This is a genomic window from Paenibacillus sp. FSL M8-0212 (genome assembly GCF_038004645.1).
Lineage (GTDB): Bacteria > Bacillota > Bacilli > Paenibacillales > Paenibacillaceae > Paenibacillus.
In genome coordinates this window covers 5,074,703-5,997,448 of sequence record NZ_JBBORP010000001.1, presented here as the reverse complement: position 1 = coordinate 5,997,448, position 922,746 = coordinate 5,074,703, and the positions used below count along the sequence as shown (strand labels likewise).

The 922,746-nt window shown below is 44.7% G+C and carries 761 protein-coding genes, 10 pseudogenes, 4 riboswitches and 2 other annotated features (2 of these 777 only partly in view); of the genes and pseudogenes, 317 read left to right on the top strand and 454 right to left on the bottom strand.

The genetic code is table 11. The features are described 5' to 3' along the window. A protein-coding gene (locus tag MKX68_RS26230; RefSeq protein WP_340914670.1) for a LysR family transcriptional regulator crosses the window boundary here: on the top strand, positions 1-207 show its end. It extends 678 nt beyond the left edge of the window; only the last 207 of its 885 coding nucleotides appear in the window; its start codon lies off the left edge, out of view; the stop codon is at positions 205-207. A 111-nt stretch (positions 208-318) separates the two neighbouring features. Further along, positions 319-783 carry an NUDIX domain-containing protein gene (locus tag MKX68_RS26225; RefSeq protein WP_340914669.1) on the top strand — a complete coding sequence of 155 codons (465 nt, stop codon included), beginning with the start codon at positions 319-321 and terminating at the stop codon, positions 781-783. Between the two features lie 162 nt (positions 784-945). Here MKX68_RS26225 and MKX68_RS26220 read toward each other — a convergent pair whose 3' ends face one another. Then, complete coding sequence (locus MKX68_RS26220) at positions 946-1,293, bottom strand: winged helix-turn-helix transcriptional regulator (RefSeq protein WP_340914668.1); 348 nt, start codon at positions 1,291-1,293, stop codon at positions 946-948. Positions 1,294-1,427: 134 nt separating this feature from the next. Between MKX68_RS26220 and MKX68_RS26215 the strand changes: the two genes are divergently transcribed. Together MKX68_RS26215 and MKX68_RS26210 are read left to right on the top strand one after the other, a co-directional pair. Next, entirely contained in the window at positions 1,428-2,342 is a 915-nt protein-coding gene (locus tag MKX68_RS26215; RefSeq protein WP_340914667.1) for a DsbA family oxidoreductase, read from the top strand. Between the two features lie 184 nt (positions 2,343-2,526). Next, complete coding sequence (locus tag MKX68_RS26210) at positions 2,527-3,099, top strand: hypothetical protein (protein ID WP_339783872.1); 573 nt, start codon at positions 2,527-2,529, stop codon at positions 3,097-3,099. A 626-nt stretch (positions 3,100-3,725) separates the two neighbouring features. Here the strand turns inward: MKX68_RS26210 and arfA are convergent. Next, entirely contained in the window at positions 3,726-5,219 is a 1,494-nt protein-coding gene (gene arfA, locus MKX68_RS26205; protein WP_340915513.1) for an arabinosylfuranosidase ArfA, read from the bottom strand. A 225-nt stretch (positions 5,220-5,444) separates the two neighbouring features. On the opposite strand from arfA, the gene MKX68_RS26200 reads away from it, so the two are divergent. From MKX68_RS26200 to MKX68_RS26180, 5 genes are all read left to right on the top strand, one after another. Beyond that, entirely contained in the window at positions 5,445-6,377 is a 933-nt protein-coding gene (locus tag MKX68_RS26200) for an ArsR/SmtB family transcription factor (protein ID WP_339783871.1), read from the top strand. 230 nt (positions 6,378-6,607) lie between these two features. After that, positions 6,608-7,456: a BglG family transcription antiterminator LicT gene (gene licT, locus MKX68_RS26195; protein ID WP_340914666.1), complete on the top strand. Its 849-nt coding sequence runs from the start codon at positions 6,608-6,610 to the stop codon at positions 7,454-7,456. 158 nt (positions 7,457-7,614) lie between these two features. After that, complete coding sequence (locus tag MKX68_RS26190) at positions 7,615-9,552, top strand: beta-glucoside-specific PTS transporter subunit IIABC (protein ID WP_340914665.1); 1,938 nt, start codon at positions 7,615-7,617, stop codon at positions 9,550-9,552. A gap of 42 nt (positions 9,553-9,594) precedes the next feature. After that, the gene (locus MKX68_RS26185) at positions 9,595-11,061 is read left to right on the top strand and encodes a glycoside hydrolase family 1 protein (RefSeq protein WP_340914664.1); all 1,467 of its coding nucleotides are present in this window, start codon (positions 9,595-9,597) and stop codon (positions 11,059-11,061) included. A 225-nt stretch (positions 11,062-11,286) separates the two neighbouring features. Further along, entirely contained in the window at positions 11,287-12,357 is a 1,071-nt protein-coding gene (locus MKX68_RS26180) for a phosphotransferase enzyme family protein (RefSeq protein ID WP_339783868.1), read from the top strand. Positions 12,358-12,454: 97 nt separating this feature from the next. Here MKX68_RS26180 and MKX68_RS26175 read toward each other — a convergent pair whose 3' ends face one another. Next, the gene (locus MKX68_RS26175; protein WP_339783867.1) at positions 12,455-13,306 is read right to left on the bottom strand and encodes an AraC family transcriptional regulator; all 852 of its coding nucleotides are present in this window, start codon (positions 13,304-13,306) and stop codon (positions 12,455-12,457) included. A 176-nt stretch (positions 13,307-13,482) separates the two neighbouring features. Between MKX68_RS26175 and MKX68_RS26170 the strand changes: the two genes are divergently transcribed. Continuing rightward, positions 13,483-14,889: a family 4 glycosyl hydrolase gene (locus MKX68_RS26170; RefSeq protein WP_340914663.1), complete on the top strand. Its 1,407-nt coding sequence runs from the start codon at positions 13,483-13,485 to the stop codon at positions 14,887-14,889. An 81-nt stretch (positions 14,890-14,970) separates the two neighbouring features. On the opposite strand, the gene MKX68_RS26165 is transcribed toward MKX68_RS26170, so the two are convergent. Continuing rightward, positions 14,971-15,858: a LysR family transcriptional regulator gene (locus tag MKX68_RS26165; RefSeq protein ID WP_340914662.1), complete on the bottom strand. Its 888-nt coding sequence runs from the start codon at positions 15,856-15,858 to the stop codon at positions 14,971-14,973. 386 nt (positions 15,859-16,244) lie between these two features. On the opposite strand from MKX68_RS26165, the gene MKX68_RS26160 reads away from it, so the two are divergent. From MKX68_RS26160 to MKX68_RS26150, 3 genes are all read left to right on the top strand, one after another. Further along, a complete protein-coding gene (locus MKX68_RS26160; RefSeq protein WP_339312852.1) occupies positions 16,245-16,991 on the top strand; it encodes an acetoacetate decarboxylase in 747 nt (248 codons plus the stop codon). Positions 16,992-17,005: 14 nt separating this feature from the next. Next, the gene (locus MKX68_RS26155) at positions 17,006-18,040 is read left to right on the top strand and encodes a ketopantoate reductase family protein (RefSeq protein ID WP_133384817.1); all 1,035 of its coding nucleotides are present in this window, start codon (positions 17,006-17,008) and stop codon (positions 18,038-18,040) included. Between the two features lie 192 nt (positions 18,041-18,232). Further along, positions 18,233-18,883, top strand: coding sequence for a hypothetical protein (locus tag MKX68_RS26150; protein ID WP_340914661.1), 651 nt, complete (start codon positions 18,233-18,235; stop codon positions 18,881-18,883). Positions 18,884-18,925: 42 nt separating this feature from the next. Here MKX68_RS26150 and MKX68_RS26145 read toward each other — a convergent pair whose 3' ends face one another. Beyond that, entirely contained in the window at positions 18,926-20,644 is a 1,719-nt protein-coding gene (locus MKX68_RS26145) for an AraC family transcriptional regulator (RefSeq protein ID WP_340914660.1), read from the bottom strand. 174 nt (positions 20,645-20,818) lie between these two features. Next, a complete protein-coding gene (locus tag MKX68_RS26140) occupies positions 20,819-21,769 on the bottom strand; it encodes an ABC transporter substrate-binding protein (protein WP_340914659.1) in 951 nt (316 codons plus the stop codon). A 503-nt stretch (positions 21,770-22,272) separates the two neighbouring features. Here MKX68_RS26140 and codB point away from each other — a divergent pair. After that, entirely contained in the window at positions 22,273-23,550 is a 1,278-nt protein-coding gene (codB, locus tag MKX68_RS26135; protein ID WP_091030329.1) for a cytosine permease, read from the top strand. After that, a complete protein-coding gene (locus MKX68_RS26130; RefSeq protein WP_340914658.1) occupies positions 23,519-24,787 on the top strand; it encodes a cytosine deaminase in 1,269 nt (422 codons plus the stop codon). The genes codB and MKX68_RS26130 overlap by 32 nt, the downstream gene beginning before the upstream one ends. 160 nt (positions 24,788-24,947) lie before the next feature. Here the strand turns inward: MKX68_RS26130 and MKX68_RS26125 are convergent, their stop codons facing one another. Beyond that, on the bottom strand, positions 24,948-26,072 hold the full coding sequence (locus tag MKX68_RS26125; protein ID WP_340914657.1) for a GerAB/ArcD/ProY family transporter: 1,125 nt from the start codon (positions 26,070-26,072) through the stop codon (positions 24,948-24,950). Between the two features lie 320 nt (positions 26,073-26,392). On the opposite strand from MKX68_RS26125, the gene MKX68_RS26120 reads away from it, so the two are divergent. The 3 genes from MKX68_RS26120 to MKX68_RS26110 all read left to right on the top strand — a co-directional run bounded on the left by MKX68_RS26120 (position 26,393) and on the right by MKX68_RS26110 (position 32,231). Then, positions 26,393-30,424, top strand: coding sequence for an S-layer homology domain-containing protein (locus MKX68_RS26120; protein ID WP_340914656.1), 4,032 nt, complete (start codon positions 26,393-26,395; stop codon positions 30,422-30,424). Between the two features lie 228 nt (positions 30,425-30,652). Continuing rightward, positions 30,653-31,615, top strand: coding sequence for a helix-turn-helix transcriptional regulator (locus MKX68_RS26115; RefSeq protein WP_340914655.1), 963 nt, complete (start codon positions 30,653-30,655; stop codon positions 31,613-31,615). Between the two features lie 85 nt (positions 31,616-31,700). Further along, on the top strand, positions 31,701-32,231 hold the full coding sequence (locus tag MKX68_RS26110; RefSeq protein WP_338586758.1) for a VOC family protein: 531 nt from the start codon (positions 31,701-31,703) through the stop codon (positions 32,229-32,231). 50 nt (positions 32,232-32,281) lie between these two features. On the opposite strand, the gene MKX68_RS26105 is transcribed toward MKX68_RS26110, so the two are convergent. Then, positions 32,282-32,632, bottom strand: a complete 351-nt coding sequence (locus MKX68_RS26105) for a winged helix-turn-helix transcriptional regulator (RefSeq protein ID WP_338586759.1) — start codon at positions 32,630-32,632, stop codon at positions 32,282-32,284. 132 nt (positions 32,633-32,764) lie between these two features. Here MKX68_RS26105 and MKX68_RS26100 point away from each other — a divergent pair, with 132 nt between their 5' ends. The 11 genes from MKX68_RS26100 (at position 32,765) to MKX68_RS26050 (ending at position 42,433) form a co-directional block, all read left to right on the top strand. Beyond that, the gene (locus tag MKX68_RS26100) at positions 32,765-33,421 is read left to right on the top strand and encodes an ABC transporter permease (protein ID WP_340914654.1); all 657 of its coding nucleotides are present in this window, start codon (positions 32,765-32,767) and stop codon (positions 33,419-33,421) included. Positions 33,422-33,430: 9 nt separating this feature from the next. Next, the gene (locus MKX68_RS26095) at positions 33,431-34,345 is read left to right on the top strand and encodes a glycine betaine ABC transporter substrate-binding protein (protein WP_340914653.1); all 915 of its coding nucleotides are present in this window, start codon (positions 33,431-33,433) and stop codon (positions 34,343-34,345) included. Next, on the top strand, positions 34,329-35,126 hold the full coding sequence (locus tag MKX68_RS26090) for an ABC transporter ATP-binding protein (RefSeq protein ID WP_340914652.1): 798 nt from the start codon (positions 34,329-34,331) through the stop codon (positions 35,124-35,126). The genes MKX68_RS26095 and MKX68_RS26090 overlap by 17 nt, the downstream gene beginning before the upstream one ends. Further along, on the top strand, positions 35,123-35,749 hold the full coding sequence (locus tag MKX68_RS26085) for an ABC transporter permease (protein WP_338586763.1): 627 nt from the start codon (positions 35,123-35,125) through the stop codon (positions 35,747-35,749). Before MKX68_RS26090 ends, MKX68_RS26085 begins: the two co-directional genes overlap by 4 nt. 6 nt (positions 35,750-35,755) lie before the next feature. Next, a complete protein-coding gene (locus MKX68_RS26080; protein WP_340914651.1) occupies positions 35,756-36,721 on the top strand; it encodes a zinc-binding alcohol dehydrogenase family protein in 966 nt (321 codons plus the stop codon). A gap of 13 nt (positions 36,722-36,734) precedes the next feature. Next, positions 36,735-37,388, top strand: coding sequence for a hypothetical protein (locus tag MKX68_RS26075; protein ID WP_340914650.1), 654 nt, complete (start codon positions 36,735-36,737; stop codon positions 37,386-37,388). 173 nt (positions 37,389-37,561) lie between these two features. Next, entirely contained in the window at positions 37,562-38,302 is a 741-nt protein-coding gene (map, locus tag MKX68_RS26070) for a type I methionyl aminopeptidase (protein ID WP_124114771.1), read from the top strand. 170 nt (positions 38,303-38,472) lie between these two features. After that, positions 38,473-39,711, top strand: coding sequence for a DUF418 domain-containing protein (locus MKX68_RS26065; protein ID WP_340914649.1), 1,239 nt, complete (start codon positions 38,473-38,475; stop codon positions 39,709-39,711). A 483-nt stretch (positions 39,712-40,194) separates the two neighbouring features. Then, on the top strand, positions 40,195-40,566 hold the full coding sequence (locus MKX68_RS26060) for a DUF7674 family protein (RefSeq protein WP_249910645.1): 372 nt from the start codon (positions 40,195-40,197) through the stop codon (positions 40,564-40,566). 620 nt (positions 40,567-41,186) lie between these two features. Beyond that, positions 41,187-41,570, top strand: coding sequence for an ArsR/SmtB family transcription factor (locus MKX68_RS26055; RefSeq protein ID WP_445671092.1), 384 nt, complete (start codon positions 41,187-41,189; stop codon positions 41,568-41,570). Next, entirely contained in the window at positions 41,567-42,433 is an 867-nt protein-coding gene (locus tag MKX68_RS26050) for an aldo/keto reductase (protein WP_340914648.1), read from the top strand. Before MKX68_RS26055 ends, MKX68_RS26050 begins: the two co-directional genes overlap by 4 nt. Here the strand turns inward: MKX68_RS26050 and MKX68_RS26045 are convergent. Beyond that, positions 42,427-43,776 (bottom strand): response regulator transcription factor, encoded by a 1,350-nt coding sequence (locus MKX68_RS26045; protein WP_340914647.1) that lies wholly within the window; start codon positions 43,774-43,776, stop codon positions 42,427-42,429. The genes MKX68_RS26050 and MKX68_RS26045 overlap by 7 nt on opposite strands. Continuing rightward, a complete protein-coding gene (locus MKX68_RS26040) occupies positions 43,776-45,485 on the bottom strand; it encodes a sensor histidine kinase (protein WP_340914646.1) in 1,710 nt (569 codons plus the stop codon). The genes MKX68_RS26045 and MKX68_RS26040 overlap by 1 nt, the downstream gene beginning before the upstream one ends. A 317-nt stretch (positions 45,486-45,802) precedes the next feature. On the opposite strand from MKX68_RS26040, the gene MKX68_RS26035 reads away from it, so the two are divergent. The 5 genes from MKX68_RS26035 to MKX68_RS26015 all read left to right on the top strand — a co-directional run bounded on the left by MKX68_RS26035 (position 45,803) and on the right by MKX68_RS26015 (position 52,311). Then, the gene (locus tag MKX68_RS26035) at positions 45,803-46,687 is read left to right on the top strand and encodes an ABC transporter permease (RefSeq protein ID WP_036616097.1); all 885 of its coding nucleotides are present in this window, start codon (positions 45,803-45,805) and stop codon (positions 46,685-46,687) included. Between the two features lie 18 nt (positions 46,688-46,705). Beyond that, positions 46,706-47,575 carry a carbohydrate ABC transporter permease gene (locus tag MKX68_RS26030; RefSeq protein ID WP_017688372.1) on the top strand — a complete coding sequence of 290 codons (870 nt, stop codon included), beginning with the start codon at positions 46,706-46,708 and terminating at the stop codon, positions 47,573-47,575. 291 nt (positions 47,576-47,866) lie between these two features. Further along, positions 47,867-49,552 carry a hypothetical protein gene (locus MKX68_RS26025; RefSeq protein ID WP_340914645.1) on the top strand — a complete coding sequence of 562 codons (1,686 nt, stop codon included), beginning with the start codon at positions 47,867-47,869 and terminating at the stop codon, positions 49,550-49,552. Positions 49,553-49,623: 71 nt separating this feature from the next. After that, complete coding sequence (locus MKX68_RS26020) at positions 49,624-51,339, top strand: discoidin domain-containing protein (protein ID WP_340914644.1); 1,716 nt, start codon at positions 49,624-49,626, stop codon at positions 51,337-51,339. A gap of 30 nt (positions 51,340-51,369) precedes the next feature. Further along, complete coding sequence (locus MKX68_RS26015; RefSeq protein ID WP_340914643.1) at positions 51,370-52,311, top strand: family 43 glycosylhydrolase; 942 nt, start codon at positions 51,370-51,372, stop codon at positions 52,309-52,311. An 80-nt stretch (positions 52,312-52,391) separates the two neighbouring features. On the opposite strand, the gene MKX68_RS26010 is transcribed toward MKX68_RS26015, so the two are convergent. The 3 genes from MKX68_RS26010 to pdxR all read right to left on the bottom strand — a co-directional run bounded on the left by MKX68_RS26010 (position 52,392) and on the right by pdxR (position 56,635). Further along, complete coding sequence (locus MKX68_RS26010) at positions 52,392-52,919, bottom strand: DinB family protein (RefSeq protein WP_340914642.1); 528 nt, start codon at positions 52,917-52,919, stop codon at positions 52,392-52,394. Between the two features lie 144 nt (positions 52,920-53,063). Beyond that, positions 53,064-55,085 (bottom strand): ATP-dependent DNA helicase, encoded by a 2,022-nt coding sequence (locus MKX68_RS26005; RefSeq protein WP_340914641.1) that lies wholly within the window; start codon positions 55,083-55,085, stop codon positions 53,064-53,066. Between the two features lie 59 nt (positions 55,086-55,144). Continuing rightward, on the bottom strand, positions 55,145-56,635 hold the full coding sequence (gene pdxR, locus MKX68_RS26000) for a MocR-like pyridoxine biosynthesis transcription factor PdxR (RefSeq protein ID WP_340914640.1): 1,491 nt from the start codon (positions 56,633-56,635) through the stop codon (positions 55,145-55,147). A gap of 147 nt (positions 56,636-56,782) precedes the next feature. Here pdxR and pdxS point away from each other — a divergent pair, with 147 nt between their 5' ends. The 7 genes from pdxS to MKX68_RS25965 all read left to right on the top strand — a co-directional run bounded on the left by pdxS (position 56,783) and on the right by MKX68_RS25965 (position 67,361). After that, positions 56,783-57,667, top strand: a complete 885-nt coding sequence (pdxS, locus tag MKX68_RS25995) for a pyridoxal 5'-phosphate synthase lyase subunit PdxS (RefSeq protein WP_200869424.1) — start codon at positions 56,783-56,785, stop codon at positions 57,665-57,667. A gap of 151 nt (positions 57,668-57,818) precedes the next feature. Next, on the top strand, positions 57,819-60,332 hold the full coding sequence (locus MKX68_RS25990) for a GH39 family glycosyl hydrolase (RefSeq protein ID WP_340914639.1): 2,514 nt from the start codon (positions 57,819-57,821) through the stop codon (positions 60,330-60,332). 203 nt (positions 60,333-60,535) lie between these two features. After that, positions 60,536-61,768, top strand: coding sequence for a PTS sugar transporter subunit IIC (locus MKX68_RS25985; protein WP_340914638.1), 1,233 nt, complete (start codon positions 60,536-60,538; stop codon positions 61,766-61,768). 19 nt (positions 61,769-61,787) lie between these two features. Next, positions 61,788-64,061 carry a beta-glucosidase gene (locus MKX68_RS25980; RefSeq protein ID WP_340914637.1) on the top strand — a complete coding sequence of 758 codons (2,274 nt, stop codon included), beginning with the start codon at positions 61,788-61,790 and terminating at the stop codon, positions 64,059-64,061. Positions 64,062-64,290: 229 nt separating this feature from the next. Then, positions 64,291-65,373, top strand: coding sequence for an ABC transporter substrate-binding protein (locus MKX68_RS25975; RefSeq protein ID WP_340914636.1), 1,083 nt, complete (start codon positions 64,291-64,293; stop codon positions 65,371-65,373). A 195-nt stretch (positions 65,374-65,568) separates the two neighbouring features. Beyond that, positions 65,569-66,228: a TetR/AcrR family transcriptional regulator gene (locus tag MKX68_RS25970; protein WP_340914635.1), complete on the top strand. Its 660-nt coding sequence runs from the start codon at positions 65,569-65,571 to the stop codon at positions 66,226-66,228. Then, positions 66,225-67,361, top strand: a complete 1,137-nt coding sequence (locus MKX68_RS25965; RefSeq protein ID WP_340914634.1) for an alpha/beta hydrolase — start codon at positions 66,225-66,227, stop codon at positions 67,359-67,361. The genes MKX68_RS25970 and MKX68_RS25965 overlap by 4 nt, the downstream gene beginning before the upstream one ends. Positions 67,362-67,504: 143 nt before the next feature. On the opposite strand, the gene MKX68_RS25960 is transcribed toward MKX68_RS25965, so the two are convergent. Both MKX68_RS25960 and MKX68_RS25955 read right to left on the bottom strand, forming a co-directional pair. Further along, positions 67,505-67,843: a cupin domain-containing protein gene (locus MKX68_RS25960; RefSeq protein ID WP_340914633.1), complete on the bottom strand. Its 339-nt coding sequence runs from the start codon at positions 67,841-67,843 to the stop codon at positions 67,505-67,507. Positions 67,844-67,922: 79 nt separating this feature from the next. Beyond that, positions 67,923-68,750 carry a helix-turn-helix transcriptional regulator gene (locus tag MKX68_RS25955; protein WP_340914632.1) on the bottom strand — a complete coding sequence of 276 codons (828 nt, stop codon included), beginning with the start codon at positions 68,748-68,750 and terminating at the stop codon, positions 67,923-67,925. A gap of 203 nt (positions 68,751-68,953) precedes the next feature. Between MKX68_RS25955 and MKX68_RS25950 the strand changes: the two genes are divergently transcribed. The 6 genes from MKX68_RS25950 to MKX68_RS25925 all read left to right on the top strand — a co-directional run bounded on the left by MKX68_RS25950 (position 68,954) and on the right by MKX68_RS25925 (position 76,365). After that, positions 68,954-70,423 (top strand): sensor histidine kinase, encoded by a 1,470-nt coding sequence (locus MKX68_RS25950; protein ID WP_091030238.1) that lies wholly within the window; start codon positions 68,954-68,956, stop codon positions 70,421-70,423. A gap of 6 nt (positions 70,424-70,429) precedes the next feature. Beyond that, positions 70,430-71,122, top strand: a complete 693-nt coding sequence (locus MKX68_RS25945) for a response regulator transcription factor (protein ID WP_340914631.1) — start codon at positions 70,430-70,432, stop codon at positions 71,120-71,122. A gap of 119 nt (positions 71,123-71,241) precedes the next feature. Further along, positions 71,242-72,750 carry an S-layer homology domain-containing protein gene (locus tag MKX68_RS25940; RefSeq protein WP_340914630.1) on the top strand — a complete coding sequence of 503 codons (1,509 nt, stop codon included), beginning with the start codon at positions 71,242-71,244 and terminating at the stop codon, positions 72,748-72,750. Positions 72,751-72,760: 10 nt separating this feature from the next. Next, positions 72,761-73,465 (top strand): ankyrin repeat domain-containing protein, encoded by a 705-nt coding sequence (locus MKX68_RS25935; protein WP_340914629.1) that lies wholly within the window; start codon positions 72,761-72,763, stop codon positions 73,463-73,465. A gap of 311 nt (positions 73,466-73,776) precedes the next feature. Further along, entirely contained in the window at positions 73,777-74,490 is a 714-nt protein-coding gene (gene bglS / locus MKX68_RS25930) for a beta-glucanase (RefSeq protein ID WP_338594963.1), read from the top strand. A gap of 228 nt (positions 74,491-74,718) precedes the next feature. After that, positions 74,719-76,365 (top strand): extracellular solute-binding protein, encoded by a 1,647-nt coding sequence (locus MKX68_RS25925; protein WP_445671131.1) that lies wholly within the window; start codon positions 74,719-74,721, stop codon positions 76,363-76,365. A 160-nt stretch (positions 76,366-76,525) separates the two neighbouring features. Here MKX68_RS25925 and MKX68_RS25920 read toward each other — a convergent pair whose 3' ends face one another. Both MKX68_RS25920 and MKX68_RS25915 read right to left on the bottom strand, forming a co-directional pair. Next, the gene (locus MKX68_RS25920; protein ID WP_340914627.1) at positions 76,526-78,166 is read right to left on the bottom strand and encodes a response regulator; all 1,641 of its coding nucleotides are present in this window, start codon (positions 78,164-78,166) and stop codon (positions 76,526-76,528) included. A gap of 11 nt (positions 78,167-78,177) precedes the next feature. Further along, positions 78,178-79,887 carry a sensor histidine kinase gene (locus tag MKX68_RS25915; protein ID WP_289389156.1) on the bottom strand — a complete coding sequence of 570 codons (1,710 nt, stop codon included), beginning with the start codon at positions 79,885-79,887 and terminating at the stop codon, positions 78,178-78,180. Between the two features lie 146 nt (positions 79,888-80,033). Here MKX68_RS25915 and MKX68_RS25910 point away from each other — a divergent pair, with 146 nt between their 5' ends. The 9 genes from MKX68_RS25910 (at position 80,034) to MKX68_RS25870 (ending at position 92,018) form a co-directional block, all read left to right on the top strand. Next, positions 80,034-80,984: an ABC transporter permease gene (locus tag MKX68_RS25910; RefSeq protein WP_091018939.1), complete on the top strand. Its 951-nt coding sequence runs from the start codon at positions 80,034-80,036 to the stop codon at positions 80,982-80,984. A gap of 15 nt (positions 80,985-80,999) precedes the next feature. Beyond that, on the top strand, positions 81,000-81,878 hold the full coding sequence (locus MKX68_RS25905; protein ID WP_076210648.1) for a carbohydrate ABC transporter permease: 879 nt from the start codon (positions 81,000-81,002) through the stop codon (positions 81,876-81,878). A gap of 42 nt (positions 81,879-81,920) precedes the next feature. After that, positions 81,921-86,378: a carbohydrate binding domain-containing protein gene (locus MKX68_RS25900; protein WP_340914626.1), complete on the top strand. Its 4,458-nt coding sequence runs from the start codon at positions 81,921-81,923 to the stop codon at positions 86,376-86,378. A gap of 135 nt (positions 86,379-86,513) precedes the next feature. Beyond that, positions 86,514-86,642, top strand: coding sequence for a DUF6254 family protein (locus MKX68_RS25895; protein ID WP_219845137.1), 129 nt, complete (start codon positions 86,514-86,516; stop codon positions 86,640-86,642). A 363-nt stretch (positions 86,643-87,005) separates the two neighbouring features. Continuing rightward, a complete protein-coding gene (locus tag MKX68_RS25890; protein WP_340914625.1) occupies positions 87,006-88,304 on the top strand; it encodes an NCS2 family permease in 1,299 nt (432 codons plus the stop codon). Between the two features lie 163 nt (positions 88,305-88,467). Continuing rightward, complete coding sequence (locus MKX68_RS25885) at positions 88,468-89,445, top strand: alpha/beta hydrolase (RefSeq protein ID WP_340914624.1); 978 nt, start codon at positions 88,468-88,470, stop codon at positions 89,443-89,445. 142 nt (positions 89,446-89,587) lie between these two features. Next, on the top strand, positions 89,588-90,352 hold the full coding sequence (locus MKX68_RS25880; RefSeq protein WP_445671091.1) for a helix-turn-helix domain-containing protein: 765 nt from the start codon (positions 89,588-89,590) through the stop codon (positions 90,350-90,352). A gap of 12 nt (positions 90,353-90,364) precedes the next feature. Then, positions 90,365-91,009 (top strand): GNAT family N-acetyltransferase, encoded by a 645-nt coding sequence (locus MKX68_RS25875; RefSeq protein ID WP_340914622.1) that lies wholly within the window; start codon positions 90,365-90,367, stop codon positions 91,007-91,009. Beyond that, entirely contained in the window at positions 91,002-92,018 is a 1,017-nt protein-coding gene (locus MKX68_RS25870; protein ID WP_340914621.1) for an alpha/beta hydrolase family protein, read from the top strand. The genes MKX68_RS25875 and MKX68_RS25870 overlap by 8 nt, the downstream gene beginning before the upstream one ends. 118 nt (positions 92,019-92,136) lie before the next feature. Here the strand turns inward: MKX68_RS25870 and MKX68_RS25865 are convergent, their stop codons facing one another. Then, positions 92,137-93,489: an MATE family efflux transporter gene (locus tag MKX68_RS25865; protein ID WP_338586817.1), complete on the bottom strand. Its 1,353-nt coding sequence runs from the start codon at positions 93,487-93,489 to the stop codon at positions 92,137-92,139. 136 nt (positions 93,490-93,625) lie between these two features. Between MKX68_RS25865 and MKX68_RS25860 the strand changes: the two genes are divergently transcribed. Continuing rightward, a complete protein-coding gene (locus tag MKX68_RS25860) occupies positions 93,626-94,306 on the top strand; it encodes a TetR/AcrR family transcriptional regulator C-terminal domain-containing protein (RefSeq protein WP_340914620.1) in 681 nt (226 codons plus the stop codon). Between the two features lie 127 nt (positions 94,307-94,433). On the opposite strand, the gene csaA is transcribed toward MKX68_RS25860, so the two are convergent. Both csaA and MKX68_RS25850 read right to left on the bottom strand, forming a co-directional pair. Beyond that, positions 94,434-94,766 carry a chaperone CsaA gene (gene csaA, locus MKX68_RS25855; RefSeq protein ID WP_340914619.1) on the bottom strand — a complete coding sequence of 111 codons (333 nt, stop codon included), beginning with the start codon at positions 94,764-94,766 and terminating at the stop codon, positions 94,434-94,436. Between the two features lie 22 nt (positions 94,767-94,788). Then, positions 94,789-95,721: a DMT family transporter gene (locus MKX68_RS25850; RefSeq protein ID WP_340914618.1), complete on the bottom strand. Its 933-nt coding sequence runs from the start codon at positions 95,719-95,721 to the stop codon at positions 94,789-94,791. Positions 95,722-95,875: 154 nt separating this feature from the next. Here MKX68_RS25850 and MKX68_RS25845 point away from each other — a divergent pair, with 154 nt between their 5' ends. Next, the gene (locus MKX68_RS25845; RefSeq protein WP_340914617.1) at positions 95,876-96,763 is read left to right on the top strand and encodes an AraC family transcriptional regulator; all 888 of its coding nucleotides are present in this window, start codon (positions 95,876-95,878) and stop codon (positions 96,761-96,763) included. Between the two features lie 3 nt (positions 96,764-96,766). Here the strand turns inward: MKX68_RS25845 and MKX68_RS25840 are convergent, their stop codons facing one another. Further along, positions 96,767-97,657: a LysR family transcriptional regulator gene (locus MKX68_RS25840; RefSeq protein WP_340914616.1), complete on the bottom strand. Its 891-nt coding sequence runs from the start codon at positions 97,655-97,657 to the stop codon at positions 96,767-96,769. A 157-nt stretch (positions 97,658-97,814) separates the two neighbouring features. Between MKX68_RS25840 and MKX68_RS25835 the strand changes: the two genes are divergently transcribed. Continuing rightward, on the top strand, positions 97,815-98,165 hold the full coding sequence (locus MKX68_RS25835) for an SDR family NAD(P)-dependent oxidoreductase (RefSeq protein ID WP_340914615.1): 351 nt from the start codon (positions 97,815-97,817) through the stop codon (positions 98,163-98,165). Then, positions 98,155-99,333 (top strand): MFS transporter, encoded by a 1,179-nt coding sequence (locus tag MKX68_RS25830; protein ID WP_340914614.1) that lies wholly within the window; start codon positions 98,155-98,157, stop codon positions 99,331-99,333. Before MKX68_RS25835 ends, MKX68_RS25830 begins: the two co-directional genes overlap by 11 nt. A 29-nt stretch (positions 99,334-99,362) precedes the next feature. Here MKX68_RS25830 and MKX68_RS25825 read toward each other — a convergent pair whose 3' ends face one another. Beyond that, entirely contained in the window at positions 99,363-99,764 is a 402-nt protein-coding gene (locus MKX68_RS25825) for a VOC family protein (protein ID WP_340914613.1), read from the bottom strand. A gap of 200 nt (positions 99,765-99,964) precedes the next feature. Beyond that, positions 99,965-100,624, bottom strand: coding sequence for a helix-turn-helix transcriptional regulator (locus MKX68_RS25820; RefSeq protein ID WP_340914612.1), 660 nt, complete (start codon positions 100,622-100,624; stop codon positions 99,965-99,967). A 166-nt stretch (positions 100,625-100,790) separates the two neighbouring features. On the opposite strand from MKX68_RS25820, the gene MKX68_RS25815 reads away from it, so the two are divergent. The 7 genes from MKX68_RS25815 to MKX68_RS25790 all read left to right on the top strand — a co-directional run bounded on the left by MKX68_RS25815 (position 100,791) and on the right by MKX68_RS25790 (position 107,389). Beyond that, positions 100,791-102,149, top strand: coding sequence for an MFS transporter (locus tag MKX68_RS25815; protein WP_340914611.1), 1,359 nt, complete (start codon positions 100,791-100,793; stop codon positions 102,147-102,149). Between the two features lie 12 nt (positions 102,150-102,161). After that, positions 102,162-102,509: a winged helix-turn-helix transcriptional regulator gene (locus MKX68_RS28745; protein ID WP_445259829.1), complete on the top strand. Its 348-nt coding sequence runs from the start codon at positions 102,162-102,164 to the stop codon at positions 102,507-102,509. Then, positions 102,499-102,858, top strand: coding sequence for a HesB/IscA family protein (locus MKX68_RS25810; RefSeq protein WP_200868521.1), 360 nt, complete (start codon positions 102,499-102,501; stop codon positions 102,856-102,858). The genes MKX68_RS28745 and MKX68_RS25810 overlap by 11 nt, the downstream gene beginning before the upstream one ends. Before the next feature lie 21 nt (positions 102,859-102,879). Further along, positions 102,880-103,167 (top strand): Fe-S cluster assembly protein HesB, encoded by a 288-nt coding sequence (locus MKX68_RS25805; RefSeq protein ID WP_340914610.1) that lies wholly within the window; start codon positions 102,880-102,882, stop codon positions 103,165-103,167. Positions 103,168-103,362: 195 nt separating this feature from the next. Next, on the top strand, positions 103,363-104,727 hold the full coding sequence (locus MKX68_RS25800; protein WP_340914609.1) for an MFS transporter: 1,365 nt from the start codon (positions 103,363-103,365) through the stop codon (positions 104,725-104,727). A 70-nt stretch (positions 104,728-104,797) separates the two neighbouring features. Continuing rightward, entirely contained in the window at positions 104,798-106,021 is a 1,224-nt protein-coding gene (locus tag MKX68_RS25795; RefSeq protein WP_340914608.1) for a macrolide family glycosyltransferase, read from the top strand. Positions 106,022-106,159: 138 nt separating this feature from the next. Further along, complete coding sequence (locus MKX68_RS25790; RefSeq protein WP_340914607.1) at positions 106,160-107,389, top strand: multidrug effflux MFS transporter; 1,230 nt, start codon at positions 106,160-106,162, stop codon at positions 107,387-107,389. An 89-nt stretch (positions 107,390-107,478) separates the two neighbouring features. On the opposite strand, the gene MKX68_RS25785 is transcribed toward MKX68_RS25790, so the two are convergent. Continuing rightward, the gene (locus MKX68_RS25785; protein WP_340914606.1) at positions 107,479-108,447 is read right to left on the bottom strand and encodes a helix-turn-helix transcriptional regulator; all 969 of its coding nucleotides are present in this window, start codon (positions 108,445-108,447) and stop codon (positions 107,479-107,481) included. A gap of 105 nt (positions 108,448-108,552) precedes the next feature. Between MKX68_RS25785 and MKX68_RS25780 the strand changes: the two genes are divergently transcribed. Then, positions 108,553-109,032, top strand: a complete 480-nt coding sequence (locus MKX68_RS25780) for a GyrI-like domain-containing protein (protein ID WP_340914605.1) — start codon at positions 108,553-108,555, stop codon at positions 109,030-109,032. Positions 109,033-109,129: 97 nt separating this feature from the next. Here MKX68_RS25780 and MKX68_RS25775 read toward each other — a convergent pair whose 3' ends face one another. Genes MKX68_RS25775 through MKX68_RS25765 form a run of 3 tightly spaced genes read right to left on the bottom strand, consistent with a single transcriptional unit; the run spans position 109,130 to position 112,792 of the window. Beyond that, on the bottom strand, positions 109,130-110,251 hold the full coding sequence (locus MKX68_RS25775; protein WP_338586839.1) for a Ger(x)C family spore germination protein: 1,122 nt from the start codon (positions 110,249-110,251) through the stop codon (positions 109,130-109,132). Next, positions 110,248-111,336, bottom strand: coding sequence for a GerAB/ArcD/ProY family transporter (locus MKX68_RS25770; RefSeq protein ID WP_338586840.1), 1,089 nt, complete (start codon positions 111,334-111,336; stop codon positions 110,248-110,250). Before MKX68_RS25770 ends, MKX68_RS25775 begins: the two co-directional genes overlap by 4 nt. Next, the gene (locus tag MKX68_RS25765; RefSeq protein WP_338586841.1) at positions 111,329-112,792 is read right to left on the bottom strand and encodes a spore germination protein; all 1,464 of its coding nucleotides are present in this window, start codon (positions 112,790-112,792) and stop codon (positions 111,329-111,331) included. The genes MKX68_RS25770 and MKX68_RS25765 overlap by 8 nt, the downstream gene beginning before the upstream one ends. Before the next feature lie 234 nt (positions 112,793-113,026). Here MKX68_RS25765 and MKX68_RS25760 point away from each other — a divergent pair, with 234 nt between their 5' ends. From MKX68_RS25760 to MKX68_RS25705, 12 genes are all read left to right on the top strand, one after another. Then, positions 113,027-115,327 (top strand): stalk domain-containing protein, encoded by a 2,301-nt coding sequence (locus MKX68_RS25760; protein ID WP_338586843.1) that lies wholly within the window; start codon positions 113,027-113,029, stop codon positions 115,325-115,327. Between the two features lie 117 nt (positions 115,328-115,444). After that, positions 115,445-117,730: an accessory Sec system translocase SecA2 gene (gene secA2 / locus MKX68_RS25755; protein ID WP_340914603.1), complete on the top strand. Its 2,286-nt coding sequence runs from the start codon at positions 115,445-115,447 to the stop codon at positions 117,728-117,730. Between the two features lie 20 nt (positions 117,731-117,750). Next, a complete protein-coding gene (locus MKX68_RS25750; protein WP_340914602.1) occupies positions 117,751-118,506 on the top strand; it encodes a class I SAM-dependent methyltransferase in 756 nt (251 codons plus the stop codon). 198 nt (positions 118,507-118,704) lie between these two features. Continuing rightward, positions 118,705-119,652 carry an ABC transporter permease gene (locus MKX68_RS25745; protein ID WP_340914601.1) on the top strand — a complete coding sequence of 316 codons (948 nt, stop codon included), beginning with the start codon at positions 118,705-118,707 and terminating at the stop codon, positions 119,650-119,652. Positions 119,653-119,665: 13 nt separating this feature from the next. Further along, positions 119,666-120,535 (top strand): carbohydrate ABC transporter permease, encoded by an 870-nt coding sequence (locus tag MKX68_RS25740; RefSeq protein WP_340914600.1) that lies wholly within the window; start codon positions 119,666-119,668, stop codon positions 120,533-120,535. 65 nt (positions 120,536-120,600) lie between these two features. Continuing rightward, positions 120,601-122,187, top strand: coding sequence for an extracellular solute-binding protein (locus MKX68_RS25735; RefSeq protein WP_340914599.1), 1,587 nt, complete (start codon positions 120,601-120,603; stop codon positions 122,185-122,187). Between the two features lie 93 nt (positions 122,188-122,280). Continuing rightward, positions 122,281-124,020 (top strand): sensor histidine kinase, encoded by a 1,740-nt coding sequence (locus MKX68_RS25730; protein WP_340914598.1) that lies wholly within the window; start codon positions 122,281-122,283, stop codon positions 124,018-124,020. Continuing rightward, a complete protein-coding gene (locus MKX68_RS25725) occupies positions 124,020-125,630 on the top strand; it encodes a response regulator transcription factor (RefSeq protein WP_340914597.1) in 1,611 nt (536 codons plus the stop codon). Before MKX68_RS25730 ends, MKX68_RS25725 begins: the two co-directional genes overlap by 1 nt. Before the next feature lie 96 nt (positions 125,631-125,726). Continuing rightward, positions 125,727-127,958: an FAD-dependent oxidoreductase gene (locus MKX68_RS25720; RefSeq protein WP_340914596.1), complete on the top strand. Its 2,232-nt coding sequence runs from the start codon at positions 125,727-125,729 to the stop codon at positions 127,956-127,958. Positions 127,959-127,975: 17 nt separating this feature from the next. After that, entirely contained in the window at positions 127,976-129,184 is a 1,209-nt protein-coding gene (locus MKX68_RS25715) for a GDSL-type esterase/lipase family protein (RefSeq protein ID WP_340915508.1), read from the top strand. A gap of 309 nt (positions 129,185-129,493) precedes the next feature. Beyond that, complete coding sequence (locus MKX68_RS25710; protein WP_340914595.1) at positions 129,494-134,521, top strand: golvesin C-terminal-like domain-containing protein; 5,028 nt, start codon at positions 129,494-129,496, stop codon at positions 134,519-134,521. Between the two features lie 338 nt (positions 134,522-134,859). Next, positions 134,860-135,750, top strand: coding sequence for a cation diffusion facilitator family transporter (locus tag MKX68_RS25705; protein WP_340914594.1), 891 nt, complete (start codon positions 134,860-134,862; stop codon positions 135,748-135,750). A 123-nt stretch (positions 135,751-135,873) separates the two neighbouring features. Here MKX68_RS25705 and MKX68_RS25700 read toward each other — a convergent pair whose 3' ends face one another. From MKX68_RS25700 to MKX68_RS25675, 6 genes are all read right to left on the bottom strand, one after another. Beyond that, positions 135,874-136,344: a ferritin-like domain-containing protein gene (locus MKX68_RS25700; protein WP_340914593.1), complete on the bottom strand. Its 471-nt coding sequence runs from the start codon at positions 136,342-136,344 to the stop codon at positions 135,874-135,876. A 107-nt stretch (positions 136,345-136,451) separates the two neighbouring features. After that, positions 136,452-136,892 (bottom strand): CBO0543 family protein, encoded by a 441-nt coding sequence (locus MKX68_RS25695; RefSeq protein WP_340914592.1) that lies wholly within the window; start codon positions 136,890-136,892, stop codon positions 136,452-136,454. Positions 136,893-137,273: 381 nt separating this feature from the next. Further along, on the bottom strand, positions 137,274-138,707 hold the full coding sequence (locus MKX68_RS25690; protein ID WP_340914591.1) for an alpha-L-fucosidase: 1,434 nt from the start codon (positions 138,705-138,707) through the stop codon (positions 137,274-137,276). Positions 138,708-138,721: 14 nt separating this feature from the next. Next, positions 138,722-140,746: a beta-galactosidase gene (locus MKX68_RS25685; RefSeq protein WP_340914590.1), complete on the bottom strand. Its 2,025-nt coding sequence runs from the start codon at positions 140,744-140,746 to the stop codon at positions 138,722-138,724. Positions 140,747-140,854: 108 nt separating this feature from the next. Further along, complete coding sequence (locus MKX68_RS25680) at positions 140,855-141,682, bottom strand: AraC family transcriptional regulator (RefSeq protein WP_340914589.1); 828 nt, start codon at positions 141,680-141,682, stop codon at positions 140,855-140,857. 166 nt (positions 141,683-141,848) lie between these two features. Then, positions 141,849-143,207: an alkaline phosphatase gene (locus MKX68_RS25675; protein ID WP_445671090.1), complete on the bottom strand. Its 1,359-nt coding sequence runs from the start codon at positions 143,205-143,207 to the stop codon at positions 141,849-141,851. Between the two features lie 282 nt (positions 143,208-143,489). Between MKX68_RS25675 and MKX68_RS25670 the strand changes: the two genes are divergently transcribed. The 8 genes from MKX68_RS25670 (at position 143,490) to MKX68_RS25635 (ending at position 152,888) form a co-directional block, all read left to right on the top strand. Continuing rightward, positions 143,490-145,304: a family 43 glycosylhydrolase gene (locus MKX68_RS25670; protein ID WP_340914587.1), complete on the top strand. Its 1,815-nt coding sequence runs from the start codon at positions 143,490-143,492 to the stop codon at positions 145,302-145,304. Positions 145,305-145,544: 240 nt separating this feature from the next. Then, a complete protein-coding gene (locus MKX68_RS25665) occupies positions 145,545-145,859 on the top strand; it encodes an ArsR/SmtB family transcription factor (protein WP_036615511.1) in 315 nt (104 codons plus the stop codon). Then, on the top strand, positions 145,856-148,324 hold the full coding sequence (locus MKX68_RS25660; RefSeq protein WP_340914586.1) for an FAD-dependent oxidoreductase: 2,469 nt from the start codon (positions 145,856-145,858) through the stop codon (positions 148,322-148,324). Before MKX68_RS25665 ends, MKX68_RS25660 begins: the two co-directional genes overlap by 4 nt. A gap of 142 nt (positions 148,325-148,466) precedes the next feature. Continuing rightward, positions 148,467-148,793 (top strand): ArsR/SmtB family transcription factor, encoded by a 327-nt coding sequence (locus tag MKX68_RS25655; protein ID WP_091030116.1) that lies wholly within the window; start codon positions 148,467-148,469, stop codon positions 148,791-148,793. A 73-nt stretch (positions 148,794-148,866) separates the two neighbouring features. Continuing rightward, complete coding sequence (locus tag MKX68_RS25650; RefSeq protein WP_340914585.1) at positions 148,867-150,162, top strand: arsenic transporter; 1,296 nt, start codon at positions 148,867-148,869, stop codon at positions 150,160-150,162. 38 nt (positions 150,163-150,200) lie between these two features. Then, positions 150,201-150,620: an arsenate reductase (thioredoxin) gene (arsC, locus tag MKX68_RS25645; RefSeq protein ID WP_340914584.1), complete on the top strand. Its 420-nt coding sequence runs from the start codon at positions 150,201-150,203 to the stop codon at positions 150,618-150,620. 252 nt (positions 150,621-150,872) lie between these two features. Further along, positions 150,873-151,691, top strand: coding sequence for a MerR family transcriptional regulator (locus MKX68_RS25640; protein WP_340914583.1), 819 nt, complete (start codon positions 150,873-150,875; stop codon positions 151,689-151,691). Between the two features lie 24 nt (positions 151,692-151,715). Next, the gene (locus MKX68_RS25635; protein ID WP_340914582.1) at positions 151,716-152,888 is read left to right on the top strand and encodes an MFS transporter; all 1,173 of its coding nucleotides are present in this window, start codon (positions 151,716-151,718) and stop codon (positions 152,886-152,888) included. A 204-nt stretch (positions 152,889-153,092) separates the two neighbouring features. Here MKX68_RS25635 and MKX68_RS25630 read toward each other — a convergent pair whose 3' ends face one another. Next, positions 153,093-153,575 carry a hypothetical protein gene (locus tag MKX68_RS25630; protein ID WP_340914581.1) on the bottom strand — a complete coding sequence of 161 codons (483 nt, stop codon included), beginning with the start codon at positions 153,573-153,575 and terminating at the stop codon, positions 153,093-153,095. A 153-nt stretch (positions 153,576-153,728) separates the two neighbouring features. Here MKX68_RS25630 and MKX68_RS25625 point away from each other — a divergent pair, with 153 nt between their 5' ends. The 5 genes from MKX68_RS25625 (at position 153,729) to MKX68_RS25605 (ending at position 158,726) form a co-directional block, all read left to right on the top strand. Further along, positions 153,729-154,313, top strand: a complete 585-nt coding sequence (locus tag MKX68_RS25625; RefSeq protein ID WP_340914580.1) for a TetR/AcrR family transcriptional regulator — start codon at positions 153,729-153,731, stop codon at positions 154,311-154,313. A 159-nt stretch (positions 154,314-154,472) separates the two neighbouring features. Continuing rightward, positions 154,473-155,342 carry an NAD(P)-dependent oxidoreductase gene (locus MKX68_RS25620; RefSeq protein ID WP_249910573.1) on the top strand — a complete coding sequence of 290 codons (870 nt, stop codon included), beginning with the start codon at positions 154,473-154,475 and terminating at the stop codon, positions 155,340-155,342. Positions 155,343-155,370: 28 nt separating this feature from the next. Next, positions 155,371-156,423: an LLM class flavin-dependent oxidoreductase gene (locus MKX68_RS25615; RefSeq protein ID WP_340914579.1), complete on the top strand. Its 1,053-nt coding sequence runs from the start codon at positions 155,371-155,373 to the stop codon at positions 156,421-156,423. 57 nt (positions 156,424-156,480) lie between these two features. Then, a complete protein-coding gene (locus MKX68_RS25610) occupies positions 156,481-157,434 on the top strand; it encodes an alpha/beta hydrolase (protein WP_340914578.1) in 954 nt (317 codons plus the stop codon). Positions 157,435-157,757: 323 nt separating this feature from the next. Next, on the top strand, positions 157,758-158,726 hold the full coding sequence (locus MKX68_RS25605) for an ROK family protein (RefSeq protein ID WP_340914577.1): 969 nt from the start codon (positions 157,758-157,760) through the stop codon (positions 158,724-158,726). Positions 158,727-158,922: 196 nt separating this feature from the next. Here MKX68_RS25605 and MKX68_RS25600 read toward each other — a convergent pair whose 3' ends face one another. Beyond that, positions 158,923-159,732 (bottom strand): helix-turn-helix transcriptional regulator, encoded by an 810-nt coding sequence (locus tag MKX68_RS25600; RefSeq protein ID WP_340914576.1) that lies wholly within the window; start codon positions 159,730-159,732, stop codon positions 158,923-158,925. Positions 159,733-159,867: 135 nt separating this feature from the next. On the opposite strand from MKX68_RS25600, the gene MKX68_RS25595 reads away from it, so the two are divergent. Continuing rightward, the gene (locus MKX68_RS25595) at positions 159,868-161,289 is read left to right on the top strand and encodes a family 43 glycosylhydrolase (protein ID WP_340914574.1); all 1,422 of its coding nucleotides are present in this window, start codon (positions 159,868-159,870) and stop codon (positions 161,287-161,289) included. A 194-nt stretch (positions 161,290-161,483) separates the two neighbouring features. Here MKX68_RS25595 and MKX68_RS25590 read toward each other — a convergent pair whose 3' ends face one another. Continuing rightward, entirely contained in the window at positions 161,484-162,395 is a 912-nt protein-coding gene (locus MKX68_RS25590) for an AraC family transcriptional regulator (protein WP_340914572.1), read from the bottom strand. A gap of 215 nt (positions 162,396-162,610) precedes the next feature. On the opposite strand from MKX68_RS25590, the gene MKX68_RS25585 reads away from it, so the two are divergent. The 7 genes from MKX68_RS25585 to MKX68_RS25555 all read left to right on the top strand — a co-directional run bounded on the left by MKX68_RS25585 (position 162,611) and on the right by MKX68_RS25555 (position 172,303). Beyond that, positions 162,611-163,486, top strand: coding sequence for a fumarylacetoacetate hydrolase family protein (locus MKX68_RS25585; protein WP_340914571.1), 876 nt, complete (start codon positions 162,611-162,613; stop codon positions 163,484-163,486). 21 nt (positions 163,487-163,507) lie between these two features. Continuing rightward, positions 163,508-164,974: an alpha-ketoglutaric semialdehyde dehydrogenase GucD gene (gucD, locus tag MKX68_RS25580; RefSeq protein ID WP_340914570.1), complete on the top strand. Its 1,467-nt coding sequence runs from the start codon at positions 163,508-163,510 to the stop codon at positions 164,972-164,974. A gap of 16 nt (positions 164,975-164,990) precedes the next feature. Next, positions 164,991-166,967, top strand: a complete 1,977-nt coding sequence (locus tag MKX68_RS25575; RefSeq protein WP_340914567.1) for a YjhG/YagF family D-xylonate dehydratase — start codon at positions 164,991-164,993, stop codon at positions 166,965-166,967. Between the two features lie 62 nt (positions 166,968-167,029). Beyond that, positions 167,030-168,646, top strand: coding sequence for a glycoside hydrolase family 43 protein (locus tag MKX68_RS25570; RefSeq protein ID WP_340914566.1), 1,617 nt, complete (start codon positions 167,030-167,032; stop codon positions 168,644-168,646). A gap of 402 nt (positions 168,647-169,048) precedes the next feature. Beyond that, a complete protein-coding gene (locus MKX68_RS25565; protein WP_340914564.1) occupies positions 169,049-170,272 on the top strand; it encodes a sensor histidine kinase in 1,224 nt (407 codons plus the stop codon). Continuing rightward, positions 170,269-170,916 (top strand): response regulator transcription factor, encoded by a 648-nt coding sequence (locus MKX68_RS25560; RefSeq protein ID WP_340914563.1) that lies wholly within the window; start codon positions 170,269-170,271, stop codon positions 170,914-170,916. The genes MKX68_RS25565 and MKX68_RS25560 overlap by 4 nt, the downstream gene beginning before the upstream one ends. A 115-nt stretch (positions 170,917-171,031) precedes the next feature. Then, the gene (locus MKX68_RS25555) at positions 171,032-172,303 is read left to right on the top strand and encodes an alpha/beta hydrolase (protein ID WP_340914562.1); all 1,272 of its coding nucleotides are present in this window, start codon (positions 171,032-171,034) and stop codon (positions 172,301-172,303) included. Between the two features lie 160 nt (positions 172,304-172,463). On the opposite strand, the gene MKX68_RS25550 is transcribed toward MKX68_RS25555, so the two are convergent. Then, positions 172,464-172,787, bottom strand: coding sequence for a DUF3221 domain-containing protein (locus MKX68_RS25550; protein WP_340914561.1), 324 nt, complete (start codon positions 172,785-172,787; stop codon positions 172,464-172,466). Between the two features lie 207 nt (positions 172,788-172,994). On the opposite strand from MKX68_RS25550, the gene MKX68_RS25545 reads away from it, so the two are divergent. Both MKX68_RS25545 and MKX68_RS25540 read left to right on the top strand, forming a co-directional pair. Continuing rightward, entirely contained in the window at positions 172,995-173,294 is a 300-nt protein-coding gene (locus tag MKX68_RS25545) for an immunity 53 family protein (RefSeq protein ID WP_340914560.1), read from the top strand. 41 nt (positions 173,295-173,335) lie between these two features. Next, the gene (locus MKX68_RS25540; protein WP_340914559.1) at positions 173,336-174,070 is read left to right on the top strand and encodes a hypothetical protein; all 735 of its coding nucleotides are present in this window, start codon (positions 173,336-173,338) and stop codon (positions 174,068-174,070) included. A 112-nt stretch (positions 174,071-174,182) separates the two neighbouring features. On the opposite strand, the gene sdaAA is transcribed toward MKX68_RS25540, so the two are convergent. The 4 genes from sdaAA to MKX68_RS25520 all read right to left on the bottom strand — a co-directional run bounded on the left by sdaAA (position 174,183) and on the right by MKX68_RS25520 (position 178,558). Beyond that, positions 174,183-175,058, bottom strand: a complete 876-nt coding sequence (sdaAA, locus tag MKX68_RS25535; RefSeq protein ID WP_340914558.1) for an L-serine ammonia-lyase, iron-sulfur-dependent, subunit alpha — start codon at positions 175,056-175,058, stop codon at positions 174,183-174,185. A 45-nt stretch (positions 175,059-175,103) separates the two neighbouring features. Further along, positions 175,104-175,772 carry an L-serine ammonia-lyase, iron-sulfur-dependent subunit beta gene (gene sdaAB, locus MKX68_RS25530; RefSeq protein ID WP_340914556.1) on the bottom strand — a complete coding sequence of 223 codons (669 nt, stop codon included), beginning with the start codon at positions 175,770-175,772 and terminating at the stop codon, positions 175,104-175,106. Positions 175,773-175,776: 4 nt separating this feature from the next. Further along, on the bottom strand, positions 175,777-177,219 hold the full coding sequence (locus tag MKX68_RS25525; RefSeq protein ID WP_340914555.1) for a M20 family metallopeptidase: 1,443 nt from the start codon (positions 177,217-177,219) through the stop codon (positions 175,777-175,779). A gap of 94 nt (positions 177,220-177,313) precedes the next feature. Next, a complete protein-coding gene (locus MKX68_RS25520; RefSeq protein WP_340914553.1) occupies positions 177,314-178,558 on the bottom strand; it encodes an MFS transporter in 1,245 nt (414 codons plus the stop codon). 170 nt (positions 178,559-178,728) lie between these two features. On the opposite strand from MKX68_RS25520, the gene MKX68_RS25515 reads away from it, so the two are divergent. Next, positions 178,729-180,774 (top strand): helix-turn-helix domain-containing protein, encoded by a 2,046-nt coding sequence (locus MKX68_RS25515; RefSeq protein WP_340914552.1) that lies wholly within the window; start codon positions 178,729-178,731, stop codon positions 180,772-180,774. A 23-nt stretch (positions 180,775-180,797) separates the two neighbouring features. Here the strand turns inward: MKX68_RS25515 and MKX68_RS25510 are convergent, their stop codons facing one another. Further along, positions 180,798-181,412 (bottom strand): TetR/AcrR family transcriptional regulator, encoded by a 615-nt coding sequence (locus MKX68_RS25510; protein ID WP_338586890.1) that lies wholly within the window; start codon positions 181,410-181,412, stop codon positions 180,798-180,800. Positions 181,413-181,588: 176 nt separating this feature from the next. Here MKX68_RS25510 and MKX68_RS25505 point away from each other — a divergent pair, with 176 nt between their 5' ends. Then, complete coding sequence (locus MKX68_RS25505; RefSeq protein ID WP_340914550.1) at positions 181,589-182,326, top strand: SDR family NAD(P)-dependent oxidoreductase; 738 nt, start codon at positions 181,589-181,591, stop codon at positions 182,324-182,326. A 131-nt stretch (positions 182,327-182,457) separates the two neighbouring features. Here the strand turns inward: MKX68_RS25505 and MKX68_RS25500 are convergent, their stop codons facing one another. Further along, a complete protein-coding gene (locus MKX68_RS25500; RefSeq protein WP_074095228.1) occupies positions 182,458-183,330 on the bottom strand; it encodes a helix-turn-helix transcriptional regulator in 873 nt (290 codons plus the stop codon). Positions 183,331-183,538: 208 nt separating this feature from the next. Here MKX68_RS25500 and MKX68_RS25495 point away from each other — a divergent pair, with 208 nt between their 5' ends. From MKX68_RS25495 to MKX68_RS25460, 8 genes are all read left to right on the top strand, one after another. Continuing rightward, positions 183,539-189,925 (top strand): rhamnogalacturonan lyase family protein, encoded by a 6,387-nt coding sequence (locus tag MKX68_RS25495; RefSeq protein WP_340914549.1) that lies wholly within the window; start codon positions 183,539-183,541, stop codon positions 189,923-189,925. Between the two features lie 283 nt (positions 189,926-190,208). Further along, positions 190,209-191,921, top strand: a complete 1,713-nt coding sequence (locus MKX68_RS25490; RefSeq protein ID WP_340914548.1) for a sensor histidine kinase — start codon at positions 190,209-190,211, stop codon at positions 191,919-191,921. Continuing rightward, positions 191,918-193,324, top strand: coding sequence for a response regulator (locus MKX68_RS25485; RefSeq protein ID WP_340914547.1), 1,407 nt, complete (start codon positions 191,918-191,920; stop codon positions 193,322-193,324). Before MKX68_RS25490 ends, MKX68_RS25485 begins: the two co-directional genes overlap by 4 nt. Before the next feature lie 250 nt (positions 193,325-193,574). Beyond that, the gene (locus MKX68_RS25480) at positions 193,575-195,311 is read left to right on the top strand and encodes a sugar ABC transporter substrate-binding protein (protein WP_340914546.1); all 1,737 of its coding nucleotides are present in this window, start codon (positions 193,575-193,577) and stop codon (positions 195,309-195,311) included. A 61-nt stretch (positions 195,312-195,372) separates the two neighbouring features. Further along, entirely contained in the window at positions 195,373-196,287 is a 915-nt protein-coding gene (locus tag MKX68_RS25475; protein WP_339783701.1) for an ABC transporter permease, read from the top strand. A 13-nt stretch (positions 196,288-196,300) separates the two neighbouring features. Beyond that, positions 196,301-197,194 (top strand): carbohydrate ABC transporter permease, encoded by an 894-nt coding sequence (locus MKX68_RS25470; protein WP_133384921.1) that lies wholly within the window; start codon positions 196,301-196,303, stop codon positions 197,192-197,194. A 21-nt stretch (positions 197,195-197,215) separates the two neighbouring features. Continuing rightward, a complete protein-coding gene (locus MKX68_RS25465; RefSeq protein ID WP_340914544.1) occupies positions 197,216-198,844 on the top strand; it encodes a glycoside hydrolase family 13 protein in 1,629 nt (542 codons plus the stop codon). 59 nt (positions 198,845-198,903) lie between these two features. Then, positions 198,904-200,571, top strand: a complete 1,668-nt coding sequence (locus MKX68_RS25460; protein WP_340914543.1) for a glycoside hydrolase family 13 protein — start codon at positions 198,904-198,906, stop codon at positions 200,569-200,571. A 106-nt stretch (positions 200,572-200,677) separates the two neighbouring features. Here MKX68_RS25460 and MKX68_RS25455 read toward each other — a convergent pair whose 3' ends face one another. From MKX68_RS25455 to MKX68_RS25440, 4 genes are all read right to left on the bottom strand, one after another. Next, positions 200,678-200,959: a GNAT family N-acetyltransferase gene (locus MKX68_RS25455; RefSeq protein ID WP_036615433.1), complete on the bottom strand. Its 282-nt coding sequence runs from the start codon at positions 200,957-200,959 to the stop codon at positions 200,678-200,680. Beyond that, positions 200,952-201,203 carry a (4Fe-4S)-binding protein gene (locus MKX68_RS25450; RefSeq protein WP_340914542.1) on the bottom strand — a complete coding sequence of 84 codons (252 nt, stop codon included), beginning with the start codon at positions 201,201-201,203 and terminating at the stop codon, positions 200,952-200,954. Before MKX68_RS25450 ends, MKX68_RS25455 begins: the two co-directional genes overlap by 8 nt. 175 nt (positions 201,204-201,378) lie before the next feature. Then, entirely contained in the window at positions 201,379-203,109 is a 1,731-nt protein-coding gene (locus tag MKX68_RS25445; RefSeq protein ID WP_340914540.1) for a methyl-accepting chemotaxis protein, read from the bottom strand. A gap of 293 nt (positions 203,110-203,402) precedes the next feature. Further along, positions 203,403-204,242: an alpha/beta fold hydrolase gene (locus MKX68_RS25440; RefSeq protein WP_340914538.1), complete on the bottom strand. Its 840-nt coding sequence runs from the start codon at positions 204,240-204,242 to the stop codon at positions 203,403-203,405. A 154-nt stretch (positions 204,243-204,396) separates the two neighbouring features. Here MKX68_RS25440 and MKX68_RS25435 point away from each other — a divergent pair, with 154 nt between their 5' ends. Further along, positions 204,397-205,257 carry a LysR family transcriptional regulator gene (locus MKX68_RS25435; protein ID WP_340914536.1) on the top strand — a complete coding sequence of 287 codons (861 nt, stop codon included), beginning with the start codon at positions 204,397-204,399 and terminating at the stop codon, positions 205,255-205,257. A 123-nt stretch (positions 205,258-205,380) separates the two neighbouring features. Then, positions 205,381-207,120 (top strand): ABC-F family ATP-binding cassette domain-containing protein, encoded by a 1,740-nt coding sequence (locus tag MKX68_RS25430; RefSeq protein ID WP_340914534.1) that lies wholly within the window; start codon positions 205,381-205,383, stop codon positions 207,118-207,120. A gap of 72 nt (positions 207,121-207,192) precedes the next feature. Here MKX68_RS25430 and MKX68_RS25425 read toward each other — a convergent pair whose 3' ends face one another. After that, the gene (locus MKX68_RS25425) at positions 207,193-207,546 is read right to left on the bottom strand and encodes a collagen-like protein (protein ID WP_340914532.1); all 354 of its coding nucleotides are present in this window, start codon (positions 207,544-207,546) and stop codon (positions 207,193-207,195) included. A gap of 268 nt (positions 207,547-207,814) precedes the next feature. Continuing rightward, positions 207,815-209,416, bottom strand: a complete 1,602-nt coding sequence (locus tag MKX68_RS25420) for a response regulator transcription factor (protein WP_340914530.1) — start codon at positions 209,414-209,416, stop codon at positions 207,815-207,817. Between the two features lie 353 nt (positions 209,417-209,769). On the opposite strand from MKX68_RS25420, the gene MKX68_RS25415 reads away from it, so the two are divergent. From MKX68_RS25415 to MKX68_RS25395, 5 genes are all read left to right on the top strand, one after another. Next, positions 209,770-212,052 (top strand): beta-glucosidase, encoded by a 2,283-nt coding sequence (locus tag MKX68_RS25415; protein ID WP_340914529.1) that lies wholly within the window; start codon positions 209,770-209,772, stop codon positions 212,050-212,052. A 177-nt stretch (positions 212,053-212,229) separates the two neighbouring features. Beyond that, entirely contained in the window at positions 212,230-213,432 is a 1,203-nt protein-coding gene (locus MKX68_RS25410; protein ID WP_340914527.1) for a sensor histidine kinase, read from the top strand. A gap of 21 nt (positions 213,433-213,453) precedes the next feature. Further along, a complete protein-coding gene (locus tag MKX68_RS25405; RefSeq protein ID WP_340914525.1) occupies positions 213,454-214,101 on the top strand; it encodes a response regulator transcription factor in 648 nt (215 codons plus the stop codon). Between the two features lie 190 nt (positions 214,102-214,291). Beyond that, on the top strand, positions 214,292-216,493 hold the full coding sequence (locus MKX68_RS25400; protein WP_340914524.1) for an MMPL family transporter: 2,202 nt from the start codon (positions 214,292-214,294) through the stop codon (positions 216,491-216,493). 52 nt (positions 216,494-216,545) lie between these two features. After that, entirely contained in the window at positions 216,546-217,415 is an 870-nt protein-coding gene (locus MKX68_RS25395; protein WP_340914523.1) for a DegV family protein, read from the top strand. Here the strand turns inward: MKX68_RS25395 and MKX68_RS25390 are convergent. Both MKX68_RS25390 and MKX68_RS25385 read right to left on the bottom strand, forming a co-directional pair. Then, positions 217,405-217,989: a TetR/AcrR family transcriptional regulator gene (locus MKX68_RS25390; protein ID WP_340915506.1), complete on the bottom strand. Its 585-nt coding sequence runs from the start codon at positions 217,987-217,989 to the stop codon at positions 217,405-217,407. The genes MKX68_RS25395 and MKX68_RS25390 overlap by 11 nt on opposite strands. Before the next feature lie 250 nt (positions 217,990-218,239). Next, positions 218,240-219,904, bottom strand: a complete 1,665-nt coding sequence (locus MKX68_RS25385) for a histidine kinase (protein WP_340914521.1) — start codon at positions 219,902-219,904, stop codon at positions 218,240-218,242. A gap of 190 nt (positions 219,905-220,094) precedes the next feature. On the opposite strand from MKX68_RS25385, the gene MKX68_RS25380 reads away from it, so the two are divergent. The 6 genes from MKX68_RS25380 to MKX68_RS25355 all read left to right on the top strand — a co-directional run bounded on the left by MKX68_RS25380 (position 220,095) and on the right by MKX68_RS25355 (position 230,143). Continuing rightward, a complete protein-coding gene (locus MKX68_RS25380) occupies positions 220,095-221,744 on the top strand; it encodes a hypothetical protein (protein ID WP_340914520.1) in 1,650 nt (549 codons plus the stop codon). A gap of 52 nt (positions 221,745-221,796) precedes the next feature. Beyond that, on the top strand, positions 221,797-224,637 hold the full coding sequence (locus MKX68_RS25375) for an alpha-L-rhamnosidase (RefSeq protein WP_340914519.1): 2,841 nt from the start codon (positions 221,797-221,799) through the stop codon (positions 224,635-224,637). A gap of 207 nt (positions 224,638-224,844) precedes the next feature. After that, complete coding sequence (locus MKX68_RS25370; RefSeq protein WP_340914518.1) at positions 224,845-226,074, top strand: cytochrome P450 family protein; 1,230 nt, start codon at positions 224,845-224,847, stop codon at positions 226,072-226,074. Between the two features lie 206 nt (positions 226,075-226,280). Beyond that, positions 226,281-227,294, top strand: a complete 1,014-nt coding sequence (locus MKX68_RS25365; protein ID WP_340914516.1) for an alpha/beta hydrolase — start codon at positions 226,281-226,283, stop codon at positions 227,292-227,294. Positions 227,295-227,672: 378 nt separating this feature from the next. After that, positions 227,673-228,446 (top strand): SDR family NAD(P)-dependent oxidoreductase, encoded by a 774-nt coding sequence (locus MKX68_RS25360; RefSeq protein WP_340915504.1) that lies wholly within the window; start codon positions 227,673-227,675, stop codon positions 228,444-228,446. A 290-nt stretch (positions 228,447-228,736) separates the two neighbouring features. Then, positions 228,737-230,143: an MFS transporter gene (locus tag MKX68_RS25355; RefSeq protein WP_340914514.1), complete on the top strand. Its 1,407-nt coding sequence runs from the start codon at positions 228,737-228,739 to the stop codon at positions 230,141-230,143. Between the two features lie 71 nt (positions 230,144-230,214). On the opposite strand, the gene MKX68_RS25350 is transcribed toward MKX68_RS25355, so the two are convergent. Next, the gene (locus MKX68_RS25350; RefSeq protein WP_340914513.1) at positions 230,215-231,435 is read right to left on the bottom strand and encodes a cytochrome P450; all 1,221 of its coding nucleotides are present in this window, start codon (positions 231,433-231,435) and stop codon (positions 230,215-230,217) included. 404 nt (positions 231,436-231,839) lie between these two features. Here MKX68_RS25350 and MKX68_RS25345 point away from each other — a divergent pair, with 404 nt between their 5' ends. The 12 genes from MKX68_RS25345 to MKX68_RS25290 all read left to right on the top strand — a co-directional run bounded on the left by MKX68_RS25345 (position 231,840) and on the right by MKX68_RS25290 (position 249,271). Then, positions 231,840-233,789 (top strand): beta-glucoside-specific PTS transporter subunit IIABC, encoded by a 1,950-nt coding sequence (locus tag MKX68_RS25345; RefSeq protein WP_340914511.1) that lies wholly within the window; start codon positions 231,840-231,842, stop codon positions 233,787-233,789. Between the two features lie 60 nt (positions 233,790-233,849). Beyond that, on the top strand, positions 233,850-235,292 hold the full coding sequence (locus MKX68_RS25340) for a glycoside hydrolase family 1 protein (RefSeq protein ID WP_340914510.1): 1,443 nt from the start codon (positions 233,850-233,852) through the stop codon (positions 235,290-235,292). Between the two features lie 17 nt (positions 235,293-235,309). Next, on the top strand, positions 235,310-236,161 hold the full coding sequence (locus MKX68_RS25335) for a PRD domain-containing protein (RefSeq protein ID WP_338586931.1): 852 nt from the start codon (positions 235,310-235,312) through the stop codon (positions 236,159-236,161). Positions 236,162-236,458: 297 nt separating this feature from the next. Further along, positions 236,459-239,131, top strand: coding sequence for an endo-1,4-beta-xylanase (locus MKX68_RS25330; RefSeq protein ID WP_340914509.1), 2,673 nt, complete (start codon positions 236,459-236,461; stop codon positions 239,129-239,131). Between the two features lie 206 nt (positions 239,132-239,337). After that, positions 239,338-239,435: riboswitch (TPP riboswitch) on the top strand. 115 nt (positions 239,436-239,550) lie between these two features. Next, the gene (gene tenA / locus MKX68_RS25325; RefSeq protein ID WP_340914507.1) at positions 239,551-240,210 is read left to right on the top strand and encodes a thiaminase II; all 660 of its coding nucleotides are present in this window, start codon (positions 239,551-239,553) and stop codon (positions 240,208-240,210) included. A gap of 124 nt (positions 240,211-240,334) precedes the next feature. Then, positions 240,335-242,020 carry a CotH kinase family protein gene (locus MKX68_RS25320; RefSeq protein ID WP_340914506.1) on the top strand — a complete coding sequence of 562 codons (1,686 nt, stop codon included), beginning with the start codon at positions 240,335-240,337 and terminating at the stop codon, positions 242,018-242,020. 248 nt (positions 242,021-242,268) lie between these two features. Beyond that, positions 242,269-243,363 carry an L-dopachrome tautomerase-related protein gene (locus MKX68_RS25315; RefSeq protein ID WP_340915502.1) on the top strand — a complete coding sequence of 365 codons (1,095 nt, stop codon included), beginning with the start codon at positions 242,269-242,271 and terminating at the stop codon, positions 243,361-243,363. 280 nt (positions 243,364-243,643) lie between these two features. Further along, on the top strand, positions 243,644-243,910 hold the full coding sequence (locus MKX68_RS25310; RefSeq protein ID WP_340914505.1) for a CD3324 family protein: 267 nt from the start codon (positions 243,644-243,646) through the stop codon (positions 243,908-243,910). A 156-nt stretch (positions 243,911-244,066) separates the two neighbouring features. Then, on the top strand, positions 244,067-245,149 hold the full coding sequence (locus MKX68_RS25305; protein ID WP_340914503.1) for a nucleotidyltransferase domain-containing protein: 1,083 nt from the start codon (positions 244,067-244,069) through the stop codon (positions 245,147-245,149). 452 nt (positions 245,150-245,601) lie between these two features. Beyond that, on the top strand, positions 245,602-247,062 hold the full coding sequence (locus MKX68_RS25300; protein ID WP_340914501.1) for a spore germination protein: 1,461 nt from the start codon (positions 245,602-245,604) through the stop codon (positions 247,060-247,062). After that, complete coding sequence (locus tag MKX68_RS25295; protein ID WP_340914500.1) at positions 247,035-248,174, top strand: GerAB/ArcD/ProY family transporter; 1,140 nt, start codon at positions 247,035-247,037, stop codon at positions 248,172-248,174. The genes MKX68_RS25300 and MKX68_RS25295 overlap by 28 nt, the downstream gene beginning before the upstream one ends. Before the next feature lie 2 nt (positions 248,175-248,176). Next, positions 248,177-249,271 carry a Ger(x)C family spore germination protein gene (locus MKX68_RS25290; protein WP_340914499.1) on the top strand — a complete coding sequence of 365 codons (1,095 nt, stop codon included), beginning with the start codon at positions 248,177-248,179 and terminating at the stop codon, positions 249,269-249,271. Between the two features lie 119 nt (positions 249,272-249,390). Here the strand turns inward: MKX68_RS25290 and MKX68_RS25285 are convergent, their stop codons facing one another. Continuing rightward, on the bottom strand, positions 249,391-249,732 hold the full coding sequence (locus MKX68_RS25285; RefSeq protein WP_340914497.1) for a nuclear transport factor 2 family protein: 342 nt from the start codon (positions 249,730-249,732) through the stop codon (positions 249,391-249,393). 28 nt (positions 249,733-249,760) lie between these two features. After that, a complete protein-coding gene (locus MKX68_RS25280; RefSeq protein WP_340914495.1) occupies positions 249,761-250,555 on the bottom strand; it encodes an SDR family oxidoreductase in 795 nt (264 codons plus the stop codon). Positions 250,556-250,732: 177 nt separating this feature from the next. Between MKX68_RS25280 and MKX68_RS25275 the strand changes: the two genes are divergently transcribed. The 5 genes and pseudogenes from MKX68_RS25275 (at position 250,733) to MKX68_RS25255 (ending at position 258,301) form a co-directional block, all read left to right on the top strand. Further along, on the top strand, positions 250,733-251,614 hold the full coding sequence (locus MKX68_RS25275) for a LysR family transcriptional regulator (RefSeq protein WP_340914493.1): 882 nt from the start codon (positions 250,733-250,735) through the stop codon (positions 251,612-251,614). Between the two features lie 133 nt (positions 251,615-251,747). Beyond that, positions 251,748-252,030, top strand: a pseudogene (locus MKX68_RS25270) (flavin reductase family protein); the annotation flags it as partial. 259 nt (positions 252,031-252,289) lie between these two features. After that, the gene (locus tag MKX68_RS25265) at positions 252,290-252,439 is read left to right on the top strand and encodes a hypothetical protein (protein WP_338586948.1); all 150 of its coding nucleotides are present in this window, start codon (positions 252,290-252,292) and stop codon (positions 252,437-252,439) included. A gap of 424 nt (positions 252,440-252,863) precedes the next feature. Then, positions 252,864-254,456, top strand: a complete 1,593-nt coding sequence (locus MKX68_RS25260) for a glycoside hydrolase family 32 protein (RefSeq protein ID WP_340914491.1) — start codon at positions 252,864-252,866, stop codon at positions 254,454-254,456. A 41-nt stretch (positions 254,457-254,497) separates the two neighbouring features. Then, entirely contained in the window at positions 254,498-258,301 is a 3,804-nt protein-coding gene (locus MKX68_RS25255) for a GH32 C-terminal domain-containing protein (RefSeq protein WP_340914489.1), read from the top strand. A gap of 137 nt (positions 258,302-258,438) precedes the next feature. On the opposite strand, the gene MKX68_RS25250 is transcribed toward MKX68_RS25255, so the two are convergent. After that, complete coding sequence (locus MKX68_RS25250) at positions 258,439-260,097, bottom strand: PucR family transcriptional regulator (RefSeq protein WP_340914487.1); 1,659 nt, start codon at positions 260,095-260,097, stop codon at positions 258,439-258,441. Between the two features lie 202 nt (positions 260,098-260,299). On the opposite strand from MKX68_RS25250, the gene MKX68_RS25245 reads away from it, so the two are divergent. The 7 genes from MKX68_RS25245 (at position 260,300) to MKX68_RS25215 (ending at position 268,191) form a co-directional block, all read left to right on the top strand. Next, a complete protein-coding gene (locus MKX68_RS25245; RefSeq protein WP_340914485.1) occupies positions 260,300-261,532 on the top strand; it encodes an amidohydrolase family protein in 1,233 nt (410 codons plus the stop codon). A gap of 50 nt (positions 261,533-261,582) precedes the next feature. Further along, positions 261,583-262,803 (top strand): amidohydrolase family protein, encoded by a 1,221-nt coding sequence (locus MKX68_RS25240; RefSeq protein ID WP_340914483.1) that lies wholly within the window; start codon positions 261,583-261,585, stop codon positions 262,801-262,803. A 332-nt stretch (positions 262,804-263,135) separates the two neighbouring features. Continuing rightward, on the top strand, positions 263,136-264,068 hold the full coding sequence (locus MKX68_RS25235; protein ID WP_036615375.1) for an ABC transporter permease: 933 nt from the start codon (positions 263,136-263,138) through the stop codon (positions 264,066-264,068). 17 nt (positions 264,069-264,085) lie between these two features. After that, the gene (locus MKX68_RS25230; protein ID WP_338586959.1) at positions 264,086-264,967 is read left to right on the top strand and encodes a carbohydrate ABC transporter permease; all 882 of its coding nucleotides are present in this window, start codon (positions 264,086-264,088) and stop codon (positions 264,965-264,967) included. A 191-nt stretch (positions 264,968-265,158) separates the two neighbouring features. Continuing rightward, positions 265,159-266,517 carry an ABC transporter substrate-binding protein gene (locus tag MKX68_RS25225; protein WP_340914480.1) on the top strand — a complete coding sequence of 453 codons (1,359 nt, stop codon included), beginning with the start codon at positions 265,159-265,161 and terminating at the stop codon, positions 266,515-266,517. Between the two features lie 16 nt (positions 266,518-266,533). Further along, positions 266,534-267,496, top strand: a complete 963-nt coding sequence (locus MKX68_RS25220; RefSeq protein ID WP_340914478.1) for an amidohydrolase family protein — start codon at positions 266,534-266,536, stop codon at positions 267,494-267,496. A 419-nt stretch (positions 267,497-267,915) separates the two neighbouring features. Continuing rightward, positions 267,916-268,191: an IclR family transcriptional regulator domain-containing protein gene (locus tag MKX68_RS25215; protein ID WP_340914477.1), complete on the top strand. Its 276-nt coding sequence runs from the start codon at positions 267,916-267,918 to the stop codon at positions 268,189-268,191. 147 nt (positions 268,192-268,338) lie between these two features. On the opposite strand, the gene MKX68_RS25210 is transcribed toward MKX68_RS25215, so the two are convergent. Next, a complete protein-coding gene (locus tag MKX68_RS25210; protein ID WP_338586966.1) occupies positions 268,339-268,719 on the bottom strand; it encodes a hypothetical protein in 381 nt (126 codons plus the stop codon). 367 nt (positions 268,720-269,086) lie between these two features. Here MKX68_RS25210 and MKX68_RS25205 point away from each other — a divergent pair, with 367 nt between their 5' ends. The 6 genes from MKX68_RS25205 (at position 269,087) to MKX68_RS25180 (ending at position 272,418) form a co-directional block, all read left to right on the top strand. Beyond that, the gene (locus MKX68_RS25205) at positions 269,087-269,236 is read left to right on the top strand and encodes a hypothetical protein (protein ID WP_179086457.1); all 150 of its coding nucleotides are present in this window, start codon (positions 269,087-269,089) and stop codon (positions 269,234-269,236) included. A gap of 558 nt (positions 269,237-269,794) precedes the next feature. Beyond that, positions 269,795-269,962, top strand: coding sequence for a hypothetical protein (locus MKX68_RS25200; protein ID WP_155985137.1), 168 nt, complete (start codon positions 269,795-269,797; stop codon positions 269,960-269,962). 36 nt (positions 269,963-269,998) lie between these two features. After that, positions 269,999-270,508 (top strand): DUF3841 domain-containing protein, encoded by a 510-nt coding sequence (locus MKX68_RS25195; RefSeq protein ID WP_340914473.1) that lies wholly within the window; start codon positions 269,999-270,001, stop codon positions 270,506-270,508. A 328-nt stretch (positions 270,509-270,836) separates the two neighbouring features. Next, positions 270,837-271,319, top strand: a complete 483-nt coding sequence (locus tag MKX68_RS25190) for a MarR family transcriptional regulator (RefSeq protein ID WP_017688279.1) — start codon at positions 270,837-270,839, stop codon at positions 271,317-271,319. A gap of 20 nt (positions 271,320-271,339) precedes the next feature. Continuing rightward, a complete protein-coding gene (locus tag MKX68_RS25185) occupies positions 271,340-271,915 on the top strand; it encodes a nitroreductase family protein (protein ID WP_340914472.1) in 576 nt (191 codons plus the stop codon). Positions 271,916-271,932: 17 nt separating this feature from the next. Further along, positions 271,933-272,418 carry a nitroreductase family protein gene (locus MKX68_RS25180; protein WP_340914471.1) on the top strand — a complete coding sequence of 162 codons (486 nt, stop codon included), beginning with the start codon at positions 271,933-271,935 and terminating at the stop codon, positions 272,416-272,418. Positions 272,419-272,448: 30 nt separating this feature from the next. Here the strand turns inward: MKX68_RS25180 and MKX68_RS25175 are convergent, their stop codons facing one another. Then, positions 272,449-273,411, bottom strand: coding sequence for an NAD(P)-dependent oxidoreductase (locus MKX68_RS25175; protein ID WP_340914469.1), 963 nt, complete (start codon positions 273,409-273,411; stop codon positions 272,449-272,451). A gap of 437 nt (positions 273,412-273,848) precedes the next feature. Here MKX68_RS25175 and MKX68_RS25170 point away from each other — a divergent pair, with 437 nt between their 5' ends. From MKX68_RS25170 to MKX68_RS25160, 3 genes are all read left to right on the top strand, one after another. After that, positions 273,849-274,595: an ABC transporter ATP-binding protein gene (locus MKX68_RS25170; protein WP_340914468.1), complete on the top strand. Its 747-nt coding sequence runs from the start codon at positions 273,849-273,851 to the stop codon at positions 274,593-274,595. Next, on the top strand, positions 274,579-276,207 hold the full coding sequence (locus MKX68_RS25165) for a hypothetical protein (RefSeq protein WP_340914467.1): 1,629 nt from the start codon (positions 274,579-274,581) through the stop codon (positions 276,205-276,207). Before MKX68_RS25170 ends, MKX68_RS25165 begins: the two co-directional genes overlap by 17 nt. A 484-nt stretch (positions 276,208-276,691) precedes the next feature. Further along, a complete protein-coding gene (locus MKX68_RS25160) occupies positions 276,692-277,432 on the top strand; it encodes a pentapeptide repeat-containing protein (RefSeq protein ID WP_340914464.1) in 741 nt (246 codons plus the stop codon). Positions 277,433-277,601: 169 nt separating this feature from the next. Here MKX68_RS25160 and MKX68_RS25155 read toward each other — a convergent pair whose 3' ends face one another. From MKX68_RS25155 to MKX68_RS25145, 3 genes are all read right to left on the bottom strand, one after another. Then, complete coding sequence (locus MKX68_RS25155) at positions 277,602-279,158, bottom strand: glycine betaine uptake BCCT transporter (protein WP_340914463.1); 1,557 nt, start codon at positions 279,156-279,158, stop codon at positions 277,602-277,604. Positions 279,159-279,418: 260 nt separating this feature from the next. Continuing rightward, positions 279,419-279,844: a MarR family winged helix-turn-helix transcriptional regulator gene (locus MKX68_RS25150; RefSeq protein WP_036615356.1), complete on the bottom strand. Its 426-nt coding sequence runs from the start codon at positions 279,842-279,844 to the stop codon at positions 279,419-279,421. Positions 279,845-279,976: 132 nt separating this feature from the next. Next, positions 279,977-280,615, bottom strand: a complete 639-nt coding sequence (locus tag MKX68_RS25145; RefSeq protein ID WP_036615355.1) for a nitroreductase family protein — start codon at positions 280,613-280,615, stop codon at positions 279,977-279,979. Between the two features lie 286 nt (positions 280,616-280,901). Here MKX68_RS25145 and MKX68_RS25140 point away from each other — a divergent pair, with 286 nt between their 5' ends. The 3 genes from MKX68_RS25140 (at position 280,902) to MKX68_RS25130 (ending at position 282,915) form a co-directional block, all read left to right on the top strand. Next, the gene (locus MKX68_RS25140) at positions 280,902-281,837 is read left to right on the top strand and encodes an NADP-dependent oxidoreductase (RefSeq protein ID WP_340914462.1); all 936 of its coding nucleotides are present in this window, start codon (positions 280,902-280,904) and stop codon (positions 281,835-281,837) included. A 423-nt stretch (positions 281,838-282,260) separates the two neighbouring features. Continuing rightward, entirely contained in the window at positions 282,261-282,389 is a 129-nt protein-coding gene (locus MKX68_RS25135; RefSeq protein WP_338586980.1) for a hypothetical protein, read from the top strand. Continuing rightward, on the top strand, positions 282,382-282,915 hold the full coding sequence (locus MKX68_RS25130; protein ID WP_101313845.1) for a DUF1572 family protein: 534 nt from the start codon (positions 282,382-282,384) through the stop codon (positions 282,913-282,915). Before MKX68_RS25135 ends, MKX68_RS25130 begins: the two co-directional genes overlap by 8 nt. A 334-nt stretch (positions 282,916-283,249) precedes the next feature. On the opposite strand, the gene MKX68_RS25125 is transcribed toward MKX68_RS25130, so the two are convergent. Further along, positions 283,250-283,507, bottom strand: coding sequence for a GlsB/YeaQ/YmgE family stress response membrane protein (locus MKX68_RS25125; protein ID WP_247897659.1), 258 nt, complete (start codon positions 283,505-283,507; stop codon positions 283,250-283,252). Between the two features lie 157 nt (positions 283,508-283,664). Here MKX68_RS25125 and MKX68_RS25120 point away from each other — a divergent pair, with 157 nt between their 5' ends. From MKX68_RS25120 to MKX68_RS25110, 3 genes are all read left to right on the top strand, one after another. Further along, the gene (locus MKX68_RS25120) at positions 283,665-284,372 is read left to right on the top strand and encodes a response regulator transcription factor (RefSeq protein WP_340914461.1); all 708 of its coding nucleotides are present in this window, start codon (positions 283,665-283,667) and stop codon (positions 284,370-284,372) included. A 71-nt stretch (positions 284,373-284,443) separates the two neighbouring features. After that, positions 284,444-285,796 (top strand): sensor histidine kinase, encoded by a 1,353-nt coding sequence (locus tag MKX68_RS25115; RefSeq protein ID WP_340914460.1) that lies wholly within the window; start codon positions 284,444-284,446, stop codon positions 285,794-285,796. A 128-nt stretch (positions 285,797-285,924) separates the two neighbouring features. After that, positions 285,925-286,626, top strand: coding sequence for a hypothetical protein (locus MKX68_RS25110; RefSeq protein WP_340914459.1), 702 nt, complete (start codon positions 285,925-285,927; stop codon positions 286,624-286,626). A 306-nt stretch (positions 286,627-286,932) separates the two neighbouring features. On the opposite strand, the gene MKX68_RS28740 is transcribed toward MKX68_RS25110, so the two are convergent. After that, positions 286,933-287,247, bottom strand: a complete 315-nt coding sequence (locus MKX68_RS28740; protein WP_445671130.1) for a DUF5808 domain-containing protein — start codon at positions 287,245-287,247, stop codon at positions 286,933-286,935. An 863-nt stretch (positions 287,248-288,110) separates the two neighbouring features. Here MKX68_RS28740 and MKX68_RS25105 point away from each other — a divergent pair. The 23 genes and pseudogenes from MKX68_RS25105 to MKX68_RS24995 all read left to right on the top strand — a co-directional run bounded on the left by MKX68_RS25105 (position 288,111) and on the right by MKX68_RS24995 (position 312,726). Continuing rightward, on the top strand, positions 288,111-289,085 hold the full coding sequence (locus MKX68_RS25105) for a phosphotransferase enzyme family protein (protein WP_340914458.1): 975 nt from the start codon (positions 288,111-288,113) through the stop codon (positions 289,083-289,085). Between the two features lie 555 nt (positions 289,086-289,640). Continuing rightward, positions 289,641-290,204, top strand: coding sequence for a GNAT family N-acetyltransferase (locus MKX68_RS25100; protein WP_340914457.1), 564 nt, complete (start codon positions 289,641-289,643; stop codon positions 290,202-290,204). Between the two features lie 96 nt (positions 290,205-290,300). After that, on the top strand, positions 290,301-290,876 hold the full coding sequence (locus tag MKX68_RS25095) for a TetR/AcrR family transcriptional regulator (RefSeq protein WP_340914456.1): 576 nt from the start codon (positions 290,301-290,303) through the stop codon (positions 290,874-290,876). A 206-nt stretch (positions 290,877-291,082) separates the two neighbouring features. Further along, positions 291,083-292,123 (top strand): NADH:flavin oxidoreductase, encoded by a 1,041-nt coding sequence (locus MKX68_RS25090; protein WP_340914455.1) that lies wholly within the window; start codon positions 291,083-291,085, stop codon positions 292,121-292,123. A 190-nt stretch (positions 292,124-292,313) separates the two neighbouring features. Next, a pseudogene (locus MKX68_RS25085) lies at positions 292,314-292,745 on the top strand (substrate-binding domain-containing protein); the annotation flags it as partial. A 65-nt stretch (positions 292,746-292,810) separates the two neighbouring features. Continuing rightward, on the top strand, positions 292,811-293,527 hold the full coding sequence (locus MKX68_RS25080) for a class I SAM-dependent methyltransferase (protein ID WP_340914454.1): 717 nt from the start codon (positions 292,811-292,813) through the stop codon (positions 293,525-293,527). 264 nt (positions 293,528-293,791) lie between these two features. After that, entirely contained in the window at positions 293,792-295,723 is a 1,932-nt protein-coding gene (locus MKX68_RS25075; RefSeq protein WP_340914453.1) for a fructose-1,6-bisphosphatase, read from the top strand. Positions 295,724-295,914: 191 nt separating this feature from the next. Beyond that, positions 295,915-296,802 carry an RCC1 domain-containing protein gene (locus MKX68_RS25070; RefSeq protein WP_340914452.1) on the top strand — a complete coding sequence of 296 codons (888 nt, stop codon included), beginning with the start codon at positions 295,915-295,917 and terminating at the stop codon, positions 296,800-296,802. 364 nt (positions 296,803-297,166) lie between these two features. Beyond that, a complete protein-coding gene (locus tag MKX68_RS25065) occupies positions 297,167-298,384 on the top strand; it encodes a DNA polymerase IV (protein WP_445669445.1) in 1,218 nt (405 codons plus the stop codon). After that, complete coding sequence (locus tag MKX68_RS25060) at positions 298,381-298,728, top strand: YolD-like family protein (RefSeq protein ID WP_091029881.1); 348 nt, start codon at positions 298,381-298,383, stop codon at positions 298,726-298,728. Before MKX68_RS25065 ends, MKX68_RS25060 begins: the two co-directional genes overlap by 4 nt. A 1-nt stretch (position 298,729) precedes the next feature. Next, on the top strand, positions 298,730-299,098 hold the full coding sequence (locus tag MKX68_RS25055) for a hypothetical protein (protein WP_340914450.1): 369 nt from the start codon (positions 298,730-298,732) through the stop codon (positions 299,096-299,098). 457 nt (positions 299,099-299,555) lie between these two features. After that, entirely contained in the window at positions 299,556-300,470 is a 915-nt protein-coding gene (locus MKX68_RS25050; RefSeq protein WP_340914449.1) for a phosphate/phosphite/phosphonate ABC transporter substrate-binding protein, read from the top strand. A gap of 30 nt (positions 300,471-300,500) precedes the next feature. Next, positions 300,501-301,268 carry a phosphonate ABC transporter ATP-binding protein gene (gene phnC, locus MKX68_RS25045; RefSeq protein ID WP_339783571.1) on the top strand — a complete coding sequence of 256 codons (768 nt, stop codon included), beginning with the start codon at positions 300,501-300,503 and terminating at the stop codon, positions 301,266-301,268. A gap of 1 nt (position 301,269) precedes the next feature. After that, positions 301,270-302,061, top strand: coding sequence for a phosphonate ABC transporter, permease protein PhnE (gene phnE, locus MKX68_RS25040; RefSeq protein ID WP_338587004.1), 792 nt, complete (start codon positions 301,270-301,272; stop codon positions 302,059-302,061). Next, complete coding sequence (phnE, locus tag MKX68_RS25035; RefSeq protein WP_338587005.1) at positions 302,058-302,897, top strand: phosphonate ABC transporter, permease protein PhnE; 840 nt, start codon at positions 302,058-302,060, stop codon at positions 302,895-302,897. The genes phnE (MKX68_RS25040) and phnE (MKX68_RS25035) overlap by 4 nt, the downstream gene beginning before the upstream one ends. 47 nt (positions 302,898-302,944) lie before the next feature. Continuing rightward, on the top strand, positions 302,945-303,949 hold the full coding sequence (locus MKX68_RS25030; RefSeq protein ID WP_340914448.1) for a tyrosine-protein phosphatase: 1,005 nt from the start codon (positions 302,945-302,947) through the stop codon (positions 303,947-303,949). Positions 303,950-304,105: 156 nt separating this feature from the next. Next, entirely contained in the window at positions 304,106-304,759 is a 654-nt protein-coding gene (locus tag MKX68_RS25025) for a GntR family transcriptional regulator (RefSeq protein WP_047844352.1), read from the top strand. Between the two features lie 329 nt (positions 304,760-305,088). Beyond that, complete coding sequence (locus MKX68_RS25020; RefSeq protein WP_338587008.1) at positions 305,089-306,375, top strand: diguanylate cyclase domain-containing protein; 1,287 nt, start codon at positions 305,089-305,091, stop codon at positions 306,373-306,375. A 460-nt stretch (positions 306,376-306,835) separates the two neighbouring features. Next, complete coding sequence (locus MKX68_RS25015) at positions 306,836-308,329, top strand: spore germination protein (protein ID WP_340914447.1); 1,494 nt, start codon at positions 306,836-306,838, stop codon at positions 308,327-308,329. Between the two features lie 3 nt (positions 308,330-308,332). Then, positions 308,333-309,427, top strand: coding sequence for a GerAB/ArcD/ProY family transporter (locus MKX68_RS25010; protein WP_340914446.1), 1,095 nt, complete (start codon positions 308,333-308,335; stop codon positions 309,425-309,427). Next, positions 309,424-310,551 carry a Ger(x)C family spore germination protein gene (locus tag MKX68_RS25005; protein WP_340914445.1) on the top strand — a complete coding sequence of 376 codons (1,128 nt, stop codon included), beginning with the start codon at positions 309,424-309,426 and terminating at the stop codon, positions 310,549-310,551. Before MKX68_RS25010 ends, MKX68_RS25005 begins: the two co-directional genes overlap by 4 nt. Before the next feature lie 262 nt (positions 310,552-310,813). Continuing rightward, a complete protein-coding gene (locus MKX68_RS25000; RefSeq protein ID WP_340914444.1) occupies positions 310,814-311,647 on the top strand; it encodes an SPL family radical SAM protein in 834 nt (277 codons plus the stop codon). A gap of 659 nt (positions 311,648-312,306) precedes the next feature. Continuing rightward, on the top strand, positions 312,307-312,726 hold the full coding sequence (locus tag MKX68_RS24995) for an ester cyclase (RefSeq protein WP_338587014.1): 420 nt from the start codon (positions 312,307-312,309) through the stop codon (positions 312,724-312,726). A gap of 143 nt (positions 312,727-312,869) precedes the next feature. On the opposite strand, the gene MKX68_RS28735 is transcribed toward MKX68_RS24995, so the two are convergent. Continuing rightward, on the bottom strand, positions 312,870-313,169 hold the full coding sequence (locus tag MKX68_RS28735) for a GlsB/YeaQ/YmgE family stress response membrane protein (RefSeq protein ID WP_445671089.1): 300 nt from the start codon (positions 313,167-313,169) through the stop codon (positions 312,870-312,872). Between the two features lie 199 nt (positions 313,170-313,368). Here MKX68_RS28735 and MKX68_RS24985 point away from each other — a divergent pair, with 199 nt between their 5' ends. The 4 genes from MKX68_RS24985 to MKX68_RS24970 all read left to right on the top strand — a co-directional run bounded on the left by MKX68_RS24985 (position 313,369) and on the right by MKX68_RS24970 (position 320,680). Further along, on the top strand, positions 313,369-315,021 hold the full coding sequence (locus tag MKX68_RS24985; RefSeq protein WP_340914442.1) for an extracellular solute-binding protein: 1,653 nt from the start codon (positions 313,369-313,371) through the stop codon (positions 315,019-315,021). A 97-nt stretch (positions 315,022-315,118) separates the two neighbouring features. Then, positions 315,119-316,936, top strand: coding sequence for a sensor histidine kinase (locus MKX68_RS24980; protein ID WP_340914441.1), 1,818 nt, complete (start codon positions 315,119-315,121; stop codon positions 316,934-316,936). 3 nt (positions 316,937-316,939) lie between these two features. Beyond that, entirely contained in the window at positions 316,940-318,478 is a 1,539-nt protein-coding gene (locus MKX68_RS24975; RefSeq protein WP_340914440.1) for a response regulator, read from the top strand. Positions 318,479-318,631: 153 nt separating this feature from the next. Further along, on the top strand, positions 318,632-320,680 hold the full coding sequence (locus tag MKX68_RS24970; protein WP_340914439.1) for a glycoside hydrolase family 16 protein: 2,049 nt from the start codon (positions 318,632-318,634) through the stop codon (positions 320,678-320,680). Between the two features lie 151 nt (positions 320,681-320,831). On the opposite strand, the gene MKX68_RS24965 is transcribed toward MKX68_RS24970, so the two are convergent. Both MKX68_RS24965 and MKX68_RS24960 read right to left on the bottom strand, forming a co-directional pair. Next, positions 320,832-320,963 carry a hypothetical protein gene (locus MKX68_RS24965; protein WP_340914438.1) on the bottom strand — a complete coding sequence of 44 codons (132 nt, stop codon included), beginning with the start codon at positions 320,961-320,963 and terminating at the stop codon, positions 320,832-320,834. Beyond that, positions 320,960-321,133, bottom strand: coding sequence for a hypothetical protein (locus tag MKX68_RS24960; protein WP_340914436.1), 174 nt, complete (start codon positions 321,131-321,133; stop codon positions 320,960-320,962). The genes MKX68_RS24965 and MKX68_RS24960 overlap by 4 nt, the downstream gene beginning before the upstream one ends. Before the next feature lie 176 nt (positions 321,134-321,309). On the opposite strand from MKX68_RS24960, the gene MKX68_RS24955 reads away from it, so the two are divergent. The 3 genes from MKX68_RS24955 (at position 321,310) to MKX68_RS24945 (ending at position 322,364) form a co-directional block, all read left to right on the top strand. Then, positions 321,310-321,486: a hypothetical protein gene (locus MKX68_RS24955; protein WP_340914434.1), complete on the top strand. Its 177-nt coding sequence runs from the start codon at positions 321,310-321,312 to the stop codon at positions 321,484-321,486. Continuing rightward, on the top strand, positions 321,476-321,979 hold the full coding sequence (locus MKX68_RS24950) for a helix-turn-helix transcriptional regulator (RefSeq protein WP_340915500.1): 504 nt from the start codon (positions 321,476-321,478) through the stop codon (positions 321,977-321,979). Before MKX68_RS24955 ends, MKX68_RS24950 begins: the two co-directional genes overlap by 11 nt. Before the next feature lie 184 nt (positions 321,980-322,163). Beyond that, positions 322,164-322,364 (top strand): M20/M25/M40 family metallo-hydrolase, encoded by a 201-nt coding sequence (locus MKX68_RS24945; RefSeq protein WP_340914433.1) that lies wholly within the window; start codon positions 322,164-322,166, stop codon positions 322,362-322,364. Positions 322,365-322,509: 145 nt separating this feature from the next. Here the strand turns inward: MKX68_RS24945 and MKX68_RS24940 are convergent, their stop codons facing one another. After that, positions 322,510-322,722 carry a hypothetical protein gene (locus MKX68_RS24940; RefSeq protein WP_340914432.1) on the bottom strand — a complete coding sequence of 71 codons (213 nt, stop codon included), beginning with the start codon at positions 322,720-322,722 and terminating at the stop codon, positions 322,510-322,512. Positions 322,723-324,036: 1,314 nt separating this feature from the next. On the opposite strand from MKX68_RS24940, the gene MKX68_RS24935 reads away from it, so the two are divergent. The 6 genes and pseudogenes from MKX68_RS24935 to MKX68_RS28730 all read left to right on the top strand — a co-directional run bounded on the left by MKX68_RS24935 (position 324,037) and on the right by MKX68_RS28730 (position 329,825). Next, a complete protein-coding gene (locus MKX68_RS24935) occupies positions 324,037-325,080 on the top strand; it encodes a COG1470 family protein (protein ID WP_340914431.1) in 1,044 nt (347 codons plus the stop codon). Further along, positions 325,046-326,209: a WxL domain-containing protein gene (locus MKX68_RS24930; RefSeq protein WP_340914430.1), complete on the top strand. Its 1,164-nt coding sequence runs from the start codon at positions 325,046-325,048 to the stop codon at positions 326,207-326,209. The genes MKX68_RS24935 and MKX68_RS24930 overlap by 35 nt, the downstream gene beginning before the upstream one ends. A gap of 133 nt (positions 326,210-326,342) precedes the next feature. Beyond that, a pseudogene (locus MKX68_RS24925) lies at positions 326,343-326,483 on the top strand (GNAT family N-acetyltransferase); the annotation flags it as partial. Between the two features lie 349 nt (positions 326,484-326,832). Further along, positions 326,833-328,023, top strand: coding sequence for a glycine C-acetyltransferase (locus MKX68_RS24920; RefSeq protein ID WP_036673649.1), 1,191 nt, complete (start codon positions 326,833-326,835; stop codon positions 328,021-328,023). 37 nt (positions 328,024-328,060) lie between these two features. Next, on the top strand, positions 328,061-329,020 hold the full coding sequence (locus MKX68_RS24915) for an L-threonine 3-dehydrogenase (protein WP_340914429.1): 960 nt from the start codon (positions 328,061-328,063) through the stop codon (positions 329,018-329,020). A gap of 469 nt (positions 329,021-329,489) precedes the next feature. Then, a complete protein-coding gene (locus MKX68_RS28730) occupies positions 329,490-329,825 on the top strand; it encodes a YiiX/YebB-like N1pC/P60 family cysteine hydrolase (RefSeq protein ID WP_445671129.1) in 336 nt (111 codons plus the stop codon). Here the strand turns inward: MKX68_RS28730 and MKX68_RS24910 are convergent. After that, positions 329,789-330,373, bottom strand: a complete 585-nt coding sequence (locus MKX68_RS24910) for a TetR/AcrR family transcriptional regulator (protein WP_338587028.1) — start codon at positions 330,371-330,373, stop codon at positions 329,789-329,791. The genes MKX68_RS28730 and MKX68_RS24910 overlap by 37 nt on opposite strands. A gap of 157 nt (positions 330,374-330,530) precedes the next feature. Here MKX68_RS24910 and MKX68_RS24905 point away from each other — a divergent pair, with 157 nt between their 5' ends. Together MKX68_RS24905 and MKX68_RS24900 are read left to right on the top strand one after the other, a co-directional pair. Continuing rightward, positions 330,531-331,220 (top strand): SDR family NAD(P)-dependent oxidoreductase, encoded by a 690-nt coding sequence (locus MKX68_RS24905; RefSeq protein ID WP_340914427.1) that lies wholly within the window; start codon positions 330,531-330,533, stop codon positions 331,218-331,220. 504 nt (positions 331,221-331,724) lie between these two features. Next, positions 331,725-332,078: a hypothetical protein gene (locus MKX68_RS24900; RefSeq protein ID WP_338587030.1), complete on the top strand. Its 354-nt coding sequence runs from the start codon at positions 331,725-331,727 to the stop codon at positions 332,076-332,078. A 379-nt stretch (positions 332,079-332,457) separates the two neighbouring features. On the opposite strand, the gene MKX68_RS24895 is transcribed toward MKX68_RS24900, so the two are convergent. Further along, positions 332,458-332,616: a hypothetical protein gene (locus MKX68_RS24895; protein ID WP_340914424.1), complete on the bottom strand. Its 159-nt coding sequence runs from the start codon at positions 332,614-332,616 to the stop codon at positions 332,458-332,460. A gap of 9 nt (positions 332,617-332,625) precedes the next feature. Between MKX68_RS24895 and MKX68_RS24890 the strand changes: the two genes are divergently transcribed. From MKX68_RS24890 to MKX68_RS24875, 4 genes and pseudogenes are all read left to right on the top strand, one after another. Continuing rightward, complete coding sequence (locus MKX68_RS24890) at positions 332,626-333,438, top strand: glycoside hydrolase family 43 protein (RefSeq protein ID WP_340914423.1); 813 nt, start codon at positions 332,626-332,628, stop codon at positions 333,436-333,438. A 723-nt stretch (positions 333,439-334,161) separates the two neighbouring features. Then, positions 334,162-334,527, top strand: a pseudogene (locus MKX68_RS24885) (helix-turn-helix transcriptional regulator); the annotation flags it as partial. A gap of 459 nt (positions 334,528-334,986) precedes the next feature. Next, positions 334,987-335,967, top strand: a complete 981-nt coding sequence (locus tag MKX68_RS24880) for a patatin-like phospholipase family protein (RefSeq protein ID WP_340914422.1) — start codon at positions 334,987-334,989, stop codon at positions 335,965-335,967. A 398-nt stretch (positions 335,968-336,365) separates the two neighbouring features. Further along, positions 336,366-336,790, top strand: a pseudogene (locus MKX68_RS24875) (winged helix-turn-helix domain-containing protein); the annotation flags it as partial. 1,079 nt (positions 336,791-337,869) lie between these two features. Here the strand turns inward: MKX68_RS24875 and MKX68_RS24870 are convergent. Beyond that, positions 337,870-338,982, bottom strand: a complete 1,113-nt coding sequence (locus MKX68_RS24870; RefSeq protein ID WP_340914421.1) for a hypothetical protein — start codon at positions 338,980-338,982, stop codon at positions 337,870-337,872. Positions 338,983-340,745: 1,763 nt separating this feature from the next. Between MKX68_RS24870 and MKX68_RS24865 the strand changes: the two genes are divergently transcribed. Together MKX68_RS24865 and MKX68_RS24860 are read left to right on the top strand one after the other, a co-directional pair. Beyond that, positions 340,746-341,012 (top strand): acyl carrier protein, encoded by a 267-nt coding sequence (locus tag MKX68_RS24865; protein WP_340914420.1) that lies wholly within the window; start codon positions 340,746-340,748, stop codon positions 341,010-341,012. A 735-nt stretch (positions 341,013-341,747) separates the two neighbouring features. Next, positions 341,748-342,671, top strand: a complete 924-nt coding sequence (locus MKX68_RS24860; protein ID WP_340914419.1) for a hypothetical protein — start codon at positions 341,748-341,750, stop codon at positions 342,669-342,671. Positions 342,672-344,074: 1,403 nt separating this feature from the next. Here the strand turns inward: MKX68_RS24860 and MKX68_RS28725 are convergent. After that, positions 344,075-344,504: pseudogene (locus MKX68_RS28725) on the bottom strand (IS66 family transposase); the annotation flags it as partial. A 518-nt stretch (positions 344,505-345,022) separates the two neighbouring features. Here MKX68_RS28725 and MKX68_RS24850 point away from each other — a divergent pair. From MKX68_RS24850 to MKX68_RS24815, 8 genes are all read left to right on the top strand, one after another. Then, positions 345,023-346,993 carry an amino acid adenylation domain-containing protein gene (locus tag MKX68_RS24850; RefSeq protein ID WP_340915498.1) on the top strand — a complete coding sequence of 657 codons (1,971 nt, stop codon included), beginning with the start codon at positions 345,023-345,025 and terminating at the stop codon, positions 346,991-346,993. Between the two features lie 320 nt (positions 346,994-347,313). Further along, complete coding sequence (locus tag MKX68_RS24845) at positions 347,314-347,493, top strand: hypothetical protein (protein WP_340914417.1); 180 nt, start codon at positions 347,314-347,316, stop codon at positions 347,491-347,493. Between the two features lie 259 nt (positions 347,494-347,752). Beyond that, positions 347,753-355,405, top strand: a complete 7,653-nt coding sequence (locus MKX68_RS24840) for a MupA/Atu3671 family FMN-dependent luciferase-like monooxygenase (protein ID WP_340914416.1) — start codon at positions 347,753-347,755, stop codon at positions 355,403-355,405. A gap of 44 nt (positions 355,406-355,449) precedes the next feature. After that, positions 355,450-359,415, top strand: coding sequence for an SDR family NAD(P)-dependent oxidoreductase (locus tag MKX68_RS24835; RefSeq protein ID WP_340914415.1), 3,966 nt, complete (start codon positions 355,450-355,452; stop codon positions 359,413-359,415). 2 nt (positions 359,416-359,417) lie between these two features. Next, on the top strand, positions 359,418-363,869 hold the full coding sequence (locus MKX68_RS24830; RefSeq protein WP_340914414.1) for a type I polyketide synthase: 4,452 nt from the start codon (positions 359,418-359,420) through the stop codon (positions 363,867-363,869). Between the two features lie 111 nt (positions 363,870-363,980). Then, positions 363,981-364,103 (top strand): hypothetical protein, encoded by a 123-nt coding sequence (locus MKX68_RS24825; protein WP_340914413.1) that lies wholly within the window; start codon positions 363,981-363,983, stop codon positions 364,101-364,103. A 578-nt stretch (positions 364,104-364,681) separates the two neighbouring features. Beyond that, positions 364,682-366,481, top strand: coding sequence for an ABC transporter ATP-binding protein (locus MKX68_RS24820; RefSeq protein ID WP_340914412.1), 1,800 nt, complete (start codon positions 364,682-364,684; stop codon positions 366,479-366,481). Further along, the gene (locus tag MKX68_RS24815; protein ID WP_340914411.1) at positions 366,468-368,219 is read left to right on the top strand and encodes an ABC transporter ATP-binding protein; all 1,752 of its coding nucleotides are present in this window, start codon (positions 366,468-366,470) and stop codon (positions 368,217-368,219) included. Before MKX68_RS24820 ends, MKX68_RS24815 begins: the two co-directional genes overlap by 14 nt. A 301-nt stretch (positions 368,220-368,520) precedes the next feature. Here MKX68_RS24815 and MKX68_RS24810 read toward each other — a convergent pair. Further along, positions 368,521-368,949 (bottom strand): annotated as a pseudogene (locus MKX68_RS24810) (IS3 family transposase); the annotation flags it as partial. Positions 368,950-369,099: 150 nt separating this feature from the next. Between MKX68_RS24810 and MKX68_RS24805 the strand changes: the two are divergent. From MKX68_RS24805 to ilvD, 4 genes are all read left to right on the top strand, one after another. Next, positions 369,100-370,104, top strand: coding sequence for a hypothetical protein (locus MKX68_RS24805; protein ID WP_340914410.1), 1,005 nt, complete (start codon positions 369,100-369,102; stop codon positions 370,102-370,104). A gap of 434 nt (positions 370,105-370,538) precedes the next feature. Further along, positions 370,539-370,766, top strand: a complete 228-nt coding sequence (locus MKX68_RS24800; protein ID WP_340914409.1) for a hypothetical protein — start codon at positions 370,539-370,541, stop codon at positions 370,764-370,766. A 451-nt stretch (positions 370,767-371,217) separates the two neighbouring features. Further along, entirely contained in the window at positions 371,218-371,883 is a 666-nt protein-coding gene (locus tag MKX68_RS24795; RefSeq protein WP_340914408.1) for a GntR family transcriptional regulator, read from the top strand. A 15-nt stretch (positions 371,884-371,898) separates the two neighbouring features. Then, the gene (ilvD, locus tag MKX68_RS24790) at positions 371,899-373,590 is read left to right on the top strand and encodes a dihydroxy-acid dehydratase (RefSeq protein ID WP_017688240.1); all 1,692 of its coding nucleotides are present in this window, start codon (positions 371,899-371,901) and stop codon (positions 373,588-373,590) included. Between the two features lie 428 nt (positions 373,591-374,018). Here ilvD and MKX68_RS24785 read toward each other — a convergent pair whose 3' ends face one another. The 5 genes from MKX68_RS24785 to MKX68_RS24765 form a co-directional block, all read right to left on the bottom strand. Further along, positions 374,019-374,417: an RDD family protein gene (locus MKX68_RS24785; protein ID WP_340914407.1), complete on the bottom strand. Its 399-nt coding sequence runs from the start codon at positions 374,415-374,417 to the stop codon at positions 374,019-374,021. A gap of 299 nt (positions 374,418-374,716) precedes the next feature. Beyond that, complete coding sequence (locus MKX68_RS24780) at positions 374,717-375,154, bottom strand: hypothetical protein (RefSeq protein WP_340914406.1); 438 nt, start codon at positions 375,152-375,154, stop codon at positions 374,717-374,719. Positions 375,155-375,329: 175 nt separating this feature from the next. Continuing rightward, positions 375,330-376,292: an ABC transporter substrate-binding protein gene (locus MKX68_RS24775; RefSeq protein WP_340914405.1), complete on the bottom strand. Its 963-nt coding sequence runs from the start codon at positions 376,290-376,292 to the stop codon at positions 375,330-375,332. A gap of 82 nt (positions 376,293-376,374) precedes the next feature. Further along, positions 376,375-378,126, bottom strand: coding sequence for an ABC transporter ATP-binding protein (locus MKX68_RS24770; RefSeq protein WP_340914404.1), 1,752 nt, complete (start codon positions 378,124-378,126; stop codon positions 376,375-376,377). Then, positions 378,123-379,922: an ABC transporter ATP-binding protein gene (locus MKX68_RS24765; RefSeq protein WP_340914403.1), complete on the bottom strand. Its 1,800-nt coding sequence runs from the start codon at positions 379,920-379,922 to the stop codon at positions 378,123-378,125. Before MKX68_RS24765 ends, MKX68_RS24770 begins: the two co-directional genes overlap by 4 nt. 432 nt (positions 379,923-380,354) lie before the next feature. Between MKX68_RS24765 and MKX68_RS24760 the strand changes: the two genes are divergently transcribed. Together MKX68_RS24760 and MKX68_RS24755 are read left to right on the top strand one after the other, a co-directional pair. Continuing rightward, a complete protein-coding gene (locus MKX68_RS24760; RefSeq protein ID WP_340914402.1) occupies positions 380,355-380,912 on the top strand; it encodes a helix-turn-helix domain-containing protein in 558 nt (185 codons plus the stop codon). A 54-nt stretch (positions 380,913-380,966) separates the two neighbouring features. After that, a complete protein-coding gene (locus tag MKX68_RS24755; protein ID WP_340914401.1) occupies positions 380,967-381,440 on the top strand; it encodes a YbaK/EbsC family protein in 474 nt (157 codons plus the stop codon). A gap of 170 nt (positions 381,441-381,610) precedes the next feature. On the opposite strand, the gene MKX68_RS24750 is transcribed toward MKX68_RS24755, so the two are convergent. The 8 genes and pseudogenes from MKX68_RS24750 to MKX68_RS24715 form a co-directional block, all read right to left on the bottom strand. Continuing rightward, complete coding sequence (locus MKX68_RS24750; RefSeq protein WP_340914400.1) at positions 381,611-384,118, bottom strand: WG repeat-containing protein; 2,508 nt, start codon at positions 384,116-384,118, stop codon at positions 381,611-381,613. A gap of 284 nt (positions 384,119-384,402) precedes the next feature. Then, positions 384,403-384,660, bottom strand: coding sequence for a hypothetical protein (locus MKX68_RS24745; RefSeq protein WP_340914399.1), 258 nt, complete (start codon positions 384,658-384,660; stop codon positions 384,403-384,405). A gap of 7 nt (positions 384,661-384,667) precedes the next feature. Then, positions 384,668-386,500 carry a hypothetical protein gene (locus MKX68_RS24740; protein ID WP_340914397.1) on the bottom strand — a complete coding sequence of 611 codons (1,833 nt, stop codon included), beginning with the start codon at positions 386,498-386,500 and terminating at the stop codon, positions 384,668-384,670. A 4-nt stretch (positions 386,501-386,504) separates the two neighbouring features. Then, positions 386,505-390,062, bottom strand: coding sequence for a DUF4132 domain-containing protein (locus MKX68_RS24735; protein ID WP_340914396.1), 3,558 nt, complete (start codon positions 390,060-390,062; stop codon positions 386,505-386,507). 19 nt (positions 390,063-390,081) lie between these two features. Beyond that, positions 390,082-391,305 (bottom strand): VWA domain-containing protein, encoded by a 1,224-nt coding sequence (locus tag MKX68_RS24730; RefSeq protein WP_340914395.1) that lies wholly within the window; start codon positions 391,303-391,305, stop codon positions 390,082-390,084. Further along, positions 391,290-393,758, bottom strand: coding sequence for a DUF5682 family protein (locus MKX68_RS24725; protein WP_340914394.1), 2,469 nt, complete (start codon positions 393,756-393,758; stop codon positions 391,290-391,292). The genes MKX68_RS24730 and MKX68_RS24725 overlap by 16 nt, the downstream gene beginning before the upstream one ends. After that, positions 393,746-394,846: an ATP-binding protein gene (locus MKX68_RS24720; RefSeq protein WP_074095349.1), complete on the bottom strand. Its 1,101-nt coding sequence runs from the start codon at positions 394,844-394,846 to the stop codon at positions 393,746-393,748. The genes MKX68_RS24725 and MKX68_RS24720 overlap by 13 nt, the downstream gene beginning before the upstream one ends. 421 nt (positions 394,847-395,267) lie before the next feature. Continuing rightward, a pseudogene (locus tag MKX68_RS24715) lies at positions 395,268-396,245 on the bottom strand (aldo/keto reductase). A gap of 266 nt (positions 396,246-396,511) precedes the next feature. On the opposite strand from MKX68_RS24715, the pseudogene MKX68_RS24710 reads away from it, so the two are divergent. From MKX68_RS24710 to MKX68_RS24695, 4 genes and pseudogenes are all read left to right on the top strand, one after another. Continuing rightward, a pseudogene (locus MKX68_RS24710) lies at positions 396,512-396,736 on the top strand (cytochrome P450); the annotation flags it as partial. A gap of 46 nt (positions 396,737-396,782) precedes the next feature. After that, positions 396,783-397,118, top strand: a complete 336-nt coding sequence (locus MKX68_RS24705) for a ribosomal protein L7/L12 (protein ID WP_340914393.1) — start codon at positions 396,783-396,785, stop codon at positions 397,116-397,118. A gap of 164 nt (positions 397,119-397,282) precedes the next feature. Then, positions 397,283-397,567, top strand: a complete 285-nt coding sequence (locus tag MKX68_RS24700; RefSeq protein WP_445671128.1) for an ArsR/SmtB family transcription factor — start codon at positions 397,283-397,285, stop codon at positions 397,565-397,567. A gap of 225 nt (positions 397,568-397,792) precedes the next feature. Continuing rightward, a complete protein-coding gene (locus MKX68_RS24695; RefSeq protein ID WP_340914391.1) occupies positions 397,793-398,977 on the top strand; it encodes an MFS transporter in 1,185 nt (394 codons plus the stop codon). A 108-nt stretch (positions 398,978-399,085) separates the two neighbouring features. On the opposite strand, the gene MKX68_RS24690 is transcribed toward MKX68_RS24695, so the two are convergent. From MKX68_RS24690 to MKX68_RS24650, 9 genes are all read right to left on the bottom strand, one after another. Then, positions 399,086-399,841 carry an SDR family NAD(P)-dependent oxidoreductase gene (locus MKX68_RS24690; RefSeq protein ID WP_340914390.1) on the bottom strand — a complete coding sequence of 252 codons (756 nt, stop codon included), beginning with the start codon at positions 399,839-399,841 and terminating at the stop codon, positions 399,086-399,088. A gap of 322 nt (positions 399,842-400,163) precedes the next feature. After that, positions 400,164-401,891, bottom strand: coding sequence for a ubiquinone-dependent pyruvate dehydrogenase (poxB, locus tag MKX68_RS24685; RefSeq protein WP_340914389.1), 1,728 nt, complete (start codon positions 401,889-401,891; stop codon positions 400,164-400,166). Between the two features lie 256 nt (positions 401,892-402,147). After that, positions 402,148-402,909, bottom strand: a complete 762-nt coding sequence (locus MKX68_RS24680; RefSeq protein WP_340914388.1) for an SDR family NAD(P)-dependent oxidoreductase — start codon at positions 402,907-402,909, stop codon at positions 402,148-402,150. A gap of 159 nt (positions 402,910-403,068) precedes the next feature. After that, complete coding sequence (locus tag MKX68_RS24675; RefSeq protein ID WP_340914387.1) at positions 403,069-403,374, bottom strand: Dabb family protein; 306 nt, start codon at positions 403,372-403,374, stop codon at positions 403,069-403,071. Positions 403,375-403,523: 149 nt separating this feature from the next. Next, positions 403,524-403,775: a type B 50S ribosomal protein L31 gene (locus MKX68_RS24670; protein ID WP_062834756.1), complete on the bottom strand. Its 252-nt coding sequence runs from the start codon at positions 403,773-403,775 to the stop codon at positions 403,524-403,526. 144 nt (positions 403,776-403,919) lie between these two features. Next, on the bottom strand, positions 403,920-404,186 hold the full coding sequence (locus MKX68_RS24665; RefSeq protein ID WP_026081056.1) for an HPr family phosphocarrier protein: 267 nt from the start codon (positions 404,184-404,186) through the stop codon (positions 403,920-403,922). A 165-nt stretch (positions 404,187-404,351) separates the two neighbouring features. After that, a complete protein-coding gene (locus MKX68_RS24660) occupies positions 404,352-405,419 on the bottom strand; it encodes an NAD(P)-dependent alcohol dehydrogenase (RefSeq protein WP_340914383.1) in 1,068 nt (355 codons plus the stop codon). 114 nt (positions 405,420-405,533) lie between these two features. Beyond that, the gene (locus MKX68_RS24655) at positions 405,534-407,681 is read right to left on the bottom strand and encodes an alpha-glucuronidase family glycosyl hydrolase (RefSeq protein WP_340914382.1); all 2,148 of its coding nucleotides are present in this window, start codon (positions 407,679-407,681) and stop codon (positions 405,534-405,536) included. Beyond that, complete coding sequence (locus MKX68_RS24650; protein ID WP_340914381.1) at positions 407,678-409,867, bottom strand: glycoside hydrolase family 52 protein; 2,190 nt, start codon at positions 409,865-409,867, stop codon at positions 407,678-407,680. The genes MKX68_RS24655 and MKX68_RS24650 overlap by 4 nt, the downstream gene beginning before the upstream one ends. A gap of 365 nt (positions 409,868-410,232) precedes the next feature. On the opposite strand from MKX68_RS24650, the gene MKX68_RS24645 reads away from it, so the two are divergent. Further along, on the top strand, positions 410,233-411,144 hold the full coding sequence (locus tag MKX68_RS24645; protein WP_340914380.1) for an AraC family transcriptional regulator: 912 nt from the start codon (positions 410,233-410,235) through the stop codon (positions 411,142-411,144). Between the two features lie 31 nt (positions 411,145-411,175). Here MKX68_RS24645 and MKX68_RS24640 read toward each other — a convergent pair whose 3' ends face one another. Both MKX68_RS24640 and MKX68_RS24635 read right to left on the bottom strand, forming a co-directional pair. Further along, entirely contained in the window at positions 411,176-412,579 is a 1,404-nt protein-coding gene (locus tag MKX68_RS24640) for an aldehyde dehydrogenase (RefSeq protein WP_340914378.1), read from the bottom strand. A 90-nt stretch (positions 412,580-412,669) separates the two neighbouring features. Continuing rightward, positions 412,670-412,972, bottom strand: coding sequence for an ArsR/SmtB family transcription factor (locus MKX68_RS24635; RefSeq protein ID WP_340914377.1), 303 nt, complete (start codon positions 412,970-412,972; stop codon positions 412,670-412,672). A gap of 271 nt (positions 412,973-413,243) precedes the next feature. Between MKX68_RS24635 and MKX68_RS24630 the strand changes: the two genes are divergently transcribed. From MKX68_RS24630 to MKX68_RS24610, 5 genes are all read left to right on the top strand, one after another. Beyond that, the gene (locus MKX68_RS24630) at positions 413,244-413,921 is read left to right on the top strand and encodes a GntR family transcriptional regulator (protein WP_340915497.1); all 678 of its coding nucleotides are present in this window, start codon (positions 413,244-413,246) and stop codon (positions 413,919-413,921) included. A gap of 40 nt (positions 413,922-413,961) precedes the next feature. Then, positions 413,962-415,029, top strand: a complete 1,068-nt coding sequence (uxuA, locus tag MKX68_RS24625; RefSeq protein ID WP_340914376.1) for a mannonate dehydratase — start codon at positions 413,962-413,964, stop codon at positions 415,027-415,029. Continuing rightward, positions 415,026-415,889 (top strand): SDR family oxidoreductase, encoded by an 864-nt coding sequence (locus MKX68_RS24620; protein WP_340914375.1) that lies wholly within the window; start codon positions 415,026-415,028, stop codon positions 415,887-415,889. The genes uxuA and MKX68_RS24620 overlap by 4 nt, the downstream gene beginning before the upstream one ends. 241 nt (positions 415,890-416,130) lie before the next feature. After that, a complete protein-coding gene (locus MKX68_RS24615; protein WP_076318141.1) occupies positions 416,131-416,856 on the top strand; it encodes a DUF421 domain-containing protein in 726 nt (241 codons plus the stop codon). A 27-nt stretch (positions 416,857-416,883) separates the two neighbouring features. Continuing rightward, a complete protein-coding gene (locus tag MKX68_RS24610) occupies positions 416,884-417,255 on the top strand; it encodes a DUF4363 family protein (protein ID WP_340914373.1) in 372 nt (123 codons plus the stop codon). A 115-nt stretch (positions 417,256-417,370) separates the two neighbouring features. On the opposite strand, the gene MKX68_RS24605 is transcribed toward MKX68_RS24610, so the two are convergent. From MKX68_RS24605 to MKX68_RS24575, 7 genes are all read right to left on the bottom strand, one after another. After that, positions 417,371-418,072, bottom strand: a complete 702-nt coding sequence (locus tag MKX68_RS24605; protein ID WP_340914372.1) for a M50 family metallopeptidase — start codon at positions 418,070-418,072, stop codon at positions 417,371-417,373. Positions 418,073-418,296: 224 nt separating this feature from the next. Further along, a complete protein-coding gene (locus tag MKX68_RS24600) occupies positions 418,297-418,779 on the bottom strand; it encodes a hypothetical protein (protein WP_036673725.1) in 483 nt (160 codons plus the stop codon). Between the two features lie 165 nt (positions 418,780-418,944). Continuing rightward, complete coding sequence (locus tag MKX68_RS24595; protein ID WP_340914371.1) at positions 418,945-420,015, bottom strand: metal ABC transporter substrate-binding protein; 1,071 nt, start codon at positions 420,013-420,015, stop codon at positions 418,945-418,947. Beyond that, complete coding sequence (locus tag MKX68_RS24590; protein WP_340914370.1) at positions 420,002-420,895, bottom strand: metal ABC transporter permease; 894 nt, start codon at positions 420,893-420,895, stop codon at positions 420,002-420,004. Before MKX68_RS24590 ends, MKX68_RS24595 begins: the two co-directional genes overlap by 14 nt. Beyond that, complete coding sequence (locus MKX68_RS24585) at positions 420,841-421,548, bottom strand: metal ABC transporter ATP-binding protein (protein ID WP_340914368.1); 708 nt, start codon at positions 421,546-421,548, stop codon at positions 420,841-420,843. The genes MKX68_RS24590 and MKX68_RS24585 overlap by 55 nt, the downstream gene beginning before the upstream one ends. A gap of 50 nt (positions 421,549-421,598) precedes the next feature. Next, the gene (gene rpmG, locus MKX68_RS24580) at positions 421,599-421,748 is read right to left on the bottom strand and encodes a 50S ribosomal protein L33 (RefSeq protein WP_036613813.1); all 150 of its coding nucleotides are present in this window, start codon (positions 421,746-421,748) and stop codon (positions 421,599-421,601) included. Between the two features lie 70 nt (positions 421,749-421,818). After that, on the bottom strand, positions 421,819-423,018 hold the full coding sequence (locus MKX68_RS24575) for a GTP-binding protein (RefSeq protein WP_340914367.1): 1,200 nt from the start codon (positions 423,016-423,018) through the stop codon (positions 421,819-421,821). 223 nt (positions 423,019-423,241) lie between these two features. On the opposite strand from MKX68_RS24575, the gene MKX68_RS24570 reads away from it, so the two are divergent. Then, the gene (locus MKX68_RS24570; RefSeq protein ID WP_340914366.1) at positions 423,242-424,276 is read left to right on the top strand and encodes a permease; all 1,035 of its coding nucleotides are present in this window, start codon (positions 423,242-423,244) and stop codon (positions 424,274-424,276) included. A 103-nt stretch (positions 424,277-424,379) separates the two neighbouring features. Next, positions 424,380-425,342, top strand: a complete 963-nt coding sequence (locus tag MKX68_RS24565) for a TIGR03943 family putative permease subunit (protein WP_340914365.1) — start codon at positions 424,380-424,382, stop codon at positions 425,340-425,342. Between the two features lie 122 nt (positions 425,343-425,464). Here MKX68_RS24565 and MKX68_RS24560 read toward each other — a convergent pair whose 3' ends face one another. The 6 genes from MKX68_RS24560 to MKX68_RS24535 all read right to left on the bottom strand — a co-directional run bounded on the left by MKX68_RS24560 (position 425,465) and on the right by MKX68_RS24535 (position 432,645). Continuing rightward, entirely contained in the window at positions 425,465-426,766 is a 1,302-nt protein-coding gene (locus MKX68_RS24560; RefSeq protein WP_036613808.1) for a pyrimidine-nucleoside phosphorylase, read from the bottom strand. A gap of 639 nt (positions 426,767-427,405) precedes the next feature. After that, positions 427,406-428,113: a purine-nucleoside phosphorylase gene (gene deoD, locus MKX68_RS24555; RefSeq protein ID WP_340914364.1), complete on the bottom strand. Its 708-nt coding sequence runs from the start codon at positions 428,111-428,113 to the stop codon at positions 427,406-427,408. Positions 428,114-428,212: 99 nt separating this feature from the next. Next, positions 428,213-429,391, bottom strand: coding sequence for a phosphopentomutase (gene deoB / locus MKX68_RS24550; RefSeq protein WP_340914363.1), 1,179 nt, complete (start codon positions 429,389-429,391; stop codon positions 428,213-428,215). A gap of 29 nt (positions 429,392-429,420) precedes the next feature. Next, entirely contained in the window at positions 429,421-430,611 is a 1,191-nt protein-coding gene (locus MKX68_RS24545; RefSeq protein ID WP_315935721.1) for a NupC/NupG family nucleoside CNT transporter, read from the bottom strand. A 230-nt stretch (positions 430,612-430,841) separates the two neighbouring features. After that, positions 430,842-431,492, bottom strand: coding sequence for a deoxyribose-phosphate aldolase (deoC, locus tag MKX68_RS24540; protein WP_340915495.1), 651 nt, complete (start codon positions 431,490-431,492; stop codon positions 430,842-430,844). Between the two features lie 214 nt (positions 431,493-431,706). Beyond that, the gene (locus tag MKX68_RS24535; protein WP_062836066.1) at positions 431,707-432,645 is read right to left on the bottom strand and encodes a sugar-binding transcriptional regulator; all 939 of its coding nucleotides are present in this window, start codon (positions 432,643-432,645) and stop codon (positions 431,707-431,709) included. Positions 432,646-432,880: 235 nt separating this feature from the next. Between MKX68_RS24535 and MKX68_RS24530 the strand changes: the two genes are divergently transcribed. Beyond that, positions 432,881-433,507 (top strand): FMN-dependent NADH-azoreductase, encoded by a 627-nt coding sequence (locus MKX68_RS24530; protein WP_036613802.1) that lies wholly within the window; start codon positions 432,881-432,883, stop codon positions 433,505-433,507. A 162-nt stretch (positions 433,508-433,669) separates the two neighbouring features. On the opposite strand, the gene MKX68_RS24525 is transcribed toward MKX68_RS24530, so the two are convergent. The 13 genes from MKX68_RS24525 to MKX68_RS24465 all read right to left on the bottom strand — a co-directional run bounded on the left by MKX68_RS24525 (position 433,670) and on the right by MKX68_RS24465 (position 449,970). Continuing rightward, positions 433,670-434,020: a hypothetical protein gene (locus MKX68_RS24525; RefSeq protein WP_036613800.1), complete on the bottom strand. Its 351-nt coding sequence runs from the start codon at positions 434,018-434,020 to the stop codon at positions 433,670-433,672. 85 nt (positions 434,021-434,105) lie between these two features. Continuing rightward, positions 434,106-435,293, bottom strand: a complete 1,188-nt coding sequence (locus tag MKX68_RS24520) for an MFS transporter (protein ID WP_340914362.1) — start codon at positions 435,291-435,293, stop codon at positions 434,106-434,108. 82 nt (positions 435,294-435,375) lie between these two features. After that, complete coding sequence (locus MKX68_RS24515; protein WP_340914361.1) at positions 435,376-436,593, bottom strand: Xaa-Pro peptidase family protein; 1,218 nt, start codon at positions 436,591-436,593, stop codon at positions 435,376-435,378. Beyond that, positions 436,586-437,431 (bottom strand): ABC transporter permease, encoded by an 846-nt coding sequence (locus tag MKX68_RS24510; RefSeq protein ID WP_340914360.1) that lies wholly within the window; start codon positions 437,429-437,431, stop codon positions 436,586-436,588. The genes MKX68_RS24515 and MKX68_RS24510 overlap by 8 nt, the downstream gene beginning before the upstream one ends. Next, the gene (locus tag MKX68_RS24505) at positions 437,424-438,341 is read right to left on the bottom strand and encodes an ABC transporter permease (protein WP_340914359.1); all 918 of its coding nucleotides are present in this window, start codon (positions 438,339-438,341) and stop codon (positions 437,424-437,426) included. Before MKX68_RS24505 ends, MKX68_RS24510 begins: the two co-directional genes overlap by 8 nt. After that, positions 438,338-439,468, bottom strand: a complete 1,131-nt coding sequence (locus MKX68_RS24500) for an ABC transporter ATP-binding protein (protein WP_340914358.1) — start codon at positions 439,466-439,468, stop codon at positions 438,338-438,340. The genes MKX68_RS24505 and MKX68_RS24500 overlap by 4 nt, the downstream gene beginning before the upstream one ends. 72 nt (positions 439,469-439,540) lie before the next feature. Further along, positions 439,541-440,677 carry an ABC transporter substrate-binding protein gene (locus tag MKX68_RS24495; RefSeq protein ID WP_340914357.1) on the bottom strand — a complete coding sequence of 379 codons (1,137 nt, stop codon included), beginning with the start codon at positions 440,675-440,677 and terminating at the stop codon, positions 439,541-439,543. 68 nt (positions 440,678-440,745) lie between these two features. Further along, entirely contained in the window at positions 440,746-442,719 is a 1,974-nt protein-coding gene (locus MKX68_RS24490) for a hydantoinase B/oxoprolinase family protein (RefSeq protein WP_340914356.1), read from the bottom strand. Next, the gene (locus tag MKX68_RS24485; RefSeq protein WP_340914355.1) at positions 442,716-444,764 is read right to left on the bottom strand and encodes a hydantoinase/oxoprolinase family protein; all 2,049 of its coding nucleotides are present in this window, start codon (positions 444,762-444,764) and stop codon (positions 442,716-442,718) included. The genes MKX68_RS24490 and MKX68_RS24485 overlap by 4 nt, the downstream gene beginning before the upstream one ends. 41 nt (positions 444,765-444,805) lie before the next feature. After that, a complete protein-coding gene (locus MKX68_RS24480; protein ID WP_340914352.1) occupies positions 444,806-445,513 on the bottom strand; it encodes an FCD domain-containing protein in 708 nt (235 codons plus the stop codon). A gap of 318 nt (positions 445,514-445,831) precedes the next feature. Then, on the bottom strand, positions 445,832-446,494 hold the full coding sequence (locus MKX68_RS24475; RefSeq protein ID WP_340914351.1) for a class II aldolase/adducin family protein: 663 nt from the start codon (positions 446,492-446,494) through the stop codon (positions 445,832-445,834). Positions 446,495-446,564: 70 nt separating this feature from the next. Beyond that, a complete protein-coding gene (locus MKX68_RS24470; RefSeq protein ID WP_340914349.1) occupies positions 446,565-448,055 on the bottom strand; it encodes a rhamnulokinase in 1,491 nt (496 codons plus the stop codon). Between the two features lie 124 nt (positions 448,056-448,179). Next, complete coding sequence (locus MKX68_RS24465; protein WP_340915492.1) at positions 448,180-449,970, bottom strand: L-fucose isomerase; 1,791 nt, start codon at positions 449,968-449,970, stop codon at positions 448,180-448,182. A 409-nt stretch (positions 449,971-450,379) separates the two neighbouring features. Here MKX68_RS24465 and MKX68_RS24460 point away from each other — a divergent pair, with 409 nt between their 5' ends. Then, entirely contained in the window at positions 450,380-451,396 is a 1,017-nt protein-coding gene (locus tag MKX68_RS24460) for a LacI family DNA-binding transcriptional regulator (protein ID WP_340914348.1), read from the top strand. Positions 451,397-451,633: 237 nt separating this feature from the next. Here MKX68_RS24460 and MKX68_RS24455 read toward each other — a convergent pair whose 3' ends face one another. The 3 genes from MKX68_RS24455 to MKX68_RS24445 are packed head-to-tail and all read right to left on the bottom strand — an operon-like array spanning position 451,634 to position 454,321. Then, positions 451,634-452,527, bottom strand: a complete 894-nt coding sequence (locus tag MKX68_RS24455; RefSeq protein WP_074095382.1) for an NAD-dependent epimerase/dehydratase family protein — start codon at positions 452,525-452,527, stop codon at positions 451,634-451,636. A gap of 15 nt (positions 452,528-452,542) precedes the next feature. After that, on the bottom strand, positions 452,543-453,310 hold the full coding sequence (locus tag MKX68_RS24450; protein WP_340914347.1) for an SAM-dependent methyltransferase: 768 nt from the start codon (positions 453,308-453,310) through the stop codon (positions 452,543-452,545). Between the two features lie 30 nt (positions 453,311-453,340). Beyond that, on the bottom strand, positions 453,341-454,321 hold the full coding sequence (locus MKX68_RS24445; protein ID WP_340914345.1) for a Gfo/Idh/MocA family protein: 981 nt from the start codon (positions 454,319-454,321) through the stop codon (positions 453,341-453,343). A 424-nt stretch (positions 454,322-454,745) separates the two neighbouring features. Between MKX68_RS24445 and MKX68_RS24440 the strand changes: the two genes are divergently transcribed. Together MKX68_RS24440 and MKX68_RS24435 are read left to right on the top strand one after the other, a co-directional pair. Continuing rightward, a complete protein-coding gene (locus MKX68_RS24440; protein ID WP_338587112.1) occupies positions 454,746-455,330 on the top strand; it encodes a bifunctional transcriptional activator/DNA repair enzyme AdaA in 585 nt (194 codons plus the stop codon). Next, entirely contained in the window at positions 455,327-456,145 is an 819-nt protein-coding gene (locus MKX68_RS24435) for an SPL family radical SAM protein (RefSeq protein ID WP_340914344.1), read from the top strand. Before MKX68_RS24440 ends, MKX68_RS24435 begins: the two co-directional genes overlap by 4 nt. A gap of 168 nt (positions 456,146-456,313) precedes the next feature. Here the strand turns inward: MKX68_RS24435 and MKX68_RS24430 are convergent, their stop codons facing one another. The 6 genes from MKX68_RS24430 to MKX68_RS24405 form a co-directional block, all read right to left on the bottom strand. After that, positions 456,314-457,420 carry a Gfo/Idh/MocA family protein gene (locus MKX68_RS24430; protein WP_100527455.1) on the bottom strand — a complete coding sequence of 369 codons (1,107 nt, stop codon included), beginning with the start codon at positions 457,418-457,420 and terminating at the stop codon, positions 456,314-456,316. Between the two features lie 96 nt (positions 457,421-457,516). Continuing rightward, complete coding sequence (locus MKX68_RS24425; protein WP_340914343.1) at positions 457,517-458,242, bottom strand: ThuA domain-containing protein; 726 nt, start codon at positions 458,240-458,242, stop codon at positions 457,517-457,519. A 69-nt stretch (positions 458,243-458,311) separates the two neighbouring features. Continuing rightward, positions 458,312-459,484, bottom strand: coding sequence for a Gfo/Idh/MocA family protein (locus MKX68_RS24420; RefSeq protein WP_036613779.1), 1,173 nt, complete (start codon positions 459,482-459,484; stop codon positions 458,312-458,314). Between the two features lie 54 nt (positions 459,485-459,538). Continuing rightward, the gene (locus MKX68_RS24415) at positions 459,539-460,588 is read right to left on the bottom strand and encodes a LacI family DNA-binding transcriptional regulator (protein WP_340914342.1); all 1,050 of its coding nucleotides are present in this window, start codon (positions 460,586-460,588) and stop codon (positions 459,539-459,541) included. 469 nt (positions 460,589-461,057) lie between these two features. Next, positions 461,058-462,140, bottom strand: a complete 1,083-nt coding sequence (gene glpX / locus MKX68_RS24410) for a class II fructose-bisphosphatase (protein ID WP_091029562.1) — start codon at positions 462,138-462,140, stop codon at positions 461,058-461,060. A 690-nt stretch (positions 462,141-462,830) separates the two neighbouring features. Further along, the gene (locus MKX68_RS24405) at positions 462,831-463,349 is read right to left on the bottom strand and encodes a GNAT family N-acetyltransferase (protein ID WP_340914341.1); all 519 of its coding nucleotides are present in this window, start codon (positions 463,347-463,349) and stop codon (positions 462,831-462,833) included. Between the two features lie 123 nt (positions 463,350-463,472). Here MKX68_RS24405 and MKX68_RS24400 point away from each other — a divergent pair, with 123 nt between their 5' ends. Then, entirely contained in the window at positions 463,473-464,117 is a 645-nt protein-coding gene (locus MKX68_RS24400) for a YczE/YyaS/YitT family protein (RefSeq protein ID WP_340914340.1), read from the top strand. 80 nt (positions 464,118-464,197) lie between these two features. On the opposite strand, the gene MKX68_RS24395 is transcribed toward MKX68_RS24400, so the two are convergent. The 19 genes from MKX68_RS24395 to MKX68_RS24305 all read right to left on the bottom strand — a co-directional run bounded on the left by MKX68_RS24395 (position 464,198) and on the right by MKX68_RS24305 (position 491,267). Then, positions 464,198-466,777 (bottom strand): X2-like carbohydrate binding domain-containing protein, encoded by a 2,580-nt coding sequence (locus MKX68_RS24395; RefSeq protein WP_340914339.1) that lies wholly within the window; start codon positions 466,775-466,777, stop codon positions 464,198-464,200. A gap of 365 nt (positions 466,778-467,142) precedes the next feature. Continuing rightward, positions 467,143-467,661 (bottom strand): (2Fe-2S)-binding protein, encoded by a 519-nt coding sequence (locus MKX68_RS24390; protein ID WP_339783372.1) that lies wholly within the window; start codon positions 467,659-467,661, stop codon positions 467,143-467,145. Beyond that, on the bottom strand, positions 467,658-469,985 hold the full coding sequence (pucD, locus tag MKX68_RS24385) for a xanthine dehydrogenase subunit D (RefSeq protein WP_340914338.1): 2,328 nt from the start codon (positions 469,983-469,985) through the stop codon (positions 467,658-467,660). Before pucD ends, MKX68_RS24390 begins: the two co-directional genes overlap by 4 nt. A 33-nt stretch (positions 469,986-470,018) precedes the next feature. Then, positions 470,019-470,933, bottom strand: coding sequence for an FAD binding domain-containing protein (locus tag MKX68_RS24380; RefSeq protein ID WP_340914337.1), 915 nt, complete (start codon positions 470,931-470,933; stop codon positions 470,019-470,021). 287 nt (positions 470,934-471,220) lie between these two features. After that, the gene (locus MKX68_RS24375; protein ID WP_338587128.1) at positions 471,221-471,871 is read right to left on the bottom strand and encodes a nucleotidyltransferase family protein; all 651 of its coding nucleotides are present in this window, start codon (positions 471,869-471,871) and stop codon (positions 471,221-471,223) included. After that, entirely contained in the window at positions 471,837-473,120 is a 1,284-nt protein-coding gene (locus MKX68_RS24370; protein WP_340914336.1) for an XdhC family protein, read from the bottom strand. The genes MKX68_RS24375 and MKX68_RS24370 overlap by 35 nt, the downstream gene beginning before the upstream one ends. 42 nt (positions 473,121-473,162) lie before the next feature. After that, complete coding sequence (locus MKX68_RS24365; protein WP_338587130.1) at positions 473,163-474,485, bottom strand: 5'-deoxyadenosine deaminase; 1,323 nt, start codon at positions 474,483-474,485, stop codon at positions 473,163-473,165. Positions 474,486-474,622: 137 nt separating this feature from the next. After that, complete coding sequence (ggt, locus tag MKX68_RS24360; protein ID WP_340914334.1) at positions 474,623-476,218, bottom strand: gamma-glutamyltransferase; 1,596 nt, start codon at positions 476,216-476,218, stop codon at positions 474,623-474,625. Then, positions 476,212-477,453: a pyridoxal-phosphate-dependent aminotransferase family protein gene (locus MKX68_RS24355; protein WP_340914333.1), complete on the bottom strand. Its 1,242-nt coding sequence runs from the start codon at positions 477,451-477,453 to the stop codon at positions 476,212-476,214. Before MKX68_RS24355 ends, ggt begins: the two co-directional genes overlap by 7 nt. 6 nt (positions 477,454-477,459) lie before the next feature. After that, a complete protein-coding gene (locus MKX68_RS24350; RefSeq protein WP_340914332.1) occupies positions 477,460-478,767 on the bottom strand; it encodes a Zn-dependent hydrolase in 1,308 nt (435 codons plus the stop codon). Next, entirely contained in the window at positions 478,764-480,167 is a 1,404-nt protein-coding gene (gene allB, locus MKX68_RS24345; RefSeq protein ID WP_340914331.1) for an allantoinase AllB, read from the bottom strand. The genes MKX68_RS24350 and allB overlap by 4 nt, the downstream gene beginning before the upstream one ends. A 43-nt stretch (positions 480,168-480,210) precedes the next feature. Next, positions 480,211-480,588, bottom strand: a complete 378-nt coding sequence (uraH, locus tag MKX68_RS24340) for a hydroxyisourate hydrolase (RefSeq protein WP_340914330.1) — start codon at positions 480,586-480,588, stop codon at positions 480,211-480,213. Further along, positions 480,588-482,093: a factor-independent urate hydroxylase gene (gene pucL / locus MKX68_RS24335; protein WP_340914328.1), complete on the bottom strand. Its 1,506-nt coding sequence runs from the start codon at positions 482,091-482,093 to the stop codon at positions 480,588-480,590. The genes uraH and pucL overlap by 1 nt, the downstream gene beginning before the upstream one ends. A 239-nt stretch (positions 482,094-482,332) precedes the next feature. Further along, positions 482,333-483,955 carry a PucR family transcriptional regulator gene (locus MKX68_RS24330; RefSeq protein ID WP_338587141.1) on the bottom strand — a complete coding sequence of 541 codons (1,623 nt, stop codon included), beginning with the start codon at positions 483,953-483,955 and terminating at the stop codon, positions 482,333-482,335. A 426-nt stretch (positions 483,956-484,381) separates the two neighbouring features. Further along, on the bottom strand, positions 484,382-487,126 hold the full coding sequence (locus tag MKX68_RS24325) for a CHASE3 domain-containing protein (RefSeq protein ID WP_340914327.1): 2,745 nt from the start codon (positions 487,124-487,126) through the stop codon (positions 484,382-484,384). Positions 487,127-487,303: 177 nt separating this feature from the next. Beyond that, positions 487,304-488,692, bottom strand: coding sequence for a class II fumarate hydratase (fumC, locus tag MKX68_RS24320; protein WP_074095411.1), 1,389 nt, complete (start codon positions 488,690-488,692; stop codon positions 487,304-487,306). Between the two features lie 132 nt (positions 488,693-488,824). Then, entirely contained in the window at positions 488,825-489,835 is a 1,011-nt protein-coding gene (locus tag MKX68_RS24315; protein ID WP_339783349.1) for an aldose 1-epimerase, read from the bottom strand. A gap of 170 nt (positions 489,836-490,005) precedes the next feature. Beyond that, positions 490,006-490,815, bottom strand: a complete 810-nt coding sequence (locus MKX68_RS24310; protein ID WP_340914326.1) for an MBL fold metallo-hydrolase — start codon at positions 490,813-490,815, stop codon at positions 490,006-490,008. A gap of 179 nt (positions 490,816-490,994) precedes the next feature. Next, positions 490,995-491,267 (bottom strand): hypothetical protein, encoded by a 273-nt coding sequence (locus MKX68_RS24305; RefSeq protein WP_339783347.1) that lies wholly within the window; start codon positions 491,265-491,267, stop codon positions 490,995-490,997. A 244-nt stretch (positions 491,268-491,511) separates the two neighbouring features. Between MKX68_RS24305 and MKX68_RS24300 the strand changes: the two genes are divergently transcribed. The 4 genes from MKX68_RS24300 (at position 491,512) to MKX68_RS24285 (ending at position 495,836) form a co-directional block, all read left to right on the top strand. Beyond that, positions 491,512-492,744, top strand: a complete 1,233-nt coding sequence (locus MKX68_RS24300; protein ID WP_124115192.1) for an aminopeptidase — start codon at positions 491,512-491,514, stop codon at positions 492,742-492,744. Positions 492,745-492,834: 90 nt separating this feature from the next. Beyond that, entirely contained in the window at positions 492,835-494,067 is a 1,233-nt protein-coding gene (locus tag MKX68_RS24295; RefSeq protein WP_340914324.1) for an aminopeptidase, read from the top strand. A gap of 247 nt (positions 494,068-494,314) precedes the next feature. Beyond that, a complete protein-coding gene (locus tag MKX68_RS24290; RefSeq protein WP_338587152.1) occupies positions 494,315-494,905 on the top strand; it encodes an RNA polymerase sigma factor in 591 nt (196 codons plus the stop codon). After that, positions 494,883-495,836 carry a hypothetical protein gene (locus tag MKX68_RS24285; protein WP_340914323.1) on the top strand — a complete coding sequence of 318 codons (954 nt, stop codon included), beginning with the start codon at positions 494,883-494,885 and terminating at the stop codon, positions 495,834-495,836. The genes MKX68_RS24290 and MKX68_RS24285 overlap by 23 nt, the downstream gene beginning before the upstream one ends. A 2-nt stretch (positions 495,837-495,838) precedes the next feature. Here the strand turns inward: MKX68_RS24285 and MKX68_RS24280 are convergent, their stop codons facing one another. Then, on the bottom strand, positions 495,839-496,318 hold the full coding sequence (locus MKX68_RS24280; protein ID WP_340914322.1) for a hypothetical protein: 480 nt from the start codon (positions 496,316-496,318) through the stop codon (positions 495,839-495,841). 265 nt (positions 496,319-496,583) lie between these two features. Here MKX68_RS24280 and MKX68_RS24275 point away from each other — a divergent pair, with 265 nt between their 5' ends. Beyond that, positions 496,584-497,228 (top strand): hypothetical protein, encoded by a 645-nt coding sequence (locus tag MKX68_RS24275; RefSeq protein WP_340914321.1) that lies wholly within the window; start codon positions 496,584-496,586, stop codon positions 497,226-497,228. A gap of 69 nt (positions 497,229-497,297) precedes the next feature. Here MKX68_RS24275 and MKX68_RS24270 read toward each other — a convergent pair whose 3' ends face one another. The 18 genes and pseudogenes from MKX68_RS24270 to MKX68_RS24185 all read right to left on the bottom strand — a co-directional run. After that, positions 497,298-498,614 carry a hemolysin family protein gene (locus tag MKX68_RS24270; RefSeq protein WP_338587159.1) on the bottom strand — a complete coding sequence of 439 codons (1,317 nt, stop codon included), beginning with the start codon at positions 498,612-498,614 and terminating at the stop codon, positions 497,298-497,300. A 376-nt stretch (positions 498,615-498,990) separates the two neighbouring features. Next, a complete protein-coding gene (locus MKX68_RS24265) occupies positions 498,991-500,574 on the bottom strand; it encodes a sigma-70 family RNA polymerase sigma factor (RefSeq protein ID WP_340914319.1) in 1,584 nt (527 codons plus the stop codon). A 226-nt stretch (positions 500,575-500,800) separates the two neighbouring features. Beyond that, positions 500,801-501,316, bottom strand: coding sequence for a spore coat protein GerQ (gene gerQ / locus MKX68_RS24260; protein WP_091029497.1), 516 nt, complete (start codon positions 501,314-501,316; stop codon positions 500,801-500,803). Between the two features lie 18 nt (positions 501,317-501,334). Further along, positions 501,335-501,757, bottom strand: a complete 423-nt coding sequence (locus MKX68_RS24255; RefSeq protein WP_074095421.1) for a cell wall hydrolase — start codon at positions 501,755-501,757, stop codon at positions 501,335-501,337. Between the two features lie 160 nt (positions 501,758-501,917). After that, a complete protein-coding gene (locus tag MKX68_RS24250; protein ID WP_340914318.1) occupies positions 501,918-503,603 on the bottom strand; it encodes a hypothetical protein in 1,686 nt (561 codons plus the stop codon). 204 nt (positions 503,604-503,807) lie between these two features. Further along, entirely contained in the window at positions 503,808-504,557 is a 750-nt protein-coding gene (locus MKX68_RS24245; RefSeq protein WP_076250310.1) for a glucose 1-dehydrogenase, read from the bottom strand. Between the two features lie 146 nt (positions 504,558-504,703). Further along, positions 504,704-505,096: a DUF2500 domain-containing protein gene (locus MKX68_RS24240; protein ID WP_017688132.1), complete on the bottom strand. Its 393-nt coding sequence runs from the start codon at positions 505,094-505,096 to the stop codon at positions 504,704-504,706. Between the two features lie 207 nt (positions 505,097-505,303). Beyond that, the gene (locus MKX68_RS24235; RefSeq protein ID WP_340914317.1) at positions 505,304-505,873 is read right to left on the bottom strand and encodes a hypothetical protein; all 570 of its coding nucleotides are present in this window, start codon (positions 505,871-505,873) and stop codon (positions 505,304-505,306) included. Positions 505,874-506,126: 253 nt separating this feature from the next. Further along, a complete protein-coding gene (locus MKX68_RS24230) occupies positions 506,127-507,122 on the bottom strand; it encodes a collagen-like protein (RefSeq protein WP_340914316.1) in 996 nt (331 codons plus the stop codon). 316 nt (positions 507,123-507,438) lie between these two features. Continuing rightward, on the bottom strand, positions 507,439-508,032 hold the full coding sequence (locus tag MKX68_RS24225) for a C39 family peptidase (protein WP_340914315.1): 594 nt from the start codon (positions 508,030-508,032) through the stop codon (positions 507,439-507,441). A 43-nt stretch (positions 508,033-508,075) separates the two neighbouring features. Further along, on the bottom strand, positions 508,076-508,618 hold the full coding sequence (locus MKX68_RS24220; RefSeq protein ID WP_339783322.1) for a GNAT family N-acetyltransferase: 543 nt from the start codon (positions 508,616-508,618) through the stop codon (positions 508,076-508,078). A 43-nt stretch (positions 508,619-508,661) separates the two neighbouring features. Continuing rightward, positions 508,662-509,156, bottom strand: coding sequence for an AAA family ATPase (locus MKX68_RS24215; protein WP_340914314.1), 495 nt, complete (start codon positions 509,154-509,156; stop codon positions 508,662-508,664). 35 nt (positions 509,157-509,191) lie between these two features. Further along, positions 509,192-509,734, bottom strand: coding sequence for a GNAT family N-acetyltransferase (locus tag MKX68_RS24210; protein ID WP_338587172.1), 543 nt, complete (start codon positions 509,732-509,734; stop codon positions 509,192-509,194). 28 nt (positions 509,735-509,762) lie between these two features. After that, entirely contained in the window at positions 509,763-510,506 is a 744-nt protein-coding gene (locus MKX68_RS24205) for a class I SAM-dependent methyltransferase (RefSeq protein ID WP_340914312.1), read from the bottom strand. Positions 510,507-510,747: 241 nt separating this feature from the next. Next, a complete protein-coding gene (locus MKX68_RS24200; protein WP_340914311.1) occupies positions 510,748-511,173 on the bottom strand; it encodes an NUDIX hydrolase in 426 nt (141 codons plus the stop codon). A 62-nt stretch (positions 511,174-511,235) separates the two neighbouring features. Continuing rightward, complete coding sequence (locus tag MKX68_RS24195) at positions 511,236-511,871, bottom strand: SMI1/KNR4 family protein (RefSeq protein WP_340914310.1); 636 nt, start codon at positions 511,869-511,871, stop codon at positions 511,236-511,238. Positions 511,872-512,077: 206 nt separating this feature from the next. After that, entirely contained in the window at positions 512,078-512,857 is a 780-nt protein-coding gene (locus tag MKX68_RS24190; RefSeq protein WP_340914309.1) for a phosphotransferase family protein, read from the bottom strand. Between the two features lie 300 nt (positions 512,858-513,157). After that, positions 513,158-513,331, bottom strand: a pseudogene (locus MKX68_RS24185) (IS630 family transposase); the annotation flags it as partial. 49 nt (positions 513,332-513,380) lie between these two features. On the opposite strand from MKX68_RS24185, the gene MKX68_RS24180 reads away from it, so the two are divergent. Next, positions 513,381-513,593, top strand: coding sequence for a galactose oxidase (locus MKX68_RS24180; RefSeq protein ID WP_340914308.1), 213 nt, complete (start codon positions 513,381-513,383; stop codon positions 513,591-513,593). Positions 513,594-514,154: 561 nt separating this feature from the next. Here MKX68_RS24180 and MKX68_RS24175 read toward each other — a convergent pair. From MKX68_RS24175 to MKX68_RS24160, 4 genes are all read right to left on the bottom strand, one after another. Further along, positions 514,155-514,568 carry a hypothetical protein gene (locus tag MKX68_RS24175; protein ID WP_127550656.1) on the bottom strand — a complete coding sequence of 138 codons (414 nt, stop codon included), beginning with the start codon at positions 514,566-514,568 and terminating at the stop codon, positions 514,155-514,157. A 166-nt stretch (positions 514,569-514,734) separates the two neighbouring features. Continuing rightward, positions 514,735-515,007: a hypothetical protein gene (locus MKX68_RS24170; RefSeq protein WP_340914307.1), complete on the bottom strand. Its 273-nt coding sequence runs from the start codon at positions 515,005-515,007 to the stop codon at positions 514,735-514,737. A gap of 125 nt (positions 515,008-515,132) precedes the next feature. Next, positions 515,133-515,342, bottom strand: coding sequence for a hypothetical protein (locus MKX68_RS24165; RefSeq protein WP_278294679.1), 210 nt, complete (start codon positions 515,340-515,342; stop codon positions 515,133-515,135). A 146-nt stretch (positions 515,343-515,488) separates the two neighbouring features. Continuing rightward, positions 515,489-516,766: a WD40/YVTN/BNR-like repeat-containing protein gene (locus MKX68_RS24160; RefSeq protein WP_338587176.1), complete on the bottom strand. Its 1,278-nt coding sequence runs from the start codon at positions 516,764-516,766 to the stop codon at positions 515,489-515,491. A gap of 336 nt (positions 516,767-517,102) precedes the next feature. Here MKX68_RS24160 and MKX68_RS24155 point away from each other — a divergent pair, with 336 nt between their 5' ends. After that, the gene (locus MKX68_RS24155; RefSeq protein ID WP_338587177.1) at positions 517,103-518,032 is read left to right on the top strand and encodes an L-lactate dehydrogenase; all 930 of its coding nucleotides are present in this window, start codon (positions 517,103-517,105) and stop codon (positions 518,030-518,032) included. Between the two features lie 185 nt (positions 518,033-518,217). On the opposite strand, the gene MKX68_RS24150 is transcribed toward MKX68_RS24155, so the two are convergent. The 7 genes from MKX68_RS24150 to MKX68_RS24120 form a co-directional block, all read right to left on the bottom strand. Continuing rightward, positions 518,218-519,426: a hypothetical protein gene (locus MKX68_RS24150; protein WP_340914306.1), complete on the bottom strand. Its 1,209-nt coding sequence runs from the start codon at positions 519,424-519,426 to the stop codon at positions 518,218-518,220. 63 nt (positions 519,427-519,489) lie between these two features. Beyond that, the gene (locus tag MKX68_RS24145; protein ID WP_340914305.1) at positions 519,490-521,931 is read right to left on the bottom strand and encodes a hypothetical protein; all 2,442 of its coding nucleotides are present in this window, start codon (positions 521,929-521,931) and stop codon (positions 519,490-519,492) included. A 166-nt stretch (positions 521,932-522,097) separates the two neighbouring features. Beyond that, positions 522,098-523,030, bottom strand: a complete 933-nt coding sequence (locus tag MKX68_RS24140; protein WP_340914304.1) for a tyrosine-type recombinase/integrase — start codon at positions 523,028-523,030, stop codon at positions 522,098-522,100. A gap of 46 nt (positions 523,031-523,076) precedes the next feature. Further along, positions 523,077-524,156 carry a hypothetical protein gene (locus MKX68_RS24135; protein WP_340914303.1) on the bottom strand — a complete coding sequence of 360 codons (1,080 nt, stop codon included), beginning with the start codon at positions 524,154-524,156 and terminating at the stop codon, positions 523,077-523,079. Positions 524,157-524,412: 256 nt separating this feature from the next. Further along, positions 524,413-525,849, bottom strand: coding sequence for an amino acid permease (locus tag MKX68_RS24130; protein ID WP_339783304.1), 1,437 nt, complete (start codon positions 525,847-525,849; stop codon positions 524,413-524,415). A gap of 531 nt (positions 525,850-526,380) precedes the next feature. Then, positions 526,381-527,760 carry an amidohydrolase family protein gene (locus MKX68_RS24125; RefSeq protein ID WP_340914301.1) on the bottom strand — a complete coding sequence of 460 codons (1,380 nt, stop codon included), beginning with the start codon at positions 527,758-527,760 and terminating at the stop codon, positions 526,381-526,383. 111 nt (positions 527,761-527,871) lie between these two features. After that, a complete protein-coding gene (locus MKX68_RS24120; protein ID WP_340914300.1) occupies positions 527,872-528,423 on the bottom strand; it encodes a CGNR zinc finger domain-containing protein in 552 nt (183 codons plus the stop codon). A gap of 143 nt (positions 528,424-528,566) precedes the next feature. Here MKX68_RS24120 and MKX68_RS24115 point away from each other — a divergent pair, with 143 nt between their 5' ends. The 6 genes from MKX68_RS24115 (at position 528,567) to MKX68_RS24090 (ending at position 534,603) form a co-directional block, all read left to right on the top strand. Next, positions 528,567-529,067, top strand: coding sequence for a DinB family protein (locus MKX68_RS24115; RefSeq protein ID WP_340914299.1), 501 nt, complete (start codon positions 528,567-528,569; stop codon positions 529,065-529,067). Between the two features lie 84 nt (positions 529,068-529,151). Next, positions 529,152-529,305: riboswitch (FMN riboswitch) on the top strand. A gap of 144 nt (positions 529,306-529,449) precedes the next feature. After that, positions 529,450-530,430 carry a DMT family transporter gene (locus tag MKX68_RS24110; protein ID WP_047843351.1) on the top strand — a complete coding sequence of 327 codons (981 nt, stop codon included), beginning with the start codon at positions 529,450-529,452 and terminating at the stop codon, positions 530,428-530,430. Between the two features lie 323 nt (positions 530,431-530,753). Further along, positions 530,754-532,250 carry an amidase gene (locus tag MKX68_RS24105; protein ID WP_340915490.1) on the top strand — a complete coding sequence of 499 codons (1,497 nt, stop codon included), beginning with the start codon at positions 530,754-530,756 and terminating at the stop codon, positions 532,248-532,250. Positions 532,251-532,384: 134 nt separating this feature from the next. Further along, positions 532,385-532,993: an urea carboxylase-associated family protein gene (locus tag MKX68_RS24100; protein ID WP_340914297.1), complete on the top strand. Its 609-nt coding sequence runs from the start codon at positions 532,385-532,387 to the stop codon at positions 532,991-532,993. Between the two features lie 139 nt (positions 532,994-533,132). Continuing rightward, positions 533,133-533,759: a LysE family translocator gene (locus MKX68_RS24095; protein WP_340914296.1), complete on the top strand. Its 627-nt coding sequence runs from the start codon at positions 533,133-533,135 to the stop codon at positions 533,757-533,759. 82 nt (positions 533,760-533,841) lie between these two features. Beyond that, positions 533,842-534,603 (top strand): YqcI/YcgG family protein, encoded by a 762-nt coding sequence (locus MKX68_RS24090; protein ID WP_340914295.1) that lies wholly within the window; start codon positions 533,842-533,844, stop codon positions 534,601-534,603. A 56-nt stretch (positions 534,604-534,659) separates the two neighbouring features. Here MKX68_RS24090 and MKX68_RS24085 read toward each other — a convergent pair whose 3' ends face one another. The 5 genes from MKX68_RS24085 to MKX68_RS24065 form a co-directional block, all read right to left on the bottom strand. Beyond that, complete coding sequence (locus MKX68_RS24085; protein WP_340914294.1) at positions 534,660-536,006, bottom strand: amino acid permease; 1,347 nt, start codon at positions 536,004-536,006, stop codon at positions 534,660-534,662. Positions 536,007-536,357: 351 nt separating this feature from the next. Then, positions 536,358-536,489: a hypothetical protein gene (locus tag MKX68_RS24080; RefSeq protein ID WP_340914293.1), complete on the bottom strand. Its 132-nt coding sequence runs from the start codon at positions 536,487-536,489 to the stop codon at positions 536,358-536,360. A gap of 184 nt (positions 536,490-536,673) precedes the next feature. Further along, positions 536,674-537,567 (bottom strand): aldo/keto reductase, encoded by an 894-nt coding sequence (locus MKX68_RS24075; protein WP_340914292.1) that lies wholly within the window; start codon positions 537,565-537,567, stop codon positions 536,674-536,676. A gap of 128 nt (positions 537,568-537,695) precedes the next feature. Then, the gene (locus tag MKX68_RS24070) at positions 537,696-538,469 is read right to left on the bottom strand and encodes an SDR family NAD(P)-dependent oxidoreductase (RefSeq protein ID WP_237174886.1); all 774 of its coding nucleotides are present in this window, start codon (positions 538,467-538,469) and stop codon (positions 537,696-537,698) included. 78 nt (positions 538,470-538,547) lie between these two features. Beyond that, complete coding sequence (locus MKX68_RS24065; protein WP_076250273.1) at positions 538,548-539,036, bottom strand: GNAT family N-acetyltransferase; 489 nt, start codon at positions 539,034-539,036, stop codon at positions 538,548-538,550. Positions 539,037-539,229: 193 nt separating this feature from the next. On the opposite strand from MKX68_RS24065, the gene xerS reads away from it, so the two are divergent. Then, a complete protein-coding gene (gene xerS, locus MKX68_RS24060) occupies positions 539,230-540,321 on the top strand; it encodes a tyrosine recombinase XerS (protein WP_340914291.1) in 1,092 nt (363 codons plus the stop codon). A gap of 247 nt (positions 540,322-540,568) precedes the next feature. Here xerS and mobB read toward each other — a convergent pair whose 3' ends face one another. Together mobB and MKX68_RS24050 are read right to left on the bottom strand one after the other, a co-directional pair. Then, positions 540,569-541,102: a molybdopterin-guanine dinucleotide biosynthesis protein B gene (gene mobB / locus MKX68_RS24055; RefSeq protein WP_340914290.1), complete on the bottom strand. Its 534-nt coding sequence runs from the start codon at positions 541,100-541,102 to the stop codon at positions 540,569-540,571. A gap of 7 nt (positions 541,103-541,109) precedes the next feature. Next, positions 541,110-542,399 (bottom strand): molybdopterin molybdotransferase MoeA, encoded by a 1,290-nt coding sequence (locus tag MKX68_RS24050; protein ID WP_338594984.1) that lies wholly within the window; start codon positions 542,397-542,399, stop codon positions 541,110-541,112. 201 nt (positions 542,400-542,600) lie between these two features. Between MKX68_RS24050 and MKX68_RS24045 the strand changes: the two genes are divergently transcribed. Then, entirely contained in the window at positions 542,601-542,891 is a 291-nt protein-coding gene (locus tag MKX68_RS24045) for an HNH endonuclease (protein ID WP_091029422.1), read from the top strand. A gap of 112 nt (positions 542,892-543,003) precedes the next feature. Here the strand turns inward: MKX68_RS24045 and MKX68_RS24040 are convergent, their stop codons facing one another. The 5 genes from MKX68_RS24040 to lpdD all read right to left on the bottom strand — a co-directional run bounded on the left by MKX68_RS24040 (position 543,004) and on the right by lpdD (position 545,917). Further along, positions 543,004-543,753: a DUF4247 domain-containing protein gene (locus MKX68_RS24040; protein WP_338587201.1), complete on the bottom strand. Its 750-nt coding sequence runs from the start codon at positions 543,751-543,753 to the stop codon at positions 543,004-543,006. A gap of 11 nt (positions 543,754-543,764) precedes the next feature. Then, the gene (locus tag MKX68_RS24035; protein WP_076317633.1) at positions 543,765-544,271 is read right to left on the bottom strand and encodes a DUF4178 domain-containing protein; all 507 of its coding nucleotides are present in this window, start codon (positions 544,269-544,271) and stop codon (positions 543,765-543,767) included. Between the two features lie 23 nt (positions 544,272-544,294). Next, positions 544,295-544,696: a DUF350 domain-containing protein gene (locus MKX68_RS24030; protein ID WP_036613690.1), complete on the bottom strand. Its 402-nt coding sequence runs from the start codon at positions 544,694-544,696 to the stop codon at positions 544,295-544,297. 95 nt (positions 544,697-544,791) lie between these two features. Then, positions 544,792-545,463: a PspA/IM30 family protein gene (locus tag MKX68_RS24025; protein ID WP_074095448.1), complete on the bottom strand. Its 672-nt coding sequence runs from the start codon at positions 545,461-545,463 to the stop codon at positions 544,792-544,794. Between the two features lie 112 nt (positions 545,464-545,575). After that, positions 545,576-545,917 carry a prenylated flavin chaperone LpdD gene (gene lpdD / locus MKX68_RS24020; RefSeq protein ID WP_051447323.1) on the bottom strand — a complete coding sequence of 114 codons (342 nt, stop codon included), beginning with the start codon at positions 545,915-545,917 and terminating at the stop codon, positions 545,576-545,578. Between the two features lie 154 nt (positions 545,918-546,071). Between lpdD and MKX68_RS24015 the strand changes: the two genes are divergently transcribed. Continuing rightward, positions 546,072-546,863, top strand: a complete 792-nt coding sequence (locus tag MKX68_RS24015) for a polysaccharide deacetylase family protein (RefSeq protein ID WP_338587204.1) — start codon at positions 546,072-546,074, stop codon at positions 546,861-546,863. Positions 546,864-546,971: 108 nt separating this feature from the next. Here MKX68_RS24015 and MKX68_RS24010 read toward each other — a convergent pair whose 3' ends face one another. From MKX68_RS24010 to MKX68_RS24000, 3 genes are all read right to left on the bottom strand, one after another. After that, a complete protein-coding gene (locus MKX68_RS24010) occupies positions 546,972-547,646 on the bottom strand; it encodes a 3D domain-containing protein (protein ID WP_338587206.1) in 675 nt (224 codons plus the stop codon). Positions 547,647-547,648: 2 nt separating this feature from the next. Then, positions 547,649-547,845, bottom strand: a riboswitch (cyclic di-AMP (ydaO/yuaA leader). Positions 547,846-548,061: 216 nt separating this feature from the next. Then, positions 548,062-548,784 carry an amino acid ABC transporter ATP-binding protein gene (locus tag MKX68_RS24005; protein WP_017688094.1) on the bottom strand — a complete coding sequence of 241 codons (723 nt, stop codon included), beginning with the start codon at positions 548,782-548,784 and terminating at the stop codon, positions 548,062-548,064. Then, positions 548,771-550,234, bottom strand: coding sequence for an ABC transporter substrate-binding protein/permease (locus tag MKX68_RS24000; protein WP_340914289.1), 1,464 nt, complete (start codon positions 550,232-550,234; stop codon positions 548,771-548,773). Before MKX68_RS24000 ends, MKX68_RS24005 begins: the two co-directional genes overlap by 14 nt. A 184-nt stretch (positions 550,235-550,418) precedes the next feature. Between MKX68_RS24000 and MKX68_RS23995 the strand changes: the two genes are divergently transcribed. Then, the gene (locus MKX68_RS23995; protein WP_340914288.1) at positions 550,419-551,594 is read left to right on the top strand and encodes a M20 family metallopeptidase; all 1,176 of its coding nucleotides are present in this window, start codon (positions 550,419-550,421) and stop codon (positions 551,592-551,594) included. Positions 551,595-552,013: 419 nt separating this feature from the next. After that, positions 552,014-553,780 (top strand): alpha-glycosidase, encoded by a 1,767-nt coding sequence (locus MKX68_RS23990; protein WP_340914287.1) that lies wholly within the window; start codon positions 552,014-552,016, stop codon positions 553,778-553,780. A 139-nt stretch (positions 553,781-553,919) separates the two neighbouring features. Here the strand turns inward: MKX68_RS23990 and glgA are convergent, their stop codons facing one another. Continuing rightward, entirely contained in the window at positions 553,920-555,362 is a 1,443-nt protein-coding gene (glgA, locus tag MKX68_RS23985) for a glycogen synthase GlgA (protein ID WP_340914286.1), read from the bottom strand. After that, the gene (gene glgB / locus MKX68_RS23980; RefSeq protein ID WP_338587213.1) at positions 555,359-557,365 is read right to left on the bottom strand and encodes a 1,4-alpha-glucan branching protein GlgB; all 2,007 of its coding nucleotides are present in this window, start codon (positions 557,363-557,365) and stop codon (positions 555,359-555,361) included. Before glgB ends, glgA begins: the two co-directional genes overlap by 4 nt. 193 nt (positions 557,366-557,558) lie before the next feature. On the opposite strand from glgB, the gene MKX68_RS23975 reads away from it, so the two are divergent. Next, complete coding sequence (locus MKX68_RS23975; RefSeq protein ID WP_338587215.1) at positions 557,559-558,785, top strand: glucose-1-phosphate adenylyltransferase; 1,227 nt, start codon at positions 557,559-557,561, stop codon at positions 558,783-558,785. A 123-nt stretch (positions 558,786-558,908) separates the two neighbouring features. Here MKX68_RS23975 and MKX68_RS23970 read toward each other — a convergent pair whose 3' ends face one another. The 5 genes from MKX68_RS23970 to MKX68_RS23950 form a co-directional block, all read right to left on the bottom strand. After that, positions 558,909-560,408, bottom strand: a complete 1,500-nt coding sequence (locus tag MKX68_RS23970; protein ID WP_340914283.1) for a sensor histidine kinase — start codon at positions 560,406-560,408, stop codon at positions 558,909-558,911. Continuing rightward, positions 560,405-561,103, bottom strand: a complete 699-nt coding sequence (locus MKX68_RS23965; RefSeq protein WP_017688086.1) for a response regulator transcription factor — start codon at positions 561,101-561,103, stop codon at positions 560,405-560,407. The genes MKX68_RS23970 and MKX68_RS23965 overlap by 4 nt, the downstream gene beginning before the upstream one ends. Next, positions 561,096-562,421 carry a hypothetical protein gene (locus MKX68_RS23960; protein WP_124115250.1) on the bottom strand — a complete coding sequence of 442 codons (1,326 nt, stop codon included), beginning with the start codon at positions 562,419-562,421 and terminating at the stop codon, positions 561,096-561,098. Before MKX68_RS23960 ends, MKX68_RS23965 begins: the two co-directional genes overlap by 8 nt. A gap of 16 nt (positions 562,422-562,437) precedes the next feature. Beyond that, positions 562,438-563,163: a phosphonate ABC transporter ATP-binding protein gene (locus MKX68_RS23955; protein ID WP_340914281.1), complete on the bottom strand. Its 726-nt coding sequence runs from the start codon at positions 563,161-563,163 to the stop codon at positions 562,438-562,440. Positions 563,164-563,246: 83 nt separating this feature from the next. After that, positions 563,247-564,437, bottom strand: coding sequence for an MFS transporter (locus MKX68_RS23950; protein ID WP_340914280.1), 1,191 nt, complete (start codon positions 564,435-564,437; stop codon positions 563,247-563,249). A gap of 305 nt (positions 564,438-564,742) precedes the next feature. On the opposite strand from MKX68_RS23950, the gene MKX68_RS23945 reads away from it, so the two are divergent. Further along, positions 564,743-565,663, top strand: a complete 921-nt coding sequence (locus tag MKX68_RS23945) for an ArsR/SmtB family transcription factor (RefSeq protein WP_338587222.1) — start codon at positions 564,743-564,745, stop codon at positions 565,661-565,663. 49 nt (positions 565,664-565,712) lie between these two features. Beyond that, positions 565,713-566,477, top strand: a complete 765-nt coding sequence (locus tag MKX68_RS23940; RefSeq protein ID WP_036613669.1) for an HAD family hydrolase — start codon at positions 565,713-565,715, stop codon at positions 566,475-566,477. 28 nt (positions 566,478-566,505) lie between these two features. On the opposite strand, the gene MKX68_RS23935 is transcribed toward MKX68_RS23940, so the two are convergent. From MKX68_RS23935 to pdhA, 9 genes are all read right to left on the bottom strand, one after another. Then, complete coding sequence (locus MKX68_RS23935) at positions 566,506-568,845, bottom strand: type IA DNA topoisomerase (protein WP_340914279.1); 2,340 nt, start codon at positions 568,843-568,845, stop codon at positions 566,506-566,508. 125 nt (positions 568,846-568,970) lie between these two features. After that, a complete protein-coding gene (gene fur, locus MKX68_RS23930; protein WP_036613667.1) occupies positions 568,971-569,462 on the bottom strand; it encodes a ferric iron uptake transcriptional regulator in 492 nt (163 codons plus the stop codon). 231 nt (positions 569,463-569,693) lie between these two features. Further along, a complete protein-coding gene (locus MKX68_RS23925; protein WP_289389509.1) occupies positions 569,694-571,181 on the bottom strand; it encodes a glutamate synthase subunit beta in 1,488 nt (495 codons plus the stop codon). A 615-nt stretch (positions 571,182-571,796) separates the two neighbouring features. Continuing rightward, on the bottom strand, positions 571,797-572,285 hold the full coding sequence (locus MKX68_RS23920; RefSeq protein ID WP_338587227.1) for a dihydrofolate reductase: 489 nt from the start codon (positions 572,283-572,285) through the stop codon (positions 571,797-571,799). A 50-nt stretch (positions 572,286-572,335) separates the two neighbouring features. After that, a complete protein-coding gene (gene thyA / locus MKX68_RS23915) occupies positions 572,336-573,130 on the bottom strand; it encodes a thymidylate synthase (RefSeq protein WP_036613661.1) in 795 nt (264 codons plus the stop codon). Between the two features lie 485 nt (positions 573,131-573,615). Then, on the bottom strand, positions 573,616-575,031 hold the full coding sequence (gene lpdA / locus MKX68_RS23910) for a dihydrolipoyl dehydrogenase (protein ID WP_036613658.1): 1,416 nt from the start codon (positions 575,029-575,031) through the stop codon (positions 573,616-573,618). Between the two features lie 3 nt (positions 575,032-575,034). Then, the gene (locus MKX68_RS23905; protein WP_340914277.1) at positions 575,035-576,357 is read right to left on the bottom strand and encodes a dihydrolipoamide acetyltransferase family protein; all 1,323 of its coding nucleotides are present in this window, start codon (positions 576,355-576,357) and stop codon (positions 575,035-575,037) included. 176 nt (positions 576,358-576,533) lie between these two features. Next, positions 576,534-577,511, bottom strand: a complete 978-nt coding sequence (locus MKX68_RS23900) for an alpha-ketoacid dehydrogenase subunit beta (RefSeq protein WP_074095465.1) — start codon at positions 577,509-577,511, stop codon at positions 576,534-576,536. A 101-nt stretch (positions 577,512-577,612) separates the two neighbouring features. Next, positions 577,613-578,680 (bottom strand): pyruvate dehydrogenase (acetyl-transferring) E1 component subunit alpha, encoded by a 1,068-nt coding sequence (gene pdhA / locus MKX68_RS23895; RefSeq protein ID WP_017688072.1) that lies wholly within the window; start codon positions 578,678-578,680, stop codon positions 577,613-577,615. Between the two features lie 256 nt (positions 578,681-578,936). Between pdhA and MKX68_RS23890 the strand changes: the two genes are divergently transcribed. Then, positions 578,937-579,671 carry an alpha/beta hydrolase gene (locus MKX68_RS23890; protein WP_091020737.1) on the top strand — a complete coding sequence of 245 codons (735 nt, stop codon included), beginning with the start codon at positions 578,937-578,939 and terminating at the stop codon, positions 579,669-579,671. A 164-nt stretch (positions 579,672-579,835) separates the two neighbouring features. Here MKX68_RS23890 and MKX68_RS23885 read toward each other — a convergent pair whose 3' ends face one another. Both MKX68_RS23885 and MKX68_RS23880 read right to left on the bottom strand, forming a co-directional pair. Beyond that, positions 579,836-580,306, bottom strand: a complete 471-nt coding sequence (locus tag MKX68_RS23885; RefSeq protein WP_340914276.1) for a low molecular weight protein-tyrosine-phosphatase — start codon at positions 580,304-580,306, stop codon at positions 579,836-579,838. A 1-nt stretch (position 580,307) separates the two neighbouring features. After that, positions 580,308-581,009 carry a trimeric intracellular cation channel family protein gene (locus MKX68_RS23880; protein ID WP_074095468.1) on the bottom strand — a complete coding sequence of 234 codons (702 nt, stop codon included), beginning with the start codon at positions 581,007-581,009 and terminating at the stop codon, positions 580,308-580,310. 182 nt (positions 581,010-581,191) lie between these two features. Between MKX68_RS23880 and MKX68_RS23875 the strand changes: the two genes are divergently transcribed. Together MKX68_RS23875 and MKX68_RS23870 are read left to right on the top strand one after the other, a co-directional pair. Further along, entirely contained in the window at positions 581,192-581,833 is a 642-nt protein-coding gene (locus tag MKX68_RS23875) for a thiamine diphosphokinase (RefSeq protein WP_340914275.1), read from the top strand. A gap of 296 nt (positions 581,834-582,129) precedes the next feature. Next, a complete protein-coding gene (locus MKX68_RS23870) occupies positions 582,130-582,630 on the top strand; it encodes a C40 family peptidase (protein ID WP_340914274.1) in 501 nt (166 codons plus the stop codon). Positions 582,631-582,741: 111 nt separating this feature from the next. On the opposite strand, the gene MKX68_RS23865 is transcribed toward MKX68_RS23870, so the two are convergent. The 26 genes from MKX68_RS23865 to metH form a co-directional block, all read right to left on the bottom strand. Continuing rightward, the gene (locus MKX68_RS23865; protein ID WP_339783272.1) at positions 582,742-583,446 is read right to left on the bottom strand and encodes a response regulator transcription factor; all 705 of its coding nucleotides are present in this window, start codon (positions 583,444-583,446) and stop codon (positions 582,742-582,744) included. Positions 583,447-583,565: 119 nt separating this feature from the next. Next, positions 583,566-584,618: a ThiF family adenylyltransferase gene (locus MKX68_RS23860; protein WP_340914273.1), complete on the bottom strand. Its 1,053-nt coding sequence runs from the start codon at positions 584,616-584,618 to the stop codon at positions 583,566-583,568. Next, positions 584,615-585,382, bottom strand: a complete 768-nt coding sequence (locus tag MKX68_RS23855; RefSeq protein ID WP_340915488.1) for a thiazole synthase — start codon at positions 585,380-585,382, stop codon at positions 584,615-584,617. The genes MKX68_RS23860 and MKX68_RS23855 overlap by 4 nt, the downstream gene beginning before the upstream one ends. 2 nt (positions 585,383-585,384) lie before the next feature. After that, on the bottom strand, positions 585,385-585,588 hold the full coding sequence (gene thiS, locus MKX68_RS23850; protein ID WP_339255841.1) for a sulfur carrier protein ThiS: 204 nt from the start codon (positions 585,586-585,588) through the stop codon (positions 585,385-585,387). Beyond that, complete coding sequence (thiO, locus tag MKX68_RS23845) at positions 585,585-586,757, bottom strand: glycine oxidase ThiO (protein WP_340914272.1); 1,173 nt, start codon at positions 586,755-586,757, stop codon at positions 585,585-585,587. Before thiO ends, thiS begins: the two co-directional genes overlap by 4 nt. Before the next feature lie 17 nt (positions 586,758-586,774). Continuing rightward, on the bottom strand, positions 586,775-587,482 hold the full coding sequence (locus tag MKX68_RS23840) for a thiamine phosphate synthase (RefSeq protein ID WP_340914271.1): 708 nt from the start codon (positions 587,480-587,482) through the stop codon (positions 586,775-586,777). Positions 587,483-587,666: 184 nt separating this feature from the next. Then, positions 587,667-587,776: riboswitch (TPP riboswitch) on the bottom strand. Positions 587,777-587,851: 75 nt separating this feature from the next. Then, a complete protein-coding gene (locus MKX68_RS23835) occupies positions 587,852-589,402 on the bottom strand; it encodes an ABC-F family ATP-binding cassette domain-containing protein (RefSeq protein ID WP_133385194.1) in 1,551 nt (516 codons plus the stop codon). Between the two features lie 138 nt (positions 589,403-589,540). Continuing rightward, the gene (locus tag MKX68_RS23830) at positions 589,541-590,524 is read right to left on the bottom strand and encodes a hypothetical protein (protein WP_340914270.1); all 984 of its coding nucleotides are present in this window, start codon (positions 590,522-590,524) and stop codon (positions 589,541-589,543) included. Then, the gene (locus MKX68_RS23825) at positions 590,511-591,062 is read right to left on the bottom strand and encodes a hypothetical protein (protein WP_340914269.1); all 552 of its coding nucleotides are present in this window, start codon (positions 591,060-591,062) and stop codon (positions 590,511-590,513) included. Before MKX68_RS23825 ends, MKX68_RS23830 begins: the two co-directional genes overlap by 14 nt. Continuing rightward, a complete protein-coding gene (locus MKX68_RS23820) occupies positions 591,059-591,457 on the bottom strand; it encodes a hypothetical protein (protein WP_340914268.1) in 399 nt (132 codons plus the stop codon). Before MKX68_RS23820 ends, MKX68_RS23825 begins: the two co-directional genes overlap by 4 nt. Positions 591,458-591,473: 16 nt before the next feature. Next, positions 591,474-591,959, bottom strand: coding sequence for an ABC transporter permease (locus MKX68_RS23815; protein ID WP_340914267.1), 486 nt, complete (start codon positions 591,957-591,959; stop codon positions 591,474-591,476). Positions 591,960-592,021: 62 nt separating this feature from the next. After that, positions 592,022-594,088, bottom strand: coding sequence for a hypothetical protein (locus MKX68_RS23810; RefSeq protein ID WP_340914266.1), 2,067 nt, complete (start codon positions 594,086-594,088; stop codon positions 592,022-592,024). After that, positions 594,078-595,904, bottom strand: a complete 1,827-nt coding sequence (locus MKX68_RS23805) for an ATPase, T2SS/T4P/T4SS family (RefSeq protein ID WP_340914265.1) — start codon at positions 595,902-595,904, stop codon at positions 594,078-594,080. The genes MKX68_RS23810 and MKX68_RS23805 overlap by 11 nt, the downstream gene beginning before the upstream one ends. Before the next feature lie 7 nt (positions 595,905-595,911). Further along, the gene (locus tag MKX68_RS23800; protein WP_340914264.1) at positions 595,912-596,742 is read right to left on the bottom strand and encodes a hypothetical protein; all 831 of its coding nucleotides are present in this window, start codon (positions 596,740-596,742) and stop codon (positions 595,912-595,914) included. Further along, positions 596,739-597,452, bottom strand: a complete 714-nt coding sequence (locus tag MKX68_RS23795) for a hypothetical protein (RefSeq protein WP_340914263.1) — start codon at positions 597,450-597,452, stop codon at positions 596,739-596,741. The genes MKX68_RS23800 and MKX68_RS23795 overlap by 4 nt, the downstream gene beginning before the upstream one ends. Before the next feature lie 77 nt (positions 597,453-597,529). Then, complete coding sequence (locus MKX68_RS23790; RefSeq protein ID WP_340914262.1) at positions 597,530-598,549, bottom strand: SAF domain-containing protein; 1,020 nt, start codon at positions 598,547-598,549, stop codon at positions 597,530-597,532. A gap of 26 nt (positions 598,550-598,575) precedes the next feature. Beyond that, a complete protein-coding gene (locus MKX68_RS23785) occupies positions 598,576-600,054 on the bottom strand; it encodes a serine/threonine protein kinase (protein WP_340914261.1) in 1,479 nt (492 codons plus the stop codon). A gap of 227 nt (positions 600,055-600,281) precedes the next feature. Further along, positions 600,282-601,331 carry an SAM-dependent methyltransferase gene (locus MKX68_RS23780; RefSeq protein WP_340914260.1) on the bottom strand — a complete coding sequence of 350 codons (1,050 nt, stop codon included), beginning with the start codon at positions 601,329-601,331 and terminating at the stop codon, positions 600,282-600,284. Positions 601,332-601,337: 6 nt separating this feature from the next. Next, on the bottom strand, positions 601,338-602,111 hold the full coding sequence (locus MKX68_RS23775) for an ABC transporter ATP-binding protein (RefSeq protein ID WP_338594986.1): 774 nt from the start codon (positions 602,109-602,111) through the stop codon (positions 601,338-601,340). 2 nt (positions 602,112-602,113) lie between these two features. Continuing rightward, positions 602,114-602,431 carry a thioredoxin family protein gene (locus tag MKX68_RS23770; protein WP_062834898.1) on the bottom strand — a complete coding sequence of 106 codons (318 nt, stop codon included), beginning with the start codon at positions 602,429-602,431 and terminating at the stop codon, positions 602,114-602,116. Then, on the bottom strand, positions 602,431-602,769 hold the full coding sequence (locus MKX68_RS23765) for a cyclic-phosphate processing receiver domain-containing protein (protein ID WP_017688046.1): 339 nt from the start codon (positions 602,767-602,769) through the stop codon (positions 602,431-602,433). The genes MKX68_RS23770 and MKX68_RS23765 overlap by 1 nt, the downstream gene beginning before the upstream one ends. Before the next feature lie 19 nt (positions 602,770-602,788). Continuing rightward, entirely contained in the window at positions 602,789-603,637 is an 849-nt protein-coding gene (locus MKX68_RS23760) for a deoxyribonuclease IV (protein WP_339783253.1), read from the bottom strand. Then, entirely contained in the window at positions 603,627-604,448 is an 822-nt protein-coding gene (locus MKX68_RS23755; protein ID WP_338587270.1) for an Fpg/Nei family DNA glycosylase, read from the bottom strand. The genes MKX68_RS23760 and MKX68_RS23755 overlap by 11 nt, the downstream gene beginning before the upstream one ends. Positions 604,449-604,454: 6 nt before the next feature. Beyond that, the gene (locus MKX68_RS23750; RefSeq protein ID WP_340914259.1) at positions 604,455-605,264 is read right to left on the bottom strand and encodes a TIGR01457 family HAD-type hydrolase; all 810 of its coding nucleotides are present in this window, start codon (positions 605,262-605,264) and stop codon (positions 604,455-604,457) included. 355 nt (positions 605,265-605,619) lie between these two features. Then, positions 605,620-606,558 carry a ribonuclease Z gene (rnz, locus tag MKX68_RS23745; RefSeq protein WP_017688042.1) on the bottom strand — a complete coding sequence of 313 codons (939 nt, stop codon included), beginning with the start codon at positions 606,556-606,558 and terminating at the stop codon, positions 605,620-605,622. A 77-nt stretch (positions 606,559-606,635) separates the two neighbouring features. After that, positions 606,636-610,076: a methionine synthase gene (metH, locus tag MKX68_RS23740; RefSeq protein ID WP_340914258.1), complete on the bottom strand. Its 3,441-nt coding sequence runs from the start codon at positions 610,074-610,076 to the stop codon at positions 606,636-606,638. Between the two features lie 179 nt (positions 610,077-610,255). Here metH and MKX68_RS23735 point away from each other — a divergent pair, with 179 nt between their 5' ends. Further along, complete coding sequence (locus MKX68_RS23735; protein ID WP_047843398.1) at positions 610,256-610,801, top strand: cupin domain-containing protein; 546 nt, start codon at positions 610,256-610,258, stop codon at positions 610,799-610,801. 96 nt (positions 610,802-610,897) lie between these two features. Here MKX68_RS23735 and MKX68_RS23730 read toward each other — a convergent pair whose 3' ends face one another. From MKX68_RS23730 to MKX68_RS23695, 8 genes are all read right to left on the bottom strand, one after another. Further along, on the bottom strand, positions 610,898-611,572 hold the full coding sequence (locus tag MKX68_RS23730) for a GntR family transcriptional regulator (RefSeq protein WP_091020712.1): 675 nt from the start codon (positions 611,570-611,572) through the stop codon (positions 610,898-610,900). Positions 611,573-611,674: 102 nt separating this feature from the next. After that, positions 611,675-613,309, bottom strand: coding sequence for an ABC transporter substrate-binding protein (locus MKX68_RS23725; RefSeq protein WP_340914257.1), 1,635 nt, complete (start codon positions 613,307-613,309; stop codon positions 611,675-611,677). A gap of 56 nt (positions 613,310-613,365) precedes the next feature. Beyond that, positions 613,366-614,238 (bottom strand): carbohydrate ABC transporter permease, encoded by an 873-nt coding sequence (locus MKX68_RS23720; RefSeq protein ID WP_036613592.1) that lies wholly within the window; start codon positions 614,236-614,238, stop codon positions 613,366-613,368. 12 nt (positions 614,239-614,250) lie between these two features. Further along, entirely contained in the window at positions 614,251-615,180 is a 930-nt protein-coding gene (locus tag MKX68_RS23715; protein WP_371129062.1) for an ABC transporter permease, read from the bottom strand. Positions 615,181-615,769: 589 nt separating this feature from the next. Then, on the bottom strand, positions 615,770-616,561 hold the full coding sequence (locus MKX68_RS23710) for an HAD family hydrolase (protein ID WP_133385202.1): 792 nt from the start codon (positions 616,559-616,561) through the stop codon (positions 615,770-615,772). A gap of 28 nt (positions 616,562-616,589) precedes the next feature. Beyond that, complete coding sequence (locus tag MKX68_RS23705; protein WP_017688037.1) at positions 616,590-617,099, bottom strand: hypothetical protein; 510 nt, start codon at positions 617,097-617,099, stop codon at positions 616,590-616,592. Between the two features lie 125 nt (positions 617,100-617,224). Further along, positions 617,225-617,434 (bottom strand): DUF896 domain-containing protein, encoded by a 210-nt coding sequence (locus MKX68_RS23700; protein WP_017688036.1) that lies wholly within the window; start codon positions 617,432-617,434, stop codon positions 617,225-617,227. Between the two features lie 95 nt (positions 617,435-617,529). Continuing rightward, positions 617,530-617,907 carry a LysM peptidoglycan-binding domain-containing protein gene (locus MKX68_RS23695; RefSeq protein WP_091020706.1) on the bottom strand — a complete coding sequence of 126 codons (378 nt, stop codon included), beginning with the start codon at positions 617,905-617,907 and terminating at the stop codon, positions 617,530-617,532. A 296-nt stretch (positions 617,908-618,203) separates the two neighbouring features. On the opposite strand from MKX68_RS23695, the gene lexA reads away from it, so the two are divergent. Continuing rightward, on the top strand, positions 618,204-618,830 hold the full coding sequence (gene lexA, locus MKX68_RS23690; protein WP_017688034.1) for a transcriptional repressor LexA: 627 nt from the start codon (positions 618,204-618,206) through the stop codon (positions 618,828-618,830). Positions 618,831-618,935: 105 nt separating this feature from the next. Here the strand turns inward: lexA and MKX68_RS23685 are convergent, their stop codons facing one another. From MKX68_RS23685 to MKX68_RS23590, 20 genes are all read right to left on the bottom strand, one after another. After that, positions 618,936-620,237, bottom strand: a complete 1,302-nt coding sequence (locus MKX68_RS23685) for an aldehyde dehydrogenase (RefSeq protein ID WP_340914256.1) — start codon at positions 620,235-620,237, stop codon at positions 618,936-618,938. Between the two features lie 586 nt (positions 620,238-620,823). Further along, positions 620,824-622,152: a type I glutamate--ammonia ligase gene (gene glnA / locus MKX68_RS23680; protein ID WP_091029299.1), complete on the bottom strand. Its 1,329-nt coding sequence runs from the start codon at positions 622,150-622,152 to the stop codon at positions 620,824-620,826. A 129-nt stretch (positions 622,153-622,281) separates the two neighbouring features. Then, positions 622,282-622,695: a MerR family transcriptional regulator gene (locus MKX68_RS23675; RefSeq protein ID WP_056689944.1), complete on the bottom strand. Its 414-nt coding sequence runs from the start codon at positions 622,693-622,695 to the stop codon at positions 622,282-622,284. 82 nt (positions 622,696-622,777) lie between these two features. Continuing rightward, positions 622,778-624,031, bottom strand: coding sequence for a methionine gamma-lyase family protein (locus tag MKX68_RS23670; protein WP_339309831.1), 1,254 nt, complete (start codon positions 624,029-624,031; stop codon positions 622,778-622,780). Between the two features lie 83 nt (positions 624,032-624,114). Continuing rightward, positions 624,115-625,401 (bottom strand): GTPase HflX, encoded by a 1,287-nt coding sequence (gene hflX / locus MKX68_RS23665; protein WP_076331536.1) that lies wholly within the window; start codon positions 625,399-625,401, stop codon positions 624,115-624,117. Positions 625,402-625,520: 119 nt separating this feature from the next. Next, the gene (locus tag MKX68_RS23660) at positions 625,521-626,492 is read right to left on the bottom strand and encodes an AAA family ATPase (protein ID WP_062834999.1); all 972 of its coding nucleotides are present in this window, start codon (positions 626,490-626,492) and stop codon (positions 625,521-625,523) included. 110 nt (positions 626,493-626,602) lie between these two features. Continuing rightward, positions 626,603-627,166 (bottom strand): DUF402 domain-containing protein, encoded by a 564-nt coding sequence (locus MKX68_RS23655; RefSeq protein WP_091029289.1) that lies wholly within the window; start codon positions 627,164-627,166, stop codon positions 626,603-626,605. 287 nt (positions 627,167-627,453) lie between these two features. Continuing rightward, positions 627,454-630,126 carry a PBP1A family penicillin-binding protein gene (locus MKX68_RS23650; RefSeq protein ID WP_340914255.1) on the bottom strand — a complete coding sequence of 891 codons (2,673 nt, stop codon included), beginning with the start codon at positions 630,124-630,126 and terminating at the stop codon, positions 627,454-627,456. Between the two features lie 170 nt (positions 630,127-630,296). After that, on the bottom strand, positions 630,297-630,539 hold the full coding sequence (gene hfq / locus MKX68_RS23645) for an RNA chaperone Hfq (protein WP_017687918.1): 243 nt from the start codon (positions 630,537-630,539) through the stop codon (positions 630,297-630,299). A gap of 373 nt (positions 630,540-630,912) precedes the next feature. Further along, positions 630,913-631,869, bottom strand: a complete 957-nt coding sequence (miaA, locus tag MKX68_RS23640) for a tRNA (adenosine(37)-N6)-dimethylallyltransferase MiaA (RefSeq protein WP_340914254.1) — start codon at positions 631,867-631,869, stop codon at positions 630,913-630,915. After that, a complete protein-coding gene (locus MKX68_RS23635; protein WP_340914253.1) occupies positions 631,850-632,635 on the bottom strand; it encodes a class I SAM-dependent methyltransferase in 786 nt (261 codons plus the stop codon). The genes miaA and MKX68_RS23635 overlap by 20 nt, the downstream gene beginning before the upstream one ends. A 17-nt stretch (positions 632,636-632,652) precedes the next feature. After that, entirely contained in the window at positions 632,653-634,860 is a 2,208-nt protein-coding gene (gene mutL, locus MKX68_RS23630; protein ID WP_340914252.1) for a DNA mismatch repair endonuclease MutL, read from the bottom strand. A gap of 21 nt (positions 634,861-634,881) precedes the next feature. Further along, a complete protein-coding gene (gene mutS, locus MKX68_RS23625; RefSeq protein WP_340914251.1) occupies positions 634,882-637,683 on the bottom strand; it encodes a DNA mismatch repair protein MutS in 2,802 nt (933 codons plus the stop codon). 202 nt (positions 637,684-637,885) lie between these two features. After that, positions 637,886-639,136, bottom strand: coding sequence for a putative amidoligase domain-containing protein (locus MKX68_RS23620; protein WP_340914249.1), 1,251 nt, complete (start codon positions 639,134-639,136; stop codon positions 637,886-637,888). A 201-nt stretch (positions 639,137-639,337) separates the two neighbouring features. Then, the gene (locus tag MKX68_RS23615) at positions 639,338-639,898 is read right to left on the bottom strand and encodes an outer spore coat protein CotE (RefSeq protein WP_017687912.1); all 561 of its coding nucleotides are present in this window, start codon (positions 639,896-639,898) and stop codon (positions 639,338-639,340) included. 75 nt (positions 639,899-639,973) lie between these two features. Next, positions 639,974-640,951 (bottom strand): aromatic acid exporter family protein, encoded by a 978-nt coding sequence (locus tag MKX68_RS23610; RefSeq protein WP_091029278.1) that lies wholly within the window; start codon positions 640,949-640,951, stop codon positions 639,974-639,976. A gap of 348 nt (positions 640,952-641,299) precedes the next feature. Beyond that, positions 641,300-642,091, bottom strand: a complete 792-nt coding sequence (locus MKX68_RS23605; protein ID WP_347388738.1) for an ABC transporter permease — start codon at positions 642,089-642,091, stop codon at positions 641,300-641,302. Between the two features lie 38 nt (positions 642,092-642,129). Continuing rightward, a complete protein-coding gene (locus MKX68_RS23600) occupies positions 642,130-642,924 on the bottom strand; it encodes an ABC transporter ATP-binding protein (protein WP_076317596.1) in 795 nt (264 codons plus the stop codon). A gap of 28 nt (positions 642,925-642,952) precedes the next feature. Then, positions 642,953-643,957, bottom strand: a complete 1,005-nt coding sequence (locus tag MKX68_RS23595) for an ABC transporter substrate-binding protein (protein WP_340914247.1) — start codon at positions 643,955-643,957, stop codon at positions 642,953-642,955. A 159-nt stretch (positions 643,958-644,116) separates the two neighbouring features. Next, positions 644,117-645,631: a carboxypeptidase M32 gene (locus tag MKX68_RS23590; protein WP_340914246.1), complete on the bottom strand. Its 1,515-nt coding sequence runs from the start codon at positions 645,629-645,631 to the stop codon at positions 644,117-644,119. Positions 645,632-645,980: 349 nt separating this feature from the next. On the opposite strand from MKX68_RS23590, the gene MKX68_RS23585 reads away from it, so the two are divergent. From MKX68_RS23585 to MKX68_RS23570, 4 genes are all read left to right on the top strand, one after another. Next, on the top strand, positions 645,981-646,556 hold the full coding sequence (locus tag MKX68_RS23585) for a beta-class carbonic anhydrase (RefSeq protein WP_062835011.1): 576 nt from the start codon (positions 645,981-645,983) through the stop codon (positions 646,554-646,556). A 174-nt stretch (positions 646,557-646,730) separates the two neighbouring features. Beyond that, the gene (locus MKX68_RS23580) at positions 646,731-647,297 is read left to right on the top strand and encodes a PadR family transcriptional regulator (RefSeq protein WP_036613540.1); all 567 of its coding nucleotides are present in this window, start codon (positions 646,731-646,733) and stop codon (positions 647,295-647,297) included. 98 nt (positions 647,298-647,395) lie between these two features. Then, positions 647,396-647,899, top strand: coding sequence for a hypothetical protein (locus tag MKX68_RS23575; protein ID WP_091029269.1), 504 nt, complete (start codon positions 647,396-647,398; stop codon positions 647,897-647,899). A gap of 5 nt (positions 647,900-647,904) precedes the next feature. Then, positions 647,905-648,183: a YxcD family protein gene (locus MKX68_RS23570; RefSeq protein WP_017687903.1), complete on the top strand. Its 279-nt coding sequence runs from the start codon at positions 647,905-647,907 to the stop codon at positions 648,181-648,183. A gap of 158 nt (positions 648,184-648,341) precedes the next feature. Here MKX68_RS23570 and tyrS read toward each other — a convergent pair whose 3' ends face one another. From tyrS to MKX68_RS23530, 8 genes are all read right to left on the bottom strand, one after another. Further along, entirely contained in the window at positions 648,342-649,604 is a 1,263-nt protein-coding gene (gene tyrS / locus MKX68_RS23565; RefSeq protein WP_091011938.1) for a tyrosine--tRNA ligase, read from the bottom strand. Between the two features lie 116 nt (positions 649,605-649,720). Further along, positions 649,721-649,948 (bottom strand) — a binding site (T-box leader). A gap of 99 nt (positions 649,949-650,047) precedes the next feature. Further along, positions 650,048-650,497, bottom strand: a complete 450-nt coding sequence (locus tag MKX68_RS23560) for a DMP19 family protein (protein WP_340914245.1) — start codon at positions 650,495-650,497, stop codon at positions 650,048-650,050. Between the two features lie 20 nt (positions 650,498-650,517). Further along, positions 650,518-650,961 (bottom strand): Imm63 family immunity protein, encoded by a 444-nt coding sequence (locus tag MKX68_RS23555; RefSeq protein WP_340914243.1) that lies wholly within the window; start codon positions 650,959-650,961, stop codon positions 650,518-650,520. Between the two features lie 91 nt (positions 650,962-651,052). Further along, positions 651,053-652,522 (bottom strand): protein adenylyltransferase SelO, encoded by a 1,470-nt coding sequence (locus tag MKX68_RS23550; protein ID WP_340914242.1) that lies wholly within the window; start codon positions 652,520-652,522, stop codon positions 651,053-651,055. 301 nt (positions 652,523-652,823) lie between these two features. Continuing rightward, complete coding sequence (locus MKX68_RS23545; RefSeq protein WP_340914241.1) at positions 652,824-654,140, bottom strand: nucleobase:cation symporter-2 family protein; 1,317 nt, start codon at positions 654,138-654,140, stop codon at positions 652,824-652,826. A gap of 322 nt (positions 654,141-654,462) precedes the next feature. Further along, on the bottom strand, positions 654,463-655,242 hold the full coding sequence (locus MKX68_RS23540; RefSeq protein ID WP_340914240.1) for an NRDE family protein: 780 nt from the start codon (positions 655,240-655,242) through the stop codon (positions 654,463-654,465). Positions 655,243-655,288: 46 nt separating this feature from the next. Beyond that, entirely contained in the window at positions 655,289-655,588 is a 300-nt protein-coding gene (locus MKX68_RS23535; RefSeq protein ID WP_340914239.1) for a Dabb family protein, read from the bottom strand. A gap of 53 nt (positions 655,589-655,641) precedes the next feature. Continuing rightward, positions 655,642-656,223 (bottom strand): TetR/AcrR family transcriptional regulator, encoded by a 582-nt coding sequence (locus MKX68_RS23530; RefSeq protein ID WP_340914238.1) that lies wholly within the window; start codon positions 656,221-656,223, stop codon positions 655,642-655,644. 223 nt (positions 656,224-656,446) lie between these two features. Between MKX68_RS23530 and MKX68_RS23525 the strand changes: the two genes are divergently transcribed. From MKX68_RS23525 to MKX68_RS23515, 3 genes are all read left to right on the top strand, one after another. After that, positions 656,447-657,562: an NADH:flavin oxidoreductase gene (locus tag MKX68_RS23525; protein ID WP_445671088.1), complete on the top strand. Its 1,116-nt coding sequence runs from the start codon at positions 656,447-656,449 to the stop codon at positions 657,560-657,562. Positions 657,563-657,788: 226 nt separating this feature from the next. After that, complete coding sequence (locus MKX68_RS23520) at positions 657,789-658,640, top strand: AraC family transcriptional regulator (RefSeq protein ID WP_340914236.1); 852 nt, start codon at positions 657,789-657,791, stop codon at positions 658,638-658,640. Beyond that, positions 658,637-659,566 (top strand): DMT family transporter, encoded by a 930-nt coding sequence (locus MKX68_RS23515; protein ID WP_340914235.1) that lies wholly within the window; start codon positions 658,637-658,639, stop codon positions 659,564-659,566. The genes MKX68_RS23520 and MKX68_RS23515 overlap by 4 nt, the downstream gene beginning before the upstream one ends. Positions 659,567-659,636: 70 nt before the next feature. On the opposite strand, the gene MKX68_RS23510 is transcribed toward MKX68_RS23515, so the two are convergent. Beyond that, positions 659,637-660,338 carry a pseudouridine synthase gene (locus MKX68_RS23510; protein WP_340914234.1) on the bottom strand — a complete coding sequence of 234 codons (702 nt, stop codon included), beginning with the start codon at positions 660,336-660,338 and terminating at the stop codon, positions 659,637-659,639. 204 nt (positions 660,339-660,542) lie between these two features. Between MKX68_RS23510 and MKX68_RS23505 the strand changes: the two genes are divergently transcribed. The 5 genes from MKX68_RS23505 to MKX68_RS23485 all read left to right on the top strand — a co-directional run bounded on the left by MKX68_RS23505 (position 660,543) and on the right by MKX68_RS23485 (position 666,189). Next, positions 660,543-661,175, top strand: coding sequence for a DUF1963 domain-containing protein (locus MKX68_RS23505; protein ID WP_340914233.1), 633 nt, complete (start codon positions 660,543-660,545; stop codon positions 661,173-661,175). 342 nt (positions 661,176-661,517) lie between these two features. Then, complete coding sequence (locus MKX68_RS23500) at positions 661,518-662,726, top strand: MFS transporter (protein ID WP_340914232.1); 1,209 nt, start codon at positions 661,518-661,520, stop codon at positions 662,724-662,726. Positions 662,727-662,816: 90 nt separating this feature from the next. Beyond that, the gene (locus MKX68_RS23495; protein WP_310336288.1) at positions 662,817-664,055 is read left to right on the top strand and encodes an aspartate aminotransferase family protein; all 1,239 of its coding nucleotides are present in this window, start codon (positions 662,817-662,819) and stop codon (positions 664,053-664,055) included. Positions 664,056-664,330: 275 nt separating this feature from the next. Next, entirely contained in the window at positions 664,331-665,380 is a 1,050-nt protein-coding gene (locus MKX68_RS23490) for a zinc-dependent alcohol dehydrogenase (protein ID WP_340914230.1), read from the top strand. A 71-nt stretch (positions 665,381-665,451) separates the two neighbouring features. Next, the gene (locus tag MKX68_RS23485) at positions 665,452-666,189 is read left to right on the top strand and encodes an HAD family hydrolase (protein ID WP_340914229.1); all 738 of its coding nucleotides are present in this window, start codon (positions 665,452-665,454) and stop codon (positions 666,187-666,189) included. Between the two features lie 142 nt (positions 666,190-666,331). On the opposite strand, the gene MKX68_RS23480 is transcribed toward MKX68_RS23485, so the two are convergent. The 8 genes from MKX68_RS23480 to MKX68_RS23445 all read right to left on the bottom strand — a co-directional run bounded on the left by MKX68_RS23480 (position 666,332) and on the right by MKX68_RS23445 (position 693,803). Next, positions 666,332-666,514 (bottom strand): YjfB family protein, encoded by a 183-nt coding sequence (locus MKX68_RS23480; protein WP_017687882.1) that lies wholly within the window; start codon positions 666,512-666,514, stop codon positions 666,332-666,334. Between the two features lie 474 nt (positions 666,515-666,988). Further along, entirely contained in the window at positions 666,989-676,810 is a 9,822-nt protein-coding gene (locus MKX68_RS23475; protein ID WP_340914227.1) for an amino acid adenylation domain-containing protein, read from the bottom strand. Positions 676,811-676,845: 35 nt separating this feature from the next. Next, positions 676,846-688,737 carry an amino acid adenylation domain-containing protein gene (locus MKX68_RS23470; RefSeq protein WP_340914226.1) on the bottom strand — a complete coding sequence of 3,964 codons (11,892 nt, stop codon included), beginning with the start codon at positions 688,735-688,737 and terminating at the stop codon, positions 676,846-676,848. Positions 688,738-689,008: 271 nt separating this feature from the next. Next, positions 689,009-690,214, bottom strand: coding sequence for an ACP S-malonyltransferase (fabD, locus tag MKX68_RS23465; RefSeq protein WP_340915484.1), 1,206 nt, complete (start codon positions 690,212-690,214; stop codon positions 689,009-689,011). A 323-nt stretch (positions 690,215-690,537) separates the two neighbouring features. After that, positions 690,538-690,759, bottom strand: a complete 222-nt coding sequence (locus tag MKX68_RS23460) for a hypothetical protein (RefSeq protein ID WP_340914225.1) — start codon at positions 690,757-690,759, stop codon at positions 690,538-690,540. Between the two features lie 17 nt (positions 690,760-690,776). Beyond that, entirely contained in the window at positions 690,777-692,042 is a 1,266-nt protein-coding gene (locus tag MKX68_RS23455; protein WP_340914223.1) for a YncE family protein, read from the bottom strand. A gap of 175 nt (positions 692,043-692,217) precedes the next feature. Continuing rightward, complete coding sequence (locus tag MKX68_RS23450; protein WP_091029203.1) at positions 692,218-693,078, bottom strand: Cof-type HAD-IIB family hydrolase; 861 nt, start codon at positions 693,076-693,078, stop codon at positions 692,218-692,220. A gap of 194 nt (positions 693,079-693,272) precedes the next feature. Then, positions 693,273-693,803 (bottom strand): GNAT family N-acetyltransferase, encoded by a 531-nt coding sequence (locus MKX68_RS23445; RefSeq protein WP_340914222.1) that lies wholly within the window; start codon positions 693,801-693,803, stop codon positions 693,273-693,275. 209 nt (positions 693,804-694,012) lie between these two features. Here MKX68_RS23445 and MKX68_RS23440 point away from each other — a divergent pair, with 209 nt between their 5' ends. Beyond that, positions 694,013-695,170, top strand: coding sequence for a S8 family peptidase (locus tag MKX68_RS23440; RefSeq protein WP_340914221.1), 1,158 nt, complete (start codon positions 694,013-694,015; stop codon positions 695,168-695,170). Between the two features lie 121 nt (positions 695,171-695,291). Here the strand turns inward: MKX68_RS23440 and MKX68_RS23435 are convergent, their stop codons facing one another. The 6 genes from MKX68_RS23435 to MKX68_RS23410 form a co-directional block, all read right to left on the bottom strand. Then, positions 695,292-695,690, bottom strand: a complete 399-nt coding sequence (locus MKX68_RS23435) for a RidA family protein (protein ID WP_047843450.1) — start codon at positions 695,688-695,690, stop codon at positions 695,292-695,294. A 314-nt stretch (positions 695,691-696,004) separates the two neighbouring features. Further along, positions 696,005-697,447 carry a 6-phospho-beta-glucosidase gene (locus MKX68_RS23430; protein WP_338587350.1) on the bottom strand — a complete coding sequence of 481 codons (1,443 nt, stop codon included), beginning with the start codon at positions 697,445-697,447 and terminating at the stop codon, positions 696,005-696,007. 34 nt (positions 697,448-697,481) lie between these two features. Next, on the bottom strand, positions 697,482-699,395 hold the full coding sequence (locus tag MKX68_RS23425) for a beta-glucoside-specific PTS transporter subunit IIABC (protein WP_338587352.1): 1,914 nt from the start codon (positions 699,393-699,395) through the stop codon (positions 697,482-697,484). A 445-nt stretch (positions 699,396-699,840) separates the two neighbouring features. Beyond that, positions 699,841-701,778 (bottom strand): beta-glucoside-specific PTS transporter subunit IIABC, encoded by a 1,938-nt coding sequence (locus MKX68_RS23420; protein ID WP_340914220.1) that lies wholly within the window; start codon positions 701,776-701,778, stop codon positions 699,841-699,843. 167 nt (positions 701,779-701,945) lie between these two features. After that, positions 701,946-702,785, bottom strand: a complete 840-nt coding sequence (gene licT / locus MKX68_RS23415; protein ID WP_091034839.1) for a BglG family transcription antiterminator LicT — start codon at positions 702,783-702,785, stop codon at positions 701,946-701,948. A gap of 231 nt (positions 702,786-703,016) precedes the next feature. Next, on the bottom strand, positions 703,017-703,316 hold the full coding sequence (locus MKX68_RS23410) for a hypothetical protein (protein ID WP_340914219.1): 300 nt from the start codon (positions 703,314-703,316) through the stop codon (positions 703,017-703,019). 1,674 nt (positions 703,317-704,990) lie between these two features. Here MKX68_RS23410 and MKX68_RS23405 point away from each other — a divergent pair. Continuing rightward, the gene (locus tag MKX68_RS23405; protein WP_340914218.1) at positions 704,991-706,052 is read left to right on the top strand and encodes a hypothetical protein; all 1,062 of its coding nucleotides are present in this window, start codon (positions 704,991-704,993) and stop codon (positions 706,050-706,052) included. Positions 706,053-706,349: 297 nt separating this feature from the next. On the opposite strand, the gene MKX68_RS23400 is transcribed toward MKX68_RS23405, so the two are convergent. The 7 genes from MKX68_RS23400 to MKX68_RS23370 all read right to left on the bottom strand — a co-directional run bounded on the left by MKX68_RS23400 (position 706,350) and on the right by MKX68_RS23370 (position 714,654). Beyond that, complete coding sequence (locus MKX68_RS23400; RefSeq protein WP_340914217.1) at positions 706,350-706,937, bottom strand: ABC transporter ATP-binding protein; 588 nt, start codon at positions 706,935-706,937, stop codon at positions 706,350-706,352. Positions 706,938-706,996: 59 nt separating this feature from the next. Next, positions 706,997-707,746 (bottom strand): ABC transporter transmembrane domain-containing protein, encoded by a 750-nt coding sequence (locus tag MKX68_RS23395; RefSeq protein ID WP_340914216.1) that lies wholly within the window; start codon positions 707,744-707,746, stop codon positions 706,997-706,999. A gap of 39 nt (positions 707,747-707,785) precedes the next feature. Further along, a complete protein-coding gene (locus MKX68_RS23390) occupies positions 707,786-708,271 on the bottom strand; it encodes a hypothetical protein (protein WP_340914214.1) in 486 nt (161 codons plus the stop codon). 1,330 nt (positions 708,272-709,601) lie between these two features. Beyond that, a complete protein-coding gene (locus MKX68_RS23385) occupies positions 709,602-710,759 on the bottom strand; it encodes an acyltransferase (protein ID WP_340914213.1) in 1,158 nt (385 codons plus the stop codon). 71 nt (positions 710,760-710,830) lie between these two features. Continuing rightward, the gene (locus tag MKX68_RS23380; RefSeq protein WP_340914212.1) at positions 710,831-711,364 is read right to left on the bottom strand and encodes a GNAT family N-acetyltransferase; all 534 of its coding nucleotides are present in this window, start codon (positions 711,362-711,364) and stop codon (positions 710,831-710,833) included. Then, positions 711,345-711,818 (bottom strand): putative immunity protein, encoded by a 474-nt coding sequence (locus MKX68_RS23375; RefSeq protein ID WP_340914211.1) that lies wholly within the window; start codon positions 711,816-711,818, stop codon positions 711,345-711,347. The genes MKX68_RS23380 and MKX68_RS23375 overlap by 20 nt, the downstream gene beginning before the upstream one ends. Before the next feature lie 115 nt (positions 711,819-711,933). Next, complete coding sequence (locus MKX68_RS23370; RefSeq protein WP_445671127.1) at positions 711,934-714,654, bottom strand: family 78 glycoside hydrolase catalytic domain; 2,721 nt, start codon at positions 714,652-714,654, stop codon at positions 711,934-711,936. Between the two features lie 134 nt (positions 714,655-714,788). Between MKX68_RS23370 and MKX68_RS23365 the strand changes: the two genes are divergently transcribed. Continuing rightward, on the top strand, positions 714,789-715,673 hold the full coding sequence (locus MKX68_RS23365; RefSeq protein ID WP_340914208.1) for an AraC family transcriptional regulator: 885 nt from the start codon (positions 714,789-714,791) through the stop codon (positions 715,671-715,673). 5 nt (positions 715,674-715,678) lie between these two features. On the opposite strand, the gene MKX68_RS23360 is transcribed toward MKX68_RS23365, so the two are convergent. The 4 genes from MKX68_RS23360 to licT (MKX68_RS23345) form a co-directional block, all read right to left on the bottom strand. Continuing rightward, the gene (locus MKX68_RS23360; RefSeq protein ID WP_339783158.1) at positions 715,679-716,245 is read right to left on the bottom strand and encodes a 5' nucleotidase, NT5C type; all 567 of its coding nucleotides are present in this window, start codon (positions 716,243-716,245) and stop codon (positions 715,679-715,681) included. Between the two features lie 168 nt (positions 716,246-716,413). Continuing rightward, a complete protein-coding gene (locus MKX68_RS23355; RefSeq protein ID WP_338587402.1) occupies positions 716,414-717,877 on the bottom strand; it encodes a glycoside hydrolase family 1 protein in 1,464 nt (487 codons plus the stop codon). 49 nt (positions 717,878-717,926) lie between these two features. Beyond that, positions 717,927-719,846: a beta-glucoside-specific PTS transporter subunit IIABC gene (locus tag MKX68_RS23350; RefSeq protein ID WP_339783156.1), complete on the bottom strand. Its 1,920-nt coding sequence runs from the start codon at positions 719,844-719,846 to the stop codon at positions 717,927-717,929. A 131-nt stretch (positions 719,847-719,977) separates the two neighbouring features. After that, a complete protein-coding gene (gene licT, locus MKX68_RS23345) occupies positions 719,978-720,832 on the bottom strand; it encodes a BglG family transcription antiterminator LicT (protein ID WP_036613466.1) in 855 nt (284 codons plus the stop codon). 392 nt (positions 720,833-721,224) lie between these two features. On the opposite strand from licT (MKX68_RS23345), the gene MKX68_RS23340 reads away from it, so the two are divergent. Then, a complete protein-coding gene (locus MKX68_RS23340; RefSeq protein WP_339783155.1) occupies positions 721,225-721,722 on the top strand; it encodes a stalk domain-containing protein in 498 nt (165 codons plus the stop codon). 34 nt (positions 721,723-721,756) lie between these two features. Here MKX68_RS23340 and MKX68_RS23335 read toward each other — a convergent pair whose 3' ends face one another. The 4 genes from MKX68_RS23335 to zwf all read right to left on the bottom strand — a co-directional run bounded on the left by MKX68_RS23335 (position 721,757) and on the right by zwf (position 726,817). Beyond that, positions 721,757-722,860, bottom strand: a complete 1,104-nt coding sequence (locus tag MKX68_RS23335) for a metallophosphoesterase (RefSeq protein WP_340914207.1) — start codon at positions 722,858-722,860, stop codon at positions 721,757-721,759. Positions 722,861-723,104: 244 nt separating this feature from the next. After that, positions 723,105-724,523: an NADP-dependent phosphogluconate dehydrogenase gene (gene gndA / locus MKX68_RS23330; protein ID WP_091029159.1), complete on the bottom strand. Its 1,419-nt coding sequence runs from the start codon at positions 724,521-724,523 to the stop codon at positions 723,105-723,107. Positions 724,524-724,591: 68 nt separating this feature from the next. Then, positions 724,592-725,257, bottom strand: coding sequence for a fructose-6-phosphate aldolase (fsa, locus tag MKX68_RS23325; RefSeq protein WP_062835043.1), 666 nt, complete (start codon positions 725,255-725,257; stop codon positions 724,592-724,594). Between the two features lie 36 nt (positions 725,258-725,293). Further along, positions 725,294-726,817: a glucose-6-phosphate dehydrogenase gene (gene zwf, locus MKX68_RS23320; RefSeq protein ID WP_338587408.1), complete on the bottom strand. Its 1,524-nt coding sequence runs from the start codon at positions 726,815-726,817 to the stop codon at positions 725,294-725,296. 112 nt (positions 726,818-726,929) lie between these two features. On the opposite strand from zwf, the gene MKX68_RS23315 reads away from it, so the two are divergent. Beyond that, positions 726,930-727,814, top strand: a complete 885-nt coding sequence (locus MKX68_RS23315) for a LysR family transcriptional regulator (RefSeq protein ID WP_340914205.1) — start codon at positions 726,930-726,932, stop codon at positions 727,812-727,814. 98 nt (positions 727,815-727,912) lie between these two features. On the opposite strand, the gene MKX68_RS23310 is transcribed toward MKX68_RS23315, so the two are convergent. From MKX68_RS23310 to MKX68_RS23285, 6 genes are all read right to left on the bottom strand, one after another. Beyond that, a complete protein-coding gene (locus MKX68_RS23310; protein ID WP_340914204.1) occupies positions 727,913-729,928 on the bottom strand; it encodes a chemotaxis protein CheA in 2,016 nt (671 codons plus the stop codon). Positions 729,929-729,942: 14 nt separating this feature from the next. Next, entirely contained in the window at positions 729,943-730,368 is a 426-nt protein-coding gene (locus MKX68_RS23305; RefSeq protein ID WP_017687852.1) for a chemotaxis protein CheW, read from the bottom strand. Between the two features lie 24 nt (positions 730,369-730,392). Continuing rightward, positions 730,393-731,982 carry a methyl-accepting chemotaxis protein gene (locus MKX68_RS23300; RefSeq protein ID WP_340914203.1) on the bottom strand — a complete coding sequence of 530 codons (1,590 nt, stop codon included), beginning with the start codon at positions 731,980-731,982 and terminating at the stop codon, positions 730,393-730,395. Positions 731,983-732,530: 548 nt separating this feature from the next. Beyond that, complete coding sequence (locus MKX68_RS23295) at positions 732,531-733,211, bottom strand: hypothetical protein (RefSeq protein WP_338587414.1); 681 nt, start codon at positions 733,209-733,211, stop codon at positions 732,531-732,533. Between the two features lie 176 nt (positions 733,212-733,387). Then, positions 733,388-733,984 carry a cupin domain-containing protein gene (locus MKX68_RS23290; protein ID WP_338587415.1) on the bottom strand — a complete coding sequence of 199 codons (597 nt, stop codon included), beginning with the start codon at positions 733,982-733,984 and terminating at the stop codon, positions 733,388-733,390. Positions 733,985-734,066: 82 nt separating this feature from the next. After that, on the bottom strand, positions 734,067-734,309 hold the full coding sequence (locus MKX68_RS23285; RefSeq protein ID WP_340914202.1) for a hypothetical protein: 243 nt from the start codon (positions 734,307-734,309) through the stop codon (positions 734,067-734,069). Between the two features lie 155 nt (positions 734,310-734,464). Between MKX68_RS23285 and MKX68_RS23280 the strand changes: the two genes are divergently transcribed. Next, a complete protein-coding gene (locus MKX68_RS23280; RefSeq protein WP_340914201.1) occupies positions 734,465-736,009 on the top strand; it encodes a hypothetical protein in 1,545 nt (514 codons plus the stop codon). Between the two features lie 121 nt (positions 736,010-736,130). On the opposite strand, the gene MKX68_RS23275 is transcribed toward MKX68_RS23280, so the two are convergent. Further along, positions 736,131-737,693, bottom strand: coding sequence for an FAD-dependent monooxygenase (locus MKX68_RS23275; protein WP_340914200.1), 1,563 nt, complete (start codon positions 737,691-737,693; stop codon positions 736,131-736,133). Between the two features lie 126 nt (positions 737,694-737,819). On the opposite strand from MKX68_RS23275, the gene MKX68_RS23270 reads away from it, so the two are divergent. Continuing rightward, positions 737,820-738,458 (top strand): TetR/AcrR family transcriptional regulator, encoded by a 639-nt coding sequence (locus tag MKX68_RS23270; protein ID WP_340914199.1) that lies wholly within the window; start codon positions 737,820-737,822, stop codon positions 738,456-738,458. A gap of 183 nt (positions 738,459-738,641) precedes the next feature. Here MKX68_RS23270 and MKX68_RS23265 read toward each other — a convergent pair whose 3' ends face one another. From MKX68_RS23265 to MKX68_RS23255, 3 genes are all read right to left on the bottom strand, one after another. Further along, positions 738,642-739,994, bottom strand: a complete 1,353-nt coding sequence (locus tag MKX68_RS23265) for a glucoamylase family protein (protein ID WP_340914198.1) — start codon at positions 739,992-739,994, stop codon at positions 738,642-738,644. A gap of 283 nt (positions 739,995-740,277) precedes the next feature. Beyond that, positions 740,278-741,345, bottom strand: a complete 1,068-nt coding sequence (locus MKX68_RS23260) for an ankyrin repeat domain-containing protein (RefSeq protein WP_340914197.1) — start codon at positions 741,343-741,345, stop codon at positions 740,278-740,280. Between the two features lie 33 nt (positions 741,346-741,378). Further along, a complete protein-coding gene (locus tag MKX68_RS23255) occupies positions 741,379-742,164 on the bottom strand; it encodes a hypothetical protein (RefSeq protein WP_340914196.1) in 786 nt (261 codons plus the stop codon). A gap of 375 nt (positions 742,165-742,539) precedes the next feature. Here MKX68_RS23255 and MKX68_RS23250 point away from each other — a divergent pair, with 375 nt between their 5' ends. Further along, positions 742,540-743,520 (top strand): serine hydrolase domain-containing protein, encoded by a 981-nt coding sequence (locus tag MKX68_RS23250; RefSeq protein WP_340914195.1) that lies wholly within the window; start codon positions 742,540-742,542, stop codon positions 743,518-743,520. Between the two features lie 84 nt (positions 743,521-743,604). On the opposite strand, the gene MKX68_RS23245 is transcribed toward MKX68_RS23250, so the two are convergent. Next, positions 743,605-744,627, bottom strand: a complete 1,023-nt coding sequence (locus MKX68_RS23245; protein WP_340914194.1) for a serine hydrolase domain-containing protein — start codon at positions 744,625-744,627, stop codon at positions 743,605-743,607. A gap of 143 nt (positions 744,628-744,770) precedes the next feature. Next, positions 744,771-745,364 (bottom strand): TetR/AcrR family transcriptional regulator, encoded by a 594-nt coding sequence (locus MKX68_RS23240; protein WP_340914193.1) that lies wholly within the window; start codon positions 745,362-745,364, stop codon positions 744,771-744,773. 184 nt (positions 745,365-745,548) lie between these two features. On the opposite strand from MKX68_RS23240, the gene MKX68_RS23235 reads away from it, so the two are divergent. Further along, positions 745,549-746,487, top strand: a complete 939-nt coding sequence (locus MKX68_RS23235; protein ID WP_340914192.1) for an alpha/beta fold hydrolase — start codon at positions 745,549-745,551, stop codon at positions 746,485-746,487. 141 nt (positions 746,488-746,628) lie between these two features. Here the strand turns inward: MKX68_RS23235 and MKX68_RS23230 are convergent, their stop codons facing one another. Continuing rightward, positions 746,629-747,357: a DUF1361 domain-containing protein gene (locus MKX68_RS23230; protein WP_340914191.1), complete on the bottom strand. Its 729-nt coding sequence runs from the start codon at positions 747,355-747,357 to the stop codon at positions 746,629-746,631. Positions 747,358-747,386: 29 nt separating this feature from the next. After that, positions 747,387-747,971 (bottom strand): hypothetical protein, encoded by a 585-nt coding sequence (locus tag MKX68_RS23225; protein ID WP_340914190.1) that lies wholly within the window; start codon positions 747,969-747,971, stop codon positions 747,387-747,389. Positions 747,972-748,282: 311 nt separating this feature from the next. On the opposite strand from MKX68_RS23225, the gene MKX68_RS23220 reads away from it, so the two are divergent. Further along, entirely contained in the window at positions 748,283-748,924 is a 642-nt protein-coding gene (locus MKX68_RS23220) for a spore coat protein (protein ID WP_340915482.1), read from the top strand. 240 nt (positions 748,925-749,164) lie between these two features. After that, positions 749,165-750,121 (top strand): hypothetical protein, encoded by a 957-nt coding sequence (locus MKX68_RS23215; protein WP_339783113.1) that lies wholly within the window; start codon positions 749,165-749,167, stop codon positions 750,119-750,121. Positions 750,122-750,221: 100 nt separating this feature from the next. Here the strand turns inward: MKX68_RS23215 and MKX68_RS23210 are convergent, their stop codons facing one another. After that, on the bottom strand, positions 750,222-751,157 hold the full coding sequence (locus MKX68_RS23210; protein WP_340914189.1) for a sigma-70 family RNA polymerase sigma factor: 936 nt from the start codon (positions 751,155-751,157) through the stop codon (positions 750,222-750,224). 32 nt (positions 751,158-751,189) lie between these two features. Then, entirely contained in the window at positions 751,190-751,636 is a 447-nt protein-coding gene (locus tag MKX68_RS23205; RefSeq protein WP_340914188.1) for a carboxymuconolactone decarboxylase family protein, read from the bottom strand. Positions 751,637-752,043: 407 nt separating this feature from the next. On the opposite strand from MKX68_RS23205, the gene MKX68_RS23200 reads away from it, so the two are divergent. Next, positions 752,044-753,090 carry an aromatic ring-hydroxylating dioxygenase subunit alpha gene (locus tag MKX68_RS23200; protein WP_340914187.1) on the top strand — a complete coding sequence of 349 codons (1,047 nt, stop codon included), beginning with the start codon at positions 752,044-752,046 and terminating at the stop codon, positions 753,088-753,090. A 91-nt stretch (positions 753,091-753,181) separates the two neighbouring features. Here the strand turns inward: MKX68_RS23200 and MKX68_RS23195 are convergent, their stop codons facing one another. The 3 genes from MKX68_RS23195 to MKX68_RS23185 form a co-directional block, all read right to left on the bottom strand. Next, a complete protein-coding gene (locus tag MKX68_RS23195) occupies positions 753,182-753,415 on the bottom strand; it encodes a hypothetical protein (RefSeq protein WP_338587447.1) in 234 nt (77 codons plus the stop codon). 25 nt (positions 753,416-753,440) lie between these two features. Beyond that, the gene (locus MKX68_RS23190) at positions 753,441-755,417 is read right to left on the bottom strand and encodes a glycoside hydrolase family 127 protein (protein WP_340914186.1); all 1,977 of its coding nucleotides are present in this window, start codon (positions 755,415-755,417) and stop codon (positions 753,441-753,443) included. Positions 755,418-755,481: 64 nt separating this feature from the next. Then, positions 755,482-756,858 carry an MFS transporter gene (locus tag MKX68_RS23185; RefSeq protein WP_340914185.1) on the bottom strand — a complete coding sequence of 459 codons (1,377 nt, stop codon included), beginning with the start codon at positions 756,856-756,858 and terminating at the stop codon, positions 755,482-755,484. Between the two features lie 269 nt (positions 756,859-757,127). Between MKX68_RS23185 and MKX68_RS23180 the strand changes: the two genes are divergently transcribed. Continuing rightward, complete coding sequence (locus MKX68_RS23180) at positions 757,128-758,081, top strand: AraC family transcriptional regulator (protein WP_340914184.1); 954 nt, start codon at positions 757,128-757,130, stop codon at positions 758,079-758,081. A 120-nt stretch (positions 758,082-758,201) separates the two neighbouring features. Here MKX68_RS23180 and MKX68_RS23175 read toward each other — a convergent pair whose 3' ends face one another. From MKX68_RS23175 to MKX68_RS23165, 3 genes are all read right to left on the bottom strand, one after another. Further along, positions 758,202-760,316 (bottom strand): CBM35 domain-containing protein, encoded by a 2,115-nt coding sequence (locus MKX68_RS23175; protein WP_340914183.1) that lies wholly within the window; start codon positions 760,314-760,316, stop codon positions 758,202-758,204. A 267-nt stretch (positions 760,317-760,583) separates the two neighbouring features. After that, positions 760,584-761,387 carry a cupin domain-containing protein gene (locus MKX68_RS23170; RefSeq protein ID WP_340914182.1) on the bottom strand — a complete coding sequence of 268 codons (804 nt, stop codon included), beginning with the start codon at positions 761,385-761,387 and terminating at the stop codon, positions 760,584-760,586. Between the two features lie 145 nt (positions 761,388-761,532). Further along, positions 761,533-762,600: a leucine-rich repeat domain-containing protein gene (locus tag MKX68_RS23165; protein ID WP_340914181.1), complete on the bottom strand. Its 1,068-nt coding sequence runs from the start codon at positions 762,598-762,600 to the stop codon at positions 761,533-761,535. Positions 762,601-762,694: 94 nt separating this feature from the next. Between MKX68_RS23165 and MKX68_RS23160 the strand changes: the two genes are divergently transcribed. Continuing rightward, complete coding sequence (locus MKX68_RS23160; protein WP_340914180.1) at positions 762,695-763,036, top strand: hypothetical protein; 342 nt, start codon at positions 762,695-762,697, stop codon at positions 763,034-763,036. 102 nt (positions 763,037-763,138) lie between these two features. Here the strand turns inward: MKX68_RS23160 and MKX68_RS23155 are convergent, their stop codons facing one another. Genes MKX68_RS23155 through MKX68_RS23125 form a run of 7 tightly spaced genes read right to left on the bottom strand, consistent with a single transcriptional unit; the run spans position 763,139 to position 768,183 of the window. After that, entirely contained in the window at positions 763,139-763,744 is a 606-nt protein-coding gene (locus MKX68_RS23155; RefSeq protein ID WP_340914179.1) for an SMI1/KNR4 family protein, read from the bottom strand. 20 nt (positions 763,745-763,764) lie between these two features. Beyond that, positions 763,765-764,187, bottom strand: a complete 423-nt coding sequence (locus tag MKX68_RS23150) for a hypothetical protein (RefSeq protein WP_340914178.1) — start codon at positions 764,185-764,187, stop codon at positions 763,765-763,767. 32 nt (positions 764,188-764,219) lie between these two features. Continuing rightward, on the bottom strand, positions 764,220-765,521 hold the full coding sequence (locus MKX68_RS23145) for a hypothetical protein (protein ID WP_340914177.1): 1,302 nt from the start codon (positions 765,519-765,521) through the stop codon (positions 764,220-764,222). 21 nt (positions 765,522-765,542) lie between these two features. Continuing rightward, positions 765,543-766,277, bottom strand: coding sequence for an SMI1/KNR4 family protein (locus MKX68_RS23140; protein ID WP_340914176.1), 735 nt, complete (start codon positions 766,275-766,277; stop codon positions 765,543-765,545). Between the two features lie 44 nt (positions 766,278-766,321). Next, positions 766,322-766,879: a hypothetical protein gene (locus tag MKX68_RS23135; RefSeq protein WP_340914175.1), complete on the bottom strand. Its 558-nt coding sequence runs from the start codon at positions 766,877-766,879 to the stop codon at positions 766,322-766,324. Next, positions 766,879-767,529, bottom strand: a complete 651-nt coding sequence (locus MKX68_RS23130) for a hypothetical protein (protein WP_340914174.1) — start codon at positions 767,527-767,529, stop codon at positions 766,879-766,881. Before MKX68_RS23130 ends, MKX68_RS23135 begins: the two co-directional genes overlap by 1 nt. 45 nt (positions 767,530-767,574) lie before the next feature. Next, positions 767,575-768,183, bottom strand: coding sequence for a hypothetical protein (locus MKX68_RS23125; protein WP_340914173.1), 609 nt, complete (start codon positions 768,181-768,183; stop codon positions 767,575-767,577). A gap of 279 nt (positions 768,184-768,462) precedes the next feature. Here MKX68_RS23125 and MKX68_RS23120 point away from each other — a divergent pair, with 279 nt between their 5' ends. Then, on the top strand, positions 768,463-769,452 hold the full coding sequence (locus MKX68_RS23120) for a multicopper oxidase domain-containing protein (protein WP_340914172.1): 990 nt from the start codon (positions 768,463-768,465) through the stop codon (positions 769,450-769,452). 56 nt (positions 769,453-769,508) lie between these two features. Further along, positions 769,509-770,210: a Crp/Fnr family transcriptional regulator gene (locus MKX68_RS23115; protein WP_340914171.1), complete on the top strand. Its 702-nt coding sequence runs from the start codon at positions 769,509-769,511 to the stop codon at positions 770,208-770,210. A gap of 132 nt (positions 770,211-770,342) precedes the next feature. Here the strand turns inward: MKX68_RS23115 and MKX68_RS23110 are convergent, their stop codons facing one another. Beyond that, on the bottom strand, positions 770,343-771,065 hold the full coding sequence (locus MKX68_RS23110; RefSeq protein ID WP_340914170.1) for a ZIP family metal transporter: 723 nt from the start codon (positions 771,063-771,065) through the stop codon (positions 770,343-770,345). Positions 771,066-771,241: 176 nt separating this feature from the next. Here MKX68_RS23110 and MKX68_RS23105 point away from each other — a divergent pair, with 176 nt between their 5' ends. The 6 genes from MKX68_RS23105 (at position 771,242) to MKX68_RS23080 (ending at position 775,044) form a co-directional block, all read left to right on the top strand. Further along, the gene (locus MKX68_RS23105) at positions 771,242-771,943 is read left to right on the top strand and encodes a Crp/Fnr family transcriptional regulator (RefSeq protein WP_340914169.1); all 702 of its coding nucleotides are present in this window, start codon (positions 771,242-771,244) and stop codon (positions 771,941-771,943) included. Positions 771,944-772,249: 306 nt separating this feature from the next. Next, a complete protein-coding gene (locus MKX68_RS23100; protein ID WP_036613358.1) occupies positions 772,250-772,483 on the top strand; it encodes a DUF2249 domain-containing protein in 234 nt (77 codons plus the stop codon). A gap of 17 nt (positions 772,484-772,500) precedes the next feature. Continuing rightward, positions 772,501-772,875: a hypothetical protein gene (locus tag MKX68_RS23095; protein ID WP_340914168.1), complete on the top strand. Its 375-nt coding sequence runs from the start codon at positions 772,501-772,503 to the stop codon at positions 772,873-772,875. After that, complete coding sequence (locus tag MKX68_RS23090; protein WP_340914167.1) at positions 772,862-773,467, top strand: DUF2249 domain-containing protein; 606 nt, start codon at positions 772,862-772,864, stop codon at positions 773,465-773,467. The genes MKX68_RS23095 and MKX68_RS23090 overlap by 14 nt, the downstream gene beginning before the upstream one ends. 13 nt (positions 773,468-773,480) lie before the next feature. Continuing rightward, positions 773,481-774,713 carry a hypothetical protein gene (locus MKX68_RS23085; RefSeq protein WP_340914166.1) on the top strand — a complete coding sequence of 411 codons (1,233 nt, stop codon included), beginning with the start codon at positions 773,481-773,483 and terminating at the stop codon, positions 774,711-774,713. 31 nt (positions 774,714-774,744) lie between these two features. Beyond that, entirely contained in the window at positions 774,745-775,044 is a 300-nt protein-coding gene (locus MKX68_RS23080; RefSeq protein ID WP_036613395.1) for a metal-sulfur cluster assembly factor, read from the top strand. 265 nt (positions 775,045-775,309) lie between these two features. Here MKX68_RS23080 and MKX68_RS23075 read toward each other — a convergent pair whose 3' ends face one another. From MKX68_RS23075 to MKX68_RS23035, 9 genes are all read right to left on the bottom strand, one after another. After that, positions 775,310-775,651 (bottom strand): cupin domain-containing protein, encoded by a 342-nt coding sequence (locus tag MKX68_RS23075; RefSeq protein ID WP_340914165.1) that lies wholly within the window; start codon positions 775,649-775,651, stop codon positions 775,310-775,312. A 142-nt stretch (positions 775,652-775,793) separates the two neighbouring features. Then, the gene (locus tag MKX68_RS23070; RefSeq protein WP_340914164.1) at positions 775,794-777,752 is read right to left on the bottom strand and encodes an ABC transporter permease; all 1,959 of its coding nucleotides are present in this window, start codon (positions 777,750-777,752) and stop codon (positions 775,794-775,796) included. Further along, entirely contained in the window at positions 777,727-778,497 is a 771-nt protein-coding gene (locus MKX68_RS23065; protein WP_339783071.1) for an ABC transporter ATP-binding protein, read from the bottom strand. Before MKX68_RS23065 ends, MKX68_RS23070 begins: the two co-directional genes overlap by 26 nt. 189 nt (positions 778,498-778,686) lie before the next feature. Then, positions 778,687-779,685, bottom strand: coding sequence for a sensor histidine kinase (locus MKX68_RS23060; protein ID WP_340914163.1), 999 nt, complete (start codon positions 779,683-779,685; stop codon positions 778,687-778,689). Next, complete coding sequence (locus MKX68_RS23055) at positions 779,682-780,395, bottom strand: response regulator transcription factor (protein WP_340914162.1); 714 nt, start codon at positions 780,393-780,395, stop codon at positions 779,682-779,684. The genes MKX68_RS23060 and MKX68_RS23055 overlap by 4 nt, the downstream gene beginning before the upstream one ends. 83 nt (positions 780,396-780,478) lie before the next feature. After that, positions 780,479-781,453, bottom strand: coding sequence for a sugar kinase (locus MKX68_RS23050; protein ID WP_340915480.1), 975 nt, complete (start codon positions 781,451-781,453; stop codon positions 780,479-780,481). Between the two features lie 71 nt (positions 781,454-781,524). Beyond that, the gene (locus MKX68_RS23045; RefSeq protein WP_091029036.1) at positions 781,525-782,568 is read right to left on the bottom strand and encodes an SPFH domain-containing protein; all 1,044 of its coding nucleotides are present in this window, start codon (positions 782,566-782,568) and stop codon (positions 781,525-781,527) included. Between the two features lie 453 nt (positions 782,569-783,021). Next, the gene (locus MKX68_RS23040; protein ID WP_340914161.1) at positions 783,022-787,401 is read right to left on the bottom strand and encodes a glycosyl hydrolase 53 family protein; all 4,380 of its coding nucleotides are present in this window, start codon (positions 787,399-787,401) and stop codon (positions 783,022-783,024) included. Between the two features lie 257 nt (positions 787,402-787,658). Further along, a complete protein-coding gene (locus tag MKX68_RS23035; protein WP_340914160.1) occupies positions 787,659-788,375 on the bottom strand; it encodes a YceI family protein in 717 nt (238 codons plus the stop codon). Positions 788,376-788,567: 192 nt separating this feature from the next. Between MKX68_RS23035 and MKX68_RS23030 the strand changes: the two genes are divergently transcribed. Together MKX68_RS23030 and MKX68_RS23025 are read left to right on the top strand one after the other, a co-directional pair. Beyond that, on the top strand, positions 788,568-789,254 hold the full coding sequence (locus MKX68_RS23030; protein ID WP_036613325.1) for a response regulator transcription factor: 687 nt from the start codon (positions 788,568-788,570) through the stop codon (positions 789,252-789,254). Then, the gene (locus MKX68_RS23025) at positions 789,239-790,705 is read left to right on the top strand and encodes a HAMP domain-containing sensor histidine kinase (RefSeq protein WP_340914159.1); all 1,467 of its coding nucleotides are present in this window, start codon (positions 789,239-789,241) and stop codon (positions 790,703-790,705) included. The genes MKX68_RS23030 and MKX68_RS23025 overlap by 16 nt, the downstream gene beginning before the upstream one ends. 105 nt (positions 790,706-790,810) lie before the next feature. On the opposite strand, the gene MKX68_RS23020 is transcribed toward MKX68_RS23025, so the two are convergent. Then, positions 790,811-791,623 (bottom strand): AAA family ATPase, encoded by an 813-nt coding sequence (locus MKX68_RS23020; RefSeq protein WP_339783061.1) that lies wholly within the window; start codon positions 791,621-791,623, stop codon positions 790,811-790,813. A gap of 525 nt (positions 791,624-792,148) precedes the next feature. Here MKX68_RS23020 and MKX68_RS23015 point away from each other — a divergent pair. Beyond that, complete coding sequence (locus tag MKX68_RS23015) at positions 792,149-792,301, top strand: DUF1540 domain-containing protein (RefSeq protein ID WP_076209985.1); 153 nt, start codon at positions 792,149-792,151, stop codon at positions 792,299-792,301. Between the two features lie 202 nt (positions 792,302-792,503). Next, positions 792,504-793,961 carry a 4-hydroxyphenylacetate 3-hydroxylase family protein gene (locus MKX68_RS23010; protein ID WP_340914158.1) on the top strand — a complete coding sequence of 486 codons (1,458 nt, stop codon included), beginning with the start codon at positions 792,504-792,506 and terminating at the stop codon, positions 793,959-793,961. A 19-nt stretch (positions 793,962-793,980) separates the two neighbouring features. Here the strand turns inward: MKX68_RS23010 and MKX68_RS23005 are convergent, their stop codons facing one another. The 3 genes from MKX68_RS23005 to MKX68_RS22995 are packed head-to-tail and all read right to left on the bottom strand — an operon-like array spanning position 793,981 to position 795,864. After that, complete coding sequence (locus MKX68_RS23005; RefSeq protein WP_340914157.1) at positions 793,981-794,547, bottom strand: nitroreductase family protein; 567 nt, start codon at positions 794,545-794,547, stop codon at positions 793,981-793,983. 52 nt (positions 794,548-794,599) lie between these two features. Continuing rightward, positions 794,600-795,406 carry a hypothetical protein gene (locus MKX68_RS23000; RefSeq protein WP_074095589.1) on the bottom strand — a complete coding sequence of 269 codons (807 nt, stop codon included), beginning with the start codon at positions 795,404-795,406 and terminating at the stop codon, positions 794,600-794,602. Positions 795,407-795,411: 5 nt separating this feature from the next. Next, positions 795,412-795,864: a flavodoxin gene (locus tag MKX68_RS22995; protein ID WP_017687802.1), complete on the bottom strand. Its 453-nt coding sequence runs from the start codon at positions 795,862-795,864 to the stop codon at positions 795,412-795,414. A 293-nt stretch (positions 795,865-796,157) separates the two neighbouring features. Between MKX68_RS22995 and MKX68_RS22990 the strand changes: the two genes are divergently transcribed. The 3 genes from MKX68_RS22990 to MKX68_RS22980 all read left to right on the top strand — a co-directional run bounded on the left by MKX68_RS22990 (position 796,158) and on the right by MKX68_RS22980 (position 798,400). Further along, positions 796,158-797,021, top strand: a complete 864-nt coding sequence (locus tag MKX68_RS22990) for a class I SAM-dependent methyltransferase (RefSeq protein ID WP_340914156.1) — start codon at positions 796,158-796,160, stop codon at positions 797,019-797,021. 2 nt (positions 797,022-797,023) lie between these two features. After that, positions 797,024-797,755 carry an RluA family pseudouridine synthase gene (locus tag MKX68_RS22985; RefSeq protein WP_340914155.1) on the top strand — a complete coding sequence of 244 codons (732 nt, stop codon included), beginning with the start codon at positions 797,024-797,026 and terminating at the stop codon, positions 797,753-797,755. Positions 797,756-798,055: 300 nt separating this feature from the next. Further along, on the top strand, positions 798,056-798,400 hold the full coding sequence (locus MKX68_RS22980; RefSeq protein ID WP_036613313.1) for an MGMT family protein: 345 nt from the start codon (positions 798,056-798,058) through the stop codon (positions 798,398-798,400). A 106-nt stretch (positions 798,401-798,506) separates the two neighbouring features. Here MKX68_RS22980 and MKX68_RS22975 read toward each other — a convergent pair whose 3' ends face one another. From MKX68_RS22975 to leuC, 25 genes are all read right to left on the bottom strand, one after another. Next, a complete protein-coding gene (locus MKX68_RS22975) occupies positions 798,507-800,018 on the bottom strand; it encodes a DHA2 family efflux MFS transporter permease subunit (protein ID WP_340914154.1) in 1,512 nt (503 codons plus the stop codon). Beyond that, on the bottom strand, positions 800,015-800,461 hold the full coding sequence (locus tag MKX68_RS22970; protein ID WP_036613308.1) for a MarR family winged helix-turn-helix transcriptional regulator: 447 nt from the start codon (positions 800,459-800,461) through the stop codon (positions 800,015-800,017). Before MKX68_RS22970 ends, MKX68_RS22975 begins: the two co-directional genes overlap by 4 nt. Before the next feature lie 274 nt (positions 800,462-800,735). Continuing rightward, on the bottom strand, positions 800,736-801,176 hold the full coding sequence (locus tag MKX68_RS22965) for a MarR family winged helix-turn-helix transcriptional regulator (RefSeq protein WP_124116267.1): 441 nt from the start codon (positions 801,174-801,176) through the stop codon (positions 800,736-800,738). 228 nt (positions 801,177-801,404) lie between these two features. Then, complete coding sequence (gene gyrA, locus MKX68_RS22960; RefSeq protein WP_249912271.1) at positions 801,405-803,867, bottom strand: DNA gyrase subunit A; 2,463 nt, start codon at positions 803,865-803,867, stop codon at positions 801,405-801,407. A 12-nt stretch (positions 803,868-803,879) separates the two neighbouring features. Then, positions 803,880-805,859: a DNA topoisomerase IV subunit B gene (gene parE / locus MKX68_RS22955; RefSeq protein WP_339783052.1), complete on the bottom strand. Its 1,980-nt coding sequence runs from the start codon at positions 805,857-805,859 to the stop codon at positions 803,880-803,882. Positions 805,860-805,935: 76 nt separating this feature from the next. Beyond that, positions 805,936-806,925 (bottom strand): ABC transporter permease, encoded by a 990-nt coding sequence (locus MKX68_RS22950; RefSeq protein ID WP_211084733.1) that lies wholly within the window; start codon positions 806,923-806,925, stop codon positions 805,936-805,938. Beyond that, the gene (locus tag MKX68_RS22945; protein WP_340914153.1) at positions 806,918-807,883 is read right to left on the bottom strand and encodes an ABC transporter ATP-binding protein; all 966 of its coding nucleotides are present in this window, start codon (positions 807,881-807,883) and stop codon (positions 806,918-806,920) included. Before MKX68_RS22945 ends, MKX68_RS22950 begins: the two co-directional genes overlap by 8 nt. Continuing rightward, entirely contained in the window at positions 807,884-808,753 is an 870-nt protein-coding gene (locus MKX68_RS22940) for a GDSL-type esterase/lipase family protein (RefSeq protein WP_340914152.1), read from the bottom strand. It abuts the gene before it with no gap. Positions 808,754-809,048: 295 nt separating this feature from the next. After that, the gene (locus MKX68_RS22935) at positions 809,049-809,837 is read right to left on the bottom strand and encodes a CAP domain-containing protein (protein ID WP_340914151.1); all 789 of its coding nucleotides are present in this window, start codon (positions 809,835-809,837) and stop codon (positions 809,049-809,051) included. A gap of 261 nt (positions 809,838-810,098) precedes the next feature. Continuing rightward, positions 810,099-810,557 carry a GNAT family N-acetyltransferase gene (locus MKX68_RS22930; RefSeq protein ID WP_017687788.1) on the bottom strand — a complete coding sequence of 153 codons (459 nt, stop codon included), beginning with the start codon at positions 810,555-810,557 and terminating at the stop codon, positions 810,099-810,101. Continuing rightward, complete coding sequence (purT, locus tag MKX68_RS22925; RefSeq protein ID WP_062835127.1) at positions 810,547-811,734, bottom strand: formate-dependent phosphoribosylglycinamide formyltransferase; 1,188 nt, start codon at positions 811,732-811,734, stop codon at positions 810,547-810,549. The genes MKX68_RS22930 and purT overlap by 11 nt, the downstream gene beginning before the upstream one ends. A 252-nt stretch (positions 811,735-811,986) precedes the next feature. Beyond that, positions 811,987-813,009 carry an NAD(P)/FAD-dependent oxidoreductase gene (locus MKX68_RS22920; protein WP_340914150.1) on the bottom strand — a complete coding sequence of 341 codons (1,023 nt, stop codon included), beginning with the start codon at positions 813,007-813,009 and terminating at the stop codon, positions 811,987-811,989. 62 nt (positions 813,010-813,071) lie between these two features. After that, positions 813,072-814,061 carry an ABC transporter substrate-binding protein gene (locus MKX68_RS22915; RefSeq protein ID WP_338587519.1) on the bottom strand — a complete coding sequence of 330 codons (990 nt, stop codon included), beginning with the start codon at positions 814,059-814,061 and terminating at the stop codon, positions 813,072-813,074. Positions 814,062-814,192: 131 nt separating this feature from the next. Continuing rightward, entirely contained in the window at positions 814,193-815,833 is a 1,641-nt protein-coding gene (locus MKX68_RS22910) for an AraC family transcriptional regulator (RefSeq protein WP_340914149.1), read from the bottom strand. 210 nt (positions 815,834-816,043) lie between these two features. Further along, the gene (locus MKX68_RS22905; RefSeq protein WP_221820399.1) at positions 816,044-817,894 is read right to left on the bottom strand and encodes an ABC transporter ATP-binding protein; all 1,851 of its coding nucleotides are present in this window, start codon (positions 817,892-817,894) and stop codon (positions 816,044-816,046) included. After that, positions 817,891-819,663 (bottom strand): ABC transporter ATP-binding protein, encoded by a 1,773-nt coding sequence (locus tag MKX68_RS22900; protein WP_340914148.1) that lies wholly within the window; start codon positions 819,661-819,663, stop codon positions 817,891-817,893. Before MKX68_RS22900 ends, MKX68_RS22905 begins: the two co-directional genes overlap by 4 nt. A 324-nt stretch (positions 819,664-819,987) precedes the next feature. Next, positions 819,988-823,674: a dynamin family protein gene (locus tag MKX68_RS22895; protein ID WP_340914147.1), complete on the bottom strand. Its 3,687-nt coding sequence runs from the start codon at positions 823,672-823,674 to the stop codon at positions 819,988-819,990. A gap of 313 nt (positions 823,675-823,987) precedes the next feature. Then, the gene (locus tag MKX68_RS22890) at positions 823,988-824,260 is read right to left on the bottom strand and encodes a hypothetical protein (RefSeq protein ID WP_017687779.1); all 273 of its coding nucleotides are present in this window, start codon (positions 824,258-824,260) and stop codon (positions 823,988-823,990) included. A 23-nt stretch (positions 824,261-824,283) separates the two neighbouring features. After that, entirely contained in the window at positions 824,284-824,979 is a 696-nt protein-coding gene (nth, locus tag MKX68_RS22885) for an endonuclease III (RefSeq protein WP_340914146.1), read from the bottom strand. A gap of 163 nt (positions 824,980-825,142) precedes the next feature. After that, a complete protein-coding gene (locus tag MKX68_RS22880; protein WP_340914145.1) occupies positions 825,143-827,881 on the bottom strand; it encodes an S-layer homology domain-containing protein in 2,739 nt (912 codons plus the stop codon). Positions 827,882-827,953: 72 nt separating this feature from the next. Beyond that, positions 827,954-828,631 carry a GerMN domain-containing protein gene (locus tag MKX68_RS22875; RefSeq protein ID WP_339783040.1) on the bottom strand — a complete coding sequence of 226 codons (678 nt, stop codon included), beginning with the start codon at positions 828,629-828,631 and terminating at the stop codon, positions 827,954-827,956. Between the two features lie 35 nt (positions 828,632-828,666). Beyond that, a complete protein-coding gene (locus tag MKX68_RS22870) occupies positions 828,667-830,076 on the bottom strand; it encodes an N-acetylmuramoyl-L-alanine amidase family protein (protein ID WP_340914144.1) in 1,410 nt (469 codons plus the stop codon). A gap of 258 nt (positions 830,077-830,334) precedes the next feature. Further along, positions 830,335-831,741 (bottom strand): N-acetylmuramoyl-L-alanine amidase family protein, encoded by a 1,407-nt coding sequence (locus tag MKX68_RS22865; RefSeq protein WP_340914143.1) that lies wholly within the window; start codon positions 831,739-831,741, stop codon positions 830,335-830,337. Between the two features lie 598 nt (positions 831,742-832,339). Further along, complete coding sequence (gene leuD, locus MKX68_RS22860) at positions 832,340-832,942, bottom strand: 3-isopropylmalate dehydratase small subunit (RefSeq protein ID WP_091028995.1); 603 nt, start codon at positions 832,940-832,942, stop codon at positions 832,340-832,342. A gap of 31 nt (positions 832,943-832,973) precedes the next feature. Next, the gene (gene leuC, locus MKX68_RS22855) at positions 832,974-834,395 is read right to left on the bottom strand and encodes a 3-isopropylmalate dehydratase large subunit (RefSeq protein WP_249912599.1); all 1,422 of its coding nucleotides are present in this window, start codon (positions 834,393-834,395) and stop codon (positions 832,974-832,976) included. Positions 834,396-834,771: 376 nt separating this feature from the next. On the opposite strand from leuC, the gene MKX68_RS22850 reads away from it, so the two are divergent. Further along, complete coding sequence (locus MKX68_RS22850) at positions 834,772-835,692, top strand: LysR family transcriptional regulator (RefSeq protein ID WP_249912260.1); 921 nt, start codon at positions 834,772-834,774, stop codon at positions 835,690-835,692. Between the two features lie 510 nt (positions 835,693-836,202). Here MKX68_RS22850 and MKX68_RS22845 read toward each other — a convergent pair. From MKX68_RS22845 to MKX68_RS22835, 3 genes are all read right to left on the bottom strand, one after another. After that, positions 836,203-837,024, bottom strand: a complete 822-nt coding sequence (locus tag MKX68_RS22845) for a carbon-nitrogen family hydrolase (RefSeq protein ID WP_249912258.1) — start codon at positions 837,022-837,024, stop codon at positions 836,203-836,205. 73 nt (positions 837,025-837,097) lie between these two features. Further along, a complete protein-coding gene (locus tag MKX68_RS22840; RefSeq protein ID WP_340914142.1) occupies positions 837,098-838,720 on the bottom strand; it encodes an AraC family transcriptional regulator in 1,623 nt (540 codons plus the stop codon). Between the two features lie 201 nt (positions 838,721-838,921). After that, positions 838,922-839,938 (bottom strand): ABC transporter substrate-binding protein, encoded by a 1,017-nt coding sequence (locus MKX68_RS22835; protein WP_340914141.1) that lies wholly within the window; start codon positions 839,936-839,938, stop codon positions 838,922-838,924. Between the two features lie 262 nt (positions 839,939-840,200). On the opposite strand from MKX68_RS22835, the gene MKX68_RS22830 reads away from it, so the two are divergent. The 7 genes from MKX68_RS22830 (at position 840,201) to MKX68_RS22800 (ending at position 847,808) form a co-directional block, all read left to right on the top strand. Continuing rightward, the gene (locus MKX68_RS22830; RefSeq protein ID WP_340914140.1) at positions 840,201-841,409 is read left to right on the top strand and encodes a pyridoxal phosphate-dependent aminotransferase; all 1,209 of its coding nucleotides are present in this window, start codon (positions 840,201-840,203) and stop codon (positions 841,407-841,409) included. A 64-nt stretch (positions 841,410-841,473) separates the two neighbouring features. Then, positions 841,474-841,688: a binding site (T-box leader), on the top strand. An 82-nt stretch (positions 841,689-841,770) separates the two neighbouring features. Beyond that, on the top strand, positions 841,771-842,874 hold the full coding sequence (gene proB / locus MKX68_RS22825; RefSeq protein ID WP_340914139.1) for a glutamate 5-kinase: 1,104 nt from the start codon (positions 841,771-841,773) through the stop codon (positions 842,872-842,874). Positions 842,875-843,112: 238 nt separating this feature from the next. Beyond that, positions 843,113-844,360 carry a glutamate-5-semialdehyde dehydrogenase gene (locus tag MKX68_RS22820; RefSeq protein WP_340914138.1) on the top strand — a complete coding sequence of 416 codons (1,248 nt, stop codon included), beginning with the start codon at positions 843,113-843,115 and terminating at the stop codon, positions 844,358-844,360. Positions 844,361-844,396: 36 nt separating this feature from the next. After that, positions 844,397-845,257, top strand: a complete 861-nt coding sequence (gene proC / locus MKX68_RS22815; protein ID WP_036671976.1) for a pyrroline-5-carboxylate reductase — start codon at positions 844,397-844,399, stop codon at positions 845,255-845,257. Further along, on the top strand, positions 845,254-846,477 hold the full coding sequence (locus tag MKX68_RS22810) for a 2,3-diketo-5-methylthiopentyl-1-phosphate enolase (protein ID WP_340914137.1): 1,224 nt from the start codon (positions 845,254-845,256) through the stop codon (positions 846,475-846,477). The genes proC and MKX68_RS22810 overlap by 4 nt, the downstream gene beginning before the upstream one ends. Then, positions 846,474-847,151 carry a 2-hydroxy-3-keto-5-methylthiopentenyl-1-phosphate phosphatase gene (locus MKX68_RS22805; RefSeq protein ID WP_340914136.1) on the top strand — a complete coding sequence of 226 codons (678 nt, stop codon included), beginning with the start codon at positions 846,474-846,476 and terminating at the stop codon, positions 847,149-847,151. The genes MKX68_RS22810 and MKX68_RS22805 overlap by 4 nt, the downstream gene beginning before the upstream one ends. A gap of 3 nt (positions 847,152-847,154) precedes the next feature. After that, entirely contained in the window at positions 847,155-847,808 is a 654-nt protein-coding gene (locus MKX68_RS22800) for a methylthioribulose 1-phosphate dehydratase (protein WP_036607600.1), read from the top strand. 161 nt (positions 847,809-847,969) lie between these two features. On the opposite strand, the gene MKX68_RS22795 is transcribed toward MKX68_RS22800, so the two are convergent. From MKX68_RS22795 to MKX68_RS22675, 25 genes are all read right to left on the bottom strand, one after another. Continuing rightward, positions 847,970-849,271 carry a multi-tm2 domain protein gene (locus tag MKX68_RS22795; RefSeq protein WP_340914135.1) on the bottom strand — a complete coding sequence of 434 codons (1,302 nt, stop codon included), beginning with the start codon at positions 849,269-849,271 and terminating at the stop codon, positions 847,970-847,972. Positions 849,272-849,299: 28 nt separating this feature from the next. After that, a complete protein-coding gene (locus tag MKX68_RS22790) occupies positions 849,300-849,752 on the bottom strand; it encodes a hypothetical protein (protein WP_338587548.1) in 453 nt (150 codons plus the stop codon). Next, positions 849,745-850,245 (bottom strand): RNA polymerase sigma factor, encoded by a 501-nt coding sequence (locus MKX68_RS22785; RefSeq protein ID WP_152416945.1) that lies wholly within the window; start codon positions 850,243-850,245, stop codon positions 849,745-849,747. Before MKX68_RS22785 ends, MKX68_RS22790 begins: the two co-directional genes overlap by 8 nt. 247 nt (positions 850,246-850,492) lie before the next feature. After that, positions 850,493-851,197: a DnaD domain-containing protein gene (locus MKX68_RS22780; protein WP_338587553.1), complete on the bottom strand. Its 705-nt coding sequence runs from the start codon at positions 851,195-851,197 to the stop codon at positions 850,493-850,495. 20 nt (positions 851,198-851,217) lie between these two features. Next, positions 851,218-852,513, bottom strand: coding sequence for an asparagine--tRNA ligase (gene asnS, locus MKX68_RS22775; RefSeq protein ID WP_017687752.1), 1,296 nt, complete (start codon positions 852,511-852,513; stop codon positions 851,218-851,220). Between the two features lie 101 nt (positions 852,514-852,614). Beyond that, entirely contained in the window at positions 852,615-853,820 is a 1,206-nt protein-coding gene (locus tag MKX68_RS22770; protein WP_036671987.1) for an acetate/propionate family kinase, read from the bottom strand. Then, the gene (locus tag MKX68_RS22765; protein WP_062835158.1) at positions 853,817-854,689 is read right to left on the bottom strand and encodes a 3-hydroxyacyl-CoA dehydrogenase family protein; all 873 of its coding nucleotides are present in this window, start codon (positions 854,687-854,689) and stop codon (positions 853,817-853,819) included. The genes MKX68_RS22770 and MKX68_RS22765 overlap by 4 nt, the downstream gene beginning before the upstream one ends. A gap of 133 nt (positions 854,690-854,822) precedes the next feature. Next, positions 854,823-856,325, bottom strand: a complete 1,503-nt coding sequence (locus tag MKX68_RS22760) for an AAA family ATPase (protein ID WP_338587555.1) — start codon at positions 856,323-856,325, stop codon at positions 854,823-854,825. Next, positions 856,318-856,845 (bottom strand): hypothetical protein, encoded by a 528-nt coding sequence (locus MKX68_RS22755; protein WP_339166301.1) that lies wholly within the window; start codon positions 856,843-856,845, stop codon positions 856,318-856,320. The genes MKX68_RS22760 and MKX68_RS22755 overlap by 8 nt, the downstream gene beginning before the upstream one ends. A 300-nt stretch (positions 856,846-857,145) precedes the next feature. Continuing rightward, positions 857,146-857,676 (bottom strand): DUF5590 domain-containing protein, encoded by a 531-nt coding sequence (locus MKX68_RS22750; RefSeq protein ID WP_338587556.1) that lies wholly within the window; start codon positions 857,674-857,676, stop codon positions 857,146-857,148. 39 nt (positions 857,677-857,715) lie between these two features. Beyond that, complete coding sequence (locus tag MKX68_RS22745) at positions 857,716-859,023, bottom strand: amidohydrolase (protein WP_339783008.1); 1,308 nt, start codon at positions 859,021-859,023, stop codon at positions 857,716-857,718. Further along, a complete protein-coding gene (locus MKX68_RS22740) occupies positions 859,010-859,663 on the bottom strand; it encodes a redox-sensing transcriptional repressor Rex (RefSeq protein ID WP_062835163.1) in 654 nt (217 codons plus the stop codon). Before MKX68_RS22740 ends, MKX68_RS22745 begins: the two co-directional genes overlap by 14 nt. A gap of 219 nt (positions 859,664-859,882) precedes the next feature. Next, on the bottom strand, positions 859,883-862,744 hold the full coding sequence (gene dinG / locus MKX68_RS22735) for an ATP-dependent DNA helicase DinG (RefSeq protein ID WP_340914134.1): 2,862 nt from the start codon (positions 862,742-862,744) through the stop codon (positions 859,883-859,885). A 141-nt stretch (positions 862,745-862,885) separates the two neighbouring features. Further along, the gene (locus MKX68_RS22730; RefSeq protein ID WP_313771433.1) at positions 862,886-863,509 is read right to left on the bottom strand and encodes a tetratricopeptide repeat protein; all 624 of its coding nucleotides are present in this window, start codon (positions 863,507-863,509) and stop codon (positions 862,886-862,888) included. A 117-nt stretch (positions 863,510-863,626) separates the two neighbouring features. Beyond that, a complete protein-coding gene (panD, locus tag MKX68_RS22725) occupies positions 863,627-864,010 on the bottom strand; it encodes an aspartate 1-decarboxylase (protein WP_017687742.1) in 384 nt (127 codons plus the stop codon). After that, complete coding sequence (panC, locus tag MKX68_RS22720) at positions 864,003-864,899, bottom strand: pantoate--beta-alanine ligase (protein ID WP_340914133.1); 897 nt, start codon at positions 864,897-864,899, stop codon at positions 864,003-864,005. Before panC ends, panD begins: the two co-directional genes overlap by 8 nt. Beyond that, a complete protein-coding gene (panB, locus tag MKX68_RS22715) occupies positions 864,896-865,774 on the bottom strand; it encodes a 3-methyl-2-oxobutanoate hydroxymethyltransferase (protein WP_036672039.1) in 879 nt (292 codons plus the stop codon). The genes panC and panB overlap by 4 nt, the downstream gene beginning before the upstream one ends. A gap of 344 nt (positions 865,775-866,118) precedes the next feature. Beyond that, positions 866,119-867,096 carry a biotin--[acetyl-CoA-carboxylase] ligase gene (locus MKX68_RS22710; protein WP_338587562.1) on the bottom strand — a complete coding sequence of 326 codons (978 nt, stop codon included), beginning with the start codon at positions 867,094-867,096 and terminating at the stop codon, positions 866,119-866,121. Further along, positions 867,083-868,381, bottom strand: coding sequence for a CCA tRNA nucleotidyltransferase (locus tag MKX68_RS22705; RefSeq protein WP_340914132.1), 1,299 nt, complete (start codon positions 868,379-868,381; stop codon positions 867,083-867,085). Before MKX68_RS22705 ends, MKX68_RS22710 begins: the two co-directional genes overlap by 14 nt. A 63-nt stretch (positions 868,382-868,444) precedes the next feature. Then, entirely contained in the window at positions 868,445-869,605 is a 1,161-nt protein-coding gene (gene bshA, locus MKX68_RS22700) for an N-acetyl-alpha-D-glucosaminyl L-malate synthase BshA (protein WP_340914131.1), read from the bottom strand. A gap of 98 nt (positions 869,606-869,703) precedes the next feature. Then, positions 869,704-870,402, bottom strand: a complete 699-nt coding sequence (bshB1, locus tag MKX68_RS22695) for a bacillithiol biosynthesis deacetylase BshB1 (RefSeq protein ID WP_340914130.1) — start codon at positions 870,400-870,402, stop codon at positions 869,704-869,706. Beyond that, positions 870,399-870,839 (bottom strand): methylglyoxal synthase, encoded by a 441-nt coding sequence (mgsA, locus tag MKX68_RS22690; protein WP_017687735.1) that lies wholly within the window; start codon positions 870,837-870,839, stop codon positions 870,399-870,401. The genes bshB1 and mgsA overlap by 4 nt, the downstream gene beginning before the upstream one ends. Before the next feature lie 11 nt (positions 870,840-870,850). After that, a complete protein-coding gene (dapB, locus tag MKX68_RS22685; RefSeq protein ID WP_017687734.1) occupies positions 870,851-871,654 on the bottom strand; it encodes a 4-hydroxy-tetrahydrodipicolinate reductase in 804 nt (267 codons plus the stop codon). An 80-nt stretch (positions 871,655-871,734) separates the two neighbouring features. Continuing rightward, a complete protein-coding gene (locus tag MKX68_RS22680; protein WP_289389660.1) occupies positions 871,735-872,259 on the bottom strand; it encodes a tetratricopeptide repeat protein in 525 nt (174 codons plus the stop codon). 50 nt (positions 872,260-872,309) lie between these two features. Next, positions 872,310-872,639 carry a nucleotide pyrophosphohydrolase gene (locus MKX68_RS22675; RefSeq protein ID WP_017687732.1) on the bottom strand — a complete coding sequence of 110 codons (330 nt, stop codon included), beginning with the start codon at positions 872,637-872,639 and terminating at the stop codon, positions 872,310-872,312. 172 nt (positions 872,640-872,811) lie between these two features. Here MKX68_RS22675 and MKX68_RS22670 point away from each other — a divergent pair, with 172 nt between their 5' ends. Further along, positions 872,812-873,681 carry a YitT family protein gene (locus tag MKX68_RS22670; RefSeq protein WP_221820340.1) on the top strand — a complete coding sequence of 290 codons (870 nt, stop codon included), beginning with the start codon at positions 872,812-872,814 and terminating at the stop codon, positions 873,679-873,681. Positions 873,682-873,790: 109 nt separating this feature from the next. Here the strand turns inward: MKX68_RS22670 and MKX68_RS22665 are convergent, their stop codons facing one another. From MKX68_RS22665 to mtrB, 33 genes are all read right to left on the bottom strand, one after another. After that, positions 873,791-874,660 (bottom strand): sporulation protein YpjB, encoded by an 870-nt coding sequence (locus MKX68_RS22665; RefSeq protein ID WP_338587573.1) that lies wholly within the window; start codon positions 874,658-874,660, stop codon positions 873,791-873,793. Positions 874,661-874,754: 94 nt separating this feature from the next. Then, entirely contained in the window at positions 874,755-876,500 is a 1,746-nt protein-coding gene (locus MKX68_RS22660) for a cellulase family glycosylhydrolase (RefSeq protein ID WP_340914128.1), read from the bottom strand. A 247-nt stretch (positions 876,501-876,747) separates the two neighbouring features. Next, on the bottom strand, positions 876,748-877,374 hold the full coding sequence (locus tag MKX68_RS22655) for a DUF1405 domain-containing protein (RefSeq protein WP_339790573.1): 627 nt from the start codon (positions 877,372-877,374) through the stop codon (positions 876,748-876,750). A gap of 111 nt (positions 877,375-877,485) precedes the next feature. Further along, positions 877,486-878,370 carry a menaquinol-cytochrome c reductase cytochrome b/c subunit gene (locus MKX68_RS22650; protein WP_091018012.1) on the bottom strand — a complete coding sequence of 295 codons (885 nt, stop codon included), beginning with the start codon at positions 878,368-878,370 and terminating at the stop codon, positions 877,486-877,488. Between the two features lie 21 nt (positions 878,371-878,391). Then, complete coding sequence (gene qcrB / locus MKX68_RS22645) at positions 878,392-879,063, bottom strand: menaquinol-cytochrome c reductase cytochrome b subunit (RefSeq protein ID WP_017687726.1); 672 nt, start codon at positions 879,061-879,063, stop codon at positions 878,392-878,394. 15 nt (positions 879,064-879,078) lie between these two features. Continuing rightward, complete coding sequence (locus MKX68_RS22640; protein ID WP_017687725.1) at positions 879,079-879,621, bottom strand: QcrA and Rieske domain-containing protein; 543 nt, start codon at positions 879,619-879,621, stop codon at positions 879,079-879,081. Positions 879,622-879,813: 192 nt separating this feature from the next. Further along, complete coding sequence (locus MKX68_RS22635) at positions 879,814-880,236, bottom strand: DUF2487 family protein (RefSeq protein WP_339782987.1); 423 nt, start codon at positions 880,234-880,236, stop codon at positions 879,814-879,816. A 153-nt stretch (positions 880,237-880,389) separates the two neighbouring features. Then, positions 880,390-880,569 carry an IDEAL domain-containing protein gene (locus MKX68_RS22630; protein ID WP_017687723.1) on the bottom strand — a complete coding sequence of 60 codons (180 nt, stop codon included), beginning with the start codon at positions 880,567-880,569 and terminating at the stop codon, positions 880,390-880,392. 23 nt (positions 880,570-880,592) lie between these two features. After that, on the bottom strand, positions 880,593-881,099 hold the full coding sequence (locus MKX68_RS22625; RefSeq protein WP_338587578.1) for a gamma carbonic anhydrase family protein: 507 nt from the start codon (positions 881,097-881,099) through the stop codon (positions 880,593-880,595). Positions 881,100-881,143: 44 nt separating this feature from the next. Then, a complete protein-coding gene (locus tag MKX68_RS22620; protein ID WP_340914127.1) occupies positions 881,144-882,262 on the bottom strand; it encodes a hypothetical protein in 1,119 nt (372 codons plus the stop codon). A 233-nt stretch (positions 882,263-882,495) separates the two neighbouring features. Beyond that, positions 882,496-883,095, bottom strand: a complete 600-nt coding sequence (locus MKX68_RS22615; RefSeq protein WP_338587581.1) for a histidine phosphatase family protein — start codon at positions 883,093-883,095, stop codon at positions 882,496-882,498. A 43-nt stretch (positions 883,096-883,138) separates the two neighbouring features. Next, entirely contained in the window at positions 883,139-883,774 is a 636-nt protein-coding gene (locus MKX68_RS22610; RefSeq protein ID WP_338587582.1) for an anti-sigma factor family protein, read from the bottom strand. Further along, positions 883,771-884,364 (bottom strand): RNA polymerase sigma factor, encoded by a 594-nt coding sequence (locus tag MKX68_RS22605; RefSeq protein ID WP_062835180.1) that lies wholly within the window; start codon positions 884,362-884,364, stop codon positions 883,771-883,773. The genes MKX68_RS22610 and MKX68_RS22605 overlap by 4 nt, the downstream gene beginning before the upstream one ends. A 733-nt stretch (positions 884,365-885,097) precedes the next feature. After that, a complete protein-coding gene (locus MKX68_RS22600; protein ID WP_340914126.1) occupies positions 885,098-886,192 on the bottom strand; it encodes a prephenate dehydrogenase in 1,095 nt (364 codons plus the stop codon). A gap of 26 nt (positions 886,193-886,218) precedes the next feature. Next, positions 886,219-887,319 carry a histidinol-phosphate transaminase gene (gene hisC, locus MKX68_RS22595; protein WP_307534835.1) on the bottom strand — a complete coding sequence of 367 codons (1,101 nt, stop codon included), beginning with the start codon at positions 887,317-887,319 and terminating at the stop codon, positions 886,219-886,221. 86 nt (positions 887,320-887,405) lie between these two features. Continuing rightward, complete coding sequence (gene trpA, locus MKX68_RS22590) at positions 887,406-888,212, bottom strand: tryptophan synthase subunit alpha (RefSeq protein ID WP_338587584.1); 807 nt, start codon at positions 888,210-888,212, stop codon at positions 887,406-887,408. Next, positions 888,209-889,408, bottom strand: coding sequence for a tryptophan synthase subunit beta (trpB, locus tag MKX68_RS22585; RefSeq protein WP_340914125.1), 1,200 nt, complete (start codon positions 889,406-889,408; stop codon positions 888,209-888,211). The genes trpA and trpB overlap by 4 nt, the downstream gene beginning before the upstream one ends. After that, positions 889,405-890,106 carry a phosphoribosylanthranilate isomerase gene (locus MKX68_RS22580; protein ID WP_340915478.1) on the bottom strand — a complete coding sequence of 234 codons (702 nt, stop codon included), beginning with the start codon at positions 890,104-890,106 and terminating at the stop codon, positions 889,405-889,407. The genes trpB and MKX68_RS22580 overlap by 4 nt, the downstream gene beginning before the upstream one ends. A gap of 35 nt (positions 890,107-890,141) precedes the next feature. Further along, positions 890,142-890,930: an indole-3-glycerol phosphate synthase TrpC gene (gene trpC / locus MKX68_RS22575; protein ID WP_340914124.1), complete on the bottom strand. Its 789-nt coding sequence runs from the start codon at positions 890,928-890,930 to the stop codon at positions 890,142-890,144. Next, positions 890,920-891,993 (bottom strand): anthranilate phosphoribosyltransferase, encoded by a 1,074-nt coding sequence (gene trpD / locus MKX68_RS22570; protein WP_445671087.1) that lies wholly within the window; start codon positions 891,991-891,993, stop codon positions 890,920-890,922. The genes trpC and trpD overlap by 11 nt, the downstream gene beginning before the upstream one ends. A 35-nt stretch (positions 891,994-892,028) precedes the next feature. Continuing rightward, entirely contained in the window at positions 892,029-893,597 is a 1,569-nt protein-coding gene (trpE, locus tag MKX68_RS22565) for an anthranilate synthase component I (protein WP_036607674.1), read from the bottom strand. A gap of 692 nt (positions 893,598-894,289) precedes the next feature. Continuing rightward, on the bottom strand, positions 894,290-894,667 hold the full coding sequence (gene aroH, locus MKX68_RS22560; protein WP_338587591.1) for a chorismate mutase: 378 nt from the start codon (positions 894,665-894,667) through the stop codon (positions 894,290-894,292). Positions 894,668-894,672: 5 nt separating this feature from the next. Beyond that, positions 894,673-895,767, bottom strand: coding sequence for a 3-dehydroquinate synthase (gene aroB / locus MKX68_RS22555; protein WP_340914123.1), 1,095 nt, complete (start codon positions 895,765-895,767; stop codon positions 894,673-894,675). A gap of 1 nt (position 895,768) precedes the next feature. Next, positions 895,769-896,938, bottom strand: a complete 1,170-nt coding sequence (gene aroC / locus MKX68_RS22550) for a chorismate synthase (RefSeq protein WP_091028940.1) — start codon at positions 896,936-896,938, stop codon at positions 895,769-895,771. Positions 896,939-897,116: 178 nt separating this feature from the next. After that, positions 897,117-897,911 (bottom strand): CheR family methyltransferase, encoded by a 795-nt coding sequence (locus MKX68_RS22545; protein ID WP_074095642.1) that lies wholly within the window; start codon positions 897,909-897,911, stop codon positions 897,117-897,119. 25 nt (positions 897,912-897,936) lie between these two features. Next, on the bottom strand, positions 897,937-898,380 hold the full coding sequence (gene ndk, locus MKX68_RS22540) for a nucleoside-diphosphate kinase (RefSeq protein WP_017687704.1): 444 nt from the start codon (positions 898,378-898,380) through the stop codon (positions 897,937-897,939). A gap of 154 nt (positions 898,381-898,534) precedes the next feature. After that, positions 898,535-899,509, bottom strand: coding sequence for a polyprenyl synthetase family protein (locus MKX68_RS22535; RefSeq protein WP_017687703.1), 975 nt, complete (start codon positions 899,507-899,509; stop codon positions 898,535-898,537). Positions 899,510-899,852: 343 nt separating this feature from the next. After that, positions 899,853-900,473 carry a UbiX family flavin prenyltransferase gene (locus tag MKX68_RS22530; protein WP_017687702.1) on the bottom strand — a complete coding sequence of 207 codons (621 nt, stop codon included), beginning with the start codon at positions 900,471-900,473 and terminating at the stop codon, positions 899,853-899,855. Beyond that, positions 900,474-901,340, bottom strand: coding sequence for a UbiA-like polyprenyltransferase (locus MKX68_RS22525; RefSeq protein ID WP_340914122.1), 867 nt, complete (start codon positions 901,338-901,340; stop codon positions 900,474-900,476). Next, positions 901,333-902,061, bottom strand: coding sequence for a demethylmenaquinone methyltransferase (locus MKX68_RS22520; RefSeq protein ID WP_017687700.1), 729 nt, complete (start codon positions 902,059-902,061; stop codon positions 901,333-901,335). The genes MKX68_RS22525 and MKX68_RS22520 overlap by 8 nt, the downstream gene beginning before the upstream one ends. Before the next feature lie 15 nt (positions 902,062-902,076). Further along, the gene (locus MKX68_RS22515; protein WP_074095644.1) at positions 902,077-902,940 is read right to left on the bottom strand and encodes a heptaprenyl diphosphate synthase component 1; all 864 of its coding nucleotides are present in this window, start codon (positions 902,938-902,940) and stop codon (positions 902,077-902,079) included. A 101-nt stretch (positions 902,941-903,041) separates the two neighbouring features. Next, positions 903,042-903,593 (bottom strand): hypothetical protein, encoded by a 552-nt coding sequence (locus tag MKX68_RS22510; RefSeq protein WP_076209915.1) that lies wholly within the window; start codon positions 903,591-903,593, stop codon positions 903,042-903,044. Between the two features lie 121 nt (positions 903,594-903,714). After that, positions 903,715-903,936, bottom strand: coding sequence for a trp RNA-binding attenuation protein MtrB (mtrB, locus tag MKX68_RS22505; RefSeq protein ID WP_017687697.1), 222 nt, complete (start codon positions 903,934-903,936; stop codon positions 903,715-903,717). 147 nt (positions 903,937-904,083) lie between these two features. Here mtrB and MKX68_RS22500 point away from each other — a divergent pair, with 147 nt between their 5' ends. Further along, the gene (locus tag MKX68_RS22500) at positions 904,084-904,245 is read left to right on the top strand and encodes a hypothetical protein (RefSeq protein ID WP_338587599.1); all 162 of its coding nucleotides are present in this window, start codon (positions 904,084-904,086) and stop codon (positions 904,243-904,245) included. Between the two features lie 66 nt (positions 904,246-904,311). Here the strand turns inward: MKX68_RS22500 and MKX68_RS22495 are convergent, their stop codons facing one another. From MKX68_RS22495 to prsW, 21 genes are all read right to left on the bottom strand, one after another. After that, on the bottom strand, positions 904,312-904,584 hold the full coding sequence (locus tag MKX68_RS22495; protein WP_024630670.1) for an HU family DNA-binding protein: 273 nt from the start codon (positions 904,582-904,584) through the stop codon (positions 904,312-904,314). 217 nt (positions 904,585-904,801) lie between these two features. After that, on the bottom strand, positions 904,802-905,788 hold the full coding sequence (locus MKX68_RS22490) for an ABC transporter permease (RefSeq protein ID WP_017687695.1): 987 nt from the start codon (positions 905,786-905,788) through the stop codon (positions 904,802-904,804). Further along, a complete protein-coding gene (locus tag MKX68_RS22485) occupies positions 905,785-907,302 on the bottom strand; it encodes a sugar ABC transporter ATP-binding protein (protein ID WP_340914121.1) in 1,518 nt (505 codons plus the stop codon). Before MKX68_RS22485 ends, MKX68_RS22490 begins: the two co-directional genes overlap by 4 nt. A gap of 113 nt (positions 907,303-907,415) precedes the next feature. After that, positions 907,416-908,513, bottom strand: a complete 1,098-nt coding sequence (locus tag MKX68_RS22480; RefSeq protein WP_036672016.1) for a sugar ABC transporter substrate-binding protein — start codon at positions 908,511-908,513, stop codon at positions 907,416-907,418. 217 nt (positions 908,514-908,730) lie between these two features. After that, the gene (spoIVA, locus tag MKX68_RS22475; RefSeq protein WP_036607700.1) at positions 908,731-910,209 is read right to left on the bottom strand and encodes a stage IV sporulation protein A; all 1,479 of its coding nucleotides are present in this window, start codon (positions 910,207-910,209) and stop codon (positions 908,731-908,733) included. Between the two features lie 455 nt (positions 910,210-910,664). Then, positions 910,665-911,444 (bottom strand): hypothetical protein, encoded by a 780-nt coding sequence (locus MKX68_RS22470; protein ID WP_340914120.1) that lies wholly within the window; start codon positions 911,442-911,444, stop codon positions 910,665-910,667. A gap of 46 nt (positions 911,445-911,490) precedes the next feature. Then, positions 911,491-911,841 carry a 2Fe-2S iron-sulfur cluster-binding protein gene (locus MKX68_RS22465; protein ID WP_091028919.1) on the bottom strand — a complete coding sequence of 117 codons (351 nt, stop codon included), beginning with the start codon at positions 911,839-911,841 and terminating at the stop codon, positions 911,491-911,493. Between the two features lie 17 nt (positions 911,842-911,858). Continuing rightward, a complete protein-coding gene (locus MKX68_RS22460; protein WP_340914119.1) occupies positions 911,859-912,476 on the bottom strand; it encodes a hypothetical protein in 618 nt (205 codons plus the stop codon). A gap of 83 nt (positions 912,477-912,559) precedes the next feature. Continuing rightward, on the bottom strand, positions 912,560-912,739 hold the full coding sequence (locus MKX68_RS22455) for a DUF2768 family protein (RefSeq protein WP_017687688.1): 180 nt from the start codon (positions 912,737-912,739) through the stop codon (positions 912,560-912,562). Positions 912,740-912,912: 173 nt separating this feature from the next. Then, entirely contained in the window at positions 912,913-913,188 is a 276-nt protein-coding gene (locus tag MKX68_RS22450; protein ID WP_017687687.1) for a stage VI sporulation protein F, read from the bottom strand. A 103-nt stretch (positions 913,189-913,291) separates the two neighbouring features. Beyond that, positions 913,292-914,332, bottom strand: a complete 1,041-nt coding sequence (locus MKX68_RS22445) for an NAD(P)H-dependent glycerol-3-phosphate dehydrogenase (RefSeq protein WP_340914118.1) — start codon at positions 914,330-914,332, stop codon at positions 913,292-913,294. Further along, on the bottom strand, positions 914,325-914,948 hold the full coding sequence (gene plsY, locus MKX68_RS22440) for a glycerol-3-phosphate 1-O-acyltransferase PlsY (protein ID WP_253501402.1): 624 nt from the start codon (positions 914,946-914,948) through the stop codon (positions 914,325-914,327). Before plsY ends, MKX68_RS22445 begins: the two co-directional genes overlap by 8 nt. A gap of 11 nt (positions 914,949-914,959) precedes the next feature. Continuing rightward, the gene (gene der / locus MKX68_RS22435; protein ID WP_076209907.1) at positions 914,960-916,282 is read right to left on the bottom strand and encodes a ribosome biogenesis GTPase Der; all 1,323 of its coding nucleotides are present in this window, start codon (positions 916,280-916,282) and stop codon (positions 914,960-914,962) included. A 185-nt stretch (positions 916,283-916,467) separates the two neighbouring features. Beyond that, positions 916,468-917,682 carry a 30S ribosomal protein S1 gene (gene rpsA / locus MKX68_RS22430; RefSeq protein ID WP_062835205.1) on the bottom strand — a complete coding sequence of 405 codons (1,215 nt, stop codon included), beginning with the start codon at positions 917,680-917,682 and terminating at the stop codon, positions 916,468-916,470. 142 nt (positions 917,683-917,824) lie between these two features. Then, positions 917,825-918,412, bottom strand: a complete 588-nt coding sequence (locus MKX68_RS22425; RefSeq protein WP_091018056.1) for a lysophospholipid acyltransferase family protein — start codon at positions 918,410-918,412, stop codon at positions 917,825-917,827. Next, positions 918,409-919,113: a (d)CMP kinase gene (gene cmk / locus MKX68_RS22420; RefSeq protein WP_315936052.1), complete on the bottom strand. Its 705-nt coding sequence runs from the start codon at positions 919,111-919,113 to the stop codon at positions 918,409-918,411. The genes MKX68_RS22425 and cmk overlap by 4 nt, the downstream gene beginning before the upstream one ends. A 103-nt stretch (positions 919,114-919,216) precedes the next feature. Next, a complete protein-coding gene (locus MKX68_RS22415; RefSeq protein WP_338587609.1) occupies positions 919,217-919,441 on the bottom strand; it encodes a hypothetical protein in 225 nt (74 codons plus the stop codon). Between the two features lie 63 nt (positions 919,442-919,504). Beyond that, complete coding sequence (locus tag MKX68_RS22410) at positions 919,505-920,158, bottom strand: flagellar brake protein (protein WP_340914117.1); 654 nt, start codon at positions 920,156-920,158, stop codon at positions 919,505-919,507. A gap of 148 nt (positions 920,159-920,306) precedes the next feature. Further along, on the bottom strand, positions 920,307-921,653 hold the full coding sequence (gene ypeB, locus MKX68_RS22405; RefSeq protein ID WP_339782974.1) for a germination protein YpeB: 1,347 nt from the start codon (positions 921,651-921,653) through the stop codon (positions 920,307-920,309). A gap of 121 nt (positions 921,654-921,774) precedes the next feature. Next, the gene (locus MKX68_RS22400) at positions 921,775-921,945 is read right to left on the bottom strand and encodes a hypothetical protein (protein WP_167350887.1); all 171 of its coding nucleotides are present in this window, start codon (positions 921,943-921,945) and stop codon (positions 921,775-921,777) included. 114 nt (positions 921,946-922,059) lie between these two features. After that, on the bottom strand, positions 922,060-922,746 hold the 3' portion of the coding sequence (gene prsW, locus MKX68_RS22395) for a glutamic-type intramembrane protease PrsW (RefSeq protein ID WP_062835211.1). 9 nt of this gene lie beyond the right edge of the window; 687 of the gene's 696 nt are visible here — the last part of the coding sequence; its start codon lies beyond the right edge, outside the window; its stop codon occupies positions 922,060-922,062.

Below are 922,746 nucleotides of genomic sequence, written 5' to 3'. Positions count from 1 at the left end.
ATTAAACAATGTGTTGTGGCTGGTCTAGGGATCGCTTTATTACCTGAAATGGCTTTGAAGAAAGAGTTGAGCGAAGGGGAAGTGGTTGCACTGCCGTGGGATTTATCAGATGTATCCTTTTCAGCGCAAATGCTCTGGCATCGGGAAAAATGGATCTCTCCGTCTATGGCTGCTTTCATGGAGGTCGCCAAGAGTGAGTTGATTTGATTGTTCAGAATTTGTTTAGATGTATGTGTTAAAATATTATTCATGGAGATCGTGAGGTTAAATGGAATCAACCTTCAACAACATGATACAGATATATATGGGGGATTAGCAATGGAGAGAAAGATTAGAAATTCTGCAAAAGCATTGATCATTAAAGACGGGAGAATGCTTGCAATGAAGCAGGATGATAATGATGAAGTCATCTACATTCTGCCTGGTGGGAGCCAGAATGCAGGTGAAACCCTGACGGATGCTGTGAAGCGTGAAGTTGCGGAAGAAATCGGAATAGATGTAGAACCATTATCACTGGAATTTGTCATTGAAGGTGTATACGGTGAGGCTCTTCATCGTGTAGATTTTGTTTTTTTATGCGAGTACATAGGTTTGAAGGACCAAGATAGTTCTATTCTGCCAAGTGACGAAAACCAAGTAGAATATGAATGGCTCGAAATTAAAAATATAAACGAACTACCTTTATTTCCTTCAAAATTACGAAAGCAGATCATTAGATTGGTTGAGGGAGAAAAAACGGTTATGTATTTAGGAAATGAGGAAGATGACGACCTGAATAGTTAGATGTGTACACGTCGTAAACAAGCGGCCGTCTTGTATTTATAAAGGAAAGGCTATTTCAAAGGACATGATGATCCAGTGAAATAGCCTTTTTGTCGTTGAACAAAGTGTACAGAGCGATTCAAAAATGAACATCTATGATAAGGGGTTACACTAGGCCAAGAGTTATAGTTCTTGTTGCTTCACGCCTGCTGTCATATTTTTCTGACCCCATATTACCATGGATTCAATTAAAGGAACCAATTCCTTGCCTGATTCTGTGAGTGAATACTCCACTCTCGGTGGCACCTCGTTATATTGCTCCCGATGCACGATGCCGTAATGAATCAAATCCTTCAAACAGTTCGTTAACATCGTTCCGGTAATGCCAGGCAGTCTTCTTTTTAATTCATTGTAACGTATACAGTCATTTTCACTGAGGATTGCCAGGATCGGAAGATTCCACTTGCCTCCAATGACCTGAAATGCATAAGTCGCAGGACATAACTGATCAAAATTAAACTCGTATTTCACTTGATACCCTCCAATAGTATACTTTTTGATACTAAGTCAGAAAAAGAATCGTACTTGTTCAGAAGATTGTAGACATTATAATCAAACTAACACAAGAAAATCAATTCATAAGACAAGATAAAGGCGGGATACACGTGAGTAACGAATCTATGATGTGTGATCTGGAAACAGGAGTATGTGGTGTTAGCGAGGAAGAGGCTATGCAAGAAATCAATCTGAATCACGTTGAGAAAAGGATAACTCTTTATTACGCAACAGATCCGATCTGCTCTCACTGCTGGGCGCTTGAGCCTGTGCTTCATCGGTTTATTGAGGAATACGGTCATTATTTTACGCTGCAAATCAAAATGGGTGGGCTATTGGCTAACTGGAATGGTTTCTCGGATGGCGCTAACGGGATTCAGAAACCTTCGGACGTTGCAGAGCATTGGAAGGAAGTGGGTGAACATTCACGCATGCCCATCAACGGTTCCTTATGGCACGATAATCCAATACTTTCTTCCTATCCGCCATCTCGCGTATTTAAGGTCATTCAGAGTACACATCCTGGGAAAGAGCAGGACTTCTTAAGACGTGCGCGTGAAGCCGTGTTTGTATTTAATCGAAATATTGGAGAAGATGATGTGCTGACGGATATCGTCAATCAACTGGGTTTGAATGGAAAAGAAGTGGTTGAGGCGGCTGCAGAGCAATCTGCACAAGAGTTATTAGAGGAAGACTTTGAGAGTGTCGCTAGTTTGGGAGTTAGAGGTTTCCCATCAATTATCATTGTGAATGAAGAGAACCAGGGTATGAAAATTGTCGGAGCCCGTTCTCTTGAAACATATGTGCAAGCACTTCAGCAGGTGCTCGGTGGTGATCTGAAACCCAAACAGATAACCTCGTTGGAGCAGAAAATCAATGAGGGACACCTTCTTTTTTCTAAAGAAATGGAGGTCTTGTACAATATCGAAAAGACTGATATTGAATCATATGTGAAATCTGAATTGGCAGAGCACACATATCGTATGGGTCATATCTTGAATGAGATGTATATCGAGCATATCTGAGACAGGAAAAACAAGAAATCGAATTAGCACATTTTTACCGAAGGATTATTATCAATATTGATATGAGCCTCGATCCGGTGGGATTTTAAATATTCGCAGGCGACACGGATGTGTTATTCGCACAGGCAAGTCGTCCACCCATTGCGTAGACTGAAGTAGATCAAGTCAAGTGGAGGTGAATTCCATGGCTAAAACCAATGAAATACACGTCCGGGTGAAACGGCTTAAGGATCGCCCAGTCTGCGTGACTCTTCATAATGGCGAGACGTACGTCGGGTACATCTCTGGCGTTAACAGCGAAGGCGTAGTGCTTACCGGGGGCGGAAAGCTTACTCAGGCCGCAATCACAGCACCCTCATCTGAAGGCAGTGCTCGCAAAACCAAACCGAAAGCAGGGGCTACGAGAAAAACAGCATCCGCTCGAAACCGTAAACGGGTGAACAGCACACGTAAGTCGCAAGTACGATCCCGGTCGATGTCTCGCTCAACGTCTAGGCAAGCCCAGGTATCATCTTTCATGCCTATGCTAGGTTCATTGTTAGGTGGCTTTGGCGGTGCAGGCTCGATTGGAGGTATGTTAGGCGGTGGTATGCGTTTGTTTGGCATGATCCAGCGGTTTACACCTGTGGTCAAAATGGGGTATGGCATGATTAAGCAGATTCAGCCATTTATGGGGGCAGTTCAAGGGCTGATGACTCCAGCGAGCCAAGCAGCTCAGGCTGAAACCGAAGGGGAAGAGGAAGCACAACAAGGATAATACTTGAAATGAAAATCGTGAAATAGAACACAACCTTCGTTGCATTTGGGAAGGAAGCATTGCTAGTATGTTGGGTGATTTGATCTTTTTCTGATCTGATCTGTTTTGTTCTGTTCTGTTCCTTATCTTCTCCGCTAGATGCTTCACTGCAAGCTGCTCTCCGTACGCCAAACGGAGGGTGGCTTATTTGCTTGTGCTGTATATGAGGAGCGAACCAGCTCGATTTAGCATGCTTGCTCAGTGCTAACGAACCTCAGAAACCTTATTCGGCTAAATATCAAGACATTAAAATTCTAACGAACATGACAAACCCTATTCGCTGCAAAATGTAAGATATAGTGTGAAAAAGGGGCTGATTCTGCAGTATAACTTCTCCTGTGTTCGTTAGAATTAAAATTCGCCCGAATCGGGTTAAATAAGACTCCCTCTGTTTGTTAAATTCGTTCGTTGCGAGGAATAAAAATGAGGTTTCAAATACGCGTCTAACATCTAACTTTGGAATTGTGTAGTTCGGCGGACTACCCTCATACAGCAAAAAGCACCGCGCGCTGGAAGCTGCACGCGGTGCGAAAAACAATGCTGATGTTGCAGAGTAGGAGAAAATTCTATCCCGCTCTTATTATTTATTATGCCTGTTTGGTTTTGAGGCGAATGACGTTCCACGACGCTTTGTTCAGTACAGCTTGCACTTTACCTTGATCCACGGTTGTGTGCCCGCCGTTGTGCGGAATGACATTGCGTGGGTTTTCTTTCGTATTGGTTGCTTTCAGATCGTTATTCTCTAGTACGATATGTTCCACAAATGTGGTTTCTCCGAAGGAACGCAGGTCTACGTTAAGTTCCAACTGCTCATCCAGATGTCTGTTCACCGCAAAGATTGTGATCGTGCCGTTCTCTTCATCATGCACACTGATCGCTTCGAGATAAGGCACATCTGTAAAGTCTTTGGAATCATATTTAGGTGAAGTTGTGATGGATCGCAACACCGTACCACGACCGAAGTTGGATGCATGCATGAACGGGAAATACGTCGTCTGGAACCAGATCGCTCCGTTATTTTCTGTCATGATTGGTGCAATGGTGTTAATCAACTGAGCAAGACAAGCCATTTTTACACGATCGGCGTGCTTGAGTATGGTAATCAGGTAACAGCCCACGGCTAGTGCATCTTCATGTGTGTATACATCTTCAAATTCAGGAGGAGCAATCTGCCACCGTTCTTCCATACGGCTTGTGCCAATGGATTTCCAGACATTCCATTCATCCAGAGACAGCATCAATTTTTTCTTGCTGCGTTTTTTGGCTTGTACAAAATCACAGATCGAAGCCACACTATCAATAAATTGATCCAGATCCAGCGATGTCGCCAGGAAGTCATACGTGTTGTCTTTGTTATTATTGTAATACTGATGCAGGGACAAGTAGTCCACATTTTCATAGGTGAGATCCAGTACGGTTGCTTCCCAATCTGCAAATGTACTCATGTCACGGCTGGAACTGCCGCAGGCCACAAGCTCGATCTCAGGGTCTACCCATTTCATCGCTTTAGCGGTCTCATTAGCAATACGTCCATACTCATGTGCGGTCATCGCACCAATCTGCCATGGTCCGTCCATTTCGTTACCAAGACACCACGTTTTGAATTTATGCGGGTCCTTGTAACCATGAGAGATACGCAGATCACTCCAGTATGTGCCAGATGGGTGGTTGCAGTATTCGACCAGGTTTCTGGCCGCATCAATGCCCCGAGTACCCAGATTTACAGCCATCATCACTTCGGTTCCAACCAGTTTGGCCCAATCTGCAAATTCATTTGTTCCTACCGCATTCGTTTCAATCGTCCACCATGCCAGTTCAAGTCTGCGTTTACGCTCCGCTACCGGACCAACGCCGTCCTCCCAATTGTAACCGGATACGAAATTACCGCCCGGATAACGAACGATGGGCACGTTCAAAGCCTTGATCGCTTCAATGGCGTCCTGACGGAAACCTTGAGCATCCGCCGTGGGATGACCTGGATCATAAATACCGCCATATACTGCGCGTCCAAGATGTTCTATAAATGAACCATAGACACGTGGATCAACTTCAGCAATCTGAAAATCTTTATCAATAAGCATTTTGGATGTAAGCAATGAGAAAACCTCCATAGAATTAATTTTAGGTGTGTAAGAAAATTTATTTCACGCTGAGTTCGCATAAAAGCAAAATCAACTCATTGATTTGTTATCTAATATGTATCATAATGCTATTATGTTGAGCAAGTTCATTTCGAAGGGTTCGCTAAAAAACGAATCCTAAATCGGTAATATATTGAATTCTATAGAGATAAGGAAGTGAAGGTCATGATGCTTGGCACGGATGCCTCATCCTTGATCATATATGAGGCGCTCGCCAGCGAGGCCCGTTTAAATATCGTTCGTTTATTATTGCAAAACAGGGAGATGCATATTAATGCGCTTGCCAAAGAGCTGTATCTGAGCAAAGCCATCGTTAGTACACATGTGAGCAAATTACAGAAAGCGGGCATCGTAGGCAGCCGTATGAAGCGTGAGAATGGTGGAACATATAAATACTGTTTTATTCTGCAAGAATTTATGACTGTCAATCTTTCTCCTGAACCAGTAGATGCTCCTTACCATGAAGTCTCTATTCCGGTTGGTCAGTATACGGATTACGAAGCTTGGCCCACCTGTGGCATTGCCACAACAACACAAATGATTGGACAATATGACACACCGGCCTGCTTTATGGATCCGGATCGGGTCAATGCAGGTATCCTTTGGATGGCACGAGGTTTTCTTGAATATAAGATTCCCAATTATCTCAATACAGAACAGCATCTCCAGGAAATTGAAATTTCACTCGAACTCAGTTCGGAAGCACCCCAAGTCAATGAAAACTGGCCTTCCGACATTCGCTTTTCACTTAATGGCAACCACTTGGGAACATGGACAAGCCCAGGGGACTTTGGGGATCGGAAAGGCAAGCATACACCGCTATGGTGGAAATTGGACGTCAACCAGTATGGTGTACTGAAGGTGCTGCGCATTAACGGAGAAGGGACGTTTATGGATGGCCAGCGCATCTCGGATGTGTGTATTCATGATCTACAACTGGACTCATCCACCTATTGGACGTTTGGATTGAAGCCGGAAGAGGGAGTAGCTGGCCGAGGGGGGCTTACCCTGTTTGGCAAAGGTTTTGGCAACTATGATCAGGATATCCTGATTCGATACTATTATAATGCTGAGGAAAACAAAACTTCGGATGAATAGGATATGCGATTTCATGTTAGTTTATATAGAGGCAATCTCCATATGAACGAAGTGCATAACAATTCCAGAGTAATGGTATTGACAACGATTACATGGCTGGTATAGAATACAGCTAAATAAGGAGTGTCACTGATTCGATCAGGCACCACCACAATCTGGATTTCACAAGTTTGTTTGACTTGTGTTCTGGATCATGGTGGTGCTTTTTGTATATTGGGGGTGAGAACATCATGAGGTTCAAAAAATCGTTAAACAATAACATCGCCCTGGCGGAAGACACGGAAGGTTGCGAAGTCATTGTCATCGGAACGGGTGTTGGCTTCAAAAAAGTGAAAGGACAGCCGATTGAGCAGAGCCAGATCCAGAAAATGTTCAGAATCGGCTCGAATGACAAATATCAGCGAGTCGAGCAATTTCTCAGCGATATCCCTCTGCAAGTTATCGACATTACGGATCAGATTATTGAAGAAGGCAAGACGTTGATTGGAAAAAAGCTGAATGACTCGATCCTGTTAACACTTGCAGACCATATTCATTTTGCGCTGGATCGTTTCAAAAAAGGTGTGGATGTGCAAAATCCGCTTCACTGGGACATTCGCCATCTATATCCTGCCGAATACCGTGCCGGAGAATGGGCAGTTCAAAAAATCAATGAAGCTTTTCTAGTCTCACTGCCATCTGGTGAATCAAGCTCTATTGCCCTTCATTTCGTGAACTCACAATTCGACTCGGGCAGTATGAACCAAACAATTAAAATTACACAGATGATTAACGACATTATAGGGATCATGACGGAACATTTCGGAATGGTACTGAATCAGGAATCTGCTGATTTTTCCAGGTTCATCACCCATCTGAGATACTTCATTGTTCGTCAGTTGAACCGGGAAGTGCTCTCTTTTAAAGATCAGCAATTTCTATATGATGTATTGTCGGAGCGATATTCTATCAGCTTCCAATGCGCACTCAAAATAAAGGAGGCGATGGAGAGGCAACGCGGATTCGTGATTACTCCCGATGAGATGGTATATCTCATGATACACATCGAGAGGGTGACATCCCGTACCGATATGGATTAATCTCAATACAACCTGTTTGAAGTTATACCATCATCAATATGAATTGAATATGGAGTGTTACTGATTCGATCAGGCACCACCAAATGTTTCCGACTCCGCATCTGCGGCGGGCCGGTATTACATTTGGTTTTTTTTTCGCCAAAAAAGGAGGAAGCATCATGAATCACCGGGAGTTGTCCAAGGAAATTATTCGATTAACGGGCGGACAGGAAAATATTACGCAAGCTTGGCATTGTATCACACGACTTCGCTTCAATGTTCGAGAGCAAAACAAAGTTCAATTGGAACAGATCAAAGCACTCGATGGCGTGCTCGGTGCACAGTTTCAGAACGATCAGTTTCAAGTGGTCATTGGTAACCAGGTTGCAGCCGTATATGAGCAGATCGAGGATCAGATGAAGCATAGTGGCATATCAAAGCCTGAAACAGACGCGCCGCGCTCTAAAGGGATTAATGCTGTTTTGGATACAATCTCCGGCATTTTCACTCCGATTCTGCCTGCCATCGTAGGTACCGGGATGTTAAAGGGGATTCTGGCACTGCTCGTTACACTTGGCGCGATGCAGGAGAAAAGCGGTGAGTATCAAGTTCTGTTTTCCATAGCAAATGCGGCCTTTTATTTCTTACCATTCCTTCTGGCTCTATCATCTGCCCGCAAGTTCAAAGTGAATGAATATATCGCCCTGACGCTTGCAGGTACTTTATTGTACCCAATGATTCTGAATGCGTATCTGGCAAACCAGCTTGAGCCGATTCGTTTTCTCTCCCTGCCCGTGTCGATTGTGAATTATACTCAGTCCGTTATTCCCATTATTCTGGGTGTGTGGCTTCTGAGTTATGTACATCGTTGGGTTGATCGTTTTATTCCCGGTCCTGTCAAAGTCATCTTTACCTCGATGATTGTGCTCGTCATCACGGTGCCGATTCTATTAATTGCGATTGGCCCCTTAGGGACTTACATGGGCATCTATCTGGAAATGGGTACTTCCTGGCTCTTTGCCCATTCGGGTCCGTTAACCGGCATTATTCTCGGCGGCCTCATGCCTCTGATTGTTATGACGGGTATGCATTATGCGTTCTTCCCAGGCACATTGCAGAATCTGAGCAAACTCGGATATGACGTGCTTTTGCTACCGATCAACCTGATAACCAATATGAGTCAGGCTGGTGCAGTCACGGCTGTTTTCCTCAAGACCAAAGATAAAAAAATGAAATCCATTGCTTTATCCAGTGGCATATCCGCCTTGCTTGGTATTACTGAACCCGCACTGTATGGTGTCACCTTGAAGCTGAAAAAACCGTTTTACGCTTCACTCATTGGTGGGGCAGCAGGGGGTGGCTTTATTACCGCAGTGGGTCTGAAATGCTTCGGTTTTGCTGTACCAGGATTGCTTTCACTTCCGTTGTATATTGGCCCGGATGGTGGCATGTCTAATTTCTGGTATGCATTAATCGGAATTGGCATCAGCTTTAGTGTTTCTTTCGTAGTGACTTTGCTGCTCAAGTGGGAAGAGCCAAATACACGCAATTCCGCCATGTCCGACTCAGCACAAACATTAACCGAACAGGAACTGAATACAACTACTACCTTTTCGCAAGAAACGGTGACACCTGTCACAGTACATTCCATCGAGGAAAAGAAGGGGGAGGTGTTCAGCCCGCTCACTGGTGAATTGGTGCCGCTCTCAGAGCTTCCGGATCAAACGTTTGCTGAGGAAATGACCGGGAAAGGTATTGCAATTCGTCCGCAGGATGGACGTGTTACAGCTCCTTTTGACGGAACCGTCACGTTGGTTGCCAAAAGTAAACATGCGATTATGCTGACCTCATCTAGTGGAATTGACATTCTCATTCATGTTGGACTAAACAGTGTATCGCTCAAGGGGAAATTTTTTGACGTGAAGGTTGTTGCCGGACAAGAAGTGAAGAAGGGTGATTTACTTCTGGAATTTGATAGGGATGGCATTCAGGGTGCGGGTATTGACCTTGTGACACCAGTCATCGTAACCAATACGCCGGATTACCTCGATGTAGTACCTGTTCAGGTGAAGGGGGTGATTCCAATGAATGAATTGCTTCTCCTCACCGTTCGTTAACAGCTTCATGAATACCATATACAAAAAAAGGAGAGAAACAACATGACAAAAACAATTAAACACTCATTTCCTAAAGGATTTTTATGGGGCGGAGCTACCGCTGCCAATCAGCTGGAAGGTGCATATGACGCAGACGGCAAAGGACTCTCAACCTCAGACATGGCTCCATTCGTTCCTCATGAGGAGCGCAATGGCAAGGATTTCACCTTCGACGTGGATTCTGTTCAATTAGAAGAATATCTGAGCGGTAACACCAACGTATATTTCCCGAAACGGAACGGCGTGGATTTCTACCACCGCTACAAAGAAGACATTGCCTTGTTTGCGGAGATGGGCTTCAAAGTGTTTCGTCTTTCGATCGCCTGGACACGGATCTTCCCTACAGGAGAAGAAGCCGTTCCCAATGAAGCTGGTCTTGCCTTCTATGATAACGTGCTTGACGAACTCTTGAAATACGGCATTGAGCCGCTCGTAACGATCTCTCACTACGAGATGCCCGTAGAGTTAACCCGCAAGTACAACGGCTGGGAAAGCCGCGAGATGATCGATCTGTATCTGAAATTTGCCAATACGCTGTTTGACCGTTACAAAGACAAAGTGAAATACTGGATTACCTTTAATGAAATGAATATGATGCTGACAAGTCTGTATACTGGCGGCGGCATTCTGGAAGATAAAATTAAGGGCACACCAGAGCAGGTAGCCTATCAGGCAACTCATCATCAATTTGTTGCAAGCTCACTGGCTGTCAAAAGTGGTAAAGAGAAGATGCCCAATGCTCAGATTGGCTGTATGATCTGCCGTCTGGAAACGTATGCTGCTTCTAGTAAACCGGAAGATGTGTTACAGACGATGAAGGAAGATCAGATGAACCTGTTCTACCCAGAGGTACAGGCACGGGGCGAATACCCATCCTATATGCAAAGATATTTTGAGGAAAACGGCATTAAACTGGTTAAAGCTCCTGACGACGATGCCATTATCCGGGATAATACCGTGGACTTTATTGCTTTCAGTTATTACATGACGTATATCGGAAAATATGACCCGAATGACAACAGCAACTCTGGTATGCTGGTAAGTCAGATTAAAAACCCTCATCTGAAAGCTACCGAATGGGGATGGCCTATCGATCCGATTGGTCTTCGCGTCGCGCTGAACCGATTGTATGACCGTTACCGGATGCCGCTCTTCATCGTTGAGAACGGGCTGGGTGCTATCGACACACCGGAAGAGGACGGGGCAGTCCATGACCCTTATCGCATCAATTACTTGCGCAGCCACATTGAACAGATGAAAGAAGCTGTCGCTGACGGCGTTGAATTGATGGGTTTCACTAGCTGGGGACCTATCGATATCATTAGCTGCTCGACTTCTGAAATGGGCAAACGTTATGGTTTCATTTATGTAGATCAAGACAATGCCGGCAATGGTTCGCTTGAAAGAACTCGCAAAGACTCCTTCCACTGGTACAAACAAGTTATTGAATCGAACGGAGAAACACTGTAATTATAAAAAATTTTACATGCCGCCCATATGGGCGGTATTTATTTTGCACTAGTCAAATAAGGGATAATTATGTAAAATTGTTTTATTAAAACAAGAGGAGTGAATTCAATGTCTAACAAGGTGATTGTGCTTTAGGTTCACAAAAGGATATTTGCGTTACAGGGATTCCTTTTGTGGACATTGCAGTGCGGGAAACCGTCCCGACAATGTTTACTGGAGGAGATCATGATTAACTTTAACGAGGCTGTTAACATTAGCAATACACATGTACTGTCGCTGGTATCCGAGCTGTTTCATCTGGAGGGTTACAACATTCAGCTTATTCCGCCTCATGAGGGTGGACGGAATGTCGTTTACACCTGTGAGCAAGAGGGGTGCGAATCTCTAATTCTCCGAGTATCTTTTTTGCCTGACCGAAAGCGGGAAGATTACATTGCCGAACTGGAGTATGTCCGGTATTTATTTGAGAACGGTGCAAGTGTCTCGAATGTAGTTAGCTCGAAAAAGGGCTTTTTGTTAGAAGAGATCACTTATGATGAGCATACATTCTTTGTCTGTATGTTTGTGAAGGCCAAGGGAAAGTTGCTGGTAGAGAACCATTACCAGTATCGTGAAGGGGTCCCACTTACCGAATACTATTATAATAGCGGTAAAGTTCTGGGGAAAATGCATCAGCTATCGAAAGGGTACACTCCCGTCCATCGCCGGCATCATTTGATTGACAATTACAGCGGTGAATATATCGATAACCTGGTACCTGAATCATTCCCTCTGCTTAAGGAGAAGATGGTCGAGCTCCTGAATACCTTACAAGGTTTGGATACAAACCAAGAGACATTTGGCATGATCCATTTTGATTATAACGATGGGAATTACTCGATCGATTTTGATACCGGTCAGATCACCGTGTATGATTTTGATAATTCATGCTTTGGTTGGTATATGTATGATCTGGCCGATCTATGGACACACGGAGTCGGCTGGGTTCAATTTGAGCCGGATGCGGATAAACGCAGACAGTTCATGGATGACTATTTTCAAAATGCCCTCGCTGGATATACTTCCGAGACCAAGATCGAAGATTCGATGTTGGAGAAGCTGCCTTTATTTATTCAAGTTACTCTCTTGGAGAATATTCTAGGTCAATTTGAGGAAATGCAGCGTGCTGGCGAAGAACCGGAAGCTGACGAAGCACTGTTGTATCTCATTAAATGTCTGGAAGAGGATATACCATATAAGGGATTTTTCCATGAGATGTATTCCACTGAAGCTCCTTTTGAGTATGAGGGACGCTGAAGGGACCTGTACGTAAACTAAACCCTGAATAACCAAGATTCATCAAGTAGGGAGGCAGCCGGATCGACCGGTTGCCTCTTTGTTTGTCTGCGGCATGTTATTCAAATTTGGAAGGAGGTACGTTGTAAAATTTTTTGAATGCTTTGGAGAACGTGAAGGGGTCGGGATAACCCAGAAATCCGGCAATTTGCTGGATCGTATATTTTTTCTCGTACAGATAGTCTCTGGCCCGGTTCATTTTGATCTGATTGATATACTGCCCAGGTGTTATACCGAGAATTTTTTTGAACAAAGAAATAAAATATTTCTCAGAGACGCCAGCAATGTCTGCAAGCTCGTTAACTCGGATGGCACGATGCAGATTCGCATCCACGTATGGGAAGACATTTTGCAGAACCTCCAGACTTCCTTCAATTTTCCTCGGTTTTCGGTCTTTCAGAAACTCACCATGATACAGCCCTTGCCCATGTAATTCCAAAATTTTGGCGATGACGAGAAGCAGAGAGGCTTTCAAGTAGAGTGGACTGGCGGAAGTACCGCTACTCTGCTTGAATCTTCGATAGGACGAAGTGAACAGCGTTGATTCCTCTTGAATCAGATTGCCAGGTACGATGCCCGGGAGTTGAAACTCGCTGAGAATCCGCTTCTGCTCAGCGATGCTGAAATCAAAGTGCATGTAAACGAATCGGCAAAACTCTCCGGTCGTGGAAGCCATATAGGGCATATCCGGATAAAAAAACACCACATCACCCGGGTTTGCCATATGCTCGATTCCATTGATGGTAATTTGCACGGAGCCTGCTGTAATGAACCACAGATCATAATCGGAATGAGACTTGCGCTCCGTCCAATTGCTGTCGTGCGTTTGTTCCAAATAAGAGCTCATGCGAAGTGTGATATACTCCGAAAGTTCGTCGATTATACTCATATTTATAGTTCCTGCATGCATCTAACCCAACTCATTCCTCTCTACTTTATGACATCCTCTATTTTTAACTATCATATCAAAGGTTTTACTTCTTGTTAATTATCGTACGATATGACATGTTTTGAAAACTATCACACATTCCGATTCCAGCCCACTCCCCTATAATGAACTTATATCGTTACGAGGAGGGGTTATTGATGAATGCTACAAGTACACAACATCCAAAGGTGGTTGTTATTGGGGCGGGCAGCCTGTTTTTCGGTCGTCAGTCCATCTGGCAGATGGTTCACTCCCCATATTTGAATCAGGGAACGCTGGCCTTGGTGGATACGGACGAGGAACGGCTCTCGAAAATGGTAAAACTAGCGGAAATGGTCGCAAAGGAGAACAATGTATCCCTAAAGATTGAGGGTTCAGTGGACCGAAGACAGGTGCTGCCGGGAGCTGACTTCGTTGTGCTCAGCTTTGCGGAAGAATCGGTGAAATATCGGGGCATCGACTGCCAGGTTTCTCTAAAGTATGGGATTCGCATGTGTTCCGGCGATACGATTGGCCCGGGCGGAATCTTTCGCGCGATGCGGGAACTGCCAGTTATTATGGAATGCGCCACAGACATTGAGGAGTTGTGTCCGGATGCTTGGGTGATCAATTATATTAACCCGTCTACCGTCCATGGCATCGCATTACATCGATATGCTCCGAAGCTTAAATCGTTTGCGCTGTGTGATAGTCATCATATGCCGCATAAAAAAGCCTATTACGCCGTAAGAGCGGGTATCATTGGAGACAATAGCCAGTTCACTGAGGAGATCAACCAGAAATTCGATTTTCGTATCGCGGGTGTCAATCATTTCACTTGGCTGCTCAAAGCCGAGTATGAAGGAAAAAATGTGATGCCCACAATTGCAGAAGCCATGCGCAAGCTGGCAGGTGATGAGAATAACGGTGGTGATCGCGGTGCAAAAGCTCTTTTTAACGATGCAATTACCTATGAACTGTATGATATTTTTGGAATCATTCCCACTTGCACAGCGCATACGAAGGAATACGTTCGGTATTGGCAGGGTCTTGGCAAAACTGCGGACGCCATTCCGCCATTATCGATCTGGGAGACAGAGGACAGATATGAGCGTCATGACGAAATGTGGCGTCAGGTGGATGACTTTCTTGCAGGGAACATCCCGATTGCCGATTATATGAGCACCTTCGGACCAGATCATGCGACTGACATCATCGAAAATATGGTGGGGAATTTGGGCAAAAAATTCTTCATCAATACGCTCAATCAAGGTGCGGTAACCAATATGAATACCGATTCGTTCCTGGAGCTACTGTGCGATGTAAATATGGATGGGGTGAAGCCACTCCATGTAGGCGAGATGCCATGTGGAATTAGAGGTATGCAAGAACTTGTACTGGATACGCATGAGCTCACAGTTGAAGCTGTTCTGGAACAGAGCTACGAGAAGCTGAGAAGGGCGATGCTCACCGACCCGCTCGTGAGTTCCATCAGCGACGCGGACAAGATCATCCATGAATTGTTGGAACTGGAGCGTAAGATGATTCCGGATGTTTGGTATAAGGACAGACTGCAGTATAGCTAAGAATAGAGAACGATAATAGACCACGTCAGCTCCTTCAAAGGGCTAATGTGGTCTTTGCTTTTTACTATTTTCAAAAAAATCCTACTCCACTTTAAACAAGCCAGCATGGTCTTCATAATACGAAGTAATAAAATTACGAAATTCTCTTACAGCAGGAGATAACCATTTTTGTTTGACCCAGGATAGGCTAATGGGATATATAGCTGAATCATCTGCAATTTTTACATAACGTAACCCTAGTTTTCTACATACGGAGATCGGAATTAATGCAACACCCTGATTAAGCCTGATAATTTCAAGCAGGGTATGAGAATCGACCTCAAATGCATGATTGGGGAGGAAGCCTGCTTTTTCACAGAGCATGGTGGTAAATCGGCTGTACTCCTTATTATCGGCAAGGGAAATAAAGGGCTCATTTGCAACAACACTTAATGAAATGCTTGTCTCTCCGCCGTATGCATGATCCGTGGGCACAACAAGAACAATGTCCTCCTCAACAAGCACAACACTCTCAATCTCCTCATCCTGAATCGGATGCCCCGTAATGCCCAGATGCATGTCGCCTTTCTTCAATTCTGTAATAATTTCACTGCGTGTCCCAATACCCTGATGAAGCTTGGTTTCGGGGGTACCGTTGATATAGTCACTAATGAGACCTGTGAGGAATCGGGTATTCGTAATCGAGATCCTGATTGTATTGGAGATCTGATGTTCCTCCGCTTTAATCTCCATCTCTGCATTTTCAATTTCAATAAAAATCCTGTTCACATGCTTCAATAAAATCTCACCTGAGGAATTCAATTGAATGTTTCGTCCTCTTCTGTGGAATAAGGGGGGGCCCAGTTCATCCTCAAGTCTTTTAATCGTCAAGCTTAGGGAAGGTTGAGCGATATTCAATTGTGCAGCTGCCTTGGAGATATGTTCAGTATAGGCAACGGTCTGAAAGTATTTGAGCTGAAGCAATTCCATTTATCTGCACTCCTTATTTATTCTGATAAATATATATAGTGCTTATTATGTATTATATTAAATTTAAATATTGATGTAGAATTTTTTTATGAGATACAGATCAAATTTTTAAAATACCAAAAAATGACTATATAAGTTGAACTACTCATTTACACAATAACGGAGAGGACAGAAAAAACCTGAAAAAGCGAAGCGTTCGCCTAAAAGCTTTCTGAAAGAAAGCTGCATCGGAAGCATAAGCTATCACCGGATTTTCACCTTTAGAAAAGGGAATCGAAAAATCTGGGGATAACAGCGATTGGAAGGTTGTTCTGTCATCGTAGTGTCAGTGTGAATGATCTTGAGTTCAACTTATATAGAAACAAAACATAAGGTAGGTGTCTTTGATGAAAATCGATGTGAATAACATAACTAAAAATCTGAATACACCACTAACGGCACCGGCATACCCGATGCCACCGTACAAATTCGTGAATCGTGAATACTTGAATATTATTTACCGAACCGATGAAAAAGCGTTGCGGGCAGCCGTACCAGAACCACTGGAAATTACGGAACCTTTGGTTAAATTCGAAGTGATGTGGATGCCGGATGTTTCTGGATTGGGTGCCTATACCGAAGCTGGACAAGTTATCCCTGTGCAATTCAATGGGGAGGAAGGCGATTATGTGCATTCGATGTACGTAGACAATTTCCCCGCAATAGCCAGTGGTCGAGAGCTCACCGCCTATCCGAAAAAGCTGGGTGCACCCAAGTTGTATACCGATTCAGATACACTTGTTGGCACACTTGATTATGGAACACTGCGTGTAGCCACGGCTACGATGGGCTATAAACACGTGGAGATGGATAAGGATATCGCCAAACGTGAAATATGCCGACCTAATTTTATGATTAAGATTGCTACGGACTATACCGGGAATTTAAGAATATGTGATCTGATCCGTACTCAAATTACGGACATCGAAGTGAAAGAAGCTTGGACAGGACCTGCCCGGCTTCAATTGTTCGAACATGCATTGGCACCTCTTGCAGATCTGCCTGTGTTGGAAGTTGTGTCCGCTTCTCATATTCTTACCAACTTAACCTTAAACGCTGCACAACCTGTATACAACTACCTGGAAGAGAAATAAGGAGGAAAAATATAATGAGAATTGCAATTGTAGGAGCAGGATCTTTGGGAACCATCGTAGGCGCATACCTTGCGGATGGCGGAATGGACGTTGAGTTAATTGATGCATATCAGGAACATGTAGATGCTTTGAATCAAGCGGGTGCTAAAGTGACGGGTACCACAGAGTTTCAGGCCAAAGTAAAAGCAATTACTCCTGATCAGAAATCAGGACAATATGACCTCGTTTTACTTTTAACCAAACAACTCTACAACGATTCCATTCTTCAGGAATTACTTCCATTCTTGAAAGAAGATAGTATGGTGTGTTCTTTGCAGAACGGGATTCCGGAAGAAAAAGTCGCGTCTATTGTTGGTGAAAAACGCGTCATTGCAGGCTCCGTTGAATTTGGCGCTACGTTTATTAGACCAGGTGTATCAAGTCTTACAATCGAGTACACTCAATTTAAACAGTATGCTTTTCAGATTGGCGAATTAAATGGTGAAATCACCGAACGAATTCAACGCGTGAAATCGGTGTTGGATCTTGTGGGTGGAACACATATTTCCGATAACCTGGTTGGAACCAAATGGTCCAAATTGCTGATCAACAATGCATTCAGTGGTTTGTCTGCTGCATTAAATGGTGAATATGGGGAGATCATCGATCATGAAGCCGGCATTGTAAGTGCAGCTCACATTGCGGACGAGACGATTAAAGTTGCTCGTGCCAATGGAGTCACATTGGTTAAAATGAATGGATTCGACATCAGTTCACTCGAACTGAACAGCGAAGAAGATATCCCTGAACGGGTGAAAACATTACGTTACGGGATGGAGCCCTCCAGATTGCTCAAAGCAAGTATGCTTCAAGATCTGGAGAAGAACCGCAAAACGGAAATTGATTATATTAACGGGGTTGTTTCAAGCAGAGCAGAAGGCACCGGAATTGCGACGCCTTATAATGATTTGGTTGTAAAACTGGTCAAATCTGCTGAAGAAACTCAAACCGTTCCTGATTTTGACACGAATATAAAAGCTTTTGAAGAACTATTACGTGCACAAAAATAAATTCAATTATTTCAACTGAAAGTCGATAATACAGCGGCTTTTTTGTTGTATCAGTAAATCTAGTCAGGCTTGATTTTGCGACAGATAGAATATTCTTCGTGATTTTTGTTTCCTAAGATTATACAAAAAGGGGAAATAAATTTGATATAATATAGACTTGCTGGTTATTTTTCTATTAGAAGGAGATTCATTATGAGGTACTCTTGGTGGGAATTCGGGTTTTATTTGGTTGTATTGATGCTTGTCTTGTTTATGCAAATAAACGAATATCCTCTATTTCTGATTGTGGGGGTTGTAGTCGTTACCATTCTTATCGCATTTATTAAGCATGTTTTTTATCCTTTAGTATTTGATAAGCGTATAGATCGTTTAGAGTCCTTTTTATCCAAGCAGCAAAATACACCTGGGACATATATTATTTATGTCCTTGCGAACAGACTCGATGATGAGGTAGAACTAGTTATGGAGCAAATTATGCAGAAATATAAGCGAAGAACAACACAAGCACAGTTCAAGGCAGCTTACGGGTTATATCGTAAGGATATGTTTGCCATTCGGCAAGCTGTACCTCATATCGGCTTATCGGACTACCGTACATATTACGAAACCATACTACTTTTGGAGGACGGGAAGAGTGATCAGGCGCGGGAAAGACTTCAATCCATTAAAAAACAGTGGATGAGATCAACACTGCTCGCGGGTATTGAACTCAAAGCAGAAAACCGTGATACCGCTATTCAGCACGCGCATGAAGCACTTAACTCTTCCAGAGGTGTTAATCGTTATATTTTATATAAGGAATACGAAAGAGTATTACCAGAGGTTGTTGGACACATATCGTAAGATGGAGAAAATGTTTTGAAAAAATAAACCGTGCTTCACGGTTTATTTTTTTTCATTTACTAGCAGAGGTGTGAGTCCATCCTTAGCAATAATAGAGGGTAGAATCGTCAATAATCTATCACGGGTAAGGGGATCATCGTAGTTCCAGCCAGCTTCTACTATATGTACTTTACTGGGTGCCAACATGCCAACCAAACTTTGTAGCGGAGAAGGTATATTTACATTCATCTCCTCCTGAGGTATCATCACGAAGTTTCGGTCTCCAGCGTATTGTGTGATTTTATTGTAATCAATTTGTATCCAAGGTCTGCCATTAATGATCAGTTGATTTACGGATTCGGTGGGCCGAAAGCCAAGTGATTCATACACGGTAGCGGCAAATCCCGTCTGTCCCATAACATATATGTTCTTACCCAGCACCAGATAGACAGTTGCTCGTTCTCCTGCAATATAATCATCCGCCAATTGTCGCCGTATCCTCCTGACACTTTCCTCATAGCGGTCGATCCACTGTTCAGCCGTTCTGCTTCGACCGAAAAGATCCGCAATATAACGAAGACGCTCAAAAGTGCTGGTTGATTCGCGATAAACGATGGTAGGTGCAATGGCATCCAGTCGGGGTAACTGCTGCTCACTATAGTTGCCTAACAGTATAAGATCAGGCTTCAGTAGGGAGACTTGTTCCGATGCGCCTTGCAGTCCAATATCCGGGATCTGAAGCAGTTTGTTCTGATATATAACTTGTGATTTCATTGTAGTTATACCCGCACCGACTGGACGGATACCTATAGCAAGCAACTCTCCAAGGGTATTGGTACCTGTCGCCACGATTCGTGTAGCCGTATCAGGGAGGGAAATCTGCCTGCCGAGGGAATCGGTGATCGTTCTTTGCCCGGTACGTCTTAGTATATTGGCGTATTCCCGTGGAGGGTGTCCTGTGAGCTGATGAAAGCGCCGACTGAAATAATACTCATCCTTAAAACCGACTTGTCGGTATATTTCACGCAAGGTCTCGGTAGAACTGGATAGTAGCCTTTTAGCATGCTGGACCCTAAGCTCTGTCAGGTAATCTGTCGGCTTCTTGCCAGTCATCACCTTAAACAATTTGCTATATTGCCATCGTACCATGCCGGCCATTTCGGCCAAAAGCTCTACGGTCAGATCTTCGTTGTAGTGCTGCTCCATATAGCTGAGTGTACGCTGTACCGCTTGATCATTTTGCACTGGCGGAGCAGCGCTTTCTAACTGAGCCATCAGGCTAAGTATCAGTTGCAGCCGGGTCTGAGTAACCGCTGATTTTGAATGATGCGTAGGCGTAAATTTCGTCTCCTGCAACCGATTTTGCTTGTTGGTTTGCACAGGCGACGGAGAGATCCAGTCCTCTCCTGCCAACGCCAATTTTATAGTAGAAAGAGATAGCCTGTAAGGAAAGCCCAGAATAAGAGGAGGGCAAGCCGGGAGCAGATTCGACTTATCCACCTGAAAAGCAAGAAAGGTATACCGAGCTACAAGTGCTTGCTCTTTTATCGTTTTGAGAATGTAGGATTGCTGAGTAGGGAGCAGAATACAACTGCCTTGGCTCAGATCTTTCGAAATATTGTTTGTTAACAGCTGAATTCCATGATCCAGAGCAATAAGCAATGTATATTCATTGGCAGCCTTGCTCTTGGTTGATGGATTATGATGATTGGTTTCCTGCAGTGGTGTGAGCTGAAGCAGATCATGCTGCTGCAGTTGGATGTATAGGGAAGCCATTTGCATTCGGGAGCACTCCAATCTAGTGATAACAATTCTCAATTACTAGTTTACCACATTTTACACGTTAGAGAATGTTTCGTTGCAAACCTTATTACACGCAGTACAAATTTACAAAATCAAAAAATCCTCCATAGCCCAAAGGGTTTGGAGGATTTTGACGCCATCATCAATGCGTTATTATTGATTCATCCATTTCGGTAATTCATCAAGCAATTGCTCCAGTGCCAGCAGGTTGTCGGTATTCCATTCGGCTGAAGCTGTATAGACGTGTCCTTGCTGAACGGCAGGCAACGTTTTCCACAAGGTGCTCTGTAACAAGCGTTCAGATTCAGCTCGACTTTCGTCATTATCCAGCGTAAGGACAAAGAGATGATCTCCTGCATAGTCCGGCATTAGTTCTTCCGAAAGTTCGACGAATGTTTGGTCCTTGTCGATAATGTTTTGCTGAATTGCTGGCGGAATTGCAAATCCGTGCTCTTGATACAAGACTACACCCAAGGAACGATTACCCATCACATAGAGCTGTTTACCTAACTGCAAGAAGATGGTTGCTGTCTCGCCCTCAGCCACATTCAGCTTGCCCCACATCGCTTCCGCTTTTGTATCAAATCTGCTGATCCATTGCTCTGCCTCATCCTGTTTGCCAAAAATGTTGCCAAGTTCGCGTACACGTTCCGTAAATGGTAATGCCGAGTTGAACGGAATGGTAGGCGCAATCTTCGAAAAAGCGGTGTTTCGGTCAGCATCTTGGTTATAACCATTCAAAATCAAGTCAGGCTGCAAGGCTGTTATTGCCTCCAAATCACCAGGATTTCCGACATCCTCAATACCTTCTAATCGGTCTACAATATAGCTTTTTGAAGCATGAATCAGATTGGCTCCAACGATGGGGATGTCCATTGCAAGGAGATCTCCAAGTGTTGAACCAAGATAGATAACTCGTTGTGGTTGAGTGGGTATTTCAATCACTTCGTCTGTTTGGGTTGTATAGCTTTTTGTCGTTTGCTCGTTGGTCTTCACAGGTTCTTGTGAAGGAGCGCTTTCCGAACGGCTGCATGCTGCAAGGACGGATAGAAGAAGAAAGCATGCTCCCCATATCAATAGGTGTTTCTTAATTGCACTGTTCATCATTGTTTCCCCCTGAGTTCTCTTTTTCTCATTGATAACCATTATCAATTACATGTAATTATAGGTGCCATTTCCGGTGCTTACAATGAAAAAAACGCAGTGAATTTATTTGTACAAATGTCAATGCGTGCATCTATTTGTTCGTTGCATTATTTTCAATCCGCAGGTGTGCTGTCATCGGAGTATGCGTGATCAAAAACAGCTTGCTGTATAAGGAATTAATAATCGTTGGATAATAATGACATTGACAACTGCAGAGTTTTCCAAAATAATAGTATGTAATTGAATACTGGTACCTTTAATTCAGTCCAGAGAGGCTGGCAAGGGCAGCGGATTTCATAATCACGCGAGAATCAAGGGCTTATTCCGTCATGGGATGCTCTGTGTCTTCGCGCGGGTTATGATGCAAAAAGAGGCTACTTGTCAGTGTATATAACTTGACGAGTAGCCTCTTTTTTCTGCTTTTTTTGGTATCAGATACACTTTATGTTGGGGGTATTCTGATGAGCAAACAAGATCAAGAGTTTTCATGGCAAGCTGTGCCAAAATCGCAAAGAAACCACTTTTGGAAGACATTATCGGTCATGCTCGGGTTCACTTTCTTCTCTGCAAGCATGCTGGCAGGAGGCACATTGGGCGTCAGCTTGACGTTCATGGAGTTTATTGGCATCGTACTTGCAGGCAATCTGGTGCTCGGTATCTACACAGGGGCACTGGCACATATCGCTGCCAAAACGGGGCTGTCCACACATTTGCTCGCTAAATATGCGTTCGGTGCAAAAGGGTCGTATCTACCTTCTTTCCTGCTAGGCTTCACACAGGTCGGATGGTTCGGAGTAGGCGTAGCCATGTTCGCGATTCCGGTCGCCAAAGCCATGGACTGGAACGTGTACCTGTTGATTATCGTGTTCGGACTTGCCATGACAGCATCAGCCATCTTCGGTATGAAGTCACTCGTCATTCTCGGATATATCGCGGTTCCTGCGATTGCCATTCTCGGTGGTTACTCCATGTTCGAAGGTGCGGGTTCGCTGGGTGGTCTGCAAGGGTTGCTTGATTACACGCCGACTCAGTCGCTTACCGCGGCGGCGGCATTGACGATCTGTATTGGATCATTCATAAGCGGCGGAACGCTGACACCCGATTTTGCCCGGTTTTCCCGAACATCGAAACAGGCAGTTACCGCAACAGTGATTGCATTCTTCCTGGGTAACTCACTCATGTTTCTGTTCGGTGCAGTTGGTGCGATGGCCTATAACCTGGCTGATATCTCGGAGGTCATGTTCCTGCAAGGATTGATCATCCCGGCAATCATCGTTCTGGGCTTGAATATCTGGACGACCAACGATAATGCACTGTACGCTTCAGGTCTTGGTTTTGCCAACATCACCAAAATTTCGAAGAAATTTTTCGTCATCGTAAACGGCATTGTGGGTACCGTATTCGCCATGTGGATGTACAACAACTTCGTCAGTTTCCTGAACGTACTGGGCGCGGCGGTACCATCCATCGGGGCTATTATTATCGCAGATTACTTCATTGTAAAACGTAGAAACTATAAGCCATTTGCTGACATGTCATTCAAAAATGTAAACTGGGTAGCGATGGTCGCATGGGCCATCGGCGTGGCATTTGCCCAACTGGCTCCTGGCGTAACACCATTGAACGCACTGCTTGGTACAGCAGTGGCCTATATCGTCTTGATGCTGATTGTTCCAGCCAAAGAATCCAAAGAAATGGGGAAAATAAATGATTATACAGAACGCAAAATTGCGGGGTAAAGAAGGACTATGGAATATTGTTGTGAAAGAAGGGAAGTTTGAGCGAATCACACAATCGCTGGAAGTGACCGACAATGAGGAAGTCCTGGATGTCAACGGATCGCTTGTGCTGCCACCGTTCATTGAGCCGCATATTCATCTCGATACAACGCTCACCGCAGGCGAGCCGGAATGGAACCTAAGCGGAACGCTGTTCGAAGGCATTCAACGCTGGTCAGAGCGTAAGGCTTTCTTGACACATGAAGATGTCAAAACACGCTCCAAAACAGCACTCAAGTGGCAGTTGGCACAAGGTATCCAGCATGTACGGACTCATGTGGACGTTACCGATCCAAGCTTGATCGCCGTTAAAGCGATGCTTGAAGTAAAAGAAGAAATGGCTCCATATATGGACATCCAGCTTGTTGCTTTTCCACAGGAAGGCATTCACTCTTATCCAAACGGGGCAGAATTGCTGGAAGAGTCACTGAAAATGGGCGTTGACGTGGTCGGGGGTATTCCACACTTCGAATTCACACGGGAATATGGCGTTGATTCAATGAAAGTTGCGTTTGATCTGGCCGAAAAATACGATCGTCTCATTGATATCCATTGCGATGAAATTGATGACGAGCAATCCCGTTTCGTAGAAGTTGTTGCCAAGGAAGCTTACGAACGTGGACTGGGTTCACGAACAACGGCAAGCCACACGACAGCAATGGGGTCATACAATGACGCTTATACGTACAAATTGTTCCGTTTGCTGAAGATGGCCGATTTGAACTTTGTCTCCAATCCGCTGGTCAACATTCACCTGCAAGGACGCTTCGATACGTATCCAAAAAGAAGAGGGCTGACGCGTGTCAAAGAGTTGCAGGAAGCAGGTCTGAATGTATGCTTCGGTCATGATGACATCTTCGATCCGTGGTATCCGCTTGGCATAGGCAACATGCTGCAAGTACTGCACATGGGGATTCATGCTTCGCAGTTGCTTGGTTACGACCAGATCGTGAATTCAATTGACCTCATTACGAAAAACAGCGCAAGAACGTTACACATTGAGGATGTATACGGTATTGAAGAAGGTAAACCTGCCAACTTCATCGTACTTGAAGCAGAGAACGAATATGAGGCTGTTCGCAAACAAGCCGGCGTACTTTATTCCTTCAGAGGCGGCCGTAAAATCGCGGAATCAAAGCCGCGAGACACATCCATCATTTTTGAAGGCGGAACAGAAAAAGTTACTTTTAATAAATAATAGATATCGGTCTGTTGCTGTCTGGATGTAAATGATGTAACGTATACTTCCATTGAAAGTCGCTATTGTAGCGGCTTTTTTTGTTTTTTGTACTAATTACGCAATGCATTATGTTACTGGAGCCAGAATAGAAAAGGTGCTCTGAGCACCAATCCAACATTCAATCTGCCTTAAGGGCTCCACTAGTAGCTTGCTTCCCGCCTTTTTTACGAACAAAGCTAAGAATCAGTAGTAGCAGTGGTAACAAACCAAATAAAAAAATGGACATATTGCCGAGAAAATCACCCAAAGCTAACGTTTCCTCCAGGTTTTTAGGCAAGTAAGCAATCAAATATAGCACTGGTAACATCGCAAATTGTATTCCGGTAATTTTTTTGAGACGAAACAAATCTCGAATACCAATGGATGCAAAATAGTGTTTAAAAGCATAGGTTGCAAAGATCTGCATCAGCCAAAACACGATGAACAGTGATTCATAACGTTCAAAAAGAAATCCCTCAATCTCAAAACTTCGAACCATATCGAATGTTGGCCACATCCGCGTCTCAACACCCGACAAAGATAAATTTCCCACAACTGTGACAATCGTGACCATGTATATCATCGTGCAAATAAGTATGCTGAAAATGGCAGTTTTATTACTCGCCTTCACGTCTTTCATGTAAGCTGTGACGATGAGCAAAACTTCATATCCGGAGTAGGAGAGACATGATGGCTTGAGTCCCCTCAATACAGGCATAATCCCCTCACCCAGAATGGGTCTGAGATTAGTGATATCAAACATTTTAGTACTCAAAAGGAAAACAAGCCCGAGCAACACCAGCGTAACGGGCAGAACGATTGAAAAGACACGAATGATGACCTTAAGACCACCTGTTAGCATGTAAATACCAATCCACAAACTGACCATAATGGTAACCCAACTAGGGGTACGCTCAAGAATGTACATACTTGTAATTTCAGCCATGACTCTGACTTCGAATGAACATAGAACAACAAAATATACGATAATTAAAAGTCCAATTAGATAAGAAATCCATTTTCCTGTGATTTCAGGAATAAATTCGAACACCGTTTTACCGGGAAATCTACGACATAAAGTGACAAGAAGCAGGCTGACTATGGTTACGATCAAACCAGCCAGGATGACGGAGATCCATACATCGGGTGTTTCTACCGCCTTGCTAATCGTACGAGGAAGCGTTAGTATTCCTGCACCAAGAATGGAGTTAATAACCACAATAATAACTTCAGAGGTACTGATTGTTGATGCGGATTTCGTCACAGGCTTCACTCCAAACCGGAGAATTTGTTTGTAGTGTTACCCAAGGAAGTTATTTTATGTAATCATTCATTTCGATGAGTTAAGATTATTACTCTTTAAAAACATATTCTAGTTCTGAACGAGTCAATGGAGTATGTCTCTCCAATTGTAACAGCTAGAACTTATATGAATTATATTAGATGTAATTTTTTACATAAGTTTTACATTCAAGTAATGGACCCTTGATCTCCTCTTGTTATGCTAGTTCTGTTTGGAATTACATAAGCCAATCTATCAAACAGACAAGGGAGAGAATTATGATCAGTCACTTCTACAAAAAGATGTTACCTATCCTGTTATCGCTTTCTTTGATATTCGGATGGTTCGCGGGTATTGGGGGAGTCAATTCAGCTCAAGCCGCATCGTTATCTGAGCCTGACATTCTGTTAGAACGCAACGCCAATTGGAGATACTTCGATCAGGGTCAGAATCTGGAATCGCAATGGCGTACTTCATATGATGATTCATCATGGGAAATCGGACCCGCCCCGTTTGGCTACAAGGACAACGGTAACGGTATAAGCACTTCTTATTTCGGGCCTCTCAAAACGGAAGTGAGTTATGGTGACGACAAAAAGTTAAAACACCGGACGACCTATTTAAGAACAAACCTAACCGTTAATAAGGATGAAATTAATGGTTATGGACAAATTCTCGGCACGTTCGGAATTGATGATGGGGCAGTTATCTATGTAAACGGTGTGGAAATACGTCGCTTTGGTATGCCTGAGGGCGAGATTCAGTATTCAACCAAAGCAACTTCAAGTCAAGATTTGCCTGTAATGTATGAGGACATTGATCTGACTGAGCCGTTGAAAACCTATCTGCACGATGGCAACAACGAAATTGCGGTTGAAGTTCATCAACAAAGCGACAGCAGCTCAGATTTGTATTTTGACATGGAGCTTAAAGCATTGGCGGAAGCGCCATCACTGGATATCAGTAAAGTAACCGTTACCTTCTATGGTGATGCTACCACGAGTAAAGGCTTCACTTGGTATACACCTCTTGCATCCACACAAAGCACTGTTCAAGTGTTGCCGAACCAGGGATCCGCTTCTGACTTCAGTCAAGCGCAAAGCTTCAACGGACGCTCATCCGTGGCTTCCAACTCTCCGGGAGAGATGGTGCATAAGGCGGAAGCAACAGATCTTATTCCGGATACCTCCTATTATTTTCGCGTTGGCGACCAAGATCTGGGCATATGGAGTGAGGTTGGCACATTCAAAACAGCTCCCACGAACGGAGCCTTTACGTTTATTGACCTGACGGATACCCAAGCTAAGGAAGAGGATGAGGCTATTCTATCTGGCTCTACACTTTCTAAAGCGTTAACCCAGGTTCCAGATGCTGCGTTTGTTGTTCATAATGGTGATGTTGTAGAAAATGGAACGTCAGAGCAGGAATGGAACTGGTTGCTTGGTCACTCCCAATCCAGTCTGATGAATACGACTATTGCACCATCCGCGGGCAATCATGAGAACAAGAATTATGCGTTCTACGAGCACTTTAACCTGAAGCAGCCAGACAATGCTGCAACAATAACAGGTACTTACTATTCTTATGATTACAGCAAAGCTCATTTTATCGTACTGAACTCCAACGAAAATTCCTCGGAGTACGCCAACTTCTCCAACGAGCAAGTGGCATGGATGAAGCAGGATGTGGAAGAGGCAAAAGCTGCCGGAGCAGAGTGGATCATCGTGAACATCCATAAAGGGCCGTATACGACATCCAACCACGCCACAGAAAGCGACATTATTGGTGCAAACGGTGTACGTAATAAAATTGCTCCGTTGATGAATGAACTGGGTATCGATTTGGTTCTTCAAGGACATGACCATATCTATGCTCGGACAAAGCCAATAAAAAGTGATGGCACAGCTGAAGATGTGTCCAAAATTACGGAGACTCTGAACGGACAGAGTATCGAATACGCAGTAAAACCAGATGGAACAATCTATATGATTCCAGCTACTGCAGGGGCAAAAGTATATTTTAAGAACCAAAAGCCAGAATTAGGTGAAGCGTATTTCAGCTTGTTTGAGCGTGCTGAAGAGAATCATGCAAGGCAGTATGGTGATACTACAAGCGCAGCCAGAGGCCAGGTTCAGAATTTTGTTTCATTCACAATCGATGGTGACAAACTTACTGCTGTAACGTATGAGGTTGACCAACATACCAATAACGGAGAGCCGTTCATTGTAGATCAATTCGGAATTCTCAAAGAAACGAATACGGTTCCTGTTACAGAACAGATCAACAAAATAACGGTTACGTTCCATGGAGATCCGACCAAGAGCAAAGGGTTCACATGGTATACGTCAGATAAACTAGCACAAAGCGACCTTCAAGTCGTGGAGAAAACATCAGCAGAAGCTGACTTCACACAAGCCAAATTATTTGAAGGACGTTCTGTTCAGCCTGCCAATGCTCCAACCGAGCGGATGCACAAAGCAGAAGCGACAGATCTGAAAGCAAATACGACCTATTTCTTCCGTGTAGGCGATGCTACCAAGCAAGTATGGAGTGCAACAGGTACGTTCCGTACAGCACCGGTAAAAGGCAAATTCACTTTCATTGATCTGGCGGATACGCAAGCGAAAGAAGAAGATGAGGCTATTCTGTCTTCCGAGACGTTGGCCAAAGCGCTGACTACAGTACCGGATGCACAGTTCGTTGTGCATAACGGTGATATTGTTGATAAAGGTGTCAAAGAAGAACAATGGAACTGGCTGCTCGGACATTCACAGGAAAGCCTGTTGAATACAACCATTGTCCCATCCTCCGGGAATCATGAGGACGAAAACTATGCTTTTATTGATCATTTTAATGTACAGCCTCCGGTCAATTCGGCAACAGAAACAGGAGCTTATTATTCTTATGACTATAGCAATGCACATTTTGTTGTATTGAATTCCAATGAGGATTCAACGGAGTATGACAATTTTTCGTTAGAGCAAGTCAAGTGGCTGAAGGATGATGTTCAGGCCGCCAAGAAAAAAGGAGCAAAATGGGTCATCGTCAACATTCACAAAGGCCCTTACACAACATCGAACCATGCAACAGACTCTGACATTATGGGAGTGAATGGAGTACGCTCCAAGATTGCTCCGATCATGGCGGAACTTGACATTGATTTTGTTCTTCAGGGGCATGACCATATCTATGCACGCACCAAACCGATTGACCAGAAGGGGAGCGCACGTCAACCAGAAATAATCACGGAAATGCAAAATGGACAGAAGATGGAGTACTCTGTGAATCCCGATGGCACAATCTATCTGATTCCGGCAACAGCAGGTCCAAAAGTATATTACAAAAATCAAAGCACGAGTCTGGGAGAGGCCTACTACAGTCTTTTTGAGCGTGCAGAAGAAAATCATGCGGCACAATATGGCCCGGACCCAAGTGATAACCGCCGTCCCAAGCGTAGTCAGGTCCAAAATTTTGTGGAAATTACGATAGATGGTAGCAAACTGACGGCGATTACGTATGAAATTGATCAGAATGTGAATGGGGCCACTCCGTTCATCATTGATCAGTTTGGTATTGTGAAGAAAACAGAGACTACGATTCCAGATCCGGGTACATCCAATCCGGGACCATCAAATCCCGGCTCAGGTAACGGGTCCAGCAGCGGGAATAACTCCTCAGGAAACGCTGGAGATACAGTAACCGAGAACCGTCCTGACAACAGTACTGGCAACGGAAGCAATCCCGGCAATGAGACAGGGGCAGGATCAAACAACAATAATAATAAAAGTGAAAACACACCACCAATGAAAGATACGGCTGGGCACTGGGCGAAATCTGCCATTGATCGAGCGCTTGCAGCTGGATTCGTGAATGGTTATGGCGATGATACATTCCGTCCGAATCAGAAAGTCACACGTGCCGAATTCATCACAATGCTAGGTCGTGCATTAAATCTGAATAACGTAAGCAACAATGTTCAATATACGGATGAAAACAAAATTCCTGCTTGGTCCAAACCGTACATTGCAGCAGCTGCATCCCTGGGCATTGTCAATGGTTACGCCAATGGTTCTTTCGGGCCAGATAAAACACTAAACCGATCAGAGATGGTCACCATGATCGTACGTGCAGGAGGAATCCCTACTGATTCTAATGCAAAACTAAACTTTAAAGATGCCAAGGATGTTCCGGCATGGGCAGTTTCATATGTAGCTTCTGCTGTAGAGGCCGGACTGGTAGGCGGTGTAGGCGGCAATCGTTTTGCACCGACGCAGACAGCTACTCGGGCGGAGGCGATTACACTTATACTCGGGCTTTTGGATAAGGTAGAATAACTTAGAGGAAATAATACAAAAGAAACCGCAGAGAGAAAGATTTCCTGTGGTTTCTTTTGTATGCAATATAACTTGGTTTTCTCATTGAAACTGTACAATGTAACATCATATTTTCCTTTAATAAATGGTATACTGATCCCATTGTCTTTAGTTATGCTTGCTTGATAATGTATAGTTAATTAATAATAGAGGATTTATTTAATAATATTTTTCAAAGGGATGTAGGTTATGCCAAAGAACGATAATATGTTAGCCATTCTATGGATGCTGAATTCAGGCACCAAAGTAACTGCAAAACAAATGTCCGAAAAGTTAGAAATCAATATAAGAACCGTATATCGATATATTGATGCATTATGTGCCAGTGGAGTACCGATCATTTCCGATACAGGTCACAACGGCGGGTATAGCTTGCTGAATCAGCATATCAAAGCACCTCTGTTATTTGATATTGAAGAAAAAAAGGCACTCCTCCAAGCTGCTGTGTTTGCAAAAGAAGCTGGATACCCTTTGAGTGAGGCATTGGACAATGCAACATCCAAATTGAAAATGTATACAAATCAGGAGCAGGAAAACACACTTCGTCGTCATTTAGCCGGGTTTAACGTTATCAATCGCATGGGAGACCCATCCGTTCAGCCGATTTTGGCGGAATTGGAGCAAGCAGTGGCTAATGATTGCTCTGTTGAAATTGATTATCGCAGAAGCCGTGATGAACAACCAAAAAAAAGAGTAATAGACCCGTATGGAATGGTTTACTGGAATAATAAATGGTATACCATTGCGTTTTGCCACTTGAGAAATGAATTCCGCAGCTTTCGGGCAGATCGTATTCTGCGAATCAAGCCTACTTCGCTTCGCTTTAAGCGTTCTGAATCTTTTTCTGCTCGTGAATTATTTATGCAAAATTTGTTACCTGATGTAGTGGACAAAGAGGGGGTAATTTCCTTGGTTATCAAAGGCCGATCAGAGGCATTGGATGACTTGGGGCTGCATTGGTTTATGGGACATTATCTGAAAGAGCGGACTCCCAATCAAGCCATCTTTTTATTTGATGAAAAATCAATTGATATATACGTCCCTTATTTTCTCCTATCCTACGGAAAATCCATTCAAGTTATCGAACCACAACATGTGAAGGACAGACTGGTTGCTGTGGTATCCGAGTTAATGGAATATTATCAACTTTAATAACTTCACTGACAGTAGATGTCAGTGAAGTTATTTTATAATGATGACAATCTCGGATTACTGAGAAGAAAGGCGGAGTAGACACATGAGCGAACAGACAAAACACAAGGCAGTATCCGGAAAATATACAAAGAAGGGCACACCTAACGGCGTTACATCGATTACTCCATTTATAACAGTGAAGGACCCTTCTAAAGCAATCCATTTCTATAAAGTTGTTTTCAATGCAAGGGTGAAGGATATCACTGAGCATCCGGATGGAAAGGGTAACACAATGATCGTTCATGCCGAATTGGATTTTGGAAATGGGTTTTTACAGCTGGGGGCAGCGAACCCGGCATATCAATTGGCTTTGCCCCCAGATCAAGATCATGCATGTTATTCTTTAGGGATTTATGTCATTAATGTGGATGAAACCATTGCAACCGCTGTATCCAGAGGGGCGAAAGTAAGAGAAGAGATTATTAACTTTGCGTCTGGTGATCGATTCGGAAGTATACTAGACCCTTTTGGCGTACGGTGGTCTATTCTGACTCGGATTGAAGATCTATCGGAAGAAGAAAGTAGTCGAAGGGTTGCGGAGTGGGCCAAAAGCGATTTCTCCATGAACAGCTAATTTAGAGCGCATCCTAAACATGGGTGCGCTCTTTTTCTACTGTCCGTATCCTATTCAGCTGTATGGGTCGTAGTATCTTCATTGAGCTTCTTATAATCCATTCCCCATGTTTCCATCACACTAATGATGGGTCTCAGCGTATTACCTAAATCACTCAAGCTGTATTCGACTCTGGGCGGTACCTCCGCATATACGGTGCGAATGACAATACCGTCTCCTTCCATGGAACGCAAATTTTCGGTTAATACCTTTTGGCTGATCTCCGGAATACTTTTGCGAAGCTCACCGAACCGTTGGGTTCCTTTCAGAAGATCTCTCATGATAAGCAATTTCCACTTGTTACCTATTAAACCAACTGTTGTTGCTACAGGGCATTCGGGCAACTCTTTTTTGGTAAACATTTAAGCTAATCCTCCAATAGTTACTTTTTGGTTCCTATCTAATAAAAAGGTGCCTACTTTCAAAACGATTATAATGCTTATATTATAAAGCTGTCGAGGGAAAAGCAACTTAAATGAAAGGAGGGGACATATTTGCAAGAAAGCTTGTGGATGCAATTGGTAAACTATTTCTCGGATCATGGGCGTGCTTTCTTTGCTCTGGGACGAGAGCATATACAGGTCAGTTTACTGGCATTGCTTTGTTCTGCATGGATCGGAATAATGCTGGGATATCTGACCATCACATACAAACGTTCGGAAAAGTGGATTGTATCGCTCATTCAGATTTTGCGGATTGTACCTAGCCTGGCTGTGTTACTTCTATTAATTCCGTTGATGGGCACTGGCACGAAGCCAGCGTTGATTGCGTTAATCTTATTGGGGGTACCTCCTATACTGATGAATACCATTACGGGGTTGAATCATATTCCTCTATCCGTTCTTGAATCTGCTCAAGGGGCGGGCATGTCAGATCTTCAAATGATGTGGAAGATCAAGTTCCCTCTTGCTGCACCACTCATTGTGACAGGCATCAAAACAGCTGCCATTGAAATTATCGCCAGTGCCACCTTGGCGGCCAAGATTGGAGCTGGGGGATTCGGTGAGATCATTTTTACCGGTCTGGGACTCAATCGAATCGATTTGCTTCTAATTGGCGGGGGAGCTGTGGCGATTTTAGCCATCGTCATCGGAGTCTTGCTTGATATATCCGAACGAATTTTATTTCGATATCAATTTTTGCAAAGGTAGGAAAACGACATGAAAAATAAAAAGAAAAAAATCTATATCATAACTTCACTTATCATCGCATTATCACTCGTATTAAGTGCCTGTGGTGAGCAAAAAAATCAGGATTCGGAAAATAAGGAGACATCGATTCGAATCGGCACCAAAGATTTCACTGAAAATCTGATTGTGGGGGAACTTTACGCTTTGGCGTTGGAGGATGCTGGTTACCAAGTAGAGCGTGTACCTAACATTGCGGGTTCTGTGATCCATTCTTCCATTGTAAATCAAGATATCGATATGTACCCGGAATACACAGGCACCGGTTTGTTAGCCATCCTGAAGCTGGACTTGTTGACAGATCCGGATGAAGTATATGCCACAGTGAAGGAAGAATATAAAAAACAATTTAACTTAACCTGGCTCGACTATTCCAAAGCTAATGATGGAGCAGGGCTCGTCATTCGTGCAGAAGCCTCGGAAAAATTGGGGATCAAGACGATTACTGATTTGCAAAAGCATGCAACCGAGCTTCGATTTGCCTCCCAAGGCGAAGTGGATCAGCGTGCAGATGGTATTCCGGCATTGGAAAAAGTATATGGCAAACTAAACTGGAAGTCCTCCAAAGTGTATGACAATAGTCTGAAATATGAAGTGCTTAAAAATAACGAGGCAGATGTTGCACCTGCATATACGACGGAAGGACAACTCGTAAATAAAGATCAGTACATCCTATTGGAAGATGACAAACAAGTATGGCCCCCTTACAACTTGGCTCCTGTCATCCGTGATGAAGTGCTGTCTGCACATCCAGATATCGCGGAAGTTCTCAACAAGATCAGTTCGGCACTGGACACAGACACGATCACAGCACTTAATGCCAAAGTGGATGTTGATCAAGAAGAATATGAAGACGTTGCAAAAGCCTTTTATGAATCCATCCAATAAACGTAATGGTAATATGGGGCCAGCCATCAAATTTCATCATGTGTGCAAAACCTATTCAAACTCCAATGAATACGCAGTGAATCATGTGAATTTGTCTATTGATGAAGGGGAGTTTATTACGATACTAGGCTCCTCTGGATCTGGAAAAACAACACTTTTGAAAATGGTAAACCGCTTGTATGAACCTTCTCAGGGAAACATTCAGCTGTTTGGAGAAGATATTGCGGCTATAGATCCCGTGATGTTAAGAAGAAAGATTGGTTACGTCATCCAGCAGGTTGGATTGTTCCCGCATATGACTATCGCGAAAAATATCGCTACCGTACCTCGTCTATTGAAATGGGATAAAGAGAAAACTGAGCAGAGGGTCTCCGAACTACTGCATCTGGTGGGACTGGACCCTCGGACGTATGAACATCGCTATCCTTCCCAATTATCTGGAGGACAACAACAGCGAATTGGACTCGCCCGGGCTCTGGCGACCAATCCTGCGATCATGCTTCTGGACGAGCCTTTTGGAGCTTTGGACGCGATTACCCGTCTCCATTTACAGGATGAATTATTGAAAATTCATGGAGGGTCGAATAAAACATTCCTCTTCGTCACACATGACATTAATGAAGCGTTCAAGTTGGGGACCCGGGTCATTATCATGAATCAAGGCAAAGTGTGCCAGTTTGATACGCCAAAAGAAATCGTTAATCATCCTGCCGATGAATTCGTAGCGTCGCTTATTCAATCTTCAAGGGAGCAAGAGCGTTTCTGGGAGGACTTAAAATGATCGACTATGCCATCAAACATCCAGATAAGTGGGGAAAAGCCCTGTTAGAGCATATGGAGATCCTGGTCATTACCATGGTGATCTCCATTATTATTGCCGTGATTCTTACCATCGTAGTACTGACTTCGGACTGGGTGTCACGCGTTTTCATTTATGTTTTTTCCATTCTGTATTCCATCCCCAGCCTGGCTTTATTCACCATTATGATTCCTGTGACGGGGTTGGGTACAACGACGGCAATCATCGTGCTGATTCTATATAATCAATACATTCTTCTGCGCCATTTTATCGCTGGTTTGAATCATGTGGACGAACCTATCATTGAGGCGGCTACCGGGCTGGGCATGAGTCGTTTGCAAATATTGATTCAGATTCGGGCACCCTTGGCAATTCAAACCCTTTTTACAGGACTGCGACTTGCCTCCGTATCTACGATTGGTATGGCGACTATTGCTGCATTTATCAACGCAGGCGGGTTAGGGACGATCTTATATGATGGTTTACGCACCATGAATATCGATAAAATTCTATGGGGAAGCATCCTGTCCGCAGGACTTGCCCTAGCGACAAATACATTATTCATTCAGTTGGAAAAACGAATCTATATCGGAGCGGGGAGATAAATTGTGATGAAGGCAGTTGTACTGGAAGGTGCCTGTGCACCTGAAGAACTAAACGTACAGGAGGTTCCTATTCCCGAAGTTAAACCAGGCTGGGTGTTAATCAAAATCAGAGCATTTGGTATTAACCGCTCAGAAATGTATACAAGGCAGGGGCACTCACCCTCCGTACAATTTCCGCGGATCATTGGTATTGAGTGCGTGGGGGAGATCGAGGACGTATCGGATAGCACATTCCAGAAAGGACAGCATGTTGCTTCTCTGATGGGAGGGTTGGGGCGAGAATTTGATGGAAGCTATGCGGAGTATGCTTTGATTCCTTCAGAGCAGGTGTATCTCATTCCTGAAGGACTGGAGTGGACTACGCTCGCTGCCATTCCGGAAATGTATTACACGGCATACGCATCGTTATTTGAAAGTCTTCAATTAACTACGGGAGAAGTACTTCTCATTCGTGGCGGGACCAGTTCCGTTGGCCTGGCTGCCCTCCAGCTTGCCAAAAGCGTAGGAGCCACGGTCATATCGACCACTCGTGACACCGGAAAGCTGGCGTATCTTCAACAGGCGGGTGCGGACTTCGCAATACTGGATGATGAACATTTTACAAATAAAGTAGTTGAAATTGCTCCAACTGGCGTAGACAAGGTGCTGGAATTGATCGGAACGCTTACCTTGAAGGAGTCTTTGCAATTGGTTTCGGAGCGAGGCATCTTATGCATGTCAGGCATCTTAGGCAATGAATGGACCTTTAATTCGTTTGAACCATTAATTGATATACCGACAGGTGTTCTGTTTACGGCTTTTACAAGTGAAGTTATTAAAGAAACGGTGTTAGTCAATCTGTTTAACCACATTAAGGATCATGCGCTTGTCCCGCCTATTGCTAAAGTATTCAAGCTCGAAGAAATAGCAGCGGCTCATCTGTTCATGGAGAGTAATACAGCCAATGGTAAAATCGTAATCACGAATGAATGAGGAGGAAAAAGTTATGAGCAATCGGATCATCGATTACAATCTTGAGACGATTCCAGAAGGAGCACAACCTCACTCGGTTACTGCCACCCCAGTTCAGATGGGCGGTCGTCATACATTACGAGTTACGTTAACAGATGAGGTATCCCATGGTGTACCCAACGTTGATTTCATCGACATGCCGACATTCTTGAAAATTCCTGTAGAATTTAAAAATGGTACTTTATCGGTGGATATCTTTAGCAAGTTAAGAGATGATGCTCCGGCTTATGCACGCGGATTTGCAGGACTGGCATATCGCATAAGTGACCATACGGATGCCTTTGAAGCCGTTTATATTCGTCCGCTTAATGGCTTAAAGACAAAGCCGGAGGCGCCACGCGACAAACGTGCTCTCCAGTATTTTGCATATCCAGATTGGAAATTCGACCGTCTGAGACAAGAATACCCGGATGGTCGTTTCGAAGCGGGAGCAGACATTGGTCCTGCAGAGTGGGTTAATCTTACATTAGTCATGGATAATTCAAATCTGAAAGCATATATTGGTGGGACCGAGTGTATTTCTATAGATCAGACTAAAGCGACAGTGATCACTGGATATATTGGTCTATTCGTAGATATCGGGACTGAGGCTTTCTTTTCTAATCTTCGCATTACGATCTCCAATTGATCAACGTCATGGTGTGCTACTAAAAACAAAACTGTTTGAACTCATCGGATTTTGATCTGTGAGCTTGATAAAAAAGTTGCGAAGCTTTGCTGCTTTGGATATGATTATCTAATGTTCAATCAAAAAAATACTTATGTAATCAATTAGTGATAAAAGATAGTGAGGTAGAAAAAATGATCGCAAGAACAGAAGAAGATTTTAATGGCTTGAAGGAAATTGGCAAAATTGTGGCTTCAATTAGAGATGAATTGGTTCAAAGAACCATCCCAGGCATAACTACTAAAGAGCTTGATGATTTGGCAGGAGAGCTTTTTGAGAAAGCTGGCGCAGTTTCTGCTCCAAAAAGTGAATATAATTTCCCGGGATTTACTTGTATTAGTGTTAATGAAGAAGTGGCACATGGTATTCCGGGAGATCGGGTTATTCAAGAAGGGGACATCGTCAATATTGATGTGTCTGGCTCCAAGAACAGTTATTTTGCAGATACGGGAATCTCGTTTGTCGTAGGCGAAGGTGCAGAAGTGTTAACGAAAATATGCGACGTTGTTAAACTGGCATTTGAAGCAGGTCTTAAAAAAGCAAAACCTGGCTCCAAAAAAAGTGGAATCGGAAAAGCTGTATTCCAAACTGCCAGACAGCATGAATTAACCGTTATTAAAAACCTTACAGGACATGGTGTTGGACGTGGAATACACGAAGCACCTGACCACATCTATAATTATAATGATCCATCGGATGATGAATTGTTAAAAGAAGGCATGGTTATCGCATTCGAGCCATTTATCTCAACTTCAGAAGAAGAAGTAGAACAAACGGGAGACGGCTGGACCTTTGTTACTAAAAACAGCTATGTAGCTCAAATCGAACATACCATTATTCTTACCAAGAATGGTCCGATTATTGTCACTCTTTAAGGTATTCAAACTGAAAGTCGCTAAATTTAGCGACTTTTTTTGTCTTTGTTTTATTGGTACGTCAAAGTAAATCATAATATAAACGTTTACTTATTAATTTATGTTGAAATTATGGAAGGATTTAACGTATATTTAGATCTGATCTTTATGTTAAAGACAGAGGTGATTGATTGAGCACATCAAAAAAGCGCGTTCAAGTCATTGATGGACTGCGCGGATTCAGTCTGGCCGGCATTGTGCTGGCGAATATGCTGGCTTTTCAATATGGAATGTATGGCCAGAGTAAACCCGAACTGTTCGGGATCGGCGGAGCTGATCAGGCTTTCCTCTCGTTCCTGCTGATCACTGTGGTGGGCAGTTTTATGCCGATTTTTGCATTTATGTTTGGCTTCGGAATGGTCAAGCTCTCGGAAAGCCTAAAATCACGAGATTTACGGCCAAAGTGTCATCTGGCACGCCGTTTTCTACTACTGTTTGGAATCGGATTAGTGCACATCATCTATCTGTGGGAAGGGGATATCCTGGCATTCTATGGCGTACTCGGTTTCTTCCTGCTCATGTTCCTTAATCGGAAGCCCAAAACGCTGCTCATTTGGGCGGTACTGCTACTCATCGGAGCGGGCATACTTGGTCTTCCTGCATCCAATCCGATGAACCCGCTGGCTACGGAGTCCATTCATATGGAGAACTACATCATTCAAAGCCAGGATGTATACGGTAGCGGCACATACGCAGAAATCAGGGATTTTAGCAATAACGGCGATCCATTCGGTGGAGATTTGGAGGTATCATTTGCTCTGTTAATCCTGCTGTTAAGCCCACTCATGACGGTGCCGATGTTCCTGCTCGGTATGCATGCTGCCAGAATGGGGACGTTTAGCGATCCCCAAACGATGCGGACTATGTATCTTCGCCGTGCCTCGTTATTGATTCCAGTTGGTTTGATACTCAAAACATACGGTGTATTGGCGCCACAATTTGGCGCAGAAGGCTGGCCAGGCATCGGTATCGGGACAACACTAGGAGGAGCGCTACTTTCACTCGGATACATATACGCATTTGCACTGTTGTATGCGGGAAACCGCCGTTCCAGCCTGTTGGGTAGGTTCGAGGCGGTTGGCCGTCTCTCGTTGACGAATTACCTGATGCAGAGCTTAATCTGTACAACAATTTTCTATGGATATGGCCTGGGACTGTTTGGAAGTGCTGGCGTGTTCATCGGAGCGATTATTGCGCTTGCTGTGTACGGTATTCAATTGTGGCTCAGTCCGCTATATCTTAAGAAATTTAGCAATGGTCCTGTCGAGTATATCCTACGGATTTGGACTTATCTGTCCTGGAAAGGGCAGCCAAGAAAGAAGAAAAGATCGAATTTAACTTCGAATGAAAACGCGCCTGGTGTCCAGTAAGCATAAAGTGTTATCGTGAAACGCAAAAAGAAGCTCGTTCTACCAAAAGAAAGGGCTTCTTAATGCCGTAACGATCATCTTCCTAATGTTTCCTGTTATAATTAGTAATTATTTATAGATTCAACATATCAACCCTAATACATAAGCTAACTATTATAGTGCGGACAGTGGTAAGGTAATACAAAATGAAAGATCAAGCATATACATCCAACTGTTTCCACTCAAGCTTGAAAGGATCATTATTGTGCTAAAAATAATTAATTTTCTTCTTTTCTTGCTGATCATTTGGGTAGTCATCTTTTATCCTTTTCGTTTAGCTTGGTTTGAAGGTTTGAAACAGATTCCTGCAGATCTTCATGGTGTTTATTTACTTTTCTTGTTCTTTGGGTATCTGATCTGTTCATCTGCTATGGGACTTATGGTTGGCAAGATGTTTTTTAAACCAAAAGAACAGTGATTACGGGTAAGTATGGAGGTTGGAGAATGGACAGTGACAATTTAATCAATCAATTCTTAAAACTTTTTCCTGAATTCCACGATTGTTATATAGAACATTTGGAATTAAATCAAGAGTTTCTAGGACATGTGTTTTTTGGTGATGAAGTGGCTACTTATGTTGATGGATTACTTCGTGAAAATGATGACAAAGAGCAAATTGAGAAGTTTTTCAATTTTTTTGAATGGATGGCAACTCAAACAAGCCTTTATATTGTACAAGTGTTATCTTCTACAATTTTGTATGATTTAGGTGGGCATACAGATATTTTGCAAAAAGCTCAATGTTATATGAAGTTACATACTAGAAGACTTTCTCAAGAAATAGAAGATTTGCACTCAGGGAAATATTTTGCTTAGGATACTCTGCTGGAGATGAGTATTCAAGAGTTTGGATCGTTGGTTTTATAATATCATTCAAAGTCGCTAAAGCAGCGGCTTTTTGTTTTATCCATGTAATTTCCTATCTTAAGGGTTGAGGGGAACGAACTTATTTCAATAAAGATTTATGTAATTAGATTCCTTCGTACTGGGTGAAATTCACAGAGTATTAAAAGACAAATGCCTACTGTTCCAAGAGTTTCATCGAAGGAAATGGAGGAGGAAATCATTAAGGCAGGTTTCTCAATTATTAATACGATCCACTCACCGACGCAAGTTGCTAACCAACCTGTCTATATCATCATTGCACAGAAGAATAAATAAGTTCAATTTATAGAAGCCACTCCATTAGTCTGGGGGGCTTCTTCTTTTGCTAATGTTCAAACAGCATCATAACTAGGAGCACATTTTTTCGGAGAACTGAGAGGCAGCTAAAGCATTACATTGGAACAGTTTCCATCTGGACATATATCGTTTGTCTTAAGTCATGGGAAAAATAGGTTCTTGAATTTCTTTCCCGATGTACAGCCGAATCCGAGATTGTGATAGGCTGTATCTACAAAAGTATTACACGTTCTAAATGGAAGGGGATATTTTACTTGGATCAGGAACTTGCGACCACGATTGCTATCGAATTTAAGAACAATCAGAAGGTGTTGAATGCGATCGGAGACGAGACTCGGCAAGCCATCCTCATAGCCTTGATTCAAGGGCCGCAAAAACCCGGCATGCGCGTAGGAGAGATCAGGATGAAGACTCACCTTTCCCGACCGACCGTATCACATCATCTGAAAATATTGAAAGAATCACAGATAATAAGTGTTCGTAAAGAAGGAACTCTCAACTATTACAGCCTTGACTCCGGTAGCAAGTTGAAATTGTTGAAAAACCTTGTGAACCAAATAGAAAAGTTGCTTGCACAATGCGAAGAACAAGCATCGGAACAACAAATAGGAAACACGGGGAAGGGGAGTTCCGAATGAATCAGACAGTCGTAGCGGCAAACGGAGTGGGCATTCCTCAACTCGGGTTCGGCCTATATAAGATCAAAGACGGGGGGACCTTCGAGAGGACTGTCGAGGAGGCTATTCGAATGGGTTATCGCCATTTCGATACGGCCATAATTTATGGTAATGAAGCGGCGCTAGGTCGGGTCATCCAAAACAGCGGCATTCCCAGGGAGGAGTTCTTCATTACCTCCAAGGTATGGACGACAGACCTGGGGTACCGCGCGACGAAAAAGGCGTTCGAGCAGACTTGCCAGAAGCTGAACGTAACGTATCTCGATATGTATTTGATTCATTTTGCCGGTCCTCAATACGTGAATGCCTGGAAGGCGACGGAAGAATTATACGACTCAGGTAAAATCAAAGTTATAGGTGTAGCCAATTTCGAGATACGGCATCTGGAGCATCTGAAGAAGCATTCCCGGATTTCGCCGATGGTAAATCAGATCGAGACCCATCCGGAATTTCCGCAACACGAATTGCATGATTATATGGTTCGGCATCGGATTCTGCATGAGGCTTGGGGACCGTTGGGGCAGGGAAGCAAAGCGCTGCTGGAGCATCCGGAGCTGGCGGCAATTGCCCTTTGCCATCAGAAGTCGGTTGCGCAAGTCATTTTGCGCTGGCATCTGCAACGTGGAATTATTGTCATCCCCAAATCATCGAATCCTCAAAGGATAAAAGAGAACAATGAAATATTCGACTTTGAGTTGAATGAGAAGGAAATGGAACAAATACGACGATTGGACACGGGTAAGAGATATTCCGTAAGTCCGAATGGCTACATGGTCAACCCGATTTATATCAACTTGATGAAACTATTTATTCGCTCTCATTGATGGATCATATTTCTGCGGTACTGATAGGGCGTAACTCCGTATTCCACTTTGAACAACTGGATAAAATATTGATTTTTTCGGTAACCAACCATCTGCGCTATATCGTGGACACGGAGTTCCGAATCTTGAAGCAGTTGAGAAGCCTTCTCCAACCTTTTCCTGGATATGTAGTTTGACACATTTTCGCCCGTCTCCTGTTTAAACAGTTTGGAAAAGTAGACGGGATGGAGATGTGCAACTTTCCCCAGTTCATCCAGGCTAAGGCCATGTGACAGATGCTCTTCGATATACGTTTGCACTTTGTCAACGATGGTTTGAATGGACATCTGTTTGTTGTTTCTGATCCGACTGACCCGATCCATGAGAGTTGACGATAGTTCATCAGGATGCCGTAACTGGTTGAACATCCAATTCACGGTCTCATAGGTATCGCGATCCTTATCCGTCAGATATACATATCGAATGGTCTCCATCAGAAAGATTACCTTTTGCTTTTGGAGACGGATTTGATTATATTTTTTAATGATATTTCCGGCTGACTCCCAATCACCGCATGATGGAGAATGGTTGAATATGCCTATGAAGTCTTCTGAGTGTACATCCTCATTAAGGAAGAACCAGTAGAACATCTGACGGGTCACGTTTCGATCAGTCAATGAAAAGGGAGGGGACACGACCGAGTGCTCCAGTTTGATGGTCAGTTCCCCAGCAACTTCTTCCGGAACAAGACCTAACAGTCGCGTCCCCGCATTCCAAACGAGACGATCCAATTTGTCTCCGACAGCATGTTTTATAACATCCTCATGTTCCTGTGTAAAACCCTCCAGCTTAAAGCAGCAAAAACGGCGTTTCTCTAAAAATTTGGTATAAGCCTCATATTCCTTACTTAATGTCTCGTTATGACCAAGCAACGATAGCAGAAACGCCAATCCATCAAAGTTCTCCCATGCGATCGATTGAGCGGGACGTGTCTTTGTAATATTGTTGATGGCTTTGGACATGGCTTTCTCCACATCATCTTTGTCGACAGGTTTGAGCAAGTAGTCGAGCGCTCCTAAACGAATTCCTTGTTGCGCATATTCGAACTCGGAGTAGCCCGAAAGGATGATGACTTTGGTTGGCAAGTTATGTTGGTGGATATGTTGAAGCAGATCGATTCCTGAAACCTCGGGCATTCGGATGTCAGTGATCAGAATATCGATATGGTTTTGAGTCAACATGTCCCGGGCTTCAATCGAATTGGTCATCGTCTCGATCTGATCAATGCCAAAGGTGTTCCAATCGAGCAAGTGCTTCATATACTCAACGACATAATGTCCGTCATCCACAATTAATAATCGCATTAGTTATCTCCTTTCACGTCGGGAATGCTGATGAGCAGCAGGACGGACAAGCCGCCCCAATCATTGGTAGCAAAATGTAACCCGCTACGTTCGCCGTACGTATTTTTCAGACGTCGATTTACATTCCAGAGCCCTACGCCTTTAATTCCTTCAGGGGGAGAATCGCTCTCAAGCCGAGCCTCCAGGCTGCGGATATCATCCAGCGAAAGACCTTTTCCGTCATCGGAGACCTTGATCGTTATCACAGCTTCCGTCTGTTTGACATCAATCGTCACCCGATGGGCACCTTGTTGTCCTTCGATTCCATGTTGAATCGCATTTTCAACCACTGGCTGGATGATCAACGGCATGAGGGGAAGGGACGCCAGTTCCGGCGGCAGATCAATGCTGTACTCGATTTTTTTGCTAAGAGCCATAATAATCAGGAAATGTTCCGCAAACTGAAGCTCGCTTTCCAGCGTGACTTCATGCCGGTCCAACTTCGTTAAATAACGATAATATTCAGCTAGATGTTTGCTCATGCGCATGACAGAATCAGGTGAAAACTGAGCCACCGACATGATGAAAAACAAACTGTTGTACAAAAAATGAGGATTGATCTGAGCTTGGAGTTGTTGAAGTTCCGCACTTCGTCTTAGTTCCGTTTCAGTCTTCAAGGATACGAACAGATCCTGGATCTCGGTAACCATATGATTAAAACTTCTGAACAGGCTGTAGAACTCTCTATCCGTATTTTCGGTAATACGGGTGTTGTGATTGCCTTGTTCGACCTGTGAAAACTTCCGTTCCAACAAACGAATATTACGGTAATAGTTCCGGTAAAACGTAAAGATCACAACCAAACCAAGCGTGAAAACGGCTAAAATGCTGGCAAAAAATACTTTGCGGTTACGGTCAATCGGTTGCAGAAAATCATTTGTCTGTGTATATGTAATCAGGTAGGCGTCAATTGATTCAATATATCGGGAAAGAACATAGTAATCGTCCGAATTGGTATGATAATCATATTTCAAAGTGATCTCCGGCTGTGGAGAAATAATTTCAGTAACCGCTTTCAATAGATCGTTGTCGACTTCTTTCTCACTCCATAGCTGATGGGAATTAAACCAAAAAAAAGCGTTTGAGCTGTCGTTGTTCACAGCCTTTTTCAGCAGATTTTTCAAATAATCGGTATTCAGCTTTACACCAACGACGTACTGAGTCGGTTCATTTTGTCCGGATTTTTGGATGTAAGGGTAGAGGGCAAAGTAATACAAGCTATTGCCGACAATTTGCCATCCCCGTTGATGAACATCCTTGAACGGAAGTCTCGCTTCCTGTGTATTGTTCGTGGACAGAAACGTTTCTTCAGACTTCCAGTAAATGCCGATCGATTCAATCGATCGACTGGATAGGAGCGTTTGCCGCAAGCGATCAACGATTTCGTTTTTCTTCATTTGGGAATCGTAATTGCTCAGCTCGTTAACATGCCTCTGGTAAAACCGGACATCACTGTCTGCCGCATACTGAACCCCGTACATGTTAGCTTCGTATATAATCCCGTCAAGAATGCCTTTCACATAATCAAGCTGGTTTTTGGAAGCTCCAATCAGATTTTCTTCAAGTGTCTTGGAGCTCAATCGGTTCATTACGAAAAACAAACTCAACGTCAGCAGCAGAAAAAAAACAAAGAAATAGATGAATCGTTTCATATACATTTTTCTGATCATATGTGTTTCCTTTCATATCGCCAAACGTAGAAGTTCAAACTCCAGATCGGATTAACTTTAATATAAGCCAAACCTTCGAAAAGCGGAAGGGTAGCATTGGTGATAAATGAAAGCGGTTTTAAAATGCTTCAGGGCGGGGTTATGATCTTGAAATTTTGGCATTTTGGAATGAAAGCGCTTTTGTTAAGCTTATCTTCAAGGATCGCTTTCGAAAATCCATCATAGAGGAGGTATGCAACATTAACGAGATTGTGCCCGCCAGATCCGCGAAACAAACAAAAACAAAGCTTTCCCAGCGGACTTCATTCAAAAAGGAAATCAAGAAAAGCTGGCCTTTGTACGTTCTGTGTATTCCCGCATTTGTGTTTGTGTGCATCTTTTCTTATGGCCCGATGGTAGGTTTGCTTATGGCATTTCAGGACTACAAACCATGGTTGGGCATCACAGGTTCCCGGTGGATCGGGTTAGATAATTTCGAACGAATTTTCCAGTACAAAGAAGCCACACAAGCGATCGTTAATACGTTAATTATCGCCGTTTCCAAAATTATCGTTGGTATTATCGTTCCGATTGTCATGGCTATTCTACTGAGCGAGATCCGAAATATGGGCATTAAGAAAAGTGTACAGACACTGGTGTATCTACCGCATTTCTTGTCCTGGGTTACTGTGGCAGGGTTGATGATCGACATTCTGGGATTAGACGGAGGAATCAATCACATCTTAACCCGGATTTTCGGGAACGATCCCATTTACTTCTTGGGTGATCCTGATCTGTTTCGGTTCACGGTTGTGATCAGTGATGTGTGGAAGAGCTTTGGTTTTGGCATGATTGTCTACTTAGCGACCATTGCAGGGATTAATCCATCTTATTACGAAGCGGCCGAGATCGATGGGGCCACACGCCGGCAGCAAATTCGATACGTTACCTTGCCTAGCATGTTGCCCATGATTATCGTCATTTCTACGCTGAGTCTGGGCAATATTCTGGACGCGGGCTTTGATCAAGTCTTCAATCTGTACAATCCGCTTGTCTACAGTACAGGAGATATCATTGACACCTATGTCTACCGTTCATCCTTGTTAAACGGGCAATACGGCTTCGGAACCGCTGTAGGACTGTTCAAATCGGGGATTAGCTTGATCTTGATCGTTGTCTCTTATAGGCTGGCCTATAAGTATGCCAATTACAAAATATTCTAACTAGGAGGGAGAGGGATCATGTACCATAAGACGACAGGTTATAGAGTATTCTCCTATTTTAATTACGCGTTCATGATACTGGCTGGTCTGGCGTGTTTTCTTCCACTGCTTCATCTGTTGGCACAATCGCTCAGCAGCAAAGCGGCTATTAGCGGTAATATGGTTTCATTTTGGCCAGTCGGGTTCAATGTGGACGCCTATGTAAAAACGTTCAACAATTCTAATTTCAACGGTGCCATGCTGACATCCATCACTCGAACCGTACTGGGTACAACCATCAGCATGTTTATCCTTACCTGTGCAGGATATGCCTTGTCCAAGGAATTCCGGGGACGCAACGTGCTCATGTGGTTTTTTATCTTCACCATGCTCTTCTCGGGGGGATTGATACCTTCTTACATATTGATCACAGCCCTTGGATTAAAGGACACCATATGGGCGCTTGTGCTTCCAGGCGCTTTTGGTGCTTATAATTTGATTCTTCTCGTTAATTTTTTCAAAACGATTCCAAAAGCCTTGGAAGAAGCAGCTTTCATTGACGGAGCGTCCTTTTTCGTAATTCTCAGCAAAATATATTTACCATTATCTCTGCCTGGCATCGCAACCGTATCCCTGTTCATTATGGTGGGGCACTGGAACTCCTGGTTTGACGGGATTTTGTACATGTCGGATGCAAGTAAGTATCCGCTGGCTTCGTTCTTACAGACCGTTGTCGTGCAGAGCAATATGCAAAATATGGCGATGAGCCAGTCTGAAGTCGCTGCAATGTCGGAACAAAGTATCAAAGCAGCTCAAATTTTCGTCAGCACACTACCGATCATTTTGGTCTATCCTTTTTTACAACGATATTTCGTGAAGGGAATTGTACTAGGTGCCGTCAAAGAATAGTTAGGATGACGAAAAATTGGATCGCTATATAAATTCAACTAAAATTTACACGATAACGGAGAGGACAGAAAAAGCCTGAAGAAGCGGAGCGTTCGCCTAAAAGCTTTCTGAAAGAAAGCTGCATCGCAAGCATACGCTATTACCAGAATTTCACCTTTGTAAAAGTGAATCAAAAATTCTGGGGATAACAGCGATCAGAAGGTTGTTCTGTCATCGGAGTGTCAGTGTAAATATGAAATTAGTTGAGCTTATATAGAAAACAAATTGAGTGAGTGAAGGGGGCATGTTTCCATGAAGAAAAGAACTGATTTATGGAAAATGGTAAGTATGGTTATGCTGTCGGCTATTCTTATGGCTGGCTGTAGCAAAGGGGAGAGTGCTTCCGAGACCGTACCGGCATCGGTGCTTAAGGACGGAAAATATGATCCACCGTTTACGATCACCATCGCCAAACAACAGGATGAAAATGCTGGAAAGTACATCAACGGTGAGACGTTAAATGACAATGTATTGACCCGCTGGGGCGAACAAAACCTGGGTATCAAAATCCAAACCACCCTGCTGGGAGGTGATGCTTCACAATACAATACCAAGCTGCGGCTGGCGTTGACGGGTTCCGAGAAGCTGCCAGACGTTCTGCCCGTCTATGACACCATGCTGGTCAATGATCTGATTGAGTCGGGGCAAGTCAAGGAGATTACAGAAGACATCTCAACCTACATGCCTGACCGGATAAAAGAAATATACAAACAATACCCCACCACCTTCAATCCAGTGGTTAGGGAGGGCAAGGTCTACGGGATGGCCATTGCGCCGAATTTGACGGAAGGTGAAGTCATGTTGATCCGCCAGGACTGGTTGGACAGTTTAAACTTGAAAGCGCCAACAACGATTGAGGAGTTTGAACAAGTCATCGCGGCGTTCACTAATGAGGACCCCGATGGGAACGGCAAGAAAGACACATACGGCTTTACTTTTTCAGGTAAAGATTCCTACAATACGGGCTGGGTCAGCGATCCGGTCATGATATTCAGCGCATACACGGGCAAACATCTTCCAAGGCAATGGCATAACGACAATGGCAAACTCACGTATGGATCTGTGGCTGCTGGCAACAAAGAGGCACTTGCCAAGTTACGCGATTGGTATGCAAAAGGGTACTTGAACAAAGAATTAGCCACCCAAGGTGCATGGGATGCACTGTCCGATTTTACGGAGGGGAAAGCTGGTATCATCATTGGTCGTCCTTGGCTTTACGACAGTGTGAAGGACGTAGAGAAAAATGTGGAGGGTGCAAAAATCAGTGCTTATCCGACCATTCAAGGTGTGAACGGTGATAAGACCTATCAATCCGCCCAGTTGAACGATGGTGTGTTCATGTTTAACAAGGATTTTCAGAACATGGAAGCCTTCTTCCTGTACTACGATAAAATGTACGACGCGGCGTTCAGTACGGAAGATTTTAAATACGGCTACGCTCAGGGATACGATTACGATATCGTTAACGATGAAGTCACTTTTGATCCAACGAAATTTAATACGCCATTAGAAGCTGTGCAAGGCGTTGGCAAAATGGCATTTACCAAAAATACACCGAGTGTTGATGGCCCCGGTCAATCCTACTACGATCTGGCGAATGGAGTTAAAGCCGACACGGGTGTCCTCATTCAGAGCGCCTCGAAGGATCAAACGACGCAGGACGGATATCGGATTTCTTATGAAAACAGGGATGTTTTACTGCCAAATGAGTTTAACGGTCCACCAACGCCAACGATGCAAAATGTGTGGGAACAGTTGACCACCATGGAACAAGAGACGTTCACCAAAATCATATATGGCAATGAGCCGCTTGAAGCATTTGATACCTTTGTGAAACAGTGGCATGAAAAAGGCGGAGACACCGTGATCGAAGAAGTTAACGAATGGTACAACCAAGCCAGCGAGACGGATGTAATGACACTGATGAATTTGAAATAAAGTCAAGTTTCACCTGGATCAGCCTTCCGGCAACAGGAAGGTTGGTCTTCTAAAAAAGGAGATGATGAGACATGATCAAAGGTAAATCGTGGATGGCTATCGTCATTGCATTGATGTTGTTAACAGTTCATTTAACCTCCTCAGCTCAAACCGTTCACGCTGCTGGTGAAGAGACCCATATTGCTGCAACACTGTTTGTGCTGAAGAATGAATCCGAAGTATCCAATGCCAAAATCCATTGGGCACCTGTCCAGGGAGCGACTGCATACGAGTTATACAGATCCGAGAACGATGAACCCTATCAGTTATTACAGACCTTAACAGGTATAACGACGGATGATTATGACCTCAACATAGGTAACACGTACAAGTATCAAGTGAAGGCATATGGCGGAACTTCCTTGTTAACCTCAGCTGTCTCGCCAGAATATACCCCTTACAGCCTACCAGAGAACCTCACAACTTTTGATAATACAACGCAATCAACGCTTATGCTCCCGAATGAACTTAAAGTTGGAGACACCTACTACAGATTCAATTTCGTGCAAAAGTCATCAGGCGGTTTTGGAGAAATGATTCAACAGACATCAACGGATGACATCACCTACGGTAACGACAAAGTGGTCCTTTCCTACACGGATCATCCCGATCTGGCGAATTCCAAATTTGAGGGGATTAATATCCTCTACCATGCGCCTACGAACAAATTTGTTTTTTGGGGTCACTATGAAAACAGTACAGACTACACACTTGCCAGAGTATCGGTGGCTTCGGCCACTCCTGGAGAAGACTTTACATTTCACAAAAGCTTTCGACCGGAAGGGAACCAATCCCGGGATATCTCCATTTTCAAAGATGATGATGATTCGGCGTATCTGATTTCTACCGCCAATAATAATTCGGACACCATCTTATATAAGTTAACCTCCGATTGGTTGGATGTGGATCATCAAGTTTCTGTTATTTATCAGAATCAACACAGGGAACTGCCCAAGATGATCAAAAAGGATGGCATTTATTATTTGTTCTCTTCCCAAGCGGCAGGTTGGTATCCGAGTATACCCCTATACTCTTCAGCAACAAGCATCGACGGAGATTGGTCTGAATTACGGACGATTGGCAACACGTCAACCTTCTCGGCGCAGTCCGGTTCCGTTATGCGGGTGAAGCCAGATACGGGCAACAACGTAGTTATGGTTGCGTATCGCTGGATGTTCGGCTGGGCAGGTACGCAAAACGGAACAACGGAGGAACGACTTCTTCCTGTGTGGTTCTCCGATGGTTACGCATTTTATGATTATTTTGATCAAGTCCTGTACAACACAAGCGATGATGTCCTAATTCCGGTTCAGAATGGAAAACTGCTGTCTCAGGGTAAACCGGCAACAGCCCAAACGGCTACTGGAACGAATCCCGCAAGTTATGCTAATGATGGTAACTACCAAACCGAATGGGTCGGCACAGGCAGTTCCTGGCCACATTGGTGGAAGGTCGATCTTGGCTCCGTTCAACAATTGAATAATGTGCAAATCTCCTGGTGGATGCAAAAAGGCTCCGAAGGATTTTACAAATACAAAATTGAGACGAGTACGGATAATGTAAACTGGACCGTGGCACTGGATCGAACCAATAATACATCTTACGGTTTCACCTCAGATCATCTATCGAGCACCGTTGCCAGATATGTACGAATAAATATGCAAAATGCGTCACTTCATAACAACCCTAACAACTGGTACACGCCAAGACTTTGGGAAGTGAAGGTATTTGGATCGGACACCAATTAACGTTGTTCTTAAAAGAAGAGAGGTAACCGTGTGAATAATCAATTAACCAATGGTACACTTTGGAAGGATCTTAGCGGTCAGCCGATCCATGCCCATGGTGGACATATGTTATTCCATGACGACTATTATTACTGGTATGGCGAAGATCGGAGAGACGATATATATGTGAGTTGTTACCGTTCCAAAGATCTATTCAACTGGGAGTTTCGAAACCATATCTTGACGACCTCTACGCCAGCTGCACCCATTCGAGTTCGGACAAATCTGGGATTAGTGAACGATAAAGGTGGAAAGGTGAATCTTGAACGGCCTAAAGTACTTTTCAACACGGTGACAAAGAAGTTCGTCCTCTGGGTTCACTATGAGAATGGTAATAATTACAACGATGCCGCATGCGCCATTGCCACATCGGATTCTCCGGATAGCCATTTCGTGTATCATGGCAGCTTTAATCCGTACGGGTATATGTCGCGTGACTGCACGCTCTTTCAGGACGATGACGGGACAGCATATTTTATTTCGGCTGCCAGAGACAATGCGGACCTGCACATCTATCGTCTGCAGAAGGATTATCTTAATGTAGAAAGTCTTGTCGGAAAGCTGTGGCAAGGGGAATATCGGGAGGCGCCAGCTGTCTTCAAACGGAATGGCAAGTATTATATGCTGACCTCATTTTGCACAGGCTGGGACCCCAATCAAGGGAAATACGCGATGGCGGATACGATGGATGGACCATGGGGGATGCTAAGCGATTTTGGCGATGAAACGACGTACCGAACGCAACCAGCATTTGTGCTGAAGCGATCAGAAGAGGAGTATCTATACTTTGCAGATCGCTGGAACGGATCGGATTACTTCCAATCCAGCTATGTGGTCCTGCCCATTGAATTCAATGGAGACATTCCTATTCTGAATCATTATTCCACATTATCTTTGGGAGAGGATACACATCTGATTCATTTTGAACGATAATTTGAACGATAAAACGACTGATGAGAAAAGACTTTGATCCTACTGAGAATGTAGGTTCAAAGTCTCTTTTTGAATGAATTTTATAATTTCAAATCTAACGAATAGCGATCGCGAAGTACTGATAAATGATGGAGCTCATGTCCAGCCATAACAAATGCAATCGATCGAGCTGAAGCAGGATTATCACTGACGATCCCTTTACAGAGCCATGCTTCCGGGGTGAGGCGACGGAGCATAAGAATGGTTGAGCGACGTGTGACAGCATATTCTTCATTCAAATCAGCTACGGTATACGCATTGAAGGGATGGCTCTGCATAAGCACGTCCTGATCGTAGCCGGGATGATTGGCTTGGTCACCTCTGGCGATGCGAAGCAATCGGCTGCTCATAATTCGTTCGTTATCCAAAAGGTGGCCGATGACCTCTTTCACGCTCCATTTGTCTTCGGCGTACCGATAATTTACTTGCTCCTCTGTCAATGAAGAGAGTAAAGTTGGTATGATGTTGGCTTGCAGCTCTAAGCGTTCGATGATGTTCCCTTCAGGAACAAGCTGCATGTACCCTTCATAATAAGCTGCATATTCCTCTTTAGTTGGTCTTTCAACCATGTAAATGCCTCCTTTGGGATTCGTAGATCTGGAATATATTGTAGCATATATCCTACAGCATGAAATGAGCCCCTCCGCTTTATGAGCGAAAGGGCCGTTTCATGTAATTTAGGCAGTTTTTCAAGGTTACGTATTATACCACTTCTAATCCGTACGTCGTATCCCCTTAATTTGTACAAATTTCTCCAAAACCGCAAAATCCTCCGTCACTTTTTTGAACGGCAACGTGTCCAGCACCTGTGCCCGGTAACTCTTTTTAGCCGCTGCGCTGAGACGGGAGTCAAGTATACTGAGTATGCCAAGGTCCGTTTCACTACGGATCAAGCGTCCAGTTCCTTGCCGTAACCGAAGAAGCATGTCCGGTACAAACACCTCCATGAACGGATTCTCTGTTACAGATGCCTTATATTCATAAACAGGGTCCGACGGGACAGGGAAGGGCAGCCGGAAAATAATGACCTGTGACAGGTCAGAACCCTCAATATTCACGCCTTCCCAGAATACACCTGTACCCAAGAGTACACCTTTGCTTTTCCTAAATTCAGCGATAACACTGTCCTGGGAAGATCCTTCTTTTTGAACATGGACTCCCCATGTGTATTCATTAGCCCTTGAGATCAACTTTCTGTAAATGTACTTCATGTCTTCCTTTGCTGAAAAAAGGACGATTGTTCTTCCCTGAGTTAGATTACAGAGTTGGACCATTTCTTTGTAAGCTGCTTCAAGATAGTTTTCGCGCTGATCGTGGTGGTAATAGGGAACTTTGTTCGAAATATACATCATGGTATGGTTGGTGTAATCAAAAGGGGAAGGTTGGCGCTCTAGGAAATCTCCCTTATAACCGAGGGAGTGCGTCATATAAGAATATTGTTCCTCCAGCGTATCCCCGCCTTGGCACAGCGTTGCTGATGTTAGGATTACAGGTATCTTGCCATTAAATAAAGCGTATTTCAGAAATTGGCTTATATCTTTGGGACAGATGCTGATTGTGGTTACTCCCAGGGGACTGCTTGCCCATCTGAGATAGTTGTCCTCTATTTCAGCCAAGACATGGATGAGCGTAATGAGCCCATTTATGGCTTCAAAAGCGTCATCGATCTCCCGCTCGTGGCGTGAGGTCAAAATGGAAAGACGTAGACTGAGATCTTTTAATTCGTTCGAGACCTGGTTCAACGGTATTCCTTTGATCTCTGACACTTTGATTCGGTCGTTATCCTGCTTGGCATGGTCGAGAAGATCCGCGTTTACCTGTTTGAAGATGCGCTCAGCGCAGTTTTTGATGAACTTGGATTGTGAGAAGAGACTTTTATCCCCGGACTGTTTCGTTAGAAGCTGCACCGTGGTATCCAGAATGCGGCAAATTCCTCGATAAGTGAACTCAAGTGTTCTGGCATCCCGAACTTTTGTTTCCAGATTATGCGCTTCATCAATGACGATCAGAGCAGGCTGTTCCGAGATGATGCTTTTGGTTCCTTCTTTTTTCTTCATCAAATCCCGTATGAGCAAGTCCTGGTTCACGATAATAAAATCAATCTCGTGAGCTTTTGCATTTAATTTCGCTCTCATATCGTAAAACAAACATGCAGTTTTATGATGACAACGTTCAAATTTGCAATCATTCACGGAAACGTGGGACCATTCAGCATCACTAATTCCAGCTTTAATATCGGCTCTTTCATCAATTTCATAATCTAATATGCGCTGCGCAAGGGTAGACACGGAGGAGTTAGCATCATCAAGACTGATCAATTCCGCTGCTCTACTTCGGCAGGCATACTGACCCATGCCTTTTCCCACGACGGAGCGAACCGTTGAGAATCCCAACCGACTACCAATGATCCTTAAATCTTTATGTATCTGTTCCGAGAGCTGAATGGAGGAGGTAGCTATAATGACTGGTTTCTGAGACATTTGATTCGTGAGCAGGCTTGGGATCAGATACCCAAAAGACTTGCCGATTCCGACACCAGCTTCAATCATGGCATTATGTCCATGGATATATGCATCGGCGATATCAAGAGACATTTCTGGCTGTCCGATCCGCTCTCTAAGGCCGATACGTGGGAACCGGTCATAAATTCGGAAGATGGCGTTAACCAAAGAACGTTCGATTTCCTTGTCCGGTTCCTGTTTATTCATTTTGTAGAGTTCATTTAACCAATTCATAACGATCGCCCCTCTTCCGAATGATGATCTTCTTGTACTCACTTTGGAGACGATTTACCTCACAATGCAGTTGTAACGGCATTTTTTAATCTGGATACGCCTTCCTGTAATTGTTCATCTGACAAATGTGCAAAAGACAAATAGATACCATACTTCGTACCAACAGACGTTGAACTGCTGACTTCTGAGTATACCACACCTTGTGACCTAGCTGATTCCCGAAAGGCTTCATAAGTGGTCACATTACCTCGCCACCAACCAAACACGTGTAGACCCGCTTCATTCTCCACCCAATCAAACCATGTAGAGAGGTTTTTGTTCAAAAGTTTGAGTAACAGATGGAATTTGCGACTGTATAATCGATTCATTCTGCGCAGATGACGCTCATATTGACCGCTTGTCATGAATGCAGCTAATGCCCGTTGTTCGATCAGGTTGACGGGTCTTGGCTCATATAATGCCTGTGCCTTTCTAAAGGTGTCAGCCAAGGTAGGGGGAAGAACCACATAACCAAGTCGTACTTCTAAAGGCAAGGTTTTGGTAAAGCTGCCCAGGTAGATTACACGTCCAGCTTTATCGAGTGTTTTCAGTGGTTCAACATGCATTCCTCGATATCGGAATTCACTATCATAATCATCCTCAACAATCATGGCATCATTTCGCTGTGCCCAGTCCAGCAAGGTTTGTCTGCGTTCCAGGCTGAGCATTTCACCAGTAGGAAATTGTCGTGACGGCGTGACAAACAACATACGTGCTTCCCAGTCTTGAGGCACAACGCCCTGACCATCGAGATTAGCTTCAATCAACTTTGCACCCGCAGCCAATATGGCTTTAGAAATTCCGACATAACAAGGACTTTCTGTCACCACATAATCCCCAGGGTCTGCAAGTAATTGAGTGAGTAGAGCTATAGCTTGCATGGAGCCTGCAGTTACTGCAATATGATCCGGATCGACTTGAATGCCCCGCATCCTTCGAAGATAGGCAGCAATGGCTTCTCTCAATTTTGGATCCCCGGTTGAACTAACCATGGCAGAGGTTGTTTCCAGGTGATGCTCACGCTGCCTTATCTCTGCATACAATCGATTATTCCATTCATCGTAAGGAAACTTGGAGAAATCAGGTTGATATTTGCTAAAGTCGATCACTTCATCGCTATTCATTCTGAAATCATGTGTATGAGCATTGGCTGGTGCATTTCTTTGAATCGAATGCTGTTCAAACTGCTGAATACGATTTCCCCAGGCGGATAAGTGATGCGTACAAGCTTTTACGGTGGACGCATTATTGTTCAAATCCAACTGATAAGCAACAAAGGTTCCTCTTCCATGCTCTGAATGAATGTAACCTTGAGCAGTCAACGTATCATAGACCTGATTCACAGTTCCTCTGGAAATGTGATACGTCGCTGCTAACTCTCGAGTAGAGGGTAACTTCTCACCATGTATAAGATTACCTTCATGAATTGCATCACGAATGGCATGATATAGAGCTTTCATCTTCGTATATTTTCGGTTCAAATATGAACTGTAAGCTACATGAAATTGCATAGGACCTCCAGAGTTATCATTGAAGTGGTACAATAAAAACCAAAAATATTGGATCTTTTTATATGACCATTCTCATTCTATACTAAATCATAGATTAGAGCGATACCTTTATTGAAAACCACCCAAAAGTTAATTAGGAGGACTACAATCATGCAAACAGGTACAGATCGTGTAAAAAGAGGAATGGCTGAGATGCAAAAAGGTGGCGTCATCATGGACGTTATGAATGCAGAGCAAGCTAAAATTGCTGAGGCGGCAGGGGCAACAGCTGTTATGGCTCTTGAGCGGGTACCATCTGATATTCGTGCAGCAGGCGGTGTAGCTCGCATGGCAGATCCTACCATCGTTGAAGAGGTTATGAAGGTTGTATCTATCCCAGTTATGGCCAAAGCACGTATCGGTCATTACATAGAAGCCAAAGTGCTTGAATCCCTAGGTGTGGACTATCTCGATGAAAGTGAAGTTCTTACTCCTGCAGACGAAGTGTTCCATATCGATAAACATGAGTTTACTGTACCATTTGTATGTGGAGCCAAAGATTTGGGAGAAGCTCTTCGCCGTATTGGTGAGGGTGCATCGATGATTCGTACAAAAGGTGAGCCTGGAACGGGCAACATTGTTGAGGCAGTTCGTCATATGCGTCTAATTAACAGCCAGCTCCGCAAAGTGCAAAACATGTCCAAGGACGAGCTGTACGCTGAAGCGAAAAATCTGGGTGTAGCTTATGAGTTACTGCGTGAAGTTCATGAAAACGGCAAACTTCCTGTCGTTAACTTTGCAGCAGGCGGTGTAGCTACTCCGGCAGACGCAGCATTAATGATGCACCTGGGAGCAGACGGTGTGTTTGTAGGATCAGGTATTTTCAAATCCGATAGCCCTGAGAAATTCGCTCGTGCAATCGTTGAAGCTACAACACATTACACAGATTACAAACTGATTGCCGAAGTATCCAAAAACTTGGGCGCCCCGATGAAAGGGATCGAAATTTCTAAATTGGCTCCAGAAGAGCGCATGTCCAACCGCGGTTGGTAAGATAACAGTGCATCTAGTTGAATAGGTAGTTTGAATATTTATATAGAAGAGCCGATCAATTGAACCTTAATTGATCGGCTTTTTTGTTCTTACTGTTTAGCTTGTTGATATCTTCAAAATGCTGTGGCTATAATAATCGGTATGAAGGAAGGTGCAGACAATTCGCTATCTATATGAGTTTATTCAACATCAGGACGATCTGCCTATGAAACTCTTCGTGAACTCGGTAAAACATATTGATTTCCATTGGCATAAGGAAGTGGAAGTTGTATATGTTCTCCACGGTTCAATCATCATGTATCTGGACCAGCAACAATATACACTGCACGAAGATGATGTGATCGTGGTTAACAGTATGTCCGTCCACAAGATCGAACGAACCAATCAGGACAATGTGTTATTAACATTGCAGTTCGGTCCTGAGTTGATGAACAATAATGCGTTTATCTCCTGTAACTCTGCTATGAACGTGGAACAAAACGCTCCTCACCTGCAAAGTATTAAACAATATCTTGCGCAAATGGTGTGGGAGATCAACAAAAAAACGCCGGGTTATCAAAATTTCACAATGGGCAGATTACAGATGTTATGCGGATGCCTGCAGAGGTATTTTTCCAGTGGAACGAACTCCGCATTGGAAGATGGTAGCAGGGATTATGATTATAAAAGACTGAACAGGGTCCTCACATATATTGATTTACACTACAATGAGAAGATTACACTGCAGGATATGGCGCATTCTGAACATTTAAGTTTGCATTATTTCTCCCACTTCTTCACCGATAAAATCGGGATACCTTTCCAAAAGTACTTGACGCTCATTCGCTTGGAGAAGGCTCAGGCTCAGCTGGCAGCAAACGATAAAAACATTTCGGAGATCGCGCTGGATTGCGGATTTGCCAATGTGAAGCTGTTTAACAAATACTTCAAGGAAAAGTACGGCTGTACGCCAGGTTCCTATCGGGAAGCTTCTCGTACACCGGAACTCCATCAGTTGAATGTGAACCGCAAACCCAAAACGTATGAGGAGTCTTCAAGCGGAGATTATTACGAGATGGAAACGTTGAATGCAATTGGTTCACTGTATCGATATCTGGATGTTAAGGTTGATGCCGGTCAGGACACGCTCTCTGTACCGTCTGCACATCTGTCAGACCAAACTTATATTGAAATTCGTGCGGATCAGACGTCATCTGTCTACGAAAAGCACTGGAATATGACCATGACGGCAGGGAGAGCCATTGAAGGTTTGCGTGAAGATTGGCGGAAGCAGCTCTCCGCGCTGAAAGGCAAAGTACCTTTTCAATATATTCGATTTCACGGCATCTTCAATGACGAGATGATGGTGTACAGCGAGAACGAGCAGGGCACTCCCCTCTATAATTGGTCTTATGTGGACAAGTTGTATGATTTCCTGCTGGATCAGGGCGTTCGGCCATTTGTGGAATTAAGTTTTATGCCGAGCCAGCTGGCGAGATCCAAAGAAACGCTGTTTTGGTGGAGGGGGAATATTAGCCCGCCATCCGACCCTGCCAAGTGGCAGGCGCTTGTTGGTGAATTCGTTCGCCATTGTTTGAATCGTTATGGGGCGGAAGAAGTGAGGCAGTGGTATTTCGAAGTATGGAACGAGCCTGACCTGGCGGGTGTTTGTTGGGCAGGAAGCAAGGAAGAATACTTTACGTTTTACGAATCGACCGTTCATGCCATCAAATCGATTTTGCCGGAACTGAAGGTGGGGGGCCCAGCTATGGGTTACGGATCTCTCTGGAACGATACCTGGGCTGAGGAATTTTTGTCTTATTGCCGCAAGCGGGAAGTGGCTCTCGACTTTTATTCGTTTCACATCTATTCGGAGTATCCAAAGCTAAAAGTTGAAGACGATCGTTTAACGCAAATCATGCCGCCTACTTTTTATAAAGAGAGTATTGCACTTATGCGGCAAAAAATGAATGCGTCATCGTACGGTCATGTTGAACTTCATGTCACCGAGTGGAACTTTTCGCTGTATGACCGTAACTTGCTGCACGATACCATGTTCATGGCTCCGTTTGTCATTTACCACACCATGAACACACTCGGTGACGTGAAAGCGATGGCTTTCTGGTCCTTTACCGATGTATTCGAAGAAAGTATCGTTCCCGCTTCTCCTTTCTACGGAGGTTTTGGCCTGATTAACCGCGATGGGCTGAAGAAACCCAGCTATTATGCATTTGAGCTTATGCAAAAGCTTGGGGATGAGCTGATGGTCAAGGGAGACGGTTATGTCGGAACCCGAAAAAGGGATGGAAGCATGCAATTTTTGTTCTATCACTATGTGCATGTAGACCAGCTGTTTGCAAGTGGGGATTGGTCGGAATTATCCAGCTCAACCCGCTATGACGTATATGAGAAAAAAGGTAGCAAAGCTTATGAACTTACCCTGAGCAATCTCGAGGGACCTTATAAATGCACCAGTTATCAACTGGATCGGGACCATGGATCGGTATTTGATGAGTGGACCCGCATGGGATCGCCCTATTCCTTGACGGAAGAAGAAATCCTCTTTTTAAACGGGAGGAGTGGACCCGTGATGGGGACAGAGATGATTAGAGATGAAAGTTGGCACAGAGAAATTTTGCTTCCACCGCATGGGGTAATGCTGCTCATTTTGGATAGACAATATTAAAAAAAAGTGCTTTTAAGACATCCTTTCAGTAGTGAAGGGATGTTTTTTGTTGTTTATTTCTTGTTCAGGCTGGCAAGCTAGAACTATAGCGATGGATTGGGCAAAAAACGAACCATGATGCGGCAAGTTCCAACAAGAAAGCGTTAACACAAATCGATATACTATGGTTGTGGCAGCTTAGAGGAAGACAGGGGGAGTTTTGGATGAAGCGTTTCATGAAATGGATGACAGATTCGTTTGCGCCAAGATTGGAGGCGTTTACGAATAATATTTGGGTTTCTTCGATTCAAGAAGCCATCATGGTCGCCATTCCGATGATTTTCATCGGTTCGATTATTACATTGATTTCAATTTTGCAGGATTTCATTCCGGGAATGCCGGACCTGACACCTATCACGACATTCAGTTTCGGTTTGCTTGGGTTGTTTATTGCTTTTTTGACGCCTTATGTCGTGATGGAAAAAAGAGAACGACACAAAATCAAGTTGCTTGCGGGAATGACGGGGATATCTCTGTTCGTTATGCTGCTTAACCCGACGGTAAACGAAGACGGTACCATTCAGTTCATCCTTGAACGATTTGGACCCTCGGGGATGATTACAGCACTCTTGGTAGGTGTATTTGTCGCTCTTGTAATGATCATGTGCAACAAATTTTCGTTCTTCAAAAAAGGGTCTTCACTTCCCGAATTCATTATGGACTGGTTCGATTTTCTCGTCCCGATCGCCCTGGTATTAACAACAGGATGGTTGCTTGTATATCAGCTTCATTTTGATATTTTTGGACTGATCGTGAACGTATTTGAGCCGATCAATGCCATTGGACAAAGCTTAACCGGATTTTTATTGTTCAATTTCATTGGCGTTGTACTGTATTCTTTCGGCGTAAGCCCGTGGGTCATGACACCGATCTGGTACGCAATCTGGATACCTGCAATCGAAGAAAATGCAGCTCTTGTGGCAGCGGGACAAGATCCGGTCAATATCAACACATTTGAAACCTTTTTCTCCGGCTGGCTGGGTATTGGCGGTATGGGTGCGACTTTGCCGTTAGTGGTTTGGTTCCTGATGGCACGTTCGAAAAAACTGAAATCTGTCGGCAAGGCGACGATTATCCCGTCCTTGTTCAACATTAATGAACCTGTCGTGTACGGAGCACCGATTGCTTTTAATCCGTTACTCATGGTGCCGATGTGGATTAACTCACTTATCACACCGGTGATTGTGTACTTGGCTCTCGATTGGGGTTGGGTACGGATCCCCAGCCAGATTTTCCAGCTATGGTACACGCCAATCGGCCTGTCCACCTACATTATGTCCGGACTCAATGGGCTTATCTTGCTGGCGGTCGTCCTGGTGATTGTATTTATTGTCTGGTTTCCGTTTTTCAAACTGTATGATGCACAGGAACTGAAGAAAGAACAGGAACAAAATTGATATTAGAAGGGTGAGTACTATGGATAAATCAATCAATGAATTGTTGACGGCATTAACGCTGGCCGAGAAAGCTTCACTCTGCGCAGGATTGAATATGTGGATGACAAAAGGAATCGAGCGGTTAAACATTCCGCCAGTTCATATGTACGATGGGACAAACGGCATCCGTAAAACAAACAGCGATGAAGAAATGGGGATTACATCGGAAAATGTACCCGCAACCTGTTACCCTACGGGTTCAGCCATCGGTTCTTCGTGGAATACGGAATTGTTGTATGAAGTCGGTGTGGCACTGGGAGGTGAATCCAAAACCATGGACGTTGAGCTGCTGCTTGGACCTGGTGTCAATATGAAAAGAACGCCGCTTGGCGGAAGAAACTTCGAATACTACTCGGAAGACCCATACTTGACGGGGGAACTTGGAGCGGCGTTTATAAACGGGATCCAAAGCGAAGGCGTGGGCGCTTCTGTCAAACACTTTGCGGGTAACAACCAGGAGTTCGAGAAGATGGTAACCAGTTCGGAAATCGATGAGCGAACGCTCCGCGAGATTTACCTGAGCGCCTTTGAACGTATTATTAAGAAATCCGATCCTTGGACGGTTATGTGTTCTTATAATTTATTGAATGGAACGTATACAAGTGAGAACGAACATTTGCTGAATGACATTTTGAGAGAAGAGTGGGGTTATGAAGGTGTTGTTCTATCCGACTGGACAGCTGTCAATGATCGCATTCGCGGTCTGAAGGCTGGGCTTGATCTGGAGATGCCGGGTCCTGCCAATTACAATGCCAAAGCGATCATTGAAGCGGTTCAGAACGGAAGCCTTGCCGAAGAACAGTTGGATCGAAGTGTGGGCCGGATTTTGAAACTGGTTGAGCGGGTAACGGGCAAGAAAGACAAGGATTCTTCTCCAGATTCGGACTATCATGCACTCGCACGTAAAGCGGCGGCCGAGAGTATTGTGCTTCTGAAAAATGAGAACGCGATTCTCCCGCTAGGGCAGGAGTCCATTTCGTCGATTGCCGTGATCGGACGGTTTGCCAAAAAACCGAGAATACAGGGAGCGGGCAGTGCAAAAGTAACGCCTACAAAAATCGATATTCCATGGGACGAGATAAAAAATCTGGCTGGTGATGCCATGACCATGACTTTTGCAGAAGGGTACCCGGAGGATGACTCCATCAATGATGAGCTAATCAAGGAAAGCGTATCATTAGCCATGAATTCCGATGTTGCTGTACTGTTTGTTGGCCAACCGGAATATGCGGAATCGGAGATGCATGATTTGCAAGGCATTGATCTTCCCGAGCATCAAGTGAAATTGATTCTCGCGGTAGCCGCGGTTCAACCCAAGTGTATTGTCGTAACGAGCAGCGGTTCCGCACTGGCGATGCGTCCATGGGTACAGCATGTACCTGGTGTGATTCATTCTTGGTTGTCGGGTCAAGGCATGGGTAAAGTGATTGCAGATGTATTATTCGGACAGACAAATCCTTCGGGCAAACTCTCTGAGACATTCCCTGTCAAACTGTCGGACAACCCTTCACACATGCGAATTCGCGGGGAGAACGGCAAGCTGTATTATCGCGAAGGTCTGTTCGTGGGTTATCGATATTATGACCGGAAAGAACTGGCACCACAATTCCCGTTTGGACACGGATTGTCTTACACATCGTTCTCCTATACGGATCTGGAAGTGGCTCAGACCCATAACGGTGTTACTGTGTCCTTCCAATTGAAAAATACCGGAAAGCGCAAGGGAAAAGAAGTTGTTCAATTGTATGTTCACGATGAAGAGTGCACATGGACCCGTCCAGAGAAAGAATTGAAAGCTTTTGCTAAAGTTGAACTGGAGCCGGGTGAAAAACGCAAGATTACTTTTGAACTGGAAGAGAGAGATTTCTCATATTACAACACCAAGTATAACCGTTGGGTGGCTGAGACCGGATTTTTCCAAATTTCACTTGGTAGCTCGTCCAAAGATCTCCGAATTACGGAACGTCTGCATTGTGACTTTGGTAAGGAAGAAATCACGTTCCACAAATTCAGTCTGCTCAGTGAGTGGATGAGTGATCCTGTGGCGAAAAAGGAATTGGAGCATTGCCTGAATGAAATGAACGAGCATGTTACGGACAAGGTATATCTTAACGAGGAGTTTGTGGGATTCTGGGCAGATTTCCCGATGATCAAAGTGTTCCAAATGTTCGGCCAACAATGGATGAATGAGCGTTCACCTGATGAAATTATTAATGAACTTATCGCCAAGGTTAACCAGGCACGTAATGAATAGTTAAGTAAAAGAGGAACCAAGTTCAATCCCGTACAGGGGAGATGAACTTGGTTTTTCTGTGAGCCCAAAATAAGAGGCACCATATGAGGGTCTCTTTTAATTCATCAGACGAATGATATTGATTATTGTTCTCATTTACATGCTTCGACATTTACTGTATACTGACAATAGTTATTTTACATATTGGTCTAAACGACAAGATAGAATTCAAAAGGGAGAGATTATTTACATGTTGGTATCCGTTAAAAAAGGGATGTTTCTTTGTTTAATTACTGCAATGATCCTGGTGCTCGCAGCGTGTTCAAGTAACAATGGTGGCAGCGAAGATGCAAATGGCAACTCACAACAAGCTGCGGAGAGCAGCGCCACGAATGCAGCAACAAATGGGGAACAAACCGACGCAGACGCTTCAGCACCTGCTGAAACAACTTACCCGGTAACCGTTTCAAATTATACAACAGAGAACGGCACGTGGGTGAAGAAGGATCAAACGTTTGACAAGGCACCTGAACGAGTAGTTGCCAATACCCAAGGTGCAGCCGAGCTGATGATTCGCCTTGGTTTGACAGACAAACTTGTAGGTGTGGCTGCGTTGTTTGGTAGTGTACCTGACGATATTGCTGATGAGTTTAAAAAAATTCCTGTGCTTGCTGAAGGCTATGTAGGTAAGGAAGTGACGATAGGCGCTACGCCTGATCTGGTTGTAGGGCGTGGTGGATTGTTTGAGGATGCGGATTGGGGTGTTGGTACAGTAAGCAGCTTGAATGATATGGGGATTAAAACGTATGTACAAAGCACCAGTGTTCCTGATGCATCGTTAGATAGTCTGTATCAGGATATTACTGAATTAGGTGAGATATTCAACGTACAAGCCAATGCAGCGGCATATATTGAGACGCTTAAAGCACGCGAGAATGCCTTGTCCGCCCGAGCTAGCTCTGAAACGATCAATTATGCATCATTTTCGGATAATGGTGATGGAACTATTGGAATCTACAACGGAAATGGTGATACGTTTATTGAAAGTGCAATGTCATTAATCAATATGCATAATATGCTGATTAATGAAACGGGCACACTCAGTCTGGAGAAGTTAATCGAGATTAATCCGGATGCGATGATTATTTCGAGGTATGCAGGTGGCATTGATCCTGAGCAGACGATTGAAAAGCTGCTTGCCAACAAACAGGTACAAAACATTAACGCAGTTAAAAACAAAAAAATCTACATTATTGATTTCAACAACTTCTGGGGTTACGGGGATTCCATCTTCACAGGTGTAGAAGGACTCGCGGATGATCTCGGGTTGTAAATCAGTACCATTAAAAGTCGCTATTTTAGCGGCTTTTTTTTGTTATCAGGAACCCAATTCCTGTCTCAAGCTGATCCCGGTCGGCCCGCCGAATGATAATGAGTTTCTGAACAATCTATCTTAATACGATTTGACTTGTGAATGTATTATCAGTATAGTGTGAATCAGTTCACACTTCAAATTAAGGAGTAATCTATGCCAAAAAATTCTTTCTTTCGTTTAGATGAAACAAGGCGCGAGGAAATATCGAATAGCGCTATGCAGCTTTTTGTTAATAACCTTTACGAGGATATAACTATGAAGATGGTTTTGGATAGTTTGTCCATGCACCCCGGAACATTTTATCGGTATTTTGAAGACAAAGATGACCTTTATTGTCACTTAATACGTAATGTGACCCAGAAAAGAGCTGCATATTTTAATAACAGTAGTGAAGATTCCCTTTACAGCTATTTCCTTACTGGCTTATTTGGTAACGTTAATGGCATGGTGACCGAGCCACTGAATGAGTTGGAAATCAAACTGACTAAAACATTTTCATATATTCCTGAGGACATTTTGCTTAAAGTATATGTGAATGTGTTAAAGGGCGAGTCATTCCCCATGATCAAGGACATTTTACGCCGAATGAGGGTTGATGGATATCTCCGACCGGATGTTGACGACGACCTGATTTCTTTTATGTTTGAGTCAATGCAGCTTAATTTAATCTTGTTTTTTAGAGAATTCGATATTAAGGACTCTACGCTGCAACATAAGATCAGCAAATACTTTGCTGAATTTATGGGCCATGGACTGCTTGAAGATCATAAATATTCTGAAATGGTTAGCGATCTCAAGGGGGAAAGAAAATGAAAACCTATGACGTATTTCCAGAACCAATTGGCGGCTATACTGTCGGTCGAACCCAGATGGATTTTGAGTACACGGCATCAGATTACACCAAAAGAGAACTGACCGCTTTTGTGTATTATCCGTCTGACAGTAGCGAAGGTAAAACTACATCAACGTACATGTTTCCTGAAGTCTACGGGATGTTTAATGAGCAGCCACTTGTCACTGCGTTGAAGGATGTTTTCTCTATAGATATCAAGACCCAGTGTTACGACGACCTTGCTCTCTCCGGGAAGGAAAAGCGCTATCCAGTGTTATTCTATGTTTGCGGTGGAGGCGGTTCTCCAGAATGGGGTACAGTGCTCTGTACAGACTTGGCAAGTATGGGGTATGTTGTGGTAAGCATCGGCCATCAGAATAGCACGATGTATAAACGTAAAGATGGGCGCCTGTTTAATGTATCCAAGGATTTTTCGGATGTCATTACAGCGTTTGGTGAAGATCCGGAGATGCTGGCGTTGGCTGGTAAGATGGAGATGCGTCCTGACGATGAAACTGCCATTGAGATGTGCCGTAACGTGCTTGCACTACCGATACTTTCCAAGATAACAGAGTATAGTGAATCACAGGCAGAAGATGTAAGGTATGTAGCCGATTATCTTTACAAACTGGACTCTGGAGAGCTGAATTCCATCTTTAAGGGCAGATTGCTGCTTGACATCGGCATGGGTATAGTCGGACATTCTTATGGAGGGCCTACGACGGCGATGGTTTGCCGGGATGACGACCGGTTCGCCTGCGGGATTGGCTTGGATAGCGGTGCGTTTGGACTTCTTGACAGCGATCTTAAGAAACCCTTCTTGCTGCTGTTTTGTGAACCTAACTATAATATGAATGCGATTATTGGCGCTAACAATAGCATGGAGACCTATTATTTCTCAGTTGATCGTGTTGCACATTTGGATTACTGTGACATCGTGTTTACCAGTGTTAATGAGGAACTCAGAGGTGAACTGGATGCTATGGAGATGCGAAATATTGTTACAGACTATGCAAAGAACTTTTTTGATCATTACTTACTGCAGAAGGCAGCAAGTGTGGAAAGCCTGGCATACGATGGTGTGGAATTGATCAGGAAGACCAGCAACAAGTGACTAACCGAGAGACTACTGATTAATATATGTAAATTAATGCATGTCCAAGAGCTAGCCGTACAGACGGAGAGCCGATAACCTTATTACGCGGTTATCGGCTCTCTGATATTGCAAATTGACATCCTGGTTCCAATAACTGACGCTTATTTGGCCTTAGTCCCGCCAGTGTTTACTTCGCTTCCAGGCTCCATCAACATGATATGACATTCCTTTTCGGCGGAAGGCTTGATCTCGACTCCTTTAGGGACAATATACATCTCGCCCTTGGAAATCTTCACTTGCCCATCACGAAAATCAATTATCATTTCCCCCTCGAGCACAAAAAATAACTTGTCAGTCTCCTCATGAACATGCCACTCAAAATCTCCAGCAATCTTAACGATCTTAAATTGATAGTCATTCATTTCACCAATGAGTTTGGGATACCAAAGATCGTTTAATTTCGCAAATTCCTCATTCAATTGAATAGCTTGATAGTGCATCGTCATTCCTCCTGTGTATTAATCCTATATGTTCAGTATACTGATCTAAGCTTTTGTATAACATGGATGCCTATTGAAATCAGGATGGATTATTGATGAACTTCAGACGATACTCCGTAGGAGAAATACCACATTGTTTCTTGAACACTCTGCTAAAATAAAAGGGGTCAGTAATGCCAACGCTCTCAGCAATCTGTTGTACAGACGCATCACTTGCCAATAACATTTGCTGTGCCATGTTTATACGATATTTCAAAACATATTCTGCCGGACCCATACCCGCATGTCTTCTAAACACGTAGGAAAGTCGATTTCGATTAACGTTATTTTGTTCTGCAAGCGATGCGACAGTCAAACTTTGATCATAGTATTCTTGGATATAGGTAGAGACCCGTTCGAATAAAACATCTGATTCACAACTATTTTGCCTATGATCAACACATATTAAGGTCTCATTCAGCACATCGCGAAACAGCATCTCGGTTTGAAACCTTGAAATACCTCCATGCTGGTTATACACATACCATAGACGCGTAATTAATTCGATCAGACGTGGGGACTGACCCGTTGATAATTCAAAATGCTGATGGGAAAAGCTTGTATCTTCGAGGTCCGAACTACATATCCGGTATAAAACGAGGATGTATTCCCAGTCCGTTCTATGAAACACGGTTTGATCCAGTTTCATTTTCGCGCCCCCATGTACAACTTTTCCTGGTGAAAAAATATAGGGTGTACCATCAAATTGAAATTGTATTTTTCCTGTAAGAGGAAATACAAATCCAGGAAAAGAATCGGTATAGTCAGCCTGGGGAACCCCTGGATTTCTAGCATATCGATATACGCCTTCTACTTGAAATGGAATGTGTGCAAAATGCCCTGCTAACTGATTAACGTCTACTTTCACATTACGTACCTCATTTCAAAAGTGTTTGCCGGTCATTCTAAGATAAATCGTTGTGCACCTTACTCCAACATTATTGATAACGATTATCACTGTCAACATATATAATGAAAAAGAAAGCTCTTTTTTACATATGGGCAATAGAAACCATCTTGTGTTAACATGTGCACTAACTAATCCAATTGCTTGCTTGAAAAGGGGAAACCATGTCAATTCGAATAAAAATGCTGCTGTCTTTCACGGGCATGCTCGTTATAAGTCTACTGTTCATCCTGCTTACGGCAAGTCTGTATACGATTGCGGCCACAGGGGATCTACAGAGTTTCCGTGATATATACAAGGTACATTATCAGATCAACCCCCTGACTGAACAGGGAGAATCGATCTTTCAAGAGATGAAGTTCCTTGCCAAAAATGACCCGGACGACCTGCAAAACAAGGTTTTGCTGCGTGAATATGATATGAAGCTTCGAGCTGAGAAGTCAGGGCTCTACGTCAGACGGGAGAATAGCCAGATCTTCGAATCGCTGACCTTCAACCAGCCAGAACTGAAGCAAGCACTGCCTGCCTATGATCTTAACAATTACCAGATTCGGAGCACCTTCAATATTGGTGAGCGATTTTACGCGTATGCAAAATTTGATTTTCAGTATTCAGACGGGGAACGAGGGAGTATCTTTGTCATTCGCGAGAGAAGCCCCTTTGCGGAACTTACTCGCAAACTGCTACCTGTGATGTCATTCCTGCTTATTGGCGTCCTCATCATTGCAAATCTACTCTTGTTCCGCTGGATCACACGCAGCTTCATTAAGCCATTGAATCAACTACGAAGTTCAGCCGAACATATTAAAGATGGCAATCTATCCTTTAAGCTTCAGCTAAACTCCAATGACGAGGTTGGTCAACTCAGCGAAGCGTTTGAGAGCATGCGGAATCAATTACAGCTCTCCTATGCATTACGAGAGCAGGACGAAGTGAATCGCAAAGAGCTCATCTCCAACATTTCGCATGATCTCCGTACGCCGATTACCAATATCAAAGGGTATATTGAGGGTATTCGTGACGGAGTGGCTAATACTCCGGAGAAAATGGAGAGTTACGTTAATATCATTCACTCCAAAGCAGTTAGCATGGATAAGCTGGTGGATGAACTGTTTTTGTATTCCAAGCTCGACTTGAACCAAGAACCTTTCCTGTTCAAGACAGTTGATCTCGCTGATTTCCTTGAAGATAGCATCGAAGAGCTGAGATATGATCTGGAGGATAAAGGTGTTGCCCTGGATTGGATTAACCAGGTATCTGGTCCCGCCATGGCTGCTGTGGATCCGGAGAAGTTAAAACGTACCGTTGTTAATGTGGTGGATAATGCACTCAAATACATGGAGAATGAACACAAACGGTTCGAGATTACACTTCAAGCTGATGAGAAATGGATTACAATGGCCTTTAAAGATAATGGCAGGGGAATACCCGAAGAGGCACTGCCTTATATATTTGAACGCTTTTATCGTGCAGAACAATCCCGCAATTCCTCAACGGGCGGAAGTGGACTTGGACTGGCAATAGCCCGCCAAATCATTGATGGACATGGGGGCTTCATCTGGGCAGAAAGCCAGCCCAATGATGGCACGAGCATATATATCAAGCTGAAACGGCTGAATGAAGAGAGGGACTAATGAGTAATGGTAAACATTTTGATCATTGAAGATGAAACAACGATCGCAGAACTGGAACGGGATTATTTTGAGCTCAACGGATTTTCTGTGGATCTCTGCCATACTGGAGATGAAGGCCTGAAACAGGCACTGGAGGGGGACTATAATCTGATCATTGTTGATCTGATGCTTCCGGGACTCGACGGCTTCGAATGTTGCAGGCGCATTCGCGAGGTGAAAGAGGTGCCCATCCTTGTCGTTTCCGCGAAAAAGGAAGAAATCGATAAGATCAGGACATTTAATCTTGGAGTTGATGATTTTATTACAAAACCGTTCAGCCCAAGTGAATTAGTTGCGCGAGCAAAGGCTCATTTAACCCGATACGAGAGACTACTTGGTAAAAACAAACCAGCTGAGCAGGATGAAATCCACATTCGCGGGCTTCACATTGATAAAGGATCACGCCGCGTTTTTGTTAATGGAGAAGAGGTGGCGATTACAACCAAGGAATTCGAGTTACTTGTATTTCTTGCGAGTCATCCCAATCGTGTATTCAGCAAATCTGATCTGTTCGAGCGGATCTGGGGCATGGATTCCACCGGAGACATTGCAACGGTAACCGTCCATATTCGCAAACTGCGTGGGAAGCTGGAGACAGACCCCAAAAATCCAGAGTATATCGAAACCGTCTGGGGCGCGGGCTATCGGTTTACTGCATAAGTTTCGTGAAAATTTAGACCCAGTTTATATTTTGTTAATAACTTTGTCCTTGGGAGTTTCTTTTTGTCCTCTATTCTATAGATACAGGCAACTACAACCTATAGAGGAGGAATTCAACTATGAATTCTACAACCCGCAAAATCGCTACATTTCTAACCATAACTGCATTAGGTACAGCAGTGTTCCCGTTAACTGCGAATCAAGTACATGCAGCTACATACGTTACTAACATTGCGGCAACAACCACACAGCTTACCCAACAACAGATTGAAGCTGCTATCAAGGATCTGAATAGCTTGGGGATCATGAACGGATATGCAGATCAATCTATGGGTGAACATCGAGCAATTACCCGTGCGGAGTTAGCTTCATTGGTTTTCAAAACGTTTAATTTGGAGAGCAAGACGGGAGAAACCGTAGAATTAACGGATGTAAATCCCAATGCATGGTATGCGCCATATGCGTCAAAGCTTGTTGAAGTCGGCATCATGCAAGCTAACGATGGACAATTCAATCCGCAGACTCAAGTGTCGGATGCTGAACTCGAACAAGTCGTATCTAAAGCAATGCAACGTGATGTAAAGTCCGTTCACCATTGGATGAGCGTGTTCTACTCCGAGAACGGTTCAGCAACGCGTGGCGAAACAGCAGTGTTGTTACAAACCGCACACCAAGCTATTCCTTCGGAGCAAGCTCAAATCAAGAGCGTTAGATCACTGAATGCCATTACGTTAATTGTAAGTTTTGACAAACCGCTGACAGCAGCGAATGAAGCTTTTGCCAAGGCACAAACGGACTTTGCGTTTAGTGGCGGGATGACGTTAACCAATATGCCCCGTTTGAAAACAGGGTCAATTGCGACTTACATCGTTCCAACGTCCGTACAAGATGCTGGTGAAGTGTACAACCTGACTTACAAAGGGCAAGACGCTGGGTCCTTTGAAGGTAGTGGCACGAAAATAAACATGACAACGGCTAGTCAAGTAACGAATGATACATTCGAGATTGAAGCACTGCAAGTGAACGGTGTAGTGGATTACGGTTACATCATTTCGGCTTACAGCGGTGGCCGAGGAGCTAATGCATTTGTGCTGAATGATCAAGAGCAAGCAGGAGGCAAAACGTATCAAATCATCTCTTCCATGCAAGCAAGACAAGTTGTAATTACGCCAGAAGGTGGCGAGCCTATCGTTGCCAGATATGTTCCGTTCACACAATCCACAGATGGTAAACAAGAACCGAAGTTCCGTTTGCCTGAGGGTCAAACGCTGAAATCAGGTGTCACATATACGGTTACTTCGGATTGGGCGAACCTAGAAAATGCTTCATTTACAGCGAAATCGTTTGATTCGTTGGTGGTTGCAAGTGCTCAAGCAGTGAGCGAAACCTCCATTGAAGTTACGCTTGACCAGAACCCTGGGGATGAACTGTTCTCTGGTCGAAGTGTAACGTTAACTTCACCTAGCGGGGATGTTCTGACGGCCACTTATAAATATTCAAGTCGAAAAGGTGCGACGGGTGTATTCGACCTAACAAATGATGGGAAGTTAACTCCGGGTACTACGTATACAATAAACCCAGTTGGCGATTGGAGTGTCGCTTCTTCGGTCACCGTGACACTGGAGTAAGGGAGGCAGTATGAGTAAATCGCTGATCATCGTTATCCTGATAAGCAGTATGTTGATCGTTCAAGGCTGCGTGCCTGAAGTGAGAAATGAATCCAATGTGGAGGAAAAGGCCGTGACTTCAGCAGATAAACAGCTGTTCAAGGCAGTAGAGGACAGCGATACTGAACGCATCGAACAAATGATTCAAGCGGGCGCCAATATCAATGCTCAAGATCAGAATGGACGAACCTCTACAATGATTGCAACTTACAATAATGATCTAACATCGGCTAAAGTGTTAATTGAAGCGGGGGCAGATGTGAATATACAGGACGATATGCAAAATACCCCGTTTCTGTATGCTGGAGCTGAAGGATACTTGGATATTTTGAAGCTGACAATTGAGGCGGGAGCGGACCCAGCGATAACGAATCGATATGGAGGGACAGCACTTATTCCAGCTTCGGAGCATGGATATGTGGATGTAGTGCAAGAATTACTGACTCAAACTTCGGTGGATGTGGACCATGTGAATCAATTGGGATGGACAGCACTACTCGAAGCGATCATTCTTAACGATGGCAATGCTCAGCAGCAGGAGACGATACAATTACTCATTGACCACGGAGCAGACGTAAACATATCGGATCGTGATGGGGTGTCACCGCTCAGTCATGCGCAGAATAAAGGCTTCAAGGAAATTGAAGACATTTTGGTACAAGCTGGTGCGAAATAGACCCTTTTAGGGTGAGTAAATTAACAAACATGTTGAGATATATGTAAAAATGGTTTTCATGGAGCGCCTGATTCCTTCTATGCTGAAGGGCAGGCGCTTCATTCAATCAATCTTACGTGTATGAAAGTAGCATAGTTTTTACGTGTCATAATGAGATACGGAAACGAGAATCTTAAAAAATGAATATCTCTGCTTTAAAGTTTGCTATAGTGTACCACTCTGCTTCCAGATAAAATGGAAATACCAACCATGTAAGCGCTATCTATTATTATACTGCTTGTACATGTTGGAATTATTCATGGAGGTGTATGATGAAGAGAAAGTCTTGGTATACGTTGGTGGTGACTGGTGTCGTCTCTTTGTTTTTTTCAGTAAGCGCTTTCGCGGGTTATGTGTTCTGGGAACCTCTAACCTATTTTAACGCAAGTACGTGGCAAAAAGCGGATGGGTATTCCAACGGGAACATGTTTAACTGTACGTGGAGGGCTAACAATGTTAATTTTACAAGTGACGGCAAGCTTAAGCTTGGTTTGACCAGCTCTGCACAGAACAAATTTGATTGCGGAGAGTACCGTTCCACGAATACGTATGGGTACGGCTTGTATGAAGTCAGTATGAAACCTGCCAAGAACACAGGTGTAGTTTCCTCATTTTTCACATACACAGGGCCCGCACATGGCACCCAATGGGATGAGATTGATATCGAATTTTTAGGAAAAGACACAACCAAAGTGCAGTTTAATTATTATACCAATGGGGTTGGTAATCATGAGAAGATTATCAATCTAGGTTTTGATGCATCCCAAGGTTTCCATACGTACGCATTTGACTGGCAGCCGGGACATATCAAGTGGTATGTTGATGGTGTATTGAAACACACGGCAACCAGCAATATTCCTAAAACACCCGGAAAAATTATGATGAACCTGTGGAATGGAACAGGAGTAGATAGCTGGCTCGGTCCTTATAACGGCGCCAATCCGCTCTATGCGGAATATGATTGGGTCAAATATACGAGTAATTAAGCAGACTGAAGCAGCCGTTAGCGGCTGCTTTTTTTCTATATTCAGGCGTTGTATTTATTCAATATATGTATTCAATATCCAATATCCTAAATTAATGCAATAAATGTTGCAATATTAGTATGGGCATAAATATCAAACATTCATTATGATTAACCTGTAAGCAACATTACATAGACTGGGGGAACGAAGTTGGACACAAGTAAAAAGAGACGAGTAGGCAGTTTGGTCATGATCGGTGTATTGGCCCTATCTGCAGCCCTGAGTGGGTGTAGTAACGGGAGCGACAAGAAAACAGAATCGAGTACACCAGCGACAACGTTGGAGCTCAAAAATGGGAAGTATGATCCACCAATATCCATTACGTATTTACGACCATGGGGTCCAGACGTGAAGTTTAAATCAGGCGAGGATCAGGATAACAACGTCCATACAAAATGGGCCAAGGAGAAACTCGGAATTGAGTTGAAAAACCAGTGGATATCTCCTTCTACCAATAATGCATTTGAGACAAAACTGCGTCTATCACTTGCTTCCAATGCGGACATGCCGGACATTATTTCGTATCGCGGCGAATTTAATCTGGTACGTGAATTGATTGAGTCCGGAAAATTTGTCGATGCGGGCGAGTTGTTTGACAAATATGCCAGCGACACATGGAAAGCAGCCGTAAACGAAGATCCTTCCGTATGGTATCCATACATGCAAGATGGCAAAAAGATCGGTATTCCGATTCTGGACTATTCATATAATGGTGATCCTGTCATGTGGATCCGTGAAGACTGGATGAAGAAATTCAATCTGGAAGCACCTAAAACGATAGATGATCTTGAAGTCATTATGGAAACGTTTACGAATCAAGATCCGGATGGTAATGGGAAGCAGGACACTTACGGACTCACCATTGGCTTCAAGAACTGGCTGAACACATGGATGTCTGAAGCTGGGTGGGTATTTGGCGCTTATGGTACAATGCCAAACCAATGGAATCTGACGGCAGACGGAAAACTTGAATACGGTTCCGTTACACCTGGTGCAAAACAAGCTTTGGCCAAATTACAGAGCTGGATGAGCAAAGGATATATCCCGGAAGAAGCCGGCGTGTATGACGAGACAAAAGCAGCTGAAGAATTTACTGCCGGAAAAGCAGGTATTGTGGTTGGTCCTCACTGGATGCCATCCTGGCCGCTGGAGGATGTGAAGAAAAACAATCCTGAGGCTGAATACAAGGCCTATCCGATTCCTTCCGGTCCAAATGGTCAAGCAGGAAGACATGGTACGTCAAACGGAAATGGCGTAGTTCTAATTAACAAAGACATGAAAAATCCGGAAGCCTTTTTCACCTATCAGAACTATCTCTTTGATCACTATGCGAATCCTAAAGAGGGCGATGAGTTTGAGCATGGATTTGCGGAAGGATACGATTGGGTTATGGTAGATGGGAAACCATCAACCGATGCAAGTCTTACGGGGGGGTATGCTCCCGAGAAGTACACCTTAACGTTTGATGGAGCGCGTATTCCCAATCTGAGCATGACAACACTTGCCAAGCTGGCAAGCGGTGAAGAAGCAACTACACCGTTTGAGAAGAAAATCAAATCAGGTGTACCGACACCTATGCTTGATGCAGCTAAGATTGTATTGGATCAAAAGGATATCGTGTTCAATCAAATGTTTACTGGTGCACCTTCAATGACGATGCAGATGAACAATGACATTTTGACCAAGATGGAGAAAGACACCTTCTCTCAAATTGTATATGGCAAAACCTCTGTTGATGCGTTCGACTCATTTGTTGAGAAGTGGAAGTCTTCAGGTGGAGATCAGATTACGAAAGAAGTTAACGAGTGGTATGATTCCGTGAAAAGCGGAAAATAGGACGAGGGCAGAGCCGCGAACATTATTTCGATGCATCGCGGTAACATAAGTTGGCCAAAAGGCATTGCAGGAGATCAGCTCCGGCAATGCCTTTTGGTATGCAATATGAAAAATGGGGAAACCGGAGAGATTACTAGGACGTCAAGTCTAGCCTGAGTTCTTAAACCGGCAGATTTTCCCGATATTCTTGCGGAGTAAGATCATAAAATTTCTTGAAAACTCGAATGAAATATGCGGTATTGTTGTAACCAACAAGTTCTGCAATCTCAAATACTTTAGCGGTTGATGTTCGCAAATGATAGGCTGCTTTCTCCATTCTTAACCGGTACACATAGGCAGTAAGTGCTTCACCGGTCTCCGCCTTGTATACCTTGGACAAGTACACTGGATGCAGATGCACATGGTCAGCGATTGCAGGAAGTGATACATCACCAGCCAGATGAAGGTCGACGAAACTTTTGACGCTGCGTACAATGGTGCTGTGATTGTCTCTGAGCTCTTGTTCGGCATCATCTCTTATGTAATGAAGTGTGCGTATGGACCAGTCCTGTAATTGCTGTGCAGTGGAGTAACTGGGAGCTTGAAAGTAACGATAGGACTCTGCTGGAATCAAAGAAGAGATTTGTTTGCCATTTTTATGAATGATGTACGCAAACGCGCCCGCAATAGCAAAATACACCTCAAAGGTTGACTCCGCAATATCATGATGTTTATTGGAATGCAGCAGTTCCTCAAAAATGTGCTCGATTTTCTGTTCGACATCCTCAAAGCGACCAGCTTCGAGCAGGCTAATCAAGGTTGGTGGCTGATACAGCGACCTGATCGTATGTAGAGGATTGGCATCCGTTTCATCGGAAGCGGTGACAAACAAACCTTGCACCTGACCCATCCGTTTACGCATGGACATAACCGTTCGCTCATAGAGTTCTCCAATTTCGTGGGGGAACTTGCCCCAACTGGAGACGGAAATGGAGATTGCACCTTTTAAGTATAACTGAACATTAGTTTGAATCTGGGCAGCGTACTGCTCGAGCAATGTCTGAGGCGTCTCACTCCGGCTATAACTCATCGTTGTGGAATGTTTCATGCTTACCAGAACAACAATGTAATCATGCACGTCTCGTGTGTGCCAGATATGAAAATGATTATGCATCACTTCACTTATGATATTACATATCGCATATTCCATTAAAGCCAGGTCGCCATGTGCCATATCGGATAGATGTTTCTCCATACGAATAATCAGCATGCCGAGATCTTCTCCTACGGAGTAGGGAAGCTCCAGCAGATCAAGCTTGTCTGCCAGCGTCTTCTGATCATAGACTTTTCCAGTCAGCAACTCATGCAGCATCGTGGATTGAAGCAATGGCAGATGATCCTGAAAGGCGTGTAAGGCTCTTTGATGAGATGCTGCGGTTTCCCACTTTTCTTTAATTCGATGAACAAGACGTTGCACGGATTCGATGAGATCTTCATCACTAACAGGTTTCAGCAAGTAATCAAAGCTTTCCTGTGCAATGGCCTGTTTCGCATATTCAAAGTCGGCATGACCTGATAACAGAATCGTCTGCACATGCGGCCACTTTTCATGAATCGCTGTAATCAGTGCAATGCCTGACATTTCAGGCATACGTATATCCGTAATTACAATGTCAATGTCGTGGTTGTCCATAATTTCCAGCGCAACTGCACCGGATAAGGCTTCATGAACTGTACCGATCCCGCAGCTTTCCCACGGAATGGTCTCTGCCAGCGTTTCCACGACGGAACGTTCATCGTCAACTAGTAATATTTGCAGCATGGGTCGTTCACCTACTTGTCTGTATTGTCGTGCCATGTGATGTTAACTTTAATTCCACCCATTGAAGACTGTTCATAGGATAGTCCAGATCCTTCACCGTACAGAAAAGACAAACGCTGATGGACATTCCATGTACCACATCCCATATTCTCATCCAGCGGTTTAAGAAGATTATCCCTCAGATGATCAAGCTGTTTCTCAGACATACCAAGCCCGCTGTCCTCCACGATAATCGTGTACACATCATCCTCGCAGTCCGCATAGATTTTAATCTCACCATCCACCGATTTGGGCTCCAGACCATGGATAATAGCGTTCTCAATAATAGGCTGAAGGGTTAGTCTGGGAACTGTTTTATCTAAAATATCATGGGGCACGTCGATTGTAAAATGCATTCGTTCCAGACGAAGTGACTGGATTTCCAAATAATTTTTGACCATCGTCAGTTCTTCACGAAGCGTGGCTTGATCCTTTTCGGACCTGGTTATGTATCGGTAATACTCTCCCAGATTCAGTGCCATGGCTACCACGGCCTTTTCATTTTTCATTCGGGCCATGTTCTTGATATAGAACAGACAGTTATATAGAAAATGCGGATTAATCTGCGATTGTAACTGTTTGAGTGTGGCTTCCCGACTTCGTAATTTCTCCTCATATACATTCTCAATTAGTTCTTGAATTCGTTGAGCCATGATGTTGAAACGTGCAAATAACAGGCTGAACTCATTGCGTGCAGAATGATGAAGCCGAACGGAAAAGTCCCCGGTGGACAAGCGATTCGTCCCTTTCACCAACTGTAAGAGTGGAAGCTGCACACTTCGGTAGAGTGTATATAATACAACAACGCTCATCACGATCAGAACGGCAATTGAAGCGTAGAAGAGATTCCGGCTGCTCGTAATCGGTTTCAAAATTTGCTGCATAGGCACATAGTCAACATAATACCAGCCGAGGCTCTTGGATTGAATGTAGGAGACATAATATTCCGTTTTGTTCAACGTTGTACTGAATCCACCGCTGGCCTGCAGTTTTGCTTCTTTCAGGGAAGGCAGGATTGCGTTCAAGGTTTCCTTTCCAGAACTATTGCTGATTAATCCATAATCGGGATGGAACATGAACGGGTCACCTTTATTATTTAATTTGTTTTGATTAAGAAGTGCAGTTAAGTGGTGAACTGGAAAACTGATTTTGGTAATCAATCTGGCTTTGCCAGGTCTCGCCATCGCTGTCGTTGGATCGGTAGTGTACCAGATAAATTGATTGTCGGCATAGGTCCAGGATTGCGAGAGAGGCTCCTTAAACTCATCATCCCTGTACGGAATGTAAGCATAATAATCCGTTGATATCACTTTTTGCATCCTTGGGAAGTATAGTGTGATGGTCGAATGCCATTTGCTTGCTGCGTTGTACAGATTCATCTTTTCCAGAATAGCACTTCCAACTTTCACACGTTCATAGGGAATGTCCTTGTAGTCGGGGCGTTGATACTCCTGAATACTCGAATCTTGCCCAATAGACATCCCATACAACGACAATTGGTAAATGTTGGATTCTACTGAATCAGCAAATGTTGAGAGATGATTCATCGTATTGTTCTGAATCTCGTGTTCGATAACACGCACGCTTTCCCGGTTCGAGTATGTATAGAGAAACAGCACCAGAATAAGCAGCATCACAAACAACAGAGTAATTTTGGTAAAGACATTCAAGCGTGTGAACAAAGTCCAACCTCCTTAATCTTATTAAAATATTGATATCGTTGTTGCAATATTAGGATATAGATCACAAATTTCCATTGCTATAATTTTAATATACAAGTTCACGATGACTTGTAAAATACAAAATTTAGAACATGGGGGATGCAGGAGTGAAGGAACATACGTTAGAAACGCCGCATAAACGGCGCTCCACCAGGGTTAAACAGCGCTGGAATATGCAACGGAACTGGACCTTGCATATGATGCTCGTTCCAGCCGTATTGCTGGCACTGGTGTTTCAGTACATACCGATGGGCGGCATTGTAATTGCTTTTCAGGATTTTAAGCCATACTTGGGATTTTCTGAATCCAAATGGGTTGGTTGGGATAATTTTCGATATTTATTTTTATATCCGGACGTAGGTCAGGTGATCTGGAATACGCTGGTCATTGCATTTTTCAAAATCATCGCAGGTCTGTTCGCTCCATTCCTGTTTGCCATTTTGCTCAATGAAGTGCGCTTGACGGCATTCAAGAGAGTGAGTCAAACGCTTGTGTATTTACCGCATTTCCTATCATGGGTTATTCTCGGGGGGATTCTGCTCGATATCCTGTCTCCTCAGGGCGGCATGGTCAACCAGCTTGTCGTAGCCTTTGGAGGAGAACCGATCTTCTTCCTGGGAGACGGTACATGGTTCCGAATAACGCTGATCCTCAGTGATGTGTGGAAAGAATTTGGTTTTGGTACGATCGTATTTCTGGCTTCTCTCTCAGGAATTAATCCTGCACTCTACGAGGCTGCCGAGGTGGATGGGGCCAACCGGTTTAAACAGACGCTGCACATTACGATTCCGGCATTAATGCCGATTACAATCGTACTGATGACACTCTCTATCGGCAATATCCTGAACGCCGGTTTTGATCAGGTATTCAACTTGTACAATCCGCTTGTGTATGACAAAGGCGACATCATTGACACCTTTGTATATCGACTCGGGATTCTGAACGGGAAGATGAGTTTTGCCACAGCAGTAGGGTTGTTCAAATCTGTGGTTGCTACCATTTTGATTGTTATATCTTACAGAATGGCTTACAAACTAGCTAATTATCGAGTTTTCTAGAGAGGAGAAAAGGGCTTGTATTATAAAACAAAAGGATACCGTATATTCAGCATCGCTAACTATACTTTTCTTGGGATATTATCGATACTCTGCATTTTACCAATTATTCATATATTGGCTGTTTCATTCAGCAGTATGGCGCCAGCATCATCAAACCTGGTTACCTTCTGGCCCATCGGGTTCACAACCGACGCTTATGTAAAAACATTCGGGAATTCAAACTTCATTAACTCCTTGATCGTATCACTTAAACGGACTGTAATTGCAACGATCATTGGTATGGTCATCATGCTCATAACCGCATTTCCGTTATCGAAAGAAGATATCAGTTTTAAAGGTCGTTCGTTGTATACATGGTTCTTTGTTTTCACCATATTGTTCAGTGGCGGTTTGATTCCAAGTTACATTCTGATCCAGAAGCTTGGCTTGATGAATACCATCTGGGCACTTATTCTGCCTGGAGCACTGTCCGTGTGGAACGTTATTCTCATGATGAACTTCTTCCGCGGTCTACCCAAAGAGCTTGAAGAAGCCGCCTATTTGGATGGAGCAGGTCATATCAAAACATTGATCCTGGTTTACGTACCACTATCGCTTCCAGCGATCGCAACCTTGTCCTTATTTACGATGGTGTATCAGTGGAACTCCTGGTTCGACGGCATGATCTATATGTCTGATATTAAAAATTATCCACTTGCTTCTCTGTTACAGACCATTATCGTTCAGCAAGATCTCAGCAAAATCAACGTCGATCCTTCCATGTTGGAGAATATCTCGCAGCGAACCGTACGCGCAGCACAGATCTTTATCGGCGCGCTTCCGATCCTGATGGTATACCCTTTTTTACAACGTTTCTTCGTTAAGGGGATCGTTATTGGAGCAGTCAAGGAATAGGCTATGCAATGCAAGGATAACTGAGCTGAGGGAGGAAGAAGGATGAGAAAAGGACTGGCATGTATGGTGGCATGGAGTTTAATGGCTTCTCTCGTTTATCCAGCAACTGCTGGAGCAGAAAGTGTACAGGGTCAAGCGGAGGTAGGAAATGTGCAGGCGAAAAGCCTGCACTCCTCTGTTCCCTATAATGACCTTACCGGGCATTGGTCACAATCCGCAGTTACACATATGCAGGACTTGAATCTATTGAAAGGTTATACGGACGGCACATTTAAGCCCAATCAGGTCATTAGCCGAGCTGAATTCGTTATTATTCTGGATCGGGCGTTTGGTTTCACCGGTAATACGGAAACGGCTTCTTATGCTGATCTGTCTTCAGACGATTGGTACCAGGATGTGATGGTTCGGGCCCATGGTTCGGGCATTATTGAAGGCACAGACCGTGAACATCTGTCACCGAAACAACCGATTAGCCGGCAAGATGCAGCGGTTATGGTGGATCGAGCTTTTCAACTTTCTACGACTGCGAACGAAGATAGTGAACCATTGAACTTTCAGGATGCTGATGATATTTCCAGTTATTCTAAGAAAGCGCTTACCTATCTAGTGAACGAGAACATCATCAAAGGTTTTCAGGGGAAATTAAATCCCAAAGCCCCGATTACACGAGCGGAGACAGCAGCGTTACTGTCGGCGATGATTGCCGATGTGAAAAACGCTCCTGGTGTATACGAGTCCCGGGTGGATGGCAACTTCATTGTTAACTCGACAGATGTCACGCTGAAAAATACCGTTATCAACGGAAATCTGCTGCTGGCAGAAGGCATTGGCGAGGGGACTGTTGTTCTTCAGGGCGTAACGGTTACAGGAAGTGTCATTATTAAAGGCGGGGGCAGTCATTCCATCGACATTAGCAACTCCAAGCTGAATCGAGTAGTCGTTGACAAACGTGGGGAACCCGTTAGAGTTGCCATCACGGAAGAAAGTACTATTCAGGAGATCGTTGTCATGCAACAATCCATTCTGGATATCTCCTCCAATAGTCTGATTGATACCATGAATATTCTCGCAGGTGCGAACCAGACCCGAGTGGATAGCAAAGGTACGATCCAACAATTAAGTGTTGATGCAAATGATGTTGTTATTAATGGAGAGAAAGCAAAACAAGGTCTGCGTACATCCATGACAGGGGAAGTTCAGCAACCTGCATCGTCACAGCCTGGGGGTTCAACAAGTGCGGCAAACACGCCAACGCAATCTACTCCAGGAGGGCAGACACCATCGAACCCATCGACACCAAGCAATCCTGCGGGTGAAAAACCGGTTCCTGCTACAACGATTCCGCATGATCAATGGGAACTGGTCTGGAATGATGAGTTCAATGGGCCTGCAATTGATGCTTCCAAATGGACCGTGCAGGATACGGGTCTGGTTTATAATAATGAGTTGCAATATTACAGCCCGGACAACACTCGCATTACGAAAGATCAGAATCGAAGTGTACTGCAGATTGAAGCGAAAAAAGGAGAGAAAAACGGTAAAGATTACAGCTCAGGCAAACTGATCTCCATGGGAAAAGGTGACTGGACTTACGGTAAAGTCGTTGTACGTGCGAAGCTTCCTATTGAAAAGGGCATGTGGCCTGCTATCTGGATGATGCCAACCGATGAAGCGCATTATGGAGGATGGCCGGCATCTGGAGAGATCGATATTATGGAGCTCATTGGTGGCAATGAGAGCAATGACAAGGTATATAGCACATTGCATTATGATAGTGTGAAGCCTGATGGTTCCCATGGACATGATCAGGGAAGCCTTACTCTTCCGGAGGGAGAAACGTTTGCTGACGATTATCATGATTTCCAGGTGGAATGGTTGCCGGGTATGATTCGTTTCTATGTAGACGGTAAACTGCATCATGAAGTGACCAACTGGCAAACGAAGGCTGCGGGTCAACCCGAGTATTATACGTTTCCTGCACCATTTGATCGTCCATTCTATCTGATTCTGAATCTGGCAGTTGGCGGAGACTGGCCGGGCTCACCTGAGAGCGATTTCACTTCTGAAAAGATGAATGTTGATTTTGTGCGTGTGTACTCTTATAAAAATCTCAACACATGGCCTGATGTAACAACAAACCCCATCGAGCCCACACAACAGCGTGAACCACAAACCGATGGCAATCAAATCTACAATGATCGTTTTACGGAAGGGTCTGAAGAAAATGGAGTACCTCAGCAGTGGAAATTCATTACAAATGCTGATGGAGCTGGCAGTGTCAAAGTTGTAACGGATGAGCAGAAAGGGAAAGCAGCAGAAGTTACCATTGATGCATCGGGTACTGAAAACTACTCGGTTCAACTGACTCAGATGCCGATGTACATCAAGAAAAACAAAAAGTACAAGATACAATTTGATGCGAAAGCATCTGCTAACCGTACAATCATGTCCAAACTGAACCAATTTGAAAAAAGTTGGACCAATTATTCGGGTGATAACACCTTTGCACTCACGCCAGATTGGCAATCCTATGACTATACCTTCAATATGCGGGATGGATCGGATAACAATGCCAGATTCGAATTTAATCTGGGGCTGGATGATACAACCGTTTGGTTTGCCAATGTCAGGCTGATCGAGGTGGGTGAGGCTGATCCGCTAACGGTTGAACGCAACGCGTTACCTGATGGCAACTTCATTTACAATGGAACGTTTGATCAAGGTAAAGAACGTCTGGGATTCTGGTCAAGCAGCATTCAAGAAGGTGCAAAGGCTCAGATCAGCGTAAACAACTTTTTGAAATTCCCAATTATGGAACGCCAACTCGTTGTTGATGTTACTCAAACGAATGGTGAGCCACAGCAGGTGTCTGTGAACCAGCCGGAGTTGAAGCTGGAAGCGAATACAACGTACGGCTTCTCCTTAGAAGCCAAGGCAGATACTCCGCGAAGTATGGATATTGATCTGGTCAGCAGCAATGGACATTCCGTGCAGATTCATCAGGGGAAAAACCTTTCCTTGGGCCAAGAAATGAAGACATATACTGGAGAGATTGTTATTGGAGATGGGACCTCCATAGCCCAGTCCGAGCTACAACTGTTATTCGGCAGTTCAGAAGGTAAGGTATATGTAGACAATGTTCGACTGACAAAACGCGGAAAACCTCTTTCGGTGAATGGCTACGCACATGTCCCTGCAACCGAAGCCTGGGAGATGCAGGGCTTACAACTGGAGGACTCCGCAGAAGGCGGAAAACATGTCAGTTACATGGATCAGGGAGATCTGCTGCAATATAAAATCGATGTAGCCCAAGAGGGAGAATATGTTCTGTCTGCCCGAATGGCTAGTGGGAAAAGTGATTCTGAGGTACGGTTCAGTATTCAGGATGAACAAGGGACAATCGTTGCTCAATCCGAACTGAGTCTGGGAGACACGGGGGGATGGCAAACATACAAAACCGTGTATTTCCCAGGGGTCAACTTGGCAGCAGGCAAATCCTATTATGTGAATTTTGAAGGAGCAGATTATAATACACGCTGGGTGGATATTTCACGAAACAAAGTTCAGAACAGCCAGCTTGCAACGGATCTGAATCATTGGGAGCTGATTCCTGATCATCTGACAGCTTCACATGACGAGGGCGAAGGATTAACGATCAACTTGCCAGGTACAAGTGAACATTGGTGGGATGCTTTGTTGCAACAAGGTCAGATCAAACTGGATGCAAATAAATCATACCGACTTACCTTCGAGGCATCTGCTTCAAGTCCTAAATCCATGCAAGCGGTTCTTTCTCAGAATGCAGGGGATTTTGTGAAGTATTTTGAAGAAGAAGTGGAATTAACTGCGGATCAAAAGTCGTATACGTATACATTCACCATGGGAGATACTTCGGATTCGGCAGCTATGCTTGCATTTGGATTAGGAGATCCGCTCTCTACAGGTGAACACTCGATTCATATTCATAACGTTCAGTTATATGAAGTTAATCCGAATGCAGATCAAGGAGGGCAGCCAGCTCATGTTAACCTTATTCCCAATGGAGACTTCTCCAAAGGTAAGGAAGGTTGGTTTACCCATGCGGATGGTAATGCAGCGGACCTTGAGATGCAGGTTAACAATCAGCAGCTTCAAGCCAAGATTGGTCATGCAGGACAGCATCCATGGGATCGTCAAGTCATTAATGAAGGATTTGGCATACAGCAAAGTTTTAAATACAAATTGACGTTTAAAGCCAAAGCGGAGAATTCCAGGAAATTGGGTTTGGGGATTGGATGGGTCGACGCAGCTGCCAACTATGAATGGCATGGATTCTTTGGGGCACGAGTTGATTTGACTCCAGAAGAACAGGAGTTTACTTTTACATTTGATGCAACAGAAGCCAGCTATGCGAATACTCGAATCTCATTTGATCTGGGGAACATTGACGGTGTGCAAGATGCTAACACAACGGTCTCATTGTCCGAAGTTAGCTTAATTAATCTGGGGCCTGCCAAATAACTTCTGAATTCTCTATAATTTGTCTTATATGCTTGCCTAATTCTCTTATTACCTATGCATGCAGAATAAAGTTGTCCAGGAATGACATCATAAAGAAGTAGTATACATCTCAGTTTCCAGAGGAGGATATCTTGTATGGCTGACCAGAAGAAACGAAAAGAAGCTGCCTGGAAGTCACGAAAGCAAGAACAGCATCCCCATGGCAAAATCAAATCGCTTAAAGAATTATCCAGCGAATATGAAGAGAAACCTACTACGAATTAAGCAAGAGGCTGTCAGTGAACATTGCTGACAGTCTTTCTTCATATATTGCAGACGTTGAGCAACACGTACATACTCTATCCTAAAAACGAATGAACGTAAGATATAATGTCTATATAGTTCGTAAATAACTGTGAACAAATCGTTAATTCATTGACATTGCATGTAATTTTAATTAGAATACGAAATGGACTTCAGGTTGAAAACAGATATGAGTATCTTTATGTTTAGTTTAGAGCTTAGCTGTTGAATCTTTAAATCCTAACGACGAATATAGGAGCGATAATATTACAATCCTATATGAAGATTAGGATTTTTTGTTTTTAGCTTTGGAGTATAATTTGAAAGTTGGAGGCTGGCTTTACCATGGACAAATGGTTCAAACTTAAAGAACGAGGCACAACCATCCCCACAGAAATTATCGCAGGGGTTACAACATTTTTCACAATGGTATACATAGTTATCGTAAACCCAGGAATACTCAGCAGCACAGGCATGGATTTTAACGGGGTATTCATAGCAACGGTACTGGCTAGTATTGTGGGAACTCTGATTATGGGAATATGGTCCAATTATCCAATCGTCATCGCGCCGGGTATGGGCCTGAATGCATTCTTTGCCTATAGTGTAGTTGCCGGATATGGCGTGTCTTGGCAGGTTGCACTGGGAGCTGTATTTATAGCAGGGATTTTGTTTATTATTTTATCGCTTACTTCATTCCGTTACATGTTGCTTGATGCAATTCCCGCAAGTTTAAAACATGCCATAACCGCAGGGATCGGATTGTTTATTACAACGGTAGGTCTGCAAAATGCCGGCATTATTGCCGATTCAGAATCGAATTTGATTACGATCGGAAACTTGGCTGAGCCAATGGCTTATCTGACCATTATCGGATTGATTATTACCGTTGTGCTGATGGCTTATAATGTGAAAGGTTACCTGTTCATCGGAATGGTGATAACAGCGATACTTGCCTGGATCATGGGACTATTCCAAATGCCGGAATCGATTGTATCCATGCCGCAAGGCCTCGCGTCAACGGCATTGCAACTGGATCTGGCAGGTGTGTTCTCGAATGGTTTGTATACGATCATATTTACGTTCCTGCTGATCACGCTGTTTGATACGACGGGCACGATGCTCGGCGTTGCTGAACAAGCAGGATTGCTTAAGGATGGTAAATTTCCACGCTCGCGTGGCGCATTATTGGCAGATGCCGTAGGAACAACCTCAGGTGCTTTGCTCGGAACAAGCCCAACATCAGCTTATATCGAATCCAGTACAGGGGTAGCCGCCGGAGGAAGAACGGGACTGACAGCTGTAACGGTAAGTGTGCTGCTTGCGCTGACCTTGTTCTTCACACCGATCGTAAGTGTAATATCAAGCATTCCAGCGATTACTTCTCCGGCACTGATTATTGTTGGATACTTTATGATTAACGTTATCAGCAAAATCAAATGGGATGATCTCGAGGAAGCATTTCCTGCCTTCCTGATTATCATCCTTACTCCATTGACGCATAGTATTGCGACAGGCATCGGCGTAGGTTTCATCTTTTATCCGGTACTTAAGCTGCTTCGCGGAAAAGGTAAAGATGTTCATCCAATCTTCTACATTTTCGCGGTATTGTTCTTCATTCAGCTTGTGTTCCTGGACCACTAAAACTGGCCTAATCAAAAAGAGAACTGCTTTAACAAGCAGTTCTTTTTTTTTGTAGTTCATACTCCGTTCATATTCCCGTCACGAAGGGGACATCTTCCATGGTTACACTATACCTATGTCGCAAGAGCGGCTCTACAGATATAAAGGACAGGAGAAGATGGAAATGGCAGAAGCAGTGGATGTAACAACAACGGGGACTAAGGGCCGTAAAAAACGGTACTTATGGTTGAAAATAATAGGTGGTATTGTCGGCGCGCTGGTGCTGTTCATGGGCATCACGTTTGTCGTTCATACGATAAGTAATGGAGCAGAGAAAAAGAAAATTGAATCGTACGGCCAATATGTCAATGTTGATGGGAAAAATATGAATGTATCCATTCAAGGTAGCGGCGAACAAACCATCGTGTTACTTCCCGGACAAGGAACACCGTCACCAGTACTTGATTTCAAATTGTTAATCGATGAATTAACTTCTGATTATAAAGTTGTGGCGATCGAGCCTTTCGGTTATGGATTAAGCGACCAAACCGAGACGGAGAGAACAACGGAGAATATCGTCAGCGAAATTCATGAAGCTGTACAGCAGCTCGGTATAGATCGTTATATTCTGATGGGGCATTCCATCACGGGACTGTACGCGGCGACTTATGTGAACACGTATCCGGATGAAGTCTCTGCTTTTGTCGGGATCGATAGCAGTGTTCCGAATCAACCTGGCATGGATGTTAAATTACCTTTGAACCTAATGAAATTCCTTCAAAAATCAGGCTTAATGAGAGTACTCAATAAAGTAAGTGGTGATTCATATGCATCACTTGCCTATGATGAACATACCAAAGAACAGATGAAGTTGATTTCGAATCAAGTCTCGACAAATCCGACATTAGTAAATGAGCTTAAACATCTGGGTTCCAATTTCAAAAATGGAGAAAAACTCACGTATCCTCGTGATCTGCCGATGCTGCTCTTCGTTCAATCCAATAACGAGCAAAATCCCCAGTGGATTCCATTACATGAGGAGCAAGTGAAACAATCCGCACAGGGAAAAATGATTCCGATGGACGGTTCACATTACCTGCATCATACGAAATACAAAGAAATCGCCGAGGAATTCAAATCTTACATGAAACAAATTCAATAGCATGATTGATTAATAAACTGCGGTACCGAATCTGGTGCCGTGGTTTTTTTGCTATCAGGAGAGGCTAAAATAAAGACTTGACCTTAGGTCAGACCTAAGGTTTATGCTAGTAATATGAAAAACAGCAAAGGTGGTGAATTGGTTGAGTGATGAAATTACGATTAGCGAGCTGGCAAAGCTGATGAAAGTCTCTGTACATCAAATTCGATACTTCGAAGAAAAAGGGGTGTTGAACTCTGCTTATATAGCAGAAAACCAATACAGGATGTATGGGGTAGATGAAATTTACCGTCTATCTCATATACTGTTGCTTCGCAAAATGGGACTGTCTGTTCAAATGATCAAGGAATGTTTGAGTAATCTGACATCAGATCAAATTACAGCATTATTTCGCCAAGCGTTGGCAGACACGGAAGCAGCTATAACTCAGCTTCAGCACACAAAGCACCTTATCAGCAAGTTGTTGCATGAGAAAAAGCATATCCCACTTGAGGATCAAGTGACTTATTATATTGTTACTCGTGAGGAGATTCACTTATCCCTGTGGTTTCATATGGAAGCGCAAGGGTACTTGCAAGCAAGGCAACTGACCCAACATAAAGAAAACATTCCCAATTTATTTGAAGTCGACATCCATTATGCGTACGATGAGACGGACACCGTAGGAATTTATACACAAAAGGAGGGAGCGAACGATTTGGTTTTGCCTAGAGGAAAATACCTTTCTCGTCATGTATATGTACAAATTGAAGCTGAACTCAAAGAACATATCAACGAATTTTATGCTTATGCAGAACACCAGCGCTATCTGTATCACGGTCCACTTATTATGGTAGAGAAATCTTATTTATCTTTATTCACACCAGAAAAGCTTCATTATGAGCTATTGTTACAAATGATCGAGTAGGGGAGGCACACAGTGACAACTTCCATTCAGATAGAACCCGTTTGTCCACAGTTTCATCAAGCTGTTGCTGAACTCATGGCTTATGGTTTTGGACACAAATTTCAAAAGATCACTTCATTGTCCACTTATGATCTGGCTTACGTATTCGAACAGTTGCTCAATCATCCGCCCATGGAACAAAGCACTCTTCGAGTCATAGCTCGTGAAAATGAGGAGATTGTTGGCACCATGTGCTTGAAATGGAAGGAAGCAGATAACAGAGCAGTAATAACAAGCGTTCGTGCCAATTCTCATTGGTGGGGCCAGTGCAATAGGATTGGTAACTGGAATCTGCTTCAGTTAATCACTGGTCTACATCTGCTGAAGCATAATCCTAAATTAGGCGAATGTTATGTGGAAGATCTGGTTGTACATCCACAATACCAAGGCAAGGGAATTGGTACACAGTTACTTCAATGGGCACAGAAATATATGTTGCAATCCAAATCAATGTTATTTCTTAGCTTGCATGTGGCAAGTCAGAATCATCAAGCGATACAGTTATATGAACGCTATCAATTTCGCAAGCAGTATAGTACGAATAGCTTTCTTACCGGCCTGCTCTTAGGCGAAAAGCAATGGCATTACATGATTTACAAAGGAGATACTTATGTTTAAATGGAAAAAACGATACATCTCATTTATTGTGGCAATTTTATTGATGGTTGGTGCAGTACTGTACATAGTCGATCAAAATCATTTTGACATGGTGGAACAATCCATTGAAATTCAATCTCCACAGGGCAAGTTAACAGGTACACTGACTGTACCCAAACACCATTCAGGCAAGCTAGGTTTAGTACTGTTTATTCACGGTGACGGTCCAATAGACTCTACTCATGGTGAGGGATACAAACCGTTGTGGGAGAGACTGGCATCAATCGGGTATGCATCCTTGTCGCTAGATAAACGGGGAATCGGGGGTTCAGAGGGAAACTGGCTAGATCAAAGCATGGATGATCGTGTTGTGGAGGCACAGCAAGCTATTGCATGGGCGAAAGAACAATCCATCATTGATGATTCCAAAATAGGCGTATGGGGTGCCAGCCAAGCAGGCTGGGTCATTCCTAAGCTTGCTGGCAAAGAACAACTTGCCTTCAGTATCTTGGTATCACCCGCGATAAACTGGTTGGAACAGGGAGAATACAACACACGCAGCCAAATGGCGAAAGATGGTCATTCCACCGAGGAGATTCAAAATCAGGTCGATTATGAAAACCAGATTAAAGAGATTTTAAAGAATCAGGGTACTTATGAAGAGTACACCAAGATTGCTCGAGAGGATGATCTGATTTCCAAAGAACGCTGGAACTTCATAAAGAAAAATTTTGCTTCAGATGCCACGGCGGATTTGCATTATTTCAAAACCCCTTTACTACTTCTGCTTGGAGAAGATGATGTGAATGTGGACATTGTTGATACAGAGCAAGCATACCGTAGAGGAATTCAGCCTTCTTCCTTGCTTCATGTGAAAATCTTCTCTAATACAGAACATTCGATGTTACCAACCTCTATTGCAGGCTCGGAATGGAAACAATCACTACGATTTCTGTTTGCTCCGAGAAGTATTACAGTAGATGGGTATATGGATGAAATAGAACATATGTTGACCAAGCTCTCCTTATAACAGTTACAGTTATAGTTTCCTAGTATCGTTAGATAAATAATTGTCATTTGGAAATGAAAGAGCAGGGTCAGGGAGCGCCCTTATCCTGCCTTTTTGCATGTTATATGTTATATGTTGACTACTGTGCCAAATGTTCCAGATCCGGCTGCAATTTGGTCCGCAAAACATATAACATGATGGCCCCAACTAGGAACGCCACGGCATCCGCAATAACGAGCGACCAGATCACTCCATGAAAGCCGTTCATTTGATTAGCAATATACAATACAGGAATTAGTGTAATTCCTTGAATGATGGACATAACAAACGCGGCGGTTCCTTGGGCTGTTGCTTGGAAGATCCCCATAAACAAAGAAGTCATTCCTGTAATGAACAAGGATAAAAAGGTTACATGAAGAATGTAGCTACCCATTTCAATTAATTGCGGGTCAGTCGTAAATAAACCAATCAAGTGGTCGGAAATCAGATAGACGACAACCCCAAACAGGATGGCTAAACCCAAAATAGATTTTATCGTGAATCCAATCGTTTGTTTCATGCGTAATTTGTTCGCTGTGAATGAGAAGGCAATCAACGGCACAACTCCCTCGCACAAACCCATCAGAATAAACTCAGGAAATTGTAATAAACGTGATGAGATTCCATACCCAGCAACGGCCTGATCCCCATATTCGACAAGAAAAAGGTTAAGAATAAGCGACATTGCACCCAAGAAGACACTCATAACAAAGACGGGAACACCGATTTTGAACACATTACTCAGGATGTCCTTCGTCACCTTGAACCATTTCAGGGAGACGGTTAAGAATTGACTCTTATAACTCATATGGAATGCGTAAAATGCACTCGCAACCAAGTTGGAGATGACGGTAGCAGATGCAACGCCAATCACGCCCCAATGGAAGACAAAAATGAATAGTGCATCGAGGATAATATTTATAACAACACTGAGAATCATACCGGTCATAGAAGTCATTGCTGAACCTTCTGAGCGCACGATATTCTCCAGGGTGAAGAATAAGATGACGAAGGGTGAACCCATAAGCATAATCGTGACATACTCTTTCGTAAATCCGAAGGACTCTGGCGTTGCCCCCAGCCCATGAACGATTGGTTCAATCAGCGGGAGCCCAACGGCCATCACGATAATTCCGAGAACTAAACTACTGTAAAAGGCGAATGAAGATACATGCTTCAGATCATCGACTTTTTTCTCTCCCAGCAAACGAGAGATGAATGTACCGCTGCCTATACCAATTAAATTACCAAGGGCCATGATGACCGCGAATAAAGGTAAAGTTAAAGCGAGTGCGGTTAACATTGCCGTATTACCCAGTGTGCCAAGGAAATAGGCATTCAAGATGGAGTAAATAACACTCATTGACGTGCCTAGCATCATCGGGACAGCAAAGTGAGCTACGGCTTTGGCGATTGGTGCTTTTTCAAAGTAATGGAGGTTTTCTGCATCCATGTGGATCACTACTTTCTTCGTTAATATTGATCTAATCTAACACCGTTAGATTGAACCTTACAGTGTTAGATGTTATCATGAACTTATGAACCTGTAAAGCATAAACTTACACTGTTAGATAAAAGGGCGGATACCGATGAAAAAACAACAGCCTCAGATTTCGGAAGATAAGATTTTGGAAACTTCGTGGGAGCTTTTGGCGGAAGAGGGCATCGAGAAATTCAGCATGAGACGATTGGCAGACAAACTGGGGATTCAGGCTCCATCTCTATACTGGTACTTCAAGAGCAAGCAGACACTCTACCAGCGTCTGGCCAACCAGATATCGAAAATTATTCTGGACGAGTTTCACACTGAAGGGGACTGGAAGGAGCAGATGGAGGGGCTTGCGGTGACGGTACGGAGTGTGCTCAGTAGATACCCGTGCTCCACACAGCTCATGATGATGACGTTGCCCCATGAACCGGACATGATCCGCTTCACCAACCGCATGTTGCTCTGCATGGAATCAACACCACTAGAGCAAGAGCAGAAATTACAGGCCGTTCTCACACTTGTGAACTATGTATTCTATTTCGTTCTGGACGATTATCAGCATCAGCGCAATATCTCTGCTGTTCTTAAGGACCAGGAAGCACTTCGGGGTGAAGAGATGATCCACCTTCTGGATTCTATGAGTGAGAAGGAAGCTGGACTTTTCAGCAGGATGTATAAGAATGGTCTGTTTGAGGTGATGGGAACCGACAGAGCTTTCGAGTTTGGCTTGAAGCTTATTTTGCTCGGGATCGAACAAGTGATAAAGGAACATGAGAAGTAGAAAAGTAGAACACCACGATCTGAGTAGATTAAACTCAACCATGTAGGAGAAATATTAGTTCTACATAGAACTAATGTTTTAAAACAAGAAACCCACCGAGTATAAAACTCCAGTGGGTTTCTTCTTATCATCCGATCGAAGTACCATTGGGTAGCTCGAAATCAGGTTTCAACAAAACAACATCTCCCTGTTCGGGCAGCCCGCCAAGCACCAACACTTCTGAATTGAATCCGGCTATACGACGGGGAGGGAAATTAACTACACCTATAATCTGCCTTCCGATAATAAATTCGGATGAATACCTTTTCGTGATTTGTGCACTGGATGTTTTTAATCCAATTTCTGGTCCAAAATCAATTTCAAGTTTGATAGCAGGGATTTTAGCTTTTGCAAAAAAATCAGCTTTGGTGACCGTGCCGACACGCAGATCTAATTTTAAGAAATCATCAAAAGTTGCCATTTTAAATTCACTCCTTTCATTATTATCCTAGTTTCCTGAATCGATTTAAGCGCAGGAACTTGGGCAGTTGGATATCGTGGGATTTCAGCGCAAAGTACATCAGCATGCCTGACAACGTAATTAATCCGCCTATGAATTGAAAAGCAGAGATGGTTTCTCCCAACAATAGATAAGCAAGCATAATGGCCAAAACGGGTTCGCCGATAATACCTACAGAAACTGTTGTTGCACCAATGGATTTGAGCAGCAGATTGAAAATGTACTGACCAAAAATAGTGGGTATGATCGCAAGTAGGAGGAAATACAGCCAATCGGATGATTCGTAATGGGTCAACGAAAAGTTATTCAATAAACTGTAGACCAGCAGGACACTTCCGCCAATAATAAAGACAACAACACTGTATATATTCGCGTCGATTTTCCGACTCACTTTCTGTCCAACCAGCATATATGTCGACACCAGTATGGTTCCTACCAGGGACAGACCATCTCCAATCAGAGCCTCTCTTGATACGCCTATATCACCCCAGGCGATAATCACCGAACCGAACAGGGCGGTAATCAAACATAGAATGGTACGTATACTCGCTCTTTCCTTAAACATAAAGTATGACCCGATCATCACAAACAAAGGTTGCAGCGCCAGAATGACCATGGAACTAGCCACCGAGGTATACACCAGCGATTCCATCCAAAATAAGAAATATAAACCAAGAAGCAGGCCAGCCAGAAAAACTGTGATCCAATCCCTTGAATCCATTTTTAATAAGCGGATCGTTTTCCAGGGGATAAAAGGAAGCATAATAATGGCTGATATATAAAGCCTGTACATACCGGCTATAGCGGTCGGAGTATCCGAAGATTTGATCATGATTGAAGAGACGGATACCGACAAAATGGCGATAAAAAGCAATACATACGGATGAAAAAGCAGCGATGATTTATTTTCTTTCACATATAAGCCTCCAAAGTTCTTATCCGGTCGTCTGTGCACAGGCTATTGTGATAAGTTAAAGGTTTGATATAATAATATCATTATTTTTTCGAATTTCGTGCAGTTAAATCACTATATAATATAGATATATCGTCAAAGAAAGGAACGTCATAGAATGGTGAAGCAACTTTATGAGGATATTTTGTATTCCGATCTTTCGTTTCCCTATATCATGTACACACATACACGTCATACAAGCATCCCCGAAGGCAGAGGGTTCAACGATTTGCATTGGCACGAAGATCTACAGATCACTTTAGTCACAAAAGGCAAACTGGTTATTCAAATTAACGGAATTGATCATACATTGGAAACGGGTCAGGCGATCCTGATCAACAAGAGAATTCTTCATATCACAACAGAGCTGACACATGATGGTGAATATGTTAGTTTCAATTTTCCCGAAAAGCTATTAGCCTTTCATGTAGACAGTGCAATGGAAAAAAATTATGTACTTCCTTATACGAATTCTTCTTTGGTTTCGCTCGTGATTAGAAGAGAGTTGGAGTGGGAAAAGCAGATATTGGATATGCTCTGGGAAATGAGAGAGACGTTTAATACACGGAAAAACTGGGGATGGGAATACGAAATCTCAATTAAAACGGTACAACTATGGTTTGTATTGATATCCAACATTTTGATCCCTTCCGAGGAAACCCCAAGAAGCGAGAAGCGTCAGCAGGAAAGACTTCAGTTAATGCTCAGTTTTATCCATCAAAATTATGCTCATCCGGTTACGCTTCGTGAGATTGCTGATGTCGCGCATTTGAGCATTTCAGAGTGCACCAGATGTTTTAAGAAAACGGCTCATATGACGCCATACGAGTATCTAATCAAATACCGGATTAAGAAGAGTAAAGATCTCTTAGTATCGACGAATGATACAATAACCGAGATCGCTCAGAAAGTGGGCTTTAATCACGTTAATCACTTTATCCAGTCTTTTAAAAAACACGAAGAAAGAACACCAAAAGAGTTTCGGTGCTCTCCATACCCTGTATAAATGCTAAACAAATTTAGCCTGAATTTCTTTTAAAAACAAATCCGCAGCAGTCGAAAAGACCTGATGTTTTTTCCAAACGATATTTAACCCAGATTCAAGTCTTGGCTCTAGCGGTCTAAAACAAAGGTTGCTTTCACTAGACGTATTCACTATTTTATCAAGTATTAATGCATAACCAATGCCTTCTTCAACCATAATGGCAGCATTATATGCAAGATTGTATGTAGTAACGACGTTTAATTTGTCAAAATCTTCACCAAACCAGTCTGCAAACTCATTTTTTGAAAACGTCTGCTTCATTGACTGTCGTGAACAGATCAGTGGAACATGTAATAAGTCTGTAGATCGAATCGTATCTTTGGAGGCGAGTGGACTTTCTTTTCTCATAACCACTCCCCAAACATCTTTGTCGGAGAAATTGATATAGTTATATTTGGAAACATCCGCTGGCTGGATTAGAATACCGAAGTCAAGGAGTCCCTTGTCAAGCCGCTCAGTTACATCATCTTCGTTACCGCTGAATAGGTGATAGCGTATATTGGGATATTTATTCTGCACTTCTTTTGCCACTCTTGCAATCTGTTTCATGGCTTCCGTTTCTCCACCGCCTATATAAATATCTCCACTTATGGTTTCTTCCATGGATTGAAATTCTGCCTCTAATTTATCAACCATACCCACAATTTCTTCAGCCCTATTTCTTAAAAGCATACCTTCATCTGTGAGAATAACACTGTAACTACTGCGAATAAATAATTTCTTTCCCAACTCTTGTTCAAGGTCTTTCAATTGTCTGGACAAAGTGGGCTGCGTAACATGCAAGAAATCAGCAGCACGTGTAATGCTTCCTTCTCTGGCGACCGTAAGAAAATAACGCAATACTCTAATCTCCATCGTAACTCCTCCTTTATCCTTTATATTCTACAATAAACCTTACAGAAATGCCTTTCAAGCATAACTTGTTATAAGATATGAGTATTTGCTATGTGGTGTATAAACGCTAAACTAAAAAGCAAGGCAACTGGAGAAGAAATTGAAAGGAATGAATGATATGGATAAGACAAAAGTATGGTTTATCACTGGCGCTGGTCGAGGTATGGGCACAACTATTGCTAAGGCTGCTTTCAATGCTGGACACAAGGTTGTTGCTAACGACCGGAATCCTGATGCGGTGGTTCGTGCGATAGGTGAGTCCGAGAATGTAATGGTTGTCCCATTAGATGTTTGCGAGCCTGCAGATGCACATTCCGCAGTTAAGGCGGCAATTGACGAGGCCCAACCGCCGCAACGCTTCATTGCAGGAGCCGACGCGATAGACATTGCAGAACAGAAAATTGCCAACCTTCAGACAGAGATCGATGCTTACCGGGATCTCTCTAAATCCATGGCATATGACAACTAAACGAAATCACCTGCTTGTATTCATTCTGACCTTTGGTGTATTCAGTATTTTAAATACGGAGATGGGCGTAATCGGAATCTTACCTTTGATTGCAGAACATTACCAGGTCAGTATCTCAACCGCTGGTTTGATCGTGAGTCTTTTTGCGCTTGCGGTTGCTGTATCTGGTCCGATTTTACCCTTATTATTTTCGGGCATGAACCGGAAGCATGTCATGTTGTTTATACTTGGCATTTTTATTGTGGGCAGCCTGGTTTCCGCTATCACATCAAACTTTACGGTATTGGTCATTGCACGTGTCGTTCCGGCTTTTTTCCATCCGGTCTATTGCTCATTGGCATTTACGGTCGCAGCGGCGTCAGTCCCCAAGGAAGTAGCGCCGAAGGCAGTGGCTAAAGTATTTGTAGGCGTGTCGGCAGGGATGGTACTTGGAGTACCCCTCTCGAGTTTGATTGCCACCAGCACATCGTTGTTCTATGCGATGTTGTTCTTTGCAACCGTAACGATCGTCGCATTTGTAGCAACACTTCTTTTTGTGCCCTCAATGCCAGTTACGAAAAGAATCTCTATGGGTACTCATCTGTATGTATTGAGAAGATCCGTGATGTGGCTATCCATTGCTGGCGTGATTTTCATGAACGGAGCTGTATTTGGGGTCTATAGTTACCTTGCCGAGTTTCTGAAAACCGTGACAAGATATGACTGGAACACCGTCAGTGTGCTGTTATTTCTATATGGCTTGGCCAACATGGTTGGGAACATGATAGCAGGAAAACTGCTCGCTAATTTCCCTTTAAGAACGATCAAGATGTATCCCATTGCATTAATAACGGTATACATCTTGTTGTTCACCTTCGGACAATTCAGTGTGCCAACAGCCTTCCTTATTTTCATTTGGGGGATCATAGGAGGCATAGGGGGCAATATCACTCAATATTGGGTGGTATCGGCAGCACCAGAGGCACCCGAACTGTCGAATGGGATCTTTCTAACTTCTTCCAACCTGGGAACAACACTTGGTGCTAGTGTATGTGGACTAATCGTAACTGGAATAAGTACACAATATATTGTAGTTGGAGGAATCGTGTTCCTTATCTTTAGTATCGTAACGAATTACTTCAGAATCTCCATGACTGGCCGATTGGAGAGTTCCAAAGTTGAAGGATAAGAGGCGGACGTAGTGATAGGCGTTATACATTAGCGTTTCGGCATTTTGCTCTCATCCATATACAACAGATTCCAGCGGTGACCGTCCAGGTCGGCAAATCCCGCGCCGTACATCCAGCCGTCTATTTCACCTGGCTTGCCAAAGATGGTTCCTCCAGCTAACTCGACTTTTTCAATAAAAGCATCAACTTCTTCTCTGCTGTCAGCACCAATGGAAAATATCACTTCTGCGCTATGGGAAGTATCTGCGGTTTTGGCACCTGTAAATTTCTCAAACGTTGCATCCGGGAACAGGAGAATCGTCGTTGAGCCTATGACAAGCTGGGCTCTCTCGTTGCCAACATTCTCCCCATGGAATCCAATCTCATTGAAAAAGGTAGTGGATTTCACAACATCTTTCACCGGCAGGTTCATCCAGATTTTTTGTGACATGGTAGTAGCCTCCTAGAGTATATTTTCGACACTCTTACTATACTCTACCTCAATTCAAAATTACATAATCGGGTACATACGATTATGTAAGAGTTAGAAATAACTAATATAATGAAGGATGATTTAGAGAAATCATAATCGTTCTAATCAGTTCAAAACCCAAACCAAAAGAGCAATCTCCAATGAGGTTGCTCTTTTGGTCATGGCTTATTTTGCCTAACGGTGTATACGCAGTTTCTTCCTCCGGCTAGAATGTATTCTCCCCGTTCAATATGAACATTATCGCCTAGAACCGTTTTGAATAAATGTAACTCATTCTTGCATAACCCGGTACATACCGCGGCCGCTTCACAGATGGGGCAATGCTTCTCAATGAGTAGGAGACTGCCATCATCTTGCTCCTTAACCTCGGCCATATAACCTTCATTCGTACGAATTTCGGCCAATTTCTCCAATCTCTCTCTAACTCCTGATGCATCGCCAAGATGCTGAAGATATTGTTCTTGCATATTTTTATTTCGAACATTCAGCAGCTTGTCCAGCCCTTCAGTACCAAAAGCTTCTTTCATCGAATTGATGAGGCTGACGGATAAATCCGAATATCCACTTGGGAAAAAACGATTAGCCGCGGGAGTTAATATCCATAACTTGGTGGGACGACCCATGGGACGGGCCTCTTCCACAGTGGTAACCAATCCTTCTCCTTTTAGCGCATTCAGATGTTGACGAATAGCCATTCCGGATAACGAAAACTGAGAGGAGAGAGTGACAACATCCATTCCCCCGCGCTCTTTTAACAAATTAATAATTGCTCTCCGGGTACTGGTCGAGACATCCTTTTTAGTTTGATTTCCGCTCATGGTGCACCTCCTTTTGAAGCAACTGAATCTACATGACTAACTACATTTTAAACAAAAATGTTGACAAAGTCAAAGTCGGACTGTAGCTTAGACATTATAAACAAAAATGTTTACTAAGTATCCGGATACGATGTATACATACCAATTTTCTTGGAGGTCACATTTCATGTCGTCTAATCATAAAAGTATTTTCAGCCCGCGTTATTTTGCATTGTCCATAGGAATTATTTTGTCAGTGATGGCCGTTGGATTTGAAGGTTTATCCGTCACCACCATTGCTCCTTCAATTGCTGGAGACTTGAACGGCCTTAGCCTGTTCGGATGGATATTCAGTACGTATCTGCTTGCGCAGATTATCGGGACGCTGGTCGTCGGTCGGATCATTGATAAAAGAGGACCTGCAGCACCGTTCACTTTTGCACTTCTGTTGTTTATCGTAGGGCTGATCGCTGCCGCAACCGCAGGCGATATGTATACCATGATAGGATCACGGGCTCTGCAGGGTTTGGGTGCCGGAGCTATGATGACTTGTGTGTATACGGCTATATCCTTAAGTTACCCGGATGAGTTACGTGCCAAAATTCTTGGAGCCTTTGGTACTGCCTATGTTCTTCCGTCCATGCTTGGTCCATATGTAGCCGGTCTTATCGCAGATCAGTGGTCCTGGCGCTTTGTTTTCTGGGGGATCTTACCCGTGCTGGTGGTTTCAGCGTTGCTCAGTTTACCTGCCTTCAGGAAATTAAAAGTGCAGAAGACGGGAGGGGAGAGCGGATCTTCATCCACTTGGATGGCGTTACTCTTAACGTTAGGTACAGGGATTTTCCTGGTTGGTCTAAGTATGTTACCGAGCATTATGGGATTTGTTTTAGTCGTGATTGGCCTGGTATTGATGTTATTTCCGCTCCGTAAATTGCTTCCGAAGGGAACACTTACGTTGCGAAGAGGTATGCCAGCAATTCTGGCAACACGTGGGTTGTTCTTTGCTGCCTATACCAGCACACAGAATTTCCTGGTATTGGCACTAATCGACGTGAAAGGAATCACACCTTCTCAGGCCGGATTAATTGTCGCGAGTGCTGCATTAAGTTGGTGTATCATTGCGTATCTGCAAGGACGGTGGGATGCGGCAGATCAGGGCCGTGGACGTCATATGAGAATTTTTCTTGGGGTATTGCTGCTTGCGATAGGGATTGCCATCGTATTTTGGGTACCTGTTGTGACCGTTACCATCGCAGTTCTTGGTCAGATCATTGCAGGAGTCGGTATTGGATTGGCACATCCGATTAGCGGTGTTGTTGCATTTTCCCAAACGGGGGAGGAAGGCGTGGGCCAAACCTCAGCAAACCTGCAATTTGCAGATTCTTTTACACCGGGGGTAGTGATCGGCATTGGTGGTTCCATCCTTGTCGTGTGTCAGGCTGGCGGGATGTCACTTCAATCCGGCTTAATTGTAGCCATGGGTTTCCATCTCTTGTTGATCGTCATGAGTATCATTGCCAGCACTCGGATCTCACCACGCGGATGAATAAGAAAGTGGGTGTACAGACCATTGCTCACTGAAGATCCGAATAAACTATTTACGGCTTATCGTATCATCGGAACGAAATGGACGATCCATATTTTATGTGCTCTGTCTCAAGGCCCGAAGAGATTCGGTGAAATATTCGAAAGTATTCCTTCCATTTCCGAAATGATCCTCTCCAGACGTTTAAAGGGTCTTCAACATGATCATTTGGTCAAAAGAACAATACTGACACGCCCTACACAAATTATTTATGAACTTACGCCAAAAGGAGCTGCTCTTGCTGCATTCATACCCTGTCTAATGGACTGGGATACCAAATTTCAAAATGATACCACCGGGAGGAATAAAGATGATCATTGAGGTCAGTGATATAGCATCGGACAAAATCGTTGAGATCTTATCAAGTGCGGATATCCAAAATGCCTTCCTTAGAGTAGGCGTTGATGAAGGGGGATGCAGTGGTTTATCTTATACCCTTATCGTGGATGAACAGCAGGCAGAAGAAGACATTGTGTTAAATAAAAAGCAATTTAAGATATTGGTTCACGCAAACAGTATTCCATATATTGATGGTCTTGAGATTGATTATGAAGAGAGCGGAATGTTAGGCGGATTCACCATGAATAATCCAAATGCCAAAGTTTCGTGTGGATGCGGGGCCAGTTTCAGAATGGCCAATTATCGTGGCGAAGTGAAAAAATGTGATTAATGAAGGAAGGAGTGCAGAGCAATGATCTCATTTGTAATATCTGAACAAGCAATCGATTCATTTAAGAATGAATGGGAATTGGAAGAGTGCCAATATGTAAGGATTTATGCAAAATATGTCGGAGGAGGCTCCGATGCTTTTACAATTGGCATAAATGCGAGTGCTACACCGGTCGATCCCGCATTGATTCAATTCATTGGAGAATTTCATTTCTTTGTTGAAAAAACAGATGCCTGGATCCTGGAGGATGAACTTCTCCAAATTGACTGTAATGAAGATGGCATATTTTCAAGCAAAATCTCCTATTGAACATGAAATCATAATCTAGAGCACGATTCTACTTTTTAAACATTAAACTTTACAAAGTAAAACACATAAGGTATATTCATGGAGTCAAAAGGTTTATTTTACCATAATATCCATCAAATTATGGAGGTGTAGAAGACAAACAACAATCAGATTGGGATTTTTGATGCTCAGTACAGGGCGCCTACAATTGGTATTATGCTGGTTCTGTCAACCGTCGCTTTCGAAGGACTGGCTATCACAACGATTGCCGCGAAAATGGCACAAAGTTTAGAGGGCATTCATTTATACGGTTGGATCTTCAGCGCATTTTTGTTATCTCAGCTTATTGGAACTTTGGTTATGGGTCAGCAGATTGACAAGCGCGGCGTTTTTACATCCATGCTGATATCTTTTAGTGTTTTTGTGTTAGGAACTGTGGTCTCCGCTATCTCTTTCGACATGCACATGCTTATTACAGGAAGAGCCCTTCAAGGTTTTGGAGCGGGGGCCTTGATCACATGCGTTTATACCTGTGTGACGTTACATTATCCAGATACACTTCGTACTCAAATTCTGGCGGCATTCTCCATGGCATTTGTCCTGCCTACCTTAATCGGACCTTATGCAGCAGGCCTTATTGCTTCCTACATCTCGTGGCGATATGTTTTCTGGATCGTTTTACCCTTGATTGGAATAGCGCTCAGTCTCACATTCCGTTCTTTCCGTAACTTGCAGCTTCAGCAAGATCTGACAGGTCCAGCGCGAGCAACCGACTCAAAGATTATGTATGCGATTCTGCTTGCCGTTGGAACGGGGCTATTACTCACAGGACTTGGTATGATAACCGATTGGAAAGGTATATTACTCACTTTGGGTGGGTTAGTCGTCATGATCACACCAATGCGTAAATTGCTGCCTGTGGGCACTTTTTCGATAAAAAAAGGATTGCCTGCTACTTTGGTATCAAGAGGGCTATATGTTGCTTGTTATTTTACAACGGAAAGTTTTGTGATCTTGGCACTAACCGAAGTGAAGGGGTTATCCGCTGATCTTGCTGGCCTCATTGTAGCAGCAGGTTCTCTCAGCTGGTCCGCCGCAGCGTGGTTACAAGCCAAGCTTGATGCACGAGATCAAGGTCGTGCCCGGAAGGGCAGAGTCATGACGGGCATTGGGATTATGATCGCTGGAACTGTACTTGTGATCCTGGCTCTTATTTTGTCGGACGGCGGGATTGTACTCATCCTTCTCTCACAAATGATTACAGGGTTTGGTGTTGGATTGGCCAACCCTACAACGGCAGCCATTGCTTTACAACATGCCTTGCCCAGGAAAGAGGGAGAAATGTCCGCCAATCTGCAATTTGTGGATTCCTTCTATATGGGCGTAAGCATTGGCGTTGGTGGCGCTCTGATTGCCTTGTCCGAAACTTTACAATGGGGCATATCGACAGGTGTTTTGATCGTGTTAACACTGCAATTATTATGGGTCTTGTTAAGTTTCTTGGCATCACTTCGAATTACCAAACTCGTTCATCAAGAACATCATCCAATCAACCAAGTGAAGGATAACATCTCCATGTAACGGATGACGACCGCGTCGTTAAATACATCATGAAGAACGGGGGGACTAATTGCATTGGGAGGTGGGTAAGATGGCACGTGTATTAGTAGTCATTACTCCAGCTGAAGGACATGTGAATCCATCGTTAGGATTAGTTACTCAGTTGACGAACAATGGTGAGGAAGTCATCTATGTGTGCACGGAGGAGTACCGTTCCCGAATTGAACAAACCGGTGCTCAGATCATCACCTATCCATTTCCACAAGATGCTTTCTCTCATGATCCGGTGTTAAAACCACAGGAGTACAAACATTCTTATCAGTTCATTTATATGATGGTAAGCGGTATTATTCGGAGGATCATCCCCAATGTGCTGCAGGTGATCAAGGATCAGAAGTTCGATTATATGATCTTTGATTCCCTAATGGGATGGGGAGGGACTATTCTTGCAGAAAAGCTGGGAATTCCTGCGGTGTGCTCGATTGCGTCCTTTGCTTTTGTGGAGCCTCTGGGGTCTAACTCGGGCCTGAATGAGAGAGAGACAAAGGAGCTTTATGAGGCTACGATGAAAATAACAACGGAGTTAGCTGAAGAGTTTCAAGTGAGAATTCCAGCCATGGAAGAGATTCCGGCACATGCAGGTCAGTTAAAGCTCGTGTACACCAGCCGATATTTTCAGCCTCAGGCAGAAAAGCTGGATGATCGTTTTATTTTCACGGGTCCTTCGATCATAACACGTCAAGATGCTCCGACCTTCTCGTATGAGTTGCTTCGTGAACGGTACCCGCAAACCGTGTACATTGCTATGGGTACGATTTTAAATAAAAACTTGGATTTCTATCAGCTTTGCTTTGAAGCATTAGGGGATCTACCCGTGAATGTAGTTTTATCTTCAGGAAAATACACGGATATGGAGCCATTGGCTGAGCAAATACCTCCTAATTTTATCGTCAAGCCATACATTGCCCAGTTGGACATGCTGCAGCATACCGATGTTTTTATTACACATGCTGGAATGAACAGCACAAGTGAGGCGTTATATTATAATGTTCCGATGGTGATGATTCCATTAACATCGGATCAGCCTCTTGTCGCCAATAGGGTACAGGAGCTCGGCGCGGGTATTACTTTAAATAAACATAACCTCAGTGCAGCTAATTTGAGAGAGGCATTAACAGAAGTACTACACAATTCACTTTATAAACGGCAGGCTTACCTCATTGGTGAATCTTTAAGGCAGGCTGGCGGTTACAAGCGAGCCGCCGAAATGATTATGAGTCATATGGGTTCAGGCCGGGGAAGTTACACCATTTAATGGTTTTCCATTCAAAGTCGCTTAATCAGCGGCTTTATTTGGTTTTAATAGTCTTAAGACTTGACCTACAGTTAACTCTATGTCTTATACTCCGATTAGGCTTGCAAATTATATGAGGAATTGGAGATTTTATTGATCATGGCGAAGAGCACGAATTGGAATGTTTTTGGACTCGCAATACTACTAGGTTTATTTTCTACATTAGGTCCATTTACGATTGATATGTATTTACCGGCATTTCCGGAGATTGCACAAAATATGAATACAACGGCATCACTTGTACAATTTAGCCTTACTGCTTGTTTATTAGGACTCGGTGTAGGACAACTTGTTATGGGTCCTTTGAGTGACGCGTACGGTAGACGTAGACCATTGTTGATCTGTATGGCAGCCTATATTATTTGTTCCTTGGCATGTGCTTTTGCTCCGAATATCGGACTATTGATTTTGTTTCGTTTCACGCAAGGATTTGCGGCATCAGCTGGAATTGTCATTTCCCGTGCGATAGCTAGAGATTTATATAGTGGACATGAACTCACTAAATTTTTCTCTTTGCTGTTGCTTGTAGGGAATTTGGGGCCTTTGGCAGCACCGATCGCGGGAAGTGGAATTCTTTCCTTCACAACATGGGTTGGTGTATTTATCTCTCTTTCATTTCTGGGGATTTTCTTATTAATCATGACAAAGTGGAGCTTAAAAGAAACACACCCCGTCGAAAGACGTATGGTTCCTGACTTCAAACAGCAATTGGGTAATTACAGAATGCTTCTGCGTGACCGCAAGTTTGTTGGTTACATGCTGGCACAGGGAATCATGACGGCAGGGGTCTTTGCTTATGTGGCGGGAACACCATTTATTTACCAAAATATATATGGAGTCACACCCACGGTATTTGCTATATTGTTTGCTTCAAACGGCATCAGCTTGATCATCGGATCTCAAATCGTGGGTCGATTGGCCAAACGTATACCTGAGCAGACACTTCTATTATCGGGACTATGGCTTGCTTTAATAGCAAGTGTTGCTGCCTTGGTGGTGACTCTGGTTCACGGTCCGCTTTTCGCTTTGGTCATTCCGTTGTTCTTCTTTGTTTGCTCGATCGGCATTACGTCTACAGCGGCATTCCCGCTTGCCATGGAGAGTCAAGCTAAGATGGCGGGAAGTGCAGCAGCACTGCTCGGAGTTGTTCCTTTTCTTCTCGGTGCACTGGTTGCTCCTCTGGTCGGGATCGCAGGTGAGGACACTGCCGTCCCGTTAGGACTCACTTTATTAATGACCAGTATTATTGCGATTGTAACTTATTTTTTACTCGTTAAAAAAATCTCGCAGCATACATCTAATCATGCCCAGTCTAATGCTGAATTTTAGTATAGAAGGAACAGCTCGCCAAGCATTAGCGTGAGACATGAATGAATATGATTCCATTACAAGTCGCTGCAATAGCGGCTTTTTTTGGTTTAAGGGCAGAATAAACTTATTCTCTCTTGTACGGCATTCAGGACTTCTTCCGGAATTTCCTTAACCTTGATATCTTCACCTAGAAAAAGCAACCAATTGGTCATTTCGGTTAATTCGTCTGAGTTATGAACATTCACAAATGCCTTTAGGAGGGCTGTCGTTTGGTACGGATTCGTATAGGCAATTGAAAATTTTAAAGGATGGTACTTTTTATATTGAGCAATCGCTTTTGGGCCAAGTTCCAGGACAAGGTTGATGACCTCTTCCTGTGTATTTCGTTTTAGTTTTTCTACAATCTTTTTTGTACTCACTCCTTTTTTCGTCGGGTATGCTTCGACATGGATGAGGTTGTCTACTGATACAATTCGTCTTTTTTCTTTCTCCAAGTCAAAACCTTCAATGATCCAATGGCCTTTTTGATGATGAAGGTGCAAGAGAACGATAGGATAGGACTTTGTTTTCTTCTCTTCTTGGACAGTAACTAACAAATAACGTTCTATAAGAAGAATTTGGATGAGTTTTTCTAAAGTAGGATGAGGCAGGTCTGATAGATCAAGCAGGTCTGGATTATGGGGATTGGTCCCTTCAAAAAGCAATATTTGATTCAAATGCACAAGGTCATCTTGCTGATTTTCTGAGATAAGGCCCAATAATTTTTCAGCCAAAGATTGACGACTCTTCAGATAAGGAAGTTGTTGATTTCTTGTCGCCATAAAGGCAATGAATAACGCTTTGATTTCATTATCGGTGAACCGGACAGTAGGCAGGAGGGAGTTGTTCATGACAAAATAACCCCCGTCGCGCCCAACTTCAGCGACAAGTGGCATTCCCATGGCTTCAATTTCTCTGATATCTCTAATGGCTGTTGAACGAGAAATGTTAAATTCTCGCATAATTTCAGAGATGGTAAAATGTGCACGGTTATTGATATACCGCGTGATGACATTAATACGTTCGACTTTTTTCATTGGGCCCCCTAAACAGTATCATATTCTGACATGATTTAAGGTTATTATAAACCCATCAAGTGAAAACACAAATCAATTGAAAATTTAAAGAGGACGGTGTAAACCATGAGTAATTATCATTTCGAAGAAAAAGAGAGCTTTATCGTGTTAGGTATTGGAACGGATCTTAAGAGCGACTATACAGACTATGTTGGCATCAGCAAGGAGAAGGCGGATTTTTGGTCCGCGGTGAAAGAGGATGGAAGCCTGGACAAACTAAAGTCTCTGGCTACTAATGACTATATTTTTGCTGTTAACGAAGCCGTGAATAACAAAATGATGCATTATGCTGGTGTCATGACAGAAGAGTATCTGCCAGAAGCAACAAGAGTAATCCAATTTCCTAAGGGAGCATACCTGGTTGTGAAGGGCGAAGCAGAGACGGCTGATGCGCTCAGTAATATGCTTACTGGCATTGCCTTTGGTCAAGCCCTCCCCGTAGAAAAGGATTATGCTTATGTTGGCGGTCCGAATACAACGGTTGAAATGGGAGAGAAAAACGGTTTGGTATATGGTGAAATGTGGATTCCTGTTGTTAGGAATTAGTACGAAGGGGAGATCTGAAGACTTTTGAGTTGAATATGAAGGACAAAGCTCTCTTCCAAATGGAAGAGAGCTTTCCCAATTGCACGACAGCACGCTATTAATTTAAAACACCACTACCGATTACTTTTACCTTTATTTCCGGGTGAAAACGAACTTGGGCATACTGTTGATTCCAGTCTAAGCTTTTCCACAAGTCCGGGTGATGGGCGATTAAGTGTCTGCCAATACCGAAGGAATCACACCCGCTCTGCTGAAGTGTCTTGATAATTAGTTCTGCGTCCTGAGTCATGTCATCGGATAACTCGCGGTTCAGACGTTCAATCGTTCCCTTTTCCTGAAGATGATTCATTGCATACTCAACAATCGTTACTGGAAGTTCGATATGGAGATTCACATCAATTTGGCTATCATGTGCAACCTTTACCGCGAGTTTACGTTTGATTTTTTTGGTATTCGCTTCGTAAGTGATATAGTTCCGTGGATTATTGGAAGGACCAGGATGAATCTTTTTGACAAATCGCGCTGTTTTATTCCATTTACCACTCATAATAACGTATAGAGGGGCCTGTTCGATATTAAGACTCCCACTGAACCTTTGCCCGTGAAACAGGGCGATTCCTCGCGCATCAATTTCCTCTCCATTCTTAAATAGATAAGGCAACGTAAAGTCCTGTCCCGGATCCAGCATGGGTGGGAGAAGGGTTTCCAGCGTCATTTCAGGAAAAATGCATAATTCCTCCAAACTCTTAATTTTTTTCGTTATAAACTCACCAATCAATATGCTGCCCACTCTTTTTTGATGTAACAAATCGCCGGCCTCTCCATCCACAATCGCAATTTTTACATGTGAGGTCGGGTAATCAGGTTCCCGATATAAGACATCCAAGTAGGGGTAGATATCATTTTGTGCGAGTTTGTTGCCATATAAGATCATCCCATATTTGAAAAACCGGATATCACCCGTCACTTTAGCGCGAATTCTATCCGTGCTTTGTCGGACGGATCTCCCGGTACCTGAGTGGACTTCATTACCGTTGCTCCCTTGTTGACTCTCAGAATCATCGACAATTTCAAGCGTCTGTTTAATTTCACCCTCTGATGTGATGTCGAACGACGAAGCATTAGCCAGTCTTGCATCTTTTAAACTATCCTGATCCCAGCATCCCGTCATCACCATAAGCAGGATCAGCAGGACAAGGATTTTTCCTCGTTTACTCATATCATCTTCTCTTTTCGTTTCATTATATAAGATAGAACCAACAGTAGCAGAGGCAGGATCATGAGGAAAAAGTAAGCCGATCTGTTGGCTATCGTACTAATCAACTCCAGTTTTTCCCGCTGTTGTGGCAGATAGGCAATTACACAAGAAGCAAGAACGACATAAGGTACAGCTTTTTTATGGTGTTTTTGTTTGAAGAGATAACTTATACCATAAGATGCCGTATAGTAGTAACCGCAGATCGCCCCAAAAATAGAAATTAACCAGATAGGGAGGAACAGGAAATCGGCCCGATCCATTGTCCCGAGTGGGATTGAACGGAGCAAATAAATGACAGGTTCAGGCATTAAGTCAAGTTGCTGCGGACTAAAAGCCGTTGAACAAATAAACACGGTAAATGCATACAACATCACTACTACAGCACTTGCCAGAGCAACAGACTTGAGTTTGCCACCGCTGTTACCTTCAACCATGGGAAAAACAACGAGAAAAAACTCAAATCCGAACATAGCCATTAATGTTTCGGTTGATCCACTAATGATTTTGGGCCATCCTGCTTCGGTTAAAGGCAAAAGATATAACAGATTGATTTCCTTGAGTCCATAACTGATCAATACCATCATGGGCAAGATCAAAAAGGAGATGAGTACAAGGACCCTGGCAATGATCCGTAATTTTTGCCTAACCAAATAGATACTGCTGAACAAAAAGAGGGCTAATATAGCCCACCGCGGCGTATCCTGCAGCATCCAACGGTTGATTACACCATAGGCGTTGACCAACACAGAAGTGCCCATTAATAGGAAATATCCAACGTAGGCAATGATCAGCAACTTTCCCATCCATTTACCCGTAATCAGCGTGACAATGTCATAAATGGACGAGTTCGGGAATCTTCGCATCAAAAGCCAGCACAACAATATGACAAGTTGAATCAGGAAACCTCCAAGGAAAACAGAGATCCACCCACCGCCTTTTGACAAAAGATGTATCCGATAAGGGAGAGACAATATATCTACACCGATTTCAAATTTCATGATGAGCAAGAACAATTGTCCCCGAGTGATCGTTGTTTCCTTATTCACGTTTTTTCCAACTCCTAGAGAACTTCTGCTGATTCAGCCGCTGCGGGCGGGCATCATGAGGACGCCCGCGAAGCGCCCAAATGGGAAATCGAATCCATACATCCTTCATGTCAGCTAAGCGGAAAGGGGCCACTGGAGCAAAATAAGGCGATCCGAAGTTTTCCATCTTACATAGGTGAATGGTTAGAATCACCAGACCAAATGCGATGCCGATATATCCAAAAAGCGCTGCTCCGATCATCATTGGAAAGCGGAGAATACGGACTGCCGAACTCATCTCATGGGAAGGCACCAAAAACGAGGAGATAGCAGTTAGGGATACCACAATAATCATTGTATAGGATACAAGCCCCGCACGAACGATAGCATCTCCGATAACCAAACCGCCAACGATGCCGATGGTCTGGCCCACTCGGCTGGGAAGTCGAACCCCGGCTTCTCTTAATACTTCAAAGATCAGTTCAAGCAACATTGCCTCTACAAGTGCAGGAAAGGGGATGTTCTGCAATGATTTCTTGATTGTGTGTGCCAGCTCGATCGGTAAAATGGCGGAGTGAAAAGAGATGGTTGCAATATAAACAGCAGGTAATGTAAAAGCAATGACAAAACTCATCATGCGAATTAACCTTAAAAAAGAACTGACAATCCAGCGACCATGATAATCATCCGGACTTTGATAAAAAGCAAAAAACGTAACTGGAGCAATAAGAGCTGACGGACTTCCTTCGGCAAGTATGGCGACGCGTCCTTCCATCAAGTTGGCAATAACCCGGTCAGGTCTTTCTGTATTGAGCTGCTGGGGAAACAGTGAGAAGGGGTTATCCTCCACAAACTCTTCAATAAAGCCTGGAGCGAGCACCATATCTGAAGATATGGATGTGATTCGCTCTTCTACTTCGTTCACTAACTCCGGATTGGCCAAGTCCTGAAGATATACAACTGCAATTTTGGTATGTGTCTTCTCGCCGACATTAAAATATCGAACGATTAAAGATGGACTGATAATTTGTCTGCGGATCAGATTCAAATTAACCGAAAGCTGCTCTACGAATCCATTGTGCGGACCTCGAATAACACCTTCGTTTTCCGGTTCGGTTGTGCTACGGACATACATTTTCTCGGTAGAAAGAATGTAAAACTCCGGGTACCCATCAATTATGTAAAGACATTTCCCTTGAATAAGTGAGTCTATTCCACGTTGCAGATCCGTATCTTTTCGACTTTCTAATGTGGTGAACGATGGATAGATTTTCGAATGGGCTTGCTCATTTAGTGCGGTTAAGACATGTGTTTGAATGATCTCTTGATCTACAAGTGAATCGATATAGAGAAGCACACTCTGTACGCCATTGAGTAGAAGCAATTGTTGTTTCAAATCGTCCGTATTATAAAGGGACTGTTCTACGTAAGAAATATTCTTTTTTAATTCAGAGAATGCCTGATTGGTTGGGTTCATTGATCCACCTCTTTATCAAATGCGACATGGATTATATTGTGCAAAATCAAGATGATTATTCAAAAGAGGCTTTTTATTCAAGAACTTATCACCAAACATTGAAAAATAGTTGCACTAAAATCCATAATTTACAATTCAATTAGAAACTTTTTCCTAAATCTAGCGTCTAATACTATGACTTTTAGAGGGGATCTAAATAAATGACTAGAGAGTAGAAGGAGCCAAAGACAACGCATGAATATGAAGAAGAAATTATCCATTTTTACCGCTTTAGCTGTTTTTCAAGCATTTGCAGTTGGTTCTGTGAATGCGCAATCAGCACCACAAGGTGACACCGCGTCAGTAAACACGGCCAATGTAGAATCAGTTGAGGTGTTAAAGCAAGAGCAGCCGATTGCAGAGCGTGAAGTGAAGACGGAGAGCAATAACAAATCTATCACTACTCCGCCCACTGAAGCCAAGGACACTCAAACCTCAACCGGCACTGAGGCAACACCTAAAACAGATAGCGAGAAACCTGCATTGGATGGGGGAGAGACCACTACTAATGAAACGGGTACAAAACCTGTAGTTCAAGAGGGAACCCCTGAGAAGGTTGAAACGCCAGCTACGCCTGCTCAGATAGAGCAACCATCCGTTGATGGGACGTCTCCTGCAGTAGCAGGTGGGAATCTGACGTTGTACATGAATAGCAACAAAATGGAGCAAGATGGAAAAACGTATCTTGCGGGCCAGCCAATGGCTGTAAAAAACGGTGTATCCTATGTTGCAATTCGTGCACTGGTTGACCGTGTAGGATACGGCGTCAAATACGATAACAAAACCAAGGAAACCATCATTATTAGTGGTGACGATGAACTCCGATTCAAGACGAACAGCAAAGACTATACGGTAAATGGAGAGACCAGAACGATGAAAGGCCCTGCGTATCAGCAAAAAAATACGTTCATGGTGCCGTTAACTTCCATTACTCAAGCTCTGAACATCACCTATAAAGTGAATCAGTCGGCTAAAACGGTTGTGTTGAATCTGAATACAAAACCTGTTGCAAGCTTTACCATTTCCCAAAAGGAGATCTTTGTGGGAGATCAAGTGGACTACGTGACTTCTTCCAGTTCACCTAATGGAATGGATATCGTTGACGAACGCTGGACAGGGCGCCAGGATTCATTCGATCAAGCAGGTACATATACGATTTCATATCAAGTACAGGATTCCAATGGTCAATGGAGTGATCCCTATTCAACTACGATTGAAGTTTTAGCTCCTAATCTTCCTCCTGTAGCTATGTTCGCCACGGATAAAGAACAATATAAAATGGGCGAAAAAATAACATACACAGACCAAAGCACAGATGATGAAAATAATATTGTTAAAGCAGTATGGGAGAACAATTCACTTGCGTTCTTTGAACCGGGTCCAAAAACGGTGACACTTACGGTTACTGACAATCACGGCGCTACGAACACGTATTCCAAAGTCATTACCATAACGAATGAGACCTTATATTCATTTACCGACTTCAATTTACTTTTCACGCCGGTAGGACAGAAATTCACCTTTAACGGCGGCGAAGTGACTACGATGGAGAAAGTCCCGTATACGTACATGGATGAGCCAAGTTTGCTGATCCGCAGTAACAGTCCGGAAACTGTGAATACGGAAGGTATTGTATATAAAGAATCATCTTCGGGGCAGACCCGTTTCATGATTCACCACGTGAACAATACAGGCAAAAGAGTAAAAATGTATGTGATTGCAACCAATAACAATCCAAATCCGGCAGTATTTGAACAACAGAATATGGGCTTTGCTGGCCCTACACCGTATGCTACCGTAGCTGGGAAATTGTCTATTGATAAATGGTTCAAGTCGATTCAGACTGGAGCGGATCAAAAGAAAGAGTACCTTCAACCTGGGGAAAGCAAACTGATTTTGACAGAACTTAATAAAACGCCAATGAAAGAAGGACAAGTCATTTCTCTCTATTCGGACGCTTATAGTGATTATTCCCTAGACTATAACGTTATCCTGGTGGAAGAAAATAAAGATCCGTTTGAGGCTCTGCCATTGTTACCTGTGCTTGATCGTGACGGAGTACACAACCGTGGTACGTACCCGAATGCGACTCGCATTATAAAGTACGATGAGCACGTGGGAATCAAACCTGCCCGTCTGCCACTTGGTGACAATTCAAGCGATCCCAATCTGGTAGGAACAGATCCGATGGCTTACACAGACGCATCCAATGCGGGTAATTTCGGCGTATTGTACAAAATCACGCTGACCAATGTTGCACCGCGTACACTTATCTCCTTTAACCCTCGTGGAGGGAAGTACTCCGGAGTAGCTCTGGTGAACAATCAGTTGGTATCAATTGCCGAAGGTAACGTTGCGGTTGCCAATTCAAGTGAACAAAGCGTGCTTTACCGCACCGGTTCAACTGGAGAGAGCGTAACCATTCTATTCTCTGCCGCACCAGGAAGCAACCTGCCGGTGAATCTGCTCTTTACACCACTCCCATCGGAGAAGTAATCTAGTTGTCTCTTATAACGAATAGTTTGAGTGGCGCGTTAATCATCGACAGAAAAGACTCCGTATGGAGTCTTTTCTTTTCACTACTTATTTCTACTAAGGAGGAATCAACTTCCGATGAATGTAGTCGTCAAGTTGATACGTGAATTCAAAGAGCGGGATACCCGGCGTTTGTTGAAAGATTATCGAGACAGAGTGGGGCTTATCAGGAAACGGAATTTGGAAGTTTGGGATGATCAGCACCTGCAAGCGGAATCCCTTCGGCTGCAAGAAGAAGCAAGATCAGGCACGCCTTTGGATGAGCTGCTTGTTGATGCTTATGCTCTAGTCTGCGAGGTTGCGAAGAGAACACTCGGATTACAGCCTTACGATGTGCAAATTATGGCTGCGATTGCTTTGCACGAGAGATTTTTGATCGAGCAGCATACCGGTGAAGGAAAAACACTCTCTGCTGTTATGCCTGTTTATCTCAATGCTTTGACAGGCAAAGGCGTTCATGTGCTTACTTTTAACGACTACTTGGCAAATCGAGATGCAGCGTGGATGGGACCGATCTATCGCTTCCTCGGGTTAACGGTAAGCTCGGTTCAAGCGGGCATGAGCCTGTTCGAGAAACGGGAAGCTTACGCGAAGGACATAACCTATGTTACAGCTAAAGAAGCAGGGTTCGATTATTTGCGCGACACAATAACATTCAATGAAGCTGATACCGTGCATCGTCCTTTCCATTACGTCATCGTCGACGAAGCAGATTCATTGCTTCTTGATGAAGCGCGGGTGCCGCTAGTCATTAGTGGCGATTCGAGTGCTTCCAAGAGTGATGGCAATCTTTTCGCAGAAGTAGCCCGGCAGCTGCAGCCAGGAGAGCATTACGATTTTGACGAGTTCCAGCGGAACGTTTACTTGAATGAAGCGGGTGCTGCAAAAGCGGAGTTGCTGCTGGGATGCGGCAATTTGTACGATAGCCATAACAGTCATTGGTTAACGTCATTGAATTGTGCGCTGCATGTGGAATCGTTATTAAAAAAAGACGTCGATTATATCGTCCGGGACGGTGTAATTGAGCTAATCGAAGAACACACCGGCCGTGTGGCCGAGAACAGATATTTGCCGGACGGCCTGCAAGCTGCGCTGGTGGCAAAAGAAGGGTTGCAGTGGAAGGCCGGTGGTAGAATTCTCGGCACGATCACGATTCAGCACTTTATTAGCCTGTATTCGGGAATTTGCGGAATGACGGCTACGGCGCACGCTTCAGCAATGGAATTTGAGGATATCTATGCGTTACAGGTCGTGCAAATACCGCCAAACCAGCCAAACATACGGATTGACCACAAGCATCGAATTTACACCCATAAAGAAGCCAAATATAAGGCACTTGTACAACAAATCTCTTCCGTCCATAATGAGGGACGCCCCATTCTTATTGGTACCTCAAGCGTTGAGGAGTCTGACATACTGGCGGAGGCGCTGGCGGTTACCGGTGTACCTTGCCAGGTTCTGAATGCAAAAAACGATGCAAAAGAAGCCAAAATCATCGCTAAAGCCGGAGAAATCGGGGCAGTAACGGTATCTACGAATATGGCAGGACGCGGCGTCGATATTCGTCTCGGTGGCGGCAACCCCGCGCAGGCAGAAGTAATTGCCAAGCTTGGCGGATTATACGTAATAGGTACATATGTGAACGAAAGTATGCGGATTGATGACCAGCTGCGCGGACGTTGCGGCCGCCAAGGTGACCCTGGAGCTTCCGTATTTTATATTAGCCTGGAAGACGAGTTGATGCTTCGGTTTGGCATTCATAAACTGTTTCGCGCTCCCAATCAGGACGAGGTTCTTGATGATCCGGCGCTCCACAGCAAAATCGAGCACATTCAGCGCGTTATTATAGGCCAAAACTTCGATATTCAGCGGGAATTGAACTGTTATTCGGATATGGTGGAGGATCAGAGGCGAATTCTATACGAGGAACGGCTCGGAATATTGAAAGGCGAGAGACCGATGAGCCCATCGGAGCAGCGGGTACGGCTTTTTTATATCGACGAGTTCTGGGCTGACCATCTGGCATTCGTTTCTTACATTCGCGAAAGCATTCATCTCGAGAGCATTACCAGTCGCAACCCGATCGACGAGTTTCATAGGCAAATCACCCAAGCATTCGAGCAAATTCCGGCTAAAATAGATCATGAATCGGCGAATATGCTTAGAAAACTCGGAGGTTCGAATGATCCCGAGAAATGGGAACAGTTCGGTCTGAAGAGTCCTATTTCGACTCGGACTTATATGATCAACGATCAATACAGCCAAGATAAGCGCAGCTCATGGACCGGAACGACGGTATTTGCTTTTTGGGGCAGTAAGATTTTGAAGCTGTTACTGAAGCCAGTATATAGGATGTCAAAATAGTAATGGGAGCGTGACAATCGATGAACAATAGAGAACGGTTTTCGAGCCGGGTCGATTCGTATTTGAAATACCGCCCGAGTTATCCAAAAGAGGCTATTGACCATTTGTACGACGTCGTTGGTTTACATGTGAACAGTAATATAGCAGACATCGGTTCAGGTACTGGCATCATCTCAAAACTACTTCTGGAACGCGGAAGTTATGTAGCCGCAGTCGAGCCAAATCAGGCAATGCGGGAGGCCGCCGAGCAAATGTTAGAAAGTAATCCGCAATTCCAGAGTATAGCAGGTTCCGCAGAATCTACTGGATTACCTGATCAGTCGGTTGATTTTATTGTCTGCGCTCAGGCATTTCACTGGTTCGATCGCTCTGCAGCCCAAATCGAGTTTCGCAGAATTCTGCGGCCAGGTGGGAGAGTAATACTCATCTGGAATTCACGTCTTACTAACGGTACTCCATTTCGTGAAGAGTACAATCAACTGCTCCATACATATGGAACCGACTACGAAAAAGTTAATCATAAAAATATTTCTCAGGCGATATTGCTCTCTTTTTTCAAGGAAGGTTCAATGCATGAAATGCGATTCAAAATGAGTCAGGAGTTCGATTTCGAGGGATTGAAGGGCCGGTTGTTATCATCTTCTTACAGCCCTGTACCCGGGCATGCAAATTACGATCCAATGATGACAGAACTACGGAATTTATTTGATAAGAATAATCAAAATGGTCTTGTTGAATTCGATTATGAAACTGAGATTTTTTGGGGAGAAGTATAAATACAGCATTTGAAAGTCGCTATTATAGCGGCTTTTTTTTATTTTAGTAGAACAGTTCTTGTCTCACCTGACGGGATTAGCTGTTGGAACGAGCCAGGCACACTTCCTTAAAATCTTATAAGAAATTCTTGATATTTCAGAAATTTATCCGATAGGCGGGTGCTATTATACAAATACAAACAAAGACGAGGTGATGAAATGCAAGCAAAGTTGGCAGCGGACGCCATTCCCATCTCCAAAAAGCGAAAGACATGGATAAGGACGATCCAAAAGTATAAAGTGATGTATGCTCTCTTATTACCAGCCTTAATTTACTTTGCGGTATTCAAATACATTCCTATGGCGGGAATTATGATTGCTTTTAAAAACTATAACCTGGCTTTGGGGCTATGGGATAGCCCTTGGGTGGGATTCAAAAATTTTACGGATTTTATGAACGGCGTATATTTCTGGGACATCATGAAAAATACGATCATCATATCGCTGTATAAGCTATTGTTTGGTTTCTCCGCGCCCATCGTACTTGCTTTACTCCTCAATGAAGTGTATAGCCAATGGTTTAAGAAAATCGTGCAGACAATCACTTATTTACCTCATTTTCTGTCATGGGTCATTGTTTATGGAATTATGGTCGCATTACTAGCCCCAGGCGATGGTCTCTTTAACATGATTATGAAAGATTTTGGTTTTGAACCCATCTCGTTTCTAACGGAACCTGCCTGGGGCAGATTGCTGATCATCTTATCTGAAGTATGGAAGGATATTGGATGGGGAGCAATATTGTACCTTGCCGCCTTGGCAGGAATCGATCCAAGCTTATATGAAGCGGCTCGAATGGATGGGGCATCCAAATGGAGACAGCTATGGCATATAACGTTACCCGGTATTCGTGGCGTCATTATTCTGATGCTGATTCTTAAATTAAGCCATATCCTGGATGCGGGTTTTGACCAAATATTCATGTTTGCCAACACCTTTAACCAGGAGAAGATCGACATTATCGACACATGGGTATACCGGGAAGGGTTGGAGCGTCTCAAGATTGGCTTGGCTACTGCTGTAGGGTTGTTTAAAGCTGTCATCGGATTTGCTTTAGTGTTGGCAGCGAACAAGCTCGCCAAAAAATTCGATGGGCAAATTTGGTGAGGTGGTCTTTAGAATGATTCATATGACAATCGGGGAAAAAGTCTGGCAAACCGCCGTTTATGTGATGCTTATTTTGTTATCCCTACTATGCGTGCTGCCCTTCCTATATGTGGTTGCTGTCTCCGTAACGCCAGAATCGGAAGTATTAAGAAGAGGGATTGTGATCATACCCGAATCCTTTACCTTTCTGGCCTATAAAGAAGTATTCGTTTCTCACGGGATCTGGCAGGCGTATAAAATTACGTTGTTTCGAACGATTGTAGGCACTGCGTTAAATGTGTTTTTTACAGTAATCGCGGCATATCCGTTATCCAAAAAATATTTGCCCGGAAGAAGTCCGTTTTTACTCTTCATTGTGTTTACCATGATGTTCAGTGGGGGGTTAATTCCGACTTATTTACTAATTCGTTCCTTGGGATTGTTAAACAGTCCGTGGGTATTGATCATTCCAAATCTCATTAGTGCATTTAATCTGGTGATCATCAAAGGTTTTTTTGAGCAATTACCTGGTGAAATCGAGGAATCAGCGAGGGTAGACGGTGCGAGTGAGCTTCAGACGTTATGGCGGATCATTTTACCCTTATCCTTACCCGTACTGTCCACCATTTCTTTATTTTACGCAGTCGGGCATTGGAACAGTTATTTTGATGCCATTGTATATATCAATGATTCCAATTACATGCCACTTCAAGTGATTTTGCGCAACATCCTGCTTAACGTTGCAACTCAAAGCGCTGATTCGCTCGCCAATTCCGGGGCTGTCAGTACGTTCGCTGTGCAGATGGCTACAGTTGTTGTAACTACAGTCCCGATATTAATCGTTTATCCATTTTTGCAAAAGCATTTTACCAAAGGTGTACTCCTGGGATCCGTTAAAGGTTAAAAAGTGTTCCAACCTAACTTATTACGGGGAAACCGTGATAATATACAAGCAAAGGAGAGGTCAATATGCAGCGTAAAAAGATTTCATTTGCTATTCTGTCGGCAATTTTAGGGCTTGGAACGCTATTGTCAGGATGTGGGGGAAATGAAGAAATTACATCGACAACTTCGGGTAATTCGCAAGGCCAGTCTGGCCAGTTTGCAAACAAAATGAAAATCTCAATGTTTAACCAAGGTACTTTTAATGCTGCTGCTCCGGTACCTCCACGTGATGAAGATATTCAACGCCAAATGTTGGAAGAAGAGATGAACATCGACTTGGATATGATGATTCCTCAAGCGGGTCAAGCAACAACCAAACTGAATACACTCATTGCAGGCGGGGATATTCCAGACTTGCTCTTCTTGAAAAGTCGTGCTGATCTCGCGCAATATTACGACCAAGGTGTTCTTGCGGATTTGACACCGTATATGGACCAATTCCCTGAACTACAGAAACGATTTGGCACCGACTCATGGGAGGCAATGTCCTATCAAGGAAAAACCATTGGAGTTCCAGGTTATGATAATGTAAACGGTATCAGTCGAAGCTTCTTCATCCGTAACGATTGGCTGAAAAAGCTAAATATGGAGGTACCAACGACACCTGACGAGTTGTTCGAAGTTATGAAAGCCTTTACAGAGAAAGATCCGGACGGTAATGGCAAAAATGATACGTACGGATTCATTGGCGGTATGAATAAAGAAGGTAATCTGCAAACCTACGGCTTTGATAGCTTGATGTGGATGTTTGGCGTTAATCCTCCTTCGGCCGTTGAGATAAAAGATAATGAACCGGTATTCCTGTTTATCGATCCCAAAATGAAAGAGGCACTTGCTTACATTAATAAAATGATGGCAGCCAAGGTGGTTGACCCAGACTGGGTGACGATGAATTCGCCTGATCTGTTGGACCAAAAGATGTTTAAGGGTAAAGTTGGCTTTATGATCAGAGATGCTCGTAGACTGGAACCGGATTATCAACAGAAAATGAAAGAAATTAGTGGAGAAGTTCCGGAATGGATTGTCATCCCTCCGATGAAAGGTCCTTACGGGGATCAAATTGTAGAGAGAAAATCATTCCAGGGCAATTCATGGGCCATATCCGCAAAAGCGGACGAGGACAAAATCATTCGGATCTTGTCCATGCTAAATTATCTCTTTACGGATGAAGAAGCTTATCCAAACTTTGCATACGGAATTAAAGGCATTCATTGGGATGTCGTAGACGGCAAGATCAAGAATAAAACCTCCGAGTTATCAAAGGAAATGAAAGAGAAGTACCTATGGGTCGATCATTATAGAATGCCACGCCGTGGTGATGATGCGGAGTACTTCAGTTTCCAGAATCCGAAGACGGCGGAAGCTTTCAAGAACAATCAGCAATATGTCGGGCCAACACTGCCCGGAAATTTATTGACCCCTGACCCAAGCGATACCTTGGATGCTGACCGCACACGTTTCATTAATGAAAGCTTGGTTAAATTTATGACGGGCAAAGAGCCTCTTTCCAACTGGGACAATTTCCTCCAGACGCTGGATACCAAGTTTGACATGCAGAAATATAAGGAAACAGCAATCCAGCAATTTAAAGAAGCCGGCCTTATCAAGTAAAAATAAGCGAAGAGAGAGTGGCTATTCGTAGCCCCTCTCTTTATTAGCATATGCTATTCTTAGTTTAAAACGGAACTAAAAGGAAGATGATCAATGCGAAGAAGAATCAGCTTGCCTTTAAAATTATTTTTAATTGTGTTTGCCTTTGTATTAGGCTGCATCATCTTGATAAGCCAATTGTCTTATCGCTATGTGCAAAAGGAAATAAGAACCAATGACATTTTTTACACCAATCAAATATTAGACAAGGTAGACCAGTATTTCACCGTTAATTTTTCCTCCTTCCAGACGATTCTCTTCTCAGTTGAAACATCAGTGAAAGCCAACATTAACAATACCGAAGTGATTAAAAAGCAATTAAGAGAGCTGTATGAACTCAACAGTATTTATGTCAGTAATATTTATTTGATCAAAAACGATTTATCCATTCTGGGTGGAAGTACACCTACTCGAATATTCGATGAACCTTTATCTGAAAGAGCACCTTTATTTGATGCGGCTGACAAGAATAGAAGGACTACCTTTGTTAGTGAACCTTACAAATCGAAGTATTCCGGCTGGACCGTTACGATGGTTCGATATCTGAACGGTGCTCCGTTTCCTATGGCCATTGCGGTTGATTTGGATCTAAATGCCATTGAAGAAACCTTGTTCAAGATTAATAAACAGGAACAAATGAATCTGGCTCTGATCACTGCGTCAGGTAAGATCATTGCCGGATTTTCTGAAAATAAAGGACCTCTGAATATTCAAGATCATTCTTTTTCGATCGGAGAGACGTCAGCGGAAGAAATTCTGGATACAACAGAAACAAACCTTCAACTGTATACCAACGATGGTACTCCGGTCTCCCTTTTGAAAAAACCAACGGAGAAATTCAACTGGACCATCATCTCGATCAACGATGAATCACGCTTGAAAGCAGCATTGTCCAGATTGGAAACCTATTATATCGAGCTTCTCGCTGCAGGTCTTCTCTTAAGTTTGTTCATTTCTTTTTTGGTTGCCAAATATATAAGAAAACCACTCTATACGCTCAAAACAAAAATGAAGCAGGTGGAACAAGGTATCCTCACAACGACAATAACGATTAATCGAAACGATGAGTTTGGTGATCTTTCACGAGCATTCGATCGTATGCTTCAGCAGATTGTTGAACTGATTCGCCGAGCCGAGCTTCATAATGAACTTGAGCGGAAGCTGGAAATCCAGGTGTTACAGTCTCAAATAAACCCACATTTTCTGTATAACACGCTTGGTTCAATCAGCAATGTGATACGTCTCGGGCAAATAGAGAAAGTAGATGTAGTGATCGGGTCACTCATTTCATTATTGGAGTATGGGATAGACGATGCATCTGAGAAGGTTTCCTTACGTCAGGAACTACGCAATGTAGCGGACTATATCGAGATCCAGAACATTCGGTATAACCGAAACTTCAATTTGATTGAAGATATCGAAGCAGGGTTAATGGATTTTCCGGTTTTCCGAATGCTGCTGCAGCCTCTTGTGGAGAATAGTATCTTCCATGGTTACAACGGTGGGGCAATTGAGGGCCCTATTACGATTCATGCCTACAGGGAGGATGGCATCGTCATCATTGAAGTTGTTGACCAAGGTGAGGGAATTCCGGCTGATAAAATAAAGCATATTTTAATCTCAGAACCGAGTGAAGAGGAAGTAAAAAGAAAAAGAATCGGGCTGAATAATATTCATGGGCGAATAAGACTCCACTACGGAGATCAATTCGGGCTGGATATCATTAGCATACCTAAGGAAATAACCCGTATACGTGCTTTATTCCCGGCAGAATTGCCAAAAGGAGATGCATAATGGGGAAAGACTATACCTGCTTCATTGTTGACGATGAAGACCTGATCATTCAACGATTGGAACTGTTTTTTAGTGAGCTCTCCCATAGGGATAAACGATTTGTTCTGGTGGGCAAAGCGAATAATGGGCTGAATGGGATCGAGGAGATCATAAAACTTAAACCGGATATCGTCATATCCGATATCGTAATGCCGCGAATGGATGGCATCTCCATGATTGAGCAGCTCAAGGCGGAGCTTCCCCATACCCAATACATACTTTTGACCGCCTATTCATCCTTCGAATACGCTCAACGAGCGATTCAAGCCAACGTATTGGAGTACATTGTAAAGGTTCCGCTGCGGGAAGCTGATTTGAATCGAGCGTTGGATAAGGCAGCCGGAATTTTAAATGAGTTTGAGAAAAAAGAGGCAGAGTTTCACTCGTTAAACGTATCCGTACTTGAAAATAAATATAGAGTCCGCAAGCAATTTTTTAACGAATTGATCCGAGGTGAAATTCCTTCTCATCGGGCATCGGATTTTGCCAATCGCATGCAGTTTCATTTCTTTCAAGCCAACTATTGCTGCTTCATCGTTGAGATGAATACGTATGAAAGTTTCCGCAACGAATACGCGGCCGCAGATCAAAACATCTTGAAGTATGCGATTACAAATATCATCGAAGAAACGGTGATGAGTGGTGGCAGCGGCGTAGCTGCAGATCTGTCCGATAATTGTTTTATTGGCTTTTTATCCTGGGAAAATAACCGCAGTGATATGGAAACGGAATATGCTTGCCTATCCTTGGGAGGGCAGATCATCTCTCATTTGCATCAATATTTGAATAAAAGGGTATCTGTCGCTTTTGGTGGTCCACACCGAGGCTGGGAATCGATCAAACAGGCGTATACAGAAGCTAAAAATGTGAGTGAGGATTTCTATTATCATACCGAAAAAGTCGTAAAAACACCGATGCATCGGTTCCAGTACCATAATGACAAAAAAGCAGAATTTCAGCAGAAGCTGGCTGATTTTCTTATACGGCTGAAACGAAAGATTTCCAAGGAAGAGCTGGACAATGCACTTGCCGAACTGTCGCAATTTGTTTCGGACCACAAAATCCACAAGTCGATCATGGCGCCAATGATTAGAGACTTGTACAGAGACATTACCGTAAAGTTTAAATCGGGGAATAAAATGGCCACGGAAGTTCCAGACTTCCCTATGGAATTTATGGCTTTTCAGGAGCAGCTCGCCTATATTGGCGACTTCACATTCGAATACGTGCATGCGGGCCAACTGTTACATCGTGCAGAAATTATGAGTGCAATGCATTATATAGAGACAAACTTGAAACAACGTTTAACGTTGGAGGCCATTGCGGAGGAAGTGAATTTAGCGCCATCGTATTTTAGCAGCTTATTCAAAAAAACAATGAACGAAGGCGTAATCAGCTACATCAACCGTAAAAAAATCCATCTCGCTCTCGAGTTGTTAAATGTGAAGGATTATTCTTTATTGGAATTGTGCGAGGAAGTAGGTATCGTCAATGAAGGTTACTTTTGCAAACTTTTTAAAGAATATACGGGGGATACTCCTAAGCAATACCGGATCAAAATGACACGGTAGGAATCCAACTAAGGATGCAAAAAATGTATGATTTTTTCGCGAAATCCTGTAAAAAAAAACGGACCAAAACCATTACCATGATAGGAGTATCTAATCATGGAGGTTATCCAAATGGAACTTATGAAAGCAGATGTAACCGTCATAGGTGGAGGAATTGCCGGGATATGTGCTGCCATTGCTGCCGCACGCCAAGGGCTACAGGTTTCACTTATCAATGATCGGCCGGTTCTGGGTGGAAATGCGAGCAGCGAGGTCAGAGTTCATATCAACGGGTCGGCATATCTCGGAAACAGTCCATCCTATTATGCTCGCGAAGGCGGATTGGTGGAAGAACTCAAGCTGAAGATCTTTCATTATAATCCGTTATACAACAAAAAACTTATGCTTTCACTTTCGGATACGGTCTTGCTTGACATGGTTTATGATGAGCCCAACATTTCTCTCTTTCTGAATACATGTGTGCATGAAACGGGCATGGAGAACGGCAGAATTCAATGGGTGGAGGGCCTTCAATTAGCTTCCGAAAGAAAATTTCGTTTTGAAAGCCCAACCTATATTGATTGCTCCGGCGATGGAATTGTTGGATATCAAGCAGGTGCTCACTTCCGATGGGGAAGAGAAGCGAAGCATGAATACAAGGAGGATCTGGCTCCAGAAGTGGCGGATCATTATACCATGGGTGATACGATTCTGTTCCAAGCCCGTGACGTAAACTATTCCGTTCCTTACAAAAGGCCTGGCTTTGCGTATGATATTACGAAGTTAGACTTTTTTGATAGTATCAGAAAAGGATTAAACCATCGATCTTTTCCAAGGAAAATCAACGGGCTTGGCGGATTGTGGTGGCTGGAATACGGCGGACATATGGATATTATCAAGAATAATGAAGACATCGCATTGGAACTGCGGAAATTGGTGTACGGGATCTGGGATTATATCAAAAATAGCGGTGAGTTTGATGATGTAGACCATCTCATCCTGGATTATGTATGCCCGATCCCGGGAAAGCGAGAGTCGAGACGGTTTATAGGTGAACACATGCTGTCTCAAAACGATCTTACAGCAAAGCCTCATTTCGAAGATGCGGTATCCGTCGGAGGCTGGTATATGGATCTGCATGCGAATAAAGGCATCTACGATGAGGGTCCGGCTACCGCGTGGAATTATGTGCCGGGATTGTATAACATCCCTTTCCGCAGCTTATTTTCACGCAATATTCCTAATCTGATGTTCGCTGGCCGTAATATAAGCGCTACCCATGTGGCTTTTGGGTCCACACGGGTCATGGCAACCTGTGGTTGTATGGGGCAGGCGGTAGGAACGGCTGCTGCGTTATGCGTAAAATATGATACAGACCCTGCGGACATCGTCAGAGCCCATATGGATGAGCTTCAGGCGCAGCTGCTTCGAGACGGGCAAACGATTGTAGGGCTTCAAGAGCCGTTAGATCCTTATTTCGCAGACGGCTTAACGATTCGTGCCTCGTCGCAGCGAAGCTATGAACAACTTCATCCAACCGAAGAGGTGTCCTTAGACAAAGCGTTATGTTTGGTCTTGCCGATCCAGACATCTCTGGTTGAAAGCGTGCAGATCAAAATTAAAAATAGATCCGAGCATTCGGAAACGTTGCAACTGAAGCTGTATGGCGGTGATCGGAAGGAAAACTATATTCCCACCAGCGAGCTGAAGGGCTACAACTTGGTGATTTCAGCGGGTCACGATGACTGGATTACACTGGACCTCAGCTGTAAGAAACCAGAAGACGACAAAATCTACATCGTATTGGAAGGTACGGCGGACCTCACTGTACACAGCAATGAAGAGAAATTGACGGGAGCGGTTAGCTTCCTTTATAGACCGGAAGAGCCAGCCAAGCTGAAGAAACTTAATAAGAGCATTTGCTTCAAAGACCTGATACCATCCCAGGATATGTATAATCCCGCAAATGTCGTCAACGGTTTTTCCAGACCTTATGGTTTGCCGAACAGCTGGATTTCGGAACGTACGGAAGGAAAGGAATGGTTGGAATTTGGTTTTGCAAGCCCCAAAAATCTGGATGAAATCCATCTTGTTTTCAATTCGCAGCTGAATTTGGAGCATTTCGACGATCCAATCGAGTCGTTGATTCAAGATTATGATGTGACCTTAATCTTAGAAGACGGAACCGAAAGCGAAATTAAAGTCCGTGGGAATTATCTTTCGTTGAACAAACATCAGGTGTTTGCAAAAGGTGTAACTCAAATCCGGTTTGATTTCTGTGCAACGTATAGTTCGCCATATTATGAAGTGTTTGCTGTAAAACTTTTTGCTTCTAAAAACGCTAAGTGAGGGCGGGTGAAGTCGTGATGAAGGAATTTTTCCCACGAAGAGGGCTGCCTAATGTCATTCAGAAGTTGGAAAATGGAGAAACCGTGACCATCGTCTATTTTGGCGGCAGTAATACACGTTCGAAAGGATACAGGGTCATGACGGCGGATTGGCTGCGAGGGCAATATCCCCATGCCGATATCCGCGCTGTGAACGCAGGCATTGATGGGACAGGATCGGACCTCGGCTGCGCCCGTTTGGAGACAGATGTGCTTCGTCATCAGCCTGATCTCATATTTGTTGAATTTGTTGGCAACGATGGCGGAGTTCCCGAATCCAAGGCACGGATCGAAGGTATTGTCCGACAGATTCGCAAGCGGAGCCGGTTTACTGATATCCTGTTTGTATATACGGTTAAGGAGCGGGATTTGACCTCATTTCAATCCGGCGAATACCAGAAGGGCGCTCTTATGCAAGAGGAAATCGCCGACTATTACGGCATTCCTTCCATTCATCTGGGCGTAGCGGTCAGTCAATTGGTTTCGGATGGAAAGCTCATTTTCACCTCAAGTGCAGATGTGTCCATTCCCGGTGCCGTTATTTTTACACATGATTCGATCCATCCAACAATTCCCGAAGGACACCAGATTTACACAGACACCATCATTCGGTCGTTTGAGAAAATGAGCAAACTTCGAGATCACGTGGGAAAAGTGGAACATCATTTGCCACAAGACACTTTGGTCCCGTCCAATCCTTGGGAGTATGCAAGCATGCTGCCACTGGATCGTCTTACTCAATTTTCCGCAGGGTGGTCTTACATGACAACTGATGATTTTCCTTTAGTGCGTGAGTATGATTGGTTGTTCCCCGGTCTATGGAGAGCAGTTGATCCCGGAGAGACGATCACAGTGGAGTTTGAGGGAACACACATCGGCTTATTTGATATCGGGGGGCCGGATTCTGGCCGATTGAAGGTGTCGGTGGATGGGGGGGAGTCCTTTCTTATCGATCGTTTCACTCCTTATAACGATCATAATCGAAATCAATATGTTTTCTTGCCAGAGCTACCAAATGGGAAACATACAGTTCGCTTCGAGATCGATCACGAGAAGACTGACAAAGCTGCCGTGTTTAAGGCTAGCGGCAATGAACGAAGTATGGAACATGTTCGGCAGCATCCTGCTTGGTATGATCAAACGGTCATACAGCTTGGAAAGTTGTTATTGGTGCAACCGCCATTATAATTGATTGGTTCACTTGGAACACTTGGAAGACCTATATTCTATTTGGCTGCAACTGAGCAATCAATTAGGGTGTAGGTTTTTTTTACTTTACTTAAAATCGTATAAGAAATTCTTAAAATGAAAGAAATTTCACCGTGACGTAACATGCTAAGATGAAAACGACAGAACGGGATTTAGGCAGAAGGATAAGGTTAAGTGCTTTTTACGATCATTCCAGCAAAAGACAATGCATTTGTGGAAGCGTTATCATTTTAAGGGAAGGCTGTGAATTGTATGGTCAAAAGGAAGCTATTTTTCTTCATCGTTTTCATGTTGACGATCGTAGTCCCTTTCAGCCTGATCGGAATAAGGACCGCTTATGCGGAGACCTTACCTTATCAGACAATTATTATCGATGACGGGAGTATCAAGATCAATGATGATGTGACACCTGATGCAGGTAACGAGAACAATGGATATTCGGCCCCTAATTGGACCACAAGCACAGGGGTGAAAGGGTATGATCTTTCCAGCACCAAATATACAAGTACAGCAGGCAGGACGATAACATGGAATCCACGCTTGGAAGAAGGAACGGCGAAAATATCGTTCTATAAGCTGGACTGGGCAGATAAAGCAGATAGCAATGTGAAAATTGAGATCGTTCATAATGGAACAACGGATGTAGTCTTTATGGATCTAAGACCCTCATCTGGTGCTCCAGCAGGGTGGGTTGATTTGGGAGAGTACTATTTTTCTGGAGTTGGCGAAGAATTTGTTCAATTGACCCGGTCTACCGGCACCACAAACACGATCCTTACGCGCGCGGATGCGGTCAAGTTCGAAGGGAATATAAAGCAGAAAGAGCCACATAAGACAATTATCATTGATGATGGGAGTCTCACAATTGATAATGTCGTCACTGTTGATTCAGGAAACGTCAGTAACGGGTTCTCCGCTCCTTATTGGACGACAAGTGCAGGAGTGAAGGGATACAATAATTCCAGTTCCAAATTTACAGACGCTGTAGGTAGAAGCATCACCTGGAATCCACGCTTGGAAGCAGGGACGGCGAGAATATCGTTCTATAAGCTGGATTGGGCGGATAAAGCAGATAGTAATGTGAAAATTGAGATTGTTCATAACGGGGTTACGGATGTTAAGTTTATGGATCTTAGACCTTCGTCAGGTCCATCGGTTGGATGGGTGGATCTGGGGGAGTATGAGTTTAGTGGTGATGATAGCGAATTTGTCAGGCTGACTCGAACGCAGCCTTCTACGGGTACAATTATTACGCGGGCCGATGCAGTCAAGTTCGAGGGGAATATCCGTCAACAAGCACCACCGCTCCCCCCGCTAAGAAGCCGTACCTTAGCGAATCTCAGTTACACAGAGAAAGGCAGCATTGAAAATGCTAATTACAAGGCAACCTTTTATGAGGCAGCATGGGATGAAGGTAAATCTATCGTTCGTGACATGTTCTACAAAAACACGGAGACAGGGAACTGGGTTCCAATCAATAATGAATCGGAAAGACTTGAGGAACAATGGGTTTTATTGGACGGGAATGCGGGGAGCCGAACCAATTACTATGATACGATGAACAAACGCTGGATTACATTCGACGGGGTCCATTTTCCCGACAGCCAGACCGCGGTATTAACCGACTCTACACATGGCAGTGATTATGATTTTGAAGTGAACTGGTCCATGGCAGGGGATAAACCAGATGTCTCTTTTGCCTTTACGCCTCGCCGCGACGGCAATTATGTGATTGGATATCAGTCCTTCACGACAGAGTCCGCCTCGGGCATCAATGAAGTGTTAAATGGATTCAGGTCACATGCCAAAATGGTAGGTACAGTGGAATCAACAAGCTTAAGAGAGCTGAGCGCTCCGATGAGCCTGGTTGAGAAAAATGATGGTGCGGGAAATCCATTGACGTATGGCATATTTGTACCTCCGACAGAGCTTCCGGTTGAATTTGAACCGACGGGAGGTGTTACGAAACAACGACTTGGCATGAGCCTGGTCAACAACGAAGGCAGCGTGCAGCCAATCTTGTATGCGCCTCAATTAGGGACTTATTCGCAAATGACTGCAGAAAGCACGTATCAATTTCATATGGGGCTTATCGCTCAAAAAAGCAATCTATATGAGTCCTACGTGGATATTCTACGCAATGAATACGATTATTCAGCATACCGGGAAAATGTTTCAAATAAATCGCTTACTGACGCGATGTTTAATATGATCGATTTGCTTAAGATTGAGCCGCAAGGAGATGACTCTGTTAATTATGTCCCATCACCCAGCGGGTGGTGGAGCCGTGCCAAGGGTTTTATTGATATCGAAAACGAGGACAGCGTTCGAACAAGCTCAAATGCAGTTCTTTTGGGGGCTTATTATCTCACTGGAGATGACCAGCTATACGATACGAGAGCACTGCCGTCCGTCCAGTATGGCGTATCGCGTAATGGTATTGGTTGGTCGCCAACGCAGAAGAAAGTATACGGTGTGCCTTCGTTATGGAAAATGGCTACTCTGCCGTTTGATGTTTCAAGTGTCGCCGCTGTTCATCAGATGATGGGCACTTCGGCAGGAATTGGGGCATTAGCACAGGAAGAATACCTCGTGCGTGACCCGGATCAGAAAGACCGGGGTCCTGTCATTCAGCCCCTGATGATGTATCGGATGACGGGAGATGCGCAGTATTTGCAAGCTGCGAAAGATGCAGCCGACAGTTATATCACGCAACATATCGATACGCCTGCATCTGTCGATGTGAGTAAAAATGAGTTCATTTATTATTATAGCAAGCTGTGGATGGAGATCTTGGAGCTATATGAGGAAACGCAGGATCCCAAATACTTGGATGCCGCCTATAAGGAAGCCAAACGGTATGCAACCATGTTTGTTGCTCGCCCGGTTCCTGAAGGTAACGTTACGATTCCTCAGCCGGAGACGTATAATTACGCGGAGTCGTTCCATTGGCCGGAAAGTGGTAAATTTCAATATCCTAGGCTTAAGCTTCCCGAAGATATTGCCGGAGGTGTTCAAGCGGAGCGTTGGCTTGTCTCACCGAGCGGATTAACTTTTGAAGCAGGAAGTACCACTGGTTATTATCGGATGAATGCTCAGGAAGCTCCGTTCATGCTGAGATTGTCGCTTTATACAGGGGATGAACTGCTGCAGGATATTGCTCATAATGCGGTTATTGGACGATATTCCAGTTATCCAGGTTATTATTATAAAGGCTTCGCTGTTAGCCAACTTGAACCGGATTTTCCTCTGGAAGGCCCAAGTGGGGCTACATCTATCTATTATCACCATATTCCAGGGCAACTCGGGCAAACGATGGATTATTTGATCAGCGAACAATCATTGAAATCGAACGGCAGTATTACGTTTCCTTCCGTTTTTGAAACGAATTTTTTATGGTTCAAATATCACCTCTATGGCAATAAACCAGGCCAATTTTATGGTAATTCGGACGTCTGGCTTTGGATGCCCAAGGGGATTATTAAGACCAACCATCCTCAATTAAACTGGATAACGGGTGAGAGCGGGGATAAATTCTACATCGGGTTAAGCAACGCATCTTCAGAAGAAGTTCAGACTCCAATTGAATTAAATGAACATATCATTGGATTCAACCCGGCACAAGATTATACGGTAACGATCATCCGCGACAATGGTACACCAGAGCAAACGGTTATGAGTGGTGGAATCATTCAAGCCACGGTTTCAGGCAAGGGAATCACCGCGATCATTGTAGAGGGACTAGATATTGATGTACCGCTGCATCAGGTCAGAACGGCAGATACCTCGGATGCAAGCTATTTCTTTGATACCCACAGTCCAATTGATGCGGTTAAAGGCATGCTGATCGTTAAGCCCGACGAAACGGTCTATGATGCATACGTGCAAGCCAAGACGACAAAATCAGCAACCATCCATTATTCGTTGGATGGCGGGGCCACGTACACGACCATCCCAGATACAATATACCCGATGGAATGGTCGATACGGGTGAATGATTTATCCCAGCCTTTCACGTATTACGTGGAATCGGAGGGGAAACAGACCCGTAAGCGGACACTTTATCTGCCTGATCAGGTATCGGAAACTCCAGTCCAACCCGAGGGGCAGGATCATTCATCTATCATTGTTGATAATACGGAGGCAGAGACAGAAGGCGTATGGATAAGGGACACGACGGCTAACGACTATTATTATGATAACTATGTGTATGCCAAATCTACGACCGGCACAGCGACAAGCAAAATGAGATGGCGGCCTGAGCTGCCAGAAAGTGTCACTTACAGTGTGTATTATAAGATTCCGCAAATCACTGCTGCGAGTGAAAACTGGGCAACAAATGTCTCATTTACCGTTTATCATAACGGAGGCTCCGAAACGGTTACAGTTGATGAGACAACGGCGAACGGTACTTGGGTGCATCTGGGGGATTATCCTTTTGCTGAAGGCGATAGCGGGTACGTAGAACTAACCAATAAGGCCAACAAGTCCAGAGTCGTTGCCGATGCAATCATGTGGGTGGACCCAAACAGGATACCGCAATTGGAGTCTGCTGTGATCATGTCCGATCGGAACGAGCTGCAGATGACTCAAACCGCACAACTGAGCGTAACCGGTTATTTAGATAACGGTTTGATCGGTGATCTTACACAGGCTGATGTACAGTATTTCGTTGATCGTACGGATCTGGCCGAAGTGAATAGCAGTGGGGTGTTGACCCTTCTTAATCTTGATGGAGACACGGATCACATTGAGGTATGGGCTACTGTTACGATTGACGATGTGACCCTAACCACAGCACCTTTGAATATCACGATCAGGGACCTAACGGTTATCGTCGATAGTACAAATACAACAGGGTTATACACGACAGAAGGGTCTTGGAGCCAAAGCAATTTAGCAGGATACAAAATTGGGGTTAAATCCCGCTATTCAACAGTTCAAGGATCATCAGCAACGTGGAAAGGCGAGTTTCCAGAGGGGAAATATACGGTCTCAATCTATAAACTCGTCCATACGACCGCAAACGATAACAATGTCAAAATAGAAGTGAAACATAAAACGGGTACCGAGGTCACCTATATCGATGCAACGGTCGGCTCATCAGGTTGGGTTAATCTGGGAACGTTCGACTTTACAGGTGACGGCAGCGAGTATGTCCGGTTAACCAGAGTTACGCCTACAACGGTAGACCCACCAACGCTTCCTGCGGATATGATCTATACGAGGGTTGACGCAGTTATGTTCGAACGGCATTCTGATGATTCGGAGCTGCTTGCTAATGAGGAGCCAGTTGAACCGACACTTTCTGAATGAGGGCAGTGAATTATGAATGGAAGTGGAACAACGGTAAGTGATGTTATACAGATTATTGTAAAATAACGCTAAGAGCCGAGTGGATCAAAACGATCCATTCGGCTCTTTTTGTCTAAGTGCAAGAAAGTTTGGTTACAAGGGAAGGCAGTCGGCCAACTTCCTCTTACCACCCATTGATCACTTAAGTTTGCCAAAACCAACTTTTTTGGATGCTCGTAAAAAAATTGCCGCTTTCAGATTATGTTTCGTCACACTCAAAACGTTTCTCTAGACCCACACAAATCTTCAATGGTACTATCATACACGTGCTTGAATTGAAGATTGCAGGAGGATATCATGTGGATCAACTTAAATACGATAATCTAAAGCTGGGAGAGCGCGGAGCTATCATCAGCATTATCGCCTACATATGTTTGACCGTATTAAAACTGATCGTTGGTAATATGGCCGGATCAGAAGCACTCAAGGCGGATGGATTAAACAATGCCACCGATATTGTGGCCTCAATAGCTGTACTGATCGGTTTGAAGCTTGCTCAACGCCCAGCCGACACAGATCATACATATGGTCACTGGAGAGCAGAGACCGTTGCATCGCTTGTTGCTTCTTTCATTATGATGGCAGTAGGTTTACAAGTACTGTTTGAAGCCATTGGTTCTGTGTTTCAGGGTACACATGAATCTCCGGATATCATCGCTGCGTACACAGGCATTTTCTGCGCAGTTATCATGTATCTGGTCTATCGTTATAACAAGAGACTTGCTACACGTATTAAAAGTCAGGCGGTCATGGCGGCGGCTCGTGATAACATTTCCGATGCCTGGGTGAGCACCGGTACGGTCATTGGGATCGTGGGTTCCCAGTTCGGCCTCCCATGGCTGGACCCTGTAACGGCTGTCATCGTAGGTTTCCTCATCTGCAAAACCGCTTGGGACATTTTCAAGGAAGCCACACACCATCTGACGGATGGTTTTGATGTTGAACTGATTCAGGAGTACAAAAAGACGATTGCCGGCATTGACAGCGTAGAGACGGTTAAAGACGTGAGAGCGCGGAACTATGGCAATAACGTTGTAGTAGACGTTGTCATAACAGTCCATGCTGGCCTGGATCTTCAACAAGCACACGATATCTGTACAGACGTGGAGAACGAATTAATGGAGGAGCATGACGTATATACCGTTCACGTTCATGTGGAACCTGATGTGTTGGAAGAGTGCATTGGATAGCAAGCTTATAAAAGTGAGACTCGTCAAAGCAAAAAACCAGTGAGCTTTACTCATTCACTGGTTTTTGTTGATTTCAATTTTCATCTTTAAAAAGAATCCGCGCGTTATTTATTCCATACAAGATTATCTCGGCAAATTGTAGGTAATCAGATTGTTATATTTATCCGCATGTTTCTGTTCGTCCAGGATGATTCCCCACACCGTGTCTTTATATATGCCATAAGGGAGGCCAAACCATATTTTTCTATACTTTTCCACGGCCGCCAATTCACCCTGAAACGCCTTTTGCAATCCGGCAAGATAAGAGGGTACCGTCTCAACTGGCTCACTGCTTACACCCGAAATCTCCTGGCCTGTCAGATCCTTGTACATTTGGTGGAACATTTGATTATGTCCTCGTTCATCATTACGGATGCTCGTGATGATGGCAGCCTGATTGGCATCGGGTGACAACTGAATCAGTGAATCATAGAACAACTCATCGTTTCGTTCTCCCTGCACAGCCGTTTTGATTAATTCAAGTGCTTCGGCTGATGATGTTGCCCATACCGGAGTAAAAGTGTACCTGTAACCATACGGATATGTCACATACATTACGAATCCCTCCAAGACCAATATGAGTTAGGGTATGCACGTATGCCTATCAGCGTTAACCCATATACTCAGTCCCGTCTTATTAATCGAAAGCTTCAGTGGAACTTTTACTTGGTATACCTCAATATTTTACTGTAACCATAAGCAATAACAAATGGCAGGAGGTATGACAGAAAGGTCCAAATAATGTTCCATCCATTAAAATAAATGACATGCCCCATCATTTTGGCAACCCATTCGATTAATGTCAGCGACAAGGATGCAACAAGGATTGCCAACCATGGCTTGGCACCTTTTTCTAAAATCGTATACATCATCAGGCAGCCGGCGATTGGATAGACTCCAAGATCCATTGGAAGAGCAGCAAAGGATTGATTATGAGTATTTGGAAGGATATTCCAGAAGTAATTAAACCCGATATTGTTGATGCATGCTGCTACAGCCACACCAAGTGGATAATATAGAATAAAGATGGTAAAGTTCCGACGCAGAATCCATGCACCCAATATAATGGGAATGACCATACCTAACAAAATGTTTCCTAACATGCAATTTTCCTCCAAAGCTTGTTACTTGTATAGTTCACAATAAGCCGCATCACTCCGTTGTCTTTTCTTCCAGAAGACGATCTACCTTATCTGTAAGTGCATCCAATTTTTTATCATAATGCTTGTACGTATAGAATCCAATGACGGCTTTGATTGCAAAAAAGAGCACCGCAGCAATGACAATGAGAATATAGTTGTGGGCAATCTGCCTTAACCAATCGTTAACTGCATCTATCGGATTTCTCTCCTTTCAATGCAAGTGGTTTGTATAAGTTAACCAACTCCATGGGATATAATGCATATTAGCAAACTCGGAACAGGCATGTGTGTGTCCGAACGTCAAAAAGGCCACTTATCCAACAAGGATAAGCGACCTTTTTATTATTTATTCAAATCTTGAGGACTTAAATAGACTTCAACAGCAGATAATGTCGGACACCATCTGGATTCTTCAATGATCAAGCGGAGCTTCCTTGCTCGAACAGGGAGAAAGCGGCAAATCCGTTTGTATCCAACGATGGTACAGTCGTACAGATCACGCCATATCTCGCCATCCAGATATTCGATGTGAAGTTTCTCAATGCGCTGTCCAGAACGGATATGCTCCTGAAGCAGGATTGTATCAAACGTATGCTCTTCCAATAAATCAACCTCAATGGCGGCGTGTTCAGTTCCTTCGTTGGGGCACCAATACGTCATTTTGTCCCCGTCCAGCACGCGAGTGACATCATGTTCCTCATCAAGCGATTCTGTTGCAGTAGCGTGTCCTCCGAAGGCCAAGTTATGGCGGAACGTAGCGCGAAGCCGATCGCCAAGCTCTTGCATCCGTTTGGCATCATTCTCATGAATTCTGCCGCGTTGGTCCGGAGGCAAATTTAACAGAAACGTAGCATTACCACCAACAGACTTGTAATAAATATCGAGAAGTTTCTCAAGACTTCTGACCTGATCATCCTCAGCAACGTGGTAGAACCAGCCTGGCCGAATCGAAGTATTAACTTCCGCAGGGTACCAGGTAACCGGCTTTCCGGCTACAGCATCACGGCTACCCAAATTTTCGTCGCGAGAGTTAGCAAGCTTGGCAAACTGTCCATCATCCACATGCTGCGAAGCCTCCTGAATCTTCTCGCAATCCCTGAGTTCCTCCGGAACAACACTCCACTCGGAATCCCGTGTATGTCCTGCTTCATTTCCACACCAACGCACATCCGGACCACATACGGATATGACGGCACCTGGCTGCAGTTCGCGAATGACTTCATAGTAGCCATCCCAATCGTATACTTGTTTCAAACCGTTTGGTCCTTCACCGCAGGCACCATCAAACCATACACAGAAGATGTCTCCATAGGAGGTCAACAGTTCACGCAACTGCAGCTTGAAATATTCATTGTATTCGGAGGTTCCGTATCGATGGTCATGACGATCCCACGGGGATAGATATACGCCAAATGCCAGACCACCCAGCCTGCAAGCCTCAGCGACTTCCTTTACCATATCACCATTGCCTTCGCGCCAAGGACTGCTCTTCACGGTATGTTCCGTATATGCGCTTGGCCAGAGACAGAAACCATCGTGATGTTTACAAGTTAGGATGAGACCCTTTATTCCTGCAGATTTGCATACCTCTACCCATTGCATGGCATTAAAGTCGGTAGGGTTGAAGAGGGCAGGTGATTCGTCACCGAATCCCCATTCCTTATCTGTAAATGTATTTATCCCAAAATGAATAAACGAATAAAATTCGAGCTCCTGCCAGGCCAGTTGACGGTCGGACGGGGTGATATTGGCAAGAGTCTGAATAGAGTGGCTCATGAGTAACATCTCCTTTAATATGAAATGAATTGAATGATTTCAGCATCATAAGGCTCAAGCTTCAACTCAGAGGCCATGGTCTGGCCTGACAGGATACCAATTGCCGTTTCCTGAAGGGGCACGGTCTGCAACTTGCCTGTTGTGTTGACATAAAGGGTATTTGCATTGTCCAGATGACGAGCCACGACACCAGATGGTGTGGCGGGACCTTTGGCTATGCCAAGCGTTGGATACAGACGATGCAGAAGCGCACTCAACAACGTTGTATTGGCAGGCAAGGCCACATAGATCGCCTGACCCTGTCCGTATCTATTGCAGGTGACCGCCGGGGAAGACTCACGTGTATTCGAGAAACTGGCGATGATGCTCGCGGTACGCGGCTCAACGATCTCATAATAATCGATATCCGGCTGAATGTTTTCCGAATCCATGACGATGACCGGTTTCTCACGCTCCAGGCCAAGCTCTGTTTTTTCCAAACCTCCGGCATTCTCCCAAGGGGTATGGCTCCGCGTTCGAACAAATGCACCGCAGCGGATGCCAAATACATCACTCAAGCCTCCTGGTAGGGTAGTATCAAACACCCGATTGTTCGCAGTGACTTTGGCAGAATAAGCCGTCATGATAACGGTACCCCCTTGTTCAACAAAAGCCCGTAGTGTTGCAGCCGATTCTTCATCCATGATCGCGTGTCCGGGTACGATAATCAGCTTGTAGTTTTGATGAAGGCTACGCAGATTGACGATGTTGCAATCCAGATTGGATTGTTCCAGAGCGCTGTAGGCTTGCAAAACCTGCCCCGTATAGTCGGTCTTGTAATAGCTTGGGTTGCCCGCCATAACCTTCAGCGTCTCAAAGGAGTACGCAATCGCAATGTCCGGGTTTGTTTTTCTTGGCATATCCAGATCCTGCAGCCGTTTGAATTCCTGTGCAATCCGTGCAAATTCATCATATTTCCAGCCTGGTATACCATCATGATCCACAAGACCAAACACATATTGCTCTTCGCCACCCAGCATTGTGCGCCAGGTCCAGGCACAGACGGCCTGCGCTCTGTGAATCAGAGACAGGTACGCATACATTCGCATCGCTCCCGGTGGAGAAGCGTAGCCGCCAAAGTCCCCAGTCTGGAATTCCAGACACCAGATCGGCCGATCCAACTCACCGATGCGATGGTCCATGAAGAAACACGCAGCAGTTAGCGCTTGTTTATCTTCGGGATTAGTCCCGGGATAGAAGCCAATGCCCGGCAAGTCGATCATTTCCCGGTACTGCTTCAGATAATCGAAACCGTAGCCCGGATTTTCCGACCAGTGGTTCGTTGTTTCTCTGACGTCTGGAGCTAATTCCCGCACGATGTCACTCAATCCTTGCATGTAAGCCAACGTCTCATCGGAGTAAAAACGTGCCATATCCAGAAGGCGTTCTGGCGCACCTTTGACCTGTCCCGAAATCGGGAGGACCACATCACTGAAGCTGTTCAGTTTTCTAGACCATCGCTGTGCACTCCAGGCTTCATTAAGTTGCTCAACCGTTCCATACTTATTGCGAAGCCAAACCTCGAATCGGTCCCGGGCCACATTGGAATAAGACGGAGCACCAGAGCCTAATTCGTTGCATAATCCGAAAGCATAAAGGGCCGGATGATGCCGGTAGCGTATGACGAGTTTTCTGGCGAAATCATAAGCGTTTTCTTGAAAAGTTGGATGACCGATATCCTCCATATATCTTGTTTGCGCTTCCATTCGGATGCCGCTCGGAGCACTCAAAGAAATTTCGGGATACTTTCTGTGCAGCCAAGTCGGAGCCGGACGGGTCGCAATATCCAGAATGACCTGAATACCCGCTTTCTCAAACAAGGTCATGACTTCGTCAAACCATGCAAAGGTGTAGTTTCCTTCGGATGGCTCGAAGCTGTCCCAGCATAAATGGCCGAGCCGAACGATTGTAAACGAAGCTTCACGCATCAAGTCGATATCATGCTGCCAGCGTTCGCGCGGCCAGTCGTGGGGGTGGTAGTTAGCGCCTGCATATAACATCCTGATCACCGCCATATAATAATATTAAATATATCAATTATTTTAATAGCTGATGATCGGATAATATATATAATAAAAAATGAAGTTCATATAATAAAATGAAACTGATTAATGAAGTTCACGAAAACATTGAGGCGTAATATTCTCAAACTTTCGGAAGGTAGAGACAAAATGGCTCACATCCAGAAATCCCACGAGAGAAGCAACGGTTTTGATGGTCATATGTTTGTTGTTCATTAAGTGTTCCTTGGCTTTCTGGATTCGCAGTTGGATCAGATATTGATAAGGGCTCATTCCAGTCGTCATACGAAACAAGTAATTAAGCCGCTGTGAGCTTAAGCCTGCATATTCCGACAGATCAGCCAAGCCGATTGAGGCATCATGAAAATGCTCCTCCATGAATCGAATCAAGGGTGCCAGTCGCGAGGATTGTTGGGAATAAGAGCGTTGGTTGTCCACTTGTCCGTAACGTTTCAGATCCATTAGAAAACGATACACAAACGTGGAACTATCCATTCCGCTGAATTCGGACTGCTGCCTTGCCAAACGGCTGGTAGGGTTATGAATTTTCGATAACCGGGAATCTCCTTCCCAACGAATGACCTTCGATGTGGCCAATCCCAGGGAAGAGATGATCGTTGGGGCTAAATCACCACTAAATGTGATGTACCAAGTAGACCAGGGATGTGACGATGTATAATAACGGTGCGGAACATGAGGTGGCAATAGAATTCCCTGATTAGGCTCAAGTGTCATCGTGTTACCGGCACATTCAAATTGCCCTTCACCGCCTGTCGTTTGCAGCCAGTGATAACAATGATAGCCGTCAGGTCTATCAAATTCTTCTTGCCATTCGTTATAACCGGTTTGTTCCAAATAGATCGGGAGTGTACGGTCCAGATTAGTGACAAGCATCTGCTTCATGTAATGTTTCATGGTTTATCAACCGCTTTCATTTTTATATCTTTTTTTTCTAATTATAACGGATCATGTTGTTTTGTTTCATTTGATGTAGAGTGACAACCTCAGAAATGAAAAAAAACCCTTCTCTAAGAATGAAAGAAGAGAAGGGTTGATCCTAAAATATTGAATTATTGTCGAATTATTGATGCTTGTTGAGAATATCAAATATGATCTTGGCATTATCTGTGTTATCGATCAAACCGGCGAAGCGATGACTTGCCGGGCCGTAGGCATAGACCGGAACATCTTCACCTGTGTGTCCACCTGTTGTCCAGCCCGTATATGAACGGTTATCAATAATTGCTTCAATGGCATTATCAATCTTTGTTACGTCCGCACTTTTGGCTGCTTCTTTCACCGATTGAATCTCTTCCGGCTTCAACTCCAGTTTCAGATAACTTTTCAGTGTTTCTTCAACCGAAGCACCTTTTGCAATTTGTGCTGCCATGAAGTCAGGCGTACGCAGTGCAGCTTTGATCGGGTCTACGAAGAAGTTATACTCTCCGTCTTTTCCGAGCGTAAGTCCGCCCGTGGAGTGGTCGGCAGTAGCTACGACAAGTGTTTCACCGTCTTTTTTGGCAAAATCAATAGCTGCCTGAAATGCTCCTGCGAAATCTTCCATTTCACTCATCGCGCCAACGATATCATTATCATGTCCTGCCCAGTCGATCTGGCTGCCTTCGACCATTAGAAAGAATCCTTTGTCGTTCGAACTGAGACGATCAATTGCTGTATTGGTCATCTCAGCCAATGATGGAGTTGCAGCACTACGATCAATCAACTTGTCCAGACCTCCGTCCGCAAACAGTCCAAGAACTTGTTGATTCTTATCCGCAAGGAGAGAGGAACGATCTGTGACATAGCTGAATCCGGCCTTCTGGAACTCCTTCGTCAGGTCACGACCCTCGCGTACAAAATTGGATTTACCTCCACCAAGAAGTACATCCACCTTATGCTTGCCATTAATCAACTCATCATAATAATCGTCCGCAATTGCATCCATATTTTTACGACTGATATCATGGGCACCAAATGCAGCTGGTGTGGCATGAGTGATCTCCGATGTAGCCACGAGTCCGGTGGACTTGCCGTTTTCTTTGGCCTGCTCAAGTACGGTTTTGACTTCCTTCTGCTCAGGGTCAACCGCAATGGCCGCATTGTAGGTTTTCACACCTGCCGACATGGCTGTTGCTGCCGAAGCGGAATCCGTTACATTTTGTTTATCATCATCTGGATAGGTCATTTGTGCACCAACCAGATAAGGGTCAAAAACGGTTTTGTCCATGCCCTTCGTTGAAGGGTCATCTTTCATATAACGGTAGGCGGAAGTATAAGAGGTCCCCATGCCATCCCCAATGAGGAAGATGATGTTCTTGATTTGTTTTTTCTCCACACTTACAGCTTGAACGGCACTTGCTTGTCCGGCAGACAAGAGAGTAGAAGCCGATACAGCCAGAGTCAGCGCTACCGCTGGTAATACTCTTTTGGATAATTTCAAAATGATTCCTCCTCGTAATATCTCAATAACAAAATGAATGCATGAATCTATATTCATTTGTTCATCATTAAGAAGATTAGCATTTATTTGTAAATGAAAACCAAGAATTTTGTATACCTGAGGTAAAATAAAGGCGATGTGTTAATTCTATGCAACATACGAGATTACAAACATATACTCATTCCGCTGTTTTTGAAGTATGATACAACATAAGTAGAACGCTTTCATTTTTTTATGACGGTTAGAATAAAGTCAATTTCATTTTCAGGAGGCTCTTTACCATTGACCAAAACAACTCCAAATTATGATGGGTATCTCTTTGTACATTTTATTGGCGAACAACCAGACGGAGAGCAGGTTTATTTCTCCTATAGCGAAGATGGTCTTCACTGGAAGGACCTTAATGGCGGCTCACCTGTGCTGTTTTCCGACCTTGGAGAAAAGGGGGTACGGGACCCGTTTCTGGTTCGTTCAGTCAAGGATAATAAATTTTATCTGATTGCTACGGATCTCCGCATCGCAAGCGGCAAAGGATGGACTCATGCCGTTAATGCCGGGAGCCGTGACGTAATTGTATGGGAATCCAGCAATCTCGTGAACTGGTCATCCCCATGGAACGTTACACTAGGTGTTGAAGGCGCTGGATGTGTCTGGGCACCAGAAGCTGTGTATGATGAAATAACGGATGAGTTTCTCGTATTCTGGGCTTCTGCGACGCAGGAACCTCAGGAGCAAGAACGAAAACAAAAAATATACAGCGCTCGTACAAAAGACTTTCGTACGTTCTCGGCATCGGAAAAATACATTGAACGGGATAATCATATTATTGATACAACGATTCTTCCTGCGGATGGATCTTATTATCGATACTCCAAGGATGAAACAACCAAAAACATACGGGTAGAAAAAGGTGACTCTCTGGACAAAGGGGCGTTTGTTACGCTGCAATCCCCAGTACTGGAGGCTGTGGCAGGTGTGGAGGGACCTCAAATCTTTAAATTCAATGACCGGGAGGAATGGTGCCTGATTGTTGATCGATTTGCTGAAGGCAAGGGTTATCTTCCTCTGTTGACTACAGATCTGGGAAGCGGAGAATTCCGAATCGTCCCTGATGGTGATTACGATATGGGAACGACTCAAAAGCGTCATGGAAGTGTCCTGCCAATCACAGCTGAGGAGTGCAGCCGGCTTCTCGCGGCTTTCGGAGATGGTCATCAGGTGCTTCCCGGACAATATGCCGATCCTGATGTCGCACAGTTTGGGGATCGTTACTATATGTATCCGACGACTGATGGTTTCGAGGGGTGGTCGGGGACAAAATTTAAGGTGTTTTCTTCTTCAGACCTGAAGCATTGGAGAGACGAAGGCGTGATCCTTGATCTGGGAACAGAGGATGTTGCCTGGGCAACCGGTAATGCCTGGGCGCCGGCAATTGCCAGCCGAAACGGAAAGTTCTATTTTTATTTCTGTGGCAAAATGCGGAACGGAGAGAGTGCCATTGGCGTTGCTGTAGCAGATACACCGATTGGTCCATTCCTGGCCGAGTCGCAGCCTTTAATCACAATGGAGCAGTTGAAACGTCTGGGCATTACCATGGGACAAGCGATTGATCCCTCTATCTATGTCGAAGATAATGGAAAGTCGTATCTGTTATTTGGCAATGGACATGCTGCCATTGTGGAGCTCGGTGAAGACATGATAAATGTGGTGGAGGACACAATGAGCAATCTGGTGGGCTTGCATGATTTTCGTGAGGCGGTAACTGTGTTAAAGCAGGGGGGACTATACCACTTTACGTGGTCCTGTGATGACACAGGTAGCGAAGACTATCATGTGAATTATGGTACGGCAGAGCAATTATATGGTCCAATTACCTATCGATACCCAATCCTGAGCAAAAATGTGGAGAAGGGCATGCTGGGAACAGGTCATCACTGTATCTTTAATGAAAATGAAACCGGTCAACTACGGATTGCCTATCACCGTTTTGTAACGCCCCTTTCCAGATTTTCATCTGGAAAGGGGTATCACCGCGAAATATGTATGGACCCGATTCTTTTTGGTAAGGACGGACTGATCCAGCCTGTTATACTCTAATATAAGACGTTTAATTAAATCGCTATCTATAAAGGCCTGATACAACATGAATGCCTGTCAAATGTCGCTTTTAGCGGTTTTTGCAGGCATTTTTATCATTTTTATCTTCCACCTGAAACCAGCCAAAATCGTAGGGTTGAGAGGGTATGCGACTTATTGAACGCATTAATTCCAGAATACATTTGACAGGCGAATCAACAAATCGTATTATTACGATATAACGATTTAGGAGGAATACTTTTGAACACTCCCGCTTTTGACAGCAATAACATTAAACAGTTCGATGAACCAGCTAATCTGCTCAAAGCTTTGTCTCACCCCATTCGTTTATGCATTGTTCGGGGACTGATGATGAAAAAAAAATGTAATGTCTCTTATATGCAGGAATGTCTGGATCTTCCCCAATCAACAGTCTCACAACACCTCCAAAAGCTTCGTAGTGCAGGTATTGTTGCTACAGAGCGAAATGGACTTGAAGTGAACTATGTGCTTGCCGATCAACGGGTTGAACAGATTATTAAAACTTTATTTGAAAAGGATGATTGTGAATCATGAGCAAAAAAGTACTTATTGTTGGCGGTGTAGCTGGAGGTGCTTCTGCAGCTGCACGTCTTCGCCGTCTGGATGAACATGCCGAGATTATTATCTTTGAGAAGGGACCCTATATCTCATTTGCCAATTGTGGTTTACCTTATTATATAGGTGGCACAATCGATGATCGAGAGCGTCTGCTGGTGCAGACGCCAAAAGGGATGGCAGATCGCTTTCGTATCGATGTGCGTACAAGAAGTGAGGTCGTAGCTATTGATTCGCAGAAGCGAGTGGTTAAGATACAATCCCAGGAGCGCGGTGCATATGAAGAAAGCTATGACGAGTTGATATTGTCACCAGGTGCAAAACCGATGATTCCCGATCTGCCGGGTAAGGACAATCCACTAATTTATACCGTACGAAGTATTCCAGACATCGATCGGATCAAAGAACAGGTAAGTTCTTCTAACAACAAGTCTTCGATCGTCATAGGCGGTGGATTTATCGGCGTAGAAATGGCTGAGAATCTAAAGGAAGCTGGTCTGGATGTAACGCTTATTGAGGGGAACGCACAAGTACTCACACCATATGATCCCGAGTTAGCAGCCGCATTGGCACAGGAAATGGAGAATCATGGTGTAAACCTGCTGTTTTCCAAGCGTGTTCAGGGATTCCATTCCCTAGAGCAGGGCATAGGAGTTGAACTTGCGGATGGTCATACGCTGACTGCTGACATGGTTATTCTTGCGATAGGCGTAACGCCGGACACCTATTTTTTGAAAGATAGCGGCGTTTCGCTGGGTGCACGTGGACATATTATCGTAAATGAAGCTTTGGAAAGCAGTGTGCCACATATCTATGCTGTTGGGGATGCCATCGAAGTTACGGAAACCATTCATGGTACGAAGGCAACGATTCCACTTGCCGGACCTGCCAACAAACAAGGTCGTATTGTTGCTGACCGTATCGCAGGGCTTCCTTCTACCTATAAAGGAACACAAGGTACGTCCATTATCAAAGTATTTGGAATGACCGCAGCCACAACAGGCAGTAATGAGAAAACACTACAACGTCTCGGAGTGGAATATCAAACCGTTATCGTACACCCTGCTTCTCATGCATCGTATTATCCGGGTTCGAGCGCAATTACGCTTAAACTGCTGTTTACTCCGGAAGGTAAAATTTTAGGCGCACAAGCAGTCGGTTATGATGGAGTGGATAAACGAATTGATGACATTGCTGTAGCCATTCATTTTGGAGGACATGTCCGGGATTTGACAGAACTTGAACTGAGTTACGCGCCACCATTTTCTTCTGCCAAAGATCCCGTAAATATGGCTGGATATGCAGCAGAGAATATGATCACTGGACGTGTTCAGACCTTCACCTATAATCAACTGGCTGATCGTCAGCCGGAGCAGTCGATACTTCTGGATGTTCGCAGTGAAATTGAGCATCAAAATGGTCATATTCCGGGTTCACTCTCTATTCCAGTTGATGAGCTTCGTCAACGGTTAGATGAATTAGACCCATCCAAAGAAATCTGGCTATACTGTCAAGTCGGCTTACGTGGTTACACCGCTTCGCAAATTTTGCGCCAGCATGGTTTTAGCGCGAAAAACTTGAGTGGTGGTTATAAAACATACCGTCAAGCCCAGTTTAAGCCTGCTCCTTTTACTGCTGCAAAACAAGATCATCATGATCCTGCGGTGGACGTTAAGGAAAAAAAGTCTATTCCCACTGACTCAACACAGCCGCAACGTATTGATCATGACTTGAATGTATGCGGATTAAGTTGTCCTGGTCCGCTAATACAAGTGAAGCAGAAAATGGATCAACTCTCGAACGGGGAAACCCTTCGCGTGAAAGCTTCCGATCCAGGCTTCTATGAAGATGTCAAAGCATGGGCCACGATGTCGGGTTCCACAATCTTGCAGTTGGAAAGAATGAAAGGCGGTACCATTGAGTCCGTCATTGTTAAAAATACAACACAACCCGTATCGGATTCCCCCATCAGCGATCCTGCCAGCACGATGGTTGTCTTCAGTGGTGATCTGGATAAAGCGATCGCCTCACTCATTATTGCAAATGGGGCAGCAGCGAGTGGACGGAAAGTAACCCTGTTTTTCACATTTTGGGGATTGAGTATTATTCGTAAGCCGCAACCGCAGAAGTTATCCAAAACCATGATCGGTCGTATGTTTGATAAGATGTTACCTCGCGGTAGCCAGAAGCTTGGCATGTCCAAAATGAATATGCTCGGAGCAGGCCCGAAAATGATCCGTGGTTTGATGAAAAAACATCATGTGCCTTCGTTGGAGGAATTGATTGAGAGCGCTATTGCACAAGGAGTAGAGATTGTTGCCTGCCAAATGTCCATGGATTTAATGGGTATCCAACGTGAAGAATTAATAGACCAAGTCAAAATTGGTGGTGTAGGTTATTATCTTGGACAAGCATCACAAGCAAATCATAATCTGTTTATTTAAAAAATGATCATAAATTCCAAAAAGCGTTGATTCGAATTCGAACCAACGCTTTTTGGGCTTAATCATGAAGTAAACATTGACTTCATTTTTTTGCTATTATAATATAAGCATACACTTATATGTTGTTGAAGGAGGAAGTGCTATGGATTCTATGCAAGAGGTAGCGGATAAGCTTAAATTGCTGGGTGATAAAACACGCCTTACGATCCTTACACTCCTCAAAGAACGTGAATGGTGCGTGTGTGAATTTGTAGAGATTTTAGACATGTCACAACCTGGAATTAGTCAACATTTGCGCAAGCTGAAGGATCAAGGTTTGGTTAAAGAAAATAAACGTGGTCAGTGGGTATACTACTCTTTAAATGTAGAGAATACACCCTATATTACATCTGTCCTGGAATTGATGCCAGATACAGCAACTATTCTTAAATCGTTAAATAAAGAAAACTTTACTTCAGTATGTAATTAATTTTTGATCGATATATAAGCATATCATTATATGCAAATATAAATTAAGTTGAACTGGAAGGAGGTGTATATATTTGTTTTCTACGCTGTTAGCCTGCTTGATCTTTTTGATTACACTTGTACTTGTTATTTGGCAGCCTAAAAACCTGTCGATTGGTTGGTCTGCTTGTGGCGGAGCCATTCTAGCTTTACTTGTGGGTGTGGTCAATTTGGAAGATGTATGGGATGTGACACAGATCGTATGGAACGCCACGCTTGCTTTTGTCGCAATCATTCTGATCTCATTAATTCTGGATCGTATCGGATTTTTCGAGTGGGCTGCCTTACATATGGCCAAAGCCGCTCATGGCAATGGTGTACGGATGTTTGTTTACGTCTCCATCCTGGGAGCGGTGGTTTCTGCCTTCTTTGCCAATGACGGGGGCGCACTGATTCTGACACCGATTGTTCTAGCTATGGTACGTGCACTGAATTTCGATGAGAAAAAAGTATTTCCATTCATTATCGCCAGCGGATTTATTGCGGATACAACTTCCTTACCGCTGGTTGTAAGTAACCTGGTCAACATTGTGTCTGCCGATTTCTTTGGTATTACTTTTATGGAGTACGCGGGAAGGATGTTTGTTCCAAATCTGTTCTCACTGGCGGCGAGTATCGGTGTACTGTATCTCTTTTTTCGCAAGAGTATTCCCAAACGATTTGATGCCAGTGAATTGAAACCTCCGGTAACTGCCATTAAGGATATGAAGATGTTTCGATTGTCGTGGGTGGTGTTAGGGGTTCTACTTATTGGATACTTTACCAGTGAATTTATCGGAATTCCCGTATCTCTTGTTGCAGGTGTTGTCGCGATATTCTTCCTGATCATGGCCTCCCGGAGTTCTGCTGTACCGACTGCATTAGTTGTCAGAGAAGCACCTTGGGCCATCGTATTTTTCTCCATCGGTATGTATGTCGTGATTTATGGTCTACGTAACGTGGGTTTAACGGATCTCCTAGCCGTGGTCATTCAGGCTGTAGCGGATCAAGGATTGTTTGCGGCAACGATTGGTATGGGCTTTATCGCGGCAATTATTTCATCCTTGATGAACAATATGCCTACCGTGCTAATTGATGCGCTTGCCATTGATGCAACAACGGCTACAGGAACGGTTCGGGAGGCGCTCATTTACGCCAATATTATTGGATCAGACTTGGGTCCCAAGATTACCCCGATCGGTTCACTGGCTACGCTGCTCTGGCTTCATGTGCTTAGCACGAAAGGCGTCAAAATCTCATGGGGCACTTACTTCAAGACAGGTATCATTATCACTATTCCAACTCTGCTTATAACACTAGTGGGGCTGTATCTGTGGTTAAGCATTTTATAAAAGCAATCTATAATTCAAACAACGAGGAGACGATGAACATGAGTAAAAAAACACTGTACTTCCTGTGCACAGGCAATTCCTGCCGGAGTCAAATGGCCGAAGGCTGGGCCAAGAAATATCTGAGTGAGGACTGGAATATCTATAGTGCAGGAATTGAGGCCCACGGTCTAAATCCAAAAGCGGTTGCAGCCATGAACGAAGTTGACCTGGATATTTCGACTCAAACCTCGGACATCATTGATTCAGAGTTGTTGAACAATGCTGATTTCGTAGTCACGTTGTGTGGGGATGCCGCAGATAAATGTCCAATGACGCCTCCACATGTGAAGCGGGAACACTGGGGATTTGATGATCCTGCCAAAGCGCAAGGGTCAGATGAAGAGAAATGGGCTGTATTCCAAAGGGTTCGTGACCAGATCGGGGAACGGATTAAAACATTTGCTGAAACTGGAAAATAGTACAAACCTGCCTGAGCAGGATAATTGAATGAGTACCGAGAGAATGCCACAATGAGTGGCATTTTTTTGTTCAAAAAAAATGAACGTTTCATTCAGAAACGGTTTTTTGACTTACCCATAACAGCAACATAGAGTGAAGACAAGGAAGGTATTTGATTTTAGCTATAAAAATGAGAAGCATATATACCCTTGACTTTCCCCTGTACGGGAAACTATATACTCGCATTATGTTAAAAGATTGGAGATGATATGTTGTTCAAAATCAGTGCGTTTTCCAGGCTAAGCAGGGTCTCATTAAAAACACTGCGTTATTATGACCAGATTGGCATACTTAAGCCGAGAAAGGTAGATCAAGATACGGGTTACCGTTACTATTCCGCAGATCAGCTTCTCGAGCTCAACCGAATCTTCATTTATAAAGAATTGGGGTTTACGTTGCCACAAATCACACAGCTGCTACAGGAACATATTACATTGGAGAATATTCAAGGCATGTTTAAGCTAAAAAGAAGCGAAATTCAGCAGATTATTGATACGGAACAAGCCAAACTTCTCCGAATTGAGGAACGTATGCAGCTTATAGTGGAAGAGGGGCACGTCGAAACTGGGCAAGAAATCCGAATCAAAGAGGAAGGTGCTCGGCAGTTTCTTTTTCAGACAGGGTGCGGGAGGGAAGAGGAGATCCCGAGTTTATTTCATCAGTTTGATCAGTCATTAACAAAAGAAATGCGCCAACTAATCCACGGACCACAGGTTGTTTTGTGGAAAGAAATCGCAGGACAAGAGGAAGAGTTCGAGTTCGAAATAGGTTATTTCTTAACCTGTGAGCTGCGATCACCTCCCGACCCATTTCAATTGCGGACTCTTCCTGCTGAACCCATGATGGCCACCATAGCTTATCGTTCCAATGCCACCTTTGCCTGTAAAGCCTGTGTTCATCTAGCCACATGGATTGAGAAGAATAACTATCAGATCAAGGAAAACGAAGCTGGTAGGGAACTTTATTTACCTTTATCCCAAGAAAAAGATGCACAATTTATAGAAATACAAATTCCAATACTAAATAATTAACTGAAAAAGACGGAGTGGAGTAAATTGAAAAATAAATGGATCATCTATGTCCTCGCATTGGCTGTTTTTCTGATTGGAACCATTGAATACATTATTACAGGAGTCATTGAAATGATCGCCGCAGACTTGAGCGTATCTACTTCCGAAGTGGGTTTACTAGTGACTGTGTTTGCTCTCGCAGCGGCCATTATCGCCCCGATTCTCATTGCATTTACAATAAATATAGATCGCAAGAAGTTACTGGTGTCCACCCTCAGTGTGTTTATAGCCAGCAACGGACTTATGCTTGTAAACCTTTCTTACGAAACATTACTATGGGTGCGAATTATTCAAGGGGCGAGCGGAGGAATCGCTACCGTAGTAGCGATGGCCGTATCGACACGACTGGTTGAAAAAGAAAAAAGGGGCAATGCCATCGGCATCATTTTGATGGGGCTAAGCAGTTCGCTAGTGCTCGGTGTCCCATGGGGCACATTTTTTAGTGAAATGTTTGGATGGAGAGTTTTATTTGTAATCATTGGATTGTTAAGTGTTCTTCCATTACTTATTATCTACAAAAAGGTTCCGGCAATCAAAGAGGAAGAAAAGATCACCCTCAGAATGCAGCTCTCCATTTTAAAAAATCCACTCATTCTGACTGCCTTGCTTATTACATTATTGTATATCGGCGGCTATTCGACACTGTTCACGTACATTACGCCTTTCTTACAAGCTACATCTGCTCTTACCATGACCGAGATAAGCGGTGTTCTGTTTCTCGCGGGAATTTGCAGCTTTGTCGGATCAAAAGTGGGCGGACAATTGGCAGATGCAAAGGGATCAAAGTTTACAATTTGTCTAGGCCTTCTGTTACAAGGCATAACTCTTCTTTTGTTTGCTCTAGCTGGAGTTAATCTTATGATGTTAATCTTGGTTTTAATGATTTTTATGTTGGCAACGTGGAGCATATCTCCGGCCCAGCAACTATATCTGGTTACACTGGCACCTCGTAATCCCGACATTGCCCTTAGCGTAAATACGTCGTTTATCCAATTTGGTTTTGCACTGGGATCTGGATTAGGTGGGATTGTGATCAGTCATACATCTGTCCTGTATTTGAATTGGTTGGGTTTTGCCGCTGTAAGCATTGCTTTACTTCTTGCCATCTTACAATTTAAGAAATCGAGACGCAGGACTAGAACGCCAGATCCAGTGTAATATCAGTGATGGAAAATTCCTTGCTTCTCAGTACTTGGCATTTGTGAGTTGTAATTGACCGTTATATGTAAAATAAAAAAAGATCTCTTCAGCATTCACTGCAGAAGAGATCTTTTTGGTGTATAACAAAGTTATAACGAGAATCACATTACATCATCATGATAGATTAGAGCATGAATCCATTAACAAATTACTGTATGGTGTCTAATGCCCACCTGTATTGGAAGCCCAGACAGGATACCAGCCCATGGCCGGATTTTCGTTGTTGTACAGTACCAGATTTCCGTCATTTTGCATGATGAGCACATTACCTCTAAGATTAGCTGGTACATTGTCTGCTCCATACCATGCCTTAGCCCACGCCAAATTATCCGACGTCCAATAAGGTGTGTTTTGCGGATCTGATATTTCCAACTTCCCGCTGAAATATCTAATCTGGAGTTTATGTATTCTCATGTCTTTAGTCTTGGAGTTCCATAGCATTGTACGTGTCTTGACATCCCAGAGCTGCGCATCGCCCCAGTTATCAAATTGAAACGAAAATCTATTATTGTCTGACACTAACCCTCTACCAGCGACATTATACATCGTGTCATAAATCAGGCGATCTCCACTGGCAGAAGTCACAGGAGAAAAAGGAATCAAAAATATGAGCATGGCAAGACAAGATAAAAAGACTTTTTTCATAGAACATCCTCTTTTCCTCAATATGTTTTAAGTTACCTGTCAAATATAGCATATATATTTCTTTAATGGATAAATTTTCAATAAGGATCGACGACCTGCTAAATTCTTTTCTGGACTGATCAGTTCAGATATGTTATATTTCTGAAACGGGAGGTGTTACTTATCGCCAGGACTAAAGAATTTGACAAAAATCAAGCGTTACACGAAGCGATGCTGTTGTTTTGGAAAAAAGGATACGAGGCTGCTAGTATACCGGATTTACTGGAAGTGATGGGCATTAGCCGATCCAGCCTTTATGATACGTTTTCCGACAAGCAAACCTTGTACAGAGATGCCCTGGAGCATTATAAAAAAGGGAGTTCCAATAAGCAGACCATTCTTGAACAAGCATCAAACGTAAGAGATGGAATTCTTCAATTTTTTGAGTATCATATTGCTTCAGCATACGATACCACCCTACCGGGCGGATGTTTTGTAACGAATACAGCTACAACATTGGAATCACCAGATGAACAGATAAATGTCTTGATACAGACTAGTTTTTCGGAGTTGGAACAAGCATTTTGCGAGCTTTTGGAGAAGGGCCAACAATCGGGAGAGATAGATAAAACAACAGATATCAAAACAGTGTCTTATTTATTGCTGAATTTACATCAAAGCATGAATATTATGGCTAAAACAGGTCAAAATCCAGAACGTGCAAAAGAGATGATTAGCTTTGTAATTGCAGGGATATAATTTTTTTTAGCAATATTGGAATGATTGTTCCGTTATTATATTTTTCATATTTTGAAGGTTCCATTTGAAGAGTATCTGTAAGACCATAATTTTTTTGATCATTCCGGAACATTCATTCCGTTATCGAAACAATCCATCAACAATAAGGAGATGCAACCAATGAAGGTATCGTTTATTGGACTTGGAAATATGGGCCTTCCAATGGCACAAAACCTGTTGAAAGCGGGTTATGACGTAGTCATCTTTAATCGGACCCCTGAAAAAGCTGAACCATTAATAAAACAGGGAGCACGGTATGTCCAAACACCACTAGAGGCAGCGAAAGAAAGCAATCTTGTAATTACCATGTTATCTGATGATGCTGCTTTGAGAGAGATTGTTGAGGGACCAACTGGCGTGCTGAACGGATTATCTGAAAACGGAATTCACGTATCTGCCAGTACGATCAGCGTAGATCTGGCTCGGAAATTATCCGCTTTGCATGCGGAGAGACACCAGCACTTTGTGTCTGCCACCGTAATGGGGCGCCCGGATGCCGCTAAAGCAGCTACATTGCGCATTATTTTAGCTGGTCCGGAACATGCAAGACAACGAGTACTTCCCATGTTAACAGCACTAAGTCAAGAGATATTTGAGATTGGGGATCATGGCGAAGAAGGTAACATTGTCAAAATAGGCGTTAACTTTCTAATTGCTTCAATGCTGGAAGCTTTGTCAGAAGCGCAGCTCATGGTTGAAAAGCACGGCATTAAGCCGTCCCGATATATGGATGTTGTGAATGCTCTTTTTCAATCTCCTGTATATCAGAACTATGGCGCGATCATGACCGAACAGCGCTTTGAACCAGCCGGTTTTAAAATGAAGCTCGGGTTAAAGGATGTTGCATTAGCTATCGAGGCAGCCAAGTCAGTTCAAGCTCCACTTCCTTTAGGTCAGCTTATTCATCAACACCTCTCTGAAGGAATTACCCATGGTTATGGTGAGTTGGATTGGACGGCTTTAATCCGTTGTCTTGAGCATTCCTCTTAAGGAAAGAAAATATAAGGAGAGATTAATTATGGAAATAGGTGTTACTTCATTCGTAGAAACAAAGCCTGATACGAAGACCGGAGTTGTGATGAGCCACGCTCAGCGATTGCAAGAAGTTGTGGAAGAAATTGTCCTTGCAGATCAGGTAGGACTTGATGTGTTTGGCATAGGTGAGCATCATCGTGATGATTATGCAGCATCTTCACCAGCAGTGGTGTTGTCCGCTGCGGCGCCCCTCACAAAACGGATTCGTTTAACAAGTGCTGTGACGGTCCTATCTTCAGCTGATCCAGTCCGTGTGTTTCAGGATTTTGCAACGCTTGACGGCCTCTCCAATGGACGTGCCGAGATTATAGCGGGTCGGGGTTCCTTCATTGAATCCTTTCCGCTGTTTGGTTATAACCTGAATGACTACGAGGATTTATTTAATGAAAACATTGAACTGCTTCTTAGATTACGGGAATCCGAGAAAGTCACTTGGAGTGGAGGCCATCGACCAGCGATACATAATCTGGGGGTATACCCGCGTCCTGTTCAGAATTCTATACCTGTATGGATCGGTAGCGGAGGTACTCAGGAGTCTGCCATACGTGCTGGAATCCTAGGTCTGCCACTAGTTCTTGCAATTATCGGTGGTAATCCAACGAAATTCGCGCCACTTGTAGAACTGTATAAAAAGGCGGCAGCTCATGCTGGTCATGATGTATCACAGCTTCGGGTAGGTTCACATTCAATCGGATTTGTTGCAGAAGATACGGAAAAGGCCGCAGAACTCTTTTTCCCGTCCACTCAGTACGGCATGAATAAACTCGGCAAAGAGCGGGGGTGGGCATATTATGATCGTTCCAGCTATGATGCTGCCCGCAGCTCTGATGGTGCGTTGTATGTAGGGGATCCGGAAACAGTTGCTCAAAAAATTATTCATCTGCGCAAGCATGTAGGAATTACACGTTTCATGATGTATGTTCCCTTAAGCACGATGCCACATGAGTTGGTAATGCGGGCTATAGAACTGCTCGGTAAAGAGGTTGCACCGCGAGTACGAGAGGAAATTTCCAAGTGGGAAGCTGAAATGAGATAAGAATTAACTGAAAAAACGTACACGATCGAATTCATTATTATATTTGGAGGAATTATCATGAGTATTGAGACACGTATATTACCAGAATTAAGAGAGGTTTATTCACAATTTCCAGGGTTTGAGTTGGAGAAAAATTTAGAGTGGAGCAGAAACTTAGTATCGGCTGCATCGGTGAAAAATTCAGAGCATGTAAACACAACTCGCCGGAAAATTCCGAGGGATGGAGGTGAGATGCTGGTCAAAATATACGAACCTGCCGATCGAACGAATGATTTACTACCAGCCATGTTATGGATTCACGGAGGCGGGTACGTGTTAGGACATCCCGATATGGACGACAAATTGTGCGAGCGTTTTGTTCAGACAGCAGAATGTATTGTCGTATCAGTCGATTATAGGCTCGCTCCTGAGCATCCATATCCTGCGGGGATTGAAGATTGTTATGCTGGATTGGTATGGATGACGGAGGAAGCAGCAATGCTTGGTATTGATGTGAATCGGGTTGCGATTGCCGGTGCTAGCGGTGGTGGAGGGCTGACAGCAGCACTCGCGCTGATGGCACGTGATAAAGGAGGTCCGTCGATTATCTTCCAAATGCCATTGTACCCGATGTTAGATAATCGTAACATCACCCCATCTAGTCATGAGATTACAGAAGAGGGTTCAGTCTGGAACCGAACGGACAACGTGGCTGCTTGGAATATGTACCTTGGTGAGGAGAACGATGTCAATGGAAGTTCTTCTTATGCAGTACCTTCGAGAGCAGAGAACTTGGCCGGATTGCCGCCAGCCTATACTTGTGTAGGTCAGCTCGATCTATTCCGGGATGAGACGATGGAGTACTTGGCACGACTAGCACAAGCAGGTGTGGATGTAGAATTTCACCTCTATCCAGGTTGTTTCCACCTTTTCGAAATTCTTGCTCCAGAAACAGAAGTGAGTCAGCGCGCTGTTCAGGGTTATATGGATGCAATGGCTCGTGCACTTCATCCAAATAGAACCCTTAAATAAGGATTGATGCATCAGAACCTTTAAACTTAAAGAAAATTATAATAGGAAACTTTATGTCCGAAGAAGTCACTACATTAGTGACTTCTTTTGTTTGGAGATATAAGTATAAATAAATAATTCAAAAAGATCGAAATGGGGTTAAGTTCCAGGCTTCCAACCAGAATAACTCGTTCTTTAGATTTCTTTTTTCAATTTCGAGCTATGCCCCTATACTATAGTGAGTGACTCCGATAGAAAGTAGACACTTTATCTTAATCTGGTAACCAAAAGAAAACCTTGGAACACGTTCCTTGGTATCAAAATAAATGAGAGCGGAGATTATTATGCGAAAATACATAATTGGAATTGATCTGGGTGGAACCAATATTAAGTCCGCCATCTTCAACCTAGAGTTTCAAAAAATTCATGAAAGAAGTGACCCTACGGAGGCGGCAAAAGGGCCGTTCCACGTGTTAAACCGAATGGTAGACATTATTCAAGAAATTCTGACATATGAGGGCATCCAGCCAGCTTCTATTCTGTGCATGGGTATGGGCATTCCTGGATTATTAGATCCGGAACAGGGATTATCCATATTTTCACCTAATTTTCCAGACTGGGAAAACATTCATGTCGTGGATTATATAAAAAATCATTTTGGATTCCCTGTATATATCGACAATGATGTTCGGGTAAATCTGTATGGTGAATGGCTGTTTGGTGCAGGCACTGGATATAAAAACCTGATATTGATTACGTTAGGTACCGGTTTGGGATCTGGTATTGTCAATGACGGAAAAGTTCTCTACGGTACGACATCAAGTGCGGGCGAAATCGGTCATATGAATATGTACCGGGAGGGGCGGCCTTGTCGTTGTGGAAGTTCGGGCTGTCTGGGGAGATACGTGTCTGCGATAGGAATCGTCAAAACCTTTACAGACAAGCTGGAGGAAGGCCGATCAAGTATGATTCTGGAATGGGTGGGAGAGGATTGGACGACAATCACTGCACGTATGATCTCGGAAGCTTACGATCTTGGAGATTTACTTGCTATTGAAGTTATGCATGAGACCGGTAAGATTCTCGGATTTGGTCTTTCCAATGTAATCAATCTGTTCAATCCAGAAGTGATTATTGTTGGTGGAGGAATGTCGGCAGCTGGTGATCGCTTGCTGAATACCGTGCGTGATACTGTTGAGAATCATGCGTTAAGGCTTTCTTCCAGGGCTTGTAAAATAGTGCAAGCAAAATTAGGCGGACAAGCAGGGATGATCGGTGCAGCTGCATATGCGAGGAATAAGATGCCCTTATAAGGTATTACAATATGATAATTGATCAATCATGCTTGAGAATATGTCATTGCATCATACAGTCTAAAACCTTAACTTAAAATGACAGCAGAGAACGCTAAAAACTTCGATGTTGTTTATACCGATTGGATGGCTAAGGTATATGTAAACACCCATTGGACCAGAGTGGGATTTTTCCATTGATCTAAGTACATCCCCTTTAAGCGTGAGATTTATATCCCAACTCTGTTATGTCAGCCGGGATACCTTCACGTCGTTTATGAAACTGCTTAGGCGAGGAACCGGTCACTTGTTTGAACTGCCTGCAAAAATGCTCGACATTTCGGTAACCGCATCGATCGGCAATCTCTGCAACCGTATACAAATGATGTCTGAGATATTCTTTGGCCAAACGTATTCTGCTATGAATAACATCCTCCATACACGAGAGGCCAAATGATTTCTTGTACATCAATTGCAGGTACCCCGGACTGACGTTTATGATCTTCGCCATTTCAGATACTGTCCAAGGATGGCTGGGATGGTTATGAATTGCCGTTCGAAGCTTCAACAGAGGATAGTGCTGAGGACTAATATCCTCTTGGACACAAGACTCAAGCAATTTATTGAACAAGGTTCGCAGCAGGCAATTGATGGATGATTCCCGGTAATCGTTCTGAAAAGAATGCTCTGCAACAAGCAATTGGAACAGCTTATGACAGTATTCCGGATCATCCAGCGGGAAAGGTGTGCCTGACGGAAGGGAGGTATCGGTTACAAACGGTTCATCACTTTCAAAACGAATCCAATCATTTATATAGTGCTCTGAACAAGCCCGATAATATATTTTTTGATGCGGTTTGAAAAGTACGGCACAATGAGCCGGGTAATCCTTAAGTTGTCCATCAACCCAAAACTGGGCAGGGGTCTGTGTAATGACTAATAGCCAGGCATCATGCCCTTCAGGGATATCAAAAACAAAATGGTTCTGATGTACCGCTTCACATTCAACATAAAAAATAGATGTCATGGTTCCTTCCCTTTCTCTTTAAGTTGTAGAAAAGAATAGTCAATACACTACTTAAGATATTTTCTATTATACGAGATTTATCTTCATTTCATAGAACGAATGTACTATTACGATTATATGAGGAGTGTAGCTGGAATGAACAAGCAGGGGTTCAACCCATATCTTCCATCCTGGGAGTACGTACCTGATAGTGAGCCTTATGTATTCAATGAAAGAGTATATGTGTATGGATCACATGACCGTTTTAACGGACATGCCTTCTGTCTAAACGATTATGTATGTTGGTCTGCACCCGTGAATGACCTTGGGAATTGGAGAAATGAAGGGGTGATCTACCGAAAAACAGATGACCCTCTGAATCCGAATGGCCATATGTGCTTGTATGCGCCAGATGTTACGTTGGGTCCCGATGGGCGGTATTATCTGTATTATGTGCTGGATAAGGTACCCGTTGTTTCGGTGGCTGTATGTGATGCACCTGCCGGTGAATATGAATTCTATGGTTATGTACAGTATGACGACGGCACTCGTCTGGGCGAAAGAGAAGGGGACGAGCCCCAGTTCGATCCCGGCTTGATGACTGAAGGACAGCTCACTTATCTGTATACCGGCTTCTGTGCGGCCGGAGACCAATCAAGACATGGCGCGATGTGCACGATGCTAGGTCCGGATATGCTGACGATTGTAGAAGAACCCGTATTCGTAGCACCTAGCGAGCCTTACAGTGAGGGTAGCGGTTATGAGGGACATGAATTTTTTGAGGCGCCTTCCATCCGGAAGAGAGGTGATACCTACTACCTGGTATATTCCTCCATCGTTATGCATGAATTATGTTATGCCACCAGTCAATTTCCAAATAAAGGATTTACATATCAGGGCGTCATCGTAAGCAACTGTGATCTCCATATCGACTCCTACAAACCTGCTGACAAACCCATGTATTATGGAGGCAATAACCATGGCAGCATTGTGGAGATCAACGGAGACTGGTATGTCTTCTATCACCGTCATACCAATGGGGACGCTTTCAACCGACAGGGCTGTATTGAGAAGGTATTTTTTACAGAGGACGGCAGCATTCCTCAGGTGGAAATGACTTCCTCTGGTGCTAGTGGGAGACCGCTTGAAGGAAAAGGCGAATACCCCGCATATCTTGCATGTAATCTTTTGACCAAAGATGATCAGAAGTACACTGGAGGTTTCGGGGCAGGAGCCTGGCTGGACAGCCGCTTTCCGAAGATAACCCAGGATGGTAGAGACGGTGATGAAGAGACTGGTTATATTGCCAATATGGTTGAATCCGCAACTGCAGGATTTAAGTATTTTGATTGCAAAGGAATTCGCGAAGTCTCAATCAAGGTGCGCGGATATTGTAACGGGGTATTCGAGGTCAAAACAGCATGGGACGGCCCAGCACTGGGTACAATCCCGGTGCATTTTACAAATCATTGGAAACCCTATACAGCCGAGATTATTATTCCTGATGGCGTACAGGCGTTGTATTTTACATATCGGGGTTCGGGAAGTGCGAGCCTCGCTGCATTTATTTTAGCGTAAGTATAACAGAGGAACATAGTCCCCCTGAGAAAGATAGAGCAGCTACTGGACATCCAGCAGCTGCTTTTTGTATTGGTTAGCTTCCTGCGGCTCAGAGATTGCTGCATCTCATGGTCGTAACACTCTTACTGCAATGGTCAGATGGCTCTGGGATTACAGAGATTCTCTCAGGAATCTCAAAAAGTTAAGTATAGTCAATCTGAATGTGTGGCTTCTCCGGCCTGCTGAGAATGACTGCGAAATTCACTTGGCGCAATGCCTGTCCACCGCTTGAACTGGCGGCTGAAATGCGCATTAGTCTTATACCCCAGCATCATCGCAATATGGTCTATGTTCAGGTCCGTTTGTTTTAACAAGCGCTGTGCTTCGTTCAGAAGGGTTTCGGATAGAAACTTACGCGGAGCGATGCCGTATACCTGCCGAAATATACGATTAACCTGTGACGGGCTAATGCTCAGCGATTTGGCAATATCCTGAATCCAGGTTCGCTCACTCTCCTGAATTTCCCCGTGAAGATGGATATATCTTACCGAATCCTCAATGTGCTCGGCAATCTGATGGGCAATGGTTTCTTTTCTCGACAATGTAACGGAGGCTTGCTGAGATAACTGGCCGACCAAGGAGCCGAGCAGTTCAAACACAGCGGCATGTACCTTCATTTGTTTGGAGGAAGATAGCGAGCTAGACAAATGCTCTGTGGCCAGATTATACAAGGTAGACAGGGAAGGGGAGAGCCCCAGAGCCAAATTCGAATTTGCCGGATAATAGATGTCTTTGCAACGGTTAAGTTCCCTGCAAAAGGACGTATCGTGTATGCTGAAATGCACCGAGAAATAAGTGAAACCCTCTGGTCCGGCACCCGTGCAAGAATGGGTCATACCAGGCCGGATGAACAGGAGGTCACCCACCGACTGATGATAAGACTGCCCATTAATGACCATGTTCATCTCGCCGTCCATCATCCAGTGCACTTCATACATGGAATGTTCATGGGACGGGTATGTCCAATTGGAATCCACTTTTCTGGCATGCAGCCCCAATAATTGAAAAGACATGCGAACATCGGGCAGACGACCTAAATACACAGCATCCGAAAGCTTGGTCACAGCAAACCAACCCCCTAGTACTATTCTATACCAACATCCTGTCATCGGAGTGTCCTCGTAAATCATCTTTAGTTCAACGGATATAACCTCATCTTAACAGAAAAAAAATGCGTGAAAAGGGTAAATCGTCGGAGTGATTAGAACATCGTCATGAACCATAGCGAATGCTATGGTAGTATTATCAACCCGATGGGGAAAAATGGAGGCAAGCTTGAATGAGAATTATTCGATTTCTGGATGGACAACAGAAGTGGCTGGCAGCCGTTACGGATGATGAACAAGCGTATCGTTTGCCACAAGCAGATTTTATGACTTTGATCGATCAAGCAAGAAAGCAGGGGATTTCTCCAGTCCAACTTGTTGAAAGCGCTTTTAAACCATTGAACAAGTTAACTGACGATTGGACTTCCCTGCATCTAATCACTCCATTGGAAGCTCCAGAAGTATGGGCGGCGGGTGTGACTTATCAGCGCAGCCGGGAAGCGCGAAATTATGAAGCAACGGAAGGCAAGCTGGATGCAAAGACCTTTTACGATAAAGTTTATGATGCCGAAAGGCCGGAGATCTTTTTTAAATCCACAGCAGCCCGCACCGTCGGGCCCAATGAGGCTGTCACACTTCGCAGCGATTCCAATTGGCAGATCCCGGAGCCTGAGCTGGGGTTGGTGCTTGCCGCGGATGGCAGCATTGTGGGATACATCGTTGGCAATGACATGAGCTGCCGCGATATTGAAGGGGAGAACCCTCTGTATCTGCCACAAGCAAAAATGTGGCGCAATTCTTGCTCCATAGGGCCAGCCATTCGTCTAGCGGAAACGGTGCAGAATCCATATGCGTTCAGCATTGTCTGCGAGATATATCGCGAAGGTGAAATAGTTGTCAAAAGCGAGGCAAGCACAAGTGAGTTAAACCGAAAACTCGATGAACTGGTTTCTTTCCTGGCCAGAGATAACGAACTGTTTGACGGTACGGTGTTATTGACAGGCACCAGCATTGTGCCACCTAATGATTTTACACTTGCACCCGGGGACCGCATTGAAATATCCATTAGCGATATCGGGACACTTATTAATCCAGTCATTTCAAACTAATGTATAAGGAGGATAACTGCAATGACCACATTTCAGGTAGAGCAGACATACAGCAATTACATTAACGGAGAATGGGTGAAGGCGATATCCGGTGAGACCGAACCGAGCATCAATCCGGCAAATCGGAAGGAGGTAGTCGGCTACGTATCCACCTCCGGCGTAGAGGATCTGAACCGGGCTGTCGCAGCAGCGAAGGAAGCTGCAAAAGATTGGCGGAGGTTATCGGGTGCGGAACGCGGCAACTATCTATTTCAAGCAGCCAATGTGCTGGAACGCCGGGCCGATGAAGTTGCAGAGGCGATGACCAGAGAAATGGGCAAAACACTCCCAGAAGCCAAAGGAGAGACACTGCGCGGTGTCGCGATCTTAAGATATTACGCTGGAGAAGGCATGCGAAAAACCGGTGATGTCATTCCATCAACGGACAGCGAAGCGCTGATGTTTACGACCCGCGTACCCCTTGGCGTTGTAGGGGTTATTGCTCCTTGGAATTTCCCAGTAGCCATTCCGATTTGGAAAACGGCTCCGGCCTTGATCTACGGCAATACGGTTGTGTTGAAGCCGGCTCAGGAAACTGCGGTCACCGCCGCTAAAGTCATGGAGTGTTTTGAAGAGGCAGGCATCCCGGCAGGTGTTCTTAATCTGGTATGCGGCAGAGGTTCAGTGATCGGATCTGCACTTGCTGAGCATCCGGATGTGGGGGGAATAACGTTCACAGGCTCCAATGAAGTGGGCAAACGGGTCGGCGGCGCAGCACTGGCACGTGGGGCCAAGTATCAACTTGAAATGGGCGGGAAAAACCCGATTATTATCGCGGCTGACGCTGACCTGGATTTGGCTGTGGAAGCCACCATCAGCGGTGGGTTGAAATCGACCGGGCAAAAATGTACGGCCACCAGCAAAGTCATTATTGAACGAAAAGTATACGATGCCTTCAAAGAAAAGCTGCTCTCGCAAATTCAGGAAATCCGGCTGGGTGACGGCATGTCTTCTGGAAGCTGGATGGGTCCATGTGCAAGCGAAGGACAGCTCAATACCGTCCTAAGTTACATTCAAAAAGGCCAAGATGAAGGTGCCGTTCTGCTCGCTGGCGGAAAAAGGGGGGACGGTCCGGGATTGGAAGAGGGATTCTATGTGCAGCCGACCGTATTTGAAGGGGTCGAATCCCATATGTCCATCGCCCGGGAAGAAATCTTTGGCCCGGTTCTGGCCTTGATTGCGGTAGATTCCCTGGAGGAAGCCATCGAAGCGGCTAATGATAGCGATTATGGCTTGAGTGCTTCCATCTATACACAGAACGTCGGAGCCATGTTGTCTTTCATCCGGGACATGGATGCGGGACTGGTCAGAATTAATGCAGAAACGGCCGGCGTAGAGCTGCAGGCTCCGTTCGGCGGAATGAAGATGTCAAGTTCACATTCCAGAGAACAGGGGCAAGCAGCTATCGAGTTTTTCACGGCTATCAAAACGGTCTTCGTGAAGTCATAAACTGTGGGAGGCTATCATGTACGAACAGATTACGTCGATTATGGGAGAGACGGCATCCAACTGCTTTGATATCATATCCCATGCTCCAGGGGCTGCCGGACGTCTGCCTTTAACGGATGATTTGCTGCGGAATGCTCCAAGCGGCGACTTGTTCGGCATGTCCCAGAATGTCGGAATGGGCTGGAAACCCGGGGAATTGAACGGAAAACAATTTCTGATCTTAAGTACACAAGGTGGCATACGCAATGAAGACGGCAGCCCGGCAGCACTCGGTTACCATACGGGCCACTGGGAGGTCGGCCTGCTGATGAAGGCTGCCGCAGAAGAACTGTCAAGTCGGGGAGGAATCCCGTTTGCCGGATATGTCAGCGATCCGTGTGACGGCAGATCACAGGGGACAATCGGCATGTTTGACTCGCTTCCGTACCGGAACGATGCCGCTATGGTATTTCGCAGACTGATTCGCTCGCTGCCAACGCGTAAAGGCGTGCTTGGTGTCGCCACTTGTGACAAAGGTCTTCCAGCGATGATGCTCGCGCTTGCCGGCATGCCGCAATTACCTGGCGTAATCGTTCCCGGTGGCGTCACACTTCCGCCTACCGATGGAGAGGACGCCGGTAAAATTCAGACCATAGGTGCACGGTACGTCAACGGGGAACTTTCTCTGGAAATGGCGTCGGATTTAGGATGCCGGGCTTGTGCTACACCGGGAGGAGGCTGTCAGTTTCTAGGTACCGCGGCTACAGCCCAGGTTGTAGCCGAGGCAATGGGTATGACAGTGCCACATGCCGCGCTTGCACCTTCCGGGCAGCCGATCTGGTTTGAAATGGCGCGCCAATCGTCACGTGCACTCATCCATATGGAGTCTCAGGGGATGAGGATGGCAGACATTGTCACGGATGCATCCATTCGCAATGCGATGACCGTCCATGCCGCGTTTGGCGGATCGACCAATCTGCTTCTTCACATACCGGCAATTGCCCATGCGGCTGGTTTAACCGTGCCTACGGTACAGGACTGGATACAAGTCAACAAGAATGTTCCAAGACTGGTGAGTGCCCTGCCAAACGGACCCATCTTTTATCCGACCATACGTGTCTTTCAGGCTGGTGGTGTACCAGAGGTCATGCTTCACCTCAGACAGCTGGGTCTGTTGGATGAGTCTGTACCAACGGTTACAGGTAATTCACTGGGTCAGGTATTGGACTGGTGGGAATCGTCGGAACGCCGTCATCTCATGCGGAAGCAGTTAAAAGAGAAGGACGGCATTGATCCAGACAGTGTCATCATGAGTGTAGAACACGCTGAGCGGCTTGGAATCTCTTCGACCGTAACATTTCCAACCGGGAATATCGCTCCAGAAGGTTCTGTCATCAAATCCACCTCTATTGATCCTGATGTGCTGGATGAGCATGGCATATACCGTCATCGTGGCAGAGCAAAGGTATTTACCACCGAACGTGGGGCGATCCATGCGATTAAGACCGGAGGTATTCTGGCTGGCGATGTTGTTGTGCTTCTCGGGCGAGGTCCATCGGGAACCGGAATGGAGGAGACGTACCAGCTTACATCTGCGCTTAAACATTTGCCTTTTGGCAAATACGTGTCTCTGATTACGGATGCCCGGTTCTCCGGTGTTTCCACTGGAGCGTGTATTGGTCATGTTGGCCCCGAAGCGCTGGCAGGCGGGCCGATTGGCAAGCTGCGGAACGGAGACCTGATTGACATCGGGGTTGATCGTAACACACTGGAGGGCAGCATTAACTTTGTCGGAGAAGGAGAGATCGAGGTTTCTCCGGAAGAAGGTGCTCTCATCCTGGCACAAAGGTCCTTTCATCCCGATATGCGTCCAGATGAAGCTTTGCCGGATGATACAAAGCTCTGGGCTGCATTGCAATCGGTCAGCGGTGGGACTTGGAGAGGGAATGTATATGATGTAGAGCGGATCATAACCGCTCTGGAAGCCGGCAAAAAAGCGCTGGGCTGGTACTGATATTCACCTTTTGTGTATCTGCTGTTGTACAGATCATTACTTTCATACCGGAGGTTTCTTCCATGAATAAGATCAAGAAAATGATCACCAATCCCATCCTTCCCGGTTTCCATCCCGATCCGTCCATATGCCGAGCAGGGGAGGATTATTATATCGCTACTTCCACCTTTGAATGGTTCCCTGGTGTACGGATTCACCATTCCCGGGATCTGGTTCATTGGCGGCCCATCGCTTCTCCGCTGACTCGTGTAACGCAGTTGAACATGGAGGGCAACATTAATTCCGGAGGCGTATGGGCACCCTGTCTTAGTTACGACAACGGTGTGTTTTACCTGATCTACACCGATGTCAAAAGCCGGGTAGGCGCTTTTAAAGATACCCACAATTACCTAGTAACCGCAACGGATATCGAGGGGCCTTGGTCAGATCCGGTGTATTTGAACAGCAGCGGTTTTGATCCTTCCCTGTTTCATGATGAAGATGGGCGTAAGTGGCTGGTCAATATGATCTGGGATCACCGTAAGGGCAACAACCGGTTTGCAGGCATCGTTCTTCAGGAATATTCCGTTCAGGAACATAAGCTGGTTGGTCCTGCGGTGAACATATTTAAGGGAACCGCATTAGGACTGACCGAAGCACCCCATCTGTACAAACACAAAGACTATTATTATCTGATTACGGCTGAAGGAGGAACCGGTTATGAGCATGCGGTTACAGCAGCACGTTCCCGTACGTTACAAGGCCCTTACGAGGTCGATCCTGCCAATCCGATCCTCACTTCATACGGCAGACCGGATTTAGCTCTGCAAAAGGCAGGCCACGGTAGTCTAATCGAAACGCATACCGGTGAATGGTACCTGGCTCATCTGGTCGGACGACCCGTTCATCACAAATATTGCATTCTTGGACGTGAGACCGCACTTCAGCTCTGTACGTGGAGTGAAGACGGCTGGCTGAGACTTGCGAGCGGTGACCGATATCCGGAGGTTCAGGTGCCTGCACCGATGATCCCGTCCCATCCGTTTGAGCCGATTGCTGAAATGGATCATTTCGATCACTTTGAGCTTCGGCATGATTGGAATACACTTCGCATTCCACCCGATTCGAGTTGGTTCAGCTTAACGGAACGTCCCGGTTACTTGCGCTTGCACGGCATGGAGTCGATGAGTTCAACGCACAGGCAGAGCATGATCGCACGCAGACTTCAGGCCTTGGAGTGTGAAGCCGAGACGTGTCTGGAATTTGCGCCGGACCATCCACAGCAAATGGCAGGATTGATTTTGTACTACGATACCCAGGACTATCTCTATTTACGTGTAACGTATCATGAAGAGAAAGGACTGTGCCTGGGGATTATTCAGTCCAAATACGGGGTATACGACGAACTGTTGGAGGATATTCCACTAGAGTCGGGGAACATTCTCCGTTTAAAGGCTGTGGTGGATCAAGATCGCGCCCGCTTTTACTATGCGTTAAATAGTGATTCATCCTGGAATACAGCAGGCGAGTGGGTTGATATCACACATCTGTCCGATGAATCTCCGGAGTATATCCGGTTTACGGGAACCTATATCGGTCTTTGTGTGCAGGATCTTGGCGGAACCCGAAAACATGCCGATTTTGATTACTTTATTTATAAAGAAACAAAACATACAACTGGTATATTGGAAAACACGTGACGGTCTTTTTGGAAGGAAAAGGGGACACTCCAAAGAGGACCAAATCACATATTTATCCATGTTAAATTAAAAGTTATCGGCGGGTTTTAATTTTGGAAAGGCACATTATTCCATATAATTTAGTTGATATCGTTAAGGGCAATAATGGAAACGAGCATGAAATGAAAATGGGTAGTATAGCAGCAGAATAGAGGAATACACGCTCACAGAAGAAATGGATCATGGGATAGTGCGGGGCGATAAGGCTGCGTGGGATCGTGACGATTCTGCTGGGGCTGGACTTCGAGACACTTCGTACATTAACATAGATGGAGTGAGATAATGATCGGTACAGTAATGTACCGTTTTTTTTGTGTTTAGAGAGATTGTTTTATAAATAGTACCTGATAGAGGTGATCAAGCATGAGTGATTATTCGATAAACAAACCGTATACAAGCTCCCGATCTGATATTCAAAATGTTCTGCGTGATTCTCGTTTGCCTGCTTTGATCTGGGGCATATTGATTTATTTTTCTGCATTGTATTCCCAGCTACCGATGTTGCCCACATGGTTTGAATTTATGATGTTTACAGCTCTCATTCTGGTTCACATTCTGCTGCATTGGTATGCCGGATACGTTGTCGATCGAAGACCCTGGATTTATTTTGTGACGCAAGGATGTATTGTCTGGGGGTGTGCATTATTCATGCCTAATGCTCATTCTCTCATCTTTGTAAGTTTATTGACGGCTTTGGCGGGTCAGAGTATTGGCGTATACGCTCAACGGATGAAGGTGCTCCTAGTATGTACCTTTTATTGCACCTTGTTTTCTGTCTCCCTGGTTTGGCTCGGGACTACCGAGGATTTGCCATCTACAGTACCATCGCTCTTCTTTATCATGTTTTTCGTAATCGGCTATGCCGCTTTGTTCTATAAACAAGTTCGTGCCAAATTGCGAACCCAGTCGTTTTTACGTGAATTGGAACGAGCACACAGGAAAGTGGAGGAGCTAACGATTGCCAATGAACGTCAAAGGATGGCCCGTGATTTACATGATACCTTGGCACAAGGGCTGGCAGGTCTTATCATGCAGCTTGATGCCGTGGATGCGCATTTAGAAAATGATAATAACCATCGTGCCCACGAGATTGTTCAGTTGTCAAAAGCCCAAGCAAAGCGCACGCTTTCAGAAGCGAGAAGCGCAATTGACGACTTGCGTTCATATTCTGCAGAGGTCATAGATATTTCTAAAGCAGTGAAGGAAGAGGCTGAACATTTCTCAGATATAACAGGGATTCGTATTGTCACTCCGTTATCAATGCCCCATCTGGTGGTGCCGAAGTTGATCTTCGAACATAGCTTACATATCATCCGAGAATGCTTGGCCAATACAGCTAAACATGCTAATGCTACGAATGTAGAAGTAATGGTTGCTGCACGGGAAAACGAAATCGAGCTAAGCATAACGGATGATGGAATAGGGTTCGATACCAACCTCATCGAGAAACAATCCGGTAGTTATGGCTTAATTGGCTTATATGAACGAACCCGAATTATGGGCGGGGAGATCGAAATTGAAAGCGGAAAGCAGGGAACCAAAGTTTCTGTTCGCATTCCATTACAACAGGAGGACACCACCGTATGACAATCAAGATTCTTATCGTGGACGACCATTTCGTCGTTCGGGAGGGACTTAAGCTGATCCTGGAAACCAATCAAAGGTACGAGGTAGTTGCAGAAGCATCTAACGGTGTGGAAGCGGTTCGACGGGTGGATACTTACAAGCCGGACATTATTCTATTGGATCTAAACATGCCTGAAATGGGCGGCCTGGATACCATGACAGCGCTCAGAGCTAAAGGAATGGATATACCCATCATTATTTTGACTACATATAACGAGGATGAGATGATGATCCGCGGACTGGCGTTAGGTGCCAAAGGGTATTTGCTGAAGGACACGGGACGAGAAATGATATTTCGTTCAATTGATGCAGCAATGCGAGGGGAAACGTTGCTATTACCGGAGATCAGCGAGAAAGTATTTGCTCACAAGGCATCAGGAAAGGCGAAAGAGTCACCTTCATCGAAAATATCACTTACAAACAAAGAGCTGATCGTACTTCAAGCGATTGCCCGTGGCTCTCGAAGTAAAGAGATCGGCTTTGATATGGGCATATCCGAACGGACTGTAAAGACTCATTTAACGAGTATCTACAATAAATTGGGTGTGGATTCGAGACCGCAGGCCGTCGCCGTCGCGGTGGAGCGTGGAATATTGCATTTATAATCGAACGTTTCATAGATTTGCCCGATCGTACATGTGGGGATTGCCCTTTTGTACGATTTTTTATTTTTTTCCTCCGTTTATGATAGATGCATGAATACAAATTGGAGGAAAAATGATGAAAAAAAGACTGACAACGATTCTGGCAACTGTTCTCTCACTGACCATGCTCTCCGCCTGCAGCAGCACTAATAGCGGGACTTCCACACAGGAGGAAATTCCTAAACCTGAAAATAGTGTTGCTTCTGATCAGAATGAGTTTCCGAAACCAATGGGAAGTTATACGGTCGGACGTACACAGATGGACTTCAAGTACACAGCATCTAACCATTCAGAAAGAGAACTGACGGCATTATTTTTCTATCCGTCCGACAGCAATGAGGGCAAGCCGACGGCAGAGTATGCATTTCCGGAGTTTCATTCACTAAGGGATGAGCTTTTGGTTAGATTAGGAGGAACGGCGGGTGGTGAGCAACTTTTTGATTCCAATTTCAAGACATGGTCTTACGACGATCTGGCCTTGTCTGAAAAGGAAAAACAATATCCGGTTTTATTCTTTGTTCATGGCGCGGGCGCTTACCCACAGCAAGGCACTTTGTTCGCTCAAGACCTGGCAAGCGCTGGCTATATTGTGGTATCCATCGGCCATGCCGAAAGTGGTGTGTACAAACTTAAAGATGGACGAACGGTTGGGTTGTCAGAGAAATTTATGGACGAAGTAACGAAATACGGAATGGAAGCCGCCACCCTAACACCACCTGAAATTGTGACAGAGAAGCTTGAGGAAGAAGAAGCTATTGAGATTGCTCGCAAATTAACTTCGGCGCCTGAAGCAGTCAAGTTTGCAAAATATGCCGTTTTACAGAGCGAGGATATTCGATATGTTGCAGATAACTTGTACAAAATGAATACAGGTGACATGGAATCCATGTTTAAAGGCAGATTGCAGCTTGATCTCGGAATGGGTGTGTTCGGACATTCATTTGGAGGAACGACAGCGGCAATTGTTAGCCGTGACGATGACCGATTTGTCGGCGCTGTAAACCTTGACGGTAATATGTTAGGTGCCTTGGATAGTGATTTTAAGAAACCTTTCATGCAGCTCAGCACTGTGCTTGCCTATAATACGAATGCATTTCTCCTTGAATCCAACAGCAAGGACACCTACTTTGCCATTATTGATAATGTAGTCCATGGTGACTTCTCCGATTCCTTGTTTACAACTACGGATAAAAAATCCAGAGGAACCCGAGACGCGATGGGACAGCGCAACATTATCACTTCTTATACAAAGGCGTTCTTTGATAAATATATGTTGAAAAAGGATACGGACATTGACAGCCTTACCTTTGACGGCGTAGAGATGATTAAGAAACCTGAAAATCCTTAGCATTAACTGAATTAATTTCGGGAAGGTAACGAAAGAAGAGGGCGGACGGAATTAACCGCACGAGATTTAACTCCGAACTCTTGTAACCAAAATGATAAAAAGACCTTATGTTCGTGGAAACGTTAAGGTCTTTTTATCGTTTTGAACAATCGAAGAATTCTTAGCCTATTTTTTCAATACTCACAACCGTTCTTATGGGTGGCGAGGGTTCTAGTTGGTCAAAGCCAGCAGTGATTCTTACTCTTTGCCCTACTTCAAATGTTTCATATGTTTCTCTATCAACCAAATAATACGAAGCTTCCTGGTCTCGTGCTAGTTCTATAAAATCCTCAAGATTTCCATTCTCCAGATCTTCCTTACTTATATTTTGTAGTACAAGAAATTTGTACTTGTCATTTTCATCTGTTTTAAATACTACAGTGCCCTCGAAAACTGGATAATTTTCTTTTTCATCCTTGTTAGAACAGCCCGCAAGTATAATCATACTAATGAAGATAAATAATATTTTTTTTCATAATAACCTCCTTGATTTGAAATAAAGTTTTCCCCTTGCTTTTAAGTATACCCTACATAAAAAAAGCAAATTATTACTAAAAGGTAATTCATACGAAAAAAGCATGAAACATGGCATGAGGATTCCTTTAAATCATAAGTTCATATAGTCGAAAAAAACAAAAAAGAGGTCACGATGATGGATACCCTAAAATGGATTCAAAGCTGGTATTATGAAAACTGTGACGGCGATTGGGAACATTCATACGGTGTGCGAATTGATACGGTGGATAATCCTGGTTGGTCTGTCGAAATCGATTTGACGGATACATATTTAGAAGATGTACCATTTGATTCGATTGAAGAAGAGAGAAATGAAGAAGATTGGTTCTACTGTATCGTGAGAGATCGCGTGTTTCACAGTGCAGGGGGAGCAAAAAATTTAGAAGAGATGCTTCATTGCTTTAAAAATTGGGCTTCAAGTTTGGATAAAAGTTAATAGTGTACTTACCATCGGGAGTAATCTAAGGAGAGAAGCAGATGTATCTAAAAGGATTCAATTTGGATTTACCGTATATTGTAGATGATGAAAATATTGAATCTATAATGAAAAAACAAAAATGTGAGTACAACGAAGCAACAAAATTAGATTATGCGTTGAATTGGAAATGGAAAAGACGCTCTTTTAGTTTGGAAACTCGCTGTATTACAGCGATGTATGAACGTCTGTTGGGGAAATACAAAACGAAAGATTGTTGGAAAGTCCTAATAGAGTGTGTAGAAAACATTACGGATGAACGTATTGTTAACGTTTCTGGTGTGTGTTCGGTACCAATCCAATTTAGTTTGAATGACTTTAGTGGAAAAAATGAGTTGGAGAAAAAAAAGGCTACGCTTCGCCTGCTAATGGAAGGCATAGAGAAACTTGCTCTACGTAATAATTGGGAGGTTGATCCGTTTAAGGAGATAGCTTTGCAAATAGAGGAGTTAGATTATGTAAATGAATGGACTTGGAGAAAAACCGTGAAGAGCCCTAATAAGAAGTACAATGCTAGAGTCATTTGTCATCATAACGTAGAAAGCATGGATATATTCCTATCTATTTTACAACGTGATGATGGTACGCAAGTACATTTAGAGAAGGTCATATCAGAACAACCAGATGAATTTGCCTATGCTGAACATCTAGGTGAACTTACATGGATATCTGATTTTGAAGTTGCTTTAATTAATAAAAATGGCACTGAAAAATTTTCTACAACCCTAGAACATTAAATATTTTGCCGCTAGAAAACATTGTCCAGCTGGTGTTATGGTCTCTTTTATTATTAGGCATGCATTTATCTTGAGGTTTTTATTCCTCTCGTATAAATGACATGCCTGTTCTTTATTTGTGCTGTAAATCCCTTGTGATTTTGCGTCCCGTTGGTGTCTGGGCGAGGCCGCCGCCGGCTGTTTCGCGAAGAGATTCAGGCATGGCTGATCCAACCTCCAGCATGACCTGCACTACCTCATCCGAAGGGATGACGCTGCGTACGCCAGCAAGAGCCATATCGGCGGCTCCCAGAGCAGTAATTGCACCAAAGCCATTGCGCACGATGCATGGTATCTCGACCAATCCGGCTACCGGATCACAGATTAGGCCAAGAGTGTTTTTCAGAGCAAGTCCAACGGCATGAATCGCCTGAGAAGGGGACCCGCCCCGGATATCCACCAACGCCCCAGCTGCCATCCCGATGGCAGAACCCACTTCCGCCTGACAACCTCCTTCCGCACCAGATATGAACGAATTGTTGGCGATGACGTAACCAATGGCTCCAGACGCGAACAGGCCGTAAACCATTTGTTCATCGGACCACCCAAACCGTTCCTGGCTGCTAATAAATACACCGGGAATGATGCCGCAGGAACCCGCCGTCGGTGTAGCAATAATTCGACCCATCGAGGCGTTGACCTCAGAAACTGCAAGGGCGTAACTCATCGACAGACTGGCATGGTTGCCAAGTAAGGATTGTCCATCTGCGCGGTAACCCATCAGTTTGCGGGCATCTCCGCCAGTCAAGCCGCTTTTGGAAGTAGTATCGGTATGCAGACCTTGATGCACCGCACTTTTCATAATTTCATAGTATTCTTGCATTTGGCTGAAGACCGCGTCCTTGTCTTCGCCCGACTCATGACATTGCTCTTCCAGCATGAGCTGGCCGAGGGTGAGATTACGGGTCTCCGCCAGTTCAGCAAGTTGTTTTAACGTTCGAAAATTCATTGGCGAAACTCCTTTTTTTGAGAAAGCTGAAGTCAGATATTTAAGCTAAAGACAGAGTAGAGTGACTTCCTGGACCTCTGGAATGACTTCGATCTGGCGGACCACGGCAGGATCCACCTTGCCATCACATTCTAGTACCATCATAGCTTCACCGCGCCGATTCTTTCGATCCACGGACATGTGTCCAATATTAATGTGATTATCCACGAGCAACCGAGTGACGATGGCAATGACGCCCGGTTCATCGCTGTGACGGATGATGAGTGTAGGATAGAGCGACGTCAATTTCAGGTTATAGCCGTTGATCCGGACGATTTCGATATTTCCTCCGCCGATCGATGTGCCTACCATATTCAATGTACGATTTCCCGCAGCGTTGGTTAATGCAATCTCGGCCGTGTTCGGATGAGGGTACAGCCCCGTCCCCGGACGGATGATGGTTTCCATACCAGCAGTGTCTGCATGGGCAAATGCATCAGGCAGTCCGGGGTCATCCGTGTCCATGTCCAGCAGACCACCCACGATGGCGGTGTCGGTTCCATGTCCTTTGTACGTTGCGGCAAAAGAACCAAACATGAGGATCTCAGCATGTGAGGGACACTCCCCGAACAGATGTCTAGCTGTACGTCCAATCCGTGCTGCTCCAGCGGTATGGGAGCTTGAAGGTCCAACCATGGCTGGACCAATAATAGAAAATACGTCTTTGAACCTCACGGTCTTATTCTCCCCGTTTCGGAGGTTGCACATCTGCCGGAACGAGACAGTCGTAGGATTCCCCACCGAGTCTGTCCAGTAATTCCTGCTGCGCTTCCTTGACGATCTCTGGATGTAAAATGGATTCAATGGCCGTAGCCGCCATCGCTTTAGCTGCGAGCAACATGCCTTTGTGAGCAAAGCTGCTCTTGCCCTGAGCAACGGTTTGCCATGCGTGAAGCGGCGTGCCAAAGGCCATCGTGGTCGTGATACACTGTGCTGTCGGCACATTCCAGCTGACATCTGCTACATCGGTTGAACCACCCATGAACGTTTCCCGCTCATCCGAATACGGAGCAATAAAGTTAGGTAGTGGTCGTTCAGCCAAAAGAGGCGCAAGCTCAGGGCCAACTAACGTACCAGCTTCCTGTTGGTTCTGTAGGGGCAGCGTATCGTAGATCGCTTTGGCATAATTGTATTCATCCTCTTCATACTCAGGTGCACCTAAGGCAACGAGATGCTGATGCATTATTTTCTCAAGCGTACTGTTCGGAATCAGGTTGGCGCAGGCGCCTTCATATTTGAAGTCCATCGTGGTTTCGGTCATCAAGGCAGCCCCTTCGGCCACTTTCACCAGACGTTCAAACAGACTGCGTACCTGTGCGCTCTTGGGAGCTCGAACGAGATAAGTGACCTCGGCTTCCGCTTGCACTACATTGGGAGCCAAGCCGCCTGAGTTCGTGATCGCATAATGAATTCTGGCCTGATCAATCATATGTTCACGCATGTAGTTGGAACCGATATTCATCAACTCAACTGCATCGAGAGCACTACGTCCCAGGTGAGGAGCGGCAGCAGCATGTGCACTAATGCCTTTAAAGGTAAATGTACCGTGAATGACAGCATTGGAGCTTCCATGCATAACGGCATTTAAGGAATGAGGATGCCAGGAGAGAGCAGCATCTACATCTTTAAAATAACCTTCGCGAGCCAGATAAGTTTTACCATATCCACTTTCCTCGGCGGGACATCCGTAAAAGCGCACCGTTCCCGGGGTTTCCGGATGTTCCTGAAGATAGTCTTTGACCGCAACTGCAGCAGCCAATGCACCAATGCCGAGCAGATTATGCCCGCATCCATGACCGTTTCCACGCGGCTGAACAGGTTGATATGTGCTGATTCCGGCTTCCTGGCTGAGATCAGCCAGGGCATCGTATTCGCCCAATAGAGCAATAACGGGCAACCCCGAACCATAGGAAGCGATAAACCCGGTTTCCAATCCTGCCACACCTTTCTCAATCGTGAAGCCTTCGGATTCCAGCATCCCCATAAGCAGCTCTGCTGATTGAAATTCATCGAAACGTGTCTCTGCAAAGCCCCAGACTCGGTCACTGGCATTGGTGAACATATCGCGTTTTCCTTCAATGGCTTCCGAGATAAATTGAGTCAAATCTACAGTTGTAGTCATAATTCATAGCACCTCTTATTCGTTAAAATGGTTGTATTGTCGTATAGAACATGAACTAAATGTCGAAGTAACATGTGGCGGCAAACTCTTGTGTTTATACAGCTTTTGCTTGCATCTCAGTTGTGTTATCCTGATCCGAATTCGAACGACGAGAGAACATCAAGGTAATGGAGCAGATCAGAGCGAAAGCAATCAGCATCATAAAGGCGGTGGCATAAGATCCCCCGGAAGCTTCAACCAGGAATCCGATCAGCATCGGAGTCAGAAAACCTGCAAGCTGAGCTCCTGTGTTAATGAATCCATTGGCTGTTGCGACGACAGATTCGGGCATCGTTTTAAGGGACTTCGAAATGATCAGTGTTGAGATAAATCCGGCCATTGCCGTAACGATTGTCATGTACGTAATGAATGTGGTGATGCTGCCCGCGGAGCCCATCAGATACAGGAACAAGGCCACAAGTACACCAAACACGGAAGCGATAATTCGATCTTTGCCTGCCGGGATACGGTCAAGCACATAGCCGCTGAGAATCATGGTGAAAATGCTGACCAAAGCCGGAATGGCGGCGAGCAGTCCCATTTGAGTCATATCCAGTCCCTGGACATTGACCATGTACGTCGGCATCCAGGATTGAAGTCCCCAGTTCACTGCATAAATGCTGAAGTAGCTGATGAACAAATTCCAGATCATGGGCGTCTTCAGGACGGTTTTCAGTGACGTTTTGGGTTGTTGGCCCGAATGGGAGTTCGCAAGTGCAGGCTTGGCGGGTTCTTTTAATAAAAAGAACATCAAGGCTGTGATGAGGATCCCTACCGCACCAATGATATAGAACAGGTTGCGCCAGCCAATGGTCACAAGGGCATGTCCGGTAAGAATCGGAGTAATTACCCCCATAATGGCTGCGGATGATAGCATAATGGACATGGCTCCACTGCGCTGATTAATGGAAAAGTTCGTGGCAATCGCCTTGGAACCGGAAGGGAAGAAGCTACCTTCTCCAATCCCAAACAGGAAACGAACAAAGATAAGAGAGAACAACGACCAGGCTGAACCAGTCAGAATAGTGAATACAGACCAGGAGAACAAGGAAACGAGAATAACTTTCCGATAACCGAAACGGTCGGCGAGTGCTCCGCCTGGAATTTGCATAATGGCATATCCGAGAAAAAAGCTGCTGAGGATAATTCCTTGTGCGGAAGCACCTAGGCCCAGATCCTGAGTAATGCCTACAATGGCATAGTTGATGACGAAACGATCCAGGTTGCCAAGACACCAGCCAAGAAACAAGAGAGTGAGAACAATGTACTTGAAGTGTTTACTGTGCATGATTTTAGACATCGCGTTACCTTCTTTCTCATCAAATGTTAACTAAATTTCTGTGTTGCTTTAAAGTTACATGATGTAGGGGTTTCAAGACAATGTATATCTCTGTATAATTATCTGAATCATGATGTGAAAACCTACATTGACAGGAGGCGGCTGCATTGAATGGAATCTTACATAAAATCATGCAAGAACGCTTGGGGAACTGCGATTATGAGGTATGGATCAGCGGTAACTGGGCGGATTGGGTACTGATCGAAGCGATAGGCAGAAGAGAAAGTACACCGCCTTGTTTTGCGGAACAGCTTCCACTGCAACATCCCAAAGTAGAACGGGAATCAGAAGAAAATATGTTAGTTTTTCTTCCATACAATAACAATATATGTGTGGCTATCCGGGTATTTAAGAACTGGGAGTTTTCTGCGGAAGATTTAGTTACACTGTCGTCTTTGCTTTACCCATACTATACGGAAGCTGTGGCAAGCAAGAATGAACGAGCCTTGAATGAAATCATGAACAGCATCAGGGATGTGACTCAACTTCTGGATCTGAACGAGTTGCTTGGACGGATTTTGGTAAGTGCGTTATCGGTTATCCCTTATGAGTGCATAGGTGTGTTGTGGAGGTATGACCCTGCGATCGACGCGTTGACGGTCAAGGCAAGAGCAGGGGAGATGGGTGAAGGCATGCTGAGAATGAAACTGAAGCCAGGTGAAGGGATCATCGGGAACACCTTTAAGCGAGGTACACCAAAGCTCTACAACGGTTTATCTACAGTAGAAGACGACTTTGGCAATATGACATCGGAGAACAAATATCATCTGAATTCGGCGTATAATTTTCAAGATATAGGTTCAATTATTTCGGTGCCGATCAAGGTAGAAGGTCAATCGGATTGTGTGTTAATCGTTTATCAAAAAGGAAGGGTCCCGCTATTCACGGAGTCGGATGTGCGACTGCTGCAAAGCTTTGCAGATCAGGTTTCGATTGCGATCACAAATGCCAAACTGTACGAGAATCTGAGCAAACAGAACGAGACACTCATGAAACGGGATGAGATTCACTCCTCGCTTATGCGGCTTTCGCTGCAAAATAAGGGCGTGGTATCTATTGTTAACGAACTGACACGTGTTATTGGCGTACCGATGACCTTTGTGGATTTTATCGACAACGAATGGATTCCGAAACGCAGCAAAATCATGAATGGCTGGAATACAGAAAGTCTTCGCAGCTTATACGAATCCTTGCATCATCCAGATTATCTGACGTGTATCGAGGGAAAAGCCGACCGATCGTATCAATATCTGTATCCAATCGCTTCAGCCAATCAGTGCCTTGGTTATCTCATTATCCAGATGATCACAAAGCTTGAACCATTGCAGTTGATTGCGCTGGAGCAGGGAAGCTCCATTTTGGCCCTGGAATTGATGCGCAAACAGTCCCTGGCCGAATTTTATTTTAAAAAAACACAGCAATTTTTCAACGATTTGAGGCTCAGTCAGGATTCAGAGGATTATTGGCAGAAGTCCGGGGAGATCGGAATCGTTCCTTCAACCTCCATCGTGGTGGGACTGCTGGAGTTTGCGGAGTGGGTCAACCCTTCTACGCTTAGCGCGTTGTCTGTTCAATTGGTAACTTATCTAAGAGACAAAATGCCAGCAGGAGCGCTGCCCATTGCGTTTGGCAATGAAAGACGAATTACAGTACTGCTTATGCTAAACGAGTCGCACAAGCCAGGCAAACTGGAACAACAGTTCAGCGCATTGCTGCCGGAGTGGGAACATCGTAATCATGTGAAATTGTTGGGGGGATTAAGTTCAGTGCGGTCTGGAGTCGATGCCATTAATACGGGATACCAGGAAGCGGACAAGGCGCTTGCATACCAGAAGACAAAAGGAGAACAGGGGACAATCCGATATACGGATATTGGTGTTAACCGGTTGTTTATCCGGCAACCGGCTGAGGATTTAAATGCATTTATGGCAGAGATATTTGAGCCGCTTCGGCCTGCCAAAGGGCAGACCGGCGGACTAGAGGAAACTCTCATGACGTATATGGCGTGCGGAAGTTCTGCGGTCCAAGCTGCGGCAGCACTTCATATTCATATCAATACTTTGTATCAGCGTATTCATAAAATCGAAGAGATTCTGGGCATGTCCCTGAGTAATCAGGAGCATCTGCTCCATCTGCAACTGGCCTGTTATCTAAGGCAGACATATCGTTCATCGTGATGTTCAAATCAACTTACTTGAGATCAAGAATCAAACGTGTTACCGACATAATGAAAAGAGTGAATATGCGTTTTGGTGAGTTCAATCACGTTTTTGATAAATGCCTCGCGTGATTCACGATATCCGCTTAATATCCAATTGTTCAACAGTCCAAAAAAACCGTAGGCGGTATAGTACTTGAAATAGTCCATGTTCACTGGGGAGTTGTTGATCGTCTCAAAGACAAATTGCTCCTGATAGATTTTGAGTATGGTTTGTGGAAAGCCTGTATGTAAACCAGGTAACGTATCATCGTATTGAATCAGTTCGAAGAAGTCACGGTGTTCGTAGATATAATCCACGATTTGAAAAGATTCGGCATCCAGCTTGTTTGTTGAAACCTTTTGACCGTGCCAATAGGGTTTGCCTACTGCGCCCCTCAATCCTTCGAGTGTCATACTCAACAACTCTTCGGCGAGAATATATTTATCCTGGTAGTGTAAATAAAATGTGCTGCGATTATAACCCGCCTGATCAACGATGTCTTTGACAGAAACACCATGGAATCCTTTTTTCTTAATAAGCTGAATCAGAGCGGTTTTTAGGTGCTCCTTGGTTCGATTACGATGTTGAGATGTCACAATAAGTTCATTATTCATTCAAAAAAACTCCTATAAATATAGACATAGTTTTATAAAGTGTCTACGAGGTAGACACTTGGTCACATCTTAATGATTGGATTGTTACAATTTTAAGCATAGAATTAGTTTTGTAAACATCATATAGCACTATTTATATAGGCGCTATTCAAAATATTATACTGGGGGATTTATTCATGGGCAAACTTCAAGATAAAGTTGCAGTCATCACAGGAGGAGCATCCGGGATTGGTGCAGCGACAGCTCGCTTATTCGTTTCCGAAGGAGCTAAAGTGGTATTGGTGGATCTGAATGAAGAAAAAGGCAAGGCGTTTGAGCAGGAACTGAAAGCGCTTAAAGCAGAGGCTCTCTTTATTAAAGCAAACATAACGAGCGAAGAAGAGGTTTCTGAGATTTTCAAACAAACCATAGAAACATTTGGTCAAGTGGATATTGTATTTAACAATGCGGGAATTGGACGTGTTCATCCTACGCATGAGCTTGATTATGCCGAATGGCGCAATACGGTCAATGTTGATCTGGACGGCGTATTCTTGGTTGCGCGTGAATCGATCCGCGAAATGCTGAAAATTGGCGGAGGCACAATCGTCAACACAGCGTCCATGTACGGTTGGGTTGGTTCGCCTGGATCAGCAGCCTACAATGCAGCTAAAGGCGGCGTTGTGAATCTGACTCGTTCCCTCGCGCTGGAGTATGCTGAGCAGAATATTCGGGTGAACTCCCTTTGCCCAGGCTTCATCGATACACCGATTATCCCGGAAGAGAGCAAGCAAGCACTTTCTGCGGCAACACCAATGAAACGTCTGGGTCAAGCAGAAGAAATGGCCAAAGCCGTTCTGTTCCTAGCTAGTGACGATTCTTCATATATGACAGGAAATAGCCTGATCATAGACGGAGGATACACCGCTCAATAAGTGCAGCAGTATCGAAGTCCACAAGAAAGAATATAGTTCCATTAAAAGTCGCTATTCTAGCGGCTTTTTTTGTTTTTATTGGTGCAAGAGCAGTTCCCGAGCCAAGGACAACTAGCAAACAGCGAGTTTAGCTATTCATAATAGATGGCCTCGTAAGGAAACTCTAGCTTATTCATGCGATATTCTTTGGGAGACATGGACATATATTGACGGAAAACTTTGCCGAAATAGCTGGGACTCTCAAAGCCGCATTGTTGACCAATCTGGGAAATCGGAAGTTCCGTTGTACGTAGTAATCGTACTGCAACCTCAATGCGTCTGTCTTTGAGATAGGCTAACGGTGATGTTTTCTCGGATTTCTGAAATAACCTGCACAAGTAGTGTTTATTGATATCACAATGACTGGCCAGCAGATCCAGTGTCAAAGGGGAGGCATAATTCTCTCGAATGAACTTTTTACATTTTTCAATCGTTGTTATGGATAGGGCACCGATATCCTTCTCCGCATCCCGACTCGTCTGTACCAAGATAAGCAACCACCGATAGACTTGCATGGACAAGCGATACTTGTCCGTAACTTTCTCTTGATGAATCAAATGGATAATTTGCCATAACTCTTGAATCAAGGGAGAGTCCGCGTTTCGTCGAATGACATGTCCCTCATTATCATGGATCATATCCCAAATTCGGTTAGCTTCATCCCCGCGAATATTGATCCATATAAATTCCCACGGTTCGTTGTTCTCTTGTTTATAGTAATAGCAATGTTCTCCGGAGATTTTAACAAGTAGGGCATGCCCCTTTGGTAAAGGAATCGTTTGATTTTCAATATCCAGATAACCCTGACCATTAAGTGTGTATTGAAAAACGACGTGCCCCGGGTCCGGTCTATCATCACTTGGACAACGATATTCCTCGCTAGAAACGATCTGCCATCCAATAGAGTCAAGTGTCATGATTGATGTATCGTCATTACGAAAAGCATAAGAAACCGTATGAACCATCGTTTCATCTCCTTCCTAAAAAAGTCAATTATTTTATATAATACGTCACATTTTTTAGATTGTCTGTCTTTTTTTAGACCTGTAAGATAAATGTAAGCGGTAACATAAAGAGGAGGTGGCTGTAAATTGTGTTCATTTGACAACAAACAGGGCAGGATCGAACTGATGATTCTAAAAATGAATTCTTAGATAAGGAGGAGTTAATCGAATGATCCGAAGAACTGTTTCCATCCAGAAATCGATGTTTGTATCTTTTTTAGCACTCCTTATGGTTATTTCACTGGCTGTTCCTCCGGCACCGATGCGTGCAGAGTCATCATCAAACGGCCTGCCGGGTCGCCAAGCAGAATACCTGAACCGGGGGTTGGTTGCGGTTCTTGTAGACAACGGCGTTTTTTTAAGCTGGAGGTATTTAAACAACGACCCAGATGATATCGCTTTCAATATATATAAAAATGGGACCAAAGTGAACGCATCACCCATAAGCGATGTGACGAACTATGTGGACACCACTGGTTTCGACAGCTCGCAATATCAGATCTCCACCGTTATTTCAGGCAAAGAGCAAATGCAACCGGAGGTTGTATCAGTCTGGCATAACGATTATCTGCCTATTCCGCTCGATAAACCGGCTGATGGCCGGACTAAGGATGGTGGAACCTACTCTTATTATGCAGGTGACGCGTCCGTAGCTGACTTGGACGGAGATGGCGAATATGAAATCGTCTTCCTGTGGAGTCCAAGCAATTCCAAGGACAATTCGCAGGCAGGTTATACCGGCAATGTCTATATCGATGCCATCAAACTGGACGGCACAAAGCTGTGGAGGATTGACCTGGGAGTCAATATCCGCGCCGGAGCGCATTATACGCAGTTAATGGTATATGACCTGGATGGCAACGGAAAGGCCGAGGTTGTTGTCAAGACGGCGGACGGCACGAAGGACGGCCAAGGCACGGTCATTGGTGACGGCACGAAAGATTATCGCAACGACGGCGGATACATACTGTCAGGGCCGGAATATCTCACACTGTTTAACGGTGAGACTGGCGCGGCTGTATCTACTGTGAATTATGATCCACCAAGAGGCAACGTCAACGATTGGGGTGACGGCTATGGCAACCGTGTAGACCGGTTCCTTGGCGCCATCGCTTATCTGGACGGTACGAAGCCAAGTGTCGTGATGAGCCGGGGTTATTATACCCGCACAGTGCTTGTTGCTTATGATTATGTTGGCGGGGAACTCGTCAAGCGCTGGACGTTCGACACGAATGAAGCAGGATCACAATATCAATCACAGGGCAACCATAATCTCAGTGTGCTGGATGTCGACAAGGACGGCAAGGACGAAATTATGTTTGGCGCCTTGGCCATTGATGATGATGGCAGCTTGCTGTACAGCACTGGACTCGGCCACGGTGATGCCATGCATGCCGGCCAGCTCGATCCAAATCGAGAGGGGTACCAGGTCGTAAGCGTGCATGAACATTCGGATGCGGCATACGGATTGGAGATGCGCAATGCGGCAACAGGTGAAATCCTCTGGGGTGAGAAAACAGGTTTTGACACCGGTCGCGGGATGTCGGCGGACATTGATCCGAACTATCCAGGTTACGAATCATGGGCAACGACCGTTACCAACGGTCAAAGTGTACCTGTAACCAATACCTATTCAGCAGCCGGAGAGGCTATCTACACTGTGGAAGAAGGGCCCAAAACCGCCAATTTCGCCATCTGGTGGGATGGAGATCTTCAGCGTGAGCTCTTGGACCATGAGTGGGATAATAGCACAGCCAAAGGAATTCCGCTCATCTATAAGTGGGATTACCAAAACAAAAAGCTGAATGAAATCTTCCGGGCAACCGGTACGTTAACGAACAACCATACCAAAGGCAATCCGGCACTCCAGGCGGACATTCTGGGTGACTGGCGTGAGGAGCTTCTGCTGCGGAGCGAAGATAGTTCGGAGTATCGCCTCTACACGACGACCATTCCTTCAGACTATCGCATCCCTACGCTGATGCAGGATCCTGTGTATCGACTTGGTGTAGCCTGGCAAAATGTAGCCTACAACCAGCCGCCTCATACCGGCTTTTATCTTGGAGCGGAAGCTACAGCATTCCCTAAAGCCGACTTGGCGCTGACTCGCGAAGCTGAAATGCTGGATCCGGTCTACCGTTTTAATTTCGGTACAGAGACTGCGTCAGGAAGTACGAACATACAGGATACGCTCTACGCACAAGATCCGGGATACGGCTTCAAGGATACAAGTGGTGTTACGGTAGGGGCAAACCAGGTTTCGGTTGCGACAGGTACGACATTTGCTGTTGACCTGCCCAATGCAAACTATAAGGTGTCGCTGCGATTGGGCAATGATGCAAATGACTCGAACGTTGGAGTCAAATCTGAATTCGTCCAGAAGCTCGCCGTAACCAATGTGACAGCAGGAGCACCACTGGAGTATTCCTATGATATTGCTGTGGTGGATGGACAGCTCGATCTTCTCTTCACGGGTACAGCCATAGACATCCAAGACGTCATCATCGAGAAATATCCAGAGAAAGTAGCCGGTGCGGCAACAACGATCTATATGGCCGGTGATTCAACCATGCAATCTTACAGTGAAGCGCAGGCTCCTCAAGAAGGATGGGGCCAGCAGTTCGGACGGTATTTCTCCAATGGGGCAGTCGTCGTGAACGATGCGATCGGTGGCCGAAGCAGTAAATCCTTTATGGTAGACGGTCGTTTGGATACAATCCTGCAACGAATTAAGCCGGGGGACTTCTTCTTCATTTCCTTTGGTCATAACGACGCGAGTGCAGGGATACCGGACCGGTATGCATCCCCTGAGGATTATAAGATCTACTTAACTCGTTATGTAAACGGTGCCAAACAGCGCGGCGCTACACCTGTATTGCTCACTCCGGTTGGACGCAGAGATTTCAACACGGTGACTCAGGAGTTCAACGTCAGCTTCCCAGCATACGTGCAGGCTGCCAAAGAAGTGGCAGAAGAGCTTGACGTGCCGCTGATTGATCTGAGCAAGTTAAGTATTGCGTACTACGACAAAATTGGTAATACCGCTACGGAAAAAGTATTCCTATACGCTAATCCGGGTGAATATCCGAAATACCCGAATGGAATCAACGATAATACCCATTTCAGCAGCTATGGTGCACAGAAAATTGCCGGACTCGTTGCTGGTGCAGTCAAAGACATGGAGCTGAGTATCTCATCGCTGGTCATTGACCCAGATATTACCGATCCAGAACCAGAGCCAGAAACCCAGCTCTATGAGGAGGATTTTGAAGGCGACGCTGCCAACTACCAGTATGCGATGGTCAATGCTACGGGTATCGCAGGAACCATGGCGGGAACGGTAGTTGAACAGTCCGGAAATAAGGTACTGTCCGTCACAGGGTCCGGATCGGGCAATCGAGCCAAGGTGTTCCGTCTGTTTGATGCAGTAAACGGCGATCAGGTGAATGTGAACTTTGACTGGCAATCCGGTAATGTAAGTGCCTATCCGTCAGAAGGTCATCTCACGGTCCAGGATTCGAACGAAAATGCCCTTTTCACGCTGTTTACCAAAACCGGAAGCACCAAAATTCATTATTATGTCGGTGCATATAATCCGGACTACGGCGCGGGTGATACAGCCATACCTGAAGGGGGAACGGCTACAGATATTTCCAAGAACCAGTGGGTCAATGTGGATGCTACCGTTAATTTTGCCGAGAAAACACTTGATCTGACATTAACGAACCTAGCGAATCCGACACTTACACAAACGATTCAAGATATCCCACTGAGTTCCGCCGCATATGCGGACAACGTCAGATCCATGCGGTTCCTGGGCACGAGAAAAGGTGGTGGAGGCACGTTGAACTGGACTACCCAGATCGACAACGTGCGAATTGAAGGCACTCAGCTCTCTTCAGAGGGTGGCGATCAGACTGCATTGATCGCTCTGTATGATGAGATCAACGCACTAGATCTGTCAGATTATACAGATGCGTCGAAGGCCGTGGTGAACCGTGCTTTGGTAGCTGCGGAAGCCATTTTCAATACGGAAGCTACCCAAGCTCAAGTTGACCATGTATTTAATATGTTAACTGTCGCGAAGGATTCATTAACAAGTGAACCGGGCGAAGGGATAAACGAATACAAATTTGACTTTGGTTCCGGCGGCGCAGCCGACGGATACATCAAAGTAGATGCCAAAAGAGCATACATTGAAGGCAACGGGTACGGCTTTGCTGATACTGCGCTGACCAAAGATGAGAACCGGGAAACCGGAGATTTGCTCAAGGAAGATTTCACACGAGTAAACGGTACCTCTTTCCTCGCGGAAATGGAGCCGGCGAATTACCGGGTAACGATGACCATCGGGGATGCGGAGGAATCAACCAGCGCAAATGTCGTTGTAGAGCAGATGACAAAGCTGCCGCTGACAAGCATTGCCAAGGGCGAATTCAAAGAAATCACGTATGACATTGCCCTGATCGATGGGGTGTTTAACTTCAACTTTACCGGAAATGCACCGAAGATCAATGCGATGAAGCTGGAGCGCCTGCCAGATCACAGTGCAAGCGATAAACCGGTTATTTATCTGGCCAGCGATTCGACTGTGGCCAATTACGCGGAGAACTATCGTCCGCAAGCAGGCTGGGGAGAAACATTGGGTGGATATTTTAATCCCAATGAAGTTAGTATTGATAACCGGGCAGTTGGAGGTTTGAGCAGCAAAACCTTCCTGGTAGGTGGATATCTCAACGATATTTTACTCGACATTCAAGAAGGCGATTATCTGTTCATGCAGTGGTCTCATAATGATTCCACACCTTCACGCCCAGAGCGTTATCTTACACCAGAGCAGTTTAAGGTATATCTAAAAGAATATATTAAAGGTGCTCTTCAGAGAGGGGCAATTCCGGTTCTGGTCACGCCAGTGAATCGTCGTGATTTTACCGGAGAGGTGCTGAACAAAAGCTTCCCGGAATACGTACAGGCGATGAAAGAAACGGCGCAGGAAACGGAAACGCTTATCATCGATCTGAACCAAGCTAGTTGGGAGCATTTCCAGGAGCTTGGCACAGAAGGAACCAAATCTATATTCATGTGGGTAGGCACAACGGAAGACAATACACATTTGCAGATGAATGGCGCAATCAAGGTGTCTGAACTCGTGGCACGACTTGTAAAGGAATTGAATATTCCGCTATCTGATTTTGTTACGTTGGAAGGAGAAACTCCGGAGCAGGAAGCCCCGCATACCAAGGCAACGGTGGAAGGAGAATTGCAGAACGGCTGGTATACTTCTCCGGCACAAGTAACCTTCACAGCAAGCGATGAAGATTCCGAAATCGAAGGGACCTATTATCAAATTAATGGTGGCGAAACGGTGAGTGGCACACAGTTGACCCTGACTGAAGAAGGTACACATACCATTACCTACTGGAGCGTCGATGTTGACGGCAACAAAGAGAGTGAACAGTCATTGTCCATATCGATTGATCTCGTACCTCCAACCATTGAAATTCATGGTCAGACCGAATACACCATTGATCAGCATGTGGAAATTGGCTATACAGCCTCCGATTCGGTATCCGGTGTGGAAGAACCGGAGGGTGTGCTTCTCGACACTCCTGCGTATACACTGGAACCCGGTCTGAACCAGGTTACGGCAACGGTCTCTGATTTGGCTGGCTGGGAACAGACGGTAGAATATCGTTTTGGCGTTATTGCTACATTCGACAGCCTAATTAATCTGACCAACGCCTTTGCTGATGAATCGACCGATCCTAATGCCGGCGCTCTTGCTGATCAGCTTACAAACACGTTAAAGCAGGCCAAACAGGCAGCAAACAATCGTGAAGGAGCAAAAGCGCGTCAATTGCTTGCATCCTACGGTAATGACGTTCAAGCAGCTAGAGGAACCGTATTACCGGATGAGCAAGCAAGTGTGCTGATTAAGTGGGAAGAATGGCTCCATCAGACAACGCCACTTGCAAACGGTGCCCCTGGCACTCCGGTGTTATCTGATAATAACGGTTACGACACTGGGCTCAAAGACGGAGACTATACAATCACGATGAATCTGTGGTGGGGGAATAATGGCAATCAGTTCAAACTGTATGAGAATGGTGAATTGATTAAGGAAATTTCTCTGGTCGATCAATCCCCGTCCGCCCAATCTGTTCAAGTTGATATTACTGGAAAGAAAAATGGCACCTATATCTATACTGGAGAATTGATCAATGCACTGGGTTCAACCATGAGTGTTCCGCTGACAGTCATCGTCACGGATGCTTCCCCCGGGCAAGCTGTTCTGTCGAACGACAACTGGGACGGTGACGGCAACTATAATGTCACCATGAATCTGTGGTGGGGAACAAACGCAACCGAATACGAACTTTACGAAAATGGTGTATTGATTGACACACAATCACTGCAATCTCATTCGCCTGGTGCACAGTCTGCGGTTACCGCAATCTCTGGAAGAGTACCTGGAATCTACGAGTATGAAGCTGTACTTCGTAATTCTTCAGGGAAAACCAGATCACACAAATTAAATGTGACGGTACGAGAGTAGATTGAAATTTTTGAGCATTCCATTAACAAGAAATGATTACAACTGAAGTAAGGTACGCATATAAAAGTGCTATTCCTCATCATTTTGAGGAGTAGCACTTTTTATATGCGCACAGTATGAAAGCGTTTGACTTATTTGAATATCAATCTATAATGATGAAAGGAAATTGGACTTGGACGAGGCCTATGGAGAAAGATAACCGGCATAGCTGTATGTATATTCACAGCAAGCTTCCATACGCAGGAGGCTTGCTGTTTCATTTTCAGAAGGAGAATAGGTCCCCATGACACTCAAAAAAAGAATCTTTTTATTGTTCTTTCTCAGTGCGTTTATCCCCTTTATCAGCATATTTGCGATTTCTTATTATACGATTGACTCCATTTTCGCAAATAAGATCGATGATGGCATTCGCAGCAATTTACAGCAGGTGACATCTTCATTGGAGAATTCCATCACCAATCTGAATCACGTTACTCAGCAATTATCTTACGGTGGTACTGTAGGCAAAAGGTTGGATGAATTTTTGAATCCGTCCTCTGATATCTTCGAATTAATCGAGGCCAGGGACGAATTAAAGAGCGAGTTAAGTGTGGTCACGTTTACCAATCCGAATATCGGATTGACCTTATATTATTTCCAGAAAGAAGGCACTACGCAGTTCGGCAACTTTCCGATTAAGGATCATTTTTCTCCTGAATCTTTGCCAGTGCTCTTCCAAACTTATGGCATTAAGTATTATGGTCCCCATATCAGCATGAACAGGTTTGATGACCAACTCGTTCTGTCTGCCATGCGAAAAGTACAACTGCCCAAAAGGGACGACGTGTACATATACGTAGAATCCGGATTTCGCCTTACACAGGATATCTTGGGTTACAATCAATACAACGGAGCATTATCTCATCTCATTCTGGATGGTACAGGAAACATTGTGTACAGTGAAATACCGGAGGCCATGAAGGTCGGGGAGAATTTCTCCAGCTTAACGGTCGATCCTGCCAAGGACGGAATATCCCGTGGGTATCACTGGTTCAAGGAGGATTCCTCACAGAAATGGAGCGTTGTATCTGTCATTTCGCAGGCTCAATATCAACAGGAGAAAAACCAGTGGTTGCTTCAAATATTGCTGGTCGCTTTATTTTTCCTCGGCTTTACCGTGTTTCTTGCTTGGCTTCTGTGGAAAATGGTCTACAAACCACTCGGTCTGTTCCATTCGGAAATCAACGGGATGTCCAAAAATCCACAAATGACAGGGAGCCGAGCTCGCACTCAAATTCCAGAATTTGATTTTCTGCTCAGTGAATTTTCGAATATGCAGCATCAGATTGGTGACCTCTTCAGGGAAGTGCAGCAGAAAGAGAAGATACGTGCAGACCTGGAAGTGGAAAAGCTGCTCTATCAGATCAACCCACACTTTCTGATGAATACGCTGGATACGGTGCACTGGCTGGCCGTCATGAACGGACAAGGGGAGATCGACAAGCTGGTACAGTCCTTGAACAAGCTGCTCTATTACAATCTGGGCAAATTAGGGCAAGTATCCACCATGGAAGAAGAGATTGATGCGTTAAGACAGTATCTGATTTTGCAGCAAATTCGCTATGACTTTGAATTTGACGTCCGCATTACTGCAGATGAGCAAGTGCTTCAAATTCCTGTGCCCCGCTTTATTCTGCAACCGCTGGTTGAAAATTCGCTATATCATGGATTGAGTGACGAAGGTTTTATTCAGATTGAAGTGACATGCACTGCAACGTTGAACATTATGATTCAAGATAATGGCGCAGGTATGACTGAAGAAACCATTCATAATCTGCTGAACAATCGTGAAGCTGAACAACAAAAAGTTGGGATGGGCATCGGACTCAATTACGTTCACCGCATGTTGAAGGCACAGTACGGGGACCAAGCACAGCTGGTGATCGAGAGTGAATTGGGAACAGGGACAAGCATACTGCTTGTATTGCCTATTAAAGGAGAAGATATCTCGGCATGATTAAGGTATTGATTGTAGATGATGATAAGTTGGTACGCAAAGGCATTAGCTCAGCGATGCCATGGAACGAGTTCAATATGGAGGTTGTAGGAGAGGCCAGCAACGGGGCGAAAGCACTGGATTTCCTGGAAACCCAACCGGTCGATCTCATGCTGACGGATCTTGCAATGCCCGTCATGTCAGGGATTGAACTGATGCGAACTGCGAGGCAGCTCTATCCCGAACTTCATATCGTGGTGTTAACACTGCATCAGGATTTCGATTATATCCAGGAAGCGCTTAGACTCGGAGCCATCGATTATATAGCCAAAGTCCAGCTGGAGAAAGAGCAATTTGAACATGTTCTGCAACGGATACATACCCGAATTAACGGGTTGACAAGCACGATAAGAAAGATGCCTTCGCAGAATGAAGTCAATGTCCATTATCAAAATGTGTATGCCCTTGTGTCACAGGATCGCAAATCAGAGCATCAATGGCCAATGGAGCTAACTGCGCATGAAGATGAGATAAGATGGGAGGTTGAGCGTAATAGCTGCATGTGGGCTGCACCCCCGTCCGAAGAAGATCAACTATTTTATCAATTGAAGGAATCCCTGCATCAAGTTCCCCAGAGTACGTTGTTGGTTTTGTCTGATGTGCAAGACCGAACATGGTCGCAAATCAAAAACTGGATTATAAATTATACAGAGACGTCTTTATTCTATGCCTACAACCCCAATAACCAAGTCATTGCCGTTTCGATGAATGAGGAAGACACATGTTCAAAAGAACCGCAGGATGAGGACCTTGATCGGATTAAGCAAAGTTGGTTCCAGACCCCATGGACCCACCACGACAGTTACTACAATCAACTCATTGATCAGTTTATATCCTTACGATTACATAAAGGTCAGTTGATGGGATTGCTGTACTCGATCGTGATGGAATGGAACCACCTTTTTGCTCAAACTACGCTTGGAAGAATCTCGATGATCCATTCTTTCGAGTCTTGGTACGAGGTTGAAGAATGGATCAAACAGACTGCTGTAAGCATTCGAAAGGCTGATGAACAGACTTCGTATTCACAGGAAATCATCGATGCCGTGAAAAAAGCAGTGATAATCGTGCAGCATGATTTGGAACAGGCCTATACAGCTTCAGGTCTCTCCCAACAACTCAATATCAGCCGAAGTTATTTCAGTCAATGTTTCAAAGATCTGATGGGGAAAACCTTTAATGAGTACTCCCGGTTCATCCGGGTAGAGAAGTCCAAGGAGTATTTGCTCAATACAAACAACACAATTTTCTGGATTGCGGAACGAGTGGGTTATACGGATGAAAAATATTTCAGCCGGATATTCCGCGAACTGACAGGTCTTCTGCCAAGCGAATATCGGCAGCTAGGTAGAGGGAATAAATAGCCGACAGCTTCCTGTTTTGGGAGCTGCCGGCTTTTGTTTTTGATGAAGAGCAGGGGGAGTTAGACAAATGTAGATCAATAGGTAGGGTAAATGCTCACAAGTTAACCATACTTCATCATACAGACTGAAAACTGTACACATTTCTCTATCCAAACGGACGTGTAATCCCTATCTCGATAGGGCTTCACTTCATTTTATAATGAAAGCGCAAACAAATATTGAACATCACAACAAAGGGGAATCGAACTAGATGAGAACAAAATGGTCCATGAAAAGCAACCTGTTAACGAAGCGTCTGGCGGTGCTGTCCATGTCTGCCTTGATGGTTGCAACCCTCGCGGCATGTGGAGACTCTTCCACTCCTCCTACTGCAGAGGAAGCAGGCAAATATGAGGTAACACCGGGAGATCCGTTCAGTGCCTATAAAGACGAAATTACCGTAACGATGGGACGGGTCACCACAGCCAATCCCAAATTGCCGGCTGGTGATACCTATGAGAATAACGCATATACTCGGCTGGTCAAAGACACATTTAACGCTCAGATTACAGATCAATTTGAAGCCAATGGCGAAGATTATAGCCGTCAAGTTTCGCTCGCTATCGCATCCGGGGAATTGCCTGATATGATGCGCGTTGATTCCAAAGATGAACTGAAAGAACTTGTGGATAATGACCTGATTGAGGATCTGACGGCCATTTATGATCAATATGCCACGGATAACATCAAGCAGATGTACGATTCCTATGATGGACGTGCTTTAGAAAATGCAACGATTGATGGACGTTTGATGGGACTTCCGGCGACTTCTCTGGATTCCGCACCAACGATGGTTTGGGTCCGTCAAGATTGGCTGGATCTGCTGGGGATTCAACTTGATGCAGATGGTGACGGCGCCATTTCACTGGATGAAGTGGAGAAGACCACACAGGAATTCCTGAAAAGAGATCCTGGCCAATCCGGGAACCCGGTAGGTATTCCATTTGTGAACACGATGAATACAACAGATTATAATGGCTCTGCTTATACGATGCTGGGTGTGGCCTCAACCGAGGGAGCCTTCCCGCAATATTGGATGAATGGTGAAGACGGCCAAATCGTATACGGTTCCACAACAGAAGAAACGAAGCAGATGCTGGGCATCATGGCCGATTGGTTCAAGAATGGGATCATTGACCCGCAATTTGGAACTCGCACGTTTGACGATATTACCGCACTCTACGCCAATGGCCAAAGCGGCATCGCCTTTGGACCGTGGCATATCCCTGACTGGGGACTGATCAGTGCAAAACAGATGGATAAAAATGCGAAATTCTTGGCTTATACACTGGAGGATGCAAACGGCAAGGTCAACGTAGCGCATGCCAATCCATCCAATCAGTTTATCGTGGTAAGAAAGGGATATGAACACCCTGAACTGGCCGTTAAGATTCTTAACCTGTTCTACGATAAACTGGCCAATGATAAAGATGCCGCAACAACCATGCCGGAAGCTGCCAAATATCAGGAGACCGGGGTAGATGGATCTACGAGACCTTTTAATATCGAAGTTAACTCGGCTACATCGCTGCTGGATGATTACTCTGACGTTGTTCGCGGAATTAAAGGAGAGATCGGCCTCGATGAGGTTCGCACTACCGAATCAAAAAACAACATCGGAAGCATTAAAACCTATTTGAGCGACATGGATACGGATGATGTGACTGCTTGGTCCAAATATCATTCACGGATCAACGGAGTGGGACTGATCGACAAACTGACACAAGAAAACAAATTTGTGTGGATGACACCTGCCTACTCTGGTACTACACCAAGCATGAAACAGACGTGGGCCAATCTGACGAAGTTGGAACAGGAATCGTTTATCAAAATCATAACGGGTTCAGAACCGCTTGATTACTTCGATACATTCGTCAGTAACTGGAAGAAACAAGGCGGTGATCAAGTCATTCAGGAAATTCAAGACGAGATCGCATCGAAACAATAATATCCATGAACAGTAGCAGGGCTGCGATACGCAGCCTTTCTTCAACGAAAGGGGTTCATCCATGAAACAGCGGAATTTAAAAGCGAGAGGGCGGCTCGGCCCAGGTGCCATGTACCATATGATGATGCTGCCGGGCATTTTGTTTTTGCTTGTATTCAGCTATATCCCAATGGTTGGCGTCATCACAGCTTTTCAGGACTATGTACCGGCGAAGGGGATGTTTGGCTCTGAATTTGTAGGACTGAAACATTTCATTTATATGTTCAAGCTGCCGGATATCGCGCAGGTCGTCAGCAATACGCTGGTAATTGCGATTGGCAAGATTTTGCTCGGAACGATGATGGCTATCATTTTTTCCGTTTTATTAAATGAAATTCGTATCAAATACGTTAAAAAGTCCGTGCAGACAATTGTTTATCTGCCGCACTTTCTATCCTGGGTTGTACTCGCATCCGTCGTTGTCAATATGTTCAGTTTGGACGGCATTGTGAACCAAATGTTGGCGTTCTTTGGCCTGGAAAACATTAATTTCCTTGGCAGCAACACCTGGTTCCAGCCACTAATTATTGGAACAGACGTGTGGAAGGAGTTTGGTTACAGTTCCATCGTCTATTTGGCTGCTATTACGTCGATCGATCCCGGTCTATACGAAGCGGCAGGAATGGATGGAGCCAGTTGGTGGAGAAAAGTATGGCATATTACCTTACCAGGTATGCTCCCTATTATTCTGCTCATGGGTGTAATGAGCCTGACCAACATTTTGAGCGCTGGTTTCGATCAAATCTATAACTTGTATAACCCGGTTGTCTATGAGTCGGGCGATATTCTGGATACATACGTCTATCGGATCGGTCTCGTTGGGCGACAGTATAGCTTCGGTACGGCTGTTGGTTTGTTCAAGTCCGTAATCGGCATTGTTTTGCTTATGTCTGCCAACCAGTTGGCCAAAAAATATACGGATCGAAAAATATTCTAAGGAGGCCAAGCCTGTGTCCTATTCTGCAAACTTTAAAGAACGAATTGGCCGGTTTGTCATCTATGCCATCGTCATTTTGCTGGCATTGGTCTGCCTTCTTCCGTTATGGAATATCGTTGCCATATCATTCAGTAGCAGCGAGGCTGTATCCGCAAATGCAGTAGGTCTCGTTCCGGTCAATTTTACAACCGCAGCGTATACCAAAATTATCGATGATGCACAGTTCTGGCGTTCCTTTGGCATCTCCATTTTACGTGTCGCGCTTACCCTTGCGCTTAATATGATTCTGATTATTTTGATGGCTTATCCGTTATCCAAATCAAAGAGGGATTTTAAAGGCAGAAACATTTATATGAATATCATGATTTTTGCCATGTTGTTCAGTGGAGGTATGATTCCGAGTTACCTGCTGATCAAAAACCTGGATATGCTGAATACGATTTGGGCACTGGTTCTGCCAGGCGCTGTCCCGATATTCAGTGTTATCCTCGTGATGAATTTCTTCTCCGCTGTACCTAAAGCGCTTGAAGAAGCAGCATTCATTGATGGAGCGAATCCGCTTCAGGTTTTGTTCAAAGTGTATGTTCCCGTGTCCATTCCTGCGCTGGCGACAGTTGCCTTATTCAGTATCGTGGGTACATGGAATGACTTCTTCAGTGGTTTGATCTATATGACCAAAGTCAGCAATTATCCGCTAATGACCTATATTCAGTCCCTTAACGTGAATATTGCTGACTTGCTTCAAGCCGGCACAAATTCCAGCGAACTCAGCAACTTGACTGAAATTTCGAACAAAAACCTGAATGCAGCCAAAATCGTAGTTGCTGTTATCCCGCTATTGCTGATTTATCCGCTGCTGCAAAAATACTTTGTAACTGGCATTGTTGTAGGATCGGTCAAAGAATAGCATTAGAAAGGTTGAATAAGAATGGAAAATAAAAAATGGTGGAAAGAAACCGTTGTATATCAAATATATCCACGCAGCTTTCAAGATCACAACGGAGATGGCATCGGCGACTTGAAGGGCATTGTGTCCCGATTGGATTATTTACAGGAACTGGGCATTGGCGCGATCTGGTTATCACCTGTCTGCAAGTCTCCTCAGGATGATTACGGATATGATATTTCAGATTATCAGGATATCGATCCGATGTTTGGGTCTTTGGAAGATATGGAAACGTTAATTCTTGAAGCTAAGAAAAGAGACATTCGGATCATCATGGATTTGGTGCTGAACCATACATCGGATGAACACCCCTGGTTTCAAGAAGCCAAAAAAGGGAAAGACAATCCGTTCCATGACTACTACGTCTGGAGAGATGGTGTGGAAGGAACCCCTCCCAACGACTTGGGGTCCACCTTTGGTGGTTCAGCCTGGGAATGGGTGCCTGAGATCGGGCAATATTATTTGCATCTATTTTCCGTAAAACAGCCCGATCTCAACTGGGAAAACCCAAACGTCCGGCAGGAGATATACGACATGATCAATTGGTGGATCGACAAGGGGGTTGGTGGTTTTCGACTTGACGTAATCGACTTAATTGGTAAAGAACCGGATTCGAAGATTACGGGAAACGGGCCTAATCTGCATAAATATATCAGGGAACTGAGCAAGGAGACGTTTCAAAAAGCGGAAGACCTGCTAACGGTTGGAGAAACATGGGGCGCCACTCCGGAAATCGCCAAACTGTACAGCAATCCAGACGGCAGTGAGTTTTCAATGGTCTTCCAATTTGAACACATCAGTTTGGATGAACAAGAAGGCAAAGGAAAGTGGGCTCTTAAACCTTTGGATGTGATGGCATTAAAAAAAGTACTGTCCAAGTGGCAGACGGAGCTCAAAGGAGATGCCTGGAACAGTTTGTTCTGGAACAACCACGATTTACCTCGAATTGTATCCCGTTGGGGAAATGACGGAGAATTCAGAGTTGAATCGGCTAAAATGTTGGCTACCCTTCTTCATGGCATGCAAGGTACGCCTTACATATATCAGGGTGAAGAGCTGGGTATGACAAATGTTCAATATTCGATCGAGGATTATCGGGATATTGAATTGCTCAACTTTTATAAGGAAAGAATGGGGAAGGGTTGTCCTGAACAAAGCGTGATGGAGTCGATCTACGCCAAGGGCCGTGATAACGCACGAACACCTATGCAATGGGATACTTCCGATAACGCAGGTTTTACACAAGGGGAACCTTGGATTAAGGTGAATCCGAATTATAAACATATCCATGCCGAGGAAAGTTTGAATAATCCCGAATCCATATTCCATTATTACCGGAAGTTAATTCAACTTAGAAAAGATCATGAAGTCATTGTATATGGTGATTATGAGCTGATCTTTCCAGAGAACCCAGACGTGTTTGCATATACCCGAACGCTGAATGGTTCTACGATTCTTGTGGTATGCAATTTCCAAGGATATACGACCGAACTCCCGCTTCAGGAGCAATTAACAGGGTCGAACCAGCTATTGATATCCAATTATACAGGTGAACTCTCCGAGAGCAAATTACGTCCATATGAAGCAAGAATGTACCTTATTCATCATTAAAGCATATTACGTAATATGTTATATCATGTTCATTTCTCAAGAAAGAAGGATTATATTCAATGAAAAGAGTATGGTGGAAAGAAGCCGTAGCCTATCAAATCTATCCGAGAAGCTTCATGGATTCCAACGGTGATGGGGTTGGTGACATCAAGGGGATCTTATCCAAACTGGATTATATTCAAGATCTCGGTATTGATCTGATATGGATCTGTCCGATGTATAAGTCACCCAACGATGATAATGGTTATGACATCAGTGATTACTGTTCCATTATGGATGAATTCGGTACGATGGCGGACTTTGATCAATTACTGCAAGAAGTGCATCACCGCGGCATGAAACTTATTATGGACTTGGTGATCAATCATACAAGTGACGAACACCCGTGGTTTATTGAATCCAGAGCTTCGCTGGATAACCCCAAACGGGATTGGTACATCTGGAGAGATGGGAAGAATGGAAACGAACCGAATAACTGGGAGAGCATCTTTGGCGGTTCTGCTTGGGAATATGATGAAGTCTCAGGACAGTACTATCTCCATCTTTTCTCCAAGAAACAACCAGACTTGAATTGGGCAAATAAAGAGGTTCGGAAATCCATATATGAAATGATGAATTGGTGGCTGGATAAAGGGATTGATGGTTTCCGTGTGGATGCAATCAGCCATATTCACAAAGAAGAGGGCCTCTTGGACATGCCAATCCGAGAAGGTGTCAAGTACATCTCCTCTTTTGAAAAGCATATGAATGTCAAGGGAATCCAGAGTTATCTGCAAGAAATGAAAGAGAACACATTATCCAGATATGACGTCGTGACTGTTGGAGAAGCAAATGGAGTTAAGGTAGAGGACCAAGAAGATCTGCTGGATTGGATCTGTGAAGTCAGAGGGAAATTTAATATGGTCTTTCAATTCGAACACCTGGACCTTTGGAAAAACAGTACAGACAGGCAACTCGATGTTCCCAAACTGAAAAACGTCTTGACCAAGTGGCAAAAATCACTGGAAGGCGTCGGTTGGAATGCTTTGTTTATTGAAAATCACGATCAGCCTCGTAAAGTTTCAACTTGGGGAAATGATACAGAGTATTGGTATGAAAGTGCCACAGCACTTGGAGCCATGTACTTTTTCATGCAAGGCACGCCTTTTATATATCAAGGGCAAGAGATAGGCATGACAAACGTAGCTTACCCTTCCATAGAAGATTATAACGACATAGCCGATCGGAATTTATATCAGATCAAACGTGAAGAGGGGATGTCACATAAGGAGATCATGAACATCATCTGGGCTTCAAGTCGTGATAACTCCAGAACGCCGATGCAGTGGTCTTCCGCCAAAGAGGCCGGGTTCAGCACCGGTACGCCATGGTTAAAGGTGAATGACAACTACGTCAAGATTAATGTAGAGAAGCAACTTCAGGAACCACGTTCCATCCTGCAGTTCTACAAACAAATGATTCAGCTGCGAAAAAAACACGATACATTGACTTATGGGATCTATGAGCTTCTTATGCCGGATCATCCGAGTGTGTATGCATATACACGTACACTGGCAGACGAACAGGTGCTGGTAGTCATCAATCTTACTGAACACATGGTGGAGCTTGAGGAAGATGAGCTTGGCCTCAACTTCTCAGAGATCTGGCTTACCAACTATGAAAATGGCATGCTGCCACTGGTGTTGCGACCGTTTGAAACCATTGTTGGATTAAGCGATAAAGTTTGAGTAAGATACGTAAAAAAAGGAAAAAGGCGTCTATATCATTTTCTGAATGATATAGACGCCTTTTATTGTTGTGTAGCCACAAGAAAATTAGCTGCGAATATTCGCTTTATTGATGGAGAACATCCGCGTATTCGGAAATACGCTCGAAACGTCCTTTGGCAAACGGGCATAAAGGTAAAATCTTAATACCGTTTTCCCGCGCGTATTCCACCATAGCTTTGATAAGTTCATCGCCAAGCCCTTGTCCTCGGTATGCATTTTCCACTAAAGTGTGATCAATTATGTATAGCTCTGGACTCGAGATTACATAGGTCATCACCGCAGCAATATCACCGTTATCTTGAATAAGAAATCTCTTATTGGCAGGTTCATGTTCTACGTTATGCATGTTCATCCTCTTTCTTTGTTGAATATTCACCGTCCAGAAGCTTATAGGTCAATGCTCTGCTTGGACATGTGTCAATATGCCGGGCAATGGCCTCCGAAGTGTCACCATCAGGATCAACCCAGGGACGCTTGCTCAAATCAAACACAGCAGGGAGGCCTTTTACGCAAATACCGGAATGAATGCAGACATCCGAATTAAACATGACCTCGATATCTTTACCGTAGTATAACTTTTGTTTACTCATAATTCCTCACATCTTTCACTGTTGAGTTTGTTTACGATCCATATTCAAGGCTTTCATGGCAAGTAGTACCTGGCTCTCAATGTCCCAATAATAAATGAGGAATCGTTAATAAGTCAACGCGCTAATCATATTCAATGTGTGGAATCTGAGACAACATGTTAATGAGATTAAGAACTTATTTAGTGACTTCGATCTGAAATTGATCAGAATATGATTTGAGGTTGCCAGCAAGGCCAGCGAGCTGCCCGGAGATGTTAGACAGTTCACTCGCCGATCGCTGCTGTTCCTCAGCACTGGCCGTGACTTCTTCAGCCATGGCTGAAGTTTCCTCGGTTGCAGAAGCGATATAGCTCAGGTGCTGTTCCACTTCCTGTCGAATGGAGTGCATATCCATCGTCCGGTTTGCCAAACGCTGAGCAAGCTCGTGCACTTCAGTCGATAATTGACTAACCTGTCTGAATGCCTGAAGGCAATCAGCGATCTGTTCTTCCTGTTCCTTGACCGCCACCATGTTCGCTTCAAAATGACTGCCCATCCGGTGGATTTCTTGAACAAATGAACTCAGGATCACATCAATCTCCTGGATCGAATGTTCGGACTGCTGAGCAAGCTGTCCCATTTCACCAGCAACGACAGCAAAACCTTTACCTGCCTCGCCAGCACGGGCTGCCTCAATTGAAGCATTCAGCGATAAAATCTGGGTTTGTTTCAGGATATTGTGGATTTGTCCACTAATAGAGGAAGCGAGTTCCGATTGCGTTGTTAGAGACCTGGAAATTTCCTGCTGATGCTCAACCCGCTTGGCATTCTCCCGGCCTTTTTCAAGCAGAACCTCATGTTCACGTGTAACTTGTACTTGTACGGCAGACAGTTGCTCTGAAGTATGGGTAAACTGTTGCACATAAGAACCGACTTCATCCATAATTTTGCCGAGATTCTCCGAATGCTGGACGGAATGTTCGGTTTCTTCTGCCTGTTTCATGGAGCCTATGGCAATTTCCTCAATAGCTCTGGAAAGTTCTTCGCTCTGACGCTGGTTCGTCTGAGCGGTTTCCGAAATATCTTTTGATGACTGCTGCAATGTATTTGATCCTTGCTGTATTCCCATCAGAATGTTCGTCAATTGGGCAACCATGATGTTAATCAAATCACTGATGTCACCGAGTTGATCATTGGTCATATGTGTGGATACGACTTTAAGATTCCCATCAGCAACCTGCTCGAGGCTTGACTTAATATCGCGAACTTGTCTAAGAATACCTCGTACTACGAATAACATCATGACCAAAGAAAGAATCAGTACAACCACAAAAATCGGAATAATGGTCTGATAAGCATTATTCAAGGATGTCGTGGAGACTTGATTCACTGCTCCAGCAGAAATATCAATGCCCAGATAACCAATAATCGTACCCTGCGAATCCTTGATTGGTGTAAAGGAGGACAGCAGCTGGCCCCAGGTTGGATCGTCTACAATACCTGTTGTGATGACTTCTCCGCGTAATAAGCGTTCCTGAATCTGGGGGTTGAATTCCATGGCAGTCCCGTAAGGGCTATATTCAGTATCGTCCCAATCCGCTCCATCCACAGTGTAGCTCCACCCGTCTGAAGTTTTGTTATACATATAAACATACAAGGCACCCGATTGAAGCCTAACTTTAACGAGTTCGTCTCTAAGACGTTTATATTCGCTGCTCTCCTCCGAAGCAGTAGAGGACAATGTCTTGATTAATTCAGATTCCTGGCCTAGTTGAGAGGCAGTATTCACGGCCAGCTGCTGATTGTTATGCTGCATGGTCATCAGTGACGCATTTTTACTGGAATCACTCGTGGTCCACATGATTAGACCGCCCATGGTCAGTAGTGGAACCAGAATGATCAAATACAGTTTGAACCTTAAATCCATCTTTTTTTTGCGAGTCTGTCTCACGTTCTGTTCCCCCTTGGATGTAATCAAAAAATATGGTTATTTGTATAACCCCATACTATTTATCGTAATATTGAAGGGGGAAATGAAGACTAACACTAAATTTGTATATACATATACGTTGGAGAATGTGATCATTTGTCGTGCCAGTGCACTCAAACCGAATGTAAAAGTTACGTTTTGCATCAAGAAAAAAAAGGCTCCACCAGCTTTATGCCAGTGGAGCACTTAATTTTTCTCTAAGACACATTCTGTTCAATATACATACATACTCACGGATGTTTATTGCAGAAACGGTCGATATAATCTGAACATTGCCCAGGTTCATCTTCCATAACGAAATGACCAGCTTTTGGAATGACATGTAGACAGGCATGAGGGATGTCCTGGACAAGCCTCTTTGCATAAGCGAGGGGCTGCCATTCATCTTCTTCCCCCCATATAATTTGAACGGGGACTTTCAGCTTAGGTAAATCTGTTCCATAGGATTCAGTATATTTTGCATTATAGTGAGCTACCTGATGGGAGAAAAAAGAGGCTTTCCCCAGTGAACCTGCATGGGGTTCCAGATATGCATCCAGTGTATCTCCAGTCATCAGCTCTTTATTATACACTGCCATGGGTAATTGTTTCTTTAGCATGGTATCAAAATCAGCACGGGGCATTTGTTCAACCTGTTCAAGCTGTTCTTCGATAATTTTCTTCCAGGTTGGTGAGGGCCACGAATCATAGCTAGGCATGTTGAGTAACGTAAGCGATTGTATACGCTCAGGTTGTTCCTGAGCCAGTTGGAGGCCAACAACTCCACCCAGATCGTGGGCTGCGACATGTAAACGATCCATTCCAAGTTCTTCTAAAAGCTGACTGAAAATCCTATATTGTGCTGCCACAGAAGTATCTGCTTCGATTGGTCTTTCGGATGCTCCATATCCAAGAAGGTCATGAACGTAGACTTTATACCCTTTTTGAACCAGAGAGGCTATTACTTTTCTCCATTCATAGCTATAAGACGGTGTTCCATGAAGGAGCCATATGGGAGAGCCTTCTCCATATTGCTCATAAGCGATTCGATATCCATTAATCAAGATGGATGACGTTGCTGCCGTTTGCATAGTGATTACTCCCTTCCATAAACGATTGAGATTAAAAATGAAATGGGCTCTTAATGAGCTAGATTGAATATAAACGTTTGCATTATATTAGTAAAATTGATACTTTAGATGAAAATGATCATTTTTAATGATGTTAAAAAGAAGGGAGCCAATGATGGAAATACGTCATTTGGTTACATTTATTACAGTTGTGGAACACGAGGGATTTACCAAAGCTGCTGAGCATCTTGGATACGCGCAATCTACAATTACATTGCATATCAAGGCGTTGGAAGAGGAGATTAACTACCCTTTATTTGATCGAATTGGTAAGCGGGTTATTTTAACGGAGACTGGGAAAAAATTGTTGCCACATGCCCAAAAAATGCTTGATCTGTATCATATGATTAAGGAAGTGACTGCTGCACAAGGTGAATTAACGGGTAATATCGTGATCAGTATTGGGGAAACGTTGTTGATCTATCGTTTTCCACCTATTATTGAAGAGTTCAAAAAATTGCATCCTCATGTCAATATCGAGTGGCACCAATTAGATTCCGTTCATTATAAAGAGAATTTGATGCAAGGTAAAAGTGATATTTCCTTCATGCTGGGGACAGAGGTGCATGATCCCAATCTGTACAGTGAGAAATTGGCTGAGGAGCCCATGATGTTGTTGTACCCCAATTCGTTTGAGTTACAACGGGACATTGGACGAAGCAATTTACTTTTTACCGAAAGAGGTTGTGGGTATCGCACATTGTTTGAACAATGCATTGAGGAGTATCAGATTGGGATTACATCCAATATTGAATTCTGGAGTATTGAAGCTGTGAAACAGTCGATATTGAGCGGGATGGGCATATCCTTGTTACCACGAATTACGGTAGAGAAGGAGCTGAAGGAAGAAAAACTTTCAGGTCAGCAGTACAAACAGAATCTGGCTACGCAGTTGTTATATCCCAAAAACAAGTGGATCTCTCCCCAAGTAGAAGCTTTTATCGAGATCGTTAGAAAGCATGCCTCCCTCTGGTAAGGAAGTGAGGGTAAGGGCTAAAAATCCATTGTACTTGGGGGTAAACAGTGTTACTCTAAAAGTCTGTGTTCGACAATATATTCAATACTAGCCACCAATTTAGTTATAAAGAAAGGTAACACTATGATAAAAGTTGAAAACTTATCCTTCTCATTTCCACAAAAGGAACTATATAAAAACATTTCATTTACGTTTGAAGAGGCACAACATTGTGCTTTTATCGGAACAAGCGGAAGTGGAAAAAGTACATTGATCGATATCCTGATGGATCCGGAACGATATTTGTTCGAGGGCAAGTTAGAGATAGACCCCGATTGCAGAATCGGGTATGTGAGTCAGTTTTTGCAAGTAGACAAAACAAAAGAAATGACCGTTTTTGAATATATCGCAGAAGAATTCATCAAGATACAAGATGAAATTACAGCAATTTATGCGGAGATGGCTACCACATCGGATATGGATTCCCTGATGGGAAAGCTTCAATTGGCTTTGGATGCCTTCGAAGCGATGGATGGGGATAATTTCGAAAAAAACATCAATAAACAGTTAAACCTTGCCAACCTCATGAAGCTCAAAGATCTTAGTATATCCGCCATAAGCGGCGGGGAATTCAAACTTATTCAAGTGATGAAGGAAATGCTGAATCGTCCCGATTTAATGATTATGGACGAACCTGATGTATTTTTAGACTTTGAAAACCTGAACGCGCTTAAAAAATTGATTAATTCCCACAAGGGAATGCTGCTGGTCGTTACGCACAACCGATATCTATTGAACCATTGTTTCAACAAGATCATACACCTAGAAAACACAGAGCTCCAAGAGTTCGACGGTCGCTATATCGATTATAACTTCTCGCTGCTTCAGACGAAGATTGAGCTGCAAGAAATCGCGGTTGCTGAGGCTGAAGAAATTGAGAGATACGATCACATCATCGACAATCTTAGAGAGATCGCCACGTATAATTCGGAAGCCTCCAGAGGCAGAGCGTTAAAAGCCAGAGTCAAGTTTCAAGAGAGATTGGAAGCACGTCGAATAAAAGAGCCATTTGTCGATATCAAACAGCCGAATATCCGTTTTGGGATCGATAAGGAAATGGAAGACAGCGTTGTGGTTAACGTCAATAACTATAACGTTTCCTTTGACGAGTTGCTTTTGGAAAATGTGAACTTTGAGATCAAATCGACAGATAAAGTAGCCCTGATCGGTCCTAACGGTACCGGGAAAACGACTTTACTCCGAGAAATCTTTAAAAACAATCAGGATTCCATTGAAATCAATGCTGATGTTAATGTGGCTTATTTATCTCAGGTTCAAGGCGAAATGCTAACAGATTCGAATACCATACTAAATGAATTCATTGATTCAGGGTTTCAAACGTATGACGAGATTAGAGCGTATCTTCCAAACTATGGCTTTGAAGGAGAAATCCTTGATCAAAAGATTGAATCGTTATCTGGCGGAGAAAAAAACATGCTTCAATTGGCTAAAGTGTCTGCCAGTCAAGCCAACGTATTGCTTCTGGATGAACCGACAAGCCATTTAGACATCTATAGCCAAATCGCATTGGAGAAAGCTATTGAGGACTACAAAGGTGCGATTCTCATGATTTCTCATGATTTCTATTCGGTTGTCAATGGTATGGATTATGTTTTAATTATCGAAGACAAAACGATTAGTAAAATGAGTATAGAAGAATTTAGAGAGATGATTTATACGAGTCATTTTGATGAAAACTATCTAGAAAATGAACAAAAGAAAAAGTCTGTTGAAATGAAAATTGAATTGGCTTTAAAAGATACTAATTTTGAACTTGCAAAAAGTTTGGTTGATGAGCTGGAAAAGCTGATTAAGCTGCTTTAGACAATGTGAATTATTTCAAAAATGTAAATCCCCCTGTATGTGGATTGATATCCACATACAGGGGGATTTCTTCTAGAAACAGCTAAACGAGCTGATTCGCTGCAGATCAATGCCGGTATACAGCCAGAAGAAGCCATTCCAACGGAAGCCAGCCACCGAATTTCTACCTACAAATACCGGGTACATCCAGAAGCCGGGACCACGATCCGGCCAAATATATGTGTAGCGAAACAGACAGCCGGATATGGCTCTTGGATCTACCGCATATAACGAAGCGGGTTGCTGTGGAATGAATGATGGTGGCGGACCGGTAGGTGCTTGCACGCCTTGTGGTCCGCCACCTCCACCGCCGGGTCCTCCTGGTCCTCCGGGACCCCCAGGGCCGCCGAACCCTCCACCAGGTCCAAAAGGAGGTAAAAATGTCATATCACTTCACTCCTGTTCATTAGTCTAATGTATTGTATGTAGGCAATTGAGCAGGGGAATGGGTGAAAGCCTATAAAAGGCCGTTAATTTGGTCATAAGCTTGTCAGGCGGATATTCAAAATAAAGACACGCTCAAGCTGCGACCATTCATTCTCAGGCGTGTGGAGTAGTCAGTTTCTTTCATGTTATAGGAAAATTGGACAAAATCCCGGTGCATTCTCCTTTTAAAATGAGCGATAATCCCAGAATTTTTTTGCCATTCATTTTGTTAACGAGTACGAAACTCCTGTGGTGTGCAACCATGATGCTTTTTAAATATTTTGATAAAATGCGGCGGAGCCAAAAAACCAAGCGCCTTGCTGACATCTGCAATTTTGAGGTCTGAGTTCAGTAACAAGTAAGATGCTCTGTTCATACGTAAGCTGTACAAATAATCGCCAATCGTTTCTCCGGTGACCGTTTTGTACACCTTGGACAGGTAAACGGGGTGCAGGCCGATATAGTCGGCAATGACCTGAAGGGAGATGCCTTCTGCCAAATGCTCCTGAATGTATGTTCTCACTTTAGACGTAATTTGTTCATGCGCATTCATCAACTGATTAGAAGCCTGCTTGCGCCGCTGATTAATCATTTTCTCTGCCCAGCTATATATGCGTTGGCCGGATAACTGGCTTTTTTTCCGAAGCAAAAATTCGAACTCCTCCCCCAGCATTTCCTCAACCGTTGTGTCCTGCGATTTTAGTGAAATCGAGAATGTGGAAGACAGGTAGAGTAGTACTGTAAACAATTGATCGTGGGACAATTCTTTGCCAACTTCGTTTAAGAAAAGAATTCTGGAAATTTTGCTTATGGCCTCATCCCAATTACCTGATTCCAGCAAGTTAGAGAGCAAGGGTGGCTCATACAAATTAATGAGATTTTGCTGTTCATGGGAATCCGCATCCTTTTTGTCCAGCGTAATAAAATAGCTTTTATTGCTACCCACATTCCGATTGATGGCTGACACGGAGGCTAAATACAGATCGGAGAGGTGGTCAGGGAAACATTGCTCTTTACTCAGACAAATGGAAATGGCTCCCTTTAAAAATTTTTGCACATTGTTTTGCAGTCTGACCGCGTGGGAGTCAACTGAATCAAGTGCATGCAGATCACTGTTTTTGATCAGAAATACCAGATATCCCTGCTCTGTAATACAATGCCACAGCTTGAACGGATGCTGAAACACTTCTTCGGCTATATTGGTTACAGCATATTCGAGCAAGGATAATGACCGAAGATCATAACCGGAGAATTCTTCCTCCATCCGAATGACCATCATAATAAAGGGGTCAGAGGACGCAAAGGGAATCTCCAGCATGTTGAGACGCTCGGCCAGAATCTTATGGCTCATGGCTTTGTTCTGAAGAAGTTCCTTAAGAAGTTGATTGCGCAACAAGGGCATATTGGCATGAAGGGCATGCTGAATTTGCCGAAATGAACTGATGCGCTCCCATTCGTGCTCAATATTGGCGATAGCCTTTGTTACAGCTTGGATGAGCTCATCGGTATTAATTGGCTTCAGGAGATAATTAGCAGCCTGATACTGAATTGCTTTTTGGGCATATTCAAACTCATCGTGACCAGACAAAATAATGCATCTAATTTTACTGGAGAATCGTCGAATCTCCAAAATAAGCTCCAATCCATCCATCTCGGGCATACGAATATCGGTAATCATGATATCAACAGCGTATTTGGAAGCGATATCGAGAGCCTCCGCAGCAGAGTAAGCTCTATGTACTTCCTGGATGCCATAATCTTCCCAGGGAATTGTCAGCGCGAGACTATCAACAACCGATTTCTCGTCATCCACTATTAATAAACCGTACAAGCTAATTCCCCCTCTATAGACAAGCTGTTACAACACTTATTGTATTGTATGATGGCCGAACTATCATTTCAATGCATGCAGCCTCGGCTAACCTGTAATCTTAAGAAAACGATACAGATGTTCAGATATACTTATGCGAATTAGCGTTGCAAGTGGCCAGCGAGGCATGAGAGATCTTTCTTTTTATTCGGATTGCGTTATATCACATTAAGAAAGCGCTATTTCATGTCATTAAACCAACCAGTACTATTAAAAAGAGAACTAAACTCAAGCCCTATAATATTATGCGGGACCTTACATAGCCGTATTACATGTCAAGGATACCTGCCGATAGATGAAGGAGTGTCTGGATAATGAATCGTGATATCAAGCAAATTGTGAAACAGTTAACCTTAAACGAAAAGGCAACACTCTGCTCAGGTAGCAGCTTTTGGACAACGCATGCTGTAGAACGTTTGGATATTCCATCCATTATGATGACGGATGGTCCTCATGGATTGCGCAAGCAAGCAGGTGATGCCGACCATTTGGGACTGAATGCAAGTGTACCCTCCACTTGTTTTCCCTCGGCGGTTGGGCTGGCCAGCTCCTGGAACCGGGATCTTGTACAGCTTGTCGGGGAAACAATTGGTAGAGAGGCGCAGGCGGAGGATGTCGCCATTCTGCTCGGCCCAGGGGCGAACATCAAGCGTTCCCCGTTGTGCGGGCGCAACTTCGAATATTTCTCAGAGGACCCTTACCTGACGGGTGAGCTGGCTGCAGCTCATATCTCAGGTGTGCAAAGCCAAGGTGTGGGTACCTCACTTAAGCATTTTGCAGTGAACAATCAGGAGCATCGCCGGATGACTACCGATGCGGTGGTCGATGAGCGGACGTTAAGAGAAATCTATTTGACCGGTTTTGAGAAAGCCGTCAAGCAGGCGCAGCCTTGGACAGTAATGTCTTCTTACAATAGAGTGAATGGAACATATGCATCGGAGAATGAATATTTGCTGAATACCATTTTGAAGGAAGAATGGGGACATGAGGGCTTTGTTGTGACAGATTGGTCCGCAGTGAATGAGATCGCAGCCAGCATCGCTGCGGGACTTGGACTGGAGATGCCTTCCTCCAACGGAGAAGGTCCACGCAAAATTGTGGAGGCGGTGAATGGCGGCCAGTTATCCGAAGAAAAGCTTGATCAAGCCGTGGAACGGTTATTAGCTATTATTTTCAAGGCGGCAGAAAATAAACGTCCAGAAGCAACCTTTGATTCTGAGCAGCATCATCAGATTGCCAGAGAGGCGGCAAGAGAAACGATGGTGTTGTTGAAAAACGAGGACGATATTCTTCCGCTGAGCAAGAATAGCCGCATCGCCGTTATCGGAGAGCTAGCTGAGAAGGTCAGATATCAGGGCGGCGGCAGTTCGCATATCCATCCGACTCAACTGGATAGCCCTTATGAACAGATGGTTTTACTTGCTGAAGCGGATGCATCGGTGACTTATGCTGCGGGCTATAAGCTTGCTTCAGATGAAAGTGACTCGTTATTGATGAAGGAAGCCATCGAGACGGCCAAAGCAGCGGAAGTCGCTGTGCTGTTCATCGGTCTGCCTGACCGCTATGAATCGGAAGGATATGATCGTTCTCACATGGACATTCCAGCTAACCAATCGGCGCTGATCAAAGCCGTTGCAGCAGAGCAGCCTAACCTTGTGGTCGTGTTAAGCAACGGATCACCGATTGTGATGCCTTGGCTTGCTGATGTGAAGGGAGTACTGGAGGCGTATCTGGGTGGTCAGGCAGCTGGAGGAGCCATGGCGGATCTGTTGTTCGGAGAAACCAATCCAAGCGGTAAGCTGGCGGAAACGTTCCCGCAATCGGTGTATCATAACCCTTCGGCTTTGTTCTTCCCCGGGGACGGAGATCGTGTGGAATACCGTGAAGGCATATATGTTGGTTATCGTTACTATGATCGTAAGGACATTGAACCGTTGTTCCCGTTTGGTTATGGATTGAGCTATACGCAGTTTGAATATACTGGTCTGAGTCTGAACGATACACAGTTCAAGGATACGGATCGGGTTACGGTAACTGTTACAATTCGAAACACGGGCAAACGTTACGGTCAAGAGGTTGTGCAACTATATGTGCGGGATCAGCAAACCGTAGTAAGTCGTCCGGACAAGGAACTGAAAGGTTTTGCCAAAATCGGACTGGAACCGGGCGCTGAGGCTAGCGTTTCCTTCACACTGGATAAACGCAGCTTTGCTTATTATAATGTTGATTTGAAGGACTGGCATGTAGAGAGTGGCTCCTATGATATTTTGATTGGCTCATCCTCTCGTTCCATTCTGCTGCAACAGACGGTCAACGTGGAGTCCACGACAACCGGGCCAGTACCTACCTTTGACCGTAATACAACGCTGGGTGAGCTGCTCGCCAATCCAAAAACGATGGCTGTCATGAGTCAATTACAGGGACTGGCTCCAGAGGGAACGGAAGAGGCCCAATCCGATGCCATATCCTCCGAGATGATTCAGGCATCCATGAAATATATGCCGCTTCGTGCGTTGATTCCGTTTACGGGAGGGGCTCTTACGGAGGAAACTCTTTCCCAGTTGCTTGCTGGATTAAATGCGGCTGTTCGTCAGTAAAACACTACACAACAGCTTTCACTATACAACATCGAAAAACGCTCATAAGTCATGACTTATGAGCGTTTTTCATTTAAGATGTTATGGGGCGTTAGCTCATGCACGAAAGGGCATGCACCAACGTACATACAAAAGGACAACCATCCGTAATATAATCATTGGAGAAGAGGTGAACTTATGAATGAGAGGACGGAACGATCCAGCTTCTTGCAAATGAGCGAAGATGCCGAGGATGACCGAATCGCTTCATCCCGACTTCCCATTGCGTTATGGATTTTAATGGTCACTATGGTTACGGTAGCGATGCAAACCTTGTTAGAACCGTTGCTGTTGCCCAGCCTGTTTTTTGTATGCTTGATGGCGGCGCATATTCAGTTATACTGGCGAGTGAGCAGGTTGATTCAGGTATCCAGGGTGTTATATCTGATTCTTCAGGCCGGCTTGATTTTCGGGAGCGCTGCCTTGATGCCAGATGGTCTTCCCGTTGTACTCATTGGTCTGATTCCCGTATTGATTGGACAGACCGTAGCTATTTTGTTTGAACCCAAAAAGGTTGTTTTTTTTGCCTTTGTACTCTATTTCCTTTTCTGTCTGGTTACGCTTTGGATTAAAGATGCTAAGGATCTTGCACTGTTTATCCCCTTGTTATTCCTGATGATTGTTGTGGTAATGGCCTATGCTATCCTGTACTACAGGCAGGTTAATGCCCGGGTGCGCACACAAACGTTTTTGCGCGATCTGGAGCTGACACATCAGAAAGTCGAGGAGCTTACACTCGCTAACGAGCGCCAACGTATGGCGAGAGATTTACATGATACACTCGCTCAGGGACAGGCAGGTCTCATTATGCAGCTTGAAGCCGTGGATGCATACCTCAGCCGGGGAAACATCCAGCGTGCTCACGAGATTGTTCTGACATCGATGGGGCAAGCTCGGCAAACGTTGGGTGATGCAAGAAAAGCAATTGATGACTTGCGAACAAGGGCTACTCCAGTGTTTGATTTCAACGAGGCAGTACAAGACCAATTACAACGCTTTCGAATTGCTACAGGCGTTCAAATCCAACTGGAGTTGCAGGTTCGTTCGGCTCTGACCGGTTTTACCATGGAACATGTATTACATATTTTGAGTGAAACACTTATGAATGTGGCACGACATGCCCATGCTGATCAGGTTCATATATCTATTATAGAAATCTCCGGCTCACTCCAAATGGTGATCAAGGACAATGGCAGAGGATTCAATACAGCAACTATCGGAAAAAAGACCGGGCATTACGGTCTCATTGGCATTTATGAACGAGCCAGACTCATCGGAGGACAGATTCAGGTTGAAAGCAGCGATACAGGTACATGTATAACCTTATCTATACCATTTTGAATAGAAGGGAGGACATAAACAATGAGTCATAAAGTTCTGATTGTAGATGACCACTGGGTTGTACGTGAAGGCATCAAAATGATTTTGGGGACGGACGACAATTATGAAGTGATTGGCGAGGCTGAAGAGGGGCACACGGCGCTGGAGCTGATGCAGGAACTTCAGCCTGATGTCATCCTGATGGACCTGAACATGCCTGGCGGCTTGAGCGGTCTGGATACGTTAAAACAGATGAACGTAGAACAAATCAACATTCCAGTTATTATTTTGACGACCTACAATGAGGATGAACTAATGATTAACGGGCTTGGGTTGGGGGCCAAGGGGTATTTGCTCAAGGATACAAGTCGTGATCATTTATTCCGTACGCTGGAGTCGGCCCTTCGCGGTGAAACATTGCTGCAACCTGAAATTTCGGCAAGGGTATTTGCCTTTCACCAGAAGCCGACGGTAGTGCACAAGCACAAAGATACATTACTGACAGAAAAAGAACTTATAATTCTTCAGGCAGTCGCTCGCGGACTGCGAAGCAAGGAAATCGCATTTGATATGGGCATTGCAGAACGAACAGTAAAAGCTCAGCTGACTAATATCTATAATAAGCTGGGGGTAGACTCGCGCTCCGAAGCGGTTGCTGTATCCGTAGAGAGGGGCATTCTGCATCTGTAGAATATAGAATAATGTTGTAGGTTTCAAAGGGCAGCCTGTACGCAGGCTGCCCTTTGGTTCAACCCGATCGTACATGAAGGGCATGCCCCTACGTACGATTTTTTTTGTTTTAGTTTCCACTATGATGATGTCATGAGGTTGTCCGAACAAGAGAACCTGAGTTTCAGATTAGAAGGGAGCTATCATATACATGGCTAAATTTTTGTATCAATTAGGTGAATGGGCTGTAGCCAAGAAAAAGGGAGTAATTACAGGAGGGCTTGTCGTCCTGCTGCTGTTGGCAGCAATCGGCATGGGGCTGGGGACCTCCTTTACCGGAGAGATGACGATTCCCGGAACCAAGTCGGAGCAGGCGGCCGATGTATTGAAGCAGGAATTCCCGTCATCAGATGACGGTGGACAGGTTCGAATGATATTTAAATCGGAGAAGGGCACGCTTGAAACAGACTCCACCCAAAAAGCAATTCTCGCAGCGCTGAAAGAGGTTACGTCCGATTCCTCTGTAAAAGCTGTTGTTAACCCCTATGATGGGGGAACGATCAGTGCAAACAAAGAGATTGGTTATGCGGATATTACATATACGCAGCCAGCCGCAGATGTAAGTGAGACTTCCAAAGAACATATCCTTGATGTTGTCCATACATTACGTGACAAGGGTGTTCAAACCGAACTTGCAGGAAGCGTAGCCTTTTCAGAGATTGAAATTGGCGGCGTGTCCGAGGTGATTGGTATCCTGATTGCATTTGTGATTCTGGCGTTCACCTTTACGTCTTTCCTTGCCGCAGGACTTCCCATTTTGACTGCAGTTGTTGGGCTTGGCATAGGACTCATGATTATTATCATCGGCTCCAACACGGTATCGATGGCTTCATTCTCGATTACGCTGGCTGTTATGCTTGCACTTGCGGTAGGGATCGATTACGCCTTGTTCATTATGTCCAGATATCGGCAGCAATTGGCTGCAGGTTATGATCGGACTACCGCTATTGCACAAGCTAATGCAACCGCAGGCAGCTCCGTTGTATTTGCAGGCTTAACCGTTATTATCGCCCTCGTAGGGCTGTCGGTTGTACAGATTCCATTCATCACGATGATGGGACTCGCTGCAGCAATAAGTGTACTGGTCGCTGTATTGATCGCTATTATATTTACCCCGGCGCTGCTGGCAGCAGCAGGAGATCGCATCCATCCTGCTCATGAGAACAAATGGCTGCGCAAGTGGTCTGGTCGCAAAAAATCTGCCGAAGCAGAAAATCGTTGGGGCAAAATGGTTACTCGCAAGCCATGGCTCACAACCATTCTGTGTATTGCGATTCTGGCGGTGTGTACCGTTCCATTCACACATATGCAGCTTGGCCTACCGGATAATGGTCTGAAATCCAAAGAAACGACAGAACGCCGAGGTTATGATCTGCTTTCCGAAGGTTTCGGCAAAGGATTTAACGGTCCGCTCATCGTCGTTGCCAAGGCTTCAAACAGTGAGGAGGCACAGGCAGACATTACAAAGGCAACCACATTCATCAGCAAACTTCCGGATGTAGCCTCTGTAGCGCCGCAGATCCCAAGTCCTTCAGGTACTACGGCGATTATTACGGTGTTACCCAAATCAGGACCGAATGATATTAAAACAACCGAACTTGTTCAAACGATTCGTGATCAGGCAGAGCAGGTCCTCAAGGATCATGATGTCGAGATCATGGTTACAGGTGGAACTGCCGTTAATATCGATATTTCAGAGAAGTTGTCCGAAGCTTTACCAAAGTTTGCTTTGTTGATTGTCGGTCTTGCTTTTGTTCTGCTCATGCTTGTATTCCGTTCCATTCTCGTTCCCATCAAAGCTGTAGCCGGATTTTTGTTCACTCTGGGTGCAACGCTCGGCTTTATTGTCTGGGTCATACAGGATGGCTATCTGGGAAATTTCTTCGGAATCCCTGAGCCAGGACCTGTACTAAGCTTCCTGCCAATTCTGGTTACAGGTATTCTGTTTGGTCTGGCGATGGACTATGAGGTGTTTCTTGTTAGCCGGATGCGTGAGGATTATACACATACTGGAGATGCAGTAAAATCGGTACGAAGTGGTATATCCCATAGCGGTCCTGTAGTAACGGCTGCTGGATTGATTATGATCGCAGTATTTGCCAGCTTCATCTTTGCAGGGGATACGATTATCAAATCGATGGGACTTGCGCTGGCGTTTGGTATCCTTGTTGATGCATTTATCGTAAGAATGACCCTTGTTCCAGCGCTGATGGTACTCATGGGTCGGAGTGCATGGTATTTGCCAAAATGGTTAAATCGTTTGTTGCCTAACATTGATATCGAGGGAGAATCTGTGATGAAAGATGTTCAAGGACATCACTCATCCAATACTCCAGATAATGACAACAAATAAAACAAGGTTTGCATCTCATAGATCATAGAACACCGTGAGCAGGAGGAGTCCAATGGCTAATGTTCGCATTTTCACAGACAGTATCTCTGATATACCCAAGGAATGGGTAGAAAAGTATGATATCGGCATTATTCCACTATATATCGTTTTCCAGCAAAAATCGTATTTGGATAGGATCGAAATCACCCCGCAAGAGATGTATAACATGGTCGAATTATATGGAGAGCTGCCCAAAACGGCGGCTCCTCCACCCGCAGATTTTATGAAGGCTTTCAGCCCGGTCATTGAAAATGGAGAAGATATACTGTGCATCAGTATGTCCTCTCACCTTTCATCTACGTATCAGAATGCATGTAGTGCGGCCAGAGAGTTCCCCCCGGGCAGAGTAACAGTGGTGGATTCTCTCAATGTATCGGCAGGCACCGCAATGCATGTACTGCTTGCAGTGCAGATGGCTAGGGAAGGGAAGAGCGCACTAACCATCGCTCAGGCTTTGGAAGCAGTACGTCATGAGGTACAACTAAATGTGCTTGTGGATAATTTGGATTATTTGCATCGGGGAGGAAGAGTCAGCAGCATTCAGCATATGCTGGGCAGCTTGCTGAGAATTCGACCGGGCTTGTATGTTCGAGATGGACTGGTTCATGCCGGAGTCAAATACAGAGGCAGCAAGGACAAAGTCGTGAACAAGTTGTTAGATGACATGTTGAGTCAGATCCACCGTATTGATCACGCGCAGGTCATTATCGCCCAAACATTAGAGGAAGAGAAGGCGGAGTGGGTCCGCAACTTCATCCAGGAACAAACCTCCATTCAACATGTGCACATCATCGAAGGAGGTTGCTCTATCTGCTCTCACAGCGGTCCTCATAGCATAGCTATCAGTTATATCTTAAAATCGGAGCCACTGTTCAGGGCTTGAGATGATCCAAAAATATGTTCTTTAGGATATTAAATTGCTCGGCTTCGTCCACTTTTGTTTGAAAGGCTTCAATGCCATGGAGCATCGCTGTTTTTTTGGAGAAGTTGCCAAAGACATTAATCATCGTGTTAATCGTTTCAACCACATTGGCGTCGTTACGAACAGATCCATCCTTTTGACCAAGCTCAGCCAGCTCTGCACAAAGCATAATAATCTGTTGGTAGTTAGAATGATACATCTCGATATCCTCCAACGGGGACTTGGACATTGCGACGTAACACTCAAACGCTTCTATTAATTTGGAGCTTCGCTGGCTTTCTACCTGCTGGAAAAAAATAAGCGAGTCAAAAAGGCGGCCAAGCTTGTCGTAGCAGGTGCCTTCACCTCTGATAATATCGGAGAATACCAGCACCTCAGACTGAACAATATCTGATGCTACGGCAACAATAAGCTGCTCTTTCCGCGGAAAGTAGCGGAAGATTGTTGCCACCCCCAGGATTGCCTCGTCCGCAATATCCTGCATGGTCGCTTGCTCGAAGCCTTTATTCAGAAACGCAATTTTAGCTGCTTCAATTATAGCTGCTCGTCTTCTTGTTTTGAGGTCACTTCGCTCTTGTTGAAGCCGTTGACGGGGTTCTATTTTAAAAACCTCCTTGTTGGAATGAACTCAAACTATGCTATCAAACTAGACTCTTTTCTGTCAACGCAAGGATTCATTCTGCCAATTGGCGATCGAAAAATTACTATTAAGCCAAACAATGCCTCTGCCTTCACTCGAAGTGATGATCAGAGGCATTGTTCTATTATACAGTGTTTTCTTTACCCTACGATTTTGCGAGCGACCATTTTAATCGCACACGCATGCCCCCAAGGGGACTCTGTTCAAACTGAAGACCCGAATGGGTAGCATCATGAATACGTAGACGCTCTGCAATGTTCCAAAGCGCGCATCCCATCGTGTCCACAGGTGGCTCGGCTATTCTTGCCTTAAGTGCGTTAATTTCTTCCTCCGTCATGCCTTTCCCGTCATCATCAACCACAATACAAATCCCTTGTTCCGTACGCTCAACGGAGACTTGGATGGAACCAGAATCACGCTTGGTTTCTATGCCGTGGATAATACTGTTCTCTACCAAAGGCTGAATGAGTAGTTTGGGAATCGGGACAGATCTTAGCTCGTCCGGTAGCTCGATCTGATAAGAGAGACGGTCCATGCGTAAGCTCTGTATCTCAAGGTAATTACGGACGATGCCCAACTCTTTTTCCAAATGGGTCATCGGCTCATCAAGGCGTGTGGTGTACCTGAAATATTCGGCCAGATTCTGAGTCATCGCAGTAACCGCTTCCTCATTGCCCAATCTTGTCATATTATTAATGAAAAAGAGACAATTATATAAAAAGTGAGGATTAATCTGGGCTTGTAGCTGTTTCAGCACCGCCTCGCGAGCGACGATTTTTTCCTTATATACCTTTTCAATCAAATCCTCAATCTGTCCGGCCATGTCGTTGAATTGACCATATAAGTAATCAAATTCATTACCGCTCTGTCGTTGAATCCGATAAGAGAAGTCGCCGTGCTTCAAAAGACGAACACCTTTTAATAGAGCAAGTATGGGAATCTGTACCTTGCGGAAAAGAACAACAATAATCGTGACCCCCGCCATAAACAGCATGACACAGGCAGAGTAAAACCAGAATTGAGTCATTCGTATAGGCTGCAATGCTTTATCAAGTGGCATAAAATCAATTAAATACCAGCCGATCTGATGAGAGTACACATAATTGACAATGTACTGGGCTCCGTTAACCGAAACGGTTTTTGTACCGGAGGATGATTGTAGATGACCGGTTAGCTCTTTCATGATAAGAGGGGTAATGGGATTGGCCTCTTTGCGAGTAATCAACTGCTCGTTAGGGTTATAAAATAACGTCTCATTCTCGCCCTGATGTGAGTTCTCAACCATATCCTCCAGATTGCTACGCGGGAACTCCAACCGAATTATGATCTGTGGACTGACCTTGTATTTATAATATTTAGCTGTAGCTGCATCATAGTTCCAACCTGATTTCAGTGAATTTACAGAGGGAGTCTTCATATTTAACTCCGAAGCAATGATCCATTGATTCAACAGAACCGAGTAGACCGATATTTTGTTATTCCATCCCTCGGACAGACTTTGCAGATTAACTCTCGCAGCAACATTTTGAATCAACTGTACCTGTTCAAAGGAACTCATCACATCAATGGATCGCAGCAGGGCAATAGAATTGTCCGTTTCCATGGAGATGGATAACATATTCAGCCGATTTATGCTCTGATCAAGTGAGTTAACAACAAACTGCACGCGATTGAGATTGTTTGTTTCGATATCCTTTTGAACGGTATCCAGACTGGATTGAACCGAGAAGGTATACATGACCAGGACGGCGACAAGCATAATCAGCGTAATGGTCACCATGTTTATAAAGGTCCTGTATTTCTTTTGCAACCCTTTACGCCTCCTGCCAATGATGTAAATTCACCTTATTGTAGGCTGGCATTGGATGAAATACAAGTGATTTGGAATGTAATATAGATGAAGGTTAAGAATGAATTATCTAATGTTGGAAAAGCGTTATTTCGACTGTATAACTGGCACGATATGATGAAGATGAATTAGATGAAGGAGCGCATTTCGCATGAGCTGTAGCAAAATATACCTGTCTCTTTCTGTTGCTTGTTTGATTCTGTTTACCGCCGCTTGCAGTGGTAAAGCACAGGAGCCTAAGCCTGTAAAAACAGGTGTGATCGTAACAACGGTCAAAATGAATGATCCAACCACGATCTACAAAAATGGCCAAACCGCCGCAGATAATGTCCATATCCGTTGGGCCAGAGAAACACTTGGCGTGGATATTCGGACCAAATGGAGTGCTCCTGTCGATGACTACGATATGAAGCTTCGATTAATGCTCTCTGCCGACAATACGTTACCTGATGTGTTCTCATCCAATGTCATGGACACGGTCAATGGATTTATGATCTCAGGCAAACTGTTGGACGCTGGACAAGCCTTTGATCGATATGCTTCATCCACCTGGAAAGCGGCTATGGCTGAAGTGCCAGAGGCATGGAAGCCCTTTGAGATTGACGGGAAACGGATGGCGATTCCGATCATTACGGAGCAAGCCACGCAGTCCGTACTCTGGATTCGCAAGGATTGGCTAGATCATCTGAACCTGAAGGCACCAAGCAATCTCGACGAACTGGAAACGGTAATGAAAGCCTTTACGATTGATGATCCAGACGCTAATGGCATACAGGATACCTACGGTATTGATTTTGCAATCAAGGACCAGTATCTGGCCTCGCCTACAGGAGACATATCCTGGGTATTTGGTGCGTATGGAGCGATTCCAAGTATATGGAGCAAGAATGCACAGGGCAAGCTCGTGTACGGAAGTATCCAGCCTCAGATCAAAAGCGCGCTGGCAAAACTGCAAGACTGGAAGAAAAAAGGATATGTGGGCAATAACATAGCTCTGCAAGACTTCAATCAGGTCAATAAAAATATCATTGATGGCAAAGTTGGCATGGTTGCTGGTCCCCGCTGGTTTGGAGATTATCCGCTGCAACAACTTAATGAAAAGGATCCGAAGGCTGAGTTTGTACCTTATCCGATTCCTGCAGGAATGGACGGAATCACAGCGAGATTCAAAGGAAACTCTTACAGCGGGGCCATAATGATCAGCGCTGACATTTCTGAAGAAGCCCTGCAAGCTTTTTTCAAGTATCAGAACTATCTGTATGAGGCCACCGTGACGGATAATCCGTTGTATCTGAGTGCGTATCAGAATGGATATGATTATGTGCTGAACCCGGATGGTTCAGTGGATAGTGACAGCCGCGATATTCCCGGGGGGAAAGTGATAACGTTCAAATATACCCTCATGGGACAATATGCGAGTTACCCTTCCCGATTTAGAGCAGCTCTTCTGAGAATGGGCAAGGGAGAAGAGCTCAGCTCGCATGATCGCGCCATTTTGTTCAGTATGGGAATTGACCCTAAGGATGAGAAGCAGTATCCCATTATGAAGGCAAACGTTGTAGAGACAAGGCAGCGGCAGATTGATCGAGTCAATCTGTTTCAGGGGCCCCCGACAAAAACAATGCAAGCTCGAAACACTTATTTGCAAAAAATGGAACTAGATACCTTCAACTCCATTATTTATGGAGAGGAGCCACTCACCATTTTTGATGAGTTTGTGAAAAAATGGATGGATTCAGGTGGAAAGCAGATCACGAAAGAAGTGAATGAATGGTACCAATCGGCACAGACTCAGCCTTAAAACAGGATGGTTAAACGTTCCGAAAGGTAATCGACAGCGGGAGGTTTCATCGATGAACATTACTCATATGAAAACAAATCACATCACTAATCCGCTCGGTTTTGCGGTAATCAAGCCAACCTTTTCGTATACCGTTACGGATACGACAGCAACAACGCAGATCGCCGCACAGGTAGAAATTTCACTAAATGAATCCTTTACAGAGCTTGTATTTGATAGCGGAATAACAGAGGATATGGATTCGCTCGCGTATTCGCCGGATCTGGAATTGGCTGCACGGACACGTTACTTCTGGAGAGTTCGAGTATGGAACGAGCTTGGAGAAAAGGCGACCAGTGAAGCGGCTTGGTTTGAAACAGCGAAGCAGGATGAGCCATGGACAGCAAAATGGATTACACCTGAGCTGGAACCGACGATTCATCCAGTCCTCCAAAAAACGTTCGAAGTCAAAGGTCCCATCGCCAAAGCACGGGCGTACATCTGTGGTTTGGGCGTATACGAATTGGAACTAAACGGAGTAAAGGCTGGGGATGAGTACTTGGCCCCTCATTATAATGCCTATCACAAATGGCTTCAGTATCAAACCTACGATATTACCGACCTGCTGCAAGAAGGGGCCAACGCGATAGATGTTCGTTTGGGGAATGGCTGGTATAAGGGACGATTTGGTTTTGAAGGAGATACCACTGCCAATTTATATGGTGATCATTTTGCATTGCTGTCCGAGCTGGTGATTACGTATACGGATGGAACAGAAGACGTTGTTCCGTCCGATCTGTCCTGGCATGCCATCCGCTCGAATGTCTTGGACGGAAACATCTATGACGGAGAAATCTATGATGCCACGCTGGAAGCGAACGAGACTTTCCCCGTTCGGGAAAGTGATCTGGGCTACGAGCGCCTGCAAGCAAGAAAAAGTCTCCCGGTCGTGATCAAGGAAACCTTGAAGCCGATCGAAATTTTAACCACGCCTGCTGGCGAAACGGTTATTGATATGGGCCAAAATATGGTAGGCTGGCTACAATTCCGTACTACGGCACCAAGTGGAACGGTCATCCATTTGCAATATGGCGAAGTGTTGCAGAAAGGCAATTTCTACCGGGAGAACCTTCGCTCGGCTAAGGCGGAGTACATCTATACAGCAAACGGTGAAGAAGCTATTGTGCGTCCGTATTTCACATTTTACGGGTTCCGATATGTTAAGGTTGAAGGCTGGGTAGGTGAACTGGATCTGAATGACTTCACAGGCTGTGTGGTTTACTCGGATATGGAGCGCACGGGATATCTGGAAACTAGTCATGCTGGCGTGAATCGTTTGTTCGAAAATGCACTATGGGGGCAAAAGGGAAATTTCCTAGATACCCCTACCGATTGTCCACAGCGTGATGAGCGCATGGGCTGGACAGGGGATGCACAGGTATTCTCCGGTACAGCAAATTATAATATGGACACGTATGCCTTTTTTAACAAGTATGGATATGATCTATGGATGGAACAGGAGGATCGGAACGGTATGGTTCCGATGGTCATTCCGGTTGGACGTGTGCAGGGCGGAGGGTCCAGCGCCTGGGGAGATGCGGCAACCATTATTCCGTGGAATACGTACCTGCATTCCGGGGACCAGTCCATTCTGGAGCAGCAGTTTGACAGCATGAAGGCATGGGTAGATTACATCAAGCATTCGGATGACGAATCCGGCGGTACACGTTTGTGGACGGTAGGTTTTCACTTTGGTGACTGGCTTGCGTTAGATGGGGATGATCCGAACTCTCCGATGGGGGGAACAGATAATTACTTTATTGCCTCAGCCTACTATGCCTATTCTTCAGATATCGTAGCCAAGGCTGCCAAGGTACTTGGACATCATGATCTTGCCGCATCCTATGAGCAGTTGGCGCAAGAGGTTAGAGCTGCAATTCTGAAGGAATACTTTACTGCAAATGGACGTCTGGCAGTAGATACACAGACCGCATACGCTGTAGCGTTTTATATGGATCTCGTTCCTGAGCAACATAAGGCACGGACTACAGAAGCTATTCGCTTGCGTGTACGAAAAGATCAAAATCATCTGAGAACCGGCTTTGTAGGTACGCCTTATTTAAACCGAGTGTTATCAGCGCATGGCAGCAATGATATCGCCTATACACTTCTGCTCAATGATGATTATCCAAGCTGGTTATATGCGGTCAATATGGGAGCAACAACAATCTGGGAGCGTTGGAACTCCATTTTGCCAGATGGTACAATCAGTGAAAATGGTATGAACTCACTCAATCACTATGCCTACGGTGCCGTTGTTGAATGGATGTATCGTCATATGGCGGGGATCAATCCAGTAGAGGATCGACCTGGCTTCCGCCATGCACTGCTGGCACCGATGCCTGATTTCAGAATCCAGTGGACCAAAGCCCGCATTGACACCACAGCAGGAACTTATCGCAGTGAATGGAAATTTGACGAAGCAGGCAGGCTGTATTTAAGCTTCTCTGTTCCGTTTAATGCAACAGCAACGATCAAGCTGCCACGTGCCGTGGTTGATCAGGTGATGATAAACGGAATTACACTTTCGGATGCAGGTCTGACTGTTGTTCAGGGTGAAGATGAAGTGATCATCGAAGTGGTGAGTGGCACGTATGATTTCAGCTATGTACCGTCTGTTCCTTACAAACAAACGTTAAGTACGCGAACCCCGCTGAATGTGCTGCTTCGTAATGACGAAAGTCGCAGCATGCTGAACGAGCTTTCACCGATGCTTGCTTCGCTGGACCCGGGAACAATTGGCCCGATGGGGGAAGCAAGCCTGCGTGAGCTATCCAGCTATCCTTCGTTCAGTACGCCAGAGGAAGAACTCGACCAGCTCGATCTCAAGCTGGAGACCATTCAACTCGTTTAGAATAAATCATTGTTCGTTGATACGAAAACGAAACACAATGACGTTTCTTTAAATGCAAATCATCTCATACCGATGCACACAAGTTGATCTTGTGTGCATCTTTGATTAGCAAAAAATGAGTATTTTATCAAAATTTGAAAGCGAATTGGTGAAGTGATAGAATCTATATTGTGTTGATATCCACTCTATCATTCAGGAGGCGTTATGATGTTTACAAACGAGAGCAAAAACGATCCCCAGTCCAAGGTTGATTTTATGGATAGAACGTTTATCCAAAATCCGTTCCCGGTGTATGAACAGTTGCGTACAGAAGATCCGGTTCACCGTTTTCTTCTGCCGAGCGGTCACTTTGCCTGGTTAGTGTCTGGCTACGATGATGCTTCTGCCATTTTGCAGGACAACAAACGCTTTGTAACCAACTCTCCGTACATGGGAGAAGCTGACGGCTCAGTTCCATCGCATCAGGAGATCATCTCTCGCAACTTGCTTAGTGTAACGCCAGAGGACCATCGTCGGTTGAGAAGGTTGATCCAGAAGGCCTTTACACCACGTATGATTGAACGTCTCCGAGGTCGCATCCATGAAATTAGTGAGGATTTGCTTGATGGTGTACTCGCCACAGGTAAAAGAGAAATGAATCTGATTGAGGACTACGCCTTTCCTCTGCCAATCATTGTAATCTGCGAGATGTTAGGGGTTCCTCACGAGGATCAAGAGCAGTTCCGTGAATGGTCCAATACGATTATGGAAGGTTTCAATAACCCAGAAATGAGTGAACAGAGTGATCAAGTCATGCGTGCCTTTGTCGAATATTTGCAGAAGCTCATTGCAGAACGAAGACAATCTCTTCAGGAGGACCTGATTAGTGACCTCATCAATGTAGAAGAGGAAGGAGACGTATTGTCCGAACAGGAATTGTATGCCCTTGTTTTTGTCCTCATCATTGCAGGGCATGAAACCACTGTAAATCTGATTGGCAACGGTTTACTGGCCTTGCTCGAAAATCCGGAGCAGAAGCGCTTGCTGCTGGAGAAGCCAGAAATGATTGGACCCGCTATTGAAGAGATCTTGCGATATAACGGGCCTGCTGAGGTGAGTAATATTCGCTGGGCAACAGAGGATGTCGAATTCGGGGGCAAGCACATCCGTAAGGGGGACATGCTCTTTGTTTCCTTTTCCTCAGCCAACCGGGATGAGAATCAGTTCGCTGACCCGGATGCGTTTGATATCACACGGAAGGTCAATCATCATATTGCCTTTGGTAAAGGTGTTCATTTTTGCCTTGGAGCCCCGCTCGCCAGACTTGAAGGAGAGATCGCTATTAACGCATTGCTTCGTAAAATGCCGGATATTCAGTTTAAGACACAGCCTGATTCACTGGAATGGCGTCCAGGCATGATTATTCGCGGACTGTACGATTTTCCGGTTTCCTTTTAATCCAATTACAATATCATTTGTTATAAGACCGGATAGCCTTACTTAACCGCGATTTCGCGGTTTTTTCTTTGTCTTTGACTAGCAATGGGCTTGAATTACGCTACACGATCTTTGCATCGCGTTATAGTCGATCGTCTCCCTTGAAATCTACAATAGAAGTATCCTTTTAGCCCTGCCAATCCACTGAGTTAAGGAGCAGATTTTAAATGAAAATACATTCGGTTACCCTGAGCAATACAAACGTCACATTGACCGCCTACCTGCTGGATTCTTCACCCGAGATGCCAAATATTAAACAGCGGCCAGCGGTACTTGTACTTCCAGGTGGAGGGTATAGAGCTTGTTCTGATCGAGAAGCTGAACCCGTCGCTATGGCATTTTTGGCTGAAGGTTATCAAGTCTTTATCCTGCGATATTCACTCAATCAGCATGCTGGATTTCCAAGACCATTGAATGATGCCGAGGAAGCGTTGACTCTCATACGGGCCAACAGTGCGGACTGGAGCATTGATCCTCAAAAAGTAGCGGTATGCGGCTTCTCCGCAGGAGGCCATCTTGCTGCAGCGTTGGGGACGATGGGTTCTACTCGGCCTAATGCGATGATTCTTGGTTATCCTTGTATTCTGGAGGAGATGAGTGATATTTTCCCTGCGCCCGTTCCAGGCGTTGATCAGGAGGTGGACGAGCTTACACCACCAGCGTTCCTATTCCATACGTTTGACGACAGACGTGTACCTGTACAGAATTCCCTTGCGTTTGCCGATGCGCTTAACCGCAACAATATTCCATTTGAAATGCATATTTTCCCGACAGGTACCCATGGGCTTTCCCTTGCCCGTCCACTAACATCCTCGGGTCTCCAGAGTATGGTTGAGCCTGCCGTCGCCCAGTGGTTTGATCTGTGTACACGCTGGGTCCGCAGTGTGTTTGGCGAATTTCCCTCTTCTATTGAGCATGTTCTGGGTGAAGAGGTCCACGAGTACAGTCTCGATGTGAAGCTGGGTCTTCTATGGAGCAACGAGCAATGTAAAAAGCTGATTCTTGCCGCTATCCCTGAACTCGGGGAAACTCCACATCCTGATGCGATGGGAGTGCCACTTCGCACGATCTTGAGTTATGGCGGGGACCTGTTGACTGAGGAAGAGCAGAAGCAGCTTAACGATGGACTAAAGACTATTTCAGTGATAAAACCTGAAGGCAACACAGCAGAAGCAGGATGACCCTTTAACCATTTTCCGATTCGTTCCAAATCTATTAAAATAACGAATTGCAAAAATCGACACAGAATGATAGTATTTATACCAATATAATAGTTAAACTATCAAAAAGAGAATCTGGAGGAAACAACTATGACAACTTACAATGAAAACATTAAAATTTCGGAACTATTGAATAATGAAGAAGCAACTGCATTGCTTACCAAACATCTACCTGAATTCATTAACGAGCCATCATTCAAAATGGCTTCCCATTTTACGCTGGACCAGCTCGCTGCCATTCCACAGGTCGATCTGCCAGAAGACATTTTGTCCGCACTGAAAGCCGATCTTGCTAACGTAACTTTTGAATCTGTAGAGGCTCCTAAAGCGAGCAAAGCTATGAACCCAAAATCCGATTCACTGGCAGGTAAAGTGATTACCATCACAGGCGCTGGCAGCGGTATTGGCCGAGCTAGTGCAGTGTTGATGGCATCGAGAGGAGCCAAGCTCGTTCTGGTGGATTACAACGTAACAACAGGGGAAGAGACACTTGAGCTTGTGAAAGAACAAGATGGCGAGGCGATTTTTGTTCAAGCCGATGTATCCAAGGAAGAGGATGTAAAAAACTATATTCAAAAAGCAGTTGAAACATTTGGTAAAATCGATGTCGCGTTTAACAATGCAGGCATCATTCAGAAGTTCCAACCGTTTCACGAAACGTCTCTAAACGATTTCTCACGAATCATCGACGTTAACCTGAAAGGGATCTTCCTGGGGATGAAGCACGCTCTCAACGTGATGGTTCAACAAGGCTATGGCCACGTGATTAATACCGCATCAACAACAGCACTTCGCGCTGAGCATAGTCTGGCCGCTTATACAGCGAGTAAACACGGTGTTGCTGGATTGACAAAAGCCGCAGCGATTGAGTACGTCAGAAAAGGCATTCGTGTGAATGCCATCTGCCCTGGGGGTGTAGCCACTACGCTGACCGCAGCTGTTCCGCAAATGTTACAAGAGAGCGACTATATGCCTGAAGAATTCCCGAATATGAGAATTGGGCGTTTTGCGGAGCCTGAGGAGCTTGCTGAACTCGTAGCATTCCTGGCATCGGATGGCTCCAGCTATATGACAGGCTCCATCATTGTAGCAGACGGTGGATTGACTCTTTAAGGCTTAACAGCAAGTCTTTCGATCATGTTTCTAGCGGTTTTAAAGCAGATTCCTGATCTATTTCGTTTCATTTTATTCATAAGAATCGTGCATAAAATATAAAGACAAAAAAACTGATTCAGCATACCTGAATCAGTTTTTTTGTCGTTCAAACAGCAGCAATACTTTCTGTTTGGATTGCGTTATTTGATCTTAACAATGCGCTATATCTGTTATATGTGCCAGGACATAAAATGAAAGTATAGAAGAGGAAGAGAAATTCAACATGAAGAGTAACGGAGGCGAGTGTTATGGGAGTTGCAGTGAATGAGCAGCATATTAAAGTAGATAATACGCCGACTCAGCCACCCCGGGAAATACCAACGAGAAAGTTAATTGGTGATTCAATGGGACAGTTCGGGTTAAACATTTCAAGTGGATTGTTGGGTTTGATCACGTATTATTACACGGATGTCGTTGGTGTATCTGCCGCGGTAGTCGGTACAGTAATGCTGCTGACCAAAGTTTTGGATGCGTTTGCAGACATCGGTATGGGTGTACTGGTAGATCGGACCAAAACCAAGTATGGGCAAGCCCGTCCCTGGTTGTTATGGATGACCATTCCAATGTTCATCTCATTATTCTTAATGTTTTCCGTGCCGGATATAAGTTCCACAGGCAAAATAATATATGCGATTATTACAAATCTTGTGTTCTACATTTTGGTGTTCACTCCAACCTCGATTCCATATACCAGCTTGATGGCGTTAACAACGCGTAACAGTTACGAGCGCTCCTTAATGGGTATCATCCGTTCAAGCAGCGGGTATCTGGCAGGTATGGTTGTTGCCGTTGCATTTGTTCCAGTCGTTACAACCATGGGGAATAGCAGAAGTGACTGGACGTTGCTCGCAGCAATTTTTGCTGGTGTTGCAGCAATCGGGATCTTCATTGCATTCCTGTCCAATAAAGAAAAGTACAATAATGTTCAACTGGACGAACTCGGCATGTTTCAGGATAAAACGCCGATTCGTGAAGGACTGAAATTGCTTTTTGCCAATAAATACTGGGTGTACATGTTCTTCGTAATGGCTCTCGCCAACATTTTGTTTGCTCTGGGTGTAGCAGCAGGAAGTTATTATGCCAAGTACATTTGGGGTAATGTCAGCCTGATCGGCATCATGGGCGCTATTGGCTTGATTCCCGTGATTATCGGATTTGCCTTATCTGGACCGTTTATCAAACGTTACGGCAAGCGTACCACGGCCCTTGGCGGTATTGTTATCGGATTCCTCGGAGCAGCTGTTCGGTTAGTCGCTCCAGAGAGCATTACATTGGGGCTGATCTGTTCCATCTTCCAAACGCTTGGTACGATTCCACTCATGGCAGTAGGTGGAGCACTGGTTACAGACACGATTGAATACGGTGAATGGAAATTTAACAAAAGACTCGTTGGTTTGACGAACAGTGTCATCGGTTTCGGTTCAAAAGTAGGCACAGCCATTGGCACAGCTATGATTGGATGGTTCCTCGCACTGGGAGGATATGTTGAACAAGCCACAACCCAAGGAGAAGGAGCCAAGCAGGCCATCATTGCGTTGAATATATATGTCCCGATTGTTGTATTCATTCTTCTTGCAGTATTCCTTTATAAAAACAAGCTGGACAAGGAATATCCAACCATTATTAGGGAACTTGAAGATAGAAGAAAGGCATAATAACATAAAGTTGCTCTTACACACAGCCAATCGCTTGTGTGTAAGGGCACTTTTATGTTGATACAATTAAATCAAAAAAGCTTGGGTGTTAAGATGGCCGGCAGGTTTTGAAGAGTCTGTGTACCCGGGTATATCTGGCTTGCCGCTTCAAATTTGATTTTTGCAGTAATATTGGAAAAGTGATTCGTGAAGCCTCTCAGCACTAGCTGGCCCTCCAGCCTGGCCAATGGAGCGCCCAGACAAAAGTGAGGTCCTTTGCCGAAGGCTAGATGACGATTGCTGTTGGGACGGTAGATATCAAAGCGGGAAGGTTCGGGAAAATGGCTAGGGTCATTGTTGGCTGCACCCAGCCAGGTTAACACAACGTCTCCTTTTTTCATAGGCACGCCCAGGATGTCTGTATCCTCTACTACTACACGATCAAGTGTCGTTGGAAAACGATACCTTAACGATTCTTCCACGGTATTCTCAATCAGCTCTGGATCTGCGGCAATATTCTGATAGATTCCGGGTTGATCATACATAAAACTGTAGAACAGGCTGTTTATCATATTGGTCGTAGTTTCGTTCCCAGCAGCAAGCAGCCCCAAGCTAAAGGTAACAACCTCTTCATCGGTCAGCTGATCCCCATCCAGCTCGGCAAGTGTGAGATCGGAAATAATGTCCTCGGCAGGATGCTTTCTCTTCTGCTGAACAATGGGGAGCAAAAATTCGTTAAATTCCTGCATAGCCGCATACTTCGCATTTATCTGCTCCTGCTCATTACCTGCAGCATTGGGGAAAAATAACATGTCAGACCAGGCTTTGATCTGTGCGCGGTGTTGCCTCTCCACCCCAAGCAGATCGGCAATGACAGTAACAGGAAGTGGGACCCCTAAGTCTCGAACGATGTCCACATCATCTTTTGCCTTCATCTCAAGCATTAACTCATCAACGATAGCTGCGATTTGAGGCTCCCAGGTTTTTAACTGACGTGGGGTGAAGGCGCTAGAGACTAACTTTCTAATATCACGTTGAACAGGGGGATCGACAGAATTGATGTCCACTCGGGTAACTACCGGTGGAACCGGGGATACACTCCGTTTACGTACACTGGAGAAACGTTTCCAGTCTGTTAAAACGGAATTGACATCATCATAACGATACAGATTCCATACCTGCTGCTCTTCGTCAAAATAAATGGGATGATTCTCCAGCATGTCCTCATAGTAAGCATATGGATTCCAAAGTTCTTCAGGTGTCTCTAAATTAGATACCTGATGAATAACGATCGATCTGTTATCAACCCGCATGTCTCCTCGCCATCCTTTTAAGTAGATTGGAAATCACTAAATAATGATAGTCAATCTATCATTATTTAAATCAAACTTAACATAAATCATACTTATTTAGCAATTAAATGAAATTTTTTACTCAATATTAATTATTTAGAGCTATTCTTAGGGGGGCAGATGGAGAAAAATTTTCATATCAAAATGCAGAAAAATGTCGAATAAAGTGATTGCTAACTAATTTATTGTGTGATATTATGATCCAGTAAACGTTTACATCGATAACGAATTGAATATTAGCAGTGTTTGGCTGTTACTGGTAAAGCAGGCATGACCAAAATGATTTTGCATTTTCCTTATGTGAGTAGGGGAAGCATATCGTTTTGGTCTTTTTTTATATCCAAATTCAGAAATGAGGCAAACGTATGGATTATCGCAAATTGGGACAAGAGATTACGGAGTTGGTTGGAAAAAAAGACAACATCGCCCGGCTTACGCACTGCGCAACCCGACTGCGGTTCGAACTGCACGATATCTCCAAAGCAGAGACAGAAAAGCTTAAAGCACTTCCAGGTGTCATTACCGTTGTGAATAATGGCGGGCAATACCAGGTTGTCGTGGGCAATGAGGTGCAACAGGTCTATCGTGTTATCACTCAACAGATGGGTTCTGCAACCCGAAGTGCGGACTCCAAATCGGCTTCTGGCAAAAATAACGGACCAAAACAAAAACAGAGCTGGATCTCCAGATTCATCAGCGTAATCTCAACGACATTTACTCCGGTCATTCCGGCAATCATTGGCGCGGGTATGATCAAAGCGATATTAGCCGTGCTTGTGCTGACAGGCCTTGTAACGACGGAAAGCCAAAACTACTATATCCTTAATACCATTGCGGACGCGGCTTTTTATTTCATGCCTATTCTGTTGGCTTATGGAGCTTCCATTAAGTTTGAAACAAGTCCCATTCTGGCGATGACGGTTGCTGGCGTATTGTTACACCCAGGATGGAGCGCACTGATGGCGGAAGGAAAAGACGTGTTTTTCATCGGTGTTCCGGTTCGATTAACTGACTATGCAGGCTCCGTCTTGCCGATTATTATTGTTGTTTGGCTCATGTCTTACATTGAACGTTTTGCCGATCGGGTATCGCCTTCCATGATCAAATTTTTCACGAAACCAATGATTGTACTATTGATTACAGCACCACTTGCATTGGTGGCGATTGGACCTTTCGGAACGTACCTGAATGATCTGGTTGCCATGGGTGCAGAAGCGATTAATGCCAGAGCCAGTTGGCTGATTCCTTTGTTAATGGGAACTTTGCAACCATTCCTGATCGTAACAGGCACTGCATGGGCGATGACGCCGATTGCAACTAGCCAACTAACCAAAAATGGATATGAAATGATCAACGGACCGGGAATGCTCGCGTCCAATATTGCTCAAGGTGGAGCCACGCTTGCTGTAGCATTAAAAACAAAAAACAAAAAACTGAAACAGCTCGCTGCTTCATCCGGTTTCACCGCCGTACTGGGCATCACGGAACCATCCTTGTACGGTGTAACACTGAAACTGAAGAAACCCTTAATAGCCGCAATGATCGGTGGTGGTGTAGCAGGGATATACGCAGGTCTGACCGGATTAGTACGTTATGCCTTCGTGTCACCAGGGCTTGCCGCGTTACCTGCCTTCATTGGCAGCAATCCGATGAACATCGTTCATGCCATTGTGACTTGTCTGATCGCTTTTGTCGTTACCTTTGCTCTGACATGGATCATTGGTTTTGAAGATCCAGTAGACGATGAAGAAGAAGGAAATACCAACGTTAACGATGACAAGACAATTTCCGGGCAGCCTGTTCAAGACAACAGCACAGACACTAAGTCTTCTACAACAACAAATGCAAATCAAAATGAATTACGCCCACTTACAATCGCTAGCCCGATGCAAGGAGAATTAGTCCACCTTGACCGTGTACCAGACGATGTCTTCTCTTTGGGATTGCTGGGTAAGGGCGCTGCAATCATTCCTGCAAAAGGAGAACTGTATGCACCAATCGCAGGTGAAGTTACGGCTTTCATGGACTCCAAACATGCGGTCAAATTAAACGGTTATGATGGAGAAGAGGTGCTCATTCATATTGGAGTGGATACCGTCAACCTGAAGGGGCGACATTTCGACTCTTCCATTAAAGTAGGGGATCGGGTACAACAGGGTGACTTGTTGATCCGCTTTGATATCGATGCCATCAAGGCGGAAGGGTATGAAGTCATAACCCCGATCATTATCGCCAATTCGGATCGTTTCCCGGACATTAAGCTGGAGAAACAGAGCCCTGTGGAGGTTGGAGCGACGATTATCCACCTTTCGTAACAACCGTAATATGGTCCGTCACATATCATGATCAACATTTAAAATGAAGGAGTGTTTGAGATGTTATATCAACACATCAAACCATTCCCCAATGAATTTCTGTGGGGAGGCTCTACCTCGGCCTATCAAGTGGAGGGAGCTTGGAACGAAGATGGCAAAGGCCTGTCCGTCATCGATATGTGTGATCATCCGGCTGGAACCGCCGATTTCACAGTAGCGAGCGACCACTATCACCGATTCAGAGAAGACGTGAAGCTTTTTGCAGAGCTGGGCCTCAAAGCATACCGTTTTTCAATTGCATGGACTCGAATCTTACCTTCAGGCACAGGGGTTGTTAATGAGAAGGGACTCGATTTTTATCACCAATTAATTGACGAATTGCTGCTCCATGGTATTGAACCCATTGTGACCATGTACCATTTCGACTTACCCTACGAGCTTGAGAAAACCGGAGGATGGAACAACCGGGGGACGATCGATGCCTTTGTCGAGTATGGGCGTATCTTGTTTGAGCATTACGGGCATAAAGTGAAATATTGGTTGACCATTAATGAGCAAAATACGATGATTCTCCATCCCGGTGCTATTGGTACACCAAAAGGCGGACGTCTGCCTTCCAGTAAGGAACTGTATCAGCAAAATCATCACATGTTTGTAGCTCAAGGTAGAACGATGCGACTATTCCATGATATGCTCCCGCAAGGCAAGATTGGTCCTGCATTAAACATGACATCCATGTACCAGGCAACCTCCAGACCAGCCGATGCAATCGCTGCTCATAACTGGGAGACGATTCGTGGATGGGGTTTTCTCGACTTATCGGTGTGGGGACGGTATAATCCATTATTCTGGAGTTATTTACAGGAACGCGGCATCGAGCCGGTTATTGAGCAGGGTGACATGGAAGATATCCAGTCTGGCCGCCCCGATCTGATAGCAATCAACTACTACTCGACGGCAACCATTGCCGCCAGTATGGGTGATGCGTCGGATGTTACAGCTCGTGCGGGTGATCAGCAAATTATGCTTGGCGAGCAGGGAGTATACCGGGCCGCGGAGAATCCTTATACGGAAAAAACGAAATATGGCTGGGTCATTGACCCGGTTGGCCTAAGGCTGACATTGCGTAAGGTATGTGAACGATATGGTCTCCCGATTTTAATTACGGAAAATGGTATAGGAGCCCCAGATGTACTTGAGGCAGATTACACCATTAACGATACGTACCGGATTGATTTTATCGAGAAACATCTGGAACAGATCAGACTGGCTCTAACGGATGGAGTAGATGTGATTGGTTATTGCCCTTGGTCCGTTATTGACGTGGTAAGCACACATCAGGGGTATGGGAAACGGTATGGAATGATCTATGTAAACCGCGGTGAACAGGATCTGAAAGACTTGAAGCGTTTGAAGAAGAAAAGCTTCTCGTGGTATCAAGAGGTCATTAAACAGAATGGCAGATGTATCGGAAATTCGGATCAGGCGGTCACGAAAGAATAAAGGATCGTGATGAATTCATGAGAGTAATCAAAATATTAAATAACAGCTTGCTTCTGACCAAAGATGAACAAGGACAAGAGATGATTGTCATGGGAAAAGGGTTGGCATTCAAAGGCAAAGTCGGCGAGCGACTCGATGAGGAGCATATCCAGAAACGATTCATTCTGCAAAATAATCCGTCTGCCCTGGCTTACGTACGAACCATCGAAAACATGCCAGAAAAACATGTGAATGTCATAAACAAACTGATTACCAATGCAAAAGAAAAGCTGTCTCTTGACGACCAAATCTTCTTTACGCTTATGGATCACTTGTCGTTTGCCATTGAACGATGGAAAAAAGGTGTAGCATTACAGAATCGCATGTTATGGGAGATCCAGAGGTTTCATCCTGTCGAATTCGAACTGGGCCTTGAAGCCGTTCAGATGCTGAATCTAGAATTGGGTATTGAACTGCCGGAAGAAGAAGCAGGGAATATCGCTTTTCATTTTGTGAATGCCCAAACGCATGAACAGAATATGGAGCGCACGATGCAATCCGTTAAGATGTTAAAAGATATTTTTAACCTGATTCAATACACCTTTGATATGCAATTGAACAAAAATTCTATCCATTATGTGAGACTCGTCACACATCTGCAATTCTTCATCCAGCGTTTACAAGAAGGGCGTCTGGGCAATTCGGCGAAAGATTTTATATTTCAACACATGGTGAAGGAGCATCCGCTTGAATACAAATGCGCGGAGATGATCAAAACCTACGTGCAGAATATGCTGGACATCTCCATATCAAACGAGGAATTATTATATTTGATGATTCACATTGCACGAATTGTGCAGGAGGAACAGGGTGACGAGGGACGATTATAAAACAAAGTTTATATGCCTGTTAGCAGACAGGAAAAAAGATACTTTCTAACTATGACCGTTTTCTCGTATTTTATCGGGAAACGGTCTTTTATTTTTGCAAATATGTAGCGGCTTTTTTGATATTCCACGCGAACGAACTCCAGCTTCCTAAACTCACATAAGATTACCAAATGATAACTTTTTATTATAATTATTGGGAATTTGTTATATGTAAGCGCTATCGAAAGAACTATAATCTATTTATCTGGATGTTAATCCGTTCAGAAATACTTAGACCAAATCATGAGGAGGAATTGTATGAAACGGTTAGGTCAATGGAATATAACAGCCTTGGTTCTTGTGCTCGTACTCGCCATGCTTCCATTTTCGAATGTCTCACATGCATCCAAGGCAGTTACAGAAGTGGAGGAAAGTCATTTGAGCACAAACTTTGAAGACGGTACACTTCAGGGATGGACTCCACGTGTCGGTAGTGAAAATCTGACAGTGACACAGCAGGAAGCACACGAAGGTCAGTCCAGTATGCTGGTCGCCAACCGTGAGCGTTCCTATCATGGACCGATGTTATCCATGAAGGATCTGCTTAAGCGTAACCAAGAGTATGAAATTACGGCATATGTAAGACTTACCCAGGAGCCCACCACGGATCAAACACTACAGCTCACCACTTATAAAAAAACTACTGCTGAAAGCTGGAATCCGATCGGCAGCGTGAAGATTGCCAAACCAGAATGGAATACATGGCACAAGATCACCGGTAAATTTCAGTATAGCGATGATCCTACTGAATTGAATTTGTTCATCGAAACACCCTACATCTCTGAAGATAGCGTAGATACGTTATCGTTCTATGTGGATGATATTTCATTTACTCTGGCAGAGGAACTGGAGATAGAAGAAGGGATTCTGTCTCTGGAGGACCTGTATCAAGATGATTTCTCCATTGGTGCAGCGGTGTATCGCTGGCAGTTGGAAGGCGCATATGGACAACTGCTCACCAAACACTTTAACAGCTTAACCGCAACCTATGAGATGAAACCAAAGTACATGTCTCCTTCCGAAGGTGTTTATGAGTTCGAGGCAGCCGATCAATATGTTCAGTTCGCCGAGGAGCATGGTATGGGTGTACGCGCACATGCGCTGTTGTGGCATATTGATGCAGCAGAGTGGATGTTCAAGGATCCTCAGGGTAACCCTGCGAGTCGAGAATTACTACTTGCCCGGATTCAGGATTACGTTGAAACCGTCATGACCCGATACAAAGGTAAGATCTATGCATGGGATGTGGTAAACGAGGCGATTGCGGATAGTAATGGTGATGCCAACGGTTTACGTAAAAGTCCCTTTTATGAACTAATCGGTCCGGATTACATTGAGAAAACTTATGAATTTGCTCGTGCAGCCGATCCGGATGCCAAATTATACTACAACGAATACTTCACGGAAGTCCCTGAGAAAAGAGAGCATATGTTTCAGTTGGTCAAACGACTGAAAGAGAAGGGACTCATCGATGGTGTGGGTTTGCAATCCCACTATAACCTGGAATCGCCGCCCATCGAGGAAATTGAAAAAACGATCAACATGTTCGTCGAACTTGGATTGGATATTCAGATCACGGAACTGGATGTGGATAGCGGAATTCCATTTGGTGAAGAGATGTCGGATGAAGTTGCGGTAAAACAAGCGTATCGATATAAGGAACTGTTGGATTTGTACAAAAAACACAAAGACCACATTTCTTCAGTTACCCTATGGGGACTCCAAGATGAGAAGTCTTACAACAACCAGGCGATGCTGTTTGATTCAGCCCTGAAGGCCAAAAAAGCATACTGGGGACTCGTGGATGAATCGAGCTTGCCTGTGTTGACACAGAGAGCCGTCTCACTTTCGGGTAAACCGGATATCAAAAAACAGTCACAAGATCCGCTCTGGAACAAAGCGGTGTCTACTCCACTGAAGGGCGACTCTCCGGGATCAGCCAGTTTCCGCACCTTATGGGATCAAAGTAACCTGTTTATCCTTGTGGATGTTCAGGATGCGAAGGCAGATGTGAATGACAAAGTAGAACTCTTTGTTGATCTCAATAATGGCAAGACCACTTCATATGAAGCAGATGATCGACACGTAATCATTAAGCGGTCGGGCAAAGCTAAGGGCGCAGAGCAGCGTTCATATCGTGTACGCGAGACCAAAGCCGGATATCAGGTTGAATTGTCCATTCCATGGGGTAGTATACAAGCCGGATCAGAATATGAAGCCGGTTTGGATATCCGTGTGACGGATGGCGCTGCAAGTGGGACACAACCTTATAGTCCACTGTACTGGAATGATCGAACACAATCTCAGGAGCAAGATACAAGCAAATACGGCGTGATTCAACTCGCCCCTATGCCCAAATCTGCACAAGCTATGCAAGGGATTGTTCAGATTGATGGGAAGAAAGACGCATTATGGAACAAGGCTGTACCATTTGAAGTAAAACGGTTGAATCAGACCGAAGGGGCAGAGGCAGTGGCTCGCGCAATGTGGTCAGGTAAGTATCTATATCTGCTAATCGATGTCACTGATCCAAACATCATCACAGATAGCATTAACCCATGGGATCAGGATTCGGTTGAGATTTTCCTGGACGAGAATCACCAGCGCACACCGTATTTTCAATATGATGATGCCCAGTTCAGAATCAGTGCAGACAATGTCGGAACCTTTGCAGGCAGTGCCTCACCCGGACGCCTTGTAAGTGCTGTGAAGAAAACAAATAAAGGATACCTCGTAGAAGCCAGAATCCAGTTGAATTCACTGACGCCAAAGGCTGGAAATGTCCTCGGTTTCGAGCTTCAAATTAACGACAACCAGGGCGGAGGTAAACAGAACGTAGCCAAGTGGAATGATACGACCAATGAGAGCTGGAGAAACACTTCCCAGTACGGAATACTCACTTTTGTCGGAAAGAACAAACTCGGGCATTAATCCATCGGCAGTAATTGTAAGAGTAGAAACCATCATAACAGTGGATAAAACTCAACCATTGTTATGATGGTTTTCATCGTTTACATACGTCACTCAAGCTGATGAGGTGGGATACAAACTGCCTTGACTATATTTAACAGCCCTTGATATACTAAATGGATGTTATTTTTTCTTTTATGGGAACAAGAAAGTAATCAACTACATACAACCGTTTGCGAGGGAGCCTTAACCGGCTGAGAGGGTGTTAAACCGACCTTACCTGATTTGGATCATGCCAACGTAGGGATGCAACGATGAAACGCTGTACTTGGGTAGCTCATGCGTACCCCTTGTTTTAGTGTATTTGTCTGCGAAACATCCTATGGATGTTTCGTTTTTTTGTTTTTAAATACATACATTATGAATTGGAGGAACACACGTTGACTATTTCAGAGCGACTATATCAGGCAGCAAAGCCTGTATGGAAGGAATGTCTTGAGCATCCCTTTGTTAAAGGGATCGGGGATGGTTCTTTACAGGTTGAACAATTTCGTTATTATTTGCTGCAAGACTACTTGTACCTGTATGATTATGCCCGCGTATTTGCACTAGGTATCGTCAAGTCGCACGACCCCAAATTGATGCAGTTTTTTAGTAAAAACGTAGATAACATCCTGAATGGTGAAATGAAAATTCATCGTTCTTATATGGAGCGTTTAGGAATTACAGAGGATCATGTTTTTCAGGTAAAACCTGCACTGAAAAATGCAGCCTATACTAACTATATGCTCTCAGTTTCCCATGCGGGCGGTATAGCAGAAGTACTTGTATCGATTCTGGCCTGCTCGTGGAGCTATGCAGAGATTGGTCAAGCTCTTTCCCAAAAGCCAGGTGCAGCTGATCATCCTTTTTACGGAGAGTGGATCACAGGATATGCTTCCTCTGAATACAACAGCAACAATCAATCCCTTGTGGCGTTAACGGATAAGCTATTAGAAGGCTGTAGCGAGGAAACGTACCAACGAATGGAAGATATTTTCGTGATGTGCAGTCGCTTCGAGCTTGATTTTTGGGAGATGTCATGGAGGCTGGAGCCTTAAGTTCACTGGTCGTTCATTCAATTAGAGAGTACCATATGACGCCACTCATTCAGATTCATTTAAGAATTGCCATCTATGATGATTACATATAAAAAGATTCAACAACAATCATGAGGTGATGGCAATGAGTATATACAAATGGCCTAAATTTATCGGTGTAGCGGTGTTATGTACTGCAATGCTGACGGCATGCAGCTCGACTAATCAAGGAAGTGTGGACTCGGAAAGTAATTCGACTGAAACAGAACAAACGAATACGGATAATCAGAGTAAAACGGAGAATACTGCGCAGACAGTAGGGTATGCCGATCAAATCAACAAAAATGAGGTTATGTCCATTTCGATTGATGTGGATGAAGCGGCATGGAAAGAAATGTTGGATAATGCAAATGAGGAGCAGTACATCTCAGCTAATATTACGATTAACGGCACAACGATTGAAAACGTCGGAATTCGTCCAAAGGGTAACTCCAGCCTTCGGCAAGTTGCTAGCGATGATACAACGGATCGATATAGTTTCAAAATCAAGTTTGATGAGTATGTTAAGGATCAAACTTGGATGGGGTTGGACAAGCTCGTTGTGAACAACATGATTAGCGACAATAGTTATATGAAGGAATACTTGAGTTATGACATCATGAGTTATATTGGCGTAGATGCACCTTTATTCGCATTCTCCAATATTAGTGTAAATGGAGAGACTTGGGGTTTGTACCTGGCTGTTGAAGATATTGACAGCGGATATCTCGCCCGAGCCAAGAATGATGAGGGTGAACTTTACAAGCCGAACAATGATGACAACATGGGGGCAGGAGGAATGGGAGGGCCAGATGGCGATCCTTTTCCACAAGGGTATGGAAATATGCAGCCTCCTACTGAAGGTATGACGCCACCGGATGGTGCAAGTCCGCCGAATATGAACAGCGGGACAGGGGAAGATGGAGCGAATACACTACCGGAAGCAGGTATGAAGGGTAACCGTGGTCCAGGTGGTATGGACGGAAGCGGCAATGGTGTTTCATTGGTATACACCGATGATGAATCATCCAGTTACTCCGCCATCTTCGACAATGCTGAGACCAAAACAACAGAGGAAGATTATCAGCGTGTCATTGAATCGCTCAAAAACTTGAGCACAGGTACCGAACTGGAGAAATATGTGGATGTGGACGAAGTTCTGAGATATTTTGCGGCCCACACGGTCGTTGTCAATATGGACAGCTACACGTCCAACATGGGACATAACTATTATCTGTATGAAAACGATGGACAGATCAGCATGTTGCCCTGGGACTATAACATGGCCTTCGGTGGATTTCAAGCTGGCTCTGCATCCGATGTCGTGAATCTGGCCATTGATACTCCGGTATCAGGGGTCAGCTTGGACGAACGTCCAATTTTAGGAAAGCTCCTTGAGGTGCCGGAGTATAAGGCCAAGTATCACGAATATTTGCAGGAGATCGTAGATGGATACTTCGCAGACGGAAAATTTGAAGAAAAAATGCAAAGCCTGAACAACATGATCTCGAAATATGTGAAGCAAGACCCTACAGCGTTTATTACGTATGATAAGTACGAGGAAGCTGTTACGGAATTGACCAAACTTGGCTCGTTGCGTGCAGAAAGTATACAAGGGCAACTGGACGGAGATATCCCTTCCACGACCGAGAAACAAAAAGAGGACTCGGATTCACTGATTGATGCTTCTTCGGTTGACCTGTCCAAACTGGGTGAAAATAATACTCGAGGAGGCATGGGAGGTCGCGGTCGTGGAGCTGCAGAGGGTAATCAGTCTCAGGAAGGGAAATAAGAAGAATTACGCAAAGTAAACAGATAATCAAGATGAGTTCAGCGATCAGCAAAAGATCGGACATTGAAGTAGATGGATAGCCTGACATTTAATAAAACCAATGCGTACCTACATTTTGTCGTTCGCATTGGTTTTTTGTTCCTCGGATTTTCAAAACACGTAGAAAAAGACGATTAAGGGCCTGGTATTAGAAAAAGTCTTGAACATATTATAGGTAATATCTATTCAAACAAGTTAAGGAGGATATCATAAAACCTATGTTACCTATGGAAAAGTATTTCGGTAAGTTGGAACACGTTTATTCATTTTATGGGGCTATGCCTACAGGCGTTAGTGTATCCGAAACCGGGCGTATCTTCATTTGCTTTCCGAGATGGGGAGATGACGTAAGATTTACGGTAGCAGAAATTGTTGACGGTCAGGAGCAGCCTTTTCCGAATGTAGAAACGAATTTGGTCAACCCGTTAAATATCAAAATGTCCTTCATCAGTGTCCAAAGTATAGTTGCAGATGGAAGGAGGACCCTATGGGTATTGGATACGGCTGCACCAAACTTTTCTGAGCCTATTAAAGGAGGGGCAAAATTAGTCGCTGTAGATCTAAATACAAATACAATAAAAAAAGTATATACTTTTGCAGAAGATGTGGTCTTGAAGACAACATATCTGAATGATGTCCGATTTGATTTCCGAGTGGGTAAAGCAGGTTATGCATATATAACAGACTCTTCTTCCAAAGGTCCAGGCGCTATTATCGTTGTAAATTTAGAAAATGGAAATGCCTATAGACGGTTAAATGGAGCAAATTCAACTTCACCTGATCCTTATTTTTTACCGAAAGTGGAAGGTGAAATTTTGATGAATCGAAACTCCGATGGTTCGACATCTCCCTTTCAATTGGCCTCTGATGGTATAGCGATCTCCCCAGATGGAAAAATGTTATTTTTTTGTCCACTATCCAGTCGTTATCTATACTCAATCTCAACAGAAGCCCTGCGAGACAGAACGATACCGGATTTCAATTTAAGTTATCTTGTGCAGTATTGGGGAGAAAAGGGAGCTTCTGATGGAATGATAACGGATGCAAAAGGAAACGTATATGCTGGAGATTATGAAAACGATAGTATTCGAAAGGTATTGCCAAATGGAATCATGGAAACCATCGCCCATGATCCGAGAATTTTATGGCCGGATACTTTTTCTATTGGTCCGGATCAATATTTATATGTAATTGTGAACCAATTACATAGGCAGGCCAGATTTCATTATGGAAAAGACCTGCGACAAAAACCCTATAGTCTACTACGTATGAAAATAGATGAATTACCTGCTCCTACCTTTTGATATATTGCGTAAGTCGAATCTGCCCTAAGATATCATTAAACAATTGAACAACAAGCTCTGATATAATAAGCAAATAGCAGCGATCTATTTTCTATGGAGGTGAGGCTATTGAAAACAATCGGGGTAGGATTCTTACATGCACAGCTCTATGCAAAGCCAGTGAAGAATATGGCAATGCTTTGCATAGAGCCTGGGAATAATCACATTGCCAACGACGAATCGTAATATTCTACTAACTGGCTTTGCACCTTATTGATCTATTAAATAAGGAGTGAGGCCCATGAAATATTCAAAAGCCGAGTCTATTTTTCCGGAAGAATTGTTACGTATCATTCAAGAATACGTTCAAGGCGAATTGGTTTATATCCCCAAACCCAAAGAGACGCATCTAAAATGGGGCGAGAAAACAGAGAGCAAGAGTAAGGTCTCTGCTCGAAACGCTGAGATTAAATCCTTATTTCTTAATGGAATCAGGATAGAGGAGTTGGCGGATCGGTATTTCTTGTCCTGTGAAACCATTAAGAAAATAGTCTATACAAAGAATTAATGCTATCCGCTAACACGTCTTATCGACGGTTTAGCGGATTTTGTTCAAAGATGACTTAAATCAACTTATACATAGTAACCGCACCCTTAAATCAATAGACTCAAGCTAAGGTTGTTGTGATGAAGGACAGCCGGATCATGAAAAGGAGTGTAGTGAATGAACGAAAACATAAAAAAGATGCTGCTGGACAAAAATGAACTGCTCATTAACATGGTGATCGAACGCGTAAAAAGAGATTTTCTAGACGATATCGCCATTATTGGGCTTACTGGTTCGTTTAGCACCGGGGATTTTCACGAGAAGAGTGATCTTGATTTAATTATCATTAATAATACAGAAAAGGGATGGGGCATATCCGACTGCTTTATCCTGGATGACATTGGATATGACATCTATTGCACGCCATGGGACTCAAGAATACAAGAGCAATCCACCTTGGAGAGTCCTAACGTATCGAGCCTAACTGAGCTCAAAGTACTCTACTATGCAAAACCTGAGGATCTGGAGAAATTGAACGACTTCCGGCAAAAAGCGCTTGATGCACTTGCTAACCCGATAGGAGAAGCATGTCTTAATCGCGCAAATCAATGGATCGATATGGCTAAGCAAGCATACAGCAATACGATGCTGGGTGAAGATATCGGTTCAGTACGATATGCATCTGCTGAAGTTCTTTACAATCTAGTTAATGCATTGGTCAGCATGAATAACACGTGCATCAAACGAGGGATTAAGCGATATTTGGAAGAGATACGCTCGTTTCGCTATGTTCCGGATGATCTCGAATCCTTATACATGTCAATCATTGAAGCCCATACCATTGAAGATATCCGAATAGCATCTTTTAATATGTTGAACAGTGTTACGAAGTTACATAGAACGATGTGTGATAATTTCATTGTTAAACCGGCTCCGAGCTTTGATAATCTGAGGGGGACATACGAAGAATTGTGGTGCAACTACCGCAATAAAATGTTGAACAGTGTTATAACGAATGATGCTTCCTACGTCTTTCTTTCGGCCTTTGGAGCACATGGGTATCTTGATGAAATGACTATGGAGAAAGGAACTCAGAAATTTGATCTTATGCAGTACTTTGATGCAAGTGATCTACCAGTCATGAAAGAGAAGTTCCTTGAAGTGATGGACGAATATCTAGACGAGTATGATAAGGTCGGCAGAGAAGTCGAACGTTTTACAACCTACGAGCAACTATATGCCCATTATATGAATCACTGACCTTACATTCATTTATAAGTCCGCGGAGACGGGACTGTAATTGAAGGTAAAACAACGGTAGAGGTTGCGAAGTCAGCAGGGGATAAAGAGGTTGAAATTATTAAATGAAGAAGTTAGGTGCAATTCTAGTAGTCCCAATCAGGGGTATTCGAAGCACCTAATGCGAAAGCCAACAGAATTAAAACCAACAGTAGTGGTTGCAACTAAAAAACATTAATCGTTAATTTATTGACCTCAGCTCGCTTTACCGGCTGAGGTTGTTTCATATGCATTGAAAAAAATGCATATTACCACATGCATTCTCACCGAATAAAAGAATCCTGATCCCGATTTACCCTTATTCTCGAACATGTTGAGGCTTAGTATACACATTGCCGGTCGTATGATTTTTCGATTACAGGACAAGATATTAACCTTATCACCATTTTATTACTTTGATAAAGGAGAAGACCATGGTTGAAAAACACGAGCCTCAAATGAAAAATCATCAAAAGTCTACATGGCTTGATGATTTAAAACAGATATTAAACCATATGGAAGATGCCGAAATCATTGAGCACAAAATAGGTACGAGTGCTTCAGTCCATCTTATATTTATAAAAACGTTAATAGATCAAGAACGTTTAAACGAGGCGATTATTCAGCCACTTCATCAATCAGGCGGAAATTCGCTTTCTTCATGCATAATCAATTCTGATGTTTCAGAAGTTATATCGATCGAAGATGCTGGGCAAAAAATAATGCAAGGATATATTCTTCTATACGATTCAGTCAACGATCAATGGCTAGGCATACAGTTGGAAAATCCTCTTGGCCGGGCAATTGAACCTTCCCAAACGGAAACTGTTATATATGGAGCGAAAGATAGCTTCAGCGAACAAATCGATAATAACATTACAATGTTGCGCAGACGTTTGCCTATAACGACATTAAAAACGGAAAGCTTCACTATCGGATCACTGAGTAAAACAAAAGTTGTGTTAATGTACATAGACGGAATAATTAATCCGGAATTTGTTTCCATTGCAAGAGAAAAAATTGAAAGTGTGGATTTCGATCAGTTTTTAGACTCCGCACAGCTTGCAGCTTTTATTGAAGATCATAACCATACGGTCTTTCCCCAGTTTCTACAAACGGATCGGCCGGATGCCTGCGCCTTCGCCTTAGGTGAGGGTAAGCTGACTTTATTAGTCTCCAATTCACCGTTTGCTTTAATTTGTCCCATTACATTATTCCATCTATTCCAATCGCCAGAAGACTACTTCCTTCGTTGGCCGGTAGCCAGTTTTTTACGTTTAATGAGGTATGGAAGTTTTATTATTTCTTTGACGATGATTCCTTTTTATGTTGCGTTAACGACATTTCATTACCAAATGGTTCCGCTGCCGATTCTCTTCGTATTATTGGAATCGAGAAGCAAATTGCCCTTTACTCCGTTTGTGGAAGGAATTTTCATGATCGTAACGCTGGAAATCATCAAAGAAGCAAGTTTGCGAATGCCGACCAAAACCAGTCAAACTCTAGGGATTATCGGTGGTATTGTCATTGGACAATCGGCTGTTGAGGCAGGCTTTGCAAGTAAAGTATTAATTGTTTTGATGGGTATATCCGCTATTGCTTTCTTTTTAGTTCCCAATTATCAAATGACAAAATCCATGGTTCTGTTGCAATTGCTTCTTCTTATCCTTGCATCGTTTCTTGGGCTGCCAGGAATCGTGGTCGGGATAATCGGGATTCTTGCGCATCTCCATGCATTAACGTCATTAGGTCAACCTTATTTAGCGCCGCTTTCACCTTTTTATGGGAAGGATTGGATCGACCTCTTTATTCGCGGGCCTTTGATTTGGATGAAAACGCGTCCGCATAACCTAAAACCACTACAGAAATGGCGACAGGAGAAGATGAAGAAATGAAGACTTTATCCCTATTCAATCAAACTTCCACCCTTGGCGGCATCCATTTCCTTTTATTGGTTAATCGAACGCAAATGCATTATTTTATTTTAATCATGCCGGTTTATTTGGTTCATTCCTATATGGTTTGGGGAATTGTCGCCTTGGGGCTACTGTCCCAACTTAATTTGATGATGTTATCCAAATGGTTTACTTCCAGTTATGCATCGAAAGGCTATCAAGGATTTGTACAGCTTTTTGGGAAACGGGCGGTTCAAGTTTTCGCAATACTTGGTTTTGTGATAATACTGTTAAAAATTTCAATCATCACACTGGGTTATGTTGAAATGCTCCATAATTTTATATATCCATCAATGAATAAAAAGTGGCTGATCCTAGTTATTCTTTCGATCAGTTTATTTGTGGCTTCACATGGTATGGAGAAAACATTGCGTTTTGTCGTTATCGCCTTTCTTTGCGGGGCGTGGATCTTAATCATGTTTATTCCCTTTTTCTTTCCAACGATTGCAAATTACCGCGATTTGTATCCTCTAATCCCCACTGAATGGTCAGGACATTCATGGCAGGGCTTGTTGTTTATTTGGTCGGCATTTTCCGGTCCAGTATATTTGGCCTTTATGGTTCCATGGTTGAGCTCCAATAAAAAAATATCGAAGTATCTTGTCATTGGAAACATGCTGACGATCTTGGAATATTCATTATTGTTCATTGCTTCGGTATTGTTTTACGGTTCGAACTTCTTAAGCAAGATCAACTTTCCAGTAGTATATATGGGAAGTTACATTCAAATGAGTGGTTTAGAACGAATCGATTACATCCTTATCTCTTTCCATATGTTTAACTATGTATTTGACATTTCAATTCTTTTGTTGTGTTTATATGGAGCTGGAAGAGTCTTTATGAAAAAAATGAACGAAGGCACAACTCGGATCGGATTATTGTCAAGTTGGTTTGTCATTTTGATAAGTATCATCATAATGGATCAATGGTTATGGCAAACGGTTCCGGGTCAAAAGATGTTACTGAACATTCAAATCTGGCTTAGTGCATTCATTTATTTACTGGTTCCTACGATCCTTTTCACTATGGTTAAACGAAAGGAGAGAGTCTAGGTATGGTATCATACAAGCATTATGGTTTATTGGCGATTGTAAGCCTTATGTGGGTGGCCGGTTGTTCTTCTCCATATGTCGAGAGCAATATGATCGAAGAGATCGCCCCGGTAGTTTTCTGGTCTGTTGACAAGGGGACGGAAGGAAAGTTTAAAATCAGCACTTTAGTACCACCACTCATCAAAGAAAAAAAACAATTTCTCTCCAAGGAAGTTGATCTGTTAAAACAGGGAGGCAAGGAGTTTAATTTAATTTATTATCGGGAATTAAAGCAGGGGCAGCTGCGAATGTTATTAATCAATGAGGAACTGGCAACAAAAGAAGGCATTGAAAAGCTGATCAATACGATATTGGTTGATCCCGATATTTCAATGCATGTCTACTTATTGATCGTCAGAGGCGATTTTGATGAATACATAAAAAATCAATTGACGAAGCAAGAAAACCAAGATTATTTTCTTTATCGGATGTTAAAGCATTACGAGCAACATAACCAAGGTGAAATGAGCATTGTCAATATTCATCAATTCATGAAGATGTTATATTCCCCTCTTAAGGATCCGATCCTGCCGGTTTTTCATGCGGATAAAAACAATTTCAATTACGTAGGAACGGCCTTTTTCCAAAATGATAAAGAAGTAATGGTCACTCAAGACGTAAGTGATGAAATTTTTCAACTTCTGGATAACGATCATTTCTTAAAAGTCTTGGCCATTCCAAAGTTATCTATCAGTTTGGGACGTGTTCGATCCAATATTCGCATGAAACTATCAAGTGACTATTCATCCTTGTCTTTACATGTGGGATTGAAAGGAAGAATTGAGGAATACCAGGGAGAAAAGAATATTCAAAGCGAGGAACAATTGGAACATTTAATTCATGAGATTGAGGTATACCTTGAGGAACAAACGTCAGAATTATTAAAAAGTATGCAACGGTTGAAAGTGGATCCCTTAGAGGTCGGAACACATTCACTTAAGCCTTTTTCTAAACCAATAACGGAAGAGCAATGGTTGAAATATTGGGAAAATATGAAGATTAATGTTGACTTCGACATCAAAATACAGCCTTTGATTAATGTTGAACGGCTGTCGTGATTTAAAAGATGCCCCCTACATGATCAAATACATCATTGTGGGGGCATCTTTTTTGTTCAAATCATGTACAAAGAGAGCTTATTACTGCAGCCCGTGGCGGACAAGCCATTTGGATATCTTTAGAAAATGGAAAGTCTAATGATCTTATCGTCATTAATAACAAAATGATAATTCAATAATAGCGGATCGGGTAGACCCGCCTTGTCGTAGGTACCATCCAGCTTGCATGTTAACACAATTTCATCACCTATTTTTTTGGCTTTTGTTGGCTCTAACGTTACATTCGCCGCGAAATGGTTTTGATCACTCCATTCCCGAATCGCCTGTTTGCCATTTCGCTTTTTTCCTTCATCCAACACAACGGCATTTTCTGAAAAACAATCTACAAACACTGCGGGGTCTGGCTTGTTAGATGCAGTAATGTATTTGCCAATTACAGATGGTAAATGATTGAGATCCATATTATTCTCTCCCTTTATTAATTAATTTTTAGACGGTAGGGGTAGTTCCCCCATCTATGACATATTCACTACCTGTAATAGATGCTGCTCGGTCTGAGACCAGAAATGCGACCAGTTCAGCGACTTCTTCAGGAAATCCTGGCCGACCAATTGGAATACCTCCGAGTGAAGTCATAAGTTGTTCAAGCGCACTTTCTCGACTTCCGGTATCCGTTGCGATCCGATCAATTAATGCGTCAGCTGCTTCTGTCTGAATAAACCCGGGAGACAACGTATTTATGCGAATTCCTTGTGGGGAAAATTCATTTGATAATCCCTTGCTATAATTAGCCAGCGCGGCTTTGGCAGATGCATAAGCCAGTGTAGTTTCATATAAAGGCAAACGTCTCTGGATGGAAGTGAAATGAAGAATAACGCCTGAATTATTTTCTAACATAAGTGGAATTAAGCCACGATCAAGTCGAACTGCTGCGAGTAAATTCCAATTTAATGTATGAAGCCAATCCTCATCACTCAATGCAAGTGCGCCTCCTGGTGGTGTCGTTGATCCACCTACGCAATGGACGATAATATCGATACCTCCAAGTTGCTCTTTTACTGCTGTAATTATTTGCTCTACACCTTCAGGTGTGGCGACATCTGCTTGCACAAATTTGACCGAATTTGGTAAGTCAGTTGATAGGGAACGGGCAGTAGTAAGGACAGTAGCTCCGCCGTTTGCAAGTCTTTTTACAACAGCTTGCCCCATTCCCTTTGTTCCTCCGGTTACGAGCACCTTTTTACCTTCAAATTCCGATACAGAGAACTCAAATTCTTTATGCATAACTATTCCTCCTAGTGATGGTATTCAATATTTAATTTAAAATTGCTCTGTCTCTAAAGCTTGATGTGTTGTTCGAGAGGAGCTAGAACTAATATTACACTTGCTACTTTCATAACGTCCAATTTATTATAATAATAAAAATGATGAATAATATTAATATGTGGAGGGGTGGTTTTAATGGAACTTACACAATTAGAATACTTTATGACCGTTGCACGGCTTGAACATATGACCCTAGCCTCCAAAAAACTTGGTATTACTCAGCCAGCATTAAGTCATGCAATTGCCAAGCTCGAAAACGAAATAGGAGCTCCTTTATTTGAGCGAAATGGACGAAATATAAAGCTGAACCGAAACGGTACCATGTTTTCTAAATGGATTGGTAGAGCCCTACAAAATATTGAAAATGGCCTAAAGGAAATCGAAGAGTGGTCCAATCCGGATACAGGTGTGATTACGTTGTCTTATCTAAACATTCTTGGGGTTGAATTGATCCCAAGTCTGATCCGGAGTTATCAATTGAAGTATCCCAAAGTTCGATTCGAATTGACACAAGGGAACTTAGGAGATATTGATGAACATCTGGAGCAAGGGTTTTCGGATGTTATGATTACATCGAGGGAATCTACTATGGATAATCATCACTGGAAGACTATTCAGAATGTTCCTTTATACATTGTTGTTCCCTCCCAACATCGTTATGCAGATTGTAGCGCTCTTAGTTTGGCAGAGCTGTCTGGCGAGCCATTTATTGGATTGAAAAATAACTGTGGATTAAAAGCAACGATTATATCCCGGTTCCAACATACCGGATTTTTTCTTGCTTCGGCCTATGAAGCGGAGGACCTGATCACTGTAGCCGGTTTTATAAAGTCAGGTTTGGGTGTATCAGTGCTGCCTAAGACGCTGGGTTTAATGTTAGATGAATTGGTCTGGATCCCTATCATTGATGAAGGATGGTACTGGGAAATAGGATTAAAGTGGAGAGATGATCATAATATTTCCCCAGCAGCGAAAAGGTTTATTGAATATGTGGATACTTTACATCAAGGAGAATGACCGCCAAAATTTTTAGTTTTGAAAAAAATTATGAGAATATAATCCCTAAAGATTTTTGAATAAGACAACAAGATTTCGAAATTGCTCCCTTGTTATAATCAATGAGAAAAATTGAATGCGAAGGAGCTTATCTATGCATAAAATTGTAGAACCGAAAATTTTCTATTTTGGAACTCCAGTCGTACTTATCAGCACTCTAAACGAGGATCATTCGGTAAATTTAGCTCCTATTTCATCTGCATGGTCGCTAAATCAGTCATTTATGCTTGGAATAAGTAACCAATCTCAAACCGTGCAAAATATTCTGCGTGAACGTGAATTACAAAGTACGACAGGGGTATAGGTACGAACCAGACAAATTTGGTGCGGCCCAATTGACTCAAACACCATCAGCTCCAGTCTTTGCACCACCTGTCCGTCATTGACAATAAGCGAACGGGCAGGAAACCCTTATAATCGCATTTATTAAAGTGGAATACGACGATGCAGTTCATACTTTATTGTATTTGAACACAAGGAAAAAATCCTTTTACAATCATTGTCAGTACGTTATAATACAATCATCAGGTAGATTACCCAACAAAAAAGTGAATTAATGTAATATTTAGTCACGCTCGGCTCGTCATAGTTCTTTGAGCCGCTTATTACAACATAATAGATATCGGAGGTATGATTATGGTCAAGAAGAAAATTTCCACAGCCCTCAGCGCAGCTTTAATCGTTTCTATGCTGGCTACTGGCGTAATAGTCACTATCCAAGATAACACAACGTTAGAGGTAGCGAAGTCAGCAGGGGATAAAAAGGTTGAAGTTGTTAAAGCATAAGCGAGAAGTTTAATTTATTAACCTATCGCGGGACAGGAACATATTCCAATTAAAGTCGCTATTTTAGCGGCTTTTTTTGTTTTGTCGGAACAATACGCATCCAACTAATTGCAACATTTGGATTCAAAATCAAGGAGATGTACTGGCTCCCGAATTAGGGCTTTTCAACAACCATCTTCAATTTACATTTGTAAATCAGTTGATTTAAAAACAATAATAAAAAACGATCAAATCAACTTATATAAAAGTTGTTACTTTCAAAAAACCAGTCATAAATTGTGCAAATGTAAACTAAAACAGACATATACATAAAAAACAATGTTCATTTATACAAAAATACTTTGACAAATGAAAACGAGTGAATTATTTTGTTAATAAGGAATGCATATTACTTCTTTTAGATTCTAAATAGCCTTAAGGGAGAGTGAATAAAATCAAAAAAATACATCTATCAGGTGAAAATAGTATCAGCAAAGGTCCAGAAAACTTCACTTATAAAAATGAATACAGACCACAAATACATTATTCACCTAAGAGAAATTGGATTAACGATCCTAACGGAATGGTATTTTACGAAGGGGAATATCACCTTTTCTACCAATATACTCCTCACGATACACAGCCTGACTTCGGCAGAATGCATTGGGGGCACGCAGTAAGTAATGATTTAGTACATTGGGATGAACTTCCACCAGCCATCTCACCTGGGGAAGATGGAGCGATCTTTTCGGGAAGTGCGGTAGTCGATAAGAACAATACAAGCGGATTCTTCAACGAAGCAGGATCAGGATTGGTTGCAATTTATACTAATGATGGCAACTGCGCTCAGCCCGGTAAACCGCAGGTTCAAAGCATCGCTTACAGTAAGGACCAAGGTCGAACCTGGACAAAATATGAAGGTAACCCTGTTTTATTCCCCACGGAAACGCTAGACTTTCGAGACCCAAAGGTATTCTGGCATGAAGAATCTTCAAACTGGGTAATGGTTCTTGCCGTAAGCGACCGTGTAGAATTTTACACATCTTCGAATCTTAAGGATTGGTCTTTTGCAAGCGGTTTCGGTTCCGATATTCCAGGCATCCATCGTGGAATATTTGAATGTCCTGATGTTTTTAAACTCCAAGTGGATGAGGACCCTGATACCACTAAATGGATTCTGACACTAAGTGTCGGAGATAGAAATGGCGTAAATCCAAACGATTCAGAACCACCCGCAGGCGGTTCTGGCATGATGTATTTTATAGGTCAATTTGATGGTAAGGTTTTTACACTAGATGAACCATCGGAATCATTCGATACAATCCAATGGATAGATTACGGATCTGACTTTTACGCGGCCGTGACCTGGGATGGTATCCCGAATGAGGATGGGCGAAAGATTTGGGTCGGCTGGATGAATAATTGGCGTTATGCTTCCACTCTTCCTTCTAAAGAATGGCGTGGCCATATGTCAATCCCACGAGAGATTCAGCTTAGGACGTATTCGGAAGGACTTCGCTTAATTCAAGCACCCATAACTGAGTTAAATCAACTTAGAAGATCAATTCTATCTCTACAAGACATTACGATTAAACCAGATATGAACGTTTTGTCTGCTATTTCTGCTGCAAAGATGGAAATTATTGCGGAATTTGAAATCGGTAATGCAATAGAATTTGGGTTCAAGGTGCATAAGTCTTCCTCTTCCAACCAGGAGACAGTCATCGGATATAATGTCTTGAATGAGGAGTTATTTGTCGATCGGACGAAGTCGAATGCTGTTGATTTTCATCCCGATTTTGCCGCAAAACACAAGGCCCCCATGAAGCCAGAGCATAAACGGATACAGTTAAGCATCTATGTTGATTGGTCAAGTGTAGAGATCTTTGGCAACAATGGAACAACTATCATTTCAGACACGATTTTCCCTGACTCGGGAGGTAGAGGACTGGAACTCTATGCCATCGGCGGAGAACTAAAGGTCGTGTCGCTTCAAATCAATGATCTCGTAAGTATTTGGGGAAATGAGAGTGTTTAGACTTTAGCAATTTACAATTCCATTAGAAAAGAGGGTAAGGAATGAACGATAAATCCAAATTCGCAATATGTCTTCTGATGGCAACGGGACTAGTTCTGACTTCAAACGGTATTTTTACATCTAAGTCATTTGCGGCTAATGCTGTGCTCGCTGATCAGGAAACAAATAAACAAGCAAAGGAGGAGCTTGATATTTTTGAAAGCGCATCCAAATCAAACACTAATCTGATAGGCTGGCAAGTGAAAGGAAAAGGTGGATTAGAGGATACTTCAGAAGGAATCTTGCTGACTTCGCAGCCTAAAGAAAATGTAATGGCCATCTCAGAGTCGGTGTCCGATGATTTTATCTATGAAGCTGACGTCATGATCAGGGATACGAAGGCAGATGCCACATTGTTGTTTCGTTCTAATGAGGATGGCTTTAGCTCGTACATGCTGCAAATCGTTCCGGACGCTGGTCTGATCCGGTTAAGAGATGCAACAAATGGAGATGGGAAATTAAAGGAGGAGCGTAAAGTTTCTGTTGAAATGGGGCAAATCTATCATCTCAAAGTGAAGGCAGTGGGGTCCTCGTTAAAAGTATATTGGGGCAATCAATATAAACCATTAATTGATGTTCAAGACATTTCTTATCAAAGCGGAAAACTTGGACTCCATGTATGGGATGGATCTGCCTTGTTTTCGAACATCGTGGTGAGCGATCTGAAAGGTAATTTGGGTACAGTGCTTGCTAGCAAGGGAAAATGGCAGCCTGATATCAACGGAAAAAGAGGGACTGTAGAACAGGAGAGCAAAGCACAGCAAATCTATAATAAAGAGGCGACTGATATGGTGTATGAAGGGAATATTACCCTTCGTCCTGATTCTATTGCAGCTCTCGCATTTCGATCTTCAACCGATGGAACCGAAGGATATGAAGCTACTCTTACGAAGGAAGCAGATCAGGTCCGTGTAAGTTTGACGAATACAAAAGGAACCGTAATTGCAAGTTCGCAACGTACTTATCCGAGTCAGATGGGAGCCAAACATCATGTGGAAATCAAGGCAAAGGGAGATCGAATTCAGGTCTTCCTGGATGGATACACTACGGCCGCAATTGACGCGAAAGATTCAACCTACAGGAGTGGAAGTACTGGAATCGTCGTAAAAAAGGGGACGGCTTACTTCCAGGATACTTATGTGACAGAACTGAGCCAATATTACAATGAGATATATCGTCCACAATATCACTACACGCCAATACGTGGTTCAGCGAGTGATCCGAATGGACTTGTCTACTTCGAAGGAGAATATCATCTCTTCCATCAGGATGGAGGAACATGGGCGCATGCGGTAAGTAAAGATATGCTGAACTGGAAACGGCTTCCGATTGCACTTCCCTGGAATGATCACGGACATGTCTGGTCTGGGTCGGCTGTTGCGGATATGACAAATGCATCTGGTTTATTCGGAGATTCAGGAGGCAAGGGCCTTATTGCATACTATACTTCCTTTAATCCGGATAGCCCGAATGGGAACCAGCGTATAGGTCTGGCTTACAGTAAAGACCAAGGTCGTACTTGGGAGTATTCGAAGGAACGCCCGATTGTGATCGAGAACCCAGGTAAGAGCGGAAATGAAGCTGGGAATTGGGATTTCCGCGATCCGAAAGTAATCCGTGATGATGAGAACAACCGCTGGGTTATGGTTGTGTCCGGAGGAGATCATATTCGTTTCTACACGTCAACGAATTTTCTTGACTGGACATTGACAGATAATTGGGGATATGGGGATTACATCCGTGGAGGTGTATGGGAATGCCCTGATTTGTTCCAACTTCCGGTAGACGGAACATCACAGAAGAAGTGGGTTATGATGATCAGTACAGGAGCGAATCCCAAAACAGGCGGATCAGATGCCGAGTATTTTATCGGTCATTTAACAGCTGATGGTAAATTCGTGAACGATAATCCGGCGGGTAAGGTGTTAAGAACAGATTTTGGTAAAGAATTTTACGCTTCGATGTCTTTCGCTAATATGCCTGATCATCGCACAGTGATGATGGCGTGGATGACGAATTGGGACTATCCGTTTGCTTTCCCAACGTCCAATTGGAAAGGTGAACTAACCATTCCGAGAGAAGTTTCATTGGTAACAACCAAAGATGGAATTCGGATGGTGCAAAGTCCAATCAAAGAATTGGAATCACTACGTAAACCTTTGTACTCTGCTTCTAACAAGTCGGTGAGCCCTTCTTCCGGGAATCTGTTAAAAGGTATTATTTCAGGTGCTTACGAAATTGAAGCTGAAATTGAAATCCCTGAAACCAGCACAGTGACCGAGTTTGGCTTTAACATTCGTGAGGGTGCAGATCAGAAGACGGTCGTGGGTTATAAGGCAAGCGATAGTCATATGTTTGTGGACCGAACTGCATCCGGTGAAACGGATTTTTCTAACCTTTTCAGTAAGAAACATGAAGCGCCTACGCAAATGGAGAATAACCGGATCAAGATGCGTATTCTTGTGGATGAGTCTTCTGTTGAGGCCTTTGGTAACAACGGCAAAGTCGTCTTTTCAGATGTTATATTTCCGGATCCCGCCAGTAGAGCGATGAGTTTTTACGTGAAAGGTGGGAATGTGAACGTTGTTTCCTTGAAAGTGCATCAACTTCAATCTGTCTGGAATGAGAACATTCCTTCAAAAGCTCAAATAAAGATGGATACGAGGGTTCGGGAACTGGGGGTAGGCGAGTCGGATACACTGCAGGCGATGGTAGAGTATGGCCAAGGTCTAGGCGTTCAACCGCTTAAGTGGAATTCCAGTAATAACGACGTAATAACCATAGACTTGGTAGACAACTCACACGCAGTTATTAAGGCGAAAAAAGAAGGGAAGTCCACGATCACTGTATCTACTCCGAATGGTAAAACTTCCACTAGTGTGCTCGTTAAAGTCACAGGCGGCGAGTTCCGGACAAACCTGAGTGGATGGACTAAAGATCTGTCTGCTGCTTCATGGTTAGTTAGTGAACATGGAATTCGTGGTAAATATTTTAGCGATGCGAATTATATTGCCAAAGAGAAGGCTGGGAATTTTACGTATGAAGCAGACATGATGCTCGGTGAAACAGGAGGGGCAGGTTCTATTTTGTTCAGGGCTAGCGAGGATGGTCGCAGTGGTTATTATCTGAATCTAGACCCTAACATGAAGGCAATCCGTCTGTTCTACAAAATCAATGGAGGATTTGAAGAACGGCAGGTTCTTGCAAAAGTACCCACTTTCATTCAGCCAGGTCAAACGTATAAGGTGAAAATAGAAGCGAATGGTCCGCATATTGTCGTTCACGTGGACAGTCAAAAAGTCATAGATATCATGGATGGTACTTTTGCAGAAGGCCACTTTGGACTCCATGTATTTGGCGGCTCCGCATCTTACCAGAACGTCAATGTGAGCAACGGTGAACCTGCAAACCTCACCAAGTCCAGCCTTGTAAATGCCGAAACACAAAAATCCATTTATACCGTGAACCTTGTCAACGGGGAGCCGGTTACCTTACAAGATGCAAGTGCAGCTTCCGTCCAGAAGTGGGTATTTGTTCCGACAGGCGACAAAGCAGGTTCGTATTCGATTCGTACTACGGCCGGTCAGACGCTTGATCTGGATATAGGACAAAACAAACTTCAGCTATATCATTACTTAGGGTATAACAACCAGCGGTGGGTCCTTCACCAGAACAAAGACGGATCAGTTCATATTACTTCATCTCATCATCAAAAAGCATTAGAAGTATCGGAAGATGGAACCGAACTCTTCCTAAGTGAACTGAATCCATCACTTGATCGACAAAAATGGGTATTAACAAAATAATCAAAATTTATTCCATGATGGCGTATCTCATAGATATTCCAATAAAGAAGTGTCGCGTGTCAGGAACATTGTTCAATTCAAGTCGCTATTATAGCGGCTTTTTTTGTTTTAATCTTATCCCAAGCCAAGGACAGGTTTTATTGAAGTAGCAGAGGTTCGATGGCTATCGCGATGCGGATTCGTAAGCTTTCAGTTGGATCTTTGAGTTTCACACCCAGGAGTTTTTCACACTTTTCCAGTCGATACACCACGGTATTTCGATGAACGAAAAGTTGCTTGGATGTTTCGACTAGCTGGCATTGTGTATCGTAAAAAGCATTCAAGGTGCGCAGCAACTCTTTTTTTTCATGTTCGTCTGCAATGTGCAGCAATCCGTTTAAGGTCGCGTCGTAAAATTGTTTCAGTTCGTTGTGGGGAAGCATATGGAATAAATATCCGATGTCCTTGGCTTGATAAGATTGGACGAATTGCTTTCGTTTTAGCCAGTAGCCGAATTGCAATGCATTAACCGCTTCTGTATAAGAATGACGAACGCCAAGTACATTTGATGCAGGTTTGCCAATGCCGATAGACAGACTCAGTCCAGTCTCATGATGCAGCTCTTTAAGCATTCCTGACAGCTGCTCGGTGATTTTCGCCTCATCCCACCCACACTCAGGGATAGATAACAGAAGACAGTAGGTATCATGTTTGGTAAACATGACGAAGGAATGATCTAACCCACCAAAAACACGTTTGATGTGCTCGTATTGCTCCTCTTGCCCCGTGATATTATCTCCTTTCGGAAACGCCGAACCTTCGTGATTAGGAAATCTTTGATGCATGTGATGCACCTCGTCATTACGCATGGTCAGCACGACACTTGCACGCCCCTTGATAAGTCCGCATCTCTTGCCGCGGTTCAGCGCCTCCTGCTCAGAAGTGATATATCCCTCAATCAGATCGGAAAAAAATTCGTTTTTGTGCCTGCGGGAGCGCTCTTTGACAGCCTGTGATTTGGTCAGCTCCATTCCAATGACGTTGGAGGCCTGCTCAAGCGTCAGACCAAAAAGGCCAGTCCATTCATCCGGAGAATGAAAGGATAACAAATAGCCTTCGTGGCGGTAAGTTTTCACCGGATATATTAACATGCAGCAACGCTCTCGGACTGATGTGTTGATGAAGCACAACGAAGTAGGACTAGAAATATCGGACAAGTCTTGAAGTGTATTTACAGCGGCTGCAGTGAGTTCAGCAATACTTGTATTCTGGCTGGAAGCGGAGATGGTTTGCCATTTGTAGTTTAACAGGATGACTGGGGATGAGAACAGTTTGGACAGGGAATCGATAATGCTGGAAATTCCTTTGCCACGCATGATCATCTCGGAGAATTTTTTGTGGATGCTGAGTGCATATTGAAGTTCGTCACTCTTGTTATTCAGAATCACACTGGTCGATCGCTGCAAAATTTCGCCGAGGGATAGACGGACATCGGAAATTTCGATGATGGGAAATTCGTTCTTGTCCGCCTCCCAAAGTATTTCATCAGGGATCGGCAATTCAAAGCGCTTGGTTTTGATAGCCAACCCCGAGCAATGAAGACGCTGCATGTCTCTGATTAGATGAATAAACATCTCTGGCTGCTGCTTCATGAAAAAGCCGTTGGTCAGCAAGAGCTCGTTCGGCCTTAGAAAGCGAATGATATCCGGACAGTCCATAATATTGACCGTTTGAACCTCACGTACTAGACCCTTATGCCCCGTAATCACTCTGGCATCATCGTAAATGCCGTTTTTCAGCAAATCTGTCAGCAGCACATCGACCCATCCCTTTCTGGAACAAGTTATTTTATTGTTAAGTAATATAACACTACGATCATGTGGAGTAAATATCTTTGGTTTGATCATCCAAGATTGCTAATTATTTTTATCCTTTTCATCCAATGATTTCTCATAAGGAGTGAATTATGCTTAAAGTGTTTCTTGCGTGTAATAAAAGCGTACATGAACGGAGGATGTAATGATTGATCTACTTATCACGGATATGGTAATTTCCGGGGATGAAAGGCGAATGGATGTCGGGATATCCTCAGGCAAGATTGCATTTGTCACGCCGTGCGGGGAAAGCAAAACCGAAGCGTCTCGTGTAGTGCAGGGCAAAGGGGGCTTATTGCTGCCCGGATTCGTCGAACCGCATATTCATTTGGAAAAAGCATATTTGCTGGATTCCATGGATCGGGAGGCGGAGTCTCTCCAGGACGCAATTCGGATAACATCCAAACTGAAAAGTTCGTTCACGATGGAGGACATGTACCGGCGCTCGCTGGTTGTCATTCGAGAAGCCGTCAGGAATGGCGTAACCCATATGCGTTGCCATGCAGAGGTTGATCCGGTTCTTGGACTCAGAGCTGTCGAATCTGCTCTTCGTCTCAAACAATCCTTAAAACATCAACTGGATTTACAGGTAGTTGCCTTTCCGCAAGAAGGGGTGTATAAGAGTCCGGGGACTGCTGAGCTGATGGAAGAAGCCATTCGTATGGGAGCCGATGTGATTGGAGGAATCACGTATCAGGATGCAGACCTGAGGGAGCACTTGGATTTTGCATTTGGTCTGGCAGGGAAGTACGGAAAACCGCTGGATTTTCACGCGGATTTTTCGGTCGATTCCAACGACCGTGCCGTTGTGGAAATTGCAAAAAGGACAATTGCTGCAGGAATGCAGGGGCATGTCGCGGCCGGACATGTAACCTCGCTCGGTTCCCTCCCTGAACACGAAGCTTTGGTTATCGGAGAACTTCTGTGTCATGCCGGGATCAGCATCATTACGTTGCCGATGACGGACCTCTTTTTGAATGGAAGAGAAGGCCCAGAAGGACATCATAGAGGTCTCACTCCCGTGAAACTGCTACAGGATTGTGGAGTGAATGTGGCAATTGGCGTCAATAATGTGCGCAACCCATTCACGCCGTTTGGCAAGGCAGACCCGATTGAGGCTGCCTGGCTATTGGCGATTACTTCGTACATGGGCAGCAAACGAGATGCGCTCATCTTGACCAACATGCTGACGCATAACGCGGCACAGGCGTTAGGCATTGATAATTATGGCATTAGGGTCGGCGCTCCGGCTGATATGGTATTGTTCCGAGAGCGGTCGGAAAGGGAAGTTCTGCTTAATAAACCGGAGGCCCGCACAGTTTGGAAATCGGGATTACAGGTAGCTTGTACTGACTCAAAACCTTTGGAATTACCATAGTCGTCGGAAGATATCGAAAAAATTTGATTATGATGTAAGGGGATGGAGTCATGGAGAAAGGGTTAACACTTGTAAAAAATGTCAAATGGTCGGAAAACCTGTTTGATCTAACGATTGATCAAGCAACTGGACTTATTGTCAGCATTGAGTCTGCAGGAACGGATGCGGATCTCACATCTGTAAATATTTCCGGTAGGGCGACAACCGTCATTGATGCGGATGGGCTCCACTATGTACCACCAATGGCAGATATGCATACCCATCTGGACAAGCATTTTATTGGGGAGCCGTGGAAGTCTTTGCAGCCGTTTGTCACACTGCCCGGCCAGTTGGAATTTGAGAAAAGCATGTTGAGAGAACTACCGACCGGGGCGGGAGAACGTGCGAAACGATTGTTGGATTTAATGCTTGCCCAAGGTACAACGGCAATCCGCACACACGTTGACGTGGATCCGCAAATTGGCCTCTCTCATCTTGAGGAGATCTTGGAAGTGCGTGAGATGTACCAAGGACGCATCGATATGGAAATTGTGGCGTTCCCCCAGCAAGGCCTGCTTCGATCTGACTCCGTTTCCGTTATGCGGCAAGCGCTTCGTGCTGGAGCTGACTATGTTGGTGGTGTGGATCCGGCCGGACTGGACCGCCGGGTGGATGCCAGTCTGGAAACCATGTTTGAACTTGCGACAGAATTCTCTGCGGGCATCGACTTGCATCTGCATGACCCGAGTCATCTCGGAATATACACGATCAGCCGCTTCGCCGAACTGACAGAACAAGCCGGTATGTCCGGCCGTACCGCGGTAAGCCATGCCTATTGTTTGGGCCAGGTTGGGGAAACGGAGGTGCGCTCACTCGCAGAAAGGTTGTGTGCGACCGGCGTAGCCATCATGACGAGTGTGCCCATTGACAGGCCTATGCCCCCCATCAAATTGTTGATGGAAACGGGAGTGTCCGTGCATATCGGTTCCGATAACATTTTGGATTCGTGGAGCCCATTCGGAAATGGCGATATGCTCTCCCGTGGGTCACGTCTCGCTGAAGCATCCGGTTGGGTGGAAGACTTCTGGCTGTTAGAAACGTACAAGCTTATATCCAATGCGCCATTAACTCCAAAAGTGGGTGAACGAGGCACTTTCTCGTTGGTAAATGCCATAAATGCGATGCATGCGTTGGCTGCAGCACCTCCACGCGAAGCTGTATTTTCGGGTGGTGTGCTTGTTGGTGGTCGAATGTTTCCGAACAGCAGACAGATGGCAGCCATCCATTCGTAACAATCTTTAATATACATGAAGCAGCGCATCCTTTTTCAGGTGCGTTGCTTTTTGGCATGAAAAGGCTGATCACATGACGTATAAAACGTTGCTTAATGCAGTGTATGTCAAAAAACATTACACCTAAATTGAGATAGGCTTTTCTTTTGGTGTAACAATCCAAATGAAATCATTTTTTTTAGTGAATCACACCAATGACTGAGGCTTACTTACATCGTATTATTCATATAAGAACAATTTTAAGTCACATAAACTGACATTAATAGAACAGGAGGGATATTGGAGGAGTTACACAAACCAAACATCATTGTTACGAACAGGGGGAGAGAGACATGCGTCGAGGTTTCCATGCAAACCGCATCCAAAACATTAGAAAGCATGGGCTGTTATTGGTCATGATTTTGCCAGGCATCGTCTATCTGTTCATCAACAATTACTTGCCCATGTTCGGCATTGTAATTGCGTTCAAAGATATCAATTTTGCAAAAGGAATCTGGGGAAGTGACTGGGTAGGCTTCGATAATTTCGCCTACCTGTTCCAAACGCAGGATGCTTGGGTGATTACCCGTAACACGTTACTCTACAACGGCGCATTTATCGTGCTTGGAACAGTGCTCTCCATAGCTGTGGCTGTATTGTTGAACGAGGTAAAGAAGCGATTCGCCTCCCGACTGTACCAAAGCATCATTTTGCTGCCCTATCTGATCTCAATGGTTATTGTCGCTTACTTGGTTCTGGCATTGCTCAACGAGGAAAACGGATTCGTCAACCATTACGTGCTTCCTTTGCTGGGGATTGACCCCGTGTCGTGGTATGCGGATTCCGGTAAATGGCCCTTTATATTAAGTGTCGTATATCTGTGGAAAAACGTCGGTTATACATGCATTGTTTATCTGGCCTCAATCGTAGGCATCAGCCAAGAATATTATGAATCCGCTACGCTGGACGGAGCATCCAAGTGGAGGCAAGTCTGGAGCATTACCCTTCCTCTGCTTAAACCCACGATGGTCATTATGGTGCTTCTTGCAGTGGGACGCATCTTCAATTCCGATTTCGGATTGTTCTATCAGGTTCCGCTGAATTCGGGTGCACTGCAAACGACTACCGATGTCATTGACACATACGTTTATCGTGGATTGATGACTTTTGGGGATTTTGGAATGTCATCCGCTGCCGGACTGTACCAGTCCATTGTCGGTTTTCTGTTAGTATTAACGACCAATGCGATCGTTCGTCGCAAAAACCGGGATTTGGCGCTGTTTTAGCTAAGGGGGAGGACAACATGTATTCAAATAGGATATATCAAATGGCTGTTCACCTTGTGCTCATCATGATGGGAATCGCTGCAGTGTTTCCGTTTATACTTCTGATATCCGCTTCCCTAACCGAGGAACAAGCCATTATCAGGGATGGTTATCGTTTGTTACCGGCTCAATTCAGCTTCGATGCTTATGTGTATCTGTTTAATCAATATTCGTTGATTCTGCGGTCGTATGGAATTACGACGTTCATCACGGTCGTGGGCACAATCGTTGGATTGTTGATTACAACCCTGGTCGCTTATCCGCTATCCAGAAATGTGCTTCCATTTCGTTCGTTCCTGTCATTCTTCGTATTTTTCACCCTGCTTTTCAATGGGGGGCTGGTGCCCATGTACCTGGTTTATACGGACCTCTTCCATTTGAAAGATACCATCTGGTCGCTAATCATCCCGAATTTACTGACCAACGGGTTCTACATTTTGTTGATGCGCAGTTTCTTTTCCACATCCATTCCCGGCGAAGTCGTGGAGTCAGCCTATGTGGATGGAGCCAACGAATGGGTTATTTATTGCAAAATCGTTCTCCCGCTTGCTCTCCCAAGCCTGGCAACCATTGGTCTGATGCTCATGATTTCGTATTGGAACGATTGGTTTAACGGTTTGATCTTCATCAATGATGGAAGCCTCTACAGCATTCAAAACCTGCTTAATCGAATGTTGTCTGATGTCCAGTACTTGCAGCAAAACAGTTTGTCTGGCCAGACGGCTGTTGTCTCATCCGTACCTCTCGGCAGTGTGAGAATGGCTATTGCCGTAATCGGCGTGTTGCCACTGATCGCAGCGTATCCGTTTTTCCAGAAATTCTTCGTCAAGGGATTGACCATTGGTGCCGTAAAAGGTTAGTCATGCTTCGTATCCAAGATGTCTCATCCAAAAGCAAACATGGGGAGTGAATGAAGATGTTCAGAAAAAGATTGCCTGCGGGTTTCTTGAGGGTAATGTCCTTAATTTGTGCGGCCCCTCTATTGTTGACGGCATGCGGAAATCCAGATAGTAAGGAGGGAGCAGAACCTGGGAAAGCTTCAGCAACAGACATGTATGAAGTGGTCATGACGTATCCGGCTTTTGGTGATGTAACGGATGTTAAGGAAATTCAGGAAGCCATCAGTGATATTACAGCGGAAAAGGTAGGCGCCACCGTGAAGCTCTTGCCTGTTAATGGATCGAACTATGCCAATCAAATGAACTTGATGCTGGCGGGCAGCGAGAAACTGGATCTGGTGTATACCAGCGTTTGGTTCGGCCTTGAATCCCAAATCGGCAGGGGACAGTTACTGCCCATGGACGAATCGTTGAATGAATTTGGTAAAAAGATACTGGAGGCTGTTCCGGAGGAAGCCGCAGAAGCCGGGAAGATGAATGGCGAAACATATGGCGTTTCCAGCATTAAAGCTTGGGCACTTTCTCCCAGTTTTGTGATGGATAAAGAGCTTGCCGATAAGCATGATATTGACCTTAACGCCATAAAAACCTGGAATGATATCTCTGCTGTATTGCAGCTTATCAAGGACAATGAGCCGGGTGTCACGCCGATTGTCAGCTATACCTCCCAGGAAACACCCGGACAAGCCATGCTGAATTATGATCCATTGGGAACAGCACCTGGCGTACTGGATTTTGGCGGGGAGGACTTCACCGTGCAGAATCTTTTTGCGACTTCTCGGTTCTCCACAATGGCTGACCTGATGCGTGATTGGTATCAAAAAGGTTATTTCAGCAAAGACGTCGCAACGTCACAGGAAACGGGGTCCAATCTGATCAAGGCAGGCAAAGCCTTCTCGTATATCCGGAATATCAATGAGTGTTACTCGGAATCACTTGCGGCTGGGACTGAACTTGTATGCGTACCCCTTGAGGACTCGTATATGACGCGTAATAGCGTAGCTTCGAACATGATGTCTTTGGCAAGGAACAGTGAGCAGCCGGATAAGGCGATTCAAGTATTGGAACTGTTTTACTCGGACGAAGCAGTCATTAATCTGTTTACCAATGGAATTGAGGGCAAGCATTATGTTAAGCAGGATAATGACCTGATTGGCAAGCCGGAAGGTGTCACTGCAACAGGATACGATTCAAACCAATATGCCGTGGGCAACAATTTCCTGTCCTATATATGGGAAGGGAATGACCCTGACATGTGGAAGCAGTTGAGGGGCGAAAACGAGAGTGCCGTAAAATCAAGGGCGATGGGTTTCAGCTTCGACATCAATCCGGTCAAAACACAAATTACCTCGGTGGCCAACGTCCAAAACCAGTATGATGCAGGCTTTCAGACAGGAACTTTTGACCCGTCAGAACTGGGTGCTTATCTCGACAAACTAAAGAATGCAGGCGTAGAGAAAATATTGACGGAGAAGCAAAACCAGTTAAACCAATGGCTTGAGAATAAATAGAAGGAGCTGATCACGTATGTTTAATCCTGTCATTGATGTTCACCACCATATCATCTCTAAAGAAATGCAACGAAAGCAGCGGGAGCTGGGAATGGAGATTCCAAGTTTTATGCCGAAGTGGACGCCCGAGATTGGGATGCAAAAAATGGATGTAGGTGACATCTCGTTTTCATTCCTTTCAGCCCCTTCAGACCTGACGTTCATCGACCAATCTTCTGCCAACACATTGGCACGTAAAATGAATGAAGAGCTCGCATCGTATGCTCAACTTCATCCTGAGCGGTATGGTGCGTTTGCAACGCTTCCACTCCCGGATCCCGCAGCAGCCATGGAAGAAACCTTGTATGCACTTGATGTTCTCGGGATGGATGGTGTTGCAATGCTGACAAGTTATCAGGGGAAATATTTAAGCCATCCGGATTACACCGAATTGTTAACCGAATTGGACCGACGTAGTGCTGTTGTGTTTCTACATCCCATCCTCATACCGCAAAAAATCGCTGGACTTAGTCCTGCGCTCCTTGAGGGCACCTTCGATACGACGCGGGCCGTCACTACGATGGCTGTTCATCGCATTTTCGACCAATATCCATCCATTCAGTTCATTCTTCCCCATACAGGGGGCATGGTTCCTTATATCAAATGGAGAATTGCGCTTGCCGCCATCGGGCAAGATTCAATTCAGGTGGAAACAACACCGGAACAATTTCAAGCTGAAATAGCCAAACTGGACCACCTTTATTATGATTCCACGTTGAACCTCGGCACAATTCAAAAGTTGATTGCGCCTGATCGGATTCTGTTCGGAGCGGACATACCTTGGCCAGCGGACAGCGTCCTTCGTATACAGCGGGAGTCAGTATTCCATGAAGCACAGCAGATCAGCGAAGAAAACGCGAAGGCGATCGCTTATGGCAATGCCTTTCGTCTATTTCCCCGCATTTCTAAGCTTTTTAATGTAGAGAAAAAGTTAATTTAAAGTGACAGGAAACGATAACTCAACATTACAAAACAATAGTTTAATCTGTCATGACAATGTAACAACAAAACAACCGTTCTTGAAACGGTTGTTTTGTTGTTAACACCCATTAGTTACATTCTGGTTCCTATCTAATAAAAAGGTGCCTACTTTTCAAGTAGTATGAGACATTTTAAGATTAAACGAAAGGTGGTTAAACAGAGGGCGTATGTAATGAACAAAAGTTATATGCAACGTTGCTTTGACGTAATAGAGATCATCCCGAAGGAGTTGCAGAGAATATAGATCGCACCATTACTTTGTAGAAGATATGCATAGTGTGATCGTCAAATTAACCGATTAAGTGGGAGATTCATTGAAAGTAATTGAGGGGATGGTAGCGCCATGCCAATTGAAATCAAAGACATTGTAGTGTTTTAATGAGTAAGCTTCAAGATCATAGTTTAAACTTTAATTTTAATCTAGGTATTCTTCGAGTTGCTGACGAGTTGAAGACATTAACTGGCCAAACCATCTTTATCGGTGTCTTGAATGATGATTCCGTTCTTGCCACGCATATTATTCCAGGTAGTTTTCCGACAAGGACACATTATGAAAAAGGAGAAAAATTGCCTGTTATTAAAACGTCGGTGGGAAGATATATCTTAGCCTTTCAATCACCTGAAATTCAGGAGCAAAATCGGGTTTTGCGGTAGATAACGAGGAAGCCGATCAAGGAGCAAAGAAAACAGAATAACCCTTCTCAGAAATGAGGTGGGTATCCTGTTTATAGATGTTGGCATTTTAAAGTGCCCTCAATCATCATGGAGAGCCTTTTTTTGGGGGAGTAGTATAGTTTAGTGTTAATCTTCTGAACTAGTGAGTAGAAATTTTCCGATAATATTCTCGTTGCTATCGTACAAGTTTATATACTTATCGACTTTTGGTTCATTCATACTCTGAATTGCTTCTTCGGGAGTTTGTGGCAAATCTTGATTCATATCTGAAGTCTTGATGTAACCTTCAGTTCCGTCTACACCAAAAGCCTTAACTAGATCTAATTCTGTTTCATCATGATAAATAAATGAACCATATGTTTGACCGTTATCATTGATTTTTATTTCCATTTGATCTTTAGAGGGACTAGTATCGGCAGATGCAGCTCCCCAGCCATAAACTCCTATTCCAATCCCTAAAGCACAAGTCACACCAACTGTAATTAATTTTAGTGATTTTGTTTCCATTAGAATATCCTCCTAATGTTGAATGATTGGTGTTTTAGAACCACCGTCGTATTCATACTTACCAGACTGCTAAACGGCAAACACTGCCTCAGTTTCGTAATCCCCAGATCCTTAACCTCAGTAGAATCTATTAAATTACTCAATTTCAAATTAATGTAACATTTAATGTCGTAATTGTAAACCATTTTTAGGTTATTTAGATTCTTATGTAACCACGGAAAATTCACTGGCATATTCAGTCTCAATAGAGGGCAACCAGAGGAAGGAAAAAATCCTTTTACAATCATTGTCAGTACGTTATAATACAATCACCAGATTAATCACCCAAAAAAGTTAAATATTGTAATTAGACATTGGAGGTATGGTTATGGTCAAGAAGAAAATGTCCAAAGCCCTCAGCGCAGCTTTAATCGTTTCTATGCTGGCTACTGGCGTGATAGTCGCTATCCAAGGTAAAACAACGTTAGAGGCATCATCAGGTGATAAAAAGGTTGAAGTTATTAAAGCACAAGCGTGACCTTACTATGAAGAAGCTTAGGTGCGACTATATCGTCCCAATTAGGGCATATTCGAAGCACCTGATGCGAAAACCTCAGCTCGGTTAACCGAGCTGAGGTTTTTTCATTATCATTATGAATTGATGTCGAGGGACAAGATCATGGTGCAATTACCAATTATACATTGGCTCCTCGTGCAGGTCATGCGGCCGATGCCATGGACTAGAAGGACGCGACCTGGGCAATTGTACGATGGCATTCAGCCACCACTTGGCATGCCTTACGGATGGATTCGATTTCATAACCACTTTTTAAAATGATCATGTTCGTATCAGGCCCCATTCGTAATAGCTTGCATAGCGAGTCGGGCGAGTCTGGTGCAAAAGTAGGAGGGCACGGCGACATCCAGGATTTCTTCTTTGCGCTACATACGTATGAGCTCATTTTGTTCTTTAGTACGGGGGCGGTGAGCAACGGGACTTGTTTAAGGAATTAAGCAAAAAAGATGATTTATCTGTACTTCAGAGAGATCCAAAACTTATCTTAGTTGAACTATATTTTATAAGGAGACACGTAAGATGGAATTAAAATTTAGGGAAAAGGCTCTGTTATTTTATTTGATCGAGGCTAGATACAATGATTTGGAGTTACGAGAGGAGCAAGTATATCAGGAAATTGAAGATCTATACTTTAAATTTAAAGATGAGTTAGAAAGAGAATATGGGGAAGACTGGCGAGAAATTTAAAGCAAGGAGGTACCCAAGAAAATGATTTATTGGAGTATGCAGACATTAGAGGTTTGGAAACAAGCTCAAGAAACAGGTTACTTGGAGGGAAGCTCTGAAAACTTAATGTTTCCAAAACAATACATATGGATGATGGAACAAATGAAAACAAGATTACCTAATTATAAAGGTGAGTATCCAATCTGGCTATGGATCAAAAAGCCGGATATGAGATCTACCGCACATTTTGAGGGAGGAACTAAATGCGTAAGATTAACCATTGATCTCAAGGAGACAGATGTACTAATATCAGATCTTGATAGATGGAACCTGGTACTGAACAATGGATTTTGCTCTGATAATGAACATGAAGAAGGTGAGTTTAATAAGGGGATACTAGAAATGACGAAAGAAGAAAGTTGGGAGCGGATTTTTGATTTAAATCGAGCGGTTGATGTTAATTGGACAGGTAATGGTGCATGGCTTCAGGGAACTACGGGACGAATCTACTTAGAAAAAGTGAAGAGAGTAGAGCAATATATTAGTCGTAAATCAAAGTTATACTAATAACAATTATAACAATAAGGTAAATAAGACATATCATGACCTCTTTTCAAATGTTGATGGGGAACATTGAAAAATCCTTCCCTTTAATCGTTGCTTACAATTCCAAGTTAGGATATGGCCAATAGCCTAACTGTGTGAGGGCTAAAGTCATTAATCTGGTGGTTTAGTACTCTAAACTCATCATTCATAATGTCAGAGAATATAGTTGATAAGCATTATCATTCGTGTTATATTGTTCACCAGTAAACAAAATATAAGAAATCAATTACAAAAACCCTATTATTTAAATGATATTTTTGTTTACAAGTAAATAAGGAGCGATCAAAGAATGATCTCAAAAGATCGAACAAAACAGTTACTTTATGACCAATTTATCCGTTTTTTACATGTGTATGAGAACCACAAGGATACAGAAATCGAGCATTTCCTAAGTATCGCCCAGCGAGAAAGTATCGAGAAAATCCCTCAGCATTTGACCGCAGTTCATATGATAGATTGTATAGGCAAGCATGAGCCTATTAACAACACGGGTATTGCCGAGGCGATGAATTTGTCCAAAGCGAGTATCACCAAAATTGGCAACAAACTGCTGGAGGAAGGATTCGTCAAACGTACGAAAATGAACGACAACAAAAAGGAGAGCTATTTCCGGTTGTCACCGCAAGGCAAAAAAATCTTTGAACTGCATGAACGTCTGCATATACATGAGGCTGAGCGCTTCTATCGTACTCTCGACAAATATTCGGAAACGGAGCTAAAAGTAATCCATCAATTTCTTCAAGACAGCAGTATAAATATTGAATCCAGATAGAACGAAGGAGAGTGAAGCATATGAGTCTGGCGGAATTGATCAGGGAGCGCAGGAGTATTCGTAAATGTAACTCTACGCCGGTGGACCAGGAGTTAGTTGTAGAATTACTGCGTAAGGCTATACGGCTTCAACCATTTGTTGAGTCTGGCTCGTGGCGTGTAGTATATGCCGGAACGCCAGAAGCACGCAAACGGTTGGTGGACTGCATGCTGGAACAGATGTCCCAGAGCAAGCTCGGCAAGCTGATCCCAGGGAAACTTCTGGATGTTTTTAAAAAGAGATTTACCGATATTCCTGCCCACGTCATCGTTATGTCGACTGTGGGACCGAATCGTCTGACCAATGACCGCAATTATGCGGCTGCTTGCGGGGCGATGCAGAGCTTCCAACTGCTGGGCTGGGAACGAGGGTTAGGAATGTTGTGGGATACAGAGTCCATGATTCAGCATGAAGGGTTCTTCAATGGAATTGGCTTACGTGAGGATGAAAGATTCGTTGGTATTCTTCATATAGGGTATTACGACAAAGCGCCAAGAAGTCGGAAAAGAACACCAGCCGAGCAGAAGTGGACCGTATTGCGAGGACAGTCTACATAGAAGAGGAGGATGTAAAAATGAAATTGTCAGATCTGGAAGGAGCCATGGACAGTCCAAGTGAGTTTTTGGATCGACCGGTATCGCAGGATCTAATCCTTGAGTTGCTCAATCATGCCGTATGGGCGCCAAATGATGGCCTCCGAGAGCCGTGGCGATTTATCTTTGCTGATAACCGGTATGGGGACATCATGCAGGGATTACAGGAGCCTGCCCCTGCATATCTTCTGGTCTTGGTGAAGGAAGAGGCGGATCAACATAAGCGGGAAGAGGACTTTGCAGCTGTCTGCTGCCTAATTCAGAATTTCCGCTTGCTGGCTCATGAACAGCGTCTGGGTGTAAGCTGTACCTTGCATGACTGGATGTACGACCCGAGCCGTACTGAAAGGTTTGGTGTACTGAGTAACGAGCGCATTGCTGCGGTTCTGGAATTGGGGTACGGTGCAAATCAGTGGAAAGGAAATACGAAGTTACCTGAGACTCAACTTCATTTTGAACTGCTGTAGGGTGGCGATCAATTTTATTGCACCAAAACATCATAACTGATTGAGCTTGCTTTCAGGCTCCTCACCATTTTCTACACGTTTTATATTCTTTATAAAGAAATCATATCTTGTTTTATGAAATTTCCGACCATCAGGCATTCCTGCTGTATGGGGAGTAAGTATCACATTACCCAGATTCCGGAGCTCACTGTCAATAGGAAGCGGTTCAGATTCAAACACATCTAGGCATGCGCCTGAAATATCCCCGTTTTTTAATGCATCAATCAAGTCTCTTTCGTTGACAATGCCTCCGCGGGCTGTATTGATAAAAAGAGTGGTATTTTTCATTTTTTTGAATACCGCTTTGTTGATCAGCTGTTTGGTTTGCTCATTCAAGGGTATATGTACACTGACTATGTCCGATGTGCTTACAAGAGTATCGAAATCCGTCATTTTCACAAAACCGTCCGATTGTGCAGTGGCATTTCTCGCATACGCCAGCACATTCATGTCAAAAACCCTGCAAAACGCAGCTACTTTTTTTCCAATAGCACCCAAACCGATAATCCCAATCGTTTTGCCCTTTAATTCACTCCCTGTATAGTCCAATTGATTTTCATCCATCTTGTTTTTCATGAAAGTATCAAGAAACGGTATGTTTTTATAATAAGACAATATCAGTGCCATTACGTGTTCGGCCACTGCCTGTGCATTCACACCTCCAGCATTAGCCACCCAAATGCCGCGCTGTGTACAGGCAGGGACATCCACATTATCAAATCCTGCACCTGTCTGTACCAATTTTAATTTTTTTGCGTTAGAAAGCAGGCTGTGGTCCACTTTAATATGTTCAGGAATGATTACCTGGCAATCTTCAATATGATCCAGCATTTCTTTTCCGGGCGGAACAATTACAACGTTCCAATCTTGCGGAAAACTCCTTGCAATATTTGATTTTGAGGTTTCGCTAAAATAGCCAACGATGAGAATTTTCATTGCTAAACCACCTTTCATAAGCTACCATTCCTCGAATAAAACCGTTTGATGCTCGTCATTTTATCCTTTTAATACAATTTTATCAAGAAAATATCATCATGTTCTATTAAACCGGAATGGAGAAAGCGATTTCGGAACAGTTGCATCAAGCCAAATCTAAATTGAAGTCTGTGGGGATTAACCCGGGAACTGTTTAGATGACGCATTAATATATTGGCTATGTAAATACAAGGAATTATATCGTTCAAAATAGAATACTAGTCTAGTGTGATTGTCTATTCCAAGATTAGTTATATTGGTCAAGTGAGACGATTCACCTCTTAAAGGGATATTAATTCTTATCCTTTTATGAAAAAAATCGAAGGGATTGATACGGATGAAAACTAAACAATTATTAGATATGAATAAGAACGTGAAACAAAAAACGAAATGGTTCGAAAGTGAGGAACAAATAAATGGAATTGGTATTACAAAATGTAGAGAAGAGTTTTGGTGAAAAAAAAGTATTAGCTAATTTAAGTTTTCAATTTGAAAAGGGAAAGATCTATGGCCTTCTTGGGCGAAATGGCGCCGGAAAAACAACGTTATTCAATTGTTTAGGTGGCGAGATCCAAGTGGATGGCGGCAAAATGAAACTTGTCAACGGATCAAAATCGCGTGACTTGGAAATGGATGATGTGGGCTACGTTTATTCACTGCCACTGTTACCAGAATTTCTGACGGGATATGAATTTGTACGTTTTTTTATTGATGTGAACGTAGATGTAATTGAAGGACGAGGAAACAATATTGATGCTCTGTTTGATATGATGCACATTGCGAAGGATGACCGACATAAGCTCATTAAACATTACTCGCATGGAATGAAAAATAAAGTTCAAATGTTGTTATTTTTACTCATGAAACCTACAGTGATTCTGTTGGACGAACCTTTAACTTCATTTGATGTCATCGTTGCGAGTGAGATGAAACAATTGCTACATGATTTAAAAAAAGATCATATCCTAATTTTCTCGACCCATATATTGCAATTGGCAACGGATCTGTGTGATGAGTTAATTATTTTAAATCATGGGAGTTTAACACGGATTTCACCCGAAATCCTTACTCAGCCCAACTTTGAAGAGCAGGTCATTGAATTATTACGGCATGAAAGCCAAAATGGAAGTACAAAGGAGAACGCCAATGACGGGAATGATTAGTACAATTTCTCGCATGTGGCAGTTACAGATGATTACGCTGGTCAACCGTTTGATCTATTTCACACAAAAGTTACCGTTTGTAGGTCATTTAATCAGTGAACAAACGTATGCTGCTGTTCGGACGAAACGTGCAATCGGTGCAATTGCGGTTATTTTATTATTTCTCGCTGGTTTATTGGAAAGCTTATTGTATTTCGGGGGAATGTTTGCATTGCCCATGCTCTTATGGACAAAAAATGTAAATAGTACGGAGCATTTTACCCTTTTTCTTCACATGTACTTTTGCATAAGTGGCGTAATGGCTGGGGTAACGAGTGCAAAAGTGTTGGAATCAACCAAAATGAAGTATACATCCGTCCGACTTATGCGGATAATCCCAACCAAATTTGTGCGAGCTACGCTATTTTATCGGTATACGACATTTTTCTTCTATCAAGCGATTGCAATGACTCTGGTTGCGGTACTTTTTAAATTTCCAATGACTCAAGCATTGCTTATTGTGGGAATTATGACTTTTTGGCGAGTGACATGTGAATTTTTACATCTGGCATTATTTAAATGGAAAGGCATTATTCTTGTACAGAAAACATGGGCTACGAGTTTGAGCATGTTGCTGGCACTGACTTTGGCTTACCTTCCTTTCACAAAACTGAACCTTCCTCTATTTGGATCTGTGATATTGGACCAATCATGGTTTGTGACACTGATATCGTTGTCCGGGGTTATCTGTGGGTATGTTTTACTAAAACATACGGATTTCACATTTGCAGTGCGCGCAGTAACAAACCACGCTGATCCATTGTTAAATCCAGAAATACGGATTGCTGATTTTCAACAGAGAATGGTTCAGTCAAAAGAACATGATCTTAGCAGGCATTCCTCGTATAACCTTCATGTCAACGAGCAGCGCACATTAGAAAAAGAGGGATACGAGCAATTACACGAAATTTTTGTTACCAGGCATACCGCTCTCCTCCGTGCACCGTTCCACAGACGTTTATTGGCTATTATAATCATAGGCATACTCCTACCTTTGTTGTTACTCATTTTCAAAGATCATCTTTCACTACATTCAATTGAAAGATTCTCACCTTTAATCATTATGTTCATGCTAAATCTGACCGTAGGTAGCCAGATTTGTAAGGCTCTATTCTACCATGTTGATAAGCCGTTAATGCGCTATCCATTTTACCGTCAGCATGCGAAGCAGCACTTTCTGTTACGACTTAGAAGTATATTAAGCATCAATCTAAAGTTAGGTTCTTGTTTAGCAGCTGTAGTAAGTGTATCTATACTTGTATTAACTGGGGGACAGGATATCAGTTTGCTACTTCCTATCTGGGTTATAACCATTGCACTGGCTGTATTTTTCTCAGTACATCATCTGTTGTTATACTATGTAATTCAACCCTTCACAACGGAGTTGGAAACCAATAGTCCTCTTTTCTCACTCGTAAACAGCCTTATTTCATTGGGTTTTGTTGTGGCGATGTTTCTAGGTCCTCCACTATGGGGACTAACCGCTGTGATCATGGTGTTGACTTTAGCCTATCTATCCAGTGCTATCCTTCTCGTAACCAAATATGCTCAATACAATTTTAGAGTAAAATGAAGAGGAGATTCCAAAGAGTTGAGATAGTTAACGTTATACTATCAACAAAATTCAGCTATTAAAGGCTACAAATTAGATATCATACTTGTTTTTATCCCCGGGTAAAACCGCTTAAAGCATTGAGTCTCAATCCCCACTAGGCCTATGTAAAGTAGGAGGGATGAGATTCAATGCTTTTTTGATCATGAAGAACGGTATTTTGTGATAAAGGTTTTCCTGTTTTATTGCAGGAAAGAGGTAATCTGAGCACGAAATATGTTGATGATTATGCTAAAAAAGTTATTTGTTGCACAATGATGTAGCCAAAGGTGAATGTGCTTGAGCAAAGAGAAAGGTGTGCATCCCCATAGTATGATTGGTATGACAGAGATCAACCATGGCGTTGCGTTCCATGTCTGGATCAACGTAGCGAGCTTATATTAGTAATAACAATTCATGTCGAGGGACTGATAGGGTGAGAGGGATGAGAAGACTTGAGTCTGGTATGTCAGTAAACAACGAATTATTTTCTGACATTGTCAGGTATGAACACGAAACGATAAGCGAAACGACCATAATAAACTCAAATGTTGGTTCACCCATATTTTGGAGCTGTACCCTGCAGCATCTGATATTTGATACCTGCGATCTTACAAATGCGAGATTTTTTTCCGGTAGTACGATTGATCATTGTACATTTATTCGTTCCGACTTGCGCTCGGTTGGCATTGCCAAAGACGAAGCTGTTTTCACCAATTGCGAATTTTCCTCCTGCGATATGAGAGGCATGACCTTGGAGAACGCTACGTTTATCGACTGTACTTTTGTTAAGTGTAGATTCAATGACCGGATTTTACGAGTGGCGAATATCGTCAATTGTTCCTTTACCGGCAAGCTAGTGGATATTACGTTTGAGGGAAATGGCAAACAAAAGCTAATCGCTAATTTTGAAAACTGTATCCTTGACGGTGTTCGATTTGTAAGCTGTGACCTGACGCAATGTATTCCGCCAAAATCCAAAAACCATGTGTATGTTGAACAGGTATCCGCACGTGTGAAAAATGCCCTGACAAAGATAGACGATGACCCTAATCTATCTGAAGATGATCGGAAAATACTGGTACGCAGTCTGCGCAAGCTTGAGCCTATGGAACAATATATTTTTAACACAGCGCATATGAAGAAAATATATGGTGATGTTTTTGTTGAACGATTTTTCAGTAGTCTGGATTGTAACATTGCGTAAACCTAAAGAATAGAAATTAATTGAAGATTGTATTTCAAGAGGCAAAATTAAAAACAATGATTGAAGTGAGAAGAAAGGGGCCGCTTTTGGTGACAAAAGTTGCCCTTTTTTTGTATAAGAAAAAGCCCGCAAGGACGCGGGCTTTTGTTAGTTTTACACTAAGTATACATTACCTGCCGGAAATTTCATTCAGCGAGATTTCTTGTTCCTCTAGCAGTCGTTTCAGCTTTTGGCGCTGCCGTTTTTCCTTCTGACGGCGCTCTTTGTCCTCAGCCTTTAGAGCCTTGAGCAGGGAGAAACACATACCGATAAGGACAATAGCGAACGGCAATGCGGTTACAATGGATGCCGTCTGGAGGCCAGTTAACCCCCCGCTGATTAGCAGTACTACCGCAATGGAGGACTGCATGATTCCCCAGGTTAATTTCACTCTTGTACTCGGGTCCAACTTGCCATCTGAAGTGAGCATGCCCAGTACAAAGGTAGCTGAATCAGCCGACGTAATAAAGAAGATCATGATCAGCATTGTGGCGATGAATGCCACGATCGTGCCCAAAGGCAGCTGCTCCAGCATAAGGAATAAAGCGGTTGTCGTATCTTCCTTGACAGCCTCCGCCAGATGAGCGGCATTGAACAATTCCATGTGAAGTCCTGTTCCGCCAAAGACGGAGAACCAGATAAATCCGAAAAGACTTGGAATAACCATGACGTAAATTACAAATTCCTTTATGGTTCTTCCTCTGGATACCCTTGCGATAAAAGTGCCGACAAAAGGAGCCCACGAGATCCACCATGCCCAGTAAAATAACGTCCATGCTCCAATCCAGGTTTCTCTTGAGAACAGCGTCAGTCTCAAACTCATGTTAATAATATTCTGCATGTAACTGCCCAAGGTTGTTGTGAATGTGTCAAATATAAAAGAAGTCGGTCCAGTCACCAATACAAACAACATCAATAATAAAGCTATAACGAGGTTGACGTTGCTCAGAATCTTAATACCTTTATCCAGACCGGAGGTTGCCGAGATTAAAAACAGTACGGTTACAACTATGATAATGACAACCTGAGACAGTGTCGAGTTAGGAATACCGAATAAGTGATTCAGACCCCCGCCGATCTGAAGAGCACCCAATCCAAGCGAGGTAGCAACTCCAAAGATGGTGGAAATGACCGCCAGAATATCAATAACCTTACCAAGCCAGCCTGAAGCAAGACGCTCACCTATCAGAGGAATAAAGGTGGAACTGATCAGTCCTTTGTATCCTTTCCGGAACTGGAAGTAAGCAAGCGCTAAGCCGATGACGGTATAGATAGCCCAAGGATGTAGCCCCCAGTGGAAAAAGGAATAACGCATTGAAAGTATGGCTGCTTGCGTTGTTTCGGGTACCGCCCCCTCAGGTGCAGATAAATAGTGGGACAGCGGTTCAGCAACTCCCCAGAAAACCAGCCCAATGCCCATACCCGCGCTAAACAGCATGGACAGCCAGGAAACCGTAGAATATTCCGGCTCATCTTCGTCATCCCCGAGCCTAATGCCGCCAAATCGGCTGAACGCCAGATAGAAAGCGAAGATCAGGAAGAACAGTGTTGCTAGCAAATAAAACCAGCCAAAATTCTGAATAGAGAAGTTGTAGGCAACATTAGCCACATCCGCCAGCTGATCAGGAGCGATGGCTCCCCATATTGCAAACAGTGCAACGATGATAATTGTGATTGTGAATACCATGATGAGACCTCCGTTATGTAAGCTTCAGCCAATTGTTCCTTAGTATGTGCTAGTCCAACTTGTAATATTTCGAAAAGCTAGCTGTTGATAAATTAAAACAAACCGCCATGTAATGAAACACTCAGCGGTTTGTTTTGATCTTGCCTGAATAATATATGGCCTATAATCTCTTGTTAATCTGAGATATTGTATCATCTCATCTAACTAGTTTTATTCATTTATGAAAAGAAATCTGAAGAAGGCTGACTGTTATCGTAAATTTACAGATCCTTCAGATTATATTGCATGCGTGTAAGCATGTCGGTCATCATTGCAACTTCTTCTTCACTGAAATCCAGTATCATCTGATGAAGAAACTGGTTTCGATCCTGCTTGAAATTCGCGATATGCGTTAGCCCTTGTTCTGTTAACCGGACGAAGGTTTCCCGATGATCGTCGGGGTTTCTTCTTCGTGACACCAAACCGTCTGCTTCCAGTTGCTTCAAATGGCGTGTAACAGCAGCACTGTCAATATGAATGGCCTTCTGCAAATGGCTTTGTGTAACTTCTTCATGAAGATAGAGATGATACAGCAGAACGTATCGTGAGGAGCTGATCCCCGTACAACGTTCAAATTTAGGTTTCAACTGATTGCTTATATTTTTGAGTAATATTAATAAGGTTTCTTGTTCCAGCGAACAATTCATGTTTGCCCCTCCTTGAATGGTGCAGAATGTCTTGAAAAGCTTCATGTAACAAGCGTAGATTCCTTCCAAGACATTCAGCAACTAAAGGCAACTATATCACAATGTGGAGACTGCTCGCACTATCGCTTTGAATCATGCCCAAAACGTGGTCTCTTCGGCTGGCATACGGTAGGAGGTGTATCCCTCGCTTGCAGCTTTTCCAATTGTCAGTAGCATGACTGGTACATAGCGTTCTTTATCCAAGCCAAACACTTCGGCAATTTGATCTTTTTCATAACCGCCGACTGGATTGGTGTCATACCCATGTGCACGGGCAACCAGCATCAATTGCATGGAAACCAGACCGGCGTCAAGCATAATGACATCGTTCATTTCAGCATCGGACATGTTGTTATAGATCGGTTTGAATGCCTTCAACTGAAAGTCCTTAACATCTTGTGGCATTAAGCCATGCTCAACAGCTTTTCCATAAATGTTTTCTGCATAATCGAAGTTGTTTTTGTCCGCAAACACGGCAATGACAGCAGAAGCTTGAGCGACTTTTTCTTTGTTAAAGCGGGACAGTGGAACGAGTTTTTCTTTTCCCTCTGGAGTATCCACCACAAGGAAGCGCCAAGGCTGCATGTTGATGGAGGAAGGGGCAGTGCTAGCTTCATTGATGATTTGAGTCATTTCTTCCCTGCTGATTTTTACGGATGAATCGTATGTCTTAATGGAGCGGCGTCCATAAATAATTTCGTTAAAATCGTTTGTTTGTTGGTATGGTTTCATAATAGTTACTCTCCCTTTATATTTAGTTGATCCATCAATATTTGACTAGTCAATTGTTGATAAGTCAACTATAAACGATAACTAAGTCCATTTCAATCGTTTTTTTATGTAAAAATATCACAATAACAGCAACATTTCCGACGATTCTAACTTAACTTTTGCATAATTTTATCCTGATTGTTTAAAAATGAGTAAGGATAATATGCATGAACCCCAGTGACTAGATACAAATAAATAATCAGGAATAGCACGAAAAAGGCTATTAGCTTAAAGGAGTGTTACAAAAATGAAAGCAGTTGTGATTAATCAATATGGAAGTAAAGAAGAGTTAGTTGAGCAGGAAGTGAATAAACCGAGGGCAGAAGCCAATCAAGTGGTTGTAAAACTAGAGGCTACATCCATTAATCCAATCGATTGGAAATTAAGAGAGGGTTACTTAAAAGAAATGTATGACTGGGAATTCCCTATTATCTTAGGGTGGGATGTAGCTGGGGTCATAACTGAAATCGGTTCAAACGTTACCAAATGGAAAGTTGGAGATCGAGTATTCAGTCGTCCTGATACAACACGTTTCGGTTCGTATGCTGAATATACAGCAGTTGATGAGTACCTTCTGGCAAAACTACCTGATTCAATCTCATATGAGGAGGCTGCGGCTGTACCTTTGGCTGGTTTAACAGCATGGCAGGTACTGTTTACTCATGGCGATCTAAAAGAAGGTGAAACTGTACTTATTCACGCTGGAGCTGGTGGTGTAGGTATGTATGCCATTCAATTAGCAAAGTATGCTGGCGCTCATGTTATTACAACAGCAAGTGAAAAAAATCATGAACTTCTTTATTCATTAGGTGCTGATCAGGTCATTGATTACAAAAAGGAAAACTTTGAAGAGATTCTAAAAGATATAGATTTAGTGTTTGACACGATGGGTGGAGAAGTAGCTGAGAATAGCTATAAGGTGCTTAAGCCAAATACCGGAAGACTGATTACCATTGTTGGTGAACCCAATCATGATACTGCTAAGTCTCACAATGTATTAGCAAAGGGGATTTGGCTACAGCCAGATGGTGATCAATTGCAGAGAATGGCAGATCTGATGGAAGAGAAAAAGATAAAGTCGATTGTAGGGGCAACCTTCCCATTTAGTAGACAGGGTATTTATGATGCACATGCTTTGAGCGAAACCCACCACGCTGTAGGTAAGATTGTCATTACATTTTAAAAAAGAAGACTGGGAAAAACCGCAAAACATTAAAATTGGCATCTGTCGAGGGACAAAAACATATTTGCATTAAGCCGCTATCTTAGCGGCTTTTTTATATTATCAGTACAAGTTCGTGTCCCGAGCCAAGGACAAGAACTTGTACCGATTGCGATTTAAGAGATTTATGTAAGCAAACTTTGCGTCTCTTTAATAAAAGCGGCGATAGGCAGGAGAAATCGCTTCCAGGGAGGGGACTGCTAATCCTATGACACAGTTAATGGAAGGGGTTAACGGTTTTACCAGGATATTATCTGGTACAGCCGGTAGTATCATCGAAAGCAATCGTATGGCTAACGCCCGATTGGCTGGTAATTTTTCATTTTACACTCGAAGGGCAATTCATTATCATGGATTCTATAGAGCAGGTGGAGGTGGGTCACGATGATGATAAATTTGCGAGTCGTACATTTTATACTGACAGGTTTCTCCATTCAAGTTGGAGAATTCGCGCATGTAACCCTTGAAGATTATATGCGCCTGACCGAGAATTGGGAGGGTGTTCATGATTGAACTGATCAGACACGTTATGGAAGACATGAACAAGCAGCTCGACCGTATTGAGAAGAGTTTGAACTTGCTGAATGATGAACTCATTTGGATAAGAATAAAGGGATCCATGAATAGCGTCGGTAATCTTTGTTTGCATTTGGCAGGTAACGAATATCAGAATTTCGTTAGCGCGATCGGCAACAGACCGTTCATCCGGACGCGAACCCGTGAATTCACGAAGGACGGGGGAATATCGAGAGAAAAGCTGATTCTTCTTCTTCGGGAAACCAGAAAGGAATCGGAAAATGTTGTAGCTGCGTTATCGAACGACGATTTGTCCCGAGAGGTTATCATTCGCTATGATCGTGAGGATTGGAACCGAATGCACCGAACGAATAGGTGTACTGAAGAAACCTACGATACAAGAGTAATCGGTCGGCTGCTTATCCAGGTATCGGCACACTACGGATATCACGCAGGACAGATCGTTGTGCTTGCCAAGATGTTGCAAGATACGCAAGAACATGTCACGGGTCAGTACCATTGAGGAGGGCATATAAAATGAGATAAAACACAAGAGAATAGATGCCGATAGACATATTTATCCATATATTGCGACCAACTTTCTATACAAAGTATAGAAAAATTCAATAAAGGGAGATAGCGCACCTAAGGTTACAGGACAGGAACAGCTTCAGCAGGTTGTTCAGGTACTGAAAGTATGGATGAAAGCAGTACAAAAATAAAAAAAGGACCGTAAGTGTTCATCTTCCATCGATGAATGCTTTCGGTCCTTTTATGTTTATCCTTTACTTTATGCCTTGGCAGCATCTTTATAAACATATCTAATGAAGGAAGGTACCGGTTTCCGACTCTCTTGGTTAACGTCTTCGGAAGGCTCCTCCACGTGCCAGAGCGAAGAAGATGAGCAGGGCAATAATCGAGCCAACGATGGCTGGAATAATATGAAATCCGCCAATCACCGGTCCCCTTGGTCCCAGCAATTCCGTTCCTAACCAGGAACCGATAAAACCCGCAATAATGTTCCCAATTACACCGCCCGGTACGTCCCGCCCAATCAAGTTGCCGCTTAACCAGCCAATAAGTCCACCAACAATGAGTACCCAGAGCAGATCCATGGATTGTTCTCCTTTCTTCGGGTTTATTACAAGTTATGTTGGGTTCGTTGGAATATACCTCATCTTCCTGTTGGTGGAGGAATCTAAAGTGTCTGTGCTAAGATGGGTTAATAATTGATTGAAGCTGGTGAAAACAAGACTAGATAGGGGTGTACAGTTGAAGAAAATCCTAGTCATTGATGATGAAATCGCAATTCGAGATTTAATTGAGCTGGTGCTAAGGCGAGAAAACTACGATGTGCAAACCGCAGAAAACGGTAAAATAGCCTTGCAGCTGCTTGACTCTTTTCAACCCGATTTAGTCGTACTTGATCTGATGCTGCCAGACTGCTCTGGATATGACTTGTGTAAGGAAATAACCGGAAAGCGTGCCATTCCTGTGATCATGCTCTCTGCCAAAAATGAGATAATCGACAAGGTGCTGGGACTAGAGCTAGGGGCGGAAGATTACATGACCAAACCCTTTGACAATCGTGAATTGCTCGCTCGGATCAAGGTGATTCTGAGAAGAAACGAGAGCAAGGAGGAATCAAGTGAAGGATCAGAAATGAAATCTACACGCATCATTCATGAAGAGCTGACATTTGATCTGGAAAGCCGCAGGGTGCTGAAAAACGGTGTACCCGTGTCTTTAACGGCCAAAGAGTTTAAAATTCTGGAAACGTTACTCAAAAGGCCAGACAAAATCTTTACCCGGGATGAGCTGCTGCAGATCGGATGGGGATATGACTTTATGGGAGACAGTCGCAGTGTGGATATGACCATCATGCGATTACGGAAGAAGCTGGAGGATAACGCGGACGAACCGAAGTATGTCCGGACGATCTATGGATTTGGCTATCAACTTGGAGGTGGCGAGGCCTGAAGTATGCAACCCGGTTACTGCTGAATTATTTATTTTTCTCCGTACTGTCCTTTGGCATCATCATTTTTGCGGTGAATAAAGCCATCGATTACTACAGCTTCATTACCATTGAGAAACAGATGATGGAGAAAGCGGATCTGTCCGAGTTGTCCTTCCGTGAGGTGTTATCTCAGCATAGGTCATCTTCAGGAGAGCCCCAGACCAAGGAAATTGTCAGACTTGCTCTGGAGAAGCTGAAAGCTTCGGGCAAGGAAGTACGTATCTATGACAGTTCCAAGCAGTTGCTGGGCTTGGCTGTGGATGGCATCATCATTAATGATGGCAAACCTCTTATTTTCGAAAAAAATATTGAGAAAGCCCTGAGCGGCAGTTATGCCTACACCGTCACGGAAGATCATCTGCTTTATTTTGCCACTCCCATTCAGGATCAATTCTACGAAAACGCTTATGTGTATGAGTTCGTGGAGGATATTTCCTACTTTTATGCGATTATGGATCAAATCCGTTATATCCTGTTTGCGGGTGCAGGCGGATTTATTGTACTGATTACGTTATCCAGTCTGTGGATTGCACGCAACACAACCAAGCCGATTAAACTGTTGCTTAGCGCTGCGCAAAGTTTCTCTAGACAGGAGTTTCGGAGAGTTCATCTAAACCGGAAGGATGAGCTGGGCATGCTGGCAGATGGGCTGGATTCCATGGGGCGGCAGCTTCATGATTACATTCAGTACCAGAAACAATTTGTCTCCAACGTATCTCACGAGTTAAAAACACCCTTGGCAGCCATTCGTGGTTTCTCTCAATACTTGGTTGAAGGGGAAAACGAGGACAAGGAGCTGCAAAAAATCTATGCTCATCTGCTGCAGGAATCGGATCGGCTGACACGCTTGATTAATGAACTGTTGTTGTTATCCCGATTCGACAAGGCTGGTTCTAACGAACTGGAAGTCGAGAAAACGGAAATGAACGAACTGATTCAGCAAGTTGCAACGAATATGGTTGCCAAGGCTAAGGATAAAGGGATCGAGATCAAAGTTAGCAAAGTAGAGGGAGGATCGGCAGATGGAGGTCTGACAAGAGTCTACGCCGAGGTCAATCCAATGTTGATGTCCCATGCAATCGCCAACCTTGTGGACAATGCCATCAAATACTCAGGAAGTCACTCACAGATTAAAGTAGAGATGGAGCATACGCCAAGTGAGGTGGTTATACGGATACGTGATCAAGGGATCGGCATCGCGGGCGATGAGCTGGAGAGAGTGCAGGAACGTTTTTACCGGGCGAAAAATGCAAGCACAGCGAACGGTTCAGGTCTTGGACTTTCCATTTGCAAGGAGATTGTAGAGCGGTTTAATGGATATGTCGACATGGAAAGTCAAATCGGGGAAGGTACGACCGTTACGATTGTTTTGCCTCGTGCGTAGACCTGCATCTAAACCCAAGCCTAAATAGGTAACGTTACAAGATTGGTACATTTCTGTTATGAGACTAACAAATGTTTTATTTATAATCACTTCATAAGAACAAATCACACATTTATGGAGGGATCATGATGAAGTTAACAAAGAAAGCTGCAGGTTTTATCGTACTAGGTGCTTTACTAACGGTGGCATTAACAGGCTGTCAGTCCAATGATGCTACATCTCCAGCAACCGGACAGAACACAGCGAATGAACAAAGCAAAGGTGAAGGAGCAACAAATGCTAGTGCGCCTGCTTCAGAAAATTCGGAAGAAAAGGGTACTGAAGCTATTAAAGAAGGTTCGATGGAAAAGGAAGGAAATGTGGTGCTGAAAGAGCTTGCTTTTGTCTATAATGAGCACACCATTGCGATTTCGGATACAGCGAATGAAGATCAGATGGAACAGATGCTGGGTAAACCGGATAACCTGAAATCTCATACGTACAGTGCCGACGATGGAACAAACATGGATACGTTAATCGGTTTTACAGAAAAAGTGTACACGTATCCTGGTCTGGAGATTAAAACAATCAGTATACCGGAGGGGAAACAAGACTCCATCTTTCATATTGAAATCACAGACCCCAAGTATGCGACAGTCCGAAACATTAAAGCAGGAGACAGCCTGGATACACTCAAAAACGCCTACCCTGAGGGGAAACTCCTTGGTGATGGAGCGCCAGATGAAGAGGATGACTTCCGTTACGAGCCTTCCAATTATGTGGATGTGATGTCGTTTCATATCAAGGATGCTAAGGTGGAGAGCATTCAGATCTACAGCCTTCTGGACTAATTCCAAGTGATGAACATAAGAAGCAATAGAACTTTTGTTGTTTGTGGTAAAAGTGTCGAGGGAGCAGAACATGATCCCATTGAAAGTCGCTAATTTAGCGGCTTTTTTTATTTTATCGGTACAAGTTTGTGTCCTGAGCCAAAGGACAAGAACTTGTACCGATTGCCGGAATGAACAAGAACTTGGTCCGATTACCGATTAGGTCTATACCTAATTGATGATCAACCGGCATAACATCAAAGTCGAATCACGCCACAGGTCTGCCCTAGCTAGAATACTTCGGCGAGTACTAACTTCCAAGCCTTGTTACACGACAACTAACAGTACGATAATTCCGAGAAAAATCAGCCAGCATACTGGGTGACCGAAATTTAATCCCCAGCCGACTCCGAATCGTTTCTCGACGATTAGGTTTGGATCCTTGCGATTGAAATAAATTATACCTAATAGCCATTTATCATCATCACGGACAGGTCTGAAATTGGAGCGATCTGCCGATTGCTCCAAGCGGCTTCCGCCCTGACCAGCCCAGAACGATAAGGCTAAGGCGTATAGGATGATAAAGGCTATTATGATTAGGACAATGGGAATAGCGAAATTGATGTTAAGCAGAGATATCATATTTAGTTGCACGACGGACAACAGGATAACTATTAAGAAGCTTGCTGTAATCATAAAACCTGACCAAGTACGGCGGAAAGTTACGTCTTGTCTGATGGAACGGTTCGGATCAGGAGGAACCAATTACTAGACAAGCTAATGTTTCTTTTCCGAAAACCAGTGTCCACTGCCATGATCGATAGTTCCAGAGCAATAGGTAGCATAGGCAGTAAACTTTTCATTTTGAAATGATAGCTAATGTTTATGACTAGGGAGATTACGACCATGGCGAGTGAATAAGTGACAATGATCCAACTTTGTTGCTTGGAATGTTCATCACCGTATATTAGGCAGATGATACAAACAATGAATAGGATGGTTTGCAAGGTAGCACTAATCCTAGCATATGACTTCCGCATCTGGCGCAGAGGTTCGCTGTGAAATTGTAAAGCGCTGACGGTGACCCCAAAACTAATCGTCTCTCTTGTTAAATAAGGCATGCTTACCATGAGTACAATGGTAGGTACACATACAAGGATCATTACTATAACAGGCAATATCGTCATATCATTCGCCTCCTCTTATACATAAGTATGTATTCGAAAACTCTATAACCTTTAGAGCATATGCGATGCATCACTATGTCTTTTTGCGGATGTTTATCGTTTTAACTTAGGGTAAGTAATCGACTTGAATATAAGTTAATTATAATCGATTTTAGTGGATATATGGGTTAAATTAACATTTATTCAGATCTTTTGGCTACGCAGCGAACTCATCTGACAACGCAGTAAAGCTTAGTTATAATCAACTTTTATCACCATACAATAAAGTTCACTTGGTAAAATTGTGAAGTAAAAATCACATTAACTGGAGTGGATACTATGCTTTCTGAAGAGGATTATGCGAAGGTGGCAAAAGAAGCTATACATCAATACCCTATCATTTGGGAAAAACTTGTGTATCTCGGAAAGAGTGATAATGTTACATTTCAAGTTCAGACCAACGATGCTAATCAAAAGTTTCTTATCAAAATCCATATCTCAACGATCTCCATTCAATCAAAAGGGAATATCACATCAGAGCTTATTTGGCTTGAAGCTTTGGTTAAAGATACAAATCTCGTCGTACCTGCACCTGTCAGAAATCTTCAAGGTGATCTGGTAACAGAAATATCAACTCATCTTAGCGAAAATACAATCATGGTGACTATTCATCATTGGATTCATGGAAGCGTACTTCAAAGAGAGCCAACAAGTAATGAAACTGAAAATTTGGCTCTCTTAATGGCGGCTCTACATAAACATTCTATGCAGTGGAATGCACCTGACGGCTTTAATAGACCAATATACAATTCTGATCATTTATATTCATCACTTCATCAATTAAAACAGTTAGTAAATTTAGAGCTTATCTCAAGTGAAGTGTTTGTTCATGTGGAAGAGTCAGCACATAAAATAGCAAATGTGATACAACATCATAAACGTTTGCCAAGTAACTGGGGAGTTATTCATTCTGACCTTCATGAGAGTAACTATGTATTTTATGACGATACTCCTCAACCTATAGATTTTTCGAATTGTGGCTATGGCTTTTATTTATTTGATATGGCTGAAACATTTTTGCATCTTTCACCAGATAATAGGAAAGTATTTATTTCATCGTATAGCAAAGTAAATCAACTGGAAGAGAATTATGTCGAGTTATTAGAAGCATTTTTTATTTGGTCAATCATTAGGACTTTCGCATTCCATTCTCTAAATCCAAATGAACAACAAACCTTAGCGGCAAATTTTCCATCAGTTATTGAAAACTATTTTAGGAAATATCTTAAAGGAGAAAATTTTTTGTTAAACTAAGGGGCAGGTTAGTGTAATTTCCCGTTTTAGATAACGTTATAATATAAACAGAGTTTAAGACATGAATACAATAAATGGAGGGGTAGGATTGAACAAGTATGTGTTACATATAGTTGCAAGTGTAATTTGCATATTGTTACCTGCTGTTGGTCTCTTATATGTTTTGTGGGATAGCCACCAACCCAAAATAGGACCTGTAGGAGACGGAAAACCGAATTATCCTTCAATATCTCAATGGATATCCATTGGCTCTTCTTTTATTCTTGGAATAGTTAATTTACCTCTTTCCATAATTCGATATAGACAAAAGACTAAAGAAGATATTAAAAGTTAATGCTTATTACGCTGACGGGCAGGATAGATGAATTTTGTGAATATACGCCAGGTATGCGAACGATAAAAAACATAAACTTTTAAGATTAAAGACATGCTACAGTCTTCAGAATCGCAGAATTCGTCAAAGGAAGTATAAAAGAACTAGGCAGTAGAGTGCCTATCGTCAGGCAAGAGAAGGGTGATCACGATAAATCTGAATTAAAGCTGGAGGCGAATGAAATGCTGGAATTAGAGTTTACGACTATAGAGGAGTGGGATGAAGCATTGTGGGCGCGGATGGAGCGAATCTATCATGAGGCTTTTCAAAGCGGTGCTAAGACAAAAGCGATTCTGCGCAGTATGCTGGACCGGAAAATTGGTAATTTACACATGGGCGTGCATCATGGTGAAGTGGTTGCGATGGCTGTTACTGGACTGGAGGGGAAGGCTGCGGACCGCATTCTGATCATCGATTACCTCGCGGTTGAACAGAAGCTGCGCGGGTTGGGCATAGGGACCTGGATGCTGGAGCAGCTCAGAGCCTGGGCGTTAAGGGAACACCGGATCAAAGGTATGATTATCGAGGCGGAGTTCGGGACAACGGAGGCTCATCAGGAACGCATTCAGTTCTGGCAACGCAACGGGTTCATCCTAACCTCCTATGTCCATCAATATAGAATGGTGCCGGAGCCGTATCAGGCAATGATGCTGCCAATGGATACAAGTATGCATGTGCCTGATGATGGTGAAGCACTGTTTCGTTATATCAATGCTTTTCACAAGGTTGCTTACCGGAAGAGTTAGACCGCATTCAATGGACCTGCAGGAAATGACCGTAGAGATTAGGATGAAAAATGATCAATTCTTGACTGCATGGTCAATAACTGGTACATTAATCCCATGAGCAGACCAAGAGAATTTGATGTCGATCGTGTATTACACCAGTCTATGGAAGTATTCTGGAATCAAGGCTTCAAAGCAACTTCTTATGAGGACCTTACGCGTACTACAGGAGTCAAAAAGCAAAGTTTGTACTGTGTTTTTAAAGACAAGCGATCGTTGTTCCTGAAGGCGCTGGCACTTTACCGTGAACAGGTTATAGCGAAACTGAAAGAGATTGAAACCCTGGATTCGTCTCCCGTTGATAAACTGGATACCTTACGATATTCCCTTTTAGACGATGAAACTAGCTGCCAAGGGTGTCTAATTGTGAATGCATCACTTGAATTCGGAACAGATGACGAGCAGGTCACACGCGAAGTTGAGCTCATGGCAGAAGAGATTCAACTGGTATTAGAGAAGATCATAAGTAGTGGCCAGAAACAACAGTTAATTTCCAACCGGTATACGAGTATGGAGCTTGCATCTTATCTAAATAACACCATCCTTGGTGTGAGAGTTATGGAGAAATCAGGTTCATCCCGTGAACAGATCGAGACGGTTCTGCGTACTTCATTTGGCATGATCATGTCTTGATCTTTTTTTTGTGAAATTCTTGACTACGAAGTCAAAAATAATTGAAGTCGGATTAATACACCACGAAACCTTGAAGGAGGTGGGGCTTTTCGATAAAGATCGTGTATTGATTCAATTTGAAAGTAACGTCTAGTTGTTAACCAGGCTGGTTGCTGTTTAACATCTCCTAGGTCAATTTATATAAAACGAAATATGTGGAGGTTATTATGAATTATTCTCAATCCGTAGAAGTATTGTTCCAACCTATAGAGTTAGGTCACTTGAAGTTATCCAATCGGATCGTGATGGCGCCAATGACGCGTCAATTTTCTCCGGACGGTATCCCGGGTTCGAATGTTGCGGGCTATTACCGCCGCAGAGCAGAGAACGCAGTGGGGCTTATTGTGACAGAAGGGACAATAATTAATCATCCGGATGCATCCAATCAAGCCAATGTGCCGCACTTTTATGGCGAAGCTGCAATGAATGGTTGGGCACATGTTGTATCTGAAGTACATGAAGCTGGCGGTCGAATTATTCCACAGATCTGGCATATGGGAGCCAAAGGTCATGTTAATGATTATTCGGAAGCTGAGATTGCTACAATCGTTCAGGAATTCGCAAAAGCAGCCTCAGAAGCGAAACGCGTTGGGTTCGATGGTGTTGAAATCCATGGAGCACACGGCTATCTGATCGACCAATTCCTGTATGAGAAAACCAACTCTCGTACGGATCGTTATGGTGGAGATATGATGGCTCGCACACGTTTTGCAGTTGAAGTGATTGAGGCTTGCCGTAAAGTAGTGGGATCGGAATTCCCTATTGTACTGCGTTTATCTCAGTGGAAGACAGATGATTATCAGGCTAAATTGGCTGAAACACCGGAATTACTGGAGCAGCTTCTCGCACCGTTGGTTCAAGCTGGAGTCGATATCTTCCACTGTTCCACACGCCGTTTCTGGGAGCCGGAATTCGAAGGGTCTGATCTGAATTTTGCTGGTTGGACCAAAAAACTCACTGGTAAACCGACAATCACTGTTGGATCGATTGGTCTTGATGGTGACTTTACAAGTCTGTTTACAGAAGGTAAAGGCGCAAGTAACGTCGGTATCGAGGGATTGGTACAACGACTTCAGAATGATGAGTTTGATCTGGTTGCTGTAGGCCGTGCTCTTCTAGTCGACCCTGAATGGGCTAAGAAAATTCAAGAAGGACGTACTGATGATCTGGTTCCATTCACAAGAGAGGCGATGACTGTACTTACTTAATTGTAGTTATAATCATTAGGAATATGTATTAATCAAACACACCTTCAAGAGAATGAAACCTTGTCGTAAGATAGGGGAAATCATCTTGGAGGTGTGTTTGTAATGGCAACCAGAGTGAGTTATCCGGTAGAATTAAAGATGAAAGCCATAGAAATGAGACTGGCAGAGGTTTCAGTTTCGGAATTGAGAATTGCTGGAAGAACATTTCCGATTGTTAACTGCTCCAGATCACCCACTCGCCAAACGAACTGTGCTGCAATTGGAAGATTCTCATGATGAAGTGTTCCTGACAAATGAGAAGGGTTGTCCATATCGAACGATGTTTGATCGATCATTTGAGAAAGAGGGTATTGATAGCATTACATAATTAGAGTTTCAAAGTGCTGAAGCCATTAAACAATGTGCAATCTCAGGAATCGGTATTGCTTTTCTTCCTGAGATCGTCGCGAAATCTGAAGCTGAACGTGGAGAACTTGTTGTCCTCCCATGGCAAATTCCGGACTTGCAGGTAGATACACAGATGTTGTGGCATAAAGACAAGTCGCTTTCACCAATCATGTTATCTTTCATAGAAGCAACCAGGGAAGTTATTGGTTCACTGAATGAGACTAAAACTGTATAGTTTATGTATGAGGCATCAAACTGTTGAGCACAGTAAACGTTGTTGAAAGTGGGGAGACATTATATATGATTCCATTTGTATATGACCAGATTAACCATTGGGGAAAAGATGATGAATTTTTCCTTGCATTGTTAAAGAGATTACAAGTAGAATCTATAGCTGATCTGGGCTGTGGAACAGGAAGATGGACTACTCATCTTGTTCAGTGCGGTTATAAAATTACCGCTATAGATCCCAATGAAGAAGCGATTGAAATGGCGAGAAGTAAAGATAATTCTGGAAATGTGAATTGGATTATAGGTGATAGTGCGGATTTACAAACCAATACCTATGATGCGGTAATTATGACAGCCAATGTTGCACAGGTATTTCTTACAGATGATAGTTGGAAGCGGGTAATCTCGGACGTATTCCGATCCCTAAAAAATGGGGGTCACTTTATTTTTGATACAAGAAACCCTTTGGTAAAAGTATGGGAAGAATGGGAGAAGGACAAAACTCCTGACTTAGCTAAAGATAGACTAAACGGAGATCCTTTAGAAATCTATACAGAATATGAAGGGTTTGAGGGAGATATTTACACTTTCTACGAAATGGTAAAAAATACAAAAACAGATGAAGTGTTAGTTCATGAAAAAATGCAGCTGAGGTTTCGAAATCAAGAAGAATTCGATGAGTCGCTGAAACAAATAGGTTTCTCAAAAATTGAAACATATGGTGATTGGGAGTTTAAAGAAGCACATTCTGAGAATAGATCGTTTATTTTTCATTGTGTAAAATAGCAGTTAGTTAAAAAATGTCGAGGGAAGAACATGGTCCCAATGAAAGTCGCTATTTTAGCGGCTTTTTTATTTTTACAAACATTGTTTCGTTCAAAATCCATTCAATGAAATTTGTTCATATATGATGAACTGGAGTATGATGGGGGAAGGCAATGCTGATAATTACCATATAATCAATGCCAAGTATAGAGTAATTTTATGTAGGTCTAAAGCTTTTGGACCCGGCTATACAACACCATACTTCCTTGAAGGGGGACATCTGTTTTGGATGAGCAATTTTTAGATTTATTGGCCCAGAAATATGATACGGAAGAAAAAATCATAACAGAGATCATCAACCTTGAAGCGATCTCCAATCTCCCGAAGGGAACCGAGCATTTTGTCAGTGATTTGCATGGGGAGTTCCAGGCTTTTCAGCATGTACTAAGAAACGGTTCGGGTACCGTCAAAGAGAAAATCAAAGAATTATTCCGGGAGGTTTGGACGGATCAAGAAATCAATGATTTTGCGGCATTGGTTTATTACCCGGAAGAAAAAATACAGCTGGTTATAGGGGAACTGAGCAATAAACAGGCTTTGAACCAGTGGTATAGACTAACGATTGAACACATGCTTAAGCTTATTTCTTATGCCTCTTCAAAATATACACGTTCAAAATTGCGTAAAGCTCTGCCGGAGCAATATGTATATATTGTAGAAGAGCTTTTATACAAGACGGATTCCACCAACAATAAGGATCCTTATTACGAGGAAATATATCGGCAAATTATATCCTTGGGCCAGGCGGACAATCTCATTATCGGCCTTGCTTATACGACTCAACGCCTGGTGGTTGACCATCTTCATGTAGTTGGAGATATCTATGACCGGGGGCCGTACCCCGATAAAATTATGGATACACTGATCAACTACCATTCTGTAGACATTCAGTGGGGTAACCATGATGTCCTCTGGATTGGAGCCTACGCGGGTTCTCTGGCCTGCCTTGCGAATATTATTCGGATCTGCGCCAGATACGACAATCTGGATATCATCGAAGATGTATACGGAATCAATCTGCGCCCACTGCTAAACCTGGCTGAGAAATACTATGAGGACAATCCATCTTTCAGACCTAAGCTACAGGCTGGTCATAACCTAACGGAGCAGGAAATTCTGCAGATCACGAAAATTCACCAAGCCATTGCCATGATTCAGTTTAAACTTGAAATCCCGATTATCAAGAGACGCCCATACTTTAATATGTCTGAAAGACTTTTGCTGGAGCAGATTGATTACGACAAAAATGAAATCAACATCTGCGGTAAAACATACCTGCTGGAAAACACCTGTTTTGCAACCATAAATCCGCAGAAGCCTGAACAATTGCTGGAGGAAGAACGCCAGGTGATGGAAAAGCTGCTGTTTTCCGTTCAGCATTCCGAAAAGATGGCCAGACATATGAATTTTCTTATGAAAAAGGGTAGCCTTTATTTAAAATACAACGGGAATTTGTTAATCCACGGTTGTATTCCTTTGGATGAAGAAGGAAATATGGAAGAAATGCAGATTGAAGACAAGACATATGCCGGCCGTCAATTGCTTGATGTTTTTGAGGATTATTTACGTTACGCCTTTGCACATCCGGAAGAGACAGAAGATCTGGCGACGGATATGGTATGGTACATCTGGACAGGGGAATGTTCCTCGCTCTTTGGAAAGAGAGAAATGACCACTTTTGAACGGTACTTTATCCAAGATAAAGAAGCACATAAGGAGAGAAAGAACCCTTACTACCATTTACGTGAAAATGAAGAGATCACTCGAAAAATTTTGCAGGAGTTTGATTTGAATCCAGATCATGGACATGTCATTAACGGTCATACGCCAGTCAAAGAAAGTCGTGGAGAGAGCCCTGTTAAAGCAAACGGAAAAATGATCGTGATTGACGGCGGTTTTTCCAAAGCCTATCAGTCCACAACGGGCATTGCCGGATATACCTTGCTGTACAATTCTTTTGGTATGCAGCTCGTCGCCCATCAGAAATTTAATTCAAAAGAAGATGTGTTATGTAACGGAACAGACGTGTTATCTCTAAAAAGATTGGTGGACAAAGAACTGGAGCGGAAGCTGGTGAGGGAAACCAATGTCGGGGAGAAGCTGCTGCGGAAAATCTCAAACTTGAAGGATCTATTAGAATATCGCTACATGAAATGAAACGATTGCTAAAAATACACACCTGGATCAACCGTTTGAGTGCATTTGAAGTAAACGCTCGTATTGGGCAGGGAAGTAAGAATCCCCTGCCTGTGCGAGCCTTTCTTTTGTTAAAGTGCGATTTAACAACAAACTTTATGACTTACAGTTGAACTAAACGAGGATTTTCAATTGGCGGAGAGGAGGAAGATATGGGCTACAATTCACGGAAGGAAGCAGTGTTTGAGACGAAACGGTTCCGTAACTGTAGCATAGCGGCCGGTCGTCGTCATACCGTTGCTCTTAAATCTGACGGAACAGTAATAGCTGTGGGTGATAATAAATATGGTCAATGTAAGGTAAGCGATTGGGGCGATATCGTCGCAGTTGCAGCGGGTAATGTTCATATGGCTACGAATACCGGTAATGCCCATACCGTTGGTCTTAAATCTGATGGGACTGTAACAGCTATAGGTTGGAATAAGCATGACCAATGTAATGTAAGCGAATGGCGCGATATTGTAACCGTTTCGGCAGGTTGGTGCCATACGGTTGGGGTTAAATCAGATGGCACCGTGGTTGCGGTGGGGCGAAATAATGAAGGGGAATGCAACGTGAGCAGCTGGCATGATATTGTATCGGTCACGACGGGTGACTGGCATACAGTCGGTCTAAAAATAGACGGAACGGTAACAGCCGTTGGTAACAATAAGTATAACCAATGTAGCGTAAACGACTGGGGCGACATATTAGCTGTTTCGGCGGGGTATCTGCATACTGTTGGGCTTAGATGGGATGGCACGGTAGTCGCTGTGGGTAGAAATAATGAAGGTGAATGCGACGTAAGCGGTTGGCGCGATATTGTAGCAGTTGCAGCGGGCAGTTATCATACCGTTGGTCTTAAGTCTGACGGGACGATGGTTGCTGTGGGTTCGAATAAACATCACCAATGTGATGTAAGTGGCTTGCACGAAATTAGAGCTATCTCGGCGGGGTGTGTCCATACGATTGGACTGAAATCGGATGGTACGATGGTTGCTGTGGGTGATAATGACTATGGACAATGTGATGTAAGTGGATGGAGTAGCATCCAACAATAAAATACTAAGAAAGCAGCAGCTGATGTCGACTGCTTTTATTATTTGTCTCGGGACAAGAACATAATCCAATTGAAGTCGCTAATTTAGCGGCTTTTTGTGCATTGGCTTTTGAATAGCATCCTTAATTACATATTCAAGTATTTTCGCATTTAAGTCAGGAGAATGAAAACTGTGGTTACAGGTGGGAGTTCAAATGATGGAGAAGCTGGTGTGTCTTAGTATGATTTGAATCCATCACTTCGTCGTATGCCTAATATAAATATTTACCTCTTGCATAAAGAACGTATGTTCGGTTTATAATATACAAACATACGTTCTTAAATGTACAGGAGTGATTTCAGTGTTGACTAAGCAACGAACCATTATGCTCATTGATATGCAGAGCTTTTATGCTTCAGTTGAAAAGGCAAAAATGCCTCAATACAAAAATAGACCATTAGCTGTCGCTGGAGACCCCGCAAGACGTTCTGGAATTATTCTTGCTGCTTGTCCACTAGCCAAAGCGAAGGGTGTATCTACCGCCGAACCACTTTGGCAGTCTCTTCAGAAGTGCCCTGAACTGATCATTGTGAGACCACACATGCAAGAATACATCGAAGTATCCACTCAAATCATGTCCATTATTGAGGAGTTCACCGATCTGGTCGAACCGTACAGTATAGACGAATTATTCGCTGATTTTACAGGGTCCATGCATCTATTCGGTAATGATCCAGTCGATTTGGCCAAGCAAATTCAAGACAAAATCTATAATGAAACAGGCGTTTACGCGAGAGCTGGCATTGGTGAAAACAAAATCATCAGTAAATTGTGCTGCGATATGATCGCTAAAAAAGCAGAGGGGGGCATTTTCCATCTAAAGAAAGAGGAGTTACACCTCCATATTGGAGATAAGCCCATCCGTGATATGTGGGGGATTGGCTCAAGAATGGAAAAACATCTGTGGAAGATGGGCATCCGAACCATTAGAGACCTGGCGAATACGCCTCTTTCCAAATTAAGAAGTAAGTGGGGTGTTAATGGAGAAGTCATCTGGCGAGTTGCAAATGGACTCGACAATTCACCGGTAACCGTCAACACACACAGTACACAAAAGGATATCGGAAACGGAATGACCCTGCCTAGAGATTTCATAGAGGCTTGGGAGATCGAAGTAGTTATCCTCGATATCTGTACAGAAGTGTGCAGAAGAGCCCGTAAAAAGGGACTGATGGGTAGTGTCATATCCGTAAGTGTGTCTGGAGCGGATTTTGACCACCCCACTGGTTTTCACAGACAGGTTAAACTGTCTGATCCTACAAACATAACCGTTGATGTATGCAAGATAGCCAAACGCATATTTCATCAACACTGGGATGGGCAACCTGTGCGCCGTGTAGGCGTATCCCTGTCTCAATTATCCAACGCGGATACATATCAACTATCTTTTTTTGATGATCAAGAGCAGAAACGGGCCATTGATCAGGTGATGGACGACATTAAGGATCGATTTGGCGACATTGCCATTCTACGAGCGAGCTCCATTACGGCTGCGGGTCAAGCGATCGATCGAGCATCTAAAATTGGGGGGCATTATAAATGAGCAAAAAACTGGAGGCCAATGGATTATGGGAATCGAGCCGCATGATGCTTCCACAACATAAAGAACGAATTATACAGCATCGTACTCAAATTCATTATCAAGCGAAACCACTGATCCATGAAGATGAGTGGGAGATTATTACTCAGAATATAGATATGTCGCTCAATTATACATTGCAAGCCACCTTTGAAATATTTACTGAGTCAGGCAATCGGTATATACATGGGATCGTCACTTCAGTCAGTACCTTTGGAAAGAAAATCAAAATTGAAATGGAGAATGGATTTGAATGGGTCGATTTTGATCAATTGGTCGCTGTAAAACTTGAAGAAGGAGGCGTGTAAAGTGCGACAGACTTTCGAGGAACTTTCACTCGTGAAGAGGGTGGTAGAGCTCCCTTATCTTTTAAGTGCTCTGGAGGAAGATAAGCATAAAATATACGCTTCAAACTTTAAGATGAAATCTGTGTATGTTGACTACTTGGACGGTACCCAAAAGAAAATTGCTTTAGAAATGTACAAATCGAAACAAAGGCTAAAGGAACATCATATTAAAATCATAGATGAAGTGAGATCCGAACTGAGTTTAACGGTAGATTATTCGGTGAGAGGTTACATTCATAAAATGACATTATTATGGAGCAAAGTGAAAGTGGATGTAACCTTAATGCTAACCGAACATATGAACGTTGATATTACTGAATTGCCCACATGAACATGGAGTTCAAGCAGAATAAGGTATATAACCACATCCGGTGGATATAATGCATTTAAAACCATTGTTTTCTTCTCCCAAATGGGTAAACCGACCTTTGAAGTTGAAGGGTCGGTATTTTTTGTCTCTATGTCATAGAAAATATATGTTGAGTTTCTGAAAAGTCTGTAGATGAAAATAAAGAATAAAATAAATAAAAATCTGTCGGCGAAGAGCAAGAACATATTCCCTTTGAAGTCGCTATATTAGCGGCTTTTTTGTTTATCTATACAAGTTTCGTGTCCCGAGCCAAGGAGAAAAACTTGTACCGATTGCCGAAATTGACAAAACATAGTCCGATAAATGTTTTACAAATTCGGTGATTCACCAAATCACTCTTCTTACATTCAACTTGTATCCTACTTGTGTACCAGATAATCCGGTATGGAAGCAACCAAATTTCAGGAGGGTATACATTGTGAAAAATAGTAAACGTAACGGTTATCAAAGCTTGATCCTCTCGCTTGTATTTATGCTTGTCATCCTGTCTGGATGCGGGGCATCAGCAAGTTCCAGTGAAGGCGGAATGCCAGAAGTAATCCGAATCGGTATTATGCCAAGCGAAGAGGGCGAGATGAACCGTTCTCAGGAACAGCTTGCAACAGACATTACTGAAGCAACCGGCATTCCTGCGGAAATTTTTGTAGCAGAAGATTATAACATGGTTATCGAAGCCCTGCGTGCAGGCAAAATTGAAGTTGGACTGATCGGGCCTTTTGGTTACATCATCGCTACGGAAAGAGCCAATGCCCAACTGCTTGTCCGTTCCGAAAGTGATCAACAATCGAATACGGTAATCCTTGTCCGTAACGACTCCCCATATCAAAGTGTAGAAGACCTTAAAGGAAAAGACTTTTTGTTTGCCGATCCGGCATCAACATCAGGCAATCTGTACCCACGTGCCACATTAATGAAAGAACTTGGTCTTTCCAATAAGGAACTGGATTCCTTTTTCGGCAGTGTAGCGTTCTCCGGTGGACATGACAAATCACTGCTTGCACTGGCAAACGGTAATGCAGATGGGATTGGGACGTCAAGTCTCATGGTGCCGATGATGGCAGAATCAGGACTTATTAAAGAGGAAGATTTCCGCGTGATTGCCGAATCCGATCCGATCGTCGGTGGAGCTCCACTGCTTTATCGTCAAGATTTGCCAGAGGAATTGGTTACACAGCTACGTGATCTTATGCTAGATTACGATACGAAAAACCCTAAATTCCTGGAAAGTGTCGGCGCAGCCCGTTTTGTAGAAGGCAGTGACAGTGACTTTGATCCAATCCGGGAAGTCGCCAAAGCACTGGATATGTCCCCTGAGGAACTGCTGAAGAAGTAGGATTCAAACTTGCGAGGAGGAGGAATTAAAATGACACTTTTACAGGTGGAAGGGTTGTCCAAGGTATATCCTGACGGAACAAAAGCACTTGATAACTTGAACCTAACAATTAATGCTGGAGAATTCGTTGTTGTCATTGGACCGAGCGGAGCCGGGAAAAGCACATTGCTGCGCAGCCTGAACCGAATGATCGAGCCGACAAACGGAAAGATTCAGTTTAAAGGCAATGAAACTATGGGCATCAAGGGTAAAAAGCTCCGTGAACTTCGCCGCCATATGGGCATGATCTTTCAGGGGTATAACCTGGTCACCCGCGTGTCCGTTCTTAATAACGTGCTGCATGGACGATTAGGCTACATGAATCCGCTGAAAGGGGCACTGGGTCTTTACTCAAAAGCAGATACAGAAGCCGCCAAGCTTATGCTTCATCGTGTTGGTTTACATGAGCAGATGTATAAGAGGGCAGATGAACTCAGTGGAGGTCAGCAGCAGAGAGTGGGTATTGCACGTGCACTTTCTCAAAAGCCGGACCTGATATTAGCAGATGAACCCATAGCCAGTCTCGACCCTGCTTCCTCTGAGACGATTATGCATTATTTATATACGATCTGCAAAGAGGAAGGCATTGCCTGCCTGTGCAATCTGCATCAGGTAGATATCGCGAAGAAATACGCAACCCGAATCATCGGTATCCATAAAGGGTCCAAGGTGTTTGATGGGACACCGGATGAACTGACGGAAGATATGATCCGTCTCATTTACAACCAGACCAATCCCAAAGTGAAGGAGACAGCCTGACATGAATGCGGCTCAGTTACAATCTGCCCGAAAAATGAAACGTACACAGACGATATTGTTTTTTATCGTGCTGTTGGCTCTCATTATCTGGTCTTCCATCGGCGCAGAGTTTTCATTTGGAGCTTTGTTGGCAGGGGTAGGAGAGAGCTTCCGATTTATCTTTTTTGATTTTCTTCCACCTGATTTATCTTCACTTTCCCAGCTCATTGAACCTGCCATGCAGACCCTTTATATGAGTGTGGTGGCGATGGTCATCGGGTCGGTTGTAGCAGGGATGTTATCCTTTTTAGCCGCGGCCACGACAAGCCCTCACCCTTACCTTCAGGTATTTGTTCGTGCGGCTACATCGCTGTTTCGTAACATTCCGGTAATTATCTGGACGATTCTGCTTGTTGCAGCGTTTGGACTGGGGGCTGTAGTCGGTACGATGTCGCTGATCCTGATCTCAATTGGTATGTTGACTCGTTCCTTTGCCGAGGTGCTTGAAGAAATTGACATGGGACAGGTAGAAGCGGTTCGAGCTGCTGGCGGGAGTTATTTACAAGTGTTGTCCCAAGCCGTGTTTCCACAATTCTTACCCGGGTTTATCGGTTGGAGCTTGTACAACTTCGAAATCAACGTACGCGCTTCTACAATTGTAGGGATGGTTGGAGGCGGTGGTCTCGGATTTATTTTACAATCCAAATTGAAGTTATTTCAGTATCAGGAAGCCAGCATGGCCGTGTTGCTTGTGCTCGTTATCGTTCTTGTTGTGGAAATGATCACCAATCGCGTAAGGGAGCGAATCATATGAGTATGCGAATGAACGAAGCGAAGCCATCTTTTACGCTGTATACTTCCATACCAGAGCCACCCAAGCCAAAAAGAAACAAGCTGTTCGTGATCGGACTGCCGCTTATTGCTGTGCTTTTTGTGTTCAGTCTCGTTCAGCTGCAGTTCGACTATTCTAAGATGGCCCAAGGCTTTACGAAACTCGGCGGTTACATGGGAACCATGTTTCCACCTGATTTCTCGGCCTGGCGCCATGTCCTGCTCGCTGCTGTAGAATCATTGCAAGTTGCCATTCTTGGATCGGTGCTGGGTATCGTCGTAGCGTTCTTTCTCTCCTTTTTGGCTGCAAGCAATTTGACGCCTCATCGGTTCGTCGCTTGGATCATTCGAAGCGCCGCTTCCTTGCTTCGTGCGATTCCCACAATCGTGTGGGCCCTTATCTTTATCGTGTCTGTTGGTCTTGGACCGCTTCCCGGAGTGCTTGCGATTGCTGTCTCTGCCGCAGGCATGCTTGTCAAAGTATTTGCCCAGTCACTGGAGGAAATCGACAAGGGGGTACTCGAAGCGATGCAGTCTACGGGTGCCAGCTGGCTGCAGATTGTCATGCAAGGTATTTTGCCTACCGTGAAGACAGCCTTTATTGCCTGGTGCGTGCTCCAGCTGGAAGGCGGTATTGCCGAATCCACTATTCTCGGTGCGGTTGGCGCGGGAGGTATTGGATATGAGATGACTCATGCCATGAAATCCTATAACTTTGCGGCTGCTTTGTTTGTCGGATTGGTCGTTTTCGTCATGGTATTCAGCGTGGAGTTCGTGGCAAACCGATACAAAATGAAGCTAAAAACACGTCAAAACTAATTCATTCATATTCATAACGATGAATATCACTTTGAGGAGGAATATCAATGTCAACATCTAATTCACTTTTGAAACAAGGCCCTCTGGTACAGGCTAGGTATAACGATAATAACGGGATTACGTTAGCCTGGAATATGGAAGAGAACATAGAGGCGGAGGCAGTTTACCACTCTGTTCTACCGGAATTGATTGAATCCAACAGCACACTGCTTGATGTACAAATCGACCCGGCAGGAGCAGTATTTACGAGAACGGTGTCTCCAGGCCGAAATTATTATCATGTGAAGTTCACGAATGGGTCGATATCAACCATTAACGATCGCATGATTTACACCGATGGAGTAATTAATTTCCGTGATATGGGCGGTTATCTCACAGAAGATGGTCGCACGACTCGATGGGGAATGCTGCTGCGGTCTGCTGATCTGCATGAGCTTAGTGAGCAGGACCTGCATACGGCCACTGCACTCGGTATTGACTGGATTTGTGATCTGCGCAGTGATTTTGAAGTAGCTAGCCGTCCAAGCCCAGCCATTGGCCATGCGATCAACACGAATATTCCCTTTATGGCGGAAGCAAGTCCTGAAGAAATGCAGAAGATCGGACATGATCTGCATGCAGGCTACAAAGCCATGATCTTAAATACGGACAAATGTGCACTTATCCTAAATGAACTATTAAAAGAAGAGCAGGATACCTCCTTGTTCCATTGTGCAGCCGGCAAAGACCGGACCGGAGTCGTATGTGCAGTGATCCTTCTCACCTTGGGTGTGCCGCAAAATGTAGTTATTGAAGATTATGAACTGACGAATCTCGCAGTGGAGGGACTCATGCAGCGCTTCCTCTCCGGAAGCAACAAGGGTTATCAAAAATACATGGATCAAATGCCTGAATTTAAGGGAGCGATTCCGGAAATGATGAAAGCGGCCTTTATCCAATCGGCACTTGAAGCAATCGAAGAGAACTACGGTTCTTTTGATCAGTATCTTAAAGAGGGACTGGGCATTAGTGCCGAGCAAAGGACAGCTCTTCAAAACAAATATCTGGTTTAAAAAAATGGAGTCCAGAAACTGGGATACAGTGTTGGACTCCTTCTTGTCTTGGTCTGGTTGCGTAACTTCTCCTAAGACTGGTAATATAGGATGAAATGTGTAGATCTCATTAAAATTCAAATGAAGTCCTCATCAATGAGAGAAAGGGATTATGATATGAACAAAATATCGCTTGTCGATACAGCATACATGATGCTTCGTGAGCGAATGGTTTGCGGTGAATTAATGCCCGAAACCCTGCTTTCAGAGAACGAATTGGCGGAGGAGTATCAGATGAGCCGTACACCAATCCGTCATGCCATTGCTCGCCTTGAATCAGAAGGTTATGTGACTTCTCTCAAAAATCGTGGTGTATTGGTCAAGGATGTAGGGGGTAAGGAATTTCTTGATCTGATTGAACAGATTCAATCCATGCTTTTTTACTCTTTCGAAATGATGAAAAACCCGAACCGAGAGATCTACTTAAATCTTGAATCACTTGCAGCTCATGTTGAGGTCCAGCGGACCGCCGAGAAAAGGAATGACTATGCCTTATACACCGAACATCATTTTCTTTTCATGCGGGAGATCGTTGAATCCTTGAACAATGGTGTAATGCTGAACACATTTGACTCCTTTCGGGATAAACTTTACATGTATTCCATCGTCCGCTTCAAGCGAACTCCGCATATCAAACACTACAGTGCGATTGGAATTAATCGGGATACGCTGCACGCTTTATCCAGTAATGATTATAAGGCAGCTCAAGAGGTTGTGTTATCCCTCATTCCTATAACCAGAGAACGCATGCTTGTTACAGGGCAATTTTAATTTTGAAGTTAGTGGGTTGAGTGCTAACGTCAATTATGATGAACCAAAAAGCGGCTGCCTTAACGGGCAGCTTATTTTGTAGGGGCAGACGGTATGGACGCCAATCTTTTTAAAAGCGTCACACGATTACCCATTATTTTGTACATATAACAGCCAAAGTCTTTCCTAATGGATCGGCTTTTTTTATTGGAGTAATTGAAGTGATCAGCAGCAGCAGAAGATGTGTGATTGGATAATTTTAGTAATATTAAATGAAAACAAAATTTGCTAAAATATTGTATAGTTATTCTACAAATTTAGCCATTTTAGCGGAGGATTGATCGGGAAGTATGAAAGAGTTTTTGAGCGAGCAGTCCATTGAGGCATTTAGATCAATTATAAATCACAATCCAGATGCCACTTTTATCGTTTCGAACGAAGGAACGATCGTAGAAGTAAATGAAGGGGTTACAGAGTGTTTAGGATTTCAAAAGAAAGAAATCATGGGTTCATCCTACAAAGATCTCTTTTGTCAACATCAGCTTGATTTGATCAGCCAATATTTTTCGGAAGTCTTAAAGGGTGCATCCTGTCAATATGTTGCCGAAGCCCATCATAAAAATGGAGAAATTGTTTATTTGCAAATTAAGCAAGTTCCTTTGTTTTTTGAAGGTAAGGTAAACGGGATCTTTGGAGTAGCTAAAAACATTACTGAGTACAGGCATCTGCTTAAGGCTTTGAAAGAAAGCGAAGAGCGCTATCGACTCTTAGCCGATAACTCCCTCGATCTGATCCAGTTGATCAACCTGGATGGCATTGTGGAGTATGCCTCTCCTTCTCATAAAATGGTGCTTGGCTTCGATCCAAAAGAATATATAGGTAAATGGGTATTCTACCAACCAAATGGAGATGTGGACGATAAATTTCGTACAGTATTTATGAGTATGTTACTTTTGAGAAAGCCCTTTACCTACGAAATAAAGCGACAGCATGAACAGGGCTATCCTGTATGGCTGGAGATGAAAGGAACACCGATGTTCGATGAGGACGGTGATTTTAAAAACATGATGCTCGTGGGAAGAGAAATTACAGAGCGGAAAACGTACCAAGTTCAACTGGAACAATTAAGTTATCATGATGCACTTACTGGTGCCCCTAACCGGAGATATCTCAATAAAATGCTAAGCGATGCTTTGAGTGCAGCAACGACAAGCACTGGCCAGCTAGCCGTCATGTTTGCGGATTTAGACAATTTTAAACAGATCAATGATACATTAGGTCATGATGCGGGGGATGAATTGCTACGGCAATTTGTAAAGCGAGCAGGAGCTTGTCTTCAAGAACATGATGTCCTGGCCAGAATGGGTGGTGACGAATTCGTCTTTGTACTTCCTCATGTCAAATCCTCCTCAGAACTCAGCCTTTTGGCGGAAAACATCTTAGAAACATTGCAGCTCCCTTGGATACTCGGTGGGAAGGAGCTCTATACAACTTCAAGCATCGGCATTGCCTTTTACGAAGAAGACGATTCAGTAAAAGAACTGCTTCAGAAAGCAGATGCAGCACTTTATCTTGCCAAAGCGGAAGGCAAAAATACATATCGCATCTACTCATTCCGTGACTTGTCAATGCGCTGATTCAATCGAAAGTGATGGCGCTGTTTGTTGTATTTAAATTCTCTACTACGAAAAGACGATGATCTAACAACAGCGGTTAATAATATGGATTCAACATGACAATACAAATATCTCCATTAGTACAAAGTCAATTTACTAAGAATCTTCTTCAACTATTTTTTTAAGCTGACGGGTAGGTTAACATAACAGCAAGAAAAAGCACTTCTAAATACAGAACTCTTAGAGAGTTTTAAGGAGCAGCCCGCGCGGGCTGCTTTCTTGTATGTGTACTTATGATTAATGCAGAAGTGCAGAATAGAAGGGAGTACGACGATATCTTTACTCCTATGATGATGTAACTGTTTTTCGGAAACGGGATGATTGCACGTAAATACCTTTCGAATGAACAACCCGCGATGTATATCAAGGAGAATAATCGTCATAATAAGGAAATGTTGCTGGAAGAAGGGAGGTAAGAGTAGTGGATGAACAATCTGCCACGAATACAAAAGAGGAGAATATCACCAAAAGTTTGAACGAATCCTTGGGTAGAATTGAAGAAATCTTTACGAATACTCCCGACTTAATCATCCGAAAGTTGTGTATAAAACAGACCGGGGAACCAGCCGCCATAATCTATATGGAAGAATTGACAGATAAAGCATCACTTAATCAGAATGTCCTTGCTCCGCTTCAACTAGAAACCGGAAATCCCTCCGGAGATTTCATTACAACTGTGGGTTATGTCAAACCTCACTCCACGTGGGAAGAGCTGAGACTTTCCATTATACTCGGCTACAGCGTGTTATTCATTGAAGGAAGAAGTACTGCATACGCATTGGATACAAAAGGATTCCCGCAACGCGCTATTGAGGATCCTCAGCAGGAGCCCTCACTAAAAGGGGCTCATCAAGGATTTATAGAGACAGGTTCTCAAAATATTGCCATGATCCGTCGTTATATTGCGGACAAAGAGTTAAAGGTGAAGCGGTATATTGTTGGGCAGCGGGGACAAACGCCAGTATCTTTGCTTTATTTGGAAGATGTGACCCAACCAGACATCATTAAAGCGCTGGAAGAACGGATTCAATCCATTGACGTGGATGCCATCATTAACACCGGAGAATTGGCTGAATTTATTGAGGACCAACCGCTTGCGTTGCTTCCCCAAATGATTACGACAGAGAGACCGGATACGGCTGCTTCTCAAATACTGCAGGGGCGTTGTGTCATTGTAGTGGATGGTTCGCCAAGTGTTCTGGTTGCGCCGGCTACGTTCATGTCTTTTTTTCAAACGGTTGATGATTACAGTTCCCGATGGTCCATATCGTCATTCCTCAGAATATTGCGCATTTTTGCCTTTTTCATCGCTATTTTTTTGCCTGGATTTTTTATAGCCGTCATTTCGTTTCATTTTGAGATTATACCATTGAAGCTGTTATTAACGCTTGGTGAGTCAAGGGGGCAAGTTCCATTCCCACCATTTGTTGAAGCGATCATTATGGAAATTACACTTGAGATGTTAAGGGAAGCGGGAGTTCGTCTTCCAGCTCCAGTAGGACAAACCGTAGGAATCGTTGGTGGTATTGTCATTGGACAGGCAGTTGTGCAGGCAGGATTAATCAGCAATGTAATGGTTATCGTGGTGGCTTTTACAGCTATTTCATCTTTTATTATTCCCAATCAAGACATGATGGCAGCTGTACGAATTATGCGGTTCATGATGATGATACTAGCTAGCTGGTTCGGATTTGTAGGACTTGTCATTGGCATGATGAGCTTCATCATCCGGCTAATAACATTAAACTCGCTCGGTAATTCCTATAGCACACCTATAGCACCATTTCGGGCCATGGATTGGAAGGATACCTTACTGCGGGTGCCTTTGTGGATGATGAACAACCGCCCTGTAAGCACGAAATCCCGCCAGTCGATAAGGCAGGGAAAAAGCAGAGGATGGAAGGAGAAGAAATAAACCATGAAGTCATTACGCCCGGTAACGATGCTTCAATTCATTCTTATTATTTCTTCTTTCCAAATCAGTGTTGCTTTTTTGTCTATTCCCAGAGAGCTGGCGAGGCATGCGGGAACAGATGGCTGGATGGTCATTTTCTTAGGCTGGGGGCTGGCCACGATATCCTCTGTAGTAATTGTCAAGCTGATGAAACATAGTCCAGACAGTTCAATACTCGAATTGATTCAGCGTTATACTGGCGTGTGGGCAGCAAAAGTAGCTGCTTTTATATTTATGATCTATTATTTGCTTCTGGCATATGACGGTTACATGATCGCTTCACTCGTTATTAAATTATGGTTATTGCCAAGCACGTATATCTATATTCTAGTTCTGCTGCTGCTCATCCCCACATTCCAGATTGCGCAACATGGTTTTCAGGCGATCGGGCGGTACAGCGAAATAATCACCATGCTCTCCATATGGATTCCGTTCATTTATATATCTACACTGAGTAATGCCCATTGGCTTTATTTACTGCCCATCTTAAAAGAGGGATGGCTTCCGATTCTTTCATCCGTAAAATTTATGATCTATCCGATGCTTGGCATCGGCCTGGTTTTGTTTCTCTATCCCCAACTAGTCAACAAAGAAAAAGCATTACCTGCCATGATCATCTCCAACACGCTTACTTGCATCGTTTACTTGGGAATCACCCTGATTTGTTACGTGTACTTTAGTCCTGATGAGATCGGGGAGTATAACGACCCCGTGATTAGCATTATGAAGTCCGTTGAATTTCAGTTTATTGAGCGGGTGGAAGTGGTATTCATCGCATTTTATCTGTTCGTGTTTTCTTGCATATGGATTCCCTCCATGTATATTGTCTCGAGATGCTCCGCGTCGCTGGTAGGAAAAGGTCAGGAAAGATACCACCTTGCCGTGTGGTGTATTGTCATTGAAATTAGCTTTCTCCTCTATCGGCCCAGCTTTATCAAATCTACTCAAATAAACTACGCACTCAATTATATTGGTTTTATGATGGAGTTTGCTCTGCCTGCGGGTATTCTTCTATATGTAGCGATCCGCAAAAAGATGGGTGGGGGGCAACGCACATGAGATGGGTCGGAAAATTCATTATCTCGGTTGTTTCCTGCATTTTATTGGTTGCGCTCGCAGGTTGCGCCAGTGACAAAACCAATTTGGAAGATGCAACGGTTCCTTTGGCTCTTGGGTTGGATGTCAAAGATAAAAAGCTCCATTATTATATATCTGCCCCTGTATTCAGTAAAGACATTCAAAAGAAAAGCCGTGAAGGGGGAGGAACAGCAGAAGGTTTAAGACAGTCGAGAAATCAGCAGGATGCCCAATTTCCCGGTTCGCTTGCGGGACGTAATTTTCAAGTCATCATTGTAGGGAAACAATTGCTTCAATATAAGGATTGGTTTAAAGTACTTGATGTCATGTTTCGCGATCCTCGCAATACGATTACCGACCGCATCATTGCTTTTGACGGTCCTATGGAGGATATTTTTAATTTTCAAGCCAAAGATCAACCACCGTTACCTTTATTTATAAAAGCGATTGTCGATTCAGGAAGCAGAAGTTCAGCTACTGTAAAAACAACCGCGCAGGAGCTACATAGACAATTGTATGATCGAGCGATGACGCCTTCCATCTCGGAAATCAAGATCGAAAATAATAAAATCATGCTAAAAGGAACAACTCTTTTATCCCGAAAAGGGGAGTACAGAACTTCGCTGACCTATCAGGAGACGTCACTTCTTCACATTCTGAAAAATGAAGCTAAACCAGGGGTCAGTCTCACTTTTTCTGTTGATGATTTACAACAAACCATGCCATTTAACATCGACAAAGTGAGTTTTTCTTTAGGTGACATTTCGGTAAAAACGAAATCCTCTTATGAAAATGGCAGATTTCAATTCAACATTAAAGTGAAGTCAATCGTCAGCATAACTGAAAAGTTTCTTGAATTTGAACTTCTGGAAAATTCCGAGGAAATGGCAAATAAATTAAGCAAGGAAATGAAAAAAAACATGGAGGCGCTTATTAAAAAGTGCCAAAATTATAATATCGATCCTTTCGGGTATGGTTTTTATGCCAGGGCATATCAGTATCCCTTATACAAGGAAGCACAGGCCGACTGGGGGAAAGAACTATCCCGAGCACATTTTGATGTGGAAGTTGATCTTCGAATCGGCTCCACTGGAGCAGTAGAGTAATCGAGTATCCGGACATTAAAATTTGGGACTAGAACACTAGTTTAATCTTTCATGACACAAAACAACCGTTCTTGAAACGGTTGTTTTGTTGTTAACACCCAATAGTTACATTCTGGTTCCTATCTAATAAAAAGGTGCCTACTTTTCAAGTAGCATGAGAAATTTTAAGATGAAATTTTGTAGAAGATATGCATAGTGTAATCGTTCAATTAACCGATTAAGTTGGAGATTAGACGAAAGTAATTGAGGGGATGGTAGCGTCATGCCAATTGAAATCAGAGACATTGTGTCTAAGAAAATATTAAGTGAAGTAAAAGGTTATCTAGATATTGGTTTTACTCATTCACTAAATCCCTATACGGGTTGTGCATTTGCTTGCGAATACTGTTACGTCAGAGAAATACCTATTCAAAAGTTTAAGGATATTCCTTGGGGATCGTGGGTGGATGTCAAGAAAAATGCAGCAGAAAACTATCTAAAGGAAATCTCTCTTCTACGACGTAAAAACAAACCCATAAGTATATTCATGTCATCAGCCACAGATCCTTATCAACCTGTAGAGCAGAGGGCAAATATTACAAGAAGCCTACTGGAAGAAATGGATAAAAACCCACCAGATTCACTTCAAATTCAAACTAGAAGCCCGTTGGTTGCCAGAGACCTTGATATACTACTGAAATTAAAGGAAAAATGTAGAATTATGGTTTCAATGACAATCGAGACAGATCGCGAAGACGTGAAACGCATTTTTTCGCCCTATGCTCCTGGAATAAATTTAAGAGTTAAAGCCTTGAAAAAGATAAAGGATGCAGGGATACATACACAAGTATCTATTTCCCCTGTGCTACCTTTTTCACCTAATTTCGCTAACATGATACAGGGCATAACTGATCGAATTTGGATTGATACGCTATTGATTGGTGATGGTCAAATGGGGATGAGATCTGAGCGTTTAGGGATGCCACAATTCTTTGAGGCGAACGGCTGGGACAAATGGTACGAGAAAAGCATTCATCTGAAAGTAGAAAAATATTTTAAGGCAAGGTTCCCATCTGAAATAATTCATGTATCTAAAAACAGCGCATATCCATTTTGATTTTAACTAGCCATTCATTTAATGAGGATCTTGTCCGTTTTTTCTTTATGCAATAGAAATATTGCAGAAACTCGTGTTCGAAGATCAACTTTCTCTTACGAATCAATGGAGGATGCACGAGTCCTTCAATGACTTAACTTGAAGATGAAAATACATGGTCTATGCTAGGGAACAACCGTCGCTTCATTAATGGGAGGGTTAGGCCGTGCATTTGACGGAAGTTATGCTGAATATGCAGATCTCTAGTATGCTGGAGCAGACTATGCACTGCTCGATAATGAGCATTTGAGAGAACAGGTGTATGCTATTGCTCCAAATGGGGTAAACAAGGTTCTAGAGTTGGTTAGTGCAACGACTGTAAAGGAGTCCTTGCGATTCATCTCAGAACGAGGGATATGTTGCATGTCAGGGATAGTCTTTACACTCGAGGAGATTGGAAAGGCACATCTTTTAATGGAAAGTAACACTGCAAACGGTAAGATCGTTATATTCAATGACATTGTTGAGACGAATGATAACTTCTCTGCAAGCTAAAGATAAAAATAATAGTTACAAAAAGGTTCCTATGCAACATTAAGGTGCCTACTTACCAATTATCTAAAGTAGAGATACAATTTAAGTGAAGGCATATGCTCACGAAAATAGAAAGGGGTTTAAATATGACGATTACAGAAAACAAACAATTGATGCATCGTTTCACGAACTTCATTAATACGGCAAGCAAGGAACTTGCTGAAGAATTGATTTCTCCAGATGCTGTTTTTTATGTACCTATGCAAAAAGAACCAATGAATGGTCCAAGTGGTTATCTCTCCATAATTCATATGATGAGATCTGGTTTTTCCGATATACAATGGACTGTTAAGGAACTGGTAGCAGAAGAGGATCTAATAGCAGCTCATTTTGTCATGAAGGGCACACAAGACGGAGAGTTTCTCGGGTTTCCACCAACGAGCAAAAAAATCGAAGTAAATGCAATGAATTTTTATCGGATCTCTAATGGCCAAATTATTGAAGAGTATGGTCAGCCGGATATGCTCGGCTTGCTTCAACAAATAGGGGCAATTCCAAAAGCATAATTACATCTCCTCGATCTGGGCATCGTTCCAAAAAATTAAGAGTTGGATAATTAGATTAAAGTCGAAGAGGGACTGCATTTTGCAATCCCTCTTCTTAGTGATTTACAATTAGGAATATATAATCTACCGTCCCTACAAGAATATCAACCCCGGCACGGTGAAGATTCATCACATTCTAAGCTACAACATGGAGTTTGGATATGAGACATACTTTTCAAGTCAGGTATAATTATAGAGTGAATATTATTATTGATGTGTAGACTTGAATAAGTTACATAACTTGGTCCAAGAGTGCTCTGAATATGTAAGGGAAATCCTAACCACGATCCAACAAAGCCAGCAATGATATTGCCAAGTACGCCTCCCGGCACGTCCCGTCCAATCAGATTTCCACTTAACCAGCCAATTAACCCACCGACAATAAGTATCCAGATTAAATACACGAATTGGTCTCCCTTCCATTGATTTATTACAAGTTATGTTTCGTTAGGGGGAATGTTGCGGATCATCTGAGAATCGACCACTAAACCATTTCCATTTTAATCCAATGGTAGTAAAATCGGTTGTACCACCACTTGTATGAATGCTGATACAGATGGGGATTGGAGTTCGACAGTATAGGAAGGAGGCGCTTAGGTGTTCATGTTTCGAAGTCCTTTTATTTTAGCCTTGTTGATGATGTGTCTGATGTCAGGCTTGACTGCTTGTTCTGAGTCAGAGCAATCGGAAGATAAGGGTGCTTTGACAAAGGCTGACTTCACGGAGCAGATACAGAGCCTTAATCTGAATCTGGAAGAACCGGCATGGAAGCTGGATACCACCCCTGTGAATCTAACGTGGTTCGTTGGAGCCGAATGGTACGGGCACACTTGGGGTGAGAGCCTGACTTCCAAATATGTCACCCAAAAAACAGGAGTCAATATCGAATTTGAAGTATCCACTGGTGAACCAAGCGAGTTCTTATCACGGATGTTGACGACCGGTAGTCTGCCGGATTTGATAACCATCGGCTCCTGGGAGAGTGCGGTTAACAAACTTCGGGAGAGTAATAACATCTATGCCCTGGATGAGCTAGCCAACCAGTATGATCCTTACTTTTACAAGGTAGCAGGTGATGGTGCACTACAATGGTATCGTCAGGAAGACGGCCATACCTATGTCATTCCCAATGATGCGTACAGTCCCGAACAGATGCGTTCAACCGGCTTGACGGGAGCGAACCAAACCTTTCTCGTACGTAAAGATCTGTATGAGTCGATGGGCAAACCGGACCTTACCACACCGAAAGGTTTTCTAAATACATTGCAATTGCTGCAGAATCAATTTTCTGTTTATAAAGGCCAGCTGATCAGTCCGTTTTGGGCACAGGGGAATGCATCCTATGGGATGACCGAATATTTGCAAAATCTGCTTGCGGTCCCCCATGAACAGAATGGTAAAGTATACGACCGAATGACAGATCCCGATTATATCGAGTGGCTGAAAACATTTCGTACCGCTTACGAGCACGGCCTGATTAATGTTGATTTTCTGGTCGACTCCAGTGCACAGGTGCAGGAAAAAACCAACCATGCCCAATATTTTATGATGATTCGGGAATGGACAGACATATCGGACCTTAATTCGAAATTGGAAGTCCTTACGAATCAGAGTTCATACTATACTGCTGTAGATGGACCCCGGAGCAGCAGGGGAGAATCCGCTAAACTGTTTCCCGGCAGCATGGATGGCTGGATGGTTACGATGATTAGCAGATCCACGGAAAACCCTGAACGGGCCATCCGATTTTTGACCTATCTGGCCAGCGAAGAAGGCCAGAGGGATTTATTTTTGGGCAAAGAAGGTGAAACCTGGGCGATGAAGAACGGCAAACCGCAGTTGACGGAAGCAATGGTTCAGTTGCATGACACGGATAGGGATCGGCTGGAAAAGGAATATGGCATTATGGATACCTACTGGATGCTGCGAAACCCTGCTTTCGTTAACAAGTGGAGACCTGAGAATGCTCCATCCATTAAGCAAATGGAGGAGTTCGCCAACCAACAGGCCGATCTGGACAGCGGCATCTATAAGGGACTAGATCCTGTAGGGGATTCCGATATTGCGTTAGCCTGGTCACGTATTTCTCAGAATTGGGAAGAAGTGCTACCAGAACTGATTACAGCGAAGGATGAAACTGCCTTTGACAAAATTTTTGAGAATTTTCTGATACGTCGTGTGAACTACGGCTTTAACCAGGTGATGGAATATCGCCAGGCTGAACTGGAACTGCGGAAAGCCAAGATAGCCAGGTAAACATTCCCTACATTGTTAACTATCAGCTAACTGGTGATATATGGTATATGATAACAAAGGTGGTGAATACATCAGAATGAAATACCTGCTAACGAGATTGAGGAAGCTTTATCGCAATGCCCGTATATCCCAAAAGCTGTTTCTGGCATTTAGCCTGATGATTGCCATACCTGTTATTTTGATATCCTTTGTGTATATCCGCATGCAAGAAACCCAGCTATATAAGGACGCTATGGCAACGGGCAACAGCCACGTTTCATGGCTGAATGAACAATTGCGCAGAAGAATGGATATGATTGAGAACGCTTCCAATACAGCCCTCACTCAGAAATCATTTGTGGATTTTATTCATTCCAATATGCTTGTGGATGGACTACGTCTGGTGAAGTTTAAGCAAAACCAGTTTGAGCAAATGCTTAATATCATTCAAAGCAATGCGATGATCAGTGAGCTTAGCTTTTACGTCGATAACCCAAACTTGTATGAAATCTGGCCTGAAATCTATCATTATAAGAAATTTTGGCCGCAGGATTATTGGGTAAAGCTTCGGGACGAAGGTGGTGCGGCTTACCGTTTATTTTCTTTTAGGGATGGTGAACACACTTTATCCTACTATCGTCTGGTTCGCCTTCAAGGGCAGGAACAAAAACGCCCTAGTATTATGGAAGTGCGAGTCCCGCACAGCATGTTTTTCAGCGACCTGCTCCAGGAGAGCAAGGGGGACTTCTTTTCGGTGTTGATGAACGCAAGCGATCCTCCCCAGTATGTTTACAATCCCCAGCATGAGTTTTCTGAGAAATACGGGCAGGGGATGGAGGAGATCCTTGGCAGTATTCATGGCCAGCTGGATATATTGCCGCAGGAAAGCCCACTTCAGGTTAAGGTGGGAGATCAGAGCTTCTATGCATTGTATCGATACATCGCTCCGTTGAACACTTATGTGGTTGATATTGCTTCCCATCAGGCATTGATGAAGGGGCCGCGCAGTTGGTATGCATTTGTGGTAACGATTACATTATGTGTATTGCTGCTGATTATGCTACTCGTATCCCAAACGACGCGGCGTATTTTCCGGCGGCTGGACAGCGTATTGGTATCCATGCGTCAGGTACGGAAAGGCGAGCTGGATGCAATGATTGATACAGGCCTTGATGAGAACGAAAGAGGGGATGAAATCGATGAGGTGGCGGTGAATTACAATAAAATGTTACATGAGGTCAAACGTTTAATGACACAGGTCGTGGATAAGCAGTTAATTGCCAAAAACGCACAGTTGCACTCCCTCCATTCGCAGATTAATTCTCATTTTTTATATAACGCCCTGGAATCGATCCGTATGGTGGCAGAGGTACAGAGGCAGCCTGCTATAGCCAATTCATTGGTGTCGTTGGGCTCCCAGCTACGTTACAGCATGCAGTGGCATAGCGATACCGTTGCTTTTCGTGAGGAGCTTGCCAATATCCAAAGTTATATTGAATTTATCAACTTTATGGAAGGCGGTAGTATCGTTATGACGGCGGATCTTCCTCAGGAGATCCTTCGTTATGCCATTCCCAAGATGTGTATGCAGCCCATCGTTGAAAATGCAGTTCATCACGGGGCACCTTCAGGCGGCAGGGTAACTATAGAGATTACCTTTTCTGTGGAGAATGACAGTTTGCTTTTCATTAACATAAGAGATGACGGAAAGGGGTTAGAACCTGAGATGTTACACCGTCTTCAGGCAGTACTGCGGAGCGAATCGGATACACCGATGGTTACTAGCAGGAGCGGACTTGGTTTGGAAAACGTGAATAAGCGATTGCAGCTTCATTATGGCAAGAATTGCGGTCTTTGGATTGATAGTGTGCAAGGTGCATATACCTGCGTAACGATACGCTTGCCTTGGGAAGATGTAAATCTTGGAGGGTGGTAGAGCATGATTAATATCCTGATTGTGGACGATCAAAAACACATTCGTGACGGCCTGCAGGCCATGCTGCATCAATTTCCTCTGGAGCTGAACAACATATACTGTGCCGCGAGCGGGATTGAGGCGCTGGGCCTATTGCGGCAGCATTGCATTCACATTGTTATTACCGATATTATGATGCCGGATATGGATGGGTTGGCACTCATGGCTCAAACCAAAGAGGAATACATGGATGTGGAATACCTCATTATCAGCGGTTATCGTGATTTTACATATGCCCAAAAAGCTATCGGGCTTGGGGCAAAGGGCTACTTGCTAAAACCTTTGAAGCGAGAGGATCTGCAGAATTCCCTGGAGCATGTATGGCAAGAGATCCAGACACGGCAGGCACTTACGCATAAAATACAGCGTGTATCCCGTATCGCCCAAGAGACCGATCGTAAAGAATTAAGAATGTTTATGCAAGGTGCGTTAAGTGATGACGCATGGATTCTTCAGATTGAGGAACAGAATGATGCGTTATGGCGTAATTATCGCCTAACCCTGCTGCGGGAAGTTTGCATTAACCAGCCCGGAGCCAGCAGCGCCCATAGCATGGAAGCCATTGCTTATCGTGTGTTTGGCAGACAAGGTTGTATTTGCCTGCAACATCGCCCATACCTGATCCTTGCGGTGGATGCGTCCATAGATCCAAGTGTTTGGACTGCAGCGCTCAAGGAAGGAAAGATCGATGCCATAACGGCCATGACTAACCCGATGCAGGGGTTAAAAGAACTACCAGACAGCTATACCCAAGTGCTTGAGCTCTATCGTCACAGTTACCTGTTTCCTGATCAGTATAGTATCTTCCCAGCACATATTGAACATATGGAACAGCAGTGGCAACTTCCCTATGAAGACTTATATACACTGTTCCAGTCGATTGGAACGGATAACAGCGGAACAATTACGCAGGGTATTTCTGCAATATTTCACAAAAAGGTGCTGCAACGTTATCCTATTCGCTATACACAACAGCTCTGCGCCGCCACCGTTCAGATGATGGAGGAATACGAACGAGTTATCCGCCCTTATATGGGGGAAGAAGTGCTGGACCTTGAATCCTTGCGTAATCTCTTTGATTACCAAGGGATGCGTGATTATATACAAGCACTGCAAAAACAGCTGCTTCGGCTGAATCAGTTATATTATGACTATAAATGCAGCTATCGGAATTCGCAGGATCTAAATGAAGCCATTCGTTTTATACACGAGAGTTACCACAAACCGCTGGACCTCGCGATGGTATCCAATCATGTATCGCTTAATTATGCTTATTTTTCAAATCTGTTTAAGAAGAATATTGGTAAAGGTTTTGCTGAATACCTACGAGATGTGCGTCTGGATAAAGCCCGCAAGCTTCTCGCCGAAACCGATCATAAAATTGTTGAGGTGGCTGCTATGGTTGGCTATGAAAGCTACAAAAGCTTTACCCGCGCGTTCCGACTTGTGATGCAGATCCAACCCACAGAGTACCGACAGATGATGCGGCAGAAGGCAGATTGAATCAAAAGCCAAAAAAATGGGATACCACAAAAACAATTGTACCTTTTCAGCAAATTAACCTATTCGATAGAATAAAGATATTCCCACATGTAAGCGATTTCCTAAATGCACATGGATTGGGAGAAGCTATTATTCTATTAAAGGAGGGCAATTATGAAACCATCTCACTTTACGGCGAAAGGGTTTATGAAAAAGGTACTCGGTATGTTCCTTGTGGTTGTGATGCTGGCTAGTATTGGCATACTGCCAACTTCAAAGGTTCAGGCAGCGGGAACTACTGTAACCTCAATGGAGTATTTCTCACCAGCAGACGGGCCTGTTATTTCAAAATCTGGGGTTGGCAAGGCCAGCTACGGATTTGTTATGCCTAAGTTCAATGGAGGCTCCGCGACATGGAATGATGTTTACAGTGATGTAGGCGTTAATGTTAAAGTGGGCAACAACTGGGTTGATATCGACCAGGCAGGCGGTTATATCTATAACCAAAACTGGGGGCACTGGAGCGATGGCGGCTTCAATGGCTATTGGTTTACCCTCTCCGCAACAACCGAGATTCAACTGTACTCCAAAGCGAATGGTGTTAAGCTGGAGTATCAACTTGTATTCCAAAACATCAACAAAACAACCATCACAGCGATGAATGCGACACAAGGTCCACAAATCACAGCAAGTTTCACAGGCGGTGCGGGCTTTACATATCCAACGTTCAACAATAATCCTGCGGTCACTTATGAAGCTGTTGCGGATGATTTGAAGGTGTATGTCAAACCTGTAAATAGCAGCACCTGGATTGATATTGACAATAACGCAGCCAGCGGCTGGATCTACGATCACAATTTTGGCCACTTCACGGATGGCGGCGGTGGGTACTGGTTTAACGTAACGGAGTCGATCAATGTCAAATTGGAATCAAAGACTTCTTCGGCTAATCTGGTTTATACCATTACGTTTAATGAACCTACAAGAAATTCATATGTCATTACGCCATATGAAGGAACAACCTTTACAGCAGATGCAAATGGGTCCATCGGGGTTCCGCTTCCGAAAATTGATGGGGGAGCGCCAATCGCCAAGGAACTGGGTAATTTTGTATACCAAATTAACATCAATGGGCAGTGGGTTGATTTGAGTAACTCCAGCCAGAGCAAATTTGCATACTCCGGTAATGGGTATAACAATATGTCCAATGCCAACCAGTGGGGTTACTGGGCCGATTATATCTATGGTCTTTGGTTCCAGCCAATCCAAGAAAATATGCAGATCCGTATCGGATATCCGCTGAACGGAAAGGCGGGTGGAAGTATTGGCAACAACTTCGTCAATTATACCTTCATCGGCAATCCAAATGCCCCGCGTCCTGATGTATCCGATCAAGAGGATATCTCAATCGGAACGCCAACCGACCCGGCAATCGCGGGCATGAACCTTATTTGGCAGGATGAATTCAACGGAACTACGCTGGATACAAGTAAATGGAACTATGAAACAGGATATTATCTCAATAACGATCCCGGTACTTGGGGATGGGGAAATGCAGAACTGCAGCACTACACAAACAGCACCCAAAATGTATATGTACAGGACGGTAAGCTGAATATCAAAGCCATGAACGACAGCAAATCTTTCCCGCAAGACCCGAATCGGTATGCACAGTATTCTTCGGGAAAGATTAACACCAAGGATAAACTGTCCTTGAAATACGGCAGAGTAGATTTTCGTGCCAAGCTTCCTACAGGTGATGGTGTATGGCCAGCACTGTGGATGCTTCCACAAGATTCGGTATACGGCACTTGGGCTGCATCAGGTGAAATTGATGTTATGGAAGCGAGAGGCCGTCTGCCTGGATCAGTAAGTGGTACCATACACTTTGGTGGACAATGGCCCGGAAACCAGTATTCAGGCGGTGATTATCACTTCCCGGCGGGGCAAACTTTTGCCAATGATTATCATGTATATTCGGTAGTCTGGGAAGAGGATAATATTAAATGGTATGTGGATGGCAAGTTTTTCTATAAAGTCACTAACGAGCAGTGGTATTCCGCAGCTGCACCGAATAATCCCAATGCACCTTTCGATGAGCCGTTCTACCTTATTATGAACTTGGCAATCGGCGGAAACTTTGACGGTGGCCGCACTCCGAACGCCTCCGATATTCCGGCGACTATGCAAGTGGATTATGTACGCGTGTATAAAGAACAGTAATAAAACAGCAGTTTCCGCAATGAACAAGCCGTTGATCTGGTGATGATCAACGGTTTGTTTGTTCATTTGAATTGATGTTGTACCCGCCGTCACAACCTTTTGTTGCCAGGAGGAGTCCTGATTTTTCTTTCTTCGTTTTTTAGTTTCTTAGTTATTTTTCCGTCGTTAATAAAAATCTTTCAAATGCTTCACGGGGATCGATATTCATTCGTTCTGCCAGAACGATCAGCCACCAGAGGCATTCTCCCAGCTTGTGTTCCAGTTCGGGATTGCTTTTGTTCACCGGCCAACGCCCTGCTGAGAAATGGTCAGTCGGCCGACCAAACCCGCGTCCGTCAGGAAGGCTAACGCATCCTCTTCCACAGTCCATTCAGTCTGATGAAATTGCCTTTCCAGATTGTGATACTGCTCTCTAAGCCGAACGGAACGTACAACCGCTTCGCAAAAGTCCATAACATTTCGAATTCTCCTTTTATTTTTAAAATGGATATTTTCCTCGGTTCTGCGCCCTCCTATAGTTATGGATATTCACGATTATTTGCGTCGTCAAGATTAAGATAACCACTCTTTCACTATACAACCCTTAATTGGACATCAGCGTGTCATATTATAGAAATGACTGAAGAAATATGAGAGATTCAATTTTGCCTACCCATACTGAAATGATTGATTTCATCATAGAGAATAGTGTGATAGACATGCGAGTTTTATTTAAAGGCCATTTTCTTGGAGAAGAAATTATCGGACTTTATCAGTTTATCTTGAAAGATGACCATATTGAGCAATTGAGGGCGGATTTGGAATAAGCAGCTGCGTGAAGCGATTGATAATCAGCATATCATCCACTTTTGGTACTTTAACTCTGCAGGGCAAGCAAGCCGGCGGAGTGTGGAACCGGTGCAATTGATCTTTAAGGCCAGAGCCTGGTATTTGGCTGGTTACTGTATGTCCAGAAAGGACTCCCGCATTTTCAAGATCAATCGAATGAGAGATATCGAGGTTACCGATGAGCATTACGAGCCCAGGATGGAAGTCCAGGCAATTAAAGAGGCAGAAAAACTTGAGGGGCAAGACCTTGTCGAGGTGACGCTACGAATTTCGGCCAAAGGCGCTTACCGGGTATATGATGAATTTCATGATTCGATGATTACGGCTGACAGCGATGGCTCCTATGTCGTGCGAGGAGAATTTCCAATCGGTTTGTGGCTTGATTGTTATTTACTCTCATTTGGAACCCTCCTGGAAGAAATCCGTTTAGAAAGTCTTCGAAATCGTTGTTATCACAGTTGTCTGCCTTAAAAAACCGGCTAAGCCGAAATGTTAAGCAGTTCTACCACAAACAAAAAGAAACGATTGAGCCAAGCTTCGCGAATGCAAAAAACTCCATGGGTTTCGCTATTGCCGTGTGCGTGGACTCTCCAACGTCACGGAACGAGCATTGATGCTTCCGCCGTTCAGAATATAAGAAGATGGCGATCCACAAGTGCTCGGGCCAAGCATGGGAGGAGAGGATTTCTCCTACTACCTCCAGCACATTCCTGGCGCATTTGTGTTTGTGGGGTCTAACTCGCCCTATGTGCTGCATCATCCGAAGTTTAATCCGGAAGAGGACGCTATGCTCCCAGCTGCGGAGTATTACAGCCATCCAGCCGTACGCTGTCTCAAAGAATTGAATACTCGATAAGCCGCGAGCTTCGCGGCTTTTTTGTTTCCCGGTTTGTACCTCCTTACTTTTACATGCTCGATATGCTCACGACAACAAGACAAATAGTGAAGACCGATCGGTTCTTAAGCCATGACAAACCGACCAGCAATGTTTAAAATGAATGCTAATCTACGCCAGTAAGCCACACGCTCGCGTGAATGAAATGTATTTTGGTAGCATACATGCAAAAGCGAAAATCCGTAAAATCGGAATTTCGCTTTTTGTCAGTATTTTTTTTCTTTGCAGTTAATGAAGCCAGGGCGGAGGTTAATTCGATATCTTGCCATTTACCGTCAATTTGTGCCCTAAACTTTGCACGAACTACCAAAACCATCATAACTATAACTGCCTCCGATTTGATGGTTGTGCTAATTCCAATACGATTTACTATCGATTTTCTGTACCATGATCTATAGCTTTCCCTTTTTCATCCGAAAGAGTTTATTCTGTAAGAAGGCATCTACAGTAATCGGTTCATTAATTATGACCTCAGTTGGTGCATCTACATTCACGAGGAAAAGCGGCTTATTATTAGCTTCGTTAAATGAACATCTTTAGCAAACCCGCAGTTTTCATCATTAATAGCCTCCGATTGATCAGTTGTTATATTTGACGCTTTGAGCCAACTAACCAAATGTAAATGGACCTAATGGTGCTGTGAACGACTCGTATAACAGAATGGTCATTTTATTAACTAATGTTGAGCCAATCGATTCAAATTTGTACTTTTATGCTGCCAATGATCCAATTAACCATGTTAATCCTTAGAGTATACGGCATTCGGATTGATGCACATGCGTTATTGAGATAATTTTTTGAAATCTGTACAGTAAATCGAATGAATCATGTCGGGTCAGAGAACTTTTTCTATGTAGGTTTGTAAAATCTTCTTGCGGACTCACAATGCACTACTTAATGTTTTCAATCATAATATCTTTTATTTATGTTTGTTCAATCAACGCTATTGTGTCATAATAGTTCTTTTGTCTTATTTATTGAATAGAACACTTTTTTTGTTGTTTATTTCAAATTAGCTATAATCAAATTTGAAAAATTAATGAAAAGTGTACAAAGTCAGGTGTTTTAGTGTCGAACTTGTGATAATATTATTCTAGTAATTTTTTCTTATTGAAGAACATTACTACAATTTCATAACTAATGAAAGGTACGTGAGGCCCATTATGAAATCTAGGAAGGAGGATGCAATCATGGGAAGTCTACCAGAAAAATGTATTGATCTCGTAGGCTTCGCTGCGCAGCAGCAGCTTATCTCAGAAACCCAAGGATCATAAAAGGATTGCAGAAGCAGAGCATTTGTTTCAACAAATGACTAAAACCAAATCGCCCTTTCTTAGCCATCAATTGGAGCGATCAATATGCAAAACCATCTTATAGAACGTCTCTTACATAAAGTCGATGAAAAATCCAAAGACACAAAAGTTTTTAGAGCTAATTGTCATTCATAGAACTGTGTTTTCTGACGACACAGATGGTCAGCGAGACTTCATTCTCCGTGATGCGAAGTGACGTATAGCAAAGGAAAATAAGAATACGAGGCAGCTACTTTATGAGGAGTAAAACACATGTTGACAGAGACCAGTAGCTGCACTTCATTTGGTTCTCATTCAGTATGCTTTAGGAGATATGTCAAATGAATAAAATTAAAATACTAATGTTGATGATTCTAGTTTCTTTTATCATGTATTCAACAAGGACGTACGCGGATAATAGCATAAGCTCCTTTACAGCTTCTATTGAAAACTCCCAAAGTTCTACCGGGTTTATGAAGTCCGTTAAGCCAGGAGACGAAGTAAAAGTAAAGGTAAAAGTAAATAATGTTAGTAAGAAAGAAAAAGAGTTTACAATATACCCCACGGATGTACTTTCCGATCTAAGAGGTGGTTGGACATATCCACTTAAAGAGAATGTTCCATCTTTATTTGGAACATGGATAAAAGAAACTCCTGAAAAAGTAAAGTTAAAACCTAATGAAAGTAAAGAATTCGTATTTACTGTCAACGTCCCAAAAGATACTAAACCTGGTCAATACATAGCTGCGATAGTGTCTCAGGAATTCACTCCTGCTGAAGAAGCGACCGTAACTTCTGGCATGAGCACACAAACCAATTCCAACACTCAATTACCCTTGCAAGTTGTATTGAATGTGGATATCGAGAAATCCACTCGTAAAATGGATATAGGAAAGTTATCTCATACATTCAATAATGATGGATTGCTAACCGTTTTTGTACCTCACATAAATAAAGGTACTATTCTTGAGAAGCCTCAAGGAATTTTAATATTGAAAGCCAAGGACGGTACTGAACTTGTTAAAGAGACTTACACTATGGATTCTGTGTATGTTAAAACAACGGGTCTTTACGATCTAAATGTGCCCAATATTCTAACACCTGGAAAGTATGATTTAGAGTATGAAGTTAAGTATGATGAAGCAACTTTAAGAGGTACATATCATTTCCAAGTAACCACTGCAGATCTAATGAACGCGATGGACAAAGCTGACAACGTAGGTACCCCCTATGATTTAGGATTTTGGTCATTCATTAAAGAGTTCTGGATTTGGATCATCATAGTTATATCGATCATTATACTTTTAATGATTGTCATAATAATATTGCTTTTAAGAAGGAGAAAAAAGGATGAGAAAGAAGAACGTGTTAAAGAAGTTACCTAGCATCTTGTTATCAGCAGCATTAGCACTGTCTGTTATAGGATCTGGTCAAGCAACAGCAGCAACGAACTTAATTCAAAATGGAGGATTCGAGGGTCCTGCAGCTGGAGGTTCTGGAGCGAATTGGTCCTTTGGGACAATAGGTAATACCCCTCAGTCTCTACAAGCGGCGGTCACCGGTGAAGATCCATACGAAGGAAGTAAGGCTCAGATCTTAGCAGAAGACGGTCCTAGTCTTGCCGGAGATAACCTTAGGGTAATTAGCGATAGTTATCCAATCGTACAAGGTCAAGGATTAACTCTTAAGTTTAAAAGTAAAATCGTAAATATAGCAGATGCAAGTCTTAACTATGCAATCGTATTTTACGACAATGCCGATACGTTAGTAGGAGAAGTAACCAGCAGTCCTGTAACGTCAGCAACAGTAGGATACTCAGACTTCATTCTGAGAGCAACTCCACCAGCCGGTGCTACTAATTTCAAAATTCGATTTGATTCAATCATTTCTCAAGACGGTGGCTCTTATAAATTATTTATAGATAACGTAGAAGTTAATTCAACGTCCAATACTGTACCGGTTTCAGGAGATACTCAAGTAGGAGTTATTGGAGGAGAGCTCGAGTTTTACATATCGTCAGGTTCATTTAATGATGTGGAATTGGACTACAATAAAACAATGATAAGCCAGACTTCAAGTAACGCTTCCGTGACAGACAATACTGGGGAAGCTAAAGGATGGAAGTTAAAAGTATCTTCAACGGATTTCATGAGTGAACAACTCGTAGATCCTTCTGGTACTAATGCTACAATTGTTCTAAAGTTACCTGCCTCTGCGGTAACGTTGCAAACAACACAACTTACACATGTATCTGGTCAGGCCGTAGATCCAACTTATGGACCTAACACAGGAAGTATTACGCTGAGTAGTGCAAGTAAAACTATACTTAGTGCTGATCCGGGATTTGGATCGGGATCATATAATTATCGAGTAGAAAATCATCTTATCGTACCTAAAACTCTAGAGGTAGTAAGCAAAGAAGGTGACGGTAACATCCAAGTGGGTCAGATGGTTGGTACTCGATCAGGAGTATACAAAGCTACAGTTAACTATGTGATTGGGACTGGGCTTTAAAAATAGGTAAGGAACTCAGAGTTGAGTTCTTACCTACCGTTTTAATATGATACAATTTTGCATGAGAAGAGAAGTAACCCAACTCAAGGCTACATCAGTGAGTGGGTTACTTCTTTTTGTCTTTATTAACAGGGCAATGACGCATAATATCGCTTCAATTCGAGCGCTTGAGAAGGTTGGCTTTCAAAAAGATGGCATTGCTCGACAGAATGTTCATATTAATGGAAAATGGGAGGATCATCAGATACTCGCGATTCTTAACCCATACAGTTAGTTCTTTAGAAAATGAGTAGTACTGCGTCCTTATAGCTTTACGTTATAGAGTATAGTAGGACGGGAAACGTTAGCTCAATAATATGAAAAGAAAGCAGCTGATCAATGTGATTGGCTGCTTTTCGTTTTAACTAACGAGCAGGATAGTTTAACGACTAAATGCTTCCGGGAATGGGGGAAGCAATCGCTATGTTTTTTTGCGGATCTTTTTATTTTTTTGTCCGCCACATGTGTACAAAAAAATAAAAAGATGATACATTAAAATCAATATAACCCTTTTTATAACAGGTTTTCCCGGAGAATTATGTGTCTCCTGTACGAGGACATGCGTATATCGAGGAGGGAATGGAATGTCAAGTCAAGCATTGGATCAATTTTTAAGTTCGAACATCGAAGATCTAAAAACTAAAGGTCTATATAACGTCATCGATACGCTGCAGGGTGCAAATGGTCCTGTTATTCGTATCGACGGAAAGTCCTTAATCAATTTGTCTTCCAATAACTATTTGGGACTGGCAACAGATCACCGCCTGATTGATGCTTCAGTTAAGGCGTCGCAGACATACGGGGCAGGCGCAGGGGCTGTGAGAACAATTAATGGTACGATGGATCTTCATATTGAGCTTGAAGAAAAACTGGCCCGTTTCAAAAAAACGGAAGCCGTTATCGTGTATCAATCGGGATTTAACTGCAATATGGCTGCTATATCCGCGGTAATGGACCAGCATGATGCGATTTTATCAGATGAGCTGAACCACGCTTCGATTATTGATGGCTGCCGCCTGTCGAGAGCCAAGGTGATTCGCTTTAAGCATTCGGATATGAATGATTTAAGACAGCAGGCGAAAGATGCCAAGGAATCCGGTCAGTACCATAAAATTATGGTCATCACCGACGGGGTTTTCTCCATGGATGGTGATATAGCAAAGCTGCCTGAAATCGTGAAAATAGCAGAAGAATTCGATCTGATTACTTATGTGGATGATGCCCACGGTTCGGGCGTTCTCGGAGCAGGTGCGGGAACCGTAAAGCATTTTGGATTGTCCGACCGCATTGACTTTCAAATTGGTACTCTTTCCAAGGCGATTGGCGTTGTCGGCGGTTATGTGGCGGGTAAAAAACAGCTGATCGAATGGTTGAAGCTGAGAAGCCGTCCATTTCTGTTCTCGACATCGCTACCTCCGGCTGCAATCGCTTCTTGCAGCGCTTCTGTCGACATTTTGATGAATGACAAAGAGCTGATCGAGAAGCTGTGGGAGAACGGCAATGATTTGAAAAATGGCTTGAGCCGGCTTGGATATGATGTAGGCCAAAGCGAAACGCCGATCACACCTTGTATCATTGGCGATGAAGTAACCACCCAACAGTTCAGCAAACGGCTTTATGAAGAAGGCGTTTACGCCAAGGCAATCCTGTTTCCCACGGTTCCGAAAGGAACCGGAAGAATACGCAACATGCCGACAGCTGCCCATACCAAGGAGATGCTCGACCAGGTGATCTCCGTTTATGAGAAAGTTGGCAAGGAAATGAAGCTGATTTAGCTGCATTCGCGGGAGTACATTTCGGGAGGAATGTCTTATGTACAAGATTTTGGTGACCGGAGCACTGGGCCAAATCGGTTCTGAGTTAGTTGTTAAATTACGTGAAATTTATGGTGCGGATCACGTCATTGCTACGGATCTCAGGTCATCAGCCCACGAAATTACCCGATCCGGGCCATTCGAGCTGCTGGACGTGACAAATGATAAGGCGATGTTCGAAATCGCCAAGCGGTACGAAGTTGATACCGTCATCCATTTGGCTGCGCTGCTGTCGGCTACCGCAGAGGAGAAACCGCTGCTTGCCTGGAATTTGAATATGGGCGGATTGATGAATGCACTTGAAATATCCAGGGAGCTCGGCTGCCAATTTTTCACTCCAAGCTCCATTGGATCTTTTGGTCCTTTGACTCCGAAAGACAATACCCCTCAGGATACGATCCAGAGGCCCAATACGATGTACGGCGTGAACAAAGTGTCTGGCGAACTGCTTTGTGATTATTATTTTCACAAATACGGCCTGGATACTAGGGGGCTGCGATTCCCGGGTTTGATATCTTATATGACGCCTCCCGGCGGAGGAACGACGGATTACGCCGTGGAAATTTATTACGCAGCCGTGACGGCTGGCCGGTATACATCTTATATCGCCAAGGACTCAAACATGGACATGATGTATATGCCGGATGCCCTGAACGCTATCATCGATTTGATGGAAGCGGATTCTTCCCGGTTGATGCACCGCAATTCATTTAATGTCACCGCAATGAGCGTGGATCCGGAAGCGATCGCTGCAGCGATTCGGGATGAGCTTCCAGGCTTTATCCTCGATTATGACGTTGATCCGAAGAGACAGGCGATTGCCGATAGCTGGCCGCATTCCATTGATGCGACGGCAGCGAAAACAGAATGGGGATTTCATGCTCGCTACGACCTGAAGGCCATGACAAAGGATATGCTTTCACAGCTAAGCGAGAGACAAATGCTTCGCAAGGCTTAAAATTATTATGAATTCGATCGAAGAGTGACATCGCTAGAAAAAGCAAGAAAGGGGAACTTATAAAAAAACAAAAACAGAACGAAAATGTCGAGGGACAAGAACATTGTTCCATTAAAGTCGCTATTACAGCGGCTTTTTTTGTTTTAAGGACAAGAACATTGTGTCATTTCGGATTAGGTAGCTATCTAAATAGCATCATGATGAAGATCATGTGGCAAGAAAAAAGCACATGAATTTAAGAATTCGCGTGAATGACGATTTTTTTATTAGAAATAACGTTTTTCCGGTAAAGACCAATCAATCTGCGCCAACCATCGGGACGCGAATATGTGCTTATGAACTCGTCGATGTCGGTTTCGTAGATTGCTCTTGGTATCTCACGCTCATGCTTAGGAACACGAATTGTGGCTTCTTGGCAGAGGTAGTAATTCAAATGTTCGTGTCCAAATATGAAGATGTATGAGGATTTATACTTAACGGGGATATTCTGTTTTGTAGTGGTGGAAATTACCCATCAAGCAAGTTGATTCAAAGTATATCGGACTCGCATTATAGCCACGTAGCTTTTGTCATGTGGATTCATGACAGGCTCATGGTACTTGAAAGCGTTGAGAACGCAGGAGTAAGGACAGTACCGTTATCTTCGTATCTGACTGCAAACATTATTCTATGCCTGCCTAGTTCTGACAGATCTAAGCAGGGAGTCGAGCCAGATCAGATTCGATTCGGCAAGAATAGCCTTTCTGTTCAGATCATACTAGTTTATTATCAAGTATCCTTCAGCAAGTCAACCATGTTAGAATAGTGAATTTCACTCAGTTGCTCGATAAAGTTATCTACCCTGTAGTTCTCCGGTTCAACTATCCAGAGACAAATTACTCCTACCAATCCAGATATCATGTATTCGAGGCCAATTTTTATCTTCTCATCGTGGCGATGATCGCCGATCCCCGAAAAAATGATCGTTTTAAAACCCTCTTTCAAGTATACGGAGAAGTTTGGATAAATATTTTGAGTGATCATTGTCTTAAAAAATATCATATTTGCTTCAATATCGTCGAAAATCGTTTTTAACATGGTAGCAAACATATCTTTATCCATCTCATGAATTGAACTCACTTCCAGGCTTAAGCAAGCATTTAAACTCTCCACGTTTTCCTGAAATAACTTTTCCATGAATTGAGGTTTATCTACATAGTGCAAATAAAATGTGTTGCGATTTATCATCGCTTCTTCCGCAATGTCCTGCACAGTAATTCGTTCATAGCCTTTGGTTTGTACTAATCTCAGAAACGCTTCTTTAATGGCTTTCCGCGTTTTGAGAATGCGCAGATCCACTTTATCTTTACCCAATTCGCGCTTCCCCTCCATAAATAATAGTCGGATTTATCAAAAGTGATGTTTAATTAACACATTGAATTATATCAACCATTGAGTCTTTTAAGTGTACGTTTTACAATTACAACTGTCAATTGAACTCACTAACTCATTCATAAAAGGAGAATTATAAATGAAAACACTGGCGATTGTTGGTGCAGGTAAGGGATTAGGATTATCTATTGCGAAGAGCTTTGGCAAGCGCGGCTTCCAAGTGGCATTAGTTGCAAGAAATGCTGCAAAACTGCAAGATATGGTGGATGAACTGAAAGCGGATGGTATCGAGGCATCTTATTTCGTAGCAGATATTTTTAACAAGGAACAGATTGAACAGGCTATGACCAACATGAAAGAAAAGTATGGTCGGATTGATGTGTTGGAATTCAGTCCAACAGCAGGCAATTATCCTCCCACTTCTGTATTGGAGTTAACGGCGGAGAACGCCAGGGACGCATTTGAGGCGAATGTGGTTAGTGCCATCCATGTCGTCAATGCTGTTCTCCCTGATATGCTCGCTAGGAAAGAGGGAGCCTTACTCTTTACCTCAGGATTATCCGCCATGTACCCTGTGTTCATGATGGGGAATATCGGTATTGCTCTTTCAGGGTTACGCAATTATGTTGCTAATCTTCATACTTCATTGTCTGCTCAAGGGATTTTTGTGGGCCACCGCTCATTAGGTTTATTGATCAAGGAGCCAGGTACCGGTGCAATCAATGATCCGGATGTAATTGCAGAGATGTGGTACCAGGCCTATGTAGAGAAAAACGTATGGGAAGAAGAGTATCCTAAGAATGTTACCCCCGAAAGCATTCTGTTTTAACATTGGTGATGATTTCAGCAGGTCATAACATACAGTTGAACCAAGTAGATGAGATTTAGAACTAGGCATATATTTTGTGCTAAGAAACGCTTGAAAGAGATGAAGAAGTCGCTATAGGAGCGACTTCTTTTTTGTTTGTACAGGAACCGATCTACTGCACGGATTTTAAGTAGTCGAGGGACAAGAACTTGTACCGATTAGATAAACACCTAACTAAGTTTCATACAATTTCATTTAACAAATGTGTAGGAAAAATAAACTAATTGTCCAGTGAAAATATAGTATTTTCTTAGTGTTTAGGTTAAAGACAAGTCCCTGTTTAAGCACTACATGCTACACGCGTAGGTTCTTTGATAAATAATATAAAAAGGAGGACGTAACCCGCGAAGGCGCGGAGGGCAGTGCTTAGACTTTCATGAATAAAAGAGGTGTCTGTGGTATTATATGTAATTATGGGTTATGAAATAAATGGATTATTTGAAAAGAAAATGGGGGAATCAAAATATGGAACGTAAAATTCAACTAATGGAAACCTACGTAAATATCGACTTTGGAAACTCACCCTTTTTAAAATTAGATAAAGGGTTGCAAATTCCATACTCTTCAATCGAGGGAATAACAACAGGTAGACCAATACCCAATGCTTTTAAACTATATGGTGCTTTATTAGGAGAAAAGAGAAATGGGTTATTTAGATCAAATGGTGGTTATCAACTCCACTTTTTTGAAAATGAGCTTGAAACTCTTCATTTAGATTTGAATAGCTTAAAAGTTGGTATGTTCAGCATATCAAAGTTGATCATTGGTGTTGAAAATCCTGAAGAAATAAGTGAAAATATTTCCGAAAGAGTGAAGTGATAATAAAGGAAAAGTGTATTACGAACGTGAGACGGTGGAACTTCGAGAAAAAAGCTTACGAGCTCAAAAACTTGTGAAGACAGATAATGGTTGCGATCTAGAGGAGAAGAAATAATATGTGCGACAAGACAACGGCAAAAAGGATCACTTCATTGTAGAATATAAGAATTATGAGATGGGCGGGAATTGTACATTTTTTCGGGGGAAGTTCTTTATTATGTGTACTAGGAAAGAATAAGCGGGGCTTATACAATAACATTAGAGATTGTAAACGCTTGCTTTTAATTCTGAGGATGCAATCAACGAATTACCGTAATCCCGTATATGAAGGATTCTATTATTCCAATACCAAAGGAGATGCCTTATGAATCAACAACAACTACCTAAGCCCCACCAGCCGCTCGTAACCCACATCTTCACTGCGGACCCGTCCGCCCATGTCTACGAGGGCAAAATCTACATCTATCCTTCCCATGATCTCGATCATGACGAGCCGAGCAATGATAACGGCGACCAGTATAAAATGGAAGACTATCATGTCCTCTCGATGAACAACGTTGACTCCCCTGTGGTCGATCACGGCGAAGCGTTGCATCTTAGAGATATTCCGTGGGCCTCCAAGCAGCTCTGGGCACCAGATGCCGCTTATAAGAACAATACCTATTACCTGTTCTTCCCGGCACGGGATCATGACGACATCTTCCGTCTGGGTGTGGCAACATCAGAGTCTCCGGCAGGCCCATTCATGCCGCAACCGAATTATATGGAAGGCAGCTTCAGTATTGATCCGGCCGTACTGGTGGATGACGACAATCAGTCATACATCTATTTCGGCGGACTCTGGGGTGGCCAGTTGGAGAAATGGCAGACCGGCAGCTTCGTGCCAGATGCAGAAGGACCTGCTCCTGACCAGCCGGCGCTTGGACCGCAAGTTGCACTGCTTAGCGACGACATGCTGTCCTTCCAAGGCAAGCCTGCCGAGATATCGATTGTCGATGAAGACGGGAATCCGATTCTGGCTGGGGATGAGGAACGGAGATATTTTGAAGGCCCATGGGTGCATAAATATAACGGCTATTACTACCTGTCCTACTCTACAGGAACCACGCATAAGCTCGTATATGCGATCGGCAAGAACCCGATGGGACCATTCACGTTCAAGGGCGAGATTCTCTCTCCGGTTATCGGCTGGACAACCCACCACTCCATTGTGCAAGTTGAAGACAAGTGGTATCTGTTCTATCACGACAGCTCCCTGTCGGAAGGCGTCAACCACAAGCGCTGCGTTAAATATTCCGAGCTGAAATACAACGAAGACGGAACGATCCAGAAGATCAACCCTTATCCGGGTGGCGAGTAAGCTGGCGAGTTAGCGGAAACTGATAGGATTACAAAATAAGGCATAACATGAGGCAGCTCCTGACGGGGCTGCTTTTTTTGATAGGAGGATTAGTTGTATCACTCAAACTTGAGAAAATCTCTGCTGAACAAAGAATATTTTTACTGTGACACTATGTGTAGAACAGTAGAAAATGATTCTTTCTATTGAGGACCAATACCATTAATAATAAGAGCCACTTAGAATATTTTGCAGACCAAATCGTTAGTCATCAAATGAGAAGTAAAGGGATTAATAAGAACGCATTATTCTGGATATTAGAAAAGATAGTAGCTCAATTTTGTGCAAACTTTTTTTATTGATTGGTTGAGAGTTGCAGGAGAAAGAAGTGTAGAAGTAAGTTGTACCTCAATGGAACGAAATTGAACAAATAAGAGATAACAGTTTCCCAAATTTTTCAATAAAATATATTAAATATGAAAATTCTCTTCAAGCTTAATTGAGTTTTATCATCTAGATGAAATTCAATCGGGATCTGAAATATGAGATAAACTCCCGATGTTAATGCCTACATGTCGAGGGACAAGAACTTGTACCGATTACCGTATTGGACAAGATTTGTTGGGATTGGTCTTCAGGGGATGCGAACGATGCTGACAATTTGGTGCAGGAAATGCAAGGAAAGTCTTTTTTATTTACGATAGTATTTAACTCGAAGGGAGGGAGAACGATGGGTTGGAGAGGATGAAAAGCGCAAACGATAATATCGAAACAAATTTGGCGAACAATATCTCATATGATGAAATAGCGCAGATTGCCTGTTGTTCCACCTATCATTTTCAACGAATGTTCCCTTTCATTACCGGAATAACGTTATCCAAGTACATCCGACGTCGTCGTTTGACATTCACGGCTTTTGAACTGCAGACAACCGATGCGAGGGTAATCGATGTTGCTATGAAATATGGATACCAATCGCCGGAAGCGTTCGCACGGGCGTTTAAGAATCTCCTTGGGACTATGCCGATATCTGCGCGCGATAAAGGCGTTTCCTTAAAAGCCTATCCTCGAATGTCCTATCATATCTCAATAAGAGGAGCTTTCGAGATGTTCCGCGTTTTGTCTTGTGAGTCAAGATTTACAAATGTCATTTACTGATGTTCCTCGCTCCTGATTGCCGGGCTGGGAACACAAATGATCCGATTGACTGTTCCATTTTGTGAGATGCTGGCGGCAAAAGGATACAGGGTGATTCGTTTTGATAATCGGGACACAAACTTATCTACCTATTTTAGCCATCACACTACACTGGATTTTGAAGCCCTCGCCAGAACACTTATGTCAGGACAACGCACAAATATTCACGAATATTCCTTATACGCTTGAGGATATGTCTGCCATCACAGCTGCTTGAAGCAGTTGGGGACGGAATTGAACGGATGCTCGGCATAAGAGTTAACCGATTGAGGGGGGAAGCAAGCATAACAAGCATATCCTCAACGTGAATAGTTTAATTTACAAAGCTAATAATAACCAGGAAATATTTCATTTTGTAAGGAGGAAATTCAGGTGAAGGCAGATGCAGTCTTTGAAGGCGGAGGGGTCAAGGGAATTGCTTTTGTGGGAGCCATAGAGGTGATGGAGGCTAAAGGCTATACTTGGAACAAAATTGCAGGGACTTCAGCTGGAGCGATTGTTGCGACATTGTTAGCTTGCGGTTACAACAGTGCTGAAATTCGGAATTTGATGAGCTCGCTAGATTATACGAAGCTGCTCGGACGTACAGGAATAAGCAGATTGCCTCTGTTTAACAAGACCCTTCCATTCATATTTGATTCTGGAATCTATAGCAATCACATTTTAGAGCAAGTGATGACAGATTGGCTGAAACGTAAGAACATTGTAACGTTTGGAGATCTTCCAGAAGGAAAGCTTTCCATTATCGCCTCGAATATAAGCAATGGTAAGATCGTCGTTTTTCCTAATGATTTGCCTCATTACGGACTGAAAGCATCTGAATTTCCAATTGCTGCAGCGGTGCGAATGAGCACAACATTGCCTTTCTTTTTTAAACCTTATCTATGGCATACGCCATTACAGAAGAAACCGTATTATATGCTGGATGGGGGCATGCTCAGTAACTTTCCGATCTGGCTCTTTGATGTGGAGGGGATTCCACAGTGGCCGACCTTTGGCTTCCGGCTGTCAGAAAAGCGTACGTATGCCCAATCTATGGATATCAACGGTCCGGTTTCTTTACTCATAGGAATATTCAAAACGATGTTACAGGCCCACGATCAAAGACATGTAGATGAACATACGGAAGAACGAACGATGTTTATTCCTACTGGAAAAGTAACAACGACGAAGTTCAATTTGACGGAAGAAGACCAGCGTTTCTTACTGCAATCAGGACATGTTACAGCAACGAAATTTCTGGAAAGTTGGGATTTTGAAACGTACAAGAATAAATTCAGACAAAATCATGCAATCACACCGATGGAACTTTACTTTGCAGAACAGCAGGAGGGACATAAAATTTACCAGTAACTATGATTTTCCCATGATGTATAAGCATAAAGAAACCTTCATGACCACTCGGTGAACGTGTCGGGGGACAATAACATTGTTACATTCAAGTCGCTGTTTTAGCAGCTTTTTTGTTTTAAGGAACCAAGTTTTTGTCCCAAGCTGAGGAACCTATTTCCGGTTAGATGCATAACTAATCGTCATCTTGCCCTTCAATTCATTAAACTAACGGGCAGGTTAGCATAAAAAATTATTTTCATTTAGTGAAAACTACCCTTAAAACTCTGGGGATGAGGGTTTCAGAAATGAAAAGAGTTATGGGATCATTGCTAACAGTCATCATTTTCTTGATGGTAATCCAGCCCATTTGTGCAAAGCCAAACGATGAACAATTGAAACGGCTTGTACTTACTTTGTTAGCACCAGGTGCGCCTGTTCGATTATCCTCAGAACAACAAGAACAGTTGAAACAAACGATTGTGAACTCCGTTCCGCATGATGTAGGCTTTACGGTACGGCACAACTGAACACTGGAGATCATTGCTGCCCTAATTGAGCGGGAATATGGCGTAACGTATTCACTTCGGGGGATTTCCAAAATGATGCATCGCCAGGGACTAAGTTACACCAAACCAACGTATACCTTGGCAGCGGGGAACGAAGAAAAACAACGAATCTTTACAGAATCCACGTTTCCCCATTTAAAAAAAGAGTGATCAGGGACGAAATTCAGCACATCCTTTTAGAGGATGAATCCATGATTCGCGACGACCAAGCGATTCAGAAAACGTGGTTTCTCCGCGGCAAGCAACGGATCATTCCAACCACAGGTAAACATCGCGGAGCAGGTTCTAAAACCGTCTTTTCTTTAGTTCAATTTATATAGTAGACAGTATAAAAATAAAAATCATTTATTCGGCCTTAGTCCTGATTCTCACTGGACTCAGGCCGTTTAGCTGCCCTGGAACCGTTCTTAATGTAGAAGTGGATGTATGCGCCAACATCCCTCTTGAGATCCTCAAAGTTTCGTAAGCGTGCAAATAATACTGATCATACTTCAGGGTTCCATCTCTTCGACTCGTATCCCGACCTGCTCTGGTTGAACTTTTGAAAGCAAACTCATCAATCTCCTCTCCTTATTATGGTATCAACCATCAGGAGGTAACTGTCATGCCGAGAAGAAACAAGCCTTATACTACGCAATATTTTTAACGTGAGCGTATTGCATTCACCGCATTATCTCGTGCTGGACATGCTAGATACGAGCATTTACTTCACTGTGGATTATAATATTCCAGAATTAGGAAGTTAATACGAGATGGTCATTTCGAGAAGGTGTTTTACAAGCAAACTAGTGAGATCAAGGAATGTTACAAATATTAAGGTTAGTGATAGCTAGTTAGCTTTTGAAATGTGAGGAGGTTAATTCAATGAATTCCCTTAAAAAGTTCATGCAGAGGTTCAAGATGAAAAGTCTCATGACGCAGAAGACTCATGAGATTGCTCAAGATACTCAGCTCCTATTAAGTATAAAAGGCAAAAGATTACAAGCCTAAATCAAAAATAAGCGAGAATTTAGTAGCTTTGTTGTTAAAAGTATACTATAAGCACTGCTTTATTAGGCTTCACCCTTTTATTCAGTGAGGGTAACATGTCTTTTGGGCATCAATTAACCCAGTCACACAAGTACAGCAAATCAATGATACTTATCAGGATGAAACAGCTCTTATCGCTAATCTTGAGATGGTGGTAAAAGTTATCAATGAGAAAGGTTTCAATGCTAAAGATTTACAAAATCTGCATCTCAGGTTTATTGTATCCTGACCGTCATCTTTGTCATCCATAAGTTTTAAATTAAGCCTGATTGAGTTAAAGGAGTCTCAGATTATCACGGGTATTCTCCACAACAGGGGAGTGCAAAGATTATAATTTAAGTATTTTTGACAATTCACTTAGAAATGCTAAGATAGCATCTTTCTCCGATAATTCAAGGTTCTTATATATTTCTTCTACTTTATCTAGTAAATGTTTATCTGCTGTTATATTATATTTCATAACATAAGTTCTAGCCATTATGCAATTTTTACTAATATCATCAAATTGTTGTGATAATTCCTTGTGATCTACTATGCCAAAATCTTCAATGAAAAGAGCATATAGTGCTCTTATTACTGCTTTATGATTACACATTAAATGATAACTTCTTATATCTAATTTTCCTCCATGCTCCATACTATCTGCTATATCCTTAAAAAATTGCTTGTAAGTATGATGCCCGTATAAGAAGCCTTCAGTGTTATAGTGAAAATCATATTCAAAGTTATGATGCAAGTAAGGATATTGAGATGTTTTTGAAGGATCATAATGAGTGATGATACCGTAGTTTGATCTATCCATTCCGGATAAATAATCAACTAAAGTATTATATATATCAGTATAGTCGAGAGTGAACCTGCTTTCGGCTAGTATTGATACCTTTAACACAGCCTTTAATTCAATTTTCTCAGACGATCTTCGCGCATTTAGTAAGTTTAAAAAATTGACCTTAAGCGTTAAATATTTTCCACGTACAAAATTATCCGCTACATAAAATTGTTTATTTTCCAAATCATATCCGTATATAATTGCTTGATGATTTCGATGAAATTCACTAAATGCGTCGGATCCTTCAATATAGTAGTGATCAAGATACATTGTCACGTATGAACCCTTATCAATATATTCTATTATCCGATCACATAAATTGTCTTTAAGTATTTCATTTGTTACATCTTCTTCCAACAAAAAGTCATGGTTGCTATATTCTAAAAAATACTTCCTGCCGTCGCAGTATTTCGTCCGACATCGATAAAAGTCGAAATAATCACCGTTACAAAAATCAAAATATTCATTGTCCTTGGCATAAGCTATTCTTATAAACCTTGCCAATATCCAAGACTTTAGCTGATCATGTTTAGATACTATTGCAACTATATTAGCCTGATTGCTATACGTATCAATGATCGGAGTCTTATCAAAGTCCAGTACCTTCATCATTAGTGATCCCCCAATTCTATAGCCTATATTGTTAAACTAATTGAAATTTATATTTTGGAAAAATTTGCATGTTACAACGTCGTTATGAAGGTAGTATTGAACAGTTGGACGACAAGAACAAAAAACACCTAAGCGAATTATGAAGTGCGTTTTTATATATAAGTTCTTGTTGCTTGCTCAGGGCAAGAACTTAATGCTCTGTACTAATAAATATACTCTTTTCACACGCAGATCTAAGTCGCTCATTCTAAATACATTTTTCTCCCAATTTTTTGCTAATTTTGGAATATGTATTTCAAAAAAATATATATTTTTTTTCATTATTTGTCAATTGTCACTTAGGAAAATATAATATATCTCTTAAGACAGATTGTAATACGAGGTGCGACACCTAAAAAGTAACCCATGACGAATACTCTAGAATGAAGGTACCACCCACCACCTAGAAGGAGAACTCGTCATGAGCTATAAACCATTTACCATAAACGTGCGTACAAAAATGGAAACGCTAAATCATTTAGGCTCGAGTGCAAGAGCGATAGCTCAGTAGATCAAGCGCCACCATTCTACCGTTTCTCGTGAGCTTAATCGTATGAATAACCAATCTTTAGCTTATGAAGCTACCAATGCACAGGCGGATTACCAACACAATCGCATGCAAAGTAAACCTAGAGGGAAGTGGACGAAAGACAGAGTACACTACCTTACTCAAACGCTCGCTGCAACATGGTCTTCAGAACAAATAGAAGGTCGTAAGAAAACATGATTATTCTGAGCAAGATGTATCCTTTAAAACCATATACCGCTGGCTTTACCAAGGTAAGCTAGTCCAAAGGAACACAACCCTCTTGCGACATAATAAATAGCGTAAAAAGACGCGTGAAAATAGAGGTCGCTTTAATCAAGGGCTATCGATAGGCAACGTCCAAGAGAAGTGAAGCAACGTGAAACCTTTGGTCATTGGGAACTTGATACTGTCGTTTCTAGTGGAGGTAAAAGTAAAAACTGTTTAGCTAACTTTATCGAGTGTAAAACACGTTATTACTATGCTGTGAAGATGCTAGACCGTTCAGCCTTATCTATGGAGCAACTCTTATGGAAACAACAAGTATACCGACATGTATAAAATACTATCGAAATAATCGTGCGGATTTATGAATTATTGAAAGAGATAGAAGAGACCAATAATTTATATCTATGACTTTACTTAGTTTAAGATATAGTGATATACTTATATGGGTGATTTTTACTTAAAGATATTTCATAGGATAGGGAGGTTCAGCCCCAATATGTGACTAATTCATTTAAAACCATACCACAATTATTCAAAGAAATTCCCTTACATTTCCTGAAAAGGACAAGTTAAATTACGAGGAATACGTATTGAATTAGGTGAGATTGAAAACGCTCTTACGTTGAATACAGAAGTATATGCAGCAGTTGTTCTTTATGATGACCTAAATGACAGGTCGTTCTTATCTGGTCATGTTGTGTTGTCACAAGTAGATCAAGAAAATTTAATTATAAAGAACATCAACTAAATGCTTACCTAGAAAAATGGATACTCATTCCTTCCTGATATAACCGTACATAACAGATTCCCTACCACAATAAATGGTAAGACCGATAAAGAACAATTAAGAAAATTGTTTGTAAGAAGGTGCATAACCCAGACTTAATCATAATTTTATTTTGTATTTGTTCTAGGGGAAATATTTTTATGCTTAAACCTTAAATTACTGTAGAAAAGGTGGAAATTATTTATGAATTTTGAAGAAGCAGACTCCGTCATTAGTACCTCAGTAACTCGTATTGTTAAATCAAATCTCCAACCCCAGACGGAAATTAACGACACTGATACTTTAAAAAATCTAGGCATGGACTCTTTTAAATGTATGAAAATCATTTTGGATTTGGAAAAAGAATTTAATATAGAAATTGATGATGAGGACCTACTAATCGAAAACTATGAAAATATTATTAGCATTGTTAATTTAGTCAACAGATTAAGTAACAATTCGAAACCCTAATAATCTTAGTTGGAGGGAATCAATTGAACTCCGTCTTACTTCCATTAAACACTCCTATGTCAAAAGCCTACTCTCATAATGCATATCAGCTAACAGAAACAAAAACATGCATCTTCATGAATTATATACATTTAGTGGTGGAAACGGGGAAATATCGTTCGAAATAACCTTGGAACAAGGTTTGGTCTCCACTTACACCATAGCCCAATATAACCCCCGTAAATCCACTGTAATGAGTCCTATAGTAGCGAATGTGTAAACCGTAAGTTTACTCAAGCTGAAACGCTTGCTCTTTAAGGCTCTATCAATATTCCCTATGTAGACATAAAGTAGTTGCGGATGCACCTGATGTCTTTTCTCTAGAATCGTCCATCACTGCAGGTAAGTAAACACCGTTCGCCAAAACTGGCCACTAGATGTGCAAAATTTACATGAGTAAAAGTAGATAAAATTTGTATGTAGAAGCACTAACTATAGAGGAGTTCGTATTCTCTTTGCTCAGCAGATCTAATTTTAGAGTGAGTACAATTTTCATACAGCGTTTAGCTGCGAGTTCCAGTTAATGGATTGGACTCACGTTACTTAATATCGTAGGGGTGAATGATTTTGAAGAATGTTCTACCGATAAATTTTTCTAATGATATTCCTGTGTTCGACTGTTTCGATTTTTACAGGCTTTCAGTCATATTGAGTGATCAACGAAATATCCCGTGGTTTATGGAGAGGTATATTGGAATGAGCATGTATGAAGAAACGTTCGAATGTGTTTACTATGATTTTAATCATGAGTATTTAACTATATTTGATGAAGTGCTTCATTTTAAACCTATTGGAGATAAGGAGAGGATTGTCGATACAATTATTCATGCAATAGACAATATGGAATACTTGAATCTCCGTGTGGATGTGAATAAGTTCCATGAGAATAGTTCTACAAATGAATGCGATTTGAATAGTCAATTTATTGTGGGGTACGATAGTGACTCTGAGCTAATTTATTTTTTAGATTTAGAGGACGTTAAGTGGAGTATTTCAACTGTAGGTTTTAAGGAGTTTGAACGTGCGTTTGCCCACGGGACTAAACTTATTCGAACTGGTATAGTGGACGATCTGGCCCTTAAGAATCATTTGGCACTTAATGAACCCGCATATACATTTTCACTTCGTCCAATAACACCTAGAACAATACGGTTGGAGGTGATCTTATTTGAATTGGAGGAGTTTTTAAAAGGAGGAATTCTATATTCAGGTAGAAATGTTGTTAAACGAGTAGGTACATCAATATATAATGCCTATTACGAGGGGTTATACAATCGATTTTCTCTTAATTCTGAGCTTTTTGAGGATGAAAGAGCAATGCATTTAATTAGAGTAGGGCTTCGTCGGTTACGAGAGAATAAAATCGGATTAGAGTATCGACTTAAATATCTAGATAGCAACAAAATTGCGAAGTTTGATGCGAATATTTTTTCGCAATTGCAAGAATTGTCGAATTTATTGAGTATGGCATCTGTTCTTGTGGGTAAATTCCTTTACACTCATGATTTTCGTAGCCTGGAGAAGGCTAGCAATTATTTCATGAGTGCCGAGAATCTTGATAAAAAAATATTATCCCAAACTTCGGAATTGGTATTCTCCGCAATTAAAAAATCTATTTAGAGACTGCTAGAAGAAAGGAGATCGCAGTATTTTCAAGGATTTAAGACCTTCTTTATCTACGTGTACATATTATCCCAAGAGAACTTGATCAAGTGTTCGTTTTAATAGGCAGCGTCCCCCTTTCCCACTGGACGCCATCCACATTAGCTCGATGGATGTTTGTGTTCCAAAATCCATCACCACCGCGACGGCGCCAGTTGTAGGAAATCGAAAATGGCTGGAGATCCTATAAAGAGATGGAACATGGTCTACAGGCAGATAAGCAGTTTTGTGAGGAATTAGGGATCTCCATCATGAGTGGATCGCAACTTTCCCGCAGAATCCGCAGGTGCCGACGGAGCTACTTCAGGAACTGTTTGCTCACACCAACGGTTATTTTCATCGATGTTGCCTTCGAACGGAAGGAAAAGTTCGCTTGGGAGAAAAATTTGATTGCGTTTACCGATATATGCCACAGCCACCTCCAAGTGCACGGAATTTGAGCCGATTCATAGGAAATCGATTCACTTATTTTCGATGTTTATGGAAAAAAATATTATTAAAATGAATTATTTTCCTAATGAGAAAATATTAGATAATCAAGATTTATATTTGGGAACGCGTAGATTTAGAAATGTAACTAATTTAGCATCGGAAATTAGGGTGTGGATTGCACGACGCCAACGTGTGCTCGTGCCTTGACCCGCATGTCAAGGCGGAGAAGCTTACCTTTACATACTCAGCCTGAGTGGAGCCATGTCATTATGCTGACTGGCGGTGGTGTTACACATCGAATGGATCCACATTTATGCAATTAGGTCGAAAAGAGTACACAAAATCTTTACGACCCGATTCGGCCTCTAACTATCTTTAATTGAACGGAGATAATTACGTTGAACGGTACTGAGATAATTTTACTTCGGATACCAAACATAATTACCGATAGAAACTCGAAAAATCACTATGCATTTATGATGAAATAGAGTATCAGACGTATTCAAAATACACTATTGATTTCAAAAAACGTGAGTTCTTGACTGGACGACTCCTCATGAAGGTAACTCTAGTTGCTCGTTTGAATTTAGCAACTTCTCAAATAAGGAAACCACAGTTCCCCAACATACATTTCAACTTATCTCATTCTGCTGAATTGATTACAATGGTGGTATCACGTCATCATCGTGTTGGTGTAGATATTGAACACAGCACAACGATTGTCTTGACATTATGAGCTAAATATTCACTTTAGAGGAGAAGCGGTTTGTTAACTTGCAAGTCTCAAAGGTCGAGAGAATAGTTGTATTCTTATTATCAATTCCACTGTCCCGGTTATTTATTAGAAATCTTTAACCGATCTCATAGATCAGGTTGTTTGATAGGTGAGCATCATATAGCACCCACCTAGGAAAGCAAAGGAGCAAGTTTTAGGATGAGGTTAGTTTGAAACCATGCGGGCAGGTCAGCGGCAACGTCTTTGACCACGACAGCAGCGCATGAGTGCCTCCGGGTCATTCGTATTCTCCAGCTGCGGCAACTGCTCGAATACATAGTTCAAAAAGTCTACGGCTTCAGCCCATCCTCCTTCGCCGTCTCGAACACGCCGCGCGGCGTGTTGGCAAACAGCCAGTTTTTCCGCCCGATCACAAATGGCTTGCTCGACAGCTCGCTTCGGTTGTTGTCCAGCTCCAGCAGTCCGTCGCTCACGAACGCCGACAGCTTGTCGAATTGGTTCAGCCTGTACGCAATCGCCACACCAACCAGACTCTTGGGCAGCGTCCTCCGTGCCTACTTCAGCCAGGCAACATACTTGTACAGCACAGGTACACTCTGCTCCATCCGCGCTTTCTGCCTCTCCTAAATTTGCAACATCGCCGAGTTGTTTCATCCAGTATCTTAAATTGCTAGAACTTGAAACCGTTCTTTTGGCACCAGGCTTTCATCGTAAGTCCGTTTTGCCGGAACTCTTGAATGCGCACCATTCAGGCTCGACAGCGTTGTTGCTGGTCATGCGTGAAAACTCCTTCTTGGAAGATGACTTCATTGTCGCATCGCGATTTCAAGGTTAACAGGTGGGGAGTATTTGACGCTCACCGACGAATAACAATCCCACGCATTAGGTCTAGACATAAGTAAAAATTTGTAGTAATTTTTAATATAGTATAATTTGTGGAAAAATATTGTATTTTTTCCGTCTGGAGGAGAGCACCTGAGACAATGAAGATGCGTTCTATTTGTCGACAAGGCGTACGACGCTAAAACGTTCGCTTCTCTCCACCTGGGATAGATGCGTGTTTACTAGACCAAGAGGACTCGCGTAGCTCAATGAGAACGAGCGAGGCCAATATAAATGGAGGCGATTGTAGTTGAGTTTTATGAAAGGTGGGCGAGGCCCGTTCCTCAAACCTGCTATTGGTGAAAGAGTTCGTCTTGTCAGGGCTACAACCATATATCTTTCCGAATCCATTGATGCTCGCGAATGGGTGAGCATCGTGGGAGTTCTCATCGCTATTCATTCAGGTGAGGACTGTGTAGATCTAGCTCTTGATCTCGATGTCGATCGTAGTATGGTCTCCATTGAAATCGATTTGTCTGAACCGCCGAGGAAGCAGCGTCAAGAACCGTGTACCGCGTTATCCGGGAGAGCAGTTGCATGCGTTACGGACAACCAGGTCCATGAGCAAACATTTACTGTGGTGTTGCATTTGAACTGCGATGCGATCACACTTTGGCTGGACGAGAATTCGTTCTCTGAGCCAGTACGTGAACGGGTGGCATTGCACTTAGAGATTCTGTGCAGCAGTGATATGCCCGTTGCAACTATCGAGCTACCGATCGTGACGTCGCCTCAACAACGGCAAGATGTGCCCGGCTCAAGGGAAGCACGTTTGGAGCCAGAATGGGACTCTTGTGTTATCCGTCGTTTCCTGGAGGTGATCCACGAGACACCCGACTCAATAGCTCTCGTAGCGGAGGGATGGGCACTGACATATCAGGAACTAGGTTCTTGGGTAGGAGGACTGGCCGACGAGTTTAGAAGAGTTGCTCCAACTGGTACTCATATTGCAATTTTGGCTGAACACGGGATAGAGCCAGTTGTTGGAATGCTTGCAAGTTTAGCTGCTGGCATGGTCTACATACCACTTGATCCGCGTATGCCTGATGGGAGATTGAGCCGAATCGTTGAACAGTCAGGTCTGACGATCATTGCCCATAGCACTGAACTCGCGGAACGGGCCGTCGGGATATCGCCCAAGACAGATCGAGTTGCGCTGACGTTGCGAAGTGGGAACCTTATCCCTCCGCCCGAGTCGCTGGATAGCAATCGCCCAGCCTATGTGTTATACACATCAGGCACTACTGGAACACCTAAGGGTGTCGTACAGTCAGCTCAGGCGATCGTCCGACACGCGCGCAACTATCGTGACAGTGTCGGCCTCGCGATCGGCGAAGTTATCCCTCTGCTCGCGAGTTTCGCTTTCGATGCGGCAGTCATGGATCTTTACGGTGGTTTGCTCTCCGGTGCAACCGTTCATATCGTCGATCCGATGCAACCAGCCGATTCTCTACGGGAAGTTCTAGGCGCATGGCGACCGACGGTGCTTCATGGCACACCCACCTTGTTACGTCATCTGCTAGAAGATTTGACTGGTCCTGTTGAGGAGTTAGGAAGTGTCCGGGTGGTCGTATTCGGGGGTGAGCGTGTTCAGGCTGCAGATGTGGGTCGAGTTCAGTGTACGATGCCTGGTGCATTTGTGTTGAACGGCTTTGGACCGAGTGAGTGTACAGTGGGGGTTCAGCATGTCATCTCTATCGCAGAACCAATCAATACCACCGACATTCCGATAGGTTTTACTGTGTCTGGGGTTGAAGTCGAGCTCATCGATTCAAATGGTCAACCCGCGCCGATCGTAGGTGAGTTGGTGTTGATCTCTGATGCCGTCGCACTAGGCTACCAGAACGAAGAGGAACTTTCGGCACTGAGGTTCGGTCTTCGAAATGGACGTCGTTCTTATCACACAGGTGATCGCGTGTGGATGCAACCAGACGGCAGCTTAGTCTTCCTTGGGAGAATTGATCGTCAGTTCAAGATTCGAGGCCAGCGAATTGACCCTGAGGAGATTGAGTCGGTACTCCGCGAATACACGGATGTTGACCAAGCGCACGTGCGCTTGGACGTGGATGGCCAGCTGACAGCTACTCTGAAGTCCAGTTCAGCCAAATCCTTAGACCTTGACGAGATTCTTCGATTTGTTAGGCGAACGCTGCCCCCAGTCGCGGTACCATCGCACCTGAACGTGGTCGAGGAACTACAAATCGGATACACAGGGAAGGCCTCCTTTTAAAGTCAGAGAAGCTTCGGGCTGAGCAGTATGAGGTGATTTCAGTCATTCCTACTGTCCACTGATAGAATGGCTCGAAAGTTCCAACCAGAGCGCCCGTTTCGTGGATCATTGTGCACTCGATGTTCGCCGATGCTCGTCAGCGGAATCGACCGATGCAGGGCCACGGATTCTAATAGCGATTCAGCATGTTCTAATGGCTTGGGCCAGAGTGTTGTATTAGTTGGTGTTGAAGTTTAATTTTGTTAGTGAGTTTTTGCATACTTCTAGTTGAAGAAGGGGTAGATTTTGATCGAGAAAATGAGGTGGATACCGATGTTGCTATGGGTAATCTTCCTCGTTTAGATGATGATGAGGCTGTAGCCTCTGTAGCGAAGGATGGCGCAGCAATCGGCTGGGGGTTAAAACACTTCTTAGTAGTTCTTTCGATGATGGGGTTGATCATTCTGGAGGACAGTGGCAACGGTTGGCTCGGGCGAGAATTCCGAACGATCAATTACTGATGTTATTGGATGAGCCTGCAGCAGTTGAGCCTTTAGCAGAGAACGAACTGCTAAGCGGATACATCACTGCTACTGAAGATAGCTCATGGGCGACGGGGGCAGTGACGCTCTTCTTGTGCTTCGTCTTTCGACAGCGAAAAATACGGATTTGATCATTGTATTTGATGCAGGAGAGATCTTAAAAATGGGCAATCATCGCTAACTTATCGCGATTGAGGGCGAAAGCTAAGAGAACTGTTCAAGACTCAGGAGGGATGATATGAGTATAGTGGAGCAATCGTTGATTGATTCGATTCGGCACAAAAAACAGTTGTCAGAAAGCGCAGGGCCGATGCCTCTACCTATCGCAGTTGTTGGCGTTGGCCTACGCTTACCGGAAGGTATTACTGACATCAATAAGCTTTGGAATGAACTGTGCAATGGAATCGATGCTATAAGGGACCTTCCCCATGCTCCTTGGGCAGATCTAGCCGATCGCTCAGGGGTGGGGATCGGGATTAAGCAACCAGTATCTGGAGCGTTTCTGGATGAGCCACTTGACTTTGACGCCGAGTTCTTTGGTATCTCACCCCGTGAAGCCAGAAATATGGACCCTCAGCATCGTCTGCTGCTTGAGACCGCGTGGGAGGCGCTTGAGAACGCTAATATCGCAGCGGACAAGCTTGCCGGTAGCTCTACCGGCGTATTCGTTGGCATAGGAGGTTCCGACTACGGGGATCTTTCCAGTGGTCCAGCTCGTGTGTCAGATTGGGATGCTTACAGCCTTACTGGAACGAATCGTGCTATGGCAGCTGGGCGTGTTTCTTACTTTCTGCGAGTTCATGGTCCAGCTTTAAGCATTGATACTACTTGCTCTTCCTCGCTCGTTGCCGTTCATCAGGCAGTCCAGAGTCTCCGGGCGGGAGAATGTAATGTAGCGCTTGCCTCAGGAGTAAATCTCGTACGGATGCCGTGGAGCGTCGAAGCTCGTCGTCTCTCTGGGGCATTGTCCACTTCAGGCCGGTGTCGAGCTTTTGACGCTGCCGCAGATGGTTTCGTTCTTGGTGAAGGTGTGGTCACTGTCGCTCTGAAGCGGCTCGACGATGCGATACGCGATCGCAACCCAATTATCGGGTTGCTTCGAGGCAGTGCAATCAATCAGGATGGTCCGAGTAACGGTCAGACCGCGCCAAATGGTGCAGCTCAACAAGCCGTCATCAGCTCCGCCCTCATGAACGCGGATGTTAGCCCCAATGAAGTTGGATATGTTGAAGCGCACGGAACCGGGACAGTACTCGGTGATCCGATTGAGTTAGAAGCCCTTTCGAAAATATATGGGAGAGCCGAAAGACGTCGAATGCCGCTCCGGGTTGGATCGGTGAAGACAAACTTCGGTCACCTTGAATCAGCTTCTGGAATACTCTCTCTAGTCAAGGCTCTGCTTATCACCAATCGAGGGCAGATCCCAGCAACATTGCATCAGCAAGAACCGAACCCTCGTGTCGCTTGGGATTCTAGTGGCTTGCAGATACAGGATAAGATCACAACATGGGAAGATGATGGACGCACTCGTATCGCTGGCGTGAGTGCTTTTGGCCTCAGCGGAACAAACTGTCATATTATCGTTTCGAACATGGAGCGCGTTGCGAGTGTTGTTCCAACTGATGGGGATGGACCTTCATTGCTTGTACTGTCTGCGAAAGACGACAACGCGCTTCGCGAGCTCGCCATCATGTATTCCGAGGAACTTCAAACAGAGTCATCCTCGTTGCAGGATTTCTGTAAGACTGCGGGTGTAGGGCGCTCACAGTTCCGCCATCGTTTAGCGCTAATGGCAAACAGCCGCAGGGAAATGATTGCGCGCCTGAGTGATTTTGCTCACGATTCGAACGGTAGGGCAGGTTCGGGCAATTCCGGGTTTTCGTCCGGGGTCTTATCAGCTCGCAATAAGACATCGGCGGTTATGCTTGTAATGCCCGGCGGATCCTCCCCAATATTCGAGGCATCATTCCTGGATCTCTGCAAATATGTCCCGGTCTTCGCTGAGGGATTTGATCGGGTCTATAAAGCAGCGAAGGCTCTGGGAGTCGAGGACAGTGAATCACATGTGGCTGCGATTCGACGATTTGCCGTTCAGTTCGCTTTTGCAAACATGTGGTTCACTTTGGGTGTCAGACCGAACGTCTATATAGTTTCGGAAGGTGACAAGCCTATTGTGGTAGCGCTCTCAGGTGAGTGTTCATTGGAGAAATGTCTCGGTTGGACGCTAGGTCTGGAGCAGGGAATTGAAGAGTTGAGTCTTGATTCTCGACCGGATGTCGTAGTCATGCTGGAGTCTGATAATGAATTAGTGGACACTTACGTCAAAACTAGCGTGATGAATGTGGAATGTCTGGTGCTCCAAATCGGTGGGCAGAAATCCGTTCTGAACAATGGTTCCGGGATCATGCACTACGGACTGGCTGATTGTAGTCCCCTCGGCGTAATCGATCAGTTGGCGCGAATCTACGTCGGGGGTCACCCAATCTCATGGGAAGGGCTCGGAGAGGGGGCTCCGGTCGCGAGATTACCCAACTATCCACTTAAGCGTACTTCACATCTCCTCAGCCTTCCCCTGGCACAGGATAGGTTGGAAGGCCTGATAAAACACGAACATAGGGAGGAAGATTCGATGGATGAGATAATTGGTTTTTTAAGGGGACAGCTGGCGGAGCTTCTGGGCATGGACACACATAGAGTGACGCCTGATCAACCGATGTTCGAACTTGGCGCTGACTCGATGGTCTTCGCGGGCATCATTGAACGCATTTCGAAGCAGTACAACATGAGGATCGAAGTTCGTCAGTTGTTTGAGGAGTTACATACGATTGCCGATGTAGCCGAAGCAATTGCCAAGGCCCACATTGACGCTGGTACTCAGCCTTCCATACAGGTGGCCGCTGAGGATGTGACACTCAAGTCGACGGGAGGTAAATACCCAGATATGGGGGCAACTACCGCCCATATGGACCAGACAGTGTTTGCAGACAAAAAGTCTACGTCCCAGTACGGAATCGTTCGCACGAATGACCCATCAATGTACTTTGATGATGTTGTCAAGCGCTATCAACAAAAAACGGCTGCCTCACGCAATTACGCTAAGGACAATCAGGATCGCCTAGCGAACAACCGTAGGTTCATCGTCCCAACCAACCGGTATGCTGAACAACTCCGCTATCCTCTTTGTGGAGTGCGATCGGTTGGGTCAAAGTTATGGGATGCCGACGGGAATGAGTTCGTTGATCTCTCGATGGGATTCGGTGCTCATCTATTAGGCCACAGTCCAGAACCAGTTATCGCGGCTATGAGCCAGCAGCTGTCGACTGGCATTCAACTTGGCAGCACGTCTCAGTTAGCTGGTGAGGTCGCTCAACTCGTCTCCGATCTCACAGGAATGGAGCGTAGCTTCTTCTGCGTATCGGGTACAGAAGCCATGATGACCGCTATTCGTATTGCCCGCGCGGCTACGGGAAAGTCGAAAGTTGTTCTCTTTACCCATGCTTATCATGGGCATTCAGATGGGACATTGGTTACGCCGCCCGTTGGCGAAGGGAATATCGCGGCTCTCCCGATGGCGGCAGGGATTGTCTCGTCGCAAGTGCAAGATACATTGGTTCTCCCATACGGGAAAGAGCAGGCATTGGACGTGATCTCTTCCCGCAAAGGAGAGATCGCTGCAGTTGTGGTCGAACCGGTGCAGAACGCGAACCCAGGCCAACATCCAGTGAAATTCTTGAGAAGACTACGCGAAATCACCAAACAACATGGGATAACGCTAATCTTCGACGAAGTGCTAACTGGTTTCCGAGTTGCGCCTGGAGGCTGTCAGGAACTCTTCGGCGTCCGTGCGGATTTGGTTGCATACGGAAAATGTTTGGCTGCGGGAATGCCGATGGCGGCTGTATCCGGTAGCCGTGAGTACATTGACCTGGTTGATGGCGGGCGTTGGCTCGGGGGATCGAGGTTTTCTGATGAACGAAAGCTGACCTACACGGCTGGTACTTACGCGAACCACCCCCTTGCCCTGTCGGCAGCGTTAGCAGTTTTGAGTCATCTGAAAGATAGGGGTCCGACACTACAAACTAACCTCAACCGACGCGCTGATGCGATGGCCGATCGCCTAAATCACGCGTTCAGGGCGCTCGAAGTGCCAATCCATGTTGCAAACTTTGGCTCATTTTTCCGTTTTGCTGTTCGTAACAACTTCAGTTTCGTAAATCAGTCGATTGAAGCAGACATTTTCAGGGCAAATTTGTCTCTCCGTGGCGTGTATGTCGCAGAAACTGGTGCGTCCTTCATTTCCACAGAGCATTCGGCAGAGGATATCGAATTCATTATTGAGGCCGCGACGGATGCGGCACGTGAGATGAAAGACGCGGGATGTTGGGATAGTTTGGGCGGCCGCACGAGGAAATCCGCTCCATTTCAGTCCGAATCCTCTCTGCCGACCGCTATGAGCAATAGGGAAGAGGATGTTCTTGTTCAGGGCAGCGAGTCACGTATTCCCGCTTTGAGTTTGTCGTACTTTGGCGACACCGAACATATTGATCAGCACGAACATCTCGAGCTGCTAATGGAGGGAGCTGAGTTCGGAGATGCAGCAGGCCTTGAGGCCATATGGTTGCCAGAGCGTCACTTCCACAGTTTCGGAGGATTTTCCCCCAACCCGGCTGTTCTCGCCTCTGCTGTCGCTCAGCGGACTCAGCGGTTGCAAATCCGTGCGGGCAGCGTAGCTGCGCCATTGCACCATCCCGCACGGATAGCTGAAGAGTGGTCTATGGTTGATATGCTGTCGGGTGGAAGGGTCGGACTTTCGTTTGCATCGGGGTGGAACGATCGTGATTTCCTCCTCTCTCCAGGCAGTTTTCAAGACCGTCATGACATCGTGCAGCAACACATGGATACAGTTCGAAGATTATGGCGCGGTGAGGAACTGAGGTTTTCAAATGGTTCGAACGAATTCGCCGTCTGTACCTATCCCCGGCCGTCTAATAAGGAGTTGCCGGTATGGATGACAACCCTGAACAATCCTAAGTCGTTTGAGGAGGCTGGTCGCATAGGTGCGGGGATCTTGACCAACCTGTTGCGCCAAGACATCGACGAACTCGCTAGAAACATTGCGCTCTATCGACAGGCGCGAAGCGAGGCGGGTCTCGATCCAGAGAAGGGACACGTTACGGTATTAATGCACACTTTGCTTGGGAATGACGTTGATCAAGTCAAGGGTATGGCACGTGCTCCGTTAACTAGCTACCTGAGAGCCGCGATGGACCTCACTGGGCGTATGTCTACCCAGGCGCGCCGAGCTGATGTTAATGCCATGAGTAACGATGATCAGGAGTACCTCCTGAAGCGCGCGATGGAGTCACTGCTGAATACCAAGTCACTAATAGGGAACGTTGAAGCTGTCGTTCCGCTCGTAAGGAAACTAGGTGCGATAGGGGTAGACGAGATCGCGTGCTTTGTAGACTTTGGTGCGTCCACGGTGTCTGTGCGTGAGGGGTATCGCTTCATTGGCGAGCTCAATGCACAGCTCCGTAAGTCAACTGTTGTAGACGCATTGCCAGAGTTCGCGCTAGACGGGACAAACACCATGATAGTTCACCATATGGATACCGAGGCAAAGGTACCCGATCTGAGCCGAACCTACGGCCCAGAACACAAGACCACTCCGAACCAACGTCTTGTTTGGGCAGTTTCGCAATTGAGTGATGAAGCCTCGAGCGCGTATAACCTTCGTCGTGTGCTTAAGCTTGTCGGACCGTTGCAAGTTGACGCGCTGCGCACTGCACTTCAGGAGTTGGTGAATCGGCATGACTCGCTGCGAGCGAGCTATAGCGATGACGGTGAATGTATTCGGGTTGAAACGGAGCATCGTGTTGCGTTGACTGAACTCGATCTGTCAGATAAGGATGATATTGATGCAGCGATTCAGAGATTCCTTCTCGCGGAGTCGACAGAGGCCTTCGACCTAGCACGAGGACCGCTGATTCGAGCCAGCCTACTTCGGATAGCGCCTGAGGTTCACCTCTTATGCTTAACTACTCATCATGTGGCTATCGACGGTACCGCAGAGAACATTCTACTGAACGAGATTCGACTTCTGTACAATCACTTTCGTCAAGGAGACACCAAGCCGCATGAGCTCCCTGAGCCCCGATCGTTTGGTGCATATCTTGATGATATGGAAACTCAACTTCCTAGCGAAGCGGATTATCATTATTGGAGCGCCCAACTCTCCGATCTGCCTGGACTCTTTCATGCAGAGCTTTCCCGCTCACAAGATCGGGTGATAGATCACCGTGGAGGGCGTAAGTACTTCGATTTTCCTTCAACGGTTCTGGACGCAATCAGTAATCGGAGTTCCGAGTCGCGAGCGACTTCGTTCATGGTGGTCCTTTCAGCCTTCATGGCATTTCTTGGTCGAAGGTATAAACAGGATGATGTTGTCGTTGCGGTGCCAGTATCTAGGAGATCGTCGATAGCGGCTGATCCTAATCTCGTCGCGTATTGCGCAAACACCCTGCCGATTCGCCTACGTCACGCGCGCCAAGAAGACTTTGCTGCAGTTATTGCCGAGGTTCGTTCGACATTGCTTGATGGTTTCGAGCACGAGCGGTTTCCATGGGCCGATATGCTCAAGATGCTACCTTCAAACGGGTCTTGGGGTCGTCCAACAGGAATTACGACGGTCTTTGGTTGGGATGATGTTGTTACCCCTCTATTTGATGAGCTCCACGTAGAGCACATCGAGAGCGATGCTCCGACTGTTCGGTTCGATTTGGGTTTGAATGTGACACATAATGGAGACAAATATCGATTGGTATGGGACTACAACGAAGCATTCTTCAGCGAAGCGGATGTCGCACAACTGAATGAGGAGTTTCAGACCTTCCTAAAGTTGTTCACACAAATTCCGTCCGGCAATCAGTCAGATTTGGGAGTCCGTCGTGACGAGTCCGTGTTTGAGGTTCTGGAGCGTAGTTTGAAGTCGAAGAGAGATGGCCTGCCTCTGTTGGACAGTGGACTTCTCCCTGAGATGGTGATCAGTCGGTCACTCACGTTAGCTAACCGGCTTCAAAAGCAGGGGGTTTCGGTAGGTGACGAGATCGTGATCAAGACTGAGTCTTTCGTGAATGCTTTCATCGCGCTACTTGGAGCTTTCCGTGTAGGTGCAGTAGTCTGCTTGGCTCCGTCCTCGAACCTGGGGGCTGTTCAAATCAGTGATCGTCATGTTAGAGAAGGAGAACATGAGATCACCCGAATTCTTATAAACGAGTGGTCTTCAAATGCTGAAGAAATCTCCTTTCCGCCTCCGGTAGTCGAATCGGCTCTCGTTCACTCCAGCGGCGAGGTATTGACGTCTAGGGAACTGATCGAACGTGTGGATAAGCTACTTTCTTACTGGCTCTCGGAGAAGATCGAAACGCCAGCCATTCTTTCCGAAACGATGGAATCTTTTGACAATTGGGTTGTATTGATAGCAGCAGCAATTTCAGGACATCGTGTACGATTGGAGCAGGTTGATCAACTGGGTGAAGTTCGGAACCCAGAGGTGAAACCTATTTACTCGGAAGAGGTCGAGGAGGTAGCTGCCAGTGGTGAAAACGCAGCAACTATTGGGGAACATTGGGACAACTACACCGATGGAGCTGAGCATCTTGGTGAAGTACTGAAGATTTGGCGAGAAGTTTTGGGGAATGAGAGCCTTACCGCTCACTCGGACTTCTTTGAAGCTGGTGGTAGCTCAATGGATGCTATTCAAATTCTTGCGAGAGTTAAACGAATGTTCGGGATACGAGTGTCAGCTAGCACCATATTCAAGGCCCCTACTGCGGAGGCGTTCTCACGCCAAATGAACGCGTCTCTCGCCATGGCCAGAATGGAGGCATGAAAATGGATCGTAAGCCTTTTTTCTCCGCAGAACACGAAACATCTTTGAAAACCGAGAGATCGAGCGACATCATCGATGGTATTCACGCATCGCTTCGCGCTTCACGTGCGGCAACTGAATGGTTTGCCGTTATGAGACGTGACAAATTTGGTCCGGTGATTATCGTGTATGTCGTACCTGCAAGGCCTGTGTCGGTTGAAGAAATCGAACGACTCATTCATGCGAAAAGTGCTTCCAATGAATACCGAATAACGGTTGTTCGAATGAGTGCTTTGCCTCGAATATCTTCCGGCGAAATTGATTCCTCGTTCTTCTATAAAGTGCCTGTTCTCAGTAGCTCTGTGAAGCGTCGAGCGATAAACATGTTATACGAGGGAAAGATGAAGCAGGTGTATTTGAAAGTTGGGGATGCTCCCCTTACGATGCCTCCTGGGATTCTTACAGCCTCAAAAGTCACCGAGACCGTTCTGTCTGATGACAGCCAAAGACATCGCGTTTCTGCTATCGTACATGGCCCCGAATTGGAGCAGAAGGATGGCATATCGCCTGTGATCTTGTCGAAAATTCTTGAACAGGCTGCCACAAGCGGTAATGTAATCCATTTTGTTAATAACAAGCGTGAACACAGGCAGGTGACATATGCAGAAATATTAGATCGAGCTTCGCGTATCGCAAGCGGGCTACGTCAAGTAGGCGTGGAGGTTTCCCAACCTGTTTTGTTACAGTGTGGGGACAACGAAAAGTTCCTTCTGTCATTCTGGGCCTGTCAGATCGCTGGTGCAATTCCAGTACCGTGCACCGCCCCATCTGCAGGTTTCGCTGACGCTGTTAATGAGAGACTTGAAGAGGTATGGAAAATTCTTGGGAACCCCCCTATCATTACTGATGATGTGAGTCGACTCCCTATAAACGTTCGTGGATCGGTGTCAATCTTTCGACCTGAAGACCTAGAGCGGAATGATCCGCTAGATCCTGCGTTGGTGCCAACGACTGCAAGTGCCCTTATGCTTCTAACATCGGGTAGCACAGGTATCCCCAAACTGGTAACACAAACACATGAGGCTGTATTTTGGGCGGTGCTTGGCATGCAACAGGAGAACAGTTTCACACCCGCTGATATTTCTCTCAACTGGTTCCCATTGGATCATGTTGTCGGGATAATAATGTGCAATATCAGGGACACCCTGACACAATGCGAGCAGATTCATGTATCGACTTCATTGATTCTTAGCGATCCGCTCCTTTGGCTAGATCTTCTGTCGGAGTATGCTGTTACGACGACATGGGCACCGAACTTTGCATACTCGCTCGTTGCCTCGCGATCTGCAGAGTTTGTTGGCAAGGGGTGGGATCTTTCAAATCTGCGGGCTATTATAAACGGCGGTGAGATGGTTGTGGCCGAGCAAACGATGCGTTTTGTTCAGCTCCTCACGCCTTTCGGTCTCCGGCGCGGGGCTATACAGCCAATGTGGGGAATGTCGGAAACCTGTTCTGGAGTGACCTACTCGCATACGCATATAGCTCCACACGAATCCGAGGCTATGCCAGGTATCGGGCCGGTCAGCGTCGGTCGTCCGATTTCTGGGCTGTCACTTCGGATAGTGAACGACGAAAGTCAGATTGTATTGGAAGGGGTGGAAGGTCATCTCGAAGTAACTGGACCGGTGGTTACTAGAGGCTATTTCAACAATGATAAGGCTAACGCCGATTCCTTCACGGACGATGGTTGGTTCCGCACTGGAGACCGTGCATTCCTGGACGATGGCGCTCTGACTTTGGTCGGTCGGACTAAGGACGAGATCTTAATCAACGGAGTGAACATTCCGGCTAGTGAGGTCGAGGCGGTAGCCGAACGTGTGAAGGGAACTCGCAAGAGCTTCACTGCCGCCGTTGCCTATCGTACGGCTACATCGGTTACGGATCAACTCGTCGTCTTCTTCTGCCCGTTGGAAGGATACGACCCGGTCGTTGTAAGTCGTGATATTAATACCGGAATTCGTAAACACTTCGGATTCTCTGCTAAAAGGGTGATTGCTGTCAAATCAACCGATCTACCAAAGACGGCAATTGGCAAGATACAACGTAGCAAGCTCGTTGAGAGTCTGCGAGCAGGTGAATTCGAGATCAGCGACGACGAAGGCGGGTCTGATCAGTCGGGAGTCTGGCTTAGTCAACCAACCTGGAAACCGGTTCGTGTGGCTTCGTCTGCTGTTAGTGGGCGGCGTTGCTTTGTTGTAGTCGATTCGAATAACTCCGAAAGCGACGACCTTATTCGGATCCTTCGACACAAGGGGCACACACTGTCCAGGGTAACATGGAGCAGTGAGATTTTCGTAGATGCTGATGTCACTGATATTGTCTTGTCATTACCATCCAGGTCTAGTGCCTGCCCGGGTTCTGTCCATGAGTTGGTGAACGAGCAAGTTAATCGGATTGAGGAAATTGCTTCAATTGTGCGTGATCTGAACAACCGAAGAGATGGGGCTATAAGCGACGTGCGTCTAACAGTCCTCACCTATGGGACGGACATAGTGTCAGGTCACGAGATATCTGACCCAGTTCATGCGGCGATTCGTAGTTTCGTCGTTAACCTCGCGGCGGAGTATACATGGCTGTCTGTGCGCTCAGTAGACGTAGAGCCGGGGCGACCTGAAGACGGTCTGATTGAGATTCTGAATGAGGTCGATGATCGAAGAATTGCCTACCGCAATGGCTGTAGGTGGGTGATGCGGTTCCAAGGGATCGCTGATCTCTGCGAGCTTCAGGATGAATCCCTCTTGAAGCAAAGGGGTGCATATTTGGTTGTAGGAGGCATGGGGGGGATAGGTGTGGAACTTTGCCGACACCTATTGAACCGACATGAAGCTAGGGTTATTGTAATCGGACGTCGACCGAAAGGTGAGGTAAGTCGGGAATTGGAAGATTTGAGTCGCTTGGGTGAGATTAGCTATATCCAAGCGGACTTCAGTGATCAAGATGCAATCGAACGAGCCTTGATGGAGCACGAGAGACATTGGAATCAGCAGATTTTAGGCGCATTTCATCTTGCCGGCCAGCTTGATAGTGGTACGGTGCAAGGCCTCACAGTGTCAGGTCTACGTAGAACGTTGGTGTCCAAGGTTCGACCAGCGGAGGTTCTCGGCGATGTAATGCTCTCGCGAGGAGGATTTGTGGTGGCGTTCTCGTCGGTAAATGCGTTGTTCGGGGGGCCAGGTGTTGCCGCCTATGGAGCGGCCAATGGGTACCTCGAAGCCTGGGCAAATGCGTTGAAAAACCGAGGAGTGCCTCATCAAGTGATCCTGTGGTCACAGTGGTCAGGCGTTGGAATGAGTGTTGATGGTTCTAGCGACGAGTTGATTGGTGCGCTGGGTTATCGCGCTCTCAGTGTTCATGAAGGCATGGCTGCGCTTGAGGCCGTCCTAAAGTTACCAAGCGGATGCAGCGTCGTCGGTTTGTTGCCGAACAACCTATTTGTTGCTGCGCAGGTCGTGCGTGATCCTGAGCCTTTGGACAGATTGATGGCTAGCGGCGAAATAGCGGAAGGGGCTTCATACACAGGTCCTCTTAAACTTGACGACGAATTCGGAGTGAGCGCATCGATTTCCGTCTCTGTGCAAAATCACGTATCCGAGCCGATTTTTGATCCTGATCTTCTCGCAATCGTCAAAGAGATTTGGGTAGAGATTCTCGGAGGAAGAGAGATATCGGATAACATCGGATTCTTCGATGCAGGTGTGGGGTCATTACACCTACCACGGGCTCAGCTTGTCATAGAGGAACGACTTGGCATCAGATTGGATATCATGGACTTCTTCCGCTCTCCGACTACGATCGCGCTTGCAAAACGAATCGCTCAGTTGATTTCCGAAGTTGGAGCGGGGGCAAAGCTACAGGAACCCAAAAAAACAAGCTCGGATAGCCAGACACCGACTAGTTATAACCATTTAAATGGATCAAACGATCTAGCTTCACGAATGCATAGGCTACGTTCGGCGAGAAAGGAGTTTTGAATATGACAATCTCTTCTGAGATTGGTGAGTTCGACATCGCGATTACGGGAATCTCGTTGAATTTCCCAGGCGCACGAAGTCTCGAAGACTTCTGGCACAACCTTTCTGGTGGCGTGAGCTCGATTAGGCGGTTTACCGCTCAAGAACTCCGCGAATCGGGGGTAAGCGCAGATATGTTGAATAACCCGCGTTACGTTCCGGTTAGCGGATACTTGGAAGACGCTGGTGCTTTCGATGCTGATTTGTTCCGAATCCCACGGTCTGAGGCACGCATCATCGATCCACAACATCGCCAGTTTCTCGAATGTGCTTGGGACGCATTGGAGGACTCAGGATACGATCCTCAAAGACTCGATGGAAAACGTGTTGGCTGCTACGGTGGAGCCGGAATGGCGATCTACTCAGGTAGCCGCGTCGCTTCCTATCTAAGTGAGTATCTGGAATCGGAGCCCCTTGACAATCTGTTTCCGCTACAAGCATTCATCGCGACGCAGAACGACCACTTGTGTATGAGGGTCTCGCATCGTCTCGGGCTTCGTGGCCCTAGCATCTCTGTCCAGACTGCTTGCTCTACCGGACTCGTGGCAGTGCATCTAGCAGCTCAATCTTTACTTGTCGGAGAGACTGATATGGCACTGGCTGGAGCTTCTGGGATCCATTTTCCTGTGGGACGTGGATATCTGTATGAAGAGGGAGGAATCCTTTCTCCAGACGGTGTATGTCGCCCATTCGATGCTCAAGCCTCAGGCACCGTGGGAGGAAGCGGGGCTGCAGTCGTCGTACTTCGACGTCTTGAGGATGCGATCTCTGATGGTGATCCCATTTGGGCAGTCATCAAAGGTAGTGCAGTTAATAACGATGGGCATGCTCGGGCAGGTTACCTTGCGCCCAGTGTGGAGGGCCAGCGAGAGGTAATCCTGAGTGCTCAAAGAGCAGCAGGAGTAACTGCTCAAGAGATCGGTTTCGTTGAAGCACATGGTACAGGCACATCCTTGGGTGACAGTATTGAGCTGACTGCCCTTAGTGAAGTTTTCAAGGAGAACTCACCCAGATCTACTATCTTAGGGGCAGTTAAGTCCAGCATCGGTCATCTGGACACTGCCGCAGGGATGGCCGGGCTTATCAAGGCAGTTTTGGCAGTGAGAGAGAGAACGGTGCCCGGAACTCTGAATTTCCGCGAGCCGAATGAGGTCCTTGCCCAAGAAACTTGTCCCTTCATCGTCTCTGCTGATTCACTTCCGTGGCCTACTGATCGAAACGCACGATACGCGGGGGTTAGTTCGTTCGGAGGTGGGGGTACGAATGCCCATGTTATTCTGGGTCCAGCTCCTACTTTTCCGGAACAGCATGGCTCGGGTCCCTATGTTTTGATGCTCTCCGGGCGTGATGCGCACGGTGTGAGTAAACAAGCGTCAGCCTATGCCCGTGTGGTGCGGGCATCGGATGATGAACAATTCCCAGCGATCTGTCGCACAGCGAACGTCGGTAGGCCGGTGTTTTCTCACCAAGCGGTGGTGGTCGCTGCAGACCATAAGCAAATGGCTGAGCGACTCAGCGTGTTGGCTGAAGAGGCGGTTACGGAGGAACATTTTCAACGGGATATAGGCCGCGGCATCAGTACTGGGGTCAGGAGCGATGACGCCGTGTCGTTGAAGCCGGTCTTTCTCTTCAGTGGTCAAGGATCGACAGTTGCGGCGGCTACGAAGTTGCTAATGAAAATTCCAGTCTTCGCCTCAGCCCTTGAAGAGTGCCGTGATCTCTCGCGTGAAAACAATGCTTGGTTTGATGCGTTGATCTTCGATACTGCTGATCTGAAGTCTCAGGCAGGTCTTGCGCAACCTGCACTCTTTGCTTTCCAATACGCTCTGACTCGTCTTTTGGCGTCCGTTGGAATCAAGCCGTCAGCAGTCCTCGGTCACAGCTTGGGCGAGTACGCGGCTGCATGTGCGAGTGGAGTTATGAATGTTGAAACCGCGATTAACCTCGTCATCACTCGTGGCGCCTTGATGGATCGACACTGTGGGGCAACAAGAATGCTCGCCATTATGGCAAGCGCAGAGGATGTGCAGGATATACTTCGGGAAACCAATGTGCAAGCGGAGCTCGCGGTTACTAACGGTGAACGTGCGGTAGTGATTGGAGGTAGTACCGATGCGCTGAATAAGGTCAAAGAAGCACTCGGTCCTGATATCATAACGATACCGCTAGAAACAACGCACGGCTTCCATACATCGGCAGTAGATCCCATGCTTCCGCACTTTGATACGCAACTCGAAGGTGTCGTGTTGGGGAGTCCGATTATTCACTTCGAGTCTACCAGCGAGGGGAACTCGATTCCGGTACATGAGCCTGGTTATTGGGTGGATCAGGTACGGAAGCCAGTTAACTTTGCGCAAGCGTTCCGTAACTTGGCTGCACAACATAATGTCTTTATCGAGATCGGCCCTGCGGGAATCTTGACTAATTTGGGAAAGAGAATCGATAGTTCTGTCCAGATTATTGCATCGCTAAATGGTAATGAACCGAGCATGGAACAGTTGTACGAGGCTGCAGCCGCACTTCACGTTCGAGGGGGGAAGATCGATTTTGGCTCATTGAATGCTACGAATTTAGGGCACTCAAGAGCTAGTGCACCGTTGTCGCACCGTATTCGCCAGGATCTATGGGTTGGTTCTGTTTCATCAAGATCGTCTTCATCTGTAAAGCACGAAAGTGAGTTGGATGCTATAGATGCATCGACTGAAACCATCGCACCGATAGCGGAGACTCTGTTTGGTCGGGTGGAGTGGACTGAAAGTCATGAGATCCTTCGTCCCTCCGACGAAGTGGTGGCGCTACACTGGATCATCATTGTGTCTGTAGCGAACCCCCTTCATGAGCTTTTGCTGACAGATCTACAAGAGACCGGGTTCAGCCATTCCGTCACGGATGTGGGCGGCTTGGACTCTTTACGGCGAGATCTCCGATCGACACACCAGCGCGTAGGGGTCATACTTTTGACCGAAGCGGATGAGATGAGTCCATCGCGTGTCGTTGCAGAGACCAGTGCGACTCTGCGTGAGGTTCTGGAACCAAGCAACGGTTGTGTGGCCATTGAGCGTGTCGTTGTCGTGCAATGCGAGATAGAGTCAGTCAAGATGGGAGGGAGCAGATCCAGCGAAGCAGTCGATGCGTTGCTGAGATGTGTGCGACTGGAGTATCCTCGCACCGATATTGGGTCTGTACGAACCCCTGTCGAAGACCTATGTTCCAAAATATCACAGTTCATATTGTTTCGTGAACCGGAGGTATATTGGGATGAAGGGCGTCGATACGTTCGCCAGATTGAAAATGTTGAGACGTTGCGACCTGGGGGGCTGGATCTCAAGCCTGATGCCACGTATTTGGTGAGCGGTGGCGCGGGTGGAGTCGGGCGCCATGTTCTTCACTGGCTCATACAACGTGGCGCTCGTCATATGGTCGTGATTAACCGCAACATCTCGGTCGATGCGTCAAACTTTTTTGAGGAGCTCCGTGCCCTCGGCATCGATGTACTGGTCGCACGCGCAGATGTCGCGGATCCGAATCAGATGCGGGAGCTTACGGAATTTCTGCGTTCGTCCATGCCACCAGTCCGTGGTGTGCTTCATCTCGCGGGCATTCTGGATGATGCCACCTTAATGAATCTCAAGGAGCCAACTATTAAACGGGTGTTCGAGCCGAAGGTTCACGGTGCCCAGAACCTCCTAGCTATGACGTTCTCAGATGATCTTGATTTCTTCATCACGTTCTCTTCCATCGCTTCAACGTTCGGGTCGCCTGGACAAAGTGCTTACGCATCGGCGAATGCGTCGATGGATGGGGTAATCAGAAACGCTCGTTGGGAAGGTCGACGGAGAATCTCCAGCGTGAGTTGGGGGCCTTGGGCAGGGGGAGGCATGCATGCTTCGTTAAACGGACAGTTTGCTCAACACAGCGCTTTTGATGAAATTGATCCTCAGCATGCTACTATGTTGCTCGATCAAGTTGTCTTATCCAACGGGGGTGACTTCATCGCAGTTCGGATTAAGGACTACTCTCGGATTATTCCCGCAATACCGACAGGTGTTGATCGCGTCATTGACGCTGTTTGGAGTAAAGGGGTGGAGCGTGAAAAATGCTCCGATAAGGAATTAGTGTTGCGGGGCAATTTAGCTGATATACTCAGCGAAACAGTAGCGTGGCAGCGGCCGGCCATTCTTGAAGACTATCTATGTGGAATTGTCTCGGAACAGCTTGAGCTTTCAAAGGATAATGTGGATATTCATATTCCTTTGAGAGAGATTGGCATTGATTCGCTACATTGGGTGCGTCTCAGGAATCGCCTCGTTATTGATATTGGATTCGAGGTACCACTGACGATGATCTACAGTTATCCGAGCATCTCGGCCCTATCAACCCGTCTTCTGGAAGAGGTCGAGGCCAATCTGGGTTAAGAGAGTTTTCAGATTTCTAAGAGGTACCGAACGCGAAGAGGGGTAAAGATGCTCCTGGATACCTAGCTTTAACTTGACAAACTATATCACTAGTAAAGGTGAGTAGTACTAATGGAAACCTTTGAGAAAGAAAATAATGATTATATTTCGGAAATTCTAAAGCTCGCTGGACAGAAAGCGATGCTGGATGGGGATCTGATTACCGCACTGAAGTCGAACTCAGGAATTTGTTAAACTAATCTCTCATTGTATACCAGTTGTTATATACTTCTCGGGGCTCGGACGATGGGATTAGCTCGGCAAATGGCCCAGCACCAGACCATTGAGGTTCACGCTCAAAGCTGTGAATGTATCCGGCAGTTGTCTTCTCAATGCGTTTGATTATCTTAGCGATTTCCTAAATCGTCCGGCCTTCGAGGTAGTTAAGCACCAAATAGTTTTCGTACATTCGTTTGTCTGAGTTCATTCGCTAAGCTGCCTATCCCATCATTGTTTTCATGAGTCATGAGCACTTAGATCACTCCTGAACGCGGGATATCCCGATTATACGGCAATGCGTACGTTTCCAGAATATCTTCCATGCGAGTGCAGAACTCCCCGCCATGCGAAATAGGAATACACCATTGTTCATTACATGAAGCTTAAGCTGTGATTTTTGGTAAGGTCAACCAATCATTTATTTTAGCTTCCAGGTTATTTGAGAGTAACCATTGTGACGAAAAAAATGAATCACCATTTTATTGAGAAATTATCGTAAATATTACAATGGAAAGTTGGTCTTTTAATGTTAAATAAATTGGTTGATATAGGTAATGACAGGACGAAAAAATATGTTTTTTAGTCAGACTAAACAGCTGAGTCATATTTATCTATGGGTGCTTTCTTTTTTAAAACCACATAAGTGGCTACTTTTTGGTGTGGTTAGTTGTATCATACTAATCACATCAGTAGAACTAATTATACCCAAAGTTATTCAGCATTTTATTGATGTATTAATTCCTACTAACAATTATGAAAGCTTCTTAAGAACATTAGTAATAATAAGTGCAATGGTGATTCTAGTTGTAGTGGCTATGGCGATAAATAATCTCTTACTGCGTTCTTTAAGGGAAAAAGCAGCTCGCGATATGCAATTAGCAATTTTTCAAAAGTTACGAAAATTGGGCTTCAGTTATTTCGAACAACATCCCGTTGGTGAAACTTTGGCATTAATGAATTCTGAAGTGACTAATGTCCAAATAATCTATCGTGAATTTATTCCTGCTTTAATTAAAGCAGTAATTTTTTCAACAATTTCTTTAATTTTTCTATTTTTCATTAGTGTAAAATTAACTCTAATTGTAATACCTTGCCTAATGTTATATGCAATTTTTGGAATGAAATATGAAACCCGGTCAAATGAAGAAGGGGAAAAAATGAGTGCACGTCGTATAGATTATAACCAAAAAATATACGACACTGTTTCAGCTTTATCAGAGTTAAGGGTGCACTCAAGCGAAGACTGGGATAGGAAAATTGTATTATCGAAACTTCGCGCATTTAATAAAAGTGTCGTTATTACTTATTTTTATGCTTTTTTTCAAGGAAGCATTCGAAGGTTTTCCTTTTATGTAGGCGGAATTTTAATTATTTTGCTTGGGTATTGGGATTTGCAACAAAATCTCTTGAGCATCGGTGAATTTACAGCTTTCCTGTTATATTATTTTAACGCGATGCTACAACTATCTTATGTACTCATATCTTTAAATGAACAAAAAGTGTTGATGAATCAATCAAAACGTCTTTACAATCTAATGATAACTCCCGTCCAAATTAACGATCCTGAAAGTCCCGTTCCTGTACTCCCAGTGAGCGGCGAAATTACATTTAAAGGAGTAGATTTTTCTTATGATACAAGTAGGCAAGTTCTCAAGCATTTTGATATGCATGTGCGTCCAGGTGAACATGTAGCTATTGTCGGAACTAGCGGAACTGGGAAATCTACAATTCTTAAGCTGATTGGCCGTTTTTATGACCCGCAATCAGGAGTTATTATGGTAGATAATGTGCCGCTTCAAGATATCAAACTGGCCGAACTTCGAGAATCCTTAGGTTTTGTGTTTCAGGAGACATTTATATTTGGCGAGACTATTATGGAAAATATACGCTTTGGTAAGCCTCAGGCTTCAGATGATGAAGTATTCTTGGCAGCAAAAGCTGCATTTGCTGACGAATTCATTGTGAAATTTCCGGATGGGTATCATACTTTACTTGGTGAAAGAGGAGTAAATTTATCAGGTGGACAAAAACAGCGAATTTCTATAGCACGCTTATTTTTAAAAAATCCTTCTATCGTTTTGCTTGATGAAGCTACTTCTGCTTTAGATAACATTAGCGAGCAGAGAGTAAAACAAGCATTGGATCAGTTGTTACATGACCGTACCACTATTGCAATTGCACATCGTTTATCATCAATTCAAGATTTTGACCGAATTATTGTAATGGATGATGGTAAAGTTATCGAGGAAGGAACTTTTGAACAATTGTTGCGTCATAATGGTCTTTTTTATCAATTGTATATGGGTGACTCTGATAAAAAGGATGAAGTCAGGAGATCTTATGAAAAATATTAAATGGCTTTCTTCATATCTCAATAAAATGAGATGGTTCTTCTTATTGTCTATTATTTTTGCAGTGATAGAAGGATTGCTGTTTCTTGCAACAATTGGATTACAAAAGCAATTAATAGACGAAGTTATTATAGGGCAAAATAATCAACTTTTTTATAGTACAGTGATTTTGATGGCTATTACGTATACTGTTTATTCCATTATGTTTGGACTGATACCTCATTTCTTCTATAAAAACATGTCTCGTTTACGAGAAATGATAACTGCAGATTACATTAACCGTTTATATCGATTTCCAATTAAGAAATTGCAACAGGAACGTACAGGACGTTACGTTAATTATGCTACTCAAGATATTATGAATATTGGTGAAGGTTTCGGTGTACAATTGCCGCGTGGAATTCAAAATTTAATTAGTTCAATTTTTATGATTAGTTTTATCGGTATAGCTAGCCCAATAATATTATTTATGGTTATATCACTAACATTAGTTTATATATTTTTAGGATATATTCATTCTTCTAAAATGCAGGCCATAGGTAATCAAGTGCAAAATGACAAAGCCAATGTGTTAGTTAATATTGAGGAAGGTATTTCTTCAACTCGGGAAGTTATTGCTTATCACCGGCAAGTATGGGAAAAAACAAAATATGAGAACGCTTTTGATAAATATTTCAAAAGTACAATGGAGGAAGGTAAAGCAGAGAATCGTTATCTACTTCTAAGTGAGCCATTCAAATGGATAGCACTTCTTTTTGTACTAGGATATGGAGGTTATCTTGTATTCAATGGTGAATTATCAATTGGTACGTTTATAGTCATGTTTCAATTTACATCTTTATTGACTTCTTCACTACAAACCACTTTTAATACAACAATGGATTTGTCGGGGAAAATGGCTCATGTTAATCGCATGAGGTTAGTAATGAGTGAAGATGTATGGACGGAAGAAGGGATGAAAATTGATGATCGTATCCAACAGCTTGAATTCGATCATGTTTTTTTCAAATACGATGAGAAAAATGATGTTGTGCTTGATAAAATTCATTTTCAGATACCAATAGGTTCAAAAATAGCATTCGTAGGGCCTAGTGGAGGAGGAAAATCAACTATTGCACAGTTACTAATTCGTTTTTTCGAACCCACATCAGGAGAAATTCGGATAAACGGAATACCGTTAAACCGTATTATGCGTTCAGATTATGCAAAACGAGTGGATATTGTCTTTCAAGAGCCTTATTTATTTCCAGACACTATTCGCAACAACTTAATGATGGGTGCATCAATTTCAGACGAAAAGTTACAGGCAATCTGTCAATCCACTTTAATTCATGATGATATTATGCGTTTGCCGAATGGATACGAAACTAAAATTGGAGAACGCGGTATATCTTTATCAGGTGGACAACGTCAACGATTAGCTTTAGCTAGGGTTCTCTTGCGTAATCCCGAGATTTTAATATTAGATGAGGCTACATCAGCGCTTGATTTAGAAACTGAAAGACAAGTTCAGCAGAATATAGATCTTCTTCGACAAGGAAAAACAACTATTATTATCGCCCATCGTCTTTCAACAATAATGAATGCAGATCTAATTATGACGATTCGAAATGGGAGAATAGCGGAGAAAGGAACACATAATGAATTAATGCAATATGAAACTGAATACAGAAGCCTTGTAGAAGTCAGTGATCGTGAAATTCAAACTAAATTAGAGGCGGGCTTTCAAAACAAGAACTGATAGATTATTACATGAATGAATATTTCTATATCCCCAGAATCGAAACAAGTCATTATTGAAGAAGAAACAAATCTGCTTACTGATTTGCTTCTTCTTCAATAATTTTCATTGAATTGGTCGTTTAAATTGAAGTTGAATTTGATATTCGACATGCATTTAGATGAATAATACATACCTAATAAGCTATCATACAATAATTATTCATTTCCTCATGAAATATTAATTGGACTGTCCACAGTAAACTGGTGTCATGTAACCTAGTGAGCCATGAACCCGGTGTTTGTTAAACCAGTTCTAGCTATAGATGGTGGAGACTCTGGAAACTCATTTGGTTAATGAATTCGGTCTTCATTACTTTGTAAGTCGCTTCAGCGACGGCGTTGTCGTAAGGACAGCCTTTCATGCTGAGCGAACAACCAATGTTAAAGGTCTTTAACAACGCTATGGTTTCTCTGTTGAATAAGTCGATCAGTACATAAATGTAATGCCACTTGTGCCCGACTTTAACATACGTCAGATCACTAACGACAAAGCGTTTTGCTTCCGTTTGGTTGAACTCGCGTTTCAAAACATTGGTTGTTTTTGCATCGTTACAAGCCGTTTTATGCAGTTTATACTGAGCGATTGTGTACGTGGACACAAGACCTTGCTCTTTCATTATCCGCCCAATTCGTCGCCTGGAAACCGTGTAACCTTGCTCCTGGAGTTTCGTCCTAATCTTCCGTGTTCCCCGTTTGATCAAAACTTAAGCTATAGTAGTTTCCAACTGTAGGTCATCTCGTCAATTATGATTCGAAACAAATAACATAAATTGTCTAATTAGTCCACTCATTTTTCAAAATAAATTATTAAAAATTCTCTTACGATAGCGAGGTTCTATATGACTAAAGTTATTTTACCTGTACACAACACAATTATTGATACTTTTAATATATATGGAAGTATTACTTCAATTATATCAAATAATGAGAAGTGTTTTACTTGGATCTATAATAATTTTATTCAATTACGTTATGTTTATGATTGGAATACAGTTTTTTTTGATAACCATCATTTGTTAATGGATAATTGTCCTTGGTTAAACCATCATGTTATTCCAAAGTTCATTGTTCAACGAAAATGGAATTGTTTAACACAGTTTATAAAAGAATCTTTAGATAATGGGAGTTACGTATATTTGTATATAGATAGATTTCATCTTTCAGCTTCTAAATCAAATTTTAAAAAAAAGTCGAATTTACATGAGATTTTCATTTATGGTTATAACAATGAATCTGAAGAGTTTTTTATAGCAGACAACCTAGCATATGGGAAGTACATCCGAGCTGTTTGTACCTTTGAGGAGATAGAGAAAGGTTATGATGCAATTAATTCGGAAAAATTCCCATATATTAGTTCGAACAATCCTTTTTTTCATAATATACACTTATTTAATCTGAAAGAAGAAAAAGAGTATAACATAAATATTCCTCAAATTGCCGAATCAATTAAGAATTACCTTGACTCTGCGCCATCAATTGATCTTTCTTTTAAAGAGAAGACTTTATTTGGACAAGAATCTATTTATTTCTCAGTAAATCGTTTCGAGGATCAAAAACCTGAACCGTTAGATATTAGAGCTTTTCATTTATTTTGGGAACATAAAAAACTTATGGTTGATCGTATTAATTATCTAATCAAAGAAAATTACTTATCAGACTGCAATTATTTTGTAGAGAATTATAAAAGTATCTGCGATTCGTTTGAATATATAAGAAATATGGCTTTAAAGTATAATATAACTCAAGATCTTAAACTTTTTAATAAAATTCAATTACGTGTGAGAGATGTATTAAAAGAAGAAATGAGTGTATTAAATGAAGTAAGAGATAATCTAGTAGTGTAATAGATCAACTTCATTTGTAAAAACATATTAAATGGGGGCTATAATATACAAAAAGGCCGTTTGTTACAATTTTTTTATTTAAAGTTTTTCTGCATATAGAACTCATTTGACTTAATGAAAATAAAAAAACTAATTTATACAATGAAATTTATAGTCGTATGTAATCTTTTTAAGCTGTTATAAAGGAGCCTCTGGGGGTGTGATTCCTCGCTAAAATCCGAGGTACAAAACTTGTCATGCCCTACGCTTCACATAAAATAATAGTTATTTATGATTACTGACAACAAGAATTCAATACTTTCAGCAATCTATTCGAGTGATGTCTAGGGACAATAAAAATTTTGACATATATTATATTGTCCTTTGAGACCATTTCACTTAAAATTCAAAAACTAAGATCTTATTTGTTATTACATGTAAGGGAAAGGAATCATATGAATATGGATAGTCATCAGCTTGCCCCGATCGAGGATGATAAGGTATTTGAAAGTATGATTAGAGATATTTTGAAGGTCCGCCTTACAAATCGAGATGGTGTACAGTTAAACGGGACTAGGGGGCAAAGGCAGTATTCTATCGATGTTTTTGGTCGCGATAGCATCAATATGGATTGGGTTGGTGCTCAATGTAAGGTAAGTGGAATTGGAAAAAATTACCTTTAAGGAGATCACAAAAGAAGTTGCTGGTTTGGAGGGATTCAATCCAAAAATGTCGAGGGACAAGAACATGATCCCATTGAAGTCGCTATTTTAGCGGCTTTTTTATGTTATCGGTACAAGTTCGTGTCCCGAGCCAAGGACAAGAACTTGTACCGATTACCGTAATGGACAAGAACATCGTCCGATTGCCGATTAGATGTGTACTTAAGTAAAAAGCACATAAGCCCTCATTAGTACCAAATAATTTTATATAAGAACATTCACATTAAAATATATTACTTATGTAACATTTCTCAAAGAAAGACTCTTAAATTATAGTTCTCTTTTTTGTCTCAGACTCTCAATAAAAACAGGTAGTTATCTGTTTTTATTGAGAGAGTAAATGAAATAATAATTGCTTCTTGATCGTGTATGCGATATATTGCATATAATAATTGTAATGAGGATGAAAACAATGCCAATACCTAAAGATTTTTCCTTACCAGTCCGTATATCCGCAAAAGAAAGAGCGTTTTCTCAGATTCAGCGATGGATCATTGATGGAACACTGCAACCAGGTGAAAAGCTTATTGATGCGGAAATGGCTGAATCGCTTGGAGTCAGCCGGACACCGATTCGGGAGGCATTTCAGTTACTCGAAGTTCAAGGCCTCGTGTCCATGCATCCAGGAAAAGAAACAAAAGTAACGAATATTGAGAAAAACGATATTTTTAAGATGTATTCAACGATGGCTGCTCTTCAGGCCTTAGCTGCTGAAATCACTGCCCAAACTTTTGTTCCAGAACAGATCGAGAAACTAAGATCCATAAATTTGGAATTCGCAAGTTCTATTAAAAATGGACAAGTTTATCAGGCTATGGAGGTGGATGAGCAATTTCATAATTATATTGTGGAGCTCTCAGATAATCCTTATGTAGCTACATTTAATACATCTCTTCAGATTCACATTAGGCGATTTAAATACGTATTTTTAAAACAACCTATTACGGCTACACTAGCTTCAGTTGAAGAACATGATCAGATTATTAAAGCTTTTGAAGGCAAAAATAGCAACGATGCCCATAATTTAATGAAACAAAATTTTATTCGACCGATGCTGGAACTGAACGAAATACTTTGAAATGAGGGAAGAAACATGGAAAATAAAAAAGATCTTCGCATTCGAAGCAAGGTAATCAGTGAAGGTGCTAACCGGGTACCGAACAGAGCGATGCTGCGTGCAGTTGGATTTCAAGATGAGGATTTTAAAAAGCCAATGATCGGAATAGCAAGTACGTGGAGTGAAGTAACACCGTGTAATATGCACATCAATGATTTAGCGGTGCAAGCTAAGCGGGGCGCACGTAATAACGGCGGTGCCCCACTAATTTTTAATACAATTACCGTTTCTGATGGAATCTCGATGGGGCATGGCGGGATGTTGTTCTCGCTACCAAGTCGGGAAGCTATAGCTGATTCGATTGAAATTGTGACCGGAGCCGAGCGTTTTGACGGCGTTGTTGCAATCGGTGGGTGTGACAAGAATACGCCTGCATGTTTGATGGCTATTGGACGGATGAATATTCCTTCTGTTTATGTATATGGAGGAACCATTCAACCTGGTAATCTGGACGGTAAAAAAGTGGATATCGTTTCAGCTTTTGAAGCCGTTGGGCAATATCAAGATGGAAAAATAACAGACGAACAATTGCATAAGGTCGAATGCAGTGTTTGTCCAGGTCCAGGGGCTTGTGGGGGGATGTATACCGCTAATACGATGGCCGCAGCTGCAGAAGCAATGGGTATGTGTTTGCCTGGTTCTTCTTCGACATCAGCTATCTCAGCGGATAAAGCATTGGAATGCGAAGCAGCCGGTAAGCAGGTCATCTCACTTCTTGAACAGGAAATCTACCCAAGAGACATTATGACGAAGAAAGCATTTGAGAATGCGATCACCGTTGTTATGGCTCTAGGGGGATCAACCAACGCATTTCTCCATCTGCTAGCTATTGCGCACTCCGTAGAAGTGGATTTAACCTTGGATGATTTTGAACGAATTCGCTTGCGTGTTCCTCATTTGGCAGATCTGAAGCCAAGTGGTCAGTATGTCATGCAGGATTTGAATGATATTGGTGGTGTTTCAGGGGTCATGAAGCTATTGCTCGCTGAGGGATTACTTCATGGGGATTGCCTCACCGTAACTGGTAAAACGTTGGCGGAGAATTTAGCGGAAGCTGCTCCACTTCAGAATGATCAAGAGATTATACGTCCACTCAATAATCCGCTTAAACCAAATGGACCACTGGTTGTGCTTCGAGGAAACCTAGCTCCTGAAGGCGCTGTTGCCAAAATGTCAGGCATGAAGATACAACAGTTTTCCGGACCGACAAAGGTGTACGATAGCGAAGATGAAGCGACAGAAGCGATCATGAATGATGAAATTCAAGAAGGGGACGTATTGGTCATACGCTATTGTGGACCGAAGGGAGGACCAGGTATGCCTGAGATGCTTTCCGTTACAGCACTCATTGTAGGGAAAGGTCTCGGTGGGAAAGTTGCTCTCATAACAGATGGTAGGTTCTCGGGTGGCTCGCATGGATTTGTAGTCGGACATGTATCCCCTGAGGCACAAGTAGGTGGACCGATTTCTTTGCTCCAAAATGGAGATATTATCACCATCGATAGCGACATTCAGGAAATTAAGGTTGAAGTGCCAGAAGAAGAGTTGGCCGCTCGAGCGCAAGCTTGGGTACAACCGCCACTGAAAGTGAAATCCGGTGTACTTGCCAAATATGCTAAATTAGTTTCCTCTGCTTCAAGAGGTGCAGTAACAGATTTGATGGAATAGACAATTAAACATTGATGCTACATATAAAATGGGAGGGGAGAAGCTACTACAACGAATGCATGAAGCGCGCTAAACAAAAAATGCCAGCTTTAGAGATCAAGAATGTCGCAAGAAAAAGATGAAGAATTTAGTTTCATCATTTGAGAATGAAGTGCACCCCCTAGAATAGACATTGGAAAAACCCCTGAGTTTAGCCGATGAAATTCTAGGGGGGTGTAATTTTGCAATTTGACTTGGATTGAAGGAGACACTTATATGGAGATTGACGCATCTGATTTAATAATAAATAAAAGTTCATTAATCGAAATAGCAGAATCAATGGTATATACATATGTACAAAATACGAGTTTTGTGAAACAGTACTAGTGATTTAAAAGCTGCACAGTGATTTTTACCCCTGTACAGCCAATTCTTTATAATCTCCAAGTTTAATCCCAGACTACTTCTGTTCCTGCAATAAAGTCGTGTATCGCACGTCGATCCTCACGCAAACCAACCATAAACGCACTCACAATAATTCCGATACCCAAAGTTATCACATACACAAGTCCAGCCACAACAACTCGCATCAGCATTGTACCAATTTTTGGCGGTTCGTGTGTATCGTATTTACGGATTCGAATTCCACATATACGTTTTCCGATGGTTCGACCATACCAGTAAACTGGTAATAAAATTGAATATAACGCACTAAGTAGTTTGGCAATCGGCTCATCCGTATCAAAGTTACCCGTCAGCACACCTGCAATAATCACTAACGGAATTGAAATAATAAGACTATCCAATACACCTGCTCCTAATCTAATCCAAAAACCTGCTTTATACAAAATGCTTTCCTCCAAACTACAATTTTAAACTAAACGGCTAATTTACTTCATGAACTCCCTTCATTAAAATATCTAACTTTATGTACACAACTCAAATAGTATAACAGAAAATTTTACCTTTTTACGATAAAACTCCTATTTTTAATTGCATCCCTTTGTGAATTTTATAACAAACTATCGATTAACTTAACCGTTGCTCATGTGTTCACTACTTAATCGTACATAATCCTTTCTAACTGCATCCCCAATGAAAACACCATAATAATTATGTAAACCAAAAAAAAGCTACTCAACATTTGTTAAGTAGCCTTCTGTTCGTTCTGCATCTGCCCTCTTCGCCAAATCTTATTCTCCACAATAGCATAGACTAAACCGGCGATGGCAAATATCCATATCGATGTCATTCGATTCAGATGGTATCCATTCACGAAATATGGACTGTACATGAGATCAAAAACCCACAGCCCGCCCCATCCAAACCCAACCATATAGATGAAAGTTCTCATCATAGGAAAACGTACATATTTTCGCAGCAACCATGAGATCGGGCTAAGAATAACAACATAAAAAGCGACTAAATAGTGACCGAAGCCCAAGATGAGCGAAAGAATATATATTACTCCCCCTGCATTACGTAAGCCGTAATACTCTGTCGTTGTAATTTGGTACCCTTCAACCCATTCAAGAACGAGATATGCCGTCAAGCTTATCCCTATAAATATAAGTCCGAATACCATGTACCGTTGAACCGCGTTCACCAACATCAGATCACCCCAATGTCTAAACGCAGCCAGAACCGCTCAAGTTACATGATTTCGAACAAATTACACAATCCCACAATTAACATAGGCGTTATTAGGTCCTGTTAAATGTTAAATTTAATCTATCGTTTCAATTGCTTTAATCCAACGACTACTTCTGTCCTTCCAGGATCATCGTACCCAAACGGTCCATAAGCTCCATTCTCCCCATCGCTGTGTACGAATAATTGTAATTATCAACATTAGAGATTTTATAGATCTTCTCATTCTTCACTGCGTTCATGTTATTCCACACCTTGCTATCGACCATCTTGTTCTCACTATTCTCCATCAATAGCAGACGATCCGGATTAACGGTAGCCAGAGCCTCCAGTGCGATCTGTTTACCACCCCAGCCCTCTGGATCAGGGATACCCTCTGTGCGCTTCAGGCCCCATTCACCGTATAACATCTCAGCTGCCCCTTTATTGGAATAGATGACCAGGTTGTTTGGATATGTCTCAATTACGGCAAAGGATTCACCATGTACAGCCGCCTCCAGCTTTTGTTTCCACTCTGCAGATTTCGCATCATACTTGGCCAGATATTCATCTTTCTTGCTTTCTTCTCCAAACGTATCTGCCAAGAATGTCAGTCGCTCTCTCCAATCATAGTAGGAATAAGGCAATGCAATCGTAGGCGCAATTTTGGATAAGGTTTCATACTGATCCGTGTTAAAATCCTTTCCTAGAATAATCAGATCCGGATTGGCACCCGCTATAGCTTCAATGCTGAACGGGAAACCATACCAGCCCAGATTAACGGTATCTGCACTCAGCTGATCCTTAATGGTTGGCGTGAGTTGCTCCGGATTGCCGTAATCCGCGCTCATTGTGGCCACAGGTGTTTTCCCAATGATCAGCAGCTCTTCTGTAGAGCCAGAAAGATCAACAATGCGCTCTGGATTCAAAGGGATCGTAATCTCTTCACCATTTGGGTTGGTAATCACTTTGGTCGTTGCTTGTGCAGTTCCCTCTGAGGAGCTGGCCACTTCACTGGTGGTCTGGGTCGTTCCACAGGCCGCCAAGGTGAGCATACAGCATAGTGCAATCCATACAGGAATTCGTTTAAACATCGTTGTCATTCTCCTTTTATGTCAGTTCAATAGCCACATTAGGCTTACTCGCTTCAGTTACTTTATCTATCTCATCAAACACTCATGATCCGTTCACTTTTACCTGCCAGCCTTCCGCATCCTGTTGTAACTGCCACAGCCGAGCGTAAATGCCTGAGTGATCTAACAAATGCGCATGAGTTCCTTGCTCTACGAGCTGACCATGGTCCAATACAAGGATCTGATCGGCATTTTGAATGGTCTTTAATCGGTGTGCAATCAAAATAACCGTCTTGTCCGCGACTAGCTCATTAATCGCTTGCTGCACCGCGGCTTCGTTCTCCGGATCAAGTGAAGCGGTGGCTTCGTCGAGCAATACGATTGATGCATTTTTCAACAAAGCACGTGCAATGGAGATCCGTTGCTTCTCCCCACCAGATAACGTCGATCCACCCTCGCCAACGAGCGTATCGTACCCTTGAGGCAGACTGGAGATAAACTCATGACAACAAGCTCTGCGTGCTGCCTCCTCAATCTCGAATTGCGTAGCGTCTTTCTTTCCTACACGAATGTTGTTGCCGATCGTATCCTGGAATAGATACACATCCTGGAAGACCACTGAGATATCCTGTAACAGCTTCTCCGGGTCCATCTGATCAACGGGGCTGCCACCAATGCGAATGCTGCCTTGCTGTACATCCCAGAAGCGCGCAATGAGACGTGTGACTGTACTCTTACCACTACCGGATGGGCCAACCAGCGCAGTAATCGTATGCGGCTCAATCGTAAACGACAAGTCTTTCAACACCGGCTGCTGAGCATCATATCCAAAGGTCACCTGGTCAAATGAAATCGCCTGATTGGGCTGTACATCTCCCTTTCCTGCCATCGGGGCCTCCTGCTGCACATCCATAATGCGTCTAGCACTATACGCAGAATACCGCATCTCCCCATAACTCATCAGTACAACCGTTAGCGGTTCGAATACCTTTGTGCCTACCAGCAAAAATAACAGAAATACCGGTAACGACAACTCACCGCCTGCAAGCAAATAACTGCCCACGAGAATCATCCACGTCATACCTGATCGTGTAAGCAACATCGCGCCCATAATCATCGGTCCCATGATGCCTTCCAAACGAATGGAAGCTGATTTCAATTCGTCAAAAGAACGACGCAGCCGTTCAAAACGTTTGCCCCCCATATTGTGGGCCTTAACCTCACGAATGCCGCTCAGATACTCCTGCAGCCGACTGGCGGCTTCGTTTTTGGCTCGAACATGGTTCTCACTCAGTCGTGCCTGAATCGAATCCGTAAGCCATAGCAGAGCCACACCTAAAGGGACCGCAATAAACATGGCTACGGCCATTCTCCAATCCACCAACAGAAGTCCGCCAAAAGCGAGTACCGGAAGCACAATCGCGCTGATCAGCTGCGACAGATTGTGAGAGATCGTATGCTCGACCTGACCATAATCACTCAAGATCAGGTTCGTCAGATCTCCAGGATCTCGTTTTCCGAAAAATCCTAACGACAGATGGCGAATATGTTCTGCCAGCTTCAATCTTCCTGAGGCCGCGAGGCTGTATGCTGCCCGATAGGTCTTGTCATAGAGTGAGGCGTAAGCCGCATACTCCACCAGAATCAAGACAAACAAGATGCAGCATACAATCCACATTCGGTTGATATCCAATCCTTTGTCCGGATCAGCGAAAGACTTATAGATCGTATTGAATATGTCCACAAGCAGCGCCGCAGGAACAATCTTTGCAATCCCGTCCAGAATCGCTGCAATTACCGAAGGAAGCAGACTACGCGGGTTACCGCCAGATATATTGTATAGATAATTCTTCATCGTCCTGCACCTCCAAGCTTCCAGGAAGCCGCACTGATATGGGCCTGCCACATGTGCTCATATACTCCGCCTAATGCACGCAAGTGATCATGTGTCCCACGCTCGGCAATTGTTCCCTTTCGGATCACGAGTATTTGCTCGGCTGCACGAATCGTTGTTAGACGATGAGCAATAATCAGTACCGTTTTGCCTTGAACCAGTTGGGCCAGACCTTGATGGATCTTGTGTTCATTCTCTGCATCTGCGTAGGCAGTCGCTTCATCCAGGACCAGAATGGGAGCATTTTTAAGCAGTGCCCGTGCAATAGCAATTCGCTGTGCTTCACCGCCGGACAGGTACGTGCCGCCTTCTCCGATTTTGGTGTCATATCCGGCATCCAGTTTCTCAATGAATTCATGACAGCAAGCAGTTTGAGCCGCAGCTATAACGTCCTGTCGTGAAGCTGATGTGTTGCCCATCCGAATATTTTCTTCAATCGTATCGTAGAACAGATGTACATCCTGAAATACAAAGGACACGGTATCCATCAGTTTCTCCGTACCCATCTCCTGAATGGGAATCCCACCAATCGTAATCTCACCTTCCTGTACATCCCAGAAACGAAGCAATAGATTCGCAATGGTTGATTTTCCTCCACCAGAAGGTCCGACAAGTGCGGTCATCTCTCCTGCCTTGGCTACAAAATCAATCTGTTCAAGTACAGGTTTATATGCTTCGCTCTCCTTACGCTCATAAGCAAACGATACCTGACGAAAGGCAACCTCATATGTATCCGGAACTTTAGGCAATTCAGGTTCTTGTACAATCGGCTCGGCAAACACCGATTCAATCCGTTTCTGTCCTTCCACAATCTCTCGCATCCCACTACCCAGATACATTAACTTCAATAACGGAGCAGATAGACTCGGGGTAATGATCAGAAACAGAATAAACGTGATCGCAAACGACTGATTGCCCGCATTTCCACTCGACAGCAGAATACCCACCGGAACGATGAAGGTAAATAACGAGATCATGATCACAAAAAACAGCCCGTAAGATGTTTTACATAAATCTGTTATTCTCAACGAAATATCCCGGTACCGCGTCACCGCCTGTTTGAAGGTCAGAAACGAATCAGCTGTAATGCCAAATACTTTCACCGCCGGCATACCTCTCACGTATTCAACACCCGTCGCATTCATCTCTTCGATGGCAAGTTGAAAATCACGATAAGCCTGACGGCCGCGTTCACTGCGAAAGATACGACTTTGCAGCCAGAACCCGATTCCGATCGGGACCAACAGCGTCAGCGCCATACGATAATCGAGCCAAAATAAGTATCCCAGCAGCATCAGTGGAATGACAATCGCACTGACCAGATCCGGCAACTGATGGGCGATAAATTTCTCAATTTTCTCCACACTGACTTCGATGATCTTCTTCAGCTCACCGGTTGCCGTCCGGGTGTGATACCCCATGGGTACTTTGGCAACATGTTCCGCAAGTCTCACTCTGAGCTGGTACAAAATGTTGAACGCAGCGATGTGTGAGCACATCCCCCCGATATAGAGCGCAATGAGCCCTGCAATCAGGGCTACGAATGCGACGATCCCCCAATAGATCAACAGATCTCTGTCCATCGCAGATGGTTGGCCCGCATGCGTTAGCAGTTCCTCGACGATCTTATACACTCCGACAAAAGGAACAATCTGCAACAGACTCGACATGGTCGAGAAGATACTTGCTGTAATCAGCAGACCTTTGCGCTCCTTCGTTACTTGCATTAGTCCGGACACTTCAGATGTGTTGTTCATCTCACCCCTCCTGATATTAATAATCATTCTCAATATAACGCAGTGTTATATACGCACATTAATATCTCATAGAGCCCTGAATGATCACTACCTCTTCACGGAGCAATAATACCTCATCACGGATTATTGTTGTCTCCCAGCATCTTATAAGCCCTATTGGGCATATGACCTCGTCGCTTAACTTGAGAATGAATGGTGAAGTATTTACATTCTCGCCAAGCAAAAGAAGTGTTGTTGGAGAAATTTTTCGTTTTTTTATTGTATAGACAAATATGACTTCTTTGATCTGTAACTCCCGTAATATTTTCCATTTAGTATGGATAAATATGTGAAGGAGTTACTTACATCATTAAACTGCCCCCTATGTGAATTCAACTGTTAGTATGTTATATTACATTTTAATATGTTATAACATACAAAAGGAGTGATGCAATGCAATCGCCAGTATTAACTATTGGAGAACGGTTAAAAGAAATACGAGCAACTAGAAATCTCACACTTGAAGATGTTTCTAAACTTACTGATGTAAGTAAGCCTATGCTTGGACAGATTGAAAGAGGACAGTCTTCACCAACGATTACAACTCTTTGGAAAATCGCAGTGGGTTTAAAAGTTCCTTTATCTTTATTATTGGAAGAGCTAGAAGATGAGTGCAGTGTGGTTGATACACGGTCCAAAGACGCTATCATTGAAAATGATGGAAAAATGAGAGCATTTCCTGTTTTTCCTTTTGACCCTACCCGTAACGTTGAAATATTTTATATCGAATTTGATCCTGGATGTCACCATCCATCTGAAAAGCACCTTGATGGTGTGGAAGAATATGTTTTTGTGGTACAAGGTATGTTAGAGCTGGTGGTCAACACAAAAAAAATTGTTCTAAAAGAAAATCAAGCACTCCGCTTTCGTGCTAATGTTTTTCATTCCTATAATAATCCCTATCAAGAACCATGTGTCATTTACAACATGATTTTTTACCCAAGAACATAGGCAAGTTTCATCTATGATCTTCAAGAAAATATTTTAAAATGAGGTGTCATGATTATGGCAATTGAAAAAGTAAAAGATATTTTTAAACAATATGGTATGGATTCTGAAATTATCGAATTTGAAGTATCTAGTGCAACCGTGAATTTGGCTGCAACTGCATTAGGTTGTGAGCCAGAGAGAATCGCAAAAACACTTTCTTTTATGGTGAATGGACAAGCGGTTTTAGTAGTTGCTGCCGGGGATGCAAAAGTGGATAACAAAAAATTCAAAGAGTATTTCAAAACAAAAGCAAAAATGCTTTCTCCTGATGAAGCCATGGATATGGTTGGTCATGCCATTGGAGGTGTTTGCCCATTTGCTATTAAAAATGATGTTTCTGTTTATCTAGACATATCTCTAAAACGTTTTGAGACAATCTATCCAGCTTGCGGGAGTAGTAATAGTGCTATTGAACTTACAATAAAACAATTAGAAAAACACTCTAGTTATTCAGAGTGGATTGATGTATGTAAAGGATGGCATGATTGATTTATAGTAGTTCTCTATGGAGTAGTTCTATATGGGGATAGCGCCAACATTTTGACTGTTATATACGCTAAGTATCAGCGGACATTTGCTTAAAGCAGGAAAAATTCGCTGTCTTTGCGCCTTAACGTCCCTAGCGTATATTTTCGTTAAAATGTTGGCTGTACCCTCAATCAACTATGGAAAGCTTTCCAGAACGAACCTTCTGTATTAATGATATCCTTGATCTGGACAAAAGGAATCGTAAACGTTGGAAACCCTGCCGCATAGGGCGCGATGTCATATGGATTGAAGTAGAGATGCAGAGCATCCGCTGTGACAAAAAACGGCTGATCCGCACTAATCCCCGTATAAGTGTCCGGAAACACATACGAGTATTGAGGATCATTTTTGATCTGATCCCCCACAATCTGGCTCAACACTTTTACGTAGTCACTATTCGTTTTAAATAAATCCTTCAGCTCATACAACTGACCATTCGTCAGATTAATGATCGCATAGATCATCGTAGGCATACCATGCGCTGCACCCGCCGGGTAGTTATAACCTGTGAGTTGCAGTTGCAGCAATTGCTGCTGATAAAACGTAATATCAAAATCACCTGTATACGTATAATCTAGCTGCTGATCCGCAGGGATCGGTTTCACCTGGGAGAGTTGCTTCAACTTGGCATTCAGCGCAAGCTGCTCCGCTTGGTTCGTTAATCCCTCCACCTGCGGATAATATACGAGATAGTCCCTGTTTGGTTTGTACTTCTCTTCGCGTACACGGTACGGTGGATGAAGTGGAACGATTGTATTTTGCCGCCAGATGATCTGTCCGGCCCGATTCACATACGATAAGCGCTGGTCTACATAGGCCTTAATCAGATCTGGTGCCACGACCTCCAGCATTCCCGAACCTTCTACATGTGGATACCCAGCGGCAGGTCTTCCACTCAAATCCAGCAGATAGGTCTGTCTGCCATCCGATGCGGAAGCAAGGCCGTTTTTGTAATTGCCCACTTCGCGATATAGGAACTCCGTAAGTCTTCTGCCATTGGTATCTGCAATCGCGTATACAGAGCCAATATACGGCTGCTCCGGATTAATTGCTTGCCCCAGCGCATAACGATGCTCGCCTAGTTCGCGGATGTCATTATACGCGGGTTGAATGATAAACGATCCCTCCGTATTAATAACACCGTAGATCGATTTGTAGTCCTCTGCTGTATTAACAATCGCTTGCCCGCCGCTAAAAGGAAATGCCGATGAAAATTTGGGCTGAATGCGAATATTACCCCGTTCGTCGATGTACCCATATTTGCCCGAGGTTTCTTTTTGAAAAGCAAGCAGTCCATCCCCCAGTGGTCCCACATAGGCATATGGATACGTTGCGAGCCGATGTCCATTGCGATTAATGAGCGCATATTCATTGTCCTTAATCTGCACAACCGCTTTGCCATCTTGAAAATCATTCGCAGAAGCGAACTGTGCAGGTATCACCTCATTGCCCGATGCATCCAGATAACCATACCGACTCACCGATCCATCTGCCTGACCAGGATTAGAATCGTAAAATAATGCTCGACCGTCGTTCATATTCGAGATATACGGGTACGCCCGTTTGGTCAGAACCGTACCTTGTTCATTAATCATCTTAAATCCTTGAGAATCAATGGTTATCGCCCGTTCTTCGGAAAAGGAATTGATGGAATCGTATACAGGTTGCACGACATACTGCCCCTGAAGATTAATAACGCCGGCTCGACCATCCTTCACAACCACAGCCAATCCATTGGGCTGAAACTCTTGCGCGTCATCCAGTACCGGCTCAAGCCGAATGTGGCCTTGTGCATCCATATACCCCCAACGCGTCCCACTCGTGGTTCGAACGGAGATTGGATATAACCATGTCGTTACCCGGGCATGGCTTATAGGGGCAATCGCCTGCTTTATTTTCTTTTCCAGCTCTTGTAGTACCTCTCTGGAAGGATAAGCTTCCGGGAAACTGAGTGCCTTCTGAACGGAAGCGAGTGCTGCCGGATACTGGCCCGCATGGTACTGAGCATCCGCAAGGTAATACCAGTAAAAGATATAATCAGGATATTGCTGGGTTAGTTGCTCGTAATATTGCACCACCTTTGAATAATAGGTTGCATATACGTCCGGTGCAGGAACCCATTTCCCATTCTGCCATCGGATAATCTCCACACGATAGGCTTCACCTGTGTCATGTATCCAGAGTGCAATCTCCACTTTCCCATCTCGACCATGCGGACCAGGCATATCTATAATTTCTGCATAGCTATAGTATAGATCGTCAGGCGCCAGATCTTTGAGCCCTGATTCCGTCCACTCATACACGGCAAGCTTAGACCAAATAGAACCAATCCGCCAACCGATAATGAGATTGTTCCTTGCCGTTGAAGTTACAGGGGCTGCAGTCATTAAAGTCACCCCATACCCCAATCCCTTGATTAGTGCCATCTTGATCCAATGTCCTTGAACAAATTTCAGAATGAGCAAATACAGCTCACCATTCAACTGATAGACTGCAGCAATCTCCGGCATACCGTCACCGGTAAGATCAGCCGCATAGATCGCTGGATGTTGAACAGGTTTATCAATAGTGACGACCGTTGCACCAGCCGGAATATGTTGATTCACAATTTGTGTTAACAGCGGTTCGCTCATGGACATCTCAGTTTCCTCCCTTATGACCGCATTCGCCTAATGGTATGCGTCATAAATCGGGATATGACATCAAAACGAATATAACTGAGAACAATTGAAATTCTCATCCTGTTTCTAAACAAACATCAAATGATGATATTTTTCGATCTGTAATACATCAAACTCCAGAATAGCAAAAAAGATTTGCAGTGACCTTATGGCCTTCTGCAAATCTTCTTATATCCTATAATACATCTTATTTAATACATCATATCGCTCTCATGGGCCTTCGCTTCGATTACTAACCAATATCAAGCCTCTTCTTGCACACTCAATTGTACATATTGGGTGAGACGACAATACTGAAATAACAGCAACTCTTCATTACCTTGTCCAAGAGCCACGCTACGCCCTTCCTTGATGAGGTGATTCAACAACTCATGCAAGAAAGTCATCTGCAACCGCAAGGATTCCGCTGTGAGCTGCTCAAGTACCTCAATATCTCGGATCGTAAACTGAGATAACCCGCGCAGCAACAACTCTTCTGACCAGCCGTTAATTTTCTGCATGAACTGATTATATTCTTCCAAGTCTGCCCATCCTTCCATTACCGATATCCAGTTTCAGACTGAGCACCGTTTGACCCTTCAGGAAACTGATTGGGCTAATCCGTTTTGGTTCCACACGCACAAAGGCATAGAAGTGTTCAAGCGATTGGGAACCATATCCTGACTCCAGTCTTTGGATCATCGCCTGCCAGTCAGATGAATACGGGAGAGTGAGTGCCAGTCTTTCCCCTTCGGTATTCTCAACCGTCAGGACAAGCTCCTGCGTTTGTTTGACAAAGTTATGGTCCACGATTCGAGCAACTTTGATTACAGCCAATCGTTCTTTGGGAGCAGCAAACAAGTCGAATGTTCGCGATTCCTCTTGAAGAACAGACGTTACGTCTTGCATGGTTTTGCCCAGATTCAACGTTTCCACACCCGTTCGTGGCAAAATCGCAAGTTTGGCACCTTCCCCGGAAGAGATCCGGCGTTCTTCATTCACTTTAACGCAATGGAATTGAACTTCTTCACCGACGAACTGGCGAAAGGTCAGACTAGGCAGCCATGGTGTGAATGCACCATAATGCTCTGTATATGAGAACTGCTGATCATCGTAATATACAGCACGTACATCGCTATAGGTGTAGATTTCCTCATCATCGAAACAATAGAAATAATAGGTGATTCCACGGAAACCGGATCGTGTCTCCCACGCATCAGCTCCCAGTCCATACAGGTGAAGTGAAGGAACCGTAAAGTATTTACTTCGAAAACTGCCAATGAGCTGACTCTGCTGAATGACAGACACCTTTTCTTCTTCAAGAACCTGGAGTGCAAGATATAGCTTGCTCACCCGATCCAACATGGATTGCATGGAAAAACGTATATGTCTGTTGAAAAACAACTGTAGTTCTCCTTGAATCCCTCGTAAACTGCGTTCTATGTCAGGCAGGTTACCACTATGAGCAGCGATTGCCAAAGTCTCCAGTTGTGCCATATAGGACTGAGGAAGACGGGCCAGTCCCGTCTTCAACAATCCTGCCAGCATACCCCGACATTCCTGTACTGTCTGAAGAGAGAACTTGGCTTCGTACACCCGTCCACTTAATGCATCCGTATCATCCAGACCTTTAAAGTTCCGATACCGTAACAACGCTTCAAGCTTGGCCATTTTCCCGGCTGTCTGCGGTACCTTACATAGTGCTTTTGCAAGGCTCGCTTCCTCGGTAAAAGACACCTCGATATTCTGTGTGGTCAGATGAACCGTAAGAAGTGAGTCTTCAATGATCTTAATTTCCTCTGGGTATCTCAGTCGGAAAACAACTTCCTCAATCATGGAAGAACTATACGATTTAATTAACACGGTAAGATCAGACTCCGTCATCCAGCGGAAGCGAGACTCGATCTCACGTGATACCGTATGTGGAACTTCGCTTGAATCGTCCACGTTTAATACTAAGTTTGATACTGATTCTTTTACTGATACGTCTTTGGGTACGTCCAACGGATCATTATCCGATATCCCTGAATCCTTATCCAGCGCATGCTTCTCATCTGCATTCATTGAATCCTCTGCCGTATATTCCCGTTGATCATACAGTATGGCGATCAGCACATGCTTGCAGATATGATCGGCCGGGCAGGAGCATTCCCAATGATCCAGCGTGTTTTCAAGCGTACATTGGGTCCCGTCACTGAGCTGACAACTCACAGATGATTCATTCCATGTGTACGTCACACTTACACCATTGTCCAACTCCTTCAAAGACCTTTTGTACAACCCCTTGTTGGCATACCGAATCAAATAATCCTCCGTACACAGCTTCGAAAAAATCCGGAATTTCTCCTTGAATCCACTCACGTCATCAACGCCCCGTTGCTCTCAGAATGTCGTAGATCGTTTCACTGAACACGCGACCTGGAACGTTGCCTATAGCAATGGGTTTGTTGTCACCATAGTAATAATATTGCTTGTTATTCGGTTTGAAGAAATGAAGGGATTCCAGGGTAATGTCATCCAATCCCTCGTAATACGTGATACTCGTACCACTGAATTGCAATTCCGCAACAAGATCTCCGTACTCTTTATAAAATTCATGATACCAGCCGCCGTCCTGAGCCGGTCCTTTGATCCAACCGTATTTCTCCAGTGCTTTTGGGAAAGCCGTTGGTGAAAAGTCAGACTCGGGCAGATGATCGTATTCATTCTTCGTCTTGTCCTCATCTTCTGGCTGGTGGATCTCACGATTCAATTGCTCAAATGGCTGCTTGATCTCGTAATCCTCCAACTGTGTTGTCCAACCTTCAAGCGTCGCCTGATCCAATTCCAGCGGGTGTATAAGTCCCACCTGCGCACCCGAAGGCAGATCAACCTCATCTTCATCCACAGAATTGAAGGTGCCATCCTCCATATAACGGAACGTGCTGATCAGAGCGCCATCCTCATACGTTCCCCAGATCAGACCAACAGCAAATTTCTGCATGATTACATTTTGTACAAACAATGCTTTCCACTCATCGGCAGACCACAGACGTTGCTTGGACAATGACTCTTCCAGACGCTGCGCCTGAATGTTAACCATGGATTTGAGATCTTTTTTCAGCTGTGTGAAACGTGCCTTGGACTGCGCTGCCAATTCGGGATCATCTTTCTGTGCAGGAGCAGGCAGACTCTTCACGGATTTGCCCGTTTCTTCATTGAGTACAACGACTTGCAAGTCTCCATTTACCTTAATCAGGAAGGAACGTTCTCCGTAACTCAGCTGCATGGTTCCTTTTTCATCAAAACCAAGCGTAGTGACTAACCGATCCTCCAGTTGTTCCGAGGTAAGTCCCATATTATCGGCGGCAAGCTGCAACGCTTCTTCAGCAGCACCTTTCACCTGACGGTTCTTCACGCCACGTTTGATCTTGTCAATCGCCATTAGAGCAGATGGATCTTTCAGATAAGCGAGCACTTTTACAGCATCTGCTGCAATCGCGCCGCGGCTGTTTTCTGTCCATTCCTTAATTTGCGGAGCCAGAATATTCACAATCTGAATATCGCCAAAAAGTGCTGAAACATACATCACCCACTTTTCTTTCGCGGGGGCACCTTCTTGAATCCAGACCTGAATCAATTCACTTGCAAAACGAGCGAGCGATGCCTCACTTACGTAATCCCGTAATTCATTCAACCGTTCATTAGGACCGGATGTATGATCCAATGATTGGACCAAAGCATACTGTTTAATCCGGTCATCTAAAGGCTGATTGTCTTCAATACGTATCAGTGAAGGGAGATCTTTCAAGGACAACCAGCTCAGTCTCGACAACTTTTTGGCATCCGCCTGATCAGCGAGTGCAGCATGGGCATACTCTGGACTTAAATCTGCGGTATCCAGCAGAATTTGGATCAAGCTCTTCCACTCATCGGACTTCTCTTTCTTCAAAAGCTCACCATACAGCTCCTTGCTGTTTTCCAGACTGCGGATTGCGGTCAAAGCCATCTCTTTGATCGCCACTTTTTTCTCCGAGAGGTATACGCGCGTATACAAGTCCTGATCAGGAATTCGGTTGAATTCCGCTAACGCTACGCCATTGGCCTTTTTGGAAGAATCCTGCAATCCGGCACGAATCGCTTCGGCCAATATTTTCTTCGATAACTCATCACGCTGTTCAAAGGTTATCTCCAGAATTAAAATGCGCGTATCCGTTGGCAGTTTCTTGTACTGTGTCAGTGCATAGTCCAGATTCTGCTGAATGATTCGGCGGTATTCGTCATGCGGCATGGATTTGTATCTATAGTCGGTCATGCCATTGAGTGAGATCAGGCTGGTTAGCAATTTCTCACGTTGCACCTCAGGATCTTGCCCATAACGTTGAAGCAGCTGCTCTCCACTAAACGCGTATGAATTGTACATGTCCGAGATAATATCCAGTGTCCAATCAGGATGAGTGGTCAGAATTGCGAACCTGCGCATCGCCTCCGAGTCCAAGGGCAGAAAACTAATACTAATGAGGTTGTGAACACGCTTCTTATCCCGATTCAGTTGATTAAACAACCCACGACTATTCGGGTCCTCCCAATATTCCTCCAGGGTGTTTTCCCCACTTAAGTATCTTGCAATCGCAAGTCCTTGACGTCCCCCGTCCAAAGGATGCCGAAGAGCGTTAAATACCGCTTGCTCCAGTGAGCCCTCCGCATTAGGCAATGTCAATCCTTGATCCTCCATGAATTTCTGAATGCAGAGTTTCAGGAATGGCGGTTTTATAATCTCGTATGCTCGAATCGCTTGTTCAGGACGATTCGCGATCGCGGATTGTAACATGTTCCAAGATACCGTGTACGAATTAAGCTCGTCCCGCAACATTTCAACCAACTGATAAGGCTCATCCAGAGGCACAAGTCCAGCAAGCAGATCATTTGGACTTTTTGCTCTAGGGTCCATACTCAGCAAGTAACGGCGAACTTCAAGTGGATAAATCTCATGTAATTGATGTATTGTGTGAAGCAAAACATGCCCAATCTCACTATTTGTATCAAGGAACCGTTGTTTACCTCCACTAATGTTAATCAGGTACAACAAGGCACCACTCACAAGTACCATCGTTTGATGGAATACGGTGTTTGAACATTGCTCTTTTGAAGAGAAAGACGTATTGGGATACAGCTCAGCTATGAGCCGACTGCGCTTTTCTTTGAGGAATTCATCCTTCAATTCTTGGGATGATCCGTTATGCTTTCCTTGAATATTACTTACCACTACAGGTTCAATCAACGTATGTAGCTCGTCCCGCAACTTATCTGGATCATTAGCCATCACATGTTGAAACAATACGGGTAACGATTGAGCAGAAGATTGAACCTCTGCAAGATGAGAAGACGTGTCACTGAGTCTTGAATATAGTTGTAGCAGCATTAACGCATTGATTACATCTCGATAATCCCCCTGGGTGTCAGCCTTTTTGGAATCAAAAAGCCACTGGGCACGCTTTAATTTGCTCTTTAATTCAGCCGAAATTTCGTTCTCGCCCGCAAACTGTTTGATCTTCTCCAACCGGGCCAACAACCCACCCATGCGATCAGCGCTTTTGCTCTTCCCGCTCAATCCGTAGGCTTCTGAATCATTTCCCATACAGACAGTAAAAGCATCCGTTCTCCATGAACTTCTTTTGGAATAATTGGATTCCAGATATATCACAATAGCCCCGGCTCGGTAAAAGATATCTCCATCGTCTTTTTTAGCGAGCTTCATGAGCAGATCAATCGTTTGATACACATAATGACTCGAATTTCCCATCATATCCGGGAACTTGTCTGTCGTTCCCAAGACATAATCAATAATTTCGGAGCTTCGATCTGTTTTTAATGAGTACTCGTTTGAACAGGTTACTGCGAATTTCTCCACCAAAGTTTCAACTGCGCGGTCTGCTGTAAGCATTACACATTCCTCCTTGAATTTAAGTGATGATCTCGCCAATCCAATCCGCGAGTTCGTTAGGCGTAATTGCTGCTACATGTGCCCCCATATTGGTTAATGTCTGTGCGGCATGTTTGTTATAGACTGAATCCCCGTTAAAATCGAGCGCGGTGAGAACCAGCAATTTGCATCCTGCATCGATGATATCTTTACAGGCTTTGTACATCTGCGCGATCGGGTACCCTTCCTCCAGATCACTGACCAGAATAAAGATGGTTTTGCCTGGATTATCGATTAACGTCTCGCCATATCGCAACGCTTTGGTAATATGTGTCCCCCCACCGAGCTGTACATTCATGAGCACGTCTACGGGGTCTTCCAGTCTGTCGCTCAGATCAACAACCTGCGTATCAAATATGAATAATTTCGTGCGCAACGCATTCAAGCGATAGAAGATGCTGGCCATCACCGAACTGTAGATGACTGAATCCAGCATACTGCCACTTTCGTCTACACCAATGATGATGTTCCACTTGTTATGGGGCTGTATATTCCCGTCGAAATACAGACGATCAATCACAAATCTGCGCTTGTTTTTATCGTAATTCTTCAAATTCTTGGTGATGGTTCGCTTGAAATTCAGATTGCGCAAGGATCGTACTGAACTCGAGGTATAGCGACTGCGCTTGCCCATGATACTCGCTCGGGTCTGAGATTCCAGCTTACTGCGCAGCTCTTCAACCACGGTTCGCACGATCTCCTTGGCGCTCTTTAACACCTCACCTTTCATCCGTCCTTTGAACTGCATAATGTTCTTGAGCAGATTCATGTTTGGTTCAAGGGATTCAAGCAGCTTTTTGTCCGTTAACAATTCTGTCAGCCCATAACGATCAAGCGCCTGTTTTTCCAATATTTCTACCGTTGATTTGGGGAATAGTTCCCTGACTTTGTGCAACCATTTTGGTACAGTCAGATTAGACGCACCGCGTCCTCCCTCTTTTCGGTAACCTTGTTCTTCACCGTATTCACGGTTATACAGATACCCCAGAATCTCATCGATTTCCGTATATTGAAATTCACCCGAAGTATATTGCTCTGTATTGCACAGCCCCTCTTCAGCCGATTCACCGAGAATCAGACGCCAGCGATTTAAGGTTTCAGCAGAATGTTGATCCCCTCGTTGGCTTCCATCCGGATTGGAACTTTCACTGATATCTCTGGTTTCGCCCGTTGTCCGATTCGCTTCATTCATATTAGCTTCCATGCGGTAAACTCCTTTCGAAGCGCTTCATCCCACTTCTTGGACTGAATCAGCATCTGTTCATCGACCGCAGGCCTTAGCATCTCCTCTGGTTCAACCTGATGCAGACTCGCCACCCGTTCAGCAATCAAGCCCGTCTCCATTGGTGTAAAGTAGGTGAATGCCAACCGCAATTCCGGTACCATACTGATGAAATCCTCGTATGACAGCTGTTCAATCAGATAATTCAACTCGGATAACAGCTGATCTTCATATAAAAAAGCGTCACGTGCTACAGTGAATACTCCCTGTAAAAAAAGTGCGGTTTGACGGGTCTGATCCGGTGTACCATGGATATACCCGCGAGCACGATCAACAATCTCATCCCTTGGCCTGTCACCGAGCCCTGAGGAAATAGCCACACACACACCCTCCAGCTGAGCCGGAAGCTGGTGATCAGATAGAAGCTCATTCAGATGTATTCGGAATGTCTCATCCTGAAAATACTCCTCCGATGACTCTGCGAGCATGGCTAGCAGCTTCAATCCCTGAATAATGGCTTCATGTTCATCCGGGTTAGCTCTGGAGAGCTGTAACAACTTGTCCACGGCGTTCCTATAGGCTTCGGATACCAGATCAGGGAGATGTTGCTCGTCAGATAATCCCAGCAACCTGCGGTGTTGATGAATTCGGTTCAAGACATGCAGACTATTACATAAGGATATAAAATTTCCGTCCGTTCTCAGCGCTGAGCGGACCTGTTCATAGAGTTTCATCGCTGTGTCCTGAAGCCCCATGAGTAACGCTTGAAGCATGAGTCGGGCAAGTTCACCGCTATGATGATCCGGTATTTCTTGCATCTGTTCCTCCATTTTGCGTGTAGCCGCTCCAGCAAGCGTTCCGCCATAAAGAGAGTTTTCTATCAATCTGGCTTCAATACGGAAAGAGTACATATAAACCCAGGTTTCGCGAACAAGATTCATATCACGCTCTGCGATCCAGTCCGGCCCCGATTGCCGTTTCGCAAATTCCGGAACCAGATAGGTGATGCATTGAATCAATTGACTTATCTGACGATGCTCCGGTTTTGCATATAGATCCAGCACTTTCTTGTGTTGACCTGTTGTACGAATCTGCAGTTTGTACTCTGTACAACGCGCCTTGAAGTCCTCCACGATGGGAATACTGAATGAATTGGGAGCCACGCTTCCAATGACGTCTCCAGTCAATAACTGCTGCAGCTCTTGCAGCGGTTTATCGGTAGCCAGGGTAAGCTCCCCCTTCACAAAGGAAGAGAGTGCTGCATCCATCAACTCATAGACGCCGCCTTCCCTTTTACCCCGAAGCCCGGCAAGACCTTGAATCATGCTGTACGCCTCAATCGCATCACTCGTTGATACATGTTCGTGACCGTTCCGTAATTGGCGCATCAGCCGGGATAACAAGTCCAGAGCCGTTAGATTATACGGTGTACTCTTTTTGCGAAGCAGCTGGTTCCAGATCTGATCGTAATAATTTACATAAGGCATGCCGCTCGCATATCCATTGAGCCGATCCGCTTCAGCAAAGGTATAGACCATCGGGTACATTTGTTGGTGAACCGTGTCTGGATTAACCGCACTTTGTTGAGACGTTCCTGGTTTACCTTGTCCATCCAAACGTCGGTCTGTATGCCGTTTATCCATTTCTGGCTGTTCCAATTCCGATTCATGTTTCTCTGACATCAACAGTCCATACGTATGAAATCCACCGGTAATGACAAGCACACGGTCATGCTCCCGCACCGCTTGATTAATATGTTGTTTCATATGTGCTTCTCTTGCCAGATCACCTGAAGACTGTAATCGTTCCGTGGAATAACACATTCGGGATAAGGTACAATACGTGAATACATCCTGCACGAATTCCTCAGTAGACTTCTCCAGGCCACCGATCTCAAACACCTTTTCCCACAATTCATCAAAACTGCGGCAGTTTGTTTTTTGACACAAACGGTTAATGAAGTCAGAGCCCGCAAGCAAGGTTTCGTCCTGAATGGAGATCTCCTTTTGTTCTGTCTGGCCGGATTTGGATGCACGAGTGGAGAAGTGTTGATAGTCCAAATCAATAAACTTCGCCGGAATGTTCAGGCGTTTTGCTTCTTTCAAAGCTACATATTCAGGTGAATACCGAAGCATCGGATAATAGCAGGCTTCTCTCTCCAATTCACTCTCATAGGTATAGTACAGACTGACAGGAGGTAAGGTTGCCTCATCACTCAGCACCGAAATTAATGGATTACCGCTCTCCGGTCCTTCAATCAAAATGATATCTGGCTTGTACTCCTCAATTAATCGTAACAAGTGATACGAACATGCAGGGCTATGGTGTCGTATTGGATAATAGACCGTAGGATTACTCAGGTTATACACCTGGGATTCGAACAAGGATTGTAACTGAACAACATCAGGGTCCAGAACTGCTGTTAACCGATCCATTTTCTCTCCTCATAATAGTCCTTCCACATTCCCTCTTCCCTGGAACGCTCTTTTACGACCTTGGAGAAATAGGTTTTGAGAATGGACAGATCCTTGTCGTTTTCCTTTGCAATGGTCCCTAACATGTTCTGTACCAACCGATCCAGCGCAATCGCTTTATCTTCGTAATAATAGGAAGTCATCGCACTCTGGACATAGACAGACACTGCTTCTGCCGTACTCATGGATGCTTGAGGGGTGTCCAGCTTGTAGCCTTCCCGTGTCATGCCGGTGCGCAGTTCCATAAATGTTGTAGCCAGCAATTCAACCACATCCGGGTTAATGTCAATATCAATTCCACTATGTAATAACAGGCTTCGTGCCTGGGACTCAATAATTTTGGCTTCCATCTTCACGTTATGAATGGGCTTGATCGTTTCAAAATTGAACCGGCGTTTCAAGGCACCGCTCATTTCGTTTACCCCTTTATCCCGAATATTGGCTGTAGCAATAACGTTAAATCCTGGTTGGGCAAACAGTACACCGCCGTCCAGTTCCGGAATGCTCATGACCTTGTCACTGAGAATACTAATCAGACTATCCTGTGCTTCGGCGGGACAACGTGTAATCTCTTCAAAACGGGTAAGAATGCCTTTCTTCATGCCGTTATATAACGGTGATGGCACAAGCGCAGCTTCCGAAGGGCCTTTATCAAGCAACATGGCGTAATTCCAGGAATACTTGATCATATCTTCTGTCGTGCCTGCTGTACCTTGAATCGTATTCAGACTGGTTCCGGAGATTGCTGCGGTCAGCAGTTCGCTCAGCATGGTCTTGGCTGTCCCGGGTTCTCCCACGAGCATTAATCCTCGATTGCCTGCCAGAGTAACCACTGCACGTTCAATTAACACGTCATTGCCATAGAATTTGCGGGTAATCGTGATCTCTTCTCCATTTAATAATGCAGGCTTATCCCTGCCAATAATAAAATCGCGCACATAGGCGGGAGATAACAGCCAGTTCGGGGGACGTTTGCCCTGGTCTTCCTCTCGCAGCGCACGTAATTCAACCTCGTATAATGTCTCGGCAGGTGGTTTAAGCATCTCCATCGTCAAGGTGTCTCCTCTCACATAAACAGATCGTATGTTCTTATTCCTATCATTTTATCACAGCCCTCGAACAACTACCCGGTAAAACGATAAAAATGGTTGAAACGTCCTTCTTATCAGCACTCTTCCTAAGTCCATGGACATAGCCTCTAGCACAAATATGAAGGTGAATTATCCTTACAACCGTGCCTAAACACTGTTTTCGGCTCCGAATCAGCATGCTTATTACCCATGCAAACGCATTGTAGGCCATATGACCTTAGGATTCATTACACTTTTGATCATGTGTTTCAACCAAATGAAGCCCATTATTACAAAGAAGACACAGGCCATCAGCAGCTTGTGTCTTCTTATATGTTCAAATTTCACCCAATATCTATGAATTTTGATCGAAACGAACCACTCTCTCAGAAGTCTCTACTTACATTCTACGCCCACACGAAGCCGAATACAGCTCGTACCACTCATAACGGGTAAGCTCAATATTTATTGCATCACGACAGGCCAGAATACGTTCTGGTCGAATCGAACCAATGACAGGTTGTATCCCTGCTGGATGCTTCATTAACCAAGCCAATACAATAGACTCCGGTGTAATTCCACGCTCCTTAGCCATTCTATCAACCAATTGAGCCGTATGCTCAATTTCAGGACGTTGTCCCTCAACTACCCTGCCAGTAAAACGCCCCTGAGCAAGGGGACCCCAAGCTTGCAGTTGAATATGTTCTGCCTGACAATATTCCATCGTACCATAGGGAAACACGTTATCTCTGGCTTGGGGTCGATTCACCGTAACACCAGCTTCTACGAAACCGATTTTGTCCAGACTCATCTCCAGCTGGTTCACAATCAGAGGTACTTTACTATGAAGCTGAAGAAGACGAATCTGTTCAGAACCCATGTTGGACACACCAAAATGGCGCACTTTACCGGAATGATGCAGCTCAGCCAGTGCTTCTCCAATCTCTTGCGGATGGGCGAGCGGATCAGGACGGTGTAACAGCAAAATATCCAGATAATCGATGCCGAGCCGTTCCAGGATACCGTTCACACTTGCCAGAATATGTGCACCTGAGGTGTCATAACGCTGCGGTCCTTCATCATCACCCACAAGACGTATACCACACTTCGACTATATAATGATCTGTTCACGCAAGCCGGGAGTTTCGGATAAAACTCGCCCCAAGACATGCTCTGCCTTACCACGTGTGTAAATATCCGCCAGATCAAAGTGATTAATGCCGATTTCGAGAGCTGCTTCTACCGCTCGATGACCTTCTACGACAAGATCTGAAGTAATGGGGAGCCCATCCCATTCACCCCCAAACCGCATACAGCCAAGAACCATTCGACTTGCCGGAATCTGGTGGTGATGCAAAGGAAGTTGTGCGTAAGACATGTCAGCGTTCACCTCATTTTCATTTTTACCAAGCATAATAACCGATTCTCTCTACCATGTCTTCTTCCATCTTCCTCTATTTTCCTGCTCTATCATCCATATGGACCAAAAACAAGGTTTCAAAAGCTTGTGTATTGAATATATAGAGGGTGCAGGTATTATGCAGGAATATGAGAGGAGATTTTGCATTTGAATCCGAATGAATTCAACGAGTCCTCAAAGCCAGCGTTTTTTACCAAAGAATTCACACAATACCCTAGAATGCTGATATTTTCGATATCACACGCGAGAAGAGTTCGCATCTAGCTTTTGGCAAAGGCATTCATCTCTGCTTGGGAGCACCGCTTGCTCGTCTGGAAGATGAGATTGCAGTCAGCACACTTCTGAATCGTTTTCCAAATATACAGCTTCAGGCAAATGTGAATGAACTGGAATGGAGACCCGGCATGATAGTTCGTGATGTCAAGGAAATCCCGGTTCAACTAAAATAATGGCTAAATATGAATAAATGAAAGTGAGGCACATGACATCATGGAAATGAACACCTTGGTATGGATCATTTTGCTGCTTCTGATCTTTGTGTTACTGGTCAGAGTCACCAGCCTGCAACGCCAATTAAATGAATTGAAAAGAGATGTCGAGCGTCTGGAGAACGGTTCAACCGCAGGCACACGCTCCGACTTCAATTACACCTTGTCGCCGAAGGAAGCATCCCCTTCCCACACAAGCCAACCGGCCCAAACGGATCTGGATCAGGAACTGTTTGCACTCATACAACAAGGGAAAAAAATTATGGCGATCAAACGACTGCGTGAAGCTAGAGGTCTTTCGTTGAAGGAAGCCAAAGACTATGTTGATTCTCTAGATCGGTAATATACAACTCACATAACTCTCGGGGGAAGTTACTCCAGACTTTCGTCTGTTAACACAGACGAAAGTCTGGAATCTTCACCGAGAGTTTACTTTTCTAACGACATATGCTACTGTTATTTCTATATTACTAGAAATAAGAAATAAAGACGAAAGGACGGATCATGATGCAATCAAACTCGAATGAGATTGAACAAGTCGTCAAAATTCATAAAGCGCTGGGCGAGCAAACACGCTACAAAATCATTCAGATTTTATCGAGCGAAAGCAACCTGTGTCCCGCCGATCTGGAGAGCCGCCTTGTTACGGTTGCCCTATCGACTTTGTCTCATCATCTGAAACAGCTATCCGATTGTGGTCTGCTCACATCGAAGAAGAAAGGTACGTATATCTACTACAGTCTGAACACGGAGACCGCACAAAAGTTTGTTCCTTATCTGCTAAATAAATAAAAAAATTTGAGTTATATTTCTATATAATTAGAAATATTGAAACAATATTTATTAGTAGCACTAGGTCACCTAAGTTTACGTTTATATCAACTATTCATTATCTAGGTTGTAACATTACCATTCGCGCAGATAGGGTGCATTCAGAGCATTGATGTCTTGTTCTATCGTCTTTATTTCTATATTTCTAAAAATATAATAATTACTATCAGAAAGAGGTTATGTTCCATGTCTTCTACGCTCAAAATCTATGTTCTTGCCTTGGTCAGCTTCCTTGTGGGAACGTCCGAATATGTCATTGCCGGCATTTTGGATCGTATTGCAGATACCATGAATATCTCTTTAATCGCTGCGGGACAGCTCATTACGATTTTTTCACTCGTATATGCGCTAGGTACACCTGTCATTATTGCACTCACTTCGCGCTGGGACCGGCGCAAGCTGTTGTTATACTTCCTTGGTCTATTCGTTGTGGCTAATGTTCTTGCCTATCTACTGCCTGGCTATGGACTGTTCGTCGCAGCACGCGTGTTGATGGCTTTAGGGGCGGGCGTTGTTGTTGTCACGGCATTAACGGTTGCTTCTCAAATAGCGGCTGAGGGCAAACAAGCTAGTGCAATTGCCACAGTAATCACTGGATTTACGGCTTCTTTGATTGTTGGCGTTCCGCTCGGAAGGCTTGTGGCTGCATCTTGGGATTGGAAGCTTGTTTTTGCCGGCATCGCCGTTCTTGGCATTCTCGCCATGCTGGTGATCGCGGCCGCCATTCCGCCTTCCAAAGCAGAAGCGCCTGTTCCGCTGAAGAAACAACTCTCTTTGCTCAAACAGCCACGAATTGTACTGGCACTGCTGGTGACATTTTTCTGGTTAGCTGGGTATTCCATTGCCTACACGTATATTTCACCTTACCTTGTATCCGTTTCAGGAATGAGTGAAGCACTACTCAGTTCAGCTTTACTCGCATTTGGCATAGCAAGTCTGATCGGTTCGAAAGTTGGAGGATTCAGCGCTGACAGATGGGGTGTCAAACGAACACTGATCACAGGCATGACGTTGCATATCGTGAGTCTGCTTCTGTTGAATATAACGGCAAGCTCTCATCTCGCTGTCTTGCTTGTTCTGATTTTGTGGTCTTTTGCAGCCTGGTCTTCGGGTCCAACTCAGCAGTATAACCTTGTCACCATGGCTCCGGAATCCTCTGGCATTATGCTAAGTCTGAATAGTTCGGTCATGCAATTAGCCATGGCTGCCGGCGCAGGTATTGGCGGAATCGCGGTCAGCAGCGTTTCATTGTCATCCATTACCTGGATTGCCGCTGTCGGCGTTGCTGTTGCCGTCATCATCGTTATAGGCTCGTATCGTTCAGCACCTGTCAAAAGTACACAAACCAATACATCGCACAACGTTGCCTGATATGAGTTCGTAGTATAAAAGACAAATTAAAAAGAGAGGCACTGTATGTATACAGTGGCCTCTCTTTAAACATTTTAACGGCAATTCTATTACCGATAAGCTGAACTCTTATTGGGCTGTAACTGCACCATCGATTGGATATACTGCACCATTGATATACGGCGCTTCATCTCCAAGCAGGAAGGAAACCAGGTTCGCGATTTCTTCCGGTCTGCCAAGGCGCCCAGATGGAATGCTGTCAACGGTTGCTTTAAACACTTCAGGGTTATCTTTACCAAACTGAACAACCATCGGTGTCTCAATAGTACCTGGTGCAATCGCATTTACACGAATGTTGTCCTTGCCATATTCAATTGCAGCTGTGCGGGTCAAACCCACCACGCCATGTTTGGTCGCCGCGTAAGGTGCAACAGCAGGTACACCAACAATACCGGCTGTGGAGGCTGTATTCAGAATGGAACCCCCACCTGTTTTGAGCATTTCCGTAATCACATACTTCAACCCGTAGAATACACTTCTCAGGTTAATATCAATGATCTGGTCAAACTGCTCAATCGTATGTTCAATCAACTTGATCCCAGGACCCGCAATCCCTGCATTATTAAAGAACATGTCGATTCGCCCTAACTCTTCGACTGCTTTTTTCACATAATTCTCAACTTCAGGTGCTTTACTCACATCTGCTTGTACAAAAATAGCTTTACTTCCCAGCTTCTCAATCTGCTTAACGGTTTCAAGACCTGTCTCTTCGACAAGATCCACAACGACAATGGATGCGCCCTTCTCAGCCAGCTTTAGCGCTGCTGCTTGGCCCAATCCACTTCCTGCTCCAGTAATAATGGCTACTTTTCCTGCGTGACTCATGTTGATCTCCTCCATGTGTGTGTGTCATCTTGTGATTGGATCGATGAATACGATATGAAGCGTACGTACATGCCTGATGCAATATGTAGGTCAAAAATGGCATAAAACCTTCCTGACTTTACCTATTCTAATAGACTTTCGACATAAAAACAAATCATATAATATGCATTCATACTATATCACCTACCACATTTTCAGCATTTCAATTGAAGGAGCACGCAACAATAATGTCTTGTTGCATGCTCCTCTTTTACATATACAATACTTTTAAAGTCGGTATCTCTACAACTTCACACGGTGCATTTCCGCTTTATCGAGACGGCTATCTTAGCAAATTGGTCTTTGCCAATTCAATAATTTCGTCCCCGCGTCCATTCAGCACGGCTTTCATCATCCATAACGTGAATCCTTCCGCCTGTTTGATATCAATCTTCGGTGGTAAAGACAATTCCTGACGGTTCACCACCACATCAATCAGTACAGGACCATCATGCTGAAGCGCACGCTGCACAGCTCCTTCAAGTTCACCCGGATCTTCAACCCGAATACCTTCCATGCCCATGGCTTGAGCAACCATCGCAAAGTTGGGATTGACAAGCTCTGTTCCCGATTCCAGGAATCCGGCAGCTTTCATCTCCAGCTCAACAAAACCGAGTGCTCCATTATTAAACACCACAACTTTGATCGGCAGATTATGCTGTTTCAGTGTCAACAGATCACCCATCAGCATCGTAATACCACCATCACCCGACAACGAGATGACTTGTCTGCCCGGATCAGCGACCTGAGCACCAATTGCCTGTGGCAAAGCGTTTGCCATCGTACCATGACTGAATGAACCGAGCAGCCTGCGGTTGCGGCTCATCTCGATATAACGGGCCGCCCATACTGTCGGAGTACCGACATCACAGGTGAAGATGGCATTTTCAGCTGCGGCATCACTAATAACCTTGGTCAGGTACTGCGGATGGATGGGCTTTTTACCCGGTTTTCCAACGGCCAGCTCGTCCAGATCCTTGCGCACTTTCACGTAACGATCCACACTTTTACGCAGATGTTTGTCACTGTGTTCTTCTGTCAGATAAGGAAGCAAAGTTTCAATGGTCGCTTTCACATCCCCACATACGCCGTAATCCAGCTTCGTACGCCGACCGAGATGGGAAGATTGAATATCGACCTGAAGGACTTTCGCATCTTCGGGATAGAATTGACGATATGGGAAATCCGTTCCGAGCATCAATAATACATCACAGTCCATCATGGCATGATAACCGGATGAATACCCAATTAGACCCGTAAGCCCCACGGAATAGGGGTTGTCATACTCTAAATATTCCTTGCCTCGTAGCGCAATAACCATCGGGGATTTCAAGCGATCACAGAGCTGCATAAGGGGTTCCCGAGCGCCCGCGCAGCCTGCACCGCACAATAACGTAATTTTTTTGCCTTGATTCAGATACTCCGCCAGTTTCACGAGTTCAGACTCAGAAGGATGTACAACGGGGTTGGTTGCATGATACACATGCTCAGGCACAGGAAGATCCGCTGCTTCAAGTCCTGCTACATCCCCCGGCAATACAACGACGGACACACCTGAACGTGCGACTGCTGTCTGAATGGCCATCGTCAGAGAACGCGGCATCTGTTTTGCTGTTGTAATGACTTCACAATAATCACTACATTCCTGGAACAGATACTCCGGATGCGTCGCCTGAAAATATTCACTACCAATCTCGTCACTTGGGATATGTGCAGCGATAGCGAGTACAGGAACACGATTGCGATGACAGTCGTACAGACCGTTAATCAGATGCATATTACCAGGACCGCTGCTACCTGCGCAGACAGCGATACTTCCACTGACCTCGGCGTCCGCCCCAGCAGCAAATGCAGCTACTTCTTCATGACGTACATGAATCCACTCGATCTTGCCCGAACGACGAATGGAGTCTAGTACCGCATTCAAGGAGTCTCCAACAATGCCATATATGCGTTTGATGCCAGCGTTCAATAAGGATTCAACCAGAACATCCGCTACTGTTTTTTTCATGATAGATGGGTCTCCTTTAATTGCTCATTTTGATTATGTTTCCACTCTGTTAATATACCTATTCTTATACCCCAATCTTTCGAAAACCGAACCAACTCATATGTATGTCTGGATATATGAAACAAAAAACCGCCCCTTGAAACGTTATTTCATTGTTAGCAAAATGCCAAAAAATCCGCTTGTCGAATGACAAACGGATTACGGTTAAACTAGGTTTATTGTTATTTCATGTAGATTCCCGAATCCAAATCAGACACTAGATAGCAGGCATCACATTGCCACCACTTACCGGGATATAGGCACCTGTGATAAATGAGGACAGATCCGAAGCGAGAAAAGCTACCGCATTGGCAATTTCCTGATCTTCACCCCTGCGCTTCAGCGGCACGGTACGCGTATATGCCTCATCATGTCCAGGCTCACTGGACCGATCACGTTCACTAATTGTCCATCCAGGTGCAACCTGGTTTACGGTAATCTGATACTCACCAACCTCCTTGGCAAGTACGCGATATACGCCATCCATTCCACGCTTACCAGCGGTGTAGGCCGATTGGTGAGCGAAGTTTTGCATTGCACATTCCGTATTGATACCAATGAAGCGACCGGCTCTGCTATTTTGCATATGTGGAATGAAAGCTTTGGCAAGATACACACTCTGCATGACACAGGATTCGAACTGACTCAAGTAATCTTCAGGAGACTGTTCCAACACCGTCGTCCATTCATATTGAATGACCGCATTGGCAACAACGATATCCACTCCGCCGAGGACAGACTGAATCTCATCACGCATCCGAAATGCTGTATCCTGCTTTGTAATATCCCCCTGTACAATTACAGCCTTACGACCGAGTGCTTCAATCTCATCTTGAAGCTCCCGAGCCTTGGTATCATTATTTATGTAATGTAGAGCCAGATTGGCGCCACAGGCTGCCAACGTGCGGGCGATGACTCTCCCCAGTTGTCCGGTTGCGCCTGTAACCAGAGCCGTTTTTCCTGAGAGATCCAATTGCATAACAGCGAAAACCTCCTTAAATTCATTTGCTCGAAATAGTCGAAAACGATTTCGGAATATGTTATTTTTGTTCATTAATTACGCGATATTCAAAGAGATATACAGCATTGTTCAATGCTGTATATGGTAGTTCAACTTTTTTCCTATATGTGGAGACTATTAATTATGATGTTGAATAAGATCAATTTCCTGGAAGCGACTGACTTCCTTTTCCCAACGCTCTTCTACATATTGACGGTGAACCGGGTGATTGTTGTATGCAACATACGCAGCCTGATCCGCAAAGACCATTGAGAAACTGTAGTCAAACTCATTCTTCTCACTTACCTGTTTCAGAACCTGAAATTGCTCTACCCCAGGAATGACAGCCAGTGCATCCGAACTTTCCTTCAAAAAAGCTTCGGCCTCCGGTGTATCTTTACCCGCGTAAAGTGTAAACGTTACCATATGTGTGATGCTGCTCATCTCTATTTCCTCCTCCAATATGTTCGTACTCTGTTTCCTAGTGTACATCCGAATGTGTTGTAAGCGCAATAATTGGTTGAATTAATTTTTAATGTACACAAAAAAACCTCTGGACAAATCCCGAGGTTTTTTGTAATGTATGGACAAACTTATTTGTTGATGTTGTATTTACGGTTAAATTTATCAACACGGCCACCGATATCCACGTTTCTTTGTTTACCAGTGAAGAACGGGTGGGATGCGGAACTAGTGTCCACACGGATTACTGGGTAAGAGTTACCGTCTTCCCATTCCATAGTTTCGTTAGAGAACTTCGTGGAAGAACTCAGGAATTTGAAATCAGCACTTGCATCGTAAAAAATTACGAGTTGTGTCTTTGGATGGATGTCAACTTTTGGCATAATCTATTTACACTCCTTTAATATGGGTACTTCTTTAGAATCAAACTAAATTTTATTATACTCTTTTTTTGGACAAAGTACCAGCAGGATTTGAGGAATAGCTAAAAAAATTATGATATATGTGATTTTGCACCTAATCAGGTGTCACGCCGTCCCTTTCTCCAGTACATTCAACATGTACTCCAAAGCCTCCAGTTCATCCCTGCCTCTTGTCTGTAATCTGACAACACTACCATATCGAATGGGTAGTAACGCCATTCCAAGCAGGCTTTTGACATCTACACGATGCTCATGCTCAGACTCCATATACGACAAAATAATATCCGAGGAAAAACGTGACGCTTGAGAAGATACCGACATCAGATCATCCCGATGAAAATCAGCGTGTATCATAAATTCATGTACTCTCACAACCTTCAGTTCCTTTCGCTAAGTACTTATTCACCAATATGGTGTGTATCCATTTATATATTAAAATCTTCATGAATTATACCATGTTATGGGAGCTTGACCCATACTTTTCGCAAAAAAAAACAAAAAAGAGTCCTGAACCGCAGGACTCTTTCCAGGTTGTTCTTACATACCGTTCGGATATACCATGACCTTCAGACTGCCGCTTTTATTGTGTAATGCGCGCTCCATCGCTTGCTGTGTCTCTTCGAGTGAATAACGATCTGTAATCAGGGACATGACGTCATGCTGACCGGAGCTCAGAAATTCAATTCCTGCCGGATACGTATTGGCATAACGGAATATGCCATAGATATCAACTTCATTGTCCGCAATAAATGGAACATTAAGTGCGATCTCGTCCTGTGCAGGCAGGCCCACAATCGCAAGTTTCCCTCCACGTCGAAGTGAATACAGAGCGGATTGTAGCGCCTTCGGATTCCCCGCTGTTTCCCATGCGGTATCGACACCCACACCATTTGTTAACTCGCGAATCACAGCCAGCGCATCTTCATTCCGCACATTAATGGTATGCGTGGCACCCATGCGGCGAGCGGCTTCCAGTCTAACTTCCTCCAGATCCGTTACAATGATCTTTTCTACACCGAAAGATTTGGCAGCAGCCACAGCCATGAGTCCAACGGGACCCATGCCCATAATCGCCAGGGTTGTACCCGGAGCCAGTTTGCTGCGGCGTGCAGCGTGAATACCAACAGAGAATGGCTCGTTCATAGCTGCTTCCTCATAAGACAGATGATCCGGGATCGGGAATACCATATCTTCACGCATAACCATGTATTGTACAAATGCCCCATCCACCGGAGGGGTCGCTAGAAATTGTACATCCGGACACAGGTTATAACGACCTTCTTTGCATGCCGTGCAACGTCCGCAAGTCACCCCAGGCTCAATAGCAACCCGATCGCCTGTTTTGAGACGTGATACGTTCGAGCCAACAGCAGCAATGATCCCCGCACACTCATGACCCAGAATGATCGGTTTCTCCACTACAAATCTGCCAATGCGCCCATGTTCAAAATAATGCACATCCGAGCCACACACCCCAACAGCCATCACCTGGATTAACACTTCATCCGCTGCCGGTTGCGGGACGGGTTGTTCCTGAATAATGATGTGTCCTGGCTCTGTCATGACAGCAGCTTTCATGGTCTCGGGCAGTTGATGTTGTCGCATACGGTTCTCCTCCTCATGTATGTCCATGCTGTCTATTCTACATCAAAGAAAATAAGGTATCTTCTTTCTTTCTTCCTTCCTAATTGCCAAGTTCATCTGCATCCGTAATTCCACTCAATAGATTGTTCGACCTTGTTCATCCGCAATGCCGCTCTTCCGATAGAAGTACGTATTGATCATGTCCCGCCATTCCTTCGCATGTTCGGCCTGGTTGTCCTGTAATGAAGCAACTTTGCTGAAAATGACCGGGTCGATTTTGCCCTCCAGCTGTCTCCATGTCTCGGCTAAAGCCTCTGCCTGCACAACACCTTCAAAGTGTGTATCATAAATATGCTGAATGACCGTTTTACCCGAATGCAGAACATGGGTGTACGGCACGTGATGGAAAAACAAGATCAGCTCATCCGGACAGGTGTCTACGGACTCATAACGATCAGCATTCTCAGGGTGATACTGTGAAGTGTATCCTGTGCCGCTGTTCACGGTTCGATCTACACCAATGCCATGACAATCGGCAAAGTGATACGTTCCCCATTTGGAATACTCGTATCCATCTACATTCGGCCCGTAATGATGTTCCGGGTTAACCATCCAACCCACACCGAGAGGCGCCGTATAATTCTCATAGATATCTAGTGAAGTCAAAAGCATGCCCGTAACCTGCCGCACAACTTCGTCTTCATGTCCAAATGTGAGTCTCACCCACTCATCGGCAATCTCTTCCGCGGACAGCTCCGGGTTCCACGCAAGTCTTCCGTATCCATATAGATTCGCCTGCGCGAGTGGATGTCCTGTCCAACAGGCATCTGCACCAATATTGGATACTGCGGCGAAGCCACTGTATGGTCGTTTATACAGAGAACCGTCCGCGATTCGCTTGATCTCTGAACCTTCGCCTTTGGCGTATGTGTCAAAGTCCAATACTTCTTTCCACTGGGGAACCAGATAACAGAGATGACGTTGTTGCCCGGTATACTCCTGTGTAATTTGAAATTCAATCACCTGATTTGTATTTTCCATGGCGCCGAACAGCGGGGATACCGCCTCTCTCACCTGAAAGTCCATCGGCCCGTTTTTGATCTGCAAAATGACATTTTCGGCAAAACGCCCGTCCAGCGGCGTAAAGTGGTCATAGGCTGCCCGCGCACGGTCAGTGGAACGATCCCGCCAGTCCTGCTTGCAGTTATAGACGAAGCAACGCCAGATGACCAATCCACCGAATGGCCGAAGGGCTTCAGCCAGCATGTTCGCACCATCGGCATGATCACGGTTATACGTGAACGGTCCCGGACGATTCTCGGAGTCTGCCTTGATCAGGTAACCACCAAAATCCGGAATCGCTGCGTACACCTTGGCCGTTTGAATGTTCCACCATTCCCGTACCTGCGCATCCAGCGGATCAGCCGTACTTAATCCACCAATCTCAATTGGACTTGCGTAGTTGGCGCTCAGGAACAATCGAATGCCATATGCTCTGAATTCAGCGGCAACTTTCGCCACATCACTAAGATAACGTTCGGTCAGAAACAGACTCTCACGGCGGTGTACATTGACGTTGTTGATCGATATGGCATTGATTCCCGTGGAAGCGAGTAATCGTGCGTAATCCCGGATACGTCCCAAGTCCAGCGTAAATTCCCCGTTATCATAGAAAATGGATTCTCCTGCGTAACCACGTTCAATGCTGCCGTCCACGTTATCCCACTGATTAATCATTCGCAGTGCATTGGTAGGCTGCTCTGTAATGAAGCTCCACTTACTCACAGCGTCATCCGCCTTACTTGCACTTCCTTGATCCATTGTCAGTTCCCGAAGCAGATGAAATGTACCATACAGCACACCTTGGGGGGTCTCTGAACCAATGACCAGTACACCCTCGGTCTCGTTCTCACGAATGATGTACCCTTCTCCTTTAACAGTTGAACGCTCTTTCTCACTGAACGAACCAGCCACCGAATTGCTTCCTGTCCAAGTACCGATTCGTATCGCGGGAGCGGAAGCGTTATTGTCCCGCTCACTTTGCTGAGTATCAGACAGATGACTGACCGACGGTTTCACGCCATACAACTTCTCCAGTCCTCGTGAAAGTTCGGTCAGAGCTGTTGTGATTACTCCATGGTTCTCTTCCGCGAGTATCAGCTTGCTCCACGCAGGAGCCGTCTTTTGGGCAAGTCCATTCGCTCCTGGCAATTCAGAGTGATACCCCAGCCACGCATCATACTGTGGACCTGACAAGGCAGTTTGAACGACGGATTGGTTCATTGTACCGCCTCCTTACTGGCATAGATCTGCGCAAGGCGATTCCCTTTTCCTTCGAGTAGCCATAGAATCGACGTTACACCACGCGGATAGTACTTGCTGCCAACCGCTACACCAGACAGGATCTGGTCGCTCCAGCACCAGTAGGATTCTTCCGGATGCAGCAGCCAGTTGACATGAGCCGCGTCTGCTGCCTTGCCTGTCTCATCCCATTCCACATCCAGCAGCTCTCTAGCGATAAACTGGGACAAATAGATTTTGCTTAACCACGAGTTATTGCTTGTTGAGGACAGTTTCCATCCTCCATCTTCGAACAGGCATGTTCCCGGTACAAGAACCGTTTTCAGATGAGTTTGGAGAGCTTTCAGATAAGGTCCAAAACGACCATTGACATCCAGTGCTGCTTCACAGCCTGTAAAGTACGGGAACACCAAACCTTCAATCGCCGGAATGATTCGAGAATCATTATTTTCTGCAATTACAGCAGGAATGTAGCCGCCATCAGTCAACTGTGCAGCAATACTGGCAGCGCAGCGATCCGCTTGAAGCCCTGCTTGATGTGACAGATCGGCCAACTTCTCAGTTGCGAACAACTTCTCCAATGCAACATAGACCGCCCAACATTTACCCGCCAGATAGATATTATTGCGAGACTGACCAAGTGACACATCCAGGCTGTCGTAAGTTGTAATCTCCGCTCCACCTTGAGTACGGCTGCTATCCAGACCCATCAGGCCGTTACGCTGCTCAGCGTTAGGATGGTCACGATTAAGCATACTTTCGAAGCAATCCTGGATAACAGGCAACATGTTTTTCACAAAAGCTTGATCCTGTGTCTGTTCAATGTATACTGTCGCGCAGCAGAGCCAGTTCACCAGTTCTTCGTGACTCATCTGTGAGAAGCAGTCGTCAATGCCAACCAGTTCATATGCCGAGTGTCCAGGGCGTGAGAACACATTGGCTACACCAATATCATGGGTAAAGGTAATTCCGCCCGGATATAACTTCTCTTCCCCCGGGAAACGAACCTGATCCGTATAACTGTATCGTTTCACAAACCACTCCAGCTCATTACGTACCGTCCATGGATTCAAGGCAAGCTCGAAGTACAACTGATCAGCTGTCAGATCAAGTGTGTTCATCATCCGATACTCCCCTTCGTTCACCACCCAGAGTGGCTCACCATCGGCATCCAGCAGTTGAGTACTGGCATAATAGCTGTGAATGGAATGAGCCAGCATGAATGATTGATCTTCGGTCAAAGCAGCCGATCCAAGGCGCTGTTCAACCTCTCCACAGGATGCGGTCAACTCACTGAAGCGTTGTAGTGCATACTCTCCTGCTGCCTGAATATCGGAGAAATAGCGCGTATACCAATACGTTGTGTCCATTCCGGTCGTCACAATGCCTCCGCGATAGAAACATACTGCGAATTGATACGTACGTTTCTCTCCAGCCGGCACCTCCATCAGTAGTGCAGCGGTTGAGCCAAGTCCAAATGCCAAATTCTCCCGATGTTTCTCTTGCAAGAGTTTCTCCAACGTAAATCCGCGTGCGGGCCACAGTCCGTCATCTGCTGACATAATTGCTGTAAGTCGACCTTGTCCCACACCTGTGATGGAGCCACCTTCCGGTCCCCCAATCAGACGCATCGCAGAGTACGGATCATTGCCCTGATAGCCAAAGTAGGCTTTGCGTGGTTGTTGACCTTGCGTATTGTCAATCGTCATCTCAACCAATACGGCAGGTACGAGTGCATCCATTAATTCTTCACGATCCCCATTCGTTGGATCAGGTACTGGACGAACAGGCGAGTAGATACGGAACGTCAGATCTCCAGCAGTCCATGTATCCGTACCTGAGGTGAGTTCACGGGTAATATCTTCATCGCGAAAAGCCGTAATGAGAGGTTGTGGAACTTTGGACGCTGTTGTCGACGCCGTGTCCCCATTCTCCAACTTTTCTACATCATAGCGGCTGCTCTCATCCTCGGAAGCTTCATAAAAAGGAAGCGCCTGATAATAATCGCCATCGCGAGATTGTAATCCAATATATACATTCTGGTCTGCCGGCTTGCCGAGTTCAAGACCCAGCCCACCTTTGGCTCCTTTGTAACCCAGTGTAAAACTCGCAAAAGCACCAATCGGTGCGTGATGTGCATTATAAAAGATGGATTTGGATGTGCTCACGAATCATAACCCCTCTCAGAATGGTTTGCATACGTTTTCATTAGCCCCATCCTAACACGTGGTTCCACCTCAGACCATGATCAAATCAATCGGATATTTACCCAAATCAAGCTGATAGACTATAATGGATTAAAGCGGTTACACAAAAGCATTCTGTTTGATATAAATTCGAGTTCAAAAAGAGTGGTTTTCAGTACCAAGAAGATGGGATGAAGCTAGAAATGGAGTAGCGGAGCGTAGATAGAGCTACGTGAGCAACGGACATTTCGACTGAATGCCATATTCGATGCTGATGATGCCACTAGGCATCCTACGTAATCAAAAGCTCTTTTTTTGAACAACCTCTATAAAGGGAGGAATCTTCCATGTCTTCAACGTACTTGCCTCCTACTTTGGGAGAAAGTGTCCATGAAGTTTTTTATCCAGATGTGCAAACAACGGTTAATCTGTTCGCCATTCATTTACGAAGTGTGGGTATGGACTGGGATTATCCGGCGCATGAGCACCCTCAATATGAATTGAATTATGTCACGGAAGGCGAGCAACGCATGATGGTGAATGGTACCCTATACATTCAAAAGGCTGGCGAACTACTCCTGATTCCTCCGGGAAGCATTCATTCCAGCCAGAGCCATAACGACAAGGGATTCACATATTTTTGCATGCATTTTGACATTGATGATCAGTTGTTCCTATCGTTGCTGGCACGCATCAAACAAGTGCGATTCAGTGCGGATAGTCCGGTTACACAGCAGATTGAGCCGGTTTTGCGCAAATTGATGTCATCTGCGGATGATGAAACAGCCAATACGATGGTACAGCGTATGCAGCTGCAATCTGCGGTATTTGAACTATTTGGCCATCTGTGGGAGGCGGTCTCGCAAGAGGCAGCACAATGGTTTACCGACGGACACGAGAAGATTGAACTCGCCCACCAGATTCGTAATCGATTGCAAGGCCTGATGAGTCAGCAATTCAAACAGGGACACGAGTCCAACGGTCACTATGGCATTGATGATATTGCAGCAGAGCTGGGCATCAGTTCTTCTCACTGTAATCGCGTGTTCAAGCAGGTGTTTGGTCAGTCTCCACGTGCTGTATTGTCCCAATTGGTTTTGCATGAAGCGAAGCTTCTTCTGGGCAATCCGAAGCTGTCCGTTCAGAATATTGCCGTCATGCTCGGTTATAAGGATATTGCCCATTTCAGTCGTCAATTCAAGCGCTGGTCCGGCATGTCACCCTCCCGTTACCGACAGGAACAGCCTGCTCTGGAATAAGGTCCAGTAGCAGGATTTTTGTCTTTCTTATTTATTTCAACAAACGCTTAATCAGCTTCAGCTTGTTATCATACGGTGGATACAGAATCGGCAGATTCAATTTGGTGCTTTTTTTCAGTACACTTTTGAGATGAGAGAAGGTTTCGAAGCTGTACTGCCCATGATACGAGCCAACACCGGAATGACCAACACCGCCAAACGGCAGACGTGGATTCGCTACATGCGTGATGGTATCGTTAATGCAGCCGCCTCCAAAAGAAACTTCGCGCAGCACTTTGTCCTGAACCCGGGTGTCGGAAGTAAACAGATACAAGGCGAGTGGTTTCGGCCGCTTTACGATTTCTACAATGGCTTCATCAATGTTACGGTAGCTAATGATTGGCAGAATGGGTCCAAAAATCTCATCTTCCATCGTTGCTGCATCCCAGGACTCCGCATCAATTAAAGTAGGTTCAATGAAGCGATCTTCCTCATCCGAAGCTCCCCCATATATCACTTTGGCCTGATCCCGCTCAATCAAAGTCGTCAGACGTTTAAAATGTCCCTTGTTCACGATTCGCCCATAGTCCTTGTTGTGCTGAATATCCGAACCAAAGAAGGATACAATCGCTGCTTTCATCTCCGTAATTAACGGTTCCTTCACGCGCTCATGCACGAGCAAATAATCGGGTGCGATACAGGTCTGTCCTGTATTGAGCAGCTTGCCCCATATAATGCGCTCCGCGGCAACTTTGATATCCGCCTGTTCATCAACAATGACCGGACTCTTACCGCCCAGTTCCAACGTAACGGGAACGAGATTTTTGGCAGCTGCCTCCATTACAATCTTGCCTACCGGTACACTGCCTGTAAAAAAGATATAGTCGAATGGCGCGTTAATCAGCGCTGTCGTTGTGTCTTTTGCACCGTCAAGCACTTGTACGTAAGCCGGTTCGAACACGCTCGCAATCATCTCACGTACAACAGCCGACACCGCAGGTGTATTCTCTGATGCTTTGAGCACGGCTGTGTTACCTGCTGCAATCGCACCTACCAATGGTTCGATTAAGAGTTGAAAAGGATAATTAAACGGTCCGATAATCAGAACCGCCCCGTAGGGTTCGGGTATGATATAACTTTTCGAACCAAGGAGAGCCATCTGCGTTTTTACTTTAACGGGCTTCACCCATTTATTCACTTTACGAATGGTGTGTGTGATGCTGTCCATCATAAATCCGATCTCGGTTGTGTAGGATTCGAACTCACTTTTGCCCAAATCCTGATAGAGAGCTTCAGTCAGTCTGGATTCGTACTTTTGAATGGCCTGCTTGAGTTGGGTCAAACGTGAAATTCGAGCTTCTGCCGATCGTGTGGCCCCGGAACGAAAAAACTTTCGTTGCTGCTCCAAAATCTGTTCAACTTCCTGACTGGTTACTTCCTGTATAGTTGTTGTCATATATACATACTCCTCTATTTATTATTGATTAAGCGTTTAAACTTACGAACCTATAAGGCACATGCAAAAGCATGTTTTATCACTATTAATCTACAGACACTCTTCTTCCAAAGCAGCTACCAATTCCTTCAGCAGTTCCACCGATGCATTCAATGAAGCCGAATAATATCGCTGTGTGCCCTTCTGTTCCACAGATATTAGCCCCTTCTCTAACAACAGCTTGAGATGATGAGATATGGCTGGTCGGGATAGGCTGGACTGTTCGGTAATTTCATTCACTGTCATTCTGCCATTCTCGGTGAGTGTCAGCAAAATGGATTGACGATGGTTGTCACTTAACACCTGAAATAACGGAATACAGGTTTGAAAAACGCTAATTGCTTTTTGTCCCATGATTTCACCTCTATACTATTTCTTCTTCATTATTCTACGTATATTTTCTCTATTTGATGTCTGTTGGTTTAAACATTCAAACCTAATAACTGAATTGTACTCTTCAATCACTTGAACTGCAAGTGAACCTTCAACTAAATTTAATATAATGCGGATAAAGCGCTTCCATACTACCATACAAGTATGGTAGTATATCAATGAAGGAGTTGAAGTTGTGGAATATACCCCAAAGTTATCATCCAAAGCCGGTTTGTTGCCTGTTGCGAGCAGTATGTCTTCCATGAATAATAAGCCATCTTACTCAACGCGAGATGTCGTTTACTTCACGCTGAAACAACTCATTTTGAGTCTAAAAATGCCTCCGGGAACAGCTATTTCCGAGAAGGAAATTTCGCTTGAGTTCCAGGTCAGCCGGACACCTGTTCGAGAAAGTTTTGTAAGGCTTGCTCAGGAAGGTCTGCTGGAAGTGTATCCACAGCGTGGCACATACGTCTCTCTGATTCAAGTCGATCTCGTTGAGGAAGCACGGTTCATGCGTGAACAGCTCGAACGAGCCGTAATCAGGCTCGCCTGCGAGAACTTTCCGAACGAACATATGGTAGCTCTTGAACAGAACCTTGCGTGGCAACAGGAATGCAGGGTCAAACCGGATGATGAAAGAATGTTTCAATTGGATGAGGAATTCCATAGCACTCTTTTTGCAGGCTGCAACAAAAGCAACACCTGGACTGTTATCCAGCAGATGAATGTGCATTTGAATCGAAGTCGCATGTTACGCCTGTCCTCGGACCACCAGTGGGATCACCTAATTGAACAGCACCGGTCTATGGTCAAGGCCATTCAGCAGCATGATGCCGACACAGCAGAGCGACTGATGCAGGAACATTTGCATTTAACTGTCACCGATTTGGCTGTCCTGCAGGATACATATCCTTCCTATTTTCAATGACTGAATTTTTCTTCCTACTATTCATGATGAGGTGAACGTGATGAGAATGCTTTTTCGCTGGTTCGGCGAAGGCAATGATACGGTAACGCTGGATCATATCCGGCAGATTCCGGGTGTTGAAGGTATTGTGTGGGCACTGCACGATGTTCCTGCTGGCGAGGAATGGCCGATGGACAAAATACTCGCTGTCAAAACAGCAGCGGACAAGGCCGGGTTACATCTGGATGTCGTTGAGAGTGTGAACATCCATGAGGATATCAAGTTGGGCCTGCCATCAAGGGATAAATACATTGCAAATTATATTAAAACAATGGAGAAACTGGCTCAGGTGGGTGTGAAGGTCATCTGTTACAACTTTATGCCGATCTTCGACTGGCTTCGCACGGATATGCACAAGGAAATGGAGGATGGCTCAACGGCCCTCTTCTATGAGCACAGTAAACTCGCAGATATAGAACCTCTAGAACTCGTTCGACGCATTACGGAGAACTCCGCACTCACCATGCCAGGTTGGGAACCGGAACGATTGCAGTATTTAACAGGTCTGTTCGAAGCCTACAAGGATGTAACCGAGGATCATATGTGGGAGCACGCACGTTATTTCCTGCAAGAGATTATTCCTACAGCCGAACGGCTGGGGATTCGAATGGCCATCCATCCGGATGACCCGCCATGGCCAATCTTTGGATTACCAAAGATTATTACAAGTCAGGAGAATGTTCGGAAATATTTGAATCTTTATGATAGCACTTACAACAGCGTGACACTATGCAGTGGCTCTTTGGGAGCGAATGCTGATAATGACATTATCGGGATGATACACGAGTTCAAGGATCGGATTCCATTTGCCCACATTCGTAATGTAAAAATCTACGATAACGGCGACTTTATCGAAACCTCACATCGCAGTCAGGATGGAAGTGTTGATATTGCAGGGGTTGTTGAGGCTTATCACGATATCGGTTATGAAGGTTATGCAAGACCCGACCACGGTCGTCATCTCTGGGGAGAACAGTGCCGACCTGGTTATGGACTCTATGACCGGGCTTTGGGGATCATGTATCTCTGGGGTGTCTGGGATTCCCTGCAAAGGAGGGCAAAAGCATGAGTGAACACCAATATGAACGCTCATCTCGTCTTGAAGGTAGAACAGCTGTAATCACCGGAGGTGCCGGAGTATTATGCCGCTCCATGGCGGAAGAACTCGCTCGGCACGGTGCAAGTGTAGCCATCCTGAACCGCACTGTGTCCAAGGGGCAGGAAGTTGTAGCTGCGATTGAAGCTGCCGGTGGCAGAGCGATTGCGATTGCTTGTGACGTAACCCAGGCCGATAGTGTGCAAGCAGCGGCAGATGAGGTGTTGGAACAGCTCGGACCATGTGATATTCTGATCAATGGCGCGGGTGGCAATAACGCCAGTGCCAACACCACAAATGAAATTTTCAGATTCGAAGATCTGGAAAAGAGCGATGTCACTACATTTTTTGATGTAAGTGTAGAGGGATTTCGTCAGGTGATGGATCTGAATTTTGTCGGTTCTCTCATCCCTACTCAGATCTTTGCAAAACATATGATAGAGCGTGATGTTCCCGCTACTGTCATAAACATTTCTTCCATGAGCGCCCCATCGCCCATGACGAAAGTTCCAGCTTACAGCGCTGCGAAGGCAGCGATTAACAACTTCACGCAGTGGCTAGCCGTTCATCTGGCCGAATCCGGAATTCGTGTCAATGCTATTGCACCCGGGTTTTTCCTGACCGAGCAAAACCGTAATCTATTACTGCAACCAGACGGCTCACCTACGGAGCGTTCGAGTAAAATCATTGCGCATACTCCTATGCGCCGCTTCGGTAAACCGGAAGACCTGCTTGGCACATTAATGTGGCTTGCGGATGAAAGACAATCCGGCTTTGTCACTGGCACAGTCATTCCGGTAGATGGCGGATTTATGGCGTATTCTGGTGTTTAACGATTTCTTACACAGACACTCCGATGAAAGACCTCCGTCACGTGCAAATGAATCAGTTCAACTAATATAAAGAATTATAGAGACCGAAGCTTGGGATACTTACCCAGGTTTCGGTTTTTTGCGTTCAAGCATAAGATCATCCAGTGTAGGAAAAGCTTGATATAATACGTGTTCAAAAGCTAACTTTTTAAACAACCTCTTATAGAGCTATGGTGAAATAAAGGAAGGTGATACATATATGATGGAAGAAACATGGGTTGTTGCCGTACGGTCTATTATTGCCTTTCTGACCCTGATCATCTACACAAGGGTGCTGGGCAAACAGCAGATGGGTAACTTGACGTATTTTGATTACATTAACGGCATTACAATTGGTTCCATTGCGGGTACGTTTGCAACCGATCTCTCGTCCAAGGCGTGGATTCATTTTGTGGCCTTGACCATTTTCACAATCATTACGATCATCTTTCAGTATATTACGCTGAAAAATCGCACCATCTCCAAACTGATGGACTCTGATCCCACATTGATCATCCAGAACGGTAAAATTCTCGAACAGAACCTGAGTAAAATGCGAGTCAAATTTGATGAATTGACCATGATGCTACGGCAAAAGGATGTATTTGATATTACAACGCTGGATTATGCGATTCTGGAACCGGACGGTAGCCTTTCGGTTGTTTTGAAACCGGAGAATCAACCGGTAACCGCAAAAGACATGCATATGCACCCGCCCAAGAGCAAGCTGATGACCGAGATTATCATTGATGGCCTGCTGATTAAGCAAAATCTGGAGGAAAGAAACAAAGATACTAACTGGCTCAGTGAACAGCTGAAAAAGCAAAATATCACGATACAGGATATCGCTTTTGCCGCCATATTACCCAATGACAAATTGTACGTAGATCTGTTCAAGGATAAGATCACCGAAAAAATCGATATGGGCGATTATGAGGGGCCTTTCTAAAACTCTTTACATGAAGGAGGCGGTTGAATGAAAACGCGTTTCTGGCTGCTATATGTGCTTCCGATCTTCCTTATTCTTGTATTCGTTGCGATTATGGCTAGCGGAGCCTTTCTCAAAAAGCCCTTTGGCAAAGATGATCGCTTGCTTGAATCTGTACAGATGTTGGAGAAACAAGTCGAGGGAAAACAATGGACTGAAGCCAAGTCTCAAATCAATTATGCAATGCAAGCTTGGGATAAAGTCGTCAACCGCATTCAGTTCAGTGTGGAGCGTGAATCAATTTATGATATTCTGGGGACCCTTGCTCGGATGAAGGGCGGCGTTGCAGCACAGGATGATAAGGCGATTATGGAAGAGATTTATTACTTTTATGTGTTATGGGATAATCTTGGAGATTAGGTTCAATGTGTTCAATATCAGACTCTAATATCAGATGTACGTCCAAAAGCAAAAGGCACTCTCCTTTCATGAAGAAAGGAAGTGCCTTTTTTTGCTTTGTATACCTTTATAACCATTACGCTCTTCGTAATCCCCGAGACCGTGACGATCGCGAAGTGCCTTCTTTGCGGAAAAAGAGACCGAGTGCTCCCTTGGCACACCACAGCGCAAATAGAGCAAACAGCGTTCCCCAGAACAGTGCGGGAAGGAATGTCTGTTGAGCGAGATTCGCTGCATCCCCTGCCCGTGAAGGCTGAGTCCAGGACATAAATCCAACGTATACCGCACTAACGACTGACTCTTCCAGTGTAAGAAACGCCAGTAACAGATAATAGAACTTCACGATCTTGGCACCAAAAATCATAATAACAACGTTCAGTACGATGAACCCGGTCAGCCATAACATGCCGAACTCCCCTCTTACATATAACAGGAGCGACACCAGAGCGACAGCCGTCATGATCCCAAGTCCCCACATGTGCAAGCCTTTGCGGTATAAGTAGAACAATAGCCAGGCGAACAATGATGCACTGATATATCCCGCTAGAGAAACCAGGATCGATCTGCCTGGTGTCAGCATGGAAGAGTAAGTTACACCACTATGATCAGCGTACAATTCAATGCGCAGCACTTTACCGGACAATACAAGTGTCATTAGTGCATGACCGAATTCGTGAATCATCGTATCCAGGTTACGGAACAAGGACGAAAATGGAATGAATCGTGTAAGAAAGACGGAGCCTAGTAGGAACAGTATCGTTTTGACCCACTTATTCAATCGACCATACCTCCTTTACTTTCAAGTAAACAAGCCTATCCTTTATAGAGGTTGTTCAAAAAGTCCGCTTTTGATTACGAAGGATGCCTAAAGGCATCATCAGCGTCGAATATGGCATTCAGCCGAAATGTCCGTTGCTCACGTAGTTTCCTACGCTCCGCTACTCCATTTCTAGCTTCATTCCATCTTCTTGGTACTGAAAACCGATCTTTTTGAACACGCACTTATACTACGCTTTTTTCACTCGATTCGTTTCGGCTTCCGAACTGTAAGGCACAGTGCTCCATCCACCAGCAGAAGCTCCGATTGTGTCCAATGAAAAAAGAAGATAGATCATAGCGGCCCTTTTCGGCCTCTAGCGTAACGAGCAGTCGGTTCCGCATCCGACGGAGAGCATAGTGCACGAATTGATCTGCAACCTCACTTTGTATCAGGGTAACATAAGCATAAAGGGAATGATCAACAGGTTCATCAAGTGGACTCACCCCTGCACATGAAAATTCCGTCCTCACGCCCGCACTCTGAAGTATGGATAATGCTTTCACAAGCTCGGCATCAACTTCAACACCATTCCAAATCTCTGTTTTTTTCGCGGATACCGTATGTTTGTCACGTTCCGTCCAGTGCATCAGCTCCAGCTTGCGCCGTCTCCACAGATGGGCAGGCTGTTCACTTAACAGCACTTCATGTTCTTCATTTAAATTCATCTAGCGCGTCCTCCTGTTCTCCTCGATCCGGTCACCTTATTCAACAAAGAGAGAGCACATCCCTGTGCTCTCTGCTTCGCAAAAAGGCAAAGGAATGGCGATCCATTCCTCAGCATGTTGTATTATTGTACCTTTTTCGGTGAAAGGCATCAAATCGATCTTTAATTATTCGTTCAGCGCCAGTTTCAGTGCCTCCAGATTCTGTCTCATCACGCTAATGTAGTCCATTCCCGCCGCGATCTCTTCCTCGGTGAGTCCCTCAATCGGGTTTAATACAGCCGTCTTGGCCCCCACTTCACTTGCAATCGTCTCAGACACTTTGGATGAAACCAGTGTTTCGAAGAAAATCGTCTTCACCTGATGCTCTTTTGCAAAATCAATGACCGATGCCATCTGCGCTGCTGAAGGTTCTTGCTCAGGAGACAATCCTGCGATGGGTACCTGCTGCAATCCATATTCCTTGGCAAGGTAGCCAAATGCAGCGTGTTGTGTGATGAAATCTTTGCGTTTGCTCTCCGTCACAGCCGCTTTGAAGTCCTGATCCAGTGACTCCAGTTGAGCAATGTAAGCATCTGCATTCTGCTTAAACTGTTCAGCATGTTCCGGGGCGGCCTGCGCCAGTCCTGCTTCAATATTGCGCACTTCCTTTACAGCCAATGCAGGTGACAGCCATACATGGGGATCGAGTCCGCCGTGCTCGTGATCATGTCCTGCTTCTGACTCGGTGTAATGATCGTGGTCGTGTTCTTCAGCAGTTGCTTCATCTGAATGATCGTGGTCATGTTCTGTTGCCTCTGAATCTTCATGATGGTGATCATGCTCTCCACCTTCAAGCAGGTTAATTCCTTTGCTCGCTTCCACCTGAATGAGTGAAGCATTGCTCAGACTTCCGGTGACCTGATCAATCCATGATTCCATACCCGCACCATTGTAAACAAGCACATCCGCTTTTTCAATGCTTGCAATATCTTGTGGTGTGGGCTCCCAATCATGAGGCTCCATTCCTGCTGGAACGAGTGTATGCACATCGGCCAGATCACCTGCCACATTTTTGCTGAACTCATACATCGGGTAGAAGCTGACCTGCACGTTTAATTTTGCCGTTTTCGTCTCGACTGGAACGGAAGTGCCTGTCGAAGCTGTATTTGCATCAGAAGCGGATTTTTGTCCGCAGCCTGCGACGATAAGTGTAAGACTAAACAACAATCCGAGCGTAGCTTTTTTACTGAATTTCATGTGATGTATTCCTCCTAGAATGGTTGACCAGAATGACGTGCTGTGGTTTCGTTTCTTTGCGATGACGCTTGCGGTTATATCGTGCAATCAGCTTTTGCGCTGATATTCCAGTCAATAGGATGACCAACAGGATAAGTGCAATTGTTCCTCCCGGTGGTGTATTTAGATGGTAAGAAGTTGTGAGTCCGCTAAAAATACCAATTAATCCTGTAATTACCGCGACAATAATCGCTGCTGTAAACCTGCGAGACACTCTTAGTGCCAAGGCAGCAGGCAATACAATGAGAGCAGAAACCAGCAACACACCGACGATCGGCATGGCTGAAGCTACAGTCATTCCTGTCAGAATGGCAAATGCAAACGATAAACCTCTCACTTGAACGCCTCCAATGGAAGCTGTCTCTTCATCAAAGGTAAGGCTATATAACGGTCTTCGGAGCAGGATGAAAAAAAGTAAACCTATGACACATACTCCTGCCATCATCCACAACTGTATATCGCTAACCGCGACAATAGATCCGAATAAGTATGAACTGAATGTTTTGGATAGATTGGTTTTGAGACTCATCAACACTACAGCAAGAGCCAGCCCCGAAGTCATGATGATTGCCACAGGTACCTCGCTGTAGGTTCGGTAACTTCGCCGCAGTTGTTCAACCAGTAATGCACCGATAATTGCAATGGCGAATCCGCAGATTACCGGGTTAAGATTCATGACCGAACCGAGCGCAACCCCTGCGAGTGAGACATGGGATAACGTGTCTGCCATTAGTACCTGCCGCCTGAGCATCAGATAGACCCCGAGAATTGGAGCGATGACTCCAATCAGTCCACCTGCCCAGAAGGCACGTTGCATGAATTCGTACTCAAACACTGCCATTCCTCACTTTCTTGCCGCTCCAAAGTAATCGTTCGATCCAATCGATTCCCCATTTCTTCCAGTCCATGAGTAACCATAATAATCGTTATCCCATGAGCATCAACATAGTGGCGCATCAGATTGTAAAATCCTTCACGGCTGTGGCGGTCCATTCCCGTTGTTGGCTCATCCAGTACCAGAACCTGCGGTTGCCCAGCCATAGCTCTTGCAATACAGATCCGTTGCTTCTGTCCGCCAGACAGCTCACCAACGCGTGTATCCCGATATTCCCACATGCCAACTTCCCGCAAACTGCGTTCAACGATGGCATCCTGCTCTGCTGTGAATCTGCGGAATAATCCCAGCCTGGTGTAACATCCGGACCGGACCAGTTCATTCACCGTACTGGGAAATCCACTATTAAACGATGCCACCTGCTGGGGCACATAACCGATATTGGACTTGTTCCCACGTTTCAACTGCGGGTTCATATGTATCGTGCCGCTCCAGGGCTTCAATAGCCCTAGCAGCAGCTTTAACAGGGTCGTTTTGGCAGAACCATTGGGACCTGTGATGCCTATGAACTCTCCCACATGGATATCCAGCGACAGTTGATCAATGACCGGCTCTTTGCCATATCCAAATACAACATCACGCATGGAGGATAGTATCATACCTTCCCCTCTTTTCGTAAATATTACGATTTAAAAATAACAAAAAAATTTTATCTGGTTTCCCGGTGGATCGTCATTTTCTTCAAACGCGGGGAGTACTTCTTCATCTCAAGTCTCTCAGGATGGTTACGTTTGTTCTTGGTTGTTGTATAGTTGCGGTCCCCGCACTCGGTGCAGGCTAAAGTTACAATGACTCTCATGGTTGTTGCCTCCTCTTATTTAATCGTAATTATTACTATTTAATGATATTAGTCTATAGCTTTTCTTTTGTCAACTCCACGCCGGAAAAGGATCTTTCAGTTCACGCCAGTTGATCAACATCTCTTCCTCCGTAAGAAGGGTCTCATCCAATGTACGTTCAATCTCCGCCCGGTCCATGTCAATGCCGATGAATACTAATTTGGTTACCCGGTCACCCCACTCATCATCCCAGTCCGGTATGCTTGGCAGCGTATCGTCAAAATGAAGTTGCCTTTCCTCCTCACTCATCGCACCTACCCATATTCCTGCTGGCGCAAGCTGCTTTGATGTGCCTGCATGACTGAAAGAGATCGCCATATGGTTCCTTGTTGCCAGCCACATCAGACCTTTGGATCGCACAATACTATCTGGATATTTCCCAATCCAACGCAGCAAGCGTTCCGGGTGGAATGGACGTTTACGATGATAGACAAATGAATGAATTCCATATTCTTCAGTCTCCGGAGTATGTTCTTCTTTCATTAATTCGCGGATCCAACCCGCGGACTGGCTTGCTTTTTCAAAATCAAAACGTCCTGTGTTCAATATCTCTCTTGGATCAATCTGCCCATGTATCGTGCGAATGAGCTTGGCTTCCGGCTGCATAGCGTGTAGTGCCTTTTCAAGCTTCGAAAGTTCTTCCTCCGACACCAGATCACATTTGTTAAGAATCAGCACATCACAGAATTCCACCTGATCCGTCAGCAGATGAACGATTCCTCGAACATCGTCCTCCCCCGCTTCCTGACCACGATCCTTCAGTGTTTCTTTGGAATAAAAATCACGCCAGAACTGGGCAGCATCAACAACTGTAACCATTGTGTCGAGACGAGTGAATTTCGTCAAATCAATGCCAAGTTCCTCATCGATATACGTAAACGTCTGCGCAACAGGCACCGGCTCACCAATACCCGTGGATTCAATCAATATGTAGTCAAAAGAACCATCCAACGCCAGCCGCTCGACTTCTTTCAGCAGATCCTCCCGCAACGTGCAGCAGATGCAACCATTGGACATCTCTACCAGCTTCTCATCAATGCGTGATAGGCCTCCACCGTCTCGTATTAAACCTGCATCAATGTTAACCTCACTCAGATCGTTGACGATGACAGCAACCCGCATTCCCTCGCGGTTATGAAGCACATGATTGAGCAGTGTCGTTTTGCCTGCACCCAAATATCCACTAAGTACGGTTACTGGAACCCGCTGTTGAACCTGTTGATCTGACATTTCTGCTTCCTCCACTCTGTTAAAGTTGTAAATTTAATCGTAATTATTACTATTAAACATGATCAATCCGAACTATACCGCAGTTTTCTTTGGATTGTCAACTCTAATATGATGAAAAATCTTGATTAATCGTAAAAATGTTGATTAGAACACAGGAATGATGTATGTTGCTACACGTACAAGCATATATTTTAGCAAAGTCCTAGTTGTGGAGGTCTGTTTCATGAAAATGGCAGCCAATCTGAAGCTCCTGTCCTTCTTGATCCCTTGTGCATTTCTTGTTCCCGTGTTGATCACAATGGCTCCTGACTTGAAGGAAGCATGGAACAGTGAAGCTTTGCAAAATATGAAAACCGTATTCATAGGTATTTTCCTTGAAGCCGCACCTTTTCTGCTCATGGGTGTGCTGTTGTCCTCGCTCATGCAGTGGTTCGTATCCGAAGAAATGGTCCGCAGACTAACGCCCAAGAATCCGATCGGCGGTGTGCTGGTCGCAGGGCTACTCGGTATTATTTTCCCCATCTGTGAATGTGGAATGATCCCGGTAGTGAGAAGGTTGATGCACAAAGGCATGCCAGCCTATATCGCAGTTACGTTCATCTTAAGTGGTCCCGTAGTCAATCCAATCGTGTTCACAGCAACCTTGCTTGCCTTTCCCTCCCATCCTGAGATTACCATTGCCCGCATGGGATTGGCCTTTGCCGTAGCAGCTTCCATAGGTATGCTCGTGTATGTGTTTGTTCGTCGAAATCCCCTTCGGTTGCCAAAAGTCGCAGTGACAGAGGTTAAGACACATCCTGGGTTTAAAATGGCGCAACCTCATGCACATGCAAATGCTCATGACCACAACCATGTAAAAAACTGGCGCAGCTTCTTCATTCATGCCGGAGACGAATTTGTCGATATGAGCAAATATCTGGTGATCGGTGCCTTGATTACAGCCTGCATCCAAACATTCATTAGCCGCAGCGATCTGATCTCACTTGGCAATGGGCCTGTCGCCTCCTACGTGTTCATGATGGGCTTTGCTTATGTACTGTCTCTCTGCTCCACGTCCGATGCTTTTGTGGCTTCTGCGTTCTCACATACGTTTGCACTTGGGCCGCTGGTATCCTTCCTTGTGCTTGGTCCAATGTTGGATTTCAAAAGCACGCTCATGTTGCTCTCCACCTTCCGTACCCGGTTTGTTATTGGGCTAAGTCTAGCCATTATTACGCTCGTCTTCGCCGGATCGTGGTTGATTAATCTGCTGGTATAATGGTTGAGCAACATACTTTATGACCTGAATAATTAATCACATGAACTTTCATCCTGACCCTGAATAGAGATGAGGTGATGATATGAACCACTCTAGCTATACGATGACAAAATCTCCTGTTCCAAGATCACACGTCATCCAATGGCATAACTTAATCCGTGCGGTATGGATCGGCGGGCTAGCGGTGTACATTATTCAGTTGAATTCGAGTGATTCACTTCATTATTATTTGGCTCCTACCATGCAAAAACTGCTACTATGCTGTCCTGTTCCCTTATTGTTTATTGCTGTTATCATGGCCTGGCATGGATTGTTCGGTAGAAATGAGGTTCATTGCGACTGTGAGCATCCACCGCCCTCAGGGTTCCTTCGCAGTTCAATGGTATATGGTCTGATTGCCATACCCTTGTTGCTGGGATTTCTGTTACCTGATCGGGCTCTCGGCAGCTCTATGGCCAGTCAGAAAGGCATGTCTCTCACTTATGCCCCTCCCGAGATTCGTCGGAAAGAGCCTTTACCTGATCCGGCAACGCAATTGAATGTACAGGATCTCACACAACAATCAACGGCTGTGCAGCCTGCATCGGCCACCAAAATACAGTTCATACCACCAGACGAGTATAGCCGCGAATTCGCTGAACTGGCGGAGAAGTTGTATGCAGAACAGGTCATTCGAGTCTATCCTGAAATTTTCTCTGAAACCCTCGGTACGATCGATATGTTCCAGCGACAATTTGCAGGCAAAGATATCTCTTTAACCGGGTTCGTTTATCGGGACAAAAGCATGGATCATGAATCACATTTTGCACTGGGACGATTTCTCGTCATGTGTTGCCCCGCGGATGCGGCTCCCTTTGGCGTGATGATTCACATTCCAGAAGCGGATAGCTTTCCTACAGATAGCTGGGTGCAAATCGATGGTAGCATCGGCTCAGCACAGGTGAATGGTAAGGATACGATTGAAATTCGGGCAACAAAGGTGACACGTGTAGCTGAGCCATCCACGCCTTATATTTATACCAATGCGGACTCAGTGATGGCGTATGAGAAAATAAAGAGACAGTAGTTGCTAGTAGTAGTAACAACTTGCACCTCAACGACAAAAAGCCCCAAAGCGATGGATTACATTGCTTTGGGGCTTTCATGTTCAGTCAGATATGAGATTCCATCAAGCCTGCTCTGATTGTATTACTCCGTTACGATATCATGAACCAATACAGGAGCATCGGCATGATCTGCAATCGTAATGTTTTCTTTGATCTTCGCAATGACGTCTGCTACGTCTTCACGATTGGCATGGATTGTCACTAGGGACTCACCAGCTTTGACTGGGTCACCGACTTTTTTGTTCAGCATCAGACCAACCGCGAGATCGATCTCGGACTCTTTTGTTGCACGGCCTGCGCCGAGCAGCATTGCTGCAGTTCCGATTTCGTCAGCGACGATTCCGGCAACATAGCCGTCTTTGTCTGCTGGCACTTCAACCAAATATTGTGCTTGTGGCAAACGATCTGGATGATCCACAACCGAAGCGTCTCCGCCTTGGTTTGCCAGGAAATCTTTGAATTTCTCCAGTGCTTTACCGTTCTGGATCACTTCTTTCAATTTCTCCTCAGCGTGCTCCAAGGAATCTGCCTTGCCAGCAAGGAATACCATCTGACGTCCAAGTGCCAGACACAGTTCTTCCAGATCTTTTGGACCTTTACCTTGCAGGGTGAGGATGGCTTCTTTCACTTCAAGTGCGTTACCAATCGCCAGACCCAGTGGTTGGGACATATCGGAGATAACAGCCATCGTTTTACGGCCAACATTGTTACCGATGCTTACCATGGCATGTGCCAACTCTTTAGCATCTTCCGTTGTTTTCATGAATGCACCAGCACCCGTTTTAACATCCAATACGATTGCATCAGCACCTGCTGCAATTTTCTTACTCATGATGGAGCTGGCGATCAGTGGGATGGAGTTAACGGTAGCTGTTACGTCACGCAGTGCATAGAGCTTTTTGTCTGCAGGCGTTAGGTTACCACTTTGTCCGATAACTGCAACCTTATGTTCGTTTACGAGACGAATGAACTCTTCTTTTTCAAGCTCTACGTGGAAACCAGCAACGGATTCCAGCTTGTCTGTTGTACCACCCGTGTGACCAAGTCCACGTCCGGACATTTTGGCAACAGGTACATCCAGCGCAGCAACAAGCGGAGCCAGTACCAGTGTTGTTGTATCGCCCACTCCTCCCGTGGAGTGCTTGTCTACTTTGATGCCTTCAATAGCGGACAGGTCGATCGTCTCACCGGAATTCACCATCGACATCGTCAGATCGGCGCGTTCCTTGTCTGTCATATCTTTGAAGAATACCGCCATCGCCCAAGCGCTGACTTGATAGTCCGGGATCTCTCCTTGTGTGTATCCTTGAACAACAAAATCAATCTCAGCTGTTGTCAGTTCTTTTCCGTCGCGTTTCTTGGCAATAATGTCTACCATTCTCATGATGATCTCTCCTCGGGTAAATGATTTGTATAGAACACTTTGTACTGGGAACGTTACGGCTCCGGATCGTTCTTTCGATCGCTGTTGTCTCCAAGTTTTTTTGATCCATTTGGCAATGGAGAAAACTCGGAGACAAAGGCGAACGCTAACGCTTCTTCAGAATCGATTCCGGTTCCTTCACTCCGTGCTTCAAACAAAAGTTTCGATTAAAATCAAATGATTATTGTATATAAAATACAACAACATCTGTTGTCATCTTATACAACATTTTGATGTTAATTCGTTCCGGCTCCGGATCGTTCCTTTGATCGCTGTTGTCTCCAAGTTTTTTTGATCCATTTTGCAATGGAGAAAACTCGGAGACAAAGGCGAACGCTCCGCTTCTTCAGAATCGATTCCGGTTCCTTCACTCCGTGCTTCAAACAAAAGTTTCGATTAAAATCATTTGATTATTGTATATAAAATACAAGAACATCTGTTGTCATCTTATACAACATTTTGTTGTTAGTTCGTTACGGCTCCGGATCGTTCCTTCGATCGCTGTTGTCTCCAAGTTTTTTTGATCCATTTTGTAATGGAGAAAACTCGGAGACAAAGGCGAACGCTTCGCTTCTTCAGGATCGATTCCTGTTCCTTCAATTACAGTGTGATTGCTGTGTCCAGGGCAACTACCATCATGTTGTTGAACGTTTTTTGACGCTCTTCGGCAGATGTTTCTTCGCCTGTCAGCAAGTGGTCACTTACCGTCAGGATGGTCAATGCGTTAACACCAAACTTGGCAGCGATGGTGTACAGTGCTGTTGTTTCCATCTCTACGCCCAGTACGCCGTGTTTCATCAATTTCTCAGTTACTGAACGGTCATCGCGATAGAAAGAATCGGAGCTGAATACGTTACCGACGTGAATCTTCATGCCTTTAGCTGTTGCACGGTCATATGCTTCTTTCAGCAGGGAGAACGTAGCGATTGGTGAGAAGTCATATCCACCGAATACGTGTTTGTTCATGCTGGAATCTGTACATGCTGCTTGTGCAAGGATGACGTCACGTACACGTACATGCTCCTGCATACCGCCACAAGTACCTACACGAATCAGGTTTTTTACGCCATATTCGCTGATCAATTCGTTGGCATAGATTGCGAAGGACGGAATACCCATCCCTGAACCTTGCACCGAAATCCGGTGTCCTTGATATGTACCTGTGTAACCGAGCATTCCACGAACCTCGTTGTAACATACAACATCTTCAAGGTAAGTATCTGCAATATACTTCGCGCGCAATGGGTCTCCTGGCAATAGAATAGTTTCTGCGATATCTCCGGGTTTTGCTCCAATATGTGTACTCATGAATGAATCTCCTCCAGTTATACATTTAGTCTATTATGATGGAAGGAGCGGAGCAGCCACAGCTACTCCGACATCCCCTATCCCGTTTTCAAAAAGAACTTATTTCAAATCCTTCAGGAAGCTGGTGCCATGTTCCGGCATTTTCACTCCAAAGTTCTCGGCTACGGTTGCACCAAGGTCAGCAAATGTGCTACGCAGCTCAAGCTTTTTGCCTTCGCTGAAGCGCGGAGAGTAGGCAAGCAGTGGTACATATTCACGCGTGTGGTCTGTACCTCGGTATGTTGGATCGTTACCATGGTCAGCTGTGATCAGCAACAGGTCATCATTGGTCATTTTGGCAAAAATCTCTGGCAGTCTTGCATCATAGTCTTCAAGTGCCTGAGCATAACCTTGCGGATCACGACGGTGACCGTACAGGGCATCAAAATCAACCAGGTTCAGGAAGCTGAGTCCAGTGAACTCTTCATCCATCGTTTCGGACAACTTGTCCATACCATCCATGTTGGAGACGGTACGAACAGCCTTGGTCACACCTTCTCCATCATAGATATCTGCGATTTTACCCAAGGCAATCACATCAAATCCACCATCTTGCAGTTCATTCATAACCGTACGACCAAAAGGTTTGAGTGCATAGTCATGACGATTTGCAGTACGTTTCCAGTTACCCGCTTCACCTACAAATGGACGTGCAATAATGCGGCCCAGCATGTACGGATCTTCAAGTGTAATTTCACGGCAGAACTCACAGATTTCATACAGTTCCTTCAACGGGACAACGTCCTCATGTGCTGCAATTTGCAGAACCGAATCCGCGGATGTGTACACGATGAGCGCGCCTGTTTCAACATGCTCTGCACCCAGCTCATCCAGAATTTCCGTGCCGCTGGCCGGTTTGTTACCAATTACTTTGCGGCCCGTTTTCTCTTCAATGCGCTGAATCAACTCATCGGGAAAACCATTCTCGAACACACGGAAAGGTGTATCGATGTAAAGACCCATCAGCTCCCAGTGACCTGTCATTGTGTCTTTGCCTCTGGATGCTTCCTGCATCTTGGTGTAATACGCTTTAGGTGCATCCGCTACAGGGACACCCTCGATTTCTTTGATGTTGGACAGTCCGAGACTGGCCATGTGAGGCATTTTCAGACCTCCGCGTTCATGTGCAATGTGACCGAAGGTATCTACATCAAAATCATCAAATTCTGCTGCATCCGGCGCTTCGCCGATCCCTACAGAATCCATAACAATCAGATGTACTCTTTTGAATGTTGACATAACCTAAGCACTCCTTCCAATAATCCGGTTTACAAGAACAGTCCGGCGATGATCGCTGACAATACACTGACAAGCGATGCACCGTAAAGCAGTTTCAGACCGAAGCGGGCTACCACATTACCTTGTTTCTCATGAAGTCCCTTCACCGCACCGGCAATGATACCGATGGAAGAGAAGTTAGCGAACGATACGAGGAAGACGGATACGATCCCTGTTGTTCTGGCAGACAATAAGGTCTCCTTCGCTAGAGCAAGCATGGCAACAAATTCGTTGGATACCATTTTGGTTGCCATAATACTTCCCGCCTGAATCGCTTCCTTCCAAGGAACACCCATAATAAAGGCTAATGGTGCAAACACATAACCAAGCAGCTCCTGGAACGAAATGCCAAGCACCGCGCTGAAAATTCCGTTAACAAGTGCAATCAAGGCAACAAAACCGATTAACATCGCAGCCACGATGATGGCAACTTTGAATCCATCAAGAATGTATTCGCCGAGCATTTCGAAGAAGGACTGTTTCTCCTCTTCCTGTACTTCCAATATATCTTCTTCCTCTGTAACCTCATAAGGATTCACAATGGAAGCAATGATAAAACCGCCAAACAGGTTCAGCACAAGTGCCGTAACCACATATTTCGGATCAATCATGGACATATAGGCACCGACAATCGACATCGATACCGTGGACATCGCCGAAGCACACAAGGTGTACAGCCGATGTTTTGGCAACAACCCAATTTGTTTTTTCACAGAAATGAACACTTCAGATTGCCCCAATACAGCCGAAGCAACCGCGTTATATGATTCCAGTTTGCCCATTCCGTTGATTTTGCTTAATACCAGACCAATATATTTTATAACAAAAGGTAAGATTCGGATATACTGCAATATCCCAATGAGTGCAGAGATGACAACAATCGGCATCAATACGCTAAGGAAAAATGGTGTCCCCACGGTATCTGCACCTACGGTAGTCAAATCACCAAATACAAACGCAATTCCTTCATTCGCATAATCAAGCAAACTTTTAAATACGGACGCGAAGCCGCCAATCAACCATGTCCCGACTCCTGTATTCAGCAAGGCATACGCCAGGATCACTTGTAAAACAACCATAACGACCAGTGGTCGGTAACGAATCTTCTTTTTACCGTTGCTTGCGATATAAGCCAGTCCAAAAACAACGAGTAAACCAAGAAGGGCAATTAGAAATTTCATTTGATCTCTCCTTTGAAGGTAGTTAAGCCGGATGTGGAAATTCAGCTCAAAGGGTTCTTAAGCATTCTTATCAGTAATCTTTCAGAAAACTTATGAAGCGCTTACAATAAGTTCCGTTAATTAAAATATAAGTGTAAGTTGTATTCCCTGTACCTGAGTCGAACGTCCAAGTACAGAGAATATAACATTACTTTTATTTATTAAGCTTTTTCTTGATAAGATGCTTTTGCTTAATAAGAAGATGTAGACTGACTACCCTGCATAATCTTCACGCCAGAGCTTGCACCGATCCGAGTTGCACCCGCTTCGATCATTTTCTGCATATCTTCCAGGCTACGTACGCCACCAGAAGCTTTAACGCCAACATCAGGACCTACAGTACGACGCATCAAAGCGATATCTTCTGGCGTTGCTCCACCTGTGGAGAAGCCTGTAGAAGTTTTAACAAAATCAGCTCCAGCACGCACAGCTGCCTGACAAGCACGTACTTTTTCTTCATCCGTCAACAGACAAGTTTCAATAATAACTTTCACCAAAGCTTTACCCGCAGCCGCTTCAACAACAGCACGAATATCTTGTTCAACGAAATCATCTTTGCCATCTTTTAAAGCACTGATGTTGATGACCATATCGACTTCAGTTGCACCCTTAGCAATCGCATCTTTCGTTTCGAAAGCTTTTGTCTCCGATGTAGATGCTCCCAGAGGGAAACCAATAACGGTGCAGATATCTACGCCAGAACCCTGCAACTGCTCAGCAGCATAAGCAACCCAGTCTGGGTTAACACATACGGAAGCAAACTGATATTGCTTTGCTTCTTCGGTTAACTTGGCCATTTCACTTTGCGTTGCGTCCGCACGAAGCAACGTATGGTCGATCATTTTAGCTAATTGTGGTGTAGTCAATTGAATCTCTCCCTTATCTGAACTAGTTATTTTCTATACACTTACACTAACATGAACATATGTAAAAAGCAACTTGAACTTTTGTTCACGATTCAAATTACAGTTCTTGCTTCGTTCTATTTTCTGCCTAACAAAGCAAAACATCCGCCCTTTTTGCGTGGCAGATGTTGTCATCCATATCCATTTGAAATTAGAATCGCAGTAATGCCTGTGCTGTGTACTGATCCGTAACCAGAATATTGGCATAATGACCTTTAAGCGCGGCGTGAATGGCTTCAATTTTGCGTTGTCCCCCGGCAACAAGAATTGATTTTTCCTTATTTCTCAACTCGGCTAGATCAATTCCAACGGTTCTGCTGTTAATCTCTTCACTGATCAACTGACCTTCCGCGTCGAAAAAGCGTGAACAAATGTCACCTGCACCGGAGTTCATCAGCAATTGTTGCTCTTCTTCATTGAAGTAACCGAGCCTGAACAGTAACGCATCTTCCTTCACAGTACCCACGGTAAACAAAGCAATGTTGGCCTGTCTGCCAAGCTCTACGATTCTGCCAATATGCCGATCGGCTTCCACCATGTTCTTTACTTCAATGTTGTCGAAAATAACGGGCAGTGGCAAATACCTTGGTACCGTATGGAATGCCTCAGCGAACAAATGAACAATCTCAGCGGCATACGTATTGACATGGGAGTGGCTTACGCCCCCCTTCAATTGCACGACTTCGACACCTTTAACCTGCTTGGGACGAAGTTGGCGTGCTACAGCATGCATGGTTGTTCCCCAAGTCACCCCGATGATATCCGCATCCTGAACCGTCTCTTGAAGGTAGTCTGCTGCTCGTTTGCTGATATGCTTCTGTATTTCCTCATCACTCTTCAACGGGGCAAAACACACAAGTGCCGTATCCAGATCATATTTCGACTTAAGTTCTCCGGCAATGATGTCGATATCCTCCAGCGGGTCCATAATTTCAATCCGGACGTATCCACGATCTTTGGCGTACTGAAGTAATCTTGACACCGTTGGACGCGACACGCCCAGCCTTGCGGCAATATCCTGCTGGCTATAATCGGACTGATAATACAATTTCGCTGCTTCAATGCTTAATCGTTGCTTCTCCAGGTCCATTCCCATGTGCGCTCATCTCACTCATCCTATTGTCTTTGGAAAATAAATACTCGTCCTGTATATTATACATGGATTGAGTATCTGGTCACCATATAGCATCCAATTCAGTATCATGATCAATCCATTCATATGCCTTTCTGACGTATAAAACGGGGGAAATGATGCATACTACTGCGGTCGCTTCATCATTGCCAAGAATGCTTCACCCCATAATCGCACAGAGAGGAAGAATTGTATGTCTACCTTATTGTATATTACTGCCCATCCTCATGATCATGAAACCTCCTTCAGCATGGCTACGGGCAAAGCATTTATTGATGCTTATCGTGAAAGTCACCCTTCTGATGAGGTTGTTCACCTCGATCTGTATCGTTCGGATATTCCGCATATCGACGCGGATGTCTTCAGTGGTTGGGGCAAACTGCAATCAGGTAGTGATCTGACTGCCGAAGAACAGACCAAAGTTAGCCGTTTGAATGAACTGTCGGATCAATTTGCCTCAGCAGATAAATATGTTTTTGTAACCCCGATGTGGAACTTCTCGTTCCCTCCAATTCTGAAGGCTTATGTCGACTCGATCTGCGTAGCTGGCAAAACATTTCGTTATACCGAACAAGGTCCTGTTGGACTGTTGTCCGACAAAAAAGCGTTGCATATTCAGGCTCGCGGTGGCATTTATTCCGAAGGCCCAGCGGCTCAGATGGAATCCGGTCATCGTTATCTGAGTATTATCATGTCTTTCCTTGGCGTGCCGAAGCTTGATGGCATTTTTGTTGAGGGGCATAACCAGTATAAAGATCGAGCGGATGAGATCAAGCAACAGGCTATAGAGCAAGCACGCACTTTCGCAAAACAGTTTTAAGAGAGGTAGTTCAAAAAGTCCGCTTTTGATTACGAATGATGCCTAGTGGCATCATTAGCAGTGTAGTAAACAATTAAATTAGAGCAAAAATAAAACCCGCGTGCGACCTTGGGGATAATCCCAGGAAACACGCGGGTTTTCAATGTATAATCAACCTAGAGCTTATTGATGTCCAGCGCTGGCACGGCTCATGGTTTCAAGTTTACGTGTGATCGCATGACGGTCTACTTTCAATCCCCAGATCATTTCAATAATCTGCTCTTTCTCCTCAGGACTGTCGGCATGTTTCAATTGCATTAACAGATCATGCATTTGTTCATTAATGCCTTCAAATTGAATCCATAAATCCTGTCTTACCTCTTTGGAATCCAGATGATGATTCGCATCGACTTCTTCCTTCAATGCTTGCAGAATAGCATCTTTCCATTCGTCATCACCTAGCTGTTTCGCAATGTTCAGGAGATCCAGATAATCGTCAACAAGAAGTGAGTTCAATTCAGCATGTGTTTTCATCGTTTATTGCATCCCCTTTTCGTCTATTTACCAAGTATTATACTCGGTATTTCAGGATATGCAATAGCTGTCGGAAAAAGTTGATTTATGTAGCCTGTCCCTTCAACCTGTGAACAAGCAAATTAGACAAGACAAAACCGATCAAAACATATACACCGATCATCCCCACAATGCCTATCCATCCTAGATGACTGTAAAGCAGTCCACCTCCTGTTCCACTTACGCTTGAACCAAGATAGTAGAAAAATAAATACAACGCATTGGCCTGGGATTTGTGCTGATTAGCCACGAGTCCCACCCAGCTGCTTGCGATGGAATGACCGCCAAAGAAACCAAAGGCAAACAGGGCAAGTCCGATAATTTTGACCCAAAGCGCTGGATGAACGGTACAGACTGCACCCGCCAGAATAATGCCCAGCGCGATTCCAAGCACATGTGATCTACCGTAACGATCGGCAAGCCTGCCCATCCAGGTACTGCTCACTGTACCCATCAGATACACCACAAAAAGACTCCCAACGATGGACTGGCTAAGATGATAGGGTTCTCCCGTTAATTCAAAACCGATATAGTTGAACAGGGTCACGAATCCCCCCATCAGGAGAAAACCGAGTCCATACAGGCATAACAGCCTTGGATTGCGACATTGTGACCACAAAAGAGGTATTGGATTTTTGAATCCGGGTGCAGCTTTGACAAAATGACGGGATGGCGGGATGACAAGCCAAAAAATAACGGCAGCACACAGTCCAAGAATACCAATGAAACCCACAGCAGCGCGCCAACTGAACCAATCTGTAACCACACCGCTGATGAAACGGCCGGCCATGCCTCCTATCGAATTGCCGCTGATATATAGGCCCATGGCATAACCAAGACTTCTAGGTTCAATTTCCTCTGACAGATATGTCATGGCTATCGCTGGCAACCCTGCGAGTGCCACCCCCTGAAGAATACGAAGCAGAAGAAGTTCCGTATATCCCGGGCTGAACGCACTCAGCAAAGCAATCACAGAAGATATCACCAGCGCCGCTGTCATAATAAAACGTCTGCCCACAGAATCAGACAAAGACCCGATGAACAGCATCGTCAGTGCCATGGCGATCGTTGTTACCGATAACGTAAGACTGGCGTGTGCCGGTGTAATGGAAAATGTATCGCTAATGTCAGGCATAAGGGGTTGCAGACTGTAGAGCAAAGCAAAAGTGACAAAACCTCCGGCGAACAGTGCAAGGCTAATGTTACGAAACGTCTTAGTTCCCTGCTGAATCATGGATGTTCCAACTTTCTCAGTAAGAAAGCTTCTTGGATCGACTGTGGCCTGATCGCCGGTCAGTGAAGCCTTCCATTTATCGTTATTTAGTGAACAGTTTCCGCTCCATATGGGTCAGAAACTCATAACCATCTGGCGTTACAACAATTGTATCTTCGATTTGGAATCCACCAGCACCTAGCTCGTAATATGGTACCTCAACACATAACACCATACCGGGCTCCAGTATCCGCTGGTCCCCCGGGGAAAGGGTCATATCGTCGTACAGTTCCAACCCGATGGCATGTCCGACATGCTGACGTCGGTAATGCGGAATCCCCTCACGCTGTACGCGAGATACTGCCGCATGAAATACTTCCGACGCCCTGACGCCAGGGCGCACCGTTTCAAGTGCCGTCTCCCATCCACTTTTGACTGCATCAAAATGCTTTTTCATCCAGGCGGTAGGCTCCCCTGCAACAACCGTGCGGCCCGTATCTCCCCAGTAACCTTCCAGCTGTAGGCAAAGATCGAAACGGATCTGATCTCCGGTCTCAATCGTATGAAAATAATTTTCAATGAGTGGCAACGCACTGCGTGGCCCTGCCCCTACCGCTGTCATTGCTGGAGTTCCACCTGCTCGCATCACAGCCAGACGATAATGATCCGCAAGTTGCTTCTCATGAACACCTGCGGCAATCAGGTCAATTAGCTCCTGCTCAATCCGTTCATTTAATTGGGCAGCCTGACGCAGTTGCTCGATTTCAAAAGGTGTCTTGACCAGACGGATTTCTCGGAACAACTTATATGCAGGAATTACCCGTCTGTCAGGAACCTCCTCCTTGATTCTCGTCAGAATATTGGGAGCGATCCGCATCTCATCGATTCCAATCGGCTGATCTTCGATCTCAAGCTGTTTTAACGCTGCCTTGAGTGCTTCAACAGGACCTGGATGAATAACCGTCGTTTGCAGGAGAGAATAAAAGAGATCAATGTCGTCAGTGGAAGGTTTGCCTTCAATTGAACCTTCCACGAAGAAATCACTGTAGGCAAATATATCTACCCCCGTAATACCGAACTGGGCCACAACGCCCAACCGATTCGTTGGAATGATGATACACGGCTTAGCAGATCTGTCGGCAGGCAGAACCGCATAAATCTGCATGGTCCAGTTGCTTGCACGCAGCTGGGACCCGATGACATAGTGAATGTTCTCCGGAGTAGTTGCGATCAGGGCGCTTAGCCCCTTAGTTTTCATCACTTCTTCCGCCCGGTCCCGGTTCAGACCTGAGCTATGGGATAGATGCTGTGAATTATTCATTTTGATCCAGACCTCCTTTTATTTTCCTGCGACCAAACAAACTTTCAAGTCCTGGTACAGAGCGCAGCACTAGTTTAATCGTCATAAACAGAGCCAGCGCAAACGCGATCAATACAACAGACACCACGGCTATCGTTGGGTCCTGCCATTTCTCCATATACAGGAATAGCTGTATTGGCAGCGTGTAGCTGTCCTGACGGAGCAACAGCAGTGCAGCCTCAACCTGATCGAAAGTGAAGACAAAAGCGATTGACCCTGACAGAAGCAGGGATAGTCGGAGCTGTGGCAGCGTAATTGTGAAAAAAATGCGCATCGGCCCTGCGCCAAGGTCCGCGGCAGCTTCCCGATGAGCCGGGTGCAGATTAGCTAACGCACTGCCCACAATAGTGAGCACAAATGGCAGCACAATGACCGCTTCACCCAAAATAAGTGCAAACAGTCCGCCTGCAATATGCATTTTCGAGAATAAAATCAGGTAAGCGATACCCAGCGTAATTTTCGGCATAACCATCGGAGATACAAAAAATGCCCTTAAGATACCAGAGCCCGGGAAAGGGTATTGCACGATTGCTAGCGCAGCAAGCGTACCTGTAATCAAAGCCAGCAGAACCGCCCCTGTAGAAGCAATGAGGCTGTTCTTGAATGCATCGAGAAACTGGGTCTGCTCACTCAGATTGGCATACCACTTCAAGGTCAGACCTTCTGGCGGGAATTTGCTGGCTGAACCTGAGCCTACAGATGTCAACATAATCATCAGCAGTGGCAGCAGCAAATAAATCGCTACGGCACCCACAAAGATATAGAGCAACAGCTTGGTGCCCCTGTTTGATTTAACCATAAGCCTGACCCCCCTTACGGGAACGACGGAACATCAACGTTTCTGCTCCTTTATTCACAAGCAACGAGACAACAATGGAAGACACAAGTAAAAACAGGCTGGCAACCGCAGCCATCGGCCAGTTGGTATCCAAAGTACGCTGATATATAAACACCGGAAGTGTCATGACTCTTCCCCCACCGATCAGTTGAGGTGTGGTGAATGCGGTGAGGCATAACGTGAACACAATCTGTACTCCGCTTGCAATACCTCTTGCCGATAAAGGCAGGGTAATGGTCAGGAATGTTCTCCAGCTGCCCGCCCCCAGATCCTGAGCAGCTGCCTTTAAGGAAGCGTCACTTTGGGACAGTACATTCAGGATCGGGAAGACCATAAATGGCAAGAAAATATGGACAAGGGCCACAACAACACCTGTCTCGTTGTATATCATGCTGAATCCTTCCTCGGTAAGCCCCAACCGGATGAACAACCAGTTCATGAAGCCTTGTTTGGACAGCAACAGCTGCCATCCGTAAGAACGCACAACTGCACTGACCAGTAGCGGAAGAAACGTAAGCAGCAACAACAACTGTTTCATGCCAGGCTTCTTTAGACCCGCAATGCAATAGGCCAGCGGATATGCAAGAAGAAGACTCCATAACGTAACCTTGAAGGCAATGCGAAACGTTGTGCCAATCAGCTTCCAATAATAAGGGTCAGCCAGAAAAGCACGATAAGCTCCTAAATCCCAACCCCGAATAAGCTTTCCATTCTCATACATATCAAAGCTATATCTGCCAAAGATCATCAACCCGCCCAGATACACGATGCCCATCAGAGCAAGCGCAGGCAACAGAAGCAGTAACCGGGTTACCCATGTGCGGTTTCCAAAGGAATACAGATTCACGATCCGTTCCGCGATCCGGTTCATATTCTTGCCCCCTGTACACGGTCATCAATGGGTTCGGATAACAAGAGCGCGTCCTCTGGGTCAAAGCCGATTTGTATTGGCTCACCTGGACTGTAACGTGAAGCTCCCCGCTGATGCAGCATACTGGCCTGAACTAGAAAACCCTCAGCAATCTGCACACTGTATCGAATATTTGCTCCGCCATACACCGCTTCAATCACATGTCCATCCAGCTTGTTCAGGCAGTGAGTTGCATCTTCTCCAAGTCGTATATACTCATTACGGATCGATAAGGAATGTCGTGCTCCCGCTTTCGGTACAGCATTTCCATCACTGACTTTCACCAGTAATGGCTTGCCGAAGCATTCCACCCGAATTCCATTCACATCATGTCCCAACACTTCCGTCTCAAAGAGATTGGTATCTCCAATAAACTTGGCCACGAAGCTATCGGCCGGTCTTTCATAGATTTCATCAGGGGTTGCGTATTGCAGCAGCTTTCCGGCACGCATGACGCCAATTCGGTCAGACATATTCATGGCTTCGCTCTGATCATGCGTTACAAAGATAAACGTTCCGCCGAATTCGCGCTGGATGCGTTTCAGTTCTCGCTGCATATCGAGACGCAGTTGCATGTCCAATGCAGAGAGAGGTTCGTCAAGCAGCAGCACTTCCGGTCTGTTGATCAGTGCGCGAGCAATGGCGACGCGTTGAGCCTGCCCCCCGGACAGCTCGGATACCGCACGCCTGCCATAGTCTCCGAGCTGGACCAGATCAAGCATTTCACCTACCTGCCGTTGGATATCGGCTTTTGGTAACTTCTTCACCTTTAGTCCATAGGCAATGTTGTTGAATACATCCATATGAGGGAACAGCGCAAGCTGCTGAAAAATCATATTACTGTTGCGTCCATAGGCCGGAATGCCGGTAACATCCCGGCCTCCCAGCATAATGGTGCCCTTGTCCGGTTGCTCAAGTCCGCCAAGCATGCGCAGCAGTGTTGTTTTGCCACAGCCACTCGGACCAAGTAAGGAAACGAATTCACCCTTTTTCACTTGGAGTGTTACTTGATCAACGGCGGCTCGCTCACCATAAGTCTTCGTGACTTCCCTTGTTTCAATGGATATGGTCTCTTGTCCGCTGCTCATCTCTGATTCCCTCCCATCCATTTCAGGTTCATAATAGAACCCGGAATCGTTGTGTACCTGGCAATAATCCTTTTATTGAAGCTTTGTTTTCACGAGTCGATCCCATAGTTCTTTCCAGGAAGAACTGTTCTGTGCAAGCACATCCCAGTCTGGATTAATGCCATTACTTTGCGTTTCGACGGAGAAGGAAGGATCATCCTTGTACTTGTCCGGAATTGCAGCTGTCGTACTGGTTACTGGCGTACCCGTTGCTTCCGCGTATTGTGACAGCGCCTCTGCGCTCAACAATTCGTTAATAATTTCGTTTGCAACACGTGCCTGCTCAGGTGTCGAACCCTTCACGACATGAAGTGTGTACGGGAAGGAGATGGCACCTTCACTCGGATATGCTACGGCCAGTGGAGAACCGCCATCAATCCATGTCTGTGCAACCTGGGCACTGAATGGGGCAATGAGAGCATCACCTGACTCCAGAAGTGCCTTCAGCTGATCATTGGATGAAACCAATGTGCCAATCTGGTCACTGCGATCTGCCCAGAACTGGAAGGCTGGCTCGGGATTTTCATAGGATGCGCCAATCTCTTGGCCTTTGGCAGCAATAAGTGGGGAGATATAGGAATAGAACATATAGTCCCAGAGCGCAGTTTTTCCTTTGAACTCCTCGTTATCCCATAGATCGTTCCAGCTGGTAGGAGGCGTTTTCACAAGGTCTTTGTTATACACTAGGGCGAAGCTCGACACGCCCCAAACCACACCTTTATTGTCTGGCTTGTGGAAGGACTCTGGAATATCCTTGATATTGGTCACGATGCTGGTATCCAGTGGCTCCCACATGTCATCATTCAATCCTTTTGCCGTTGCATCTGCATTGAAGTAACCGAAGTTAACCACCGGATTGTTGGCATCAGCCTGCTTGCCTGCAACCATCTTTGGGTACATTACCGAATTGGAGGATTCCTCAAAGGTGACTTCAACGTTGGGATGTTCTTTCACATACTTGGCAACCACTTCTTTCGGAACAACATCCTGATTGGAACCAGCCCAGATAAACATCGTCAGCTTAACTTTGTCTCCGCTTGCTCCTGAAGAGTCGGTCTCTCCGGCAGTATTACTTGAGCTGCCTGCACCACCGCAGGCGGAAAGCACCAATGTACCGGCCAGTGTCAGAGAGGCGAGGCTGAGAAAGCGTTTTTTATTGGATTTGAACATGCAAATTCCCCCATCCATGTAGTTGGTTTTACCGATATGACAGAACTAGATAGTCTCCATACACTTGATCAATGCAACCCTATTTGCTGGCGTAAACCTTCCATAATGTCGGATATCTCCCGTGGATCTACAGATAGGGAATCCTTGTACTTCTCCTCTACAACGCCCATGGTCTGACGCTTCAGGTAGTCTCTGAGTGCAAGCGGAGCATTCAGCAAGGCCTGATTCAGCGTTACCTGCATCTCATCGCTCCATATGTCTTCAAATTGCTCCCGCGCCTTGCCATAGGCGAATTCCTCCTGCTGGCGTGGTCGCTTGGCTCGCATTTGTTCGGTATCGCTCTCATTCAACTCCAGGCCGTCAATCACAACACCGTATAACTCAAGGGCTTTCTCGGGGGATACCAGCCCACTTCTTACATCTTCCAGAACCAGACGAGAATCACGCTCATATGGATCTCCATATCCGCCTCCGCCTTGCGACAGGAACGTAACTGTTTCTCCGGGTTGAAGTAGCAACTCATCAATTCTTCCCAGATGATCCTCACTTGCACGTCCAGCATTAAGAATCGCTTCTCCATGTGAACCTACGCCGCCACCGAGTCTGCCCCAAGGCTGGAACTCCATACGCTCCATATTTCTGGCCGTCATCACAGTATCCGGTGTTAGAATTCTAACGCACAGGTCAATTCCGCTTCCACCGCGGAAGGTACCTGCACCTGCCGAGTCGGCACGAAGACCATAATGCTCGATCAACACAGGCATCTCGGCTTCCACCGTTTCCGCAGGAATATTCCTAAGATGACCGACCGCAAAATCCATGCCATCAATTCCGTCTTTCATCGGCCTAGCTCCAGAACCTCCACAGATCGGCTGTATCACGCCCACTTTTTTCTTGCCATCGGATGCATCTGTCATCGCCATCATGACGATGCAGGCTTGTCCAGCTCCTGCCGCGGGAACCATACTGCCCTGAGCTTTCCCCAGTGCTCCCGTGATAACGTCCATCAGCCGAATAAAGGTCGCGGCGCGTGCCCCAACAGCTGCCATCGGCTCCGGGTTAAGTACGGAAGCAGGCGGCGCGTAATTTCGCACCATGCGAATCATGCCCGAATTCCAAGGAATGGTCGGATCGAGCGTACGGAAATAACGGATAAGTGCAGGCACCAGCATATAATGCCCCTGTTGGTTGTGGGTAGGAATGTTGAAGGAAGCCCTGACCTGAGGATCGGTGCCGCTAAAGTCCAGATGAATGTCAGTGCCTGCGATCGTCATTTTGCAACGCAACCGGATAGGATAACCCCCTGGTCCTTTCTCCAGATAGTCCCAGAAGTCATAGGAACCGTCCGGGATATCCTGCACGATGGCACGTGCCTTCAGCTCGGCGTATTCCAGCAAATGTTCGATGCCCTGCTCGATTTTCTCCACACCATATCGTACAATGAGTTCCCCAAGTCGCTGCTCTCCCCGATTCAATGCAGCCATAAGCGCTTTGAGATCACCGAGATTTTGCTCCGGAATTCGGCTGTTGTCCAGAAACATGCGCAGGATCTGCTCGTTCAGAACACCAGCTTCATACAGCTTGACTGGTGCGATTCGAATGCCTTCCATATGAATATCGTAGGCGCTGGGAGATACGCTCCCCGGTACCTTGCCGCCCACATCGGATGAATGAACAAAGCACATGCCGTAAGCGATGATTCGCCCTTCGTGAAAATAAGGCTTGATGAGATGAATGTCTGGAAGGTGTGTGACCATGCCTTTGGTGGAATAAGGATCATTACATATGACGAGATCCCCTTCTTTCCAGTCTTCTATGCTGTTAATGGTCGTAGCAGCAGGGATGCCCAGAGACAGATTGTAACCCGTCTCCAGCGGTGACCCGAACGTTTCCCCGGATGGAGATAAGAGGTAGGTTCCAAAATCGCCCGTTTCTTTGACAAAAGCGGTGAATCCTGTGCGCAGAACAACATTCGCCATTTCTTCCACGGCAGCTTGAATCCGGTTGTTAAAAATCTCAAGAAAGACCTTGTCGCCGATCATGCTTCCACCTCCCCAATCACGTTCCCGTGGCCATCCCGGTATACCTTATATCCAGGCGGGATAAAGATCGTTGTATCATATTCCTCCACAATAATGGGCCCGGGGATGGGAGCATCCACCGATGGAATCTGTCCCCTTTTCAGTACCTTGGCTGTCTGCTGTACATGGTCAAAGGTTATGATCCGTTCTTCCGCTGTACTCTCATCGAATGGCAAATTTGCCGGATCTACCGTGTTATGGGTAGGCAAAACACCAACAATGGTTGCTCTGAGACTTACAAACATAACTTCTGCCTCTGGCTGACTGATGCCAAACACGTTTTGGTAAGATGTATGGAATTTAATCCCTGCCTTCTTGGGATCTTCAATTTCTTCCAATGTCAGCGTGACCTCTATATCAAAGGCCTGTCCCTCATATCGCATATCGGCACTGTATAGGCAATAAATATTGTCCAGCTTGACACCACCACGGGCTTCCTCAACGACCCAACTACGTCCCTGGTTTTCCAATTCAGTGAAAAGAGAGCTTAATTCACCAGACTCCAGAGTTTGGGTACTTTTGTGTAACGTATGAACGAAATCATTGCGGAGATTGGCGACCGTGCAGCCCATGGCACACAGTGTTCCCGGAGATGGCGGTATCAGCACTCTGCCGATACCTACCTCGCGTGCCATCAGAAAAGCATGCATCGGACCAGCACCACCATATGCGAGCAACGTAAAATCTCGAGGATCAACGCCCTTGCGGGCCATTAGAGGGGAAAACTGGGCATACATATTGGCGGTTGCCACATCGAGAATGGCTTGCGCAGTCTGTTCGGCATTCAGTCCAAGCTTCTCTCCCAGATTGCCCAGAGTACGCTCTGCAAGTTCGGGATACAGACGCATTTGTCCGCCAAGGAAACGGTCAGCATGCAGGATACCAAGCTGTAGATAGGCATCTGTGGTTGTCGGCTCTTCTCCCCCGCGCTGATAACAGGCTGGACCGGGATTGGCTCCCGCGCTGCGCGGTCCAACCTTGAGTACGCCTACGGAATCGAGCCAGGCAATTGAACCACCACCTGCTCCTATAGCCGTTACATCAACAGCAGGAATGATGACAGGAAAATCTCCAACCTTGTTCTCAGATGAATAGGCTGGTTCTTTGTCGATGAGAGCAACGTCAACACTTGTCCCACCCATGTCAAATGTGATGACCTGATGAATGCCAGCTCGTTCAGCAATATGGGTCGCGGCGATTACACCGGAAGCAGGCCCGGACAGAAGTGTACGTACCGGCTCATTAGCCGCTCTGGCAGCCGTCATAATTCCACCGTTGGACATGGTGGACAGCAAGTTGGCTTTGAGGCCGTATGCCTGAATCCCTTCTTGCAGACGCAGGAAGTAAGACCCCATCCGGTCACCTACATAAGCGTTCATGGCCGTTGCGAGTGTTCGTTCGAACTCACGCTGTTGTGGCCAGATGGCGCTGCTTCGGCAGATGAACAGTTGCGGATAACGTTCCCTGATCAGATCTTCCGCAAGCTGTTCATGAGCAGGATTCACATAAGCATGTAAAAAACTGATCGCCAAAGCAGTAACACCATCCTCCACCAGCTCATCCACCGCTTGCAGCAGCTGTTCCTGATTCAGTGGCTGAAGTATTCCCCCACTTGCAATCACCCGTTCATCAACTTCCTTGACACGATGTCTCGGTACTAACGCATCTGTTTTGTCACCGTATAGATTGGTTGTATCCTCAAGTCGCAACCGCCGGATTTCAAGAATGTCACGGAATCCTTTGGTCACCAACAGACCTGTAATTGCACCATTTCGTTCGATTAACGTGTTTACACCAAGCGTGGTTCCATGCACAAATAGATCAATCTCACGAATGTTCACACCATTCGCCTTGAGTTGATCAAGTGCATTAAAAATCGCCTGTTCCGGAGCTGCTGCAATCGATGGCGTCTTGAGCGCCGTAACCACCCTGCCCTGATGGTCCATCACCAGCGCATCTGTGAAAGTACCTCCGATATCTATGCCTAAACGGTAGATCGTGTCCACAAGCTCAACTCCTTTATCACAGGGTCTCATTCTAAGGAATGTTATTGGTTTTGCATGGCGAAATAACGTTTGACATCATCAATCATTTGGTTGATATGATTCACCATTGCCGCTTCAGCCTGCTCCGGAGAGCCTGCTACTATAGCATCCAGAATCTGCTGATGATCCACAACTAATTCACTTCCTACTCTCCGGCGAATATACGCTGTTTCCAGAAAATCGCGGCTTGTCTCCCATACCAGTTCAACCGCGTGCAGAAGAATTTGGTTTTGCGCAGCATAAGCCAGTAATCTGTGGAACTCCCGGTCCTCCTCGTATGGTATAATATTCTTGGAAAGCAATTCATGCTGGTTCGCAATCGATGCTTGCAACAGTACTATGTATTCTTTCGAAGCACGCTGTGCTGCCAGGGAAGCGATCTCCCGCTCAAGTGCCCTTCTGGCAACGAGAACATCCAACAGAGCCTTTTCCCCGGAATGGTTGAGCATCTGAATTAACTGTGAATTCACACTTTTTTGCTGCAAATCTCTTTCCAACGTCTTCATTCGATCCAGACCTTGTTCGGTCAAAGTCCTTCCCTTGCGACCTTCCAGAACTGTAAAACCTTCAACATCCATCTCCATAAGTCTTCTTCCGATGGTTGCCTGACTCAGACCATACGTTTTGCCCAAAGTATGAACCAACGTACTGGCCCCGATGGGAGCGCTCGCGTCTCGAAGCTGCTTCAGCAGTTCGTATTCCAACTCCATTTCGTTTAGCTCAGGACCCACAACATTTCACCCCTCTTAGTTACTTAATTATTATCTAATTGACTTCTTCGTAGTTGTTACTCATTGATGATTAACGATAGTATAACTTCAAAACATTGCAATTTCAATAATTCTCATCAAATTAGTACGATTTATTTTTCCAGCTAAATTCTGAGCATCTCAAATTCAATATGAAAATTAAAAAAGAGCATTTCACATCCTTTATGCCAGTGTTTAACTGGCGGATGCAATCTGCCCTTAACGTAGGTAGCATTCTTTTAAAATCACGAATGTAATCATTAATACTCAAATCAGGTATCAGGACTTGAGTTGTTGCAGCAACTGCACACGGTAAGCTTCACTTTCAAGGGATTGGATTTCCTTATATTCTTCAGCAGTTAACACTTTGGGTTCCCCAGCTGCCTTGGCGATCATATATACTTTTGCGCTCTCTTCCACCACCTGGGTGCGGTAATAGGCTTCGCGGAGGTTTTTACCGGTTGTAACCAATCCGTGATTGACGAGGATAAGTGCCGTATGTTCTTCTACCTTTGCTGAGACCGCATCCGCAAGGAGTTTCGTCGTTGGTAGAACGTATGGAACGAACCCGATATCGCCCACCAAGGCGGACTGATCAGGGAACAAGTGTGGCAATTCATCGAAAACGAGACTAAGTGCGATCGTATATGCCGGATGCGTATGCACAATGGCTTGGATATCAGGATTCACACGATAGCTGTAGAGATGCATCAATACTTCGGAAGAAGGGCGTGTTGCTCCCGCACGAGTTTCTCCTGTCTCGATATCAATGGCGATCCATTCGTCAGGCTCCAGATCCTCAAGTGCATAACCACTCGGAGACAACAACATCGTTCCCCCAGAGCGAGCGCTCAGATTCCCACCGGGTCCTACCACCAACCTTTGGGCAACTGCTCTGCAAGCATATTTCGTCAACTCTTCCCTTATTTGCTGTTCAGACATGTTGCTCACCACTCCTCATACTTTTCTTTTTAGCATTTTGCGTTAATGCTCATTGCATTGAATCTGTTCATTACCTTTTGAGTTGATTCAGACTTTGGTAGTTTTCATAAGCTTCCTGCCACAGCTCTGTATCCTCAGGCCCATAGGTCTCAGGGGAAAAGGAAGCAGCCATGATCTCCCGAACCTCGGTCAAGCTACTCACTTCACCATGTGCAAGGAATTGCAGCATGCAATTCCCGGCTGAAGTCGCCTCTGCCGGGCCTGCCACCACCGGGACACCGGCTGCATTGGCTGTAAACTGGCATAATAGTCGATTGTGTACACCACCACCAACCATATGAATGACACGAGGTCTTGTACCTGTAATCAACTGCAATTCATCCAGCGTTTGTCTGAATTCCAGTGCAAGACTTTCCAGAATACAGCGTACAATCGCTCCAGTCGTTCCGGGCACTGTCTGTCCGCTGGCACTGCATTGTTGCCGTATTCGTTCAGCCATATTCCCTGGCGCCAAATACACGCCATCTCCCGGCGATACGTAACTTTGATGCGGCGTTGCCAAGGTAGCCAGTTGAATGAGTTCTTCATGTGTATAAAGTCGATTCTCCCGCTCCCATTGCCGTTTGCATTCCTGTAGCAGCCACAACCCTGAACGATTTTTCAGGGTGCGCACTTTCCCACTTACCGTCCCTTCATTGGTGAATCCCCATGCACGACTTCGGTCATCCAATACAGGTGCATCACGCTCCACCCCCATAAGAGACCAGGTACCACAGCTGATAAAAGCGAAATCTGAATCCATCGCAGGAATCGCTGCCAAGGCAGATGCGGTATCATGTGAGCCCACAGAGACTACCTGCATCGGTCCAGTCTGTAACTCGGCGCACAACTCATTCGTTAGATCGCCCAGCACGGTACCGGGTTGAACGAGTTTTGGAAATAAAGTTTCCGGTATACCAAGACGCCCGATCAGATGTTCATTCCAACGCGCCTCGCCTGCATGCAACAGCCCGCTGGTACTTGCAATCGTATACTCACAAGCCTGCTGACCAGATAGATAATAGTGAAATAAATCCGGCATAAATAACATGCGCACATCCGGACGCAAAACTTCGGCCTGCTCTCGTACACTGCCTAGCAGTTGGAATACGGTATTGATCTGCTGCGGCAAAACGCCGGACATGGCATACAGTTCTTCTTCTTTCACAAGGTGCAGAACTTCTTCCATCCACTGTGCATTACGCGCTTCCCGGTAGTGACGTGGGTTCGAGCACAACCTTCCCGCACCATCCACCAGTCCATAGTCCACTCCCCACGTATCCACTGCTATAGAACGGACCGATGGAGAGATGCCTTGCGTCCCTTTCACAATGCCTTGTTTTAATTCATGAAAAAGTCGCAAGAAATCCCAATACAATCCGTCCCCCAGCTGCACGGGTTCGTTGTTGAATCGATGCACTTCTTGTAACAAGAGTCTGTTTCCATCAAAAGAACCCCGGACGACGCGTCCACTACCAGCGCCATAGTCGGCAGCAAGCACATGTGTTGCTTGATTGCCCATTCTACCAAGCCTCCTTAACTCTACGCGATAAGCCGTATTCGAGTTCTGAACACAGCTTTCAAGAGAACGCCATGTTACCTCATTTCACAAGGAACATGGCGTTTGACAGGAATGAAACTTTATTTTAACGATACAACGGGCCAAACACACTGCAAGCACGGTAGTCTGCACTCTCCGGCTCACTTGTGCCGAACAATCCCCATGCACGCGGACGGAAAATTTCCGTTTCAGGTACATTATGCATATTTACCGGAATGCGAAGCATGGAAGCAAGCGTAATCAGATCAGCACCGATGTGTCCATACGAGATGGAGCCATGGTTGGCGCCCCATTGATTCATGACTTCGTATACGGAAGTAAACGCTCCCGCTCCGGTTAGAACAGGTGCAAACCAGGTGGATGGCCAGGTTGGATCTGTCCGCTGATCCAGCGTATCATGCACATCTTCAGGCAGATCGACCGTGTAACCCTGAGCGATTTGCAACACTGGTCCCAGTCCTTTGACCAGATTCAGACGTGTCATCGTTACAGGCATACCGCCTTTGGTCAGAAAATCCGCTGAATAGCCGCCCCCGCGGAAATACTCTACGGATGCCGGTCTCCACGATGTTGCTTTTAGGCAGTCCTGAACTTCCTCATCTGTAATTTCCCAGAATGGCTTGAGTACAGGCTTACCATCTCTGGACTGTTGTCCAGTGCCATCCAAGGCTGCCGAACCAGAGTTGATTAGATGCAGAATGCCATCCTTTGCGTTTCCTTCCAACTGGTGCCCCGTCACACGCTGTACTGAATCCGGACTCCAATACGTACGCACATCAGCAAAGATCTGCGCCGTATGCGTCAGCAGCGAACCGAATAACATCGATACCCCGTTCAGGCTGTCATTCTCCGTTGCAACCAGATAAGGCGCACGTTTGCCATTCCAGTCAAAGGAAGAGTTTAATATCGACTCCAGAAAATCTCCGTTAGGTGAATGATCTGTCCACTGCCGTTGTCCCTGGAAGCCGGATACAATCGCGTGGTGGCCCATCGATTCCTCTGTGAAACCTAGCTCAGCCAATCTTGGATTGCCCGCCATGAGGTCACGCACAATTTGGGTCATTTTCACAACCGTTTCCCATTCATACTCTTTGCGTTTACGATCTGTTTGCAGATGGGCAGCGTTGTTGTCCGGACCTTCGCTACAATTCTCCTTCACCCATGCCAGTGCGAGCTTATACTCCTCAGGGTCATAGATTTCTTCTTCGATACGACGAGTGAGTTCACTCATATCCACGTATTCATTGCGCATGCCCAGATACTCCTGGAAAAATGAATCGTTCACAATCGAGCCTGCAATCCCCATGGATACCGATCCAATGGACAGATACGCTTGCCCTTTCAAGGTAGCGGCTGCAAGCCCCGCACGGCTGAAACGGAGCAATTTCTCACGCACATCATTGGGAATGGTTGTATCCCCGCCGTCCTGCACATCCTCTCCATAGATCCCAAAGGCCGGAATCCCCTTCTGTGCATGGGCAGAGAGAACTGCCGCCAGATATACAGCACCCGGACGTTCAGTTCCGTTAAAACCCCAGATGGCTGTTGGAATGGATGGCGACATATCCATCGTTTCCGTACCATAACACCAGCATGGTGTCACGGTGATCGTTACGCCAACGTTGGAACGGCTGAATAGTTCTGAGGCTGCGGCCGCTTCGGCCACTCCGCCAATACAGGTCTCGGCCACAACACACTCCACCGCGGAGCCGTCAGGATAACGTAGTTCGGCTGCGAGCAGTTCGGCTACGGATGTCGCCATCTGCATCGTTTGCTCTTCCAGTGACTCGCGAACCCCTTTGCGTCTTCCATCAATCGTGGGACGAATACCAATCTTGGGGAAAGCCTGCTTATAACGATAATCCTGATGTGTCATACTGGAATGTCCTCCTTCAATTCGTTTCATAGAATTTGGGTTGAATTGAGTAGCCTTCTGTCTGATCCATATGCATTGATTGGAATGAAATAATGACGGAAATACAACCGATACCCGGGTGGCACGCAAGAGCTGCATACACAGATTACCAAGAGCCTTATTTTAGTTTGAATACGTTTACATATTAAAAATAACAATAAACCATTTCATTAATTAGCTATGTATGTAGTTCCTCTATTCAAGAAAATGGAACGTGCATGAGCGAATTCAACGAAATGGTATATGTAGTAAAGACGTTCATTACCCTTTAGGGTTATCGGTAACCCTAACATAGCACGAGCCTATCTTGCTGTCAATTGGCATTATCCTATAGAATGGTAAGACTATGTTGCGGAAAGGTTAGATTCTAATGATTACCATTTACGATATTGCCAAAAAAGCCAACGTCTCCGCCATGACGGTCTCCAAGGTCATTAACCATACAGGCCGCATAAGTTCCGCGACACGTGAACGTGTGCAACAGGTGATCGACGAACTGGGTTACATCCCGAACTCCAATGCACGCAGCCTTGTGCTTCAACGAACCCAGATGCTCTCCCTTCTGATTACGGATATTACCAACCCTTTTTATACAACACTGGCCCGTGGTGCTGAAGATGCAGCCCATCTTCGGGGGTACCGTCTTTTATTTGGCAATAGTGACGAGGATTACAATAAGGAAAAGGATTACGTAGATGCGATTCTGTCTACTCGCGTGGATGGTGTACTCTATGCCCCGGCGGGAGATCGTTCTCTCCCTCATCTGAAACAATTGCAGGAACGTGACATTCCGTTTGTCTTTCTGGACCGCACCGTACCTGGCATTACGTCAGATATGATTGCCGGAGATAGCCGGGAAGGCGCGATTGAGCTGATCCGCTATCTGGTGCAATTGGGGCACCGGCGCATTGCACTGGTCAATGGTTCTTCGGAGGTTTCTACCGCCAGACTGCGGGAGGAAGGTTATGTAGCGGGTTTACGTGAGGCCGGAGCTGATATCGATCCCGAGCTTGTCCTTCGAACCGGGTACCGGGATTTCAGCGATGAAGAGGGACTGGATCGACTGCTCTCTGAACCGGATCAACCAACAGCCATTTTTGCCGCCAACAACATGCTGGCGATTGGGGTCATTCGGCTTTTGCGCAAACGGGGACTGCGTGTACCAGAAGACATTTCTGTTGTGTGTTTCGACGATCTGGATCTGGCTTCTGCTTTTGATCCTTTTCTGACTGTAGCTGCACAGCCAGCATATGACTTTGGGTTTCAAGGCGTACAGATGCTGATTGACCGAATTGAGGGAAAAGCCCCTTCCGAAGCCCAAACCGTCATTCTGCCGTCAGAACTGCGCATACGAGCTTCAGCCACTACCCCACGTGAGCAAAAATAGAGTTAAGCACTTGAGTTGACTAAATATTATCGTGTAAATGATTAGTCCCACTTATCTGGATTAGGTCCCGTTCAAATTAGAAAAATGTACAACATAAACAGGGTGCACCGGAGATTACCCTCTGGTTGCACCCTGTTTGATGTTCATTCGTTAGAATGACCCGTTTGTCCGGTCCGATTGGTTTGTCAGGTTCATTCAGGCTCGTCGTTTCCTTCAGTTCCATCCATGCCGATATTTCTACCGCTCCGACTGTAATGCAAGAGCGACCTCACGAACGAGTCCCGGGAACCATTCCATCAGAGGTTCGAACGTATATCCCGCTTGTTCAGCTTTTGTCGTCTCCATCGTCCATGATTGCTCAATTCCGAAGGGTGACATGTCCTCTTTCACCGTTTCCGTGAGGATCTGGGACTGCATGCCCGTGACCGTCTCGATCAGATGAATCATGGCTGACAGCGTAATCGCACCCTTGGAAGCTGCATTCACCGGACCAGTAATGGACGAATGCCCAAGCCAAGCGAGAAATCTTGCCGCTTCTGTGGAATTGATAAATCCAATCTCCGCATCCGGATTTGGCATGCCAATCGGTTTTCCTTTTTGCACATGTTCAATATGAAAATGAAGTCTTCTCGTATAATCATCAATCCCGAGTACAATGGGAATGCGCATCGCCACAACCGGGAAATCCGCTTCCTGGAAAAATACAGCCTCCGCAAGCCGTTTGCCTTCTCCGTACGAAAAATCCTCTGCACTCCCATACTGTAATGGATATGTATACGGGTCAAAATCCGTTTCCTTAAATCCAGGTCTGGGATCACCGTACACCGAGAGTGTGGATGTCAGAACGTATCTTTTGGTGCGACCTGCAAAAGCTTCACATGCCGCTTTCGCCGCATCCGGTGAATAACAAATATTATCGTACACAACATCCCACATGTCTGTCTGCGCAACCTCTGCCAGTGATTCCGGGTCTTCACGATCCATCTTAATTCGATTCACTTCGGGTCCGAAGTCAACATCCGTTTTACCACGAGTTGCGACTGTGATCTGAGACTTCCCTTCCCACAGCAAGTGATCTACCAGACGTTTACCGAAAAAACGTGTACCCCCAAGTATAAGAACTTTATTCATCCGAAAAACCTCCTATCATGTTCGATTATGTTTAACAATTTGAAGCATGGTGTTAGCGTTCCGTTGAAACTCATATGAAGTTGGTTCTTCGGATACCGTGTACCCACGCTCTTCAAGTATTAATTTTAATTCATCCATGTGTTTGTAACGTTCGCCAGACAGATCCACTGTTGGAAAAATGCGAACCTCTCGTTTGGTCACACGCAGCAGTTCCATGACGGTTGCAACATGAAAATCAACATCCAATCGATCCGCATACGTAAACAGGAAATGGGCGGATAACGTCAGATCGAATTGTTCATCCGCAAAGGGTAGATCCGGGAGCACAGACGCCACATAACGGTCAGGAAACATTCTCATATCTGCGACGCAATCTGTAATGGCACGAGTTCGCTCTTCCTTTAACCCCTCAATTGATCCAAATTGATCCCACACATATATGCTTTGCACAGGTTCCATCTGTTTCATCGTATGCTCAATGTCCTGAAATCCCTTTACTTCAAGCTCGTCGATCTCATGTTCGTAGGCCATATCCACGGCCATGGGGTCTGCACCCAACTTGCGCGCCTGGCTACTAAATGAACAGGCACCGCCTGGACAATCCAAAATGGACTTGCCTGTAAGATCCTCCACCGTCAGGTTGAGCATCTTCATATATTCCTCGAAGGTTCTTCCTATGAATACAATCTGTGACAGTTCCAAACCACCAGAATCTTTGGAAAGGTTATCTTCTCTGCTGTTCTTCAGCTCATCTCTATTGTTGCTCTGCTCATCTCTGCTCATCTCGTCTCAGCTACCTTTCCTGTTTTTGAATCAATCGTTAGGGAACACAAGCCCAATCTGCTTCCGAATCTGATCCATGACCTGCATTGTCACATAGGAGCGTTCATACGTGTTCATGTCCGATTCCTTTTTGCCTTCCTGAACCAGATTCACGAACTCCTCCACCTCATAATACATCGCCGGATGGTTTTGTTCGACTGTGAGCTGCTCCACCGTACCGTCATTGTATCGTATCTCTGCATGTTCCGGTGAGCCAATCTTGTCAATGATGATGCTGCCCAGTTCCCCCATAATTTCGCTTGGTAGATGAGAATTGGAGATTTTGGAGTATGTAACAACCGCATCCATCCCATCATAATCCAGCAGCACACTGCCTTGTCCATCCACGCCAGATTCCAGCATCATCGCTTGGGATTGAACCCGGTTAGGTGCGCCGAACAACGTAATCAATGGATAGAGACAGTATACACCGAGATCCATTAACGCCCCATTAGCGAGTTCAGGCTTGAACGCGTTCAGGACGATGCCTTCTTTGTACTTGTCGTAACGCGAAGAATACTGAGAGTATCCTGCTACATATTTACGGACAGGACCGATTTTATGCAGGCTCTTCTGCACCATTTTGAACTGGGGAACAAGAGTAGATTTCATCGCTTCCATGAGCAGAACCTCGTGTTCTCGTGCTGTATCGATTATGCTCCGAACTTCGGCGCTATTTGCAGCCAGAGGTTTCTCACATAATACATGTTTGCCGTTTCTCAGAAAAAGCTCTGCCTGCTCCGCATGAACCGTATTCGGTGTTGCAATATAGACTGCATCAATCACATCACTTGCCGCCAACTCTTCCAGATCGGTGAAGCGGTGTTCAACATCATATTTATCTGCAAATGCGTTAGCCTTATCTTCAGTTCTTGAATACACGGCGGTTAATTTGAATCCTTCAACCTGTGCTGCGGCTTCCAGAAGCCTTTCTGTAATCCAGTTGGTACCCACTACGCCAAATCGAACCATGCCTACCTACCTCTTTCATCTATAAATTTCATTTGAGTTCTATATGAGTTCAACTAAAGAATATTTACACTTACCACTCCGATGACAGAACAACCTTCCGATCGCTGTTATCCCCAGATTTTTTTTTTAATTCCCTTCTTCAAAGGGAAAATCCGGGGATAGCGTATGCTTCCGAAGCAGCTTTCTTTCAGAAAGCTTTTAGGCGAACGCTTCGCTTCTTCACGTTATTTCTGTCCTCTCCGTTCTCGTGTAGAAAGTTTTAGTTGAACCTATATAACCTTTATACCATCCTGTATATTGTAGCTCATATTTCGTTCAGATTGAAGGAAGGTACTTTATCCCAAATATTGATATCTTGCTTTTTAAGTTGAAACTTCGTCAATCGCTTGGAATCAGGGGTATAATTAAAGATGAGGTGATTACCGTGGAAAGTCCAGATCAAGATCGCATACTGCCCGAAGCTATAGATGAAAAATACTGGCATGCCATCATCCACAACGATAATTCTTATGATGGAACGTTCTTTTACGGCGTGCAGACAACGGGCATTTTCTGCCGACCTTCCTGTAAGTCCAGAGCACCCAAAGCTGAAAATGTGCTGATATTTCAACATGTTGAAGAAGCATTGGCACGAAGGTTCAGACCCTGCAAACGTTGTAAACCTACAGGCGAGCGGGTACCTGATCAGGAGTGGATATACGGGATCACGGATTACATCGAACATCATTATGCCGAACCTCTAACCTTGGATGTCCTTGCCACCGTAAGTCATGGCAGTCCTTATCATCTGCATCGTGTGTTTAAGCGGATTACAGGCCGCACACCGGTTCAATATATACAGGAAAAACGAATCACCGAAGCCCGGAAGTTGCTTGAACATACCAGACACACCGTCACCGAGATTGGCCGCCATGTCGGTATACCCAACTCAGCTTATTTCATTACTGTATTTCGCAAATATACAGGTCTCACACCTGCACACTACCGCGAAAGGCATGAGAACTTATGAAGACAAATCTTACTTACAAAGTACCCAAAAAGTTACTCAACAAGGGGACAGGGTTCCTTCATGGCTATACACATACGCTGAATCCCTACACAGGCTGCGCCTTCGGTTGTTCTTATTGTTATGTCAGACAGATGCCTGTCTCCTTGTTTCGCAAAGAGGATTGGGGAAGCTGGGTTGATGTGAAACAGGAGGCCTCCCAAGTGTTCGCCAAAGAATTACAGCGTGCCCTGAGGAAAGGGAAAGTCACTCTGTTCATGTCATCCAGTACCGACCCATATCAACCCGCCGAATACAAGGAGTGTATCACGCGTTCATTACTTGAAACGATGGTACAGTATCCACCCGATTTTGTATTAGTCCAGACCCGCAGTCCACTGGTTACACGGGATATAGATCTGCTACAGCAGTTAGGTGACCGGGTTCGGGTCAGCATGACGGTGGAAACGGATCTGGACGATATGCGCAAGCATTTCAGTCCTTCTGCTCCCCCGATTGCAGGCCGATTACGTGCATTGGAACAGTTGCGAGATGCCGGAATACCCACACAGGTTGCGATTGCTCCTGTATTACCCAGCAGTGAACAGTTTGCGGCCATATTGAGACCTCTGGTTCAACGTGTATGCATTGACGATTATTTCATGGGCGATGGCAGTGAGGGCAAGCGCACCCGTCGACTCGGTATGGAGTCGCTCTATCAGCAAGTGGGGATGGAGCATTGGTATCATCCAGATGCGTATCAGACTGTGGTTCAGCGGATGAAAGACTATTTTGCCGAGGATGAAATCTGGATCAGTCAGGCGGGATTTGAACCTTAATTGGTTATATAAGTTGAACTAAAGAATATTTACACTGGTCATTCCGATGACAGAACAACCTTCCAATCGCTGTTTATCCCAATTTTTTTTGATTTAATAAAATACAGCCCCTTTCCTTGTTTGAAGGAAAAGGGGCTATTTATCATGACATAAGCCATAATGGCTATCTTATTTATCCAATGTATACAATGGCAGGTCCACCGGCAACGCAGCCGGGCGCTGACATGAACTTTTCATCTGGTAGAACGTCTGCTCATCTGATGAATCGTGGAATGCCCACATGGCCTCAAGAACATGGTATGCCAATTCCCCGCTCGCCCGGTGTGCACGTCCGCTGTGGGCTGCATAGGCCATATCTGCCACACCGATGCCGCGTGTATTTTCCTGATATCCTGGGAGAAGTGGAACTTCCGTCCATTCATGTTCACCTAACAAACGGTAACGAACGGGACCGCCGAAGGTATTGGGGTCAGGTACCTGCAATGTACCGTGCGTGCCATATATCTCAATCGGTGGCAATGCACTTCCGCCAAATACGTCAAAACTCGTAATCAGTGTGCCAATGGCTCCCTGTTCAAACTGTAACAGACCGGTAACGTGAGTTGGAATTTCGACGGGAACCGTCTGGCCTCTCTTTTTCTCACTCGTAATCGTACGCTCTTCCATGGCTTTACCTGTCATGCCTGCGATCGACTTGATCGGGCCCATCAGTTGGATCAATGCCGTGAGGTAGTACGGACCCATGTCAAACATTGGCCCACCACCAGAGGCGTAATAAAACTCCGGATCAGGATGCCAGTGCTCATGACCACGGCTCATCATAAATGCGGTCGCCGCTACCGGCTTACCGATGACCCCTTCCTCAACCAATTGAAGTGAAGTCTGGATGCCTGAACCAAAGAACGTTTCTGGTGCACAGCCCACGAGCAATCCTTTACGCTTGGCTGTTTCGAGCACGGCCTGCCCTTCTTCACGGGTAACAGCGAGTGGTTTTTCTACATAAACATGTTTACCAGATTCAAGCGCACGCAAGCATACATCCGCATGAACGGAAGGAATGGTCAGGTTGATGATCAGCTCAATCTCGGGATCAGCCAAGATTTCGTCGACGCTGTATACGTTAGGCACGTTATAGGCTGCTGCCTGCTCCTCGGCACGTTTCCGGTCGAGATCCGCAACAGCAACAAGTTCCAGCACCTCGAACCGGTGACAGTTTTCCATATAAATTCCACTGATTTTACCGCAGCCAATAATGCCTACTTTCATTGTTTTCATACCTGGGGCTCCCTTCGCCGTGGATCAGAAATGGTTTATCCATTGAGGATGAATGGTTAACACTGAAGTTACGTTTGCAATCAAACTACAATCTCATTAGTTCTGGTTGTCCGCCATACCTGTGTACACTTCGGTTGCTGAACTTACTCGACTCTTGGCAAGTTCTTTACCTGCTGCTGTCCATTTGAATCCACTGCGCATCATTTCAGTCACGGGTTTCATGTCTACAATGTCTGCATGGTGTCCCAGTGAGTTGTAGAATACACGCCCAGCGCCCCAGCGTTTCGTCCAGACAACCGGCATATCTACCGGTCCATTCGCCGCATGCGGGCCTGTCACCACTGGAAAACGAGTTGTTGCCAGCACTTCCACTGCCGGGTCTACGTGCAGGTAGTACTGTTCACTTTTCACCTGAAAATCTTCAATATGATCCAATAACGGGCTAGAGCCACGCTTCATGTTCACCATGTACTCCACACCATCATTGCCTGGATGAGCAACCCATTGTCCACCCGTCATAAACTGCCAGTCTACGTTATTTCGGAAGGCATCACACATCCCGCCATGAAGACCAGCCAAGCCCACACCGCTCTGAACAGCCGCTGATACGTTGTTGACGAGTTCGTGCTCAATCTGTCCCATCGTCCACAACGGCACGATCAGATCCAGACCTAGCAGCTTCTCGGCATCCGCATAAGACTCCAACGTATTCGAGACTTCAACCTCAAACTGCTCTTCCTTCAAAATACGCTCAAATATCGTTGCTACCTGCTCCGGTTCATGTCCATCCCAGCCGCCCCATACAATCAGTGCTTTACTCATCGTTTATTCACTCGCTTTCGCTTAGTTTTATGTGTTCAACCCTATTTCTGACGTCACTGTCTTGCTTGCTCACATCTCTTCAAGCGTCACCCAGCGCCGTTCTGTTACCGAACGTTCTACCGCTTCCAGTACAGCCTGACAAGCAACCCCATCGTGGAAACTCGGTGATGGTTGTCGTCCTTCAGAGATTGCTGTCACCAGCTCCAGCATTTCATGGGTGAACGTGTGCTCGAATCCAATTGTATGTCCGGCAGGCCACCAGGCTTCAGCATACTTATGTGCCGGATCAGTCGCCAGTACACGGCGGAACCCCTGTACATCCTCTTCATCCTTTGTAAAATATACTTCCAGTTCATTCATCCGTTCAAAATCAAATCGTACACTGCCGAGACTGCCGTTAATCTCAAACGAGTTTGTACTCCGATGCCCCGCTGCAAAACGTGTAGCCTCGAAGCTGCCCAGCGCCCCTCCTGCGAATCGTGCCAGGAACAGCGTAGCGTCGTCGACGGTCACTTCTCCTTTAGGTGCATCCGCATTCGAACTGCCCTTTGCACTCAGTCCGGTCATCTCGGCTGCAAGTGGTCGTTCTTTGATGAATGTTTCGCTCATGCCGATGACTTCTTGGAATTCACCAACGAGGAAACGAGCCAGATCGATTAAGTGCGCGCCCAAATCCCCATGGGAACCGGAGCCAGCCACTTCTTTTTGCAAACGCCATACCAGCGGGAACGAAGGGTCCATGATCCAGTCCTGCAAGAAAAAAGCACGGAAATGATAGATTTTACCCAATCGTCCGCTCTCCACCAGATCCTTCGCTAATTGCACCGCTGGTGAGAAACGGTAGTTGAACCCGACCATATGTGCGACTCCAGCATCCTCTGCTGCCTGAAGCATCTCACGCGAATCCGCAAGTGACAGGGCCAGTGGTTTCTCACAAAACAGATGTTTGCCCTGACGAGCTGCTTCCAACGCAATTTCCTTATGGGCATCACTTGGTGCATTAATATCAATCAGATCGATATCATCCCGCTTCACTAGTTCACGCCAATCAGTCACACTTTCGGACCAGCCGAACTGATTCGCTGCCTCCTGCACTCCCTGCTCGTTACGTCCACAGATCACAGACATCTCAGGCTGCAGCGGAGCAGACGGGAAAAACATCGGCAGACTGCGATAGGCATTACTGTGGGCCTTCCCCATAAACTTGTATCCAACCATTCCGACACGAAGACGATTTGACATGGTCATTTCCTCCTTTGGAATAATAAAAAGTCTTTCAATATGTGTACCAATAAACTATTGACGGATAGAAGAAGCACGGATGATCAGTTCGGTAGGCAACAACGCTCTCGCTGATTCGGTTACCGCTACAACAGAGTTATTCGCTTTATATGTGTCACCCACAGACCCATGCATAAGCTTCGATGCTGCAAGTTCACCCATCTCAAAAAATGGAACCCTGACGCTGCTCAGCGGCGGAACCGCCATCTCGGCGGCATCAGAGTCGTCATAACCCACAAATGCCGGAAAATCCTCCACCCGGATTCCCCGCTCACGCAAACCATGCATGACCCCAATGGCCATCCGGTCATTGGCCGCAAATACAGCATCAATCTCATGTAGGCGATCTGCTACAATCGCTGCCGCCTCAATGCCACTCCGTCTACTATAATTCCCTTCAAGCAATAGACTCGGGTCCAGCTCCATACCTGCTTCTTGCAGGCCAAGACGAACGCCTTCCATTCGCTCCTGGCTGTTGGAATAACTGTCTGGACCATTGAGAAAAGCGATTTTGCGATACCCTTGATCCGTAAGATGACGTATGGCAAGCCTGCTTCCTTCCACATGATCCGCATCCACTTCCGTGAACGATTGGCCCTCAAAATGCTGATTCATGACACAGAACGGGTGTCCTTCCCGGTGAAGCTGCTGCATAGCTGCCAGTTCTTCATGATCATCTCTGGCACCAAGGATAATGCAGGCGTCCACTTTCTGACGCCGGAACAGATCCGTATAATTCATTACTTCACCGGGTGTCCGGAACATAACCAGCAGGTCCATGCCATTGTCTCTGGCTTTGCTTCCAATCCCACTCAGCATTTCCGAGAAAAAATACGCCGAGAACAGATGCGCCTTCGGAACATAAGGCAATACTACGCCAAGGTTCCCGCTTTTACTTCTGGCAAAACTGCGAGCAAGAGCGCTGGGCACATAGCCTAACTGTTCGGAAGCTTCAAGAACCTTGCGGCGTGTCTCTTCTTTAATAGGGCCTACCCCATTAAGCACCCGGGAGACCGTCGCCTCGGAAACACCCGCAAGATCAGCCACTTCTTTACGAGATGCCATGAATTTCACCCCCTTTTATATAAATTAAACTAAAGATTATTTACACGGGCACTACGATGACAGAACAACCTTCCAATCGCTGTTACCCCCAGATTTTTCGATTCCTTTTTATTAAAGGGGAAAATCCGGGGATAAAGGCGAACGCTTTGCTTTTTCAGGTTTTTTCTGTCCTCTCCGTTATCGTGCAAATGATTAGTTCAACATATATAGCTCATCATTAAATCATAAAATGGTTAAAAATCGATATTTATGTACGCGCGTACATTTTCTCATGCCATGTAACCGTTGTCAATGCTTTTAACACAAATAATAATGAGGGCTTGGGTTAATCCAAGCCCTCATTATTATCTTGCCAGAGATGGTACTTTCATTGAATCCGTGCCCTGTAACCTTAGGGGTTCAAGGTACTTATCAAAGTCACTACAACGATTTCAGTTGATCCTATTTGTTCAATAATGGGGAGTGCAGCTCACAACGTCGTTGTAACGCCAAGATCAACGGAGGATTGACTAAACTCAGCCTGCTCCATTGTTTTCACATGACTGGGAATGCGATCCGAGGGTTCTGGCGTGGATTGGAGCTGTCTTACTTTGTGCAGCACTTCTTTGTTAGGCAGGAAGTGTTGGGAACGAATAAACCGAATTGTTTTGGTTTTGGCACGCATAACAATCGAATCCGTCTCGGCTCTATCATCCGCAAGATATCGTACCCCTCCCAAGATCTCACCTGGCGTCACACCTGTTGCGGCAAAAATGACATCCTCTGTGCCGATCATATCCTGCATCGTTAACACTTTGTAAGGATTATCAATTCCCATCTGCAAGCAGCGCTGGAATTCGTCTGCGTTGGCAGGCATCAGACGACCTTGAATCTCACCCCCAAGGCAAGATAGCGCTGCGGCAGCCAGCACACCTTCTGGCGCTCCTCCAGATCCGACATAGAGATCAATACCCGCCTCGGGGAAGGCCGGTGCCATCGCACCCGCAACATCACCGTCACTGAGGAACTTGATCCGCACGCCAACCTTGCGCAGGGTCTTAATTGTGCTCTCATGTCGTACACGATCCAGAATCATCACAGTGAGATCCGAGATGTTTTTGTTCAATGCGGCAGCGGCTTTCTCCAGTGTGACTTCAACCGGGTCTTCAATGCTAACTTTGCCTACAAGTGCAGGCCCTACCGCCAGTTTCTCCATATACATGTCCGGTGCGTGGAGCAGGTTACCTTTTCCCGCCACTGCAATAACCGATAGAGCGTTGTTTAGTCCTTTGGCCACGATTTCTGTACCTTCGAGCGGGTCTACAGCCACGTCAACCTCAGGCCCCTCAGCGTTGCCCACTTCCTCGCCGATGTACAACATGGGTGCTTCATCCATTTCTCCTTCACCGATTACCACCGTGCCGCGAATGGACACGGAATCGAACATGGCGCGCATGGCCAAAGTTGCCGCTTCATCTGCACTGTTCTTATCGCCTCGTCCCATCCAGGGTGCTGAAGCTAACGCAGCCAATTCTGTTACTCTGACAATTTCCAACGCCAGTTCGCGTTCCATTTTTCCCACTTCCTTTCCAATTTCCAAAAGCATAACGTGAGAGCGGTACTAAATCCATCGCAAATCCATATGAAATTGATCTATAAAAGGCGTAGTAGCGCCTTTCGAACGATTTATACCTTATTTATCCAATTAATATTTTGGTTGATTAGTTCCTTTTTTCGGCTGGTTTTAAGAGTCCAATCCTCCTGAATTCTTACTTAAAATATTAATTATATTTTCCATTTTCCGCTCTAAAACTAAATAATTCAACATGGTGATTTAACATGTCCGTTTCATGCGCAAAAAGTTCTTTTAACATGAGGTATATACAACTTATATACTGATTATTAAGAACGTAACGCTATCTAATAGCCTACAAACGAAAACGATTTTCGACTGGCTGTCCAAACGTAGAAATAAACTAATAAATTGTATTGATGATCCTTGAGATCAGCCTATTACCTTCACTATTATTGAGCAAAATTATAATGCCATTTATGTATTAATCAGGCCTTTAACTTTTACTAAAGCCATAGATGCAGCTTATGAAGGTCATTGAAAATAATAAGTTTACATAATATTAATTATGTAATAAAACTCTTCAATTTCATCATTTAATGATTCAACGGTTCTGGCAAAACATAAAAAAGCCCGAAAGAATTCTGCTCAATAGCATTTTTCTTTCAAGCTTTTCCCTCGATGATCCAGTTACAGTAGCGTTTTGGTCATTATAAAATCAATCTGTTCCTCATCTCCCATGTAAAAAGCATGGGCACCTGTCTGTACAAACCCCATCTTTTCATAAAATGCGATGGCATTTTCATTTTTCTCCCACACGCCTAACCAAATATTCGTTTTGTGATGTTCTGTTGCCATCTCTATGGCTTTATGGAGTAGCACTTTACCAAGGCCATGTTTTTGGAACTCTTTCTTGATGTACACCCGCTCGATCTCAAGGGATTCCACACCCATCTTCTCAGACTGAGCATCATTGATATTTACCTTCATGTACCCTGCCACTTTATGGTTGACATAAATAAAAAGAAATTGTGAATCCGCAACGGACAGTTCCGTTTCCAATTGCTCCCGATTAAACGCCTTTTCCAGATAAGCTTTCATATTTTCGGGTGAATTTTGCGCTTTAAACGTTTCATTAAACGTCTCATAACTAATCTCCTGCAGTTCACATACATGTTCAATGGTACATATCCCTATACGAATCGTCATCTATATTCACATTCCTTTAACAAGTTAATCGTTTGTTGCAAATGCACTAAAAAAGGGTTACATTGAATTTAGCTCAATTTTGTTGTATTTGCAACATAATTTCTAAAAAAGAGGTCGAATGAATTGAAATATGTACTTTTTGTCGCAGGTATTCTAATCCTAACACTTGGCATTTCCCTTACCATCCAATCTGAACTGGGTACCTCTCCGTTTGATGCACTTCTGGTAGGGCTGTCACATCATGTAGGGCTTAGTGTAGGTAGCTGGGAGGTCATCATTGCTTTCCTATTAATTGGATGTAATTCGCTTTTGAAGCAGCATAAACCCGAGTTTCTGGGGCTCATCACCGCATTCATTACTGGTGTGGGGATTGATATCTGGCTTTATGTATCTGATTCCTTGATCACACCCGAAGTTTGGTACAGCAAATTAATGACTTTTGTCATTGGTTTAGTGATTATAAGTATCGGCACGGCAATCTATTTACAGACCAATTTCGCACCCATTCCGATTGACCGCTTAACATTAATCCTGCATGAAATCACTCGAACTCCCTTATTTGTATCGAGAACATTGATTTACTTTGTATTTTTGATGCTGGCATTCCTGCTTGGTGGACCGATCGGGCTTGGTACATTATTAACCGTATGTTGTGCAGGTCTACTTCTTCAGTTCATCATGGGCCATACGAAAAGGATAATAGATCGCATATTGACAGACATGGATACATCGTCACGTAATGAGCGTGAAAAAGAACATTCGATCTAGCGAATGTACACCATCTACAACATAAAAAGCTGGATCAGAGGTTTTAACCCTGATCCAGCCCATTAACCGTTCTCTCTTCCTTACGGCTCAATTCCCCACACAAGCTGACCGTTCACATACCCGGTAACCTTATCATGGTTTGCGAACTGACTACCGGATGCCTTGAACGAGTAATCATTAGTCTGTGTGTAATTCGTCCAATTGTTTTTGGAAAAGCGTGTTTGAATCTCTGCGCTCTGGCCCGCATTCAGTGATCCCGCCGCACTTGTAAAGCCCACTTCAAGATAATGATCCGCACCGGCAACTGGAGTCGCCAGTTTAACGAATTGGCTGGTTACATTCGCACTACCCATACTGGCCCAGTCGGACCAGAAACTCTGAGCTTCCTCACCGTCAATTGTATAGTAATACCGGATTTTTACATCACTTAGCGGAATAGCCGAATTGCCTGAGTTGACCAACTTAAACTTGGGTGATACGCCGTTGGTCGATGCACTTGTATTGCCGTTAAAAGCTTGAATCGTCAAATCCCCTGCTGGCACAGTAACCGTGCTGTCTACCACATTCACCATTAACACAGCGTCATTTCCTCCATTGAAGTGAAAGGTCAATACGTTCTGGCCCAGCGGAAGCGTGGCAAGATAGGATTTGTTCAGAACAACAGCAGAGCTGGATGCTGTATAATTCTGACCCGCTACAAGTGCAACATTCTCCTTTGTGATGCTTGTAAGCTGACGGCCGTTTAAGGTGAGAGATACGGAAATATCCTGTGCGGGATTCGTTGCTTTATCAAATGTTGCATTCACAGGAGAAATCACAGCATTGGTACTCGGTGTTGAATCCACAATTTTGATTTTTAACACAGGGTCCTGACCTTGATTAAAATCCAGAACAATCGAATGCTCACCAACTGGCAGGGTTGCCAGATAAGCTTTTTTCAGCAGCAATGTGCTTCCGTTCAAGGTATAGTCTGTCGTTGCGGTCAATGCATTGTTGCCTGCCCGGAGAGCAGTTAGCGTATTGCCGTTTGCATTCACGGTTACGGTTTTATCGCTTTGATTGGGTGTGTATTTGTCAAATTCAACGTTTCCAGGTGTGATGGATGCACTGGGGTTGGGATTGTTAACCTTTAGATTTGGCAGCTCATCCAACGTAATGACATAATCACTTTGATAAAGCGTTTTCAATGTTGCCGGGTAATTAAAAGCTGAACTCATCAGATGCTCGCCATACCAAGGACAGAAGTACAGCCATCCTGATTTCTCCTCGGTTAGATTTTTCACACTTGGAATGGTATCGTTCTCCGTCATGGCTACCATTTTCGTACCGTTCGTCAACTCAACAAGCTTATAGAAAATCGAGGTAATCGCATCCTCATTCGGTACGCCGGACAAGCCGTCATAACGGTTGTAGATCGTATTGTATTTATCATATCCGACAAGATCTACCTGATCATCACCCGGATACCAGGCCGGAGAAGTACTGTATACATAGCTGTTGTAGGTCCAGATCAGATTGTGCAAACCATACGTCTCGGTCAGTTCGGTATATAGCAGATCCCATAGCTCTTTGTACACTTCTGCGCCTGCCGAAGCCCACCAGAACCATGCACCTTCCCCGTTCAGCCCGCCGTTGCCTTCTGCTTCATGATACGGACGGAAAAGCACTGGCACATCGTTATCTTGCAAAATCAGCAATTGTTCTGCCAGATCCTCGATGGTCATCATCACGTATTGATACTCTTTGGTACCGGGAATTACCGCATTGGCTGTATTAAAATTCGTTTCTGTTGGCTTGTAGGTAGCCTCTTTCCAATCCACAAAGTCCCCAAGCTCATACGTATTGAAATTACGAGGTACATTGATATGCCAGGAAGCTGTTGCAATACCTTCACGGTTATTCACCCAATCAATCATGCGATCAGTTGTACCGTCCTCCCAACCATACAACGGATTATAATTCATCAGATCAAAGCCACGAATTGCCGGATACTTTCCGGTCAGATCATGAATCCATTCGAATTCAAGCTCTGTATCTCCGTCATTCCCTCCTCCATAGATCTCTTGCTGACCAGAAATAATGTTGTTTCCGTATACCTCCGTTAAATAATTCATCAAAATTTGAGTTTCCGGTGTAGCTTCAGGATCAGTGAGAACTGGCTGCACATTCAAGGGATCCAGATCAGCATGATCCACTGTGAAGGTGTCAAAATACGCGAAGCCCCAGCCAGCCTTCAGCTCAATCGTGTTGGCACCCTGATTCAGCTTGTGAAAGCCAAAATCGAAGTCTGACCATGTTGTCGTGTAAGGCAGCATGTACGCCCCTTTCGTAACACCATTCACGATTAAATTTTGTGACCTGCCATCTGCACTAAGCTCCTGCATATATCGTGTGGAGATTGCGTACATGCCGGTTTCCGGGACAGTAACTGTGAAGGTTAGTGTGCCAGAGTTCTGCATCCAGACAAATCCGGCACCTGAGAATCCGGGCTTGGGCTGCCCATAGATTGAAGTAACCACTTGAAGATCCGGGGTCAGCTGCGCATCTTCGCTTTCGATGGTGAACAATGGTGTGTCTGCATGAACGGGCGCTGTCATTAATCCAATCAGTAGGGCCAATGCCAGCATCATTGCGGTTGCCTTTTTGAGCAAATTTTTCATCAATTCCATCTTCCTTCCCAAGTGAAATATGATAATGAAATGTCAATGAACCCATTCATGATGGCGCTTTCATTTTAAACATAGCATGTGCATCAAATTTTGTAAATATATGGTGAATGAGAATGTTTGAAATTCTTTTGTATCAGTACTTTGAACGCCATTTGTCCATCGTCCCACCAATATTGAAGACAATTCGAAAACGGTTCATTATTTAACCAGTTTCGGGCCCAAACTTCATCTCCCGTTAGATGAATGTACTTGGCAGAAAACCTACAAAACAAAAAAAGCATTCCTGGATCGGATGCTTTTTCAAAAACCGTTTCTTCAATTCTCCTTGTTTTTTTGTCTACGTCCTGCGTCACGGCTCAACTAACGGTTTCCTCGGCAGACGTTTCCTTTACGACACAGCGTTCCCCTGCCTTGCGTACCGCCCGAATAATGCCACCGTAGCCGGTACAACGACACAGATTCCCACACAATCCCGTTTCAATCTGTTCTTGAGAAGGCTCAGGATGTGCATCCAGTAATGCCTTGGTTGAGATCACCATGCCCGGAGTGCAGTAGCCGCACTGGAAGCCACCTTCCTCCACAAAAGCCTGTTGAATCGGATGCAGAGTGCCTTTCTCGTCCCCGTGCAGACCTTCAATCGTCGTAATGTCACTTCCATCACATTGATAAGCCATGACAAGACAGGAATTCACGGGCTCTCCATCCATCAGAACCATACATGCGCCGCAGCGACCAACTTCGCAGGATACTTTGGTACCCGTTAGTTGCAAATGAGTCCGAAGCACATCGACAAGTCGGGTCGTTTGCGCGATCTCCAGATGTTTCTCTTCGCCATTCACAACGGCTGTCCAGTGATTCTCAAGTGGTTTACTCATGATGGACTCACTCCTTCCTGCAAAGGTACATTTAAAGGTCTGACCAGTTGTTCCCTCGATACAGGAAGACGGTTAACCCATACACCTGTCGCCTGATGAATTGCGGCTGTAATGGCTGGCGCAAGCGCTACGGAACCAATCTCACCAATCCCCCTCGGTCCAAACGCATCACCTTCGGGCAAGTCTTCAATAGCTTCAACCTCCAGATTGGTATGAATATCCTGAATGGTTGGGATCAGATACGTATCCAGATTAGTGGTTACATAACGGCTGTCCTGCATGACCGCATCCTCGGTCAACGTGAATCCAAGCGCCATCACACTACCGCCTTCAATCTGTCCGATAAAGCCCATAGGGTTGATCACCGGGCCTGCCGCTACAACATGGCGTGTATCCAGCAGCTTGGTTTCTCCGGTCAAAGTATTCACTTCCACCTCTGCCGCAACCGCCGCATACGTATACAAATAATGCCCGCCTACCACATTGTCAGGCGTAGTTGGGTAATCAAACTTTGTATCAAAAATCCATTCAGCGGCTTTGCCCTGCGTCGCGAGTTCAGCATACGAAACTATAAAGCCTGATTCTGATTCTACTTCTGAAGTTTCGGCAGGAAGCTGGCCTTTACGCCATATACCACCAGGCCCTGTCACCAGTTCATCTGCCGGAATGCCCGACATTTCAGACGCAACAGTGAGAGCACGGGAACGAAATGGAGTCTGCAAACGTTGAAGAGCCATCCAGGCCATCGTTGTTGAACGTGAAGCTGTACTTGATCCGCTGTGTGGCACACGATCCGTATCTCCAATGATGATACTGAGATCCGATGTACTGCATTGGAATAGATCACATAACATAATTTCCAGCGTTGCAATAAGCCCCTGACCAAATTCCTCGTAGCTGAACGCCACCTCAATCTTTCCTTCGTTATTCAGGGACAGACGGCCTCCCGCAGGATCCGGAATCCCGTATCCCAGCCCTGCACCGTGCATGGCGATGGCTGCACCGACTCCACGCTTGATCCATGGCGGCAGAGAAGGATCTGTCGGGGGTTGCTGATGTTTTTGCCACAGTTCGGAGCGATCCAATGCCTCCCACACTTGGGACAGTCCATCCGTAACCAGAATCCGTTGATTCAGCGGTCCGGGATCATTCTTTTCCCTCATATTACGTCTGCGGAACTCCCAAGGGTCCATGTTCATGATATCCGCAAGCCGATCCATCTGGCCTTCCATGGCAAAAATCGCCTGGTTCCCGCCAAATCCGCGAAACTCACCTGACAGCCCGTTATTGGTATACACAGACACACCTTCCACATCCACATGAGGGATGGCATAGGGTCCAAGGCAATGCTCAGTACAGAAGTTCAGCACCGGTGCACCCAGTGTGGCATAAGCGCCGGTATCTGCTGTAATGCGGACACGATGCGCTTGGATGATACCTTCTCGACTCATGCCAGTTTGCATTTCAATCTTCATTGGGTGCCGTTTCAACCCTGCACGTACGGATTCTTTACGTGAATTATGCATTTTCACAGGACGCCCGCATCTCAAGGCCAGTAAAGCACCATAGGGCTGTACGTTGAGTTCATCTTTTCCCCCAAATGAACCACCAATCGGTGAAGACACCACCCGGATATCTTCTTCAGGACAGCCAATAATGCGCGCAAGCTGCATTCGGTCTTTATAGCCATGTTGCGTTGCCGCGTATACATTCAGCCGCCCCTCTTCATCCGGGACAAACAGGCCACCTTCCGTCTCCATGTACGCATGCATCTGACGAGGCGTATAATACGTCTCAGTCACGATATGATCACACGCGGCAATGGCTTGCTCGACGTCTCCACGTTTGATCTCCGTGCGATGCAGCACATTACCTGGACCGTGCTCATGCAGCTCTGGTGCGCCGGGAGCCAACGCAGCGTCTGTACTATTCAGCGGAGTGAGTTCCTCATACTCTACGCGAATCGCGTCCAGCGCAAGTGCCGCTAGTTCCGGAGAATCCGCAGCAACTGCTGCAATGGCGTCACCAACATAACGCACAATATCCTCGCAGAACACGGGCTGATCCGGGGTCGCAATACCAAAACGATTCAGACCAGGCACATCTTTGGAGGTCAGAACCGCATAGACACCTTCCAACGCCTCAGCTTCCGAAGTATCTATAGACAATATCCGTGCATAAGGATATTCGCTTCGCAATACTCTGCCATGAATCATGTCAGGTAGCGTCATATCCGTCAGATATTGAAGCTGCCCTGTTACTTTGGTTGCTCCATCTGGCCGCAGGTGCCAGCGTTTCCCGCTCTGTTTCCGATTCAGCAGCATGATCCCTCTCCCCCTTTGCTTGATCCCATCAATCTATTCGTGAAGTGCCTCCCATAGCCCGGCGCCAATCATGTTGGCTGCGGTCTGCTTGCGATAATATTCCGTTGCAAATGCATCACCATAAGTCGTAAATTCGTTAGCCACAGCAGCTGCAAGAGTTGCCGCTTGCATGACAGTAGCTTCACTACCAAGAAGCTGTTGTTCCGACTCCAGAAGTCGCATCGCCATGCCTGAACCCCCACCCGCAGCAATCGCAATCTTGGTCCAGCGGTTATCCGAATCAATCTCTCCATACAACGCAACCGTCACCAGCGATGCACTGAACGTCTCCCGTCGACCCAACTTGCGGTAAAAGGAAACTTCTCGTACAGCAGGCCTATGCCCACTGTCCACATTAAGCAGAGAGGACGGTCTCATCGGGATATGAATCGAGATTAATACATCCCCTGGATTACGGCTGCCATCCCGTCCACCCTGAAGCCAGGAAGACACACTGCGGATCTCAATTCCGCTATCCGTCAACCAGTGCAGCTTCGCATCATATACAAGCAAAGCAGGCAGCGTATCCCCTACTCCGGACACAATATTCCCGCCAATGGTTGCCACATTACGAATGGAAGGGGCAGCAATTGCATTCACCGCTTCTTGCAAGATCGGCAGTTGATGCAACAACGCTTGTGAAGCACATTTCTTTAATCGGGTCATTGCGCCAATGACTATCTCATTTCCACGATTAGATATACCACTCATTTCAGGAATACAAGCCAGACTAATCATGTGTTCAGGAGCTTGAACCAAGCCACCCTCCCACTGGGTTCGCAGCAATGTTCCGCCTGCCGTAAAACAACATATTCCCTTGAGTCTACTTCTTAACGCTTGGAGTTCTTGCAGGTTCTCAGGCTGCCATACCGATGGCAATGCTCCAGAACCGTATGCCGGTGTGACCATCGCTGCATCCCCTTTCTCTCTCTTCCTTGGGCAGGAAATTCAACCGTCTGATCCAGATAATTCTTCAAATCATATGAGAGTTCAGCAGCAACGTCAATTACCTTCACATCGTTTTGGATAAATGTATAAAACCTGCGTTCTATTTGTGCTTGATGCATTATGATCTATCGAAAGCTAACACAGACTCTCTTTCATCACATGATAAAAGAAGACAAACAGGTCAACCAGACTGCCTGGCTGACCTGTTCATGTCATTAAATTAAACATAATTATTCATCTTCTCCTGTTCATGAGTCTGTCTGCTCCGATTCATATACATGATTCAAAATGCGTTCCAATTCCGGTTCTGTATCCGCATCCCAGAAACAGGACTCAGACAGTGGTACATGTACACCGGAATAGTTAGCGCTGCGCATAATCTTGCGTGCCCCCTCATCTCCATGCAGAGACAACAGAGGTCCGAACATATGGGAGCGAAAAGCAACGGGCGGCTTGCCTCCCTCACCGTCTGTAGCTGCGACATAGTCACACAGTTTGTGGGTAGCCAGTGCTGTGGTCACCCGATTAATATCCTGCGTTTGTAATAAAGGCTGATCACCCAGTAACATGAGAATGCCTTCCGGTTTGTACTCCATAGCCGACAATACGCCAGAATGAAGAGAACTGGCCATGCCGCAAGCATAGTCTGCACAGGCCACAATTCGAAGTCGTGCTGTGGCATGATAAGCATATGCGGCTGAATCAACCCATTTTATAGGCAGCCATGCCAATGAATCTTCCGGTTTGACTACACAGATCACTTGATCCAGCTCCGAATTCAGTGCAGCTTCCAGTGACCATGCAGCCAGTGACCTGCCGTCTGGCATGACAACCGAGAGTTTATCTCGACCAAGGCGACAACTCTTACCTGCCGCCAGAACTATGCCCGTCATTCGCATGTGCAACGCTCCCCTTCTGTCCGAACTCGGAACTTAAGGAAGAAACCTTATGTTTACATGCGATCAATTCCGCTGCAATGCTGATGGCGATCTGTTCCGGACCGTCCGCTCCGATGCTCAAACCAACGGGAGAATGCACATATTTCAACGGTGGTAAGCCCTCCAGTAGACGGGCTGTTCGTGTTTTGGAACCCATGATGCCAAGATAGGCATAATCACAGTCCACTAGCATCTCTAACAGTTCACGTTCGCGGGGGAAATTGTGACTCATCAGAATCAGATAATCTCCGTAGTTTATGTTTAACAGAGGCATGATCTCACGCGGGAAACCCAGCACAAGTTCGGTTCCTGGGAACCGGTCCGAGGTGCACAAGGACTCTCGCCAATCGGCTACCACTACACGGAATCCTGCAGACCAGGCGAGTCTGGCAACAGGAATAACATCATTCCCGGCTCCGATGATAACAAGGCGAGGTTTAGGTTTGTACAGCGAAGTGAGTTGTTGCGGAAGGTCCCAGGGATTCGTTGAAACCGTATCGTTTGTCGATATTTCAGCCTCAGCATCATAGATATGTTGTGAATCACCGGATAGATGGGAAGATTGAGATCCATTTGACGTAGCAGGTACCACTTCAGGTACAAGCATAAGGTGAGGTATATCCGGAGAATGTTGTGTTGATCCCGTATGTTCATGCTTGGTATTTCCACTGCTATGCTGGACATCAACCTGCAATGAAGCTGGATTATTGTTCGTCACGCGATCATGAGGAGGGACGAGCGAAGGACGCAAGATTGGCTGGCGCCCGGTACCCGCTGGTTCAATCCGTCTCCAGCCATATTGAACCCTTGTGTAATCATTTTGGAACGTTCGGGTTAACGCTGTTGAAACGCCGGATTGAAAACACTCATGCATCTTCTGTAACGTATGTCGGAGTTCACCACACACAGGTTCAAGCAGCACAACAACAAGTCCACCGCAGCCAACCGTCTCACCCCAGGACAGATCATCCTCGGGACGCATGTCGTACTCCGCAAATTCCATTTGCATTGTATCCAGCACATGGCTTACCCGGGCCTGAAGATCACTCTCCAGGCATCCCGGACTGATACTGCCATACATTTGCCCATCCTCAGTCAACAGCATAGAGACTCCCTGCTTACGGTAAGCATGACCCTCTACCTTGATCGCTGTTGCGAGCACGCAGCGCGTATCACGGGCTGCGATTGCACACAGATCATGCATTTCCATATCGGTCTCCATCCTTTCTGGAATCGCATAAGTTTCCTTCGATCAGATGCGCTTCATCAATCTCGCAATACTCTTATCCGACTCACGCAGCACAATGCCACGATCAATCGTCTGAATCTTGCGATTTTTGAGTACAATGCTGCCATCGATAATAACGGTGTCCACACAGCTACGTGTTGCCGAATAGACCACGCGAGAATAGACATCTGTCTCATAGGAAGGGTACGTGTGGAAATCATCCAGATCCAGCAGCAGCATATCTGCCTTTTTGCCCACTTCGAGACTGCCAATTTCCTTCGACAAGCCGAGCACCTCTGCACCACCCATGGTAGCCATGCGCAATACGGTCCGGGCATCCATCACCGTTGGACCATGAGGAATCTTCTGCATCAGAGCGGTGAGGCGCATTTCCTGAAACATATCCAGATTGTTGTTGCACGCGGCACCATCGGCCCCGATTCCAACCGCGATCTGACGATTCAGCAGATCTGGAATATCCGCTACCCCGGAGGAAAGTTTCATATTTGATCCTGGACAGTGAGTGACTTTGACACCACGTTTACGGATGATCTCTTTCTCTTCCTCACTTAGCCATACACAGTGGGCCAGCACCAATCTTGGGGTAGCCAGACCGATATGATCAAGGTATACAATGTTGCGCATTCCGCGTTCGTGTTCTACCAGTTCGATCTCTCCACGATTCTCGGAGGCATGGGTGTGGACTTTGACATGATATTTATTAGATAAGTCGCGCACCTCTACCAGCAATTCTTCGGTACACGATACAACGAAGCGTGGGCAGAAAGCATATTGAATGCGACCTCCGCCAAACCCGTTCCATTTCTCCAGCAGATCCACACTCTGTTGCAGCGAAGTTGCTGTATCCTCACGCAGGGGTTCCGGAACCTCGTCCCCATGATCCATCATCACCTTGCCAGAGATGACCCGGATGCCGCTCTGTGCCATCGCCTGAAACGCCGAGTCCGTGTGATGTACCGTCTCCATGTCCAGAATGGTCGTGGTTCCGCTGGAGATCAATTCGCCCAATCCGAGCATTGCAGAATAATAGACGGACTCCTCGTCATGTGCTGCTTCCAGCGGCCAGATACGTTGACGGAGCCAATCCATCAGTTCCAGATCGTCCGCACGTCCACGGAATAAGGTCTGACACAGATGAATGTGCGTCTGGATGAAGCCTGGCAACAACACTTTGCCGCGAGCATCAATGATTTGGTCAGCCTGAACGTCAATGTGATCTGCAATCTCCTTAATTTTGTTATCCTCGATTAACAGATCTCCAATGAACACTTCCTCTTCTGCATTCATCGTCACAAGCTGTGCGCCTTTCAGCAGGATCGTTCCCATGCCAATCTCCCCTATCTGTGTCTGTCTATATCGTTCAACTCATACCTATTTACACCTGCACGCCGATTACAGACTAACCTTCCGACCGCTGTTATCGTGTAAATATCTAGTTGAGTTTATAAGTGTTCTTATAGCTGTTACCACCCAATAGCCATGCCATCGCCTCTCGGATCTGCCGCGCCGCTAATCATGCCGTCCTCACGAATGACAATGCCTTGCGACTGTCCCATAATCCCATCCCACGGGGCTCTGGCTTCAACGTTGTGTCCCCACTGGGCAAGGGTTGCACATACGTCATCATGATATCGGTTCTCCACACGCATCGTATCACCTTCTTCACCCCAGGTACGTCCGTACACCCAACGCGGCAGGCTGATCGCTTCCTGAATGTTCAGCCCGTAATCTAGCACTCCGGTAAGCACCGATAATTGTGTCTGCGGCTGCCCTTCTCCTCCCTGCGTGCCCACGAGCATATAAGGTTTGCCATCTCGTGTAACAAGGCCCGGCATGAGGGTATGGAATGAGCGTTTGTTGGGTTCCAGAACGTTGGCATCCCTCGGATCTAAGGAGAAAAACGACCCCCGGTTCTGCATGATAACCCCCGTATCCCCTGGGACATAGGCTGCACCGAAGTCAAAATACAGGCTTTGGATGAATGAAACGGCATTGCCTTCGCTATCAACAACCGCTGCATACGCCGTGTCCTGACCTATTGTTTTGGACAAAAACGGTTGTGCCACAGGTGGAGCAGACTGAATCTCATTCCACAGTTGGTCTCCATAACCCTTGGATAACAGATGATCCAGCGGAATGTCCCTGAAATCCGGGTCCGTCAGATAACGGTCACGATCCCGAAACGCCTTTTTCACCACTTCCGCCATCAGATGATAGAATTCCGGTGAGGTACGTGCTACAGAGGACAGATCCGTATGCTCCAGCATATTTAACATCATCAGCATCGAGAATCCCTGTGAGTTGGGCGGCATCTGATGAACTTCATAGCCACGATACTCCGTGCTAACGGGTTTCACCCACTCGCCCCGATGCCCAGCAAAGTCCGCTGGTGCAAGCATGCCCCCATCCTCACGAATAGCCGAAGTCAGACGATCCGCGAGTTCTCCTGTATAAAAAGTATCTCGACCATTCGTCTGAATCAGACGAATGGAGGCAGCAAGATCAGGCTGGACCAGCAGCTCGCCTTCCTGCAAAAGTGTACCCAAAGGCGCAAATACCGCTCGCAGCGGTGTATGCCCCATAATGAAATCTTCATCCCTTTCCATCCACAGGCGGAGATTTCGGGATACAGGGCATCCTTTTTCCGCATACTGCGCGGCAGGTTCAAGCAGTTTCTCCCACGGTAACTTGCCGTACCGGGACCAGACTTCCCACCACGCATCCACCATTCCTGGAACCGTAATGGCACTAAGCACTCCGCGCTGAGGGATGGCACTCATGCCCATCGCTTTGAACGTATCGGCATGAATGCCTGCGGCTGAGCGGCCACTTCCGTTATAGGCGGTAATCTCACCGCTGGCTCCGTCATGAATCAGGAAGAAGGCATCCCCTCCAAGTCCGGTCATATGCGGATATACCACACCCAGTGCTGCACTGACCGCAACAGCAGCGTCATAAGCATTCCCGCCTTGCTGGAGGATGGAGCTTCCCACTGCACTCGCCAGATAATGAGGAGTGGTGACCATCACCTCTCTGGAGATTGGCATTTGGTTTAACATAAGGCGCCCTCCTTCCCTGCATACACATCCATCGCTGCCTGCACCGCTTCACCGGCTGGTAACACGTGACGATGACGGAGAAGAACAGCTTCCAGCGCTCCCAGCACATGAAGTACGTTCTTGCGTTGGCAACTGAATCCCATTGTACCGATCCGCCAGATTTGTCCTTTCAACGGTCCAAATGAACTTGCAATCTCAATGCTGAAATCGTTCAGCAACATGCTGCGCACCGACTCACCATCAATCCCCTCCGGAATCGTGATACAAGTGACCACCGGAAGTTTACTGGACATATCCCCGTACAGTTGCAGTCCCATCCCCTGAATTCCAGCGACCAACGCACGTTCATTCACCAGATGTCTCTGGAACCTGGCCTCCAATCCTTCTTGCAGCAGAATACGTAATCCTTCGTGAAGACCATAGAGCATGGAGGTGGCTTCTGTATGGTGGTTCAGCCGGGCCGAACTCCAGTAGTCTTGCAATTGGCTCAGGTCAAAATAATTGCTAGCAATGGTGCGGCCTTCTGCCCGCGCACTGGTTGCATCTCGCAGTCCGCGTTCAACTGTTTTGCGGCTCATCAGCTTCTGCTCCACACGACTGTTGTACGTGATAGGTGCCATCCCCGAAGGAACGGACAGGCATTTCTGCGTGCCACCCATCACCGCATCCAGATGCCAGGCATCCGTCTCCACCGGAGTCCCGCCAATGGTTGCTACAGCATCCACGACGAGTAAGATATCAAGGTCGCGACAGGCTTTGCCAATCTCGGCAAGGGGCTGCATCTGACCGGTGGAAGTTTCACCGTGAACCATCGCAACCAGACTTGGTTTATGGGTATGAATCGCCTTGATCACCTCTTCCGGATCAAATACCGTTCCCCATTCCGTTTCAAAAAAGACAACCTCGGCACCGCAGCGTTCCGAGATTTCAACCAGCAGATGTCCGAATCGTCCGTAGATCGGGACGAGAACTTTGTCACCGGGCTGGATCAGACTAACCAACACAGCTTCAATGCCTGAACGGGATGTACCATCGACTGGATAACACCACTCGTTATCTGTCATATATAACTCACGCAGCATTGCCATCGTCTCGTTCATTAAGGATGTGAACTCCGGGTCAAACTGACCCAGGATCGGAAAGGATAATGCTCTGAGAACACGTGGATCAACTTCAACCGGTCCCGGGGTCATAATGGTCCGCAAGGACGGAGATAACTCTTTATAGGTGGACATCTTCATTCAACTCCCGTAACCGTATTTATAGAGTAGCCGGACCAGAACCCGAAAACCGTGCATCAGGTCTGCTTCAGCTGTATATTCAAGTGGATTATGACTGATACCGTCCTGACTTGGCACAAATATCATGGCTGTTGGACAAGCTGGCTGAAAAATCTGCGAATCATGTCCCGCGCCGCTTGGCATCAGCCAATAGGACAACTGCTCCTGCTCACAGGTATCCTGAATGTCTGAGATCATTTCTGCATTCATAGGAATGGGCGTCACCGACAGATGTTCTTCCCAGTCCAGTCCGAGCTGCTGCTCGGCTGCGATTCGACTAAAAGCCTGAAGCATATCCTGCCAGCATCGATCAATACTCTCCTGCCGGATATGGCGGATATCCAATGAAAATACTGCCCGTGCTGCAACCACATTCCCAACACCCGGATCGGCTGTGATTCGCCCAACCGTGGCTACCAGCGGTTCTCCTGCTTCCAATGCGATATTTCTTACTGCAGTAATCATCTCGGCCGCTCCTGCAAGTGCGTCTTTGCGCCAGGACATTGGTGTCGTTCCCGCGTGATTCGCTTCACCACATACAGTAATACTGAACCGCTTCTGACCTACAATGTCGGATACAACTCCAATCGAATGTCCGAGACGTTCCAGAACCTGACCTTGCTCAATGTGAAGCTCAATAAAGGCACCATATTTTTTTGCGGTGGGTCTATATACACTATCGGGTCCAAAACCCGCATCGCGGATCGCTTGGGCAAATGTAACGCCATCTTGATCCTTCAAATGCTCTACATCTTCCAGAGACGTTATTCCGGTTATACTGCGTGAACCCCAATACGCAAAAGGAAAGCGACTTCCCTCTTCTTCGCATAACGATACCACTTGAAGTGTGCGCTTCGGTGCTCCGAAATGCTTCTGCAAATACTCCAAAGCAAGAACACCCGCCACCACACCGTAAGCACCATCATATTTGCCACCATGCACCACGGTATCCATATGTGATCCGGTCACGATCGGTAATTCTTCAGCACCATTCGCTGATTCCTCACCCTCGCTCTTCAGTGTGCCATACAGATTACCGGACTGGTCGAACTCGGGAGACAGCCCTTTCTCCTGCATTTTGGCAGCAAGAGCACCTTGTGCTTCACACCAAGCCGAGTCATACAACAGTCGTGTGACGCCACCCTGTGCATCCGCACCATAGGTCGACAGCCAGTCAAGCATGGCTTGCAGCTCCACCTGTTCCACATCTGGCAAAGGAAGAGGTGCGTTATTTGTACCGGATGACCGGTATACTCCAGACTCATTCATGACGTCTCCTCCGTTCCCGCTTCGATGGGACTAGAAGAGTAAGCCGCAATGTGTTGCCCGATAGGCACAGGAGATAACCCGGATTCCGAGTTGTAAACGCGCTGCCCACGGCAAAATACGTCTGCAATCTGACACTTAAATGTACGTCCCACATAAGGGCTCTGTTTATGCGTATAGAGAAGATCCTCCGTGTTCAGGATTGTGCTCTTCTCCCAGTCAATCAGGACCAGATCTGCATCCTTGCCAATGGCAATCTCCCCTTTACTCTCCAGACCAAGCCTTCTGGCAGGTTGCAGGGAGAGAACTCTTCCGAGCAACGGGAGGTCGATATTTCGCTGAAGATGTCCATCCTCCAGCATGATTAGCAGTGTGCTTTGTGCACCGGATATGCCGCCCCAGATTTCAAAGAAGTTATCAGATTGTTTCATGGATGGCGGACATGGAGAATGGTCTGAGGCAATAACATCAATCAATCCTGAGGTCAGTGCATCCCATAACTGCTCCTGCTCGGAAGAGCTGCGAAGCGGTGGAGCACATTTCGCCACTGCACCCAATCGGACCACATCCTGCTCGGTCAGCGTCAGATAATGAGGGCAGGTCTCCGAAGTTACGTCTTGCCCACGCCGCTTGGCCTCTGCAATCAGATCTAGCGCTTCCCGGGTACTAATATGCACAAAATGCAGCGCACACCCGGTCTGTTCACCGTATTTCAACGCTCGCGCAACCGCGACGACTTCGGCTTCCACAGGACGGGACTGGACATAGTCCATCGGTTCCGTCTTTCCCTCAACAATGCTTTTCGCGCCGAGTTCGGCAACGATGCCTTCGTCCTCTGCATGAAGTGCCAGCACACGTTTTAATGTTGCAATTTCATGCATTCCGTCCAATAGCGTATGATCATCGGCTCTGGCAAAGATATCCTCCCCTTCGCCTCCCGGCTCGGACATAAATGCCTTGAATCCCGCAGCACCTAGCCGTGCCAGTGGAGCAAGTTCATCTCGGTTGCCGGGAACCAAACCTCCCCAGAAGGCATAATCAACATACGATTGGTCTGATGCTGCTTTCATTTTCATTTCCCATGCTTCCGGCCTTGTGGTTGGCGGTACGCCGTTAAGTGGCATATCGACATAGGTCGTGATTCCCCCGGCGGCAAGGGATGCCGATCCAGACCTGAACCCCTCCCAACTGGCGAGTCCGGGTTCATTGAAGTGTACATGAATGTCCACCACCCCCGGCATCACTGTAAGGCCTTCAGCTTCTATAATTCTAGTCGCTTCGCCAGCGGCCAGCCGTGTGGATATGTCTGTTATTTTTTCACCCGTAATGCCAATATCCAGTTGCTCTACCCGATCTCTCAGCACCACCCGGGCCCCCCGGATGATGGTATCAAATGTTGTCATGTGAATGACCCTCCCCCTGAATCAGAACCGGATGTGTGCATATTCAGCTTCCCCGGTATGTACTGTAACCTCCTGGAGCAATCAATAATGGAATATGGTAATGGCTTGAGGCATCAGATACCGCAAAACGAATTGGAACAATCGTCCATAATGCCTGACCTAGCTCCTCCAACGAACGCTGTGCGTAATAACTCTCGACATGGAATTGAAGCTCATATATGGCTGGCTCCAACTTGCCTCCATCCAGCAACGGTGCATCCAAACGCCCATCCGCGTTGGTCACCGACTCAGCCACTTTTATCTTGCTTTCCTGTTCTCCATCCCTCTTCAGGGTATACAGCTCGATCCGAACACCCGCAGCAGGCACGCCTTTGGATGTATCCAGCACATGAGTTGTAATTCGTCCATCAGACAGCGACATTAGACGTCACCTGCTTTCCCGAAGTCATGGCCGTCTGTTCCCAGATCATCCCTTGTCATCGAAAAACCCTGGAATCCATAAGGTGGTCTCGGCTCGGTAAATACTTTGCCTTCCCCCTCTTTCACTTCCTCCAGCACTGTCTCCCATGTCCGATTGTTGGATTCAAATGAAACCTCACTCAGTTGCTCAAATCGACTTAACAACCTTCGTCCAATCTGGTAGATCAGATGTTGAATGGAAGCGGATCGACACTCATGAAATACCGCAGCAGCCAAGTCTCTAACCTGTTCCGCCGCCACATACCGTCCACGCTGATCATCCATGCCATCTCTCGGATCTTCGTAACGCCAATTGATGTTCAGGAAAATAAATAACGGTCGATCCCATGTCTCTGGAAGAGTGGTATATTCATCCTGCATAAATCCGGCAAATTCACTGCCTTTGACCTTGATCAGTCTCAGATCCGCTACACCACTGAAATGGTTGCTGAGTTCAATCGAGTCTCCTGTTCGTTCCGCTTCCACGGCAGCTGTCGCACGATCATTCTGCGAATAACGAAATACGAGTGCACTCGGTCGATAACTCCCTTCCAATCCAATGGGTATATCTTCAAAAGGAATCTGGTCCGCTGTCATCTGAACCTTGCTCATCTGCGGATACGTCTCCAGGAAGCGCCGACTCACCAGCGCAAGAAATCCTTCCACCGTTGCCCCTGTGTAATCCGCTGCATGTTTGAGAATGAAATTTTTCATCGAATCGGTTGCGACCACCAGCGAATTATCCCCTTCTGCAAAAGAAGGCAAGAATTCATCCCCCTGCACAGCCACCTTGATGTTCAATCCAAACAGAATATTGCTGCGTCCCATGAACGGAGATTCCGGGATGGACTGTATACCCGTCAACGGTTTGGCGTAGGAACGGTACATCCACACATCCCCTTTGCCGTAATACATGGTCCGCTGCTGCACTGCGGCTGGCTTGCTCACGAACTCATGTTCATGACCGATCTGTGCAAGCCACTGCTCCAAACGAATGCCCGCTATCTTGAATACTTCCTTCAATGCAGTCTCGAATTCTTCTTCCCTGCCTCGGCGATGACGTTGCCTCATGGATTCGAGGATGGAGCTTGAGGTATGGCCTTTTACAGCCAATATGAAAGGAAAGCCAAATTGGCTTGTATATGCTTTGTTTAATTGTTGAAGTTCGTTGTATTGCTCTTGTGAGAGTGAATCAAGCCCTGCACCAGCCTGCTCCTGAACGGAGTTGCTGCTCATGCTGATACGTGCTCCAAGATCCGGGTGATTTCGAAGTAACTGTAACTTCACCTGGTCATCCGATGCCTGAACCACGTTTTTCATCACTTTCATCATCTGTTCAAATGAATCAAAAGGTCGTAAAAGCCCGGCCCGCTCAGCCACCCATGGTGATTCCTCAAATAAGCCGCCAAACGTATGCACAAACTGTGTGATAGACCAGTTGTTAACAAGTTTAATTAAGTCGCTCATGTTAAAACCTCCGGTCTGTTGTGGATTATTGTTCTTCATTCTAAGTGTCGTTCAATGTCGCGACAACAATATTTACGCAATTTTGTAATATAACATAACATCAGAGTTGTGATTTGTTTGCTGTGCACGGGAAGATCAGCTTTTGTGGTCCTTAAACATGAAAGAACCGCACTCCATCAAGGGAATGCGGTTCTTGGGGGTCTGACCCGGTAGCATTGTCATGTTGCACAATGTGCGGTCTAAAGTTGAACATTGTGCGGTCTTGCAGCTGCTTTGTCCCGTACAAACTTGCGGAAGGTGAATACCAGCTTTAATTTAAGCAGATCATTCGTTTTCTTAAAGTCCATTTGCAGCAAGCTGCCAACTTTCTCCATCCGATAAGTGACCGTGTTGCGATGCACAAACAGCTGTTTGGCAGCTTCATTGATCAGTCCATCATTTTCTATAAAGGACTCTAATGTATTCATCAGCACCTGATTGGGATCACCGTCCCTGGCAAGTAGTGGTTCGAGTACTTTATTGCAGTAGTTCTCCATGATGTTATCCGGTACGTGTTGGAACACATAGGCAAATTCAAGCATTTCAAATTGCAACGCACGGTCTTTCATGCCGAATCGACGAGCCAGTTGTCGTGTATCCAGACACTCCTGGTATGCTTCACGGAGCGATTTGGGTTCATGTTTCATTTTGCTGATCCAGAAACGTGGAGCCGGTGCCCCTTTTGCTTCTTGCGCTGCCAGAACATCACCGAAACGGCTTAACAGAAAACCTGACAGTTCCTCTCCATAATCTCGCCCTGTTGGACAGGTATAGATGGACAGAATGCCATCTTCGATCTGAAAATGCTGTGAGGCCGTGAATTGCATCAGCGGATTGTATTGCAACTCACGATGAATCTGTTTAAGCAGCTTACCCTCGGCAAACAGAGTCGGCTCAAGCGTGATCAACACGCACTGATAGGTTCCCTGGAACAGATGGATTCCTTTGTTTTCACTCAAGGTGGTCAATTCCTGAACAGTCATTTTGTTATCCAGATACTGTGAAAGCAGTGTACGCATCTCATCTTGCACGGTCGGATTAATATGCTCACGATAAGTCATATCCATATAAAATGCCAGTACATCGGCAGCCTGCTGGAACAGCTCTTCTTCTGCTCGAAGCGATAGGGCTGAATCGGTAAACACAAGCAACGATCCGTATTCTTCATCATTTTGCTTGATGGGTACGCGGTGACAGCTTCCTTGATTCCATTTCACTCGGTGCATGACGGATTTCCAAGGCCAGCCCTGTGTTACCGCATCTCCCGCAATGCCTTCACTGCCATAGAGCACATGCCCACGAGAACCAATGACGGCAAGCGGATAGTTCAACACTGTGGCTAACTCTGCAAACACATTCCGGTGTGGCTGCTGTTGCAGCGCAAACTGCATTAATTTCTTCTGCTTCTGCACGACCTCATGCAGCAATCGGTTACTACGTTCATGTTCAGCCTTGAACAAGGCATTCATCTGGTCCGAGAAGGTGAATTGAAAAGGAAGTTCAAGTAATGGTAAACGAAGTCGATCAGCTTCCTCGACAATACCCTGGGGAATGGACTGCCAGAAACGTCCCAGCTTGATGCCGAGTCCTGCACAGCCACGTTCATTCAAACGTCGCATCAAACGCAGTGCATCTGTTTCACTGTCTTTCATAATAAAAGCGGTGGTGAACAACATTTCTCCGGATTTGATCCAATCCGCGATATCAGGAGCGTCCATGACATTAACGGATTTCATCATCCGTGAAGTCCCTTCTCCACCCGCAACCAGTTTGGCCTCTGACAACGGGTATACCTGTAAAGCCTCTTTAACCGTAAGTTGCATGGACACTACCTCCCATATATATAACACGATATTATGTCATTCTGATTACTATAACTAAATTTCGCATTATTTTTCGAATTAAATCCATATTCAGTCGTTTAACTTTTATTTATTGTTAAGTATTATAACATCATTTTTCTGAATAAAGCTTACACGGCAAAAAAATAAAACCTATGACCTAATTACAGCGCAATTTCCTGTAATCGGCATAAGTTTTATAAGTTACTATGATCCACATAATGTTGAAGTAATCCATTTACACGATAACGGAGAGGGCAGAAAAAACCTGAAAAAGCGAAGCGTTCGCCTTTATCCCCGGATTTTCCCCTTTGAAAAAGGGAATCGGAAAAATCTGGGGATAACAGCGATTGGAGGGTTGTTCTGTCATCGTAGTGTACGTGTAAATAATCTTTAGTTCAACTACAATCAGATTTCCATGGCCTCGTGATTCATCCATAATTTCATACGAGATAATACATCTTTGATATTCAGCGGTTTGCTGAGATAGTCCGAAGCACCTGCAGCAATACATTTCTCCCGATCCTCTTTCATGGCCTTGGCTGTCAGTGCAATAATTGGAAGCTGGGTCATGCCAAGCCGTTCACGGATCTGGCGAGTCGTCTCATAACCATCCAGTTCCGGCATCATAATATCCATCATGATAATATCAGGCTTGACTCCTCCACGCTCCAGCAATTCCAGACACTCGTACCCATTCTGAGCTGAAATGACATTCATGCCGTATTGCTCAAGAGCGTTAGCCAGCGCATATACATTTCGTATATCATCATCAACGACAAGCACTTGCCGACCACTGAGCAAAGACTCTTCCAGAGGTGTCAATAAAATATCCGATTGTTCGGAAGTCATTGAAGGAAGCTTATTAATCTCAGGTGCAGTACTAGCTACCTCATTCAGGAACAACCGCGATACATTCATAGCCTCAGGTTCATCTCTTCGCAATGGCAGGAACAGCGTGAACACACTGCCATGTCCTTCACGACTTGTTGCCGAGATTGACCCCCCAAGCAAAGTTGCAAGCGATTGAGAGATCGACAGGCCAAGCCCTGTTCCGCCATATTTACGTGCCGTAGCCCCATCCGCCTGTTTGAATGCATCAAAGATCTGGAGAAGTTTGTTTTCCGCAATGCCAATCCCTGTATCACTGACGGAGAAAGCAATCACGTCGGTCTCTTGGTCTTTCACCTCAGGATGAGCCAGACTCATTCTGGAGATGGTTAAGGCAACTTCACCCTCACTGGTGAACTTGAATGCGTTCGAGAGCAGATTTCGGAGAATCTGATGCATTCTCATCTCGTCAGTCACGATGGTTTCCGGTAAAGGACTTTGGAGCTGAATTCGGAAATCTATTTTTTTCTGTTCCGCTGTTTTCAGGAAATACTGGTTCATGACTTCAGGCAGACTGCTCAGGTAAACATCATCAAAATCCACTTCCATCTGCCCGGCCTCTACCTTGGATAAATCAAGAATATCATTAATCAGATTCAGCAGGTCTTTACCTGACTTGTGAATGACCGAAGCATAGTTCTGCTCTTCACTATTCAAGTGTTGATTTTTATTTTCAGACAAGATTTCGGATAAAATCAGCATGCTGTTGAGCGGTGTCCGCAGTTCATGAGACATGTTCGCCAAGAATTCGGATTTGTATCCCGAGCTTGTTCGTAACTGATCCGCCACAACTGCAAGTTCATTGGCTGATGTCTCAGCAGCACTCTTCTGTATTTCCAGGCGATCATTAAGCATATGAAGCTCTTCGGTCTGCATTTGCAGTTCTTCCGTCTGAGACAGCATCTCTTCGGTCTGAGCCTGAAGTTTCTCCGATTGTGCCTGTAATTCTTCATTCAGAACTTGTGACTCATCATATAATTGCTGTAATTCCATGCGGGTGACGGTCGAGTGTAGTGAAACACCAAAAATGTCCGTCAGTTCTTGCATCAGCTTCATATCATTCTCTTGCAATGGCTTCATTGAAGCAAGCTCGATTACCGCAATCGTTCGCCCTTCGAACAGGATCGGTACTACAGTAAGTGATGTGGCAGATGTATACCCGAGCCCCGAAGAGATCCGGATATAGTTCTGCGGTAGATCATTCATGCGTAGAACTCGCTTCTCGACAGCACTTTGACCTACAAGCCCCTCACCCGGGGCAAGCGACACTTTACCGAGCGAACGTTCTTTCTCTCCATCCCCAGCATATGCAGCCACGCGCAGCAGTCGATTGTCTTTCCAGTAATATAAAACGCTATAGGGAACTTCAAACAACTTGGCAAGCTCGTTCAGGAACAAGCGGGACAATCCCTCCAGATTGGTCGGGTTCTGTAAGAGTGTGGCAATGCCTGTGATCTGGTCCTTGACCCGATTCTGTTCCTGTACTTCATCCAGTAATTTGTTGGTTTCGTGACCCAGGTCTCCCACTTCATCATGTGTCCGAACCTGGATCCTCTGCTTCAGGTTTCCACCTTTGGAGATATCACTGATGGTTTGCATAACATCTCGCAGCGTTTTGACGATATTTCCTGATATCACAATCGCAGCGGCAATGGATAATGCTGCAATAATACCCCACAGCGTGTACATAATCGTCAGTAGTGTGGAACTGCGTCTGGCAAGTTCAGTAACCCTCGCCTCGGTCAGAGAGATCTCTGTGTTACGGAAGGTTGTAAGTTGAGAGCGCAGTAGATCAATTTCAGTTTTACCCGGATCAGATTGAAAGAATGCAACAACTTTCGCTTGATCCCCTTGCTTTTTCAAGTCCACCAACGGCTCCCCAGCAATCTCAATCCAGCGTGTAATATGAGCTTTGATGTTTTGCAGACTCTGCTGTTGTGAAGGATTATCGCTAATGAGAGCATTCAACTGATCATAGTTGGAACTCCACTGGGATAGGCCTTGGGAGTAAGGCTCCAAGTAACTTTCATTGCCTGTAATCATGAATCCACGCTGTCCTGTCTCCATGTTCAAGACATTTTTTTCGATCGCGTTGGTCAGATTATGTACTTCCAGATCATGATGGGAGATAAAATCATTTTCCTTCTGTAACACATTAATTTGGGCCGTAAGCACTAGCAGAACAGCTCCAAACAAAAGCACAACCACAAGATAGCCCAATAAAATTTTGGAGCGTATCGTAAATCTTCTCGTTTTTGACAACGCGGAAACCTCCAAATATATACGAATCCCATTCAATTAAATTAAAACGGTGCATATGTAGTTTATATGTATACGTATAGTCTGACAAGCTTTAAGTTCATCGATAAGCATAAGAAAAACGACCTACTTCAGCAGGTCGTCCTCATCATTGATCTATATTACTCATTTTAGCTTATTTTAGGCCTTTGGAGCGATCATTTTGGCTGGATCGACATATTGATCAAATTGCTCTTCGGTAAGCAGACCCGTTTGTAACGTCGCCTGTTTCAAAGACAAGCCTTCTTTATGTGCAAGCTTCGCAATTTTGGCTGCATTCTCATAACCAATATGCGGATTGAGCGCTGTAACCAGCATAAGCGAGTTGTTCAGATTATGTTCAATCTGATCCAGATTAGGCTCAATGCCTACGGCACACTTGTCATTAAACGCAATAATGGAGTCCGCCAGGAGCTGCACGGATTGCAAGAAGTTATAGATGATAACCGGTTTGAATACATTCAGTTCAAAATTACCCTGACTTGCCGCGAAACCAATCGCTGCATCATTACCCATGACCTGCGTAACCACCATAGTAATGGCCTCGCTCTGAGTTGGGTTGACTTTACCCGGCATAATGGAGCTGCCTGGCTCATTCTCAGGAATACGGATCTCGCCCAATCCACTACGAGGACCACTGGCCAACCAGCGGACATCATTGGCAATTTTCATCAAATCAGCTGCAAGCGCTTTAACCGCACCGTGCGCATATACAACTTCATCATGACTTGTAAGTGCGTGGAATTTGTTTGGTGCAGATACAAAATCTTTCCCCGTATGTTTGCCAATCTCCTTGGCAGTGAAGTCCCCAAAGTCCGGATGCGCATTAATGCCCGTTCCGACAGCTGTACCGCCGATCGCGAGCTCCTTCAGGTACTGTACACTTTCACGGATCATACGCTCACTCTTGCCCAGCATGGCTTCCCAACCACTGATCTCCTGACCAAGCGTAATTGGTGTTGCATCCTGGAGGTGAGTACGTCCAATCTTGATAATATCCTTGAATGCCTCCGACTTGTCTGCAAAAGTGGCTTTTAATACCGCAATGGCCGGCAAGAGTTGATCCTCAACAGCCAGAACACCTGCGACATGCAGAGCCGTTGGGAATGTATCGTTGGAGCTCTGGGACATGTTCACGTCATCATTCGGATGCAGACGCTCTTCCTTGCCCTTTTGCTCCAGCAGTTGGTTCCCCAGATTCGCAATCACTTCGTTCACGTTCATATTGGATTGTGTTCCGCTACCAGTCTGCCACACTACCAGTGGGAAATGGTCATCAATTCGGCCTGCAATAATCTCGTCTGCTGCATAAGCGATGGCATCGGACTTAGCCGCAGATAATTTACCTAATTTATGGTTACTGGCCGCAGCACTTTTTTTCAAAATGGCAAGAGCGCGGATCACTTCCATCGGCATATGTTCACTGCCAATCGGGAAATTCTCCTTGCTGCGCTGCGTCTGAGCTCCCCACAGCCTGTCGGCTGGTACTTTCATTTCGCCTAACGTATCTCTCTCAATGCGGTATTCCACTTGCTTGTCCTCCTCCAAAAAGATGGTTTGGGTCTCTACAAAGCTTGTGTATCTCGTCATATTATACATGATTTGCGAGCAGGTTTTCACCTTTTCGACAAAATTGTAAGCGTAGCGCAAAACGAGCGTGAATTATTTTTGTGATGCAATTGGATACAATCGGCTGCTTTGTTCGAATAGTTCACCTGGCTCCAGACCGACCAATCCGATTTCTTCTGCCGGGATGCCTTCAACATTAGGAGCGTTAACCAGGTTCATCTGTGGTTCAGGACAGAAGAATTCGCCACCCATGTTATTGTTCCAGATCATCCAGTGCTTGTAGGATGTACCCACATCATATACCAGTTTGTCTCCAGTACGGTTGTCCGTAAGTTCCATATAGTTACGTCCATTCTGCGGTTCCGCAGTGTAATGGTTATCCATCGCAGCAAAGAACGGACTAACCCCGTCTTTCTTCAATTGTTCTTCCTCAGGTGTAAGCGGTTGAAATTGTCCTGTTGGCAGAGAACGCTCGTTCAATTCACGACGTTGTCCAATGGTAACTTTGGCCGTGTAATCCGAGGCTTGACTATCCGGTGCAAAAGGTACAGCAATCGCCGTGTGGAATGCAAACAAATTCGGCATGTATTCAGTCCCGTTGTTGCGGACGATCAATTGTTGCTGAAGTCCTTGGCTACTCAATGAGTAACGAAGCGTCACCGTGAATGTAAACGGCAGATACTGATGGAATGTATGTCCTTCTTTCACGTCCTGGCTAAGCAAGACATAGCTCTCTAGCTGGTCAGAACCATATCCCTCAACCTTCCACTCGGCATCATGCAAAAATCCATGCAAATGGTTACCTGTAGCCGGTTCGTTCACAGGCAACTGATAGACTTTACCATTCCAAGGGAAACGTCCATCCTCATAACGGTTCGGTGGAGAAAGAATCGGAATTCCATAGACCGCTGGTGCAGCCATAAACTCATCCATCTGATCCTGATTCGGCTCTCTCAAATAACGGAAACCCTTTTCTGTATCACGGAAAGCAACGAGGTTGGCACCCACGCTTGGAATAACTGCCGCTTCAAACTGATTAAAACGAAGCCAAATGGCTGGAATCCCTCCAAATTGTTCTTCAAATGCTGCATTTTGCTGTGTCATCGTTATATGTACCTCCTGCATACTAAGGTTATATTATACGGCTCGACTATATCATGCCCGAGCACAAAATACCAATCTATGATAGAGAACAAATTCATGATATAAAGACAAAAAAGACAGCTGCAATCCGCTGCGGCTGTCTCTGCTTGCTTTCATATGTTGGTTTTCAATTAATCCACATATTTGCCGTGATCCGGCACAGTGCTCTCTTCAAAGTCCAGATCAAGCCGCTTCAAGGATTCACTCAGCATATCTCCGCTCAAAGCATGCCCATGCCCGGTAATTGCAAGTTTCGGCTCCAGATGCCTTATATGCTGGACAGATTGATGAGCAGCCTGCCAATCGGTTGTAAAATAGGAAGGTGGGCCATGCAACTGTTTGTCCTGAAGCAACACACTCCACAGCGACTCCTGCTTCACTGTGATGATTGCATCTCCCGCAATTAACAAACGGTCTGCTTCTCGAAACAGCGACACATGTCCAGGCGTATGACCTGGCGTGTGCACCCACTCCCATCCTGATAGACCTGGAACGGAATGATCTTTGGGTAAACTGAATATCCGATCATCCAGATTGATTGCCTCATTAGGATAAGCGAATGACAACCTGGACATTAGACCTCCACCTACAGAAGGGTCCGCTGGCGGGTAATCTTTTAATCCCGTTAGATACGGAATTTCAAACGGATGAGCATACACCGGTACACCCCAGAATTGTTCCAGCTCAATAACGGTTCCTACATGGTCGAAGTGACCGTGTGTCAAAATGATCGCAGACGGTGGACCTTGAAATCGTTCTGTTGCAACCTGAACAATATGATCTGTGAAACTCGCCATTCCGGTGTCCACGAGGACCCAGTTCCTGCTTCCTGGCTCTCCGATGAACACGACATTAACGAATAGTGTACGTAGACTGAGAATATCGGGCGCGACTTCTTCAAGTCCCGTCAACCCTTCTGTAATCAGATTGTCAGATGCCATTCACGGTTACCTCCCATTAGGCGGATTGTCTCTCTGGTTCCATCATCTCGTAGACTTCCCTTTTCTGGATCATCTATTCAACATTTCCAATAAAATAGACGGCATACACCCTGTTTCGGGCATACACCGTCTAGTATAGTCATCGACACAACACAATAGAACAAGAACATCTCGGCCAGTTAAGCCGGAAATGCCTCCAGAGCAGCATCGAGCAATTGATTGTACAGATCGTCATCATTCTCAAGCAGCTCGTCCATACGAAGTAACTCATCTTCATCTCCAGATTGCTCCGTGAAATGCAAGCTATAGTCCCAATCTTTTCCGTTCTTGCTCATGAAGGTAATCTCATATACTGACTTTTCGCCTTCTGTGCGGTAAACGGTATTTCCCACGTATCCTTTTTCACCTTCACGGCGCATTTCAGCACTTATAATTTCAATATTCACTATCATTCTCTCCTTTAATCTTTCATCTACAGTCGGTCTCCAACATTTCTGGTAAACCTAGTTTGGTAATTATTATTGGTTAATTGTACAATATATAACGTAGCAACGTATACCTTATTCAATGAAGGAACCATTCTGAGTCCTTACATAGTTGTAATGAGGATTATAATACGTGTTCAAAAGGTCCGTTATCAGTACCATAATAGCCAACAAGCTACGATATTATTATCACATTGGAGGAAAAAATAGCATGAATACTTTTGAAACGAATCTGCAGCAATATGCTGAACTGGCTGTACAAGTCGGTGTCAATGTCCATCCTGGACAGACACTCGTGGTTAACGCTCCAATCTCGGCAGCACATTTTGTACGACTGATTGTCAAAGCAGCTTACGGTAAAGGAGCCAAACTGGTCAAAGTAAACTGGAGTGATGAAACTGTTACACGTCTTCATTACGATCTTGCCCCTGATGAAGCCTTCTCCATTGAACCAAAATGGTTTGCAGCTGAAATGACTGAACTCGTTGAAGAAGGTGCCGCTATTCTGCACGTCATCGCTGAAAATCCGGATCTGCTGAACGGTGTAGCTCAGGAACGGATTGTTACCAGCCAAAAAGTGCGCGGTAAAGCGCTCGAAAAATATCGTTCTTATCAGATGGCTGACAAATTCAGCTGGTCTATCGTAGCCGTTCCTTCTCCTGAATGGGCAGCTAAAGTATTCCCAGATCTGCCGGAAGCGCAACAAGTGGACCGCCTGTGGGATGTCATTTTCAAAACAGTACGGATCGGTGAACAGGATGCTGTTGCCGAATGGAAAACCCATTTGCAAAACTTGGATTCCCGCGCTGATCTGCTGAACAACAAGAAATACAAGAAGCTTCACTATACAGCTCCAGGCACAGACTTGACCATCGAACTTCCAGAAGGCCATATCTGGGTATCCGGTGGAAGTGTGAATGAGCAAGGACATGTCTTTATTGCCAATATGCCTACGGAAGAAGTATTCACGGCTCCGCTGAAAACGGGTGTTAACGGTACAGTGCGCAGCACGAAACCACTGAGCTACGGCGGCAACCTGATTGACGGATTCTCCCTTACATTTGAGAACGGTCGAATCGTAGATTACACCGCTGAACAAGGACTGGATGCACTCAAAAACCTGATCGAGATGGATGAAGGTGCACACTATCTGGGTGAAGTAGCCCTTGTTCCACATCAATCCCCAATTTCGGATACGAATATTTTGTTCTACAATACTTTGTTTGATGAAAATGCCTCCAACCATTTGGCGATTGGTAATGCCTATGCCTTCTGTCTGGAAGGTGGTAAAACGATGTCCAAAGAAGAATTGATTGAACGTGGCATGAACTCAAGCCTCACTCATGTAGACTTCATGATTGGATCTGGAGAAATGAACATCCACGGCGTGACCTCCGAAGGTGCGGAAGAGCCGATCTTCCTGCAAGGAAACTGGGCATTTTAATCCCGTTTGATGTGATTTAGGAGAGAGGAGATTACTCCTCTCTTTTCCTGTGTCAACAGGTCAACAATTCAACAATTGGAGGGAACTCATATGTTAAGTTTTGAACAAAAACTGGATCGTTACGCTGAACTGGCTGTAAGAGTAGGTGCTAACGTGCAACCAGGGCAAGTATTTGTCATCTCTGCTATGATTGATACCGCTGAATTCGTACGTTTGCTGGTACGTAAAGGATATGAAGCTGGAGCCAAGCAGGTGATTGTAAAATACGGAGATGAAACCGTCAATCGATTGCGGTTTGAGATGGCCCCTGAGGAATCCTTCCAAGAGCCGCCGAAATGGCATGCAGCGGAGCTTGAAGAACTGGCAGCTAATAATGCAGCCTTTCTGACCGTATTGTCATCCAGCCCTGACCTGATGAAAGGTATTGACCCTGAGCGGATCTCGACCCATCAGCGTACATTTGGTCAGGCGATGGCCAAGTACCGTCAGTATCAACAGGCGGATAAAATGAGCTGGACGGGTGTAGCTTGTCCTTCCCCCGATTGGGCAGCCAAAGTATTCCCGGATCTCCCGGCAGCTGAGCAGGTTAGCCAGCTGTGGGAAGCCATTTTTGCTGCGGTGAGAGCCGATCTGGAGGACCCTGTAGCGGCTTGGGAGCAGCATATTGAACGACTGGAGACCAAAGCCGTTGCCCTGAACAACAAGAAGTATCAAGCTTTGCATTTCCTCTCTCCAGGGACGGATCTTACTGTCGAGCTTCCAGAAGGTCATATCTGGGCGCAGGCGGGTAGCGTGAATGAGCAAGGCACCCCTTTTGTTGCGAATATCCCGACAGAGGAAGTATTCACCGCTCCAGCCAAGCATGGCGTAAACGGCAAAGTGTCCAGCACCAAACCACTTAGCTATGGCGGCAGTATCATTGATCGTTTTTCACTCACATTCGAGAACGGACGTATCATTGATTTTCATGCTGAAGAAGGTCAGGATACGCTGGAAAGACTCATTTCCATGGATGAAGGATCTCATTACCTCGGCGAAGTCGCTTTGGTCCCCTTCCATTCACCGATCTCTGAGAGTGGTATCCTGTATTACACTACATTGTATGATGAGAATGCGTCTTGCCATCTTGCGATTGGCAGTTCCTATGCATTTAATATCGAAGGTGGCAAAACGATGTCTCCTGAAGAACTTGCAGCCCGTGGCATGAACACCAGCATCACCCATGTGGACTTCATGATGGGCTCTCCCGAGACGGACATCTACGGTATTACGGCAAACGGCGAACGTGAAGCCATCTTCCTTAAGGGAGACTGGGCATTCTAACTGATCACGGAGAGTTATCTCCTGTAATGTATACTCTCTGAACAGTCGAAAAGGCTGTCTTGCAACCATGTATTCATGGTTCGCGAGACGGCCTTTTATTAATTTTCAGTAAACTTTCCCGCATGTTATACACACTTCCCTCATCTGGTTTTTCCCGGACCAACCTCCCATTGTATCGTTTCCATATTATGTTGTAAAATGTAATGATACCAATGTTTGTGGATTGTTCACCAGAAAGGAGAACATCATGGCCAATCGGCTTCAGTTACTACTAGCCTCAGATTTCCATAATTTAGGCTCTGCACTTCAAGAAGAAGTGTATTATGAATATTATAATATGGTACATGGTCTTATCGTTTATATCATCAAGGAGCGTGCTGCAGCAGAAGATATTATTCAGGAAGCTTTTATCAAAATCATTAAAAACAAACCCATCTTTGAAGACGAGGTCAAACTGAAAGCCTGGCTCAAGGTCGTCACGCGGAACACAGCTATTAATTATCTGAGAAAAAATAAAAATAACCGTAACCAAGTGGATACGGATAGTGTTTTTATAGATATGGAGACGATGAATCAGACGGCAGCTTCCGTGGAAAGCATGGTAGAAACGCAGATGATGGAAGAGTCTATTGAATATTATCTCAGACAGCTCAAACCGGAATATCGTGTACTGGTGGAGTTACGGTGGAAAAAAGGTCTCTCCTACCGAGAGATGGCCGAACTGCTGGATACCTCCGAAGACATTGTGAAGCAACGTTTGTTCAGAGCCCGCGGCAGTATCAAGAAGAAATTACATAAGGAATGGGGTGGAAGCATTGAGCAAAGGCAAGTCCGATAAACTTGTGGAGCCATTCGATTCAGAGCTGGAAGATGAATATTTCGACGCTGCGTTTGATCTGGCTTTTGATGAGGCTTTCCATCAGGCCGTCTCTGCCCCTTCCGCCTCCCATACCGAATCCATGCAGCAATCCTGGCAGAAGGTACACAGGGAAATTAACAGAATCGGTTTACGCAAAAAAAGAATACGTACTTTACGGCTGTCTGTTGTAGTCGCTGCATCCGTAACTATTGGGGCCGTTATTTTCAGCCTGCCGTCCGGTACGCAAGCAGTATCCCCTTTTGTGCAATCCATCAAGGATTGGGGCAATGGCATGAAATCCATTATTATCGAGGATCGCACGACCCATCTGGGGGCTGATCCGTCAACAGCCAAAACGCCTCCACCACCAGAAACCAGCTTGGACGACATTCTTAAAGTACAAGAAGAAGAGGCTCTAAATACACCTTCGTATGAGTTATCGAGCCATCAGTTTCGTCCAGTACTTGTTACGGAAGAGATTGCACGTGAAGGGTTCATGGGTGACTTTCTTTTATCCAAGGCCATTCCCGAGCGATTCAACAAGGTCAAATTCGAACTCGTGCTCGATACTGAAAACCCTGTGAATCCAGAAGATTATTATGAGTCCAACCAAATGAGAGTTCAATATACCAGTGAAGGCAAAAGCATAGAAGATGAGATTATCCAGTTTGATTATATCTATGTCATGCCTGGGGAGAAAATTGAAGGGGCCATGCTTCGTGATATGAGCACCGTAAAGCTGGCGGATGGCACGGAAGCACTGATGTATATCGGCCCACCCTATAACTCCTTTCAATGGATGATGGGTTCCAACAATATGAGTCTGTTTGGCACCCTTTCGGAAGAAGAAATGACTGCTATTGCCAACGATTTTCAAGAGCAGAAGTTTCCCGGCAGCACCCGTCGATAAGATCAGAATAATACGGTGCCAGAGACATGTTTGCTTGTTTCCGTGGTACTTCCATCATACGCTGTATGGATACTGGTAACGCGATAATAGTATCCTGGCATAACGGTCCAATCCGATGTGGCATTCAGTAAGTTTGTCTTCGTTGCATTGTTGGAACTGGCTTTAAAAGTTACCCATGCTGTTCCTGTCCAGCGCTCAAGTCGATAATCTACGGAAAGTGTCTTCATTGCTGTATATGTCATGGTCTTGGTATTGACGATAGCCGATAGTCCACCCCCAGGAATGAGTGCACCGACCGCTTGATAGATATGTCCAAGTTCTCGAGTGGTAGCAAGCGAATGGATGGATGGTTCTGGCGGTGGCGGAGCTGTAAGGGCACCAGAGGACACGTTGATCATCGGGCTTGCAACGGCTGGTTCGGACGTAGGTATAGCCAGGATTGTTGGCACCATTAACAAGGCAACAAAGGTTATTTTTAGCATAGATGCTGCACTCTTATTATTCATTTTCCGCATATTGATCCATCCTCCGCTTCCATACTTGATTTTGTGTAAGGGTATAAACGGACGGATCGGGTGACAGGTTTCAAAAAAAATTAGACGCTCCGATGTTTCTGTCGGCAGCGTCTTTTGTCTTTGCATGCATCTCCAGCATGGTTGAAACCTAGATTATTCCAGCCCGTATGTATTGGGTAATGGATACACGAAACCATATTAACCAATAAGATTTGCAAATGAGGTGTGTAACTTGAGTAAATTTCAATCCAAATCCAAAAGGCATCGTCACAGCTCCAATCCGAATGAACTACATATACAAGTTTCCGGCTCGTTCAAACGTTGGCTTGTTATCTTGGTGAGTGCGCTTACCGCAGGGACCTTAATATATTTATTGGCTACAGCCCGTGAAAGCTGGATAAGTATGGGGATTGACCGCTATGTATTGCCCTTTATGATCTGGGGACTTGTACTGTCTCCCATCCTTGCTTTTCTTTTCCTCAAGCAGAGCGGTCGCACCCTCTCCCATGTCCAATTTTTACGTGTTTTCGGGATTGCTTTCTGCCTTCTGCCTCTGGTACTTCTGTTTTATGTGTTACCTGTAACATTTGGCATGGTGAATGATCACCTAACCCAGTATAAGCAAAATCCGGTGTTATCCACTACTAAGGTGGGGGACTACAATTCTTACGAGGTTACTTTCGTTGATATGTACGACATCATTACTATTAAAACACCAACAACAACCCAATCCACTCGAAAAAAGCTGAATATCCAGCATGATCTCGCTCCTGGAGAGAATGTTTACGTCACTTATAAGCGAATTGATATCAAAAATAGCTTTGTCACGGAGAACCGTTATGCTGATATTGTCATTCATGCACCCAAAGAATCATGAGTATGCAAAGAAGCTGTACGTTGACCATTACGTCACCATACAGCTTCATTCGTTACAATTTCGATCTGGCTACGCGCCTTCTTCTTCAACCAACAGTTCCAGCTTAATCACATTTACTCGGGAAATCCGCTTATGCTCTGTCTCTTGAATGACAAATACATAACCCCCATACTCAACCGATTGACCGACCTCAGGTGGAATGGCATCTACTCTGGAGTATAACCAGCCCCCGATTGTATCGTAATCGGCACGATCCATCTCCAGTCCAAATCGTTCGCTGACTTCTTCAATCAGCATCAAACCATCAATGGAGTATTCCATCTCATCCACTTGCTCAATGGCAGGACGCTCTTGGTCGAACTCATCCTGAATCTCACCAACGATCTCTTCCATGATATCTTCAAGCGTGACAAGCCCGGAGGTTCCGCCATATTCATCAATCAGAATCGCAATCTGTGTCTTGCTACGCTGCATCCGCTTGAGCAGATCACTGATCAGGGTGGTATCTGGCACAGCCAGGATGGGCCGGATTACGGAGATGGTATCCGTAAGTTGGGATCGCATCAGATCCTTAATGTGAATAAAGCCGATAATATGATCCTTGTCTCCGTTATATACCGGATACCTTGTTCGCATACTTTCGCTGGCAATCTCCAGATTCTCCAGCATGGACTCATTGGCATTCAGACAGATCATTTCCGTCCGCGGAATCATAATTTCACGGGCGGTTGTATCCGTAAAATCAAATATATTATCAACAAGTGCTAATTCAGTGTTATCAATTAAACCGCTCTTATTGCTTTCTTTCATGAGAATACGTAATTCATCTTCACTATGCGCGTCGTCCATCTCCGAAGCTGGTGCCATTCGGAACAGTCTCAACAAGCCGTTAGCCATACCGTTCAGTGCCCATATGAATGGATACATTAACTTGTAGAAGAACGTTAGCAAAGCCGCAGACCACAACGTGATCGTCTCAGACTTTCGAATCGCCATCGTTTTGGGAGCAAGTTCTCCCAGTACAATGTGCAAGATCGTAATAATCACAAATGCAATGGCAATAGAGATTCCATGAACGTAGACTGGTCCCAGTCCAAATGCGGTAAACATGGGCTCTAACAGATGTGCAATTGCCGGTTCTCCCAGCCACCCGAGTCCCAGTGAAGCCAAAGTTATACCTAGTTGGCAAGCTGATAGATATGCATCCAGATTACGTACGATATTGGAAGCATAGATGGCATTTTTGTTGCCTGTTTCCACCAAAGCCTCAATCCGGCTTCCACGAACTTTCACCATCGCGAATTCCGCCGACACAAAGAAACCATTCATTAATACAAGTAAACCAATTATTACTAAATTTAAAATACTCGGTAAGGGGTCACTCAAATTTTCATCCTATTTGCCGTCATTCTTCGGCAAATAGGTCCACCTCCTTCGAAAATGTAGGATATTTGCCATTCTGCCGCTCATATGCAATTTCAACTTCCCAATGCTTCCACCTCCACCTTGTTCTGTCGAATAAAAAAGATATGCTTCTTTTATTATATAATTCTACACTACACAGTCAATCCGTGTCCTATGACAACGAAATGGCACAAACGCCCTTTTTCTTTAACAAAAGTCTCGATTACGCTGTTTTTTTAACATTTCACAAACAATGATCTACCATAACCAAACCAAAGAGAGCATCCTCGCTCATGCTTCGACATGGCTAGATACTCTCTTTTTGCAATACTTTATTTTCTCAGACTCTATCTGCTAATTACGATGTCGACTCAATCTCCACTACGGTTTCCGAAGCGGGGTTCCAGCGCCACTTGGCTTGTTTCCCGCTTGCGTTATGCAATCCACCGATCCAGAATTCATCCTGCTTCAGCAGTGCCCAATCGACTTCTTCATTCAACACCTGAATTCCGAGTTCCGTTAGCGACAGGACTCCGTCACGGAATTTTTCATCATGCTGCTTGAAATTAGGGAAAGTTGTTGCACCGCTCATCTGAAGTAAAGCATGGGGCCCTTCTGTCATCCGTTTCAGATGTGCCCAGTATTCTAGATCACCCATTCCGAGAATGTGCAGCTTGTCCCCTACCTCGCGAAATAATGGATACGGATGCTCTACCCCTGCTCTAATGGTCTCCAGTGTGGTCTGCTCAATCAGCCCCAGACCGTTCGATACAGATGGCAGACGGGACAAATGTGCCTTAAAGGCAGCTTTTGCAAAGGGTAGTGCAGAAGTGTCTGCCTGCAAGTAATCCAGATGATGCCGGAAATCAGTCGACGTATAGGCTTCCCAGAACTGTGCACCGGCTTGTAACTCGTTTCTCTCAATCACATGCCAACTGCCGGACAGACGTTTAATCTGTGTGGAGGTAAGCTGCCCCAGTCCTCTAAAGTGCTCAATCTCTGGATACGAGTCAATACAGAGCAGATTCAGTTTCGTATTTTGGAGTGCTTGTCCTCTGAAATAATGTAACAGATACGATAACATCGTCTGATCATAGAGATCGTATTCGAACCATAAGACAATTTCCTTATATTGTTGAAACGACTGCAACTTGCGTTCAAGCTCCTCAATCTTCAAGTATTCCGTCTGTGGAATACCCAACTGCCGCTCTAATACGGATGCCCGATTCTTCCGCTCCTTTGCATCTTTCATATCTTTGGCTACCGGTCCAAACGTGTACAATTCTCTCCATACCAGGATGTCTCCCTGAATTCCACTCTCTCTTAAACGATTGGCAGCGTGATCCCCATTCATAATGTGTAACAATCCTTTTCCCCCTTCATACAAGTCACTGAATACAGAGACCAGATCCCTTACAGGCATAGAGCGCTTGAGTTTGGATCTGGCATCGAACAGTCTTTTCTTTAATGCAGGTACCTTGACCCCGAGGAAATCCGATATTTCCTTGAGCGAGTATCCTTCCAAATAAAACAGTTCAACAGCAATCCGCATCGATGATGGCAGTATTGCAATAGAATCACGCAGCGTACGATGCATTTCGTTTTGCACCGCTTGTTTTTCCGGATTATGCGCCTGATCCTCTTCATGGAATACATGCTCCAGCTCCTGAACTGGAATCATGGTATGTTGCTTGCGTCTTAGCCAGCGATAACACTGCCTCTCCACGATCACCTTGAACCACCCGGGAAAAGCCTCCGAGTCCTCCAACTTGGACAGATTGCCAAAGGCTTCAGTAAACGCCTCCTGTACGACATCTTCAGCCCAAAACGTATCCCCCAGTCGGTGATAGGCAACAGCAAGAGCCATCCCGCGATATTGAGACATCAGTTGTGCGTAAGCTTCAGGTTCGCCCTTCATCGCTCCTTCAATCCATGAATTCAATGCTATGGACTCCCTTCATATAAGCATGCTGCTTGTTCTATTCATGTATAAGTGCCATGTTATCGCCAAAAGGTTACGTATGACTCTAAACCTATAGTAACCTTCGTATATATGTTTATGTGAAAAGCTGTCCTGTCTGCGGATTACCTCCACATTCAGGACAGCAAAGTATATCAGTATGTGTTAGACATGTCAGTTATCAATCAAAATGATGAGGTGCCAATGATTATCTGCTTGGAGCTTGCGGGTAATTGCCTACCACTCCTGGATATTGATACAACAACGGCTCATCAAATGTAGCATAGTCGAAGTTGACCATCAACAGCATGATCCGTCTTCCTGTCTTAGGGTCACTGATGATAATATGGTCACGGCCCGCTGCTTCAATAATACCTTGGAATATGCGAGCGTTCCATTCTTTATTGCCTTCATATGTCATGTAGAACGTACCGAATTTACCAAGGTTCAGACGTAAAATATTCTCAATGTATGACTGCTCAAACTGTGGAGCCGTTGTTGTAATCACTGCACCCGTTGGTGTCATTGGGCTTCCACTGGATACGAGTGGGGGTACACTTGTCGAGCTTGGTGATACCATCCCTGGCGTTGGTGACATGGCAGGCATTCCGTTACCAATTTTGTAAGACGTACCTTGAACCTGAGAATTGGCTTGTTGACCCAATACAGAATTCGCTTGTTGACCCAGTGTTTGAGTCGTTGGTTGATAAGGCTGATTAATCATGGTGATTCCTCCCAAAATTTAATATACTTCCGGACAGTCATCGCCTGTCGGACTGAAGAAACAATGCGCTTTGAAACGTCCTGTATTTTGCTGGTCATACCACGTTGGTGGGCAGTCGCCCACAGGTCGGAAAAACCACAATGAATTGCTTGCTGGCCAGATGCGCTCTCCATTGATCACCCGTTGTGCGAGACGAATCTCGGACTGTCTTGCCCGTTGGTAAAAGTACCCCTTCTGTGTTGACTCGTAGCCTCCTGGATTCTGGAATACCATACGATTGATATCGCGAATATCCTTAAAGTCCAGACAATCCACTAGCACCCGGTTCACACCTACATTGCCCACAAGCAACATACCCTGTTCGCCGTCACCTTCAGCCTCTGCCCTCATGAGCCTAGCCAGCAGCTTGACGTCCTCTGAGTTGGCTTTAATAACAGCCATAGTCTGTTTCCTCCCTTGTTTCAGCTGTTCATCACCGTACATCGTATTGTGCAGGAGCCCATTCGGTGACACGATTCCATCTTTTTTCCATAAAAAAAAGCCCGGAACCTCACCCAAGGTGAAGTCCCGAAGCAACTCGTTTCTTATAATACTCGCCTGTTTAAGGCTTGGCTTCAATCCAATAATCATAGGCATGAACAATGTTGCCTTGGTAAGCCTGATGTTCGGCCAGCAGATCCGGAAGCTTGGCAAGCTGAAGTTCCATCTCCGCTGCCCCTTTTTCATAAAAAGAAATATGAGGACCTTCATGGTTCTGCTTCATTTCTACCGAAATCATCAACCTTTTACCGAAACGATCCGCGATCTCCATCTCCTGACTCACAACAGCAGCAATCCCATTGGAACCTTCGGCGTTGTTACGGAAAGCCATCAGCGACACATGATCGAGTGTACGGATCATAAACTCCGCTACAGATGTATCCTTTCCTGGCAACGCGAAGCTATCCAGCCATACAGCAAGGTCTGCGCTTGTTTCGAGATCACTGTCCTTCTTCGTTTCTTCCTGGAAAAATGTAATGTTGGCAGCCCATTCGGTCAATAAGGTGTCCCGACTATTCTCCCACTCTGGCAAAGTGTACGGCTCAATATCCAGATGGATGCCTTCAAATCGTTCATCCGGCTCGGATTCAGCATTATAGTTTTTCACATAATCAATCAACCGCTGAATGCGTGGACGATTCTCCTTTTTGCCCCAGATGGGATGTCCACCCATCGCATGGATCTCAATGCCCTGCGCTTTTGCCCGTTTCACAAAACTGCGGTAACTGGAATAGGGTTGATCCAGATCTAATCGAACATACAACCAGTTAATATTCTGCTCTCTAGCAAACGCTAGTATGTGCTCTCCCCCGTCATTCGTCACCTGAGAGGCCTCCCAGATATATGTTCCCCGAATCTCTGGCTGATTAGATGGAATCTCCGGTGATGGCAGTTCTGACGGCTCCAGTTGTCCCCAGTATACGATGTCATGTACAGCAGAACCGGCGTAAGAAGTATGTCCGCTGAATGCGGAGGCAACTTCTTCAATAACACTTTCCAGTTGTGCTGCACCTTTACCCGCAAATGTCGTGAACTCCTCGCCAGGCATGGGCTTGGTGTTCAACCCAACCGTGACGCTCACATTGCTAGCATCTGCCCAGTTCATTTCCTGTTCAATCAAACGTATGACACCATTGTTCCCTTGCGCATTATCACGGTAAGCGAGTAAAGTGACATGCTCCACTCGTTCAATGAACCAATGTGACAATGGTTCGTTATCTGCATCTTCAGAAACTCTATTTCCTGTGACGGTGTACGAATCCAGCCAGAATGGCAAATCAATATTCACTGCAACTGCGCCATCCTGTCTCACTTGCTCAAATAACAGATTCATATTGGCTACCCAGGATTGTACCAGTGGCTTAGCATCTTCTTTCCAGGCTGGTAACACATAGGGCTTGATATCCAGATGTATGGCATCAAATTGCTCGTTGGGCTCAGCAGCTTGATTGTAATCACTTACCCACGACGCTAATCTGAGCATGGGGCCTTCACGGCCACTGAGTGCCCAGGATGGATCGCCTCCCAGCGCTTCAACCGCAATACCCGCACGGCTTGCTTTGGCTATAAACGTCTGGTATACCTCCTTGGACAGCGTCATGTCTACATTCACGTACAGCCTGTTTATCTTATGTTTAGCTGCATTGGCCAACAGCTCATCTCCGTTGCTAACAGACTGTGCCTGCCATACCCAGGCCGCCCGTATATCTGCGCCGTCTGCTTCAGCAGGTGACTCATTCCCTATCATTATCATCCCTCCGATCAGCAGTAACAGCCAAAATACCTTCCGGGATTGTTTCCCGAACATATACTCCCTCCATTCCTCTACTGTTGTAAAATCACATTTATTATAGCAACCGAGTTATTAAAAACAAATAAGCCCAAGTGCTTAACTTGGGCTTATTACTCTTATGTTGGAAAATCTTAGGGCTCGCCCGGCTCAATCCCGGTTCTAGTCCTCATATATCATTTTTCGGGTCATGCCTCCATCAATAACGAGGTTGGTCCCTGTGACAAAGGTATTGCTTGGGTCAGATAAATATAAACAAGCACGGGAGATATCCGAAGGAACACCCACACGACCGGAGGGATGCTGTTCATGATCCTCCTTTTTCAGTTTCTCCACGTCTCCTGTCTCAATCCATCCCGGACTGATACAATTGACCCGAATTTGGTCCTTGCCCAGTGAGACCGCCAGCGCATGCGTCAGAGCTACAATCGCTCCTTTGGATGCGGCATAAGCTTCGGTATCCGGCTCAGACATCAGCGCACGGGTAGAAGCCATGTTGATAATGGCACCCCCATGTTCATTACTTTTCATATGTTTGGCTGCTTCCCGACTCGCCAAAAAGCAACTTCTCACATTGGTATTGAGTACATCGTCCCATTCTTCCAGCGTCAGCTCATAGGGTGACTTCCACTTGGCGAGTCCTGCATTATTCACCAAAACATCAATTTGTTTGAATTCTTCCACGGTTGTCCGAAAAAGATTCGTAATATCCTGCTCGCTCCGAACATCACATTGAACAAAAATGGCTTCTCCGCCTTCATTACGAATGGAAGCTGCGGCTGCGGCACCCTCGGCTTCCTTGTGATCGGCAAGTACAACTTTGGCTCCAGCGACCGCATAAGCCTCAGCCACACTTCGTCCTATTCCCTGAGCGGCCCCGGTTACAACAACGACCTGATCTGTAAATGACATATTGATTGCCTCCTCTATTGTAATGATCCTTCGATCATAATCTTATAAGCCTCTTCTTATATAAAAACACGTTAGGCCCATTAAGAAACGCTTGTCCAACAAATAATCAAAAAAAACTCACGCCATTCTGGCGTAAGCTGCTCAGTTTAACCACGTAGGCGTTCGGAATATACGCGATTATATCGCTCGAAGCCTACATAACGCGTTCCTTTGAACGAGAGCCGTCCTTCGTCCCCCTCAGCACACAAACCATACTCTTCGCCATTGACTTTGAATTCGAGCCGATCTCCACTTTCTACTTCAAAGGTGACGTAATATAACGTTCGTGCTGTACTGCCTGGTTCAGATTGCGACTGACTCATCTTCATCCGTCTGCTGGTGATTCGTGAAGGCACGGTCAATAGCGGCTCCGAGTTGTTGCGTCCCCACCTCCATACCTCCTTTCCCATCGACAGAAGGACTATACCTATAATCAGAACAAATACAACCGGAAAGACGGTTCCAAACAAATCAAACATCCAAGATGATTCAATGCCCATGTCTCTCCCTCCGTTCATACAACTTAGGACAGCCGGAGTCTTGACCCGTCTCCTGTAATGTATATGCACGTAAACAAAGAACTTGTTATCCGGATTGAAATCGAACGGTGTGAGGGGAAAACCCTCCGGCAGAATACCGAAGGGTTGCCTCATACGAAAATAAGTACTATTTCATTATCTAATATTCTACTGCCTAGCAGCCATGTTTTACTTAAAGGTTGTTGCAAATCGTTGATCCGACAATATAACCTGATTAACCTGTCCCTCTTTTGTCAGCATAAACGATGCACGATAGATAGCCAGATCATCTTTTTCCGCTTGCAGCGACTTCTCATCCAGGAATGTTTCCTTCTGAATATGATAGGCATAATCGATATTACGTTCAGATTCGACCAAAACATGTTCCTTGCCATACAGATCAAGAATCTCTTGATGTGTCATCCCCGCCTCTGCCTCGCGAGCCGTCTTAAAGTACCCTTTCGAGTCCTTGTTCAAGATGATACTAACGACCTTGGCATCCCTATAGCCAATCGTGATCCCGTTATTGTATTGATAGGATTGACCCACACCGGTTGATGTTCCCTGACCGAGGATTTTCTCCGCTTCTTCCTGACTCATTCCATAAGTAATCTTATCCTCACTGTCGGTCTTCGTCACAGCCAGATCCTGTTTTGAAAATTCGTTTGGATTGAATTTGCTATCGCTGCAAGCCGTGATCATGATTAATAATAATGCCGCAACAACCCATGTTATTTTTCTCCAGTGTCCATTCTTCATGTACTCACCTCTGAGGTTTTTCCAATATTTTATCATATTAACAACTGAAAAAATAATTAGTGGTGACGTTTTCACCATTCCTCAAAAAACAAAAAGGGTATCCGATATGTAGTTACTCCTGTACCATTATCCGCTCCAACTGAGATAACAGCTTCAAGGAAATACTGTTATCTCAGTTCAAGCAAACCCATGTTACCATTGTGGATGCATATTTAATAAAGCTGAGGACAATTAGCCTAGCCTATTACCGGATTCACGCTATTTGTGTGATCACAAGATGTGCCGATACAGGTCTTGTTCCGCCCGCAAGAGGCGTCATGGTTAATGCAGTGGGATTACCAGCTGGATTTCGTACGGTTAGTATTGAATTTATTACTGTTGTTTGAACGAGAGCCATTCCTGGCATCTGACTTGTACCTGTTGCCCGTCCCACTACCGAATTGGAAAGATCAGCACCATTGAGTGTTAACATAAGTTGCCCGGCTTCATTCATACTCCCCTGGAACATAACTAAATACGTACCAATGGCTGCCAGATTGAATGAACTAGGGCCCGTGCGAGAGATCGTCGTTCCACTTGTTGGACCATCTTGAGGGAAGTTAACATCTGCACCTGGAGCAACCGTTGCAGCATTATTAGGTGGCATCAGCGCGAAAAAGTCAGCGAACCCCAGTACGCCTCCAGCTGCTCCTGTCGCACCTGTAACTCCTGTGGCACCAGCGGGACCAGTTACTCCAGTCGCACCTGTCAGGCCTACTGCTCCCGTTGCACCTGCTGGTCCTGTCGAACCCACTGCTCCAGGAAAACCTTGAGGTCCAATTGCTCCGGCAGGTCCGGGATTACCTTGCGGACCTTGTGGCCCTACAGCCCCTGCTTCTCCCGGAATCCCCTGTGCTCCCATAGGTCCAGCAGGTCCGACCGGACCTTGAGAGCCTACCGCTCCAGCAGGACCAGGCTGTCCCTGAGGTCCTTGTGGTCCAGGTGGCCCCCCCGCTGGTCCTTGAGCTCCAGGTGGCCCTTCAACCCCTTGTCTACCTGGAATACCTTGTACGCCCTGTACGCCTTGCATACCTTGGGGTCCTGTTGGGCCAACAACAGTAGGGGTAGATATATTCACTTCTGGAGGCGGACATTTTACTTGAACAAACTTTTTGACCACTTTTAATCGGCGTTCTTTTCTTTTAACTTTACACGGATGTAATATTGCCTTTTTTCTCTTCATACGTTTCTTCACTTCTGAATGACTCACAGTGTGGACACCTCCCTATAGACATGGTTTAATGTACGTATGTAGATGAAAAGATGCGTGGACGAACAACCATTTTAGTAAAAAACTCAGCTAATTCCCAGAAAAAACAATAAAATGGATATCACACCGCCCATACGGTTGATCTAAATTGTTCATAACCATTAATTGAGGCGAGCTGGTTTGCGTAGCGATATTTGTTCAAAAAAACTCATGCCATTTGGGCATGAGTTTCATGATTTAACCACGCAGACGTTCCGAATAATGCCGATTAGTTCGTTTAAAGCTAATAAATCATGCCCATTGAAAGAGAGCCGTCTTAAATCTGCGTCGGGTGTACGACGATATAGGAGTTTTGAGAAAAAGGTAACCACGACCTCCATAACATGTTGAGTTCACTTATGCTGATTTTTCGATTGTAATATTCTTCATCACAATTAATCTTGTGGTCTAACGATTCTGCCAAGTAAAAATGTGTTTCATCATAGCCAACGACGGGAACAAAATGCAAATAACGTTGTTTGGGATGTACTCTAATAAATAAAATAACAGGCACACCCTGACTGATCTGTTTCTTCAACGTATTCACATTTCCTCGTAAGTACATTGCCTGATATCCTAGTTTTCTGAAAAAAACAACGACCGCTTTGGGATATACGGTTCCATCCAGTAATTTGCGAGGATAGGTTTTATAAATCTTTGTTCCGTTGGACTCCACCCCGAAATGTCTCAAGACAAACGCACTGGAAAATGCAGCGCATTCGTAGTTTTTCTGAATATCCAACCGATTTGAAGATTGAATGTAATATGTGCTCGGCACATTGACTGTGTACATGCGATCTTTCTTAGGAAAACTGAAATACAGGGAGATCACCCAGAGAATAATCAACCAAAGTAATACATTGAGAAACAATTCGTGACCTCCTTCGTCTCATCAAGATGACGTACTCTACCGTTTAAGTATGCCATTCACTAGACAATAAACTATAAGTCACAACATTCTCATAATGATCATAGACCCATTGAGCTTCTCTGGATGTACCCTCATTTGTAAATCCGATTTTCTCAGGTATTGCTCTGCTTTTAAAATTGTTTTCTGCACATTGAATGATTACACGATTTAACTTCAACTCGTTAAAGAGATATTTAAGCAATTGTTCTATTGATTTGGTAATGATTCCTTTGCCCTGTGCTGACTCAGCTAAAAAATATCCAATGCTCGTTGCTCGATTAGTCCAATCAATATAATGCAATCCTAACATCCCGACCAATTGTTCATTGAACCATATTCCGGAATCAAAACCGTTCCTCTCTTCATAATTATGTGTCCATACTTCTATTACAGAATCTAAATCGCTGGGCGATTGTCTTTTATCAACCCAGAGTAACCACGCTCTCAAGTACTTTCTATTCTCATCAATCAACGCGTACAACTCATCTCTATCTTGAGATTGGATCAGCTTTAATACAATAGATTCATTCACTTGAAAAGGTAGCATCCTGTTCCTCCACTCAATCTAACTATCAGGTTATTTTAGGTGTTCATTCCTCGCACCAGTTCTTTAAAACCCATTCTTTAACTTGTTCAGCTACTCCCACTGCTGTAAGTTCTGTCGTATCAATTGTTTGCATTGGCGGGTCAAACGCAGTTTCCGAATTCTGGAGTAACCAATTTGCAAAATTCTTGTGATCTTCAACCAGGTTCTCGTCCCACCCACGAGCTCTTAAACGCATCTCGCGTGTAACATCGTCACAATGTAAATTCATATATAGAATTCGATCAAATCGATCTATGTAATCGGATGATGTAATATTTTCCGGCACCATCGTTCCGCATAAAACAGTCCCTCGTCCACTTAGCGATATGTTATACGCAATCCTCAACCAATTCTCTTTGGCAATCTGCCAATCCACGTTATCGATGATATCCATATCAAAGACGTCAAATTCGGGAAGTTGCTTGCGAACAAGCGAAGAGATCGTTGTTTTTCCTGTTCCACTTGCGCCTGTCACTACAAACAGCGGTAATTTTCTCATAACAAGCCCCTTTAGTTAAAATAAATTTTGATTTATTACGTTCTCCATTGATCTGCTTTCAAGCCATAAATAATCCTGTTTAAATATGCACCATTAATATATTCGTAATCTCTTAATTCACCTTCACGTTGAAAGCCTAATTTTTCAGGAATTGCGCGGCTTTTGAAGTTGTCTGTTGCTATGCCAATTTCAACTTTATTTAATTCAAGTTCATCAAATGCGTGAGCAATTAACACTTTAATCGATTTTGTAATAAGTCCCCTACCCTCATATTCCTGACCTAGCCAATATCCTATTTCAGTCTTCTTGTTTTCTTGATCAATGTATAAGTATCCAATAGAACCAGCAAGCTCGTCTCCGCACCAGATTCCTAACCAATAACCATCATCTTGAGCATAGCGTATACGTGTTCCCTTGATGAAATTTCTTGAATCATCTTCTGTTAATGTCATACTGGGGAACTTCAACCACGCTCCTATATGATCCCTGTTTCGATCGATCAAATTATATAATTGGGGTGCATCTTTCATTGCCAATAGCGATATATAGGTAGCAGTATCCATTTGATATTTAAACATAACCCACTCTCCGATTCATTTCATTTAATCACCGTTTTCTTGCTTTAATCACAAAGGATACAGGTAACATCTTCGCTCTTTTAAGGAGACTATCGCTATGATTATGTAATTGCATGATATCCTCATCGGATTCTTCTATCATTTGTTCAATGACAAATCCCGCTTTTGCTAACGCGTTGACATAGGTTGATATTTGACGATCAGCTAAAACTAATTCTCCCTGACAAAAATCAGGAGACACCTCATACCAAGATTCATCAGAATATGGCTTATTGAAGACAAATCTATCATTTTCTTCAACGACACATCTATGAATTGGATGAGACCAGCTGAAAATAAAAATGCCATCTTTCTTTAAAGAAGCGATTCGGCTGAAAGTAATTTCAAGATCGGTTGTCCAACCTATGGCATAAATCGAATACACAGCGTCAAAATAATTAGTAGGAATACCGCATTCCTCTTCCATGGGTGAACATATCAATGTTGCAGAAATACCGTATGTTCTCAAGTGTTGTTGTGTCTTTTCTATCTGTTTCTGGGATATATCCATACCCCATAGCTCACCAGCTTTGCGGTCTCCATGATACTGCAAGAATTGACCATTTCCACAGCCCACCTCTAACATCTTTAATCCTGAGACATCACCAAAAAGTTGGTGTTTTTCTTCTGAGATAAATGCTCCATAATGTGGAAGCACGATTGCTCTTAAAAAGTCATTCCCTTTTGTATCCCAATAAAAGCTGTTTGTTTCATAAACACTGTGCTTGTTCATCTGATAGCCTCCTTTATACACTACATTCAGAACATTACTTGTTACCTTCGTTGAAATATGTAATCTCATTGCCATAAAGTAAGCTTTTAAAGCCGTTCTTGTAGTAAGGCATAAGCTCATCTGCCTGTGTTATATCCAACCATGCAATCTCAGAGATTTCGTCTGGTCTTGATATCTCTTCTCTCCCTCCGACGATTTACATCGACTCGTTTCATTGATTGAACTTCCTTTTCGGAGAATTTTAAATATTATTCTTATCACTGAACTCAATGCAAAAAGGTTGCATCTCAGGTTTTAAGCAATACTCTATTCTTTCTCTGAAGTTTTTCCATTCGACTTTTAAAATCGCTTCTTCAATTGGAAAGAAACCAGACTCTAAACTCTCCAATGATGTCGTTAATTCTCCTCCTATTGGTTTGGCTAGAAATAATGTGTTACAGATTGAATTCTCGATATTTTGAAATATTCCACAGAATTTGATGATTTCGATGTCGATTCCGGACTCCTCTTTTGTTTCTCTGATCGCAGCTTGACTTAGAGATTCTCCTTCTTCCACTTGACCACCTGGCATTTCCCATCCTCTTCGTGGTCCTCTAATAAGTAATAATTCATTTTGTTCGTTGATCACGATTGCAGCGGCAGATAAGATATGTTTTGGAGGGCTCATTTATTCGACTCCTTCTAGAGAGATTAATATAAATTGAAGTTCTTTATTCTAAAATGAAGCCATTAATCCTTCTTTGACAAAGTGAGCGTATAGTTCTTGCCATCATAATTATTTACATTTTCAATGTGTCCATGTAAATGCTTATAATAACGTTCAGAATTTTCATTATTCCAATTCCAGAAATGTGCGCCATTACATATAATCAGTCTTTCAAACCATCTCTCAAAATTCATATTTACCTTAATTGCGCTATCAACGAACAACATTTCAGTCCAATACAAATAGCTAGAAAATCTATCAATGCATTCATTCGTATTTATAAAAAGCATATCTCCATTATCCGAACCTATTGGAATCCAACCCTGCGGTATCATGCTAACATAATCATAATCAATGTACACCTGTCGAATCATGTTTAAGCTATACAATTGGATCCCCCCTCCGTAAAAAGGATGCACGAATAGATCTGCTCCATTATGATTTAGTAAAAAAGCTTTATAGTCCCAAGGAATAACTAAATTTAACTCTTCAAATAAAGAATCGATCTCCTGATTAGATGAACCCGGATAAAACGTAAATCTTGCAGGCTCACTATAACCAGTTGAACCTTGTATTAATAATGAATTATTACTATCTAATCTTTTCTTCAAACCCTCTAGTGTTAACTCAACTATATTGAAGATTTCCGAAGATTCCATAAGATTTCATCCCTTTGCTTAAAGTTATCGTATACAGGTCTTGAGTTCACGACTTCCTCCGAATTAAGCTCAATCGCTAGTTGCTATGTGGATAGTGCGTGCGGTTGTGTTCGTGTGAACTTACTTCTCTAATGCACTCAACAGATCAAGATTCAAATGACTGAAACGGAACATTTTTTAATCTGAAAGAACAATTTATAGCCAGACTAAAAGAAGTTATATATCCCGTCTTCAAAATAATTATACTCTTCATCCGTTATTCTTGACTTTCCATACCCGTTATAAAATATTTCTCTATCTCTTTCATTATCAAACGCATTATATTTTGGTCTAATGGCTAATGCTACATCATATCTTGGATCGCCGTAAGCTGCTCCTTCCCAGTCAATAACTCCAACAATATTGCAATCATTAACTAGCACATTATCTATAGTAAAATCTCCATGAATGAAAGTGTTTTCTATTGGTTTTGGTTTTGCTTCTTTTAACTGTTGAAGTAGTTCTTCTGATCCGTCTACAGCAAAGTGAGTTAGATTATATTCTGCTTTATTAAGCATTGTATCTAGCCAAGGAGTGTCATTGTTCAATAATTCAACAGGACAAGAGCATTCATGTATTTTCTTTAGACAAAGCCCAAAGTTAAAAATCGCTTTTTCTTTACTCTGGAGGTCAGGCATCTTAGAGAGAAATTCTCTTAAACTTATTCCATCAATATAATCCATCAGAAGCCATCTCGATGTGTCCTCAGTATGAAATGAATAAACCTTTGGAACAGGGAGTCCCGTATGGTAAAGGTATTGGAGCACCTTATATTCATCTAATAACCATTCATTATAAAGATCGTTTTCTGTCTTTTTGATGATGTACTTTTGGTCGAACGTATCCAGAATAGCCACAGTAGAAGTATGACCTTGCTTAGGAAAAGTGATTTTCTGGACTTCCCCTATATGTTCTTTTATTTCAATTGGGAGATCTTGAATATTCATACTTTTATCCTTTCTGCTATTTCGGACCTTTATCACGAATTCCACATTTTGAGTAAATCACCTTAATTATTTCTATAATAACCCATGCTACAATATTTGCGAAGTGAATTTAAAAACGCATACATTTATCAACAAATCAAAAAGAACACTCCCGCAGGAGCGTTCTCCATGAATCATTAGTCTAAGCGTACATCAGATCCATCTTACTATAATTTTCTCTCACATACGTTTGTAGTTGTACAAGCTGATTTATTGCTTCTCATCTGAGTTCTATTTAGATGGAACTAAAGAAACGACTCGCTAGAACCTGACGCAGAGCAGATCTATGATTGTCAAAGGCACTTGCATAATCTCGTTCATGAATTGCTCTACGTTGATGCGAATTTCAGTCACTTTGTGGTAGAAGACGTTGTTAATTACATCGGATTTCAGCCATTTCCATAATCCCTCGACGGCATTTAGTTGAGGGCTGTAAACTGAACCAGAACAACCATCTGGGGATCGTGCTATCCTAGTAGTCACATTGACAACTGGTTTAGAGAAAGAATACGATCTTCCAATGAGTGAGGTAAATGCATTCCTCAACTGGTATGATGCTCGTGATGGAGGAGCTGGACCGGCCAAGTTCGCCATCAACAAATACAGCAACAACAAAGGTCCATTTAGTAAGCGTACAAATTACGTGATATTCGATAAAATTCTAACGTTTGAAGTAAGTGAATATACGACCAAATAAAAAGAAAGAGCAGTGAGGTAATCCCTCCTGCTCTATTTATGTATTCAATTCAGGAGATATTTCATTAAGCCCAATTATACTACCGGTCATAAATTCCAGAAAAAAACAGAATTGTTCTATTGGAGATAACTTTACCTTGGAAGTATAACAGCGCGGGAGACATCACATACATTTATAGGAATGGGGCAGATAAGTATTATCAAGCGGTCCGGATTCTCAAACGTTTACTAGGCCGCAAGGCTACTGCTGAGCTGCAGACAAACAAGAGCCGGACACGCTGCTTGATAAAACTCTATAATTAAAAATAGAGCCCCACTAACTTTTAGTAGTGGAGCTCGTTCATAATTTATAAGTCCAATTATTTAGTTAATGCATAGAATAAGAATAACTTGTAGTCCGAGCCCATACCTGTAGCAGTTACAGTTGCTTCAGAGTTACCTCTAGGACCTGAAACGGTTGAGTCAGGATACCAATTTACATAACCCCAGCCTGTAATATAATTAAAAGTATTAGAAGTTGGATTTTTACTGAGAACCTTTCCAACTAATTTCCGATATTACCCTAAATTTTCTTTGGTAAAGCTGACATTATAGAGAATCCTAAGATTACACTAGCCACAATCACTAAATAGTCATTAACAACAATATATTGATATACAGAATCATTTAACCATCCAAATGAGGCCCATACATAACTTAAAGAAACAATAAGAGCCGGTAAAGTTATCAGTAGGAAACCCGATGTGTCCTGTTGTTTTGTTGATCTCAATTGTCCTCTAATCATTAATCCAAGAACCACACCAATACCTCCGAAGAAAACAATTGGTATAATTGTTATCAAAAAAGGACTAACATCAAATCTCGTTCTGGCTTGCGTAAGTTGGTTATTGAGTAACATAGATCCAACTGCGAATAAAACAATAATTAAAACAAGGTAAGTCAAATTTTTGAGAACTCCATTTGCTTTAGTTTCCATTTAAGTATTCCCCTCTTTTCTGTAGGATATCCTAACTTTAACATTTTTGGGATTTGAAATCCAAATAATAAAAAAATGACTCCTCCAGCTTTATGCCAGTGAAGTCATATTTACCGATGATATCGGATTTGTTCCTATATAACCATAATTATCCTTTTTGTTCAGATTAGTCTGAGACAATGAACCAATCGAAGTTCTCAGGACCTACACGAATAACAGGTACCAGGCTAGTGCCTATAAAAGCAGTGTACGTCAATTGTAGTAAGAGTGGTGGATTGAAATCTTTTGCTGGAAATGTGATAATCTGTGGTGCCAGAGGGCCAAAGTCATTCGTAGATGTCGCGGAATAAATAACTGATTCAGTTGCTAACGTTCCTATTACAATAGTAATCGTGATAACAACCGAGATAACACTTTCAAAGTGTCCTTTAATCGCCATAAAAAAATACACCCCCTAGAATTTCATCGGCTAAACCCAGAGGTCTTTCCAATGTCCTATTCTAAGGGGGGGTACTTCAGGGGCAAAACGTTGATATATCAGCCTTCTTTGATCCGTTTTGATTACTAAGCGTACATCAAGTCCATAAACCCGCGAGTTACATCTCCACCTTCGGCTGGTTCGGGCTGGTCTGCCTGTGCGTGTTCTGCCATGCAAGCCTTCACCGCTTCCTCTGTTGTACAACGATTGGCATCGTCACATGTGTAGCATAATTGAAGCATATATCTGGTTAAATCGTCCGCCTGCGTGAATTGAGTCTGACCGTTGGTTCTCATCTTCATCACTCCTTCTCTTGTTGAGTTAAATATATCACCTTTTAACAGATTAAATTGTGATTTATTTCACAAACTAAACAAAAAAAGAAAAGGAACCCCCTGGCTCCTCACTTTCCTTATCTATTCACATCTACAACACTCTACTTTTAAAGCACTTTCCAATGTACACCGCCGTCCACCGTTTGCAATAACAACGATCTTTTAGCATCTGTATTTTCAACCAGTATCCAGCCAAGCTTGGAGGTAACCATCTGCATCTTCACAATTTCAGGATAGTCTTCGAGAATTTTCTCCAGTACACTACTTGAAGGAAGAGCGCTCCATGTTTTTCCCGCATCCTTGGTGTAGTAGGTTATGCCCTTTTGCATCGCCCAACCTTCTAAAGCGTTCAGAAATACCGGTGAAAGGTTACGATTCGGACCCGTTTGTTTGTTTAAAGTGAAATTGGACAGCTTCCAGCTCTTTCCTCCATCGGTGGTAAAGAATCCATTGAATGTCGTGCTCTCCCCTTGGGAACAGGACATTGATATCCAGGCTGACTGCGCTTCACGTCCAAAAAATTGTGGTGAACTAACACTGAAATTACCACACCCGTTGAATTTGTTTCGATCAAAAAAGGATGGTCCAGTATCCCAGTTCTCTCCGCCGTCTGATGTTACATACAACTTCGGTGTACCGAACTCAAGCGCTGTTAAGAAACCATGCTTTGGATCCGAGAAAGTCATCCCCGTTGTGTATCCACGTTTGGAAATCTCTTCTGCTTCCTGTTTGCCGTCTTCATCACTGGATGACATGCGGTTCCAAGTGATTCCACCGTCCTCGGTGAAGTAAAGTTTCTTGTCCTGTTTACCAATAGCGGTATCAACCGTGGTGAGAATCCAGCCTTTCTCAGGAGATACAAATGAGATCGCGGTCACTTTATCCGTTTTGGACAGAGAAGACAGGCTCCAAGTTACGCCCCCATTGTTGGTGCGAAGCACCATGGTATCTGTTCCACCCATGCCTTCACGAACAATCCAACCATGTGCACGATCTACAAAATAAATGCTTTGTCCATATTTAGGGTTAGCCGGAAATTGTACATTTTCCGAAGGTGAAATATTGGTCCAGGTCTTTCCCTGATCCTGAGTGTAGTACAGACGCAGCGCATTCCGCGTCACACCCCACGCCAATCCTCCGTTGTCATTGAGCAACTGAAAATCGGTCAAACGGGTCTGTATTTGGTACTTGGCCATATCTGCAGCTTCTGTACTGTTCACAGGGGGAACGACAGTTAATGTCTGCCCTGTATTCCCGGCGTCCTCCTGCTGCTGCGGAGGTTCTGCTACCGGAGGTTGATCTGAGTCGGTGCATGCAGCCAATAAAGCTGCTATACCTATAGACAGCAATGCTGTCTGCGCGATTTTAATCCATTGCGAACGCAAGTGGGTTCCACCTCTCTCATCCAATATACAGGCGCGCATGCCTGTCCTATGGCGTTTTATTTACGATTCATCAGAATCCACTGCTCCTATTCTACCACAAACCTTATGTAAAAGGCTCATTGGCTACGTATGCGCTGCCCGCTCCCTTTTTCCAGCTGATGCTCTAGGCTAGATGTCGCACATTTATTACCATTAATTTTATCCTAAACTGTTTTTCGACGGAATAATTGGTAAAAAGACATGAAATGTGAACTATTTTATAGACAACACTCGCTTTATACTCTCTAATCCCTTAATATGGATGGGAGTATAACCCAAAAAGGAGAGGATATGAACATGACAAATAGTGCAGCTCTGAAACCAAGTCGTGTCGTGATTGTAGGCATGGGTGCGGTGGGAACAACAACGGGATACACGCTAATGTTGAGACAGCGTTCGTCCGAGTTGGTATTTGTGGATGTGAATCATGATAAAGCAACAGGAGAAATGCTCGATATGAACCACGGTCTTCCATTTACGGGAGGCGTGAAAGTATGGGCTGGCGATTATTCCGACTGCAAAGATGCAGATATCATTATTATTACAGCGGGTGCTTCCCAGAAGCCGGGCGAAACCCGGATTGATCTGCTGAAGAAAAATGCAAGCATTTTCAAAGATATCATTGAACGTATTACTGAAGTGAATTCTCATGGTATTTTACTGATTGCAACCAATCCTGTAGATATTTTGTCCTATACTTCATGGAAACAAAGTGGATGGCCTGCTTCCCGTGTCATCGGTTCAGGTACATTGCTCGACAGCGCACGTTTCCGTTACCTGATTGGTAAGAATAAAGGGATCGACCCGCGTAGTATTCACGCACATATTATTGGTGAGCATGGAGATTCCGAAGTACCGGTATGGAGCCTGGCTAACGTTGCAGGAACAGATCTGGAATTGGATGAAGAAACACAACAGGATATCTTCGACCGTACCAAAAATGCAGCGTATGAGATTATTAATGCCAAAGGAGCAACTTCCTATGCAATCGCACTTGCTCTGGACCGCATTGTAGCTGCAATTCTCGGCAACGAAGGCTCCGTTCTGAACGTATCCACGTTGCTTGAAGATTACAATGGCGTATCGGATGTTTATCTGGGTGTTCCATGTGTAGTCGATCGCAACGGTGTGCGCGAGATTCTGCCTCTTCCGTTGAATGAATCCGAGAAAGTGGCTTTCCAGGCATCTGCTAACAAATTAAAAGAACAGATCGCTGGATTGGAGTAATCCACGTATAAAAAATAACCACCTGTATTCCTGTATTAAGGAGTATTCAGGTGGTTATTTTTTTTCTAATTTTTATTTAGTTTACATAACATTTATTCCGTCAATTCTAATCTTTGAACATTTTTTTGATTTCTGGATTTTGAATCATTCAATGTCTACAGCTACAGGGTATTACTAATTACTAATTACCAACTCTCAGTTACTCTAAATACCACATCAACTGTGTTCGAGCCTGGACCACCAATATTCAATATGGCTAAAGTTACAACCTGATTCTCCGGAAGAGTGAAATCCAAAAGTTCTTGAGAGGCCAATATTTTGGTATTCCCTGCTCCCCCTCCTGTAATGCCTTGAAACACCACTTCTCCACCTGTAATTGTTGTAGAGGTATTGTTGACTAGTAGTGCGGTCTCGCTATCAGGAATAATCGTTGTAGCTGTGGGAAAATTAACAAAAGCTCCATTTAACGTCCCTCCCACAAGCACTTGGTAACTTAGATCTACGGATGAAATAACATTGATTTCTTCCAAATTCACCTGAACCGAATTCGTTCTAGCCGAACCCGCTGGAAACACAGCTTTTCTTGTAAATGAAATTACGGGTGTTAACGTTGATGTAACATTTGTTATTCTTCTTCTTTCGGAAGTTACTCTATAGGTTGGTTCATATTTGCCGATAATACTATATTGTCTTCCACCCACAAATATACTATAAGCAGCACCGGTTCCATTATTAGCAACTTGTGCTCTTAACGGAAGATTTGGATCAACAAAGCTTGTTTGCCCTGTTGGGGAGAATCGATGAACGGTAATTACCTCTTGGGCTAACGTTACGGGATCAGGGATAACCACTCTAAATTCAATCACTCCGTAACCATACCATGTAAACACAATTTGGTATATGTTCCCTTTTGATAAGTTTAGTGTAGCTCCGCTTGGTCCTGTCCCGTTTAATGGATCTACATTCCATAAGCTTTGAGGAACTGTCGTATCAACTCCTGCTCTAAGCACGGTTACAAACACCGTAGTACTGTTCACTCCAAAAAAGGCTCCGTTTTGAGTATCAAATAATCCCCATTGCGCCACTTGGTTACCTATTGGCAGAGACGGAATTCGAACCCCTATCCCCGCCTCTCCTGCATAACCCGGTTCATATCGTCCTCGCAATACACTTTCTAAAATGGCTGAGTCTACGCCACTGACAGAGTTGCTCAAATTATACTCAGTCGCGTTATTTGTAACCGTGCCAGCACCAGTAGTCGTAACTGCATCTCTAAGGATCGATAAACCATACACAGAGGTTAGCTCCACAATTGGAGTTTTTTGTGCTACACGCAACTCATCGAATTGCGAACTGACATTTGGCCCAATATTGGAGATGATAATATCTGACAATGTTTCTCCTCCTTTGCAGAAAGAGGGAGAAGAAGTAAATATTCTTCTCCCCGCTTTTATTAACTACCATTCTTCAGTGACACTAAAGGTTGCGGTGACAGAATTCGTACCACCACTTAAGTTAGCTACAGCCAGCGTGACAAATTCAGTGTCTGGTAATTGAAAATCCAATAATGACGCAGAAGCTAAAATTCTGGCACTGCCTTCTACGCCAGCTGCTAAGCCTTGTAGTAGTACCTGACCTCCAGTCATTGTCGTTAGCGTGCTATTTACTAACAGACCTGTCTCCGAGTTTGGAATATTCGTCGTTGCCGTTGGATACGTCGCAAAGGCTCCATTAATGGTTCCGCCTAATATGATCTGGTAGTATATATCGTCTGAGGTTACAAGGTCGATCCCTTCAAGTTTTACACTGACTGAATTCGTTCGGCCTGAACCTGCCGGGAAAGTTGCTTTTCTTTGGAAGGACAAAATTGGTGTAAGAGTCCCGGTTGCAGTTACGGTTCTTCTTTCAGAAGTAATTCTGAATACCGGACTATATCTGCCCACAATGCTATATTGTCTTCCTCCAACAAATAAATTAAGTGCAGATGCTGTTCCATTATTCGAGATTTCAGCACGAAGAGGAAGATTAGGGTCGGCCAAGCTTGTTTGCCCGCTTGGTGAGAATCGTTGAACGGTAATTACTTCCTGCGCTAAAGTCGTAGGATCAGGAATAACAACTCTAAACTCAATGACTCCATAACCGTACCAAGTAAATAAAATTTGAAATATATTCCCCTTAGCCAGACTAAGTGTAGCTCCGCTAGGACCGGTTCCATCTAATTTATCAACGTTCCAGGAAGCTTGAGGAATAATCGTGTCAGTTCCTGCTCTTCTGACTGCTACAAAAATTCCGTTTGCCACACTCTGGCCAAAAAACAAACCATTTTGGTCATCAAAAAGCCCCCATCTTACCACTTGTGTTCCTGTAGGGGCAACAGGCAATCGCACACCGATTCCCGCTTCTCCAGCATACCCTGACTCATACCTTCCCCGTTCTGAGCTTTGAAGTATTGCCGTATCTGCTCCAGATGCTGTCGTGGTTAGTTGAAACTCTGTGTTGTTGGTTCCAACCGTTGCAGCACCCAAAGTAGAGACGATGTCTCTTAGATTAGATAGGCCATATACCGAAGTTAATTCAATAATCGGTGTTTTTTCACTTGTTCTTAATTCACTAAATTCAGAACTAACATTTGGGCCTACTCCCACTATAGTTACGGTAGGGTCTACTGTACCAGTAGCTCCAGTTTCACCGGTTGCTCCAGTTACACCAGTATTTCCGGTTACACCAGTAACTCCAGTGACTCCTGTTGTACCAGTTACTCCAGTATCTCCAATTGCACCAGTCACTCCAGTCACTCCGGTAACTCCAGTTGCTCCAGTTGCACCGGTAACTCCAGTTGCTCCAGTTGCTCCTGTGGCTCCAGTGGTTCCTGTTGCTCCTGTGGCTCCAGTGGTTCCTGTTGCTCCTGTTTCACCAGTTACTCCGGTTACACCAGTTACTCCAGTAACTCCGGTAACTCCAGTTACTCCTGTTGCCCCAGTTGCTCCTGTGGCTCCAGTTACTCCAGTAGCTCCTGTGGCTCCAGTTTCTCCAGTTACTCCAGTGGTTCCTGTTGCTCCAGTTTCTCCAGTTACTCCAGTGGTTCCTGTTGCTCCAGTTACACCAGTAACTCCAGTGACTCCAGTGACTCCGGTAACTCCAGTTACTCCTGTTGCCCCAGTTGCTCCTGTGGCTCCAGTTGCTCCTGTGGCTCCAGTTGCTCCGGTTGCTCCGGTTACTCCAGTTACTCCAGTTTCCCCGGTTGCTCCAGTAGCTCCAGTTTCACCAGTTACTCCGGTTACTCCAGTTACTCCGGTAACTCCAGTTACTCCTGTTGCCCCAGTTGCTCCTGTGGCTCCAGTTTCTCCAGTGGTTCCTGTTGCTCCAGTTACACCAGTAACTCCAGTGACTCCAGTGACTCCAGTGACTCCTGTTGTACCAGTTACTCCTGTATCTCCAGTTGCCCCAGTCACTCCAGTCGCACCAATAACTCCAGTTACTCCAGTTACTCCAGTTACTCCGGTTACACCAGTTGCACCAGTCACCCCGGTAACTCCCGTGGACTCGTTTGCACCTAACAGTTCTGAAGATACAATACGATGGGGCGTTACAAGCTGCCCGGCAGAATTTTTTCCCCAAACTGATATTTCTACTTGCTGCTCTGCGAGACCACTTGTTGTAAAGATAAATTCAAATACATCCAGGTTTGCAAAGTAGTTCTTCGTTATTGCTTGATTCGGATTTATACTAATAAGTTCAAGTGCGTATAGAGTTCTGATTCCATTCAGATAATAACCTTGAATTAAGATACTCGCATTATTGACCAGATCTCTATTATCGATCTTAATCGTCAACTGTTGTGTTGGCCTTACGCCACTAACTGGATTATTCTCAATCGGTCCAGTTGATAAAGTAGCCATGTTATCCCCTCCCCTCACATGCAGTTTAATCTTTGGCATCCCCTAACTTCTTTACATAAAGTATTCCAATTCATGCCAGGGGTGAGAGGTATCGCATAATTCAGTATTTGAGAACTCAAAAAGCCTGTCACTTGGACAGGCTTCTCTAAATCTAATTATTCAATAGCTAATTGTTCAACCCAAATGCGGGAAGTTTAACGTCCAGCAGAGCCATAGCCTCTTCTTTCTCCCTACTGGTGACGTGTGTGTACACGGTTGTTGTTTGAATCGATGCGTGACCAAGTAGCTCCTGCACGGTACGCAGGTCGGCTCCACGCCGTAACATCATGGTCGCGAAGGAGTGACGCAGCTTATGACTGGAGTAGTTTTGACGTTGATTGACTGGTGATTCCTTCTGGAAACGTTCAAAGGTTTCTGTAGATATGAGCTGGATGCTGCGAATCGACAGTCTCTTCCCTTTCTGGGAGACAAATAACGCTTCCTCTTTTGGCCGCCAAGGATCGAGACGCTCAGCCATCGCTTGAGATAACACGTTTGCCACAGTCTCCGGTACAGGAAGCGAGCGCCATTTCCGGCCTTTACCGAATACATCCAATGTACGCCGCTCCGCGTTATAGTCTTTGCAATCCAGAGCATGCACTTCTCCAACCCGTAATCCCATATATCCCATCAGCAGAAAAACAGCCAAATTACGTGTACGATACTTGCCTTCTACCGACTTCAGAAAACGTGTCAACCCACTTTCATCAAGGAAAACGGGCGCACGGTTTTTCTCGGTTTTGGATTTTTTGATCCCAAACGCCGGATTATTGGTTAACAATTCTAGTTCAATGAGGGACTTGTAAAAACAGTTCACCGCCGCATGTTTGCGATTTCTCGTGGCATCACTAACCCCACGCTCCCGCGCGCGGGACAGAAATGACAACACATGCAGCTTTTTGACCTGCTCCAGTGACTTTCCTTGAATGGAGACCAGGAATTCCACCACGTCACCCGTGTATGATTTTACCGTATGGCCTGTATATCCGGCGTCCTTCATCCATATGTGAAAAGCTTCTAGCTCGTCCGCATATTGCTCCTGGATCTCCTCAGTCATCATCTGTCTACGTCACCTCGATTCGGTTCTTTATAAATTAAACAGTGCTCTACGCTTCATCCACAATGACAACGTCAATCAGCGGAATGATCGCCTCAGGTTTACCCTGACTACGAGTAAGTACAAACGATGGCAATGGATTCTCGTGCAGACCATTCACGGATTCACAGATCTGAGTATATAAATCCATATGCAACGTCTCGCCTTCACCAGCCACATCAATAACAGGCCAATCGCTCTGAACGCAGGCAGGCCAGTAAGCCAACTCATTCGCAGGTACGATACTTAATTGTTGAATGGACGGATCAATACGGTAGATCCCTTGCCGTTCAGGTACATCGTCCAGCTTGTCCACAGCAAGTATTCGAGCAGACTGCTCATCTGGTGCAGAATAGAGTGAATAACACCACGGAGTCACGCCCCAGGCGATCGCCATCAGCCCCTCTTCCAGCAACGTATCCGACAGTTCCCCTTCCGCAAATTGTTCGATCAGATTATGGTTACCTGGTCCAATCAGTTCCTCCACACGCTTAGCGAGTCGAGGCAGGTCAGCGAGAATAAATCCTCCTCTCCCGTAGGAGTCAAACACATGATGGTTTCTGCTCCACACAGCTTGAGATGGTGAACTCAACGACGCTGCTTCTGCCGGGAAAAGCGATATATATACAGTGATAACTTGCGCGTACTTAACCATTGCAAGCTGTTCAGGTTCGAGTGCACCTTCAGCAATACGAGGTGTTTTCATATGCAGGGAGATTCGAAGTTCGTATTCCCCTTCTGCAAATGCTGACCAACCCAGATCAACAGGCTGTTCAACCCCCTCAAAAGAAACAATGGAGATTGTGCTATCCGGTTTCAGGTTAACAGCATACTGCACGTATGCTAGCTCCTGACCATAGATGATATTGGCATCCTGACGATTGACGGGTGAATCCAACTGTTGTGCAATGACAGATACCTTACGTCCATCCTTCAGAAGGTGCTGCGGATCAATATCCAACTGCAATTCGTCTTCAATTCCTGGTTGTGAAACAAGTAATTTCGCCTCTGTGAGTACGGCTGAGTCAGCCAGAGCAAACCCAAAAGCTGCATTTTGATGATCTGAATTCGTATGTAATGGTGTGTTCATGATACATCCCCTCTCTTATGTCTGATGGCATGTCACATCCCCAAATATATTTCATATTTGTCTTAGCCGCAACCCCGACTCCTTGATTAAGTTGGTTACGCCCCTTATTACTTACCCATATATGAAGAAAATTCCAACCTTCCCCTGCTGTTATCATCCTTTATCTTTCTATATAAAAAAAATCCCCATCCCGCTTCGCCTAAGCGATACGAAATGAGGAAAAATGAAGATGTTCTCGGTTAAAGACTCGACTAATCTATTTATCCTTCGCTCTGAAAGCACTCGAGATGCGGCGTGCCGGATTCAGATGACTGTAATGCCGTCCATACGCAAAGTAAATGATCAATCCGATGATCAACCAAGCAAAAAACGTAATCCATGTCAGAGCCGCAAGGCGTGTCATCAAGTATACACAACCCAAGGCACTCAGAATCGGAATCAGTGGCACAAGTGGAACGCGGAATCCGCGTTTGAGATCCGGGTTATTTTTACGCAACACAATAATGCCCAGACTTACAACTGCAAAAGCAAACAACGTTCCGATGTTCGTAAGCTCCGCCAAATGTCCCAACGAGATGAACCCGGAGAACAAAGCCACGATAATGCCTGCAACCCATGTCCCTACCGCTGGTGTCTGACTTTTGCCACTAACCTTGGAAAAGACCGGAGACAGCAGTCCGTCACGAGACATGGAATAGAGCAAACGTGTCTGACCATACATCATGACCAGCAATACGGTCGTAATGCCGGCAATCGCTCCAAGAGATACAATCCAGGACAATCCCTTCAACTGGACAAATTCAAATGCAAACGCAACCGGATCACTTACATTCAACATGTTATACGGCACGATCCCTGTGAGGATCAACGATACAACAATGTAGAGAACAGTACAGATCGCCAGTGACGCAATAATCCCAATCGGCAAATCCCGTTGTGGCCGCTTAACCTCTTCTGCCGCAGTGGAGACCGCATCAAATCCGATGTAAGCAAAGAATACGGTTGCTGCTCCAGCTGTTACGCCTGAGATACCAAAAGGCAAAAATGGCTGCCAGTTGGTTGGCTCTACATAAAAGACACCTACACCAATAAAGATCAGCACGACAATAATCTTAATCGCAACCATAATTCCGTTCGCACGAGCCGCTTCCTTCACTCCTCGGGTAAGCAGGAAAGTGATAATTAACGTAATGACCGCAGCCGTGATGTCAAAATAGGTTCCTTTCTCCGGGCTGAACGCACTCGTAAGCGCATGGGGTAACTCCAGCCCGAATCCGGACAATAACGTTTGGAAATATCCAGACCATCCGCTGGCTACCGCCGCACTCGCGAATCCATACTCCAATATCAGATCCCATCCCAGAATCCAGGCAATCACTTCGCCAAAAGCCGTATAACTATACGTGTACGCACTACCCGATGCCGGTATGCTTGATGCAAATTCCGAGTAACACAATGCTGCGAATGCACATATGATACCTGCCAGTAAAAATGACAGTACAAGGCCAGGGCCAGCATACGTTGCCGCAGCTACACCGGTCAGCACAAAAATCCCGGTACCAATAATAGCTCCTACGCCAAGTGTGGTTAAGTCCAATGGACCAAGCGCCCGTTTCAATGCACTGTTGTTATCGCCCCCGGAGGCAATTGGTTTCTTACGAAATAATGAAGATCGTTGTTCGTTCTCACGCATAGTCATGTTCCTCTCGTCATGAATCTTGAATGTGCAATATGTGCTATGGATGTAGCAGAGATTGGATGGCTTCCCATCTGTTCTATGAAAAAGTCATTTGTTCTATCTTATCGATCACCTATAAAAACCTATCGAATTCTACACGTTATCGCGTTGCTTGATTAAATTTATTTTTGAAGATCACTTATTTTGTTCTTTTTCCGCGAAAATTATCATGATCTGTTGCACGTGGTTGAATATGAAAATGGATTTAAAACAAAACTGCGTATAATTTATATTATGCGCAGTTTTTATAAGCCTTAATTTTTATAAAAAACATCTATAATCCCTTGTTATCTGAAGTTACAAGAATGAGAGCTTTTTTCGTCTTTTTCCGCTGTATCTTCCTCCCTTATCCTGTCTAATTCGACGATATGAAGGCATGTAAAAGAGCCACATCGCATGATATGGCTCTTCCTTTCCTCTTTATACAGCTAGAGGTGTATATGAAAATACGAACTGATCTTATATAGGCTTTTATGAAAAAGTAAATTATGAAAAAGCGATTCTCTCCGCGTCCGACATCCGGTATTGGGATAACAAATAATCTTTGCTCTGCATCGCCGCATGACGAATCGCATCCAGATCAACATTCAACAGCTTACCCTCTCGCTTCACGAGTCTACCTGCCACAAAGACCGTATCCACATTGGATGGATTGGCAAATTGCACAACAGCGCCGATTGGATCATGAACGGGGAACATATTCAGATCGGTGGTACGAATCATGATCAGATCCGCTTCCTTCCCTGGGGTCAACGTACCCACCTTCTGCTCCAATCCCAATGCTTGGGCACCAGCTGAAGTAGCAAATCTCAGCACTTGGCTGGACTGCAAGTTCAACTCACCAGGCATCTCACCCTGCTGCAGAAGTTGTTCATTAGCTCTGGATCGTTCAGCCTGAAGTGCAAACTTCATCTGCGAGAACATATCTCCGCCTGTGGACGTCACTACATCTACACCAAGTGTAGGGGTTCCCCCATGTTCAAGAAAATAGCCGGTGGCCGGATATCCATGACCCATCATCATTTCAATCTCAGGTGTGACCGACAAGGAAGCGCCACTATCTGCCAACATTTTGTATTCATCCATGCCCATAGTGTTACCATGAACGATATTCACCCGTGGACTTAACAGTCCCGCTTCGTACAAGTGACTAATCGAGCGATCCACAGATCCCCAACTGCCAAATCCGGCATGCATGGAACAGATTGCATCCAGTTCTTGTGCTAGTTCGATCTCTTTCACGGTTGTATCCCAATGACTGAATTCTGGGCCACGAATGGCAAACCCATAGGTAAGTAATTGATCCCGTGATGAAAAATAACGTTCTTTGACTCTTCTCACATCATTATTCGAATACGTGAGTTGACTATCCCGATTCCAGTAGTCCGTCTCACCAGGGACTCCATGAGCAAATACCGCCCGAATGCCAGCATCCTGAAGTCCGCGAATCAGTTCATCCGTATGGTCAGGGGAATACGGCATGCTCCAATCCATTACTGTCGTCACTCCTGCGTTAAGCGCTTCCAAGGAACCGAGCAGGTTGGCAATATAACTATCTTGTGGACGGAGCTTGCTTCCCATCGCACCATAATAGAGATTTTGCAAATAAACTGGTAACGACCAGTTGGTTCCCGCTGTTTTGACCAGTGATTCCCACATATGCCGATGCGTGTCCACCAGCCCAGGCATAATAATCATCGATGAAGCATCAATGACCTCCGCATCCGGAATATCCAGGTCGGGCTGGATCGCCATGATCAGCGAATCCTGAATCAGAACGTCCGCCCGCTTATACTGTCCAATTCGAGCATCCATCGACAACACACAGCCATTTTTCAACAGATAACTTGTCCTCACAAGACACATCTCCCATCTAATTTGGTTTGAAAGACGATCACATCCTGCTTACGAATCTGTACTGCTTCTGACTATTTTTTCGCTAGTATATATACATTATATAGTTATTGTTAGTATTTATCAATTTTGGGATTTGCGTTTCGCCCGAAATCTTCTAACCTTCATCAGATTGCCACACATCTTATCATCACAGTACTTCTGTGTTCTGCTTCTGGTATCATCATAGAACATCCAGCGACAATCCGAATTATCACAGACCCGAATCCTCCCCGCTTCTCCCTCCACCAAAGTCAAAGCAAAGTCAGCTGCCACCTCAGCCATAACCTGATGCCAATGTGCTTCTACAGCTACCAGTTGGAGTTTCAGTTCCTGATCAATTGTAGTCAATGTTCTTCTCACATGCCCTGCTTCCATAACGCCGTTCAACCATTGTTTTTCTATATCTGTTAATGATTCTCCAGAAGACAAGCGGGCTCCAAGAGCCATCAATTCATTCCTGAAGTTTCTCATCGACAACTCATCTTCCGGAGATGCAGGAACAGAAGCGTTAAGTTGCCATCGTTCCAGAAAGTCTTGCTGCCAGCTCGCCTTCCCCAGTCTGTCCTCCGATCGATCTCCCCCACGCCAGTCGTGATAATCGCTGTTTACAAAATCGGTCCATAACCTGTCCATATATACCTCCGTTCAGTGTAACCATCTAATTATATAAAGAAGGTTACAACTCATCTTTGATGTGTTATATTAAGTGTAACCTTATTAATCAGTTTTAGCTAGTTACATCACAAATCACAATTATACGCAAGGAGGAAAAGGCAATGACAAAAACAACAGCACTAGATGTGTTACTTATTCAAAAGGATGATACCTGGGATCAATGTAATTGGATTGTACCTTTGTCGAAATCCTTGGAGGGTCTTACAGCAGAACAAGCAGCCTGGATTCCACCCGCAGGGGGATTAAGCATCTGGCAGTTGGTTAACCATATGTATTATTACAACCATCGCTTATTGTGTCGCATGCAAGGTAAGGAGCCTACCCTTCCTGCTGTAGACTCCAATGAATACACATTTGGGAATTCCGGAGATCCTACGGACGCAGTCGGATGGAATACACTGCTACAGGGTACAACTCGATTAGCCCAACAGTTGCGAGATCAATTAGCTGCACTACAAGAGTCAGATCTTGAAGCCGCATATATGGACTCCGAAGAGAAATGGGCACACGAACTAGCTCGCTGGGTACTCCATGATGCGTATCACGCAGGTCAAATCGTGCTCCTTCGCAGACAGCAAGGAAGCTGGAAAATCGTTTTCTAAAAAAAATGCTTGAACTGCTAGCGCTTACAGGAATAAGATGAACTTATTAATGTTACAGCTTGTTCAACACACTATATAATTGAATAGGATCTTCGGGGTAGGGTGCAATTCCCAACCGGCGGTGATGTTCTTCGGAACCAGCCCGCGACTCGCTATTTGTTCTTAACGAAGGACATCTAGCGACTGACTTGGTGTGAATCCAAGGCCGACGGTACAGTCCGGATGAGAGAAGATCAACACATTGACATGCCGTTCACGGGAAGGCCTCTTTCCTGACGCATGTCCTTGGATGAGCCCCCGTTTATTTGGTATATACCAAAACGGGGGCTTTTGTCGATTTTGCCAACTGAAGATTCCGTGTTCTGACGAAGGAGTCCTGAATATGGAAAAGACATCAGCAGCATCACCTGTTTACCGCAAGGAACGAAGTAATACCGGATTCTGGCTTGTAGTTCTCGGCGCCGCCTTATGGGGTGTAGACCCACTCTTCCGCATTATTTTGCTAAACACGATGACATCCACGCAGATTGTACTGGTGGAACACATCATCGTCAGTCTTATTGCCATACCCGTGCTGTGGAAATTTCGGGCTGATCTGAAAAACCTGCGCGCTCGCCACTGGATTGCCGTGATCTTTATCTCATGGGGAGGATCAGCACTTGCAACGGTATTGTTCACCATGGCGCTTACACATAACGATCCGAATACGGTGCTGTTATTGCAAAAAATGCAACCACTCTTCGCTATCGTGCTAGCTAAACTGTTATTAAAAGAAACGTTGCCTCGTCGCTTCGGTGGATTGTTCTTCATAGCATTAGCAGGAACCTACCTGCTTACATTTGGCTTCACATTGCCATTAGGTAACTGGGACAACTGGATTCATGCTGGAAGCTTGTTATCCCTTGGGGCTGCTGCCTTATGGGGAGGTTCAACCGTTATGGGCAGATTGATGCTGGGGCAGGCGCGTTATGAAACGGTCACCTCCCTGCGCTTTGTCGTTGCTCTCCCGCTCCTGATCTTTATGACGTGGAACGAAGGTGCGGCATGGACGTTTCCGTCCGGAACGGGTGAACAGACTGCTGTCATCCTCAACATTCTCGGCCAAGCATTGTTACCAGGTTTGCTCAGTCTTCTGTTGTATTACAAAGGTCTGTCGTCAACCAAAGCATCTGTTGCAACACTTGCAGAACTTAGCTTCCCGATGGCAGGTGTGTTGGTGAACTGGATTGCTTTCCGTACACTGATTACATGGGAGCAGCTGCTTGGTTTTATCCTGATCTGGGTGGCCCTCTTCGCCATTTCCAGACAACAGGAAAGATCATCAACTGCGGCCGATGCGGCTCCGAAGCTGCGTACAGAGTAAGTGGATTTATCTGAGGTTCACACATTAACCAATAGTCAAATATAAAAATAAAACCATTGCACATCACATTAGATGAGCAGTGGTTTTTTATTTCCATGACTCGATATTACTCCATCATTTTCTCAATTAGCAATATGAGCTATTAACCCTATGATTTATTTCTATATCGCAAATACAAATACTCCCCTCTTTTCCCTCCAACCTATAACGAGTATGCATATCATCGCACTACAATTCTTCTATGTTTTGTCTTTTATCTAATCCGGTGGTACGATGACATATGGAATAAACAGATGAATTATATTCAGAGAGGAACGATCATGATGTCTTCATTCTCATATACCTCCTACGACGCCGTAGGTTTGGCTGAACTGATCCGATCCCGGGAGGTATCCCCGGTTGAAATGCTGGAAGCGGCGTTTGCACGCCTTGAAGAAGTGAATCCGCAACTTAATGCGGTTATTCGTACATATGAATCTCGCGCACGTGAGGAAGCCGGTTTGGTTCGCCCTGGAGAACAACCTTTTGCCGGGGTTCCCCTGCTCTTGAAAGATATTTCGCAATCCTTGGAAGGTGAATTTCTGACTTCAGGCTCCCGTTTGTTCAGCGAGCATCGTGCATTACGCAATTCCAATTTTGTCACTCGACTCCGTGATGCAGGCTTTATCTTCATAGGACATACCAATACGCCTGAATTTGGTTTGAAAAATATTACCGAGCCCCGTCTTCATGGTCCCACTCGCAATCCATGGAATATCAATCACTCCCCAGGTGGTTCAAGTGGTGGTGCCGCTGCCGCTGTAGCTTCAGGTATTGTTCCTCTTGCCGGAGCCAGTGACGGAGGAGGTTCGATTCGTATCCCGGCTTCCTTTAGCGGATTGTTTGGATTGAAGCCAACCCGCGGGCGCACACCTGTAGGACCGGGAGTTGGTCGTCAATGGCAAGGCGCATCGATTGATTTTGCCCTCTCTCGCTCGGTTCGGGACAGTGCTGCATTGCTTGATACGTTACAAGTCATTCAGCCCGAAGCTGCGTTCCATGCTCCACTCTTTCCAGGCAGTTACTTGGCTGATATGAGCTATCCACATCAACGCAAACTGAAAATTGCATACACAACGGATTCACCCGTGGGAACACCTGTCAGCGTAGAAGCCAAAGAGTCTGTATACAAACTCGTTCGCTGGTTGGAAGATCAAGGTCATCATGTTGAAGAAAAGCTGAGTCCGGTCAATGGAGTTCGGTTGATGGAGAATTATTACATGATGAACAGTGGTGAGATGGCCGCGATGATCTCTTCCATGGAACGATCCATGGGCCGGGCTCTGACCTCCGATGATATGGAGATCGAATCTTGGGTTCTGGCTGAAGCAGGCAAGAAGGTTTCCGCTGCCGAATTTGTACATAGCTTAGCTGAATGGGATGTAGCTGCAGCTCAGATGTCCACCTTATTTGAGCGTTATGACTTCTACGTCACACCCGTTAATGCTTTTCCTGCGCCTAAGATTGGTGAATTAACACCTCATGACGAACAGATCCGTAATCTGTTGCGAATTAGTGAATTGGACAAGACCCAGCAACAGCAACTCATCTATGAAATGTTTGAGCCAAGTCTTACGTTTACACCTTTCACCCAGCTTGCAAATCTGACAGGCCAGCCTGCGATAAGTGTACCTCTGCATATGTCACCTGAAGGTTTGCCAATGGGTGTTCAAGTGATGGCAACCAAAGGACGCGAAGATTGGTTATTACATCTGGCTGCACAGCTTGAACAATCAGACCTCTGGATCGGGATGAGAGGTAATCCACTATTTCCAGCATAAAGGCGTATAATGTGGTTTGTGTTAAATTCACCATTGGATGTTCCTGCCTGAGTAGAGTACATCGCCATAACAGTGCATGAAAGCTTCATCTGCTCCGCATACTGAAAGCAAACAGTAGCGGAGGAATGTGACAGATGAATACGAATCAGCGCCATAAACAGTCTTATCGTATCCCAGCCAAAACGGGATATGCCTTGAAAGTAAGCAAAGGTTCTTTACTACGCATAACGGATTTGGAGGGACAGCAAGTCATTGATTTTGTGGCATACGATGCTACAGATGCTAACCATCGCTTGGACCCCGGCGTGACAATGGACGTATTGCGTACTTACCGAATTAAACCGGGACAGTTGGTGTATTCCAATCAATATCAACCTTTACTCAAGATTGTCCGTGACACCGTTGGGGTACATGATTTCTTCAACTCCGCTTGTCGTCCAGAGATGTATGAGGTGTTATACGACAAAAAGGATCACGCCAGTTGTTATCACAATCTGAACACGGCACTGGAACCCTTCGGGATTCTACCACCAGATCAACACTACCCATTTAACCTGTTTATGAAGTCCGTTGTAGACAGTGAAGGCAAAATTGATGTTGTAGCTCCCGACTCTCGAGCAGGTGATTATATCGAGATGGAGGCATTAATGGATCTCACAATTGGGCTCTCCGCCTGTCCTTGTGAAGAAAGCTCATGCAACGGCTACAACTGCACCCCAATTCAATTGGATGTGGAACTTTAACAGAATAACAAGGCCTTTACACAGTATGAGATAAAAGTAGTTTGTTCTAATTCACTCCTTGCGGGAATACGATGACTTGTACCCCTTTTCTGTGACAACTGGTACAATTCATCGAACCCGTTAAGGAGTGAACGTGTTTATGTCTGTACTGTTCAGTTATATCATTCTGGGAATATCATTGTCCGCTCCAATTGGTCCGATTAACGCCGCCCAACTCGACCGTGGAGCCCGCCACGGTTTCATGCATGCCTGGATTCTAGGACTCGGCGCTATGTTTGCAGACTTGGTGTATATGCTACTGATTTATTTTGGAGTTGCCCATTTTCTGGACACGCCGTTCATGCGCTCTTTTCTCTGGTCATTTGGCAGTTTTATTCTGATTTACACGGGAGTGGAAACGATCTCGAAGCTGAAGCAAGGCATTCAAGGTACATCTACTGCGGAAGCGACTGTTCGGAAATCATTTATATCCGGATTTTTGATGGCCCTGTCCAATCCACTGAATATTTTATTTTGGCTTGGGATCTATGGCTCTATTCTCGCGACAACTGTGAAGCATACGGACACGGCTCATTTGCTGCTCTACAGTTCAGGCATATTCATTGGTATTCTGGTGTGGGATGTTATTATGGCTGGCATGGCCAGTCGATTCCACAAACATAGCAGTGAGAATGTATTGCGCTGGATCTCTATCATTTCAGGAATCTGCCTGATCGGATTTGGTTTGTATTTTGGGTACGAAGCTATACGTTCCATTTTTTTCTGACAACAAAATCAGGCTGGACAGTCACCCAACTTCCCCCACATTAATACTGTAACGGTATCATGTGGAATGGAGTTGGGAATCAATGGCGGAGCTGTATAGTGCCGACGAAATAAACACCTTGTTTGAGCGTCTTCCATCTTGGCAGCAGGACGCTTATTCGCAATTTGGTAAAATGATCGCCGACGAAGATAATACGTATCCATGTGTACCTGGACGAATGGGGTTTCTGTCAGGACATTTGAGGTACGGATTTACGTGTGACCCCCGATCTGAACATGCTGCCGAAGATATGGCCGATCTGCTTAGACAATATGGTCCTGTCTCCAGAGACACCGGTCATTACGCTTCCATGGTCGTGATCTGTGAGACGCCAAGCGATCTGAAAAATCATACAACCGTAGAGCAATATCAGACGTTATTCTGGCAAATGCTTAATCGGGTAAGTTCACACGATACCGAGCCGTGGCCGGAACATATTTCAACCGATCCTCATGATTCATCATGGGAGTTTTGCTTTGGCGGAGAGCCTTACTTTTGTTTCTGTGCAACTCCTGCACATGAACTCCGAGCCAGCCGTCATTTTCCTTATCTCATGTTTGCTTTTCAACCGCGGTGGGTATTCGAATCCATTAATGACAACACCCCTCTTGGCCGTAAAATGAAAACCTTGATTCGCAAACGTCTCGCTGCGTATGATGCTGTACCTGCTCACCCTTCGCTGATGTGGTATGGTCAGCAGGATAATCTGGAATGGAAACAGTATTTCCTGCCTGATGATGAGCAGACACCTTCCAAATGTCCATTCATGCGGATGAAGCAAGCCCTAGGCAAGTTGACGAAATAATCTTAAAGCACTCATTAATCCGTTGTACGACCTCCACAAAAGTTGCTGAGAGTTGCTTATGGTTTGGATGGTGCTGACTCCGGTGGTTTCGAGCCACGTACCTTATGAACAACATACGTGATGATCCCAAGGAACACCAAAAGTCCCACACTTGCCAGCAGACCCGTTCTGCTGGCTTTTTCCATCGCTGTCCCAGCCACAGCAGCCACAATTAATACTATGGCAATCCACACTTTGATGCGATTCCACTTCACGGGCTTCATTTTCTTAATGTACGTGATGCAGATGAGTAGCCATGTATACATTAATACCAGACTACCTGCCGTCGTCACATATTCAAACAGACTCTTGGGCATCCATAATGCCATCAACGTAGACAGGAGTAATCCGGCCGCTGTGCAACACAATGCCTGAAGTGGCATGTCCTTTTTCCCCCAGGTCTTCGTGAACAGCTTTGGTGCATCTCCATCTTCTGCGAGTTTCACCAACATGGACGTAATGGCATATAACGAAGCCACCATCGTCGAGAATCCGGCTATAATCAGAATTCCATTGAGAATGTGGACCACAACGGTGAATCCAATAGTTGACATGGCTTTGACAAGCGGACTTTCATCTGGGGTTAACTGAGCTGAAGGCACAAGCAACAGGATCAACGCAATTGAAATCACATAGAGTGTACTCACCGATAACAGCATCACTCGACCTGATTTCACTGCATCTTTTGGTTCTTTTAGGTTAGCAGCCATCAAACCCATAACCTCGATCCCGGCAAAAGCAAAAAATGCATAGATGAAACCGGTCCATACCCCTTTACCTCCATGCGGGAACCATTCATTTTTCAATTGCTCGGGTGTTACTTTTACAGGTAACCAACCCAGACAAGCCGCTCCTGCTATAGCTATAAATGCAACCGTTGCAGCAAGTTTGATTACAGCAAGAATATTCTCCGTTTTGGTTAATCCCTTCGCTCCCAGTGCAGCAATGAACAGACCTATAGCGGCATAGATCGCAACAAATGCCCAAAGTGGAAACTTGGGAAACCAGAATTGAGAGAACAGCCCAAGTGCCGTTAATGAGCTGCCCATGATGAGCATTTCAGAGAACCAGTACATCCATCCACTACCAAAACCAGCCCAAGGCCCGAATGCTTCGCCCGCATACGTTCGAAAAGCGCCTTCCTTAGGATCATCTGCCGTCATCTGTGCCAGCGCACCAAATACAAAGTAAGTACCTGCTGCCGCCAGCACCAACAATATAAGTACGGATATGCCGGCCCAATGGATCGCCAGACTGGTCCCTAGAAAAAATCCCGTTCCCAGTGTGCAACCCGCGCCAAACAAGGATAGGCTGACCCAACTTAGTTTTTCGTCGTCGTTTTTACGGTGTTGCTGACTTTTCATGAAGCTCCTCCTTCTGCCTTATCCCCTTACGATTTACAGGTCATGGAGGTTTTATGTCTGTATTGCCAAAAGAATTGTTATTGGTTTACATAATAATTAATATGTTAATATTATTCTGATGATGAATTTAAGCTGTATGCTTTTAAGCATCATTCATAAAGATATATTTCCAATCCTATTTAAAATCCGCAAAAAAAAGTATTGACTTCAATCGCTTAAAATGGTTTTCCTTTTAAACTTGGTGGTGCGTCGATGTGACTATATTAGAGATGGTAACTAGGGTGAGAAAATGATCTTTCTATTGTGAATTTTTCATATGTTGAAATATTATAAAATAAGTCGTTATTTCTTTTAAATTGAACGTAGACTGCCTCTTTTTCGTATTTTTCGTATTATCTCAATAGCCTTATCGTTTTTTATAATTAGAGTTGTTTTAAAGAAGGGGCTAATTCCTGGGATTTTTCCTCTTTCATCCTCTTTCATCCTCTTTTATCCTCTTTTATCCTTTTTCACCTGTTTTCAGACTAGGCTGACGTATAGGCATAATTATCTAGTATTCTTAATAGTCTCTTTTCCAATCATTGTTGTGAATTTTTCATATGTTGAAAATATTTTATGTTGTCGTAAAAAAAGCCGCCATAATGGCGACTTCGCGAATATTTCCAAATTAAGTCCGGCCAGTCCAATCTGCTCCGGCGATTTCTTTCCATCGTGCTCTAATCTCATCATACAGTTCCTGCGGAAGTGGCCCTTTAGCCACAAGGTCGGCATTTTGCTGCCAGCGATTGGGCTTGGCTGTTCCTACAATAGCCGTATCTACACCTTCGGTACTTAGTGTAAATCGCAGTGCTGTCTCCACTGATGCCTGGGCATCTTCACCCAGAAAACCATAGTTAAGTTCGCTTAAGCGCTTCCAGTATATAAATGGATAAGCCTCTTCCGAAAGTGTTTCATACGTCCAGGCCGCATTGGCAATAGGTCTTTTCGCGATAACACCCATGTTTCTCTTTCTCGCCTCAGGCAACGTAAGATCAATTGCTTCCTGATCTGCGATATTTAATGAAGTCTCAAGGCTGTCAAATACTCCGGTCTGAATCGCATATAGCGCATCTGTTGTATCACCACTATATCCGATAAATCTGGTTTTTCCTGCTTCCTTGGCACGCTGTAGTACTTCGATTACTGCTCCTTGTCGGAGTACTTCTTCGGAGCAGCTATGCAGATGTATAACATCCACATAGTCGGTTTTCAGCCGTTTCAGACTACGGTCAATCGTTTGCTCCAGTACTTTGGCATCCCAATCCGGACCTTCGACCCCGGCAGCATGTCCACATTTGGTGAACAAATAGTAGTCATCACGTCGATGTGACAGCACCTCACCGATTAATTCCTCGCTGTCACCGTAACATTCAGCCGTGTCAATTACGTTTAATCCCGCATCCAGGGCACTATTCAGCAATGTCGCTACATCCGTTTTGGATACATTTTTGCCTATTTCCGCTCCGCCAAATCCAAGTGTACTTACGTTCATGCCAGTATTACCGTACTTGCGCGTTTCCATGGTTATCTTCCTCCAAGTTCAGTGAATTGGGTACAGATAAATAGAGATACAGATTAACTTTTTCCCTATGTTATTACCCAAGAGTTGGTTATGCCACCCACTTTTCCATTACAACCAACTTCATTTATTTAGAAGCCATAAATGGACATTCCACCGTCAACCAGTAATGTCTGACCCGTTATGTATCCGGCTGCATCCGATGCCAGGAACACGACCGGTCCTACCACTTCCTCCAGTTCTCCAACGCGCTGAAGCGGTGTGCGACTTACAATTTCCTGCAAATACTGGGGATCATCCAACAGCTTTTCAGTCAGAGGGGTTCGGAAATACCATGGCCCTACTGAATTGACACGGATTCCATACTTGCCCCATTCCAGTGCGAGCACTTTGGTCATATGAATTAACGCAGCTTTGGTCGCGCCATATACAACCCCTGTCCGCAAAGCCGTGTGACCGCCTACCGAAGAGATGTTAATGATCTTCCCGGTCCCACGTTCTTTCATATGCTGACCCGCCAATTGCGAAGCGAAGAAAGCCGATTTTAAGTTGGTCTGCATGATGGTCTCCCACTGCTCGTCCGTCACTTCAAGTGCTGGAGTCCGTATGTTCATACCTGCGTTATTCACCAGAATGTCCAGACTACCCATCTCCGATATTGCCTCTTGAAACGTCTCTTCCATTTGTTCTCTTGATGTCACATCCGCCGTCAGAGCTAGCGCTTTACGCCCTGTCTGTTCATAGATATAGGCGGCTGTCTCCTCAATTTCTTTCATTGTTCGGGATACAAGTACAACGTCACTGCCTGACTGGGCAAGTCCAATCGCAATTGCTTTTCCGATCCCTCTCCCTGCACCTGTCACCAGTGCTGTCTGTCCATCGAGATGGAATGTGGGTACATTCATGCTACTCACTCCTTCATTAGATTCTTTATTTCAGTATTCAAGCAGAATGCTTTATATGTAGGTAAACCCTGATGGGAATCAGGTTACAAAATACTGGCTTGGATTGCCCAGTTCCGGATGGAACTTCTCTCGAAAACGGCCTCCGGTATAATCCCCTATAATTTTTCGCCAGAACGCTTGGGCAATGACATTGTTACGAACCTGGGTCACTTTCCATCTTCCTGGAAAACGTTTAAACAGCTCATAAGCTGCCCGAGTGCCCACCCCACTGCGCCGATATTTTTGCATTACAAAAAATTCAGTCAAATAGTAGTCGTTATCCTTACTTCCGGGCTCCAATTTCTCCACCAGAGCAAACCCTGCAGGTGCCCCATCACTTGTAATCAAAAAAGGAAACTTGCGGTCCTCTTCTGCCCAGAATGCCTCCAGACCCGGATATTCCGGAAAAATTCCGTTACTGTCCACATCAATATTCAGGTATTTGGTAAAATCATATAGATAAAATTGCATTAAATGCCGAATCACCTGACTGCGTTCCCGGGGAACCAGTTCTATTTTCATATTCATCCGGTTCACCTCCTCTGCTCTACGTATACTGATTACTTTAAAGGTTTACGCGCCGAAGGGCAAGGAAGCATACCCTACTTACTGCCTGCTTTGGTGAACAAGCTGTGAGCATGTAAATTATGGTACACTAGAGCATAGAATACTATTAAATTGAATATTAATCTTATATGTTTTTCACATGGAGGTGTCGAACTTGACCAACGTGCAAAAAGAGATTGATCGACGCAAGCTGGATGACAAACTACCTTCCATGCCTTGGTTCGTTCAGCAATTCATGGACTACAAGCTGCCTGACCTGTCCCCCTCTACCCTGCTCGAATATCTGAGAGATTACGAAGCTTTCTTCGGTTGGTTGCGAGCAGAAGGGCTGTCCGAGGCAAGCTCTAATAAAGAAGTAACGTTGAATGAACTGGAAGTCCTTCGCATGGATTCCGTTACCGCCTATCGGTTATTTCTAACAACCAAACGGGAAGGTACCAACTCCAGAATTACCGTCTCTCGCAAACTCTCTTCCCTTCGCTCCCTGTTTCATTACCTGAGCCAGATTGCGGAAGATGAAGACTTTTATCCTTTGCTGAAGCGGAACATTATGGCCAAAATCGAGATCAAGCGTACCCATAAACCCAAGGACACCGCTGCCAAACTCAAAGGTAAAATTCTGGAGGAAGAGGAACTGCTGGAATTTATCGGCTATATCCTTGAAGGTTACGCTGTTGATATGGAGAAGAACAAACAGGCACTGTACTCCCATGAAATCAACAAAGAACGGGACGCCTGTATTGCCAGCCTGATTCTGAATTCCGGCTTACGGGTGTCGGAAGTTGTGAACCTGAACGTCGATGATCTCGATCTGAACAACAAACTCCTGTATGTTTATCGCAAAGGTAACAATGATGAGACGTACAAAACACCCGTTTATTTCAGGGAGCAAGCCAAGGACGAACTCGCAAATTATATGAACCTGCGGCAATCACGTTACCGTACGCCCAAGCGGGAGAAAGGTCTGTTCATTGCTTTGCGTAACGGAGATTCAGAAGGCAGTCGAATGACCAAAAGAGCGATTCAGGCCATGATCATGAAATACGCCAAGCGCTTTGGCAAACCCTACTTGACCGTGCACAAATTACGCCATTCATTTGCAACCGACTATTATTTGCAAAATGATATTTACAAAACGAAGGAGCAGCTTGGACATGCTTCTACGGAAACAACCGAGATCTATGCTCACCTTACCGACAAAACGATGTCCGAAGCCATCGAACGTCGTACTGATGACGGGATGTAACATCCCGAACAGAATAAAAGCAGCAAGCCACATCAAAGATTTCGATCCGAGAAAGGTCTGCTGCTTTTTTGTTTTTTTGCATCATTCAAGAAGAAAAGCATAAGTAGAAAAGATTATAGTTTACATAATAAATATTACGTTATATTTAAAAAAGAATCAATTACGCTCTCTGTACATTCAATCATGTCTAGCCACCATAATATCCCACTTCTTGACGTTTCTACGATTCGAATTCACGATTCTGCCTTCACTCGCTCGCAACCATTGCTAACAACGCTTTGGCTATATCCTCCGTTTCATGAACCGAGTACCATGTTATATCTCTGCTTACGGTGCTCCGCTCTATAAACTGCTCTGATGGTAACCATGAGATCATCCCCACTACCCCTTCAAGCTGATCAATCAAGGTCAGATCTTCCTCTTCTCGAACCATCACGAATTTGGGATAAGAAGCATCCTTAAATCCTTCAATGACAATCCAATCATAACCGGACAGATGACTTAACATATCCTCCAGCTTGGTTGCCTGTCGCTCCATAATCGCAGTACGTTTTTCTGACATGACAACCACCGCCGAGGCCCCAGCCTCTCCAAATTGATACGAATCCGTTCCTTCTTGATCCATCTCAAAATGGTCATGTCCATCATGCTTAATCGCAGCTACCTTAAGTCCCAAGGAAGAAAAGTGCCCGATCAACGCGGCTGTCAGGGTTGTCTTGCCCGTGTTCTTGTATCCAACAATCTGTATGATATGTGGTTTTGTATCACTCATTGTAGTCATCTACCAACTACCTCACATGACCTGTGGGAAGTTTAATAATACGTACCTGCTCACCCGCAGGAATACCTTTTTTCTCAGGTGGAACAACAATCAGGCAATCACTGTCCTTAATGGTGATCATCACGCTGGATTCATCTACACGGGCGGCAGCCGGTATCGCGTACACCATGCCGTTGCGGATCTCTGTGCGTCCACGAACGAATCGTGTAAAATTGTTCACTTTGGTGTACTCTTCTTCCAAGATCGCAGTCCATTCTTCCAAATAAGGATGAGCATCCGCCTGCATGGAACGAATAGTTGGACGAACAAACAAACTAAAGCCCACAAAACAAGCCCCAGGGTTACCGGAAAGTGCAAATAGCAATTTATCTTTATATACAGCAGCTGTGGTCACACTGCCTGGTCGCATCGTCACTTTGTTAAACAACATCTCCACATGCTCTTCCAGCACAAGTTCGCCCATAATATCATAATCCCCGACGGATACACCACCTGTGGTCACCACGATATCATTATCTTGAATGGCTTCTTCCAGTTTGGCCCTTGCCGTATTCACATCGTCCGCAATAGAACCGTACATCACAGGCTCTCCACCTGCTTCAACAACCAGAGAGCGCAGCATGTAACTGTTGCTGTTTCGAATCCGACCTGGTTGCAATGGCTCATCTACATCAAGCAATTCCGTGCCGGTTGCGAATATCGCCACCTTTGGACGTTGAAATACGGGAACTTCTGCTATGCCAAAAGTAGCTAACACGGACTGCTCTCCTGCCCTGATGATCGTTCCTGCTTCGAGCAGTTGCTGTCCCTCTTGGACTTCCAGTCCAATTGGGGTGATGTTAGCACCCGACAATATGTGCCGTTTCAATGCAATCCATTGTTCTCCGTTCTCTACCTTGCTCTCGGTCATCTCCATCATGACTACCGCATCTGCACCTTCTGGAACCTGTGCACCGGTCATTATTCGAGCCGTCGTACCTGAAACAATGGTGTGGTCCGAGGTGTAGCCGCAAGGAATTTCATCAATTACTCGAAACCAAACTTGATGATCACTCGAAGCATCTATGGTATCTGTACTTATAATCGCGAATCCATCCATACCCGATCTCCGGAAGAATGGATACGGATGAGGTGCCTGAATGGTCTCTGCAAGTGTGCGGCCATGAGCAGATTCAAGATGAACTTTCTCTATGGAGCCAACAGTAACTCTTGCAGCTATTTTGGCCTGTGCATCCGGTACCTGTACAGCTGTACGATTGAATTTGGCAGTTGTCATATCATGTGAATGTGAGTTCATTTTCAAAAGTATTCTTACCTCCTAGAGACATATCATCTTTTAAGAAAGTGTAGCCCGAATACTGTAAGATAACAAGTACATCACTTATTGAATCCTGTGACAAAATCTTATTCCTTACAGGTGTAACATTCCTTGACCTTTGTTCAACATGAAAGGCATCTTGTCTGCCCATAATATAATTGACAAAGGGAGGCGATGATCATGAGTAAACGATGTGAATTATGCGGAAGAGAACCTGTGAATACGACTGTTCATCATCTGACACCCAAAGAAATGGGAGGAACATTTCTGCCAACGGCCAACCTGTGCATCCCCTGTCACAAACAGATTCATTCGCTATATACTAATCGCGACATTGTAACGCTTGGACTCACGGACCTGCAATCCTTGAGACAGGATGAACGAATGATTCCATTTATCCGCTGGATTCGTAAACAGCCTGCTTCAACGATTCCCCGTGTACGCAAATCCAATCATGTTCGAAAATCGTAAACCAAAAAGAACAGTTCCAAGGTCATGTGCCGACGAGGTGAATCCGCCTTCCCTTTTCACTGTTCTTAAATGAACTATGCGATTGGCAGCCATCCTTATGATTAGATGTTTATTATCTTCGCCTCTTAATTCGGCCGCCGCCCACTCTGGTTTTTGGTTTTTTGTAGGATTTCTTAGGTGAATCAAACAACCCGCCCAGGCCACCACTACTTTTGTTACGATCAATGGTTCCCTTGCTCTGATCCTTGTTGCGGTTGAATAATCCTCCGCCAGATCCCACGCTTGAATCTTTATCGCTTCCGCGCCTTGTAATCGTACCTTTCCGATCAACAGTAATAGGCGGAGCAAGCTTCTTGTCATTACTTGTTGGTGTACGATAAGATCCTGCACTCGGTTTATACGTATCTTTATTGGTATATCCTCGATAGTTGCCATAACCTCGCCCGCCAAAAGAATCGAACAGATTACCAATTAATGTAGCAGTGAGGTAACCTTGTAAAAAAGATGAATCGTAGTTCTGCCGAACATATTCCTTGGAGTCCACCTCAACCAATGTATCCTCCGGCTTGTTCGGGTCTTGTTGCAGGTGATAATACTCGTCCTGATACACGAGGAACATACGCTCTGTGTTCTCTGCCGAGATCTGATCCGGTTGCCGCTGGTCAGACAAATCCTGAGCCACTTCCGGAACGGTACGGTCCGAAGCCCGGTACACATAGGACGTTGAGTTACCACTCCCGTTAACCGATTCAAGCGGATATGTGTCCTGAACAGAAGGTGCTGCTCCGCACGCGGACAATAGAGACATCACAAGGCTGAGGACCAGCATTAATTTTAATCCATGTGCCAAGCGTTTTTTCATTGGAACCTCTCCTAGCTCGAACGAATCACTTTGATATCCGCAGGAAGAATGGACTCACCCTCATACAGTGTAAATCTTCTGTCTTGCCACTCCACCCGAAGAAGCATATTATCATCCGACTGATACTGCCATACCAATTGTTCTCCAGCCTGGCCATATGGAGTTCTACCTGCCGTTGATACCATGCCTCCATACTCTTCCTCCAGATGATATGCGCGTCCATCCAGGTCCAGCAATGTGGGCACCTCATCAGGTGCATCAAGCCTGCCATCAATTGGTGTATATAGGGCGTAACGTGTGAGTTCCCGTTCTTCGATATGCAAATATCGAAATGCGGTACCATCCTGCAGCGTGAGCACAACTGCATTTCGAGCACGATTTTGTACCCGACCAACAACTTCATAAGTGACCAGAGAAACCTCACAGATATCACCAGGTGCAAGCTGAAGCATCGTTTTCTCTGCCTGCGGTGGTTCAGGTTTCGTTAGTATTCCTTTAATTCGTTTCCATACACTCATGAGAATTACTCCTGTTCCTTATCTTATAAACAAGCTGCAATAATCAGTGCGCCCACGATATGTAAAGCGCCAGAGAACAACCCGTATCCTGTCTTCCCTTGCTGAATTCCCGTATCCAGATCCAGATTGGCCCATTTGCGAATCATAAAGTGTACAACACTCTCCAGAATCAACAAAATGATAAAGGATACAACGGAGACCAACAATGCTTCTCCAAGATGACCAGCCGTAGAAATGGACGTAGCGAGTACATACCCTTGTGCAAATAATTTCATCACCATACGTGTGGTTACTGCCATATTGCCAGCCTTAACTTCAGCAAAATCCTTATATTTCGTGAACAGTGAATCTACATACATCAAGACAAACAGCAAAACCGAACCAGAACCGGTCCAGACCAGCATCGCCAAAATATTCAAATCCATTTACACAGCCCCCACATATCAACATGAACCGCATTTAAAAGCGAAGGAGAAATACTCTTCTCCTCCGCTGGTTAACCCTGCTGACAACCAAGGTATTAGTTCTTATTATCGTACTGTTTCATCAATGCTGCGAGTTCGTCTTCAACAGCCTGATCTTTACCCAACTTCTCGAACTCTTCATCCAAAGACTTGCCTTTGGAAGACATTTCGTTGCTTGCTTCTGCCTGTGCTTCCATCTGCATCATTTTCTCTTCCATACGCTTCATACCAGCACTTGCAGTATCAGAGCCAAACCCATTCAACGCTTTGTTGATTTCCGTTTGGGCTTTTGCTGCATTGTAGCGGGCTACCAGTGTTTCGCGTTTGTTCTTCATTTGAGTCAGTTGCTTACGCATCTCGTCGAGCTTGCCACGCAGGTTATCTGCAGAAGCCTTGTTTTGGTCATAGCTGGTTTTGTACTCAGCCATCTTCTCTTCAGCAGCCTTTTTCTCTTCCAGAGCACGTCGAGCCAAATCCAGATTCTGAGCACGTGCCGCCGTATGCGCCTGCTCTTCACGTTTCTTTACAAGTGCTTCCTGCTCTTCGAATAACTGCTTGAATTTCTTCTCAATGGCGATCTGTTGAGCTACTGCTTTCTCCGCATCTTCCAGGTCCTCTTGCATGTCACGGATATATTGGTCCGTCATCTTGATTGGATCTTCCGCCTTGTCAATAATGGCGTTAACGTTAGACATTGTTAAATCACGCAATCGTTTGAAAATGGACATTATGTTATTCCTCCTAGTCGATATTACATCGTATATAAACATACATACGTAACAATCTACAACTCGTTTCAATTTTAGCAAATAAAATCAAAACATGCGATTGCTCTTTATGTTAGGAAGATCGTTTATCCTTGTTCAGATGATCCTCCATCAGCCTCTCTGCAGTCTGCACGATTTCGTCGATCTGCATCCGCGTGATGGAATCAAAATGGATACCCATGATCACCGTAACGGTTACTTTCAGCTGCAGGGCAGCCTTTCGGGCAAGTCGCTCACACAGCTCTTGTTCCTTATGCCCAGGAATATGTACCGTCGTCCCGCTTACGCGCTCATGATCCACGTAGAACGTGGCTACGGCGCCAATATGCGCCTTTCCTCCGGTAACGAGAAAAACCTTATCCTCTCCTGCTTCAATCACCTGTAAACGTATGGATTTCAAATCATATGTACTCATATCCTATCCACCTATCCTTTTCTATATGTTATATATGGAGGAATTATGGCTGTCATAAGCTAAATCCGCAATGAAACTTCTCACACTACGCATATTTTATGGAACCCCCGGGCATACCAAGGAGAACGTCATTTTGGAAAAGGAGGCTGTTATTATGCGCGTACGCCTCATTATGCTGATGGTTATCGTTATTTTTCTCGGGGGATATCATGCTCCAGTTTCATCGCGGGATGTTTCAAGCCCGTCAATTGAATCAGTATCAGGTTCGGATTCTGCTGAAGAAGAACAACTGACATTGGGACAGTTACGTCAAAAATATGCCGATACGTTCAAAACCAATGGTCCTTCAACAAAGAAGGTTGCACTGACTTTTGATGATGTACCTGATCCACGGTTTACTCCACAAGTGCTGGATGTATTGAAGAAATACAATGTCAGAGCTACATTCTTCATCGTGGGTAGTCGTGCTGAGAAACATCCGGATCTGGTGAAACGCATCGTTAAGGAAGGGCATATGGTTGGTAATCACAGCTACAATCATCCTGAATTCAGTAAGCTGTCGATGAATGCCTTTCGCAAACAAATTTTACATACCGGGGATATTATTCGACATTTAGCGGGATATACGCCCAAGATGATTCGGCCGCCTTATGGAGACATTAATGAAGAACAGCTGCAATGGGCTGCTAGACAACACTATAGCATTGTGAACTGGAATGTTGACTCACTGGACTGGAAAGGCCTCTCCAAGGAAGAGGTGAAGGATAACATCCTATCTGCTGTGAAACCTGGCTCCATCGTTCTGCAACATGCAGGAGGCGGTGTGGGATCTAACCTGAACGGTACGATTGAGGCATTGCCTGAAATCATTGAAGAACTGCGTAACCGGGGATATGAACTGGTCACCTTGGACGAGATGTTGGGATTGCCAAAGGCCAAAGATTAGGATGACCGTGATAACAAATAAATGCGAATATTAAAAGGGTGCTGTTCAATCGCAGATTAGCGACTGGCAGACACCCTGTTTGAATTCATTTTAAATGTTATGATCTCTCTACTTCAGAATGTACAGCTCGATATCCTGAAAACCAAATGTGCTTACAGACTGTTTGCTACCCGGGATAAAGATATCAATTCGGTGACCCTTGATTGCACCGCCCACATCACGAGCTGTAGCTACAAAAGCCTGTTTTGGCAATCCCGGATGGCTGTGACCGGTTACCAGTACTTTGGTTCCGAGTGGAATCACACTTGGATCAACTGCGATCGTACCCAGTTCAAGATCATTGCCGAAGTAATCCACAGCACCCCATCCTCCATTTTCAGACGGATCTGCAGAGTATGCCGTTGCTTTTACGTTCACAGCTTTGCTGTAATCGAATGTTTTACCCCAAGCCTGAACAACTTTGTTATCTGTGTTAACATCCAAGCTTGCTGTAGTAACAGTCTTCGCTTGGGTCTTGCTCTCCGTTGCCGCAGCTGCTGCTACATTGTTTGCCTTACCGGGAATCGTAATTTTCAAACCACCATAAATGTTGTAAGGCGAAATGTCGTTGTTTGCTTTAACCAACGTGTTGATTGCTACTCCATATTGTTTTGATAAGGTGTAGAAGGTATCCCCTTCTTTGGCCACATGAACTGAATCGGCGTGAGCCGGAACGGCTTGAATGAGCATTGCTGTTGTCAATAATGCTACTGCTGTTTTGGCTATACGTTTCTTGTTAATCATGGTCTTCCTCCCTCATTGTGCCTGCGAAGTTAGTTGTCGGATTCGGATGAGGAGCCCACCCTATAGGTTCTTCATTACATTTGAAACGTTATGTACCCCTAATTCACCCCAAGCAGTGTGCTGTAGATCTTCCCCCTGCACAATCTGCATCGTTACATCCCCCGCACTTCCTGTCCGGAAGTTTCGGCAGAGTTCAATATATCACAATTTTGTAACCTGAACTTGTAGTAATTCTTACCAAATGGTTTTAACATGTAAGCATATGTAAGAATACAGGATACTTTAGAAATGTTGGACGACCCGATTCCTTTACATTTGGTAACAGAAAAGTTACTTTTCAAATCTATAAATGATTAATGCGCACAAAAAAATAGCGTTACCGACTCGAAGTCAGTAACGCTATTTGACACTTCATTTAGAGTACTTTGGCAAGAAAATCACGTGTACGTGAATTTTTGGGTGCTCCAAACACCTCATCAGGTGTTCCCTCTTCCACAATAACCCCGCCATCCATGAACAGGATCCGGTCTCCCACTTCACGTGCAAAACCCATCTCATGTGTTACGATGACCATCGTCATCCCGCCTTCTGCAAGACGTTTCATGACATCCAGCACTTCGCCAACCATCTCGGGGTCCAGTGCGGAAGTAGGCTCGTCAAACAGCATCACATGCGGCTGCATGGCCAATGCTCTAGCAATGGCGATCCGCTGCTTCTGTCCACCGGACAGCTGATTCGGGAATGTATCTTTTTTATCGTACAAGCCCACGGTGTTAAGCAGATCAGCGGCAATTTTCTCCGCTTCCTGAGTCGATTGTTTCTTCACTTTAATCGGAGCAATCGTGATGTTTTGCTGTACCGTTTTGTGTGGGAACAGGTTGAAATGCTGGAACACCATGCCCATTTTCTCACGAGTTGCATTAATGTTGTGCTTGGGGTCCGTAATTGACACACCTTCAAAATCAATCTCTCCTGAGGTAGGCTGTTCCAGCAGATTCAGACAACGCAAGAAAGTACTTTTACCTGAACCGGAAGGACCGATGACGACGACTACCTCACCTTTACCAATCGTCACGTTAATGCCCTTAAGCACATCGTTATTTCCATAAGATTTGTGTAATTGTCTAACGTCTATCACTTGCACTCAACTTCCTTTCCAGTCGTCCCAGCAGCTTGGACAAAATGAACGTTAATACAAAGTAGATGGCTGCTGCAATCAAAAATGGACTCAAGCCTTGATACGTAATGTTTTTGACCACACTTGCCTGATACATAATGTCCACCATACCGATAACCGAGATAATGGAGGATTCCTTGATGATGGTAATGAATTCATTACCGATCGCAGGTAATACAGCTTTGAAGGCCTGTGGCAATATGATATAACGCATCGCATCGCCTCTTCCCATACCTAAGGAACGAGCTGCCTCCAACTGACCACGATCCACACCTTGGATACCTGCACGGAAAATCTCCGCCAGATAGGCACCACTATTGATTGAAAGTGTAATGATACCTGCCTGAAGTGCAGTAAAGTTAATGCCAAAGCTCAGAGAAAAACCATAGTAAATAATCATTAATTGTACCAGCATCGGTGTGCCACGAATCACTTCAACGTATGCTGTACCAATCCAGCGCAAGATTGCGGCGTCATGCAAACGGAACAAACAGATGATCAATCCAATAATTACCCCGAAGATAACCCCAAGTGCAGACAACAGAAGTGTGTATCCTACACCTGTAGCATAGAAACTTTTGTACTCCCAGAATACTTGGAAAATATTTTGTGATTTGTTCGCTTTATCCGCCATCAAGAGGCTGGCGTCCGTCACCATCTGATTGATTTTATCTTCACTTTTCAATCGTTCCAGTGTTCCATTTACTGCAGCCAGCAGCTCGGTATTACCTTTACGAATCCCGATTGCCGCTTCTGCTTGCTCTTCGTCCGGAACAGCAGCAGCAAGTCCAATGATATCGTCCAGATAACCTGCAGCAACGGTATCTTCAACGATTGCCGCGTCAATGCGTTTTGTTTGCAGTTGAAGCACGATATCCGAGATTTTATCAAGCGCAGTAAGCTTCGCTCCTGGAATACTCTGTCCGATCGTTTCCTGAATGGAGCCTTTCTGAACGCCAATCTTCGCATTTTCAAGTTCTGCCATGGTTGGATATTTGTCTTTATCCACATTGCGAACCATAATCACTTGTTTTGATTTATAATAGGTGTCGGAAAAATCGATACTTTTCTTCCGCTCATCCGTCGGCGTCATACCTGAAATCACCAGATCAACACGCCCGCTCTGCAACGAAGGCAGAAGACCGTCAAAGCCCATATCCTCAATCACAAGCTCAGCGCCAAGATCTTTGGCAATCTCTTTAGCGATCTCAATATCGAAGCCGACAATTTCATCTTTGCCATTAATCACTTTATGGAATTCGTATGGTGCAAAATCGGCACTTGTACCGAGCACCAGTTTTTTACTGCTTGAATTATCTGTAGTTCCACTTGCAAGTGCCACAGGAACGGCAGTCGTCAGCAGAATAACAAAGGTCAACAGCATCATGGTGTAACGACTTATTAATTTCAACCTTTTCTCTCCCCTTACAATACTTTGTATGCTTCTCTCATGTTGATGACTGAGTCATTATAAAGTACAATGCATGATTATGCAATGCATTTTGACATTACAAATCTTGACTTGTTTCTGAAAAAATAAAGCAAACATGATATAATCAATGAATTATTTTCATTTTTGCATAAGGAGTTTACTAATGACATCTAACAAATCACAGATACTGACGGTTATTGATCAATATGCTTCCCGTTTTAAAGCCATTTCATCATATATCGGTGCCAATCCCGAACTGGGAAATGAAGAGTTCCTTGCTTCTGCTCGTCTAAAAGAAGAACTGGTCTACCACGGTTTCACTGTAGAGGCTCCAATCCTTGGACTGGAGACAGCCTTTATCGGAACCTATTCAGCCGCCAAACCCGGCCCTACCATTGCTTTATTGTGTGAATATGACGCCTTGCCGGAGATCGGTCACGCTTGTGGTCACCATCTGATCTGTATGATGAGTCTTGGAGCTGCTGTTGGGCTGAAATCCATTCTGGATGAAGTAGGTGGAACCATTAAAGTGTTTGGTACCCCTGCTGAAGAGACACGTGGTGCCAAAGTACCGATGGCGGAAGCAGGTTTGTTCGATGACTGTGATGTCGCTCTCATGGCGCATCCGTATTATGCCTACGAAAAGTCCGGCAGCTCACTGGCTATTGATGCTGTGCAATTTGAATTCCATGGCCGATCTTCACATGCTGCTGCAAGTCCGCACGAAGGTATTAATGCTCTTGATGCCGTCATTCAAACGTTTAACGGAATCAACGCATTCCGGCAACAAGTGAAAAGCACCGTTCGGATTCATGGTGTGATCAACAACGGAGGTCAGGCAGCAAATATCATTCCTGACTATGCTTCTGCGCAATTTTATGTACGTGCAGCAACTCGCAAAGAATTGAATATCCTCACAGAACGTGTGATTCAGATCGCTGAAGGCTCTGCTTTGCAGACAGGTTGCAAGCTCGTGACATCCAACTATGAAACGTCCTATGATGAGATGGTTACCAATGAAGCATTCTCAGCTGCGTTTAGTCAGAATCTGATGGAACTCGGCATCCCGCAAGAAGAGATTGTAAGTGGTAATGATCATGGCTCCATGGACATCGGTAACGTTTCCCTGAAATGCCCTGCAATCCATCCCTACATTCGTGTTGTAGACGAGGTGCATACCCTGCACTCCATAGCCTTCCGTGACCTTGCATTACAGGAGCGCGCGCTGGATGGCATGATTCTGGGAGCAAAGGCACTTGCTACAACAGCCTATGACGTACTGAGCCAGCCAGAGCTGCTTCAAACCATCCGCACGGAGTTCGAGCAAGCTATTCGCTAAAATTCACTTTCAACATGTTATATAGGGGTGCCCTGAACAATCTTGAATTTCAAGTTGTTCAGGGCACCCTTTTTCTAAATTAGCAGTAAGTATAATCAGCACAAAGCTGGAAATGCTGTGAAAGAAACATTTGAAAACGATGAAAATAATACATTTTATTACAGTAAATGTGATTCGTTTGCTGGCTAACTTGGTTAAATATAACTATAAGTACGTGTTCTAAAGACCGGTTTTCAGTACCGAGAAGATGCGATGAAGCTAGAAATGGAGTAGCGGAGCGTAGGCAAAACTACGTGAGCAACGGACATTTCGGCTGAATTCCATCTTCGATGCCAATGATGCCGATAGGCATCACTTGTAATCAAAAGTGGGCTTTTGAACAACCTTTATAACTTATCCTATATTCAGGAGGTGCTGTCATGCTGCTCGAAGCCATGTATCATGTTCCTCGTGACAAGTGGGCTTATGCCTATAATTCTTCTACCATACATCTGCGCGTACGAACCAAACGTAATGATGTGCAATACGTGACTGCACTGACCGGAGATAAGTACGATTGGAATGGAACGTACAAGGAAATTCAATTGGAGAAGGCTGCTTCAGATAACATGTTTGATTATTGGGAGGCTGCCGTCAAGCCACAATTCAAACGTCTCACCTATATATTTCGGATAACTGCCGGTTCAGAAGATGTTTTCCTAGCGGATAATGGAATTCATTATGAGACCCCCTATCCAACTGGAGGATATTATGAGTTCTCATATATACACGAGATCGATGTGTTTAAGGTGCCCGAGTGGGCCAAAGAAGCCGTCTTTTATCAGATCATGACGGAACGGTTTGCTAATGGAGATCCCAAGCTCAATCCAAAAGAAACCCATGATTGGGGTGGCAAACCTGAGTTGGACAATTATTTTGGTGGAGATCTGCAAGGTGTGCTGGATCATCTGTATGACCTAACTGAACTTGGCGTGAACGCCATTTACTTTACCCCGTTATTCCAGGCCAATTCCTACCACAAATACGACACGATTGACTATAAAAACGTCGACCCCCATTTCGGTGATAATGCCCTGCTCAAACAATTGACAGAAGAATGTCATCGCCTGGGTATACGTGTCATGCTTGACGCGGTGTTTAACCATTGCAGCGAAGACTTCCCTCCTTTTCAAGACGTTATCCAGAATGGAAAAAACTCTAAGTATGCCGATTGGTTCCACATCAATGAATATCCGGTTCAAATCAAGGATGGTATACCTACCTACGATACATTTGGGTTCTATGGCAACATGCCCAAGTTCAATACAGCCAACCCTGAGGTTAAGGCATATCTACTTGATGTGGCTGAGTACTGGATCAAGGAAATCAAGCTGGACGGCTGGCGGCTGGATGTAGCAAATGAAGTGGACAACCATTTCTGGCGTGATTTTCGCAAGGTTGTGAAAGCGGCGAATCCTGAAGCCTATATTGTTGGTGAAGTATGGAGCGACTCCTTGACCTGGCTTATGGGAGATCAATTCGATTCGGTCATGAATTATCCATTTGCTGACAAAGTGCTTCAGTTCTTTTGTGGATCAATGGATGGTTATCATTTTGCCAACGAGATGGGTTCATTGATTATGCGATACCCACAACAAACGAATGAGGTCATCTTTAATATGCTGTGCAGCCATGATACCCCTCGCCTGCTCACCCGGTTAGGGGAAGACAAACGCCGATTAAAGTTGTCGGTTGTATTTCTTTTCACCTATATCGGAACACCTTGTATCTTCTACGGCGACGAAGTTGGAATTAGTGGTGATGCTGACCCGGATTGTCGAAAATGTATGGAATGGGACCCGGCCAAGCAAGACAGAGAACTTTATGATTTTTATCGTCTGATGATCGATTTACGCAAAAGCAATGAAGCGCTGCGCAAAGGACGCTTCCGTTTCCTCAAGGCTGATCATAATGATCCTTGTATCGTGTACGAACGTGTAGATGACAACCTCCACTTTACCGTATGGATGAACAATACACCTCAAGATCGAACGCTTTCTCATCCCATGGAAACAAAAGACTGGAAAGATGCATTAACTGAAGATCCTGTGTTTCCAACCGATGGAATGATGAATATTAAGCTTGACCCCTATGGGTACCGCATTTTGTACAGACAACTTGATCCGGCAAATATCCAACACAACTGAGGTTTAAATTCAGCAGTCATATAAAAGAAAAACACTTCCACCGTCTCAGATGATACTTCATTCTGAACTTTGGAAGTGTTTTGTTTATTTGATTAAAAAAAGCCACAGCATAATATGCTGCGACTTATTTAGGAGTCCATCAGTTTACAGGCTCAAGTGTGATCCGACGATAAATGTCCATATATTCTTCAGCTGAGACATTCCAGCTGTATTCTCCGCCCATTGCATTTTTCACAATTTTCTTCCAGTGTTCTGGCTGTTTGTAGATCTCCTCAGCACGCCGAATGGTATTCATCATGTCATGTGCATTAAAGCTTGTGAATGAGAAACCATTCCCTTCTCCAGTAAACTCATTGAATGCCTGCACAGTATCGTTCAGACCGCCTGTTTCCCTTACGAGAGGCACACTACCGTATCGCAGAGCCAGTAGCTGACTAATACCACAAGGTTCGAACCTCGATGGCATCAGGAAGATATCACTGCCTGCATAGAAACGGCGGGATAATCCATCGTTAAAGGTGATCTGGGCAGACATTTTGAGCGGATAACGATTAGCGGCTTCACGGAACCAGTGTTCATACATAGGCTCTCCTGTTCCCAGTACCGCGAATTGAATGTCATCATAGTACAGCAATTCATCAAGGATACGGCAGACCAGATCAAGCCCCTTAGAGTCGACGAGTCTTGTCACCATCACCATGAGTGGTACATCAGGACGAACAGGAAGTCCAAGTTCCTTTTGCAGCTCAATTTTGTTCTCCGTTTTCTTGGACAGACTTGTTCTGTATTTCACTGGAATTTTGGTGTCCGTTGCCGGGTTGTAACTCTTGGTATCAATTCCGTTCACAATCCCGCTGAAACGATCTCCAAGTGAACTGAGCAGTCCGTCCAGGCCATATCCATAATAAGACGTTTGCACTTCCTGTGCGTATGTTGGGCTTACGGTTGTCACATGGTCAGCATACACAATTCCTGCTTTCAAGAAATTTACATTACCATAATATTCGGCTCCATCCACGGTGAAATATCGATCGTCCAGCTCAAGGATTTCACTGAATAACTCATGCGGGAATACCCCTTGGTACAACAAGTTATGTATGGTGAATACCGTACGAATATCACTGTAGAATGAATCGTGTCTGTAATGGGCTTCAAGCACCAAAGGAATCATTCCTGCATGCCAGTCATGACTGTGCAGCACGTCAGGTTTGAACTCAATCTGTGGCAACACTTCGAGAACCGCACGGTTGAAGAAGGCGAAACGCTCGCCATCATCCATATACCCGTACACTCCATCACGCCCAAAATAATACTCATTATCCACAAAATACACTGGAATTCCATCATGAACCAGCATTTCAATCCCACAATAGGGTCTGCGCCAGCCAAGAGGCACATCCGTTGTAATTACAGGCTGTAACGCGTCTTTATACTCATCGGGAATCCCCTTGTACTTAGGCATAATCACCCGCACATCTGCCCCGCTCTTCTTCAATGCAAACGGGAGAGCACCGATTACGTCAGCAAGGCCTCCTGTTTTGATAAATGGATGTACTTCAGCAGCAGCAAATAGAATATTCATGCCTTTGTCCTCCTCTTCGGTTTGAGCGTGTTGCTTTCATTTTTATTCTTCGTTTTTGAACTGACGGAAGTGATACTCGCAGGTGATTCATCCGTTTTCCGACGCGTGTTCTTTTTTAGAATCACGATGCTCAGCGGAGGCAATACCAATTCGAGACTATGCGGATGCCCATGAAAAGGAATCTTTTCGGTAGGCAGTTGCATATCATTAGTAATGCCTGAACCGCCGTAAACGGAATGGTCACTGTTCAGTACTTCGGTATACATACCGGGACGCATGACACCAATCCGGTAACGCTCCCGCTTGACCGGCTGAAAGTTAATGAGCACAAGGAGTGTATCCGCAGGTTTTTTTCCTTTGCGTACGTATGAAATGACACTCTGGTCCTGATCATCCGGAGTGATCCATTCATAACCGTCCAAGGAATGATCAAGCTCCCACAAAGCTTTTTCACTCAAGTAAAGGTTAGACAGCTCACGCTCAAACTTATGCAAATTGCGGTGACTGTCATAATCCAGCAAGAACCAATCCAGTTGATCCTCATCTTTCCATTCGATGAACTGGCCAAAGTCTCCACCCATAAACAACAGCTTTTTCCCTGGGAAAGTCATAAAATAGCCCAGAAAAGCACGCATGCCGGCAAATTTCTGCTCATAGGTTCCTGGCATCTTGTCGAGGAGCGACTTTTTGCCATGAACAACCTCGTCATGTGACAGAGGTAGCACATAATTTTCAGCAAAGGAGTATACGACCGGGAAAGTCAGCAAATGATGTTTGGAAGGACGCTCATGAAAATCAGATTCCATGTAATCAAGCGTATCGTTCATCCAGCCCATGTTCCATTTGTAATTGAAACCCAGACCACCTTCATCTACAGGTAAAGTCACCATTGGCCATGCACTGGATTCTTCAGCCATCATCAATGCATAAGGGAAATACTTGAACACCGTCTCATTCAGCTGCTGCAAAAAGGCTACGGCTTCCTTGTTCTCAAGACCACCTTCATCATTGGTACGATATTGTCCTGGCTGCTTCTCAAAGTCAAGCCGAAGCATACTCGTAACCGCATCAACACGGAGTCCGTCAAAATGATACATCTCCATCCAATATAACGCATTGGAGATCAGAAATGAACGAATCTCAGGTTTCGAGTAGTCAAAGCTAAGTGTACCCCAGCCCGGCTTCTCTGCTAACATCGGATCTGCATACTCATACAAAGGCGTACCATCAAACATACGCAACCCATGAGCGTCTTTGGCAAAATGTGCAGGAACCCAATCCAGCAATACGCCAATTCCAGCCTGATGTAGTGTATCCACCAGGTACATCAGATCTTTTGGATGCCCATAACGACTGGTTGGCGCGTAAAAGCCTGTGTTTTGGTATCCCCACGAAAGGTCATAGGGATGCTCACTGAGGGGCATCATCTCAACATGTGTATATTTCATTTCTAATAAGTAAGGAACGAGCAAATCAGCTATCTCGCGATAACTATATAGGCTTCCGTCTTCTTTGCGCTTCCAGGTTCCCATGTGCATTTCGTAAATATGTAGAGGTTTGTTATACATGGCACGTTGTTTGCGTCTCCAGGCTCCATCATTCCATTTATACCCTTCGATTGAACTGGTGACAGAAGCTGTCTGAGGTCGAACCTCCGCTTGAAACGCATATGGGTCCGCTTTGAGCAATTCTGTGCCATCTTCCGTTAGTATACGGAACTTGTATAAAGTTCCTTCACTGATTTCCGGAAAAAAACGACTCCAAAATCCTGATTCGGGTATCTTATATAAAGGTTCCTTTTCGCCTTTCCATTCATTGCGGTCCAGAGCCAGTCCTACTTCTGCGGCATTTGGTGCCCATACGGTAAAGCGATACCCCTGACGGCCATCGCAAGTCTCAGGTTGCGCGCCCAACATTCGATAACTGTGATGAAGGTTACCTTCATGAAATAAATAAATATGCTCCGGCAATAAGTCCGGGTGTGCTAACGGTTGAATGGCCAAGAGATCACCTTCTTCTCAAGAAAATAGATATAACAGTTACCATTACCCCATTCTAGCCAAGTTGAAAAGAAAAATGCGGTGGTTTAGAAAATGTTGTCTTTTTTCTGAATTTTTACAGTAACAATAGTTTCATTTGCTCTACTTTGCGTTAATGATGTACTACAATGCACAATATTTTGGGAGGGAAACGATTATGTTTAATAAAGATTGCATCGCTATGCTGTTGGCGGGAGGAGAAGGGAAGCGATTAGCCCCTTTAACCTCGAGTATCGCAAAACCCGCTGTACCGTTTGGCGGGCACTACCGGATCATCGATTTTCCTCTCAGTAACTGCGTAAACTCAGGGATCGATACTGTAGGAGTATTGACGCAGTACCAAGCGGAATCGTTACACGATCATATCGGTGGAGGAGAACCATGGGGACATGGCAACTCAAGTGAGGCAGGAATTTCCTTACTTCCATCTTATCATACAGGAAATGACGAATACTTGGGAACGGCGGATGCTATTTATAAAAATATCGACTATATTGATCAACAAAACCCCGAAAATGTTCTAATTTTGTCGGGTGACCATATTTATCATATGAATTATCGTGATATGTTGGAGGCTCATCAGGCTAATAACGCAGCAGCAACGATTTCAGTTATGGAAGTTCCATGGGACGAAGCACATCGCTTTGGGATTATGGCTGCCGATGCTGATCTGCGTGTAACGGAGTTTGCCGAGAAACCGGCTGAACCAAAAAGTAATCTGGCTTCAATGGGCATTTACATGTTCAAATGGGAGTATCTGAAGCGCCATCTCTTGGAAGATGCTGCTAATCCTGAGTCCAGCCATGACTTCGGTAAAGATGTTATTCCACAGATGTTGAACGAAAACAATCCCCTCTTTGTCTATAACTTTAATGGGTATTGGAAAGATGTAGGTACAGTTAAAAGTCTGTGGGATGCACATATGGATCTGCTCTATAACGAGGAAGACTGGAGTCTGCAAAAAGAAAACTGGCCGATGTTTACTCGCGGCTGGCGCTCCAAGCCAAGTGCTTACAAAGCAAGAAATACAAAGATCGAACATGTTACTTCCATGATTCACGACTCTTGTGCAATCGAAGGTCGTTCAGAACGTTCCGTTATCTTCTGCGGCGCAGAAGTGGGTAAAGGCTCTGAAGTTAAAGACAGTGTCGTTATGCCTAACGCACGCATAGGCCGTGGGGTTCACATCGAACGCGCCATCATCGGTGAAGGTGCAATAATCAAGGACGGTGCAATCGTTAAAGGTACGGCGGATGAAATTGTGGTCGTTGGACCTAACGAGATCGTCTCTGCCAAACCGGCTGTCCGTACGCAACCTGTTCGTATGTTGAAAGAAGTATATGAGAAAAGTGGGCGCTTGCGCGCTGGTGAACTTTCTTCATAATGAAGTAAACATAATATGAAAAAGGCGAGCCTCAGATGGCTCGCCTTTTTTGGTGTTGATATGGATGTTATAAAGCGTACATGCTCGAGCATCAGGTAGAAAAATCTCTTATCTTTTAAAACCTTAAGACTTTTCTAGATCCGATTTTGCCTCGCTTGCTGTTCGCTCATCTGTGACTTCAGCATCCCCAGATTGTGTTACAGATTCTTCTGGAACCATTTCCTCAGACACAGCCGGTAATGTAACCGTAACGGTTGTACCAGATCCAAGTTCACTCTGCATCGTGATCGTTCCCTCATGCAGTTCTACCAGTTCTTGTGTAATCGCAAGACCCAATCCCGTTCCCCCATTTTGATGATTTACTTGGAAGAAGCGGTCCCGTACTTTGATTAGGTGTTCTTCACTAATTCCGATACCGGTGTCCTGAACAGCTACAATGATCTGACCATTCTCCTCTTTGACGGACAAAAAGATCCAGGAATTCTCATGTGAAAATTTGATCGCATTATCCACAACGTTTAAGAAGACTTGTTTTAGTCTATTGCCGTCTCCATTGACATTATAAGCACGAGTCTCGTCCGTTTCCAACTTGAGATGGACCTGTTTTTGTTCCGCTTTGGCCCAGACATTCAACATCGTTTCCTGTACAATTTCACGAATGTTGACCGTTCCTTTGACCAGCTTCATCTGATTCTGCTGCAATTTGGAGAAATCCAGCATCTCTTCAACAAGTCCAATCAGTCGTTCGGTTTCCTTGGAAATGATACCCATACCGATACGGGTTTCTTCCGGATCATAACCGCCCGAATCCAGTGTCTCGCTCCAGCCCTTAATACTGGTAAGAGGTGTTCTTAATTCATGTGAGATCGAAGAGATAAAATCATCTTTGATCTGATTACTGCGCACAATCTCATGTGCCATGAAGTTAAGTGTTGATGCCAATTCGCCCAGTTCGTGCTTATAATTCCCCTTAACCCTGACATCCAGCCGTCCTCTGGCCATTTGGGCAGATACTGCCGTGATGTTGTTGATTGGACGTACAATGGAATTTGCCATACCAATACTGATGATCAACACTATAGCAAGCACGCCAACACCGACCGCAGCGGCGAGTAGTCCCATATTCAACAGCTTTGAATTCACATCTTCGAGTGAAGTCAGATATCGAATAACATAAGTATTTTCGCCGCCCAGATCAAACTTGTGTGAAACGGCCATGACGGATTCTCCAGTACCTGGTTGTCTTCCAATCCAGCGTCCCATATCCCCATTCAGAGCCTGCATAATATCACTGGTTTGCAGCACAGCACGGTCAGATTCAAAAGCAGTCGAACTCGCCAATACGCGCCCGTTCAGATCCAAAATTTCCAATTCAGTATTGGACAATGCCAAGTTCACAAGAAGTCTGGACAGATTATTGCCATCCTCCGTATTATTTTCACGGGCAATCGGCTCGAAAAAGTCCTTTGAATTAGAAATGTGGGTACTGATCGTATTGTAGATACTTTCATAATAATACCTTTGTACTGCCAACATAAATACGAATTCGACCAACAGCAGAGCGAGAAAAACTACAAAGAAATAATGTAGTACGATCTGCCGAGTAATGCCTTTTTTAATCATTGCTCCCGGCCCTTCCATTTGTACCCGTGACCCCAAACTGTCTGCAGGTATTCGGGCTCGGAAGGATTGTTCTCAATTTTTTGACGCAAACGACGAATGTTGACATCCACAATTTTGGGATCACCCATGTACTCTTTTCCCCATACGTGATCTAACAACACATCGCGGCTAAGCGGTGTATTTTCTTTTTCCAGGAAAAACTGAATCAGGGAAAATTCCGTTGGAGTCAACTCAATGGCTTCATTCTGTTTCTTGAATTGCTTCGAGATCAGATCCAGTGAAAATGGCCCAGACTGGAACGTAACCTTCGCCGCGGTTTCCCGATGCACGTTCACACGGCGTAACAATGACTGAATACGTGCAATCAACTCTGTTGGGCTGAAAGGCTTGCTAACGTGATCATCTGCACCAACGGAGAGTGCGTACACTTTATCCTGTTCCTGAACTTTCGCGGTCAAAAAGATAATGCCCAGACGTTCATTGGTTTCACGGATCCGTCGACACACCTCGAATCCATCAATACCTGGTACCATAACATCCAGCAGAGCCAGATCAATATCCGGTACCGTCTGTAGTATGCGAAGCGCTTCATGACCGTCACCCGCTTCAAGCACTTCGAATCCGTTTCTCTTTAAATTAATCACTATAAAACTGCGGATGGATTCTTCATCCTCAAGAATAAGTACTTTACTCATTAAGTTCTCCCTTTCTATTCAGCTGGGAAGTATTGCTCAGTGCATCTTTACCCGCCTCTGATTGTGCTACTCGTGAAGCAATAACCCGATCTTTGGTACGCGTAATTTCCTTCCAGCTTTTACCCTTCTCCTGTTCCCACTTGGAAAGGGTGAAATATTTGATCTCTGCCACGGTTTCGTCCGTATCAATCATTTTAAATCGAATATATTTTTCCTTCTCCGATTTGGTGTCAATAGTGATCTTACCGTACCACTCTGGTTTGAGATTTAGGTGAAATAAATCAGCATCATCCCGGAATTGGAATGAGACAAATTTCTTACTGTCTTTGCCATCCCACTGATAATAGGTGTAAAACCACAACCGAGAGTCAAATACGTAATGCTCCCAACCTTTTGGAGTCTCTTTAAGTCCAAACTCAATAATACCATCATTATCAACATCACCGCTTAAAATTTTGTCATCTCTATACGTTTGATCCGGTGATTTGAAAGCATTGACTAACTTGTTATCTTTAACATACATAATTTGCGAGAAGGAACTCCGATCATCCAGCTCGGCATCCAGTACAATGCCCATCTGTCCTTTGGCGATCTCTCCGCCCAGAGCATTATAAACTTCTTTAACGGTATAATCGGTCTGCACCCGATCAACTTCCTTGAAGCTGCCATCTTCGTACTGGTATAACGCAATCGTTGCAAAGCCGCTGTTGTTCAGCGAAATGATAACAAAATCACTCTTACCATCTCCGCTCAAATCCAGCGTGTTCCCCTGCGCATCATCAATGATATATTGATTATACGGAACTCCACCCAATACCTGCTCCAGTGCCCCGCCCTTGTAGGAATATGCAGTCAGGGCTTTCTGCTCCTGCAGACTTACACCAAGAATAATATCCGGATTTCCGTCATTCGTAATATCCAATACTTTAAAGGATTGCAGCTCATTTCCCGGCACATCAAATGTAAGCTTTTTAACCCATGTGCCTCCCTGCTCTTCCAAAATCATGCCATGGATTCGCACATTCTCATTTGGCGTCTCATAAAAAACAATCGCTTCCCGAGTTCCATCCCCGTTCAGGTCTTCCACCCGAATCATGCTGGTATTATTCATATCCTTGGGACGAATCAACGTGCTCTCTGGCGGCAGTTTAACCTGAACCACGTTGTACAGTTTCTCCTTATCGGTGGACATCATTGGTTTTCTCATCAAACCCTTGGGGTCACTTATGACTGTGCATCCGCTTAGAACAGAACCAAGCATAATCGCCATAGTTCCTGCTGCTACAAAGCGTCCCCACCGTGAATTAAACAATCTCATCACTCTTTTCAATAGTTTAAATCTGGTTTTTTTCTTGCTGTGTAAGTCTTCGTCCACGAATATCAAAAGCAATCTTGCCTTCTGCCAATCCCCAGATCCGTGTGGCATGTTTCTCGGCAAGTTCAATAGGCAATACTGCAATGACAGTTGCGCGTTCTTCTTCACATAATTTGCGCAGCGTTTCCAGCACCGAATCTGCTGTGTGAGGGTCAAGACCAATCACTGGTTCATCAGCCAAAACCACTTTGGCACCATGAGCAAGTGCTCTTGCAATAGCAACACGCTGCTTCTCGCCACCGCTGAGCTTCTCTGCTATTAGATGTGCTTTATCAAGTAATCCCAATCCTTCGAGATAATCCATCGCACCCATATAATCATCGGAACGTACCATACCGGTTACCATTCTCCATACGGGAGTCTGACCCGATCGTCCGATTAATACATTTTTAAGAGCCGTACGTCTGGGAAATAATTCTGGATTCTGTTCCAAGTATGCCCATTCCCGTTTAATTTTCCGTTTTCCGGACCAGCCTTCTTTCAAAATCTCGGCACCATCCACCGTAAACCGGCCGGAATCCCATTTTTCCATCATGGCCAAACATTTAAGCAACATGCTTTTACCGCTACCGCTTGAGCCAACTACAGCTATCATTTCACCCTGTTGCATATCAAATCGAATATCCCGTAGAACAGGAACGCGGTCCACGCCAACGGATTTACTCAAGTTCTCTACTCTGATCATCGCGATGTCTCCTCTTGTCCATGTTTTTCCCTACCACTAGTGTACTCGGAAATGGACATCAATTTCCATGCGAACACCAGCTTCTATTTTAACACAGATTCGAACTCAGGTTTACGACGAAATAATATACCTGCCACGCCGAAAATAAGGTACAGGATTCCGAGCAAGGTGAACATGCTTCCGGGTGAAATCCAGTTGATCATCTGACCACCCAGATTCGGTCCAATAATACTTCCAATCGTGAAATGGAAGGATGCCACAACGTTGGCTGCAGGTAGCAACACTTTAGGCAAAATGTCTGCGGCATAGGCCAGGCCCAGTGAGAAAAAGGAGCCAACCAGGCCACCTGCGATGGTTAACAATACAAGCGTCCACCAGAAATGTGTACCTGCGACTGGAACCAGCATGAAGATGATTCCCCCGCTGATACCCGCAAACATCAATATCTTCTTACGCCCATATCGGTCACTCAACATTCCGAGAGGCAATTGAAGGAACAAACCTCCAATCCCGATAAAAGGAAGCAACGACGAAATCTGATTGGTATCGAATCCAATCCGCAGCCCATACACAGGGAAGTTACTATTCATACCTGCTTCCATATATCCGTATAAGAGTGCTGGTAAAAGTGCATACCAGGCCCATGCCAGACTACGACGGAAGCGACGTTCCGGCAGTTGGCCATGCTCTGCTTTTTCCGGTTTTGTATCCGGAAGCTTCATTAATACCAGCATAAGCACTGCTGCAATACAGATGAACAAGACCCAGAAAGGGACAGCATCACCGAAACCAAGCAGCTTGATTCCCAGCGGTCCAATACTGAATCCCAGCCCGTAGGACATGCCATATAGTGATATGTAGCGTCCACGTTTTTCAGGTGGGGTTACAAGCAGTACCCAGAGCTGGGCCGCATAATGAAGTGCACTGTCTCCTATTCCAACGATCAGACGCAAAATGAACCATATTTTAATATCTGGTAAATACGGAAATAGTATTAAAGGGACCATGACTAATATCAGGCCACCTACAATCAGCTTTTTGAACCCGAATGCACCCAGTAGTCGCTCCGCAACGAGAGTCATGCCAAAAGAGCCAATGTACAACGCGGCGGCGTTTAATCCGTTTAAACCTGGTGAAACCCCTTTTTGCTCCAAAAAAATCGAAAGCACAGGCAGCAAAAGCCCCTGACTTATTCCCGCCACCACAATAACCGCAATCAAAATGAGATAGTTGGCTGTCGAGTGTGATAGTTTGAGGCGAGTAATCAATGACACGAATTCATTCCTCCTGCGAGCACACAAAGAAAAATCGCCATCGCTGACGACTTTTGTATGTTATACATATGGTTTTAAACTGCTATTTAAAGATCGGGGCTTTGCCCCGGACTTGAACATTATAGTGGACAACGCCCTGCAAAACAAGCCATAATAGAGGTTGTTCAAAAAGTTCACTTTTGATTACGAATCATGCCTGGTGGCATCATCAGCTTCGAAGATGAAAACCAGACTTTTTGAACACGCACTAATCGTACTTAAGTCGCTGCGTACATTTAGATGTGACGGGAGGATTCTGCAACATTATGGCTTATCATGTGAAAATTGATGTTTCACCGATATATGAAATGCTTAACAGCTTTCTGGTTTATGTCACGAAAAAATGGATTCAGCATCTGGATATTGGTCCTGAATGGATCGTTGAAGTGGAAGGCAAACTAAGTTCCAATGTACGAGCTGCGCTCGCACCTGCTGCCACTTGGCCTTTTGATGATTTTGATGTTTTGTTTGCATGGGCAGCATATCAAAATGATACATCGGAGAATCGTGATTTCCTGGACATGCTTGCCGGAATGACAGCGGAAGACCTGTTTGCGCGTGTGTCTCCTCTTCTGCCCGCTCTTTCAATAGAAGAATCTACGCGCATTCGGAACAGTTATGTCCCATTATTGCGACTATGGGATGAACACTACTGTCAGAATATGAGCGAAGATCAGCGTGTGTGGCTGGAAGAAGATGCAGAAGAAAAACGCATTTTGCTTGATAAAATGGGCCCAGAACTGCTTATTGAATATGCTACAGCGGGCGTTCTTGTTGAACCGATGCCTGGACTGAACGAAGTCATCCTGTTTCCAACGGTACACAATCGCCCTATTAATATGTACTGCTTCTATGAGGGTATGATGATCATGCAGTATCCAGTAGATGCACCAGAAGAGAACGAAGACCAGCCACCAACATGTCTTTTACGTTTCACCCATGCACTGGCTGATCCCGAAAGACTTCGCCTGCTTCGTTACGTTTCGGATGAACCCAAATCCCTTGCTGAGATGTGTGAAGAATTGGGTAAAGACGAAGACACCGTCAAAGATCAGGTAATGGCGCTACGCATCGCAGGTCTGCTACGGACCCATCTGCTTGGAAGTAACCGTAAAGAGAAATACAGTATTCGGCCGGATGGCGTATCTGAATTGAATATGTTCCTGGAATCCTACATTCGCATTTAATTTAGTTGAACCATTGTGGAGTTACTGGCTACAAGGAGTGAGTTAGATCATGAAAATAATGAAACAACATATTTTATTTGACCTTGATGATACACTCGTATATTGCAACAAGTACTTCAACCTGATTTTGGGTGAATTCTTTGAGAATATGCAAGAGTGGTTTGATGGACATTCTTTGACAACGCAAGAGATTCGCGAAAAACAGCTGGAGATCGATGTAACCGGAGTGAACAAGCTTGGTTTTGCAAGTCATCATTTCCCGCAATCTCTGATTGATACCTATCGTTATTTTTCCGGCAAGTTCGCCAGGTTAACCTCTCCCAGAGAAGAGTCTTATCTGAGCAAGTTGGGTATGAGTGTGTACGATCAGGAGGTTGAACCCTATCCTCATATGGTTGAAACGCTTGAGAACCTCAAAGGTGCTGGACATTCCCTCTACTTATATACCGGCGGCGAAACCGTGATCCAGCAACGTAAGATTGATCAGATGAAACTCTCGGCTTATTTTGATGATCGGATCTATATCCGACAACACAAAAACGTCGAGGCACTGGAAGGCATTCTGTCTAATGGTCCGTTTGATCGTCGTGCAACATGGATGATTGGCAACTCACTGCGGACAGATATTATGCCCGCGGTAAAAGCCGGAATTCACAGCATCTACATCAAACAACCGAATGAATGGCAATACAACATCGTAGAACTTCAGCCTAATCCGGAAACGTCGATGTATACCATCACTGCACTGGAAGAGGTACCAAAAGTAATACACGAAAATATACAACAGCAGCAACAGAAAAGGACCCTTGGATAAGGGTCCTTTTACTTTATGATGAATAAGATCAAGCATCCTGTTTCTCACCAGATAACTTGCCTGTTACCACGTCTTGCAAAATAATACGTGCCTTCACCGTACTTCCGTCTTTTCGTTTGAACGATAGTACCTGGGTACTCCCCTTCTCAATCAGCGATTTTAACATCGTACTGGTGATTTTCTTGCCCGCATACTCTTTCCAGACCACAAACGAACAGCCTTCCTTGAAACGTGAGCATCCATAACCCTTCTTGCCCTCTATGATCTGGCCTGTACAGCCGGGGGAAGGACAGGGTGCCAGTAACTCTCTCACTCCGGATGGGCTCGCAGTTGAAGATGGCGTCTTGGTGGTCGTGCTTTTCCCACTGCCAGTTCTTGATGAAGATGCCGAAGTCTGACGGGACGTTTTTACAGCCGAACTGCCACTGGATGCCTTGGCAGATGTCCTTGTATTCCCTGCTTGGGTTCTGGCTCCCTTGCCTTTCCCCCTGCCTGCCCGTGAGTCTTCTCCAAAAGCATCTGCCGGCGCCGGAGCTTGCACACGTACTTTCTCAATGATGGACAACGTGAATTTCTTAACGTTCTCCATGAACTTGTCCTGCCCCGCCTCACCTTTGGAAATCTGATATAACCTTCTTTCCCATTGCCCGGTCATCTCAGGTGAGGTTAACAGATCTACACCCGCGCGGCGAATCAACTCAATAGCCGTTCTGCCTTTGAGCGTTAACTGCATTTTTTTTCCCTGTAGCGTAATGTAACCTACGTTTTTGAGGCGCTCAATCGTAGCAGCACGTGTAGCCGGAGTACCCAAACCACTGTCTTTCATCGCATCTCGCAGCTCTTCATTCTCGATCTGCTTGCCTGCACTTTCCATCGCTTTGAGCAATGTTCCCTCGGTATAACTTTTGGGAGGCTGAGTCGCCTTCTCTTTGAACTCACTTTTCGTACATTGAACAGGCAATTCAGGTTGTACACTAAAAGCCTTGTCCGTCCACTCTTCAGCTTCCTCTTCCTCATTGCCGTTTTTCTTGCTCTTCTTCTTGCCTGCACCGCCCTGTTCCTGATCTCCAGAACCGAGAACCACTTTCCATCCGAGGGACAGCAGCTCTTTGACAGATGTCTTAAACTGATGTTTCTCCACTTCGGTAAGCACGGTATGTTGCTTATACTCCGCCGGAGGATAAAAGTGAGACAAGAAACGTCTGACAATCAAATCATAGATGTTCTGCTCATCCTTGGATAAGGTACCTGGTCGCTTCAAAGTAGGTAGGATCGCATGGTGATCCTCAACCCTGCTCGGATTACATACCCCTTTATTATTCTTATGAACAAGCTCCGGCTTGGCCCCTTGCGCAAGCTCACTATAGGTACCATTTTTAAGCAGGTTTAGCGTTTTGTGCATACCTTCAATATTCTGTTCAGTAACATAGTTGGAGTTTGTCCGCGGATACGAAATTACCTTGTGTTTTTCATACAAGGCCTGTGCGATATCCAGTGTTTTTTTGGCACCATATCCGAACTTGGCATTGGCTTCACGCTGTAAAAGGGTCAGGTCATACAAACGATACGGATACTCTTTCGTCTGCTTCGCTTCGTATTTGGTAATCTGCCCTGTCTTGCCCTTCACACTGGCTGCAATGGCCTCTGCTGCCTCCGCATCGGTCAACTTATCTCCCTGACGCAGTCCCCGGTACTCGACACCTTCCTGCCGAAACCAGGCGGCTACTTCATAAAAGGTCTGTGACTGGAACGCTTCAATCTCTATTTCCCGATCGTAGATTAGCGCGAGTACCGGCGTCTGCACACGGCCTACAGACAACAATGCATTATGGCGGGTTGTAAACGCCCGTGAGGCATTCATGCCGATCAGCCAATCGGCTTCACTTCTGGCGCGAGCAGCATGGGTCAGATTTTCAAATTCAGAGGCATCCTTCAGACCATCAAAACCACGTCTAATGCTCTCTGCCGTCAAATCCGATATCCATAATCGCTTTACAGGCTGACGCAGCTTCAATTGCTGTTGTATGAGGGCGAAGATGTACTGCCCTTCTCTCCCTGCATCACAAGCATTAACGATCGCTGAAGCCCGTTTCGCCAGTTCTCCAATCATTTTAAGCTGATCTTTTGTCCTCGGATTGGGTACAATCTTGAACTGATCGGGTATGATCGGCAGGTCCGCTATATTCCAGCGCTTGTACTTCGTATCATAGGCATCCGGTTCAGCCAGTCCAAGCAAATGCCCTATCGCCCAAGTGATGATGTAATGCTCACCCTCCAGATACGTGCGATTGTTCTTGGCCTTTGGTTCTATGACGGCGGCAATGGTTCGACCCATGTCGGGTTTTTCCGCTATAACCAGTGTCTTCATCCGTCCATCTCTCCTCCTTCACCGTCCGCATGACGGCAAAAAGGGGCATTCCGCCGACGGAAGCCCCTTGCTTCTGAAACTCATTATATCAGATTTTGGATTCGGGAGCACCTTCCCGAAATGAATTATCCTGCTGCCTGTTCCTTTAATACATGTTTTTGTCTGCACTCTTTGCATACACCCTGGAAATCCAGACGATGATCCGTAACAGCAAAGCCATACTGACGCTCGATTTGTTGTTCCAAACGAAGCAGCCCATCTTCCATAATCTCTTCCACTTTACCACATTCTGTACAGATCAAATGATGGTGGTGATGGGAACCATCTGTACTTCGTAGATCAAAGCGCGCAGCGCCGTCACCAAAGTTAATTTTTTCAACGACCTGAAGGTCACTCAGCAGTTCGAGAGTGCGGTATACGGTAGCCAATCCAATCTCAGGGAACTGCTCCTTAACCAAGAGAAATACTTCCTCTGCGCTAAAATGATCCTTTTCATGTTCAAGTAATACACGTACAGTAACTTCCCGTTGTTGTGTTAACTTATATCCTTTTTCAACCAATTGATTTTTAATGTGAAAGATCTGTTCTGAAATGGACTTGTCCCGGTTACTTGCCATAGCAGGTCGCACCTCCGATTTATATTCATTAAACCTTACTTTTATCGTACGGATTCATGGTTTCAGTTAATCCTTATTTATAATTATTATAATATAATAATAAATCTTTATCACTTAAAAAGCAATGATATTGCTCACACTTACATGAAATATGTAGTCAAATTGGTTAAAATAACAGCAAACAACCCTCGCTGATCGCGAAGGTTGTCGTTTATATCTTGTTCTATACTTTTACACCAGAACCGAAGCACCCATCAAGTATTTGTCCACTTCACGAGCAGCCTCACGGCCTTCATTAATTGCCCATACAACCAAGCTTTGACCACGACGCATGTCACCTGCTGCAAATACTTTATCCACATTGGTGTTGTATTTGCCGTAACGTGCCTTAACATTTGTGCGACGATCTGTTGCAAGTCCCAATTGCTCTACCAACGTTTGTTCCGGTCCATCAAAACCAATGGCAATCATGGCCATCTGAGCCGGGAATACACGCTCTGTACCTGGAATCGGCTGATAAATCTTGCGACCAGTCTCATCCACAATACGCTCGATCTGTACGGTATGCAATTCTTTGAGGTTCCCCTCATCGTCTCCGACAAATTTTGTTGTCATGATGGAGAATTCACGCGGATCTTGACCAAACAACGCTTTGGCTTCCTCTTGCGCATAATCAAGTGTGTATACGTTCGGGAATTGCGGCCAAGGGTTGTTAATGCGATCACGTTCCATAGGCGCTTGTGTATGCGTACCGAATTGAGTAATCGTACGACAACCATGACGCAGCGATGTAGCTACACAGTCAGATCCTGTATCACCGCCACCAATGACGATAATATCTTTATCCTTAGCGGACAGATATTGACCATCTTCCAGATTGGAATCCAGATAACTCTTAATGCTGCCATTCAGGAAATCCATGGCGTAATGAACGCCTTTCAAGTCACTGCCTTCAATATTGAATTCACGCGGCTTCGTTGCACCACCACACAATACAACAGCATCATAATCATCTACGAGTTGTTGTGCTGCAATATCCTTACCGATCTCGGTATTCGTGATGAATTGAACGCCTTCTGCTTCAAGCAGATCAACACGACGTTGAACTACCTTTTTATCCAATTTCATCGTTGGGATACCGTACATCAACAATCCGCCGACACGGTCCGAACGCTCATATACGGTTACCAAGTGTCCTGCTTTATTCAACTGAGCCGCAGTAGCCAATCCCGCTGGACCTGAACCTACCACAGCTACACGTTTACCCGTACGTTTTTCAGGAGGTTGGGGAACTACCCATCCTTCTTCGAAACCTTTTTCAATAATTGCTTCTTCAATCGTTTTGATGGTTACAGGCTGACCGATTAAGCCAACTGTACAAGATCCTTCGCAAGGAGCTGGACAGACGCGACCTGTAAACTCTGGGAAATTATTCGTTTTGTGAAGGCGCTCAAGTGCTTCTCTCCACAGTCCGCGATATACAAGATTATTCCATTCTGGAATCAGGTTATGCACGGGGCAACCTGATGTGCCGCCAATCATATCTATACCTGTATGGCAATACGGGGTACCACAATCCATGCATCGTGCACCTTGTGTTCTGAGCTCTTCTTCAGCCATATGTTTATGAAACTCTTCCCAATCCTTAATCCGCTCCGCTGGCTCACGATCTGCTGGCAGTTGACGTTTGTATTCCATAAATCCAGTAGGTGTAGACATCTTACGTTTTCCCCCATCCGTTCTTGTCTTAATCCCTTCATGTGCATGGTTCTATATGAAATGGATTACTCATTACTTGAGTTTTTGTCTATTGTATCACAAAATCTTCTCGAAGATATTTCAATTATAGTAGCATTTACTGTGCTGAATATTAAATGGATTATCCGCATAATTATTTGTATTTTATACATCATATCTTTCAAGTCTACCCATGGTCAATACCCTTATTTTGGTGTTAAATGTGGTTTTGAACTGCGAAATCTGGTGTGTGTTAAAGAAATAAAAGGTCGAAACGTTAAGTGAATGTTAGATAATTTGTCATGAAATCCAACATATTCTGCTATAAATCGTTCTTAATTCCGAATATCAGACTTGTTTTAGGGCTTCACAACGTTAAAACCTCAAAACTTTTACACTTTTTTACTGTTTAATGCTTGCCCACATGTATATTATACATAAATACCAATTACTCATGTTATATTTATGTTATATGTATTCCAATCTAAACAAGTGACTCATTTTTTTATATAAAAAAGACGCTGTTCACGAATATTTCGCAATCAGCGTCTCTTATCATACAAATACGACCGAAGTCAGGAATTTCTTATGCCATATTTACCGTTTACGTTCATAAAATTCGAATGTATACGCATGAACATTTTTCTCATCCTGTTCGCCTTCAATCTGTTCAATCAGTTGCCATTCGGACCAATCCACTTCGGGGAAAAACGTATCTCCCTCAAAATTCTCATGAATTTTGGTCACCACTAGACGATCTGCAAGTGGCAAGAACTCGCGATACACTTGGGAACCCCCAATTACACACAGTTCCTCACCTTTGGTTACACTCAGACCCTCTTCAATCGTATGTACGATTTCAGCCTGTTCCACCTTGTAGTTCAGATCTCTAGTCACCACAATATTACGGCGCTGAGGAAGGGGCTTACCACCAAAGGATTCCCACGTATTACGTCCCATGATAATCGTTTTATTTAACGTACGTTGTTTGAAAAAGGCCATATCCTTGGGTAAACGCCATGGAATCGAATTGTTTAATCCGATCACACCGTTCTCCCCCATTGCCCATACCAATTCAATACTCAAGGGTAATACACTCCTTCAATCCAAGTCTCTTATCGAGATTGAACACATAATTAGACTGCAATTGGAGCTTTAATGCCCGGATGATGCTGGTAGTTCTCAAACTCAAAATCTTCAAACTTATAATCAAAAATAGAATCCGGCTTACGCTTGATTACCAGCTTAGGTAAAGCATAAGGTTCACGCTCCAGCTGAGTTTTAACCTGATCAACATGGTTAGAGTAGATGTGAACATCCCCTCCAGACCAAATGAAGTCACCCACCTCAAGATCACATTGCTGAGCGATCATATGAGTTAAGAGCGCATAACTCGCGATGTTAAACGGTAACCCGAGGAACGTATCCACGGAACGCATCGTAAGCATACATGATAATTTACCCTCTGCAACGTAAAACTGAAACGCAAAATGACAAGGTGGAAGCTTCATATTGTTGATCTCAGCCACATTCCATGCGCTTACAAGGTGACGACGTGAATCCGGATTATTTTTGATCGAATCAATAACTGCGGCTATCTGATCAATTTTTTCTCCGTTTGGTGCTTCCCATGTGCGCCACTGCGAGCCATATACCGGTCCAAGATCTCCATTTTCGTCCGCCCAGTCGTCCCAGATCTTCACACCGTTTTCTTTCAGATAAGATATATTGGTATCGCCACTCAAAAACCACAACAGTTCATGAATAACCGATTTGAGATGAATTCGTTTGGTTGTTACCAGCGGAAATCCTTCGGACAGATCATAACGGAGCTGTCTGCCAAATACAGATTGTGTTCCTGTTCCTGTACGGTCTCCTTTATGCACACCGTTGTTCAGAATATCCTGTAATAAATCGAGATAGTTTTTCATGTTGATATCCCCTCACTAAAAAATATTTACACTTACCACTCCGATGACAGAACAACCTTCCGATCGCTGTTATCCCCAGATTTTTTTGATTTCCTTTTCCAAAGGTAAAATCCGGGGATAAAGGCGAAGCGTATGCTTCCGATGCAGCTTTCCTTCAGAAAGCTTTTAGCTCCGCTTCTTCAGGTTCTTTCTGTCCTCTACGTTCTCGTGTAAAAGATTAGTTTAACTTCAATACTAATTACATAGACCGTGATTGGCTTGGAGCCACATCATAACTGATCATTACTACAGTGTACCACAATTGTGTTGTTGGATAAAATCAATTCACTAAAACTTGTGAGCATGTAAATTTTCATCATATCACATACACGAGTATCTTAAATTTTTCGGATCTTGCTCAAAAAAAAGAGACGAATAACGCGTTAACGTCATTCGTCTCTTCTGATATACGTATAATGCCGGACGGATCCGAAGCTTAGACGATCTTAACGGGAGATGATGTGGATCGGGTGACCCATAACCAATTCCGCAGCTTCCATCACGATTTCGCCCAAAGTTGGGTGAGCGTGAATTGTGAGAGCCAGATCTTCCAATGTTGCGCCCATTTCAATTGCCAAACCAAGCTCAGCAATCAAGTTGGAAGCTTCCAGACCTACGATTTGGCAACCCAATACAAGGCCGCTTTCTTCGTCAGCTACGATTTTCACGAAGCCTTCAGCGTGGTTCAAAGATACAGCACGGCCGTTACCCGCATAAGGGAATTTACCTGCTTTTACTTTGTAACCTTTTTCTTTAGCTTCTTTTTCAGTGTAACCTACGCTGGAACACTCTGGATCTGTGAACACAACAGCTGGCATACATTTGTAGTCAACTACAGATGGTTGTCCTGCGATTGCTTCAGCAGCCACTTTACCTTCATAAGAAGCTTTGTGTGCCAGAGCCAGACCAGATACGATGTCACCGATAGCAAAGATGTGAGGAATGCTGGTACGACCTTGGTGGTCAACTTTGACAAATCCACGCTCGTCAACGTCAACACCAATCATGTCGAGACCCAGTTCTCCATCTGTGTTTGGACGACGTCCAACAGTTACCAGCAGGTAATCTGCAGTTACTTCTTTGGACTCACCATTTACAGAGTACTTAACAGTTACATCTTTATCCGTTTGCTCAGCACTTTCAGCTTTTGCACCCGTTACGATTTCAATGCCTGTTTTCTTCATGTTTTTAGCCACGAGGCTAGTCATGTCTTTATCGAAACCTGGCAGTACTGTATCCAGACCTTCAATGATTGTTACTTTTGCACCGAATTTGGAGTACATTTGACCAAGCTCAGCACCGATATATCCGCCACCGATAACGATCATGCTTTTTGGTACTTCAGGCAAGTTCAGAGCTTCTGTTGAAGACAGAATGCGTCCGCCAAACGGGAAAGGTTTCAGTTCGATTGGACGGGAACCTGTTGCAATAATTGCATTTTTAAATTTGTAACGTGGAGACTCGTGGTCATTAAATACACGAGCTTCGTTTTCGTTGATGAACATGCACTCACCGTTGAAAACTTCAACTTTGTTGCCTTTGAGCAAACCAGCTACGCCGCCAGTCATTTTCTTAACAACGCCGTTTTTGAATTCTTGAGTTTTGCTGAAGTCCACTTTTACGTTCTCAGCAGAGATACCAAAAGCTTCACCGTGAAGTGCAGACTCATATTGATGTGCAGCTGAGATCAGGGCTTTGGATGGAATACATCCACGGTTCAAACAAACACCGCCCAGTTCGGATTTGTCTACGATCAATACGCTTTGGCCCAGTTGAGCAGCGCGGATGGCAGCTACATAGCCGCCAGGACCCGCACCAATTACTAATGTGTCGATATTGAGAGAAGCGTCGCCTACTACCATATCTTACACCTCCATAACAAGCAGCTCAGGGTTAGCGAGCAGCTGTTTAATGTAATTCATAAAGTTTTGTGCTGTTGCGCCATCGATGATACGGTGGTCAAAGCTCAGGGAAAGAGCCATTACAGGTGCTGCAACTACTTCGCCGTTTTTGATCACTGCTTTTTCGCTGATGCGTCCTGTTCCGAGAATAGCAACTTCAGGGAAGTTAATGATTGGAGTGAAGAACATACCGCCAGCAGAACCAATGTTACTGATGGAGATTGTGCTTCCTCTCATTTCATTCGCGCTCAATTTGCCGTCACGACCACGAGCAGCCAGATCACGGATAGAATCAGCGATCATCCAGATGGATTTACGATCAGCATCTTTGATAACAGGAACGATTAAGCCGTTGTCTGTATCTGTAGCGATACCGATGTTGTAGTATTTTTTGTAAACAATTTCGTTAGCTTCTTCATCAATCATAGCGTTCAGAGCCGGGAATTGGCGGGAAGCCGCAACCAATGCTTTAACGATGAATGGCAGATAAGTAACTTTTGTTCCTTTTTTCTCTGCAATTGGTTTCATGCGAGTACGGAAAGCAACCAATTCAGTTACGTCCACTTCGTCCATGATTGTAACGTGAGGTGCTGTGTAAGCCGATTTAACCATTGCATTAGAGATTGCTTTACGGATACCTTTGAATGGTACGCGCTCTTCTTCAAGGTATTGATCAGCTGCAGCCGCTGCTGGTGCTGCGGATTTTTTCTCTTCTTGAGCCGGAGCTGCGGAAGATGCCGCTGCGGAAGAACCGCCACCGTTTTTGAAGGATTCAACATCTTCTTTGGTTACTTTACCGTTGTTGCCAGTGCCGTTAACCTGAGCGATGTCTACACCTTGTTCACGAGCAAATTTGCGCACGCTTGGTGTTGCCAGAACGTCTTTGGCAGGTACTGCCGGAACGCTGTTGATGCCGCCTTCTTTAGCTGCATCCGAGCTGGAAGCTGCTGCAGAAGAACCGCTTGTGTCAGCTCCGCCTTGAGCTGCATCTTTCTCTTGCTCGCCTTGATCGCCAGCAGGAGCGTCGTCTTGCTCAGGAAGTTCGCCTTCTGCATCGATGATCGCTACAACTTCACCAACGTGGCAGATTTGACCGTCTTTAGCGAATACTTCTGTAACTGTTCCGTTAACCGGACAAGGTACTTCCACAACCGCTTTGTCATTCTGTACTTCCATGATGATGTCGTCGTCAGTTACTTTGTCACCGACTTTGATGTGCATCTTGATGATTTCGCCTTCGTGTAGGCCTTCGCCCAATTCAGGGAATTTATATTCAAATTTAGCCAACTGAAAAACCTCCTTGATTATGTGCTCAATCCTGAAAACAACCCTTAACTCCAAGAAACAACTGTTACTGCTAATGCAAATAACTGTTACTCAAGGGGCTAATGGCTGTTTACAGTGCAGCTTGCGCTGCGGTGTGAATCACCATACTGCGCCTTGCGGCATGTCAGATGATTAAATTAGAAATTTACGACTTTATTAACCGCAGCAACAATACGTGCTGGGTTAGGCAGCCAAGAATCTTCGATTTGTGCAAAAGGATATACAGTATCCGGACCAGCTACACGCAGAACCGGTGCTTCCAAGTGCAGGATTGCTTTTTCATTGATTTGGGCAATGACTTCAGCTGCAACACCTGCGCTCTTTTGAGCTTCCTGTACAACAATTGCACGGTTTGTTTTCTTAATGGAAGCAACGATGGTATCGATATCGATCGGGCTAACCGTACGAAGGTCGATAACTTCAACTTTGATTCCTTGTTTTTCGAGTTCCTCTGCTGCTTTCACAGAAGTATGAACCATCATACCGTAAGTAATGATTGTTACATCGGAACCTTCACGAACAACGTTCGCTTTGCCCAATTCAACAACGTAATCTTCTTCAGGCACTTCTGCACGGAAAGCATGATACAGGTTCAAGTGCTCCATGAAGAATACAGGATCGTTATCGCGAATAGAAGCGATCATCAGACCTTTTGCATCGTAAGGGTTAGAAGGAACAACGACTTTGATACCTGGTGTTTGCGTGAGCAGACCTTCCAGGGAATCTGTATGCAATTCTGCCGCTTTTACACCGCCACCGAATGGTGTACGGAATACGATTGGAGAATTGTATTTTCCACCAGAGCGGAAACGCATACGAGCAGCTTGCACTACCATTTGGTCAAGGGCTTCGAAGATAAAACCAACGAATTGGATCTCAGCAACCGGACGGAAGCCTTGTACACCCAGACCTACAGCCAGACCACCAATAGCGGACTCAGCCAGTGGTGTATCAAATACACGCTCTTCGCCAAACTCTTTTTGCAGACCTTCCGTTACACGGAAAACGCCGCCTACATTACCTACGTCTTCACCGAAGAGCAGAACGTTAGGATCACGTTTCAACTCCACGCGAAGCGCATCACGAATTGCTTCTTTCATGTTCATTTGTGCCATTTGCTTCATTTCCTCCTTAAACATTGACAGTTCACATTTGAATTCGTACATGTATACCGGGACATTAAAGTCGCGGATGTTTATGCTTTATCGGAAAAAACTTATTGGAAATCAGCTTTTTGCTCTTCCAAGTGCTTAGGCGTTTGTTCGAACATGCTGTCGATCAAGCCTGAAATCGTCATTTTCTCGGTTTTTTCCGCTTTTTTGATTTCTTCATTTACTTTAGCTTTTGCTTCTTCTTTCACACGTGCTGTATCTTCTTCAGTCCAAAGACCTTTTTTCTCCAGATATTTAGCGAAACGTGCGATAGGATCTTTAGCAGACCATTCTGCCTCTTCTTCTTTTGTACGATACTTGGAAGCATCATCCGAAAGGGAGTGAGGACGGAAACGGTATGTTACTGCTTCGATCAATGTTGCGCCTTCTCCGTTACGTCCGCGCTCAGCAGCTTCCTGAACAGCTTTGATAACAGCGAAGATGTCCATACCGTCAACTTTAACACCTTTGATACCTGCCGCTACCGCTTTGTGAGCGATGGACAGAGCTGCTGTTTGTTTAGCAAAAGGAGTTGTGATGGCATAACCATTGTTTTGTACGAAGAAGATAACAGGCAGTTTGTATACACCAGCGTAGTTCAGACCTTCATAGAAGTCACCTTCAGAAGAACCGCCATCACCTGTGTACGTGATAACAACTTGTTTTTGTTTCTTCAATTTGTAACCCATAGCGATACCCATTGCATGCAGAATTTGTGCACCAATGATGATTTGTGGCATCAATACATTAACGCCATCTGGAATTTGTCCACCATGTTGGTGTCCACGGGAGTACAAGAATGCTTGATAAAGAGGAAGTCCATGCCATACGAGTTGCGGAATGTCACGATAGCCAGGACATACAAAGTCTTCTTTTTCAATTGCAAATTCACTACCAACCATTGTAGCTTCTTGACCAGATACTGGAGCATAGAAACCAAGACGACCTTGACGGCCCAGGTTTACTGCACGGTCATCCCAAGTACGGGTAAATACCATGCGGTACATAATTTCTTTTAATTGATCATCGGAAAGTGTAGGCATCATGTCTTTGTTAACAATTTCGCCGTCAGGAGACAGCACGGACAGAGCTTCTACATCCTCTGTATACACTTCATAAGGAACCTTGCTCATTTTTTTCTTCACCTCAACAAAAAATTTGAATATCAAGTTCCGCTGTTATAATATTATTATACACCTGTTTCACTCCATACGTCAAAGAAATCCGTAATTTTTTTATGTTTCCTGCCGGATTGTATGTATAACAGGGGCTTAATATTGGTATAACAGCATAATACATGATTGCGTGTTTGACCTAACCCCGCACAAGGGTAATCTTACCGTATTGCGCGGTCGAATGCAAAAAATTAACCGAGAAAGGTGACGTTTTATGACGGATTCCCGCTATTTGAAACGCACGATTGTGAAGGAAGAGATTGAAAGTCGCTATCTTGGAGAGAAGCGAACGCTCCGTATTTACCTTCCTCCAGGCTATAACGAATTACTTAGCTACCCTGTCGTTTATTGTCAGGATGGCGAAGAATTTTTTAATTTCGGACGAATTGCTACAACAGCTAACCAAATTATTCTGGACGAAGGAGCCGAACCTTTCATTATTGTAGGGGTTCAGGTCGATGTGTCTGTGAGAACACAGGAATATGCTCCATTTGGAGATCGGTTCAAGGCATATACCGCTTGCTTCGCTGAAGAGATTATTCCCTATATAGAAGAGAAATATCCTGTGCGCCGTTCTCCGCAGGAACGTATTCTTGCCGGAGACTCGCTCGGTGGCAGTGTTTCACTTCATCTTGCTCTGTTATATCCGGATCTGTTCACACGTGTTATTAGCATGTCTGGCGCCTTCTACTCTGCTTCTCAGGAAATCTATGCCGCAGCTGAAGATCTGTCTTGGCTCTCGATCTGGATGATCGTTGGTTTGCAGGAGACTGATTTCGAGGCAGACACGGGTACGTATGATTTTGTTCAATTAAATCGGGATACTCGAGAATTGCTGGAAAAACGTGGTGCCCTCGTCTCCTACCAAGAGAAAGACGGAAAACACCAATGGGGTTTTTGGCAGAAGGAGTTGCCAGAAGCATTACTTTATTTTCTCCAGGAAAGATAAAAGACCACATTAACAGGCGGCTGAAATGCCGCTATTGTTTTTCATTTTAATGATACCGCTTACAATTGTAACCTGAAAAAGAAGCAGGATATCCTGCTTGCTTGAAGTGCTCTAATCCTGCTTCTTTGTCGAATTACAAATTAAGCATGAATTTCGTTTACTTTTTAGGCTAAGGAATGTTCCGCTTCAATCTTACTCAACAGAACATCGCAGCCTGCGTTAACCAACTCGTACACCTCTTCAAAATTGCCCGTGTAATATGGGTCAGGTACTTCTCTGAGTTTTTCCTCTGGAAGCATGTCCATGAACTTGATGATGTCCGCCGCAGCTCCGCCTGGAACGTTGCGTACATTATCTGCATTTGAATTATCCATACATACAATGTAATCAAATTGAGTAAAGTCTTCGCTGGCGAATTGTCTCGCTGCCATGTTGGCATAAGAAATCTGGTACGAATCCAGCAATTTTCGAGTCCCTTCATGCGGAGGTTTACCAACGTGCCAGTCCCCTGTTCCCGCTGAGTCCACACGAATCTGGTGTTCAAGCCCCTTCTCCAGGACTTTGTGACGCAAAACGGCTTCAGCCATTGGTGATCTACATATATTGCCCAGACATACAAACAAAACGTGAATCATATTAATCCCCCTTGCTTAACGTACCTTGAAGTACCGACGATGTTGGCTGTGTCACAATGCTCTCCGGCTGAGGACTGACGTTGCCCGTCTCAGATGGCACCAACGAACGACGTGGCAGTTTCCATTTATAATGTACAGAACACATCCGGAAAAACACAACGGCCGCGAAACCTAGCAATAATCCGGTATTCGTTGTTAACCAGCCCATACCTATGACAAAACCGGCTGTCATTGCCCATACAGCATAGATTTCATCACGCAATACAAGCGGTTTACGTCCAGCGAGCACATCACGAATAACGCCTCCACCAATACCGGTCATTACTGCTGCAACGATAACTGCGCTAATAGGATGTCCCATGTTCGCCGCGTACAGTGCCCCTTGAATTGCAAATGCTGCAAGTCCGATTGCATCAAATAACGCCTCTGTTCGCTTCCAGTGACTAATCCACTTGAGAGGCAATATAAACGCAACTGCTACAGATACTAAGGCTAACATAATAAGTGATCCCTGACTCCATAATGTCGTTACAGGTATACCTATAAGTACATTCCGGATAATCCCGCCTCCGAATGCAGTGACAAGTCCAAGCACCAGTACACCCAAAATGTCATACTCCTCTTCCATTGCCACGAAGGCACCGGACATTGCAAATGCGATAGTGCCTATAATGCTGAATACTTCAAAAATGTGTAAGTCCAACCTGTTCAAACCTCACTTTTCAAGTCATCTCCATGTCGCTCTACCCATTGTATCCGCGAGCACTGAAATTGTGCAACCACATTTTGTGGATTATACTGGTTTGGTGAATATATTTGTACAGGTTCCAACATTATATTTGAACAATGAACTATTTTTCTCTGAATTAGGAAGGATGAAATAAAATGACGGTGAAACGGATTGTTATTTTTACAGGCGGAAACTTATCTGTAGAATTACTTCAGGAAATACGAGAAGATGATATGATCATCGCGGCCGATCGCGGTGCATTATTTTTAATTGAACACGGCATTCAGCCTCACATTGCAGTTGGAGACTTCGACTCCATTACCGAAGATGAACGTATCATTGTAAGCAACAATAGCATTCGGTTCATTACATGTGACCCTGTTCATAAGGATCTTACTGATACAGAAATGGCTTTTGAGACAGCGCTAGATTACGAACCTTCTCACATCTTAATGTTAGGTGCTACAGGTACACGTATGGATCACACCCTCGCTAATGTACATATCATGGTTCGCGCGATGCAGCATCATATCTCCTGTGCCATTCAGGACAAGCACAACTACATGACACTGACCACATCCAAAGCTGTGGTTGAGCACCGTGACTATAAATATGTTTCTCTGCTTCCCTTGACTCATGAAGTTGCAGGAATAACTTTAGATGGTTTTATGTATCCGCTAGATCAAGCCACCATTCGCATGGGACAATCCTTGGGTGTAAGCAACCAGCTCTTAGTCTCCTCCGGTACAGTCACTATTGATAGCGGCTTATTACTGATTATTCAGAGCAAAGATTGAATCCATTCGTATGCTTCATAATTATTTATTACGTTTTTGTAACCAGTGATTCAACGAAGAAAATAGGTTCACACATAATAAAGACCCTTGATATTCAAGGGTCTTTGCTATTTTATCTTTATTTTTCATCCGTCAATAATTAATTTTTTGACATTTTTAATCATATTTTAATAAACATACCCAAACCATTGTGGCGCAAGGGATTACACTCCCCTATCCAATTTCTAGGTTGTTACAAAGCTGTTATACTCGCTCTAGCAACTTAACGAAAACGAATTTTGGAGGTACTAACTAACATGAAAACAAACAACTTTGTCCAAAAGGCCGTAACCGTCGGGTTGTGCGCTACACTAGGTTTTGGAGCTGTATTAATGACTAACGCACCTGTTGCACAGGCAGCAACTGCTTCTGTATCCACAGGTCAACAGATTGTTAACTATGGTAAACAATTTACTGGAACTCCATATAAATTTGGTGCTTCAACCTCAACAACCAAAGTTTTTGACTGCTCTTCTTTTATGAAATATATTTTCAAAAAGTATGGTGTAGACTTGCCGCGCACTTCCGTGAACCAATCCAAAGAAGGTACAGCTGTATCCAAAGCTAATCTGCGTGTCGGAGATCTAGTATTCTTCTCCAGTGGTAGCCGTTCTACGGGCTCCAACGTTACTCATGTAGGCGTATATGCAGGGGACGGAAAGATTCTGCATACGTATGGATCTCCAGGCGTAACCCTCTCTGATCTGGACTCTGGTACTTGGAAGAGAACGTATGTTAAAGCTCGTCGTGTACTCTAGAATCACATCATAGCTAATCAGCAAGGACCGGAGGTTACTATCCGGTCTTTTATTTTTACCCTCTTTTTGCCACACTCTAAACTGGTGATTCATGGAACTAACTTTAGTAATCTAATTTTTATCATGAAGCATATAACCGATCCCACGCACAGTATGAATCAGTTTCACACTTCTTCCCTTATCCACCTTAACCCGCAGATGTTTGATGTATACGTCCACAACGTTGGTATCCATCGCATACTCATATCCCCATACCTCCCGCAAAATATCACTCCGTGTACATGCTTCATTCACATGCAAGGCCAGAAATTCCAGCAATTCGTACTCTTTTGGCGTTAATGTCAGGTATTCACCCGCACGATTTACCCGCCTTGAACGTAAATTTACTTTAAGATCATGAACTATAATTACTTCTTCACCCTCTTGTGTTGCATTCGCAAAAACACGCAATAAGTTTCGTATTCTGGCGAGCATCACGTTCAGGTGAACGGGTTCCTCCATTACATCATTAGCTCCGTAATCCAGCCATTCCACGATGAATTGAGGAGAGGCGTTAGACGTGATAACCAGTAGAGGTACAACCTGACCTTTATCTATCCATCGTTTCAACTCTAATTTCTGATCCTGGTCATGATGTGCTTCCCCCTCACTTCGGTCTACCAGAATGATCAGGTTGATGTGTGATAACGAATTCTTGGCGAATTGGTCTAGTTCAGGTCCTTCCTTTCGTTGCACCTCATACCCTTCGCTACATAAAACATCCTGAATAAGGCTGACCTGCTCTCCTGCTCCAATCAGCAAAATGGCTGTTTTCACTCTTTTTCACCCGGCCTGTCTCTATCCCCACTGCTCGCAGCAATGGTTGTTACAGATAGCATGCCGTAAAATGAAAAAGTCCATTCCCTCAAGGGAACAGACTTTGTTTCTTTCTTGCTTTAACCAAAGTAGCGATGGACGAGCGTACGTGCTTCAGCTGTGTCGTTTGTTCCGTGTACGAGGACACGTCCATCTTGGAAAATAACCATTCTATGGACTCCTGTTGTAAAAGAAACCAGAAACGGATTCGATTCCACTTTTCCTTCTTGAAGTCCATCCAGACGATCCGCCGTATGTTGAAGATCCAGATTCATACGCCGTGCAGGCCGGATCTGAACGGTATCCCTGCCACATAACACATCGGTTTTCTCCAGATTGGATGCAGAAAGATATGGATACGTTGCAGAAGTGCCGCAGGAAGGACAGTCTTGCTTTTTCGCACCATCCACATTGATGGATATGTATTCGTTCCTCCATACGTCAAATGACAATAACTTACGTCTCAATGCATTTGCATTACCGCTAAGCAATTTCATCGCCTCTGCTGTCTGATTCGCCGTTACCATCTGTACCGCTTGGGGTATGATGCCAGATGTATCACAAGTATCTCCACCTAGAGGGACTTCACCCAACAAACAATTTAAACATGGCGTATCTCCGGGCATAAACGTATAGGTGATGCCGTAACTACCTACGCATCCACCATAAATCCAGGGAATACGGTGCTTCTGTGCCATATCATTAATGAGTAGTCGGGTATCAAAGTTATCCGTTGCATCCATAATCAAGTCTGCATGCTGAACGAGTTCTTCCAACTCATCTACTCTGACATCCAACACTTTCCCTTCCACATGAACCGTGGAATTAATGGCAGATAACCGTTTTTCCGCCGCCATCGCCTTCGGCATCCGTTCAATCGCGTCCTGTTCTACATATAATTGCTGTCGCTGCAAGTTACTCCACTCCACATAATCACGATCCACAATCGTCAAGTGTCCGACTCCTGAACGAACTAACGTTTCTGCGATTCCTGTTCCCAGTGCGCCAGCACCAACGATTAAAACTCTGCTGCCCTTTAATCTGGCTTGACCTTCCTTGCCCAGCGGCGCATACCGTTCCTGTCTGGAATACCGATCGGCCTGCTCCGAGGATGTTGATTGTTGATTTATCATGTATGAACCATTCCTTCCACCGGACTACTGGCTGCTGCATAACGCTTTACGGGAATCATGCCTGCCTCATAAGCCAGCCTACCTGCCTCTACCCCCAATCTCATCGCCTTAGCCATGCTCACTGGATCCCCTGATCCGGATACGGCTGTATTTAACAATACGCCATCTGCACCAAGTTCCATCGCATAAGCAGCATCTTTTGGGGAGCGCAATCCTGCATCCACAATTACAGGTACAACAGCCTGCTCAATGATGATCTCAAGGTTATAGGGATTGATGATGCCTCTGCCAGCTCCGATGGGAGAAGCGCCAGGCATTACAGCATGTACGCCAAGCAATTGCAGCCTTTTGGCCAGAATGACATCATCTGAAATATAAGGCAATACCGTGAAGCCCTTTTCAAGCAAAATTTCGCAAGCCTTGTACGTTTCAATCGGATCTGGGAGTAGCGTAATTCCATCTCCGATGACTTCGACTTTTATCATATCACAAAGTCCTGAAGCCCGCGCAAGCTCAGCAATCCGCACCGCCTCTTCCGCAGTGGAAGCCCCCGCCGTATTCGGAAGAAGAGTGTATTTGTCCAGATCCAACATATCCAGGAAATGCTTCTGGTTACGCTCCTCCAGATTCAGACGACGAACAGCAAAGGTTAAAACTTCCGTTTCAGAGGCTTCTACAGCCTGACTTTGTACTTCCAGATCCGAAAACTTGCCTGTTCCGAGCAACAATCTGGACTCAAACGTATATTTACCAATATTCAACATCATCAACCGCCTCCTACAAAATGTACAATCTCAATTCGATCGCCTTCTCTTAATGCCGTTGACTCATGATACTCACGCGTTAAGATATGCCTATTCAGTTCTACAACGACAGTCTTGACTTGCAGGTCAAATGATTGAAGCAGTTTATCCACACGATTCAATCTGTCCTCAATCTCCATCCTTTGACCATTAACGATGATGTTCACTGCACCACTCCCTTTCTGTTCAATCGCTCAGGGCTCAGCGCCTCAATTCCGAGCTCTTCTGAGCTTTTGCCCGCGAGCAATTCAGCGATTAGTCTGCCTGTTATCGCACTGAGCAAAATACCGTTGCGGTAATGTCCAAAGGCGGCGAACAGCCCGGGTATACTCTTACAAGCACCTATATAAGGCAATCCATCTGGAGTTGCCGGTCTTACGCCTGCCCACGCTCGTATAAATTGTGCTTCTTTCATCCCAGGCACCCAGTGGGTAGCCGCTGTTAATAGCTTCTGAACACCCTGTACAGAAACGTTCAGATCCGTTCTGCCTGGCAGACTGCTTGCCCCGAGCCAAACCTCTCCATTGGCTTTGGGAACAATGTAGATATCCTCTGCATACACCGTTCTGTCAGGTCTGTACCCTGCATGTTCAGCTGAGAACTGAACGGCGGCTATTTCACCTTTTACCGACCACACAGGCAAGCTCAGATTCACATGTCTCATCAACTCTTCACTCTGTAATCCAGCCGCTATAATGACATGTTTGCATCTCATCTCACCGATCGATGTGGTGATCCCCTGCACGCCGTGTTCGTTTGCTCGCACGCGTATATCCTGTATGCCCTCCATAACCCGTGCTCCCAATGCTTGAGCCGATTCGGCGTATGCCTTCGTTAGATGGACTGGAAGAATCTCACTCTCGTAAGGCCTGTAGTAGGCTCCATACGTATCTCTGTTAAGCCAAGATGCCTCCTGTTGCACAACGGAACGATCCCACCATACCTCATCAGCAGAAACAGACAACGCAGACTTCCGATTGTCCTTATAGCTACTTAATTCAATGTATGATCGAAAAGGGGTTAGGAATCCATGGCGTTGCAGGCCAGTCTCTACCTCACTGAGTGTAGCCATTAACACTTGATGCTCAATAAGCAACTGTCTACTCTGTCTGGCAAGCTTAGCCATCAAAGGATGAGCAAACTCCTCACTATCTGCAGCCAGCATTCCAGCCGCTGCACAAGAAGTGCCTCCTGCAATCACCGAACGCTCCAGCAAAAGTACATCCTGTCCACGGGAAGCAAGCTCATATGCAATGGCGCAACCAATAACGCCTCCGCCTACAATAATCGTTTCTGCATGAATCTTATCCGGTCTATCAGTAATGATCTTTTTCATCCTCTCATCTCCTTGATTCAGCGACTCAGACTTTCTGTAGCAACAACGATAGCCTGCCTTAATGATGCAGCGGCCCGATCCGGTGAATCGTTCGCCCATACATTCGAGATCACAGCAACTCCCTGTGCGCCTGCAGAGCGAATCGCGTGAATGTTTCCCGGTTCGATGCCACCGATCGCCATGACAGGAATGGAGACACTCCTGCACACTTCAGCAAGAGCATGTAATCCTCTTGGGTCAAGATCAGGCTTACTGTTGGTTGAGTAGACATGCCCGAAGAAAAGGTAATCGGCTCCCCGTTCTTCAGCGATTTTTGCCTCATCGATGGAATGAACAGATACCCCTAGACGAAGTCGCTGCACATTGCTCATGACAGCAGGGTTACAGTTGCGTATCGCATCTTGCCCCCAATGTACACCGCCACAGATGTCATTTTGTAAAGGCAGTTCTGAACCATTGATAACGATGCGACAAGATGGAACGCCAACGCTGCGCAGACTTTCAGCCCAATCGATCTTGTCTTGCCATGTGAGTTGTTTTTCTCGTATATGAATATAGTCCACTGATGGCCAAACGTCCTTTGCAGCTTTTACAAAAGATGCTTGATCCCCTGCACCCGTAGATACAACATGCAATTCAAATGATCTGTGTACATGTTCATGAGAAATTACCGTACCATCCCTCTCCTTCCATGCGTGAATGCTATGAAAACACAAAAAAGCCACTCCCGTAGGGGAGTGGCTGCGTATTAAATATAGGACCAGATGACTAATTGATGCATACAGTTCATTTCGTGCAATTCAGCTATGGACCTTATAGCCCTAACGTTATACACGTCACTGCATGTTTCAATTCGTTAAGCAGACGGTTGAAATCCTTTTGAGTTGCCGTTTGCTCACGTCATTCACTGAAACGCGCTCGCCACTTCCCTACGCTGGTATGATCCAGATCAGGTGCAAAGGGTCCGGAATCGTATTCTTCCATCTCAGCCGCATCGTGCGGCCCCCCTAGTGTTCATATGAAGTTGTAGCCTATGTTACCATAGACGGATTTTTTTGTCACCGTCATTTCTGTTAAACATTGTCTTAAATCGTCTAGTTTTTCTCAGACCATTCTTCGACATTCCATGTTTTGGTAACCCAACCCTCGTAGAAATCAGGTTCATGAGATACCAGTAACACCGTTCCCTTGAATTCTTTCAAAGCACGCTGCAACTCCGCTTTAGCTGTGACATCCAGATGGTTCGTCGGCTCATCAAATAGAATCCAGTTGCTTTCACGCATCAAGAGTTTGCATAAACGAACCTTGGCTTGTTCTCCACCACTCAGCATATTAAGCGGACGAGTAATGTGCTCATTTTTCAACCCACAGCGAGCGAGATGACCTCGGACCTCATTTTGGGTCAAATGTGAAAACTCATTCCAGACATCCTCAATCGGCGTGATATTCCCAGCACGAACCTCCTGCTCAAAATATGCCGTTTCGAGATAATCTCCTAAGAAAGTCTTTCCACTGAGTGGAGATATTTTTCCCAGGATGGTTTTCAACAGCGTCGATTTACCCACACCATTACAACCTACGATGGCAATTTTCTCACCACGTTCGATTGTCATTGTCATCTTAGGCAGCAAAGGATACGTATATCCAATTTCAAAATCAATGCCCTCAAAGACCGTTTTGCTGCTCGCACGGGCATCCTTAAATTTAAACGTTGGTTTGGCCGCTTCATCTGGGCGATCAATACGTTCAATTCTGTCCAACTGCTTCTCCCGACTCTTCGCTCGACCTGAAGTTGAAGCACGTGCCTTGTTACGCTGAATGAAATCTTCCTGCTTCTTGATGTACTCTTGCTGCTTCTCGTATGCATCAATATGCTGGGCTTTATTCATATCAGCCATCTCGAGGAACTTGTTATAGTTCGCTGCATATCTCGTTAATTTGGCAAATTCCAAATGATAAATGACATTTACGACTTCATTCATGAATTCCGTGTCATGGGAGATTAAGAGGAACGCGTGCGGGTAGTCCTTCAGGTAACGTGACAGCCATTCAATATGCTCTACATCCAGATAGTTGGTCGGCTCATCCAGTAACAGAGCTGTAGGTTTCTCGAGCAGAAGCTTGGCAAGCAGCACCTTGGTACGTTGTCCACCACTTAGAGCTGCGACATCCCGATCAAGACCAATTGCGGACAAACCAAGACCATTAGCCATCTCTTCCACTTTTACGTCAATCAGATAAAAGTCGCCCTGTTCCAGTTGTTCCTGAATATCGCCCATCTCTTCCAGCAACTGCTCCAGCTTATCTGGATCTGCATCTGCCATCTGGTCCGTAATATTCATCATTTCTTTTTCCAGTTCAAGCAACGGAAGGAATGCATCTTTAAGCACGTCACGAATGGTTTTACCTGGGGTAAGCTTCGTGTGCTGATCCAGATATCCATAACGGACCTTGGGTGTCCATTCCACTTTTCCACTATCTTTAAGCAATTTACCGGTAAGGATGTTCATTAATGTGGATTTACCTACACCATTGGCACCAACAAGCCCTACGCGCTCTCCGGCAAGTAAACGAAACGATACATTTTTAAATAACGTGCGATCTCCAAAATTGTGACTTACGTTCTCTACTGACAATAAACTCATAAGATGAGGTTGCTCCTATCTATTAGACATTACTTTTGTGATTGTTCCGAAACCCTATTCTAGCACAGGTCCCGTCTTTTCTGAAAGTAATGTAAACATATCAGGAACCTCTTCCATAATTTTGTCATACAGGGTACCCTAACGGTTAGAGCATTTATATTCGAAATAGCCTTGTGCAGCTGCTTGTCTCGCGCCTGTGAACACCTCTTCAGCACGGTAACCATTACCACATGTGGAGGGGTAGTAGTACTTGATACCCGTTAAAGGATCTACCCCACCTACTATCGCCGTTTTCTTCACAAGTCTGCCTCCACCAATTGCGTAATTGTTGATCTTCTGGTCACCCACACCTATACCTTGGATAAAAGCCATAATCCCTGTATCATTTATGGAGTTGTACCAATCTTCCTGGGCAATCAGGGGCATCGTAAATGTATAGGAAATACCGTTCTTTCTGGCAAACTCATTATGGCGGTTAATCACATCAGCCAGATTATCCTGCACAGTAGTCACAATCCGACTTCGTCTAACTTGTTCAAATACGTGGGTATCCTGAAGTAAAGGAATCTGTGTGGTTGAAGCCAGTTCTTTTTGAAATCCTTCAATCCATTTCCCTGCGCTTGCGTCATAGGCATATACGTAGTCGTCCAGTGTAAAGTTAATACTGTTACCATTAGAATCTGAATATGTATAAGGTTTCTTGGGGCTCCATACTTGCCGGAAAGAATCTTCAAGGTTACCCGTCATCTCTGTTTCCGTGGAAAACATATAATAGCCATCATAATCCAGAATAACTACGGCAGGAATGTAATTAAACATGTTTCGAATAGCTGCGGGATCATCCTGAATGCCCATATTCAAAGCCATCGTCTGCGTAAATGTCAACAAGGCAAGCTCCTTATCGGCTTTAACAAACTTGGTTGAATCGTAACCTGCTTCATCATTTTGTTTCTCATTCTGATGCATCACTGCACCTGCATCCATGACTGCAGTTTGAAGTGCAGATCTGTATCGATGACCAAGATATTGAGCCTCTTCGGCATCTTGGGTATGCAGTGAGATGATCCAGAAGAGCGGAAAAAAGATCAGCACGAATACAATGGATAGCTCAGTAATCTTCATTGAGGACCATACCTCCGTATGTTACAAATACCGCTGAAGCCTGAGCCGTACCACTTAACCATTCACGAATGAGCATGGAAGGTGTACGATTTGTATTTTGGAGCGTCACGGTGAAAAAATCCCCTGTCGTCAACGTATATCTTCGGCCAGGATCATCAACCGGTATCACACCTGAGGATGGGAATAGTCTTTCTCGAATCTGAGCTGCATAATATCCATCCTGCACTACCTCATAGGTCCCGTTAAAACTGTTATGGTCCATCGGGTCTGTATAATGAGGTACATATTTCTTATGCAAATGTTCCATCGACACCTCATACAGATTGCCCGTCTGGGCCAGTTGCTCCTCAAACTCAGCAAACATTCGAGGTGAAATATATCCTTTCGTTCGGACAGCATCAACAAAGCGTGTTACATTCTGAACAGCCGTCATACGTGCTATATCATCCTGCCGATCGGCTGTTTCAGCAGCTGGGTACACATAGAGCAAAAGGACTGCTAGCAATACGGCAAGCAGCTTGGATGCGGCATTAATCAACTCACACTGGTCTCCTTCCAAAAAACAATCTTGAGCAGTTCTCCAGTTTCATTTCGTATAAACTCCGGTCTGTAGGTGGCATCGAACTGGACAGGAATCGTCGCTGTTTTGCTGACAAATGGATCAATCACATACGAAGTTCCATCTACCTCCACAGGGATGCCTGTGCCTGTCATCTGCCTCACGGTATGCAACACTTCCGCACCACTATATTGATAGGAATTGCTGGTATGCAGTGTTGTTGTCAGCCGACCTTCCATGCCTGCTGTTGTCTGTACTCTGTCGGTCAAGGCCGCAGACAAGATCTTAACATTCTGTTGCCCGTACAGGCAGGCTGTCACAAACAGGACAACCGCCGTACAAAACAACATGAGATGCTGGGTATTCCGGGACATGTTAAACCAACTCCTGTCAGGATTGCTGGAAGATCAGCCCTCTTACCACGTTGGAACGGTCTTTTACGATAATGGCTTTGAATTTACCACTTGGATTGACATATTGATTGTCTTTTTCACTCATGGTCTGGTTAATAATCCCCACTTTATCGTCAGGAGCAATAACCGAGCCGTAGTCGGCATTATTGAGCTCCTGTGAAATGTTCAATTGATTGCCATACCATTGACCCGCTTTATTTTTACCTGTAATAACTTGAATACCGAACTGATCTTTGTCCGCGTATTTACGCAGCGCATTCGTTACCTGTGATCCACTGATGGTTGTTCCGTCATACACCGTAAATGCGGCTTGGGACAACTCGGTTTGGATATCAGCAAAATTGTTCTGGGCCGTCTTGGTTGCCTCCTGAGCCGAAATAAACAACAGAACTACAATTGTGATCAGAGCGATTGTTAAGAATATCCCTGCTGCCACCTTTAAAGCGCTTGATGCATTGTTCATGATAAATCCTCCCAAGTTATAAGTTATTAAACTATTTCAGACTGTCACACAGATAAATTGTGCTACAGTTTCTGAATTTGCTCATAATAAATGTTCATCTGCAAGAAGCTCATACCAACCAATGGAATGACCAGATACAGAAAGATAAGGGCGTACATGGGTGTAAATCCGATGGTTCTGCCCCATGATGCTTTGACATCAATCATTTTGCTGTACTCCTGCTTGCGTTGTTCAAAATAAAATTCCATCATGCTCTCGAGATCATCGAAGGCTTCACGTATTGAGATTTTGCCAAGGGCAAGCTGCAATTTATCAACCAGTCGCTGGAACTCGGGCAAGCCCGCCTCTTCCTTTAATTGTTCAAGTGCAAGCTCTGGTCCATGTTCAAAATGCAACAAACATTTTTGCAGCGGGCGTTTGAAAATGACGGCAAATCGATTAAGCCACTCCAATATCTCCTCGACTGACATCCGGTCCATCTCACGCAAAATGGAAATCACTGTCTGGAATTGATAGATTTCATGTCGCATATCCAACCTTCGCATTTTCCGCTGAAATAACATGAGCCATACGGGCATGTAGTACCCAGCTCCACCCATGAGAATGGCTATAATCATTTCCCACCAACGTACATATTGTTTGTTATACTCCTCAAGTTTCTGCATAATGCGCGTGATGGTCTCATTCTGGGTATCAAGGTCCATCTGAACGGGAGATAACTGCTGTAATGCGTTGGCGACTTCTTCGTATGTAGCTCCTCGGTTCATTTCTACACTTTCCAGCACGGATTGATCCAATGCTGTTTTTTCCTCAGCTTTCCTGAGATCCGCTTCAGCCATTGCACCAAACATTCGATCATCACGAATTGGATCATACAAGATGTGGTTACGTTCAACCTGATGCAACAGCAAGATGCAACCCATTGTAAGGACCAAACAACCTGCGAATAACATCACTCGTCGAATGACAAGCCATTCGTATTTCAACTCCGAGCTGCTCTCCCTCATGAGCCGTATCGTTTGACTGTACTGTGCACTGCCAGGTTTCGCTGCAAACAACATCGCCAATTTCCGTATGAAGGTCTGCCTGTACAGAAACTGATCCAACCATGAATGCTTATGCCCTGACCGATAACGGGTCTCATCATATTGCTGGAGCCTTTGCAGAAGCAAATAGGCAAGGATAATGATGACATAGATCGATATTTTGGTAACAAAACCGATTTTGCTGCGATAAAATTCATCCATCGTTGGGAAACTGACTCTGGCCCAACGTTCGATTGGAGCGGTGAACAATACCGGAGCAAGAGCGATAATATTAAGCCCTTTGAGCAGGTAATCCAATTTATCACGCCGCAAAATCTCCAAATGAATCTCCTGAGTTAGGTTACCAAGTCCTTTGAGATAAATAGAACCTTGTGCTCTGTCCTTATCCCCGAACTCCATGACCATATAGGAAACGCCGGCGAATCCTTTGAGAAAACGGTTGGGAGCCACCTCATAATAACGCTCAAGTGCTTCATTCGGATCTGGAGAAGTTAGAGCTTCGTAGATCAGTCTTACTTGTTCTGCTGCTTCTCCTGTACCTGCTTCAGCAGCTTCATAGAGCGCTTCCTCAACCATGCCATGTTGATGATACCTATGCCTTACATCCGCAAAGAGATCCAACATCTGAACCAGCAACCTTTTCTCCATACGACTGAGGCACATATCCAATACCAGACTGTTTAACACCACAGCACAGAGAATGGATAGTATTACAAAAGCGATACCGGGCTGTAGAAAAAACAGAATGACACTAATGCCTCCATAACCTCCAAGAATAATCAGAACCACTTTCATCGTCAGCCTGCGAAGTGAAGGTTCATCCCCAACATGGCGGAATGAAATACGTTTCTGCACCTGTAGAATATAAGCTGATAGCAGTGGCACTTTCATTCCAAGACGGTAGGACTGCAACAAGATTGATCCCAGTCCCTTGAATCCCTTCCCGCTAGGAGCAAAAATCACGCCGGGTTGACTTGTTGAACCACCTCCTCTGTGACGTAACATACTTAGAACCAGAAGTGTGATCAGCAAACCTCCTGCACAAATACTTAATACGAGGAGCAAAATCCATTTAATTGTCATGCTGATCACCCCAATGTTGCTTCATAAACTGTACAAATCTCTCAGCATCCTGTAATGTCATCTGTTCTCGCATATCCACCATGCTTCCAGAGGAAATTGGAGCTGTTGCAACATACTCTCCATTTCTGTACTCCACAACATTACGAAATGTAAAACCTGCCCTCTCTTCCACGCTATCACCTTGATTCGCACGAGGAAGACATTCCGTAATACGTTCGATATATCTTCGTCCCTCAGCATCTTTTTTCATGTGAACATCGAAATTGATAACACTCACAACCTGCTCCTCAGCAATATGCTCATGCTGGAACATACCTGTCTTGAGCAAGGAATTACGGAGGGAGAAGACCAGATCACGAAACGTTTTGGCATGGTGGGTAAACAGGGTGAACAGACTGGCAACCTGAGACATTTGAATCATCCATGCGGCCACCTCATCACTCGCAACCTCACCGAGAATATTGACGGTACCATCCGTTTTTTTCTGCAAATCAAGCCCTTGTTGACCTGAAATGTGTTCGGTCTCTCGGAAGCTCAAAATATTACGTCTGCTATAGATCCGTCTTAATTGAAGTTCAAACGCCATCTCCTGTACCCGAAGGGTGTACGATGCATAGATGTGTTTGACCATAGCCATAAGCAACGTTGTTTTACCAGAACCCTGTGCCCCGGTTACAGCTGTGATCCGGCTTCCTTTCATCAGGTATTGAAGCAATGTAATTGGCAGATTTGCGTTGTTACCCGTAATCAATTGTTCAAGTGAAGCATTCGGAATATCGAACTTCCGGACGAAGAACGCCCACGATTCTGCAAAAGGAGGTCTAACAACAACGACACGGGAGCCGTCTTTCATCTCGTTCACCTTGTATCCGCTTGCTTCCGACAACTGTCCGGGATAATTGTATTTGTATATATTCTGGCATACCCTCTTCAGTTCACGGATGCTTCCGAATGACAGAAAGGATAGATGAATGGACTTACCTTTATAGAAAATCCAGACACTTTCCATGCCGCTAAGCGGTTCTTCATGTGCATCATCCTCCAGTCCTTGATCCAGCAAATCATTCCATGATGCCGGTTTTCGAAGTCCCATATTATGAACAGCATCAAGCATACCGCTGACACCACCACTAACACCATCAATACGCTGGTCCCTTATCTCATCAACAACCGAGAACCCTTTATAATGTTGGTAGATACGCTGCACGATGATATCCGTCTTTTCTCTGAAACCAAGCTCTCGATACTCGCACTCGAAAACATACTGAATATCCTCCTCAGAGATATAATAACTTCCTCCATCGTCCGTACCTTCCTCCAGTCTCAGTCTGCCAAGATCGTAGGTATCAATCATTCGGGAGAGTGCATCCACACCGAATTGCTGTCGGTACAGATAGAACACAATTTCGAATCGGTCCTGGATCGTCAGCAAATCTGGTTCTGCAAACAAAATAACTTCATCTACATTTGATTTGTTCAGCCCTATGCTTCGGGTCAGGAGATCCCCTATCAGATTTTTGACATACGTTTTGTCGCTGATACTGCCTGAGACACAGCCCTTCAGTGCTTTTCTCATCTCGGCACGCTGATTAATTCTTCGACGATATTCTTCTTCATGCAGACCCGCATCCGCGAGCTGACTATGACTAAGCTCATGAAGTGAGCTCTTCACCTTCTCAATCAACATGTCAATCGTGAATGATTCCTGTTCAGGAACACGAGCATTCTTTTCACGAAGAAACGTTCTATACTTGAACCAGATATAAGTCAGGCATAGAATCAAAATTAAACTTATCCATATGGTATTCCAGAGCATCGGAGGTTCAGGCTCCCCTTTCCAGCCTCTTCAGAACTGTGCGCATACCTGCACCGTCCATAATCAGGCGAGCGAGTTCGCTCATGCTTGCAGCAAAGCTCCCTTTACGAATATCCTTATCCTCAGTCAAACTTTCCAACTGCAAGTACCTGGCAACATCTCGCCGATTCCTTGCATCCAGGTATCCGGTTGTGTACGGGATCGCAGATATCGTGCCTTTGTATTTGAACTGGCGCCGAATATTGGAAAGCGTTGCACGGGAATGCAAATCGTATTTGTTAATTACAACATGTATATTCTTATTGTTCATTCGTTCTGGCAGGATCTTTTCAAAGAACAACTCCAGATTTCGCATATTTTGATCGAGATTAATTACAACATAGTCCGCCTGTTGCAGCTTAAGCTGAGCATCGACACCAGCATGATCCGCATCCAGAAGAACCAGATCATAATACTCGTTAGCTACATTTAGCAGCTTTTTCACAGTCTCACCATGTTCCTGCGGGGAACGTTCCATCTCATCCATTCTTCCGGTTAGGAAGTCAAGTCTTTCTTTCAGAAGTGGCTTGGTATAATCCCTGAGATTTTGCTTATTCAGACTTCCGCTCGAATGCAGCCGTTCAATCGCATCCCAGCCACCCTCTTCGAAGGAGAACATATAGTCCGCTGAATTCGTATCATTGGATGGTAGAGCAGCTTCTGTGCCAGTTCCGGCAATGCCTGTATTAACAAGTAACACTCTTGTCCTGTAGTGAAGTGCCATCGCATAAGCACTAATTAATGTGCTTGAAGTGCAACCCGTTCCCGCAAAAGGGCTCCAAAAGGTAATGGTGCTCATGCTCTCATCCTCTCTGCTTCTTTCATCGCACGGCGACTACGAACACTTTCCCAACCTGTTAACTGCTCAACCACACGGCACAACGATTTTTTGTAATTTCGTGACAAAGGTCCCAGATGGACTCGGCGATGATGCTCATTCTCAAGCTTAACCGCCGCTGTTAACTCATCCCATGGAAGCACTAAGGATTCTCCTGTCCATACAAACGGACTGCCCTCCAGATACGCCCACAGATAACGAGCTTCAAGCTTGCAGTCAACCCCGTTAATTAAGAGCCGCTGAAATGACAGTTCACCAGGCAATGACTGTTCTTCAAGCAACCGCTTCAACCAACCCTTACCACGTTCCAGATTGTAACGCTCATAATCACTCACCCAGACTCTTACATCAGCGGTTAACCAAAGATTACGTGAAGCAAAATGTGAAGTCTCCATGTCATATAACACATAATCATAACTGTCCAATCGCTCTCCATTTACTTCAAGATGATTCTCTACAGCTGCCGAAGTGACAAAATGACAAGCGATATCAAATCCTTCAAATTCCGTAATTCGCAAAGACTGCTGACCGTCACCTACACCGTACCCATACTTCTGTTGTAAGGTTCCATCTACGAGCAAGACCTTGTTGCCTGTCGAAGCCAATATCTTGCAAAGATATAACATCAGATCATTCTTCTCACATAAACCCGCAAAGATCCATGTATGCATAGATGTTACAACTCCTTTCTATTTCTTTAAACCTTTGTTATCTGAATTATCTTAATGTGAAAACCTTAGATTAATCTCTACTCTCCACCCGTTAGCAAGCTCTGCTGTTCTGTTTGTGAAGCTTCAGCAGGATCATTTACGCTTCCAGAATTAGCTCCTGCCCCGTTTCCTGAACCATCATTCCACATCACTCCATCCGATGTTACCGGATTATTTGCAGATGGACGACTGTTATAAGTAACTGAGGATTGGGCCACATCCTGTTCCACTCCTTTTGACGGTGCTGTCACGGAGGCGGCCAGTGAACTTTCAAGCGAACTTCGCACCTGTCTGGATAACTCCTGTTCGGCTCGTCGAACAATATTTGGATCACTCTCCAGCAGTTTTAACACTTCTGAATTGGCAGGATACGTCGCGATTGCAGGTGTCTGAAACTGTGGTTCTACATAGGTTAAGGCATAGATAGAAGCTTTATGTAAATAGGCATCTACAATTGCACTTGAGAGTGACAGAATCTCTTCCTCCGTCATCGTAATCCATAAGGTAGCTGCATTGAGTCGTTCCACTTTCTTCTTCGATAAAAGAACATAGTCTTGTCCGGTAGGGAATTGGATACGAACATCAATAATATCTCCCTTAACGAGTGAGGATGGCAGTAATACAACTTGCAGCTCTCGATTTCTTAAATCGGGCGGAGCCGGTGTATCCTCATATACCATCTCGGTGGTAATGGCTGTTCCTTTTTTTAACTCTATTTTGGCCACTTGGCCTTCCATTTGCTTGGTACTGGACCAGAGATTTCGTGGTGCTTGTGCATCCGGAACAGCAATGAGCTTCAGATCCTCCGGTAATATCGGTTCACCTGCTTCAATATCCCGAATCGTAACCCATCCTTGTGCGCCCGAATCCCATTGTTGCTTTAACTCAGCTTCCTTTTCCTCATATGCCGATAAATACCGGGCTTCTACGGCTGACCTGACATCACCCATCGTTTTGACATTGTAAATAACATATCCTCCGAACACCAACCCTACAGCTCCTGCTCCGATAAGTCCGGCATAGATCAGTTGACGGCTTTGTTTTCTTAATTTAGACAAAAGAGGCTCTCCTTTCGTAATCTCTTCTAATCATGTACTTTCCTTCGTGAAAAGAACGAACGTTTCTTGGGCTGCTTTGCCATCATATGCATTAAAATATGAGAAAACACTTTATCCATCTGTGCGTCCTTGTCAAAAGGGTCGATATGTAACGGCAGACTATATACACTCGATGTATCCAAAGCTTTCCGAATGCGCTGAACTGCTTCACTTGCTGCCAGGGGCAGACAATATATCCATTTCTCTTGTGGATACCGATGATGTGATCGAACAAAAGCGCCAATCTCCGCCTGTCTCCATTCGGCACCTGAGCCTATAACAATCGGCAGATCTGCACGCAGGAATTCTTCCAGCCGGTTCTGGTCCTGACCACTACCGAGATCCATCACGATGAATTGATAACTCCCCCCAAGCAAAGACAAAATATCCGCTCGCCCGGATTGTTTCCAATAATGCACACCATCCACTGCAAACTGTCTGCCTGCCGGTACCGGTTTACCCGCTTGAGCGATTTGTTGAATTCTTGCAAAGGATTGAGAGCGAGGTGACATTTCAATCACAGCTACTTTGAAGTTTTGCCTTTCGAGATAATGACTGATAGCTATAGCAGTGTGGGTAACCCCTACACCAGATGAAGCACCAGTCAAGGCAATAACTCTTGTTCCGCCATTCAAGGTCATGGTTGCATCTCCACCAGGCGTTATTCCACCGGGTATTCGGAGCAGTTCTTTCCGTACCTCATCGGCAGATTGGAATCGCTCCTCGGCATTATATCTCAACAGTCTCCTTGCCACAGGGATGTAAGTCCGTGGAACATCACTCCGGATAGAGCTTTCCACACCCTGAATCCATTCCGTATAGGCCCCACTTGTCATAAGATACAGCAGCAATGCTCCGAGTCCGTATAGATCTGAACGCGCATCAGTCTGACCCGAGCCATATTGTTCTGGAGCGGCGAAACCAGCTGTTCCCAACTTAACGGTATCTTCAGCACTTTGCGGTTTGTAACTTCTGGCGATGCCAAAATCAATTAATCTTACTTCATGTTCCGGCGTGATCATGATGTTTGATGGTTTCAGATCCCTATAGATCACAGGTGGATTCAGATTATGCAAATAACTCAACACATCCAGCAATTGAAGCATCAGCTCCGTCAACTGCTCCATCGGAATCTTCCCACGACACTGCTTGAAATACTCACTGAGCGTTAACCCGTCGATATATTCCATCACCAAGTATGTGTACCCATCTTTATCCGGTACAAAAAAATCAACAATTTGCGGCAATCTTGGATGGCGAAGTGATGTCAGAAGTGCGGCCTCGGTCTCCATACTGCCTTCATATGGCATAATCGTTACACTTTCTTTAATTGCCCATATCTTGCCCGGTAACTTCAGATCCTCCGCCTCGTATACATGGCTCATTCCGCCTGTTCCCAGAATGGATACGATACGATATCTACCTCCCAGCAGGCTTCCGCGTTCCAGCCTGGCCGGATGTCTCATACCAATTCCTCCTTCAATACACAACAAAAAAAGGAAAGCTTCACCGAAGAAGAACAGACCGGATATCCGGTTTCGTTCACTTCGGGATGCTTTCCCTTAGGTTTATTATGGTTAATATTGGTATCATTATAGTACAGGCAGGAATAGATTGTAAAGCACAAAATTTAATGAGCTTAATCCAATCAATTTCATAATATCTTTAGCTGCTTTGATCAAGAATAGATCTCTTAATATTTGACCATATAAAGTGTAATCTCTTCCCTGTTATGGAACAACTGCTTGGACCGTTGAATCTGCATCCGCGAACGCTCAAACGTATCAATAACATCTTTAATGAGCGCGAGCGGTTTTTTATGCAATAATTTCACGGTAACAATTGCTGTCCCCCCAGGCTGAAGGCTATATAGAAGATCCGATACAAGTCGGCTCATCAGCTTCGGACTCCAACTCATATCACATACGAGCAGATCGAATTCTCCTTCGCGGAAGCGCACATCCCCTGCGTTTTTCTTCAAGAAAGTCAGTTTTGGTGATGCCAGCAGTGTTGCATCCATCTTCGCCGGATCTACCGCCGTTACTTCAAGCCCGCGTTCAAGCAGGAACGAGGTCCATCCACCTGGTGCTGCACCAATATCAAGTGCTTTATGAAATGAAGTAAAGTCAATGCCAAACGTTTGCTCGGCTTCAAGCAATTTGAACTTAGCACGTGAGATCTGTCCATCTTCTTTTTGAAAACGTACGGCTCCCCCGCTCCAGTCTGACAGGTTCTGTTCAGGTCTGGATACACCCGCATACAACATATCATTCGCAGCAAATACGGAAATGACATATTCAGCATCACGTACAACCCATTCACATCCCAGTTCATCCAGCTTTTCAGTCAGCAATTGCTTCAATGAGGCTGCATTTTCTTGCCAAAAGGACCCTTCTGTCTTCCGTACCTGTAGCACGACAGAGGCACCGGTCAGTTCCTTATGATTCAACACAAATGCAATCAATCTCTCGATAGATTGCTCTGAATCTTCTGTATTCTCCTGAAACTGAACAGGCTGGATATGACGTAAAAACGTTGGATACTCTTCCAACAGTTTACCTGCAACTTCTTCCTCTGCTACAGGCAGACCCGCAAGCAAAATTTCTCCTGGTACGAGTACTGTGCTCTTAACCGCACCAAACGTACGGCGTAATTCTTCCTGTGCATAAGGAGCAAAGCCATGATTGGCTGTGCAGATAAAACGGGAGAAGTTGCCTTCTTCCCAAGACGATTGTGTACTCAAATTGTGTTACCCTCCAGAACGTACGCGTATCCACGGACGACCGTCATCCCACTGGATATCGACCGGGACATCGTACGTATGCTTAATTGTATCTTGTGTCAAAACTTCATGCTTAGGGCCAGCCGCCGCAATACGTCCATCGCGGATCAAAGCCACATGCGTAAATAAAGGTACGATCTCTTCAACATGATGTGTTACATATACAACTGTAATGTTACGCTGGCGCAGACGATCAATCTCGGCCAGCATTTTCTCACGTTCATATAAGTCTAGCCCGGCACAAGGCTCGTCCATAATCAGCAATTTTGGCTCAGCCATTAATGAACGAGCAAGCATGACTTTTTTGCGCTCCCCTTGGGATAGTGTTCCAAGAGGGTTGTTAGCCAGATTGGCAAAGCCCATATCATCTAACAAACTCATTGCCTTTGCTTTGACTTCATCAGGAATTGTCTGATAAAAACGCAAAAAAGCATAAGCTCCTGTAGCGACGACCTCCCATACCGGATCTCTGGGTGTAAGTTTCTCAATCAACGTTTGGCTGATATAACCGATTTCCTTACGTACTTCCCTGACGTCACATTGTCCATACAGATTACCGAGTACTTCAATGCGTCCCTGGCTTGGAAACATATATCCGTTCATCATTTCCAGCAACGTTGTTTTACCAGAACCATTCCGACCCAGAATAACCCAATGTTCGCCTTGTTCGATGCGCAAATGTACGTTATCCAAGATTTGATTCTCTTCTCGTCGAAGTGAGACATGTTCCATCGAAATTATACTCATTTCAGCACCGCCTTCCGGATCTCCGAGAGCAAATGCTCCACAGAGCTCATCCGATAAACCATTTTTGGAACATCTTGCTGGCCGTCAAACAGCATCACTGCTGGTACGCTTGAAATTTGAAATTGTTGTACAAGTTCAGGAATGTCATGGATGTTCATTTCGGATAAAATACCTTCTGGCAGCATGTGCTCTACTACTTCCAACATACGCCGTGCTGCCGCACATGTCCCACACAAAGGGGTATATATGAACACAGCCTGTGGCATGCCTTCCCATACGCCGCGCATTAACATTTTGGATGTAATTGGCTTCATTAACTTTCTTCTCCCGCAGCAACACGCAGCATGACCTCACCCGTCATAGGACCATTATGAATGGTTACCGAATCCGGTTTATTGCTATATAACATCTCGTACATCTGGCGTTTCCCAAACATACTGGACGTATGCAAATAAATCTCACGCGGAAATAAACCTTCTCGTACAATGGATGCCGCAACCTCTCCGCCATTAGGCGAATCCGGACCAAGCTCATAATCCAGAGACAAAATGTCCACGTCGCCTTCTCTTAGCAGCATAAGGCACTCTTCTGCATTCGTTGCCAGAACAAATCCTTTCGGACATGCCCGATAGTCATCCAAAAAAACATGCATACAATCGCTCCTCTCCCCATTATAGCCAGGAACGCATGAGCGCTATATCATCACGGTGCGTTCCATCTTCGCCCGTTTCTGTCTCGAGCACAACAACCGCTTTTTGGAACTCAGGCGCAGTTAACAATACTTTCATTGATTCATTTCCAATATATCCCTGTCCAATCCTCGCATGTCTATCCTTACACGAACCAGATGCATATTTGGAATCATTAAAATGTACAGCAGCAACATTATCCCAGTATCCGAGCATCCTGCCCTTATCAAGCATCGCCGCTTCGTTGCCTGACAACCACAAACCTGAAGCAAAAGCATGGCATGTGTCAAAACAAAAAGCAATATGCTCCGGATATCGGCTCAATTTGCGAATCTGTATCATTTCTTCCATTGTCGTGCCCATCGGGCCATGATCACCTGCCTGATTTTCAATCAGCACCTTCGAATGTCCATTCCAATTCTCCAAGGCGGTATCCAGACAATGAATGAGGTTCTGATAACCCTCCAGCGGATCGTTTGTTTTGATATGTCCAAAATGGACTACCGTCCCAACAGAACCGCAAGCATTCGAAATTTCAAGATCATTGCGAATAGAAGCTATTGTAGCATGAAACCCCGCCTCTCCACGGGTCACGCCCAACGCCGGATTCGTAGGATAGGGTGAATGTGCAATCGAAGCCAGTCCATGCTGTTCACACCAATCCCTGCACTGCTCAGCATCCTTAAGATCCAGACTTTTCAGGCTGAGACTGCGCGGGTTTTTCGGAAAATACTGAAACGCCGTTGCCCCCATCTCATACGCTCTCTTGGCTGCCTGAAGAAATCCACCTCTGGTGCTAACATGTGCCCCGATACCGGTTTTAGGCCTCATGCTGGCATTTCGGACAGAAGAACGCCTTCTTGCCCGTAATTTCCACTCGTTCAATTGTTCCCCCGCAGCGCGGACAAGTCTCGCCTTCCCGATCGTACACTCGACATTGCTCGTCAAAACTTCCTGTCTTCGTATCGCCTTGCATCAGTGGCATTTCCATATAACCACCCTCAGAAGCCGCTTCACGCAACACGGACTGCATCGAATGGAACAAGCGCTCCGTCAGCTCAGGTGAAGTCGCGATGTTCTGCGTTTTGGAGCTTGGTCTCAGACCAGCAGCAAAAGCAATCTCATCCGAATAACAGTTGCCAATCCCTGCAATGATATGCTGGTTCACCAACGTTGTCTTAAGCGTACCCCGACGACCTTTCAACAGGGAAGCAAAACGTTCCACGTTCATCCGTCGATCCAAAGGTTCAGGTCCAAGATCAGACATCGCCTCTTCCGTTTCTTTCGAAGTAAGCAGATGTAAATAACCCAAGCGCAATCCAATAAAGAATAAAATGTGATCCCCAAACTGGATTTCCACCTGTGTGGAACGATTAGGGCGCTCCTCTTCCGTGCCCCAGAAAATCATACCGCCCAACATGAGGTGCAGCACCAGACGTTTGCCATTAGCCAAGTGGAAAATCAGATGCTTCGCTCGGCGCTCAACAAATATGATGCGATTACCTGTAAGTTCATTGATAAACAGATCAGGCTCCGTATTTATCGTTTTATCGCGATTAATCACAACACCTGTAATCAGTAGATCAAGTATTTTCTCGGACAGCAAGGTCCGGTAATTTTCCATTTCCGGTAGTTCCGGCATCGTACATTACCCCTTTTTGGAAGCTTGGTCTGCCTCTTGCGACAGCCACTCCATCAATTTATGCAAATCTTCAAACACATGATCAGGTCGAGCCTTGGCTGCTTGAATGTGTCCATCCATATTAACTCGTGTTGTCACACCGGTAAGTACCAACAGCGTCTCACACCCTGCTGCCACTCCAGCTGCAATATCGGTTCGCATATTGTCCCCGATCACTGCCACTTCATGAGACGCAAGGTTTAGCCGGCTAATGGCTGATTTCATTATAACACTCGATGGCTTGCCAATAACGGTAGGATGAACTCCGGTCGCTGCTTCAATTGCTGCTCCAATAGTCCCAGCCCCAGGTGTCAGTCCATCATCGGAAGGAAGCTGCAGATCCGGGTTGGTCATGATGAATTTTGATCCCGCATTAATCCACCGGAGTGCCTTGGTCAGTTTATGATAGGAGAATTCACGATCAATCCCCTGTATCACGTAATCTGGTGCATCTTCAGTCAACTGTAGTCCTGCTTCTTCTATGGCTTGCAACAGTCCTGCTTCTCCAATACATGCCACTTTTGCACCTGGGGACTCTTCAGCGACGTATTCAGCAGCCGCCACAGCAGAAGTACATACTTGAGACGCGTCGGCAGGTATGCCCATCCCGTTCAGATGATCTGCCACACCTTGTGGTGTACGGGAAGAATTATTGGTTACGAATAAATACGGCTTTCCTAGCTCTTGCAGTGTTCGAATAAGCTGATCGGCTCCTTCGATACGATGTCTGCCATGATAGAGCGTACCATCCAAGTCAATCAGATAGGCCTTAATCACACACAGCACTTCCTTTCTTTATTCCATTAACGTTTCATGTCCTTAATCATTTACCTTGAACTTGACCGCGAACCTATGTATTCAGGCAAAAATAATGGCTTGCTGACATATGCACGCAACAAGTCGAACCGGATCGAACACCGACGGTTTAACTCGCGCGTCTTCTGTACAAGCTTGTCATTTCCTGCGCTTTCCCGGAAAATAATTTGAATCATTTCCCTGTTCATATTGCCCATCCTACACGCTTTCTGACCAGATTGCAAAAGGGACCGCGGGAGTTCCTCTCCCTCAGTCCCGTGCAATTACCCGGATCTTTATATGACGTGTTTAACCGTGCACTGGTTCGCAATCAAGGTTAAGATTCTTGCTTGCGATGCACGACAGGAATAAGCTGGTGTTCGTTTGCAAGTCTGGTATTCGGGAATACGGACTGCGCCTCTTCCAAAAGTGGCTGAAGTTGATCCTCATCCTTATAACGTGAACTAAAGTGAGTCATAATCAATTGCCCGACATTCGCTGCTCTAGCCGCTTCTGCCGCTTGTTTAGAAGTACTATGATAGTACTCATGCGCTGTATCAGCCAGATCATGCATGAAAGTTGCTTCATGCACAAGTACATCTGCATTGATGGAAAGAGGCTGTACATTGTCACATGGACGTGTATCACCCAATATGGTGATCACCATGCCCCGTTTTGGCGCTCCCAATACATCTTCTGGACGAAGCGAATCACCGTTATCCAGCGTAATGGTTTCTCCACGTTTCAGTCGGCCGAACAATGGGCCTGGTTTCAGACCATATTCCGCCAGTTTGGCTGGGTCCAGGCTTCCTGGACGATCTTTTTCCGTAATCCGGTATCCATAGCTGTCAATCCGATGCTCAAGCAAAGCAGCTTCCACGATAAAACTGTCATCCTCGAACAGGACGCCGCCCGTATGTTCCACGATATTCAAATCATAGTTCACCCGGGATTGGCTAAGCTCCATTGTTGTACTGATCATTCGTTCCGTACCTGGCGGACCATATACGGTTAATGGTGTGGTGCCACCTTGATAGGCTCTGCTCGAAAGCAGTCCCGGAAGTCCAAATACATGATCACCATGCAGGTGAGTAATGAATATTTTCTCCAATTTGCTTAGTTTAAGCGGAGAACTTAAAATCTGGTGCTGCGTTCCTTCCCCGCAGTCAAACAACCACAAAGCTCTGCGCTCATCCAACATGCGTAGCCCAATGGAAGTTACATTCCGTTGAAGTGTAGGTACACCAGCATTAGTTCCCAGGAAATATAGTTCCATTCTGGATCGCACCTCTTTCTGTTGCCAGCAAAAAACCTCCGACAATGCGGAGGGCTTTGCCTGACACTCTACTGAATTTATGCCTTCTCTACATTAAAATACTTGGCTTGCGGATGGCTGAATACCATCGCTGATACGGAAGCTTCAGGTTCCATCATGAAACCTTCCGTCAATTCCACACCGATATCCTCAGGCTGAAGCAACTTGAAAAGCGGCCCTTGGTCTTCCAGATCCGGACAAGCCGGATATCCAAAGGATACCCTGATCCCTTGATAACGTGCACCGTGACGTTGCTTCATGGTCATCTGCGCAGAATCCGGGAATCCCCATATATCTCTCATCATATGATGCACACGCTCAGCTAATCCCTCTGCTACTTCGAGCGCTACGGATTGCAGAGCATGCGAGCGAAGGTAATCCCCTTGATCTTTCCATGCCGTGGATAGTTCACGCACGCCGTGTCCGGCCGTAACAACCATAAAACCAACGTAATCCATTTGACCGGATTCAACAGGTTTCAGGAAGTCGGACAGGCACAGGAATGGCTCGACTTTTTGACGTGGGAACGTAAATGTATGCAAAATATTACTCGTGTCCTTTGGATCATAGATAATAATGCTGTTACCACTGGACTGTGCCGGGAAGAAACGATACATGGCATGTGCCTGAATAATCCCGTCACGAACAGCCTCTTGCATAATATCGTCCACGACTGCTTTCAGGTCTGTAGCCTTCTTGTCACCTGAAGCAAGCAGTTGTTCTACTGATCCGCGCAACCCCAGATGATGTCCAAGCAACATCTGCATGTTCACGTATGGCAGGATATGTGATAATGGGTAGTTACGCATCGTATGCCGCTCCAGATCAGGCGGGACAAGAACCGGATGATCTACAGCAATATCCGAACGCTCCACTCGTGTAAGCTCTGGAAGAGCCTGAACAGCTACAGCACCTGAAGCATCAGCTTCTTTCTCAGCTTCCATCTCCAGTTGCATCGCTTCACGTGAAACGGGATTCATCAATTTGTTCGCCAGATCCAGACCGTCCATCGCGTCTTTAGCGTATACAACCATTCCGTTATATTCAGGACGAATACGATTTTTGGTGAATTTACGTGTTAGCGCCGCTCCACCAACCATAATAGGTACATCAATACCTGCTGTTCGCAAATCCTGAGCGGTCAGAATCATCTGCTGCGCTGATTTTACCAATAGCCCCGAGAGGCCAATCGCATCGACTTTTTCTTCTCGGTACGCCTCAATGATACGTTCTGGTGGTACTTTTATACCCAAATTAATGATCCGGTAACCGTTATTGGACAGGATGATTTCAACCAGGTTTTTACCGATGTCATGCACATCGCCCTTGACCGTAGCCAGAATGATCTTGCCTTTAACCGAAGTCTCGTTCTTCTCCATGAATTGCTCCAGATATGCTACAGAAGCCTTCATAACCTCCGCACTCTGCAACACCTCAGCTACAATTAACTCATTGTTGTTAAAGAGACGACCTACTTCCTCCATACCCCGCATCAGTGGACCGTTAATCACTTGAAGTGCTGTGTATTTGGCAAGTGCCTGTTCGAGATCTGGCAGCAATCCTTCTTTACTTCCTTCTACTACATATGAAGCGAGACGCTCTTCTAATGAAAGGTTCGAGATTTTTTCCTTCTTCTCAACCTTTTTGTTACGGAACGCCGCTACGAACGCCGCCAGTGTGTCATCATTCGTGTTATATAAAAGCTCTTCCGAGAGCCTGCGCTCTTCTTCTGGAATGGACGCATAACGCTCCAGTTTCTCTGTGTTCACGATGGCATAGTCGAGACCTGCTTTGGTACATTCATACAAGAACACAGAGTTCAGCACTTCACGACCTGCTTCAGGCAGTCCGAATGAAATGTTACTGATACCGAGTATCGTATGACATTCAGGCATCGCTTCCTTAATAACTCTTATACCTTCAATGGTTTCTTTGGCTGAACCGATGTACTGTTCATCTCCGGTACCAACCGGGAACACCAACGTATCAAAAATCAGGTCTTCTGGTTTGAGTCCATATTTGTTCACTAGCAAATCGTAAGAGCGCTTGGCTACGTCAAGCTTGTCTTCCCGACTAATCGCCTGACCTCGTTCGTCAATCGTTCCGACAACAACCGCACCACCATATTTATGAAGCAACGGCGTAATCAGCTCAAATTTCTCTTCGCCATCCTCAAGGTTAATGGAGTTAATTATCGCTTTACCTTGTGAGTACTGAAGGGCCAGATCAATTACTGAAGCATCCGTCGTATCAATCATGAGAGGAACCTTAACTTTTTTCACAACCAGTTCAAGGAACTTCACCATGTCTTCAGACTCTTCACGGTCCGGATCTTGTACACACACGTCAACAATGTGCGCTCCATTTTTCACTTGGGCACGAGCAATTTCCGAAGCTTCTTCATATTTGCCTTCTACAATGAGTCGTTTGAATTTCCGTGATCCCAGCACGTTCGTACGCTCACCAACCATGTATGGACGATTGTCCTGTTCAATGTAGATTGGTTCTATACCAGACAATGCAGGTGGATGTGTTCCGTTCATTTCTCTTGGGGGGTACTGGGCAAGTTTATCGCGCATTGCCCGAATATGTGCAGGGGTTGTCCCGCAACATCCACCAGCAATATTCAACCAGCCCTGTTCGGCAAAAGCACCAATCTTCTGAGCAAGCGAGTCTGGTGACTCATGGTAATTACCGTTCTCATCCGGAAGACCCGCGTTCGGGTAACAACTAACGGCAACCGATGCCATTCCAGAAAGCGAGCGAATGTGATCACGCATGAACTCAGGACCCGTAGCACAGTTTAGTCCTACCGAAATTGGGTTAAGGTGTTCTAAGGATATATAAAAGGATTCGATGTTCTGACCCGCAAGGGTCGTACCCATCGGTTCTATCGTTCCTGATATCATCAGGGGCAGTGTAACGCCACTCTGTTCAAAGGCCTGCTGAATTCCAATGCTGCCTGCTTTTACATTGAGGGTATCCTGTGAGGTTTCGAGTAGTAGCGCATCAACGCCTCCCTCTATTAAAGCAAGCGCTTGCTCCAAATAACTGTCGATAAGTTCCTGGAACGTTACTCCCCCAGTTACAGACAGTGTTTTGGTTGTTGGTCCCATCGCACCTACCACATAACGTGGAGATTCAGGTGTGGAGAAACGATCAACCGCAGCTTTCGCAATTCTGGCTGCTTTCAGGTTGATCTCACGTGCCCGATCCTGAATATCGTATTCAGCAAGCACGACGGATGTGGCACCAAATGTATTGGTTTCAATTAAATCAGCGCCAGCCTCCAGATATTCTTCATGAATGCGCTGGATCAGCTCTGGACGAGTAAGCACTAACATTTCATTACATCCATCCAAATCTTCGCCGCCAAAATCTTCGCCAGTCAGATCAACTTGTTGAATCATGGTCCCCATTGCACCGTCGAGGATTAATATTCGTTGTTTTAATGCATCGTGTAGACTAATCTTATCCAATATCTTCACCCCCGCAAAACGTTAAATCTTAGTTTAACAGAAACTAACTTAATGTGAAAGATCGGGTTTGGTCCCGAAAGATGGCGGGTTTGCACGAATATGAACGGAATTTGAGAATCGACAAAAACAAAGCAATCCGATATAATTCAATTAAACCAAGTGGAAAAGAGGGAAAGAACATGGCTGAAATTGTTATCCGAAATACGAACGAACGCATCACTGGTGACGAAAATGTTCGAAATTTCTTGAACAAATACGAAGTATTATATGAGAAGTGGGACGCATCCAAACTGAACACTGATCTGCAAAATAACTTTGGATTAACTGATGAACAGAAAACTGAGGTTTTGGAAACTTACGATTATGAAATCAGAGATTTGGCTGCACGTCGTGGATACCAGATCTGGGATGTCATCACGCTGTCCGAACAAACACCAGATATCGAAGAAAAGCTGGCCAAGTTCGAAGAGATCCACACCCACGCTGAAGATGAGATTCGTGCAATTGTCGCTGGTAAAGGAATCTTTGTTATCAAAGCTACAGACGATGTAGGCTACTTTAATGTAGAATTGTCTCCAGGAGACGTTATCTCTGTACCTGAAAATACACCGCACTTCTTCACTTTAATGGAGAATAAACAAATTATTGCTGTACGTCTGTTCATCGAAAAAGATGGCTGGATTGCAGATCCATACCCTGATCCTACTTTTATCAAACAAGCCTAACACTCTCGTGTTACAACTTGCTTAACCAAAACCCCTGTTCAATTGAACAGGGGTTTTCGCATATGCATATGGAGAGTATTATACAGCATCGGTGCATTATATAAAATAATGCGGGTATTTCGCCTTTATCGATTCCTGTTCAATCACAACTAGTCTAAGATGAGCTTCCATCACCTGAACAGCTTGCTCAGTCTGACGCTCTGTGATAAGCCGATAAATCTCTTTGTGTTGGGAGATAATGACCTCCAGGTTGGAGTCCTCCGCTAGACGTAATAAACGCAACCGATTAAACGGAATATTCAGTTGTTGCAACATTTTCCATGTTCTCAGCTTACCCGTGCCCTGGAACAAAATCTGATGAAACTCTTCATCCAGTTCAAAAAGTCGATAGAAATTGTTTTTTCCTATACAGACTTCCTGCATTGCAATGTTGGTTTCAAGTCGAAATCTGAACTCTTCAGGAAAAGAAACACAAGCCAAAGTCACGATTTCCTTCTCCATCTTCTCCCGCATAAACCTGCCTTCTTCCACATGCTCCAGATTAATATGAGAGACGATCGTTCCACTCTGGGGAATAATGTCCAGCAGTTCTTCTTCAGCAAGCTTCATGAATGCTTCTCTAACGGGTGTTCTGCTCACCTGCAGTTCATCTGCAATCTCTTTCTCTGAAATCTTGGTACCCGGCTTAAGTTCCAGGTGAAGAATTCGTTCTTTTAACAGGTTATATGAATATGCCCGGGTCGAGCCTCTAATTTTTTGATTAAGTGACATGCATAGACCTCTTTCTATCAGCCGTATTCATTCATCTTAGCACAAATTACCGTTCCACTTATATATCGGTGTGAAACGGTAATCTGGCCAACATCAACTATATTATTGCTTGTTTTCTTTGTAGGCTTTGTACGTATCATTTGCCAGCTTCAGATAATTAGATAATCCTTGACTCTCCAGCTCTTTGGCAAATGTATCGAATTCGGACAAGTTCCGCTCACCCAAGATAAATTTAAGTGTATTTTGATCAGAGTAGTCTTTCAATGGTGTACTCAGAAGTGTCACCCGTTCACGGTCCTCAGAAGAGTATGGAATTGGTGGTTCTGCCGGGATCACTTCCTTGGTATCCTTCATGTCTTGTTGGAATTTCAACTCTTCTTCACTAAACATCGATTGCAGCAAATCTGTGGTACCCCCGTAGGCAAATACACCACCAGAGAAGCCATAGTCAATACGCAAGTCTTTCGTGCCTTTTGGATTCAAGCCATTGTAGTTCACATCTTCTACCAATTTACGTTTTCCGCCCTCTTTGGTAAATGTTTCGCCTTCAACGCCCCATTTGGCAAACTCTTGACCCTCATCACTGTAGTATAACCAATCCACAAATTGCATAATAGCTTTGAAGTTTTCGTTTTTTTGAATTTTCCCGGATATCATAACACCGTTTTCAAGTCTGGAGCCGGACATTAATTGCCCTTTTGGTCCACCAGGTACTGTAATCTTTGCAACTGAGTATTTATCTTCTCCCAGCGTTTTGTCCATATCATTTCGGTGCAGCACCACCGTTTGGGAATTACCATTAATCATGAATGATTTGCCGGATACAAATTTCTGTACAGCCTGATCATCATCCTGTGTAAAACTTTCTTTGTCCAGCAATCCTTCGGATACCAACTTGTTAAAGTACGTTAGCATCTCTTTATATTCTGGTGTTGTAGCCGTGTACACAAACTCATCCTGATCTTCCTTATACGTCAATCCGTTACCAAAACCCCATCCAGCCTTGGTACCAAAGCCGGTAGCAGCGATGTTCAACGTACTATTAAATTGGAAGCGGTCCGAAAACGGAATGGAATCCGGGTAGATCTCTTTCAGTTTTTTGGCTGCATCATACAATTCGTCCCATGTGGTCGGAATCGCGATGTTATTTTCTTCAAAAACATCCGTTCTTACGAGTAGTGTGTAATCTGGCCATACTTCTTCATGCAGACCCGGGAGTACATAGTACTTCCCATCTTCCTGTCGAAGTCCTTCAAGTTCATCTTCCAAACCCCATTTTTCCACTTTATCCTTGAAGTTTGGCATCAAATCGATATAATCGCTAATTGGCAAAATCGCACCGGAGGACACAAATGCAGACTCTTCACCAGGGTACGTTTTAGGAATAACCAGTGGTGCATCACCGGAGCTAATCAACAGAGATCTCTTCTGAGGGTAATCACTCATCGGTACAATCGTTGGCTCAAGCGTAACACCCGTCAGTTCGGTAATTTTATTAAAAAGTAACCAGTCTTTTTTATACGGATAACTAGGTTGATCACTATATAGTATGGAGAGATTAAATGGCTCAGTCGCCTTGAATGTATCCCCTACATTGTACGTCTCCATCGCTGCCTTGGTTTGAACTTCTGTGACGTCACCTCCAGCTCCGGTACCGCTGCTACATGCTGCCAGAACAACGGTCATCATTGTTGCCAACACCATTTTACCAACAAACTTACGTGGCTTTTGATTCATTTAGGTTATCCCCCTGAATTTGGTTTAGGTTGACTTTGCCATAGAACTTCTACGTATTACTGTTTAACAGACCCTAACATGATACCGGTTACAAAGTATCTTTGGACAAATGGATAGATGGTGAGTATCGGCAAGATGGTTAATACCATCGTTACTGACTTAATATTGGCAGCAATCTGTGTCAGGTTATCAGCTGAGGTTGCACCGGCAGACGCCCCGCTTGTCGCTCCTGCAATCATATTGCGCAAATAAATGGTGACCGGGAACAGTTCTTTTTTGTCCAAATACAGAAAGGCTGGGAACCAGGAATTCCAATGACCTACTGCGTAGAACAGCACCATGGTTGCCATAACTGCTTTACTAAGCGGCAATATAATGCGTAACAAAATCCCGTATGTGTTCAAACCGTCAATGGAGGCAGCTTCCTCCAGTTCTTCAGGCATATTTTCAAAAAATGACTTCATGATCAGCATGTTGTATATGCTAATTGCGCCAGGAACAACAAGTGCCCACATGGTGTTGTTGAACCCAAGGGAATTAATCAACACATAGTTTGGAATCAATCCACCACTGAAGAACATGGTGAATACGGCAAACATCGTCAGAAACTTGCGACCCATCAACCTCTTTTTGGATAGGGCATATGCGAAAATGGTCGTCATGAACATTGAGATTAACGTACCTACTACAGTGTAGATAATCGTATTTTTATAATTCGTCCAGAACATGCTGTCACGTGAGATGGTTTTGTATGTCTCCACATTGAATCCTCTTGGGAACAAACTAACCTTACCCGAATTAATATAGGACTCACTGCTGAAGGATTGTGCCACGACATTTAAAAATGGATAGAGCGTTATAAATACCACGAACAGTAGAAAGATAACATTGAATACTTTAAATACCTTGTAAGATCTGGATTCCTGCATGATGCTCCTCCTTTACCATAAGCTTCTTTGTGTCAGTCTGCGTGAGATGGCATTTACGGAGAACACCAGAATCAGACCGATCAGCGATTCGAACAAGCCAATTGCGGTAGCATAACTGAAGTTACTGGATTCCAGTCCGACCCGATACAGGTAAGTGGAGATCACATCAGATGTCTCGTAGATCAGCGGATTGTACAAGAGTAAGATTTTTTCAAATCCAACAGCCAGGAAATTACCCATGTTCAAAATCAATAACGTCACAATCGTGGGCAAGATCCCTGGTATCGTTACATGAATCGTTTGCTTCCATCGATTGGCACCATCAATACGCGCAGCTTCATACAAAGAATCATCAATGGTTGTCAGTGCAGCCAGATACAGAATCGCTCCCCAACCCATACCCTGCCATACCTCAGAAGTGATATAGATTGTTCTGAACCACTCAGCCCGCTGCATAAAAGGAATATTATCTCCGGTGAAGAAAGCCACCAGTCCATTAATGGAACCATTCACTGCTGTCAGCTGCAGGATCATACCCGCAACGATAACGATGGACAGAAAATGAGGCAGATAAGACGCGGTTTGTACAAACTTTTTGAATCGTTTACTCTTCACTTCGTTAAGCATCAAGGCAAAAATGATTGGAACCGGGAATGTAAAGAGCAACGCAAGTCCGCCTAACATCAGCGTATTACCAAATACTCTCCAGAAGGTAGGGTCCTCAATGAACATTTTGAAGTATCTTAATCCAACCCACGTTTCTCCAAATATACTTCCCCCTGGAACAAAACGTCTGAACGCAATCACATTACCGATCATCGGCCCATATTTAAAGATAAGTAGATAGATGATGGGAAGGATTAATAGTGAATACAACTGCCAGTCTTTGCGGAACAATGTTGCTGCCGTTCGTAATCTGCTCTCTTTACGTAAAGATGTCATGGTTAACGTTGTTTTAGCGGTTTCCGACTCCATGTGTTTTCACTCCGATCCAGGACTTGATAAGTAAGAGTAATTCATGTACAACTCCCATCGTTCTCCTCTTGTAGAAGACAACCAATCCTTCAACTTCACCCCCACTACGAAATAGACAATTGCCAAATGTAAGCGATATCAATTTGATGTATTATGTAGAATCACACAATCCAAGGGTGCTTCACATCATTAATTAGCACTTACTAAGTGGTGTGATCTCCAAATCAAAAGAAGCTTTTTCAAAATATTAAGCGCTTACAATCAATATAAAATAATTAGCAATAACTCCCTGCTTCCATTTTAATGAAGTAAGTCAAAAAGAAATTGCTTTAGGACAATCTAAATACTAGTCATACTAGTATGTTAGTTATATTCTAATCCAGCTTCCCCCTAATTTCAATAACTTTTAGTAAAAAAAATGGAGATCTCTTTTAACAAGGTAATTCAGTCAACAAGCTCAAATAAAAAAACATTGGTAACTTCAAGAACGACATCATCGTTCATTGAAGCTTCCAATGTTTCAGGGTGCTGAGGAAAGATGTTATAGCTGATCTGCTTAGAAATTAGCAATAAGCTGATTTAATTCCGATAAATGCGTTATTTCATGGTCTGGCGCATACGTTTCATTGTTGGTCTTATGCTCACGGTTAATCCATACGGATTGGATGCCAGATGATAAAGCACCACGAATATCAGTCGTTAACTTGTCTCCAACCATCATGCTCTCTTCGGGTTTAACACCCAGTTTATTCAAAGCATGTTCAAATATCGACGGATCTGGTTTTCCTTTTCCGAAGTTACCCGAGATAATAATCTCATCAAAGAAAGGAGTCAATTCAGGTACACCATCCAACTTCTCTTGTTGCAAAGCAGGACAACCGTTCGTTAACAACAACAGTTTGTACTTTCCTTGTAACTGGCGCAAGGTATCCATCGTTTCTTCGTATACATGTGGTCTGGATCTCCGTTCTACTCCAAACTGTGCGGCCAGTTGTTCAGCAAGATCTTCCCGATCTATACCCAACTTCAACAAGCCACGACGCCAGGATTCTTTACGGTAAACTGGAGCAAGCTGTTCCAACTGACGGAACTCAGGTTGATCCCCACCAGTAAAGTTAGCCCATAGGCCTTCAAACGGATTGATTCCAATCATTTTGGTAAAAGGAAAGGTTTCATATGATTCATACAGTCCACGTGCCTCATTACGAACAGCTTCTTCAAGTTCTTCTGGTTTGACCCCAGTCTCTTGCGCTGCGATTAGACAAGTCTCATGAAAAGCTTCTCGAACACTACGCTCATCCCATAATAAAGTATCATCTAGGTCGAACAAAATCGCTTTTAACGCCATTCCGATCATCTACCCCTTTATGCAATAATTACTTTTCGACGGTTTCCACGGTAATCTGGTGTGCTTTTGCAAACTTCAACAAACGTTCGGCAATCGCATCTGTATCGTAACGGTTCAATAACTTGGTAAACACCCATCTTTTCCCGCGACTGTTATGTTCGATAACAACTGTACCTGGTTCAATTCTGAATTTGACAATATCGTCAACCCCGATTGAACGTTCACGATTACCCTTCGTCGTGATAATCCGATTACTGCTAATCTTGATGTATGGACGGCGAAGCATGAAGATGACTGCCAAAAATACGTAAAGCAGCATGGTCACCCAGTCCCAAGTTGTCATTGGAGCTTGCACAAGGAATGTGCTCATAAACAGATACAAAAAGGCGAGACCAATCAAAAATATTGGGAACAACAAGCTGCGTCCCTTAAAGACTTCTTCACCTGGTGTACCTGTGATTGGTTGACCACTTTTTTTGCGTTGCTGATTTAACTGCTTGGAATTTTTCTTAACCGTTCTCTCGAACGAACGCGACATGAGAATCCCCCTTATGTGTCTTTGTATCGGCTTACATAATTGCAAACCAACATTTCCCCCTATAAATTGCACACTCAAAATAACAGGAAGAAACCTAAATATCATAATGATATCATTAGGTTTCGTTAGTGTTTGAGTTTGCCTTGGTGGCCTTTGTCATTCTCATCATCAACAATCTCAATGGTATCCAGTTGTTGTCTGAAATTGCTGCGAATATTACTCAAATAAATCTCTCTTAGCTCGGCACGTTCAGCAAGTTCTTCCTCCGACAATCCAGTGGACTTTTGCTTACGAGCCAATTCGTTAATGCGTGCTACCAGACTATCTATATCCAAGCTTGTCCCCTCCAAAAATACAAAGTCATATTAACTTTGCCATGATAAAGGCAGCTTGTCAAGCTGACACGCGTTAACACTCATTGATGTGCATTTTATTCTGCAAATTGCGGTAGAGCTAGTACTTGTCCCACTTGGATGGAAGTTGTATGAAGTTGATTCACTTTCTTAATTGCTTCTATATAAATACGTGTATCCATATTCGTCGGTTTATGTTCCAAAGAAATACTCCATAATGTTTCCCCTTGTGAAACGGCTATCTTTCCTCCAGGCAGAACATCATTCTCATTGCCAGCAAATACAGTTAAAACAGTGCTGCATCCAATAAATATAATCAAAGAAGTAATGGCTACCTTTAACATCCATGAAGAAATCTTGAAACGTGCTAAAACCTTCTTGTAGTTCCCTATGTTAGACTTCACCAGTTCCGAATTCATTGGTTCATAAATGCTTTGATAAGTAGAATATCTCATTAAATACCCGCCTCCAAACGTTTGTTCCTATCTGTTGAAATCAATATAACACGAACACTTGTTTTGTTCAATAGATTTTTAGAACAATTGTTCGCTTCTTTTTTGAAGGAGAAAATTCTTATTTCACTTCCTTTTGCAAAGCATTTGCAGTATTATGCTCTGACTATTGGACAATTTCTGTTCTATAAGTTAAAAAACACTGATTTAATGCCATTTTATTTAGAACTTATGTTTGTACGAACGGAGGTTCTATGTTATAATTTTCCCAAACGTTACTAAAATGGGGTTGATACGGTATGTCGAAGATATCCAGCAGGCAGCAGGCTATTCTGGAGTTTATACGAAATGAAGTCCGGTTGAAGGGGTATCCTCCTTCCGTACGGGAAATTGGTGAAGCTGTTGGACTTGCTTCCAGCTCAACAGTACATGGACATTTGGATCGTTTGGAGAAAAAAGGTTTGATCCGACGCGACCCTACCAAGCCAAGAGCCATTGAGCTTTTGAGCCAGGAAGAATCTGAGCATTCTCATCAATTTGCTCATAGCGTTGCACGTATTCCTGTCGTTGGTAAGGTTACAGCCGGGGTTCCAATCACTGCAACCGAGAACATTGAAGACTACTTCCCTCTTCCTACACATTATGTAGGCGAACAGAAAGTGTTTATGCTTTCAGTAGTGGGAGATAGTATGGTGGAAGCTGGAATCGTTAACGGAGATTACGTTATTGTCCGTCAACAGCAAACTGCTGATAACGGTGATATCGTCGTTGCAATGACTGAAGACGATGAAGCTACAGTGAAAACGTTCTATAAAGAGAAAGATCATATTCGCCTTCAACCGGAGAATGCGACCTTCGAACCTTTACGTTTGAAACACGTTAGTATTCTGGGTAAAGTCATTGGCCTTTTCCGAGATATTCATTAATATTTAACATGAGCAACAAAACTAGATGTAATGAAATACGAAAGAGGTTGTCCTGATGAACAGGACAACCTCTTTTTTTCATGTTTATGTTATTTTAGCGACTCATTATTCACTGCGTTTCAGAACACTCTTGTGATGTGAGAACACATCAAAGCTCTGTTGCCCGTGATATGAGCCCATACCGCTCTCCCCTACACCACCAAACGGGAGATAGTGTGAAGTCATATGAGAAAGTGTGTCATTAATACATCCCCCACCGAAGGATACTTGATTCAGAACCTGATCTTGCAGTTGCTCACCCTGTGTGAAGAGATATAACGCCAATGGTTTTGGCCGGCGAACAATCTCATCCAGCATAGGGTTCAAGTCACTGTACGTAAATACAGGAAGAATCGGACCGAAGATCTCTTCTTGCATTACAGCTGATTCCCAGTTCACATCTCCAAGTACAGTCGGCTCAATCAGCAACTGCTCACGTACAGATCGTCCACCTATAAGCGTTTTGCCATCTGTGAGGAATTTCGACAACCGATCAAAGTTACGAGCATTGACAATATGCGGGAAATCAGCGTTCTGTAACACATCGTTCCCAAATTTATCTTTGATCTCTGCGCCAATCAGATTGATCAATTCGTCATGAACTTGTTCATGTACAAGCAAATAATCCGGAGCAACGCAAGTTTGGCCTGCATTCAGGAACTTACCACGAACAATACGCTGGGCCACCAGCTTCAGATCTGCATCGCTATGGACAATAGCAGGACTTTTACCGCCCAACTCAAGAGTTACAGGAGTCAAGTGCTCCGCAGCTGCCTTCATAACAATGCGACCAACACCTGTGCTTCCTGTGAAGAAAATATAATCAAACTTCTCTTTCAACAATGCTGTGCTGGCCTCGACTTCCCCTTCCATAACTGCGATATACTCCTGAGGGAAGATCTCCTGAATCAGATCATACGTCAGACGAGATACGGCTGGTGTTAATTCAGAAGGCTTGATAACTGCACAGTTACCGGCTGCAATTGCTCCAATCAGTGGACCGAAGGCCAATTGGAAAGGATAGTTCCAAGGTGCAATAATAAGCGCCACTCCGTATGGTTCAGGGTAAATAGTGCTCACCCCATCCGGCATAGCCGAATTGGTTGGAACTTGTTTGGGTGCAGCCCATTCCTGCAGGTGTTCTAATGCAAAATCCAGTTCACCCAAAACAATGCGAATCTCGGAACCGTAAGCTTCCGCCTCAGATTTGTTCAGATCTGCCCGAAGTGCATCTTGAATCCGTTGCTGATACTTTTCAATTCCTTTTCTAAGCTGTTGAAGCGCATTAATCCGATACTCAATATTTTTAGTTTGTCCTGTATAAAAAAATGTACGTTGTTCTGTCACTAGTTGTTTTGCTTGATCCATATTAACATCTCCAATTAATTATTTAAAATTAAATTGTTTAAAATTCAATTAAAGTATACCTCTTCTATATGAAACTTTCAACATACAAATGAAACATTGATTTGTATGTATTTGAATGATGGTTTGAATTTTAAAAGAGTGAATGTTAGTATTCCTTTCTATTTCGTGGCTATCAGAATTTCTAAGGAAGTTTGATTTAAATCTTTTGTTTCAGACAGTTTAATGCACTGTAAGAAAGAATTTTATTTTCAGTTTCTTTTTCATAGGTTACTAGATAAATGATGAAAATGATCTTGCGTTATTACTAACATGAAGTGTTAAAGTTCATAGAGAGTTTAGTTACTATACAAAAAAACTCCTTTCAATGATGAGAAGAGAGTTTTACGATTATCTATCGGTAAACGAATGTATTTTGTTAGTTATATGTAAGCTTGGTTACAGACGGAAATATTATGTGGGATGATGAAGAATAATTCAGGGGACATTTGGGGGATTTTGTGGCCACTTTGGTTTTTCTTTAAATATATAGGGACTTGCCTACAAAAAGAAAAACCCCTCAGCGCTAGAGCGCCAAGGGATTGAGCTATTAGTACAAAGTAATATATTGATCGCGTTCCCATTGGTGGACTTGTGTTCTATACATATCCCACTCAATTTCTTTCAGCTCATAGAAGTGAGCCAAGGCGTGGTCGCCGAGAGCATCACAGATGACTTCGCTGCGGATCAATTCATTCAATGCTTCTTTCAGGTCAGCTGGCAAGCTTGGAATGCCTTCTTCCACGCGCTCTTCTTCTGACATGATGTAGATGTTACGGTCAATTGGAGCTGGTAAGGAAAGCTCACGTTTGATTCCGTCCAGACCTGCTTTCAACAAAACAGCCAAAGCCAGGTAAGGGTTAGCAGCCGGATCCGGGTTACGAACTTCAACACGTGTACTCAGGCCACGGGAAGCTGGAATACGGATCATTGGGCTACGGTTACTAGCAGACCATGCTACATAACAAGGTGCTTCATAACCTGGTACCAGACGTTTGTATGAGTTCACAGTTGGGTTAGTAATTGCCGCAAACGCACGTGCGTGCTTCAGAGTTCCAGCCATGAAGTGACGAGCAGTTTTGCTCAGACCCAACTCGTCCGACTCATCAACAAATGCGTTCTCATTGCCTTTGAACAAGGATTGGTTACAGTGCATACCGGATCCGTTCATACCAAACAGCGGTTTCGGCATGAATGTAGCATGTAAACCATGCTGACGTGCAATCGTTTTAACAACGAGTTTGAACGTTTGGATCTGGTCAGCTGCTTTCAGGGCATCAGCATATTTAAAGTCGATCTCATGCTGACCTGGAGCTACCTCATGGTGGGAAGCTTCGATCTCAAAGCCCATTTCTTCAAGTGTGATAACGATGTCACGACGACAGTTTTCACCAAGATCCGTAGGCGCAAGGTCGAAATAACCACCTTGGTCATTCAGTTCGTTAGTTGGGTTTCCTTTTTCGTCTGTTTTGAACAAGAAAAACTCGGGTTCAGGACCAACGTTAAAGGAAGTAAATCCCATATCTTGGGCTTCCTTCAGGTTACGTTTCAAGATGCCACGTGGATCTCCTGGGAACGGATTACCATCCGGAAGATATACGTCGCAAATCAGGCGTGCAACACGGTTCTCTGCAACCCATGGGAAAATAAGCCAAGAATCTAGATCTGGATAGAGGTACATGTCGGACTCTTCAATACGTACATAACCTTCAATGGAAGATCCATCAAACATCATTTTGTTATCCAGAGCCTTAGTCAACTGACTCACAGGAATCTCAACGTTTTTGATAGCTCCAAGCAAATCAGTAAATTGCAATCGAATGAATCGTACGTTTTCTTCTTTCGAAATGCGGAGAATGTCTTCTTTTGTATAACTCACTATAACCTCTCCCTTTCTTATCTGCGTATTTGGCTTGCCTGTTATATTTGTACATTAGAAAGTTCCACGGGTCAAGGAGTCTCACACCAAAAGTGCATGTTTTCCCCTCACTCGCCAAGTTATGCGAATTTACTTTTTATTAAAGAATCGGGAAAGCTCTCCCTGAATGAGAGATACTTGTCCAGGTCTCTTACCTGATACAAGCTGCTGCTTCAGCAAGCGGTGCAACTGCGTATCGGACAACTCTCTGCGTTTAACTTCAGTGTCAGGCGTGATAACTGTAGCTTCCTCGGATTCTTTCGAAACAGGATTCATCACTTGTTTGATCCCCGCGATGTTAACTCCTTTTTCAATCAAAGCCTTGATCTCTAGCAATCTCTCTACGTCATTAAAAGAGAATAAACGTTGATTACCTGACGTTCTCGCAGGAACGATCAAGCTGTGCTGCTCATAATAACGAATCTGACGTGCAGACAGATCCGTAAGTTTCATTACAATACCAATCGGGAATAAGGCCATATTTCTGCGAATTTCATCACCCATGTTCATCAACCTTCCAGTCATCTATTCTTCACCCTATTGTACATTTAGTTATTACCAAGTGTCAATGACGTGTTAGATAAACTCACAATAATTTACGATCTTTCATAGTCTGTAACGCCATCAAAACGCCATATTTGACATGAGAGTACGTTAATCCGCCTTGCATATACCCGATATACGGCTCCCGAATAGGCGCGTCGGCTGATAATTCCAGACTTCCACCCTGAATGAACGTACCTGCCGCCATAATGACAGGGTGCTCATAACCAGGCATATCCCAAGGTTCAGGAACCACATGACTATCCACAGCTGCTGCACGCTGAATCCCCTGCACGAAGGCGATCAGATGCTCAGCAGAGCTAAACTGAACAGCCTGGATCAGATCTGTGCGAGCTTCATTCCAGGCGGGTTTGGTTACAAATCCGGATTCAGCAAACATCGCAGCAGCAAACGTACTTCCTTTGATAGCTTGTCCTACAATTGTCGGTGCCATGTAAAGTCCTTGGTAGATGCCACGTGTTGTCCCCAGCATTGCTCCCACCTCTCCCCCAATTCCAGGGGCTGTTAGACGATAAGCTGCCAGCTGTACGTATTGTTCCTTCCCGCATATGTATCCACCGGTTTCCGCAATGCCTCCACCAGGATTCTTGATCAGTGATCCGGCCATCAGATCAACTCCGACTTCTGTCGGTTCACGTTCCTCCGTGAATTCACCGTAACAATTATCTACGAATACGATGACATCCTCCTTCAGCGCTTTAACACGCGTAACCATGTCAGCGATCTCAGCAACGCAGAAGGAGGAGCGCCAGTCATAACCACGTGAACGTTGAATCCCAATAACTTTTGTAGCCGGTGTAATGCTTTTTTCAACTGCTGCCCAGTCCACTCCACCTTCATCAGTTAAGGCCGTCTCACGGTAACCGATGCCAAAATCGCGTAATGAACCTGTACCATCACCGGGTTTGCCAATAACTTTATGCAATGTGTCATAAGGCTTACCCGTGATGTACAATAATTCGTCACCTGGACGCAATACTCCAAAGAGAGCTGTACTAATCGTATGAGTACCTGAAGCAAAATGAGGACGCACCAACGCGGCTTCCGCGCCGAAAACATCAGCATATACTTCATCAAGCACTTCACGCCCACGATCGTTATAGGCATAACCTGTTGAACCTGCAAAGTGAAAATCACTTACTTTTCGCTGTTGGAAAGCATTAATCACCTTCCATTGATTGTGATCTGTGATCCGATCAATCTGTTGCAGTTGTCCTTCAATCTGACGCTCCACTTGACGTTGAAGTTCAGATATTTCTGAATCAAAGCTTACCATCTTACTTCATTCCCCTTCATAGCACGAATCTGACGTTGAATATCCATTATCGTGTAACTTATCACATCAATGTGTCATGAATATTACAATTCAATGAATTCTTCAAGCATATAACCAAATTTCTCATATTCACCTTTTTGCAATTCAACTTCATAAATTACATCATTCTCTTCAAAGCTGGTATCCACTACATCACCAATTTTGTAGAGTACCGACGTAAGATCACCACGTTCTGCCGGAATACGGAAGCGTTTCGTATCACCTGTCAGCTCTGTCTGAATTAATTCACGGATTTTAAGCAGATCCTCAGAGTCTAATGCGCTTACCTTAATATGACCTTTATCCAATGGAAGCATCTCAAGCTGCTCTGGTGTGCACGCATCTTTTTTGTTATACAGGACTAACTGCGGCTTGTCCCCTGAACCAAGTTCTTGCAGAATCGTATTAACCGTCCGCATCTGATCTTCACGCATAGCTGATGAGGCATCCACTACATGCAGGATCAGATCCGCTTCATTCACTTCCTCCAGCGTTGCACGGAATGCCGCAATTAGATCATGCGGTAGATTTTGAATAAATCCAACCGTGTCGGTAAGTACGATTTCTTTTCCACTTGGAAGTTCCATCGTACGTGATGTTGGATCCAGAGTAGCAAATAGCTGATCTTGAATATACACATCTGCAGCCGTCAACTGTTTGAGCAAGGTTGATTTTCCAGCATTGGTATAACCAACGAGGGCCACCTGAACAATACCTGTCTTTTTGCGGCGTTCACGATGCAACTTGCGATGACGAGTCAATTCTTCCAGATGACGCTTCAGATCATCGATACGACCACGGATGTGACGGCGGTCTGTCTCCAACTTGCTTTCACCTGGGCCTCTTGTTCCGATTCCGCCCCCCAGTCTGGACAGGTTCTTGCCATGACCCGACAAACGTGGCAGCAAGTAGCTATGTTGAGCCAATTCCACTTGAATAATACCTTCTCTGGTGTTGGCACGTTGTGCAAAGATGTCCAAAATCAATTGGGTACGGTCAATAATTTTGAGATCGAGGGTTTCTTCCAGGTTACGAACCTGTGCACCTGACAATTCCTGATCAAAAATAGCTGTAGTTGCTCCGAGTTCCTCTGCAATCGCACGAAGCTCTTCCACCTTACCTTTACCAATGAACCATTTGGTATCACGTTTTTCCCTGTTTTGAGAAAGTACACTTAGCACTTCCACTCCAGCTGTCTCGGCAAGTTTCACCAGTTCCTCTAAAGAGTACTCAGGGTTGATACCTGTACGTTTTACATCATCCGTAACAAGACTCACCAAGACGGCGCGATCTTTTTTGACCATATCTGTATCATGCGTGCCATTTGTCATGTATATGTTCACTCCCTCTAATTACTATTCCGTTGATATACATTGCCACGAATATGCCATGGCATGCCTTAAGCCGAACCGGTTGGCCCGGCCGGCTAGTGTAAAAACTATATTATCGCTTACTTTCGCTCAAAGTTCAAATCCTCTGTCCGGATTGTCATCAGCTCCAGTTTCCCTGGACTGCCTTCTGAGTATTGTTCCAACAAACGAACCGCCTGATGCCTGATCGAACGCTCAATGGCATTACGAACGTATCTGGCGTTACTAAACGCATGCAGCGAATCATTTTTTTCCTGAAGCAAATGCTGCTTTAGCTTGAGTATAGTCTGAGGCATTAGAATATAATCACGCTCTTTGGCCATAATCTCAGAGATTTGAATCAACTGATCAATGCTATAGTCTGGAAACTCTACTTGAATGGGGAAGCGGGAAGGTAATCCGGGATTCGTCTGGAGAAAAAAATCAATTTCTTCCGAGTACCCGGCAAGAATCAGTATAAACTGATTTTTGTTATCTTCCATGGACTTAACAAGCGTATCAATGGCTTCCTTGCCAAAATCCTTTTCTCCACCGCGAGCCAAACTGTAAGCTTCATCAATGAACAATATCCCACCGAGTGCCTTCTTGACTAGATCTCTTGTTTTCTGCGCCGTGTGACCGATATATTCTCCAACCAGATCTGCACGCTCTACTTCAATAAGATGACCTTTACTCAACACACCCATCTTCTGAAAGAGTTTGGCAACGATCCTTGCCACGGTGGTCTTACCAGTTCCCGGATTGCCTTTGAAGATCATATGATACACGTGCGCACCACTAAGTAGGCCTGCTTCAGTGCGCATCTGAGCAATCTGTAGGAAAGCATAAATTTCAAATACCAAGTCTTTGATATTTTCAAGTCCAACCAGTTGCTCCAATTCACCCTGTATCTCCTGGAAATGAGCATGTTTGGTTATACTCTTGGCTGCCTGTACTGCTGCTGCTTCATCTTTGACCAACATCTGAGGTTCCTGGTTACGCAACACAATATTAATTTGTCTGGATGGTCTGCCTCCTGGTTGCTCTCCTGCAGCCATGACCCGTCCGTTCATTCGCCATCACCTCTATTTTATCGGGCTGAACTCTCCTGATTATTAATGTATTCTATCAGGTGCTCCAATATTAGAAGGATCATGAAGAATTCTACGGATAAGTAGATGTCTCAAATCTGAATGTTTTTTCGAAACTCTCCGTTCTCAAACAAACTCTTCCTATGCTTCAGTGATAACTGAAAGTATGGGAATACATGTGCATCAATGGCATGCAGCAGTTCCTTAGCCGTCTTGTTCGCCAGGTCATAATCACCCGTTGTAATATGTTTCCGTGACAGCGCATCTTCAAGCTCATCTTCATCCAGCAAAAATACTTCTCCATCTTTCAGTACAACGACATCCAGATACAGGTCATCAAACCAAGGGACACCCTGATCGGTTATCCCCTGACTACGACATGTATCAATATACCACTCTACAATCCGTTCCTGATCGTCAAACATCGCCGTTACAACAAAGTGCTCTCCCTTCGGATAGTATTGCAGCCAGGAATAACCTTTATCTGCGATACAGAAGGTACTGCCTCCATAAGTTTTCCACAAAGGTTCTTTCAAATCCTGTATGGTGTACAACGTAATATAACCTGTGAAAATTTTGGATTGAACGAACCGGCATGTGAATTGTCGGTTCGTAATCCGGCGCCAGTTCGCGCGGTCCCCGAATTTCCGTTTCATACGAACCCCTCTTTGCCGACTACAGGTCCGTGACCTGCTCTGATGTTATTGGTGAACAATGTAATAACGTCCGCCTGATGGATTCCAGCGCTCTGGGCCCGCCCTTGCACAACGTATTACGAATAGTTACAGCTTACCATATTTAAGGTTTACACTCAAAATCAAGCTTTGTCCCACCTATTCATCAAATCAGCTGCTATTACAGTTGGTTCCGTATAACAAAAAAACTGCTTCACCGAAATTCCGGGAAGCAGTTTTTTAATGTAGCTATTTAGTGATTCATTGGCTTAACCGCCGGTTCCAGCTTGAGAATCTGCAGGTGCATCTGTTCCTCCAGTATCCCCACTCGTTCCGCTGTCCGGAGTTACAACCTCGCCCGGCGTTGTTACGGCCCCATCATCGGAGCCTTCACCGGTACCGCCTGGCTCTGTTGTCCCCTGGCCAGGTGGGGTCGTGTTTCCTCCCCCAGGTTGACCGTTTCCTTGGCCGGGTCCACCGTTATTACCACCGTTGCCATTGTTTCCGTTATTACCATTACCATTTCCGTTGTTGCCATTTTCATTACCATTACCGTTATTACCGTTCGAGTTGCCATTATCCGGTGAACCATTGTCCGGATTCTCCGTACCTGGCTGCTCAGGATCTATCTCTGTTCCAGGGTCTATACCAGGATCAGGTTCCTCCGGCGGCATTTCCTGTGCTTCAATCATCAAGGAAATGGTGTTGGAAGGATCCGTCTCAAGTCCTGATGCCACATCGTAAGCTGTCACATAGTACTCATAGGTTAGACCAGGCAACGCACTTAAATCTTGTGCATTGGTCGCTCCTATTGCATCAATGAGATGAGTGAACTGGGCTTCCGATGTTTCTTTCCGATAAATCCGATATTGCGTACTCGCGTCACCCGTTCCAGTCCAACTTAGGGAGACGGTTTGTGCATTTGGATCGTATGATCCACTCAGCCCACTAACGGACAGAGCCGGCTTTTCTGGTTCTTCTACTGGCGGAGGTGCCTGCCCTCCAGCTGGTGCTTTGAATTGCTTCACTGGAACGCCTTTTAAAGCATCTCCCATGACTTTGGCAAAGAAAGCTGCCGACAGCTTACTGCTGTTCTTAAGCATGTGATTGGCATCCGGATTGTCATAGCCCATCCAGACTGCGGCAGTCCATTCCGGTGTGTATCCAACAAACCATACATCACGGTTGGCACTGTTACCAGAGATACCACTTTGAACAGTTCCTGTTTTACCCGCTACGGGGCGATCCAGACGTGCTGAACGTCCCGTACCGTCATTAACAACGTTCTGCAGCATCTGTGTAAGCTGATACGCATTTTGCTCGCTCATGACACGCGTTGTGTCCGAGTTATCGTGTTTGTAAGTGGTTTTGCCTGCGCTATCCTTAATTTCCTTAATCGAATAGGCTTGTCGGTATTCTCCGAGGTTGGCAAATGCACTATAGGCTTGCGCCATTTCCAGTGTATTTGTACCTTTACTTAGACCACCGAGGGCAATCGCCAAGTTTTTGTCTTCATCTGTCAGCTGTATACCTACACTCTTGGCAAAATTAATGCCTGTGTTAACGCCTATTTTATCAAGTAGCCAAACCGCAGGAATATTTTCCGATTTCGTAATGGCTTCTGTCATACTGATCGTCGAAGAATATCCATGCAAGTTACCAGGACAATAGTTACCAAAACATTGCTTTGCATTACTCAGCGACGAGTTGGCACTGTAATTTCCTGATTCAAGCGCCGGTGCATAAGACACAATCGGTTTAAAAGCTGAACCTGGTTGTCTTCGACTCTGCGTTACACGGCTATAACCTTTAGTCTGATAATCCCGTCCACCCAGGAGGGCAACGAGGCTACCATTCTCATGGTTCATAATAACCATGGAGCCTTGAACCTGTTGATCATCTTTACTTGCCTCGAACAGACTATCATCTGTGAACGCAGTTTCCATGGCTGTTTGAGCCTGAGCATCCATAGTTGTATAGATTTTGTATCCGCCGATATTCAGATCATCTTCCGTTTTACCTGTTACTCGTTCAGCTTCGCGGAGCACATAATCAATAAAGGCTTGATATTTCTGGTCTTTTTCTGGTCGCTTGTAGTTATAATCTACCGCTTTAGCTTTATCCATCTCTTCCTTCGTAATGTAGCCTTGATCATACATTAGCTGGAGAACAACGCCCCGTCGTGCCTTGGAATCGTTCGGATTGCTTACAGGATTGTAGGCAGAAGGCCCCTTGGGCATCGCTGCTAGTGTGGCAATTTCCCACAATTCAAGTTTATTCAGATCTTTTTCTCCAAAATAAAATTCAGATGCCGCTTTAATCCCGTAACGCTGATGGCCGAAGAAAATCCGGTTCAGATACATCGTCAGGATTTCGTCTTTTGTGTACTTGCGCTCCAATGCCATGGCAATCGATACTTCCGTTGCTTTACGGAAGAACGTCTTGTCACGGGACAAGAACATGTTCTTGGCAAGCTGTTGGGTTAGTGTACTACCACCTTCCACCATGGAACGAGCCATGACATCCTTAACCGCTGCACGCCCAATGGACCAGATATCCACACCTTGGTGATCGTAGAATCGCTTATCCTCCGTTGCAACAAAGGCTTGCTTCACAAGCTCCGGAATATCATCTTCTTTGACGGGCTCCAGCTTCTGAATGGATAGCTCCCCCATTAATTGGCCATTGCGATCATATACTTTTGAAGTTTCATTAATTGTAGTTTTGTCCTTGTTGGCTTTGAGCAGATTTTCACCACTCACCATAATAAATAAATATCCGCCTAGTGCACAGAATATGGCGATTGCCATTGTGAAAAACAGTGTCCATCCAACGCGTTTACCCGTAATTTTTTTCTTTTTAGAGGTCTTTGGCTTCGCTTTTTTGGGTGACTTGTTATTGTTGTTGCGATTGTTAGACCTCGACAACGGATCGTTTGGCATGTTACCTCCTGACTCCCTTTCGGTTGCATAATTTCTAATCGTCTGTAGGCTCAGGCATATATTAAACATATTTTGCCCGGAATGAAAAGAACAACCCTTTATTCAGGTTGCTCTGTTTCAATACCTATACTTGTAGACGAAATGGTTGGTGAAAAGGTTTCGTAATTTTTTTAAGCTTCGCCGCTGTTATCTTGCTGCATCAGCGATACGCTGCGTTGCGGCGTGAACGTGGAGATGGCATGCTTGTAGACCATTTGCTGGCGTCCGTCGCTGTCAATGACGATCGTAAAATTGTCAAATGCCTTGATCGTCCCGCGGATTTGGAAGCCGTTGGTCAGATAGACCGTAGCAGGAATATTTTCTTTCCGCAGTTGGTTCAAGAACGTATCTTGGATGTTGATGGACTTGTTCATTAGCCGTACCCCCATTGGTTCATTTGAATTCGTGTTCAAGTAATATTCAATATCGCTGAGTAGCTTTCGTGCTATTATATCATGAACAGTTTCATATAATCCACAAAAACCCCTTGTCTGCTATTTTACCCCCATTCTTGGCGAGGTGAACAAATAGAAGACTTATCCATTATACACCGCTTGTCTGTTTTGCAAAAGAGGGACAAAATCTTCATTTTAAAGCACACTTATTCGTTGTTTAGTGAATGCTTAATCTATACCATCTGTTCTAGTGAAAAGTAAAAACCTCTATCCTTTTGATGACTAAAAGGTAGAGGTTTACATATCTTGATCTAATCGATGCCTGTCAGAAGAATACTAATAATCGCTCAAATCAATCAAATTTTCGTGTAATCAATTCACTTATCTGCTTGTATTTCCCTTCAAAATCTTTGGTATCCGTCATGTCCACCCATTCAATATCCTTCATATGACGGAACCAGGAAAGCTGCCGTTTGGCAAACCGACGTGTATCCCTCTTCAACCACTCAACGGCAGCTTCCCAACTCACTTCCCCTTGCAGGAACGCTGCAATCTCCTTATACCCCAGCCCTTGCATGGAAATATGACCTCTGGCCACTCCGCGTTCCAACAGAGACTTCACTTCATCCACCAGACCTTGTTCGATCATCAGATCAATCCGCTCTTCTACCCGGGCGTACAACTTCTGCCGATCCATTGTCAAACCAACAATAAGAAGGTCATAAGGCGACTCTTTCTTCTGTACTGCCAGCTGATCAGACCACTTCTCGCCTGTGAGATGATGGATCTCAAGCGCACGTACAATTCGCCGTTGGTCATTCGGATGCAGACGATCCGCACTAACGGGATCAACTTCCCTCAATCGATCATGAAGGGCCTGTGCTCCATATTGCTCCGCATAACTGAATTGTTCCTCTCTGAACGCTTCATCTGAACCGCTATCCGAAAATTGGAAGCCGTAACAAACGGATTCCACATACAGACCGGTGCCACCTACAATAAAAGGCATTTTCCCACGTTCATGAATTTCACTTATCAATCGTGTGCAACTTTCCTGAAACTCGGCCACAGAATACGGGTACTCCGGTTCATGAATATCAATCAGATGATGAGGAACACCCTTCATTTCTTCAGAGGTAATCTTGGCTGTTCCGATATCCATTTCACGATATACCTGCATCGAATCTCCTGAGATAATCTCACAATTGAAAGCTTGGGCAAGCTCGATGCTCATTCTTGTTTTACCTACTGCTGTTGGCCCAACCAGCACAAGCAGTTTAGGTTTTGGTTTAACTTCCACTTTCAACATTAATCACTCCGTACAGGGTTTTTGCATTCGCCCGATCAAGTATTTCAAATCCGAGCCTGTCAAACTCCGCGCTGCCGCGCTTTTCTTTCATCACTACCCGTTTACGGGCAACCCGTTTCGCTTCCACAATACCCTGTTCATCCAGCGCGTGAGCATTTGCATAATCTCGCAAGGGCTGTATAGCACTTGAATCCATCATTGGTTCACGGAACATGGGGTCAAAATATACAGTATCACAGCTTCGATCTGGCATGGAACGCAGCAACTCAAGATGATCCACATGACGCAGATCTATGCGCCGGAAAGCCTCATCCACCAAGGGTTGATTGCTCTTATAATGAGACATGCCCTCCAGCAGCAGGGTATAGAGCGGTTGAGAACTTTCACAGGCAATGACTTGTCCACTCTTCCCAGCCGCAACCGAAAATACCAGCGCATCTGAACCGAGTCCAGCGGTACAATCCACAATGGTGTCTCCTTCGAGTACTGCACCAGCTTCCAGCATAGGATCGGCTTCACCTCTTAAAACACGTTTAGCGCGAACAAATCCCATACTGGGGTGAAACTCAAGCTCCGTCGCATCTTTGCGAAACAAGCGGGCTCTGCCATTGAGCACGACCAGTATTTCGTTGATACCATAATGTTCAATCAGTCTGGGTAAAGACGTTCTATTGCGCGGTACGTAGGTACCTCCTGTCGTTTCGGCGAGCTTACGCGCACGCTCCACCTGAGAGGCAATCTCCTTGTCACCGGTTGTAATGTACATAATGTCCCCCTAAATAGCTACATCACTCGTTTAAATAGTTTTTCCAGATCATACGTTGAAAATGAAACCACAATCGGCCGCCCATGTGGACAAGTGTAGGGCTGACGACATGAACCCAGACGCTGAATCAGCACTTCTGCTTCCTGATCCGTCAGTTTCTGGTTGGCTTTGATGGACGCCTTGCAGGAGCACATAATGGATGCAGCTTCTCGCATTTTGGCCACGTCTATGCTCCGTTCACTAAGAACCCATTCGGACATTTCTTCGATAATGTCTTTCTCGTCTCCTTTAGGGAACCAGAACGGATGGGAGCGCACACGGAACGTCTGTCCACCAAAATGCTCCAAATATACACCTGCCTGCTCGAACCAGGCCAGTCTTGTTTTCAGTTTTTCGGTCTCTGAAGGTGTGAACTCCAGCGTAATCGGCAGCAATAACTCTTGTGAGGCCAGGGCAGGATTACCAAATTTCTCGTAATAGTACTCATAATTCACGCGTTCATGAGCGGCATGCTGATCAATCAAATATAAACCTTGGTCATTCTGCGCGATCAAATACGTACCATGATGCTGTCCGATCAGACTCAGCTCCGGAAATGCGGGCATGGATGCATCCGATTTCATAGCAGCAGCAAGTTTAGTGGCATCAGGCAGATTTGAAGTTTTCCACGTTCGTTCTTCTCTCGCAATCGAAGATGGATTGTAGGATGTACGTGCTTCTCTAACCGGTGAAGTTACGGAATCGGAACGATAGGTAGCCGGTTTTCCTTCAGCCAGTGGTTTCTCTGTTGCTACACGATCTTGAGAAAAAAGGGCCGCCGTTGGAGAAGTTTCGGAAGAACTTGTGCTTACATCCTTGGTACCTTCCTGCACATTAGCGGATGTCTGCCCCCCGTCAAGACTAGTCCCCTTCTGCAAACTATCCCCGTTCCAACTTTCTAACTGCTCAGGGGAGTGTGTAACCTCAGGTGGAGCTTCGGGCAACGGTACGGTCTGCCCCTGTTCAGATACTGGCTGTGCTGCAGACACATCCGCCGGAGCATCCAAATCCAGATCATCATCTTCTGCAATCAACTTTAACAATGCACTGGTAGGTTTCCCTAGTGGGCCTTGTTGTCCGTATCCTTCTGCATCAGTTGAATCTTTCAGCGGACCACGTGGAAAGAGGAATTGTTCCTGAATAAAGGAACTATCATCTCCACGCCGGATCTGTTGTTTTTTGACCTGTGGAATCAATACCTCCTGCCGGAGTATACCTCGCAACTTCGTCTCTATGAATTCATACAGTTCTGCTTCCTTGCTAAAGCGAACCTCCAACTTCGCCGGATGCACGTTCACATCCACAAGGGATGGGTGCATCTCCAACTGCACCACGACAAGTGGGAAGCGATTAATGGGTAGCAAGGTATGGTAGGCTTTGAGAATCGCCTGATTGAGACCGTAATTGCGAACAAATCGCCCATTAACAATCGTTGACATACCATTACGATTCGCTCGTGTCCATTCTGGCAGGCTGATCAGCCCACTCACCCGGTAATCCAGACTTTCTCCCTGAATGGGGAGCATCGCCTTCGCTGCACTTGTACCATAGATCGCTGCAACCACTTGCAGCAGATCGCCATTTCCCAACGTTTGAAGCAACACATTCTCATTATGTCGCAGTCTGAACGAAATATTAGGGTGAGACATCGCCATCCGGTAAAGAACATCTGATATATGTCCCAGTTCCGTCTGGATCGTTTTCATATATTTGAGTCTGGCTGGTGTATTGTAAAATAGTTCTCTCACTGCAAAATCTGTACCTTGGGGTGAGGTTGCATCTTCATGAGAGACAAGGTTCCCGCCTTCAATCACGATGCGGCGCCCCCGCCCATCATTGTCACTTGCCGACAATACCTCTACCTTGGATACTGCGGCAATACTCGCCAAGGCTTCTCCGCGGAATCCAAGACTTGTGATCTGGAATAGATCTCGGCCATGAGCTATTTTACTGGTCGCATGACGATAAAAGGCAGTTTCCATATCCTCTGGCTCGATACCTGAACCATTGTCTTTGACACGAATACTGAGGAGTCCGCCCTCTTCCACTGTTACTTCAATCTTGGTGGCGCCTGCATCCACCGAGTTTTCGAGCAACTCTTTGACAACCGAAGCAGGCCGTTCGACCACTTCACCCGCCGCAATCTGGTTGGCAATATGTTCATCTAACACATGTATTTTCGCCACAGGTTTTCCCCTCCCTTATATTCAGGATAATTGCTGTGCCTTCAATTTGAGATCATTCAATATCTGCATCGCCTGAAGAGGCGTCATATTCATGACATCGATATCTTTCATCGTACGGATGAATTCTCGCGCTGGTTTATCCACCGCAACTACATCCGGTTTCGTTGCCACATTCGGCTCATCATCCCCAAAGATAGACAGTTGAACCACATCCGAATGGTTTGCACTGGACTGTACCTTGCTGTTTGATTTCTTGGCATGTTGCTTCCCGACCGACTCTTCAATAGAAGGTGTGTACTCTGAACTCTCCACAATCTCGTGTTCCCGGATCAATGGTACTGAATCCGTGTGCTGGAATTCTCCACCTTTTAATTTCAAGCCTTCTTCCTGCTTCTCGCTACCGATATATTCACTGCCCACAGCTACTTGCGCGGCCGCATGTTCGAACCCATGCAATAGTCCATTCGCGCGCTCAATAATGCTATCAGGCAGACCTGCAAGGCGTGCACAATAGATACCATAACTGCTGCTGGCTGCCCCGGCAATCAATTTGCGCAGGAAATTAACTTTGTCACCGCTCTCCTGTACCGCCATTGAGTAGTTGGCCAGCTTGTCCAGACTCTCCTCCAGATGAGCAAGCTCATGGAAATGAGTTGATACAAGAGCTTTACAGCCGATAATATCATGTACATATTCAATAACAGACTGAGCAATCGCCATACCTTCACTTGTCGACGTTCCCCGTCCCAATTCATCGATAATAATCAGACTGCGTGGTGTGGCTTTGTCCGTCATGACCTGAATGTCGGCCATCTCCACCATGAATGTGCTCTGTCCACCAATGAGATCATCCGCGGCACCGATTCGTGTGAAAATGCGATCCATGATCGGCACCTCCGCCTGACCCGCTGGCACAAAGCAACCCACTTGCGCCAAAATGGAGATCAAAGCGACCTGTCTCATATACGTACTCTTACCAGCCATATTTGGTCCAGTAATCAGCAGAATACGTGCCTCTTCCTTGGTCATTGCCGTATGGTTGGCAATAAATGCGCCATCTCGCATGACAGCCTCGACAACCGGATGGCGCCCTTCTTCCACAACCAGATCATAACCGTCGGTCAACGTAGGCCGTACAAAGTTTCGCTCAGCACTAATCACCGCAAAAGATTGATACACATCAATTTCGGCTACCTGTTCGGCCAGCTTCTGCAATCTTGCGATCTCTTTGTTCAGCCGCTCGCGCAGCTCTGCGAACAGTCCATACTCAATATCAACCATTCTGTCCTGAGCTTCGAGAATCAACGTCTCTTTTTCCTTCAACTCCGGCGTAATATATCGTTCTGCATTGGCAAGTGTCTGTTTACGTTCATATCGTCCCTCTGGCAACGCGGACAGATTGGACTTGGTGATCTCGATATAATAACCAAACACTTTGTTATATCCAATCTTCAGCGATCGAATGCCTGTCGCCTCACGCTCGCGCGCTTCCAGCTCCGCAATCCACTGTTTCCCGTTGACCGAAGCCTCACGCAATTCATCCAGACGTTCATGGTACCCTTCACGAATCAGACCTCCGTCCCTTACCGATACCGGCGGCTCGTCCACAATGGCTTGCCCGATAGCTTCACGCAGATCATTGCAATCATCCATCGTTTCGGCAATATGCTGCAATGTTGTGGAAGATGATCCTGCGCAATGCTGACGAAGTCCTGGGATTTTCTCCAGCGATGATTTGAGCGCATTCAGGTCACGACCATTGGCATTACCAAATGCAATCCGGCCTACCAAACGCTCCAAATCATAGATGTCTTTGAGTTCTGCCCGCAGGTCCTCACGCAATATAAACTGGTTGTACAAGGTATCCACTGCTTCAAGACGCTCATTAATTTTCCCTTTTTGCAATAATGGCTTATCGACCCAGCGACGCAGCATTCTTGCACCCATGGATGTCTCTGTCCGATCAAGCAACCAGAGTAATGAACCTTTTTTGGAGCGTTCACGCACGGTTTCCACCAATTCCAGGTTCCGACGGGTAAACGGGTCCAAGATCATATAATGATCTGGCTCATAGGTAGAGATTTGAGTTAATTGTCCCAGAGAACGTTTCTGTGTCTCACTTAAATAGGAGAAAAGACGTGCAATGCACGCTTGACGTTCAGGCTCTAATCTTGCCCATACAGCCTCGCCAAACTGCTGACGGACCAGATCTTCCTTATTCTTTGTCCACGACGTGTAGACCACAGGGCGACCGATTGGAGACGCCTCGGCTTCTACCGTTTCAAGCAGTGCTGCATCCCCCACCAGCTCGGATGGTTCGTAGATGCCGATTTCATCCTTAAGCCATTCCTTGGAATAGGGCACGGATGTCACATACAACTCACCCGTTGACAGATCACAGGCCGCGAGAGCCAGCGTATTTTGATTACCTGTAAGACAGACCATGTAGTTGTTGGATTTATCCCCCAGCGTTTTGCCTTCCATCACCGTTCCGGGTGTAACCACACGTACAATTTCGCGTCGTACCATACCTTTGGTTACACTCGCATCTTCCATCTGTTCACATATCGCAACTTTATATCCTTTTTCAATCAGACGCTGTATGTAATTGTCAGCCGAATGATAAGGTACACCGCACATCGGAATTTTGTCATCCGTGCCTCCGTTACGTGCGGTCAGCGTGATCTCTAGTTCACGAGCAGCATTAATCGCATCCTCGAAGAACAGTTCATAGAAGTCACCCAGTCTAAAAAATAGAAAAGCATCTTGTGCTTCGGCCTTCACTTGCAAATATTGTTGAATCATTGGCGTATACTGAGCCATGATGAATATCCTCCATCCCGTTCCTATAATGTCAGGAAGAAACGCGTCCTGGAAGGACAATAAGACGGTCAGGCACTGTGTTTGCGCCTCCGCCTTATGTTTTGGCTATTCGCCACTTCCTTCAAAGGTTGCTGCTCCATATCTTCCGTAGCTATCATTTAAAAAGACTTGTTTCTTATTATATCAAAAAAACGTCCGTACTTCATGAACCTGCCCGAATATTCCAGAGTTTGCGAATATCACGGCTCTCATCCCAGGTTCTTCCCAGTTTTAATTGAAGGAGTAACGGTGACGCATACCGTTCATAACGTGCATATCCCTCCAACTTCTTCAGATCATCTGCCAGAGCTGGAATGTATTCCTTGATTACTTCGCGCTTTCCTTCATAAAAAGCGGCATGAACTTCAGCTTTCTCCAACGGACGCTGCCGTAATTGAGTATACCCGCTCGCGATTAGACCTGCCAAGGCCACAACGCCCTTTGCAACAAGGGGCGACACAAGAAAGCTGGGTAACGTACGATACTCAAACCCACCGTAGGATTTCAGGCGAAAATCCCCAAGTGCTCCATAACGTGGCCGTCTTCCGGATCCACGCGGGTCTTGCAGAAATGCCAGTGGCAATGCCAGATAATTGTCCAGTGCACGAAGCAGCTCCCCGGTAAGATTCACACCGCTAAAATGAATATGACCGCCTAGAGGTAACCCCCGCTGTGGCATCCCTCCTGCCTGCCAGATGAGCGAGTGATCACTAATGCTACGCGAGGCTGCTGCAAATGCCCTCATCAGATGCGCCAATAACTCTCGTGGTTCGGAGCTGGGAGCCGGTCTCAGTTCGGCAACAGGATATATGCGCCGTCCACCAATCGTCACGGAATCACAGCCTGCCATTCCGGTACGTTCAAGAAATTTGGAGGCGGGTACGATTTTGGATTCTGGCATCTGAACCAGAAGGAACTCGGGGTCCATGCCGAGTATTGGAATGGGTCTGTGACTCAGTTCCTCATCCAGCAGTTCCTGATGCTGCTTCCAGCTTTCCCTATAGGTAACAGCAAGGTTGGTCACCCCTTTCCAGGGACACGGGTCGATCGAAATCACTGCACAGCCGCCGTTTCCTGAGGATTCCATTCGAACAGCTCCATGATCCAACCCTAGCGTATACAGCGTTTTGATCGCAAGTCGTTCTATGCGCTTGAACAAGGTTGAACTCGCTTCACGCTCCAACAGAGTTTCCTGTGCCTCTCCCATGCCACTAGTATCCTTGCGCTTGATCCGGATTGCCTGCAGACAGCTTATCTCTACGTCATAGCGTACACGCAAACCTGGTTCACGTTTGCGCCGATCTTGCAATGATAATACTTCAATGCCTGCCTGTTTCAACCTTTCTGCGCGTTCTCCAGAAGTCATCCTTTCATATCGGCGCAGAGCTTCTTCCGCTTGTTCCATCACATTCATTACGTCCCCCCTCCTGGATCATGCAACTAAAATAAAAATAACCCCGCAATGCGGAGCCTTCCCGTGAAAGGTATTCCAGGCACATTGCGAGGCTCGTTACCACCCATTTTTCAATATTTAAGAAGAAAGAGGGCTTACGCCCTCTTCACCGCGCCTTCTGGCGCATATGATACCTTAGGTTATCAAATACAGGCGTCAAACTCACAGCTCATCGTCGAGCAGATCGGGATCGAGATCGTCATAATCTCCATCGGCACTGCCAAAGTCATAGTCCTTGTCTTCGTAATCACCGCAACCATCTGTGCAGACCTTCACACAAACTTTGGTTTCGGCAACGAGTTCTACAGCGAATTCCCGTTCTACCCGGATAATTACACTGCTTCCACCTGCTGATACTGTGGCTTCCACACAGCTAGGTTCCTGCGTTGCATCCGCAGATACCTCCACTGTGGAAGTCCGGTGTTTCGGGTCCAGATAGGACAAAGGCACATGTTCTACATACGAGACCGTTTCTTTGGCTACATCCGTCTGAGAATTCTTGTCGTAGGAATACCAAATGTTGATATCGTAAGTACCAATAACTTCAATTCCGTCACCCGCTGATACGGCTTCATATTGGTGGTTGATAATCCAAGCCCCCAAAATACTTGTCGGACCATTTGGCGGAGTCACGGTATGTGTTACGGTAGAGAACTTACGACCTTTGCCGCAGATCGCCTTCGTGATAATCTCTCTACATTGATGTTTATGACTCAATGACATCTTTAAACCTCCTCCATACAATCATTCACTACAAGTGTATGCAGGGCATTCGTCTAGGGTGACAACTATTTTCTATTATTCGTTTGTAGATTGGGACCGGTCCGAGATTGGGGACGGCGCTTTGTCCTTCTTCGCGACTTTCAGATACAGCGCGAGTTCACGGCACAGCTGGAGAATTGCAGAACGAATCTCGAATTCTTCCCTTGTATCCGGCAGCTCCATACGTTTGAATTCTTCTTGCACATCTGCAAGAAGTTTTTCAGTTCGTCCGGTGTAAGATTCAGTAAGTACATCCTGACTAAGCTGATCGAACAGCTCCGATACCATTTCCGCATGTGGCATCTTCTGATAGATCTGGGACACCAGATGCATCATATGCTGGATGGAGTCCAGCTGCGTTTTGCGCATATAGAAGTAGACACTCCATTCCTCGTTCGGATGAATCACCTGATTCTCCAAAGAACGCTTGGCTGCATCAATACCGCCCAGAATCGCTTTATCTGCTTCAATCAGCTCTCTCCCCGCCCATGCTTCATTGGGATTACGCAGTGTGGCTGCGAATTCCTTGAAAATCTTCGAAAAGAGTTCATCGATTCGTTTGCGAATGCGCAGCATCTGTGGATCCGCTGCCGGCATATAGGCCAGATTAACCGCCATTGCCGAACCAAGACCAATCAGAAGCAAAGCAATTTGTACGAGGACAACATGCACGTCCATTTCCCCGCCGCCGAACACCCGAAACACCACCACCGAACCTGTTACAATACCTTCCTTGAAGCCTACCCGGACAATAACCGGGAATGCGATCAATATGTATACGGCCAGCACCCAGTAATGGAAACCTAGAAAGTGAAAAAGTACACTTGCAAATAAAAGTCCAACTACTGAAGCAAAAAATCGAGCCGATATGGTACGAATACTTCGTTTTCTCGTTACATCCACCCCGAGAATGGCAAGCAATCCCGCTGATGTCGGTCCTGGCAAGCCACACCAGTCCGCAATCAGCACGGCCATTAATGCGGCGATTGCGGTTTTAATTACCCTAAAACCCATTTAACATTCCATCTCCTCTAAGCTGCAAAAAAATTCTTAGCCAGCTCGTCGCCTCATTCAGTTATCATGACTAGTATGTCTCATCCAAATGTAAACTAGACGACATCAACCGACATGCGCATGCATGCCGGTCACAGCAACACGCCCCGAATGAGGGACGCTGGCAAGTTAGATCGTTGCGACAGAACCTCAAGGCCCTCTTCTCCAATCATCGCATTCATTCCGGATCTGCGCGGAATATTCATACTAAATATGGTACTTGATTTTACGGTATCGGGCAACGTGACACCCCTTGTGAAATTGTATACATATCATACCCCTTCACATTACGAGTAAAACACGTGCAAATTACCTGCGGCCAGCCAGCATTTTACGTTCTGCATACACAACAAGTTGATACATGGCTGTTGCAACTGCTGCAATAATTAACAGACTTGATAATACAAGTGTGAAGTTGAATACCTGAAATCCGTAGATAATGAGATAACCTAGCCCTTGTTTGGCGACCAGAAACTCACCCACAATTACACCCACCCAAGCCATGCCAACGTTCACTTTCAAGGTGGATACAATCGCCGGAAAAGAAGCAGGTAATACAACTTTCGTAAAAATCTCGGAACGGTCTCCACCAAACGTACGAATCACTTTAATATAATTGGGATCGACTTCATTGAAGCTGTTATACACCACTAACGTTGTAATAATGACCGTAATGGACAATGTGGTCATGACAATTGCTGTAAAACCCGCGCCGAACATCACAATAAAGATCGGGCCAAGTGCTACCTTTGGCATACTGTTGAACACAACCATATAGGGGTCCAACACTTTGGACAAAAAAGGAGACCACCAAATTAAAACCGCAAGCAAGGTTCCAACGAGTGTTCCCAGCAAAAAACCAACTGCCGTCTCCCCTACGGTTACCCCAACATGTGCCCATAATTCGCCACTAGCGATGTCCTTGCCAATCTGGGCAAAAATCTTACTCGGATAACTGAATAACAGTACATCAATCCACCGGAGTCTGCCTGCCACTTCCCATAGCAAAAACATACATACGAGCATAGATAACTGTACGGCAAGCACTTGATGTCGCCATCTGGCCACCTGCTGAATATGATTCCGATGCAGCTGCCCCATCCATTCGTCACGCTTTTCCTGCTTCGGATTCATTGGATTCACGCGTCTTCCTCACCTCCCCCGGACTGATCCAGTTCACTCCACAACGCCTGAAACAACGCATTGAATCCTTCTTGCTCCCTGGCATGAAACGGCTGAGATTTACGAATTCCATCGGGAATGATAAATTCACGACGGATACGGCCAGGATTGCGATCAAGTACAATGACGCGATCACTGACCGCAATGGCTTCAGACAAATCATGGGTGACGAGAACGGAGGTTTTGCCAAACTGTTTTAACGTGTCCGAGACCAGATCCTCCAATTGCAGCTTGGTTTGATAATCAAGTGCTGAGAATGGTTCATCCAATAATAAAATTCCCGGATCGGTTGCCAACGTGCGCACCAGAGCTACTCGCTGTCTCATGCCCCCTGAAAGCTCTGAAGGGTACTGATTCTCCGTTCCTGCCAACCCCATACTTACCAGCAGTTCCCGTACACGCTCACGGCTCCGTTCATCCAGTCTGCCTGTCAGTTCAAGACCAATCAATGCATTATCCAGAATGGTCCGCCATGGAAACAGATAGTCCTGTTGAAGCATATAACCAATCTGTGCAGAGGGGCCACCAACGAGTTTGCCTTTAACCTTAACCTCTCCTCGGGTGGGTGTGAGCAGCCCGGCGATGATCGACAACAATGTCGTTTTACCGCATCCACTCGGTCCAACCAGACTGACGAACTCTCCTTTTTGGATCTCCAGACTCAAGTCTTCAATCACCAATGAAGCTTCCCGCTCGCTGACGTATACTTGAGAGATCCCCTCCAGTCGGATCACACTTTCGGATTCAGGCATTCTGCTCACTTCCTTTCCTGAATACCCATCACTTTGATTTCGTAACTTCTTCCGCATAGGCATTATCCACAATGGCATTCAAATCCACGCGTTCTTTCAACTCGCCGGCGGCACTCATGACATCAAGCAGATTGTTCCACTCTTCCTCATCAATGATCGGGTCCGTTGCATAGCTGCCCTGTTCCTTATAACGCTTCACACTGCTTACCAAAATGGCTGGATCGATGTCTTTGAAAAAAGGAGAAATGACTTCAGCAATCTCTTCAGCCGTATGGGAATCCACCCATGCCTGCGCTTTGTGCAGACCATTTGTAAACTTCTGTACGATATCCTTATTGTCGTTAAGATAACTCTGTTTCGTCATGAAGACGGTGTAAGGCAGAAGACCACTTTCTGTTCCAAACGATGCAACAACCTTGCCCCGACCTTCTTGTTCAAAGATGGATGCCTGGGGTTCAAACAGTTGAACATAATCTCCCGTGCCTGAGGCAAAAGCAGACGCAATATTTGCAAAGTCCACATTTTGAATCAGCTCCAGATCACTTTGCGGATCAATGCCATGTTTGTTCAGTGCGAACTCCCCTGCCATTTGTGGCATGCCGCCTTTACGTTGACCGAGAAATGTGGAATCCCTCAGTTGATCCCATTCAAAGCTGCCTTCCGTGTTACGAGCGAACAGAAAAGTACCATCCGTCTGGGTGAGCTGGGCAAAATTAATGACCGGATCTTCCGCTCCCTGTTGATACACGTATATGGACGTCTCCGCTCCTACCAGGGCGATATCCACCGAACCTGCGAGTAATGCCGCCATCGTTTTGTCACCGCCAGCAGTCGTCTGAATGTCCACCTCAAGCCCCTGCTCCTCAAAAAAGCCTTGAGCCACGGCCACATACTCCGGTGCATAAAATACCGAACGAGTCACTTCGCCAATCGTAATTTTGGCTTCATTATCTTCCTTATTACAGCTGGTGAGCGCCACAATAATAATCAGCAGAATAACGATGCCCCGGACGAACCATGGCGTGTATTTCATGTTGTTTCCCTCCTTCACTGGTTTCAGCAGTTTCTCTCTATTATGGATATGCCGATGCCCAGCAAAAGGTTAAGAACTTGAATGCAAAAAAGAGCCGGGCAATAATACCCGACTCTTCAGCTCTTCTAAATGTTATTCAATATGTTATTTATAGGATATCTACAGCTTGTAAATCTCGGCATATTTGGCTTCCAGATAATCGGCCAGATAATCCGGGTTCAATTCTTCACCCGTTACGGCAACAATCAATTCGGAAGGTGTGCGACTTCTACCATACCGATAGATCATGTCTGTAAGCCATTCCTTAATTGGAATCAGATTACCTTCGGCAATAAGGGTATCAAACTCCGGCATTTCCTTACGCAATGTATGTAGAATTTGAGCTGCATACATATTACCCAGAGAATACGATGCAAAGTAACCAAAGTCACCACCGGACCAGTGAACATCCTGAAGAACGCCGTCTCCATCATTCGTTGGCATTATACCGAGGTATTCCTTGTATTTTGCATTCCAGGTCTCCGGCAGGTCTTTCACTTCCAGACCATCGTTGAATAACATTTTCTCAATCTCATATCGGATAATAATATGCAGGTTATAGGTCAGTTCATCCGCTTCAATCCGAATGAGTGAACTCTCTACGCGGTTGATTGCACGATAGAAATCTTCCAGTTCAACCTCGCTCAATTGCGGGAAATGCTGCTGCAAATCTTTGTAATAACGTGTCCAGAATGGCAGGCTGCGACCAATCATGTTTTCCCATAAACGGGACTGAGACTCATGAATCCCCATGGACGTTCCTTCGGCAAGAAGGGTACCCGCCAGACTGTCATCAATATTTTGCTCGTACAGGGCATGTCCGCCCTCATGCAACGAACTGAAGACTGCGCTTGCTACATCATCTTGCAGATAATGTGTTGTGATCCGCACATCCCCCGGGTTTAGACCCGTTGCAAAAGGATGAACACTCTCATCCAATCGTCCAGCTTCAAAGTCATAGCCCATTTGTTCCAGGATGAACAGACTGAATTTTTCCTGCTGTTTGGTGTCAAACAATTGATTCAGGAACTCTGTATTGGGCTTGTTTTCTGAAGCATTAATCTTCTCTTGTAGAGGCACCAAACGTGCTTTGAGGCGGGCGAACACAGCGTCCACTTTCTCAACCGTCAGATCCGGTTCATACATATCAAGCAGCGTATCATAACGGGTATCCTTCACACCCCAATAATCAATAAACTCTTGTTTGAGCTTAACGATATCTGTCAGATAAGGTGAGAACCCTGCAAAATCACTGTTATGCTTGGCATCTTCCCATGCCGTTTCCGACTTGGCTGTTAGCACGGTATAAGCTTGTACTTTTTCCGGTGGTACAGACTGACTGCGATCATATTCTTTCTTGCAATCTTCAACCAGACGACGATCTATATCTTCGAGCTGTTCCAATACCGCTGGAGTTGTTAATGCATCCAGGTAAGTCTTCATGTCAGCTGAGGTTTGCAGCTTGAATGCTTCGGTGGACAACATACCCAGCGTCTCCGAACGAGTCGGAACGCCTTTTTTCGGCGCACCTGTACGCAGATCCCAGTGAAGCAAACCAATGGCTTCATGGTAACTCTTGATTTTACGAGCCAGATTACGGAAGGATTCCAAATGTTCCTGTGTTTGTTTATCCATTGTTATCGTTCACCTCTTCAAAAAAAATGTTATACCCTATTGATGATACTTTTTGCATTGCGTATAATCAACTTTTAACAGATGAAAATTGCATTGTTCTCCTAAAGATACGTGTTCAAAAAGTCTGGTTTTCATTACCGAGAAGATAGAAATGGTGCTCAACTTCGATGCTGATGATGCCCTCAGGCATCATTTGTAATCAAAAGTGGACTTTTTGAACAACCTCTAAAGGGTTGGAGTAATGCCATCTGCTGACCGTGAAATACTATTAAAGCAAAGGCGTGTAGGACAAGCTGCATCATATGCAAGTGGCCGTGCTCGTCGTATTGGATAACAGGAGGCAATGGACATGAACAACATTCAAGAGATTTTGGCTTACAACAAATCATTTGTCGAGACCAAAGAATACGAAAAGTATACGGCTGGCAAGTTTCCAACCAAAAAGATGGTTATCATCACTTGTATGGATACACGTCTGGTGGAAATGCTGCCCAAGGCCATGAACCTGAAAAACGGTGATGTGAAAATCATCAAAAACGCAGGCGCAATTATCTCTCAGCCTTTCGGGAGTGTAATGCGTAGTGTACTTGTCGCCATCTATGAACTGGGTGCAGATGAAGTCCTGGTAGTTGGACATACGGAATGTGGCATGGCTTCCCTTCACGCTGAGACCATGATTGGACATATGGTAGAGCGCGGTGTATCAGAAGAAGTCATGACTACTCTGGAGAATTCGGGCATCCGTTTACAAAAATGGTTGCGTGGGTTTGACAGCGTCGAAGAAGGGGTAAAACATACTGTGGAAGTGATCAAGAAGCATCCTTTACTTCCTCCCAATGTACCCGTCCACGGCATGGTTATCGATTCTGCTACAGGTGAGCTTGATCTTGTCGCTGAGGGGTATGGACAACAGGCATCTCTCTAAATGGTTTGGAGTGCGGACCTTATGGTTCGCACTTTTTTTTGTCTAAATTAAGGCAGTTGTTCTGTCAGGTTGTCAAACCATACAGTTTCAGTGTACACTTTTTATGAAAGCGGTCAAAGAAAGTAAAAACGATTGTTCTCTCTGACCTAGCCCTAATATTAAGGAGACATGTGCATGAACATACTTTCCTACGGATTGCTCGGGCTGCTTACCCGCGAGGAGTCATCGGGCTATGATCTGATGCTGAAGATCCAGCCGCATTGGCAGGCGAAACACAGCCAGATCTACCCACTCCTGTCCAAGATGGAAAACGATGAGTTATTGGCCTCCCGCTGGGTACAACAGTCTGACAAACCGGACAAGAAAATGTACGCAGTTACGGAAAAAGGCATTGAAAAGCTCTTGGAATGGATGATTACTCCTGTTACCGCACCGGTTACACGCGATGAATTTAATTTGCGTATTTTGTGTGTTGGCATAGCGGAAGATGGAAGCATGAGACGCATTCTTAACGAGCGTAAAAGCTGGTTTATGGAACGCATACGTTATTTCGAGGATCTGAAGTCACGTATACCTCAGGATAATCTTCGTGTAGGCAACCGAGATTTTGGAAGCTACATCCTGGTACAAAAAGGGTTAATGCACGCACAAACTGGCCTGGAATGGTGTCATTGGGTTACCCAATTGCTTGATGGCCAAGCTGCAATTCAAGACCCAAGTCCTAGCGTTTCAGAAATTTAATAAAATTTGAAACGTTCCTGCAAGTTGACCGTATTACATGAGTAAGGCCCATTTTTGGGCGATTCAAACAAATTAATCGGGGGGTTACGATCTTTACAATGAAGAAAAAATTCGGAGTTAAACATCTAATGATGGTATTTATGGCATTTACATTATTGTTCGCAACAGTGGGAGTAACAAATCCGGATTCTGCGGATGCAAGACGTGGTGGCGGATTCAAATCCGGTACAAAAAGTTATACCAACACTCCTAAGAAATCCGACTCCAACAACAACGTGAATCAATCCAATTCCGGTAATAACTCCGGTACTGGTGCAGCTGCAACCCGTGGTGGTGGATTCTTCGGCGGTGGCGGAGGCTTCATGAAAGGCATGATGCTTGGTGGTCTTGCTGGTATGATGTTCGGCGGACTGTTCGGTGGCATGGGCGCCCTGGGTAACATCCTTGGATTGCTCGTGAACGTTGCAGCGATCATGTTGATTGTTATGCTGGCTATGGCACTCTTCAGAGCCATCTCCAATCGTCGCAAACCTGCAGCGGATGGTCGTTATGACCGTCGCAATGATCGTGATGATGACCGTAACAGAAACGGACGGTACTAATCTCTATGGTTCTGAGCATGGATGAAATTGTGAATGCAATCTGTATTCATATGGCAGAACGTAAGGGTGTACGTCCAACCGATGTGAATGTAGAACTGAGCTGGGAAGAAGATACAGGTTATTCCGCTGAAGTTTGGATCCAAGGACGCAGTCAATATCTGGTCGAGTCCAATATGATTGAAGCGATTCTTCGCTACCTGCACAGTGAATACAACATCCGGGCGTACCGTGAGAATGTACGACTTGATCTGGATGAAGAAATCACAGCGATCGTTAATCAATAAACTATAGGTCAAGCAATGACCTCTTATACTAAAGACCGTCTCCCTTCTGTCGCCTGACAGAGATGGAAGACGGTCTTTTTGTTTCTGTATTTGTATCTTTATTTGTGTGTCTATTTTACTCTCTATACGTGCCTGTGTTACGTACTATTTCTTGGAAACTACGATTGAAGTTTGACCAAGCTGTAGTTCTTCTTACCTTTACGGATAATGATGAATTTACCGCCAATGGCATGCTCTGCCGAGACTGTGAATTCAAGCTCTGTGATTTTCTCACCGTTCATGGAGATAGCGCCTTTAGTGACATCCTCACGCGCCTGGCGTTTGGATGGCTCCAGACCCAGATCTACGAGCCAGTCGACGATATTTTTCGCTTCACCGTCCGTTTCGAATGTTGGCATTTCCTTGAAGCCCTGCTCGATTTCATCTGCTGTCAGGGAACGGATATCACCACTGAACAGCGCCGCTGTAATACGCTTAGCCTGTTCGAGCATTTCTTCGCCGTGAACAAATTTTGTCATTTCTTCCGCTAGTGCTTTCTGTGCTTCACGTCTATGCGGCTCTGTCTCTACCTTTTCAGCCAAAGCTTCGATTTCTTCTTTGCTCAGGAAGGTAAAGTATTTCAGGTATTTGATCACATCACGGTCATCTGTATTTGCCCAGAACTGGTAGAATTCAAATGGTGTCGTTTTGTTCGGATCAAGCCAGATTGCGCCGCCAGCTGTTTTACCAAATTTCGTACCGTCGGATTTGAGCATGAGCGGAATGGTCAGACCGTACGCCTTCGCTTCAGATCCTTCTTTTTTACGAATCAGATCAAGACCACTCGTGATATTCCCCCATTGATCAGAACCGCCGATTTGAAGCTGTACATCTTCATTTTGGAACAGGTGCAGGTAGTCGAGAGATTGAAGAATCTGGTATGAAAACTCGGTGAACGAGATTCCGCCTTCCAGTCTGCTCGCAACTACATCCTTAGCAAGCATCGTGTTGAGGTTAAAGTTTTTGCCGTAGTCACGTAAGAATTCAATGACATTGATTTTGTGTGTCCAATCGTAGTTGTTCACCATGCGAACCTGATTATCACCGTCTGTTACGAACAACTTCTTCATCTGCGCTGTCAGCGCATCCACATTCTCCTGCACTTGCTCCATCGTTTGCAGAGAACGCTCTGCCTGACGACCACTTGGGTCACCAATCGTGCCTGTAGCTCCACCAATCAAAATAACCGGACGATGTCCTGCCAGTTGAAAACGTTTCAGCATCATGAAGGGAATGAGATGTCCGATATGCATGCTATCCCCCGTAGGGTCAACGCCGCAGTACAAAGAAACGGATTTCGTTTCAGTCAATTCACGTAGCCCCTCTGCATCCGTCTGTTGGTTAATGGCGTCACGCCACTGTAGTTCATCAATAATATTCATTCGTATAACCCCTTTTCTATCCTCAAGATTCAGTCATGATCTACGTTAAATTACGAAATTACACGCTGGAGCGGCTTTTTTGGACACAAAAAAATCGCCTCCTTGTCTTCATTAGACACAGGGACGATTATCATAACCGTGGTACCACCCAAATTGCATGGACAACACGTGATCTTAACACGTTATCCATACCACTTTTGGCAATATATCGTTTGCCCATCCGCTTGGCATTACCCAAGTACTCCAGAGTGTAATTCGCAGCCCTTGTATGTATCAGGTTCCATCAACCCCTGACTTTCTGTAACAGGGACAAAGCCGCTACTGCGCTCTATCAACGTGATTCATGTATTCAATTTATAGCAAGTATAGCCGAACGTTTCAGTCATTGCAAGACCAAGTATGCAATCTTTGAACAGAACAACGGATGCATAATTAAAACCAGATTATATAATCATCATGTTCAATTTTCCGTGATAATAACCATAGGCTGTCTCCGCAATCTGATCCTCATTATTCCAAAATTGCTGATCCAGCGCATCTAACTGGTCCTCTTGTTCCTTTGTCAGTAATTTAGGAATATCCCACAGTTCAGTAAGCCTTTCATCCTCTTTCAGATGCTCCATGCAGCCGTATGCTGACGTTATAATCTCCACGACTTGAGTCGCACCAATGGTATGTAATGCCCGCAACGCGTAACGGTATACCTCTTCCCCCCAGTTACAGAAAAACTGAATAAAACCGCCATTAAAGACATCCGCCTCTAACAGCCATAAAGCAGCAATATCCTGCTCGTTCGAAGTCAACGAAGCCCAGCCCTGTTCAGATTTATTCTTTTTTTCGACAAATAACACAGCATAGTCATACCATACATCATTAATATCTTGCTCGCTCATGTAACACACCTCATTTTTATTTATTTCATGCCCTCTAACTCCTGACGTTTACCCGTCTGATACCAATGTAAGTACGGATCACCGATCTGCTGGAAGGCTTCCTGAACACCCCTGTTTAGTTCATTCATCACTTCATTTGTGTAGTTCAAATGCGTCTGTTTATTATCCACGCCATATCTTTCCAACAACCCTACATGCGTCGCGGTGAAAATAATATCCTCCAGCAGCCAATAGACGACTTCATCCGGCTGTTTCACCCGTTTCTCCAATGAGACGAGACCACGTTCGTATATTCGAACAATATACGCATCTTCTCCATTCTCTACATAGGGCACACTATCGCATTTAAAGGTCTCAAACAAGCGGTTAACATAGTTCTGCATCTGTTCCCTACGGAGAGATGTACGCTCTAAAAGCTGTAAAAGGATGTCTGCCAATTGTTGTTTGCTTAACATGTTGGACATGAATGCACCTGCCTATATAAAAGTAACATCGATGACAGAATGAAAAAATGAAAAAGCTGCCGAAGGCAGCCTCTTCTTCCGTATTGTTCAATCAGGTCCCACAAAAAGTTTGGTACGAAGTATTGCATTGTGCAGGTAGTTCGGCATATTCAGCCTGCTCAGGTGAGTGCGCGAACGGATCTGAAAGAACTGCCAAAAGCTTCTCCATCACGCTAAGATCTCCATGATTCTCTGCTCGCTCAAGCGCTTCTTCGACCCGATGATTGCGGGGAATGACAGCTGGATTGCTTGTTCTCATCAACTGCTTAGAGACTTCCTTCTCCCCCTGCTGTCTGTCCAATCTCGCTTGCCACCGCTCATGCCATTCAGCAAATTCTGTCGTGCCAAACAAAGCTGTTCCTTCCAATGTATCAAAGGTCAAAGCCAGGAACGTATTGGTGTAATCTGCACTATGCTTCTCCATAAGTTCAAGAAGATCCTTGACCAAGGCCTCATCTTCGGCCTCTTCATCCAACAAGCCCAGTTTGGAACGCATTCCCTTGAGCCAGTGATGATGATACAATTCAGAAAATTGTGCGATGGTATCCTGCGCGAGTTGCACCGCCTGCTCTTCATCTTCATGCAACAACGGCAGAAGTGTCTCGGCAAATCGAGCCAAATTCCATCCTGCTATATACGGTTGATTGCCATAAGCATAGCGGCCTTGTCTGTCAATGGAGCTAAATACGGTCGAAGGATTGTACGCATCCATAAAAGCGCATGGACCATAATCGATGGTCTCACCACTAATAGCCATGTTATCCGTGTTCATCACGCCATGAATGAATCCAACATGCTGCCACTGGGCAATGAGAGCCGCTTGCCGCTTAATCACCTCCTGAAGGAGCAGAAGATAACGGTTTTCGGCCTGAGCAACCTCAGGAAAATGTCGATTCAACGTGTAATCAGCCAACGCCTGAAGATCGTCGATAGACCCCCATCTAGCTGCATACTGGAAGGTTGCTACCCGAATATGACTGGAAGCCACCCGGGTCAATATGGCCCCAGGCCGCTCTGTTTCGCGGATAATGTTTTCTCCTGTCGATACCACCGCCAGACTGCGTGTCGTTGGAATACCTAGTGAATACATCGCTTCACTAATAATATATTCTCGCAACATGGGCCCTACAGCAGCACGTCCATCTCCTCCACGAGAGTAGGGTGTTCTCCCTGAACCTTTCAGCTGGATATCCACTCGCTCGCCCTGTGGCGTAATCTGTTCACCCAGTAGCAAAGCGCGTCCATCACCAAGCATGTTAAAATTGCCGAATTGATGTCCTGCGTAGGCTTGAGCTAAGGGCTCGGCCCCTTCCGGAATCAGGTTACCTGCAAAAATTTGCGCTCCTTCATCACTGTCAAGAGACTCCACATCCAGTCCCAAGCTGGATGCAAGCAGTCTATTAAAAATGATTAGCTTTGGTGATTCAACAGGTACTGCGCCCTGACTTGTAAAAAAGGGTTGCGGTAACTGCACATAACTATTGTCCAAATTCCATCCTTTGTTTGATGTCTCTTGTTGCATGGTGCTCACAACTCCTTTTCTGTACCCAGGGGATATCCCTTAGTTTTATTTTAGCCTTGTGAAGCAATGCTCATTTATGTAGTCGCATGGAAATTCAATGTAGGGAACATATAAAATGTTCTTGATGAAACTTTAGCATATTTGCATGCCTTTTGCATTCCTCATGAATCGTAAGCACAAAAAAAAATCCAAGAGGTTTCTTTGCAAGTGGAGTCATTGTCTTTCATTCCACTTCCCAGAAAACCATCTTGGATCTATTCCGCTTACTTACTACCAGATGACACATCTGTTATTACAAGGATTACGTGTGTGCTTCCTGAGCCTGTACAGGCTGTACTGGCAAGCTCTCTTTTTTCCAAGCAAGGTTGAAGAAGACATTAAGCAGGATCGCTGACAGGCTTCCCGTGATAATTCCATCGCTAACAATAATCCGAATACTTTGAGGAAGCTGGGCAAACAGGTCGGGTACAGCAGTAACACCGAGCCCAAGTGAAACGGAGCAAGCCACGATCAATAGATTGGATTGTTTGCCAAAGTCGACGTTTTGCAGCATTTTGATCCCGGATGAGACGACCATTCCAAACAGGACAACAGTTGCTCCTCCGAGGACAGCACTTGGAATAATGGTTGCAAAAGCAGCAACCTTCGGAATGAGTCCCAGAAAGACCAGTATACCTCCGGCTGCAACAACAACATTGGTCGTTTTCACTTTGGAGAGCTGAACCAAACCAACATTCTGTGCAAATGTATTGTATGGAAAAGCATTAAATATGCCGCCAAGGACAAACGCAAGACCTTCCGCGCGATATCCCCGTGCCAGATCTTTTTCGTTGATCGGTTGATCACAAATTTTGCTCAAAGCCATAAATACACCTGTTGATTCGATGATAACCACCGTACCTACAATAATCATTGTAATGATTGGACCAATTTCGAAGGTAGGCCATCCGAAGTAAAAGGGTTGAGGTAAATGGAACCAGGAGGCTTCCTGTACAGAGGCAAAATTCACTTTTCCCATGATAGCTGCGATGAGGGTCCCCACAATAATACCAAGAAGAACAGCCAGGGATTTAACAAACCCGCGAGCATATCGATTCAGGATTAGAATAAAAAGTAATACGCCAAATGAAAGCGCCAGATTATCCAAACTTCCGAAATTCTCGCTGTTTGCTCCACCCGCCATGTTTTTAATGCCGGTTGGGATTAACGCAAGACCGATGATGGTTACCACTGTACCGATCACAACGGGCGGAAACAATTTGACGATTTTGCTGAAAAACACGGCAAAGATGACGATAAATAAACCCGCTGCAATGATCGACCCATATATGGCAGGAATTCCGTATTGCGATCCAATCGCAATCATCGGTGTCACCGCTACAAAAGAACTTCCGAGCACCGCTGGCAGACCAATACCCAAGTACTTGCCTTTCCGAGCCTGAAGCCATGTTGCAATCCCACACGTTAACAGGTCAATGGAAACCAGATACGCCAACTGCTCTGCAGTCAGATTTAGTGCTCTGCCCACAAGCAAAGGCACCAGAATTGCTCCCGCATACATCGCGAGTACGTGCTGAATCCCCAGTGAAAAAACTCTCATCTTTTTGGTTTCTTTCATCCCACGTTGCCCCCCTGAAATTAGAATCAACTGAACCGCTGCAAAATCATGTTATGTTGATTCACATTATATAAACTATTCAGGGAAGTTCCATGATTCATAACATAGAATTGTGATAAGAGATAAAGAGCCCAACTAAAATTGGGCATGTTATACAAAAGGTACTCCCCTACCGTTTATGTCGCGTTATATAAGTTGACACAAAAGATTTGAAAGTACTCTTTGACACTCCGAAGAAAAGAAACATGAACGTAGAATTAACTTCAGTGATTCAGTGCTTCATCTTAATTCATAAGGTATGAATATCATTTATTTTATATTCTCAATTTGTCCAATTGAGAGGCTTGATGTTAAAACGTTGCTCCATTACCTCTCCGTTCTGGTGAACCATCTCCGTAAAAAACACTTCTTCTCTGTTCATCAAAACAACGGATGAAGCTCTGGTCCCATAGTCGAATTTCTCACTTCTAACGAAAATGGGTGATAACAAACGTTCCCATTCCAACGGAACACCTGTATGGGGGAGAAGCTCATCCACTGAAGGATCTGCCATTTGCAGCAAACCTAATATTTGTTCTGTCAGGGTATCTTCGTCTTCCCCTTGGATGATTTTCTCCAGCCCTTCTTTCCCACGTCTCACCTTGGGCCAATCGGTATTAATCAAGTGATTACTAATCCCGTATATTCCCGGTTTCAACTTCATCACGACATTACCCACATTCGAATAATAATAGAGGTCGTCAGGATCACCCACTAACAAATTGTAGCCAGGATAATCATTGCGACGTCTCTCCGCATGTTGTATATATTGCTCAGGTGTGGACGTCCCCTTTAAAAAATCAGCAACCAGATCTCCTCTTGAGCCCTTGGCCTGTACTTCTTCATTCGGATCACGATAATTCGTAACAGCAGCCAGACGTCCACCTGTGGTTATGCCCATCCAGGTTCCCATTTTCGACAAATCCCTGCCCGCCAATATATGAGGATGATCTTCCCAATAGTGTGCTTGAGCCGTAGGTCTGTGATAGAATTCATCCCTATTTGATCCCAGAATAAGCGGATACTTTAGATGCATGTTGTAAGCAAATAAAATTAAACACATGGGAATCTTCAACTCCTATATTCGTTAACCCTCTGATATCGTGGCTTTATATCGCATAATCAACTACAATGACATCTTCCACCCAACCATCCAGGGAAGCTACAAATGCCTGATGAGCAGGATGTGGTCCATAAGCGCGCAATGCGTCCTGATCTTCAAACGTCACTCTCAATCCAATCGTATAACCTTGAATACGGTCCGTTTCTTCCGTTGTATTGATTCCTGCGGTCAACGCGACAATCCCCGGGATTTGTTCCTGTAACGCGAGTAATTGAGCCACCCATTCCTGTTGTTTGGCTAGCGTGGTTTTATCGTTAAATTTAAAAACAACCAAATGTTCAAACATCTTGTTATTCCTCCTATGTCCATTCGAATAGTAATGCAACTTCGTTAATTAAGTTAATTCAACAATTCCAATCCGCCCATCATATAGGGGACCACTCGTTGAGCTAACTTAGCAGGGGATTCCTGTCTTCCATCCATATTCCATCCATACGTCATTCCATAGATCGACCAGCTTAGCATGGTTGCCGTAATTTTCAGCGTTTTGGGATCTATATCTCCTACTCTTTTGCTCATTAATTCAAGCAGGAATTGTTCCAGTTGAGTCTTGATGTTCTCTTCAATAATCGGTGCAACCGTCTCATATTTCTTGATGCACTCATTACTTGAGACGTGATAATCACATAATGAGAATATAAACTGCTGTATGGTTTCGGCTGATAACCGGGCATCCGGGTCCACCCTTTTTGTTACATATTCCATAAAAGCATCCGATAACAAGGATTCAAGCAGTGCATATTTATCCTGAAAATGGGCGTAGAAAGTAGCTCTGTTAATTGTGGCTTGTTCTGTGATGTTTTGAATCGTAATGCTGTTGAAATTTTTAAGATTCAATTGGTTTAAAAACGCATCAAGAATTAATTGACGCGTGCGGATTACACGCGGATCATTCGAGTTTGGAGACAATACACCAGACATGCCCCAATCCTCCTTTGTACACAAAATATTTGGTTAGACTCCTTCATTATAGATAAGTGTTATTTGTTCAACAAGTGAAAGTAAGTGCAAAGACACCATACAATAATCCGTGTCTTTCGCTTAAGCAACAAAATGCTCCGATTGTTGGTTGAGCATGCCTATAGACCTTGTTAACATTGCACTCGTACCCACTGAGAGGTACAACATAATGGAGGTGTATATTTTGAGTAATCCACAATATAACATTATTTCTACAGAGCGTTTGTTTCAACCATACACTGTTTCAAAGCTAACCCTGTCCACACGCATCGTCATGTCCCCCATGGCTCGTGCTTTTTCCCCGGGCGGTGTCCCTGGCTCAGACGTAGCCGCATATTATCGTCGACGTGCCGAGCATGGTGTTGGACTTATTATTACCGAAGGTGCAACCATTGAGCATCCCTCTGCATCAAGTGAACCTAAAATCCCTCATATGTATGGAGAAGCAGCTCTTCAAGGCTGGGCTGAAGTGGTCGAACAAGTCCATGAAGCCGGCGGCAAGATTTTTCCGCAGATTTTACACATGGGAATCGTTCGTCCTTCAGGATCTGACCCACACCCGGAAGCTGTATCACTGAGTCCATCGGGAGTTGATATGGAAGGTACTCAAGTAGGTGCGCCCATGACGGAGGCAGAGATCGCAACTGTGATTCAAGCCTATGCAGATGCAGCAGCCAATGCGCAAAGTATTGGTTTTGACGGAATTGAACTTCACGGTGCACACGGTTTTCTAATCGATCAGTTTTTCTGGAAAACAACGAATAGGAGAACGGACCGCTATGGTGGTGACCTTCAGAAAAGAACTCAATTCGCGGTTGAACTTGTCATGGCAGTGCGTGCTGCGGTAGGTCCTGATTTCCCAATTGCGATGCGGATTTCCCAATGGAAGATGAATGATTATCAAGCCAGACTGTTCGACACACCGGAAGAACTGGAACAATTCCTTCGTTTGTTGGTTGATGCAGGTGTAGATATCTTCCACTGCTCGACACGACGCTTCTGGGAGCCCGAGTTTGAAGGATCTGATCTAGGATTTGCAGGGTGGGTGCGAAAGCTAAGTGGTCAAACCACGATAACGGTCGGTTCTGTAGGTATGACAGATGAGCCTGAAGAAGAAGGCAATGAAGTAAAACATCCAGGTATGAGCGAACTTATGAAGCGATATGAGCAAGCGGAATTTGATCTGGTAGCTGTGGGACGTGCACTCCTTGGTGATCCGGCGTGGGCTGCCAAAATACGCGAAGGCCGCATATCTGAGATACAGGCTTTTACACCTGAAGCGCTGGCTACGTTACACTAAGAACAATTACTTATTGTTCCAGAGATTTTTTCTCCCCTATATATAGGTTTGAACTCATGAATCAACTATACTAATCAAAGGGCTCGCTTTCCCTCCGGGATTGCGGGTATTTTGTTTTTTGGAGATATCTGTCCGATCAGACACTTCGAGCAATAGCAATATCGTTCAAGAAAATTCCTTCTTTGCAACCTATAATGATCTTAACTTACCAGAAAGAAGGTGCATCATGACTCGGGAAGTCCGGACTGTCGTTTTTGATACCGACTTACAGCTAGAAGCTTATCAATTTGAAGGCATTATGCAGAAGTTTCCCAATCATTTTCATGACTATTACGTCATTGGATTTATTGAGCAAGGCAAGCGTCACCTCGTCTGCAACAACGAAGAATACATTCTGAATAGTGGCGACATGATTGTTTTTAATCCACATGATCCTCATGCCTGCGAACAGGTCGATGGCAGAACCCTCGATTATCGCTGTATCAACGTCCAGCCTGAGGTTATGCGAGAGTATGCAAGAGAGATTACTGGACAAGCTTACTTGCCACGGTTTACATCCCCCGTTCTCTACCAAAGTGAACTTGTGGGTTCCCTGCACGAGCTGCATCAGATGATTCTGGAGGAGCAATCCGATTTCTGCAAAGAAGAATTGTTACTCTTTCTGCTGGATCAATTGATGCGAGATTATTCGGATGCTGAACCGCCTGTATCCACGCAGGATGTTACCACAGAGATTAAACGCATATGTGATTACATAGAAGCTCATTACATGGAGAGCATCTCGCTGAACGAGTTAGCCGATTTGACGGAGATGAGTAAGTATCACTTGCTGCGTTTATTCACTCGTCAGAAAGGCATATCACCTTACCGCTACCTGGAAACGATTCGCATTAATCAAGCCAAACGTCTGCTGGAACAAGGTCTGCTTCCCATTGAAGTAGCCGCACAGACAGGATTCAGTGACCAGAGCCATTTCACGAATTTTTTCAAAAAACTGATCGGGCTGACGCCGAAGCAATACAGACGTATCTTCAACCATGATACGGAATTGAAACGAACCATCGATAACCTCGTATGACGAGTCATCATAACACCAATGCCGCTACCGGACATTTGCTCGCCTTATTTACCATATTGATCTGGGGAACTACGTTTGTCTCGACCAAGGTTCTGCTGATTGATTTCACTCCTGTAGAAATTTTATTTTTCCGTTTCCTGATCGGGTATTTGGTACTGTTATTGATCTATCCACGTTCACTGCGGACCGCCTCATTCAGAGAAGAATGGTTATTTATCGGAGCAGGTTTATGCGGGGTGACGTTATATTTTCTTATTGAAAATATTGCTCTGGTGTACACAACAGCTTCCAACGTGGGGGTTATTGTCTCCATTGCCCCATTCTTCACTGCCGTGCTCGCACATTTCTTCTTGGATGGTGAGAAGTTAACTCGCCGTTTTCTTATCGGATTTGGGATTGCCTTGAGCGGCATCCTACTCATCGCGCTGAACGGCAGTTTCATTCTGCAACTGAATCCGGTAGGTGATCTGCTTGCTTTCATCGCACCTGCCGTATGGGCGATCTACTCCGTATTGATGCGCAAAATTGGCCAGCTTCGTTATCACACCATTGGTGCGACCCGCAAAGTGTTCTTCTATGGCCTGATCTTCATGCTGCCAGCTCTTTTCCTGTTTGAATTCCATTGGGAACTCGGACGCTTCACGAACCTGACCAATCTCTCCAATATTCTCTACCTCAGTCTAGGTGCCTCCGCGTTGTGTTTCGTGACCTGGAACCGGGCCGTGAATCTTCTCGGAGCTATCAAAACGAGTGTATATATCTATCTGGTGCCTGTCATTACAGTTGTGTCATCTGCACTGATTCTTCAAGAGCAGATAACCTGGGTGATTGTACTCGGTGCGTTTTTAACCCTATTCGGCTCTTACATTTCAGAGCGCAAAGGACACAAGCTTAACAACAAAAACACTAATCCGCATAGGGGTTAGTGTTTGCTTCATTTTTTACTGATAAAACTGGATATCGTGGTTGGCCACCGTTGACATGCGCAGAAGTCATTCATTTTATCTCATTTAATTGAGATAGCAGAATCTCCAGTTCCTCTTGCTCCAGATGACGCCATTGCCCCCGCTCCAGTTGATCCAGCGTAATATTCATAATTCGCACGCGCTCCAGTTTGAGGACTCGGTACCCCAAGGCTTTGCACATTCTCCGGATCTGCAGATTGAGACCCTGTGTCAGAATAATACGAAATACATTGTCACTTTGCCTATACACTTCGCAGGGCTTGGTCACCACGTCCAGAATTTCAACGCCTTCAGACATGGACTTTACAAATTCGTCGGTTACGGGTTTGTCTACAGTCACTACATATTCTTTATCATGATTATGCTCCGAACGCATCATCTTGTTCACAATGCCTCCGTCATTCGTAAGCAAAATTAACCCCTCAGATGCCTTATCCAACCTGCCTATCGCAAATATGCGAGAAGGATAATTCATATATTGAATGATATTCCCTTCCACATGTGCTGCTGCTGTGCAGACAATACCGATGGGTTTATTCAGAGCAATATAGACAGGTTCGCTGTCATTACGAGGAATCTCCTTGCCATCAATAAGGACCACATCATGAGGTTCAACTTCGGCTCCTTTTTCACAAACCCTGCCATTGATCGTTATGCGTCCAGCTGCAATTAATCGGTTCGTTTCCCTGCGGGAGCAGAATCCCGTTTCACTTATGTATTTGTTAATTAACATGTGTCACCACTTCTCATCTATAGTATTGCCACTGGTTCTTAGAGTGCTGGTACGTTCACTCGCTTCGTGCAATGAGTTAGTACCTTGTACTGATTTTCATTCCACATCATCTCATTTATACTGAAACGAAGCAATAAATTGTTATATAAAAACACATACAACGTTACATAGGAAAACCAAAATACACGCTGGAGGGAGTTTCTCATGTACAAAGTTACTCAATTTACAGTTGACCCCGATGATCCCAACCAAGACTCTGGCATGTGGATTGGTGGAGAAATGGCATACGTTTCCGACTGGCCGCTCAACCCTGAGGGTCAGCCTTTATTACATCTGTTCTCCATCAATTGCAATACACTTTCACAGCAGGTCCATATCCCTTCTTTACCACAAGATAAATATATCTCGGTCTTCTCAACCTACTCCGCCTCCGAATATTTTCTGGATCAGGTAACCTATACGGGAGATGAGCTGGAATGGAACGAGAATATTCTTGCCGGATGCACTTATGTGTCGGTATCTTCGCATCCACTCACTTCCGTAAGTCCCGTTCCACCCATTCCGTTAAGTGGCGTACGTTTGATTGAAATGGAGTTAGACGATCAGGCATTCCCTGCATTTTCATTTTTCTCTCCCGCTTTACCAAACGGTGTGAAAGGAATTGACCATTTGCTAGAGGAATATCAACTGGTGTGTCAAATGTATTCCGGAGATTTTCCTGAGCCTTATCGGGATATATTGGGTCTTCCCGATGCAAACGGTTATTTATTTTTGCGAAGAGGTCCCGCGTCTGCTCACGCACCATTGGATGGAATTTTCTTTGTACAGACTGCTTAACAGCGATACGTTGAGGTCAGTTATCATCATATAAACGGCTAATCAGAACGTTTCCCGTCTACCTAGACAGGGAACGTTTTTTTATATATGCACGTTTTACTATTCTCGATCAATACAGATGCCAAACCCTGTTAAAAGGTCATATGAATTAAATCATATCTGCCCTTTCGAAACGAAATCGTTTTAGAAAAAACTTAGCACGAGAAATATTTCTTTTCATCAAAATTTAACATTATTTTACAACAAAAAGCATGTACATTTGGACAATTATGGTATAAGTTATATATGAAATAAACATTAATTACATAATATAAAATTTATATCCATCTAGGAGGCAGGCTTTTGAAAAGAATATTCGCTCTAAGCTGCGGTTTTTATCTGTTAATCGGCATAACCAGCGTTGTCCTCGGTGCACTTCTTCCTGTTTTATTGTCACATTATGAGCGCGGTTACAGTGATGGCGGATTTTTGTTATTCCTGCAGTTCCTTGGATTTCTTGTCGGGGTTCTTGTCGCTCCTTCAATGACTGCCCGGATCGGAAGAAAAGTTATGCTACTGATTGCACTGGTCTGTATTGTAGCTGCTTATGCTGTTCTCGGACTTTTGCCATCTTGGACTAGCGTTCTTCTACTTACTATTCTCATCGGCTTTGGCTCAGGCATTATTGAGCCTTCCGTTGGAGCATTCACAATCGAATTCACTGAAAATCAGAAGGCTGTAGCGATGTCCAAGCTTGATGTGTTCTTTGCTCTTGGAGCACTTCTCATCCCCGCTGTCGCTGCTTTATTTATCTGGATGGATCTGTGGCATCTTACTTTTTATACAGTGGCCGTGTTGTCACTCGTTCTCATGCTGCTGTGGATCACTATGCCCCATTCAGCCGCACTATATCTGGAACAGGCTGGCGAGAATACAGTGGCACACTCAGCAGGTAAAGCCCGATATTCTAGAAAACAGCTTGGTCTGCTGACGATCTTTGTCATCTTCTTTTTCATCTACATGGGACTGGAACTGGGATTAATGAACTTCCTGCCCTCTATACTTGTAGAACGATTGCACCTTCAGGAATCTGTCGCATCGCTGAGTGTCTCCATCCTGTGGATTGCGATGATCATCGGTCGTCTTTTCTCCGGGAAAATAGCGGAAGCCGTCAACTATATGCCTTTCCTGATCTGGAGTACGGTTGGCACGCTTTTGTTTACGGTCGCTATGGTATTTGTAACTGGACAGTGGGCAACGTATGTGCTCATCTTCGGAACCGGTCTGTTCATGTCTGGGCTGTTCTGTATCGCACTGGTCTACGCAAATGTTCTGATTCCCGGTATGACCGAGCGGACAACCAGTATCCTGATCGCATCGGGTGGTATTGGAGGTGCCATCTTGCAGTATGTGACTGGATGGAGTATGAGTACAGGGCCTGTCGTGAATACGATCTGGATTTTGGCCGGATTCTGTCTGATCCTGCTGCTCACATTGATGATCTCTCATCTATGGACTGTAAAAAATAATGCAGTACGTACTGCTCTAGCACAACATAGCAAGGAAATGTAAACATCGTTTCTTAAGGGAGGTGATGCCCGCATCATCCGGGATTGTTGAGCTTTGTTCGAGTTAGTACACCATTATATTGGAGGAAATCGTATGCAAACTTTAACCAACAACCGCTTCATAGCCGGAAAAGGGATTAAGTTGATTGACGATTCAGGTGTTGAATACCTGGATGGCGTGTCGGGCACGTTCAATCTGTCACTGGGCTATAATCACCCACATGTTGTCAGCAAAATTCAGGAACAAGTCGGCAATCTGACGCATATGTCTTCCTCCTTCACCGAACCGTACGTAAATGAAGTGCTTGATCACTTAATCGAATATGCTCCAAACGACATTAATGCCGGATGGATGCGGGATATCACTGGTTCAACTGCCAACGAATGTGCAACCAAAATTGCACAGAAGTATACCGAATCAACAGACATCATCAGCCTGTATCTGTCCCATCATGGGCAGACCCAATTTGCCACCGGGATTTCGGGGAATGCCTTCCGGCGGAAACGGTTCCCCAATTCGGCTGTGGCTAACGCTGTCCATGTACCTGCCCCATACTGTTATCGCTGCCCATTCAAATCCTCAAATGGAGACTGCGGCTATCAATGCGTTGAAGCTATATCTGATGCGATAGAATATGCAAGTTCCGGCTCAGTCGCATGCATGATTATCGAACCCATTCTTGGAAATGGCGGCAACATCATCCCTCCCGCCGGGTATTTCAAACGTCTGCGTAAACTGTGTGATGAGTACAATATTATTCTTATTGCTGACGAAGTGCAGACAGGCATCGGTCGTACCGGAACCATGTTCGCCAGCGAACTGTTTGATATCCAGCCTGATATGATTACCCTTGCAAAAGGTCTTGGCGGGATCGGTGTACCTGTTGCTGCGGTATTAATGCAATCCCGGCTGAATGTGCTCGAAAAGCACGAACACTCCTTCACCTCTGGAAGCAATCTGATCTCCGTAACCGCTGCCAAATCCACCTTGGAAGTGGTATCCGAACCCGGGTTTCTGGATGCCGTAAAACGCAAAGGTGAAATTCTGGGTGAATTGCTGCATGAATTGGCTACGAAATACCCAAGTATCGGGGAAGCTCGTGGTGTCGGGTTAATGTGGGGGTTAGAGATCGTAGGTGACGGTAATGAACCCGATACGCTCAAAACCAATGCCATCGTTGACCGTGCTTTTACAGATGAGCATCTAATCTTGAGAAGTTCAAGATATGGCTTCGGTAACGTTGTTAAGGTCCGGCCTTCCCTTACGACAACCGAAGACGAGCTGGTTGAGATTGTAGAGCGGCTGGATTCGGTGCTTGCCAGCGTTAATTAAAACATTTCAATGCAACTGTTCGAAGTGGTCGTTTCGGTTACGAATCGTTCTTATGATCGCTGTTATCCACGGATTTTCTTGATTTTCCTTTCCCAAGGGAAAAATCCGTTGATAGCGTATGCTTCCGAAGCAGCTTTCTTTCAGAAAGCTTTTAGGCTAACGCTTCGCTTCTCCAGAATCGATTTCGTCCCCTTCACTACTTTCGTATCTTGTCAAAAACTGTTTAAGATGAATCGCTATTTTTATATTTTATATAATTACAAGGAGGTTATATCATGCTTGCATTGGTATACAAATCGGCTTGGGATGTGGCGCTTGAGGAACGGCCTGTCCCGGAAATTACAAGAGATAATCAGGTGTTGGTTCGTATTCGAGCAACCGGAGTATGTGGTACCGATCTAGGCATTGTCAGCGGTAAATATCATGCGGTTCCTTCTGTCATTCTCGGTCATGAGTCTGCCGGGGAAGTCATTGATGTTGGCTCTGCGGTAACGACATTACAACCGGGCGACCGTGTTGTGATCGATCCTACCTACTATTGCGGACAATGTGACATGTGCAGAACAGGCAGACAAAATCATTGCACACATAAGTCTGTTACCGAGACAGGTGTGAGTGCTGACGGAACATTTACAGATTATTATGTGACCGAGGATCGTTTTTTGTACAAATTGAAGGATCATGTGAGCTATGAAGAAGCAACTTTGACGGAACCGCTCAGTTGTATGCTGACGGGGATTAATCAGATCCATCTTCTGCCGAATTTCAGAACGATCATCCTTGGCGCAGGCCCGATTGGCATTCTGTACAGCTATGCGCTCGCTTCCAAAGGGGTTACCGGCTGTCTGGTCGACATCTCCGAAGAACGCTTAGCCATTGCCGGTTCCATTGCACCTGATCGTTGGGAAGTTCATTCATCCTTCGAAAGTGCAATAGAATCGCTGTCACCCGCAACCCATCAGGTCGATATGATTGTTGATACAACGGGCGTTGTGGGCACACAAGTACTTTCCCAGCTCGCCAGCGGCGGTTATCTGATGCTGGTAGGTCTAAGAGATGGAAATACGTCCTTTAATCCAAAAGAAGTCGTGGACCGCAGTCTGAAAATTATTGGTTCCATTGATTCTCTGGGCACATTTGCAACCGCACATTATATGATTGAACAAGGGATTATTCCGGCAAAAAAAATCATCACCCACTCCTTCCCATTGGAGGATTACGAAGAGGCTTTCCGCACACTTGGCTGCGATATTCAGGGACGCACACTTCAAGCCGCCTCACATGCTATTAAAGTAGTGTTGCAATCCAGTGGTTCCAGTTTCTAAAGTGGAAAGCTAACCATGAATGAATTAAATTAGAGATCTATGTTTACACAATCCTGGAGGAGGAATACAACATGGTAGCAAACCAAGAGTTTGGCGGACTGGGAGCGGCCGATGATGACATCATCCAAGCAGTCATTTTTGACATGGATGGTGTACTGATTGACAGCGAACCGATTTATTTCGAGATTGAGCGTAGCTCCTTTGCCCATTTTGGCGCAGTGATGACGGAAGAAGAACACCACACTTATGTTGGCGTTACGCTGGAGTCCATGTGGCAGCAAGTATTGGACAAACATCAGCTGACAGCTACGCTAGAAGAAATATTTGCTTATCATCAGCATAATGTGATGCAAACCATGCTTGCCCATCCGAATCTGACAGCAATGCCTTCCGTGGAACGCTGGTTAAGCTGGCTGCATGAGCAACACATTCCCATAGCCGTTGCTTCTTCCTCTCCACGTGCACTGATTGATTTGATCATGGACAAAACCGGACTTGGACAATACTTTGAGATGCGAATGACAGGTGAGGAAGTTACAAACGGCAAGCCGGCACCAGATATTTTCCTGACCACCGCTGAGATGATTGGTGCATCCCCTTCGAATTGTCTGGTGATCGAGGACTCGCGCAATGGTGTTCAAGCCGCCAAAAGTGCAGGCATGCGCTGCATCGGATATCGTAATCCGGGATCAGGCAACCAGGACTTGTCCAAAGCCGATCTTCAGATTTCCAGTTACGATGAGTTATGGACATTGAAGGACACACTGCCCTTTGAAGGCAGATTGCCAAGTTTGTCAAAGTTTCGCTGAGAAGATCGTAATAAAAAGAATCGTAATTTTGGAATGACTATGTAGAAAAAACAACCCAAACGGCTTCAATTCATTCGAATTGAGCTGTTTGGGTTTTGCTTGCTGCAATGGGTGTTACATGAGGACACATGTGTAATTTCAACTAAACCGAAAGATCGAGACTTCCACCCAGATTGGGATGAGGAGCAGGCACTGACTTCAACATTTCCGCCATCTGCTGGCCTTGCTGCTGTGCCATGTCTTTCGTAATCGACATCACTTGTAAGCTTGCCGACTGCACTACTGAAGCTTGGCTCATCGCCATTGATAATGCTGCAATATCCATGTTCTGCACTCCTTTCACTTTCTCATTACATAGATGTACTTATTATATATCGGTCAGAAGGGAGGAATTGTTAAAAGGTCGATCAAAATGTATACGGAAATGCATTCCATTCAATCATAACCACCCTCAGCTTCAGGCAGTTCCTTTGCATCATTAATGGAGCATAAAAAGGGGATGCCATAAGTCATGAGCATGACTGAGGACATCCCTTATTAACGTTATTTTGTTCTAATGAACCTGGCACACGCTATTCGCTCTGACTTGCACAGGTCTGTGGTGTAACGAATCACAGAGACGTTAATTCGTCGATTGGGTCGTTTTTTAGGTTCTCACACCCTGATATGATGAAATAACGTTACTGAGGTTCGTTAAAGTTTGCCGTTCACATCGAATCTACCTCTTAAGACGCGTCAGATTCGTTAGCGCTTTGAGTGAGGAGGAAACTCACTTTTGGAGCGGCCCATTACTTGTGCATTAATAACTGTTGGACGTATTCAACGCAAGTTCGTTTATTTTAACTTCCGGATTACTTACCACCTGTTGAATCATGGAAATAAAGTGTTTTTGAATCTGTTCAACGGTAGATAAGTCATACACATTGGCATTGTACATCAATATGATCTTCATATTTTCATGAGGTTTGACAATCAAAGTAAAATCAAAACTATTGTGTTCTGTACCCCCAACATTCATAATCTCAAGCGGTGTTTCACCTTTCTGACCCAGACTCTCCATTCGGTTCTCTACCGGGAAGTTCTGATATACAACAACATGGTTAATCAGAGATTGTTTTTGCTTGGTCAGATTTTGAATATCATATAACGAATACGTATCATATGCATGTGACTCCACAGCTTGTGCCTGATTCCTCTTCATTAGAGTTATAAATGACTCATCGGCCTGAGCCTGGATACGAACAGGAATCGCATTAATAAATAATCCAATCATACTTTCGATCCCAGGAATGACAGGTGGTCTGCCCGACACAACACTTCCGAATACAACATCATTGCTTTCATTGTATTGCTGCAACAATACACCCCAGACCGTCTGCACTAACGTATGGAGCGTTACATGCTGCTGTTCCGCAATCTGTTTCATTTGCTCGACCAGTACATCATTCAAATAACAGTTTAGCGTTCTGGAATCCTGTCTTTCATGTTTTGGTTTGATTTTTTCTCCAGGCAATTTCGTTTGCCCTTCATAACCTTCCAGGTAATGACTCCAATACGTTATTGCACCTTGATGATCTTGCTGTTCCAGCCATTCAATGAATTGACTATAAGGTGTTAATAGAGTCACTTGAGGTTTTCTATTTTCCCGAATCGCAAAATAATTTTCAAATATCTCTTTGCTTACCAGAGACATACACCAGCCGTCCATCAAAATATGGTGAAAACTCCATATGACGCGGTATTCCTCAGGCTTTGTTCGTAAAACAGACATGCGTATTAGAGAATCTCGTTGTAAGTCAAATCCTCTCGCCTTGTCCTGCTCGATATACTCGTCAACATACGTTTTACGTTGCAGCTCACTTGTGCCAGCTACAAATTCATAGTTAAATTCAAATTTCTTCTCTTGATACACGATTTGAAGAGGGATGTCCACGAAATCACTATAAAAATTAGTTCTTAATATCGCATGCCTTTGCATTAATTGATCCAAGCTTTGCGCAAAAGAGGTAACATCAAAATCTCCACGCATGTCAAACATGATTTGTACAAAGTAAGCGCCGGAAATTGGATTCCGTTCACTTTCGTACAACATTTCCTTCTGTAATGGTGTAAGTGGATACACATTTTCGATTCGACCGATGTGCCCAGTTTGTTCCACGATTTGATCCAATTGATCAATGGTTAATGACTTGCATGAAATATCACTTGGCGTCAGCTCGGTTTGTTCCTTCGTTACACAATGTTCAACGACTCTATTAAGACCTTCCTTATAGAGACAAGCCAATCGCTCCATCGTTTCCCGGCGATATTGTTTTGAACTATAGTTGATGGACAGCGACAACCGACCCTCTGTAACAATGCCATTGATATTCAGCACAAATGGTCTCTTGTTGTTTTCACTTACAGATGGCCCGCTGGAATAATGCGAAAATTTAATACCATCTTGGCCCGAATCCTGATTCACCTGTCCCATATAGTTGAAACTAATTTCGGGATTTTTCTCTAACTTGAATTCTTCATCTCCATGTGACAAATACCTCGAAATACCGTAACCAATGCCCTTGGTTGGGATCTGGCGCAGTCCTTCCTTGACGGTCTTAATCTTCCTTGATAAGTCAGTCCCGGACTCCATCATAATCATAACGGGGTACATGCTCGTAAACCATCCCACTGTACGCGTAATGTCCAGCTCTGGCAGGATGTCTTCTCTACCATGCCCTTCCAGATTTACGAGAATTTCTCCCATGTCTGTCCAATCATGAACTGCCATTCCCAATGCCGTTAGCAATATATCATTAATTTCCGTATTGTACGCATGATGTGTCTGCTTTAATAATTGCTCCGTTTCCGCTGCTGTCCAATGAATGGTGATCGTTTCACTATCTTTGCCAATCGTCTCATCACAATCCATATCTTTTGGCAGCGGGCTTAGCTGGGCCTGCTCCACACGACTCCAGTATGGATTCTCTTGCTTCATCGCCGGGCTATCTGCAAACGTAGACAATTGTTCTGCCCATTGTTTAAACGAGGTCGTTTTTTGAGGAAGCTGGATTTCTTGGCCTCTCAAGAACTGATCATGTCCTGTCTGAATATCTTCATATAAAATACGCCATGAAACCCCGTCTACCAACAAATGATGGATGGCAATAAGCAGGTGATCCCCTACAGCACATTGGAACAACCCAAGTTTGATCAAAGGCCCGTGAGACAGATCCATACCGCTCTGAATTTCTTTTGCTTTATTTTCAATGAACGATGCAGGATCTGCTTCTGTTTTGAGATCAACGATTTCAAGGCTGTATAATCCATCTTCGTCTGCCCCTCGATTCCACGCTTCATATCCACCTTCAGGCGCTTGACGATAAAGGATGCGGAGAGCATCATGCTGTTTAACGATCTTATCCATGATGCTGTGAATAAAGCGGACATCAAACCCTTTTTCACGAAAGAACATCATTTCCTGATTGTAATGATGTGCGTCCACCATATTTTGATCAAAGAACCAGCGCTGAACAGGTGTCAGCATCACTTGTCCCGTAACTTCCCCTTGGTCAGAAATAGTACTCACCGATGTAACGTGTTCACTCAACTCCGCTACTGTCGGATAGGTGAAGAAATGCTTCATTTCCACTTTATACCCTGCTTGAAGCAGTCGTGAGGAAACTTGAATACATTTAATCGAATCACCCCCGAGTTCAAAGAAATGATCTGATGTGCTAATCTTCTGCACACCAAGCACAGCTTCCCAGGCAGAGACGATCGCTTGTTCTACAGCGTTCTGCGGCGCCATATACTCGGTCCCTTTTTGCATATGTTCTTGTGGAGATGGCAATGCCTTACGGTCAACCTTCCCATTGGAAGTTAACGGTATATGCTCTAATTGAACAAAATAAGACGGGATCATATAATCCGGAATTTCATGAGATAATGCCATTCTGATTTTCTTCGCCGTCAGTGAGCTGTGGCCTTTCCAATACGCACACAACTGCTTCGAACCATCCTCATGCTCACGGGCAATAACGACTGCTTCCTGAATGGAGTCTATTTGCAAAAGCGCAGTTTCCACTTCGCCAAGCTCAATTCGGTAACCGCGAATTTTCACTTGATGATCGATTCGTCCCAGATATTCAATATTTCCATCCGGCAGCCATCTTGCGGCATCTCCTGTGCGATACATTTTCCCTTCTGTAATCCAGGGGTGATCAACAAATTTCTCTGCGGTTAAATCAGGCCGGTTCAGATACCCTCTGGCAAGGCCCTCACCTGCTACAACTAATTCTCCCTGAACACCGATCGGTTGAATGCGTTGATGTTGATCCAAAATATAGGTCTGCAACGTTGGGATTGGTTTTCCAATATTGCTCTTTCCAGCATGTATTTCAATGTCGGTTATTTCCTTATACGTTACATGAACCGTCGTTTCGGTTATCCCATACATATTAATTAACTGGACAAATGGATATTTCAGCTTCCATTCCTTCAATAACACGGGATTGAGGGCTTCTCCTCCAAAAATCACTTTTCTTAATTTCAGATCTGCTGCATGACCTGCCCGTTCTTCCTGAAGAAGATGATAGAAATACGTTGGCGTTTGATTCAATATCGTCACTTGCTCGTCTTTTAACAATTGTAGAAATTGTTCCGGACTTTTTGCCGTCATTTGAGGTACAATAACCAGTTTTCCGCCATAGAGCAATGCCCCATACATTTCCCATACCGAAAAATCAAAACAAAAAGAATGGAATAATGTCCATGTATCTGATGCATTAAAATCAAACAAATTTTTACTATTGAACAACAATCGCACCACATTTTTATGTTCAATACATGTCCCTTTTGGTTTACCTGTTGTTCCTGAGGTATAAATTACATATGTCAAGCCTGTTGGTGCAGCAGTCACTCCCAAGTTGGAATGATCTTCATGATAGGACTCAGGTTGATCCAAACAAACGACCTCTCCTGCAAAAGAGATGCGTTCTTGCAAATGACTTTGCAGCAATAATACATGTACACCCGAATCCTCAAGCATGTAGTTTATACGATCCTCCGGATATTCAGGATCAATCGGCACGTATGCGCCACCCGCTTTCAGAATCGCAAGGATTCCTACAACCATGTCTAGCGAACGATCAGCGATGATCCCGATTAACTGATCATTTTGAATGCCTTTAGCCTTCAACGTTCTTGCCAATTGGTTGGCTTTCTCGTTCAGCCCTTGATAGGTCAAATGTTGATCCTCGAATACAACCGCAACGTGTGCAGGAGTTCTTGCCACTTGTTCCTCAAACAGTCCATGAATCGTCTTGTCCATTGGGTATTCAGCCATAGAATCATTAAACTGTTCCAAAATTTGTGTTTTCTCCTGTGTTGTCGTCAAGTCAATGTCATGGATAGGGATAAGCGGATTGTTGACCACTTGCTCCAGCATTCGAATCAAGTGACCTTGAATCCGTTCTACGCTTGACCGATCATAAACGTTAGCATTGTAATAGAACATACATTTCATGGATTGGCCTGGTTTGATAATCAGGTTAAAGTCATAATTCGTTTGTTCATCTGCTTCTACATTCGTAATCCGAAGAGCTGTCTCCTCCTGATCCCCAAACTGTTCCATAATGCCCTGTACAGGATAATTCTCGAATATCAGGATATGATCAATCAAATTTTGTTTTTGCGATGTTTCCGCTTGAATCTCGTATAACGGATACGTGTCATGTGGATGCGAAGCCACAGCTTGTTCCTGATTCCGCTTCATAACCGCTGCAAATGTCTCGTTACCTTGAGTCTGAACGCGTACAGGAATGGTATTGATGAATAAACCGATGATTCGCTCAACTCCAACAATCGCCGCAGGTCTGCCCGACACCACGCTTCCGAATACGACATCCTCACTGCCGTTATATATCTGTAGCAACATTCCCCAGGCTGTTTGCATGAACGTATTCAGCGTCACCTGATTCTGACTGGCCACATGTGCGATTTGTCCGGTTAATTCCTGACTTAATGTACAAATCATATGCTCTGAATGATATTCATCACTCTTCGTAATTGAATGTTCTTTTGGCAAAGTGGTCTGCTCATCATAACCTTCCATATAGTCACGCCAGTATTTCAGGGACTCTTCATGATCTTGGTTGTCCAGCCATTCAATATAATGTTTGTATGGAATCGTACTCTTTGCCTCCAGTTTTCGTTGTTCCTGAATAGCAAAGTATCCATCAAACAACTCCTGGATTAAAAGAGACAGGCACCAGCCATCCATCAAAATATGATGATAATTCCAAATGAAACGATAGGTTTGGTCATGCATTCGCAAGATCGAAATACGCATTAACACATCCTGAGACAGGTCGAAACCTTTTATTTTATCTGCTCTTGTATATTCTGCCACGTATGCTTCACGATCTTCTTCGTTCATCTCACGCAAATCTTCGTATGTTAGCCCATTCCGTTTATGACGGTATACCACTTGCAGAGGTCCATTCTTCCATTTGCTATGAAAATTTGTTCTGAGAATCGAATTTCGCTGCATCAACTGATCCAGACTCTTCGTAAAAGCTTCCACGTCTAACGGACCATGAAGATCCAGCGTGGTTTGAAGGAAATACGCTTCCGATTTTGAATGAAGCAAATGATGAAAGAACATCCCATTTTGCATCGGTGACAAAGCATATATATCTTCGATTTCACCAATGTGTTCCGACTCTTGAACAAATCCTTCTAATTCTTCAATCGTAATTCCTTTTAACGTTAGATCACTTGGTGTACATTCCGGCTTCTCTTTTGTCACACAATGTATCACGATTTCTTGCAGATGATCTCTAAAATATGTTGCCACTCGCTCCATCGTTTCTTTTTGATATTGTGTGCGACTATACCGAAGTGACAACGTCAATTTGCCTTCCACAATTAAGGCATTCATATCGATAAGAACATTTCTTCTGTGATTGTCGCTTGCTGTTGCTCCGCCTGGATAGGGAGAGATCTGCATCCCGCTATTCTGAAGATCCTGATCAAATTGTCCCAAATAGTTAAAGCTAATTTCAGGATTTAAGGTAAAAGGAGTTTCTTGCTGCTGTGCACTTAAATATCGTAAAATACCATAACCAATCCCTTTTTTAGGGATTTGACGAATTATTTCTTTGTTTGTTTTGATGAAAAGCGACATATTTGAACTTGTTTCCATATCAAGTACAACCGGATACTGGCTTGTAAACCATCCGATCGTTCGTGTAATATCGAGATCCGGTATAATTTGTTCTCTTCCATGTCCCTCCAGATTGACCAACACTTTATCCATGCCTGTCCATTGGTGAATAGACATGCCTAGTGCATTGAGCAGCAAATCGCTAATCTCCGTTTTATACGCACGATTCGCTTGTTTTAATAATTGCTCCGTTTCTGCCGCTGACCATTCCATCGTGATTTCTTCACTGTCTTTTTCCAGTGCATGATCCGCTTTAAAATCTGTAGGTAACGACTTATAGGTTGCTTTTTCAATTTCATTCCAATATGCAATCTCTTGCTTTATCGCATCACTGTTCGCATACAACTGGAGCTGTTCTGCCCATAATTGAAAGGAAGCCGTTTTTTGCGGTAGTTGAATGGGTTCGCCATCACTTAATTGTTCATAACCCCTCGATAGGTCTTCGATCAAAATTCGCCATGAAACTCCGTCGATGACTAGATGATGAATAACGATTATTAGATGATCTCCGTCTGCACATTGAAATACGCCCAGCTTCATCAAGGGTCCACGTTCCACGTTAAACTTGCTTTGCATTTCATTTGCTTTCTTCTCGATTTCTTGAGACGGATCTGCTAATGACTTAAAGTCCATCACTTCAAGTGTATATAAGGGTTCTCTTGCCAACCCTTCATTCCACGCTTCATACCCCCGCTCCGTATGGCGATATACCATACGAAGTGCATCATGATGCTCACTCAATTTATAGAATACACGGCGAAGTGTGGCTTCGTGAAAACCTTCTTTCCGATACAACATCACGGACTGATTATAATGATGGGCGTCCACCTTGTATTGCTCAAAAAACCAATGCTGGATTGGAGTCAGCATCACTTTTCCAGTGATGATTCCCTGTTCTGACAGGGTACTTATGGGTTGAACATAGGGAATCAAGCTTGCTATGGTTGGATTTTTAAACAGATGATCCATCTGTACCTGGTAACCTGCTTGATATAACCTTGAAGAGACTTGAATGGATTTAATCGAATCTCCTCCAAGCTCGAAGAAATTATCCAAAATCCCAATGTTCTCTACCCCAAGTACCTCTTCCCAGATCGATACAAGTTGTTGTTCCACCATCGTTCGGGGTGCTTCGTACTCCATGCCCTTCAACATATGTTCTTTGGGAGCAGGCAAAGCTTTGCGATTGATTTTCCCGTTAGACGTGAGCGGCATCTGATCGAGCTGTACAAAATAGGACGGAATCATGTAGTTTGGCAGCTGCTGGTACAAAGCCTCCCGCAGTTCCCCGATCGTGATTGCGTCCTCTCCTACCAGGTACGCACATAATTGTTTGGTTCCCGTTTCATCTTCTCTGGCTATTACGATGGCCTCTTTTATCTGGGTACTATTTAGAAGAGCCGTCTCCACTTCACCAAGTTCAATCCGGTGTCCACGAATTTTCTCTTGATGATCTACCCTTCCTATATACTCTATGTTCCCATCGGGCAGCCATCTTGCGAAGTCACCTGTCTTGTACATTTTCGCTCCCGAAACAAATGGATCATCCACGAATTTCTCCGCAGTCAGATCTGGACGGTTCAAGTAACCTCTGGATAGCCCTGCTCCGGCTACACATAATTCTCCCTGAACTCCAATAGGCTGCAATTCATTCCGTTCTCCTAAAATGTAGACCCTATTGTTCGCAATAGGCTTCCCGATTGAGATATTTTGATCTGCCGACTTGATCGACAGAACTGTGGATACAACACTATTTTCGGTTGGACCGTATTCATTACACACTTCGATGCGTGGATTGATGCGCTGCAATTTGTGTATTAAGGCAGGAACAATCTTCTCTCCCGCAGCCACCACATTTTTCATGGATGCCCAATGTTCCGCGCTTACTTGTTCCAATAGTGTCATCAAGAAACTGGGTGGACTTTGGATATGCGTGATTTGCTGTTTTTTGACCATCGTATTGATGGCTATAGCATCTTTACACTGTTGCTGGTTTAACAAATACACTGTCGAGCCAGATATCATCGGACCAAAGAAATGAGTAATAAATGAATCAAAAACGAAGGGATTCAGCATTAATACCCGATCATCTCCGGTAAAATGATAAAAATCCGATTTCCATTGCAGGGAATTCACAATGCTGGTATGTTCAATCATTACGCCTTTGGGATGACCTGTTGTTCCAGACGTGTAGATCATGTATGCCAAATCACTGGAGATCGCTCCATCTTCCAAATTTAAATGATGATCATGGTGATTTATTTCAGAATCCAGAATGACACATGTCCCTGCATAATGTTCCGGCTTCTGTATATGACCTTGATGCAGCAACCAAGCCACTTTCGAATCCTCAAGGATGTAATGAATACGATCTGCCGGATATTCCGGATCGATTGGGACATATGCCCCGCCAGCTTTTAGAATACCGAATAAACCTATGATCATCTCAAGTGAGCGCTCTGCCATAATGCCAACGAACTGACCCGCCTGCACCCCCTTAGCTTGAAGCAATCGGGCCAATTGGTTGGATTTTTGATTTAACTCTCTGTACGTTAACTGTCTATTCTCAAATACGACTGCCGGATGGTCCGGTGTTCGTTCCACCTGTTCTTCAAATAATTGATGCATCGTTCTGTTCTGTGGATACTCAACCCTTGTATCGTTAAAGTCATATAACAGCTTGTTTCGATGAAACTCTGATAACATATCGACATGACTTAACTCCAGATCAGGTTGGTTCAGCACAACGGATAATAATTGGTCAAGATGTTCTACAACTTGAACCATATACTCTCGATCATAACGATCATCATCATAAACTAATCTTAACTGAATGGAGTCGTTCTCCAGATCAAAGTGGAACATTGTCGCCGCTTTTACGTTATTTTCATCAAGGGCAGGATGAATTTCATTCAACGAAACCAAGGTATGAATCAGAGGTACATGGTTCGAATCATACTGAACATTTAAACGTTCAACCATTTTTCTGAAAGGGATTCGTTGATGCTGAACAGCTTCGGTTAAACTGGTCTTCACTTGATTAAATAAGGATTTGAATGTCATCGCATGATTGATATTATTTTTTAAGACAAGAACCTTATTCGAGAGCAATAGATCATTGTTCTTTTCTTCCATCGTAGGTATGCCAATAATCATCTTGGTTTCATTCGTGTATTTATATAACAGACACTGAACTCCCGTTAATAAGATCGTATATATCGCCATAGGAGCATTGCGCGACATGGACTTGATTTTATATGAAACATCGGCTGACAAAGACTTATATATAGCATTCTGGTGCTGCGTATCGTCTGGGTGTTTGGAGGTTGTTTTGCAATAAGGCAAATGAACAAGATGATCATCATCTTCAAATCGGCTTGCCCAATACGATTCCTGTTTCTTAAAAATAGACATACGGCACCCCGATCACTTTGTATTTTTAAGTTAGCTTAGAAGAAATCTACTTCAATTAGATCAGCCAGCGTATCCCCATCTATTAATTCTTCAACCAATTGAATCTTGTTGATTTGAATATGAGGGTCGTTGGCAATGGTTGTTAATATGACCAACAGATTTTGTGACATCGCTTCAATCGTTGTTTTCTCAAATAAAATCGTACTGTATTCAAAGGCCACTTCTAACTTGTGTTGCAATTCGGTAACATACAACGTTAAATCGAATTTGGATACTCTCGTATTTGGAGCATAAGGCTCACAGGTTACTCCATCCATCTGAATCTCTGAAGCATCTGTATTTTGCAATACAAACATGGTGTCAAACAACGGATTCCTCCGAGCATCTTTGGTTACATTTACTTTCTCAATCAATTCTTCAAACGGATAATCCTGATTCTCATATGCGTTCAACATATTTTCTTTGACTTCCAGCAGATACTCCGTAAAAGTTTTATCCCCTGCAGGATAATTTCGAATAGCCAGTGTGTTCACGAACATCCCCATGACCGGCTCCAGCTCAGCATGTGTCCTGCCTGCAATCGGCGTGCCTACAATGATATCTTCTTGCCCGCTGTATTTAGATAATAGAATCGTATAGGCGGCTAATAGAATCATATATAGCGTTGTTCCTGTCCGTACTTCCATGTTCCTTAAGCCTGGAAGAATGTCTTCCTGCAAAACAATGTCCAATACATCTCCCGCATAGCTTAGCGTTTCAGGTCTTTCGTAGTCTGTTGGCAGATCCAATAGCGGGATACTCTCACCAAACATAGTAAGCCAATACTTCTCCTGCTTTTTCATCCGCTCACTATGAAGTTGCATTTGCTGCCATTCAGCATAGTCCTTATACTGAATTCGAAGAGGAGATAGCTCCTCTCCTTTATAGAACTGGCTAAGTTCAGTCATCAGAAGATGCACGGATAGTCCGTCTGCAATGATATGGTGGAGATCTACCAGCAATACATGACACTCCTGCTGAAGTTCAATAAGTCCCACCCTCATAAGAGGTGCTTGCCCGAGATCAAATGTGCGAACAAACTGTTCAATTCGATCTTCGATCTCTGCTTCCGTTGACTCGATCAATTCAATTCCAAAGTTCACTTTAGGGTATACGATCTGTTTCGGTTCTCCATGTATGACTTTGAATCCAGTCCGAAGTGATTCATGACGATGAATCAATTGTTGGAATGCTTCTTCCAATCTGATCCGATCAAGCGATCCTTCCAACATAAACATACCTGACATGTTGTACATGAGTTCCTTGCCAGCTTTGATGCTCATAATGTACATTCTCATTTGCGCCGAAGAAATAGGATAATATTCTTTTTCCTCTACTTGAGGAATGGACACTAAAACATCCTGTTCCATTTGTTCAATAGATTGAGCCATCTGTTCAATGGTCTGCCATTCAAAGACGTTTCTTACCGAGATGTGGATATTCAGCTTTTGATTGATTTTGGCAGCCAGCTTGGTCGCACGTAACGAGTTGCCTCCTACATCAAAAAAATGGTCTTTTACACTGATTTTTTTCACAGCAAGCACATCCTGCCAAATAGGCAGCAACTGTTTTTCCACCCCAGTTCGGGGTTCTATATATTCACTTCCCGTTTGTATGTTTTCTTCTGGACTCGGAAGCGATTTGCGATCGATTTTCCCGTTCGATGTCAGAGGCATGTGATCCAATTGTATAAAGTAGGCTGGTACCATGTAATTCGGCAACACTTTAGAGAGGCTTTGTTTTAACTCTCCCACCGTCAGCGTGGAATCCGCTGTAACGTATGCATATAATGATTTGTCCCCGTGATCATCCTCATGTGCAATGACGATAACTTCTTTCACACACTCTAGATCTAACAGTGCCGCTTCGACTTCTCCTACTTCGATCCGGTATCCGCGAATTTTAATTTGGTGATCCATTCTTCCCAAATACTCAATATTTCCATCGGGAAGCCATTTCGCCAAATCTCCCGTTTTGTACATTGTCGCTCCCTGGACAAACGGATCACGCACAAATTTCTCCGCAGTCAGCTCAGGTAAATTCAAATACCCTCTACCTACCCCATCGCCAGAGATACATAATTCCCCTACGACGCCTACAGGCTGAACTTTGCCATGTTTGTTCAATACATACAGGCGATTATTCCCCAGTGTTCGCCCAATCGGTAGGTGAGCTCGTTGATTCGCTGTATCCAGGTGTTCTGGAAGTACATGGTATGTCGCAACATCCACACAACATTCTGTTGGACCGTACACATTAATTATGGTTGGAGGCGTTATATGATTGAGAGCAAATAATGATGTGATTCCATTTACACTTTGCTGAGAAAGAGCTTCACCGCCAATGAGCATATATTTTAGCGATATGCCTTGAACGTTTTTTGCCTTCGAAAGCAATTTCAGGTGTGCAGGTGTTCCGTCCGTCAAATCAATTTGATGGTGCTGATAATAATTCATTAAGTCTTGTCCATCCAGTACCGTGTCCTTGTCTACAATAAACAAGGCATGTCCTGACAGCAGTGCGCCAAAAATCTGCTTCACAGATGCATCGAAATAGTAAGGCGCAAGTAAAGCGACATGCAACCCGCTATGCTGATCATCTATAACGTGACTGTACAACGCTTTAACCAAGTGATGAACCTGACGATGTTCGATCATCACACCTTTTGGCATGCCTGTTGTGCCTGAAGTATAGATCACATAAGCCAACTGCTCTGAATTCCCTGCCGGTTCCAGATTCGACAGATTAGCTGCATAGATTTCTTCATCGTCCAAATCAATCATTTTTCCATTAAACGATACCAACTGCTTCAAATGCGTTTGCGTAACTAACAACGTTGCCCCCGAATCATGCAGGATATAGCGGATTCGCTCTTCAGGAGAATCCGGATCAATCGGTACATACGCCCCGCCTGCTTTTAGAATGCCAAAGATGCCAACGATCATATCAATCGAACGATCTGTCAGAATACCTACAAATTGATCCTGCTGCACTCCCTCAGCTCTAAGCGTATATGCCAACTGATTCGCCCGTTCATTCAATTGACGATACGTCCATTGCTCATCTCCAAAAGCGACGGCTAATTGATCGGGTGTCCGTTCCACCTGTGCTTCGAATAACTCCTGAATGGTCTGATTCCGTGAATACGCTATGTTGGTATCATTAAACTCATGTAAAAGAACGTGCTGCTCATGTTCAGACAGCATTTGAATATCGGACAGGGTAGCATCCGGTTCAATCACAATGTCTCTAAGGATGTTGAACAGATGTGTTTTCATCCTGTCGATGGTGTCCCGTTCAAACAGCTCCGTCTTGTAATTAAAATGCATTTCCAGACTCTCGTTATCATCCTCAACGATGAACATCAGATCATATAACGATACACCGACATTTAATTCTCTAACTTTAAAGCTGCAATCCTGTTCTTGCCGTTGATTCAACGCGGTATTTAAGAAGATATACATTGTATTAAAAAGTGCTGTCCCAGTGGTATCACGATGTGTGTTTAATTTCTCTACAAGATTGTCAAAAAGATAGTCCTGGTTATCCAATGCATCCAGAGATTGTTTTTTTATTTCCTCGAGATAGGATCGAAACGACTTATTCCCCACCGGCTGTGATCGAATCGCTACCGTCTGGATAAAGACACCTATCATATTCTCGACATCCGGATGGTTTCTTCCTGATGTTGGCGTACCTACAATCATGTCTTCTTGAGCCGTATAATGATGAAGCAGCACATTATACGCTGCCAATAACACCATAAACATCGTAGTTTCCGTTTGTTTCGCAAGTTTCTCCAGCGACTGCTTCAAGTGTGCGTCCAACACAAATGACAATCTTGAACCTGCCGAAGTCAAATGAGGTTTCCGAACAAAATCAGTAGGCAGATTAAGGTTCGGGAGTTCTCCTTTGAATTGATCTAGCCAATATTTTTCTTGCTGCTTATAAGACTCCCCCGCCAGAAATTTTTTCTGCCAAGCTGCAAAGTCTTTGTATTCAATATCAATATCCGGCATGTTTCTTCCGTCATATTCATCGATCAGTTCATTCGCAAGAATGCCAACGGAATATCCGTCCGATATAATATGATGCATCTCAATGAGAATCTCTGCATGATCATTGTTTAAACGAATGAATTCGGCACGTATTAATGGCGCTTTGGAGCAATCAAATGGTTTGGCAAACGCCTTAACATGTTGTTCAAATGAAGCAGAGCTTTCCTGAGATCGTTTCACTTCAAAATCAATCGTTGGAGCAATACGCTGGTAAAGCTCTCCATCCATCAGATGGAAACTGGTGCGAAAAGCTTCGTGACGGTGCACGATTTGTTCCAATGACGAAATCAATTTAGCTTCATCGATATTTCCTGTGACCGTAATATGGCCGCACATGTTCTGAAACACACTATTGGGCTCAAATTGATCCAGAAAGTAGATTCGCTGTTGTGCAGCTGACGTCTCATAGAACTCCTTCACGTCCAATGCCTTGATTGGAATGAATGTTTCCTCGTTCTCGCCTGTAATCAGACTCGCTAGCTCCTTCAGACGTTGATTATTGAAGAATTGAACGATTGAAATTTTATGTTGAAACTGCTCATGAACCTTGGATAGCATTACTGTCGCCTTGAGCGAGTTTCCTCCGAGATCAAAAAAGTGATCATGTCTCCCCACTTGATCGAGGGATAATACGTCCTCCCAGATCAAAGCCAGCTTTTTCTCCACGTCATTGACTGGAAGCTCGAATATGGGTGCATGATTAACGTGAGGAAGACGCTCCATAACAAACCGAGTATACATTTCCTGTAATTGGTCCTGTTGATCGGATGAGAACAACGTCAAAGACGAAATTTCAGCCTCTGGATGACTCACCATACTTTGAAGTAAAACCTTAAATCCTTCGGACCACAATTTCATCATCTCAGGTCCAATGAGATCGGTATTGTAATCAAAATCCAGGTACAATTCATGGCTAACATCCGTAATATTAAGAAACAAATCGTAAGAAATATGTTTGATCGGATACGACATGAATTCAGTCTCGATATTTTCAAATTGAAGATGATGAATGGTTCTGTCCATATTGAATAAAATCCGTGTATCCGGTGCAGTCATATGAGCAAGCTGTTCGGATACGAGAGTCAATGGAACATGTTGATGTTTCATGACAAGAGCCAGCGTTTCCTTGAGCTGAAGAACATGCTCTACAACGGACTGCTTCATTAACAAGGCATGATGAACAGGTACAATGTTGACACAGTTGCCAATCAGCGCATTTTTTCGCATGTGAGACTGACCCGCTGTAGGCACGCCAATGACAAGGTGAGACTGCCCTGTTAGTTGATGCAAATATAAATGAAACGCTGCAAACATCGTTACAAACAAACTGCTCTTATTATTGATACTTAACGTTCGCAAAGACTCCGTTAATTGATGATCCAGCTTGATGGAATACCTTTCACCAGAATATCCCCTGGGCACATCACCGGACTGTACCGTTGGAAGTGTAATGTTGGGATAGGATAAGGAAAATTGTTCTTTCCAGAACTGGACTCCTTCGTTAAATGACCCTTTTTCATGTTCAAGTCGTTGCCAGCTTAAATACTCACGGAATGGAGTGGCTTCAGGTAATTGAACCGGAACCCCTCGGACAAGAGCAGAATAGGTATGTTCCAACTCTTGAATGAATACAGCAATCGACCAGCCATCTACAACAATATGATGAAATATCAGCACCATAAGGTATTGATCGGCTGCCTTTTTAAGCAAGGTGATTCTAAATAGAGGTTCCCCAGACTGTAAATCGAAGGCTTCATTTGCATCGGCAGATAACCAATTGGAAATTTCCCGTTCTTGATCCTCACCCGCATATGCTGAGAAATTCAACCATGTACATTGAAATTCCATTACGGATCTGATTTGTTGTGTTTCACGATCGGCATGAATGACTGTTCTTAGGGCTTCATGACGCTGTGCGATCTGATTCACGGCCTGATCCAGTGTGGAAGGCTCTATTCCGCCTGTCATTTTTAAAATAACACTCTGGTTTAATGCAGCATTCGCATCTTCCCCATGTAATGAAGTTAACAATAATTGTTTTTGCTCTAAAGAGAGCGGATATTCCGAAACAGGCGATTTACCAGGGATAAACCCCCACTCGCGTAGTTCATGGATCGTCTCTTTCACGATTCTGATTATCGTATCCATGTCACCCATGGAATGCACAGTCGATATAAAACAGTTACGACCTTCCCAAATGTATAAACCTTTATAAATTAAATGGTAGAAGAATAATTCCATATCTCCAAATGATATAAATCGAAATAAAGATCCATAGTTCACCATTTGCATCGGTACATTCGCTGTTTTGAAAAACGCATTTAATTCTTTTACAAGATAATCTGTTTTTTCATTTAATTCCTTATATAAGGTTTCTGCTTCAGATTGAAGATATTGTAGTACCGTTAACATCACTCTCATCGTAAGAGGGTGTGTACAGAAGGTTCCACCGACAAACGTTTTCTTATCTGCATCGGAAGGGTAAGAATCATCACCAAAGTTCCAGGTTCCACCATCCACCGGATTCATAAATTCAGCCTTACCGGCGACTATGCCAATAGGCAGCCCGCCACCGACCACTTTCCCATACGTAACCAAATCTGCTTGAACGCCAAACCAATCCTGCGCTCCACCCAATCCAATTCTGAATCCAGTGATGACCTCATCGAAAATAAGTGCAATGCCAAACTGTTTCGTGATCTCTCTAAGTTCCCGTAAGAATTGTGTAGGCTGCAGATCAGGTCTTCGACTTTGCACCGGCTCTACAAGCACAGCAGCCAATTCATCACCCAGGTTCTGAATCATATCCAGTGATTGCGGATGGTTATAATTAAGAATAATCAAATCTTCCATAGCGCTATTTACAATACCAGGAGCCATAGGCAGCGCAGACGATAAAGCATCCCCAGGATTCGCTACACCCAACACGCCGTCATGTGTACCGTGGTAAGATCCTGAAAATAATACAACTTTGGAACGCCCCGTTGCTGCCCTTGCTAAACGAAGTGCAACCATGACAGCTTCTGTTCCTGAATTATAAAATGCGACACGCTCTACACCCGTCAGCTCGGAAATTTTAGCTGCGACATCTCCTGCCAAGTCTGACATAGGGCCCAATGGAGGCAATTGTTCCTGGAGGCTGTCTGCTATTACATTTTGAATAAACGCTGGATTATGGCCAAATAGATTTACACCAAATCCCATCGTCAGATCCAAATACTCATTCCCATCCATATCCCATAACTTTGCTCCCTCTGCACGCGTTGAAATGATGGGATACACCATTTCCTTCCAATACGAGCGAAATCCGGATACATTGCGATTATTCGCATGAACCAAACGTGTTTGGCCTGTTTTTAATTTGGAGCCTTTGGTTCTTGCGGTATACTTGGCTATAAATTGTTCAACATACTGGTTCTGAAGCGGTGATAATCCGCTCTCTTCATGAATTTTCAACGATTGATAGGGTATAAAAGGTTTGGCTTCCTTCGAATCCGAATTGGGTTGGATCTCTTTGGTTGGTTTGGTTTCATGATGTTTCATTTCCAAAAGCGGGGATTGAACAGCATTCATTTGCTCGCCTAACAGCACATTCAAACTTTTTAATTGGGATTCCATGAGCTGAATGGCAGACATCACAATTTGCTCCGACACATTCCCTGATGATTTTGCCGTATTTATATTGTTCACAGATGCCAGATTTCGTTGTTCAGTATGCTCCTGAACTGTTTGATTGTTTATGTTTTTAGATACATCATGATGCTTGATATTCTCTGACACATATTTAACTAAGGAATTAATATTTGTAAGGGTTTCAAAAAACATTTCCATCGGGATATCCAAACGGAACAGCTCTGAGATCTCCTTCTGAATTTGCACAAGAATGATGGAATCCAATCCCATTTGGAGAAAATGAGCTTGATGATCCAGCTCTTCCAACTTCAAACCAGATGCACGACTGATGCTTGTTTTAATCTTTAATTCAATATCGTTTGTATCCATCTCCATTTGAACCTCACTCCTCCCAGACCTATGCTCCGCTGGTATCGGCTGTTTAACTTCAATCCAACACCGTTTCTGTTCAAAAGGGTATAACGGCAATGGAATTTTCGAAATGACTTCATGGTTATAAAATTTTTCCCAATCTATCACTGCCCCCTGTGTAAATAACTGACCGAGTTCATTTAAAGATTCTGCCTTTCCCCGAGCATAGAGATGATCGCTAACAAGCGTTTTGTCTTTTTTGGCATAACCAAAATAAACATTTGGCAGTTTACCCTCTCCGCTTGCAATTCGTTTCAATTTTTCATGTAATTCTTGTGTACTCGTGACTACGATGGCAAGCCGATAATCCAGATTAGCCCTTCCCGTACTGGCTGTATAACAGATTTGTTGAATGGAAACATTCGTGTGATCGGTTAGATATTCATGATACGTTCTGACCAATTCATCCAGCGCCCGTTCCGTGGCAGCAGACAGAACAAATAGATTAGGCTCTTGGGACATCCTTTTATCTACTGTTTGGGAGGGAACATATTCTTCGAGGACCACATGCGCATTGGTACCACTAAAACCAAAAGAACTAACCCCGCATCGTAATGGGCCCTCTTCTTCACCAAAAGCCATTAATTCCTGATTCACATAAAAAGGTGAAGCTTCAAACTTAAGCAGGGGATTAGGCTTGTCAAAGTGAACCAATGGTGGAATCTTTCTATGTTGAAACATAAGAATAGATTTAATTAATCCAGCGATCCCCGCCGCTTCAAAGCCATGTCCAATGTTAGCTTTGGCAGATCCGATTGCACAAAATTGTTTCCGATCCGTATATTTCTCAAAAGCTTTACGCAAAGCATTGAACTCAACCGGATCACCTAATTTTGTCCCTGTTCCATGTGCTTCAATAAAGTTAAGCGTATCAGGAGAAATGCCGGCTTCTTTCCATGCCTGTTCGATCACATTGGTCTGTGACTCCGGGTTAGGTGCTGTGATTCCTACCGTCTTGCCATCCTGATTAATCGCACTTCCCTTAATCACACCATAGATATGATCCCCGTCCTTAATCGCTTGCTGCATTGGCTTCAACATGACCGACCCAACACCTTCACCAAATCCCGTGCCGTTGGCATCTTCGCTAAACGTTCTCGTCAATGCATCTGGAGATTCCATATCCAGTCCGATACTAATCGGTAATAATGCTGTTCGAATGCCTCCTGCGATTGCCATTTCACAGTCTCCAGCGAGCAATCCTTTACATGCCATGTGAACAGCAACAAGTGAGGAGGAACAAGCGGTATCAATCGTTAAGGCCGGGCCTTTTAAATTCAAGAAATATGCAATTCTGCTCGCAAGTACAGATGGTAAATTTCCAATGATATAATTTTTGAGTTCTGCGGGGTAACTCGCCGTAACGAGCCGTTCGTAATCATATCCAACTTTGGAATACCCCACGTAGACGCCCACATTTCTTCCATTAATTCCTTCCCCTGCATAGCCAGCATCTTCAATCGTATGCCATGCCGTTTGCAAGAACATCCTTTGATTCGGGTCCATAAATTGTGCAGTTTTTGGGGTTATGCCAAAGAAAGAATAATCGAATTGATCAATTTGATCCAAGTAACCACCCTTGATCCATTGAATTTCGCTCATTTCACTTTGCATGGATTGTATATAATCCGCTGCGTCTTTTATCCGACTTTCAGGGTAGTCCCGAATGTTATGCGTTCCATTTTCCAAAACACGCCAAAAATCGCCTGCATTTGATGCACCAGGGAGATTCAAAGACATACCGATAATAGCAATATCTTTGGATGGCGTATGATCCTCTTGAGTTTTGTTGACTTGCATGGTCTCGCTGTAACCTCTAGCCAGATATGCTGCCAATTCAGTTATCGAGGGATAGGTAAAGAGGTCCGTAACAGCAAGTTCTTCTCCGTATTTTTGTTCTATACGTTCAGCGATTTGGGCCAGCTGTAATGAAGTTGCCCCTATATCAAAATAGCTATCCTCAAGTTCAACCTTTTTCCCAACCAGCACTTCAGAAAATAGTGAACTCAATTCACGTTCTATGACTCGAACCGAAACAGCAGCCTTTTCTTTTGCCTTGTCATTGTCATTGTCATTCTTGATCCAGTCATGAATGAATGCAGATTCTCTTGAGAATTTGCCTGCTTCATACTGCTTGGCTAACTGATACCGCTGGATTTTCCCACTTGTTGTTTTGGGTAATTTTTTGATGGGCAGTACCTCTTTGACACTCCATCCTCCCTGTTTATATAGGTGTCTTTTGATTTCTTTAACAAGAGGCAGGAAGTGTTCGATCTTTTTTTTGTACACAACAAACACAATAATTTCTTCACTTTGACTATTCGAATCATACACACCACAAGCAGCAACTCTTCCGAGTTCAATATCATGTAATTGTATGGCAACACGTTCAATGTCATGGGGATATACATTTTTACCATTGATAAAGATAATGTCTTTTTCCCGCCCTGTTACAACCAGTTTTCCGTTCATGATGAAACCCAGATCGCCCGTATTCACCCATCCGTCGCGCGTTAATAACTTCTCCGTTGCTAGTGAATTATTATAATAACCTTGGGTGACGTTATCCCCCTTGATTTGAATTTTTCCAATAACCAAATCGGGAACACTGTTCATTTCCTCATCGCAAATTCTAACATGGCAATAATCAACTGCCTCGCCAACGGCAACAAATGATGCCACATGTTCAGCATGTTTCTCGACTTCGATGACACGCTCCCCTAAGTTCAGATGTTCCCGGTGAACGTACACCGCAGTAAATTCTTCTTCTACCTTGGGAAAGGAAACGGCAACAGAGGCCTCTGCTAATCCATATACGGTAAACATGGCTGTTTTCTTTAAGTGATATGCTGACAATACATTTAGGAATTCATCACACACTTCGGGTAATATAGGTTCCGCCCCATTATAGATGACTCTGACAGATGACAGATCCCATCCCTCCGCTTTGTCTTCGCGAAAGAAATTCAGGAAGTATTTATAACCAAAGTTAGGAGAAGACAGTATGGTTGCTTTGTGTTCATTTACTTTTTTCATCCATAGAATCGGTTTGCGAATAAATAATTCCGTTGGGAGCAAGTACTGATGAATTCCGGCCACGAGGGGTACAAGATGAAATCCAATCAAACCCATATCATGGGTAAGGGGCATCCAGGAGAGAAAACTATCGTCTGAACTAATTTGTGTGCCATTAATAGCAGCACAAGCATTATAAATGAGGTTTCGATGGGTCAACATAACGCCCTTGGGGTCGCCGGTTGATCCGGAAGAAAATTGAATAAATGCCAAGTCATCTGGCTTAGGCTCATCATATTTTACAGATTTATAATCATATACGTGGTCTTGTATCATTTCCGTTCTAGACTCTAGTTGATGATGCAAATCCAGTAATTTATGTTCTAAAGCGAACTTTCTCAGTTTATCCAGTACCTTTTCAGATGCAATCATGAAGGGGTTATTTAGCAATTCCCATATACGGCATACCTTCAAGTTTTGTTCTTCATCTTCACCAATACTTACAGGTACGGGGATCATTCCACCTAGTAAACAAGCCCAGAATGCGACTAAAAAGCGTTTGTTCTCTTGGATCTGAAAAATAATCTCTTGTTTAGGTTTAATTCCGATGGCTTGTAGATAACCTAAATACCCATGTGCTTCAGTAAATAATTGATGATAAGATATAAAAGTTTCACGTTTGTCCGCATCGATAAAACGAATACCGCGGTCCATTATTTTACCTCTGTCTCGGATCACATCCACTAATGTTTGAAACTGGTTAGTATACATATCTCTCCTCCAAATATATCTTCTCTATTATGCTTATCTAATTATTTACACATATTTCAAGCAAAATTTTACCATAGAAATATATGTAAAATCAATCAATTTATTGTTACTATATGGTAAAATATAGAGATTGAATAGCTCATTTTTTTACATATTGATGACAAAACGTCTGAATATTCAACAACTTCAGAGCGTATCCAACGACAAACAGACCACCTCATAATGAGATAGCCTGGAATGTTCTAGAGGTCTTGTGAGCAAACAAAACGTACTAGATTGCATTAATTAACGCAGTTTCATCTATTGAAATTTGTTTCGCTGTAAGAATCGAATGACATACCTGTAGAGCATCATTTATCTCTTCTTCGCTGAGTTTGTATCCATTCTTGTGTATTTGTTCCTTTACCCGTTGTAATTGATGAAATAACGGCTCAACCGTTTGGGTATATGATATCGAATCTTGGTTATAATTCCGTGAAATGAGTGCGGTTACCATTAGTTCTGATAACAACTTTTTACGAATCGTTAACCGCTTATTTTTCCTTTCTTGTGTATTTGTAACCATTAGTAAATCGGAAGGCTGACCAAGGGAATAAGGTACAGTACGCTTCGTTATTTTACTCATAAGACTAACTAACACATGTTTAGAACCCAACTCTATAACTTCAGTAACCCCATTTTCAACCAGATAAAGCATAGACTCTGACCATCTTACAGGCATCGTCATCTGCATGTTTAAGTAATCCACTACAGATCGATCACACTCATAGGGTGCTGCTGTAACATTTGAAATAATCGGGTATTTTGCATGGGCATATTGATATCGATCCAATTCAACTTTGAATTGTTCTGCTGCGGTTTGCATCATGGGAGAATGATAGGGACCACTTACATTGATATAAGAATGTTTCGTTCCCAGGGATTCTGTCCTTTTAATAATTTCTTGTATAGAGTGCCGATGTCCCGAAATGACAAACTGTTGGTCAGCGTTCATACAAGCCACACAGGCAGGGTGTTTTTTTGTTGAAACTTCTTCGCATATGTTTTGAAGTGTGTCTAATTGAATGTGTGAAATGGCCACCATGGTCCCTTGCTGATGCGGGTCTGCATTGTGCATAATGATCCCTCGTTGTCTCACAAGTTTAATAGCGTCACGAAAAGATAGAACACCAGCGCATACCAGAGCCGAATATTCTCCCAAACTATGCCCAGCCAAATAAGTGGCTCCCATCCCTATTTCTTGCATATAAACTTGATAAGCAATGACACTTACAGTCAAAAGTGCAGGCTGCGCGTTCATCGTCATTGTCAAATCATTCAGACTGCCTTCAAAACAAAGTTTTCTTAAATCGAAAGAAATAGCATCACTGGCTTCTTCAAATAGCTTTTTAGCTACATCGAAGTTATTCCAAAAGTCTCTACCCATCCCAACCACCTGAGAACCTTGTCCAGGAAACAACAGAGCTACATTACTCATCCAGCATCCTCCAGTATCAACTTTATATTTCATGCACTCCGACAACTTAAAACCAATAAATTCCTTGTTTTCAAAATTTATAATAAACTTTCATTAGGAGTTATGCAATAATAAAGTCAAAAGGAGGGTCATCTATTTCTATGAATGGAAAAAAATTCGTCATTCTATTTGGGCTCCTTGTTGTCCTCTGTGTTGGAACATTTAGTGTTGTTCTTTACTGGATCTTGTCTGTAGTCTGAGTACTATGCAAATAGACACCTCCATTGAAGAGATGCCTGTTCCTTTCTGATCTGATCATTCAAGACTCACGATTCTCCTTATCCTCAGAGAAACGGATTCCTCTTTATTTCAGATCCGATTTTTTCGCTCACTTCGTTCTCTTTATCACTCAACATCTGATCTGAAGATAGTACAGTTGAATAGTCGTCCTGTAATACAATTACATACAGCCCCTTACCTGGAATCCTAACTTGACATACAGAATTTTCTTTGTTCATGTTGATCAGCTGCTCCATTAAGTCTGAAGCCGTTATAACTTCTTTCATCCGAAGCCCTCACCTTTCTACGGATTTACACCTACTGCGAACGGACGTGCCCCCACCGGAATGGTAGCAATCACCGTATTCGTTTCGCCATCGATCACAGAAATGGTATTGTCATCTTGATTGCTTATATAAACTAGATTGGTTAACGGATTGGCGCCCGCTCCGTTTGGATTAATTCCGACAGGAACAGTAGCAATCACCGTATTGGTTAATCCACTAATTACTGAAACATTATCCGTATCTCGATTTGGGACGTAAATGGCGTTTGTGGAGGTATTAACCGCTACTTCAGCTGGTGTAACGCCGACCGGAATGGTATCAATTACGGTATTCGTCACACCATCAATAACGGAAACCGTATTACTGGTTAAATTCGATACATAAATACGGTTTGTGGCTGGATTAACACCTACACGAAATGGATTGACCTGAACAGGTACCGTAGCAATCACCGTATTCGTTACTCCATCAATCACAGACACCGTATCAGAATTAAAATTAGCTGCATAGATTAGGTTAGTTAAGGAATTGACTCCTATACCCGTTAAAAAATTGAGTCCAGGAATAGTGATAGCATCAATTACCGTGTTGGTCAATCCATCAATAACGGTTACATCTTCAGTTGTGTCCAATGAATTAAAATTTGCTGTATAAATAGCATTGGTCGATGTATTGACCCCTACGTCACTTGGCTCACTCCCAACCGGAACAGAAGTAATCACTGCGTTGGTTACACTATTAATGACGGAAATGGTATTGCTGCCTCTGTTTGAGACATAAATACGACTCGTTAATGGATTAACATCAATCCCTGCAGGATTCGTTCCCACAGGAATCGTAGCAATCACCGTATTGGTTTCGCCATTAATGACGGAGACATCGTTACTATTAAAATTCGCAACATAAATGCGGTTGACTGGTGTGTTATCTCCCTCCATTTCAAGTTCAGAAGAGACTAATCGATGTGCGGCAACTAGCTGACCAGTTTCATTTTTGCCCCACACGGAAATCTCCGTCTGCTCCATAGCTACACCTTCAACTGTAAAGACAAATTCAAACGCATCAAGATTGGCAAAATAAGTTCTTGTCACTACCTGATCCGGAGCAAGTGAAATCTGCTCGCTGACATATAAAGTCCTCGTAGCGGTCAAATTATACCCTTGTATCAAAACAACGGATTCATCCAGAGAATTCCTGTTATCAATTTTAACGGTAACTTGTTGTGTTGGCCGTACATCACTGACGGCATTATTCTCAATAGGTCCGGTTGATAGAATGGCCATTTCGATTCTCTCCTTCACTTAGATGTTATGGTTTGATTAGAACCCTTTTGTAAAAATATAAATTGATCTGTTTAAACCAAAATAAAGACCCTGCAATAATATATGCAGGGTCTTAAATAAGGTTTGGGACAAAGGATATACGTATTACCCGTTTTTATCTCTCACCTTGTTTTCTTTAACAAGTGATCAATCCATACTTCACAAAACTATGATACAATCCATCTTCCTCTACTGTTCCAGTAATATCATCTGCAATGGCTTTCAGTCCAGGCTTTGCATTACCCATGGCAATTCCGACGTTACAAAATTCCAACATCTCGGCATCATTCATGCCATCACCAATGGCGAATGTATCTTCTTGGGACATGCCCAGATGCTCCAACAAATCGGCGATCGCAATCGCTTTGTGAATGCCAGGGATCATCAGTTCACCACTTCCTTCACCAAAGATCGGCACAGTGCACTGAATGACTTCGAATTTCCCTTCAAACTCTTGCTTGATCCGCTCAAACGGGATGGCTGAGCTCTCCAAGAAACATACTTTGTTCACATCATCCTTATACAGGTCGGCCTCTCCATACGTTAATCCGGCAATAAACGGGTGCGGTTTCAGCTCCTTCTTCTCTCTGGCTACAGGGTCATTCTCCACATCACCATAGATGCGGCGTTCCAGGTGAGGTTGAAGATTGCTACTCGCATACAATGCCGAATTGGATTCAAGGTAGAAGTCAATGCCGTTTTCATTGAAAAAATCGACCATATGTCGAACATCTTCCGCTGTTACCCTTTTGTGATATAACACGTCCTTGCCAAACTCCACATAACCCCCACCTGCACCAATCAGACCATCGAATCCGACATCCCAGATGGAATCATAAATTTCTGCTTTGGATCGGCCTGTACATAAATAGAGCAGATGCCCATTCTCACGAGCCTGTTTGCAAGCCTTCTGTGCTGACAACGGAATACTTCCATCATCGTCAACCAATGTGCCATCAATATCAATAAAAACAATTTTCCGCTTCGTTTCGTTCATCTGCTTAGCCCCCATCATGTATGTTGTCTATGTCTAACCGAGCGAGTGCCGACAGGCATTTTCCTTATACAAAATTACCTATTCCGTGGTGTTCGCTGATCGATCAACTTCTCCAAAAATCCGGCAAAAGAATCCGCGTATACTTCTCCCCCATTACCATCACAATGTCATTTTCCTTCAATAAATTCCAATGGTCACTTACGTGCGAACTTGTCCATATGTACGGTTTGCCAGTCATCATCCTGCTCAGCAATAACCGTAAACCCTTGGCGTTTCCAGAAATCTACGGCTCCTGGCAAGAAGCGATGTGTATGCAAATACAGCGTCGTATAGTGCATATCCTTCACCACATTCTCCAGTTCCTTTAACATCATCGAACCAATGCCGTATCTGCGATACGCGGGATCTACATAACATTTTACTATTTCGGCTGCAGACTGAGCTTCATATCGTCCTTCCACGGCTTCAATTCGCCCATCATATGGCAAAATCCCAATAGAACCAACGATGCCCGCATCCCCCATCATTGCAACAAGAAAGATCGCATCGTTGGAGTCCAGATAATGTTCTCTGAACTGCTCGAAGTCCACAGGCAATTTCGTATGATCCATCATTGGAAACACTTCTCTGCGTACACGCATGGCAAAATCAATGGCATCATGAATCTGGTGTGCCTGAACTGGTGTGACTGTCGGTATACTCTGAAGTTGTGTCAATAAATCCACATTCCTTATCCTCTGTATTAGGAGCTACTTCTTGGCCTCCTTGAATCTTGTTCATGCTAAGATCGGCTCTCTTCATCTCATCTTACCGAATTTATCCCGTCCTATCAATCTATCTGCACTACTAACCAAATTGCAAGAGTGCCCGCGCAGTCTGATAGAGTTCGCATACGATAAGGCGTGTCACAATCCATATTGGAGGAGAAGCGCTCATGTGGTTATGGTTAGGTGTTTTTGCTTTCGTTTTGCTAGTAATCGGGTGCGTGTATCGTTATCTGGACCAACTTGCCGAGAGCAAGTTTCACCCTCACGCTCCCAAGCAGCTCTTAGTCAAATTCAAGGAAGGTACAACCGAGGATGAGATGCACACCTTGCACAAAAAAGGGAGATGTAAAGTCGCTGAGACCTACGAAGATTTGGGATGGTACCGCATGGAATCCCGCAAAAAAATGCACAGAATGCTGAAACATTACAAAGATCATGAGTTTATTGAACATGCAGAGCCGAATTACCTCGTTGAGGCTTCCTTCACTCCTAATGACCCTTTCTTTCCTTATCAGTATAACCTGTCCAAAATCAATGCACCCGCTGCATGGGACATTACTCAGAGTAACAGCTCTGTCAAAATCGCCATTATTGATACCGGTGTACAGCTGAATCATCCAGAATTGGCCTCCAAGCTCCTTCCCGGTTATGATTATGTTGATTATGATAACATCCCTGAGGACGGGAACGGTCACGGCACCCATGTAGCTGGGATCGCTGCCTCCGTTACCAACAATGGTGTGGGTATTGCAGGCGCTGCACCACTCGCATCCATCGTTCCGCTCCGAGTACTGGATAACAGCGGGCAAGGAACGATAGGTAATGTCGGTAACGGGCTTGTCTATGCTGCCAATAACGGTGTACAGGTTGTTAACCTGAGCCTTGGTGGTCCGATGGGAGACGCTTTCCTTCAAGCTGCCGTACAATATGCTTGGGATCGAGGAGCTGTGATTATTGCTGCAGCCGGTAACGACAACACTTCATTCCCAATCGTACCCGCCTCGTATCCCAACGTGATTGCCGTTGCTTCAACCAACCCCTCCGATCTCAAATCCAATTTCTCCAACTATGGTTCATGGGTGGATATGGCTGCCCCGGGTGATACCATACTATCCACATACCTGGGTGGTTCCTATGCCTACCTTAGCGGTACGTCCATGGCTGCCCCTCATGTGGCTGGAGTAGCTGCACTTCTTGCTGCACAAGGAAAAACAAATGCTCAGATTCGGGATGCGCTGTGTTTCGCTTCTGATCCGGTATCAGGCTCCGGGATCTACTGGACATATGGTCGACTGAATGCTTATCAGAGCTTGCAGGTGCCATAATACACCTACTATCGCTCATGATTGCACACATGGCATATCCTTTCCATTTTTACACAAATAAAAAAACGAAGGGGCATCTGTAAGTGAGATGCTCCTTCGTTTGGTTAGAAAGTATTCGATGTTACACTTTTGCTGCCCAAAGCTCTATTTCAATTTTAATCTCTGGTAGACCTAATGCCGTAATATATCCAATCGTCATTGCAGGATAATCCGTACTAAATAATTGTCCCCACTCGGCATATAAGAAATCCCAATCGATTTCCTCGGTTGCCCATACGTTCACTTTGATAATATGTTCAGCATCTAAGCGCTCAGATTCGAGCACTGTTTTAATATTATTAAATGTATTAGTGACTTGCTCATTCAGACTCTCTGGAAAGAGTCCATTATGATCTGCTCCAATTTGACCCGAAGTCACAAATAATTCTGCATTCCTCGGGATTCTTGTAATATGCGTGTACTGACCTACAGGAGCTGGCATATTTTCTGGATTTTTTCTGGTGATTTTGTCAATATTCATTTGGATTACCTCATCATTCTTAAGATTTTTCTGCGTTATTTCCTAGTTTTCTTCCGATTTTGGGCAGACTTCACCCTTGGAATAGATTCTAGAAAAAGACAGCAGTGGAGTATCCATATCCCGAAGATATAAACGCAAGTGATTTTTTCTTCATGAGCGGATGCTCCTCCCTTCTTAAGTGACAAGATTCTCTTCATTTCTTTATTATATCTGAAAGCCGCATCAAGGGTCAAATTCATCCCCTCATAAACAAAGAGCAATCCCGTAATAACGAGACTGCTCTTTGTTTATTCTATAGCGCCAATCACCTTGTATCAGAAATATTGTGCGCCATTACTCGCAATGACATCTTTGTACCAGTGAAAACTCTTCTTTTTCACTCTGCGAAGTGTGCCCGTACCATCATTATTTCGGTCTACATAGATATAGCCATAACGTTTCTTCATCTCTCCGGTACCCGCACTGACCAGGTCAATCGGTCCCCAGCTTGTGTAACCTATGAGCTCTACACCGTCTTGAATCGCTTCAGCCATCTCGGCAAAATGACTATTCAAATATTCGATGCGATAGTCATCTTCAACGGAGTCATTGTCTAACAACACATCGGTTGCCCCAAGTCCATTTTCTACGATAAACAACGGTTTGCCATAGCGGTCATGCAGTTGATTAAGCGTAATTCGAAGCCCCTTAGGATCAATGGTCCATCCCCACTCAGATGCTTGAAGATATGGATTCTTCACCGAACCAAATACATTGCCTTCTGTCGAATCTTTCAAAATCTCAGGGTCCGTACTTGTACACCGGCTTGCATAGTAGCTAAAACCGATATAGTCGACCGTGTTCTGCATCAATATATCTGCATCTTCCGGTTGCATGTCAATCTGAATGTCATTTTCTCTGAAAAATCTTTTTGTATAACCCGGATATGCTCCCTTCGACTGCACGTCGATGAAAAAGAACGATTCACGATCTTTCTCCATGGCTTTCCATACATCATCCGGATTAGAGCTGTATGGATACACCATTCCAGCGGCCAACATACAACCAATCTGTGCACCAGGAATGATATCATGACAAGCCTTAACAGCAAGTGCACTCGCTACCAATTCATGATGTGCTGCCTGATATAGGACCTGATCTTTGTTTTCACCTTCCTGCAGAACAATACCCGCTCCAATGTACGGGAGATGCAGCAACATATTGATTTCATTAAACGTCATCCAGTATTTCACTTTATTCTTGTATCGATTGAACAATGTCGTCGCATATTTCTCAAAAAAATCGACCATTTTGCGATTCTTCCAACCGCCGTAAGTCTTGACCAGATGTACAGGTACATCGAAATGGCAGATCGTCACGACAGGTTCAATATTGTATTTCAATAACTCATCAAAGACATCATCATAAAATTGCAAGCCTGCTTCGTTTGGCTCCGCTTCATCGCCATTAGGGAAAATCCGTGCCCAGGCTATGGAAAGCCTGAGGCACTTAAATCCCATTTCTGCAAATAACGCAATATCTTCCTTATATCGATGATAGAAGTCGATGGCTTCATGTGAAGGATAAAATTCCCCTGCTTTTGGCTCATACGAATCCAGGTTACCCAGAGCAATATTCCATCGATTGGCACCAATCGGAATCAGATCTACTGTTGTTAAACCTTTGCCACCTTCCAGATAAGCACCTTCCAATTGATTCGCTGCGGTTGCTCCTCCCCAGAGAAAATTCTCCGGGAAGGCTGTAAATTTTTCATTCATTGAGACGTTCCTCCTATACCATCTGTGATTCCAATTAGCTTAATACCGTGATCAATTTATCTTTCTCATGAACGGATGCCTCTTTTGTTCCTACAACGTCCAGATAACTTGAAGTATTAGTGACAATGATCGGTGTAACTGTCTCATATCCTGCATCCTTAATCGCTTGCAGATCAAACTCAACAATCAGGTCACCTGCGTTAACACGGTCTCCATCTTTCACATGAGTTGTAAAATGTTGACCTTTCAGCTTTACCGTATCTTGTCCAATATGGATCAGCATCTCTACACCATCATCGCTTACAAGACCAATAGCGTGTTTGGTACGATATACGGTTTGAACGACACCTGTGATCGGAGACACCACTCTGCCACTGGTTGGACGAATTGCAATCCCTTTACCCATATGCTCTCCTGCAAACGTTATGTCATTAATTTCGTTCAATGCAACAACTTCACCAGCCATTGGGCTTACAATTTCGTATCTGCTGTTCGGATTTGGATCAAGTACAGGTGCTGGAGCTGGTGCAGCTTCCACTTTGTCTTTGAACCCAACCACGTACGTCAGAATAAAACCAAGGACAAATGCGATACCACATGCAACCAGAGCCATATAGAAACCAGAATCAACACCTGTTGCTTTATTAATGAAACTTGGGAATCCGAATACTCCCAGTCCACCAAAGATGTATAATTTCGAACCGGCCAGTCCCAAGATACCACCACCGATACCACCAGCAATACAGCTCATGATAAATGGTTTTTTCAGTGGAAGTGTCAGACCGTAGATAGCTGGCTCGGTTACACCGAAGATCCCAGAGATGAAGGCCGGAATACCTAAAGATTTCAATTTGGTATTTTTGGTTTTCAGTATAACGGCAAGTACAGCACCGATTTGAGCAAAGGAGGCAGCAAAAGACATGGCAATTACCGGATCAGCCCCAGAAGTACTCAAGTTAAGAAGCATGACTGGCACGAGTCCCCAGTGGAGTCCAAACAGTACAAACACTTGCCACAATCCACCGATAAGCAAACCTGTAACCACTGGACTTAAATCGTAGATGCCGGTTGCTCCTGCACCAATCAACTGGCCTGCCCAAGTGGATACTGGACCAATCAGTATGAACGTTGCCGGAACGATAACGAGCAATGTAAAGAATGGAACAAGGAACGTGCTAACAACTTTAGGAATAATATTTTTAAAGAATCTTTCAATTTTAACAGCGAAGAATGTAGCAATAATGATTGGAATAACCGATGTTGAATAACTCATAAGAATAACTGGAATACCCAGGAACGTAATGTGAATCGGTGATTCAATTAACGTACCTGCAAACAGGGTGTACAATGGATCTCCAGCAGTCAAACCAGACAGCGAAGGATAAACTAACGAAGCACCTATCGCCATTCCCAGGAACGGTGAACCGCCAAATTTCTTGATTGCCGTATAACCAAGGAAGATTGGGAAGAAGTAGAACAGACAGTCACCCGTTGCATTTAACAGTTGGTACGTTCCAGAAGTTTCCGTAATCCATCCAAAGGATAAAAACATGGCTGTAAAACCTTTGATCATACCTGTTGCAGCCAGCAAACCGAGTAACGGTGTGAACACACCGGAGATCATGTCGATAAATCGACTGAACAATCCAACTTTCTTGCCTGAGTTGTCTGCTTCCTCTTCAAATTGACCTTCACTTGGGAAATTCCCCGCTTTAACCACTGCTTTATATACATCCGGCACTTCATTGCCGATAACGACCTGATATTGTCCACCACTTTGCATGACGGTAATAACACCTGGCAGATTTTTAAGTTCTTCCGTTTTGGCTACGCTTTCATTTTTAAGTTTAAACCGCAGTCTTGTTACACAATGGAATACACTGTTTACGTTCTCGCGACCACCTACACGTGACAGAATGTCCTTAGCTAATTGATCGTAGTTGCTCATTGTAATTCTCCCTCTCTAAGTAGACTCCTCATGACTTTTGAAACAAATAAAACCTGAACCACTGAACATACACAACATACCGGATCGTCCGGAAATCAGTCGTGTTATTCAGCAATTCAGGTTTTGCCCTTAACGGTTGCAACCCTGTAAGGCTGTACACATTGGTATTTAATTATTTGGATAACGAAAGTAAGTTGAATTCCATACCCTCTGAACTGAGGATGGTCGGCATTGCCTGATTGAACAGTTACAACCCGATTGATGTATGCGCTTACTTCTTGAACTCATCATAGTACATCTGAACTACGTTTGCAACACTTATTTTTATTAAATTCATAAATGCATTTAAGTGACCGAAAATACTAAAAAGAGACGCTTTCGAAAGCATCGAAAGCGTCCCTTTTTAGCATAATATCCACATTTATAAATACGCACTGAAGCAGAATTAACCAATAACAGTAACCAATTTATCCTTTTCTTGCACTTCCCGATTCGTTGTAGCAACCACGTCCAAATAATCTGCCGTATTGGTCACAATAATCGGTGTTACGGTCTCATATCCCGCCTCAATAATAGCTTGAATATCAAATTCAACGATCAGATCACCGACACTCACACGATCTCCGTCTTTCACATGTGCAGTGAAATGTTGACCTTTGAGCTGTACCGTATCCTGACCGATATGGATCAGAATCTCTACACCTTGATCATCTACAAGTCCGATTGCATGTTTGGTACGGTAAATCGTCTGTACCACACCATTAATCGGAGATACAACTCTCCCACTGGTTGGACGAATAGCAATCCCTTTACCCATATGTTCACCAGCAAATGTAGCATCGTTAATTTCTTGCAAAGGAACCACCTCACCCGTCATTGGGCTGGCAATTTCGTAACGATTGTTTGGATTTGGCTCAAGTGCAGCCTTCTCTTCTTTTACTGGCTCTGGAGCCTGTTTGGCAGCCTCCGGATTAGCAGGATCTTTGAATCCTACAAAATAAACGAGAACAAAGCTTAGTACAAAAGCAATAACTGTGGCAATCATAGCCATCCAGAATTCATAGTTAATCCCTGCTGTCGGACTAATAAGCGCTGGAACACCAAAGATGCCTGATGCAAATACAAACATTTTGGAACCTGCGAATCCAATAATACCACCAGCTACTGCAGAAGAAATACAACTCATAATAAATGGTTTTTTCAGTGGCAAAGTAAGACCATAGATAGCAGGCTCAGTTACGCCAAAAATCCCGGACACAAAGGCAGGAACCCCTAGTGATTTGAGTTTGGTATTTTTCGTTTTAAGCATAACGCCAAGAACGGCACCAATCTGAGCAAAAGAAGCAGCAAACATCATCGCCAGAATCGGATCTGCTTTCAGAGTGGACAGATTCAGCAACATGATGGGTACGATACCCCAGTGTAACCCGAAGATCACCAATACTTGCCACAATCCACCAACAACAATACCGGTTACTAACGGACTCAAGTCATAAATGCCCGATACCCCGGCACCAATCAGCTGACTTGCCCATGTTGCGATTGGACCAATCAAGAGGAATGTTACAGGTACAACAATCAGAATTGTAAAGAATGGCGTGAGGAACGTTCTCACAACAGAAGGAATGATCTTTTTGAAGAATGCTTCTACCTTTGCTCCAAAATAAGCAGCAATAATAATCGGAATGACGGATGAGGAATAACTCATCAAGATAACGGGAATACCCAGGAACGTGATATGAACCGGTGATTCAAATAATGTTCCTGTAAACAGCGTATAAAGCGGTTCCCCACCACTAAGACCGGATAAGGTCGGATATACAAGTGATGCTCCGATGGCCATCCCGAGGAATGGAGATCCACCGAATTTTTTCATTGCTGTGTAACCCAGGAAGATTGGGAAGAAGTAGAACAGACAGTCACCAGCAGCATTCAACAATTGATATGTGCCTGAAGCCGGGTCCAACCATTCGAGAGAAGTAAACATGGACAGGAAACCTTTGATCATCCCTGTTGCAGCTAGCAAGCCGAGAATTGGTGTAAATACACCCGAGATCAAGTCGATAAACTGACCCAGAAGACTCTCTTTTTTACCGGAAGATTCTGACTCATCACTTGAGACCGGTTCATCCGCATTCATATTACCCACCTGTAACAAGGCTTTATACACATCAGACACTTCGTTACCCACAACGACCTGGTATTGTCCACCACTTTGCATTACCGTTATGACTCCAGGCAGATTTTTGAGTTCGTCTGTTTTGGCATTTTTGTCATTTTTTAATTTGAAACGAAGTCTGGTCGCGCAGTGCACCACGCTGTTAATGTTCTGTTTACCACCAACGCCAGACAGAATATCTTTGGCTAATTGCTCGTGTTTCATGAAGTCTTTTCTTCCTTTCTGGCTAGACACGGATTCGAAGCATATTGGAGAGAATAAAAAAACCTGAACATCTGAATGTATGGAACATCCGGTTAACGGTATGTTCTGTCATTCAAGCGTTCAGGTTTTGCCCTAGTGGTTGCAACCCTGCAAGCTGATCTATGGGATTATTCAGAAGTTGCATTCACAACTCTCTCAATATGAATCGTTAAGTACATCATTTCTTCGTCAGTTAGTTGATACGTGTAGTTGCTTTCAATGAATTTCTTGATTTTCTCCGAGCACTTGTGCGCTGCTGGATACTTTTTCTGAATCATCAGAAACAGTTCATCATCGTTGTTGCTCTTGTAATGTTTTCCCTTCACCAAACGTTGGGCGAAAAACTTCAAATGCGTCACAAAGCGATAAAATGTCAGTGAGTTCTCATCAAAATCAATCTTGAAATGATACTTGATGATTGTCAAAATTTCCTGCATGACCTGCGTCATACTCTTGATGTTGGGCATTTCCTCATTCAAAGCTGCATTGACAAAGTGAAGTGCCATAAACCCGGCTTCGTCCTCGGGCAAGATCACACCAAACTGATCACAGATCATATTGAGCGCTTCCATTCCGACTTCATATTCCTCTTTGTATAACTGCTTTGTCTCCCAGATTAAGCCGTTGCGTATGGGCAGATTCTTGCGATACCGCTCAATGGCAAAGTGAATATGGTCTGTGAGATGTAAGTAAATGCTCTCATTTAATTTCTTTCCAAGTTTTAGCTTGGCGTAAGCGATGATTTCCTCGGATACTTTCATGTATTCCAGAGGAATGCTTGAGATTAATGCCTTGAAGTTTTCCTGAATATCTTCATTCTGTAAAGTAAATATCTTGTCGATATGCTGCTCGGAAACCATATCACCCGCCCGCTTCTGATAAGCAATCCCCCGGCCAATGATAATAACTTCCTGTTCGTCATTCATTGCAACTACAGCATTATTGTTCAGCACCTTCTCGATTTTCACTTTATCACTCCAATATACAGAAAAAGACAAACCAATCCCTTTTCTCAAGGTATACGGCTTTGCCTGATTCAACAGTTACAACCCGATATGTTGTACGCGCTTCCCTCATAATATTACAAATTTCTACACAGTGCAACAAAAAGTTAATATCGAATTAGCATGACTCCCGATCTAGGTAAATATACTCACAGGAGTGTGCAAAACATGAATTATTTTACAAGGATTTATGGTTTAATGTTTTTTGCTTTCTTTCTCCAGTTCCGCTTCAATTCTTCGATTAATCATGTCCATTTCTTCTGGATCCAAACGATCGACCTGAGTGTATTCTTTATCCATCTCGTACTCTTTCGCCTCACCTTTGTTCATTAGCCCCAGATGATTCTTGATGTCTCGGATATCTTCACGCATATGCATCGTCTGACGGTAATGATCTATCACAAGTGCGAAAACAATGCCCCCAGCCAAAATCGGACCGAATGGGATCAGATAACATAGAACGAGTCCTATGAGCAAAAATAAAACAAAGTACATATATAGTGCCCCTCTCATATAAAGTATCTACTTTGCTAAGTTAGACGTTTCTCAGATTACAAATTAAAGCGTTCCTGGATTAACTGTGCCACTTCATCCGGGCTCCTGTTTCGCTCCAATCTTTCCGATGGGTCAATCTCAAGAAATGTGTGGCTCTAATTTAACCTAATAAAATCGGAGTTTTTCACTTGGATATTAGCTTCATCATTTCATCCAAAATAAACTCTTCTTCATATCAAGCCATCTAATATCTAAAGAGTTTTTTCTTTGAAAGAAACATCCAGTGTAATAACTGAATTGAGATAATTTTCAATCGACATTATAATTTGGGGAAGATTTAAAGTATATTCCTCCTCCTCTTTCTTACTTAGTAAGTGAATGTTCAGAAAAAAATGATTATTTACTTTGATTGCGTTATGTCCTTGTACAATTTCTTCCAATGTACATTCAACCTGTACATACCTCCCATCCGATAAATTGTCGGCGATCAAGAACTTCTTACTTTCCGAATTGAACCCATAAATAAAAATCTCATGTAAATGAGACCATTTTAGATAGGCTTTAGAAGCAGATATGAAGTATCGATCAACGTACAAGTAAACATAATGACCTAATTTTAATGAATCTATTATGAAATCTACTATCGAATCCCACTTACTTTCTATAACGAAACATTGATGAAATCCTACCATATACATTAAATGTGTTGATAATAGTATCTTGAATGGGTAATTCAATTTTCACCATCATAACGTCTCTCCCTGGACATTGTTGTGAAACCTTCAGCATTATTTTAACTGAGATTATCTACCCTAAAATAAACACCTCGATTTCTTTCAGTCTGAAAGTAAGGAATTCCATAAATTATGAAACTCTATTTTTAATGAGAGATCCTATTCTACTCCATATTTAACAAAAGGGGCCATGGCAGGACTCGTGTAAAATGAACGTTCTCACATAACAGTTCACACAAGGGGAATTCACCACCTTCACCACTAAAGCAAATCACATGTTATTGTAATAGAACGGGTAAGCACTCCCGACCATTTGCATTGAATTGAGCATGCCTTTCCACCGCAACCCTCTCTTGCAGAAATAGTCCAGATTACTAATTTTCATTTCCAACATATATTCTACGAAGCTTGTCAAATGTCCTTTCGGCTTAAATAACTGTGTGATAGTCGCCTTACCGTTAATAATTTCTAATACTGCCTCTGCACCATTCATGAAAATCATTTGCGGGAGAATATTCATATTCTCATTAAGATCTCTGTACACATCCACAGCTGTTAATTGGTCATGTTCAACTCGTTCTAAGATCTAACACACTCTCTCTGCCACATAGCGTTAAGAGCAGTCCTATTTTTTCATCTTTGAGTAAGGCGTTTAACTCGTCGCATCTTTTTTCAGCAGGATATGATTTGCTTTCTTCTGAGTCCATACAGTCTCACAGCATTGGACTTCGTATCCTTTGTCTACTAAATGGCTGATCGCTTAACATAACTATTTCTAGAAGATTGAGCTTGGAGAACATTAACAACCTTGAATCACCTCTATTCATTTAAATATTTGAATTTTTAACAAATATATACTAAAATACAAATAACCAAGCAATAATCTCCCATAATTAAGGTACATGAGTAAAAAATTTATCTAGTGAAGGGAGCACCACTAATGAAAACATTGCCTCTTTGTGATCCTCTCATTTCAAACTATCCTCAACATGCTTTTTATCTATCCATTATTTCTGACCATAAGGAGTGCCAGCCTTGGATTTACTCGAATTATACGAATCTATTCCTATCGGATTGGAAAAATGACGAGATTTTTCTTGACTTCTATGTACAAACACCGGAACATCACTTTAATCCCTGGTTCAAAGACTCACAACGACTACACCGAGATCTTATCCTGGGGTCTATTCCCGACTTCATCTCGTTTATTAAGGATCAGATCGACTCCGGGCATTACGTGTGGACCCACGTGGATGAATATTATATTCCTGATACGCCTTCGTTTCGCAATTATCGATTTGCACATGCGGTTATGATCTATGGATATGATGACACCGTACGGGAGTTTCAGCTTGCTGGATTCTTCAAGTACCGGAGTTATTCTCGAACAACCGTCTCTTATGATGATCTGAAGACGGCGTTCGAGCATTGTGATATCTATGATGATTATCTTAACTTCACACATCTGTTAAAGATTAACCCGGAGTACCACAACGGCAAAATTTATGAGTTTTCTCTCTCCTACTTTGCCGAATGTATGGAAAACTACTACACCTCTCATAATGAAACAGAAAACTTCAAGAGTTTTTATACGCCAACGCTTTATTCGGATCGCACCTACGGTCTGGATATCTATAATAAACTAATCATGTTTTTTGAAATGATGCTTTCCAAGCAACGAACCATTGATACACGTTTGTTGTATACGCTGAAAGAACACAAAAAATTTATGAATCTCAAAATTAAATATATAGAACAGGAAGGCCACTATGTTTTTCCCGTAAAGTTTAAAGATAACTATATTCAAGTTGAACAAGAAACAACGATTATCCTCAACCAGTTTTTGAAATACGGCATGACCCAACGTGAGGAAAATATCATCAGCTTGATGGGCAGATTAGGTGCTCTGTACCATCTGGAGAAAGAATCCCTTGAGCTGTTATTAAATGATTTCAACAGTCGGGGTGTTCGTAGTGGCAAACCGATATTAAGCCAAAGCTGACGGCCCGCTTTGGTTCAAACTCTGGAGAAGGTCCGTTTGCTGTCCTTCTCCATTCATGTCCTGAAGACTGACCATTTCCCGGTATAATCCCTCTCGATTCAAAAGTTGATCATGTGTTCCTTGATTCAACCATCTCCCCTTTATGCATGACAAAAATCAGATCCGCATTTTGAATCGTTGATAGACGATGAGCAATAACGATGGTTGTTTTGTCATCACAGTAACGGTCAACGGCTTTCTCGTCCTGTATCAAGGCCCAGGCAATAGTGAGTCGCTGGCGCTGACCTTCAGATAGGGTTATTCCCCGATCCCAATAAAAGTATCGTTTGCTTCGGGCAGACTCATGATATATTCGTCGATTTGTGCCGCCTCGCAAGCGGATCTCATCAAGTTTTCCGCGTTCAGATCTTCCATTCCCAAGAACAGATTGTTTTGAATCGTATCCGGAAAAAGAGAAGGTTCCTGGAACACAATGCCTATACACTCGGTCCAGTCCGAACGATACAATTGATTGAGAGGCTTATCATTCACCAATATACGACCTGCATCCGGATCGAAATAACGGATGAGGAGTTGGCCATTGGTTGACTTTCCAGAACCGCTGGTACCTACAATGGCAATTTTGAGTCCCATAGGAATGTCGAAGCTCAGGTCTTTCAATATAACATTCCGGCCTGGCTCGTAGCTGGAGTGAACGTGGTCAAAAGATAGGCTGTGCAATGCCAAAGGTTCCGTAGTGTTGCCCTCGTTCATGTGCTCCCCTTCCATAACACTGAGCAGTCTTTCCACGCTAGCAACGCCTGCGGACCAGTCCATGAACGAGTTGAACAGGTCCTGTAAGTATTGGATGAACTGAAGTCCGAGCTGGAACAGGACAACGAACATGCCAATGGATAGTTCGCCTTGCAGAACCAGCAGACCTCCATATCCAAGAATGAGTACTCTTACCCCCAGTTCAATGGTTCGCTGGTAATCATTTTGAAATTCACAAGTTTACCTTCATGCATCACGTTCTCGTAGTACATGTTGTAGAGTTTGTCATATCTCTCCTTTTCCCAAGCCAGTCTGTGATTTGCAAGCACTTCTCGGGTGGACGAGATCCCTTGCTCAATATGGAAGAGCACACCGGATTTCGTCTGCTGAACATGGCCGGCTGCCTTCTTCAGTTTGACTGCAAAGATTCTGCCGAAGCTAACATATGCTGCACCGAGCACAAAACAGGCAATCAACATGAAAGGGCTGGCTATCCCGATCATGACCGAAACAAACAGCTGCTGAATGCCGCGAGGAATCTGCTTTCCGATCATATTGGCAACCTTGTCCAGATCCTGGATAACATAATGCACATACGTAGCTATGCGTTCCTTTTGTAATTGACGTATCGGAATTCTGTATACATAGGACATGAAATCAGCAGTCATATGGGATTGAATGGCGGACTGATTTCGATACATCATGTGCAAATCATAGGTGAAAAGTATGGCATAAAGAAGTAAAGCCAAGACAAAAGGAAGGATCATACCCGGTACGAGCTCATACTGACCTTGCAATAAAATATCGCGATGAGACGCTGCTGAAGACCAATGATACTCAGAAAAGACAAAGACTCTAGGAACATTAAAATGAAGGAGGAAATCAGCAGCAATGAGGGGCGACATGATATACTTTCTCAGAAAATGAATATGCTGTTTCACTGACTAGCTCCACCCCTCCTCTCCAGAATTCAACTGATATTATGCTCCCTGTCTTCTCATCAATTCATCATGGCTTCCCATTTCCCGGATTCGTCCATGTTCAAGCACAACAATCACATCATAATCCTTTATAGTAGATAACCGATGAGCAACGGCAATGGTTGTCCTACCTAACAGCAAACGTTCCATAGCCTGCTGTACTTCTAGTTCACTCGCCGTATCGAGAGCAGACGTTGCCTCATTAAGCAATAGAATGGTGGGTTTCATAAAAACATGCGTGCAAAAATAGAATTCCCCCTGCTGCGGATTATAAAACGAACCAGAAGCTGAAGCAGGGTAGATTTTCCATGTCATTGGACCTACGATGGTCACTCGTTTTCCGGCCTTGATTGTCAAATTAAAATCCAAGAGTACTTCTACACCATTGTTGTAACGATATGCGACGTGTTCGAATCGGAGCTCTCCGATGATTTCCTGTAAGGAGACAGGTTTGGCCACTTCGACAACCTGGGGTTCTGTTTGCATAGAGCGATGGATTTTGGCGGCTTGATGCATCAGAACTTTTTGTTCCGTGATGACCGTAATAACCAGGGTTACGTTTGCATGACCTGAAAATAGTAAAGTAAATACGCAGACATCACTCCTACGCTCAGTGATTCCGTCCGATTTTCAGTAATTATGACATTTCAATAGTTAGCTGCAGGTTTTCTTCTAACTATGATATGAGAGAAAGATAAGTTGACCTTGCAGTGTGAAAAAATAACTATTTTTACATTAGAGCATTTTGCATGAATCCAAAGACTCTTTCAATCAGCAAGGTATAGAATGGAATACTTCTAATCTTCTAGATCTTGTAAAGCGGAAGTTATTTTAATCCTATTATGAAAAAAAGTTATTAAAAACCCTAATTTAGTAATTTTTTTATAAATATACTAACTACAAGCAAGATTTTCAAGTTTATATTGGAACTGAAAAGGTGACGGAGATAAAATGTATACAATATGTAAATGGAAGGTATACGTCGGCAAAACCAAGTATACTCACACTGGGGTACTTTCAGAAGGATAGACCGAGCGCACTAACTATTGATATTACGTTAAAGTAGGTATTATAATGGCGATATAAAGGCTTTATTCGTGTTCACTCAATCTAACTACTCTGCATGTACTTTTCCCACAACCTGAAACGAATGTATCCAGTTTTCCAGTTCTCAATTTGTTCACGAAAAAAAAACTATTTGGGGCATTAGCTTGAGGTTCTACGGGTTTCTGAAGATTTAATTTGTTTCGGAGGACCTTTACGTCCAGAGTAGCTCCAGTGATAGATCGTTTAGAGGAAACTGAAGGTATGCAATTACTACGGAAACGTTCAGTGAATACCGCTCCGTTCGCCTGGAGCTTTGTTGAACCCTCTCCTGAAAGGGACAAATCTCGTTTTGAAGGGCACAGCACGGATTCTTTATAAGAGTCCGCAAGCCCAATAATTTCATTTTCTCATAAGTTTTCTTCCATTAATATGCGCCCTGTTCGATTCACTTCCCCGGGGAGCTCGACAACAAACCCACTTTATTCGAAAAACTATCTGGGTGCTTTTCCTAACAAGTATTTATCATGAACAAACGCTTGAATTCATCTAGGTATGATTTTTCATTGACTCGTAAGACATGCGGATTGCTAGATAACTGTTCTTTGTCAACTTAATTAAAGTGTTTTCACTCATATCTCGCCTCTCTGTTCATTCCAGTATACACAAAGGTACCCATACACTGAACAAATTCAAAAAGATGTGTTTAGTGTATGGGTACCAGATTGAGGGCTTGAAAATCTTATCTTAAATGACATATGTTTATTTTAACTTAACGTCCAATCAGTACCCATCCCCACTTCATCCGGCGCAATCCCATTGAGCAGATCCATGAGATCAGGAGCGCTACAACATAAGATAGTATGATGCCTACGCTGAAGTGCCGAGCCAGTTCATCTGTGAATTCACGTCTCCAGAAGAGCAGTACGAGTGGATGCATTAAAAATACACCAAATGCAACGGTACCCAAGGAGTCCAGAACATGCGTAGCTTTACGAACTTCGGAATGTTTTCCTGTGCCGATTCGTTCAGTAAAGATCAGTAGGAGCAAGCAGGCTGACAGCGTAAACAGATTTCGGAACAGGAACAGCACGGTATAGATAATAACCGGGTATGCAGCAAAAGCGGTTTTGATATAAGCATTACCATATATAAAAATGGCACCTCCGCTCAACAACGCAGCTATAAGCACGTAACGGTGAGTATACAGTTTATTCAATGCCCACTCAAAGTTCAGCCCAACCCATGCGCCAAAACCAATCACGATCAGATAACTGGGTAACAAACTTCCTGTCCGTTCGAAGTGAAACTGCAAATGTAGTGCATAGAAGAACGCTTGACCCGCAATAAAGAATAATGGCAAATAACGATTAAAAAAACGATAGCGAGTCAGGGACAGAAGCCATGGAAAAACGATATAGAATTGAAGAATAATCAGAAAAAAGTACAAGTGTGTATGAGCGGTTCCCATCACTAATTGTTTGGCAAATTGAACACCATGAGTCAAAGGTTCTTTGCCCGCAAGCAGCTGTTTAATGGCAAAATAGATAAGGGACCACACTACATAGGGTACAAATACATAGAATAAACGCTTTTTATAAAAAGCGAGCATCCAACCCTTCTCATTCACCTTGGAGCTGTAGTTGTAGAATAAGACCAGGGATGACAGGAACAGAAACGCTGGAACGGCAAATTGCAGGAACGTGTTCCAGAAGTAATACACATCATGATCTAACGTGTGTTTGGGGTAATGCGCAACTGCTGTTGAAGTCGCATGGATGGCTACCACTGCCATGATGGCAAAAGCACGATAGAGATCCAGATACTCAATACGCCGGGGCCGATTAACCGGTTGATTCATAAAGATAACCTCACTTGTGCCTGATATGGGATGATAGTTTCCGGCCGCAATCCAGATTCTATGCTTCATTTTAATCAGCACACGAGGGTAATACAATCATAATCCATATTATTTTCGTTATATTACATCATTATTCTTCATTATTCGACATTTTCTATCCAGAATCGTTCAACAACGTTGCCATCGGACTCCACATAGTCTTCATCCCGAATGCCACCATTTCGAAGGATAACCCTTCTGGAAGGCTCATTAACCGCATCGCATACGACCAATACTTTGGTAATTCCAAGCTCTCTCGTTTTCTCCAAAGAAAGCCTGAGTATTTCGGAACCATAGCCACTTTGCCGCTCTCCTGGACGAATACCATATCCAATATGCCCTCCACTGTTGAACAATTTGTCGTTAAGCTCATGCCTTATATTCACGGCACCCACAATTTGTTGACTCTCCGTGACCAGCCAGTATGTACTGTCTTTGACCCAGCCTTCCGGGATGTCAATCCCTTGTTCATTGCGCTGCAAAAACGCCAACATCTCATCGAACGCATAAGGATCTTTGGAAATGACCCAAGGTACCATCAATTCTCCACTTTTGACCCAGTCTTCATAAAATGCCAAATACGCATCCTTGTATGCTCGTGATGGTTTAATTAATCTAACGTGTTCTTTCCCCATGATCACTACATCCCCCCAACAGATATCGATATTGCCACGTTCTTTCTTCCAGGACACGACGTTCTTGCTCTTCCATTAAACTGTCATAAAAGATAGCTTTCACAGCATACGTTGCGGCATGCACCGCATGGTCTTTCACATGGGCCGTTGCAGCTGCGTGCCCCGCCGCACGAGATACAGCAGAGACAGCAACATTATCCGATTCTCGTGCAGCAGCATGAGCTGCAAAAGCTGCCTTTCGAGCATCAACCATGCTAATCTCTCCACGGATCCAACCTTTTCCTGCATCAATGGCATCACGGGCGCGGAGATCCTCCGTCTTCTTCTCAAATATATACAAGACACGTGCCGCACACTCGGCTGCCCAACAGGCCAATGTATGGTGATCCTGTTGCTTAGCCAGATTTTCTATTTCGCGGCGCAAAGGCGCATCTTTGAATGCAGGTTTTGCCATGGTCATGCTCCTTTCATTGTTCAAATACTACAAATTCACTCTCAGACAAGTTCGAAAAAGGACCTGCGTGTGTGCAGATCCTCTTCAAGTGTACCTCTCACCGCTTATTCTATCATTATACGGACTCTGTCAACGTTGCCTCCTGAACACCCCGTTCATTCTTCGTATCCGTGTCTTTGTACGTGAATTGGTAACTCCCAGATCCAAGTGTGACTTCAACATCGTCTCCAATACTTTGAATATTCTCGACTTCACTTACCTGATCCAACGGGTTCCCTTGCTCCAGAATGATCTGTGCACCTGCTCCAGGAAGACGTACCGTACCTCTTGTGTTGGCGGGAATATGCACCCGAATCTCCATTTCACCCTCCGCCAGTCGGTGCCAGCTTGAAGCAACTTGACCATACATCGTCTCCAAACTCGCTTCTACCCAGTCCAGTCCTGGTCCAGGTTGCGGCTCGATATGCACCAATCGGAATCCTGGCTGATGTTCATCGGACCGAATGCCAGCAACATAACGATACAGCCATTCCCCAATCGCTCCGTACGCATAGTGGTTAAATGAGTTCATATCAGCACTCCAGAGACTGCCATCTTCTTTGATCCCATCCCAATGTTCCCAGACGGTCGTTGCGCCTTGAGTCACCTGATATAACCAGGATGGGTAATCCTCTTGAAAAAGCAATGTATAAGCCAGGTCGTGAAGTCCCGCATCACTCAGTACCGGATTCAGATAAGGTGTGCCCACGAAGCCTGTAGTAAGATGATTCCCTGCCTCTCTCACAAGTTTCTCCAATTGTTCAACTGCACGAGTTCGGGCAGTGGCGTCCAGCAGGTCAAACTGGAGTGCAAGAACATGCGCTGTTTGCGTTGGAACAGCGATTTTCCCAGCTGGAGTCACGAATTCATTTCGAAACGCATGAACAATGTTTGTATGCAACTGCTTGTAATATTCAGCATCGTCTGTCTTTTCAAGTACCTCAGCCGCTTTCTGAGTTAACGCAACCGAATAGGCATAGAATGCAGTCGCCACATAGTCCGTGTCCGTTGCACCGACATAACTATCCGGCTTGGAGTCCAGTCCCAGCCAATCGCCAAAGTGGAATCCCGTGTTCCACAGATACGGATTGTCACCCTGCACGTGAATGTATTCGACCCACCGCTTCATACTCTCATATTGCTCGGCCAGTAATCTGGCATCCCCATACATCTCATAGATGGTCCATGGACAGATGACGGCTGCATCACCCCAAGCGGCGGAGGAATGACTGGTGTCTCCCCATCCTTCTGACGTGGAACTTCTCAGATCCGGAACGAAGAAAGGAATACCGCCATCTTCTCCCTGATCCGCTTCCAGATCCCGTAGCCATTTGGTGAAGAAGGGAGCCGTATTCATCAGGTAGGAAGATGTGCGGACAAACATCTGTGCATCACCCGTCCATCCGAGCCGTTCATCCCTCTGGGGACAGTCTGTCGGCACATCCAGGAAATTCCCCTTTTGCCCCCACAATATATTGTGATGCAGTTGGTTCACCAGTGGACTGGAGCATGAGAACTGACCTGTTTGCTCCATATTTGAGTGCAGCACTATTCCGGTGAATTCATCCAGACGAACGTGTTCCGGGAAGCCAACCAGCTTCACATAGCGAAAGCCTTGGAATGTAAAATGCGGTTCAAATGTTTCCACGCCATCCCCCTTGCAGGTGTAGCGAATACACTGCTTGGCGGCGCGAAGATTATCGGTGTAAAAGTTGCCTTGATGATCCAATATCTCAGCATGGTGCAGCTCAACCGTCTGACCCGCCTTACCTTGAATGCTGAATCTCACCCATCCCACCATATTCTGCCCCATGTCTATTACACGATCTCCCTGTGGAGTTGTCAGCAAAGCAATTGGCTGTAACTGTTCGACTTGGGTGACGGGTACGTTCTCCTGCGCAACGATGATACCTTTCGGGTGCTCCAATACGTTTACGGGTAACCAATTCACTTCAGATGAATCCGACCAATCGGACTCCATTCGTGCATCATACGTCTCCCCCATATAGATGTCCGACATACGAATGGCACTTGGAGCCGCCGTCCAATCCCCGTTAGATAAAATAGATTCCTCCGAACCATCTGCGTATTTTATGTGCAATTCCAGCAGCAATGCGGATGTTGAACCGAATATCTCCCTTTCTTTATTCCAGCCAAGATACCCTCGGTACCAGCCGTCTCCCAGATTAGCACCTAATGTATTCTGTCCATCCTGAAGCAGGTGGGTAACATCATAAGTTTGATATTGTAATCGCTTACGATAAGAGGTCCAGCCAGGTGTAAAATAATCTTCTCCTACTCTTGTGTTGTTCATATGCAACTCGTATAATCCAAGTGCTGTTACATATATTCTGGCAGACGTAACAGGTTGTTTCACATTAAACTGCTTGCGCATACGCAGGCATGACGTATCTCCATCATCTGATGGTTGAGCTGTGATCCATTCTGCTTGCCACTTGTTATGACTATCCATAAGTCCCATCTCGAAAAAGGTCGTTTCGGACCAACCGGAATCACTTCCTGCATCATCCCATGCCCGAATCCGGTAGTAGTATCGCGTTCGCGGAGAAGGCTGAAAATGTTTTAATTCCACATGTATGGATTGATCCGTGCTAATCTTGCCTGAATCCCATACAATCCCATCAAAACCTTCCGTCAATGACAGCTGAATCTGGTATGCGGATTGCATGCAGTTCCGACGATCAGACTGCAACTGCCAGCTTAATCTCGGTGATTTTACATCAAGGCCTATCGGATTGGTTCTATACTCACAGCGAAGGTGCCTCACGTTGAACATTAGCAGATCGTCCTTTCCATCTTGGCTTCCCATTCGGGGTTACGATATAATTATATCGATCCTGTTGCCCTAAATACCCGGTAATCAGGACTATTTCATCCGGTGATTCAGCCATTTGTGCGAGGAGGTTGCTTGTGAATTCATCTGTACAACTCATGAAAAGTGAATACTTTCTGCATAATCATCTGCAACTTTTTGTCAATCGTTGCTCTGAAGATTTTGTACTCCCTTTTCACGCACATGATTTTATTGAGTATAGTTATGTTGCCGAAGGAAAGGGCTTTCATCATATCGGTGAAGATGTCATTCCGGTGACAAAGGGGATGCTGTTTGTTATTCCTGTCGGCGTTCCTCATGTCTTTCGTCCTGTGAGTACAAACGTAACCGAGCATCCGTTAATTCTATATAATTGCTTATTTAATGCTGAATTGATCAACACCCTGACATCCGTCATTCAGGAAAAAGAAATCATTCAACATCTGATGGATCTGGCACAAAATCAGGTTCCTTATATATCTGTTGTGGATCACAACGACCGGATTGAAGAACTAATGGTGAAGCTGTACCGTGAATCCTCCGTTCCGGGAATCGGTTCGTCTACCATGTTATACACCCTGGTGAGCCAGTTGGTATTGATGACCTACAGGCAACTTTGTCAAAAGGATCATGATGAAGAGAATCATTCCACCGGTTTTGATTACATCCTTCACTATCTCAAGCAACACGTTAGCGACCGAATCCGAATGTCTGATTTAGTACGTGTATCGGGCTTTAGCGAAAAACAGATTGGCCGAATGTTTCTGCGACATACCGGACAGACCTTTAGCAGCTACCTGCAACACCTGCGTATACAAAAAAGCTGCGAACTTCTAAAGAGTTCACAGCACAAAATCAGCCTGATTGCCGAGCTGGTCGGATATCGGGATATGGATTCATTCTATGGTGCATTCAAAAAAATAACAGGCGAAACACCTCTCGCCTATCGCAAAAAATCCAGAGCACAGCACTCTGGACAATAAGGCTTTCAGACACCAACAACCTGTAACACTTCATCTATGTATGCCTTGGCCTCTTTCCATGAAGACATCAACGGAAAGTTGTATCGCTCACGCTCCTGTATATTCCACGGATGTGGGATACAGATGACCTTTTTGCCGTCCTCATGGGCGGGAATCAGATTATGTGCTCCATCATCAATGAGCAGATCGAATCCGAGCAAGTTTTTTCTTTTACATGTAATAAACTGTTCAGCCGTTATAAAAGGCATGTGCTGCTGAAGCCAGTTCCACTTCTCAACAACTGTTCTTGGTTCTGCTGCCGTCACAACAATAACATCATAAGCATCGTTCAGCTTTCGCATCTCATTTACTACATACTCGTCGTATAACTCCAATTCCTCGAACAGACCCGGCCGACCATAAAATACATCGTGCGTGCTCTCTGGATGACGCAAATGGGATGTATCCCAATGAATCATATCCTCATAGCGCAACGGATGGGTCGGGAAGTTGAGGTTGTTGTGATATATAGCCCGCTTGACCAGATGACATATCGTGTCATCCATATCTACAGCAATAATAGGCTTCTTCATGGTTATCCCTCCCCCAATACGATCACAGTATACCATCCAGAATGTTATGCAGTCATCTTTTTTACCTTAAAATTCCAATAGCGTTGATGAGAATTCCACCTGATTATATTAAAAAGGCGCCCCGGCGCCGTAATACCAGCTACGTCCGGGGTGCCTGTATAGGTTGATCTATTCCAAGTTCTCACCATTGGAGGCAATGACTTTTTGGTACCAGCCAAAGCTCTTTTTCTTATACCGATTCAATGTGCCTTGTCCGTTGTCATCCTGATCCACGTAGATTACGCCATAACGCTTGGACATTTCCGAAGTCGATGCACTGATGATATCAATCGCTCCCCAGTTGGTATATCCCATCAGGTCCACACCATCCATAACGGCTTCTTTCATTTGTGTAATATGTTTTCTCAGATAATCAATACGGTAATCATCGTTGATGGAACCATCTGCCTCAACCGTGTCTTTCGCGCCAAGGCCGTTCTCTACCACAAACAATGGCAGTTGATAACGGTCATACAGCTCTTTCAATGCAACGCGCAGACCGATCGGATCAAGCTGCCAACCCCATTCCGTGCGCTCCAGGTTCGGGTTCTTGATCGTACTGTACAAGTTGCCTCCAGTTACTCCATATTCCTCTGGGTTCACTGCGGACACCAAGGATGTGTAATAACTGAACGAGATGAAATCAACCGTGTGCTCACGCAGGATCTGCTCATCTCCTGGTTCCATGGCAATGGTAATCCCGTTCTCTGCCCAGTACCGAGCCATAAACGTTGGATAACTACCACGAACTTGTACATCCGTATGCAGCAGGTTCAGCTGGTTATCAATCTGTGCTTGCAGTACATCCTCTGGCTTCGACGTCGCCGGGTAGTGAATCATTCGCGCAAGCATACATCCGATCTGGAAGTTCGGGTTAATCTGACGTGCCTTTTCTGTTACCAGGCTGCTGGCTACAAATTGATGATGAAGTGCCTGATAAGAAGCCTGCATCGTGTTTTCAACCCGATCTTCAATAATACCGCCACCTGTGAACGGTTCAATAATCGTTGTGTTAATCTCATTAAACGTCAACCAGTATTTGACTTTGTCCTTGTATCGGGTCATCACGGTTTCCGCATATCTTACAAAATGTCCAATCACTTCGCGGCCAGCCCAGCCGTTATATTTGAGGACAAGCGCCATAGGCATCTCATAATGCGAGAGGGTTACAAGCGGTTCAATATCGTATTTACGGAGTTCATCGAACACTTCGTCATAGAAGCGCAGTCCCTCTTCATTTGGCTCGGCATCATAACCATTCGGGAAAATACGCGGCCAGTTGATGGACAGACGGAATGTCTTGAAGCCCAGCTCTGCGAAGAGTGCAATATCTTCTTTGAAACGATGGTAAAAATCAATCCCGTAACGCTTCGGATAACCTTCTGCACTATGATGTGACATTGCTTTCTCAACCGTTGCACTGGTAACATGCATCAGTTCTCTAAGGTTGGTGTAGTCCTTTTTCTCAAAATAAGGAACCATGTCGGCTGTCGACCATCCTTTGCCACCAGCGTCAAATCCACCTTCAGCCTGGTTAGCGGCAATAGCGCCGCCCCATAGAAAACCTTCCGGGAACCCTTGTCGATTAATCATTCGAATCTCTCCTTCTTTTGTTGATATTGTTAGTCCTAAGACGGACAGTTTAGATCTCAGCTTTCAATACGTCTTCACCCATCGTGATTTCGCCTAATTTCACAGGTAGAACCTGCTTGTAATCAGCCGTATTGGTAACAACCATAGCAGTTGTGATGTCGTACTCTTTTGCAATCTCGGCCAGTTCAAATGTGAGTAACTTGTCTCCAGCCTGTACACGTGCTCCTGTAGCAACATGTGCATCAAAATACTGTCCACGCAGCTTCACCGTGTTAATTCCAACATGAATCAACAATTCCATTCCGTTATCACTGCGGACAACGATCGCATGTTTCGTTTTGAAGACATTCATGATGGTACCTGTCACTGGAGAAACCAATTCGCCCACCGTTGGAACAAATGCCACACCTTTACCCATCAATTCATCACCAAATGTTGGATCGTTGACTTCTTTGAGCGGGATGGATTTACCTGTCATCGGTGCAACAGCTACTGCATCACTCGTTGGTGTTGGATCGCCCATGTCGTCCACATTTACGGTTGCAGCTTCGTTGGAGACAACTTTCGCTGGTGCTGTAGAAGCACCCGGTGAGAATTGAGCTAACGCCTCAGCGTCTCCTTCTTCTTCTTTGATACCAAATATCGTAGACATGATTGCACCCACGATAAAGGCCAAAATCATACCCCCAAAGGAGTACCAGAAGGTCTGTCCGATTAGGGAAGGAAGTCCTGGGAGACCACCGTTACCCGCAAGTACATACGCTTTCGCGCCAAAAGCAAGGGCGAATCCGCCACCCACTGCACTACCAATCATCGCTGCGGCAAATGGTTTTTTATACTTCATGTTAACCCCGTACATAGCCGGCTCCGTTACACCCATGAGTGCGGTGAAGCTCGTTGACAATGCCACGGTTTTAAGTTTTTTATCTTTTGCCCGGAAGAATACGCCGAGTGTTGCACCAGCCTGACCCATATTGGAGATAAAGGTCAATGGCAAGAATTTATCAAAGCCCAGTGTAGCGATATTACTCAGAATGATCGGCACAAGTGCATAGTGCATTCCTGTCATAATAATGAGCGCCATCGCGCCGCCAAGAACAATACCTGCAATCAATCCGCCTTCATTCAGCAGCCAGTTGATGCCACCAGACAATCCGCTACCTACAAATGTACCCAATGGACCAATTGCAATCAGCGTCACTGGAACCATAACAAGCAAAGTAATCAGCGGCACAAGCAATAGCTTGAGTGCAGCAGGGATAACACGGTCAACCCATTTCTCAACATAAGACATCAACCATACTGCAAGAAGAATCGGGATAACCGATGAAGCATAACTTACTGCTGTAACCGGGATTCCCAAAAATCCAACCGATTCACCGCTAGATAACAATGCTGTCATGTCTGGATACATGAGTGCCGTACCTAGTGCAATCGCAACAAACGGGTTACTACCGAATTTACGAGCAGCGCTGACTGCAATCAGTAAAGGCAGGTAGTGGAATACGCCGTCACCGATGGCTGAAAGAATACGATACGTATCCGTTCCGGCAGACATCCAACCTACGGACACGAATAGTGCAAGTAATCCTTTGAGCATACCTGCCGCAGTAATCGCTGGAAGCATTGGAGCAAAGACACCTGCGATTGTTTCAAAAATTTTCAGCACGACATTTTGTTTTTTATCCGACTTTGGCTCTTTGTTTTCTGTAGTTTGCTGGATTGCCGGATTTTCCTTCACCATAGCATCGAATACTTTCGACACGTCATTACCGATAATGACCTGGAATTGATCACCGGAAACATTCGTTCCCATGACTTTATCCAATTTCTTGAGTGAGCCGTTATCAACTTTCTCGTTGTCTTTCAGATCAAAGCGCAAACGTGTGACGCAGTGATAAACTGAGTTAATATTGTTTGTTCCCCCAACGGCTTTAATGATTTCCTGCGCCGTTTCCTGATGTTTCATGATGTTTTCCTCCTCATTTTTCCAATAAAAATACCCGAACGAATCTAGCGCATATTGATGACGCCATCTCATTCGGGTATTGCCTGATTGAACAGTAACAAGCCCATAGGATATCCAGTTGTGATTTGATTCTATTGCGTGGACTTTTCGTCCCGCTTGGTTTTCATCAAACGTTCCAGATGGAGCGTTAGATATAACTGCTCAGAGTGAGTCATGTCATACTGATAGTTCTTATGGATAAAAGTCTCGATCTTGCCAATACATTTGAATGTCTCCGGATAGTTTTTCCGAACCACTTCATATAAATACTCCTCAGCATCATCATGTGAAGAATGGGTAATGACACGCTGACAGAAATATTTCAAATGGGTGATGAAGCGGAAATAGTTGACGCTATCTTCATCCAATTCGACATTGAAGTGATATTTAATGATATTCATAATCTCCTGCAACAGCTGCATCAGATGAGTGACATCGTTCATGGAATCATTCACTTCCGCATTGATGAAATGTAAGGCAATATTACAGATTTCATCTTTGGGAAACTCAATATCCAGTCTTTCCTTCAGCAAGGTCAGTGCTTCTCTGGCCACATCATACTCCGCCTTATAAAAGTGCTGAACTTCCCAAGAAAGTGGATTACGAGTAATCATTCCTTTTTCCAAGCGTTGAACAGCAAAGTGAATGTGATCAGACAGCGAGACATAGATCCCGTCACTGATGGTTTTGTTCAGTTGCGTTCGTGCCAGTGTCACAATATCATCTGTTGCCTGCAGAATCTCAATCGGCACTTCAGCTACGATGGATTTGAATTTCTCATAAATCGATGCATCCTGAAGACGAAATACCTTCTCAATCCGCTCTTCATCAATCTCATCGCCTGCTTTGAACTTAAATCCGATACCCCGGCCGAGGATCAGTAGTTCCTGATTTTTGTCATCCACGGTACTGACAATATTGTTATTAAATATCTGTTTAATAATCATTATGGACCCACCTGGTTTTTTTTGAGGAATAAAAAAGGGCAAAACCAAAACAGAAATAATAAAATCATTTCCATAGTGGTTTTGCCCGCATTACCGGTAACAAGCCTCGGATCTAATTTATCATAACCTGAAAACGGTGTCAACCCAAAAATACTACTACTGCGATTCCACTTCATTCCTTTACTTGAGTCATTTCCCTATGCTTCCACGTTTAAGGGCACATATGTTTAAGTATTCACATGTTGATGCAGTTTCAAACGAAATATTCCCAACGACTCATCGCTTGAATTGAATGAGATTATAACTAAAGTAAATGTTTTGAAGGATTTTTCACCTTAAATAGAGAAATGATTTAATTGTAGGAAGTAATTTTAGATAAAGGGGTTTTATTCGTGAGGGACAAAGTAAAAGGATTACTCATTGGTATCACAATTGGATCAATGCTTACAGGAGTTACAGCTTATGCAGCATCAGGAACGCCAATAAAAGCTTTACTACAGAAAGTAAATATTTATGTAGACGGAACAAAGAAGTTGACAGCTAATGCAATAACCTATAACAACACTACATATGTACCAGTTAGAAGTATAAGTACTGCACTCGGTGAGAACGTAGCTTTAAAGTCAAACAATCTGTACATCGGCAAACAACCATTAATTAAATTAACAGGGAATCAAGCGTTTGAACTGTTATATAAAAAAATAAAAAAAGAAATCGAAATGTATAGTCTAACTGTTGATGAGGAACCAAAAGACGGAAATTATTATGTAATGCGTTCATACTCAGACAGAGAAACATATGAAGTAACTTATGGCCTTTACTACATACACATGTACACAGGGGAAGTTTACGAATGGAACTTCAAATCCAAGAAAATGGTAAAACTATAGTTATTAAAAGGCCCTTCTTTCGAAGGGCCTTTCATTATTGTTGAAACGTCACATTAATCTGTACAATCTCCGAACGACTGCTTGTGCGAATCGGAGGTCCCCAGAATCCAAATCCTGACGTTACGATGGAGTGCATGGAGCCTTTTTGCAGATAACCCCAATCATTCTCGTAGATCGCTTTTGTGATGAACTGAGCAGGCGCAATCTGACCACGATGAGTGTGACCGGATACGACCAGATCTACATTGTTTTGTTCCGCAATATCCAGATCATACGGCTGGTGATCCATCATAAGTACCGGTTGGCTCAAGTCCGTATCTTGCATTAATGTGGCTACTTCTGAACGATCCTTCTCTGTCCGGTCTTTCCGTCCTATGAGAGTGATCTTGTCATCCAGAACAATCTTGTCATCATACAGAACTTGCATGTTGCTCTTCTCCAGCGCAGCAATCAGATCTTCGATCGGACCATCGAACTTGTCGTGATTCCCGAGAGAAGCATAAACGCCGTACGGAGCCTGAATATCGCTGATAATGTCGGCAATCCCGCTATTAAGATACATATCCAGATTGTCATCAATAATATCTCCAGGATACAGCACCAGATCCGGCTTCAGAGCATTAATTTCCTCCACCATTCGTTTGGCATGTGCAGGGCCAGATAGAAGTCCGAAGTGCATATCGGCAGCCATGACAATATTAAGCTTGTCCACACCTTCTACTTTTTTATCAATCTGAATGTTATACGTTCTCACTACCGGGCTATAGGCGTTGAAAATTCCATAACCCATTGTGGACACCAACAGCACCAGCGTAACGAATCCTGCCCATTTCTGAGTGTGATGTCTCGGAATACGGGTTAATCTCAGCAACCACATCGTCAGGTGAACGACTGGCAGGATTAGCAATAACAACGAGAAGATCGCCAGCCAGTAAGAACCGATGATACTGAGAAACGAGATACTTCCAAACACACGTGCCAAAATGAAGGAAACAGCAAGGAATACAAGCGCTATAATATAAAACCATCGAAATCTGGCGGACACGACTGGTTTCATCCAACTCCAACCACTCCAGCCTATGTAGAACACTAATAAACCGTATACGACCAAAAACAATATACCTGCTAATACAAACATGCCCGGTCTAACCTCCACGTCAATAAGTTGTATTCCGAATTTTCATCACGGATGTAGTTCCGTCTGAACAAGTATAACGTAGTTGAAGAGTCAGATCATCTGTTTGCCAAACCCAGATTCGTACATTTTATTACAATTTGATGATATTCAAATTCGAACCGTTAACGAGAAAAAGCACCCTTGCAGGTACCATGAAGTTGGATTCATGAATAACTGCAAGAATGCTATATATTTGGAACTGATATTACTCGTTAGTGTCCATCCACTGGAAGTGGAATGAACCTTCTTTGTCCACACGTTTGAATGTGTGAGCGCCGAAGTAGTCACGTTGTGCTTGCAGCAAGTTTGCTGGCAAACGCTCTGTACGGTAGCTGTCGTAGTAAGAAAGAGCGCTGGAGAAGCCAGGTACCGGAATACCTTGTTTTACAGCAGCCGCTATAACTTCACGCCATGCACCTTGATATGACTCAACGATGTTTTGGAAGTAAGGATCCAAGAGCAAGTTTTTCAGAGCTGCATCCTTATCATAAGCTTCTTTGATGTTTTGCAGGAATTGCGAACGGATGATACAGCCGCCACGGAAGATCATGGCAATGTTACCGTATTTCAGATCCCAGCCGTATTCATCGGAAGCTGCACGCATTTGTGCAAATCCTTGTGCATAGGATACGATTTTACTTGCAAACAGCGCTTTACGCACGTTCTCGATGAACGCTTTTTTGTCGCCAGAGAATGCTTCAGTTGCTGGTCCACTTAGGATTTTGCTAGCTGCTACACGCTCGTCCTTCATGGCAGACAGGAAACGGGAGAATACGGATTCTGTAATCATGGACAATGGTACGCCGAGATCCAGCGCGCTTTGGCTTGTCCATTTACCTGTTCCTTTTTGTCCAGCCGCATCCAGAATAACGTCAACCATTGGTTTTCCTGTTTCTGGATCGTATTTGGAGAAGATATCTGCAGTGATTTCAATCAGGTAGCTGTCCAGCTCCCCTTGATTCCACTCGGTGAAGATCTCATGCAACTCTTCAACGGAAACATTCAATACAGATTTGAGCAAGTGATAAGCTTCACCAATCAACTGCATATCTCCATACTCGATACCGTTATGCACCATTTTCACATAGTGTCCAGCACCGTCTGGTCCGATGTATGTGCTACAAGCGTCATCGCCAACTTTAGCGGAGATCGCTGTCAGGATCGGTTCAACCAACTGATAAGCACTTTCCTGACCGCCTGGCATGATTGCCGGGCCTTTCAGGGCGCCTTCTTCACCACCGGATACACCTGCTCCGATGAAGCGGAAACCTTTTTCTTCCAGTTCTTTACTGCGACGTTGTGTGTCAGGGAAGTAAGCATTACCTCCATCAATAATAATGTCGCCTTGATCCAGATGAGGAAGCAGTTGCTCAATCGTTGCATCTGTTGCTTTACCTGCTTGCACCATGATCAGAATTTTACGCGGAGATTCCAGGGATTCCACGAATTCTTCAATAGTGAACGCACCTGTCAGGTTTTTACCTTCTGCTTCTTTCAGAAGATCGTTCGTTTTCTCCGGGGAACGGTTAAATACCGATACCGAGAAACCTTTGCTTTCAATATTCAAAGCCAGGTTTTTACCCATTACTGCCAATCCAATAACACCAATCTGTTGTTTACTCATTATGTCCTCCCAATGCTCCATGATTTATATAGTTTTATTGTAAGTTGAAACGAATATATGTTCAGTGATTATTGTACTGTTTTTTTCCAGTCCGCTGCAAATTTGTCCATACCTTGATCTGTCAGCGGGTGTTTGGAGATCTGTTCAATGACGGAGAATGGAACAGTAGCAATATGTGCTCCAGCCATCGCTACACGTGTAACGTGATCCGGATGTCTTACAGAAGCCGCAATAATCTGTGCATCCAGGTTATGTGTACGGAACAATTCAGCAATTTTGGTAACCAATTGTACGCCATCTTCGGAGATATCATCAAGACGTCCCAGGAATGGAGATACATATGTCGCACCAGCACGAGCAGCCAGAAGCGCCTGGTTCACAGTGAAGATCAACGTTACGTTGGTTTTCACGCCTTTTTTGGTCAAGTAACGGCAAGCTTCAAGTCCTGCAAGTGTCATTGGCAATTTGATCGTAATGTTTTTGTCACTGTTGTTAATTTTGATCAATTCTTCTGCTTGCGCGATCATTTCTTCAGCAGTAAGGGCATCTGGTGTCACTTCCGCAGAAACGGACTCCACTTCAGGTACCAAACGCAAGATTTCTTCAATACGATCTTCGAATTTTACGCCTTCTTTGGCTACCAAAGATGGGTTTGTTGTTACGCCAGACAATACGCCGATTTTGTATGCTTTTTGGATATCTTCCACGTTAGCTGTATCGATAAAAAATTTCATGATTAAATTACCTCCAGATATATTTTTTATTTTGGTTTAGAGATTTGCATTAACCGCCAAGGGTATGCTATTTGTAACTACAGACTCCTGATCCGCCGGCTCATCAAACCACCAGTGGTGACCATCTTCTTCAAGCATGACATCTGATTCAGCCGGTCCATAACTACCCGCAGGATACAGATGAAGTGGCAAGAGATTTTCCTGGAATGCATCCAGAATTGGCTGCACCCATGCCCATGACAATTCTACTTCATCCCAGTGGGCAAAGAATGTTGGATCACCCAGCAAAGCATCACGAATCAGATTCTCGTAAGCTTCCGCAAGGTCACCTTTGTCCGGAGAAAGATCAATATGAACCGGTTTGAATTCACCTTTATTCTCAGGATCACTTGCATTCAGTTGCAATGTCATGCTCTGATCCGGACTCATCTCAATGACGAGAAGGTTTGGTTTGGAACCCTTGTTTTTCAGCACATTTGTCTGTCCAGAAGGTTCTTTGAATTCAATCACGATACGTGTTGATTTCTCCTTCATTCTTTTACCCGTGCGAATGTAAAACGGAACACCACGCCAGAAGAAATCATCAATTTGCAATTTGGCAGCAATGAATGTGTCATTCATCGTATTCTCGGCTACACCCGGTTCAGCAGTATAAGCATTTACCGGTTTACCTTGAATGTTACCTGCTGCATACTGTCCACGGATGATGTTTGCGCCCACAGTTTGTTTTTGTAACGGCTGGATCGATTCCATAATGTGCTTTTTCTTCAATCCAACTTTTTCGGAAGTACTGTTATACGGAAGCTGGATCGCCATCATCATGAGCAATTGCAACATATGATTCTGGAACATGTCTCGCACTGCACCAACATGATCATAATAGGATGCACGTTCTTCGACACCTACAGTCTCATTCGCCGTAATTTGCACATTGGAGATGTAACGGTTGTTCCATAACGCCTTCATGATTGGGTTACTCTGATGCAACGTCTCCAGGCGCTGTACCATCGGTTTGCCCAAATAGTGGTCAATCCGATAAATCTCTTCCTCCGTGAACGATTCGCTTAATTTTCGATTAAGGTCTCGGGCGGATTGTAGATCGTGACCAAATGGCTTCTCGATGACGAGGCGTTTCCAGCCCTCTGTGGAACCCAGCCCACTTTCTTGAATATTCTCGGCAATCGGTTCGAAAAATTCCGGACCAACCGAGAGATAAAACAAGCGATTGGACGGAATGCCAAGCTCAGCTTCTCTTTGTTCAACTAATCCCAACAGCTTTATATAATCTTCCTTATGGCTTATATTCAATACACTGTAGCGAAAAGCTTTCACAAATGACTTCACAACTTCAGGATCAGCCTGGCGTCTGGAAAATTCATTTAATGATTTTTCCACTTGAGCCTGAAAGAATTCATCAGACCACTCTCTACGCCCCAAACCAATCAATGAGAAGGTTTCAGGAAGCTTCTGCTCAAGATATAAGTTATATAAGGCAGGATATATTTTTCTTTTGGCTAAATCGCCAGTAGCACCAAATAAAACAATGGTAGTTGGTTCCATCTCACCGTTCTCCTTCCAAGTAACTCTGGTTTCTTTGTTGTAGTTACACTATAATACGTTTTATAGCTATACAAGTAATTAATATATTTCACAGGAGCTATAGACCACATCTATGACAACAAATTACGAACTATATAAAGTCTTTTATTGGGCCGCCAAAACGGGAAGTTTGACACAGGCTGCGAAAGCACTGTATATCACTCAACCCAGCGTCAGTCATGCCATTAAGCAATTGGAAGAGAGCTTTGGTCTTACCTTGTTTTATCGAAATTCCAAGGGTGTAGCGCTGACACAGGAAGGTGCCAGTCTGTACTCCTATATTGAACAATCCCAGATTCTGATCTCACTTGCGGAAGAAAAAATGGCCGCACTGAAGAATCTCGACAATGGTGAACTCCGGATTGGTGGCAGTGACTCCCTGTTCAAGCATTACATGCTGGCGTTTCTAGAGGAATTCCACACCTTGTACCCTAACATCAAGCTACATCTGAGTCATGGAACTACGCCGGAAGTCATCACCTTTCTGAAAGAAGGCAAGATCGATCTTGGTGTTGTTCGGATGCCCATTGTTGATCCACAGCTCGAAGTCAGAGAAAGCATTCAGTTGAAGGACTGTTTTGTAGCTGGAGAACGTTATGCTCAGTTGAAGGGTAAAGTCATGACACTTGAGATGCTTCTGGAGCATCAACTGATCCTCTTCTCCCGGAACAGCCGGGTTCGGATGGCTATAACCGAGTTGTTTAACAGCTATAATTACACGTTGAAACCTGAGATTGAGGTTGGTAGCGTTGATCTGTTGATTGAGTTTGCGCGTCGAGGACTGGGGATTTCCTATGTCACACGTGAGTTCATCTCCAAAGAGCTGGAGGAAGGTTCTCTCTTCGAAATTCAGCTTGATGTTCCGCTCCCCCCTTCCCACGTGGGGATTATGACCAAACGCAATATGCCAATCTCTCTGGCAGCCAACCGGTTCATGGATCTCATTTTCAATGCCTGAGTGTCCTCAATGTCAAAAGGTACAACAAAGAGCCCCACCGTCCAGTTATGGATGATGAGGCTCTTTGGCCTGCATAATGTTGATTGTTTATCTAACGATTAAAGACTCACCAGATAGGACGCGTCCAATATAAGGGCAACCTTACCATTACCAAGGATCGTTGCTCCAGATAGATGGTTCATCGCTCCCAGATACGTACCTAGCGTCTTAATAACGACTTCCTGATTTCCTATAATCTCATCTACTGCGTATGCTGCAATTTTGTCAACGGAACGCACGATCACCAGTGGAATGGTCTTGGATTTGCGGTCTGTTCGTGGATAGTTGAGCCTGTCGCACAGTCGGTGAAAAGGTACAATTCGTCCATGATTCAGGATCGCTTGTTGCCCCTGAATCATCTGAATATCTTCAGGTGAAATTCGAACAATCTCAGCAACATTATACATCGGCAAGATCAGCACACGGCCCGATACTTTAACTAACAGACCTTTAATAATCGCCAATGTGAGTGGTAGACGAATCGTAAACGTGGTGCCAACACCAACCTCCGTATCAATATCAATGATACCGTTGAGCCGCCCGATCTGGCTACGCACGATGTCCATTCCAACGCCCCGCCCCGATACTTCACTGACAGAAGAAGCTGTGGAGAAACCAGGCTCAAATATGAGATGTACAGCTTCCTGTGTTGTTAGTCGTGCAGCCTGTTCCTCACTAATGATACCTTTGCCCCAGGCGGAAGTTTTGATCTTCTCACCATCGATACCTTTACCATCATCTGAATAACGAATGACAACATGATTTTCTTCATGAAACGAAGTTAATGTAATACGTCCTTTGGACGGCTTACCGTGCCCCGCCCGAACCTCTGCACTTTCAATGCCATGATCTGCACTGTTGCGGATGAGATGGATCAGCGGGTCACTCAATTCTTCAATAATCATCCGGTCAAGCTCAGTCTCTCCACCTTGAATAACCAGTTCCAGATCCTTACCCAGCTTCTGCGATAGGTCACGAACCAATCTCGGGAAGCGACTAAGTAGTTGATCAATGGGTAACATCCGTGTCTTCATGACACCTTCTTGAAGCTCTTTGATCACCCTGCCCATATGATCAGATACACCACTTATACTCTGGATGAGTGAGGAAGGTTCCTTACGTGCACCCGATCCACTAAGATCTGCGAGGGATGTCTGATCGATTAAAAGCTCTCCAACCAAATTCATCAAATGATCCAGACGTTCAACACTCACGCGAACCGTAGGTTGAGCCGTTTTCACTTTCTCTTCCGGACCCGTTGTAGCTGGGGTAGTCACGCTTGGTTTCGTTTGCTCTGTTTCAGAGATTAATTCAAGTGGTGCAGAAGTCGCTGCAACCTCATTGGATTCCAGCAGATATGGTTCAATCTCCAGCATATGAATATCCGAGTCTGAAGACAGCTCTGTCTTAAGCTGCTGTGGGTCCTTCGACGTTGCTACGATGATGATGAACTGACCATAATGATCATCTTCATTCTGCGCGCCCGGTTGGCTCTCCATGAGAGAAGTTGCAACAACCGTACCACATATGTCCTCAATGCGTTGTCGTAAAATATGATATCTGGCCGCTTTCATCATACACTTCTGCTCTAGCACAATATGAATGGACAATAGTTGCTTGCCTGACACAATAGCTACCTGTGCCACAATCGATTCCGCTGGTTGCAATTGAGGTGTTACAAGTTTTCCGACGATTGCCGGGGTTTGAATTAGATCTTTTATTTCTCGAACTACCGCTCGAAAGTCTCCATAGGCTTCCCCACGGATGTACTGATCACGAAGCACCTTCATGGCGTCCAAAGAGCGGAATAACGTATCAATTAGCTCCGAAGTCATCTCTGGTTTCTTCTCCCGGACCCATTCAAGAGCATACTCCACTTCATGCGTGAGGTCGCTTAATTCACGAAAATCCATTGTGGATGCCGATCCCTTGATGGTATGGGCTGCCCGAAACAGCGTCTGAACCAGTTCTACAGAAGGCGAAAGCTCCAATGCCAATAAAGACTGATCCATACGTTCCAATTGATCATTCAGTTCTTCGATAAAGATGTCACGGTAGGCAGACAAATCCATCATTCGTATATACCTCCCTAACCGCCCAATATTTCGTCCAGTTTCAAAATGCCCACAAGCTTGTCTTCCTGTTGACCGACACCATGGAATAAACCTTCACGGTTACGACCATATCCGCCGGTTGGCGGATGTATTTCCGAATATGTGGTTACCTTGTTTACTCGATCCACGATCAAGCCAATATATTCTTCCTGATGTCGAACTACGATAATACGAGTCGCTCTGGTGTCCGGTTCATCCGGCATACCCAGCAGGTTCCGCAGACTCATTACACATACAACCTTGCCACGCAGATTAACTACCCCTTTGATCTCTGGGCGGCTGAATGGGATATCTGTGATGCTGAGCATTTTAATGATTTCGTGAATTTCTTCGATTCGAATGGCGCAGGTCTCTGCACCTACAGACAGTTCAATATATTGTTCCTTCTGAAGTGAAGACATCGATTCACCCTCAATTCAATTGGTTTATTGGGTTTTGAAGGCAGACGCTGAATTCGCCAGCTCTTCAGCAAGATTTGCCAGAGACTGGCAGGTTGCCGCCGTCTCTTCCGATGCAGCCGCGGATTCCTCACTGGAAGCCGAGATGGATTCAACAGAGCTCATCACCTCTGCGGCTTGGGCTGCTTCTTCTTCACATGCAGCAGCAATTTCGTTTACTTTCTGTGAAGAGTTATTGACCATATCAATGATCTGATCAAACGCCTGGCCAGTCATGGAAGACTGCTCAACACTTGCTGCTACGGCTTGCACACTTTGTCTCGTATTTTCCTGCATTGCTTTGATGATGGCTGTAATTTCTTTGGTTGCCTCACCACTTCGTTCTGCAAGTTTCCGGACTTCATCTGCTACTACGGCGAATCCTCGTCCTTGTTCTCCCGCACGTGCCGCTTCAATCGCGGCATTCAGCGCCAACAGATTGGTCTGCTCAGCGATATCGTCAATCACTTCAATGATGTCACCGATTTTACGAGAATCATCTTCAAGCTTGGTCATTTTTGTATTAACGGCTTGCATACCTTCCAATGAAGTCTGTACAACAAGTCCACCTTCACGGGCAGTCTTCACCGTATCGTTGGACAGTTCAGCCGCTTCTTCCGCACTTGCAGCGACGGAGTTAATGGCAAGTGAAAGCTCCTTGAACAATTCGGAGATGTTTCCTGCCTCGCTGGATTGGCTCGTGCTGGTACTTGCAATTTCCTGTGTGCTGGCTGAGATCTGTTCCGAAGAAGCGGCAACACTTTGGGAGTTCAACACGATATTGTTGATTAACTCTTTCAGATTATCAACCATCTGATTCAGTGCCACAGCCAGTTGACCCACTTCGTCTTTGCTCGAGATGTCTGATTTAAGGGTCAAATTTCCGTTGGCAACTTCCGTAGCTAGACCCAGCATGGCCATTAGTGGCTTTGAAATGGAGCGAGAGATGATATATCCAATGAGGATACTGAAGAGTACGGAAAGAACTACAAGAATTATCGTTACTTTAAATGCTTGTGAATAGGCAGCCTGAGATTGTATATTCGCCTGTTCAGCCAAACTTTCATTAAGGTCGATCAAATTGGTAAGCAGCTCAACAATCTTGTCCCCTTGTGGTTTAAGCTCAGATTTAAGGTAGGTATTAAAGGCACTTTGATCATCTGCGACAGCCAGATTAGTTGCTCGTTCAAACATTGTTAAATATCCTGGATATTCTGCATCAAAATTCCGGAGTAATTCTATTTCTTCAGGGGTTGTTGCAAGCGGACGATAGATGGTCAGGCGATCATTCACACTCTGACGGATCGAAGCAATGTTTTCCGTGATCCGAGTTTTTTCAGTTTCAACGGTTTCGAAGCTCAAATCACGCACGTTCACACGCATTCTTTGATAATCAATCTGAGCTGAGGATAATTCTTTTACAGAGATCAGATTGTTGTTATACATCTCTTGCATTCGTTCATTCGTACTTCTCAATGTTACTACAGAGTAGACGCCAAGCCCCGCTAGGATTATCGACACAATTAAAAACGCTGAGATAATCTTTGTTGCTGTTTTCAAATTTCCAAACCACTTCATGTAATCTCCTCCTAGGCATCGTAGTGTCCAGTTATGTATATAACGCTTGGTAAACCCTTCTCTAGGTCGCGCTCCAGACAACTTACGATCTATTTCGACATAAATATATTAAAACTGAATAGAAGATTTTCATTTCTATAAATTTGCACTATTATGAATTTTTATTTCAGATATAAAGAATCTTCTTTTTAATATAATTTATACTTTTTACCTATTAAATTGTTTTTCCCACTTACATATATACGTATAATCTACATTCTGCATTGACTTACACATACATTCTCCATACCAATTTTCATGTGACATGGTCTTCTTATATTTACATAAGAAGTTGTATAGTTCTTACGTCTAACACATATCATTTTCATGCAAAAAAAATTATGTATTTTGCTATACACACTCCACATTTCAAGACTTAAGTCTAATAAATGTTTAGCCATACTGAGTCCATTATCCCATAAAAAAAACCAAACCCGAATCAACAAAGTTTGGTTTTGAAGCGAAAAAAACACTTTAAATTAACATAATACCCGTTAAAACCTAATTACTTATGTGTTAAATAGCTGCTCCAGTTCTATTAAGCGGTCCTTAATCCTATGCGGAATAATATCAAACAGGTTATCCCACGTCATGAACATCTCCGGTTTTAGTAAATATTCTTCGAACTCCATGGTAGGTACAAACGCTTTGGTCTGCAGATAACGCTCCACCTGAGCATCGATCTGTTCATTCGTTTCAAAATAACCTTGAAACAACTCATTCACAAGTAGCCCATCACATCCAGCTTCGGCACCTGCTGCACTATACAGGTTTGGCAATAACTCAAATACAACTGGAAGTGGTGAGAAAGCATGTTTGCCTGGCTGCGAGTACAGACATACATGATGTCCAACCACATTGACCCGTTCCTTCAACAATCCGCGTAGCACCTTCCCATGAAAGCTGGCTTCACAGTCTACTACCTCTCCATCATGACCCACATAAACCCATACATGCTCCATTTCATACAAATGTCCAATCTCATAATCCCACCAGATTGCATATTCAATTACATATTGTACTGCCTCGGTCGGAAACTTAATGTCCCTTCTGAACGATGGTGAAGGCCCAGATTGATGCAACACAGAAATGCCAACAAAATCAGGATAAAAGGGTTCGGCTCTGTCAAACATCAAAATAGGTGCATAACTCATTGCAATTTCAAGCGTTTTCAGTTCTGACATGTTCATTCATGAGTCCTCCGTTTTTGTTGGATGTTCATACTATACTAACAGAGAACGTAACACACTGACTCAGGCATTTTGAATTTTTATCGTGCGATTATTACATCGACACATCAAAAAACCTGCAACTGTTATTCTCCAGTTACAGGCTCTGTACTTTGATAATGAATAAGGATTTTGAATTAAGACTTCAGCTTACTGGATGGTGACACAGACGTCTTGGAAGGAGAAGTCGATTGATCAGAGACCTGCGTATCACATCCTATTGGAGGGCCCAGAATCGCATCATTTTTAATGGACGCAACGGCTCTGGCATACGCCTCTTCATCCAAACAGTACGCGCGGTGAGCCACCTCCGGCGGTGTAGCTGCCAAGAAATCCGCTCCAAACACAATATCAGGCGTTGGTTGATCAAAGATAGTTAATACATATACATCATCTGTCTCAGCGACAAACCAGTGAAACCAGCCTTTCGGAAATACCACGACCTGCCCTGGTTTCAGACGATATGTCAATCGTTCACGCGTAAACGGATTGAAGACTGACGCTGTAATTTCACCGGTGATGACCACAACCATCTCCGTGACATTGGTGTGCCAGTGCGGCTGCACAATAATTCCTTTGCTTAAGTACACGTTGAAGAAACCATTCGCAATGGTCGGCAGCTGTTCTCCAAACAACTGGGTTACATAGTTGCGTGAATCCCTCTGATAATTGACAACCGCATTGGAATCGGCTGCCAGCGGAACATTCGGGGCTTGTAAAATCGGATTCATCATACGATCAATTCTCCTCCTTGGGCATACATCTCATTGTTGTACTGTATGCCGGAGAATAGAAAGATAATACCGTTGACAGATGTTATATATTGTTTTTAATCCTGAACTTTAGGTATCTTAGAATCATGTATAAACGAATTAGACACGTGTAGTACATTGCACTTACACCAGTCAATACCGCTACTTCTTCCCGCCGTAGACCAGGTGTTCTTCGCTGTCCATAAGATCCTGACAATCCAACCTGTTCCGGTTGAATGCGGCTTCTCCGTGATTTCAAGAACTCACCCAGTTTTTTGTTACGGCTCATACTTGTATCCATAAACATCGTTCCTTTTTATAAAAGTATTCAAGCCTGTTCGCCCCTATCCCGAAATGGTAGTCTCTGAATGACTTTGATATAATTCATCTATTATTAGTTCTGCAAAATACTTGGTTTACAAGTAGCTTACATCGATTGGTGCAGAACGAAAGGAGCGTAACATGATCCCCAATGTTGGAGATGTGTACTGCGTGTACGTCGAAAAATTACAACAATATACAGCCTGCCAGGCGATTGGACTGAAAGAAACGGAGGGTAAAACTTCCGACACGCTCGCCTCCGTCCTTCAGTTGGATTGGACCGGTGATCAACTGCCTAATGAGATGCAGCTTCATCAGATGAAACCGTTGATCTGTAATTTCTATTTTTGGAATGAACGACTTGTCCATAGTTTCGTGAGTGCTAATGTTCCTTCACAGTATGTGCTTGCAGGCAATATCCCTCCTCTCTACACCGAGGAAACAAATACGTATGGTGGAGGCTGGCCGATCGGAGAAAGTCTCTATCTCCAGCGTGAATGGGAAGGTATCGATGCGATCCGAAGAGCGCAGTTCAAACAAGCTGCGGATGATGACAAAGAAGTGATGGTTGGCGATCGTGTAATGCGGCGCAGTACGAGTACACTCCGCGATTTCAGCCCTACATCTGCGGAAGATGTAGCCGAACTCGCAAAGCTACCTTGCCTGACACATATTGAAATGGATGGATATACGGAATCGATCTTTCCATTTATAGAGGACAACCCGTTCATTAATGAACTTCATATCATACATCATGGTCAAACGATACTCGATATCAGCAGCAGTCACCTGACCAAACTTATTGTGGATGTCAGCGGGTTGAAGGAGTTAATTTTGAACACAAAGATGAAAAGTCTGAATTTCACAGGAGAGTTATCTCCTGATCTGCGTATCGTGGCTTATGAAGACGGTAAATGCATCACTCTCAATGTTCCATCGGGCCTGCCACAGGTTACGGGCATCTCACGGCTTGAAGGTCTGTATATCAGAGATATCACGGAGCTCAATCTGGAGCCACTTGTGCAGTATTATCCTGAGCTTTCAGAGTTGCGATTGTGGGGTAAACCCGGAAATGTATCCCATTTAGAATCGATTCAGCATTTGGCAAATTTGCAAACCTTCACTACATACGACCTGTTCGGCTTCAAAGGTGAACAATTCCCTGATCCAGAGCAACTTCCAAAATTGGCTACGCTGTGGCTAACCAGCCTGCCTGCCGATGCAGCCAAATCGATCAAAACAAGATATAAAAAATCTGCTGCTGCCGGACTTGATATAGAGATCACCAAAGCACGCAAACCGGAATGGCTTGCGGAGAACCTGAACAATCCATTTCGGGATTGGGATGGACGGGACCACATCAAGGCAGCTCACGCCAAAAAAGCAGCTCAATTGTACAAGCAGTGCTCGAAGGAAATCCGTCACTTAAGTCAAGATTTAGATTTTAATAATCAGGAGGCTTTGCACAAACAACTCGTCTCCATGGTTGAGAACTATACACAGACCTTCAACAAGATGGATGCCAAGACCGGCTTTATTGAAACTGTTGAGCGGGAAGAGATTTATGTTGTTCTGACGGCGCTGCTGGAACAGCTACAACAGAATTTGGAACTGCGTCAAGATGATTCGGTTAAGGTTAATCACGAGGAATTATATGAGGTATTTGATCGTTTGAGGGATTTCTAGGTTACACAAAAAGGGTCCTGTTATGAAAATGGCAGGACCCTTTTTGTGCATGAATAGAATTTCTTACACTCTATTTTCAATAAGACGACGTGACTCGGGCAGAACCTTGGGTCGCTCGATCCTATGATAAGCCACACAAATTCAAGTAATTCAGGATCGATGCGGTATCATCAATGGAGGTGCGCAGGGCGATGTAACCGTCGGGACGAATCAATACAAGTTCTTTACTTGCGACATCGTAAACTCGATATGCATTCCCTGCAGTGTCTATTATGCCTTCCGCCCCCTCCACCTTAGATGGAAGGATATAATGCAAATGGAGTGCATCGTTGGTGAAGTTCTTCAGAGAAGGATCAATGTTGTTTGCAAAAGCCAAAAGCGTCCAGTGTGGGCCGCGCAAGAGGTCAAAGACACTTCCTGCAAACCCGGTGCCTTGTAGTCCAGTAGCATTAGGAGCACGATCTCCAGGAAGTAAACGGGTAGCATTTGTTCGAGCAGACGGATGGGTAAGCGAACTTGAACGATAGGAAATGAGAAGCCCGCTCGTCAGATCGTCGGATATGGTGCTCAAGGATTGGGATAACCCTCCGCCTTCAGTCGCCGTTCTTATAACGCCTCCCATCTTCTTAGTGCTGTCTTTGAGCACGGCCTGAGCCACTGGGCGGCGCTCCTCATCGTAGGTGTCGAGTAAGGCGGTGTCTGCTCCGTGTATGACAGCCGCCAGCTTCCAGCCGAGGTTGTATGCGTCCTGTATTCCCGTATTCATGCCTTGACCACCGGCCGGCGAATGAACATGAGCAGCATCACCGGCAAGAAAGACCCGGTTGTTTCGGTAACATTCAACCATACGAACGTTGACCCGGTAGATGGACAACCAAGAAGCATCCGTAAGCCGAACACGTCCGGACCCGGCGCGACGGTCAAACATGGCTTGATACACCTCTAGCGACGGTTGCTCTGGTTCATCAATGTCTGCCGGAATTGTAGCCTGCAGTTGCCAAATATCGGATTTTGGTAGCGGCGTCACCCCGATCATCCCCTCCGAAGAAGTCCAGATATGGATATGGTCACGATCTAACCCTTCCAATCGTACATCGCCAAGATACCATCGCTCATGATCATGTGTTTCCCCAACCAACGGTAAGTGTATAAATTTGCGGATATTGCTTTTGCCCCCGTCAGCGCCGACTACATAACGAGCACGAATTTGCTCTTCTCCTTGTGCTGTATTCAACGTTACCGATACACCATCCACATCCTGAACAAGCCCTACAGCTTCCATGCCCAACTCAACTTGACCGCCAAGCACTGCATATCGGTCGCGCAACGCTTTTTCCACATCAAATTGAGCAATCCAGACCGGATCACGATAGGGTGTCTCAAGTTCGGCGCTGGTTGCAACGGTAATAGTCGGCTTGTCCACACTTCTGCCATCTGCGGTATAATAACGAACAGGCAAGTCCACAACACCTGTATCAACAATGTAGTGAACGGCTTCCAAATCATCGATGACTTCAAGCGAGCGAGGCTGGATTCCTTTGGCGCGTGATGCAACGTTATACGCTGTGCTTCGTTCAATAATACGATGGTTGACGTTTCGACGGGCAAGGTCGCAGGCAAGTGTAAGCCCTGTGGGTCCGGCCCCGACAATGAGAACATCAACTACAGACGATATGGTATTCATGGATAAAAACCTCCTTGATCATTGATTTGATACGCTACATTTGTTACACTACACCGTACAGTGTAGTTTGTAAAGCAGGACTCTAATCCATTTCTGAAATATACATATAAGGGGGAAAACGTAAGAATGGATAATACGGAAAACAAGAAAATACGCAAAGGCTCTTCAGACAAACGAGCTAAAATTATTGCGGCGGCACGAGAGCTGTTTCTTTCAGACGGGTTTGATCGTTCCAGCGTCGATGCGGTCGCAACTAAAGCGGGAGTTTCCAAACGGACAGTTTATGATTATTATGGGGACAAACAGAACCTACTGCTTGCCGTTGTGGGAGAATCCAGTTCGGCGGTTCTCGTCATGATTGAGCAAGGGATTTCAGACCACCTCTTGAAATTCGAAGATCTTGAGCAGGCACTCATCTTATTTTGTGAACAAATCATAGCTTCTGCAAACGGTTCGTCCGATTACAAGGCTTTGATCCGTCTGGTTATGGTGGAAGCTGCCAACCTGCCAGACTCGTTTTTTGAAAGGCTGGATAACGCAACTGAAGAGGGGATTATCAGGAGGTTTACAGAATTTGGACAAAACGGACTGCTCGATGTGATTGATCCTAAAATGGCTGCAAAGCACTTCGCTGCATTAACGTTTTTATTGGTATTTAATCAACCGGGAAAAATCGGGACATTAGAGGAGGAGCAAACTAAACGTATCATCACTGAAGGCGTACGCGTCTTTCTTTGCGCTTATGCCCCACAACGTAAGTCTTAAAATCGCCATTGTAAATGCCTTTTCTTTTTCCGGATAAATTCCATAATCTAATCGATCTGCGACTTTATTATCAATGGTAAACGCAAAAACGGAACGAAGCATGCTGATATCCTGCTTCGTTCCGCCCATCTTTTTATCTTGGTCCCATTCGTTAGTGAACTTGCTCTAATCTAAAGCAACCCTTTATTGAATGGAAAAAACTTCTTTTTTCAATAATTCTTCTGGTGTCTGCCCTATCACATCACTGTGAAAATAATCGCGGATAACGCCATCTTGAAGATAGTTAGCGATCGATACCATAGTCATTCCTTGATCCAGTGCCAGATAAGCTTTTGTAAGTTCTCCCGTTTCAACATTGACTGAGTCATAGAACCCATATTTGCCAAACATTTTGAAGTTCTTTAAAGCTTTAATGTTCTTTCGAACAGCTTCAGGGGCATAATCCAGGGCCAGGAATGATGCATGTGCTGTTACCGTTGCTCCATCTTTGTAACCCGAGGTACCTAACGGCGTTGCTGCAAACTCACTGTAACCTGTCGGAGTTGCAGAAGGTGAAAAGCCCCATGCGGCATACCCTTTTTCTTTGGCATATTCGATCTGCAATTCGACATGACGCTGGTTGTTCAATCCCAAAGCTTGAGTACCCAGGTCTTTTTCCTTTATGACCATACCGGGCATAAGAGCTTCAAACATACTGCCTCCCCAGCTTGGCACAAAATTTTTGTCCTTGTATACATAACTTCCTTCAAACACATCCACTCCATCGTACTTAACGGATTTGCCTTGAGGAATCTGAGCTTGCCAATCCCATTCTTGAGGTAATGTGCGATACATCTTCCACCAATGATCTTGAGGAACGTCACCTTTCCCAATAGCAATATAGCTGCCTACACGTGGTTCCGTGTAAAACATTCCGTAATGGTGGTCCGTCAGCGCGCCTTTAGCCACATCATAACCTCCGCGGAATTGGCCTACTTCAGGATCATATAGCGGAGTATAATTCATATTTTCAACCAACTTGCTTGTTTCCCCATGAAGTTCTTCATAGGCTTGCCCAACAACAATTAAACCAGCGGATAACCAGCCATTATCGACTTGGGAAATAAATTGTCCCCAATCTTTCTTCACTGAACCGTCATCCGTGTTATACCAGTTATAAAATAGGCCGTTCCACTTTTCTAACTTTTCGAGGGAATGTATAGTCATTTGCAGGCGATGTACAGCTTCTTTCTTTGAAATAATGCCCAATTGTTGCGCTGAAACGGTACTCATCATATACATTGCGATGTTTGTGGGCGAGGTACGTTTAGCTTCTTCTATCCCGTTTTCAGTATGTCGCACTTCATCGTAAGTCAAGCCCGTGTTCTGATCCGTATAGTCCTCAAAAAACGTATAGGTTTTATATGCAATCGCTTTCAATTCTGCTCGAAATCCAATTAAATTGCTTGAGTTACCTGCTGAAGCCATAGGAGTTAAAGCTAGATTAGCTAACAGACAAAAAGTTAAGATGAAGCTGAACTTTCTTGCTTTTTTCATAATTTTCTCCCTTCAAATGGATTCGAAACGTTTCGGGTATATGTTATCATAAATTTCCCATTTACGTAAACAAGAAAATAAAACGCTTACAAAAATTGAATTTAGTGTGGATCATTTATACATATAAATTCGAAACGTTTCATTATTGAGACTACATTAAGGCAATGTTTCAGATTTTAAATTGATAATTATTAGCATATTCACAATGGTAAAAAACCTCTTCCATATGTTAATAGGAAAGAGGTTAATAGAAATTTCGTGAACAGTCCATTAAGTTCAGGATTTAGTTCAAGAAACTCTCTATAGCTGAAACAGGATCTGTCATGAATTCTTCAAATGTAGTTATGGTTCCATGTTCTTGATGTTCAATATCAGCATATCCAATCATTTTTTTGCTCGGATTCCAGACAATCAGGATATGTGAGTATTGATCGACGTCCGAGGATATACGCAGCAGCTTCTGTATACCCATTTTCATCTCCACGGTGTCAATCAGATGAAAGAATTCTATATACCTGATGCCTGATTCATTATCTGGCAAGTCCATTCTTCGGGTACCGCCAGTTGAAAAATCAATGAGTTGCTGTGGTAATTTATATGACTTTAATGCATGTAGTTTGTTGCTTAAATCATGAAACTCTTGAGGTTCAAGCCCCTTTAGGTATTCGGCCATTTCTTCATTTTTCTGACTCACTGCAATCGTATACGCCCGCTCTCCATCCTTCTCCTGAATAGTCACATCTGCTCCTTGGTCTACCAGATATCGAACCATCTTCATGTTATGAAGTCGTGCAGCTACCGTGAGAGGCGTGGCCTTGTAAGGATATACCATATCCGGTTCATTGTAATTGACGTCTACTCCTTGATCCAGCAAATACTGGATTGTCTTCATATCGTGATCAGCTACCGCTTTGCGTAACGTTTTGCCCCCATATTTTCGAATATCCAACCCGAGTTCATTCAGCACTGTTATATTCTTTTTGTTACCATAGTAGGCTTCATCATATGCACTAGATTTGACCCGATTAAGTCCATTTAACTTGGCACCGTGTTGGTACAGGTATCGCACCATTTCTTCTCCACAATATCTAACGGCCTTCAGGATTGCCGGATTATTTTTGACATTCAGATTAACTCCATGCTCCACCAATAACTTAACCACTTGCGGTTGATTGCAGATTAAGGCAAGCTCAAGTGGCGTTAAGGCTATGTATTTACTGAGTGTAATCTCTTTTTCGAGATTCATCCCCTGTTTAATGAATTGTTCTACTGCACCGGTATCTCCCTCATATATTGCCTTGGCACGATCAGGAAGCGTTTCAAACGATCCTTGATTTCCGATTTTGAACAAAAGGTGTAACCTCCTTGCGTTTACGTTTATTTACTACACGATTACCAGTCTTTTTTTCATACTCTTAGCTAATATTGTGCCCGCTACAATTTGAATAAATAAAGATAAAACCGATAGTTTCCAGTCTATCAATACCAAAAGTGGCGAGAAAATCATACTCAGTTTAAGCGATGAGTCTAATTTACCTCTAATGTATAACTCACCCTCGACCCAAACCGAAATAACTATAGCCAAAAACATAACTCCCAGTGAAGCTGTAACAAAAGAAACACCTAAATAAATTCTATTCCATGCGTTGCTTTCTACCAACGCAAGTACAACGAACCATATCGTAACAAAGAACATAATAAAAATAATTAAAATGGGTTTCAACGGCTTATACAAACGAAGAATGGAGGCAGAAGCATCTCCCGAAACATCCTGCGAATCTATTTTATTTTTTTGTTTTTCAAGTTTCTTCATTTCAGCTTTTATGAAACTCATTATAGTTGCAAGGATCGACACATCCCGCTGGGAATAAAACCCTCTAATTAATTCTCGAATATCTTCGGAAAAGTAAGAACTACATTCTCCAAATTTGTCGTATAAATTTTGAATTGCGCCTGCATGATTATGTTGCGACAACACACTGGCTATTGCGGCCTCAACTCTAGTGTATGACTCCATCTTCTTCTGAATTTGAGCTAGTTTATTTTTGTTATCTGTTTCGATCATTACTTTGAATTCTTTGTATAGCCATATGATGACTGTACACACAATGGTTGAAATCAGCGATAGCTCAGGATTCATTTTGAAATAATTTAATAGTTCTTGAAGCACGCAACACCACACCTTTATATTAAAAATATACTTATTCAACTTTTGTACCAACCTATTTGAGGAACAATAACCTCCTCTGGTCTCAGGTTACCGTAATATAATTGTTCTAATATATTTCCCACATCACAGCCCCCCTTTCTCTTATACATGTCTGATACTCTTCTCCTGACAATTATATAAGATTGACAGACAATGCTGGGGATTTATGCGATATTCGCATGGGTTTCTTATCGCTTACATCGAAAATCGTATTTTACATGCTTGCTGTAACATAATAATGTAGCGCTTGTTGAGCCCTACCTCGGGAGTATGCTACGATATGGACACCTATTTCCACAACATCGCATAACAAATCAACCGCACAGAAAGGACACTATGAATCCTTCATCACTGTCATCCAAATTACAACAGATCATTCCACCGCTGAATCTGCGAAGCTGCCTCGTTAGCGTACGCGGTGAGATCCTGTATGAACACTACCGCAACCAAGAGGCTGCGACCGATATTGCAAAAATCAATTCATGTACCAAGAGTGTGCTATCCGCACTCATCTGTATAGCGATGGATAAGGGCTTGTTGCCAGAGGCATCAACCCCAATCTCCATCTTTTTTCCACAGTTGACATCCGATCCTGATCCGCGCAAACCAGCGATCACACTGGAACAACTGCTCACCATGACAGCCGGATTCAACTGGGATGAGTTCGGCGGGCAGAATTCATTCCCTCGCATGACCCGCACCGATCATTGGGTGGATTTTGCATTGGAACAACGCCTAAGCCATGTACCGGGTACATATATGGAGTACAACTCAGGAGTATCACAGATCCTATCCGCCATCCTGATGCAAAATGCAGGTATGAACGTAGCCGAGTTCGCAGAACGTTATCTTTTTGTCCCGCTGGGAATTAAGGATTATGAATGGGAAAGCGACCCTCAAGGTGTACATACCGGCGGATTTGGTCTTAGAATGTTACCCGTAGATCTGTTGAAATTCGGTCAACTCTTTCTACAACAAGGGATGTGGAAAGGGCAGTCTCTCATTTCAAGTGATCTCGTCACCCGCTCTACACAGGCTTTCATTACAGTCAGTCCACCAAATCACGGAAGTTATGCCTGGCATTGGTGGGTAGATGTCTATCCGAATGAAAGATCTGCCGCCGAAGATATTGCTACTGAAGACAACCAACTCAATCTCCATTATTATTACGCGCGAGGATTTGGTGGTCAGTATGTATACATTGTCCCAGAGCTGGAACTTGTTACTGTGTTAACCAATGACAAACGAAAGAAAGAGAAACCTCCGCTGGATGTTTTCCCTCGATTACTCGCCCCTGAGCTATGGAAAATGTTATAAACGCAGGCAGTCCTTCTATCCTGTCCGACCAATGAACCCCCAACCTATGTAGGCATTAACAAGCCCATAGGCTGGGGTTATTCGTCATGCCAAAGCTTCTTCGATCGCAATCGTTATTGGATACGGACCAGACTCTTGATTAGAGATCACAACCAGTTGCAGATCATAGTCCGGATAAACGGAAGACATGAACGACACTCCTGGATCAAACCCCATGACATGAAATTTGAAAATGTCTTCCTCTTTGCGGTCAATCCAGATACCCTGCCCATAATACTCTTCATCCTCTTGATGAGCATGTGGAGTTAATAACTGCTGTGTCGTCTCTGCATTCAACAATTGGTGACCCAGCAAAGCATCCCAAAACCGAATCATATCCGGTGCCGTAACATAGGCTCCACCATCTGATCCACCTTTGACAGGAATGGAGAACATATTGGTGTTCCAAGAGCCGTCTTCATGATCGATATAGCCTAAAGCTGTGTTGCGCGGAAGCTGATCTGTTAAGAAATAACCCGAGTCCTTCATGCCACACCGTTTGAAAATGTGCTCTTCCACATAATCTGTAAACGACCTTCCTGAATGCTGTTCCACGATAAGCCCAAGCACAATGAAACCCGCATTGTTGTAGTGAAAACGTTCACCCGGAGCAGACTTCATCGGCAGATGCTGAAACATGGGCAGAAAGTCACTTAATCGCCGCATCTCGTAGACGGGTCTGTCTTTCCATAATTCTGAAAAGTCTTCCATCACTTCTTCATCGAAATAATCCGGAATGCCTGACGTGTGGGTTAACAACTGATGGATGCTGACTTCTTCGTCCCATAGTGGAAAATCCACATCCAACACATCGTTCAGCTTGGAATCAGCAGATAACTTGCCCGCTTCTATGAGTTGGCATATACTCACTGCCGTGAAGATTTTACATCCTGATGCAATTCCGAAGCGTGTATCCACCTGATTGGCAAGCTCTTCACTGCGATTCGCATAACCACGTTTCATATTCAAAAGGGTTTTCCCGGCTTGCTGAAGTAATACAACACCCGAAAAATTCACACGTTCCATGACTTCTTCTACTTTTGTTGTCAGCTCTAATACATTCAACATTTTGTTGTTCACCTACTTGTCTATGTATTCATTACATTCTCATTCTTAATTCTTCGTCATCTCCTGCATACCTGCCAAATTTGCATAAAAAGAAGGATTACTCCTTTATAAAAGGAAATAACCCTTCTTCATACAACGTAAGATTAAGTGGGACAAAGTGTGCTCAAATGCTGTTCAATCACTTGTTCCACTCGTTTTGCTGTAAGTCTATCTGGCTGCATTAACATATGAATGGCGAGTCCATCCACAAGAGCATATAACTTCTCGATCTCCATCTCGGCATCCAGATCAGGATGTGTCATACCTTGCTTCTGCAATTCCTGTATTACCCACTGAACAGACCGATACATCCCTTGATGCATCTGATCACTTAACTTTTTTAATTCCGGATACACCAATAATTTGGCTGTAAACGTAAACCAAACCTCCATTTCCATGATTCTGTCTTCGTCCAACGGGAGAAATTGCAAGAGCAGATTCTTCATATCCTGCAATACAGATCCACTCATCTGTAACGCCTCCACCCTTTTTTGTACCCGTTCTGCAAAAAGATTCATGCAAAAGGTGAACAATTCCGCCTGTGTGGCAAAATAATGCCGCATGGACCCTACAGATAGTCCCGCTTCCTTCGCTATATTCCGAACTGTAGCATGCTCCAATCCGTGCACTTGAATGACCCGAATTGCTGCATCAGCAACGATTTTCCTTTGAGCTTCATGATCTACGATTTTTGGCATGACAACATTATACACCAAACTTCTCTTTTAGTAATACACTGTGCTATAATACTTTTTAATACATTGTACTAAATAAAAAAACAGCTGTAGGAGAGGAATCCATAAGATCATGCATACAACTATCCCCGCTCCAAAAAGTAAGAAATTCAGAGTTTTCACCTTCACAGTAAGGCTCTTCTGCACAATGCTACTACTGATAGGTGCCGCTTTCCTCTATGAGTGGTTTGCTTCATCACAGGCCAAAAAGGACTTTCCACCTCCGGGTACGTTAGTTCAAGTCAACGGTTACCAACTACACATCCATAAACAAGGCAATGGTTCACCGACCATACTCATGGAGGCTGGAAGTGGTGAGACCAGTTTGTCGTGGAGAGACATTCCTGCGGAACTAGCCCAACATGCAACGGTGGTCACGTATGATCGTGCAGGATATGCCTGGAGTGAATCTGCACCCACAGAACGTACAGGTGCAAATATCGTCAAAGATTTACATGCAGCTCTGGAGAAGGAGAATATCCGCGGCCCTTACATTATGGTAGGTCATTCCCTTGGGGGTATGTATGCTAGACTCTTTGCACAGACTTATGCAAATGAGGTTCATAGCCTTGTCCTTCTTGATGCGAGACCTGAGGATGATGAACGGAACACAAAGGCTTTGTTGGAACAGGCTCAGTTTCAGGGAAACCCGCCTGCCTCCTTATTATCTTTACTGAAGGTATCTGGCACTTTCAGATTATTTCCAGACTTTATGCTTGATGGTCTGATTGCCAAGCAAGATCGGGATACTTTTGTTAATGTGATTGCTACCCCCTCCTATTTTCACGCCAAAGAAGAAGAAGCCCTCCACGCTCATTCAACAGAAGATGCCATTCGTGGCCAACGTCTTGGATCAATCCCTGTACGTATCATTGCACGCGGACGTCCTCAAGACTATGCTAGTGCAGGGATTCCGGTTGAAATTGGGCAGAAGCTCGAATCCATATGGCAATCGGGACAGCGTAACATGTTGAATATATCGAAGGATAGTCAGCTCATTGTGGCCACCCGCAGTGGTCATATGATTATTCACGATGAACCTGAACTGGTTGTAAAAACAATCCTTGAGTTAATCTCTGATAAGTAGAGATATCTTTCTTCAGAACATCCTGCGCTCGATCCAATGTTAAAGGGCTGTTCCAATAGCCATGGGTATGACTTGGAACAGCCCTTTAAGCAATATACATTAAGATTAGATCGAATGAGTTCGGCCTTAAGAAAACATACGTTAGCGTAACGCTTGCAGGTCCGCCTCAGGACTTCCTGCACTCTTCTTCATTTCACGGGGAGACCTCGTATTGATCAGATAATACAAGGTGGCATAGATTGTGAGGATAAACGTGCCAAAAAACAGGCAAAACGCCAGAGACGGGCGGCTTACACTTTCGTGCATCAGCTCAATCAACGTCTCACGATTCGTCAGTGCATCCCAGCTATTCAGTCGATATACACGCCCAAGCAATACTCCATAACTTCCCAAAGCACAGCCAGCCAGTACAAAGATCCAGGATGCCCAGCGTCCAATTCGGTGATAGATCACTTCCTGAAGCTGATACATCGACAGGAATCCAAGCAGGAGTCCAGTCCAGACAAACATCAATACAACACTCAAGTCGTACCAATACGTGTAGTCGACCCCATTACCACCATAATACCGGGAACTTCTCGCTGTCAGATGAACCAGATCTGTAACAATATAAGAAGAGTTCGGGAAAAATAACAACCACAACAGACCACTTGCAACTGCTAGCCATGCGGCCCCTTTCCATTTCACATCACTTAGAAGATAGGATGCATAAGAGAACACAAAAGGAATCCAGCCCAAGAACAGATTCCAGATCAGGAAGCGGAAATAACGCTGATCCAGCCAATCTGCGGCTACATAGTACAAACCAAGCGTTACTATTGTGACCACACTAAGGAAAATAAATATGCGAATATAATTCAGTTTTCTCAATGATTCTGACCTCACTTGATAAAATTCAATTAATTTTGAAAATATCGGATGATTTCTTCCTTATTCTTTTCCACGCGCAAATTCAATCCACGTTTATCCTTTAATCCATACTGCTGTAATTCATGACCTGGATCAAGCACCAACGGTTTTGTCGCCACATCAACCAGCAAGTCCATCGTCAATTGATAGGTTTCCCGTATCTTGTCCATCGGCAGAGAGGATTCATACCGTTTAATCAGCTCAATCAGACGTTCAGCATACATGAGACGAACCATACTGTCCGCACTCTTCAATTGTCTCGATGCAAATGCTGTAATAGTCGTAATAATACTGGGTTCTGTCCGATGTTTGGCAATCAACGCAAGTTCATCCACCGCATCCCAATTCATAATAGACAGCTCGGAACTTAATTGTTGAATTCGCTCTCCTATCCATTGTTCTTCTAACTCTTGGGGTACATCCCAGCGCTTATAGTCGGCATATACACCTTCTCGATGCATCTGTATAGCGCTCCCGTAATGTTTGACGAACAAATCTTTTGCTACACTCCAATCGGTCTCCTCCATCTTAACCACCACCATACCTGTTCCTATTTGTGCGTATACTGCTAACATTACATAAATTTACTACTCTCCAAGCATACTATAGAAGTTGAACTATACATTTGCACGAGAACGCAGAGGACAGAAACAAACTACAGAAGCGAAGCGTTCGCTAAAAGCTTTCTACAAGAAAGCTACTTCGGAAGCATAACCTTATCACCGAATTTTCACCTTTGTAAAATGGAATTAAAAATCTGGGGATAACAGCGATCGGAAGGTTGTTCTGTCATCGGAGTGGCAAGTGTAAATATTTTTTCGTTCAACTTATATAGAATCATACCATTTACCAAAGGAGAATCAAATTTACAATGAATCCAAATTTCATGAACCCTCAGAATGCAGTACAACCCACATTGAACACCAATCCAAATATCAGTCCTAAGATGAATCATGGTGGTCATGAGATGTTCGATGTGCATGAGATTCTGTCCTCCACCATTAACGTGCTGGATCAATATATGATCTTTCGTACATTTGTGCAGAGCCAGGAACTGATTGGCATTCTGGATCGGCAGTATAACTTCATTTTATCCCAATACAATCTGACAGCAGAGTGTTTTGCATCCGGACAAAAGCCTCATCAAGAGACAGCAACCTACATGATCCCCAACATCGTACCACCGGTATATGGCCTTAAGCCATCAGCACCGAAAAAGCCAAACCAGAGCTTGGCTGATGTAAAGGATGCCGGGATTAGCGGTCATATGCTGGGACTGATCAAGTCACATGCGAGTCTGCTCGGTATGTCCTGCAGCGAGATCACCAATGGAACGGTTCGCCGAGTCATCGCTTCGCAGATCCAGCATTTTATCGAGATGGCCTATGAAATTTTCATGTTCCAGAATAAAAACGCCTATTATCAAGTACCTCAGCTCACTCCAAGTGATACACAACAGATGCTTCAGGCATACATTCCAGCAACCGGAGCACCTCAGATGCCTATCAGCAATAAACCACTTCATTAATTAGAAAATAAGTCCGAATGCCTAGAACAGTCTCTTTAACCCTTTCGGGTTTTAGGGGCTGTTCTTTAATTATTTGTAATCATATTCCTGCTGAAGACTCTTGATTCGGTTACCAGAAACTGGTTTAATCAAAGACAAACCCGTACATATTCAACTTACGGATCATACATATACAATACGGTAAAATGCCGCTATACGAGAATTCAAATGGCTTTTTCTTCATTATGGGGAGGTATACAAATGAGATGGAAGCAACCTGCTAAACTTGGTTTACTGGCTATGGCTCTCGGCTGTACTGCCATTGGCGCAACAATCACACCTTCAACAACACTGGCTGCACCTGTTCCCGCTTCCAAAGCGGTGTATCATCAATTCCAAACCTATCGAACAGAAGCAGTGAAGTCCACAGAAAGTCTGATTAAAGCACGTAAATACCTGATGAATCATATCGACAAAGTCGGTCCTTGGCAGGCAACATTAATGACGCTGCAATTAGAAAATATGCAGAACGTGAAGCTGGCTGATATGGATCACCAAATGTATACGGAACCGTTTCAACAGGCCATATCTCAAGCCCATGAACAACTTGGTTACGAACAGAAGCTTACATATAGTCGTCTGCTCAAAGAAATTAAAGATCCGGCAGTGAAGAAACTTCTGCAGGAAGCTTCTGATCTCGGGTTCAAACTGGAAACCAGTGAAGGCTTGTATTATCCCATCATCAATTATGAGATATATCAAAAGTTCAAACCTTTTGTTAAGGCTGATATTGCTGCGTACATTGATATTATGGCTACCGAGTCCAATCAGATGACAACTTCAGATGGTGGCATTATCATCTCCTGGAATGATTTAATTCAGCGTATATTGGAGAAAGAAGCCTTTTTGAACAACTTCCCGAATTCCAATCGTACATCAGCAGTGAAGCAGTGGATATCTGTGGATTACCTGTTTTACGGAAGTGACAACACGCCTGCATATGATTGGTACACGGACGACGAAGAAATCCGCACCATAGACCCTGAGGTAAAAAAGGCTTACGAGAAAGCTTTGGCTAAGCGGGGGCCCAATACGGAGAGTGTTATTCTGGACACTATGGAAAAGATTTTGCTGGTCCTCAATCAGAACAATGATGAGCTTACACCTGAAATCAGAGCAATCATCGAAACTGTTCAACAACAATTTGCCCCGGAGTAATTGGATGCTGAATAACAAAATGTGAATGCAAAAAAAAGCGGCAATCCTCGTGACAGAGGGTGCCGCTTTGAAGTTTACATATCAAGTCCTTACGTTTGGATCAAAGAATTGAAGTGTCTATTGATGTAAGTTTGTTCGGATTTACGACGAGATACACGCCCTCAATCCGCTCTCCAGAAGCGTCCAACTCCAAACAGAGTACTTCGGACAATTGCCCTTCTTTCATCAACGCAAGTTGAAGCTCACCATTGATCCACATGGGCACCCATTCTCTTTCACGCAATCGCGTAAGGACTCGCCGTGAGGTCAGGAGTGCAAGCACACCTTTGTGAACGTTCATTGTTCTCATAACCGTATGCACAACGCCACCGCCATCTGCTGTAAATACAGGCTGATCCGCCAGTAACTCCAGCATGGCAGCGACATCATAACGAAGGAAAGCCGCTGTAAAACGGCTCAGCAATTCACCTTTGGCTATCATATCCGCATCACTCTGCTCGATCGGCGGAAGTTTTTCGGGCAGATTTCGTCTAGCGCGGCTAAAGATTTGACGGCAGTTACTCTCCGTTTTGCCCAGCCAATCCGCTATTTCGGAATAATCATATCGGAACGCTTCACGAAGTACAAAAACAGCCCGTTCCATGGGCGATAGACGCTCCAACATGACCAGATAGGCGTAGGAGATCATCTCTTTCTTCTGCATCGTTTCCTCTGGCATGTTCCCCACTTCTCTGTCACCCATCGGCTCTGGCAGCCAGTCACCAACATAACTTTCCCGCTGATTACGGGCAGAATTTAGCAGGTTCAAGCTTCGGTTCACAATCAGTCTGGCGATGTAGGACTTCGGATTACGAATATCCTGAGGAGACATGCTCTGAATCCCCGCAAAACAATCCTGCACAATATCTTCAGCTTCTACCACACTGCCCAGCATGCGGTAAGCTATCGAGAATGCATATTTTTTATAACGAATATACAACTCACCAACATCCAGAGAAGACACTTCTGGTTCATTGGCGTGGAAATTAGAATTCATAAGAAGCCTCCTCTGGCATGGTGCGTGTATTTTTAGTTAAAGCAACCCGGATACATCCCAGTTGTGATCGCAATCCGGTTCCAGTTATTAATCGTGTTAATGGCCAGGATCAGATCCACCAGTTCGGATTCACTGAAATGTTCACGAACCTTATCGTACAACACAAGGGGTACACCGTGTTCCGAGATTCGGGTCACCGCTTCAGCCAGCTCCAGCATAACACGTTCTTGATCCGTGAAGAAAGCCACTTCACGCCACACACTCAGTAATAAAATATGATCCGCGTAATCTCCCAGTTTCATCAGATCTTTGGCATGCATATCGAGACAAAAGGCGCAGCCATTGATCTGGGACACGCGGATTTTCAATAACTCGTATAACACTTTATCCTCAAATTGCCCGGATATATATTGCTCCATCGCCATCATCGCTTTAAAAGCGCCTGGACTCACTGCTCTGTAATTCGTTCTTAAATTCATTTCTCATTCGCCTCCGTCATTTGGTTTACATACTGAAGACAAACGACGGCCGGGATCTGTGACATTCTTTGCGAAAATCTTTTTATGCCTACAAGGATGGCAGCTCAACTAACGATTATTCACACTGAGATTCTGATGGCAGGACAATATCCATGGAGTTAATAATCAATAATGGAAAAACATACTGAAAGGTTGTTCTCTTTTTACAATTAACATCTAACGTAAGAAAAATAAGCGTTTTTCCGTATTCATGTACGGTTTTTGCTGTAGTGTTTGTGTTTTCAACCAAAAGTAGGTTGGATATATTGATACTTTGACCAAAATAGTAGTAACATACGGCTAATCAAGTTAACTTTTCTGACATTAAAAAGAGAATCGTTTATCCATATCAGCAAGGAGTGTTTCCTATGATAATTTCCAACGCAAACCATACAATAACTTCCGAATTGCCTAGAGGGTGTACGTTCACCGCTGAAGACTGGCATGTATTATCCCAATATTGGTATCCGGTAGCCCAAGCAACCGAAGTAACAGACAAACCACTTGCTGCTCAATTACTCGATGTGAAGCTGGTTCTCTATCGCAGTAATGATCAGGTTGTCGTAGCCAAAGATCTTTGTTTTCACCGCGGGGCCCCGCTTAGCAAAGGCTGGGTAGAAAATGGCGAGATTGTCTGCCCTTATCACGGTTTTCGTTATAATTGCGAAGGCAAATGTACCGTAGTTCCTGCGCACCCAAGTTCCAAGATCTCGCCTAAGCTCAAACTTATCGTGTATCCGGCAGTCGAACGTTATGGCTTAATATGGACCACTTTGGCGGGAACAGAAGAACAGATCCCCTCCTTCCCTGGATGGGATGATCCGGATTATATCAATATTTTGCCACCCAACTTTGACATTGCTGGTTCCTCTGGACGACAAATGGAGGGTTTCCTGGATGTATCCCATTTTGCCTATGTGCATACCGAAACGTTTGGTGACCGAAACAACACCGAAGTCCCCCAATACAAAGTGAAACGCGAAGGTAATGAGTTACTGGCCGAGTATTGGAGTACGGTGAGTAACTATGGCAAGGGGCAGGATCTTGTTGCACCTGAAGGTTTCCAATGGCTGCGCGAGTTTCGAGTGTTCCCACCTTTTGCGGCTTCTCTTACGGTACATTTCCCAGGAGACGACAAGCTGAATATTCTGAATTGTGCTTCGCCAATCTCTGCCCGTTATACACGTTTATTCTGTCCAATCACACGCAACTTTGACAAAGACGCTCCGATTGAAGACACAATCAAGTTTAACTTGCAGGTCTTTGAAGAAGACCGTGAGATGGTCGAGTCACAGAAACCGGAGGATCTCCCCCTTGATCTGCATGCCGAGGCCCATATTCCCGCAGACCGTACTTCCATTGCTTATCGTCAATTATTAACGGAGCTTGGCTTGGGACGAAATTACACATCGTAAATTAAACCACCAACAAAAAGAAGATGTCCCCTGCCATGTTAAAGGCGGATGAGGCATCTTCTTTTTCCGTTTACACGCATTGTGGTACCAGCTAGAACAGTTTTGCTTCCATAAGTTTGGCTAACAACGCTTTGAAGTCTTTCAGTTCAGCCTTTTCGACCAGCTGCGATTCTAATTCATTAAATTTTTCTACGACAATATACGCATTTAGAAATAAACCCAAATGATCTTTAGCAATAGCTTCTGCATTGTCTTGATTCGACGAATAATCTGAAATCACAGCATAAGCAAACTTTTCCGGATCAATTTTCATTTTGGATTTCATTGTACATTCTCCCTTACAGGTTTAATTATGCTTTGGTAAGCCATACACGCATTTCACCAGAATGTCGATTTGCCCAGCAATAATAAGGAATAAAACGCAGTTGTGTAGGTGTATAGGTTTCAGGTGCCCGAGACGCATACAGTACGTTTTCCCATTCCGGCTCAATATTTCTTTTTTCAACTTCTGCATGGATTGAACCTATTCCACCTAATAATTCAGGATTGAAGGTGTACTCATAATCTTGCTTAACATTTAAACGAACTAAGTGAAGATGATTTCCGTTGTCTGCTTCTTCTACACAATAGATCAAAGGTCCACGACCTATCGCTACTTTGCCAATATCAGCTCGTACAAGCGGATGGGCTGCATATTCTTTGATCTCCATCGGTAGAACAAATTCAATGGTGTCATCATTTTCCCACATACGATTAATATGAATATATCCGTTGTTCATTTCCGCCTGAATCGGATGACCATTCAACAATAAGGTGTACCGTTCTGCCCAGTATGGCACTCTGATAGCCAAATTAAAAGTTGTTGGCTGTTCCGTCCGAGTCACCATTGAGATATGACCTCCCCAAGGTAAGTCCGATGTTTGCTCAATCTGTACCTTATGTTCATCCATCTCCAGTTTTGCGGTACTTGTAATGAACAAGTGGGTATATATCGTATTTTGCTCCGGCCCAGCCGTGTATACATATTTATGAAGTGAGGTTAATAATCGGGCCAGATTAGGTGGGCAACAAGCACAGCCAAACCAATCTGGTCGTGTTACTTTCACATGACTTTTGCCAGGATCATTCCGGCTGCTACCCGGATCTACCTCTAGCGGATTCACATAAAAGAAGTGCTTGCCATCGAGCGCCATTCCAGCAATCGCGGTGTTGTACAAGGCTCGTTCCAATACATCGGCATATTCAGCCCGTGCTTCATTTTTCAGCATATTAAAGGCAAAAAAGATAAGTCCAATCGAAGCACATGTTTCGCAATACATCGTATCGTTAGGAAGATCGTAATCCTGGGTAAAGGCTTCTCCATCTACTGTTGAGCCAATACCTCCGGTAATATACATGCGTTTATTGACTATATTGGCCCAAAGACGACGGCACGCTTCTAACATGGGAGTATCTTCTGCAAGCCTTGCTGCATCAGCCATCGCTGCACACAAGTAAACAAGTCTTACCGCATGCCCTTCGGCGGTCTCTTGCTCCAAGACGGGCTGGTGTGCCTGATAATATTGGAGCTGGCGGTGGCTCATGCCTTCAACCACAGGTTTGGTTCCTGCATCTTCTGTTTTTTGTCTGGCAAAAAAGGTCAGATCCGTTCCACGCTCATATAGAAAATACCGGCTTAGTTTCAGATAACGTTGCTCCCCGGTTGAGCTGTATAACTTCGTTAATGCAAGTTCAATCTCTTCATGACCATCGTACCCCTGAATTTGGTGCTCGCCTTTACCAAAATGGTTATCGATACAATCCGCCAATCGACAAGCAATGGTTAGTGCTTTTTCACTTTGAGTCGATTCATAATAAGCCACGGCAGCTTCAATAAAGTGACCTGCACAATACAATTCATGACTTTCAGCAAGCTGTTTGAATCTGCGCTCGGGTTCTTCAATTGTGAAATACGTATTTAGATAACCATCCTCCTCCTGTGCCAAAGCAATAAGATCGATCACGCCATCGGCTAACTCTTTTAGATCGGGGTCGTATTGAATCGATAACGAATAAGCAACCGCTTCAAGCCATTTGTATACATCACTATCCTGAAACACCCAGCCATAATGATTCCCCTGCTTCAAACCGGCAGCGATTTTGAAATTTTCGATGGCATGACTCTTTTCAGAAGGAATGGTATCGTCATTTCTTTCTTTTTCGATCGTTATATTGGCAGTATCATTCAATACATTCCACTGATAAGGAATCATTTCCGTACGCACCAGTTCACGATAATTAGACCAGAATGGATCTGTAATATTTAATGATTTTAATTGTAGTGACATCGTATATCTCCTCTCATCGTGTACAACTTGTTACGCAGCATGAAAATAGGGTTTAATCTGTAGCTTAATTTTCTTTGATTAACAATTGTTTGCGAATATAACTCTCGTTACGTTCAAAGCGTCGATAAAATAACATCGGGATAATGCCTAGTGCAAATACGATTGCGGGCAGCCAGATAAATACAAACTGGATACCTGCTAACGACTGGGCACTCTGTGCTACATTAGGCACGTAACCAAAAGCCGACATAAATTGTGTAGGGATGAATCCACCTAATCCTGATCCAGCTTTGATACAAAAAGCACTACCAATCGCTGTCAACATACCACTTGCACGTAGACCTGATTTCCATTCTCCGTAATCTACCGTATCTGACAACATCGCAAAAGGCATAGAACAAGCAATACCTGATCCAATACAGGCGATAATCCAGCCTACAATTAAAATTCCAATATGCTCTCCTGCAAAAAAGAGAACAACTTGTCCACACGCCGCCAGCACAAAACCCAATATCATTGTGGAATATTTATTGGAGACCTTCACAATAAACGGAATAAGGATCATGCCTAAAACTTGAATAACAGAAATGCCATTGATTAGTGGTACTAGATTTTTGTGTCCTATATTATATTCAAAATAATAAACTAGCGTTGATGTACGTATCGTTAATGCGATCCAGAATATTAGATTAGCTATAACTAGAATAACCCAGGGCCAATTTCCTTTGATCGCTTTGAAGCTTGATTTGAAAGGGATGGTTTTGATTTTCTCCGTATTGATTTCTTTTAAATCAGCAAAAGCAATCAAAAACATAATGATAGAAACAACACCGAATAAACAAACGGTCCAAAAGAATCCTTTTTGATCATTGCCTGCCCCTAAAAAGGCAACCAACGGTAAAGTAAATGTTACTGCTGCAAAGTTACCTATATTTCCACCGACCATACGAAATGAATTAAGCACAACTCGTTCATCCGGATTTCTACTCAGATTCGGTAAAATAGAAGTGATGGGTGTAGAAATCCCCGTATAAGCAATCCCTGCCAGAATATACGTTACACTGGCATATACGATTTTCCATGTCCCGTCCAGATCGGGCGTTGTAAACGTCAAGACGGTAAACACAGCAAATGGGAAACATAACCATAAAAAGTAAGGTCGACTTTGCCCATATTTAGTTCGAGTATGATCTACAATGATTCCCCAAAGTGGAGCATCGACCGCATCGACTAATCTGGTGATCAATAATAATGCCCCTGCTACCCCAACAGATAAACCAAACACATCTGTATAAAAATAAAGCAGGTAAGCACCTATGATGCTGTATAACAAATTTCCTCCTGTATCTGTGAGCGCATAACTTATTCTGCGATGAAAAGGTACTTTCTCCGACAGAAGAGTTGAAGGGTGCTCTGGCAAAGATTGGGGCGTTGTTTGCATAATATAACCTCCAAGTTCAAATCAAAATGTAAATGCAACTGCGTTTTCTTATCTAATAGTAAGCGCTTACGATCTCAAGATAAACTTAAGATTTCGTAGGAAAGGTATCCATTTCCGACTAAATAATAGATTTACAAAATCAGTTGTAGACGTTTAAAATTGAGCTATAATACCATTCGAGTAATCTATGAATATATTTTAACTTCTTATTGTGTACAAATCCGACTTTTGATATCCAAAACTGACATTTCGATAAGGAGTGATTAGATATGCTAATGAAACCGATATCAAAAATAAGTATTGAGCGACCTCTTGCTTATTTTAAATGCGGACAATTTGTAAGTGATGCAGACTGGAAACACAAAAAAAGGAAGCTTGAGAAAGATTATGAACTCATTATTGGCTTGAAGGATTCGGTATTTCTTCAGGTTGGTGATACGCAGTATGAAATTAAGCACGGGGATGTGCTATTAATTAAGCCTGGTGTGGAATACTTTGGATATGCTGCTTCTAAAGCTGGAGCCAGCTTTTTTTGGTTACATTTCTTCCCCCGACATACTACCATAACCGAATCTGGGGACGAGTTTTTGAATAGTTTGTTTGGTAACGTTATCACAGAGCAGAAGAATGAAATTAATCAATATGTATGTTTGCCAGATTTCTTTTCGCTGCCTTATCTGGATAAACCGATTATATTGATGAAGCAGATTCTTGATACTTCTAACACTTCGTATTACAGTACCTATGCAGTAGATTATCTCGTCACGGAGTTGATGATTGAACTTACGGATAAATATCTGCAGCCCCTTATTCATAATGAACTTTTTCATAAAGAATATAATCAGAAATTTATGCAAATCTTGGAATGGATCCGAGTAAATATTTACCATGATCTTACCGTGCAAAAAGTAGCAGATACTTTTTGTTTTAACGCCGATCATCTCACTCGTTTATTCAAAAAAAATCTTGGGATAAGTACGATCCGTTACATCAATACACTGAAGTTAAACTTAGTTAAAGAGCTGTTGTGTACTACAAATTCTTCGATCAAAGAAATCGCCTATCAGTTACATTTTCGAGATGAGAAATATTTGATGAAACTATTTAAAAATTATGTAGGTATGACACCTACTCAGTTCCGTGATACGTATACCAATACCTATATTAATACGGTCACTGTAGACCCTGATATCCCTATCCCGAAGCATCTGTTAGAAGAATGATCACAATAAAGATAACAACCTTAATTACATATAAACCTTATTCATTATGATAGATAAAAACCTTGTTAGCATTTATTCTTCATCGAATATCGCTAACAAGGTTTTTTCTGTTATATCAGACTATTTAATTTCAATATAATCCAGCTCTGCATACCCCGTGTTACCCTTGCTGATCACAATTGTATTATCTCCCTGCTGCAACGTTACAGGAACCGTTACTATTTTACGTGTACCTGTATTCGGTAAATCAGATATCCAGCCTCCCGTTATTGAATACGTAACTACAGTTGGCGCTTGATTATTTATCGACAGATTTTGAGTAGAATCACCTGCGGTGCCATTACCATAGCCTATCTCCATGTTATATGAACCTGCTTCTGGAGCATATACGGAGAACGTAACCGAACTATCTGGGTGGTCTATATTTCCAACAAAAAGACGATTAGAAGCAAATGAACTACCTCTTACTTTAGCCTTGTTTATTTTAGCCTCTTCTGCTTCAATTCTAACTTTAAAGTCACCTGCGGGTTTTAATTGTATATAATCCAACTCAGCGTAACCGGTTGTTCCCTTAGTAAATTTCAGAATATTCCTACCCGCTTTTAAAGAAACATCGGTCTGAATCGTATCGTTATTCCCTTCTGACAACCAACCATTAGTCGTTGGATATTGAAGTGTTGCAGGATCTTGCTCATTTACAGTGAGTTGCTGAGTAGATGAAGTTGCACCTCCATTTGCATATCCAATAGTTACATGATAATCCCCTGTAACAGGAGCATCGACTGCAAATTGAACATAACTATCATTGTAATCTATTTGGCCTACATATGTTCCATTAGAAGCGCTCACATTATTGAATAGATTGGCGGACTGAATCGTCGCATGTTCTGCTTCATATCGGCTAATCGTTGACTGCTCTTCTGGTGTAATGACCAGTCGGTAAGCGTAGGATTCTCTGAGCTTGCTTACAGGCACAGAGATTTGTCCATTCTCTATTGTAAAATTGCCTTCAAATTCAGTTGTTGCTTGATCTACTGCGGTATCGACTCCATACCAAGGCGTACTTTCGAATGTAACATGAGCATTACCAGAGAAATAGGGGAGCACTTCAAATCCTTTGACAACGATATTGCGATTGCCACTCCCTCCACCAAACACAACATTCACTTCTTGCTTGGACTCATCTACACTAGCAATACCATCCAGATCCAAAGCGGCTACATTGGCTGGTGTGGTCATCGCCATCTGACCAGACATATCACCATACCATTTATACATCCACCATGCTCCATTAGGTGATCCCGTATCTGTAACCAGATTACTTAACCGTCCTGGTCGGAACCAAAATGCTATATTCGCTGTATCTACATCCGAACGCTCAAATTCAGCAATATATCGCATCATATTTCCTGGAACGGCCTGCTCATCAACAACACCATATTCATTAATACTGATCGGCAAATGAGCAATCCCTAATTCAGTTTCTATAGCACGGTAAGCCTCTATATGGTTAGAAATATATTGTGGTGCTGGACCATCAATATAATTCCCTTCCGGTGCTCCTAATTCATGCCAAGAGATGATATCAGGTAACACATCATTGTCTCTGGCATACGTCAAGAAGTCTCTAAGCCAGCTTTCATTATATTGGGTGATACTAGGACCTATTATGTTGGTGTTTTTATCTTTTTCTTTAATCCGTAGATATGTTTTTTTCCAACCTTCATTAAATGATCCTGCTGCTTGGGTGTTCCATGTTCCATCTGGTTCATTCCATAACTCATAACCGTAAATGTTCTGGGCTCCTGAGTTTAATCTTGCATCAACGATACGATCTACTTTTTCAAACCAATCCTCCCAGCCCACCCACTGATATGGAAAATTAGGATAAATATCAGGCATACGAATGGTCACTGTTGCGCCATTACGTTCAGCAATCGGTGCTACTTCTAACGCATCACCTATAGGTGTCGTTTCTCCATTAGGCAATTGCCCCCCATTTGGAGCCATTTGCGTAAACATTTTTGGCTTCGTAGGACCAATCAATTGATCCGAGGGTCTGCCTTCTTCGGCTAATCCATACAACGAACCTGAAGCAACATGCGTTACAGGTCTATATTGCGTCGCAAGATCGACTGTAAACTGTGCAGGTACCGCAGCCGAAACAGAAGCAGAGGTAGCTGGAAAAGAAGTAAGTAATAGGGCTGCACTTAATAAAAACGCCAATTTTTTCACTCGTTATCACCTTTTCTTGTTGTATTGGTTAGCATAAATGTCTACAACTATAAAGAAAGCGTTATCAATAAAATCGGTGGCCACCGGAATTACTTTTAAATAAAAGTTATAACTTATATGATAAGGTTATTAGTTTTCTGTTTATGAGTAAACTTAAGAAAACGTAGGAATAGTGGAAATTACCGACTTATTGAATTCAACTATGTAAATCAAAGAGCTCCCCCTGTACATCATGAGCATGACGTACGGGAGAGCTCCTTTTAGATTTTATCCTTGATTATTCATATTCACAGGAAGCTCTCTATAATACGGACACCCCGGCTCATGGATAATACGTGGATCAACCCAAGTGCCCCAGTACGGAAGACGGTTCACGTAAGGTTGCATGTTTGGTTGCATATTTGGCTGTGTGTTGGGCTGCATGTTTGGTTGTACATTGGGTTGCATGTTTGGCTGTACGTTTGGTTGTAGGTTAGGCATCACATAAGGCTGATGATTCACATTTGGAGCACTGTTAGAGACAGGAGCAGTTGAAGGCTGGCAATCTGCCGGCGGGCCAATAATCACTGTTTTTTGAATGGGAGCAAGCGCTTCTTGAACTTTTTTCTCGTCCAGACAGTACGTATAAGCCAAAAGTTTTGCAGGTGTAAGACGCAAGGTGTCTGAGCCAAATATCGCCTCAGGAACCGGAGCATCAAAGATTGCGAGTAAGTGCGTGTGATCTGCAGTGGCCACTTCATAGTGCCACCAGCCTTGAGGAACGTTGGCCACCTGCCCCGGAGTAATCGGGAAATGAAGCAGCTCGTTGGTAAATGGATTAATGAGGGAAACAACTGCCGAACCGCTGATACAGTATACCAACTCGGTAGCATTCTGATGCGTATGTGGTTCAACCACATTGCCAGTGTTGAGGAAAATATCCAGTAAAGAAGTATTGCCTAGTGTGTTTAACTGGTTGATGGAAAGCGAGTTAATATAGTTGTTCTCATCTTTCTTGAATAACGGGTTATTGCTCAAATCGTAAGTAAATTGGGTGGTTGGTAAAGTGTAATCCATGTATGAGGTTGCCAAAATAAAACGCCTGCCCTTCGCTCTCGGTTTAGGTCATAACCTATATGCCAGCTTATGCCCAGCGCCCAGATACGTGACATTTCCACCAATTTTCATCCCATAACAAATATCCCTGACTCGGGCATCCCGAGCAGGGCTCTATTTATTACATGTTCTTTTTCATTTCCCAGACTTCTTCCCAATGTGTACCAAATGGAATATTCATTAAGTCTACATACTCCAGCCAGTGCATTCTTGTGACAACATCCGGTGTTCCCTCAATCAGTGCATTTGTCACCAGTAAAGCACGCAGATTCTTCAGTTTTTCCAACTCCGGAGGGAGTTCACGTATACCAGAATATACGATCTCCAGATACTTCAGCTCACTTAATTCACCAATCTCAGGCGGGATGCAATTTAGTCCCAATTCAGATTGTGGTCTGGGCCTCCAACCAGGTACAGATTCAAAAGGGCTGCCACAATAAATTCTTAACTCTTGAAGTTGCTTCAGTTTCCCGATCTCTGCCGGAAGACGCTCCAGATCCAGCGTTGTAATGACCAATCTTTCCAATGAAGTCAGTTCGAACAGACTTGCAGGGAGCGAGTACAGATTCTGCTCAAAAATCGTCAGCTCCTTCAAGTGCTTCAACTCCCGAATTCGTTCGGGAAGCTCACTTAAACCGTGTAAGCTGATATCCAGCTTATCGGTCTGATGCCTGATCGCATCGTCCAGAAGATGATCAATTTCCTTATGACGGTCCAATTCAAAGAACAACCCCGGAATCCGCTCCATAAGTTCACTCGCTTCTTTGTATTTAATCCTCATGCCGTACATATGTTCATGGGCAACAGAGAAAAAATAATCATTTCCGTCTTCTGTTATAAAACACAGATCGTCCGGCAATAAAGGATAACACCAATCATGAAAACGATTAGCTTCTTCTTTGAGCACTTGACCCGATTCCGGCGTACAGCGATATGTATAATAGGTGCCTTCGGAATAATAGGCTCCGCTTTTCAGCATCATCTCTTCCATCGTAGCACGTTCCACAAGATAGGGTTTCAATCTCTCTAACACACGAAACACTTCCGGTATCTCGTTCTCTTCGTACCTTTGTCTATCAACCAGCATAAACCGGTCTGTCTTCTCGATCAGTTCGTCAATCAACAGTTCATAGGCAGTTCCTTTTGGATCCGTGTGAAAAGCTACGGCCACCATATGTTTCCCCCTCATGGCTCTATATTCATTAATCTGTAATCTGCTGTATCATCTGAAACCACTGTGGCATAGGCTGATATCATCAATCCAGTTATTGGAGGCTTATTACATGGCATACGGCCCTGGTTCAGTATCATCCCCGCAACCTGCGGGTTATCCTTACCCTTATTATCCACCACCGCCACCGTATCCTTACCCTTATCCCTATCCATACCCACCCATCGTTCCTGTTCCACTGCCATATCCAATTGGTGGTCCATGGTGGCATGGTGGCTATCCAGGAGGCGGTTATCCCGGCAGTGGTTACCCCGGTGGACACCCTGGTCATTTCCCAGGAGGTGGCTATCCCGGTGGACCTCACGGAGGTGGACCTGGCGGTCCGGGTGGTCCGGGTGGACACGGAGGACCTCCAGGCGGCGGATTTCACGGACATCGTTTCTTTCAGTGGTAATCCGTAATCATTAGACTTCTTCAAAGTACTGGTTCATATCAGATAAAGGAGCTGCTTCGGCAGCTTCTTTATTATTGGAAGAATTGTCTAATCGTTCAGGATTTAATATGTGATCTCATCCATCATCTTCAGATTACGGTTCGACATGCTGAGGAGATTCGTGAATGTAGGTGTTAAATAATAAACAAAGTCTGGATCGTGCACGTACATAATAATCTGCCCATACGTGCCTTCCGCCGTTGGATCGAAATCGAGCATCAGATACAGTGAACCTCCCGCGATTGTTGCAAAAGGAATCCATGGTTTATGGAACAGGTATGGCTTGATCTCCGGGTCCAACTGGCTGATCTCCTCCGCAGAATAATACTCTTCCAACTTCTCATCCACTTCACAGAAGTATTGTTTGGTCTCTCGAATCTCTTCCAATGACATCAGATAAAAAGGTGTACAACGCCCATCCTCGGCATCACCCGGGTACATCACATGCAACCCGTAGCCACTGCCGTCTTTGCCTTGGTAAAAGGTACGAAAATCGCCAGGCAGCCGGACGCCATACTCCTTTTCGAATAGATCGAGACTTTCCTCGGATGCACCTTCCCGATGTTGATATTCTTCGAACAATTGCCGAATCTCGTGATCCTGTATTCTCTCATCCAACAAGCGATTCAGCTCGTCCATTAGCACGTTTAATGATACATTCCGCTCCACGCTCACCACACCTCCCTATCTCAGCCCTTCTCTTCTTGTAGATATTGATGATATTCCCAAAACGCTTCTTCCTCTCCGCCACCTTCAATCAGAATCATGACTGCGTAAGATAACAAATTAAGCCATTGTTCCATCAACGCCACCTGGTCGTCCGAGATGAGGTTGTTGCTGCGAAGCATACCCTCAGGTTCAACAGCCCAGGCGCGTGCCATATGAGTAATTCCCCATAGACATGCCATGACTTCCCGATCCAGTGAAGGCCGTGCAAGTTCTGGTGCCAGAACCCGCAGTATCTCCATCAACTCATGAAAATTCTCCTCAATCAAATGTCCACGGAAAGGCCGCAGACTGCCAATAAAACCGTTCTCCATCTTGGGATGACTCAGATCATCATAGGAAAAGGAATGACATTTTAATAACATTACTGCCTCTTCACGTTCCATTCCTTCACCCCTAACTAGGTCAAAATGCTAACTCACCAGCGCAGAGGTTCTTCTCCACGCCACAACACATATCGCTCCAGCTCCCGAAGAGTGCCTGTACCGATCCCGTACTCGTCCATTTCTTTGGAACGAAGATCGAGCACATGCAGCATGCCACCATACGTGCCAACTGCAAGTTTGGACTGCTCTGGCGATACGGCGAGAGAATAGATGGTACTACCCACAAAATGGCGCCACATTTCCTTCCCCTCGCCATTCACACAATACAGATAACCGTATGCATCTCCAAGCACCATGCCTGCCTCTATTTCCACTGCTGCATACACACGTGCATTCTCATCCATCACTGGCCAATCTTCCTTCGTTTCGTTACCTGCGATTGATTCCAGCGGAACCTGTATCGTGACTCCGTTATAGAAATGACATGCGTTAAACCAGACGGTCTGGTTATTACTGGTGAATGCCGCATAATGAGGGTAGCTCGATTCTGGATAGAGAGAGTATGTTTTGTTCAGCTGGCGGTCCATCACCATATGATTGCTCCCTTGGCTACCAAATGCAATCCATCGACCATCCCGAGATACCGCTGCATGTCCCATGTCTAACTGTGTATCCTCTAGCTCATATTCTTCGATCTCTGCCAGATCGGGATGAAGCAAGGTCACCTGAGCTTGTGTGACGAGATATATCCCGTATCTTGAATGGATGAGTAGTGCTCTCCCTTCATCCATAGGTATAAGTCCTTCAAGTGTCCGTTCGGGATGCTCACAGTCCGCAAGTGATTCAATCCGAGGTAAGGACGACTGTACCCGGGCTTGAATATCTTCCCAACGATATGTCGCTATCTCTTGTCCTTCCAACCTGCGATCTGGCTGACGAATAACACGAATCCCATCCGGTCCTGCAAGCGCATAGTCCAAACCGTCTGATGAGCAACCAGCAAAAGTATACGGAGAAATCAACTGCCACCCCTGCTGATCCATCGTATATATCTGACTATTCTCCGTGAAAATCCCCGTATGACATACAACCGTTTCCTCGTTCAGATAACCTACAACTTTGACAGCCTGCATGGAAGCCTGAAATGCCTCGCTCAATGGCCACGTCGCTGCTGGCAGCTCACGTCGTAGCATCTCCAAGTCACCGTGGAGATTGGCCTGTCTCACCATATGGAATACCTCAGTACTCATACCGCTTCTGGAATCTTCCTTCAGCTCGGATTCATCTGGTTGCTCTCCCTCCATGCCTTTCCGTACAAATGCATTGACATCCCTTGCATAACGCCTGCCCTCATTGCGCCATTGTTCCGCGATGTCTTCCTTTAACCAACTCATCTGTTCCCCTCCACTCTGCCTCTATTCATATGCCGTACAATGATGTGCCTGCAAGAACAAACTGATTTCGTTATCCGTCGCCTCCTCCGCACCATTCTTTTCTTCATAGAACAGGGCAACTTCTCTCCCGGTTGCATAGTTAAATCGTAAATATCCTCCCATCGACACCATGAACATCTTGCACATGTACTCATTCTCCAACACAACATCCCACTTAAATTCTGTTTTGCATATATCGGCGAGTTCCTTCATGGAGTTTCCCTGTTCCGTCCCTGAAAAATGGTAAAACGTATGTTTCCGCAACTCATTCCACGGCTCAAAGTAAAGTGGCGTTATTGGTTTATCCTGATGGTAATACCCACAATAGATCCGGTCCAGCGTTTCGCCAAATTCAGTCTCCGTGCATGTCCATAAGGTGATATTCTCATCATGACGCGGTAGCCACAACAGCCCCTCAACTTCCGGATGAACAGCAAGGAAATCTCCATCTACAGAACTGCCGATGGAGATGCACTGCTCAAGTTGCTGCTGACTTATAGGCGAATCGTCCGTATGTATCCAAAAATCATATTCCACAAAAGGCTTCAGCACTTCCGGGTCCGGTCTCTGCACATTCATCCATCCCGTGTATGTACCCTCTCCGTATTGTTCAATCCAGGTCCGGTATGACAAAGGTAGCGAGATGGCGTGTTGTTGTTCAAAGTGATCCAGTTCCTCTGCTGGAACCGGCTTAAGTACACGGGATACAATATACATTTTTCGACATCTCCCATCTCAGTTTGGTTCATTCGTATACAGATCTAAGCCAGTTCTTCCTGTAAAATTTCAGTCCATACTCCTTTACGATTCAGAATGCGAATGGCAAAGGCATCATATCCATCACGCTTGACCTGATCAAAATGCATGCGCTCTCCCGTAATCAGTTCATACGTACCATGCTCATTTACATCTTCGCCAAACTCATCATCCCAAGGCACATTGTAGTAGGCCGTCAACTCTACCTCAAAGATATCCTCTCCTTCAACATCCAGATAAGGGCGAAGTGGTCTGTTATGTAGGGCTTCTTCCGAATAGGTCTCACATAACATGGCATCATATCCGTGCTTGGCGGCATCAATGAGCAGGTAGCGTTCACCCGTGACGGTATGCTCCGCATATACAAGAAGCGGTGTCGAATCATGCCAGGTAATCAGATCATCTTCCGTCAAGTCACCATAATAAAAAATATGGAATTTATCATGTCCGTCACTCGATTGAAGTTTGCCTTTCCACTCTACTTCATCGGGTTTAATGTCCTCTTCCTTCCTAATTAATCCTTCCAGATAAGCAGGTCCGTGCTGTACACCATACGCATTCATCATCTCGCCTCCGATTTGTTCATTCGAATGGTAACCACTTTGTGTTCCTCATCCACCGTCAGTTTCACATCAATGTTAAGCTTGTCGCGAAATAACGCCGTAATATTGATATACGGATCGCGGGCAGCTTCGCTACTACCGCCACTATTACGGCTCATTCCCTGATGAATGATGGACTTCACCAATTCGTTATCCGCTTTGCCGGTATTATCGTAGGTGTAGATCACCTGCCCATCCTGATCATACAGATTTAAGACCGTTGTAAAATCATTGGCGTTCTCATACTTTCTTTCAGTCTGCACATAGTTGTGATCCGTATGTTGATAGTTTACAGTACCGGCCAGATACGGATTGTCCCCGCCGGGCTTCACTTCATACTCCCGATAGGCCAGATTAAACAGATATTGGAGATGACTCATGTCGATCCGGTAATAAAACTGACGGTTATCTTCTTGTTTATCCATCGCTGCAAAACTGTTAATAAGCGGCCAGGCTTCATAGGACTTCCCATTCACATCAACAGCGAGAGCATAGTCAGATAAGACTGTCTGTTTTTGAAATATGCCATAAGTCTGTAAAATAAAATAAGCCGGAATCATCAACATACCCAGAATGATTGCAAAAATACTAAGTTTAACTCGTAGTTTCATGTCTTCCTCCCTTGCAGCTTTAATGCTTCATCTTCGCTTTCAGTCTCATCCAGTCTTATGCTGAAGCTTCGACAGTGTACGCACAACCATATCCCTGTTCTTCGCATCCTTAATATAAGCCGGAACACTATGTGAAGCTGTTCTTAAAGGCATATTTACAGGTTTCTCACGGAGATCTGCGGAAACATAAGCAATGAGATAATTCAGGTGCTCCCGATTCACAGCCCATATGATTTTTCCTCTGAACTCATCCAGGAAGTATAGGTCCAACCCGAATACAGGATCTTTCCCTGCACGAATCTCGGAAAAACATCTTCCGTATGTCGATTTGGCATGTAATTCAACCTGATTAACAGCACCACAATGCGGACATTCCACATGCGTTGATCGGTGAGAAGTCTTCTTCCCGTCTGTGACTTCCACGTTAAACCAACGTTCACATACAGCACAATTCCCCTTGGCCTTATATTGATACACCGGTTCTTCAAGCGCTTGAGCGTAACAATCGAAACATTTCCATCCCAGTTGATCTTTCCGTTTTTCAATAGAAGCGTGTCCACCGCATTTGGGACATTTCACATCAATCCGCTCTCCCCGTCGAAGAACCGAATAGAAACTATACTTATACGCACCTTCATCTTCGAAACGTTTCATCCTGTATCCACCTTTCTTCTGAAACTACGACACACACCGCATCAAAATACTCAACATTTACCAATCCATCTCTCTAAAATTATATGAAACTCCGTTCCTCAGCACAACAATTGAAGACAGATTGTTGGAAATGCCTCTAATACGACATACCCAAGTGTGTGCCTCATCACACCCGTCTCCACCTCAATAACGTAATCTATAACTAAATAACTACTGAAATGAAAGAAAACCTGCTTTTAAGATTGTGAAAAACATCACTTGAGTAAAGGTTGTGCATCTATGTTTTCCTTACTGAATGTATATAAATGGTCACTCGTATTCGCCATATTTACAGCAACTCTCTCTCACTGTAGTTCAACCGATACGGTTAAACCTGTTCACCACGATGAAGTCTCCTCCTCTGCGATCAGTCACCCCCCGGTAGACCCGATCATTCGCAGAGAAGGTACCACGGTATATATTGAAATGACCGCTCAAGTTACCGATATCGAAATCTCCAAAGGTGTGATCTATAACGCTTGGACATTTAATGGGACCGTACCCGGACCCGTCCTACGAGTGACAGAAGGAGATACGTTGGTGTTCACGTTAAAAAATAAAGATTCCAGCCTGCCTCACTCCATGGATTTTCACGCTGTACATGCCGCTCCCAGCAGCAAATTCATTGATGTTATGCCCGGCGAGGAAGGCACATTCACCTATCCAACCTCCTCCCCCGGTGTATTTATGTATCACTGTGGAACCAAACCGGTCCTTGCCCATATCGCAAACGGGATGTACGGCATGATTATTGTGGAACCCAAGGCAGGATACCCTTCCGATCACTTGGTTGATCGTGAGTATACCCTTGTTCAGAGTGAATGGTATAAGGAGCATGACTACGAAGCTTTTTTGAACGGAGAACCGGATTATGTCGTATTTAACGGCAATGATTATGGATTGACCGAACATCCCCTGTTAGCCAAAGTAGGAGATACAGTGCGGATCTATGTCAGTAATTCTGGACCCAATGAAGTCTCATCCTTCCACGTTGTAGGTACAATTATGGATCGTGTGTATACCGATGGAAATCCACGCAACATTCAGTATGGAATACAGACGGTTATGCTTCCCGCAAGTGGTGGAGCTGTCGTAGAGTTCACCGTGACCGAAGAAGGTGATTATGCGATTGTAACGCATCAGTTCAACCATGTAGCCAAAGGAGCTGCCGCTGTTCTGCGTGTGACCAAGGATGGTACGGATCATGGTGGAACCGCAATGTCTCACTGAGACATGACAATAGATAATGGCTATACCTATCCTGAACAATTCGAGGTGATTAAACGATGATCTGTACACACGAAGTGAAGGATGCCTGTTTCTCCAAAGTATCTCTGTTCCAGCATCTTGATCCATCCGAAGCTGCCTTGCTGATCTCCCTTCTGCATACCCGCAAATATAACAAAGGCGAAGTTGTTGTCCAGGAGGGCGAACGCTCAGATACGCTTTACGTAGTTCATCAGGGATGTGTGAAGTTATCCAAATACAATGAAAATGGCAAGGAACATATTATTCGGTTTCTGTTTCCCGGTGATTTCTTCGGACAAGATTCCCTGTTACACCAAAAACCACATGCCACAAACGCCGAAGTTCTGGAGCCTTCGGCCATCTGCTCCATCAACAAACATGACTTTGACCAGTTACTTGGACATAATCCGAAGCTTGCTTACCATTTCCTGCTTGCCATTTCCAATCTTCTCCGTGAAACAGATGAATGGAACAGCTCGCTCAGTGCGATGACAACGGAACAGAAGATTGCCAAGTTGCTATTGTATTTTCATACCCGAAATCATGCAAAACATGAGATCCGCTTGCCTGTTTTCAAAAAAGATATGGCTCTGTTACTCGGGATTACACCCGAAACACTTAGTCGCAAACTCGCCCTAATGCAAACTCAGGGACTGCTTCAGGTTACAGGGAACTGCATCCTCATTCTGCAATTGGAGCAGCTCAGGGAAAGAATGGAACCGCCTGCCCGAATTCAATAAATTAGTTACGAAAACTTGCAGGTGCTGAGGAAGCTGTTTTGGCAAAAAAAGAGTATCCGATCAGAAGCCACTCTGTTCGGATACTCCTTTTTTATAAATTCAACTCAGCGATCGGAAGCTTATTTTTGTCATCTACAGATCGAGCAACAGCGACACAAGCAATCCCATGGATGCAATCAAACCTACAACAGGCCCACCCTCTTCAAAGGCTTCCGGCATCATCGTCGAGCAGATCATGGCAATGATTCCGCCACCTGCAAATGCACCAATCGCTGCACCCATCTCCTCTGGAAGCTGTTCCAGAAACAGATATCCACCCAGTGCTGCAAGCGCGGAGATCAACATTACACTCAGCCACATTAATATGATTTTGCCACGACTGTACATGCCCTGTAGTCCAACTGTACTGGACAGACCTTCAGGAATGTTACTGACAAAGATCGATACTACCAGAACCACACTGACACCGTTTCCGGCCAGCAAGCTGGCTCCAAGCATGATAGATTCCGGGATAGCATCCATTACCGTGCCTGCAAAGATCCCAAGCCCGCTTTGATTCGAGTCTCCCGACTTTGCCGAACGTTTACGCCCCGCTCCTCCCTTTGCAGAAACGAGCAGGTCAAACAGGGTGTACACGACGGCACCCGCCGTAAATCCAATGACTGTAGGTATAATTCCTCCATCATTCAGCGCATCTCCAAGAAGTTCAAAGGTCGCTGCACCAATTAATGTTCCTGTCCCAAAAGCCATAATCCAACCAATGACTCGTTTGGGAATCTTCAGAAACAATGCTGCGAGTGCGCCAATGACTACCGCTGAGGCAGAGATGCCGCCCCACATGAATGCAGTCCACATCCGGGCCGACCCCTCTCTTGTTCAATATATTCTATCATTCCATTAACCCTGGTTGAGCAATCAAAAACAGTGATGTGGTTTTACGGTGATCTAGATCACCTGATGTGTTCAAAAATCACGCTATGATACAATGATGTCGTCGTTCAGAACTATGAACACAGAGAGGAGAGATTCTCATGAGTAGGGTCAACAAAGATACAACAGCGGAGTTTCTACAACAGTTCCCCATCTTTCAGGACCTTAGCCCCGAGGAATTAAAGCAAGTCGAAGATATCGCCATTTCCAGAAGCATTCAGAAGAAATCAGTTATTTTCAGCGAAGGAAGCGAAAAGGAAGCTGTCTTTTTCATCCGTACAGGCATTGTAAAGGCCTATAAAACCGATGAGAACGGGCATGAACAGATCGTCTCTTTCCTCAAAACAGGAGATATGTTCCCACACACCGGCTTTTTTAACGCGCACCCTTACCCGGCTACCGCAGAAGCCATTACCCCTACCGAACTACTAGCCATACCTGTCCGACTTTTCGAACGATTAATGCTGAGTACACCCTCCATTGCGATCAAAATTATGCGTGTGCTCGGTGATAAAATAAGAGAATTACAGGATAAATTGCAGGTGCTGTCTGGTCAGGATGTACGCAATCGTGTGCTTTCCTTCCTTCTTATGCTCGCAGAGCAGCACGGACAGACACATGAAGACCAAGTGATCATCAACCTGCCCATGACACATCAGGAGTTTGCCAATTCCATTGGTACAACAAGGGAAACAGCAAATCGGCTTTTAAACCAGCTTACAAAAGAGAATTTGCTCGAAGTGGATCGCAACCGGATCATCATTCATGATTTGCAAGCTTTGAAACAACAAAGGGATGCGTGACCACTCTGTACCCCTGACTATACTGTTTTCTCTCCCATGCTTTTACACTAAACTGTGTGTGCACAAAGAGACCTTAACGCTCGTAATCGATGTTAAGGTCTCTTTCGCATGCACAATTAGCATTATACGTATCAGGATATTGTTAGCTTTGGCTTGCCTATGGCACTCTTTCCACTCAGGATTCTGACTTAAATAAGGCGAGTCTATGACATTAAAAAAGGTGTGAGCAGGCTCACACAGACCCCTCTTCACATTTTCTATAATCAAATTGCAACACCACACTATCCCTATTTGGAGGAATGACACATGAACACATACGCAGCAACCATTAATGCCACGGAGTATCCACCGCATTTGAAACATAAAGTTATTTTCGAAACGTTTGATCAGTTGCAACCACAGGAATCCATGCTGCTCATTAACGATCACGATCCTAAGCCCCTTCGATTCCAGTTCCAGTCCACACATCCCGATGGCTTCAACTGGGAGTATATTGAGCAGGGTCCTACAACCTTCCAGGTCAAAATCAGCAAATTATAGATTGGAGCTGAACCGCTATGGCGCACGTTGAAATCATTGACGATACTACACTCCGCATCACGCTGCGGCTGGAAGACGCCACAACCATGGTTCAAATGGCGCAGCGTGAGCAAGCGGAATATGCGCAAGAGATTATCACCATTTACGAAAAAATACCTGTATTTGAATACACTCATTTCTGTTTTTACGCCTATGACAGTGCAAAACTTTTTGAGCGTGTGCTCGGCATGGACCCCAAAGCCTACCTGTCCTTCTCCCTCGATGCGCCGGAGTCATTCTTCTATGCGCTGTACGGTGGAATGGGCGCCCTGTATGAATCAGCGCTACAGTTGGTACAGCAGGCGGATGTAGCTAGTCCAGGATCGGATGTGAATGCACATGTCTCCATCTGATGTCCATATTGTTGAATTAGATGTGCGTCCTCATCTGAGTAAAAAGTTAGAGCCGTTTCAACTGATCATGGACACGGTCAAAGGCCTTCAGCATGAAGATGTCTTTGTACTTCATGCTCCATTCAAACCAACGCCTCTGCTCGGTATTCTCAAGATAAAAGGATACTCCAGCACATCGGAACGAAAGGGTTCAGATCACTGGGTCACCACGTTTGTGCACAAAAAAAATAAAACCGGTGCCAAAGCATTATCTGCAATGGTTTTATCTGGATCGGAAGTCGATTCTAAGCCCGGTTCAGACGAAGAATCAGCTTCATGCAATGGCCATCCAGAGGAGCAAGGTGTTGCGATTGAAAACTTTGAATCCCTACAGGCGCCCACCGTTATACTGGACAATCGCGGATTGGAACCGCCACAACCCATGATGCGAACACTTGCCGCACTGGAACGTTGCAAACCTGGGGAAGTCGTACTGATTCATAATGACCGTGTGCCAGTCTTCTTGATTGAAGAGTTAAACAATCTCGGTTGTCTCTTCACGGTTGAGGATCAAGCCGATGGTACGGCCAAAGTGAGAATTGAAAAAGGGTAAGGAGGCAAAGGCCATGTCCAGGTTGCCGTTTCTTTTTATCATCACGGGCATCTTTGGATTTGTAATGTATCACGCATTCTCCCTGCTCTCGCTGACAGGCTGGCTTGGTGATGAACTCAGAGGACCCGAAGGCTGGTTTCATGCCCATCTGTTTGTGCTAGGGTGGGCAACCATGCTGGCTATGGGTGCCGTTTATCAGTTGATACATGTTATTTTGCAATCCAATATCTACAGTCTGTTTATTGGTTATTGTCATTATTTCTTGTTCAGTATCGGAATCGTGGGCATGTTATACGGCTTCATCCGTGCAGATGTCATCTGGATTGCGGGTTCAGCTACACTCGCGCTCTCTGGCATTCTGTTGTTCGGATGGAATATGGCGGTTACCCTCATCCGTGCCTCACAGTGGAATCCGGTAACGATCAGTGCAGCTTGTTCCTGCCTTTATCTGGTTCTAACCGGGCTTTCCGGTATGCTGATGGGTCTGAATTTTGCCTTTGGTGATTGGAATGGTCTGCATGAACGATTATTCGGTGCACATATCTGGATGGGAACACTTGGCTGGTTTGGCATGTTAATTACCGGCTTCAGTTACAAAATGCTTCCGATGTTCTACCTGTCCCACGATTATTCCATTCGACTGCAAAAAGTGGTCTTGGTTCTGTGGAATGCAGCTGTACTTACAGGCGTTGTCGCATTTCTGACAGGTATTAAGGGAGGATTGCTCTGGCTTGCGCTCTTACTTCTAACCGCCGCCCTTCTCTTCTATGTGTATCACTTGGAGCAAATTCAGGAGAAACGGCACAAAAGTAACCCGGGTCCGGGCATCCGCTGGTCTGTGTATGTAAGCCGTGCGTTTGCTGTATATGCTGTTGCCCTACTGATCTATTCTTCGCAAGGGACTGAACTGCTGCTCCATCCACGTGTTGTTCTGCTGTCTGGATGGGTATATCTCGGGGGCTGGGTGTCTCTCACCATACTTGGTTATGCCTCCAAAATCGTGCCTTTTCTATGGTGGACCCACAAATATGGCAAGCAGGCCGGCAGACCCGGAACACCGCTGATGGCAGGTATGTTGAGTGAACGGTATGTCAATTGGGGTATGCTCGCCATGGTCGCTGGAAGCCTTTTGCTTGTCAGTGGAATTCTGATTAATCTGGCTGAGGTCATGATGGTTGGAGGAACGATACTGTCTCTTGTCTCCATCGTTTATATAACAAATATTGCTTTGGTATTCAGACGTTAACATAAATAAGGTGGACTGGAGAGTGAACATGATGGAACAAACCACGCATTTGCTAGAATGTCTCAAGGAAGTGTATGACCCTGAATTAGGTGTCAATATCGTTGACCTGGGTCTGGTGTATGAAGTAAGGGAAGAGCCTGAACGGGTTCATGTACGAATGACGCTGACTACACCAGGTTGCCCGCTGCATGATACAATTGTCGGAGCGGTGAAATGGGTTTTGCAGGAAAATACGAATAAGACTGATATTGATGTACAAGTGGTGTGGGAGCCGCAATGGTCTCCACAGCTGATGTCGAATGAAGCCAAAGAAATGCTGGGATACTTCTAGGCAGAATGACCAGTGACCTGATGAATGAACAAATTGCTGCCGGAATACGAAAAAGCATACCTAAGCTCTGATGTTCTCAGACCCAGGTATGCTTTTTGTTTTGCGATGGAAGCCACACTTGATATACACCTTGGAGATTGCTAGAAGGACGAATGTTGGAGCAGAGTATTTTTGAATAAAAATAAATAAGGAAACTCCAGAATAGAGTTTCCCTTATATTGGTGTCGATCAGTGAATCATTTTATAGATTCCTTGATATTAGATCTTAGATGTCCTTTGCATAGGATGCTGCTGGCACTTTATTTAACACTACGAACAAACGAACTTCCTGATCTCCTGTATTATGGAATGTAAACTCCACCTCACCGCCGCAATGGATCACATCCTCTTGTTTCACCACTTGTTCTTTTCCATCCAGAATAAGTGTGCCTGTGCCTTCAACCACCAGCAGTATAACGTCTGTGCCAGGATGTTTATGAACGGGAAGCTGCTGTCCTGGCAGAAAATGAAGGACAAAGGTCACCCCACCACCTTGTTGGAATAAAACCCGTTTCGTAAAACGGTCCTCACTAAATTCTTTGACTTCTTGCAATGACGTAATACTCATATAATCGTCCTCCTCGATAATATCATCTGTTGATGCATTCATCTTAACGCAAGAAAACCCGCGATTCCTTGATCTGAATCAAGAAAATGCGGGCCACGAACAGATCATGGTCGATCCATATAACCATTCGTTTGTTGAATGATTACACCATCATTTTGCGCAGAGAAGATATATATCTGGAACGGATAACAAAGAAATAAAATGTCTGTGCAAGGAGAAACGCACCAAATACAGTCAACACCGGAACCGTATAATTCGTAATACCGAATTCAGTCAGGAATGGCTTAACTACGACCAACGTTTCAATGATAGCTACCCCAATTGGTAAAAAGAACAGAATGGCAATCTGAACGGTGGATGATCGTTTCATCTCGTCGAAACTGAGACCCATTTTCGAAAGAGAATGCACCATTTTCCCATCTGCTTCAAGATCGGTATGCAGTCTGAAATACAGAAAGCTTGCGGAAGAGATGGAGAAGATTAATCCGATAAATATGCCCAGAAAGGTAAAGAGTGCTGTACCTTGTCTGTATCTCTCAAAATCTCCATATCGAGTGCTCAGATATCCGGAGTAATTATCATCCGAAGCATTATCGCTTCGAATGGTATCTGCGGAAGACAGAATCTGATCGCTAACCATGGCTTCCGAGGAGTGCCGGTCAGGTACAGCATGACCCCAGGCAGGAATCTGATACAGAACTTTGCCAGATAATCTGTATCCTTTGATCTGTTGTGTGATCTCTTCAAACTTCTCATCCGGGAGGACAACCACAGCTGTTGAATAGATCAAGGTTGCAAACCGTGTCTCAACATCCGTAGCTGTAACTGTTGCTTGCATTGAGCCAGCTTCCAGATTCAAGGTCAATGTGTCTCCTTCCGCATAATTGCGAAATCTGTTGCGATCGATCTGAGCCTGATCCTTCACATTACGGGAATCTACAAACAATGCTGAGTCTGAATCCAATTGGAATGTCTTTTTTCCTAGGATTGTATTGAATCGGTTGTAATAACTGAGCGGCATGACCGAGACAGCACTCAGATCCGCATCAGACCAGAAGTACTCCAAATACACTTGCTGATAATCCAAGCCTGCGGCTTGAAGTCTCGAATCAACGGCGCTCATATCCAATTGATCCGAGGGTGTGTATACATTGTATTGGACTGCAAAATCATTATTGATAAACTGCTCCCGATTCTCCTGATCCAGTGACAAAATCACCACTGCACTCATCGAAGCAATTGCAATCACCACGGTCACCATAAAGAGCATGCGAGCATTATCCTTCATTTTGTAACTCATCTCTGATATCCATAACAGACGTGTACCACGCCATACCTTTTTACGATTACGCTTCAATAAACGGATGATGAGCACGGAAAGTTGTGAATAGAAAAAATACGTCCCGGCTATCCCTGTTACTGCTGCAAGCATGATTGTTCCGCCATTTAACCCGCTACGGAGTACCACAAAACCTACTGTAAGTAATGCAAAACCCAGAAGTGAGAAGAACCACGAAGCTTTGGGCTCTTTTTTAGGTTTGTTGGTTCCCGTCAAGAGCTCTAACGTCCGCTTGTTCCCGATAAAGAGTAATGTGAAGAGTGAAATGCAGAAAAACAATATCAAAAAGGCCCCGATCGTAATCAGAATCGCTTTCACGGGAAAATAAAAGGGCAAATCGTCCATCCCGATAAAACGAGTCGTTAACATCAGAAACAGCTTGGACAACAACATACCTCCCCCGATACCGGCAATAATGGACAGGCAGCCGATCAACATGTTTTCCAAAATGACCAATTTCCGAATCTGTGCGGGCTCTGCACCAAGTATGGTCAGAATACCAAACTCTTTGTTCCGTGATTTGAGAAAAGCACTGATAGAATACATGACAAAGAAAAATGCAAACACATATACAATGATCGAAGCCACCTGCATCCCCGTAGCAGTTGTGTCTCCCATCGGCAACTCTTTCACATACGGATGATAGATGAACACCGCATAAGCGAAGAAAATCATGACCATAAACACACTACTTAGAAAAAAAGCAATATATGCTCGCCCGTTCCGGCGAATATTGTTAAACGCGAACTGAGGAAAGCTCATGTGAATTCCCTCCCCAGAAGGATAAAGTATCGATGATTCGCTGGAAGAACGTCTGTCGATTATCTCCGCGGTGCACCTCGGCTGCCAGTTTTCCGTCCTTGATGAACACGATGCGGTTACAATAACTTGCCGCAAGCGGGTCATGTGTGACCAACATAATGGTCGTTTTCTCCTGCTGGTTAATCTGTTCAAGTGACTCCATGACCGCTTGGGATGACGTAGAGTCCAGGGCACCGGTTGGTTCATCCGCCAAAACAATCGAAGGCATATTAATCATGGATCTCGCAATGGCTGTTCGTTGTCGCTGTCCGCCCGAGATTTCGTAAACTCGTTTATCCAGAATGTGATCAATCCCAAGCCTGGTTGTAATACGATGAAGTCTGCTCTCCATCTCCTTCAGTTTGACCTTGTCCAGTGTCAATGGGAGTACAATATTCTCAGCAACCGTCAGCGTGTCCAACAGATTGAAATCCTGAAAGACAAATCCGAGTTCCCGACGCCGGAACATGGCAAGTTCCTTCTTTTTCATATCAAACGGGTTCATGCCATTAATCAGCACCTTGCCTGAGCTGGGTTCGTCAATGGTCGAGACCATGTTTAACAATGTGGTTTTGCCACTGCCAGACGGACCCATAATACCCACAAACTCACCTTGCTTGATTGTCAGATGAATATCACTAAGGGCTTGAGTTTGCACTTTACCCTGATATACTTTGCACAGTGCCGATACTTTTAACATTTCCATGTGTATTCCCCTCCGAATCTTTCATTCTATATACGTTATTTCTATTCTTATCCTAACGGACCTCCCGTAACGGTGCTATCGAATTACCTTAAACTTCCCTTACAGCGCGTTTAAGGTTCTGTTCCCCTGCCTCCTCTATCACACTCCTATGCATTAAAAAAAGCACCTCGCCCATGGGCAAAGCGCTCTTCACTTCGGATATTTCGATTGAACCCAGCTGAATCTGACCAATGTTCCCTCATTCGGCTCCGAAAACAACTCCACACGATTATCCAGTCGGGCACTGATCTCACGAACCAGATATAATCCCATTCCCGTGGATTCGTGGTATTGTCTGCCCCGTTCCCCTGTAAAATAGGGATTGAACACACGATGAATATCCTCCGATGAGATGCCGATTCCCTCATCCTGAATATCCAGGATTGTACGCTCTTCCAGCTTATAGCCGGTAATGATCACTTTTTTGCCTGATTTGCTATCGGAATAGTTCACGGCATTGGTCAGGATCTGGGTGAACATGAACCGCAGCCACTTGGAGTCACTGTAGATCTGAAGATCTTCCTCTATACGGATATCCGGCGTAATGCCTCTGCGTATAAACAAGCGTCGGTTCTCTGCAATGCTGCTTCGAAGCACCTCATGCAGGGACAGCAGCTCCACACGAAAATCCCCTTCAAACTGTTCAAGCCTTGATGAATGCAAGACCATTTCAAGTCCTTTGCGCATTTTATCCAGCTCATCCTGAATGCTACCAGCCGTCTCATCTTCCACATCTTCCAAGGTCAGTTGGATAATGGACAACGGTGTCTTCATCTGATGAACCCAGCGATTCATGAATACCACCTGCTGCTCCTTGCTAGTACGTAACTGACCTATCTCGTTCTGCCGATTACGCTCCAGTTCATGTAACAATTCCTGGACGGCCTCCGCCACAACCGAATTTCCAAGCGTTTGAAAGGGCTCGTTTACCCGTTTACGTGGTTGTTCAAGGAGATGATAATATGCTCGTAGCTGGAAGTAACGTATGATCAGATAGACCATCAGCACAACGGTACTGATCAGCATGCCATAGAGGACAATTTTCATCGGGCGATCTTCACCAGAGAGCCAATACACACACGGAACTAGCAACATCTGCAGCACATAAAATCCAACTAACATCTGGTGGTCTTTCAGGAAAAGTCTCATTTCCCTTTCCCCTGTGAGAACGAATCCAGATCCAACACACGATAACCCGCTCCGCGAACCGTCTCCAAAATCTCTTCCGCACCCAGTTCCTTCAACTTTCGGCGTACGCGTGTAATATATACATTCAACGTATTATCATCAATAAAATGCTGATCTTCCCACATCTGTTCTAACAATTTTTCTCGGCTGACCACTCGTCCTGCCTTCGCCATCAGCGCTTCCACCAGTATCGCTTCCTTCTGTGTTAGCTCGGTAGAATGCTCATCATATTCCAATACAAATCGCTCAGGATAAAGGATCAGGGGACCGTTCTTTACCTTTGCTTCCTGCTGCACAGCAGCGTAAGAACCATAGGCTCTGCGCAGCTGACTGCGGACTTTGGCAAGAACGACTTCATATTGAAAAGGTTTTGTAATATAATCATCCGCTCCATGTTCCAATGCCATAATCTGATCCATACCACTATCCCGAGCGGATATGAACAAAATGGGACATATGGAATGTGTGCGTATCTGTCTGCACCAATAGTAGCCATCATATTGAGGCAAGTTCACATCCATCAGTACCAGATCCGGTTCCATCTTCACAAATTCATCCAATACATGACGGAAATCATCTGTGACCTGCACCTGGAATCCATTTCGGGTCAGATAAGCCGCCAGCAATCCTGCAAGCTTGGCATCATCTTCAACCAACAATATCGACTGCATCGTTAACCCTCTTTCCGTTTCCTGACGTCAATGTATCACATCTAGTTACCCATTCTAGTCGGAAACGGCTTGGAAATAAAGGGTCAGACTACGAGACGCCCCCTCTTCTCTGCCAACCCAATAATAGCTTCCACCCCTGAGTTAAACTCAAGAAAGTCCTGCTCAACCCCATCGCTGAATATAACACCATCCTCTGGCATCTGGGATACAATGTGCAATGGTTGCTTTGAATGAATCTGTCCAAACACCAGATTGGCTGCTGTCGTCCGGCTCGGGAACGGTTCACGTACTGAAAAATATAAGTACGGCGCATCCCAGTTAAAATGATTCAACTCCTGCCTGCTTCCATGAATGGATGCCGATGCTGTAGCAACCTCAGCTTCAGAATTCATGTTCAGCCATGCCGCCGACCCAACAATCCCGGTGGCTCCCGCCAGCACACTTTTGAACCAGCCTGTTGATCCCATGCCTGTGGATACAATGATACCACTCGAGGATTGTTGTTCTGCGGATGAACCCAAACGCACTTCATAACGTGCCGATACATGTGTCTTCCGGCCAATGAACAGATCATTCACACCATATAGATACTGTCCATCATTGAGTTCCACTTTGGCGAGAGTGACTTCTTTCAAGGTTCGTTGCTTTCGAATGACATCAGGAACAATGAAGCTGAGATCCTCCACAGTAAAAGGTAATAATACCCCATCCCACCGCATCGGGTCCGGGTTCACACCAATGAGCGGCTGATCGGTTACATATTTGAGGGTGTTGGCTACAAGCCCATCCTGTCCGACCACAACCACGATATCCTGCTCTCCAAAGATAAAATTGGGTACATGTTCCCGATCAATCGTCTGTACACGACCCAACTGTCCCAGTTGCTGCTGTGCCTGCTGCACAGATAGCCGATAACGACGGTCTTCCTCCATATAATCACTGAAGTCTGCGCCCAGACGTTCAATATAGAACTGGGCTTGCTGCACCGTGTTATATCGAACCACCAGCTCTTCCAGTCTGGTCCGGCGCTTCACCAGAATCAGTTTATGTTCGCTCATTCGATCATCTGCCGCAGGCTGCTGACGTACAGATTTCCCTGCCTGCTCTGCTTGCTCTCTTCTTCCTAATCTCATCTCGCTCGACCTCCCTGATCTCTGCCCGGCGCGGGAGACATTAATCCCTGCAACAGATCCGGCGAGATATTAAGCTGTCCGATCTTGCCTGCATTTTCAGCCAGTTCCTGGAACGCGAGTGCGATCAGCTTATCGGAATTCATACCCATGTTCGCCATCGCTTGCAGTACATTTGGCTGTACATTTTGCAACGAATTCATCACGGCAGCAATCTCATACGCTTTGGCATCCGCTTCCGCATTGTGATTGGCAATGGTTAACTCAATCAGTTGCTGCTTACGTTCCTCCATCGCTGTATTGAACTGAAGCTGCTCCTGCTCCATCTCATTTTGTTTCTGTTTCACCGAGCGCTCAGCCTGCAATTGGGTCTCGCGAATTTGCTGTTTCTTTGTCTCTACGGCAATTTCGGTGTTCAGTTCGTTCTCTTTCACTCGTCTTTCCTGTTCAATCGATGCATTCCGACGTACATAGAGCGCTTCATCTGCCTGACGCAAAATCTCTTCACGCGCTTGGGCTTCCAATGCACGCATCGTTTCTTTATTAGGCAGAATAGCCAGGATGGATAGACTCATTAGCTCAACGCCCAGTTTCTCCAACTCTTCACTTTGTACAACTTCGCGTTTCATGCTGCTCGCCAGCCGTTCACTGGATTGAATGGCCTCCTTCAGCGGCATTTGCTCCAGATGTTTCTTGGTTAGTACTTTCGCTGTGGTGATCACCCGTTGGTCCAGCTTGCCGGGGTCGTCGGAAATATACCGATTTTTGCGCAAATTGTACGTGTAATTCAGACTCTGGGTTATTTTCAAATAATCCACTATGCGATAGCTTAGCTGCCCTTGCACAGTAACCGTCTGATAGTCCGCTGTAATCTCTTCGAACATGAATGGTACATCCACCGAGGACACGGGTAGAACCACTACCGATGTGGTCGGCTCATAATAATAAAAGGACAATCCGACACCTTGACGTTGTATCTCACCATTTTTCACTTTCATGACATACTCACTGGGTTGAAATTTCGCAAATCGGAATCCAAACATGGCTCATTCCCCATTTCTTAATATTGTCGTTTTGATATTATCGAAATGATAACAAATGAATTTGATATTGTCAATACGACATTAACAAAATGTTTATATGCCTATTTAAAGAAAGCGGGTCCGTTCTATATAAGTTGAACTAAAGATTATTTACACTGACACTCCGATGACAGAATAACCTTCTAATCGCTGTTATCCCCAGATTTTTTCGATTCCCTTTTCTAAAGGGAAAATCCGGTGATAAAGGCGAACGCTTCGCTTTTTCAGTTTTTTCTGTACTCTCCGTTATCGTGTAAATCAATAGTTAAACTTATATAATCTCTTTTCACAAAAAAATAAAGAGACCGAATCCTAATGATTCGATCTCTTTACCTGCTTTGTTATTTTCTATTCATGCGTACTGATGATGCACCAGGCATCCTTCATAATAAAAACGGACTTTTTGAACTATCTCTAATACAGTTGTTCCATCAGTCTGGCGACTGCAACAGCCCCTTGTGCACGGTTCGCCGTTTCTTTCGGAGCAAACGTGCCATCAGGCATACCATTTAGCAGTCCAAGTTGTTGCATCGAAGCTACAGCTTCTTTTGCATACCCGGCGATCTCGGCATTGTCTACAAATACCGTATTTCCTTGTGCAGCATTGTTCGCATCCTGATCACGTTGCACAACCTGCAGTGCTCTGTTCAGCATAACAGCCATATCTTCTCGTGAAATACGTTCATTCGCTCCAAAGCTTCCATCTGCTCGGCCTTGAATAATGTTCATTTCTATGCCAAGTCGTACTGAATCGGCATACCACTGCCCTTCCTTCACATCTGTTGGGATCGAAGTAGATGGATCGGGCTGGCGTGTATCACCAATACCTTTAATAATCATTTGCAAAAATTGTGCTCTGGTCAGTTCACCTTGTGGGACAAAACGTGTTGCACTCATCCCCGTAATAATTCCCTTACCGTATAGGTTCTGCACTTCTTGGAGAGCCCAATTGTGATTTTGCAGATCATGTAATGGCACTTCAACTTCTGCAATGACATAACTGCCCGATTCCAGCGGTTTGAACGCCATCGTTTTTGTCTTGTCATCGTACTTGGAATACATAACAGGTTTCATTTCACCACTTGGAGATACGGAATGTACAACCATAACTACATCATTCTTTTTAGGTTGCTCCACATTGGATAGAGCAACCTCAACCGCTCTGTTTGTCCATTGCAATGGCTTATTGTTCATTAACAAACTTACATCAACAATCGCATGATTACCGATCGCTGCTTTTTGCGATGTGGACAGTGTATCTGTCGATCCTTTTGCCACTACGATGTCGAACGTTCCCGCAGTCTCCGCAATGGTTAGCGGGAGTGATTTTAGAGGAACACGAACGGTAGTTTGTCCTACGACTACATCCAGGGATTTCACTTCCTCGGAACGAATCCATGCTGCCAGTTGACTTGCAGCCAATTGGAATGTGACTGTCTTGGCTGTGTCGGGTACATCTGCAAGCAGTTTCAACGTACGATTTCCTGCATCCATGGATTGCAGTGCCTGAGTTAATTGAGATGCATCTGGACGAATCGAATACTTGTCATCCCCGGTTGCTGTTCCTTTTACCGTTATCGAACCCTTCGCTGGTGAAGTAACCGAATCAACCGGTGGGTTCACTACAGGGTTTCCTGGCGTTGGAGCTGTTCCCGGGTTGGACGGTTGTGATGGTTCACTTGGTTGAGATGGCTGCCCAGGGCCAGGTGTTACATCTTGACGTACAAGCTTACTCACAGCATCTTGTAACGCACGATCCGCATTGCTTACATCTTGCGTTGAAGATTCAACATCCAGAATGAATGCCTTCGCTTCAGAAAGTGCCTTACTAAATACATTCCAGCTTGAAGTCGTGTATTCGGTTTGCTTTAATTTCTCAGCGGTATCTACCGTAGCTTGCAGTACAGATTTGTCCGCCGGGAATGTACCGTAGGCTTCAAAATCCATAAATCCTACCCATGTGGGACCTGTTTTAATCGTTACCAGAATGTAACGTCCCTCCGTGCCTTCTGGAAGTACATGGCTAGGTGCGGTCGATACAACAACATCACTTGTGGTGTCCACTACTTTCACAAAATTTTTGTTATCGTTGGACACTTCGATCGTATATTTGATGCCGCCACTCCACATCGACATTTCGATTTTGCGGAGGTTAGCAACCTGACCCAAATCCACTTGCCACCAGCTATCCTTACTCTGGTCTGTTCCCCATGAAGTGTTTGGATTGTTGTCAATTGCACCTTCAGGAGAGTTGGCTTGATTGCCTCCTGTCCCTGCACTGCTCGAAGCCGTTGCCGTTTTGCCCGTTGTTAAAGCCTCCAGAGAGACCAGACTAGTAAAGGCTTGTTTCAACGTATTCAGTGCTGAATTCACCTCAGACTGAACAACAGCATTGTTATCTCGGACCTGAATCGCTGCCTGCAAAGACTGTTCCAATATAGACCAGCTCCGGCGTGTATAGGAAGATTTAGTCTGCTGCTGCATTTGTTGAATGTACTGGTGCAGTTGTGTTTTGTCCACATTGGATAGACCATCAATGGCATCATGCAAACGTTTAACCGCTGTATTCGCATCCGTCTGTGTCGCTCTAGGATCATTCAAGACCTGCTCAGCGCCTTCCAGCGCTTTGGTCAATACCGCCCAAGTGGCCGCAGACCAGTCAGCCTGCTGATACGTACGGGCTTCCGCTATTTTGGCTCGAAGCTCGTCAAGCTGCGGGGCGATAACCTGCATCTGCTGCATCACACGTTCTAGTGCTGTTGTCGCTGCATCTGTATCTGCTTGAGTTACCCCGCCCGGCGTGTATGCCTGTTGGTATACATCATTCGCTGCCGAGATTGCCGGAGCCAGAGTCACCCAGCTTTCCGGAGTAAAATCAGTCTGTACCAATGATTTGGCTCGTGTAAGTGCCGCATCCAGTTGCTGGCGGTTTGCGGGCAGAAGACTCAATCCACGTTTGTACACATCAAGGGACCATAACGCTCTGCCTTCATACGAATGCCCGCCGTTGGCCGGAAATTCATCGTAATCAAACATCGCTTGGTTCTCCCATGCATTCCCTTCGGATGCAATCCAGCCTACACCGGCCGGAATCCACGCCGGCTCCCAGTAGAAGAAACCTGCACCATGATTATTCGGCACGTTCGCAATCATGTCCATAATGCCCGCGATGGCATCATATTGACCTTGAACGGTTGCGGGGAAGTCTGCTCCCCCTACATGAAGCGCTTCGTCCGATCCGATGATATTGCCATGAGCATCCCCGTTTTTATAGGAAAATGGATACGACGTTTCAGCGATAATGACATCTTTGCCAAACTCGGCTGACACTTCATTCATCGTTTTCTGTACATCCGCAAACGTCCCATGCCAGAACGGGTAATACGACAATCCGATAATGTCATAGTCCAGTCCGCCATCACTTAACTCTTTAAAGTACCATTTGAACGTATCCACCTTGCCACCTTCAGCCAGATGGATCATAATCTTCACCTTATCCGCGTTATCGGTCATCTCTCCTTCTACTGCACGTACAGCATCGACTCCGCTTTTCAGCAAGGCAACATTTTCGTTGAAATCCACGTCACTGCTCAAGCCGTTCAGAAGACCACTGTTGATTTCATTACCGATCTGCACCATATCAGGCATAGCGTCTTCGGCTTTCATCTCACTTACAACTTCATACGTATAATCATATACAGCTTGTTTCAATTGATCGAAAGTATAACTTTCCCAAGCTTTAGGACGAAGTTGCTGTCCCGGATGAGCCCACTCGTCAGAATAATGGAAATCAAGCAGCACTTTCATTCCTTTTGCTTTCACCCGTGCGGCTAGCTCAATGACATCTTCCTTATCGTTGTATCCCCCTGATTTCTGTGGATCATTCCACAGACGAAGACGCACATAATTGACACCGCGATCCTTGAGAATATCAAGCAAATCACGCTCTGTACCGTTGCTGTCCACGTATTTTCCGCCTTTGTCCTCAATGGCAGTCAACGTGGAAATATCAACACCTCTAACATAGTCTTCACGATATCCCTCAACGATCACCTTAGCTTTAAGCTGAGGCTCTGGAGGCGCACCATATACCGCACCTGTCACGGTGAAGCTGCCCGCATGTGCGTACTCTGAAGGGTCAATACTGTCCCATTCCACTGGCACCATTCCTGATTTTCCATTCTGGTACCATGCTTTTACCTGATTAGGCAGAATTGGCGCACTTCTTGTCACCGTTCTCACTTCGATCTCATCATATCCTTTAATATTGGCTGGTTCAGTTCCTTCTGATTCTCCCCACACTTTGAACTCCAATATTTCCGGCCAGACTCCTCCACCCTTGTAAAAGGAGATGTTCAGTCTGATGTATCGCACATCATTCTGCTCAAACGTCAGATCAGCGATCTGTTTAGGATCGGCATTTTCACTTTGATCAACAACTTTGGTCCATGCCTGTTGGTCAGCAGATGTTTCTACCATATATTTCACAACCGTGTTTTCTCTCCACGTTATTTCCGCTCCGGACAGATTGTAGTCTTCACCCAGATCAATCATGACCCACTGTGGTTGTTCCGTTGTCACTCCCGCAGTAGCAGTCCAATGCGTGTCACTTTTACCATCAACCAAGTGCTCCTTTTTACTCTCCCACTCCAAATATTCTGTGCTTACCTTAACCGCCTTGTTAAGTGCCACGTTCACTTTTGCATCTTCTGCAGCCGCTGGACGAACCATCAGTCCCAGATCACAGAATAGCATCAGTAACACCAGACACCCGCTTATGTACCTTTTGTTCACTCTTGATCTCCCCCTTTTTGTGTTTGATTGTGCATGGATCAATGAATGTTATGAATCCTCCTCATTGTAAGCGCTTAATAGTGATAGGCGACACGGCATAATCCAAAGGAAACAGCAGTTATTTTAACAATATGATCCTGTGACAGTTACATTTGAGCTATATTAATCACACTATTTTGCAAAAGAAACAAAAAAATCTGTCCGTCTACCGTAAGGCAGAACAGAACAGATTTTCAGGTATATGATCATTGTTACACTTATTTAGTAAGTTTCAATTCAAGCTGTACCTGGATATCATTTTCAGTTGAGAGCACAACGGAGTGTGGATTTTCCATTCCGAAATCTTCGAACGTTACCATGGATGTTGCCGACAACAATACTGCATTATTCTCATAAGCAGCTTTTGCGTCAAAAGTTACTTCTTTTTCAATACCTTTAACCGTAATCGTACCATTCATTTTGATATCAACCGTTTGACCGACAGGCCATTCCGCAGGTACCCCTTCAAATGAAGTCGCTGTAAATGTCGCTTGTGGATACGTAGCGATGTCGAAGAAATCCGCTTGCTTCACGTGACCATCACGCTGTCCATTCCCGGAATCAATTCCGTCCATCTCGATCTGTCCTTCTGCCTTCATCTGAGAAGCATCGTCTACATTAATTGTCCAATTCCCTGTTACCTGCTCGTCCACAAAATTAACCGTCTCCTGTGAAGTGGTTACGGAGAAGTATACTTTGGAACCTTCGCTGATGTTCCAGTCTCCGTTCAGTTGCTCTGCTCCTGCAGTTTCATTGGCTACAGCCGTTCCTGTGCTATCTACAGTTGTTGTGGAAGTTGCTGTGCTGGCAGGAAGCACCTGTTCAATCTCCACGTTGTTCCCCAAGTAGCTATTTGCGAGATAGTAACCACCGCCACCAATTACGGCAACCGCCGCCACACCTGTAATAAGCCATGCTTTTGCTTTCTTGTTCATCTGTATGTTTCCTCCAGTATATTATTGTTTAAGTTGCTTGTTGGAGTGAATCATATCAATTGAATGTGTCAGGAAGAAGTCAAGATAAGACAAGTCCCATATTTTTTTCAAATCCGTAATACAGGATTGGCTTTACGCTCTAGCTCATGTAAAATCAGTACAAGTTTACTCAGCGAAAGGAGAACGCTTTTCTTGAAATCCATACTTATCGTCGAGGATGAACAAGCTATTGCACGAGTACTGGCTGCTTATCTGAGAAAAGCAGAATTTGAAGTTCATCATGCAGCAGATGGACCGACTGCACTTACCCTTTTTGATACCGTAACGCCTTCCCTGGTATTACTTGATGTGATGCTGCCAGGAATGGACGGATGGGATCTGCTGCGGATTATTCGTGAAAAAAGTGCTTGTCCCGTGATCATGCTAACTGCACTGGATGATATTTCAGACCGTCTCAACGGATTAAATGCCGGTGCTGACGATTATATGAGCAAACCTTTTGTACCGGAAGAAGTGGTCGCCAGAGTGAATGCGGTATTGCGCCGTAATCCACATTGGACATCAGGTGGCGAAGAGAAGCGTTCCTTTGGAAATCTCGTCATTGATCTTGCTGCCAAGCAGGTGCTGCTGAACGGTGCAGAGGTTGCACTCACACCTCGTGACCTGTCGTTACTGTTCTTCCTGTCCGATTATCCGAATCGTACATTTACCAGAGATCATCTTATTGAACAGGTATGGGGGATGGACTATGATGGCAGTGACCGTGCTGTGGATCTGTCGATTAAACGACTTCGTCAAGCCCTCTCCCACTGGTCGCCAGAGACGGGAGAAATTCGGACGTTGCGAGGAATGGGGTATCAATTTTGGATCGCCAACTGAAACAGAAAAAAAACAAACGGACGATATCCATTCTGTCACACTGGACACTGCGATATTTTCTCATTTTGTGCATTGGTTTCACGATTATTGCGGCAGGGGCACTCTACTGGATTCGAACAACTTCTATTGAAAAAAGCCTCAAAACCGCAGAACTGCTTGGTCTGGAGATTGCCGATCATGTGACCAGTGAAAATAATATGCTTCGGGTTCCACCCGATCTTGACAGACTGGTAACCAAGCGAGAGAAACTATTTAATACAGATCATTATTTTTGTGTCATGATCTTGGACAATAACAATCAATTGATCTTTTCCCAGCCTAAAATGGAGCAAAAAGATGTGCATTATCGACTGTCAGACGACTATCTTGAACCGCGAAACAACAAATATGCAGGTGTAACGGTCAACATATCCGAGGGAGATCAAACCTTGGGTAAAGTATGGGTTATGCAGTCCAAACAATCCATTACATTTGGTCCAGAGACGATATGGCTCGTGGCTCTAATCCTCGGAGGACTAATCCTCTGTGGATGGTTTACAATCTATCTCCTGTCCAATAAGTTATCCAGACCTATTCGTCAGGTCGCCTATGCCGCTGAGCAGATTCGAGGTGGCAATTATGATGTGAGCCTTGACTTGAATACACGAGAACGTGAGATCAATGAACTTGTAAATTCATTTCGAGATATGGCGACTCGTCTCCGACAACTCGAAGAATGGCGTACACTCTCGCTGGCAGGGGTCAGTCATGAACTCAAGACACCGGTAACTTCCATCAAGGGGCTCGTTATGGCAGTACGTGACGATGTCGTGAGTCCACAGGAAGGGAAAGAATTTTTGGATATCGCTTTGAAGGAGTCTGAACGTATGGAGCGTATGGTCGCAGATTTGCTTGACTATAACGCCATGGCTGCAGGAAGTGTTGCCGTTCGCAAGGAACGGACGGATCTGAAGCTGTTGGTCGGTGAGATCATCTATCAGTGGAAGATTGCCTATGAGGACAAAATGCCAGAGGTTCAGCTGCACTCCCCTCCAGTCAACTTCTTTACCATGGGGGATGCTCTGCGCATTCAGCAGATCATTGTAAATTTGCTCAATAACGCACTTCATGCCACAGCTCCTGAACAAAAGGCTATCTTCGATATTTATCTACACGCAGAAGAACAGATGCTGTACGTTGATGTCAAGGACAACGGCACAGGTATCGCGGCTGAAGACCAACCCAAGATCTTCGAACGCTTCTATCGTGGAGAGCTCAAAAAACGTCGTAACCGCGGCTTGGGGCTAGGATTAACATATAGCCGGCTACTTGCTCAGGAACAAGGCGGTGAGCTGACACTTGTCTCCAGCAGCCCGGAAGGCAGCATGTTCAGATTAAGTCTGCCACGCTGGACTGCAACACAAGAAGCCATGAATACAGAAAAAGCATACGGAGCAGCCGTTAAAGTGTAACGCAACATGCTAACATGGCAAATAGCCCAGGATTCCATTCAGGAGACTGGGCTATTTCAACGTTGTTCCTTGTTGCTTTATCCAAACTTTCCAAAATGGAAGCTGTCAACACTCTAAGACACGTGGCCTGTATTCATCGTAAGCATCCGAGATCAGTTGCTTATGAAGTGTACTACTGGCAATGATCGCTTTTCGCTTTGCTTTCAAAACAATCTGCTCTATATCCGCATAACTGCACCCTGCCAAGCGTTCACATATGTAATCTTCCAGCCGGGTCTCCTGTTCAAATGATCCCACCAACTTGCTGATATACAATCTGCGACTTGAATCATCAGGCATTCCATAGGTCATCTTCGTATCAAAACGCCGCCAGATGGCATGATCCAGTTGGGTTTCCAGATTCGTCGCAGCGACCAGAATGCTGTCCCCATCGAATTCGTCCAGACATTGCAACAACGTATTGACGACACGCGCCATCTCTTTCACTTCATCATTGCTCTCACGCGTACGGCCTATGGCATCAAATTCATCCAGAAATAACACACAGGGATTCATTCGTGCATATTCGAATAACTTGCGTACATTACTCCCCGTCTCCCCAAGATGGCTATGAATGATTGCATCCAATCTCACGAGTACCAGTGGCAGATCAAGGCGCTCCGCCAGATGTGATGCCGTTAATGTTTTCCCTGTACCGGGAGGCCCGAACATGACCATTTTGTTGGGGATTGATACATCATGCTCTCTGAACTTCTCTTTCATGCCCAGAATGGTGATGAATTCGTTAATGATACGCTCATTTTCAGCGGAAAATACAATATGCTGGGCTTTGCGCCTACACTCTTTTGGCGTGTAAAAAGCGGCCATATCGATCCCTTTTGCTCGGGGAATCCGGTTCATATGGTTCATTTTGCTCATGTATACACATGCTCCTTCATTTATGGTTTCAGTCCGTGATTCAAGTTATATAAGTTGAATTAAAGCATATTTACACTGACCACTTCGATGACAGAACAACCTTCTGATCGCTGTTATCCCCAGATTTTTTGATTATTCCCTAGAGGGGAAATCCGGGGATAAAGGCGAACGCTCCGCTTCTTCAGGTTCTTTCTGTCCTCTCCGTTTTCGTGTAAATGTCTAGTTCAAATTATATAGAATCAATTAGACTTTTAATCGTAATTATTACTATTAAATAATAACATACTACTGCCTTTTTGCAAATATAACCACAGCACGTACACTATTTTGCCACAGAAGGAAGTCATTTGGTTGCAAGCTTCAATAAAATTTGCTATTCTAAATATGCATCGTTGTGTATAACGCAAAAAAGCCCTCCGAATTTCGTGAGAGAGCAAAAATTTTCCAGATTCGCAAGCGGCAACTTGTTATATCCGGATTCTTTATACCAACGACTGTAATCTAATTAAAGTGAGGTTAACAATCATGGCAAAAGACGTATTGTGTGAAGTTAATTCCTGTCGTCACTGGGCTCAAGAGAACAAATGTAACGCTTCTTCGATCTACATCGTGAGTCACAGTAACAAAGAAGCAAGTCAGTCTGCTGAAACAGACTGTAAGACTTTTGAAGTAAAATAAGTAAACTCATGTGATCCACTTAAAGGAGCCCTTACCGGTTCCTTTTTTCTTTGTCTATTGTAACAAGAATGATAATTATTATCAAGCCCTATTCTGTAAAAATCCTTCTCACCTCTTCAATGCACATTGGACAGATGACCTACGTACACTACGTAAGAAGTCAGTATGCCCATGAACGATTAGAACCAAGAGGTGAATAATAATGCCTGTTAAAAGTGGCACACAGTATCGCGAACGAATTGATGCACAGTCCGTCCCTTGCTGGTACAAAGGTAACCTTATTACTGGAAAACGCTCTGAACATGTAGCATTTGCTGGTTTAATGGAAACTCAGATGTACATGTATGATCTGCAATCTGATCCTCAATTTGCGGAAAAGATGACGTATGCCTCCCCGGCAGACGGCAAACCTGTGGGCATATCCTTCCTGCCTCCAACGAGTGCCGATGACCTCCGTAAACGACGGGAAGGGATGAATATCTGGGCAAATGTCCATCATGGCTTTCTTGGTCGCTCACCCGATTACATGAATACAGCCATAATGTCCTTTTACACAGGTGCCGATCTCCTGAACGAATTATCTCCCCAATATGCAGAAAATCTCAAAAATTATTATGCGTACTGCCGTGATCATGATATCACGTTATCCCATGCCTTCATTCAGCCATATGCCAGCAAAATCTCAGGGCAATTGGATGCTACTGAGGATGCTATCGCCGCAAAGGTCGTAGATCGCACCGAGGAAGGCCTCATTATTAGCGGTGCATTCATGATGGCTACACAAGCCGCCACTTCGGATGAGATTTTTGTCTATCCGTCACCTTCTCCCGCCCCATTTGATGACGAAAATCCATTTGCATTCTCTTTTGCTGTCCCTAATGATCTTCCGGGAATCACTCTGGTATGCAGGGATACCTACGCAGCCGAATCTCACACCAATTATCCCCTGAGTTCCAGATATGAAGAAATGGACAATATCGTCATCTTTGACCGGGTGCTCGTTCCGCATGAACGGATATTTTTTGCAGGAAGTGAGGAAATGTCCTCGCGTCTCTTCAGTGGTAGCAACTTTCATATTCATGCAGGTCATCAGGTATTGTGTCGTTATATCGCCAAGACGGAATTTGTTCTCGGTACAATCCAGCTTCTCACGGATACACTGGATCTGAATACGGAAGCACATGTTATAGAGAACTCTGCACGTGTGTTCGCAGGTCTTGAATCGTTAAAAGCATTGGCCTTGGCCGCGGAGGCAGGTGCAATACCAGACGGAAGAGGATTTGTATTACCTGCACCCAAACCATTGATGGCAGCCAATCTCCTTTTTCCGAAACTTTATCCTGAGATGATTGAAATTTTGCAACTCTTGGGTTCGAGCGGGGTGATTATGATCCCTCAGGAAGAAGAGTTTCAATCCGATGTCGCTCCTTCACTGAATATATATCTGAAAGGGAACGATATGGCTTCTCACGAACGCAACGCTCTGTTCCGACTGATCTGGGAGCTTGGGGCTGGATCATTCGGGGGCAGACAGACCCAATTCGAACGATTCTTTTTTGGCAATGTCCTTACGGTATCCAATCGGTTGTTCTCCGTCTACAACAAAGATCAGACGAATCGTCAGCTCGTTCGTGATTTTCTATTCAACACCAGCAAATAAGAGAACCAATGAATCATTTTTATACCAGATGGTCATAGACCGTCATCAGTTCAGAGGCTGGTCTGCTTGCATCCATATCCCGCGATGCAGGCTGGTCTCCGTAACCGATATGGAATACCCCCAGCACCTTCTCTTCACTTTTCAAACCCATCAAATTCATAAACACAGGATGTTGTTGATAATCATTGATCTTCCAGACCGCATTCAAACCCTGTTCCGCAGCCAGAATACTAAAACGTTTGCTCCAGGCTTTGGCCGGCAGAAGATCATCCTCACGGGCATTTCTAGGCGCCACTACAACCAGATGGGTAGGGATTGCTTCCGTGTATTGATATGTAGCCCAATCGCCGTAGCGATCAGCCAGATGGGGTGGATAGCTCTGTCTGACCGCTTCCAGATATAGCTGTCGCCCTTCGCCTGCAAACAACATAAACCTCCAGGGTTCTGAACTCATCACATATAATGAAGGATCTGCTTCATCAAGCAACTTTCGTATAACCGACTGGGGTACTGGCAACGGACTGAATTCGCAAGTTCCTGCACGTCTCTTGCCGCTGCTTATATCTTGACTTAGACCGGTAGACATGGCAACTTCCCCTCCTCTATCTGCATGATATATCGTTATCCTTCAATCGCCTTCACATCAACCATGTTTTCTTCGGTTCAATGGCTTCCGTTCTCCAGCGATCTACCTCTTCGTGTATGCGCGCTTTATCACGCGTCGTAAACTGTTCTGACTCCACCACTTCTGCTTGCGGCATGCTGTCACGTATCAAGCGAATGTAGTCCATGGAACGTATCAGAGACTGGCGTCCAGGGATGTACCTGATTTTGCGTCCTTCCAACAAGCAGTATATCTCGATCATACCCGGTAATTTTCCGAAGGCTTCCCAGCAGAATGCACTGACCATATGCTGAAACGCCTCAACTACGTTTGGATCATGGACAACCATATATTTCTGAATAAGCAGCGAATCCCAGCCTTCTGGCTGCCAGGCCGCCTGAAATATCATCGATAAATGCATGGATAATGAAGGTAACTCCGTTCTCCACTGTTCAAAAAGAATGGCTGGATGCTTCAAATCATCGTTCATTGCAATGGCGAGTGACAATTCATCCGTAATCTTGTTCTTTACATCCCAGTAATGGAGAACAGATTCGAAACCATCCGTCTTTCTGGGCCACCACTTCTCAAGTAAATACTGTACAGGTACCTCTTTGCGAACATCGGGGTCGAGACTGTAAAAGGCATTAACCGCATGGCTCACCGCATATTGTACACGGTGCCTCCATTGCAGTGGAAGACGCTGCTCAGACACTGGTTCAGGGCGGATGAATCGGTGTGGGCTGCGCAGCATTTCTTCCAATCTGTAATCTTCAAGCAGACGTTCAGGAAGGTCATTCCTTCCGACTGGCATCGCTGCCTGAACATTATGTCTTAACATGATCTTTAGGATACCTGTAATCCGGCAGCAGCGAAGCGTTTGCCAAAGTCACGGCATGTTTCTTTCTCCTGCTCAAGCGGACTGTATTCAATTTTCAACATCTCTGGAGATACCTCCGCCCCACGCTCTTGCAGCTTGGCAGCCGCGAGATCAACTGCACCGCAGAACTGCTCATACGAGGTGTCACCACTTCCAAACACCGCAGCTCTCTTACCGCTCAAGTCTAGTTCATCCAGCTCCTCATAGAAATCAAGGAATTCATCTGGCAACTCCCCGTCTCCCCAGGTGTACACACCGATCATGAATCCGTCATAGTCCAATACATCAGATGCATTACAATCCGTTACGGATTTCAGGTCAGCCTCGTGGCCTCCCTGTGTAATTCCTTCCACGATCAGTTCTGCAATTTCTTCTGTATTTCCTGTCATGCTCGCATAAGCCACTAACAATTTAGCCATCTATTTTTCCCTCACTTTAATTTGATCATGTTATATTCTCTCTATGAAGAAAGAATGAATTTTGGATTAACAAAATCATATGTGATAATGATTATCATTGTCAAATTAAATTTTTGGTTATCTTTGTTTTTCAGTATATGGCGCACCTCGGATTTCAACACAGCTAAAATACTTCATCCTTTAAGGTCAGATGTAATAGCTTCCTCCAATGATCCCGTCCCCCAACTGGCGTACAAGCCCTTTTTTGTTGTACAATAGTATCCAAATGACTTTTGAAGGATGGATAAATCATTATGTACGTAGCTAAGAATTGGAAGGACTATGAAGTAATCGATACAGGAGGCGGCGAGAAACTGGAGCGTTGGGGAGATGTGATTTTACGCAGACCCGATCCACAGATTATCTGGCCCCTTGAGCAAGAAACCAATGAATGGCGTCAGGTGCATGGTCACTATCATCGCAGCTCTTCCGGTGGCGGTAACTGGAATATGAAAAAGCCCATTCCCGAGCGCTGGACGATCGGTTACGAAAACCTCAAGTTCCATATTAAACCTACCAGCTTTAAGCACACCGGCCTGTTCCCTGAACAAGCTGCCAACTGGAGCTGGATGATGGATAAAATCTCTAATGCAGGACGCCCTATTTCTGTCTTGAACCTGTTTGCCTATACAGGCGGAGCAACGGTAGCCGCTGCTTACGCAGGCGCTTCTGTTGTGCATGTGGATGCTGCTAAAGGCATGGTTCAATGGGCCAAGGAAAATGTTCAATTATCCGGACTGGCTGATCGCCCTGTTCGTTTTATTACAGATGATGTTTTCAAATTCGTACAACGGGAACAACGTCGCGGAAATCGTTACGACGCCATTATTATGGACCCTCCTTCTTATGGCCGTGGCCCTAATGGAGAGACATGGAAACTGGAAGAGAACCTATATCCTTTCTTGAAGTCATGTATGACGATCTTGTCGGATAATCCATTATTCATGCTGGTTAACTCCTACACTACAGGCATTTCCTCTACGGTTCTGCGCAACATGTTGACCATGACCATGTCTGCTCAGTACGGTGGTGACATTACTGCAGGTGAAATTGGTCTGCCAATCACACGTAGTGGTCTGGATCTGCCTTGTGGTATTCTGGGCCGTTGGGAGTCTTAATCATGTCAGAACATCGGCATGATCACGATGCAATTCCGATTCTGTTCGAAGACAACCATCTGTTAGGTATTACGAAGCCGGTCAATGTACCTACCCAGGAAGATGCATCAGGTGATCCGGATTTGCTTACATTGCTGAAGCAGGATCTGAAAGAACGATACAACAAACCTGGCAATGTTTATCTCGGGTTAGTACACCGACTTGATCGTCCTGTTGGAGGGGCAATGATTTTTGCCAAGACTTCCAAAGCGGCTTCGAGATTGTCCGAGACTGTGCGGGGACGCCATTTCCGTAAAATATATGCGGCTGTTGTACATGGCAAGTTGCCTGCACAGCAGGGGACGTTAAAACACACCCTGCTGAAAGATGCACGTACAAATACCGTTACTGTTGTACCTAAAGGTACGGTTGGCGGTAAGGATGCCGTTCTGGATTACCGTGTTATCGGTGAGACAGACCGTTACAGCCTCGTCCATATCGAACTGCACACCGGCAGATCTCATCAGATTCGGGTGCAAATGAAAGAAATCGGCTGCCCCCTGTACGGGGATCAGAAGTACGGCGCAAGCGTGAATAAACCCGGGCAACAGATTGCTCTATGGTCGGCGATTGCTGCTTTTCCTCATCCAGTTACTAAGGAAGAAGTTATTCTGCAATCTTTGCCTGCAAGAGAATTCCCCTGGGCAGAATGGCCAGCTGCCGTGTACCAAAAAGCTTTTGGACAACCTCAATAAATACGTGTTCAAAAAGACTGGTGTTCAGTACCTATAAGATGGGATGAAGCTAGAAATGGAGTAGCGGAGCGTAGGAAAGCTACGTGAGCAACGGACATTTCGGCTGAATGCCATATTCGATGCTGATGATGCCGATAGGCATCCTTTGTAATCAAAAGTGGTGTTTTTAAAAAACCTCTATAAGTGCACAGGATCAGGTTACATCTGTCCATACAACGTGTCGTTCAGATTCTGTATCTGAACGACACGTTTTTTCATATTTTCAGCTATATACCTAAAATACAGAGAGGAGACATCATGATGACCCCGTTTACGAAACAAGTCGTTGCGATCATCGCGGCGATTCCCGAAGGTAAAGTGATGACTTACGGTCAGATTGCAGCCCATGCCGGTAGTCCAAGAGCCGCGAGACAAGTCGTGCGAATCCTGCACTCGATGAGCCGCAAGGAACGTCTGCCCTGGCACCGTGTCGTCAATGCAAAAGGCGAAATCTCCATACCGGACGAACACTCGCGCATGATGCAGGAAACAGAACTGATTAGCGAAGGTGTGGAGTTTCAACTGAACGGAACCATTAATCTCAAGCAGTTCGGTCATGAGCCTGATCCTGTATTTCTTATCGATCCAACGATCCAGCCCGAATAATAAAAGTACTCTCATCCTATCGCACACACCAAAAAAAGAGAACTCAGGCAGTTAGGGTTACCCCTTCGACTGCTAGAGTTCTCTTTTTGGTTTTATCTGATATTCGTTATGCTGTAGCCGTCGCTTTTTCCTGTTCTACAGTAACAGGTTCAACAGCCGGTTTTGTTTTCCGAATAAAGAACGCCATGATCAAAGCAACCACGGTCATTCCGGTAGCCACGATGAATGCATAGTTAACACCGTAAATCGTTGCATCTGCTGTAGCAGCTATCATCGCTGTTTTATCATTCGGATTAACCTGACCCGCAGCAACTGCATCCGCCAGATGTGTTTTGAGCTTACTACTCATGATAGTAACCAGAATGGCTGTACCGATCGCACCGGCAACTGTACGCAATGTATTGGACATCGCTGTACCATGTGCGTTCAGACGTTGAGGCAGTTGATTCAGACCTGCTGTCTGGATCGGCATCATCAGCATCGACATACCGAACATACGAGCCGTGTAGATAAACATCATGTAGCCGTAGGTAGTATCGATTGCCAGACGACTCAGTCCAAAAGTTGTAATTGCCGTAATGGCAAGACCTGCAACCGAAAGCCAGCGTGCGCCCACTTTATCAAATATGCGACCTGTAATTGGGGACATAATCCCCATCAATATCGCACCAGGCATCATCAGAAGTCCTGATTCAATCGGTGAGAATCCACGAATGTTTTGCAGGAAAATAGGAAGCAGGATCATACCTGCAAACATTGCCATTGTCACGAGCATATTGATAATCGTTGTTAATGTATACATGTTGTACTTGAAAATACGGAACTCAAGGAGCGGATGATCTGTTGTCAGTTGACGAATAACGAACAGTATCAGGGATATCGCACCTACGACGAGACATCCAATGACAATTGCACTGCCCCATCCATCGGTACCCGCATCACTGAATCCGTAGAGCAAACTACCAAAACCAAGTGTAGATAAAATAACGCCTGGATAATCCAGTTTAGGTCTGGATTGACGTGTTACGTTTTTGACAAAAGCAATACCAATTGCCGTTGCAATAATAGAGAATGGCAAGATGATGTAGAACAACAATCTCCAGGAATAATGCTCAACTACATAACCTGAAAGTGTAGGCCCAATTGCAGGAGCCAGAATCATCGCGATCCCCATAGTTCCCATGGCCTGACCGCGTTTCTCGATTGGGAAGATGGTCAGGAAAACAACGGTCATCAGAGGCATCAGGATACCTGCACCTGCCGCTTGAATAACACGACCTACCATCAGAATGGTGAAGGTTGGACTAAGACCACAGACTAATGTACCTAAGGTAAATAGAGTCATGGCTGTAATGAAAATTTGACGTGTTGAAAATTTGGCAATCAGATATGCCGTAACCGGAATCAGTACACCGTTGACGAGCATATAACCCGTAGTTAACCATTGGGCTTTGTTTGCATTGATCGCGAGGTCTTCCATAATTTTAGGAAGCGCTACGTTCATCAGGGTTTGGTTCAGGAATGCCACAAAGGCACCAATTAACAATGCCGCTACAATCGGGCCTTTCTTGATGTTGTCCATCGCTGAGGATGGAGCTGCAGCAGTAGTCGTACTCATATGTTGTTCATCTCTCTTCCTTCTAACTTTTCAATCATTTGACTATGAATTCTAAGTAGGTGCTCAAGGTCTTCCTTCGATATATCCAGAATGGGTGACACTCTTTCCATCCACAAATGGTGCGTTTCCTGTTGGGCCTGTTCCCCTTTGTCCGTAATCTGAAGCTTAACGGATCGGCGGTCAGCATCCGAACGTGTGCGAACGATATACTCGCCTTTGACCAGTCGCTCCACAACAGCGCTCATGGAACTGCTGCCCATATGGCATAGCTCAGCCACTTCATTGATGCCAATGGAAGGACGTTCCCTCAGGATGGATAACACCATAAACTGGATCGAAGTCAGCTCGATCTCCTTGTTTTCATTCCAAAATGCTCGAAAAAGCATTTGATTCACTTGGCGGAACGAATTAATAATATAGAATACTTCATACGTATCAGTCATTGTTTCACCCTTTTACTTTTGGAATATAATATTTCGTACACGAAATATCAGGGGAACAATTATTTATTATAACAAAAATATTTACATAGTCAACTCTTTACATATGAATTCACAAAAATAATATCAGGACATACTAACTGTGTTACATCCATGTCTTACTCAACTAACCTGGACACAGTGTGTATCATATGTAATTTGTAAATAAAATAACCATAGGGTTCCTGCATGAAACGAGCAGGCACTCCTATGGTTATTCAGAAGAATCAGCATGGTATCATACCGAAGTAGATAAGGCAGGCTCTTTGGTCTTCGGTGTTGTCATTTTGCCTAAGAGATATACCAGCAATTGTTGATTGTGCATCGAAATGTTACTGAGAACAGAGTTCATGAATTCATTACGGATGGTGATTCCCCGCTCTGTCTCCATTCTTCCTTTTTCTGACAGAGATACCCACACAATGCGTCGATCCTGATTATCCCGATTCCTGCGAATCAGATCATTCTTCTCCATCCGATCAAGCAGCATGGTTACAGCAGCTGGCGTAGTCGCCAGATAAGGAATCAGATCCGAAGGTTTCATCTTCTGATGATCTTCAAGTACCTCCAGAACAGCCAGCTGAGCCTCCGTTAATGAGGGTGCCAGCTCTTGATCCATATGCAATTTATAATCTTTGGTTAACCTGGACCAGCACTTGGCAAAATCGGAATTATACATCTTCCATCGCTCCTCTCTGCAACCGGTTATCACTTCACCTGCTTAAGTTTTCGCGCTCCAAAGCCGCATTCCTGCTGCCTTTTTTCAATTTCCTAGCGATCGACCGTAATCGACGAAGGTTGTTAAACTTCGCATGAATGACCTCTTCTAATCCGCCTTCGAACAACAAAAAAAGACTCCTCGCATGACAGGATTAGCTGTTCTGCGAAAAGTCTCGTTTGTTTGATTTTATGAAGATGATGCTGGTTGATTCTCATTGAAGTCCCTCAGAAGTTCAACGATCTCGTCCTGTTTATCCACAGGAACGATCAGTTTGCCAATATGTTTGCGCTCAGTAATCGGAACACCTTCCGAAGAGATCGGATGCACTTGGCCTTCCTTGGTCATTACAGTGATCTTACGTTGCTCTTTGCAATAAAACGCTCCAACAATACGGCTGCCATTCGGTTTCACACGTTTGCCTTCCTTGAACTCGAATGTGGCAAGCCCCTTGCCTCCACGGCTCTGGATAGCATAATCCAGGAGTAATGAACGTTTACCATATCCCAAATCGGACAACACGGCAACTTCACCTTCATCTCCTTCTACCCATAGGGCAGATACAACTTCATCTGTATCTCTTAACTGAATACCACGAACACCACCGGATACACGTCCCATTGGATTAACCTCATCCTCTCGGAAACGAATCGCCATGGCTTCTTTTGTAATCAACATAATATCTTGACCACCTGTACTTAGATGTACAGATAACACTTCATCGTCCTTGCCCACTTTACAAGCCGCAACTGCACCGGAACGCTTGGTAACGTAATCCTTCAGTTCCGTTCGTTTCACCTGTCCTCTTCGCGTAACGAAAACCAGACTGTGGTTTGGCTCTTCAAAGGATTTCACAGCAAGCACACTGGCAATACGGTCATCTTTCGCAAGGGGAATGACATTCACAATGGCTGTGCCTGGATCTTTCCACTTGAATTCAGGTACCTGGTGAACAGGTAACAGGAAGTACTGACCTTTCCTCGTAAAGACAAGCAAGTTCTCAAGCGTATTTACTTCCAAAACCTGAGCGATATAATCGCCATCTTTTACTCCACTTCCGCTCCGTTCACCACCTGAACGTGTAAAGGACTGCATGCCTGTACGTTTCACGTATCCCTCTTTGGATAATGTAACAAATACATCTTCCGCATTGACAAGCACTTCGAGATTAACCTTGAGTTCTTCCACTTCACCCTGGATCGCGGAACGACGGTCTATGCCGTATTTCTCACGAATCTCCATCAATTCTTTGCGGATGACTCCGATGAGCTTGCGGTCACTATCCAGAATGGATTGTAGTTGTGCAATCTTCTTCATCAGTTCACCGAGTTCCTTCTCCAGAGAATTGATCTCCAGATTAGTCAAACGGTACAATTGCAAAGTAAGGATGGAATCCGCTTGGCGTTCCGTGAATCCAAACATCCACATCAGGTTATTTTGAGCATCTTGACGGTTCTTCGACGCTTTGATGGCCGCAATGACCTCATCAAGGATGTTAAGTGCTTTTACCAAGCCCTCGAGCACATGCGCACGGTCTTGCGCCTTCTCCAGCTCAAACCGGGTACGGAATGTTACAACTTCCCGCTGATGGGCAATGTAAGCCTCGAGGATCGATTTCAATCCTAATTGGTGAGGTGCTTTATTCACAATCGCCACCATATTGAAATTATAGGTGACCTGCAGGTCGGTTTTCTTCAGCAAATAAGCCAAAATACCTTGTGCGTCCGCTTCTTTTTTCAGCTCAACCACGATTCGCAGACCTTCACGTCCACTCTCATCACGCACTTCGGCAATACCTTCAACCTTCTTCTCAAGTCGGATGTTCTCCATCGCTGTAACCAGACGAGACTTCACGACCTGATAAGGGATCTCGGTAATGACGATTTGCTGTTTGCCACCGCGCATGTTTTCAATCTCGGTTTTGGACCGGATATAGATCCGTCCTTTACCTGTGCGATAGGCATCCAGAATGCCGTCACCGCCCATTATCAATCCGCCTGTTGGAAAGTCAGGACCCTTCATAAACATCATGATCTCGTCCAGCTCAATCGACGGTTTCTCCATCACAGCGATGGAAGCATCAATGACCTCACGCAGATTATGTGTAGGAATCTCGGTTGCAAAGCCCGAGGAAATACCGCTGACGCCATTAACCAGCAAGTTCGGATAACGGGATGGCAATACAACCGGTTCTTTGGCCGTATTATCAAAATTATCCTTAAACAGCACCGTCCGTTTCTCGATATCGCGAAGCATCTCCATTGCGATGGGCGACAAACGGGCCTCCGTATACCGCATCGCCGCTGCCGGGTCATCATCCTGTGATCCCCAGTTACCATGACCGTCCACGAGCATATGGCCCATTTTCCAAGGCTGAGCCATCCGCACCATACCCTCATAGATGGAGGAGTCACCATGTGGATGATAATTACCCATTACGTCCCCAACGGTTTTGGCAGACTTGCGGTAAGTCTTGTCAGGCGTATTACCTGAATCGTACATGGCGTACAGAATACGCCGTTGTACTGGCTTCAACCCATCCCGGACATCCGGAATGGCTCGATCCTGAATAATATATTTGGAGTAGCGACCGAAACGGTCCCCAACGACCTCTTCGAGAAAGGCCGGCATAAATTGTTCTGATGGACTCATTCCAAGCACCTTCTATTCTTCGTACTCTGTAAAGTCGACGTTCTCTACAATCCAGCGTTTCCGCGGATCAACCTTATCACCCATGAGCGTAGATACACGACGTTCTGCTTTTGCTGCATCAACAATCTGTACCTTCAGCATCGCACGAGTTTCCGGATTCATTGTTGTCTCCCACAGTTGATCCGGATTCATCTCACCAAGACCTTTATAACGTTGAAGCTCAACATTATTACCGAATTCCTTCATATAATTCGCCAGTTCTTCATCCGTCCATGCATATCGAACAGTCGCGAGCTTACCAGACTTACGAGTAAGTTTGTACAATGGCGGCTGAGCAATATATACTTTGCCTGCATCAATTAAAGGCTTCATATAACGATAAAAGAAGGTTAACAGCAGCACCTGAATATGTGCGCCGTCCGTATCCGCATCGGTCATAATGATAATTTTGGAATAATTGCTGTCTTCAACTGCAAATTCGGTTCCTATGCCCGCACCGATCGCTGCTGTAATCGCACGGTATTCTTCATTTTTGAGAATGTCGGCCAGCTTTGATTTTTCCGGATTGAGCGGTTTTCCCTTGAGGGGCAAAATAGCCTGAATCTTCGAGTCGCGTCCCTGTTTGGCAGAACCACCTGCGGAATCCCCTTCGACAATAAATAACTCATTGCGGGTAAAATCCTTTGATTGCGCCGGCGTCAGTTTGCCGTTCAGGTTGGAACTTTCACTGCGTTTCTTGCCTGTGCGCATATCATCACGTGCTTTGCGAGCTGCTTCTCTGGCTCTGGAGGCTTGAACCGCTTTGCGAATTAACGTTTGAGCTACCTGCGGGTTTTCTTCCAGGAACCTTTGAATATTTTCGGACACGACCGAATCCACTGCACTTCGAGCGGAAGCGCTGCCGAGCTGATCCTTTGTCTGCCCCACGAACTCAACCTCTGACATTTTGACACTGATGACGGCCATCATACCTTCACGCAGGTCATTACCTTCGAGGTTTTTGTCTTTTTCCTTAATCATGCTGGTACGCCGTGCGTAATCATTCATTACACGGGTATACGCAGCCCTGAATCCGGTCTCATGAGTACCACCACCCCGAGTAGGGATCGAGTTCACGAACGAAGCCAGTGTTTCCGTATAACCCGCGTTATACTGGATTGCCACTTCGACTTCAATGTCATCCTTCTCCGCATAGAAGTGAATAACATCATGCAACACATCTTTATTTTCGTTCAGAAAAGCAACAAACTGGCTTGCTCCGCCTTCATACATGTATTCATCCTGATTGCCGGAACGTTCGTCCTTGAGCACAATTCTCAGACCTGAATTCAGAAAAGCAATCTCCTGAAGGCGTTCTGCCAATGTATCATAATTAAATTGAATGCCGTTCTGGAACACCCGAATATCCGGTTTAAATGTAACTTTTGTACCTGTCCGATTGGTATTGCCCAACACTTCGAGACCGGAGACCGGTTCACCGACATGTTCAATCCCTTTTTTGTCCTTCCAATACTCGAATCGCTGACGATGAATCTTGCCATCACGGAAAATCTCGACTTCAAGCCACTCGGACAATGCGTTTGTAACTGACGCACCTACACCGTGCAAACCGCCTGATTTTTTGTATCCTGATCCACCGAACTTTCCGCCTGCGTGCAAAATCGTAAACACGACCTGGGGAGTAGGAATCCCTGTTTTATGTATACCTGTCGGAATTCCCCTTCCGTTATCCTGAACCGTAATAGAACCGTCCTTATGCAGCGTGATATCGATTTTGGAGCAGAATTTGGCGAGGTGTTCGTCGACAGCGTTGTCGACAATTTCCCATACCAAATGATGTAGACCCGAAGTGCTGGTGCTGCCGATGTACATCCCCGGCCGTTTCCGTACCGCTACCAACCCTTCAAGTACTTGAATGTCGTCCGCGTCGTAGCCTGAAGACCCCTGTCCTCCGCCTGTCGAACCTGCCGACATATCGATTTGCTCGACCATTCATGCTCCCCCTTCTTAACTTGCAACTAAAAAAATGCCTAAAATGCAAACAGATGTTTTCTTATCCTTGTCCATTTTAATTCAAGATATCCCGTTTCGTAAAGACAAGGAATGACACAATGAGTGAAGCAATGCCCCAAACACTAAGCACAATAAGGGAAAAACCTAAATTCATACCCTCGATTGGCGGTAATCCGCCTGACAAATAATCAGGAAGTTCGAGGTTAACCATGAACAGATATTTCGCTGTCTGCCAGGATGCAGCCATACTGGTCAAGATTGTTCCTGCAATCAGAGCGGCCATCATGATAACGATACTTGCAGCTGTACTTCGCACAAGTACGGATACCATAAATGCAAGCATAGCCACAATTACACTCACAAACCAGATTAGTCCTGCCTGCATAAGCATATACAGCCACTGGTCTACAGCATGCACTGCCGACATATCGACATCTGTTCCCACAACTTTGAATCCTGTGAAGATTGGCATGTTGAAGCCTTTATAACCAAAGACCGCACCCGATATGACATAACATATAATGTAGGCTGATACCACTATGATCGAAACAAACATAATCAGCGTAATTAATTTACTCAGAAGCACTTTCCAGCGTCTAACCGGACGCGTTAAAAGCATTTTAATCGTACCTGTCGTACGTTCACCGGAAACAAGATCTGAAGCAATAGCCATGATTAACAGTGGAATAAACAATCCAACTGCGTTGTTCATGAACTCCCGCGTAAAGGTGACACCGCCCGGTTCTTTGGGATTGATGTCATTCTCAAGATAATACTGCATCTGCTGGATATATACTGTTCTATATTTTTTGTACTCTTCAGGTACCCGATCGCTACCGAGCGAATTTTGATTGTCTGTGATGGCCTGTTGCAGTTCAAGCCGCCAATCGCCACCAAACTTGTCACGATTATTCTCCGCAGATTTCATCTGGGCATACGTAAACATCGGTACGAGGACCGCAAGTACAATAAATATAATATAAAGCCGTTTTTTCTTCACCATCTTAATCGTTTCATTGCGGATCAGAGGCATGATATTACTCAATGGATTCACCTTCTGTCATTTTTAAGAATAGTTGTTCGAGCGTAGGCTGAATCCGCTGTACCCCTTCAACCTGAATACCTGCTTGAACCATCTGCTGCACCAGATCAGGGATTCGATCTTCATGCATCTCGGCAACCACGGCGTTGGGACCAAGGCCTGCAACAATGGTATCATCCATCACATCCGCAGGTCGACCTACCAGAGCAATGCCTGCATCCTGCAACATTGTTTTGCCTTGCTCCAGTGGTGAAACATGCCATATAGCTAACTTCGAATGATCTTCAATCAGTTCGCTTACGCCTCCAACAGCAAGCACACGTCCAGCACTGATAATGGCTACTCTGTCACAGAGAAGCTGGATCTCACTTAACAAGTGACTGCTGACAAATACAGCCATACCTTCACTGGCAAGTTGCTTAATAAAGACGCGAAGTTCCTTAATACCTTTTGGATCAAGGCCATTTGTCGGTTCATCCAGAATGAGCAGACGCGGTCGCCCAAGCAGCGCTTGTGCAATACCGAGCCGTTGGCGCATACCTAATGAGTATGTTCTGACTTTATCGTGAATCCGCTGATCCAGACGCACAATATCCACAACTTCCTGAATGCGCTCGTTGTCCACACCTGGTTGCATGCGGGCAAAATGCTCCAGGTTCTCCCATCCCGTCAGATATGTATATACCTCCGGATTTTCAACAATGGAGCCTACATACTTCAAAGCACGCTCAGGGTCCCGATTCACATCATAACCACAGACTTTAATTTTCCCTTCTGTCGGTTTGATCAGATCCACCAGCATCCGTATCGTTGTTGTTTTGCCGGCACCGTTGGGACCGAGAAATCCAAAGATTTCACCAGGTTTTACGTCAAATGTAACGTCCTTAATGATCCACTTGCGTCCGATCCGCTTCTTCAGATGCTGTACAGACAAGACGGAATCATACTGCTGCTCTGCCATTTAATTTCCGCTCCCTTCTGCCGGTGTATCTGCCTGGAATTCCTGTGCAATCCGAACTGCAATTTGCTCATAACCTTGTCCATTGGGATGGAAATGATCTGAAGAGAGATACTCCCCCAGATGATTTTCAAATAAATCGAATGTAGGGACCAGTGTCATCTTGTCCTCATTGTTCAAAATAGCCAGTGCAGCATCGTTCCATGCTGCAACCACTGCATTACCCGGCTTCTCCAGTTCCTTCACATCGCCAAATGGATTGTACAACCCTATGTACGCAATCTGTGCATCGGGATTAATTTCTTTGACTTTCTTCAATATCTCTTGAAGGCGCTTCGACGTTTCCGGCAAAGCCGCTGCCAGCTGCTCTGCTGTTGGCGGATCTTCCCCCTGTAGAACTTGTCCTCCCTGAAACAAATCATTTGCGCCAATCGAGAGCAAAATAAAATTGGACTGCTGCAGGACGTAACGCACACCTTGCTCATCAAGTTTTGTCATTAAAGCATCTGTTCTCAAACCGTTTACACCCAGATTATTAAGAACCTGAACGTCATATCCTTTATCTTTAAGCAGGTTTCCTGCACGTCTCACAAAACCGAGTCCTTCATCATCCCCCGTGCCTCTTGCCAAGGAATCGCCGATGACGGCCATCCGAATCTTGCCATCTTCCACGACAGCCGGTTCCCCCTCGATATCCTTAGATGGAGCAGTTGCCTCCTGGCCTGTAGTTAATGCGGAATCTCCCTCGGGGAAAATCACGTCTTTTATGGCGTATCCAAATCCAAATAACAACAACAAAGTTGCCAAGATGGAAACTGTACTGACAGTTCTCCAGATCCATGGTGCTGAATCAAGGCTTTTTTTCTTTTTCATCATCACATCTCCGCTCATGTACACCAGTCCGGGTGCTTAATAATTTATAATGACTTTACATTAAGGCGTGTCTGAAAATCCGCTTCCTTCGGAGTTTTCAGACACGCCTTAATGATGCTATTCCTAAATAACATAAATGTTCTGTCGTTAATTTGCAAATTTTGGCGCTATATTCGCAAAATTCATTTTCCTTATGTCATTTTACGGAAAAAAGGTTATACCATACACAGATTTGAACTGTGTGCTGGCATAACCTTGTGGAAAAGAAATTCATATTTTCTTCATTATAAACCGATTACTTACCGATAAACTCTTGTGCCCAGTATCCGTTGTAGAAACCTACACCGATATGCGTAAAGTTTTTGCTCAAGATATTAGCGCGGTGACCTTCACTATTCATCCAAGCTGTAACAACTTCCTGTGGTGTTTTTTGTCCTTTGGCAATGTTCTCACCTGCATAGCTGTAAGTTACTCCGAATTGTTTCATCATATCAAACGGAGAACCATACGTAGGTGACTGGTGATCAAAATAGTTATTGTTACTCATATCTTTTACTTTAGCAACAGCTACTTTGTCCAGAAGTGCATCTGAAGACAGAGCGTTCAGACCTGCTTTAGCACGCTCAGCGTTCACAAGTTTTACAACTTGAGTAGCAAAGTCGGATTGTGTGCTTTCGCTACCATTATTACTTGTATTGCTACCTGTGTTACCCGTGTTTGAAGGATCTTTAGCCGGTGTAGTTGCCGGTTTTTCTTCTTGAGCTGGTTGTGCTGGCTTAGTTGTAGGCTCAGCAGGTTTTGTTGTTGGTTGAGTTGGTTTTGTTGTCGGCTCAGCAGGTTTCGTCGTTTGATCAGGCTGCGTAGCAGGCTTCTCTACAATTTGCCCCTCGGATACGGTGTATCCATTTTGTTTAAGCCATTTCTCAATATAAGCTTTCAAGCTGTCTGTACTTGTAATTTTGTACGTTGTGATAGTCTTATATGTTGAATCTGCAGCAGACGCGGAAGCAGGAAGCATTACCCCTACGGCCAGTACGGCTGTCAGACTACCCGTTACGACAGTTTTCATCCATTTCTTTTTCAAATTCATTCATCTCCTTAAGATTAGTTATTACAACTTTGTAATTAATACTCTAGCAGTATATCAATTCAACAGGAGATTGTGAACCTATAAAATATGGAAAAGTAACTTTTTTGTCATTTTTTAGCCATAAAAAAAAAAGACATTCGAACTAAAAATGCTAGTCGAATGTCGCTTCACCATTTATTTATCATTCACCACACCAGAATGTGCAGATCAGGATATCATGAGAATTTCCATGCAATAGAAGAAACTTTATTTATACTATAGAAGAACTTTACTGAACCGATAGCCTCTCTTCTGAAAACCAATGTGCTCATAAAAAGAGTACGTTGTTGAAGTCACTTCACGGTTTGCACCCGTGACAAACAGTTGTTTACCACCTTGCTGTCTGCCCCAATCTTCGGCACGAGCCATCAGACGACGGCCAATCCCACCACCACGATGTTCTTGACCTACAATCAGGGAAGTAATCTGTGCGGCAGGTTCTGGATAGGCATGACTTTGCACACATTGCAAGCCAATCACACCAATAATTTGTTCATCCACTTCGGCAACAAGCATGCATGCGTTTGGATTGGTTTCCAAACATTCAATACGTTCTTTCATGACATTGGTTGTTGTCGGATAGCTGACCTCTCGCATCAGTCCCGTTACCGCTTCAGCATCTCGCAGCTCACACTCTCGGATCATCAGTACAGGGGCCTCAACATTATTGGACATGATTTACCTCCACTTTCAGCATATTAGCGGCTTGCACCGCTGTTTTACGAGCTTCTTCCACATCTTGGCCAGCACTTAAGGCTACAGCCATTCGGCGTCCTACTTTGGTCTCAGGTTTGCCAAATACACGAATCTGAGTACGAGGAAGAGCCAGTGCTTCTTCTATCCCGCCTACAGTAAAGTCAGATGTTTCATCATTAGCCTTCAGCGTTGCTGAAGCTCCCGGTGTCAACAGATGTACACCTGTGACCGGAAAACCAAGAATTGCACGTACATGCAGCGCAAACTCGGAACTGTCTTGCGTCACCATTGTAACCATTCCTGTGTCATGTGGACGAGGAGATACCTCGCTGAACACAACACCATCAGGAGTCAGGAATAATTCCACTCCAAACAGTCCATAACCGCCAAGTTCATCCGTGACGGATTTGGCAATATGACAAGCCTGCTCCCATTGTTCAGGAGTCATTGCATGAGGTTGCCAGGATTCGACATAATCCCCATCCTTCTGAATGTGGCCGATCGGAGGACAGAATACGGTGCCTGATACAGACCTAACGGTAAGTAATGTAATCTCACTGTCAAATTGCACAAAGCTCTCCACGATAACACGAACGGATTTGCCACGAGCCCCCGAAAGAGCAATGTTCCAGCAATCCTCCACGTCGCCCGGTGTACGGCATACACTCTGCCCTTTGCCGGAAGAACTCATCAATGGTTTAATGACACAAGGTGTGCCAAGCTCACGTACGGCTTCCTGAAGTTGTTCCAGGTTGTCCGCAAAAAGGTAGTCAGCTGTCGGAAGTTTCAATTGTTCGGCTGCAAGCCGACGGATGCCTTCGCGATCCATCGTTAGACGTGCAGCTCGGGCAGTAGGTACTACACAAAATCCCTCTTCCTCAAGCTCCAGTAAAGCTTCTGTTGCAATAGCTTCAATCTCAGGTACGATGTAATGAGGTTTTTCTTTACGGATCAATTGTTTCAAAGCTTCGGCATCCAGCATGTCGATGCAGTAAGACCGGTGCGCGACCTGCATTGCAGGTGCGTTCTCGTAACGATCAACAGCGATCGTCTCTACTCCCAGTCGTTGGGCCTCAATAACGACCTCTTTTCCCAATTCTCCACTGCCTAGTAGCAGCATTTTTTTGGCTTGAGCCGTAAAAGGAGCACCCCACATGTTCTTTCCAATCCTCCCAAAGAGAAATCTTCTATATCTGTCTCTCTATTTTCGGGGTTTTGGTTAAAGATTGCAAGAGTACTCCCTATTTTTCTTGTGAATTTTACAAGATTTTTTGTGTTTTTTCGATCAAATTTTACAATTACCGCTCACAGATTCGATACTCCTTCCATTCCTCCCAAAATTAAGGAAATGTTAAAAGAGCAGACTTCAATATTCCAACGAATCGAAATACGCAAACAAATCCCAAGTTTAAACACTTGGGATTTGTCGATTTTTTTCTCTGAAGATTTCATTATGGGAAGAAACATAAGCCATCTGGGGTGCGTCTGGCGTCATATATAGTTTCGCACTATTAACTGCCACGATCGCATCATTGAAAGCTCCTGCAATGAGCCTAACTTTGCTATTGTGCGTCGCACAGTCTCCTGCTGCAAAAACACCCGGCAGACTCGTCTGTGCATGGTGACTCATTAGAACCATTCCATCGTCCATTTCTAAGCCACAACTGGCAAGATCACTTAAATTGCTTTTATATCCATGACTAATGACGACTTCATCCACTTCTAACACCACATTGTCCTGACTTTTCATATGTGTAATCTCAACCTGCTGGATTCGCTTGCCATTATTATGAAGTTGCGTGATGCTGTATGGTGTTCTCACATCCGTTATATTGTTCATCTCACTTACATTTCGTTCCATCGCGCGGAACTCATTATTCCGGTGGATTACAACTACACTGCGAGCAAGTTGAGCAAGTTCAATTGCCCAGTCTACAGCACTGTTGCCTCCACCCGAAATGAGTACACGTTTCCCAGCGAAATGTTCTGGATTTTGTACGGTGTAATGAAGGTTCTCTTGCTCATATTCAATCGGCTCCTGAAGCTCCAGCTTCTGAATCTCTGCGATACCGCGGCCTACTGCAACAATGATCGTGCGCGTATAGTGTATCTCCCCTTTAGCGGTATACATACTCAATATTCCGTTATCCAGCTGGGAGAAACTTTCTACCTGGCAATTCAATACAACCGTTGGATTAAACGTATTGGCCTGCTGAACAAGCCACTCGATCAACTTCGAACATTTCATAGGCGGTAAACCGCCTACATCCCAAATTGTTTTTTCCGAATAGGTATGCAGAAATCCACCAAGCTGGTCTTTACCTTCAATGATTTTAACTTTCATATCACGCATCCCTGCATAAAAAGCTGCATACATGCCAGCAGGGCCGCCTCCAATGATGGTTACATCATAGATATCTTCTTCATTCATTTTAAACACACCTTGTTTATTTAGTTATGAATTCGAGATACAAGTAACATTCCCAGTTTGCTTTATTTGTTTTTTGCTTCAAAAGCAGCAACAATATCATCAATGACATATTCATCGGCAAGTGGAGACATTCCCAGATTGAACCATTCCTTGCCACCCACCATGTAGACGTGGTCCTGCTTGACTGCTTTCAGATTTTTCCATAACGATGAAGATAACATATCTTCAAATTTCTTTTTAATTTCCGGATTAGTCTCATCATCCAGCTGAACGATCAGATGATCTGCGTCGTATTCAGGCAATACTTCCAAGGATACGGACATGGCAGTTTGATCTTTCGGGAAATTAGGAAGTGGATTCATTCCCAATCGTTTGTGGACAAAGTTTCCTCGGTCAAGGTTCTCCCCATGAAGTACGATTTCTTTTTCCATCACTCTAATGTAGAGAACAGTCTCCTCACCAATCAGCTTATTCAATTTGGCAGCAGCTACCTTCTCCTTATCCACCAAATCCTGAATCACCTTTTCTGCCTGTTCTTCTTTGTCCAAAATTTTGGCCATGTCCCGCAGTTCATCGCGCCAATCATCACGCTGTGGCAAAAGTACGGTAGGTGCTATCAGAGCAAGCTGATCATAGTCCTTTTTGGACCACCAGTCAGGAGCGATAATTAAATCCGGAGCTGCCTCCATCAGGGCTTCAAAGTTAGGCGTTCTTCCTATTCCCATTTTCATCGTGTTTGCAAATGGCTCTTGCAAGTAAGAAGGAAAATCCTCATGGTAGTTCTGTACAGCAATGGGTACGATGCCAAGTGAATATAAAAATTCTGGATATACAACGGACAATCCAACTATTTTTTGTGGGTTCACCGGAATTTCAACTTCTCCCATTTCCGTGTTCACTTTTTTCATCTGACTAGCCTCTGTTGTTGAAGAATTGGCGGTACCCGCTTCTTGTCCCTCGCTCGAGGATGCTTCTTTGCCTGCTGCCCCACAAGCAGAAATAACGAGCATCAACATCATTGTGCATATTACGGTTAACCATCTAAATCTCATTCTCTATGTACCCCCTATAGGTCATTAATATATGACAATGTCTAATCAATAATAATTATCATTATCATTTGATATAGGAGTAAGTATATTAAAATATGTTCAGGTATGATATTGACTATTCAGACTTTTTGCTATGGACGATCTTGCCATAACTTTAATATTTCATCCAACATAAGCTCATGGGTAAACGCGGTGTAGTCCAGCAGAACGCTCGACAAGAGGATATCCATTCTGCCCTTCTGTACCGCTAACAACGCAAGCCATTCTTCAGACTTCCGCACAGCAGACCATTTCTGCCTCGATGTCTCATCCTCACCCACAATCAGTAATATTCTTTCCACGTTGAGAACAGATAACTCCTTAATGGTCACTGTGCCCCGTTCCCAATAAGTCTCAGCTCCTTCGGGAGCTTCCATTTGCATATCAACGTAAAAAACGGAAGCAATGCTCCTTGGGCCTAACATCTGCAACGCTTCACCATGAACTTTGAGTACAACCAGCCTGTCTTTTCGTATGAAATCTGTAAGCTGATTTTTAATGATCTTTGCCTTCTCTTCATATCTTTGAAGCCATACCTCTGCAATATCCGACCTGTCCAAAAAACTTGCAACATATCTCAAATGTTCTCTCCAATCCCCTTTTTCCCACGGGAGGTCACACACAGGAGCAATGGAATGAAGCTGACTTTGCGAAGCCTCAGACTCCGTCCCCATCGTAATAATATAATCAGGCTTAACTAATTGAAGCTGTTCCAGCCAGGTGGTCTCACTCTCTGCAAGTGGCATAACTTTGTCCGTTTCATATTTACGTCTATAATAGTATGTCCATGGATGACTTGCTGGCGCGGCACATGGAATGATCTGCAAAGCAAGCAGTATACCAATGCTCAAAGAATGAACTGCAGCAATTTTTTGTTTGCTATTACGTATAAACGCTGCTGGTGGAATGCCAGAGATTTGTTTGAATTTACGCCGGAAATACGTCTCATCCTGATAACCCACGTACGATGCCACATCCTTGAGTCGATAACTGTGATCATTTCTCATTAAGATCTGGGCTTGTTTGATTCGATATAGCGTTAAATAGTCCACTGGACTGTAACCATACCTTTTCTTGAATAAACGCATGAAGTGTCGAGGGCTCATTCGTGCCACATTTGCTAATTCCTCAATGGTTAATCTCTTCGAATAATTCTGCTCCATGTAGCCTTTGACATGTTCAATTGGTGAAGCCAGATCCGTCTTTTCGGCACAGGCCACGTCGTAAAACATGGTATACAATAGTTCCTGAAAACGAATCTGACCATAGTACCTTTGCAAACCATCCTTCTTCAATGTGTGATGGTGAATCATCTGACAGATCACGCCAACAGCAACGGGTGAAGATGAGCTGACCTCGCCGTTCACTTCATTACGTAAAAGTTGCTTCATCATTTCAAGGGCTTTTCCACCCTCCTGCTCCAGTGCGTACATGACATCAAAACTCATGTGATACACACCTCGTTCATCCAACGAATGCACATTTGCCTCAACCAGTTGCCCCGGGAAGCCTACATACAGTCCGCCCGCCTTCAATTCGATGAAACTGCCATCTATCTTTAACCACCCTTGTCCACTGGCTACAAATAATAACATGTATGTTTCAATGAAGTGTTTCCTCAGAAGCCACTCCGTCGCAGGGTCACTCGTATAATTCACGTGAAGGAGCCTAAAATTCATATGATCCAGGTGATCCAAATGCTTTGAATTTATTTCGTTGTTGTCCATCTGCATTGATCTCCCTCCAGCCATGAACGATTGTATTGATTTCATTCTTCAAAAATATAACATACCACACTAAGGAATAAAAAAAACGCTCCGGCTATCTTCTAACCTGTCTTCAATGAATAAGATACACTTATTATTGAAAGATCAGGCTAAAGAACGCCAGAGTGTTATAAGTTCATATGTGTTCAGACGCTTCACAGGCGTCCGAAGGTTTCATCACAAAAATCTGTATTGAGCTTCTATTAATCCATTATACACGCCTTGTTTTTGGATCAGCTGCTCATGGTTGCCCTCTTCTTTAATTTCACCATGATCCAGGACGATAATATTATCTGCATTCCGGATGGTTGAGAGACGGTGAGCGACCATAAAGGACGTTCTTCCCTGCAACAGCACCTTTAACGCTTCCTGGATTTTAAGCTCTGTCTCCGTATCAATGCTGGCTGTAGCTTCATCCAGAATCAGTATGCGTGGATCAGCAAGCAGCGCACGGGCAAAGGATAACAATTGTCGCTGTCCCATGGATAATACGTTCCCGCGTTCCTCTACTTCGGTATCATATCCGCCAGGCAGCTTCATGATGAACTCATGTGCATTGACTGCTTTGGCCGCATCCTCCACCTCTTCATTCGTTGCATCCAGTCGTCCAAATCGAATATTGTCACGAATCGTACCCGAGAAGATGAAGGTATCCTGCAAGACAATGCTGATCTGGCTGCGTAAACTCTCTACCGTTACATCCCGCACATCCTGCCCGTCAATGGTGAGACGTCCGCCGGATATATCATAGAAACGACTGATCAGATTGATGATCGTACTTTTACCTGAGCCCGTATGACCAACAAGTGCAATCGATTGTCCCGCAGCCGCCGAGAAGCTGATACCTTTCAGCGCCTGTCTGCCCTTCTCATATTCGAACACCACATTTTCGAATGCGATATCTCCTTTAATAGAAGGAAGTGGCTTGGCACCCGGTTTATCTGCAATACTTGGCTTTTCATCCATGAATTCGAAGATGCGCTCCGATGATGCCATTGCAACCAACAGCTGATTGTACATCTGTCCCAGACGGTTGATCGGGTCCCAGAAGTTACCGACATAGTTGGCAAAAGCAACAAGTAATCCAACGGTTAACTGATCTTGTTGAATCAGATAAGCACCAAACCAGAAAAGGATTAATGTACCGAAACCGCCGGTAATCTCAATCAGTGGTCCGAAGCCCTGGTTCATCGCTGATGCTCTATCCCATGACTTTTTGCTGGACAGGTTCATGTTGTCAAAGTATTTCATGTTCTCTTTTTCCTGGGTATAGGCCTGAGTCACTCGAATCCCTTGAATGGATTCATTCAAGTGAGAGTTAATCCGGGAGTTCTTCATGCGTACATCCTGCCAGGCACGACGGATCAGCACCCGCAGCTTGGTTGAGATGATAAACATGATTGGCACCGTAATGATTACGGCAAGGCCCAGTTTCCAGTTAATCAACAGCAAGATCACAATGATCCCGAGCAGCTGCACGCAGTCGATCATGACGTTAACTGCACCGTTGGTGAATAGATCCTGAAGGGAGTTAATATCATTCGTAACACGTACCAGTACGGAACCTGCCGGCCTTTTGTCAAAAAAGTTAAAGGACAGCTTCTGGATATGCTTGAACAGATCCGAGCGAAGATCATAAATAACGCGCTGTCCGATAATGTTCGTCAGTTTGATCCGGTACGTATTGGCAGCCCACTGAATCAGATACAACACAAATATGGAGCCTGCGATAAGATAAAGCATGGTCATACTTGGCAACCCTGTTGCCGGTGCGATGGCCCGGTCAATCGCCAGACTGATCAGAAACGGTACGGACAATTTCGTAATGGTACCCAAGATCATCATTAGAATAACAAGTGGTAACAGTTGTTTCGCATAAGGTTTCATGTATGCAAATAAACGTCCGAACTCTTTCCAGTTAAACGGTTTTTCAATAATTTCATCATCCTGATACACAAATCGTTCATTCAGTTTCTTCTCAGAGGCCACTTTGGCCTCGCGCCTGTCGGCTATCGTTTCGGCACTCATGAATTCACCTGCTCCCCAGCCTCCCGCTTACCGCGGGCAATATAATCTGCATATTGAATTTTATAAACATCCTGATATGGTCCAGGCACTTCAATGAGTTCGGTATGTTTACCGCGTTGTACCACGCGACCTTCATCCAGTACCAGGATCTCGTCTGCGTGCCGTAGAGATGAAATCCGGTGTGCAATAATAAATGTCGTTCTACCGCGCATAACTTCCTGGAAACCGGATTGAATCTCATGTTCCGTCTCCATATCCACGGCGCTGGTTGCATCATCAAGTACCAGAATTTTCGGATTTTTCAGCAAAGCCCTTGCGATCGCAATCCGCTGTTTCTGTCCACCCGATAATCCCATGCCGCGTTCACCTACTACCGTGTCATATCCGTCCGGGAACTCCATAATAAATTCATGAGCCTTGGCCAGCTTCGCTGCACGGATAATCTCATCCATGGTGACATTCTTAAGTCCGTAAGAAATGTTATTACGAATGCTGGATGAGAACAGGAATGTTTCCTGGAAAACAGAAGCGATCTGACTCCGCAAACTGCGAATGCCTATATCTTTGATGTTTTTGCCATCCAGCTTGATCGTACCCGAGTTCACGTTATATGCACGCATCAGAAGCTGAATGATGGTTGATTTACCAGACCCTGTCCCCCCGAGGAAACCGATTACAGAACCGGGTGCAGCATCAAAATTAATATCGGTTACCGCTGGCATTTTGTTGCCGTAGGCAAAGGTAACGGATTCAAATGTCACATGGCCATTCACCTGGTCTGCCTCCACAATGACCGGATCTTGCGTTTCTTCCACGTCCACTGGCGTATTGAGCAGTTCGAGCACCCGTTCACCTGAAGCTTTGGATTGCGTATAGTTGTTGATATGGAACCCAAGGTTCCACATTGGACCGATTATGTACCAGATCAAACTGAAAAAGGCAACGAGTTCACCGAGTGTCAGCGTCTTCTGTATAACCATTCTTCCACCAATCACCAGCAACAGCACGATACTCACCGAAGCAAGAATCTCCATGATCGGAAAATAACGACTCCACAATGTTGCAGCATGAATCTGATTTGTCTTGTAACGCTCATTACGTGTAGAGAATTTCTCCACTTCATAAGGCTCACGCGCAAAGGATTTTACAGTACGTACTCCAGTGATATTCTCCTGTACCGCTGTTGTAAGTGAACTGAGCGCCAGCCGCATCTCCTGAAACGCAGGGTGAATTTTGGATTCGAATCTCAGCGCAACGAAGGCAAGTAATGGGATGCATATGAGTGTGAACAGCGTAAGCTGCCAACTCATGGTCATCATCATGATTGCGCCGAATACGACCATCAAAACCATGTTGAGAATCTGGGCGAAACCAAATCCGATAAAGTTACGGATGGCTTCCAAATCTCCCGTGAGGCGGGACATCAGATCACCTGTCTTGGCCGTATCATAATAACGGAAGGATAAAAATTGAAGCTTTTCGTAACATGCGTTACGAAGTCTGTACGCCAGGAAGTTACCCAAGCGTCCTCCAAAAAAGCCGTGTAAAAACTGCATTCCCGCTTTCAAAATAACTACACCTAACACAGTCAAGGCAATTATGGGAACGTCTTCAAAAGTTCGCGGAACAATAACGTCATCAATCAGTATCCTCAGCATGTACGGATACACCAACCCAAGTGCGGTCGCTAAGGCGAGGAACAAGATTGATACAAATAAATACGTTCGCTTTTCCCAAAAAAAGGTTTGCAGTTGCCTAAGAACATCCATGTTTCTCCTCCTCTTATGTCGTTCAAAAATACTATGAACATTTATGAAGTTTATCACCGTACCCCATTCGCGGCAAAGCGAATAACAGACCATATTCTGCCTGCTTTCAGCTTATTGACGCATTAACGAAGGTAAATACCCACCTTTCAATCAAATGTTTGAATATTCTCTTTATTTCAGGTTGTTCGTACCAAAAAAAGGCTCCCTATATGCCTTTTCGGCAGGGGCCTTTTTGGGTTGATTTTCGCAACATTTTCAATGTGTTGCTGTATCATTCATTTTGTTTTACAAAGACTTCCAGAGAATACGCGTTATGCCGCAATTTTAACTACGTTCAATCTGTTCCAGTTGGTTAGACAAGTTGGTCCATTGCTCCGCCGGAATTCCGCTCTCCAGTGTATCTTGAATTCCACTCACCGCCTCGTCCAGACGTTCTTCCAACTGACGGGATTGGTGTTGCAATGATTGACAGAGCTGGTTGTCATAAAACTGAATCAGTTTGTCTTGCGCAGCAGGAAGAACTTCAATGATCATCTGTTTGAGGACAGGATCAAGTGCCTCCTGTAACCGCTGACGTCCATCCCCTTCGAAGAACTGTTTCGGATTGCGGAAATAATTCAAATAGCTTTTCCATCCAGACGGTTCTTCCAGACGAACTTCTTCAAGCACAGGTGTACTCCAGCGTTCGTTCAGTGGCAGTGACACATCCACGCCTCCAGATAACTGTCTCACCTCGTCTATACAATCCGTAATTTGCTTCATCAGCCAGGTCTGACCTGCCTGTTCAAGTCTGAGGGTGGTAGCAAGCAGTTCCTGCTCCAGTTCAATCGCAATCATGCGTAACAGTTCACGTCCACAGGCTGCAAAAGCCGTATTCAAATTGCCCCGATCCTCCCGAAGTACGGAAGGATGGAATGCTTCTGCCATGAATAGGCCCAGACGATAGGCAAGTCGCTGCCGCACATGGAACAGCAATTCTGCTGTTTCCTGTGACAGTTCTTCCTTCATGGATCTTGCTGCAAGTTGCTGTATGCGCTGGCGTGACTGTCCCTGGATCGTCTCCAGTTCATCCCGTCGTTGCTGCAATACTTCTTCGCCCTGAGCCGCATCCTCTGCACGCTTCTTCAGCCGCTGAATGACACGTGCCATCTCTTCGGAAGCGCCACCTACGGCAAGATCGGCTAATTCTCTGCCTGCAAATTGATTGAACTCTTCCTCAAAACGGATAAAACCGGATTGCTCCAGCAGCTTCGAATCACCTGCCATCTTGCCTTCCATCGCCAGTATGCTGGATACCGGGAAGAGTCGTGGTGCCCGAATTCCATTACTGCGCAGTTGGGTACTCACATGATCGAGAACCTGCTCCAGTTCTTCCTCAGAGGAAGACAAGTCACTGGCATTCACAACAAAGAACATCTGATCCATGGCAGAACTATCCTTAACACGTCCCAACTGATTCAGGAACTGGCGATCTCCTTGGGAGAAAGCATGGTTGTAATACGTTACAAAAATGAGTGCATCCGCATTCTTCATATAATTGAAGGTTACACCCGTATGACGAGCATTCACGGAGTCTGCTCCTGGTGTGTCCACCAATACAATGCCTTGTTCAGTCACATCGCAACTGTAGTACAGATCAATACTGTCTACAAAACAGGACTTTTTCTCGTTTGCAACAAAGTTACGATACCCGTCCAGATCCACCAGCACATCCTGACCTAACTGGTCCGCTGTTTCTTCCCAACCGGCTGCCGCAGCCTGCAAAAAGCTGTAATGCGGGCGCCCCGCCGGATGTACATCCTGTGGTGAGAGGGAACGTACTCGCTTCTGCCACTCCGCTCCAGGCTCACCCAGTCCGAGCAGACGGAAGGAATAGCCGAGGTCTTCCTGGAAGGCGTCCCGGGTCTTCATGCGGACCCGGGCTGTTCCATGCTCCGCGCCCCCGGCAGGAGCCATGATCCGGTTAATCGCCGCAGTTGTTGGATGCGGCGAGACGGGTAGTACGGCTTCGCCCAGCAACGCGTTGGCGAAGGAGGATTTGCCGGCGCTGAATGCTCCGAACAGCGCCAATGTGAACGTGCCGCCCGCAAGCGAAGCCGCGCGTGCACGCAGATCCCGTACCGCCGACCCCATGGCGGGGTACGGCTCCACCAGCGCAGCAGCGGCTTCGAGCCGTGCCGCTGCTGCGTCCAGGCGTCGGCGGCGTTCAGCGCCTGCCGCCGACGATGGCCCAGGCACCGCCGCTGCGGCTGCGCGCTGCGCTGGCGGTGCCTTTGGCGTCTGTGGCTGCGCAGCCACAGACGTTGACGTGCCCGCATGCGAACCGGGAGCTTCACCCGGTTCAGGCACCGCGGGCACGTGCGGGCCCTTCACCTCCGGCAATAGCCCGGAGGGGAGGGGGCCCGCATCGGGCAGCAGGCTGCGCAGCCCTGCTGCCTCTGCGGCGGCGCTGCGCTGGAGCGCCGTGTAGCGCGCCGCCGCCGCGGATTGCGCCAGCAGCGCTGCGCGGCTGGCGTCCAGCGCCTGAAGCGCGGCTTCGCCTCGCGCGCCCAGCGCTTCCAGCATGCGGTCGGCCAGCATCATGGCCGACTTGCGATAGCGGGCCTCAATCTCGCCCCGCACATCTTTACTGAACTGAATCACATACTCTGGAGATACCTCTGCACTCGCACTACGTTTCATCTCCAATAGTGCTTCATCTACAGCAGGCAGCTCCGTATTAAGCGCTTGCTCCCACTCCGCTCCCCATAGCTGATGGGATTCACCCAGCTGTCTAAGCATCGTACGAATATGTACCTCCACTTGTCCGGAAGCCTGATCCTGTAACAGTCTTACCAGCTCAGAAACACGGCGTTGTTTCTCCTGCTCGGTTTTACCACCTGAGAATAACAAACCTACCCTGAAACCCGGTTTGCGGCTCTCCAAATAGGCAGCAGCCGACGCACGAATATCCGCAGGAGTAAGATTTGCGTTCGCCAGAAGAGGTTCAAGCTCTGCCCGGAATTTCTCACGCACTCGCGAAGGCCCGGTACGAATGTCTGCTGCTTGTTGATCGAGAAGCTCCAGCTCCCGTTCCAAACGCTCGATTCCTTCCTTGCCACCAATCTCATCCAGCAGAGAATTTTCTTCGTCTTCACGTTTCTCCGCTTCTCGTGTCAGATGTTGCTCCGTTACATGACTGGCCGAACTTGCCAAACTGTGCGTAATTAACGCTTCCTTCTCTTGCATCATATGTCCAATGAGTTCCGGAAGCACGTCCCATTGGTTGTAGCGATGCTCCTTGTCGCGAAGGGAAGTAAACAACAGTCCGTCATATCTGACTTCCCAGGCTGCAAATATAGCTTCGACACCTTCGGTATATTGGTCAAAAGAAAGCTCACGTTCCCGATGCTTGTCGATCTGGTTCACGATCAAAAACAATGGTTTGCCCCAATCCGACAGACTCTTGGCAAATGAAAGATTCGTCTCGGACTGAACATGATTGTAGTCCATGACATAGAAGACCACATCCGCCAGATGGAGCGCGGAATGGGTCGCGAGACTATGTCCGCGATCTGTTGAATCCACACCTGGTGTATCCAGCAGGACAGCATCATCTTTCAGCAGCGGAATATCATCCCATACCTCAATTGAGCTGTACGCTCCGCCATTTTTGCAATACGCCTCCAATTCCTCTGGAGAAACTTCAAGTGTTCCTGCTCCATTGTCAGCGCTTACGTTTGGAGTAGTATAAATAAGCGCTCTTGGCTTACCATTACGTATGGATACCACATTTGCACTTGTTGGAACGGGACTTGAAGGCAGCACCCGCTTACCGCATAAACTGTTGATGAGACTCGATTTGCCTGCAGAGAAATGACCACAGAACGCAATCGTCAGATGTTTCATTTCCGCCTTGCTGATTAAATCCGTTATAGCCTGTACAGCCGTATGGTCCCCTGTCTGCTCCATCGCTTCACGCAGCGGAAGCAGAGGTTTGGCCATTTCTTTTGGGTAATCTGTTCTGGACATGACTGGCCTTCCCCCTGGCTCCTCTAATTTGACATCCGTTTCGACGTCTATCTCTTTTACAACATTTATTTTAACATTATCAAGTTTGAATTTGAACGGTTGGAATTGAATATACATAAATGAAATGAACGTATAAGTTCCACAATCTAAAAAAAATAAAACCGAACAAGTCGGTTTTATCTGTAATACGTTTTATACTCGGTATTTAGCAAATGCTTACGCCAAGTGTCTGTTGCATGAATGCGATGCGATCACCTTAACCACAACGATCATCATGACATTAATACAACAGAACCAATGGTGTAATCACTTCTTATGAAACTGCGTTCTCCATGGAAGGCAGCAAGATTTCAAATACTTGTCCATGTTGCAGAATTGTAATGTCTCTGCCTTTGTCTCTCATAACAACTACTTCTGGTTTAACGGACATACGCTCCAGATAATGTTCAGGCACGTCGCCAGAGTGGCTTACTGTGATGCCTTCTACTTCTTTTTCTTCATTTTCAGCCATTTCCTGTTCAACGATTTGTTCAAAGATATCGGAGAAGGCCTCAAAATTGTCAGTATACACGGAAATGCATTTCATGATTATTCATCCTTTTCTGCTCATTAATTTATTTTTCGTTTTCGGGTGGTGACACGTTCCTTATCTTTCCTGATTTGGGACGTTTTCATACGTTTTTTCCCTTCCCTGCATATGTCCAGCAATGGACAGATATGACATGCAGGGTTCTGTGCCTTGCAATGGTAGCGTCCAAAAAATATAAACCGGTGGTGAGTTAAAGTCCACTCGTCCCGGGGTACGCGCTTCATTAGTTTCTTTTCGACTTCAAGTACGGAGTCATCCCAACCTGCAAGCGCCAGCCGCTTGGATACACGTTCCACATGAGTATCTACCGCAATTGCCGGTACTCCAAACGCATTGGATACAACTACATTCGCGGTTTTCCGCCCGACACCTGGTAGCGTCACAAGCTGATCATGTTCCTGCGGTACATCACCGCCATACTGCTCTATTAAAATTTGGCACATGTTCTGAATATGCTTGGCCTTGTTCCGGTACAAACCGATTCGCCGAATATCCTGTTCCAACTCTTCGAGAGGAACCGCCAGATAATCTGCTGGGCTTCTGTACTTCTGGAACAAATCTGCAGTTACCTTGTTCACCGTTTCATCGGTGCACTGGGCAGACAAAAGGACAGCTACCGTCAATTCAAATGCATTGCTGTGATTTAATTCGCAATGTGCATCAGGAAACATTGCTTCCATAGTTTCGAGTATATGCCTAACCGTCGCTGCATTCATGAAGAGCTACCTCCCACAAAATGACTCCACGCTGCGGAGCCTTACTTCGAAGCTTCATCCGAGTACTTTGCGGGGACCTCAAAAAGCTTGCAAAAAAAACGTCTTGATGCGGGAAAGATCCCGTATCAAGACGGTCATTCTTTTGATCCTCGAAAAGAAACGATTACTGTTTTTGAATCTCCAGAATAACATTGTTCAGGAGATACAATACAATATTATCATTATCTCTGAGAGATTGCACGCTTAAAGTATTGTCACCCTGGTGAACAAATACACTTGATCCGAGTGCAAAACGATAGTTCGTGTCTGCTGTCGTTTCCCGTTTAACCAAAATCTGGTTACCAACGCCATCATAAGACCAGAATTGTTTACTCATGACAGTCAGCACTCTGAAGCGTGTGGAATTATCCGTATCTTTTGTCATTTCCACACGATCTCCTACCGTAAGACTAGTCAATGAAGTTAATGTGGAGCCAGATTTTACGACTTTAACAGAACCGCTAACAGGCACGGTTTCAGTCTGGCCGTTAAACTGTTTGAGCGTTACAGATGAAGCATCCACTGCTGTAACTTCAGCCAGCGTACGCTTCACGACTTGAACCGCTTTTGGCGTAGCTCCTTCAAACGTTACATTAATCAGGTTACCTGCTGTCAGTTGTGAAGGCGTGATCGTCTGACCACTCTCTCCTGTCAGTACCGCTTGATCCACGTAGAACTGACTTGTCAACAGATCGGATTTTACTCGAATACGACTATTTGCTTCCAAGGCAACCACTTCGAATTGAGCCACAGTGTTCAGTGCAACCTTCTGCACAACATCCTGATTTGCTCCAAGCGTTACGGTAACTTTGTCACCAATCTTCAAATCTCCCAGACTTGCGCCGGATTTATTATAAATCTCAACTGTAGGAACCGTAGAATAAGGCACTGTAATTGTCTGATTACCAGACAACAAGCTAATTTTCTTGCCAGAAGTATCAATGTTGCTGATCGTACCTTCATACTTGTAAATCACTTTAACGGACAATGCACGTGTTCCCACATAGGTCAGATCCAATTTGCGACCATCATTTAAGAGTGACTCCAGACCAGCCAGTGTAGGTTTGGTTGTATTATAATCCAGCTTGGTTTTCTCATCCAATGTAAATACAAACGGTTTTTTGTTGTTATCTAACACGGTAAGTAACTTTGTTTTACTGTTGTAAGACACAACCGTTACCCCGTTCATAGGTTCCATTTGACGTCCAATCACCTGAATACGCGTTACCTGGTCGTCAGAGTTCAATGTCAACTCCACCTGATCCCCGTTCGTTGCATCCGTGATAAGATCATTCAGCGTTGCATCCTGAATGCCATTAATAATGACTTCCGGCTTTTCAGTCAGCAGTTTCGCCTCAAGGGAACCCCCTTCACGTTTGAACGTTAACGTGGATTGGTTACCACCGATCTCAACCAGTGTTCCACGCACAGATTGCTCCACACCTTGAGACAACTCGATCGTTTGCACGATGCTGTCTTTCACGGTATATTTCACGGCACTGCCTGCTTTAAGCTCTGCTAGAGAGAGAATGCGGTCCTGGTAACGAATAATCAGATTGTCATTATACGTATATTGCTCTGTATTGCCCGCTGCATTAACAAGCTTAATTGTTTTGCCAGAGGTAGACACTTCAGCGATTACGCCATTGTCACTCTTGTTAACAATGCCGGATTTCACACGAATAGCGACTGTTTTTTTGTCAGCTGAGAACGTCTCACGCTGAACTTCGATGATACTATCTGCCGTAATATCGGACAGTTTGATTGCATTACCATTCTGATCGATGAATGCAGTTGCCTCATCATAACTGTACGTTTCGTAATTCTCGCCCACAAAGATACCAATTTTATTACCAGACAATGAACGCGCAAACGTACCTTCAACGCTCTCCACCTGCGGTGTAGCATCAACAACTTCCACATAGGAAGCCCCACCTGCCGAACCTACAACCATAACTTTCGTATATAGTTTCACATCTGTGGCGGAAGCACGAGTTTCACTGTCTTTCGTAAAGTAAGGCGTACTGCTGTTCACTGCGAAGTTAACGGCTTTGCCGTCCACAACCAGCGTGATCTGCCCATCTTTCAATCCAGTCACATAACCCGTGGATGTGTTTGGGTACTTTGTATCCGTTAACGATTCACCACGACTGAAGAAGGTAGCCAGTTGAGCACGGGTTACGGATCCGGTTGGATTGAATTTGTTGCCTTCCACACCTTTGGCCAGATCCAGGCTAACAGCCAGATTGACATAACCTTTACCACTTTCGGAAATACTTGCATTATCAGCAAATCCGGTAGATTGATTATTTTGTGCCTTTGCTTCAGCATCCTTGTCCAATGAACGGATTAACAATTTCGTAATCCATTCCCGTGAAGCCGGCTTTTGACCCCAGGAGGTCTTGGATACATCCACTGTTGATTCTTCCGTTTTGTCAATCAGTCCCAGTTGAAGTGCCAGCGCGACATATGGCTTGAAATAATTTCCCACTTCCATGTTTGTCGGTAATGCCGCAGCCGTGTCGGTATTCAACTGGCCTTCTTGATTCATAAAACGGATTGCCATCGTTACAGCTTCTTGCTGTGTTACCGCGTCTCCTGGACGGAACAGGCCGTTGTTACCGAGAAGAATACCTTGATATGCCAGTTTGTACACATGTTTTTCAGCCCAGTATCCGACCTTGATGTCACTGAACAAACCAGTTGGTGCAGCCGTATTTGTTATTGCAGCAGTCTGACCCTGCCCCGTTTCTGTTGATTCTGCTGCCATGGCAGCTCCGCCGGCGCTAAGGGCCATCATGCCTGCAAGCACGGCTGATACTACTTTTTTAGAGTGTGATGGATTGTTATATTTAAAAGTCACCTATGATTCCCCTCTCTCATGTAAAACGACCCATATTCCGTGGATTCACGGTACAACAGCATGCTGTACAGCCTATTCGGATCTTGTCATTGGATGTTCAAGATCCACATGGCCCATCAGACTCTCCGTCTGCTGACCATCCACCAGTAAATCAAGTGATTTTACTTCATCAAACTGGAAGAACGTTTGTTTTAGAGCATCCAGCGCATAAGATTCTCCACCTGCTCCAAGACGCGCCGTATCTGGCATATGAATATCCAGCGTAAGAGCTCCATCCTTGAACTGAACAGACTTCAATTCAATTTCTTTAGACCACAGCGGAACAAGCTTAGCGTCTTTGCTCTGTTGCAGTGATTCAAAGGCAGCTTTATATTTGGCATCATCCGATGCGTATGAAATCTCTGCCGAAGCTTTGTGCAACTCCAGTTCTTCTTCATCCGTATAGAATACAGTGATCGTTTTCTTTTCATTACTTTCGGAAGTTGGCGGCTTCTCCGTAGACGTTTCGCTTGGCGGAGTAGTTGTAGTTGTTTCCTCCGAACTGCCTTCCGTCGATTCTGTAGGTGTTGTGTTCTCTTCAGGTTCAGCAGTTACCGGTTCGGTAATTGTTTCGCCTTCAACCTCGGTCACATTGTTTTCAGTTCCTGCGCCTTGCGTCTGATTCGGAGCAGCTGTTGGCTTGCTTCCACATCCAGCAGCAACTGCCATAACCGTTACCAGCAAGGCTGCAATCCATATTTTCTTGTTCATTCTAACTCCGCCTCCTCAACATAAGGGCTTGTCCCTTATTGAATTCCCAGATACTCCTTGATTCCTGCAACAATGCCTTTGGCAACACTGTTCTGGTAACTCTCAGTGAACAGGGCTGCTTCGTCGCTCTTATTGCTAAGGAATCCACCTTCCAGCAGAACTGCTGGCATTGTCGTTTCACGGGTCACATGGAGACTTGCCGTTTTCACTCCACGATCTTTCAGTCCGGAAGACTGTAAAAGATACTTGTGCATCACTGTAGCAAGTGCTTTGCTGTTGGAGCGTGTATAGAATGTCTCTACACCGTTCGCAGCAGCAGGGCCACTGTTAGCGTGAATGGAGATGAAGATATCCGCTTTTATGTCTTGTGCAATCTTCACACGTTCTTTCAATGCCAAAAATGTATCATCGCTGCGTGTTAACACAACGTCAATTTTGGATTCTTTTTTCAACAAGGCTTCCACTTTCAGAGCCATTGCCAGATTGAAGTCTTTTTCACGTTTACCAGTTACACCGATTGCCCCAGGATCCTGATCTCCGTGACCTGCATCGATAACGACAACTTTTTTGCCATTATTACCAACTGGAGGTGCAGGTGTACCACTTTGATTGTCGAGGTTAATCATGACCAGTCCGGAATCATTTTGTACACTGTACCCTTTCGAACTGGACAGATCGATTACAAAACGAATTGTAGATGGACTGTTGCTGTATAACGAGTAACGAATCTTCGACACATCCGGATAGCCGCTAACGACGAGTTGTCCATTCTGGTTGCTGTCTAGAGCCTGTCCTTCACTGAATGAATCAGCAAATGCGGTATTCGGCAAGTCTATAACGATTCGATCTGGTCCTGTCATCGTGAAGACGTTCGGCTTCGTACTTCCGCTAGTTGCAATCATGAAGCGGTTGTCGCTGAAGCTGATGCCGTTCACCAGTACAAGACCTTCCTGATCCGATCCTCCGCCATTATTGCCAGAGTTCGGAGGTGTGGTTGTCCCGTTTCCGGAACCTGAATTCTGGGTAACTAATGTTACCGTTTTCGTGGTATTGTTCCAACCCACCTTAAGACCCATTTCCTCACCAATAAATCGGAGAGGTACGAGCGTAGTACCATTTTTCACGAGTGGCGGGGCATCCAGGTTTACGTTACTGCCGTTCACCGTTGCCGTCTTCTGTCCAACAATCATCTGCATGGCAGTGTTGTCTTTGCTAATAGTCACCGTTTGCGTTTGCTGCTTCCACTCCACGCTATATCCAAGATTTTCGGACACAACCCGGATCGGAACCATCACCTTGCTGTTGATAATTTCCGCTTTTGTATCCGATGGCTGTACGATTTCTTTTCCGTCTAGGATAATTTTCGTGTCTGTTGCTGCGTGACTATAGCCCGGGAATACGAGCCCAAAGACAAATAACAGTACCAAAAAACCGAACTTCTTCATCCTTCACCCCTACCATTCTCATATTTTTTTGCCGCATGTTGTCATTTTCCAACTCCGACTGACCGCTTGGGCATTACCAGACACCTATTAGACGCCCCTCGCTCTTAAAAGTTGCGAATTTATTCCAACATAACAGAAAAAAAACGTTGTCAGATCAAGCTTTTTTTACATTTTAATGTCTTATTTTTTCCTTATTTATCAAATATACATCTCTAAACAACGTACTACCCTAACCTTCATATTTGCGCACAATTCAATCTACAATCCCAAAAATTCAACTATTCCGTCTACAATCGCCTGTGCACATTTGTCCTGGTATTCTTCCGTGAGCATAACTGCTTCATCTATAGGGTTACTTAAAAAACCAAGTTCAAGTAACACAGCAGGCATGGTTGTTTCACGCGTCACATGCAGACTAGCCGTTTTAACCCCACGATCCTTGAGTCCTGTTATCGGCAATACATATTTGTGAAGAGTATCAGCCAATGTCTTGCTTTCTTTACGACTGTAGAGCGTTTCAATGCCGTTTGGTACCGGTGTAGTGAATTTGTTTCCATGAATGGACACAAAAACATCTGCCTGATTCAATTCAGCAATATCCACACGCTGTTTGAGCGAAAGTTCTGTATCATCCTGGCGTGTAATGACTGTTTGAATATTTGGGTATTTTTGAAGGATTGTCTGTACCTTCAGTCCTACAGCCAGATTGAAATCCTTCTCATAAGCTCCTGACAAACTGACTGCACCCGATTGACGACCACCATGTCCCGGATCAATGACCACAATCGTTTTACCATCATTCGTAGGTACTGCCGGTTGGCTTGTCGGTTCTCCACTCGTGGCTGTCAGGTCAACGAGCAAGACATTGTTATCTCCAACAGACCATTTGGCTGTAACCGTCTGATTCAGATCCAGAACGACACGCACGGTAGAAGGCGATTTACTGAACATGGCATACCGGACTTTGGAAACTAATGATGAATCCGTAACGAGAATCTGTCCACTGCCATCCACATTAGATGCTTGTCCCTGAATGAATTCCTGAGAGAATGTCGCCGATGGCAGATCAACAATAATTCGGTCTGGCCCACCAATACTGGATACTTTGGGGCTAATATTACCGTTTGTTGCTACAATCAAGCGATCTCCGCTGAAGCTGATGCCTTGAAGCTCTGTCAGACCATCCGGGACAGGTGCCTCAACGGGGTCACTGTCACCTTCCGTTCCTACTACAGGAGGAATACTAAATAGGCTTACTGTCTTAGTTCCATTGTCCCAACCAACACGCAGACCCATGCCTTCCCCGACAAAGCGTAACGGAACAAGCGTCGTTCCCTGTTTGATCAGTGGAGGCGAATCCAGATTCACTACGTTTCCATTCACTGTAGCTGCATCTTTACCAGCCGTCATTAGAATCGTGCTGTTTCCTTTTTGAACCTGGACTGACTGGGTTGCTTTTTCCCACTTCACCTTATAACCCAGATTCTCGGATACAATTCGAATCGGAACCATGACCGTTTTTCCGATATTTTCGGCAGGTGCTCCCGTCTGCTGGTTAATGGTTACACCGTCGAGTGCAATCGAGGGAGTGGTGTCTGCATGGGCCATGACTGGAAATAAACATAGGAACAGAAGAAAAACGACTGCTGGCGACCATTTTTTCATACCTCATCCACCATTCTTTTTGTCTTTTGAACATCCGACCTGATTCTCTGCACAGCATAACATCAATGAGTCTATGTAACCTTCCATAATCTACTAATCAGTTTATCAGATATTGTCCCTTCATCCGGTTACAACGTTGTCATATTCAGTCGGAAATAAGATAAAAAAGCAGATCACATTTAAGAACATAATCTCTTTTACATGAATGTGTATCGATTTCGTATCAGTGATGTCATAAATTGATGAAATTCCATCTATTAATGTAACTTTAAAGTATACATATATCGGAATAGGAAGTATTACAAAAAAACGGATCATTAGTTCAACGTACTCTCTAAGATGGAAATAAATACTCACACAAGTGTGCTCAAAGATAGACGCGTTTGGATTATACTCCAATCAAAATTGCTTCCCTAGAACTAAATAATGGCGAAGATTACATGTTGAAATATTCCACCAAGAAGGATCAGGACTTCTATGTATAGCTGACTTATTAAGCTAATTTAGCCTCTGATATTAAAAAAAGCTTCTGTCTCACCGATGGGAACAAGATCCCTTTGGCGAGGCAGAAGCTTTCTGCTATACGATACTTTAACGATTAACCGAACAGTTTTGCCGCGTGGCGTTGTTCGTAAGCAGCGATTTCATCATCATGTTGAAGAGTCAGACCGATATCGTCCAATCCTTGCAACAAGAATTGGCGACGGTGCTCATCCAGATCAAAATCGATATGCAGTCCGTATGCATCAGTAATCGTTTTGTTTTCCAGATTTACATTCATCTCATAGCCTTCATGTGTCGCTGTACGTTGGAACAAGTCTTCAACTTGCTCTTCTGACAACTTGATTGGCAAGATTCCGTTTTTAAAGCAGTTATTATAGAAAATATCTGCAAAAGATGGAGCGATGACACAACGGAATCCATAGTCCATAATTGCCCATGGCGCATGCTCACGGGAAGATCCACAGCCAAAGTTGGCACGTGAGATCAGGATCGATGCCCCTTCATAACGAGGTTTGTTCATTTCGAAGGAAGCATTATTGTTCCCCTCTTCATCAAAACGCCATTCATAGAACAAAAATTGTCCAAATCCGGTACGCTCAATCCGTTTCAGAAACTGTTTCGGAATGATTGCGTCTGTATCTACATTGACCCGGTCTACCGGTGCAACGATGCCTTGTAATGTTTTGAATTCTTCCATATTAAACGTTCTCCCTTCTGTCTGTTATAGATTAGATCGCTGCTTCTGTTTTGAAATTCCAGTCCCGTACATCCACAAAGTGACCCTTAACCGCTGCAGCTGCTGCCATTGCCGGAGATACCAGATGCGTACGTCCTCCGCGTCCTTGGCGTCCTTCAAAGTTACGGTTGGACGTCGAAGCACAACGTTGTCCTGGCTTCAATACATCCGGGTTCATCGCCAGACACATACTGCATCCCGCATCCCGCCATTCAAATCCGGCTTCCGTAAAGATTTTATCCAAACCTTCTTGTTCTGCCTGAATTTTAACACGTCCTGAACCTGGTACAACAATTGCTGTAACCTGACTGGATACCGTGTGACCTTTAGCCACTTTTGCTGCTGCACGCAGATCTTCGATCCGACCATTGGTGCAAGAACCGATAAATACATAATCAATTGGAATCTCGGCGATTGGTGTTCCCGGTGCAAGTCCCATATATTCAAGCGCTTTTTCAGCCGCTTTACGTTCGTTTTCTGTTGGCAATTCAGCCGGAACAGGAACTTTCGAAGAAATATCGGTTCCCATGCCAGGGCTTGTTCCCCAAGTTACTTGCGGAATCAATGTCTCCACATCGATTTCAACCACATGGTCGAACTCGGCACCTTCATCGGTTACAAGCTGTTTCCAACCTTCTACAGCTTCATCGAATTTGGCATCCGCTGGTACGTATTCGCGTCCACGCAGATATTCAAATGTTGTTTCATCCGGCGCGATCAATCCTGCTCTTGCTCCACCTTCGATGGACATGTTGCAGACTGTCATACGCTCCTCCATGCTCAACTCACGGATGGATTCGCCTGTGTACTCAATAACATAACCTGTTGCAAAGTCTGTACCGTATTTGGCGATGACTGCGAGGATCATGTCTTTTGCGGTTACACCCGGGTTACGTTTGCCGACAAAACGAACTTCCATCGTTTTAGCTTTCGCTTGTTGCAAACATTGCGTTGCCATAACGTGCTCAACTTCACTTGTTCCGATTCCGAATGCCAGTGCGCCAAACGCACCGTGTGTGGACGTATGACTGTCACCACATACAATCGTTTTACCCGGATGAGTCAGACCCAGTTCAGGTCCCATAACGTGTACAACGCCTTGATCAATGGTGTCCAGATCATACAATTTCACGCCGAAATCACGGCAGTTTTGCGAAAGTGTATCAATTTGTTGTTTGGAGATAGGATCTGTAATGTTGAAACGGTCTTTCGTTGGAACGTTGTGGTCCATTGTTGCAAATGTCAATTCAGGGCGACGAACTTTACGTCCGCTGAGACGAAGACCTTCAAATGCCTGCGGAGAAGTTACTTCGTGCACCAGATGCAGATCGATATACAGAATGCTTGGTTTGCCTTCTTCTTGATGAATTACGTGATTTTCCCAAATTTTCTCAAACATCGTTTTTTTACTCATCATTTTCACCTCATTATAAGTTCGGTCCTTGGAAGAGCCTCTGTTTTCTTTAAAAAGTGAAGCTCTTGAATGACATAAATATATCACCCTGTCCTTCATTGTTCCAAGATATAATATCTATAGATGTAATAGGTTTAACCTATAATGAGAGAAAGACAAATAAACCACTGCTCATCGCAGAGGTTTCAATTGATAACAATTATCATTATCATATAAGTCTTATACTACGTTTCCGCTGCTTCGCTGTCAATGCTTTTATACAAAATAAAGAAGCCCTCTCCTGATATTTGAGTTTACCGGTAGTTCCGGCAAAGAGAATGATTTCTTCATCTGTAGTGATATAATGGTGGCATAACGAAAGGAATGACCAATGACAATGGAATTCAGACAACTTCAATATACGTTGCAAATTGCGGCCGAACGCAATTTCTCCCGGGCAGCAGAGAAGCTGCATATTGCCCAGCCGTCATTAAGCCAGCAATTATCCAAATTGGAAAAAGAATTGGGTGTGCTGCTGTTTCAGCGTAATACAAGTACCGTGGAGTTAACCCATGCGGGTGTTACGTTTGTGGAGCAAGCCCAGAAGATCGTAGATGCCGTGGAGCTATTGCGTCAGGAAATGTCCGATATCTCCCAGCTTCGCAAAGGTAAAGTCGTTGTGGGCAGCATGCCGATCACGGGCTCACACTTGCTCCCACATGTGCTTCCTGCGTTCCAACAAGCTTATCCCGAGATTGAGGTTACTTTATTGGAAGACTCCGGGCTTACACTTGAGAAATTGACAGCAAGCGGCAAAGCAGATCTCAGTCTGTTATCTCTTCCTTTACAAGAGCCAAGTCTCGCCTACGTTGCCATTGGAGAGGAAAAAATTGATCTGGCGGTTCCCCCGAATCACCCTTTGGCGCGCAGGGCAGATCCGGAAAATCCGCTTCCGGTGCGAATTGAAGAGCTTCGTGATGAACCCTTTGTTGTATTGAAAAAAGGACAAGGTTTCCGCAAACTTACTTTTGATCTCTGTGAGCAGGCCGGTTTTGACCCCAATGTTGTGTTTGAAAGCACCAATATTGAAACCGTTCAGTCGCTGGTCGCCACAGGTATGGGTATTACCTTGGTTCCTCGCTTTATTGCCCGGGCTCCGCGCAGTGAGTTCGTGCCTGTGTATGTGCCACTTGCTGAGCCTACTCCCAGCAGAACACTTGTTGTGGCTTATCGTCAAGGCAGAGTGCTGTCGAAGGCAGCCGAAGCATTCATCCATACGTTTCAACAAACCGTGGCCGAACTGTCAAAGGGAGACTAAATTTTTTTCCTATGGGTATGGGTACATTTCATACTGAACCAAAACAAAGGCTTGACCCTTATGGGCCAAGCCTTTGTCATATACTCGTTTCCCGCATCCGCAGGATAGAGTTCTTACATTGCAATCACAGTAACTGGTTACAGTACAATGTTGCTTGTTAAGTTGTTAAGCTACAATGCTAATTTATAATGTTAACGTAGAAACGTACATAAGAAAACTTCATGTTTGGCGGTTTATTTTCGCAAATTACGATCGCTTGTCAGCCTGTTTTGCTGATTCATTACACGGCCTTCGTCCTGAACAGTTGAATCAGGGGGTGATAGCCCTCCTGCTCCATTCTCTAAGAATGCCCTTAAGTGATCTTCCCTTGTGTTATCCTGTTCCAGTCTCCTGAGCGTATCTTTCACATGGTTGTCCATTGATTGATCATCCTCCTTGGTGACGGGATAGTTATCATTACCCGCGTCCTGGAAGAATAAACACTTTTACTGAAGAATTTTATTTCCGTTTTTATTTTCCGCCAAAATAAACGCCAGGTCGACGGTCTTCAAATACGGGAATACGTCCGCGAACCTCATCCACCAGAGATGGACGAATAATTCCGGTCACGATCTCTTCCCCTTCGCCACCTTCAGCCACAATCTCACCCCAAGGATCAATGATGAGGGAATGTCCGAAAAATTCGGTCTCTCCCCCTTTACCTACACGGTTACATGCGATCACATACATCTGGTTCTCAATCGCTCGTGCCGTTAGTAACGTACGCCAGTGGTGCAGACGAGGTTTCGGCCATTCGGCGGGTACAATCAATGCCTTGGCACCATTTAAAGCAAGGGTGCGGGCAAGTTCCGGGAACCGGATATCATAACAGATGGAAGCACCGGCTGTAAGACCATTTTGCAATTCAAAAATTTCAGGTTCTGTACCAGGCTGCAAATATTTCTCTTCGTCCATCAGACGGAACAAATGTAATTTATCGTATCGTGTTACCTGTTTTCCTTCACGATCATAAGCGTACATTGTATTGTATATTTGACCATCCCGTTTCTCGGCAATTGAACCGCCAACGATGGATATTTGATGTTTTTGAGCAAAAGCAGACAGCCATTCCCGAGATTTCTGGCCTTCCGGGTCAGCGAGTTCATGAATTTGAGTCAAAGCGTATCCGGTATTCCACATCTCAGGTAACACAGCCAGCCCCAGATCCGGATATTGTTCTACCGCACGCTCAAGCAACGTCTGCATATGTTTATGATTGGCCTCAGGGTCTCCGAGTTGAATATCGCCCTGAATCAGGGCTACACGCATTTCTCCCTGTTGTTTTTCTGTCATGACAAGCACTCCTCTGAACCGTAATACCTGCTATCATAGCTTGATCCTCCTGAGGACTGCAAGCCTGTTGTTGTTATGAACTTGCACACAACAACTCAGGCAGCAGGGTCAGCAATCGATCACTCGTAAGCGCATCACCCACATTCCAGATCGACTCTTCCACAGGATACACCCGTCCATTCTGCACAGCCGGAAGGGCCTGCCAACTGGGACTTTTCATCAGCATCTCTGTAGCCTGTCTTGCCACGACTTCCTCAGGCAGCATAACAAATACATGATCTCCGGCATACTGTTGCACTGCTTCAGCCGAAATTTCCTTGTAGGCTCTGCCCGCCGCAAGTGCTTCCTTCACTTTGGTAACTGGCCTGAATCCCATCGGATGATATAACAATGGCGCGAGACCAATATTGCCCATAACAAATAATCGTGCACCCCGATGGTATGTAAATACGGATGCCGTTTCCCCCTCTTCAATCAAAGTATGGATCTTCGCCCACATCTGCTCAGTACGCTCCTCATAGGAGGTTAGCCATTGTTCAGCCTGAGGTTGTCTGCCAAACCAGCTGCCCAATCTGCGCATTCGTTCTTCCAACGTGGCATGAGAATTGAAAGCAATCGTCGGTGCAATCCGGTGAAGTTGTTCATACTGCTGTTCATTGCTGCTATCCAAAATAATCAAATCCGGCTTCATGATAACAGCTGCTTCCACATTAACCGGAGCGACCGCGTCATATGTCCGATCTTCCAACAATTGAATGCCCAGCACCAGCAGATCCCCAGCGGAATCTCCGTAATACATAATTCGCTTCGGGTTTACTGGAATATTCACATCATGACCCAACCAATCTTGTACCAACGTCTGCTGCTGAATCGATCTGTCATATTGACGAGGAGATAATCCGGTCATTTGGCGAAAACGCCTGCTGAAATAATACTCATCTTTAAATCCCACGCGGCTCGCTATATCCCGAAGTGGTTCATCCGATTTGCGAAGCCATTCCTTAGCATGTTTGATGCGTACATGATTCACATAATCGAGTGGCTTGTGACCCGTGAGTTGTCTGAAAAGTGTCGTATATTGTACAGGTCTGATCTCCGCAAGACGTGCCAGTTTCTGTACAGTGATTTCTTCAGCATAATGGTCGTCCACATACTGAATCGTACTGTGTAGTCTTGCTTCCATACTCTGCTCCGTCTTTGGAGAAGTGTACCGGGTAATGATCATCTCCATCCATTTTTGGAATTGCGCATTCAAATGACTGTATTCGGCATCTGTTTTATAATTTCGAATGACATACATTTGCTCCAGCAGCCCACTTAACGGAGCATAGGGATAACCATTCAATTGGTTTCTGTGCTCAAATACAGGGCGGGTAAAGAGCTCGGGATCACCCGTCAACACATGAATAACATCAAAAGCCATTACGATATATTTCAATTCCGAGTTGTTACGATGTTCAATCTGGTAACCCTCTCCCGGAGAAAGCGGATAGACACATCCCGTAGTAAACGGAAACTGTTCATGTCCAATATATAAACGCCCATCCCCTTCTTCGCAGATCAGGAAGGCATGTTTCTCGCAAGCAACTTCCAGCATCACCTGTTCAGGTGGTTCAATTCGTCGTACCAGATGATCCAGCCGAAACATGAATGCTGAATAGAACAACGCTCCCCCATCGGCATCCAAAGCCTGCATGTCGGTTCACCTCGTTTTTCTAAAATGAGAATAATTATCAATCATTCTGTATGGTCTGATTATAAGCGAGCGATTGTTAATAATCCAGATATGAGTTTAATCAGCAAAAAAGAGCGTTCAACGAAATGTTGAAGGCCCCTTTCACTTTTTTATAACTGCATTACTCAAAGGTGTTACTCCTGCCTCACTAGCTCGTCACTATTATTGAATCATCTGTTTTGGCAGCTCTTGTAACAGCCACTCCCTCGAAAGAGCATCACTAGAAGCTTTTACGATATTAAAACGATATACTTTTCCTTCTTTCACCGCAGGCAGGTTCTTCCAGATTGTACTATCCAGCAATTCCTTGGTGGATTGTTTCGCATCGTCGGTCACAGGATCCAGTATAAATATCCGATCACCGGCAAATTCAGATAATTTTTCAGTCGAAATCTCTACAAATCCCATGTCTTGATCCAATACTTTCTGAATTTCTGCAGTTGGCTTCAATCCGTCTTTTCCATATAACAACTGTGGCAATCCTGAGCCCGCCATGACAAACAGACGATTCCCGGGATACATGGTGAACACCGAAGCCGTCTCCCCTTCTTTCAATCCGTTCTCATGGAGTTGCTTCCACATCTCTTCTGTTGCTTTTTGATGATTCGTAATCCAATCCTCCGCTTCTTGCTTTTTGTTCAACAAGTCGCCAAGGATACGCATACGATCTTCTATTGACCCGAACGAATCAAATGTAACCGTAGGTGCAACTTTTGAGATCTGATCGTATTGTGCCTCATCACTGTTCGAGAAAATGATCAGATCGGGATTCAAGGCTAGAGCCTTTTCCACACTGATCGGAAATCCTACATCCTCTGCCTGAGCAACCTGATCATCGTATACAGTTCCATCCTGACGAAGTATGCCTACAGGAACAACACCAAGCGCGAGCAGATCCCCCGTAACTTCTCCATGATAGATGACTCGCTTCGGATTTACAGGGACCTCTACCTCATGGCCAGTCCAATCTTTGAATACCCGGGTCTCCCCCTCATCTGTCTCTTCCGTTGCGGTCTGTTCCTCATTGGTTGTCTTTCCATCAGCCTGTGTTTCTGTAGCTGCTTTGGAATCATCTGAGCCAGCAGCAGGTGTTGCAGCCTGATTTCCACAAGCCAGCAGCAGAATGGATAACCACGTAATCGTAAATAGTACTGCCGTATTTCGTATGCCCTTTTTCATTGCTATTTCTCCCCCTGTATCATGTGCATTGTGCAATATAATTTAATGATATTGATTATCATTATCGGATATTATCATAAAACAAGGCTTCTCTCAGCTCAATGGACAAAACTATATGGGCACTTTAAGTTTTGTACAATCCTCCGTGCTTTGCTCCTATGTACTGCCTAATCAAGTGGATTTCCCTCTATACAGCTCGGGATTGGCGTGATAAATTAATGAGAACTATTTGCCATTTTTAATAACCGGAGTGATAAATATAATGACCCATTCAGACCAAACAACTGCTCGTTCTGCCTTTACGATACCAACTTCTGATGTAATGACACAGCTGCCAACGCAATTTTTTGCTACCCTTGTTCAAAATGTAAATCGTGAAATCGCAAGTGGACATGATGTGATCAATCTGGGTCAGGGGAACCCGGATACACCTACACCACCTCATATTGTGAAAACACTGCAAGAGTCGGCTGAAAATCCGCTCTACCATAAATACTCCCCTTTTAGAGGGTACTCTTTCCTGAAGGAAGCTGTCGCCAAACGTTATAAGGAAGATTACAACGTTGATCTGGATCCCGAGACTGAAGTAGCCATTCTGTTCGGGGGCAAAACAGGACTGGTTCAGTTACCTCAGGTCCTGCTTAACCCCGGTGACACCGTTCTTGTTCCCGATCCAGGCTACCCGGATTACTGGTCCGGTGTTGCACTCGCCAAAGCAAACATGTCATTTATGCCTTTGTTGGAGTCCAATGCATTCCTGCCGGATTATGAAGCTGTTACAGCCGAAGATCGGGAGAAGGCCAAGCTGATGTTCCTCAACTATCCCAACAATCCAACGTCGGCAACAGCTCCACTTTCGTTCTACGAAGATACGGTTGAATTTGCCATTCAAAATCAAATCGTCGTTGCCAGCGACTTTGCTTACGGTGCGATTGGGTTCGACGGACATCGTCCAGTAAGTTTCCTACAAGCCCCTGGTGCCAAAGAAGTGGGCATTGAATTCTATACGTTATCCAAAACGTACAATATGGCTGGATGGCGTGTTGGATTCGCGCTAGGTAACGCAGAGATTGTCTCTAAAATTAATCTGCTTCAGGATCATATTTATGTCAGTCTTTTCGGTGGGATTCAAGCTGCGGCAACGGAAGCACTTACTGGATCTCAGGAATGTGTCACTTCGCTGGTTTCACGTTACGAATCCCGTCGTAATGCATTTTATGACGCTCTTTCCTCGATAGGCTGGCAAGCTTCGAAACCCGCAGGTTCATTCTTCAGCTGGTTGCCTGTACCGGCCGGTTATACCTCCGCTTCATTTGCAGACTTGTTACTGCGAGAAGCCAAGGTGGCCGTAGCCCCTGGTATTGGTTTTGGTTCGCATGGTGAAGGCTATGTGCGCGCAGGATTGCTAAGTGATGAAAACCGATTACGCGAAGCTGTGGAACGGATTGGCAAGCTGAACTTATTCAAGTAATTTACAGGACCATAACCCCTTTGCATATGCCAAGTTTCCATGGTATGTTATAAGAAATATTGAACGAAACGTGATGACGGGACCAGTAAGAGAATATCAGTCGCGCACAGAGAGTAAATTCCACCCTGCTGAAAGAATTTACCGCGGCTCTTCTCTGAAACCTACCCCTGAGCGGCCTGTTACGTACAGGACAGTGCCTTCTGTTACAGGGCATGAAGCCGGATGATCTAATCATCAATAAAGGTGGTACCGCGGAAGTAACAAACTTTCGTCCTTTTTAACTAAAGGGCGGGAGTTTTTTTTGTACCCGCTAAAGCCTGCTCCAGAAGCACTTATTAATCATGTTTAAGGAAGTGAAACCATGACTTCACGTATTGTAGTTAAAATTGGAAGCAGCTCGCTTACCACGGAAGAAGGCGGTCTGGATCGCAGTGCGATCACTTTTTTTGCCGGAGAAATTGCAGCATTGGCTGATCAGGGTCATGAAGTACTTCTGGTCACCTCTGGAGCGGTAGCGGCCGGATTCCGGGAGATCGGTTACCCTCAGCGGCCTAAACAGTTGCATGAGAAACAAGCTGCAGCGGCCGTTGGGCAGGCATTATTGATGCAGGCATATCAACAGGCTTTTGCAGCGCACCGCGTTACTACGGCGCAAATTCTGTTAACTCGTACAGACTTTCACAGTCGTAAACGTATGGGTAATGCAGGCATGACCGTGGAGGAACTGCTCAAACAGCGAGTGATTCCGATTTTCAATGAGAATGATACAGTATCGGTGGACGAATTGAAGTTTGGGGATAACGATCTGTTGTCCGCATTGGTTGCAAACCTGGTGAAGGCACAGCATCTAATTATTCTTACGGATACCAATGGCCTGTACACCGCAGACCCGCGTAAAGATCCTTCTGCCGTGCGTTACGACCGTATCCCCGAGATAACGGCGGAGATCTACGCTTTTGCCGGCGGTTCAGGTTCAGCGGTTGGCACAGGCGGCATGCGATCCAAAGTTGATGCAGCCAAGGTTGCTACACGTGGAGGCGTACCTGTATTCGTGGGAAGTGTGAAAGAACCCGGAGATATGCAGAAAGCGGTTGATGGCACGGGCAGAGGAACTTACTTTGAGACACGACTCGCTTCGTTATCCCGTAAAAAGCAGTGGCTTGGCTTCATGTCTACTCCACTGGGAACCGTCGTTGTGGATGATGGTGCTGAAGAAGCTCTTGTCCATGGGGGGCACAGTCTTCTGCCTGTAGGGGTCAAGCGAGTACTGGGAACTTTCCATGCAGGAGACGTCGTAGAGGTCATTGGATTGGATGAAACCTTGCTTGGTCGCGGTATTGTCAATTATGATGATGACCAGCTTCGACTTATTGCCGGACTTCCCAGTGGCGAAGTGATGAAACAACTCGCTAGCATCCATAGGCTTGAGGTTATTCATAGAGACGAATGGATTACTTTAAAATAAACTTGAAGCTATATTAAGTTAAACTAATCATTTACACGTAACGGAGAGGACAGAAAAAACCTGAAAAAGCGGAGCGTTCGCCTTTATCCCCGGATTTTCCCCTCAGAAAAGGGAATCAAAAAAATCTGGGGATAACAGCGATTGGAAGGTTATTCTGTCATCGTAGTGTCTGTGTGAATAATCTTTAGTTCAACATGTGGTTAGAATTTTTATTTTTTATATATGAGGAGGAATTAAGATGAGTGAAGTGAGAGAAAAAGCCATCAAAGCTCAAGCCACGGTTCCACAGCTGAACCGATTGAATACAGAACAGAAAAATACGGCCCTGCGTGTCATGGCAGATGCTTTGATTAAGGAGACGGATTCCATCATTACGGCAAACGCCGAAGATCTGGAACTCGGCAGAGAACAAGGCACGCCGGAATCCATGCTGGATCGGCTCGCACTTAATAAGGAGCGTATCGCAGGCATTGCTGAAGGGTTACGTCAGATTGCAGATCTGCCTGATCCAGTCGGCGAAGTCCTAGAGACATTCACCCGTCCAAACGGATTACATGTTGAAAAATTAAGAGTGCCGATTGGCCTGATTGGCATCATCTATGAAGCTCGTCCTAATGTAACTGTAGACGCAGCCGGATTATGTCTCAAAACAGGTAATGCAGTGCTTCTGCGCGGCGGCTCCTCTGCCCTGTCCTCCAATCGTAAAATTGTGGAGGTGCTGCATCAGGCACTCACAACGACAGACATGCCTGCTGATGCTTTGCAATTGATTGAAGATGCAGATCGTGCTTCCGTAGATGAGATGCTCAAGTTGAACGGACTGCTGGACGTCATCATTCCACGCGGCGGGGCTTCCCTCATTCGTAATGTGGTTGCTAATGCAACCGTACCTGTAATTGAAACTGGGGCGGGTATCTGTCATACCTATGTGGATGAATCAGCCGATCCAGTTATGGCTGCCGAAATTGCCATCAATGCCAAGGCACAACGTCCATCCGTATGTAACTCCATGGAAACATTGCTGCTGCATGCAGCATATGCGGAAGAGCATCTGCCTGCTCTTGCCGAGCAATTCCGTGAGGCCAATGTGGTCTTGAAAGGTTGCGACACCGTGCGCCGTCTTGTCCCTTCTGCCCTTGAGGCAACCGAGGAAGACTATGCGACCGAGTACAACGATTATATTTTAAATATCCGTGTTGTCGAGAACCTGGACGAAGCGATGCAGCACATCGCACATTATGGAACCAAACATTCCGAGTGTATCGTAACGCGGGATACAGCCCATGCAGAGCGCTTCATGCATGATGTGGATGCAGCAGCCGTCTATCACAATGCGTCTACACGTTTCACCGACGGATTTGAATTTGGCTATGGAGCCGAAATCGGAATCAGTACCCAGAAACTGCATGCACGTGGACCGATGGGACTACCAGCACTGACATCAACCAAATATCGTATTACAGGCAATGGGCAGATTCGTCAATAATATCTCAGCACCAGTTATATAGGAGGAACGATAAATATGAGTCAAGAGCAACAGACGTTACTACAACAGAAGATTACTTTCCACGGAGCAGGCGCGATGGCTGAAGCCATCGTGCGCGGACTAATCTCCCGCCTAGTCGTTCGTCCTCAGGATATTACGATGCTGAACCGCAGCAACCAGAAACGTCAGGAGGAGCTTAGCACCCGTTATGCAGTGCATACCGGAACTGCCTCACAATCTCTGGATCATCTTGCCTCCACTCCGGTCATTGTACTCTGTATGAAACCCAAAGATGCTGCCGCAGCGCTACGTGAACTCGGTCCATTGTTATCACCTGATCAATTGATCGTGTCTGTCATTGCCGGATTATCGATCCGCACGATGCAGTCCTTGCTTGGTCGTAAACAACCGATCGCGAGAACCATGCCGAACACATCCAGTACCATTGGACTTGGTGCTACCGGGCTTGCCTTCTCTGCGGAGATTACGGATGAACAGCGCAGTACGGTGATGACCATGTTTGAAGCGGTTGGTATCGTGACCATCGTGCCTGAAGATAAACTCGAAGTGCTTACAGGGATTTCCGGAAGCGGCCCTGCTTATGTATACTATTTAATGGAGGCCATGATTGCCGCAGGTATTCGTGGTGGTTTATCCAGCCAGCAATCTCGTGATCTCACTGTTCAGACGGTGCTGGGCGCGTCACGTATGGTACAACAAACCGGTTTGGAACCGATGAAGCTTCGTAGTGATGTGACATCCCCGGGAGGGGCAACCCAGGCAGCACTGAAAACGCTGGACGAAGGAGATTTCTTTGAAAATGTAATCGCAGCCGTCAACCGCTGTGCAGAGCGCTCACGGGAGATGGGAGCTGCTTTGGAAGGGGATTTAAAATGAATAACATGTGCACAGCCACATATCGTCTGCATGATGATCATGCAGACTTTCGCAAGAAGGCTCAGTCCATCGCGATTGGCATGACCGTTGGTAGCTGGACTGAGTTGCCGCAAGCCCAGCGTGAAGCGATGCAGAAACATCTGGGTGAAGTAATCAGCGTAGAAGTCCATGAAGCTGAAGGAATGGCTGCAGGTGAGCGTTACGCCGATATTACCATCGGATATCCCGATATTAACTTCAGTCGTGATATCCCTGCCCTGCTCGTGACGGTCTTTGGCAAAATCTCAATGGATGGCCGGATCAAATTAACAAAGCTTGGTTTCTCGGATGGTTTCCTCAGTGCATTCCCGGGACCCAAGTTTGGACTGAATGGTGTTCGTGATCTGCTTGGTGTGCATGATCGTCCACTGTTAATGAGTATCTTCAAGTCAGTTATTGGGCTAAATGCAGATGAACTGCGTGAACAATTTATTCGTCAGGCCCTTGGGGGCGTTGATCTGATCAAGGACGATGAGATTCTGTTCGAGAACAAATTGACACCCATCGAAAAAAGAGTCGAGGTCTGCATGAAAGCTGCCGAACAGGCACGCCAGGAGACTGGCAAGAAACTTCTGTATGCAACCAATCTCACAGGGCCTACATCTCGTCTGAAAGAGCAAGCTGAACGTGCCATCGGCGCAGGAGCCAATGCCTTGTTGTTCAACGTATTGTCTTACGGATATGATGTCCTGCATGAACTCAGCAGTGATCCAGATATCAATGTGCCAATTATGGCTCACCCTGCACTTGCGGGTGCATTGTATCCTTCACCACATTACGGCATCTCGGCTTCGGTTGTACTTGGCCAGTTGATGCGTCTTGCGGGTGCCGATCTGGTGCTCTTCCCTTCTCCTTATGGTTCGGTTACGATGCCGAAGGAAGAAAATATGGCAATCACAGAGCAATTACTGACAGCTGATTTGCCTGTAAGAACCAGCATGCCAGTACCCTCAGCCGGTATCCATCCAGGCCTTGTACCGCTTATTTTGCGCGACTTTGGCACGGATGTCATCGTTAATGCTGGCGGCGGTATTCATGGGCATCCTATGGGCACTGAGGCAGGCGGACGTGCATTCCTGCAAGCCATTGAGGCAGCTCAGCGTTCCATTCCACTTGCACAATATGCAACCGAGCATCCGGAACTGAAAAGCGCACTGGATCTGTGGGGTGGCGAACGATGAGAAGTGATAAAAAAACAGTCATTTTCTGTGACTTTGACGGTACGATTACTCTCTCGGACAATATTGTCGCAATCATGAAACATTTCAAGCCTGAGGGCATTGAAGCGATTATGAAAGATACGATTGAGCAGAACATCTCGTTGCGTGAAGGTGTTGGAGCTATGTTCGCTCTTTTGCCTGCATCGCAGAAAGATGAAATTGTGGAATTTGTGCTTGGACAAGCGGGGATCCGTGAAGGATTCAGCGAGTTTCTTGACTACGTTCGCAGCGAAGGGATTGAATTCAATGTGACCAGCGGTGGTATGGACTTCTTTATCGAACCCCTACTCGCGCCATTTGATATCCCTAAGGATCATGTCTATTGCAATGGAGCTGACTTCTCGGGTGAAACCATTCGGATTGAATGGCCGAATCCCTGCCAGCCTCCTTGTGAGAATGGCTGCGGCATGTGCAAAACAACCGTGATTCGTACCTTCCCGGAAGAACAATACAATCGAATCCTCATTGGAGACAGTCTGACAGACTTTGAGGGTGCAAAGATTGCCGATCTTGTCTACTCCCGCTCCATTTTGACGGACAAATGTATTGAGCTTGGTGTGGACCATGTGCCATTTGCTACATTTTACGATATCATCGAAGATATGAAACAGAAGCAAACACAAGGAGTGCTGTAAACGATGGGTTTTGAAAAGATTACATTGGAACACAAACGTCAGGTCCTTGAAGAACTGGCTGATATTAAAGCATTGTTCGCGAGTCGTAACTGGTTCCCCGGAACGAGTGGCAATCTATCGATGCGTGTAGGAGATTTTGACCCGGAGCAATTTTATTTTGCGGTTACCGCTTCAGGCAAAGACAAATCTCTGCGCACACCGGAAGACTTCCTTTTTGTAGACAAACACGGCAAAGCGATCGAAACAACAACGTTGAAACCCAGTGCCGAAACGTTGATTCACTGTGAAATCTATCGTTTGACCGGCTGTGGTGCTGTATTCCACGTGCATACGGTGTTTAACAACCTGATCAGTGAATTCTTTGGAGCAGATGGACACGTACCGATTCAAGGAATCGAATTGATCAAGGCTTTCAACATTTGGGAAGAAAATGCGGAGATTCGTGTACCTGTCCTGCCTAACTTTGCAGATATTCCATCTATCGCTGAATTGGTGCCAGGTGTACTGGATGCCAACGTACCAGGGATCTTGCTTCGGAACCACGGCATATATGCGTGGGGTAAAGATGCTTTTGAAGCGAAACGTCATCTGGAAGCGTTCGAGTTCCTGTTCGAAGTGATGTACCGTCAACTTCTGTTGAAGGGCGCCACGAAATAGCAATCATTTATTCGAAATCAAAGCTGCACAACCAAAAACACGCCAAGGCTGGTATACATAGCCCTTGGCGTGTTTTTTTGTTATGGGATAACAGCGATTGAAAGGTTGCTCTGTCATCGAAGTGTCAGTGTAAATAATCTTTATTTAACTTGGATAGTAAATTACAGTCGATCATCCCGATCCTTGAATAAAAAGAGACTGTCTGCTCCCTCATCATCTCCTTGAGCAGCACTATGGATACCCGTCCCCCTCTGCTTGCCAAACAGCAGTTTCAAACCGCCAAAAATGAGCAGCAAGGATACAATGACAGTGTTCAAATAGGAACGAATCTCGTATGTCATAAATGCATTAGGGAACAGCTCATTCAGCTGTGGAATGACAAGTCGGATCGTCAGATAATATAGACCTAGTGCTGCAATCCCGAATCCAATCAGGCGCTGATGGCGGGCCCAGTCCTTGAAGATCGGTTGATCTATCAGTGGCTCGCGTCCATAACGACTGGAGCACTGTAGTCCGTCAAAGAAGCTGTAGAACCAGATCAGTGGAATCATGAACAGAAACACCGATAAGTGAAGCAGGTCCAGAACATAGATGCTGCCCAGGAACAGGAACATCAATTGCATGCCTCTTTTTTGCAATCCCAGATATAGATGACCTGCACCTGGAAAAGCGGATAGCAGCGTTGCAAGCACTTTGCTACGTCGTCCGGCTACTCTACCCATCTCCAATTCCTCAAATAATGTCCGATCCTGCAACACCTCACCAGCCTGCTTACGGTGGACATGTTGCACCGCATCAAACATGCAGTATACCCATATTACAGGCAGAATGAGTAAGAACATTAAAAATACCGATTCATTGGTGATCGAAGCTACAAAAACCATCATGGCAAATGAACCAAAGAACGCCATCAGGAAGGACAACCCACGATGCAACAATCCCAGGTGAAGATGTCCCAATCCTGGAACAAATGATAGCAAAATGGTGAAGAATCGTTCACCCTCACTGCCTTTTCGATACATGGGTTGACCATAGGGACCCTCAGGATGGCCATATTCACCACCTGGATGTTGATGTAGCTCATCTTCATTCATCTGCTCCATAGGCCCTTGCTGACCCATGTATGCTCCCTGGTAGGCTGCTCCTTGGTGTGGAGGAGCTCCATAAGGCGCACCGTATCCCCTATAATGAGCATCTCGGGCAGAAGGTGCACGGAGCAAAACAATAATCATGTCCAGCATACTGATCCCCCAGAAGAAAGCGGCAAAAAGTGCACCGATAATCATTAAATCTTGATCAGTAGTGACCATTGCTAGCATGAATGAGCCAACAGCTGTTCCGAAGAAAAGCAATGGATAAATCACAGCCCTTGCGGCCCGTCCCCAATACATGAAACCAAGACCGGGTATCAGGTTTAATAGAAATGCGAGTAATTTGTTACGATCTGAGTGCACAGTCGTCATCCTTTCTTTTCAGGCAATGCGAAACCATTTATGGTTTAGGCTTGAAGTTATCCAGCCATGAAGTGGCTGTCTCCGTCCATTTCTCGGTAAATGACCCTCTGTGGTCGCCATCCTGGAACTTGTGATATGGTGCTACCTTGTCAAAAAGTCCAGACGAGAGGAAGATCAATGTCAAACAGGCCGCTACCGCGTAATGGAACACTTTATGATCAAGCCAGCGCCGGTTTCGTCCAGCACGGGATTTGCGTTGTACCTTGGGTGATTGAATGCCCTCAATCCGATGCATGACTGAATCCGCAAACCCTGTTGGGTCATGTAGCGGAGGCAGTTCTCCATGGATACCAAGCGCTTCCAGATAGATGTCAATCGCATCCGGATCTTCCATCAGAAGCTGTTCCATTTGGTTCGCTTGAGTTTCACTCATATGGCCTTCAATATAATCAGTCCATTGTGCAGCGGTATACTTCTCCTGTTTACTCACGCCATTCATCCTCCTTCCAATGTTTTCGAATCCACTGCCGGGCACGATACAAGCGGGATTCCACGGTCTTCACAGCCACCTGTGCATCACTGGCAATCTGCTCATAATTTTTTTCGCTTAGATAATACGCAGTGATAATGTCACGATGCTGAGCAGGCAACTGATTAATTCGTTCGCGAAGTTTATCCTGACGCTCTTCACGAACGAGACGGGTAAGAACGTCTTCATCCCGTCCGGGCATATTGATTATTTTTTCTTCTCCACCCAGATCCTCAGCAGTTCGTCTGCCCAGCTTGCGTTTGGCATCAATCGCTTTGTGAAAGGCAATTCGGGTTAACCACGTTTTGAAACCTTCAGAACGGTAGTCGGGGAGAGATTTATACATCTGTATGAACGCCTCCTGAGCTGCATCCTGTGCTTCCTGATCGTTCCTGAGTACGGAATAGGCCACATGATATACATGCTGGCTATACTTATCAATCAGAGTACGCATCTGGGATGTATCTCCTTGACGGATTTGTTCGATTACGCGCGCTTCATCAATAACTCTCCCCTCCTCTCCAATACAATAGACGACAGCTTGTGCGTTAACCCCTGCGTGATCTATCAAATTTTTGTAAAACAAAATGAAATCATTGCCTGAAAGGTTGATGTTGCTGATCACTCATCCAATCTTTAATCCAAAAAAAACAGGCACAGAATGACTTCTGGCCTGTTTCTTGTCCCTGCCTACGCTGGAATTAACGTCCACCATTACGAAACCGCTGCGTGTACGCCTTCGCGTCTTGTACGGTCTTGACACGATTGCGACTCCACTCAAGCAGTATTCGATCGATATACCGGAAATGTACTTTGCCTGCAAAAACCGCTTCCTTCAGAGCCATTAGAATCAATTCCTCTTGATAACGGTCCTGATCCAACCAGCTGGATATTGTCTCGCACTCCATTGGAGAGAGCGGACGTCCAAATTCTTTTTCAAAGATGGAGAACATATTCCGTTCTTCCTCTTCTTTTTGAACACTGTTCGAATCTTGACGTGCTGTATTGATACTCTGCTGCTCCGCACGGAATGCGGCTACTTCTTCAGCAGTGCACGCTGCAAGCTTGGCATATAATCCATGTAAGTCATATCGCTCGTACTGGATGTCCCGTTCTTCGTCACGGTGCTCGTCAATAGCAATATACCCATCCCTCATCAGACGTTGCAACATTCTGGCAATGCCTTCAGGTGCAAGTCCCATGCGCGCCGCAAGCTCTTCAAGCGTAGGAAACTCATTGAACTCTGCCTGACGGAACCCTAGCAGTTGAATCAGAAGAAGCACTTCTGCATCTGATAGACCAAGCTGGTGATAAAAACGTAACAAGGCATACGGCAGATGGGCTGTACCCGATGTCATGCCATAAGCTGCTCCATCCAACCAAGCTTTGGATGTGGTGTCTTCCATAGATGCTCCTCGGTTAAGCATTAAGGGTACAGACGATAGAGCATACGTGGGAATGCGATTGTTTCACGTACATGATCCAATCCACAGATCCATGCTACCGTCCGCTCCAATCCCAGACCGAAACCGGAGTGAGGAACCGATCCGTATTTACGCAAATCCAGATACCATTGGTAAGCTTCATCCGAGAGATTGTGCTCCTCAAAACGTTGTTGCATCAATTCCGGATCATCGATACGCTGCGAACCGCCAATAATCTCTCCGTATCCTTCTGGTGCAATCATATCAGCACAGAGAACAACTTCTGGACGATTCGGATCTGGTTTCATGTAGAATGCTTTGATTCCAGCAGGGTAATGCGTGATAAAGACCGGTGTATTGTACTTCTCAGCAATTGCTGTTTCGTGCGGTGCACCAAAGTCTTCTCCCCAAGGAATATCAAAGCCTTGACCATGCAGGAATTCAATTGCTTCATCATACGTAATACGCGGGAATGGAGCTACAATGCCTTCGAGTTTGGATACGTCACGACCGATAGATTCCAGTTCTGCACGGCAGTTTTTCACCACGGATTGAACGACATGAGCGATAAATTTCTCTTGTACGCGCAGACTTTCCTCATGATCTACAAATGCCATTTCCGGCTCAATCATCCAGAACTCAATCAAGTGGCGACGTGTTTTGGACTTCTCAGCGCGGAATGTTGGACCGAAGGAATATACCTTGCCCAGCGCCATGGCTGCAGCTTCCATATACAATTGACCACTTTGTGTCAGATAAGCATCTTCATCAAAGTATTTGATGTGGAACAGGTTCGTTGTTCCTTCCGCAGACGATGGTGTCAAAATCGGAGGATCAACTTGTGTGAATCCGTTACCATCAAAGAACTGCTGAACAGCGCGAATAATCTCTGCTCGAATCACCATAACCGCACGTTGCTTCGTTGAACGAAGCCACAGGTGACGATGGTCCATCAAGAAATCAACACCATGCTCTTTAGGCGTAATTGGATAGTTTTCAGTCAGGTGAATGATCTCAACCCCTGTAACAGTCATCTCGTAACCGGACGCACTGCGAGGTTCTTCACGAATAATACCTGTAACATACAAAGAGCTTTCTTGTGTCAGGCTCTTGGCATTGTTCCAGATCTCTTCACTAACTTCACTTTTTACAACAACCCCTTGGATATATCCGGTTCCATCACGCAGCTGCAAAAACTGAATTTTACCGCTGGAACGTTTGTTGTTAATCCAGGCACCGATTGTTACGGTTTCGCCCACATGCTCGTTCACATTACGAATTACACAATTCGTATTCATGCCCATATCTCCCCTTGGTTCCTGAATTTGAAAATGCAGCGGGCAGGCTTATGCCTGTCCTCTGCACTTCCTTGTCATTCTATATTTACTTTACAGTTAGATTACTGAGAATTCAATACGATTCGGTGTGTATCACGTGCAATTACCAATTCTTCGTTAGTTGGCACAACGAGAACTTCCACTTTGGAATTCGCTGTTGTGATCCGGCGTGGTTCGCCGGAACGAATGGCATTCAACGCTTCATCCAGTTCAACACCCAGATAAGTGAGCTGCTCACATACTTTTTGGCGAAGTACAACGGAGTTCTCACCTACACCAGCCGTAAAGACGATCACGTCTACACCGTTCATTGCAGCTGCATATGAGCCGATGTATTTACGCAGACGGTATTCGTACATTTCAAAAGCAAGCGTGGAGTTGGCATCGCCATTCTCCATACCTTCCGTAATCTCACGCATGTCACTGCTGATTCCCGAGATCGCAAGCAATCCACTGTGTTTGTTCAACATGGAGTTCACTTCGCTTACGCTCAGTTCTTCCTTGTTCATTACATAAGGTACGATGGCTGGGTCGAGGTCACCAGAACGCGTTCCCATCATCAGTCCCTCAAGCGGAGTCATACCCATCGAAGTATCCACGGATACGCCACCTTTAACTGCTGTTACACTACCACCGTTACCCACGTGACAAGTGATGATTTTCAGATCTTCCACTGGACGATCCAGATATTCAGCAGCTGCCTTGCTTACGAAATCATGGGAAGTACCATGTGCCCCGTAGCGACGTACTTTATATTTTTTGTAAAGTACACGCGGAATGGCATACAGGTAAGCTTTTTCAGGCATCGTCTGATGGAACGCTGTATCAAAGACCATTACCTGAGGCACACCTGGCATATTTAATTCAGCCGCACGAATACCCATCATTGCTGCAGGGTTATGAAGTGGAGCCAAGTCGAACAAACGACGAATTTCAGCTTTGGCTGCATCATCTACCAGTGCAGATTCTTTAAATGCTTCACCACCGTGAACAACACGGTGTCCAACAGCTTGAATTTCACTTACAGAATCCAGTACACCATTTTCTTTGTGAGTCAAAATATCAATGACTTTACGGATTGCTGTTGTGTGTTCCAGAATTTCACTAACTTCTGTAACATCCTCACGGCCTGTTGGTTTGTGCGTCAGAATGGAGGAATCCATTCCGATCCGCTCTACCAGACCTTTAGCCAGGACAGATTCGTCAGTCATATTATACAGTTGATATTTGAGCGAGGAACTCCCCGCATTAATTACGAGTACTTTCACAGTCGGTCACCATCCTTGTCGTACTTGAAGAATCCTTCGCCTGTTTTGACACCCAGGTGTCCTGCACGCACCATTTTCTTCAGGACTGTAGAAGGACGATATTTCAATTCTCCGAATTCACGGAACATTCTTTCGAGTGCAGCTTCAACAGAATCCAATCCGAAACGGTCAGCCATTTCGAGTGGTCCATGTTGGAAGTTGTATCCGATACGCATTGCATCATCGATATCTTCAGCAGATGCAACACCTTCTTGCAATACATGCAACGCTTCGTTAATCAGCAGACAGATCAAGCGGGAAGTTACGAATCCAGGTGATTCATAGATCATGACTCCTTTTTTGTCCGCTACTTCTTCAACAAAACGTCTGGTCTCTTCGAAAGTTGTATCCGAAGTTTTCAGTCCACGAATAATCTCTACAAGATCAACCCGGGATACCGGGTGAATAAAGTGCATACCAATAACACGCTCTGGGTATTTGGTCGAGCTTGCAAGCTCGGTCAAACTCAGCGTGGATGTATTACTTGCCAGAATGACATTGCTTGGACAAACTTGGTCCAGTTGGCTGAATACTGCTTTTTTCGCATCCAGATCTTCTGAAATCGTCTCAATGACCATGTCGCAAGTTCCAAGTTCAGCTAAATGAGCTACCTTGGTAATACGGGAAAGAATCAATTTCTTCTCCGCTTTTGTAATCGCCCATTTCTCCAGTTGTTTATCCAGATTGGTTTCGATCATGTCATATGCATGATCCAGCTTTTGTGTTGTATGCTCCACGAGAAGCACATCAAGTCCTTTGGCTGCTAGCATCTGGGAAATACCTTGCCCCATCGTACCGCCGCCGACAACTCCTATTTTTTTGAAAAACATGGTTCTGCTCCATCCTTTCGGTTCTCTATTTCTCTATTGTACCCTGTTCGCCGAAAATTACAAATTTCGACCCAACATATAATAATATCTTAGCACGAGTGAAATGTAAAAAAAAATAACCAGCATAAATAAATTATGCTGGTAGAAGGGCACTGTCACGAAATTGACAACGAAATTGTTCGCCAGACAAAACTTCCTCACGAATCAAGATGTCGAGTGAATTGTCGAAAATTGTCCGTTGTTCTTCAAGCAACCGCTTTGTCTGTTCCATCAGTTCTTGCAAAATTAATTTATTCTCTCGCATAAGTTCCTCGGTTGTCACCATATCCATGTTCACAATCCCAAGTGAAGTCAACCCGGAAGCCATCATGGTCTGTACCACATTGGTTGCCTGATCAAAGTCATTGCGTGACCCTGTGGAACGACCACCGTAGTACATTTCCTCCGCAGCTGCTCCTCCGAGTGCAATCATAATCTGCTCTTCCAAGAAGCGCTTCGTATAGAGGAACTGTTCCTGTTGCGGGTTATGACGTACATATCCCAGCGCCTGACCACGCGGACTAAGTGCCACCTGACTAACACTGCCTGGACGAACAAGTTCTGCCATAATGGCATGTCCCAATTCATGAATGGCGACCCTTTTCTTCTCTTCCACACTGGACTCACGGTCTGTCTTCTCACCCATCATGACTTTATCAATAGCCAGGGACAAGTGCCGCTGTTCGATGTTCAACAGCCCGTCCCGCATGGCGTATATTGCTGCTTCGTTCATCACACTTTCGAGCTGTGCACCGGAGAAACCATACGATTCTTCAGCTGTTTTCTCCAGATTAACTTCCTTCATCAGAGGTTTATTCACCGCATGCAGTTCCAGAATATGCTTTCTGCCCTTCTTATCAGGCAAGTCCACTTGAATGTGGCGGTCAAAACGTCCCGGGCGCGTCAGAGCGCTATCGAGCATCTCTTTGCGGTTTGTTGCAGCGATAACAAGGATTCTCGGCGTATCGGAAGAATAGATTCCATCCATTTCCGTCAAGAGCTGATTGAGGGTCTGATCATATTCACGCTGTTGACCGCCCTCACGTTTCCCCCCGATCACATCGATTTCATCGATAAATATAATAGCGTTTTCCTTATTTTCCTTGGTGGCACGAGTTCTCGCGTCCTTGAACAAATCCCGAATTCTGCTGGCACCCACACCAACATACATTTCCACGAACTCACTGCCAGATGCTGCTACAAAAACAGAATCGGTGTAATGGGCAGCAGCCTTGGCCATCAACGTTTTTCCTGTCCCTGGAGGGCCCGTCAGCAAGATCCCTTTTAACGGGCGAATCCCGAACTTCCGAATTTCTTCATGTTTGATGAGAAAGTCAAGTGCTTCACGCAATTCCTGCTTGGCACTGTCCTGTCCGCCAATTTCTTCAAAAGTAAGCTTGGAAGGTCCTTTTTTCTTCCGTTTACGTTCCTGTGCAGCGCCTACTGTAATCCCGCCACGCATTTGCATCATGAACAGCAAAGCTCCGACAAGCACCGCTGCAATCAGAATCGGAACAATATTAACACCAGTAAAAGCAAGAAAAATAATCAATACGGGAAAAAATCCGATGGCAACTTCTTTTGTCCACTTAGGCATTAGGCCACACTCCTATCTGACCGGGCACACGCGGCAGAATAATAAACTTGCTGGCATCTCCGTCTCTGAGACTGACATATACATTGTTGTCATCCATCGCTGTATTCACCTTAATTCCATTGGTCGCCATCTTTGACAACGTTGGTGTAATCTCGGTGTATTGCTTGTTCTCCATCGCCTGAGCTACGGTAAACATCGCATCACCCCACCAACTTTCCAGTGCTTCACTGGAATGATCCACAACGTCCAATTTTAGTGAACGTGTTCCAATCAAGTTCTGTCCTTCTTTGTGAATATATTGTACCAGTCTGCCCAAATCAACATCGGGTTGCAGATCCAGTTTCAATTGTACGTCATTGCGGTTAATAGTTAATTGAACGTCATTGACTCCATCGTACTGGGTAACCATCTTTTCAATCGGATTCTGCACAGCCACCTGACGATATACAAACCAACCTCCAAACAACACAACGGCTGAAATGACGGCAGTTAAAGCAATAGGCAATACTTTTAGTTTCAAGTGAATTACCCCTCCCAGATTTTGGCCCAACCTACTGGCTTATTGGTATATAAGAATATGTGCACATTGACTCCTGCGATAATTTCGACAGGTTTATTTGTTTTGAATGTAACTTTGAGTACATATCTGAGTATATCACATCGTATATACAATTTCGAAGGCGAAAATATGAATAAATTATTAATTTTAACTATTTAAATTATTTAAGTTTACGGGCAACACAAAGAACCGGTTCAGTCGGATATCCGTCTGCCGGTTCTTTTGTTTCATTCATTCTCTAGCTATGTCACTCTATTTGTTCTAGCTGTTCGGGAGTGTGTAGACCAGGTCCACCTGTTCTCCGTTGCTAAAACGATAAAAACGATAGTGGTTATGCGTACCGTCTTTATAATACACTTGCCACACATATATTCCATTCACAACTCCGGGCATGATTCGTTTAATCTCGCCGGCAGGAACTTCAGAACTGAAGCGATTGCGGATCTGCGCTTCGGACATGCCATTCTGCAGCAGCTCACTGTGTACAGCGTTTGCACCCTTAGCCGGTTGATTGTTTGCATCGAATTTAACCCAAACCATAACATCCTGGTTATCCTTATTTTTGCCGATCAGGGTCCAGTAGATGTTGTCAGAGCCTTCTTTGTCTCCCCAGATGTACTTGCGCAATTCATCATAGGATGTAATGCCCAGTTGCTCCTGAGCTGCCTGTATGGCGAGCGCTTCTTCCTTGCGCTGGTCCTGCGTGACATGGACGTAATAACGCTGAAGTCCAAACAGAATCAGAACCAGTGCAAGCAGCGAAATCCATATCCACTTCTTTTTTTTCTTCAAAAGCCGAACTTCCTTTCCCTATGATGCTCTATCCTGCAATTAACGAGCAAGCAGACCATCAAATGCCAATTGAGACTCACGCAAAATACGCTCTTCATCCAGCGTCAGACATTCGCCATGTTTCACCACTTGTTTCCCATCCACCCATACGTGCTCAACATCTTTGGCAGAAGCCGAGTAGATCGTATGTGAGATCAGGTCTGTATGTGGATAGAAATGTGCCTGTTCAATGTCCAAGGCGATAAAGTCAGCCTTCATGCCGACCTGGAGTGCTCCGGTATTGTTCAAGAAGATTGATTTGGCACCATATGACGTTCCGAGTAGTAACGCTTCGCCTGCTGGCACTGCCGTCGGGTCACCAGATACACCTTTGTGGATCAATGCAGCCAGTCTCATTTCCTCGAACATATCCAGGTTGTTGTTACTTGCTGGTCCGTCAGTTCCGAGTGACACGGTAACTCCTGCTTTCAGCAACGCAGGTACACGCGCAACACCGGAAGCGAGTTTCAGGTTACTTCCCGGGTTATGGGATACAGCCACATCATGACGGGCCAGAATCTCAATCTCTTCGTCATTCAGATGCACCGCATGTGCAACCAGGGATGGACGGGAGAAAAAGCCCAGTTTCTCCAGATGTGCTACAGGACGCAGTCCATAATCAGCCACGTTCTGCTCGACTTCACGAAGCGTTTCCGACATATGTGTATGAAGAGGAAGGTTTAGGTCGTTTGCGACCTGTACAAGCTTCTCTATGTAGTCAGGAGGGCATGTATATGGTGCGTGTGGCGAGATTACGGTTGTAATGCGACCATCGGCCTGTCCATTCCACTCACGTGCAAACGCTGCCGACTCCTCCAGCTTCCGCAGTTGCTCTTCTTCCGAGCACAGCCCAATTACACCACGTGCCAGTGCTGCTCTAACGCCGGATTGCTCCACAACTTTGGCAACTTGATCCATGTGATCGTACATGTCCAGGAAAGCTGTAGTTCCGCCTTTCAACATTTCAAGCACCGATAGCGAAGTTCCCCAATATACGTCTTCTGAAGTCATTTTCGCTTCCATCGGCCACATTTTTTCCTGCAACCATACTTGCAACGCAAGATCGTCTCCGTGCCCTCTGAGCAACGACATCGCTGCATGACCATGCGTATTGATCAGACCCGGCAGGAAGAACAATCCTTTTCCATCCACTTTGGTACAATTTTCGTCTCCATCCGGCAATGTCTCACCAATATGCACAATCTTGTCATTCTCAACAACCATGTATCCTTGAACAACGTTCCATGTTGTGCCGCCTTCATTAACGGCAAATTTGCCGTTGTGAATTACCCATCTATTTGTTGTCATCTTCCTCATCGTCCTTTCCAGTCTCCAAGTAATAGGCCAAACTAAGCAGATCCGTTGTAAAGTCAGCATGGTGAATGCGGATATGCGGCGGTGTTTTTAGAATTGTTGGTGCAAAATTAAGGATCGCTTCAATTCCCGATTCAATAAGCTGATCGGCTACATTTTGAGCTTCCGTATCCGGAACCGTAATAATACCGATGCGGATGTTATCCGTTTTAACCGCTTCCGTCAATTCATTCATTGGTTTTACCGTCAAACTGTTGATTTGACTACCAATCTTCGGTCCATATGCATCAAATACAGCAACAATCTTCATGTTGTCTTTCAGATATGCGTTGTAGTTGGACAAGGCCTGTCCGAGGTTACCCGCACCTACCAGAGCTACATTAATTTGCTGATCGATTTTGAGAATGTGACGAATTTTCTCGATCAAATAGGATACATCATACCCGATCCCTTTACGACCAAAATCACCGAAGTAAGCCAGGTCTTTTCGAATTTGGGCCGGATTCAGATCCAGCCTTTGTCCAAGCTCTTGAGAAGAAACAGTAGCCACCTCACGCTGGTGCAACTCGCTCAAATAGCGCAAGTATACAGGCAGACGTCGTACCACCGCTTCCGAAATTTTATCCGATTTCATTCTTGCTCCCCCTTACCAAGGCCACGATAAAAATAATAGATGAAAAGTTGAGCATTCTGTATAAACTCAAAGATAAACGTGACATTTTATACAGAATGCTCCTTGTAATTTAGGTTATAAGTTCTTACGTGCAACTGCTCTAATCGGATACGGAAATATCTAATAAAGTTTAACGCCAAACGATAGTGTCATGCAATGATATAACGAACAGAACAACCATTATTCTTGTTCATTAGCAGGTTTTTCCAACCACTCGGTGATTCGTGGAACCATCTGCTCCGTGAGCATATGCTCCATTTTGGGACCTGGTAATGAATATAAAAAGAATTTACCATAGTACGCTTCAATCACACGTGTATCATAAACAATGACAATTCCTCTGTCCTTTGCTGTACGCACCAATCGGCCAAATCCCTGCTTGAAACGAATGACCGCTTGTGGCACGGACAGTTTCATGAACGGATTTTTCTTCTGTTCCTGAAGCAACTCACTCTTGGCTTCCACCAACGGATGATTCGGCGGTTGGAAAGGCAATCTTACAATAGCGAGACAGGTCAGCGCTTCTCCCGGAATATCTACACCCTCCCAGAAGCTGCTTGTGCCCAGAAGTACTGTTGCTTTGGCATCTTGGAACCTGCGAGTCAATTTGGAACGACTTCCACTATCAACGCCTTGACCAAGCAACGAGATGTCGTTGCCAGACAGCGCCTCCTTCAGCGGATCATAGACCTGTCGCAACATCTTGTATGAAGTAAACAGAACCATCATGCGTCCACGCGTAGCAATTGCCGTCTCTGCGAGTGATTGCACCAGCATATTAACAAAGTGCGCATCACCCACACTTCCCTTCACACTCGGGAAATCACGCGGAATCACCAGAAGTGCCTGATCGCGATAGTTGAAAGGTGATGGCAGCATCGACGTTAACAACCGATTATTCTCGGAAGCATCCTGCAAGCCAAGCTGCTCAATCATGAACTGGAATGACTTATCTACCGAAAGCGTAGCTGATGTAAGCACAACACTTTTCTTTTTATCAAAAAACAAATCCTTAAGTTGGGCACTGACATCTACAGGTACGGCATACAGCTGGAGTGATTTACTGCGGAACTGGCCGCTGGCTTCCATCCAGTACACTGTTTTGGCGTCATCCATTCGCATGAAGAAACGTAGATTCTCCTTCAATGTGGTCAGATCTTTCAGTAATCCTGTAATGTCCGTAATCAGACTATCCGATTGATAATCATCCTGATCCTCTTTCACTTCAAGCAGCAATTTGTCCCCTTTGCGAACCAAATCGCCCAGAGTCACATAGATCTGGTTCTCCAGATCCTGCAACTCCTGCCATTTTGCAGGTTTCTGAGATGCTTTCAGACGCAGTGAAAATTGCCCCGTCTCGCCCGGTGAAGCATCACTTCGTTCAGGCAACAGACCAAACAAGGCATCGCTCATACGATCCCACAGTTCCTTGACCTCAAGAGCGAGCGGGAACATCTGATCCACCATGGAGCCCCATTGCACCGAATTCTCATGCCCGGATAACTGCGAACGAAGCATAGGCAGCTGACCATTACGACTGTCTTTAAACAGGCGGGTCAGTGTATGAACCAAAGTGAAATATTTCATATGCATTCCAAGATGTTTACCAGCGACATCCTCCAGATGATGTGCCTCATCGATTACAAGACTCTCATAGGCTGGCAGCAGCTGATGCGCGGCTTTCACATCCGTAAATAATTTGGAGTGATTGGTGATTACGATATCAGACAACCCTGCTTCATGTTTGGCACGATGGTAGAAACATTTGCGGAACCATGGACAGGATCTTCCCAGACATGATTCGGATTCGCTCTGTACCGTCTCCCAGAAGTCCCCTCCGCGTCCGCTAAGGTTAAGTTCCTCATCATCTCCGGTTTCGGTCTGTGTTAGCCAGACGATCATCTGAGCAGCTGTGAAATAATCCTCTTTAGGTGTGGCGAACTCACGTTTATTGATTTTGTGTTCAAATTTGCGCAGGCACAGGTAATGTCCACGTCCTTTGAATACAGCAGCCTTAAACGGGAACGGAACCACTTGAGTCAGCATCGGAATGTCCCGCTCTCTCAATTGCTCCTGCAGATTGATCGTATGCGTGCTGACCATAACTTTCTGTTCTTGTTTCACACTTTCGTAAATAGCAGGCAACAGATACCCTAGAGATTTGCCGGTACCCGTTCCAGCTTCGATCAAGAGATGTTTCTCTTCATCCAGGGCTTGCCTTACACTGCTGAACATCTGAGTCTGCGCTTCACGCTCTTCGTAATGATCCAGCGTATCCTTCAGGTTCTCCCGAACCTGGTCCATAAACTGTTCGAAGCTTACACCATCAAGGGGGTTAGCCTCCCGCTCATCGCGTGGTGCACCAATATCGGTCCAATCACTTACATTAAGAGCAAGCTGACGATAATAGGTATGTCCGTCCAGATCCTGAATCGGCTCTGCTTCCTTCTCACTGCGCATTCCGTCCAAGAACCAGCCCAAGTCACTGTCTTCTGGTGCAAACAGGTCACTGAGGCGCTGAATCGTTATGAGCGGTAATTCCTTTAACTCATCCAGGCACTTGAGCAGCACATAGGCTGTCGCCAGTGCATCACTGTCTGCCTGGTGAGGGCGATCATGTTGAAATCCAAATTCGGAAGACACATAACCGAGTTGATAAGAACCCAGTGATGGGAATGTGATCTTCAGAAAATCAATCGTGTCCAGAATGCGGCCAGTGAACGGCAAATAACCGCAACGGTCAAGAGCATTCTGCAAAAAGTGAAAATCAAAAGCGACGTTGTGTCCAACAAGCACCACATCATTAAGTAGCGGAACCATCTCCATCATCATCTCTTCGAGTGAAGGAGCGTCCGCCACATCTGCATCGGTAATACCCGTCAACCCCGAAATAAACGGGGGAATCGGTACACCAGGGTTCACATAAGAACTATATATTTGAGTTATGCTGTAGTCATGATCTATGATGGCAAGTCCGGCCTGTATAATCTCACCGTCGGACTGCGTGCCGGTTGTTTCGAAATCCAATACGGCAAATTTCATTGCAATGTACGGTCCCTTCCATTCCAGTCTATGTTACAGCATAGCAAAAAAAAGGGGATTTGAAAATTAACTGACAAAAAAGCGGTGTCCCCGCCGCTATGCCAAAGGAGGGAACACCGTTTTTTGTCGCCGAATTCCCGCTTAATGAAGGGTCGTCAGCTGATTAGCATATTGCAATTTTCCCCTGTTCAACCTGCAAGCTTCCATGTTGTACAGTGGTTCGGTCAATGTCGGGTCATACTGAAGGGCCTGTGCAAAGAGTGAACATGCAGCTTCAGGATTCGCAAGCTTGGCTTGAATACAGCCCAGGGCGTTACATACAAGCCCTTTCAAGCGAGGTGAACCCTTAAGGTACATGATCTGCTGCAAATGTGTCCCGGCTTCCGCCATTTGTTCCAAATTCAGATACGCGAGCGCCAGGTAAAAACGAGTCAATGCACTCTCCGGATGGTCGGTCACAACCCGGGAGAACTGCATGATCGCCTGCGGATACATCTGTAGTTTGAAATAGCCCTGACCACGACTGAAACATTCCAGATGGAGTTCAGGCAGAGCGGTAACAGCTTCCTGTTCCGGTTCAAGGGAAGCAGGCTTATCCATCTCCCGCTCCCTCACCTGGCTCATCTTTTCTTCAAACATCAGCCATTCATCCAGCATTCCGTCACTCATCCGCTTAAGCAAATTCCACTTTTGCAGCAATTCTTGTTTGTTCAGGCCTTCAGCGGAAGGATAGCTCTTGATAATTTCATCTAACATGTCGTTCATTTCTGCGAAAACATGCTGGAACATCGATGCATCCCCACCCTTGAAAAAATGGATTAGTGCAGTGACCTGTACTCATTTTTTGCTTCAAGGGCCGATTTCATTCTCCTTACCAGTCGATTACATAATTGTCGCGTGGACTTCCTGCTTCATCGTTTGTACAGGTTTATTCTGTCCATCTACAAATACAACGGTTGGTTTGTGAGTATTTGCCTCTTCTTGGGACATCATGGCATAAGAAATGATAATGACGTTATCTCCAGGCTGCACCAGACGTGCAGCTGCGCCGTTAAGACATATGACCCCGCTCCCGCGCGGTCCTGGAATCACATAAGTTTCCAGACGTGCACCATTGTTGTTGTTCACAATTTGCACTTTCTCGTTTTCCATCAAGTCGGATGTTTCCATCAAGTCTTCATCTATGGTAATGCTACCCACATAGTTCAAGTTGGCTTCCGTTACCGTAGCCCGGTGGATTTTGGATTTCATCAGTGTTCTAAACATGGGACAGTACCTCCGATTTTTGCAACCTTATATTGTCAATCAATCTTGTTTTTCCGAATTTCACCGCAAGTGCAATGAGCAGATCATCACGTCCTTGAACTTCTTCCTGATCTGCGAGCGGCTCCAGACTTGGAAAAGCCTGAATCTCGGCGTAGTCGATAACGGCAAGCGGTGAGCTTGCAATCTGCTCGCGCAGAATACGACGGATATCTGCCGCATTTGTAGCTACACCTGTATCTGCGGCTTCCTGAGCTGCACGCAGTGCCTTCGACAGAACCAATGCCTGTGTACGCTGTTCTGCGCTAAGATAGACATTACGTGAACTGAGGGCAAGGCCATCCTCTTCGCGAACAATCGGACAGGGTACAATTTCTACAGGCATATTCAAATCATTCACCATCTGTTGAATGACCGCAACCTGCTGGGCGTCTTTCATTCCAAAAAATGCACGCTGTGGCTGTACGATGTTAAACAGTTTGGAGACTACGGTCGTTACCCCGTCAAAATGCCCCGGACGGGAAGCGCCACATAGGCGCTCCGTCAGTTTTGAGACCGATACGGTCGTTTGTGTTGCCTGTGGATACATCTCTTCAACAGAGGGAATAAATACGATATCTACTCCTTGTGAGCGTGCTGTTTCCACATCTCTGGCTTCATCCCGCGGATAGCTGTCAAAATCTTCATTAGGGCCGAATTGAATCGGATTAACAAATATGCTTAATACCACGATATCGCTCTGTTTTCTTGCTGCCTGCATCAAGCTTGCATGACCTTGATGAAGATAACCCATTGTCGGTACCAGACCTACAACGGACGCACTGGACCGAATCGCTTGACGCTTCAAGCTTAGTTCCTGTCTTAACTCTGCGATTGTCCGTAATACTTTCATGAGTTACTCCCCACCTTTTCCTTGCGTTGTCCGCCGTACAGTTGATCCAGAACACCATCCGCAGCATTGAATACATGCTCTTCGGCCGGGAACGAACGATCTTTAACTTCTTTCACATAAGCTTCGATGCTCGTTCTGATTAATGTACCCACATCTCCATAGGTTTTGACAAATCGTTTGGGTGTATACGGAGAGGCGTATTGAACCACATCGTGGAATACCAGTACCTGACCATCACAGCCTCGTCCTGCTCCAATTCCGATGGTAGGGATGGACAGTTCCTCCGAGATCGCCCGTGCAACTTCTTCCGTAACCAGTTCAAGCACAATGCCAAACGCGCCTGCAGCTTCCAGGGCTTTGGCTTCGTCCATCAGACGTTTCGCGTCCGCTGCATCCTTGCCCTGAATGCGGTAACCACCAATCTGATTAACCGATTGAGGTGTAAGTCCGATATGTCCAAGAACAGGCACGCCTGCTTGCACGACTGCTCTAACGGTGTCCGCTATCTCGACTCCGCCTTCCATTTTAACGGCATGGGCATGCCCCTCTTGCATCAGTCGACGTACACCCTTAAGCGTCTCATCCACGCTGCCATGATAGGTCATAAAAGGCATATCAGCCACAATAAATGTCTTCTCAGCACCGCGCACTACGGAACGTGTGTGGTACACCATGTCGTCAATGGTCACCGGAAGCGTCGAGTTATAACCCAGTACTACATTGCCGAGTGAATCACCAACTAGGATCAGATCAATACCTGCTTCCTCTGCTAGGAGAGCTGTCGGATAATCGTAAGCCGTGATCATGGTAAGCGGCACGCCGTCCTGCTTGTATTTTTTCATTTTCACAATATTCAACGCTTGTTTGTTCGCCATTTTCTCTGATGGCTCCTTTCTTCTTTTCAAATAAACGCAACAAAAAAACCTTTTAGTTTTCCACTAAAAAGTCCCGAAAAGTCAAAAAAGAGTCACTTGCGATCGTCCCTTCTGTCTCGGTCCTCTTCGGCTCAGAGCAGAATCCAACAACTCACTTAAACGTATTTCATTCTTGCACTGCGGTCTGCTTATATAAAACACATCAAAGCAGAACAAAGGTTACTGTTACGGGAGTGCAATTCGGTCTGCATTAGCCGATACCGCCTCACGAACACAGTATACCAAAGTTCTGCTCAAACTTCACGTCTTATGTTCATTTTACCAGTGAAAATTCGACAAATTGTTTACGATTTCCAGGAAATCTCACCAGAGATGATTAGTGAATGTTCTCCATCGTGCTTATCCACGATAAGTGCCCCGGAAGGGTCAAGACCGATTGCCTTCCCTTCAATGACACCATGAGGATTAGTCACTGTAATCTCTCGATTCATCGATACGGACAGGGCCTCCCATAGAGCTGAGATCACGCCGAACCCTTCTTTTTGATACAAAAAATACAATTGTTCAAGCTCCGTCAAAATGGCAGCCGTTAGTTTGGTACGATCAACGGATTGTCCCGTCTCCATCTTGAGCGAAGTAGCGATTGTGGTCAGATCTTCCGGATAATCCTCGGGATCAAAGTTCACGTCAACACCTATACCTGCAATGCAGTATCTGACTTCATGATCTTCCACCGTAGATTCAAGCAATATGCCACATACCTTACGTCCGTCAATCAACACATCATTTGGCCATTTGATGCCTGCATCAGCTCCTGAACAAGCTCGAACGGCACGACATACAGCCACTCCTGTTAATAAAGTTAGCTGCGGCGTATGCTGAAGTGGTAGATCAGGGCGTAACAGGACACTCATCCAGATTCCTTTACCCGGAGGAGAGAACCACTGTCGACCGAAACGTCCTCTTCCTCCTGTTTGTTCTTCCGCAATGACCACAGCACCTTCTGCCTGCCCTTTCTCAGCTAGCTTGAGAACATCCCCTTGCGTAGACAGGGTCGAAGTCAACAAAACAGCCTTACGGCCAAATAAGGTTGTATCAAGTGCCAATTGGAGGGCAGTAGCGTCAATGCTATCCGGCTTCGTTACCAGACGGTATCCTTTGCGGGATACCGCTTCAAACTCATATCCCATGTCTCGCAACTTGTTCACATGTTTCCACACAGCGGTCCGACTGATGGACAGATTACGACTAATCTCTTCACCCGATACAAATCGTCCTTCTGCATTTAATAACATATGTAGCAAATCTTCATGCTTGGTCATCTTGAACCACCCGCTTCACTTCTGCACTTAGTGCTGCATGCTGATTCTCTATCGTTCCAATCGCTGTTTCTCGTAACAAATGTTTCATCAGTTGACCCAGCCAAGGCCCGCCTTTGCGCTGCACCATTTGCAACACTTGTTCCCCTGTGATGTCCAGCTCTTTCAAGTCATGCACAGGAATCGATTTACTCCATTCGGCTGCAAGCTCTTGAACCAAAACAACCTGCATTGCTGCCTGTTCGGACTGATTCCGCCATCCTGCTGGCAGTACAGACTGTATTTGAAGCCAATCATCCGCCGCCTGAACACCACAAGCCAGAACAGTAACGATCCAATCGGAACGGAGACTGACCGTATCCTTCTGCTCCTGAACGGAAGTATGAATCAACTGCTCCACCTGAAGGACACCTGTTATACGAGAACGATGTTCATTAGAGAATGTCCACTGACGTAATAATACGTCTGCTTCGTCCTTGCTATAACCGCCAGCAATCAGAAGGAGTGACCAACGAAGCAACACATGCTGACCTGACAACTGTTCCAGATTGGATAACAACGTCTTGTTAAAACGCGCCGAACTAACCGGCGCTTTTATGTGCGCAAGCGCATCACTTCTGTATACCAGTTCCAATCCTCTTAATGGATGGGGTCCCGACATCATTTTTACCATCTCGGTGCGTACTCGTTCCATTGCTATATGTTGAAGCAGGTCTTTCTGCCTTACAAGACCCTTCCACGTGTTATGGGCAATTTTGAAATCAAATACGGAAGCAAACCGGACACAGCGGAGCATCCGCAGTGCATCTTCACCAAATCGTTCCATCGCAGAACCCACACATCTGACTCGCTCTTCCTTGATATCTGCCTGTCCACCAAACGGGTCAACGATTGTCCCAGTGGCGTCCATAGCAAGAGCGTTCATCGTGAAGTCACGCCGTTGTAAGTCTTCCTTGATATGCTGAACAAATTGAACCGCAGCTGGTCTGCGGTTATCCTGATATTCGGATTCTGTTCGAAATGTGGTCACTTCAAAGTAATAACCGCCTGAACGAACGGTAACCGTACCGTGTTGCAAACCTGTAGGAATACAATCGTCAAACAGTTCCATGACTTGCTGAGGAGAAGCAGATGTCGTGATATCCATGTCGTCTACTACTCGTTCCATCAATTCGTCACGAACGCAACCACCTACCCAATATGCCTTGTAGCCATGTTTGTTTAATGTTGTGAGTACATTCTCGCTTTGAATTGCCATTTCACGATCTACCTGTGTCCATTGAACCACCACATATCACCTCTTCTCTTGCCTGTTGTGGTATGCACAGTATAATTTCGTCAAACCCATTGATTAACCGCAAACCGGCTTCAAGTTCGGAACTTCCCTTCCCAGCACCCGGTAATAAATCTGTTCATATTCATGCCGAATGGCATCATTGCAAAAGTCGTGATGTGCGCGTTGAAGGCATGCTTCCCTGAACTCCGCAGCCAAACGATCATCTGTTAACAAACGGATTGTGTTCTCGGCCATGGATTGTGTATCCCCGATCGTGGATAAGAATCCCGTCTTACCGTGTAAGACCAGTTCCGGAATTCCTCCGGCCTGTGAACCGATCGTGGGTACGCCGCAAGCCATTGCTTCGAGCGCCACAAGTCCGAAACTTTCCTTCTCCGATGGAAGCATCAACACGTCAGCCATGGAAATGACTTGAGCAATGTCATCCTGTTTGCCAAGGAAATGAACTTTATCATTCAAGCCGAGATCATTGATCTTCCATTGCATCTTCGGCAAATCAGGTCCTTCACCTACAAATAACAGTTTGGCTGGAACCTGCTCCTGTACTTGACGGAAGACCTCTACCACATCCTGAGTTCTCTTCACCGGTCGGAAGTTTGAAATGTGCATTAATATTTTTTCGTCGGGCGCAGCAAAGTCTCTTCGCAAACTTGCAGCATCCCGCGGATAATATATTCGTTTGTCAATAAAGTTATAGGTTAAATCGATTGGACGCTGAATATCCAGCAATTCGACCGTTTCCCGAATCAAATCTTTGGATACTGCAGTGACCGCGTCACTTTCATTAATAGCTAGACGGATCAGATCCTTCAGAGATTCATCCTGAGCCAGAACCGTAATATCCGTTCCATGTAACGTGGTGACCACTTTCAGGCCATCCCCTACCATTTGTTTGGCAAGAAAGGCACATACTGCGTGTGGAACGGCATAGTGAACATGCAGTAGATCGAGCTGCTGTGACTTAGCCACCTGAGCCATCTTTGTTGCCAGTGACAGGTCATACGGAGGGTAACGGAACACATAATAATCATTTACTTCAACTTCATGATAAAAAATATTCTTCTGGAACGTACCCAGTCTGAACGGGATACTGTTGGCAATAAAATGAACCTGATGCCCCTGTTCGGCAAGTAATTTGCCCAGTTCCGTTGCGACAACGCCAGACCCGCCGAGGGACGGATAACAGGTGATGCCGATTTTTAGCTTTTTATCCATCCTGTGGACGCTCCTTTGATCTCCCGCTTAAGCAGGTTGATATAATGCAACGGAATAATGAAACCCTTCGTTTCATTAAACGTAAAATGTGAAATCGTTTATTTGGCACCCGTGCCAAATTGATGAACCACGTAAGGTGTAATTGTAGCAAACCCTTCTGCAAACGGGATGAGACTGCGTTGTCCGAGCAAGGAATCACGGGCTCTTACACGTTCAATATACCCTTGATTCAATGGCGTCGAGACCGCTCCGGCTCCCAGTTCGAATTGGGAACGATAAGAGAGCAATGAAGCTTCTTTTTGCTCATAGTGTTCCGTAATATCGACAATCAAATCCGTAGGCCCGATGTCATTAATAAAGTAAAAATAAAGTTCCTTCACCTGCACGGCAGGCATGTCCGGCATGTAGTTGCGAAGCTTGGCGTTAAATACAGCCTCCTGCACAAGCTTACTGCAATTGACATGATCCGGATGACGATCTTCCCAATATGGAGCAAACACCATCCGAGGGGCATGGCGCCGTATCTCAGCCGTTACCGCCTGTACATGTTCAGGCGTAAGATACAAACCACGATCAGGAAGCCCCAGATTCGTTCGACACGAAAGACCGAGGACGCGGGAGGCTTGCTCCGCTTCCTCGGTTCTGCGCTCTACTGTTCCGTTCGAAGACATCTCAGCACGAGTCAGATCACACACGCCTACTTTCAAACCAGCAGCGGTATGTTTGGCAATCGTTCCACCCATACCAATCTCCGCATCGTCCGCATGTGCTCCAAAGATAAGAATATCCAGGCTCATTCGGAATCACCCGAATTTAATCCAGCCTCCGGCTTGTATTTATGTACCAGCTCTCTCCAGGCAAAATCGCCACGATCCAGAGCCTTAACCAGAATCTCAGCGGTTGCGATATTGGTGGCAAGTGGAATTCCCTGCACATCACAAAGACGCAACAAAGCATTAATATCTGGCTCGTGAGGTTGTGCCATTAGTGGATCGCGCAGAAAAATAATCAGATCCATCTCATTTTGCGCAACCAAAGCTCCAATCTGCTGATCTCCACCCAATGGGCCTGATTCGAATCGATGAATCTTCAGAGACGTTCCTTCCATAATACGAAGGCCCGTTGTTCCTGTAGAATACAATTGATGGTCCGTAAAAACAGGCTCATATGCCGTCACGAAGTTAACCATCTCTTCTTTTTTACGATCATGGGCGATAAATGCTATTTTCAACATGACAATCTCCTTTAGTCGATAAAGTGGTCAAATCCGTAGATCATTCCTGTATATTCCATAACCTTTTGCACACCAATCTTAACACCAGGCATATAACCTGCGCGCTCGTAGGAGTCATGCCGAATTTTGAGTGACTGTCCATAGTCTCCGAAAACAACTTCCTGCTGCGCGAATACACCAGGCAATCGTACACTGTGAATTCGGAATCCGTTGTAATAACCGCCTCGAGATCCTTCAATGGTTTCTTCCTCATTCGGGTTACCCTGACGAAGTTCTTCCCGATTGGCAGCAATCAGTTCGGCAGTTTTGATCGCTGTTCCGGAAGGAGCATCCAGCTTCTGATCCCCGTGATATTCGATAATCTCCACATTTGGCATATGTTTGGCAGCCTGTGCTGCGAATCGCATCATCAGAATGGCACCGATCGAGAAGTTAGGGGCAATAAGCCCTCCAATTCCTTTGTCCTGGCATTGCTTGTCCAACTGTTCAATCTGCTCCGGCGTAAAGCCGGTAACACCCATGACAGGTCTGACTCCATGACGGATCGCGATCTCGGTATGTGTAAAAGCATATTGAGGCACTGTAAAATCAACCATAACCTGAGGTTTTGTTTCGGCAAAAGCCATTTCGATATCATCAGTCACCAGCACCCCACACTCTGGCAAACCAACAAGGGTTCCTGCATCCGTACCTGCTCCGGAGCGGTTGACAGCCGCTGCAAGCTCCAATTCCGGGTCCTGAAGTACCAATTTCACAACTTCACGGCCCATACGGCCAGCCGCTCCGATCACGGCAACTCTGATTACTTCACTCATATTGACTGCATCTCCTCGCTATGTTGGTTCATATCGTTGAATCCATTTCAACTCAAAAGAAATCTTTGCAAAATGAATTCTTATTGAATGGATTTCATACGTTGCTTGATTTCCTGTAACATCTGATGCAGCTGCCCATTCTGCGGGTCCAGCAAAATTGCCTCACGCAGCGCCTGAATTGCATAGTTAAATTCATTCAAATCACTGTAAGCCAGCGCAAGCATAACATGAGCTTCCACTGAGAGCGGATCAAGTTTGACCGCTTCTTGCAGAAGCGTTGACGCTTCCACATAGCGCTCCTGTGTTGCAATACCCGCTTGCTCCAACAGCAACTTCGCTCTGGAGGTCAATTGTTTTGCTTCCAACGTCTGCAGATGTAAAATATACTCTTCTGTTCCTGGCGACAATTCAACCGCCTTACGCGCATATTCAAGCGCTGGAACGAGATGCTTGCTGCGGGCGTGTGTTATGGAACAGCGATAATATAACTCCGCATGTTTTGGATGAGCGTGAATGGCTGACTCGAACCAACGAATCGCCTGCTCAAAATCATTTTGCAATATACAGCGGTAGGCCTGCTGCATATATTCTTCCGGTTTCATCATTAAGCTGACCCTCCCCGATCGGGTGATGGTACAGCATATGTAATCTAGGCCTAATCGGTGTTTTTGGGAGTCCACCGATTGGCATCGCGGGTGTTAAATTTATGCATGACTTTATCGTGCGCCTCAGCCAGATCAATTCCCAGTGAGTTTGCAAAACAAATCGTGATAAATAAAATATCTCCAAGCTCAAGTTCAATGGAATTGGCTGCTTCGGAAGATTTCTTCGGCTTCTCGCCGAATTCATGATTCACTTCTCTGGCGAGCTCTCCAACCTCTTCAGACATCCGGGCCAACATGGCCAGAGGACTGAAATACCCCTCCTTGAACTGGGAGATATACTGATCAACCTCACGCTGCATTTCTGCGATGCTTTTCTCCATGAGAACGGATTCTCCTTTTGAAATGATGTCGTATTTGTTCCTAATAATATCAGTTATTTAGATTCACTTCCACCATCATCAGCGACAAATCATTTTTAAAGAATCAATAAACAGGTATACTAGATGGGAATGATTGCTTCTTCATTCTAATTTATCTACAGCGAGGGATCTTATGAGCACTGCCAAAACCTGGGTTCAAGTTAAACTGGTTCTTCCCATCGTGCTGGGTACAGCCTTATATGCCTTTGGGCTCCTCTATTTTATTATCCCCAACCAGCTTATGGAAGGTGGCCTCACCGGGGTTACGGTGCTGATCAATTACGCTTTTGGCATCTCACCTTCACTTACAACCTTGATTCTGAATGTTCCCCTTTTTCTGATCGGGCTCAAAATTTTGGGCGGCAGACAGATGATCTATACGGGTATCGGAATCGGGGCACTGACTGTTTTTCTGTGGTTGTTTGAGAAGTTGATTCATCTGGGCTGGATTGAACCATTACATACCGAGAATGACTTACTGTTAGCAGCACTATATGCAGGTGTTACCCTCGGAGCCGGCCTTGGTATCGTATTTCGTTGGGGTGGAACGACGGGCGGTTCAGACATTATCGCTCGTATTCTCAACCGCAAGTATGGATGGAGTATGGGACGAGTATTACTGGGCATCGACTTCGTCATTATCGGGCTCTCTCTCATCTACATCCCCAAAGAAAAAATTCTGTATACACTTGTAGCTGTATTCATCGCCTCTAAAGTCATCGACTTTATTCAGGAAGGTGCATATTCTGCCCGGGCATTTATGATCATTAGTGACCACGCACCCGAGATTGCGGACCAGATCACACGGGATATGGATCGTGGCGTTACCCTCATTCCAGCCATTGGCGCGTACTCTAAACAGGCCAAACACATGGCCTACTGTGTGATCTCCAGGCAAGAGTTCAGGCGACTGCAGACCATTGTACGTTCCATTGACCCCAGAGCTTTTGTCATCATCAGCGATGTTCACGATGTACATGGCGAAGGTTTCAAAGAAAGCTGATATAACACAGAAACTACAAGAAAACCTCTTTTCACATGAAGAGCCATTAGCGTGGCTGTTTATGCGGAAAGAGGTCTTTTTTATATACCACGATCAACTTCATATCCGATTAGCGCCGAAAAGGAAAAATCCCCTGCTGCTGCGCACGATATTTACGATATCCGGCGTAACTTAACGTCGCGACAATGACCGAACTAATGAGCAACCCGGCTGCCCTGCGATCAGGACCCTGTACAAACGGTACAAAAGCACTCTCGTCCTTCTCGCGACCAAACAACTGGTTCACCAGTTCCTCCCCATGGCCCACCATGCTCTTTAATTGAGCCAGATCAGGCTGCTTTGCAGCGGTAAGCCCTTTGGTATGAGATAACCAAGCGTCCATCTGAGCAATCTCATACGGTTCACGACGAATCAGTGCAGCAGGACGAATCGTCTCATAATGCTCCTCCAGAACGGTGTAGCGGTTTGCAAGTACAGCCGCAGTTTGGCCTTGATTTGTAGCAGCGGATAAAGCGTCCAGATCGTTTTTCACGATTTTATAATACTGGAGCCATAAAGGCTTGGTTGGATTCGCAAGACTATCTGCTGCAAGTCTGAGTTTGGCAGAGGACTGCTGAAGAGAAGCATCGTCATTTTTCACCTTCACAACGGCTTGTTTCACTTCAACTATGGTTTCGGACAAGGCGTGAATGCCCTCGACGGTTGTTTGTCCCTCAAAGGAGATATGCTCCAGACTTTTACTGATACGCAGAATGCTGCCTCGCACTTCTTCAATATTGTTCTCGAGCGCCTGACGATACAATATGGCTGCTTCCTCATTAAGCTGTGCAATTGAATTGTTTGTGGACACTTGCTGATCTGAAATCGAATTCAATGCTTCACTTTGTGCGGATACACGATATGCTAAGTTCGTCCAAAGCAGCAGAGCCATGAACGATACCACCAATAAGCCAGTTTTGATCCCAAACGTTCTCTTCATGGACATCCCTCCCACCACCAATGTATGGCGGGGGACAGTTCGTTAGAACAAGCAGAGGACGATTCCGTATCCTACTCGACTTATGACACTTCATTTAGAAAACGATACCTAAACCTGTTACATTATTTCCGCTTTTCTGAATGGAATAGTTCATACTCTGGCCATCGTAAAATTCGATCCTGACCTTCAGTTTTCCATCCGGAACCGAGCTGTCAAACGCATCTTTCAAAAGGGTGAATGTTCCATCCGTATAGTCAGCTGTAAAATCACTGCCAAACTTCATATATGGAAACCAGGAATTGCCGCCTATTCGGTTACCAGATTCATCGAGAAGTGAGGCACGTCTTACGTTGGTCCCGTTATATTGGACCGGAATGACGATTCCTTCGGTTATTGTGCCTGCGGTCATTTCAAACACAGGCATTGAATGTTTGACAATAAGCTGATGCCATTCTGCGCCTTTCGAGAATTCAAAAACCAAATCAGCAATAATGCCGTTTGAAGCCTGATTGAATTTCTCGTTTATAAATTCTTTAGAGATCGTAAGTGTTGAGGTAGCTTCATCCAATGAGTAATATTTTTTATGGACTCCCTTAATGTGCTTAAAGCTGTTTCCATTCAGAGTAAGCGGAATTTGGATATCGTTTGCAGCTTGCTGATTAACATAGATTTCATTTAGACCTGTGGAATAGGAAGAACGCTGTTTCATATTAGCTGCTTGAATGGTAGTTCCATATTCATCATGCCAGTTAAAAGGTGGAACCCTCCAAAACGCACCTGGCCATATCATTGAGCTAACTCCATATTGCGATGCCTTGTAGTTCAGATATTCAAGATATTTCCGTTTTTCACCTGACTGCATTTTCGCCGCGCCATCATCAGGGGATAACCAGCCATATTCTCCAATAACAACTCCAATTCCCTTGGAAATTAAGGCATGATTTACTGTGTTAAACATCTGGTCTATATTGCTTCTTGGCGTATCTTGAACTCCATCGTAAAGCTTTTCATCAAAGCCCGTTCTACCCAAGTTGCCGCTGAAGACCCAGTCACTATAAAAATGCACAGTGGCGATCAAGTTTGGATCGTTCAGCCCCGCAATAAAATGATAGGATGCGTTGGCTTTATCCATATCTGCGCTTGTAGAATACGTTGGAATAACAATCATTCTTGTGGCATTATTTCCACCAGAGCTGCGGATAACATCATATGCAGCCTGATTGATCATATCCAATTTATCCTGTTTGGTGATGGTTCCTGTATCATTTTCAAAATAAGGTTCATTCATTGTCTCAAACATGACCTGCTCAGGTTCATTCTTAAAATGATTAGCAAGCTGCCTCCAGAGATCTACATACCTTTTATACTCCTCTGACGCCTTATTTCCATCCCAATTGGAAAGCCATGTCCAGGAATCGTGATGAAGGTTGATCATCACATACAGGTCTGCATCAACGGCCCAATCAACCACTTGCTTATATTTGGCCAACCATTCGGAATGGATCACATAGTGTCCATCTGCACCTAGTGTATACCTTGTATAGGCAGTCATTGGAATCCGAATACTATCAAAGCCTTTTGCTTTGGCTGATAATATTAATTCTTGGGTTACTTGTGGCTGTCCCCAGGAGGTTTCGTCAGACAGGGCGAGATCGTCGGTTCTAAAACTGTCATAGGTGTTGAATACGTTCCAGCCTTTGCCCATTTTCTGTACATATGCCTGAGATGGAGTTTGTGGAGCGGCATTGGCTTGAGAATTCCCATCATCAACTTGATATGAAATGGATAGCGCTATCAAAAATACAATTAATAGTTTTACTATTCTTGTTCTCTTCATCATACATGTCACCTTCCCTCTCCGGATTAACTTACAAAGCTGATCACAACTCGTCACCCCTTTCAATATTGAGTAATTATGGAAAATAATTTCAAAATCCAGTTTCAATTTTATTATAAGATGCAGAATGGAGATATCCTTGATTTTCAAGCCATGAAATAGCACAATATGGACACATTTTGGACACAAAAAAAGCCGCTAAAATAGCGACTCTTCATGAGACGTGTTATTATCTCTCCAAAGTATGAGATCAGGTACGTCTTGCCTGTCTTAAGGCCAGCCACGCGCACAGAATGCTCACCAGTGTCAGTCCGAATGTGAAATTACGCACACCATCTACATGATCATAGAGGGAAGCGGGTAACCAAGGGTAAATATCATATGTATAATCCATCGTATCGTTCAACAGCGTCCAGAGACCTGCAACAACAAGGGCAGCCCAGCGGAAGCCGAAAAAGCGTACATATATAAGAGCTTCAATGGCCATCGCACTATGCGAAGCAATCAACATCCAGTCTTGCCAGTGCTGTGTACCGCCTTGCATCCAGCCAGCGAAAATAATGGATACGGCCCACACGCCATATTTCACAGATGTGACCACGGCAAGCGCCTGAATCACATGTCCGATCCGTTTGATAATGATGGACCGTGGTGGGTACAAGATCCATAACAACGCTAAAGTAAAAAACAAACTCGCTGTTGGACTATCCGGCACAAATACGATCTGCCACACCGGCTGCTCAGCCAGCGTCAATTTCATTTGCTCTCCGTACCAGATGTATCCGTATACCGTTCCTAGCGCATTACACCAAAATAATAGCCACAGGAAATAACGATTGGTCAGAAATTCCCTACTCCAGAAATACGATAAAGCCACATTCCCTGCCCCTTCCTTCATCATGTATTGTGCACGATACAGTGCTGTCCAAAAAACACTTCAAAAAAACCTGACCGCATAAACGATCAGGTTTCATTGGTTATTTTGATTTTACTGTTCTGCTTTCTGTTTCGCAAGCCATTCGGTCAGATGAGTAATCTCTTCATCCGTGACGCCTTGAGCAATCGCTTGATCGTACATCGCAGGCATCTCGTTATAACCTTCTTTGATAATGGTCAGAATCTCTTCCTGGCTGTGCTTGTCACCCACACCCCGAAGTGAAGGTCCACTTGCGCCCTTCATATCAGCCGCATGACAACCAATACATCCAGCCTTTTTGTACGTTTCCATTGCAGGATCATCCTGTTCCACGATCGCAACTTCTTCTTGCTGTCCAGGTGCATTGGAAACGGGTGGGAGCCCCTGCTCACGCCTCTCCAGCGCTTCTTCTTCACGTTGAATATGTTCAGGCTTCTGTCCACTTGCTTCCAACTCATGCTCGTAGTGCGTCCACGCTACATTTGTCAGGTAAAATACAGAAATGACCGACAAAATCATCAGTGATGAAGCAATTGGGCGTTTATAAAAACGCCGCTCCTTGCCTGTATCCAGGAATGGTGCCAGCAGCAACGCTCCAAAAGCGACTCCGCTGACCCCCAGTACCCCGAGCAAAACGTAATCGCCCGATGCATATGGATACTTCAAGTACTGATACAGAAAAAGGAAGTACCAGTCCGGCATAGGAATTACGGATGCGCTCGGATTGGCCGGATAGCCTAAAGGTGCAGGTTCTGAGATCGTGAGAACCAGAATCCCCACCAATACAACGACACCAACCATCCATTCTTTCAGCAGGAAGTTGGGAATAAAGGCTTCTGATTTGCCGGGATACGCCGTGTAATCAGGAGGGGTAATAAATCCCGCCCCTTTACGGACCCGTGAATCACCGACAAAGATAACCTTTTCCTCATCATCCTTCTTATGTCCGTGAGCCATTGCGATTCCTCCCTTCTCAGTTTATAGTGGTCCCGAAATGCCCTGTCTGCGGATCATGATAAAGTGTCCGACCAGAAGCACCAGAAGCACAGCGGGGAGGAAGAATACATGCAGGGCAAAGAATCGGGTTAGTGTCTGTGCACCGACAATCGTACCGCCTTGCAGGAATTCTTTAATAATCGGTCCCAACCAAGGAACCGTATTGGCAATCTCCAGTGTTACTTTTGTTGCAAAATAGGCTTTGTTATCCCATGGCAACAAGTACCCTGTCAGCCCCAGGCCCAACATGACGAAAAAGATCAGCATGCCGACAACCCAGTTCATTTCACGCGGTGCCTTGTAAGAGCCTGTAAAGAACACACGCATCGTATGTAAGAACATCATTACGATAACCAGACTGGCTCCCCAGTGGTGCATGCCGCGAACAATTTGGCCGAAGGCTACTTTGGTCTGCAGGTACTCCACACTTGCGTAGGCATTGATAATATCAGGTACGTAATACATGGTCAGGAACATGCCTGACAAAATCTGAATAACAGTAATAAAGAACGTCAATCCACCAAAGCAGTACACGAATGCGGAAAAGTGATGAGCCGGATTTACATGCTCTGGAACTTCATGATCCGCAACGTCCCGCCAGATTGGCGTGATGTCAAGACGCTCGTCAATCCAGTCATAGACATTTTTAAACATCTGCGTTCACGCCTCCTAATTCACTCGGGTGTTCGGAACAATGTCGCCCAGATATACCCAACCCTGCTCTTCCTTGACTACGTACTCATCCAGCGGTTTGGGGGCTACGGCAAGATTCTTCCCTTCCTTGTCATAGTGCGCGCCATGGCAGGGGCAATGATACTCGTCAGGGTATTGCTTGTCACTATTCCAGCCTACTGTACATCCCAGATGTTTACAGATAGGTGAGAGTGCATAAATTTTTCCCTGCTCGTCTTTGCGAATCCACGCCACTAACGATGCATTACTCAGATACCAACCATCCTGTTGTTTAAGTTCAAAGGTGAATTCTTGAGGCTCATTCGTAATTTTGCTGATTTCAGCTACTTTGACAGAGGTGCCTTCTCCCTTATGTTGCAAAATCGGGTCCACCGCAAAACGGACCATAGGAAGGATTGCACCGGCGGCCATGTAGGCTGTAGCTCCACCAAGCGTGTACGTCAAAAACTGCCTGCGTGACATCTCCATGCGGCTTGGCAATTTCAATGAAGCTTCGTGGTGGTCATGCTCACTGCTCATACTGTCTCCAACCCCCTTTTTCAGCCAACTCTCTCAAACGTTTTCATTTTCATAAATTCCACGACTTACTAGAACATACATAATCATATAGTAGCCCTAGAACACCGTCAAGAATTTGTCACACATTTTTAAGGTTCAATTGTAAGCGTTATTAAAAAATTGTTGGTAAATTGTCACATTTGTCGTTAAAAACTATTTTTTCCACAACTCTCGTATCTTTTCCCCTATAAATCTCGCAATCCCCTCTTCTCCGACCTCATGAGTTAAGACGGACCGACTCAAAACCAGATCAGCAGCTGGAATGTCCACGCCACCCAAATGACCATCTGATGACATAATAACCACATATTTGAATCCTGAGGATTTAAGCTGTGCAGACAAGGAATTTAATGTCATTGACAATTCCGAATTAGCATAATGAAAGGCTGGATAAGTCATGATTCTCCCTTTGAAAGGAATTTCGACCAGATCCAGAAAATCTCTCAGCCGCTCCAACGCCTCGGTAGCTTCAACTGGCGACTGCTCACCGCTAAGAGCTGTGTATGGAATAAGGCATGTATCCAGATAGAGTTGCAGTTCAGCCCAGCTGTCTTGAGTCATCTCACTGAATTTCAATTCCCTATATCCCCTTTCTATCCATTTTATTCCCATATTATATATGACTATATCTTATAAATCCAGACATTCATTTCGGAATTACACATATCAAAAAAAGGAAACACGCATCTGCGCATTCCCTTTTATCTCAGAAAGGAACTATTTTGCTAATCAGTTTATGGTCCTCAGTTCATCCGTCAGACTCCGGAAAGCTACTTCGTCTCCGGTAGCTAACGCTTTATCGATTTCCAAATAGAGCTTCTCGCTGCGCTGTTTGCGAAGCGCTTCGTCCCACACCATCTCAGCTGCCAGCCCCAACATGACTTCATACGTAACTTTCATTTTATCCAATAGGATGCACCTCCAAAACGGATTTAAGAGCTCCTATATTCTTTTCCTTTGGTAACATAACCCAGTGAAGTTCTGGACATCCGCTCCAGATCGGCATCAGTCAGCTCACGTATCACTTTGGCAGGTGTCCCCAAAGCAAGAGTATAGGGCGGAATTTTACTATTCTCAGTAACAACAGAACCGGCTCCAATCAGCGTATATTCGCCAATATCGGCTCCATTCAGCAGAATGGCTCCCATGCCGATTAATGATCCTGTTCCAATACGACAACCATGAATGATCGCTGTATGTCCTACTGAGACATCATCTTCCACAATCAAAGGTTGATCAGTATTGACATGCCCAACAACGTTATCTTGAATATTACAGCGCTTTCCAATGATAATAGGAGCCAAATCAGCCCGCAGGACTGCATTGAACCAGACGGAAGACTCTTCTCCCATTCTCAAATCACCGATCAGTTTTGCACCTTCAGCCATATATACCGAAGGGTGTAACTGAGGTTGTAGACCTTTGTATGGAATTATCATTATTATCACTCCTTAATTTGGGAGTGATTTTAGCAACTTGTCCTTCACTTGTCAAACATAATAGGCGTAATGTCTCCTGAGATGGAGCGACAGGATGCAGCAAGACGTGTGCCCCAGGCTGTCATTTGTATCGTCCGGCCTTCCTCATGTTCCCCAATACGGACCATGCCAAGATGCAACATCAATTTAACAATTCTGTTATCATAGATGGCCTCAACCGTATCATAATAGAACGGCTGAATGAATGGACCGATCTGACGAAACAGCGACTCGGCGGTTGACCATTCTTGGGCACATTCGCCTGTCCAGTACACAATAGAGGACAGATTGGGAATAGCACCTTTATACAATCTTAACCAAAACCTAAATAGCTGTATCATTTCGGCTGTTTTCTCTGCCCCCAGCTTGTCTTCTCCAGCTGGTGACAACTTCAGCGTGCCTTGCTCCTCACGAACCAGCCGATGGTGAAATGCATAGTCGTAGAGAAGTGCAAAACGATCCGGGTAATCCTTGAAGGAACGGCCATATCCGAATCTCCATCCACCTTTGCCCACCAATTCCTCACTAATGTGCAGATGCTCCATAATCTGCTGTTGAGAGCGACGGTACATCATGCCTTCAGCGTTAAGGGTAATTTCGTGCTGCTGGACAAACTGCAGGAACAACTTGAGATCATCCGCTAAGAGATGATATTCATCCCGATACATGGGTGGTTCCGTTGTTTTGGTAATGCCTGCTCGCAGATGTGTGGATAACACATCCCTGAATCTTAATTTCAGATCCTGGGGTACCTGATACAAATACCTGGTCTGCTGCGTTGTCCCATTGAACAACCATCCACTCTTATTAAAGCGAACGATGAGATCACGTGGACTCGCGCCAGCCTCACTCTCCTTTTTGTCCATCGATTGACGGGCTATGGCAATGAGTTCTTCCATACCATAATACTGGCGAGGATCAAACAACAAGTTGTTCAAAAAGCGCTGATCTGCTTGATTCAGTTGACGTACCTGCTGCTCAAAAAAGGGTCTGCTGCCCAATGTAGTGAGAATACTCTGGATGAGTTCATGTTTGGAATTGGGCTTGCATTCACATTGGTAATAGTCTGCTATTCGATTAAGCTGGCCAATATCGGCAAAAGTAAGCATATCCGCTAGATTCATGGGTCCATCGCCTCGCCCGTTAACTACTTCGACTGCTGATTAGGAGCCTGAAATAGTTTGGTTTTGTAAACATCGTTGACGGAATTCCCATAATCTAAACCTCTTTTTGGAAATCTTTTATGTTTTAAACCATACTATGCCCCAAGTTGGTCAATCAGAAGAAAAATGAGAGGTTTGAAATCATATAAAGTCTTTATTTCCCCATAAAACGCAAAAAAACAACCCAAGTTAGATTACTCAGGTTGTTTCGCTGTGTCCAAAGACAGATGTCGTGTGCAATTATATAACAGCGGACTCCAGTCATCACGTTCCTTTTCCAGGATCGTCAATGACAGGTTTCCAATCCGTTCTGTGTACCGATCTTTAAACAAGGCTGTTAACAGGTTGGCCAGAAAAGCTCCGTGAGTGACAATGAGCACGTTTTGGTCCGAATAGGCAGACCATAGATCTTCCAGAAACGCCAGTGCACGAATCTGGATATCCGCTATCTGCTCCTGTCCCAAGTCCAATGTCTCCCAGGATTTTCCCCAACGGGCAACCCGTTCTTCTGAAGTCAGACCTTCAATCTGACCAAAAGCCCTTTCTTTCAACCGTGCGTCCGGCTCAAGCAAAGGTACATTCAACAGTTTAGAGATAATCTCCCCTGTTTCCTGAGCACGCGATAATCCACTTGTGATGATATAGTCCCATTGGTATTCTTCCGTCAGCAGACGTCTTCCCAGGCGCTCTGCCTGTTCACGACCTTCTCCATTCAGAGGAATATCCGTCTGACCCTGTATACGGCCCGCCGCATTCCAGTCTGTAAGACCGTGACGAATAAGCCCGATTCGCACTTACATCCCTCATTTCTCCACACGGCGAACGAAAGGTTATTACCTATGCACTCGCACCTTGTTTGCGTTTATTCGTTGTTCGATGCATACGTCCAAGAGAAAATAACGCCATTCCTATTGCAAGTAAAGAAAGTGCCATCCAATACTGCGGATAAGCAGGTCCCATGCTCACAACAAAAGGTTCCATGATACTTCCTCTGTCCGCTCCAGTCATGTTGTACTGATACATTCCAGAGGACGATGGTCCGCTTCCGGCAACCCCTGTCTCCAGGATACCTGTAGCAACAACCTTGGTTTGCTCAGCTTCTGATACGTCTGGCTTAAACATTGCCATATACAGAAAGCTGCATAAAAAAATAGCCAGGAACGCGGCGATCCACAAAGACATATGCTTACGGATCACAGCAGAGAAACGATTAACCTTTGCCTCTTCCGGCAATAACCATGGAGACTCCGCATAGATCCGATCCATAACGTTACGGTTCACTCTCTCTGCCTGTTGTTCTGTCACTGGAACCGGGATGCTGTGCAGCAAGATCTGGGCTTCTTCCCAGACCTCAAACTGCTCGGAGCACTCTTCACAACCAGCGAGATGAGCATGAAATGCAATCCGCTGAGGATGATTTTCCGGCAAGTCCCAGACCAGTGCAAACAGTTCCTGGGCTTCATTGCAATTCATCGGTTCTTCATCCCTTCATATGGCTCGTACACCGGTTCGAAGAAATAAGGTTCCAATTGAGTTTTTACGCTTGATCTTGCTCTGAATAATAGCGATTTCACAGAACTGACGCTCTGCCCAAGAATATTCGCAATCTCTTGGTAGTCTAATTGATCATACTCGCGGAGTATAATCGCAGAACGCTGCTTCTCCGGCAAATTGTTAATCGCATCCCTAACCAGCATCACCCGCTCGCTGCGTAGTACAGCATACTCCGGTGCATTCTCCGAAGGAGCAACGGGGACAATCCCGCTCTCTTCAAGTGGGACATTTCCGCTGCGCTGTTTGCGAAGCTCACTCAGTACCGTATTTCTCGCAATGGTATATAACCAGGTTGAGAATGAGGCATCCACCTCACGGAAAGAGTGCAGACTGCGGAACGCCTTATAGAAAGTCTCAGAACAGAGATCTTCCGCAAGCAGCTCCATATTGGAACTTTTCAACATATGATATACGAAAGCCAGTATTTTACGCTGATAACGACTCATCAGCTCGGAATATAACTCCAGGTTACCTTCCTTGATCTCTCGAATCAACTGGGAATCCGTCATTTGAGTGCGACCCCTCCTCGCCCATCCATGTGCTTCTCCCCGTTCGACTCTATCCATGTATTACCGAACAGGCACAAAAAAGTTGCGGTTCTCACCGCATATAAACAGCGTTCAGCGCCATAACTGGCCTTCCCGCCAAATTCCCCTATGTAATGGCAATTTCCCCAACGTTTCTACATTAACAGTATTTATTGTACAACGGTCTGCATCATCCTGGCAAATCCATTGGTATCCACAGAACCCGACCTGTCATTCATATGCGGTCATTTTCACGTTCATGACTTCATTTTGAGCCTTTTTGGTAACCCTTGCTTATATAGACGGACGACATACCGAAAAGGTTACAAAAATGTGATATTTATTTGATCTTAGGTATCCTAACAGATTAAGGAGGGAGATGTAAATAGAGGATGTAAGTTTAAGGTTAAGTGTAACTATAAACATATCAATGCCTTTCTCATAACTTTTTAAGACAAAAAAAAAAGACCGCTTACATAAGCGGCCATTGCTCACGTGGAGCAATACAGTTATTGGATAGGAGTGGAGAGAAACCATACTGTACCCTTATTATATGTATACGTTTTCATTTTGTCAACACTTTCAATAAAATTGTTTGAATTAATTATATCTTTCGGTAAATCAGGATAATACATCCTTTTTTTCGTGACTGAAAATCAAATAACAACTCCAATACAACCTCACAAAAAAGAGGGCTTTCGCCCTCTTTCTCGTCTTATATCCACACTTGATAACCTAAGGAATCCAATAACGTCTTGGCTCGTTCCATATCTTCTTCCTGACGGAAAGACAGACGCATAATGCCCGGCACATCCACCCGGTTCTCGATAATCTCCAAGTTGCTCAAGTTGATGTCATTCGCCCCAAGCTCAGTTGCGATCTTACCGATCATACCCGGTGCATCCTGGACATCAGTATACAGATCAAATAACGGCGAAATCATGCCTTTGCGTCGTTCTGGTAATATACTGCGGAACTCGCGGGCCTGACGGAATGCCTCCTCTATGCCTTCACCGTTCTTATGCTCCAGCATATCCGTAAAGGCCGTCATCTGGCTATTCCAGTCCTTAAGCAAGCCCAGCAGTACATCACGGTTGCTAAGCAAGATATCTCTCCACACAATCGCATCACTGGACGCAATCCGGGTAATATCCCGGAAACCACCTGCAGCCAGCATTTTATACAGTGGATTCGACTCATTATATTCACGCACCTGATTCACCAGCGCAACAGCAATAACATGTGGCAGATGACTAATCGCCCCCACGATGTCATCGTGCAGCAGAGGCTCCACACGCACGATCTGTGCCCGCGTATACGCAAGCAGCTCAGACAGCCTGCTGTAGGCTTCCTCAGGTACATGTTCTGAAGGGGTTAAGACATAGTATGCATTCTCGAACAACACGGCTGAGGCCGCATCTACGCCTGCACGCTCCGACCCTGCCATAGGATGACCACCAATGAAGTAAGCATCAGTCAACCGCACATGCTCCGCACAAGTGGCAATGGAAGCTTTAGTGCTTCCTACGTCCGTGATGATACATCCTTTTTTCAATGGCAGCTTGGAGAGCTTTTCAAAATAGGATTCAAGCAAACCTACGGGAACGCACAAAAAAATAAAGTCGGCATCCTCTACCGCTTCTTCCAGAGAGAGCGTAGCATCATCCACTACACCGCTCGCTATGTACTTGTCCTTCAGTTCATCCAAGTGGGCGTAGCCCATCACGGTTACACCTGGTTTGCCTTTGAAGCAGAGCGCAAGTGAACCGCCGATAAGTCCTACACCAATCATTGCAATTTTTAGTTTCATGGGTCCTCACTCTTTCATCGCCAGTATTAAGGGCGTGCTACCGCCTTCTCAGCCAGCGTGTTCTCCAGTGCCGTGACAAATGCACGGTTCTGTTCTGATGTTCCGACGGACACACGAATGTAAGTTGGGTATACGTGGAATCCTGGGCGAACGATAATGCCTTGTTTGAGCAAGGATTGGAACGCAATTGCTGAAGGCATATCCAGATCAACCATAATGAAATTGCCCTGTGAAGGGAAATACGACAATCCGAGCCGTGTAAATTCATTTTGCAGGTAATCCCGATCCGTTGCATTCCGCTTCGAGCACTCTTGAACAAAATCCTGATCCAGAAGTGCAGCAGTTGCCGCAACCTGTCCAAAACGGGAGGTGTTAAACGGTTCACGTACACGGTTAATCAAATCAATTATTTCGGGACGTGCAATGCCGTACCCGATCCGGAGCGAAGCCAAACCGTAGATTTTGGAGAATGTCCGCAGTATGACCAAGTTCGGATACCGTTCGATCAATGGTACGCTTTGCGGGTATGCTTCATCGGTTACGAATTCATAATAAGCTTCGTCCAGTATGACCATCACATGAGCAGGCACACGGTCCATAAAGGCTGTAAGTTCCTGCTCGGAGATAATCGTACCTGTCGGATTATTGGGATTACACACCCATACTGCTTTGGTTTTGTCGTTAATTTGCGCAAGCATCGCACTCAGATCATGCGTTCCATCTTTCAGAGGCACTTCGATGGTCACGGCACCCTCAATATCTGCATTGCTTTTGTATACGGAGAATGTCTGATCTGCCATGATGGTCTCGTCGCCCGGCAAGAAGAAAGCTCTTGTGATCAAAGCAATAATCTCATCGGAACCACAACCAAATATTAAGTTGTTCCGTTCAACGCCAAGATGCTTGGCAAGAACTCCCGTCAGCTCAACCGAGCTACCGTCTGGGTATATGCTTATATTAGTCATTTCTCTCGTAATGGCTTCCAGGGCGGCAGGAGAACTGCCGTACGGGTTTTCGTTGGAGGCCAGCTTGATGACTTGTTCAAGCCCCAGTTCACGTTTCACTTCTTCAATCGGTTTGCCTGGCTGGTACACAGGCAGATTGACAATCTGGGATTTCGGTTTCAACCCGACCGCCTCCTGTTATTGAAATAATGTTAGACACGAATCAGCGTGCACCTCACGTGTCCAAAAGATGTCCTTTCAGGACATCCCTATCCCTTTAATTGTGCCACAAAGTTGCGAATTTGCAACAGTCCCGCTGCACGCGTATCCGGATTTTCAAGCAGAGGAATTGCATCTTCTACCTGACGAACAATGGCACTACCTACAACAACGCCATCGCAGATGCGGGAGAAATGTGCCACCTGCTCATGACTGGAGATACCAAAACCTACCGCTACAGGGAGGTCTGTCAGACTTTTCACCGTCTCAATGAAGCTCTCTACGCCATCAAAGAAAGAAGCTCTCTCTCCGGTTACCCCAAGGGAAGATACACAATAGATAAAGCCGCTGGCTCCCTTCACAATCCGCTCAATCCGTGCATTAGACGTGGGTGCAACAAGCGGCACCAGATGTACACCCGCACGATTCGCGCGTTCACGCATCTCTTCCGCTTCCTCAAGCGGCAGGTCCGGAATGATCATGCCACTAATATCGTGTTTGACCAATTCATCAAAGAATACATCCAATCCTGTCTGCAATACCGGATTATAATAGGTGAACAGTACAAACGGCAGTTTCACACCTGCCTTACGAGCTTTTTCAGCAGTTTCCATAACAGTACGAATGGTAATCTGGCTTTTCAGCGCACGTTCGGAAGCACGCTGAATGACTGGGCCATCTGCAAGCGGATCGGAATAGGGAACACCCAGTTCCAAAATGTCCGCTCCGGCCTGTTCAAGCTCCTTGATGATATCAATCGTTGTATCCACATCCGGGTCTCCCACGGTTAAAAATGGAATAAGTGCTGTGCGATTCTGTTGCTTCAATTGCTGGAAGGTCTGGTCCATCAGATTCATCCCAAGTCACCTCCCGTGTATTTCATGATCGATTCAACATCCTTGTCTCCACGTCCCGACAGACAAATGACTACAATATCATCTGCTGTAAGTTCAGGCGCCAGTTTGACAACTTGGGCTACCGCGTGTGCAGACTCCAGAGCAGGAATGATTCCTTCCGTCCGACAGAGGAGTTGCAGGGCATCCAGTGCTTCCTGATCCGTGATCGGTACATATTTTGCCCGTTCAATATCCTTGAGATAGGAATGCTCCGGACCAACACCCGGATAATCAAGTCCGGCCGAGATGGAATGTGCTGGCTGAACCTGTCCATACTCATCCTGCAACAGGTAACTCATAGATCCCTGGAATACACCATGCGTACCTTTGGTCATCGTCGCAGCATGATACTCGGTATCTACCCCTCTGCCTGCGGCTTCAACGCCAATAAGCTTCACATCCTGATCACCGATAAATGGATAGAACATACCGATCGCATTACTTCCTCCACCCACGGCTGCTACAATCACATCTGGCAAACGCCCTTCGATTTCCTGAATCTGACGACGGGTCTCATCACCAATCACACGTTGGAAATTCCGCACCATCATTGGATATGGATGAGGCCCAACCACTGATCCAAGCACATAGAACGTATCCTCTACATTGCTAACCCAGTAGCGAAGTGATTCATTACCAGCATCCTTCAGTGTCCGTGTTCCAGACGTAACTGGAATCACTTCTGCTCCAAGCAGTTTCATCCGAAATACGTTTAACTGCTGACGCTCTGTATCTTCTTCGCCCATAAATACTTTGCATTCCAGTCCAAGTAATGCGGCTACGGTTGCCGTTGCAACGCCATGTTGACCTGCACCCGTTTCGGCAATCACTTTCTTTTTGCCCATCCGTTTGGCAAGCAAACCTTGTCCAATGGCGTTATTGATTTTGTGGGCGCCTGTATGATTGAGATCTTCACGTTTCAGATAAATTTTCGGTCCGCCCAATCGGCGTGACAATTGCTCTGCATGATATAATGGCGTTTCACGTCCAGAATACTCGCTTAGCAGATAATTCAGTTCCTTGTTGAATTCCTCATCTTCAGAGAAGTGGCTATATGCCTCCTCCAACTCAATAAGTGCGTTCATTAGTGTCTCAGGTACAAATTGGCCTCCGAAGTGACCGAAACGCCCGTGTTGATCCGGCAATTGATGTGTCATGCCTGCTTCACCCTTTCTACGAATGCTGTAATTTTTGCCATATCCTTCACACCTTCAGTCTCAACGCCGCTGGATACATCAACGCCGAAAGGTGCATATGTCTGTATTAGTTCTTGTACATTGTCCGGCTGCAAACCTCCTGCAACGAACAGAGAAATTCCACGCCTTTTCGCCCATTCAGCATAGGCAGGGATTCGCTCCCAGGCAAACGTTTTCCCGGAGCCCCCTCCATATAGAGGATCATGGGTATCAAGCAATATCGCATCCACGAATTTATCGTAACTATCAAGAGCCCTTATGGCTGCATCATCAGCTTCCGGTCCCGTTTCATCTTTGGGAAAAGAAAAAACTTTGAACACTTTGGCATTCCACCGCTGCTTCACCTGCTGGCAAAATTCCGCAGACTCCTGTCCATGCAGCTGAATAACATCCAAGTGAGCAATCTCCATAATGTGTTCCAGCTCTTCGATCGTAGGATTCACAAATACACCCGCAAGCTTCGGCCGATCATAGGTAGACCATTCGAACAACACCGTTCTTAATGCAGCAGCCTGCTCGGGTTCGATTCGGCGGCGTGATTTGGCAAAAACAACACCAATGTAATCCACAGGCAAGTTTATCATCGATTTTAGCACTTCAACGTCCTGAAGTCCACATATTTTTACGGCCGTTGGCAGCGGGTTTCTCAGTTCTGACATACTGTCGCCTGTGCCATCGTATATGGAAGTATTCATCATTTGGATCCCATTAGATCATATACAGCCGCCTCGACATCATCCTTGCGCATGAGATGCTCACCTACGAGAATACCATGAACACCGGCCTGGATCAGAGGTACGGTTGATTCTGGTCCGTCAATACCACTTTCGCTAATCAAGGTAACGCCACTTGGAATCAATTCCATCAAATCCAGTGTCGTGTTCAGACTGGTTTCGAATGTTTTCAAATTACGATTATTGATGCCCACTAGTGTTGCCTGCGGAATCTCCAATACCTGCTCCAATTCTGTTCGATCATGGACTTCAATCAAAGCGTCCAGCCCCAAACTTTTGGCGAATTCCAGATATTGACGAATCTGTTCAGGTGTCAGAATACTGGCAATCAGCAGTATCGCATCCGCACCCAGTAATCTTGCCTCGGCAATCTGTCGTTCATCTATAATAAAATCCTTGCGTAACAGCGGAATGTTCACCGCCTGATGAATCGTCTGCAAGTACTCGTTGCTGCCTTGAAAATACGACACATCCGTTAATACGGAGATGCAGTCTGCACCCGCTCGCTCATAAGCAGCAGCAATCTCTACCGGATGAAAATCCGGACGAATTAACCCTTTGGATGGCGAAGCTTTCTTCACTTCAGCAATAAGGCCGAGTTTGCGATTACGTCCGCTCGATAGTGCTTGTTCAAACCCCCGGGTTGCGGGTAGTTGTTCGATTTTTTGGATAGCTTCATCCATGCGAAATGTTTGTGCCAGAACTTCAACTTCTTTATGTTTGGTTGCAACGATTCGATCAAGATACATGACTGTACGCCTCCGTTGTATGAATTAACTGTTCAAGCTTCCCGGCAGCTTTGCCCGAATCTACCGCTTCTGCGGCAAGTGTCACCCCTTCAGCAATGCTATCTGCAAGACCGGATACATAGATGCACGCTCCGGCGTTCAACAGAACGACATCACGGTAGGCACTCTGCTCACCCTGGAAGATCCTCTTAATAATTTCGGCATTCTGTGCCGCATCTCCTCCAAGTACCGCTTCAAGCGGATGCAGAGACAATCCCATGTCACGTGGATCAATATCATAGGTGTGCACTTCGCTATTGCGAAGTTCAGATACCTGAGTTGGTGCCGAGATACTGATTTCATCCAGACCATCATGGCTGGCCACAACCAACGCTCTTTTGAGACCAAGACGATTCAGTACTTCAGCAATCATCGGCGTCCGGGAACGATCATACAGACCAAGCAATTGGCGATCTGCTCCTGCAGGATTGGTTAATGGTCCGAGCATATTAAAAATGGTACGAACACCCAGCTCTTTTCTTGGTCCTGCCGCATGTCGCATGGAAGGGTGATATACCTGGGCAAAACAGAAACAGATTCCGATATCATCCAAACATTGTCTGGCCTGCTCGCCGTTCAGATGGATATTTACACCGAGTGCCTCTAATACATCTGCACTACCTGCTTTGCCTGAAGCTGAACGGTTGCCATGTTTGGCGACCCGAACCGAGACGGCAGAAGCAATGATCGCGGATGCTGTGGAAATGTTGAATTTGTGAATACCCGATCCGCCTGTTCCACAAGTGTCCAGCAAGCCGCTGCCATCCGTTAGAATTCGTCCGCCCTGACCACGCATGGCTTCAGCAAAACCAGTGATCTCATCCACCGTTTCCCCCTTCATCCGCAGCGCCATCAGCAAACCTCCGATTTGAGCCGGCGTTGCCTCACCTCTCATAATCGAGTACATCAAATCTCTTGCTTCGGCTTGCTCCAGATGGCTGCCCTCCAAAATCTTCGCCAGGCCATTCTTCATGCCTTCCTCACGAGTAATCTCAGCAATGGGTGTAACAGGGTTCTCATTCATTATTGGGTTTATGTTCATCTCCGGTCTCTCCTCTCTCAGTTCTTAGCGGCCGCTGGTGTGACAAAGTAATCTGCATTCGCCAGTCTCAACGTGCTGTCCTTTTCTTTGGCAGGAAACATGGCTTCTGCTGTTCGAATCGCTTTGAGCAATGCTTTAGCTTTGTTAACTGTTTCCTCATATTCATTCTCAGGCACAGAATCCCATACGATTCCCGCTCCGGCCTGCACATATGCTTTTCCTTTTTTGAAAATAATCGTACGAATCGTAATACAGGAGTCCATGTTACCCGAGAAACCAAGGTATCCGATCGCTCCTGCATAGGCACCCCGTGCCTCTTTCTCCAGTTCCGCGATAATCTCCATTGCTCGCAGTTTCGGTGCACCGGATACGGTACCCGCTGGCAAGCATGAGAGGAACGCATCGAAGAAATCCTTGTCTTCTCTAAGTTCGCCCGTAACGTTGGATACCATGTGCATCACGTGAGAATACCGTTCAATCTCCATGAACATGTCACACTTCACACTGCCGAAGCTGGATACCCGGCCCAGATCGTTACGACCCAGATCAACCAGCATCAGATGCTCCGCGCGTTCTTTCTCATCCTGGAGCAGATCAGCAGCGAGTGCACGATCTTCCGCTTCTGTTGCCCCTCTTGGACGTGTACCTGCAATCGGTCGTGTCTCCACACGATTCCCGTCCACCTTGACCAGCGCTTCAGGCGAAGTACCCACGATAATCTCATCATCCATTTTGAGGTAGTACATATAAGGTGATGGATTCAGGGTCCGAAGCACACGATACACGTGAAGTGGAGAAACTTCCGTATCAATGTGGAAACGCTGGGATAATACCACTTGAAAAATATCACCTGCACGAATGTAATCTTTGGCTTGCTCCACATTACCGATAAATTGCTCCTTCGTGAGGTTGGAGCGAATATCCCCCAGTTCCACGTCTCCCGGAATGGAACGCGGATTCAGGTTCTCCCCTGGACCTTGCTGCTGTAAACGTTCTGCGGCCTGCTCCAGCTTCTCCGAAGTCACTGCATACGCTTGACGTATCTCGTCATCCGTTGCACCGTCCTTGACGTGTACATTCCCGACGAGCAGCATCTGCTGCTTTACATGGTCAAACACGATAATCTGGTCACAGAACATAAATCGAATGTCATCCATATTCAGGTCATCCAGCGCGTGAGCTGGAAGTTTCTCATAATAGGACAGCAGATCATATCCGAAGAAACCAATTGCCCCACCTGTGAATGGTGGCAGTTCATCATCTTTTGGGCTGCGATACTTACGCAGCAGTGCTTTCAGTTCTTCGATCGGTTTGCCTGGCAATTCACGAGTTTTCCCTGCTTCTTCTACAACGATCCGACCCTTCTTGGCCGAAATCATCAGGAACGGATCTGTACCGATGAACGAGTATCTCGCCCATTGGATCCCCCCCTCTACACTTTCCAACAGGAATGCCCGGTCGTTGTCAGCATAACGGCGGAATATTCGAATCGGAGTCTCCATATCTGCCAGAATCCGTTTGACTACCGGAATCAGATTATACTCATTCGACATTTTCAGTACTTGATTAACGTTTGGCGTTATCATCAGATCACGTCCTTTCAGATTTAGGTAAGTTCAACTAAAGATTTTTTACACTGAGCACTTCGATGACAGAACAACCTTCCAATCACTGTTATCCCCAGATTTTTTTGATTGCCTTTCAAAAGGGAAAATCCGGGGATAAATGTGAACGCTCCGCTTCTTCAGGTTATTTCTGTCCTCTTCGTTTTTGTGTAAAAGTTTAGTTGAACTTATAGGGGTAGAAGAAGCAATTCAATATACGAAAAAAACCTCTACCATCAGGTAGAGGTTTGGTTATAAGCTGTATTTAACAGGGTGATGCTTCATAAATAACAAGTCCCTATACTTCGCTGTCGGATTATTCACAGGTCGCTGAATTGATGCATCTCACATCATCCAATTCGGGAAAATATATCAGTTATAACACTTCAACTCTCATTCCAATATTTCATAAAATATAGGAGGGTGCATTGATTGTGTTTATACCAAAATATATCAAAACAACGATGTCCTATGACACGTTTGTTTTCCCTGTTCCTGTTACCTATTCCGTAGCACGACGTACCGTGAATCAGTTGACCGGTTTCTGTTGCCCCGGTTACCACCCACTGGACTCTGCTATATACTCCACTAGCTCAGCTGCTCTCAGCTCAATCTCAACTCTACTCAACTGGTTCTCACTATACATCATTATGATCGGTTTGACAACCCACTACTTAAGAGCCAGAAGGTGCTGCCAAATCCGGACGTAATGCCTGTGCACCGTTCAGATACACATGGTTGATTTCATTCTGCGATTTATTCGTATTCACATGAACCATGAAACGAATGCATTGCGCCAAGGCACCTTGAACCGGAACCTCCAGTGCACACATTAGTGGTACGAGTTCCCAGCCATCCAGTTGGCGAATAGCTTTTGCCGGGAAAGCAGCATCCAGATCCCCAGTTAACGTAATCCACACACTGCAGATATCTTCCGGTTGAATCTCATTGCGATCCACGATCTCCTGCAACAATACAGCCGTTTCCTTCAAAATCTGTTCTTCGTTGTTCTGCGTGACTGTTGTAGCCCCGCGAATTCCCCGTGTGACCATTGCTGTCATTCTCCCTTCCTGAGCATTTCAATGACGTCCCGAACTGCCGACACCGGTACATCCTTCACAATTCTTGCAGCCCCAATCCGATCAGGAATGATGAACACCATATGACCTTCACGGAACTTTTTGTCATGCATCATCGCTTCCATTAATGCATCCGTGTCCAGATGAGCAGGCATCGTTGTTGGAAGGCGAAGTGAACGCAGCATGCGCACTGTATCTTCATAGAGCCCTGCTGGCGCACCGAGCTTCTCACCCAGCAATGCTGAACCAGCCATACCGATGGAAATCGCTTCTCCGTGCAGGAATTCTCCGTAACCGGCAATCGCTTCAATGGCATGACCAATCGTATGTCCCAGGTTCAACAACGCACGTTCTCCATTTTCACGTTCGTCTCTGGATACAATCTCTGCCTTAATGCCACATCCACGCTCCAAGCCGTATCCAAGTGCTTCCGGATTAAGCGCAAGCAGTTCTTCCGCATGTTCCTCACACCAATGTGCAAAAGCCTCATCACGGATCAGCCCGTGCTTCAGCATCTCTGACAACCCTGCCGATACATCTCGTGGTGGCAAGGATTGGAGTGTGTCCACATCATAGAGCACTAGCTCGGGCTGGTGGAATGCACCGATCATATTTTTGGCCAGCGGATGATTGACAGCTACCTTACCGCCTACACTGCTGTCATGCGCCAAAATTGTTGTAGGCACTTGAACAAACTTCACTCCACGCATATATGTAGCGGCAACAAAGCCAGCCAGATCACCTACGACACCACCACCCAGGGCCAGAATCGCAGAACTCCGATCCAGTTTGCCTTCGATCGCAACGGTCATCATATCCTGGTACACCGAAAGGGATTTCGATGTTTCACCAGAGGGCACAACCGCCGATACGACTGTATAACCAGCCGTACGCAGCGTTTGCTCCAAACCTGACAAGTATTTGGGAGCCACATTTTCATCTGTAATGATGAGTAACGGACTTTTTTTGGTTAAGCCATATTGCTCAAAATATTGAGGGGCTTGTGCCAATAGGCCGCTACCAATCAGAATCGGATATGAGCGTTCCTCCAACTGTACCGTCAGCTGACGCATATTAGTAACTCTCCAGTTGAGCGTTATAACTAGCAACATTGGCACGGATCTCTTCCATGGAATCCCCGCCGAATTTCTCGAGGAATGCTTTGGCAATTTCCCACGCTACAACATGCTCCATAACGACACTCGCTGCTGGTACAGCACAAGCGTCCGAGCGCTCAACCTGAGCCGTAAATGCTTCTTTTGTATCAATATCAACACTTTGCAGTGGCTTATACAACGTTGGGATCGGCTTCATCACACCACGTACAACGACTGGCATACCGTTTGTCATACCACCTTCGAATCCACCCAGACGGTTGGTTGCCCGGTGGTAGCCGCGCTCATCCGTATGCATGATTTCATCATGCACCTGTGATCCCCGAATGACTCCGGCTTCGAATCCGATACCAATCTCTACACCTTTGAATGCATTAATGGACATTACGCCTTGAGCGATTCGTGCATCCAGCTTGCGATCGTATTGAACATAACTACCAAGACCAATAGGTACACCTTCAACGATACATTCCACGATTCCTCCGATGGAATCGCCTTCTTGTTTAATCTGGTCGATGTAGGCTTCCATCTTCTTCTCTGTCTCAGCATCCGTAACACGTACAGAGGAAGCTTCTGTCACAGCGATCAGTTCATCAATCGGAAGGTCCTGATACGGAGCTTCGATCTCTCCAATACGAAGTACACGTCCAGCTACCTTGATTCCGAATTCAGCCAGGAATTGACGTGCAATGGCACCACATGCCACACGTACCGTTGTCTCACGTGCACTGGAGCGCTCCAGTACGTTACGCAAGTCTTTGAGATTATACTTGAGTCCACCGTTCAAGTCAGCGTGTCCAGGACGAGGACGATGAACGCGACGTTTCTCTTCGTCACTGCCTTCAATCGGCTCAATATTCATAATATTCTGCCAATGTTTCCAGTCATTATTTTGAACAACCAGCGCTACCGGAGCACCTGTTGTATATCCATGACGGATACCACCAACGAAATTCGCCTGATCTTTCTCGATCTGCATCCGGCGTCCACGGCCATATCCCTTTTGACGGCGGTGAAGCTGGAAATTCAGTTCTTCAAAATCAATCGTCAAATTACTTGGCAATCCTTCAATAATAGCGGTCAATTGGGGTCCGTGCGTCTCCCCTGCGGTTAAATAGCGTAAACTCATAATACGTTCCCCCTTTAAACTGTTAAACTTCACATTGCTAAAATCCCATAATTTCTTTGCTTATTATAGTATAGCTGACCGGCTTTGACAAGAAAGTCGGCTCTTTCTTGTACTTGGTATACAAATAACCGCCTGAACACATGTACATGTGCTTCAGACGGCTCAACAACCATTATCATTATTTTTTCCGATAGAAGAATGTCTCTGCTGTCTCCAGACCATATTGTCCCGGGGAGAAGATCTGCTCCGTACTGCCCACAAACAAAATACCGCCTGGACGCAAACTTGCTGCAAATTTGTGATACAACAGGTTTTTGGCTTCCTCGGTAAAATAGATCATGACATTTCGGCACACAATCAGATCGTACCCATCGTCAAAACGGTCTACGAGCAAATTTTGTTTCATGAACTTGATCGAATTTTTGAGTTGCTCATCAATACGGTATACCAAGCCATCCTGCTTGAAGTAACGGTTCGCCGTTTCCTTTGGCACATCCTTAAGTGAGCGTTCCATATAACGCCCTTCCTTGGCTTTGGCCAATGCACCTTCATCCAGATCACTTGCCGTAATGGAGCTCTCCTTCAAAATGCCCATCGTGTCCAGAATCATGGCGAGTGTATAAGGCTCTTCACCTGTTGAACAGGCTGCACTCCAAACTTTAGCACGACGCTTGGACCCCAGCAGCTCAGGCAGGATCTCGTCCCGCAACACTTCCCAACGATTGGGATTACGCCAGAATTCCGACACGTTAATCGTCATACGATCAAGGAACTCGTAAAACAATGATTTATCTTTCTGCATAGCTTCAAAAAAGTTAGAAAATGTATGAAACCCGTTTTTGTTGCGAAGTGTGGTCAGCCTTCTTTTCATCTGGCCTTCCTTGTATTGAGCAAGATCAATGCCTGTGCTCTCTTTGATTTTACGAATGAATCCGGTGTAATCCGGGTCTAGTAGTTGTTCTTGCTCCAGCATCGTGTATCACCCTTTTGGCTAATAATTACAACCAGGCTGCGATGCTCTTGTCGTATACCACCAGTTCATCTGAAGCAAAGAAATTTGCTGCTTCACGGGAAGCACTTTCCGGTGAATCTGCCCCATGAATCAGATTATGTGGTGTGTGGCTGGCGAAGTCTCCGCGAATGGTACCCGGAGCCGCTTCCTTCACATTGGTTTTTCCGATGACGATGCGCGCAAGCGCCACAATATCGTCGCCTTCCCACACCATGGCAAATACAGGCCCAGATGTGATAAAACGAACCAGATCATCGAAAAATGGTTTACCTTCATGTTCAGCATAATGGCGTTTTGCCTGATCCTCAGACATCTGCACCAATTTGCCTGCCACCAACTTAAATCCTTTGTCTTCCAGACGGCTAATAATCCGACCGATCAATCCACGCTGCACACCATCCGGCTTCACCATCAAAAATGTACGATCCATCAGCTCACTCCTCACTCACGGTTCAAAGTTAATCACTATGTAAACGCAATCCCTCTGATTGTAACATACATGTCCAAATCCTCCCAATGAGGAATCTCACAGTTCTGTTCATCTTTGGGTATGAGCAATCCGAGAGGCGAAGGTCATACAAAGTTTAATGCGTACGTTTTACCACAAAATGAGCGATATCACGCAGGTTTTTGGTCGTCTTGATGTTAGGTAGCTGATCGAGAGCATCGAGCGCTTTCTTCATATATCGGTCAGCAAGGGCTTCTGCTTTAGCAATTCCTTGACTTTGGCGAATCATTCCAATTGCATCCGATGCACTTGCCCGTCCTTCTTCATGCTGGACACGGGAAATTTCCTTAAGCAAAGGTTCCCGCAGATCGGATTCTTCCAGAGCATAAAGTACAGGAAGAGTGATATTCCCTTGCTTCATGTCACTGCCAGGTGGCTTGCCAAGTTGTTTCTCGGTACCTACCAGATCAAGTACATCATCTTGAATCTGGAAAGCCATCCCCACATTGTATCCGTACGTATACAGCAGGGAAGATACATGCTCAGGCGCACGTGTGGCCAATGCCCCTAACTGACAGCTAACCGCAATCAGAAGTGCTGTTTTACGGCGAATCCGCAGCAGATAGTTACGAACACTTTGTCCCGTATTGAAAAAGTCGCGAATTTGCTCCATCTCACCAATGGACATCTGTACCATGGCTTTGGCAAGGATACGATGAATAGCTGGATCGGATAATCCGGCAGTCATCTCAAGTGCCTTACCGTAGATATAGTCTCCAGTGTACATGGCAATCCGATTATCCCATTTTGACTTCACCGTGGGTTTGCCTCGGCGTGTCTCCGCATTATCAATAACATCATCGTGAACGAGGGATGCCGAATGAATGAGTTCCAGCGGAACCGCAACCAGCTTCAGACGTTCAATGTCGTATGTACCAAATTTCCCACCAAGTAACACAAAAACGGGCCGCAACCGTTTTCCTCCTGCTTTGAGCAAATGAAGTGACGTTTCACTCAGCAGCTTCTGTTCTCCTCGAACACTGCGATACAACTCTTTCTCAATGTAATCCATGTCCTTTTTTAACAACCCGAAAATATCCAATAGTTTCATTCGTTCACCCGTATCAGCGTATTGTCAGTCCATAAATTCATGCTTACCTTCCCCTCCAGCAAGTCGGGCCTGCAGGCATTACGAAAAACCCGGCTTACCGTTCTTGCTTGTGTTTTTCTATAAGGTAATCTAACGTATTTTTCTTCTCCGAATGTCATAGCCGACACCCGAAAATTAAACTCTGCGACTTGTTCTGAAACAATATACAGAAGTTGCCGGAGCATGGGTCAAGACTGTGGTTCATGAAGACTCACCATCAGTACTCACCAATACCCCGGGATTCGGGGGACAAATAAACCGAGCAACACTTTGGCAAAAAACAGCCTTGTATCGAACTCAGTCGTTATCCCCGTTCATCCGGTTCTCCCCATCTTGTAAACAGTTGATGTGGGATGCGCAAGCTATCCAGCACTTTCCCCACCAAAAATAGAATCAACTCATCCATAGTTTGAGGTTTGTAATAAAAAGCAGGCATAGCCGGTATCATTCGTACACCAAGACGAGAAAGCTTCAGCATGTTTTCCAGATGGATTGCATGAAGAGGCGTCTCACGTGGTACGAGGATCAATGTTCTTCCCTCTTTCATCATAACATCGGCTGCGCGAGACATCAGATTATCCGACGATCCCTGCGCGATGGACGAAAGAGTTCCCATAGAACATGGCATGATAATCATGCCGTCGGCCAGATAAGAACCACTTGCAATGGAGGCCCCTATATCACTCACAGGATGATAGATCAGAGAACCGGCACGGTTGCCGAATTTTTCTTCCAGCACCGCGTCCCGATTCGTCACATCCCAGTCCAATTCTTCTTTCAGTACACGCCACCCTGCATTGGATATGACAAGATGAACGTTATATTCCAAATCAAGCAGCGTTTCAATTAATCGAATGCCATATATGCTGCCACTCGCTCCGGTAATTCCGACAACCAGTCGTTTATTGTCCGGCTGCTGCACCATTTATTTCACCGCCAGATCAATAAGAGTGAACGTAAATACGATTATACTAAGCAAACTGTTCATGGTAAAAAACGCCGTTTGAACACGGCTCATATCATTAGGCGATACGATATAGTGTTGATAGAACAGAATTCCATACGTCACCAACATGCCTGCGCCATACCACCAGCTCAGATCTGTCATCAACAATAACGCAAGAAAACCAATTGCAGTAATCACATGGAAGAACTTGGCGATCTGCAAGGATTTAACCAGGCCAAAACGGGAAGGTATGGAGTGAAGCCCCTCTCCCTGATCAAACTCCAGATCCTGACATGCATAGATAATATCAAAGCCCGCTGTCCAGAACACAATCGTAACGTACAGCACAATTGCTGTCCAATCCATCGTTCCTGTTACAGCTACCCAGCCACCAAGTGGTGCCAAACCAATCGTCATTCCGAGAACGACGTGGCAAAACCATGTGAATCGTTTGGTGTACGAATACAGTACCAACATAAACACAGCAATAGGCAACAGCTGCATGGATAATACATTAAGATTGGATGAGGCCCAGAATAACAATATAAATGAGATAATGACAAATATAACAACTTCCCCATTTTTCAACAGTCCTGCTGGGATGGCTCTCATCGCGGTACGCGGATTTTTGCCATCAATCGCTTGGTCAATAATTCGGTTCAAACCAAAAGCTGCACTACGTGCGCCGACCATCGCAAGCAATACCCACATGATCTGCATCCAGCTTGGGAAGGTATCATTCACTACCATGGAGCCGAGAATGGCCCCCATAAATGCAAAGGGTAAAGCAAAAAGCGTGTGTTCAATCTTGATCATTTCTAAAAAGATGCGAATTTTCCTAAACATGCTGATTCTCCTTGGTTCCAATATGCAGTGCCGCTATACCTCCGGTCAGAGGGTAGGCCTGCACTTGTTGTAATCCAGTTTCTGCAAAAATATCTGCCAGTTCCTGCCTTCCCGGAAAAATGGCCAGTGAGTCCGGCAGCCATTTGTACTGCTCAAAACTTTTAGCAAACACTTTGGCAAGATTCGGTAAAACCTTCTCAAAATAAAAATAATAAATGCCTTTGAACGGCTGCCATGTTGGCTTGGACAATTCCAGGCACACAACCATACCGCCCGGCTTGACCACACGTTTCATTTCAGACAACACTTGTCTGAGATCAGGTACGTTACGCAGCCCGAACCCGATCGTCACATAATCAAATGAATTGTCTTCATAAGGAAGTGACATGGCATTTCCCTGTGTCAGGGTAATCTGCTTTTGACGTTGCACCGCATTGATCTTTGTCTGACCGACTTCCAACATGTTGCTGCTGAAATCAAGTCCGTGCATGTGCCCCGTTTCACTTGCCTCTGCCATAGCAAGCGTCCAGTCACATGTGCCGCAACACAAATCAAGACCGGTATCGCCTTTGGACATATTCATCTTTTTCATGGTGAATTTACGCCAAGCCTTATGCCTGCGGAAACTTAGAATATCATTCATGACATCATATTTTCCGGCTATACTCTGAAAAACCGAATGGACATATTCTTCTTTCGGTTTGGTCTCTCCGCTCCCCATTCGTCTGTCTCCCCCTCAATCTTCCCTTACTGCCGCATGTGAAGGCTGCAAATATGCCAAGTAAGGCTCTAGAATTGCATGTATCTCATGCAAGCCCATCCGCCCTTCCTCATCTTGCAACAACAGTTGAATGCGGTGTGTACACTCGCGAAGCTTGTCCAGCAAAACCTCGCCAACCCTATGCTTCAGCACCATAGCGTTCCATGCACGTGCATCCGGTTCAGACTGACGTAGCACACTGCGCTCATCGTCATTACCATGCTCGTATATGTGCCAATATGCATAGCTGTGAAGATATTGTTTTGCGTCATTCATCCGCTTCAGTTCTTCCACGATCGTTTCGCAGGAGCTGAATTCGGTCAACAGGCTGTTCCATAATGACTCTTCGTTATGTTGAATCATGCCTGTAAATGAAAGAAACAGCTGCATCCTCAGCTGTACCGTTTCACGCAAGTATTCATCAGCCGAAACGAGAAGCTTCTTCATCCGTTCATACAGCGTCATCTTGCGTGCGTTCACTCCGGATACAGCACCACTGAGTTTGCCAATCATTTCAATTCTGCCCGCTTGGGCAAGCAATTGATAAAAACGGCTACTTAAATAATCCCCGGCGAGTACATTCAACTGGCGTGAACGCATCTCCTGCTCTCTCCGCTCACCGGAAATGGTATCGATTCGATCATGCGTATCCATGGCCAACTGAACGAGCGAAGTTGCAAGAGCATATAACTCTTGATGCACCTTTTCGTCTGTGCGGCCCACAAATACCTGCAACAGACGTGCCCGGCTATCCGGAAATGATGGGATTTCCGTATGTTGTCGAATCATGTCGTAATCCGTATATTTCTTTGCTAGTTGGGGTACGCGATATGAATTCATTCTCAGCCTCCGAGCCTTAACATTGTTAAACCATTTCTGCACTACAATCTTATATATTATAGCATATGTTGAACGGGCACGCACTGAATCCTGCTATTCTATTACCCCTGACTTGTCATTTCGAATTGCTTCTTCCAGAGTTCGGTCTCCATCAAATGAAACCAGTCCTTCAATTCATCTGAAAAGGCCGCACTTTTCCAGTTCCGTAATGTTTCAATCGCATACAGAGGCCACTCTCCACGCCGAATATCAGCAGCAAGCAACAGATGTCGTTTATGCATCCATTCATCTTCTGCCATTACACGTAGCAGCACCTGATCCACGTTATCCAGACTCCGAAAGCCCAGATCCGCCACAGCTGCCATGTTCTCATAGATTTCAGTGTAACTTGTACCCGTTCCTTTAACTTTGAGGTCCAACGTCAAAATGGACTGTTTCCATTCCACTCTTGCAATGGGAGTTGATAGTTGCATGGAACTTAGCACATCAACCAGATTGTCATTCGTTAGCTGAACTGGATGATGTGATGCAGAGGCAGGCTGTACGTTGTCCCCGCCCCATGTACGCATATGTAAGGTTTGTATCGCAACAAGCAGAAAGACCGCCGCAACCGTTGCCAGCATTGAAGCAGTAACAATCATCCGCGGTTTCATATACGCCTCCCTGCCTTTACCTGTTAGTGTAGTCTGTCCGGTAAAGGCTCATACCTCATTGTACAATGAAAAAAAGCAGGCTATGCCTGCAATCTTCATTTGAATGTATTCAATCTGTCCATTACTCCGATTCAATCTGTCCATGCTTGGTAATCAGCGTGGCTTTGCCCCGGATTTTAATAGCTGAAGTATGGGTAGTAAATTGGGCAAACATTACTTCACCTTTGTCCAATTTCTCGGTGTGGTGAAAACGTGTATCCTGACCTCGGGTTAATCCGATCACCTGGACACCATTTTCCTCTGCCTTAATTACAATATAATCATTGCCGGTTGGATGATCCATCACGCATGTCCCCTTCTTTAGTTCGATAGCGTTAATGATGATTAAGATTGATTCATTTGTCAACCTGCACCTTATACGAATGAACCGCAAGAATCGGCTACCCTCGGGTCATACTAAAGTTGTACAGCCACAGAAAGGAGAATCTGCATGAAGTACACCCCTGCCGCACTTACAGACGAGCATATTCATCAGTTAAAAGAAATCGAACAGCATCTGTCTGCAGCTGCTGGCGAAGAACTGATTCTGGTTGCTTATACCGGGCAACCGGATGATCCTGAGCACCCGCATAACCGCAAGAATCATCGTTAAAGGGCAAAAGAAAAGGCCGTGAACAAGTCACGGTCTTTTTGTCGACATATGGAATATGTAGAAATCTTATTTAATTCCGTCTTTGAGCGCTTTACCTGGTTTGAATGCAGGAATTTTGCTCGCAGGAATTTCGATTTCTTCACCTGTTTGCGGGTTGCGTCCTTTACGTGCAGAGCGCTCGCGAACTTCGAAGTTCCCAAAACCAACCAATTGTACTTTATCTCCGCTTTGAAGAGCCTCAGAGATTGCTTCGAATACGGCATCAACCGCTTTCGTTACATCTTTCTTGGACAATTCAGTCGCTTCGGATACGTGTGTAATCAAGTCTGATTTGTTCATTTGTTTTTCACCTCCTGTATCAATGTCCTGAATGTTATACTGTGTTTCCGTTTTATAGCGAAATATACGTTCATACGCAAAAAATCTACGTACATCTTGAGCGCTGAACACAAATCTCCGCCTGCGGTCAACAGTCATTTTCGGCAGAATGTCGTCTGAAACCACGGGCATTTCAGACGCCGAACAAATTTCATACTAATACAGACAGCCCACAATTTCAAGTCCGGTTGCGGTTTAAGACGTAAAATGTAACCGCCAGGGCAAGCACCAGAACCCCACCTTTTACAATATCATGTGTGAAATACTGTACGTTCATCATCGTTAAACCGTTCACAAGTACACCAATCAGAACCGAACCAATGAAGGTTCCGATGACATTGGGTTTACCCGCACCAAACACAGAGAAGCCAACAAACACTGCAGCTACGGATTCCATTAACAACGGCGATCCCGCATCAATTTGACCAGATCCTACTTTGGAAGCATAGATGATACCCCCGATTGCTGCAAACACTCCAGCGGCTACATAGGCGAGTGTACGCACCTTTTTCACCTTGATTCCGGACAAACGTGCAGCTTCCTCATTACCGCCTGTAATATACATCTGGCGACCATATTTCGTATACGTCAAAAAGATATGCACACCTATTACGGCAATAAGTAGCATGATAACCGATATAGGCATACCAAGCCATTTTCCCTGCCCTATAAGCAGGAATGTCGGGTCCATCTCTCCCGCAGCTTTGCTCCCATCAGGGAACTGCATGTGATTGTAAATGGTATATCCCTGTGCATACGTTTTGTGAATACCTCCGATGATGTACATCGTGGCAAGGGTTGCGAGCAAATCCGGAATACGCAATTTTACAATGAGCAACGCGTTCAGTAAACCAATAACAGCGCCAATGATTAGTGGCACAATAATGACAATTGCCAGTGGTTGTTGATACCAGATCATTAACGAAGCAGTAACGACGGTGGTCAATGAGACAGTCGCCCCTACCGAGAGATCAAATCCATCAACAATGAGAGATAACGTAACACCGATCGCTACAAACGTAACGATAGAGATCGAGCCCAAAATATCGGTTAAGTTACTGTACGTAAAGAAATAAGGCAATTTAATGCCAAAAAATGCGATAACACCTATGATGACTATAATCGCCCCGTAACGGAACGCAAAATCCAGTGATTTATCCTTCATGATTGCACCTCTTGTCCACCGCTTGCATAGTATAGCAGCTGTTCTTGGTTAGTCTCGCCTCGTTTGAACTCTTTTACAATAACACCCTCGCACATGACAGCGATTCGGTCACCAATTCCCATGCCTTCATCCAGTTCACAGGTGAAATAGATTACACCCTTGCCCGCCAAAGCCAGTTCATTGATGATGCGGAAAATGTCACTTTTCGCCCCAATATCTACGCCTTTGGTTGGTTCATCAAATATAAATACATCTGCATCCGCATTAAGCCATTTACCTATGGCTACCTTCTGCTGGTTACCACCGCTTAAATATTTTACTTCCTGCTTCACGGACGAAGTCTTGATTCCGAGCTGTTTCACCAATGACTCCGCATTCTGACGCTCCCGCTTGCGGCTTACGAAACCTAATGTACTGAGACGGCTTAGCAAAGGCAGGCTTAAATTTCGTTCCACGTTCTCCTGGATCAGGATTCCTTGTTTACGTCGCTCCTCCGGTACAGAAACAATCCCCAGCGCCGCCGCATCCGCAGGCTGAGACAGACGGAGATTACGGTTGTTAAGCCGGATCTCGCCTCCCTCCAGCCGATCTGCACCAATCAGCAAACGAGAGCTTTCCGTTTTACCCGCGCCTACCAGACCCACCACAGCGAGGACTTCACCTCGGCGTACAGAGAGGTTAACACCTTTGACCTTCACTCCACGACGAAGCCCACGTGCCTCCAACAGCAGTTCCCCCACGGGTGCTTCCGTCTTTGGAAATTCTTCTTCGAATGGTTTACCTAACATCTGTGTAACCAAATCGTTGATCGTAAGTCCCTTTGCTTCACCAGTAAATACGTGTTGCCCATCTCTCATAACCGTAACGCGATCACAGTGACCCGTCACTTCAGCAAGACGATGGGTAATGAAAATACAAGCTACTCCCCGTTCCTTCAACAGATGTACAATCCGGAAAAATGCATCCGTTTCTTCCTGACTCAGCGGTGCAGTAGGTTCGTCAAAAATGATGACCTTGGCATCCTGAATCAAAATCCGTGCCAGCAGTATCATTTGTTTTTCTGCAAGCGTCAGATCGGCCACTTTTTGGTGAACGGATATGTCCGCCCCTAATTGCTTTAATGCCTCAACCGCGCGCTGTTGCAGCTTCCGCGGACTTTTCCACCAACCCCCGGCAGATGAAGCCAGCTGATCCAACATGATGTTCTCCGCAGCCGTCAGCTGTGGCACCAGTGCCGCATCCACTTCCTGATAGACACAGTGAATCCCACTTGCCTTCGCGTCTCCCGGAGAACTTAAATGAAGTGCTTGTCCACTCAACTGAATCGTTCCCTGATCCAATGGATAGGCACCGGACAAAATTTTCATTAACGTGCTTTTACCGGCACCATTGGCACCCAGCAGCGCATGAATCTCCCCACCTTTTACAGAGAAATCCACATCCTTCAGTGCAGGAATACCTGAAAACTGCTTGTGGATATGTTCCATTTGAAGCAGTATCGGTGCAGTGCTCATGATGTTAACCTCCAATCGTTCCCTTCCGGGAGCATCCCTTTTTTCATCCAGACCACACATATCTTCATTATGGTTGAAAAAGCGCGCCTTGCGGCGCGCTTCTCATACGCTGCTTATTTAGCAGTAATTCCGTATTCACTCATCCAGTCCTTGATTCCTTGTGTGCTGCCACCCCAACCTTCAACAAACTCTGACAGCTCCGAAGTGGAGATTTGTTTATCTGGCAGAGCTTCACGTTGAACATAGACCGGGTTAAGAACAACTGCATCTTCTGTCTCGTCCCCATTCAGTTTTTGATAAGCATAACGTACCTGGACGCGACCAATATCCGTTGGATCAACAGCAGCAGAAGCTACCCAAGGATTTTTCGGGTCCTGAATCATTTGCAGATCCTCGTCACTCATATCAATACCATACACTTTGATCTCATCACGTCCAGCTTGTTGAATCGCACGCGCTGCACCTTTGGCGAACTCATCCCATGCAGTCCATACAGCTGTAATTTCACCTTTTGGATATTGCTTGAGAATAGCTTCCATTTTGGCTTGTGTATCCAGCGCCGGGTTCTGTGCAGAACCGAATGTAGCTATTTCCTTGATGTCCGGATTTGCTTTCATGAATTCACCGTATGCAATCTGACGGCGTTCCATCGGTGCAAAACCAGCTACCCATACTTTGACAATATTGCCTTGTCCATTGATATCTTTTTTCATTTGCTCCAGCGTCAGTTCAGCCATCTTCTGGTCATCCTGCGACAGGACTGTAGCTCCTGGAACACTGATAGCTGCGTCAAACACGACCACTGGAATATTCTGTTCTACTGCCTTCTTCACGCCTGGCTCTAATAGGGAATCCCCGTGATCCGTGAGAATGGCATCGAACTTCTGGTTAATAGCGCTATCAAGCAAGGATACCATCTTTGCTTTGTCATTATCGGCAACAAACGTTGTCAGTTCTCCACCGAATTTTTCGATTTCTTCTTTTACACCCTGTACATATTGCTGCGAGAAAGTACCTGTATTAAACTCCATAATAAGTGCAATCCGCTTGCCGCTTAGAGGGCCTGTAACTGCTTCCGTTTTTGGTGTATCATCTGATGCACCCGAAGCCGGAGTTGCTGCCGGTTCTTTTTTGATTCCGCAAGCGGACAGCGCCAATGTAAATACTAATAACACACTCAACCATACCCATTTTGTCTCTTTTCTTTTCATCTCTGTCTCCCCCTGTCCACTCTCTGTGATCTCGATCACAATAGTTGAATATTAATATAACGGCTAATCCCTAGTATGTAAATGGGTTTTAGCAATTTAAAGCTAAAACTCGCTAAGTTTTTTCGAAAGCACTATTCTTCCTATCCATTTCATCCAAAATAAAGAAATCATATAAAAAAGACCGCGAGGGGATGCCCCCTTACGGTCTTTTGATGTCTTACAGAATGATGGCGATCAAGCCACCTGAACCTTCGTTAATGATTCTTCCCAGCGTCTCTTGCAATTTGTATCTTGCATTATCCGGCATCATGGCAATCTTGCCCTGAATACCTTCCCGCACAATGGAGTGCAGCGAACGACCAAACATGTCTGAATCCCATACCTTGATTGGATCGTTCTCGAAGTCCTGCATCAGGTATCTCACAAGTTCCTCACTTTGTTTCTCCGTACCGATGATTGGAGCAAACTCCGATTCCACATCAACCCGGATCATATGAATGGACGGTGCCGTTGCTTTTAGGCGTACGCCAAATTTGGTGCCCTGACGAATGAGCTCAGGTTCATCCAGAGCCATCTCGGCGAGAGATGGCGCAGCAATGCCGTATCCGGTCGTTTTGACCATCTCCAGCGCTTCTGCGAAGCGGTCGTATTCTCTCTTAGCATGCGAGAATTCCTGCATCAACTGCAGCAGATGATCCTTACCGCGAATCTCGATGCCAACCACTTCCACGAGAATCTGATCATACAGTTCATCCGGCGCGTACAGGTCAATTTCGGCTACACCCTGCCCCATATTCATGCCACTCAGGCCTGCGCGATCAATGAATTCATATTCCATGAACTGAGCGACAACCCGATCCACGTCGCGAAGTCTGCGAATATCCTTGACGGTATCCCGTACGGAATTTTCGTAGTTGCTACGCAGCCAGTGAGTCTCGTTGAGCACCATAACCCAACTCGGCAAGTTTACATTCACTTCATGCACAGGGAACTCATAGAGCACTTCACGAAGTACACCCGTCACATCATCTTCCGTCATCGTGGCTGCACTGAGTGTCATCACCGGAATGTCGTATTTGGCAGCAAGCTCACTACGCAATTGCAGGGCTTCTTCACTGCGAGGACGAGTGGAGTTGATGACCAGGACAAACGGTTTACCCACTTCTTTTAATTCCGCAATGACCCGTTCTTCGGATTCCACATAGGAGCTGCGGGCAATTTCGGCGATTGTGCCGTCTGTTGTTACCACAACACCCAGTGTAGAATGCTCCTGAATGACTTTGCGAGTACCAATCTCGGCGGCTTCCTGGAATGGAATAGGCTCCTCGAACCAAGGCGTGGAGATCATGCGTGGACCATTCTCATCCTCGTATCCCTTGGCTCCTTCCACCGCGTAACCTACACAATCCACAAGGCGCACATTGACATCGAGCCCTTCTGCCACCTTGATCTGGACTGCGTTATTAGGTACGAATTTCGGTTCGGTAGTCATGATGGTTTTACCCGCTGCGCTCTGTGGAAGTTCATCCACCGCTCGACCACGATCTGCCTCGTTTGTGATGTTTGGCAATACAATGGTTTCCATGAATCGTTTGATAAATGTTGATTTTCCCGTCCGGACTGCGCCGACAACCCCGAGATAAATATCCCCTCCGGTCCGCTCAGCTATGTCCTTAAAAATGTCCACTTTCTCCAATGAAATCCCCTCCCTAAATTACTCCGAAGGAAAAATGCTAAAGAGCATCCGCTTCGTTTTTTCAATCAGAAGACTGAAATCCCTGCAACGGTAGAGCCGCCTTTGTGAGTGCCCGGAAGTCGTCCGCCGCCGAACGTTGCATTCTGATGAAACCGGCGAGAGCGGCGTTAACTCGTACATGCAATTGGACTAGTATCATCTTATGTATCCGTATGCGGCAATATGACGCGTATTTTTGTTTTTTTATCTTATGGTGATGACATTAGGAAAATCCCCCGATCTCGGACTGCGCGTCTTTATTTCAATCTACTTTATGTGATCCGTGAAGCTTTTATGACAGTTATTGCTCATATTGACAAAAGAAAAAAAGAGATATCCCTTATTTGGAATATCTCTTTTTGAACCATTAGAGCCATGGTAGTCATACAGCTAGATCAGTTGAATTGCAACCATGCCTATTTTATTGGCTGTGCAACCGGTGCATTGTTCTGCCAAGCGTAGGAAACAGATTTTACAGGTACGAAGTAGGAGTGTTCCACCAGAAAATCCCGAACATCTTCAGTCTCTGCTGGAGACACGTCAGACTTTTCCACTGCCTGCATGATGTCAAAAGCATAATCTACATAGACCTTGCCTTCGTCATCCATCATAAAAGGTAACGCCTGACCCGAATATACACTATTCAATGTAATGGAAGGAGTACCTGCCTGTGCCGCCTGATCCATATCCACAGCATATAACCCCGGATACAGTTCTTCCCCGCTTGGCAGCTTATTGTTATGTACGGACTTATATTGATTAACCATTCGTTGCACATCGTTTATTTTCTGTACAGTCAAAAGATCCATCACTTTAACGGTCGGATTCACTTCTTCGTCCTGAATAAGGAAGTAAGCGCTACCACCACTTTCAAAAGCGGTTCCTGGTATTTCATCCAGATACCCCAGTTGTTTCAACTTGGGCAGATCCACTCTGAACTTTTCATATTTTGGCGTTTCCATATCTGCATTGATGATTGGCAAAATCCCCTCATCTTGCTGGAATGCCTCGACCGCACTCTGGATACGGCTCACGCTTTCCCGATAGGCTATCTTAGGGTCCGAATTGCTCTGGGATGGATACATACAACCACTTGCTGTAAAAGCAAACAACAGGAATAACAGCAGACCGCCCGTCTGATGTTTCAGACGCTGCCGTCCACTTCTTTCCACACATTTTGGCTTGTTCCTAATCATTCGTGTCCTCCTTGAATAACTCATTAGAGAATCAATGTTATAACGCTCAGAACCAGTCGTCTTCCTGTTGTTGACGTTCCAGTTGTTTCCGAATGGCTGCCTTCAGCGGGTCCTCTGGAACATGAACCGATAGAGATCCACACACCTTGGCCTGACAGGACAGTCGTGTACCTGCTTCCAACAGTGAACCCAGCTTGCGCTTTTCTGCATCTGTTGGTGGATACAGTTCCGCCCGATGTTCTTCATCCACGTTCACTTTGCACATCAGGCAAGCCGCTTTACCATCACATCGGGTCGTAATCTTGACTCCAGCACGTCGTGCTGCATGCAGAAGTGTTGCCCCTGGTTTAAGCGCTATCGATTTGTTCATAGGTAAAAAAGTTATCTTATAGTCCATCATTTTCCTCCCTCAACCTACTGGGGCCATGCAAAGCCAACAAGCTCTTCCACTTCGGCTCTGAAGCGGGCTGTCCATACATTCTGTTGACTTAACAGCATCATTATAGGTTGATGTTCATGTGGTTGCTGACGCATCTGTGTCGCAATGGGGACATAACGATCTTCACGACCTCGCAGCAGATTAAACAACAGCTCATGCGCAAGCGGCATCAGTCGCAGGGTATATGAACCTACTTGTGCTACTGGTGCATGTGGAGCAAGTACATGTTCAATCTCGATACGGTACCAACTTTTGCGAGCCCATATTTCGAAACCACCAACCAATTCCAGCGCACATTCACCCACCTGATAGTGGCTCAGCAGAGAAGCATACGGTCCTGTCTTGTCCACTGTAGGCTCGTCAAGCATTTCCCCCGGAGCGCTACGGTGAAGTTCTTTAGCAGCAGCAACATCCGCATAGATATCTATATCTCTCGGAGCCTGTTGCAACTCCACCCCTTGAAGCAGCAACCCACAACTTCCTCCAAGTAACCATGTCTGCGGCTGCGTGTTCCAGGCTTTGGCCGTTTCCAGCAAAGCCGCGTGTAATTCCGGATAACGCTCTGTCCGACCCTCCGTATCATGCGGCCCCATAGGCTCACACTCCCCTCATCCGTGTTCATTGTGTCAGTTCTTATGATGTGCTTATGCGGATGTTATCCTTCAGGCATGGGAAATCAGGTCAGAGAAGCGATTCCACCGAAAAAGCCAATCAGCATAATCAAAAATGCAATCAGAGAAAGAATCCCCCGTACAATACCTTTTGTTTTGGCACGAGCAAACGTAATCAGGAATACAGATAATCCCATAATGAGGATGGCCACCAATGACAGCCACATCTTGTCCATTGCGCTCATAATCCAGCAGTCTCCCCTTCAGTCCGATATTCATCACTGACACTGTGACAATTGCAACCATTATAACACGAAATTCAGCTCAACTTTCCAAAAAAAAGACAAAAAAGCAAGCCGGCAGAAGCCGACTCGTCTTTTTGTCTTACTGGATCACCTGCACATGCAGGTGTGATCTATTATTTTTTCATCATCATTTTCATTAACGATTCCATACTGCTCGGATTCAATCCGCTTTTCTTGACCGCACTCACAATATCCTTAACCGTATCCTCAGATACCGGAACTTTCGCCATGGCGGATACTTGTTTGATCAATTGGCGCAACTGAGCTTCATTCTGAATCGTCGTTGGTTTCACCGTGCTTGCCAATTTCTTAACGGCACCTTCCGTTATCGTTTTACCCGTTTTCTTGTTGATTGCATTCAGTGCATCTTTGGAAATGTTGTTACCCATTCGTCTCCCCTCCTCCGGCAATACTCATGTGTATAGTATGAGTCTGCTACAGAAAAGGTGAATAAGCTTCTTATTTCACAAGGTACGTTTAGGCTGATTACAATCAGGAATGCCATTGCTCCCAGGTTTCAAGTTTCATGACTTCCATTTCAGTCTTCGGGTCACGTCCCATCAAGGCTTCAACCGCATCACGCGGCTGTCTCTCTTGGAATAAAACGTGATACAACTGATCCGCAATCGGCATTTGCACACCGTATTTTTGTGAGATGAAATAGGCAGCTTGCGTAGTTCGAATGCCTTCTACCACCATGCCCATGGACTTCAAAACATCATCCAGCTTCTGTCCCTGGCCCAACATGGAACCTGCTCTCCAGTTCCGACTGTGCTGACTTGTAGCCGTTACAACCAGATCCCCGATTCCAGCAAGTCCCGAAAACGTTAGCGGATTTGCTCCCATCTCAACACCAATACGTGTGATTTCTGCCAGACCGCGTGTCAGCAAAGCGGCTTTGGCATTATCACCAAATTGAAGACCATCCGACATACCTGCACCAAGAGCAATAATGTTTTTGAATGCACCCGCCAGCTCAACACCGATCATATCCCGATTCGTGTAGACCCGGAAATAGGCATTCATAAACAAAGCTTGGGCAGACTCGGCAGATGCCTTATCCAGTGAAGCTACAACCACTGTCGTTGGACAACGTTTTACCACTTCTTCCGCATGGCTTGGGCCAGAAAGAACAACCACACGGCCTTCTTCACATTCAAGCTCTTCTGAAATGACCGTGGACATCCGTTTCAGGCTTTCTGTCTCAAAACCTTTGGTTGCATGAATGACTAACATCTCAGGCTTGTAATAAGCCTTAAGCTGGTTCGTAACTGCACGCATGGCTGAAGAAGGCGCAACAATTAACACAGCTATAGCGCCTTCCACCGCAGCTTCCATATCTGTGGTTGCTTGAATCCGTGGTGAAAGCTCCGCATCCGGAAGATAGCGAGTATTGGTGTGCTTGCTATTGATTTCGTTAGCTTGGTCTTCACCACGTGTCCACATCATCACATCCAACTGATTGGCGGCGAGTACACTGGCCAGAGCTGTTCCCCAGCTCCCAGCGACCAGAACAGCAACTTTTTTAGACAACTCGTTTACCCCCTCCAGGGTTTTTCGATCCCAATTTATTTTCCTGTCCTTTGGCGAGCTTCGCAATATTGGTACGATGTCTCCAGAACGCAAACAGACAAATAATCAGACTCCCCCAGAAGATATTCATTGAATATCCGGGTAATACCATGATAAAGATGGGTGTAAATGCTACAAAAATCAGAGACCCCAATGAAACATAGCGTGTCAATACAATAGACAGAATGGCGATCACCCCAGCACATAACGCAGGTAGGAAAGCAAGACTCACCAGAACACCAATGGCTGTGGCAATGCCTTTTCCTCCACGAAAATGGAAGTAAAGCGGCCAGTTATGTCCTGCAATGGCTGCTATACCACTGAGTGCAGGAATCCAGGCAGATCCGTCACTCAGCCAGATTCCTATCCATACAGCTGCAACACCCTTAAGTACATCAAGTAACAGAACAGCAATTGCCGGTCCTTTACCCAAAATACGCAACGTATTGGTAGCTCCCGCGTTTCCGCTTCCGTGCTGACGAATATCGATCCCCCGTATCGCTTTGGCAAGGAGGACACTAAAGCTGATCGAACCGAGTAGATAACTCAGTACAATCGCTGCGATTTGTAAAATCACACACTTCTCCCCTAACTTTCGTCGGACTTCTTCCGAGTAAATATGCGAATTGGTGTTCCTTCGAAATCAAACGCCGCACGGATTTTATTCTCCAGATAGCGCTCATATGAGAAGTGCATCAACTCAGGGTCGTTCACAAAAATAACCATGGTCGGCGGTTTAACTGCAACCTGAGTCACATAGTTAATTCTCATTCTCCGTCCTTTATCCGTTGGCGGAGGATTAATCGCAACCGCATCAGACACCACATCGTTAAGCAGATGTGTCTGCACACGTAACGAGTGTTGCTCTGCTACACGTTGCACTACCGGCAACAGTTTTTGTAAGCGTTGTTTTGTGAGGGCTGACAAGAATACAACCGGAGCATAAGTCATAAACAGGAAGTGATCCCGAATTTTTCTCTCAAACTCTTTCATCGTTTTGTCATGCTTCTCTACCACGTCCCATTTGTTCACAACAAACAGTGACGCTTTACCAGCTTCGAATGCATAGCCTGCGATATGCTTGTCCTGTTCAATAATGCCTTCTTCGCCATTAATGACAATCAGAACAACATCTGCACGCTCAATCGCACGCATGGCACGCATTACACTGTATTTCTCAGTTGTTTCATATACTTTACCACGCTTACGCATACCTGCTGTATCAATCAGCACGTAACGTTGGCCGTCTTTTTCAAAAGGTGTATCAATTGCATCCCGGGTCGTTCCAGCCACATCACTTACAATGACACGCTCTTCTCCCAAAATCGCGTTCACCAGTGAAGATTTACCCACATTAGGACGTCCAATCAGAGCTACACGAATAACATCTTCATCGTAAGTCTCTTCCTCAAGTTCTGGCAACTTCTCCACAATTGCATCAAGCAAATCACCTACACCTGTACCGTGACTTCCGGATACGCCGATGGGATCACCGAAACCAAATCCATAAAACTCATAAATGAGCTCACTTCGTCCGATATTATCCACTTTGTTAACGGCTACAACAATAGGCTTGCCTGAGCGGTAGAGCATCTCTGCTACCTCTTCATCCGATTGTGTAATACCTGCTTTTGCATCACACATGAATACAATAACATCCGCTTCTTCAATAGCGAGCTCTGCTTGCATCCGAATCGATTTTAAAATTACATCTTCACCATCAATTTCGATACCACCTGTATCAATAATACTAAATGGTTTACCGTTCCATTCACCGATTCCATATATGCGGTCACGGGTAATGCCCGGCTTGTCTTCCACAATGGCCAGTCTGTCGCCGATGATCCGATTGAAAATGGTGGATTTACCCACGTTCGGTCGTCCGACAATTGCCACAACGGGTCTTGCCATACATTCCACTCCTCCTGTCCATACTTACGATACTCATCATAGCAAAAAAGATATGTCTTGGCTAACGTTTCATGCCAAATTAATCGCAATAAAAACAATCGGCGAACCCGCCTGGGGCTCGCCGATCTTGCTTTTGTTATTCAGCAAAATATGCAGTATATAACTTAGAACCATGCATTGTTAACTTATTTGAATTTGCTGAGTTTGTCACCAAACAGTTCGCCGAGCGTAGTGCTCATACCTTGATTGTTCAAGGAAACGTTTGGATTGTTGATTTCTTCACGCGGAGCGTTGTTTCTTGCAGGTCTTTCTGATTTTTGTGGTTGAGCTGGAGCTTCTTCTGTTTCTTTGATGCTCAAGCTTACACGTTGCTCAGAAGGGTTCATGTCCAAGATTTTAACTTGAACTTCTTGTCCTTCTTTCAGCACTTCATGTGGAGTGCCGATGTGTTTGTGGGAGATTTGCGAAATATGCACAAGTCCCTCAACACCAGGAGCGATTTCAACAAATGCACCGAAGTCAACCAGACGTTTTACAACACCTGTTACGATATCGCTGGAATTGAATTTTTCGCTTGCTGTTTCCCAAGGACCTGGTTGAACAGCTTTCATGCTCAGGCTGATTTTGCCTTTTTCAGGGTCAACTTTCAGCACTTTCACACTAACTTTGTCACCTTCAGACAGAACGTCGGATGGTTTTTCAACGTGTGTCCAAGCCAGCTCGGATACGTGAACCAAACCGTCAACTCCGCCCACATCAACGAATGCACCGAATTGAGTCAAACGTTGTACTGTACCTTCGATCACTTGACCTTCTTGCAAACCAGCCATTACTGTAGCTTTGTTTGCTTCGAATTCTTGCTCCAGTACGTCTTTTTGGGAAAGGATCACTTTGTTGTTCTCACGGTCGATCTCTTTCACTTTAACACGCAGTGTGCGTCCTTTGTAGTCGCTGAAGTCTTCAACGAAATGGCGTTCAACCATGGAAGCCGGGATAAATCCACGTACGCCCACGTCTGCTACCAGACCGCCTTTAACAACATCACCTACAACAACTTCGAATACGTCTTGGTCTTCAAAATGCTTTTGCAATTGATCCCATGCGTTTTCGCTGTCGATTGCACGTTTGGACAGAACGAGTTTTTCTTTCTCGTCGTCGATGCTAAGAACTTTAGCTTCAACTTCTTGTCCAACTTCTACTGCGTCAGACGCGCTGTCAACATGTAATGAAGACAGTTCACGAATTGGAATGACACCGTCATATTTATATCCAATGCTCACATAGGCTTGGTTATCTTCCAATTTGACGATGGTTCCTTTTACGGTATCTCCTTTTTTCAAGGAAACGAATTGATCCAACTCATCTTGGGTTGCTTCTTGATTTTTCATTTCTTCCGACATGTCAAATACCCTCCTCAATTCAAAAACCCCATTATATTCAAACCTGCCTGTAGCAGAGTTCAAAACACTTTCATCACTGAGTGCTCAAGCTTTAGTCTCCCTCAAAAATATGGAAACATGCACTCAGCTACCGACGAAGCCACTACTTGCTTGGCACGCCCGTTTGCACCATTTCGTTAATCTTGGACATAATCTTTTCAGTCGCCTTCTCCAGAGCTTCTCCAGATGGGTCTTCCTTGAACTCGTCCAAACTTACTGGTGCTCCATATACAACTTTCATCTTACGAAAAACTTTGTAGTTACCGATAATAGCAGTAGGAATAACTGTAGCGCCACTGCGGAGAGCAAAACTCGCTGCCCCTTTTTTGCCGATACCTCCATCATTGTGACGGCTTCCCGAGGGGAAGATTCCAAGCACTTGACCATCACGCAAAATATTGAGTGAGGTTTTGATGGATTCCTTGCTGACACCTCCACGTTTAACGGGGAAAGCGCCCACGGCTTTAATAATTCGGCCGAGTACCGGAATTTCAAACAATTCGCTTTTGGCCATGAAACGCACCTGACGGCGAATTTTGATACCAACGGTTGGAGGATCGAAGTTACTAATATGATTGGAACATAAAAGTACGCCGCCTTCTTTCGGAATATTCTCCCGTCCAACGGCCTCCAAGCGGAAAAGAATGGTATAAATGATCCGCAGTAATGTGCTGCAAAATGTGTAAATCATAGACCGATCTCTCCTCTGACCATTGTGCAATAAGATACGATTTTGTCAACCACTTCATGGATGTTCATCTCCGTTGTATCAAGGACGATAGCATCCTCAGCACAACGCAATGGGGAAATTTCCCGATTCTCATCCAATCTGTCACGGGTGGCAATATCTCGCTCCAGCTGTTGCAACGTCAGTCCTTCAGAGGGGTCCAGTTCTTTGAAGCGGCGAAGTGCACGCTCTTCGACACTGGCAGTCATGAAGATTTTCACTTCCGCATCGGGCAATACTGTCGTTCCGATATCGCGTCCATCCATGACGACGCCCTTGCGCAAAGCCATTTGCCGCTGAGTATCCACTAATTGCGTACGCAGCCCCTCGATTTGCGCATATCGGGACACGATTCCCGTCACTTCACGGGAGCGGATTTCCGAGGTTACTTCTTCCCCATTACAGAACACTTTCTGTCCGTCGGGATCCGGTTGTAAATCAATGACCAGCTTTTGGGCTTCCTGAAGTACCTGTGTCACTTCTTCCGGCGCAATATCATTCCGAAGCATGTGCAAGGTTACCGCACGGTACATTGCGCCTGTGTCGACGTATACATACGCGAGCGCCTCTGCAACCAATCGGGCCACCGTGCTTTTCCCGGCACCGGCAGGTCCGTCAATTGCAACGTTCATTTTCCCGTTCTCTGATGTGTTCTGGCTTGCCAACGGGGCATTCCTCCTCAAACGATAAACCTCAATAAAAAAACAGGCATTGCCTGCATCGTGAAAATTATACCACACTCTACACATGGATGCAAAAACAGACAAATCAACGACGTTTGTAATCATTCATCGTTTGCACTTCAATTGGAGTTCCTTCCAAGCGGCCAATGGTGGTCAAATTCTTTTTGAAGTCGGGCACCAACAGCAGCAATTGATATACCACAAGCAGGATTAGAAGGGCTGTAATCAGAATCGTAACCTTTCGTTCCATTCGCCTGGAGAAAACATAATAAAGTCGTTCATATCTGCGGGTTGCATGACGATGATTCAAGGCAATACCTCCGTTTTTTTCATTACGGTACCCGCAGTTCCCTCTCTTTATGCCACAACATTCCTATTTCGTGCGATAGTCAAGTTGCCGTTCGAAACAAAACTTGATAATTTTTTGGCGCTCCGAATCTGAAATCTGCACAAATTTCAGCATGCACAGCTGTCTGCCGGTTTCCAGGGTTTTGATCCGCACAACTTCAGCTTCAAAATTCACATGTTCAATGGTTGAATTCCGGTAGGGAACCAGCAACCAGCATTTCAGTTTTTGACCTTCAGCTATTGAAAAACCTGTTTCGCCGTAGATGGACAATCCACCGCCACCAATATCTTCAGTCAATCCGACGGCACGGGTCAGATCTTCACTCTGGATGGCCAATTCGAGGTTTGCATGAACACGAAGAAAGCTGCGCCGTTGTATTTTGGATATATCGCTAGGTAGCGGTTTGCGGATACGGACAAGACGGACCACATCTTCCTCAAATCCCGTGACATAGGTATTAAAATAATGCCGGACCCCATCCTCCGTAATATATGAAATGGACAATTCCTCTCCGAAAAAGAGCCTTTTCAGACGGCTGGTTCCTTGTTGCATCGGGACCTCAATCAGAAAACTGCTGTCATCCATATCTGCAATGCGTGATTTGTACTCTTTGTGTTCCTCTTTTTCATCTGCAGAAGCAATCTGGATGTATAAAATTTCATTTATTTTAGGAAACAAGCTGTTCACCGCCACTTTATGTATTTATCTTCGTATGTACAAGGACTATTATACCATGACCTTTCTCACATTGAACAAGAAAAAAACAGACCACATTGTGGTCTGCCGCAGTTAATCGCTCAACTTCAAATTGAGATTATCCATCTTTTTATGAGGTTGCATTGACCGGTTTGATCTCTTCAACCGCTTCTTCTAATCCTGTATTCGCATTAATGTATATCCGGTAACGGGAACCGTTAATTTTCCCTCCGAATTCATAACACAATACTTCTTTGCTGTAATCATTCTCAATCAGGGATTTGCGAACATAATTTTCTTCGAACTCCGAATTAAGCTTTTTCCGCGCCTGTTGCTCTGTAAGAGTTGCTTTCGGAATTTTGCGCTTGTCATTATGTTCGTAGACAAAGTCACTCGCCTGGAAGCCGGTAACTTCGCCTGTATCCAAACCTACACGAACTGACATTTTCTCGGGATAGATCAACGTGTCCCCTTGCTTGCGCACATAAGTAAGGTTACCCAGGTTACCATATTCATCGTAGTTTACAGCCTTCATATCCTTATAACCTTTGTTCATTAGAAATTGATCTGCTTTAGCCATGGCATTCTGACGAGATACTTTTTTGGTTCCGATTGGACGCGTATCACTGTAAGAGATCAGCATTCCGCCATTACGCGTGAAATCCATCATCAGTTTGCCATTCTTGGCATGATCAATCGTGGCAGTATACGACTCCCAGTCTGTCCCTTTACCGTTCTCCTGCACTTGGATTTTGCTACTATCCGCATCAGAGAATTTTGCAGCCTTGCTCTGAATCTGTTCTTTGGTCACCGGCAAGCCGTCCAGTTTCTTGACTGATCGTTTGGCATAGATATTGGATACGGAAGGACCCCAATCAAGCTCCGGGTATTCCTGTACCTTTTTGTTCACCGTACGAAATCCATCAACGATCGTATTGTCCATGGTTTGCTCTTGCGTTGCCATGGCAGTCTCCGCATCCATCCAGCGCAATCGGTCCGTCAGGACTTTCTGCTGCACATCCTGCAGATTCTTGGTAATCTCGGATGAATTCTGATACAGCTTTTTCAGGTTGCCCATTTCCTTCTCACTTAGTGGTTCGTTCGTCAAGTCACGCATCGACGCCCGATAGGCAAAGTTGGAAATACGTGAGAGAAACTCCTCTGTCTCGTTAAATGGCAGCATGGTGAGTGGCAGTTGGTTGATCTCATTCTGCGCTTCACTGGTGAGTCGCCATACATTCATCAGACCTTTGCGATGCATCCCCTGTGAAGTAGAGTGAACCGCTAAGGTGTTACCAATCTCCGAATGCAATTTGTCCATATGAAAAGATAAATCGTGAAAGGCACGCTGATATTGGTTCTCTGCCTTGATCAGAATTGCATTCTTCTCCTGATTCTCCTGATAGCCCCACACGAGCGCACCGACCAGCAGAACCGCAAATATCGGAAACATAACTGAACTTAATCGTTTATACATCGGTAGAGTCTCCTTTCTTCTAAACCACTACCTCTATTGTGGATCGAAGAAAGATCTCTTATGCATGCGATTTCCAGTCCTTACACAAGCAGGCTGCTAAAGTATCGTTTTGGTTCTCCTTTTAATTGAGCTGGACCCCAGTTGCCATGCCCTCTTCTTCAATTTCGAACTGGTCTCTGTTATCACAAAGGCACTGCTTGAATCCCGTCTCAATCCGGCCCCGCTCTTTCTTGCCTCGTAATGTAAATCGTTCACCGCATTGTTTGCATCTGATTTTAATTTTAATTCTCATCACAACGATCTCCGTTTCTGTTGGTCATTCCCCGGGAGTTTATCCGTAAAAATAAAAACACACCGGAGCCATAGGCGCAATATGCGCTTTATGTCCACCAGTGTGTCCGTATTTTTATAATTTAACCTCTTCCTCCCGCTTCACAAAACGAAAAGGAGAACGGTTATTAGCTCGTGTGATTTTACCCATTGCCCCATACCACAGGCCCGCCATTAGCGGCGCTATAAACCACAACCAATGATTCACCATGGTGTTCATGATGACATCGTACAATGCATGCCAGAAAAAAGGTAACACCAGAGAAAGAACCAGGTACCACCGCTTTTTCTTACCACCGATAAACTTAGCTTTCCCCATGTAATAACCCATGATTACCGCGAACATAGCGTGCCCTGAAACAGGGAGCAGTGCCCGAAGGAACATGGCTGAGACGGATGCATTCCCCGCAAAGGCATACAACACATTCTCAACAGTGGCAAATCCAAGTGAAACAGCAACTGCATATAAGATCCCATCATACGGTTCATCAAATTCGGTGTGATTATAGATGATATGATAAAGTACGAACCATTTGACGAATTCTTCCACACCACCTGAGATCAGAATGGCCTCAAGATAAGGATTATCCCCGAGCCACATCATCATGCCACGCTGAATGATCATCACAGGCAGTACCATCAGAATCCCCATGAGGAAAACCCGCAATACCATATGAAGTGGCTCGTAATCATAACGGTCTTTCAGGTAAAAGTATGTTAACAAGGCGAGACCCGGAGCAACTGCTGCCGCTAAGACCGAAAA

Excerpts from the sequence above, each read along its gene's own strand:
- MKX68_RS26225 (WP_340914669.1), top strand. The coding sequence starts at position 319 with ATGGAGAGAAAGATTAGAAATTCTGCAAAAGCATTGATCATTAAAGAC.
- MKX68_RS26210 (WP_339783872.1), top strand. The coding sequence starts at position 2,527 with ATGGCTAAAACCAATGAAATACACGTCCGGGTGAAACGGCTTAAGGAT.
- arfA (WP_340915513.1), bottom strand. The coding sequence starts at position 5,219 with ATGCTTATTGATAAAGATTTTCAGATTGCTGAAGTTGATCCACGTGTC.
- MKX68_RS26200 (WP_339783871.1), top strand. The coding sequence starts at position 5,445 with ATGATGCTTGGCACGGATGCCTCATCCTTGATCATATATGAGGCGCTC.
- licT (WP_340914666.1), top strand. The coding sequence starts at position 6,608 with ATGAGGTTCAAAAAATCGTTAAACAATAACATCGCCCTGGCGGAAGAC.
- MKX68_RS26190 (WP_340914665.1), top strand. The coding sequence starts at position 7,615 with ATGAATCACCGGGAGTTGTCCAAGGAAATTATTCGATTAACGGGCGGA.
- MKX68_RS26185 (WP_340914664.1), top strand. The coding sequence starts at position 9,595 with ATGACAAAAACAATTAAACACTCATTTCCTAAAGGATTTTTATGGGGC.
- MKX68_RS26180 (WP_339783868.1), top strand. The coding sequence starts at position 11,287 with ATGATTAACTTTAACGAGGCTGTTAACATTAGCAATACACATGTACTG.
- MKX68_RS26175 (WP_339783867.1), bottom strand. The coding sequence starts at position 13,306 with ATGCATGCAGGAACTATAAATATGAGTATAATCGACGAACTTTCGGAG.
- MKX68_RS26170 (WP_340914663.1), top strand. The coding sequence starts at position 13,483 with ATGAATGCTACAAGTACACAACATCCAAAGGTGGTTGTTATTGGGGCG.
- MKX68_RS26165 (WP_340914662.1), bottom strand. The coding sequence starts at position 15,858 with ATGGAATTGCTTCAGCTCAAATACTTTCAGACCGTTGCCTATACTGAA.
- MKX68_RS26160 (WP_339312852.1), top strand. The coding sequence starts at position 16,245 with ATGAAAATCGATGTGAATAACATAACTAAAAATCTGAATACACCACTA.
- MKX68_RS26155 (WP_133384817.1), top strand. The coding sequence starts at position 17,006 with ATGAGAATTGCAATTGTAGGAGCAGGATCTTTGGGAACCATCGTAGGC.
- MKX68_RS26150 (WP_340914661.1), top strand. The coding sequence starts at position 18,233 with ATGAGGTACTCTTGGTGGGAATTCGGGTTTTATTTGGTTGTATTGATG.
- MKX68_RS26145 (WP_340914660.1), bottom strand. The coding sequence starts at position 20,644 with ATGCAAATGGCTTCCCTATACATCCAACTGCAGCAGCATGATCTGCTT.
- MKX68_RS26140 (WP_340914659.1), bottom strand. The coding sequence starts at position 21,769 with ATGAACAGTGCAATTAAGAAACACCTATTGATATGGGGAGCATGCTTT.
- codB (WP_091030329.1), top strand. The coding sequence starts at position 22,273 with ATGAGCAAACAAGATCAAGAGTTTTCATGGCAAGCTGTGCCAAAATCG.
- MKX68_RS26130 (WP_340914658.1), top strand. The coding sequence starts at position 23,519 with ATGATTATACAGAACGCAAAATTGCGGGGTAAAGAAGGACTATGGAAT.
- MKX68_RS26120 (WP_340914656.1), top strand. The coding sequence starts at position 26,393 with ATGTTACCTATCCTGTTATCGCTTTCTTTGATATTCGGATGGTTCGCG.
- MKX68_RS26115 (WP_340914655.1), top strand. The coding sequence starts at position 30,653 with ATGCCAAAGAACGATAATATGTTAGCCATTCTATGGATGCTGAATTCA.
- MKX68_RS26110 (WP_338586758.1), top strand. The coding sequence starts at position 31,701 with ATGAGCGAACAGACAAAACACAAGGCAGTATCCGGAAAATATACAAAG.
- MKX68_RS26105 (WP_338586759.1), bottom strand. The coding sequence starts at position 32,632 with ATGTTTACCAAAAAAGAGTTGCCCGAATGCCCTGTAGCAACAACAGTT.
- MKX68_RS26095 (WP_340914653.1), top strand. The coding sequence starts at position 33,431 with ATGAAAAATAAAAAGAAAAAAATCTATATCATAACTTCACTTATCATC.
- MKX68_RS26090 (WP_340914652.1), top strand. The coding sequence starts at position 34,329 with ATGAATCCATCCAATAAACGTAATGGTAATATGGGGCCAGCCATCAAA.
- MKX68_RS26085 (WP_338586763.1), top strand. The coding sequence starts at position 35,123 with ATGATCGACTATGCCATCAAACATCCAGATAAGTGGGGAAAAGCCCTG.
- MKX68_RS26080 (WP_340914651.1), top strand. The coding sequence starts at position 35,756 with ATGAAGGCAGTTGTACTGGAAGGTGCCTGTGCACCTGAAGAACTAAAC.
- MKX68_RS26075 (WP_340914650.1), top strand. The coding sequence starts at position 36,735 with ATGAGCAATCGGATCATCGATTACAATCTTGAGACGATTCCAGAAGGA.
- map (WP_124114771.1), top strand. The coding sequence starts at position 37,562 with ATGATCGCAAGAACAGAAGAAGATTTTAATGGCTTGAAGGAAATTGGC.
- MKX68_RS26060 (WP_249910645.1), top strand. The coding sequence starts at position 40,195 with ATGGACAGTGACAATTTAATCAATCAATTCTTAAAACTTTTTCCTGAA.
- MKX68_RS26050 (WP_340914648.1), top strand. The coding sequence starts at position 41,567 with ATGAATCAGACAGTCGTAGCGGCAAACGGAGTGGGCATTCCTCAACTC.
- MKX68_RS26045 (WP_340914647.1), bottom strand. The coding sequence starts at position 43,776 with ATGCGATTATTAATTGTGGATGACGGACATTATGTCGTTGAGTATATG.
- MKX68_RS26040 (WP_340914646.1), bottom strand. The coding sequence starts at position 45,485 with ATGATCAGAAAAATGTATATGAAACGATTCATCTATTTCTTTGTTTTT.
- MKX68_RS26030 (WP_017688372.1), top strand. The coding sequence starts at position 46,706 with ATGTACCATAAGACGACAGGTTATAGAGTATTCTCCTATTTTAATTAC.
- MKX68_RS26025 (WP_340914645.1), top strand. The coding sequence starts at position 47,867 with ATGAAGAAAAGAACTGATTTATGGAAAATGGTAAGTATGGTTATGCTG.
- MKX68_RS26020 (WP_340914644.1), top strand. The coding sequence starts at position 49,624 with ATGATCAAAGGTAAATCGTGGATGGCTATCGTCATTGCATTGATGTTG.
- MKX68_RS26010 (WP_340914642.1), bottom strand. The coding sequence starts at position 52,919 with ATGGTTGAAAGACCAACTAAAGAGGAATATGCAGCTTATTATGAAGGG.
- MKX68_RS26005 (WP_340914641.1), bottom strand. The coding sequence starts at position 55,085 with ATGAATTGGTTAAATGAACTCTACAAAATGAATAAACAGGAACCGGAC.
- pdxR (WP_340914640.1), bottom strand. The coding sequence starts at position 56,635 with ATGCAATTTCATGTAGCTTACAGTTCATATTTGAACCGAAAATATACG.
- MKX68_RS25985 (WP_340914638.1), top strand. The coding sequence starts at position 60,536 with ATGAAGCGTTTCATGAAATGGATGACAGATTCGTTTGCGCCAAGATTG.
- MKX68_RS25980 (WP_340914637.1), top strand. The coding sequence starts at position 61,788 with ATGGATAAATCAATCAATGAATTGTTGACGGCATTAACGCTGGCCGAG.
- MKX68_RS25975 (WP_340914636.1), top strand. The coding sequence starts at position 64,291 with ATGTTGGTATCCGTTAAAAAAGGGATGTTTCTTTGTTTAATTACTGCA.
- MKX68_RS25970 (WP_340914635.1), top strand. The coding sequence starts at position 65,569 with ATGCCAAAAAATTCTTTCTTTCGTTTAGATGAAACAAGGCGCGAGGAA.
- MKX68_RS25965 (WP_340914634.1), top strand. The coding sequence starts at position 66,225 with ATGAAAACCTATGACGTATTTCCAGAACCAATTGGCGGCTATACTGTC.
- MKX68_RS25960 (WP_340914633.1), bottom strand. The coding sequence starts at position 67,843 with ATGCACTATCAAGCTATTCAATTGAATGAGGAATTTGCGAAATTAAAC.
- MKX68_RS25950 (WP_091030238.1), top strand. The coding sequence starts at position 68,954 with ATGTCAATTCGAATAAAAATGCTGCTGTCTTTCACGGGCATGCTCGTT.
- MKX68_RS25945 (WP_340914631.1), top strand. The coding sequence starts at position 70,430 with ATGGTAAACATTTTGATCATTGAAGATGAAACAACGATCGCAGAACTG.
- MKX68_RS25940 (WP_340914630.1), top strand. The coding sequence starts at position 71,242 with ATGAATTCTACAACCCGCAAAATCGCTACATTTCTAACCATAACTGCA.
- MKX68_RS25935 (WP_340914629.1), top strand. The coding sequence starts at position 72,761 with ATGAGTAAATCGCTGATCATCGTTATCCTGATAAGCAGTATGTTGATC.
- bglS (WP_338594963.1), top strand. The coding sequence starts at position 73,777 with ATGAAGAGAAAGTCTTGGTATACGTTGGTGGTGACTGGTGTCGTCTCT.
- MKX68_RS25925 (WP_445671131.1), top strand. The coding sequence starts at position 74,719 with ATGATCGGTGTATTGGCCCTATCTGCAGCCCTGAGTGGGTGTAGTAAC.
- MKX68_RS25920 (WP_340914627.1), bottom strand. The coding sequence starts at position 78,166 with ATGCTGCAAATATTACTAGTTGACGATGAACGTTCCGTCGTGGAAACG.
- MKX68_RS25900 (WP_340914626.1), top strand. The coding sequence starts at position 81,921 with ATGAGAAAAGGACTGGCATGTATGGTGGCATGGAGTTTAATGGCTTCT.
- MKX68_RS25895 (WP_219845137.1), top strand. The coding sequence starts at position 86,514 with ATGGCTGACCAGAAGAAACGAAAAGAAGCTGCCTGGAAGTCACGAAAG.
- MKX68_RS25890 (WP_340914625.1), top strand. The coding sequence starts at position 87,006 with ATGGACAAATGGTTCAAACTTAAAGAACGAGGCACAACCATCCCCACA.
- MKX68_RS25885 (WP_340914624.1), top strand. The coding sequence starts at position 88,468 with ATGGCAGAAGCAGTGGATGTAACAACAACGGGGACTAAGGGCCGTAAA.
- MKX68_RS25870 (WP_340914621.1), top strand. The coding sequence starts at position 91,002 with ATGTTTAAATGGAAAAAACGATACATCTCATTTATTGTGGCAATTTTA.
- MKX68_RS25865 (WP_338586817.1), bottom strand. The coding sequence starts at position 93,489 with ATGGATGCAGAAAACCTCCATTACTTTGAAAAAGCACCAATCGCCAAA.
- MKX68_RS25860 (WP_340914620.1), top strand. The coding sequence starts at position 93,626 with ATGAAAAAACAACAGCCTCAGATTTCGGAAGATAAGATTTTGGAAACT.
- csaA (WP_340914619.1), bottom strand. The coding sequence starts at position 94,766 with ATGGCAACTTTTGATGATTTCTTAAAATTAGATCTGCGTGTCGGCACG.
- MKX68_RS25845 (WP_340914617.1), top strand. The coding sequence starts at position 95,876 with ATGGTGAAGCAACTTTATGAGGATATTTTGTATTCCGATCTTTCGTTT.
- MKX68_RS25840 (WP_340914616.1), bottom strand. The coding sequence starts at position 97,657 with ATGGAGATTAGAGTATTGCGTTATTTTCTTACGGTCGCCAGAGAAGGA.
- MKX68_RS25835 (WP_340914615.1), top strand. The coding sequence starts at position 97,815 with ATGGATAAGACAAAAGTATGGTTTATCACTGGCGCTGGTCGAGGTATG.
- MKX68_RS25830 (WP_340914614.1), top strand. The coding sequence starts at position 98,155 with ATGACAACTAAACGAAATCACCTGCTTGTATTCATTCTGACCTTTGGT.
- MKX68_RS25825 (WP_340914613.1), bottom strand. The coding sequence starts at position 99,764 with ATGTCACAAAAAATCTGGATGAACCTGCCGGTGAAAGATGTTGTGAAA.
- MKX68_RS25820 (WP_340914612.1), bottom strand. The coding sequence starts at position 100,624 with ATGAGCGGAAATCAAACTAAAAAGGATGTCTCGACCAGTACCCGGAGA.
- MKX68_RS25815 (WP_340914611.1), top strand. The coding sequence starts at position 100,791 with ATGTCGTCTAATCATAAAAGTATTTTCAGCCCGCGTTATTTTGCATTG.
- MKX68_RS25810 (WP_200868521.1), top strand. The coding sequence starts at position 102,499 with ATGATCATTGAGGTCAGTGATATAGCATCGGACAAAATCGTTGAGATC.
- MKX68_RS25805 (WP_340914610.1), top strand. The coding sequence starts at position 102,880 with ATGATCTCATTTGTAATATCTGAACAAGCAATCGATTCATTTAAGAAT.
- MKX68_RS25800 (WP_340914609.1), top strand. The coding sequence starts at position 103,363 with ATGCTGGTTCTGTCAACCGTCGCTTTCGAAGGACTGGCTATCACAACG.
- MKX68_RS25795 (WP_340914608.1), top strand. The coding sequence starts at position 104,798 with ATGGCACGTGTATTAGTAGTCATTACTCCAGCTGAAGGACATGTGAAT.
- MKX68_RS25790 (WP_340914607.1), top strand. The coding sequence starts at position 106,160 with ATGGCGAAGAGCACGAATTGGAATGTTTTTGGACTCGCAATACTACTA.
- MKX68_RS25785 (WP_340914606.1), bottom strand. The coding sequence starts at position 108,447 with ATGAAAAAAGTCGAACGTATTAATGTCATCACGCGGTATATCAATAAC.
- MKX68_RS25780 (WP_340914605.1), top strand. The coding sequence starts at position 108,553 with ATGAGTAATTATCATTTCGAAGAAAAAGAGAGCTTTATCGTGTTAGGT.
- MKX68_RS25775 (WP_338586839.1), bottom strand. The coding sequence starts at position 110,251 with ATGAGTAAACGAGGAAAAATCCTTGTCCTGCTGATCCTGCTTATGGTG.
- MKX68_RS25765 (WP_338586841.1), bottom strand. The coding sequence starts at position 112,792 with ATGAACCCAACCAATCAGGCATTCTCTGAATTAAAAAAGAATATTTCT.
- MKX68_RS25760 (WP_338586843.1), top strand. The coding sequence starts at position 113,027 with ATGAATATGAAGAAGAAATTATCCATTTTTACCGCTTTAGCTGTTTTT.
- secA2 (WP_340914603.1), top strand. The coding sequence starts at position 115,445 with ATGAATGTAGTCGTCAAGTTGATACGTGAATTCAAAGAGCGGGATACC.
- MKX68_RS25750 (WP_340914602.1), top strand. The coding sequence starts at position 117,751 with ATGAACAATAGAGAACGGTTTTCGAGCCGGGTCGATTCGTATTTGAAA.
- MKX68_RS25745 (WP_340914601.1), top strand. The coding sequence starts at position 118,705 with ATGCAAGCAAAGTTGGCAGCGGACGCCATTCCCATCTCCAAAAAGCGA.
- MKX68_RS25740 (WP_340914600.1), top strand. The coding sequence starts at position 119,666 with ATGATTCATATGACAATCGGGGAAAAAGTCTGGCAAACCGCCGTTTAT.
- MKX68_RS25735 (WP_340914599.1), top strand. The coding sequence starts at position 120,601 with ATGCAGCGTAAAAAGATTTCATTTGCTATTCTGTCGGCAATTTTAGGG.
- MKX68_RS25730 (WP_340914598.1), top strand. The coding sequence starts at position 122,281 with ATGCGAAGAAGAATCAGCTTGCCTTTAAAATTATTTTTAATTGTGTTT.
- MKX68_RS25725 (WP_340914597.1), top strand. The coding sequence starts at position 124,020 with ATGGGGAAAGACTATACCTGCTTCATTGTTGACGATGAAGACCTGATC.
- MKX68_RS25720 (WP_340914596.1), top strand. The coding sequence starts at position 125,727 with ATGGAGGTTATCCAAATGGAACTTATGAAAGCAGATGTAACCGTCATA.
- MKX68_RS25715 (WP_340915508.1), top strand. The coding sequence starts at position 127,976 with ATGAAGGAATTTTTCCCACGAAGAGGGCTGCCTAATGTCATTCAGAAG.
- MKX68_RS25710 (WP_340914595.1), top strand. The coding sequence starts at position 129,494 with ATGTTGACGATCGTAGTCCCTTTCAGCCTGATCGGAATAAGGACCGCT.
- MKX68_RS25700 (WP_340914593.1), bottom strand. The coding sequence starts at position 136,344 with ATGTATGTGACATATCCGTATGGTTACAGGTACACTTTTACTCCGGTA.
- MKX68_RS25695 (WP_340914592.1), bottom strand. The coding sequence starts at position 136,892 with ATGTTAGGAAACATTTTGTTAGGTATGGTCATTCCCATTATATTGGGT.
- MKX68_RS25690 (WP_340914591.1), bottom strand. The coding sequence starts at position 138,707 with ATGAGCCACTCTATTCAGACTCTTGCCAATATCACCCCGTCCGACCGT.
- MKX68_RS25685 (WP_340914590.1), bottom strand. The coding sequence starts at position 140,746 with ATGTTATATGCAGGCGCTAACTACCACCCCCACGACTGGCCGCGCGAA.
- MKX68_RS25680 (WP_340914589.1), bottom strand. The coding sequence starts at position 141,682 with ATGAAACATTACATGAAGCAGATGCTTGTCACTAATCTGGACCGTACA.
- MKX68_RS25660 (WP_340914586.1), top strand. The coding sequence starts at position 145,856 with ATGAGCAAAAAAGTACTTATTGTTGGCGGTGTAGCTGGAGGTGCTTCT.
- MKX68_RS25655 (WP_091030116.1), top strand. The coding sequence starts at position 148,467 with ATGGATTCTATGCAAGAGGTAGCGGATAAGCTTAAATTGCTGGGTGAT.
- arsC (WP_340914584.1), top strand. The coding sequence starts at position 150,201 with ATGAGTAAAAAAACACTGTACTTCCTGTGCACAGGCAATTCCTGCCGG.
- MKX68_RS25630 (WP_340914581.1), bottom strand. The coding sequence starts at position 153,575 with ATGAAAAAAGTCTTTTTATCTTGTCTTGCCATGCTCATATTTTTGATT.
- MKX68_RS25620 (WP_249910573.1), top strand. The coding sequence starts at position 154,473 with ATGAAGGTATCGTTTATTGGACTTGGAAATATGGGCCTTCCAATGGCA.
- MKX68_RS25615 (WP_340914579.1), top strand. The coding sequence starts at position 155,371 with ATGGAAATAGGTGTTACTTCATTCGTAGAAACAAAGCCTGATACGAAG.
- MKX68_RS25610 (WP_340914578.1), top strand. The coding sequence starts at position 156,481 with ATGAGTATTGAGACACGTATATTACCAGAATTAAGAGAGGTTTATTCA.
- MKX68_RS25605 (WP_340914577.1), top strand. The coding sequence starts at position 157,758 with ATGCGAAAATACATAATTGGAATTGATCTGGGTGGAACCAATATTAAG.
- MKX68_RS25600 (WP_340914576.1), bottom strand. The coding sequence starts at position 159,732 with ATGACATCTATTTTTTATGTTGAATGTGAAGCGGTACATCAGAACCAT.
- MKX68_RS25595 (WP_340914574.1), top strand. The coding sequence starts at position 159,868 with ATGAACAAGCAGGGGTTCAACCCATATCTTCCATCCTGGGAGTACGTA.
- MKX68_RS25585 (WP_340914571.1), top strand. The coding sequence starts at position 162,611 with ATGAGAATTATTCGATTTCTGGATGGACAACAGAAGTGGCTGGCAGCC.
- gucD (WP_340914570.1), top strand. The coding sequence starts at position 163,508 with ATGACCACATTTCAGGTAGAGCAGACATACAGCAATTACATTAACGGA.
- MKX68_RS25575 (WP_340914567.1), top strand. The coding sequence starts at position 164,991 with ATGTACGAACAGATTACGTCGATTATGGGAGAGACGGCATCCAACTGC.
- MKX68_RS25570 (WP_340914566.1), top strand. The coding sequence starts at position 167,030 with ATGAATAAGATCAAGAAAATGATCACCAATCCCATCCTTCCCGGTTTC.
- MKX68_RS25565 (WP_340914564.1), top strand. The coding sequence starts at position 169,049 with ATGAGTGATTATTCGATAAACAAACCGTATACAAGCTCCCGATCTGAT.
- MKX68_RS25560 (WP_340914563.1), top strand. The coding sequence starts at position 170,269 with ATGACAATCAAGATTCTTATCGTGGACGACCATTTCGTCGTTCGGGAG.
- MKX68_RS25555 (WP_340914562.1), top strand. The coding sequence starts at position 171,032 with ATGAAAAAAAGACTGACAACGATTCTGGCAACTGTTCTCTCACTGACC.
- MKX68_RS25550 (WP_340914561.1), bottom strand. The coding sequence starts at position 172,787 with ATGATTATACTTGCGGGCTGTTCTAACAAGGATGAAAAAGAAAATTAT.
- MKX68_RS25545 (WP_340914560.1), top strand. The coding sequence starts at position 172,995 with ATGGATACCCTAAAATGGATTCAAAGCTGGTATTATGAAAACTGTGAC.
- MKX68_RS25540 (WP_340914559.1), top strand. The coding sequence starts at position 173,336 with ATGTATCTAAAAGGATTCAATTTGGATTTACCGTATATTGTAGATGAT.
- sdaAA (WP_340914558.1), bottom strand. The coding sequence starts at position 175,058 with ATGAATTTTCGAACGTTAAAACAACTTGCTGAACTGGCGGAGACCCGT.
- MKX68_RS25525 (WP_340914555.1), bottom strand. The coding sequence starts at position 177,219 with ATGACTACAACTGTAGATTTGACTCAATTTATCTCGGAAGCCATTGAA.
- MKX68_RS25520 (WP_340914553.1), bottom strand. The coding sequence starts at position 178,558 with ATGTCTAAAATCATGCACAGTAAACACTTCAAGTACATTGTTCTCACT.
- MKX68_RS25515 (WP_340914552.1), top strand. The coding sequence starts at position 178,729 with ATGCAAGAACGCTTGGGGAACTGCGATTATGAGGTATGGATCAGCGGT.
- MKX68_RS25510 (WP_338586890.1), bottom strand. The coding sequence starts at position 181,412 with ATGAATAATGAACTTATTGTGACATCTCAACATCGTAATCGAACCAAG.
- MKX68_RS25505 (WP_340914550.1), top strand. The coding sequence starts at position 181,589 with ATGGGCAAACTTCAAGATAAAGTTGCAGTCATCACAGGAGGAGCATCC.
- MKX68_RS25500 (WP_074095228.1), bottom strand. The coding sequence starts at position 183,330 with ATGGTTCATACGGTTTCTTATGCTTTTCGTAATGACGATACATCAATC.
- MKX68_RS25495 (WP_340914549.1), top strand. The coding sequence starts at position 183,539 with ATGATCCGAAGAACTGTTTCCATCCAGAAATCGATGTTTGTATCTTTT.
- MKX68_RS25490 (WP_340914548.1), top strand. The coding sequence starts at position 190,209 with ATGACACTCAAAAAAAGAATCTTTTTATTGTTCTTTCTCAGTGCGTTT.
- MKX68_RS25485 (WP_340914547.1), top strand. The coding sequence starts at position 191,918 with ATGATTAAGGTATTGATTGTAGATGATGATAAGTTGGTACGCAAAGGC.
- MKX68_RS25480 (WP_340914546.1), top strand. The coding sequence starts at position 193,575 with ATGAGAACAAAATGGTCCATGAAAAGCAACCTGTTAACGAAGCGTCTG.
- MKX68_RS25475 (WP_339783701.1), top strand. The coding sequence starts at position 195,373 with ATGAAACAGCGGAATTTAAAAGCGAGAGGGCGGCTCGGCCCAGGTGCC.
- MKX68_RS25465 (WP_340914544.1), top strand. The coding sequence starts at position 197,216 with ATGGAAAATAAAAAATGGTGGAAAGAAACCGTTGTATATCAAATATAT.
- MKX68_RS25460 (WP_340914543.1), top strand. The coding sequence starts at position 198,904 with ATGAAAAGAGTATGGTGGAAAGAAGCCGTAGCCTATCAAATCTATCCG.
- MKX68_RS25455 (WP_036615433.1), bottom strand. The coding sequence starts at position 200,959 with ATGCATAACGTAGAACATGAACCTGCCAATAAGAGATTTCTTATTCAA.
- MKX68_RS25450 (WP_340914542.1), bottom strand. The coding sequence starts at position 201,203 with ATGAGTAAACAAAAGTTATACTACGGTAAAGATATCGAGGTCATGTTT.
- MKX68_RS25445 (WP_340914540.1), bottom strand. The coding sequence starts at position 203,109 with ATGGATTTAAGGTTCAAACTGTATTTGATCATTCTGGTTCCACTACTG.
- MKX68_RS25440 (WP_340914538.1), bottom strand. The coding sequence starts at position 204,242 with ATGCAAACGGCAGCAACGTCATCCATCTTGATTAATGGATATCGAATC.
- MKX68_RS25435 (WP_340914536.1), top strand. The coding sequence starts at position 204,397 with ATGGAAATACGTCATTTGGTTACATTTATTACAGTTGTGGAACACGAG.
- MKX68_RS25430 (WP_340914534.1), top strand. The coding sequence starts at position 205,381 with ATGATAAAAGTTGAAAACTTATCCTTCTCATTTCCACAAAAGGAACTA.
- MKX68_RS25425 (WP_340914532.1), bottom strand. The coding sequence starts at position 207,546 with ATGACATTTTTACCTCCTTTTGGACCTGGTGGAGGGTTCGGCGGCCCT.
- MKX68_RS25415 (WP_340914529.1), top strand. The coding sequence starts at position 209,770 with ATGAATCGTGATATCAAGCAAATTGTGAAACAGTTAACCTTAAACGAA.
- MKX68_RS25410 (WP_340914527.1), top strand. The coding sequence starts at position 212,230 with ATGAATGAGAGGACGGAACGATCCAGCTTCTTGCAAATGAGCGAAGAT.
- MKX68_RS25405 (WP_340914525.1), top strand. The coding sequence starts at position 213,454 with ATGAGTCATAAAGTTCTGATTGTAGATGACCACTGGGTTGTACGTGAA.
- MKX68_RS25400 (WP_340914524.1), top strand. The coding sequence starts at position 214,292 with ATGGCTAAATTTTTGTATCAATTAGGTGAATGGGCTGTAGCCAAGAAA.
- MKX68_RS25395 (WP_340914523.1), top strand. The coding sequence starts at position 216,546 with ATGGCTAATGTTCGCATTTTCACAGACAGTATCTCTGATATACCCAAG.
- MKX68_RS25380 (WP_340914520.1), top strand. The coding sequence starts at position 220,095 with ATGAGCTGTAGCAAAATATACCTGTCTCTTTCTGTTGCTTGTTTGATT.
- MKX68_RS25375 (WP_340914519.1), top strand. The coding sequence starts at position 221,797 with ATGAACATTACTCATATGAAAACAAATCACATCACTAATCCGCTCGGT.
- MKX68_RS25370 (WP_340914518.1), top strand. The coding sequence starts at position 224,845 with ATGTTTACAAACGAGAGCAAAAACGATCCCCAGTCCAAGGTTGATTTT.
- MKX68_RS25365 (WP_340914516.1), top strand. The coding sequence starts at position 226,281 with ATGAAAATACATTCGGTTACCCTGAGCAATACAAACGTCACATTGACC.
- MKX68_RS25360 (WP_340915504.1), top strand. The coding sequence starts at position 227,673 with ATGAACCCAAAATCCGATTCACTGGCAGGTAAAGTGATTACCATCACA.
- MKX68_RS25355 (WP_340914514.1), top strand. The coding sequence starts at position 228,737 with ATGGGAGTTGCAGTGAATGAGCAGCATATTAAAGTAGATAATACGCCG.
- MKX68_RS25350 (WP_340914513.1), bottom strand. The coding sequence starts at position 231,435 with ATGCGGGTTGATAACAGATCGATCGTTATTCATCAGGTATCTAATTTA.
- MKX68_RS25345 (WP_340914511.1), top strand. The coding sequence starts at position 231,840 with ATGGATTATCGCAAATTGGGACAAGAGATTACGGAGTTGGTTGGAAAA.
- MKX68_RS25340 (WP_340914510.1), top strand. The coding sequence starts at position 233,850 with ATGTTATATCAACACATCAAACCATTCCCCAATGAATTTCTGTGGGGA.
- MKX68_RS25335 (WP_338586931.1), top strand. The coding sequence starts at position 235,310 with ATGAGAGTAATCAAAATATTAAATAACAGCTTGCTTCTGACCAAAGAT.
- MKX68_RS25330 (WP_340914509.1), top strand. The coding sequence starts at position 236,459 with ATGAAACGGTTAGGTCAATGGAATATAACAGCCTTGGTTCTTGTGCTC.
- MKX68_RS25320 (WP_340914506.1), top strand. The coding sequence starts at position 240,335 with ATGAGTATATACAAATGGCCTAAATTTATCGGTGTAGCGGTGTTATGT.
- MKX68_RS25310 (WP_340914505.1), top strand. The coding sequence starts at position 243,644 with ATGAAATATTCAAAAGCCGAGTCTATTTTTCCGGAAGAATTGTTACGT.
- MKX68_RS25305 (WP_340914503.1), top strand. The coding sequence starts at position 244,067 with ATGAACGAAAACATAAAAAAGATGCTGCTGGACAAAAATGAACTGCTC.
- MKX68_RS25300 (WP_340914501.1), top strand. The coding sequence starts at position 245,602 with ATGGTTGAAAAACACGAGCCTCAAATGAAAAATCATCAAAAGTCTACA.
- MKX68_RS25295 (WP_340914500.1), top strand. The coding sequence starts at position 247,035 with ATGGCGACAGGAGAAGATGAAGAAATGAAGACTTTATCCCTATTCAAT.
- MKX68_RS25290 (WP_340914499.1), top strand. The coding sequence starts at position 248,177 with ATGGTATCATACAAGCATTATGGTTTATTGGCGATTGTAAGCCTTATG.
- MKX68_RS25285 (WP_340914497.1), bottom strand. The coding sequence starts at position 249,732 with ATGGATCTCAATCATTTACCATCTGTAATTGGCAAATACATTACTGCA.
- MKX68_RS25280 (WP_340914495.1), bottom strand. The coding sequence starts at position 250,555 with ATGCATAAAGAATTTGAGTTCTCTGTATCGGAATTTGAAGGTAAAAAG.
- MKX68_RS25275 (WP_340914493.1), top strand. The coding sequence starts at position 250,733 with ATGGAACTTACACAATTAGAATACTTTATGACCGTTGCACGGCTTGAA.
- MKX68_RS25265 (WP_338586948.1), top strand. The coding sequence starts at position 252,290 with ATGGTCAAGAAGAAAATTTCCACAGCCCTCAGCGCAGCTTTAATCGTT.
- MKX68_RS25255 (WP_340914489.1), top strand. The coding sequence starts at position 254,498 with ATGAACGATAAATCCAAATTCGCAATATGTCTTCTGATGGCAACGGGA.
- MKX68_RS25245 (WP_340914485.1), top strand. The coding sequence starts at position 260,300 with ATGATTGATCTACTTATCACGGATATGGTAATTTCCGGGGATGAAAGG.
- MKX68_RS25240 (WP_340914483.1), top strand. The coding sequence starts at position 261,583 with ATGGAGAAAGGGTTAACACTTGTAAAAAATGTCAAATGGTCGGAAAAC.
- MKX68_RS25235 (WP_036615375.1), top strand. The coding sequence starts at position 263,136 with ATGCGTCGAGGTTTCCATGCAAACCGCATCCAAAACATTAGAAAGCAT.
- MKX68_RS25230 (WP_338586959.1), top strand. The coding sequence starts at position 264,086 with ATGTATTCAAATAGGATATATCAAATGGCTGTTCACCTTGTGCTCATC.
- MKX68_RS25225 (WP_340914480.1), top strand. The coding sequence starts at position 265,159 with ATGTATGAAGTGGTCATGACGTATCCGGCTTTTGGTGATGTAACGGAT.
- MKX68_RS25220 (WP_340914478.1), top strand. The coding sequence starts at position 266,534 with ATGTTTAATCCTGTCATTGATGTTCACCACCATATCATCTCTAAAGAA.
- MKX68_RS25215 (WP_340914477.1), top strand. The coding sequence starts at position 267,916 with ATGAGTAAGCTTCAAGATCATAGTTTAAACTTTAATTTTAATCTAGGT.
- MKX68_RS25210 (WP_338586966.1), bottom strand. The coding sequence starts at position 268,719 with ATGGAAACAAAATCACTAAAATTAATTACAGTTGGTGTGACTTGTGCT.
- MKX68_RS25205 (WP_179086457.1), top strand. The coding sequence starts at position 269,087 with ATGGTCAAGAAGAAAATGTCCAAAGCCCTCAGCGCAGCTTTAATCGTT.
- MKX68_RS25200 (WP_155985137.1), top strand. The coding sequence starts at position 269,795 with ATGGAATTAAAATTTAGGGAAAAGGCTCTGTTATTTTATTTGATCGAG.
- MKX68_RS25195 (WP_340914473.1), top strand. The coding sequence starts at position 269,999 with ATGCAGACATTAGAGGTTTGGAAACAAGCTCAAGAAACAGGTTACTTG.
- MKX68_RS25190 (WP_017688279.1), top strand. The coding sequence starts at position 270,837 with ATGATCTCAAAAGATCGAACAAAACAGTTACTTTATGACCAATTTATC.
- MKX68_RS25185 (WP_340914472.1), top strand. The coding sequence starts at position 271,340 with ATGAGTCTGGCGGAATTGATCAGGGAGCGCAGGAGTATTCGTAAATGT.
- MKX68_RS25180 (WP_340914471.1), top strand. The coding sequence starts at position 271,933 with ATGAAATTGTCAGATCTGGAAGGAGCCATGGACAGTCCAAGTGAGTTT.
- MKX68_RS25175 (WP_340914469.1), bottom strand. The coding sequence starts at position 273,411 with ATGAAAGGTGGTTTAGCAATGAAAATTCTCATCGTTGGCTATTTTAGC.
- MKX68_RS25170 (WP_340914468.1), top strand. The coding sequence starts at position 273,849 with ATGGAATTGGTATTACAAAATGTAGAGAAGAGTTTTGGTGAAAAAAAA.
- MKX68_RS25165 (WP_340914467.1), top strand. The coding sequence starts at position 274,579 with ATGACGGGAATGATTAGTACAATTTCTCGCATGTGGCAGTTACAGATG.
- MKX68_RS25160 (WP_340914464.1), top strand. The coding sequence starts at position 276,692 with ATGTCAGTAAACAACGAATTATTTTCTGACATTGTCAGGTATGAACAC.
- MKX68_RS25155 (WP_340914463.1), bottom strand. The coding sequence starts at position 279,158 with ATGGTATTCACAATCACAATTATCATCGTTGCACTGTTTGCAATATGG.
- MKX68_RS25150 (WP_036615356.1), bottom strand. The coding sequence starts at position 279,844 with ATGAATTGTTCGCTGGAACAAGAAACCTTATTAATATTACTCAAAAAT.
- MKX68_RS25145 (WP_036615355.1), bottom strand. The coding sequence starts at position 280,615 with ATGAAACCATACCAACAAACAAACGATTTTAACGAAATTATTTATGGA.
- MKX68_RS25140 (WP_340914462.1), top strand. The coding sequence starts at position 280,902 with ATGAAAGCAGTTGTGATTAATCAATATGGAAGTAAAGAAGAGTTAGTT.
- MKX68_RS25135 (WP_338586980.1), top strand. The coding sequence starts at position 282,261 with ATGATGATAAATTTGCGAGTCGTACATTTTATACTGACAGGTTTCTCC.
- MKX68_RS25130 (WP_101313845.1), top strand. The coding sequence starts at position 282,382 with ATGATTGAACTGATCAGACACGTTATGGAAGACATGAACAAGCAGCTC.
- MKX68_RS25125 (WP_247897659.1), bottom strand. The coding sequence starts at position 283,507 with ATGGATCTGCTCTGGGTACTCATTGTTGGTGGACTTATTGGCTGGTTA.
- MKX68_RS25110 (WP_340914459.1), top strand. The coding sequence starts at position 285,925 with ATGAAGTTAACAAAGAAAGCTGCAGGTTTTATCGTACTAGGTGCTTTA.
- MKX68_RS28740 (WP_445671130.1), bottom strand. The coding sequence starts at position 287,247 with ATGATATCTCTGCTTAACATCAATTTCGCTATTCCCATTGTCCTAATC.
- MKX68_RS25105 (WP_340914458.1), top strand. The coding sequence starts at position 288,111 with ATGCTTTCTGAAGAGGATTATGCGAAGGTGGCAAAAGAAGCTATACAT.
- MKX68_RS25100 (WP_340914457.1), top strand. The coding sequence starts at position 289,641 with ATGCTGGAATTAGAGTTTACGACTATAGAGGAGTGGGATGAAGCATTG.
- MKX68_RS25095 (WP_340914456.1), top strand. The coding sequence starts at position 290,301 with ATGAGCAGACCAAGAGAATTTGATGTCGATCGTGTATTACACCAGTCT.
- MKX68_RS25090 (WP_340914455.1), top strand. The coding sequence starts at position 291,083 with ATGAATTATTCTCAATCCGTAGAAGTATTGTTCCAACCTATAGAGTTA.
- MKX68_RS25080 (WP_340914454.1), top strand. The coding sequence starts at position 292,811 with ATGATTCCATTTGTATATGACCAGATTAACCATTGGGGAAAAGATGAT.
- MKX68_RS25070 (WP_340914452.1), top strand. The coding sequence starts at position 295,915 with ATGGGCTACAATTCACGGAAGGAAGCAGTGTTTGAGACGAAACGGTTC.
- MKX68_RS25065 (WP_445669445.1), top strand. The coding sequence starts at position 297,167 with ATGCTCATTGATATGCAGAGCTTTTATGCTTCAGTTGAAAAGGCAAAA.
- MKX68_RS25060 (WP_091029881.1), top strand. The coding sequence starts at position 298,381 with ATGAGCAAAAAACTGGAGGCCAATGGATTATGGGAATCGAGCCGCATG.
- phnC (WP_339783571.1), top strand. The coding sequence starts at position 300,501 with ATGACACTTTTACAGGTGGAAGGGTTGTCCAAGGTATATCCTGACGGA.
- phnE (WP_338587004.1), top strand. The coding sequence starts at position 301,270 with ATGAATGCGGCTCAGTTACAATCTGCCCGAAAAATGAAACGTACACAG.
- phnE (WP_338587005.1), top strand. The coding sequence starts at position 302,058 with ATGAGTATGCGAATGAACGAAGCGAAGCCATCTTTTACGCTGTATACT.
- MKX68_RS25030 (WP_340914448.1), top strand. The coding sequence starts at position 302,945 with ATGTCAACATCTAATTCACTTTTGAAACAAGGCCCTCTGGTACAGGCT.
- MKX68_RS25025 (WP_047844352.1), top strand. The coding sequence starts at position 304,106 with ATGAACAAAATATCGCTTGTCGATACAGCATACATGATGCTTCGTGAG.
- MKX68_RS25020 (WP_338587008.1), top strand. The coding sequence starts at position 305,089 with ATGAAAGAGTTTTTGAGCGAGCAGTCCATTGAGGCATTTAGATCAATT.
- MKX68_RS25010 (WP_340914446.1), top strand. The coding sequence starts at position 308,333 with ATGAAGTCATTACGCCCGGTAACGATGCTTCAATTCATTCTTATTATT.
- MKX68_RS25005 (WP_340914445.1), top strand. The coding sequence starts at position 309,424 with ATGAGATGGGTCGGAAAATTCATTATCTCGGTTGTTTCCTGCATTTTA.
- MKX68_RS25000 (WP_340914444.1), top strand. The coding sequence starts at position 310,814 with ATGCCAATTGAAATCAGAGACATTGTGTCTAAGAAAATATTAAGTGAA.
- MKX68_RS24995 (WP_338587014.1), top strand. The coding sequence starts at position 312,307 with ATGACGATTACAGAAAACAAACAATTGATGCATCGTTTCACGAACTTC.
- MKX68_RS24985 (WP_340914442.1), top strand. The coding sequence starts at position 313,369 with ATGTTTCGAAGTCCTTTTATTTTAGCCTTGTTGATGATGTGTCTGATG.
- MKX68_RS24975 (WP_340914440.1), top strand. The coding sequence starts at position 316,940 with ATGATTAATATCCTGATTGTGGACGATCAAAAACACATTCGTGACGGC.
- MKX68_RS24970 (WP_340914439.1), top strand. The coding sequence starts at position 318,632 with ATGAAACCATCTCACTTTACGGCGAAAGGGTTTATGAAAAAGGTACTC.
- MKX68_RS24960 (WP_340914436.1), bottom strand. The coding sequence starts at position 321,133 with ATGGACTTTTGCGAAGCGGTTGTACGTTCCGTTCGGCTTAGAGAGCAG.
- MKX68_RS24955 (WP_340914434.1), top strand. The coding sequence starts at position 321,310 with ATGAGAGATTCAATTTTGCCTACCCATACTGAAATGATTGATTTCATC.
- MKX68_RS24940 (WP_340914432.1), bottom strand. The coding sequence starts at position 322,722 with ATGATGGTTTTGGTAGTTCGTGCAAAGTTTAGGGCACAAATTGACGGT.
- MKX68_RS24935 (WP_340914431.1), top strand. The coding sequence starts at position 324,037 with ATGAATAAAATTAAAATACTAATGTTGATGATTCTAGTTTCTTTTATC.
- MKX68_RS24930 (WP_340914430.1), top strand. The coding sequence starts at position 325,046 with ATGAGAAAGAAGAACGTGTTAAAGAAGTTACCTAGCATCTTGTTATCA.
- MKX68_RS24920 (WP_036673649.1), top strand. The coding sequence starts at position 326,833 with ATGTCAAGTCAAGCATTGGATCAATTTTTAAGTTCGAACATCGAAGAT.
- MKX68_RS24915 (WP_340914429.1), top strand. The coding sequence starts at position 328,061 with ATGTACAAGATTTTGGTGACCGGAGCACTGGGCCAAATCGGTTCTGAG.
- MKX68_RS24905 (WP_340914427.1), top strand. The coding sequence starts at position 330,531 with ATGAAAACACTGGCGATTGTTGGTGCAGGTAAGGGATTAGGATTATCT.
- MKX68_RS24900 (WP_338587030.1), top strand. The coding sequence starts at position 331,725 with ATGGAACGTAAAATTCAACTAATGGAAACCTACGTAAATATCGACTTT.
- MKX68_RS24895 (WP_340914424.1), bottom strand. The coding sequence starts at position 332,616 with ATGATAGTCTTCCATTTTATACTGGTCGCCGTTATCATTGCTCGGCTC.
- MKX68_RS24890 (WP_340914423.1), top strand. The coding sequence starts at position 332,626 with ATGAACAACGTTGACTCCCCTGTGGTCGATCACGGCGAAGCGTTGCAT.
- MKX68_RS24870 (WP_340914421.1), bottom strand. The coding sequence starts at position 338,982 with ATGATGAAGGTACTGGACTTTGATAAGACTCCGATCATTGATACGTAT.
- MKX68_RS24865 (WP_340914420.1), top strand. The coding sequence starts at position 340,746 with ATGAATTTTGAAGAAGCAGACTCCGTCATTAGTACCTCAGTAACTCGT.
- MKX68_RS24860 (WP_340914419.1), top strand. The coding sequence starts at position 341,748 with ATGAGCATGTATGAAGAAACGTTCGAATGTGTTTACTATGATTTTAAT.
- MKX68_RS24850 (WP_340915498.1), top strand. The coding sequence starts at position 345,023 with ATGAAAGGTGGGCGAGGCCCGTTCCTCAAACCTGCTATTGGTGAAAGA.
- MKX68_RS24845 (WP_340914417.1), top strand. The coding sequence starts at position 347,314 with ATGGGTAATCTTCCTCGTTTAGATGATGATGAGGCTGTAGCCTCTGTA.
- MKX68_RS24840 (WP_340914416.1), top strand. The coding sequence starts at position 347,753 with ATGAGTATAGTGGAGCAATCGTTGATTGATTCGATTCGGCACAAAAAA.
- MKX68_RS24830 (WP_340914414.1), top strand. The coding sequence starts at position 359,418 with ATGACAATCTCTTCTGAGATTGGTGAGTTCGACATCGCGATTACGGGA.
- MKX68_RS24825 (WP_340914413.1), top strand. The coding sequence starts at position 363,981 with ATGGAAACCTTTGAGAAAGAAAATAATGATTATATTTCGGAAATTCTA.
- MKX68_RS24820 (WP_340914412.1), top strand. The coding sequence starts at position 364,682 with ATGACAGGACGAAAAAATATGTTTTTTAGTCAGACTAAACAGCTGAGT.
- MKX68_RS24815 (WP_340914411.1), top strand. The coding sequence starts at position 366,468 with ATGAAAAATATTAAATGGCTTTCTTCATATCTCAATAAAATGAGATGG.
- MKX68_RS24805 (WP_340914410.1), top strand. The coding sequence starts at position 369,100 with ATGACTAAAGTTATTTTACCTGTACACAACACAATTATTGATACTTTT.
- MKX68_RS24800 (WP_340914409.1), top strand. The coding sequence starts at position 370,539 with ATGAATATGGATAGTCATCAGCTTGCCCCGATCGAGGATGATAAGGTA.
- MKX68_RS24795 (WP_340914408.1), top strand. The coding sequence starts at position 371,218 with ATGCCAATACCTAAAGATTTTTCCTTACCAGTCCGTATATCCGCAAAA.
- ilvD (WP_017688240.1), top strand. The coding sequence starts at position 371,899 with ATGGAAAATAAAAAAGATCTTCGCATTCGAAGCAAGGTAATCAGTGAA.
- MKX68_RS24780 (WP_340914406.1), bottom strand. The coding sequence starts at position 375,154 with ATGGTATTCGGACTTATATTTATAGGGATAAGCTTGACGGCATATCTC.
- MKX68_RS24775 (WP_340914405.1), bottom strand. The coding sequence starts at position 376,292 with ATGTTTAAACGAATTCCTGTATGGATTGCACTATGCTGTATGCTCACC.
- MKX68_RS24770 (WP_340914404.1), bottom strand. The coding sequence starts at position 378,126 with ATGAAGAATTATCTATACAATATATCTGGCGGTAACCCGCGTAGTCTG.
- MKX68_RS24765 (WP_340914403.1), bottom strand. The coding sequence starts at position 379,922 with ATGAACAACACATCTGAAGTGTCCGGACTAATGCAAGTAACGAAGGAG.
- MKX68_RS24760 (WP_340914402.1), top strand. The coding sequence starts at position 380,355 with ATGCAATCGCCAGTATTAACTATTGGAGAACGGTTAAAAGAAATACGA.
- MKX68_RS24755 (WP_340914401.1), top strand. The coding sequence starts at position 380,967 with ATGGCAATTGAAAAAGTAAAAGATATTTTTAAACAATATGGTATGGAT.
- MKX68_RS24750 (WP_340914400.1), bottom strand. The coding sequence starts at position 384,118 with ATGTCCATGAGCGAACCGCTGTTAACACAAATTGTGAATCAACATATT.
- MKX68_RS24745 (WP_340914399.1), bottom strand. The coding sequence starts at position 384,660 with ATGCAGAAAATTAACGGCTGGTCAGAAGAGTTGTTGCTGCGCGGGTTA.
- MKX68_RS24735 (WP_340914396.1), bottom strand. The coding sequence starts at position 390,062 with ATGCTTACAGCAGACCGCGCAGTTGAAACTTTGGTGGAGAAATTCGCA.
- MKX68_RS24730 (WP_340914395.1), bottom strand. The coding sequence starts at position 391,305 with ATGGAAGCTAATATGAATGAAGCGAATCGGACAACGGGCGAAACCAGA.
- MKX68_RS24725 (WP_340914394.1), bottom strand. The coding sequence starts at position 393,758 with ATGGATCGGTTAACAGCAGTTCTGGACCCTGATGTTGTTCAGTTACAA.
- MKX68_RS24720 (WP_074095349.1), bottom strand. The coding sequence starts at position 394,846 with ATGGAGATGCTTAAACCACCTGCCGAGACATTATACGAGGTTGAATTA.
- MKX68_RS24705 (WP_340914393.1), top strand. The coding sequence starts at position 396,783 with ATGAACACCTTGGTATGGATCATTTTGCTGCTTCTGATCTTTGTGTTA.
- MKX68_RS24700 (WP_445671128.1), top strand. The coding sequence starts at position 397,283 with ATGCAATCAAACTCGAATGAGATTGAACAAGTCGTCAAAATTCATAAA.
- MKX68_RS24695 (WP_340914391.1), top strand. The coding sequence starts at position 397,793 with ATGTCTTCTACGCTCAAAATCTATGTTCTTGCCTTGGTCAGCTTCCTT.
- MKX68_RS24690 (WP_340914390.1), bottom strand. The coding sequence starts at position 399,841 with ATGAGTCACGCAGGAAAAGTAGCCATTATTACTGGAGCAGGAAGTGGA.
- poxB (WP_340914389.1), bottom strand. The coding sequence starts at position 401,891 with ATGAAAAAAACAGTAGCGGATGTTCTGGTTGAATCCTTATTGAACGCT.
- MKX68_RS24680 (WP_340914388.1), bottom strand. The coding sequence starts at position 402,909 with ATGCAATTGGATCTCTCAGGAAAAACGGCTCTGGTTACAGGCGCAACC.
- MKX68_RS24675 (WP_340914387.1), bottom strand. The coding sequence starts at position 403,374 with ATGAGCAGCATCACACATATGGTAACGTTTACACTTTACGCGGGTAAA.
- MKX68_RS24670 (WP_062834756.1), bottom strand. The coding sequence starts at position 403,775 with ATGCCAAAAGTTGACATCCATCCAAAGACACAACTCGTAATTTTTTAC.
- MKX68_RS24660 (WP_340914383.1), bottom strand. The coding sequence starts at position 405,419 with ATGCGACAACATCAACTGCCCGAGACCATGAAAGCTGCTGTCATGACA.
- MKX68_RS24655 (WP_340914382.1), bottom strand. The coding sequence starts at position 407,681 with ATGAACCAATCCGTCGTTCAAACTGCCTTGTCAGGTCCACAGTATGAT.
- MKX68_RS24645 (WP_340914380.1), top strand. The coding sequence starts at position 410,233 with ATGTCTTCAACGTACTTGCCTCCTACTTTGGGAGAAAGTGTCCATGAA.
- MKX68_RS24640 (WP_340914378.1), bottom strand. The coding sequence starts at position 412,579 with ATGACAACAACTATACAGGAAGTAACCAGTCAGGAAGTTGAACAGATT.
- MKX68_RS24635 (WP_340914377.1), bottom strand. The coding sequence starts at position 412,972 with ATGGGACAAAAAGCAATTAGCGTTTTTCAAACCTGTATTCCGTTATTT.
- MKX68_RS24630 (WP_340915497.1), top strand. The coding sequence starts at position 413,244 with ATGTCTTCCATGAATAATAAGCCATCTTACTCAACGCGAGATGTCGTT.
- uxuA (WP_340914376.1), top strand. The coding sequence starts at position 413,962 with ATGAGAATGCTTTTTCGCTGGTTCGGCGAAGGCAATGATACGGTAACG.
- MKX68_RS24620 (WP_340914375.1), top strand. The coding sequence starts at position 415,026 with ATGAGTGAACACCAATATGAACGCTCATCTCGTCTTGAAGGTAGAACA.
- MKX68_RS24615 (WP_076318141.1), top strand. The coding sequence starts at position 416,131 with ATGGAAGAAACATGGGTTGTTGCCGTACGGTCTATTATTGCCTTTCTG.
- MKX68_RS24610 (WP_340914373.1), top strand. The coding sequence starts at position 416,884 with ATGAAAACGCGTTTCTGGCTGCTATATGTGCTTCCGATCTTCCTTATT.
- MKX68_RS24600 (WP_036673725.1), bottom strand. The coding sequence starts at position 418,779 with ATGAATTTAAATGAAGAACATGAAGTGCTGTTAAGTGAACAGCCTGCC.
- MKX68_RS24595 (WP_340914371.1), bottom strand. The coding sequence starts at position 420,015 with ATGAAATTCAGTAAAAAAGCTACGCTCGGATTGTTGTTTAGTCTTACA.
- MKX68_RS24590 (WP_340914370.1), bottom strand. The coding sequence starts at position 420,895 with ATGGCAGTGTTTGAGTACGAATTCATGCAACGTGCCTTCTGGGCAGGT.
- MKX68_RS24585 (WP_340914368.1), bottom strand. The coding sequence starts at position 421,548 with ATGATACTATCCTCCATGCGTGATGTTGTATTTGGATATGGCAAAGAG.
- rpmG (WP_036613813.1), bottom strand. The coding sequence starts at position 421,748 with ATGAGAGTCATTGTAACTTTAGCCTGCACCGAGTGCGGGGACCGCAAC.
- MKX68_RS24575 (WP_340914367.1), bottom strand. The coding sequence starts at position 423,018 with ATGTCAGATCAACAGGTTCAACAGCGGGTTCCAGTAACCGTACTTAGT.
- MKX68_RS24570 (WP_340914366.1), top strand. The coding sequence starts at position 423,242 with ATGAAAATGGCAGCCAATCTGAAGCTCCTGTCCTTCTTGATCCCTTGT.
- MKX68_RS24565 (WP_340914365.1), top strand. The coding sequence starts at position 424,380 with ATGACAAAATCTCCTGTTCCAAGATCACACGTCATCCAATGGCATAAC.
- MKX68_RS24560 (WP_036613808.1), bottom strand. The coding sequence starts at position 426,766 with ATGAGAATGGTAGACATTATTGCCAAGAAACGCGACGGAAAAGAACTG.
- deoD (WP_340914364.1), bottom strand. The coding sequence starts at position 428,113 with ATGAGTACACATATTGGAGCAAAACCCGGAGATATCGCAGAAACTATT.
- deoB (WP_340914363.1), bottom strand. The coding sequence starts at position 429,391 with ATGTCAACATTCAAAAGAGTACATCTGATTGTTATGGATTCTGTAGGG.
- MKX68_RS24545 (WP_315935721.1), bottom strand. The coding sequence starts at position 430,611 with ATGAAATTTCTAATTGCCCTTCTTGGTTTACTCGTTGTTTTTGGACTG.
- deoC (WP_340915495.1), bottom strand. The coding sequence starts at position 431,492 with ATGATCGACCATACGTTGCTTCGTGCGGACGCAACGCAAAGTGAAATG.
- MKX68_RS24535 (WP_062836066.1), bottom strand. The coding sequence starts at position 432,645 with ATGGACCTGGAGAAGCAACGATTAAGCATTGAAGCAGCGAAATTGTAT.
- MKX68_RS24530 (WP_036613802.1), top strand. The coding sequence starts at position 432,881 with ATGTCTACCTTATTGTATATTACTGCCCATCCTCATGATCATGAAACC.
- MKX68_RS24525 (WP_036613800.1), bottom strand. The coding sequence starts at position 434,020 with ATGAAAACACATGCTGAATTGAACTCACTTCTTGTTGACGATTATCTG.
- MKX68_RS24520 (WP_340914362.1), bottom strand. The coding sequence starts at position 435,293 with ATGATTCAGCAGGGAACTAAGACGTTTCGTAACATTAGCCTTGCACTG.
- MKX68_RS24515 (WP_340914361.1), bottom strand. The coding sequence starts at position 436,593 with ATGAATAATTCACAGCATCTATCCCATAGCTCAGGTCTGAACCGGGAC.
- MKX68_RS24510 (WP_340914360.1), bottom strand. The coding sequence starts at position 437,431 with ATGGTTAAATCAAACAGGGGCACCAAGCTGTTGCTCTATATCTTTGTG.
- MKX68_RS24505 (WP_340914359.1), bottom strand. The coding sequence starts at position 438,341 with ATGAACCGGATCGCGGAACGGATCGTGAATCTGTATTCCTTTGGAAAC.
- MKX68_RS24500 (WP_340914358.1), bottom strand. The coding sequence starts at position 439,468 with ATGAGCAGCGGACAAGAGACCATATCCATTGAAACAAGGGAAGTCACG.
- MKX68_RS24495 (WP_340914357.1), bottom strand. The coding sequence starts at position 440,677 with ATGTTCAAATCCAATAAAAAACGCTTTCTCAGCCTCGCCTCTCTGACA.
- MKX68_RS24490 (WP_340914356.1), bottom strand. The coding sequence starts at position 442,719 with ATGATCGGCGACAAGGTCTTTCTTGAGATTTTTAACAACCGGATTCAA.
- MKX68_RS24480 (WP_340914352.1), bottom strand. The coding sequence starts at position 445,513 with ATGGAGTTGGAATACGAACTGCTGAAGCAGCTTCGAGACGCGAGCGCT.
- MKX68_RS24475 (WP_340914351.1), bottom strand. The coding sequence starts at position 446,494 with ATGTCTGAACAGCAAATAAGGGAAGAGTTGACGAAATATGCTTGCAGA.
- MKX68_RS24470 (WP_340914349.1), bottom strand. The coding sequence starts at position 448,055 with ATGGGCAATCAAGCAACACATGTGCTTGCTGCCGACTATGGCGCTGGT.
- MKX68_RS24465 (WP_340915492.1), bottom strand. The coding sequence starts at position 449,970 with ATGACACATCAGGATTATCGTTATAAGCAGGCTTTCCCCAAGATTGGT.
- MKX68_RS24460 (WP_340914348.1), top strand. The coding sequence starts at position 450,380 with ATGATTACCATTTACGATATTGCCAAAAAAGCCAACGTCTCCGCCATG.
- MKX68_RS24455 (WP_074095382.1), bottom strand. The coding sequence starts at position 452,527 with ATGAATAAAGTTCTTATACTTGGGGGTACACGTTTTTTCGGTAAACGT.
- MKX68_RS24450 (WP_340914347.1), bottom strand. The coding sequence starts at position 453,310 with ATGAGCAGAGATGAGCAGAGCAACAATAGAGATGAGCTGAAGAACAGC.
- MKX68_RS24445 (WP_340914345.1), bottom strand. The coding sequence starts at position 454,321 with ATGGTTCGATTTGGCGTAGTGGGTACCAACTGGATTACAGAAAGGCTT.
- MKX68_RS24435 (WP_340914344.1), top strand. The coding sequence starts at position 455,327 with ATGAAGACAAATCTTACTTACAAAGTACCCAAAAAGTTACTCAACAAG.
- MKX68_RS24430 (WP_100527455.1), bottom strand. The coding sequence starts at position 457,420 with ATGAAAACAATGAAAGTAGGCATTATTGGCTGCGGTAAAATCAGTGGA.
- MKX68_RS24425 (WP_340914343.1), bottom strand. The coding sequence starts at position 458,242 with ATGAGTAAAGCACTGATTGTATGGGGCGGCTGGGATGGACATGAACCG.
- MKX68_RS24420 (WP_036613779.1), bottom strand. The coding sequence starts at position 459,484 with ATGTCAAATCGTCTTCGTGTCGGAATGGTTGGATACAAGTTTATGGGG.
- MKX68_RS24415 (WP_340914342.1), bottom strand. The coding sequence starts at position 460,588 with ATGGCATCTCGTAAAGAAGTGGCTGATCTTGCGGGTGTTTCCGAGGCG.
- glpX (WP_091029562.1), bottom strand. The coding sequence starts at position 462,140 with ATGGAACGCGAACTGGCGTTGGAAATTGTCAGAGTAACAGAATTGGCT.
- MKX68_RS24405 (WP_340914341.1), bottom strand. The coding sequence starts at position 463,349 with ATGACGATTCGTATAGGGATATGTACCATTGAACATGTATGTGAACTG.
- MKX68_RS24395 (WP_340914339.1), bottom strand. The coding sequence starts at position 466,777 with ATGAAAAATTTGCTCAAAAAGGCAACCGCAATGATGCTGGCATTGGCC.
- MKX68_RS24390 (WP_339783372.1), bottom strand. The coding sequence starts at position 467,661 with ATGAGTAAACCACTTGAGAATCACTGGACAGCCGTTGTGAATGGCGAA.
- pucD (WP_340914338.1), bottom strand. The coding sequence starts at position 469,985 with ATGCTGCTGAATCGGAAACAGAGCGGGAAACGCTGGCACCTGCGGCCA.
- MKX68_RS24380 (WP_340914337.1), bottom strand. The coding sequence starts at position 470,933 with ATGGTCACACCGGCATACGGTTCTGGAGCATTGCCATCGGTATGGCAG.
- MKX68_RS24375 (WP_338587128.1), bottom strand. The coding sequence starts at position 471,871 with ATGCGAATGACGGGCATAGTTCTGGCGGCAGGTAAGAGTTGTCGCCTT.
- MKX68_RS24370 (WP_340914336.1), bottom strand. The coding sequence starts at position 473,120 with ATGGAAATGCATGATCTGTGTGCAATCGCAGCCCGTGATACGCGCTGC.
- MKX68_RS24365 (WP_338587130.1), bottom strand. The coding sequence starts at position 474,485 with ATGGGAACGATCCTGCTGAAAGGCGCACAGCTTGTGACGATGAATGCA.
- ggt (WP_340914334.1), bottom strand. The coding sequence starts at position 476,218 with ATGTTAAACCAAATGCCAATCTCCAGAGAGGTGATGGTCACCACTCCT.
- MKX68_RS24355 (WP_340914333.1), bottom strand. The coding sequence starts at position 477,453 with ATGTCCACCTATAAAGAGTTATCTCCGTCCTTGCGGACCATTATGACC.
- MKX68_RS24350 (WP_340914332.1), bottom strand. The coding sequence starts at position 478,767 with ATGAATGAGTCTGGAGTATACCGGTCATCCGGTACAAATAACGCACCT.
- allB (WP_340914331.1), bottom strand. The coding sequence starts at position 480,167 with ATGACAACATTTGATACCATCATCCGGGGGGCCCGGGTGGTGCTGAGA.
- uraH (WP_340914330.1), bottom strand. The coding sequence starts at position 480,588 with ATGTCGCTGTCTGATGGACGAATTACAACTCATGTGCTGGATACATCC.
- pucL (WP_340914328.1), bottom strand. The coding sequence starts at position 482,093 with ATGAGCGACTTAATTAAACTTGTTAACAACTGGTCTATCACACAGTTT.
- MKX68_RS24330 (WP_338587141.1), bottom strand. The coding sequence starts at position 483,955 with ATGCAACTTACGGTTAAAGAGGCTTTACAGGTATACCCGTTGTCAGAG.
- MKX68_RS24315 (WP_339783349.1), bottom strand. The coding sequence starts at position 489,835 with ATGACACAGCAAAATGCAGCATTTGAAGAACAATTTGGAGGGATTCCA.
- MKX68_RS24310 (WP_340914326.1), bottom strand. The coding sequence starts at position 490,815 with ATGGCATCTGACAATCTGATTACAGAAGGGTTGACGGGACTTGAAGAA.
- MKX68_RS24305 (WP_339783347.1), bottom strand. The coding sequence starts at position 491,267 with ATGATAGTGAATATTGAAATTATAAGTGCTGAAATGCGCCGTGAAGGT.
- MKX68_RS24300 (WP_124115192.1), top strand. The coding sequence starts at position 491,512 with ATGAATACTTTTGAAACGAATCTGCAGCAATATGCTGAACTGGCTGTA.
- MKX68_RS24295 (WP_340914324.1), top strand. The coding sequence starts at position 492,835 with ATGTTAAGTTTTGAACAAAAACTGGATCGTTACGCTGAACTGGCTGTA.
- MKX68_RS24290 (WP_338587152.1), top strand. The coding sequence starts at position 494,315 with ATGGCCAATCGGCTTCAGTTACTACTAGCCTCAGATTTCCATAATTTA.
- MKX68_RS24280 (WP_340914322.1), bottom strand. The coding sequence starts at position 496,318 with ATGCTAAAAATAACCTTTGTTGCCTTGTTAATGGTGCCAACAATCCTG.
- gerQ (WP_091029497.1), bottom strand. The coding sequence starts at position 501,316 with ATGATTAATCAGCCTTATCAACCAACGACTCAAACACTGGGTCAACAA.
- MKX68_RS24255 (WP_074095421.1), bottom strand. The coding sequence starts at position 501,757 with ATGGCTGTTATTAAAGCCAACTCAGAGGACGTCAAGCTGCTGGCTAGG.
- MKX68_RS24250 (WP_340914318.1), bottom strand. The coding sequence starts at position 503,603 with ATGATAGGGAATGAGTCACCTGCTGAAGCAGACGGCGCAGATATACGG.
- MKX68_RS24245 (WP_076250310.1), bottom strand. The coding sequence starts at position 504,557 with ATGTCATTTACAGATCAGGTCGTTGTTGTAACCGGGGCCGCTCAGGGA.
- MKX68_RS24240 (WP_017688132.1), bottom strand. The coding sequence starts at position 505,096 with ATGGGCATTGAATCATCTTGGATGTTTGATTTGTTTGGAACCGTCTTT.
- MKX68_RS24235 (WP_340914317.1), bottom strand. The coding sequence starts at position 505,873 with ATGAAGAATGGACACTGGAGAAAAATAACATGGGTTGTTGCGGCATTA.
- MKX68_RS24220 (WP_339783322.1), bottom strand. The coding sequence starts at position 508,618 with ATGCTACCTTTTCAAGTGAATGAATCTATTGTATTAAAGCTGATCCAA.
- MKX68_RS24215 (WP_340914314.1), bottom strand. The coding sequence starts at position 509,156 with ATGAGAAAATTACCGCTGTTTGTAGTGACAGGCGCAAGTGGAACAGGA.
- MKX68_RS24210 (WP_338587172.1), bottom strand. The coding sequence starts at position 509,734 with ATGTTTAAATATCAAATGGATACTGCTACCTATATATCGCTATTGGCA.
- MKX68_RS24205 (WP_340914312.1), bottom strand. The coding sequence starts at position 510,506 with ATGAACAAGCACAGTGTTTATGAAACAAACAGCTTTTATTGGGATACA.
- MKX68_RS24200 (WP_340914311.1), bottom strand. The coding sequence starts at position 511,173 with ATGAGCCCTCCAAAACATATCTTATCTGCCGCTGCAATCGTGATCAAC.
- MKX68_RS24195 (WP_340914310.1), bottom strand. The coding sequence starts at position 511,871 with ATGGAATCTTCGGAAATCTTCAATATAGTTGAGTTAACACTAGAGGGT.
- MKX68_RS24190 (WP_340914309.1), bottom strand. The coding sequence starts at position 512,857 with ATGAATATTCAAGATCTCCCAATTGAAATAAAAGAACATATAGGGGAA.
- MKX68_RS24175 (WP_127550656.1), bottom strand. The coding sequence starts at position 514,568 with ATGGAAACTAAAGCAAATGGAGTTCTCAAAAATTTGACTTACCTTGTT.
- MKX68_RS24170 (WP_340914307.1), bottom strand. The coding sequence starts at position 515,007 with ATGGCGATTAAAGGACACTTTGAAAGTGTTATCTCGGTTGTTATCACG.
- MKX68_RS24165 (WP_278294679.1), bottom strand. The coding sequence starts at position 515,342 with ATGAGAACCAACGGTCAGACTCAATTCACGCAGGCGGACGATTTAACC.
- MKX68_RS24155 (WP_338587177.1), top strand. The coding sequence starts at position 517,103 with ATGACAAATAGTGCAGCTCTGAAACCAAGTCGTGTCGTGATTGTAGGC.
- MKX68_RS24145 (WP_340914305.1), bottom strand. The coding sequence starts at position 521,931 with ATGGCTACTTTATCAACTGGACCGATTGAGAATAATCCAGTTAGTGGC.
- MKX68_RS24140 (WP_340914304.1), bottom strand. The coding sequence starts at position 523,030 with ATGATGACTGAGGAGATCCAGGAGCAATATGCGGACGAGCTAGAAGCT.
- MKX68_RS24135 (WP_340914303.1), bottom strand. The coding sequence starts at position 524,156 with ATGAACACACCATTACATACGAATTCAGATCATCAAAATGCAGCTTTT.
- MKX68_RS24130 (WP_339783304.1), bottom strand. The coding sequence starts at position 525,849 with ATGCGTGAGAACGAACAACGATCTTCATTATTTCGTAAGAAACCAATT.
- MKX68_RS24125 (WP_340914301.1), bottom strand. The coding sequence starts at position 527,760 with ATGTGTCTTGTGAGGACAAGTTATCTGTTGAAAAATGGCTGTGTGTTG.
- MKX68_RS24120 (WP_340914300.1), bottom strand. The coding sequence starts at position 528,423 with ATGGACAGGTTATGGACCGATTTTGTAAACAGCGATTATCACGACTGG.
- MKX68_RS24115 (WP_340914299.1), top strand. The coding sequence starts at position 528,567 with ATGACAAAAACAACAGCACTAGATGTGTTACTTATTCAAAAGGATGAT.
- MKX68_RS24110 (WP_047843351.1), top strand. The coding sequence starts at position 529,450 with ATGGAAAAGACATCAGCAGCATCACCTGTTTACCGCAAGGAACGAAGT.
- MKX68_RS24105 (WP_340915490.1), top strand. The coding sequence starts at position 530,754 with ATGTCTTCATTCTCATATACCTCCTACGACGCCGTAGGTTTGGCTGAA.
- MKX68_RS24100 (WP_340914297.1), top strand. The coding sequence starts at position 532,385 with ATGAATACGAATCAGCGCCATAAACAGTCTTATCGTATCCCAGCCAAA.
- MKX68_RS24095 (WP_340914296.1), top strand. The coding sequence starts at position 533,133 with ATGTCTGTACTGTTCAGTTATATCATTCTGGGAATATCATTGTCCGCT.
- MKX68_RS24090 (WP_340914295.1), top strand. The coding sequence starts at position 533,842 with ATGGCGGAGCTGTATAGTGCCGACGAAATAAACACCTTGTTTGAGCGT.
- MKX68_RS24085 (WP_340914294.1), bottom strand. The coding sequence starts at position 536,006 with ATGAAAAGTCAGCAACACCGTAAAAACGACGACGAAAAACTAAGTTGG.
- MKX68_RS24080 (WP_340914293.1), bottom strand. The coding sequence starts at position 536,489 with ATGAAAGAGGATGAAAGAGGAAAAATCCCAGGAATTAGCCCCTTCTTT.
- MKX68_RS24075 (WP_340914292.1), bottom strand. The coding sequence starts at position 537,567 with ATGGAAACGCGCAAGTACGGTAATACTGGCATGAACGTAAGTACACTT.
- MKX68_RS24070 (WP_237174886.1), bottom strand. The coding sequence starts at position 538,469 with ATGAATGTACCCACATTCCATCTCGATGGACAGACAGCACTGGTGACA.
- MKX68_RS24065 (WP_076250273.1), bottom strand. The coding sequence starts at position 539,036 with ATGAATATGAAAATAGAACTGGTTCCCCGGGAACGCAGTCAGGTGATT.
- mobB (WP_340914290.1), bottom strand. The coding sequence starts at position 541,102 with ATGACTACAATGAGTGATACAAAACCACATATCATACAGATTGTTGGA.
- MKX68_RS24050 (WP_338594984.1), bottom strand. The coding sequence starts at position 542,399 with ATGAACTCACATTCACATGATATGACAACTGCCAAATTCAATCGTACA.
- MKX68_RS24045 (WP_091029422.1), top strand. The coding sequence starts at position 542,601 with ATGAGTAAACGATGTGAATTATGCGGAAGAGAACCTGTGAATACGACT.
- MKX68_RS24040 (WP_338587201.1), bottom strand. The coding sequence starts at position 543,753 with ATGAAAAAACGCTTGGCACATGGATTAAAATTAATGCTGGTCCTCAGC.
- MKX68_RS24035 (WP_076317633.1), bottom strand. The coding sequence starts at position 544,271 with ATGAGTGTATGGAAACGAATTAAAGGAATACTAACGAAACCTGAACCA.
- MKX68_RS24030 (WP_036613690.1), bottom strand. The coding sequence starts at position 544,696 with ATGGATTTGAATATTTTGGCGATGCTGGTCTGGACCGGTTCTGGTTCG.
- MKX68_RS24025 (WP_074095448.1), bottom strand. The coding sequence starts at position 545,463 with ATGTCCATTTTCAAACGATTGCGTGATTTAACAATGTCTAACGTTAAC.
- lpdD (WP_051447323.1), bottom strand. The coding sequence starts at position 545,917 with ATGAGTACATATGATTTGAAATCCATACGTTTACAGGTGATTGAAGCA.
- MKX68_RS24015 (WP_338587204.1), top strand. The coding sequence starts at position 546,072 with ATGCGCGTACGCCTCATTATGCTGATGGTTATCGTTATTTTTCTCGGG.
- MKX68_RS24010 (WP_338587206.1), bottom strand. The coding sequence starts at position 547,646 with ATGATTAACAAGAAACGTATAGCCAAAACAGCAGTAGCATTATTGACA.
- MKX68_RS23995 (WP_340914288.1), top strand. The coding sequence starts at position 550,419 with ATGACATCTAACAAATCACAGATACTGACGGTTATTGATCAATATGCT.
- MKX68_RS23990 (WP_340914287.1), top strand. The coding sequence starts at position 552,014 with ATGCTGCTCGAAGCCATGTATCATGTTCCTCGTGACAAGTGGGCTTAT.
- glgA (WP_340914286.1), bottom strand. The coding sequence starts at position 555,362 with ATGAATATTCTATTTGCTGCTGCTGAAGTACATCCATTTATCAAAACA.
- MKX68_RS23975 (WP_338587215.1), top strand. The coding sequence starts at position 557,559 with ATGTTTAATAAAGATTGCATCGCTATGCTGTTGGCGGGAGGAGAAGGG.
- MKX68_RS23970 (WP_340914283.1), bottom strand. The coding sequence starts at position 560,408 with ATGATTAAAAAAGGCATTACTCGGCAGATCGTACTACATTATTTCTTT.
- MKX68_RS23965 (WP_017688086.1), bottom strand. The coding sequence starts at position 561,103 with ATGAGTAAAGTACTTATTCTTGAGGATGAAGAATCCATCCGCAGTTTT.
- MKX68_RS23960 (WP_124115250.1), bottom strand. The coding sequence starts at position 562,421 with ATGAGATTGTTTAATTCACGGTGGGGACGCTTTGTAGCAGCAGGAACT.
- MKX68_RS23955 (WP_340914281.1), bottom strand. The coding sequence starts at position 563,163 with ATGATCAGAGTAGAGAACTTGAGTAAATCCGTTGGCGTGGACCGCGTT.
- MKX68_RS23945 (WP_338587222.1), top strand. The coding sequence starts at position 564,743 with ATGGCTTATCATGTGAAAATTGATGTTTCACCGATATATGAAATGCTT.
- MKX68_RS23940 (WP_036613669.1), top strand. The coding sequence starts at position 565,713 with ATGAAAATAATGAAACAACATATTTTATTTGACCTTGATGATACACTC.
- MKX68_RS23935 (WP_340914279.1), bottom strand. The coding sequence starts at position 568,845 with ATGAAGACACTGGTTATAGCGGAAAAACCCGACATGGGTCGAACCATT.
- fur (WP_036613667.1), bottom strand. The coding sequence starts at position 569,462 with ATGGCAAGTAACCGGGACAAGTCCATTTCAGAACAGATCTTTCACATT.
- MKX68_RS23925 (WP_289389509.1), bottom strand. The coding sequence starts at position 571,181 with ATGTCTACACCTACTGGATTTATGGAATACAAACGTCAACTGCCAGCA.
- thyA (WP_036613661.1), bottom strand. The coding sequence starts at position 573,130 with ATGAAAAACTATCTCGATTTATTACAGGATATTCTGAACAACGGTGTG.
- lpdA (WP_036613658.1), bottom strand. The coding sequence starts at position 575,031 with ATGGTAGTAGGCGACGCTTCTCTCAATATCGACACATTAGTAATTGGT.
- MKX68_RS23900 (WP_074095465.1), bottom strand. The coding sequence starts at position 577,511 with ATGGCACAAATGAACATGAAAGAAGCAATTCGTGATGCGCTTCGCGTG.
- pdhA (WP_017688072.1), bottom strand. The coding sequence starts at position 578,680 with ATGAGCAAGGTTCCTTATGAAGTGTATACAGAGGATGTAGAAGCTCTG.
- MKX68_RS23890 (WP_091020737.1), top strand. The coding sequence starts at position 578,937 with ATGACGGATTCCCGCTATTTGAAACGCACGATTGTGAAGGAAGAGATT.
- MKX68_RS23885 (WP_340914276.1), bottom strand. The coding sequence starts at position 580,306 with ATGATTCACGTTTTGTTTGTATGTCTGGGCAATATATGTAGATCACCA.
- MKX68_RS23875 (WP_340914275.1), top strand. The coding sequence starts at position 581,192 with ATGACGGTGAAACGGATTGTTATTTTTACAGGCGGAAACTTATCTGTA.
- MKX68_RS23870 (WP_340914274.1), top strand. The coding sequence starts at position 582,130 with ATGAAAACAAACAACTTTGTCCAAAAGGCCGTAACCGTCGGGTTGTGC.
- MKX68_RS23860 (WP_340914273.1), bottom strand. The coding sequence starts at position 584,618 with ATGATAAATCAACAATCAACATCCTCGGAGCAGGCCGATCGGTATTCC.
- MKX68_RS23855 (WP_340915488.1), bottom strand. The coding sequence starts at position 585,382 with ATGTTGAATATTGGTAAATATACGTTTGAGTCCAGATTGTTGCTCGGA.
- thiO (WP_340914272.1), bottom strand. The coding sequence starts at position 586,757 with ATGAAAAAGATCATTACTGATAGACCGGATAAGATTCATGCAGAAACG.
- MKX68_RS23835 (WP_133385194.1), bottom strand. The coding sequence starts at position 589,402 with ATGAGTTTATTGTCAGTAGAGAACGTAAGTCACAATTTTGGAGATCGC.
- MKX68_RS23830 (WP_340914270.1), bottom strand. The coding sequence starts at position 590,524 with ATGAAGATTACTGAGCTATCCATTGTATTCGTGCTGATCTTTTTTCCG.
- MKX68_RS23820 (WP_340914268.1), bottom strand. The coding sequence starts at position 591,457 with ATGTCCCGGAATACCCAGCATCTCATGTTGTTTTGTACGGCGGTTGTC.
- MKX68_RS23815 (WP_340914267.1), bottom strand. The coding sequence starts at position 591,959 with ATGAACAATGCATCAAGCGCTTTAAAGGTGGCAGCAGGGATATTCTTA.
- MKX68_RS23810 (WP_340914266.1), bottom strand. The coding sequence starts at position 594,088 with ATGACAATTAAATGGATTTTGCTCCTCGTATTAAGTATTTGTGCAGGA.
- MKX68_RS23805 (WP_340914265.1), bottom strand. The coding sequence starts at position 595,904 with ATGCTCTGGAATACCATATGGATAAGTTTAATTTTGATTCTATGCCTG.
- MKX68_RS23800 (WP_340914264.1), bottom strand. The coding sequence starts at position 596,742 with ATGAGCACCATTACCTTTTGGAGCCCTTTTGCGGGAACGGGTTGCACT.
- MKX68_RS23795 (WP_340914263.1), bottom strand. The coding sequence starts at position 597,452 with ATGCATACATGGATCTTTGCGGGTTTATGTGAGAAGAATGATCTGATG.
- MKX68_RS23785 (WP_340914261.1), bottom strand. The coding sequence starts at position 600,054 with ATGAGACATCCGGCCAGGCTGGAACGCGGAAGCCTGCTGGGAGGTAGA.
- MKX68_RS23770 (WP_062834898.1), bottom strand. The coding sequence starts at position 602,431 with ATGAAGCCAATTACATCCAAAATGTTAATGCGCGGCGTATGGGAAGGC.
- MKX68_RS23765 (WP_017688046.1), bottom strand. The coding sequence starts at position 602,769 with ATGCATGTTTTTTTGGATGACTATCGGGCATGTCCGAAAGGATTTGTT.
- MKX68_RS23760 (WP_339783253.1), bottom strand. The coding sequence starts at position 603,637 with ATGAGGCCTAAAACCGGTATCGGGGCACATGTTAGCACCAGAGGTGGA.
- MKX68_RS23755 (WP_338587270.1), bottom strand. The coding sequence starts at position 604,448 with ATGCCGGAACTACCGGAAATGGAAAATTACCGGACCTTGCTGTCCGAG.
- rnz (WP_017688042.1), bottom strand. The coding sequence starts at position 606,558 with ATGGAACTATATTTCCTGGGAACTAATGCTGGTGTACCTACACTTCAA.
- MKX68_RS23735 (WP_047843398.1), top strand. The coding sequence starts at position 610,256 with ATGGCTGAAATTGTTATCCGAAATACGAACGAACGCATCACTGGTGAC.
- MKX68_RS23730 (WP_091020712.1), bottom strand. The coding sequence starts at position 611,572 with ATGTCACTTAATCAAAAAATTAGAGGCTCGACCCGGGCATATTCATAT.
- MKX68_RS23725 (WP_340914257.1), bottom strand. The coding sequence starts at position 613,309 with ATGAATCAAAAGCCACGTAAGTTTGTTGGTAAAATGGTGTTGGCAACA.
- MKX68_RS23720 (WP_036613592.1), bottom strand. The coding sequence starts at position 614,238 with ATGCAGGAATCCAGATCTTACAAGGTATTTAAAGTATTCAATGTTATC.
- MKX68_RS23715 (WP_371129062.1), bottom strand. The coding sequence starts at position 615,180 with ATGACATCTTTACGTAAAGAGAGCAGATTACGAACGGCAGCAACATTG.
- MKX68_RS23710 (WP_133385202.1), bottom strand. The coding sequence starts at position 616,561 with ATGGCGTTAAAAGCGATTTTGTTCGACCTAGATGATACTTTATTATGG.
- MKX68_RS23705 (WP_017688037.1), bottom strand. The coding sequence starts at position 617,099 with ATGTCGCGTTCGTTCGAGAGAACGGTTAAGAAAAATTCCAAGCAGTTA.
- MKX68_RS23695 (WP_091020706.1), bottom strand. The coding sequence starts at position 617,907 with ATGAGATATTCTACTTATCAAAGCATTTATGAACCAATGAATTCGGAA.
- lexA (WP_017688034.1), top strand. The coding sequence starts at position 618,204 with ATGTCGAAGATATCCAGCAGGCAGCAGGCTATTCTGGAGTTTATACGA.
- MKX68_RS23685 (WP_340914256.1), bottom strand. The coding sequence starts at position 620,237 with ATGGATCAAGCAAAACAACTAGTGACAGAACAACGTACATTTTTTTAT.
- MKX68_RS23675 (WP_056689944.1), bottom strand. The coding sequence starts at position 622,695 with ATGGGTGATGAAATTCGCAGAAATATGGCCTTATTCCCGATTGGTATT.
- MKX68_RS23670 (WP_339309831.1), bottom strand. The coding sequence starts at position 624,031 with ATGGTAAGCTTTGATTCAGAAATATCTGAACTTCAACGTCAAGTGGAG.
- hflX (WP_076331536.1), bottom strand. The coding sequence starts at position 625,401 with ATGACAAATGGCACGCATGATACAGATATGGTCAAAAAAGATCGCGCC.
- MKX68_RS23660 (WP_062834999.1), bottom strand. The coding sequence starts at position 626,492 with ATGAACGGACGGGTCATGGCTGCAGGAGAGCAACCAGGAGGCAGACCA.
- MKX68_RS23655 (WP_091029289.1), bottom strand. The coding sequence starts at position 627,166 with ATGAAACGGAAATTCGGGGACCGCGCGAACTGGCGCCGGATTACGAAC.
- MKX68_RS23650 (WP_340914255.1), bottom strand. The coding sequence starts at position 630,126 with ATGCCAAACGATCCGTTGTCGAGGTCTAACAATCGCAACAACAATAAC.
- hfq (WP_017687918.1), bottom strand. The coding sequence starts at position 630,539 with ATGAACAAGTCCATCAACATCCAAGATACGTTCTTGAACCAACTGCGG.
- miaA (WP_340914254.1), bottom strand. The coding sequence starts at position 631,869 with ATGTTGAAAGTGGAAGTTAAACCAAAACCTAAACTGCTTGTGCTGGTT.
- MKX68_RS23635 (WP_340914253.1), bottom strand. The coding sequence starts at position 632,635 with ATGTACATTACAACCGGTGACAAGGAGATTGCCTCTCAGGTGGAGCGT.
- mutS (WP_340914251.1), bottom strand. The coding sequence starts at position 637,683 with ATGGCTCAGTATACGCCAATGATTCAACAATATTTGCAAGTGAAGGCC.
- MKX68_RS23620 (WP_340914249.1), bottom strand. The coding sequence starts at position 639,136 with ATGAATGTGATGGAACAAGCGGAAGAAGCTCTGCGCCGATATGAAAGG.
- MKX68_RS23615 (WP_017687912.1), bottom strand. The coding sequence starts at position 639,898 with ATGTCATTGAGTCATAAACATCAATGTAGAGAGATTATCACGAAGGCG.
- MKX68_RS23610 (WP_091029278.1), bottom strand. The coding sequence starts at position 640,951 with ATGGGTTTTAGGGTAATTAAAACCGCAATCGCCGCATTAATGGCCGTG.
- MKX68_RS23605 (WP_347388738.1), bottom strand. The coding sequence starts at position 642,091 with ATGGGGCAGCTGCATCGGAATCATATTCAGCAGGTGGCCAGATGGCGA.
- MKX68_RS23600 (WP_076317596.1), bottom strand. The coding sequence starts at position 642,924 with ATGCCTGAATCCGAAAGTGTGATCCGACTGGAGGGGATCTCTCAAGTA.
- MKX68_RS23595 (WP_340914247.1), bottom strand. The coding sequence starts at position 643,957 with ATGAAATACACGCCATGGTTCGTCCGGGGCATCGTTATTCTGCTGATT.
- MKX68_RS23590 (WP_340914246.1), bottom strand. The coding sequence starts at position 645,631 with ATGGATAAACAAACACAGGAACATTTGGAATCCTTCCGTAATCTGGCT.
- MKX68_RS23585 (WP_062835011.1), top strand. The coding sequence starts at position 645,981 with ATGAACAACATTCAAGAGATTTTGGCTTACAACAAATCATTTGTCGAG.
- MKX68_RS23580 (WP_036613540.1), top strand. The coding sequence starts at position 646,731 with ATGAACATACTTTCCTACGGATTGCTCGGGCTGCTTACCCGCGAGGAG.
- MKX68_RS23575 (WP_091029269.1), top strand. The coding sequence starts at position 647,396 with ATGAAGAAAAAATTCGGAGTTAAACATCTAATGATGGTATTTATGGCA.
- MKX68_RS23570 (WP_017687903.1), top strand. The coding sequence starts at position 647,905 with ATGGTTCTGAGCATGGATGAAATTGTGAATGCAATCTGTATTCATATG.
- tyrS (WP_091011938.1), bottom strand. The coding sequence starts at position 649,604 with ATGAATATTATTGATGAACTACAGTGGCGTGACGCCATTAACCAACAG.
- MKX68_RS23560 (WP_340914245.1), bottom strand. The coding sequence starts at position 650,497 with ATGAGCGAGCAAGATATTAATGATGTATGGTATGACTATGCTGTGTTA.
- MKX68_RS23555 (WP_340914243.1), bottom strand. The coding sequence starts at position 650,961 with ATGTCCAACATGTTAAGCAAACAACAATTGGCAGACATCCTTTTACAG.
- MKX68_RS23550 (WP_340914242.1), bottom strand. The coding sequence starts at position 652,522 with ATGCAACAAGAGACATCAAACAAAGGATGGAATTTGGACAATAGTTAT.
- MKX68_RS23545 (WP_340914241.1), bottom strand. The coding sequence starts at position 654,140 with ATGAAAGAAACCAAAAAGATGAGAGTTTTTTCACTGGGGATTCAGCAC.
- MKX68_RS23540 (WP_340914240.1), bottom strand. The coding sequence starts at position 655,242 with ATGTGTTTAATTTTATTTGCTTACAACATGCATCTAAAGTATCCGCTT.
- MKX68_RS23535 (WP_340914239.1), bottom strand. The coding sequence starts at position 655,588 with ATGTTTGAACATTTGGTTGTTTTTAAATTTAACGATAAAACCACGCTA.
- MKX68_RS23530 (WP_340914238.1), bottom strand. The coding sequence starts at position 656,223 with ATGTCTGGTGTATTGTCTCCAAACTCGAATGATCCGCGTGTAATCCGC.
- MKX68_RS23520 (WP_340914236.1), top strand. The coding sequence starts at position 657,789 with ATGACTCGGGAAGTCCGGACTGTCGTTTTTGATACCGACTTACAGCTA.
- MKX68_RS23515 (WP_340914235.1), top strand. The coding sequence starts at position 658,637 with ATGACGAGTCATCATAACACCAATGCCGCTACCGGACATTTGCTCGCC.
- MKX68_RS23510 (WP_340914234.1), bottom strand. The coding sequence starts at position 660,338 with ATGTTAATTAACAAATACATAAGTGAAACGGGATTCTGCTCCCGCAGG.
- MKX68_RS23505 (WP_340914233.1), top strand. The coding sequence starts at position 660,543 with ATGTACAAAGTTACTCAATTTACAGTTGACCCCGATGATCCCAACCAA.
- MKX68_RS23495 (WP_310336288.1), top strand. The coding sequence starts at position 662,817 with ATGCAAACTTTAACCAACAACCGCTTCATAGCCGGAAAAGGGATTAAG.
- MKX68_RS23490 (WP_340914230.1), top strand. The coding sequence starts at position 664,331 with ATGCTTGCATTGGTATACAAATCGGCTTGGGATGTGGCGCTTGAGGAA.
- MKX68_RS23485 (WP_340914229.1), top strand. The coding sequence starts at position 665,452 with ATGGTAGCAAACCAAGAGTTTGGCGGACTGGGAGCGGCCGATGATGAC.
- MKX68_RS23480 (WP_017687882.1), bottom strand. The coding sequence starts at position 666,514 with ATGGATATTGCAGCATTATCAATGGCGATGAGCCAAGCTTCAGTAGTG.
- MKX68_RS23475 (WP_340914227.1), bottom strand. The coding sequence starts at position 676,810 with ATGTCTATTTTTAAGAAACAGGAATCGTATTGGGCAAGCCGATTTGAA.
- MKX68_RS23470 (WP_340914226.1), bottom strand. The coding sequence starts at position 688,737 with ATGTATACTAACCAGTTTCAAACATTAGTGGATGTGATCCGAGACAGA.
- fabD (WP_340915484.1), bottom strand. The coding sequence starts at position 690,214 with ATGAGTAATGTAGCTCTGTTGTTTCCTGGACAAGGTTCTCAGGTGGTT.
- MKX68_RS23460 (WP_340914225.1), bottom strand. The coding sequence starts at position 690,759 with ATGAAAGAAGTTATAACGGCTTCAGACTTAATGGAGCAGCTGATCAAC.
- MKX68_RS23455 (WP_340914223.1), bottom strand. The coding sequence starts at position 692,042 with ATGGCCATTCTATCAACCGGACCTATTGAGAATAATGCCGTCAGTGAT.
- MKX68_RS23450 (WP_091029203.1), bottom strand. The coding sequence starts at position 693,078 with ATGAACGAAACGAAGCGGAAAATTGTTTTTATTGATATTGATGGCACA.
- MKX68_RS23440 (WP_340914221.1), top strand. The coding sequence starts at position 694,013 with ATGTGGTTATGGTTAGGTGTTTTTGCTTTCGTTTTGCTAGTAATCGGG.
- MKX68_RS23435 (WP_047843450.1), bottom strand. The coding sequence starts at position 695,690 with ATGAATATTGACAAAATCACCAGAAAAAATCCAGAAAATATGCCAGCT.
- MKX68_RS23430 (WP_338587350.1), bottom strand. The coding sequence starts at position 697,447 with ATGAATGAAAAATTTACAGCCTTCCCGGAGAATTTTCTCTGGGGAGGA.
- MKX68_RS23425 (WP_338587352.1), bottom strand. The coding sequence starts at position 699,395 with ATGAGCAACTACGATCAATTAGCTAAGGACATTCTGTCACGTGTAGGT.
- MKX68_RS23420 (WP_340914220.1), bottom strand. The coding sequence starts at position 701,778 with ATGAAACACGAGCAATTAGCCAAAGATATTCTGTCTGGCGTTGGTGGT.
- MKX68_RS23410 (WP_340914219.1), bottom strand. The coding sequence starts at position 703,316 with ATGTACTTTGTTTTATTTTTGCTCATAGGACTCGTTCTATGTTATCTG.
- MKX68_RS23405 (WP_340914218.1), top strand. The coding sequence starts at position 704,991 with ATGAAAACATTGCCTCTTTGTGATCCTCTCATTTCAAACTATCCTCAA.
- MKX68_RS23400 (WP_340914217.1), bottom strand. The coding sequence starts at position 706,937 with ATGTTCGTTGTCCTGTTCCAGCTCGGACTTCAGTTCATCCAATACTTA.
- MKX68_RS23390 (WP_340914214.1), bottom strand. The coding sequence starts at position 708,271 with ATGCAAACAGAACCCCAGGTTGTCGAAGTGGCCAAACCTGTCTCCTTA.
- MKX68_RS23385 (WP_340914213.1), bottom strand. The coding sequence starts at position 710,759 with ATGAAGCATAGAATCTGGATTGCGGCCGGAAACTATCATCCCATATCA.
- MKX68_RS23380 (WP_340914212.1), bottom strand. The coding sequence starts at position 711,364 with ATGGGGAAAGAACACGTTAGATTAATTAAACCATCACGAGCATACAAG.
- MKX68_RS23375 (WP_340914211.1), bottom strand. The coding sequence starts at position 711,818 with ATGGCAAAACCTGCATTCAAAGATGCGCCTTTGCGCCGCGAAATAGAA.
- MKX68_RS23370 (WP_445671127.1), bottom strand. The coding sequence starts at position 714,654 with ATGTTCAACGTGAGGCACCTTCGCTGTGAGTATAGAACCAATCCGATA.
- MKX68_RS23360 (WP_339783158.1), bottom strand. The coding sequence starts at position 716,245 with ATGAAGAAGCCTATTATTGCTGTAGATATGGATGACACGATATGTCAT.
- MKX68_RS23355 (WP_338587402.1), bottom strand. The coding sequence starts at position 717,877 with ATGATTAATCGACAAGGGTTCCCGGAAGGTTTTCTATGGGGCGGCGCT.
- MKX68_RS23350 (WP_339783156.1), bottom strand. The coding sequence starts at position 719,846 with ATGAAACATCAGGAAACGGCGCAGGAAATCATTAAAGCCGTTGGGGGA.
- licT (WP_036613466.1), bottom strand. The coding sequence starts at position 720,832 with ATGATTATTAAACAGATATTTAATAACAATATTGTCAGTACCGTGGAT.
- MKX68_RS23335 (WP_340914207.1), bottom strand. The coding sequence starts at position 722,860 with ATGTTTGTATTAGCAGGTATATTGTTTTTGGTCGTATACGGTTTATTA.
- gndA (WP_091029159.1), bottom strand. The coding sequence starts at position 724,523 with ATGAGTAAACAACAGATTGGTGTTATTGGATTGGCAGTAATGGGTAAA.
- fsa (WP_062835043.1), bottom strand. The coding sequence starts at position 725,257 with ATGAAATTTTTTATCGATACAGCTAACGTGGAAGATATCCAAAAAGCA.
- zwf (WP_338587408.1), bottom strand. The coding sequence starts at position 726,817 with ATGGAACCAACTACCATTGTTTTATTTGGTGCTACTGGCGATTTAGCC.
- MKX68_RS23315 (WP_340914205.1), top strand. The coding sequence starts at position 726,930 with ATGACAACAAATTACGAACTATATAAAGTCTTTTATTGGGCCGCCAAA.
- MKX68_RS23310 (WP_340914204.1), bottom strand. The coding sequence starts at position 729,928 with ATGATGGATTTGTCTGCCTACCGTGACATCTTTATCGAAGAACTGAAT.
- MKX68_RS23305 (WP_017687852.1), bottom strand. The coding sequence starts at position 730,368 with ATGTCTTCACTTCAGAAGGAACAATATATTGAACTGTCTGTAGGTGCA.
- MKX68_RS23300 (WP_340914203.1), bottom strand. The coding sequence starts at position 731,982 with ATGAAGTGGTTTGGAAATTTGAAAACAGCAACAAAGATTATCTCAGCG.
- MKX68_RS23295 (WP_338587414.1), bottom strand. The coding sequence starts at position 733,211 with ATGAACATGTCAGAACTGAAAACGCTTGAAATTGCAATGAGTTATGCA.
- MKX68_RS23290 (WP_338587415.1), bottom strand. The coding sequence starts at position 733,984 with ATGATGAATCCGATTTTACAAGCCCCGAATGTTCCGCTGGCAGCCGAT.
- MKX68_RS23285 (WP_340914202.1), bottom strand. The coding sequence starts at position 734,309 with ATGTTTATGGATACAAGTATGAGCCGTAACAAAAAACTGGGTGAGTTC.
- MKX68_RS23280 (WP_340914201.1), top strand. The coding sequence starts at position 734,465 with ATGATCCCCAATGTTGGAGATGTGTACTGCGTGTACGTCGAAAAATTA.
- MKX68_RS23275 (WP_340914200.1), bottom strand. The coding sequence starts at position 737,693 with ATGAATACCATATCGTCTGTAGTTGATGTTCTCATTGTCGGGGCCGGA.
- MKX68_RS23270 (WP_340914199.1), top strand. The coding sequence starts at position 737,820 with ATGGATAATACGGAAAACAAGAAAATACGCAAAGGCTCTTCAGACAAA.
- MKX68_RS23265 (WP_340914198.1), bottom strand. The coding sequence starts at position 739,994 with ATGAAAAAAGCAAGAAAGTTCAGCTTCATCTTAACTTTTTGTCTGTTA.
- MKX68_RS23250 (WP_340914195.1), top strand. The coding sequence starts at position 742,540 with ATGAATCCTTCATCACTGTCATCCAAATTACAACAGATCATTCCACCG.
- MKX68_RS23245 (WP_340914194.1), bottom strand. The coding sequence starts at position 744,627 with ATGTTGAATGTATTAGAGCTGACAACAAAAGTAGAAGAAGTCATGGAA.
- MKX68_RS23240 (WP_340914193.1), bottom strand. The coding sequence starts at position 745,364 with ATGCCAAAAATCGTAGATCATGAAGCTCAAAGGAAAATCGTTGCTGAT.
- MKX68_RS23235 (WP_340914192.1), top strand. The coding sequence starts at position 745,549 with ATGCTACTACTGATAGGTGCCGCTTTCCTCTATGAGTGGTTTGCTTCA.
- MKX68_RS23225 (WP_340914190.1), bottom strand. The coding sequence starts at position 747,971 with ATGTTAGCAGTATACGCACAAATAGGAACAGGTATGGTGGTGGTTAAG.
- MKX68_RS23220 (WP_340915482.1), top strand. The coding sequence starts at position 748,283 with ATGAACCCTCAGAATGCAGTACAACCCACATTGAACACCAATCCAAAT.
- MKX68_RS23215 (WP_339783113.1), top strand. The coding sequence starts at position 749,165 with ATGAGATGGAAGCAACCTGCTAAACTTGGTTTACTGGCTATGGCTCTC.
- MKX68_RS23210 (WP_340914189.1), bottom strand. The coding sequence starts at position 751,157 with ATGAATTCTAATTTCCACGCCAATGAACCAGAAGTGTCTTCTCTGGAT.
- MKX68_RS23205 (WP_340914188.1), bottom strand. The coding sequence starts at position 751,636 with ATGAATTTAAGAACGAATTACAGAGCAGTGAGTCCAGGCGCTTTTAAA.
- MKX68_RS23200 (WP_340914187.1), top strand. The coding sequence starts at position 752,044 with ATGATAATTTCCAACGCAAACCATACAATAACTTCCGAATTGCCTAGA.
- MKX68_RS23195 (WP_338587447.1), bottom strand. The coding sequence starts at position 753,415 with ATGAAATCCAAAATGAAAATTGATCCGGAAAAGTTTGCTTATGCTGTG.
- MKX68_RS23190 (WP_340914186.1), bottom strand. The coding sequence starts at position 755,417 with ATGTCACTACAATTAAAATCATTAAATATTACAGATCCATTCTGGTCT.
- MKX68_RS23185 (WP_340914185.1), bottom strand. The coding sequence starts at position 756,858 with ATGCAAACAACGCCCCAATCTTTGCCAGAGCACCCTTCAACTCTTCTG.
- MKX68_RS23180 (WP_340914184.1), top strand. The coding sequence starts at position 757,128 with ATGCTAATGAAACCGATATCAAAAATAAGTATTGAGCGACCTCTTGCT.
- MKX68_RS23165 (WP_340914181.1), bottom strand. The coding sequence starts at position 762,600 with ATGAGGGGGAAACATATGGTGGCCGTAGCTTTTCACACGGATCCAAAA.
- MKX68_RS23160 (WP_340914180.1), top strand. The coding sequence starts at position 762,695 with ATGGCATACGGCCCTGGTTCAGTATCATCCCCGCAACCTGCGGGTTAT.
- MKX68_RS23150 (WP_340914178.1), bottom strand. The coding sequence starts at position 764,187 with ATGGAACGTGAAGAGGCAGTAATGTTATTAAAATGTCATTCCTTTTCC.
- MKX68_RS23145 (WP_340914177.1), bottom strand. The coding sequence starts at position 765,521 with ATGAGTTGGTTAAAGGAAGACATCGCGGAACAATGGCGCAATGAGGGC.
- MKX68_RS23140 (WP_340914176.1), bottom strand. The coding sequence starts at position 766,277 with ATGTATATTGTATCCCGTGTACTTAAGCCGGTTCCAGCAGAGGAACTG.
- MKX68_RS23135 (WP_340914175.1), bottom strand. The coding sequence starts at position 766,879 with ATGAATGCGTATGGTGTACAGCACGGACCTGCTTATCTGGAAGGATTA.
- MKX68_RS23130 (WP_340914174.1), bottom strand. The coding sequence starts at position 767,529 with ATGAAACTACGAGTTAAACTTAGTATTTTTGCAATCATTCTGGGTATG.
- MKX68_RS23125 (WP_340914173.1), bottom strand. The coding sequence starts at position 768,183 with ATGAAACGTTTCGAAGATGAAGGTGCGTATAAGTATAGTTTCTATTCG.
- MKX68_RS23120 (WP_340914172.1), top strand. The coding sequence starts at position 768,463 with ATGTTTTCCTTACTGAATGTATATAAATGGTCACTCGTATTCGCCATA.
- MKX68_RS23115 (WP_340914171.1), top strand. The coding sequence starts at position 769,509 with ATGATCTGTACACACGAAGTGAAGGATGCCTGTTTCTCCAAAGTATCT.
- MKX68_RS23110 (WP_340914170.1), bottom strand. The coding sequence starts at position 771,065 with ATGTGGACTGCATTCATGTGGGGCGGCATCTCTGCCTCAGCGGTAGTC.
- MKX68_RS23105 (WP_340914169.1), top strand. The coding sequence starts at position 771,242 with ATGAGTAGGGTCAACAAAGATACAACAGCGGAGTTTCTACAACAGTTC.
- MKX68_RS23100 (WP_036613358.1), top strand. The coding sequence starts at position 772,250 with ATGAACACATACGCAGCAACCATTAATGCCACGGAGTATCCACCGCAT.
- MKX68_RS23095 (WP_340914168.1), top strand. The coding sequence starts at position 772,501 with ATGGCGCACGTTGAAATCATTGACGATACTACACTCCGCATCACGCTG.
- MKX68_RS23090 (WP_340914167.1), top strand. The coding sequence starts at position 772,862 with ATGTCTCCATCTGATGTCCATATTGTTGAATTAGATGTGCGTCCTCAT.
- MKX68_RS23085 (WP_340914166.1), top strand. The coding sequence starts at position 773,481 with ATGTCCAGGTTGCCGTTTCTTTTTATCATCACGGGCATCTTTGGATTT.
- MKX68_RS23080 (WP_036613395.1), top strand. The coding sequence starts at position 774,745 with ATGGAACAAACCACGCATTTGCTAGAATGTCTCAAGGAAGTGTATGAC.
- MKX68_RS23075 (WP_340914165.1), bottom strand. The coding sequence starts at position 775,651 with ATGAGTATTACGTCATTGCAAGAAGTCAAAGAATTTAGTGAGGACCGT.
- MKX68_RS23070 (WP_340914164.1), bottom strand. The coding sequence starts at position 777,752 with ATGAGCTTTCCTCAGTTCGCGTTTAACAATATTCGCCGGAACGGGCGA.
- MKX68_RS23065 (WP_339783071.1), bottom strand. The coding sequence starts at position 778,497 with ATGGAAATGTTAAAAGTATCGGCACTGTGCAAAGTATATCAGGGTAAA.
- MKX68_RS23060 (WP_340914163.1), bottom strand. The coding sequence starts at position 779,685 with ATGAGACTTTTCCTGAAAGACCACCAGATGTTAGTTGGATTTTATGTG.
- MKX68_RS23055 (WP_340914162.1), bottom strand. The coding sequence starts at position 780,395 with ATGCAGTCGATATTGTTGGTTGAAGATGATGCCAAGCTTGCAGGATTG.
- MKX68_RS23050 (WP_340915480.1), bottom strand. The coding sequence starts at position 781,453 with ATGAGCGAACATAAACTGATTCTGGTGAAGCGCCGGACCAGACTGGAA.
- MKX68_RS23045 (WP_091029036.1), bottom strand. The coding sequence starts at position 782,568 with ATGTTTGGATTCCGATTTGCGAAATTTCAACCCAGTGAGTATGTCATG.
- MKX68_RS23035 (WP_340914160.1), bottom strand. The coding sequence starts at position 788,375 with ATGAACAAGAAAGCAAAAGCATGGCTTATTACAGGTGTGGCGGCGGTT.
- MKX68_RS23020 (WP_339783061.1), bottom strand. The coding sequence starts at position 791,623 with ATGAGCAAAATGAACCATATGAACCGGATTCCCCGAGCAAAAGGGATC.
- MKX68_RS23015 (WP_076209985.1), top strand. The coding sequence starts at position 792,149 with ATGGCAAAAGACGTATTGTGTGAAGTTAATTCCTGTCGTCACTGGGCT.
- MKX68_RS23010 (WP_340914158.1), top strand. The coding sequence starts at position 792,504 with ATGCCTGTTAAAAGTGGCACACAGTATCGCGAACGAATTGATGCACAG.
- MKX68_RS23005 (WP_340914157.1), bottom strand. The coding sequence starts at position 794,547 with ATGTCTACCGGTCTAAGTCAAGATATAAGCAGCGGCAAGAGACGTGCA.
- MKX68_RS23000 (WP_074095589.1), bottom strand. The coding sequence starts at position 795,406 with ATGTTAAGACATAATGTTCAGGCAGCGATGCCAGTCGGAAGGAATGAC.
- MKX68_RS22995 (WP_017687802.1), bottom strand. The coding sequence starts at position 795,864 with ATGGCTAAATTGTTAGTGGCTTATGCGAGCATGACAGGAAATACAGAA.
- MKX68_RS22990 (WP_340914156.1), top strand. The coding sequence starts at position 796,158 with ATGTACGTAGCTAAGAATTGGAAGGACTATGAAGTAATCGATACAGGA.
- MKX68_RS22985 (WP_340914155.1), top strand. The coding sequence starts at position 797,024 with ATGTCAGAACATCGGCATGATCACGATGCAATTCCGATTCTGTTCGAA.
- MKX68_RS22980 (WP_036613313.1), top strand. The coding sequence starts at position 798,056 with ATGACCCCGTTTACGAAACAAGTCGTTGCGATCATCGCGGCGATTCCC.
- MKX68_RS22975 (WP_340914154.1), bottom strand. The coding sequence starts at position 800,018 with ATGAGTACGACTACTGCTGCAGCTCCATCCTCAGCGATGGACAACATC.
- MKX68_RS22970 (WP_036613308.1), bottom strand. The coding sequence starts at position 800,461 with ATGACTGATACGTATGAAGTATTCTATATTATTAATTCGTTCCGCCAA.
- MKX68_RS22965 (WP_124116267.1), bottom strand. The coding sequence starts at position 801,176 with ATGTATAATTCCGATTTTGCCAAGTGCTGGTCCAGGTTAACCAAAGAT.
- gyrA (WP_249912271.1), bottom strand. The coding sequence starts at position 803,867 with ATGAGTCCATCAGAACAATTTATGCCGGCCTTTCTCGAAGAGGTCGTT.
- parE (WP_339783052.1), bottom strand. The coding sequence starts at position 805,859 with ATGGTCGAGCAAATCGATATGTCGGCAGGTTCGACAGGCGGAGGACAG.
- MKX68_RS22945 (WP_340914153.1), bottom strand. The coding sequence starts at position 807,883 with ATGGCAGAGCAGCAGTATGATTCCGTCTTGTCTGTACAGCATCTGAAG.
- MKX68_RS22940 (WP_340914152.1), bottom strand. The coding sequence starts at position 808,753 with ATGAAAAAGAAAAAAAGCCTTGATTCAGCACCATGGATCTGGAGAACT.
- MKX68_RS22930 (WP_017687788.1), bottom strand. The coding sequence starts at position 810,557 with ATGTCCAATAATGTTGAGGCCCCTGTACTGATGATCCGAGAGTGTGAG.
- purT (WP_062835127.1), bottom strand. The coding sequence starts at position 811,734 with ATGTGGGGTGCTCCTTTTACGGCTCAAGCCAAAAAAATGCTGCTACTA.
- MKX68_RS22920 (WP_340914150.1), bottom strand. The coding sequence starts at position 813,009 with ATGAATGAAGAAGATATCTATGATGTAACCATCATTGGAGGCGGCCCT.
- MKX68_RS22915 (WP_338587519.1), bottom strand. The coding sequence starts at position 814,061 with ATGAGATTTAGATGGTTAACCGTAATATGCACAATGATGTTGATGCTC.
- MKX68_RS22910 (WP_340914149.1), bottom strand. The coding sequence starts at position 815,833 with ATGCAGATGGACAACAACGAAATAAATTCAAAGCATTTGGATCACCTG.
- MKX68_RS22905 (WP_221820399.1), bottom strand. The coding sequence starts at position 817,894 with ATGAGTGCCGAAACGATAGCCGACAGGCGCGAGGCCAAAGTGGCCTCT.
- MKX68_RS22900 (WP_340914148.1), bottom strand. The coding sequence starts at position 819,663 with ATGGATGTTCTTAGGCAACTGCAAACCTTTTTTTGGGAAAAGCGAACG.
- MKX68_RS22895 (WP_340914147.1), bottom strand. The coding sequence starts at position 823,674 with ATGTCCAGAACAGATTACCCAAAAGAAATGGCCAAACCTCTGCTTCCG.
- MKX68_RS22890 (WP_017687779.1), bottom strand. The coding sequence starts at position 824,260 with ATGAAATGCATTTCCGTGTATACTGACAATTTTGAGGCCTTCTCCGAT.
- nth (WP_340914146.1), bottom strand. The coding sequence starts at position 824,979 with ATGAATGCAGCGACGGTTAGGCATATACTCGAAACTATGGAAGCAATG.
- MKX68_RS22875 (WP_339783040.1), bottom strand. The coding sequence starts at position 828,631 with ATGAACAAGAAAATATGGATTGCAGCCTTGCTGGTAACGGTTATGGCA.
- MKX68_RS22870 (WP_340914144.1), bottom strand. The coding sequence starts at position 830,076 with ATGAAGAAGTTCGGTTTTTTGGTACTGTTATTTGTCTTTGGGCTCGTA.
- MKX68_RS22865 (WP_340914143.1), bottom strand. The coding sequence starts at position 831,741 with ATGAAAAAATGGTCGCCAGCAGTCGTTTTTCTTCTGTTCCTATGTTTA.
- leuD (WP_091028995.1), bottom strand. The coding sequence starts at position 832,942 with ATGGAAGAATTCAAAACATTACAAGGCATCGTTGCACCGGTAGACCGG.
- leuC (WP_249912599.1), bottom strand. The coding sequence starts at position 834,395 with ATGAGTAAAAAAACGATGTTTGAGAAAATTTGGGAAAATCACGTAATT.
- MKX68_RS22850 (WP_249912260.1), top strand. The coding sequence starts at position 834,772 with ATGGAATTCAGACAACTTCAATATACGTTGCAAATTGCGGCCGAACGC.
- MKX68_RS22845 (WP_249912258.1), bottom strand. The coding sequence starts at position 837,024 with ATGACAGAAAAACAACAGGGAGAAATGCGTGTAGCCCTGATTCAGGGC.
- MKX68_RS22840 (WP_340914142.1), bottom strand. The coding sequence starts at position 838,720 with ATGCAGGCTTTGGATGCCGATGGGGGAGCGTTGTTCTATTCAGCATTC.
- MKX68_RS22835 (WP_340914141.1), bottom strand. The coding sequence starts at position 839,938 with ATGAAAAAGGGCATACGAAATACGGCAGTACTATTTACGATTACGTGG.
- MKX68_RS22830 (WP_340914140.1), top strand. The coding sequence starts at position 840,201 with ATGACCCATTCAGACCAAACAACTGCTCGTTCTGCCTTTACGATACCA.
- proB (WP_340914139.1), top strand. The coding sequence starts at position 841,771 with ATGACTTCACGTATTGTAGTTAAAATTGGAAGCAGCTCGCTTACCACG.
- MKX68_RS22820 (WP_340914138.1), top strand. The coding sequence starts at position 843,113 with ATGAGTGAAGTGAGAGAAAAAGCCATCAAAGCTCAAGCCACGGTTCCA.
- proC (WP_036671976.1), top strand. The coding sequence starts at position 844,397 with ATGAGTCAAGAGCAACAGACGTTACTACAACAGAAGATTACTTTCCAC.
- MKX68_RS22810 (WP_340914137.1), top strand. The coding sequence starts at position 845,254 with ATGAATAACATGTGCACAGCCACATATCGTCTGCATGATGATCATGCA.
- MKX68_RS22805 (WP_340914136.1), top strand. The coding sequence starts at position 846,474 with ATGAGAAGTGATAAAAAAACAGTCATTTTCTGTGACTTTGACGGTACG.
- MKX68_RS22800 (WP_036607600.1), top strand. The coding sequence starts at position 847,155 with ATGGGTTTTGAAAAGATTACATTGGAACACAAACGTCAGGTCCTTGAA.
- MKX68_RS22795 (WP_340914135.1), bottom strand. The coding sequence starts at position 849,271 with ATGACGACTGTGCACTCAGATCGTAACAAATTACTCGCATTTCTATTA.
- MKX68_RS22785 (WP_152416945.1), bottom strand. The coding sequence starts at position 850,245 with ATGCGTACTCTGATTGATAAGTATAGCCAGCATGTATATCATGTGGCC.
- MKX68_RS22780 (WP_338587553.1), bottom strand. The coding sequence starts at position 851,197 with ATGGAAGACACCACATCCAAAGCTTGGTTGGATGGAGCAGCTTATGGC.
- asnS (WP_017687752.1), bottom strand. The coding sequence starts at position 852,513 with ATGAATACGAATTGTGTAATTCGTAATGTGAACGAGCATGTGGGCGAA.
- MKX68_RS22765 (WP_062835158.1), bottom strand. The coding sequence starts at position 854,689 with ATGTTTTTCAAAAAAATAGGAGTTGTCGGCGGCGGTACGATGGGGCAA.
- MKX68_RS22760 (WP_338587555.1), bottom strand. The coding sequence starts at position 856,325 with ATGCCTAAGTGGACAAAAGAAGTTGCCATCGGATTTTTTCCCGTATTG.
- MKX68_RS22745 (WP_339783008.1), bottom strand. The coding sequence starts at position 859,023 with ATGACAACAAATAGATGGGTAATTCACAACGGCAAATTTGCCGTTAAT.
- MKX68_RS22740 (WP_062835163.1), bottom strand. The coding sequence starts at position 859,663 with ATGAAATCGGATAAAATTTCGGAAGCGGTGGTACGACGTCTGCCTGTA.
- dinG (WP_340914134.1), bottom strand. The coding sequence starts at position 862,744 with ATGAAATTTGCCGTATTGGATTTCGAAACAACCGGCACGCAGTCCGAC.
- MKX68_RS22730 (WP_313771433.1), bottom strand. The coding sequence starts at position 863,509 with ATGAACGACATGTTAGATGAAATTATCAAGAGCTATCCTTCCGCTGAA.
- panD (WP_017687742.1), bottom strand. The coding sequence starts at position 864,010 with ATGTTTAGAACACTGATGAAATCCAAAATCCACCGGGCTACGGTAACG.
- panC (WP_340914133.1), bottom strand. The coding sequence starts at position 864,899 with ATGAAAGTATTACGGACAATCGCAGAGTTAAGACAGGAACTAAGCTTG.
- panB (WP_036672039.1), bottom strand. The coding sequence starts at position 865,774 with ATGGCGAACAAACAAGCGTTGAATATTGTGAAAATGAAAAAATACAAG.
- MKX68_RS22710 (WP_338587562.1), bottom strand. The coding sequence starts at position 867,096 with ATGACCAAGCATGAAGATTTGCTACATATGTTATTAAATGCAGAAGGA.
- bshA (WP_340914131.1), bottom strand. The coding sequence starts at position 869,605 with ATGGATAAAAAGCTAAAAATCGGCATCACCTGTTATCCGTCCCTCGGC.
- bshB1 (WP_340914130.1), bottom strand. The coding sequence starts at position 870,402 with ATGAGCCTGGATATTCTTATCTTTGGAGCACATGCGGACGATGCGGAG.
- mgsA (WP_017687735.1), bottom strand. The coding sequence starts at position 870,839 with ATGTTGAAAATAGCATTTATCGCCCATGATCGTAAAAAAGAAGAGATG.
- dapB (WP_017687734.1), bottom strand. The coding sequence starts at position 871,654 with ATGAGTGAAGTAATCAGAGTTGCCGTGATCGGAGCGGCTGGCCGTATG.
- MKX68_RS22680 (WP_289389660.1), bottom strand. The coding sequence starts at position 872,259 with ATGATGAAACCGGAAGAATATATGCAGCAGGCCTACCGCTGTATATTG.
- MKX68_RS22675 (WP_017687732.1), bottom strand. The coding sequence starts at position 872,639 with ATGGAGAAAAGCATCGCAGAAATGCAGCGTGAGGTTGATCAGTATATC.
- MKX68_RS22670 (WP_221820340.1), top strand. The coding sequence starts at position 872,812 with ATGAGCACTGCCAAAACCTGGGTTCAAGTTAAACTGGTTCTTCCCATC.
- MKX68_RS22665 (WP_338587573.1), bottom strand. The coding sequence starts at position 874,660 with ATGAAGAGAACGTTTGGGATCAAAACTGGCTTATTGGTGGTATCGTTC.
- MKX68_RS22660 (WP_340914128.1), bottom strand. The coding sequence starts at position 876,500 with ATGATGAAGAGAACAAGAATAGTAAAACTATTAATTGTATTTTTGATA.
- MKX68_RS22650 (WP_091018012.1), bottom strand. The coding sequence starts at position 878,370 with ATGGCTCACGGACATAAGAAGGATGATGAGGAAAAGGTTATCTTTGTC.
- qcrB (WP_017687726.1), bottom strand. The coding sequence starts at position 879,063 with ATGTTTAAAAATGTCTATGACTGGATTGACGAGCGTCTTGACATCACG.
- MKX68_RS22640 (WP_017687725.1), bottom strand. The coding sequence starts at position 879,621 with ATGAGCAGTGAGCATGACCACCACGAAGCTTCATTGAAATTGCCAAGC.
- MKX68_RS22625 (WP_338587578.1), bottom strand. The coding sequence starts at position 881,099 with ATGATAATTCCATACAAAGGTCTACAACCTCAGTTACACCCTTCGGTA.
- MKX68_RS22620 (WP_340914127.1), bottom strand. The coding sequence starts at position 882,262 with ATGAATCTAGCGGATATGCTTACTTTTGCCGATATTGGCCAGCTTAAT.
- MKX68_RS22610 (WP_338587582.1), bottom strand. The coding sequence starts at position 883,774 with ATGAATTGCAATGAAGCCCAGGAACTGTTTGCACTGGTCTGGGACTTG.
- MKX68_RS22605 (WP_062835180.1), bottom strand. The coding sequence starts at position 884,364 with ATGACGGATTCCCAGTTGATTCGAGAGATCAAGGAAGGTAACCTGGAG.
- MKX68_RS22600 (WP_340914126.1), bottom strand. The coding sequence starts at position 886,192 with ATGAAACTAAAAATTGCAATGATTGGTGTAGGACTTATCGGCGGTTCA.
- trpA (WP_338587584.1), bottom strand. The coding sequence starts at position 888,212 with ATGAATCTGATGGACCAGACCTTCCAGCAATTGAAGCAACAGAATCGC.
- trpB (WP_340914125.1), bottom strand. The coding sequence starts at position 889,408 with ATGACACATCAATTGCCGGATCAACACGGGCGTTTCGGTCACTTCGGA.
- MKX68_RS22580 (WP_340915478.1), bottom strand. The coding sequence starts at position 890,106 with ATGTCAGAACTGAGAAACCCGCTGCCAACGGCCGTAAAAATATGTGGA.
- trpC (WP_340914124.1), bottom strand. The coding sequence starts at position 890,930 with ATGTATCTTGATCGAATCGTTGCAACCAAACATAAAGAAGTTGAAGTT.
- trpD (WP_445671087.1), bottom strand. The coding sequence starts at position 891,993 with ATGAATGAGAACCCTGTTACACCCATTGCTGAGATTACTCGTGAGGAA.
- trpE (WP_036607674.1), bottom strand. The coding sequence starts at position 893,597 with ATGATAACGCCAAACGTTAATCAAGTACTGAAAATGTCGAATGAGTAT.
- aroH (WP_338587591.1), bottom strand. The coding sequence starts at position 894,667 with ATGGTCACACGGGGAATTCGCGGGGCTACAACAGTCACGCAGAACAAC.
- aroB (WP_340914123.1), bottom strand. The coding sequence starts at position 895,767 with ATGCGTCAGCTGACGGTACAGTTGGAGGAACGCTCATATCCGATTCTG.
- aroC (WP_091028940.1), bottom strand. The coding sequence starts at position 896,938 with ATGAGTTTACGCTATTTAACCGCAGGGGAGACGCACGGACCCCAATTG.
- MKX68_RS22545 (WP_074095642.1), bottom strand. The coding sequence starts at position 897,911 with ATGCTGGAGCAAGAACAACTACTAGACCCGGATTACACCGGATTCATT.
- ndk (WP_017687704.1), bottom strand. The coding sequence starts at position 898,380 with ATGGATCGTACATTTTTGATGGTGAAGCCGGATGGTGTGCAGCGTGGA.
- MKX68_RS22535 (WP_017687703.1), bottom strand. The coding sequence starts at position 899,509 with ATGAAACTATTGGATATTTTCGGGTTGTTAAAAAAGGACATGGATTAC.
- MKX68_RS22530 (WP_017687702.1), bottom strand. The coding sequence starts at position 900,473 with ATGGTGCAGCAGCCGGACAATAAACGACTGGTTGTCGGAATTACCGGA.
- MKX68_RS22525 (WP_340914122.1), bottom strand. The coding sequence starts at position 901,340 with ATGTTTAGGAAAATTCGCATCTTTTTAGAAATGATCAAGATTGAACAC.
- MKX68_RS22520 (WP_017687700.1), bottom strand. The coding sequence starts at position 902,061 with ATGGGGAGCGGAGAGACCAAACCGAAAGAAGAATATGTCCATTCGGTT.
- MKX68_RS22515 (WP_074095644.1), bottom strand. The coding sequence starts at position 902,940 with ATGAATTCATATCGCGTACCCCAACTAGCAAAGAAATATACGGATTAC.
- MKX68_RS22510 (WP_076209915.1), bottom strand. The coding sequence starts at position 903,593 with ATGAAACCGCGGATGATTGTTACTGCTTCAATGCTGGCAACGGTTGCG.
- mtrB (WP_017687697.1), bottom strand. The coding sequence starts at position 903,936 with ATGGATCATCCAACCGGCAATGATTATATTGTAATTAAGGCAGAGGAA.
- MKX68_RS22500 (WP_338587599.1), top strand. The coding sequence starts at position 904,084 with ATGAAGTACACCCCTGCCGCACTTACAGACGAGCATATTCATCAGTTA.
- MKX68_RS22495 (WP_024630670.1), bottom strand. The coding sequence starts at position 904,584 with ATGAACAAATCAGACTTGATTACACACGTATCCGAAGCGACTGAATTG.
- MKX68_RS22490 (WP_017687695.1), bottom strand. The coding sequence starts at position 905,788 with ATGAAGGATAAATCACTGGATTTTGCGTTCCGTTACGGGGCGATTATA.
- MKX68_RS22485 (WP_340914121.1), bottom strand. The coding sequence starts at position 907,302 with ATGAGCACTGCACCGATACTGCTTCAAATGGAACATATCCACAAGCAG.
- MKX68_RS22480 (WP_036672016.1), bottom strand. The coding sequence starts at position 908,513 with ATGAAAAGAAAAGAGACAAAATGGGTATGGTTGAGTGTGTTATTAGTA.
- MKX68_RS22470 (WP_340914120.1), bottom strand. The coding sequence starts at position 911,444 with ATGATTAGGAACAAGCCAAAATGTGTGGAAAGAAGTGGACGGCAGCGT.
- MKX68_RS22465 (WP_091028919.1), bottom strand. The coding sequence starts at position 911,841 with ATGGACTATAAGATAACTTTTTTACCTATGAACAAATCGATAGCGCTT.
- MKX68_RS22460 (WP_340914119.1), bottom strand. The coding sequence starts at position 912,476 with ATGGGGCCGCATGATACGGAGGGTCGGACAGAGCGTTATCCGGAATTA.
- MKX68_RS22455 (WP_017687688.1), bottom strand. The coding sequence starts at position 912,739 with ATGAGCGCAATGGACAAGATGTGGCTGTCATTGGTGGCCATCCTCATT.
- MKX68_RS22450 (WP_017687687.1), bottom strand. The coding sequence starts at position 913,188 with ATGGGTAACAACATTTCCAAAGATGCACTGAATGCAATCAACAAGAAA.
- der (WP_076209907.1), bottom strand. The coding sequence starts at position 916,282 with ATGGCAAGACCCGTTGTGGCAATTGTCGGACGACCGAACGTGGGTAAA.
- rpsA (WP_062835205.1), bottom strand. The coding sequence starts at position 917,682 with ATGTCGGAAGAAATGAAAAATCAAGAAGCAACCCAAGATGAGTTGGAT.
- MKX68_RS22425 (WP_091018056.1), bottom strand. The coding sequence starts at position 918,412 with ATGATTTACACATTTTGCAGCACATTACTGCGGATCATTTATACCATT.
- ypeB (WP_339782974.1), bottom strand. The coding sequence starts at position 921,653 with ATGTATAAACGATTAAGTTCAGTTATGTTTCCGATATTTGCGGTTCTG.
- MKX68_RS22400 (WP_167350887.1), bottom strand. The coding sequence starts at position 921,945 with ATGAGAATTAAAATTAAAATCAGATGCAAACAATGCGGTGAACGATTT.